We start from the raw sequence: 922,746 nt of genomic DNA, 5'->3' as shown, positions 1-922,746 counted from the left end.
TACCGATGCCGCCGTTCCACAGCAGGTCGACCTGCGCCTTGAGGATCGCCCGCATCAGGTCGGCGGGGGTCATCTTGGCGATGTTGCCCTCGATGCCGAGGGCCTCGCGGATGTGGCTGTTGAGCTGGATGGCCTTGGCCGTACGGGGGAAGATGCCGCCGCCCTGCGACAGCAGCGTCTTGTCGTACTCCTCCCAGGAGGAGCGTGGCAGCTCGAAGAGGCGACGACGCTCGGCGTACGAGGTGGCCGCGTCCGGGTTCGGGTCGATGAAGATGTGCCGGTGGTCGAAGGCCGCGACCAGCCGGATGTGCTCGCTGAGCAGCATGCCGTTGCCGAACACGTCACCGGACATGTCACCCACGCCGACGACCGTGAAGTCCTCGGTCTGCGTGTTGACGGCCAGCTCCCGGAAGTGCCGCTTGACGGACTCCCAGGCGCCGCGGGCGGTGATGCCCATCTTCTTGTGGTCGTAGCCGGCGGAGCCGCCGGAGGCGAAGGCGTCCCCGAGCCAGAAGTTGTAGCTCTCCGCGACACCGTTGGCGATGTCGGAGAACGTCGCCGTGCCCTTGTCCGCGGCGACGACGAGGTACGTGTCGTCCTCGTCGTGCCGTACGACGTCGGCGGGCGGTACGACCTCGCCGGCCACCATGTTGTCGGTGATGTCGAGCAGCGCCGAGATGAAGGTCTTGTAGCTGCGGATGCCCTCGGCCAGCCAGGCGTCGCGGTCCACGGCCGGGTCCGGCAGCTGCTTGGCGACGAAGCCGCCCTTGGCGCCGACGGGCACGATGACGGTGTTCTTGACCATCTGTGCCTTGACCAGGCCGAGGATCTCGGTCCGGAAGTCCTCACGCCGGTCGGACCAGCGCAGACCGCCTCGCGCGACCTTGCCGAACCTGAGGTGGACGCCCTCGACGCGCGGCGAGTACACCCAGATCTCGTACGCCGGACGCGGCGCCGGCAGGTCCGGGATGGCCTGCGGGTCGAACTTCATGGAGACGTACGTGTGCGGCTCGCCGCCGCCCGCCTCCTGGAAGAAGTTCGTGCGCAGGGTCGCCTTGATGACCGTGAGGAACGAGCGCAGGATCCGGTCCTCGTCCAGGCTGGCCACCTGGTCGAGGGCGGCGTCCAGCTCCTCGAGGAGGGCGTCGGTCAGTTCGAGGCCGGCGCGCTGACGGTCCGGCGACATCCGCGCCTCGAAGAGCGAGACGAGCAGCCGGGTGGTGTGGACGTTGTTGCGGAGGGTGTCCTCCATGTAGTCCTGGCTGAACGTCGAACCGGCCTGCCGCAGGTACTTGGCGTACGCGCGCAGCACCATCGCCTGCCGCCAGTTCAGGCCGGCGCTCAGGACGAGGGAGTTGAAGCCGTCGTTCTCGGCCTGCCCGGTCCAGGTCGCCGAGAAGGCCTCCTGGAACCGCTCGCGGCCGTCGTCACCGAGGTGGTCGCCGTTGCCGCTGCCCGACTTGGGCAGGCGCAGGCCGAAGTCGTAGATCCACGCGGACGCGCGGTCCGAGCAGCGCAGCTCGTACGGGCGCTCGTCGGTGACCTCGACGCCGAGCCGAGTGAGGACCGGCAGGACGGCGGAGAGGGAGACCGACTCCCCGGTGCGGTAGATCTTGAAACGGCGCTCACCGGGGGCGGCCCCCACCGGCTCGTACAAGCTGAGCGCGAAGTTCTTGCCGTTGCCGAGCTGCTCCAGGTGGACCAGGTCCGCGACCGCGGTGCGCGGGTTGTGGTCGGCCTTGTAGCCCTCGGGGATGGCGTTGCCGTACCGGCGCAGCAGTTCGGCCGCGCGCTCCTCGCCGCACTCGGCGTTGAGTGCCTCGGCGAAACCGTCGGCCCAGGAGCGGGCGGCCTCGACGAGCCGCGCCTCGATGCGGTCCTTGTCGGCGTCGCTGAGCTGCGGCAGTTCGGTGCCCTGCGGGACCCGGACCACGAAGTGCAGCCGGGAGAGGATCGACTCGGTGTTCCAGGCGGTGAAGTCGACGCTGATGCCGCCGAGCTCCTCCTTCAGGATGTCGATGATCCGCAGGCGCACGCCGGTGGTGTAGCGGTCGCGCGGGAGGTAGACGAGCGCGGAGTAGTAGCGCCCGTACTCGTCCTGCCGCAGGTAGAGCCTGAGGCGCCGCCGCTCCTGGAGGTAGAGGACGGAGGTGACGATCGCCCGGAGCTCGTCGGGCGGGGTCTGGAAGAGCTCGTCGCGCGGGTACGTCTCCAGGATCTGGAGGAGGTCGCGCCCGTCGTGGCTGTTGGGCAGGAATCCCGCGCCCTTGAGGACCTCGGCGACCTTGCGCCGGACGACGGGGACGCGGCGTACGGACTCGGTGTACGCGGCGGAGGAGAAGAGACCCAGAAAACGGCGCTCGCCGACGACGTTGCCGTCACCGTCGAACTTCTTCACGCCGACGTAGTCGAGGTAGGAGGGCCGGTGCACGGTGGCGCGGCTGTTGGCCTTGGTGAGGACCAGCAGCTTGTGCTCGCGGGCCTTGGCGCGGGCGTCGGCGGGCAGCCGCTCGAAGGACGGGCTGACCGGGTGGCTCTCGTCGGTCGCGTGGTGCGGGTCCGAGCGCAGGATGCCGAGTCCGGTGCCGGGAACGGCGGCGAGCGAGTCGTCCTCGCGCAGCTCGTACTCCCGGTATCCGAGGAAGGTGAAGTGGTCGTCCGCGAGCCAGCGCAGCAGCTCACGGGCCTCCTCCACCTCCTGGTCGCGCAGGTCGTCGGCGGTCGGCTCGGTGGGCAGTTCGTCGGCGATGCGCAGCGCGGAGTCGCGCATCTTCTCCCAGTCCTCGACCGCCTCACGGGCGTCGGACAGGACACGCACCAGGTCGGCGGTGATCTGCTTGAGATCGGCGCGGTCGGTCTCGCGGTCGATCTCGACGTGGATCCAGGACTCGACGAAGGCGTCGTGGGGCAGGTCGCCCGAGGGCCGGGTCCTCAGGACCTCGATGAGCTTGCCGGTGAGGTCGCGCCGCACGATGACCTGCGGGTGGATGACGACATGGATCCCGCGCCCCTGCCGGGACAGCTCGTTGGTCACGGAGTCGACGAGGAAGGGCATGTCGTCCGTGACGACCTCGACGACGGAGTGGCTGCAGGTCCAGCCGTTCTCCTCGACCGTCGGGGTGTGGACTCTTACGTTGGCCGTGCCCTGAGGTCGGTTCTCGGCCAGCCGGTAGTGCGAGAAGGCGGCTCCGAAGACGTCGTCCGGGTCTCGGTCGGTGAGGTCTTCAGGGGCGGTGTGCAGGTAGTAGCGCTGGAGGAACGCGAGCAGGGTGTCCTGGTCGGGAGCGCTCGCGCCCGTCTTCCCGGTCGGCAGGTGAAGAATCCCCCCGACCGGGCTGTTCTCAGCTACCCGGGCGGCCCGTTCGAGCAGCTCGGCCTTGGCTTCGTCCAGCTTGGTCTGCATTGTCCTCTGGCTCCTGTCGCGCGCCGTTGCGTGACGTCGTAGAACGTGAAGTGACGTAGCGCCGCGACGCGGGGTGTCCGGTCTCGTTCGACGCTATGCCGCGATGAGAGATGAGCGGGGCGTTATCGGCCATTCTTGGCGGCTCCGGAGGCTGTGACGCTGCTCTCGGTGCACCTGCGCCTGCCGCGTATGCGGTGTTTTCTGCGCTTCCCCGCTCGGAGAGACCAGCGACCGCCCGGTCACGGATGTCGTCCGTGCGTTCCGGGCGCAGGGCAGGGGCGACAAGGCCCCCGCGACGTATCGCGCTGATCACGGCACAAGGCTATCGCTCTCCACGGGCCCCCCGTCATGAGCCGTATGTGTACAAAAGAGGGACCCCCTTTTTGACACTCTGCACAGTTCGCTCCGCGAGGGGCGCCCCTAAGGGGCGCGGGGAACTGCGCGACAAGCCACGACGGCCCCGCAGCCGACAACCCACCCGGGGGCCTGGGGGCGAAGCCCCCAGTTCCGCCAAGGGGGACCCGCCCCAAAGGGCCTCAGGCCGCCAGTCGCTCGGCCTCCGCGACGGCCTCCTCCAGGCTGTCCACGACCGGCACCCCGACCCCCTCAAGGCTGGCCCGGCTGTGCGACCCGCCGGTGTAGAGCACGGCCCGCGCCCCCACGTGCAGCGCCGCGACCGCGTCGTCCGCCGCGTCCCCGATCACCACCGTACGAGCGGGCTCCACGCCCGTCAGCGCTCCCACATGGCGGACCATGTGCTCGGCCTTGCTGCCCCCGGACGGCCCGGTCCGCCCGTCGACCCGTACGAAATGGGGCTCGATCCCGAACCCCCGCACCAACGGGACGAGCTCGTCGTGCCCGTACATGCTCAGGATCGACTGACTGCGACCGGCCGACACCCATTCGGCGAGCAGCCCGGGCACCCCGTCGGTGAGCCCGCAGCCCACCCGGTGCTCCGTGTAGTACCGATGGAAGGTCAGGTCCATGACCTCCCACTCCTCGTCCGTGGGCAGCCGCCCTATCAGCCGCTCGTAGAACTTCGGCACCGGTACGCAGTACAGCTCCCGGTATCGCTCCAGCGTGATCGGTTCCAGCCCAAGCTCGGCGAACGCCGCGTTCGTCGCGCCGATGATCGCCGTGTTGTCGTGGAACAGGGTTCCGTTCCAGTCCCAGACAATGTGTGCCGCTCCGTGCATCCCCATACCAGAAAAATACCCGGCCACACTGACAACACATCCGGTGTGCTCCAGTGCGCGCCCCCAGGAGCCGCGGCCAGGAGGCCGGGCCCGTCAGTCGCCCAGCCCCACCAGGTTCGGAATCTCCTGCGTGGCGAACCACAGCAGCTCGTAGTCCTCGGCCCCGTCCACGACGAACTGCGCGTCGTCGTCCCCCCGGTCGGCCGCGCCCAGCGCCTCCGCGGCCGCCGTGACGTCCGCCTCGGCCTCGTCCGAGTCCAGGTGCACGGCCGCGGCCTTGGCCAGCGCGACGGCCCCGCCGACCCGCACCTCGCCGAGCGAGGCGGGGTCGAGCCCCCGGTCGGGGTCGGCGACCGCGGCCCCGTCCGGCACGTCTACCGCGACGACGACCCGCCGCCGGGGGGCTCCGGGGTCGAGCGCGACCAGCCTCAGAGAGGCGATGGCGGCCCGGTTCAGCGCCGCGTACTCCAGTTCCTCGATGTCCTCGGACAGGTACCACTCCCGCAGCGCGGGCGTGACGGCGTACGCGACGAAGGGCCCCGACCCCAGCTCACCCGTCTTGTACGCCTCGGCGAGACCGGAGAGGGTCAGGGGGACGTAGACGCGCATGGCTGGCCGCTTTCGTAGTCGGATCCCGCAATCGGATCGCGTGGTCGGGTTTCGCCGTCGGGTTTCGCCGTCGGAGGACTCCGAGGGGGCGGCTCCGCGCCTCCCGGGAGGGCCTTCAGGATACGTGCGGGCGTCCCCTTTCGAGTCCCGGCCACCCCTCCGGAGGCGTCCACCGCCCGCCTCGCACATCACCCGGTACACCCCTGCCCCGCCAAGCCTCCCGCCCTCCCCCGTCACCCTGATAGGTGAACATTCCGGTGCCCCCGGCGCGCGCCCAGCGTCCTTGCGGCCGCCCGCTCCCGCCTCGTACAAGATCCCCAACGGAAAGTTACCGACCGGTATCCAGCCGGTCCGACGGAATGGGGATCCCGCCGTGAACAAGGTGATGACCAGGACGAAGCGCACCACGGGCGCCCCGGGCACCCGCCCGCCGGTACGCCACGACACGCGCCGCCCTGGCGGCGGCTCACCGCGTACGACCCCGGGTGGCGGCACACCCCGCACGCGGCGGGCCGGCACCGCGCCGGACACGGCAGTGGGCGGCACGCCGCCGGGCAGCACCTCACTCGCCCCGGCCCGGAACGCGAGCGCGAGCGCACCTCGTACGGCACCGCGCGACGGCCGCCCGCCCACCGCCTCGCCCGTCCCGTCCGGAGCCCCGCCCCGGACGACCCCCACAGCCCCCGCTGAGGGCCCTCCGGGCGCACCCCGGCAGCCTCGCCCCACCGACCTGTTCGCCGACCGTCTGCTGGCCGTTCTGAGTGGTCAGCGCCCCGTCCACTGCATGCTCCGGCACACCGCGGGACGCGCGTACGACGAACTGGCCTGGCTCGCCGAACGCGGCCCGCTCCGCGCCCGCGGCACCCGCCCCGTCGTCCGCGACATCGGCTACTACGTGCCCCGTCCGGGCGCCGTCGAGGCCTTCGCCCGCATCGGGGCGGGCGACCAGCTCCGCGCCATGGCATTCCGCCTGGAACAGGGCTCCGACCTCCGCTGGCGCTGCACAGCAGTGGAGCTGGGCGGCGCCCGCATGCCGCACACGGACGAGGACTGACCCGCGCACCAGATACGCCCCCACCCTGGGCGCCCCGTCAGGGGCGCGGGGAACTGCGCGACAAGCCCCCACCGGCCCGCAGCCGACAACACCCGGGCCAGGGGCCGACCCAACACGAAGGGCCGGGCACCAAAAGGTGCCCGGCCCTTCAACTGCCCACCCCGCGGAGCGAACCGCTCACCCCGGGGAGCGAACCGTCACTTCTTGCGGCGACGGCCACCCTTCTGCTGCTTACGACGCTCCGCGCGCGTAAGCCCGTCGGACTCCGACCGCACCGGCTCGTCGTCGTTGGCGAAGTCGCCCTCGACGACGCCGCCCTCGCCGTCCACGGTGGGCGCGGAGAAGTGCAGCCGGTCCGGCCGCTGCGGAGCGTCGAGCCCCTTGGCCCGGATCTCCGGACGGGAGGCACCCGCCGGAACCGCGCCGCCCTTGGAGAGCGACGGCTTGGCGTCCTCGACCGGAACCTCCTCGACCTGCTGCTCGACCTGGACCTCCAGGTTGAACAGGTAGCCGACGGACTCCTCCTTGATGCCGTCCATCATGGCGGTGAACATGTCGAAGCCCTCGCGCTGGTACTCGACCAGCGGGTCCTTCTGGGCCATCGCGCGCAGGCCGATGCCCTCCTGGAGGTAGTCCATCTCGTAGAGGTGCTCGCGCCACTTGCGGTCCAGGACCGACAGCACGACCCGACGCTCCAGCTCACGCATGATCTCGGAGCCGAGCTGCTCCTCACGGGACGCGTACTGCTCGTAGATGTCGTCCTTGATGGACTCGGAGATGAACTCGGCGGTCAGGCCTGCGCGGTCGCCGGCCGCGTCCTCCAGCTCCTCGACGGTGACCTTCACCGGGTAGAGCTGCTTGAAGGCGCCCCACAGCCGGTCCACGTCCCATTCCTCGGCGAAGCCCTCGGCGGTCTCCGCGTCGATGTACGCGTCGATCGTGTCGTTCATGAAGTGCTGGATCTGCTCCTGCAGGTCCTCGCCCTCCAGGACGCGGCGACGCTCGCCGTAGATGACCTCGCGCTGCCGGTTGAGGACCTCGTCGTACTTGAGGACGTTCTTCCGGGTCTCGAAGTTCTGCGTCTCGACCTGCGACTGGGCGGAGGCGATGGCCCGGGTGACCATCTTGTTCTCGATCGGCACGTCGTCCGGGACGTTGGCCATCGACATGACGCGCTCGACCATCTGGGCCTTGAAGAGGCGCATCAGGTCGTCGCCAAGGGAGAGGTAGAAGCGGGACTCGCCCGGGTCGCCCTGACGGCCGCTGCGGCCGCGCAGCTGGTTGTCGATACGGCGGGACTCGTGCCGCTCGGTGCCCAGCACATAGAGCCCGCCGAGGTCCTTGACCTCTTCGAACTCGGCCTGCACGGCCTTCTCGGCCCGCTCCAGGGCGGCGGGCAGCGCGGCGGCCCACTCCTCGATGTGCTCCTCGGGGTCGAGGCCGCGCTGGCGCAGCTCCGCCTCGGCGAGGTCGTCGGGGTTGCCGCCGAGCTTGATGTCCGTACCACGGCCGGCCATGTTCGTGGCGACGGTGACGGCACCCTTGCGGCCGGCCTGGGCGATGATCGGGGCCTCGCGGTCGTGCTGCTTCGCGTTCAGCACCTCGTGCTGGATGCCTCGCTTGGAGAGCTGCTGCGAGAGGTACTCGGACTTCTCGACCGACGTCGTACCGACGAGGATCGGCTGGCCCTTCTCGTGCTTCTCGGCGATGTCGTCGACGACGGCCTCGAACTTCGCCACCTCGGTGCGGTAGATCAGGTCGGACATGTCCTTGCGGACCATCGGCCGGTTGGTCGGGATCGGGACGACGCCGAGCTTGTAGATCTGGTGGAACTCGGCGGCCTCGGTCATCGCCGTACCAGTCATGCCGGAGAGACCGGGGACTTCCTTGCCGTTGCGGTCGTGGCGCTTGTAGAGGCGGAAGAAGTTCTGCAGGGTGATCGTGGCGAGCGTCTGGTTCTCGTCCTTGATGTCCACCCCTTCCTTCGCCTCGATCGCCTGGTGCATGCCCTCGTTGTAGCGGCGGCCGGCGAGGATACGGCCGGTGTGCTCGTCGACGATCATGACTTCGCCGTCGATGACGACGTAGTCCTTGTCCTTCTTGAAGAGCTCCTTGGCCTTGATGGCGTTGTTCAGGTAGCCCACCAGAGGCGTGTTCACCGACTCGTAGAGGTTGTCGATGCCCAGCCAGTCCTCGACCTTGGCGACGCCGGGCTCGTGGATGGCGACGGTGCGCTTCTTCTCGTCGACCTCGTAGTCGCCGGTTTCCTCGATGCCCTTGAGGGTGTTGCCCGCCTCGCCCTTCTTCAGGCGCGTGACGAGCTTCGCGAAGTCGCCATACCACTTGGTGGCCTGGTCGGCGGGGCCGGAGATGATCAGCGGCGTACGGGCCTCGTCGACGAGGATCGAGTCGACCTCGTCGACCACCGCGAAGTTGTGGCCGCGCTGCACCAGTTCGTCCTGCGACCACGCCATGTTGTCGCGCAGGTAGTCGAAGCCGAACTCGTTGTTCGTGCCGTACGTGATGTCGCACGCGTACTGCTCGCGGCGCTGGGCCGGCGTCATGTTGGCCAGGATGCAGCCGACGCTCAGGCCCAGGAACTTGTGGACACGGCCCATCATCTCGGAGTCGCGCTCGGCCAGGTAGTCGTTGACCGTGATGAGGTGAACGCCGTCTCCGGAGAGGGCGTTCAGATACGTGGGCAGCGTGCCGACCAGGGTCTTGCCCTCACCGGTCTTCATCTCGGCGACATAGCCGAGGTGGAGCGCTGCGCCGCCCATGATCTGCACGTCGTAGGGACGCTGGCCGAGGGCGCGCTTGGCGGCCTCCCGGACGGTCGCGAACGCCTCGGGCAGCAGGTCGTCGAGGCTTTCGCCGTCGACGTACCGCTGCTTGTACTCATCGGTCAGGGCTCGCAGCTCGGCGTCGGAGAGGTCAACGAAGTCCTCTTCGATGGAGTTGACCTGGTCCGCGATGCGGTGCAGCTTGCGCAGGATCTTTCCTTCGCCTGCACGCATGATCTTCGAGAGGACGGACACGGGGGTTTGTCTCCTTGCCGGTCGGGCCTGGGACGGTCGGTTTCAATGACGGTTTCAAATCACAGCTTGAGCAACGGCCATCGTAAGCGAGGACCCCACCGCGCCGGGAGGTCTGCATGTGACAGCCATCAAGACAACGGGCGGAGGATGCGGAAGGTGCCGCGCAAGCGCTACGAAAGGTAACCGTCGACTCACGCAGAGCCAAAGTTATGGCTTCCGCACCGAAGCCCTAGCAGAATCGGCCGATGGACCCCGTCACACTGACCTCCGAACGGCTCCTGCTGCGCACCGTGGGACCGCACGACACCGACGCCGTGTACGACGCCGTCCAGGATCCCGACATCCAGCGCTGGACCACGATCCCGTCGCCCTATCTGCGCGAGCACGCGGTGGGCTTCACGGAGCAGCTGGTGCCCGACGGCTGGGCGGACTGCTCGATGTTCACGTTCGGTGTCTTCCTGCCGGTCGGCGGTGAACTCGCCGGCATGCTCGCCATCACGATGCGCTCCCTGGGGGTCGGCGAGATCGGCTTCTGGGCGACGAAGGAACACCGGGGCAACGGCTACATCACCGAGGCCGCCCTCACCGCCTCCCGCTGGGCGTTCACCCAACGGGCGATCGACCGCGTCGAATGGCGGGCCGAGGTGGGCAACACGGGCTCCCGCGCGGTCGCCGAACGCGCCGGCTTCACCGTCGAGGGCACCCTCCGCTCCGGCATCAACAACAAGGGCGTACGCCGCGACTGCTGGGTCGGATCCCTGCTCCCGTCGGACCTGGGACTGCCGTCGACAGCGCCCTACCTGCCCGCTCCACACCAGGGCTGAACTCCCGGCGCCCGCCCGTCCGCCGGCTCTCTCCCCGGCAGTTCTCGCAGCTCAGAGCCGACTGTCAGTGGCACCGCATATCGTGCGGACCATGACGAGTCTGCCGCGCCCCACCGCCGAACTCTCCGCCGACGAGGCCCGCCGAATCGCCCTGCGCGCCCAGGGTTTCCTGGGCGCCCCGGACCGCAGGGGCGGCGTCCGAGGCGTACTGCGGCACCTGGGCGCGGTCCAGCTCGACACGATCTCCGTCCTGGCCCGCTCCCACGAACTCATCCCGTACGCCCGCCTCGGCTCGGTCGGCCGCAAGACGGTGGACGGCGCCTACTGGACCCCCGCGTCCGACGGCACGGCTCCGCCACGCCCCCACGCCTTCGAGTACTGGTCGCACGCCGCCTGCATCCTCCCCGTCGAGGAGTGGCCGCACTTCGCGTTCCGCCGCCGCGCCTACCGCGCCCGCCCGCACTGGAACCACGCGCTGCCGGACGGCACGTACGAACAGGTCATCAAGCAGCTGAGGACCGAAGGCCCGCTCACGGCCACCGACTTGGGCGGCGCGAAGAAGACCAGCGAGTGGTGGGACTGGTCGGGCACGAAGGTCGCCGTCGAGCGCGCGCTGATGTACGGCGAGGTGGTGTGCACCGAGCGCCGCGGCTGGAAGCGGGTGTACGACCTCGCCGAGCGCGCCATCCCCGGCGACCTGCTCCACGACGAGCTGGACGACACGGAGTGCCTGCGCCGCCTGGTCCGGCTCGCGGGCCAGTCCCTGGGAGTCGGCACGCGCGCGGACATCGCCGACTACCACCGCCTCAAGGGCGAGCAGGTCGACGCGGTGCTCGCGGACTCCGGTCTGGTCCCGGTCACGGTGGAGGGCTGGTCCAAGCCCGCCTGGGCGGATCCTGTGGCCCTGGAGACACCTCCGCGGGGCCGCCACCGCACCACACTCCTGTCGCCGTTCGACTCCCTGGTCTGGGAGCGGGCCCGTACGGAGCGCGTCTTCGGCTTCACCCACCGCCTGGAGGCCTACGTCCCCAAGCCGAAGCGGGTCTACGGCTACTTCGCCATGCCGGTCCTCGCCGGCGGCCACCTGGTCGGCCGCGTCGACCCGGCCCGCGAGGGCACCACACTGGTCGCCAAGCAGGTCACCCTCGACAGCCTCAAAGCAGTACCAGCAGTGGCCCAGGCCCTCCTGGAAGCAGCCACCTGGGTCGACTGCACCAACATCCGCGTGGAGCGGGCGAACACCCCGGCCCTACGAGACGCCCTGACAACGGAACTGGCCCGAACGCTGGGCTAGGGGTCCTAGTCGGCAGTGCGAAGGCCAAGCGCCCCGTTGAGGGGCGCGGGGAACTGCGCGACAAGCCCCCACCGGCCCGCAGCTACGAACCGGCCCCCGACCCCACGGCGCCCTCAACGAATCTCAAGAATCTTCTCCCGCATCGCATACACCACGGCCTCCATCCTGGAGTGCAGCTGCAGCTTCTCCAGAATGTTCCGCACGTGGTTCTTCACGGTGTTCTCGGAGATGAACAACTCCTTGGCGATATCCCGGTTGTTCATCCCGGTCGCGACGAGCTTGAGAACCTCCAGCTCACGCTCGGTGAGCCGAGGCGCCGGCACAAGCCGCCGCTCATCCGTGCGCTGGATCATCGACTTGAACTCGGTGAGCAGCTTCGACGCCATCGACGGACTGATCTGCGACTGCCCGTCCGCAACGGCACGAATGGCCGTGGCCACTTCGTCCGTGGAGATCTCCTTCAGGAGATACCCGGTGGCCCCCGCCTTGATCGCGTCGTAGAGGTCGGCCTCCTCGTCGCTGATCGTCAGCATGATGATCTTCGCGCTGGGCGCGACCTCCTTGATGGAGGTGCATGCCTCGATGCCGCCACGCTTGGGCATCCGTACGTCCATCAGCACGATGTCCGGCAGCAGATCGGCGGCCTTGTCGACCGCCTCCGCGCCGTCACCCGCCTCCCCGACGACCTGGATGTCCTCCTCGGCGGCGAGCACGATCTCCAGGCCGCGACGGAAGAGGGCGTGGTCGTCCACGACAAGGACCCTGATGGGTTCCTTGCGTGGGGCCCCCGCGTCCGGGCCCATGCCGACGACGCCGTCGTCGGCATCTTCGTCACGCATCGGTCCGAAGCTGTCCGCCATGGTTCCTCCCCCTGAAGGCCGTGGCCTGTGTTTCTTGTGCCATCGCCAACCCGAGGCAACGGCCCACCGGTTGGGCCGGTACGGCCATGATTTCATGCCCGGGCGACAACGCGACGACAGAGCGGGGCACTAAGGGGTCGCACACCGGTGCCCCTGGGGGCGCACGGGCGCTCCAGGGGCACCGGTGGGGATCCCCGGCCGAAGGCCGTGGGGAGCCGACCGGGCGAGGTCAGCCGCCCAGCGCCCCGCCTGCCGGGGCCTGCTGCGCCTTGGCGACCATCGGGTCGGTACTGAGGTGAATGACGCCGTAGTCGTACGCGTGCCGCCGGTAGACGACACTCGGTTCCTTGGTCTCGGAGTCGACGAACAGATAGAAGTCGTGCCCGACCAGCTCCATCTCGTAGAGCGCCTGGTCGAGCGTCATCGGGGACGCGACATGTGTCTTCTCGCGGACGACGAGGGGGCCGTCACCCTTCACCTCGATCGAGCCGATCTTCTTGGTCGGCACGGCCTCGGGCTCTTCCTCGTGGACCACACTGCCGTTCCCGTTCAGCGTTGCCGCGCCCGGGACGTGGTCGGCGACCTCGGCTGCCGAGATCCTGCGGGCGCCACGGCGTGTGTACCGCTTGTCGTGCTGCTTGCGCAGCCGTGCTTCCAGCTTGTCTGCCGCCAGGTCCAGCGCCGCGTACGGATCGCTTGCCGCTGCCTCCGCCCGGATCACCGGACCGCGGGAGTGAAGCGTGATCTCCACTCGGTCGGAGCGGTCGGCCTGTCGAGGGTTGAGCTCCTTGGACACCTCGACGTCGAGGCTGATCACCTTGCCGTCGAGCTTCTGGATCTTCTCCAGCTTCAGCTTCTCGGCCACGTGCTTGCGGAACCGCTCGGGCACCTCGGTCTTGCGGCCCTTGACGACGATGTCCACGCAGAACTCCGTTCCCGGATCACTCCGCATCGACGGCGGAGCATCTCCCTTTTGCACCAGGCTCCAGCGACTCCCGGAGCCTCGGACTCGGTGACTTCCACCTCCTCCTCCCCCGCGGGCAAGATCTCCACCCACTGTCGCGGGTGATTGCAGAAAACCCACGGCACGGCATTCCGATATGCGAGGGGCGGCGTCCGCCATTCCCTCACAACCGAACATATCTCGCCTGGACGGATGGCGTCACCCTCTACTGCGGCGTACCTCCATTCAGGTGAATAGAACCTCTCACTACCTGCAACGACGCAACTTCTCTGTCAGTTCCGGTTTATTTCGAAAGATGCCGGAGTCGCCGCGACCACAGCCGCTGCGAGCATGCCTTCGGCGCCGTTCGTACCTCTCATTTCCCTGACCGCTTCTGGTCGGCCTACACCTGTCGCCGTCGCTTGAGACATCCCTTCCCCAGTCACTTTGGGTGTTACCCGGCCGTAAGGACCGGTTCTCGCCACGAGAACGGCCCTCAGGGCCCGTGCCGCCTCTGTCAGGGACGCGCCCGTGGTCATCAGGTCGTCGACGAGCACGACCCGCCCGCCCCCGGCCAGCAGCCGCGCGCCTCCCGCGGGCACCTCCAGGGCACCGGCGAGATTGTCCAGCCGCTGCCGGGAGTTGAGCCCGGACTGGTCGGCCACGGCACGCCGCTGCCGCAGTACGGCGAGTACCCGGGCAGGTGTCCCCGTACGCCGCAGCTCACCCGCCGCGGCGAGCGCGATCCGCCGTGCCGGGTCGTGCCCCCGCGCCCGGACCGCCCAGGGCGCGGACGGCACGGGAACGAGCACCACGGACGCCTCTGAGCCGACCACTCCGCCAGGTCCGCCGGGCACGAGCCCCGCGGCCCCGCTCCCGCCGCCGGTCGCGAGCCCCGCCCGCACGGCCCCAGCCAGCGCCGCTCCCAGAGGCCCCGCGAGCATCAGCGCACCCCGTTCCTTGTGGGCGAGGAGCACCGCGCGCACCTCGTCCTCGTACGGAGCCGCCGCGTGCACCACCGGCAGCCCCGGTGGTTCCGGCTCCGGTCGCACCCGGCTCGGTACGGCCCCCGTCAGGGCGGCACGGCACTCCGGGCAGAGCACCGTGCGAGGCCTCCCACAGCCTCCGCACTCGGCCGGCAGCACCAGGTCGGTGAGGTCCTGCCACCACCCCCGCATGCCCACCACTGTGCCAACGCCCGAGCGCCCCGGCCACCCCTGTGGACAACTCCCTGTGGACAACTCCGCGCAACCACAAGGACGTTGTCACCCACACGAGTGAGGCGCTCAGAGGGCGAAGGCAAACCGGCCAGTCCGGGCAAGGCCGGGGCTCACCCCGGATAGACCGGCGCCATCCCCGTCTTGACCACCGTCTGCCACTGGGACCCGGACGAGAGCCGCACGATCCCGTCCTCCGAGTGGGCCACCAGGGGCAGCCGTTCGTCCTCGGAGGCGGCGATCTCCTTCACACCGGTGAGCGCGGCGGGTGCCGGGCCGACCGGCGTGGAGCCGTCGACCTGGACGTACTGGATCTGCTGCACGACCCGGGCCTCGCGTCCGACCACGACCAGACGGCTGTCGCCGGCCCAGGACATGGCGGTGACCTCCTCCAACTGCGGTGCCACGGACCGCAGCTCATGGATGGAGACGGACGGCTTCCCGTCCGATCCGTTCTGCCGCTCGATCCGCCCCATGAGCAGCGTCGTCCTGTCGTCCTTCCGCACGATCAGCGCGATCCGCACACCGTCGGCGGCCACCCGCACCGCCTCGATCCGCCCTTCGAGCCCGGGCGTCGTGACCACCAGAGGCTCACCCGCGCCCTTCGCGAGCAGAAGCAGCCTGGAGCTCTTCGGGTCACGGTCGGCCACCCACAGGTTCCGGCTCGTGTCCCAACTGGGCGTCGTCAGCCCGTCGTCCTCCGACTTGGCCTTGCTGCGCAGCACGGGCTCCCCGAGCGAACCGCCCGACGCGAGCGACCCGACGTACAGCGAGCGCCCGTCGAGCGACACCCCGGCCGCCGTGTCCTCGTCCCGCGAGACCGCGGCCGCCCGCAGCGCCTTGTCACCGTCGCCGAGCGCACCCGGCACCGGCTCGGGCTCCTGCTCGCTGCCCGCGCTCGCTATCCGGACGAGCCTCTTCTCACCGTCGATGAAGTACTCGTACTCGGCACGCTTCGCCGGGCCGTGCGCGACGTAGACCTCGGCGTTGCCGGCGCCGAGCACGCACGACTGCGTACCGTCCGAACGCTGCAGTTCCACCTCGTCGATGCCCGTGGGCGTCAGGTCCTGGAGGGTGAACAGGAGTTGGGCCGCCATCTCCGTGCACACGGACTGGTCGATCCGGTCGGCCTTGTCGTTCAGTGGCACCGTCAGCCGGTTCTGGTCGTCGAGCGTCAGTGACTTGACGCCCTTCTTCAACGCCGTACCGGTGGGGAAGCTGGACCTGACGACCGGCTTGAGCCAGCTCGTCGGCCCCTTCAGGAGCGAGCGGACCATCTGCGTCACCGGGTCCACCTGCTCACGCACATAGACGGGGTCGGCGACCGCCCCGAGCCGCTTGTCCGCCCCGCCCGACGTGTTCGACGCGAAGTAGTACTTGTTGACGGACACGTAGTTGCGCTGGAAGTCGGACTTCCCCATCACGAGGCCCTGCGGCAGCTCGTCGATGCGCCACTGCTTGCTGCCGTCCTTCTCCTTCTGCTTCGTGAGGTGCACGAACTCGCTGTACGTTCCCGCGGCCGGCTCGTACGCGAACTGCGAGTCCACCTTGGCGACCCTGGTGCCGGTCAGCGAGTAGGCGTAGTCGCCGGTCGCCTCCCGGCTGCCGCTGTGCTCCGCCGCGGTGTTCGGCCCGTCCGCGAGCACCGTCGTCGACTGGTTGGGACGCCACTCCTTGGACGCCTCGCCCGTCAGGTACTTGCGTGCCGTCTCGAACCCCGGATCGTCGCTGGTCAGCGCCTCCAGGAAGCCCTGCACGATCTCCTCGGGCCGCGCGTTCTCCCGCGGCGGCATGGCGAAGACCCGGACCTGCGGGTCCGGCCGCTGCGAGGCTTCGACCCCGCGCAGATCCCCGCCGTCCGGCATCGAGGCGCACCCGGTCAGCAGCAGGGCTCCGCAGACGCCGTACGCCACCAGGCGCACCGGACGCCGACGGCCGCCCCGATCGCGGTCAGCGCCCACGTGATTCCTCCCCCTGCTTCAACTGTTCCGGCTCCCCACCGGTTCCCCGGCCGTCCTCGGACGGGGCTTCCTCCGCAGCCGCGGTGCTCTGGCCACGCACCTCCGCGGTGGGCCGCGGCACCACGCGCGCGCCGTTGCCGGGCAGCGCCGCGGGATCCACGGCGCCCGTCACCCGGGGGGCGAGCTGCGAGCGCGCCTGCATGGGCGGCGGCCCGGCACGCTCACTGACGGGCTGCGCGGGCACTGTGGCCATCTTCTGCGTGCCGCCGAGGGGCAGCCCCGCGTCGTTCAGCCCACGGTTGCGCCGCGAGTCCTTGGGCTCCAGGGGTATCGGCGAGCCCCGCAGCGGCTCGTCCGCGGTCCGCGGCAGCGTCAGCCGGAACTGCGAGCCGCCACCCGGCTCCCCCCAGGCCTGCAGCCAGCCACCGTGCAGCCGCGCGTCCTCCAGGGCGATGGACAGGCCGAGGCCCGTACCGCCGGTCGTACGCGCGCGTGCCGGGTCCGCCCGCCAGAAGCGGCTGAACACCCGGGTCGCCTCGCCGGGCTTGAGCCCCACTCCGTAGTCGCGCACCGCGACCGCGACCGCCCCGCCCGCCGCGGCGAGTTTGACCACGACGTCCTTGCCCTCGCCGTGCTCCACGGCGTTGACGACGAGGTTGCGCAGCACCCGCTCCACGCGCCGGGCGTCCGCCTCGGCGACCACCGGCTGCTGGTCCCCGACGACCTGTATGTGCGTGCCCTTGCGCTCGGCGAGCGGCTCGGCCCCGCTGACGACCCTGCGTACGACCTCACGCAGGTCTATCGGCTCGGCCTCCAGGGCCGCCGCGCCCGCGTCGAAGCGGCTGATCTCCAGCAGGTCCGCGAGCAGCGTCTCGAACCGGTCCAGCTGGTCGGCGAGCAGCTCGGCCGACCGTGCGGTCATCGGATCGAAGTCCACGCGCGCGTCGTGGATGACGTCGGCCGCCATCCGGACGGTCGTCAGCGGCGTACGCAGCTCGTGCGACACGTCGGAGACGAACCGCCGCTGCATCCGCGACAGGTCCTCCAGCTGCTGGATCTTCAGCTGCAGGTTCTGCGCCATCTTGTTGAAGGCCTCGCCGAGCCGCGCGATGTCGTCCTCGCCGGTGACCTTCATACGTTCCTGAAGGCGTCCGGCGGACAGCCGTTCGGCGATCCCTGCGGCCATCCGCACGGGCGTGACGACCTGGCGCACCACGAGCCAGGCGATCGCCCCGAGCAGCACCACCACGAACAGCCCGGCCGTCGCGAGCGTCCCCTTGACGAGGCTGAGCGACTTCTCCTCCTGCGTGAGCGGGAAGAGGTAGTACAGCTGGTACGGGTTGTTCTTGGGGTCGTTGAGCTGTGTGCCGATGATCAGCGCCGGCTGGGAATCCTGGCCGTTGGTGTAGAAGATGCGCGTGTAGCTCTGGGCGGCGCCCGTGCCCTCGTCGACCCGGTCACGCAGGTCCTCGGGCACGCTGAGGCTCCAGTCGACGAAGCCCGACGCACGTGGTCCGAGGCCCCTGCTGTCGCTGTCGGCGGAGGTGGTGGTGAGGGTCACGACACTGAACGCGCCCTGGCCGCCGCTGGACAGCGACTCCACGAGAGCGCTCATCCACCCGCTCACGTTCTGCACGGGGTTCTCGTCCGCGCCCGGGCCGTCGTCCCCGCCCGCGCCCGCCGCGCTGTCGGCCTCCTGCTTGGCGACCGTGAACCCGCCCGTGGCCTGGCTCTGCGAGGCCTTCACCTTGGCGTCCAGCAGGCCGTTGCGCACCTGCCCGATCACGACGAAGCCCAGCAGCAGAACGACACCCAGCGACATCAGCAGGGTCGTGACGACGACCTTGAGCTGGATGTTGCGCCGCCACAGCCGCATGACGGGCAGCAGCGGACGGCGCACCCAGCGCATGAACAGCCGAAGGACCGGGCTGCCCTGGACTCCGCCCTGCAGCAGCCCGCCCTCGGTGAACTGCCCCCAGCGGGAGCCCGTCGTCTTCCGGCCGACAGGCCGCCCCGCGCGGGTCCCCGGCTGGCCGGGCGCCGAAGCGGCACTGTCCCGGGACATGTCAGCTCGGTCCGGCCTTGTAACCGACGCCACGGACGGTCACCACGATCTCCGGCCGCTCCGGGTCCTTCTCGACCTTGGAGCGCAGCCGCTGCACATGGACGTTCACCAGGCGGGTGTCCGCCGCGTGGCGGTAGCCCCACACCTGCTCCAGGAGCACCTCTCGCGTGAACACCTGCCACGGCTTGCGGGCCAGCGCCACCAGCAGGTCGAACTCCAGCGGGGTCAGTGCGATGGACGCCCCGTCCCGCTTCACAGAGTGACCGGCCACGTCGATGACCAGATCGCCGATCGCGAGCTGCTCGGGCGCCGGCTCCTCCGACCTGCGCAGCCTGGCCCGGATCCGGGCCACCAGCTCCTTTGGCTTGAACGGCTTCACGATGTAGTCGTCCGCGCCCGACTCCAGGCCGACCACGACATCGACGGTGTCGCTCTTCGCGGTGAGCATCACGATCGGCACCCCGGACTCCGCCCTGATCAGGCGGCACACCTCGATACCGTCCCGGCCGGGAAGCATCAGGTCCAGGAGCACCAGGTCGGGCTTGCTCTCACGGAAAGCGGCCAGCGCCTTGTCGCCGTCGGCTACGAAAGACGGCTCAAAACCTTCACCACGCAACACAATGCCGAGCATCTCGGCCAGTGCGGTGTCGTCATCGACGACAAGGACTCGTCCCTTCATAAACGACATCATCCCATTAACTAAATCGTTACCTGGCGTGACCTGTCACACAGCTCTTCAAGCGCCTCAGCCGTCACGGGAGAAACAGCGCCCTCCTCGGTGACGATCGCGGTCACCAGCTCGGGCGGCGTCACGTCGAACGCCGGGTTGTACGCCTGGGTCCCCAGGGGTGCCACCGGTATCCCGCCTCCCGCTTCCGCTCCCGCCACCGGCACCTGGGGTGCTGTGATCTCCGTCACTTCATGTCCGGCACGCTGCTCGACCTCGATCGCTGCTCCGTTCGGAGTGTCCGGATCCACCGTCGTCACCGGCGCCACCACGATGAACGGCACATGGTGGTACCTGGCCAGCACCGCGAGCGGATAGCTCCCCACCTTGTTCGCCACCGAACCGTCGGCCGCGATCCGGTCGGCACCGATCAGCACCGCGTCCACCTCTCCCGCCGAGAACAGCGATCCCGCCGCGTTGTCCGTGAGCAAGGTGTACGCCATTCCGGTCCGCGCCGCCTCATAGGCTGTCAGGCGAGCACCTTGCAGCAACGGCCGCGTCTCGTCCACCCAGAGCCTGCGCAGCCGCCCCGCCCGATGCGCCGCGAGCGCCACGGCGAACGCCGTGCCCTCGCCCCCTGACACCAGCGCACCGGTGTTGCAGTGGGTCAGAATCCGGTGGTTTCCCCCGGGCAGCAGCTCGTCGAGGAGCGCCAGCCCGTGCGTGGCCATCCGGGCGCTGGCCTGGGCATCCTCCTTGTGGAGTGCCCGCGCGGCGGCCAGCGCGGCCTCCGCGGCCTGCTTCTGGTCACCACCGCCCCGCAGGACCGCGAGGTGGGCCGCCTGGGCCCTGCGTGCCCCGTACGAGAGGTTCACGGCGGTGGGCCGGGCACTCGCGAGCGCGGCGGCTGCCTCGTCCACGTCGAACCCTCGCGCGGCGGCGAGCGCGACGCCGTACGCCCCCGCGATGCCGAGCAGCGGCGCCCCGCGAACGGCGAGCGTACGGATCGCCTCCACCAGGGCGGGTGCGTCCGTGCACACCAGCTCGACCTCCTCGGCGGGCAGCCGCGTCTGGTCGAGGAGGACCAGTACCGGGCCTTCCGGCGGCTCGTCCCACCGGATCGCCGGTATCTCGGTGGGCCGGTTGTTCTCGCTGGATTGCGCGTACTGATCAGCCATCCGACCAGTCTGCCCCGTACCGGCCGGACAATTGAAGGTGTGCAGCCCATACGGCAGCCGGTCACTTCCCGGCCGCACCGTGGCACGATGGCTGCCAACCTGCCGCCGCGACCGCGGACGGGCACCGTGAAGGAGCGACGATGAAAGACACTCCGGGCTGGGCATCGCCCGGATCTGCCCCCTCCGACGGGCAGAACGGACAGGAGCCGACGGCTTCCGGCCCCGCCGAGCCCGCGGACCGGCCCGGTCCCACGGAGCCCGCGGGCGAACCGGGCCGACCCGGCACCGACCCGTCCGGCCCCGGCCCGAAGTGGTCCAAGGAGCAGCCCCCACCGGCCCAGTGGCCGTCCCCCGGCAGCCCTCAGGACACCCCGCCCCAGGCCCCGCCACCACCCCCGCCCGGCCCCGGCTGGGGCGGCCCGCCCCCCGCGGGTCCCGGCTGGGGCGGCCAACCGCCCGCCGGCCCCGGCCCGTACGGCGGCTACGGAGGTCCCGGCGGCCCTGGTGGCTACGGAGGCCCCGGCGGTTACGGCCCCGGCGGACACCCGGGCTGGGGAGGCGGCTGGGGCGGTCCCCCGCCCGCGGCCAAGCCCGGCATCATCCCGCTCCGCCCGCTCGGCGTCGGCGAGATCCTCGACGGCGCCGTGTCGACGATGCGCACGCACTGGCGCACCGTGCTCGGTATCTCGCTGACCGTCGCGGTCTTCACTCAGATCGCCGTGATCCTGCTCCAGGGCCTCGTCCTGGACGACAGCGCCAGCACGGACACCCTCAACGACCCCAGCGCCACCGCCGGCGAACTGTCGCGCGCCCTGGGCGACAGTCTCCTGAACTCCGGCGTCGTCCTGCTGATCACCCTGCTCGGCACGATCGTGGCTACCGCCCTGCTCACGACGGTGACCAGCCGCGCCGTGCTCGGCAAGTCGGTGACCACCGCGGAAGCCTGGCGCGACGCCCGGCCGCAGCTGCCCAAGCTCTTCGGGCTGACCTTCCTGCTCCCGCTCATCGCCATCACGGTCGGCGCCCTGGGCACACTGCCCGGCATCCTCGTCGGCCTCGCCGGCGGAGGTGACGGCGCCATCGCACTCGCCGTCTTCGGCGGCCTGGCCGCTGCCGTCGTCGCGCTCTGGCTGATGATCCGCTTCTCGCTGGCCTCGCCCGCCCTGATGCTGGAGAAGCAGAGCGTCTTCAAGTCGATGAGCCGCTCGGCGAAGCTCGTCCGCGGCTCCTGGTGGCGGGTCTTCGGCATCCAGCTGCTCGCCACGATCATCGCGAACATCGTGGCGTCGATCATCGTGATCCCCTTCGCCTTCCTCGCCTCCGCACTCAGCGGCGAGGGCGTCACCGGCTTCCTCAACACCGGTACGGGCGACCTCGGCTGGACGTTCCTCGTCATCAGCGGGATCGGCTCGGTGATCGGCTCCATGCTCACGTTCCCGATCACCGCCGGCGTCTCCGTGCTCCTCTACATCGACCAGCGCATCCGCCGCGAGGCCCTCGACCTCGACCTGGCCCGCGCGGCCGGTGTCCAGGAATACGGCTCCGGCACGCCGGGGAGCTGACGGAGTGGGTTTGGCGGGGGGAGTTCTCACAGCGGTACTGGCGCTGCCACGCGCCAACGAGACGGCAGTACGCGCGCTGTCGCGCAGCGAAGGCGAACCGCCGGTAACGATCCCGCGCGACCCCGCGCGGGAGGCCGCCCGGCGCGAACTGTCCAAGCGGATGTACCACGAGAACGACCCCGGCCTGCTCGAACGTGCCCTGAACGCCTTCTGGGAGTGGGTGGACAAGCTGTTCAGCGCCGCCTCCTCCGCAACACCGGGCGGCGCACTCGGCCTCCTCGTCGTCGCCCTGGTCGCCGTGGCAGTCATCGGCGCCCTCTGGTGGCGCCTTGGCACCCCACGCCGCGGCCCGACGTCAGCGGCCCCGCTCTTCGACGACCGTCCGCGCAGCGCAGCCGAGCACCGCGCGGCGGCCGAGGCACACGCGGCCCAGGGCCACTGGAACCAAGCCGTCCAGGAGCGCATGCGCGCCATCGTGCGTTCCCTGGAGGAGCGCGCCCTGCTCGACCCCCGTCCCGGCCGAACCGCCGACGAGGCCGCCGCCGAAGCTGGCCGCACCCTCCCCGCCCACACGGACCGACTGCGCGCCGCCGCCCGGGACTTCGACGACGTGACGTACGGCGGACGAACGGCCGGCTCGGATACGTACCAACGCCTCTCCCAACTCGACCGCGACCTGGAACGCACCAGGCCGGTCCTCGCGAGCAGCACCCACAGCACGGCCCACAACGCCCGCCAGGGGGCCGCCGAGTGACCACCGAGGCCTCCGCACCCGAGGCGCCCGAGGCCACCCCTCCGTCCACCTCGGCCTCTCCCACCGCCCGCCAGTTGTGGACCCGCACGCGCGGTGTCGTGCTCGCGCTCGTGGTCCTCCTGGCGGCGGCCGTGGCCATCGCCGCGGTCCGCTCGGACGCCCAGGGCGGCAGCCTCGACCCGCGCTCCGCAGACCCCTCCGGCAGCCGCGCCGTCGCAGAACTCCTCGCAGACCGAGGTGTGTCCACGCGCGTGATCACCACCCTGGAAGAGGCCGGAGCCGCCGCCGGCTCCGACACGACCCTGGTGGTCGCACGCCCCGATCTGCTGACCGACCGCCAGCAGGACCGCCTCCACTCGGCGTTCACGAACTCCGGCGGCCGCACCCTCCTCGTCGCCCCCAGCGCCCCCTCCGTCGGCACCCTCGCTCCCGGAGTCGACGCCGACCCCGCGCCCAGCTTCGACTCCACGCTGTCGCCCGGCTGTGCCCTGCCCGCAGCCCGGCGAGCGGGCAACGCACAAACCGGCGGTATCCGCTACACCACGAGCGCACCCGACGCCGACGCCTGCTACCCCAGCGACGGCCTGCCCACCCTGGTGCGCGTCCCGGCAGCCGAGGGCAACGGCGACACCGTCGTGCTCGGTGCTCCCGACATCCTCCAGAACGAACACCTCGACAAGCAGGGCAACGCCTCGCTCGCCCTCCAACTGCTCGGTTCCCGCCCCCACTTGGTCTGGTACCTCCCCTCGCTCTCCGACGACTCGGCCACCGACGCCGGTGACCGCAGCTTCTTCGACCTGATGCCCTCCGGCTGGCTCTGGGGCACGCTGCAGCTCTTCATCGCCGCGCTCCTGGCCGCCCTCTGGCGCGCCCGCCGCCTCGGCCCACTCGTGCCCGAGAGACTCCCCGTCGCGATCCGCGCCTCCGAGACCGTCGAAGGCCGCGCCCGCCTCTACCGCAAGTCCAACGCCCGCGACCGCGCCGCCGCGGCTCTGCGCTCCACCACCCGCACCCGCCTCGCCCCCCTCGTCGGCGTATCCCCCGCCCAGGCGCACGCGCCCGAGGCCCTGCTCCCCGCCCTGTCCGCCCAGCTCCGCCGGGAAGGACAGGCCCTGCACTCACTCCTCTTCGGGCCGCCACCCCGCGACGACGCGGCCCTCATCTCTCTCGCCGACCAACTCGACGCCCTCGAAAGAGAGGTACGCCGTCCATGATGGACCCGACCACTGACAACGCCGGGTACACCGGGGATCCGGGCACCGCCCGCGCCTCCCTGGAAGCCCTGCGCGCCGAGATCGCCAAAGCCGTGGTCGGCCAGGACCCCGCCGTGACCGGCCTCGTCGTCGCCCTCCTCTGCCGCGGACACGTCCTGCTGGAAGGGGTCCCCGGAGTGGCCAAGACCCTGCTCGTCCGCGCCCTGGCATCCGCACTCGAACTCGACACCAAGCGCGTCCAGTTCACCCCGGACCTGATGCCGAGCGACATCACGGGCTCCCTCGTCTACGACGCCCGCACCGCCGAGTTCTCCTTCCAGCCGGGCCCGGTCTTCACGAACCTCCTCCTCGCCGACGAGATCAACCGCACGCCGCCCAAGACCCAGTCCTCGCTCCTCGAAGCGATGGAGGAACGCCAGGTCACGGTCGACGGCACTCCCCGCCCACTCCCCGAGCCGTTCCTGGTCGCCGCGACCCAGAACCCGGTCGAGTACGAAGGCACGTACCCCCTCCCCGAAGCCCAGCTGGACCGTTTCCTCCTGAAGCTGACGATCCCTCTCCCGTCCCGCCAGGACGAGGTCAACGTCCTCACCCGCCACGCGGAGGGCTTCAACCCGCGCGACCTGCGCGCCGCCGGCGTACGCCCCGTCGCCGGCCCCGCAGACCTCGAAGCCGCCCGCGCGGCAGTCGCCAAGACCTCGGTCTCCCCCGATATCACCGGCTACGTAGTGGACATCTGCCGCGCCACCCGCGAATCCCCGTCCCTCACGCTCGGCGTCTCCCCGCGCGGCGCGACGGCACTCCAGTCCACGGCCCGCGCCTGGGCCTGGCTGACCGGCCGCGACTACGTCATCCCCGACGACGTGAAGGCCCTCGCGCTCCCGACCCTGCGCCACCGCATCCAACTCCGCCCGGAAGCAGAGATGGAGGGCGTGACGGCCGACTCGGTCATCAACGCGATCCTCGCCCACGTCCCCGTACCCCGCTGATGGCCCTCACCGGACGCGCCGCCCTCCTGGCGGCCCTCGGCACCCTCCCCGTCGGCATCTGGGAACCCAGCTGGACGGGCATCCTCGCCGTGAACGCCCCGCTGGCCCTCGCCTGCGCCTGCGACTTCGCGCTCGCAGCCCCCGTACGCCGCCTCGGCCTGACCCGCTCCGGCGACACCTCGGCACGCCTCGGCGAAACAGCCGACGTCACCCTCACGGTCACCAACCCGTCCAGCCGCCCCCTGCGCGCCCGCATCCGCGACGCCTGGCCCCCGAGCAGCTGGCAGCCCGGCACGGAGATCGCCGCGTCCCGCCACGAGCTCACGGTCCCCGCAGGCGAACGCCGACGCGTGACGACCCGACTGCGCCCCACCCGCCGCGGCGACCGCCACGCGGACCGCGTCACCATCCGCTCGTACGGCCCTCTCGGCCTCTTCGCCCGCCAGGGCAGCCACAAAGCCCCCTGGACGGTACGCGTCCTGCCCCCCTTCACCAGCCGCAAGCACCTCCCCTCGAAGCTGGCCCGACTGCGCGAACTCGACGGCCGCACCAGCGTCCTGACCCGCGGCGAGGGCACCGAATTCGACAGCCTCCGCGAGTACGTCCCCGGCGACGACACCCGCTCGATCGACTGGCGCGCCACCGCCCGCCAGACCACGGTCGCCGTACGCACCTGGCGCCCCGAACGCGACCGCCACATCCTCCTGATCCTCGACACTGGCCGCACTTCAGCCGGCCGCGTCGGAGACATCCCCCGCCTCGACGCCTCCATGGACGCGGCCCTCCTCCTCGCAGCCCTGGCCTCCCGGGCCGGCGACCGCGTGGACCTCCTCGCATACGACCGCCGCGTACGAGCCCTCGTCCAGGGCCGGTCCGCAGGCGATGTCCTTCCCTCCCTGGTCAACGCCATGGCCCGCCTCGAACCGGAACTCCTCGAAACGGACGCCCGCGGCCTGACCTCCACCGCTCTCCGCACGGCCCCCCGCCGCTCCCTGATCGTGCTCCTCACGACCCTCGACGCGGCCCCCATCGAGGAAGGCCTGCTTCCCGTACTCTCCCGCCTAACCCACCGCCACACAGTCCTCGTAGCTTCGGTGTCCGACCCCCACATAGAGCGCATGGCAGCGGCACGAGGAAACACCGAAGCCGTGTACGAGGCCGCCGCGGCGGCGCAGGCCCAGGCAGAACGTCATCGCACCGCGGAACAACTCACCCGCCACGGAGTGACTGTCGTCGACGCGACCCCGAACGACCTCCCGCCGGCCTTGGCGGATGCATATCTGGCACTCAAGGCAGCGGGACGCCTCTGAATACTGCAGAAATGCAGGGGCGAAAAAAGGAATCCGCCATGAAAAGTACCCCTGAACGCAAGAAAGCCCCCGCACCGAAGTGCGGGGGCTTTCCCATTAAAATTTGTTCGGCGGTGTCCTACTCTCCCACAGGGTCCCCCCTGCAGTACCATCGGCGCTGTAAGGCTTAGCTTCCGGGTTCGGAATGTTACCGGGCGTTTCCCTCACGCTATGACCACCGAAACACTATGAAACTGTGAATACCGCACCACACCGCGTGGCCACACGGGTATGGGGTTGTTCGTGGTTTCAGAACCAACACAGTGGACGCGAGCAACTGAGGACAAGCCCTCGGCCTATTAGTACCGGTCAGCTTCACCCCTTACGAGGCTTCCACATCCGGCCTATCAACCCAGTCGTCTACTGGGAGCCTTAACCAATCTAGTTGGTGGGAATACTCATCTCGAAGCAGGCTTCCCGCTTAGATGCTTTCAGCGGTTATCCCTCCCGAACGTAGCCAACCAGCCATGCCCTTGGCAGGACAACTGGCACACCAGAGGTTCGTCCGTCCCGGTCCTCTCGTACTAGGGACAGCCCTTCTCAATATTCCTACGCGCACAGCGGATAGGGACCGAACTGTCTCACGACGTTCTAAACCCAGCTCGCGTACCGCTTTAATGGGCGAACAGCCCAACCCTTGGGACCGACTCCAGCCCCAGGATGCGACGAGCCGACATCGAGGTGCCAAACCATCCCGTCGATATGGACTCTTGGGGAAGATCAGCCTGTTATCCCCGGGGTACCTTTTATCCGTTGAGCGACGGCGCTTCCACAAGCCACCGCCGGATCACTAGTCCCGACTTTCGTCCCTGCTCGACCCGTCGGTCTCACAGTCAAGCTCCCTTGTGCACTTACACTCAACACCTGATTGCCAACCAGGCTGAGGGAACCTTTGGGCGCCTCCGTTACTCTTTAGGAGGCAACCGCCCCAGTTAAACTACCCATCAGACACTGTCCCTGATCCGGATCACGGACCCAGGTTAGACATCCAGCACGACCAGACTGGTATTTCAACGACGACTCCACCATGGCTGGCGCCATGACTTCACAGTCTCCCAGCTATCCTACACAAGCCGAACCGAACACCAATATCAAACTGTAGTAAAGGTCCCGGGGTCTTTCCGTCCTGCTGCGCGAAACGAGCATCTTTACTCGTAGTGCAATTTCACCGGGCCTATGGTTGAGACAGTCGAGAAGTCGTTACGCCATTCGTGCAGGTCGGAACTTACCCGACAAGGAATTTCGCTACCTTAGGATGGTTATAGTTACCACCGCCGTTTACTGGCGCTTAAGTTCTCAGCTTCGCACACCCGAAAGTGCACTAACCGGTCCCCTTAACGTTCCAGCACCGGGCAGGCGTCAGTCCGTATACATCGCCTTACGGCTTCGCACGGACCTGTGTTTTTAGTAAACAGTCGCTTCTCGCTGGTCTCTGCGGCCACCCCCAGCTCACCGTGTAAAACGGATCACCAGTGATGGCCCCCTTCTCCCGAAGTTACGGGGGCATTTTGCCGAGTTCCTTAACCATAGTTCACCCGAACGCCTCGGTATTCTCTACCTGACCACCTGAGTCGGTTTAGGGTACGGGCCGCCATGAAACTCGCTAGAGGCTTTTCTCGACAGCATAGGATCATCCACTTCACCACAATCGGCTCGGCATCAGGTCTCAGACTATTGCCAGGCGGATTTACCTACCTGACGTCCTACACCCTTACCCCGGGACAACCACCGCCCGGGCTGGACTACCTTCCTGCGTCACCCCATCACTCACCTACTACAGGTCTGGTCCGTCGGCTCCACCACTCCCCTTTGCCCGAAGGCTCCAGGGCGGCTTCACGGACTTAGCATCGCCTGGTTCACTGTTTGACGCTTCACAGCGGGTACCGGAATATCAACCGGTTATCCATCGACTACGCCTGTCGGCCTCGCCTTAGGTCCCGACTTACCCTGGGCAGATCAGCTTGACCCAGGAACCCTTAGTCAATCGGCGCACACGTTTCTCACGTGTGTATCGCTACTCATGCCTGCATTCTCACTCGTGAACCGTCCACCACTAGCTTCCGCTGCGGCTTCACCCGGCACACGACGCTCCCCTACCCATCCCAGCGGGCGTTGGCCCTATATGCTGAAATGACACGACTTCGGCGGTACGCTTGAGCCCCGCTACATTGTCGGCGCGGAATCACTAGACCAGTGAGCTATTACGCACTCTTTCAAGGGTGGCTGCTTCTAAGCCAACCTCCTGGTTGTCTCTGCGACTCCACATCCTTTCCCACTTAGCGTACGCTTAGGGGCCTTAGTCGATGCTCTGGGCTGTTTCCCTCTCGACCATGGAGCTTATCCCCCACAGTCTCACTGCCGTGCTCTCACTTACCGGCATTCGGAGTTTGGCTAAGGTCAGTAACCCGGTAGGGCCCATCGCCTATCCAGTGCTCTACCTCCGGCAAGAAACACACGACGCTGCACCTAAATGCATTTCGGGGAGAACCAGCTATCACGGAGTTTGATTGGCCTTTCACCCCTAACCACAGGTCATCCCCCAGGTTTTCAACCCTGGTGGGTTCGGTCCTCCACGACCTCTTACAGCCGCTTCAACCTGCCCATGGCTAGATCACTCCGCTTCGGGTCTTGAGCGCGCTACTGAATCGCCCTGTTCGGACTCGCTTTCGCTACGGCTTCCCCACACGGGTTAACCTCGCAACACACCGCAAACTCGCAGGCTCATTCTTCAAAAGGCACGCAGTCACGACTGTATGTGCAAGCACATACAGCGACGCTCCCACGGCTTGTAGGCACACGGTTTCAGGTACTATTTCACTCCGCTCCCGCGGTACTTTTCACCATTCCCTCACGGTACTATCCGCTATCGGTCACCAGGGAATATTTAGGCTTAGCGGGTGGTCCCGCCAGATTCACACGGGATTTCTCGGGCCCCGTGCTACTTGGGTGTCTCTCAAACGAGCCGTTGATGTTTCGACTACGGGGGTCTTACCCTCTACGCCGGACCTTTCGCATGTCCTTCGCCTACACCAACGGTTTCTGACTCGTCTCACAGCCGGCAGACTGTGAAAGAGAGATCCCACAACCCCGTACACGCAACCCCTGCCGGGTCTCACACGTATACGGTTTGGCCTCATCCGGTTTCGCTCGCCACTACTCCCGGAATCACGGTTGTTTTCTCTTCCTGCGGGTACTGAGATGTTTCACTTCCCCGCGTTCCCTCCACACACCCTATGTGTTCAGATGTGGGTGACAGCCCATGACGACTGCCGGGTTTCCCCATTCGGAAACCCCCGGATCAAAGCCTGGTTGACGGCTCCCCGGGGACTATCGTGGCCTCCCACGTCCTTCATCGGTTCCTGGTACCAAGGCATCCACCGTGCGCCCTTAAAAACTTGGCCACAGATGCTCGCGTCCACTGTGCAGTTCTCAAACAACGACCAACCACCCGTCACAACCCGCCGAAGCAGATTTTCACCGGGGCCGGCACTGAAGATCCAGACATAAAGTCCGTACCCTCAGACACCCAACAGCGTGCCCGGCACCCTCGCCACTCGTGATCAGCTTTCCACGCCCCGAAGGACAGTACTTGCAGCCCGAGATGACTGAGAGTGCCGAATAATCAACGTTCCACCCTTGAGCAACCAGCACCGGACGTACGCCGATGTACTGGCCTCTGGACCATCGGCAAGCCGACAGCCAAGAAGTGCTCCTTAGAAAGGAGGTGATCCAGCCGCACCTTCCGGTACGGCTACCTTGTTACGACTTCGTCCCAATCGCCAGTCCCACCTTCGACAGCTCCCTCCCCACAAGGGGGTTGGGCCACCGGCTTCGGGTGTTACCGACTTTCGTGACGTGACGGGCGGTGTGTACAAGGCCCGGGAACGTATTCACCGCAGCAATGCTGATCTGCGATTACTAGCAACTCCGACTTCATGGGGTCGAGTTGCAGACCCCAATCCGAACTGAGACAGGCTTTTTGAGATTCGCTCCGCCTTGCGACATCGCAGCTCATTGTACCTGCCATTGTAGCACGTGTGCAGCCCAAGACATAAGGGGCATGATGACTTGACGTCGTCCCCACCTTCCTCCGAGTTGACCCCGGCAGTCTCCTGTGAGTCCCCACCATCCCCGAAGGGACGTGCTGGCAACACAGAACAAGGGTTGCGCTCGTTGCGGGACTTAACCCAACATCTCACGACACGAGCTGACGACAGCCATGCACCACCTGTCACCCGACCACAAGGGGGGCACCATCTCTGATGCTTTCCGGGCGATGTCAAGCCTTGGTAAGGTTCTTCGCGTTGCGTCGAATTAAGCCACATGCTCCGCTGCTTGTGCGGGCCCCCGTCAATTCCTTTGAGTTTTAGCCTTGCGGCCGTACTCCCCAGGCGGGGAACTTAATGCGTTAGCTGCGGCACCGACGACGTGGAATGTCGCCAACACCTAGTTCCCACCGTTTACGGCGTGGACTACCAGGGTATCTAATCCTGTTCGCTCCCCACGCTTTCGCTCCTCAGCGTCAGTAATGGCCCAGAGATCCGCCTTCGCCACCGGTGTTCCTCCTGATATCTGCGCATTTCACCGCTACACCAGGAATTCCGATCTCCCCTACCACACTCTAGTCTGCCCGTATCGAATGCAGACCCGGGGTTAAGCCCCGGGCTTTCACATCCGACGTGACAGACCGCCTACGAGCTCTTTACGCCCAATAATTCCGGACAACGCTTGCGCCCTACGTATTACCGCGGCTGCTGGCACGTAGTTAGCCGGCGCTTCTTCTGCAGGTACCGTCACTTTCGCTTCTTCCCTGCTGAAAGAGGTTTACAACCCGAAGGCCGTCATCCCTCACGCGGCGTCGCTGCATCAGGCTTTCGCCCATTGTGCAATATTCCCCACTGCTGCCTCCCGTAGGAGTCTGGGCCGTGTCTCAGTCCCAGTGTGGCCGGTCGCCCTCTCAGGCCGGCTACCCGTCGTCGCCTTGGTGAGCTTCTACCTCACCAACAAGCTGATAGGCCGCGGGCTCATCCTTCACCGCCGGAGCTTTCAACCCCCACCCATGCGAGTGGAAGTGTTATCCGGTATTAGACCCCGTTTCCAGGGCTTGTCCCAGAGTGAAGGGCAGATTGCCCACGTGTTACTCACCCGTTCGCCACTAATCCACCCCGAAGGGCTTCATCGTTCGACTTGCATGTGTTAAGCACGCCGCCAGCGTTCGTCCTGAGCCAGGATCAAACTCTCCGTGAATGTATTCCCGTAATCGGGATGACACCACGAGAGCGGAACAGTCGGGCGGAATAAGCCCGACTGTTCACAGCGTCCTCGCTGTGCGCCTACCGGAACAATGCCCGGCAGGACTTTTTCAAAGGAACCTCGTCCCGGCCGTGATGGCCGGAGACGGGGTATCAACATATCTGGCGTTGATTTTTGGCACGCTGTTGAGTTCTCAAGGAACGGACGCTTCCTTCGTACTCACCCTCTCGGGCTTTCCTCCGGGCTTCCCTTCGGTGTTTCCAACCCTACCAGATCCGATTTCCGATCCGTTTCCGGTCGGAATTCATTTCCGGTGGCCAGTTGGGGGGCCTTTGCCTATTCGATTGCCTGGTGGCTTTCTTTCGGCGAGTCCGACTTTATCAGAAGTTTTTGACCGGACTGACCGGCCACTCGCGCCTGATTTATCGGGAAGTGCTTCTCTGGAACCGAATTCCAGGAAGCTGACAGATGTTAAACCGCTGCCACCGAACTTGTCCAGTTCTAGGCAACTGTTCGAATCTACCTCCCCACACGTCCCGTGTCAACGGTTTTTGTGGGGCGAAGAGGAGAGTAGCAGCTCAGCCGGTGTGCCCGCACATCAGGCGGCGGTCGGTACGGAGGCGCTGCGTTCGGTTTCCTCGACGTCGCCCGTCTCGCCGGCCCGCGCCGCGCGACCGCCCAGGATGTAGACGTATGCGAGGAAGAGCAGCTCGGCGGCTATGCCGATGCTGATGCGGGCCCAGGTCGGGAGGCCGGACGGGGTGACGAAGCCTTCGATGGCGCCCGAGACGAAGAGGACCAGGGCCAGGCCTATCGCCATGCCCAGGGCGGCTCGGCCCTCCTCGGCGAGGGCGGAGCGGCGACTGCGAGGGCCGGGGTCGATGACGGTCCACCCGAGGCGTAGGCCCGTACCGGCCGCTACGAAGACGGCGGTCAGTTCCAGGAGGCCGTGCGGGAGGATCAGGCCGAGGAAGGTGTCGAGGCGGCCCGCCGAGGACATCAGGCCGATGCCCACGCCCACGTTGAGCATGTTCTGGAAGAGGATCCAGACGACCGGCAGGCAGAGGAAGGCGCCGAGTACCAGGCACATCGCGGCGGCCTGGGCGTTGTTCGTCCACACCTGGGCCGCGAAGGACGTCGCCGGATGGCTTGAGTAGTAGGTCTCGTACTCGCCGCCGGGGCGCGTGAGTTCCCGCAGTTCGCTCGGGGCCGCGATCGAGGACTGGACCTCCGGGTGGGTGCCGATCCACCACCCCAGGACGATGGCGACGGCCGTGGAGAGCAGCGCGGTGGGCACCCACCAGTGGCGTGAGCGGTAGACCGCGGCGGGGAAACCATGCGTGAGGAAGCGGGTGACATCCCGCCAGGAGGCCCGGCGGGTGCCTGTTACGGCACTACGCGCGCGTGCCACCAGTTGGCTGAGGCGGCCGGTCAGCTGGGGGTCCGGGGCGCTCGACTGGATCAGGGAGAGGTGGGTCGCCGTCCGCTGGTAGAGGGCGACGAGTTCGTCGGCCTCCGCGCCGGTGAGGCGCCTTTGGCGTCCGAGGAGTGCGTCGAGCCGGTCCCATTCGGCTCGGTGGGCGGACACGAAGACGTCGAGGTCCATTGGGTTGGCTGCTCCTCGGCTGCTCGTCGTGTGGTCAGCTTGTCGCACTGCGGCGCGATGTGCCCTCAGCTTGGCAGACTGGCTGTCCTCGGGGCAGTTCGGGGAAGGACGGCGGGCGTGAGTGAGCTTGTGACGGGCGAGGCGGTGGCGCTGGAGCTGCGCCCCGCGAAGCTGCCGAGCCGGGTGCTGGCCGTGGTGCTCGACCTGGCGGTGGCGGTGGCCGCCTATGTCGCGGTGACCATTGCCCTGGTGGCGTCCACGGCCGCTCTCGACGAGGCGGCGCAGATGGCGGTGTCGATCGCCGCGTTCATTCTGCTGCTGGTGGGCGGGCCGATCGCCGTGGAGACGCTCAGTCATGGGCGGTCGCTGGGAAAGCTGGCGTGCGGGCTGCGGGTGGTGCGGGACGACGGCGGACCCATCCGGTTCCGGCATGCGCTGGTGCGTGGGGCGGTCGGCGTGGTCGAGATCCTGATGACGTTCGGGGTCGTGGCGTGCATCGCCTCGCTGGTGTCCGCACGGGGGCGGCGGCTCGGTGATGTGTTCGCGGGGACCCTGGTCGTACGGGAACGGATTCCCGCCGGGCGTACGTCCTTCGTGCCTCCGCCGCCGCCTTGGCTGGCGGGACGGTTCTCCGGCCTTGATCTGTCCGGGGTTCCGGATGCGCTGTGGCTGGCTGTCCGGCAGTACCTGACACGGATGCAGCAGCTCGATCCGCAGGTCGGCTGGGCGATGGCGGAGCGGCTCGCGGCCGATGTCGCTGAGCGCACCGGGGCTCCGGCGCCGCAGGGGGTGCCGCCGGCGGCGTATCTGGCGGCCGTGATGCAGGAGCGGCAGGCTCGGGAGGCCCGGCGGGCGTTCAGTGGCGGGGCCGCTGCTGGTGGTCCTGCCGCGGGCGGGCAGATGGCAGGCACGCCAGGTACTCCAGGTACGAGCGGGCCCGGGATGCCGTACGGGATGGTGCCTTCGCCGGAATCGGCCTACCCGTCCTACTCGTCTCCACCGGCTTCGCCGCCCTCCGCCTACTCACCTCCGACACAGGCACAGGCACAGGCACAGACAGCGACGCCGACTCCGACTCCGGCTCCGCAGGACGTCGGCGCCGAGCGTCCTGCCACCGGCTTCGCGCCGCCCGCGTAGCTCCGGCGCCGCCTCGGCGCCTTTGTCAGGCGAACACCGACGGTGGAGATTCCAGGTCCTCCAGTTCGATGCCGGGCGCGGAGAGGATCACGTCGCCCGAGAGGTGCACGGCGTGCTGCTCACCGGTGTCCAGGGCTGTGACCTGGTATTCCTCCACGGTCAGAGGGCCGTTGTCAGTGGCGTGTGTTTCTCTCGTGATCAGGGCCCAGGACTGGTCGAGGGTGCGCGGGGCGAGGACCGGGTCCGTGAAGGCGACGAGGCGTACACGCGTGGCGGTGGCATCGGGGGTGAGGCGCAGCAGGCGTGCGGTGGCGATGAGGAACGCGGGGGATGTGCCGGTGAAGGCGTGGGCGCGGACATTGCCTTCGGTGGCGTGAGCTCCCGTGGGGTCGGTGCGGACCCAGGTGACGCCGTCGAGGGCGGCACCGCGGACCTGCCAGCCCGAAGCGTGCAGTTCGAGGCGGATGGGGCGGCCGAGGTCGTCGAGTGCGAGGTCGACGGAACCGGCCGGGTCGCCGGAGGGAGAGGTCAGTTGGGAGACGTAGCGCCAGCCGGAGGGGCCGGGCGCGCAGTGGAAGTGTTCTTCGGCGAGGGGGGTGTGGTCGTGCGGGTCATGGAGCGAATATCGGCCGCGGGGCATGGTGGCTCGGGTCCTCGTAGGGGGCAGGCCCCCGCCGGTGACGACGGGGGCCTGCTGACAACCGTTGGCTGAGCGCCGGGTTCGGCTGCTCAGTAGCGGTAGTGGTCCGACTTGTACGGGCCCTCGACCTCGACACCGATGTACGAGGCCTGCTCGGGGCGGAGCGTCGTGAGCTTCACGCCGAGCGCGTCGAGGTGGAGGCGGGCGACCTTCTCGTCGAGGTGCTTGGGCAGCACGTAGACGTCGGTCGGGTACTCCTCGGGCTTGGTGAACAGCTCGATCTGGGCCAGGGTCTGGTCCGCGAACGAGTTGGACATCACGAACGACGGGTGGCCGGTCGCGTTGCCCAGGTTCAGCAGGCGGCCCTCGGAGAGGACGATGAGCACCTTGCCGTCGGGGAACTTCCAGGTGTGGACCTGCGGCTTGACCTCGTCCTTGACGATGCCCGGGATCTGCGCGAGGCCGGCCATGTCGATCTCGTTGTCGAAGTGGCCGATGTTGCCCACGATCGCCTGGTGCTTCATCTTGGCCATGTCCGAGGCCATGATGATGTCCTTGTTGCCGGTCGTGGTGATGAAGATGTCGGCCTTGTCGACGACCTCGTCGAGCGTCGTGACCTGGTAGCCGTCCATCGCCGCCTGCAGTGCGCAGATCGGGTCGATCTCGGTGACGATCACGCGGGCGCCCTGACCGCGCAGGGACTCCGCGCAGCCCTTGCCCACGTCGCCGTAGCCGAGGACGACCGCGGTCTTGCCGCCGATGAGGACGTCGGTGGCGCGGTTGATGCCGTCGATCAGGGAGTGGCGGCATCCGTACTTGTTGTCGAACTTCGACTTGGTGACGGCGTCGTTCACGTTGATCGCCGGGAACAGGAGGGTGCCGTCGCGGTGCATCTCGTACAGGCGGTGGACGCCGGTGGTGGTCTCCTCGGTCACGCCGCGGATCTCCGAGGCGACCTGGGTCCACTTCTGCGAGCCGTTCGAGATCGTCCGGGTCAGGAGCCCCAGGACGACGCGGTGCTCGTCGGACTCCGCGGTGTCGAGGGACGGGACCTTGCCGGCCTTCTCGTACTCGACGCCCTTGTGGACGAGCATGGTGGCGTCACCGCCGTCGTCCAGGATCATGTTCGGGCCGCCGGTGGGGGTGTTCGGCCAGGTCAGCGCCTGCTCCGTGCACCACCAGTACTCCTCGAGCGTCTCGCCCTTCCAGGCGAAGACCGGGATGCCCTGGGGGTTGTCGGGCGTGCCGTTCGGGCCAACGGCGATGGCGGCGGCCGCGTGGTCCTGGGTGGAGAAGATGTTGCAGGACACCCAGCGGACCTCGGCGCCCAGGGCGACCAGGGTCTCGATCAGGACGGCGGTCTGCACGGTCATGTGCAGCGAGCCCATGATGCGGGCGCCGGCCAGCGGCTGGGATGCGGCGAACTCCTTGCGGATCGACATCAGGCCGGGCATCTCGTGCTCGGCGAGGGTGATCTCCTTGCGACCGAAGTCGGCCAGGGAAAGGTCGGCGACCTTGAAGTCCTGTCGGTTGTCGACAGTGGTCATTCGAGCTGCTCCTCGGGTTGGGCGAGGTCGGTTGGGCTGGTCTGCGCGGCGGCGGGGCAGGACGTGCGTCCACGGGGCACACGAATGCCCGGTGCCTTGCGCAGCGCAGTCCGTCGGAGGCCCTCTCTCCCTCGGTCGGCCCGTACGGGGCCGCCCGACCGCCATCAGCAGCGACGTCTGGCTCGGTTACGAATCTACACCGATCGGCTCAGCGGGCCCCAGTCCGCCTCCGGACAGAAAGAAAGCGGACTCTGAGCGTCCGCAAGGCCGGGATCAGGGACCAACAAGCCCGGACAATCCGGGACTTTTGAACTTTTGGTCCTGTGCAGGGGTCTGTTGCAGGATGCCGGGGATCGGGACCATGTGCACCAGCTCGCGGATCGCGATCCCCCACAACAAAGGCGTTAGGAGATCGACGTGACCAGTCCGGCCGGCCTTCCCCCCACGGGCGGCGGCGGTGGCGAGCGGCAGCGGTTGAGGCTGCTCGCGGTGACCGCCTGCCCGACCGGCATTGCCCACACCTACATGGCGGCCGAGAAGCTCTCGCAGGCGGCGGAGCAGCTCGGCGTCGACATCAAGGTGGAGACCCAGGGCTCGATCGGGGCCGAAAACGTACTCACTGACAACGATGTCAGAACCGCGGACGGCATCATCATCGCCGCGGACAAGGATGTGGACCTGAGCCGGTTCGCCGGGAAGCGGGTGGTGACGGTCGGCGTCGCCGAGGGAATCCACCACCCCGAGCGGCTGATCGAGCAGGTGCGGACCGCGCCCGTGCACGGAGGGGGTGGGGGCGGGACCAGTACGTCCTCACCCGCCAACAGCGGCGGTGGGGGCGGCGGCAAGGAGCGGAGCATCGGGTACAAGGCGCTGATGAACGGCGTCAGCTACATGATCCCGTTCGTCGTGGTCGGCGGGCTGCTGATCGCGATCTCGCTGTCGCTCGGCGGGCACACCGATCCGTCCGGTGGCCTGGTCATCCCGAAGGACTCCTTCTGGATGGACGTCAACAACATCGGCGTCATCGGGTTCCAGCTGATGGTGCCGATCCTGTCCGGCTATATCGCGTACGCGATCGGGGACCGGCCGGCGCTGGTGCCGGGCATGGTCGGCGGGTGGATCGCCAACACCGGCTCGCTGTACGACTCCGAGGCGGGCGCGGGCTTCATCGGGGCGATCGTGACCGGGTTCCTCGCCGGCTATCTGGTGCTGTGGATCAAGAAGGTCGAGGTTCCGAAGTTCGTCCGGCCGATCATGCCGATCATCGTGATCCCGATCGTGGCGACGACGGCGCTCGGGCTGTTCTTCATCTACGTGATCGGCGAGCCCATCTCCTGGGTCTTCGAGCATCTGACGGACTGGCTCGGCGGGATGACCGGGACCAGTGCGGTGCTGCTCGGCGCGATCCTGGGGCTGATGATCGCGTTCGACATGGGCGGGCCGGTCAACAAGACGGCGTTCCTGTTCGGTGCGGGGCTCATCGCGACCGGCAACCAGGAGGTCATGGGCATGTGTGCCGCCGCGATCCCGGTGATGCCGCTCGGGCAGGGCCTCGCCACGCTGATCCGGAAGCGGCTCTACACCGAGCAGGAGCGCGAGACGGGGCTTGCCTCGCTGTTCATGGGGTTGTTCGGGATATCCGAGGGCGCCATTCCGTTCGCCGCCGCGCGGCCGGCGCAGGTCATCCCCGCCAACATGCTGGGCGGCGCGGTGGCCGGTGCGATCGCGGGTCTCGCCGGGGTCGAGGACGCGGTGCCGCACGGCGGGCCGATCGTGGCGGTGCTGGGCGCCGTCAGCGGCGTACCGATGTTCTTCGTGGCCGTGGTGATCGGGACCGTGGTGACGGCCCTGACGACGGTCGCGCTCGTCGATGTCAGTGAGCGCAGGCGGAAGGGCCAGTCGCTCGTCGACGGGCTCGCGCCGCAGCCCGAACTCGCCCTCGCGGGAGCCGGCGTGGGCGTCGGCGGCGATGGCCTCGGCGCCGGCGGTGGGACGGCCACCGTGCACGCTCCCGCCCAGCGCACGGAATCGGTTCCGGCACCCGCCGGCTCCGCTGCCGTCGGCACCGACGGCAGTACGGGCGCCGGCGACGAAAGTGGCAGCAGCAGTTCGAAACCGCCTGCCGACACGTCCGGTGACGCATCTGGTGACGCATCCGGTGCCTCGAACGACGAAGTCCTCTCCGGTTATCTCACCGCCCAGACCGTCAAGGTTCGGCTCGATTCCGGTGACAAGGAGTCCGCGATCCGGGAGATGGCCGGGCTGCTGGCCGCCACCGGGAAGGTCACGGACGTCGAGGAGTTGGTGGCGGCGGCGCTGCGGCGCGAGGAGCAGGGCACGACGGGGCTCGGCGAAGAGATCGCCATCCCGCATGCCAAGACCGATGCCGTGACGGCGCCTGTGGTCGGGTTCGCGCGGTCGGCGGAGGGTGTCGAGTGGGGTTCGCTCGACGGTACGAAGGCGAAGCTGGTCTTCATGATCTCCGTGCCCGAGGCCGCCGCCGGGGACGAGCATCTGCGGATCCTGGCGCTGCTGTCCCGGAAGTTGATGGACACCGGGTTCCGGGAGCGGCTGATGACCGCCTCCGACGAGGCGGCGGTTCTCGACGTGCTGCGCGAGATCCGGTAGCCGCGCGCATCCCGTCCGGGGCCTCGCTCCTCTCGGAGGCGCGAGGCCCCGCCCGTTCACCGGGACGCCCTTCTCTCCGCACGGACGGAAGTGCCGCAAGGGAACGCAAGGGGAGGGGACGGGGATGCGCAAGAGACAGTGCTCGGGCCCGTGCGCGCGTAGGCGGAGTGTGCCGGTAGGTGGCTTGTACTGCGAAGGGCCCGCCGAATCGCTCGGCGGGCCCGGTCTCGTACGAGGAAGAGGGCGTACGAGGAAGAGGGCGCCCCCCTTCCTCGTACGGGAAGTCAGTGCCCGGCGGTGGGTACCGGGCCGCCCGGGGCGGCCTCGGGGTCCGGGCCCTTCGAGGCCTCGGTCTCGCTGTAGATGTCGGGTTCGAGGTAGATGACGCGGGCGATCGGGACGGCCTCGCGGATGCGGGACTCGGCGGCGTCGATGGCGGCGGCGACCTCGGTGGCCGTCTCGTCGTGCCGGACGGCGATCTTGGCGGCGACCAGCAGTTCCTCGGGGCCGAGGTGGAGCGTACGCATGTGGATGATGGCGGGGACCGTGGTGCCGTCGACGAGCGCGGCCTCGATCTTCCTGACGTCCTCGACGCCGGCGGCCTCGCCCAGGAGCAGCGACTTGGTCTCGGCGGCCAGGACGATCGCGATGACGATCAGCAGGATGCCGATGCAGAGGGTGCCGATGCCGTCCCAGACGCCGTCGCCCGTGCCCAGGGCCAGGCCCACGCCGATGAGCGCGAGAACCAGACCGACGAGCGCGCCCAGGTCCTCAAGGAGCACCACCGGGAGCTCGGGCGCCTTGGCGTGGCGCACGAACTCCTTCCAGGACTGCTTGCCGCGCACCGTGTTGGACTCCTTGATGGCCGTCCGGAAGGAGAAGGTCTCGGCGATGATCGCGAAGACGAGGACGCCCACCGGCCAGTACCAGTGGGTGATTTCGTGCGGGTGCTTGATCTTCTCGTAGCCCTCGTAGATCGCGAACATGCCGCCGACCGAGAAGAGGACGATCGAGACGAGGAAGGCGTAGATGTACCGCTCGCGGCCGTAGCCGAAGGGGTGCTGCGGGGTCGCCTCGCGCTGGGCCTTCTTGCCGCCGAGGAGCAGCAGGCCCTGGTTGCCCGAGTCGGCGAGCGAGTGCACGGATTCGGCGAGCATCGACGACGAACCGCTGAAGAGGAACGCCACGAACTTCGCTACCGCGATCGCGAGGTTCGCGGCGAGTGCCGCCACGATCGCTTTGGTGCCGCCTGACGCGCTCATGTGTTCCCGATGTCCCTTCGTCTGCCATCTCGGCCGGCCGTCTGCCCGCTCGGCTGCCGTCCCGGGCTTTGCCCGCCCTTTGCGGTGGGCCATTGTTGCAGCCCGGGCCGACATCGGTGCGCCGGGTCACCACAGTGACCGTTTCAGGCCATGGGGACGGTCGCCAGGGCTCAGGCCTCGTCGCCGGGGCTCAGGCGATGACGGTGGCCCGGAAGACCGTGCCGTCTCCGGACACTTCCGCTTTTTCGCCCGCCGGTACGAAGACGGACCGGCCGGGGCCGAGCGCGTGCTCGCCCGCCTGTACGGAACCCGCGGTGCACAGCAGGATCTGCGGTGTGCCGAGGGTGAGGTCGTGGACCGGGGCGCCCGCCACGAGGACGTAACGGGAGAGGCGGAACTCGTCGATGGGGGTCTCGTAGACCTCCTCGCCGTCGGGGGACGCCTCGGGGCGCAGTACGCCCGGGTCGCTCGCCTCGAAGCGGACGATACGCAGGAGTTCGGGGACGTCGACGTGCTTGGGGGTGAGGCCGCAGCGCAGGACGTTGTCGGAGTTGGCCATGATCTCGACGCCGAGGCCGTTCAGATACGCGTGCGGCACGCCCGCGCCGAGGAACAGTGCCTCGCCGGGCTGCAGTCGGACGTGGTTGAGCAGCATGGCGGCGATGACGCCCGGGTCGCCCGGGTAGTGGTGGGCGAGATCGGCGTACGGGGCGTGGGCGCCGCCGAGCCGGGCGCAGGCCGCGGCGGCCTCGGTGACCGTGGCGGCCGTCTGCTCGCGGTCCGCGGACAGCACGGCCGTCAACACCTCGCGCAGCGCCGCCTCTTCGGGGTGGGCGTGCAGCAGGTCGACGTACGGCTTGAGGGAGTCGACCTCAAGGGCCGCGAGCAGGTCGGCGGCCTCCGCCGGGGCCCGGAATCCGCACAGGCCGTCGAACTCGGTGAGCGCGCAGATCAGTTCGGGCTTGTGGTTGGCGTCCTTGTAGTTGCGGTGCGGGGCGTCGATCGGGACGCCTCGGCGCTCCTCGTCCTCGTACCCCTCCTTGGCCTGGGCGAGGTCGGGGTGCACCTGGAGGGAGAGGGGGGCGCCCGCGGCGAGGAGCTTGAGGAGGAACGGGAGGCGTGGGCCGAACCTGGCGACGGCCGCCGGGCCCAGTTCCTTCTCGGGAGCCTCGTCGATCACCTCGGTGAGCGGGCCGCGGGGCGTGCGCGAGGGTGCGCCCGGGTGGGCGCCCATCCACATCTCGGCCTGCGGCTCGCCGGTCGGCTCGACGCCCAGGAGGCGCGGGATGGCCGTGGTGGAGCCCCAGGCGTAGGGGCGGATCGTGTTGTCGAGGCGGTCCATGCTCTGTTTTCTTCTCCGTACGTACGCTGCTCAGCGGGCGCTGGTCACCAGGCGTGGCTCAAGGTCAGGCTCCCGAGGCGAGCGCCAGGTAAACGGCGGCGAAATCCGTGATGGCGATCAGCTCGGCGAGGGTCTCCAGGTCGCCGCCGTCCTCCGGTTCGAGTTCGCTGATCGGTGTGTCGTGACTGAGGGCCAGTTCGCGGGCGGCGGGGGCGGCGCTGAGGCCGCCGGTCGGGCGGTCGCGGAGGAGGACCACGCGCGCGTGCATGACCTGCGCGTCCTCGACGCGGTCGCGGAAGAAGTCGTCCGGGTCCGCGCCGGCGGCCAGTGCGCCCGAGAGCAGGACGCTGTGCGCGGAGAGCGCCTCGGGCAGTTCGGCGGCGAGCGCGGGGCGGCCCGCCAGCTCGGCCAGCGCGCCGACGAAACGGCGGCCGGCCGGACCCGCGGACGTGCCCTCGGTCCAGATCACCGGGAGCGCCTCGGCCAGTTCGGCCGCGAGGGTCTTGGCGGGGTTGCTGTACGTCGCGATGGCCGGGCCGCAGCGCTCCGCGATCTGGTCGAGCCGGTCGGCGACCTTCTGCAGGGCCTCGGGCGGTGCGGTGACCAGACCGGTGCGGTCGAGGAGCGCGAGCAGCGGTGTGAGCAGCGCCCACAGCACTCCGGGGGCGGACGCGGCGGAGGGTGCCCCCGGCTCGTACGGGGCGGTCGCCATCTGTACGAAGAGGCCGTGGGCGCCGTCCACCGCGTCGGTCAGCGGGGAGCGGGCCGGGGCCACCGCGGCGACCGTGCAGCCGCGGCGGTAGGCCTGCTCGACCAGGAGCGAGAGGCCGGGCTCACTGCCGTCCGGGGTGGCGATCAGGAGCAGGTCGACGGAGCCCGCCCAGCCGGGCAGCTCCCAGCGGAGTGCTCCCCCGGCCGGGGCCACGCCGGTGGGGGCCAGACGGATGACGGGGCAGCCCGCTCCGGCCAGGGTGCCGAGCAGGTCCGCGGCGCTGATCGCGGCCGCGCCGGGGCCCGCGATCAGGACTGCGCGCGGGCGGCCGTCCGGCTTGAGCTCGGGGATGCCCGCCTCGGCCGCGTGCCGGGCCGCCGTGCGGACTCGGGCGCCCGCTTCGGCGGCGCCGCGGAGCAGGCCGCGGCGGTCCGCCTCCGCGAGGGCCTCGGGGGCGTCGAGCAGCGATTCGTCGAGCATGGGCGGCAGCCTCCGGTCGCCGGTTCTTCCTTGGGGCTCGGCCTTGCGGGTCGCCTTGGCGGCGGGGCTTGTGCACCGGTCGCCTTGGCGGCGGGCCTTATGCGGGGCGGCGGGCCTCGTCCACGAGGAGGACCGGGATGTCGTCCCGGACGGGGTAGGCCAGGCCGCAGTCCTGGCCGGTGCAGATCAGCTCGGTTTCCTGCTCCTTGAGGGGGGCGTGGCACGCCGGGCAGGCGAGGATCTCCAGGAGGCCGGCTTCGAGCGGCATGTCGGGTCCCTTCGGGGGCGGGGTCGTGCGGTGATGTGGCCTGGTCAGGGTACCGCTGCGGGTGGCTGGGCGTCGGGAGAGTCCGCCCCCGCCGCCCTTACCCTTCCCGTCCTTGGGGGCTGCCGCCCCCAGACCCCCGCTGATCGGCCTGAACGGCCTCGTCCTCAAACGCCGGACGGGCTGAAATGTCGGCCCGGGCCGACACGCTTCAGCCTCTGATGATCGCCAATACCTCGTCCCGCACCTTCGCCATCGTCGGCTCGTCCCGCGCCTCCGCGTTCAGGCGCAGCAGCGGCTCTGTGTTGGACGGGCGGACGTTAAACCACCAGTCGGTGGCGGAGACGGTGAGACCGTCGAGTTCGTCGAGGGTGACGTCCTCGCGCCCCTCGTACGTCTTCTTGATCGCGGCGAGGCGGCCGGCCTGGTCGTCGACCGTGGAGTTGATCTCTCCGGAGCCGGCGTAGCGGTCGTACTGGGCGACGAGGGCGGAGAGCGTGCCCTCCTGGCCGCCGAGGGCGGCGAGGACGTGGAGGGCGGCGAGCATGCCCGTGTCCGCGTTCCAGAAGTCCTTGAAGTAGTAGTGCGCGGAGTGCTCGCCGCCGAAGATCGCGCCGGACGTGGCCATCTCGGCCTTGATGAAGGAGTGGCCCACGCGCGTGCGTACCGGCGTGCCGCCGTTCTCCCGGACGACCTCCGGGACCGACCAGGACGTGATCAGGTTGTGGATGACCGTGCCCTTGCCGCCGTGCCTGGCGAGCTCGCGGGCGGCGACCAGGGCCGTGATCGCGGACGGGGAGACGGGCTCGCCGCGCTCGTCGACGACGAAGCAGCGGTCGGCGTCGCCGTCGAAGGCGATGCCGAGGTCGGCGCCCTCCTCGCGGACACGCTTCTGGAGGTCGACGATGTTCGCCGGATCCAGCGGATTCGCCTCGTGGTTGGGGAACGTGCCGTCCAGCTCGAAGTACATCGGCACGAGCGTCAGGGGCAGCCCGGCGAAGACGGTCGGGACCGTGTGTCCGCCCATGCCGTTGCCCGCGTCGACCACGACCTTCAGGGGACGGATGGAGGTCAGGTCGACGAGGCCGCGCAGGTGCGCCGCGTAGTCCTCCAGGGTGTCCCGCCGCGTGATCGTGCCCGGTGTCGCGTCCGACGTCGGGGCTCCGGAGTCGATCCAGGACTCGACCAGTTCGCGGACCTCCGAGAGGCCGGTGTCCTGGCCGACCGGGGCGGCGCCCGGGCGGCACATCTTGATGCCGTTGTACTGCGCCGGGTTGTGCGAGGCCGTGAACATCGCGCCCGCGAGGCCGAACGCCCCCGACGCGTAGTACAGCTGGTCCGTCGAGCACAGCCCGATCTCGGTCACGTCGACGCCGCGCGCCGCCGCACCGCGCGCGAAGGCCCGCGACAGACCGGGGGACGAGGGGCGCATGTCGTGCCCGGTCACGATCGCGTCGGCGCCCGTGACCTGCACGAAGGCCGCGCCGAACAGCTCGGCCAATGTCTCGTCCCACTGGTCCGGGACCACCCCGCGTACGTCGTACGCCTTAACGAGCTGCGACAGATCAGCGGTCACGGCCAACCTTCCTTGAGTCCTCAACGGTGGCCCCAAACTACCCGTACGAACTGACACTCGGCCGTGCGGGACCCGGGAGGGCAGAAACGGACATCGCGCACGGACCTCGCACGGACTTCGCAAGGGCTTACGGAAGCATCCATTCCAGGACGGGCGAGCTCTGTCCGACGACGATCAGGCACATGACCAGCAGGAGTCCGAGGCTCCATGGGAGAACCTTGCGCAGCAGGTCTCCCTCGCGGCCGGCGAGGCCGACCGCCGCACAGGCGATGGTGAGGTTCTGCGGCGAGATCATCTTGCCGAGGACGCCTCCCGAGCTGTTGGCGGCCGCGAGGAGCTCGGGGGAGAGCCCCGACTCGCGGGCCGCGGTCACCTGAAGGGCGCCGAAGAGCGCGTTGGCCGAGGTGTCCGATCCGGTGACCGCCACGCCGAACCAGCCCAGGACCGGTGAGAGGAAGGCGAGTCCCGCGCCGGCCGCCGCCACGAAGTGTCCGATCGTGGCCGCCTGTCCGGACAGGTTCATGACGTAGGCGAGTGCCAGGACCGACGTCACGGTGAGGATCGCGAACCTCAACTCGTGGACGGTGGCGGCCCATTCCCTGAGCGCCACGCGCGCGTGCACCCCCAGAACGACGGCCGTGCACACCCCCGCGAGCAGTACGAGCGTGCCGCCCGTGGACACGATGGGCCAGGTGAAGACGTTGCCGCCGACGGGGTCGCCGTCCGCGTTCGCGACGTTCAGGAACGGCCAGTCGAAGGTGCGGGTCGCCTTCGCCAACTGGTCCTTCACCACCGGGATCTGGGCGATGGAGAAGATCACGACGATCAGCGCGTACGGGGCGTACGCCCGCAGCACCTCGGGGCGCGGGTCCTCCTCGTCCAGGTCCTCGCTGCGCGCTCCCGTCAGGACCGCGGCCCGTACGGGCTCCGCGGCGGGCTTGCGCGCCTGCGGCACCGCCATCAGTGCGCCCGCACCGGCCAGGGCGGCGCCGATGTCGGCGAGTTGGGCGGAGACGTAGTTGGAGGCGGCGAACTGGGCGACGGCGAAGGCGAATCCGCACGCCACAGCCGGGATCCAGGTCTCGCGCAGGCCGCGTCGCCCGTCCACCAGGAAGACGAGCACCAGGGGCACCACCAGGGCGAGCAGCGGAGTCTGACGGCCCACCACGGAGGCGACGGAATCCAGTGGCAGGCCCGTGACTTGAGCGAGTGTCACGACCGGTGTGCCCATCGCGCCGAAGGCGACCGGCGCGGTGTTGGCGACCAGCGCGACCACCGCGGCGCGGACGGGATCGAAGCCGAGCGCGACGAGCATGACCGAGCAGATCGCGACGGGCGCGCCGAAGCCCGCGAGGGCCTCCAGGAGCGCGCCGAAGCAGAACGCGACGACGAGCGCCTGGATGCGCGGGTCGTCGGAGAGTCGCCCGAACGAGCGGCGCAGGATGTCGAAGTGCCGGGTGTGGACGGTCATCCGGTACACCCAGAGGGCGTTGACGACGATCCACAGGATGGGGAAGAGGCCGAACACGGCCCCCTGGGCGGCGCTGGAGAGCGTCTGGCCGACGGGCATGCCGTACGCGAGCCAGGCGACAAGGGCCGCGGCCGCGAGGCCGATGAGGCCCGCCAGATGCGCCTTCATCCGGACGCCGCCGAGCAGGACGAGGACGATGACGAGGGGCAGGGTCGCGACGAGTGCGGACAGGCCGAGCGAGTCGGCCACGGGCTCGAGTTCCTGGATGTACACGGAGCCTCCCCGGATTCCGCGATGCGGAAAGCGATTTCTCACGGGCGGGGGAATGGTCGTGTCCGCGACAAGCGCGCGTCAATGGTCGTGCGTCATCGAGTGAAACGTGCACCGAATGTGCACGAGGTGAAGTCCCGTTCGCGGGAGGGGGGTTCAGGAGTCCGGCGAGCGCAGCACCCGGAGGTGACCGCGGCGGCCGACCTCCATCGGGTCCGCGCCGCGGGCGTTGCCGCCACCCGACTGCGCGGCGCGCTCCTGCGGACGGGCCGCCTCACGCACGGCGTTGGCGAGCGCTTCCAGGTCGTCACCGCTGGGGCGGGAGGGAGCGGAGCCGTCGGCGAGCCGGACGACCTCCCAGCCGCGCGGGGCGGTGAGGCGCTCGGAGTGCTCGGCGCACAGGTCGTAACAGTGGGGTTCGGCGTAGGTGGCGAGCGGGCCGAGGACCGCGGTCGAGTCGGCGTAGACGTACGTCAGCGTCGCGACGGCGGGACGGCCGCAAGCGGTGCGCGAACAGCGACGTACAGGGCTCACGACGTTGGACGGTACCGCACTCTTGAGCGGGCCGCGACGACTCCCCCCGAGGTCACTCCACCGTGTCGTGGTGTGACCCCTGACACAGGTGGTTCCTGGCGCGCCTTGTTGACCTGCGGGTACGGGTGTTGGCGAAATTTCGGACGGGTCCAGGAGCGGCCCCGAGTTGGTGCAAAAGCTGTCAATTGCCGTTATTTCTGTGGTCCTAGAGGCATATGGAAACGAGCCCAACCTTGGCTGGAATGGTCATCAAGTGGCATACGCGGTTGGTGAGTCGCTGCCGGCTGTGGGCGCTGGTCGCGCCCTGCGGCAGGAGTCGTGGGATGTACCCGCACCGCTCCCCTGAGGGGGTGACCGTCGGTGGACACGTGCAGGCGGGAGAAGGGTCTGGGGACTACTCTTCGTCAGTGATGGACAACCCCGTACCGCCCCGTGCCGCCGAGCCCAGGCCCCGTCGTCGTGATCGACACGGGCGGGGGATGCGTGGCCCCGTGGCGCCGCCGCAGGTACCCCTCTCGGCGCCTCGGGCCGAAGTGTTCGCGGATCTGGTGCAGGACTCCGTGGAGCGGCTGGAGCGGCGCTGGCCGCAGCTCGCCGACATCGAGTTCCTGGTGCTGGAGGTACCCCGGCTCGACCCGGCGCGTGACGAGGGCTGGGCCGACGAGACGGTCCCCCTGGGCGGCACGATCCCTGCGCGCGAGGGCCGGCCCGGCCGTGTCGTCGTCTACCGGCGCCCGGTCGAGATCCGCACCAAGGGGCGCGACGAGCGGGCCGCGCTCGTGCACGAGGTCGTGGTGGAGCAGGTCGCCGAGCTGCTCGGACTGACTCCGGAGACGGTGGATCCCCGCTACGGGGAGGACTGACCGCACTCCCGGAGGCGTGCGGCGTCCTACTTCTGCAGCACCGAGAGGTCCTGCTCCGCGTCCGGTACCTCCACCGTTCCCCGGTCGTCCGGCAGCGTCTGCACCGTGAACATCGGTACGCCGCCACTGGCCGCTTCGAGCATGCGCGCCGCGTAGACGGGACCACCGGACTGCGGCTCGACCGTGAGGGCGTACGTGCCCTTGAGACCGCTGGGGACGGGCAGCTCGACGTTCTGGGTGGTGCCGCCCTTGATCGTGTACGTCTTCTCCGCGGCCGTGCCGCCGCCGCTGCCCGCGGAGGCCGTGACCTTGACCTTCGCGGTGCGGCCGGGGGCCACCAGGGAGAGCGTGGAGCCCTTGGAGCGGTTGTCGGCAGCCGTCGCGCGCGTGTCCACCGGGCCGGTCGCCGGGATGAACGCCGTCTCCTGCTTGTCGCCCTTGCCGCGGACGACCTTGAGGGCCGCGACGACCGGTGTGGACCGCCCGGTCGGCGTCAGTATCAGGGATCCCGCCTCGCCGCGCGTGACGTCACCGAGGTCGATGGCGGCGGTCATGCCTGCCTTGACGTGCAGCGTCTCGTTTCCGGCGGGGGTGATCGGCCCGTTCGGAGAGGCGAGCCGCACCTTCAGGTCGGCGTCGGCGTCACCGGGCGCGAAGGCGATCAGCCGTACGGACGTCGCGTCCTTCGGGATGCCCGGCAGGACGAGGCTGCCCGCGGGGTCGGTGGAGGGGGCCAGCCAGTCGGCGCCGAGCCTGTCGTCGACGGCCTGGACGGCGGCGGCGACCCGGCCGCTGCGGACCGTGACATGCACGGTGACGTTGGTCTGGGGCTCGTCGATGAGCGTGGACAGCAGCACCGCCTCGCTGGAGTGCGGCGGGATCTGGATGCCCTCCCCCACCGTCGACTTGAGGGCGCCGTCCTTGCCGTACAGCTCGATGTCGGCGACGGCGGCCGCGTCGTCCGGGTTGGTCAGGTGCGCGTAGTCCGTGCGCTCCTTGGCGGTGCTGGCGCCCGGGAACCAGAACTCCGTGTCCGGAGCCGTGCAGTTGGTGCCGAGCAGGCCTCGGCCGCTGCCCGCCGGGATCTCCGTGGTCTGCTGGACGGTCCAGCCGGGCGCGAACCTGCCCTCGGCGGTACCGACGAGCGCGGGCGACTCGGCGCCGGAGGCCTCGCCGGTGACCGGCTTGCCCGGCTCCTTCGGCGTCAGGACGGCCTTCCCCTTGCCGTCCTTGTCGTCGTCCTTCTTGTCGTCCTTGGAGTCGTCGGTCTTGCCGTCGGCCGACTCCTCGCCCGCCGCCGTGAGTTCGGCCGACCCGTCGTCACCGGTGCCCTCGGCGACGGGGGTGAACGACGTGTACGCGGTCTCCGCGAGGTCCGAGGTGCTGGGAGCCGGGCAGAGCAGGCTGGTGCGCTCCACGGGCAGTTGGGCGGCCGCCTTCGCCGTGGCCGTGCCCGCGGTCTCCGGTTCGGACATCGAGGCGAATCCGGTGACGGCGGCGAGCGCGGTCACGCCGGCGATCAGGGACACGGTGGTGCGGTTCACTGCTGGCTCCCGTCGGGGCGCTCACTGTCGGTGCCGTGGGGCGGCTGCTGTTGCTGGTCCGGGTCGTACGCCGGGTCGTAGCCCTGGGAGTACGTCTGCGTCGGGTCGTACGCCGCGTTCCCCGTGCCGTACGTCGCGTACGGGTCGTACTGGCCCGTCTGGTACGGGTCCGCCTGGTACTGCTGCTGGTCGTAGGTGCCCGCCGGGTACTGCGGGGCGCCCTGGTACTGCTGCTCGCCGCCGTAGGTGCCGTACTCGGCGCCCGCGTACGTCGTCGTGTCCCATTCCCCATAGGTCTGCTGCTGCGGGACCTGGGCGGGGACGGGGACCTCCTCCGAAGGAGGAGGTGTGGCGGGCGGGGCGTCGGGGGTGAACTGGTCGGGCTGGTCCGTCTGTTCGGCCTCCGCCTGGGCGCGCAGCCTGCGGGCCCTGCGGCCCTCGCCGGAGACGGCCTGGGCGGGGACGACGGGCTCCTCCGGGAGGTCGTCGTCGACGTCGCGGCGGCGGCCGGGCAGGGCGAGCACCACGAGGACGACGGCGAGCGCGCCCTGCGCCCACAGCCATCCGGTGTGGCTCATCGGGGCCTCGAAGGTGACGTCCAGCCGGCCCGCGGTGGCGGGCAGTTCGAAGCCCTGCGCCCAGCCGTCGACCGTGGTCCTGGTGAGCGGCTTCCCGTCGAGGGTGGCCGTCCAGCCCTCGTCGGCGGTGTCGGCGAGGCGCAGGACGCGGCCGTCGGCACCGGCGGGGATCTTGGTGTGCAGCTCGACGGGACCGGCGGCGATGGGCTGCGGGTCGCCGGACCCGGGGACGATGGCCGCGCGCGCGACCTGCCGGTCGACGCGCCACAGGGCGCTGCCGTCCTGCTGGCTCAGCCGGCTCAGGCCGGGGGTGGCGTCCAGGACGCGGCTGACCTCGCGGGGCGCGCCGCCGCGCACGAGGACGTAGCGCACGGCGAAGCCGCCGAGCTGGTCGGCCTGGTCGGCGCCGGAGCCCGCCACGAGGTTCGCGACGACCTTGTCGAGCGGCTTGTTCTCGCCGTCTGCCGCCGCCAGTTCGGCGTCGCCGAGGCGGGCGCCGGAGCCCCGGACGAGCATGTAGCCGACCTCGGCCGCCGAGGCGCTGTCCAGGACGAGGGTGCGGGCCTGGTCGCGGGTGCCGCTCTCCTCGGCGACGAACGCGGGCACCTGGACGGGATCACGGCGCTCCAGGGGCCCGTCCGCGCCGCGGATCATCCACCCGGCGGCGACGAGCACGGGTCCCGCCGCCGCGGCGAACGCGATGAGCACCGCGAGCGGCTGACGCCAGCCGAAGCTCTGCTCCGCCACGCGCGAGCGTGCGCCGTCGGCGCCGAGCGCGGCGGCTGCGAGGAAGGCGAGGCCGTAGACGAGGGTGGCCGGTCCGGCCCAGGTGGAGGCGTTGGACAGGACGGCGAAAACGAGCGCCACAAGGCCGGCCGCCCAGGCGGTCCAGATTCCCAACTGACGTTCTGTACGCACCAGCGCGGCCACGGCGGCGCACACGATGCCGATGAGCATCAGCCCGCTGACGGTCCCGGGGCCGCCCGGGCTGCCGCCGAGCAGGTCGAGCGCGGAGGCCGCCCCCGATCCGTACTCCATTCCGGCCTCCTGGAAGAAGCCGAACGGCAGCAGCGTCAGCGACCAGGGGGCGAGGACGAGCAGCGGGGTGCCGAGCTGCGCCAGGAAGCGCGGCACATAGGCGGTGATCTCGCCGCGGCGCACGACCAGCAGGGCGACGCCCAGCACGAGCGCGATGGGCCACACGATCGGCGTGAAGGCGGTGGCGAGGGTCAGCAGCAGCGCGTACGCCCAGGTGGCGCGCCAGCTGCCGCGGGCCGTCTCCGAGGCGAGGCCACTGGCCGCAATGCCCGCGCGGGCGATGAGGGGCAGCAGCACGGCGAGCACGGCCGTGCCGATGCGGCCGCCCGCGAGCGCGCCGGTGGCGGCGGGCAGGAAGGCGTACGCCACGGACGCCCAGGCGCGCAGCAGGCGTGACTGGACGAGTGGCCGGGAGGCGAAGTAGGCGGTGAAGCCGGCCAGCGGTACCGAGCCGACCAGCAGCACGGTGACGGCGAGCCCGGTGGAGCCGAACAGCAGGCTCGCGAGCATCGCGACGAGCGCGAGATACGGCGGCGCGGACTGGGTGCCGCCGGCGCCGACCGGATGCCAGGCGTCCAGATAGCGCGACCACAGCTCGGAGGAGTCGGCCGGGGCGGGCAGCAGCGCGCCGCCCGAGAGCGCGCCGCCGCCGAGGAGCTCACGGCAGGCGACGAGCGAGATGAGGAGGAGGGCCACGAAGAGCATCGGTCCCGGCTTGCGGGCGACGCGCTTGAGGCGGGCGAACTGCTCGACCTCCAGGAAGTCGGCGTCGTCGCCGCCCGGCCCGGACTCGACGGCGCTGCCGTGCCGCCCTGCCGCGTTCAGCTCCGGGTCGGAGCTGCCCGTGAGGTTGCCCGCGGCCTGTTCGATCGTGGCCCGTACGGTCGCGCCGGGCGGCGGGAACAGCGGGCGCAGTTCGTCCTTGTCGACCTGGGGGCGGCCGCGCCTGCGCCGGCCCGCGAGGATGCGCTCCGGGCGCAGCAGTGTGCCCAGGAGGCCGCGGATCTCGTCGACCGCCTGTCCGGGGACCTTGCCGACGAGGTAGGCGACCGTGCGCAGCAGCGTGCCCAGCACGAGCCGTACGAGGATCCAGGGGAGTGCCGCGCTGCGGCTGTTGACGAGGAGGGTGTAGACGGCGCCGGCCTTGTCGACCTTGTGCGGGGAGGCGGAGGTGCGGCCCACGCAGTCGACGGTGCGCCGCTCGCGGGAGGACGCCTCGGCATGCCGCACGACCGCTTCCGGGGCGACGAGGACGCGGTGGCCCGCGGCCTGGGCGCGCCAGCACAGGTCGATGTCGTCACGCATCAGGGGCAGCCGGCGGTCGAAGCCGCCGAGCTCCTCGAAGACGTCGCGGCGGATCAGCATGCCGGCGGTGGACACGGCGAGCACGGGCCTGACGTGGTCGTGCTGGCCCTGGTCCTGTTCGCGCCGGTCGAGGCCGGTCCAGCGACGGCCGCTGTGCGCGATGGTGACGCCGACTTCCAGGAGCTGTCTGCGGTCGTACCAGCCGCGGAGCTTGGGGCCGACGATCGCGACTTCCTTGCCGAGCTCCCGTTCGTTCTCCACGACCCGCAGCAGCTGGGCCAGGGCGTCGGCTTCGGGGGCGCTGTCGTCGTGCAGGAGCCACAGCCACTGCTCGGGCTCGCCGTGGGGCAGCTCCGGCATGTCGTACGCGTCGTCGCGCCAGGTGCGGGTGACCGGGTCCCAGCCGCTGGGGCGCTTGAGGTACGGCAGGTCGTCCGGGGTCAGCACGCCGGCCGTGCGAGCGGCCTCCTCGACGGCCTGGCCGAAGCCGGTGCGCCGGGCGAGGTGCAGCACCCGGTCGGCGCCGAGGGCGTCGGTGACCAGTCGGGCGGAGTCGTCCGCGCTGCCGGTGTCGGCCGCCACGGCGTTCTGTACGGGGCGTTCCTGACCGAGCAGCCCGGCGAGGGCGTCGGGCAGCCAGCGGGCGCCGTCGTGCGAGACGAGCACGGCGGTGACCACGTGCCGCGGGAACTCGGGTGTGGCAGTGTCGTACTGACCTGCCGAATGGCTGTGCACGGACATCGAGGTACGGGCCCCGGTTCGATGGACTGCGGTGGACGCCTGTGCCCCCAGAGGACAGCGGGGCGTCTCGGACGGAGGCCCACACTAACGGCTGGGCACGAGAGCGGCCCGCCGCCTGTGGATAACCCACCTGCGACGGGCCGTTCGTTACGTATCAGAACGTAGGGGTGTGCGCCGTTCGGTCGGACGGCGATCGGATGGCGATCAGGTCGCGATCAAGCCACGATCAGACGGCGGCCTTCTTCAGGCGGCGCCGTTCACGCTCGGACAGGCCGCCCCAGATGCCGAAACGTTCGTCGTTGGCGAGCGCGTATTCAAGGCACTCGGAGCGGACCTCACAGGCGAGGCAGACCTTCTTGGCCTCGCGGGTGGAGCCGCCCTTCTCGGGGAAAAAGGACTCGGGGTCGGTCTGCGCGCAGAGCGCCCGCTCCTGCCAGCCGAGCTCCTCTTCGGCCTCGTCGACCAGCAGTTCCTGAAACAGCTCGGTCATGTGCGCCCCTCGTCCGTCTCGCGTCCCCGTGATGCTGCCGTTACCGATTTCGGCTGAACGACACGAGTGAAATTACAAGTGTGCCGATCCGGGCCAGTCAAGCCGAGATCTGCTATTGGGCCCCTTATTCACTCTGCGGAACCAAGGCTTTGCGGAAAGTGTTCAAATCGGCATAAACCCTGACAGCCGAATAGGGACCCGGCCGGGCTCCGTCTCCGCACAGGACCTGTACGAAGAAGGACGCTCAGAAGTTCGATCTCGTTCCTGTACGAACGACGAAGCGAACCGGATCACATGTGGATCACACGCATGCCCCATGGATCACGGGATCGCGACGAGGTTCGTGCGCCCGGTTGTGCGCCATGTGTCCCCGCAAGCTCCTGCACAAACCTTTCGCCACAGAGGTGAACCGGATGAGGTGAAACATCGCCCACATACCGGACATCAAGTTGACAGTCCGAGTGTGAACCGGTGTCCTAGTGGGCATGCTCGCGAACTTGGCACTCACCTCGACCCGCACCGCCGGGTCCCTCGGTGCTGCCCACGCTCGCTGTAGCTGTTTCTGTTGCTGTCACAGCTGTTGAGCCCACCGCGCTCCGGCTGCCGCCGGGTTCCCTGACCGGGACCCGGCCGCTGGTCCCCCGCCCGTACCAAGGGCACACCTCATGCCCGCGACCCGGGCGGACGGTACGTGACACCCCAGTCCTCCAGCACTCTCTTCCGCCGAGGAACCCACCGCACCCATGAACAGCGACAGCGACCTCCAGATCGCCGGCGACATCCTCGAAGTACCGCACCTCCTCCAGGCGCCGCGCGAGCACCCGGCCACGGTGGCCGACTTCGTCGGCCTCGCACGCTCCATCGCGGCCGACCGCTCCCAGTGGGAGCACCTCGTCGAGTACGACGCGACCTCCCGCTGGTACCACCGGCTGCGCACCGGGCCCGGCTACGAGGTGTGGCTGCTCTCCTGGGTGCCCGGGCAGGGCAGCGGACTGCACGACCACGGCCGCTCCTCCGGCGTACTCACCGTCCTGGAGGGCGCGTTGACCGAGCGCACCGAGCGGGGCACGCGCGCGTTGGGCGCGGGCGCCCAGCGTGTGTTCGCGCCCGGGTACGTGCACGAGGTCGTCAACGACTCGCTCGATCCGGCCATAAGCCTGCACGTGTACTACCCCGGGTTGACGGAGATGCCGATGCACGCGGTGCGGTGCGCTGTGGCCGAGGTCTCGTAACCGGCTGACGCGTTGTCGTAGCCGCCTGCAAGACTGAATCCATGCGCATTGTGGTTCTGGCAGGCGGCATCGGTGGTGCCCGGTTCCTGCGCGGTCTGAAGCAGGCCGCGCCGGACGCGAACGTCACGGTCATCGGCAACACCGGGGACGACATCCACCTCTTCGGGCTGAAGGTCTGCCCGGACCTCGACACGGTGATGTACACCCTCGGCGGCGGTATCAACGAGGAGCAGGGCTGGGGGCGGACCGACGAGACCTTCCACCTCAAGGAGGAGCTCGCGGCGTACGGGGTCGGGCCCGAGTGGTTCGGGCTCGGCGACCGGGACTTCGCGACGCACATCGTGCGGACGCAGATGCTGAGCGCCGGGTATCCCCTCAGCGCCGTCACCGAGGCGCTCTGCGACCGGTGGCAGCCGGGCGTCCGGCTGATCCCCATGTCCGACGACCGCGTCGAGACCCATGTGGCCGTCGAGGTCGACGGCGAGCGCAAGGCCATCCACTTCCAGGAGTACTGGGTGCGGCTGCGGGCCTCCGTGGACGCGTACGCGGTGGTGCCCGTCGGAGCCGACCAGGCAAAGCCGGCACCCGGGGTGCTGGAGGCGATCGCCTCGGCCGACGTGATCCTCTTCCCGCCGTCCAACCCGGTCGTGTCCGTCGGCACGATCCTCGCCGTGCCCGGTATCCGGGAGGCCATCGCCGAGGCGGGCGTCCCGGTGGTCGGCCTCTCCCCCATCGTCGGTGACGCGCCCGTGCGCGGCATGGCCGACAAGGTCCTCGCGGCCGTCGGCGTCGAGTCCACGGCCGCCGCGGTCGCCGAGCACTACGGCTCGGGACTCCTCGACGGCTGGCTCGTCGACACCGTGGACGCCGGGACGGTGGAGCAGGTCGCCGCCGCCGGCATCCGGTGCAGGGCCGTGCCCCTGATGATGACCGACCTGGACGCGACGGCCGAGATGGCCCGTCAGGCGCTGGCGCTGGCGGAGGAGGTGCGGGGCGTTTGAGCGACGACAGCGACAACGATCTCGGGAGTGCGGGGCACATGAGCGGCGAGGTTTCCGCGAGTCCGGAGGTTTCCACGAGTCCGGCTCGGGCCGGGGACGAAGAGCTGCCGTCGGGGGTGCCCGGCTTCCGGGTCTGGGCTCTGCCCGGACTGCCCGAGGTACGGCCGGGGGACGATCTCGCCAAGCTGATCGCCAGCGCCGAGCCGGGCCTGGCCGACGGGGACGTACTGCTGGTCACCTCGAAGATCGTGTCCAAGGCCGAGGGGCGGATCGTCGAGGCGGCGGACCGTGAAGCGGCCATCGACGCCGAGACCGTGCGGGTCGTGGCGCGGCGCGGGCCGCTGCGGATCGTGGAGAACCGGCAGGGGTTCATCATGGCCGCCGCCGGCGTCGACGCCTCCAACACACCTTCCGGGACCGTGCTGCTGCTGCCCGAGGACTCCGACGCCTCCGCGCGCGCGATCCGCGACGGACTGCGGGACGCGCTCGGGGTCGAGGTCGGGGTCGTCGTCACGGACACGTTCGGGCGGCCCTGGCGGACCGGGCTCACCGATGTCGCCATCGGGGCCGCCGGAGTGCGCGTACTCGACGATCTGCGGGGCGGCACGGACGCGCACGGGAATCCGCTCAGCGCCACCGTCGTCGCCACCGCCGACGAGCTCGCCTCCGCCGGTGACCTGGTCAAGGGCAAGGCCGCCGGACTGCCCGTCGCCGTCGTCCGCGGACTGCCCCATGTGGTGGGCACGTACGGCGACGACGGCAAGGACGAAGGGACGCGAGGCATGGTCCGGGGCGCGCGCGACGACATGTTCCGGCTCGGCACCTCCGAGGCCGTCCGGGAGGCCGTCACCCAACGGCGTACCGTACGGGCCTTCACCGACGAGCCCGTCGACCCCGATGCCGTACGGCGTGCGGTGGCCGCCGCCGTGACCGCGCCCGCGCCGCATCACACGACGCCCTGGAGATTCGTACTCCTGGAGTCGGCCGAGTCGCGGACGCGGCTGCTCGACGCCATGCGGGACGCCTGGGTCGCCGATCTGGAGCGGGACGGGAAGAGCGCGGAGTCCATCGCCAAGCGCGTGCGGCGCGGGGACGTGCTGCGGGGGGCGCCGTATCTCGTCGTGCCGTGCCTCGTCATGGACGGGTCCCACACGTACGGGGACGACCGGCGTGACGGGGCCGAGCGGGAGATGTTCGTGGTCGCCGCGGGTGCCGGGGTGCAGAACTTCCTCGTCGCGCTCGCCGGGGAGCGGCTCGGGTCCGCGTGGGTGTCGTCGACGATGTTCTGCCGGGACGTCGTGCGGGACGTGCTCGGGCTGCCGGAGGGATGGGATCCCATGGGGGCCGTCGCGGTCGGGCACGCGGCGGAGGAGCCCAGGGCGCGGCCCGAGCGGGATGCGGGGGCGTTCATCGAGGTGCGCTGAGCGTCGACGTTCACATCACCCCTGGTTCGTACGGCATTCTCGTACGGCATCCCGAGCGCCCCAAGCCCTAGGACCCCATCGTGGCCGGACGTTTTGATCCTCGGCCCACGCGTACGACCGTGCGCGGCGGGCATGTCGTCGTGCCCGGGCAGGCGCGGGCGGACCGGCCGGCCCGACCCGGCGGGCGTACGCGGAGCTGGGTGCCGCCGTGGCCGCTGGATCTCGGGCTCGTGCTCGGGCCGTTGCGGCGGGGGCCCGCCGATCCGACCTTCCGTACGACGCCGGACGGGGCCGTGTGGCGGGCCAGTCTCACGCCGGTCGGGCCTGGGACCCTGCGGGTGTCCGTGCGCGCGGGTGTCGTCGAAGGGGAGGCGTGGGGTCCCGGGGCCGAGTGGTTGCTGGAGCAGCTGCCGCGGATGCTCGGGGAGTCGGACGATCCCGACGCGTTCGAGCCGCGGCATCGGCTGGTGGCGCTGGCCCGGCATCGGCGGCCCGGGTTGCGGCTGACGCGTACGGGGCTGGTGCTGGAGTCGTTGATCCCGTCGGTTCTTGAGCAGAAGGTCACTACGGACGAGGCGTATCGGGCCTGGCGGTTGCTCGTGCGGAAGTACGGGGTGCCTGCGCCCGGGCCCGGGCCCGTGGTGGGTCGGGGTGGGGGGATGTTCGTGATGCCCGAGCCTCGGGTCTGGGCGTTGATTCCCTCGTGGGAGTGGCATCGGGCCGGGGTCGACAACAAGCGGGCGTCGACGATTCTGCGGGCCGTCCGGGTGGCCCGGCGGATGGAGGAGGCGGTGGGGTTCGAGGCGGGGCGGGCCCAGGAGCGGCTTGAAGTGGTGGCGGGGGTGGGGCCGTGGACCTCGGCGGAGGTTGTGCAGCGGAGTCATGGGGCGGCGGATGCGGTGACGGTCGGGGACCTGCACCTTCCCGGGATCGTGGGGTACGCGCTGGCGGGCGACCGGGATGCGGATGACGCCGTGATGCTGTCGTTGCTGGAGCCTTATGCGGGGCAGCGGCATCGGGCTGCTCGGCTCATCCTGTTGAGCGGGCGTACGCCGGCGCGGCGTCAGCCGCGGATGCCTCGGGGGGATATCGGGCGGCTGTGAGTGGGGGCTTTTTTCGCCCCCGCCGCCCCTACCCAATCCCGTCCCTTACTCAGGGGCTCCGCCCCCGAACCCCCGTATCGCGCTCCGCGCTCGTCCTCAAACGCCGGACGGGCTGAGAGGTGGGTGGGTGGGAATCGGCCTGAACGGCCTCGTCCTCAAACGCCGGACGGGCTGGGTGGTGTGAGCCTGCGCCAGTTTGTGTGCGCAGGCTCTGCTCCCCCCTTGGTGAAGTCCTTGGTCGAGTCGGTGTTACTGGTCCGATGAGAAGCGGAGTGCCGCGGCCGGGATCTGGGCGTCGCACCAGATGCGTACGCCTTCGCGGAGTTCGTTGTCCGGGCCTACCGAGGCGCCGTCGCCGACGACCGCTCCGGTGAGGATCGAGCGGGCGCCGACGTGGGCGCGGGCGCCGATCAGGGAGTCGGTGATGACCGCGCCCGGGGCGATGACCGCGCCGTCCAGGATCGTGCTGCCGGAGATACGGGCGCCCTCGCCGACGGTGGCGCCGTGGCCGACGACGGTGCCGCCGGTCAGTTTGGCGTCGGAGGCGACCGTGGCCGACGGGAGGACCAGGCGGTCACCGCAGCGGCCCGGGACGGCCGGGGACGGAGCGCGGCCGAGTACCAGGTCGGCCGAGCCGCGCACGAAGGCGCCCGGGGTGCCCAGGTCAAGCCAGTAGGTCGAGTCGACCATTCCCTGGAGGTGGGCGCCGGAGGACAGGAGTTCCGGGAACGTCTCCCGTTCGACCGAGACCGGGCGGCCCACCGGGATCGCGTCGATCACCGAGCGGCGGAAGACGTACGCGCCCGCGTTGATCTGGTCGGTGACGATCTCCTCGGGGGTCTGGGGTTTTTCGAGGAACGCCTGGACCCGGCCCGACGAGTCCGTGGGGACCAGTCCGTACGCCCTCGGGTCCGTCACCCTCGTGAGGTGCAGGGAGACGTCAGCGCCCGACGACCGGTGCGTGCTGATCAGGGCCGGGATGTCCAGGCCCGTCAGGATGTCCCCGTTGAAGATCAGGACCGGGTCGTCCGGGCCCGATCTCAGACGGGAGGCCACGTTCCGGATGGCGCCGCCGGTGCCGAGGGGCTCCTCCTCGGTGACGTACTCGATGTGGAGCCCCAGCGACGAACCGTCGCCGAAGTGGGGCTCGAAGACCTCGGCCAGGTAGGACGTGGCGAGCACGATGTGCTCGACCCCCGCCGCTCTTGCCCGTGCCAGCTGGTGCGTGAGGAACGGTACCCCGGCCGCCGGAACCATCGGCTTCGGCGTGTGCACCGTGAGGGGGCGCAGCCGTGTGCCCTTGCCGCCGACCAGGAGGATCGCTTCTGTCACCTGTCGTCTCTGCTTCCTGATGGGGCCGGTCGAACTGTCTTTCGACCGGCCAGTGTATGCAGACCGTTTCGATGGCTGTGGGGCGCCTCTGGGGGGAGGGTTGACTGTGGGGAGCCGCCGGGCGGGGGCCCCGGCTTACCGGGTCACCGTTCCCGCCGACCGGACCTCATCGTCCCTGGTAGCGGGCCGAAGTCGCACGGGCCTTGCCGAGCTTCGCGTACAGTCGGCCGCCCGGGCATTCGGTGGCGAAACCATCCCGGTGACCGGAGATTACATTGAGTCGTACGTTCTTTCCTTTTCGGTAGAGATTTCCGCCCCCGGACTTGAGGTAGGTCTTGCCCTTCGGGTTCGCTCCGAAGAGGCCGAGCTTCCATGCCGTGAGCTTCGCGATCGCCTTCACCGCGGCGGCGGGCGGGTTCGCGGTACCGAAGCTCCCGAGGACCGCGATCCCCATGCTGTTGGTGTTGAAACCGAGAGTGTGTGCGCCCATGACGGGCTTGGCCACGCCTCCGGCCCGCCCCTCGTAGATGTTTCCGCACTTGTCGACGAGGAAGTTGTAGCCGATGTCCCGCCAGCCGCTGCTCTTCACGTGGTAGCGGTAGATACTGCGGATGACTGAAGGTGCCTGCGCGCAGCGGTAGTTGTTGCCCGACGCGGTGTGGTGGACGAAGGCGGCCTTCACGGTCTTCGTGTAGCTGAAGTTCCGCTCGCGGAGCGTCTCGTCGGCGCCCCAGCCCCGGCGGGTGACGATGCGCGGACGTGCGCCGATGTACGGCTTCACGCGCTGGCCCGTCGCCGGGTCCGCCGCGTCGGCGGTACCGATCGTGCCGGTCTTGCCTGTCGTACCCGGCTTCTCCTTCACACCTGGCTTGTCCTTCGCCGCCGGCTTGGCCGTCCCGCTCGCCGCGTCCGACGTCTCACCGCGGGTCGCGATCAGGTCGGCCTCCGTCTGCTTCTGGCTGAGGGCGGGGATCGTGGTGGCGCCGAGGGGGGCGAGGTCGGCGTTGACGGCGGAGGAGGCCGCGGCCTCGGGGGACAGGACGTTGCCCCGCGGGGTGTCCACTCCGGAGGCCTGGGGCGGGGGCTCGGCGGCCGGGTCGGCTCCGGGGTCGATCAGTTCGATGTGCAGGCCCGTGGGGAGGGGGTCGCCGGCGACGGCCCGGCCGTCCGTTCTCGGCCTGCCGTCCGCCTCCGCCTGGACGCGGACCTCCACACCGTCCGAGTCACCGACCCACAGGGGTGCCGTGGCTCCCCGTACGCGCCCGGAGGTGCGCTCCGCGGTGTCCGGGTCCGCCGCGTGCTCGTGGTTGTGCGTGTCCACGTCCTGCCAGACGGACCACTTCGCGGTGCCGCTCGCGCGGGTACGGACCTGGACCCGGCCCTGGAGTTCCGCGTCCGGGTTGTCCCAGACGACGCCCACGAGGGAGAAGTGGCGTACGTCGCGTCGCGGAAGGCCTTGGGTGGGAGCGGAGGAGGGGGCGGCGGACGTGGGGGGCAGGGTGCGGTCGCTGGAGGGCGGGGTGAGGGGCGCGAGGGGGAGGGACTGGGTGCTGCCGGGGATCGATCGGTCGGCCGCGGAGCCGGCGGGGGCGGCAGGGGCGGCTTCCGCGGCCGAGGTGGCCGTCCCGGCCGATGTCGTCGAGGTGCTCGGCGTCTCCGGTCGGGCCCTGGCCGTTCGTTCGGATGCCGGTCTGTCCGGTGTCGCCCGGTCGGTGGTCGGGCTCTCGGCCGCCGGGGGTGCGGCCGCGGCTTCGGTGGACAGGGCCAGGGGGAAGGCCAGGGCGGCCGCACACGTGACGGCGATCGAGGAAGCAAGATATCCGCGCATGCCCCTGATCCTGGACATAGTCATACTTATCTGTCCATCTGGGATTTGACGGACCGTCGGCCGCACTCCGCCGAACCGGTGGCCCTCACTCCCCCGCCCGGGCGGGTGTCCGCGTACGCTTGCGTCCCGTGAACGCCACCGACCGCACCCCTGCCGACCTGCTGCGATCCGCGCTCGCCACGGATCCCACGCGCCCCCTGGTGACCTTCTACGACGACGCCACGGGGGAACGTGTCGAACTGTCCGTGGCCACCTTCGCCAATTGGGTGGCCAAGACCGCCAACCTGCTCCAGGGCGAGCTGGCCGCCGAGCCCGGGGAGCGGGTCGCGTTGCTGCTGCCCGCGCACTGGCAGACGGCGGTGTGGCTGCTCGCCTGCTCCTCCGTGGGGGTCGTGGCGGATGTCGGGGGCGATGCGGGTGCCGCCGACCATGTGGTGGCCGGGCCCGGGCAGTTCGAGGCCGGTCTCGCGTGTTCCGGGGAGCGGGTGGCGTTGTCGCTCGCGCCGCTCGGGCGGCGGTTCGCCCAGGTGCCTGCCGGATACGCCGACTACGCGGTCGAGGTGCCCGGCCAGGGGGACGTCTTCCAGGCGTACGGGCCGGTGGATCCGGAGGCGCCCGCGGTGGTTGTCGCCGGGGCGGAGCTGACGGGGGCGGAGGTCGTCGAGCGGGCTCGGGCGGATGCGCCCGCGCTGGGTCTGACGGGGCCCGGGGCTCGGCTGTTGTCCGCTCTTCCGTACGACACGTGGGAGGGGTTGAGTGCCGGCCTCTTCGCTCCGCTGGCCGTCGGGGGGTCCGTGGTGTTGTGCCGGAACCTCGAGCAGGCCGGGGAGGACGCGTTGGCGAAGCGGATCGAGAGTGAGCGGGTTTCGGCTACGGCACGCTGACGCCCCGCCGGAGTGGGGGGCCTTTTCCGCCCCCGCCGCCCCTACCCATTCCCGGCACTTACTCGAGGGCTCCGCCCCCGAACCCCCGCTCCTCAAACGCCGGAGGGGCTGAGATGGCCCCGTCCCTCATTCGGCCCACCCCCCGAAGCCCTCCGCCCCCGCCCGGGCCATGGTCGTAGGAGCAGGTCCGTACGCCATGAGGGGCGGAATCTCACGTGAGCGACACCGGAGGGACGCGGGGCGCGGCGCCGGGGCCGGTCGGGCCCGGGGTCGGCGCGTCTCCCACCGGGGCCGGGGTCAGGCGGCGTCGGCGGCGGTGGCTGCGGTACACGGCGATCGGCGTCGTCGTGGTCGTGGTGGGTGCCGCGGGGGCCGGCTGGGTGCTGTACGAGAAGCTGAACGGCAACATCACGTCGGACGACGACACCGCTGCGGAACTCGCCCGGTACGAGAAGGAGCGGCCGACCTCGTTGGCGCGTGACGCGCAGAACATCCTGCTGATCGGGTCGGACTCGCGGTCGGGGCGCGGGAACGGGAAGTACGGACGGGACTCCGGCACCGAGCGGTCCGACACCACCATCCTGCTGCATCTCCCGGCCGACCGGCGCAGCGCGACCGCGGTCTCCCTCCCCCGGGATCTGATGGTGGACGTGCCGAGCTGTCGCCGGCCCGACGGCAGCCGCACCTCGCCGGTGTTCGCGATGTTCAACCAGGCGTTCCAGAGCGGCGGTCCGGCGTGCACGATCCGTACGGTCGAGAAGCTGACCGACATCCGGATCGACCACCACATGGTCGTGGATTTCCACGGTTTCAAGGACATGGTCGACGCCGTCGACGGGGTCGTGGTGTGCCTGAAGGAGCCGATCGACGATCCCGCCGCCAAGCTCCGGCTGCCCGCGGGCAAGGTGAAGCTCAACGGCGAGCAGGCCCTCGGGTACGTACGCGCCCGCAAGACCATCGGCGACGGCAGCGACACCGACAGGATGGACCGCCAGCAGCGCTTCCTGGGTGCCCTCGTCAACAAGGTGCGCAGCAATGACGTACTGCTGAATCCGGTGAAGCTCTATCCGGTGCTGGACGCGGCGACCTCGTCGCTCACCACCGACCCGGGCCTCGCGAGCCTGCGGGGCCTGTACGACCTGGTCCGCGGCATGCGCAACATCCCCACCGAACGTGTGCAATTCCTTACGGTGCCGCGGGAGTCGTACGCCTACAACGCCAATCGCGACCAGCTCGTGGAACCCGACGCGGAGAAACTCTTCGAACGGCTGCGCATGGACGCCCCGTTGGAGGTCTCGAAGGAACTTCCGGAGGATTCCGGCACAAAGAGGAGTGGCTCGGAGCCGGTCGGCGACGGGGCCTCATACGGCGATTCGCACAACTACGAGCCCCATGACGGGAGTTACAGGGAGCGCGTGGACGACTACGACCAGGAATTCAGCCGGGAAGATGGCAAATCGGGCGCAAAGCGGCCCGGCGGTCCTTCGCCGACGCCGAGTCCCGCGCCGACTTTCCGAGGGAACACGGCCGCCGAGGACGCGTGCGGCTAACACCCGAACAGGCCTTTTGGTAAAGAGCACACCAAGACGGGGAACGTACGTTCAAAGAATTGGGCGGATTGCCCGGTTGTAGGGAAGTGCAATTTCTCACCGTCGTCGCTTGACGCCGAACTGGGCGGCTAGTGTGAGCGATCCGGTGCACCCGGTCCTGAGGTCTGTCCTGAGGTCGCGCACTGGTTGGACCGACTGACCGAGCGTCTTTTGAGGGGGAAAGACGCCGCGTGGCCCCGACGGAGGACTCAAGCAACCGTGGACGCGCAAGGCCGTGGGCGGGCGGACGATATCGATCCCGCAGACCAGTGGGTACTCAACCCGAACACCGGTGACTACGAACTGCGACTGCAGAGTTCCGCACCGCAGTCGACGGTTCCCGGTCCCCGGAGAACCGCCACCCGCGCCGGAGGGGCGGCAACACGCCCGCGTACCGCGCCGGGCCGTGACCGTGAGATTCCGGGCACCGATGTGCCGGGACCGCGCAGGCGCCGTGGCGCGCCGGAGGAACCACTTCCGGGTCGCCGCCGGACGCGTACGAAACCCAAGCAGTCGCGGGCGAAGAAAATACTGCTGTGGACCGGCGGCGGCATGGCCCTCGTGCTGGTCGGTGTCTCGGCGGCGGCGTACGCCTACATCAAGCACCTTGAGGGCAACGTCAACACGACGGACGTCGGCAGTGCGGGTGCGAGCGGCTTCAGCAAGGACGAGGCCTTCAATATCCTGATCATCGGTACGGACAAGCGCACCGGTGCGGGCAACGAGGGCTACGGCGACAAGGGCAGCGTCGGGCACGCCGACACGAACATCCTGTTGCACGTCTCCAAGGACCGTACGAACGCGACCGCGATGAGCATCCCGCGTGACCTGATCGTCGACATCCCGGACTGCCCGACCAAACTGGCGGACGGCACCGAGAAGGTCATCGCGGGGACCCCCAGCCAGCGCTTCAACACGAGCCTGGGCCAGGACGAGCGGGACCCGGGCTGCACCATGCGCACGGTCAAGGCGGTCACCGGCATCTCGCCGGACCACTTCATGATGGCCGACTTCAACGCCGTCAAGACCCTGACCACGGCGGTGGACGGCGTCGACGTGTGCGTGGAGAAGGCCGTCGACGACAAGGAGTCGAAGCTCAAGCTGCCGGCCGGTACGTCCAAGGTCGAGGGCGAGCAGGCGCTGGCCTTCGTGCGGACCCGGCACAGCTTCGGCAACCAGGGCGACCTCGACCGCATCAAGGTGCAGCAGCAGTTCCTCGGATCGCTGATGCGCAAGATGGCGTCCAGTGACACCCTCACCAACCCCAGCAAGCTGCTGAAGCTCGCCGAGGCCGCCACCAAGGCACTGACCGTGGACACCGGCATCGGCAAGGTCGGCACGCTCAAGGACGTGGCGCTGGAGCTGAAGAAGGTGCCGCCGAAGAACATCACCTTCACCACGGTGCCGGTGCGCGACAACCCGGCCGAGACGGTCAAGGCGACAGTCGTCGTCGACGACTCGCGCGCGCCCCAGGTCTTCCAGATGATCAAGAGCGACACCTCCTTCACCGCGGTGAAGCAGAAGGAGGCGAAGGAGAAGGCGGCCGTCGCCGCCCGTCTCAAGGGCAAGAAGGCCGCCGCCTCGGAGGTGCGCGTCCAGATCCTCAACGGCGGTGCCCCGGCCGGCAGCGCCCAGGCGGAGCTCAACTGGCTGCAGTTGGAAGCCGGCGTGTCCAAGTCCGAGAACGCGGGCAACTCGGGTGACACACAGGCCAAGACGACGCTCGAGTACGCGCCCGATCAGGCGGACCAGGCACGCAGGCTGGCCGACATCATGGGTCTGTCCGGCTCGGCGATGAAGCCGGGCAAGAGCGTCACCAACTCCCAGGGGCTGCCGACGATGACACTCACGCTGGGAGAGGACTTCAAGGGCGCCGGGGTGAAGCTGAACTCCGCTTCGGCCGCCACTCCGGATGTGGAGAAGTCCACGGCGGACAAGGTCCAGTGCGCCAGCTGATTCGCTGACGCGGGTGGCCTGACGGGCCTGTCGCACGTCTTACGGGGCGAGCGACGGGCCTTTGCCGGATGCGGAGTTGACTCCGGGGCGGGATCGGCCGGTGCCCGGGCCGCGATCGCCCGGTGCCACGTGCAGGGTTGGCCGGTGCCAAGTGCGGGTTTTCCCGGTTCCAGGTGCGGAGTGGCCGTATCAGGTGCGGGGCGGGCCGAATCCGGCTCGGAGTTGTCCGGCTCGGAACACAACCGTGCGGGGCTCACGTTGGTCTGACGTGGGGCACCGCTGTGTCGACTGCACGTCCGTCCGACGTCGGCCGCATGCCGGGCCGACAGCACACGGCCGTGCCGGTCGCTGATTTTGCCGATGCGTAGCCAACCCGGTTCGGGCTCACAGGGGTCTGACAGGTGGCGGACCAGTGTCGGACAGGGTGGCCTGACAGGGTTCGCTCCGCACCGGCCAGGGAGGGCCGGACACGGGGCGCGGCCTTGTCCGGGCAACAGGGGTGGGGAAGGGGCAGGGAGTTGAGTCAGAGCAGTGTGCAGGGGGAGGTGCCCGCGGTCGAGGACACCATGTCCCTCGCTCCGCAGGGCAAGGACGCGGCGGCCGGACCGGGCAGGCACGGCGGGAACAGGCGGCGCCCAGGCGGCCAGGGAACCGACCGGTCCCGGCGCAGACGGCGGGTGCTCCGCTGGTCGGCGACGGTCCTGTCGGTGGTGATACTCGGGACCGCCGGCACGGGATACCTGTACTACCGGCACCTGAACGGCAACATCGAGAAGGGCGAGCGCAGCAGCGGCGACTCGAAGGCGCCGAAGACGGCGCCCAACGCGGCCGGGCAGACTCCGCTGAACATCCTGCTGGTCGGCTCCGACAGCCGTGCCTCCGACGCGAACGTGGCGCTGGGCGGCAGCAGGGACAACCGCAGCAACCCGCCGCTGGGCGACGTGCAGATGCTCATCCACCTGTCCGCGGACCGCAAGAGCGCCGCGGTGGTGACCATTCCGCGCGACACCCGCGTCGACATCCCCAAGTGCACGGACCCGGAGGACGGCAAGACCTATCCGGCGACCAACACCATCATCAACACGTCGCTGTCCCGCGGCGGCGCCGGCTGCACGCTGGCCACCTGGGAGAACCTCACCGGGGTCTACATCGACCACTGGATGACGATCGACTTCGCGGGCGTCGTGAGCATGGCGGACGCCATCGGCGGGGTCGAGGTCTGCGTGAGACAGAACGTGAAGGACGGCCCGCTGCCCGGTGTGCCCGGGGGCTCCGGCCTGAAGCTGAAGGCCGGTACGAAGAAGGTCCAGGGCAAGCAGGCGCTCCAGTGGCTGCGCACGCGCCACGCCTGGGGCAGTGACCTCATGCGGGCCAGGGCTCAGCACATGTACATGAACTCGATGATCCGAGGGCTGAAGGAGCAGAACGTCTTCACCGACACGGGCCGGCTGATGGGCCTGGCCGAGGCTGCCACGAAGTCGCTGAAGGTCTCCGAGGAGATCGGCACGGTCAAGAAGCTGTACGACCTGGGCATGCAGCTCAAGACGGTGCCGACGAACCGCATCACGATGACGACGATGCCGAACGTCCCGGACCCGCTGGACGCCAACCACGTGGTGCCGGCCGGCGCCGACGCCGAGAAGGTGTGGTCGATGCTCCGCGACGACGTGCCGTTCGACAGCAACGGCTCGGACTCGGACGCGAAGAAGAAGACCGAGGAGAAGACCTCCAAGGACCCGGCCGCGGCCGACGGCCAGATCGCCGTACAGGTGCAGAACGGCACGCGGACCAACACGGAGGCGGCGGCGCCCCTGCGGGCGAGCGCGATCGCGGATCAGCTCACCGGCAAGGGCTTCACACAGGCGGTGGCGGACCGTTCGGTGGTGCTCAGCGAGGACAAGACGGTCGTCCGCTATCCCAGTGCGGACCTGGAGGGTGACGCCCAGCGGGTCGCCAAGTCGCTGGGGATTCCGATGAGTTCGGTGAAGCGGAGCACCGACGTCTCCGGGGTCACCCTCGTCGTGGGCGCCGACTGGCGTACGGGCACGGCCTATCCGAAGAAGTCGGCCCCGAAGGCCGGGGACGTCCCCGGCAACGCCGACGCCATCAACGGGTCGGACAAGAGTCAGTGCATGGACGTGTACAAGCCCTACCGCTGGTAGCCGTCCCGGTGGGGTGGCACCGGGCGGCCGCCCCACCGCAGGTGCAGGGGAACCGGGCCGGCTCCGCAGGCGCGGGATCGAGCGGACTCCAAGCTCCCGGAATCAGCCATTCCATGACCATTAATGGACATGTACACATCACACCCAACTGTCGAAGAACCGTTCGATGATGTGATCACTCTCGACGATCTTCCTTCCCCGTCGAGCCCTTCAGGAGAGCAACGTGAAGTCCAGGAGCAAAGTCGCCCGCTACGCCACCTCGATGGCTCTCATGCTGTCGGGCATCGCCGGCTACTCGCTCGTCACCGCGCCCGCCGCCAGCGCCGCCACGTACGGCTGCAACGGCTCCCAGATCGACAGCTGGAACAACACGTACAACGGCACCACGTACGCCACGACCTACCTGTTCTGGGACGGCACGTACAACTGCGTCGCGGCCGTGAAGCGCGGTTCGTACTACGGCGTCAAGTCCCGTATCGCCGTGGACGCCTGGACGAACAGGGACGGCTACGTCTCGCCGGGGGACGACGGCCAGTACCTCTACTACGCGAGCTTCAAGTTCTACGGGAAGGACCGCTGTATCGCGGTCGAGACCGACGTGTGGAACTTCAGTGGCAACAACATCATCCAGGATCACGTTCCGAACTCCAGCTACTTCCACTGCGACTGACTCCGACGCGACGAGGGACCGGCGCCCGCGGTGACACGGGTCACGCCTTTATGAGTTGCGTACCCGGAACCCGCCTCGGAATGATCATGCTCGGTTCTGAAATTGATCTGATGGGAACTCAAGCATGTTCGACACCAAGCGACTTGGTTCGGTGGCAGCCATCCTCGGTCTGACCGTCGCCGGAACGGTCGCCGCCACCGGCACCGCCTCGGCCGCCTCGTACAACGGCGGCTGCGGGTCCGGCTACAGCGTGATCGGCTCCAGGGACGTCGGCGACGGCAACGCCTTCATCACGTACAACAGCTCCAACGGCTACAACTGCGTCGTCACCGTCAGCGACACCCCGGGCTCGTCGATGTATCTGGACGCCCGGCTGCGGATCCACCGGACCGACACCGTGTGGAAGGCCAGCGAGGTGGACGAGGGCAACTTCAAGTACTACGCGGGCCCCGTCTACCTGAAGGCCGTGGACACCTGCATCGACTACGGCGGCACCGCGGGCAACGCGAGCTACATCCAGGTCAACTACAAGGTCCACTGCGGCTGATCCCGCTGACGGCGAAGGCCCCTTTCCCTGTCCGGAAGGGGCCTTCGCCATGTGCGCCAAGAGGCGGTCAGTTCTCGCTCAGCACCGCCGGCCGCCGCGACGCGATGACCTTCTTCGCCAGAGCCTTCGGGCTGGTCAGGAAGCCGATGCCCCACGACATGTGCATGGTGGCGAGGGCCACGGGAATCCACAGCCGCGCCTTCGGCGGCAGCCCCTTGCCCGCGGGGAGGGAGCCGAGGGCGATCGCCGCGAGGTAGCCGCCGGGGACCAGGAAGCCCCAGGGGGTCACCGCCGCACCCACCACGAGCCCGGCGACGATCGCGCAGACCGCGGCCGGCGGGGCCAGATAGCGCAGGTTGATCGAACCCGAGTGATAGCGGGCGACGACATGACGCCAACGCCCGTAGTCCTTGTACTGCTTGGCCAGGGCCTGCATCGAGGGACGCGGGCGATACGAGACCCGCAGCTCGGGCGAGAACCAGATCAGGCCGCCCGCCTCACGGATCCGGAAGTTCAGCTCCCAGTCCTGGGCGCGGATGAACTCCTCGTTGTAGCCGCCCTGTTGCTCCAGGGCCTCACGGCGGAAGACACCGAGGTACACGGTCTCGGCCGGTGCGGCCTCGCCGCCCGTGTGGAAGGCCGCGTTGCCCACGCCGATCTTCGACGTCATCGCCGCGGCGACCGCGTGCTCCCAGTCGTTCTCGCCCTCGGCGTGCATGATGCCGCCGACGTTCTGCGCGCCGGTCTCCTCCAGGAGGCGGACGGCGGTCGCGATGTAGTTCGGCGAGAGCATGCCGTGCCCGTCGACGCGTACCACGATCGGGTGGCGGGACGCCTTGATCGCGGCGTTCAGCGCGGCGGGGGTACGACCGGTCGGGTTCGGCACCGTGTGCACACGGGGGTCTTCTCGTACGAGCTCGGCCGCGATCTCGTCCGTACGGTCCGTCGAGGGACCGATGGCGATCACGACCTCCATCTCACCCCCGTACTCCTGGGCGAGGATCGCTTGGACGGCGCCGCGCAGATGCCGTTCCTCGTTGAGGACGGGCATGATCACGGAGACGGCGGGGAGCTGCACGTCGGGCTTGGCGTTCATCGCGGATTACGTTACCGCGAACGGGGGACACGGACGCGCGCCGCCCGGTCCTTGCGCCGGGCCGCAGATCGTATGGGCCTACGGTGCTCGCGGACCCCCACACCCGGCCGACGCGGAGGTGTCCGCCTTGCCCACGCCGCCCCGCTCCCCCGCCCGCCCGCAGCGGCAGCGCCCAGCGCGGCCGCCCGTACGGCGCAGGCGGCCGCGCTGGGCCATGCGGGTGACGACCTCGGTGTCCGTGACGGTGCTCGCGGCGGCCGGCATCGGGCACGCGCTGCTCACCGGTCTCGGCTCCGACATCGACCGGATCGACCCCTTCAAGGACATGAAGAACCGGCCCGCGCACGGCCACGGCATGAACGTGCTCCTCGTCGGCACCGACGGCCGCGACCGGATCACCCCGGAGGAGAAGGAGAAGTACCGGCTCGGCGGCGCCCCCTGCCACTGCACCGACACGATCATGATCGTGCACCTCTCCGAGGACCGGAAGCGGGCCAGCATCGTGAGCCTGCCGCGCGACTCGTACGCCGAGACGCCCGCCCACATCGACCGCACCACCGGCCGACGGCACCAGCCGCACCCGGTCAAGCTGAACGCGGCGTACGCGGAGGGCGGGCCGCAGCTGACCGTGCGGACCGTGGAGAACATGACCCATGTGAAGATCGACCACTATCTGGAGGTCGACTTCACCAGCTTCATCAAGACCGTGGACGTCCTCGGCGGGGTCCGGATCTGCACGGTGAAGCCGCTCAAGGACACGTACACCGGGCTCGACCTGCCGACCGGTGTGCACGATCTGAACGGCGGGCAGGCGCTGCAATACGTGCGCTCGCGGCACATCGACGGAGCCTCGGACCTCGGCCGGATGCAGCGCCAGCAGCGCTTCCTGGCCGCGCTGATCGAGCGGGCCACCTCGTCCGGGGTGCTGCTCAACCCGATCAGGTTCCGGGAGGTGACCGGGGCCGTGCTCGGCTCGGTGCGCGCCGACAAGGGTCTCGGGTCGGACGAACTCGTCGACCTGGGGCGGGCGATGCGGACCTTCTCGCCGTCCTCCTCGGAGTTCACGACGGTCCCGATCGGGAAGATGGGGTACGCCGTGAAGGGCATCGGATCGACCCTGAAGTGGGACGAGCAGAAGGCGGACCGGCTCTTCCGCACCCTGCGCGACGACAAGCCGCTCGCCCCGCACCGGGTCCGCTCCAAGGCCCTGCGCGTCGATGTCGCCCCGCAGCAGATCCGGGTCCAGGTCGAGAACGGCACCATGACCGCCGGCCTCGGCCGCCGCGTCGACAGCGGTCTGGCGGCCACCGGCTTCCGCACGACCCGGGCCCCCGTGAACGCCCCCGACCGCTCGGTCCGGCGCACGATCGTCCAGTACGACCCCCGCTGGGACCGCTCCGCGAAATCCCTCGCCACAGCCTTGCCCGGCAGCGAGCTGCGCCCCGTGAACGGCCAGGGCCCCCTGATGAAGGTGATCGCCGGCTCGGACTTCAAGGAGGTCCACAAGGTCCGGGCGGAGGACCCGACCCAGGGCGAGTTCAAAACGGTGACGGGCGACCAGGTGGTCTGCCCGTAGCCGACCAATCCAACGAGGGGCTCGCCACCGAATGTGTTGTGGAGGGGCGCGCCCCTCCAGGGGCGCGGGGAACTGCGCGACAAGCCCCCACCGGCCCGCGGCCGCCAACCGCCCTAGTCGTCGAGCCCTTCCGCGGAACGCTTCTCCCGCAGCTCCACGATCGCCCGCCGCCGGGCAAGCCGATGCGTACGACGGATCTGCGCCTCCTGATTGCGGCGCCGGTCCCGCTCACTCTCCGCCACCACCGGAGGTACCCGCCGAGGCTTCCCATCGGCATCCACCGCAGCAAAAACCAGGTAGGCAGAGCCGACCTGCTGAGGCGGCGTCGACTCGTTCCAACGCTCGGCGAGAACGCGGACGCCGACCTCCATCGACGTACGACCCGTCCAGTTCACCTGTGCCTTCACATGCACGAGGTCGCCTACGCGAACGGGTTCCAGGAACGCCATCTCGTCCATGGAGGCGGTCACGGCAGGCCCGCCGGAGTGCCGCCCGGCCACCGCGCCGGCCGCGTCGTCGACCAGTTTCATGATCACGCCACCGTGCACCGTGCCCAGAAGGTTGGTGTCGTTATGGGTCATGATGTGGCTGAGGGTGGTTCGGGACGCCGAAGTCGGCTTGCCCGGAATATCGGATTCCGGGGGACGGGCCTGGTCTGTCATGGCGCCCACCTTATGCCGGGCACACGCAAGGGTTGCTTTGCATCAGCTCTGCAACAGCCCTGGTGCGATTTTCCGAAGACCCTTGTATGGCACACAGTGGGAACCTGCACACTGGGCCCATGAGCGATTGGCCCCAGGGATACAACGGCGGCGACCGGCACGGCCGCGGCAGCGCAGGCGCCGAGCCCGAGGGCGCCCGTGTGATGCGGCAGGTGCAGCGCGGCTCGGGGGCCGGTCCACGCCCCTCGGCACCGTCGCGCGGAGTCCCGCCCCAGCCGACGTACACGGACGGCTACGGCGAGGACGCCTATGACGGTTACAACACCGGACAGGTGTACGGCTCGCCGGGCGGAGGCGGTCCCCAGGAGCCGCCCGGGGGTCATGGACGGGGTCCGCGGCCCGCGCCGAACTGGCGCAAGCGGATCAAGTGGACGGCGATCACGGTGGTCACCGTGCTGGTCGTGGTCTCCGTGGGCACGTACTTCTGGGCCGACTCGAAGCTCAAGCGCGAGGTCGACCTGTCGAAGGTGATCGACCGGCCCGACGGCGGCGAGGGCACCAACTACCTGATCGTCGGCTCCGACAGCCGCGAGGGCATGTCCGCCGAGGAGAAGAAGAAGCTCCACACGGGCTCCGCCGAGGGCAAGCGCACGGACTCGATGATGATCCTGCACGTCGGCGACAACGGGAACACGATGATCTCGCTGCCGCGCGACTCGAACGTGACGATCCCCACGTTCAAGGGCTCCGAGTCCGGCAAGACCTTCCAGGGCACCGGCCGTCAGGTGAAGCTCAACGCGGCGTACGCCGAGGACGGGCCCGAGCTGCTCGTGCGGACCGTCGAGGCCAACACCGGGCTGCGCATCGACCACTACGCGGAGATCGGCTTCGGCGGCTTCGCGAAGATCGTCGACGCGGTGGGCGGTGTCGAGATGGACATCCCCAAGGCGTTCAAGGACGACAAGTCCGGCGCCGACTTCAAGGCGGGCAAGCAGACCCTCAACGGCGAGCAGGCCCTGGCCTTCGTCCGTACGCGGTACGCGTTCGCGGGCAGCGACCTGGACCGCACGAAGAACCAGCAGAAGTTCCTCGCGGCCCTGGCGAGCCAGACGGCGACGCCGTCCACGGTCCTCAACCCCTTCAAGCTCTACCCGACCATGGGCGCCGGCCTCGACACCCTCACCGTCGACAAGGACATGTCCCTCTGGGACCTCGCCTCGATGTTCTGGGCCATGAAGGGCATCACCGGCGGTGACGGCAAGTCGATGAACATGCCCATCTCCGGCAACGCGGGCAACGGCAACCTCCAGTGGGACACCGCCAAGGTCAAGACCCTGGTGAACCAGCTGAAGAACGACGAGAAGGTGACGGTGTCGGGGAACTGAGCGAACCCCGAGCCCGTACCGCACGAGAAGTCCTATGACAGCGATGGGCCCCCGGCACGGCGCCGGGGGCCCATCGCTGCAGTAGGACCGCGCCCTACGGCAGGTTGCGGGCCATCACGATGCGCTGGACCTGGTTCGTGCCCTCGTAGATCTGGGTGATCTTGGCGTCGCGCATCATGCGCTCGACCGGGTAGTCGCGGGTGTAGCCGTAACCGCCGAGGAGCTGGACGGCGTCCGTGGTGACCTCCATCGCCACGTCGGAGGCGAAGCACTTGGCCGCCGCCCCCTGGAAGGTCAGGTCGCTGTCACCGCGCTCCGACTTGGCCGCCGCCGCGTACGTGAGCTGGCGGGCGGCCTCGATCTTCATGGCCATGTCGGCGAGCATGAACTGGATGCCCTGGAAGTCGGCGATCGCCTTGCCGAACTGCTTGCGCTCCTGGACGTAACCCTTGGCGTAGTCCAGGGCGCCCTGCGCGATACCGAGGGCCTGGGCGGCGATCGTGATGCGGGTGTGGTCCAGGGTCTTCATCGCGGTGGCGAAGCCCGTGCCCTCCTCGCCGATCATGCGGTCGGCCGGGATGCGAACGTTGTCGAGGTAGACCTCGCGCGTCGGGGAGCCCTTGATGCCGAGCTTCTTCTCCGGGGCGCCGAAGGAGACACCCTCGTCCGACTTCTCCACGACGAAGGCCGAGATGCCCTTGGAGCGCTTGGTGGGGTCGGTCACGGCCATCACCGTGTAGTACTCCGACTCGCCCGCGTTGGTGATCCAGCGCTTCACGCCGTTCAGGACGTAGAAGTCGCCGTCGCGGACCGCCTTCGTCTTCATGCCCGCCGCGTCCGAGCCCGCGTCCGGCTCGGAGAGCGCGTACGAGAACATCGCGTCGCCCTTGGCCAGCGGGCCCAGGTACTTCTTCTTCAGGTCCTCGGAGCCGGAGAGGATCACCGGGAGCGAGCCCAGCTTGTTCACCGCGGGGATCAGGGAGGAGCTGGCACAGACCCGCGCCACCTCCTCGATCACGATGACCGTCGCCAGCGCGTCCGCGCCCGCACCGCCGTACGTCTCCGGCACGTGCACGGCGTGCAGGTCGGAGGAGACCAGGGCGTCCAGCGCCTCCCGCGGGAAACGGGCTTCCTCGTCCACCGCCGCGGCGTAGGGCGCGATCTTCGCCTCGGACAGCGAGCGGATCGCGTCGCGGAGCATGTCGTGCTCCTCGGACGGGCGGTACAGGTCGAAATCAGCCGATCCGGCCAAGGTCTCTCACGCTCCAAAGACGCTGTGATGCTGACGCTAATTACCGTTAAGTAACTCAAATTTTAGGGGCCCGCCCACGGGAGTGATACGTGAGCTTGGCGACAAGGGGGAAACTGCCCGGTGAAGCGCTCGAACAAGCCCCGACTATGCTCGGTCAGCGCACTCGAGGCGCACTGCAGTCGCACCCCTGACGGATACCTGACGGACACCTACTGGAGCATCCATGGCCCTCAAGATCACCGTGATCGGCACCGGCTACCTCGGCGCCACGCACGCCGCGGCCATGGCCGAGCTCGGGTTCGAGGTGCTGGGACTCGACGTCGTACCCGAGAAGATCGAGATGCTCCAGCGGGGCGAGGTCCCGATGTACGAGCCGGGTCTCGAAGAGCTGCTGGCCAAGCACGTCGCCGGTATCGAGGGGTCCAGCGGGCGGCTGCGGTTCACCATGGACTGGGCCGAGGTCGCGGAGTTCGGCGACATCCACTTCGTCTGCGTGAACACCCCGCAGAAGCACGGCGAGTACGCGTGCGACATGTCGTACGTCGACGCCGCCTTCGCCTCGCTCGCACCCCATCTGACGGGCCCCGCCCTCGTCGTCGGCAAGTCCACCGTGCCCGTGGGGTCGGCCGAGCGGCTGGCCCGCACGCTGGTCGAACTCGCCCCCGCCGGCGAGGAGGTCGAGCTGGGCTGGAACCCCGAGTTCCTGCGCGAGGGCCTCGCCGTCCAGGACACCCTGCACCCCGACCGCATCGTCGCCGGCGTCCGCAGTGAGCGCGCCGAGAAGCTGCTGCGCGAGGTGTACGCGACGCCGATGGCCGAGGGCACGCCCTTCGTGGTGACCGACTTCCCGACCGCCGAGCTGGTGAAGACCGCCGCGAACTCCTTCCTCGCCACCAAGATCTCCTTCATCAACGCCATGGCCGAGGTCTGCGAGGCCGCCGGCGGCGACGTCGTGAAGCTCGCCGAGGCGATCGGGTACGACGACCGGATCGGAAGGAAGTTCCTGCGCGCCGGGATCGGCTTCGGCGGCGGATGCCTCCCCAAGGACATTCGCGCGTTCATGGCGCGCGCCGGTGAGCTGGGCGCCGACCAGGCGCTCACCTTCCTGCGCGAGATCGACTCCATCAATATGCGGCGCCGCGGTCAGATGGTGGAAATGACGCGAGAGGCCCTGGGCGGCGGTTCTTTCCTCGGGAAGCGGATCGCGGTGCTCGGCGCCACGTTCAAGCCGGATTCGGACGACGTCCGGGATTCGCCCGCGCTGAACGTCGCCGGGCAGATTCATCTGCAGGGCGGCCAGGTCACGGTCTACGACCCCAAGGGCATGGACAACGCCCGGCGCCTCTTTCCGACGCTGGCGTACGCGGAGACGGCAGCGGAGGCCGTACGTGGCGCCCATGCCGTCCTGCACCTCACCGAGTGGCGTGAGTTCCGCGAGCTGGACCCGGCGGCGCTCGGCGAGGCCGTGACGGACCGGATCGTGCTGGACGGCCGCAACGCGCTCGACCCCGCCGTGTGGCGGGCCGCGGGCTGGACGTACCGGGCGATGGGGCGACCGGCCGCCTGAGCGGCATACGCCTGCACTTCTTCCCTCCAATTGGTTCGAATCGCATTCGAGCAATGTGGTGGAATTGCCGTGCCGTGCACGCCAGTTCTTCACAGTCGCAATGCACGGAATGACGTCGTTGTAGCCCGTTCTCACAGCAGGGGCACCCCTGGAAGAGAGGCAGGCAACAGGCGATTAACCAACGCGTAGCCACGCGGAATTCGGCTGCCACTCCACTGGTCCGCATTCACCGATCTGAATGACCGGACCATGCCAGGAGTGATCATGCCCCTGTTCAACAGGGCGGATTGGCCGAGGGATCACCGCGACGAGGTGGTCGCGGGCGCGCTCGTCGGCGCCGTGCTGATCGTGCTCGGCTACGCCTCGGGGATCGGCGCCCCGCCGTCGTCGGGGTCGGCACAGGCCGCCGTGCCTCCCGCGTCACCGCCCGCGGCGACGGCACCGCCCAGTACGACTCCGGCGCCGGGCGAGGACGTGCCGGAGGGAGCCGCTCCCGTGCCCCAAGTCCCGGTCGGGGCGGGCGGGTTGCCGATCGGCACCGGCGTCGTGCCGATCGGGGACGGCGGCCATGCCGGGCACGGGACCGGAACCGGCAACGGGAGCGGGGAGTCCGGCACCGGCGGCCATGACGGTCACGGCGGGCAGGGCACGACGCCGACTCCCACCCCCACGCCCTCCCCCTCCGGCTCCGCGGGCGAGGAGCCCCCGGCCGACGACTCCTGCGACGACGGCGACGTACACCTCGTAAAGCCCCTGCTCACCGGGATCGCCGGGCTCACGGGCCAGGCCCTCGGCCTGGTGGGCGGCACGGAACCGACCCCCGCGCCGACACCCTCCCTCTGTGTCGGAGTCGCCACACCGGGCCTCCTCTCCGCCCCGGACGACGCGGAGGCCACGCCGTGACAACGCGACCCCGCTCCCTCACCTCCCGCCTCGCCGCTCCCCTCCTCGCCGTCCTCACCGCCCTGCTGTACGTCCTCGCAGGCGCGGCCCCCGCCTCCGCCCACACCGAGCTGGTCCGCTCGACTCCCAAGGACGGCACGGAACTCGGCAAGGCACCCGCCCACCTCACCCTCACCTTCGACGAGCCCGTCGAGCTGTCCGACGTACGCGTGATGACGCTCGACGGTGACCGACTCCCCGTCGCCCGTGCCCCGCGCGGGGGCGGCGACACCGTGCGGGCCGCGCTCCCCGACGTGGCTCCGAGGACCGGTGAACTCGCTCTCTCCTGGTCCGTCGTCGACGAGGAGGACGGGCACGCGTCCTCCGGCCGGCTGACGTTCGGCATCGGTACGGCGGCGGCGCCCGCCACCGCCCAGGACCGCGGCGACGAGGCCGCACCCGCGCCCTCCCCCTCGGTGCGGCACGGCCTCGTCGCCGCTCGCTGGGCCGGTTACCTCTCGCTGGCCCTGTTCATCGGCGGGATCGCGTTCGTCGCGCTCCTCTGGCCGCGCGGGGCTGGTGAGCCGCGGGCACGGGCGATGCTCGCCCTCGCCTGGACGGTCGGGCTGCTCTCGACGGTCGTGGCGCTCGGACTGCAGGGCGCGTACGCCGAGTTGGGCGGCGTCCGCGACGCGCTCTCCGCGTCGGTGTACGCGAACGTGCTCACCACCGGGCCGGGTCTCGCGCTCGCCGCCCGCGGGCTGCTCTGGGTGCTCGCCGCCGTCGTGCTGAGCGCGCTGCTCCAGGGCGGTGCCCGTACGGCACGCTCGCCCGGCTGGCGGGTGGGTGCCCTCGCCGTGTCGCTCGGGCTGCTGCGGGCGACCGGGATGACGGGCCACAACTCCGAGGGCACGGAACCGACCTGGGGCGCGCTGGCCGACCTGGTGCATCTGCTCGGGGCGAGTCTGTGGATCGGCGGTCTGGCCATGCTCGCGGTGGCCGTGCTGCCGCGCCGGGACCCCGACGAGCTGGCGCTGGTCGTGCCCGGCTACTCGAAGCTCGCGGGCGCGTCGGTGGCCGCGATCGCCGTGGCCGGCCTGGTGCTGGCCTGGCAGGTCGTGGGCTCGTACGACGCCCTGCTGCATACCTCGTACGGGCGGTTGCTGCTGGTCAAGACCGGTGTGCTGGCCCTCGTTCTGTTCGCCGCGTGGCGCAGCCGTCAGTGGGTGCGTACGCGTCTGGAACTCGCCGTGCTGCTGCGCGGCGAGGCCGCCACCGTGCGGCCCTTCGGTTACTCGGTCGCGGCGGAGACGGGGCTCGTCCTCGTCGTGCTCGCCGTGACGAGTCTCCTGGTCACGGCCGATCCAGGCCGCTGACCTCCCCTGAAAACCCCGAAATCCCCTCACAGACAAGGGAGTTGCGTTGATGCGCAGTAAAGACACCGGTGAACGGCGCCGTCGGGCGCCCGCCGGGAACCGGGCCCTCCTCGTCGCCGGGCTCGGCGCCGCCTTCGCGGCGGTGCTCAGCCTGGGGCTGCTTCAGGCGACGGCCGGTTCGGCGTCGACGACCGACTCGGCGGCGGGCGCGGCTCAGGCGCCCGCAGCCGCGGCGGCCGAGGCAGCCGAGGCGCGTCCCGCGGCAGCCGCCGCGGCCGACCACAAGGTCGACATCATGGGCAACAAGTTCGGCGACGGGAAGCAGTTGGTCGTCAAGGTCGGCGAGACCGTGCAGTGGACCAACCACGACACGGCCCCGCACACCGTCACCACCACCAAGGGCCCGAAGAAGTTCGACTCGGGCACCCTCCAGCAGGGCGACTCCTGGTCGTACACCTTCACCACGGCGGGCACGTACGAGTACTACTGCGCGGTGCACCCGGACATGGTGGCGTCCGTGAAGGTCGTCGCGGACGACAGCGGGTCCACGGGCGGATCCACCGGCGGATCCACTGGTGGTTCCGGGAGCGGCGGTACGTCCGGTGGCTCCACGGGCGGCTCCTCCGGCGGTACGTCGGGGGGCTCGACCGGGGGTTCCGGCTCGGGCGGTACGAGCGGGGGTGACACCGGCGGCACGTCCGGAGGCGGCTCCGGCGGAACCAGCGGTGGCAGCACCGGTGGCGGCACGGGCGGTGGGGACGGCGGCGACGAGCAGTGCGCCAGCGTCCAGGACGTGCTGCTGCCGATCCTGCAGCACCTCAACACCGCGCACCTGGAGCGTTCGCCGGGTGAGCAGGTGCAGGACGCGCTGGCCCTCGACTCGTACATCAAGATGCACACCGTCTGGGTCGAGAGCATCCTCACGCCCGCCACGGAAGGCGGGGGCGCGGTCGCCGACGACACCCTCGGTGTGCTGCTCCAGCACATCAACTCGGCGCATCTGGAGGAGTCGCTCGGCCAGCAGATCACCGATCTGCTCAACGTCGACAGCTACGTGAAGATGCACACGGTCTGGGCCGAGCACCTGCTCGCACCCACGACGGGCTATCTGACCAGCAGCTGCTGACACCGGCGGCATCGCCGATCCAGGCGAACCCCTGATTCCTGCGGCACCGCCGCCGCGGGAGGACGCCGGGCCGGCCGAGGCTCAGTCGGCCGGCCCGGCGTCCGGCGTTCATTCTCCCCCGCTCTGTTTCTCCTCGGAAGGAGAACCAGGATGACGACCGTCACCCTGCCCACCGTCTCCCCACCGCCCGGCCGGTACGCCGTCGCACCCGGCCGCTCCTTCGCCGAACTCACCGCCTACTACGGCCCGTTGGCGACCCTGCGACGCCGCGTCACGCTGACCGGGGCGTCGCTCACGGTCCCCGAGTCCGAGTCCGGGTCCGCACCCGTGTCCGAGGCCGGGCCCGTTTCCGAGCCCGAGTCCGCGTCCGCGTCCGAGGGCGCGCGGCCCGTGTTCCGCTTCGACCTCGCCGGCACGATGAAGGCTTCCCTGGTCTCCGAGCACGTGGAACCCCTGGCGGACGGGCAGCACCTGCAGCTGATCGCCGACCTCGACGTGCGGGGTGTCGCGTTCCCGGTGCTGCTGCGCCTGCGCGTGGTGAGGTGCGCCGAGGGCCGGATGCTGGTGGTGGGCTCGGCCCGGCTCCCGTACCGGCTGCTCCGGCGCGCCACGGGCTTCCGGCTGCCGTGGTCCCGTCCGGCGACCCGGCTGCGGCTGCTGCTCGCCGCGGAGTTCGCGTGAGCGCGGGATGGCGGGAGCGGCGTGTGCCGACGGGAGCCGCCGCATTCGCCATGCTCGCCGTACTCGTCCTGCTGGTACCGCTGTTGCTGCTGTGGGCGGCGCCCGGGCCCGCGTCGGCGGCCACCTACCGGGTGGCGATGAAGGGGTACGCGTTCAGCCCCGCGGCCCTCACCGTCCCGGTGGGCTCCACGGTGACCTGGACCAACCAGGACACGGCCCCGCACGACGTGAAGACCACCTCCGGGCCGGTCTCCATCCACTCGCCGATGCTGCAGAAGGGGCAGAGCTGGAGCTTCACGTTCACGACGGCCGGGTCGTACGGGTACTACTGCACCGTGCACCCGGACATGACGGCCCGGATCGTGGTCCAGGCGGCGCCGACATCCGCGGCGCCGACTCATACGCACACGGGGTCGGACGATCACGAGTCCGGGACGGGAGCTGGGGCCGGGACGGGCACCGGGTCCGGGACCGGGCACCACACGGCTCCGACGACTTCGGCAGCCTCTCCGGCGGGGCGTTCCAAATCGCCGACTCCCACCAAGTCCCCGTCCGCGCCGCCGACTTCGGCTCCCGCGGCCGCGGCGGCACCTTCGGCAGCAGGTCCGGCGGCGAACCCACAAGCCCTGGAACCAACCGCCTCCGCCCGTCCCCTCGACGGCCTGCTCGTCCTGGCGGGAGTCGTGGCGGGCGTGGCCGTGCTGTGTCTGCTGCTGGTGGGTTCGCGCTCGGCGGCGAGGGAGAAACAGGACACCGCGTAGCCGTGACGGGGGTCGCCTCGGGCGGCCCCCGGGCTCGGGCTACTTGGCGCGATAGCGGCGCATCTTCGCCCGCGCCCCGCAGACCGACATCGAGCACCAGCGGCCACGCCCCGCCGGGCTGCGGTCGTAGTACGCCCAGTGGCAGTCCGGCGCCTCGCAGGCCTTGAGGCGGAGCCAGGTGCCGGCGGTGAGGGACTCGGCGACGGCCGCGGCGACCCGGGAGGTGAGGTCGGCCGGGTCCGCCGGCCGGAGCACCGCCGAGCCGTCGGCCGCGGAGACGGTGACGACGAGCGGCGCCGACGCGAGCAGCACGTCGAGAGGGCGTACCTCCCGGTGCGCCGGATGGCCCGCGTGCGCGAGACAGACGGCCCGCAGCGACTCGCGCAGTTCCCGCGCGGCCTCCACGTCGGCCTCCGCCAGGCCCAGCCCCGCGCGCCCCTCCGCCGTGTCCAGGGAGTCGGCACCCGACTCGATGTCCAGGGTGTTCACCAGGGACTGGAGCAGGGCCAGCCCACCGGGTGCGGGCGCACGGTCATTCATGGTTGCGACGTTACCTCTTATGCGGGAGCATGCAGTAACCGTTACCTGCTGAGTCGCTTTGCAGGTAACGGGCGATGCATGGACATCAGAGGAGGAAGTCATGGCTGTCGCCAAACTGGGCCCCGTCGTTCTGGACTGTCCCGACCCCCGCGCGCTCGCTTCGTTCTACGCCGAGGTGCTGGGCGGCACCGTCGAGACCGAGGGGGAGGCCGACTGGGTCGACCTCCGGCTGCCCGGCGCACAGGCGCTGGCGTTCCAGGCCGCCCCCGGCCACGTACCGCCGAAGTGGCCCGCGCCCGACGGCTCCCAGCAGTTCCATCTGGACCTGACGGTCGAGGACCTGGACTCGGCGGAGAAGGAGGTCCTGGCGCTGGGCGCGAAGGTGCTCGAAGCGGAGGACCGGGGGCGGGGGTGGCGGGTGTACGCGGATCCGGCCGGGCACCCGTTCTGCCTCTGCGCCTGCTGAGGCGGAACTAGGGCCTCGGGCCGGCGTGCGGGTGAGTGGGGGCTGGTCGCGCAGTTCCCCGCGCCCCTGAAAGACGGGGCTGCGCCCCTGTCCTTTGTCCCCACTCACCCGGAGCCGACGAACGACCGCCGGGAGGCTAGCCGTCCAACTCGGCGATCTTCGCCGTGGACGGCTCGCGGCGGCTGCGGGCGGCGCGGGCCGTGAAGTCCGCGCTGCGCAGGACGCGTTGGACGTTGCCCCAGGTGAGCAGGGCCAGGTCGGACTCGGACCAGCCGCGGCCGAGGAGTTCGGCCACCAGGCGCGGATACCCCGAGGCGTCGGACAGGTCCTGGGGGTGCGCGGCCCCGGAGTCGTACGTCCCCGAGAGACCGACGCACTCCGGGCCCGCGAGCGCGCGTACGTGGTCGAGGTGGTCCGCGACGTCCCGTACCGACGGGCCCGTCTGCTCGGCGGTCAGCGGTACGAGGCACAGGCCCTTGGTGATGCCGAGTTCGACGAGCACGTCGTCGGGGAGGTTCGCCGGGTGGGGGCGCAGGGCGCGGGCGGCGGAGCGGGTGAAGACGACCGGGGACTTGGAGATGGTGAGGGCACGGCGGACGGTCGCGTCGGAAGCACCGGACAGGTCGACGAGTACGCCGATGCGGTTCGTCTCGCGCACGACCTCCTCGCCGAACCTGGTCAGCCCGTTCTGGCCGGCCCAGGACGCGCCGGAGAGGGTGAGGACGCGCAGGCCGAGAGAGTGCAGCGCGCGCAGGATGCCCAGCGAGTCGTCCAGCGCGGCGGCGGCCGCGGGACCGAGCAGCACGGCGACCCGCCCGCAGTTCCTGGCGTCCGTGACCTGCGCCGCGCTGTGCGCCATCCGCAGGCCCTCCGGATGGGCCTCCACCACGGTCTTCACCAGGTCGAGCTGCTCCAGCGTGGCCCCGACCGCACGCTCGCCGACGAGGCCCTCGGGCAGATGCAGCGACCAGAACAACGCCGCCACGTGCCCTTCTCTCAGCCTGGGCACATCCGTGTCTATCGTGCTCTCGCCGAGCTCCAGGTCGTACCAGGGGAGGTGCCGCAGCGCCCACGGCAGACCGCTGTAGCCGTCGGCGACGGGGTGGGCGGCGAGAAGGGCGTGCGCACGGACCAGGGGGTCGTCGGCCGCGTCCCCCGCGGGTCCGGCATCGACTGCGAGCCCCCGCTCGTCCTCAAGAACATCCGGCTCGAACTCCCCCTCCACATCGGGGCGATCCAGCTCGCCCACCTCGGCGGTTGCGTGCAGTTCGTCCTGCAGATCTGCCATGGCGACGCTCCGGGGTCCGGTGGTGGCGACAGGTATCCCCACCGTGCCACGCGACCGTGACAGGGTCTCGGTGGATGAGCCGTTCGAGCTACCCCACCCGGCGCCCCGCTGGGGTCACGGCACCCTGCCCCCCCGTAACGGGAACGCGGCAACCCCCGCCCCCTAAGGGGCGCGGGGAACTGCGCGCCCAGCCCTCACGCACCCGCAGACTCCGAACCACACGCCCGGCGAAACGAACCGGCGGAGCCAACTGCAGCAAACCGGCGGAACTACCCGCACTGCTCCGCCCGCCCCAGCAAAAGCCCCCGTTCCCTCTCGTTCCGCGTCAACGAGGCCGCCTTCTCGAACTCCCCCCGCGCCTCCCCCACCCGTCCGAGCCGCACCAGCAGATCCCCCCGCACACTGGGCAGCAGGTAATAGCCCCGCAGCGCCGGTTCGGCGACCAACGCGTCCACGATGGCGAGCCCGGCCTCGGGCCCCTCGGCCATGGAGACGGCAACGGCCCGGTTCAGCTCGACGACCGGAGACGGAGTCCGGGCGGCAAGCAGCCCGTACAGCGTGGCGATCCGCGCCCAGTCGGTCTCCTCGTACGTATAGGCGTGGGCATGGCACGCGGCGATGGCGGCCTGCAGCACGTACGGCCCGGGACCGCCCCCCGTGGACACGGCCTCCGCCCGGGCGAGGGCGGCGAACCCGCGGCGGATGAGGAGCCGGTTCCACCGGGAGCGCTGCTGGTCCCTGAGCAGTACGGGCTCGCCCGACGGCCCGGTGCGCGCGGCCGACCGCGATGCCTGGATCTCCAACAGGGCGGCCAGCCCGTGCACTTCGGGCTCCTTGGGCATCAACTCGGCGAGCACTCGCGCGAGTCGGAGGGCGTCCTCGCAGAGCGCGGGGCGCAGCAGGTCGTCGCCCGCGGTGGCCGCGTACCCCTCGTTGAAGATCAGGTAGATGACTTCGAGTACGGACCCGAGCCGGGCCTCGCGCTCGGGCCCGTACGGCACCTCGAAGGCGACGGCCTTCGCGGCGAGCGTCCGCTTGGCGCGCACGATGCGCTGGGCGACGGTCGCCTCCGGGACGAGGTAGGCACGGGCGATCTCGACGGTGGTCAGCCCGCCGAGCAGCCGCAGGGTGAGGGCGATCCGGGCCTCGGCGGACAGCACGGGATGGCACGCGGTGAAGACGAGTCGCAGCAGGTCGTCGTCGATGTCGTCGGGATCGGCCGGCTCGTCGACGTGCCCGTGCCCGTACGGCTCGGCCGCCTCCAGGTCCCGCCCCATCTCCACGAGCTTGCGCGCGTACCGCTCGCGCCGCCGTACGAGATCGATCGCCCGGTGCTTGGCCGTGGCCATGAGCCAGGCCCCGGGATTGCCGGGCACCCCCTCCCGGGGCCACTGCTCCAACGCGGCGACCAGCGCGTCCTGCGCCAGTTCCTCCGCGATCCCGACGTCCCGCACGATGCGCGCGACCCCGGCGATGATGCGGGGCGACTCGATACGGAAGACGGTTTCGATGGCGTGGGCGGGGGCGGCGGCCGGCGCGGGGGTACCTGTCGGCCCGGTCTCGGGCGGCCCGGTCTCGGGCCCTGCCTCAGGGCCCGTCTCAGGATCTGGCTCCGACTCCGGCTGAGGTTCTGGCTGTGGCTCTGGTGTCACGCTCCACCATCAGACACCCCCCGGACCCGTACGTCCAAGGCTCAGCCTTCGACGATCTCCCGTACCTCGCAGGTCACCGTCCAGTGGGCCTCGTGGATCTGGAGGAACCGCTTGGTCCACTCGACGGCCTCGGCCTTGTCCTTGGCCTGCAGCATCGCGTACCCGCCGACGACCTCCTTGGCCTCGGTGAACGGCCCGTCGGTGACGGACATCTCGCCGCCCTCCCACCGCACCCGCGTCCCCTCGGCGGTCGGCTTCAGCCCCGAGGTGTCCAGCAGCACCCCGGCCTTCGTCATCTCCTCGATCAGCTCCCCCATCCGCGCCATGAGCTCGTCGCTCGGCCCCTCGGCGGGCGCGTTCTGCTCATCGATACGGATCATCGACAGGTAGCGAGGCATGGTGACTCCCTGAGTCTCTCGGTACGGGGGCGGGGCTTGTCCCACCTTCCCTCTCACCCGTGCGTCGAACGGGGGGCGGCGGGATCGACACGCTCGCCGAATTTCTTCGAGAGAATTCCACCGAGGCCGTTTCCACAGGTCAGGAGGTCACATCAGTCGGCGAAGTCCTTGAGCTTCTCGGTCTCCAGGGTGAAGCCGACAGGGTTCGGCAGCTCGATCACGGTGCCGAACGGTTGTGGGGTGCCGGAGCGGTACCTACTGCCTTTCGGCTCCGAGTGGACAGTGACAGTCGCTGCCTCGCGATCAATCAGCAGGTAGACGGGGATACCTGTGGTCGCGTAACCCGTTGGCTTCTCGATCCGGTCACGCCGGTTCGCGTCGCTGTCACGGGACGTGACTTCGACGACCATCAGCACTCCCTCGGGCTCTGACCACTCCCCCTTGCCCGCGAAGAACGTCTGCGGCGCCAGCGACCCGTCAGGGCGGGCCCTCCCATTGGGGTACGCCTCGACCTTGAGCCCCCTGTTCCGGGAAAAGAACAGGTCAGGACGATGCTGCATACATCGTTGGAGAAGCCAGGCGACGATCGTCCCATGATTGCCGTCCGGCATGGGCTTGACCCCAACCTTTCCGTTCAAGAACTCCAGCGCCACCGTTTCCGGCGCATGGCGGGCGAGCTCCTCGAATTCCTCGACGAGCATCTGGGGCTGATCGGAAGTCATGGGGGTCATTGCGTCGCCTCCTTCCCTCCATCCTGCCCCGCTCGCGGGCGGACCGTGCTGCAAGGTCGTCATGCGCGCGCTCCTTTCCCTGTACTCCCCGTACGTCGCCCTGTGCGCAGGGCGGCGCGCACCTGCCCCGCACGGGCGTGGACGTGTTCCGACGCGAGGCCAGGCCGTCCGCCCCAGCAGCCACCGCACAACCCGCCCCGCATCTCACCCCCGTCACCGGGCTCCCCACACGCCGTGGACCCCACCTCCACCTGCACACACCACGCCGCGTGCACCAACGGTCACTTCGAGGTTACGGCAGGTGACCGATGTTCCACAGGCGTACGGTGCCGTCGTAGCTGGCGGAGGCGAGCTTGGTTCCGTTCGAGTTGAAGCTCATGGAGCTGACTTCGCCCATGTGTCCGTGGAAGATCTTCCAGCGTGATGGAGTGCCGTCGGTGCGCCACAGTTCGATGGTTCCGTCACCGGACCACTCCACGTCCAGAAAGATCCGGCTGAGGGCCAGAAGCGGTTTCTCTGGATGGAACATGACCAAGGACGGGGAAGGCACAGCCCCGGTCCGGTGCCACTTTCCGTCACGTTGGTCGGGGCGCCACAGTCCGCTCTGCCCGGCCGAGGCCATGGTGAAATCCACGTACAGGCAATCGTCGTGCGGGCTGGCAGCCATCTTCTCCCCGGAAAACAGCGAGTCGTCACCCTCTGGTGCCCCGGCCATCGGAATGCGGGAGCGCTTGGTGAATTCCGGCGCCACGTAAACCCATACTCGCCCGTCCTGCCCAAGCCGCACCAGCCTGTTTGCGCTCAGCCAGCCCGCCGCAGTCATCTCACGCGTGCCTTTCTCACTGGTGCCGTTCCCCTTCAGCCGACCATCCTCATCGATCCCCAGCAGAACGGGGCGGCTGTCCGACTCGGTGAACCCCGACAGGTGGCGTCCCTCTCCGCCGAAAGCCAGCTCCCGGGTCGGAGGGCTCTCCTTCTCATAGGTTCGCCACTCTGGCTGCCCCCGCACATTCAATGTCTTCAGCTGCCCGTTCCGGCCGACGGCCAGAACGCCGCCATCCGCAGGAAACGCCACACTCGTGACCCCCCAATTCCAGTACGAGTTGCCAGACCCAGCAGGACGAGGCCTTCGCCCCAGAAGCAGTTCAGTCCTCCCCTGGTTGCCCCGCCACAATCGCCCGTCCCTCGCCCCCCAAACCAGCTCATCCGTACCGGGCCGAAACGCAACCGCGGTCATCGGCACTTCATCGCGATCCCAGTACAGGACCTCCCCCTGGTCCTTGTGCCGTCCGACCAGCGCCGCTCCACCGCCCATGACCGCGGCCACCCCCGCCCCCAGTACCAGACGGCGTCGCACAGCCCCGAGCGCCACAGATCGCACGGCCACCGCCCTTTCGGCATACGCCGGCTCCCCGGCCAGCGCCTCCTGCAGCCGGATATGACGGAACTGATAGGTGCTGTTGGACTGCTTGACGATCTCGCGTCGCCGGGCGTCTCCGAGGAAGGCGAACAGCCGCCAGGGCAGTTGGCCGCTCACCGCGAGCCAGACCTTCGCCAGCAGGAACCGGGGCCACGCGCGCGTCATGAGGATGAAGAGCGCGAACGCCACTCCAGGCAGAACGAAGGGCATTCCCCAGCCATGGGAGTCCAGGCCCAACGCCTCATTGTCCTGCCGCCACTTGAACGCCGCGGAATCCGACACATCGCCTGTGCCGGGCAAGCCCGGCCAGTCTGTGAGCGCGCGGAAGACCAGGTCCCCCGCCAACTGACCGACATGCAGCCCAAGCAGCCCGGCGGCTCCGACGACGAATCCTCCCACCGATGCCCCGGCCAGCGCGGAACGGCGGTCCTGCGCATAGGACTTCAGGGGACTTGCCTGGGTCGCCCTGGACGGAGGTGCGTTGAGCCAGTTGTGCGCGGCGAGAGCCACTCCGGCCACCAGGCTCAGGGTGACGCAGACCATGAACGACTCGGACACGTCCGCCGCGGCCTGCAACGAGCCCGGTCCCGGCGTCTGTGTGAGAACCCGGAAGACGCACGTCCCGGCGGTCACCGGCACCACGGCCGCCGCTCCCAGCAGGACACCGAGGCGAAATCCACGCCGCAACCGCCCGGCGGACCCCCGCAGCGAGAAGGAGAGCCGACCCGGCGGACGGGTTCCCGCCGCGTACCAGATGAGGCAGCTGATCAGTGCGAAGGCTCCACCGATGTACATGGGGACGAGAACGTCATTGCTCGACAGTGCCTGCCCGAACCCTCTGGCCGCGGCGGTCCACACCACGGCCCCGACGGCCAGTGACAGTCCCAGTCCGAAGGCCAGAACCGGCCCCGCCCACACCGGCAGCACCCGCCCGCTCACGAGCCACCAAGCCAGATCCCGCTCCCGGTGATCGTGCAGATAGCGGGCCAGAAACGTCAGCCATCGCCGAGCCCGCTCGGCGTCCCATGGTTCCCCTGCCGCCGCCCCCTCCGGCCCGCCTGGATCCGGCCCGTACGTCGCATCGACAACCCGGTGCGTGAGGTGATCCTCCACCGCGTACCGGCAGTCGAACCGCTCCCGGTCGAGGAGTTCGGCCGGGTCACCACCACCGCGCTGGTACACCAGACGTGCCGTGGTCACCATCAGCGGGGTGGACAGCGCTACGGCCAGTGGACCGCCGGGCTCGGCGCCCAGTCGGGCGAAGACGCCGTCCCACCCTGCGCCGCCCTCCGGCCAGTCCACGTCCCGCAGGTATCCGATGACATCCCGGGGCGGCACCGGCGTCACCTCCACCACGGGTGCCTGTCGCAGCGTCGGAGCCCCGCCTCGGATCAGCTCCTCGTACTCCACGGCACGGCACGTGACGACGACCGGCCGTTCACCGCCGATCGCGTGATTGATGCCCCGGATGGCTCCGCGGCGGGCCGACTCGGGGATCTCGTCCAGTCCGTCCAGGACAGGAAGGAGCAGCCCGTGAGCCAGCAGGGCACGCGGAATCTCCTGACGTCCGCTGTAGTACGGCACCGCGAGTGTCCGCACGATCCAGTCGTCGAGGGGCTCGCGTACGGGGTCCCAGGTCGAGACGGGGAGCAGGACCGGGACGCGTCCGCCCGGCTGCCGGGCACCCAGCAGGCCCAGGGTCAGCAGCATCGCCAGGACCGTCTTGCCCGCGCCGGGCTCACCGATGACGACCAGACGGCGTTGCGGCAACTGCTCATAGCGTTCGGCGAGTTGGCCGATGACCGCATCGAAGCGGCCGTCCAGGCGGCCGTCGAGGCGCACGCGCAGCACCCGCGGCCCGGAGGCCGAGGTGTGGGGTTCGTCGGCCACCGGCCGGGACGTCGTCGTCCACACGAGCGGCAGCACCCGCGGATCCCGCAACCGCCGCGACTCCGCCTCCTCCAGCCACTGCGCCCTGAGCGTGAGGGCGAGATCGTCGGCGTACGCGGCAGGGTCGGCGGGCGTCGGCTCCTGGCGGAAGAAATCCATGAGCGCCACGAGCAGTGAGGCGATTCCCACGAACAGACTGGCCACCGTGGCCAGTTGGTTGTCGTCGTTGCTGTCGCCGCTCACCAGCAGTGTCGTGGCGAGCCCGACGAAGGTCAGGCCTGCGCCGGCGATGACGGAGTCTCGGACAAGTCGGTGGCGCGAACGCCGTGAGGGTCCCCGGAGCACCTCAGCATGATGGGTCCGAGGGGGCCTTGGCGGCTGCCGCATCCGGCCGCTGCCCCTCAACGGGGTGAAGACCAGCCGGTGTTACCCGACATCCCCCTCCCACCTGCTAAAAGCCCCTCACCGCAACGACTCCCACAGCTCGCTCGCCTCCGGCTCGTTCGCAACCACCCGGTTGGGGTCGGACGGGGCGGGGACCACCGGCATCATCACCGTCTCCGTTGTTGCGGAGGAGAGGGACTTCAGGCTCTGGCCGAGGCTCATCAGTTCGGTGAGGGAGTTGAGGCCGGTGTCCGTGGTGAGGCTGTCGGTGAGGGCGTCGGCGACCCGGTAGAGGCGGGTGGGGTTGGTGAGGAGGTTCGTGGAGTCGACCTGGTCGAGGAGGGCCTTCACCAGTTGCTGCTGGAGACCTATGCGGCCGAGGTCGCTCTCGTCGCCTATGCCGTGCCGGGTGCGCGCGAGGGCCAGGGCCTTCGCGCCGTCGAGGTGGTGGGTGCCCGCCTCCAGTTCGAGGTGGCTGTCCGGGTCGGAGATGTCCTCGTCCGTCGTCACCGTGACCCCGTCCAGCGCGTCCACCAGGTCGGCGAAGCCCGCGAAGTCGATCTCGATGTAGTGGTCCATGCGGACGTTCGTCATGGACTCCACGGTCTTGACGGCGCAGACGGGCCCGCCGACCGAGTACGCGGAGTTGAACATCGCGCCGTACGACACCGATGTCGAACCGCCGGACTCCCGCGGGCAGGAGGGGCGCGTGACGAGCGTGTCGCGCGGGATGCTCACGACGGTCGCCTTCGTCCGGCCCTCGTCGAGGTGGATGACCATCGCGGTGTCGGAACGGGCTCCGCCGCTGCTGCCGCCGCCAAGTTCCTTGTTCCGCTTGCCGTCTCGCGAGTCGGAGCCGAGGACCAGGATGTTGAGCGCGCCGCTCGGGAGCGGGGAGGGGGAGGCCGCGCCATAGGGGCTCGGCGTCGTCATCGCCCTCGCCGGGCGGTCGTCGCCCAGCGCGCTGTCGATGTCGACGCTCTTGATGTTCTGGTTCAGATGCCAGTACGCCCATGCCGCACCGGCCAGCGAGACGACCAGGACGCACCCGAGCGCGATCCCCGCGGCCCTGAACAGCCGTGCCCGTCTGGATCGTTGCCGCCCCGCGCCCGCTGTCGCGGCGCCCCCGTGTTCGTCTTCTCCGCTCACAGAGAGGAACGTAAGTCCGAATTATTACAACGAGGAACCACTTCGCGGTTTTACTAGTCAAACTCTCATATTTCGTTGAGTCTTCTCAGTTGCCCCAAGAGGCGGAGGGCACCCCTCCGAGAGCCTTCGAAAGTTTCGAAGCGCCGTCCGGGCAGACCGAAGCGCCGGACGGACTCGACCGATGGGCCGTCCGGGCGCGGCTCACCGGTCGACTCGATCACTGCGCCCCGAAGTACGCAGCCCGCCCCTCCCCTGCCGGCGCCGCCGTGCTGCTGCGCACCACCAGGCTCGTGGCCAGTTCCACCCGGGTCGCCGCCGACGGGCGCTCGCCACGGCCCAGGTCGAGGACGAGCCGGGCCGCGGCCTCGGCCATCTCCGTGAGCGGCTGACGGACGGTGGTCAGCGGCGGGCCGACCCAGCGGGCCACCGGCAGATCGTCGAAACCGACGATGCTGAGGTCCTCCGGCACGCGCAGACCCAGCTCGCGGGCGGCCTCGTACAGACCGAGTGCCTGGAGGTCGTTGCCCGCGAAGACGGCCGTCGGACGGTCGGGGAGCTTCAGCAGCTCAAGACCCTCCCGGTAGCCGCTCTCGTGGTGGAAGTCGCCGGTGCGGACGAGCGTGGGGTCGACCGGCAGCCCGGCCGTGTCGAGCGCCGCGCGGTAGCCGTCGAGCCGGGCCCGGCTGCACATCATCCGCGAGGGTCCGCTGATCACGCCGATGCGCCGGTGGCCGAGGTCGGCGAGGTGCCGGGTGGCCGCGAGGCCGCCCTGCCAGTTGGTGGCGCCCACGGACGGCACGTCGTCGCCCGGGTCGCCCGCCGGGTCGACCACCACGAACGGGATCGAGCGGCTGGTGAGCAACGCCCGCTGGGACTCGTCCAGCCCGTTCAGGACGAGGACCACGCCGTGCGGGCGGCGCGCGGCGACCTGGTCGGCCCAGGTGCGCCCGGGCGTGAGTCGGCCCGCGCTCTCGGAGAGGACCACGCTCAGCCCCTCGTCCCGCGCCACGTTCTCCACGCCCCGGATGACCTCCATCGCCCACGCGCTCTCCAGTTCGTGGAAGACGAGGTCGATCAGCGGTGACCGGGACGCCTCGGCCCGGCGGCGCCGATAGCCGTGGTTGCGCAGCAGTTCCTCGACCCGGGTTCGGGTCGAGGGGGCCACATCGGCACGGCCGTTGAGCACCTTCGAAACAGTCGGAGCGGAGACTCCCGCCTCGCGGGCGATCTCGGCGAGTGTCGCCGACTGGGCTACAGCGGGATTCGGGCGAGTCATGAACCGGATCGTATCCCTGCGCAACCTCTTGACGAAGCCCTTCGACAGCCATACGTTCCCGGAACATTCGAAGTGCCTTCCGAAACATTCGTGTCGTGAGTCCAAAAAGAGGTGCTGTCATGGAGTCGATCAGCGGGCGGTCCAACGACGGACGGCCCACGGGCGGGCAGCCCATGGGCGAGAGCCCCGGGAGCCTGGGCGGCGGAACGTTCAGCAGCAGGACGTTCAGCAGGCGCTGGGTCCTCGGCGCCGGTGCCACCACCCTGCTCACCACTGGTCTGACCGCCTGCGGCTCCGGTGACGGTTCCGGCGGGGGCGGCAGCACGATCACCGCATTCACGTACGGGGACGACGCCGTGAAGGTCCAGACGGCTGCCGTCGACCGTTTCAACAAGTCCGCCGCCGCCAAGACGGCCAAGGGCAAGGTGAAGCTGGAGAAGGTCCCGGGCACGGACTACTCGGCCAAACTGCGCACGGCGATGGGCTCCCCGAGCGCCCCGGACGTCTTCTTCAACTGGGGCGGCGGCTCCATCAAGGCGTACCAGGAGGCGAAGCAACTCGTCGACCTGACCGACACGATCGAGGGCGACCCGGTCCTGAAGGGCGGCTTCCTGCCCGCCGTGCTCGCGGCCGGCGGACTCGGCGGCCGCCACTACGGCATACCGATGCGCGGCATGCAGCCGGTCATCCTCTTCTACAACAAGTCCGTCTTCGCCGAGCACAAGCTCCAACCGCCCACCACCTGGGCCGAGTTGCAGGACATCAACACCAAGCTGAAGGCGGCGAAGATCACTCCGTTCGCCCTCGGCGGCGCGGACACCTGGACCGAGCTGATGTGGCTGGAGTACCTCGTCGACCGCATCGGCGGACCGGAGGTCTTCGCGAAGATCCAGGGCGGCGACGCGTCCGCATGGGGCGACCCTGCCGTCCTCAAGGCCGCCGAGACCGTCAAGGAACTCATCGACGACGGCGCGTTCGGCTCGAAGTTCAGCTCGGTGTCGTACGTCAACGGCGGCGCCCCGGCCGTGTTCGCCAAGGGCAAGGCGGCGATGCACCTGATGGGCTCGTGGGAGTACTCGACGCAGCTCGGCAAGTTCCCGTCCTTCGCGAAGAACAACCTGGGCTGGTGTTCGTTCCCCACGGTCGAGGGCGGCACGGGCGACATCCGCAACGTCGTCGGCAACCCCACCAACTACTGGTCCGTCAACAGCCGTACGCAGAACAAGGACGCCGCGATCGCCTTCCTGAAGGACTGCGCCTCGGAGACGTACGCGAAGGCGCTGGTGGCCAACGGCGACATCCCGACGACCTCCAACGCGGCCAAGCTGCTGGAGGCCTCGCCCAACCCGGAGTTCGCCAAGTTCCAGTACGAGATGGTCGAGAAGGCGCCCGCCTTCACGCTCTCCTGGGACCAGGCGCTGGGCGCGGACATCGCGACCCCGATGCTCACCGAGATCAACAAGCTGTTCGTCGGGAAGTCCTCGCCGAGCCAGTTCGTGTCGGCGCTCAAGGAGCTGAAGTGAGCGCACCGAGCCCGACGAAGGCCCCCGCCAAGGGCCGGGTGAAAGGCCGGGTGAAGGGCCGGGCCGCGGAGCACGGCAGTCCCGAGGAGTCCGGGAGGCCGCGGAAGTCCTCGGCCTCCACGGTCGGCCGCCCGCACGCCGCCTGGGCCCTGCCCGGCGTCCTCTTCTTCGCGTTCTTCGCCGTGGTCCCGATGATCCTGGCCTTCTACCTCTCCTTCACCAGCTGGGACGGCCTGGGCGACCCGCAGCCCGTCGGCCTGGAGAACTGGCGGAAGCTGATCAACGACGACCGGATGGTCCAGTCCCTGTGGCTCACCGTCCTGCTGACGGCGGCGAGCTGGCTCTTCCAGACGGTGATCGCCCTGCTGCTCGGCGTCTGGGCGGCGGGCCGCCAGCGCAACCGGGCGATCCTCTCCGCGATCTTCTTCGTCCCGTTCCTGCTCTCCTCGACGGCGATCGCGCTGCTCTTCTACGCCCTGCTCGACCCGAACTTCGGCATCATCCAGGAGAACATCCTGGGCTCCTCCAGCGGCGCGTTCCTCGCGATCGTCTTCGTCGGCGGCTGGCAGTTCATCCCCTTCCACACCCTGATCTACCAGGGCGGGGCCCGTCAGATACCCGAGGTGCTGTACCAGGCGGCGGCGATCGACGGGGCGGGCCGCTACCGCCAGTTCTTCTCGATCACGCTTCCGCAGCTGCGCCACACCGTCACGACGTCCACCGTGCTGCTGGTCGTCGGCTCGCTCACGTACTTCGAGACCGTGCTGATCCTCACCAAGGGCGGCCCGGGCACCGACACGGCGATCCTGCCGTACCTGATGTACGAGGCGGGCTTCAAGAGCTACGACTTCGGCTACGCGAGCGCCATCGCGTCCTTCCTGGTGGTGGCCGCCACGGGGCTGTCCCTGATCCTCGTGCGGCTGACCGGCTTCGGCAGCATGCGCAGCACCCGCGAAGGGATGTGACGGAGTGTCACACGATACGTTGCCGCGTCCCGCGAAGACCGAGGAGCGTCCCACGCCACCGCCTCCACAACGCCGCCGCAAGCACTGGACGAAGCGCGGCAACCCCGTCTCGGGCCTCGGCTCGGTCATCTGGCTCGCGATCGTCATCGTCCCGATCTACGCGATGCTGTCGGCCTCGCTCACCAGCCAGGACAAGGCACTCACCGGCAACCCGCTGAACCCGCCCACGAGTCCGACGCTCGACAACTACAACACCGTGCTGAACAGCGGCTTCGGCCATCTGCTCAGCAACACCGCGATCGTGGCCGTCGCGGTCGTGGCCATCGTCCTCGGCCTGTCCGTCCCGATCGCGTACGTCGCCGTCCGCACCCGCAACCGCTGGTCGGGCCTGGCCTTCCGCCTGTTCCTCCTCGGCGTGGCGATCCCGGCCCAGGCGGTCGTGGTCCCCCTCTACCTCCTCATCGCCAAACTCAACCTGTACGACAGCCTGTTGGCGGTCATCCTGCCGACGGCGGCCTTCGCGATGCCGGTCTCGGTGCTGGTCCTCGTCGGCACTCTCCGGGACGTGTCCGAAGAGCTGTACGAGGCGATGGCCCTGGACGGAGCGTCCCCCCAGCGGATGCTGTTCCAGCTCGCCGTCCCACTGGCCAAGGGCGGCATCAGCACGGTCGTCATCTTCGCGGCGCTCCAGGCCTGGAACGGCTTCCTCTTCCCGCTGATCTTCACCCAGTCCGACGGCCCACGCGTCCTGACCCTCGGACTCTTCAACTACGTCAGCCAGTTCGGCGTGAACATCCCCGCCCTGCTCGCCTCGGTCGTCCTCTCCGGCATCCCCATCTTCGCCGTGTACCTGGTCGCCCGCCGCGCCCTGATCGGCGGCCTGATGGGTGTGGGCGGAAAGTGAACCCACTCGACTCTGACAGGAGTTTCATGACCACCGCCCCCTGGCGTGATCCCGCCCTGCCCGCCGAGGCCCGGGTCGACGACCTGCTCGCCCGGATGACCCTGGAGGAGAAGACCGCCCAGCTGTACGGCGTGTGGGTGGGCGCCGCCACGGACGGCGACGGAGTCGCCCCGAACCAGGACGAGATGGCCTCGGACTTCGACTGGGACGAGCTGATCCCCCACGGCCTGGGCCAGCTGACCCGCTCCTTCGGCACGTCCCCCGTGGACCCGGCGCTGGGCGCGCAGGCATTGGCCCGCGCCCAGCGCCGCATCGCCGAGGCCGGCCGCTTCGGCATCCCCGCCGTCGCCCACGAGGAGTGCCTGGCGGGCTTCACGGCCTGGGGCGCCACCGCGTACCCGGTCCCCCTGGCCTGGGGCGCCACCTTCGACCCGGACCTGGTCGAGGAGATGGCCCGTCGCATCGGCCACGACCTGGCCTCCGTCGGCGTCCACCAGGGCCTGGCCCCCGTCCTGGACGTCGTGCGGGACCCGCGCTGGGGCCGCGTCGAGGAGACCATCGGCGAGGACCCCTACCTGGTCGGCACGATCGGCGCGGCCTACGTCCGCGGCCTGGAGTCCGCGGGGGTCATCGCCACGCTCAAGCACTTCGCGGGGTACGCGTCCTCCGCGGGCGCCCGCAACCTCGCTCCCGTACGCGCGGGTGTGCGCGAGTTCGCCGACATCACCCTGCCGCCGTTCGAGTTCGCGCTGCGCGAGGGCGGGGCCCGCTCGGTGATGGCCGCGTACACGGACACGGACGGCGTGCCCGCCTCCTCGGACCCGTACCTGCTGACCGAACTCCTGCGGGAACAATGGCAGTTCACCGGCACGGTCGTGTCCGACTACTACGGTGTCGGCTTCCTGGAGACCCTCCATCGGGTCGCGGGCACGAAGGCGGAGGCCGCCCACGCGGCCCTGGCGGCCGGCATCGACGTCGAGCTCCCCACACTCCGCTGCTACGGCGACCCGCTGGTCGAGGCGGTGAGGGCGGGCGACATCCCGGAATCCCTGGTGGACCGGGCGGCGGCCCGGGTCCTGCGCCAGAAGTGCGAACTGGGCCTGCTGGACGAGGACTGGACCCCCGAGCCGACGGGCCCGATCGACCTGGACTCGACCGCGAACCGCGTACTGGCCCGCCGCGTCGCCGAGGAGTCCGTCGTCCTGCTCTCCAACCCGGACGGCCTTCTCCCTCTCGCCCCCGACACCCGGATCGCCGTGGTCGGGCCGCGCGCCGCCGACGCCCTGGCCATGCTGGGCTGCTACTCGTTCCCCTCCCACGTGGGCATCGACCACCCCGGCCTGCCGACAGGCATCGAGATCCCCACCCTGCTGGAGTCCCTGCGCACCGAACTCCCCGACGCCAAGGTCACGTTCACCGAGGGCTGCGACACCACGGACCCGGACACCTCGGGCTTCGCGGAGGCGGTGGCACGCTCCGCAGAGGCGGACGTCTGCGTGGCGGTACTGGGCGACCGGGCGGGCCTCTTCGGCCGGGGCACATCGGGCGAGGGCTGCGACGTCGGCGACCTCCGGCTCCCGGGCGTACAGGCCCAGTTGCTGGACACCCTGACGGCCACCGGCACCCCCGTCGTCCTGGTCCTGCTCACCGGCCGCCCGTACGCGCTCGGCCGCTGGCACGACCAACTGGCCGCCTCCGTCCAGGCGTTCTTCCCCGGGGAGGAGGGCGGCCCGGCAGTGGCAGGAGTGCTGTCGGGCCGCGTGAACCCGTCGGGCAGGCTCCCCGTGAGCGTCCCGCAGACGCCCGGCGGCCAGCCGTGGACCTACCTCCAGCCCCCGCTCGGCCTCGCCGGCACGGTCAGCAGCCTCGACCCGACCCCCCTGCACCCCTTCGGCCACGGCCTCGGCTACACGGACTTCACCTGGGAGGACATCGAGGACCGGGGGCAGACGGAGATCGGCACGGACGACTCGTACGACGTATCGGTCACGGTCCGCAACACCGGCCCCCGAGAAGGCACGGAGGTGGTCCAGCTCTACCTCCACGACCCGGTGGCCCGCGTGACCCGCCCCGACGTCCGCCTGATCGGCTACCACCGCCTGACCCTGCCCCCCGGCAAGGCCCGCCGCGTCACCTTCACCTTCCACCCGGACCTGTCGGCCTTCACGGACCGAAAGGGCCAACGCATCGTGGAACCGGGCGCCTTGGAACTCCGCCTGGGCAGCTCCAGCACAACCACCCACCACACGACCCACCTGACCCTGACGGGCCCGGAACGCCACCTGGGCCCGGACCGCCGCCTGCGCTGCGAATCAAGGGAAGCGGAGACACCCTAGGGCGCGAGGGGAGAGAGAACGGCGCAGTCCTTCAGGGGGCGCGGGGAACGGCGCAATCCTTTGGCTTTCAGGGGCGCGGGGAACTGCGCGACCAGCCCCCACCGGCCCACACCCGACGAACACCCCCCGAACCCCTTACCCGTCCACAACCTCGAACCGCCACCGATGAACCGCCCGCGCAACCAACTCCCCAGTCGGCTCCGGCAATTCAGGCAGCTCAGCCTCATACGCGGCATCCCACCACGTAATGACGAGCACCCGATCCCCCGGAGCCCGCAGGACCTCCCGACGCAGGGGCCGCGCCGGGAGGTCCTGCCCCCTCGCCCACGCAAGCAGTTCCTCCCCGCGCCCCTCGACGGCCCGCGCCTCCCACATCAACGCAACGGTCATGAGTACAGATTGCCCTTGCTGACCTCATGCACATGGTCATGATCGTGTGCATGAGAGTGCCCCGGCACATGCGTGTCGGTCACCGGCAACGACGAATCCGCGGACAGATCCCAGTCGGAGGCCGCCCGCCCCCGGGCAACCATCTCCGCACCCAGCGCGGCAACCATCGCCCCGTTGTCCGTACACAACTTCGGCCGCGGCACCCGCAGCCGAATCCCCGCGGCCTCGCACCGCTCCTGCGCAAGCACCCGCAGCCGCGAGTTCGCGGCGACTCCCCCACCGATCATCAGGTGGTCGACACCCTCGTCACGACAGGCCCGTACGGCCTTGCGCGTCAGCACATCGACGACGGCCTCCTGGAAGGACGCGGCCACATCCCGCACCGGCACGTCCTCCCCAGCCGCCCGCTTGGCCTCGATCCACCGCGCCACGGCGGTCTTCAGCCCGGAGAACGAGAAGTCGTACGCGGGGTCCCGCGGCCCGGTGAGCCCACGCGGGAAGGCAATGGCACCCGGGTCCCCCTCCTTCGCGTACCGGTCGATGACCGGCCCGCCGGGAAACCCGAGGTTCAAAACCCGCGCGATCTTGTCGAAGGCCTCACCGGCCGCGTCGTCGATGGTCGCGCCCATCGGCCGTACGTCACTCGTGATGTCCGAGGAGAGCAGCAGCGAGGAGTGCCCGCCGGAGACGAGCAGCGCCATCGTCGGCTCCGGCAGCGCGCCGTGCTCCAACTGGTCCACGCAGATGTGCGAGGCGAGGTGATTGACCCCGTACAGCGGCTTGCCCAGCGCGTACGCGTACGCCTTCGCCGCCGACACCCCGACGAGCAGCGCGCCCGCGAGCCCGGGGCCGGCGGTGACGGCGATCCCGTCCAGGTCCTTCGCGCCGACGCCCGCCTCCTTCAGCGCCCGCTCGATGGTGGGGACCATCGCCTCCAGGTGCGCGCGGGACGCGACTTCGGGCACGACACCCCCGAAGCGCGCGTGCTCGTCGACGCTGGACGCGATCGCGTCCGCGAGGAGGGTCGTGCCGCGGACGATGCCGACGCCGGTCTCGTCGCAGGAGGTCTCGATGCCGAGGACGAGCGGTTCGTCAGTCATTGATCTCTGTTCCTTGTACGGATGTCGAACCCGCGGCGGAGCCGCTGTCAGCTGCTGTGTTGAGTCGCATGACGAGCGCGTCCACGTTCCCCGGCTGGTAGTAGCCGCGCCGGAAACCGATCGCCTCGAAGCCGAAGCGCTCGTACAGCTTCTGGGCGCGGACGTTGTCGACGCGGCATTCGAGCATCACCTCGGCGCACTCGAACGCGGTCGCGGCCCGCAGCAGCTCGGTCAGGATCATCGCGCCGAGGCCGGTGCCCCAGTGCTCCCGGGAGACGGCGATGGTCTGCACGTCACCGACGTCCCCGGCGGCGGCGAGCCCGCCGTACCCCACGATCCGCGCACCGCCCTTGGAATCCGACGCGCCCTCGGACGCGGAGCCGGTCTCGTCCACGATCTCGGCCACGACGTACCGCCGAGTCGCCCCCGGCCCCCGCGCATGGGCCAGGTCCGACCAGAACATGCCCCGTGACCAGGCGTCCTCGGGGAAGAGGTCCTTCTCCAGCTCCAGCACGGGCTCGATGTCCCACCAGCGCATCTCGCGCAGCACCGCGGTCGTCACTTGGGGGTGACCACCTTGTAGTTCTTGGGCACCTGGGCGTCCGGCCGGCGCAGATAGAGGGGCCGTGGCGCCTCCAGTTCCTCGCCCGCGGCCAGCCGTTCCGCCGCCAGGGACGCGAGCGCGGCCGCGGAGACGTGCTCGGGTGCGCGCGCGTCCGGGAAGGTGTCGGGGTAGAGCAGCGCACCCGCGCCGACGGCGGGCAGACCGCCGATGTCCAGGTCGCCCGGCCGGTCGACGGCGGGCTCGGTGACCCGGGTGCGCGAGTCGGCGTACCGCGCCCAGTAGACCTCTTTGCGCCGGGCGTCGGTCGCCACGACGAAGGGTCCGTCTGCGATGGAGCCGTCGGCCGCGTACGCGAGACCGTCGAGCGTGCACAGTCCGTGTACGGGGATGCCGAGCGCGAGCCCGAAGGTGTCGGCGGTCATCAGACCGACGCGCAGGCCGGTGTACGGGCCGGGGCCGACGCCTACGACGATGCCGGTGACGGCGTCGAGCCGCAGCCCGGCCTCGGCGAGCACCCGGTCGACGGCCGGCAGGAGCAACTCCCCGTGCCGGCGCGCGTCCACCTGGCTGGAGGCGGCGATGACGGACGTCCCGTCGTGCAGCGCGACGGTGACGGCGGGAGTGGCGGTATCCAGAGCGAGCAAGAGCACGCGAACAGCCTACGGCGCCCGGGCTCGGAGCACGGCCGCCTCAATCCATCGCAGACCTGCTGCTAACGTCACAGAAAGCACAAATGCCGTACGAGAGGTGGGCACCCAAGGTGGTTCGGAGCAGCTCGGGAATCGTGGCCGGGCTCACCGCGGCGGCGCTCGCCGCGATCGGCTTCCTCGCCTACCAGGCCTCGGCGGACGTGCCGGGCGGCCTGGGCTCCTCCCGGCCCGCCGAGTCCTCGACGACCGCGGCCGCCAAGGCCCCCCGGGACACGAAGCACCCGACGGCACTGCCCTCCGCGTCCGGCACGGGACGACGGGTCGTCTACTCGGTGGACGACGACCGCGTATGGCTCGTCGGAGGGGGTGACCGGGTCAAGCGGACGTTCAGGGTGACCCCCGGGACGGTGGATCCCCCGCCCGCCGCGTACGTCGTCACCTCCCGCTCCGGCAAGATCACCGGCTCGGACGGCATCGCCGTGGAACACGTGGTCCGCTTCACGAACGTCTCCGGCGTCGCAATCGGCTTCAGCGCGGCGGTGGACGGCTCGACCTCCGCCCCCGCCCCCTCAAAAAAGAGACTCGGCGGCATCCGCGAATCCCGCGAAGACGGCACAGCGATGTGGGAGTTCGCCACCATCGGCACAAGGGTCACGGTAATCAAGTAGCCCAACACCAGCGCCCCGCCAGGGGCGCGGGGAACGGCGCAATCTTTGGCTTTGGGGGCGCGGGGAACGGCGCAGTCTTTTGTCTTTGGGGGCGCGGGGAACGGCGCAATCTTTTGTCTTTAGGGGCGCGGGGAACGGCGCAATCTTTGGTTCTAGGGGCGCGGGGAACTGCGCAATCTTTTAGGGGCGCGGGGAACTGCGCGACCAGCCACAACGCACCCGCAGATCCAAACGACGCACCCAGCAGAACGCTCAGGCGGCCCGAGGCCGCGACTCACGCACCGGCGCAGCCGGTGGAGCCGGCGGCGTGGAAACGGCCCGCGCAAAAACCCCGGCCGCAAGCAACTCCCGCATGGACACCCCAGCCACCCCGGACGAAGTCGACTCCACCGGCACCGACGGACGCGTCACATCACGTTCAGACGTCGCCATGGCGGCCTCCTAGGGTCTCCGGGAGCAGACGTGGTTAGGTAGACCTAACCAACTCCTCCGTCCATGTGAACACGCCGAAGCCGCCCGACGCAACATCTTCCCGACGCCTTGTCGGAATGTTGGGGCGAACCTACGAGGACCGGGCCGGAGCAGGCAGGACCAGGCGGCCGGAGCAGGCGTGATCGGACGGGACCTGGCCGGGTCAGGCGGAGAGCACGCCGAGCCCGACCGTCGCCCACCGCTCCCCGACCCCCGTCAGCGTGACGTGCCGTACCTCGTCGGTCGTGTCGCCGACGGCCCGGTGGATGAGGACGTGCAGCCGGTCGTCGGTCAGCTCCTCGACCTTGCCCTCGCCCCACTCCACGACGACCACGGAGTCGGACAGCGAGACGTCGAGGTCGAGGTCGTCCATCTCGTCGAGCCCGCCGCCCAGGCGGTACGCGTCCACGTGGACCAGCGGCGGGCCGTCACCGAGGGGCGGGTGCACGCGCGCGATCACGAAGGTCGGCGAGGTGACCGCACCCCGCACTCCAAGGCCCTCGCCGAGCCCGCGGGTCATCGTCGTCTTGCCCGCGCCGAGTTCCCCGGTGAGCATCACGAGGTCTCCCGCCCGCAACAGCTTGGCGAGCCTGCGACCCAACTCCCGCATCTGTTCGGGTGAGTTGACGGTGATCTCTGTGGTGACGCCGGCCACGGAAGGCTCCGAGGGTCCCGAGGACTCAGCCGGGTTGCGCGGTGCTGCTGGTGCTTCCATAACCACCCACGGTAGCCCCTGCCGGGACGGCTCCGGCGCGTGTGAGGAGGTCGGCCAGCCGGTCTATGACGACCTCGGGGTGCTCCAGCATCACCAGGTGCCCGGCGTCCGGCACGAGCACCAGCTCGGCGTCCGGCAGCAGGTCGGCGATGGCCTCGCTGTGCTCGCTCGGCGTGACGAGATCCTTGACCCCGGCCAGCACGAGCACGGGCATCTCGGCGAAGTGCGCGAGCGCCTCCGTCTTGTCGTGGTCGGTGAAGGCCGGGTAGAACTCCGCGACCACGTCGATGGGCGTGCCCTCGATCAGCCGCTCCGCGAACCGCGCGACCGCCGGGTCGACGTCCCTGGACGCGAACGAGTACCGCTTGATGATCCCGGCGAACAGGTCGGCCGTGGCCCGCCGCCCGCGCTCCACCAGCGCGGCCTGCTGCCCCAGGGCCTTCAGCACTCCGGGCAGCACCCGCCGCACCGCGTTGACGCCGGCGACGGGCAGCCCGAAGTTGACCTCGCCGAGCTTCCCCGAGGACGTACCGACGAAGGCGACGCCGACGACCCGCTCGCGGATCAGGGAGGGGTACTGGTCGGCCAGGGCCATCACCGTCATACCGCCCATCGAGTGGCCGACGAGCACGAGCGGTCCCTCGGGCGCGGCCGCGTCGATGACGGCCTTCAGGTCGCGGCCGAGCTGGTCGATGGTGACTGGCATGTCGTCCTGGACCTGGGCCACGCCCCGCGCGGAGCGGCCGTGGCTGCGCTGGTCCCAGTGGACGGTCCGCACGACGCCGCGCAGCGCGGCCCGCTGGAAGTGCCAGGAGTCCTGGCTGAGGCAGTAGCCGTGGCTGAAGACGACCGTGACGGGAGCCGGGGACTTGCGGCCGAAGAGCCGACGGCGGCGCGGGGCGAGGGTGGAGTCGGGCTCCACCTCGTCGACCTCGTAGTACAGCTCCGTGCCGTCGTCCGCGACGGCCTTGCCGGGCATGCCGCGCAACGATCCGTACGGACCGGCCGAGTCGAGGGCTAGCCGCGCCTTCCTGCGCATGCCCCGGCCGACCGTGAGCCGCTCTATGGCGACTCCGGCGGCGGCGCCCGCGGCGACCACGCCTATCGCGGCGCCGGCGATCCCGGCCCTGCGCCAGTTCGCGCCCCCCGCTGCGGAGACGGCCGAGGCTGCGGCCGTGGCCGCTTCCACGGCGGCCTCCGCACTGCTCTCGCTCACGTACCGCTCCTCTTCGCCGGGACGATGCCCATGTCCGCTGTCGGTGTTGCTGTCGCTGTCACTCTTGGTGCCGGTCGTGCTGCCGGTTCCCGCGATGCCGTGCCCGGCATCTATGCGGTTACCCCGCTTGTTCGGTATTCACGTAAACGCGCGGCACCCGGGTTCCGATCCGGGTGACGATTTCGTAGGCGATCGTGCCGACCGCCTGGGCCCAGTCCTCGGCGGTGGGCTCGCCGTGGTCGCCGGGGCCGAAGAGGACCACTCGCTCGCCGACCGGTGGCTCGTCCCCGCCGAGGTCGACCGCGAACTGGTCCATCGCGACCCGTCCCGCGACCGTCCGCCACTTGCCGGCGACCAGGACGGGTCCGGTGCCGGAGGCGTGGCGCGGGATGCCGTCCGCGTACCCGACGGGCACCAGGCCGAGGGTCGTGTCGCCCGCCGTGACGTAGTGGTGTCCGTAACTGACACCGTGCCCGGCCGGTACGTGCTTCACCAGCGCCAGCGACGCCGACAGGGTCATCACCGGGCGCAGCCCGAGGTCGGCCGGGGTGCCCAGCTCGGGACTGGGCGAGACGCCGTACACCGCGATCCCGGTCCGTACGAGGTCGAAGTGGCTCTCGGGGAGCGTGAGCGTGGCGGGCGAGTTGGCGATGTGCCGGACCTCGGGGCGGACGCCCTGCCCCTCCGCGTAGGCCAGCATCTCGCGGAAGCTGCTGAGCTGGGCCTGGACGGAGGGATGACCGGGCTCGTCGGCGCAGGCGAAGTGGGACCACAGACCGGTGACCCGGACGAGCCCCTCGGCCTCGGCGCGCAGGGCTTCGGCCACGAGCTCGGGCCAGTCGGCGGGCTGGCACCCGTTCCGCCCGAGCCCCGTGTCGGCCTTCAGCTGGACGCGAGCGGCTCGACCGGACACACGCGCGGCCTCCACGGCCTCCCGCAGCGCCCACACCCCGCTGATCCCCAGGTCCAGATCGGCCTCGACGGCCGCCCGCCAGGGCCCGCCCGGGGTCCACAGCCAGCACATGATCCGGCCCGGCAGTCCGGCCGCGCGCAGCGCCAGGGCCTCCTCGGGCGTGGCCGTGCCCAGCCAGGTCGCGCCCGCCTCCAGGGCCGCGCGGGCGCACGGGAGCGCGCCGTGTCCGTACGCGTCGGACTTGACCACCGCCATGAGGGCGGCGGTCGGCGCCTGGGCACGCAGAGCCCGCACATTGGCCCGCAGTGCGGCCAGGTCGATCTCGGCGCGGGCCCGCGCGGGTGCAGTTTCAGTCATCGCGCCCAGTGTCTCAGAGGGGTCGGACACAGCCCTCAGGTACCGGGCCTGCGGCCCCACACGTACACGCTGTCGCCCTTGTAGAGCACGCCCCACAGGGTGCGGGCGTCGGCGATCCGCATGTTCACGCAGCCCATCGAGCCGGGCGGGTTGTAGACGCTGCCGTAGATGCCGTGGAAGGCCTGGCCGCCGCTGAAGAACTGGCTGTACGGCATGGGGGTGTTGTAGAGCGTCGACCAGTGGTTCTTGTGCTTCCAGTAGACGCGGTGCCAGCCGCCCCTGGTCCGGTAACCGGCCTTGCCGCTGCGGATCGGCACGGGCCCGAACAGCACCTTCGTCCCCTTCTGCACCCAGGTCAGCTGCCGGGTGAGGTCGACACAGGCGACCCGGTAGGCCCGTACGGGACACTTCCCGGCGGCGTTCGGGTTCTTCGCGGCCGACAGGAGCTGCATCCGCGCCCAGGTCACGGGCCCGGCGAAGCCGCTGTCGGGCCGGATCCCGTGCCTGACCTGAAAGGCCCGGATGGCCAGGCAGTCGTTCGCCGACTGCCTCCCGTCCACCCTGAGCCGCAGCCACCCCTCGACCTGCCGCTGGTACGGCCCGGTCTGCCTGCTGCACGCCACGACCCCGGACTGCCGCGCCACCGCGTCGCTCAGCGGTACGTACTCGATCAGCTCGTCGCTCTCAGCGGCGGCGTCGCGCGGCTCGATGGCGTCCTCGTCGGCGCTCGGCGTGTAGACCTTCGGGGCCAGCGCCTGGTCGGGAGTGTCCAACTGCCAAGGCTGGGACGGCCCAGGGGGTACCCCGGGCACCAGCTCACTCAGCGGCGCGGGAACCCCGGAGGCGCCGGGGGCGGGCGGAGGCTCCGCGACGGCCCCCGGCACGGACAGCGCCGTGATGACGGCGACCAACACGGCAACGGTTCTCTGACGGACCATGCCCCCAGCGAAACCCCCGGGGCGGCGTACGGGCTTCAGCCGCGCGGAAGGGTCGCCCGTTGTGCGCACGCGTACGGAGTACGCGGCGAGGCGGGACGGGTAGGCGGTGAGGTGGGACAGAAGTGCGGCGAGGCGCGACGGAAATGCGGGAGCGTCTCAGCTCTCCATGACGTCCCGCCAGGCCTCCCGTACCGCGTCGGCCACGTCGTACGCCCCCACGGGCGCCCCGTCCGCCGCGAACCGCCCCGCCAGCCCGTGGAGATACGCCCCCACGCTGCCGGCGTCCTGCGCCCCGAGCCCGGCGGCGAGCAGCGACCCGGTCAGCCCCGACAGCACGTCCCCGCTCCCCGCGGTGGCGAGCCAGGACGTACCGGTGGAATTCACGCGCACGGCCCCACCACCGGGCTCGGCCACCAAGGTGGTGGACCCCTTGAGCAGCACGGTCGCCCCGTACGCCGCCGCGAGTTCCCGTACGGAGGCCAGCCGCGCCCCCTCGACCTCGTCCCGCGAGACCCCGAGCAGCGCGGCGGCCTCACCGGCGTGCGGCGTGAGCAGCGTGGGCGCGGTCCGGGCCCGCACGACGCCCCGGTCCGCGAGCCGCAGCCCATCGGCGTCCACGAGGACCGGCACGTCCGACTTCAGCACGGCCGCCACGGAATCGGCGTCCTCGCCGACCCCCGGCCCCGCGACCCAGGCCTGCACCCGGCCGGCCCGCTCGGGCGAACCGTCCGACACCAGCGTCTCCGGGAACCGCGCGATCACCGCGTCCCCGGCAGGCCCGACGTACCGTACGGCCCCGGCCCCGCCCCGCAGGGCCCCGGCGACGGCCAGCACGGCCGCACCGGGGTACCGGGCGGACCCGGCCACGATTCCCACCACCCCGCGCCGGTACTTGTCGCTCTCGGCCCCGGGCACGGGCAGCAGCGCGGCCACGTCGGCGTGCTGCAGGGCCTCCAGCTCGGCCTCGTCGGGCAACGAGAGCCCGATGTCGACGAGCCGCACGGACCCGGCGTACTCCTTCGCGGGATCGACGAGCAGCCCGGGCTTGTGCGTCCCGAAGGTCACGGTCAGATCGGCGCGCACGGCGGCGCCCCGTACTTCCCCGCTGTCGGCCTCGACGCCGCTGGGCAGGTCGACAGCCACGACGGCGGCGCGGGATTCGCGGGCGAGGTCCGCGAGGGGCGCGGCGTCCGGCCGGAGGCCGCCCTTCCCGCCGATGCCGACGATGCCGTCGACGACGAGGTCGGCACGACGGATCGGTGCCTCGGCCGCGTCCGCCCCTCGCACCGCGGTGCCGCCGGCCCGGCGCAGAGCCGCGAGCCCGCCGGCGTGGGTCCTGTCGGGCGCGAGCAGCACGGCTACGACGCCGGCACCGCGGCGGGCCAGCCGGGCCCCGGCGTAGAGGGCATCGCCGCCGTTGTCGCCGCTGCCGACCAGCAGGACGACCCGGCTGCCGTACACCCGCCCCAGCAACTCGGCGCAGGCCGCGGCCAGTCCGGCTGCCGCCCGCTGCATCAAGGCCCCGTCCGGCAGCCGTGCCATCAGCTCCCGCTCGGCGGCCCTCACCGTCTCCACGCTGTACGCAGTACGCATGGCCCCGAGTTTCCCGCATTCCGCGGCTGCGCGCCGAGCCGGTACGTCGGGTGCGGGTGCGTTGTGGCTGATCGCGCAGTTCCCCGCGCCCCTGGGTGGGTGGGGGTTTCGGCTCGTCAGTCGGGTGCGGGGCCGCGTCGGGATGTCCGTCCGCAGCGCAAGACGCAAGGTCCGTTTGCCGCGCTGACCGCGTACGTGTGTCGTCGTAAGCTGCGGCCACACATCCCGCCACGTCCCCTCCGGCCCGTGCCCCGCCAGGGGCACGGCGCGAGCAACCACGGCGGACGGGCACGCGGCAAACAGACCTCGACCACCGGTGTCTTCAGGGGCGCGGGGAACTGCGCAATCTTTTAGGGGCGCGAGGAACTGCGCGACCAGCCCCCACCCACCCGCAGCCAATCACACACCCCAGCCACCCCTACCCCTCCGCAATCACCACCGCAGAAGCCACCCCCGCGTCATGGCTCAACGACACATGCCACGACCGAACCCCCAGCTCGGCCGCCCGCGCGGCAACCGTTCCCGTCACGCGGAGCCGGGGCTGCCCGCTGTCCTCGACGTAGACCTCGGCATCGGACCAGCGCAGACCCCCCGGCGCACCCAGCGCCTTGGCCAGCGCCTCCTTCGCAGCGAAGCGGGCGGCGAGGGAGGCGACACCCCGCCGCTCCCCACTGGGCAGCAGCAACTCGCTCTCCAGAAACAGCCGTTCGGCCATCCCGGGCGTCCGCTCCAGCGACGCCGCGAACCGGTCGATCTCAGCTACGTCGATCCCGACGCCGATGATGCTCATCCGGGGACTCTACGATCCGCCAGAAGAGGTCAAGCACTCCGGCGGCTCGTCCTGTTGGCTGTCTTGCTGGTCAGCCAACGGCTAGGCCTGCTCAGGAGTGGTCCCAGGGACCTCCGGGTCCTCGGCAAACAGATCCTCGGCCCGCTCGACCGTACGGGAACGCTCCAGCCAGGCGTCCATGCGGTCGAGATCGGTACAGGTGGTGATGCGCTCGCGCACGTCGGTCGGCACGGGGATGCCGCGCACCTCCAGTACAAGCAGGATCCCCTTCGCCTCCCCTTCAGCCCTGCCCTTGGCCTCGCCTTTGGCCTCGCCTTCGAGATAGGCCGTCTCACGGACCGTCCCCCGGCCGGGGAAGTAGCTGACGAACGACATGATGTCCTTCCATTTCTTTCCAGCTGGGGTCTTACCCAGAGTGACTTCCAGGAAGTCGAAGAAGTACTCGGCGGTGTCAGGGTCGGTTTCCCGGAGTTCCTGAAGGGCGCTGCTGATTGCTTCCAGTATGGCGTCGCAGTCGGGGCTGCGGGCGTGTGCCAGGGCGGAGAGCACGGCCAGCGGAAGGTTCTTGGCCACGCTCCTGACATCCGTGATCACCGGCAGGTTGTCCGGCCCCGCGACCAGTGGATACACCCGAAGAGCCGTCCAGCCGCGCGTGCCGCAGTCGAAGGGGCCGGTCGCCCACTTGGCTGTGGCCGCGTCCTGACAGACCACGAGCAGCAGCACTGGCAGTTCGTACTTCGCCTGGAGGTAGGCGACGTAATACGCCCAACTCCACTCCTTGCCGGCGACCTTGCGCGACTGCGACTCGATGGCGAGCAGGAAGTCCTCACCGTCGGACGGGCCGATCCGCAGCACGGTGTCCACGCGGCGTTCCAGCGGCCGGGCCTCTGTCACGTCCGTGGTGACGGCATCGACGGTCGCCTTCACGGCGAACGGGACACCCAGCACGCCGAACACGGGACCGAGGATCTCGGGGCGCTCCTGAAAGATGCGGTGCATGCCCTCGTGAGCTGATGTGACCATGTGCGCAACCTAGGTTGATCAAGGGATGGGCTGTCCGGTCGATCGGGATGCGTTCACCCTTTCGATGGGCGATAAAACGTTCAGGCGACGGCTGCCAACTCGCACCACACGTACTTGCCGCGGTTGCCGAATCTGGACAGCGGTTGCCACCCCCACAGGTCCGAGCACGCGCGGACCAGTGCGAGCCCCCTCCCCTCCTCCGCCTCACCGAGCTGCTCCAGCTTCCCCGGCGGTTCGGGCGGCTCCGGATCGGCGTCCCACGCCCCGATCCGCAGCACACCCGCCGACCAGCGCACCCGCAGGGCGGCGGGTCCCTTCGTGTGGCATACGGCGTTGGCGACCAACTCGGTCGCGAGGAGCTCGGCGACATCGACGAGTCGGATCAGGCCGTGCATGGTGAGGATCAGCCGGAGCGTGCGGCGGCAGATGGTGACGGCTCGGGGGTCGTTCGGGATGTAGAGGGAGTACTCCCAGGGTTCGGATTCGTTCTCGGGCATGCGTGAACTCCGTTCGGGTGGTGGGGAGTTACGGGAGGGGGCGGGCGGTGGCATGCCGCAGCCGTCATGGCAGGACGGGGCGGTGCGCTTCCGGGGATCCCGGCGTTCCGCAGAGTAGGCGTCGCATCACTGACGGTAGGCGTAACATGTAACGCCGAGCAAGCCGATCGCGTAATTCGACCCCGAACGAGGAGCTGTTGATGTCCCAGAGGCGCGAACCAACCGCACGTCAGATGCGCCTGGCGATCGAACTGCGCAGGCTCCGCCAGACGGCAGGACTCACCACCACCGAAGCAGCAGCACTACTCGGGGTGAATCGCGTCCAGATGAGCCAGATCGAATCTGGACTCGTGGGCGTGAGCAAGGAGCGAGTACGCCGCTTCGCATCCCACTACGCCTGCACGGACAAGGAGTTCATCGACGCCTTGGCCGCGATGGCCACCGACCGAACCCGTGGCTGGTGGGAGGAGTACCAGGACCTGTTGCCCAAGCCTTTCCTGGACCTGTCCGAGCTGGAGCACCACGCCCGTTTTCTACGCAGCGTGGACATGCTGTTCGTACCGGGCCTGCTTCAGACGGAGGACTACGCACGTGCCCTCTTCTCGGCCAGGCTGCCCGAGCTCACCCGCCAAGAGCTTGAATTGCGCATCCGGCACCGAAAGGCACGCCAGGAGAACACGATCCCGTACGAAGCGGTCATTCATGAGGCGGCACTTCGGATCAGGGTCAGCGACCGTGCCACCTCGAAGTCCCAACTCGCCCGGCTCCTCGAACTCTCCGAAGCGGACCACATCACCGTGCGTGTCATTCCATTCGACCTGGACGACTTCGCCAGGGCGTCGAGCACGATGACGTACGCGGGCGGGCCCTTGCCCAAGCTGGACACGGTGGTGCGGGACGCACCCCATGGCTCGATCCTTCTCGATGCCGAAGCCCAGCTCAACATCTATCGAACGCGCTTCCGTATGGTGGAGGCCGTATCAATCGACCCCGTACGATCGCGCGACTTTATCCACGAGCTGGCGAGAGAGCTGTGAGGCACCTGTGGACAACTGGCGGAAGTCGTCCTACTCGGGCGAAGGCGACGGGAACGCCTGCGTAGAGATAGCCAACTCCCCCACCCAGGTGGCCGTCCGCGACTCCAAGACCCCGGCCAGGGCAACCCTCACCTTCCCGGCCGGAGCCTTCACCCCCTTCATAGAGGCGCTGAAGTCGCCCTACTCCACCGTCACCGACTTCGCCAGGTTCCGCGGCTGATCCACCTCGTTGCCGCGAGCCGTCGCCAGCTCACACGCGAACACCTGCAACGGCACAGTCGCCACCAGCGGCTGAAGCAACGTCGGGGTGGCCGGGATCCGGATCAGGTGATCCGCGTACGGGACGACCGCCTCGTCCCCCTCCTCCGCGATCACGATGGTCCGCGCCCCCCGAGCCCGGATCTCCTGGATGTTGGACACGATCTTGTCGTGCAGCACGGACCGCCCCCGAGGCGACGGCACAACGACAACCACCGGCAGATCCTCCTCGATCAGAGCGATCGGCCCGTGCTTCAACTCCCCCGCCGCAAAGCCCTCGGCGTGCATGTAGGCGAGCTCCTTGAGCTTGAGCGCACCCTCCAGGGCCACCGGATACCCCACATGCCGCCCCAGGAACAGCACGGTGTTCTTCCCGGCCAGCGACCGGGCCAACTCCCGCACCGGCTCCATCGTCTCCAGCACCCGCTCGACCTCGCACGAGATCCGCGAGAGGTCGCGTACGACGGCCTGGATCTCGTCCCCCCACTTCGTGCCCCGCACCTGTCCCAGATACAGCGCGACCAGATAGCAGGCCACGAGCTGCGTCAGAAATGCCTTCGTCGAGGCGACCGCGACCTCCGGCCCCGCATGCGTGTACAGCACCGCGTCGGACTCCCGCGGAATCGTCGACCCGTTCGTGTTGCAGACGGCCAGCACCCTGGCCCCCTGCTCCCGCGCGTGCCGAAGCGCCATCAGCGTGTCCATGGTCTCGCCGGACTGCGAGATGGCGATCACCAGCGTCCGCGCGTCCAGGATCGGATCCCGGTACCGGAACTCGCTCGCGAGTTCCACCTCGCACGGGATCCGGGTCCAGTGCTCGATGGCGTACTTGGCGATCAGCCCGGCGTGGAAGGCGGTCCCGCAGGCCACCACCACGACCTTGTCGACCTCCCGCAGCTCGCTCGGAGAGATCCGGACCTCGTCGAGCGAGAGAGCCCCGCTCGCGTCGATGCGCCCGAGCAGCGTGTCGGCGACGGCCTTCGGCTGCTCGGCGATCTCCTTGAGCATGAAGTAGTCGTAGCCGCCCTTCTCGGCGGCGGACACGTCCCAGTCGACGTGGTACGGCCGCACCTCGGCGGGCCGCCCGTCGAACCCGGTGACGCTCACCCCGTCCCGCCGCAGCTCGACCACCTGGTCCTGCCCGAGCTCGATGGCGGACCGGGTGTGCGCGATGAACGCGGCGACATCGGAGGCCAGAAACGCCTCGCCCTCCCCGACCCCGACCACGAGCGGCGAGTTGCGCCGCGCCCCAACGACGACATCCGGCTCATCGGCGTGGACGGCGACCAGCGTGAAGGCGCCCTCCAGCCGCCGGCACACCAGCCGCATGGCCTCGGCGAGGTCGGCGCACGCGGAGAACTCCTCGGCGAGCAGGTGCGCGACGACCTCGGTGTCGGTCTCGGAGGTCAGCTCATGCCCCCGCTCCGCCAACTCGGCGCGCAGCGCGGCGAAGTTCTCGATGATGCCGTTGTGGACGACGGCGACCCGCCCCGCGTTGTCGAGGTGAGGATGGGCGTTCGCGTCGGTCGGTCCGCCATGGGTGGCCCACCGCGTGTGCCCGATGCCCGTGGACCCGGTCGGCAACGGCCGCTCGACCAGCTCCTTCTCCAGGTTGGCGAGCTTCCCGGCCTTCTTCGCCGCCGCCATCCCACCGTCCGCGAGCACCGCGACGCCCGCCGAGTCGTAACCCCGGTACTCCAGCCGCTTCAGTCCGGCCACCACCACATCGAGCGCCGACTGCGACCCCACGTATCCCACGATTCCGCACATGGCGGCAGCCTAGATGCCGACGCACGCCCCACCCCGGTACCGCGTGCCCGATATCGGAAATTCCCGCCGGGGAGCCCCCTGCCTGCCCCTTGCTCCCCTGCTCCCCGCTGTTCGCCCCGCCTATTCGCCCCGCTCGATCCGGTCGATCGCCTCCTGGACCATCCCCAGGTACTCGACCTCCTCGCAGCGCGGCTTGCTGCCCATCTCGTACAGGTCGATGCAGTCGTAGAGGTACTCCCCCAGGTCCTCGTCCGGCAGGTCGACTGCCAGCTCGCTGCAGACCCGGCCCTCGTGCTCCAGCGACGGGGCCCCGGCCGTCGGCCCGGGTCTGCGTCTGCCGAATCCACGCACACGGAAACGCACGGCCATGACGACCACCCCAAACCCCCCAGAACACCGGAAGGCGGCTCGCTCCCGGATGGGCGGACGCTATCCCCGTACGGTCACGCGGTCCAGACCTCCGGACGCGTGTAGACACACCCGTCGAACGCGAGTAGACACCGCGGTGGACGTGTGTAGAGAACACCGACGTGACGGACTCCACCCGCCACCCCGTTCAAACTCCCGTAACAATGAACTGTGATCTCACCGGTCTCCTCGTTGCCGCGGAGCGCCCACCGGCCCAGGCCGGAGGCGACTCCCTACCTCGACCTCACCCGCTCGGAGTGGAGCGCGCTGCGTGAGAAGACTCCGCTGCCGCTGACCGCCGAGGAGGTGGAGAAGCTGCGTGGCCTGGGCGATGTCATCGACCTCGATGAGGTGCGGGACATCTATCTGCCGCTCTCCCGGCTCCTCAACCTCTACGTGGGCGCGACCGACGGCCTGCGCGGCGCCCTGAACACGTTCCTCGGCGAGAAGGGCTCCCAGTCCGGTACGCCGTTCGTGATAGGCGTCGCGGGCTCGGTCGCCGTAGGCAAGTCCACCGTCGCGCGCCTCCTGCAGGCCCTGCTGTCCCGCTGGCCCGAGCACCCGCGAGTGGAGCTGGTCACCACGGACGGCTTCCTGCTGCCGACCAAGGAGCTCCAGGCCCGCGGCCTGATGTCGAGGAAGGGCTTCCCGGAGTCGTACGACCGCCGGGCGCTGACCCGTTTCGTCGCGGACATCAAGGCGGGCAAGGACGAGGTGACGGCCCCCGTCTACTCGCACCTCATCTACGACATCGTCCCCGGCGCGCGGCTCACCGTCCGCCGCCCGGACATCCTGATCGTCGAGGGCCTGAACGTCCTGCAGCCCGCCCTGCCCGGCAAGGACGGCCGCACCCGGGTCGGCCTCGCCGACTACTTCGACTTCAGCGTGTACGTGGACGCGCGGGCCGAGGACATCGAGAGCTGGTACCTGAACCGTTTCCGCAGGCTGCGCGAGACGGCGTTCCAGAACCCGTCCTCGTACTTCCGCAAGTACACGCAGGTCTCCGAGGACGAGGCCCTCGACTACGCCCGGACGACCTGGCGGACCATCAACAAGGTCAACCTCCTGGAGAACGTGGCCCCGACCCGCGGCCGCGCCACCCTCGTCGTGCGCAAGGGCCCGGACCACAAGGTGCAGAAACTGAGCCTGCGCAAGCTGTAGACGAGCGGTGGGCGAGCTGCTGACGAGCCCTGCACGAGCCGCGAGGCCGGTGCCCCGGGCCGTCACCCTCCGCGGCTACTCTGCGGGGCATGCTGCATCTCCGCCTGATCACCCCGGCCGACAGGACCGACGCCGTGGTCCGCCTGATCGAGAAGACGGTCGGCACCACTCACCTGTGTGTCGTGCCGGGTGCCGCCCGCAACCCCACGGGCGACGTCGTGATGGTCGACGTGGCGCGCGAGGCGGGCGACGAACTGATCGGCGGGCTGCGCGAGTTGGAGATCGACACGCACGGTTCGATCGCCGTCGAGAACATCGACCTGTCGCTGTCGACGCGCGCCGACAAGGCGGCGGACGACGCGCCCGGCGAGGGCGCGGACGCGGTCCTGTGGGAGCACCTGGCGGACGCGACGCACGAGGAGTCGACGCTCTCGGTCACGTACATCGCCTTCATCACGCTCGCCACGATGATCGCGGCGTGCGGTGTGGTCCTCGACAACGCGATCCTGATCGTGGGCGCGATGGCGGTGGGCCCGGAGTTCGGCCCGCTGGCCGGCTTCAGCACGGCCCTGGTCCAGCGTCACCCGCGCCTGGCCCTGCGCTCACTCATCGCGCTGCTGGTGGGCTTCGCCGTGGCGATGGCGGTGACGGTCGGCTTCAGTCTCTTCATGGACGGCCTCGGCCTGTTCAGCGAGGCCCAGTTGGAGGGCGACCGCCCGAACACGGCCTTCGTCTACGCCCCCGACGCGTTCTCGTTCGTCGTGGCGGTCCTCGCGGGCATCGCCGGCACCCTCTCCCTGACCTCGGCCAAGTCGGGCCTCCTGGTCGGCGTGGCCATCTCCGTCACCACGGTCCCGGCAGCCGCCAACGCGGCCGTGGCCCTCAGCTACGGAGACACCACCCAAACGATCGGCTCAACGAACCAGCTCCTCCTGAACCTCCTGGGCATCGTCCTGGCAGGAACGCTGACCCTCCTGGCCCAGAAATGGCTCTGGTCAAGACAGAAGGCACGCCCTTAAGGGGCGAGGGGAACGGCGCGGCCTTGGGGTTGGGGCCACGGGGAACTGCGCGGCCTTTGGGGTTGGGGGCGCGGGGAACTGCGCAATCTTTTGGCTTTCAGGGGCGCGGGGAACTGCGCGACCAGCCACAACGAACCCGCACCCCGCAACGAACAGCTCCCCCACCCCCTACGCGGCCCAAAGATCAGCCAAGCGCAGACTTCACCGCATCGGCCAGCCGCCCAGCCACAGACCGAGCCTGATCAATGTCCGCCGCCTCGACCATCACCCGAACCAACGGCTCGGTCCCGGAAGGCCGCAGCAACACCCGCCCGGTGGCCCCGAGTTCCCGCTCGGCCTCAGTAACGGCCGCAGCCAACTCGGCAGACGTCCCCACCCGAGCCCGGTCGACATCGGGCACGTTGATGAGAACCTGCGGCAACCGCTCCATCACAGAGGCGAGTTCCCGGAGCGTACGACCGGTCTGAGCGATCCGCGCCGCGAGCAACAGCCCGGTCAACGTCCCGTCGCCCGTGGTCGCGTGGTCAAGGATGATCACGTGCCCGGACTGCTCGCCGCCGAGTGCGAACCCGTGCTCCTTCATCTCCTCCAGCACGTACCGGTCCCCGACCGCCGTCTGCACGAGGGACAGCCCCTCACGCTCCATGGCGAGTTTGAACCCGAGGTTCGACATGACCGTGGCGACCACGGTGTCGGACCGCAGCTCGGAGCGTTCCCGCATCGCGAGCGCGAGCACGGCGAGGATCTGGTCGCCGTCGACCTCGGCACCCGTGTGGTCCACGGCGAGGCACCGGTCGGCGTCACCGTCGTGCGCGATGCCGAGAGCGGCCCCGTGCTCGATGACGGCGGCCTTCAGCAGGCCGAGGTGGGTCGAGCCGCACCCGTCGTTGATGTTGAGCCCGTCCGGGTCGGCACCGATCGTGACGATCTCGGCGCCCGCGCGGGTGAAGGCCTCGGGCGAGACCCGCGCGGCCGCGCCGTGCGCCTCGTCGAGGACGACCTTCAGACCGTCCAGACGGTTCGGAACGGCCGTGAGGAGATGGGCGACGTACTGGTCGAAGCCCTCCTCGTACGAGCGGACGCGGCCGACGCCCGAGCCGGTGGGCCGGTCCCAGGGAGCGCCGGTGCGGTGCTCCTCGTAGACGGCCTCGATCCGGTCCTCCAGCTCGTCGGCGAGCTTGTGTCCGCCGCGGGCGAAGAACTTGATGCCGTTGTCCGGCATGGCGTTGTGGCTGGCGGAGAGCATCACACCGAGGTCGGCGCCGAGCGCACCGGTGAGATGCGCCACCGCGGGGGTCGGCAGGACACCGACGCGCAGGACGTCCACGCCCGCGCTGGCGAGGCCCGCGACCACGGCGGCCTCCAGGAACTCCCCGGACGCGCGCGGGTCCCGTCCGACCACCGCCGTCGGCCGGTGGCCTTCGAAGGTTCCCGCTTCGGCCAGTACGTGCGCCGCCGCCACGGAGAGGCCGAGCGTGAGCTCGGCCGTCAGATCCGCGTTGGCGACACCACGTACGCCGTCCGTCCCGAAGAGTCGTCCCACTGGTGTCCTCCGAACTTGCTCAGGCTTGCTCAGGCTTACTCAGAAACGTGCGGCTCGGGCCGGGGTCCGGCTGCGGCCCTTGTCAGGGTCCGGCTACGACCCCTGTCAGGTATATCCCCCGGACCTGTATATCTCCCAGGTCCGTCGCAAGGCTGCCGCCTTGCAGGCCTCTCTCAAGGCAGACTTCCGGACCTGTTCCAAGGTTGTGGTAAACGAACGCCCCGGCGGCACAGAACGTGCCGCCGGGGCGTTTCGTGCAAAACAGCTGAGCGATATTTAGCGCTTGCTGTACTGCGGGGCCTTACGGGCCTTCTTGAGACCGGCCTTCTTGCGCTCGACCGCACGGTCGTCACGCTTGAGGAATCCGGCCTTCTTCAGGGCGCCGCGGTTGTTGTCCACGTCCGCCTCGTTCAGCGCGCGGGCCACGCCGAGGCGCAGGGCTCCGGCCTGACCGGAGACGCCGCCACCCGAGATGCGGGCGACAACGTCGTAGCGGTCGTCGAGCTCGAGCACCTTGAAGGGCTCGTTGACTTCCTGCTGGTGCACCTTGTTGGGGAAGTAGTCCTCAAGGGTGCGACCGTTGATCTTCCACTTACCGGAGCCCGGGACGATCCGGACGCGGGCGATGGCGTTCTTGCGACGGCCCAGGCCGGCGGCCGGCTGCGGGTCGCCGAAGCGGCCGGCGAGGGACTCCGAGGTGTACTCGCCCTCGACGGGGACCTCGGACTCGGTGGTGTACTGCTCGACGTCGACGAGCTCGGTCTCAGTCTCTTCGACCGGCTGCTCAACGGTGGTCTCGGCCACGATTCTCCTCAGATTCTTTTTCGTCTTAGGGGGTGGCCGGAACTACTGCGCGACCTGGGTGATCTCGAACGGCACCGGCTGCTGAGCAGCGTGCGGGTGCTGGTCGCCCGAGTAGACCTTCAGCTTCGAGAGCACCTGACGGCCCAGGGTGTTCTTGGGGATCATGCCCTTGATGGCCTTCTCGACGGCCTTCTCGGGGTTCTTCGCCAGCAGCTCGTCGTAACGGACGGAGCGCAGACCACCCGGGTAACCGGAGTGGCGGTACGCCAGCTTCTGGGTCTTCTTGTTGCCGGAGAGGTGCACCTTGTCGGCGTTGATGATGATGACGAAGTCACCAGCGTCGACGTGGGGGGCGTAAATCGGCTTGTGCTTGCCCCGGAGGATGTTCGCGGCGGTGGTCGCCAGACGGCCCAGGACGACATCCTGAGCGTCAATGACATACCACTGGCGAGTGATGTCGCCGGGCTTGGGGCTGAACGTACGCACTTCGTAGCCTTCGCTTCTTCAGTGGATGGGTCCTGACACATGGCATCACTGAAGCGATCGTGCAGCTGGGGACGACAATGCCGGGGACGCTGCCCGTATGCCGCCCACTGGTAACTGCTCCAGGGAACCTACGTAAGGGCCCCTCGCGTGAGAACGACCAAGCCGATACGCATAACGAAGTGCAAGAGTACTCGCGCCGCCCCGGAAGGGTCAAAACGAGTGACGCCGCCCAGCCCCCGCGGCTGTGGGCAGGCGTCCCGCAGAGCGGGACTGGTGGGCACAGCCCCTGGCTCCGGGCGCCCGTGAAACCAACCTCAAGGCAACGGCACCCGCCAGCAGGCAAAGAGTAAGCGAGTCCCGGAAAGCCCGCCGGGTCACGGGCTCCAGGTAGGGCAGGGCGAGCCCTGGAACCTGCGGCACCAGCGCCACCCAGAACCACGGCCCCCGAGCCACGCTCCCCGCCTCCAGAACCCCCGCAAGCAGCACCGGCACAACCACCAGCAGATAGTGGTCGTACGAGGGCCGGGACACCAGAAACGCCGACAGCATCAGCATCACCCCCGTGTCCACGACCTTCCCCTCCCGCCGCCAGCACCGATACGCACACCACACCCCGACCCCCGCGGCGCCGCAGGCCAACAGCACCGCACCCCCCTCCGGCACCCCCACCCGCGGCAGCACAGCCGCGGGAGACGCCTCATAGAGCCGTACGAACGTGTCGTCCCCCCGCAGCAGAAACGGCAGCGTCCGCGTGAAGAACCCCGCGGGATCCGGCATCAGCAGCGCCGCGCCCCCGGAGACCACCGCGGGCACGAGAAGCACCGCCCCGAGCCCCCGCCACCGCCGCGCGAAGACGAAGAGCAGCACAAGAGGCACCAGCAGCGGTTTCACGGCGATCGTGGCACCGATCACGGCCCCCGCCGCACCCCACCTCCCCCGGCTCGCGAGGAGCAGGGCGAACGGCAGGGCCACGACCGCGACGACGGTCCAGTTCCCGAGCCGCACGAGATGCCCGAAGGGCGCGAACCCGAGGGCGAGCCCGGTCAGGCCGAGCACGGCGAAACGGCTGCGCCACGGGACGCCGTACAGCCGCAGCGCGCACGCCCAGCCGGCGACGAGCCCGCCGGTGACGGCGAGGGGGACGAGGAGACGCAGTACACCCCAGGGCAAAAGGGCCAGCGGGACGGCGGCCGGCACGGCTCCCGGCAAATAAAGGAAGTGCGGATCGTCATACGGGGATCCACCGTCGAGCCAGGCCTTCGCGGCACGTACGACGATGGCGTTGTCCATACCCCCATCCCGTGTACGCAGGGACGTCTCGGCCGCGCCGGCACAGAGCGCGACCCCCAGAACGACCCACGCGTGCCAGGACGCGGCTCGTACCAACCACCCTGAGATGCCCCCTTTGGCCTCATTCACGCTTGACACGCTAGGGGTTCCGGTGGTGCTGGAGACGGACCAGCACGCCCCATGTCCCGTCTAAGATGCGCCCCATGAGCTTTGGGCAGGGGGGACCCCAGTGGGGTTCCGGGGGATCAGGTTCTCAGCCGCCGCAGTGGGGCGGTCAGTCACCCGACTGGGCTGCGCTGGCCGAGGCGTCCGAAACGCGCAACCGGCGCCGCAGATGGCTGCTGATCGGCGGAGGCGCGCTCGCCACGGTCGCGGTCGGCACCGCCGTGGCCATGGCCGTGGTCTCGACGGACGGCAACGGACAGGCGTCGAACAAGCCTGCCTCCGAGTTGCCCACGTCCGCGGCCATCCCGTCGGACACCACGGGCACCGGCCCGTCCTTCGAGGAGACCTCGGCGCCGCCGCCGCTGGATCCGAAGGACTTCATAGGCAACGTCAAGAAGGACACCGCGCCGCTCGCCCCGGACCTGCTCTTCCCGGGTACGCAGCTGACGATGGGCGAGACCGTCTACAAGAAGGGCGCGATGGCGTCCACGAAGAACTGCGCCTCGGCCGCCCAGGGCACGCTCGGCCCGGTTCTCACCAAGAACGACTGCACCCGGTTCATGCGCGTCACGTACACGAAGGACGGGATCGCCGTGACGGTGGGCGTGGCCGTCTTCGACGCCGAGGGCCAGGCCCTCAAGGCGAAGAACGACGCCGACGACAAGAGCGTCGTCCAGTCCCTGGCCGGCGAGGGCGTTCCCACCTTCTGCCGCTCGGCGATCTGCCGCTCGACCACCAACTCGTACGGCCGCTACACGTACTTCACGGTCGCCGGCTTCACCAACGGCAAGGACGTGACCCAGAAGGACTCCAAGGTCTTCACCACCGGTGACGACCTGGCCGAGTTCACGTTCCGGCAGATCCACCGCCGCGGCGAGGCCCAGGCGTCGGCGGCCGCCAACCAGTAGACCTCGTTCGACCGGCGGAACGGCCGCCGGAGAACGGAACGGCGGCCCGCCCCCCGGCAGGCCGCCGTCCTCGTCTCTACTCGCCTACTGCTGCTCGCACTTCTGCACGCTCACCTGCGCGCATGCCTACTTGTGCTTGAGCCGCAGCTTCACCGGCACCACGGCCGACTCCAGCTGCGTACGCAGGGTCATCTTCGAGACGCCCTCGGTCCGCTCCTCGAAGCGGATCGGGATCTCGACGGCGGCGTGACCGGCCCGTACGGCCTTGAACTTGAGCTCGACCTGGAAGCTGTAGCCGGCGCTGTCCAGGGAGTGCAGGTCGACGTCGCGCAGGGTCTGGGCCGACCACAGGTTGAAGCCCGCCGTGATGTCACGGATCTTCGTGCCGAGCACCGTACGCGCGTAGCGGTTGGCGAAGCGGGACAGCAGCACGCGGTGCGCGCCCCAGTCGTCGTCGAGCTGGCCCCCCTCGACGTACCGGCTGCCGATGACCAGGCCGACACCCGAGGCCACGGCGGTGCCGAGCATGCGTGGGACCGCTTCCACGGGGTGGCTGCCATCGGCGTCCATCTGGACGACGTACTGCGCGCCCTCGTCGACGGCGGCGCTCATGCCCGCGACGTACGCACGCCCCAGGCCGTCCTTCTCGGTGCGGTGCAGCACGCTCATCCGGCGCCGCCCGTCCCAGTTGTACTTCTCCGCCAGCTCCTCGGCGATGCGTCCTGTACCATCCGGACTAGAGTCGTCCACTATCTTCAAGTGGAGTCCGTTCAGCGGCAGTTGAAGCACAGCCTCGGCCATTCTCGGCAGATTGGCGGCTTCGTTGTACGTAGGCATCACCACGGTGACAGCCACGTCCGCCCCCACGTCGTACGACATCTCTTTCCCTCCCCATTCTCTGTTCGCCCCCCACCGGACGCGGGACTGGACCCGCGTCCGGCAACCCAACTCAGGTATGCACCTTGCGCTTGGCGGCGTCGTCCTTTTCCTCGGACGAGTCGTCCGTCGCCGCGCGTGTCCTTTCGAGGAGCACGAGCTGGAGGTATTTGAGCTTCTTGGTCTTCACGACCTTGAAGCTTCGCTGGATCACGGTCGCCGACGTCTTCGGCATGCCGCTGAACGGCTTCCCGTCGAGCGTGGTCGACACGAGCCAGAGCCTGTCGGCCTTCGCCAGGCACTTCGAGGCCTGGGGGCATTCGATCGCGCCGAACGAACCCAGTTCCTGCGGAGTGCGGTACATCAGCCAGTCGCGCGGACGGCCGGCGTCGTTGCGCAGTTCGTAGTCCATGGCCCGGCGCTCGGACTGCACACCGCTGAAGACGATGCCGTCACCCTTCTTCTGCCCGGCCTCGATGAGCTGGGCGGCGCCCCGGTAGTCCGGTTCGCCCAAGGTGTTCTGCCTGGTCTCACGGATGCCCGGCAGCGACTGGAAGGCGATCCCGGCGACCGCGGCCGCCACGAGCACCCAGCCGAAGCCACGCCGTGCCACCGCCCCCGTACCGGCCTTCGCACCGGCCACGGGCCCGGCGATCCGGACGACGGCCACGGCCGCGAGCAGCACCCACGCGGGCGCCGTGAACAGCAGATAGCGCGGCAGGAAGAGGTGCAGCTGAGCGGCGGTGACGTATGTGGCCACGGGCGGCAGCACGATCCAGACAGCGAGCGGAAGCGCGCGCCGGCCCGCGAAGAACAGCCCGAGCGCACCGAGTGCCATGACCGGTACGGCCACCGCCCAGGCCCCGAACAGGTTCTTGGGAAACTCGATCAGGTCCTTCAGCACCGGGTTGTTCCAGGCGATCTGTCCGCTCTGCCCCGAGCCCGACACGGCCATGGGGATGACGAAGCACATGCCCAGGGTGCAAGCCGCGGCGTAGGCCCAGCCCACGATCTTGTCGCCCGCGCGCCGTGCGATCAGGATCATCACCAGGTGCGCGCCGAGCACGGCGAGCGAGGCCAGGTGGCTCCAGCCGATCAGCGGCACCGACAGCGTGTAGGCGACCCACACCTTGAACGACGGCTTGTCCAGCGCTCTGGCGAGCAGCAGCGTCGACAGCAGGACCGCGGCCACCGCGAAGGCGTACGGCCGGATCTCCTGCCCGTACCGCGTGGTGAACGGGACGACGGCGAGAGCCAGTCCCGCAAGCAGTCCCGCCTGTGTGGTGAACATCCGCCGCCCGAGCAGCGCGAGCAGACCGGCCGAGGCCGCCATGGCCACCGCGCCGGGGATGCGCATCGCGGTCGGGGAGTCCCCGGCGACCGAGATCCAGATGTGCATCAGCACGTAGTACGGCGTGAACACGACGTCGATGGAGCGGATCAACAGGCTCAGATCGTGGAACGACAGCGTGGACGCCCACCAGGTGGCGTGCTCGTCCCGCCACAGCTGGCGGTCGCCGATCCCGCGCCAGATCATGGCGAAGGCGAGCACCGTGGGCAGCAGAAACGTCACGGCAGTGGCGAGCCGGCCGCCCTTGGAATCCTCGGGCTCGTCCTCCCCGGGCTCGTCCGCGGACGGCTCCGGGTCGACCGGATCCGGCGTGACGGGCTCGGCGACCTGAGCCTGCTGCTGCCCGGGAGCGGCGTACGCGCCTTGATCGGCGTACTGACCGGGGTCGGTGTACTGACCAGGGTCGGCGTACTGGCCGGGACCCGCGTACGCGCCCTGCGCCGGGTCGGCATAGGGGCCCTGTTGGCCCGGGTCGGCGTAGCCGCCCTGACCACCGGCGTAGGTGCCCTGACCCGCGTACGGATCATGGCCTCCCTGGACATCGGGGTACCCGCCGCCGTACGGAGCGGAGGCATCGAGACTCATCGCTTCACCCAAATCCGGTAGGCGTTCTCTCCGCTGCTCGTGGTGAACGGGAACACGGCCGCCAGTCGGTAGTGGGAGTTGTTCTTCAACCCCTCCTTGACCGCCTCGTACGTCGCCGGGCTGACCGAGCCGTGCATCACGATCGCGTCGAACTTTCCGTCGCGGACTGCCTGCCGGAAGGCGTCGGGGCCGGTGTACTGCTTGCCGTCCTTGCCGCGGTAGTCCATGAAGTAGGAGTTCTGCCACTGGGTCCAGTTGGTCTTGTCCCGCAGGTAGTAGGCAGGGACCTCCTGCTCCTCGGCGAGGTAGGTGCCCTTCTTGTCGACGACCGTGCTCAGGTACGTGGTCATCTGCGTGGAGTCCGGGAAGCTGAACGCCCGCTGGGCCTGCACCATGCCGAACACCAGCGTCAGGACGTACAGCAGGATCCCGAGCTGTGGATGCCGGAAGTGCGGACCGACCAGACGGGCCATGCCGAGGCCGGCCATCGGCGCGGCGAAGAGCAACCCGAAGCCGACGTGCTTGTAGAGCGAGATCTCGGTCTGAAGGTGGATCTGGTAGGCAGGGGCGAGCAGCGCGGTCCCCGTCAGCACCAGGCCGAGCGCAACGCGCCGCCAGCGTCCCGAGGTCTCGGCGCCGAGCCACGGCATCTCGCCCATCCGTGCGCGCAGCGCGTACGCGATCGAGCCACCGAGCGCGGCCAGGAAGACCAGCCCGCCCCACTCCGCGCTGTGCGCGAGCATCGTCGCGGCGGTGTCCGTGCCCTTCGCACGGTCAGTGGTCGTGGAGCTGATGCCGCCCAGCGGACCGGAGAAGAAGTAGCCGATCCCGAGCAGGGCCACGATTCCCGCGCCCAGCATCACCCCGCGGCCGAGCGCACGGATGCCGCGATGCTGGTGCGCGGTGATCACCGCCAGAACCACAAGGGTCGGCAGATACATGCCGGACGCGTACTTCACGCCGAAGGCCAGTGCGGCCGGCGGCGCCGCGAGCAGCACGGCCGCGGCGCTCATCCGGTCCGTGCGCACCACCGCCCAGGCGGACAGCGCGAGCAGGAACACGGCGGCGGCGTCGTAAGTGGCGAAGTTGCCGAGCACCATCGTCGACTGGAGCACCGAGAACAGCGCGGCGGCCCCGAGCCCGGCACGCAGGTTGAACAGACGCCGGGTGAGCGAGTAGAGCAGCCCGGTAGCGCCCAGCATGAACAGCAGACTGAGCAGGCGTACGCCGGTCAGGCCGAACTGGCTGTCCACGACGGCCGCGATCACCGGGTACAGCTTGGGATGCCCGGAGAAGTAGGCCGCGAAGTCCACCGGCAGCTTGGTGCCGTGCAGCAGGTTGGCCAGTTCGTAGTGGCCGGACGCGATGTAGAGCGCCTCGTCCTGGAAGGCCGTCCCGCTCAGCCGCAGGGACAACCCTGCCTGCACGAGCATGACGCACAGCAGCACCCCGCGCCCCAGCAGCCTGCTGCGCCGCGTGTCCACGGCCCAGGCCGACTCCTGCACCGGCGGCAGCGTGTACCCGGGCTTCTCCGGCTCCGGCACGACGGGCTCAGCGACGGCCTCCGGCTCCACCGCCGTGTACGAGGCATACGGGTCGTACGGCGCGTACGTGTCGTAGGTCTGCTGGTCCGGGTACGAGGTCGTCCGGTCGTGGACGTCGAAGCGCCAGCTGCCGGTCTCCGTGACATAGCCGCCCTGGTGGGCCTGCTCCTGGTACGGAGGGTAGGTCGGCTGCACCCGGGACCGGGTCTGAGCCTGCTGCGCGTACTGCCGCAGGCTCTCCTGCTGCGCGTACCGCCGCTGGTCCTCGTCGGTCGGGGCGTACTGCTGCTGGTTTCCGTGGCCGTACTGCTGTTGTTGCTGGTGCTGCTGTTGCTGCCCGCTCTGCTGGTACTGCTGGTTCTGCTGCGGGTACCCGTTGTCGGCGTACTGCTGCTGGCCCTGCTGTTGTTGCCCCTGCTGATGCCCCTGCGCCTGGCCCTGCTGCTGCCCGTACCCGTACTCGTCGTGCAACTCGGAGTCGTCCGCCCAGGTGGGCGTGCGTCGGTCGCTCATGGCTTCGTCACATCGAATCCGAAGCTAGAGTTCGCCGCCTGCTGCTTGAAGGTCTTCTCCGACAGCGGACCGCTGTTGATGCGCCAGTCCGTCTCCTTGTCGAAGTTGAACCAGACGAACCCGATGACGTCGTCGCGCTCCGCCGTCCCCTGGAAGAGGGACTTGATGTCGGCGGGCTTGCGCTCACCGGCCTGCGCGGCGGTCTCCGCGATGATGAATGGTTTCTTCGTGAAACCACGGATCTGGGTCATAGTCGGCCCGTACAGCGTCTGGTACGTGTTCGGGCCGGTGGCCGCGTAGTAGCCGATGACGCCGACCCAGTCGACGTAGTCGTCGCCCGGCCAGTACGGCTTGAGCTTCACCTTCGGCATCGGGTGGGTGACGTTCGGGCTCCACACCCAGATGACCTGGGTGGCGCCCTCGTCGTCGAAGATGTCGTGGATGTGCTTGTACGCGGCGGTGAAGTCGGCGGCGCTGGTCTTCTTGGTGCCCCACGGGTACCAGAAGCCGTTCATCTCGTGCGCGAAGCTGATCGCGACGGGCAGGTTCAGCTCCTTGACGGACTTCGCGTACTCGCGGATGTACTTGTCCTCCTTGCCGGAGGCGATGTCCTTCATGCTGGTCTCGAAGGGCTCCCAGGCGATGAACGCGACAGAGCCGTAGTCCCAGGAGTTCGTCACGAGCTCCTGCTCGTACTGGTCGCCCCAGGCGGAGTAGAACTCGATCAGGTTGGGCTTCTTGCCGGCGCGCTTCGCGAAGTCCTGTACGGCCTTCATCTTGGCGGGAGCGCCGTCGGCGGCCACGCCCAGGTACTTCTTCTTCGGGTCCAGCAGCGGCCGCACGTCGTACGGCGGCTCCGGCTTCGCGGACTCACTGGCCTCACCGGTGCCCTCGGCACCCGGCTGCTCGCCCTGGCCGCGCTCGTACTGGTCGCGGCCCTCCTCGGAGAACGTGCTGCACCCGGCCAGCAGCGCACCGGCGATGAGCGTGGCGGCGAGCGCCCGCACGGGACGTGATGCCCGCACTCGGCGTACGGAAAAACTCATGCGGTCGCTTCCTGCACTTCCTGGGCACGCGGCTGTACGAGAACACGGCCGACGACCATCGCGTAGAAGAGGCCGGCGGACAGCATCAGCGCGAAGTCCGGCGGATAGAGGGTGAGCATGCGCCAGGCGGCGACGATGATCCACAGGACGGCGGTGCCGCCGGTCCAGAAGATCATGCAGTTCCAGTAGCGGCGCATACCGTTCTTCTTGGCGCCCGCCGAGCCCGTGGGCTTCCAGCCCATCGGACGGCCCCGCAGCACGTCCCAGACCGCGAAGACGTGCGACCACCCGTACATGATCCGGACGGCCCAGGCCTCGAGACGGTACGGCGCCCGGTGCCACAGCGGCAGGACCAGCGTCACGTACGCGACGCTCGGCAGCACCCACAGGGCGGCCTCGGCGCGCAGCAGGTCGGGCCGCAGGATCATCAGGGCGAGCGGGATGACCGGCGCGATGAACGTGGCGAGCGCGGTCTGAAGGTAGTAGAGGAAGCCCGACACATAGCAGAGCCGGGTCTTGAACTTGAGGTCCATCTCCCAGAACCGCTTGCTGGTCAGGAGCTCCAGGGAGCCCATGCACCAGCGGTACTGCTGGTTGTGGAAGGCACCGGCCGTGTCCGGGCACACACCGGCGGACAGCGCGACGGGCACGTAGCGCAGCTTCCAGCCGAGGGCCCTGAGGTCGAAGCCGGTGTACATGTCCTCGGAGTGCTCGATCAGCGTGATGCCGTTGGTCTGTTCCAGGGCCGCGCGCCGGTAGACGGCGCACGAGCCGACACAGATGGAGCCGTCCAGGTCCTCACGGGAGGTCTGTACGGACCGGTAGAACTGCTCCTGCACGGCGCCCGCGCCCCGCTCGATCCAGTTCTGCGCGTCGACGATGCGGAAGAACTGCGGCGACTGCACGATGGCGCACTTCTCGTCGTCGTCCATGTGCGGCAGCAGCTCGTCGAGCAGGTCGGCGCGCGGCGCGAAGTCGGCGTCCAGGATCAGGATGTGGTCGCCGTCGGTCTTCTCGAAGGCGTGGTTGAGGTTGCCGGCCTTCTTGAACCAGCCGCGGTTGGGCCGCACCACGTAGTTGAACCCGAAGTCGCGGGCCATCGCCCCGACCTCTTCCTCCGCCGCGTCGTCCAGGACGTACGTCTTCACGACACCCTGGTAGCTGTCCGCGAGGCGGTTCACATGGACCCAGGTGTTGTGGAGCACCTCCAGGGGCTCACCGCACACCGGCAGGAAGATGTCCACGCTCGGGTACACCGCCGGGCGCCACTGGCGTACGAGACGCTTGTGGCCCTTGATGTCGAAGTCCTTGCTGAGCCCGTCGAGGTACAACGAGATCAGGTAGTCCGCGATGATGAACGCCAGCAGCGGCAGCGTCAGCCAGAACCACGGACTCGACGCCGTGAACAGGAACTGGCTCATCGCCAGACACGCGAAGCTGATCAGCGAACCGACCGTCAGCACCCACAGGTACCGACGGGAGTACGAGTACTTCTCGACGTCGTCAGGCGGCGTCGGCAGGAGCCCATGACTCTGCGGCGTCCTTTTTCGTTTCCTGTTCTGCGGAACACGAGCAGTCCCCACTGCACTCATGCAAAACCCCCGGGGCCGTTGCGGCCCGTTACCCCCACCCGAACTCGGCCAACCCCTAATCGAACCTTCAGCCGAGCAGCGGAATCATAACCGAGTTTCAGAGGTTACGTCCGAACGTACGTGTTACGCAGGGGTTTCATCACGCGCCACAGCGGGCATACGTAGCCACTTGCCCCTCTTTACAGGGGGCACGGCTCCCGTCAGCAGCACCCCGCTCCCGGCAGGGTCCGCCGGTTTCGTGCCTCTTTGTTCCGTGCCGCCAGCAACTCGTCGGCCGGATACCCGACCTCTTCGAGCGTCAGCCCGTGCGGCCGCACCACATGCACGGCGGAGTCCCGCACCCCCGCGGCGAGCACCTTCCCGGGCCAGTCGGCTCCCCGGTGCCCGTCCCCCACGAACAGCAGCGCCCCGATCAGCGACCGCACCATGTTGTGACAGAAGGCATCGGCCCGAACGGTGGCGGTGATGATCCCGTCACTCCCCCGCTCCAGGCTCAGCTGCTGAAGCGTACGGATGGTCGTGGCGCCCTCCCGCTTCTTGCAGTAGGCGGCGAAGTCGTGCTCCCCGAGGAGCTGCTGCGCGGCCTCGTTCATGGCATCGACGTCGAGCGGCCAGTCGTGCCAGAGGACATGGCTGCGCAGCAGCGGATCGACGCCGCCGGGATTGTCGGTGACGCGATAGGCGTACCGCCGCCAGACCGCCGAGAACCGCGCGTTGAAGCCGCTCGGCGCCTCCCTGACGGCCCACACCCGCACGTCCTTGGGCAGCCGTCCGGCCAGCCGCTTGAGCAGCTTCTCCCGGTGCTCGTCCCACAGCTCCACCGGCAGATCGACATGAGCCACCTGCCCGCGCGCGTGCACGCCCGCGTCCGTCCGCCCGGCGACGGTCAGCTCGTACGTCGTGTCCTTCGACCGGGTGACGGTCCGCAGCGCGTCCTCGATCTCCCCTTGAACGGTCCTGCGCCCCCCGGCCTGCTTGGCCCACCCGGAGAACTCGCTCCCGTCGTACGACAGGTCAAGACGGACACGGACATGGCCGGGCTGAACTTCGTCACTCACCCTGGATCCTTTCAGGTACGAAAAAGCGGGCCCGCCCCTGGAAGGAACGGACCCGCTCAAGCGCGCCCCAAAGGGGCGCGGGGAACTGCGCGACCAGCCACGACGGACCAGCAGCCAAAGGAAGGCCTTACGCCTCCTTGGACTCCTCGGCCTCGTCAGCCTTGGTCACATCGACCTTGGCATCCTCGACCTTGGCGTCCTCGACCGGAGCCTCGACAACAGCCTCGGCGTCCTTGGCGGCACGCTTGGTCGCAGCCTCGGCCTCACCCGTCGCAGCCTGTGCAACAGTCAACGCCTCCACCAGCTCGATGACAGCCATGGGCGCGTTGTCGCCACGGCGGTTACCGATCTTGGTGATACGGGTGTAGCCACCCGGACGGTTCTCGTAGCGCGGGCCGATCTCGGTGAAGAGCGTGTGCACGACGCTCTTGTCCGTGATGACCGAGAGCACCTGACGGCGGTTGTGAAGGTCGCCCTTCTTCGCCTTGGTGACCAGACGCTCGGCGTACGGCCGCAGCCGACGGGCCTTCGCCTCGGTGGTCGTGATCTTGCCGTGCTCGAAGAGCGACTTCGCGAGGTTCGCGAGAAGCAGCTTCTCGTGCGCGGCACTGCCGCCCATACGGGCACCCTTGGTGGGCTTCGGCATGGTGTTTCTCCTAGGTGTCTGCCCCGGCCGTATCAGGTACCGAGGTCAGTGTCCGAGCAGGCGATCGCCTGTCGGAGATCCGGGGCACCCTTTTCAAAGCGCCCCGGAGGGTCCGCGCCCCGTCAGGGGCGCGGGGAGCTGCGCGACCAGCCACAACGGTCCCGCAGCCAAATTCCGGCCGTCTCGTAGAGAGACTAGTACTGCTCGGTCTCCACGAAGCCCGCGTCCGCGTCGTCGTCGGCGCCAAAGGCGTCAGCGGCGGCGGTCGGGTCGAACCCGGGAGGCGAGTCCTTCAGAGCAAGACCCATGCCGACGAGCTTGGCCTTGACCTCGTCGATGGACTTCGCACCGAAGTTGCGGATGTCGAGCAGGTCCGCCTCGGACCGGGCCACGAGCTCACCCACGGAGTGGATGCCCTCGCGCTTGAGGCAGTTGTACGACCGAACGGTGAGCTCGAGCTCCTCGATCGGCAGGGCGAGATCGGCGGCGAGGGCGGCGTCCGTCGGGGACGGGCCCATGTCGATGCCCTCGGCGTCGATGTTGAGCTCACGGGCGAGCCCGAACAGCTCGACGAGCGTCTTGCCGGCGGAGGCCATGGCGTCACGCGGACGCATCGCCTGCTTGGTCTCGACGTCGACGATCAGCTTGTCGAAGTCGGTGCGCTGCTCGACACGCGTCGCCTCGACCTTGTACGTGACCTTGAGGACCGGCGAGTAGATCGAGTCGACCGGGATGCGCCCGATCTCCTGACCGACCTGCTTGTTCTGCACGGCGGAGACGTAGCCGCGACCGCGCTCGACGGTCAGCTCCATCTCCAGCTTGCCCTTGCCGTTGAGCGTGGCGAGGACGAGATCGGGGTTGTGGACCTCGACACCGGCCGGGGGCGCGATGTCGGCGGCGGTGACCAGACCCGGGCCCTGCTTGCGCAGGTACATCACGACCGGCTCGTCGTGCTCCGAGGAGACGACGAGCTGCTTGATGTTGAGGATCAGGTCGGTGACGTCCTCCTTGACGCCCGGCACGGTGGTGAACTCGTGCAGGACACCGTCGATACGGATGCTGGTGACAGCAGCACCGGGGATCGACGACAGGAGCGTACGACGGAGCGAGTTGCCGAGGGTGTAGCCGAAGCCCGGCTCCAGCGGCTCGATCACGAACCGGGAGCGGAACTCGTCGACGACCTCTTCGGTCAGCGACGGGCGCTGAGCAATAAGCATGAAGGAGTCCTTCAGTCATGGGCACCCACTATTTGATGCCCTTGAGTACTACAAGGGTACGGGCGGCACGGCCCCGAAAGGCCATACCGCCCGAAACCTTAAGACAACCGTGCGTCAGACGCGGCGGCGCTTGGGCGGACGGCAGCCGTTGTGCGGCGTGGGCGTCACGTCCTGGATGGAGCCGACCTCAAGACCGGTCGCCTGAAGCGAACGGATGGCCGTCTCGCGACCCGAACCCGGGCCCTTGACGAAGACGTCGACCTTGCGCATGCCGTGCTCCTGCGCGCGGCGGGCGGCCGACTCGGCGGCCATCTGCGCGGCGAAGGGGGTGGACTTGCGCGAGCCCTTGAAGCCGACGTGGCCGGCGGAGGCCCAGGAGATCACGTTGCCCGAGGGGTCCGTGATCGAGACGATCGTGTTGTTGAACGTGCTCTTGATGTGCGCGTGACCGTGAGCGACGTTCTTCTTTTCCTTGCGGCGCACCTTCTTGGCAGCGCCCTGACGACCCTTGGGGGGCATCTATAACTCCTACGGGGAGGTGGTCGGTCCTACAGCGAAGACCGCTGATGAAGCGTTGTCCGCTGCGGACTACTTCTTGCCCGGCTTCTTCTTGCCGGCGATGGCGCGACGCGGGCCCTTGCGGGTACGAGCGTTCGTGCTGGTGCGCTGACCGTGGACGGGCAGGCCACGACGGTGGCGCAGACCCTGGTAGCAGCCGATCTCGACCTTGCGGCGGATGTCGGCCTGAACCTCGCGGCGGAGGTCACCCTCGGTCTTGAAGTTGTTGTCCACGTACTCGCGGATCCTGACCAGCTCCTCCTCGGAGAGGTCACGAACGCGGGTGTTGGGGTTGACGCCGGTGTCGGCCAGCGTCTTCTGCGAGAGGGTCCGGCCGATGCCGAACACGTAGGTGAGGGCAACCTCCACGCGCTTTTCGCGCGGGATGTCAACACCGGAAACGCGTGCCATTCAATGGCTCCAGTTGTCGTTCGGAGGTCTTCCGCAAAACCGGTTCCCAGCCGCCGTATGAGGTACGAACTGGGTCCCCGGCCTCCGACCGGGGGTATCGGAATCCCTGCGAACAGTGGATCCGGGCTCTGCGTATGAACATGTACTACTTGCGTCGCGCGAAACTCTGCGGGTGCAGAAGGTTCGGTCGTGCGTCAGCCCTGGCGCTGCTTGTGCCGCGGGTTTTCGCAGATGACCATGACCCGGCCGTGACGGCGGATCACCCTGCACTTGTCGCAGATCTTCTTGACGCTCGGCTTGACCTTCATTGGGTGAGGTTCTCCGGGTCAGTGCCACCGCCCCGCGGAATACGGGACACAGGCAAGATCTACTTGTACCGGTAGACGATCCGGCCACGGGTCAGGTCGTACGGAGACAACTCCACCACGACCCGGTCGTCAGGGAGGATGCGGATGTAGTGCATGCGCATCTTGCCGCTGATGTGTGCCAGGACCTGGTGGCCGTTCTGGAGCTCGACCTTGAACATGGCGTTCGGAAGAGACTCGACGACAGTGCCCTCGATCTCGATGGCACCTTGCTTCTTGGCCACGCTTCGCCCTTCGAATCGACTACCTTGATCGACCCCGCGCTTACTGCACGCAGACATGCAGATGCACGAGAGCCGACGAGTCAGTCTACGCCAGGGCCCTCGGAAAGACGAATCGAGATAGCCTGCCCCGCTCGGAAGATCCCTAAGCAGCGGGCGCGCGGGGGGCACGGGCAACCGGGCTCACAACAGGCGCCCTGAAGGGGCGCGGGACTGTATCGATGTGCGGCTCCGCCGCGTGGGCGCGACCGGCCCTCAGGGGCCCGCAGCCGCGACACATACACCAGCCCGCCCCTACGGAGCGAACTCAGCCCAAGGGATCAGGAGCCGCAGTGATCCCGTACTCGGCCAGCTTCGCCTTGCCCCCGTCGGGAGCCGTCAGCACAAGCGGACCGCCCTCCGTCAGCGCGACAGAGTGCTCCCAGTGGGAGGACCACGTGCCGTCCGTCGTGATGACGGTCCAGTCGTCCGAGAGAACCTCGGTCTTCGGTGTACCCAGCGAAACCATGGGCTCAATGGCAAGGCAGAACCCGGGAACGAGCTTCGGCCCCTTCCCCCGCCGCCGCTCCACGTAGTTCAGCAGATGCGGATCCATGTGCATCTCGGTGCCGATGCCGTGGCCGCCGTAGTCCTCGACGATCCCGTACTTGCCACCGCCGGGCTTCGGCTGCCGCCGGATGTACGTCTCGATGGCGCGGGAGACGTCGACGAGCCGGTTACCCAGCTTCATCGCGGCGATCCCGGCCCACATCGACTCCTCGGTCACCCGGGACAGCTCGATGAGCTCCGGAGCGTGACCGGACCCGACGAAGGCGGTGAAGGCGGCGTCCCCGTGCCAGCCGTCGACGATGGCGCCGGCGTCGATCGAGATGATGTCGCCGTCCTTGAGCACGACGTCGTCGCTCGGGATGCCGTGCACGACGACCTCGTTCGCCGAGGTGCAGATCGTCGCGGGGAACCCGCCGTATCCCAGGAAGTTCGACTTGGCGCCGTGCTCGGCCAGCACCTTGCGGGCGACCTCGTCGAGGTCCTTCGTCGTGGCCCCGGGCACCGCCGCTTCCCGTGTCGCGCTGTGGACGGCGGCGACGACAAGGCCCGCCTCACGCATCTTGGCGATCTGCTCGGGGGTCTTGATCTGCACCATGAGGGCCCGCGCTCTCCGTCTTCTCTGCCTGCTCGGTTACGTACACAACAGTACGGCCGCGGCGCCCCACAAGGGCACCGCGGCCGAACCAGCCAGGACGACTACTTGTCGTCGCCCTCGCTGTCGCTCTTGTCCTCGTCGCTCTGGTCCTTGCCCTCCACCTGGCGGTTGAGGGCGTCCATCGCGCGCTTGGTGACGTCGTCCACCTTGCCGAGCGCAGAGATCGTCACGACCAGGCCCTGGGCCCGGTAGTAGTCGATGATCGGCTCGGTCTGCGTGTGGTAGACCTCCAGGCGCTTGCGGACGGTCTCCTCGGTGTCGTCGTCGCGCTGGTACAGCTCGCCGCCGCAGGCGTCGCAGACGTCCGTCTTCTTCGGCGGGCTGTACGTCACGTGGAAGACATGACTCGAGTCCCTGCGGCAGATGCGGCGGCCGGCGATGCGCTTGACCACCTCGTCCTCGGGGACCTCCAGGTCGAGCACCGCGTCCAGCTCCACAGCGTCGGCCTTGAGCGCCTGGTCGAGCGCCTCGGCCTGCGAGACGTTCCGCGGGAAGCCGTCGAGCAGGAAGCCGTTCGCGGCGTCCGGCTGCTCCATGCGGTCCCTGGCCATGGCGATCGTGACCTCGTCCGGCACAAGGTTTCCCTCGTCCATGTACGACTTCGCCAGTTTGCCGAGTTCCGTCTGCTGGCTGATGTTCGCACGGAAGAGGTCGCCCGTGGAGATGTGCGGAATCGACAGGTTCTGGGCGAGGAACGCGGCCTGCGTTCCCTTGCCCGCACCGGGCGGCCCGACGAGGACGATACGCATCAGCGGAGGAACCCTTCGTAATTGCGCTGCTGGAGCTGGCTCTCGATCTGCTTCACCGTCTCCAGACCCACACCCACGATGATCAGGATGCTGGTACCACCGAACGGGAAGTTCTGGTTTGCCCCGAAACCAACCAACGCCATCGTCGGTACGAGAGCGATCAGGCCCAGATACAGCGAACCCGGCCAGGTGATCCGGTTGAGTACGTATCCCAGGTACTCAGCGGTTGGCCGGCCGGCCCGGATGCCCGGGATGAAGCCACCATACTTCTTCATGTTGTCGGCGACTTCCTCGGGGTTGAACGAGATAGCCACGTAGAAGAAGGCGAAGAACACGATCAGCAAGAAGTACGTGCTGATGTAAATCGGGTGGTCACCCTTGGTGAGGTTCTGCTCGATCCAGGTCTTCCAGCCGGACGTCCCACCTGCGAACTGAGCGATCAGCGCCGGGATGTAGAGCAGCGACGAGGCAAAGATCACAGGGATGATGCCGGCCTGGTTGACCTTCAGCGGGATGTACGTGGACGTGCCGCCGTAGGAACGGCGGCCGATCATGCGCTTCGCGTACTGGACGGGAATGCGGCGCTGAGCCTGCTCCACGAAGACGACCAGACCGACCATGACGAGACCGACCGCGATCACGGTGCCGAACTCGATCCAGCCGCCCGCGAGGTTGCCCTGCACCTTGATGGCCCACAGCGCGGACGGGAAGGTCGCGGCGATCGAGATGAACATCAGGATCGACATGCCGTTGCCGATGCCGCGGTCGGTGATGAGCTCACCGAGCCACATGACGACGGCCGTACCGGCGGTCATCGTGATGACCATCGTGATCGTGACGAAGATCGACTGGTCGGGCACGATCTGGTTCGCGACCGGGCAGCTGGTGAACAGTGCACCACTGCGGGCGGTGGCCACGAGGCCGGTGCCCTGCAGGATGGCCAGCGCCACCGTCAGATAACGGGTGTACTGCGTGATCTTCGCCGTACCGGCCTGACCCTCCTTCTTGAGGGCCTCCAGACGCGGGATCACCACGGTCAACAGCTGCAGAATGATGCTCGCCGTGATGTACGGCATGATGCCCAGCGCGAAGATCGTGATCTGCAGCAGGGCGCCACCGCTGAACATGTTGACCAGACCGAACAGGCCCGTGTTCTGGCTCGCGTCGTCGATACAGATCTGGACGTTCTTGTAGTCGACACCGGGGATCGGGATGTGCGTACCAACCCGATAGACCACGATGATGCCGAGCGTGAAGAGCAGCTTCTTGCGCAGGTCGGGCGTCTTGAACGCCCGGGCGAACGCGGTGAGCACGGTGCCTCCTGCGACCCCCGCGCAAGTGCGTCAGAGGTGACGGTCTTGAGGTTCGACGAATAAGTAACGGACAGCTGACTAACAGTTAAGAACCGCCCTGAGTTCCCAGAGGTCACACCGGGCGAAAATTAGCAGTGCAGGCCACCTTACCGGCGACACCGCTCCCCTAGGAACGACCAACCGGGGATGCCCCTTTTGTGGGGCACCCCCGGTCGGGATCGCTCAAGTCATCGAGACACCTGGTGATTTCAGATGAGCTCGGTGACGGTACCGCCGGCGGCGGTGATCTTCTCCTTGGCGGAGCCGGAGACGGCATCGACCGTCACCTGCAGCGCCACGGAGATCTCGCCCTGGCCGAGGACCTTGACGAGGCTGTTCTTGCGAACCGCACCGTTGGCGACGAGCCCCTCGACGGTGACTTCGCCACCCTCCGGGTACAGCGACGCCAGCTTGTCGAGGTTCACGACCTGGTACTCGGTCTTGAACGGGTTCCGGAAGCCCTTGAGCTTCGGGAGACGCATGTGGAGGGGCATCTGGCCACCCTCGAAGCGCTCCGGAACCTGGTAACGGGCCTTCGTGCCCTTGGTACCACGTCCAGCCGTCTTACCCTTCGACGCCTCACCACGACCCACACGGGTCTTGGCGGTCTTGGCGCCCGGGGCGGGACGGAGGTTGTGGATCTTGAGCGGGTTGTTCTCCGCCATGATCAGTCGACCTCCTCAACCGTCACGAGGTGGCGGACGGTGTGAACCATTCCGCGGAACTCGGGGCGGTCCTCCTTGACGACCACGGTGTTGATCCCCTTGAGACCAAGGGACCGCAGAGTGTCACGGTGGTTCTGCTTGCTGCCGATGTACGACTTCGTCTGCGTGACCTTGAGGCGAGCCATTACGCACCCGCTCCCGCACGCGCACGAAGCAGAGCCGCGGGGGCGACGTCCTCGAGGGGCAGACCGCGGCGGGCCGCGATCTCCTCGGGACGCTGCAGGCCCTTGAGGGCCGCCACGGTCGCGTGCACGATGTTGATCGCGTTGGACGAGCCGAGCGACTTCGACAGGATGTCGTGGACGCCGGCGCACTCGAGGACAGCACGCACCGGGCCACCGGCGATAACGCCGGTACCGGGGGAAGCAGGCTTGAGCAGGACGACGCCCGCGGCCTTCTCGCCCGTGATCGGGTGCGGGATGGTGCCCTGGATACGGGGGACCTTGAAGAAGTGCTTCTTGGCCTCCTCAACACCCTTGGCGATGGCGGCCGGCACCTCCTTGGCCTTGCCGTAGCCGACACCGACGGTGCCATCGCCATCGCCCACTACGACGAGCGCAGTGAAGCTGAAGCGACGACCACCCTTCACAACCTTGGCGACGCGGTTGATCGCGACAACGCGCTCAACGTACGCGGTCTTCTCGGCAGCAGCGCCGCCGTCACGGCCCTTCCGGTCCCGCCGCTCGCCGCCACCGGCACCGCTTCCGCGGCGCTGGGGTCCAGCCATTGGAATTACCTCTCTCTGTTTCCGCTAGCTACGGAACCAGGACTCAGAACTTGAGTCCGGCCTCGCGGGCGGCGTCCGCCAGGGCAGCGATGCGCCCGGCGTACTGGTTGCCACCACGGTCGAATACGACAGCCTCGACACCGGCGGCCTTGGCACGCTCGGCGACAAGAGCGCCGACCTTGCCGGCCTGCGCCGACTTCTCGCCCTCGCCACGGATCGACGTGTCCAGGGTCGACGCCGACGCCAGGGTGTGACCCTTGATGTCGTCGATGACCTGGGCCACGATGTGGCGGTTCGAGCGCGTCACGACCAGGCGAGGACGCTCAGCCGTTCCGTTGACCTTCTTACGGATCCGGATGTGGCGCCGCTTGATGGCAGCACGCTTGTAAGCGTCGCCCTTAGCGATCTTCGTACCGTATGCCATGGCTTACTTACCCGCCTTTCCGACCTTGCGGCGGATGACTTCGCCCTCGTACTTGACACCCTTGGCCTTGTACGGGTCGGGCTTGCGCAGCTTGCGGATGTTGGCCGCAACCTCTCCGACCTTCTGCTTGTCGATGCCCTCGACCGAGAACCGCGTGGGGTTCTCGACCTTGAAGGTGATGCCCTCGGGGGCCTCGACAGTGATCGAGTGGCTGTAGCCGAGCGAGAACTCCAGGTTGGAACCCTTCGCCAGGACTCGGTAACCGACACCGCTGATTTCGAGCTTCTTCACGTAACCCGTGGTCACGCCGGTGATCATGTTCGCCACCAGCGTGCGGGACAGGCCGTGCAGGGCCTTGTTCTGACGCTCGTCGTTCGGGCGGGTGACATTGAGAATGCCGTCCTCGCCCTTAGCGATCTCGATCGGCGCCGCGACGGTGTGGGAGAGAGAGCCCTTGGGGCCCTTCACCGAAACCGTACGGCCGTCGATGGTGACGTCCACGCCGGCGGGAACCGTGATGGGGAGCTTGCCAATACGCGACATAGCTTCTTCCGTTCCCTTCCGCTACCAGACGTAGGCGAGAACTTCTCCGCCTACGCCCTTCTTGCCGGCCTGCTTGTCGGTGAGGAGACCGTGCGACGTGGAGATGATCGCCACGCCGAGGCCACCGAGCACCTTGGGCAGGGAGGTGGACTTCGCGTACACACGCAGACCCGGCTTCGAGATCCGCTTGATGCCCGCGATGGAGCGCTCACGGTTCGGGCCGAACTTCAGCTCGAGGACGAGCTTCTTGCCGACCTCGGCGTCCTCGACCTTCCAGCCGGTGATGAAGCCCTCCTGCTGGAGGATCTCCGCGATGTGAGACTTGATCTTGCTGTGCGGCATCGCGACATCGTCGTGGTACGCCGAGTTCGCGTTACGCAGACGAGTAAGCATGTCTGCGATGGGATCAGTCATGGTCATGAATTGGCCTTCGGCCTCTCTCGCCGGGGTTTCCTGTATGCGCCATCCCTCTCCCCACTCAGTGGCGGGACGGGTGCGGTGCGGGGACCTACGGCGTAGTAAGTCGTACGGGCGTCCAGGCGCCCAACCCTCCTAGCCTAAGCCATGGAGGGGTGGGCGCCCGACATCGCCCTTTACTTACCGAGAGCCTCTGGAATCCCGAAGTACGGGACTACCAGGAGCTCTTGGTCACGCCCGGCAGCTCGCCACGGTGAGCCATCTCACGAAGGCACACACGGCAGAGGCCGAACTTGCGGTACACGGAGTGCGGACGGCCGCAGCGCTGGCAGCGCGTGTAGCCACGTACGCCGAACTTGGGCTTACGAGCAGCCTTGGCAATCAGAGCCTTCTTCGCCATCTCGCTTACGCCTCCTTGAAGGGGAAGCCGAGGTGACGGAGAAGGGCACGGCCTTCGGCGTCGTTGGTCGCCGTGGTGACCACGGTGATGTCCATACCCCGGACGCGGTCGATCTTGTCCTGGTCGATCTCGTGGAACATGACCTGCTCCGTGAGACCGAAGGTGTAGTTGCCACGGCCGTCGAACTGCTTGGGGGACAGACCACGGAAGTCGCGGATGCGCGGCAGCGCGAGCGACAGGGTGCGGTCCAGGAACTCCCACATGCGGTCGCCACGAAGCGTGACGTGGGCACCGATCGGCTGGCCCTCACGCAGCTTGAACTGCGCGATGGACTTACGGGCCTTGGTGACGGCCGGCTTCTGGCCGGTGATCGTGGTGAGGTCGCGAATCGCGCCGTCGATCAGCTTGGAGTCGCGGGCGGCGTCGCCCACACCCATGTTGACCACGATCTTGACGAGGCCCGGGGTCTGCATGACGTTCTCGTAGGAGAACTCTTCCTGCAGCTTGCCCGCGATCTCCTCGCGGTACTTCGTCTTGAGACGCGGAGTCGTGGTGGTAGCCATCAGATGTCCTCACCCGTCCGCTTGGCAACGCGAACCTTGTTGCCCTCGTCGTCGAAGCGGTAACCGACACGCGTGACGACCTTGTTACCGTCCTTCTCAACGACCAGCTGGACGTTGGAGACGTGGACGGGCGCCTCGGTCGTGACGATGCCACCGGCCTGCGAACCGCGAGCGGTCGGGCCGGCCTTGGTGTGCTTCTTGACCCGGTTGACACCCTCGACCAGGACGCGGTCCTCGCGGGGGTAGGCCGCGATGACCTTGCCCTGCTTGCCCTTGTCCTTACCGGTGATGACCTGTACCAGGTCGCCCTTCTTGATCTTCATGCTTACAGCACCTCCGGCGCGAGCGAGATGATCTTCATGAACTTCTTCTCGCGCAGCTCCCGGCCCACCGGGCCGAAGATGCGGGTGCCGCGAGGGTCGCCGTCGTTCTTCAGAATGACGGCGGCGTTCTCGTCGAAGCGGATGTACGAGCCGTCCGGACGGCGGCGCTCCTTGACGGTGCGAACGATGACCGCCTTGATGACGTCACCCTTCTTCACGTTGCCGCCGGGGATCGCGTCCTTGACGGTGGCGACGATCACGTCACCGATGCCCGCGTAGCGGCGACCGGAGCCACCGAGCACACGGATGCAAAGGATCTCCTTCGCACCAGTGTTGTCGGCGACACGCAGTCGCGACTCCTGCTGGATCACGTCTATCTCCTGATTGTCTGCCGGTTCCCGGCAGGGGCCTTGTCCTGTACGGGATTCGGACCCCTGCCGAGCCTGGCGGAACTGTCCTGCGGGGGGTGCCCCGCAGGAGAATTACTTGGCCTTCTCGAGGATCTCGACGATGCGCCAGCGCTTCGTCGCGGACAGCGGCCGGGTCTCCATGATGATGACTCGGTCGCCGACGCCCGCGGCGTTCTGCTCGTCGTGGGCCTTGAGCTTGTTCGTACGGCGGATGACCTTGCCGTACAGCGCGTGCTTGACGCGGTCCTCGACAGCGACGACGACGGTCTTGTCCATCTTGTCGCTGACGACCAGACCCTCACGGGTCTTGCGGAAACCGCGGCTCGTCTTGGTCTCTTCAGTCACGTTGCTCTCGCTCATCAGGCGCTCTCCACCGTCTCGATGCCCAGCTCGCGCTCACGCATCAGGGTGTAGATCCGCGCGATGTCCTTGCGGACGGCCTTCAGCCGACCGTGGTTCTCGAGCTGACCGGTCGCCGCCTGGAAGCGGAGGTTGAACAGCTCTTCCTTGGCTTCGCGGAGCTTCGCGAGAAGCTCCTCGTCACCCAGTTCGCGCAGCTCGGACGCCTTGGTACCGGCCGACATCACGCTTCACCTGCCTCGCGCTTGACGATCCGGCACTTCATCGGCAGCTTGTGGGCTGCGCGAGTGAGGGCCTCACGGGCGATCTTCTCGTTGGGGTAGGACAGCTCGAACATGACCCGGCCCGGGTGCACGTTCGCGACCCACCACTCGGGGGAACCCTTACCGGAACCCATGCGGGTCTCGGCGGGCTTCTTGGTCAGCGGGCGGTCCGGGTAGATGTTGATCCAGACCTTGCCGCCACGCTTGATGTGACGGGTCATCGCGATACGAGCCGCCTCGATCTGGCGGTTCGTCACGTACGCCGGCGTGAGGGCCTGAATGCCGTACTCGCCGAACGAAACCTCCGTACCACCCTTGGCCTGACCACGGCGCTTGGGGTGGTGCTGCTTGCGGTGCTTGACCCTACGGGGGATCAGCATTTCGGTCAGGCCTCCGTTCCGGTGCTCTCAGCCGGAGCGGCAGCGGCGGCGGGAGCGTCGGCCTTGGGGGCCTCGGCAGCCGGCGCGGACTGCTGCTGCGGCTTGCGGCCGCGGCCGCCACGCTCGCCACCGCGGCCACCGCCGCGGGCCGGGCGGTCGCCGCCCGGGCCGCCGCCGCGGGCCGGGCGGTTACCCGCGCGGGCTGCGGCGTTCTCGGCGCGGACCTCGGCGATGTTCTTGACGTCGCCCTTGTAGATCCAGACCTTCACACCGATGCGGCCGAAGGTCGTCTTGGCCTCGAAGAAGCCGTAGTCGACGTTCGCGCGGAGCGTGTGCAGGGGCACACGGCCCTCGCGGTAGAACTCCGAGCGGGACATCTCGGCGCCGCCGAGACGGCCACCACACTGGATCTTGATGCCCTTGGCGCCGGCCTTCATCGTGCCCTGCATGCTCTTGCGCATGGCACGACGGAAGGAGACGCGGGAGGACAGCTGCTCGGCGACGGCCTGGGCCACCAGCTGAGCGTCCGTCTCCGGGCTCTTGACCTCAAGGATGTTCAGCTGGACCTGCTTGCCGGTCAGCTTCTCGAGGTCACCGCGGATGCGGTCGGCCTCGGCGCCACGACGGCCGATGACGATGCCCGGGCGCGCGGTGTGGATGTCCACACGGACGCGGTCACGGGTGCGCTCGATCTCAACCTTCGAGATGCCGGCGCGCTCCATGCCGGACGTCATCATCCGACGGATGGCGACGTCTTCCTTGACGTAGTCCTTGTACAGCTTGTCGGCGTACCACCGGGACTTGAAGTCCGTGGTGATGCCGAGCCGGAACCCATGCGGGTTAACCTTCTGGCCCATTACCGGGTTCCTTCCTTGCTGCTGACGACCACGGTGATGTGGCTGGTCCGCTTGCGGATCCGGTAGGCGCGGCCCTGGGCACGCGGACGGAACCGCTTCAGGGTCGGGCCCTCGTCGACGTAAGCCTCGGAGATGACAAGGCTGCCGGCGTCGGTGTGGTCGTAGTTGTGTGCGGCGTTGGCAATGGCGCTGTCAAGCACCTTGCCGACCGGCACGCTCGCGGCCTGCGGGGCGAAACGCAGGACCGCCTGAGCCTCCGTGGCATCCATGCCACGGATAAGGTCCACCACGCGGCGGGCCTTCATGGGCGTAACGCGGATGTACCGCGCCTGGGCCCTGGCTTCCATGGTTGTCCTTCCAGTGTCTGTCATGGTCGATTCCACCCCGCGTTAGCGGCGCTTCGACTTCCGGTCGTCCTTGACGTGACCCCGGAAGGTGCGCGTCGGCGAGAACTCGCCGAGCTTGTGGCCGACCATCGACTCGGTGACAAACACCGGGATGTGGGTCTTGCCGTTGTGCACCGCGATCGTGTGGCCGAGCATGGCCGGGATGATCATCGAGCGACGGGACCAGGTCTTGATGACGTTCTTGGAACCGGCTTCGTTCTGTACGTCCACCTTCTTGATGAGGTGGTCGTCGACGAAGGGCCCCTTCTTGAGACTGCGCGGCATCTAAACCCGCTCCTAGCGCTTCTTGTTCGTCTTGCGGCGGCGGACGATGTACTTGTTCGAAGCCTTCTTCGGCGAACGAGTACGACCCTCCTTCTGACCCCACGGCGAGACCGGGTGGCGACCACCGGAAGTCTTGCCTTCACCACCACCGTGCGGGTGGTCAACCGGGTTCATCGCCACACCGCGAACGGTCGGGCGGACGCCCAGCCAGCGCTTGCGGCCGGCCTTGCCCCAGTTGATGTTCGACTGCTCGGCGTTGCCGACCTCGCCGACGGTGGCGCGGCAGCGCACGTCGACCAGGCGGATCTCTCCGGACGGCATGCGCAGGTGGGCCATCTGGCCCTCCTTCGCGAGCAGCTGCACAGAGGCACCGGCGGAGCGGGCGAACTTGGCACCGCCACCGGGACGGAGCTCGATCGCGTGGATCGTGGTACCGACCGGGATGTTGCGGAGGGCCAGGTTGTTGCCCGGCTTGATGTCGGCCCCGGGACCGTTCTCGACGCGGTCGCCCTGCGACAGGTTGCGGGGGGCGAGGATGTAGCGCTTCTCGCCGTCCGCGTAGTGAAGCAGCGCGATGCGCGCGGTGCGGTTGGGGTCGTACTCGATGTGCGCGACCTTCGCCGGCACGCCGTCCTTGTCATGGCGACGGAAGTCGATGACACGGTAGGCGCGCTTGTGTCCACCACCCTGGTGGCGAACGGTCACACGACCGGAATTGTTACGGCCGCCCTTGCTGTGCAGCGGGCGAACCAGCGACTTCTCCGGCGTGGACCGCGTGACCTCGACGAAGTCGGCGACGCTGGAGCCACGACGGCCCGGCGTAGTCGGCTTGTACTTGCGGATTCCCATTTCTCAGTCCTCGTCCGATATTCGGACCAGGGCGCTCCGTTAGGAGGCCTGGCCGAAGATGTCGATACGGTCGCCCTCAGCGAGGGTCACGATCGCGCGCTTGCTGTCCGCACGCTTGCCGAAGCCGGTGCGGGTGCGCTTGCGCTTGCCCTGACGGTTGATCGTGTTGACCCCGGTGACCTTGACCGAGAAGACCGCCTGGACGGCCTCCTTGATCTGCGTCTTGTTGGAGCCGGGCGCGACGATGAAGGTGTACTTGCCCTCATCGAGAAGCGCGTAGCTCTTCTCCGAGACGACCGGCTTGAGGAGCACGTCACGGGGATCCGTGAAGGACTTGCTCAGCGGGGTCTCGACGGTGTTCTTGCCCTCGGTGGCGTGGCGCTTCGCCTTGGCGACGCGCGCGACCTTCTTGGCCTTGGCGGCCTTCGAGGCGATGCTCGGGTGACGCGTAGCCATCAGGCTTCGCTCCCTTCGGTGTCAGCGGCCTTGGGGCCAGACACGAAGGACTCGAATGCGGCCTGGGTGAAGACCACGTCGTCCGAGACGAGAACGTCGTACGTGTTCAGCTGGCCCGGCTCCAGGATGTGCACCTGGGGCAGGTTGCGTGCGGAGAGCAGGCCCTGCTCGTCCTCGCGGGAGATGACCAGGAGCACGTTCTTGCGCTCGCTGATCTTGCCCAGCAGGGACTTCGCGGCCTTCGTGGAGATCTCGCCGTCGACCACGCCGGTGACGACGTGGATGCGAGCGTTGCGGGCCCGGTCGGTGAGGGCGTGGCGCAGGGCCGCGGCCTTCATCTTCTTCGGGGTCCGCTGCGAGTAGTCACGCGGCTGCGGGCCGTGGACGACGCCACCACCGGCGAACTGCGGGGCGCGGGTCGAGCCCTGACGGGCGCGGCCGGTGCCCTTCTGGCGGTAAGGCTTCTTACCGCCACCGCGAACCTCGCCGCGGGTCTTGGTCTTGTGCGTGCCCTGGCGGGCAGCGGCCAGCTGGGCGACTACGACCTGGTGAAGCAGCGGGATGCTGATCTTCTCGACGTCGAAGATCTCCGCGGGGAGCTCGACCGTCCCGGTCTTGTCGCCTGCCGGCGAAAGGATGTCAACAGTGCTCATCGTTACCTCAGGCCCCCTTGGCCGCAGTGCGGACCAGGACGAGGCCGCCGTTCGGACCGGGAACCGCGCCCTTGATGAGCAGCAGACCCTTCTCCGCGTCAACGGCGTGGACGGTCAGGTTCTGGGTGGTGACCCGCTCGTTGCCCATGCGACCCGCCATGCGGAGGCCCTTGAACACACGGCCCGGGGTGGCACAGCCACCGATGGAGCCGGGAGAGCGGTGCTTGCGCTGGGTGCCGTGACCGGCGCCGAGTCCCTTGAAGTTGTGACGCTTCATGACACCGGCGAAGCCCTTGCCCTTGCTCGTGCCGGTCACGTCCACCTTGACGCCGGACTCGAAGACCTCAGCGGAGATCTCCTGGCCGAGCGTGTACTCGGAGGCGTCCGCGGTGCGGATCTCGACGAGGTGGCGGCGGGGGGTGACGTCGGCCTTGGCGAAGTGACCCTTGAGGGGCTTGTTCACCTTGCGCGGGTCGATCTCGCCGAAGGCGATCTGGACCGCTTCGTAGCCGTCGGAGTCATTCGTACGGACCTGGGTGACGACGTTGGGGCTGGCCTTGACGACCGTCACGGGAACAACACGGTTGTTCTCGTCCCACACCTGCGTCATGCCGAGCTTCTCGCCCAGGATGCCCTTGATCTGCTTAGCCATTCTCAGATCACCGGCCCCTAGAGCTTGATCTCGATGTCGACACCGGCCGGGAGGTCGAGTCGCATCAGGGAGTCAACGGTCTTGGGCGTCGGGTCGAGAATGTCGATCAGGCGCTTGTGCGTGCGCATCTCGAAGTGCTCGCGCGAGTCCTTGTACTTGTGCGGCGACTTGATGACGCAGTACACGTTCTTCTCAGTGGGCAGCGGCACCGGGCCCGCGACAGACGCACCAGTTCGCGTCACCGTCTCGACGATCTTCTTCGCCGAGCTGTCGATGACCTCGTGGTCGTAGGCCTTGAGCCGGATGCGGATCTTCTGTCCCGCCATGGCTACTCAGTAGTCCTTAGTCTCGTTTAACGCTCTGGAACCCGGGGGTTCGCGTCCCTTGCCTCCGACCCACGCGGTCGGGCGTGTCGCGCTCCTGCTGACAGAGATATCCACGAGTGGATTTTCCCTGCCGAGGGACGCGGTCGAGCCCAAAAGACAACCGCTGGACCGGGGGCTGAACACCCACCGGGCGCCTGGCCGGTACCCCGCTGACACTTCCCGGAAGATTCCCGTACGTCCGCCCCAGCGCTGCCTTACGGCAGTTGGAGCGACGAGTACTGTGGGACTCGCTTCCGGTCCTCCCGGCGGGAGGCGCGCAGCATCGGCACTCAACCGAGCAACCCCGACAGTCTGCCATACGGGGCATACGGCTGGCCAATCGAGCCGGAGAGAATACCCGCAGGGTGACGCAGGTCAAACACAGGCTCGCACGGGCGGGCCGGGCGGGCCCTCACTGCGGGGCACCCTCGGGGCGTGAGGCGCCCGGTCTCGCAGCCGTCCTGCACTCGCGACACGATCGCGGTCGCTCGCGGTCGGCGGGCCCGCCCCCGGCCCACGTCGTCCGGCTTCTCAGCTCCGGGGCTCGTCGCGTTCGAGTGCGTCGAAGTCGATCGGCTGATAGCCCGGGGCGTAGTCACGCAGGAACGCGGCCGCCTCCGTCGGCAGGGGCGGGGTCGCGATCACCGCGTACTCCAGTACGCGCTTCGGGGCGAAGTACTTCCAGAACTCGTACTCCGGCTCCCCCGCCGCGAGGCCCGGATACCGGTCCGTGACGCCGAGGCTGTCCAGGAGTTCGGGAAGCGTGGCATCGGCGAGATTGGCCATCGGCTCACTCGGGAGCACGATCCGCTCCACACCGGGGTCGAGACGAGGCTGCTTCCCCTGCGCGATGTCCTCCAACTGGGGCCGGTCCAGCACGTACCAGGGCCCGGCGTACTCCTGCACGAGCCAGCTGTCCCGGGTGTCACTGCGATGGATGGCGCATTCGTCGCCCCGGAAGATCTGCTCGACGTAGCCGAGGCCGGGCTGGATCAGGGTCTGGGTCTCGCCGGCCGCCTGATACGTGATCTCCCTTCCGTGTCCTGTCGCGATCTGCGCGAACTCGGCGGCGAACTCCGACCGGGCGGGCGAGGCACGCAGGCAGGAGAAGTGGAGCGACCCGACCACGAACGCGTGGTCCTCCTGCCAGGTCGCCCGCATGAGGCGGTACGAAGGAACACTGCTGGCCCACCCGGGGATGTGCAGGACGAACTCCCCGCAGAAGACACACGAAGCGTGTTCATTACTCATTACAGCTTTCCCTTTCCGCGGCGCGGTTCATGCCAAGGAAAGAACAGTTCGGATCCCGAGGTCAGGCCTGCCGGTCAAGGCCAGTCGAGTTGCTGTTCAGGGACTCCGACGGGGCGTCCGGCCGCAGACTCTCGGCGATCAGCACTCCTTCAAGCATCCCTGCCTCCTTGTCGTGGCCGTAGTGAACGCGAACTCCCCGCCGGCCGGCGTGCTCGGCCCGAGCGACCCACCGCACGCGCCCCACAGCATCTGCGAGGAGTTTCCCCGCCGCTCCCCTTCTGTTTGCCAGGTGGGGCTACCTTCGCCTCGCCCGGTCCGGTACAGGAGAGGCCCATCCATGAGCACCCCGATCCACCGCACCTCGACACGGCAGTCTGCGGCCGTCCTGACGTCGGCCCAGCAGCGTCGGGAAGGGAGCCGGACCGGGAGTACGTCCGCACGTTCGACGGAGCACGCCCTCCTCGCGATGCAGTCCCGCGCCGGCAACCGGGCCACGACCGCGGCGGTGCAGCGCGCCCGGGACACCGCCCGAGACCCCGCCCGGGACACCGAGAGAGACAGAGCGGCGGAGAACGGCGGCGCGTCCGCCGGAGCGAAGAAGAAGAACTATCGCGACCGGATCGCCGCGCTCCTCGACAGGTTCAAGAAGAATCTCGAACCCATCGACACCTTCATCAAGGGCTTCCAGACCCCCACCAACGCGGCCTTCACCCAGCAGGCCGCCGTCTCGGCCAATGAGGGCCTCAAGCACTCCACCGCCGCCTCGGGGACCTCCGCGGCGTCGGGGAACCTCCTCACGGAGGCCGCCGGCACCGTGGTCAGTGGCATGGACGCGTACAAGAACATGAAGGACGCCAAGAAGCACGAGACCGGGGCCAACCACCACACGGCGAAGAAGAAGGCCAAGACCAAGGGGGCCGACGCGGTTGTCGGCGCCGCCAATTCGGGAAGCTACAGCGCCGCCATCGCCAAGGAGGTGACCAAGGTCCAGAAGGCGGCGGACGCCGCGGTGGCGTCCGAGGCGAGCGGTATCGCCAGCGCTTCCATCGGCGCGATCAAGGGCATGCGGTCCGCCTTCCGCGTCGGCGGAGCGGCCGGCAAGTACCGGCAGATCAAGAAGCTGGGAGACCCCCACGTCGTCCAGGCCGGGTCACTGGCCCGGCTGAACGAGTCACGGGAGCAAGCCGGCTGGGCCGCCGCGGAGGCCTACGTCGCACTGGACGCCTACTGGGCCCACGACGGCCCGGAACGGCTGGAGCTCGTCTCCGAGGCCATCGACGCCGCCTGGGATGCGATGGGCGAAGCCCGTGACGCCGCCGAGACCCTCCAGCACGCCGAACGAGACGTGGAAAAGCTGAGCACCGTGCAGGGCTACGCGAAGAAGAAGCAGCTCACCAAGATGGGCAAGGAGACGGTCAGCGGCGGGGGCGAGTCCACCAAGGCCGCCGCCGGCATCGTGACGGCGGTCGCGGCGGGAACGGTCGGGCTGGCGAGCAACCCGGTCGGATGGGGCCTCGCCGGGGCCGGGGCCGGCCTCGTCCTCGGCGTCACCATGTACAAGGCGCTCCGCGCCGCCACGAAGCGCTACGAAGAGGTCCACCACCCCGAGCGCTGGGCGCCGAAGGGCGAGACCCCCGCGGAGGCCGCGTCCCGCAAGGAGTCACTGCAGCATGCCCTGAAGTTCTGGAAGAAGGTGTCGAAGGGCGAACGCCAGGCCATGGCGCGCGAGATCTACGCCCTGGCGGCGGGTCCCGACATCTCCGGGAGCGGCAGCACGACGGCCGAGATGCGGGAGTCCGCCAGATCCCTGCTCATCGCTCTCAAATCCGGCCCCGCCAAGCACAAGCTGGAGCCGGAAGCGTGGGTTGAGACCCTCAACGACCCGGCGAAGACCGGCGATTGGATCCAGGAGATAGCGGAACAGTTGGCCTCGGGGTGACCAGCCCCGTTCTACTGAGCCGTCGACAGGGACGCCACGAACGACGACCGGGCCGCCAGACTGAGCGTGACCTGTGGGCCTTCGGCATTCTTGGAGTCTCGGACGTGGATGGTGGCGGAGGTCGCGGCTATCTCGACGCAGTCCTCGCCATTGCTACTGCTGCTGTAGCTGCTCTTGAACCACGTCAGCTCGAAAGCGTCCCCGACAGTCATGTCTCTCCCAGCACCTGTTCGATGAAGACCAGCGATTCCCCTGGCGTCAGCGCCTGAGCCCGGGTGATGCCATATCGCAGCTCAAGGACCCGGAGCTGCCTCGGTTCGGAGACCGTCCGCCCACCGAACTGACCATCGGTACGGCCCAGTGCCGTGCCGTCCCCGAATTTCAGCACCTCGATCGGCCCGCCCGTTCCCGGGTGATCCGCGCGAGCTGTCGGCATCACCTGGAGGCGGGTCGAGGCTTCCGGCTCACGCTGTACGTGATCGGCGGCACCCTGCGTATCGAGGTGACCGACACCCGTGGCGACCAACCGGTCCCGGGCCCCCAACACCGCAGACCCACAGCCGAGTCGGGACGCGGCCTCGTCATCGTCGAGGCACTGGCCGACCGCTGGGGCGTGATCCCCGGCCCACCCCCACGCAAAACGGTCTGGGCCGAGATCGGTCCCGCCGCCACCGACCCCCGGAACTTCCCGTCCCGGTAAATGACAGACCGGTCCCGCACGACATCAAAGCTCTTCAAAGAACTTCGGGAGAGAACCCCACCAAACCCAACCCGACCCTCCGCGTCAGGGCCGCGCCAGGCACCTCGTCAGCACCGCGAGGCCGAGTCGCCCACAAGGGTGACAATCGCCAACTCAGCTGGATTTCCGTCCGGTTGGCGGGCATATGCTCGCCCCGCGACAACCGAGAACAACCAGCAAGCCAAGCAGCAAGACAACTTCAGAACATGCGACGGCCCTCGCCGGGAGTGCAATCCCGATCGAGGGCCTGACCACCGAGGAAGATAGGACCTTCCCGATGGATAAGCAGAACCCTAGCGCGCCCCCGTGCGCCCAGCCCCGGATTCCGCGGGGCATCACCCATATCAACGTCCGCCACACCACCCGCTTCACGGTGATCGGCAACCATCTCGCCCAGCACCCGGAGCTGTCCGGGCTCGCGATCGGGCTCGCCGTCCACATCCAGTCGCTGCCCACCGGCGCCCGCGCCGACATCAAGACGCTCGCGGCCCGCTTCCCCGAGGGCGAGACGAGAATCGCGGCGGCCCTGCGGGAGTTGGAGGCGCACGGCTATCTCGCCCGAATCCGCGAGCGCCTGCCGAGCGGCCGCGTAGTCACACACACGGTGTCGTACAACCGGCCGAGGTACGCCGACGTCCAGGAGCCCCGACCCACAACTCCCCAGTCGAAGCCTGCTCCCACGCCGACGCCCACCCCTGCCCCTGCCCCTGCCCCAGCCCCCGTACAGCCTGACGCCGAGATTCCACCAAGCCCCGCCGCAGCTCCCCATCCCAGCAACCCTCTCCCCGCCCCCGAACGGCACACCCACGACTCAGCCGCCCACCACACAGCCACCACCCTCCTCGCGAGCCTGCACCGCGACGACGCCCGCCTGCTGCTCGCGGAGCGCGACGTACGCCGCCTCGCCCCCGCCGTCACCGCCTGGCTGGACCGCGGCGCCGCCCCCGAAGCCGTACGCCGCACCCTGACGGCGAGCCTCCCCGAGGCCCCCCTCCGCCACCCGGCCGGCCTCCTGGCCCACCGCCTCACCGAACTGCTCCCACCCCCACTCCCCGCGGCCCCGGCATCCCGGGCAGCCGTACACCTGCGGCCTCCCCTCCAGAACTGCGACGGCTGCGACCGCGCCTTCCGGGCCCCGGCCCCCGGCCGCTGCCGCGACTGCCGATCCGATCTCCTGGAGGCCGCCTAGCATGAGCGCTCACCGCCGGTACCGGACGGTGTCTCCATGGCCGGATACCCCTGATCGGGGCACCCCTGGAGGACACCGTGCGCACACGGTCCGACCATGGACACGAGCTGATCCCCCGCCCCGAAAGGACTCCCGAAGCCCTACGCGCTGCCCTCGGCGTCATCGCCCCCGATCGTCTGGAGGAGATGCAGGCCGAGAAGGACGAAACCTTCACCAAAGCAGTCGAGTGGCAGTCCGTGACTCCGGTGCAGAGCTGGGTCCCGACAGCCTCCTTGGCCCCGAGAGATGCGGCCCGGGCCCCGGACACTTTTTTCGGCGTGCAGCCGAAACCAGTCTGCCGCTGCAGGTGAACGGCCTTGACCGTTCAGCCACGCCTACCGGACTCCCTCGATGAGCTTCTCGAGTGCCTTGTCTGCGTTGTCCGCGAGCAGAGTGACGTCCTCCCTGCCGGCGTAGACGGCCCCGTTCGGAGCGATACCCAGGTAGCTGTTCCCTCGGTCGGCCTCGCCGATGGGATAGAGGTAGGCCCCCGCCTCCTCACTCAGTACGTCGTAGATCTCGTCGTCCCACTCGGCCGCGAGCGGGTCAAGCCGGAACCCCATCCGGGCCATCGTCTTGCCCGGCCCTCGCTCCTCGCTCGCCAGTCCCCCGAATTCGGTGAGGAACCGTCGTGCGGCGTCGTGGATCGTGAAGCCTCCGTGCTCGTGCAAGATGCTTTCCCACTCCGTGGTGGAAACAGTGCGGCCGGGATACCACCCGATCGCACGCAGTACACGATCAGCCTCCGCGGACCACCGCTGCGAGTTTTCGTCACTCATCCCTATACCACCGCCGTAACGCCGAATTCTTCAAGAACACGTTCACATGAACCACAGGGAGGCTTCGGTAGACCGTGCTTCGGGTTCCCCTCCGCCCGTACCTCCACTGCGGCCATCACTCCACCTCGCGGATTGACGCCCGCTTTCATGGCGTCCGACAGCGCTTCCGCCTCACCGCAACGCCCATTCTGGTTCCCAGTAGGCCTCAGATGCTCAGGAACCCTGTCGTAGGCAGCCTGCACATCCGGATGCAGGTCATGGTCTCCACCGCCCTTGATGCTCGCACCGTTGAACGGCGGCTCGTGGCCTGGCACCGAGAGTCCGGCCGCGCTCGTCGGTCTGGTGTGTTTGTTCGCGCCCGGCCGGGCCTGTTCAAGGTCCGCACGGTCGCGCGCAGCCTGCCGGGCAGCGGTCTCGCAAGCAGGAGAAAGGCCGAGCGGGTCCACTTCGGCGAACGGGTTCGGCACGTACGCACGCGGGTTGGGACCAGGGGCGAGGCCGAGTGGGTCCGACGATACGTACTGGCCCGTCTCCGGGTCGTAGTGCCGGTGGTAGTTGTAGTTGAGCGCTGTCTCAGGATCGTGGTACTGCCCCGGGAAGCGCAGTGGGCAGTAAGCGCCGTCGGCCCCCGGCTCGCTCAAGCCGACGCCCCACACCGTCGTCCGTGCTCGCCAGGCCAGGTCACCCTGATCGTCGACCAGTTCCGAGGGCGCGCCGACCAGGTCGGTCACGATCGAGTAGAACTGTTCGTCGACCCACTCCTGTGGGCGGTCCCGCGAAGGGATACGGTCGATCTGGGTGACGGGACTGAACCGGTCCCGCTCCCAGTCCCACACCGTGCACCTCGGGGCGTCGTCGCCCGACAACGTGACCTGTTCTGCCAGGACGAATCCGTCCCAGGCGAACAGCACCTGCTCCACGACGGTCTCACCGTCCGGACCGAATCGCTCCTTGGCAATCCGGCGGCCGAACGGGTCGTAACGGTAGGCCCACTGGGTGCCGTCCGGAGTGACCACCCCGACCAGCCGGTCCTGGCTGTCCCAGGTGTACCGCCAGACGTCGGGTTTGCGGGAGAGCCGCTTCTTACGTCGCTGGACCACCCGGCCCTGGGCGTCGTATTCGTAGCGCACGTCACCCGAGCTGCCCGACCTACGGGCAGGTCCGCCGCCGGCGAGCGGCGCAACCTGCGTGCGCTGCCCGGGCTGATGCTCCTGCCATTGCCCCTGCGTGAGGTTGCCCGCCGCGTCGTACGCATAGTGCTCAGACCATGTAGCTGCCTGAACACCGGTGACGCGTCCGGTGCGGTCGACGTCGATGACACGGTCGCCGCTCAGGAGGTCGTTGATCGCACCGACCGTTCCGTCCGGCCGGTAGTGATAGGCCCGGTGCTGCACCTGCCGCGGCTCAAGGGCGCCGGAAAGGTCGCGCGCGGTCAGGGTCTGCGTGCTCAGCCGGTCTTTCGCGTCCCAGACCTGGTTGAGAACGGCAGCGCCCGCCTTGCGTTCGACCTCCCGCCCAGCCTCGTCGTAGGCGAAGGTGACAGTTCTGCCCGCCGTCCGCAGCAGCACCGGCTGGTCGCGCCCGTCGTACTCCCAGACACTCTCGGCATTCGACGGTGTCACCCGGCGGGTGCGCCTGCCGAGCACGTCGTACGTCGAGCGCACGGTGGCGCCGTTGCACGTCTCGGCCAGGACCCGGCCGAGCGCGTCGCGTTCGTAGGTCAACTCGGCGTGCCTGCCGCGTACTTGGCTCAGGTTGCCGACCGGGTCATAGGTGTAGGTCGTGACCTCTTCAGGAGCCCGCTGCTCCAGCACCTTGCCGAGCATGTCCCGCACGTACACGGTGGACTCACCCGCGCCGTTGGTCTGCTCCACCAGCCGGCCGGCCGCGTCGTGGCGGTAGCTCTGCGTGCGCCCGCCGAAGTCCTGCTCGCGGGCCAGCCTGCCCGCCTTGTCGTAGAAGTATCGCCAGGCGTCGCCCAGTTGGTTCGTCACCGACGTCACGCGGAGTTCGACGTCGTAGGCGAACTCAAGACGCGACCCGTCCGGATCGGTCCTGGCCGCGGGACGGTCGAATCCGGCGTACTCGAAGCGCGTCACCTGCCCGGCGGGGTCCACATGCTCGACGAGATTTCCCTCGCCGTCGTAGACCCGCCGCTCGGTGGTGCCGCCAGGCAGCGTGCGTCGGCTCAGCTTGCCCTCAGGCGTCCACTCGAACCGCGTGCGTGCCCCGTCCGGACCGGTCTGCGCCGCGAGTCTGCCGAAAGCGTCGCGCTCGTACCGTGTCGTCGAGCCCTCGGCGTCGGTGGTCGCTACCGGCATGCCCGTGGCGTCCGTGTCCATCAGCGCTGATCGCCCGGCAGCATCGGTGATCGTGGTGACCGCGCCGATGCCGTTGTACTGGTAGGACAGCTTGGCGCCGGTGGGATCGGTCTCGGCGGTCAGGTTGCCGCGCGAGTCGTACTCCATGCGCCAGACATGCCCGTCAGGCTGGGTCACGGCCACAGGCAGGCCGTGTTCACCGTTCACCGCGACGCTTCGACTACCGTCCGGCCGGATGACGGCTACTGGGTCGCCGTGCTCGTCGTAGGCATAGCGTGTGGTCTGCCCCAGCGGATCGGTGACGGCCTGGATGCGGTCGTAGCGGTCCCATTCGTGCGTGGTGGTGTGGCCCAGCGGATCTGTTTCGGCGATGAGTTGGAAGGCGTCGTTGAACTGATAGACCGTCGCGTCGCCAAGGGAGTTCGTGGCGGTTGTGCGGTGGTTGGCCAGGTCGTAGTTGTACGAGTACTCCAGCAGGCGGTCCGTGCCGGTGGAGAACACACACCGGCCGTCCGCGTCGTACTCGTAGCGGTACCAGGTGCCGTTGCGGTCCTCCCAACGGACCAGCCGTGCATGATCGTCATAGGAGAACCGCATCGGCAGGCCTGAGGAGTTGTAGACCTCCGACAGGTTCCCAGCCTGGTCGTAGCCGTAGGCCAGAAGCAGCGGCCGCGCGGGGTCGCTGAGCAGCGTCAGGGAGGTGACTCTCCCATCATGGGTGGCCACGCCGACGCGGTAGCCGCCGGAATGGGCAAGTTCCGCAGGGGCACCGTCAGCGGTGTAGGTGAGACCGATGCGGTTGCCGTTGCGGTCGGTGATGGCGGTCAGGGGAAACTCGGCACCGGGGGAACCCGGGACGGACGCGAAGTGCAGGGTGCGGCCGGTCTCTCGCTGGTACACGCTCATCGGCGCGCCAGGCTGCCCGCTCCAGAGCAGACCCCACCGAGGCCCTTCCACCGGCATCACCAGCTGGTCGGGATCGGCGAGCGGCACGGGGTACTCCAGAATCATGCCGTCCGCGGTGTGGAACCGTACGCCCGCGTCGTCCAGTACCAGCCGTTGGTCAAGGGTCGAAGCCCACGAAGGGCCGAACCAGCGACCGGAGCGGTAGGTGGATATGTGGTGCCGTTCGACGACCAGGGCGAGGACGCCCGGGAGTTCGACATCGGTGGACGGCATGATCAGTTCGCCGGTGGCGACGTCAACAGGGTCACCACAGCCGTTCCGCTTGAACATCTGCACGGCTGACTGCCGCATCTGACGGCCCAGCCCCTTGGCTCCTGCGGCCATACCCTTCAAGCCGGTCCTGCCGAGAGCCTTGAGTCCCTTGGCAAGACCTCCGAGGCTGGTGAGGCCCTTCATGCCGGGTATGCAGTCAAGCGCGGCGAACGCCACATCCCATAGGGACGCTTGTCCCTTCGCGTACTTGTTAAGGGTGTCGGCCAGGACGACCAGGGCGGCGATCAGAACGATCGCGCCCAGGATCGGCCCGCCGATGATCATGGCAACAATGCCGAGGACGGCGACGACAACTTTGCAGACGGCGACGATGGTGTCCCAATTGTCGACGAACCAGTCGCCGACCTCCTCGTACCACTTACGGTTCTGAATCCCCGCGTCGGACGCCTCATCGAGTTTCCGCTTGGCATCACCGGCCGCGTCCTCGCGCATCCTGCGCGCATCAGCCGCCATCTTCTTCGCCGCGTCGAGGGCATTGGAGGCGGAGGTGACGTCCGACTGGGCGGACGTCTGCGCGGACTCCGCGCTCTGCGCATCCCTCGTCGCGGCACGGACCTTGGACTCGTCCGGCTTCGGGACATCCTTGCCCGCGTCCTTGTCCTCCTTGTACTTGTCCGCCTCCTTGTTGGCGCGAGTGACCCACGAATCAGCCGACGACAGACGCGACTTGGCGGAGGAGAGGTCCGCCTGCGCCTCCCGCCCCTGGGCCAGCGCCTTGTCGGCGAGGGCCTGGGCGCGCTCCAACTGCGGCCAGTACGCCGCCAGCGCATCCCCGGCCAGGTCGTAGGACTTCTTCAGCTTCTTGAGATTCTTCGGGACACCGGAGAACTCGTCCCGGAACACATCGGCGGTCTTGCCCACCATCGTCAGGACGGCGTCCTCGTCCGCCATCCCCTTCACCAGGCGCAGGGCGTCCTGCACGTCATCCGCGAAATCGTGCAGATTCTTCGCCAACGACTTCACCCGGACCGGATCCCCCGGCGTCGGATCCTTCTCCAGATCCAGCACATGCCAGTCCGTCGGCCGATAACCCGCCACGCCGCAACCCCGTCACGCCAGTACCAAAGACATCCGTGTGCACACGTGAACTTACCGGGGACACCGGTGCGATCAAGCTGCCGCCCGAAACTCCGAACCGATCTGGACAGAGCCGGCACTCCGGCCGGGCGGGATCTCATACGGCTGGCACGAGTGCCCTCTCCATCTCGTAGTCGTACGCGCGAAACGCGGCCCGCCCACTCTCCGGCGCCTCTGAATCCGGGCGAAGGATGCCCGGCAGGTGGGCGACCCGCCACATGCGGAAGGCCGTTTCAGGCGAGCTACGGCCCGAGGCGTCCACCAGGTCGGATGCGATGCCGAGGATCTCGGCGATATGGGCCGCTCCGGCCCGTTCCTCCACCTCGGCGCAGATGGCGGCAGTGATCAAAGCCTGGAGGAATTGCGTCAGTTGGAGGTCGGCGCCCATCCGGCACATGCGCTGCACCACACGCGGTTCGGCAAGCTCTTCGAGAGGCTCCGGGACCCCCGTGAGACCCGCCGACCACAGCAGCAGAAACTCCGGCGTCACCTCGTGATCCCACAGATACCCCAGCTCGCCGGCGATCGCCGTGGCCGGAGCACCGAACCGGCAGACCTCCTGGATGCCGTCCATGAGGCGCCCCAGGTCCTTCCCTCTGCGCTCCAGGAAATCGCCCACCGAGACGTCGGCGAGCCTCCAGGTGCCGGTGAAGTTCACGGCCCCGATCTCCACGACGCCCCCGAGCGACGCGAACACCGAACGCGCGAGCAACTCCTCAGGGATGGGCATGCCGTCCGCCTCCGCTGCACACCGATCGATACATCACATCGCCACAGTCTCGTACAGATCATCCCGTCGAGACCAAGCAGATGCCGGGGCCAAACAGATGCTGAGGCCAGCGGATATGGGACGCGCGCCCCGCAGGGGGGCGCCTACCCTCTCCTCCATGCCCCGCACCACCCCACCCCGCCCCCTCGACGTCACCGTTCTCTTCCCCGAGTTGGCACCGATGGCCCGCACTGCCGTCCGGTTGCACCCGCGCACCGGTACGCCCACCGCTGCGGACAGTTCGATCGGCGGCCCCCTGCTGTGGCCGGCCGAGGAACCGTGGCCCACCTGCCCGGATCACGACGGGCCGTGGCACCACGGTGTCGCCCCCGACGACGTACGGCTTCAGCGGCGCATCCTCGCCGAGGCCTGGGCCCGGCCGCGCGCCGAGGGCGCCGACCTCCTCACGCCGGAGGAACGCGTGATCGTCGACCGTGCCTCCATATGCAGCTGTACGTGTGCACGGCCTCACCCGAACATCCGCACGTGCAGAACATGCAGTAGTACCGCGGCCCCAGCCCCACCCCGCCGCTCACACCGACACCCGGAGCCTCCCGTCCCGATGAACGGCCAACCGGCACCGCAAGGCCGAGCGGCCCCCGATACGCGACCCGCAAGGACTTCGTCCACGGCGAGGACGTCACCATCGGCGACTTGACGATCTCGACGGAGAACCTGCCGCGCTATGCGGACAAGGACAGGCCCAAATCCGACCCCAAGGGCAACGGCTGACAAGCCCCGGGTCAACGCCCCGCCGCCAACCCCTCCCCCACAGCCCCATAAGCCGGCTTCCGTCCGAAGTCCTCACCCAGCAACGTCGCCGCCCCCTGCCCCGCGAAGACCCCCGGCACCCACGAGTACTTGTCCGTGAACCCCCACACGGTGAAGGACCTGCAACTCCGCGCCCCCAGGCAGGCATCCAGCAGCCCTCGGAAGTACGCCGCCTGCGTGGCGAGCTTCTCCTCGTCCGCGGGCAGGATCATCCGTACGTCCACCTCGGTGAAGGCGGTCTGCATCCCCAGGCGCTCGAACCGCGCGAGGTTCCCCGCCACATCCCCCGGGAAGCCGTACTGGATCGCCAGATGCCCCTGGATCCCGAAGCCCTGCACGGGAACGCCCTCCGCCCGCAGCCGCTTCGCCAGTTCGTAGTAGGCGGTCGACTTCGCGTTGACGCCCTCCACGTTGTAGTCGTTCAGGAAGAGCTTCGCCTTCGGGTCCGCGGCGTGCGCCCAGCGGAAGGCGTCGGCGATGTACGACGGTCCGAGCTTCTGCAGCCAGATCGAGTTCCGCAGCGAGCCGTCCTCCTCGAAGACCTCGTTCACCACGTCCCACTGCTGGATCCTGCCCTTGTACCGCTTGACCTCCGTGGTGACGTGCTTGCGCAGGATCCCCCGAAGCTCCTCCGCTCCGATCGAACCGTCCGCCACCCCCGTCGTCAGCCACCCCGGCAACTGGCTGTGCCACACCAGCGTGTGCCCGCGCACCACCTGCCCCCGGTCACGCGCGAACCGCACCAACTCATCCGCCCCCGACCAGTCGTACGCCCCCCGCGTCGGCTCGACGACCTCCCACTTCATGACGTTCTCGGCGGTGACGGAGTTGAACTCCCGCCCGGTCGCCCGCCGGTACGTCGTGTCCTCGCCCAGCGCCGCCATGTCCACGGCCGTACCGATCCGCAGGTCGGCACGCTCGGCGAGCGCCCGCAGCGGAACCGGTGACAGCTCATCCGCGGAAGCCGTCTGTACGCCCACGACGCCCGTGACCAGCAGCATCGCACTGAGCAGCCCGACAACAGGCATGCGGAACTTCTTCATGTGCGGTCCCTCCAATGAAAACTGCTCGACAAGTACGACTCAGCGAACGCGGTAGCTCTCCGGCGGCCCCAGATACGTCGGCGTCAATCCACCCGTATCGATCACCAGCCGCTGCACCACCACCGTCGGATCGACCATCCAGAACTTCAGCCGGTGCACCCCGGCAGCCCCGATCGTGTGGCGCGTAGACGTGCGGTTGACGTTGTCCGATGTGTTGCGGGCCCACTCGATGTCCATCAGGCCGTCGTCGGCGCCCGTGGCCGCGTGGATGTCGACGGTCTGCGGGGCGTCCCCGTCGAAGGAGATCCCGTACTTCAGCCCGCCGGTCGGCAAGGTCGGGTTCCGCGGAGACAGGTACGCCCACACCGTGACCTCCCCCGCGGACAGCAGGCTCACCTCGTACTCCAGCCGCGGAGACGATCCCCCAGGCGTCCGCCTCGGAGCCGTCACCGGCCATGGCGTCACCCCCGCCCCCGTACGCCCGATCCCGTCGATACGCCGCCACGTCCCCACCGAGCGCTCGAAGTGCTCGGCATCGACGGCCACGTACCCGCCCGCCTCGACGAACCCCCGCAGTCCACGCACCCCACGCGCCGACGGCTGCTCGGCGACCACCCCGACCGTCACCACCGCGCCCGCCCCCTCCACGGTCACCGACGCTTCCGTCCGCCCCCGCGGAGCCCGGGCCCAGTCCACCGTCAGCACCGCCCGCACCTGCTTCTCGACCCGGCCCCGCGGACGGTCGACCCTGATCCACGGCACCGACGGCGTGATCCGACAGTCGAAGGCCGTACGCCCCCGGTTGAAGACCTCGATGTACTGGTCGGGCCGGGTCTGGTGCGGGCTGAAGACAGGCAGCACAGCCGCACCCGGCGATTCCCCCGCCTCCCCGGGCCACCACTCCCCCGACTCGGCCCCGTCCACCGCCACCCCCATCTCAGCGGCCGCCGGCACCTCGATCCGTTTCACCGCCGGAAAGATCTCGTCCGGCAACGCCACGTTGTCCCGCTCCGGCTGCTGCCACGGCGCGTTCGGCCCGTACCGCTCCACATCCCCGTAGCCGATGTGCGGCTGCGTCTGGAAACCACGCCATTTGCCGCCCGCCACCCGGGAGTTGAAGCGTTCGGCGAGAGCGAAGTCCCGGGCCAGCCCGGCCTCCGCCTCAGCCGCCAGGTCGTTCGTCGCGGCCCGCCCCTGCCGCGCGTACAGCAGATTGGTGAACTCCGCTTCCCGCAGCCCGTACAGGTTGGCCGTCGCCTCCACCTCGTACCCGACGAGCTCGAACCACGCGTCCTGGTCCGCGGCCGGCAGCCGTCGGCCGATCCGCGCCGCGTCCTTCCCCAGCCGCCGCCACTCCTCCGTCACCCGCTCCAGCTCACGGTGACCGAAGTGGAAGGGCGTCTCCTGGTCGTCGTACACGACCTTCCCTTCCACCAGAGTGATCCTGCGGTTCAACAACTCCGGCTTGCGGCGCGACTGGAGCTGCGCGTACCTCGCCAGCACCGACGCGATCTCGGAAGCAGACCTCTCACCGAAGTTCTGCCGCGCATACCTCCGCTCCCACTCCTCCAGCCTCTCCAGCGGCCAACGCTCGGGATCCCAGGCGTAGTTGAGAAAGAACTCGGTCGGCAGCTCGTTCCCCTTCAAGTCGCCGACGTTGGTGACCCACAACTCCCGGTTCCCGTACTCGACCGCCTGGTGGAGCTGGTCCCACATGTTCGGCAGCGAAGTGGTGTCCACCCACTTGTAGTTGCGGCCGACGCCGACGTAGTCGAAGTGGTAGTACAGCCCGTACCCGCCGCCCCGAACCGCCTCCGCCGGATCCGGATGCTTGCGGATGTTGCCCCAGTTGTCGTCCGTCAGTACGACGGTCACGTCGTCCGGCGCCCGCAGCCCGCGGTCCCAGTACCGCTGGACCTCCTTGTAGAGCGTCCACACCTGCGGGGTCTCGGCGGCCGGGCGCCCGGTGACGTCCTCGATGATCGATCTCTGCGTCGCGATGATCTCCTGCATCAGCTCGATGCCGTCACCGTCGGGCAGGCTCGTGTCCCCGTTCCCCCGCATCCCGAGCGTGACGACGCCCTCGAAGTCCTGGTCGACCATGCGCCGCACGCCCTCGCGCCAGTACGCCCTGATCGCCTCGGAGTTGCGCCGGTACGACCACTCCCCGGTGCCGCCGTACGGGTCACGACCCGGCGTCACCACATTCCCCGCACCGTCACGCACGGCCGACACCGCATGCCGGTTCCACTCCTCGATACCCCGCATCATGGGCGCCTCATGAGACGTGCCCATGACAATCCCGTACGTCTTCGCCCTCGCGTGGTTCTCGGGATCGTCCTCGGCGAAGGCCCGCCCCCACACCGCCGGCCACAGATAGTTCGCCTTCAGCCGCAGCAGCACCTCGAAGACCCTGGCGAAGAAGTCCGCGTTGAAGCCCCCGGGATGGCCAGGGGCTTTCCCCGGACCGAAGAACGCGGGCGCCCACGTCCCCAGCGCCGGGTTCTCGTCGTTGATGAAGACCCCGCGGTACTTCACCACCGGCGTTCCCTGGCTGTACCGCCCCGGCAGCACATACACCTCGCTCCGCCGCACCGGCCTCACGTCGTCCCACCAGTACCAGGGCGAGACCCCGATCCCGTACGAGACGTCGTATGCCCCGAAGATCGTGCCGCGCGGATCACTGCCCGCGACGACGAAGGCCCGCTCCACCCCGGGCATCGGCCGCTCGACCACGGTCTGCAGCGAGGTCTCCCACTTGCCCCGGATCCCGCCGACGTCGAGCTTCCCGGCCGCGATCAGCCCGTCGATCAGCGGACTGCGCCCGATCGTCCCGACGAGGACGACCTCCCGCGCCACCGCCGAACCCGGCCGCACACCCGTGACCCGCTCGATGTCGTCCCGCAGATCCCCTGCGACCCGTACGACTCCGGGGTGATCCTCGGAGCTGACCACCACCGGCGCTCCGACCAGCGCGAAGGCCCCCGGCACGGGCGTGAAGGAGAGGTACGCGCCAGGATCGGTGATCTTCGGTCCACCCGCCACTCCCGGCCCGCCGCCCACCGCCGCCTCCTCCGCCCGCGCCACCCCCGGCAGAGCGGGCACCACGGCGAGCCCCGCACCCGCTCCCAGAACGGTTCTCCGACTGATGTCCGCGGACATGCCACACCCCTCGCCGGTCATCCCGAAGGCCGAATTTGCTCATCGCCATGACAAATGGTGGAGGGAGTGAGGCGAGGGGACAACGGGTCGAACGCGCCGAATAGTTTCGAAGGGCGGAGCATCGAGCGGCCCGCACGGTCGACGCCGTGCGGGCCGCCCGGCCTACTTCTCCTCGAAGGAGTCCCTACGGGCACCACTCCCGTCCCAGGGCACTTCCCGGCAGGGCTCGGCCCGCCCCTTGTAAGCAGTCACGATCGCAGCGGGAGCGGGGTCCCGCGTCCCCCACTGCGGCTCCTCGAACACCACGGAATCGCCAGGGCGCAGAGTGAAGGCGCGCATGGGTGGAAACACCTCACCGGTGCCACGCGACGGCCCCACGGCGAAGGCCGGCTGATAGGCCTCACCGCGGCGCCCCGCACAGACATATCCGTTCCTGGGCTTGTCGACGGTCATGCTGATGCCTTCGGCACGCAGCCGCTCGCTCAGCTCCTTCTGGTCGTCGCCGCTCAGCTCGATGTCCTCAATGCTGACGGCGACACTGCCGTCCCCGTTCCGCTCCACCGCGTACGCGGGCGACCCGCCGTGCGACGACGGCAGCCCCACCACCACCCCCGCCGCGGCGACACACGCCGCGAGGGCGACCAGCGCCCGGCGAGTGGTGATCGTGCGGCGGATCACCGGTTCCGGCTGCGGCGGGTCCTCGGCCCTGAGAGCGATCTCCCGCTGGAGTTCGTTCAGCAGCCGGTCCTCGAAGGTCTTCGTCGTCCTGGCGCTCATGCCTCTCCCCCTGCGTACGTGAGTGCTGCCTGCTGCCCGTCGGCTCCGGCCGCCGCCGAGCGCAGCGACCTGCGCGCCCGGTGCAGCCGCACCCGGGCGGTGACCTTGCGTATGCCCAGCGCCACGGCGGCCTCGGTGACGCTCAGCTGGTCCACGGCGACGAGTTCCATCACCGCGCGCTCGCCGTCGGGGAGCCTGTCCAGGGCGGCCAGCGCGCGACGACCGGCCTCCTCGGCGTCGAGCTTCTCCTCCAGCCGGTCGATGTCGTCGCCTTCCAGCAGCCGGCGGCCGGCGATACGGCCGCCGAGCACGTTCTGACGCGCGCTTCTTCGGGCTTCCGCGGCCACCACGTTGCGTGCGATGCCGTACAGCCAGGCCGTCTCGCTCCCGAGGTCGGGGCGGTAGGCACGGGCGGAGTCGATCACCGCGAGGAAGGTCTCGGCGGTGAGATCGGCGACGGTGTGCGGGTCGGTGACCCGCCGGGCCATGAAGCGGGTGACGGTGTCGACATGGCGGCGATAGAAGACCTCGAAGGCGGCCGGGTCGTACATCTCTCCCGGTGGACCGCCCCGGCTTCTGCTGTCGGGTGCCAAGGTGTGAACCTCCCGTTGTCCGTCCTGCTGTCACTTCTACTTGGAACAGGCAGCCGAACGCGTTACAGGACGGCCCCGGCGGGATGGCCCCGGCGGGCCTGCCGGGAAAGCAAAAGGGCCCGTACGACCGAAGTCGTACGGGCCCCTTCAAGGAGCTCAGCAATGCTGGAGCTACCAGGCGTTCAAGCCCAACAGGTAAGCGATGCCTACTTGTTGATCTTGGTGACCTGGCCGGCGCCCACGGTCCGGCCACCCTCACGGATGGCGAACTTCAGGCCCTCCTCCATGGCGACGGGCTGGATGAGCTCAACGGTCATCTCAGTGTTGTCGCCCGGCATGACCATCTCGGTGCCCTCGGGGAGGGTCACCACGCCAGTCACGTCCGTCGTGCGGAAGTAGAACTGGGGACGGTAGTTGTTGAAGAACGGCGTGTGACGGCCACCCTCGTCCTTGGACAGGATGTACGCCTGGGCCTCGAACTCCGTGTGCGGGGTGACCGAGCCGGGCTTGATGATGACCTGGCCGCGCTCGACGTCCTCGCGCTTGATGCCACGAAGCAGCAGACCGACGTTCTCACCGGCCTGGCCCTCGTCGAGCAGCTTGCGGAACATCTCGATGCCCGTGACCGTGGTGGTGGTCTTCTCGGTCTTGATGCCGACGATGTCGACGGTCTCGTTGACCTTGAGGACACCACGCTCGATACGACCGGTGACGACGGTGCCACGACCGGTGATCGTGAAGACGTCCTCGATCGGCATGAGGAACGGCTTGTCGACGTCACGCTCGGGCTGCGGGATCGACTCGTCGACGGCCTTCATCAGGTCGAGGACGGACTGGCCCCACTCCTTGTCGCCCTCAAGGGCCTTGAGCGCCGAGACCTTGACGACCGGAAGGTCGTCGCCCGGGAACTCGTACTCGGAGAGCAGCTCACGGACCTCGAGCTCGACGAGCTCCAGGATCTCCTCGTCGTCCACCATGTCGGCCTTGTTCAGCGCGACAACGATGTACGGAACGCCGACCTGGCGGGCCAGGAGCACGTGCTCCTTGGTCTGCGGCATCGGGCCGTCCGTCGCGGCGACAACGAGGATGGCGCCGTCCATCTGCGCCGCACCCGTGATCATGTTCTTGATGTAGTCCGCGTGACCGGGGCAGTCGACGTGGGCGTAGTGACGCGTCTCCGTCTGGTACTCGACGTGCGCGATGGAGATCGTGATACCGCGCTGGCGCTCCTCAGGAGCCTTGTCGATCTGGTCGAAGGCCGAGGCCTCGTTCAGGTCCGGGTACGCGTCATGCAGCACCTTGGTAATGGCGGCCGTGAGGGTCGTCTTACCGTGGTCGATGTGACCGATGGTGCCGATGTTGACGTGCGGCTTAGTCCGCTCGAACTTCGCCTTCGCCACTGGGTCCTCCTGTGGAGTGGTTCTGGTACGCCTTACTCATCGGCGCCAGGGTGATCTTTGCTGGGATGCCGCCCGCCGGGATTTCCGTTTCCGGATGAATCCCGTCGGTCGGTGTCAAGCCTAAAGCGTGCAAACGGCGTGCGTTACTCGCCCTTGGCCTTCGCGATGATCTCCTCGGCGACGTTCCGGGGAACCTCGGCGTAGGAGTCGAACTGCATCGAGTAGCTTGCGCGACCCGAGGTCTTGCTGCGGAGGTCGCCGACGTAGCCGAACATCTCCGAGAGGGGCACGAGGCCCTTCACGACGCGAGCACCGGCACGCTCCTCCATGGCCTGGATCTGGCCACGGCGGGAGTTGATGTCGCCGATGACGTCACCCATGTAGTCCTCGGGCGTGGTGACCTCGACGGCCATCATCGGCTCGAGCAGCACGGGGCTGGCCTTGCGGGCGGCCTCCTTGAAGGCCTGCGAACCGGCGATCTTGAACGCCAGCTCGGAGGAGTCGACCTCGTGGTAGGCACCGTCGAGAAGCGTGACGCGGACGCCCGTCATCTCGTAACCGGCGAGGATGCCGAACTGCATGGCCTCCTGCGCACCGGCGTCCACCGACGGGATGTACTCCCGCGGGATACGGCCACCGGTGACCTTGTTCACGAACTCGTACGAGGCGTCGCCGTCCACGATCGGCTCGATCGCGATCTGCACCTTGGCGAACTGACCCGTACCACCGGTCTGCTTCTTGTGGGTGTAGTCCACACGCTCGACGGCCTTGCGGATCGTCTCACGGTACGCGACCTGCGGCTTACCGACGTTGGCCTCGACCTTGAACTCACGGCGCATACGGTCGACCAGCACCTCGAGGTGCAGCTCGCCCATACCACCGATGATGGTCTGGCCGGTCTCCTCGTCCGAGTGAACCTGGAAGGAGGGGTCCTCCTCCGCGAGACGCTGGATGGCTACACCCAGCTTCTCCTGGTCACCCTTGGACTTGGGCTCGATGGCGACCTGGATGACCGGCGCCGGGAAGTCCATGGACTCCAGGATGACCGGGTGCTTGTCGTCACTGAGCGTCTCACCGGTGGTGGTCTGCTTCAGGCCCATCACGGCGACGATGTCGCCGGCGCCCACCGCCTCGATCTCCTCACGCTTGTTCGCGTGCATGCGGTAGATCTTGCCGATGCGCTCCTTCTTGCCCTTGACGGAGTTCAGCACGGCAGTGCCGGACACCAGGCGGCCCGAGTAGACCCGGACGAAGGTGAGCTTGCCCAGGTGCGGGTCGCTCATGATCTTGAACGCGAGGGCGGACAGCGGCTCGTCCACGGACGGCTTGCGCTGGATGACGACCTCGGGGTCCTTCACGTCGTGGCCCTCGATGGCCTCGACGTCAAGCGGGGTCGGCAGGTAGCGCACGACCGCGTCGAGCAGGGGCTGAACGCCCTTGTTCTTGAACGCGGTGCCACAGAACACCGGGGTGACCGTGGTGCCCTCGGACTTGCCGGACGCGATGGTGATGCGACGGATCGCGGCGTACAGCTGCTCCACGGAAGGCTCCTTGCCCTCCAGGTACAGCTCCATGATCTCGTCGTCGTTCTCGGCGACCGTCTCGACGAGCTTGCCGCGGTACTCCTCGGCAGCCTCGGTGTGGGTGGCCGGGATGTCGACGACGTCGTACATCTCGCCCTTCTCCGCCTCGGCGGACCACACGAGAGCCTTCATCGTGACGAGGTCGACGACACCCTTGAAGTCGGCCTCGGCACCGATCGGGAGCTGCATGACGATCGGCTGCGCGCCGAGGCGGCCGCTGATCATGTCGACGCAGCGGTGGAACTCCGCGCCGGTCCGGTCGAGCTTGTTCACGAAGCAGATGCGCGGCACGCCGTAACGGTCGGCCTGACGCCACACCGTCTCGGACTGCGGCTCGACACCCGCGACACCGTCGAACACGGTGACGGCACCGTCGAGGACGCGGAGCGAACGCTCCACCTCGACCGTGAAGTCGACGTGCCCCGGGGTGTCGATGATGTTGATCGTGTAGTCGTTGTCCTCAAGCGGCCAATGACAGGTGGTAGCAGCAGAGGTGATCGTGATGCCACGCTCCTGCTCCTGCTCCATCCAGTCCATGGTGGCAGCGCCGTCGTGGACTTCACCGATCTTGTAGCTGACGCCGGTGTAGAAGAGGATCCGCTCGGTGGTGGTCGTCTTACCCGCGTCGATGTGGGCCATGATCCCGATGTTGCGGACCCTGGCCAGGTCAAGTGAAGTGGTAGCCATAAGGCTTCGGTCTTCTCTCGGTCTCGATGGGGGTAGCGACTACCAGCGGTAGTGCGCGAAGGCCTTGTTGGACTCGGCCATCTTGTGGGTGTCCTCGCGCTTCTTCACAGCGGCACCGAGGCCGTTGGAGGCGTCGAGAAGCTCGTTGAGCAGACGCTCGGTCATGGTCTTCTCGCGACGGGCGCGGGAGTAACCGACCAGCCAGCGCAGCGCCAGGGTGCTCGCGCGGCCGGGCTTGACCTCGACCGGCACCTGGTAGGTGGCGCCACCGACACGGCGGGACTTGACCTCGAGGGTCGGCTTGATGTTCTCAAGAGCGCGCTTGAGCGTGATGACCGGGTCGTTGCCGGTCTTCTCGCGCAGGCCCTCCATGGCGCCGTAGACGATGCGCTCGGCGGTGGAGCGCTTGCCGTTCAGCAGCACCTTGTTGATGAGCGACGTGACAAGAGGAGAACCGTAGACCGGGTCGATGATGACCGGGCGCTTCGGGGCGGGGCCCTTACGAGGCATTTCTACTTCTCCTTCTTGGCGCCGTAGCGGCTGCGGGCCTGCTTGCGGTTCTTGACACCCTGGGTGTCCAGGGAACCTCGGATGATCTTGTAGCGAACACCCGGCAGGTCCTTCACACGGCCACCACGCACGAGCACGATGGAGTGCTCCTGCAGGTTGTGTCCCTCACCCGGAATGTAAGCGGTGACTTCGATCCCGCTGGTCAGACGCACACGCGCGACCTTACGCAGGGCCGAGTTCGGCTTCTTCGGGGTGGTCGTGAACACACGCGTGCAGACGCCGCGACGCTGGGGCGAACCCTCGAGTGCGGGCGTCTTGTTCTTCTCGACCTTGTCCTGCCGGCCCTTCCGGACCAGCTGCTGGATCGTAGGCACTACTTCTCCGGTTTCTGTGTGCCGAATGGTGAAGCTAACCTGGAACATCGCCGACCCACGCGGTCGGGTGTGTCGAATCCTGCAGACTCTCGCCGCGAAGCGAGAAGGGCGCAGATTTACGGTGGCCGCTTACGACTCCCCTTGCGGTTTGAAGGCACGCACGGGAGCCAGGGCACACCCCAGGCACAAGGTCTGAGCGTACCTACCTCATAGGCTGCGGTCAAAACAAATGGGCCGCACTAACATCTCTGAGCGGACCATGCCAACCCGCCACGCCGTCCGTGATCTTCATCCGGTCGTCAGCGCGGCGATGAGCAGCAGCGTCACCACAAGGGTCCAGCTGGCCGTGGCCAGCCATCCGATGACCAGCCCGGTGAGCGCGAGACCGTCTCCGCCCTCGCCCGTGCGCCGGATCTCCGAGCGCGCGGAATGGCCGAGAATCACCGCGGGAAGACCGGTGAGCCCGACGGTCACCAGGCACAGCCCACCGCAGATCGCCGACCCGATCGCCTTCTCGTTCGTCTTCGGCACAGGAAGGGGCAGGAACGTCCGTGGCACGGCTCCTACGGCCGTCGGCAGCGGTACGGGCCCCTGGGGCAGGTCGGACACCAGAAGGGCCAGCTCGCCCACCGTACGGGCCGCGTAGGCCCGTGCCACCCGCTTCTCGAACTCGGTCTGCTCCATGCGCCCCTCGCCGAAGCCGGCTCTGAGCACATCGACGGCCCGCTCCCGGTCCGCGTGCGAGGCGAGCATGGAATGCCCGTTGTCCCCGTACCCGGGCTGCGGAGGGCCTCCCTGCCCGTACCAGACCGGCGACGGACCACCCTGCCCACGCCAGGACGGCACACCACCCGGCCCTTGCCGGGCCTGCGCATCCTTCGGCCCCTCCCCGGGCTGCCACGACGGGTACGACACGGGAGCACCTCCCCCCAAAGACTGGGCTTCCATCATGCTCCAACGCGGCATTTCCGGCATAGGTTCCCGTCACGGGAAAAGCCGAAGGGCGGCCACCCCAGAGGGTGACCGCCCTTCAACTCAAGCAACCCGCTTACTGGTTGTACGGACCGTAGTCGTAGTCCTCCAGCGGAACGGCCTGGCCGGAGCCCGTGCCGAACGGCGAGTAGTCGATGTCGTCGTAGCCGACGGCCGAGTACATCGCGGCCTTGGCCTCCTCGGTCGGCTCGACCCGGATGTTGCGGTAGCGGGACAGGCCCGTACCGGCCGGGATGAGCTTACCGATGATGACGTTCTCCTTGAGGCCGATCAGGGAGTCGGACTTGGCGTTGATCGCCGCGTCCGTCAGAACCCTGGTCGTCTCCTGGAAGGACGCCGCCGACAGCCACGACTCGGTGGCCAGCGACGCCTTGGTGATACCCATCAGCTGCGGACGGCCGGAGGCCGGGTGGCCGCCTTCCTGGACCACACGACGGTTCTCGGTCTCGAACTTCGAGCGCTCGACGAGCTCGCCGGGCAGCAGCTCGGCGTCGCCGGACTCGATGATCGTCACACGGCGGAGCATCTGCCGGATGATGATCTCGATGTGCTTGTCGTGGATCGACACGCCCTGCGAGTTGTAGACCCGCTGGACTTCGCCGACCAGGTGGACCTGGACGGCACGCTGACCCAGGATGCGCAGCACGTCGTGCGGGTTGGTGGCACCCACGGTGAGCTTCTGGCCCACCTCGACGTGGTCGCCCTCGCCCACCAGCAGACGGGCACGCTTCGAGATCGGGAACGCCGTCTCGTCGCTGCCGTCGTCCGGAGTGACGACGAGCTTCTTGGTCTTCTCGGTCTCCTCGATCCGCACGCGGCCGGAAGCCTCGGAGATCGGGGCGACACCCTTCGGCGTACGAGCCTCGAAGAGCTCGACGACACGGGGCAGACCCTGGGTGATGTCGTCACCGGCCACACCACCGGTGTGGAAGGTACGCATCGTCAGCTGCGTGCCGGGCTCACCGATGGACTGGGCGGCGATGATGCCGACCGCCTCACCGATGTCGACCAGCTTGCCGGTGGCCAGCGAACGGCCGTAGCACATGGCGCAGGTGCCGACGGCGGACTCGCAGGTCAGGACCGAACGGGTCTTGACCTCCTCGATGCCGTACTTGACGAGCTCGTCGATGAGGACGTCGCCCAGGTCGGTGTTGGCCGGGGCCAGCACCTTGCCGTCGACGGTGATGTCCTCGGCCAGCGCGCGTGCGTACACGCTGGTCTCGACGTTCTCCGTCTTGCGCAGGACTCCGTCGGAGCCCCGCTCGGCGATCGCCAGACGCAGACCGCGGTCGGTGCCGCAGTCCTCCTCGCGGATGATGACGTCCTGCGACACGTCCACCAGACGACGGGTGAGGTAACCCGAGTCGGCGGTACGCAGGGCGGTGTCCGCCAGACCCTTACGGGCACCGTGCGTGGAGATGAAGTACTCCAGCACGGACAGGCCCTCACGGAAGGACGCCTTGATGGGACGAGGAATCGTCTCGTTCTTGGCGTTCGACACCAGACCACGCATACCGGCGATCTGACGCATCTGCATCATGTTTCCGCGGGCGCCCGAGTTGACCATCATCGAGACCGGGTTGGTCTTCGGGAAGTTCGCGTTCATCGCCTCGGCGACCTCGTTGGTCGCCTTGGTCCAGATCGCGATGAGCTCCTGCGTGCGCTCGTCCTTGGTGATCAGACCACGCTCGTACTGCTTCTGGACCTTCTCGTCCTGGTCCTCGTAGCCCTTGACGATCGCGCGCTTCGCGTCGGGAACGACGATGTCGGAGATGGCTACGGTGACGCCGGAACGGGTCGCCCAGTAGAAGCCGGCCGCCTTCAGGTTGTCGAGCGTCGCCGCCACGATGACCTTGGGGTAGCGCTCGGCGAGGTCGTTGACGATCTCGGAGAGCTGCTTCTTGCCGACCTCGTAGTCGACGAACGGGTAGTCCTCGGGCAGCAGCTCGTTGAAGAGCGCGCGGCCCAGCGTGGTGTTCAGGCGGAAGGTGTCACCCTGCTGCCACTCCGGGTCGCCCTCCTCCCGAGCCGGCGGGGTCCAGCCGCGCGGCGGGATGGTGCCCACCGGGAAGCGGATGTCCACGCGCGACTGCAGCGAGAGGTCGCCGGCGTCGAACGCCATGATCGCCTCGGCCGCGGAGCCGAAGGACCGGCCCTCGCCCTTGACGTCCCGCAGCTCGCCGTCGGTGGTGAGGAAGAACAGACCGAGGACCATGTCCTGGGTCGGCATCGTCACCGGACGGCCGTCGGCGGGCTTGAGGATGTTGTTCGAGGACAGCATCAGGATGCGGGCCTCGGCCTGCGCCTCCGCGGAGAGCGGCAGGTGCACGGCCATCTGGTCACCGTCGAAGTCCGCGTTGAACGCGGTGCAGACGAGCGGGTGGATCTGGATGGCCTTGCCCTCGACCAGCTGCGGCTCGAAGGCCTGGATGCCGAGGCGGTGCAGGGTGGGCGCACGGTTCAGCAGCACCGGGTGCTCGGCGATGACCTCTTCGAGGACGTCGTACACGACGGTGCGGCCGCGCTCCACCATGCGCTTGGCGCTCTTGATGTTCTGCGCGTGGTTGAGGTCCACGAGCCGCTTCATCACGAACGGCTTGAAGAGCTCCAGCGCCATCGCCTTCGGCAGACCGCACTGGTGCAGCTTCAGCTGCGGACCGACGACGATCACGGAACGCGCGGAGTAGTCCACACGCTTGCCGAGCAGGTTCTGACGGAAACGGCCCTGCTTGCCCTTGAGCATGTCGCTCAGGGACTTCAGCGGGCGGTTGCCCGGACCGGTGACCGGACGGCCACGACGACCGTTGTCGAACAGCGCGTCGACGGCCTCCTGGAGCATGCGCTTCTCGTTGTTCACGATGATCTCGGGCGCGCCGAGGTCGAGAAGCCGCTTCAGGCGGTTGTTCCGGTTGATCACACGGCGGTACAGGTCGTTCAGGTCGGAGGTCGCGAAGCGGCCACCGTCCAGCTGCACCATCGGGCGAAGGTCCGGCGGGATGACCGGGACGCAGTCGAGAACCATGCCCTTGGGGCTGTTGGAGGTCTGCAGGAAGGCAGACACGACCTTCAGCCGCTTCAGCGCACGGGTCTTCTTCTGGCCCTTGCCGGTACGGATGATCTCGCGGAGGCGCTCGGCTTCCTCGTCCAGGTCGAAGGACTCCAGGCGCTTCTGCAGGGCAGCGGCACCCATGGAGCCGTCAAAGTAGGTCCCGAAGCGGTCACGCAGCTCGCGGTAGAGGAGCTCGTCACCCTCCAGGTCCTGGACCTTGAGGTTCTTGAATCGGGTCCACACCTCGTCGAGACGGTCGATCTCGCGCTGCGAACGGTCACGCAGCTGCTTCATCTCACGCTCGGCACCTTCGCGCACCTTGCGGCGTACGTCGGCCTTGGCGCCCTCGGCCTCGAGCTCGGCCAGGTCGGTCTCGAGCTTCTTGGCGCGGGTCTCGAGGTCGGCGTCGCGGCGGTTCTCGATCTGCTGACGCTCGACGGAGACGTGAGCCTCCAGCGACGGCAGGTCGCGGGTACGACGCTCGTCGTCCACGTACGTGATCATGTACGCGGCGAAGTAGATGACCTTCTCGAGGTCCTTCGGGGCGAGGTCGAGCAGGTAGCCCAGCCGCGACGGAACGCCCTTGAAGTACCAGATGTGGGTGACGGGAGCGGCCAGCTCAATGTGGCCCATCCGCTCACGACGCACCTTGGCGCGAGTGACCTCGACGCCGCAGCGCTCGCAGATGATGCCCTTGAAGCGGACACGCTTGTACTTGCCGCAGTAGCACTCCCAGTCCCGGGTCGGACCGAAGATCTTCTCGCAGAAGAGTCCGTCCTTTTCGGGCTTGAGGGTGCGGTAGTTGATGGTCTCCGGCTTCTTGACCTCACCGTGTGACCACTGACGAATGTCGTCAGCGGTAGCAAGGCCGATCCGCAGCTCGTCGAAGAAGTTGACGTCGAGCACTTGTCGTCAATCCCTCTTTCGGGGTCGATTCTTCACTGGTCTGACTGGGGTCCGGGGTTAGCCGGGGCTCTTGTTCAGGGAGCCCCGGCCAGACCCGTCAGACCTCTTCGACGCTGCTCGGCTCGCGCCGGGACAGGTCGATACCGAGCTCCTCCGCGGCGCGGAAGACGTCCTCGTCCGTGTCGCGCATCTCGATGGACATGCCGTCCGAGGACAGCACCTCCACGTTGAGGCAGAGCGACTGCATTTCCTTGATGAGTACCTTGAAGGACTCGGGAATGCCGGGCTCGGGGATGTTCTCGCCCTTGACGATGGCCTCGTAGACCTTCACGCGGCCGGTCACGTCGTCGGACTTGATGGTCAGCAGTTCCTGGAGGGCGTATGCGGCGCCATAAGCCTCGAGCGCCCACACCTCCATCTCACCGAAGCGCTGGCCACCGAACTGGGCCTTACCACCCAGCGGCTGCTGGGTGATCATCGAGTACGGACCGGTCGAGCGGGCGTGGAGCTTGTCGTCGACCAGGTGGTGGAGCTTGAGGATGTACATGTAGCCGACCGAGATCGGCTCCGGGAACGGCTCGCCGGAGCGGCCGTCGAACAGAGGTGCCTTACCGGTGGGGAGCACCATGCGCTCGCCGTCGCGGTTCGGGATGGTGTGCTGCAGCAGACCGGCCAGCTCGTCCTCACGCGCACCGTCGAAGACGGGGGTGGCGACGTTCGTGCCCGGGTCGACCTTGTCGGCCTCGATGGACTGCAGGCGCTGCGCCCAGTCGTCCGCGAGACCGGAGACGTCCCAGCCGCGGCTGGCGAGCCAGCCGAGGTGGATCTCCAGGACCTGTCCCGGGTTCATTCGGGACGGGACACCCAGCGGGTTGAGGATGATGTCGACCGGGGTGCCGTCCTCCAGGAACGGCATGTCCTCGATCGGCAGGATCTTCGAGATGACGCCCTTGTTGCCGTGACGGCCGGCGAGCTTGTCACCGTCGGTGATCTTGCGCTTCTGCGCCACGTACACGCGCACCAGCTGGTTCACACCGGGGGGAAGCTCGTCGCCCTCCTCACGGTCGAAGACGCGGACGCCGATGACCTTGCCGATCTCGCCGTGCGGCACCTTCAGCGAGGTGTCGCGCACCTCGCGCGCCTTCTCACCGAAGATCGCGCGGAGCAGGCGCTCCTCCGGGGTCAGCTCGGTCTCGCCCTTGGGCGTGACCTTGCCGACCAGGATGTCGCCGGCTACGACCTCGGCACCGATGCGGATGATGCCGCGCTCGTCGAGGTCGGCCAGGACCTCCTCGGAGACGTTCGGGATGTCCCGGGTGATCTCCTCGGGGCCGAGCTTGGTGTCACGGGCGTCGACCTCGTGCTCCTCGATGTGGATCGAGGAGAGGACGTCGTCCTGGACGAGGCGCTGCGACAGGATGATCGCGTCCTCGTAGTTGTGACCCTCCCAAGGCATGAAGGCGACGAGCAGGTTCTTGCCCAGCGCCATCTCGCCTTCCTGGGTGGCCGGACCGTCGGCGAGAACCTGGTTCTCGACGACCCGGTCGCCCTCGTCCACGATCACCTTCTGGTTGACCGAGGTGCCCTGGTTGGAGCGCGAGAACTTGGCGACGCGGTACGTGGTGTACGTGCCGTCGTCGTTGGCGACGGTGATGTAGTCCGCGGAGACCTCCTGGACGACACCCGCCTTCTCGGCCTTGATGACGTCACCGGCGTCGACGGCGCAGCGGTACTCCATGCCCGTACCGACGAGGGGGGCCTCGGCGGTGATCAGCGGCACGGCCTGGCGCATCATGTTCGCGCCCATGAGGGCACGGTTGGCGTCGTCGTGCTCCAGGAAGGGGATCATCGCGGTCGCGACGGACACCATCTGGCGCGGGGAGACGTCCATGTAGTCGACGTCGTCACCGGGGACGTAGTCGACCTCGCCGCCACGACGGCGGACCAGGACACGAGCCTCGTCGAAGCGCATGTCGTCATTGAGCGAGGCGTTGGCCTGCGCGATGACGAACCGGTCCTCCTCGTCGGCCGTGAGGTAGTCGACGTCGTCGGTGACCCGACCCTCGACGACCTTGCGGTACGGCGTCTCGACGAAACCGAAGGCGTTGATCCGGCCGTAGGAGGCGAGCGAGCCGATCAGGCCGATGTTCGGGCCTTCGGGGGTCTCGATCGGACACATGCGGCCGTAGTGCGAGGGGTGCACGTCACGGACTTCGAAGCCGGCCCGCTCACGGGACAGACCACCCGGGCCGAGCGCGTTGAGACGACGCTTGTGCGTCAGGCCCGACAGCGGGTTGTTCTGGTCCATGAACTGCGACAGCTGGCTGGTGCCGAAGAACTCCTTGATGGAGGCGACGACCGGCCGGATGTTGATCAGGGTCTGCGGCGTGATCGCCTCGACGTCCTGGGTCGTCATCCGCTCGCGGACGACACGCTCCATACGCGCCAGACCCGTACGGACCTGGTTCTGGATGAGCTCGCCGACGTTGCGCAGACGACGGTTGCCGAAGTGGTCGATGTCGTCGGTCTCGACGACGATCGAGGCGCCGTTGGGACCAACGGTCTCGGTCTCACCGGCGTGCAGCTTCACCAGGTACTTGATCGTCTCGATGATGTCTTCGACGGTCAGGATCCCGGCGTCCAGCGGGGCCTCGCTGCCCAGCTTCTTGTTGACCTTGTAACGGCCGACGTTGGCGAGGTCGTAGCGCTTCGGGTTGAAGTAGAGGTTCTCGAGCAGCGTCTGCGCGGCCTCACGGGTCGGGGGCTCGCCCGGACGCAGCTTGCGGTAGATGTCGAGCAGTGCGTCGTCCTGGCCCTGGGTGTGGTCCTTCTCCAGGGTGGCGCGCATGGACTCGTACTCGCCGAACTCCTCGAGGATCTGCTCGGTCGTCCAGCCGAGAGCCTTCAGGAGAACGGTGACGGACTGCTTGCGCTTGCGGTCGATGCGGACACCGACCATGTCGCGCTTGTCGATCTCCATCTCCAGCCAGGCACCCCGGGAGGGGATGACCTTGACCGAGAAGATGTCCTTGTCGGACGTCTTGTCGATGGAGGAGTCGAAGTAGACACCCGGCGAACGGACCAGCTGCGTCACGACGACACGCTCGGTGCCGTTGATGACGAAGGTGCCCTTGTTGGTCATGAGCGGGAAATCGCCCATGAAGACCGTCTGGGACTTGATCTCGCCGGTCTCGTTGTTGGTGAACTCGGCCGTGACGAAGAGCGGGGCGGCGTACGTGAAGTCGCGCTCCTTGCACTCGTCGATCGAGTTCTTGGGAGGCTCGAAGCGGTGGTCGCGGAATGTCAGGGACATCGACCCGGAGAAGTCCTCGATCGGGGAGATCTCCTCGAAGATCTCCTCCAGACCGGACTTGGTGGGGACGTCCTGTCCGCTGTCCAGAGCCGCCTCGACACGAGCCTTCCACGCGTCGTTCCCGAGCAGCCAGTCGAAGCTCTCGGTTTGCAGCGCAAGAAGGTTCGGAACCTCGAGGGGCTCCTTGATCTTTGCAAAAGAAATGCGCAGCGGGGCGGTGCTGGCGCCGTTGTTCGTATTCGCGGAGGCAGTGCGCGAGGCGGCCAAGAGGGGGTCCTTCCGAGGGCTCGGACTCACTACGCGCGTACCGGTCCCAAGCCGGACACCGGGACAGCCGTTTCCTGGATCAGCCAAAAGGCCAGGTCAGGATCGGTTCAATCCACAGTGCTGAAGCGAGGGCATGCCCCTGGTGACGGGCAGGAGGCAGCTAACAGGCAGCGCAAAGGGTCAGTGTAGCCACTAGGCCCACTGATGTCCAGTGCGGGTTTTTGAAGACCCTCGTTGTTCTCAACCCCTGCTGCAAGCCACGCCCTCGATGCACATCGATACTGCCCTCTTCGCCACCGATCCATGCCTCGGATCCGGATCGTTGTGACGACGCGTCCTGAGAATTGCGCGCTGCGTGCGGTTCGTCAAGGCCCCCCATGCCCGAACCGGGTGCTGCCATCGTCACTTGCAACCCGTCTTGCAACCTGTCTCGCTGCCCGTCACAGGGCGGCCGGAGGCACGAACGAAGATCACCATACTCGTCGCGACCGACAGCGCAAGGCAGTCGCCGCACGGCCCCCTCGAACGCCGAAGAGCGACCACCCAGATGGATGATCGCTCTTCGGTGCGTCAGCGTTACAGCCCCTGCGGGAGCGGCTGTGTCGGCTTCACTTGAGCCGCTGCCACCGTGCCCCTGAGGGCGCCTGGCGGACGGCTCGTGGGGTTACTTGACCTCGACGGAGGCGCCGGCGCCCTTGAGGGACTCGGCGGCCTTCTCGGCGGCGTCCTTGGCGACCTTCTCGAGGACCGGCTTCGGAGCGCCGTCCACGAGGTCCTTGGCCTCCTTGAGACCCAGGGAGGTCAGCTCACGCACGACCTTGATGACCTGGATCTTCTTGTCGCCGGCACCCGTGAGGATGACGTCGAACTCGTCCTGCTCGGCCTCGGCCTCGGCGGGAGCGGCGGCACCGGCGGGGCCGGCAACGGCGACCGCGGCGGCGGCGGTGACGTCGAACTTCTCCTCGAAGGCCTTAACGAACTCGGAGAGCTCGATGAGGGTGAGGGACTCGAACTGCGCGAGCAGCTCTTCCTGGGACAGCTTCGCCATGATGGCGTCCTTCCACTAATTCGGCAGGTGCCGGATGTACTGGTGAGGCGGGCGTACGTTCGGCCCGCTGCGACCGTCGCCTCAGGCGGCGGTCAATGCGCGAGCCGAATTACTCGGCACCGCCCTGCTCTTCGAGCTTGACGCGAAGCGCCTCCGCGGTGCGGACGAACTTCGACGGAAGCGCCTGGAAGAGCTGCGCAGCCTGAGTCTGCTTGCCCTTCATGGCACCCGCCAGCTTGGCGAGCAGAACCTCGCGGGACTCGAGGTCCGCAAGCTTCTTGATCTCGTCGGCGGACAGCGCCTTGCCGTCAAGGACACCGCCCTTGATGACGAGGTTGGGGTTGTCCTTGGCGAAGTCACGAAGACCCTTCGCCGACGTCACCGGGTCACCGGAGATGAAGGCAACCGCCGTCGGACCGTTGAACAGGTCGTCGAGCGTCGAGATCCCGGCCTCGTTGGCCGCGATCTTGGTCAGCGTGTTCTTCACCACGGCGTACTGGGCGTCTTCACCGAGCGAACGACGCAGCGTCTTGAGCTGCGCCACGGTGAGACCCCGGTACTCGGTCAGCACAGCGGCGTTCGAGCTGCGGAACTGGTCCGCGAGCTCGGCTACCGCGGCAGCCTTGTCGGGCCTTGCCATAAGCGTGGCCTCCTTCCGGGTGATGAGGACCGCTCAGAAGGAGACTGGGAAAACGAAACGCCCCGGCGCAGGCGCACGGGGCGTGACTCGACCGAACGGATCCGTACGAAGTACGGGACTGTTCGGGAGTTCATCCACAGTCACCTACGCGGGTCGTCCGCAGTTTCAGCGGATCCTTCGGTCACCGCGCCCTCTAACGAGCACACGGCAACGACCAGCGGTCTTTGGCTTCTGTGGAAGGTTACGTGAACGGGTCGCTGTCAAGCAAATCCGTACGTCGGCCGACGTCGTACGCCGGCCGACGTCGATGTCAGCTCTCGATGTCGCCCATCATCTCGGCCAGGTCCATGACGTCCTTGGCGGGCGGCGCCTCGACCGTCACAGGCTTGTTGTAGTCGACGAAGGTGATGGTCATGTCGAGCTTGCCCTTGTCGGCGTCACCCTGCATACGGAACTGCTTGGTGCGGTCCTCGCCGTCGATCCACATGTCCATCGTGAGCGCGTCCACGCCCATCTTCTCGTACTGCTCAAGGCTCTTCTCCCGCTGCTCGCGGGTGGCCTTGCTCTCGTCCTTGAGGGACTTGCGGAACTCGTCGAGGGTGACCGTGCCCTGGTAGTGGGTGGTCTCGACGCCGTCGACCTTCTGGGGGCCGACCTTCCTCACGTCCTTGGAGCCGGTGAGGAAGGTGGACTCCTGGGCCGGGTTCTTGTCGGCCGTCCCGGCACCCGGAGCCGCGCCCCCCAGCGCGTCGTCCCCCAGCGTGGACAGGTCGAACTTGATCCAGCTCTTGCCGTCCATCTCCTTGGCGGCCGCGGCGCCTCCGCCTATGTACATCGCCTTGTCGACGAGGCGGATCTCGGCGGTGCCGTCCTTGCCCTGGTCGACGGCGGTCATCTTCATGCTCATGGCGACGTCGGGCTTCATCCGCATCTGGGCCTCGGCCGTGACGCGGCCCTCCTCAGGAGTCGTGCCCCTCATCCGGTAGCTGATGGAGGTGATGTCCTCCGTGTTCTTCGCCGCCTTGGCCACGGCCGCGGCGGGCGTCATCTTCGGCGACTCCTCGCTCGCGCTGTCCTTCGAACAGCCGACGGCACCCCCGGCGAGGACCAGCGCGGCGAGTGCCGCACCGGTCGTCCTACGACGCACGGATCCGCGCACAGAAAACTTCATGGTTCCCCCCAAGGAACAGATGAGCGACTCACAGACAGGGCGCGAGCGTATCCCAGAGGGACTCGGGCAGTCCTCCGAGTTCCTTGAGGCGTGTGGGACGCCCGGGGCCGCCTGGGTGGCGCTCCCCTGCGTCCCGCACGAGGTCTCTCAGGCCGCCGGCTGAGTCTGCATCAGGTCCTTGAAGTCGGCGGTGTCGCCCGCCGGGGGCTCCTCGGTGGAGACCTTCACGCCGTAGTCGCTGTAGAACGCCGTCGAGGACATCGAGCCGGTCGCCAGCTCGCCCTTCTCGACCTTCTTGACCAGCAGGTCCTCGTCGTTGACCCATATGTCGATGGTCTCGGTGGTGACTCCGGCCTGCTCCAACTGGCGCTTCATGTCGGCCAGTTGGTCCGCGGTGAGGTTCGAGCTCTCGCCCGCGAGGTCCGCGACGTCGACCGTGCCCGAGTAGTGCGTGGTGTTCTCGCCGCGCACCTTCTCCTCGCCGACCTTCTTGACGTCCCCGGAGGCAAGCAGGAGCTTCACCGACTGGTTCGGCGTGGTGTTCTGCATCTGGTCCTTCATGTACGCGCCCGATCCGCCGGCGAGGTCCGCCAGGTCGTCGTACGCGTACTTGATCCAGTGCTTGCCGCCGGACTGCTCGGCGAACTTGTCGCCCATCTTCGCGTAGTAGGCGTCCGGCAGATAGCGCGCCTCCATGGAGGTGGTGCCCAGCTGCCGCATCTGGTCGGCCATCGTGCCGCCGGTGTACGTGATCGTCAGGGTGCCGGTGAGGCCGTCGGACCAGCCGAGGGCGCCGTCCGCCTCCATGGACATGATCGTGCCCATGCTCGTGGTGGACTCGACCTTGGCGGAGTCGGCCTTGTCGGTGGACTTCTCGACGGAGCGCAGGGCCGCGATCGGGTTCGCCTGGGTCTTGGCCTTGCCGGCCGCCTTGTCGCCCCCTCCGGAGCTTTCGCCCGAGCTCCCGCCCGAACCCCCGTCGGAGTCCGAGCCGCTACAGGCCGCGACCCCCGTCAGCGCGGCGGCCATCGCGATCGAGACAGTCGCGCGTCGCACGGCAGTGCTCTTCATTCGTCCCCCTATGCGATTCCTGTGCCCTGCACGCTAGCGCAGGGCACTGACACCCGGTTCGGAAACGGGCATCTGACAAAAAGGGACGGGCCCCGCACCTCGAAAGGTTGCGGGGCCCGTCCTGGAATCGCGTGTGCGACGCGGCTGCCGGTGAGCGTCAGGCTCAGACGGCGGCCGGGTCCTCCTCGACGAGGAGGTTGCGGGTGCGGTTCGGGTCGAGCGGAATGCCGGGGCCGATCGTCGTGCTGATCGCGGCCTTCCGGATGTAGCGACCCTTGGCGGCGGACGGCTTCAGACGGAGGATCTCCTCCAGCGCGGCGCCGTAGTTCTCCACCAGCTGGGTCTCGTCGAACGAGGTCTTGCCGATGATGAAGTGCAGGTTCGAGTGCTTGTCGACGCGGAACTCGATCTTGCCGCCCTTGATCTCGGTCACGGCCTTGGCCACGTCCGGGGTCACGGTGCCGGTCTTCGGGTTCGGCATCAGACCACGCGGGCCGAGGACACGGCCCAGGCGGCCGACCTTGCCCATGAGGTCCGGGGTGGCGACGACGGCGTCGAAGTCCAGACGGCCCTTCGCCACCTCGTCGATGAGCTCGTCGGAGCCGACGATGTCGGCGCCCGCGGCGGTCGCGGCCTCGGCACGGTCACCGGTCGCGAAGACCAGGACCCGGGCGGTCTTACCGGTGCCGTGCGGGAGGTTCACGGTGCCACGGACCATCTGGTCGGCCTTGCGCGGGTCGACACCCAGGCGGAAGGCGACCTCGACGGTGCCGTCGAACTTGCTCGTGGAGGTCTCCTTGGCGAGACGGACGGCCTCGAGCGGGGCGTACTGCTTGTCCCGGTCGATCTTGGCGTCCGCAGCGCGGAGAGACTTGCTGCGCTTGCTCACTACTGCTCCTGTGTGTTCTGAGGAGTCGTGGTGTGGGCCGAGCAGGCCCTGCCACGGTCTTTCCTACGGGGTGGAGGTCAGCCCTCGACCGTGATGCCCATGGAACGGGCGGTGCCGGCGATGATCTTCGACGCGGCGTCCAGGTCGTTGGCGTTCAGGTCGGGCATCTTCGTGGTGGCGATCTCGCGGACCTGCGCCTGGGTGATCTTGGCGACCTTGGTCTTGTGCGGCTCGCCGGAGCCCTTCTCCACGCCCGCGGCCTTGAGGATCATCTTCGCGGCCGGCGGGGTCTTGGTGATGAAGGTGAAGGAGCGGTCTTCGTAGACCGTGATCTCCACCGGGATCACCCAGCCACGCTGCGACTCGGTCGCGGCGTTGTAGGCCTTGCAGAACTCCATGATGTTGACGCCGTGCTGGCCCAGCGCGGGGCCGACCGGCGGCGCCGGGTTGGCCGCACCGGCCTGGATCTGGAGCTTGATGAGCCCCGTGACCTTCTTCTTCTTGGGAGGCATTGCTCTCTCCGGGTCCTAGTGAGAGTTTTCAGCCGCCGATCCGGATCATCCGGACGGAGGCATACCGCACAACGATAACGGGTATCTGTGTGCGGCCAAAAACCGAGCAGGTCAGACAGGCTGTGAAGGCCCGTCTGACCTGGTCGGAGGCATGTGTTCCGGAAGATCGTCCCGCGAGGGGTCAGTTCTTCTGGATCTGGTCGAAGCTCAGCTCGACCGGGGTCTCGCGGCCGAAGATCTCGACGAGGCCCTTGACCTTCTTCGAGTCGGCGTTGATCTCGTTGATGGTCGCCTGCAGCGTCGCGAACGGGCCGTCGGTGACGGTGACCGAGTCGCCCACCTCGAAGTCCAGCACCTGGACCTCGAGCTTGCGGGACGGAGCCGGCTTGCCCTCGGCCTCGGCCGCCTCACGGGCGGCCTTCTCCTCGGCCTCCGGGGCGAGCATCTTGACGATCTCGTCCAGCGTCAGCGGGTACGGGTCGTACGCGTTGCCCACGAAGCCGGTGACGCCGGGGGTGTTGCGGACGACGCCCCAGGACTCGTTCGTCAGGTCCATGCGCACCAGCACGTAGCCGGGGAGCTTGTTCTGACGGACGGTCTTGCGCTCGCCGTTCTTGATCTGCGCGACCTCTTCCTGCGGCACCTCGGCCGCGAAGATGAAGTCCTCGACGTTCAGAGAGACGGCACGCTGTTCGAGGTTCGTCTTCACGCGGTTCTCGTAACCCGCGTACGTGTGGATGACGTACCACTCACCGGGCAGCCTGCGGAGCTCCTCGCGGAGGGCCACGACGGGGTCGACCGGCTCGGCCTCTTCTTCGGGCTCTTCGAGCTTCTCGGCTTCTTCGGCCTCGTCGGAGACGGCCACGTCCTCGGCGTCCACGTCGGTCTCGACGTCCTCGCCGGACTCGTCCTCGACGTGCAGGGCAGCCTCTTCGGCGGCCTCGCCGGCTTCGGCGTCGGCAGCCTCGACCTCGTCCTCGACGTCCGCGCCCTCGACGATGTCGAGCTCGTCGTCAACGGACTCGACCGACTCGCCGGCGTCGTTCAGGTTCGGGTCAGACACTGTGGCTGCTTCTTCCTGGATCATGGGGGTGGAACACGCGAAAGCGGGCGCCGGGTACGGCGCCCTTCGCGCTTGGCTCAGCCGAAGACGTACTTGGCGGCCTTGTCGAGTCCGAAGTCAATCAGAGTCACCAGACCGATCATGATGACGACAAAAACAATCACCACTGTGGTGTACGTCGTCAGCTGATTGCGAGTCGGCCAGACAACCTTGCGGAGTTCCGCGACGATCTGGCGGTAGAAGAGGGCAAGGCGCTTCAGCGGGCCCTTCTTGGCACGCTTACCACCCTTGCGGCCCTTCTTCTGGGACTCCGGCGCCTCATCCTGGGCATCAGGCATGTCGATGGAGCCCACGGCGTCCGTCACTCGTCCTCACCTGATTCCGGGTCGTGGCCGTGCCGCGCCCGGGTATGAGCCGCACGGCGGTGCAATGCAGTACGTACATGCGCACACATCCTGGCGAAAGGAGTGTGTAGCAGGGCCGGAGGGACTTGAACCCCCAACCGCTGGTTTTGGAGACCAGTGCTCTACCAATTGAGCTACGACCCTTTGTTTCCCCAACAACGTACCGCATCCGCCCGGGTGCTCGGTGTGCACCGGGTGGGCGCGGCCGATGAAGGCCAACGAGGTGAGAGTGTACGTGGTCGACGGCCGGTCGTCGAACAGGAAGTGTCCGTACGGGCTTTGTCGGCCACTGCTCAGTCTGTGAAACCGGTGTGCCGGGGAGGTTTCGTGTCTGGAACGATGGGCCCATGAGCGCTGCAACCCCTCCCACCGAGCGCCGGGTCTCCGCCCGGATCGGTGCGATCTCCGAGTCCGCCACCCTCGCCGTGGACGCCAAGGCCAAGGCCCTCAAGGCCGCAGGACGTCCGGTGATCGGCTTCGGCGCCGGTGAGCCCGACTTCCCGACCCCGGGCTACATCGTCGAGGCCGCCATCGAGGCCTGCAAGAACCCGAAGTTCCACCGCTACACGCCGGCCGGCGGTCTGCCCGAGCTGAAGGCCGCGCTCGTCGCCAAGACGCTGCGCGACTCCGGCTACGAGGTGGACACGTCCCAGATCCTGGTGACCAACGGCGGAAAGCAGGCCATCTACGAGGCGTTCGCCGCGATCCTCGACCCGGGCGACGAGGTCATCGTCCCGGCGCCCTACTGGACGACGTACCCCGAGTCGATCCGTCTCGCCGGCGGTGTCCCGGTCGAGGTCGTCGCGGACGAGACCACCGGCTACCGCGTGTCGGTCGAGCAGCTGGAGGCGGCCCGTACGGAGAAGACGAAGGTCGTCCTCTTCGTGTCGCCCTCCAACCCGACGGGCGCGGTCTACAGCGCCGAGGACACCGAGGCGATCGGCCGCTGGGCCGTCGAGCACGGTCTGTGGGTGCTGACGGACGAGATCTACGAACACCTGGTCTACGGGGACGCGAAGTTCACCTCGCTGCCGGCGGTCCTGCCGGAGCTGCGCGACAAGTGCATCGTGGTCAACGGCGTCGCGAAGACGTATGCGATGACCGGCTGGCGTGTCGGGTGGATCATCGGCCCGAAGGACGTGGTGAAGGCCGCGACGAACCTCCAGTCGCACGCCACGTCGAACGTGTCGAACGTCGCCCAGGCCGCCGCCATCGCCGCCGTCTCCGGGGACCTGACGGCCGTCGCCGAGATGCGCGAGGCCTTCGACCGCCGCCGCAAGATCATGGTGCGGATGCTCAACGAGATCGACGGTGTGCTCTGCCCGGAGCCCGAGGGCGCCTTCTACGCGTACCCCTCGGTGAAGGCCCTCATCGGCAAGGAGATCCGCGGCAGGCGCCCGCAGAACTCCGTCGAGCTGGCCGCGCTGATCCTGGAGGAGGCCGAGGTCGCGGTCGTCCCGGGTGAGGCCTTCGGTACGCCGGGCTACCTGCGGCTCTCGTACGCGCTGGGTGACGAGGACCTCGTCGAGGGCGTCTCGCGGATCCAGAAGCTGCTGGCCGAGGCCACGGACTGAACCCCCTCACCGTGAGCGGGTACGAGCGGGCCGCCTCCCCTGGGAGGCGGCCCGCTTCTTCGTGTCCTGGTTCGTGTGTCAGTGCGAGCAAGACCACGTTCAGGGAAAGCGCTACCGATACGGAGGCGGCGTACGGCAGGATCCTGGAATGGAGCACGTACGTGATGTCTCTGAGCTGCCCAAAGCTCATCTGCACCTGCATTTCACCGGGTCGATGCGGATCACCACTCTGCTGGAACTGGCGGACAAGCACGGGATCCACCTTCCCGACGCGCTGACCAGCGGGGAGCCGCCGAAACTACGGGCCACCGACGAGCGGGGCTGGTTCCGCTTCCAGCGGCTGTACGACGCGGCACGGTCGTGCCTCAGAGATCCCGAGGACATCCAGCGGCTGGTGAGAGAGGCCGCCGAGGAGGACCTCAAGGACGGCTCGGGGTGGCTGGAGATCCAGGTCGACCCGACCTCGTACGCGCCCCGGCTGGGCGGGCTGATCCCGGCGCTGGAGATCATCCTGGACGCCGTGGACTCGGCCGCGCGCGAGACCGGGCTCGGGATGCGCGTGCTGGTGGCCGCGAACCGCATGAAGCATCCGCTGGACGCCCGCACGCTGGCCCGGCTGGCCGTGCGGTACGCGGACCGCGGCATCGTCGGCTTCGGGCTCTCCAACGACGAGCGGCGCGGTATGGCGCGGGACTTCGACCGGGCCTTCGCGATCGCGCGTGAGGGCGGACTGCTGGCGGCGCCGCACGGCGGCGAGCTGACGGGCCCGGCGTCCGTACGCGACTGCCTGGACGACCTGCACGCCTCGCGCATCGGGCACGGGGTGCGGGCGGCCGAGGACCCGCGGCTCCTTAAGCGGCTCGCGGACCGGGGCATCACCTGTGAGGTCTGCCCGGCGTCGAACGTCGCCCTGGGGGTGTACGAAAAGCCGGAGGACGTTCCCCTGCGCACGCTTTTCGAGGCGGGGGTCCCTTTGGCACTCGGTGCGGACGACCCTCTGCTGTTCGGCTCGCGGCTGGCCGCCCAGTACGACATCGCGCGTCAGCATCACGCCTTCACGGACGCCGAACTTGCCGAACTGGCACGGCAGTCGGTACGGGGTTCGGCGGCCCCGCACGACATCAAGGAGAAGCTGCTGTCCGGGATCGACGACTGGCTGACCGCCCCGGTCGCCTGAAGTGGGCGTAGGGCGGGTACGCCTGGAAGCCGATGTCCAGTTCCGTGTGACGTCCCCGGCTCAGGGGCATGTGCGGCGTGAGTGAGGTGACCAGCACGTCGTGTCCCTTGGCGGCCCTCTTATGGCGGGGGCCGAAGCCGGCCGCGGTCTCCAGTCGGACGGACGCCGAGGCGAAGGTGTCCCGGGCGCCGAAGAGGAACAGCGTCCGGGCGTGGACGGCGGGGCGGATCCGGTCGACGGGGTCCAGGCGGTCCCAGCGCTGCTCCCAGCGCGCCTGCCAGGCCGCGGCGTGGTCCGCGGTGCGCCGTTCGTCGGTGCGGACGGTGCCCGGGGTGCCCCGGGTCAGCCCGCGGCGCAGCGACGGCCACACGGAGGGCCGCAGGCCCAGCGACCCGTGGGCGAGCACGAGGTCGACCGGCACTCCGGGCGCGTACGTCCTGGGCACGCTGTCTCGCAGCGGGACGTGGACGACCGTGTGCGGGGAGTACGCAGCGAACGAGAACAGCGCGGCGAGGCGGGCCAGTCCGTCGTGGTCGCCGACCAGGTAGCCCCAGTCCCGCAAGGGGTCGCTGAGCGTGGTGTGCCGCAGCGCGGGACGTGGCTGGACCACCCGGAACGCGTACCGGCCGGTGCTCGGCCGGAACTCACCGACCCTCAGTCGCACAGGAGTTCTCTCATGGCCCCAGGGTGATCGCCGGGCCGGGCGACCGGCAAGCGAAATATCCCGCCGCCGCACTCGGGAGGTGGTGCGGGGCGGCGGCCTCAGAGGCTGACGCCCACCGTCACCGGTTCGTTGACGAGCGTGATCCCGAAGGCGGCGTGAACGCCGGCGACGACCTCGCGGGCCAGCGTGAGGAGGTCCTCCGTGGTGGCCTCGCCGCGGTTGGTGAGGGCCAGGGTGTGCTTGGTGGAGATGCGGGCGGGGCCGGTGCCGTAGCCCTTGGTGAAGCCGGACTTGTCGATCAGCCAGGCCGCGGAGGTCTTGGTGTGTCCGTCGCCCGCCGGGTACGCGGGCGGGATCACGCCGTCACCGAGGCGCTCGGCCACGCGCGCGTGGAACGCGGCGAACTCCTCGTGGGTGAGGATCGGGTTGGTGAAGAACGAGCCCGCCGACCAGGTGTCGTGGTCCTCGGGGTCGAGCACCATGCCCTTGCCCGAGCGCAGCTTCAGGACGGTCTCACGGGCCTTGTCCAGCGGTACGCGGTCGCCGGGCTCGACACCGAGGGCGCGGGCCGTCTCGGCGTACTTGATCGGCGCGGAGAGCCCGGAGGCGTCCTCCAGGTCGAAGCGGACGCGCAGCACGACGAAGCGCTCGGGGTCGGCCTTGAAGCGGCTGTGGCGGTACGAGAAGGCGCACTCGGTGTTCGCAACGGTGACCGTCTCGCGGGTCCGCCGGTCGTAGGCGATCACCTCGGTGATCGTCGACGACACCTCCTGGCCGTACGCTCCCACGTTCTGGATGGGTGTCGCGCCCGCGGAGCCCGGGATTCCGGCGAGGCACTCGATGCCCGCGAGACCGGCCTCGACGGTGCGGGCGACGGCGTCGGTCCACACCTCGCCGGCGGCCAGCTCCAGCTTCGTACCGTCGAGGGCGAAGCCGCGGGTGGCGATGCGCAGGGCGGTGCCCGCGAAGCCCTTGTCGCCGATGACCAGGTTGGATCCGCCGCCGATCAGCAGCAGCGGCGTGCCGGAGTCGTCGGCCTCGCGGACGGCGGCGATCACCTCGGCGTCGGTCGTGGCGGTGATCAGGCGCGCGGCGGGGCCGCCGAGCCGGAAGGTGGTCAGCGGGGCGAGCGGGGCGTCGTGGAGTTCCAGCACGTGCCCAAGAGTACGAGAACGGCCCCGCCGGTCGGGGCGGGGCCGTTCTCGTAGCCGGACAGCTGTTCGCGGTGGCGGTCGGTCACAGACGGCGCAAGGCCTCCGACCAGTCGAGCGGGAGGTCGTCCGCCGTGACCGTCCACGAGACGAACTTCGCGTCGCGCATCTGAGGGCCGAGGCCCCGGGCGGTCGGCGCGTGCGTGCCGGAACGGGCGAAGGCCTTGAGCGCCGCGGGCGACTCCCAGGCGGAGAGGGTCCAGAAGGTCCGCCGCAACGGGGCCGCCCTGAGCGTGGCGCCGTACGCTCCGGGGGCTTTGCTCACCTGCCGCCAGACGGCCGGCGTCCTGGCGAAGAACTTCAGCGCTCCCCAGCGGGTGCGGGTCTCGAAGCGGGAGGCGAAGACGTGCACCTCGGCGCCCTGCGGCGGCTTGTTCGGCACGGTCCAGGGAAGGGTGGGCATGATCGGACTCCTTTCGGTTTGTTTTCCGAACTCTCGCGGGTTTGGCTTCCGGACCAGCCGCTGGCCAACTGCGAGCCGAAGGCGAAGCGAGCGTTCGGATTCCGGACTCGGTGAGGACCTCAGCGGGAGGCCGTCTCCAGGACCCGCTCGGGCGGGGTCTCCGCGCTGTCGTCCCCCGCCTCCGCCGCACGGCGACGACCGGGGATGAACAGTGCCGCGACTCCCGCCACGGCCACCGCGGCGGAGCCGACCCAGAGCGCCGGCTGGGTGCCGTCCACGAAGGTCTGCGCGGTCCCGTAGCCGCCCTGGGCGGAGAAGATCGAGGCCATCACCGCGATGCCGAGCGCGCCGCCGACCTCGCGCAGCGCGTTGTTGGCGCCGGACGCGATCCCCTGCTCATGCGGCCGGACACTGGACATGACCAGGCTGGAGGCGGGGGCGAAGAAGAGGGACATGCCCACGCCGCTGATGATCAGGGCGGGGAGCTGCGTGGCGTACGGCGTGTCGGGCGCGATCACGGTGGCGAACCAGCCGAGCCCGACGGCCTGCAGGAACAGACCCGCGGCGACGACCGGGCGGCCGCCGATCCGGTCGGACAGATAGCCGGCGACGGGCGCTATGACCATCGGCATCCCCGTCCAGGGGAGCATGCGCAGCCCGGCCTGGGTGGGCGAGTAGCCGAGGACGCCCTGCATGTACTGGCTGAGCAGGAAGATCGAGCCGAACATCCCGAGGAACATCAGCAGGCTGGCCGCGTTGATCCCGGCGAAGGCCCGGTTGCGGAAGAGCCGCATCGGCAGCATCGGGTTCTTGGCGTTGATGCCGTGGATCACGAAGCCGACGAGCAGAGCGGTACCCGCGAACAGCCCCAGCAGGACTATCCCGTCGGTCCAGCCGACGACGGGCGCCCGGACCAGCCCGTACACGATCCCGAAGAGGCCTCCACTGGCCAGCAGGGTGCCGCGGATGTCGAGCGGGGCGCCGACGCCGAACGACTCCGACAGACGCAGCCGGGCGAGCGGCAGGAGTGCCAGCCCGAGCGGAACGTTCAGCCAGAAGATCCACTGCCAGGAGATGTGCTCGGTGAGGGTGCCGCCGATGAGCGGCCCCGAAGCGACCGCGAGACCGTTGACGGCACCCCAGATCCCGTACGCCATCCCGCGCTTGGCGGCCGGAACGGCGGCCGTGAGCAGGGTCAGCGTCAGCGGCATCATGATGGCGGCGCCGACGCCCTGGACCGCGCGGGCGGCGATCAGCGATTCGATGCCGGGCGCCATGGCCGCGGCGGCGGAGGCGGCGGTGAACACGGTGATGCCGACGAGGAAGAGCCGGCGCCGCCCGAACCGGTCGCCCAGGGCCGCGCCGAACATCAGCAGCACGGCGAAGGTGAGCGTGTAGGCGCTCACGGTCCATTCCAGATCGGAGAGGTCTCCCCCGAGGTCCTCGCGGATCGAGGGCAGTGCGGTGGTGACGACGAGGTTGTCGAGCGCCGCCATGAACCCGGCGACGCTGGTGATGACGAGGGCCCAGACGGCTCCCCCGCGACGTGCGGTCTGCTGTGACATCGCTTCCCCCAGCGGGTGATCACTGACTTCAATTAGTTATTGCTGACTAACTTTCACGGGCATGAAAGGGCGGCAATCTCCGCCACCCTTGGTTCAGTGCTCGAGCCGGCCATTGATCCTGGCCGAGGGGTAGAGCCCCTCCCAGACCCGGTGCTCGGGCGGAAATCCCATGACCACCAGGCAGTTGACGAGCATTCCGTACGCCATGAAGGTCGTGGTCTCGTCGACATCGGCACCGAGCGGCAGATGGACGGTGTCCCACAGGCGCATCCAGCCCGCCCGCACCGCCTCGCCCAGTTCGTGGTCACCGGTCTGCTCGGCGGCCGCCACCGCGACGTACATCTGCATCTGCATGAGCAGCTGTTCGGGATTCTCGGCGATGACCCTGGTGTAGGCGTTCGCCATGGAGTGCAGGGCTTCTTCTCCCTCCAGTCCCTTGGAGGCGTCGGCGAAGGTGCGCATGGTCTCCTCCATGCACCGCTCGGCCGCCGCGAGGAAGATCGCCTTCTTGCCCGGGAAGAGCCGGAAGAGGTACGGCTGCGAGACACCCACACGCTTGGCGATCGCCTCGGTGGACGTGCCGTAGTAGCCGCCCCGGGAGAACTCGCTCATCGCCGCGCGGATGACGCTCTCGCGCCTCTCGTCTGCGCTCATCCTGACCATACGAGAAAGTTAGTACTCAATCACTAACTACGTCAAGGGGTGGGATGAGGAGAGAGGAAGCAAGTGGCGCAGGGAGCAAAGCAGTAAGGGGCGCCCGCAATGGCGGACGCCCCTTACTCGCACTCCTCGCGCTCCTCGCACTCCTGCCGAGCCCCGCCCCGTCAGGCCAGGCGTACGACGGCCCGCGACATGCCAAGGACCTTCTGGCCCGCGCTCATCGCGACGAGGTCGACGCGGACGGTGTTGTCGTCGAGCTTGGCCGCGACCTTGCCGCTGACCTCGATCGTGGCGCCCTGGTCGTCGTTCGGGACGACGACCGGCTTGGTGAAGCGGACGCCGTACTCGACGACCGCGCCCGGGTCGCCGGTCCAGTCGGTGACGACCCGGACCGCCTCGGCCATGGTGAACATGCCGTGCGCGATGACGTCCGGGAGGCCGACCTCCTTGGCGAACTTCTCGTTCCAGTGGATCGGGTTGAAGTCCCCCGAGGCGCCCGCGTACTGCACGAGCATGGCGCGCGTCACGCCGAAGGTCTGGGCCGGCAGTTCGGTGCCGACCTCGACGTCGTCGTACGAGATCTTCGCCGTCATCTGTTCACGCCCCCTCGGCCGCGCGGGCCACGAGCTTGGTCCAGGCGGTCACCACGTGCTCGCCCGCCTCGTCGTGGACCTCGCCGCGGATGTCCAGGATGTCGTTGCCCGCCAGCGACTTGATCGCCTCGATGGTGGAGGTGACCGTGAGCCGGTCGCCCGCACGCACCGGGCGGCGGTGGACGAACTTCTGGTCGCCGTGCACCACACGGCTGTAGTCGAGCCCCAGTTGGGGGTCCTGGACGACCTGTCCCGCCGCCTTGAACGTGATGGTGAACACGAAGGTCGGCGGGGCGATCACATCGGCGTGACCGAAAGCCTTGGCGGCCTCCGGGTCCGTGTACGCGGGATTGGTGTCGCCCACCGCCTCCGCGAATTCGCGGATCTTCTCCCGGCCGACCTCATAGGGCTCGGTGGGCGGATAGGACCGCCCCACGAAGGACTGGTCGAGCGCCATGGGCCCGGCACCTCCTGGTTCGCAGCTGGGTGTAACGACGCGAGGCCGCCCCCCGACTTCAGGGGACGGCCTCGTGTACGAGCCTGATTTATCGCGTTTCGCGGTGCGCGGTGTGCGCATTGCAACGCGGGCAGTGCTTCTTCATCTCCAGTCGGTCCGGGTTGTTACGCCGGTTCTTCTTGGTGATGTAGTTCCGCTCCTTGCACTCCACGCAGGCCAGCGTGATCTTCGGGCGGACGTCGGTGGCAGCCACAGGAGTGCTCCTTGACGAACGGATGGGACGATTGGCGCATTAACACACAGAAGAGTAGCCGATCGAAGGACCGACCCCACAATCGGCTACTGTCAGTAGCGGTGACCGGACTTGAACCGGTGACACAGCGATTATGAGCCGCTTGCTCTACCGACTGAGCTACACCGCTGTGATGTGATCAGTTCCCGCCTTGCGACGGGAACCTCCCACACCAGAGCCCCAATACGGAATCGAACCGTAGACCTTCTCCTTACCATGGAGACGCTCTACCGACTGAGCTATTGGGGCGAGCGATGAAGACATTACACGCTCGGCCACCGAACGCCCAAATCCGTTTCGCGGCACCTGCCCCGGCCCGTTCCCGGCCGCTCGCAGGGCGTTTCACACACCCCTCCCGCACGACGGACCACACCGGTACGACTATTCCGCTCCTCCTCGATGCGCGCCGGTCGCCACCCTAGGCTCGACTCACGCTGCGTGATCTTGTGCCCCTCCTTCGCAGCCGCCTGTCCCTCTTTCGCAGCCGCCGCCGAGCCCCAGGAGCGCGATGCCCGACAGTCAGCCGCAGCAGCCCCACTCCTCCTCGTCCTCGTCGGGCTCCTCGGGTTCTTCCGGCCGGAGCGACGGCTCCGACCTGCTGCTCTGCGGTGCGCGGCTCACCGACGGCCGGACCGTGGACGTAAGGCTGGGCGGCGGACGCATCGAGGCGGTCGGCACGGCGGGCAGCCTCACCGCGCACAGCGCGCGCGTGGACCTCGCCGGCTATCTGCTCCTGCCGGCCCCGGCCGAGCCCCACGCACACGGGGACACGGCCCTGTCGGCCGACGGCGACGGACCGGTGTCGTACGAGGCCCAGGAGGTCCAGCGCCGTACGACCGAGGCCGCGTTGCTCCAGCTCGGGCACGGGGCCACGGTCCTGCGCTCGCACGTGCGCGTGGGCGATGTGCAGGGGCTGGGCTCGATGGCCGCGGTGCTCCAGGCACGGCGCGCGCTGCGAGGGCTTGCCGAGTTGACGGTGGTGGCGATGCCGCGGGTACTGACCGGGCTCGCCGGGGCCGACGGGCTGGCGATACTGCGGGACGCGGTGAAAATGGGCGCCTCCGTAGTGGGTGGTTGTCCAGATTTGGACCCTGATCCGACGGGATATGTGGAGGCGGTCCTGGAGGTCGCCTCGGAGCACGGCTGCCCGGTCGATCTGCACACGGACGGTGACGACCCGGCGCGGCTCGCACGGCTCGCGGCGATGGCCGGCGGACTGCGGCCGGGGGTGACGCTCGGCCCGTGCGGCGGACTTGGGCGGCTGCCCTCCGAGGTCGCCTCGCGGGCGGCGGACCAACTCGCCGCGGCCGGCGTGAGCGTGGTCTGTCTGCCCCAGGGCGGCTGCTCGGGCGTGGACCGCCGCGGAACGGCTCCGGTACGGCTGCTGCGTACGGCCGGAGTACGCGTGGCGGCCGGCAGCGGCGCCCTCAGGGACGTGTCGAATCCCGTTGGGCGCGGGGACCCACTGGAGGCGGCGTATCTGCTGGCCTCGCGGTACGGGCTGCGGGCCGGGGACGCCTACGACGCGGTGAGTTCGTCGGCGCGGGCTGCTCTGGGACTGCCCGAGGTGCGGGTGGAGGCCGGGTTTCCGGCGGAGTTGCTCGCGGTGCGCGGGGACCGGCTCGACGCGGCGCTGTCCCTGGCGTACAGCCGGATCGTGGTGCATCGGGGGCGGGTGGTGGCGCGGACGAGTGCGGTGCGGGAGTACTGCAACTCGGCTGTGACCGTGGCGTTGGACCTGCCTCGGCAGGGGCGGACGGGGCGCGCGGAGGAGCCGTCGTGAGGCTTGGGTGTTCTGAGGGTGTGAGGCCTGGGTGTTCTGAGAGGTGCCCTGAGGCGGGGGTGGGCTCTTGGCGCGGGCACCCGCGCGTGGAGGTCTGTTTGGGCTCCACGCGCGCGTGCTGGTGCTTTTGAAGTACGCCCACCGGTGGCCGTGGCCGTCGGATTACCCATCGCCGTCGGGCTACCCGTGACCGTCGAATACCGGACAGGCCGTCAGAAGCCGCCCAGAATCCCCCCGGTGAACGGGTTACCCGGTCCTCCGAACCCGTCAGCGGGTATCTCGGTGGCACCGGACGGGGCGCTGACGTCGCCCGCCTCGCCGAACTTGACCACCAGAGGAACCCGGGTGCCCTTCGGACCGTCCGCGAGGGCGGCGAGGTCTACGGAGACACGGGTCAAGTCGCCGTTCTTCAGGGAGAAGTTGACGGCGATCTTCTTGTCCGGGGCGTCCTTGAGGTCCGCGTCGGTGGGCAGTTCGGCGCCCGCCGGAAGGTCGTCGGCCAGGGGCCGGAGCTTGTCGAGGACACCGGTGAGCAGTTCGCGGAACGAGGCCTTGGCGACGATCCGTTCGACGCCGTCGCTGCCTCCCTCGTTGCTGAAGGTGACCTCGCGGGCGACGGCTCCGCGTACGGCCTTGAGGATCTTCTGCTGGGTCTTGGTGTCGATCTCGTCGGGCCCGCCGGGTTGATCGTCCTTGCCACCCTTGCCGGCCTTGTCGCCCTTCTCGGAGCCCGGGGCGCCCTTCCCTGCCCGGTCGAGCTCGCTGGTGTCGACCTTGGCCCACTCGCCCTCAAGGACCTTCTTGAGCTCCTTCTCGCTCTCGGGGAGTTCGTCGGCCGACGGCAGTGGGAAGCCCATGGCCTCGCCGAGCGCCTTCATGTCGGCGCGGTAGTACGTGTAGTCGCCGACGAGGCGGTATTCGGCCAGAACGCCGTCGGGCCCAGAGATCTTCACCCCCGTACCGACGAGATCCTTCTCACCCGAGTCGGCGAGCGGTTTCCTCGACTCGACGGACACCTTGATCCGCACCCCGGTGAGGAGTTCGGCGAGCTCTGGCGGCAACTCCTCGCCGGGCTCCGCCTCTCCGGCCAGCTTCGTGAGGGCGGAGGGCTTGGCGTCGAGCCCCAACTCGAAGGCCAGCGACTTCTTTTCACCGAGCCCTTCGAAGGCGCGGTCGACCTTCTGACCGGCGGTGAGGTTCTCGACCGTGCCGCAGGCGGCCACGCCGGCGAGCAGAGCCGTGGTGCAGGCGGCCGCGGTGAGGGTCTTGCGCAGGGCAGGGCGGTTGCGCGTGGCAGGGCTCTTGCGCATCGCGAGGCTCTCGCGTGTGGTGGTGATGACGGTCTCCTTCATGACGCCTCGCGGCGTCCCCCCTCGTACACAGTGATCGTTCATGAGACCCACGAGTTATCCACAGGGTTGTGCGGCGAGTGGGGTCGTCCGGGCGTACGGTCGGAAACATGCGCATTGTCATCGCTGGAGGTCATGGTCAGATCGCGCTGCGGTTGGAGCGGCTGCTCACCGCGCGCGGTGACGAGGTGGCGGGGATCATCCGCCGCGCCGAGCAGGGCGAGGATCTGCGGGCGGCCGGCGCCGAGCCGGTGGTCTGCGATCTGGAGTCGGCTTCGGTGGAGGAGGTCGCCACGCACATGGAGGGCGCGGACGCCGCCGTCTTCGCGGCGGGCGCGGGCCCGGGCAGCGGGGTGGACCGCAAGAACACCGTGGACCGGGGCGCCGCCGTGCTCTTCGCGGACGCGGCCGCCCGGGCCGGGGTGCGCCGGCATGTGGTCGTGTCGTCGATGGGCGCGGACCCGGAGCATCCCGGGGACGACGTCTTCGACGCGTATCTGCGCGCCAAGGGCGAGGCCGACGCGTACGTACGCGCTCACCGGGGCCTGGACTGGACGATCCTGCGTCCCGGGATGCTGACGAGCGACGCCGGCACCGGTCTCGTACGCCTGGAGGCCGCCACAGGGCGCGGCCCCATCCCGCGCGACGACGTCGCGGCGGTGCTCGCGGAACTGGTGGACACTCCGGCGACGGCCGGACTGACTCTGGAGCTGATCAGCGGGTCGGCGCCGGTGTCCGTGGCGGTGAAGTCGGTGGCCGGGAACTGACCGGGAGCACGCACGCGGGCGTGGGGTGGTGATCGGCCGCCCCCTCCGCACGAGAGGGGGAGATTCCGTGCCCGTTGAGGTACCCGCAGATCAGGAGGCCCTGCTGCGGAAGATGTACGACGTCTTCAACACCGCCGATCGCGACGCGTTCATCCCCCACTGCCTGGCGCCCGACGTGAACTGGCCGAACGTCGCCGACGGGGTCCGCCTGCACGGCCACGAGGCGGTACGCGCCTACTGGGCAGCGCAGTTCGCAGCCGCACACCCCCTCGTACGCCTGGAGGGGCTGCGCCTCGACGAGGACGGGCGACGCGTGGTCGCCCTGGTGAGACCCGGGCTGCAAGACGCCACGGGCGAGCACTGGGCGGAGGAGCCGGTCGAGCACGTGTACGCCTTCGGAGCGGACGGACTGGTGAGCCGGATGGACGTACGCCGACCCTGAACCGCCGGGGCGGGGCAGCACGGGACGCGGGAATCAGCGGGGCAGCACGGACTACGGGGTCAACCAGAGGCTGCGGGCGGGGCAGCCAGGGGTTGCGAGGTTGGCGGGCGCGGGCAGCGAGCGCGCAGCGCGGGTCAGAAGAGCGGCAGCTGACCGGGGAACTCCGCGACGACATACCCGTCCAGCGCCGGCTGCGCCGCGCCCAGCTCCGCCTGCCTGCGCGATCCGGGACACGACACGAGTTCCCCGCTCCCCCGCGCCCCCGGCGGGTCGTGCCTGGCGAACCGTCCCGCGACAACGGCAATCTCGCGACGGCACTCGGGGCAGTTCCTGCGACGTGAGGACATGGACTCAGGGTACGAAGGAAGCGGTGGAAGGCCCGGGAGGCCCCGGCCCAGGAATCGGCCGCCACCCTGCTGGCGAAAGGGACAGCGGCCCCGCGAATGGGACAGCGTCCAAGGCCCGCGCTCGCCCCCGCGCACGGATCACCCCTGACACGCAGAAACCCCCTCCGACCTGCGCAGACGCAGTTCGGAGGGGGTTTCTCTCAGCGTGGCGGCGCCAGGATTCGAACCTGGGAAGGCTGAGCCGGCAGATTTACAGTCTGCTCCCTTTGGCCGCTCGGGCACACCGCCGGGGTCGCTGCCATTCGAACCGCTATTCGGCGGCGCTCCGTGGCAACGACGTAAACGATACCCGATGCTCGGGGGTGCTTCGCCACCCGATTGATCGGCGCTCGGAGGGGAGCGGGTGGCTAGGCTTATGCGGATGCGGCACGGGACCGATGCGGTGCTCGACGGCCGCCACTACGCACCCCGATACAAGGAGCCACAGGACATGGCCGACTCCAGTTTCGACATCGTCTCGAAGGTCGAGCGGCAGGAGGTCGACAACGCCCTCAACCAGGCCGGCAAGGAGATCTCGCAGCGCTACGACTTCAAGAACGTCGGCGCCTCCATCTCCTGGTCCGGCGAGAAGATCCTTATGGAGGCGAACTCCGAGGAGCGGGTCAAGGCCATCCTCGACGTCTTCCAGTCCAAGCTGGTCAAGCGGGGCATCTCGCTGAAGGCGCTGGACGCCGGTGAGCCCCAGCTCTCCGGCAAGGAGTACAAGATCTTCGCCTCGATCGAGGAAGGCATCTCCCAGGAGAACGCGAAGAAGGTGGCGAAGATCATTCGTGATGAGGGCCCGAAGGGCGTGAAGGCACAGGTGCAGGGCGACGAGCTGCGGGTCAGCTCGAAGAGCCGTGACGACCTGCAGGCCGTACAGACGCTGCTGAAGGGCCAGGACTTCGACTTCGCGTTGCAGTTCGTCAACTACCGGTGACCGCGTGCTCGTTGCGCGTACGTAAGGCGGCACGAGGAAGGGTGGGCACCGTCGGTGCCCACCCTTCTCGCCTGCTGGCCGCGGTCTCAGGGGCGCGCGCTCAGTTGCGCGAGTTGCCGAACAGGAGGCGGTAGACGACCAGCAGGACGAGCGAGCCGCCGATCGCCGCGGCCCAGGTGGCACCGTCGTAGAAGTCCTTGGCGACCGGGTGGTCCAGCCAACGGGCCGATATCCAGCCGCCGATGAACGCGCCCGCGACGCCTATCAGCGTCGTACCGATGAAGCCGCCGGGGTCACGGCCCGGCAGCAGGAATTTGGCGATGGCGCCGGCCAACAGCCCCAGGATGATCCAGCTGATGATGCCCATGCCGTGAACCTGCCTCTCCGTGCTGTGCCTGTGCTGTGATCTTGCTCCGGCCAGGCTGTGTTCATGCCGCTCTGGTGTCGCCGCTCGCGCGCTTGTTTGCTCGCTTGTTCGTTTGCTGTTGGTGGGGAGGACGTCGGCGCGGCGGTAACCGGTTGCACTGATCAGTAGGGTGCGATCCATGGCACAGTCCGATCCCGGCCGAACCGGCTCGGCCCAGCCCGGAGCGCCGCAGCGCACGGCTGAGCTGAAGCGAACGCTCGGCGTCGGCGACGCCGTTGTCATCGGCCTCGGCTCGATGGTCGGTGCGGGAATCTTCGCCGCCCTGGGGCCCGCGGCGCGGGCCGCCGGGTCCGGGCTTCTCCTCGGCCTGGGCATCGCCGCCGTCGTCGCCTACTGCAACGCGACGGCGTCGGCGCGCCTCGCCGCCCGCTATCCCGCGTCGGGCGGGACGTATGTGTACGGGCGGGAGCGGCTCGGGGAGTTCTGGGGGTATCTGGCGGGCTGGTCGTTCGTCGTCGGCAAGACCTCCTCGTGTGCGGCGATGGCGCTCACCGTGGGCGCGTACGTCTGGCCGGGGCAGGAGCACGCCGTGGCCGTCGGGGCCGTGGTGATGCTGACCGCGGTGAACTACGGCGGTGTCCAGAAATCCGCGTGGCTGACACGGGTGATCGTGGCTGTGGTCCTCGGGATCCTCGCTTCCGTGGTCGTCGTGTCTCTCACCTCCGCGAACTCCGACGCCGGGCGACTGGACGTGGGGGTCTCCGGGGGTGTGGGCGGGGTGCTCCAGGCGGCCGGCCTGCTGTTCTTCGCCTTCGCCGGGTACGCGCGGATCGCGACGCTCGGTGAGGAGGTGCGGGATCCGGCGCGCACCATTCCGCGCGCGATCCCGCTCGCGCTGGGCATCGCGCTGGTCGTGTACGCGGCTGTCGCGGTGGCTGTCCTCTCCGTGCTGGGGTCGAACGGGCTCGGGCAGGCGACGGCGCCACTGGTCGACGCGGTGCGCGCCGCGGGTGTGCCGGAACTCGTCCCGGTCGTACGGGTGGGCGCCGCCGTGGCAGCGCTCGGCTCCCTTCTCGCGCTGATCCTGGGGGTGTCACGGACCACGCTGGCGATGGCCCGCGACCGGCATCTCCCGGGCGCGCTGGCCGCTGTGCATCCGCGTTTCCAGGTGCCTCATCGGGCGGAGCTGGCCGTCGGAGCGGTGGTCGTCGCGGTGGCCGCGACGGTGGATGTGCGGGGCGCTATCGGCTTCTCCTCCTTCGGGGTGCTGGTGTACTACGCGATCGCCAACGCGGCCGCCTGGACGTTGAGCTCGACGGTCGTGTCGCGGGTTGCGCCAGTGGTGGGGCTGGCGGGGTGTGCGATCTTGGCCTTCGCGTTGCCCTGGGTGTCGGTGACTGTGGGCGCGGGCGTGTTGGGGTTGGGAGCGGTCGTGTACGGGGTGAGGAGACGGCTGTCTCTCGCTGAGCGCTGAGCGCTGGGCACTGGGCACTGGGCACTGGGCACTGGGCACTGGGCACTGGGCACTGGGCACTGGGCACTGAGGGCTCCGTACAGAGTGTGCATGTGGGCGGTGCGGGCGTGGAGAAGGTGCGGGTCACGGGGGCTGGTCACGCCGTTCCCCGCGTCCCTGAAGGGGCGCCCCCTACTCGAAGGCCGAAGCACCTTGCCCTACGAAGCCCGCGCCGCCCCCGTGCGTATGCGGAAGTCGCCCCAGGGCTGCAGATCCGCGCCGTCGTGGGACTCGTCGTACCAGCCCGTGCCGTCGAGCCAGGTGTGGAGCCAGGCCGTGAGGGTGGGGGCGTCCACGTACCAAGCGTGGTCGGCCTCGTCCGCGTTGGGCTCGAAGAGGAGGACGGTGGCGTCGGGAGTGCGGCAGTCCACGCAGGCGTACATGCCGCAGCCCCAGTGGGATATCGGCAGGATGCCCTCGGGCCAGGGCCATTCGGGGTCCTTGCGGCCGCTCTCGCGATGGGTGAGGTACTGCGCGACGACGGCGGGCTCGCCGGACGGCGGGCTGTCGAGCAGGGGCAGCAGACCGTACTCCGGGCCGAATCCTCCGTCGCCTATCCGCAGATAGAGGGCGGCGAGCAGCGGCGGGACGGTGAAGCCCAGGGTGGACTCCGCGCGGGCGAGCGTGGCCGCATCCACCGGCTCGGGGAGCGAAGGCCAGCCCCACGGCCGGGAGTTGCGCGCCTCGGCGGAGACACTTGCCAGCAGCTGCTCGATCTCGGTCATGCGTTCATGATGCAGGGCGCCACTGACATCCGGGCAGCCTGTGGATAACCCTCATTCGAGACGGACGGCGATGCCCTTTTCCCCAAAGAATTCAAGGAGTTCCTCGAATGTCCAGGGCCGCTGACCTGTGCGCGGTACGAGGCCGAGGCAGGTACGGGCGACCTCCGCGTCGTGCCAGACGAGAGTGAAGGGCCACCGGGCTCCCCAGCGGCCGCAGAGGCAGTCCGCGAGCGCGTCCAGCCCCCAACCGAAATAGCCTCCGGGCCCGTTCACCGCCTCGCCCAGCGCGCAGAAGAAACCCGGCAGGTCGGTGACGCGGCGGCCGTCGAGGTGAAACGTGCCGCCGGTTTCCGCGTCGAGCCTGCCCGACTCGTGATGGTCCAGCGCCAAGCTCAGCCAGTGGCGGCGCCCCTCCACGCCGCACCGGGCCCAGAGGCCGGGCTCGGTGGGGCGACCGCCGTCCCACAGCGCCCAGACCTCCTCGGCCGCGGTCGGGGGCCGTTCCGACCAGGGTTCCAGCGTGAGGTCCACCAGGCCACGGCCGCGCGCGGACGGGATCCATGCCACGAGTTCGCCCTCGACGGCGGACTGAACGGTGCGGCCGGACTCGTCGAGGCGTATCAGCCTGGCGTGTCCGAGGTCCTCCTCCCCCGCGTCCAGGGCCGCTTGAAGCGCTCCGCGTGGGGAGCAGCCGAGCAGCCGCACGGACGGTTCGGCGAGTTCCGGCTGTCCGTCGAGGACGTGCGCCAAGTCCCGACAGCCGCCCCATGGTTCGCTCTGTGCGCCGAGCAGCCGGTAGCCCGGGGAGAGCGGCGGGCACTGCGGATAGTCGTACGGGTTGTCCGGGGACTCGCTCGCCTCGATCGTGATGTCGCGGAGCGACAGGTCACGTGCGCACGGGCGGTCGCCGAGGACGCGTACGTCCTCCAGCGACCACTCCTCGACCTGTGCGCCCTCCTTGTCGAGGATCTCCAGGGTGAGGGTGCCGAGGGGCGCCGAGCCGTCGGCACGCGCGCGCGTGAGGGCCTTGTCCAGGTCCCCCTCGGGGGTGCAGCCGATCAGTTCGTACGTCCCGCGCGCGGGAGGCGGCGGATCGCCGAAGAGGTTCTCGGCGTCCGCGCACAGGGCCCAGATCTCGTCGGCCTCGTCCGCGGCGGCGTACGCCGCAAGGGCGTACTTCGGCCGCCGCACTCCGGCGCCGCCCTAGCGGACCGACGAAGCGAACGGCTGGTCCGTACTCACGATTTCGCGTCCCAGGGGGAACAGCGAGACCGGGATCAGCTTGAAGTTGGCGATGCCCAGAGGGATACCGATGATCGTGATGCACTGGAGGAGGCCCGTGACGATGTGGGCGAGGGCCAGCCACCAGCCGGCGAGGATCAACCACAGGATGTTGACGATGAAGGACGGCGCGCCCGCGTCACGTCGCTCCACCGTTGTCCGACCGAACGGCCACAGCGCATAGGCGCCGATGCGGAACGCCGCGACGCCGAACGGAATGCCGATGATCGTGATGCACAGCAGCAAGCCCGCGAACATGTAGCCGAGGAACAGCCAGAAGCCGCTCAGGACGAGCCAAATGACGTTCAGGATTGTCTTCACTGGTTACGACCTGCCATCTGTTCGAGCCGGGCGATGCGCTCCGCCATCGGCGGGTGCGTAGAGAACATCTTGGAGAGTCCCTGGCCCGGACGGAAGGGGTTGGCGATCATCATGTGGCTTGCGGTCTCGATACGCGGCTCCGGAGGCAGTGGAAGCTGTTTCGTGCCGGCCTCCAGCTTGCTCAGGGCGCTCGCGAGGGCCAGCGGGTCGCCGGTGAGCTGGGCGCCCGACGCGTCCGCCTCGTACTCCCTGGAGCGGCTGATGGCGAGCTGGATGAGGGACGCGGCGAGCGGGCCCAGGATCATGATCAACAGCATGCCGAGGATGCCGGGGCCGTCGTCGTCGTTGGATCGCCCGATCGGGATCAGCCAGGCGAAGTTGACCAGGAACATGATGACGGAGGCCAGGGCGCCCGCGACGGACGAGATCAGGATGTCGCGGTTGTAGACGTGGCTCAGTTCGTGGCCGATGACACCGCGCAGCTCCCGCTCGTTCAGGATGCGCAGGATGCCCTCGGTGCAGCACACGGCGGCGTTGCGCGGATTGCGGCCCGTCGCGAACGCGTTCGGCGCCTCCGTCGGGGAGATGTACAGCCGGGGCATGGGCTGGCGGGCCTGTGTGGAGAGCTCGCGGACCATCTTGTACAGAGCCGGGGCCTCGAACTCGCTCACCGGGCGCGCGCGCATCGCGCGTAGAGCCATTTTGTCGCTGTTCCAGTACGCGTACGCGTTCGTGCCGATCGCGATCACGAGTGCGACGACGAGGCCCATACGCCCGAAGAAACTGCCAATGCCGATGATGAGTGCGGACAGTCCCCCGAGGAGTACGGCGGTCCTTAGCCCGTTGTGCCGGCGGTGCACGGTACGCCCTCCAAGTGGTGCAGCAGGGGAACCCTTTGCTTGTCGATCTCTGACGTCACTGGTCCGTGGCTCCACGGTCCAGTGGACCCTCCCGTACTGGTCAACGCCAGGCGGGAAGCACTAGTTCCCTTGTGCGCGCGGCGACGCGCGTGGGCCGTCCGGGTGATGAGGGGGACACCAGCACGCGCGCGTGGGGCTCGGATGCTCCACGCGCGCGTGCGCATGCTTTTGGGCAGCGGCGGTCAGAAGAGGCCGGTGTCGGAGAAGCGCAGGACCAGTTGGGGTGCTCCGGAGAGGGCGATGCCGAGGACGGCGGTCAAGGCGATCGCCGCCGTGAGGGGGGCCGGGACGCGGTGGGTCTCGGGCTCGCCCTCCGGGGCACGGAACAGGAGGGTCGTCCACTGGAGGTAGTAGAAGAGCGCGATCACGACGTTGACGGCCATGACCACGGCGAGCCAGCCGAGGCCGGCGTCGACGGCGGCCGAGAAGACGGTGACCTTCGCGAAGAGGCCGATGATGCCCGGCGGCAGGCCCGCGAGACAGAGCAGGAAGAAGCCGAGGACGAGCGCTGCGAGGGGCCGTGAGGCGTACAGGCCCCGGTAGTCGCTGACGCGGTTGAGCGGCTTCGTACGGGCCACCAGGGCGGCCACCGCGAAGGCGCCGAGGTTCACCGCGGCGTACATCAGGGCGTACGCGACAGTGGAGCCGATTGCCTTCTCGGCGTCCTCGGAGTACGCGGCGGCGGCGATCGGCACCAGGAGGTAGCCGGCCTGGCCGACCGAGGACCAGGCGAGCAGGCGGACCGCGCTGTACGCGCGCGTGGACTGCTGTCTGAGGGCGCCGACGTTGCCGACGGTCATGGTGAGCGCGGCCAGGGCGGCGAGTGCCGGGCCCCAGACGTCGGCGTACGACGGGAGGGCGATCACGGTGATGAGGATCAGCCCGGAGAAGCCGACGGCCTTGCCGACGACCGACAGGTAGGCAGCGACCGGGAGGGGCGCTCCTACGTAGGTGTCGGGTACCCAGAAGTGGAAGGGGACGGCGGCGGTCTTGAAGGCGAAGCCGACGAGGGTGAGGACGACGCCCGCCTGGGCGAGCGTCTGCAACTGGTCGTCGACGTTCTCGATCCTGGTGGCGATCTCGGTGAGGTACAGGGTGCCCGTCGACGCGTAGACGAAGCTGATGCCCATGAGGCTCACGGCGGTCGCGGTGACCGAGGACAGGAAGAACTTCAGAGCGGCTTCGGAGGACTTCCTGTCGCCGTGCTTGATGCCTACGAGGGCGAAGGCGGGCAGGGAGGCGACCTCCAGGGCGACGATCAGGGTCGCGAGGTCGCGGGAGGCGGGCAGCAGGGCGGCGCCCGCGGCGGAGGAGAGCAGCAGGAACCAGAACTCCCCTTCGGGGAGTTCCTTGTCGGCGTCCTTGAGGGCGGTCATCGACAGGAGTGCCGCGAGGAGTGCGCCGCCGAGGACGAGGAACTGGATGACCAGCGTGAACCGGTCCGCGGTGTAGCTGCAGACGTCGGCGTCGCCCGTCAGGCAGAAGGTGGAGCGGTCGCCGTCCAGGAGGGGCAGCAGCATGAGCGCGGAGGCGGCGAGTCCGGCGACGGAGACCCAGCCGAGCAGGGCCTTCCTGTTGTCTCCCACGAACAGGTCGGTGACGAGCACCACGAGTCCGACGACCGCCGCGATGGTGGGCGGCGCGATCGCGAGCCAGTCGACGGACTGGACCAGGGACTGGGCCTGGGTGCTCATCGGGTGCCTCCTGAGAGGAGCTGCTGCACGGCCGGGTCGGTCAGGCCGAGGAGTGTCTTGGGCCAGAGCCCGGCGATGACGGTCAGGACGACGAGCGGGGTCCAGGCGGCGAACTCGTACGACTGGACGTCGGTGAGCTTCGGCCCCTCCTGCGGGACCGCGCCCATGCAGACGCGGCGGACCACGACGAGCATGTACGCGGCGGTGAGCAGGGTGCCGAACGCGGCGATCATCATGAAGGTCAGGAACGCGGGGCGGCTGAGGCCGTCGGCGGGGTCGAACGCGCCGAACAGGGTCAGCATCTCGCCCCAGAACCCGGCCAGACCCGGCAGACCGAGCGAGGCGACGGCGGCGAAGGCGAGCAGGCCGCCGAGCCGGGGTGCCTTGCCGTAGAGCGCGGCGCCGGTCTGCTGCGCGAGGGTGTCGAGGTCGGTCGTGCCCGTGCGGTCCTTGAGCGCGCCGACCAGGAAGAAGAGCAGGCCGGTGATGAGGCCGTGGGCGATGTTGGCGAACAGCGCGCCGTTCACGCCGGTCGGCGTCATCGACGCGATGCCGAGGAGCACGAAGCCCATGTGGCCGACGGAGGAGTACGCGATGAGGCGCTTGAGGTCGCCCTTCGCGCCCTGCTTGGCGAGGGCGAGGCAGGCCAGGGATCCGTAGATGATGCCGACGACCGCGAAGGCGGCGAGGTAGGGCGCGAACGTGCTCATGCCGTCCGGCGTGATGGGCAGCAGGATCCGGACGAATCCATACGTACCCATCTTCAACAGGACGCCGGCCAGCAGGACCGAGCCGATGGTCGGGGCGGCGGTGTGCGCGTCCGGCAGCCAGCTGTGGAGCGGCCACATCGGCGTCTTGACCGCGAGCCCGAGCCCGATCGCCAGAACGGCGATGACCTGCACCGATGTGGTCAACGCCGGGTGATTGTCAGTGGCGAGTGCCACCATGTCGAATGTGCCCGCCTTGATTCCGATCAGGAGCAGGCCCAGCAGCATGACGACGGAACCGAGCAGGGTGTAGAGGATGAACTTCCAGGCTGCGGCCTGCCGTTGTTCACCGCCCCAGCGGGCGATGAGGAAGTACATCGGGATGAGCACCATCTCGAAAGCCAGGAAGAACAGCAGCAGGTCGAGGACGGCGAAGGTCGCGAGGGTGCCGGACTCGAGGACGAGGACGAGCGCCACGAATGCCTTCGGGGACGGGCCCGACGGCATTTTGAAGTAGGAGTACAGCGCGCAGAGGAAGGTCAGCAGCGCGGTCAGCACGAGGAGGGGGAGCGAGATGCCGTCGATGCCGAGGTGGATCCGCACGTCGAGTGCGGGGATCCAGCTGATGTCCGTCGTGGCCTGCATCTTCGACGGATGGTCGTGGTCGAAGCCGAGCGTGAGGACGATCGCGGCGATGAGCACGGCGCCGGTGACGGTCACGCCGTGCCGCAGCACGGCCTGCTCGGGCGACTTCCCCTTCAGCCCGGGCGGAGCCGGCAGGAGAGCCGCGGCGGCGCCGATGAGCGGGCCGACGACGATGAACGCCAGAAGGACCTGCATCACGGATTCACTGATATCGATCACGCCTGCTCACGCTCCCGCGGTGGCGACGAGGAGGGCGGCTACCACCAGGACGACGGTGCCGGCGAGCAGCGCGCTCACATAGGTCTGCAGATTGCCGGTCTGGGCTCGCCGGACGGCCGTGCCGAGCCAGCGGGGCAGGGCGCCCGCGCCGCGTACGTAGGTGTCGACGACCTCGCGGTCGAGGAACCGGACGAGCGTGGCGGCGGCCTGCACGGGGCGGACGAACAGTGCCGCGTACACGGCGTCGACGTGGAAGCCGACGGCCGCGTGGCGGTGCAGCGGACCGAGCAGGAGGCGGCCCGGGTCCGCCGGGTCGGGCGCGGAGGCCACGTCTCCGTACGCGGGCGCGTGGCTGGCGATGGCCTCGGCCTCGACGAGTCCTGCGTCTCCCTCGGGGTGGGCCGCGACCGCGCCGATCGGTACGCGGGCCGCCATGGCCATGGTGTGCCGCCAGGCGCCGTACGTGACGATGCCGCCGACCAGCGCCACGCCCGTGCCCAGCACGGAGGTGGTGAGGGTCGGGGTCAGGTCGCGTCCGTCGAACCAGTCGGGCAGTGGGCCGGTGGCGAGTCCGAAGGCGAGCGATGGGACGGCGAGCACCCAGAGGACCGCGTTCATGGCGATGGGCTGTCGGCCGTGGTCGGGAGCCTCCGGTCCGTGGCCGCGGAAGGCGAGGAGCCACAGGCGCATCGCGTACGCGGCGGTGAGCAGGGCCGTGACCAGGCCGGCGACGAGGACGATCCAGCCGACGGCGCCGGGGATGCCCTCGGCGTGGCCGGTGGCGACGTGCTCCGCGGCGCCGAGGACGGCCTCCTTGGTGAAGAAGCCGCTGAAGGGCGGGATCGCGGCGAGCGCGAGGAGCGCCACGGTCATCGTCCAGTAGGCGTCGGGGACGCGGGCGCGCAGGTCCTTCATTCGGGACATGGCGGCCAGTGAGTTGGTGCCGGCGGCGTGGATGATCACGCCTGCCCCGAGGAACAGCAGCGCCTTGAAGGCGCCGTGCGAGAGGAGGTGGAAGACGGCGGCACCGCGGTCGCCGACGGCGAGGGCGCCGGTCATGTAGCCGAGCTGGCCGATCGTCGAGTACGCGAGGACTCGCTTGATGTCGTCCTGGGCGAGTGCGGCGAGGGCCGAGCCGGCCATCGTGACGGCGGCCATGACGGCGAGGACGACCAGGGCTGCCGAGGAGGCGGCGAAGACCGGGAGGAGCCGGGCGACGAAGTAGACACCGGCGGCAACCATCGTCGCGGCGTGGATCAGCGCGGAGACGGGGGTGGGGCCCGCCATCGCGTCGGGGAGCCAGGTGTGGAGCGGGAACTGCGCCGACTTGCCCGCCACGCCGGCCAGGAGCAGCAGGGCGATCAGGGTCGGGTGGTCGAGTCCACCGCTCGCGACGTTGCCGAGGATCTTCGTGATGCGGAAGGACCCGGTGTCGGCGGCGAGCGCGAACAGGCCGATCAGGAAGGGGACATCGCCGAGCTTGGTAACCAGGAACGCCTTGATGGAGGCGGCGCGGGCTTCCGGGGTCTCCCAGTAGTGGCCGACGAGGAAGTACGAGCAGATGCCCATGATCTCCCAGCCGACCAGCAGCACCATCAGGTCGCCGGAGTAGACGACGAGCAGCATCGCGGAGGTGAAGAGGGAGACGAGAGCGGCGTACGAGGGGTAGCGGGGGTCGTCGCGCAGGTAGCCCGTCGAGTAGATCTGCACGCAGGTGGCGACCAGGCCGACCAGCACGGCGACAAGGGCGGCGAAACCGTCGATGTGCAGGGCGAGTTCGATGGGGACCGAGCCGGTGGGGGTCAGCTCGGTGGCGGCGTTCACCGCCTGGTCGCCGCCCTGCCGTACGGCGACGACGACGGCGAGTCCGAGGGCCGCGAGCGGGGGCAGGACGGCGAGCGGGCGTACGAAACCGGGGGCCGTGCGGCCCAGGAGCAGGCCGGCCACGGCGCCCAGGAGCGGAAGGAGGGGGACGAGGACGGCGAGGGTGGTCGTGGTCACGCGGTGGCCTCAGCCTTCTCGGCCGGTTCGGGACGGGCGGCGCCGGAGTCGTCGGGCTCGGAGTCGTCGTCGGTCTCGGCGGTGTCGCGGAGCTTGTCGATGTCCGCGGTGCCCCGGTTGCGGTGGACGGCGAGGACGATCGCCAGGCCGATGCCGATCTCGGCGGCGGCGATGGCGATGGTGAACAGGGTCAGGGCCTGACCGGAGTGGAGGGTGTCCTGGGCGGTCTTGCTGAGCCAGACGTCGAAGGCGACGAGGTTGAGGTTGACGGCGTTGAGCATCAGCTCGACGGACATCAGGACCAGGATCGCGTTGCGGCGCGCGAGGACTCCGTACAGGCCCGTGGCGAAGAGGAGGGCGGAGAGCACGGCGGGATAGGCGAGGTGCATCAGCGGGCGCCTTCCTTGTCGCTCCGGGGGGTGTCTTTTCCGGTGCCGTCGTTCCGGGTGCCGTCGTTCCGGGTGCTCGGAGTGTTCGTGGTGGTCGCCGCGTTGGCCGCGTTCGCCTTCGCCTTGCGGGACAGGACGATCGCGCCGACCAGCGCTGCGAGCAGCAGGACCGAGAGGGCCTCGAAGGGGAGCACCCAGCTCTGGAAGAGGCTCGCGCCGGTGACCTCGGTGGAGCCGACGGCGGCGCCGTCCAGGTCGATCCAGGTCGTCCGGAAGGCGTCGACGACGACCCAGACGAGAGCGGCGGCCGCGGTGATCGCCACGGTCAGGGCGGCCCAGCGGTTGCCGGAGTCGGCGTCCGGGGAGCGGCCGATGGGAGCCCTGGTGAGCATCAGACCGAAGAGGAGGAGTACGACGACGGAACCGACGTAGATGAGGACCTGTACCCAGGCGATGAACTCGGCAGTGAGGAGGAGGTATTCGACGGCGAGACCGCCGAGGGCCACCACCAGCCACAGGGCGGCGTGCACCAGCTGTTTCGTGGTGACCGTGACGACCGCGGCGCCGAAGGTGACCAGGCCGACGAGGAGGAAGGCGATCTCGACGCCGGTCGGGGAGAGGAAGCCGTGGGATTCGGAGGCGGCGGAGGTGGTCGTGGCATGGGCCGCCATCACGGTGGCTGCGGCGACGGTCACGATTCACCGCCCTGCGGATCGGTGGGCTTGGCCTGCGGGGTGGAACCGGGTTGGGTGCCGGCGTTGGTGCCGGGCTGAGTCCCTGCATCGGTGCCGGGCTGAGTCCCAGCTCCGGTGCCGGGCGCGGCTCCGGCTTGCGTGCCGGGCGTGGCTCCCGCCTGGGTGCCCGTTCCCGTTCCCGGTCCCGGTTCCGGTGTGGGTTCGGCCTGGGCTGCGGCGGCCAGCTTCTCCGCGGTTTTGCGGGCGGCGGCGATCTCCTTGGGTTCCTCGGCGCCGGGGTCGAGGGCCGGCGGGGCCGGGACGGTCCACATCCAGTCGCGGAGTTTGTCGCGCTCGTGGGTGAGTTCATGGATGTCGGTCTCGGCGTACTCGAACTCGGGGGACCAGAAGAGGGCGTCGAAGGGGCAGACCTCGATGCAGATACCGCAGTACATGCAGAGGGCGAAGTCGATGGCGAAGCGGTCGAGGACGTTGCGGCTGCGCTCGCGGCCGCCGGGAGCGGCGGCCGGGACCGTCTCCTTGTGGGAGTCGATGTAGATGCACCAGTCCGGGCACTCGCGGGCGCACAGCATGCAGACCGTGCAGTTCTCCTCGAAGAGGCCGATGACGCCGCGGGTGCGGGGCGGGAGTTCGGGCTGGGCGTCCGGGTACTGCGCGGTGACGGTCTTCTTCGTCATCGTGCGGAGGGTGACGGCCAGGCCCTTGGCCAGGCCACTACCGGGGATCGGAGCCATGGTTACGAGATCACCACCTTCACGACGCCGGTCAGGGCGATCTGGGCGAGGGAGAGGGGGACGAGGAGGGTCCAGGCGAGTTTCTGGAGCTGGTCCTCGCGCAGGCGGGGATAGGTGACGCGCAGCCAGATGACGACGAAGGCGAGGAGGGCCGTCTTCAGCAGGGTCCAGACCCAGCCGAGGCCGTCGGCGTCCCAGGGGCCGTGCCAGCCGCCCAGGAAGAGCACGGTGGTCAGGCCGCACAGGACGACGATTCCGGCGTACTCGGCAAGGAGGAACAGCGCGAAGCGGAGACCCGTGTACTCGGTGTACGCACCGAAGATGATCTCCGAGTCGGCCACCGGCATGTCGAAGGGCGGGCGCTGGAGTTCGGCGAGGCCCGCCACGAAGAAGACGATGGCGCCGACGATCTGCCAGGGCAGCCACCACCACTCGAAGGCGTCGACGATGCCGGGGAGGGAGACCGTGCCCGCCGCCATGGCGACCGAGGCGGCGGTCAGCAGCATCGGGAGTTCGTACGCGAGGAGTTGGGCGGCGGTGCGGAGGCCGCCGAGGAGGGAGAACTTGTTGGCCGAGGCCCAGCCCGCCATCAGCGACCCGAGGACGCCCACGCCCATCACGGCGAGTACGAAGAAGATGCCCGCGTCGATGACCTCGCCGACCGCGCCCTCGCCCGGGCCGATCGGGATGGCGAGGAGGACGAGGAGGTACGGGAGCAGGGCGACGGCGGGGGCGAGTTGGAAGATACGGCGGTCCGCGCCCGCGGGAACGATGTCTTCCTTCTGCGCGAACTTCACGCCGTCCGCGACGAGTTGGGCCCAGCCGTGGAAACCGCCCGCGTACATGGGGCCGAGGCGGCCCTGCATGTGGGCCATCACCTTGTGTTCCGTCTGACCGACGATCAGCGGGAAGGTGAGGAACACGACGAAGACGATCAGAAGTCGCAGGGCGACGTCGAGCACGTCGTTCACTGCCGGCCTCCTGAGGAGTTTTCGTCGTCCGTGGGGGTGGGGCTGGGGGTGGGCGTGGGATCCGCTTCAGGAGCTTCGGAGGGCTCAGTGGCCTCGGATTCCGGAGTGCTCCCGGGCTCCGGGGCCGGCTGCTCGGCCGGTGGCGGCTTCTCAGTGGCGGAGTCCTGGTCGGCCTCGTCGAAGGCGGGGCGTGCGTGGTGCCAGGGGGCGTCCGAGCTGCGGGGGCGCGCCGGGCCTGTCGACCGGTCGTCACCGGATCGATCGGGGGGCGTGGCGGGTGTGGCAGGTGCCTGGCGTTGCGACGCCGAGCCTTCGCCCGCGCTGCGCGCCCTACGCGGGGACGCCGGTGCCGGTGCCGGTGCCGACTCTGATGCCGGTGCGGCTTCGACGCCCTCGGCCGGAGCAGCCTCCGCACCGGCCTCTGCAGCAGAGGCCGGGGCTTGAGCGGCTTCCGAGGCCGGGGCCGGAGCCGACGCCGCCTCAGAAGCAGGAGCGGGAGCAGAAGCCGGTGCCGGATCGGGTTCCGGTGCCGGTGCCGGTGCAGTCTCCGAGGCAGAGGCAGAGGCAGAGGCAGAAGCAGAAGCCGCTTCCGCGGTCGGGTCGGTGCGGCGCTGCGTCGCCGAGCCCTCGTTCACACTGCGAGCCCGACGGGCCGTGGGCCGAGCCTCCGCTGCCGCACCGCCGCCCTCCGTGGACGCGGCACCCGCGGTCTGCGCACCACTCGACGGGGCACCCCCGGCCTCCGCACCCGGGGACGCGGCGCCCGACGCCGCCGTCTGGCTTGCCGAGCCCTCCCCCGTCGTGCGGGCGCGCCGCGCCGGGCGGTCGCCGGCCGCGCGGGCGGCACCTCGGGCCGGGCGGGCCGGGGCCGGAGGGAGCTGGCCCTTGAGGGGACCCCACTCGTTGGGGTCGGGGACTCCCGGCGGGAGCATCTGGCGGCGCTTCGGGCCGCCGTGTTCCGACTCCCCCGGTTCCTTCGCGCCCGGCCAGGCCTTGGCCACGCGCGCGGCCAGGACGAAGTCCTTGCGGAGGGGGTGGCCCTCGAAACCCTCGGGGAGGAGGAGCGGATCCAGGCCGGGGTGGCCTTCGAAGGTGACGCCGAACATCTCGTGGGTCTCGCGTTCGTGCCAGGCGGCGCCCGCGTAGACCTCGACGGCGGAAGGAAGTACGGGGGCGTCGTGCGGGACGGTCGTCCGTACGAGGAGGCGGCGGACCGGAGCGAGGGCGACGACGTGGGCCGAGACGCGGAAACCGGTGCCGGGTTCGTCGACGGCACTCAGCCAGTCGAAGTACGTACAGCCGAGTCCGTCGCGTGCGGCCTCCAGGGAGGCGAGCCAGGACGTCGGCGGTACGTCGACCGTCAGGACCTCGTACGACTCCTCGGCCGTGGTGTCCGGGCCGAAGAGTTCCTCGACGGGGACGGGGAGCCAACCGGTCATCGGGCGTCCCCCGTGGCCGACGGCTGTGTGGACGGCGGTGTGGACGACTGCGCGGACGGCGTCCCGGACGGAGGCTGCACGAGGCCGCTCTGAAGGGCGGCCGTGGAGGGACGGGAGGTTCCGTAGCGCTCCCCCAGCGACTCCCGGGCGATCTTCTCCTGGAGCTTGAGGATGCCTTGGAGGAGGGCCTCGGGCCGGGGCGGACAGCCGGGGACGTACACGTCGACGGGGATGATCTGGTCGACGCCCTTCGTCACCGAGTACGAGTCCCAGTACGGGCCGCCACAGTTCGAGCAGGCGCCGAAGGAGATGACGTACTTCGGCTCGGGCATCTGCTCGTACAGGCGCTTCACGGCCGGGGCCATCTTGTCGGTGACCGTGCCGGACACGACCATCAGGTCGGCCTGGCGGGGACCCGGCGCGAACGGGATGACGCCGAGGCGGATGAAGTCGTGGCGGGCCATCGACGCCGCGATGAACTCGATCGCGCAGCAGGCGAGGCCGAAGTTGAAGACCCAGAGCGAGTAGCGGCGGCCCCAGTTCAGGACCACCTTCATCGGCTCGGGGGCCAGGCGGGCGAGCGCGCCCAAGCGCTTCGGTTCCGGCAGGAGCACGGGCTCGGAGGTCGCGTCCGGCTGCGGACGGGTCACGTCCATGTGAGGACGCCCTTCTTGTATGCGTACAGCAGGCCCACGGCCAGGAAGCCGAGGAAGATGAACATCTCCACGAGCGTCGCCGCGCCGTAGCCCGGCGCGGCGAAGACCGTCGCCCAGGGGAAGAGGAAGATCGAGTCGACGGCGAAGATCACGTAGAGGAAGGCGTAGACGTAGTAGCGGACCTGGGTGTGGGCCCAGCCCTCGCCGACGGGGTCGACGCCGCATTCGTATGTCATGAGCTTCTCGGGCGTCGGAACGACGGGCCGCAGCAGACGGCCCGCTCCGAAGGCGACGGCGACGAACAGCACGCCGACCACGGCGAGCAGTCCGACGACCGAATAGGACTCGAAATAGTCCGCCGCGACGACGGTCCCGGCTGTCTCGGCGGCCCCAGCGGTCCCGGTCGCCACGATCATGGTCGGTTCCGGCACGTCCGCCCCTCGCTCCCTGACCTCGGATGACCCCGTACTGACTACGCGCCGACTACGCGTGCGCCGTGCGATGCGCCGCGTTCGACGATCTGTACGCACCGGAGTCTAGGGCCTGATAAAGAGACGGTAAGCAGCCCGTCACGGGTAGGCATGATGCGATGGCTTTCCAGGGCCGTGCTCCGGCCGCCTTCCGGCTGTCTTCCGACCGTCTTTCAGCCGTCTTTCGGGCACCTTCCAGCCGGTCTCCGAGCCCTCTCGCACCGCCCCGAGCCACCCCCGAACCGCCCTCGCGCAGCCACCGACCCACGCACGACCGGTCTCGCCCCGCCCTCGACCCGTCCCCAGGCCGTCTCCGGGTCGTCCTTGGGTCGTCCTGGAAGCCGGGGATGGTGGGGTTTACCCCAGGGGATCCGGGCGGTCCGCCTCATGGCGCAGCGGCCCGCGGCCCGGCAGGCTGGCGCCTATGACCGAACGCATCCTGACCGCCGACACTCCGGACGGCGGCACCGACCGGCCACCACCCGCGCGCTTCGCCTACGACCGGCACACCTGGAAGGAGATCGCGCATCTCCTGGCCAACCTGCCGGTGTCGCTCGTCGGGTTCACGTACGTGGTGACCGTGCTGTTCACGGGTGCCTTCCTGACCCTTACGGTGATCGGGTTTCCGCTGCTCGCGGCCGGGCTGCTGGGCGCGCGCCAGCTGGGCAAGCTGGAGCGGGGCCGGGCCAGGGGCCTGCTCGGGGTGCGGATCGACGAGCCGAGCCCACTGCCGTTGCGCGGGCGGGGCGGGTTCTTCGCACAGCTGTGGATGGCGCTGAAGGATCCGGTCGGCTGGCGCACGGTGCTGTACGAGTTCATGCGGCTGCCGTGGGGCGTGGTGACCTTCACCGTCACACTGGTCTCATTGTTCGTGCTGTGGCCGGTGCTTCCGTACATCGCACGGGGACTGGCCAACGCGGACCGGGCGATGGTGCGCGGGCTGCTCTCGCCCTCGGACGAGCTGGAGCAGCGGATCGCCGAGCTGGAGTCCGACCGGGGAGTGGTCGTCGACACGGCCGCGGCCGACCTGCGGCGCATCGAGCGCGATCTGCACGACGGGGCGCAGGCCCGGCTGGTGAACCTCGCGATGGGCCTCGGCCTGGCGAAGGAGAAGCTGCTGGAGGGCCGGGCCGACGAGACCGTCGCCGCCATGGTCGACGAGGCGCACGGCGAGGTGAAGCTGGCCTTGCAGGAGCTGCGGGATCTCGCCCGCGGCATCCATCCCGCGGTCCTCACCGACCGCGGTCTGGACGCCGCACTGTCCTCGGTCGCCTCGCGCTGCACGGTGCCGGTGAAGGTGACCGCCGATCTTCCGATGCGGCCGGCCGCGGCCATCGAGGGCATCGCGTACTTCACCGTCTCGGAGCTCCTTCAGAACGTCAGCAAGCACAGCGCAGCACGGTCCGCGTCCGTCGACGTGTGGCGCTCCGACAACCGCCTCCTCATACAGGTCTGGGACGACGGCCGCGGCGGGGCCGCCCTCGACGGCGGCACGGGAATGGCGGGACTCGCGGACCGGCTCGGCGCGGTGGACGGCTTGTTCGTCATCGACTCACCGGAGGGGGGACCGACGACCATCACGGCGGAACTCCCTTGGCGGGACCGGGAGGAGTAGGCGGAACAGGTGGAGGGGGCGGAGTGGGAAGAGCGGCCGTGTATGCGGACCTCGCGTCCTCCGGCCCTCGCGCGTGTATGCCGGGGGCCCCGGCATGCACGCGCGAGGAGGCCGGCCACCGCCGTCATGAGCTCCGCGCCGCCCCGGCCCCCGGAAGGTAGGGAAAACCCCCGCCCCAAGACGCCGACTCGCTCCATGTCCCGGCTGCGCGGGACCGAGCAGTCTGGAGTTACAACAGCGGACGAGTAGAAACGGACGGCGGCCATGGCCACGGAGTACGGACAGGGATACGGGTGGGACGGCGGACCCGGGTTCCACGGGGAGGGCGCCGAGGAGCGGCGACACCTGCTCCCGGCCGCGCTGCGGGCGCCGATTGAGGCGCGCAGCTGGCGTGAGTTCGGGTACCTGATGCTGAGCCTGCCGATCAGCATCATCATGTTCACCTTCGCCGTGACGATGGTGTCGCTCGGCGCGGGCCTGCTGATCACGTTCCTGGGCATCCCGGTACTCGCCGCCGGCCTCGCGGGCTGCCGCGGTCTCGGCGCGCTGGAGCGGACCCGGGCGCGCGGGCTGCTGGGGCTCGACGTCGCGGCGCCGGAGCCGTTGCGCATGACCAAGCAGGGCCCGATGGCCTGGATGGGCGCGATGCTGAAGAGCGGCGCGTCCTGGAGGCATCTCCTGTACACGGTGCTGCACTTTCCCTGGGCCGTGTTCGCCTTCTCGGTGGCCATCAGCTTCTGGACGTACGGCTGGGCGATGCTGACGTACCCGCTGTGGTTCTGGCTGTTCCCGGTCTACGGCGGGCAGGACGGGCTCCAGCTGTACGGGGACCAGGGGCACAGCATCTATCTGGACAACCCCTTCGAGATCACGGTGACCGCGCTGGTGGGCCTGCTGCTCACGATGGCCTCGCCGTGGATCGTTCGGGCGCTGACGCAGGTGGACCGGCTGATGGTGCACGGGCTGCTCGGGCCGTCGCGGCTGGCCACGCGGGTCGTCGAGCTGGAGTCGGACCGGGGCGTCGTGATCGACACGGCGGCGGCCGACCTTCGGCGCATCGAGCGCGATCTGCACGACGGGGCGCAGGCCCGGCTGGTGGCGCTTGCGATGGATCTGGGTCTGGCGAAGGAGAAGCTCACGGAGGATCCGGAGGCAGCGGCGCGAATGGTGGGCGAGGCGCACGGTGAGGTGAAGACGGCGCTTCAGGAGCTGCGGGACCTGGCGCGCGGGATCCATCCCGCCGTGCTGACGGACCGCGGGCTGGACGCGGCGTTGTCCTCCGTGGCGTCCCGGTGCACGGTTCCCGTACAGGTCGAGGTCGATCTGCCGGCCCGGCCGGCGCCGGCGATCGAGGGGATCGCGTACTTCACCGTCTCGGAGCTGCTGCAGAACATCAGCAAGCACTCGGGGGCCACCCGTGCCTCGGTCGATGTCTGGCGGATCGAGAACCGGCTCATGATCCAGGTGGTCGACAACGGTGTGGGCGGTGCGGATGTCGCCTCCGGCTCGGGGCTCGCGGGGCTGGCCGAGCGGCTCGACGCGGTCGACGGCATCCTCGTGGTGGACTCCCCTGTCGCCGGACCGACTCGCATCACGGCGGAGCTGCCCTGGCGGGGGTGAGCCGTTCCCTTCTTGTTGGCGGTGGGTGTGGGGGTTTCCTTTCCCCGGACCCACCCCTTCCCGAAACTGGGGGCTCCGCCCCCAGACCCCCGTTGTCTCCCCTTTCCCCTCGGTCCGTGCGTCCGGCTCGCCTCCTTCTCGGTTGATCGCGCCGTTCCCCGCGCCCCTCACGGGGCGCGGACCGACAACGATTCCCTCACCCACCCTCAGTTGGTCCCAAATGCTGGAATGCTGGGGGTTGACGTACGAGCGTGGGGGGCCGAGCAATCGTGGAGGACAGGGTGCGCGTGGTCATCGCCGAGGATTCAGTGCTGCTCAGGGAGGGCCTGACCCGGTTGCTGACCGACCGCGGACACGACGTGATCGCCGGGGTCGGCGACGGGGAGGCGTTGATCAAGACCATCACGGAGTTCGCGGCACAGGACGCGCTGCCGGATGTCGTGGTCGCCGACGTACGGATGCCGCCGACGCACACGGACGAGGGCGTGAAGGCGGCCGTGCAGCTGCGCAAGCAGCACCCTGGACTCGGGGTACTCGTGCTGTCGCAGTACGTGGAGGAGCAGTACGCCACCGAACTGCTGGCCGGTTCCACTCACGGTGTCGGCTATCTGCTGAAGGACCGGGTAGCCGAGGTGAGGGAATTCGTGGACGCGGTCGTCCGCGTGGCCCGCGGCGGCACCGCGCTGGATCCCGAGGTCGTCGCGCAGCTGCTCGGGCGCAGCCGCAAGCAGGACGTCCTCGTGGGGCTGACGCCACGCGAGCGGGAGGTCCTAGGACTGATGGCCGAGGGGCGGACGAACTCCGCGATCGCACGACAGCTCGTGGTCAGCGACGGCGCGGTCGAGAAGCACGTGAGCAACATCTTCATGAAGCTGGGCCTGTCCCAGAGTGACGGGGATCACCGGCGTGTTCTCGCGGTCCTCACCTACCTCAACTCCTGACGACCTGACACTGTGTCAGGAATCCACCACAACTCGAAACTCGGCCGGCACCACAACACGAACACGAGAGCCAGGCGTGAGCACGAGGCCGAGCGTGAGCACGAGAACCAAAGGATGAGCACCGAGCGTCTTCACAGGTAACGCCGGGGGGCGGATAAATCATGGCAAATCAGGGTGTCCGGCGGTCTCAAATTGGGGTTCACCGTGCGAACGGTCAGGGGAAGGCGACCCTTACCGACGTAGGGTTGGACCCGGGATGGCCTGCGGGAGGGCCGATCCCGGACAGCCGCCTCGAAGGAGGTTCACTTCAGTGACCAGTCAGGTCAGCAGTCCGGCCGAGCATGCCGACGGAGCCGTCGTAGGAGAACAGCGCAAACCGGCGGGCACAAAGGATGTTCGCCGGTTGGATCGGGTGATCATCCGGTTCGCGGGGGACTCGGGTGACGGTATGCAACTCACCGGGGACCGTTTCACCTCCGAAACGGCATCCTTTGGAAACGACCTTTCGACACTGCCGAACTTCCCCGCCGAGATCCGCGCGCCCGCAGGAACCCTGCCGGGCGTTTCGTCTTTCCAGCTGCACTTCGCCGACCACGACATCCTCACCCCCGGCGACGCCCCCAACGTCCTGGTCGCGATGAACCCCGCCGCGCTGAAGGCGAACATCGCCGACGTGCCGCGCGGCGCGGAGATCATCGTCAACACCGACGAGTTCACCAAACGGGCGATGCACAAGGTCGGCTACCCCACCAGCCCTCTGGAGGACGGTTCGCTGGACGGCTTCAGCGTCCACCCCGTGCCCCTGACCACGCTGACCGTCGAGGCCCTCAAGGACTTCGACCTCACCCGCAAGGAGGCCGAGCGCAGCAAGAACATGTTCGCGCTCGGTCTGCTGTCGTGGATGTACCACCGGCCCACGGAGGGCACCGAGAAGTTCCTGACGGCCAAGTTCGCCAAGAAGCCCGATATCGCGGCGGCCAACATCGCCGCGTTCCGGGCGGGCTGGAACTTCGGCGAGACCACCGAGGACTTCGCGGTCTCCTACGAGATCGCCCCGGCCACCGCCGCGTTCCCGGCCGGCACCTACCGCAACATCTCCGGGAACCTGGCCCTGTCCTACGGCCTGATCGCCGCCGGCCGCCAGGCCGACCTGCCGCTCTACCTGGGCTCCTACCCCATCACCCCGGCCTCGGACATCCTGCACGAGCTGAGCCGGCACAAGAACTTCGGCGTGCGGACCTTCCAGGCCGAGGACGAGATCGCCGGCATCGGCGCCGCCCTGGGCGCCGCCTTCGGCGGCTCGCTGGCCGTCACCACCACCTCCGGACCGGGTGTCGCCCTCAAGTCGGAGACGATCGGGCTCGCCGTCTCCCTCGAGCTGCCGCTGCTGGTCATCGACATCCAGCGCGGCGGCCCCTCCACCGGCCTGCCCACCAAGACCGAGCAGGCCGACCTGCTGCAGGCCATGTTCGGCCGCAACGGCGAGGCACCGGTGCCCATCGTGGCCCCCCAGACGCCCGCCGACTGCTTCGACGCCGCCATCGAGGCGGCGCGCATCGCGCTCACCTACCGCACCCCGGTCCTGCTGCTGTCCGACGGCTACCTCGCCAACGGGTCCGAGCCCTGGCGCATCCCCGACACCGACGAACTGCCCGACCTGCAAGTGCAGTTCGCCCAGGGCCCCAACCACACCCTGGACGACGGCACCGACGTCTTCTGGCCCTACAAACGCGACCCCCACACCCTCGCCCGCCCCTGGGCGATTCCGGGTACGCCGGGTCTGGAACACCGCATCGGCGGCATCGAAAAGCAGGACGGCACCGGCAACATCTCCTACGACCCCGCCAACCACGACTTCATGGTCCGCACCCGCCAAGCGAAAATCGACGGCATCGACGTCCCGGACGTCGAGGTCGACGACCCCTCCGGCGCGGCCACCACGCTGGTGCTGGGCTGGGGTTCGACCTACGGGCCGATCACCGCAGCCGTGCGGCGGCTGCGCGGGGCCGGGGAAGCGATCGCGCAGGCCCACCTGCGCCACCTCAACCCCTTCCCCCGCAATCTCGGCGCGGTGCTCAAGGGTTACGAGACGGTGGTGATCCCCGAGATGAACCTCGGGCAGCTCGCCACCCTGGTCCGGGCGAAATACCTGGTGGACGCCCACTCCTACAACCAGGTCAACGGAATGCCGTTCAAGGCCGAACAGCTCGCCACGGCTCTCAAGGAGGCCATCGATGGCTGAGACGACCACGGAAGGCCCGGGCACGATCGAGGCACTCACCCTGGTGCCCAAGGCCGAGGCCAGGCAGTCCATGAAGGACTTCAAGTCCGACCAGGAAGTGCGCTGGTGCCCCGGCTGCGGCGACTACGCCGTCCTCGCCGCCGTCCAGGGCTTCATGCCCGAACTGGGCCTCGCCAAAGAAAACATCGTCTTCGTCTCGGGCATCGGCTGCTCCTCCCGTTTCCCGTACTACATGAACACCTACGGCATGCACTCCATCCACGGCCGCGCCCCCGCCATCGCCACCGGCCTCGCCTCCTCCCGCCGCGACCTGTCCGTGTGGGTCGTCACCGGCGACGGCGACGCCCTGTCCATCGGCGGCAACCACCTCATCCACGCCCTCCGCCGCAACGTCAACCTGAAGATCCTCCTCTTCAACAACCGGATCTACGGACTCACCAAAGGCCAGTACTCCCCCACTTCAGAGGTCGGGAAGATCACCAAGTCCACGCCCATGGGCTCCCTGGACGCACCCTTCAACCCGGTCTCCCTCGCCATCGGCGCCGAAGCCTCCTTCGTGGCGCGGACCGTGGACTCCGACCGCAAACACCTCACCGAGGTGCTGCGCCAGGCGGCCGCCCACCCCGGCACCGCCCTCGTCGAGATCTACCAGAACTGCAACATCTTCAACGACGGCGCCTTCGAAGTCCTCAAGGACAGGCAACAAGCCGAAGAAGCCGTCATCCGCCTCGAACACGGGCAGCCCATCCGCTTCGGCGCCCCCCTCGACAACGGCCTCGGCTCCAAAGGCGTCGTACGCGACACACAGACCGGCGACCTCAAAGCCATCACCGTCACCCCCGAAAACGAACCACACATCCTGGTCCACGACGCACACACCACCTCCCCCACCACAGCATTCGCACTGTCCCGGCTCGCCGACCCCGACACCCTCCACCACACCCCCATCGGAGTCCTGAGGGCCGTCGACCGCCCCGTCTACGACACACAAATGGCCGACCAACTCGACACCGCCATCGAACAGAACGGCAAAGGCGACCTCTCCGCACTCCTCGCCGGCGGCGACACCTGGACCGTCGTCGGCTGACACCGCTTTACAGATACGGCACAGATACGGCGTCGACCGATGCCGACGCCGTCATACGGATTCGGTGAGGTCCGGGCCCTTCAGGCCCGGGCCTCGCCGTTTGTCTGGCGGGTCTTCAGCTCGTCGTATGCCTGGCGCGCTTCCAGTACGGCGTCCATCCGCTGCTCGGTCCAGCCCGCGAGCGCCTTCACCTGGTCGGCGGCCTCGCGGCCCAGGTCGGTGAGCGAGTAGTCGACGCGCGGCGGGATGACCGGCTTGGCGTCCCGGTTCACGAGACCGTCGCGCTCCAGGGTCTGCAGGGTCTGGGTGAGCATCTTCTCGCTGACCCTGCCGATCGCGCGGCGCAGCTCGCTGAAGCGGTACGGGCGCTCCAGCAGGACGATCAGGACGAGGACGCCCCAGCGGCTGGTGACGTGCTCCAGGACGAGGCGGTACGGGCACATCGCCTCGCCCTCGACGCTCCACTTGGTGGTCAGCGCGGGACTGCCCGTTGCCGCGGCACCGCGGGCTGCTGTGGAAGCACTCACTGCTGAATCACTTACGGCCATGCCAGTACCTTACTTCAAAGTGGGTACTTTCGCAGAGTTAGTGCAGCTCCTATGGTTAGTGCCGTACCCACCCCACAAGGAGTTGTTTCCACCATGAGCATCGTCGTCACCGGAGCCACCGGACACCTCGGCCGTTTCGTCATCGAGGGACTGCTGGAGAAGGTTCCGGCCGACCAGATCACGGCCGTCGTCCGCAGCGAGGAGAAGGCGGCGGACTTCGCGGCCCGCGGCGTGAAGCTCGCGATCGCCGACTACAACGCTCCCGAGACCTTCGACGGCCTCTTCTCCGCCGGCGACAAGGTGCTGCTGATCTCCGGCAACGAGTTCGACAAGGGCCGCGTCGGCCAGCACAAGGTCGTCCTCGACGCCGCCAAGGCCGCCGGCGTCGCGCTCCTCGCGTACACCAGTGCTCCCGGGAGCCTGTCCGCCGCACTGGCCGACGACCACCGCGACACCGAGGCGGCAGTCCTCGAGTCCGGCGTGACGTACGCCTTCCTGCGCAACGGCTGGTACAACGAGAACTACACCGAGAACCTGGCCCCGGTCCTGGAGTACGGCGCCGTCGTCCAGGCCGCCGGTGAGGGCAAGGTCTCCTCGGCCTCCCGCGCGGACTACGCGGCCGCCGCCGTGGCCGTACTGACCGGCGAGGGCCACGAGAACAAGTCGTACGAGCTGGGTGGCGACACCGCGTGGGACTTCGCCGAGTACGCGGCCGAGGTGGCCAAGGCGTCCGGCAAGGAGATCGTCTACAACTCCGTCCCCGTCGAGGCGTACAAGGGCATCCTGACCGGCGCCGGGCTCCCCGAGCCGCTCGCCGCGATCCTGGCCGGCGTGGACGCGTCGATCGAGAAGGGCGAGCTGGTCGTCGCCACCGGTGACCTGTCCCGGCTGACCGGCCGGCCGACCACGCCGATCGCGGAGTCGATCGCGGCGGCGCTGAAGGGCTGACCCCCGCCCACGAAGGACCCCCGTTCGTGACCCGCGGGAAGCACCTCCGACTGTCATGACCGTATGGCGATACGGGCATGACAGGCGGGGGTGCTCGGCGCTACCTTCTTGGAGGTTGCGCGTGGTTCGGAAGCCGCGCGTCCGCAGCCTGGTGAGAGGGAGGGGCCGTGCCGGTGGAGTCCAAGGGCGAACAGCACATAGGTCTGGATTCCAAGGGCGAACAGCGGATCGGTCTGCTGAACGGCTTCGCGGCGTACGGCATGTGGGGGCTCGTGCCCCTCTTCTGGCCGCTCCTCGAACCCGCGGGAGCGGCGGAGATCCTCGCCCACCGCATGGTGTGGTCGCTGGGCGTCGTGTTGATCGCGCTCGTGGTGATGCGGCGCTGGGCCTGGGCCGGTCCGCTGCTGCGGCAGCCGCGCAGGCTGGGCCTGATCACCATCGCGGCGGCCACCATCACGGTCAACTGGGGCGTCTACATCTGGGCCGTCAACGCCGGCCACGTGGTGGAGGCGTCCCTCGGCTACTTCATCAACCCGCTCGTCACCATCGCGATGGGCGTCCTGCTCCTGAAGGAGCGGCTGCGCCCCGCGCAGTGGGCGGCGGTGGGCATCGGCTTCGCCGCGGTGCTCGTACTGACCGTCGGATACGGCCAGCCGCCGTGGATCTCCCTCTGCCTCGCCTTCTCCTTCGCGACGTACGGACTGGTGAAGAAGAAGGTCAACCTCGGCGGTATCGAGTCGCTGGCCGCGGAGACCGCGATCCAGTTCCTGCCCGCGCTGGGCTATCTGCTGTGGCTGTCGTCCCGGGGCGACGCGACCTTCGGCGGCGAGGGCACCGGGCACGCGGCACTGCTGGCCGCGACCGGTGTGGTGACCGCGCTGCCGCTCGTCTGCTTCGGAGCGGCGGCGATCCGGGTGCCGCTGTCGACGCTGGGACTGCTGCAGTACCTGGCGCCCGTGCTGCAGTTCCTGCTCGGCATCCTGTACTTCCACGAGGCGATGCCCGCCGAGCGGTGGGCCGGGTTCGCGCTGGTGTGGGCCGCGTTGTCACTGCTGACGTGGGATGCGCTGCGGACGGCGCGGAGGTCCAGGACGGTGTTGCGCGAGGCGGCCACCGCTGCCACCGCCGCCGCGGAAGCGGCCCGGGAGGCGGCGGCCACGAGCCCGACCACCACCAGTGGCACCGCCACCGGCACGAACACGTAGTCGGTGACGGCGTCGGCGTCAGTAGTCCGTGTCCTTGCCGAGGAACAGCTCCGCGAAGCCGGTCGCCGCGGCGGGTGAGGCGAGTATCCGCCGCAGCCTGGCCATCGAGGTGCCCGCCTTGAAGGCATCGCCGGACGAGGCGCCGTGGTACACGTCGGAGAGCCACTGCGAGAACTCCTGGTACTGCCACACCCGGCGCAGACAGGCCGCCGAGTAGCCGCGCAGCCCGCTGTCGTCCCCCTTGCCGTAGTACGCGACGAGCGCGTCGCCGAGCAGTAGGGAGTCGTGGATCGCGAGGTTCATGCCCTTCGCGCCGATCGGCGCGAGCAGGTGGGCCGCGTCGCCGGCCAGATACAGCCGCCCGTACGCCATCGGCTCCACCACGTAGTTGTGCATGGCCAGGACCCGCTTCTCGATCAGCTTGCCCTCGTTGAGCGGCTGGGCCCCCTCCGCCCCGAGGCGTGCGTGGAGCTCCGCCCATACGCGCTCGTGCGACCAGTTCTCCGGGTCGTCGTCCGGCGGGCACTCCAGGTAGTAGCGGGTGACCTGCGGGCTGCGGGCCATGTGACCTGCGAACCCGCGCGGATGGATGCCGAAGACGACACAGTCCGAGGACGGCGGCGCCTCGGCCAGCAGCGCCAGCCAGCCGACACCGAAGTCGTGCCGGGCGACGGTGACGTGCTCCGCGGGCATACGGTCCCGGGTCACACCGCGTGCACCGTCGCAACCCGCGATGAACTCGCAGTCCAGGCGGACCCGTTCGCCCGTCTCCGGATCCGTGTACGCCACAGAGGGCCGGTCCGTGTCGATCCCGGCCGGCTCGACGTCGCGGACACCGAAACGGATGTCGCCGCCCCGGACATCCGCGTACTCGCGCACCAGGTCCGTCACCAGCAGCGGCTGCGGGTACACGTAGTGACGGTGGCCCGACACATCCGCGTACGGGAACCTGTGGCGCTCTCCGGCGAACCGGAACTCGCACTCGGTGTGCGCCACGGTGTTCTCCAGGAGCCGGTCCGCCAGGCCTCGCCCCTCCAGCGCGCGCACCGCCCACTCCTCCAGGAAGCCCGCGCGCGGCCGCTGTTCGATGAAGGCCCTGCTCTCGTTCTCCAGCACCACGCAGTCGACGGAGGCGGCCCGGAGGATGTTGGCGAGGGTGAGTCCCGCGGGCCCCGCCCCCACTATGACGACGCGGGTGCGCTGTGGGTGGGCGGCGGCCGACGGGGCGGAGGCGTCTGCGGTCATGCGAACAGTATGGCGAATCCGGTGTGGCCGACCGTCAACTCAAGGCCTTCCGGGTGGGGTTGGCGGACGCGTCGGTAACGGCCGCGGTGGTCGTGGCGGCAGCCACGGCAACGGTGGCCGCGGCCGCGGTGGGTGCGGCGGGCGCTCCGGCCGTCGGCGGCTTCGTACGGCTTCTGAGGCCGAAGGACGACAGCAGCGCGCCCAGTGTCACCATCGCCACCGGGACGATCAGGGCCGCGCGGAAGGCGGAGAGGGTGGCGTCCGGGTCCGAGCCCGCGGAGGCGCCGGAGGAGACCAGGCCGTACACCGCCGTCACCGCCGAGATGCCGATCGCCGAGCCGAACTGGGTGAAGGTGTGCAACAGGCCGCTCGCCAGGCCCTGTTCCGACTCCGCCACACCGTCCGTCGCCGCGATCGTGAGCGGCCCGTAGGCCAGCGCGAAGGCGGTGCCCGCGATGATCAGGGTCGGGAACATCGCCGCGTACGACCAGTCCATGCCCACGGGAAGGAAGAGCCCGTACGCGACGACCGCCAGGACGAAGCCGCCGAGGATCACCTTGGCGTGGCCGAAGCGGGTGACCAGGCGCGGGGTGAGCGTGGGGGCGAGGATCGCGTCGCAGCCCAGGACCACCAGGGCGATCGCCGTCTGCAGGGAGGACCAGCCGCGCAGTTCCTGGAGGTAGAGCGTGAGGACGAACTGGAAGCCGAAGAAGGCGCCCACGAAGAGGAGCGCGCCGAGGTCGGCCCGTACGACGGAGCCGGTGCGGAGGATGCCGAGGCGGACGAGAGGCGTGAGGGTGCGGCGTTCCACGGCGACGAAGACGACGAGCAGGGTGGTGGCCGCGGCGGCAGCACCGGCGGTCAACTGCCAGCCGTCCAGGCCGTGTTCGAGGCGGATGACGGCGTAGGCGGCGAGCAGCATCGTTGCCGCGGCGGTGGCGGCACCGAGGATGTCGAAGCCTTCGGTACGCCGCCGGGGGCGCCCGGGACTCTTCTCGTTCGCGGGCTCGTCGTTCCCGGATTCCCCGTTCCCGGGTTCCTCGTTCCCGGGTTCTTCGGCGCGCGGTTGGGCCGGGATCAGGCGTATCGCCGCCACGAGCAGGGCGCCCGCGAGCAGGACCGGGGCGAAGAACACCCAGCGCCAGCCCAGTTGGGTGAGCAGGCCGCCGATGACCAGGCCGAGGGAGAAGCCGCCGGCCGCCGTGCCCGCGAAGACCAGCAACGCCTTGTTGCGCTGCTCGCCCTCCTCGTACGACGTCGTGATGAGGGACAGCGCGGCCGGTGTCATGAACGCGGCCGAGACGCCGGTGACGAAGCGGGCGACGATCAGCGTCCAGCCCTCCGTGGCGAAGCCGCCCAGGCCCGAGAAGGCGAGGAAGACCGTCAGCCAGGTGAGGAACATCCGGCGGCGGCCCAGCAGGTCGGCCGCGCGGCCGCCGAGCAGGGTGAAGCCGGCGTAGCCGAGCACGTACGCGCTCATCACCCAGGCCGCGGTGTCGGTCGGCAGGTCGAGGTCGGATCTGATGGAGGGGATCGCGACCGCCAGCATGGCGACGTCGATGCCCTCCAGGAAGATCGTTCCGCAGAGGACGAGCAGCAGGGCCCAGGCACGGGTACCCATCACGGCTCCTTGGGTAAGGGAAGGGGCGGTTACCCGAATGAGGGTCGGTTCCCTCTTGTAACCGGTGCCAGCCTGCGGCAGCATCGGCGGACATGGAAGAAGGCACTTTGGAGTCACCGAGTAAGTGCGCGGTAACCATGGACGGCGAGGACACCGATCCCTTCCAGTGGGACACCCGTGAGGACTGTCAGGTGCGGCAGATCCTCGACCGGGTGGCCGACAAGTGGTCGCTCCTCGTGATCGCCCTGCTCGACAACCGGCGGTTGCGGTTCACCGAGTTGCGGCGGGAGATCGACGGGGTGAGTCAGCGGATGCTGACGGTGACGCTGCGGCAGTTGGAGCGGGACGGGCTCGTGAAGCGGACCGTGCATCCTGTGGTGCCGCCTCGGGTGGAGTACGAGCTCACTCCGCTCGGCGGGACGCTCCACTCGACCATCCGGTCGCTGGTGGGGTGGACGGAGGCGCACCAGGGGGAGATCGCGGCGGCTCGGGAGGCTTATGACGAGCGGGTGGGGGCTGCTGGGGCTTCTGCTTGAGGCTGGCTTTTTTTTCGCCCCCGCCGCCCCTACCCGTTCCCGTCCCCTGGGGCTCTGCCCCAGACCCCGTGGGGTGCGATTTCGGGTGCGGGTCGGCTGTGGCTGATCGCGCAGTTCCCCGCGCCCCTAAAAGGGGCGCGGGGAACTGCGCAGTCTTTTGGGGGTTCGGGGGCGGAGCCCCTGAGTCAGTGACGATGGGGGTCCCCCCGCTCGAGCGAAGCCGAGAGTGGGGGAGGGTAGGGGCGGCGGGGGCGTAAGAAAGCCTCAGCCGTCCCCCTCCTCGGCCCGGCGGGCCCGATGTGTGCGTGCCTTCTGGCGGTTGCCGCAGTGCTCCATGGCGCACCAGCGCCGCCGCCCGGGCCGGGAGGTGTCGACGAAGAGCAGAGCGCAGTTGTGGGACCCGCACTCCCGGATCCGATCCGCGTGCGGACCGGTGAACAGCTCCACCGCGTCACGCGCAACGGTGGCCAGCAACCGCGAACCAGTGGCCCCCGGCGCCCACCCGCGCGACCCGTCCGCCTCGACCCGGGCGGCAAGCGGCGCCCCGGCCGCGGCGGCGTTGACGACGTCGAGGTGATGGGCCTGGAGAGGCCGCCCATGGGCCCGGTCCGCGGCCAGTAGAAAAACCGCGTCGCGCAAGGCTCGCGTTTGCGCCAACTCCCCTTCCGTGACCGTCACTTCAAGGCCGCCGGGCAAGCGGCTGCGCTCCACCCAGCGCACCAGATCCGCGGGCTCGTGCAGCACCTCGTACCGCGCGAACTCCCCCGGCCCGCCCGTCGTCACGAGCTCCATGCACAGCGCCCCGGGGTCGAAGCGGAACGACTTCCCCCCGTACGACACGAGAGTCATCCCGGGCGATTTCGTTGCACGCTCACTCACGTAACCACTATAACTGGTTACCATGACAGAGACCCAGCCCCAGCCCCAGACACCCTCGTCGGCACCGGCGCCCCTGCACTGGAAGCTCGTCATCGACACCGCTGACCCGCACGCCCAGGCCGACTTCTGGGCCGCCACCCTCGGTTATCTGGTCGAGGACCACAGCGCCCTGGTCGAGCGCCTGCTCGGCTTCGGCGCCGTACCGCCCGAGGTCACCGTCGAGTCGCACGGCCGCCGGGCCTGGCGGGATGCCGCTGCCGTACGCCACCCCGACGATCCGTACGACAAGGACAGCGGGACCGGACTCGGACGACGGCTGCTCTTCCAGCGCGTGCCGGAGCCGAAGACGGTGAAGAACCGGGTGCACATCGACGTACACACCGCGGACGGGCAGCGGGCGGCGGAGGTCGCGCGGCTGACCGGGCTGGGGGCGGAGGTGCTCCGGGAGGTGAAGGAGCAGGGCGGCGAGTGGGTGCTGATGGCGGATCCGGAGGGCAACGAGTTCTGCGTGCACTGACAGGCGGGGACCCACGGGGACCGGGATGTCCGCCCGTGCGCGGCCACCAGGGATGCCAGCCCCTGGACGGACGCCCGCCCACGGCCGCCTCGGCTGCGCCCTGCGCCCGCCAACCCGTCCGCGGCAAGAGGCAACAGGAAGCAGGGAACAGCCGCCCGAACACGGCGCAACCGGTGTCTCACGCGCGGCCGCGATCGGGTGAACTCCAGGGGTCCGTTATCCGAACAGCTCTGACCGGATTGCGCTCTTGACGGAACGTCAGCCTCAGCTTCACCATCAGGCACCCATTCCCGTATGGAATTCGGAGCCCCCCACATGAAGCTCTCTGTTCCCGGACGTGTCACGGGTGCCGCGGTCATAGCCGTCGCCGCACTCCTCACCACGAGCGCGATAGCCGACGCCGCGCCCGCGCGCGTGGCCGCCGCACCGGACATACCCGTCGCCAACGTCAAGGCACATCTCACTCAACTGCAGTCCATCGCCACCGCCAACGGCGGCAACCGCGCCCATGGACGCGCCGGCTACAAGGCGTCCCTCGACTACGTGAAGGCCAAGCTGGACGCGGCCGGATTCACCACGACCATCCAGCAGTTCACCGCCTCCGGCCGCGTCGGCTACAACCTGATCGCCGACTGGCCCGGCGGCGACGCCAACCAGGTCGTCATGGCGGGCTCCCACCTCGACAGCGTCACCTCGGGGGCCGGCATCAACGACAACGGCTCGGGCTCGGCGGCCGTACTCGAAGCCGCGCTCGCCGTGTCCCGTGCGCAGTACCAGCCGACCAAGCACCTGCGGTTCGCCTGGTGGGGAGCGGAGGAGCTGGGCCTGGTCGGCTCGCGCTACTACGTCAACAGCCTCTCCACCGCCAACCGCGCCAAGATCAGCGGCTACCTCAACTTCGACATGATCGGGTCGCCGAACCCCGGCTACTTCGTCTACGACGACGACCCGGCCATCGAGAAGACCTTCAAGGACTTCTACGCGGGCCTCGGCGTCGCCACCGAGATCGAGACCGAGGGCGACGGCCGCTCGGACCACGCCCCCTTCAAGAGCGCGGGCATCCCCGTCGGCGGCCTCTTCACCGGCGCCAGCAACACCAAGTCCGCGGCCCAGGCCGCCAAGTGGGGCGGCACGGCGGGCCAGTCGTTCGACCGCTGCTACCACTCCTCGTGCGACACGACGTCGAACATCAACGACACCGCCCTGAACCGGAACAGCGACGCACTGGCGTACGCGGTGTGGGAGCTCTCGGAGTAGCCGGACAGCCAGATCCACTCCCGCCGGCGCCGGCCGACTCCAGGACAGATCGGCCGGCTCCGGCCCGCCGCGGCCCGTCCTCCGGGGTAGCCGACGACTGCATGCGTGTGCATATACTGCGTACGCATGCAGTCGTCGTACGCCTTCCATGACGGAGCCGCTCATGACCCGCCACTTCCTCTTCCTCCTGGGCAGCGCCCGCGACAGCGGCAACACCGAGCTGCTGGCCCGCAAGGCCGCGGAACAGCTGCCGGCCGACGTCACCCAGCGCTGGCTGAGTCTCACCGAGCACCCGGTGCCCGACTTCGAGGACCTGCGCCACGACAGCGACCATGTCCGGCCGTCCGGCGACAACACCGCGCTGCTGCTCGACGCGACGCTCGCGGCGACGGACCTCGTCATCGCCTCCCCCCTGTACTGGTACTCCCTGTCCGCGCACACCAAGCGCTACCTGGACCACTGGTCGGGCTGGCTGCGCACCCCCGGCCTCGACTTCAAGAAGACGATGGCCGGGCGCACCCTGTGGGGCGTCACCGCCCTCGCGCACGAGGAGGAAGAGGTCGCCGACCCGCTGATCGGCACGCTCAACCACTCGGCCGCGTACATGGGAATGCGTTTCGGCGGAGTCCTCCTCGGCAACGGCAGCAAGCCCGGGGACGTCCTGACCGACTCCGCCGCCCTGACCCGCGCCAAGACGTTCTTCGCGCAGGAGCCCCCGCTCGCCCGCTTCCCGTACGACAGCTGAGGCCCCCGCCGTCCGGGGCCCCCGCCACCAGCGGGTCCCATGGTCGGTGCGCCCTACGCGGTGATGTCCTTCGCCGTGAACCGCGCCCACGCGGCCGCGCCGAACACCGCCGCGTACAGCCCCTGGAGCTGCAGGTTGCGTATCAGGTCGTCCCAGTAGACCGGGTCGCGCATGAGGTCGGCGAAGGACAGCCAGTAGTGCGAGAAGAAGTACGGCTGTATCGCGTGGAGCTGGGGGATCTGGTCGAGGATCTGCACGGTGATGAGCAGGCCGACGGTCGTCGCCATCGCGGCGATCCCGCTGTTCGTCAGGGTCGAGACGAACAGGCCGAGGGCCGCGATCCCGATCAGTGACGCGGCGACGGCCAGCGCGATCAGCAGCGCCCGCCCGAGCCCCTCGCCGAAACTGATCCGCGTGCCGGAGATCGTCGTCAGCTCTCCCAGTGGGAACAGGAGCGCGCCCACGATGAGCGCCGAGGTCGCCACCACGAGGGTCGCGATGACGCAGAAGGCCAGCGTGGTCGCGTACTTGGTGATCAGCAGGCGGGTCCGCCCGGCCGGGGCGACCAGCAGATAGCGCAGTGTCCCCGCGTTGGCCTCGCCCGCTATCGCGTCGCCCGCGACGACGCCGACCGCCATCGGCAGGAAGAACGGCAGTGTGGCGGCGAGCGCGGTGAAGACCAGGAACAGTCCGTTGTTGGTGATCTGCGCGATGAAGGCGGGTCCCTCGCCTCCGCCGCCTCCGGCCGACGATCCGTCGCTCGTCTCGATCTTCACCGCGATCCCGACCAGCACCGGCACCGCGGCCAGCACGCCGAGCAGCGCGATCGTCCGCCACCGCCGGAGTGTGGTCCCCAGCTCGTTGCGCAACAGGCCGAGGGTCCACAGCGGGGTCGGCGTCCGTGGGCCGGCGGCGGTCTTCGCGGCCTGCGCCGACGGCTCTGCGAGTTCAGCCCGCGACATCGAATCCCTCCCCCGTGAGCGCCACGAAGGCGTCCTCCAGCGAGGCCCGTTCGACCCCGAAGCCCCGGACGCGGACGCCTGCCGTGACCAGTGCCGCGTTCACCTCGGCGAGATCGCGGTCCGGTGGCTCGGCGGTCACACGGTCCTCGGCGAGCACGACATCACTCACGCCCTGTTCCTTCAGTACCCGGGCCGCGTCGCCCGGATCCGGTGTCGTCACGACGAGCCGGCCGCGCGCGCCCGCCGCGAGGTCGGCCACCGGCCCCTGGGTGATCAGCCGTCCCTGGGCCATCACCGCCACGTGCGTGCACACCTGCTCGATCTCGTCCAGCAGATGCGAGGAGAGGAAGACGGTGGTGCCGTCCGACGCCAGCTCCCTCACCAGGGAACGGATTTCCCGCATCCCCTGCGGGTCGAGCCCGTTGGTCGGCTCGTCCAGCACGAGCAGCCGGCGGGGCTGCAGCAGCGCCGCCGCGAGCCCGAGCCGCTGCTTCATCCCCAGGGAGTACGCCTTCGCCTTCTTGCCCGCGGCGGCGGTCAGCCCTACTCGGTCGAGCGCGGCCGCGACGCGTGTACGCCGGGTGCGCGGGTCGGCGGTCGGGTCGGCCGAGTCGTATCGCAGGAGGTTGTCGCGGCCGGAGAGGAAGCCGTAGAGAGCGGGCCCCTCGATGAGCGCGCCGACGTGCGGCAGCACGGTGCTCGTGGCGCGCGGCATGGGCTGCCCCAGCACGCGCGCCGTGCCGGAGGTCGGCTCGATCAGGCCCATCAGCATTCTGATGGTGGTCGTCTTGCCGGAGCCGTTCGGCCCGAGGTAGCCGAAGACGCTGCCCGCCGGGACGGACAGGTCGAGGCCGTCGACGGCGAGCTGTCCGCCGCGGTAGCGCTTGGTGAGGGCGCGGGTGGCGATCACGGTGTCACCCGTGTCCGCGGTCGCTGCCGCGTCGGCCACGGTGTCACCGGCCTTCGCCGTGTCACCGGCCTCCGCGAAGCCGTCCGCGTCAGCCGTGCCGCGCTCACCCTCCATGTCCCCGTCCGCGGTGGACAGTTCCGCCATCGACTCCCTCACTTCGCCTTTCCCACAAGGGGCTCCCGGGACCGCGTGCGCTACTTCGCCGCGTTGGCCGCCTTCACCAGCGCGTCCTTGGTGACCGCGCCCGCGTAGACCTTGCCGTCGTCCGTGATGAGCGCGTTGACCAGGCGGGTCGAGAAGACCGTGCCCGAGCCGAACTTGCCGGTCACGTGGTCGCCCAGCGAGTCGAGGAAGCGGCCCGCGTCACCCGCGCCGGAGGACTCCGACGGCATGCCCTCGCCGCCGGTGTCGAACTGGGCTATCGAGCTCCAGCCCTCACCGATGACGTTCAGACCCTGGAACTCCTTGCCCAGGTCCTCGCCGCCCTTGGGCTGCGCCCGGTCCGTCCTGCCCTCGGCCTTCGCCTCGTCGCCCTCGGTGACCTTCGTGCCCTTGGGCGGGCTGAAGTCGAAGGTGGACGCGGCCGGCTTGGAGAAGTCGACCTTGGTGAAGCCCGCGTCGATGACGGCCGCGCCGCCGCTCGCCGGGGTCAGCGTGAACTTCAGGGGCAGACCGGTCTTCGAGTCCACCGCGATGGAGATCGCGCCGACCGTCGAACCGGATGCCTTGGGCTTGATCAGCAGCTTGTAGGCGTCGCGGCCCGCGACCTGCGCCGTACCGTCGACGGTCACGGACGTCGTGTCGTCGGCCGCCTTCAGCACCTCGTCGGCCAGTTCCTTGGGCGTGGCCGGCACGTCCTCGGACTTGCCCTTCGTCCCCTTCTCGGCGGCGCCGGAGGAGTCCTTCATGTGGTACGCCTCGTTGGACGCGCTGTCGTACGCCCACACCTCGTCGCCGTTGTGGATCACGCTGTATTCGGCGGCCTTGTCGAGCAGTGAGAGCTTCTGCTTGTCCTCGCCGTCGGACGCGACCCGCAACGTGTGCGTACCGGACGCCAGTTCAAGCAGCTTGGACGACGGGTCCGCGGAGGAACCCGACTCCTCACGCCCGCCCACTCCGCCGCCGAGGCTGCTCCCCAGGCCACCGAGGTTCGGCAGGCCGAGGTCCGTGCTGATCTTCACCGTGCCGGACAGCTGCTGTACGTCCGACGCCGCGATCTTCTCGATGAGCTGCTGGGCGGTGATGTCCGGCAGGTCCGGGTCTCCGGAACCGGCGAACGCCGGGACCAGCCCGATGGTCGCAGCCGCCACCCCCAGCACCGCGACGGGGACGACGTACCGAGCGGCTTTACGTCGGCCGGTGCGCAGGTCCTCGTTCGTGTTGTCGTCGGATTCGTACGGTGCCATGTGTGCCCTACCTCCGTTGTCGGCGGCTGATGCACTCGTCCATCCCTGGCCGCCATTGTCACCCGAACTCCTGTGAAGTGGTGTGTCCAATCTGACCAAATCGGCCGGCGGAAAGCGTCAGACCTCGGAGCCAACTCCGCGTACACCTGCGGTATGACATGGGTGGACGGCGCCTCCCCCGACCCGTAGGGGTCGTGCGGGGAAGACGCCGTCCGTGTATCTCGCCGGAGCGGGGTGAAACCCTTTCAGATCCGGGTGGATGGCTTCCGGATCCGGCGGATCAGCCGGTGGTCAGTGGGCTGTTCACCGGTTCACGAACACGTAGTCCGCCCCGTACGGCACTCCCACGATCTTGCCGACCTTGCAGGAACCGGCCGGAGCCACCCCGCCCACGGTGTTCAGCCGCAGGATCTCCGCGGTGCCCGCGAGCAGCCCCCGGTGCTTGCCGGACTGCGTGGCCCTGAGGTCCAGTTCGGGGATGTTCCTGTCGCCGTTCGGGGTCTTGGAGATCAGCGCGCCGGTGACCGCGCTGCGGTCGGCCGCGATCCACTGCGGAGTACCCGAGTTGGGCTTCACGAACGAGTGCGCGATGGGTCCGCCGAGCACGGCGAGCACGTCACGCTGGGCGAAGGACGTGGTGCCGTCGGCCGCCCTCTTGCACTCGTAGATCTGCTTGCCCTTGATGACGGACGCCTGGAAGTTGTTCAGCGCGTGCCGGAAGTCGAACTTCGTCGTGACCTTGTGGAGCTGGCCGCGGACGGCTCCGCCCGGGAACTCGGCGGTGTGCAGATTGGCGTAGAAGCTGCCCGGGTCGGCCTTCAGCTGCCCGAGCAGGGCGGCGTCCTCGACCTTGACCGTGCCGGTGACCGTGCGGCCCCTGGCGTTGTCCAGCAGCTTGGTGAAGTCGACCTTGATACCGCCGTTGACCCCCTTGGCGCCCTGGTGGATGTGGAGCAGGGTCGGCTTGCCGGTGCCGCGCCACTTGACGGCGACGGACACCTTGTCCCCCTTGACCTTGACGAACTCGAGCGCGGCGCCGTCCTTGTCACCGACGGCGGGACCGCCCTGCACCGGCACCTCGTTGGCGCCGTTCAGGCTCGCGGCGAGGATGGTGCCGCCGCTGCCGCCGGCGAGAGCGCCGCTCTGTACCTCGATGGACTGGTCCCCGTGCCCCGAGTGGCCCGCGCTCGCGCTCGAACCCTTGCCGGCGCTCCCGCTGTCGGCGACCGCCGGGATGACGGCGGCGGCGACTCCGGCCGCGGTGGCCACCGCGACGCCGGTCATGACGAGGTTCCTACGACGCTGTGCGAACGTAACGATCGTCCCCATGATTCTTTTTTCTCCCCGTAGTTCCGCTGACACCCCCTGCGTCAGCTTCTGTGCATGAACTACGGAACGGATCCTAGATTGGACTCATTCCAAGGAAGTGACCTGCATCACACACAAAAGGGATCTTGGAGAAAATTCCGAGGGGATCTTGGAGAGAACGGGGAGACGCGCAGGTCAGCCCGCCCGGTGCACCACCGCGTCGCACAGCTCCACCAGCGCCGCCTTCGCGTCGCACTCGGGGAGCGGAGCCAGCGTGGCGCGGGCGTCCTCCGCGTACCGCACGGTGTCGCGGCGGGCCAGGTCCAGGGCGGGGTGCACCCGCAGCCTCGCCAGCGCCTCGGCGTGCCGCGCGTCGTCGGACAGGTCCGAGGCGAGCAGCTCCGACAGTGCGATGTCCTCGGCGAGCCCCAGCCGCTCCACGCGCTCGCGCAGCCGCAGCACGGGCATCGTCGGAATGCCCTCGCGCAGGTCGGTGCCCGGCGTCTTGCCGGACTCGTGCGAGTCGCTGGCGATGTCCAGCACGTCGTCGGCGAGCTGGAAGGCGACGCCGAGCCGCTCGCCGTACTGCGTCAGCACGTCGACGACCGTCTCGTCGGCGCCCGACATCATCGCGCCGAATCGTCCCGCCACGGCGATCAGCGAGCCGGTCTTGCCGCTGAGCACGTCCATGTAGTGGTCGATCGGGTCGCGCCCGTCGCGCGGGCCCGCCGTCTCCAGGATCTGGCCGGTGACCAGCCGCTCGAACGCCTCCGCCTGGATGCGTACGGCCTCGGGGCCGAGGTCGGCCAGTATGTGCGAGGCCCGCGCGAAGAGGAAGTCGCCGGTGAGGACCGCGACCGAGTTGCCCCAGCGGCTGTTGGCGCTGGGCACTCCGCGGCGCACGTCCGCCTCGTCCATCACGTCGTCGTGGTAGAGCGTGGCGAGGTGGGTCAGCTCGACGACCACGGCCGAGGGCACGACACCCGGCGCGTACGGGTCACCGAACTGCGCGGCGAGCGTCACGAGCAGCGGCCGGAACCGCTTGCCGCCCGCGCGCACGAGGTGCTGCGCGGCCTCCGTGATGAACGGGACCTCGCTCTTGGTGGCCTCGAGCAGTCCCTCCTCGACAGCCGCCAATCCGGCCTGGACATCGGCTTCGAGAGCCTGGTCCCGCACGCTCAGCCCGAACGGCCCGACGACGGTCACGAGGGTCTCCTGTCTGCTGACGCTCTCAACGGCGGTCTCTGGATGCTCTGGGTGTGCTGGGCCTGCTGGGTACTACAGGTGCTGCGGATGCTGTGGGTGTTTGTCGATGTGTCGCTGCAGGCACTCAAGTCAGCGTATCCGGTCGTCTTTCGATCACAGTGAGCGCCCGCCCGTCACCTGCCACCACCCTGCCTGACACGCTCCACCTGCCCCCTTTTGCCCCCCACTCCCAGCCGGGCGGTATCCGATCACGGAAGGTATGTTCTTGATCTGCCGATACGACTGATAGATCCGATACGGACGACACTTGCGATACGTCCTGAAAGCGAGCCATTTTTCAGGAAGTGATGCTCCTTGTCCCGCGACACGATCGAGTCCGACCCCGATCCCGACGGCCCGCCCTCGGAGCCCGCCGACGACCACGCCTTCTTCGGCCAGCCCAGGGGCCTGCTCACCCTCTCGGGCCTGGAGGTGTGGGAGCGGTTCTCGTTCCTGGGGATGCAGGCGATCCTCGTCCTGTACTTCGCGGACACGGTGGCCCACGGCGGCATGGGCATGTCCGCCGGAACGGCCGCATCCGTCTCGGCCGCGTACGGAACGCTGGTCTATCTGGTCTCGGTGGCCGGCGGCTGGCTGGCCGACCGCATCCTCGGCTCGTACCGGGCGGTCCTGTGGGGCGGTGTCCTGATCGCCTGCGGCCACTACGCGATGGCGGTGCCCACCGCGGCCATGACCTGGGCGGGACTCGGCCTGATCAGCGCGGGCACGGGCCTGCTGAAGCCGAACGTCGCCACCATGGTCGGCAAGCTCTACCGCACCGACGACGACCGCCGCGACGCCGGTTTCGCCGTGTACTACATGGCGATCAACATCGGCGCCTTCGCGGGTCCGCTGATCACCGGCTGGCTCGGCGACCACCAGGGCTGGCACTGGGGCTTCTCGGCGGCCGCGGTCGGCATGACCCTCGGTCTGATCCAGTACGTCGCGGGCCGCCGTCACCTGGCCGGACGCAGGAACACGGCGGAATTCGCGCTGCCGCCGGCGTCCATGCGCAGGGCCGTCCGCCTGATCGTCCTCGGCCTGCTGGCGGTGGCCGTCCTCGCGGTCCTGCTGGCCGCCGCCGGATGGCTGACCATGGGCCGGTTCGTGGACCTGCTGACCCTGATCTCGGTGATCGCGCCGGTGGTCTACTTCGCGGTGATGTTCAGGAGCCCCCGGGTGACTCCCGGGGAACGGGGCCGGCTGCGCCCGTACATCGTGCTGTTCCTGGCCTCCACGGTCTTCAACTTCATCCTCTTCCAGGCGTACTCGACGATGATGCTGCTGGCCGCGTCGAACGCCGAGACGACGATCCTCGGCTTCGACTTCCCCGCCAGCTGGTACGCGTCCGCCCTGGGCGCCTTCGAGGTGGCGCTCGCCCCGGTCGTGGCCGCGCTGTGGGTAAGGATGGGGCACAGCCAGCCGCACGCCTCCAACAAGATCGCGTTCGGAGTGGTGCTGGGAGGCCTGTCCTTCCTCCTGATGGTGCTGCCGACCTCCGGCCACGCCGGCGACGACTACCTGATGTCGGCCTGGTGGATCGTCGGCTCGTACCTCCTGCTGGGGCTCGGCGACATCCTCCTGGAGACCTCCGGCATGTCGGCCACCACCAAGTTCGCCCCGCGCGCCTTCTCCAGTCAGACGATGTCCCTCTGGTTCCTCTCGCTGGCCCTCGCCAACGGCATCCAGGCCCAGACCGTGAAGCTCTACGACGACGTCTCCAAGCCCGCCTACTTCGGCGTCAACGGCGCGATCGCGGTCGCCGCGGGCCTGCTCGTGATCGCCGCCGCGCCCTGGCTGCGCCGCACGATGCACCCGGTCCACTGAGACCCCACAGGCCCTGGAGGTCACCGCCATGCGCATCCGTACGTCCTTCCCCTACGAGACGACTCACGAGGACCTCCGCGTTCCCCTCCCGGACGGAACCAAGCTCTACGCGCGCGTGTGGCGCCCGCTCACCGACGAACCCGTACCGGCCCTGCTCGAATACCTGCCCTACCGACTGACCGACTGGACGGCCCCGCGCGACTGGCAGCGCCACCCCTGGTACGCGGGGCACGGCTATGCCTCCGTACGTGTGGACATCCGTGGGCACGGCAACTCCGAGGGCATGCCCGGCGACGAGTACTCCGCGACCGAGCTGGCCGACGGGGTCGAGGTCGTCAACTGGCTCGCCGCCCAGCCCTGGTGCTCCGGCAGGGTCGGCATGTTCGGCATCTCCTGGGGCGGCTTCAACTCCCTCCAGATCGCCGCCCTCGCCCCCGAACCGCTCAAGGCGGTCGTCACGGTCTGCTCGACGGACGACCGGTATGACAACGACGTGCACTACATGGGTGGTTCCGTACTCGCCGTCGACATGCACGCGTGGGCGGCGACCATGCTCGCGTTCGTCTCCCGCCCTCCGGACCCGGTGTACGCGGGCGAGGTCTGGCACGACCTGTGGGTCAAACGGCTGGAGACCGTCGATCCGTTCCTGCACACCTGGCTGGCGCACCAGACGAGGGACGACCACTGGCGCCGCGGCAGCGTGTGCGAGGACTACTCCGCGATCCGGGCGGCGGTGCTCACGGTCGGCGGCTGGCACGACCCGTACCGGGACACGGTCCTGCGCCTGGTGGAACACCTCCCGGCGGACCGCGTACGGGGGATCGTCGGGCCGTGGTCGCACCAGTACCCCGACCGGGGGCTGCCGCCCGGCCCGGCGATCGGCTTCCTCCAGGAGACGCTGCGCTGGTGGGACCACTGGCTCAAGGGCGCGGAGACCGGGATCATGTCCGAGCCGCTCCTGCGCTCGTACGTCAGCGACTCCCACCCGCCCGCGACGGTGTACCCGACGCTGCCGGGCCGCTGGGTGGGCGATCCGGCCTGGCCCTCTCCCCTGGTGGCCCGGGAGACGTACGCGCTCAGGGGTGAGCCCGTGGTGGTGCGGTCCCCTCAGCACACCGGGGTGGACGCGGGACGCTTCTTCCCCTTCGGCAACGACGCGGACCTGCCGCCCGACCAGCGGGACGAGGACGCGAGGTCGGCGTGCTTCGACTTCGAGGTCCCGGAGGAGATCTGGGTACTGGGCCGCCCGCGCGTGCGCCTGAGGCTCACCACGGACGCGACGCGAGGACAAGTAGTGGCCCGAATCTGCGACGTGGCCCCCGACGGCTCCTCGACCCTCGTCACCCGAGGCGTCCTGAACCTGTCAGCCCGCCATGGCCGTGACCAGGTGGCTCCCTGGAAACCGGGCTCTACGGAGGATGTGGTTCTCGACCTGAACGCCATCGGCCACGCCTTCCCTCCGGGCCATCGCGTCCGTCTCGCCGTCTCCTCCGCGTACTGGCCGTGGATCTGGCCCCAGCCCGGTTCGGAGGCGGGCTTCACGCTCACCCCTTCGGGGAGCGCGCTGGAACTCCCGCTCCGCGCGCAGGAGTCGGACCCTTCCATCTCCTTCGAGGAACCGGAGCAGGCGGAGCCCATGGGGGTCAACTTCCCCGCGACACTGGACGAGCCGCGCCCCGAGCGTCTCGTCGTCCGCGATGTCGCCAAGGGCGAGTGGCGCCTGGAGGTGGACCCGCGCTACGGAGGCACCCGTGTGTATCCCGACGGCCTCGAATTCACCGAGGAGGCCCTGGACACGTACACGATCGTCGAGTCGGACCCCCTGTCGGCCCGCGCCCGCTCGGACTGGTTCGTCCGTCTGCACCGACCGGACCTGCCGTGGGACGCGAGCGTCGAGTCGCACTCCGAAACCACCTGCGACGAGGCGGACTTCATCACCTCGAACGAGGTGATCTGCAAGGACGGCGACGAGGTGGTGTTCCACCGCACCTGGGAGAAAAGGATTCCGCGGACCGCGGGGTGAACTCGTACGCTCCCCGCATGACGGCGAAGGCGTACGTGGGCCACACGATCGCAATCACGCGTGTAGGTCCCACGACCGCAAACGCGTATGTAGGGACCCCATGACCGCGTACGCCTATGTGGGCCCCGAAGACATATGGGAAGCCGTCCGGCCCGGCGGGGGCGGCGCCCGGATCCGGACCCCGGCCGACCTCGACGCCTTCCTGTCCGCCCGCCCCGCCGACGAACTCGCCGAGCCGTTCACCTTCGTCGTCGACGCCTCCATGACCCTGCGCCTGGCTCCACGCCGCTCCGAGCACGTGGCCTGCGCGGACGGGAAACCGGTGCGCGCCGCCGGGGAGTTGGGCTTCACGCGGACCGCGTCCGGCTGGGCGGTCACGTACGCGAGCAACCAGTCCACCGGCTACTGCCCCGACCCCGAGTCATGGCGATCGCTCGCGGCGGCCCTCACCCGCGTGGGCGTCGACCGCGCCGGCACCCACACCGGCGGCTACACCCACCCGATCACCTACCGCCGCTGCCCGTCCTGCGCCGAGTGGAACTCCGTGCAGGAGGCCCATTTCGTCTGCGCCCTCTGCGACGCCGACCTCCCGGCCGACCACCGCACCGGCCCGACGGACCTCGCGCTCCTCACCGACGAGGAGGGCAACTCGGTCAGGATCACGGTCCTCGGCCGGCACCCGCTGATGGCGGCGGGCCTCGCGGCCGAGATCGTCGTGGAGACGCCTTTCGTCCGTGGCCGCCTCGAACTCGCGCTGTGGCGCCGCCGACTTGAGGCCTGGGGACGCGCCCTGGACGCCGCATCGCACCGCGGCGAGGACATCGCATGGATGACGGTGGAACAAGGACCGTCGATTTCCATTCGGCTCACGGGAGAACGGGATTGCCCCGAGGTGATCGTGGAGGACGACACGATTTCCATGGCCACCGTGTGCGTACCCGTCGATCTTCCCCGGAACTGGATCGACGGCCACCGGCAGAAACTGCGTGACGTACTGACCCTCTGGAACCCGGAAGACTGAACTCTCCGGAACCTCGAAGAGCAGCGAGAACGTTTCTGGACAAGTGGTCCCTTATGCCGACTGGGCGGACATCCAGGCTCCGCCCGACTTGCCCGTATTACGCACTGGACGCACTTAATTCCCCACCTGTGCCAGTGAATTGGGTCACGTCCGCCCAGGACCGCCGATTTGCCGAGTCGGTCGATTCACCTTTGCTCAAAGCAAGTTGAACTTCACCTTCCGAATGGATCAAGAATTCCCATCCGTCCCGAACAGGCAAATGGCATCTCCATGTGAATTCTGGGCTTGTTCACGGCATGTGCTCTCGCATACGTTCACGTCACTCCGGATGGACCGCCTAATCCTGCCGCCGCCCGGAGATCCCAGCCATCCATTCACTCGCGTACGGCAGGAGCGGGGGACCCAGGTAGGCCGCCGGTCCGGATTCCGGAACGGCTAGGGGTGAAGCCGCGTGCAGCATGCGGCCGGGCAGCTCCCGCCCGAACCCGACAGCTCACCTCGCAGGCGTCGGAGAGGAAACGCGCCATGGCCGCACGAGGCAAGCACCGCCGCCCCCGAATCAACACCCTCACACGTGGCATCGTCGCCGCGGGAACCGGCGGAGCCGCGCTCGCGCTCCCCATCGTCGGGGCGACCGGCGCCCACGCCGCACAGCCGGCACAGGCCGCGCAGGTCGCATCGGCCGCGGTCCCGCAGGTCTCGCTCGTCACGTACAAGGTGGTCGCGGGCGACACCCTGACCAAGATCGCCAAGAAGCACTCCACGAGCGGCGGCTGGCAGAACCTTTACAAGGCCAACCGCGCGGTCATCGGCGACGACCCGGCGGTCATCCGCCCGGGCCTCAAGCTGACAGTCGGCACGAAAAACGCCCAAACCTTGGCAAAGACGGCCACTGCGACCAAGTCGTCCACCGCGTCCGCCGTCACCCCCGCCGCCGCGAAGACGTACTCGAACGACCTCGACGGCTGGATCAGGGAATCGCTGGACATCATGGCCCAGCAGGGCATCCCGGGGTCGTACGACGGCATCTACCGCAACATCATGCGTGAGTCGTCGGGCAACCCGCAGGCCATGAACAACTGGGACTCCAACGCCGCGGCCGGTACGCCGTCGAAGGGGCTCCTCCAGACCATCGACCCGACCTTCAACGCCTACCACGTGGCCGGCACCTCGATGGACCCCTTCGACCCGGTCGCCAACATCACGGCGGCGTGCAACTACGCCGCCGCGAGGTACGGCTCGATCGACAACGTCTTCGGGGCCTACTGAGCGGGCCGGCACCGGGCGATCCGGTATCGGGCGATCCGGTATCGGGCGATCCGGTATCGGGCGATCCGGTATCGGGCGATCCGGTATCGGGCGGGCCCACGGCGAGGGAACCAATCTCTCCGCGGGCCCGCCGAGGTTTTCTCCTGGCGGAGAGCTAGACCCGCGAGCCGAAGAGCCGTTCCAGCACCACCGCGATGCCGTCCTCCTCGTTCGACAGGGTCACCTCGTCGGCCACCGCCTGGAGTTCGGGGTGGGCGTTGGCCATCGCGACGCCGTGGGCCGCCCAGTCGAACATCGGGATGTCGTTGGGCATGTCACCGAAAGCGATCGTGGTGGCGGGAGTGAGGCCGAGGTGTTCGGCCGCCAGGGCGAGACCCGTCGCCTTGGTCACGCCACATGGCTGGAGTTCGACTGTGCCGGGGCCGGACATCGTGACCGTGGCGAGGGAACCGACCGCTCCGCGGGCCGCGGACGCCAACTCGTCGTCGGACAGCAGGGGATGGCGCAGCAGCACCTTGCTGATGGGTTCCGTCCAGAGGTCGTCGCGACGCAGGACGCGTACCGCGGGGAGCGTCGGGTGCGGCATCTCGTACCCCGGCTCGATGAGCGTGAGTCCGTCGACCCCGTCCTGGTCGACCGCGGCGTACACGTCCCCGACCTCCGCCTCGATCTTGCCTAGCGCCGTCTCGGCCAGCTCGCGGTCGAGGGTGACCGACCAGACCATGCGCTCGGCGCCGGCGTCGTACAACTGCGCCCCCTGACCGCACACAGCCAGTCCCCGGCTGCCCAGTTCGTCCAGCAGGGGGCGTACGCGCGGTGCCGGGCGCCCCGTCACCACGAGGTGCCTGGCACCTCTCCCGATTGCCATCGCCAGCGCGGCGCGTGACCGGTCCGAAAGGGTGTCGTCGCCTCGCAACAACGTCCCGTCCAGGTCAGTGGCGATGAGTGAATATGCAATCGGTGCGGCCATGATCAGAGAATACGGATCGAACGCCCCAACGACTCGACGGGAACCGGACGTCGTCCGGTATCTCGTCAGGCACAGGGGTCCCCGCCAGCACCATCCGTCCGCCGCCCGGAGGCAAATCGCAGGCGAAGGGGAGCAGTTGACCATGTCCGGACTGCTCCCGCACCCCCGGTCAACCGGCCCGTCGCCCGCCCCCGGGCCCCGCGTCCCCGTGCCCGGCCTCATCCCCTAGTCGTGGCTCGCGCCCGAACTTCGCGCCGCTCGGCGGCTTCAGCGACGCGTTGATGCGTACGCGCACGAACCGGAGGTTTCGTTCAGCCGCGCGCCCCCGCCAGATGCCGGACCAACCTCGGTGAGGCGAACTCCGTCCCGCACACGAACCGCATCACCGGCCCGTACGAAGCCGCCGCCGGCAGCCCCGTGAAGTACAGCCCTGGTACTGAGGACCTGAACCTGGCTCCCAGCTTCGGTGTCCCCCGGCTCACCGCCAGTTCCGTACGCAGTTCGTGCCCGAGGAAGTCCATCGCGGCGAGGTCGACGCGGTATCCGGTCGCGGCGACGACGTGATCCGCCGCGAGCTCCTCGACGCGTCCGTCGAGGGTCTGGACGGCGAGGGCCGGGTGGCCGCCCACCGATCCGGAGCGGACGATCCGCGACACCTCGCTCACCTGCACCTTCCCCTCGAACCGCTCCCGCAGCCACCAGGCGCCGAGTGGGCCGAGCACACGTCGGACGAGGAAGTGCCGGGCCTGCGGGGGCAGATTGCGGTACTGGTGGGGGTAGTAGCTGAGCGCCCACAGCGACCAGGCCCGGCCGAAGGGCGACTCGGGGCGCAGCCGCGGCTGCGTCCAGGGGGGCGCGCCGAAGGCGACCGATCCCTTGCCGCGCGCCACCACGCGCACCTGCGCGCCTGCCTCCGCCGCGAGCGCCGCCGTCTCCAGGGCGGACTGGCCCGCGCCCACGACGATCAGCTCCCTGCCGGAGAACCTGGACAGGTCGTGGAGCTGTGAGCTGTGCGAGACGGGCCCCGTGGGGGTCGGTCCGTCGGGCGCGGCCGCGGCCAGCTCCGGCGGCAGATGCGCCAGCCCGGACAGCCCGGTCGCGACGACGACCGCCCGCGCGGTGAACAACTCCCCGGAGTCCAGCTTGAGTTCAAAACCCCCAGGGCCTGGCCGATCGCCTCCCGGGCCACCCCGTTGACCGCCTTGCCCGGCATCCCCGTGATCGCCGCGCCGGTCGACCGAGACGACCCGCACCCGCTCCAGGTCCGGCACGAGCTTCTGCTGGAACCACTCCCCGTACGCGACGAACGTCTCGACCGGGACGATGTCCTCGTCCGTGACGAGTCGGCGGATGCCAGCCGCGTCGCAGTAGTCGACGAGGTCGTGCCCGCGCTGCGGGGCGTCGATGTTCGAGGCGGCCGGGGTCGACTTGAGAAGCATCCCCTCAGGCATGTGCGCACGCCAGCTCACCATGGGCTCACCGAACACCCGTACCGGAATGCCGCGCGCTCGCAGATGCGCGGCGGTGGACAGGCCGAAGGGCCCGGCACCGATCACTGCCACCGGCTCCATCACGAAGTCCCCTCCCCAGGACGCTGTTTCGTCACTTCGTGGTCGACACAACATGTGCTGTGTACTGCTGGCTCGTCGTACTGCCGGCTCGCCCGTACTGCCCGCTCGCCCGTACTGCCGGTTTCGTGGCCGGACAGGCGCTCGGCCCACGCTCGGACGGGCCTCTACCCCGTGCTCGGACGGGTGCTCGCGCGGTTGGTCCGCCACAGCTGGTACATGTGCTTCACTCCGGGCCGCACGAAGCGCGCGAGCATGGTGAAGAACGGCCGCAGGTCGTCCGCCGCCAGCCACGCCAGCTCCGTGCCGCTCGCGCGGGCGGGAGCGTGCGGTGTCGTGTAGCCGCTCCGGCGGTATGCGAGCAGGGCGGGCAGGTCGATGTTCTCCACGATGTAGTGCCGGCCCGCGAGCTGTTCCCCCTCCGGAACGGTGCGGCCGGTCAGATCCAGATGCATGGCACGGACGACGTCGATCCCCGACTCGTTCTCGAAGAGCCGGAACTGCGCGCCCATCCGCGGGTTGAAGTCGAGCAGTTTGTACCGGCCGTCGCGCCGGTCGAAGCGCAGGTCGAGGTCGATGACACCGCTGAAGCCGATCTGTTTGATGAAACGCGCGGCGATGTCCGCGAGTTCAGGATTGTCGACCACGTACGCGTTCGCCGTCATCCCCGCGTGCGGCGGCCAGGAGCGGACCTTGACGCCGGTGAACATCGCGAGCGGCGTCGAGTCCGCGTCGAAGTACGCGTGCACGATCCAGTCCTCGGCGTCCTCCCTGGGCAGATACTCCTGGAGGATCACCCCGGGGTGCTCGCCCCAGTCACGCGCCAGCGCGAGCAGCCTCTCGCGGGTCTCGACACGGGTCGTCCCGTTCACGGCCGGTCGCACGCGGCGCACGAAGGCCTCACGGTTCTTGGCCACGAGCGGGAATGCCGCCTTCGCCGCGAAGTCCTCGATCTCCTCGTAGGACTCCGGGCAGACGGACTCCGGGCTGGGTATGCCGTGCTCCAGGCAGAGTTCGTGCAGGCCCTGCTTGCTGGCGAGCCGGCGCGGAAGCCCGGCCTCCACTCTGGGAAACAGGAAGCGGTCCGCGAGGTCCGCCTGGTGTTCGGCGATCAGCACCGCGGCCTCCTCGTCGGTCGGGATCAGCACGGTGGGCCGGCCGATCCGGCGCCCGACGCGCAGCAGTCCCTCGACGAGCCGCTCCGGCCGCTCCGTCCCCGTGGTCGGCCAGACGAACGCCTGCCTCAGGTGCCGCGAGGCCGCGGCGGGCGTGTACCGGTCCTCCGTGATCGCGTACATCGGTACGCCCAGGCGTCCGAGGCTGCGGATCGCGCCCACTCCGCCGTGGTGCAGCGGGTAGTCGCCGAACTTCACGATCAGGCCCGGAACTTCCCGGTCCGCGCCGAACGGCACGCCTGTGAAACGTCTGGCCACGGGTCCCCCCACGTGTCCCCCTCCACCGGACCCGGACCCACCCCGTCCGCGCCCCCCGAAAGGACGCTAAGCCGGAATCAACTACTCCGACCCCGCCCTTAATCGGACATTGCGAACTCTTTAGACACTGCCCAAGAGCGGCAACTCCCCCGTAACGTGTGCTGCACCCACACGGAAAGCGAGGCAGCACCCGATGCCCCCCTTCGATGTCACCGAGGGCGATCCCTTCGGCCCGCACAATCTTCCGTACGGCGTGTTCTCCCTTGGCGGGTCCGACAGCGGGCCCGTCAGTGGCTCCGACAGCGACTCCGGCAGCGGCTCCGGCCGGCGGAGCGTGGGCGTCCGGCTGGGCGACCACGTGCTGGACGCGGGGGCGGCGGCCGTGGAACTCGGCTCCCCGTACGCCGCTCTGCTCGCCCGCCCCTCGCTGAACCCTCTGCTCGCGGCCGGCCGCACGGCATGGTCGGACGTGCGGCGCGCGATCACGGCGTGGGTAACGGTGCCGTCCCACCGCGAAACGATCGCGCCCCTGCTGCACCCGCTCTCCGAGGTGACGCTCCACCTCCCCTTCGAGGTCGCCGACTACGTCGACTTCTACGCCTCCGAGAACCACGCCCGTAACGTCGGCCAGATCTTCCGCCCCGACGCCGAGGACTCCCTCACCCCCAACTGGAAGCATCTGCCGATCGGTTACCACGGCAGGTCGGGCACCGTCGTGGTCTCCGGGACCGAGGTCGTACGCCCCTCGGGCCAGCGCAAGGCCCCGGCCGACCCGGCACCGGTCTTCGGGCCGTCCGTCCGGCTCGACATCGAGGCGGAGGTCGGCTTCGTGGTCGGCACGCCTTCGCCGATGGGCACGGCCGTCCCGCTGAGCGGCTTCCGCGACCACGTCTTCGGGCTCTGCCTCCTCAACGACTGGTCCGCCCGCGACCTCCAGGCCTGGGAGTACGTCCCCCTCGGCCCGTTCCTCGGCAAGTCCTTTGCCACGTCGGTGTCTGCCTGGATCACCCCGCTCGACGCCCTGGACGACGCCCGGGTCGCGCCCCCGACGCGTACGCATCCGCTGCTGCCGTATCTGGACGACGCCGACGACGCCGCGGAGGACCCCGGCGGCTACGACCTGCGCATCTCCGTCGCCGTCAACGGCCATGTCGTCTCCGAGCCTCCCTTCTCGACCATGTACTGGACGGCCGCCCAGCAGCTGGCCCACATGACGGTGAACGGCGCGTCGCTGCGCACGGGCGACCTGTACGGGTCGGGCACCGTGAGCGGGGCCTCGGACAACCAGCGGGGCTCCCTCCTGGAACTGACCTGGAACGGGCGCGACACCCTCGAACTGCCGGATGGCAAGCGGACGTTCCTGGAGGACGGGGACACGGTGACGCTGACCGCGTGGGCTCCCGGGCCGCACGGCACACGGGTGGGCCTCGGCGAGGTGAGCGGGCGCATCGCGGCGAGCGCGTAGCGTCCGCCCGCGGGCGCGTCCGGCTGCGGGCCTGCCCTGCCTGGCCGGGGCGGCCTTTCCGGTAGGGCGCGTCGGCGTTGGCGTTCGCTGACGCGGGTTATTCGGCTCTGCGGGTCGGTGGGGGCTTGTCGCGCAGTCCCCCGCGCCCCTCAAGGGCGCCCCTGCCGAGGCGGCCCGTTACGAGGGGGGCACGCCCCCAGGCACGTGCCCTCCCCGGCGGCACCCGCAGTGGCAGATCTTGCCGCACCCCCGAAGAACCCGCAGGTCAGCCGCTCGACCGGCGGAGCCACTGGTGGCGCAACACTCCGGCAACACCACATCCCGTGCCCCGTCGGTATGGTCCGTCGCATGCCCACCGAACGCATCCGTGACCACGCCGGCCAGGGCGCGACCACCGTCGCCGCCCACCGACGGCGGCTGCGCGCGGACCGGGCCAGGCAACTCGCCGACCTGCTGCGCCACCAGGTGCTGGCGGGAGGCTTCCCGGACGGCACACTGCCGCACGAGGCGGCCATCGGCGCCGACTACCGGGCCTCGCGCAACACCGTGCGCCAGGCCCTGGACCTGCTGCGGGCCGAGGGCCTCGTGGAACGGCTGCCCGGCGTCGGCACGGTCGTCGTCGCCGAGAAGTACCCGCACGGACTCGACCGGCTGATGGGACTCGCGGAGACCCTGCGCGAACACGGCCGGGTCAGCAACGAGGTCCGCTCGGTCGGCCCCGTCGCCGCACCCGCCCCGGTCGCCGAGCGGCTGCGTGTGCCCGTCGGCGCCGACGTCCTCTACATCGAGCGGCTGCGACGGCTGAACGGCCTCCCGCTCTCCCTCGACCTCACCTACATCCCACTCGACCTCGGCACCGACCTGCTCGGCGCCGATCTGGAGAACACCGACGTCTTCCGCCTCCTGGAAGGCATCACCGGACAGCCGCTCGGGCACGCCGAGATCACCCTGGAGGCCGTCAACGCCGACGCGCACTCCGCGACGGTTCTGCAGGCCCCGCGCGGCTCGGCCGTCCTGATGCTGGAGCGCCTCACTCATCTCGCCGACGGCCGCCCCGTCGACCTGGAGTTCATCCGCTTCCGCGGCGACCGCATCACGATGAGCGGTCTGCTGCGCCGCTCGCTCTGACCGCCCCGCCCCCTTTCCCGTATCAGCGGGACATCCCTGGAGACAGCCATGCCCTTGGCGCCCCAGCGGGCCGACGTGCCCGTGACCATCGACGAGTCGAAGTGCATCGACGGCTGCACCCTCTGTGTGGACATGTGCCCGCTGGACTCCCTCGCCATCGACGAGAGCAACGGCAAGGCCTATATGCACGTCGACGAGTGCTGGTACTGCGGCCCGTGCGCGGCCCGCTGCCCCACCGGAGCCGTGACGGTCAACATGCCCTATCTGCTCCGGTGAGAGGCGCGGACTCCCATGAAACACACGGCCCCTGAACGAACAGCCCTTGAACGGGCAGCTCTGAAACGCGTCGCCCTGAAACGCACGGCGGTCGCCACGGTCGCGGTCGCCGTCCTGCTCCCCCTGACCGGCTGCGGCGGTGACGCCGAGGCCGGCTCCGGCTCCACGGTCACCGTCACGGTCGGCTACCAGTCCAAGACCATCAACACGGTCACGGCGGGCACCCTCCTCCGCTCCCTCGGCTCCTTCGAGAAGCAGCTGAACGCGCTGGGCGACGGCGTCACCTACAAGGTGAACTGGCAGGACTACGCGACCGGCGCCCCCATCACCGCGCAGATGACCGCCGGAAAGATCGACATCGGCTCGATGGGCGACTTCCCGCTGCTGATCAACGCGGCCCGCGGCAAGCAGCTGGGCCGCCCCACCCGCCTCGTCTCCGTCACCGGCTACAACCTGCGCGGCGGCCTCAACACCATTGTCACCGCGCCGGATTCGAAGCTCGACTCCCTCAAGGACCTGCGCGGCAAGAAGGTGTCGACGAGCATCGGCTCGGCGGCCGACGGCACTCTCGTACGGGCCCTGCAGCGCGCCGGGATCGAGCCGGACAAGGGCATCGAGAAGCTCAACCAGCAGCCCGCGGTGGGTGCTTCGGCTCTCTCGGCGGGCAGCACCGACGCGCTCTCGCAGTTCGTCGCATGGCCCGGCCTGCTCGCTTTCCAGGGCAGGGCGAAGGTGCTGTACGACGGTGCCGAGCTGAACCTGCCGACCTTCCACGGGGTCACCGCCCGCGAGGACTTCGCGAAGAAGCGCCCCGCCGTGCTGGAGGCGTTCCTCAAGGCCCAGGCGGAGGCGACTGACTACCTCCACGACCATCCGGTGGCCGCGGCGGAGAAGGTCGCGAAGGCAACCGGGCTGCCCGCCGAGGTCGTGTACCTCTACAACGGCGCGCACGGCATCGCCACCTTCGACCCGGCGATCAAGCCGAAGCTGGTCTCCGCCCTCAAGAAGGACGTCTCGATCCTGAAGTCGGCGAAGCTGACCGGGGACGTGGACGTGGACTCCTTCGTCGACGACCAGTACGTCAGGAAGGCCCTCGGCCCGGACTACGCCGAGCGCCTGGCCTCGACGCCCGCACCGGCCGCGAGCGAGGTGTGGCCCAAGGGCGCCACCGAGACCCGCGCCTTCAAGTCGCCCGCCGAGCTGCTGGGTTACGTCGCGCAGCACAAGGACGGGATCCGCGCGGCCTACGTCCCCGACGCCACCACCGGCACCCTGTGGTTCGCCGACAAGGCGGTATGGGTGGCCGACGGCGATGACCTGCTGCCCTTCGTCGCCCCGGAGACCGCGAAGGCGTACGCCGTCGATCACGCGGGCGCCCGCGTGATCACGTACGCCGACGCCCTGGAGCGGGCGTCGTGACCCGGTACGTACTGAAGGCGGCCTCACTGGCGGCCGCCCTCGGTCTGTGGCAGCTGCTGACCAGCCTGAACGTCGACCTGTGGCTGCGCTTCTCGCAGTTCCCCACGGTCGCCGACGTGGCCCACGCCTTCGCCGACCGGGTGAGCGGCCCCGACTACTGGACCGACCTCACCGACAGCCTCACCCGGATCCTCACCGGCTTCCTGCTCGCGGCCGTCCTGGGCGTGGCCACGGGCGGGCTCGTGGCCCGCTCCCGCCTCGCCGAGGACCTGCTCGGCCCGCTGTTGGAGGTCGTCCGCCCGATCCCGGCGATCGCCCTGGTCCCCGTCGCGATCCTCCTGTTCCCCTCCAACGAACAGGGCATCGTCTTCATCACCTTCACGGCCGCCTACTTCCCGGTCCTGGTCTCCACCCGGCACGCGGTCCGCGCGCTGACCCCCGCCTGGGAGGAGGCCGTACGCACGATGGGCGGCGGCCGGTGGCGGATCCTCGGCTCGGTCGTCCTGCCGGGCGCCCTGCCGGGCATCTTCGGCGGCCTGTCGGTCGGCATCGGCGTCTCGTGGATCTGTGTCATCTCCGCCGAGATGATCTCCGGCCAATACGGCGTCGGCTACCGCACCTGGCAGGACTACACGGTCGTCGACTACCCCGGCGTCTTCGTCGGCATGGTCACCATCGGAGTGCTGGGCTGGCTCACCTCCACGGCCGTGGAACTCCTGGGCCGCCGGCTGACCCGCTGGCTCCCGCGCACGTCGTACGTCCCCGCGGCACGCACCAGGACACCGAAGCGCCCTCCGCGGGCCGGCTCCGCCCCCACCGCCGTCCGCACCGAGGAGGCGCGCGATGAGCACCTCGTCTGAGACCCGGACATCCGCCGGGACGACGGCGGCACGGGCACCCGCGCCCGTACGCGGCACCCGGCTCACCCTCAGCGCCGCCACGCTGGGCCGGCCGGACGCCTCCGCGCTGGCCGACGTCGACCTGGATGTCACCCCGGGCGAGATCCTCACCGTCGTCGGCCCTTCGGGCTGCGGCAAGTCGACGCTGCTGCGCACGCTCGCCGGGCTGCTGCCCGTCCTGGCCGGGACGGTGGAGCAGGACGGCCGACGGATCGAAGGACCGGCGGCGGATCGCGCCCTGGTCTTCCAGGAGGACGCCCTGCTCCCCTGGCGCACCCTGCGCGCCAACGTCGAACTGCCCCTGGCCATCCAGGGACTGCCGCGCGGCGAACGCAGAAGGCAGGCCGAGTCCTGGCTCGACCGGGTCGGACTCGCCGACCGGTCGACGCAGTTGCCGCACCGCGTCTCCGGGGGCCAGCGCCAGCGCGCGCAGTTGGCCCGTGCGCTCGCCCCGCGCCCGCGCGCCGTCCTGATGGACGAGCCCTTCGGTGCCCTCGACGCCCAGACCCGGGCCGGCATGCAGGACCTGCTGGTGGAGGTGCTGCACGGTACGGGGGCGACCGTCGTCTTCGTCACCCACGACGTGGACGAGGCCCTGTTCCTCGGCGACCGCGTGGCGCTCCTCGGGTCCGGCCGGCTCACGGCGGTGCGCGAGGTGCCACGGCCACGCGACCGTACGGCGCACGACGACCCCGCACGCGTGGCTCTGCGGCGCGAAGTCCTCACTTCTCTCAGCACGTGAAAGGCACCCTGGTGGACACCCCGGACACCCGCGACACCCGTGGCTCCCTCTTGGAGATCCCCGCCCTCGGTGACGCCGAGGAGATCTCCTGCGACGTCCTCGTCATCGGCGGCGGCACGGCCGGCACCATGGCGGCGCTGACCGCCGCCGAGCACGGGGCCGACGTACTGCTGCTGGAGAAGGCGCACGTCCGGCACTCCGGCGCGCTCGCCATGGGCATGGACGGCGTCAACAACGCGGTCATCCCCGGCCGCGCCGAGCCCGACGACTACGTCGCCGAGATCACCCGTGCCAACGACGGCATCGTCGACCAGTCCACCGTCCGCCAGACCGCCACCCGCGGCTTCGCGATGGTCCAGCGCCTCGAGTCGTACGGCGTGAAGTTCGAGAAGGACGAGCACGGCGAGTACGCGGTCCGCCAGGTCCACCGGTCCGGCTCCTACGTGCTGCCGATGCCCGAGGGCAAGGACGTCAAGAAGGTCCTCTACCGGCAGCTGCGGCGGCGCGAGATGCGCGAACGGATCCGCATCGAGAACCGGGTGATGCCGGTGCGCGTGCTGACGTCCCCCGAGGACGGGCGCGCCATCGGGGCGGCCGGCTTCAACACCCGCACGGGCCGGTTCGTGACGGTCCGCGCGGGCAGCGTGATCCTCGCGACCGGCGCCTGCGGCCGCCTCGGCCTGCCCGCCTCGGGCTACCTCTACGGGACCTACGAGAACCCCACCAACGCCGGTGACGGCTACGCCATGGCCTACCACGCGGGCGCCGAGCTCACCGGCATCGAGTGCTTCCAGATCAACCCGCTGATCAAGGACTACAACGGCCCCGCCTGCGCCTATGTCGCCAACCCCTTCGGCGGCTACCAGGTCAACCGGCACGGCGAGCGCTTCGTCGACTCCGACTACTGGTCGGGCCAGATGATGGCGGAGTTCGCCGCGGAGGTGGCGAGCGACCGGGGCCCGGTGTACCTGAAACTGAGCCACCTTCCCGAGGAGTCCATCTCGGCCCTGGAGTCGATCCTGCACTCCACCGAGCGGCCCACCCGCGGCACCTTCCACGCCGGTCGCGGTCACGACTACCGCACCCACGACGTCGAGATGCACATCTCCGAGATCGGCCTGTGCGGCGGCCACTCGGCCTCCGGCGTACGGGTCGACGACCACGCCCGTACGACCGTGCCGCGGCTGTACGCCGCCGGGGACCTGGCGTGCGTCCCGCACAACTACATGATCGGCGCGTTCGTCTTCGGTGACCTCGCGGGGGCGGACGCGGCCCAGTACCGCGCCCACGAGGGCGAGTTGCCCCAGGAGCAGCTGCGCGAGGCGCACGAGTTGGTCTACCGCCCGCTGCGCAACCCGGAGGGGCCGCCCCAGACCCAGGTCGAGTACAAGCTCCGGCGCCTCGTGAACGACTACGTGGCGCCCCCCAAGACCGGTGCCCGGCTGTCGCTCGCCGTCGAGTCCTTCGAGCGGATGCGCGACGACATCTCCACGATGGGCGGGCGCACTCCGCACGAGCTGATGCGGTGCGCCGAGGTCACCTTCATCCGCGACTGCGCGGAGATGGCGGCCCGCGCCTCGCTGGCCCGCACGGAGTCCCGCTGGGGCCTCTACCACGACCGCACGGACCATCCCGCGCGCGACGACGTCTCCTGGTTCCACCACCTCGACCTGCACAAGTCCCCCTCTGGTTCGATGGAGTTCACGGCTCGTCCCGTGGCTCCCTACGCCGTCCCCGTCGACGGCTTCGACGCGACCGGCGGCCCCTCCCGGCACCTCGGCGAGGTCCACCCGGAGGGCGTGGCCACGGCGGGCGCACGGGACGCGGCTCCTGTGGCCGCGCGGCCGTCCACCGCCGTGGCCGGGAGCACCGGTCCCGACGGCACCAGCGACGGAGCCGGCAGCGACAGCTCCCGCAGGGACGCCTCACCACGGCTGCTCGAACTCCTCGCCCTCGCCGAGGAGGAGCCCGAACTCTCCCTAGTCCGGCCCTACTTGACCGACCCCGAGCCCTCCGTCCGGCGAGCGGCCGTCAGCGTGCTCACCGAGACCACGCCCACCGGAACCGGTCCGGCGCTGGCCGCCGCACTCGCCGACACCGACGCTGCCGTACGCGCCGCCGCGGCGGCTTCGTTGCGCGAACTCGTCGAGACGCTCACGCCGGAACCGGCCCTGCGCGACCCGCTGACACACGCCCTCGCACAGCCCGACCGCGTCGTCCGCGCCGCCGCCCTCGATGTCCTGCGTGCCCTGCGGCTGGGCGACGCCGGCCTCTTCGCCCGCTCACTGGGCGATCCTGATATCTCCGTCCGTATCGAAGCGGTCCGGGCACTGGTCTCCGTCGACGCGGCCGACGAACTGGTCCGGGCGGCGGACGACGCGTCCCGCGAGGTCCGGGTGACCGTGGCGAAGGCGTTGGCGACGGTGGGCGCGGACGCCGACCGCCGGAAGGTGGCTGTCGCGGCGGCCGCGACGGGCGCGGGCGCCGCTCCGGCTCCGGCTCCGGACGCCAAGGCCGCCGACGCCGTGCTCGGCGCCCTCGACCGCCTCACCGAGGACTCCGACGCCCTGGTCCGCGGCGCCGCCTTCGCGTCGCTGGCCGGCACGGGGTGCCCAGCGCCGCTGGCCGAACGCGCCGTCCGTGCTCAGGCCGATCCCGCGTGGCAGGTCCGGGCCGGCGCCGCCACCGCGCTGTCCGCGGCTGACGCCGAGGTGGCCGTGCCTTCCCTCGCCAAGACCCTGGGCGACCCGAACGCGGACGTCCGGAAGGCCGCGGTCCTCGCACTCGTCCGGCACACGCAGCCAACGGAGTTCGGCGAGCAGGGCGAACTCTTGGAAGGCGGGACAGCCGGGGACGCTTCGCTCGCCTCCACCTCGACTGCCGTCGCCGCAGCCCGCGAGGCCCTCTCCACGGCAGCGACCGACTCCGACGCCGACGTCAGGGCCTACGCGTCACGCGCTCTGTGACACGCACGCGGTGCCCTGCGCCCCGCGAACGCCACCCAGACTGAAGAGCTGGGACGCAGCCCCGCTCTTCAGGGGCGCGGGGAACTGCGCGACCAGCCCCCACCGACCCGCAGCTACACCCAGTCCTCCGGCTCCGGCTCCGCTTCCATCTCGGGCCAGTACAACCCGGGGTCGCCGTCGCTCCGACGTGCCGGAACCGACCTCTCGCCGCTCCCCGAATCCTCCGCTCGCCCAGCACCAGAGCCGGAGCCGGAGTCAGAACCGGATTCGGAGCCAGAGCTGGAGCTGGAACCGGAGGGCCGCTCCAGGGAAGCGAGCACCCCGATCACACCCTCCCCGTACGTCACGAGCTTCTTCTCGCCGATCCCGCTGATCCCGCCCAGCTCCGCGACGGAGGCGGGCCACACCGTGGCGATCTCCCGCAGCGTGGCGTCGTGGAAGATGACGTACGCCGGGACGCCCTGCTCCTTGGCCTGACCGGCACGCCAGGCGCGCAGGGCCTCGAAGGCGGGGAGCAGCTCCGGAGAGAGCTCGGCCGCCGCTGCTGCCGCCTTGGCCTTGCGCTCGCTCCGACCGGAACCGGACGAGGAGGACGAGGAACGGGAAGCCACCGGCTTCGGCGGCTCCTTGCGCAGCGGCACCTCCCGCTCGCGCCGCAGCACGGTCCCGCTCGCCTCGGTCAGCACCAGCGTGCCGTACTCGCCCTCGACCGCGAGGAGCCCCTGGGCCAGCAACTGCCGGACGACACCGCGCCATTCGCCCTCGGCCAGATCCTCACCGATGCCGAACACGGACAGCTGGTCGTGGTCGAACTGGATGACCTTGGCGCTCCTGCGCCCGAGCAGGATGTCGACGATCTGGAGCGCCCCGAACTTCTGCCCCCGCTCACGCTGCAGCCGCACCACGGTGGACAGCACCTTCTGGGCCGCGACCGTGCCGTCCCAGGTCTCGGGCGGGAGCAGGCACGTGTCGCAGTTCCCGCAGGCCGGAGCCTCCGGGTCCTGGCCGAAGTAGGCGAGCAGCTGGCCGCGCCGGCACTGGGCGGTCTCGCACAGCGCGAGCATCGCCTCAAGATGCGCGGCCGCCCGGCGCCGGAACGCCTCGTCGCCCTCGCTCGACTGGATCATCTTGCGCTGCTGTATGACGTCGTTCAGGCCGTAGGCCATCCATGCCGTGGACGGCAGTCCGTCGCGGCCGGCGCGGCCCGTCTCCTGGTAATAGCCCTCGACCGACTTCGGCAGGTCGAGGTGGGCGACGAACCGGACGTCCGGCTTGTCGATGCCCATGCCGAAGGCGATGGTCGCGCACACCACCAGGCCGTCCTCGCGCAGGAACCGCGACTGGTGGGCGGCGCGCGTGCCGGAGTCCAGACCCGCGTGGTACGGCACCGCCGCGATGCCGTTGCGGGCGAGGAACTCGGCCGTCTTCTCGACCGAGTTGCGCGACAGGCAGTAGACGATGCCCGCGTCGCCCGCGTGCTCCTCCTTGAGGAAGGACAGGAGCTGCTTCTTCGGGTCGGCCTTCGGCACGATCCGGTACTGGATGTTGGGCCGGTCGAAGCTCGCCACGAAGTGACGGGCGTCCGGCATGCCCAGGCGCTGGGTGATCTCCTTGTGCGTGGCGTCCGTTGCCGTGGCGGTCAGCGCGATCCGCGGTACGTCCGGCCAGCGCTCGCCCAGCAGGGAGAGCGACAGGTAGTCGGGGCGGAAGTCGTGGCCCCACTGCGACACGCAGTGCGCCTCGTCGATCGCGAAGACGGAGATCTTTCCGCGCTTGAGGAGGTCGAGCGTGGACTCCAGCCGCAGCCGCTCGGGCGCGAGGTAGATCAGGTCGAGCTCGCCCGCGAGGAACTCTGCCTCGACGGTGCGCCGCTCGTCGAAGTCCTGCGTGGAGTTCATGAACCCGGCGCGCACGCCGAGCGCCCGCAGCGCGTCCACCTGGTCCTGCATCAGCGCGATGAGGGGTGAGACCACCACGCCCGTGCCTGGTCTGACCAGGGCCGGAATCTGGTAGCAGAGCGACTTTCCGCCGCCCGTGGGCATGAGGACGACCGCGTCCCCGCCGCTCACCACATGCTCGATGACGGCTTCCTGCTCGCCTCGGAAGGTCTCGTAACCGAAGACCCGGTGGAGCGTGCCGAGCGCTTCGCTCTCCGCCACCTCTGTCATCACACCCGTCCCGCCCATCGTCCCGTCCCCCGTACGTCGTGCCTCGACCGCTGCCTCCACGATAGGGGTCCGCACCGACAGCCTCAGAGTTATCCACAGGCTGCGACGGAGTATCTGCGCAACGCGTCCGCCGACGCGCCCCGAAAGGCCTCCGCCACGCCCCGAGAAACGCTTCGGGCCCCGGCTCCCAACGGGAGCCGGGGCCCGAAGAGCCACAGCGTGGGCGGACGCGAGCGCCCGCCCGCCCCACCGTCAGCGCACGAAGACGCCCGCCTGACCTGCCAGGTCGAGGAAGTACTGCGGCGCCACACCGAGTACCAGCGTGACCGCCACGCCCACCGCGATCGCCGTCATCGTGAGCGGCGACGGCACGGCGACCGTCGGTCCCTCCGGACGCGGCTCGCTGAAGAACATCAGCACGATCACGCGGATGTAGAAGAACGCCGCGATGGCCGACGAGATCACACCGACCACGACCAGCGCTCCCGCGCCGCCCTCGGCCGCCGCCTTGAACACGGCGAACTTCCCGGCGAAACCGGAGGTCAGCGGGATGCCCGCGAAGGCCAGCAGGAAGACCGCGAACACGGCGGCCACCAGTGGTGACCTGCGTCCGAGACCGGCCCACTTGGACAGGTGCGTGGCCTCGCCGCCCGCGTCCCGTACGAGGGTGACCACCGCGAAAGCGCCGATCGTGACGAACGAGTACGCGCCCAGGTAGAACAGCACCGACGAGACGCCGTCCGGTGTCATCGCGATGACACCCGCGAGGATGAATCCCGCGTGCGCGATCGACGAGTACGCGAGGAGCCGCTTGATGTCGGTCTGGGTGATCGCGACGATCGCGCCGCCCAGCATGGTGACGACCGCCACGCCCATCATCACCGGCCGCCAGTCCCAGCGCAGGCCCGGCAGCACGACGTACAGCAGCCGCAGCAGCGCGCCGAAGGCGGCCACCTTGGTCGCGGCGGCCATGAAGCCGGTCACCGGGGTCGGCGCGCCCTGGTAGACGTCCGGGGTCCACATGTGGAACGGCACCGCGCCGACCTTGAAGAGCAGGCCCATCACGACCATCGCGGCGCCGATGAGCAGCAGCGCGTCGTTGCCCATGGTGCCGGCGAGTGCCGGGTTCACCGTCCCGATGGTGCCGTCGACGACCTGCGCGATCGTGGCGTACGACACCGAACCGGCGTAGCCGTACAGCAGGGCGATGCCGAAGAGGGTGAACGCGGAGGCGAAGGCGCCGAGCAGGAAGTACTTGACCGCGGCCTCCTGCGACATGATCCGCTTGCGGCGGGCCACGGCGCACAGGAGGTAGAGCGGCAGTGAGAAGACTTCCAGGGCGATGAACAGCGTCAGCAGGTCGTTCGCCGACGGGAAGACGAGCATGCCGCCGATCGCGAAGAGCAGCAGCGGGAACACCTCGGTCGTGGCGAACCCGGCCTTGACCGCGGCCTTCTCGCTGTCGCTGCCCGGCACGGACGCGGCCTGCGCGGCGAACGAGTCGACGCGGTTGCCGTGCGCCACCGGGTCGAGACGCCGCTCGGCGAACGTGAACACGCCGAGCACACCGGCCAGCAGGATCGTGCCCTGCAGGAACAGCGAGGGCCCGTCGACCGCGATGGCACCCATCGCGGCGATACCGGCCTTCGTGGTGCCGTATCCGCCGGCCGCGAGTCCCACGACCGCGGCGAAGGCTGCGACGAGGGCGACGACGGACACGAACAACTGGACGTAGTAGCGGGACTTCCGGGGCACGAAGGCCTCGACCAGGATCCCGATGATCGCCGCACCGATGACGATCAGGGTGGGCGACAACTGCCCGTATTCGATCTTCGGCGCGTCGATCTTGTCGATCGGGTCGGCCGCCATTGTCCACAGGCTGTGGACGGCTGTAGCGCTCACGGGGCCGCCTCCACCTCGGGCTTGGGGTCTGTCTTCTGTACGTCGGACATGGTCTGTTTGACCGCCGGGTTGACGATGTCGGTGAGGGGCTTCGGGTAGACGCCGAGGAAGATCAGCAGGGCGATCAGCGGGGCGACCACCGCGAGTTCCCGCACCCGGAGGTCGGGCATGGCCGACACCTCGGGCTTCACCGGGCCGGTCATCGTCCGCTGGTAGAGCACGAGCGTGTAGAGCGCGGCGAGGACGATGCCGAAGGTGGCGATGATCCCGATCACCGGGTAGCGCGTGAACGTGCCGACCAGGACCAGGAACTCACTCACGAACGGCGCGAGCCCCGGCAGGGACAGCGTCGCGAGGCTGCCGATCAGGAAGGTGCCCGCGAGCACCGGGGCGACTTTCTGCACCCCTCCGTAGTCGGCGATCAGACGCGAGCCGCGCCGCGAGATCAGGAAGCCGGCCACCAGCATCAGCGCGGCGGTCGAGATCCCGTGGTTGACCATGTAGAGCGTCGCGCCCGACTGGCCCTGGCTCGTCATGGCGAAGATGCCCATGATGATGAACCCGAAGTGGGAGATCGACGCGTACGCCACCAGCCGCTTGATGTCACGCTGGCCGACCGCGAGCAGCGCCCCGTAGATGATGCTGATCAGGGCGAGTACGAGGATGACCGGCGTCGCCCACTTCGAGGCCTCCGGGAAGAGCTGGAGGCAGAAGCGGAGCATCGCGAAGGTGCCGACCTTGTCGACCACCGCGGTGATCAGGACGGCGACCGGGGCCGTTGCCTCCCCCATCGCGTTGGGCAGCCAGGTGTGCAGCGGCCACAGGGGCGCCTTCACCGCGAAGGCGAAGAAGAAGCCCAGGAAGAGCCATCGCTCGGTGTTGGTCGCCATGTCCAGCGTGCCGTTGGCCCGGGCCTCGGCGATCTCCTGGAGCGAGAAGTTTCCGGCCACTACGTAGAGACCGATCACGGCGGCCAGCATGATCAGGCCGCCGACCAGGTTGTAGAGGAGGAACTTCACCGCGGCGTACGAGCGCTGGGCCGCCGCGTGCTCGTCCGAGCCCGCGTGGGCACGGTCCCCGAAGCCGCCGATGAGGAAGTACATCGGGATGAGCATGGCTTCGAAGAAGATGTAGAAGAGGAAGACGTCGGTGGCCTCGAAGGAGATGATCACCATCGCCTCGACGCCGAGGATCAGGGCGAAGAAGCCCTGGGTCGGGCGCCAGCGGCTGCTGTTGGTCTCCAGCGGGTCGGCGTCGTGCCAGCCCGCGAGGATCACGAACGGGATCAGCAGGGCGGTCAGCGCGATGAGCGCCACCGCGATGCCGTCCACGCCCAGTTCGTACCGCACCCCGAAGTCCGCGATCCAGGCGTGCGATTCGGTGAGCTGGTAGCGGTCGCCGTCGGGGTCGAAGCGGATCAGGACGACCAGGGCGAGTACCAGGGTGGCGAGCGAGACGATCAGCGCCAGCCACTTGGCTGCGGTGCGGCGCGCGGCCGGCACGGCGGCCGTGGCGATGGCCCCGATCGCAGGGAGCACCGCCGTCGCTGTCAGCAGAGGAAAGGACATCGGTATCAGACCGCCCTCATCAGCAGGGTCGCGGCGATGAGGATCGCAGCACCGCCGAACATGGAGACCGCGTACGACCGCGCATAGCCGTTCTGCAGCTTGCGGAGCCGTCCGGAGAGGCCGCCCATCGAGGCCGCCGTGCCGTTCACGACCCCGTCGACCAGCGTGTGGTCGACGTACACCAGGGAGCGCGTGAGGTGCTCTCCGCCGCGTACGAGGACGACGTGGTTGAAGTCGTCCTGGAGGAGGTCGCGCCGGGCGGCCCGGGTGAGCAGGGAGCCGCGCGGGGCGACCACCGGGACGGGACGGCGCCCGTACTGGACGTAGGCCAGAGCGACGCCGATGACGAGCACGACCATGGTGGCGAGCGTGACCGTCGTCGCGCTGACCGGCGGGTTGCCGTGCGCGTGCTCGGTGACGGGCTCCAGCCAGTGCACGAAGCGGTCACCGATGCTGAAGAACCCGCCCGCGAAGACCGATCCGAAGGCCAGCACGATCATCGGGATCGTCATGGACCTGGGGGACTCGTGCGGGTGCGGCTCGTGGCCGTTCTCGTCCGGCTGCCAGCGCTTCTCTCCGAAGAAGGTCATCAGCATCACGCGCGTCATGTAGTACGCGGTGATGGCCGCGCCGAGCAGGGCCACGCTGCCGAGGATCCAGCCCTCGGTGCCGCCCTTGGCGAAGGCCGCCTCGATGATCTTGTCCTTGGAGAAGAAGCCGGACAGGCCTGGGAAGCCGATGATGGCCAGGTAACCGAGGCCGAACGTCACGAAGGTGACCGGCATGTACTTCCTGAGGCCGCCGTACTTCCTCATGTCGACCTCGTCGTTCATGCCGTGCATGACCGAACCGGCGCCGAGGAAGAGCCCGGCCTTGAAGAAGCCGTGCGTCACCAGGTGCATGATCGCGAAGACGTAGCCGATGGGACCGAGGCCCGCCGCGAGGATCATGTAGCCGATCTGCGACATGGTCGAACCGGCGAGTGCCTTCTTGATGTCGTCCTTGGCGCAACCGACGATCGCACCGAAGAGGAGCGTGACCGCTCCGACCACGGTGGTCACGAGCTGGGCGTCCGGCGCGGCGTTGAAGATGTCGGCGGAGCGGACGATCAGGTACACGCCCGCGGTCACCATGGTCGCGGCGTGGATGAGGGCCGAGACCGGGGTCGGGCCCTCCATCGCGTCCCCGAGCCAGGACTGCAGCGGTACCTGGGCGGACTTGCCGCAGGCTGCGAGCAGCAGCATCAGGGCGATGGCGGTCAGCTTGCCCTCGCCGGTCTCACCGGTGGACTCCAGGACCGGCCCGAAGGCGAAGGTCCCGAAGGTGGTGAACATCAGCATGATCGCGATCGACAGGCCCATGTCGCCGACGCGGTTGACCAGGAAGGCCTTCTTCGCGGCGGTGGCGGCGCTGGGCTTGTGCTGCCAGAAACCGATCAGGAGGTACGAGGCGAGGCCGACGCCCTCCCAGCCGACGTAAAGCAGCAGGTAGTTGTCCGCGAGGACGAGCAGCAGCATCGCCGCGAGGAACAGGTTCAGATAGCCGAAGAAACGGCGGCGCCGCTCGTCGTGCTCCATGTACCCGATGGAGTACAGGTGGATCAGCGAGCCGACGCCCGTGATCAGCAGCACGAACGTCATCGACAGCTGGTCGAGCTGGAAGGCCACGTCCGCCTGGAAGCCCTCTACGGGGATCCAGCTGAACAGGTGCTGGCCGATGGCCCGGTGTTCGGCGTCCTTCCCCAGCATGTCGGCGAAGAGGATCGCGCCGATCACGAAGGAGACGGACGAGAGAGCCGTACCGATCAAGTGGCCGACGGCGTCCAGCCGCCGGCCGCCGCACAGCAGTACGGCCGCTCCGAGCAGAGGCGCCGCCACAAGCAGCGCAATCAGGTTCTCCACGATTCAGCGACCCCTTACAGCTTCATCAGGCTGGCGTCGTCGACCGAGGCCGAGTGGCGGGAACGGAACAGCGACACGATGATCGCGAGCCCGACCACGACCTCCGCGGCGGCGACGACCATCGTGAAGAAGGCGATGATCTGGCCGTCGAGATTGCCGTGCATCCGGGAGAAGGCGACGAACGCGAGATTGCAGGCGTTGAGCATCAGCTCGATGCACATGAACACCACGATCGCGTTGCGCCTGATCAGGACGCCGGTGGCGCCGATCGTGAACAACAGGGCGGCGAGGTAGAGGTAGTTGACGGGGTTCACTTCGCGGCCTCCTCTTCCCGCTCTTCGCGGCCGAGCCGCTCCTCGGAGCGCTGCTCCAGCGCCTTGAGGTCCTTGATCGCCTCGTCCGACACGTCGCGGATCTGGCCGCGGTCACGCAGTGTCTTGATGACGGTGAGCTCGGACGGGGTGCCGTCCGGCAGGAGGCCTGCGATGTCCACCGCGTTGTGCCGGGCGTAGACGCCGGGGGCGGGCAGCGGCGGGAGCTGCTTGTTCGCCCGCACGCGCTCCTCGGCCAGTTCGCGCTGGGTCTTGGCCCGCTCGGTGCGCTCGCGGTGGGTGAGCACCATGGCGCCGACGGCGGCCGTGATGAGCAGGGCGCCGGTGATCTCGAAGGCGAAGACGTACTTCGTGAAGATGAGGGCCGCCAGACCCTCCACGTTGCCACCGGAGTTGGCCTGGGTCAGGCCGTTGAACTCCGTCAGCGACGCGTTGCCGATGCCCGCGCAGAGCAGGATTCCGAAGCCGAGGCCGCACAGGAGGGCCAGCCAGCGCTGGCCCTTGATGGTCTCCTTCAGGGAGTCCGCCGCGGTGACACCGACGAGCATGACCACGAAGAGGAACAGCATCATGATCGCGCCGGTGTAGACGACGACCTGGACGATGCCCAGGAAGTACGCGCCGTTGGCGAGGTAGAACACCGCCAGGATGATCATGGTCCCGGCGAGGCAGAGCGCGCTGTGCACGGCCTTCTTCATGAAGACGGTGCACAGGGCGCCGATCACCGCGACGGTTCCGAGGATCCAGAACTGGAAGGCCTCGCCGGTGGACGTCGAGTAGGCCGCGAGGGAGGTGGCGTGGGCGGCGAGTTGCGCGCTCATGCGTCCGCCCCCTCTTCCTCGGGCTTCTCTCCCTTGGAAACGGCCACCTGGGGCACCGTGCCGGGCGCGGCCTCCGTGACCATGCCCCGGTAGTAGTCGCCCTCGTCCATGCCCGGGAAGATCGAGTGCGGCGACTCGACCATGCCCTCCTCCAGACCGGCGAGCAGCTGCTCCTTGGTGTAGATGAGGTTGGCGCGGCTGCTGTCGGCCAGCTCGAACTCGTTCGTCATCGTGAGCGCGCGCGTGGGGCACGCCTCGATGCACAGGCCGCACAGGATGCAGCGGGCGTAGTTGATCTGGTAGACGCGGCCGTACCGCTCGCCCGGGGAGTAGCGCTCCTCCTCGGTGTTCTCCGCGCCCTCCACATAGATGGCGTCCGCGGGACAGGCCCAGGCGCACAGCTCGCAGCCGATGCACTTCTCCAGGCCGTCCGGATGGCGGTTGAGCTGGTGCCGGCCGTGGAACCGCGGGGCGGTGGTCTTCGGCTGCTCCGGATACTGCTCGGTCAGCCGCTTCTTGAACATGGCCTTGAAGGTCACGCCGAAGCCTGCGACGGGGTTCTGGAAACCGGGTTTGGTCTCCTTCTGCTCATCAGCCATCGGACGCCTCCTTTCCGTCACGAGGTCCATCGGTTCCGTCACTGTCAGTATTCACGCCGCCACTGACAATCAACTCCCGCTCCCGGCGCGGACGTCGCCGGGGCACCGGCGGCAGCTCCTGTCCGGGCAGCGGCGGTACGGGGAACCCGCCCGCCATCGGGTCGAAGGCAACGGGTTCTTCCGGCGTCTCCTGGGCGTCCTTCCGGTCGCGGTACATGTCGGCGATGAAGGACAGCAACAGCAGGACAAGGACCGCGCCCGCCACGTACAGGGCGATGTCGGCGAAGTCGTAGTTCTCGTTCCGCAGGGTCCGTACGGTCGCGACGCACATCAGCCAGACCACGGAGACCGGGATGAGGACCTTCCAGCCGAGCTTCATCAGCTGGTCGTAGCGGACGCGGGGCAGCGTGCCGCGCAGCCAGATGAAGAAGAACAGCAGCAGTTGCACCTTGATGACGAACCAGAGCATCGGCCACCAGCCGTGGTTCGCGCCCTCCCAGAAGGTGCTGACCGGCCAGGGGGCCCGCCAGCCGCCCAGGAAGAGCGTCACGGAGACCGCCGAGACGGTCACCATGTTCACGTACTCGGCGAGCATGAACAGCGCGAACTTGATGGACGAGTACTCGGTGTTGAAGCCGCCGACCAGGTCGCCCTCGGACTCCGGCATGTCGAAGGGGGCGCGGTTGGTCTCGCCGACCATCGTCACGATGTAGATCAGGAACGACACCGGCAGCAGGATGATGTACCAGCGGTCCTGCTGCTGGGCGACGATCTCCGAGGTCGACATCGAGCCGGAGTACAGGAACACCGACGCGAACGCGGCGCCCATGGCGATCTCGTACGAGATCATCTGCGCGCAGGAGCGCAGACCGCCCAGGAGCGGGTACGTCGACCCGGAGGACCAGCCCGCGAGCACGATCCCGTAGATGCCCACCGAGGCGACCGCGAGGATGTAGAGCATCGCGATCGGGAGGTCGGTGAGCTGCATCGTGGTGCGCTGGCCGAAGATCGAGATCTGGTTGTCGGCCGGCCCGAAGGGGATCACGGCGATCGCCATGAAGGCCGGGATCGCGGCCACGATGGGCGCCAGGATGTAGACGGCCTTGTCGGCGCGCTTGACGATCAGGTCTTCCTTGAGCATCAGCTTGATGCCGTCGGCGAGCGACTGGAGCATGCCCCAGGGGCCGTGCCGGTTGGGGCCGATGCGCAGCTGCATCCAGGCGACGACCTTGCGCTCCCACACGATGGAGAACAGCACGGTGATCATCAGGAAGGCGAAGCAGAAGACCGCCTTGATGACGACGAGCCACCAGGGGTCGCGGCCGAACATGGAGAGGTCCTCCGCGGCCAGGTACACGGGCGCGGCGAGGTTTCCGGTCATGCCTCCACCTCCTTGGGGGTCTCGGCGGCGAGCGTCGCCGGGCCGATGCGGACGAGTGCGCCGGGCAGTGCGCCCGTGTCCGAGGCGACGCCTCCCCCGGCGGAGTTCAGCGGGAGCCAGACCACGCGGTCGGGCATCTCCGTGATCTGCAGGGGGAGTTCGACCACTCCGGAGGGGCCGGTCACGGCGAGCAGGTCGCCGTTCTTGACGCCCGCCTCGGCGGCCGTGGCGGCCGACACGCGCGCGTGTGCGGCGTGCCGCGTCCCGGCGAGTGCCTCGTCGCCCTCCTGGAGACGGCCCTGGTCGAGCAGCAGCCGGTGTCCCGCGAGCACGGCCTCCCCCGAGGCGGGCCGCGGCAGCACGGCCGCGGTCTCCAGGGGTTCGGTGGCCCGCGGTCCGTCCCAGGCGCCGAGCCGGTCCAGCTCCACGCGCGCGGTGCGCAGGTCGGGCAGTCCCAGGTGTACGTCCATGGCGTCGGCCAGCATCTGCAGGACGCGCCCGTCGGTGGGTGCCACCCGGCGGGTCATCTGCTCGGGCTTGAGCGCGGACTCGAAGAGGCGTGCGCGGCCTTCCCAGTTGAGGAAGGTGCCCGCCTTCTCGGCGACCGCGGCCACGGGGAGGACGACGTCCGCGTTCTCGGTGACCTCACTGGGGCGCAGTTCCAGCGACACCAGGAAGCCGACCGCGGAGAGTGCTTCACGCGCGCGTGCCGGGTCGGGGAGGTCGGCGACCTCGACGCCCGCAACGACGAGCGCGGAGAGCTCCCCGGTGGCTGCGGCCTCGATGATCTGTCCGGTGTCACGGCCGTGGCGGTGCGGCAGTGCCGCGATGCCCCAGGCCAGGGTGACCTCGTCCCGCGCGCGCGGGTCGGTGGCCGGGCGTCCGCCGGGCAGCAGCGAGGGCAGCGCCCCCGCCTCGATCGCGCCGCGCTCCCCGGCCCGGCGCGGGATCCACACCAGTTGGGCACCGGTCGCGGTGGAGGCCCGTACGGCGGCGGTGAGCCCGCCGGCGACGGCGGCCAGCCGCTCGCCGACGACGATCACCGCGCCCTCGGTGCGCAGCGCCTCGGCGGCCTTCGCTCCGTCGCCCTCCAGGCCCGTCCCGGAGGCGAGCGCGTCCAGCCACTCGGTCTCGGTGCCGGGAGCGGCCGGCAGCAGCGTGCCGCCCGCCTTCTCCAGGCCCCGGGTCGCGTGCGTGGCCAGCGAGAAGGTCTTCTGCCCGTGTCCGCGCCAGGCCTTGCGCAGCCTCAGGAAGACACCGGGCGCCTCCTCCTCGGACTCGAATCCGGCGAGCAGGACGGCGGGTGCCTTCTCCAGTGCGGTGTACGTGACGCCCGTACCGTCGAGGTCACGTCCGCGTCCGGCGACCCGGGCGGCCAGGAAGTCGGCCTCCTCGCCGCTGTGCACGCGCGCGCGGAAGTCGATGTCGTTCGTGTCGAGGGCCACGCGCGCGAACTTGCTGTACGCGTAGGCGTCCTCGACGGTCAGCCGGCCGCCGGTGAGGACACCGGCCCGGGAGCGGGCGGCGAGAAGTCCCTGGGCCGCGGCCTCCAGGGCCTCCGGCCAGGAAGCGGGCTCCAGCTCACCGGACTCGCCGCGTACCAGCGGGGTCTGCAGCCGGTCCCGCTGCTGGGCGTAGCGGAAGCCGAACCGCCCCTTGTCGCAGAGCCACTCCTCGTTGACCTGCGGGTCCGGGGAGGCGAGGCGCCGCATGACCTTGCCGCGCCGGTGGTCGGTGCGGGTCGCGCAGCCGCCGGAGCAGTGCTCGCACACCGAGTGCGACGAGACGAGGTCGAACGGCCGGGAGCGGAAGCGATACGCCGCCGAGGTCAGCGCCCCGACCGGGCAGATCTGGATCGTGTTCCCGGAGAAGTACGACTCGAAGGGGTCGCCCTCGCCGGTGCCGACCTGCTGGAGCGCGCCCCGCTCGATCAGCTCGATCATCGGGTCGCCCGCGATCTGGTTCGAGAACCGCGTGCAGCGGGCGCACAGGACGCAGCGTTCGCGGTCGAGCAGCACCTGGGTGGAGATCGGGACGGGCTTCTCGTACGTGCGCTTCCTGCCCTCGAAGCGGGACTCGGAGTAGCCGTGCGACATGGCCTGGTTCTGCAGGGGGCACTCGCCGCCCTTGTCGCAGACCGGGCAGTCCAGCGGGTGGTTGATGAGCAGGAGCTCCATCACACCCTTCTGGGCCTTCTCGGCGACAGGAGAGCTGAGGTGGGTCTTGACGACCATCCCGTCCGTACAGGTGATCGTGCAGGACGCCATGGGCTTGCGCTGGCCCTCGACCTCGACGATGCACTGGCGGCAGGCGCCGGCCGGGTCGAGGAGCGGGTGGTCGCAGAAGCGGGGGATCTCGATGCCGAGCTGTTCGGCCGCGCGGATGACCAGGGTGCCCTTGGGCACGCTGATCTCGACGCCGTCGATGGTCAGCGAGACGAGATCCTCCGGCGGAACCGCAGCCTCCCCGCCTCCGGAGGGAGCGCTCGTGGTTACCGTCATGCGTTCACCTCCGTGTGCTTTTCCTTGTCGGCCCAGGCCGTCGACTTGGCGGGGTCGAAGGGGCAGCCCCGGCCGTTGATGTGCTCCTCGTACTCCGCGCGGAAGTACTTGAGCGAGGAGAAGATCGGCGAGGCGGCGCCGTCGCCGAGGGCGCAGAAGGACTTGCCGTTGATGTTGTCGGCGATGTCGTTCAGCTTGTCGAGGTCGGACATGACGCCCTTGCCGGCCTCGATGTCGCGCAGCAACTGCACGAGCCAGTACGTCCCTTCGCGGCAGGGCGTGCACTTGCCGCAGGACTCGTGGGCGTAGAACTCGGTCCACCGCGTGACGGCCCGGACGACGCAGGTCGTCTCGTCGAAGCACTGGAGTGCTTTTGTGCCGAGCATGGAACCCGCGGCGCCCACTCCTTCGTAGTCAAGAGGGACGTCGAGGTGCTCGTCGGTGAACATCGGGGTCGAGGAGCCGCCCGGCGTCCAGAACTTGAGGCGGTGCCCCTTCCGGATGCCGCCGCTCATGTCGAGGAGCTGACGGAGTGTGATGCCGAGCGGGGCCTCGTACTGGCCGGGGCTGGTGACATGGCCGCTGAGGGAGTAGAGCGTGAAGCCCGGGGACTTCTCGCTTCCCATCGACCGGAACCATTCCTTGCCCTTGTGGAGAATCGCGGGAACCGACGCGATGGACTCGACGTTGTTCACAACAGTCGGACAGGCATAGAGGCCCGCGACGGCAGGGAAAGGGGGACGAAGTCGCGGCTGTCCACGGCGGCCTTCGAGCGAGTCGAGCAGCGCGGTCTCCTCACCGCAGATGTACGCGCCGGCGCCCGCGTGCACGGTGAGCTGGAGATCCAGCCCGCTGCCCAGGATGTTCTCGCCCAGGTAGCCCGCCGCGTAGGCCTCACGGACGGCCTCGTGCAACCGCCTGAGCACGGGGACGACTTCACCACGCAGATAAATGAAGGCATGCGACGACCGGATCGCATAACAGGCGATGACAATGCCCTCAATGAGGCTGTGCGGGTTCGCGAAGAGAAGCGGGATGTCCTTACAGGTGCCCGGCTCCGATTCGTCGGCGTTGACAACTAGATAGTGAGGCTTTCCATCACCCTGGGGAATGAACTGCCACTTCATTCCGGTGGGGAATCCCGCGCCGCCACGGCCGCGCAGACCGGAGTCCTTCACGTACGCGATGAGGTCGTCCGGCGACATCGCGAGCGCCTTGCGCAGGCCCTCGTACCCGTCGTGCCTCCGGTACACGTCCAGCGACCAGGACTTGTCCTCGTCCCAGAAGGCGGACAGCACCGGTGAGAGCAGCTTCTCGGGGCTCGTCTCTCCGCCGGTCCCCGGCTGAGAGGTGCCCCCGTATTGAGTGGACAAGGTCATCACTCCCCCTCCTCGGCAGTGGGCCCGGCCGGGTGGGACGGGTCGGAGGCCGACGTGTCCTGCGGTGCGTCGTGCGAACTGAGGTGCTCGGACGGGGACGGGTCGTGCGGCGCCTCGTCCTGGGGAGCGCCGGATCCTCGCGGGTGCACCACGCGCGCGGGGCCCGTCTCCCCCTTGGCCAGCCGGAGACCGATCAGCGAGGCGGGGCCCGCGCCGCCACTCGCCTCGACCGCGCCCTCGCGCTCGTCGGGGAAGCCCGCCAGGATGCGGGCCGTGTCCTTGAAGGTGCACAAGGGGGCACCGCGCGTCGGCTCGACCTGTGTTCCCGCGCGCAGGTCGTCGACGAGGCGCTTCGCGCTCGCCACGGTCTGGTTGTCGAAGAACTCCCAGTTGACCATCACGACCGGTGCGAAGTCGCAGGCCGCGTTGCACTCGATGTGCTCCAGGGTGACCTTGCCGTCGTCGGTCGTCTCGCCGTTGCCGACACCGAGGTGGTCCTGGAGGGACTCGAAGATCGCGTCGCCGCCCATGACCGCGCACAGGGTGTTGGTGCAGACGCCCACCTGGTAGTCACCGCTCGGCTTGCGCCGGTACATCGAGTAGAAGGTCGCGACCGCGGTGACCTCCGCGGTGGTCAGGTCGAGCATCTCCGCGCAGAACCGCTGCCCGGTGCGCGTGACGTGGCCCTCCTCCGACTGCACGAGATGCAGCAACGGAAGGAGGGCGGACCGGGAGTCCGGGTAGCGGGCGATGACCTCGCGCGCGTCCGCCTCCAGCCTGGCTCGAACGTCGTCCGGGTAGTCGGGCGCGGGCAGTTGGGGCATGCCCAGGCTGACGCCCTCGGGGGTCGTGGTCACCGGTCGACGCCTCCCATCACGGGGTCGATGGACGCGACGGCGACGATGACGTCGGCGACCTGGCCGCCCTCGCACATCGCCGCCATGGCCTGCAGATTGGTGAAGGACGGGTCCCGGTAGTGGACCCGGTAGGGGCGGGTGCCTCCGTCGGACACGGCGTGCACCCCGAGTTCGCCCTTCGGCGACTCGACGGCCGCGTACGCCTGTCCCGGCGGCACGCGGAACCCCTCGGTCACCAGCTTGAAGTGGTGGATCAGGGCCTCCATGGAGGTGCCCATGATCTGCTTGATGTGGTCGAGCGAGTTGCCGAGTCCGTCGGGGCCGAGCGCGAGCTGGGCGGGCCAGGCGATCTTCTTGTCGGTGACCATGACCGGGCCGGGCTGCAGCCGGTCCAGGCACTGCTCGACGATCCGCAGCGACTGGCGCATCTCCTCGAGACGGATCAGGAAGCGCCCGTACGCGTCGGAGGTGTCGGTGGTCGGGACGTCGAAGTCGTACGTCTCGTAGCCGCAGTACGGCTGCGCCTTGCGCAGGTCGTGCGGCAGGCCGGCCGAGCGGAGGATCGGGCCGGTGGCGCCGAGGGCCATGCAGCCGGCCAGGTCGAGATGGCCGATGCCCTGCATACGGGCCTTGAAGATGGGGTTCCCGGTGGCGAGCTTGTCGTACTCGGGAAGGTTCTTCTGCATCTTCTTCACGAACTCGCGGATCTGGTCCACCGCGCCCGGGGGCAGGTCCTGGGCGAGGCCGCCGGGCCGGATGTACGCGTGGTTCATGCGCAGGCCGGTGATCAGCTCGTAGATGTCGAGAACGAGTTCACGATCACGGAAGCCGTAGATCATGATCGTGGTGGCGCCGAGTTCCATGCCTCCGGTGGCGATGCACACCAGGTGCGAGGAGAGCCGGTTCAGCTCCATCAGGAGCACCCGGATGATCGTGGCGCGGTCCGGGATCTGGTCCTCGATGCCGAGGAGCTTCTCGACGGCCAGGCAGTACGCGGTCTCGTTGAAGAACGACGTCAGGTAGTCCATGCGCGTCACGAAGGTCGTGCCCTGTGTCCACGTACGGAACTCGAGGTTCTTCTCGATGCCGGTGTGCAGATAGCCGATGCCGCAGCGGGCCTCGGTGACCGTCTCGCCGTCGATCTCCAGGATGAGCCGGAGCACGCCGTGCGTGGACGGGTGCTGGGGGCCCATGTTGACGACGATGCGCTCGTCGTCGGCCTTGGCCGCGGTCTCGACGACCTCGTCCCAGTCACCACCGGTGACCGTGTAGACGCGGCCCTCGGTGGTCTCCCGTGCGGATGCTGACTGCGTGCTCATGAGTACGACCTCCGCTGGTCCGGAGCCGGGATCTGGGCGCCCTTGTACTCGACGGGGATGCCGCCGAGGGGATAGTCCTTGCGCTGCGGAAAGCCCTGCCAGTCGTCCGGCATCATGATCCGCGTGAGGGCCGGGTGGCCCTCGAAGACGATGCCGAAGAAGTCGTACGTCTCGCGCTCGTGCCAGTCGTTCGTCGGATAGACCGAGACCAGGGACGGGACGCGCGGCTCGCTGTCCGGGGCGCTGACTTCCAGGCGGATCAGCCGGTTGTGGGTGATCGAGCGCAGGTGGTAGACGGCGTGCAGCTCGCGGCCCTTGTCCTGCGGGTAGTGGACTCCGCTCACGCCTGTGCAGAGCTCGAAGCGCAGGGCCGGGTCGTCGCGCAGGGTCTGGGCGACCTGGAGCAGGAACTCGCGGTCGATGTGGAAGGTCATCTCGTCGCGGTCGACGATCGTCTTCTCGATCGCGTTCTCGGGGACGAGACCCTGTTCCTCCAGGGCGCCTTCGAGCTCGTCGGCGACCTCGTCGAACCAGCCGCCGTACGGGCGGGAGGCCGCGCCCGGCAGCCGGATCGAGCGGACCAGGCCGCCGTAGCCGGAGGTGTCCCCGCCGTTGTTGGCGCCGAACATGCCGCGCTGGACGCGGATCTCCTCGCCGCCGTCGCCTCGCTGGCCCGGGAGGTTGGAGGCGCCGAGGTCCTTCTCGGGGTTCACCCCGTTGCCGTTCGCGTCGCTCACCGCAGCAGGCCCTTCATCTCGATGGTGGGGAGCGCCTTGAGCGCCGCTTCCTCCGCCTCGCGGGCCGCCTCCTCGGCGTTCACGCCGAGCTTCGAGGACTGGATCTTCTGGTGGAGCTTGAGAATCGCGTCCATCAGCATCTCGGGCCGTGGCGGACAGCCGGGCAGATAGATGTCGACAGGGACGATGTGGTCGACGCCCTGCACGATCGCGTAGTTGTTGAACATGCCGCCCGACGAGGCACAAACCCCCATGGAGATCACCCACTTGGGGTTCGGCATCTGGTCGTAGACCTGCCTCAGGACCGGCGCCATCTTCTGGCTGACGCGTCCGGCGACGATCATCAGGTCGGCCTGGCGCGGCGAGCCGCGGAAGACCTCCATGCCGAAGCGCGCCAGGTCGTAGCGGCCCGCGCCCGTCGTCATCATCTCGATGGCGCAGCAGGCGAGGCCGAAGGTGGCGGGGAAGACGGACGACTTGCGCACCCATCCCGCGGCCTGCTCGACGGTGGTCAGCAGGAAGCCGCTCGGCAGCTTTTCTTCGAGTCCCATGCTCAGTGGCTCCTCTGTCCCCTATACGGGGCTCAGTCCCTTGCGGGGTTCAGTCCCATGCGGGTTTCAGTCCCATTCCAGGCCGCCTCGCCGCCACACGTACGCGTACGCGACGAAGACGGTGAGCACGAAGAGCAACATCTCCACGAGCCCGAAAACCCCGAGCGCGTCGAACGTGACGGCCCAGGGATAGAGGAAGACGATCTCGATATCGAAAATGATGAAGAGCATCGCCGTCAGGTAGTACTTGATGGGGAACCGCCCGCCGCCGGCCGGCGTGGGGGTCGGCTCGATACCGCACTCGTAGGCTTCGAGCTTGGCCCGGTTGTAGCGCTTTGGACCGATAAGCGTGGCCATGACCACGGAGAAGATCGCAAAGCCTGCTCCGAGGGCTCCCAGTACGAGGATGGGCGCATACGCGTTCACCGCTCCTCGCTCCTCTCAGTCGGCATTGACTGCTGGCGGTTGCATCAGGACTGGCTCCCTGCCTCGCGTGCCCCATGAACCTCATGAGGCCCACGAGCTCCGTGCGGCTCCACGAAGATCGCGTACATGTGAAGCAGGTCACAAGCCCAACTGCCCCGCATCTTATGCCTGCGGGTCTGTGATCTGCGACACGGGGTACGACAACGCCTTTGTGATCTCCACCACCCGGCGAAGGATCATGAAGTCGGATGAGTGCCGATCTTCGTACGAGAAGCGTCGGAGTGATCACCAGAGGTGACATTTTCGCTCGTCGTCGCTGGTCCAGGCTTCGGCGCTCTACCAAGGGGGCGAGATCCAAGGCAAATTGGCGTTGGACATCGGCGCTTGATAGAGGAACTCGTTCACACTTCGGGGGGAGTTGGAGTGCCCGATGTGGACGACCCGGGCGCGTGCATCCGTTCACGAGCGGAACGCGCCGCCGGCCCGACCTCCACGGCTCCCCCGCTTCACGCGCGCGACACCGCCGCAGGGGCAGCCGTTCCGTGACCTGCGTCACATTGGTAACAGCCGGGAAACAACCGGGCTTGGCCAACGGCTCCAACGGGTGGTAGGTCGCGGGCAATTCGGGCGTAACACAGAAAGGCCGTGATCACAGCCCCGACGGGCGGTGTCCGCAATGCCCGTTACGGCGTCAATAAAGAACGCCACGCCCGGGATTCGGACGGCCCATTGAACAACTGTGGCGCACCACACGTTTCTTGAAGGTATGGAGGAGCCCCTGATACCGGTTGTCCCTATGTCCCACACCGCTCACATACGCAGCCACCGGAAACCCCGGCCTCGCAGCAGCTCGGCGCTCGCGATGCGCGCCGGAGTTGCCGGTGGCGTCCTCAGCACCCTGGCAGTGGCCGGTGCGGCCGGATCGGCGAACGCTGCCGAACCGGTGACCCAGACCATCGAGCTGCCCACCCTCACGGCCGACATGACCGCCCAGGTCGCCGAGTCCGCGGAGGTCACCCAGCAGGCCGCGGCCGACTACCAGCTGCGTGCCGAGCGTGACGCGGCCGCCGCCAAGGCCGCCAAGCAGGCCAAGGCGGACCTCGCCGACGCGAAGAAGAAGGCGGAGGCCAAGCAGAAGGCCGAGGACGCCCGCAAGGCCGCCGCCGAGCGTGCCACCCGGTCCTCCGAGCGGACCACACTCACGTCGACGTCGGCCGACAGCGACGTCCCCGCCCCCGCGAGCGGCAGCGTCGGCACGGTCATCAACTTCCTCAAGGCCCAGGTCGGCGACGCCTACGTCATGGGCGCCACCGGCCCCAACGCGTGGGACTGCTCCAGCCTGGTGCAGGCCGCGTTCAAGCAGGTCGGCGTGGACCTGCCGCGCGTCTCCCAGGACCAGTCCGTGTCCGGCACCCCGGTCTCGCTGTCCAACATCCAGGTCGGCGACATCCTGTACTGGGGTGGCGCGGGTTCGGCGTACCACACCGGTGTCTACATCGGTGGCGGTCAGTACCTGGACGCCGCGAACCCCTCGAAGGGTGTCGTCATCCAGGACCTGTCGGGCTACCCGGCGAGCGGCGCGGTACGCGTCCTCTGACCTCGGTCACGCCTTCCCGGCCCCTGACCGGGCTTCTCCGGGCCCCGGCCACGCACATCGAAGGGCCGCTCCCCCAACACGGGGAGCGGCCCTCAGGCGCGCCACAGCGGCCCCACCCGAACAACGCGCCCCTGGAAGCGGGACTCGGCCCGCTTCCGGCGCGTCCGTGCGTCACGCCCTCGGGGCCACCTTGGAGAGGCCGTTGATGATGCGGTCCATCGCGTCGCCGCCCGTCGGGTCGGTCAGGTTGGCCAGCATCTTCAGCGTGAACTTCATCAGAACGGGGTGCGTGAGACCCCGCTGCGTGGCGATCTTCATGACCTTCGGGTTGCCGATGAGCTTCACGAAGGCGCGGCCCAGCGTGTAGTAGCCGCCGTAGGTGTCCTTGAGGACCTTCGGGTAGCGCTGGAGGGCGAGTTCACGCTGGGCGGGGGTCGCACGGGCGTGCGCCTGGACGATGACGTCGGCGGCGATCTGGCCGGACTCCATGGCGTAGGCGATGCCCTCGCCGTTGAAGGGGTTCACCATCCCGCCCGCGTCGCCGACGAGCAACAGCCCCTTCGTGTAGTGGGGCTGGCGGTTGAAGGCCATCGGGAGAGCGGCGCCCCGGATCGGGATCGTCATGTTCTCCGGGGTGTAGCCCCAGTCCTCGGGCATCGACGCGCACCAGGCCTTCAGGACCTCGCGCCAGTCCAGCTCCTTGAAGGACGACGTGGTGTTCAGGACACCGAGGCCGACGTTCGACGTGCCGTCGCCCATGCCGAAGATCCACCCGTAACCGGGCAGCAGCCGGTCCTCGCCGGGGCCGCGGCGGTCCCACAGCTCCAGCCACGACTCCAGGTAGTCGTCGTCGTGGCGCGGGGACGTGAAGTACGTACGGACCGCGACGCCCATCGGACGGTCCTCGCGGCGGTGCAGGCCCATCGCCAGCGACAGCCGGGTCGAGTTGCCGTCGGCGGCGACCACGAGGGGCGCGTGGAAGGTGACCTCGCGCTTCTCCTTGGAGTCGGCGTCACCGAGCTTCGCGTGCACGCCGGTGATCCGGCCCGTGCGGTCGTCGATGATCGGGGCGCCGACGTTGCAGCGCTCGTGCAGCCGCGCGCCCGCCTTCTGCGCCTGCCGGGCCAGCTGCTCGTCGAAGTCGTCCCGCTTCCGTACGAGTCCGTAGTCCGGGTAGGCGGCGAGATCCGGCCAGTCCAGCTGGAGGCGGACGCCGCCGCCGATGATGCGGAGCCCCTTGTTCCGGAGCCAGCCCGCCTCCTCCGAGATGTCGATGCCCATGGAGACGAGTTGTTTGGTGGCGCGGGGCGTCAGCCCGTCACCGCACACCTTCTCCCGCGGAAACGCGGTCTTCTCGAGGAGCAGGACGTCGAGTCCGGCCTTGGCCAGGTAGTACGCGGTGGTGGAACCGGCTGGCCCGGCCCCGACGACGATCACATCGGCGGTGTGTTCGGAGAGGGGCTGGGACTCGGTCACGACGGGTTCTCCCCAAGTCTCGAAGGCTCTAGGTCTCTAGGTCTCGAAGTGCGAAGTCTCGAAATCCGCGTGCTGACGGGCACGCGACATGGGCAGTCTATGCAGCGGTACTGATCACCTGGCTGAAGGGCTGCCCCGTGAACCGAGCTCTCCCCGTGGTACACCTGCGCGTCCCGACCGACGAGGACGCGTTCGCCTGGCACCGGGTCTTCGACGACCCGGACGTGATGGAGTTCCACGGCGGAAAGCCGGCCGAGCTGTCCTTCTACGAGGAACTGACCGCCCGGCAGCGCCGGCACGACGCCGAGTACGGGTTCTGCTTCTGGACCATGCTCGACGAGGAGGGCCAGGTCATCGGCTTCACCGGCGCCCAGCCGTGGCCGCGCGAGTGGGGACCGAAGGGCGAGATCGAGATCGGCTGGCGGCTCGGGCGGAAGCACTGGGGCAAGGGGTACGTCACCACGGCCGCGCGGATCACGCTGGAACGGGTACGCGCGACGGGCGTACCCAGCGTGGTGGCCATGGTGAACTCCCGCAACGCACGCTCGATCGCGGTGACCAGACGCCTCGGCATGGAACTCGCCGAGACGTTCACCACGGAGACGTCGGACCAGCTGGGGCACTGCTACCGGTTGGCGCTCTGACCGTTTCCCGCCAAGTTCCCACCGGGTTCCCGGGGGCTTTCGGGCGGGCTTCCGACACCTTCCGGCACGGCTCGGCAGGGCTTACTCTGCCGGTACCGCTGGGGGTGACGTCTGTGCGCATACCACGCAAGACACCCGAAGTGCGCGTGCCGCGGCTCGTCGGTCTGATGGCCGTGGACGCGCGGGAGACGGCCGAGGCGCGAGGGGTGCTGCTCGCGGCGCCGGATCGGCCCGACTTCCATCTGACCGTCGTCGATTACGTCGTACGCCAGTACCCGTTGCCCGGTTCCGAGGTGCCGCGCGGGGCGGTTGTGACGGTGTGGTTCGACTTCGGGGAGGGTGAGGGTGGGGGCGGGGCCGGTGTGCGGGAGCCTCGGCGGGGTGGGCCGCCGGCCGGGGGGCTGTACCGGGAGCTTGATGAGCCGGGGGATCCGTTTGCCGTGCTGCGGTAGTCGCTGGGGGCTGCAGGTTGTGGGAACACCGCGGGCCGGTGGGGGCTGGTCGCGCAGTTCCCCGCGCCCCTGAAAGACTGCGCCGTTCCCCGCGCCCCTGAAAGCCAAAAGATTGCGCAGTTCCCCGCGCCCCTAAAAGAAGGCACCTCCCGTGCCCCTGAGAGAAGCGGCTTACGGGGCCTGCTTGTAACCCCTGTGCAGCGCCACGACCCCGCCCGTCAGGTTGCGCCAGGCGACCTTTGACCAACCCGCCTTGGTGAGGCGTTCGGCGAGGGCGGGCTGGTCGGGCCAGTCGCGGATGGACTCGGCGAGGTAGACGTACGCGTCGGGGTTGGAGGAGACCGCGCGGGCCACCGGCGGGAGGGCGCGCATCAGGTACTCGGTGTAGACCGTGCGGAACGGCGCCCAGGTCGGATGCGAGAACTCGCAGATCACGACGCGTCCGCCGGGCTTGGTCACCCGGTGCAGCTCGCGCAGCGCGGTGTCCGTGTCCTGCACGTTCCGCAGGCCGAAGGAGATCGTCACCGCGTCGAACGTGTCGTCCTTGAACGGCAGCTTCGTCGCGTCGCCCGCCGTGAGCGGCAGCCAGGGGTGGTTCTTCTTGCCGACCCTGAGCATCCCGAGGGAGAAGTCGCAGGGGACGACGTACGCACCCGTGCGCGCGAAGGGCAGCGACGAGGTGGCGGTGCCCGCGGCGAGGTCGAGGATCTTCTGCGCGGGCCGCGCGTCGACCGCCTTCGCGACCTCCTTGCGCCACACCCGGTCCTGGCCGAGCGACAGCACGTCGTTCGTCAGGTCGTAGCGTTCCGCCACGTCGTCGAACATCGAGGCGACTTCGTGCGGCTGCTTGTTCAGGGATGCGCGGGTCACGCCCCCATTGTGGCAGTACGGACCGGGTGACTCTCCAGCACCCGGCCCGTACGCCGGTCGGAACGCCGCCACGAGGACGGCTTCCACAAGGCCCCTTGGTGCCTGTGGGCCTTTCAGGGCAGCAGCCTCGGTTTCTTCTTCGCCGCCACGTCCTCCACCCACCCGCAGAGCAGGATGAACACGGCGATGAGGAGCCAGCCGATGCCGAACATGAACCACTGGCTCTCCAGCGGCAGATACGTCTCGAAGGCCGGCACGTCCCAGAACCGGTCGATCAACGGGACGGCCAGGATCAGCGCGATCTCGTGCCAGAGGTAGAGGGTCACGGCTCGGGCGTTGAAGATCGTCACGATCCGGTCGAGGCGCCTGAAGCGGGCCGGCCCGGCGAAGTCGATCCGGAAGTGTGCCTTCGCGTACATCAGGAGCGTCACGAACCCCGCCGACCAGAAGGCCTGTGCGAGCGGGATGTCGTCGAGGTCGTACGAGCCCGTCTCGGCCTGGTGCGTGAAGGCGTACCAGCCGCCGTAGCCGATCGCGGCGAGCGAGAGGACGACGACGGCGAACGGCTTCAGCCGCTGCAGGACGCCGTCGCGGTGCGCGAAGCCGAGGATCCAGCAGAAGAGGAAGGTGGCCAGGTCGGTGAGCGCGCTGCCGAAGCGGTTGTCCGGCGGCTCCCACAGGAAGTGGACGACCAGGATCGGGGCGAGGGAGAGGACGAGGACCGTGACCGGGGCCAGGCGGAACACCCTCAGGAGAAGGGGCGAGAGCAGGACGAACCACAGGTACGTCCGCAGGTACCAAAGGATCTCCCAGGCCTGCTCGCCCCACGCGTTGCCCGGCGGGTCGCCGAGCGGAACGATCCAGTAGACGATCTGCCAGCCGGGCATCCAGTCGTGGATCAGCATCGCGACCACGACGAAGAAGCCCCAGAACCAGAAGGGCGGCAGAAGCCGGCGGATCCGGCTCCTGATCACCTTGAGGGCGGGCCGCTCCAGCGACATCGCCATCAGCGTGCCGGCCAGCGCGAACATGATCCCCATGGAGGGGAAGACCATGCCCGCCCAGGCCCAGCCGAAGGTGTGGTAAGTGACGACGCGGACGAGGGCGACCGCGCGCAGGGTGTCGAAGTAGCGGTCCCGGACGGCGGGTTTCGGCGGCGCGTACGGGACCGGGGCCGGTTCGGGCTCCGGCTCCGGCCCCGGCGCGGGGTGCGCCGGGTAGTCCGCCGACGCCTGCTCCTGTACGTACTCCCCTGCGTACCCCTGCTGGTCGTGGCCGACGTACTGCTGGGGGTACGGCGTGCCACCGTACTGCGGCTGTCCGTACAGCTGTTGCTGCTGGCCGTACCCGTAGCCATAGCCCTGTGGTTGCTGTGGATGCTCCTGCGGGTGGCCCGGCTGGTCCGTCCCCCAGCTCATCGGCCGACCCCCGCCGGTGTGCCGACCTCGCCCGTGCGCTTCAGTTTCTGCCAGCGCAGGCGGCCGCCGGTGAGGGCGGTGATGCAGGAGTGGATGAGGACGAGGTACATCATCTGCCGGTACGCGAGCTGCTGCAGCGGCATCATCAGCAGGTAGCGGTACTTCTCCCGGTCGAGCCGGAACGCGTAGGCGGCGCAGACGAGTTGGACGCAGAGGACGGCCAGCCAGGCGAGCAGGGCCGCCTTGAAGTCGATGAAGATCATCGAATAGAGGGTGAACACGTCGATGAGCGGGGCGAAGACCGGCGTGACGATCTGGAAGATGACGACCAGCGGCATGCCGACCCGGCCGAAGCGGCCCGAAGGACCCTTGTCCGTAAGGGACTTGCGGTGCTTCCACAGCGCCTGCATCGTCCCGTACGACCAGCGGTAGCGCTGCGACCAGAGCTGTTTCAGCGAACCCGGCGCCTCCGTCCAGGCCTTGGCGTGCTCCTGGTAGACGACCCGCCAGCCCTGCCGGTGCATGGCGATGGTGATGTCGGTGTCCTCGGCGAGCGTGTCCTCGCTCATCCCGCCGACCGCGAGCACGGCCTCCCGGCGGAACGCGCCGATCGCGCCCGGGATGGTGGGCATGCAGCGCAGCAGGTCGTACATGCGGCGGTCGAGGTTGAAACCCATCACGTACTCGATGTGCTGCCAGGCGCCGATGATCGTGTCGCGGTTGCCTACCTTGGCGTTGCCCGCGACCGCGCCGACCCCGGGGTCGGCGAAGGGCTGCACCAACTGCCGTACGGTGTCCGCCTCGAAGACCGTGTCGCCGTCCATCATCACGACGATGTCGTAACTGGCGCTGCGTACACCGTTGTTGAGGGCGGCCGGCTTGCCCGCGTTCTCCTGGCGGATGACCCGGACGTTCGTCATGCCGAAGGACTCGGCCGCGCTCCGCGCGATCTCGGACGTGTCGTCCGTCGACCCGTCGTCGACCACGATGATCTCGATCGGATGCGTGCTCCGCGCCAGCGACCTGAGGGTGTTGGCGATGCACTCCTTCTCGTTGTACGCGGGCACGATCACGCTGACGGGACGGGTGATGGGCGTGCCCCAGCTGAACCGGCGCTTGTTGCGCTGCCGGTAGTGCCTGCGCGCGAGGATCAGCATCATCCCGAAGCGGCCCATGACGGCGACGCCGACGACGGCGAGCCCGGTCGCGAGCCCCGGTACGGTCCACTCGGCGACGGCGACGGCCGCGACGAGGGCCTTGCCTTCGTAGAGGGTGGTGCCGGTGGCGGCGCGGTGGGCGGCCTGGAGGCTGTTGGCTCCCCCGGCCTGGCCCAACTGACCGGACTGTCCGGGCTGTTGACCCTGTTGGCCGCCGGGGGCCTGACCGCCCGCCTGCTCACCGCCGGGCTGCTGACCGTTCTGGCCGCTCCCCTGCTGGTTCGCGTCCGCCGTCGCACCGGCCTCCGCGCCGGAGCCCGTACCCGTGCCGGCCTCTCGGTTCGCGCTCTCCGTCTGCTGGATGGCACCGCTGATGGTGGTGAAGGTGTAGCCCTTCGCCTTCATTTTCTTGATGTACGTCCCGAGCGCCTTGACCGTCTGCGAGCGCTCGCCGCCCGCGTCGTGGAAGAGGACCGAGGCGCCCTTGTTCTTGGACGGCGTGGCCCACTTGATGATCTTCGAGACGCCCGGGCGCTTCCAGTCGTCGCTGTCGGTGTCGACGAAGACGCTGGTGTAGCCCTCCTCACCCAGCTTCTTGTAGACGGGCCAGCTGTAGTTGTCGATGGCGTCCGCCTCGGAGGAGTACGGGGCACGGAACAGCGTGGTCGTGATGCCCGCCGCGCCCGCGAGCGCGAGCTGCGTCTGGTCCATCTCACGGGTGATCCGGTCGTCGCTCTGGTACGACAGGTCGACGTGCGTGAAGGTGTGGATGCCGATCTCGTTGCCCTGGTCCACCAGGTCCTTCACGATGCTCGGATAGCGGGACACCATCGAGCCGACCACGAAGAACGTGCCCGGGACGTCGTTCGCCTCCAGGATCTTCAGGATCTGGGGAGTCCAGGTGGGGTTGGGGCCGTCGTCGAAGGTGAGCGCGATGGTCTTCTCGGGGACGGACTGGCTCCGGGCCTCTCCGCCCCGGAAGGAGAGGATCGGCCCGCCGTCGAGGACCTTGTCGGGGACCTTGCTGGAGCTGGCGTTGCTGCGTACGCGCTCGTCGCCGCCGACCTCGGCGCGCAGATAGCCGTCGAGCAGCATCACGCTGGTGAGTGCGAGAAGGAGCAGCAGGGCGAGGATGACACGCGGTTTCTGCAGCGCCGCGGCCTTGCCCGCGGCCCGTGTCATCCGGGACGGGGCGCGCCTGCGGCCGCGCGAGGGCGTCGTAGTAGCCATGAGTGTGAGTGCGTTCCGGTCAGTTGGCGTCCGCGGCCGCCGAGGCGGACGCGGACGGAGCGGAGACGGAGGCGGGATCCGCGGATGCCGACGGGACGGCGGTGGGCACGGCTCCGGCCGGCGGGGCGCCAGTGGCGACACCCGTGGGCGGGACGCCGGTGGGCTGCGCGGGCGGTGTGCCGGTGCCGCCCTGCGGCTGGACACCGCCGCCGGGCCGGGAGTTCTGGTTGCCCGGGCCGCCGCCCCCGAAGGGCAGCAGCGAGGACGGGGAGAGCGAGGGGCCCCAGCCCATGAACGCCATGCCGAGCACGACCGCGTACCCGATGCAGACGGCACCCAGGAGGAGACCGATCCGGCGCAGCAGCTTGGCTCTGCGCCCGGAGTTGTCAACGAACACGGGACCGTCTTCGGATCCGTTGGACCCGTTGGACCCGTTGCCGCGTTTGCGGCGGCGGCCGCGCCCGGCGGCGCGGGATTCGATGGCAGGCTCGGAATGCATTCCCCGGACATTAGGCAGCCTTTATGTGTCCGAAACTCTGATTTCCTTGTGAGACAGCCATGAGAAATTCCTGATCCTGTCGTTTCCCTGAGAGAGTCCCGCTCGACTTCGTGCACCGCGGCCGCCTGTGAGACGTTTTCGGTCCACGACGTGAACCAGAGAGCGGTGCATACGCAATGCGGAGTTTCCTCAAGCCGACTGCCGGGTTCGTCTGTCTGGCGGCCCTGACCTGCGCCGGGTGCTCCTCGGAACCGGACTCGGAGTCGTCGTCATCGTCGTCCTCACAGCCGTCGGCGGCGGGGGCGGGGGCGGCCTCGGAGTCGCCATCGGCCTCGGCCTCGGCGGAGTCGGCCGCCACCGCGTACGCCCCGTACGTCAGCGCCACCAGCGCCTCCGACAACGACTCGGCCGGCTCCCCGGCCACGTACAACCTGGCCTTCGTCATCGCGGGCGGCAGCGGCTGCACGCCGGAGTGGAACGGCACGACGGCCATCGGCGACTCGGCCGTCAAGTCCCGTATATCGGCGCTCAAGGAGTCCGGTGGCACCGTGCGCGTCTCCTTCGGCGGCGCCTCCGGCAAGGAACTCGCCTCTACCTGCGACAGCGCCCCCGAACTGGCCGAGGCCTACGGGGCAGCGCTCGACGCCGCAGGGGCCACGGAGGCCGACTTCGACATCGAGGGCAAGCAGTTGACCGACTCCGACTCGGTCGCGCTGCGCTCCGAAGCCATCGCCCTGCTCCAGAAGGAGCGCTCCGACCTGGCGGTCACCTTCACCCTGCCCGTGATGCCGTCCGGGCTCGACGACGACAGCCTGGCGCTGCTGGAGTCCGCCAACGACAACGGCGTCCAGGTCTCCACGGTCAACATCATGACCATGAACTACGGCAGTTCGTACGACGAGGACATGGGCGACTACGCGGAGACGTCGGCCGAGGCCGCCCACGACCAACTGGAGGACGTCTTCGGGCTGTCGGACGCCGGGGCCTGGAAGGGGCTCGCCCTCACCTCGATGATCGGCGTCAACGACGTGGACAACGAGACGTTCTCCCTGTCCGACGCGGTGCAGGTTCGCTCGTTCGCGGAGGAGAAGGGGATCGCGTGGGTGTCGATGTGGTCGACGTTCCGGGACCAGCAGTGTGAAGGTGACGATGCGGCTTCGGATGACGCGGCGACGAATTGCAGTGGGGTTGACCAGGAGGCCGGGGATTTCGCCGAAGCGTTCACCGGGTGATCGGGTCACATTTCGACTGCGGGTGGGTGGGGGTTGATCGCGCAGTTCCCCGCGCCCCTAAAAGCAAAAGGCGAGGGCGCCTGGTGCACCGCGGTTTTTCAGGCACGCCTGCTTTTCAGGGGCGCGGGGAACTCCGCGACCAGCCACAACGAACCCGCACCCTCAGGACAACGGAAAGCTCAACGGCGCCTGTGCACAAGGCGCCCCCCGCACACGGTCGCCACGCACGCCCCGTCCTCGTCGAAGACCGCGAGATCGGCCCGGCCCCCGGCCACGATCGCCGCGGGACGGACCCGGGCCAGTACGGCCACGTCATTGCGCCCGGCCGCTGCCCTCAGCTCGGCCGTGTCGGCGTACTGCTCCAGAACCGCCACCGCACCCAACTTCAGCACCGCGTGCACCCGTTCGCGTGGCGTCGGAGCATCCGGGAGCGGGCCCTCAAGGACGCGGCCCGGCCCGAGGACGCCGGGCCACCGCCGCACACGCGCACCCGGGAAGCGTTCCTGAAGGCCGGCCAGCGAGCCCGTCGCGGCGATCCGGTCGCCCTCCACGGCGACGGCCCCGTCCTTGACCGGATCGGGGTCGTCCCAGGCGTACCGCAACTCGTCAGCGACGTGAATCGTCAGCACAGCAACGCCAGTCGGAGCACTGATCGCACTGGTCGGGGCACTAGTTGGAGGCGAGGAGCTTCAGCTCCGGGTGGGCCGTGCCGCCCTCGATCGCCGTCGAGGAGATGTGGGACTGGACCCGCTCGTCGACCGGGTCGTTCGCCGGGTCGTCGTGGACGACGAGGTGCTCGTACGTCGTGGCCCGCTGTGCCGGGACGCGGCCGGCCTTGCGGATCAGGTCGATGATCTCCATGCGGTTGGAGCGGTGCTTGGCACCGGCCGAGGACACGACGTTCTCCTCCAGCATGATCGAGCCGAGGTCGTCGGCGCCGTAGTGCAGGGAGAGCTGGCCGACCTCCTTGCCCGTCGTCAGCCAGGAGCCCTGGATGTGGGCGATGTTGTCCATGAAGAGCCGCGCGATGGCGATCATCCGCAGGTACTCGAAGAGCGTGGCCTGCGTACGGCCCTTGAGGTGGTTGTTCTCGGGCTGGTACGTGTACGGGATGAAGGCGCGGAAGCCGCCCGTCCGGTCCTGCACGTCACGGATCATCCGCAGGTGCTCGATGCGCTCGGCGTTGGTCTCGCCGGTACCCATGAGCATGGTGGACGTGGACTCCACACCGAGGTTGTGCGCGGCCTCCATGATCTCCAGCCAGCGCTCGCCGCTCTCCTTCAGCGGGGCGATGGCCTTGCGGGGCCGCGCGGGCAGCAGTTCGGCACCGGCACCGGCGAAGGAGTCGAGACCGGCGGCGTGAATGCGCTGGATCGCCTCCTCGGCGGAGACCTTGGAGATACGGGCCATGTGCTCGACCTCGCTCGCCCCCAGGCTGTGGATGACGAGCTGCGGGTAGGCGGCCTTGATCGCGGCGAAGTGCTCCTCGTAGTACTCGACGCCGAAGTCCGGGTGGTGCCCGCCCTGGAACATGATCTGCGTCCCGCCGAGCTCGACGGTCTCCGCGCAGCGGCGCAGGATGTCGTCCAGATCCCGCGTCCAGCCCTTGGCGGTGTCCTTCGGCGGCGCGTAGAAGGCGCAGAACTTGCACGCCGTGACGCAGACGTTCGTGTAGTTGATGTTGCGCTCGATGATGTACGTCGCGATGTGCTCCGTACCGGCGTACCGACGGCGGCGTACGGCGTCGGCGGCGGCGCCCAGCGCGTGCAGCGGGGCGTCGCGGTAGAGGTCGAGCGCCTCTTCCGGGGTGATCCGCCCACCCTCGGCGGCACGGTCGAGGACGGACTGGAGGTCGGCCTTCTCGGTCACCGGAGCGGTCCCTTTCATAGGGGTGTGGACGGACTGATCCAGCGTACGCCAGGCCGTGTGATCACCCGACGTCAGGCCGCGTACGCCCCGATGAGCAGACCCACAAAGGCGCCCGCGATCAGGAAGGGCCCGAAGGGCATGGAGGTCTTGCGCCCGGCCCTGCGGACGACGACGAGCCCCAGCCCGTACAGCCCGCCGAACAGGAACCCGGCGAAGGTGCCCAGCAGCAGGGCTCCCCAGCCGTACCAGCCGAGGACGGCCCCGAGCCCGAGCGCGAGCTTCACGTCGCCGAAGCCCATGCCGTTGGGGTTGATGAGGAAGAGGACGAAGTAGCCGCCGCCGAGGGCGAGGCCTCCGTACAGCGCGGTCAGCCAGTCCCCGGCGTTCTCGGGCGCGGCGGCGGCCCCCGCAAGCAGGACCAGGGCCGCTCCCGCGAGCGACAGCGTCAGCACGTCCGGCAGCCGCTGCACGGTGAAGTCCACGACGGCGAGCAGCACGCCGAGCGGCGCGAGCAACAGCCAGACGCCCAGCTCGGGCCGGGTACCGGTCGCTGCCGCAAGCGCCGCGCACACGAGCGCGGCCGCGAGGGCGACGAGGGGGGTGCTGGGCCCGTACGTCCGCCCTCCACACTCCCGACATCGGGCCGGCCCGACCCAGCCGCCGATGTGGTGCCCTTCGGGACACCGCGTCTGCCACGGCTCGTCGGGGGCGACGGAGAAGCGATAGGCAGGGCGAGGGATGAACACGCCGATGGCGCCGCCCCAGAGGGCGGCGCCGACGATCATCAACAGGTCGATCGGTTGGAGGCCGTTCATCCCACGGCGGCCACGCCGCTGCGCCAGGTCGGCAGCAGCTCGTCCAGCAGGGCCTCGGTCCTGGGCGGCAGCCCACGTGCCCCGCTCCGCGCCACCAGATCCGCAGCAAGCCTCTTGAGGCGATCACTGTCACCGGTGGCATGCGTGGCCCGAAGCAACTCGTTCCACAGCCGCTCATCGCCCGGCGCGGAGCCGAGCGCCGCGTTCAGCGCCTCGATCGCCTTCTCCGCCCGGTCCTTCTCCAGGTGGAACGCGGACAGGGCGAGCCCGATGTCCGCGACGAGCAGCGGCAGTTGTGCGTCGATGATCTCGTGGGTCAGCCACCCGTACCGCCCCGCGGGCCGCTCGGCCAGCAACGGTCCCCGCACCAGCACCAGCGCATCGGTCAGCAGACGCCCGCGCACGGCACGGCTGTTGGCGCCCCGCCCCTGCGTGGCCTCGTGGTACAGCGACCGCAGCACATCCAGGTCGGACACCACGGACTTGGCGAGCTTGAGCCGCCCGGTCGAGTCGGTGCCGAGTCGCGGCGTACCGTCCGGGTCGTTGCCGAGCCAGGTGCGCAGCCGCTCGACGAGCGCGTCCCGCACGTCGTCCGTGACGCCGCGCGGCCACAGCGCGGAGGACAGCACCCGCGGATGCACACCCTCGCGGTGCAGAAGCAGCAGCGCCAACGCCTCGTGCAGCAGCGGGCTGCGCTCACCGTCCGGCGTTTCGAGGCCGATGATCTCGTACGGGCCGACGAGCCGCGCGTACACCGCGGGACGCCCCTGCTCGCTGATGTCGACGAGGAACGGCGGGGTGGTGGTGGGGCGGTCGTCGTCGCGCTCGGGGTCGGCGTCGGTGAACAGCTCGACGACGGCCCGCTGCTGGGACACCGGCAGGAGCTGCGCGTCGAGTTCGAGCCCGAGGAGCGGCGCGAGGAGCTTGCCCTCGCTGGTGATCTCCATCTCCCAGGCGGCACCGGGCAGATCGCCCGACTGCGTGCCGACGAGGTACCCGATGCCCAACCGGCTCGCGTCGGCGGCCAGTTCGGCGAGCGTGACGGCGTCCTCGGCGGACGGCTCGGCGGCGAGCAGCACGAGGTGCGGGGCCCAACGGGTGTGCTGGGCAGGGCCCGTACGCCCGGTCAGGACCGAGTCGTGCCCTGCGGCACCCAGCGCGCCGCGCCGCTGCCGCGTCTCCGCCTCCATGGTCTCCACGAGCGCCTCGATGTCGTCGAGGTGGCGGAGCCGGTTGGGCGCGAGAGGAGTGAGGTCCTCGCCGAAGCCGACGAGGGTGATCGTCATGCGGTCGGACCAGCCGTTGGTGGCCAACTCGGCGGCCACGGAGGCGAACACGCCCGCCCGGTCCTGCTCACGGCCGCTCAGTGAGACGATGCCGGGCACGGCCTCCAGATTGAGGAGGAGCCGCGAGTCGTCCATCGTGCCGAGGCTGACGAGGCCGGGGTAGGGAGCGGCCGTGTCGACGTCCTCGTACCGCTCGGCGTCTGCCCTCGCGAGCATCCAGAACGTCTGGTCCTGCCCGAGCTGCCAGGGCGCCGGCGGCTTTCCGGCGGGCTGGGCGAGCTGGAGGTGCAGGTCGCCGTTGCCGCTCATCCAGGCCGCGTAGACGGTCGGCAGCGGCCGGGACTCGCCCGCGAGCGACGCGGCGAGCCCGCGCAGGGAGAGGTCGAGAAGGCGTACGCCCTCGGGGTCGGCCCCCACCAGCAGCGCGTCCTGCGCGTCGGCGGCCGCGCCGGTGGGCGTCGGCGGTTCCATGCCGCGCCGCCCGCCGACGGCACCGAGGGCGGACTGCCACAGCGCCTGACGCCGGCGCCTGCCGAGGGCGCCGAGGAGACCGGCGGCGAGAAGGGGCGCGCCGAGCAGTGCCTGCGGCAGCCCGAACCCGCCGTCCTCACCGGCGGCCGGGGCGGCATGCTCCTGCCCCTGCTGTCCTTGCCGCTCGTCCTGCCCCTGCTGGTGCCCCTTGTCGGGGGCGGGCCGCTGCTCGGGAAGGCTGATGTGGGCGGTGTCGCGGTCGAGGGACCCGGAGCCGCCGCCCTGCTGACCGCTCCCCTGCTGTCCGCCGGCGCCACCGGTCCTGGCGTAGTCGGAGATCTGCTGCTGCACTTCCTCCGAGACCTTCGGGGCCTCGTCGGGCATCTCCACCAGCTCGCCGCCGCGGGCGTCGCCGGGCATCTCCATGATCCAGCCGGGCCGGATGAGGCTGGCCTCGGAGAGCTTCGAACCGTCGGGCTGCGTACGGTCCTTGTTGAGCTGGTAGATCTCCTTGTACCGCCGCCCGTCGCCGAGGTGGCGTTCCGCGACCTCCCAGAGGGAGTCGTGGTGACGGCCCTCGGGGGGCTGGATCCGGTAGAACTTCGTGTCGTCGTCGGAGGCGTGGGCGGCGGTCCCGCTCTCGGCGTGCGCGGCGGCGGAGGCCGCCTGCTCGGCCAGGGCGGCGGCCGTCGAGGCCGCCTGCTCCTGCTGCTGGCCGAGGAGCCCGCCCGGCGTCTGCTGCGCGGCCGCGGCGGCCGGCCGCTGGTTCCCGTCCAGCTGCTGCCCGAGCTGCGACAGGCCCGGCGTGAAGCTCGCGGCGGTCGCGCCGACGAGCAGCAGGGCCGCGACGAGCTGCCGCGCGAGCAGCTGGCTCGGGCCGGCGCCGGGCACGCGGTTCGGCAGCCCGACGCCCGACAGGGCGGCCTTCACCTCGACGAGCACGCACGCGGTGAACTGGGCCCAGGCGAACCAGACGACGACGGTCAGCGTATTGATGAACGTATCGACGCTGATCTCTTTCTGGAGCCAGTCCAGACTCGGCGAACCGCTCGGCAGCGGCCACCCGATCTGCGAGGCCAGCGCCCCGGGCACCCCGATCAGCAGCACGAGCAGGGCCACGAAGGCGAGAAACGCCTTCAGAAAGTCCCCGAACGTACGGCGCCGCCGAGGCAGGGGCTGCGGCGTCCGATTCCTCGGACCCGGCGAGCTTCCCGTCGAGTTGGAAGTGGTACGTCGCGCCATGGCGGGTGTCCTGGTGTCGTGTGTGGAGGGAGGGAGAGCGGGGGTGTGCTGAGCCTACTTAGATCTTATTGAGGGTGTCGAAGGGCGGGGAGAGAAGCAGTCCTTGAGCCCGACCGATTCCTCACCGCCCGCCCGCTATGCCCGCGATTTCCATTCGGGCGTCCGCCGTTCCACGCCTGGGCTCCAAGCACTTCGCAACTGTCACGTCACAGATCTCACGATCCCCACACAATCCCCCACCACCGCCCCGAGGCCCTCTACGTGCCCCTGGTAGCTTCGTTCTCTGTTGCACACATGCCTTATACAGGGGGAGTACACCCGTGGCCCGCCGCACCGTGACCACCGCTGCCGCGCTCGCCGCCACCGCGGCGCTTCTGCTGACCGCTTGTGGTGGGGGCGACGACTCGTCGTCGGACGACATCAAGGGGGCGGACAAGGGGTCGAGTCCGTCGGCTTCGGCGTCCGCGGCTTCGAAGGCAAACCGGCCCGTCATCGAGCTGCCGAAGAGCTTCCAGGCGGACTTCGAGGGCTGGACGGACAGCGATCCCGAACTCCAGACCGCTCTGAACGACGGCAAGGAACGGCTTCGGGCTTCGTACGCCGCCATCATCGAGGGCGACCCGGAGGCCGCCTCCATGTCCTTCTACAGCGGGCAGGGGGCGATGAGTACCGGCTCCGCGTGGGTCAAGGGCTACAAGGGCCTGACGATCGTCGGCGAAGTCAAGGCCTACGCCCCCGAGATCACCTACATCGGCAAGACGAAGAAGCGCGCCACGCTCTTCTACTGCGTCGACGAGAGCAAGGGCTTCAGCAAGGACCTCAAGACCGGCGAGAAGGCCGGCACTCCCAAGGGTGAGTCCCCGAAGGTGCAGTACCGGACGAGTCTGGGGAGAGAGGCGAACGGCGTCTGGAAGACCCAGACCGTCGAGACGAAGCCGGGAGGGTGCTGATGATGCGCACTGTTCGGTACGTCCTCGTAGGTTTGGTCGTCCCGCTGGCACTGACAACCGCACTGGCGCCGTCACCGGCACTCGCCCTCGGCGAACCGGGACATGAAGGCGAGTCGTCCGGCGGCGCGGGCGGAAAGGACCTCTACGCCTCCGCCACCCACTCGCAGATCCGGATCTCGTACCCCAAGGGCGGAGACGGCGGCGGGAAGAAGGGCAATCTCGGGGCGGTCGACCCGAACTGGAAGCCCCCGGCCTGCTGGTACGAGCCCGTCTTCACCCCCGAGAGCCTTGAGCGCTTCGTGGACGAGTCGGACGGTGTCGGAGACGTCGGCATCCACCAGTCGTGGATCGGCAAGGGGCTCTGGACCGACCACTACAAGGACGGCAAGCCGGAAGACAACATGGACGACAACTGGACGTCCGCCCCCGGCTACGAGGACTACAACAAGGGCAAGGACGGCTACTTCTGGCGCAGCGTCGCGCCCGACGACTCCGACCCGGACTCCTGGGACTGCGGCCTCATCATGTTCTGGCAGGACGCCGGCCAGATCCCCGACGTGCCCAACGCGCCGACTCCCAAGACCCTGGCCGACTACGCCTACGACAAGATCGAGGTCCCCGACACGGAGATCGAGCTGCGGCCGGAGGCCAAGTCCACGGTCAACCTGCCCACTTGGGTGTGGCTGGACAAGGGCACGTTCCAAGACGTCCAGGTCCGTGCCGAACTCCCCAACACGGGCATCTGGGCAGAAACCACCGCGAAGCCGGTGAGTCTTCATCTCGAACCAGGTACGGCGGACGCGGAGACCTACCCCGCCTCCGGTGAGTGTGAGATCAACGACGACGGCTCCATCGGCACCCCGTACAAGAAGGGCGACGCCGAGCAGGCGCCTCCCTGCGGGATCACGTACCTGCGTGCCACCGGCGGAGAGCCGTACGCGCTCAAGGCCTCCGTCACCTGGCAGATCTCCTGGGAGGGCAACGGCGGTGCGGGCGGTGACCTGCCCGACGGCACCTTCGAGACCACCCAGGACATGAACGTCCAGGAGATCCAGTCGATCAACCGCTGACGCGCGGCCACCACTTCGCGGCAGTCGTTCCCTTCGCGGCAGGCGTTCCCCTGCCCCGAGTCCCCACAACAGAAGAAGAGACGCGCACACCATGGCTTCCCCCCACCCGGCACGCGCCGCACGCACGACCGGCATCGCTCTGCTGATGCTCGGGCTGACTTCCACCGTCGCTCTCACCGGGTGCGGCGGCAGCACGGACGACGACGGGAAGGCCGGCCCGAAAGCCTCGGCCTCCGCCGCCCCCAAGGGCGCCGTGACCCGCGAGCAGGCGGCGAAGATCGTCGACAACTACGCGGCTGTCAACGGCAAGGCGAACAAAACGCAGAACGCCAAGCTGCTGGCGACGGTCGAAGGCGGCCAGGTCCACGAGCAGAGCAAGGCCGACTACAAGACCTTCGGCACCTGGACGAAGGCGGACCGGAGCGACTACGAGAAGCCCTTCACCTACCAGGACCGTACGTACTACATCCCCGCCGGTGGGGACTGGTTCGCCGTCAAGGCCACCGCCAGTGGATCGAAGACCCCCGCCCTCCTGGTCTTCGACAAGGACGGCGGCGCCTGGAAGCTGACGTCGGCGGTCTACGCCGAGGCACCGATCCCGGCGATCGACACCGGCGACCACGGTCTCGCCACCGCCGTGGCCCCCTCCACCCGTGTCGGAGCCCTCGCCCCGAACGAAGTGAGCGCGGCGTTCGAGGACCTGTACGAGACCGGTGGGAAGAAGGCCGGCGCCGGGATCTCCCACACCACGGACCCGGCCAAGGACGCCCTCAAGCTCTACAAGGGGCGCGACACATTCGATCTGGCCAAGTGGGCGACCAAGAAGTACTTCGCCAAGGACCCGGCGTACGGGAAGACCTACGCGCTGCGGCTGGCCGACGGCGGTGTGCTCGCGGTCGTCCCGACCGCCCACACCCAGGAGACGCTGCTCAAGCAGCAGTACATGGGCAGCTTCGAGATCACCCCGAACAAAGAGGAGTCCGTCTACAACCCGGCCAAGCGCGCCCTCGTCACCGACACCTTCCAGGGCATGACGCTCGCCACCCTGCCGAAGTCGGGCAAGCCTTCGGTGATCGCGTACGAGTACCGGATGACGGACTCGAAGTAGACGACGGGACCGGCGGGGCATTGTCGGCGCGGGTGACGGGGGTATCGTCCGCTTCATATAGTCACAACTTGCGCAGACAGCAGACACGAGCCGCCGAGGCACGGACACCACAGGGGGAACGCACATGGGCAAGCCCGACCTCGCGCTGCCGCTCAGTGAGCTGGAGGACTACGGCACCCGGCTGCGTGACATCAAGTCGCGGATGAACCACACCAAGAAGCTCTTCGAGTCCTACAAGGACGACATCGGTGACGGCGGCGTCTACGAAAAGCTGGAGGACTTCGAGTCCAACTGGGAGGACGGCCGCGAGGACATCAACCAGGCGCTCGACGCGCTGGCCCAGATGTCCGAGGCGATCGTGCGGGAGTTCAAGAAGCTGGACGACGACCTGGCGAAGCAGGTCTCCGAGGGCGTGAAGTCCGACGGCAAGGGCGGCGAGAGCGGCAAGTAGAACGGCGGCGGCAAGCGGGCCGCCCCGTCCGCGTGAGTGGGCGCCCGCGCCTCAGCCGGCCTCGCTGTCCACCCCGTCAGCCGACCTCGTTCTCGGCAACCGCCCGCCCCCGGACCGTCACGTCGCCGCCGTAGAACATCCCCGTGAAGACCGGCGAGTACGTGAGCTGGACCTCCACCTCGACCTCGTCGGCGGTGGCGGCGACGCAGTGGGTGGCGGCGATGTCCGCGCCGGTCATGCCCATCTCCTGGGCGAAGGCCTTGACCCGGGCGCCGCAGTTCTCGAAGAGGATGGGGGCGGGGCCGCCCTCGTTCTCGTACAGGGCCTCGCGGTCGATGTCCTGGGCCGCGTACCGGGCGGCCTGTTCGGCGATGTCGGCGGCGCGTTCCCGCTTGGAGATCGACAGGCCGCCGTCGATGACGAAGGCCGAGAGGGACAGGAACACGAGGGCGAAGATGATGACCGCTCCGGCGCCCGAGCCCCGGTCGTCGAGCCGCGTGCGGCGGGCGGAGACCCAGTCGCGTACGGCGGGAGGGATGTTCACGCGGCCCTCCGCAGGGGGTCGATCGGCGAACTGAAGCTCGCGGTCAGCGTCGTGGGGACGTCGAGCCCGAGCATCGCCAGGCCCCGCACCTCACAGCTCACCTCGACCGTGAAGATGCTGTCGGGCTCGAAGCCCGCGCTCGTCTGGTTGACGGTCACGGGACCCGAGCAGACGTCGTCGAGGTCCGCGGCGGCCGCCTTGCGGGCCTCGGACATGGCGATGGCGTGGTTCTTCTGGATCGAGCCGGCCCGGGCCGCGTCCCGCGCGGCGCCGTCGATCGCACCGCGCCCGTCCACGAGCTGCCCGAAGGCCACGAGGACAAGGATGAAGAGGATCATCACCGGGGCCAGGATGACCACTTCGATGGTGGACAGCCCCCGGTCGCGGGCGCCCGCGGCTGCTGCGGTGACGGCACGAGCCCGCTGCCGTACAAAGTCCCGCACATGGTCCCGTACGAAGTCCCCGGACTCCCGTACCGCCGAGCGCACCCCGGCAGGAAGCGCACCCATCAGTTGCCCTCCTCCTGCACGAACCGCTCCACCGGTCCCGAGGACTGAGCGTGCACCGTCATGTCCAGCCCCGGGAACACCGACGGCACCTTCGCCGTGATCTCCACGCCCACCGTGTTCTGCTCCGGCTGGAGCATCTCCACGTTCGGGGAGAGCACCAACTGCGGCCCCAGCTGCGCGATGTAGCTGTCGACGACGTCCCGTGCCTCGCCGCGCCACGCGCCCGGCTGTTCGTCGGCCGTCGCGCGGGCCTTGCGGGCGCCGGCCTGGGCCGCCGCCTGGGCGACGTGGTCGGCGAAGAAGTACAGCGCGAACTGCACGGTGGCGAAGATCATGAAGAAGAGCACGGGCGTGAGCAGCACGAACTCGATCGCGGTCATGCCGGAGTCGCCGCGGGTGGAGGCGGCCTCCACCCGGCGGCGTACCCAGCGTCGTACGCTCACCAGTTACCCCGTATGAGAGATATGAGAGGGAAGAGAGTCGGAGAGCGGAATCAGCAGGTGCTGCCCGCGTCCGCGCCCTTGATGCAGTCGCCGACCTTGTTGGCGCCGTCGCTCAGCGCGGCGTTGATGATCGCGGCGACCACGCCGACGATCGCCACGACGACCGCCGAGATGATGACCCACTCCACCGCGGACGCACCACGGTCGAGCTCGCCGGAGCGGGCACGCTGCACCCGCCCCTGGAGGAAGGTGATCAGGAAGTCCACCCCCGGGATCCCGGTGCTGAAGTTCCGTCCGTTCATGGTGAGTTGTCCTCTCAAGACAGTTCTCGAGTTCATTTCAGAGCAGTTCGAGGATGCAGTTGTCGGTGCCGGAGTCAGACCTGGAACACACGCATCGCCGCCGGGAAGATCAGGAAGACGAGGAAGCCCGCGCAGAGCAGCAGCTGCGCGACGAGCATCGACTGCGACTTCTCACCCGCGCTGCCCTCGATCTCGGCGAGTTCGCGGTGCCGCATCGTCTCGGCCCGGGAGGCGAGCGACTCGCGCACCTTCGCGCCGTCGTCCGCGACCAGCGCCAACGAGGCCGACAGGTCCTTCAGTTCCTCCACCCCCAGGTCCTCGCCCAGGGAACCGAGCGCCTGCCACTGGCTGATGCCGGTGATCCGGGCGTCCGCGAGCGCATTACGGATGCGCTGCGTGGCCCAGCCGTCGGAGACCTCGGCGGCGGCCATCAGGGCCTCCGGGAGACCCCGGCCGCCCGCGAGGCTCATCGACACGAGGTCCAGATACGCGCCGATCACGCGCCGCAGGTCACGCCGCTTCTCCGCCGCGTCCCTGCGTACTTCCAGGTCCGGCAGGAAGAAGAAGAGGGTCGCGAACATCAGCGCGAGCCAGACCGGGATGACGGGGCTGCGGCCGAAGCCGAGTGTCCAGACCACGGCGAACATGAACGGGCCGAAGAACAGCCCGGCCGCCGCCAGCAGCACCTTCGTCGCGAGGAAGTTCTCCCAACTCCGGTCCAGCACGGCCAGGTCGGCCCGCAACGACCGCAGCTCCCAGCCCTGCTGCATGTAGAACTCGGAGACGCGCGCACCGACTCCGGTCCGTACGCTGCCGAGCCGCCCGGTGTCGGAGGTGGTGCGGTGCGAGGACTCGTACGCCGCTCCCCGCGCCCGCATCGCGTCGATGCGCGCGACCTGTGAGACCGCGCTGCGCTTGGACGGCATCATGGCGCGGACGAGGGCGTAGATGCCCAGGCCCAGGACGGCGCCGACCACGACGGGCATGGTCAGGGACGAGTTCATCGGCGTACCCCCTCCTCCGGCAACGACTGGGGCTGGGACGGCGTCGGCGACGACGTACGGGGCCGGACGAACTGGACGGACGACTCGTCCCGTACCAGGAAGCGTTCCGGCGTCTCGATGGTCGACAGCTTGCGCAGCCATACGAAGCCGAGCGCGAACAGGCCGCAGACACAGGCGAGTACGAGCTGGCCGACCGCCGTGCCGTACGGCTCGACGAACTCGCGGTTGAAGATCGACAGGCCGAGCACGAAGGCGACCGAGACGGCGACGACGATCTGTACGGAGCGACGGGTCGAAGCGCGCTGTGCCATGACCCTCTGCCGCATGTCGACCTCTTCGCGCGCCGACTTGGCGAGCGCGCCCAGGACCTGCCGCAGACCCGGGCCGCGCAGCCGCGCGTTGAGGATCAGGGCGGCCACGATGATGTCGGCGGACGCGTCGTCGATCTCGTCGGCGAGCTGCTGGAGGGCTTCCGGCAGCGGCGTACGGGAGCGGAGGCGGTCGACGAGGGCGTCGAGGTGCGGGCGGAGGACCGGTGCCGCGGCGCGCGCGGAGGCGGGGATGGCCTGTTCGAGGCCGACCGCGCCCGCGATGGTGTCGCGCAGCGACTCGGTCCAGGAGGCGAGGGCCTCCACGCGGCGCATGGCGGACTTCTCCTCGGAGGCGCCGCCGAAGAGCTTGTCCCAGAAGAAGACGAGGACGGCGGTCGCGATACCGGCGACGGCCCACCGCGTGAGCAGCAGGACGACGATGCCGGCGCCGGCGGCGATCGAACCGCGCTGACCGGCGAACCGTACGAGCTCGGAGGCCCGTTCGCTCGCCTTCTGCTTCTCGTGCTCGGGCTTGGCGGGCAGTCCGCGGACCGCGACGGCGAACAGCGCGAGGCCGCCGCCGACGGCGATACCGCACCCGAGCGCGTACAGGACCGTCGTGGAGAACAGCCCGCCCATGGAGCCGAGTCCGTCGAGATTCATGGTCAGCTCACCCCCAGTTCCCGCCGCCGGGCAGGCGATAGCCGTGCTGGATCAGGTCTTCGAGACAGGCGAGCGGCGCGTGCGGCACGATCCGGCCGTCCGCCGCCTCGGCGAACACCTCGCTGGACAGGACGCGTCCGTCGACGCCGTTGACCTCGCGGATGGAGGTGACCATGCGCTGGAGTCGGCCGCCCGTCTGGTAGTTGTTGCGCCGCTGGACGAAGACGACGAAGTTCACCGCTCCCGCGACGAGCATCTGGCTGGCCTCGATGGGCAGCCGCTCGGTGGCCTGGAGCGCGTACGTGGAAATACGGTTGAAGACCTCGCTGGAGCTGTTGGCGTGGATCGTGGACAGCGAGCCGTCGTTGCCCTGCGACATCGCGTTCAGCATGGTCACGATCTCGTCGCCGAGGACCTCACCGACGATGACGCGCGAGGGGTTCATTCGCAGCGACCGCCGGACCAGCTCGGCCATCGAAATGGTGCCCTGGCCCTCGGAGTTGGGCAGCCGCTCCTCGAACGCCACGACGTTCGGGTGCAGATCGGCGAACTGGTCGAGGCCGAGCTCCAGGGCGCGCTCGACGGTGATGAGGCGCTCGTGCGGCGGGATCTCGTTCGCCAGGGCCCTCAGGAGGGTGGTCTTACCGGCGTTGGTCGCGCCCGCGATCATGATGTTCTTGCGCGCCCGGACGGCGCAGGCGAGGAAGTGCCCGATGTCGGGGGTGAGCGTGCCGTTGCCGACGAGGTCGGACATGAAGACCTTGCCCATACGCGCGCGACGGATGGAGAGCGCCGGGCGCCGCGTCACGTCCATGACGGCGGACAGTCGGGACCCGTCCGGCAGCCGCAGGTCGAGCTGCGGGTTCGCGGAGTCGAAGGGCCGGGAGGAGAGACCGGAGTACGCGCCGAGGATCTGGATCAGCTCGATGAGCTCCTCGTCGGTCTCGGCGACGGGATCGCCCTTCTCCTCCCGCCCGTCCGAGTAGCCGACGAAGACCTGGTCGTACCCGTTGATGTCGATGTTCTCGACCTCGGGGTTGTCCAGCAGGGGCTGCAGACGCCCGACGCCGAAGAGCGCGGCGTGCACGGCGGCCGCGTACTGCTCCTCGGTCTCCGCGTCCAGCGGCGTACGCCCGGAGTTGATCTCCGTACGGGCGTACTCCTCCAGTATCTGGGCTATCACCGCGCGGGCGTAGTGCCGCTCGTCCTCGTTGGACATCGGCGTGACGCCGGAGACCTGGTCGAGACGGCGCTGCTCGGCGATACGGTCGCCGGCCTCCTGCCGGAACCGCTTGACCAGCTGGTGGTCGACTGCTGTCATCGGCCGGCTCCGGCGGTGGCCTGACCGTTCGGACCGCCGGCCGCCGGTACGGCCCAGGCCGCGCCGAACTGCTGGTAGAGGTCCGAGGTCACCTTGCGCGCCGAGCGGATGAGCAGCGACTTGTCGAGCCGTCCGCGCTTGCGGCCGGCCAACTGGTCGGCGCCTGCCGGGTCGTCGGCGACCGTGCCGACGACGCGGGCGCCGGTCTGCGCGGCCACCAGCATGTCGTTGACCTGGTGGACGAGCTTGCCGGACTCGCTCGGGTCGGTGATGAGGACGACGCCGATGAGGGGCGTGCCGAGGGCGGCCGCCCCCCTGGCTCCGCCGTGCAGCTTGGCACTGAGGGCGGCGGCCCGGTCGCGTACGCGCGCGATGGCCTCCGGCTCGGTGCGGGAGATGAGGAGTACGAGTGCCGCCTGCGAGAACATCTCGACGGCCGGGGTGTCACCGCTGATCCGTCCGCAGTCCGCGATGACGTCGGCGGGCGCGTGCGGGGAGTCGGCGAGCTGCGCGAAGGCCCGGCCGAGCGTGGGCCACAGCCCCGCGAGCCCGGCCGCCTGCTCGGCGTTCCCGAGCCCGACGAGCACTTCGAGCCCACCGCTCAACGGCTGTACGTGGTCCCAGAGTTGATCCGGTACGAGGCCACGGCGGGCGGTCGCGGCGATGGACAGCATGCCGGTGTTCGGGTTCAGCGGCCCGCCGTGCGCGGCGGCACTGCGGTACACGAGGTCGCCGCCGGCCGGGTCGGTCTCGGCGAGCAGCACCCTGCGGGGCCAGACGGCGGCGAGGGCGACGGCCGCCGTGGTGACGCCGGGGGAACCTTTGTCGGCGGCGAGGGCGATGAGGGCCATGGTGTGTGTGACTCTCTTGCCGCTAGTTGCCGGGGACGAGGACGACAGCGACTTCGCCCGCGGCGGCGGCCTGGGCGAGGGCGGCGGCGTCGGACTGGTCCACGAGGAGGCTGAGGGCGAGGTTGCCGGTGCTGATGGTGGAGTCGTCGTCGCTGCTCTTGGTGTTGACGCGCGCGTCGTCGACGATGAGGGCGTTGCTGCTCGGCGTACCGGTCGAGTTGCCCTCGTCGGAGTTGGAACTGCCGCTGTCGTCGCCGACGCGGTAGGCGGCCACGATGTCACCGGCCTTGATGTTCGCGGGGTACTGGCCCTCCTTGAGGGCGAGGCCCACGGAGGCCTTGCCTGCCGGGAGCGCGCTCTTCTTTCCGAACATCTCGCCGACGGCGACGACACCCTTGGGAATCGCGTTGACGGCCTTCAGCTTCTTCAGCCCGGCCAGCTGGGACCACTCCACGTAGTGGATGCTGTCGTCGGCCGCGACCATGACCGAGGTCGTGTTGGCGTCGGTGACGGACTCCCCGGCGGGGATGGGCTGCGTGATCTTCACGACCTCGATACGGTCGCCGGCGCGCAGCACCAGCATGGTCGCCCCGAGCGCACCCACGAGGATCAGCAGGACCGCGAGCGCGGCCAGCGCGGGTTTGCGCTCGCGAGGCGGCGAGGGAAGGCGCTCCCCCATCGTCGGCTGAACCGGCGCAGCGGAACGGTTGTTGCCCGCCCCCGTACGCTCTTGGATCTTCACGCAACCGCTCCCCGTACACCCAAGAAGGTTTCGTCATTCAGGACACTTGGAACACTTCGGCCGCACCGGGCGTACCGCCCGACCTGGTCGAATAGCCACGGCCGGAATGAGTGTCAAGTCATCGCACCGTATCAGCAGCGCATAAGCCCCTCAAGGCGCGCCCGGGGCCGTGAAGCTCACACGCCCCGACGTTATCCACGCGCAACGCGGGGCGTTCGGTTCCCGGTTGAGGAAGGGCCTGCGTACGGGGCTGCCGCTGTGCACGAGCGAATCATCCGGTCCTGCTCAGACGCGAGTTCGTCACGCTCCGTCCATCAGGTCTGCACTACTCGCTCACGGGGGTGGGACGGGGGCGTGGAAGGATCTCCAGCGATCTTCAGCCGCGCGGACGACGGCCCCGTCCGTCGCCTCGCGAAAACCAAGGAGCCCTCCCCCACATGAAGCGATCCGCCCTCGCCGCCTCCGCGCTCACCGTCGCCGCACTCGCCGGACTGACCGCCTGCGGAGGCGGCGACTCGGAGACGGACGCGGCCGGCAAGCCCGGGACCGGGGCCACGGCTTCCAAGGCCGAGGAGGTGAGTCCGGCGGAGCGCCTGGCGAAGCTCATGATCACGAAGGCCGACGTGGGCGAGTACGCGGTCGAGGAGCCCTCCGACGAGTTCGTGTTCGCCAAGTCCCCGGACGAGGTGACCCTGGACAAGAAGGTGTGCGCCCCGCTGGCGTACGCGATGAACCAACTCCCGCTCGGCGAACCGCAGGCGGACCTCACGCGGGTCGCCTCGAAGGACGGCCTCAACGGCGGCTACACCTACGTCACGCTCACCACCTACGAGGACGGCGGAGCGAAGTCGGCCATGACCGGCCTCTCCAAGGCGGTGGCCTCCTGCGGCGACGGCTTCACCGCCAAGTCGAAGAGCGGCACCAGCCCGTACGACTCGGTCACCGCGGAACCGACCACCAAGGCGGGCGACGAGTCCCTCGCCTTCAAGTCCACGATGACGGTCCTGGGCACCACACACACGCTCCACTCGGCCGCCGTACGCCGCGACGACGTCATCGCGGTCTACTTCTCGGTGGACGGCAGGGCGATCGCGGAGTCGAGGCCGAGCGACACGAAGCTGGCGGCGGTCGTGGTCGAGGCGCAGAACGCGAAGCTGGGTTGAGGCCTGTCCATGACTCGCCCGTACGAGTGAGTCATAGACATATGCCAAACCGCCCCTGACCTGTGGCCACTACCGTCCGCCACATGGTCAGCTCATCCCACGAGGCGATGCACCGCATCTTCCAGGAGGACCCCGGCGCTTTCGCGCGGACCTTTCGGGCCCTCGACCTCCCGTTCCCGGACCCGGTCGCGGTGTCCCTCATGCCCACCGACCTCACCGAGATCAAACCGCTGGAGCGACGGGTCGACACCCTCCTGCGACTGGACACCGCCTCCGGTGAGAGCCACCTCCTGGTCGTCGAGGCCCAGGGCAAGAGGGATCCGGACAAGCCCGCCAGCTGGGCCTATTACATCGCCCACCTCTATGCGAAGTACCGCATCCCGCCCGTCCTGCTCATCACCTGCCAGGACAAGGCGACCGCCACATGGGCCGCCGAGCCGATCACCATCGGCCCTCGACAGTGGCGCACCCTCACTCTCCGCCCCCTCGTCCTGGGCCCGCACAACGTCCCGGCCATCACCGACCCGTCCACCGCGGCCCGCGACATCCCCCTCGCCACACTCTCCGCCATCACTCATGGCAAGGACGACAACGCCACTGCCATACTGAAAGCCCTGGCCGCCGCCCTGAAGACCATCGACGAAGAGACCGCGCGTATCTTCGCCGAACTCACCGAACTCGGCCTCGGCACCATGCCGTCCGCCAAGATCTGGAGGCATCTGATGTCCGTCGACCTCTCCTTCTTCCGTTCGGAGACGTCCCAGCGCCTGCGTGCGGAAGGCCGCGTCGAGGACATTCTGGTGGTCCTGGACGAGCGCGGCATCGAGGTCCCGGACGACGTACGCGCCCGGATCACGGACTGCATCGATCTGGAAGTCCTCCGGACCTGGCTCAGACGCTCGCTCACGGTCACGACCGCCGGGGACTTGTTCACGATCACGGACACGTCGGACTGACCGGCACCGCTGAAGCAGGCCCCAGCATCGCGGACTGCTAGATCCCCGCCCGCAGTTCACGTTCGAGGAGAGACAGACAGCCGGCCAGGTCCGGAGCGGCGATCTCGCACGGGATCGGCCCTTCTGTGTAGACATCCCCTTCGACTCGGGAAGGGGGCAGGCGGTACACGGTCGAGCCGTCGGTGGTGCTCAGGGCGAACAGGGCCCCTCCGCCGTCGGACCCGAAAACCACGACGGAGTCCTCGCGTGAGCCGACGATCCGCGTCGGCAGGTCCCCGCGCAACCCGGCCACCGTCTGGGCTTCCGGGTGGACGAAGAACCCCGAGCCCACGTCCGGAAGACTGACCCGCTCCACGTATCGGTAGAACGTGACCAGATCCTCGGGCACGCCGCCGACGCCCGTGATTTCCTCGGATCCAGAAGTCGAGGCACGAGCCACGTAGTTCTCGTCCGGCGGGTAGCCGAACTTGGACGTGAACTGCTCCATGAAGGTCGATGCGAGCGCGTCCATACGCCCGGCCCATTCGCCGATCCACTCACCAGTAATAGTCACGGAATCCCTCATCGATCGTCCGGGCGAAACTCTCGATCTCGGCCCGCGACGCGTTCGGGTTCGCGGTCCGGAAGTCTGCCCAGTGGTTGGTTATGTCCTGATGGTGATTGGTTGCACGCCCCCCCGACCTGCTACCAAGAATTCCCCGCATGTTCGACGGGTGGTCGAAATCGAAGTCTGCGAAATCGGGGTGCCCACGATACTCCTGGGGTATCGCGTGATGCGCGTCCCAGTCAGCGGGCAGTCGCTGTCGGCCGTCGCGGTGCAGCGCTGCCTGGAACCGTCCCCGGTAATTCTCCAGCCGAATGGTCGGGAACTCCGGATCCATCCCCTCTGGAACACAATCGTCCGGAGCCAGGCCCAACGGGTCGGAGCTCTGCTGGGGTGTGGCCACATACCCGTGATGGTTCGGTGCCGCTTCAAGACCGAGCGGGTCCGGCGATATGTAGCGGGCTGTCTCGGGGTCGTAATGCCGGTGGTAGTTGTAGTAGTGGCCGGTCTCAGGATCGGCGTACTGGCCGGGGAACCGCAGTGGGCAGTCGACGGCGCCGGGCTCCGCAGGGGCCGGGTCGCCCCGGACGCCGGAGCCCCAGACCGTGGCGAGCCGCCGCCAGGCGACGTCACCGTCCTCGTCGACGAGTTCGGTGGGAGCACCCACGAGGTCCGCGACGATGGCGTAGAAGCGGGTGTCGGTGTCGCCGTCCCCGACCGTCTGGGCGATCGGTCGGTGGCTCCCCGGCGTGTAGTCCCAGGTCTGGACCCGGCCAGTGTCGTCGACCTGTTCGGCGAGCCGGGTGCCGTCCCAGTTGAACCTGATCTCCTGGAGCGTTTCGCCGCCCTCGGCCACGCGCCGCTTGGCGATTCTGCGGCCGATGGGGTCGTAGAGGTAACTCCACCGGTGTCCGTCCGGCGTGACCGTCCCGATCAGCCGGTCTTCGGTGTTCCAGGTGTATGTCCACGTGCGCGACTGGCCGTTGAGCAGACGGCGCGTCTTGCGGACGAGTCGGCCCTGAGCGTCGTGCTCGTAGACGGTGCGTCCGGCGCGCCGGACGAGCGTGCCGGTGAACTCCCGGGCCCCTTCCGCCGCACCGTCGCCCGGTGTCTCGGCGTGGGTGACGTTCCCTGCTCCGTCGTAGGCGTATCGCTCGGTCCAGTCATAGGCGACGACCGCGGTGATGCGTCCGTCGGGCTCGGAGTCGAAGCGTCGCGCTCCGGCCGACCGGTCGGTGATCCCGGCCAGGCGTCCGTCCACCTCGTAAGTGAAGACGCGTTCCTGAAGGAGCTCCGTCACACTGTCCGGGTGTGCCTCGACGGTCTGGCCGATGAGCCGATCGACCGAGTCCCATGTCTGGGTGAGGGCGAACGCGTCACCAAGGCGCCTGCCGGTCTCACGGCCGAGGACGTCGTGGCTGAAGGTGAGCGTCCGCCCCGCCGTCTCCAGGGACACCGGCAGGTCGGCGTCGTCGTAGGACCACGTGGAAACGTGCCCGCTCGGCGTTGTCCGGGACACGCGTCGGCTGATCGCGTCGTACGCGTACGCCGTGCTGCGTCCGTTCACGCTCTCCGCGACGATGCGGCCCAACGCATCCCGGTCGACACGGAGTTCGACATCCTCGTCAGCCGAATGGACGACCGAGTGAATCAGCCGGCCGACAGCGTCGTACGCGTACGTCGTCGTCTCGTCGGCGGTCTCCAGGGATGTGGTCCGTCCCATGGCGTCGCGGGTGAACCGGACGGTCTCGCTGCCCGCGTTGGTTCGTGAGGTGAGGTTCCCCGCGGCATCGTGGGAGTACGTGATCGACCGGCCGTTGAAGTCGGTCTCGGACACGAGACGGCCGGCCCCGTCGTACGCGTAGGACCAGGAGAGCCCCTGTGGGTTGGTGACCCGGCTCAGACGCCTCTCGGTGTCGTACGTGAAGGAGTACGACCTTCCGTCGAGCCCGGTCCGTGCACGCGGCAGGTCGAAAGGGCCGGTCGCGAAGCGGGTGGCACGCCCCGCGACATCCGTGTGGTCCACGAGGTTTCCCTCGCCGTCCCACGTCCACCGCTCACGTCGGCCGTCGTGTGTCGTGCGCCAGAGCAGCTTGCCCTCGGCGGACCATCCCATGCGGATCGCACGGCCCAGGACGTCCTCTACCGTCCTGGGCCGCCCGAACGCGTCCCGCTCGATGCGGGCGGAGTTGCCGAGCGGGTCAGCGGCGGCGACCACCAGGCCCGCCGAGTCGGTTACGAAACGCCGAGTGCGGCCCAGCGGGTCGACGACCTCGGAGGGGCGGCCCTGGTCGTCGTAGGTGTAACTGGTCGTGAATCCGGCGGGGTTGGTCGTGGCGATCCGATTGCCCCGCGTGTCGTAGTCGTGCCGCCAGATCGCCCCGTCGGCGTCGACGACCACGGTCGGCTGGTGCCACTCGTTGTACTCGGCGGTTTCGATCGTGCCGTCGGGGTGGTGGATCGCGGTCGGATTGCCCACGTCGTCGTAGGCGAAACGCGTGACGTTCTCCAGCGGATCCGTGCTGGCGAGAAGGTGGTTGTGCCTGTCCCATTCGCTGCGGGTGGTGTTGCCGAGCTGGTCGGTGACGGCCGTGCGCTGGAGGAGTTCGTTGTAGGAGTGTGTGGTCGTGTGCCCGAGCGAGTTGGTGTAACGCGTTTCCCGGCGCTCGGTGTCGTACTCGATGGTGCAGCCGAGGATGCCGTCGATGCCCTCGCCGCGTACACAACGGTCCTGGCCGTCGTAGGTGAAGCGATACCAGGAGTTGTTGCGGTCGGTCCAGGACGTGATGCGCGCGTGGTCGTCATAGGTCAGCCGGAGGGGCAGGCCGGAGGAGTTGTGAATCTCGGTCAGATCGCCGTCGCTGTACGCGTAGCGCAGCAGGGTGGTGCCGTCCGGGCCGTCCTCCGGGTTGCGCAGCCGCAGACGGGAGATCCGGTCGTTCTCGACGTCGACGTCGACGTGATAGCCACCGGTGTGCCGAACGGCCACGGGCGTGCCGTCATCGGCCCGGTCGAACTCGATGCGGTGGCCGTTGCGGTCGGATATCGCGGCCAGCGGCAGGGTGAACGCCTCATCCATGGGCGCGGATCTGCCGACCGGGGCGAAGTGCCGAACATGGCCCGTCTGCGGATCGGTGATGCGGATGGGGGCGCCGGGCGCCCCGTCCCAGTCCAGCGGCCACCGCGGCCCCTCGACAGGCAGCACCGAAGTGCCGGGCGACGGCACGGGATAGACCAGGATCATGCCGTCTTCGGTGGCGAACAGCGCTCCCTCGGCATCGAGTTCCAGGCGCTCGTCGAGCGTGGAGGCCCAGGACGGGCCGAACCAGCGGCCCCACCGGTACGTCGACAGATGCGTACGACGCAGAACCAGCGGGAGCAGCCCGGGCAGCACCACATCGGTCTGCTCCATGAGCATCTCGCCGGAGACCATGTCGATCGGGTCGCCACCCTTGCAACGCCCCTTCGTGGGCTTGCTCTTGGCGAGCGCGTCATCACCTCCGCGGCGCAGCCCTTTCCCGAGGCCTTTCGCCATACCTTTCAGGCCTAGCTTGCCGAGCCCTTTGAGCCCCTTGGCGAGTCCGCCAAGAGTCGTCAGGCCTTTCATCCCGGGTATGCAGTCCAGCGCCGCGAAGGCCACATCCAACAGGGATGCCTGGCCCTTCATATATTTGTTGAGGGTGTCGGCCAGGACCACGAGTGCCGCGATGAGGACGATCGCGCCCAGGATCGGCCCGCCAATGATCAGGGCGATGACACCGAGGACCGCGACGACGACCTTGCAGACGGCGACGATGGTGTCCCAGTTGTCGACGAACCAGTCCCCGACCTCCTCGTACCATTTGCGGTTCTGAATGCCCGCGTCGGAGGCTTCGTCCAGCTTCCGCTTGGCGTCACCGGCCGCGTCCTCGCGCATCTTCCGCGCGTCCCCGGCCATCTTCTTCGCGGCATCGAGCGCGTTCTGCGCGGTGGTGACGTCGGACTGGGCGGAGGTGTGGGCGTCCTTGGCGCTCTGGGCGTCGCGGGTGGCGGCGCGGACCTTGGACTCGTCCGGCTTGGGGACATCCTTGCCCGCCGACCCCGGGTCGTCCTTGTACTTGTCCGCTTCCTTGTTGGCGCGGGTGACCCACGAATCGGCCGAGGAGAGACGGGACTTGGCGGAGGAGAGGTCCGCCTGCGCCTCCCGCCCCTGGGCCAGCGCCTTGTCGGCGAGGGCCTGGGCGCGTTCGAGTTCGGGCCAGTACGCCGCAAGCGCGTCCCCGGCCAGGTCGTACGACTTCTTCAGCTTCTTCAAGTTCTTCGGGACACCGGAGAACTCATCCCGGAACACATCGGCCGTCTTGCCCACCATCGTCAGGACGGCGTCCTCGTCCGCCATCCCCTTCACCAGACGCAGAGCGTCCTGCACATCGTCCGCGAAGTCGTGCAGATTCTTCGCCAACGACTTCACCCGGACCGGATCCCCCGGCGTCGGATCCTTCTCCAGATCCAGCACATGCCAGTCCGTCGGCCGATAACCCGCCACGCCGCAACCCCCGTCACGCCAACCCCGTCAACCACACATACGCACAAGTGAAGTTACTGGGTACGGGCGTTCGATGAAAAGGTCACGATGATGGCGGGGCTACCTCACGGTCACGACGGCCCTCCGCCGCCGTGGTCCGCCGGCTACTCCGCGAAGCGGAACGTCGACGTGATCGCGTCGAAGATGTCGAAGAACGAGTCGGCGAGGTCGAGCACCTGGCTGCTGCCCGCGACGAGGGCGACCTTGCCCTCCTGCCCCGGGACGGGGATGAACGTTTGCATGAGCACGGCGCGGATGGTGCGCTTGAGGGCGTCGTCGGGTACGGGGATGTCCTCGATGCCGTACGTCCGCGCGGCCGTGCCGACGCCGGGGATGTCGACCGTCGTGACCTTCCGCCACGCGTCGCCCTCCTTCTTGGCCTCCCGCACGGCGAGCTGGCTCGCGATGACCTGCGGGTCGGTGGAGAGGGGCTCGCCGGCCTGCGTACGCCCGCCGACGAGCGAGACGGTGATCGAGCCGGTGATGGGGGTGTCGCCGCCGAAACTCTCGGCCATGCAGCCGCAGTACAGCGCGCCCGACTTCCAGGCGTCCGCCGCGGCCTTCCGGAGGAAGGCGGTGTACGTGTCCTGGTACTTGGCCAACTCGGGCTGCTGCCGCACCCGTTCGGCCACCATCCGCCGGATCGAGTCGTCCCGCGACTCGGGCCGCACGTCGAACTCCCACCACGACTCCGGAACCTTGATCAGGAAGCCGCCGCGCTCGATCGTGAGCGTCTCCATGTAGCGGGCCATGTGGTTGATCTCCCCCGGTTCCGAAGCAAACTGCAGTACTGATGTGCGCGTAAGCCTACGAGGCCGCGTACGCGCGGTCCCAGCGGCTCATTCGTACACTCCCCCAGGCGCCCATCGCCACGGCGGCGAGGACGAGGGCGGCGATGAATCCTCCGTACGAGTCGGACTCGGCGTCGGTCACCGGGCCGGCGACGCCTTCGGGGTCGTACCGGACGCGCAGGATGTCGCCCTTCGAGGCCGAGCGGCAGCCATCGCCCTCGGAGAGCGTCGGCGAGATCCTTGTACCGTCCGCCCGCCGACCCAGGACTTCAGCGGGACCGCGGGGGCGAGCCAGCCGAGTCCCGCCGATCCGAGGGCACAGACGAGGCGGGACACATTCGCTCTGGCGTGCTACTGCTCCTGGCCCCTGCCTACGGGCTCGTCGGCCTCGGGATACGCGACGAAGGTGCCCTTCGCGGGGAGCGTTACGACGAGGCCTCGTTCGCGGAGTTCGCGGACTGCTCGGCGGGCGGTCAGGTAGGCGACTCCATACTCCGTACCCAGATCCCGCTCACCGGGCAGCCGCGCTCCCGGGCTCAGGTCGCCCGAGGCGATGCGGGCAGCAATGTGGTCGGCCACCTGCATATAGACGTACGCGATCTTGTTGGGATCGATCGGTGAATCGCCAGTCTCTGCTGCCATAACAACCACCGTAAAACAGCATTGAGCTGCAGTGATGGTCCTATTGCTGCGTACTGCTATGCACTGACATGCGCAGCAATGTAGGCTCTTTGCACGAAAGACCCCGGCGACGGAGGCAACCGTCCCGGGGCATGGCCGACGCTTAACCCTTGAAATGGAGCGCCAACGTGCTGGACCTTACCCTCCGATGCCTCTCCCGAATGCTGAGCATCTGCACCCCCCACCCCCGAGGCCGCCACCGGCTCGGAGTGATCCCGCCCCTCCGGTTCACCCCCGTCCCACCGCCCCGCTTCAGCGGAGTCCTCCGCGGCCGCGCCGCCGAACACCGCCGCCAACGCGAACGCCGCCGCGCCCTCTATCTCGCCACGCTCGGCATCGACATCGGCCCGGACCGCATCCACGGCGTCCCGGTGACCGCCCGATGACGCGCCCCGCCGTACGGATGTGCGCCCGCTGCCACCGCACGACGAGCCACCCGGTACTCGTCCACGAGGTGCACGCGGCGACGGGGCCGGGTTTCAACGTGTACGCATGCTCGGAGTGCGCCGACCTCTACCCACCCATGACCGACGTACTGGAACTCCCGGAGCCCGCTCCCCGCCGCCGCTCCCGTCTCACCCTCCGCGTCTACACGGTCGACGCGGACGGCGCCGTGACCGACGACCGGGGCAAGGTCGAAGTCCGTACGGGCAGCTGGACCGACTCACTCCCTCACACATCGGCGTATCCACCGTGCGGATGCCCGCGCTGCCGGACGCGAGAGCGGAGCACGGTTCAGGAAGCCTGACCCCGGCAACCGTCAGCCGACACCCGTCACCACCTCCCGGCCCCGAACGCGCACCCCGCGTTCGGGGCCGCTGTGTGCCCAGACACGATCAGGCCACGAGGGCCATGCGCTTGCCCCGATTGGTCCTCATCCGCCCGACTGTGCAGGGAAGTTCGCTGTAGCGAAAATGATCGCCCCACGGATACGGTCGTTGCTCTCGACTGCACTTTTGTCTCACGGGGAGTCCACTGTGAAGCGCCGCACTTTGCCGGTTGCTGCCGCGTTCACCACCCTGTTGCCGGCGGCTTGCGGGGTTGAGGGCGCAAGCGACGGCGACCGGTCCGGCAGCGACGACGAACTCGCAGACGACGACGCCAACTTCAGCCCCTCCCCCCACATACAAACCACTCAGGGAACCCGGACCACAACATGAGTGACCTCCGTCTCGAAGACACCGTCTTCGAAGACCTGAAGAAGACCTTCTCGACGATCAGCGACCGGATGGACACCGCGCGCCGCACGCTCCGTGGCGCCGACGGCTCCGCGGTCGGCCAAAGCAAACTCGTCGAGGAGGTCCACGAATTCGCCGACGACTGGGGCTACGGCATCAAGCAGCTCGGCAAGCACACTCAGGGCGCCGTGAAGATGATCAACAAGATAGGTGAGGAGTTCGGCAAGCTCGATCACGATCTCGCCGAGTCCCTCAAGACGAAGAAGAAGGGCAAGTAATCGTGGCCGGCAAGCGCCCCGCCTTTCCGAACATAGGCTGGGACCCGACGCCGGGAGACGTCGACGACACCCGGGACCTCGCCAAGAAGCTGGGCGGTCTGGCGAGCGACCTCGGCACCACTCTCCGCGAGTTGGAGCGGATCGAGGCCGGTGCCTGGAAGGGCAAGACCGCGGTCGCCTTCACCGAGTACGTCGGCAAGGACGTCACCCCGCTCATCCGCAAGAGCCACGACTCCTTCGACAAGGCCTCGCGCGCCCTGCACCGGTGGGCGAACGAACTCCTCGACTTCCAGGACGAGGCGAACCGGCTGGAGAAGTCCGCCGGGGAGAAGCTGGAAGCCAGGGAGACGGCCCAGCAGAAAGCCGACGCGAAAGGCGACGGCAAGGGCAGCGAGGAACTCGGCAAGGCCTCCGGCGCGGTCGACGAGATCACGGGCAAGGTCCACGACCTGGAGGACCGCTACAAACGGGCCGCCGGCAACATAAGCAAGGAACTCGACAAGGCCGGCGACATCGCACCTGACGAGCCCGGCTTCTGGGACAAGCTCACCAAGGGCGTCTCGGACGCGTGGGACGCCACCGGTCAGTGGATCAAGGACCACGCCGACATGATCAAGCTGATCGGCGATCTGCTTAGTGATCTGACGGCCGTTCTGGGTCTGCTGGCGATCATCACGCTGCCCTTCCCTCCGCTGGCAGCGATCTTCGGTACGGCTGCACTCATCGCGAGTGGGCTGGCACTGGTGGCGCACGGAGTGGCCAAGGCCGCCGGAGCCGATGTGAGCTGGATGCAGATCGGGCTGGACGCCGTGGGATTGATGCCGGGGATCGGTATGTTCAGCAAGGGCATCAAGGTGGTCGGCGAGACTCCGGCGCTCGCCAAGGCAGCCGCTCTGGGCGAGGGTTTCCAAGCCAGCTCGATCGGCAACTCACGAATCCTTATGGCATTCGGTGAGAAGGCACAGGGCCTGACTGGTGGCCTCGGCAAGGCAGGTCTGGTGAAAATCGGCGGTAAGTCAACTGATGTCTGGAAGGTCGAGCATGCGACGAGCGGCTTGATGTCGCGGATGGGAGGACTTGCCAGCGCTGGATATCACGAGGGCCAGTGGGTCGGCTCCAAGGGGCTCAACTTGATTCCCGGCGTGAGCATCAATCCTATGGGAGCCGGTATCGCAATCGACGCCGGAGCCAAGATCCTCCCCAAGATCACTAGTATCCACCAGCATGTAGGAGAGGCACTCTTCCCCGGCGACCAGTTCGAGAAGTCGGCATCGGGTAGCTGAGCAGCCGGTACAGAGTGGGCACGTACGACGACGTCCACAAAGCCGCCACGTAGGAGAAGGCGTAAGGACATGCACATCTGGCAGCCCGAACCGGGCGAGACACTTCTGGGCCGTACTCCGATCACTTTCGCGTCCGGCGCGGCAATGCGCGTGCGAGGCATGCGATGGTTCCGGGACGCGGAGCGCAATGACATCCAAGGTGAGCTGCCGGGCTGGCCCGAGGGACCCGCGTACACGCCCCGTTCAACAGGAGAGTCGGTCGCACGAAACTCCATAAAGGGTGCGGCAATGGCGCTGGGTGCCGCCGTCATGGGCATCCTCGGCTCGGCCGGCGGAAATATCAGTGGCACCTACGGCGACACCTCCGGCAAGGACACATCGGACGACCGCGCAGACGAGGTTGAGGACTTCCCGGTCCTGTGGGCCGCACCCGGCACGATTGCCCGCACCCTGCCCTGGCAGTTGGATCCCGGCCGCTCGGGCGAAAAGCACTACCGAACGCACGCGATCGTCACAGACCGTCGACTGGTCATCGTAGGTCTCCTATACCACAAGAAGGATGACAAGCTCATCGAGGACGAAACCCTCTGGGAGATCCCTCGATCCCACATCGGGAGAATCGAGCGTCGGGATTTCAAAGACGGGCAAGACGTGAAGATTTCCTTCACAGACGCCTCGTGGTGCAGGTTGAGCAGCTTCAGACGAGAAAAACTCACCCGGTATCTCCTCCACCCTCTCGACCTCGTCCCCTTGGGCAGTCTTACTCCGGCACAGCGAAGCGCTGTCGAGGACTTCGTCGCCACAGCTCACGCCCCGGACGTCGGAACGCCTGTGGTCGATCGCCGCCCCTCCGGCCACTACCGGGTTGAGGTTCCGGTGCCGAGCGAACTCAGTTCCTTCTTCGGCTCCAACAGCCGCAGCATGATCATGAACTCGGACGGGGCCCAGGTACAACCGAAAGACGTCCGCCCGGAAGACCTCTGACCTCTGCCCCTACGCCTGACCAGAACGGCTCAGCCCTTCATGACTCCCCCCACCGAGACCACGAGCCCCCTTCCCACCGCCCCCGCCTCCCAAGAACCCCCACCCATCTGGTTCCTGGCCCCCGAAGGCTTCTTCGCCCTCCCTCTCGCCGCCACTCCCGAGGAAAGAGCCGAGCTCTCCCAGTCCTTCGTACGAGAGCTCTACTCCCGCGGTGACGAGAACATATGGGAGCCGGCCGCCCCGTACTACGCGGCGATGGCCGAGATGATGACGGGCACCGGGGTCTCCTATTCGGCCGTGGGGCTGTTCTCCACTGCCGGCGAAAGCGAGGAGCGGGACGGGGAAACCGTCCGGCACGAAGGAGCCGACGGCGTCGCCCAGTGCGCCCTCACCGTGGCAGCCGTGCCGACGGACCAGGACGACGCCGACACCGATGTCGTGGCCCAGGGCATCCTCGCGATCCTCTCCGGCGACGAGTACAACGACGCCCGGTGGCTGGACCTGCCGTGCGGGCCTGCTGTGTCCTGCGTGACCATGCGCGAGTACAAAATCCGGCCGGAGCTGACGGAGACCGGTGAACAGGTTGATCTGCTCACCGGGCAGATCCAGGTCCATGTCCCCTTCCCCACCGGCCCGTTCACCGCGGTCTTCACGCTCCACACGGCGTCGATGGACTACTGGGCCGAGTTCTGCGACCTGATGGTGGCGGTCCTCCAGACGGTGTCCTTCACGGATCCGACGGAGAGTGCGGAAGGCGCGGAAGGCGCGGAAGGCGCGGAGAAGGACCAAGCACGTTGATCGTCGAGACCGATTCCGACCCAGCCGTGTGGTTTCACATGCCCCTGCGTGGCAGCGGGGCGGAATTCGCGCAGTGGATGGATCTGCAGCTCAAGGCAAGTGCTCTGGTCCACCGGCGCAAGCTCACCTGGCGTGAGAAGCGGCAGACGAAGAAGTTCCTGGAGAGTTCGGCCGCCATGCTGCGCGACCGCGTCGAGGCCGACCAGGCGTTCCTCTTCGGCCCGATGCCACCGCAGGTGTCGCCGCTGGTCCTCTTCACCAAGCAGTTCGCCTGCGACGAGGAACACAGCCCCCTGCACCTGAGCAAGCTGGTCGAACCCGACCCCGCGGCCGCCGCCGCGAGTCGGCACGTGGACACGGTCCCCTTCGTCTCGCCCCACTTCGGCGAGGGCCTGCGCAACGTACGCAGTTGGACCCGCCCCGACGGCGGCCCGATCATGTCCGTCGCGTACGCCTGGAACGACGAGGCCCGCGACATCGACCTGGTGCTCAAGGGCCACTACGACGACCCCGAACTCCTCGAAGCCTCTCTCGACGCCATCGACGACTTCGCAAAAAGCATCTGGCTCGCCTGACGAACTCCGCGGAGGCGCGGACCGGAACACCTTGGGGGACAAGAACATGGCAGGGTCAGCCAGGCCAAAACGGCGGAGGGCGGCCGCACCTTCGCTGCGGTATGAGCACCGGCCCGGCAAACGCTCGGAGAGCAAGGGCAAGGGTTCCGGTAAGGGCGACAAGGCGTTCGGCTGTCTCGTCTTCATCTCCCTTTCAGCCGTCTTCGTCCTCCTCGCCCTTTCGGACATGTTCTGGGGCGACGAAACCTGGGAATGGTCGGCCGACACATGGCCGGGCGGCGCGTACGGCTTCGCTGTGTTCCTGGGAGCGCTGGTGCCGTGCGTGGCGACGCTCTTCGTCCTGTCCGCATCCCGTACGGACTGGAAATCCTGGAAGGCTCACAAGGCACGCTCGTTCGGCTGCACGCTGCTGGCCGTCATGTGCGGAGTGGCGATGCTCCAGCTCGTGTCGCTGATCTACAACGCCCAGAACACCGGCAAGTGGGGCCGCGGTCCGGACAGCTCCCCCAGCTGGGTCTTCAGCAACTACCCCTGGCTGTGGGCGGTCGGCCTGGTGTCCACCATCGCCACGGCCGCGCTGCTGATCGCCTTGGCCGTGGCACGCCACAAGCGGACTTCGCCGGCCGGTGACGCCGGTGCGCCCGAACCGAATTGACTCTGTTTGCTGCCTCTTGTTGCTTCTCGCGGAGAACTTCGCAGTGGCGAAAACCCGCCCCCCACAGCTAGCGTCGGGCGACATGCGACAGACCGCGCCGGCCGACCGGACCGCCGATGGCAGGACCGATGGCAGGACCGATGGTGAGAACGTCTTCGGCCTGATCACGCCCGAGGACTGGTTTCGCATTCCGCTTCTTCCCGAGGAGCGGCGTGAAGCGTCCGTGAGTGCCCTGATCAAGAGGCAGTTCGCAGGTGTGGACGACCAGCCGGTGCTTCGCCGTCAGGCGGAGGAACAGTTGCTGGGGGCCGCCGAGGCGGGTGTCGAGCAGGGCGGAGTGGTGCTCTACCTGTCGTTCCTGGAAGCGGCCGGTATCCCTCTCTCCGCGTCCCTCCTGATCTCCCGCATCCACCAGCGGTTCGACACCCTCGACGCCGTCTCGGCGCTCAGGGGCAAGGGCGAGACCGCTCCCGTACGGCTGCCGGCCGCCGGGCGGGCTGCCCGTCGGCGACGGTCGGAGCGGACCCGGGAGTCCCGGCGGCTGGGCACCGAGTTCGCGGACACCATCGTGGAGTACTTCGTGCCCGTTCCGGATCGCGACGAAGTGCTGATGCTGACGTTCAGCACCCCGCTGGAGCCCATCGCGGACTCGATGGTGGAGCTCTTCGACGCGGTCGCCGGTACCCTGCGCTGGCAGAAAACGGCTCAGCCGACCCAAGCGGCTCAGGCGACTCAGGCAGCTCAAGCGACTCAAGCAGCAGAGACAGCTCAGGCAACTCAGGAACCACGGGGGCAACAGGCATGACGGAGGGGCGACTCAGGGTCTCCACCGAGGATCTGCACACGGCCGGGGTGGGTCTGCGGACGGTGGCCACGGAGTTCGAGGGGCTCGACAAGCTCCTGGACGCGTACGACCGGCGGACGGTCGGGCACAAGCTTCTGCAGGAGAGGCTGCAGGAGTTCTCCGACGGCTGGAACGACAACCGCGAGAAGATGATCGAGGAGATCAAGGGCCTGGGCGAGGTCGCCAAGACGGCCGGCGAGGCGTACACCCAGATCGACGACGAGCTCTACAAGGCGCTCGTCGGCCAGGACAAGAACGGCAAGAGCAAGACCGGCAAGGACCAGAAGTGACGCGCCCCGCCGACCACCGCTGGGAGGTGCTGGGCGAGAGCGAGGATCCCGTACCGGGTGACGTGTACGACCTCACGGCGCTCGCCAAGCGTTTCACCGCCACCGCGAAGACCATCTCGGACGCCGCCGCCGCGCTGCGCAGGCTCGGCGACCAGAAGAGCTGGGACTCCAAGGCGGGCCGGGAGTTCGCCGAGAAGGCCGACGACACCGCGAAGACCGTGAGCAAGGCGCACGGCCGCTACGAGGAGGCCGGCGCCGCGCTGAAGGAGTACCACACCGAGCTCTCGACGATCCAGGGCGAGGCGGACGGGCTGCTGAAGCAGGCCGAGACGAAGAGCGGCGATCTCACGACCGCGAAGTCGAAGGCCGACAACCCGCCCGAGGAGACCGACAAGGCCGGGCAGAAGACGCTCGACACCGCGGTGACGAATCTGCAGGGCGACCTGGACGACCTGCGCGGCAAACTCGCCACGCTCAAGGGCCGGCACAACACGGCGGGCAACTCCGCCGCCAAGCGCATCCACGAGATCACCGAGGGCGACGACCTCAACGACTCCTGGCTGGACGAGCTCCGGGACACCCTGAACATCGTCGCCGACATCGCGGGAGCCGTCGCCGCCGTCTGCGGGGTGGTGGCGCTCCTTGTCGGCTGGATCCCGATCATCGGGCAGGCGATCGCCGGTGTCCTCGGCACCATCGCGCTGATCGCCACCGCCATCTCGCTCGTCTGCCATCTGCTCCTCGCCATCAACGGCGACGGGTCGTGGGGAGACGTCGCCATGGACGTACTGGGCCTTGCGACCTTCGGTATCGGACGGGTCTTCTCCGCCGGTGCCAAGCTCGCCGCCACGGCCGGCCGCAGCCGCGTCTGGACCGCGGCGGCCCAGTACGTACGCGCGTGGAATCCGGCCATGAGCTCGGCCGCGCGGCGCGCGCTGGTCATCGAGATGGTCGGTGCGCGCGCCGGGGCGACCGGAGCGGCCGCCGCGCCCCGCGTGGGCCTGGGAGGCGTGTTCAGGGGTCTTGGCACCTCCTTCGTCGACGACCTGGGCACGATCCGGAGCAACTGGAGTGACCTGTTCAAGGTCGGCGACAACGTCTCGGCGGTACGGGACGCCTACCGCGCCGGTGGTGCGCGCGGCCTCGCGAGCATGTACGTGGGCCCCGGAATGGTCGACGAACTCTCCCGGATCAAGAACATCGATCCGACGGACCTGAGCTTCATCGGCACGCCCGACGCCTTCAAGCAGGCCATGTCGTACAACTCGTGGGCGCTCGGGGCGACCGGTACCGGGGCGACCTCGGACACCAACAGCTTCATCGGGCTCTTCGACAGCAACGACATCGACGTGACCGGCCCCGACGCCTCGCTGGCGGGGAGGTAGCCGCCGATGAACACCCCGGAGACGGCCGCGGCCGCCGACTGGCACGAGTGCCGCGTCACACTGACCGCCCCGCACAACTGGCTCGTACTCGACCTCACCGCCGAGCGGCCCGAGGAGTGGGCGCGGGCGGCGGCCGACGAGCACTTCTCGGCCGACGACACCCCCGCCGACTGGCGCGAGGCGTTCGCCGGGGACGTGCTCTGGTACTGGGCCGTCGCCGCCCGGCAGAAGGCGCTCTGCGCGGCGGTCCTCGCGCCTCAGGGCGGTGGCGTGGCCGCGTTCTACTGCGTACGGGAACTGGGGGGCGTCCCGGCCGAGTCGCTGCGCCTGGATGTGCTGCGCGCGGAGGCCGAGGCCGCCGAGGGGCCGTTCTTCCGTCCGCCGGAGATCACGGAGGTGGAGCTGCCGCTGGGTGCCGCGCTGCGGGTGCACCGCCTGGAGCCCACGGATCCCGAGGCCGACAGCGGCAATGTGCTGGAGGGTGTGGCGCATTACGTGCTGCCGCGCGAGCACCCCACCGCGTTGGAGTGCCGCCTTCTCTGGGGCGCTCCGGGGCTGGGCGAGGAGCTGGGAAAGATGGCCGACGAGCTGGCGGACTCAGTCCGACTTGTCTGACTCGCCGTCCTTGTCGAGAGAAGTGCCGAGGGAAGTGCCGGGAGAGGTGCCGGCAGGGGTGTCGGCAGAGGTGCCGCCGGAGCTGGGGAGCAGCCCGCCCACGCCTCCCAGTCCGAACCGTTCCCACGGGACGAAGGCCAGCGGCATCCAGCTGAAGCCGACGACGAAGACGCTCACCAGGGTCGTCGGTCCCTTGGGAAGGATCCAGCCGAGCTGGGCGGCAAGCAGCGAGACGACAACCAGGTAGACGCTGAACACCACGATGGCGAGCCCCTTGAGCAGGGCCTCGCCCGGTCCGAGCCTGGGCTTCTCGTCGGTCCCGCGGACCGCCGCGAGGAGGAGCAGGGGCAGCATCAGACCCAGCAGGCCACCCATGCCGATGCCGCCGATGCCCACGGCGTTCCGTCCGTCATCAGGGACCGCAGACGACAGGAACGAGTCGTCGGCCAGGCCGATGGTCAGGGCAACGCCCTCGAAGGCACCGAGCGTCATGGTCGCCAGGACGAGCAGCAGCCCCACACCGAACGCGATGTTCCCTGCCGCCGACCGCCCGGGACTCTGCCCCCGGGACTCCCCGGCCCCTGATCCAACAGACATGGACTCTCCCATTCCTCGCGGGGTCCGGACGAGGATAGCTGGCGGGGTCGGCCACGAGGAGTGGGACGGGGGCCGGAACCGGAGGGGGCGGCTCCACACGGAACCGCCCCGCGCGGCCGACCGGCGCCCGCACCGGCCCGGAACCAGTCGTCTAGCGGTTCACGGACTGGATCTCCTTGACCGTGACGTTCTCCTCGTACGTGGACAGACCGTCCGGCAGAGCGGGCTGCTGCGGCGGGCCGTCCGGGTCGGCGGAGTCGGTCCAGGTCACCTTCCAGGTGATCGACGCCTTGAAGGGGTAGGTGCCCGTGCCGGACGAGCGACGGTAGGTGACGTTGCAGCCCGCGTCCTCGCTGTCGACCGCGTAGCCGTTCTTGCCCTTGGCGAGGTCGTACGTGCAGGTCTGCGGGTCGGCGTCGTCGGTACCGGCCTCGACCTTGAGCGCGACCGGGGTCGCGACGGTGGTCGCGGCCATCTGGACGCCCTTGTAGTTGATGCTCGCGGTCGTCCACACGCGATCGAAGTCGCCCTTGAACTTCACCCGCGTACCGAGGTTCACGATGAGCCGGTCCGCGCGCGGGCTCAGTTCGACGGGCGGCGCGGGCAACTTGGTGGAGTTGAAGGCGAGTTCGGAGAGGGTCTCGGGGGTGAGCTTGTTGGGATCGGGCTGCGGGTCGGCCGGCGGGACCCAGATCTCCCAGTTGTCCGTGGTGACGGGGCAGGCGTCGGTGTACTCGTCGTTGCGGAACTGCACCTGCCACCACAGGCCCTTGTCGTCCTTGCGGTAGCCCTCTTCCTCGCGCTTCCTGGCGTAACTCGCCGCGGGCTCCTGCGCCCCGTCGTACGCGGTCTTGATGAACTCCTCGTACTCCTCGGACGTGTACATGGGCTCGTACCAGCAAACCGGGGGCTTCCAGTTCGCGTTCGAGGACGTGGTGGTCGAGGTGGGGCCGCCCGAACCGGCCTTGCTCTGGTCGATACGGATGTGGGCGCCGATGGTGCCGTTGCCGGATCCGGCGCCGGAGTCCTGGTTCGGCTGGTCGGGCGCGGTGGTCCCCTGGTCTCCGCCGGTGGTCTCACCCGCGTACGCCGGGAAGCCCGTCCCCAGCGCCATGACCAGCCCCGCGGCCACGGCCGTCCGCAGAACAGGACGAACCACGCCCGTCCCTGTGCCGATACTCGTACGTATCCTCGTACCTATCCCTGCACGCACGACGCGTCCCCCTTCTTCCAGTTCTGCTGCGTCACCTGCCAGTCGCCGCGGGAGTCCTTCTCGACCTGGAGCGTGTAGAGGACGAAGTCCTTGTCGCTCGGCTGGGTGCGCTGCACCTTCTCGGTCTTGATCACCTTGTTGTACGCCTTGCTCTGGTCCTCGCAGTAACGGGCCGCCGCCTTCTTGCCGTTCGCGACATCGGTGACCTCGAAGTCGAAGTACCGGTAGTCGCCCGTCACGGTCAGCCCGTCCTTCTTGACCGTCGCCACTCGATCGCCCCAGTAGGCGAGGGCATTCGCCGCGAAGTAGCGGTTCATGTTGGCGGTCCGGCCGTCCCCCTCGGCGAAGGCCTCGATACGGGCCTGCGCCGCGTACGCCACATCCCGCACGATCGCGTCCTTCGCCGCGTCCCCGGTCGACTCCTTCTCGACATCCACGTTGATGTCCGAGGGCAGGTCGAAGTCCGGCGCCCCCTTCTCGGCGGACGCGGACGCCGACGGTGTCGGAGAACTCGCCCCGTCCCCGCCCGCTCCCGCGATCTTGTCGTTCCCGGAATCGCCCGAATCACTACTGCAACCGGTGAGAGAAAGAGCGGCAGCAGCGAAGAGACAGGCCACGGCCGTCCGCCGTCGCGTGGTCAGCATGTACGTATCCCAGGGTTGAGTGATCGATATTTCCGGTAAGTGCGCTTTTGGTGAGCTTCAGTAGTGCTGGGCGGTGATGAAGTGCCTTGTGCCGGAACGGACTTGAGGGATCCGAGAGACCTGAGGGACACAGGTAGACACGCGAAGCAGTCGACATCCGGTTCCCGAACGCCAACGCCTCACGGTCACCGGGCAGCCCGGTTCTTCCCCTTGCCCTTCTTCCGCAGCTTCTTCATCCGGACCCGTTCCCGGGCGGCTTGCGCCTCGGCGCGGGCACTGCTCACACGGAAGGCGAGCCATCCCACGACGGCCGCCGTGAGCACGCTGGAGACGAGGGCACTGCCCGAGCCGGGGATGTACTCACAGCCGAGTTCGCTCGACGAGCAGTTCTTGCCGGGCAACGCTCCGAGTACGTACATGAACGCCCCGAACGCCGACCCGCCGCAGATCGATACGCCTGCCACACGGCCCGCGCGCCGCGGCTTCGAGGCGCCCGAGTCGACCGCCGAGAACCGCAGGGCGCCGATGGAGCCCGCCACCATGATCAGCCCGAAGACGGCACCTACCGCCCATGGCCCGCCGGGCCAGTCCAGCACCCATGGGGCGGACTTCCGGACGAACCATTTCCATGCCCCGAGAGCCACGAGGAGCACAGCACCTGCGCCGATGACCATTCCGGCGATACCCAGACCGTCCCGCGCCCGGAACCCCTGCCCGCCGTCGCCACTCATGGCACCCCCCTGAACCGAACCTGCCGTACCGAACCTGCCGCGGTCACGCGGGCCCCGGAACAGCCCGGTGCGGTGGGACGCCGAAGCCTCCCACCGCACCGGACCTGCACCGGGCGGCCCCAGCCGCCCAAAAGCGACGGGTCGCCCCAAAGGGCAGTTTCAGCCCTTGACGCCCTTGGCCAGCTCATCATCCAGGTCCTGGTACGCCTTCGCGGCGCTGGTCAGGAACTTGGACATGCCGGTCAGGCCCTCGATCGTGTCCTTCGCGCCCTTCTTGAACTCGGTGAAGGAGTCCTCGAAGGCCTGCGAGCCCTTGCGGGTGGTGTAGCCGTCCTTGACGAGGCCCTGGATGTAGCGCTCAAGGGCGTCGAGCTTCTCGTCGATCTTGTCCTTGGCGTCGGTCAGCTTGGTAGCCGCCTTGTGCATCTCGTCATAAGTGATATCTGCGTCTTTGCCGCCGGCCATGTGGCGTCCTCCATAACAACTCGACTTGCCGCAGGGCCAACCCCCGTGGCTCCCGTTGCGGATGATGCGATCGTCCGCCGAGTCTGCAGCTTACGCAGGACGCTTGCAGCCGCACACCCCGGATCCGTCAAGAGCCTTCAGGGAACCAGCACATACGCCGTTGCCTGTGGGAAGGGTGGAGCGGATATCGTCACGGGGCAGTAGGAGTGCAGTCAACGGGGAGGACGATCGTGCGCCTGACTCTGACCGTCGTCGATCCACTGGGCGGCGCCAACGCCGACGTGGTGCTCGACGCGGATCCCGAGTCCTCGGTGGGGGACATCGCGAAAGAGCTGGCCGCCCACGTCGGCTACAGCGGCGGGGCACAGATCATCCCCATCGGACAGCACGGACAGCAGGCGGGCAGCGGCGGGGCGCCCCTCGCCTATGTCGACGGCCATCCCGTCGACCCGGCCTCCACGATCGGCACCTCACCCCTGCGCGAAGGCGCCGTCGTCAGCCTGCACGACCCCGCCGGCTGCCTGCCCGGCGAGCCGACCGGCCTGGTCGAGCTGCGCGTCGCGAGCGGGCCCGCCGCCGGCGCCGTGCACCGGCTCGGCATCGGGCGGTACGACATCGGCAGCGGCCCCGCCTCCTACGTACGGATCGACGATCCCGAGCTTCCCTCCCGCGCGCTGACGTTGTCAGTTGCAACGGACGGAACCTGTCAGGTCGTCGCACACGGGGATGACCGGAACAACAGGGATGACAAGGACGACAAGGACAAGGGCGGCGTCACCCTCGACGGCGAGCCCCTCGACGGCAAGGACTGGCCCCTCGGCGCCCAGGTCGCCGTCGGCAACACCCTTCTCGAACTCGACCGCTATTCCCCGCCCAACGCCGCCCTGAAGTGGTCCGACGACGGGGCCGGGCTCGACTACAACCGGCCGCCCCGGCTCCAGCCGCCCGAGCGCCAGACCCGGTTCAAGCTGCCCGCCCCGCCGCGCGACTTCGAGGCCCGCCCGCTGCCCTGGCTGATGGCCCTGACCCCGCTGGTCGGCGCGGTCGTCGCCGTGATGATCTTCGGGCGCTGGTACTACCTGATCATGGCTCTGCTGAGCCCGCTGATCCTCTTCGGCAACTACTTCATGGACAAGAAGCACGGGCGCAAGTCCCATGCGAAGCAGGTCAAGGAGTACAAGGAGCACAAGGAGCGGATCGAGAAGGACGCTCAGGACGCCCTGATAGCCGAGCGGCTCGACCGGCGGCTCGCCGTGCCCGATCCCGCGACCGTGCTGTCCATGAGCACCGGGCCCCGTACGCGGCTGTGGGAGCGGCGGCGTACCGACGCCGACCATCTCGTCCTCCGCGTCGGCACGGGGCAGCTGCCCTCCGAGGTCGTGCTCGACGACCCCGAGCAGGACGACCACAAGCGCGAGGTCACCTGGAAGATCCAGGACGCCCCGGTGACGCTGCCGCTGCGCGAGCGCGGGGTCGTCGGGATCGCGGGCCCAGGCGACTCTGCCCAGTCCATCGGGCGTTGGATCGTCGCGCAGAGCGCCGTGCTGCACAGCCCGCTCGACGTGCAGTTCTACGTCCTCACCGAGAACAGCGCCCAGACCACCTGGGACTGGGTCCGCTGGCTGCCGCACTCGCGCCCCTCCGGCGCCCAGGACGCCAACGTCCTGATCGGTACGGACGCCGAGACCGTAGGCGCCCGCATCGGCGAACTCACCCAGCTCCTCGACGCCCGCCAGAAGGCGGCCAAGGAGAACGGGCGCCAGACCAGCTTCACCGACCCGGACATTGTGGTGATCTGGGACGGTTCTCGGCGGCTCCGGTCCATGCCGGGTGTGGTGCGGCTGCTGCGCGAAGGCCCGGGCGTCAGCATGTACGCGATCTGCCTCGACGCCGAGGAACGGTTCCTGCCCGGCGAGTGCCAGGCCATCGTCATCGCCGAACCGAAGCCCGAGGAGCACGTCACCTCGGTCACGGCGTCCCGGGAACCGGCCGCCCAGGGCAGCGGCTTCCCCTCCTTCCAGGCCTGGCACACCGCCGAGCCCGACGACCAGCAGACGGGCGAGCAGAAGCCGCTCGAACTGCGGCTGCGCGTCGAGCAGACGGGCACGGCCCGGGTCAAGAACGTACGGCCCGACTTCGTGTCGGCGGCCTGGTGCGCCCGTCTGTCCCGGTCCCTCTCCCCCATCCGCGACATCAGCGGCGAGACCGAGGACTCGGCGCTGCCCGGCTCCAGCCGGCTGCTCGACGTGCTCCAGCTGGAGCCGCCGACGAGCGACGCGATCTCCGCCCGCTGGCGCATGGGCGGGCAGTCGACGATGGCGGTCGTCGGTGAGTCGTACGACGGGGCGTTCGGCATCGACATCCGGCGGGACGGGCCGCACGGTCTGATCGCCGGTACGACCGGTTCGGGCAAGTCGGAGCTGCTGCAGACCATCGTGGCCGCGCTGGCCGTGGCGAACACACCCGAGAACATGACGTTCGTGCTGGTCGACTACAAGGGTGGCGCGGCCTTCAAGGACTGTGTGAACCTGCCGCACACCGTCGGCATGGTCACCGACCTCGACGCCCACCTCGTCGAGCGGGCCCTGGAGTCGCTCGGCGCCGAACTGCACCGGCGCGAGCACATCCTGGCCGCCGCCGACGCCAAGGACATCGAGGACTACCAGGATCTCGTACGGCGTGATCCCTCGAACCGGCCGCTGCCCCGACTCCTCATCGTCATCGACGAGTTCGCCTCGATGGTGCGTGACCTGCCCGACTTCGTGACGGGTCTGGTCAACATCGCCCAGCGAGGCCGTTCGCTCGGGATCCACCTGCTGCTCGCCACCCAGCGGCCGAGTGGTGTCGTGTCACCCGAAATCCGGGCCAACACCAACCTCCGTATCGCGCTGCGCGTGACGGACGGCGGCGAGTCGAGCGACGTCATCGACTCGCCCGAGGCCGGGCACATCTCCAAGAGCACGCCGGGCCGCGCGTACGTCCGGCTCGGGCACGCCTCGCTCGTGCCGTTCCAGTCGGGACGTGTCGGCGGTCGGCGGCCCGGAGCCGCCGACCCGACGGTGCTCGCGCCCTGGGCCGGGCCGCTGGCCTGGGAGGACCTGGGCCGTGCCGCGCTGGTCAAGCCGAAGGCCGAGGCGCGCGAGGAGGAGGAGATCACCGACCTGAAGGTGCTCGTGGACGCGATCCGCGACGCCAACGGGACGCTCGGCATCCCCTCCCAGCACAGCCCGTGGCTGCCCGCGCTCTCCGAGACACTGCTGCTGGACGAGGTCGAGATGCCCGCGGGAGCCGCACTCGCGGCGGGCAAGCTGCCGCCGGCCCCGTTCGGCGTCGAGGACCTGCCCGCCGACCAGGCCCGCCGCCCGGTCGTCGTCGACTTCTCCTCCTTCGGGCACCTCATCGTGGGCGGTGCGCCGCGCAGCGGCCGTTCGCAGATCCTGCGGACCCTCGCCGGATCGATCGCCCGCACGCACTCCTCGTCGGACGTGCACCTGTACGGCATCGACTGCGGCAACGGCGCGCTCAACGCGCTGACGCGGCTGCCGCACTGCGGTGCCGTCGTCGCGCGTAACCAGACGGAACGGGCCGTACGACTGGTCACGCGCCTCAAGGGCGAGTTGACGAGACGTCAGGACCTGTTGTCCGACAAGGGGTTCGCCGACATCGGTGAACAGCGGGCGTCCGTCACCGAGGAGGAGCGGCTGCCGCACATCGTCGTACTGCTCGACCGGTGGGAGGGCTGGCTGCCGACGCTCGGCGAGTACAACCACGGTGAGCTGACGGACGAGTTGCAGACGATGATGCGCGAGGGCGCGAGCGTCGGCATCCACCTCGTCGTCACGGGTGACCGGCAGGTGCTGCTCGGCCGGATGGCCTCGCTCACGGAGGAGAAGTACGGCCTGCGGCTCGCCGACAAGTCCGACTTCTCGATGCTCGGCATCAACGCGCGCAAGGTGCCCGAGGAGATCCCGCCGGGGCGCGGCTTCAAGAACGAGTCGGCGATCGAGACGCAGTTCGCGCTGCTGTCCGACGACCTGACCGGTCAGGGGCAGGCGGCGGCGCTCGCCACGATCGGCGAGGCGGCCGCGGCCCGGGACGCCGAAGTCCCGCGCGCCCGGCGCCCGTTCCGGGTGGACTCCCTGCCCTCCCGCATCGGTTTCGCGGACGCCTGGGAGATGCGGGACCCGGCGGTCGCGCAGTCCAAGCTGTGGGGTCTGGCCGGTATCGGCGGCGACGACATCATGGCCTTCGGCCCGGACCTCTCGCAGGGCGTACCGACGTTCGTCGTCGCGGGCCCCGCGAAGTCGGGCCGCAGCACTGCACTGCTGAACCTCGCCCGCTCGTACCTCCTCCAGGGCGTACGCCTCGTCATCGCGGCCCCGCGCCCGTCGCCTCTCCGTGAACTCGACGGCCAGGACGGCGTGCTGAAGGTCTTCACCGACGACGACATCGAGAGCGACGACTTCAACGAGGCGATCGAGTCGGCGTCCCCCGAGGAGCCCATCGTGGTCGTCGTCGACGACGGCGAGGTCCTGGAGGACGCGGACTGCGAGCGCGAGTTGAAGCGTCTCGTCCAGCGCGGCGCCGACCGCGGCCTCGCGCTCGTCATCGGCGGCGACGAGGAAGAGGTCTGCAGCGGCTTCTCCGGGTGGCAGGTCGAGGCCAAGAAGGGCCGCCGCGGCATCCTCCTCTCCCCCCAGGACTCCGGCGCCGGCGAACTGATCGGCATCCGCACCACCCGCAGCATGGTCGGCGGCCCGATCACCCCGGGCAAGGGAATGCTCCACCTGGGCAACGGGGAACCGGTCACGGTGACCGTGCCGCTGTAGCGGCGCGGAGGGTTCGGGCGTCGGCGGTCAGAGGCCGCCGACGCCCGGTCCGACGCCCACACCGACACCGCCGGCCATGCCGCTCAGCGGCTCATTCGACCTTCGACATCCGGGCCACCGGATCTCCCGCGTCCGCGTTGTCCGTCTCGTAGCGGAGGTCGTCGCCCACCGGGATCAGGCGGACCTCGTGGCGGCCCGTCGTGCACTCGGAGGTCGTGGACGGCTTGGAGATGCTGGTGGCGATCAGTTGCTTGGGTGTGACCTTCTTGAGGACGAGGTCGGTGTCGCAGATGCCGCCGATGAGGTCGGTCTGGCGGAAGGTGCCGAGCTGGTCGCCCACCTCGGCCTGGCTGACGGTGACGCGGAACGTACCCATGGGCAGCTTGCCGTCGAGGGCGAAGCCGTCGCCCTCCCAGGTGCCGAGGTAGGAGCTGGGGATCGCGGAGAGGTCGCTGCCGCCCGTGCCGGAGGCGCTCGGCGCAGACGCGCTCGGGGTGGCCGCGGGCTGGGAGTTGGCGGGTCCGCCCGCGTCGCTGCCACTGTCGCTGTCGTTGTCCCCGCCCGGCAGCAGGTCGAGCACGAACACCCCGCCGACCATCACCGCCGCCAGCGCTCCCGCCACCGCGAGCGCCACCGTGCAACTCAGCCTGCGGCCACGGCCGTTGGCGGTCGGTACGGAGGTCGCGGCCACGCTGACGGACACCTTGCCGGGGGAGGTGTCCGGGCCCGCCGCGTCGTGTGGTTCCGGAACATGGGTCGGGGGGCCGGACGGGGGTGCATGGGGTGACTGGGATGCGTGCGGCGCGTAGGGCGCGTACGACGGGTCCGGGGGGCCGAACACGCCGACGGGCGGTGCGGAGTCGGCCGGGGCCGGCGTCGCTCGGGGGCCTTCCGCCACCGCCGGTCCGTTGGAGCCGGAGTCCCCCACCGAAGGGCTGCTGAAGCCCACCACCCCCGACGGCGTCACGTCCGCCGCCTCCAGGTTCAGGATCTGGACCGCGCTGCGGCTGACCTGTTCCACCAGCGGTCCCGGCAGCCATCCCGCAGTCACCAGCCGCGCCGCACCCTCCGCGGCGAGGCGGGAAGCAAGAGTGGAGGGGGACGGGCGGGCGGCCGGGTCCTTCGAGAGGCAGTCGGCCACGATGTCCCTCAAGTCGCCCGACAGCGCGCCCAGTTCGGGCTCCTCGTGGACCACCTTGTAGAGGAGCGCGGCCGAGGAGTCGCCGGGGAACGGGGACGATCCCGTCGCCGCGTACGCCAGTACCGCACCCAGCGAGAAGACGTCCGCCGCGCCCGTGACCCCCTTGCCGAGGATCTGCTCGGGCGACATGTAGCCGGGCGAGCCGACGGAGACGCCGGTCGAGGTCAGGGAGGCCGTGCCGTCCGTCGCGCGGGCGATGCCGAAGTCGATGAGGAGGGGGCCGTCGAGGGTCAGCAGGACGTTCGACGGCTTGACGTCGCGATGCACGAGGTCCAGGCCGTGCACCGCCGACAGCGCCTCGGCGAGTCCGGCGCCGAGGACCCGTACGGAATGCTCCGGGAGCGGGCCCGAGTCGGCGACCGCGGCGGCGAGGGACGGTCCCGCGGCGTAGGCCGTGGCGACCCACGGGACCGGTGCGTCCGGGCCGGCGTCCAGAACGGGTGCCGTGTACGCGCCGCCCACCCGCCGCGCCGCCTCCACCTCCCGGCGGAACCGGGCCCGGAACTCCTCGTCGAGCGCGAAGTGCGGGTGCACGATCTTGACCGCGACAGTACGGCCGCCCGCGCTGCGGCCCAGATAGACACGGCCCATCCCGCCCGAGCCGAGCCGGCCCAGCAGCCGGTAGGGCCCCACGACGGTGGGTTCATCGACTCCGAGCGGTTGCATGGTGCCCGCACCTCCCCCGTGTTCCACTACCCCGTTCCCTACCCGTCCCCGTGCGTGCCGCGCCATCCCGCCGTGCCGCACTGTCCAGCAGGGTAATGCCGTGCCGTACGCGGGCGACCTTCCTTACGGCTGCAGCAGATCCACCTTCACGTCCGCCGCGAACCCGGTCGTCGACCCCACCCTCCGCGCGAACTCGGTGACCGCTTCCAGCTGCGGTCCCCCGAAGCGGAAGTCGAGGGTCGTGAAGTAGCGCTCCAGGACGCTCTCGTCGAAGGCCTCCCAGCGGGCCGCCTGCTCGGCGACCTTGCCGACCTCGTCGAGCGAGAGGTCCCGGGAGGCGAGGAAGGCCTCGTGGACCTGGCGTGTGAGGACGGGCTCGCGCTCCAGGTAGTCCCGGCGGGCCGCCCAGACCGCGAAGACGAACGGCAGGCCCGTCCACTCCTTCCACAGCGTGCCCAGGTCGTGCACCGCGAGGCCGTAGCGCGGGCCGTCGAGGAGGTTGGCGCGCAGGGCGGCGTCACCGATCAGGACCGCCGCGTCGGCCTCCTGCATCATCAGGCTGAGGTCGGGCGGGCACGTGTAGTAGGACGGCTGGACGCCGTACCGCTCCGACAGCAGGAGCTGCGCGAGACGTACGGACGTACGGGAGGTCGAGCCGAGGGCGACCCTGGCTCCGTCCAGCTGGTCCAGCGGGACCTGGGAGACGAGTACGCAGGACATCACCGGGCCGTCGCAGCCGACCGCGATGTCGGGGAAGGCGACCAGTTCGTCGGCGTGCCTGAGGAACTCGACGAGGGTGATGGGGCCGATGTCGAGCTCGCCCCGCACCAGCCGCTCGCTGAGCTTCTCCGGGGTGTCCTTGGTGAGCTCGAAATCGAGCAGCGTGCCCGTTCTCGCGAGCCCCCAGTAGAGGGGCAGGCAGTTCAGGAACTGGATGTGGCCGACGCGCGGCCTGGACGGGCGGGCGCCGGGACGCCCCTCGGGAGACTCGGGAGAATTGTCCACATCGCGAGGCTAGCGCCCATGGGGTACGGTGCAGGCTTCAGGGTCCCGAGTGGTTTCCGAAAGGATCTAGCCCGCTCCTGTCAACCCCTGTGACGCCAAGTGATACCTCAACGTCAACCCATCGGGCGACCCCGCCAAACTTCCGGGTGACGTGATCTTGCCCTCTATTGCTTTCGGCTGCCCTCGTGGGTACGCTCGTCGCAAGTTGCAGTTTGGTTTCCCTTGCAGTACAGAGCCTGCGGAGCATGTGACCGCGGGCTCTCGTCGTTTTCAGACGAATGCAGTTGTTTACAAGCTTTTGTTTACACCTTGCAGGTTCTGGAGCAGGGCAACCCTTTGGGCCCAAGGAGGGCTTATGGCTACCGGAACCGTGAAGTGGTTCAACGCTGAAAAGGGCTTTGGTTTCATCGCCCAGGAAGGCGGCGGCCCGGACGTCTTCGTCCACTACTCCGCGATCAACGCGAGCGGATTCCGCTCTCTCGAAGAGAACCAGGCGGTTACCTTCGACGTGACCCAGGGTCCGAAGGGCCCGCAGGCGGAGAACGTCACCCCCGTCTGATCCTTCGGCCGAGTCTTGGCTCCATGAGCCCAATACTCTGATCCGGAACCGAGTAGAAGTACCCAAGGAGCCCCTACACCGTCAGGTGCGGGGGCTCCTGCCTTTCCGGACGGCTCCTCCTGCCTTCTCAGGCACTGGGCGACGCCCGCTCACGCGCTCAGTGCCGCCCGCGCCTCGACCGCGTCCGCCGGGGCCCAGCCCTCGCCCGGTACGGAGGCGAGGTTGCGGGAGCAGCTGCTGAAGACGAAGCGCAAGCAGGGACGGCCTTCCTCGCCCCCGCCGCCCCTGCCCGTCCCGTCCCTGGGGCTCCGCCCCCAGACCCCCGCATCGGGCTGACGCGCTCGTCCTCAAACGCCGGACGGGCTGAAATGTCGGCCCGGGCTGCGAAATCTTCAGCCCCTCCGGCGTTTGAGGAGCGGGGGTTCGGGGGCTGGCCCCCAGGGACGGGAATGGGTAGGGGCGGCGGGGGCGAGGAAACCCGGCCGGGGGCCTACTCCGCGTACAGTTCGTCGATTTCTCGGGCGAACTCTCTCGTCACCACGGCCCGGCGGAGCTTCATCGTCGGGGTCAAGTGGCCCGCCGTCTCCGTGAAGTTGAGGGGGAGGACGGTGAAGCGGCGGATCGACTCGGCCCGGGAGACGAGGCGGTTGGCGTCGTCGACGGCGCGCTGGAGGACGGCCAGGAGATCGGGGTCGGTGACCAGCGTGGCGACGGGGACGTCCGACTTGGCGGTCATCCGGCACCAGTGGGCCATGCCCTCGGCATCGAGGGTCAACAGGGCGGTGATGTAGGGGCGGTTGTCACCGACGACCACGCACTGGTTGATGAGGGGATGGGCACGGAGCCAGTCCTCCAGCGGCGCGGGGGCCACGTTCTTGCCGCTGGTGGTGATGAGGATGTCCTTCTTGCGGCCGGTGATGGTGAGGTAGCCGTCGTCGTCCAGTTCACCGAGGTCACCGGTGGCGAACCAGCCCTCCTGGTCGGCCGGCACCACACCACCCGCCTGCGGATCCCAGTAGCCGCGGAACACCTGCTCCCCGCTGAGCAGGATCTCGCCGTCCTGCGCGATCCGGACGCGCGTGCCGGGCAGCGGCCAGCCGACCGTGCCGAGCCGCGGCCGGTGCGGGTAGGTGAGGGTCGCGGCGGCCGTCGACTCCGTCAGGCCGTAGCCCTCGAAGACCTGGATGCCCGCGCCGGCGTAGAAGGAGGCGAGGCGGCGCCCGAGCGGGGAGCCGCCGCAGACCACCTGGCGGACCTTCCCGCCGAGGGCCGCGCGGATACGGCGGTAGACGAGCGGATCGTAGAGGGCACGGGCCGCCTTGAGTTTCGTACCCGGTCCTGAGCCCGTGCCGTGCTGCTGGGCCTCCAGCGCCTCGCCGTAGCCGCGGGCCACGCGGGCCGCCCGGTCGAAGGAGGCGGCGCGGCCCATCTTCTCGGCGGTCGCACGGCCGGTGTTGTAGACCTTCTCCAGCACGTACGGGATCGCCAGGAGGAAGGTCGGGCTGAAGCCGGCGAGATCGGCCAGCAGCTCCTCCGTACGGATGCTCGGCGCGTGCCCCAGGCGGACCCGCGCGCGCATACAGGCGATGGCGACCATCCGGCCGAAGACGTGCGAGAGGGGCAGGTAGAGGAGCGTGGACGCCGGGTCCTTGAAGGTGGACTTGAAGACCGGGTGGAGCAGTTGGACGGCGTTGTCGACCTCGGCGAAGAAGTTGGCGTGGGTCAGCGCGCAGCCCTTGGGCCGGCCCGTGGTGCCCGAGGTGTACATGATCGTCGCGAGCGAGTCGGGGCCGAGGACGCCACGGCGTACCGCGACCTCCTGGTCCGGCACGTCACGCCCCAGCTCGGCGAGGCGCTCGGTGTGCCCCTTCTCGAAGATCCACATGTGGCGGACGTCGGGGAGCCGGTCACGCTCCGGGCCGAGCGCGGCGGCCTGCGCCACATGCTCGACGGCGATCGCCACAGCGCCGGAGTCCTGGAGGATCCAGCGGGTCTGGAAGACGGAAGAGGTGGGGTAGACGGGGACGGTGACGAGTCCGGCGGCCCAGGCCGCGAAGTCCAGCAGCGTCCACTCGTACGTCGTACGCGCCATGATCGCGAGCCGGTCGCCCGGCAGCAGCCCCTCCGCGATCAGCCCCTTGGCGACCGCCAGCACCTCGGCGGCGAACTCGGCGGCCGTGACGTCCGTCCAGCGGCCGTCCGCGCCCTTCCGGCTGAGCACCGGGTCGTCGGGCGCCTCCTCCGCGTTGTCGAAGGGGATGTCCGCGAGCGAGCCGTGCGTCACGGCGTACACCATCGGAGGCACCGAGACCTCACGCACGACCCCGTCGAGTCGCCTGACCTCGGGTTCAGGGATGACGAGCTCGGGGTTGTCGGAGGGATCGCGGGACACTGACGGCTCCTAACTCTTGCACTACCCCCATTACGGACCTGTGAAGTGGCGGGTTCACCTGGGAAAGTGAGGCGCTTCTGTGCGGAAGAGTGAGAGGTTCGTGCACGTTCGGACGCCTGTTCATCTTTTGCCCAACATACCGACGCAACAAGGGCGTTGCCCGCGGATCCGTCGAGTTCGTGCCCTTCGGCCCCTCACGGGCGTTCGAGGATCGCCGTGACGCCCTGTCCGCCCGCCGCGCAGACCGAGATCAGTCCGCGCCCGGGAGCGTCCCGCTCGGCGAGCAGTTTCGCGAGGGTCGCCACGATCCGCGCCCCGGTGGCCGCGAAGGGGTGACCGGTCGCGAGCGACGAGCCCGCCACGTTCAGCCGGGCACGGTCGACCGTGCCGAGGCCCCGCTTCTCCCAGGCCGCCAGCGTGGCCAGCACCTGTGAGGCGAACGCCTCGTGCACCTCGACGAAGTCGAAGTCGTCCAGGCCGAGCCCGGCCCGCTCCAGCATGCGCGGCACGGCGTACGCGGGCGCCATCAACAACCCGTCCTCGCCACCGGCCACGTCGCCCCTGACGAAGTCGACGGCCGCCGTCTCGTACGCCGTCAGATACGCGAGCGGCGTCAGTCCGCGCACCGACGCCCACTCCTCGCTCGCGAGCAGCACGAGCGCCGCGCCGTCCGTGAGGGGCGTCGAGTTCCCCGCGGTCATGGTCGGGGCCGGATTGTCGGGGCTGTCGGGATTGCCCAGGTCCTTCAGCCCGAACACCGGCTTCAGGGAGGCGAGTTTGCCGACCGTCGAGCCGGGCCGGAGGTTCTGGTCGCGGGCCAGCCCCCGGAAGGGCACGACCAGGTCCTCGAAGAAGCCGCGTTCGTACGCCGCCGCCAGCCGCTGATGGCTCGCGGCCGCCAACTCGTCCTGCGCCTCCCGGGTCACGCCCCACACGCGGGCCGTGACGGCAGCGTGCTCGCCCATCGAGAGGCCCGTACGGGGCTCCGCGTTGCGCGGGATGTCCGGGACGAGGTGCCCGGGGCGGATCCGGGCCAGCGCCTTCAGCCGGGCGCCCGCCGACTTCGCACGCCGGACCTCCAGCAGGATGCGCCGCAGCTGGTCGTTGACGCCGAGCGGGGCGTCGCTCGCCGTGTCCGCGCCGCCCGCGATCGCCGACTCGGTCTGGCCGAGGGTGATCTTGTTGGCCGCCGCGACGATCGCCTGGAGGCCGGTGCCGCAGGCCTGCTGGATGTCGTACGCGGGGGTGCGGGCGTCCAGCCTCGACCCGAGCACCGTCTCGCGCGCGAGGTTGAAGTCCCGGCTGTGCTTGAGCACGGCACCGGCGACCAACTCCCCCACCGCGCCCGGCTCTTCGAGACCGAAGCGGCCGAGGCGTCCGACGTGCTCGACGAGTCCGTCGACCGCCGCGGTCAGCATCTCCTGGTTCGAGGCGGTCGCGTACGGGCCGTCCGAGCGGGCGAAGGGGATACGGGTGCCGCCGACGACCGCGACGCGCCGCGGCCGCGGCGCCCGGAGGGGTTCCCGGATGGATTCCCGGAGGGGTTCAAGGGGGCTCATCTCGACCTGCTCCTCACCGTGACGTAGCCTTACCTCGGGTAACCTTACTCCAGAGTAAGAACACGACCGAGCTGGGAGTTGGACGATGGCCGACCGCTACCTGAGTCTCACCGGCACCGCCCCCGGCCGGTTCCTGACCCGCCGGCTCGGGCTGCCGCAGCCGGTGCGGTTGCGGCGCTGGAGCGCCGAACAGCCTGTACTCCAAGGGGAGTTGCTGCATCTCACCGCGGGCAAGTCCGAGCTGGACCTCGCGCCCGTCCTGGCCCGGTCGGGGCCGGGCTCCGGCGGCGACAGACCCGTCGCCGTCGTCCTCGACGCCACCGGTGTCCGTGACGTCGACGCCCTGGCCGAGGTGCACGCGGCACTCCACCCCGTCGTACGGTCGGTCGCCGAGAGCGGGCGGATCGTGGTGCTCGGCGCGCCCCTGGACCCCGCCGACCACCACCAGGCCGCCGTCCAGCAGGCCCTCGAAGGGTTCGTACGCTCCCTCGGCAAGGAGATCGGGCGCGGGCGGACGGTGAATCTCGTACGGCTCCTGGAGGCGGGGGCCGCCGAGTCGACGTTGCGTTTTCTGCTGTCGCCCAGGTCGGCCTATGTCAGCGGGCAGGTGATCGAGGTCGGCGGCCACGGCGTCTCCGGTCGTGGTGGCGGTGGGCCGGCCGGGCCCGAGGATCCCGAGAAGCCCCTTGCCGGGCGTACCGCGCTCGTCACCGGGGCCGCCCGCGGGATCGGTGAGGCCGTCGCCGCGACACTGGCACGGGACGGGGCTCTGGTGGTGTGCCTCGACGTGCCCGCCGCCGGCGGCGATCTCACCTCCGTCGCCGAGCGGCTCGGCGGGGTCGCGCTGCCGCTCGACATCACGGCGGAGGACGCGGGGGCGCGGATCGCGGACGCGTTGCCCGGCGGGCGGCTCGACGTACTGGTCCACAACGCGGGGATCACGCGGGACCGGAGGCTGGTCAACATGGCTGCGGAGCGGTGGGGTTCGGTGCTCGACGTCAACCTTGCGAGTGTGCTCCGCACGACCGATGTGCTGCTGTCCCGTGGCGCGCTCCGAGCGGGCGGGCGTGTGGTTGCCACCGCGTCCATCGCCGGGATCGCGGGGAATGCCGGGCAGACGAACTATGCCGCGTCCAAGGCGGGGGTCGTGGGGCTTGTTCGGTCGCTCGCGCCCCGGGCGCTTTCGGAATACGGGGTGACCGTGAACGCGGTCGCGCCCGGGTTCATCGAGACGAAGATGACTGCGGCCGTGCCGTTGTTCATCCGTGAGGCGGGGCGGCGGATGAACTCGCTTGCGCAGGGCGGGTTGCCGGTTGATGTCGCCGAGACGACGGCTTGGCTTGCGAGCCCTGGAGCGGGGGCTGTGAACGGGCAGGTTGTTCGGGTTTGCGGACAGAGTCTTTTGGGGGCGTGAGGGGTTGGTTTGTTGTCTGCGGGTGCGTTGGGGCTGGTCGCGCCCACGCGGCGGAGCCGCAAATTGACACAGCCCCGCGCCCCTAAAAACCAAAGGCGGCTCGCCTCTGCTCGGCCCAGGAGAAAGGTCAGGTCAGCGATGGATGACGTAACGGGTCCTGTGCGTACCCATGTTCTCGACGGTTCGCCGCGCCTTTGGCCCTTGCTTGCCCGGGGTGCTTTCCTCTCGCTCTTCAAGCGGGCCCGGACGGGAGTCACGGCGCCCCGGACCCGATTGGTTCTCCCGGGGCTTCGTATCGATCTGGGAAAGCTCGCCGCGTATGAGCGTGCCTGTGGATTCGGGGTGGGGGCGGACGAGTTGCCCATTACCTATCCGCATGTTCTCGGATTTCCGTTGGTCATGCGGCTGATGAGTGAGCGGGCCTTCCCGTTGCCGTTGCTCGGGCTGGTGCACACGTCCATCGGGATCACCCGGCGGAAGGCGACGGCGGCGACCGGGGAGTACGAACTCGCCGTGTACGTGGATGAGTTGGTGCCCCACCGGCGCGGGACCGAGGCCGTCGTCGTGACCGAGATGCGGGCGGGGGGCGAGGTCGTGTGGGAGTCGCGGAGTACGTATCTGGCGCGGCACCGCACCTCGGCGGGGAGCGCGGGCGGGCCGGCCGCGCCCGCGGAGCGCAAGCCGCTGCCCGTCGTGGCCGAGTGGGCGCTCGCCGGGGATGTGGGGCGGCGGTACGGGGCCGCGTCCGGCGACCGGAACCCGATCCATCTCCACCCCCTCACCGCCCGGCTGTTCGGCTTCCCCCGGGCCATCGCGCACGGCATGTGGACCGTGGCGCGCTGCCTCTCCGAGCACGGGGCGCCTCAAGCGGCCGTGGTCCGGGCGGAGTTCAGGGCGCCGGTGCTCCTGCCGGGGACGGTGTCGTACGGGGCGGAGGGTGCCGCGTTCGAGCTGCGGGGGGCGGGTGGCCGGCTGCACCTGTCCGGAGAGGTGCTCCCCGTGCTCTGATGCGTGCCCCGCCCTACTCGGGTGACCCGGCCGAACCGTGCTGCGCCCCGTGCTCCGACCAGGGTCTCCCCTCCATCAGGTCCCCCAGGCCCGCCCAGGCGAAGTTCATCAACGTCGTGGCGGCCTGGCGGGCGGAGACGCCGGGGGTGGCGTTGGCCCAGGCGGCGAGGGACTCGGCGGCGCCGACAAGGGCTTCCGCCAGGCCGGCGACCTCGCGCTCGGGCAGCGACGGGTCCCGGTGCGCCTCACGGGCGGCCACCACGATCAACTGCGTGACGAACGCGACGATCTCCTCGCGCATCGCGGCGAACTCCGCGGCGAACGGCTCTCCGTGCGTACGCGCCTGGAGGTGCAGCACGGCCCAGCCGTCCGGGTTCTGCGCGGTGTGCGTGAAGAACGCCCGCAGCCCGTCCCACAGTTGGCGGTCGGCGGGCACGTCCGGCTGGACTCCCGCCCGCACGGCCGCGGTCAGGGCGGCCGCCTCACGCCGGATGCACGCGGTGAAGAGGTCTTCCTTGGAGTTCAGGTACAGATAGACCAGCGGCTTGGACACACCCGCCAGATCGGCGATCTCGTCCATCGACGCGGCCCGGTACCCCCGCTGACCGAAGGTCTGCACCGCCGCGTCCAGCATCTGCTGTTCGCGCACGGCCCGCGGCATCCGCTTGCTCTTCACTGCACCCATACGAGCAAGAGTACGAGTTGTCTGCCGACGGCTCGGCGGAGTTGCCGGTCGTTACGAGGTCTGACCCTGGGCTCGCGACACCTCGTCCACCACGTCGTCCTCCTGGCTGCGGTTGGCCTCCAGGTTGGACTTGACGCGGTCGACGCGCTCGACGATCCGGATCGAGGCGCGGTCGCGCTCCTTGCGCAGGACCACGAAGCTGATGGGGGCCGAGATCAGCAGGGAGAGCAGGATGATCCACATGCCGTTCGAGTCGCCGAGCCCGCGCGGGGCGACACCGGAGTAGACGAGGCCCCAGACGACCACGAGGCAGCCCGCGAGGATTCCTAGGCGCATCAGTGTGTAGCGGAGCATCTCAATCCACTCTTCCGTGTCGAACGGGTCCGAAGGGGTCCGAAAATCCCCGACATTCCCAAAGGGCACCGTCCAGTCAAGCACGCCCGGCACCCGATCTTGCAGGGGGGTGCGGGGAGTCAGGCGAGCGGCAGCAGCATGAAAACGTCGTCGCGGTCGTCGCCGGGCGCGACGCGTATCGCGTCCGGTATCCGGCCGACCTCCTTGTATCCGCACGAGCCGTAGAACCGCTCCAGGCCGAGGCCGCCGCGGCAGGTGAGCCGGATCGCCTCGATGCCGTCGAGGGTGCGGGCGGCGTCCGCGGCGGCGGCCAGGAGGTCCCGGCCGTATCCCTTGCCCTGGTGCTTCGGGTGCACCATCACCGTGTAGAGCCACAGCCAGTGGGTCATCAGCCGGTGTGTGTTGAAGGTGAGGAAGGCCGCCGCGGCCACCTGCCCCTCCTCGTCGAACCCGGCCAAGAGGCGGGCGCGCCCCTCCGCCATCGCCGCGAAGTGCTTCACCAGCTCCGGCCGGATCACCTCGCGGTCCACCGGCGCGACGAAGCCGACGGCGCCGCCCGCGTTGGAGACGTCCGTCCACAGATCGAGAAGACCGTCGCGCACCTCGGGGGTCACGGCCGGATCGAGAGCGAAGGTAAGGGCCATGCGGCAAGGTTAGCTATTACGTCACGCCGGTCTCAAGCGTGTTCCGACGTCACGTACGTCACGCGCTTTCCTCGCCCCCGCCGCCCCTGCCCATTCCCGTCCCTTCTGGGGGCTCCGCCCCCAGACCCCCGCATCGCGCTGACGCGCTCGTCCTCAAACGCCGGACAGGCCGGAAGGCAGGGGCGCAGCCCCTGCCTTCCAGGGGCGCGGGGAACTGCGCGGCCAGCCCCCACCGGACCCGCACCCGACCACTCACACGAAAACGTCAGACCCTCATCGGCTGAGGCGACTCCCGACGCCCCGCGTCCGGACCGTCGTACTCGCGAATGATCTCGTACCGGGTGTTCCGCTCCACCGGACGGAACCCGGCGTCACGGATCAGGTCGAGCAGATCCTCGCGGGTCAGCTTGTTCGGCGTGCCGTAGTTGTCGGCGTCGTGCGTGATCTTGTACTCGACGACCGAGCCGTCCATGTCGTCCGCGCCGTGCTGGAGCGCCAGCTGGGCGGTCTGGACGCCGTGCATGACCCAGAAGACCTTGACGTGCGGCACGTTGTCGAAGAGCAGCCGGGAGACCGCGAAGGTCTTCAGGGCCTCGGCGCCGGTCGCCATCTGCGTACGCGCCTGCAGCCTGTTGCGGACCTTGCCGTCCTTCACGTCGACGAAGTCGTGCTGGTAGCGCAGCGGGATGAAGACCTGGAAGCCGCCGGTCTCGTCCTGCAGCTCACGCAGACGCAGGACGTGGTCGACCCGGTGGCGCGGCTCCTCGATGTGCCCGTACAGCATCGTGCACGGGGTCTTGAGACCCTTCTCGTGCGCGAGGCGGTGGATGCGCGACCAGTCCTCCCAGTGGGTGCGGTGGTCGACGATGTGCTGCCGGATCTCCCAGTCGAAGATCTCGGCGCCGCCACCGGTCAGGGATTCGAGCCCCGCGTCGATCAGCTCGTCGAGGATCTCGCTCGCGCTCAGCCCCGAGATCGTCTCGAAGTGGTGGATCTCCGTGGCCGTGAAGGCCTTGAGGGAGACGTCCGGGAGAGCCTTCTTGAGTTCGCTGAGCGAGCGCGGGTAGTAGCGCCACGGCAGGTTCGGGTGCAGGCCGTTCACGATGTGCAGCTCGGTGAGGTTCTCGCCCTCCATCGCCTTGGCGAGACGGACGGCCTCCTCGATGCGCATCGTGTACGCGTCCTTCTCGCCCGGCTTGCGCTGGAACGAGCAGTACGCGCACGACGCGGTGCACACGTTCGTCATGTTGAGGTGGCGGTTGACGTTGAAGTGGACGACGTCGCCGTTCTTCTTCATCCGCACCTCGTGGGCGAGCCCGCCCAGCCAGGCCAGGTCGTCCGACTCGTACAGCGCGATGCCGTCCTCGCGGGTCAGCCGCTCACCGGCCCGGACCTTGTCCTCCAGCTCGCGCTTGAGCCCGACATCCATGCTGCTTCTACCTCTCGTAAGTGACGAACCTTGTCAACCGTACTCCCCCACCCTTCGGGCGGGAGGGGCCTCCATCAGGCACTTCGTGCCTGCGCCCTATTCCTCTTCGGGCAGCTCACCCACCCGGTTCTCCCACTTCGTGGAGAGAACGATCGTCGTACGCGTACGGGAGACGCCCTTGGTCCCCGACAGCCGCCGGATGGTCTTCTCCAGGCCGTCCACGTCGGGCGCCCGCACCTTGAGCATGTAGGAGTCGTCGCCGGCGATGAACCAGCAGTCCTCGATCTCGTTGAGGTCCTTGAGGCGGTGCGCCACGTCCTCGTGGTCGGTGGCGTCGGAGAGCGAGATGCCGATGAGGGCGGTGACGCCGAGGCCGAGCGAGGTCGCGTCGACCGTCGCGCGGTAGCCGGTGATGACACCGGCGGCCTCCAGGCGGTTGATGCGGTCGGTGACGCTGGGTCCCGACAGTCCGACGAGGCGTCCCAGCTCCGCGTAGGAGGCCCGGCCGTTCTCCCGGAGGGCCTGGATGAGCTGCCTGTCCACCGCGTCCATGCGATCGATAGCCTTCCGCTGAAAGTTCCTGAAGTGATGTGTGGGTACTGCGCGTTGCTCGGTCGTACAGGTAGTACAGGTCGAACGTGCTGCTCAGGTCGTGCGTGAGCCGCCGCCGAGTTCGCCCTCCCAGCGGCGGTAGAGCGTGTGCCCGACGCCCGCCGCGTCCAGCACGCGTCCGGCGACGAAGTCCACCAGGTCCTGGATGTGGGTCGCTCCCGCGTAGAACGCCGGGGAGGCCGGCAGTACGGTCGCGCCCGCGTCGTCCAGTGTCACCAGATGCCGCAGGGTCTGCCCGTTCAACGGGGTCTCGCGGACGGCGACGACCAGCTTGCGCCGCTCCTTGAGCGTGACGCTCGCGGCGCGCTGCAACAGGTCCTTCGAGAGGCCGAGCGCGACCCCGGCGACACAGGCGGTGGAGGCGGGCACGATGAGCATGCCCTTCGTGGCGTACGAACCCGAGGACGGCCCCGCCGCCAGGTCCCCCGCGCTCCAGTGCCGTACGTCGTCGACGTCCACCGCGAAGGTGCCGGGCTTGCCGTCGGCCCCCCGGCCGAGCCACTCCCGGAGGTCGTCCTGCCAGTGGCCGTCCCGGAAGCTGATCCCGGTCTCGTCGAGCAGCGTGAGCCGTGAGGCCCGCGAGACGACCAGGTCGACGCTCTCCCCGGCCGCGAGGAGGGCACGCAGCACGGCAGCCGCGTACGGCGTTCCGGACGCGCCGGAGACCCCCACGATCCAAGGCCGACGCTGAGTTTCTCCTGCGTTCACACCCTGAGCCTACCGGCGGGCCGCCCGGAGCTCAGGACCGGCCGTGCTTGCGGCCCGTCAACGGGCCGCGCCGTACTCACACGCCACCCACACGGCATTCACACGGTCAGACCTCGCACCAACAGATCGAGCAGCGCGCACGCGAACAGGGCGATCCCGATGAAGCCGTTGACGCTGAAGAAGGCGCGGTTCACCCGGGAGAGGTCGTGCGGGCGGACGATCGAGTGCTCGTACAGGAACGCGCCCGCGACGATCACCAGGCCGACCCAGAAGAAGGTGCCCGCGTCGGTGGCCAGCGCGTACCAGACGAAGAGTCCCGTGGTGAGGGTGTGGCAGACGCGCGCGCCCCAGACGGCCGCCGGGATGCCGAAGCGGGCCGGGACCGACATGACGCCGATCTCGCGGTCCGTCTTGACGTCCTGGCAGGCGTAGATGAGGTCGAAGCCGCCGATCCAGATGCCGACCGCGAGGCCGAGGATCACCGCGTCCCAGGACCACTCACCGGTGATCGCCAGCCAGCCGCCGATCGGCCCCATCGCCTGCGCGAGACCGAGGATGGCCTGCGGGAAGTTCGTGAACCGCTTGCCGTACGGGTACACGACCATCGGGATGACCGCGATGGGCGCGAGCGCCAGGCACAGCGGGTTGAGCAGGGCCGCCGCGCCGAGGAAGAACACCAGGGCGACCAGGGCGCCCGTCCACGCGTGCTTCACCGTCATCGCGCCGGTGACCAGCTCGCGATGGGCCGTACGGGGATTGCGGGCGTCGATCTCGCGGTCGATGATCCGGTTCGCGGCCATGGCGAACGTCCGCAGGCCGACCATCGCGACGGTCACCAGCAGCAGCCGGCCCCAGGCGATGTTCTCGTCCACCGTGAACATCGCCGTGAGCGCCGCGATGTACGCGAAGGGCAGCGCGAAGACGGAGTGCTCGATCATGACGAGGCGCAGGAACGCCTTGGTGCGCCCCGGCTGCGGGATCGCGGCTGATGCGCTGCTCACGAGAGTCCGTACTCCTTCCACCGGCGGTCGACCTTCGCCGCCGTCTCCGGGTCGGACAGCACCATGTCGGGCCAGCCGCCGTCCCGTGTGTACCCCTCCTCGGGCCACTTCTTCGTCGCGTCGATGCCCGCCTTGCCGCCCCAGAACTGCTGGTACGAGGAGTGGTCGAGGTGATCGACGGGCCCCTCGACGACGGTGAGGTCACGGGAGTAGTCCGTGTTCCCCAGCGCGCGCCACGCGACCTCGTGCAGGTCGTGGACGTCGCAGTCGGAGTCGACGACCACGATCAGTTTGGTCAGGGACATCATGTGGGCACCCCAGACGGCGTGCATCACCTTCTGGGCGTGCTTCGGGTACTTCTTGTCGATCGCGACGATCGCGCAGTTGTGGAAACCGCCCGCCTCGGGGAGGTGGTAGTCCACGATGTCCGGCACGATGATCTTGAGGAGGGGGAGGAAGAACCTCTCCGTCGCCCGGCCCAGCGGACCGTCCTCCGTCGGCGGCCGGCCGACCACGATCGACTGGAGCAGCGGGCGCTTGCGCATCGTCACGCAGTCGATGGTCAGGGCGGGGAAGGGCTCCTGCGGGGTGTAGAACCCGGTGTGGTCGCCGAAAGGTCCTTCCGGGAGCATCTCACCGGGCTCCAGCCAACCCTCCAGTACGACCTCGGCCTGCGCCGGCACCTGCAACGGCACGGTCTTGCAGTCGACCATCTCGATCCGCTTGCCCTGGACGAACCCGGCGAAGAGGTACTCGTCGATGTCACCGGGCAGCGGGGCCGTGGACGCGTACGTCACCGCCGGCGGACACCCGAAGGCGATCGCGACCGGCAGTCGCTCGCCCTTCCGCGCGGCCACCTGGTAGTGGTTGCGGCTGTCCTTGTGGATCTGCCAGTGCATGCCGATGGTGCGCTTGTCGTGGCGCTGGAGGCGGTAGAGCCCGAGATTGCGGATGCCGCTCTCCGGGTCCTTGGTGTGGGTCAGGCCCAGGTTGAAGAAGGACCCGCCGTCCTTGGGCCAGGTGAAGAGGGCCGGCAACCGGTCCAGGTCGACCTCGTCGCCCTGCAGCACGACCTCGTGCACCGGCGCGTTGTCGGACTTGATCTTCTTCGGCGGTACGTGGGTCATGGCGCCGAGCTTCCCGAAGGCCTCGCGCACCCCGACGAACCCGTGCGGCAGCTCCGGCCTGAGCAGGCCGCCGATCTTCTCGCTGATCTCCTCGTACGACTTCAGGCCGAGCGATTTGAGGAGCCTGCGGTCCGTCCCGAACACGTTCATCGCGAGCGGCATCGCCGAACCGCGCACGTTCTCGAAGAGCAGGGCCGGGCCGCCCGCCTTCTGGACGCGGTCGACGATCTCCCCGACCTCCAGATACGGGTCCACCTCGGCCTTGATGCGCTGGAGGTCGCCCTCGCGCTCAAGCGCCCGGAGCAGGGAGCGAAGATCGTCGTAAGCCATGCGTTCCAGTATCGGCTACTCGCTACGCTGAACCTGTAACGGGGGCCGCTCACCCGGCCCCGATCTCGCACGCATCTCCACTCTCCACACGCAGGGGGACCGCCGAATGCTTCGGGTGCTGATGATTCTGGTGCCGTTGGGGCTCAGCATCTATGCGTTCATCGACTGCATCACCACCGACGAGAAGGACATCCGGTACATCCCGAAGCCCCTCTGGGCGATCCTTGTGCTGCTGTTCCCGCTCGTCGGCTCCATCTCCTGGCTGATCGTCGGCCACCAGCGCAAGCCGCGCGGCCTCTCCTCCGGCCGCGGCGGCTGGGTCGCGCCCGACGACAACCCGGAGTTCCTGAAGTCCCTGAAGGACGACAGCAAGGGCGACGGCAAGGGCGACAGCGAGGGCAAGGACAAGGCCGACGCCCCGACGGACGCCGTGACGGACGACGAGGCGCACCTCAAGAACTGGGAGGACGACCTCCGCCGCCGCGAGGAGGAACTGAAGCGGCGGGAGGGCGGGTCCGGCGACGGCCCCGACGACTCCACACCTCCGAAGCCCTGACGTGGAGATCCGGCTGCTGGTCACCTTCGAGAAGGTCGCCACCGTGCTGAGCTTCACGCAGGCGGCCGCCGAGCTGAAGTACGCCCAGTCCAGCGTGACCAGCCAGGTCCGCGCCCTGGAGTCCTCGCTCGGGACGCAGCTCTTCGACCGGCTCGGCAGCCGCATCCGCCTGACAGAGGCGGGTGAACGGCTCCTTCCCTACGCCCGGCAGATCATCGAGCTGAGCGAGGAGGCACGGGCGGCGGTCGTCGGTACGGAGGAGCCCTCGGGCACTCTGACGATCGGCACGATGGAGTCGCTGACGTCCTACCGTCTGTCCCCGCTCCTCGAACTGTTCCACCACCGCTATCCCGGGGTGCGGCTGTCCATGCGCCCGACGCTGGGCGACGAGACCCGGCAGGCGCTGCGGCAGGGCACGTACGACGTGGGTTTCCTGATGGAGCGGGAGACGGAACACGCGGGGCTCGAGGTCACGCTGCTCACGCAGGAACCGCTGGCGCTGGTGGCGGCGCCGGGCCATCCCCTCGTGGGAGCGGCCGTGTCGACCGCCGATCTTGTGCACGAGCCGCTGCTGGCCACCGAACCGGGCTGCGCCTACCGGGACCTGTTCGAGGAGGAGCTCAACACGCGGTCCGCGGAGCCGGTCCCGTTCATGGAGTTCGGCACGATCGAGGCGACCAAGCGTGCGGCGGCGGCCGGCCTCGGCATCGCCCTCCTGCCCGCGGTGACGGTGGCGGAGGAGCTTGCCGACGGCCGGCTCGTGGCCCTGTCCTGGGAGCAGCCGTTCACCCTCAGCACTCAGCTGGCGTGGCGGTCCGGGAAGCGGCTTCCGGCGCACGCGCGGCTGTTCGTGGAGCAGGCGCGGAAGCTGGTTGCCGAGCAAGGGTGACCTTCAGGCTCGCCGCCACGATCAGCGGGACGCCGAGCGCCTGGACGAGTCCGATGTGGTGCCCGTACACCGCCCAGTCCGCGACCATCGCCACCGCCGGGTAGGTGAAGGCGAGTACGGCGATCTTGGCGGTCGGCAGCTGGGCGTAGGCGGCGTACATCAGGACGTACATCAGGCCCGTGTGGATGACTCCGAGGCCGACCAGCCAGCCCCAGTCGGCACCCGTGCCGCTCATCGCGCCGAAGTCGGCGAACGGCAGCAGCAGCGGGATCCCGACGACGACCTGGACGAGGGCGATGAGGTGCGGGCGTACGCCCGTGATGCGCTTGGTCACGAGGGTGGACAGGCCGTAGAGGAGCGCGGCGAGGAGGGCCTGGCCGACGCCGAGGAGGTACGTGCCGTCGCCGCCGGTGAAGTCCGAGGGCGTGACGCCGGAGACGAGGGTCAGGCCTCCGAAGGCGAGCGCGATCCAGCCGGCCTTCGCCGCGGTGAGGCGTTCACGGAAGAGGAGGGCGCCGAGCAGCACCACGTAGAACGGCTGCGTGTGGTAGACGACGGTCGCGACGGAGATCGACGTGTTCTCGTACGACTGGAAGAGGAAGACCCAGTTGAAGACGATGAACAGGCCGCCCAGTGCGGCGAGTCCGAGTTTGCGCGGGGTGAGCCCGTGGTCGCGGAAGTAGCCGCGGGCGAGGGCGTACGCGCCGAGTGCCAGGGCTCCGAAGAGCACACGGAAGAACACGACGTTGAAGGGCGAGGCGCCCGACTCGACGACGAAGATGCCGAGGGTTCCGGAGAGGACCATCGCCGCGGTGAGCTGAACCGTGCCCTTGTGCTCGAACCTGCTGTCCGACTTCCTGTCTGCGTTCATGCCAAGGAAGTTACGAGCGGCCCGCGGTACCGGTCCACGAGCCAGTGGGGCGTCCTGCCGATGAGGCCATCGGCCCTCCCGATGAGGTTCTCGCCCCCGCCGCCCCTACCCATTCCCGTCCCCTGGGGCTCCGCCCCGGACCCCGTGGGGTGCGATTTCGGGTGCGGGCCCGGCTGTGGCTTGTCGCGCAGTTCCCCGCGCCCCTTTTAGGGGCGCGGGGAACTGCGCACGGGGGTTCGGGGGCGGAGCCCCCGAGTAGTGACGGGAATGGGTAGGGGCGGCGGGGGCGAGAAGAGGCCCCACCCGGTCAACGCCCCGCCGCCAGGCGGTAGAACGCCTGCGTCGTGCGCGGATGAGCCATCTCGTCCAGCAGATGCCGCCACTCGGGATCAGCGGTGGCGGCCGTGTGCGCCTGGTCCCAGGCGTCCAGCAGCGGCCCGAGCTCACTCTCGGGGGCCACGACGACGGTCGCGGGGATGGCGGGGATGTTCATGGCGGTTTCCTTCCGGGCGGAGAGGCTGTGAACCTCCGGGAGCGTCTGGGTTCAACCATCCCGCCGCCCGCCCTCCGTCGCCATGAAGCGACCACCCCAAGTGGAGGTGTAGCCAGCCCCACCAGAGGAGTTGGCGTCTCCTACCGGACGGCCGCCACGAACACCGCCCAGGTGCTCCGCCGGATGAGCAGGGTGGGGCCGGTGGGTCGTCAGGACGCAGAAAGACGCGGTGGTCAGTCCTCGCGCAGGACGAGGGCGAGGAGCCCCGGGAAGCGGGTGTCGAACTCCTCGCGGCGGAGGCGGTTGACCCGCTTGGGCCCCTCGTCGCGCTGCTCCACGAGACCGGCGCCTCGCAGCACGGAGAAGTGATGGCTGAGGGCCGCCTTGCCGACCGGCACGTCGAAGCTTCCGCAGCTGCGCGTCCAGACGGGGGACCCCGCCAACTCCCGTACCAACGTGATGCGTACGGGATCGGAGAGGGCGGCGAGCGCGGTCAGGACCGGGACCTCGTCGGGGTGGGTGTGCTCGGGGGCCGCCCGGTGACTGACGCGTTCCACCATGTCCGCCTCCCCTTGGGCACGGCCGTTTCAGCCTTGCCGAGTGTTCGATGAAAACCATACACTCCGGAGTGTTCGCTTTTCATTGAACAGTCGAGCGGGAGTGTGGCATGCGCGCGGTTCAGGTCCAGGAGTACGGCGGTCCCGAGGTCCTCAGGACGGTGGAGACGGAGGTGCCCGCGCCGGGCCCCGGCCAGGTGAGCGTGGATGTGGCGTACACGGGGGTCAACTTCGCCGACCTCAAGGCGCGGGGCGAGGGCTACCGCGTGCCGTCACTGCCGTACGTCCCCGGTCTTGAGGTCTCGGGCCGGGTCCGGGCGCTCGGCGAGGGCGTGTCGGGTGTCGAAGCGGGCCAGGAGGTGGCGGCTCTCACGAACGGCGGCGCGTACGCGGACGTGGTGGTGGCCGACGCGGCGACCGTCTTCCCGCTGCCGTCCGGCGTGGACCTCCGTACGGCCGCCACGCTGCCCACGGTCCTGCCGACCGCGTACGCCCTCGTGCACGCGGTGGGCCGCCTGCAGCCCGGCGAGACGGTTCTCGTACAGGGCGCGGCGGGCGGAGTCGGCACGGCGGTGGGGCAGTTGGCGAAGGCGGCGGGCGCTTCCGGGGTGTTCGGGGTGGTGTCGGGTGCGGCGAAGGCGAAGTACGCGCTGGACCACGGCTACGACGACGTGTTCGTCGCCTCGTCCGCGGAGTTCGCGGAGGCGGTGCGTGCGGCGACCGGCGGCCGGGGCGTCGACCTGGCCCTGGACCCGGTCGGCGGCGAGACCTTCAAGTCGTCCCTCGCGTCCCTGGCCGTCTTCGGCCGCCTGGTGTCGTTCGGCAACGCAAGTTCCGCCGAGCCGTGGCGGGTGGGCCAGCCGGAGCTGTACCCCACCGGCCTGTCGGTCTCCGGCTTCTCCATCCTGACCCTGGCCCAGACGGCGCCGGGCGCTCTGCGGGAGCTGACGAAGAAGGCGTTCGCGGCCGTGGCGGAGGGGGTCGTGTCCCTGCCGGTGACCGCGGAGTTCCCGCTGGAGGAGGCGTCCGAGGCACACCGGCTGATGGGCGGGCGCACGAGCACGGGGAAGCTGCTGCTGCGGGTCGCGTAACCGGGCCTCGCGCCCCTCTTGTCACTTACTCCCCTTCACTCGCTCCCGTCACCCACTCCGGTCACTCACCACCCTCGTCCGGACTTGGCTCGGCGGTGCCGCGCGGGGCCGCTTCGGGTTTCGTGTGGAGGACCTCGCGGGCCTGGTCCGCGGCGCGGGCGGTGCTCTCGGAGATGAAGTCGAGGAAGCGGGCGATGTTCTGGAGGCGAGTGGCGGCCGGGGTGTCTCGGCCGAGGACGCCGACGCCGTTCCGCGCGGTCTCGGCGATCTGGGCGACGCTGCGGGCGCTGGCCATCATGGACTGGTACCAGATGTCGTCGTCGACGACATAGCGCTCACGGCGGCGTTCGTCGCGTTCCCGGCGGATGAGGCCCTGGCTCTCCAGGAACGCGACCGCTTTGGAGATGGACGCCGGACTTACCTGGAGGCGCTGGACGAGTTCGGACGCCGTGAGGCTGCCCGCGTCGCTGATACAGAGGGCGGCCATCACCCGGGCCATCATCTTGGGCGTACCTGACTGCATGAAAACGGTGGTGAGCGTCTCCTCGTACTCGCGCACCGCCTCGGCGTCGCGCCCATGAGCCTGCTCGGGCGCCTGCGACCCCCGGGGTGCGGCCTGCTTGCGCCGGTGGGCGCGGCGCTCGGTGGCGCGGTGGGCCAGGTCGGCGCGGTAGGCGGTGGGGCCGCCGTTGCGCATCACCTCACGCGTGATCGTCGAGGTCGGACGGTCGAGACGCCTGGCGACCTCCGCGTAGGCGAGCCCGTCGGCCAGTCCCAGCGCGATCTGCTGACGTTCCTGCTGACTGAGTCTGCCTCCGGGCATCGCGGTCCCCTTTCACGCTTCCTTGACGCGTCCAGCATAGCGTTCACTTCCAACCCAATGCAACGAGCTACATGACTGACGTTGCATTAAATTCCAGACGGTTGCAACGATAATTGAGCATCTACCTGCACTGATGCTCATCAGATGCAACAACCTCATTGTGCGATCCATGAACGCAACGTAGCGTTTCCGGTGTCAGAAACAAACAGCGCAAGAGGAGAACACCATGCAGAAGTTCGACACCCCCGCCGCGATCTCCGCCGTTCTCGACATCCCCGCGGGACGCATCCGGCTCATCGCCGCCGACCGGGCCGACACCACGGTCGAGGTCCTGCCGGCGGATGCCTCGAACAGCCGCGACGTGAAGGCGGCGGAACGGACCGAGGTCGCGTACGGCGACGACGGTGTCCTGCGGATCGGGGCCTCACCGGCGAAGAACCGGATCCTCGGCCAGTCCGGATCCGTCGAGGTGACCGTCCAGCTGCCCGTCGGCTCCCGCATCGAGGCGAAGGCGGCCAGCGCCGAGTTCCGGGGCGTCGGACGGCTCGGCGACGTCGCCTTCGAGGGCGCGCAGGGCTCGGTCAAGCTCGACGAGACCGCGGGCGCCCGCCTCACCCTCCTCGCCGGCGACGTCACGGTCGGCCGCCTGGGCGGTCCCGCGGAGATCAGCACCCAGAAGGGCGGCATCCACATCGCCGAGGCCGTGCGCGGCACGGTCGAACTGCGCACCGAGGCCGGGGAGATCTCCGTCGGCGCCGCACGCGGAGTCTCCGCCTCCCTGGACGCCGGCACCACCTACGGCCGGATCAACAACACGCTCAAGAACACCGAGGGCGCCGACGCCGGCCTCAACATCCGCGCGACCACCGCCTACGGCGACATCACCGCCCGCAGCCTCTGAGCAACCACACCGTCCGCGGCCTCCGGGCGACCACACCGTCAGCAGCGCCTCTGAAGGAGCACCCATCATGACCAGCTTGGCCATCGCGGCGAACGGGCTGCGGAAGTCCTACGGCGACAAGACCGTGCTCGACGGCGTCGACGTGGCCGTCCCCGAAGGAACGGTCTTCGCCCTGCTCGGCCCGAACGGCGCCGGCAAGACCACCGCCGTGAAGATCCTCTCCACCCTCGTCTCCGCCGACCCGGGCACCGGCGACATCCACATCGGCGGCCACGACCTGGCCGCCGACCCCCAGGCGGTGCGGTCCGCGATCGGTGTCACCGGTCAGTTCTCCGCCGTGGACGGTCTGATCACGGGCGAGGAGAACATGCTCCTCATGGCGGACCTGCACCACCTCTCCCGCAGCGAGGGGCGGCGGGTCGCCGCCGAACTCCTGGAACGCTTCGACCTGGTGGAGGCCGCGAAGAAGCCCGCCTCCACCTACTCCGGCGGCATGAAACGCCGCCTGGACATCGCCATGACCCTGGTCGGCAACCCGAGGATCATCTTCCTCGACGAACCCACCACCGGCCTGGACCCACGCTCCCGCCACAACATGTGGCAGATCATCCGCGAACTCGTCACAGGCGGCGTGACGGTCTTCCTCACCACCCAGTACCTGGAGGAGGCCGACGAACTCGCCGACCGCATCGCCGTACTCAACGACGGCAGGATCGCCGCCGAAGGCACCGCAGAAGAACTGAAACGGCTGATCCCCGGCGGACACGTACGACTGCGCTTCGACGACCCGGCCACCTACCAGTCCGCAGCCCTCGCCCTGCACGAAGCCACCCGCGACGACGAAGCCCTGTCCCTGCAGATCCCCAGCGACGGCAGCCAACGCGAACTGCGCTCCATCCTCGACTGGCTCGACGCGGCCGGCATCGAGGCCGACGAACTCACCGTGCACACCCCCGACCTCGACGACGTCTTCTTCGCCCTCACCAGCACCACCACCCTGCCCACCCAGCCCGCCCAGCCCAGCCGGCCCACCCAGGCCAAGGAGGATGTCCGATGAGCTCCCTCGCCCTCGCCGTACGCGACTCGAACACCATGCTGCGCCGCAACCTGCTCCACGCCCGGCGCTACCCGTCCCTCACCCTGAACCTGCTGCTCACCCCGATCATGCTGCTGCTGCTCTTCGTCTATGTCTTCGGCGACACGATGAGCGCGGGCATAGGAGGTGGCGGCGGTCCGGACCGGTCCGCGTACGTCGCGTATCTCGTGCCGGGCCTGCTGCTGATGACCATCGGTGGCACGACCATCGGCACCGCGGTGTCCGTCTCCATGGATATGACCGAGGGCATCATCGCCCGCTTCCGCACGATGGCGATCCACCGCCCGTCCGTGCTCATCGGACACGTCGTCGGCAGCGTGCTGCAGTGCGTGATGAGCGTGATCCTCGTCGGGGCCGTCGCGGTGGCCATCGGCTTCCGGTCCACGGACGCCACGGTCCTGGAGTGGCTGGCGGCGTTCGGACTGCTCGTGCTCTTCGCCCTGGCACTCACCTGGATCGCCGTCGGCATGGGCCTGATCAGCCCGAACGCCGAAGCCGCCAGCAACAACGCGATGCCGCTCATCTTCCTGCCCCTCATCTCCAGCGCCTTCGTGCCGGTGGACTCCATGCCGGGCTGGTTCCAGCCGATCGCCGAGTACCAGCCGTTCACCCCGGCCATCGAGACCCTGCGCGGACTCCTCCTCGGCACCGAGATCGGCCACAACGGCTGGCTCGCCCTCGCCTGGTCCCTGGGTCTCGCGGTGCTCGGCTACTTCTGGTCGACCGCGAAGTTCAACAGCGACCCGAAGTAACCGCCGTGACAGCGCGGGCCACCTCCCGCAACTCGTCCCGCCCCAGGGCGGCGCACTCCGACACCACGTCGGCGTACGCCGCCCTGTCGGCGTCCTGGGCGAGACCGACGCGGCGTGACCGCCCCGGTGGGACCGACGCGGCGTGACGGCCGGAGACTGGAGACTCGTCGGAGACCCGAACGAACGGAGACCGATGCCATGCCGGACACAGCAGCCGTGAACTCCCCCGGGCCCCGCGAGGTCCTGGCCCGCTATCAGCGGGCGATGCTCGACGGTTCCGCGGACGACCTGGCCGACCTCTACGCGGTCGACGCCGTCCACGAGTTCCCGTTCCTCTTCCCCGGGATGCCCGAGCGGTACCAGGGGCGCGAGGAGGTACGTGCGGGCTACCGGGCGGCCTGGGGTGCGAGCCCGGCGCGGCCACGGGAGATCCATGACGTCGTCGTGCACGACAGCACCGACCCCGAAGTGATCACCGTCGAACAGGTCGTCACCGGGACCGTGACCACGACCGGCCGAGCTTTCCACTTTCCCGGCCTGCTGGTGATCCGGGTCCATGACGGCCTGATCACGCATGTCCGCGACTACATGGACGGGCTCGGCGTGGCGCATGCCATGGGCCGTCTGCCGTCGGTGGTCGCCGTCCTGGCCGAGTAGGCGTGCCGGTCGAGTCGGACGGGTCGCGTTGGACGGGTCCTGTCTGACGGGTCGTGTTAGAGGGATCGTGTCGTGGGGAGAGGTTGGTGATGAGAGCCGACGACCTCGTACCACTGGGCCGCACGGGACTTCAGGTCAGCCGTCTCGGGCTGGGACTCGCCTCCCTGGGCGGCCTGTTCGAGCCGGTGCCCGAGGAACAGGCAGCCGCCACCATCGACACCGCCTGGGAGTTGGGCGTACGGCTCTTCGACACGGCTCCCGTGTACGGGTACGGACGCTCGGAGACCCGTACGGGCGCGGGCCTCGCGTCGCGGCCCCGTGACGCGTACGTGCTGTGCACCAAGGTGGGGCGGCTCATCGAGCCCGGCGGACCGGACACCCAGCCGATCTGGGCGGACCCGCCGGCCGGGGTCGGTCCGCGGCTCGACTACTCGTACGCCGGGGTGCTGCGGTCGGTCGAGGAGAGCCTGGGGCGGTTGGGGCTCGACCGGATCGACGTGCTCCATGTCCACGATCCCGACGAGGACTTCGGGGCCGCGGTGGGCGAGGCGTACCGCGCGCTGGCCGACCTGCGGGCCGAGGGTGTCGTCGGCGCGGTCTCCCTCGGCGTCAACCATGCGCCCGTGGCGGCGCGCTTCCTGAGGGAGGCGGCTGTGCCCGGGCCCGACTGCGTGCTGTTGGCCGGGCGGTACAACCTTCTCGACCAGTCGGGGCTCGACGAGTTGCTGCCGCTGTGTGTCGAGCAGGGGGTGGCTGTCATGGCCGCGGGGGTCTATCAGTCGGGGTTGCTGGCCGATCCCCGGCCGGGTGCTCCGCACGGGTACACGTCGGTTCCGGCTGAACTGGCCTCCCGTATCGGGGCGTTGAGGCGGATCTGCACTGCCTTCGACGTCCCGCCCCTCGCGGCGGCCGTCCAGTTCCCGCTCGGTCATCCCGCGGTCACGAACGTGGTCGTCGGGGCCCGCTCGGCCGAGGAGGTGGCGGGGACCGTGTCTCTCCTCAACCACCCTGTTCCGGGGGATTTCTGGAGGGCGGTGAAGGGGAGGGGGTTGCTGCCGGAGGGGGCGCCGACGCCGGCGTAGGAAAGGGCCTTTCCTCGCCCCCGCCGCCCCTACCCATTCCCGTCCCTTACTCAGGGGCTCCGCCCCCGAACCCCCGCTCCTCAAACGCCGGAGAGGCTGAATACTTCGCGGCCCGGGCCGACACTTCAGCCCGTCCGGCGTTTGAGGACGAGGCCGTTCAGGCCGACAGCGGGGGTCTGGGGGCGCAGCCCCCAGGGATGGGACGGGTAGGGGCGGCGGGGGCGAAGAACACGGTTGACGGTCGCCCGCCCGCGGGGATTCCCTGCTGCCATGACTGATCTTCGTATCGAACGGGTCGATGCCACCGAGTCCCTGCTCGAAGACTGGCGGCACGTTCACAACGTGATCGTTCCGCCGGCCGCCATGGGCCTCGACGAGGTGCGGGAACGGGCCGGGCGGAATCACCTGGAGGTCGCCTACCGCGACGACGTGCTCGTCGGGTGCACGACGGTGCGCCCGCCCACGGACGACACGGCGACGGCCACCGTGATCGCCCGCGTACTCCCCGGCCACCGCCACCAGGGACTCGGTGAGCGGCTATACGTACGAGGGCTGGCGCAGGCGCGCGAACTCGGCGCCCGGCGGATCGAGACCGTCGTACTGGCCGCCAACACGGAAGGACTCCGGTTCGCGGAACGGCACGGATTCGTCGAGTTCGACCGGTACACCCTGCCGGGCGAGAGCGCGCTCTGGATCGATCTACGGCTGGCGTGAGCCCTGGCCGTATAGGACACGATTAGGCCTACACGGCTCCTATCGTCGGGCTCACCGCCTCCGCCGACCGACCAAGGAGCCCCGATGAGCCTCGTCACCACCATCCAGCCGGACGGTACGCCCACGTGGATCGACCTCCGGGTGCCCGACCTCGAACGCGCGCTGGAGTTCTACGGCGCGCTCTTCGGGTGGGAGTACGCGCCGGACTCCGCGAAGACCGGCCTGGGGACGGTGTGTCTGCTGCGCGGACGCCCCGTCGCGGCCATCGCGCAGGCTTCGCCTGCCACCACGGATCCCGGCTGGACCATGTACTTCGCGACGGCGGACTGCGACGGCACCGCCAAGCGGGTCGCCGACGCGGGCGGATCCGTGCTCACGGCTCCGGCGGACATCGGGGAGCACGGCCGCGCGGCCCTCGCGGAGGACCCGGTCGGCGCCCGCTTCGGCCTCTGGGAGGCGCGGGCGCACGTCGGCTGCGAGGTCGTGAACGAGCCGGACTCGCTCGTACGGAACGACCTGGTCACCCCGGACCCCGAGCCGGCCCGGGCCTTCTACACGGCCGTGTTCGACTACACCCTGGACCTCAACGAGACCCTCCCGGACCTCGACTTCACGTTCCTGCGCCGCCGGGACGGCCACGAGATCGGCGGCATCTTCGGTTTCCCGGTCGCCCCCAGGTCCGTCTGGGCGACCACGTTCGAGGTGGCCGACACGGATGCCGTCGTACGCCGTGCCGTCGCCGCGGGCGGCACCGCCGACGCCCCCGAGGACACCCCGTACGGCCGGAGCGCCACCCTCACGGACCCCTTCGGAGTGGAGTTCTCGGTCATCACCAGGCCCGCCCAGGACCGCCAACCGCCGCCGGCCGCCGCCTACGACCGCTGAGGCGCTCCCCAGTCGTAGCCGTGTGCGGCGAAGGCCTCGGCGAGGCGGCGCCAGGGGAGGCCGCAGTGCTCCCGGGCCAGCTCCCCGCCGTCCGGGGCGACCAGCACGAGCTGTTTGCCGTCCCGGCACGCGAGGGCGATCTCGTCGTGCGTGAACTCCCGGTCCGAGTCCCTGATCGTGAGGACCACCCGGCTGTCGGAGATACGGGCGGTCAGGGACTCGTACACGGCGGTGATCCCGAGCAGCAGGCCCAGTGCCAGTCCCACGCCGACCGCGCCGACGGTGAGCCAGGGTTCGGGGACCGAGGTCAGCAGCCGGGCCGGTCCCTTCATCGGCACCCAGGGCAGCGACAGCCACAGGTCGGCCAGGAGCGTGAGCAGCCAGCCGCCCACGCCCCCGCACCCCACGCAGACGAGCATGAGCTGCCAGACCGGCTCCGCGAGCACGGTGGCCTCCCCCGGCCCCGCCACCGTCCTGTCCCGCGGATCCCGGCCGCTCTTCTCCATGTCCACGCTGCTTCTCCCCCGATCGGCGCCGATGGTGCGGTCCCCAGTCTGGCGAGCGCGGCACGTCCGGTCGTCGGCCGATGGTCTACGTGCCCGCAACTTTGGTCGCCCACCGGGTAGTTTCCGCACGTTGCCCCGGTATACCGGCCGAAGGAAAGTGGAAGGCATGGATCAGGCACAGGCGCGCGCATGGCTGGCCACCGCTGTCGAGGAGGCACGTACGGGGCTGGACGAGGGCGGCATCCCCATCGGGGCCGCGTTGTACGGAGCGGACGGCACCCTGCTGGGGCGCGGGCACAACCGCCGCGTCCAGGACGGCGACCCGTCGACGCACGCGGAGACGGCAGCCTTCCGGAACGCGGGACGGCAGCGTACGTACAAGGACACGACGATGGTGACCACCCTCTCCCCCTGCTGGTACTGCAGCGGTCTCGTCCGGCAGTTCGGGATCTCCAGGGTCGTCGTCGGGGAGGCCGAGACCTTCCACGGCGGGCACGACTGGCTCGCCGAACACGGCGTGGAGATCGTGCTCCTCGACGACCCCGAGTGCACCGCCCTGATGCGCGACTTCATCAAGGACCGACCCGAGCTGTGGAATGAGGACATCGGTGAGTGACGGCACCACCCCCAGCGGCCCCGGCGCCCCCGGCAGCCCCAGTACCTCCCGTATCCCTGATACCTCCCGTACCCCCCGTGTCCCGACCGTCGATCTGAGGCCCTGGGTCTCCGGCGACCCGACGGCCCGCAAGGAGATCGCGCGTACGGTCGACGCGGCGCTCCAGAGCGCCGGCTTCCTCCTGGTGACCGGACACGGCGTCGACCCCGCCCTGCGCACGGCCGTCCGGGAGAGCGCCCGCTCCTTCTTCCGGCTGCCCGCCGAGGTGAAGCAGGCGTACGCCGTCAAGGTCGGCGGCCGCGGCTGGCTCGGCCCGGGCGCCGAGGCCAACGGCTACTCGGAGGGTACGGAGACCCCGCCCGACCTCAAGGAGTCCCTGACCTTCGCGACCCACGAGCCCTTCGACGACCCGGCGACGAACGCGGAGTGGTACGCGCCGAACGTCTGGCCTGCCCAGGCCCCCGAACTCCGGGCGCTGTGCGAGGAGTACCTGGCCCGGATGGCCGAGCTGGAGAACCACCTCCTCGCCCTGCTCGGCGAGGCCCTCGGCCTGGATCCCGACTTCTTCACCAAGCACATGGACCACCCGACCTACGGCTTCAACATCAACTGGTACCCGGGTACGGAGGTCGTCGGCGAGCCGCAGGAGGGCCAGTTCCGCATCGGCCCGCACACCGACTTCGGCACGGTCACCATCCTCGACCGCCAGGCCGGCAAGGGCGGTCTGCAGGTCTACACGGACGAGGGCGGCTGGGAGGACGCACCCTTCGACCCCGAGGCCTTCACCATCAACATCGGTGATCTGATGGCCCGCTGGACGGGAGACAGGTGGCGCTCCGGCCGTCACCGCGTCCTGCCGCCGCCCGCCGACGCTCCCGCCGAGGAGCTGATGTCCCTCGTCTACTTCGGCGAGTGCACCCCGGGCACCGTCGTCGAGTCCGTCCCGGCTCCGGTGGGAAGGGTGGCCCACGAGCCGGTGGACTCGCACGTGTATCTGCGGGCGAAACTGGACTCGATCACGGTGGGCTGACGACGGCCCAGGGACGCGTTCCCGCGGAGCGCGGGGCAGACGGCAGACGGCAGACGGCAGACGGCAGACGGCAGGGAGCACGCGCCGCACGACCGATTCCGCGATCACTCTCCGCCAACGACGGCGACACTTTCGCAAGCTGCCGGACATCATGCGGCCCAGTCCGAATCAACTCCCCCCTCTCCGTGCTGCTGTTGATACACCTCTCAACAGCACGGAGAACCGGACCGCCCCAGGGGGAGATGCGGTGCACAGTGGGCTGCACGGCCGAGGGGCGCTGTTCGACACGGATCCGCCCGGCCTCGTCGCACGACTCGTCGGCCTGTGCCCGTTCCAGCACGGGCCGACTCCTCTGGAGTACGCGAAGGAGCCGCCGTTCGTGGTGTTCACGGGCGGGCCCGGGCTCGGCAAGAGCGCGGTGCTCGGCGAACTCCGGGCCGCCTACGAAGGACACACGCCGCTCGCCCTGATCGACTGCGAGGACGAGCTGTTCGCGCGGCCCCCGGCCCAGCGGCCCGGCGAGGCCTGGTCGCCCGTGTCGCAGGCCGTCCTGACGATCGCCGAGCAGCTCGCCGAGCCGGTCGCGGGCTCCGGGCGGATCGCCTTCCCGAGGCTCACGGCGGGGCTGCTGGCGGTGGCCGCGGGCGGCTGGCGCGACCGTGACCTGCCCCGCATCCGGCAGGAGGCCGAGCGGATCCTGCTGCTGAACGACACCGGCTCCTGGGTCGCCGGATTCACCGGCCGCTGGGTCGGCCGGGTGTCGACCAGACTGGTCGACGCACTGTCCGGCACGGGACGGGTCGACGCGCTGTCCGGTACGGGATCTGCCCTCACGCCATCCAGTACGGGGTCGGTCGTCGAGCCGATCATCGAGGCGACCCTGGAGGTCTTCTCGGAGGGCGTCACACCCACCCACCGCCGGCTGCGGAAGGCGGCCGCCTGGTACCGCGACTGCCCGAGCGCGGGCGGCAACCCGAAGCTCGGACTGATCCTGCTCTCCGGGCACTTCAGGGCGGGCGGCGACTCCCGCACCCACGCCGAGCGGTATCTCGTACGGGCCCTGCTGGCCGACCTGGACGACGCCTACACCGGTGCCGTACAGCGCACGCACCGGCCCGGACGTCCGGTCGTCCTCGTCGACAACGTCCAGGCCACGGCCGGTGTCGGGCTGATCGGCCCGGTACTGCGGGACCGGGCCGACGGGATCGCCGACCGGGTGGCGTTCTTCGCGGGGCTGCGCGGTGACGGCCACCCCTCCCTGCGCAACGCCGCACGCCGCGCCCTGCCGGAGGTGGCCCGCGCCACCGGCTGGGAGCCCGGCGGCACGGTCTCGTCCCGGGCCCTGCTCGTACCGCTGCCGCCGCACGCGATTCCTTCTCCACAGGCTGTGGAAGGCGGACCGTGAGGGGCACGGATGCCTGCCCCCCGGGTCCTACGGCTGCTCGCCCTTCCTGTCGACGACGGTCCGCTCCAGGATGGCGATCGAGCCGACGAGGTCGCCCGCCGCGAGAGAGTCGCACCGGTGTTTCGGAACGGCGAGGTTGACCGTGCTCTCGCCCAGGTAGCCGAGGGTCTTCTCGTCGAAGATCAGCTCGGAGCGGGACTCGCCCTGCCCGAAGCCGATAACGGCGACTCCATCCATGGCGACGGCCACCCCCGTGCGGCCCGCGGCGTCCCGGGCTCCTTCGAGGACGATCAGACCGGGGATCTTCGCGACGGCCCGGTAGAGCGCGGCGGCGGTCTTCGGCGGCAGGAGGCTGCCGGTGAGCAGACCGCTCGCCTTCACGAAGGCGGCCACGTCGGCGGACCGCTTGCCGGAGGGCTTCTCACCGGGGTCGAGCCCGTAGAGCCAGCGGTACATCCCCTCCGTGTCGGTGGGGAGTTCCAACGCCTGCTCGTAGAAGTTGATCGTGTGCTTGCCGGGCAGCTGCTCGGCGATCGGCCGCTCCACCACTCCGCCGCCGGACTTGTGCTCCCGCGACAGGCCCACGTGCCGGCCGTCGACGGACTCCCAGCGCTCCCGTACGCCGTAGCCGTGGCCCTCCAGGGTCCTGGGGCAGTCCCCCACCGTCTTTTCGGGGTCCATCTTCCAGTGGTAGTTGTCGGTCTTCGTGTAGACGAACTCGTCACCCTCAACCCCGGTCGGCAGTTTCGCGGCGGCCACGGCGACCCGCTCCAGCAGCTGGGCCGGGCTCTCCGAACTGCTGCGCTCCGGGCGTTCCGATGCCCCGGAGTGCGGCCTGGGCGGCCCGTCCGAGGCCGCGTCCCGGGTCACGCCGGCCCCGATGACGACGGCGACCGAAAGGGCCGCGGCCACCGCCGGGGCCACGAAGGCCGGGCGACGCCAGATCCTGCGTACGGGCTCGGGCGGGGTCTCCCCGTTGATCTCGCGCATCAGATGCTCCCTCAGGACGCGGTGGCGGCCCGGCGGGAGGTCCTTCTCGGGAATCGTGCTCACTGGTTCCCCTCCTGGATGGGCCCGGCCACGGACGGGCGGCCGTCCCTCACCTGTCCGCGCCCGCCGACCAGTTCCGCCGCGAGCTTCGTGCGCGCCCGGGAGAGCCGGGAGCGCACCGTGCCGACCGGGATGCCGAGCGCCTCCGCGGCGGCCGCGTAGTCGAGGCCGCCCCAGACGCACAGCGCGAGGACCTCGCGCTCGGGGCGGCGCAACCGGTCGACGGCGACGCGTACGGACCTGAGGTACTCCACGTCGTCGATCCGGGCGGCGACCTCGTCGGCGAAGTCGCGCTCGGCCTCGGCGGGCGGCAGCCGTGCCACCGCCGCCGTGTGACGCCGGGCGGCCCGGCGCCTGTTGCGGGCCACGTTCGTGGCGATGCCGAGCAGCCACGGCCGCGGCGAACCGCCCTCCTCGTCCAGCCGCTCCCGCAGCCGCCAGGCCTCCAGGAACGTCAGCGACACGATGTCCTCGGCCCCCGACCAGTCCCCCGTCAGCCGGAAGGCGTGGTTGTAGACGGAGCGCGCGTACGCGTCGAAGAGCCCGCCGAACGCCTCCGCGTCCCCTGCCCGTATTCGAGCGCGCATCTCCCGCCGGCTCGGGCGGTCCCCCTGATTCGTCTCCACGTCCCCCACCTGTCCGTACGACGAAGGCCGGTTCCCGTGACGTACGTCACATGGAACCGGCCTCGGGTCGTACGAGGGTGTCAGACGGAGGTGCCGTACGGAGGTGTCAGACGCCCGCGTAGGAGTGCTTGCCGGTGACGAAGATGTTCACGCCGTAGTAGTTGAACAGCCAGCAGGCGAAGGCGATGAGCGCGATGTACGCGGCCTTGCGGCCCTTCCAGCCGGCCGTGGCGCGGGCGTGCAGATAGCAGGCGTAGGCGACCCAGGTGATGAAGGACCAGGTCTCCTTGGGGTCCCAGCCCCAGTAGCGGCCCCACGCGTCGCCCGCCCAGATGGCGCCCGCGATGATCGTGAACGTCCACAGCGGGAAGACGGCGGCGTTCACGCGGTACGAGAACTTGTCCAGCGACGCCGACGCGGGCAGCCGCTCCATGACGGACGTGGCGAAACGGCCGGGCTTCCCGCCGGTCGTCAGCTTGTTCTCGTACGAGTCCTTGAAGAGGTACAGGATCGTGCCGACCGCGCCCACGTAGAAGACGGCACCGCAGAAGATCGCCGTGGAGACGTGGATGTAGAGCCAGTACGAGTGGAGGGCGGGAACCAACTGGTCGCTGGCGGTGTACAAGACAGTGACGGCGAGACCGAGATCGAGGAGGACCGTGGTCACCAGGAAGAGGCCCATCCAGCGGACGTTCTTCTTCATCGCGAGCAGCGCGAGGTACACACCGACGGCGACGGTGGAGAAGGTGATGTTGAACTCGTACATGTTGCCCCACGGCGCCCGCTGCACCGACAGAGCCCGTGTGAGCACACCGCCGAACGCGATGAGGAACGCGAGCACGGTCAGGGACACGGCGATACGCCCGTAGAGGTCCCCCTGCTCGTCCCCGCCGTGCGCGCCGGGCCCGTCCGGCACGTCCCGGGAGCCGGGAGCGGCCCGCGTGACGACCTTGGGCCGTTCCAGTACGGCGGTCCCGCCCGCGTTCTTCACGGTGACCGCGGGAGCCGCCGCCTTCTTGGCGTCCTTGTCCGCGGTCAGCGCGGCGGCCGTCCGGCCGACCTTGCTGCGGCTGCCGAAGAGCCATTCGGCGATGTACGCGAAGAAGGCCAGCGTGTAGACGGCCATCGCGGAGTAGATCAGCGTGTTGCTGAGGTTCGCGAGGTTTTCGTTGGTCGCGGCGGCGAGCTCGGTTGCGGCGGCGAGAGTCACTTGTTCTCAGCCCCTTCGGCGGCAGGTACGGCGGGGGGTTCGGGGGTGGAGGTCTTTGCTTCCGGGTCCGGGTCGGACTCAGGTGTGTCCGGGGCGTCCGGTGCGCCCGGGGCCAGGTCGTACAGGATTCCGGCCAGGTCGCCCAGTTCCTCCGGGACCTTGGCCGACTCGCTGCGGCCGAGGCCGGCCATTTCGACGACGGTGACGCCGTCGGGACCGGCGGTGGCGCGGACCCAGACGCGGCGCCGCTGGATGAAGAGGGAGGCGGCGAGACCGAAGATGGCGGTGAGGGCTCCGGCGAGGGCCCAGCCGGAGCCGGGCTGCTCGGTGACCTGGAAGCCGGCCCACTCCTTGATGTCCTTCTCGAAGGTGATCGAGCCGGCGCCGTTCGGGAGCTTCATGGTCTCGCCGGGCTTCAGGTTCTCCCTGAGCTGCTTGCCCTTGGAGTCCTTGAAGCCCTTCATGTTGGTCTTGTCGAGCTGGTACACGCTCTGCGGGAGGCCCGAGTCCACACCGAGGTCGCCGTGGAAGGCTTCCAGGTTCAGCACCGGGTTGAGCAGCGCGGGGAACTGCGAGACCACCGCGGTGTTCGCCCCGCCGTAGGCCGGAAGGAAGAAGGCCCGGAAGCCGAGCTGGTCCTTCTTCCCGTCGGCGTCGCGGTAGCCGTCCATGACCTTGATCGCACCGGTGGAGGTGACGTTGGAGTCGAGCGGCAGCAGCGGCACGGCCTGGCGGTAGACGACGTCGCCCTTGCCGTCCCGCACAGTGACGACGGGCGCGTACCCGTGGCTGACGAGGTAGACCTTCGTGCCGGCGATGTCCAGCGGCTCGTTGACCTTGATCGTCCGCTGCTTCTCCTTGCCGTCGGAGCCCTCGCTGTAGGTGACGTGGGACTCGTACGTGCGCGGCGTGCCCTTGTTGGGCCCGCTCGGCTCGTACGTGCCCTTGAAGTTGTCGAGGACGAAGCTGAACGGCTCCAGGTCGTCCGTGCTGAAGAGGCTCCCGGACTTGAAGTCGTCGTACTGCGTGAGGGTGTTGGCGAAGCCGTCGCCCTCGACGATCAGCTTGTTGCCCTCGTACTTGAACAGCTGGCCCCAGGCGAAGGCGATCAGCATCACGATCAGCGCGATGTGGAAGGCGAGGTTGCCGACCTCCCGGAGGTAGCCCTTCTCGGCGGCGACGGCGTCCCCGGCGGCATGCGCGCGAAAGCGCCGCCGCTTCAGCAGCTTCAGTGCCTCCTCGCGGACGGCCTCCGGCGCGGCCTCGGTGCGCCATGTCGTGTACGCGGGCAGCCGGTTCAGCCGTCGCGGGGCGCCCGGCGGCCTGCCGCGCAGCTGGCCCACGAACTGCCAGGTGCGGGGCACGATGCAGCCGATGAGCGAGATGAACAGCAGGATGTAGATCGCCGAGAACCACGCCGAGCTGTAGACGTTGAAGAGGCCGAGCTTCTCGTATATCGGGCCCAGAGTCTCGTGCCGGCTCATGAAGTCGGCGACCTTGGTCTCGTCCTGGCCCGTCTGCGGGATCAGGGACCCGGGGATCGCACCGAGCGACAGCAGGAAGAGCAGGATCAGCGCGACCCGCATCGAGGTCAGCTGCCGCCAGAACCAGCGGGCCCAGCCGACGGTCTCGCGGCCGGTCCACGCCAGCCATCCCGCGGCACCGGGGGCGCGCACACCGCCGAAGGAGCCCGGTACGACCGTGTCCCGGGGAGCGGTGGACAGCTGCGCCCCGGCCGCGCCGAGTTCACCGGCGTCCCGCGCCGCGGCGGCGTCCGTCGCGGCGGTGTCGTTCTCCTGACCGGTCGTCCCACCAGCCGCCCCACCGGTCCGCACGTCCGTGTCCCGTGTCGTGCTCATCGATCAGACCCCCACCGTGAAGCCGTCGGACCAGCCCTGCATCTCCTGCACGATGCTGTCCCACGCGCCGGTCAGCAGCAGCAGACCGGTCGCGATCATCATTCCGCCGCCGACGCGCATCACCCACACGTAGTGGCGCTTGACCCAGCCGAAGGCGCCGAGCGCCTTGCGGAAGGCGACGGCCGCGAGGACGAAGGGCACGCCCAGACCGACGCAGTACGCGATGGTCAGTATGGCCCCGCGGCCGGCGCTCGCCTGGTCGAAGGCGAGCGCGTTCACGGACGCGAGCGTCGGTCCGATGCAGGGCGTCCAGCCGATCCCGAAGAGCGCACCGAGCACCGGGGCCCCGACGAGACCGGCCACCGGCCGCTTGTGGAAGCGGAATTCACGCTGGGTGAGCCAGGGCATCAGGCCCAGGAAGAAGACGCCCATGGCGATCATGAGCCCGCCGAGCACCTTGGAGAGGACGCTCTGGTGCTCCTGCAGGGTCGAGCCGAAGTACCCGAAGAGGGCACCGCCGGAGACGAACACCGCGGAGAACCCGAGCACGAAGAGCGAGGCGCCCGCCACCATCCGCCCGCGCTTCGCGTCACCCAGGTCGGTGCCGCCGACGCCGGTGACGTACGACAGATAACCGGGCACGAGCGGCAGTACGCACGGCGAGAAGAAGGAGACGAGCCCGCCGAGTACGGCGATCGGGATGGCGAGCACCAGCGCCCCGGTGAGGACGGTCTGGTTGGGGTCGGTGCCCGCGGCTACGAGAAGAGACACGAGCCGTCACTTCTCCGCGAGGATCGGCTTGAGCATCTTGCGCAGGCTCGCCTCGCTGAGCGCCGACAGCGAGCGGGAGGCGACCTTGCCGTCCCGGTCGAGCACGAGCGTGGAGGGGATCGTCTGCGGGTTGAGCGTGCCCTTCTTGAAGCGGAGCATCAGCTTGCCCGTCGGGTCGTACAGGCTCGGGTACGTGACCCCGTGCGCCTTCTCGAAGGCGATCGCCGGACTGGTGCTGGTGTCGCGGGTGTTGATGCCGACGAACTGCACGCCCTGGTCCTTGAGGTCGTCGGAGACCTTGACGAAGTTCTTCGCTTCCAGGCGGCAGGGGCCGCACCAGGAGCCCCAGACGTTCAGGACGACGATCTTGCCCTTGTAGTCGGCGACGTCGAGCTGCTTGCCGTCGATGGTCTTGCCCGACAGTTCGGGAGCCGCGACCCGGCTGCCCTTCTCGGCCGTCGCGATGCCGTCGGAGCCGGTGACGAAGCCGGTGTTGCCGGTCCCGCCGGACTTGCCCCCGGAACCGCAGGCGGACAGCAGCAGCGCCGCGACGACGGCCCCGCCGGTCAGCAGGACGGCGCGGCCATGACTACGGCTGCGGGCTCGGTTCGTACGGTTCGTGCGCTGAGGGGTCCGGATCGAGCGCTGGGGGGCGCGGCTGGCGGCACTCATGTGAAAAGTTTCGCATGTCCGTTCCGAGGATCTTGCCCACCCCCCTCGCAGGCGGAAACCCGCACGTCGGACGCCATTTCGGGCACTCCTCCGGGCGACCGTCAGGTGGTCTTGTCCGAGTCCTTCTCCGACCCGTTCGTGGAGTTCGTGCCGACCTCGCCGAGGAACCCGTTCCAGCCACCGGCCGGTTCCTGCCCCACGCCCAGCGACCGCAGCTTCTCCAGGACGGCCGGGTCCTGCGCGTCGAGCCAGTCCACGAACTGGCGGAACGACACCAGGCGTACGTCCTTCTTGCCCGCGATGTGCTTCAGCGCGCCCTCGACGGCATCCATGTAGATGCCGCCGTTCCACTCCTCGAAGTGGTTGCCGACGAAGAAGGGGGCGCGATTCGTCTCGTATGCCCGCTTGAAGCCAGCTATGTACGAGTTGGTCGCCTGCTCGCGCCAGGCCGGGTAGTTGGCGGGCGGCGCCTGCGTCGAGTTGACCGACTGGTTGGCGAGGATGTTGTAGTCCATCGAGAGGACCTCGAAGGTGTGGCCGGGGAAGGGGATCGCCTGGAGCGGCAGGTCCCAGACACCGCCGTTCTTCCTGGGCCAGACCTGGGTGCCGCCGGGCGAGGAGGCGTCGTAGCGCCAGCCGAGTTCGCGGGCGGTCGGCAGCAGGTTGCTCTGGCCGAGCAGACAGGGCGTGCGGCCGCCGATGAGTTCCTTCTCATAATCGAAGGGCAGCGCGGGCACCTCGGCCTCGCTCCAGCCCGTGTTCGTGCGCCATTCCTTGACGAAGGACTTCGCCTGGGCTATCTCGCTCTTCCACTGGGCGGGCGTCCAGTTGCCGACCGTGCCGCTGCCGCCGCAGAAGTGGCCGTTGAAGTGCGTGCCGATCTCGTGGCCGTCGAGCCAGGCCCGCCGGACGTTCTTCAGCGTCGACTTGATGTGGTCGTCCGTCAGATAACCGATGTCGGACGCGCCCGGCGCGTTGTTCGGCGGGAGGTACTTGCGCTTTCTCGACTCGGGCAGCAGATAGAGCCCGGAGAGAAAGAACGTCATGCTCGCGTCGTGCTCTTCGGAGAGTTTCAGGAATCGCTCGAAGAGGCCGTTGCCGACGTCGCCCGCACCGTCCCAGGAAAAGACGACGAACTGCGGAGGGGTCTCGCCGGGTTCGAGGGGCCGGGGCCTGCCGGGCTGCTTCGGCTGCTTCCCGGTGAAGGAGGTGGAACCGTCACCGATGGGGCGTACGGGGTGTTCGCCTCGCTTGTTTCCGCCGTTGCCACGGTTTCCGGAACCCCCGACCCCGCCGGAGCCGTCTCCCAGTGCGCTACCGCAGCCCGCGATTCCCATCGCGGCCGCGGCCCCGACTCCGAGCCCCAGCGCTCCCCTTCGGCTGATGTCGCGCATTCCGTCCCCATCCGTCGTGCCCTGCGCCCATGTCGAATGGACACCGGGTTAGAGGGCACGACGAACACGTGGGTTCCCGGTCACACACACATATTTCGGTGACTATCCGAAGATGAACCTGTAACGGACACACCGGAACGCGACAGACGGATTCACCGTCTCAGCAGGACGACTTTTTCAAGGGGCCAGGGACCAGCGCGCCCCATAAGGGACGCGGGGAACTGCGCGACAAGCCCCCACCGGCCGGCACGCAACGAACCGCCCGGAGCGAACCGAGCCAGCCAGCGCAGCGCCTACGCTCCGAAGGCCTTGGACTTACCCTTCACCGGCTTGGCCCCCGCAAGGAGATGCGCAGGCACAAGATCCCGCGCGGGCTCGCTGTAGCCAACAGACACGATCTTGTCGCCCTGATACGTGAAGGTCGTCAACGACGCCAACGTGCACTGCCGCTTCCGCGGGTCGTGCCACAACCGCCGCCGCTCCACATAGGACCGCACGATCCAGATCGGCAACTGATGGCTGACGCACACGGCCTCATGCCCCCGGGCCGCGTCCTTCGCGGCGTCGAGCGCCCCCATCATCCGCACGACCTGGTCCACGTACGGCTCGCCCCAGGACGGCTTGAACGGGTTGACGAGGTGCTTCCAGTTCTCGGGCCGGCGCAGCGCACCGTCCCCGACCCCGAAGGTCTTGCCCTGGAAGACGTTGTCGGCCTCGATCAGCCGGCCGTCGGTCGCGAGCTCAAGGCCGTGCGACTTGGCGATCGGCGTGGCCGTCTCCCGCGCCCGCTCCAGCGGCGAGGAGACGACATGCGTGATGTCCCGCGAGGCGAGATGCTCGGCGACCCGCTCGGCCATCTGCTGCCCGAGCTCGGACAGGCGGTAGCCCGGGAGTCGCCCGTACAGAACCCCGTCCGGGTTGGCGACCTCGCCGTGCCGCATCACGTGTACGACGGTGATGTCACTCATGCTGCCGTGGCCTCCGCTGCTGCCCGTGCCGCCGCCGGAAGGGCGTCGGCGATCCGCTGAACCGCCCGTTCGTCGTGCGCCGTCGACACGAACCAGGACTCGAACGAGGACGGCGGCAGGTAGACACCCTGCGCCAGCATCGAGTGGAAGAACGCGGTGAAGCGGTACGACTCCTGCGCCTTCGCGTCCTCGTAATTACGTACGTCCCCCTCGGTGAAGAAGACGGAGAACATGTTGGACGCGTTCTGCAGCCGGTGCGCCACACCTTCCTTGGTGAGGGCGTCAGTAACGAGCGTACGGATCTGCTCGGACACCGCGTCGACCTTCACGTACGCGGCGTCGTCGAGCAGCCGCAGCTGCGCGAGCCCGGCGGCGGTCGCGACCGGGTTCCCGGACAGGGTGCCGGCCTGGTAGACGGGCCCCGCGGGTGCGAGGTGCGCCATCACGTCCGTCCGCCCGCCGAAGGCCGCGGCCGGGAAGCCGCCGCCCATGACCTTGCCGAAGGTCATGAGGTCGGGGGTGACGCCGTCGACGCCGTACCAGCCGGCTTTGCTGGTCCGGAAGCCGGTCATGACCTCGTCGGAGATGAACAGCGCGCCGCCCTCGGCACAGATGTCCTTGAGCCCCTGATTGAAGCCGGGCCCGGGCGGCACGACGCCCATGTTCCCGGGCGAGGCCTCGGTGATGACGCAGGCGATCTCGCCGGGATGGGCCCGGAAGGCCTCGCGCACGGCGTCGAGATCGTTGTACGGCAGGACGATGGTGTCCCCGGCCTGGGCGCCGGTGACGCCCGGGGTGTCGGGAAGCCCGAAGGTGGCGACGCCGGAGCCGGCCGCGGCGAGCAGCGCGTCCACGTGCCCGTGGTAGCAGCCGGCGAACTTCACGACCTTGGCGCGGCCGGTGAACCCGCGGGCCAGCCGGATCGCCGACATGGTGGCCTCGGTCCCGCTGGACACGAGCCGCACCTGCTCCAGGGGCTCGATCCGCGCGACCATCTCCTCGGCGAGTGCGACCTCGCCCTCCCCCGGCGTACCGAAGGAAGTGCCTCGGGACACGGCCTCCTGGACCGCCGCGATCACCTCGGGACGGGAATGGCCGAGGATCATCGGCCCCCAGGAACAAACCAGGTCCACGTACCCCCTCCCGTCGGCGTCCGTCAGGTAGGGACCGGTGCCGGACACCATGAACCGGGGCGTACCGCCCACGGCCCGGAACGCGCGGACGGGCGAGTTCACGCCACCGGGCGTGACGGCCGCCGCACGGTCGAAAAGGGTCTGCGAGACCGGCGCCTCATAGGGGTACGGGACCGCCGCCCCCGCCTCGGGGGACGCACCGCCGGAGATGTTGTTCGCCTCTGCCATGTCCTTCAGCGTACGGCCAGAGGCCGATCGCCCCGGCTCTGCCCCGGGGTCTCCGGCACCAGAGCACTCCCGTCCGAACCCTCCACTCCGGATGCCCGATTTCACCGATATCTGCTAATCGGCTCGGGAACGGTATACCCTTCTGTCACGCGATACCGCGCGCCGCTCCACTCTTCGTTGGTCACCGCGAGCGCGAACTACCTAGACTCCCTGAAGGTGCCGTTCTCGGGGATAGTTGACTTCACACGCGTGGGGTCGGTCCACGGCGACGGACAAGTGTTTCAACGCACGTTTCGGCGGGCGGCCGTGGGGGAGGTCACTCTCACGATGATCGGGTTGCGTGGCGGGGGTTGCGCGCCTTGGAAAAGCAGTCGGGTGGAGATATGCATCGCGGTGGCGGACTGGGCGAGGGGACCGATGACCTGGGTCCTCGGCGTGCCCGGCGGGGGAAGCACCGACGCGAAGCGGAAGCGGCCGAGACACGTCAGGCACAGGGATCGCAGAGCGAACCTGAGCGGAACGACCCGTCGAGCCGTATGGACGGTATGGACTACACAGACCGCGGGGCGGACCAGCTCAGGGCAGGAAGCGGGAATGGTGGCCGGGTGGGGGTGACGTACAAATACTTCGGAGCCCCGGACGGCGCGACCGCCGCTCGCGTTCCGATCTCCATGAGGCCCGAGGAACTCGGCGGCGACGAGCTCGGTATGAACGGCATGTTCACCAAGATCAAGCCGGAGACGATGGCCGCGATGGTCCTCACCGGCATAGAGGGCATACCTCTGCACAAGGTGCCCCCGCTGGAACTCGTCGTCCTCCACCCCGACTACGCCGTCGTGAAGCTCCCCATGACCGTCGTCGACCCCCTGCGCGGCATCGGCGAGGAGGCCGTGGGCGCGGCCGCCTTCATCTGGTCGACGGTCCCGGACCGCGGCGGCCCCCGAGACGCGTACAACGTGTACCAGCTGCTGCACGAGTGGCAGGACTTCAGCCACCGTCTGCACGAGGCGGGGCACCAGCCGTACTGCCTGGTGTGGCCCTGACCTGATCCGGGTGATCCGGGTTTCCTGCGAACCGGGCGGAGCTTTCGGGCTCCGCCCTCGTCATGTTCCGGGAGAGGGCGGCCAAGGCCCCTTGAAGGCGCATACGCGTGGGCGAGGGTACTGAGCGCCCGCGCCCACGGGTGTCTGTCGCTGACGCGTTCAGCCGCGCAGCGGCTGCGTCAGGCGGCCGAGCAGGCCCGCGACCAGGGCCGTCTGCGCGGGCACCGTGTCGGGGTAGATGAACTCGCCCTGGGCGTGGGCGCCGTCGCCGACCGCGCCCATGCCGCACAGCACCGGCAGGCCGAGCGCGGCGACGAAGTTGGCGTCGCTGGCGCCGCCGACGGCGGCGTCGGGCAGCTCGCCCCGGCCCTGCTCGCGGGCGACCTCGCGGGCGAGGTCGAGGAGAGGGGCGGAGGCGGCGTTGAGGGTCATCGGGGGCCGGTTCCAGTCGTGTGCGATCTCGATGCGGACGCGCGGGTCGCTGACCTCGATGGCGTCCAGTTCGGCGTCGACACGGTCCTGTTCGGCCTGGCTGCCGACCCGGATGTCGACGCCTGCGGTGGCCTGCCCGGCGACGACGTTGATGGCCGAACCACCCCTGAAGAGCCCGGTGTTGATCGTGGTGCCCCGGTCGGGCGCGGCGACCTTCGCCGCGGCGACCACGAACTCCGACAGGGCGGTGACCGCGCTCGCCCCGTCCTGGGGCGCGAGCCCGGCGTGCGCCTCGACACCGGTGGCGGTGACCTGGAAGATCCCGGTGCCCTTGCGGGCGGTCTTGACCGCGCCGTGGGCGGTCGGCTCCAGCACCAGCGTGACGTCGGCCTTCTGCGCGGCCTCCTCGATCACCGGCCGCGAGGACAGGGAGCCGATCTCCTCGTCGCCGTTGAAGAGGAAGGTGACGGTGGGCACGGGCGCCCCGCTCTCCCGGGCCAGCTTCAGGGCCCAGATCCCTTGGGCCAGGCCGGTCTTCATGTCGAAGATGCCCGGTCCGCCGAGCTTCTCCCGCCCGTCGTCGGACGCCTGAGGCTGCTCCCATCCGGCGAGCGTCCCGGTCGGCCACACGGTGTCGTAGTGGCCGACGAGCAGGACGTGCCCGGCGCCGGTACCGGAGCCGGTGTAGGTCATCGTGAGGGTGTCTCCGCACTCGCCGCCCGGGTGGCGGTGCTCGTGGTCGGGCTGCCCGAGCCGGCGGACGGCCAGTTCACGCAGGAGGTCCAGGCCGGCCGCGAGACCGGGCAGGTCGTAACTGCCGGTCTCCTGGCGGACGAGGGCCAGGATGTCGCCGACGATCTCCGTCGAGACCTCCTGGGCGCGGGCGGTGAGGGCGGCGGCAGCGGGCGATGCGGTCATGGTCTTCCTTCTCGTACGAGGGCGTGCGGGCGCTGTTGCGGGAGAGCGGGGTCAGCCGACGCCCAGGGGGATGCCGAGCAGGTACCAGGCCACGAAGAACGCGACCCAGGCGACCCAGACGACAGCGGCGATCGGGATCGTGAAGGAGGCCAGGGTGCCGATGCCGGCCGACTTCTTGTGCTGCTGGATGAAGCCCAGCGCCATCGCGAAGTACGGGCTCATCGGGGTGACGCAGTTGGTGACCGAGTCGGCGACGCGGTAGACGGCCTGGGTGGTCTCGGGCTCGATGCCGATGAGCATCAGCATGGGTACGAGGATGGGAGCGGCCAGGGCCCACAGCGCGGAGCCGCTGGTGATGACGAGGTTCATGAAGGTGATCAGCACGGCGATGCCGACCAGCACGGTCCAGCCGCCCAGGTGCATGTCCTTCAGGGTCTGCGCGCCCTCGATGGCGATGACGTTGCCGATGTTCGTCCACTTGAAGTACGCGAGGAACTGCGAGATCGCGAAGAAGAGAACGAGGATCGGGGCGTATGTGCGCGTGCCCTCGACCAGCGCGTCGACGATGTCGGCGGGGGCACGGAAGGTGCCGGTCATCCGGCCGTAGACCCAGCCGACGAGGGTGAAGAACAGGAAGAGGACGAGCGACATGCCTGTGATCAGCGGGGATTCGACGATGGAGCCGTTCTCGCCGCGCAGGGGTGAGGACGCCGGGACGAGGGCCAGCGCCAGCAGCGCGACGAAGCCGGCCGCGACCAGCCCGGTCACCCGCAGCGCGCGGCGCTGCTGCTCGGTCACCTCGATCGTCTTCAGCTCGTCGTCGGTCAGCGCGGTGACCGGCTCGTCGGGCTCCAGGTCCGATCGGCGGGCGAGGACCTTGTCGACGACGAGCGTGATCACCAGGGCCACCAGGACCGACGAGGCGAGCGCGAAGAAGTAGTTCGCCACCGGGGTGACGACGTAGTCCGCGTCGATGGTGTGGGCCGCAGCGGTGGAGATCGACGACAGCAGCACGTCGGTCGTGGTGATCGCCGGGGAGGCGTCGTACCCGGCGGAGATGGAGACGTAGGCGACGATGCAGCCGAGCACCGGGCTGCGGCCGGCGGCGCGGTAGATCAGCGCCCCGAGCGGGATGAGCGTGACGTACGCGGCGTCGCCGGCGACGTGGGCGACCATCGCCGTCATCGACAGCGCGAAGGTGAGGTACTTGCCCGGCACTCGGGCGACCATGCGGCGCAGCATGGCCGTGAACAGTCCGCTCGCCTCGGCGACGGCGATGCCGAAGCCCACGATGAGGATCGTGGCCAGCGGCGGGAAGGTCGCGAAGTTCTCGACGGCCCCCTCGACCATCGTCGTGAGCCCGGCCTTGCTCAGCAGGCTCTGCACCTCGATGGTGTCGTGCGTCCCTGGATGCACGGTGCCGACACCGGCCGCCGCCAGTACCGCGCTGAGGACGATCACCACCCCCGCGAGGATCCAGAACAGCCAGAACGGGTTGGGGAGTCTGTTCCCGACCTTCTCGATCGCCGCGAAACTCCGGAACGCGGCACGCATGACTCTCGACCGGGGCTCGGTCGGCTGTGGCTGGGCAGAGGTGGCACTCATCGGTACCTCTTCGTGCATTTGAGGGATGTTCTCGCGAACAATGGCATCCTGATGAGAGATTCTCTATACCTTGGACGTAACGGTGGGATTAATCGGCAGTCTAAGGTGGGGCGCTATGACCAGCCCTCTCCTCGACGAGCTCGACCGGCGCCTCATCGGGGCCCTTCACCTGGCACCCCGGGCCACCTGGGACGACATCGGCGCGATCCTGTCCGCCGACGCCGGCACGCTGAAGCGCCGTTACGACCGGCTGCACGAGGCCCGGATGGTCCGCGTGATCGGGCAGGCCGACTGGGGGATGCACTCCACGGCGATGCCGGTGCACGTCTTCCTGGACATCACCGGTGAGACCCCGCTGGCCGTTCTGGACCGTCTCCGCAACCTGCCCCACCTCCAGCTCCTGGCGCAGATCTCCGGCGACTACCCGCTCTACGCCGTCGTGCACGCCCCCTCCGAGGCGGCCACCAGCGAGGCGATCGACCGGATGTTCTCCGTGCCCGGCGTCCGCCGCGTCAAGGCCCTGCCCGCGCTCAGCACCCTGCGCCGGGGCATCACCTGGGACCCGCAGTTCCTGACCGCCACCGAACGGGCCGAACTGCTCGAACTCACCGGCACCCGCACCGAGGGCACCGCGACCGCGACACCCCCCGCCAAGCCCCTCAGCGAGGCCGAGCGCACCGTCGTGGCCCAGCTGCTCCAGGACAGCCGGGCCTCCGCCGCGAGCATCGGCCGGGCCGCGGGCCTGGCCACCTCCACCGCACACCGGGTCGTCCGCCGGGTCCTCGACGAGCGGTGGGTACAGCCACGCCTGGAGATCGTGTCGGACTGGCTGGGCTTCCAGACCCCGTTCGTGCTCCGCCTGCGGATCGCGCCCGGCGAGACCCCCGACGTCATGCGCCGCATCGACCGGCTCCCCCAGACCCGGCTCGCCGCCCACGTGGCCAGCGACATGTCCGTACTCGCCACCGGCCTGGTCACCGACCGCTCCGCCCTGGCGCTCTTCATCGACAACGAACTCGCCAGGATCCCCGGCATCCTCGGCGTCAGCGTCGACGTCATGCTCGCCGAACCGCGCCGCTACTGGCTGGACCGCGACCTGACCTCCGGCCTCGGCATGTTCCACGCGCCGACGCTGCTCTGAGGCACCGGGCAGCACCGGACACCCTCCCCTTCCCCCTTTGCCCTGTCTTTGCGGCACTGTCGCCCGAATCAACTTGCGTAAGTCAATCAATCCTGCATATCGTTGAGTGAGTCAAGCAAATCCATTGACCCTTCCGACGGAGGCAGCACGATGTCCGACGCCCTTGTCCGATCCGCCGAGGCCGGGGATTCCGCCCGGCCGAGGTCGAACGCCGTGGTGGCGGTCCTGGCCTTCGCCGGAATCGTCGTCTCGTTGATGCAGACCCTGGTGATCCCGATCGTCCCGGAGCTGCCGAAGTACCTGGACGCCTCGGCGTCGAACGCCGCCTGGGCGGTGACCGCCACCCTGCTGGCCGCCGCTGTCGCGACCCCCGTCGTCGGGCGCCTGGGCGACATGTTCGGCAAGCGGCGGATGCTGCTGGTCAGCATCGTCCTGCTGGTGAGCGGCTCGGTGGTGGCCGCGTTCAGCGACTCCCTGGTCCCGATGATCGTCGGCCGGGCGCTGCAGGGCCTGGCGGCCGGTGTCGTCCCGCTCGGCATCAGCATCATGCGTGACGTACTGCCCTCCGAGCGGCTCGCCGGCTCCACCGCGATGATGAGCGCCTCGCTGGGTGTGGGCGGCGCGCTGGGTCTGCCGTCCGCCGCGTTCATCGCCGACAACTACGACTGGCACGTGCTGTTCTGGGTCTCCGCGGTTCTCGGTGCCGTCGCCTTCGCGCTCGTCCTGACGATCGTGCCCGAGTCGAAGGTGCGTACCGGCGGGCGCTTCGACCTGGTCGGCTCGCTCGGTCTGTCGGCCGCGCTGGTCTCCCTGCTGCTGGCCATCTCCAAGGGCGCCGACTGGGGCTGGAGCAGCGGAACGACGCTCGGCCTGTTCGCCGTCGCGGCCGTCGTACTGGTGGCGTGGGGCTTCTACGAGCTGCGGACCAGCCAGCCGCTGGTGGATCTGCGGACCACCGCCCGCCGGCAGGTGCTGTTCACCAACCTCGCCTCGATCGCGTTCGGCTTCTCGATGTTCGCGATGTCGCTGGTGCTTCCGCAGCTGCTCCAGCTGCCCGAGCAGACCGGTTACGGCCTCGGCAAGTCCATGATGACCGTCGGTCTGGTGCTGGCCCCGCAGGGCCTGGTGATGATGGCGATGGCGCCGGTCTCCGCCGCGATCACCAAGACCAAGGGCCCGAAGATCACCCTGATGACGGGTGCCGTCATCGTCGCCGCCGGCTACGGCCTGAACATCCTGCTGATGTCCGAGGTCTGGCACCTCGTCCTGGTCTCCTGCGTCATCGGCGCCGGTGTCGGCTTCGCCTACGGCGCGATGCCCGCGCTGATCATGGGCGCCGTGCCCGCGTCCGAGACGGCCGCCGCCAACAGCCTCAACACCCTGATGCGGTCCATCGGTACGTCGTTCGCGAGCGCCGTCGCCGGTGTCGTACTGGCGCAGATGACCACGGACTTCGGCTCGGTCGCCCTGCCCTCCGAGAACGGCTTCAAGGTGGTCATGGCCATCGGTGCGGGTGCGGCGCTCCTCGCGCTGGCTCTCGCCGCCTTCCTGCCGCGGCAGCGGACGGCCGCGCAGGCCGTGTCCCCGGCCGGAGACGCGGGCGACGGTCGGGCCGAGGTCACGGAGGCGGCCGGAGTGAAGTCATAAGGCCCCCGGGCCTTTCAAGCATCCAGGCGGTCGCCTCCCGTGGGAGGCGACCGCCTGCGTTCGTACGGGGTGCGGTCAGGGCTTGCGGCCCAGGCCCCCGTGCTGGCCGATCGGCGTCGGGGCCGTGTCCGACTTCTCCGGGTGCCACAGCGGGACCGAGACGACCCCGGGCTCGACGAGTTCGAGGCCCTCGAAGAACGCCTCGATCTGGGAGACGGGACGGAGGAAGTACGGGACCGCGCCGGTCTCGTTGTAGCCGTCCTGGGCCGCCTCGTACGCCGGGTCGGTGCCGCGGGAGCCGTCGTTGACGCACAGGTAGCTGCCCGACGGGAGGCCGTCCACGAGGGCACTGACGAGGGTGCGGGCCCGGTCGTAGTCCGCGACGTGACCGAGGATGCCGCTGAGGATCAGGGCGGTCGGGCGGGAGAGGTCCAGGGTCCGGGCGGCCTCCGCCAGGATGAGGTCCGGCTCGTAGAGGCTGGAGTCCACGTAGTCGGTGGCCCCCTCCTTCGAGGAGGTCAGCAGCACGCGCGCGTGGGCGAGGACCAGCGGGTCGTTGTCGACGTAGACGATCCTGGACTCCGGCGCGAGGCGCTGGGCGACCTCGTGCGTGTTGTCCACGGTCGGCAGACCCGTACCGACGTCCAGGAACTGCCGGACGCCCGCCTCCTCCACCAGATGACGGATGCTGCGTCCGAGGAAGGCGCGGCTGCTGCGGGCGATGGTCACGATGCCGGGGAAGACGGCGGTGTACGCGTCGCCGGCCTCCTCGTCCACGGGGTAGTTGTCCTTGCCACCCAGCCAGTAGTTCCAGATCCGCGCCGAGTGCGGCACGGAGGTGTCGATTCTCTGCCTCGCCGCCGGGCCGGTCGAGCTCTCGTGGTCGGTCATGGGCACCGTCTTCTCATCCAAGGCGTGTACGGACACGCACAAACATAAGGTTCAAGATTCACCGATCAAGGTCCAACCACCAAGATACGTACGGCTTTTCGCACTCCGCGCGCCGACCCTCGTACCGCCGCCGCGCGCAGGGCGGTCGCACGGCCGTGTGCCACCGCTCCGGGCCGGCCGGCGGGCGCGTGTGATGATGGCGGAAGTCGTGGAGAGAAGCGGGGGTGGGCGACCATGACCAGCCGGTTGCTGATGCCGTACCGGAGCGCCGGACGCGCTGCACGGTCGGGCGTACGGCGGGTGGCCCGGCCACCGGAGGTACGGGGTTCGACGCGGGCCACCGAGATCCTCGACTGGGCGGATCCGGGTGTCACGGCCCTGGTGAACCGGGTCCGGGGACGGGCCTCCGCATCCGAGACCCTGCGTGTGGCCCACGGGATCATCGCGCGGGAGATCCGGCCGGTGTACTCCGTGGAGGACCAGCGGCGGGTCTCGGCGACACTGCGGCTGGGACGCGGTTCGTGCAGTCAGCGGATGGCGGTCCTTGAGGCGGTCGCCCGTGCCGTGGGCGTCCGCACGCGGGTACGGGGCCTGCTCGTCGACGGCGTCTTCTGGTATCCGCGGTTCCCCCGGCTGAAGCCGCTGGTGCCGAAGCAGGTGCTGCTGGCCTGGCCGGAGTTCCGGCTGGAGGGCGCGTGGGTGCCGATCGGTGAGCTGTTCGGGAAGGGCGGCGGCGACGGCGGGTTCACCAACCGCGGCGGCGAGACCCTCTTCGACGCCGTGGCCCGCACGACGGTCGACTGGGGCGGGGCGACTGCCTGCGGCGCCATCGGTGGGAGCTGCGATCTGTCGGCCCAGGTCCAGACGGACCTGGGCCACTTCGACTCCCGGGATGCGCTCTTCACGCAGCACGGCCAGACGTTGTGCTTCGCGGCACGCACGATGACCGAGCCGGTGCTGGGTCGGTGGAGCGCGGGCGCCTGACGCTCCGCGGGGTATGCGGTTCTTCGGGTGCGGATCCGGTGGGGGCTGGTCGCGCAGTTCCCCGCGCCCCTTAAAAGCAAGGGCTACCGCCCCCTGAAGACGAACGGCCAGGGCTGCCACCCCTCAAGGACAAAAGGCCGGGGCGGTAGCCCTGGCCTTTGTCTTTAGGGGCGCGGGGAACTGCGCGACCAGCCCCCACCCACCCGCATCCGAAGAACCGCCCACCCAGCGGAGCGTCACGCGGCCAGCGAAACCGCCCCGACCGCCGGTGTCCTCAGCGCCCTGCGGGCCGTCGTCAGGCTGGTCACGAGCACCGCCGCCCCCGCGACCGCCACGATCCCGAACCAGATGCCCAGCCCTTCGTCCGGAAGGACCGAGTCCGTGCGGACCATCGTGAAGGGGATGATCCCGGCGAGCCCGGCCGCCGTACCGAAGAAGACACCCGTCACCGTGAGGACCAGGGACTCGATGCCGACCATCCCGAGGACCTGACCCGGAGTCGCCCCCGCCAGCCGCTGCTGGCCGAACTCCCGGCGCCGGTAGGTGGTCGCCGCGTACAGCGAGTTGATCAGCATGATGCAGGAGAAGACCACGATGATTCCGACGACCACGAGGTTCAGGGTCTCGAGGTTCTTCGCGTCGATGGACTTCGGGACTCCGGCGGCGTCGATGGCGTCGTTCTCGACGGCCTGCATGTAGAGGGTCGCCGTCGCCATGCCGGTGAAGAGGATCAACGGCATGAGGACACCGGACAACTGCGCGGCACGCTCCCGCATGGTGCGTACGGCGAGATAGCCGCTCGGGCCCGTCAGCGGAAGCCGGTCGAGCAGGGCCCTCAGCAGCTTCGGCGACAGCAGCGCGAAGCCGACCGCGAGCAGGATCGAACCGTACGCGGCCGGTGCCATCAGCGCGGCGTCGGTCGAGGAGAACGCGAAGGTGGAGCAGACCGACAGGCCGCCGAGGACCAGGGCGGCGCGGACGAAGAACGTCCGTCCCCTGCCGCGGGGCCCGGTCTTCCGGGTGGCCCGGCGCACCGCGAGGAACGCCGCGCCCGCCGCCGCGAGGACGGTGATGTCGATGCCCGAGAGCAGCGCGATCGCCCCGAAGGAGTAGTCGACGGACTCGGCGACCTGCCCGCTGTCCTGGAAGAGGTCGAGCAGCAGCCGCCCGCCGAGCATCGCGGGACCGATCGCGAGCAGCGCGCCCACCAGGGCGACGGCCACGGACTCCCCCACGACCATCCGCTTGATCTGTGCGGGGGTCGCGCCGGAGCAGCGCAACAGCTCGATCTCGGCGGAGCGCTGACGGACGTTCACCGTCAGGGTGGAGGCGACGGCGAAGAACACCAGGAGGGTGCCGTAGCCGCCGACGACGCCCGCCGCGGTGGAGAGGCTCTCCGCGCTGGTGGAGTCGACGCCCTTCGCGCCCGCCGTGTCGTGCATCGAGTTGAAGGTCATGATGATCGCCGCGCCCAGGAAGGCGGACAGCAGCGTCGCGGCGAAGCGCCCGGGGCGCTGCCGGATGGAACGCATGGCCAGAGCGAACATGACGGTCACACCCCCGCCATCACGTCGTCGCCGAGGTGCGCGAGGCGCTCGGCCACCGCGTCCGCGGTCGGCCGGTGCAACTCACCGGCGAGCCGGCCGTCCGCGAGGAACAGCACCGAGTCGGCGTACGAGGCCGCCACCGGGTCGTGGGTCACCATGACGACCGTACGGCCGTGGACCCGTACCGCCTCCTGGAGGAGCCGCAGGACGTCCCGCGCGCTGCGGGTGTCGAGGGCGCCGGTCGGCTCGTCGGCGAAGATCACACTCGGCTCGGTGACCAGGGCGCGGGCGATGGCGACTCGCTGGCGCTGGCCGCCGGAGAGCTGGTCGGGCCGGTGGCCGAGGCGGTCGCCGAGGCCGACGGCGGTGAGGATCTCCTCCACCCGGGCCCGGTTCACGCGGCGGCGGGCGAGCTTGAGCGGCAGGACCGTGTTCTGGGCGACGGTGAGGGTGTCCAGCAGGTTGTACTGCTGGAAGACGAAGCCGATCCGGTTGCGCCGGAACTTCGTCAGCTCGGCCTCGGTGCCGCCGGTCATCTCGGCGCCGTCGACCACGACGATGCCGCTGTCGGGCCGGTCGAGCCCGGCCGCGCACTGCAGCAGCGTGGACTTGCCGGAGCCCGAGGGCCCCATCACCGCGGTGAACGTGCCGCGCGGCAGGGCGAGCGTCACCCCGTCGAGGGCGGTCACCGCGTTCTCCTCGCCCCCGTAGGTCTTGGTGACCTTGACCAGCCGCAGCGCCTCGGCGGCGGGGCCCGTGCCGTGCTGGTGGTTGCGTCGATCGGTTCGGCGAAACATCGTCATCAGCCTCCGTCGGGCACCGTCCGTGCCCCGCTGTCCGGGCACTTCCTGTGCCCCGCGAAAGACGCTACGGAGAAGGCGGGGCGGGCACATTGGGCGCAGAACCCGTATCGGGGGGTGTACTCAGCGACACCTCCCCCGGCGGGAAATCCCGGTCCCGCCGAGGACAAACCCCGGTTGTGAAGGGAATCCCCGGCTCGACACTCCCCGGAACAGCGGACTTGTAGGTGGCATGACCACACTCATGCGTGCCCTTTGCCTCCGCTTCGCCGCCCGTACGCCTCCACTTGCTTGCATCGACGGCATGGACCACATCACGTTCCTTGTGGCCGTCGTCATCGTCACGGCCCTCGCCTTCGACTTCACCAACGGCTTCCACGACACGGCGAACGCGATGGCGACCTCGATCGCCACCGGCGCGCTGCAGCCCAGAACCGCGGTCCTGATCAGCGGCGTACTGAACGTCGGCGGCGCGTTCCTGTCCACCGAGGTCGCCAAGACGATCTCCGGCGGGATCGTGGACGACACCCTGGTGACACCGGGCATGATCTTCGCCGGTCTGGTCGGCGCGATCCTGTGGAACCTCGCGACCTGGCTGCTCGGGCTGCCGTCGAGCTCCTCGCACGCGCTCTTCGGCGGTCTGATCGGGGCCGTCTGGGTGGGCGCGGGCGAGCACGGGGTGCACTTCGACAAGGTCGTCGAGAAGGTGCTGGTCCCGGCGGTCGCCTCACCGCTGGTGGCGGGTGTGGCCGCGCTGATCGCGACGTACCTCGCGTACAGGATCACGGCCCGGTCCCGGGAGAAGTCGGTGACGAAGGGGTTCCGGCTCGGGCAGATCGCCTCGGCGTCGCTGGTCTCGCTCGCGCACGGCACCAACGACGCGCAGAAGACGATGGGCGTCATCACGCTCACGCTGATCTCGGCCGGGGCGCTCGGACATGACGCCGGGCCGCCCCTGTGGGTGATCGCGTCGGCCGGACTCGCGATCGGCCTCGGTACGTATCTCGGCGGCTGGCGGATCATCCGGACGATGGGCAAGGGCCTGACCGACATCCAGTCGCCGCAGGGCTTCGCGGCCGAGGCAGCCTCCACGACGGTGATCCTGACCTCCGCACACCTCGGTTTCGCGCTGTCGACCACACAGGTGTGCTCCGGCGGCATCCTCGGCGCGGGCCTGGGCAGGCGTCTCGCCGAGGTGCGGTGGGGCACGGCGGGGCGGATGGTGGTGGCGTGGCTGGTGACGCTTCCCGCCGCCGCGCTGGTCGGCGGCCTCTCCGCGAGCGTGGTGACGCACGGCGGGAACTTCGGCATCGTGGTAATCGCACTCCTCGCGCTCGCCGTCGCCACGTTCATCGTCGTGATGTCGCGCCGCAACCCCGTGCACGCGTCCAACGTCAACGAGACCCACGAGGTCAGCGTCCGCGTCGCGGCCGCGCCGCGGGTCTCCACCGCCGCCTGAGTCGCCCTGGTCGGGACGAGCAAGGAGAGTACGAACGATGCAGCTGGACTGGAGCGCCCTCGGCGAGGTCGCCGCGGTGAGTACCGGAGTCACGGTCGGAGTGGTCGTCGTCTTCGCCCTCGGCGTGCTGGGCCTGGCCCGCGCCGAGACCGCGCGGGAGGGCGACGGAGGCACCGACCCGGTGGGGCTCGGCGTGGCCGGGCTGTGCTTCCTGGCGTGCGCGAGCGTGGTGGCGTACGGGATCTATCTGATCGTGCCGCAGTTCCACTGATCCTCCCGGGGAGTAGAGATGACCGAGCTGCTGAGTGACATGCGCGTCGACTACAGCGACCACGACGACCCGGTGCTGATCCGCCCCGACGGCAGCCCGGTGGACACCTGGCGGGAGAACTACCCGTACGCACAGCGCATGGAGCGCGGCGAGTACGACTGGCACAAGCGGCTGCAGCAGATCGAGCTGCTGAAGCTGCAGAGCTGGATCAAGGAGACCGGGCGCCGGCTCGTCGTCGTCTTCGAGGGGCGGGACGCGGCCGGCAAGGGCGGCACGATCAAGCGCTTCACCGAGCACCTCAATCCGCGCGGTGCCCGGGTGGTGGCCCTGGAGAAGCCGACGGAACGCGAGCGCGGACAGTGGTACTTCCAGCGGTACGTCGAGCATCTGCCGACGGCCGGGGAGATCGTGCTGTTCGACCGGTCCTGGTACAACCGGGCCGGTGTGGAGCGGGTGATGGGCTTCTGCACGGGCGACGAGTACCGGCGCTTCATGCGGCAGGCGCCCGCGTTCGAGCGGATGCTCGTCGACGACGGCGTGGACCTGGTGAAGTTCTGGTTCTCGGTGTCGCAGGGCGAGCAGCGCACGCGGTTCACGATCCGGCAGGTCGACCCCGTACGGCAGTGGAAGCTCAGCCCCATGGACCTGGCGTCCCTCGACCTCTGGGACGACTACACCGCCGCCAAGGTCTCCATGTTCCGCGAGACGGACACCGAACAGGCCCCGTGGACCGTGGTGAAGAGCAACGACAAGAAGCGGGCCCGGGTGGAGGCCATGCGCAGTGTGCTGGCCCGCTTCGACTACACGGGCAAGGACCACGAGGTGGTCGGAAAGCCGGACCCCCGGATAGTCGGCGCGGCGGCGACCCTGCTGGAGGCGGGCGAGGACGACGAACTGCAGGAGGGCTGGTAGGGGGCTCACGGAGGAGCGCCTGGCCGGGCGCCAGGAGGAGCTCGCGGAGGAACGCTCGGGGCCGGCGGCGGTCCGAAGGCGTACGCGGACGCCTCAGCCCTCGCCGCCCCCGCTGCCCCCACTCACCGTGAACCCGATCGCCGACCCCCCGCCCTCCCGGCGCCGGGCGAACGGATCTCCGCCGTGGGCGGCAGCCACCTCGCGGACGATCGACAGTCCGAGCCCGGAGCCGGGCAGGCTCCGGGCGTCCGGCGCGCGGTAGAAGCGGTCGAAGACCCGCTCAAGGTCCTCCTCGGCGATACCGGTCCCGCGGTCGAGGACCTCGACACGGACGGCAGCCGCCGTGCCGGCACCGGCGCCCGTGCCCACAGGCATCCCCGCTCCCGTCCCGGTCCCTGTCCCCGTCACCACGATGTCGATCGGCTCGCTCCCGCCCCGGTCGAACTTCGCCGCGTTGTCCACGAGGTTGGACAGCGCCCGCTGCAGCGCGCCGGGCCGGCCGTCGACCACCGTGTCGCCGGACACCCGCACGGTGACGGCCCGCCCCGTCCGCCGCCTCGCCGCCACCGCCACGTCCTCGGCGATGTCGGCGAGGGCCACCCGCTGGAGCGGCTCCCGGTCCGACTGGCCGGCCGCGAGGTCCACCAACTCGTTGACCAGGTCGGTGAGTTCGCGGGACTCCTGGGCGAGGTCGGCGACCAGTTCCCCGCGGGCGGCGGGCGGGAGTTCGTCGATCCGGCGGAGCATCGAGATGTTGGTGCGCAACGAGGTCAGCGGCGTACGGAGTTCATGGCCCGCGTCCTGGACGAGGCGCCGCTGGTCCTCCTCGGACTGGGCCAGGCGGCCCAGCATGCGGTCGAAGGAGCGGCCGAGCCGAGCCACCTCGTCGTAGCCGGCGACCGGCACCTGGATGCCGAGCCGCCCGGTCCGGGCCACGTCCTCCGCGGCCCCGGCGAGCCGGACGAGCCGCGAGGTGATGCGCCGGGCCAGCCACCAGCCGAACAGACCGGCGGCGATCACGACGGCGCCCACCAGCAGCACGGTCCGCTGCTGGAGTTCGCGCAGCAGGTCCTCGGTGTCGCTGAACTCCTGCGCGATCTGCACCGCGCCCCGCCCGTCGCCGAGCGAGACGGTGGCCACCCGGTACATGCCGTCGCCGACGTCGACGTCACGGTGTTCCACCAACTGGCCGGCGGGCCGCGCGGCGGCGATCCGCTTGTCGTCGGCGCCGACGGGCAGCGGCGGATGGCCCCGGTCGACGACCGCCGCGTCCGGTCCAAGCACCTGCACGACCGTGCCGCTCGGCCTGATCAGTTCGTCGCGCGGGCCGCCGTCGGCGTCGGCGGTGGCGAAGTCGGCGGGGGTCAGGGCACTGTGGCGCACCTCGTCCAGCAGGTCCTGCACGACACCCTCGAACACGGTCTGCTGGTCGACGCGTACGAGCCGGGCGGCGGCGTCGTACGACAGGAACCCGACGAGGACGGTGACGGCGGCCGCCACGGCCGCGAACGACACCGTGAACGTGGTGCGCAGCGAGGACAGCCGGGCCCGGGCCACCCACCGCCTCAGGCGCGCGCCGCCGGAGCGCACTCAGTCCTCCCTCAGCACGTACCCCACACCGCGCACCGTGTGGATCAGGGAGGGCGCGCCCGGCTCGTCGAGCTTGCGCCGCAGGTAGCCGACGTACACGGCGAGGTTCTTGGAGCCGGGACCGAAGTCGTAGCCCCAGATGCGGTCGTAGATGGTGGTGTGGTCGAGGACGATGCCCGCGTTGCGGACGAGCAGTTCCAGCAGGTCGAACTCGGTGCGGGTGAGTTCGACCTCGTGCGGGCCCCGCCACACGCGACGCGCCTGCGGATCGATGCGCAGACCCGCTGCGGCGATCTGGCCGTCGGGCATGCGCGGCGGTTCACTGGGTACGTCGACGGGGGCGCCCGTACGCCGGAGCAGGGCCCGGAGCCGGGCGAAGACCTCCTCGACGTCGAACGGCTTTACCACGTAGTCGTCGGCGCCGGCGTCCAGACCTGCGATGCGGTCTGCGGTCTCGACGAGTGCGGTGAGCATGAGGATGGGGGTGCGATTGCCCTCTGCACGCAGGACGCGACAGACCTGGAGGCCGTCGATGCCCGGCATCATCACATCGAGAACGAGCACGTCGGGTGGGGTGCGGTGGGCCTGCGCGAGCGCCTCGACGCCGTCGGCGACCGCCGTGACCGCGTATCCCTCCAGGGTCAGGGCCCGCTCCAGGGCATGGCGGATCGCGCGGTCGTCCTCGGCGAGCAGCAGATTCTGGGGCACGGGACCAGTCTGCCAAGCCCTGCGGTACGTACTACCTGCTGGAGAGGGGTACGGCCGGGCCTCTTACCCGGCTCTCACCCTGCCGGGACCAGTGGCTTACCTCGCCCCGCCACTGTGTCCCCGATGCCGGGGGCGAGCGCCGCAACGGGGAGGCAGCGCACCGCATGAAACGTAGGGAGACCACCGAACGCATGAGGATCGTGTTCCTTCTGCACAACGCGTACGCCATCGGGGGGACCGTCCGCACCACACTCAACCTCGCGGCGGCGCTCGCCGGGCGGCACGACGTGGAGATCGTGTCGATGAGGCGGCACCGGGACGAGCCGAGGTTCACCGTCGACCCACGGATCACCATCGTCCCGCTGGTGGACGAGCGGGACGGCAGCCAGGACCTCACGGACCCGTCCTACGCCCAGCCGGCCGTCGACTTCCCCGCCTCCGACAAACGCTACGAGCAGTACACGCGGCTCACCGACCTGCGCGCCCGCGACCATCTGGCGGACTGCGACGCGGACGTGGTGATCGGCACGCGGCCCGGCATCAACGTGTACGTGGCCCGGTTCGCCCCGCGCAGGGCGCTGCGCATCGCCCAGGAGCATCTGCGGCACGACTCGCACAGCAAGCGGCTGCGGGGTGTCCTGGCCCGTGCCTACCGCTCGCTCGACGCGGTGGTGACGACGACGGAGGCGGACGCGGAGGTGTACCGGCAGCGGATGCCGCTGCCGGGGGTACGGGTCGCCGCGGTGCCGAACATGGTGCCCGCGCCGCACGGCCTCACCCGGGACGACACGACGAAGGTGATCACCGCGGCCGGCCGTCTTGTCCGCGGCAAACGCTTCGACCTGCTGATCGAGGCCTTCTCCGCGGTCGCCTCGAAGGAACCCGACTGGCAGTTGCGGATCTTCGGCGGCGGTCCCGAGCGGGAACACCTCCAGCACCTGATCGACGGCTTGGGCCTGGCCGGGCACGCCCGCCTCATGGGTCCGCGTACGCCGATCGAGGCGGAGTTCGCCAAGTCGGCGATGGTGGTCTCGGCCTCGGACGCGGAGTCGTTCGGGATGACCCTGGTCGAGGCGATGCGCTGCGGGGTGCCGGTGATCAGCACGGACTGCCCGCTCGGCCCCGCCGAGATCATCACGGACGGCGTCGACGGCAGGCTCGTCCCCGTGGGCGACGCCCGCTCCCTCGCAGAGGCGATGCTCGACCTGATCACGGACGAGCCCCTGCGGCAGGCGATGGGCGAGGCGGCCCTGCGAAGCTCCCACCGCTACGACGCCGGCCCGATCGTCGACCGCTACGAGGCCCTGTTCACGGAACTCAGGGCCACCCGCACCCGCCGCGCCTGGACCCGGGGCCGGGTCCGCGCCGTGGGCTGGGCCCGCCGCCAGTCACGCCGCTTCCGCCGCCCGACGAACGGCCGGCCCCCAGCCATCAACAGCACGAGACCCACAGGACCGTGACGCCCGGGTCTCCGAGGGCGTCACACCCAGTACGCCGGGCGGCCCACATGGGTTCCCAGTCCCCCAGGACCGCCCGGCTCCCGCACCGGCCCGCCCGGCTTCCCGGGCCGATGCGACGAGCCGCCCGCTTTCGCACGGCGGGCGGCTCGTAGGGGGAGTCCTGACATCTGCGGCTCTTGCTGAAGGCCGAAGAGAACCCGCGGTCCCCAAAAACCCGCCCGGCCGGCCGGAGGACGCCCCCAGCACCCCGGCCGGCCGGTGCGGCAACACCCCGAGCCCCGCTCGCTACTCCGGTCGCAACGCGGCGAGCTGCTGCTCGAACGGAACCACCTCGAACCCACCGCCACGCACGAGCTCCACCCCGCCCTGCGTCGGCACCGAAACCGGCACCGACCCGGACCGCCCGGCCGCCAGGCCGTTCATCAGCCCCGCCAACTCCCCCGCGGCCCGGTCGATCCGCTCAACGAGCCCCTCGGCCCCCCAGTCCTCCGAAGCCGCGTACACCCCGGTGGGCACGACCACGGCCCGCAGATACGCGAACAGCGGCCGCAACGCGTGCTCCAGGACCAGCGAATGACGAGCCGAACCCCCGGTCGCCGCGACCAGCACGGGCTTCCCGGTGAGCGCGTCCGGGTCCAGCACGTCGAAGAAGGACTTGAACAGACCGCTGTACGACGCGGAGAACACCGGCGTGACGACGATCAGCCCGTCCGCCGACGCCACCGCGTCCAGGGCGGCACCCAGCGCGGTCCCCGGAAAGCCGGTGGTGAAGTTGTGCGCGATCTCGACTGCGAGATCACGCAGCTCCACCACCTGGACGTCCGCCGAGGTGCGCTCGGCGGTCGCGTTGGCCAGCCGGTCACCAAGCAGCCGCGTGGACGACGGAACACTCAGTCCCGCGGAGACGACGACGAGCTTCATGACGACGCCACCTCCTTGCCGGCGGCGGTGTCGGCCGCGGCAGCGACCCTCGCCGCATGCGTAGGCGCCTCCGGCACCCCGGCCGGACGTCGCTTCGCGAACTCCTCGCGCAGCACGGGCACGACCTCCTCGCCCAGCATGTCGATCTGCTCCAGCACGGACTTCAGCGGCAGCCCGGCATGGTCCACGAGGAACAACTGACGCTGGTAGTCACCCGCGTACTCCCGGAAGCCCAGCGTCTTCTCGATCACCTGCTCCGGCGAGCCGACCGTCAGCGGAGTCTGCTCGGTGAAGTCCTCGAGCGACGGCCCGTGCCCGTACACCGGCGCGTTGTCGAAGTAGGGCCGGAACTCCCGCACCGCGTCCTGCGAGTTCCTGCGCATGAACACCTGGCCGCCGAGCCCGACGATCGCCTGCTCGGCCGTGCCGTGCCCGTAGTGCGCGTACCGCGACCGGTACAGCTCGACCATCCGCTTGGTGTGGTCGGCCGGCCAGAAGATGTTGTTGTGGAAGAACCCGTCACCGTAGTACGCGGCCTGCTCCGCGATCTCCGGCGAGCGGATCGAGCCGTGCCAGACGAACGGCGGCACACCGTCCAGCGGCCGGGGCGTCGACGTGAACGACTGCAGCGGCGTACGGAACTTGCCCTCCCAGTCGACGACGTCCTCGCGCCACAGCCGGTACAGCAACGCGTAGTTCTCGACGGCGAGGTTGATGCCCTGCCTGATGTCCTGCCCGAACCAGGGGTAGACCGGCCCGGTGTTGCCGCGCCCCATCATCAGGTCCACGCGCCCGTCCGCCAGGTGCTGGAGCATCGCGAAGTCCTCGGCGATCTTCACCGGGTCGTTGGTGGTGATGAGGGTGGTGGAGGTGGAGAGGATGAGGTTCTCGGTGCGCGCGGCGATCCAGCCGAGCATGGTGGTCGGCGACGACGGCACGAACGGCGGGTTGTGGTGCTCACCGGTCGCGAAGACGTCGAGCCCGACCTCCTCGGCCTTCTGCGCGATGGCGACCATGGCCTTGATCCGCTCGTGCTCGGACGGCGCCCGGCCCGTGGTGGGGTCCGGCGTGACGTCACCGACGCTGAAGATCCCGAACTGCATGGCTGCCTCATCCTCCACAGGTTGTTTACGATTCAACTATACCCGCCAACGATGGACCCCGCCGGGCTATTCCCAGCCTCCGACACCCCGGGTACCCGGGCATCCCGGTGCCCGGGCGACCCCGACGCCCGGGCCCCCGCAACCTCGGTAGGCAAGCCCGCGCAAGCCCGGTACGCAAGCCCGCGCAGCCTCGGTACGCAAGCCTGGACAACGCCGGTACGCCGGCCCGCGGACACGCGCCCCGCGCCGTTGTCAGTGCCCCGTCCTACCATCCCGATATGGCCGCCCCACGCCGTGACGCAAACCATGACACCAGCCGCGACACCGACCGCGACACGAGAGGCATCGTCGACGCCGCGGAGCTCTTCGCGCATGTGGACTTCCGCCGCCCGGAGCCCGCCGAGCCCCTGCGTCGTCACGTGGAGCACTACTGGCTGATCGACTGGGACCTCCCCGAGCCGTACGTCTCCCATGTGGTCCCGCACCCCGCGGTCCACGTCGTCTTCCAGCAGCTCGAGGGCCAGGACCCCTTCGTGGAGTTCGCGGGCATCCAGCTCGGGCTCTTCACACAGAAACTGGAGGGGCGGGGCCGGGTGTGCGGCATCAAGTTCCGGCCGGGCGCCTTCCACCCCTTCGCGCCGCGGCACCCGGTGTCCGACTGGACGGGAAAGCGCCTGCCCCTGACGGAGGTCCTCCCCGCGGCCCGGGACGCCCTCGACGCCGTGCTCACCCCGCCCGACGAGACCGCCCGAGTGGCCGCGCTCGACACGTTCCTGCTCGGCCTCGCCCCGGCCCCCGACCCCCGCGCCGACCTGGCGATGGCCCTGGTCGACACCATCCGGACCGACCGCACGATCCGCCGCGTCGCCGACTTCGCCCACGCCCAGGGCATGACCGTACGAGCGATGCAGCGCCTCTTCTCCACCTACGTCGGCGTGGGCCCCAAGTGGATCATCCTCCGCTACCGCATCCACGAGGCCCTGGAGCACGCCGAGTCCACCCCGTCCACCGACTGGGCCACCCTCGCGGCAGACCTCGGCTACGCGGACCAGGCCCACCTGATCCGCGACTTCACAGCGACGGTGGGGGTACCCCCGACGGCGTACGCGGGCGGGGCGCAGCCGTCGTAGCCACGCCCGCCGCACCGCACCGCACCGCAGAATCCGCACCGGCCCAGCCGGATCAGGGACACGGTGCCGTGACATACGCGGCCCCACCGGGCCCCGTAGGGGCGCGGGGAACTGCGCGACCAGCCCCCACCGCCCCGCAGTCAAACCACAACCTCCCCCTCCCCCTCCAAAACACTCACGGCACCGGCACTCAAGGCACCAGCACCACCCGCCCCCGAACCCCACCCTCCCCAGCGGAGCGACCAGGCGCGGGTCGGGTACGACGCGATACTCAGGAACTCAGCTGCCTGCTCACCGCCGTGAAGAACTGGGCGGAGCTGCACGTCGAGGAGGTCAACGTGGCACGGGAGCGCTACGACACGTCGGAGTCGTGACCGTCGCCACCCCCGGTGCATGCGCGCCACCCCTAGAAGACGTACGTGTCCCCGGTGTCCAGCACCAGCACCTCCTGCCGGTCGTTGTGATGGTTGCGATCCACCGCACCGCCGCCCCACACCGTGTCGATGCCCAGCGACACCTCCGAGGGCGCCCCCCTCAGCCGTACGGCCATGGTGATCGTCTCTCCCCACCCGTCCGCCGGCAGCGCACCCGTCCGGCACATCACCGTCCGCACCTCCGTCCGCGCACACCCGGCCGGCAGCCCCTGCTCGTCCGCGAGCGGCACCGACCACCGCAGCCGCACGGTCGCCTCGACGACACCGGAAGGCCCGTGGTTCTGCGGGGTCATCCGCAGGTCCACGCGTCCGCCGGTCATCGAGAGATGCCCGTGATAGGCGAGATCGGCCTCGGGCGCCACGGCCTCCGGTGCCGCCGCAACAGTCGCAGCCGCAGTGGCGGCCGGAGAGGCCACGGCCACCACGACAGCCGCACCCAGCCCACAAAGAATCCGCATGTGTCATGTCCTCCGCGTCGACCCGTGTGTCTCCGTACGACGAGCTCATACGTCTGACCTCGAACGTCTGACCTCGAACGTCAACGGATGTATGCCACCTGGGCCGCACGACAGGCGCCGCCCATCAGGTGAGACGCCCGACGGGGCCGTACACCCCGCGCGCCTATCCTGGCCGGTGAAGCAATCGACCGTACGAGCGAGCAGCGGCCCCGCACCGCGGCCGCGCCCGCACCCTCCCCCGAGGAGCAGCCCATGACCGCCGCCGCATCCGCCGCGCCCTCCGCCGCCTCCCGCATCGCCGTCGTCACCGGCGCGAGCAGCGGGATAGGTGCCGCGACGGCCAGGCAGCTGGCGGCCGCGGGCTACCGCGTCGTCCTCACCGCCCGCCGCAAGGACCGTATCGAGGCGCTCGCGGAGGAGATCGACGCGGCGGGCGGCCAGGCGACGGCGTACGCGCTGGACATCACGGACCGCACGGCCGTCGACGAGTTCGCCACCGCCTTCAAGACGATCGGCGTCCTCGTCAACAACGCGGGCGGCGCGCTCGGGGCCGACCCGGTCGCGTCCGGCGACCCGGCCGAATGGCGCCAGATGTACGAGACGAACGTCATCGGCACGCTGAACATCACCCAGGCCCTGCTCCCCGCCCTGACCGCGAGCGGCGACGGCACGGTGGTCGTCGTCTCCTCGACCGCCGGACACGGCACGTACGAGGGCGGCGCGGGCTATGTGGCCGCCAAGCACGCCGAGCACGTCCTCGCCGAGACGCTCCGCCTGGAGATCGTCGGCACCCCGGTCCGCGTCATCGAGATCGCCCCCGGCATGGTCAAGACGGACGAGTTCGCCCTGACCCGCTTCGGCGGCGACACGGAGAAGGCCTCGAAGGTCTACGCCGGCGTCGCGGAGCCCCTGACCGCCGAAGACGTCGCCGACACCATCACGTGGACGGTCACCCGCCCCTCCCACGTCAACATCGACCTCCTGGTCGTACGCCCCCGCGCCCAAGCCTCCAACACAAAGGTCCACAGGGAGCTGTGATGCCGGACGCCGACGACCCGGCCCAAGAACAGCCCGCCGCGGCCCCATCCGCCCGGGACCAGGAACAACGCCGCCTGGCCCAGGAGAAGAAGGACGAACGCTACGTTTGGTGGTACCTCGCGTACTTCCTCTTCGGCATCCACCTCGTGGCATTCGTGATGATCTACGCGGTCACGCACGCGTAGTAGGCCGGGCCCTGCCGGCCGCGCGCCCAGGCGTCAGGAACGCCGGTGACCGACGAGCCACCGAATCCCGTCATCCATCACTCATCGCCCCGACGCCATTTCTCCCGCACACCCTGGTAGTCGATCACGAAGATCCCTTCCTCCTCGATGAGTTCACGGGCTTCGGCCGAGACGAGGAACTCATAGTCGCTACGCCGAACCCGCCACCCCTCGGGCTCGGCGGCCCGCGACTGCCCGTCCCCCAGCCCCGGATGCACGGCCCACTCGCTCAGCCCGGCCGGAAGCTCCCGCAGCAGCCGCGCGTACCGCTCCGCCTTACCGTCGAGGGACAGCGAAAAGCTGTCGAGAAAGTCATGGTCGACAACGGGCAGCCCGCGTACCCGCTGCCGCCCGGCCTCCCCCCAAACCCGCACGGCGAGCCCGTACTCCCCCGCCAGGGCCACGGTCAGCTCGAAGACATCGCCGCGCCCACCGTCAAGCAGACAATGCCAGTCAAGGTGGGCCGGCTCCAGCCCGGCCCGTAAGACAGCCTCGACCTGAGCCCGGAACTCCGCCTCGACGTCCTCGATCCGAGCCCGCCCCATCAACTCGGAACGCCGCTCGGGCGTATAGAGCTCCCCGTCCTCATCAACCAAGGACCTCACGTCCGCCTTCGGCGCAACGGGCCCCCGCCCACTCCGCGCCCCCACCTCACACACCAGCGAGAGATGCACCCCGAACGACACCTCGGGCCGCTCCCGCAACAACCCCATGGCCTCTTCGGTCCCACCACAGGGCACCATCAAGCTGCACGAACCAGCGATCCCGCTCTCGATCGCCTCGACAACGGCAGCATTGACCCCGCGCCGCATCCCGAAGTCATCGCAATTGACGATGAGAACACGGGCATCGGCGGGGAAACCCAACAACTCGCTGGACAGCACCGGGAGTTCAGCCATCCGGGCAGTATGAACTCCAACCGCGCGTCTCCGCCTCCGGATAACCCACAAAGGTGAACCGGATGGATCACTCATACGGGACGTGAACGCCCGATCTAGGCTCACGCCACAACATCAAACGACGGCCCTCGGCCGGGATTGCCGTCCCACCCGAGGGCCTGACCACCAAGGAAGACAGGTACTTCCCGTGGCTGAACATGACACTAGCGTGCGCTCAAACGCGCCTACCAAGCGACGCAGAAAGGCGAGGCCTCAGCCTGCCGAAGTAGAGCTTCTACTCACAGAACTCCGGGGCGTCCCCGGTACCGCGCCATCACTGCCTGAAGCGCTGGCTCTCCGGGATTCCGGCTGGCTCCTGGTTGTCGCGTACTGTCGCATCTCCTGTGACAGGCACAGGAGAGACGGCCACGGCGTCGAGGACCAGGCCAGGCACTGTGCGCGCATCGCCGCCCGGCATCGCATGATCATCGTTCACCGCTATGTCGACAACGACAAATCAGCCTCCAAAATCGGCGTCACCCGTCCCGACTTCGACGCAATGCTCGAAGCACTCAAGGACGGAGCCACCAGGGCCGGGTATCCGATCGACGGAGTGATCTGCGTGTCCGACGACCGGCTTTACCGGAATGTGCGTACGTATCAGCGCTTCCTCAAGTGTTTCACTGCGCACCCCTCTCGCGCATACGCGGATGAGCTCGGCACGTACAACCTCTACAAGGAGGATGCGGCACGACGCGGCCTGCTCGGAGCAGCGGCCTCACGCACCGAGAGCAAGAAGCAGCAACAGCGCGCAAAGCTCAATCATCGCGCCCGTGCCGATCGAGGGGAGCCTGTCGCATCGCGTCGCCCCTTTGGGTGGAACAGCGACAGGATCACGCTGCATCCCAGTGAATCGGAGGTCGTCCGGCAAGGAGTGTGGAGCTTCCTCGCAGGGAAGACCCTCACGGCTGTCACGCACGACTTCGTCGCGTCCGGCCACTTGAGCTCACTGGGCAACCCGTGGCAACGGCAGACGGTCAAGCAGATCCTCCGGAATCCACGCATCTGCGGATACCGCAAGCTCCACGGCGAATTGGTCCGTGGTCCCGACGGTTACCCCGTCGTCGGCCAGTGGAATCCCATCGTGTCCCCGGAGGAGTGGCAGGCCGTCGCGGACATGCTGGACCAAAAACGCCACGCCGGTGGATGGGACAAGGCCGGCGGGCACCTCCACGAACACGGCAGGTACTTGCTGACAGGACTGGTGCGATGTGGGAGACCCTCGGCACAGGGGCAGACGTGCAACGCGCCGATGCACGGCCACCCCAGCGATAAATCGTACGTATACCGCTGCCGTCTCGCACTGGACGGTGGCTGCGGTCGCGTAAGTCGGCAAGGTCCTGCGGTGGACGATCTGATCACTCAGTACGCCTTGGACATCCTGGACCAACAGGACACACTCGGTGCACGCCTCACAGCTTCCTGGCCCGGCGAGCACCGGCTGGAACTGGCGCGACAACAAAAATCGCTCCTCCAGGAACAGTGGTACGCCGAGGAAATCAGTGATGCGCTGTATTTCTCACAACTGACTTCGGAGGAAGCCGAGCTCAAGCGACTCGTCAACGAGCAGAAGGTGTGGACGGCCGGACAGCAATCCGTGCGGCATCCGCACGTGGACGCGCGAACCGCCTGGAACAGGACAAGCCTGCGTGAGAAACGCGAAATCCTCTCCGGTCTCCTCGATTCTGTGACCATCCTTCCGGGCACTAAGGGGTCACACCGCTTCGAACCGGCCACGGTCGTTCCCGTGTGGCGAGACCTCGGCTCACCAAGCTTGGGCGGATAACCGCAGGCACAGGAAGAATGGAGGGTCCGACAAGGAGCTTGCCGGACCCTCTCCCGCTGTCGCACGTCATCCCTTGACGCAAACAATCTGCTTCAGCTTCGCCACGATCTCCACGAGGTCGCGCTGCTGATCGATGACCTGCTCGATCGGCTTGTACGCGCTCGGAATCTCGTCCACGACGCCGGAGTCCTTGCGGCACTCCACGCCCCGCGTCTGCTCCTCCAGGTCCTGCGTCGAGAAGCGACGCTTGGCGGCGTTACGGCTCATACGCCGACCCGCCCCGTGCGAGGCCGAGTTGAAGGCCTTCTCGTTGCCGAGGCCCTTCACGATGTACGAACCCGTGCCCATCGAACCCGGGATGATGCCGTACTCACCCGCCCTGGCACTGATGGCCCCCTTGCGCGTGACGAGCAGATCCATGCCCTCGTAACGCTCGCGGTTGACGTAGTTGTGGTGGCAGCTGACCTCCGGTTCAAAGGTCACTCGGGCCTTCTTGAACTCCTTGCGGACCACGTCCTTCAAGAGCGCCATCATGATCGTCCGGTTGTACCTGGCGTACTCCTGCGCCCAGTAGAGGTCGTTCTGGTACGCCGCCATCTGTGGGGTGTCCGCGACGAAGACAGCGAGATCGCGGTCGATCAAGCCCTGGTTGTGCGAGAGCTTCTGGGCAATTCCTATGTGGTGCTCGGCCAGTTCCTTGCCGATGTTTCGGGAGCCGGAGTGCAGCATCAACCAAACAGAACCGGTCGTATCCGTGCACACCTCGACGAAGTGATTTCCGGATCCGAGCGTTCCCATCTGCTTCGTTGCCCTCCCCTGACGGAATTTGACCGCTTCGGCCACACCGTCGAACCGCCCCCAGAAGTCGTCCCACCCCGCCGTGGCCAGCCCATGGAACCCTCCAGGATCCACCGGGCTGTCATGCATCCCCCGCCCCACCGGAATGGCCTGCTCGACCTTCGACCGCAGCCGGGAAAGGTCCCCGGGCAGGTCGTTGGCCGTCAGGGACGTCTTGACCGCGGACATCCCGCAGCCGATGTCGACCCCGACCGCCGCGGGGCACACGGCCCCCTGCATGGCGATCACGGAACCGACCGTCGCGCCCTTGCCGAAGTGGACGTCCGGCATGACGGCCAGGCCCTTGATCCAGGGGAGCGTGGAGACGTTGCGGAGCTGCTGCATCGCGACGTCCTCGACCGACGCCGGGTCCGCCCACATGCGGATCGGCACCTTCGCGCCCGGCACTTCTACGTACGACATATCGTCCTCATTCCCCCGTAAAACAAGCAGAAGTCGCAAATCGCAAAACCGGCGCCAAGGTCAACGATTGGGACAACGGACCGGCGTCCACGGCAGTGCGTGCGATACACATTGTCTCCAGGAGCCGCCCTCGCGCGGCAACTGAATAACCAACGAATAACCACAGGACACCCCGGTCGTGCGCCCAGCGCGGCGACCCGTCGAGAGGAGCCCCACCGTGCAGCGGAAGGCGTACGTACCCGGCGTCGCCGCGCTCCTCGCGGTGCTGCTGGCCGGCTGCACCGGTGGATCGGGCGACGACAACGGCACGACCGACCCGAAGCCGGGCGAATCGGCCACGACGCCGACCGCGGCGCAGCCCGGCAAGTACCGCACGCTCCCGGAGCCGTGCGCCGCGGTGTCGCACGGCACGCTGGACTCGCTGCTGCCCGGCATCAAGCAGGTCACGGACGAGGAGCAGCGCGGGAGGGCGTACGAGGGCACTGCGACGCAGACGTACGACACGGACCGCAAGGTCGGCTGCCGCTGGAAGGCCGAGTCGGCGGCGGCGACGGATCACCTGCTGGTGGACTTCGAGCGCGTGGTCTCGTACGACAACGCGATCAGTGACGACGACCGCGCGACGGGGATCTATCTGAAGAGGGAGACGGCGGCGGACCTTCCGGAGCCGGTCGCCTCGTCCGAGTCGCCGGAGTCGCCGGAGTCGCCCGATTCATCCGAGTCGCCCGAATCATCCCCGGAGGGGAGCGGATCCCCCTCGGACGACTCCGGTTCAGGTTCCGGTTCCGGTCCGAGCTCCGGCGCGTCGGACGCGGAGAGCGGCGACGCGAGCGGCTCCGCCACCCCCTCCGACGGCTCCACCCCCTCCGCCCTCCAGCCCCGCACGCTCGACGACCTGGGCGACGAGGCGTTCCTGGACGACGCGCTGAGCAGCTCGCGGCAGCGCACGGTGACTGTGGTGTTCCGCACGTCCAACGTGGTCGTGACGATCCAGTACGACGAGCAGCCGGCGACCACGACCGACGTCCCGAGCAGCAAGGACATGCAGGACAGAGCACGGAAACTGGCGGGTCAGCTCGCCGAGACGTTCAACGACTAGGGGCTCCCGGCAGGGGTTTCGGGCTGGACGGAACCCGAGTCACCCGTGTCCCGTTCGGCGTACGGTGGCCCCTCGGACCCGACCGAGTGCGGCCGACCGAGGACGCGGCCGTTCGCACGCACACCCGAGCGTCTTGAGTGAAGGAACCATGCACCGACCCGCACAGCGCCAGCGACTCACCCGCATCCTTGTCGGCGCGGCCGCCGTCCCGATGATGCTCGTCGCCTCCGGCTGCTCCTCGGACTCCGGCGACGGCTCCGGCGACGACGCGAAGAAGGACTCCGGCGCCTCGGCGTCGTCCTCCGCGACGGAGGCCGGCTCGGTGGTGAAGGAGGCCGCGTACGCGGAGCTTCCCGAGCCCTGCAAGGTGTTCTCGTCGAAGACGTTGAAGGAAATGGTCCCGAAGGGCACCAAGTCCAACAAGGAGGGCAAGTCGGGCGACACGCAGACGCGCGGCAACTGCTCCTGGAACAGCCTGGACAACAACGGCGTGGACGGTTCGCAGTTCCGCTGGCTGAACGTGTCCCTGCTGCGTTTCGAGTCGGACGCGACCCGCGGTACGGGCGAGAAGCTGGCCTCTGAGTACTTCACCAAGCACGCCGAGGACGCGCGCTCGGTGACGGACGCGAAGAACACCAAGTCGCAGCCGCTGACGGGGATGGGCAACGAGGCGACGCTGGTGACGTACGACCTGAAGAAGAAGGAAGGCACGTTCAAGCAGCAGACGGTCGTGACGCGGGTCGAGAACGTCGTCGTGACGGTCGACTACAACGGCGCGGGTCTGGCGGGCGACAAGGCTCCGAAGGTCGCCGATCTGACGAAGGCGGCGGAGAAGGCCGCCAAGGAGGCCGTGGAGGCGGTCCGGACGGCGAACGGGGCCGGCGGCTCCGCGGCCGGTTCGAGCACGGCGCCGAGCAAGAGCCCCAGCCCGAGCAAGAGCGCGAGCAAGGACGCGGGCCAGGGCGCGGACCTCGGCAAGGACTCGGGCACGAGCAAGAGCCCGAGCAAGTCGGCCACGAAGAAGGACTGACGGCCGTTCCGGCAATCCGGCCGCTGCCCAACTCGCGGCCGGACCAGGACATTTGCAGCGGCCCGGCCTCCGTGGGGGCCGGACTGGTGCCGTACTGCGCGCCCGGAGCCCGTACACATGTGCCACTCTGTTGCGCGCAACAGGTCGTCATGGGAGGGGAGTACGGGTGTCCGCGCCTATGCAGCTCACGAAGACGCACCGGATTCTCATCGGGGTGGTCGTCTTCGGAGCCGTCGTCATCGCCGGAATCGGCTTCGCCGGTTCGTACGCCGCGGTGCGCGAACTCGCCCTCCAGAAGGGCTTCGGGAAGTTCAGCTACGTCTTCCCGATCGGTATCGACGCGGGAATATGTGTCCTGCTCGCGCTCGACCTGCTCCTGACCTGGATCAGGATCCCGTTCCCGCTGCTGCGCCAGACGGCGTGGCTGCTGACGGCGGCGACGATCGCGTTCAACGGCGCGGCCGCCTGGCCGGACCCGCTGGGTGTCGGTATGCACGGTGTCATCCCGATCCTGTTCGTGGTCTCCGTGGAGGCGGCCCGGCACGCGATCGGCCGGATCGCGGACATCACGGCCGACAAGCACATGGAGGGCGTACGCCTCACCCGCTGGCTGCTGTCCCCGCTCCCCACGTTCCTCCTCTGGCGCCGGATGAAGCTGTGGGAGCTGCGCTCCTACGAGCAGGTCATCAAGCTGGAGCAGGAGCGTCTCGTCTACCAGGCCCGGCTGCGTTCGCGCTTCGGCCGCGCCTGGCGCCGCAAGGCGCCGGTCGAGTCCCTGATGCCGCTGCGGCTGGCGCGTTACGGCGTGCCCCTGGCGGAGACGGCTCCTTCGGGTCTGGCCGCGGCGGGCATCGAGCCGGCGCTGCTGCCTCCGGCGCCCCGCCAGCAGACGGAGCTTGAGCGCATAGAGGCACCGCAGGCCGCCGTCCCCGCCCAGGTGGGCCCGGGAACACCCCGGGACGACCGGCGCCGCCAGGACCTGGACGCCGACGGCTACCCCGCTCAGGAGCAGCAGGAGCAGCAGGGGCAGCCGGGTCGGCAGGAGCAGCAGCCGGAGTACCTGGAGGAGGAGCCGGAGTCGAGCCCGTGGTTCGCTCCTCCGCAGCAGGAGATCGTCTACGAGGGCGGCTACGACCCCTCGTACGCACCGGACCAGATGTGGGCCCAGTACGAGGCGCAGCAGGCCCAGTACGAGGCCGAGCAGCGCCAGGCGTACCAGAACGGGCAGGGGCAGGTGCTTCAGGAGTACGAGGAGCGGGAGCCCTCTCCCGAGGACACCGGCACCTTCCCCATCCCGTCGGGCCCGAACCGCACCCGCCAGCTCGGCGAGGGCGGCGGCACCCCGGCCCCGGAGCCGGACGAGGAGTCGTTCTACCAGGTCTTCAAGCAGTCGATAAACGGCAGTTACCCGACCCCGCGCGAGTTCGGTGACAACGTCGAGGCGGAGTTCCGTGTGACCCTCCCCGAGCCGGAGGCGAAGCGCCTGGTCACGCGCTTCACCAACCGCCACACCATGGAACTGGAAGAGGATCACATCGCATAGGGACATGCGTGTGTACGTGGATGGGGGCGCCCGGAGATTCTCCGGGCGCCCCCTTCGTCGTACGACTTCCTACGGCTACTCGCCGAGCAGCTTCCTCACCCGCTCCTGGCCCACCGCGAGGAGCAGGGTGGGCAGGCGGGGGCCGGTGTCGCGGCCGACGAGCAGGTGGTAGAGCAGGGCGAAGAAGGTGCGCTGGGCGACCTTGATCTCCGCCGGGAGTTCCTTGGGCGTGGCGTCGGCGGAGAAGCCGGCCTGGACCTTCGGCACTCCGTACACGAGGTGTGTGAGTCCGTCGAGCGACCAGTGCGAGTCGAGGCCGTCGAGGAGGAGCCGCAGCGATGCGCGCCCCTGGTCGTCGAGGGACTTGATGAGCTCGGTGTCGGCCTCCTTGCGGACGACCGTGCGCTGGTCGGCGGGGACCTGGGTGTTGATCCAGGCCTCGGCCCTGTCGAGGCGCGGCCGGACCTCGTCGAGGGACGAGAGCGGGTCGGCGGGGTCGAGTTCGCTGAGGATGCGCAGGGTCTGGTCCTCGGCGCCGGCGGTGATGTCGGCGACGGAGGCGAGCGTGCGGTAGGGCATCGGGCGGGGCGTCTTCGGGAGCTCGCCCGCGGCGGTGCCGACGGCGCGCGAGTGCGCGGCGACGTCTGCCGGCAGGGCAGACCCGTCGGCGACCTTGCCCTCCAGCTTGTCCCACTCGTCGTAGAGCCGCTGGATCTCCTGGTCGAAGGCGATCTTGAAGGACTGGTTGGGGCGGCGGCGGGCGTAGAGCCAGCGGAGGATCTGCGGCTCCATGATCTTCAGCGCGTCACCGGGTGTGGGCACGCCTCCCTTGGAGGAGGACATCTTCGCCATGCCGGAGATGCCCACGAAGGCGTACATCGGGCCGATGGGCTGCTTGCCGTCGAAGATGCTCCCGACGATCCGTCCGCCGACCTGGAAGCTGGACCCGGGCGAGGAGTGGTCGACGCCGGAGGGCTCGAAGATGACGCCCTCGTAGGCCCAGCGCATCGGCCAGTCGACCTTCCAGACCAGCTTGCCGCGGTTGAACTCGCTGAGCCGCACGGTCTCCGAGAAGTCGCACGCGGTGCAGGTGTACGTCAGCTCGGTGGTGTCGTCGTCGTAGGCCGTGACGGTGGTGAGGTCCTTGCCGCAGTCGCCGCAGTAGGGCTTGTACGGGAAGTACCCGGCGGAGCCGGTGCCGTCGTCGTCGGCAGCCGCGCCCGACCCCTCGGCGGCTTCGAGTTCGGCCTCGTCGACGGGCTTCTGCGACTGCTTCTTGGCCGGGGCCTTCTTGGTCCGGTACTGGTCGAGGATCGCGTCGATGTCCCCCCGGTGCTTCATCGCGTGCAGGACCTGCTCGCGATACGTACCGGAGGTGTACTGCTCGGTCTGGCTGATGCCGTCGAACTCGACGCCCAGCTCGCCGAGTGCCTCGACCATGGCGGCCTTGAAGTGCTCGGCCCAGCTCGGGTACGGGGAGCCCTTCGGGGCGGGGACGGCGGTCAGGGGCCTGCCGATGTGCTCGGCCCAGGACTCGTCCACGCCGGCGACGCCGTTCGGCACCTTGCGGTAGCGGTCGTAGTCGTCCCACGAGATGAGGTGCCTGACCTCGTGGCCCCGGCGGCGGATCTCGTCGGCGACGAGATGCGGGGTCATGACCTCCCTGAGATTCCCGAGGTGGATGGGCCCGGACGGGGACAGCCCGGACGCGACGACGACCGGTTTGCCCGGGGCCCGACGCTCCGACTCCTCGATGACCTCATCCGCGTAACGGGAGACCCAGTCGGTGGTCTCGGTGCTCTGAGCCACGATCGGCACGTCCTTCTTTCCTCAGGAGGTGTCATGAGCCGGCGGTACGGTTCGCACGGCTGACCACCCCATTCTCCCAGCTCGCCCCGCATCCACGAAAACCCCTTTTCACCGCCCCCGCCGCCCCTTCCCGTCCCGTCCCTGGGGGCTGCCGCCCCCAGACCCCCGCTCATCGGCCTGAACGGCCTCGTCCTCAAACGCCGGACAGGCTGGAAGTGTCGGCCCAGGCCGCGGAAAATCCAGCCCCTCCGGCGTTTGAGGAGCGGGGGTTCGGGGGCTGGCCCCCGAGTAAGTGACGGGAATGGGTAAGGGCGGCGGGGGCGAAAATCGCTTTACCCACCGTGGGATACTGGGCGGATCCACCCGTACCCACGAGGAGAACGGCACCCACCCCATGGCCTCGGTCACGTCCCTCACCGCCCACGTCCACCAGCGCCTGGCGGACGCGCTCACGGCAGCCCTGCCGGAGACCGCGCCCGCGGACCCGCTGCTGCGACGCAGCGACAGGGCGGACTTCCAGGCCAACGGAATCCTCGCCCTGGCGAAGAAGGCGAAGGCCAACCCCAGGGACCTCGCGACCCAGGTCGTCGACCGGCTGGTCAAGGGTGACGTGATCAAGGACATCGAGGTCTCGGGCCCCGGCTTCCTGAACATCACGATCACGGACAGCGCGATCACGCAGAACCTCGCGGCCCGCGCCACGGATCCGGCGGACCGCCTCGGCGTCCCGTTCAAGGAGAACCCGGGCACGACGGTCATCGACTACGCCCAGCCGAACGTGGCGAAGGAGATGCACGTAGGCCACCTCCGCTCCGCGGTGATCGGCGACGCGGTCGTCCAGATCCTGGAGTTCGTCGGCGAGACCGTCGTCAGGCGGCACCACATCGGCGACTGGGGCACCCAGTTCGGCATGCTCATCCAGTACCTGGACGAGCACCCGCACGAGCTGGACCACGGTGCCGCCGAGGACGGCGCGGTGACGGGCGAGGAGGCGATGTCGAACCTCAACCGCCTCTACAAGGCCGCGCGCACGCACTTCGACTCCGACGAGGAGTTCAAGACGCGGGCCCGGCGCAGGGTGGTCGACCTCCAGGCCGGCGACCCGCACACCCTGTCCACGTGGCAGAAGTTCGTGGACGAGTCGAAGATCTACTTCTTCTCGGTCTTCGAGAAGCTGGACATGGAGATCCAGGACGCGGACATCGTCGGCGAGTCGGGCTACAACGACATGCTGGACGAGACGTGCCGCCTCCTCGAAGAGGCCGGTGTGGCGGTGTGGTCCGAGGGTGCGCTGTGCGTGTTCTTCGACGACGTCAAGGGCCCGGACGGCAACCCGGTCCCGCTGATCGTGAAGAAGTCGGACGGCGGCTACGGCTACGCGGCGACGGACCTCTCCGCGATCAGGGACCGCGTCTTCGGCCTGAAGGCGAACAACCTCGTCTATGTGGTCGACGCCCGGCAGTCCCTGCACTTCAAGATGGTCTTCGAGACGGCGCGCAGGGTGGGCTGGCTGAACGGCGACGCGAAGGCGGAGCAGCTGGCCTTCGGCACGGTCCTCGGCAAGGACGGCAAGCCGTTCAAGACCCGTGAGGGCGAGACGATCCGGCTGGTCGACCTGCTCGACGAGGCGATCGACCGTGCCACGGCGGTGGTCCGCGAGAAGGCCGAGAAGGTCGGCCTGACCGAGGACGAGATCGTCGAGAACGGCCGGTACGTCGGGATCGGCGCCGTGAAGTACGCGGACCTGTCCACGTCGGCCGTCCGGGACTACAAGTTCGACCTGGACCAGATGGTGTCGCTGAACGGCGACACGAGCGTGTACCTCCAGTACGCGTACGCCCGTATCCGGTCGATCCTCCGCAAGGCCGGGGACGCGCGTCCGCTGGCCCACCCGGAGCTCGAACTGGCCCCGGCGGAGCGCGCGCTGGGTCTGCACCTGGACCAGTTCGGCGAACTGCTCCTGGACGTGGCGTCGGGGTACGAGCCGCACAAGCTGGCCTCGTACCTGTACCAGCTGGCGTCGCACCTGACGACGTTCTACGACCAGTGCCAGGTGCTGAGCGACGCGAACCCGAAGGAGGTCGTCGAGAACAGGCTGTTCCTCGTCGACCTGACGGCCCGCACGCTCCACCAGGGCATGGCCCTGCTCGGCATCAGGACGCCCGACCGCCTCTGATCGTCGGCCGAGCTCCACCGGCAGCCACCCGAGACCCGGGCGCGGCCCCTCACCACGGGGCTGCGCCCGGGTCTCGGCACATACGACAACCGGCCCGGCCGCTTACCCCGTTCGGGTGAAGACAGTTGAAGGCGTACACGACAGGCGGACGCCCGCGATAGAGGTGACCCGTGCGGCGACGGAGGCCCGCATATGCCACTGGCCTCCCCCCGCACTGACCTGGCAATCCGTATGAGTGATGGCCAAAGGTTGAGGTGCTCTGGCGCACCCCGGAGTATGCGATGCTGCGGGGCGCAAACCCCAACTCCGGGGAATCCAGAGCCCTGTTGGACCGCACTGGGAGCCCAATGAGCACTGCACTGCCCTTCTCCGTCACCCCGGCCCTCTGGATGGTGTTGACCCGTGCTGCCACTCGTTGAGACCGGCGAAGAGCTGGACGACATGGTCCGCGACGAGGCCCTGTTGCGGCCCGCCGTCATGGACCTGTGCGAGCGCCTCGGGGTGACCGTGAAGCCGCTGATCCGCTTCATCGAGGGTTCGCTGCCGGTCTACTCCGTCGGCGCCGCACACGTCGTCAAGCTGTTCCCCGCCTTCGAGAAGATCGACGCCAGGCGCGAGGAGCAGGTACTGAACCATGTGTACGGCAGACTGCCGGTTCCGACACCGCAGGTGTACTCCGCGGGGGCGTACAAGAACGGCTGGTCCTTCGTCCTGATGTCCCGGCTGCCCGGCGAGAGTCTGGCCGACGCGTGGCCGCGGATTCCGGCCGCGGAGCAGGACCGGATCGTCACGGAGGCAGGCGAGACCCTGGCGGCGCTGCACGCGCTGAACCCGGCGCCGCTCGCCAGCTCCGTCGGCCCCTCCGACTGGGGCCTGTTCGTCGACGCGCAGCGGACGAACGCGGTGGAACAGCAGCGCGAGGCCGGTCTGTCGGACACCTGGCTGGAGCAGATCCCGTGGTTCCTGAGCTCGGTGCCGCTGACCCCTCCGGCACGGCGCGTGCTGCTGCACACGGAGTTCATGCGCCAGCATCTGACCGTGGACCCGGACGGCTGGCGCCTGACGGGCCTGTTCGACTTCGAGCCGGCGATGATCGGCGACCCGGCGTACGACTTCGTGGGCGTCGGGCTGTTCATCTCGTGCGGGGACCCCCGGCTGCTGAAGCGGTTCTACGAGGCCTACGGGTGCCCGCCGATCGACCCGCACACGCTCATGGCGTACGCGCTGCTGCACGTCTACAGCAACCTGCCCGGCTATATGAGTGTGCTGCCCAAGCCTCCGGAGCCGACGCTGGACGCGCTCGCCGAGACGTGGTTCGGCATCGGCTGACGGTCTCCGCGGGCGTTGGTCGGCTCCTGAGGGCGTTGTCAGTGGCGGGCCCTAAAGTCACGTGCATGGCGACTCTTCCGAACCAGCTGCCTGCGTTGGCGGCCGACCCGACCGGCCGCTCGCTCGGTCTCGACATCCCGCCCGGGACGCTGCTCGACACGACGGTCGACGGCCCCTGGGACGAACCGCTGCTGTGGCGGGCCGACGCCCCGGCGGCGCCGGGCGACTGGCTGCGGCTGGGGTCCGCGCGCCGCACGGCGGGCCTGCATCCGGTGCTGGTGGGCGCCGACGCGGAGAGCGAACCCCACCCGGACAAGTGGGAGCTGGACCCGGACCTCGCCTCGTATCCGGGCGACCACGACGCGGACGAGGTGCTGGCGGACCTCTGGGAGGAGTGCGCGGCCGAGGCGGAGGACGCCGACTGGCCGGGCCTCGCCGCGGCGGGCCCGCCGGACGCCGACCCGGACGAGCGGGCGGCCGAGGTCGCCGACTCCCTGACCGGCGGCGGGAGTTGGCTGGAGCGGGCGCACATCGCCCTCGTGCCGGCCCGCCGCAGCGCGGACGTCCCGGCGGCCGTCGGCTGGTGCGGCCCGGTCAACCACACGGAGGACGTGGCGCCGTTGTGCGCGGTCCTCCGCTCCTGGGAGGACCGCTTCGGGATACGGGTCGTGGCGATGACCTACGACCAGCTGGTCGTCTCGGTCGCGGCCCCGCCCCGGACCTCGGCCGAGGCCGAGGCGATCGCCGCCGAGCACTACGCGTTCTGCCCGGACGCGGTCGAGCGGAGCGGCCACGGCTCCCTGTCGGCGTACGCCGGGCACGAGGTGCTCGGCGCACACTCCTGGACGTTCCGGTGGGACTGAGCCGGTCGGTGGGACGGGCCTGAACTCCGGGCCGTCCTGTGGGCTCAGAGCTTGCGACTCACGGCTTGCGACTCACGGCTTGCGGCCCGTGACCGCGTACACGTTGATGTCCGCGTCCGTCACGTCGTTGATGTCGCGGTACCTGACCTTCTCGATGTCGTCGAGGCCGTCGAAGTAGCCGGGCTCGGGCTGCTCGGGGACGGGCGCCGCGTTGTCGGGCCGCCAGTGGTGGGCGGGGACCACACCGGGCTCGTCGACCTCCAGGCCGTTCTCGGTGAGGAACCGCTCGACCTCCGCCTTCGAGCGCAGCACGAAGGTGAAACCGCGCTCGGTGTACGTCCGCTGGACCGCGCGGATGTTCTCGGGGTTGAGGTCCTCGGTGAGATGGCTGAGGACGATCCGGCTGCCCGGGGCCAGGGCGTCGATCAGATCGCGCACGATCGGGTAGGCCTTGTCGTCCTCGACGAAGTGCAGGATCGCCACGAGCGCGAGGGCGACCGGCTCGTCGAAGTCGATGGTCTTCGCGGCCGCTTCGAGGATCTGGGCCGGGTTCTCGAGGTCGGCGTCGATGTAGTCGGTCCGGCCCTCGGGCCCGCTGGTGAGCAGGGCGCGCGCATGGGCGAGGACGACCGGGTCGTTGTCGACGTACACGACCCGGGAGTCGGGGGCGAGGCGCTGGGCGATCTGGTGAACGTTCTCCTGGGTCGGCAGGCCCGTGCCGATGTCCAGGTACTGCCGGATGCCCTCTTCGCCGGTCAGCCTGTTCACGGCCCGGCGCAGGAAGTCGCGGTTGTGCCGGACGTCCAGGTAGCCGCGCGGGTTGGCGGTGAGCGCGGCGGCGGCAGCGGCCCGGTCGACGTCGTAGTTGTCCTTGCCCCCGAGAAAAACGTCGTAGACACGTGCCGGGTGTGCCTTGGTGGTGTCGATCCTCCTTCTCAGCTCGGCGGGGTCCTGGCTGAGAGCATCACCGGGCATAGAGCCTCTCCCTGGAGAGTCGCGTCACTGAACGAGCAACAACCTAACTCTCGGGGTGACTTGATAGTGCCCTGACCGGCAGATCGGCTGTGCGAATCGCGTCCGCCGGGTTTTGCAGACCGCCCGGCCGGGAAAGGAGAGGCACTCAGCCGGGAATGTCGGGCTCGTACTCGTTCCGCCCCCATTCGGAGTCACCGAGCGGGTAGTTGTACGCGGGCCGCCCCACGTTCCCGCTGGTCCGGAAGGGTTGCCCCCTGTTGTCGACGCGTACGGTGCCCTGCTTGGTGCCGCTGGACCAGTCGAGCTCCAGATACCAACTCACGTTGTGCGCCCGGGCGTCCGCGAAGACGTAGAAGACCTCGGGGTCGGACTCGCTCACCTTGTACGGGAAATCGCGCTGCCCGGCCTTGGGCGAGGTCGCGGGCCGCCCCGCATCGAGGTTCACGCCGAACGACGTGGTCTCCACCCCGCCACCGCACCCGACGCCCATCTCGAAGTCGTTCCAGGCGAGAGGCGCGCTCTTCTCCACGACCCGCACATGCAGCGCCTCAAGGACGACGGTGGCCTTCCCGGTGCCCTGCACGGTCAGCGCGAGCATCTGCTGCCCGCCGGCGACCCCGCCGAGCGCGGAGACCCACCCGCGCGCGTCCGTCTCACTCGGCGGCGGAGGCACCTGCTCGGGCTTCCGGTCGACGAGGTAGTGCTGGCTGCACGGACTCTCCCACTTGTACGGATTGACGGCGACGGTGGGCGCGGAGGCACTCTCCTGTGCCCCGGAGTCCTGCGCGACCCCGGCCCCGGCCCCGGCGCTCCGGGAGGCGGAGGCGGACGCCTTGGGCGTGCCACTGCGCGAGGCGGACGGCGAGGGCGATTTGCCTTTCGCGTCGCCGGACTCACTGGCCCCCGGACTGTCGTCGACGGTCTCGCCGGCGGCCCCCACGGACTGCTTCCCGCCCTCGCCGTCGTCGCCCTTGCCCGGCACGAGATTCACCACGAGGGCGGCCGACACGATCGCGGCGGCCACGGCGGCACCGGCGAGCACGACGGTACGCCGCCGCCGCGCAACAGGCGTGTCCGGCGCCCCTCCACGCTCGACCTCGGGACCCTCCGAGCCGACGGCATCGGCCGAAGCGGACTCGCCGGCCATCTCCCCCGGCTCTTCGAGGGACCCCACGGCCGGCCCGGCCGCAGCCCCCTGTACGGGCCCCTCGTCCGCCTTCTGCCCCCGCCGCGCATCCGCGAGAACCCACCGCCGATGCAGCTCCACCAGTTCCTCGGGGGTGGCCTTGCAGGCGCGGGCGAACCGCTCCACGGGCGCGTAGTCCGTCGGCACGGCATCCCCGTTGACGTACCGGTGAAGCGTGGACGTACTCGTGTGAAGCCGCTTCCCGAGCACCCCGTAACTGAGCCCGGACCGCTCCTTCAACTGTCCCAAGAGCTCCGAGAACTCGTCCCCCGCCACCGTTCCTCCCTCTCCCACGTCCCGGATCCACGTTCCAGGGGGAGGTCATTCCCCCAGGTCAGAGCCACTGCGAGCGTTCCGGCATCCCGGAAACCCCGGCAGGTGTGGCGGCCGGGACAGGTCGCCGCACAAGCTTGGGCCATCCAAGCACGCCGCTCCCGTCACTCGGTCGAGCGGCCTGCACCAACAGCCGTACCGCATCAGGGGGATCACCCATGTCCGCTCGCACCACCCGCACCCGTGTCCTCGCCGCCGCAGCGCTCGCCGTCGCCACGCTGACACTGACGGCCTGCAACAACGGAGAGGGCGTACGCGACGAGGGCGCGTCGGCGGGCGCCACGTCCCAGCCGTCGTCCACGCCGACGTCCGAGTCGCAGAAGAACAAGGAGACGACCACGGACGCGGGACAGGCGGCTTCCTCGCCGGACTCAACCTCCAAGCCCAAGGACGGGAAGGGCGCGCAGAACTCGTCGGGCTCGACGGGCTCATCGGACTCGTCGAAGTCGTCGGACTCGCAGGACACGCCCCCCACCCGCACGCCCTGCACCAGCGCCAACACCCGCGCGACCGCCACGGTGGTCTCACGCCCCCTCAACCACCTTCTCCTCACCGTCACCAACACCGGCTCGAAGAACTGCAACGTGATCGGCTACCCGGCCGTCCGCTTCGGCGAGGCGCAGTCGGTCCCGCCGGTCATGGAGGAGTCCAAGCCGCAGGCGGTGGTCACGCTGGCCCCCGGCGAGTCGGGCTACGCGGGCGTGCGCCTCTCGGCGGCGGACGGCAGCGGTTCCAACGGCTACACGGCCAAGTCGCTCTCGTTCTACCTGAACACGGACTCGGGAGCCGCGTCCAAGCCGTCGCTGCCCGCCAAGGGCGTGTACGTGGACGACTCGATCGCCGTCACGTACTGGCAGCAGACGATGGCGGACGCCCTCACCTGGTGAGCAACCGGTGAGCAAAGGGGCTCAGCGCAGCTTCTGCGCCACCTCGGTCGCCCAGTACGTGAGGATGTTCTGGGCACCGGCCCGCTTGATCCCGGTGAGCGTCTCCAGGATCGCCTTGTCCCGGTCGATCCACCCCTTCTCGGCGGCGGCTTCGACCATCGAGTACTCACCGGAGATCTGGTAGGCCGCCACGGGCACGTCCACGGCGTCCGCGACCCGCGCGAGGATGTCGAGATACGGGCCGGCCGGCTTGACCATCACCATGTCGGCCCCCTCCTCCAGATCGAGGGCCAACTCCCGCAGGGACTCACGCACATTGGCGGGATCCTGCTGATAGGTCTTCCGGTCGCCCTTCAAAGAGGAGGCGACGGCTTCCCGGAAGGGCCCGAAGAAGGCGGAGGAGTACTTGACGGTGTAGGCCAGGATCGACACGTCCTCCCGCCCGATCTGGTCGAGGGCATCGCGTACGACCCCGACCTGGCCGTCCATCATCCCGCTGGGGCCCACCACATGGGCCCCGGCGTCGGCCTGTACCTGGGCCATCTCGGCGTACCGCTCCAGGGTCGCGTCATTGTCGACGCGGCCCTCGGCGTCCAGGACCCCGCAATGTCCATGATCAGTGGTCTCATCAAGACACAGATCGGACATCACCAGCAGCTCGTCGCCGACCTCGGCCCGCACATCCCGAAGAGCGACCTGCAGAATCCCGTCCGGATCGGTCCCAGGAGTCCCCACCGCGTCCTTCTTGGACTCCTCCGGGACACCGAACAGCATGATCCCGGAGATCCCGGCCGCCACGGCCTCCGCGGCAGCCTTCTTGAGACTGTCCCGGGAGTGCTGCACGACGCCCGGCATCGCGGCGATGGGCACGGCCTCGCTGATGCCCTCGCGCACGAACGCGGGGAGGATGAAGTCGGCGGGATGCAGCCGGGTCTCGGCGACCATGCGCCGCATCACGGGGGTGGTCCGCAGCCGCCGCGGCCGGCTGCCGGGGAAGGATCCGTACGTAGTCATACACCAACGCTACGCCCGCGCCAGAACCACCTTTGCCGACGAGGAGTCGGCGCCACGGCCCCTCCCCCGCGCCCCTGCCGCCCCCACATGCGCCCGGGACGCCCCGGGCGCAAGCTGGTGGAACAAGGACCCCGACGGCCTCTCTGGGCTGGAGGACGAGATGACGACCGCGCACCACACCCCCACCGACCTCTTCGCCCTCTCGGACATCCGGGGCCCGGTCCTGAGACCCGACGACGCCGCCTACATGGCAGAGGTCACAGGCTTCAACCTGTCGCAGCGCCACACGCCGGACATCGTGATCGGGGCAACGGGAACCGACGACATCGTCGCGGCACTCCGCTGGGCGACCGCGACAGGCACCCCCGTCTCGGTACAGGCGACGGGCCACGGCGCGAACTTCCCCATCGACGACGGCCTGCTGATCAACACCAGCCGTATGACGGACGTACGGATCGACCCGGCCGAACGAACCGCGACGGTGTCCGCCGGAGCGAAATGGCGGGACGTCCTGGCGGCGGCCGCACCCCACGGCCTGGCCGCGCTCAACGGCTCCTCGACCGACATCGGCGTGATCGGCTACACGCTGGGCGGCGGCCTGCCGGTCCTCGGCCGCACCTACGGCTACGCCTCAGATCTGGTCCGCTCCTTCCAGGTGGTGACCCCCGACGGAGTCCTGCACGAGACCGACGCGACCCACGAGCCCGACCTGTTCCGGGCCCTGCGCGGCGGCAAGGGCAACGTCGGCGTCGTAACATCCCTCGTCACCGAGCTGCTCCCGCTCTCCCGCATCCTCGGCGGCGCGATCTACTGCGCGGGCACGGACGCGGAGGCCCTCCTCAACGCGTACGCGACCTGGACGCCCACACTCCCCCCGGAGATGTGCACGGCATTCAGCCTGCTCCGCCTCCCTCCGCTCCCCCAGATCCCGGAGCCCCTGCGAGGCGGCTTCTGGTCCCGGGTGGCAGTCGCCTGGACAGGCGACCCAGCAGAGGGCGAACGCCTCCTGACCCCCATCCGCGAGGCGGCCCCACCCGTGATCGACACGATCGCCCCGATGGACTACACGGCGGTGGACCAGATCTACGCGGAACCCGAGGACCCGCTCCCCGCAAGGGAATCGTGCGCCCTGCTCCACGACCTCACCCCCGAGGCCATCCGCACGTTCCTCGACCAGGTGGGCCCGGCAGCCACGGACTGCCCCCTCCTCCTCGTCGAACTCCGCCACATGGGAGGCGCGCTGTCCCGCCCCGCCTCCACACAGGACGCGGTCTGCGCCCGGGACGCCACGTACTTCCTGGAATCGGTCGCGATCCTGCCCGACCCGAAAACCGCACAGGCAGTAGAACAAGCCACAACAGCCCTACAGCAGGCCATGACCCCTTATGGCACGGGCCGCACCATGGTCAACATCCACGGCACCCCCGGAAACGAAGCAGACCGAGCCCGAGCCTGGACCCCGGAGGTCTACACCCACCTCCAACGAACCAAGGCCACCTACGACCCGGCAAACCTGCTCCGCTACGGCCACGCAGTCCCCCCGGCGGCATAAACGAGAACAACGGCACCCGCAGCCAAGTACGCACGGGAGCGGGCCGTGCCGGTACGTCGAAAGCCCGCCGCGTACGGCTCCTCCAAAAAAGGCGGAACCTCAAAACCGCAGCAGTACACCCGGAGGCGGCGGGCTCGACGTACCGGCACGGCCCGCGCCCCAGAACAACGCACACCGCACCGCACCGCACCGCACCGCACACGACAACGCGCCGCACTCCCCCAAGGGACCGCGACGCGCTGCCACACACCTACGTCGACTACGTGGTACGCCTCCGCCGGGACCCCGGCCGCCGCTCACTGGGCCGAGTAACAGGATCCCCGGCCTCAAGAGCCGCGGCCCGCCGACGAAGCCCGAAGTCGGCCAGCGCCTCGGCCAGCCGATGCACGGACGGCTCCGGAGCCATGACATCGACCCGCAGCCCATGCTCCTCGGCGGTCTTGGCCGTGGCAGGCCCGATACAGGCAATGACAGTCACGTTGTGCGGCTTCCCGGCGATACCCACCAGGTTCCGCACAGTGCTGGACGACGTGAAAAGAACAGCGTCGAACCCACCACCCTTGATCGCCTCACGAGTCTCCGCAGGAGGAGGCGAGGCCCGCACGGTCCGATAGGCAGTGACGTCATCGACCTCCCACCCGAGCTCGATCAGCCCGGCGACCAACGTCTCCGTGGCGATATCGGCCCGAGGCAGGAACACCCGGTCGATCGGATCAAAAACGGGATCGTAAGGAGGCCAGTCCTCCAACAACCCAGCCGCAGACTGCTCCCCACTCGGCACCAGATCCGGCTTCACACCAAAGGCGATCAACGCCTTGGCGGTCTGCTCCCCCACCGCGGCAACCTTGATCCCGGCAAAAGCCCGAGCATCAAGCCCGTACTCCTCGAACTTCTCCCGCACGGCCTTGACGGCGTTCACCGACGTGAAGGCGATCCACTCGTACCGCCCGGTCACGAGCCCCTTGACGGCCCGCTCCATCTGCTGAGGCGTCCGCGGCGGCTCGACGGCGATCGTCGGCACCTCGTGCGGCACGGCCCCGTACGACCGCAGCTGGTCGGAGAGCGAGGCCGCCTGCTCCTTCGTACGCGGCACGAGCACCTTCCAGCCGAACAGCGGCTTGGACTCGAACCACGACAACTGGTCGCGCTGGGCGGCGGCGGAACGCTCGCCGACCACGGCTATCACCGGCCGCCCGCCCTCGGGCGAGGGCAGCACCTTGGCCTGCTTCAGCGTCTGCGCGATGGTCCCGAGCGTCGCGGCCCAGGTCCGCTGCCGAGTAGTAGTACCGGCAACAGTGACGGTCATCGGCGTATCGGGCTTACGCCCCGCGGCGACAAGCTCCCCCGCAGCAGCACCCACGGACTCAAGAGTCGCCGAAACGACAACGGTCCCGTCGGACGCCCCGACCTCGGTCCAGCAACGCCCGGACGCCGTACGGGCGTCCACGAACCGCACGTCAGCACCCTGGGCGTCCCGCAAAGGCACACCCGCGTACGCGGGCACACCGACAGCGGCGGCGACACCGGGCACGACTTCGAAGGGCACACCCGCGGCGGCGCAGGCGAGCATCTCCTCGGCGGCGTACGCGTCGAGCCCGGGGTCGCCCGAGACGGCACGGACGACCCGCCTGCCGCCGCGCGCGGCCTCCATGACAATATTGGCCGCGTCCTTCGACGCGGGGACGCCAGGGGTAGTTGACGTGCCGTCAACTACCGTTAGCTGAGGCGTGTCCGGGCTCGCCCCCGTTTCGGTGTCGAGCACGGTGACGTTTCGTCTGGCGTGCGTGCGGACGACGTCGATCACTTCGGGTTCGGCGACCAGGACATCCGCGTTCGCCAGCGCCTCGACGGCGCGCAGAGTCAGCAGTCCCGGATCCCCGGGTCCGGCACCGAGGAAGGTGACGTGCCCGTGTTCGAGGCCGGCGGGAAGGGTGGTGGGGCTCAATGTGCTCGCTCCCCCATCAGACCGGCCGCGCCCTTGGCAAGCATCTCGGCGGCGAGTTCACGGCCGAGCGCCATTGCTTGGTCATGTGTCTCGGGCACGGGACCGGTGGTGGACAACTGCACCAGCGTCGAGCCGTCGGTCGTGCCGACGACGCCGCGCAGGCGCATTTCCTTGACAATCTGCCCGTCGGCCAGAAGGTCGGCGAGCGCACCCACAGGTGCACTGCAGCCGGCCTCCAGGGCGGCGAGCAGGGACCGCTCGGCGGTCACGGCGGCCCGGGTGAACGGGTCGTCGAGCTCGGCGAGCGCAGCGAAGAGGTCCGCGTTGTCCGCGGCACACTCGATCGCGAGGGCCCCCTGGCCGGGGGCGGGCAAAACAGTGTCGACGGGCAGGAAGTCGGTCACTTCCTCGATCCGTCCGATCCTCTTCATCCCAGCCGCAGCAAGCACGACACCATCGAGCTCACCACTGCGCACGTACCCGATCCGCGTATCGACGTTCCCACGGATCGGAACGGTCTCTATCGTCGTCCCGTGGTCCCGCGCGTACGCGTTCAACTGGGCCATGCGACGCGGCGAGCCGGTCCCGACCCGCGCCCCGTCGGGCAGTTGCGCGAAGGTGCGCCCGTCGCGGGCGATCAGCACATCGCGCGGGTCCTCACGCACCGGGATCGCGGCCAGCACCAGATCGTCGGGCTGCGCGGTCGGCAGGTCCTTGAGGGAGTGGACGGCGAAGTCGACCTCACCGCTCAGGAGCGCGTCGCGCAGGGCGGTCACGAAGACCCCCGTACCGCCGATCTGCGCGAGATGCTCGCGGGACGTGTCCCCGTAGGTCGTGATCTCCACAAGCTCGACGGATCGCCCTGTCACCTGGCTCACGGCATCCGCCACCTGCCGGGACTGGGCCATGGCGAGTCTGCTCCGCCTGGTCCCCAGTCTCAGTGCTTGCCCATTCATGCTCGCCCTCGGTTCTCGGCGCTCTCGAAGTTCTTGCTGTCGAAGTTCTCGCGGTCGAAGTACAGGCCGCCGAAGGCAGCGCTGTCCTCGTCCCGGCTGTTGCCGTCCGGGCTGTTGTCATCGGCCCGGGAGACGGCGGCGACCGTCTCGGGTTCCAGGTCGAACAGGGTCCGCAGCGCGTCCGCGTACCCGGCACCGCCGGGCTCGGCGGCCAGTTGCTTGACCCGTACGGTCGGCGCGTGCAGGAGCTTGTCCACGACGCGTCGCACGGTCTGGGTGATCTCGCCGCGCTGCTTGTCGTCGAGGCCGGGCAGCCGGCCGTCGAGCCGGGCGATCTCGCTCGCCACGACGTCGGCGGCCATGGCGCGCAGCGCCACGACGGTGGGCGTGATGTGCGCGGCCCGCTGAGCGGCGTCGAAGGCGGCGACCTCGTCGGCGACGATCCGCCGCACCTGGTCGACGTCGGCGGCCATCGGGGCGTCCGCGGAGGCCTCGGCGAGGGACTCGATGTCCACCAGCCGCACCCCGAGCAGCCGGTGCGCGGCCGCGTCGATGTCGCGGGGCATGGCGAGGTCGAGCAGGGAGAGCACGGGCAGGGGCCGGGGCACCTCGGCGACGGGCTCGGGCCGGCGCCGCTCGGGCACCCGCCCGAGGGCGGCCGCGGCGGCGGCGAGGGCGGCGACGGCCTCGGTGTCGATCTCGGGTGTACGGCGGCCCTCGCGACGGTCGACCGTCCCGTTGTCCACCCAGGCGGCGTGCTGCTCCAGGGTGGCCGCGTCCATACCGGCCACCGCGGCCTCCCCCATGACGGAGAAACCGGTGGCCCCCTGCACGGCGGAACCCTGCACGGCGGACAGGTCGAGCGGACAGCCGTCCTCGCTGCCGACGCTGGTGGGCGGAAGGCCGGACCGTACGGCGGCGGAGTCGGCGGCGCGCTCCACGGCGGGCGCGCCCGTGCGTCCCTCGACGGCCTCGGCCACGAGGTCCGCCGTCAGAACCAGCCCGGTCGCGCCGGTGCAGGACACGACGACATCGGCACGTGTCAGCTCGCCCGGCACCGATTCCATCGGTACCGCGCGGGCCAGCACGTCCAGGTCGCCCTGTTCCGCCGGGCGCTGTCCGTACTGCTCGGCGAGCAGGGCCGCGAGGCGCTCCGCCCGGTCGAACGTCCGGTTGGCGACGACCAGCTCGGCCACCCCGGCCCGCGCGAGCGTCGCCGCGGCGAGCGAGGACATGGAGCCCGCGCCGATCACGAGGGCCCGCTTGCCCTTGAGCCAGGCGTCGGCCGGGGCGCCGGACGACAGCTGCTCCAGGCCGAAGGTCACCAGGGACTGCCCGGCCCGGTCGATGCCGGTCTCGGAGTGGGCACGCTTGCCGACCCGCAGCGCCTGCTGGAAGAGGTCGTTCAGCAGCCGCCCGGCCGTGTGCAGTTCCTGCGCGGTGGCGAGGGCGTCCTTGATCTGGCCGAGGATCTGGCCCTCGCCGACGACCATCGAGTCGAGCCCGCAGGCCACCGAGAAGAAGTGGTGGACGGCCCGGTCCTCGTAGTGCACGTACAGATAAGGGGTGAGCTCCTCGAGACCGACGCCGCTGTGCTGCGCGAGCAGCGTGGAGAGCTCGGCGACGCCCGCGTGGAACTTGTCCACGTCGGCGTAGAGCTCGATCCGGTTGCAGGTGGCGAGCACCGCGGCCTCGGCGGCCGGCTCGGCGGCGACCGTGTCCTGGAGCAGCTTGATCTGGGCGTCCGCGGACAGCGCGGCCCGCTCCAGGACGCTGACCGGAGCGCTGCGGTGGCTCAGCCCGACGACAAGAAGACTCATGCCGGCATCACGGCGGGGACATCCCCGTCGGGCCCTTTCCCGGCCTCCTTGGCCGCGGCGGCCGCCTCGGCCTCCGCCTCCATCGCCGCCTCGGCCTCCTCGCCGGCCTTGCGCTGCTCGTGGAAGGCGAGGATCTGCAGCTCGATGGAGAGATCGACCTTGCGTACGTCGACACCGTCGGGGACGGTCAGCACGGTCGGCGCGAAGTTCAGGATGGAGGTCACACCGGCGGCGACGAGCCGGTCGCAGACCTGCTGGGCGGCGCCGGCGGGGGTCGCGATGACACCGATCGACACACCGTTGTCGTCGATGATCTTTTCCAGCTCGTCGGTGTGCTGCACGGGGATCCCGGCGACGGGCTTGCCGGCCATCTCGGGATCGGCGTCGATCAGCGCCGCGACACGGAACCCGCGCGAGGCGAACCCGCCGTAGTTGGCCAGCGCCGCGCCGAGGTTACCGATACCGACGATCACGACCGGCCAGTCCTGGGTAAGGCCGAGCTCGCGGGAGATCTGGTAGACGAGGTACTCGACGTCGTAGCCCACACCGCGCGTCCCGTACGACCCGAGGTACGAGAAGTCCTTGCGCAGCTTGGCGGAGTTGACCCCCGCCGCGGCCGCGAGCTCCTCGGAGGAGACCGTGGGTACCGAGCGCTCCGACAGAGCGGTGAGGGCTCGGAGGTACAGCGGAAGCCTGGCGACGGTGGCCTCGGGAATCCCTCGGCTGCGGGTCGCCGGTCGGTGAGTTCGGCCAGTTGCCACGGTGCTCCTGCGGGTAGCGCGGGGCTTCAGGCGGTCGCACGTACCTAGACCGCCCCGTCGAATGCAGGCTATGTCTTTGTGAACGCGTGCACAAAGATGGTGTCCGATTTGCCCGGCCAACGTGACCGGGGTCACGCACCCCCGGCGCACCCGTACGGAACCGGCGCACACGCACCTTCGTTCCTCACTTGTTGGGGGCAAAACCGCACACTCTCCTCTACGATCCCCGCCCCCGAGTCCGAACCGCCCTCGATCCTAAGTGACTTTCCGGCCCCTTTGGACGCCTCGGTCAGGCCACGGTTCCATTACTCCGCCCCATCGGCTACGCCTTGAGCACCCTGCGCAGCCGCTCCTCGTCCACCCGCCAGAACGTGTGCTGGGCCCCGTCCACCAGCACCACCGGGATCTGCTCCCAGTACTCGCGGTGCAGTTCCTCGTCCTGGGTGATGTCCTTCTTCTCCCAGCGGACACCGAGATCACCACAGACCTTCTCCACGACTTCCTGTGCGTCTTCGCACAAATGGCAGTCGGGCTTCCCGATCAAAGTGACCAGCCGCTCCGGCGACACGCTCTTCTCCGCACGACGCTCACCACGCCGAAAGATGGGGCTCATACGAACCATTCTCCCGCCCGTCAGGGGCGCGGGGAACTGTGCGCCCAGCCCCACGGACCCGCACCCGAGGCACAACCACCCCGCGAAGCGACCAGAAGAGGCTCCCGAGGGGATGTGCTCTTTAACAATGCGTCGCGGAGAGTTCACAGCCTCCAAACCTCCCGACTCCGGAACCACCGAACAAACTGGCTATGCTCACGCCATGGCCGCTCTCGGATGGCTCACCCCCCGTAGGCGCTCCGCCACCGCGCGGAGCGTGCTGGCAGGCGAGGCCTCGGCTGAGGCTGCGCGCAAGTCCTCCCAGGAGTTGGAGGAGCTCGCGCACGAAGCCGCGCCCGCAGGCACCGAACCGGAGTTCCCGGTGGTCGGTGACGACAGGGCCGCCGCGTTCTTCGACCTCGACAACACCGTGATGCAGGGCGCTGCGCTGTTCCACTTCGGCCGCGGCCTCTACAAGCGGAAGTTCTTCGAGACCCGCGACCTCTACCGGTTCGCCTGGCAGCAGGCCTGGTTCCGGCTGGCCGGCGTCGAGGACCCCGAGCACATGCAGGACGCCCGCGACTCGGCGCTGTCCATCGTGAAGGGCCACCGCGTCTCCGAGCTGATGTCGATCGGCGAGGAGATCTACGACGAGTACATGGCCGAGCGCATCTGGCCCGGCACCCGCGCACTCGCCCAGGCCCACCTGGACGCAGGTCAGAAGGTGTGGCTGGTCACGGCGGCACCCGTGGAGATCGCCACGGTGATCGCCCGCCGCCTGGGCCTGACCGGCGCGCTCGGCACGGTCGCCGAGTCGGTCGACGGCGTCTACACCGGCAAGCTCGTCGGCGAACCGCTGCACGGCCCCGCCAAGGCGGAGGCGGTACGCGCCCTGGCCGCGGCGGAGGGCCTGGACCTCGGCCGCTGCGCCGCGTACAGCGACTCCCACAACGACATCCCGATGCTCTCGCTGGTCGGGCACCCGTACGCGATCAACCCGGACTCCAAGCTCCGCAAGCACGCCCGCACGCTCGACTGGCGGCTGCGCGACTACCGCACGGGCCGCAAGGCGGCGAAGGTCGGCATTCCCGCCGCGGCCGGCGTCGGCGCGGTCGCGGGCGGCACGGCGGCCGCGATCGCCCTGCACCGCCGCCGTCGCTGACACACCGTCGCCGGCACCCCTCGAACACCCGCTGAGCAGCGGCGTCCCGCACGGACATGCGGGCAATCGTGCTGTCCTACCCGCGCAGAGCCCCCGCCAGTCCCGTTAACGGCACCCGGCCACAACACGCCCCGGACTCAGACGGAACGCGGAATCATTCGATCAACAACCGGTCACTCTCAGGCACTTGATGAGACGTCGTTCGGTAACAGAAGCGACGTAATCGATGATTTGAGCAACTGGGTGTAGCACTGCCTGTACGAAGCGTTATTCTCCTCAGACGCATGACGGGCCCCGCTCTTCGCTACGACGGGTGAACGGTCCGGTACTGCACGTGATGGAAGCTCTGCCTCTGGGAGTCCCGTGTACCCACACGTCGGGGTTGACGCCTCGGGCCTGGCTACGCTGCGCGCAACGGTCCTCGACCGCCTGCGCGGCTTCGTCCCCACCGCGTACGCCGTCCCCGCCCTCGCTGTCTCCGTCGCGCCCGTCGGCCCGTGCTACGCACTGGCGGACGGCAGCGCGGCGGTGGTCAGACGAGGTCGTTCGAGCGCGTCGGCCACCACCGCACGCCGCCCGGCCGCAGACAGTGACAGCGCCCGGATGATGGACCTCGTGGAGCGCGCACAGGCCGGTGAGGCCGAGGCCTTCGGCCGGCTCTACGACCAGTACAGCGACACTGTGTACCGCTATATCTATTACCGCGTCGGCGGAAAGGCGACCGCGGAAGACCTCACGAGCGAGACGTTCCTGCGCGCACTGCGCCGCATCGGCACGTTCACCTGGCAGGGCCGTGACTTCGGCGCCTGGCTGGTCACCATTGCCCGCAACCTCGTCGCGGACCACTTCAAGTCGAGCCGCTTCCGGCTCGAAGTGACCACCGGCGAGATGCTCGACGCCAACGAGGTCGAGCGCTCCCCCGAGGACTCCGTCCTGGAGTCCCTCTCGAACGCGGCGCTGCTGGATGCCGTCCGCCGCCTCAACCCGCAGCAGCAGGAATGCGTGACCCTGCGCTTCCTCCAGGGCCTCTCGGTCGCCGAGACCGCCCGCGTGATGGGCAAGAACGAGGGCGCGATCAAGACCCTCCAGTACCGGGCGGTGCGCACACTGGCCCGGCTCCTCCCGGAAGACGCCCGCTGAGACCCCGTACACGGCGGGCCCTGCCCCGCCCCTCTCCGTACGACTCCGTATGACTCCATACGCTCAGCGATGCCCAACTCACCGTCCGTGAAAGTCCGTTGACTTCGCGGTCCGATCATCCGTCGTCCGTAACCCAAGTGCCGAGCCGCTCGTTGTGCGGGATACAGGCTCCCTGTGGTCATACCCTGGCCGACTTCGATCACTCGATCGAGTGGTCGTGGTCGGGGTGTGCAACCCTCAGGACCCCCTGGGGAGTCGACCGTGATGACGAGAGGAGGTGCCGCCAGTGATCGCGAACGTATCGGCGCACCGGCGGGCGAACGCCTTCGCCCAGGCCCTGGAAGAGCAGCCGGACCGGGGCACGGCGGCCGAGCAGTCCGAAGGCCCTGCTCCGGCCGCCGTGGACCGGCCCGAGCAGGGCCGGATGCTGTCCCTGGCGACCGGCCTCGGCGAACTGCCCAAACCGGAGCTGGACCCCGAGGTCAAGGTCGTCCAGCGGGCACAGCTGGTGGCCGCGATGGAGGCCATGCTCCAGGAGGGCACGGCCGCGGGGGGCGGGGCGGCGGACCCTTCGGTGCCCGAGCAGCGCTCCCACCGGGGCCGGGGCGCGCACCGGGCGACCGGGCTGGGGAAGTTGCGACCGCGTTCCCGGCTGTCGAAGGGGCTCGCCGCGGGCGGGCTCACCGTCGGTGTGGCCGCCGGAGCCTTCAGCGGTGTCGCCGCTGCCAGTTCCGACGCCCTGCCCGGTGATTCGCTCTACGGGCTCAAGCGCGGCATGGAGGACCTCAAGCTGGGCATGGCCGACGGCGAGGGCGACCGCGGCCGGCTCTACCTCGACCAGGCCTCCACCCGGCTGAGCGAGGCGCGCCGCCTGATGGAGCGCGGCCGTTCGGGGCCCCTCGACCACGAGTCCCTGGGCGAGATCCGGCGTGCGCTGTCCGGCATGCAGCACGACGCCTCCGAGGGGCACCGCCTGCTGCACGAGGCCTATGAGCGGGACCCGGACTCCCTGGGCCCCATCCAGGCCCTCTCCGCCTTCTCCCAGTCGCACCGCGACGCCTGGGGCGCCCTGCGCGACCGGCTGCCCGTGCAACTCGGCGACGTCAGCCGCCAGGTCAGCTCGGTCTTCGACGCCATAGACGAAGAGGTCGAGCCGCTGCGCTCGCTGCTCCCGCAGCCGCCCTCCCCGGAGGGCACCGGCCGCCACCGCGGCGCGAGCTCGGACGCCACCGGCTCGTCCCGTACGGACCGCCCGGCCGCCCCCAGCGCCACCGGCGGCGGCTCGTCCGACGGCACCGGGTCCAGCGGCGGCAAGCCCAAGCCGTCCACGTCCAAGACCCAGGACGACGGCCTGCTCGGCGGCAACACCGGCGGCCTCCTGGACCCGCCCGAGGACGAGACCAGCGCCTCCCCGTCCGGCAGGAACACCCCACCGGCAGAGCCGGACGTGACCCTGCCGCCCCTCCTCCCGGGCCTGCTGCCCGGCCTGGGAATCGACAGCGAGGACGCGAACTAGCTTCTTCGGATACGTCGGTGGGGGCGCCCCTTGTGAAAAGGGGCGCCCCCACCGACGTATCCAGGAGTCCTGGACATTTCCAGAACCGTTAGAAGAACACCGACCTGCGCTGCACCAGCAGCTTGTAGAGCGTGTGCTGGATCTGCTCTCTCACCTGGTCCGTCAGGTTGAACATGAGCATGGGATCCTCTGCCGCCTCCGGCGGGTAGCCGTCGGTCAGGATCGGCTCGCCGAACTGGATCGTCCACTTCGTCGGGAGCGGGACCCCGCCGAGCGGGCCCAGCCACGGGAAGGTGGGCGTGATCGGGAAGTACGGGAAGCCGAGGAGACGTGCCAGCGTCTTGGAGTTGCCGATCATCGGGTAGATCTCCTCCGCGCCCACGATGGAGCACGGGATGATCGGCGTGCCCTGGCGCAGGGCTGTCGACACGAAGCCGCCGCGGCCGAAGCGCTGGAGCTTGTAGCGCTCGCTGAACGGCTTGCCAATGCCCTTGAAGCCCTCCGGCATCACACCGACCAGCTCGCCGCGCTCCAGGAGCCGTTCGGCGTCCTCCGCGCAGGCGAGCGTGTGACCGGCCTTGCGGGCCAGTTCGTTGACCACCGGCAGCATGAAGACCAGGTCGGCCGCGAGGAGCCGCAGATGACGGCCGTCGGGGTGGTTGTCGTGGACGGCGACCTGCATCATCAGGCCGTCCAGCGGCAGCGTCCCGGAGTGGTTGGCGACGATCAGCGCCCCGCCCTCCGACGGGATGTTCTCGATGCCCTTCACCTCTACGCGGAAGTACTTCTCGTAGAGGGGCCGCAGCATCGACATCAGGACCTGGTCGGTGAGCTCCTGGTCGTAACCGAAGTCGTCGACCTCGTACTCACCCGTCAGTCGCCGCCGCAGGAAGGACAGGCCGCCGGCGATGCGCCGGTCCCAGCCATTCTCCTGCGGCTTCTCCACAGCAGCCGGTTCCTCACGCGTCACGGGAACATCATCCTGCGGAATCGTTCGTGCGGGCAGGGGCTGGACCTCACGAACCGCCACCGGCTCGCCCTTGCGCCTGCTCCCCGCGCCCCGGCGCCGCGGCGGCCGCTGTACGGCACTCCCGCGGGACCGGTCGTCGTCGAACGGAATGACCTTGGCGTCCGCCATCGTTGATGCGCTCCTCAGTTGGCGCTCTGCGTCGGGAGGTGGCCACCGCCGAGTACAGGCAGTGCCGCGATCCGGTCGACGGCCCCCGCAAGGGCCTCGGGGGGCAGGAGTCCGGGCCCCCGGCTGCGTGCGAAGTCCGCGAAGGTCTCCGCGGTCGTGTACCTGGGACCGTAGCCGAGCGTCTCGCGCATCTGCCGGGTCGCCACGACCCGGCCGTGGGTGAGCAGCCGCAGCTGCTCCGGCGAGAAGTCCGTCATGCCCAGCGTACGCAGCGCCGAGCCCACCCAGCTCACCGCGGGCATCAGCACGGGAACCGTGGGCCGGCCGAGCCGGCGCGCGCACTGCGAGAGCAGCAGGACACCGTCGCCGGCGATGTTGAACGTGCCGCTGTTGAGCGTGCCGCGCCGCGGCTCGTGCGAGGCGATCCGCAGCACCTCGATCACGTCGTCCTCGTGCACGAACTGCAGCCGCGGGTCGTAGCCGAGCACGGTCGGCAGCACGGGCAGCGAGAAGTACGCGGCGAGCGGCGAGTCCGCGCTCGGCCCGAGGATGTTCGCGAACCGCAGCACACACACGGCGACGTCGGGCCGCCGCCGCGCGAACCCCCGCACATATCCCTCGACCTCGACCGTGTCCTTCGCGAAGCCGCCGCTGGGCAGCGACTTGGGTGGGGTGGTCTCGGTGAAGACGGCCGGATCACGCGGAGCCGACCCGTACACGTTCGTACTGGACTTCACGACGAGCCGCTTGACCGTCGGCGACTTCTGGCAGGCACCCAGCAGCTGCATGGTGCCGATGACGTTGGTCTCCTTGACCGTGGTCCGGCTGCCGCCGCCCAGCGGGGTCGCCGTCACGTCCAGGTGCACCACCGTGTCCACGGAGTGCTCCGCCAGCACCCTGGCGATGGCGGGCTGCCTTATGTCGGCCCGTACGAAGTCGGCGCCGCCCAGGTGGTGCTCCGGCGGGACCGCGTCCACGGCGACCACCCTGTCCACCTCGGGGTCACGCTGAATCCGTCGTACGAACCGGCCCCCCAACTGACGGGCCACTCCGGTCACGAGCACGACCTTCCCCAAGATCAGCGCCTTCCTTCCAGCCGTCGACGACATGCTGCTCGTACTGTGCCGTTCGTACTCTGCCGTGTTCCCCGTGACGGCCACGTTAGCGGGTCGATGTTGCGCTGTGATGACCGCCCGATGCATGAAGTGACGGCGCCCCCGGACGTACGATCAGACCCAGCCATTCGCCGCACAGTAGTAGGCCCGGACATACGCACAGCGTTCGTCCGGCCGCACGCCGCGGCAAGGGAACAGGGATACGACTGTGGCCCCCCACCAGCCGGTGGGGGGCCACAGAGCGCACTGTCACAGCGTCGTCGCCCGCCGTCTGCCCTGCTTGTGGCGGAGGACCGCTGTCCGTCGCGACTTACTTCTTGTTGCGACGCTGAACGCGAGTGCGCTTGAGCAGCTTGCGGTGCTTCTTCTTCGCCATCCGCTTGCGCCGCTTCTTGATAACAGAGCCCACGACTACCCTCGCTCACTTCTCTTTACTCGTTGCTGGGCTGCATGGGCCCACACGACTTATGAGGGGCCAGCCTACCCGCCCGAGCGCCGAGGTCGTAATCGAGAGTTCCGGGTGAGACCCCGGGGACGCGATCGAGCCGCCCCGGGACCTCCCCGGACCGCCGTCAGGCTGTCTCCACCCCCACGTATGACTCGCGAAGGTACTCGTGAACCGCTTGCTCCGGGACGCGGAATGACCTCCCGACCCGGATCGCGGGCAGATGACCGCTGTGCACCAAGCGGTACACGGTCATCTTCGACACTCGCATCACCGAGGCGACTTCCGCCACGGTAAGGAACTGAACCTCGTTCAGAGGCCTCTCGCCAGCAGCCATGACACACCTGAACCTTCCGCACTCGACGGTCACCGGCTTCCCCTTCCGGTGACACTTCGTCGTTGCGTGCTCACTCCCCAGAGTAGGGGCGTGTGATGCGAGTGGGGAAGAGGAGGGGCCATCGGCGGCCTACTGTGACAGACACGCTCGATTGAGTACATAGCGAGTAAGCGGTCGGTAGTAATCAGACCGCACAGCGTCATCAAGTGGAACGACGACGGACACCCGCCCCTCTGCCTCTCCGACGAACAGCGCGGGATCGTCGGTGTCACCCAGGCCAATGGCCTCGAACCCCAGCTGACCTGCTCCGCAGACCCAGCCGTGGTCTCCCACCACGAGCTCCGGGAGGGGTCCGCCGGCCTCCGCCGCGGCAGCCAGAGCGGTACGAACCGGGAGGGGAGAGTGAGTGTGCGCGCCGGTCTCACGACCGGGGTCGCACACCCCGGGTTCGCGCACCAGCGCGACTCCTCGTACGTAGTCAAGGTTGTACGTGCGTAGACCGAACCGGGTCGTTATGTCGATACAGTGACCATGCGCGGGGGTGAGGACGGTACACCCCGACGCCGACAGAGCGTCCGCGAGGGCGGCGTAGAAACCGATCAGTCGGTGCGGATGTCCGGTGCCGAGCAGCACCGGGGCACGGTTCCGTGCGGCTTCCGCAAGCCGGGCGGCGAAGGCGTCAAGAGCCGCCACGGTTCGCTCAGGATCGATCACATCGAAGCCAGATGTATGCCGCGGATCGGCCGACACCCCGCACTTGTCCGCCATCAAAGCGATCAGATCCGGTTGTTCCCATGTCCATTCGGGGTCAAGCCCGATCATCACCCGCGGATCCCGCGCGGCGAACAACCGATAGCTCCTGAGACTCGCCTCCCGCGAGGTGGCCACCGTCCCAGCCAGCCTCGCCGCCAGCAAATGCGCCCGCAACGCTCCCGTACTCAACACGCCCCGATGCTGACGCAGCCACCGGCCCCCCACCCCCAAAACACCGGAAACACCGCACAGTTGGCGTAACGGGGTCTATATCGGCCGAGGCGGCGAGGACCCTTCTCGCCCCCGCCGCCCCTACCCATTCCCGTCCCTTGCTCAGGGGCTCCGCCCCCGAACCCCCGCTCCTCAAACGCCGGAGGGGCTGAAATACCTCAGGGGCGCGGGGAACTGCGCGACCAGCCACAACGAATCCGCACGTACGTCTCAGCCCGTCCGGCGCTTGAGGACGAGCGCGTCAGCGCGATGCGGGGGTCTGGGGGCGCAGCCCCCAGGGATGGGACGGGTAAGGGCGGCGGGGGCGGGAAAAAGGCCAGGCCCCCCGGCGGAGCCCTACGCCAGCAACCCCCGCAGCGGAAACACAGCCCGCCGCGCGGCCAGCACAGCCTGGTCAAGACGGTCGGCGGGGTCATACCCCGACTCCCACCCCTTCCACTCCACAGGCCACCGCCCATCAGTCATCCGCGCAGGCGCCAACTGCCGCGTACGGGCAAAGACCTCCTGCCGCCACCCCTCAGGAACCACCGTCTCCGGCGCGATCTCCCGCCCCGCCGCGACAGCGACAAGATGCGTCCACGACCGGGGCACCACATCCACCACGGCGTAGCCGCCCCCGCCAAGAGCGACCCACCGCCCGTCGGCGTACTCGTGCGCCAGCTCATGGCAGGCCACCTGCACAGCCCGCTGCGCATCCAACGACACGGCAAGATGAGCCAGCGGATCCTCGAAGTGCGTATCGGCCCCGTGCTGAGTGACCAGCACCTGCGGCCGAAAGTCCGCGACCAGCTCCGGCACCACGGAGTGAAAGGCCCGCAACCACCCCGCGTCCCCGGTCCCGGCCGGCAACGCCACGTTCACGGCGGACCCCTCCGCCGACGCGGCCCCGGTCTCCTCCGGCCACCCGGTCTGCGGAAACAGGGTCCGAGGATGCTCGTGCAACGACACGGTCAGCACCCGCGGATCCTCCCAGAACGCGGCCTGCACCCCGTCCCCGTGATGCACGTCCACGTCCACGTACACGACCCGCTCGGCCCCGAGCTCCAGCAACCGGGCAATGGCCAAGGAGGCGTCGTTGTAGATGCAGAACCCCGAGGCGCCCCCGGGCATCGCATGATGCAGCCCACCCGCGAAGTTCACCGCGTGCAGCGCCTCACCCCGCCACACGGCCTCGGCGGCCCCCACCGACTGCCCGGCGATCAGCGCGGACACCTCATGCATCCCGGCGAAGGCGGGATCGTCCATGGTCCCCAGCCCGTACGCCCCGTCCGCACCCCTCGGATCCACGGAAGCGGCCTTGACCGCCTCGATGTAGTCCTCCCGGTGCACAAGCCGCAGGGTCGAGTCCCCGGCCGGCTTGGCCGAGACGACCTCCACCTCCCGGTCGAGGCCGAAGGCATCGACCAGTCGCCGGGTCAACGCCAACCGGACCGGATCCATCGGATGATCCGGGCCGAAGTCATAGCCCGTTACTGCCTCGTCCCACATCAGCTGTGCGCGGCCGCTCATGCCCGTCACCGTATCGGGAAGGTCCAGAAGCGAACGACTTGGCGTACACCAGCGTCACCAGCACCAACACCATCGGCACGAGCATGGCCCCCCGATAGCTCCACGCATCGCCCAGAGCCCCCACCAAGGGCGAACCGATCAAGAACCCCACATAGTTGAAGATATTCAGTCGAGCGACGGCCGCATCCGCAGCCCCGGGGAAGAGTCGTCCTGCGGCCGCGAAGGTCTGCGGCACGATCACGCACAACCCGAACCCCAGCAGCGTGAAGCCGAGCATCCCGACCCAGGCCCCCGGCGCCCCCGCCACCACCGCGAAGCCCATCGCCGCGACCACCGCACCGGCCCGCACCACCGTCACGGCCCCGAATCGCCGCACCCCGAAGTCCCCCACAGCCCGCCCGATGAGCGTGGTGACCATATAGACGTTGTACGGAACGGTCGCCAGCTGCTCCGAACTGCCGAGCACATCCTGCAGATACTTGGCGCTCCAGTTGGAGACGGTCGAATCCCCGATGTACGCGACGGCCATCACCACGCACAGAGGCAGCAGCAACTTGAACCCGACGCCGCCGTTCCCACCTTCGCCCTGCGCCTTCGCCTCGGCCTCGGGCCCGCTCCCGTCGACGAACCACCGGCTCCCCACGAACGCCGCGGGCAGCAGCACCACGACCACCGGCAGATACGACACGAACAACGCCAGATCCCAGTGCGCGCCCACCCACGCGAGCGACGCCCCGACGATCCCGCCCAGGCTGAACGCCGCGTGGAACCCGAGCATGATGCTTCGCCCGTACCTGTGTTGAAGGCTCACGCCGAGCATGTTCATGGACGCGTCGAGCGACCCGACGGCCAGCCCGAAGGCGGCGAGCGACAGCCCGATCGCCCACAGCCCGTCGCCGGCCCCCACCCCGAGCAGCGCCAGCAGCACGACCGGCTGCGACCAACGCAGTACGTGGCTGGGCGGCACCCGCTTCACCAACTGCTCGGTGCAGACACTGCCGACCCCGGCCAGGATCGGCACGGCGGCGAGGAAGGCGGGCAGCAACGCGTCGGATATCCCGTAGCGGTCCTGGATCGCCGGGATACGTGTCACGAGCAGCGCGAAGGCGACGCCCTGGGCGAAGAAGCTGAACGCCAATGAAGCCCGGCCACGCCGCAGCACATCTGTCATGGCGGCTCAGCGTAGGGCTCAGACTTACTCGTGGGTAGACCGTTCAAAGATGAATTTTGTTCAACTCTGACGCGGAAAGATCAACTTGGCGGCCGGAGGGGCGGAAAGTCAGCCCTGAAGCAGGCCGATCAGCTCCCCCATGTCCCCGAAGAGCCGGTCCGCCCCCGCCAACCGCTCCGCCGGCGTCATCGCCGTGAACCCGTACACGTCCATCCCGGCCGCGACGGCCGCCCGCACTCCGAGCGGACTGTCCTCGACAACAAGGCACTTCTCCGGCGGCACCCCCATGCGCTCAGCCGCGTGAAGGAACAGATCCGGCGCCGGCTTCCCCCGCCCCACGTCCTGCGAACTGAAGATCCGCCCGTCGTCGAACCACCGGTCCAACCCGGTCTTCCGGTGCCCGACCCGGATCCGCTCATGGCTCCCGGACGACGCCACACAGTACGGAACTCCGTCCGCGGCCAGCTTCTCCAGGACCTCCACGGCCCCCGCAACCGGCTCCAACTCCCGCTCGAAGGCGGCGAACACCCGCGCATGAAAGACATCGTCGAAGTCGGCGGGCAGCCGCTCCCCGGTCCGCTCCTCGACGATGTCGTGTACGCGGTGCATGGCGGCGCCCATGTAGTCACGCAGGGACTCCTCGTACGAGGTGGGGTGCCCCAGCTCGGTGAGATAGGCGGCCAGCAGCGTGTTGGAGATCGGCTCACTGTCCACGAGGACACCGTCGTTGTCGAAGATCACCAGTTCGTAGCGCATAACAAAGACCCTAAACGCAGGAAAGCCCCCGCACCGAAGTGCGGGGGCTTTCCCATTAAAATTTGTTCGGCGGTGTCCTACTCTCCCACAGGGTCCCCCCTGCAGTACCATCGGCGCTGTAAGGCTTAGCTTCCGGGTTCGGAATGTTACCGGGCGTTTCCCTCACGCTATGACCACCGAAACACTATGAAACTGTGAATACCGCACCACACCGCGTGGCCACACGGGTATGGGGTTGTTCGTGGTTTCAGAACCAACACAGTGGACGCGAGCAACTGAGGACAAGCCCTCGGCCTATTAGTACCGGTCAGCTTCACCCCTTACGAGGCTTCCACATCCGGCCTATCAACCCAGTCGTCTACTGGGAGCCTTAACCAATCTAGTTGGTGGGAATACTCATCTCGAAGCAGGCTTCCCGCTTAGATGCTTTCAGCGGTTATCCCTCCCGAACGTAGCCAACCAGCCATGCCCTTGGCAGGACAACTGGCACACCAGAGGTTCGTCCGTCCCGGTCCTCTCGTACTAGGGACAGCCCTTCTCAATATTCCTACGCGCACAGCGGATAGGGACCGAACTGTCTCACGACGTTCTAAACCCAGCTCGCGTACCGCTTTAATGGGCGAACAGCCCAACCCTTGGGACCGACTCCAGCCCCAGGATGCGACGAGCCGACATCGAGGTGCCAAACCATCCCGTCGATATGGACTCTTGGGGAAGATCAGCCTGTTATCCCCGGGGTACCTTTTATCCGTTGAGCGACGGCGCTTCCACAAGCCACCGCCGGATCACTAGTCCCGACTTTCGTCCCTGCTCGACCCGTCGGTCTCACAGTCAAGCTCCCTTGTGCACTTACACTCAACACCTGATTGCCAACCAGGCTGAGGGAACCTTTGGGCGCCTCCGTTACTCTTTAGGAGGCAACCGCCCCAGTTAAACTACCCATCAGACACTGTCCCTGATCCGGATCACGGACCCAGGTTAGACATCCAGCACGACCAGACTGGTATTTCAACGACGACTCCACCATGGCTGGCGCCATGACTTCACAGTCTCCCAGCTATCCTACACAAGCCGAACCGAACACCAATATCAAACTGTAGTAAAGGTCCCGGGGTCTTTCCGTCCTGCTGCGCGAAACGAGCATCTTTACTCGTAGTGCAATTTCACCGGGCCTATGGTTGAGACAGTCGAGAAGTCGTTACGCCATTCGTGCAGGTCGGAACTTACCCGACAAGGAATTTCGCTACCTTAGGATGGTTATAGTTACCACCGCCGTTTACTGGCGCTTAAGTTCTCAGCTTCGCACACCCGAAAGTGCACTAACCGGTCCCCTTAACGTTCCAGCACCGGGCAGGCGTCAGTCCGTATACATCGCCTTACGGCTTCGCACGGACCTGTGTTTTTAGTAAACAGTCGCTTCTCGCTGGTCTCTGCGGCCACCCCCAGCTCACCGTGTAAAACGGATCACCAGTGATGGCCCCCCTTCTCCCGAAGTTACGGGGGCATTTTGCCGAGTTCCTTAACCATAGTTCACCCGAACGCCTCGGTATTCTCTACCTGACCACCTGAGTCGGTTTAGGGTACGGGCCGCCATGAAACTCGCTAGAGGCTTTTCTCGACAGCATAGGATCATCCACTTCACCACAATCGGCTCGGCATCAGGTCTCAGACTATTGCCAGGCGGATTTACCTACCTGACGTCCTACACCCTTACCCCGGGACAACCACCGCCCGGGCTGGACTACCTTCCTGCGTCACCCCATCACTCACCTACTACAGGTCTGGTCCGTCGGCTCCACCACTCCCCTTTGCCCGAAGGCTCCAGGGCGGCTTCACGGACTTAGCATCGCCTGGTTCACTGTTTGACGCTTCACAGCGGGTACCGGAATATCAACCGGTTATCCATCGACTACGCCTGTCGGCCTCGCCTTAGGTCCCGACTTACCCTGGGCAGATCAGCTTGACCCAGGAACCCTTAGTCAATCGGCGCACACGTTTCTCACGTGTGTATCGCTACTCATGCCTGCATTCTCACTCGTGAACCGTCCACCACTAGCTTCCGCTGCGGCTTCACCCGGCACACGACGCTCCCCTACCCATCCCAGCGGGCGTTGGCCCTATATGCTGAAATGACACGACTTCGGCGGTACGCTTGAGCCCCGCTACATTGTCGGCGCGGAATCACTAGACCAGTGAGCTATTACGCACTCTTTCAAGGGTGGCTGCTTCTAAGCCAACCTCCTGGTTGTCTCTGCGACTCCACATCCTTTCCCACTTAGCGTACGCTTAGGGGCCTTAGTCGATGCTCTGGGCTGTTTCCCTCTCGACCATGGAGCTTATCCCCCACAGTCTCACTGCCGTGCTCTCACTTACCGGCATTCGGAGTTTGGCTAAGGTCAGTAACCCGGTAGGGCCCATCGCCTATCCAGTGCTCTACCTCCGGCAAGAAACACACGACGCTGCACCTAAATGCATTTCGGGGAGAACCAGCTATCACGGAGTTTGATTGGCCTTTCACCCCTAACCACAGGTCATCCCCCAGGTTTTCAACCCTGGTGGGTTCGGTCCTCCACGACCTCTTACAGCCGCTTCAACCTGCCCATGGCTAGATCACTCCGCTTCGGGTCTTGAGCGCGCTACTGAATCGCCCTGTTCGGACTCGCTTTCGCTACGGCTTCCCCACACGGGTTAACCTCGCAACACACCGCAAACTCGCAGGCTCATTCTTCAAAAGGCACGCAGTCACGACTGTATGTGCAAGCACATACAGCGACGCTCCCACGGCTTGTAGGCACACGGTTTCAGGTACTATTTCACTCCGCTCCCGCGGTACTTTTCACCATTCCCTCACGGTACTATCCGCTATCGGTCACCAGGGAATATTTAGGCTTAGCGGGTGGTCCCGCCAGATTCACACGGGATTTCTCGGGCCCCGTGCTACTTGGGTGTCTCTCAAACGAGCCGTTGATGTTTCGACTACGGGGGTCTTACCCTCTACGCCGGACCTTTCGCATGTCCTTCGCCTACACCAACGGTTTCTGACTCGTCTCACAGCCGGCAGACTGTGAAAGAGAGATCCCACAACCCCGTACACGCAACCCCTGCCGGGTCTCACACGTATACGGTTTGGCCTCATCCGGTTTCGCTCGCCACTACTCCCGGAATCACGGTTGTTTTCTCTTCCTGCGGGTACTGAGATGTTTCACTTCCCCGCGTTCCCTCCACACACCCTATGTGTTCAGATGTGGGTGACAGCCCATGACGACTGCCGGGTTTCCCCATTCGGAAACCCCCGGATCAAAGCCTGGTTGACGGCTCCCCGGGGACTATCGTGGCCTCCCACGTCCTTCATCGGTTCCTGGTACCAAGGCATCCACCGTGCGCCCTTAAAAACTTGGCCACAGATGCTCGCGTCCACTGTGCAGTTCTCAAACAACGACCAACCACCCGTCACAACCCGCCGAAGCAGATTTTTACCGGGGCCGGCACTGAAGATCCAGACATAAAGTCCGTACCCTCAGACACCCAACAGCGTGCCCGGCACCCTCGCCACTCGTGATCAGCTTTCCACGCCCCGAAGGACAGTACTTGCAGCCCGAGATGACTGAGAGTGCCGAATAATCAACGTTCCACCCTTGAGCAACCAGCACCGGACGTACGCCGATGTACTGGCCTCTGGACCATCGGCAAGCCGACAGCCAAGAAGTGCTCCTTAGAAAGGAGGTGATCCAGCCGCACCTTCCGGTACGGCTACCTTGTTACGACTTCGTCCCAATCGCCAGTCCCACCTTCGACAGCTCCCTCCCCACAAGGGGGTTGGGCCACCGGCTTCGGGTGTTACCGACTTTCGTGACGTGACGGGCGGTGTGTACAAGGCCCGGGAACGTATTCACCGCAGCAATGCTGATCTGCGATTACTAGCAACTCCGACTTCATGGGGTCGAGTTGCAGACCCCAATCCGAACTGAGACAGGCTTTTTGAGATTCGCTCCGCCTTGCGACATCGCAGCTCATTGTACCTGCCATTGTAGCACGTGTGCAGCCCAAGACATAAGGGGCATGATGACTTGACGTCGTCCCCACCTTCCTCCGAGTTGACCCCGGCAGTCTCCTGTGAGTCCCCACCATCCCCGAAGGGACGTGCTGGCAACACAGAACAAGGGTTGCGCTCGTTGCGGGACTTAACCCAACATCTCACGACACGAGCTGACGACAGCCATGCACCACCTGTCACCCGACCACAAGGGGGGCACCATCTCTGATGCTTTCCGGGCGATGTCAAGCCTTGGTAAGGTTCTTCGCGTTGCGTCGAATTAAGCCACATGCTCCGCTGCTTGTGCGGGCCCCCGTCAATTCCTTTGAGTTTTAGCCTTGCGGCCGTACTCCCCAGGCGGGGAACTTAATGCGTTAGCTGCGGCACCGACGACGTGGAATGTCGCCAACACCTAGTTCCCACCGTTTACGGCGTGGACTACCAGGGTATCTAATCCTGTTCGCTCCCCACGCTTTCGCTCCTCAGCGTCAGTAATGGCCCAGAGATCCGCCTTCGCCACCGGTGTTCCTCCTGATATCTGCGCATTTCACCGCTACACCAGGAATTCCGATCTCCCCTACCACACTCTAGTCTGCCCGTATCGAATGCAGACCCGGGGTTAAGCCCCGGGCTTTCACATCCGACGTGACAGACCGCCTACGAGCTCTTTACGCCCAATAATTCCGGACAACGCTTGCGCCCTACGTATTACCGCGGCTGCTGGCACGTAGTTAGCCGGCGCTTCTTCTGCAGGTACCGTCACTTTCGCTTCTTCCCTGCTGAAAGAGGTTTACAACCCGAAGGCCGTCATCCCTCACGCGGCGTCGCTGCATCAGGCTTTCGCCCATTGTGCAATATTCCCCACTGCTGCCTCCCGTAGGAGTCTGGGCCGTGTCTCAGTCCCAGTGTGGCCGGTCGCCCTCTCAGGCCGGCTACCCGTCGTCGCCTTGGTGAGCTTCTACCTCACCAACAAGCTGATAGGCCGCGGGCTCATCCTTCACCGCCGGAGCTTTCAACCCCCACCCATGCGAGTGGAAGTGTTATCCGGTATTAGACCCCGTTTCCAGGGCTTGTCCCAGAGTGAAGGGCAGATTGCCCACGTGTTACTCACCCGTTCGCCACTAATCCACCCCGAAGGGCTTCATCGTTCGACTTGCATGTGTTAAGCACGCCGCCAGCGTTCGTCCTGAGCCAGGATCAAACTCTCCGTGAATGTATTCCCGTAATCGGGATGACACCACGAGAGCGGAACAACCGGGCGGAATAAGCCCGACTGTTCACAACGTCCTCGCTGTGCGCCTACCGGAACAATGCCCGGCAGGACTTTTTCAAAGGAACCTCGTCCCGGCCGTGATGGCCGGAGACGGGGTATCAACATATCTGGCGTTGATTTTTGGCACGCTGTTGAGTTCTCAAGGAACGGACGCTTCCTTTGTACTCACCCTCTCGGGCTTTCCTCCGGGCTTCCCTTCGGTCTTGCGTTTCCGACTCTATCAGACCGTTTTCCGATCCGATTTCCTCGGTGCTTTCCAGGTTTTCGCTTTCGCGTTTCCCTTTCCGGCGGTTCCGACTCTATCAGATCCTTTCGGGCCTGATTCCCGGTCAGAGCGGGTTGTCTTCGCGGCTGTTGGGCCGTTCCGACGAGTGAGACTTTAGCGGAATCCTGGCCCCCGAGCTAATCGGGGTCGCGTCCTTTCGAACGCGGATTCCTCATTTCGCAAACGCGCATGAAAGCGGGCCGACGACGGATCGTCGATCGCTGTGTGCTTGTTGCGGAATGGCTGTCCGGGGACCAACCGGAGTCGGCGCTCACGTCGGACAACTCGGAGAACACTACGTAGGGGTCCAGGGCGTGTCAACTTGACGCCAGGAGCCGCCCTGGAGGCGTACCCTCGGGGGCATGACTACGCACGCGTGCACCCAACTGTGGTGGGCCGCCTGACGGCGGCCGTACATACGCGTGTACTCAACGGCCGCCGCCTCGGCGGCCGTTCTTGTTTCTCCCTCCTGGAGCGCCGGCCGGCGGTGGTGGCGGCCTCGACCAGGAGGTAGAGGAATGAAGCGGGTCTTCAGCGGGGTCAAGCCGACCGGGCATCTGACGTTGGGGAACTACCTGGGGGCGATGCGGCGGTGGAGTGCGGTCGATCAGCACGAGGCCGACGCGCTGTTCTGCATCGTCGACCTGCACGCGCTGACCGTGGACCACGATCCCGGCCGGGTACGCAGGCTCAGTAGGCAGGCGGCCACGCTGCTGCTGGCCGCGGGGCTCGATCCGAAGCTGTGCACCGTCTTCGCGCAGAGTCATGTGGATGAGCACGCGCGGCTGTCGTACCTGTTGGAGTGCGTGGCCACGGACGGCGAGATGCGGCGGATGATCCAGTACAAGGAGAAGGCCGCGGTCGAGCGGACACGGGGCGGGAGTGTGCGGCTGTCGCTGCTGACGTATCCCGTGCTGATGGCGGCGGACATCCTGGCGTACGGGACCGACGAGGTGCCGGTGGGCGACGACCAGGCGCAGCACGTGGAGTTGGCGCGGGATCTGGCGGTGCGGTTCAACCAGCGGTACGGACACACGTTCGTGGTGCCGCGGGCCACGCTCCCGGAGGTGGCGACGCGGGTCATGAACCTGCAGGAGCCGACGTCGAAGATGGGGAAGTCCGACGACGTGGGGCCGGGGATCGTCTATCTGCTCGACGAACCCGAGGTGATCCGGAAGAAGGTCATGCGGGCCGTGACCGACAGCGGGCTGGACGTGTCGTACGACCGGGAGGCCCGGCCTGGGATCTCGAATCTGCTGGAGATCCTCGCCGCCTGTGAAGGTGGGAACCCGGAGGGCCTGGCCGGTGTATATGAGTCGTACGGATCTTTGAAGAAGGACACCGCCGAGGCCGTGGTGGAGCTCCTCAGGCCCGTACAGCAGAGGCACAAGGAGTTGTGCGCGGATCCTGCGTACGTGGAAGGGGTGTTGCGGGAGGGTGCGGAGAAGGCCAGGGAGATGGCGAGGCCGAGGGTGGACGCGGCGTACCGGGCGATCGGGCTGCTGCCGGCGATGTGATGAGGAGCGGCGGGGCCGGAGGTGGGCCCGGCCCCGAAGCTCCTAGCTGTTGCCGGAGGCCAGTTCGCGGCTGCGGTCGCGGGCTGCTTCCAGGGCGGCGATGAGGGCCGCTCGTACGCCGTGGTTCTCGAGTTCGCGGATGGCGTTGATCGTGGTGCCCGCGGGGGACGTGACGTTCTCGCGGAGCTTCACGGGGTGCTCGCCGCTGTCGCGGAGCATCACGGCGGCGCCGATCGCGGACTGGACGATGAGGTCGTGCGCCTTGTCGCGGGGCAGGCCGAGCAGGATGCCGGCGTCGGTCATGGCCTCGACCAGGTAGAAGAAGTACGCCGGGCCCGAGCCGGAGAGGGCGGTGCAGGCGTCCTGCTGGGACTCGGGGACGCGGAGGGTCTTGCCGACCGCGCCGAAGATCTCCTCGGCGTGGGCGAGGTGCTCGGCGGTGGCGTGGCTGCCGGCGGAGATGACGGACATGGCCTCGTCGACGAGGGCGGGGGTGTTCGTCATGACACGGACGACGGGGGTGTTCTGGGCGAGGCGCTCCTCGAAGAAGGAGGTGGGGATGCCCGCTGCGCCGCTGATGACCAGGCGGTCGGCGGGGACGTGCGGGGCGAGTTCGTCGAGGAGGGTGCCCATGTCCTGGGGCTTGACCGTGAGGATCAGGGTGTCGGCGCTCTTGGCCGCCTCGGCGTTGGTGACCGGGGTGACGCCGTAGCGCTCCTGGAGTTCCTTGGCGCGTTCGGGGCGGCGGGCCGTGACCAGGAGGTCGGCGGGGGCCCAGCCGGCCCGGATCATTCCGCTGAGCAGGGCCTCGCCGATCTTGCCGGTGCCGAGAACTGCGACTTTCTGGGTCATGTTCTGTTGCCCTCCGGGGGTGCGTCGTCCGAGGCCCATCCTCGCACCGGGGGCGTGGGGGCGGGCCGCGTTGTCCGGTGAGCGGGACGCGACCGTCCGGGGGCGGGGGTGGTGCTCGGTGTTACGCGGTGCGGCGGCGGAGGGTTGCCGCGCCGAGGCTCAGGACGAGGAGGGCGCAGGCCGCGACGATCAGGGCGTCGCGGATGAAGTTGGCGGTGACGTCGGTGTGCTTGAGGACTTCGTTCATGCCGTCGACGGCGTAGGACATGGGGAGGACGTTGGAGATGCCTTCGAGTACGGGGTGCATGTCGGGGCGCGGGGTGAACAGGCCGCAGAGGAGTAGCTGGGGGAAGATCACGGCCGGCATGAACTGGACGGCCTGGAACTCCGAGGACGCGAAGGCCGAGACGAAGAGGCCGAGGGCCGTGCCCAGCAGGGCGTCGAGAAGAGCCACCAGAAGGAGGAGCCAGGTCGAGCCCGTGACGTCGAGACCGAGGGCCCAGACGGCGAGACCGGTGGCGAGGGCGGACTGGATGACGGCGAGCGCGCCGAAGGCGAGGGCATAGCCGACGATCAGGTCGGCCTTGCCGAGGGGCATGGCCAGGAGGCGCTCCAGGGTGCCGGAGGTGCGTTCGCGGAGGGTGGCGATGGAGGTCACCAGGAACATCGTGATGAGGGGGAAGATGCCGAGCAGTGAGGCGCCGATGGAGTCGAAGGTGCGCGGGCTGCCGTCGAACACGTAGCGGAGCAGCAGGAGCATCACGCACGGGATGAGGATCATCAGCGCGATCGAGCGCGGGTCGTGGCGGAGCTGGCGCAGGACCCGGGCCGCGGTGGCGGTGGTGCGGGAGAAGTTGATCGTGCTCTGCCTCGGGGGCGTGGTCGTGCCCGTCCGGGTGGTGGTGGTCGCGGTGCTCATCGGACGGACTCCTTGCGGGTCTGGTTGCCGGCCGCGATCGCCTCGTCGACCAGGTGGAGGAAGGCGGCCTCGACGGTGTCGGTGCCGGTCTGGTTGCGCAGGGCGTCCGGGGTGTCGTCGGCGAGGATCTCGCCCTCGCGCATCAGGAGGAGGCGGTGGCAGCGCTCGGCCTCGTCCATGACGTGGGAGGAGACGAGGAGGGTGGCGCCCCGGTCGGCGGCGATGGTGTGGAAGAGCTGCCACAGGTCGCGGCGGAGTACGGGGTCGAGGCCGACCGTGGGTTCGTCCAGGACGAGGAGTTCGGGGGTGCCGAGGAGGGCGACGGCGAGGGAGACGCGGCTGCGCTGGCCGCCGGAGAGGTTGCCCGCGAGGGCGTCGGCGTGGGAGGTGAGGTCCACGTCGGCGATGGCGTGGGTGACGTTCTCGTGGCGGCGCTCGGCGGCGGCGCGGCCGGGGTCGAGGATCGCGGCGAAGTAGTCCAGGTTCTGGCGGACGGTCAGGTCGTCGTAGACGGAGGGGGCTTGGGTGACGTACCCGATCCGGGAGCGGAGTGTGGCGTGGCCGGCGGGGAGGCCTAGGACGTCCAGGGTGCCGGTGACCTTGGCCTGGGTGCCGACGATCGACCTCATCAAGGTGGACTTGCCGCATCCCGAGGGGCCGAGCAGGCCGGTGATCTGGCCTCGCGGGACCTCGAAGTCGAGCCCGCGGAGGACCTGGCGGATGCCTCGGACGACAGTGAGTGCGGCGGCGTGGACCGCCGGGGCGGTGGGGTGCTCCTGCGGGGTGGCAGGTGGACCGGGCGAGTAATTCATCATGTGATGAATAATGCGCCTGAGGGTTGGAGGCGTCAAGCCTGGGCGGGGGCATGGCTGGGCTGGGGCGCGTGGCGGGGGCTCGTGCGGTACGTGGGGCGCCGGGTGGTGAGTGAAGGGCCCCGTGGTGGTTGCCGAGTGGTGGGTGGCGGGCGCCGGAAAGTGGGTGGTGGGGTCAGGGGCGGAGTGCGACCAGGAGGTCGACGTCGTAGGTCTCCTCGACGAGGCCGTGCGGGAACACCTCCAGGAGGTGCTCTCGCTCCTCGGCGAGGAAGGAGGCCGTGCCCTCCTCACCCAGGACGAGGAAGATCGAGTGGCTGCCTATGTTGGCGAGGTGCGTGTCGAGGGGGACGCTGCGGGTCCAGCGGACCTGGTGGTGCGTGATGTCCGGGACGGTGATCGCGCCGGCGAAGGCGGTCTCGGCGCGGGCGGAGGTGCCGCCCTTCTTGCCGACGGCGTCGCCGCCGAAGTACCGCTCTACGCGTTGCTCCTGGGCTGCGATCCATGGGATGTCCAGGGCGTCCATGTTCCACCAGAGGGCGAGGGCGCCGCCCGGGCGCAGGACGCGCATCGCCTCCGGGGCGGCCCGGGCCGGCTCCGTCCAGTGCCAGGCCTGGGCGTATGTCACGAAGTCGGCCGAGGCGTCGGTGAAGGGGAGGGCGTTGCCGTCGCCGCGTACGAGGGGGACGTCGGGGAGGGTGCGGCGGAACTGGCGTGCCATGCCGTCGCCGGGTTCGACCGCTACGACGTTTGCGCCGCGGGCGTGCAGGAGGGTGGTTGCGATGCCTGTGCCTGCGCCTACGTCGATGGTTCGGGCGCCTGCCAGGGGGTGGCCTGCGGCGTGCTCCATCGCTTCGAAGAGGGTGGGTGGGTAGGAGGGGCGGTTCGCGGCGTACTGGGCTGCGGCGGCGTTGAAGGAGTGGGCTCGGGTGTGGTGGTGGGCGCGGGAGGAGGCGGTCATGCCGCCATGGTGGCCTTGGGCGGGGGTGGGGGACAGTGGGCTTCGGTAAGAGGTTGGGGTGAGGGTGGGGAGGTTTTCGCCCCCGCCGCCCCTACCCATTCCCGTCACTTACTCGGGGGCTCCGCCCCCGAACCCCCGTGCGCAGTTCCCCGCGCCCCTTTGGGGCCTGGGGCGGAGCCGCTAGCGGCGGCGCTTGCGGGATGGGTTTCCGGTGCGGCGGGAGGCTCGACGGGTGTGTTCGGCGCGGGCCGCCTCGTACTCCCGGCGGTGGAGTTTTTCGCCCGGGGCCTCGGTGAGGGAGCGGAAGAAGTAGGCCAGGAGGGCGCCCACGAAGCCGATGGCCAGGAGGCCGCGGAGGGATGCCTGGGTGTCGGGGTCGGGGCGCTCGGTGAAGCCCTCCCAGGTACGGCGGAAGGCGATCGCGCTGCAGATCGCGAACATCACGACGACAAGGAGGGTGACGAAGCCGCCCACGGCCGCGATCGCCAGTCCCTCGTAGGCGAAGCGGAGGATCAGGCAGCTCGCCACTGCGGCCGCCAGCGAGCCGGCGGCCACGGTCGCGCGGCGTCCCGCATAGCCGCCGTCGTGGTCCACCCAGGTCGTTCCGAAGAAGCGGATCGGTTCGGGGCGGGGGCCTGTGGGGGTGCCGGTTTCGTCGCTCACCGCTCGATTATCGCCCCGCCCGCAGACGGAGTGGCCTGCGGGCGGGGCGATTCTCGGGCTCGTCCCTACCCTGAGTCCGGGCCTGAGTCCGGGCTCGGTGTCGAAGGGGCGGACGTGGCGGTGGTGTTCGGGCTTGTTCCGAGTGTTCGGGTTTCGCTCAGGGGCGCAGAGGGATCAGCCGCAGCGCGCGGCCACGTAGCCGTCGCTGCCCGTGTTCACGTACGCGTCCGAGACGTACTCGCCGTTCGCGACGTTGTCCCAGATGTTCGTCGTGCCGTAGGGCCCGCTGATCGTCTCTCCCGGGGTCTGGCAGTAGATCCGGACACTGGAGCCCACGCGCAGGGTGCCGACGATGGAGTACCCGGTGCCCGGGCCGCTGCGGACGTTCACGGTGTAGCCCGGTGCGATCGGGTACGCGCGTGCCGCCGCCGCGTTCGCGGACGTGGGCGAGCCCATGACCATGAGGAAGGCCCCGGCCGCCGCACCGGCGATCAGAGTGCCTCTGCCCTTGCCGAACCTCATCTTTCTCCCCTCATCTGTGTCCCCCTCATGTGTGTCCCTCTCGGATCTCGCGTCCCGCACGGCTCAGGCGCAGCGCGGCGCCACGTAGCCGTCGCTGCCCGTGTTCACGTACGCGTCCGAGACGTACTGGCCGTTCGCGATGTTGTCCCAGATGTTCGTCGTGCCGTAGGTGCCGGTGACCCACTCGCCGGGCTTCTGGCAGTTGATCGGCACGCGGGATCCGAGCGGCAGCACCTTGATGAGCTGGTACTGCGTGCCGGGCCCGCTGCGAACCTTCAGGCGGACACCCGGGGCGACCGGGTATCGGACCGCCAGCGCCTCCGTGCTTTCCGCGGCGGCCAGTGTCTCGGTCGCCGTCCCCTCCGCTGCGCCTTCGACCGTGCTCGTTCTGTCCTCAACAGCCATTCCGGCCTCCCCCGTTGATGTTTGTCCTGTGCACGTCTTTCACACGCGACCCGCGCAGGCTAGCAAGCCCCTCCGACATCGCACGCACCATCGACTAGGCTCCGTGCGTCGCGCTCGCGGACACAGATCACGGGGGTGGGCCATGGCCCCGCTGCGCAGCTTCGGTCCCGGCAAGGAAGCGGAACACCCGGAATACGCCGGGCAGTACCGCCTCGAGTCATGCCTGGGCGCGGGCGGCATGGGTGTGGTGCATCTCGCGACGTCTGCTTCCGGGCTGCGTCTCGCGATCAAGGTCGTGCATTCCGAGTACGCGGCGGACCCCGAGTTCAGGGCGCGTTTCCGGCAGGAGGTGAGCGCCGCCCGACGAGTGAGCGGGGCCTTCACCGCACCCGTGGTGGACGCGGATCCGAACGCCGAACTGCCGTGGATGGCAACGCTGTTCATACCTGGCCCGACGCTCGCCGAGCAGGTGAAGCGGAATGGTGCGATGGAGCCCGACGAGGTGCGCAGGCTCGGTGCGGGCCTGGCCGAGGCGCTGCGCGACATCCATCGCGTCGGGGTGGTGCACCGCGATCTCAAACCGAGCAATGTTCTCCTCGCGCCCGACGGCCCCAAGGTCATCGACTTCGGGATATCGCGTCCGACGGACAGTGATCTGCGCACGGAGACAGGGAAGTTGATCGGTTCGCCGCCCTTCATGGCGCCCGAACAGTTCCAGCGGCCGAGGGAGGTCGGGCCCGCCGCCGACGTGTTCGCAATGGGCGCGGTGCTCGCCCACGCGGCGACCGGACGCGGGCCCTTCGACTCCAACAGCCCGTACATCGTCGCGTATCAAGTGGTGCACAACGAGCCGGACTTGGCGGGTGTCCCGGACGACCTGGTGCCGTTGATCCTGCGCTGCCTCGCGAAGGATCCCGACGAACGGCCCGTGCCCGCCGAGGTGATGGACGCCCTGCGGCAGCCGGCACCCGCTTCGGCACCCCGCATTCCCGCCCAGCGGCGCCCTCCGGAGGAGACACACATCGCCGCGAGCCCGCGGCCGGAGCCCGTCGCTCCCCCGCGCGCTCGCCGCCGTCTCAGACGGGCGACGGCGGTCGGCGTCGCGCTCGTGCTGGCTGTCGGAGGCGTCCTGGGCGTACGGGAATGGGTCTCGTCCGAGACACCGTCGACCGGATCCGCCGCGGAAAGCCCCGAAGCGTTTCGGCCGTGGAGTACGAGCCTCGGCAGCGCTCGGGCACAGGGCACGCCTCCGGTCTGTACATCCGGTGGAGGCGCCCTCTACTGCTCGGCGCCAGGGATCGCGGCGGCGAGGCTCGACCCCACGGACGGCCGGATCGTCTGGTCGCACAAGGCCGGGGACGTCGGCGAGAAGAACGATGTGGCCGACGACGGCGGCGACGGTGGTGGTGGTTCGGCGGACGCGAAAGCACTGCCCGAGCTGTCCGGCGGACTGCTGCACATCACGAGCGGCAGCCGGCTCAGCGCGCTCGATCCCCGGTCGGGGAAACAGAAATGGGACGCCGACATCTCCGCGTACGCGTCCGTCGTGCACACCGCGGACACCACGCTCCTCGTCGGGGAGCGCGGCACCGTGCGGGCGCTGGACAGCACGACGGGCAAGGAGCGCTGGGATTCGCATGTCGGCGGCCTGGGCACGCAGTGGATCGGCGGATCGGACGAAGCCGGGGTGTTCTATGCGGCGACGCCCTCGGCCGACGGATCCGTCACACAGGTCAGCGCGGTGTCCGCGGACCGCGGCACCGTGCAGTGGACGAGATCAGCGGCGGGAAACCTGAGCCCGTTCGCCGCTCCGGACGGGGCCGTCCACCTCATGTCGACGAACGTCGATCAGCTGGTCGACGCGGTCGTCCGGATCGACAGCGGAAAGAGCGGGGAGCGGAGCGTCCACCGGGTGCCCCTGCCGACTCCGCTCGACCGGGCCTCGGCCGCGGAGAGCGGTGGAGTCGTGTACCTCAGCGATGTCGGCGGTTCACTCGTGGCCGTCGATACGCGCCAGGCCGGGAAGAGCACCGAGCGATGGCGCCTCGAGACATCGGTCAGCCGTCCGTCGAGGCCCGTGGTGTCCGGCAGTCACGTGTACGTCACCGCCCCCGACGGCCGCCTTCTCGCCACGGACGTCCGGAGCGGCGACCCCCTGGGCCAGACCCGCCCCCGCCTCGGCGGCGACATGGCACGAGTGGTGGCCGAGCTGCCCCTGCCCGTCGTCATGGACGGGAAGGTCTTCGGCAGCGCGCCCGACGGAAGTGTCTTCGCGGTGGACGCCCGCAAGCCCGCCGGCTGGTAGTACCCCGGCACCCGTGACGAGCCGCACGGTTCCATGCCATGCCATGCCATGCCTGCCGTGCCGTGCCGTGCCGTGCCGTGCCGCAAGCAAGCACTGAGCCCCGCAAACGGCGAACCCGCCCGGTGGTGAGGACCGGGCGGGCCCACGTGATGGGGTGGTGCGGGGGTTAGCCGAGTTTGGAGACGTCTCGGACTGCGCCCTTGTCCGCGCTGGTCGCCATCGCCGCGTATGCGCGGAGGGCGGCCGAGACCTTGCGCTCGCGGCCGGCCGGAGCGTAGACGCCGCCCAGGGCCTCGCGGCGGGTGGCCAGCTCCTCGTCGGAGACCAGGAGCTCGATGCCGCGGTTCGGGATGTCGATACGGATGCGGTCGCCGTCCCGGACGAGGGCGATCGTGCCGCCGGAGGCCGCCTCCGGGGAGGCGTGGCCGATGGACAGGCCGGACGTGCCGCCGGAGAAGCGGCCGTCGGTGATCAGGGCGCAGGTCTTGCCCAGGCCGCGGCCCTTCAGGAAGGACGTCGGGTAGAGCATCTCCTGCATGCCGGGGCCGCCCTTGGGGCCCTCGTAGCGGATGACGACGACGTCGCCGTGCGTGATCTCCTTCTTGAGGATCTTGTCGACGGCCTCCTCCTGCGACTCGCAGACGACCGCCGGGCCCTCGAAGGTCCAGATCGACTCGTCCACGCCCGCCGTCTTCACGACACAGCCGTCGACGGCGAGGTTGCCCTTGAGGACCGCGAGGCCGCCGTCCTTCGAGTACGCGTGCTCCGCCGAGCGGATGCAGCCGCCCTCCGCGTCCTCGTCGAGGGCCTCCCAACGCTCGGACTGGGAGAAGGCCTCGGCGGAACGGACACAGCCGGGTGCCGCGTGCCACAGCTCCAGCGCCTCGGGGGACGGGGAGCCGGCGCGGACGTCCCAGGTCTTCAGCCAGTCGGAGAGGGACGGGCTGTGGACCGAGTGCACGTCCTCGTTCAGGTGGCCGCCGCGGTGCAGTTCGCCGAGCAGAGCGGGGATACCTCCGGCCCGATGCACGTCCTCCATGTAGTACGTCCGGTCCTTGGCCACGTTCGGGGCGACCTTGGCGAGACAGGGCACGCGGCGCGAGACGTCGTTGATCTCGTCGAGACCGAACGGGACGCCCGCCTCCTGGGCGGCGGCCAGCAGGTGGAGGATCGTGTTGGTCGAGCCGCCCATGGCGATGTCGAGCGCCATGGCGTTCTCGAAGGCCGCGATCGTGGCGATGTTGCGCGGCAGGACCGTCTCGTCGTCCTGCTCGTAGTAGCGGCGGGTGATGTCCATCACCGTGCGCCCCGCGTCCTCGTACAGCGCCTTGCGGGCGGTGTGCGTGGCGAGGACCGAGCCGTTGCCGGGGAGAGAGAGGCCGATGGCCTCCGTCAGGCAGTTCATGGAGTTGGCCGTGAACATGCCGGAGCAGGAGCCGCAGGTCGGACAGGCGTTCTCCTCGATACGGAGGATGTCCTCGTCCGAGATCTTGTCGTTCACGGCGTCGGAGATCGCGTCGACCAGGTCGAGCGTACGGACCGTGCCGTCGACCAGGGTCGCGCGGCCGGACTCCATGGGGCCGCCGGAGACAAAGACCGTCGGGATGTTCAGGCGCAGGGCCGCCATCAGCATGCCGGGCGTGATCTTGTCGCAGTTCGAGATGCAGATCAGGGCGTCGGCGCAGTGGGCCTCCACCATGTACTCGACGCTGTCCGCGATCAGGTCTCGGGAGGGCAGGCTGTAGAGCATGCCGCCGTGGCCCATCGCGATGCCGTCGTCGACCGCGATCGTGTTGAACTCGCGCGGGATGCCGCCTGCGGCCGTGATGGCCTCGCTCACGATCCGGCCGACCGGCTGGAGGTGGGTGTGGCCGGGCACGAACTCGGTGAAGCTGTTCGCGACCGCGATGATCGGCTTGCGGCCGATGTCCGCGCCCGGTACACCGGAGGCGCGCATAAGGGCGCGTGCGCCCGCCATGTTGCGGCCGTGGGTGACTGTGCGGGACCTCAGCTCGGGCATCGTCGCTCGCTCCTTCGGAGAGTAATGACTCACGTCGAGCGTACGCCGGTCGTTCCGGTTGCCGACGCGGTGTCCGGAATACGGGATGGGCGTCTCGGCTTTCGGCTGCCGGCCAGGTGGGGCCCGTCGCGCAGTTCCCCGCGTTCCTAGAGACGGTGCGCGGTCAGGTGGGCCTGGATTGCCGGGGCCACCCTCTCGATGATCTGCTCCGGGTCCGCCGACGCCAGGGGCTCGACCTTGATGACGTAGCGCAGCATCGCGATGCCCACGAGTTGGGCGGCGGCCAGTTCGGCGCGGAGCTCGGCGTCCGGGAGGTCCAGCTGGGCGGCTACGCGGCGCAGCAGCTGGGTGGAGATCAGGCGACGGAAGACGCCGGCCGCGGCCTCGTTGTTCACTGCGGAGCGGACGATCGCGAGCAGTGCCTTGCGGGTGGCCGGGTTCTCCCAGACTCCGAAGAAGAAGCGGGCCAGCCGCTCGCCGACGCCGTCGAGAGGGCCTTCCGCGATCGAGCCCGGGGCGCTCAGGAGAGGCCCGAAGGCGACCTCGATGGACGCCTCGAAGACCTGCTCCTTGGTGCCGAAGTAGTGGTGCACGAGCGCCGAGTCCACGCCCGCGGCCTTGGCGATGCCGCGTACGGACGTCTTCTCGTACCCCCGCTCGGAGAACTCCTCGCGGGCCGCCGCCAGAATGCGGTCGGGGGCCGCGGGGGTGTCCGCGGAGTCCGCGTGGGAGGGGCGTCCGCGGCGGCGCGGGGCGGCGCTGGTCACGAGCGCGGGACCCGTACGGCCGAGGCCAGGTGGAGCCGGGTGAAGGCGAGGGCCTCCGCCAGGTCGGCCTCGCGTTCGGCGCTGGACATGGCCCGGCGGGTGTTGACCTCGATGACGACGTGGCCGTCGAAGCCGGACAGGGCGAGGCGTTCCAGCAGCTCGGCGCAGGGCTGTGTGCCGCGGCCGGGGACGAGGTGCTCGTCCTTGTTGGAGCCGTTGCCGTCGGCGAGGTGGACATGGCCGAGGCGGTCGCTCATGCGGTCGATCATCTGAAGCGCGTCCGAGCGGGCGGTCGCCGTGTGGCTGAGATCGATCGTGAAGTGGCGGTAGTCCTCCTTCGTGACGTCCCAGTCGGGGGCGTAGGCAAGCATCTCGCGGTCGCGGTAACGCCAGGGGTACATGTTTTCGACGGCGAACCGTACGTCCGTCTCGTTCGCCATCCGCCAGATCCCGGTGACGAAGTCACGCGCGTACTGGCGCTGCCAGCGGAAAGGGGGGTGTACGACGACCGTGCTCGCACCGAGTTTCTCGGCCGCCGCCTGGGCGCGCTGGAGCTTGGTCCACGGGTCGGTGGACCAGACGCGCTGGGTGATGAGCAGGCAGGGGGCGTGGATCGCGAGGATCGGGACCTGGTGGTAGTCGCTGAGGCGGCGGAGGGCCTCGATGTCCTGGCTGACGGGGTCGGTCCACACCATGACCTCGACGCCGTCGTAGCCGAGGCGTGCGGCGATCTCGAAGGCCGTTGCCGTCGACTCCGGGTACACGGAGGCCGTGGACAGTGCGACCTTCGCATCCGGGATGCGCACGACTGGTTCTGCCACGGGGACAGGTTACGGGGTGGCTCTGGTGGTTGTGTTCGGGTGGGGGGCTTTGGCCGGGGGGTGACGGTCGGGGGGCTGGTCGGGGTGGCTGGTTGCCGTTGGGGATTCGGTTCGTGGGTGGGTGCGGGTTGGGTGAGGGGTGGGTGTGGCTTGTCGCGCAGTTCCCCGCGACTCTGGGTGCCCCGGGGGGGTGGGATCGGGGCGTGTGTCGGGTGCGGGTCGGTTCGGGTTGCTCGCGCCGTTCCCCGCGCCCCTGGGGGGGTGGGGCTGAGGTCGTGTGTCGGGTGACGGCCGGCTTGGGTTGCTCGCGCCGTTCCCCGCGCCCCTAAAAGATTGCGCAGTTCCCCGCGCCCCCAAGAGGCGGCGTCGTTCCCCGTGCCCCCAAGAGGCTGCACCGTTCCTCGCGCCGCGAAAGACTGCGTCGTTCCCCGTGCGCCCGAAGACTGCGCCGTTGCCCGCGTCCCCGGCTTCCGCGCCCCCGAGAGATTGCGACTGGTGCTGGGTCCCCGGGCGGGTTCGGGGGGCTACGGGGTCGCCATCTGGTCCAGGGTTCGGAGGATTACGCCCTCTCTCAGGGCCCAGGGGCAGATTTCCAGGGTTTCTACGCCGAAGAGGTCCATGGCGCCGGCGGCGACGATGGCGCCGGCGAGGAGCTGGTTGGCGCGGCCCTCGGAGACGCCGGGGAGTTCGGCGCGTTCGGCGGTGGTCATGGAGGCGAGGCGTGGGACCCAGTCCTCCAGGGAGCGGCGCTTGAGCTCGCGCTGGACGTACAGGCCGTCGGCCGAGCGGGCGGCCCCCGCGATACGGGCGAGCTGCCGGAAGGTCTTGGAGGTCGCGACCACGTGGTCGGGGGCGCCGAAGCGGCTGAACTCGCCGACCGTACGGGCGATCTGGGCCCGCACATGGCGGCGCAGGGCCTTGATGTCCGCCGGGTCAGCGGGATCGTTCGGCAGCCAGCCCGCGGTCAGCCGGCCCGCGCCCAGCGGCAGCGAGGCCGCCGCGTCCGGCTCCTCGTCGATGCCGTACGCGATCTCCAGCGAGCCGCCGCCGATGTCGAGGACGAGCAGCTTCCCCGCCGACCAGCCGAACCAGCGGCGGGCGGCCAGGAACGTGAGCCGCGCCTCCTCCGCGCCGGTGAGGACCTGGAGCTCGACGCCGGTCTCGGCGCGCACCCGGGCCAGTACGTCGTCGGCGTTGCTGGCCTCCCGCACGGCGGAGGTCGCGAACGGCAGCAGGTCCTCGACGCCCTTGTCCTCGGCGGCCTCCAGCGCCTCCTGGACAACGGCGATCAGTTTGTCGACTCCTACAGAATCGATCGCGCCGCTCTCGTCGAGGAGTTGGGCGAGCCGCAGCTCCGCCTTGTGCGAGTGCGCGGGCAGCGGGCGCGCGCCGGGGTGTGCATCCACCACCAGCAGATGCACCGTGTTCGATCCCACGTCGAGGACACCGAGTCTCATGTACGGAACGCTACTGCGCGCGGAACGCCCAGCAGTCCCCGGATGGCTTCCCGGCCACTTACCCTGGACTCGTGCCAAAGACGAAAAAGGCAAAGCCCGACAAGTCGGCAGCGTCCGCCAAGTCCGCCAAGGGCGCGGCCAAGTCCAAGAAGTCCCCGGATCTCCCCAAGCAGGGCGACGAGAAGGGGCTCGACTTCGCGCGTGCGTGGGTGGAGTTCCCGGATCCGGCCGACGACGAACAGATCTTCCGCTGCGATCTGACATGGCTGACCTCTCGCTGGAACTGCATCTTCGGAAGCGGCTGCCAGGGAATCCAGGCGGGCCGCGCGGACGACGGGTGCTGCACGCTGGGCGCCCACTTCTCGGACGAGGAGGACGAGAAGCGCGTCGCCGGGCATGTGGCGAGGCTCACGCCGGAGATGTGGCAGAACCACGAGGTGGGGACCGAGACCGGCTGGGTCTCGAAGGACGAGGACGGCGACCGGCAGACCCGGCCGTACCAGGGCTCGTGCATCTTCCAGAACCGGCCGGGCTTCGCGGGCGGCGCGGGCTGCTCGCTGCACATCCTGGCCGTCAAGGAGGGCCGCGAGCCCCTGGAGACCAAGCCGGACGTCTGCTGGCAGCTGCCGGTCCGGCGTACGTACGAGTGGATCGACCGGCCCGACGACACCCGGGTGCTCCAGGTCTCGATCGGCGAGTACGACCGCCGCGGATGGGGTCCGGGCGGGCACGACCTGCACTGGTGGTGCACGTCGGCGACCTCGGCGCACGGCGCGGGCGACCCGGTCTACGTCTCGTACCGGCCGGAACTGATCGAGCTGATGGGCAAGGCCGGCTACGACCGCCTGGTGGAGCTCTGCGAGGAGCGCCTGGCGTCCCAGCTGCCGTTGCTGGCTCCGCATCCGGCGGACCCCGTCGGCAAATAGGCGCCGCCCCGTAAGGGCCAGCGCCCCGTCAGGGGCGCGGGGAACTGCGCGACCGGCCCACGACTGCTCGCGGACGAGGACCGGCCGGCGGAAGCGTTCAGCCCTCCGACGGGCTCGGGTCGCCACTGTCACTCGGAGTACCACTGGGCGGCGGCGTAGAACCTCCGGAGGACTCCGGCGGGGGTTCCGGCTCCGGGTCCGACGGAGCCGTGTCGCTGGGCGTGGGCTCGGGATCGGGACTGGACGGCGGCGGATCGCTCGGCGTGGGCTCCGGGTCGGGCCCCGGGCCGGTCGGACCGGGATGGGTCGGTGTCGGCGCGGGCGGATCCGGGCGGGGCCCCGGATGCGTCGGGCTCGGGCCCGCCGTCCCGTAGCCGTCGATCGTGACCACCGCGCCCGCGGGTGCCACCGACACGCTCGCGCTCCAGCGACCGATCGGCTCGCGCAGATGATCGACGTACACCTTGATCGTCAATGACTCGCCGGGCTCCAGCGTTCCGGACGACTGGCTGAGGTAGAGCCAGGACGCTCCGGTGTGCGCGGACCAGTGGACCGGTGAACTCCCGGTCGCCGTGAGGGTGATCAGCGTCGTGTCGCCGCTGGAACCGGCCTCTACGGAGAGGCCGGTTTTCTGTTGTCCCGAGGCCACTCCGATGACTTCCACGGAGACGTCAGGCGAGTCGCCGCCCCGGGTGAAGCGGGGGTCGGGCCTGGTGCTGGCGTTGCCGGCGTTCTCGTAGCCGGGCCCCTCGCCGCCGAGTCCGTCGGGGCCGTGCGCCTCGTTCGCGGTGACCGGGCGGCCGTCCGTTCCCTCGCCGGTGAGGGGTGCGCCTCGGTAGGCCGCCCACAGAGCGAGTACGGGTGCCGCCACGACGGTGGCGACGACGGTGGTGGTGACGGCACGCGCGCGGAGGCGGTCACGACGGGCCGCGCGGTCCTTGGGGTCCATCGGGAAACCGCGCCGGTCGAAGCGCGGGCCGCCGCCCCGCGCGCGTGGGACGTGCGTCATCGCCCTGTGGAGGGCCGCGCGCGGGGCTTCGAGTACGGGCAGCGCGGCGGGCGTGACGCTGGTGCCGGGCCAGGAGCCGGGGACCGCGCGCTCCGCGGTACGGCGACAGCGCGGGCAGTCGTCGACGTGCCGGACCAGTTCGCGGCGCAGGGCCGTGCTGAGGACGAGGTGGTTGTCTCCGGTGAGCCGGCTGACTCCCGGACAGGTGCCGGTCTCGACGACGGCGAGGGCCGCGCGCGTGCGCTCGACCTCGCAGGCGGCCGTCGCCAGGAGTTCGCGGGCGGCGGCCAGGTCCATGCCGAGGACGGCGGCGACCTCGTGCGCGGCGAGCTGGTGCCGTACGGCCAGTTCGAGCGCCTCACGCTGTTCGGGCGTCGTACCGGCGGCCTCCGGCCAGGCCAGCAGGGCGAGTTCACGACGGCGACGGTCCTCCTCGGCGGCGGCGAGGAGGTCGGCGGTCGAGTCCGCGGCCCGGTCCGAGGGCCGGTCGGTTGTGCGGTCGGCTGTACGGTCTGCCGCCCGGTCTGTTGTCTGGCCGCCGGGGCGGTCGGCGACCGCGGCGGCGGCGCGGTGGACGCCGGCGTACGCACCTTGGGGGCGGCCGGAGGCGTGCGCACCCTCGGAACGTCCCAGCGCATGGGCGCCATGACGTTTCTGCTTGGCCTCGGCGAGCTTGCGCAGGCACGACCAGCGGGCGAGGGCGTACAGCCATGCCCTGCGGTCGTCGGGCGCCTCCGGGCCGCGCTGGCCGCGGCGTTCGGCCAGCGCGAGAACGTCTCCGAGGGCGGCGGTCGCCGTGTCGTGGTCGCACAGCACGGACAGGCAGTAGGTGAACAGACCGTCCAGGTACGGCTCGTAGCGCGGAGGCGGGCACTGCGCCAGCGTGCGCGCCGCCGCCCGGTCGCGCGCCTCGCGGTGCGCCCGGTGTGCGCTGGTGGTGCGGGTCGAGGTCTCGGGACTGCGGCTCATCACCCGTGCGACCGTAGGGGCCGGGCGGTGGCCCCTTCTTCCTGCTTGCGCACATTTAATCCGTACGGGTGAAACGATCCCTCATAAGGGGACAGGAACCCTGAATTCCATGGCGTGTTCCTGACGAGTCGTGGCCGGTTTGCGAAGGGTGCCCGGTTATCGGCATCGGGCGCGGAAAGGACCGGCATCGCGCCGTCAGTGAGGGCGGTTACGGTTCGTGTCATGGCTGCCCGTACGAAGACCGCGAAGGACCGGCCGTCCTACCGCTGCACCGAGTGCGGCTGGCAGGCGGCCAAGTGGCTCGGCCGCTGCCCCGAATGCCATGCGTGGGGGACGATCGACGAGTACGGCGCGCCCGCGGTGCGTACGACGGCCCCCGGCCGGGTCACCACGTCCGCGCTGCCCATCGGCCAGGTCGACGGCCGGCAGGCGACCGCACGCTCGACCGGCGTGCCCGAGCTGGACCGGGTGCTCGGCGGCGGGCTCGTACCGGGCGCGGTCGTACTCGTGGCGGGCGAGCCGGGCGTCGGCAAGTCCACGCTGCTGCTGGACGTGGCGGCCAAGGCGGCCAGCGACGAGCACCGCACGCTCTACATCACGGGTGAGGAGTCGGCGAGCCAGGTCAGGCTGCGCGCCGACCGCATCAAGGCGATCGACGACCACCTGTTTCTGGCGGCGGAGACGGATCTGGCCGCGGTCCTCGGTCACTTGGACGCGGTGAAGCCGTCCCTGCTCATCGTCGACTCCGTGCAGACGGTGGCCTCTCCGGAGATCGACGGCGCCCCCGGAGGCATGTCCCAGGTGCGTGAGGTGGCCGGGGCCCTGATCCGTGCCTCCAAGGAGCGCGGCATGGCCACCCTGCTGGTGGGCCATGTCACCAAGGACGGCGCCATCGCGGGACCGCGTCTCCTGGAGCATCTCGTGGACGTCGTCCTGAGCTTCGAGGGCGACCGGCACGCGCGCCTCAGGCTCGTACGAGGCGTCAAGAACCGTTACGGGACGACGGACGAGGTCGGCTGCTTCGAGCTGCACGACGAGGGCATCACGGGGCTGACCGACCCGAGCGGTCTGTTCCTGACCCGCCGGGCCGAGCCCGTCCCCGGCACCTGTCTGACCGTCACCCTGGAAGGCCGCCGCCCCCTGGTGGCCGAGGTCCAGGCGCTCACCGTGGACACCCAGATCCCCACCCCGAGGCGCACGACCTCCGGTCTGGAGACCTCCCGGGTCCAGATGATGCTCGCCGTTCTGGAGCAGCGCGGCCGGATCAGCGCCATCGGGAAGCGGGACATCTACACCGCGACGGTCGGCGGCGTGAAGCTCACCGAGCCCGCCGCGGACCTCGCGATCGCGCTCGCGCTGGCCAGCGCCGCGAGCGACACCCCGCTGCCCAAGAACCTCGTCGCGATCGGCGAAGTGGGCCTCGCGGGCGAGGTCAGACGGGTCACGGGCGTCCAGCGCAGACTCGCCGAAGCCCATCGTCTGGGCTTCACCCACGCCCTTGTTCCGAGCGATCCGGGCAAGATCCCTCCCGGCATGAAGGTCCTGGAAGTCGCCGACATGGGGGACGCGCTGAGGGTCCTCCCGAGGTCGCGTCGGCGAGAGGCCCCACGGGACGAGGAAGAGCGCCGGTAGACTTTGCCCAGGTCTCGCCCGTCCGTACGAACTCAGGGCGCCCCCAGACACCTGCGACCGGAGGAGTGCAGTGGCAGCCAACGACCGGGCAGCAGTTCCCGGCAAGTCCGCCGGGAGTTCCGGTGCCGATGGCCTGATGCGCACCTCACTCAGCGCCGTGGCACCCGGCACAGGGCTGCGTGACGGCCTGGAGCGAATTCTCCGCGGCAACACCGGCGGGCTCATCGTGCTCGGCTGGGACAAGACCGTCGAGGCGATGTGCAGCGGCGGTTTCGTGCTGGACGTGGAGTTCACGGCGACCCGGCTGCGCGAGCTGTGCAAGCTCGACGGCGGCATCATCGTCGACAAGGACATCACCAAGATCCTGCGGGCCGGTGTGCAGCTGGTGCCCGACCCCACCATTCCGACGGAGGAGACCGGTACCCGTCACCGCACGGCGGACCGGGTGAGCAAGCAGGTCGGCTTCCCCGTCGTCTCCGTCTCCCAGTCCATGCGGCTGATCGCGCTGTACGTGGACGGGCAGCGGCGGGTCCTGGAGGACTCGGCCGCGATCCTCTCCCGCGCGAACCAGGCCCTGGCCACGCTGGAGCGGTACAAGCTCCGCCTCGACGAGGTCGCGGGCACGTTGTCGGCCCTCGAGATCGAGGACCTGGTCACCGTCCGGGACGTGTCGGCGGTCGCCCAGCGGCTGGAGATGGTGCGGCGCATCGCGACCGAGATCGCCGAGTACGTGGTCGAGTTGGGCACGGACGGGCGGTTGCTCGCGCTTCAGCTGGACGAGTTGATCGCCGGGGTCGAGCCCGAGCGGGAGCTTGTCGTGCGGGACTATGTGCCCGAGCCGACGGCCAAGCGGTCGCGGACCGTCGACGAGGCGTTGTTCGAGCTCGACGCGCTCACCCATGCGGAGCTTCTCGAACTGCCGACGGTGGCTCGGGCGTTGGGGTACACCGGGTCGCCCGAGGCGCTCGACTCCGCCGTTTCGCCCCGCGGGTTCCGGTTGCTGGCGAAGGTGCCGCGGTTGCCGGGGGCGATCATCGACCGGCTTGTCGAGCACTTCGGTGGGCTGCAGAAGCTTCTTGCCGCGAGCGTGGATGATCTGCAGACCGTGGATGGGGTGGGGGAGGCTCGGGCTCGTAGTGTGCGGGAGGGGCTTTCCCGGTTGGCCGAGTCTTCGATCCTCGAGCGGTACGTGTAGCCGTCCGGCGGTTTGGCGGGGCCGGGCCTTGTGTTTTGGTGCGGGTTGGTGGGGGCTGGTCGCGCCGTTCCCCGCGCCCCTAAAGATTGCGCCGTTCCCCGCGCCCCTGGGTAGTGGGGGCTGAGCGCGCCGTTCCCCGCGCCCCTAAAGATTGCGCCGTTCCCCGCGCCCCTGGGTAGTGGGGGCTGAGCGCGCCGTTCCTCGCGCCCCTGAAAGACTGCGCCGTTCCCCCGCGCCCCTTTCGGGGTGCTAGTCCTTCTTCAGGACGAATGATGTCTGGGTCTTTGTGAAGCCTGGGGCCTTGGCCTCTACCAAGTAGGTTCCGGCTGTTGCTGCGATGGCCGGTGGGGTGGCGCACTCGGGGGCGCTGGACTTGCGGTTCCACTGGACGGTGTGGGTGACGCGGTCGTCGGCCGGGATGCGGAAGAGGATGGTGGCGGCGCCCGTCGGGCAGTCGGCCGAGGACCAGATCTCGTCGTCGCTTTCCGCCTGGGTGATGGTCAGGACCGCGTTCTTCGGACCGAGATCGAGCTTGCAGTCGCTGCCCGAGGAGTTTCTGGCGATCAGTTCGAAGGTGGGCTTCTCGCCGGGCGCGTACGCGTTGTTGACGCTGCGCACAGTCAACTTCACGGCACCGGCGGTGCAGTTGGGCAGGCTGGAACCGGCCGGGAGCGTGTCGCCGGAGCCACCGCCGCCCTCGCCGTCGTCCACGCTGCCACCGCCCGAGGCGGAGCCGCCGGAGGTGGAACCGTCCGAGCCGCCGGAACCCGCCGAACCGCCGGAGTCCCCAGAACCCCCGGAACCGCCGTCGCCTTCGTCGCCCGACTCGTCGCGCCCGCCCGGGGCTTGGCTGATCGCGGGATCGGAGCCGGAGGGGCCCGGTGTGATCGAGGCGGTGGGGTTCTTGTCGTTGGACCCGTCGGCGTCGTTCTTGCCGCCGCCCCCGCCACTTGAGGTCACCACCCACGTGACCAACAGCGCCAACACCGCGACCACGGACACGAGAACGGCCCTCCGTCGCCAGTAGATGGAGGAGGGAAGCGGCCCGACCGGATTGCGCATAGATCCCACGGCGCAAACTGTACGAGAGATCCGGGAGTTCACTGTCCCCACCCGCCGCTCACACCATCATCTTTTACAGATCATCGTCCCGGGGACGCCCTGTAAGGGGCGCGGGGAACTGCGCGGCAAGCCCCCGCCCACCCGCGGACAACACACGACGGCAGCCCCGCCAAACCGCCGGAGGCGCCCCCGCATGGGAGGATCGGACCTGCCATGACTGCGCCCACGAAACCCACATCCCACGCCCAGGCCGACGCACAAGAAGCCGTCGGCGACGACCTGCACGCCCCTGTCATCGACTGGTTCGAGGACAACGCGCGCGACCTGCCATGGCGGCGGGCCGACGCGGGACCGTGGGGAGTGATGGTCAGCGAGTTCATGCTGCAGCAGACGCCGGTGAGCCGGGTGCTGCCGGTGTACGAGCAGTGGCTCGCCCGCTGGCCACGCCCCGCCGACCTCGCCGAGGACGCGCCGGGCGAGGCCGTCCGCGCCTGGGGCCGCCTCGGCTACCCGCGCCGCGCGCTGCGACTGCACGGCGCCGCGGTCGCCATAACGGAGCGCCACGGCGGCGACGTACCCACCGAGCACGCCCAGTTGCTCGCGCTGCCCGGTATCGGCGAGTACACGGCGGCCGCCGTCGCCTCCTTCGCGTACGGGCAGCGGCACGCCGTGCTCGACACGAACGTGCGGCGCGTGTTCGCGCGGGCCGTCACCGGTGTCCAGTACCCGCCGAACGCCACGACCGCCGCCGAACGCAAGCTCGCGCGCGCCCTGTTGCCCGACGACGAGCGCACGGCCTCGCTCTGGGCCGCCGCGTCCATGGAACTCGGCGCACTCGTCTGCACGGCGAAGAACGAGAGTTGCGTGCGCTGCCCGATCGCGGCCCAGTGCGCGTGGCGGCTGGGGGGCAAGCCCGCGCACGAGGGGCCGCCGCGGCGCGGGCAGACGTACGCGGGCACGGACCGGCAGGTGCGCGGCCGGCTGCTCGCCGTGCTGCGCGAGGCGGTGGCGCCGGTCCCGCAGTCGGTCCTGGACCGGGTGTGGGACGAGCCGGTCCAGCGCGCCCGGGCCCTGGACGGGCTGGTCGCCGACGGTCTGGCCGAGCCCCTCGCGGGCGGTCTGTACCGGCTCCCGCTGAGCTGACTCACAGGTTCCACCGGGGTCCGTGACAGTTCGTCTTGACACCTCCCGGCAGGCAAACCGCCCCATAACCACCCCAGTCGGCGCCTCGCTTTACCCATCCCCTACTTCCGTTACACAACCGACGGACAGCCGAGCGCTTCCCGCAGGCTCGTTCGGACAGCCCCGTGACAACCGCTCCGTAACTTCAGTGCCGTACCGCGGACCAGCGGTACGGCAGGCAACGGACAACCGGCAGCACGCAGGTCGGAAAACGGGGACGGAGGCGGTTGGAATGGCGCATGGCGAGGTGCTCGAGTTCGAAGAGTACGTACGCACCCGGCAGGACGCGCTGCTGCGCAGCGCACGCCGCCTGGTCCCCGACCCGGTCGACGCCCAGGACCTCCTGCAGACCGCGCTGGTCCGCACGTACGGCCGCTGGGACGGCATCGCCGACAAGCGTCTCGCCGACGCCTATCTGCGCCGAGTCATGATCAACACGCGTACGGAGTGGTGGCGGGCCCGCAAGCTGGAGGAGGTCCCCACCGAGCAGCTGCCGGACGCGAGCGTGGACGACTCCACCGAGCAGCACGCCGACCGCGCGCTCCTGATGGACATCATGAAGGTGCTCGCTCCGAAGCAACGCAGTGTCGTCGTGCTGCGACACTGGGAGCAGATGTCCACGGAGGAGACCGCCGCCGCCCTCGGCATGTCGGCCGGCACGGTCAAGAGCACACTGCACCGGGCGCTCGCCCGGCTCCGCGAGGAGCTGGAGCGCCGGGCGTCCGACGAACGCGACCAGTTCGGCGCGGGTGTGCCGGAGCGTGAGGAGCGGGAGCGTTGCGCGGCCTAGGCACGACGGTTCCACGGCCCGGTGGGGCCTTGAAGGCGGTGATCACGGCAGTGGCCGTGCTCGCCGCCCTCGGCCTTTTGGTGTCCGCCTGCGGCACGGGCGGCACCGGCGCCCGTGACGAGGGCCCGGCTTCCGACTCGGTGTCCGCGGGCGCCGTGGAGGCCGGCACCCCCTCCGCCTCCCCCACCAAGGAACGCGCGGACGCCATCAGGCTCGTCCGGGCCGACCCGGGTGTCAGCGCGGCGGTCAAGCGCGACCTGAAGCCCTGCTTCGGCGACGAGTACCCGGTCGACGTGTCGTACGGAAAACTCACCGGCGGGACCGCGGACGACGTCCTGGTCAACGTGATGACCTGCGGCGACGCGGTCGGCGTCGGCTCGTACGTGTATCGCGAGGACGGCGACGCGTACAAGAATGTCTTCCGGGCCGAGGAACCCCCGGTCTACGCGGAGATCGACCGGGGCGACCTGGTGGTCACCCAGCAGGTGTACGGGAAGGGCGACTCGCTGGAGTATCCGTCAGGCGAGCAGGTCATCACGTACCGCTGGACGGCGAACCGCTTCGCGGAGCGGGCCAGGACGACGAACGACTACAGCAAGGTGGCGGGCGGCGAGACGCCGGTCCCGACCGAGAACTAGACCGGCCACTTCCGCAACCGACCCGACCGACCGAGAAACTGAGAGCACCGGATGACAGAGCAGACCCACGTCCTGTTCGTTGAGGACGACGACGTCATCCGCGAGGCCACCCAACTCGCGCTGGAGCGCGACGGCTTCGTGGTCACCGCGATGCCCGACGGTCTGTCGGGGCTGGAGGCGTTCCGCAGCGACCGGCCCGACATCGCGCTCCTCGACGTGATGGTGCCGGGGCTCGACGGTGTGTCGCTGTGCCGTCGGATCCGGGACGAGTCGACCGTGCCCGTGATCATGCTGTCGGCCCGCGCCGACTCGATCGACGTCGTCCTGGGCCTGGAGGCGGGCGCCGACGACTACGTGACGAAACCCTTCGACGGGGCCGTCCTCGTCGCGCGGATCCGTGCCGTGCTGCGGCGCTTCGGGCACGCGAGCGGGCCGCGGTCCGCGGCCGACTCCGAGGGCGGTCCGTCCGTCCCCGCCGATGGCGTGCTGTCCTTCGGGGACGGTGACGGCGAGCTGGAGATCGACACCGTGGGCATGGAGGTGCGCAGGGGCGGTACGCCGGTGGCGCTGACGCCCACCGAGATGCGGCTGCTCCTGGAGTTCTCGTCGGCGCCGGGCACGGTCCTGTCGCGCGACAAGCTCCTGGAGCGGGTGTGGGACTACGGCTGGGGCGGCGACACCCGCGTCGTCGACGTCCATGTGCAGCGGCTGCGTACGAAGATCGGCCAGGACCGGATCGAGACGGTCCGCGGCTTCGGCTACAAGCTCAAGGGATGAGGCTCCCGGTGCGGCCCAGAGGGCTGCGGATCGGGCTGCGCTGGAAGCTGAGTGCGGCGATCGCGCTGGTCAGCGCACTGGTGGCGCTGGTGCTCAGCATCGTCGTGCACAACGCCGCCTGGGTCACCATGCTGGACAACGCCCGCGATGTGCAGGACGAGCGGCTGCAGATCGCGGCGCGGTACTACGACACCTCCAGCGGGGCGGCCCGGCTGGGCACCAGGGTGGACGATCCGGACATACCTCAGGAGCTGCTGCGCAAGGTCAAGGCCGAACGGCGGGCCACCTTCGTGCAGGACAACGCCGACGGGGTGCCCGACATCTGGGCTGCCATGCCGATGCGGGATGGCCGGACCCTGTCGCTGCACACCCGTTTCACGGACCGCAGCGCCAACGTCATGGCGGACCTCGACCAGGCCCTGCTCATCGGTTCGATCGCGGTCATCTTCGGTGGCTGCGCCCTCGGCGTGCTGGTCGGCGGCCAGCTCTCCGGCCGCCTCCGCAAGGCCGCCAGTGCCGCGAACCTGGTCGCGCAGCGGCAGAGCGATGTGCGGGTGCGGGACGCCATCGGCGGTGTCGTACGGGACGAGACCGACGACCTCGCGCACGCGGTGGACGCCATGGCGGACGCACTGAAGCAGCGGTACGAGGCCGAGCGGCGGGTCACCGCGGACATCGCGCACGAGTTGCGCACGCCGGTGACCGGGCTGCTCACCGCGGCCGAACTCCTGCCGCCGGGGCGGCCGTCCGAGCTGGTCAGGGACCGGGCCCAGGCGATGCGCACGCTCGTGGAGGACGTGCTGGAGGTGGCGCGGCTCGACGGGGCGTCCGAGCGGGCCGAGTTGCAGGACATCAACCTCGGCGAGTTCATCAGCCGGCGGGTCGCCTCGACGCATCCGGACATCGAGGTCCGGGTGGTGCACGAGTCGTTGGTCACCACGGATCCGCGGCGTCTGGAGCGGGTTGTCGGCAACCTCATCGCCAATGCCGCCAAGCACGGCAAGCCCCCCATCGAGATCTCCGTCGAGGGGCGGGTCATCCGGGTCCGCGATCACGGGCCCGGCTTCCCCGCGGACCTGCTCGCCGAGGGGCCGAGCCGCTTCCGCACGGGCAGCAGCGACCGGGCGGGGCACGGTCACGGGCTCGGCCTCACCATCGCGGCGGGGCAGGCGCGGGTGCTCGGTGCGCGGCTGACCTTCCGCAATGTGGGGCTCGATGCGGGGCTGGGGCCGGTCGAGGGGGCGGTCGCCGTGCTGTGGCTGCCTGAACATGCGCCGACGAACACGGGAAGTTTCCCGATGCTTCCTTAGCACCCGCGGGTCGTCCGACATCCACGGGCCGTCCGTATCCGCCGGTCCGGTGGGGGCTGGTCGCGCAGTTCCCCGCGCCCCTAAAGACAAAGGCCAGGGCTACCGCCCCGGCCTTTCGTCTTTGAGGGGCGGTAGCCCTTGCCTTTAAGGGGCGCGGGAACTGCGCGACCAGCCCCCACCGGCCCGCAGCAAACACACAACGCAAGCCCCGCCATCAACGGATACTCAGACCGTCTCGGTCGGCGTCGGCGCCGAACCGCCCCTCAGCGGAACCTCCTTCACGAACACCGCCGCGATCAGGGCAACGACGGCGACCGCCGCTCCGAGGAGGAACGCCGAGTGCGTACCGGAGGACACCGCGTGCTGGTACGCCTCGCGCGCAGCGACCGGCAGCTTCGCGAGGCTCGCCGCGTCCAGTTGGGCCGACTGCTCGGTGACCTTCGAGCCCAGCGCCCCGGCCCGCTCGGTCATCACGTCCTGGACCCGGTTGTTGAAGAGCGCGCCCATGATCGCGACCCCGAAGGACGACCCGAGCGTACGGAACAGCGTGGTGGTGGACGACGCGACGCCCATGTCCTTCATCTCGACGCTGTTCTGCGAGACCAGCATGGTGATCTGCATCAGGCAGCCCATCCCGGCACCGACCACGGCCATGTACACCCCGGACGTCAGTCGCGACGTATCCGTGTCCATGAGCGACAGCAGGTACAGCCCGACCGCCATCAGCGCGCTGCCCACGATCGGGAAGGCCTTGTAGTGCCCGGTGTTGGTGGTGACCCGCCCGGCGACCATCGAGGTGACGAGCATCGCGCCGAGCATCGGCAGCAGCAGCAACCCGGAGTTGGTCGCGGACGCGCCCTGCACGGACTGCTGGTAGAGCGGCAGGAACAGCACCGCGCCGAACATCACGAACCCGGCGATGAAACCGATGACGGACATCAGCGAGAAGTTGCCGCTCCGGAAGATGTGCAGCGGCACGACCGGCGCGGCTGCCTTGGTCTGCCAGAACAGGAACCCGACGAGCGCCGCGACCCCGATCCCGATCAGCTCCATGATCATGGCGGAGCCCCAGGCGTACTCGCTCCCGCCCCAGGTGGTGACCAGCACGATCGAGGTGATGCCCACGGTGAGCAGCCCGGCCCCGAGGTAGTCGATCCGCGCCTGCGCCCGCTTCCGGGGCAGATGCAGTACGGCACTGATGGCGATCAGCGCGACGACACCGAGCGGCAGGTTGATGTAGAAGGACCAGCGCCAGCCCCAGTGGTCGGTGATGGTGCCGCCGACCAGCGGCCCGCCGATCATGGCGAGGGCCATCACGCCGGCCATCATGCCCTGGTACTTGCCGCGCTCCCGCGGCGGAATCAGGTCCCCGATGATCGCCATGACACCGACCATCAGACCGCCGGCACCGAGTCCCTGGATCGCCCGGAACCCGATGAGCTGCCCCATGTCCTGCGCCATTCCGCTCAGGGCCGACCCGATCAGGAAGAGCACGATCGAGGTCATGAAGACGCCCTTGCGCCCGTACATGTCGCCGAGCTTGCCCCAGATCGGGGTGGAGGCGGCGGTCGCGAGCGTGTAGGCCGTGACGACCCACGACAGGTGTTCGAGCCCGCCCAGCTCCCCCACGATGGTCGGCATGGCAGTGCCGACGATCATGTTGTCGAGCATGGCGAGGAGCATCGCGATCATCAACGCGAGCAGGACGACCCGAACGCTCCTGGGCTGCTTGCCCTCGACCTCGGCCGCCCCCTGTTCCGCTCCTGTCTCCGCCCCCGCTTCTACCACTGCCCCGGCTGCGTCAGCCGCCTTGGTGTCCGCCACTGTCCCCACTCCCCTGGGTACTGCACTGCTACTTACTTGCACTTACTTGCCGACCGGCTAGTTGACTACACTGGGGAAAAGTAGACCCGTAACTAGCCGGGCGTCAAGTAAGTTTTTCTTTACCTTACGGCGAGCACCTACGACACGTAGGGACGACAAGGACGAGGAGCAGCCACGATGGGCGGCAGCAGGCAGCGGCGGCGCGGGGACACCCGTCAGCGCATCCAGGACGTGGCCATCGAACTCTTCGCCGAGCAGGGTTACGAGAAGACGTCACTGCGGGAGATCGCCGAACGGCTGGACGTCACCAAGGCGGCGCTCTACTACCACTTCAAGACCAAGGAAGACATCCTCATCAGCCTCTTCCAGGACCTGACGAGGCCGATGGACGAGCTGATCGAGTGGGGCAAGGGGCAGCCGCACACCCTGGAGACCAAGCAGGAGCTGCTGAGCCGCTACAGCCTGGCGCTCACCGACGCGGCCCCCCTCTTCCGCTTCGTACAGGAGAACCAGGCCACGATCCGCGAGCTGAGCATCGGCGACTCCTTCAAGGACCGCATGCTCGGGATGCTGGACATCATCAGGGAGTCGGACGCCGCGCTGACGGATCAGGTCCGTTGCGTGAGCGCCCTGTTCACGATGCACGCCGGGATGTTCGCCCTCAAGGACATCGAAGGCGACCCCGAGGACAAGCGGAAGGCCGTCCTGGAGGTCGCCATCGATCTGGTCACGCGGGCACACGCCGGCGCTTCCGGGTCACTCTGAGCCCTGGACTCCCAACCGTGAGCCCCAGGCGCCCTTAGAGGCTCACGCCCTTCGAGCGCAGGAAGGCGACCGGGTCGACCGCCGAGCCGTAACTGGCCTTCGTGCGGATCTCGAAGTGCAGGTGCGGCCCGCTGGAGTTGCCGGTGTTGCCGGACAGGGCGATGCGCTGGCCGGTCTTCACTATCTGGCCGACCTTCACGTCCACGCGGGACAGGTGCGCGTACTGCGAGTACGTACCGTTGCCGTGCTTGATCACGACGGCGTTGCCGTACGCGGGTCCGTCACCGGCGCCGTTGCCGCCGGCCTTCACCACGGTGCCGCCGTGCGCGGCGACGACCTGTGTGCCGGAGGCGACGGCGAAGTCCTGGCCGGAGTGGGTGGACGACCAGAGGTTGCCGGCCTGGGCGAACTTCGCGGAGAGCTTGTACTTCTTGACGGGGTCGACCCAGGAGGCGGCCTTCTTGGCCGCGACGGGCTTGGCGGCGGCCTTCTTGGCGGCCGTCTTGCTCTTGGCCTTCGTCTGAGCGGCGGCCTTGGCCTGCGCGGCGGCCTGCTGCTGCACCGAGACGGCGGCGGAGCCCGGCAGCGCGACGGCGCTCGCCTTGGTGTCGGCGGCGACCGCGACCCCGGCTCCGAGCGCGGCCGAGGCTCCCAGGCCGAGAGCCATGGCGGCCGCCCGGACACGGAGCTTGGGCGTGCCGGGAAGGTGGGACGTGATGCGCTGCGACATGGGGCTACCTCCGGGGGACGGACATCGGGGGACGGGCATCGACACACCCGGCGCGCTGTCGGCGCACCGGGCGAGGTCCCTTGGTAACCCGCGCCGCCGTCATCCCACAAAGGGCCCATCTACGACCCGAAGTCGTACTTGACACCGAAACTTCCGACTCCTTGACAAGAAGAACGTCTGGGACGAAATCCTCCGCCTTTTCTCCGTGAAGTCTGGTTTACGCCCACTTCAGGGCCGTCCGCCCCGGCCCCGGACCCCTCACTCCGGGCCCGCGCCGCATGCGCTCCGACCCCGTCACCACCCCCGGGCCAAAGGTCCTTTTTGCCCGTTTCCAGTCCACCACTACTCGCCCTAGTACCGGACAAATCACCTGTGCGTCATGTCACCGGAGGGCATGATCCAGAGGCCCGGGAATGTGGCGGGGGCTACACAAGGGCCCAGGTGGTTCGCCTACGCTCGGTGCATGGTCGACGCCGGAGTGCTCGGGGCCCGTATCGCGTCCAGCGCGGTCGCACCGCTGGTGAAGAGGCTCTTCGTGAAGGACCAGCCGGGGGCCGGGCTGGTGAGCAGTCCGGTACGGATATCGGCGCTGGTGTCGTTCGGGCGCGAGAAACGGAGCGTCACGCCGAAGGACGTCGAGAAGGTCGCGGACGAGCTGGTCCTGAGGGCGTTGAGGACGGCGGGACCCGGCGAGCGGCCGGTGAAGGCCGAGGAGGCAGTCGCCATAAAGCACGCCCTCGGGCACTCGCTCGCCTCGCTCGGGCACATCACCATCGAGGACTACGAAGCCGTGGCTCTCGGCACCGACGAGTTCGCACGCCTCCTCCGCTCCAACACCACGGTCGCCGCCTACGGACTCAGCGGCGACGGCGAGTTCTTCTACGAGCAGCTGCTGCACACGGCCGCGCTGCACATTTTGAACTTCTTCACCCAGCGCTCCACCTACATCGCCCGGCAGCAGACCGCGCAGAGCCGGCAGCTTGCCCGGCTGGTGCGGGCCGTGGACGTCCTGCTGGGGCGCCTGCCGTCCCAGTCGGCCGAGGACGCGGGGTTCGAGGCGCGGTACGCGGAGCACATCACCGGGCGGTACGGAACGCTGACCATCTACGGCCTGGACACCGGGACGAGCGAGTGGTCGCTCGACACCGCGTATCTCAGCCTGGAGGCGACCCGGGAGCGCGACGGGCAGGACGGCGGACTCCAGATCCCCGCCGAGCAGGTCCTGGCGCAGCACGACCAGGTACTGCTGCGCGGGGTCGCGGGCTCCGGGAAGACGACCCTCGTCCAGTGGCTCGCGGTGACGACGGCGAGCCGTACGTACGACCATGGCCTGACGCACCTCATCGGGAGGGTGCCGTTCGTCCTGCCGATGCGCAGGATCGTGCGCCCGGGGACGGAGTTCCCCATCCCGGGGGACTTCCTGAAGGCCGTCGGCTGCCCGGTCGCCGGGGAGCAGCCGGCCGGCTGGGCGGAACGGGTGCTCCGGGCCGGGCGGGGTGTGCTGCTGGTCGACGGGATAGACGAGATCGCCGGTGACCGCCGGGACGCGGCCCGGCGCTGGCTGCGCGAACTGACCCGGACCTTCCCGGGGAACCTGTGGCTCGTCACCTCCCGCCCGTCGGCCGTGCCGGAGAGGTGGCTGGAGGCGGCGGACTTCCACGAACTCACGCTCTCCCCGATGGCACGCGACGACGTCGCCACGTTCGTACGGCGCTGGCACCGCGCCGCCGGAGCGGACGAGGGCGAGGGGATGTCACTGCTCCAGGCCGTGCGGACCACGTCCGAGCTGAACCGGCTGGCCACCAACCCGCTGATGTGCGGCATGCTCTGCGCACTCCACCGCGACCGGCGCGGCTTTCTCCCACAGGACAGGAAGTCCCTGTACGAGGCCGCCCTCACCATGCTCCTCGAACGTCGGGACCGGGAACGGGAGTTGGACCACCCCGACGGACTGCGCATCCCGTACGCCACGCAAGTGCAGCTGCTGCAGAAGCTGGCGTGGTGGCTGATCCGCAACAGCCGGGCGGAGATGGACCGTTCGGACGCGCTGCACATCATCGGGCAGGCGGTTCCCGCGGTGAATCTCGACGGGACCGCCGAGGACGTCTACCGGTCGCTGTTGCTGCGGTCGGGGCTGCTGCGGGAGCCGGCGGAGGGGAGGGTGGACTTCCTCCACCGGACCTTCCAGGACTACCTCGGCTCCCGACTGGCCGTGCAGGAGCTGGACTTCGATCTGCTGGTGAACAACGCGGAGAAGGACGACTGGGAGGACGTCATCCTTCTCGCCGTCGCGCACGCCCGTCCGAAGGAGGCGGAGCAGATGCTGCGGCGGCTGGTGGGGCTGGACACCTCGCGCGGGAAGCTGCTGGCCGCGGCGGGGTTGCGGTTCGCGGCGGAGGTGGAGCCTTCGGTGAGGACGCTGGTGGAGGAGGGGATGGGGTCACTGATTCCGCCGCGGACGCTCAGAGAGGCGGACGAGCTGGCACGAGCCGGCGGTGATCTGATAATTGCCCTCCTGCCGGGTCCGGAGGGGGTCGACGACCAGACAGCAGAACTGATGGTCAGGGCCACGGCTCAACTGGGCAGTGAGGCCGCGCTGCAGTTTCTGACCCGCTTCCGGAAACACCCGGGCACAGTCGTCCAGATGACCCTGGCCGCATCCTGGAAACACTTCGACTGCGAGATCTATGCGCGCACCATCCTCGCGCACCTGACCCAGCAGCACTTTGTCCCGGTCTACAGTGCTGCGGATCTCCGCGCACTCCGCTCCATCGGCGGCTGGAAGGACATCGTGGTCCTCGGTGCCTACCGGGTCGAAGACCTGACGGAACTCATCGTGCCCGAACGACTCACCCATCTCGAACTGGAAGCACCCCATCCAGTCGAAGGACTGGCCTGGCTCTCAGCCTTCCCCCATCTCGAGAGGGTCCATGTGGCGACAGAATTGAGTACGAACGAGGCACAGCAGGTGCCGCACTGGATCCAACTCACCACCCGCTAGTCAGCCGATTTGACCTACCCTTGACTCCCACAACAGCCCCACCCCACAGGGACCTTGATGCCCATGGAGCCCGTTGTCCGCATCCCCTCCCCTCACACCGCACCCCTCGTACAACGGCTCTTCCGCACACCGGAACCCCAGCCCTCCCTCGCGCCCGAACTGATCGCCGCGTTCACCACCTGGCGCGGCGCCGAAGCCCCCGTGCCCCCGGACGAAGTCCACCGCACGGCCGCCGAGTTCATCCAGCTGGCAGCCGAGAAGCACACGACCCCCACGTCCGAACTGCCCGCCGTGGTCGACGTGCTGGCCCGCACGCTGCTCGCCGTCGGAGAGCTCGACCTCACCGACGTGGACGCGGTACGGCTGGGTCCGCAGGACTACGCGCGCCGACTGCGCGGGGCCGTGCCGGGCGCGGACCGGGGGCTGTCGCCCGACGCCGCGTGGTTCCACGACGCGCTGCTCGTGAACGTGTGTCTGCACGTGCTGCACCACTTCATCGGGCGCTCGCCACACATCCAGCAGCACATGCCGGAGCGTGCCAGCCGTATCCGACAGCTCGTCGATCTCAACGACACCGAGGCGGCGGCCCGCCGTCCCGAACGCTCGCGGCAGGACGCGGACTTCGAGGCCCGTTACGCCGAGGAGGTCGTACGCCAGCACGGCTGGCTGACCATCGTCGGCGTCGACTTCCCGAACGCGCCGGACCGCTGGCTCCTTGAGGACACGTATCTGAGTCTGGAGGCCGAGGAGAGCACCGGCGACGGGAGCGGGGCCGGGCAGCGGACCGTGCTGCTCGCGGACCGGGCGCTGGAGGGGCACGAGCGGGTTCTGCTGCGCGGGGTGGCGGGCTCGGGGAAGACGACCCTCGTCCAGTGGCTCGCCGTGGCCACCGCCCGCGAGGGTGCGCGGGTGCCGTTCGTCCTGCCCGTACGCCGTTTCGCCCGCGAGGGCTTTCCCGCTCCCGACGACTTCCTGCGCGCCGTCCGCCACCCGCTCGCCGACCAGGCGCCGGAAGGGTGGGTCGTACGGACGCTGCTCGCGGGCCGTGCCCTGCTGCTGGTCGACGGGATCGACGAGGCCCCGGAGTCGACGCGCGGCGAGCTGCGCGACCAGCTCCGCCGTCTGCTGCGCGTGTTCTCCGGGAACGGCTGCCTGGTCACCTCGCGCCCCTCCGCCGTGGCGGACGGCTGGCTCGCGGAGGAACGTCTCGCGGAGGAGGGCTTCGCGGAGCTGTCGCTCGCGCCGATGTCCCGGGACCAGGTCACGCGGTTCGTCCGGGACTGGCACACGGCGGCGATGGGCGACGAGAACTGCCGTGAGCAGCGCGACCGGGACGAGCTGAAGGAGTACGAGCAGCGGCTGCTCCACTCCGTACGGATCTACCGGGAGCTGCGCCAGCTCGCCACCAACCCCCTGATGTGCGGCCTCATATGCGCGCTGAACAGGGACCGCTCCGGCTCCCTCCCGCACGGCCGCAAGGAGTTGTACGAGGCTGCCCTGGAGATGCTCCTGCAACGCCGCGACCCCGAGCGGGACGTGCTGTACGCGGACGACGTGCGCCTCCAACAGGAGCCTCGGGAAAGGCTGTTGCAGAAGCTCGCACACGCCATGCTGGAGGACGGCGTCTCGGAACTGCCACGCCGACGGGCGGTCGCCATCCTGGAGGGCGCGCTGCCCGCGATCCCCGCCGCACGCGCGGCGGGCGACGGCGAGAAGATCTTCGGGCATCTGCTGCACCGCACCGGGCTGCTGCGCGAACAGGCGGGCCTCTCGGTGGACTTCGTCCACCGCACCTTCCAGGACTATCTGGCCGCCAAGGAGATCGTGGCGCGCGGACGGCTGCGCGACCTGGTCGACCACGCCCACCAGCCCGAGTGGGAGGAGGTCATCCGCATGGCCGCCGCCCACGCCCGCCCCGAGGAGTGCGGCGACTTCCTCGAACGCCTGCTGTCGGCTGCTCCCGCGCTGCGCAGACCCCAGGTCAACCACCGCCGGCTGATGGCCGCGGCCTGCCTGGACCATGTCACCGAGCTCGACCCGTCGGTCCGGCGGCTCGTCCACGACCGTACGAAGAATCTCGTGCGCCCCACGAGCGAGCTGGGCGCCCGCAGTCTGGGCTGGGTGGGGCCCATCGTCCTGGAGCTGCTGCCCGACCCCGAGCAGGTGCCGAGCGACCAGCAGGCGCTGCTTCTCGCCCTCACTGCGACCCGGGTCGAGGACGACGCCGCCATCGACTACCTGGCCCGTCTGCGGGGGCGTTCCTCGCTCGCGGTACGGACCGAACTCGCCCGGCCCTGGCGGCACTTCGACACCGAGCGGTACGCGCGCGAGATCATCGCCCACCTGGATCCCGACGGCGTGTACTTCCCGGTCTCCGACACCGCCGAACTCTCGGCCCTGCGTCACCTCGGCGGCCGCCCCCGCGTCCAGGTGGCCGGCGTCATCCCCGCCACCGACCTCATGGACGGCCTGGACCGCGACCGGCTCACCCATCTCTGGCTCAACGCCGAACCCACCGACCCGGACATGTCCTGGCTGTCCCTCTTCCCCAACCTCCAGGTCCTGCGCGTCAATCCGCGCCTGCCACGGGTACGGAACGTGCCGGAGGGGGTGACGATCACGGCGTAGGGCGAGCACCGCGGTCACGGACCGGCGCGGTGACAGTCCAGTGACACGCGGCGACAGAACGGTGACAAAAGAGGCCACAACCAACCCCCGGGTCCCCTGGTCTCACCTGGTGTGGGGCGAACGGCAGTTGACCTTGCCGGACGCGCCACCGGACACGGATCCACGAACGCACGAACTGACACACCAAACTGGGGGAACAGAAATGAAGCTCGTCCGTCACGCAGCCGCCGTCGCCGTCGTCGTCACCGGTGGTGCCCTCGCCCTCGCGGCGCCCGCCTCCGCGTCGGCCTCCGCGTCCGCGCCCACGGCGGCCAGGTCGGCCGCCGTCGCGGCCCCGTCGGAGGCCCCGGTCGCGAAGTACAACGGCGCCTGCGGCACCGGTCACAAGGTGATCGACTCCGCCAACATGGAGAACCTCGGCACCACCTTCCTCACCTACAACAAGACGACCGGCGAGAACTGCGTGGTCACCGTCCGCACCAAGCCCGGGGCCGCGGTGGACATGTTCGCCAGGCTCAGCTCGAAGACCGGCGGTACGGCCACCGACAAGGGCCGGTTCACGACGTACGCGGGGCCCGTCTACATCGAGGCCCCCGGCGAGTGCGTCACGTGGGAGGGCGGCATCACCACGTACTCCACGAAGGGCACCGGCCACTGCGGCTGATCCACGACCGGGCGGCAGGCCGACGAGCCTCGGGCGCAAGCCAACAAGGAGCCGCACACTGCAGTGTGCGGCTCCTTCGTCGTGCCCGGCCGGGAAACGCGCCCTGGCCGGCAAGCTCCCTAACCGCGCAGCGGCAGCGCACCGAAAGCGTGCTCACGCCAGAGCTGCCGCGACGCCTCTTCCGGGTACGGGGCCACTGAGGGCCTCGCGTCGAAGATCCGCACCGGCCGCCGCTCGACGTCGTACGCGGGCCACCCCGGGTCCTCCCCCGCCGCGAACCCCGTCCAGGCGGCCCGGACCAGCCGCGACAACTCCTCGGCCTCGGCAGGCGGTTCCTCCCCGAGGAGCAGCGCCGGCAGACCCTCGCCGAGGTTGCCGAACACCAGTGGCACGTCGAGCCCGTGGCAGGCGCCCAGCATCCCGCCCATGCCCGGCGCCTCCCAGACCAGCTCGTAGACGTGTGCGCGACCGCCGCCCGCGATCTGCGCCTCGGCCAGCCGGAGTGACGGCATACGGAACAGCCAGTCGGACTGGACGAGTTCGTAGAGGTCCTCGGCACTCGCGGCCGGGAACGCGGCACGGTACGCCGCATCGCCGCCCACGCCGCCCACGCCGCCCACGGGCCCGAACGTCCGGAGTGCGACGGCGGCCTGATCCTCCGTCACCTCGCCGGTCAGTCCGCGGAGCAGCATCATCAGCCGGAACTCGTCACGGGTGTGGCCGACCACGAGTTCGACGTCCCGTCCCGTGCCGGCGGCCAGCGCCTCCCAGGGGGCGGCCGGCAGCACCTCGCCGTCGACGACGGGCGCGACCGGGATCAGCGCGTGGGCCGTCGGCCCCCACCGCTCCGCGAACGCCCCGCCCTTCGCGCCGACCGCGTCCGCCACCGCGGGCAGCCGTCGTGGCGCCACCGCCCCCAGCTCCTCCACCGTCGGGCGCACGCCCAGCTCCGCGGCGAACTCCCGGGCGATGTCGGCGGCGAGCTCGGTCGAGAAGAACGTACCGGGCACGCTCTGGGCGACGGCCCGGCCGAAGAGCCCTGCCGCGCGTGGCATCGCGAGCAGCGCGGCCAGCGAACCCGCGCCCGCCGACTGGCCGACGACCGTGACGCGGCCCGGATCGCCGCCGAAGGCGCGGATGTTGTCCCGCACCCACTCCAGCGCGGCCACCTGGTCGAGCAGGCCCCGGTTGGCGGGCGCTCCCTCGATCTGCGCGAACCCCTCGATGCCGACCCGGTAGTTGAGCGTCACCACGACGACGGCACCCTCCCGCGCCAGCCGGCCGCCGTCGTACTCGGGCAGGCCCGACATCCCGATGACGTACGCGCCGCCGTGCATCCACACGATCACCGGCAGCCCCGCGCCGGGGCCGGGGTCGGGTGTCCAGACATTGAGGGTCAGCCAGTCCCCTTCGTCCGCCGCGTCGCCGGACACCAGTGCGTCCATGCCGAACGCGGCGGACTGCGGAGGCGGCGTCCCGTACGCGACCGCCTTCCGTACGCCGTCCCAGCTCCGCACGGGCACCGGCACCCCGAACCGCAGTGCTCCGACGGGTGGTTCGGCGAACGGGATCCCTTTGAACACCGCCGATCCCGACGCCTCTCCGGCTCCCCGCACCACACCTGCCGTCGTACGGACCTCGGGTTCGTCGGCGCCCATCACGGTTCCCTCCGCAGACAGTTCGGTCATCGCGGATCATCCCGTCGAACCGGACGCCAGGGCCACCGGTTTTCCCGCCCCAAGATCCACGGACAGGGGCCCGCCCCGGCGACTAGGCTGATCCAGCGGCGCCCCAAAGGGGCGCGGGGCGGTGACATATGCGGCTCCGCCGCGGGGCGCGACCAGCCACGACGGACCCGCAGACGACGCACCATGCCCTCGGGGGAGCGCCATGGAACCAGCAACGGTCGGAGTCCGACTGGCGTCCACCGTGGCCGCTGATCAAGAAGCTCTTCACGCCGGAGGGGCCGGGCGCGGGACTGGTCGACAAGCCCGTCCGCATCTCGTCCCGTGTCTCCTTCAAGGGCGAGCAGCGCACGCTCGGGGAGAAGGACGTCACCAGGCTCGCCGCCGAGCTGGTCCGGCGGGCTCTGAAGGACGCCGACGAACGCCCCATCCCCTCCGACGAGGCGCAACCCGTCGTCCACGCCCTGGCCGACACGCTCCGCGCCCTCGGCGACATCACCATGACCGACGCCCAGGCCGTGGCGCTCGGTCACTCAGGCCTCGCGCTCCATCTCCGCCATGCCGCCGGGAGCCCAGACCGCGACCTCGCATTCGACGCGACGCTCTTCTACGAGCGGCTCCTCGACACGGCCTGTCTGCACATCCTGCACTTCTTCACCCAGCGCTCGACGTTCGTCGCCCGAACCCTCGTCGAGCAGACCCGGCGGCAATCCGAACTCATCGCCAAGGTCGACGAGTTGATCGCCCGGACCCCGCGTCCCGGCGACGGGGACGGGGCGTTCGAGCGGCGGTATCTGGCGTACGTCGCCACCAAGCACAGCAAGCTGACCATCTACGGCATCGACCTCGCCAACACACCGAACCGCTGGCAGCTCGACGCCGCCTACATGACCCTGCAGGCGATGCGCCGCTCCACGGACGGGGAGTCGGCCGCCTCCGGTGACGCCTACCTCGCCTCGCCGGGGACGCCGCTGCCCGCCGAGGAGGCGCTCGCGGACCACGACCTGGTGCTGCTGCGCGGAGTGGCGGGCTCGGGCAAGACGACGCTCGTCCAGTGGCTCGCGGTGACGGCCGCACGGGCCGAGCGCGGGGACCGTATCCCTTTCGTCCTTCCGCTGCGTACGCTCATCCGCCGTGCCGACGGGCTGCCGGCGCCCGCCGACTTCCTGGCGGCCGTGCGCGTCCCGTTCCACGGCACGGCCCCGGACGGCTGGGCGGACCGGGTCCTGGGCGCGGGCCGCGGGCTCCTCCTCGTCGACGGCCTCGACGAGATCCCCGAGCGCGACCGCGAACGGACGAGGCACTGGCTGCGGGACCTTCTCGACGCGTACCCCGGCAACCAGTGGCTGGTCACCTCCCGCCCCTCCGCCGTGGGCGAGGACTGGCTCACCCCGGACGGCTTCACCGAACTGCTCCTGACGGCCATGAGCCGCGCCGATGTCACCGCCTTCATCCGGCGCTGGCACACGGCGGCCGCCGCCGACGCACCGGACACGGAACTCCTCGCCTCCTACGAGCACTCGCTCCTGGAGGCCGTCGGCGTCAAACAGGATCTCGGCCGGCTCGCCACCAACCCCCTGATGTGCGGGCTGATCTGCGCCCTGCACCGCGACCGACGCGGCTATCTCCCGCACGGACGCCAGGAGTTGTACGACGCGGCCCTCTCCGCACTCCTCTCGCGCCGCGACCAGGAACGGTCGATGCAGCTCGACCACATCCAGCTCAGCGAACTCCCGCAGATCCAGCTGCTCCAGCGACTGGCCTACTGGCTGATCCGCAACAACCAGGCGGAGATGGACCGCGAACGGGCCGAGCGCATCATCGCCGACGCACTGCCCTCTCTCCCCGCGGTGGCGAGCCAGGGCGACGCGGCCGAGATCTACCGCTATCTCCTGATCCGCAGCGGCCTGCTGCGCGAACCCGCGGTGGGGACCGTCGAGTTCGTCCACCGCACCTTCCAGGACTACCTGGGCGCGAAGGCCGCTGTGGAGGACGGCGACTTCGGGCTCCTCGTCCGCAACGCCGCCGACTCCCAGTGGTCCGACGTGATCCGCATGGCCGTCGCCCACGCCCGTCCGCGCGAACGGGCACAGCTCCTGCGCGACCTGGTCGACTCCGCCGAGGGTGTCGAGGGCACCGCGGGCACCCGTGTCCGCCTCCTCGCCCTGGCCGGCCTCGAACACGCCACGGAACTCGACCCGCAGGTCCGGGCCGACGTGGAGGAACAGGCGGCCACACTCATTCCGCCGCGTACGCCGGAGGAGGCCCGCCAGCTCGCCTCGGCCGGCCCGCTCGTCCTGGAACTGCTGCCGGGTCCCGATGGTCTTTCCGACGCGGAGGCGCTGGCCGTCGTGATCACCGCGTCCCTCATCGGCGGCGACGCGGCCATACCGGTACTGGCCCGCTTCCGCACCCACCCCGCCGTGCCGGTGCGCGCCCAGCTCAGCTGGACCTGGGACCGGTTCGACTCCGACCGGTACGCGGCCGACGTCATCGCCCACCTTCCCCAGGGCGAGCTCTATTTCACCGCCCATTCGGCGGCCCACTTGCGCACCCTGAGTTCATTCGGCGGCCGGCCCCACCTCCAACTCGTCGGAGACATCGAGGCGGCGGAACTGCACGCCTGCCTGGACCCGGACACCACTCGGCTGCTCGTCATCCGGGACAACAACAGGCTGCCCGACCTGAACGTCCTCGCACGCCTGCGCCGGCTCCGGCGACTGGCCATCAGCCGCAGTCCGTACGTCGACGACCTCACGCCCCTGACCGAATTGCCACTGGAGCACCTGTCGTTGGACTACATGCCGGGCCTGGAAAGGCCGGGTGTGCTGGCGCCGCTCTCCGCCTCGGCCACGCTGCGCGAACTCGACACCGGAGTACCACTCCAGGGCGAATCCCTCGATGTCGCACTCCCGGATCTGCCGCTGACATCTCTGCGATTCACCAAGAATGCCCTCCAGTTCACCGGACTGCGCGGCTTGCGCCATATGCGCTCGGTGAAAACACTGGCCCTGGGCACCCTCTTCGAACCGCTCACCCCCGAGGACTACGAAGAGGTCTCGCTGCTCCCCGAACTTGAGGAATTGCACCTCAAGTGGGCCACCCTCCCGTGGGGCGAAGGCCCCATCCTGCCGGGCATTAAGCGGCTCAGGTTCAACAAATTCACCGGAAACGAAGATCTCACGGCGGTATCGGCTCTGTTTCCGGGGCTGCAGTCGGTCACATTCGTACTCGCCCCGGATACGACGAAGGTCCCGGAGCACACTCTCGCGCTCTTCCCGGACATCCACACCGTGACAAGGACGCACACCGTCCTCTAGCCCAACCCCACCTGGGCACCCTACAGTTACCGACCAGTAATCCCTTCGCTTCCCTGTGGCCTCACACGCACATGAGCATGCACCACGACCCACGTCCGCAGCGCTCCGACGCGAGAGGAACCCCCCATCCCATGACAGGAAGAAGCTGGCAGCGCCTCATAGGCGTGACCGCCGCCGCCACCGCCGTGACCGCGGCCCTGGCGATCCCTGCCACCGCCGCGACCCCGGCCGCGGCGACCACCGCGGCCACCACCGTCGCGACCGCCGCCTCTGCCGCCACCGCGGAGGACGTGGACTACGACACCTGGCAGAAGGACTGCCGGGCCGTCATGGCCGAGGCGCTGCCCCACCTGAAGGAACGTATCGCCGACGCGTCCGCCGGTGAGAAGCAGGCCATCGTCTTCGACATCGACAACACCACGCTGGAGACCGACTTCGGCTTCAGCTACCCGTCGCCGGCCAACGCGCCCGTCCTCGACGTCGCCAAGTATGCCCAGGACCACGGCGTCGCCCTGTTCTTCGTCACGGCCCGCCCGGACATCATCAAGCCGGTGACGGACTACAACCTCAAGCACGCCAGCTACAAGGTCTCGGGCCTGTACGTACGCAACTTCATCGACCTGTTCAGGGACGTGGCCGAGTACAAGACGGCCCAGCGCACGGCCATCGAGGCCAAGGGCTACACGATCATCGCGAACATCGGCAACAGCGCCACCGACCTGTCGGGCGGGCACGCCGAGAAGACGTACAAGCTGCCGGACTACGACGGCCAGCTGTCGTAACCACGGCCGGGCACGACGAAGGGGCCGGTGCCTGGTGGCACCGGCCCCTTCGGCCGTTCTCAGACGCAACCCCTCGGGGTCACGCCTCCTTGCTCAGGTTGGGACCGGCGCCGCCGGCCGCCTGCTCGATCGGCGGGACGTCCGGCAGCGCGGACTTCTCCTCGCCGCGGAAGGTGAAGGTCTTGGCCTCGCCCTCGCCCTCCGTGTCGACGACCACGATGTGGCCGGGACGCAGCTCGCCGAAGAGGATCTTCTCCGACAGGGAGTCCTCGACCTCGCGCTGGATCGTGCGCCGCAGCGGACGCGCGCCGAGCACCGGGTCGTAACCCTTCTTCGCCAGCAGCTCCTTCGCGGACTGGGAGAGCTCGATGCCCATGTCCCGGTCCTTGAGGCGCTCGTCGACCTTGCCGATCATCAGGTCGACGATCGTGAGGATGTCGTCCTGGGTCAGCTGCGGGAAGACGACCACGTCGTCGACGCGGTTGAGGAACTCGGGCCGGAAGTGCTGCTTCAGCTCGTCCGAGACCTTGTTCTTCATGCGCTCGTAGTTGGTCTTCTTGTCGCCCGAGGCCGCGAAGCCCAGGTTGAAGCCCTTGGAGATGTCCCGGGTGCCGAGGTTGGTCGTCATGATGATGACCGTGTTCTTGAAGTCCACGACCCGGCCCTGGGAGTCGGTCAGTCGACCGTCCTCCAGGATCTGCAGCAGCGAGTTGAAGATGTCCGGGTGGGCCTTCTCGACCTCGTCGAAGAGGACGACGGAGAACGGCTTGCGGCGGACCTTCTCGGTCAGCTGGCCGCCCTCTTCGTAGCCCACGTAACCGGGAGGCGAACCGAAGAGACGCGAGACCGTGTGCTTCTCGCTGAACTCCGACATGTCGAGGGAGATCAGCGCGTCCTCGTCACCGAAGAGGAACTCGGCGAGCGCCTTGGACAGCTCGGTCTTACCGACACCGGACGGACCGGCGAAGATGAACGAACCACCCGGACGCTTCGGGTCCTTCAGACCGGCGCGCGTACGACGGATCGCCTTGGAGAGCGCCTTGACGGCGTCCACCTGGCCGATGACCCGCTTGTGGAGCTCGTCCTCCATGCGCAGCAGACGCGAGGACTCCTCCTCGGTCAGCTTGAAGACCGGGATGCCGGTGGCGGTCGCGAGGACCTCGGCGATCAGCTCGCCGTCGACCTCGGCGACGACGTCCATGTCGCCGGCCTTCCACTCCTTCTCCCGCTTGGCCTTCGCGGCGAGGAGCTGCTTCTCCTTGTCGCGCAGCGAGGCGGCCTTCTCGAAGTCCTGCGAGTCGATCGCGGACTCCTTGTCACGGCGGACGCCGGCGATCTTCTCGTCGAACTCGCGGAGGTCCGGCGGCGCGGTCATCCGGCGGATACGCATCCGGGAGCCGGCCTCGTCGATCAGGTCGATCGCCTTGTCCGGCAGGAAGCGGTCCGAGATGTACCGGTCGGCGAGCGTCGCCGCCTGCACCAGGGCCTCGTCCGTGATGGACACGCGGTGGTGCGCCTCGTAGCGGTCGCGCAGACCCTTGAGGATCTCGATGGTGTGCGGCAGCGACGGCTCCGCGACCTGGATGGGCTGGAAGCGGCGCTCCAGCGCGGCGTCCTTCTCCAGGTGCTTGCGGTACTCGTCGAGCGTCGTCGCACCGATCGTCTGCAGCTCGCCACGGGCCAGCATCGGCTTCAGGATGCTCGCGGCGTCGATGGCGCCCTCGGCGGCACCCGCACCGACCAGCGTGTGCAGCTCGTCGATGAACAGGATGATGTCGCCGCGGGTGCGGATCTCCTTGAGGACCTTCTTCAGGCGCTCCTCGAAGTCACCGCGGTAGCGGGAGCCGGCGACCAGGGCGCCGAGGTCCAGGGTGTAGAGGTGCTTGTCCTTGAGGGTCTCGGGCACCTCGCCCTTGACGATGGCCTGCGCGAGACCTTCGACGACGGCGGTCTTGCCGACGCCGGGCTCACCGATCAGGACCGGGTTGTTCTTCGTACGACGGGACAGCACCTGCATGACCCGCTCGATCTCCTTCTCGCGCCCGATGACCGGGTCGAGCTTGGACTCACGAGCGGCCTGGGTGAGGTTCCGGCCGAACTGGTCGAGGACCAGGGACGTCGAGGGGGTGCCCTCGGCAGGACCGCCACTGGCGCCGGCGGTCTCCTTGCCCTGGTAACCGGAGAGCAGCTGGATGACCTGCTGCCGCACCCGGTTGAGATCTGCGCCCAGCTTGACGAGGACCTGGGCGGCGACGCCCTCGCCCTCGCGGATCAGGCCGAGCAGGATGTGCTCCGTGCCGATGTAGTTGTGGCCCAGCTGAAGGGCCTCGCGGAGCGACAGCTCCAGGACCTTCTTGGCACGGGGGGTGAAGGGGATGTGCCCGGACGGGGCCTGCTGGCCCTGGCCGATGATCTCCTCCACCTGCTGGCGGACCGCCTCGAGCGAAATCCCGAGGCTCTCCAGGGCCTTAGCGGCGACACCCTCACCCTCGTGGATCAGGCCCAGGAGGATGTGCTCGGTGCCGATGTAGTTGTGGTTGAGCATCCGGGCTTCTTCCTGAGCCAGGACGACAACCCGCCGCGCGCGGTCGGTGAACCTCTCGAACATCGTTAATCGCTCCTCAGAGCGGTCAGGCAGTAAGGGGACGCTCCCCTCCCTGTCCTTCCGCAGCTTAGTCCCGCAAGCGGGGACCGCTCATTCCAACTGCCGACACCGTCCTTGGCCTCCTGACCCCGAACGCCGACATCTGCTCCAACCTGATGGTGCGAGACGATGTTCCCGCAGGCCAGGCAGATACCCCCACCATCTGTACGCCGATGGCGAACGTGAGATGCCCGAGCCATGCGTGTCGCCCCTCCCACTAGGGATGTCTTACCCGTACGCACTGACACTCCATGCCGAACGCACCGGTTCCCTCCGCTATGGGCGAACATCCTTGCGCCGCGGACCGCTTCGGAGCGCCCACTTTTCGGACACTCTGCGAACATGCGCAGCCACCCAGCGTAACTCGAACGCCGCTCCGGCGGTTGGCCTTGCATGGTCCCCACGGTCCCTTCTCCCCGCCGACCGCTCAACACGAGCCACCCGAGCGCCTCGGGCCGCCCGAGCCACGCGAGTCGCACGGTCCGGCATTGGTACGAGAACGAACTGGGCTGGCCGACCGTGCCCGGCACTCCCGTGGACCTGCCGACGGGGCTGCGTTTCGACGTACTGGACGCACCGGTGGAGGCGGGGTACGCGGCGCTGCGGCATCTTGGGCCGGGCTCTCCGGTGGTTGTGCGGGCGGACCGGATGCGGATTCTGGTGGCGGCGGGAAGCGCGGACGAACTGCCCGGGCTGCTCGACTGGCTGGAGTGGGGGGCTCTCGCGCTGGATCTCAGGGCGATCGGCGAGGGCGGGCGCATCGAGGCGCCACTGCCGCCCGGCACTCCGCGACCTGCGGGGATCTCCGTACATGTCCCGGCGCACACGTCTGCGGAAACGCCGGTGAAGACGTCCGTGAAGACGGCCATGGACACCGCTGTGGACGGCTCGCAGGGGGCCGCTGTCTGGCTGCGACCCCCTGAGCCTGGCTGCGAGGTGGAGCCGTCGCTGCCGACACTGTCGGCGCTCGGTGGGGGCGTTGGGGGCGCCCCCGATCTCGTACGACTCGTGAACACGATGGCCACGGAATGCCATCGCATCCGGCTGCGCCGTTCCTGTGCTCAGCCTTTGGCCTTGTCGTAGGCCTCTGCTCAGCCGTTGGCCTTCTCGTAGGCCTCGCGAATGGACGCCGGAACGCGACCGCGGTCATTGACCTCGTAACCGTTCTCCTTCGCCCACGCACGGATCTGAGCGGTGTCCTGGCTGCCACCGGAAGCGGCGCGCGCCTTTCCACGGCTCCCCGAGGCGCGGCCTCCGGTACGACGACCGCCCTTGACGTACGGCTCGAGAAGTCCACGGAGCTTGTCCGCATTGGCAGTCGTGAGATCGATCTCGTACGTCTTGCCGTCCAACGCGAACGTCACGGTCTCGTCCGCCTCGCCACCGTCGAGGTCGTCGACAAGAAGGACCTGAACCTTCTGTGCCACCGGATTTCCTTTCATCGATATCTTCAGGGACGGGGTCCACGGCGGCCGCCGCTGTTTCACGTCCCTGTTATATGCACTACTGCAGTACGTCGGAAAGCAAACCGCTTTTGCTGGAAAAACACAAACCCCTGGCAGAGACCGACGGACCCGGGAAGACCGGAAACGTGCGCGTTTCGGACATAGGACCCGCGGGCATGGGCCGCCGGGGTAGTGACGGGGGTATGCCACGGGTATTACGGGGTGGCGATCACAGATGCAGAAGCATCCGGCTGTTGCCCAAGGTGTTCGGTTTCACTCGTTCGAGACCGAGGAACTCGGCCACGCCCTCGTCATAGGAACGCAACAGCTCGGCGTAGACATCGGTGTCCACAGGTGTCTCACCGATCTCCACGAAGCCGTGCTTCGCGAAGAAGTCGACTTCGAAGGTCAGGCAGAATACGCGGCGAACACCGAGCCAGCGGGCGGTCTCCAGCAACTTCCCCAGCAACTGATGTCCGACGCCGGCGCCCTTCATGGAGCCGTCCACGGCAAGAGTGCGGACTTCCGCGAGGTCTTCCCACATGACGTGCAGAGCGCCGCAGCCCACGACCTCCGTGGTTGAGCCGGTGTCGCGTTCCGCGACCCAGAACTCCTGGATGTCCTCGTAAAGCGTCACCGTCGCTTTGTCGAGCAGGATGCCGCCGCGGACGTACGCGTCGAGGAGGCGGCGAACCGCCTGGACATCGCTGGTCCTGGCCCGGCGGACGGTGAGGGCTTTAGTGGTGAGTTCGGGCTGCTCTGCTGGCATGAGCGGACGTTATCGCCCGGTCTCGCCCCCAGTGGCGGCGGGGTTCTCGCCGACTGGGTTCTCGACTGCAGGGTTCTGCACTGCCGGGTTCTGCACTGCCGGGTTCTCGGCAGCGTGCTTCTCGGCCGTCTGCTTCTCGACTGCCGGGTTCTCCGCCGCCGGGTTCTGTGGCGCGGGGGTTTCCTCCGGCCCTTGGACCATACGCACGGCATCGCGCAGTGCTTCGCGCTGTTCCGGGGACATCATGCCGAAGAAGGCGACGAGAGCGGCGGCCGGGTTGTCGCTCTGGGTCCAGGCTTCGTTCATGAGTGCCGCCGCGTAGGCGGCCCGGGTGGAGACCGCCTCATATCGATAGGCCCGGCCTTCGGCTTCGCGACGTACCCAGCCCTTCTGATGGAGATTGTCCAAAACGGTCATCACCGTCGTGTACGCGATGGACCGCTCCTGCTGAAGGTCTTCCAGGACTTCCCGAACGGTCACCGGGCGGTTCCACTTCCACACCCGCGTCATGACCGCGTCTTCGAGTTCTCCCAATGGGCGAGGCACAGCTCAGAACAATAGGGGGAGATGTCGCCAATCACGTGGTGGACGTGGCTTTGGATGACAAACAGCAACAAAAAGGGCGTACGACTCGAAAAGCTGATGAGTCGTACGCCACGGGGTGGACGCCGTCCGGCGCCCCGGTGAAGGTCAGGCGCCGGTGTCGCGGGAGGTCTGGCGGGCGCCCTCGGCGCGGGCGAGGGCCGCGTCGACGACCGCGTCCTCCTTGGCCTTGTTGGCGCCGCCCTGGGTCTTCACGATCGTCACGATCAGACCGGTGAAGAACACGGCCATCACTACCGGGGGCACGAGCGCGGAGACGTAGTCCATGCCGTCCAGAGTAGCCAGGGGCCGCGGGGCGGGTGAGGGGTGGGGGTGGCGTGGACCGCCCCCACGGTGCGGCTAGACCGCGGCGAGCTGCTGCGGCGCGTTCGCGGGCGGGGCGGCCGGTTTGCGCCTCGGGGGGAAGACCTCGCCGGGGGTGGGGATGGGGCGGTCTCGGCGCGGGGACTGCGGCTTGGGCCGGGGGGCGGCCGGCTTCTCGGCGGGCTTTTCCGCGGGCTTCCTGCCGGGTTCCTCCGTGGCGGCGGCGAGGCCGCCCGGGAGGGCCGTCAGACGGGTGCGCGCACGGCTGCGGGAGGCCGGGATCGTACGGAGGGCGAGACGCATGCGTACGTCCTGCTCCGCGAGGTCGTGGCAGCGGTCGAGGAGGTCGGCCGCGACGGGGTTGCCGCGCAGGGCGCGCAGCGCGGCGAGGTCGTCGGGGACCGGGTGATAGCCGACCACGAGGGCCTCCTCAAGGAGCGTCAGGTAGCCGGCCGCCGTGCCGGGGAGCGCGGCGCGGTAGCGGGCGAGGTCGGCCAGCAGGAAGGCGCGCAGCCGGGCGCCCTCGCGGGCCGCCTCGTCGACTGCCTCCGCCAGGCGGAGGCAGTCCTGGACGTCCTCGGCCGAGACGGGGCGGGGGTGGAGGGCGAGAGCGAGCGCACGTCGGAGCACACGCAGCTCCTCCGCACCGAACGCCATGCCGCCGCGGGATCCATAGGGCGTGGGCATGCTCGCGACGATACGCGCTAATCAGACAAAATCCGTAGATCGGGTGCCGGTGTGGCGTGGCTTCGCCTCGCCGTGCTCACGGGGGTGGCTCCGCGGGTTCGGTTGCTGGCTGCGGGTGGGTGGGGGCTTGTCGCGCAGTTCCCCGCGCCCCTGGGTGAGTGGGACCGGGGGACGCGCGTTGTCTGCGGGCCGTCTCGGGTTGCTTGCGCCCACGCGGCGGAGCCGCAAACCGGCACAGCCCCGCGCCCCTGTCGGGGCGCCTAGGTGCGGGACACGTTTCTTTCGTAGACCAGGCGGAGGCCGATCAGGGTCAGCCAGGGCTCGTGTTCGTCGATGACCGAGGCCTCGCCGAGGACCATGGGGGCCAGGCCGCCGGTCGCGATGACCGTGACGTCGTCGGGGTCATCGGCGAGTTCGCGGGCCATGCGGTTGACGACGCCGTCGACCTGGCCCGCGAAGCCGTAGATGATGCCCGACTGCATGGCCTCGACGGTGTTCTTGCCGATGACCGTGCGCGGGCGGGCGATCTCGATCTTGCGGAGCTGGGCGCCACGGACGCCGAGTGCCTCGACGGAGATCTCGATGCCGGGGGCGATGACGCCGCCGGCGTACTCCCCGCGCGCGGAGACCGCGTCGAACGTCGTCGCCGTGCCGAAGTCGACGACGATGGCCGGTCCGCCGTAGAGCTCGACGGCCGCGACCGCGTTGATGATGCGGTCGGCGCCGACCTCCTTGGGGTTGTCCATCAGGATCGGGACGCCCGTCTTGATGCCCGGTTCGACGAGGACGGCGGGTACGTCGCCGTAGTAGCGGCGGGTCACCTCGCGCAGCTCGTGCAGGACCGAGGGGACGGTCGAGCAGATCGCGATGCCGTCGATGCCGTCGCCCAGCTCGTCGCCGAGGAGCGGGTGCATGCCCATCAGGCCCTGGAGGAGTACGGCCAGCTCGTCCGCGGTGCGGCGCGCGTCCGTGGAGATGCGCCAGTGCTCGACGATGTCCTCGCCGTCGAAGAGGCCGAGGACGGTGTGCGTGTTGCCTACGTCGATCGTGAGCAGCATGCCTACTCAGCCTCGCTCGTCGTCGACGCGTCGGAGGCCTTGGACGTCTCGGGGACTTCGGAGGTCTCGTCGGCCTCGCGCAGGTCGAGGCCGACGTCCAGGATGGGCGAGGAGTGCGTGAGTGCGCCCACCGCGAGGAAGTCGACGCCCGTCTTCGCGTACGTCAGGGCGGTGTCCAGGGTGAGACGGCCCGAGGCCTCCAGGAGTGCGCGGCCGTCGACGACGGCGACGGCCTCCTCGCACTCGCCGGGCGTGAAGTTGTCCAGGAGGATCAGGTCGGCGCCCGCGTCCACGACCTCGCGGAGCTGGTGCAGGGTGTCGACCTCGACCTCGATCGGCACGTCCGGGAAGGTCTCCCGTACGGCCTTGAAGGCCTGGGAGACGCCGCCGGCGGCGACCACGTGGTTGTCCTTGACGAGGGCCGCGTCCGAGAGGGACATGCGGTGGTTGACGCCGCCGCCCATGCGGACCGCGAACTTCTCCAGGGAGCGCAGTCCCGGCGTCGTCTTGCGGGTGTCACGCACGCGCGTGCCGGTGCCCTCCAGAACGTCCGCCCACGCGCGCGTGGCCGTCGCGATGCCGGAGAGACGGCACAGGAGGTTCAGCGCGCTGCGCTCGGCCGTCAGCAGGTCGCGGGTGCGGGTCGTGACGCTCAGGAGCTTCTGGCCGGCCTCGACGCGGTCGCCGTCGTCGACGTGCCGCTCGACCTCGAACTCGTCCGTGCAGACCACGGAGACGACCGCCTCGGCGACCCTGAGGCCCGCCACGACACCGGCCTCGCGGGCGGTGAAGTCGGCGGTGGAGACGGCCTCCTCGGGGATGGTCGCGACCGTGGTCACGTCCACGCCGTGGTCGAGGTCCTCCTCGATGGCCAGATGGGCGATGTCCTCGACCTCGACGGGGTCGAGCCCGGCGTCGGCGAGGAGCTGTGCGAGGGCGGGGTCGAGCCCGCACTCGGCGTACTCGAGGGGATCGACGTCGTACTCCCCTGCGGCGCCGCAGCCGCAGCCGTCGCCGCAGCCACCGCCGGTGAGGAGGGGAAGGTCGGGGGTGCTCACTTCTGTCACTGCTCCTGGGGACGGGACTGCTGTGTCGGGGGGAAGTCTGGGGTGTCGGTGGTGTGTACGGCGAGTGTCCGGTCGGGATTCAGCCGCACGACGATGTGGCGCCGCCAGTTCGTGTCGTCCCGTTCACCTTTGTCCTCGCGCCAGTGGCAGCCGCGGGTCTCCTCGCGCAGCCGGGCGGCGGCGACGAGGACGCGGGCCACGCACAGGAGGTTGGTGGCCTCCCAGGTGTCGACGCCGGGCTCGGCGGTCTTGCCGTTCACGTCGAGGGCGTCGCGGGCGTCGGTGTGCAGCTGCTGGATGCGCTCGGCCGCGGTCTCCAGGGAGGCGGCCGAACGCAGGACCCCGGCGCCGTCGGTCATGATCCGCTGGATCGCGAAGCGTGCCTCGGGGGCGAGCAGCGGATGGGCGGGCTTCTCCGGGTGGGCGACCGGCGCGGGCACGCGCGCGTGGAGGCTGTTCTCCTGGTGGCCGCCCACGATGTCGGCCGCGATGCGCTCGGCGTAGACAAGGCCCTCCAGGAGGGAGTTGGAGGCGAGCCGGTTGGCGCCGTGGACGCCGGTGCAGGCGACCTCGCCGCACGCGTACAGGCCGGGGACGGTCGTACGGCCGCGGGAGTCCGTGCGGACGCCTCCGGAGGCGTAGTGGGCGGCCGGGGCGACCGGGACGGGCTGGGTGACCGGGTCGATGCCGTGGGCGCGGCAGGCGGCGAGGATCGTCGGGAAGCGGTGCTCCCACATGTGGGAGCCGAAGTGCCGGGCGTCCAGGTACATGTGCTCGGCGTCCTGCTCCTGCATGCGCCGCATGATGCCCTTGGCGACGATGTCGCGGGGGGCGAGCTCGGCCTGTTCGTGCTGGCCGACCATGAAGCGCACGCCGCCCGCGTCGACCAGGTGGGCGCCCTCGCCGCGGACCGCCTCCGAGACGAGCGGCTGCTGGCCCTCGGCGTCCGCGCCCAGGAACAGCACGGTCGGGTGGAACTGCACGAATTCGAGGTCGCTGACCTCGGCGCCGGCGCGCAGGGCGAGCGCCACGCCGTCGCCGGTGGAGACGGAGGGGTTGGTGGTCGCCGAGAAGACCTGGCCCATGCCGCCGGTCGCGAGGACCACGGCGGGCGCGTGGACGGCTCCCACGCCGTCGTGCTGGCCCTCTCCCATGACGTGCAGGGTCACACCCGCGGTGCGTCCGTCGGCGTCCGTGAGGAGGTCCAGGACGAGCGCGTTCTCGACGGTGCGCAGGCCGCGCGCGCGTACTGCCTCGACGAGGGCCCGGGAGATCTCGGCACCGGTGGCGTCGCCGCCCGCGTGGGCGATGCGGCGGCGGTGGTGGCCGCCCTCCCGGGTCAGCTCCAGGCCGCCCTCTTCGGACTCGTCGAAGTGGGCGCCGGTCTCGATGAGCCGGCGTACCGCGTCGGGGCCCTCGGTGACGAGGATGCGGACGGCGTCCTCGTCGCACAGGCCCGCGCCCGCCACCAGCGTGTCGTCGAGGTGCTGCTCGGGGGTGTCGCCCTCGCCCAGGGCCGCGGCTATGCCGCCCTGGGCCCAGCGGGTGGAGCCGTCGTCCAGGCGGGCCTTGGTGACGACGACGGTGCGCAGGCCGGCGGCGTCGCAGCGCAGGGCCGCGGTGAGTCCGGCGACTCCGGAGCCGACGACCACGACGTCGGCGGTGACGGACCAGCCGGGTGCGGGCGCGTGCAGACGTATGCCTGTGCTGGTCACGAGGCGGCTCCGAAGGTCAGAGGAATGTTGTCGATCAGCCGGGTCGTCCCGACCCGGGCGGCGACGGCGAGGACCGCCTCGCCGGTGTGGTCGTCCGGGATCTCCGTGAAGTCGGACGGATCGACCAGCGCGAGGTAGTCGAGCGTGAGCGGCGGGTTGAGGCGGGCCGCGTCGTCGAGGATCAGACGGGCGGCGGCGCGGACCGCGGCGGGGCCGCCTGGTGCCGCCTTGGCGACGGCGTGCGTGTCGGCCGCGGCGCGGGACTCGCCGATGGCGCTGAGGGCCTCGGCACGCGCGTGCGTGGCGGGCACCTCGCGGGCACGCGCGCGCAGGGCCTCCTGGGCGGCGTGCCGGTCGCTGCCCGCGAACAGGGCCTGGGAGAGGGCGAGCGCGGTGCGGCGCTCGGTGGCCGACAGATAGCGGTTGCGGCTGGACAGGGCCAGGCCGTCCGCCTCACGCACCGTCGGGACGCCGACGATCTCCATGCCGAAGTTCAGGTCGCGCACCATGCGGCGGATCAGGGCGAGCTGCTGAGCGTCCTTCTGCCCGTACAGCGCCACGTCGGGGCGGGTGAGGTGCAGCAGCTTGGCGACGACGGTGAGCATGCCGTCGAAGTGCCCGGGACGCGTCGAGCCCTCCAGGCGCTCGCCCATGGGGCCGGCGCTGATGCGGACCTGGGGTTCGCCGCCCGGGTAGACCTCGTCCACGGAGGGGGCGAACACGACGTCCGCGCCCGCCAGACCGGCGATCTTGACGTCGGCGTCCAGGGTGCGCGGGTAGCGGTCGAGGTCCTCGCCCGCGCCGAACTGGAGGGGGTTCACGAAGACGGTGACGACGACCTCGCCGTCACCCGCGATCCCACGGGCGGTGCGGATCAGCGTCGCGTGACCCTCGTGCAGGGCGCCCATGGTCATCACGACGGCACGGCGGCCGGTGCGCACGCGCGCGTGGAGCTCGTCGGCGGTGCGCAGCACGGTGGTGGTCATCGGGTCGCTCCGTTCTCGGCACCTGCGCGCGTCATCGGGCGTCTCCTTCGGGCCCGTCGGGTCCGTTCGTTCCGTCGGGCCCGTTCGTTCCGCCCGGCCCGGCGGTCCCGGCCGTCCCGTTGGCGAGTACTCCGAGGAGGTCCTCGGCGAGTTCCGGCTTGAGCAGGCCGTGGGCGAGGGCCCGGTCGGCGGTCGCGCGGGCCATCGCCAGATAGCCGGCGACGGTCTGGGGCGCGTGCTTGCGCAACTCGGCGACGTGCGCGGCGACCGTGCCCGCGTCTCCGCGCGCCACCGGTCCCGTGAGGGCGGCGTCTCCCGACCTCAGCGCGTTGTCCAGGGCCGCGCCCAGCAGCGGGCCCAGCATCCGGTCCGGGGCCTCGACACCGGCCGCGCGCAGCAGCTCCATGGACTCGGCGACCAGCGTCACCAGATGGTTGGCACCGAGCGCGAGGGCCGCGTGGTAGAGCGGCCGGGAGGCCTCGGCGATCCACTCGGGCTCGCCGCCCATCTCGATGACCAGGGCCTCGGCGGCCAGGCGCAGCTCCTCGGGCGCGGTGACCCCGAAGGAACACCCGGCGAGGCGCTGCACGTCCACCGGGGTCCCGGTGAACGTCATCGCGGGGTGCAGCGCGAGCGGCAGCGCACCGGCGCGCAGCATGGGGTCCAGAACCCTCGCGCCGTACCTCCCGGAGGTGTGCACGATGAGCTGTCCCGGCCGTACGGCACCGGTCTCGGCGAGGCCTTCCGCCAGTCCCGGCAGGGCGTCGTCCGGGACGGTGAGGAGCACCAGGTCGGCCCGCTCCAGGACCTGCTCGGGGGTCACCAGCGGTACGTCGGGCAGCAGCTCCGCCGCTCGTCGCCGGGAGGCGTCGGAGACCCCGGAGGCGGCCACCGGGCGGTGTCCGGCGAGCTGCAGCGACGCGGCCAGGGCGGGGCCCACACGACCGGTGCCGACCACACCGACGGTGAGGCGTGCGGGGCGGTCCTTGGGGTCTGGCTGGGGGAATGTACTCACTCGACGGCGGCCTTCCGTTCCAGTCCGCTCGGGGTACCGGACGATTTCTCGTCATGTTAACGCGATTGGTCCGAGGGCCGTTTTCCTGTCCACAGGCTGTGGGGAATTCATGTGACCGGTCGCCGTCGTGTCCTGCATGATCCGGGCATGGGCGATACGGCGGAGCACGCGGTGCAACAGGCGGCGAAGCAGGCGGCGGACGGTTCGACGGATCAGGCCGGGGAAGAGACGGCCGAGCAGCGGCGGGAGCGGCGCAGGATCGCCTGGCGAGGGGCGGGGCGGGTGCTGTGGCGGCCGAGTTTCCGTGCCACGGTCGGTGAGCTGCTGTCCCGGCTGACGGACGCGGCACCGGACGTGTACGACCTGGACAAGCCGGTGGACATGTACGGCGACGGGATCGTCGAGACCCTGGAGGAGCGGGTCGCGGCTCTGCTCGGCAAGGAGGCCGCCGCCTTCTTCCCCTCGGGCACCATGGCCCAGCAGGTCGCACTGCGCTGCTGGGCGGGCCGTACAGGCAATACCACGGTGGCGATGCATCCCCTCTCCCACCCGGAGGTCCACGAACGGCATTCCCTCAGCACGGTCAGCGGCCTGCGGACCGTCCATCCGACACGTGAGCCGCGCATGCCCTCCGCCGAGGAGGTACGCGACCTGGAGGAACCCTTCGGGACGCTCTTCCTCGAACTGCCCCTCAGGGAGGCCGGTTTCGTCCTGCCCTCCTGGGAGGAACTGGTCGCCGTCACGGACGCGGCGCGCGAACGCGACGCCGTGGTGCACATCGACGGAGCCCGCCTGTGGGAGTGCCCCACCCGTCTCGGCCACTCTCTGGACGAGATCGCGGACCTCGCGGACAGCGTCTACGTGTCGTTCTACAAGTCGCTCGGCGGATTCGGCGGCGCCGCCCTCGCGGGCCCGAAGACGCTCGTCGACGAGGCGAAGGCCTGGCGCCACCGCTACGGCGGGCAGATCCTCCAGCAGTTCCCCACCGCCCTGTCCGCGCTGATCGGCCTGGAGAAGGAGCTGCCGCGGCTCCCGGAGTACGTGACCCACGCGCGCGTGGTCGCCGCGGCGCTGCGCGAGGGGTTCGCCGGGGCCGGGGTGCCTTGGGCTCGGATCCACCCCGAGGAGCCGCACACGCACCAGTTCCAGGTCTGGCTGCCGTACGACGCCGATGTCCTCACCGACGCGGGGACGCTGCAGGCCGAGGAGACCAGGACCGGCCTGTTCCCGCAGGTCTGGGAGCGGGGTGGACCAGGTCTGGCGTTCACCGAGGTCACCGTCGCCGCGCCGGGGCTGGAGTGGACCGCTGAAGACGTCCACGCGGCGGTCGCCGACTTCGTGGCGCGGCTCCCGCGCTGAGGGCCCGGCCCGGGCCGGTGTCGGTCGACGACCGTGCAGCCGGGCCTGTGCCTGAGAAGTCGGCTCCTCAGTACGTCTCAGCGCGTCTCAGCGCGTCCCAGTACGTCGGTGCGCCTCAGTGCCCGAGAAGCCGGGTCAGTGCCGCCCGTATCCGGCCCCGGGGCGGACGGCCGGTGAGGGCCGCGCGGAACCGGCGGTGGTCCGCCAGTTCGCGCATGGCCTGCCAGTCGTGGGTGCCGGGGGCCGGCGGGGTCGGGTCGCCGTGCTGCCGGGCCCGGTAGGTGTCGAGGAGGTACTGCTGGGTGATGCTCATGGCGGATCGCCTCTTCGGGACTGGGTACGGACGTGAACGCCGTGGGCCCCGCGGTTGCCCCGGTCTGTGAACCCAGCTTGCGCGCGGCCTGCCGGGGCGTCGCGTCGATTGACCGGGCTCGTCAATCGACGGCCGCGTTGTCAGTGGCGGGGTGCACCATGAGGTCATGAGCGTGACCATCGACATTTCCGGGCTCCGCAGGGAGCGGGTGGCCGTCGTGCCCTCGCCCCTGGCCGAGCTCTGCATGGCGCTGCACGCGTTGGCCGAGCCGGGGCACCATCCCGGGCTGCAGGGCTGGGCGACCGGAGTGACCGCGCGGCTCGACCCGCATCTCGCGGACCGGATGTGCGAGGCCGACTTCCTGTGGCGGACGACCTTCTCGGACCTGTTCCTGCCGTATGCGGGGGTGGCGGGCGGCACCGCGCTCCCCGGCGCCACCCTGGCCGAGGACCTGGACCTGCTCGACAAACTGACGGACGACCAGTTCGTGGACGCGGCCCTCGAATTCACCTGCGCGCTGCCGTACGACGCGCAGGGCGCGGGCGCGCTCACCGACGCCGGGGCCCGTCGCCGCGCGCTGGACCTGGCCGCCGCGCGCGGACCCCGGCCGGCGGAGTTCACCGCGCGGCTGCTGGAGGACCCGCCCAGGATCCGGGCCTGGCTGCGCCAGTTCCTGGAGGACTGCGACGAGGCCTTCTTCGCCGAGACCTGGTCCCGGCTGCGCCACCAGCTCTCCGCGGACGCCCGCCACAAGACGGACCTGCTCAGACGAAGGGGCCTGGCCGAGGCACTGACCTCGGTGTCGCCCGCGGTGACGCTCGACGAGGCCGCCGGCCGCGTCACCGTCGACAAGCTGGGAAGCGGCCACACCACGGTCCGGGACAGCAGCCTGCTGCTGGTGCCGACGAGCCTCGGCTGGCCCCACCTCATGGTGCTGCACCGGTACGGCTGGCAGCCGGTGCTGCACTACCCGGTCGGCTCCCCCGAGCTGGCGGCCCCGCCCTCCGTCGAGCAGCTGACCCTGCGGATGACGGCCCTGTCCCACCCGGTGCGGATGCGCCTGTGCCGCAGTCTGGCCCGCAGCGCGTTCACCACGAGCGAGCTGGCCCAGACGCACGGCATGACGCCGCCCGAGATATCCCGGCACCTGAGTGTCCTGAAGAAGGCGGGCCTGCTCACCACCCGCCGCCGCGGGCGGTACGTCCTGCACCAACTCGACGTCACGATGGTGGCCCGGCTGGGCAGCGACTTCCTGGAGGGCATCCTGCGCTGAGCCGTCCCGCGTTCCGGCCAACCCGCGCTGCGGCTTCGGCTGCGGCTTCGGCTCAGTCGAAGCGGATGTGCCTGGCGCTCGTCCAGGACCGCCGCAGCCGACCCCTCAGGGCGCCGTCCTTGTTCGGCGCGAGTGTCAGGCCCGCGAGGACCGCGATGCGGTCGGCCGTCCTGGCGACCGTGGTGTCGTCGGTCCACAGGTGCTCGGCGAACTCCGGTTCGCGCAGCCGCTCCAGACAGTGGTCCAGCTGCTCGACCGCCCAACTCTCCCTGCGCAACGGGGCGTCCTTGCCGGCGACGTACCGAAGGAGATGGCCGAAGCCGCGCTCGCGCAGCCTATTCAGGACGGTCTCGCGCTCGGCGAGCAGCGTGAAGTGGCGTACGTCGTGGCCCTTCTCGCGCAGCAGCCCGACGGTCTCGTCGAAGTAGCCGAAGTCGGTGACCGTCATGGGCGCGACGACGACTCCGTCGTGCTTGGTGAGGGCGAGATCGAGCACCTCGACCACGCCCTGCCGCCAGGAGGCCAAGTCCTGGAAGTTCCCGCGCAGTTCGGGCGGAAGCATGCGGCGCAGACCGAAGCCGGCGTGCTCGGGATCGCAGACGACACTGCCGGGCAGCCGCCGCTGGAGCTCGTACGCCGTCTGCGTCTTTCCGCCGCCGAAAGGGCCGTTGATCCACAGGAGCATGCGCAGACCCTAGTGGCCGCCGATTACGCCCCGGTCACGCACGGCACAGCCCGGCCCCCGGACGGTGGTCGGCCCTGTCCCCGGGAGGTGGTCAGCCCTGCCCCCCGCTCCCGCCCCCGGCCCGCACCAGACCCGTCTCGTACGCGAGGACGACGACCTGGACGCGGTCACGCAGGCCGAGCTTCGTGAGGATGCGGCCGACATGGGTCTTGACCGTCGCCTCGGAGAGGACGAGCCGGGCCGCGATCTCGCCGTTCGACAGTCCCTGCGCAACCAGGATCATCACCTCGCGCTCGCGACCGGTGAGCCGCTCCAGCTCCTTGTGCTGGGGCTCACTGCCGGCGCTGGGCAGCATCGGCGCGAACCGGTCGAGCAGGCGCCGGGTGGTGGAGGGCGCGACCACCGCGTCGCCGCTGTGCACGGAGCGGATCGCGGTGAGGAGTTCACCGGGAGGCACGTCCTTGAGCATGAAGCCGGAGGCGCCGGCCTTGAGCCCCGAGAAGGCGTACTCGTCGAGGTCGAAGGTGGTCAGGATCAGCACCTTCGGCGGGTTCTCGTCCTGGCAGATGCGGCGGGTGGTCTCCACGCCGTCCAGCTTCGGCATACGTACGTCCATGAGCACCACGTCGACCTCGGTCGCGCGCAGCACCTGGAGGGCCTCGACGCCGTCGCCCGCCTCCGCCACGACCTCCATGTCCGGCTGGGCGGCGAGCACCATCCGGAACCCGGTGCGCAGCAGCACCTGGTCGTCGACGAGCATCACGCGGATCGGCATGGGAAGGTCCTCCGGTCGGTTCGTGGAGCTGAAGCGTGCACGTGTCAGTGGGCCGGCTTGAGCGGAAGCAGGGCGCTGATGCGAAAACCGCCGCCCGGCCGCGGCCCGGCGTCCAGGGTGCCGCCGACCATACCGACGCGCTCGCGCATCCCGATCAGGCCGTGGCCCCGGCCGTCGGCGCCGCCCTCCTCGTACAGCTCGTGCGGGGCGCCCTTGCCGTCGTCCTCGACGAGCAGGCCCAGGCCGTCGTCGAAGTAGACCAGTCGCACGCTCGCACCCGCGTTCGGCCCCCCGTGCTTGCGGGTGTTGGTGAGGGCCTCCTGCACGATGCGGTACGCCGTGAGCTCCACGCCGCTCGGCAGGGGGCGCGGGGTCCCCTCGATCTTGAAGTCGACGGGGAGGCCGGAGGTGCGGCACTGCTCCACGAGGTCGTCGAGCTGCTCCACGTCGGGCTGCGGCACGTACTCGCCGGACTCCTGGTGTTCGCCGGTGCGCAGCACGCCGAGGAGGCGGCGCATCTCGGCAAGGGCCTGCCGGCCCGTCCCCGAGATGGTCTCCAGGGCCTTCTTGGCCTGGTCGGGAGCGGAGTCGAGGACGTACGCCGCGCCGTCGGCCTGGACCACCATCACCGAGACGTTGTGCGCGACCACGTCGTGCAGCTCGCGGGCGATCCGGGCGCGCTCGGCGGCGACGGCGACCTTGGCCTGCGCCTCGCGCTCCTTCTCCAGACGGGCGGCCCGCTCCTCCAGCTGCGCGAAGTAGGCGCGGCGGGTGCGCAGGGAGTCGCCGAGGACCCAGGCGAGGGCGAACGGGACCATCTGGAAGACCACTATCGCGACGTGGCCCGCGCCGCTCGTGTCCCCGGCCGGCCAGCGAAGCTGCGAGAGGGGCGCCGCGAACAGACCGGCGGTCAGGGCGAGCCGGGAGGCCCAGCGCGTGCCGTTCGACGCCACGGTGTAGCTGATCACCAGCAGCGCGAAGTCGGCCGGCACCACCGCCACGTCCAGTGCCAGCTGTGCCACGCCCACGGCGACGGCCAGCAGCAGCATCTTCTCGGGCATGCGCCTGCGCAGCGCGATCACCAGGCAGAGGAGCAGGGTGACCGGGATGACGACGACCGGGAGGTCGGTCCCGGTGGCCTCCTGGTCGGTGGTTCCGCTCACGACAGAGATCCCGAGCAGGAAGACGGCCCAGAAGCTGTCGACCCACATCGGGTGCCTGCGGAGAAAGTCATAGAGGCGCTGCACGTAACCCAGCGTAGGGAAGCGTGCTGTGTGCAGGGGTCAACCGGAGGGTCGATCCGTAACCGGTGCTCGTACTCCCCAAGGTGGAGGCCTCATTCGACTTGGCGCTTAACCTGACGCGGTGGAAGCGGTCGGGAGCAGTGGTGAGCGCAGTGAAGCGTGAGAGCGCGGGCGGGGTGCGCGGGTGGCGCCCGGCGACCGAGGAGGCGCTGTACGGGCCCTCCGGTTTCTATCGCCGCGCGGAGGGGCCCGCGGGCCATTTCCGCACCTCGGTGCACGCGTCACCGCTGTTCGCGGGGGCCGTGGCCCGGCTCCTGTGCCTCGTCGACGAGGCGCTGGCCCACCCCGCCGAACTCGCCTTCGTCGACATGGGCGCGGGCCGCGGCGAGCTGGTGACCGGCGTCCTGAGGGCCCTCCCCGCCGAAGTGGCCACCCGCGCGCACGGGTACGCCGTGGAACGGGCCGCCCGCCCCGCCGGACTCGATCACCGGATCGAGTGGCTCCCGGAGCCCCCGCCGGGCGTCACGGGCCTCCTGTTCGCCAACGAGTGGCTCGACAACGTGCCCGTGGACGTGGCCGAGGCGGACGCGGAGGGGACGGTACGGCTCGTTCTCGTACAGGAGGACGGGACGGAGTGCCTCGGGGAACCGGTGGCCGGGGCGGAGGCGGAGTGGCTGGAGAAGTGGTGGCCGCTCACAGGGACTCCAGGCAGCCCGTCGGCGCTCCCTGAAGCACCGGGTGGCCCGCTCCCGGCCGAGGACGTCCGGCCGCCCGCAGAGGCCCTCCAGGGCCCTTCCGAGGGCGTCCACGTCCCCACGGAAGGCCTTCGCGCCGAGGTCGGGCTCCCCAGGGACGTCGCCTGGGCCGCTGCCGTGGCCTCCCTCGGCCGGGGTCTCGCCGTGGCGGCGGACTACGCGCACTTCGCGGGGGCGCGGCCGCCCTTCGGGACACTGACCGGGTTCAAGGAGGGCAGGGAGACCGCACCCGTACCCGACGGCTCCTGTGACATCACCGCGCATGTGGCACTGGACGCGTGCGCGCTGCCCGGGGCACGGCTGCTGAGCCAGCGGAAGGCGCTGGGCGCGCTCGGGGTGAGCGGGGAGCGGCCGTCCCTGAGCCTGGCCTCCACGGACCCGACAGCATACGTACGGGCTCTCGCGGGCGCGGGTGAGGCCGCCGAGCTGACCGCCCGGGGCGGGCTCGGCGACTTCGGGTGGCTGCTGCAGCCGGTTGGAATTCCGGACCCGCTCCCCGGCGGAGAACAGCCCTCTACGTAGAGGTCGGCCTACTTGTCGATGTCTCCGACCACGAAGAACAGCGACCCCAGGATCGCCACCATGTCCGCGACCAGCGTCCCCGGCAGCAGCTCCGCCAGCGCCTGGATGTTGTTGTACGAGGCCGAACGGAGCTTCAGCCTGTACGGGGTCTTCTCGCCCTTGCTGACGAGGTAGTAGCCGTTGATGCCGAGAGGGTTCTCGGTCCAGGCGTACGTGTGGCCCTCGGGGGCCTTCAGGACCTTCGGGAGCCGCTGGTTGATGGGGCCCGGGGGCAGCTCCGCGAGCCGGTCCAGGCAGGCGTCGGCGAGGTCGAGCGCGACGTGGGTCTGCTCCAGGAGGCACTCGAAGCGGGCCAGACAGTCGCCCTCCTGCCGCGTGACGACCTTCAGGGTGTCCTGGAGCTCCCCGTACGCGAGATACGGCTCGTCACGGCGCAGGTCGAAGTCGACACCGGAAGCGCGGGCGATGGGACCGCTCACTCCGTAGGCGTGCACGGCCTCCGGGGAGAGGACGCCCACATCCCTCGTACGCCCGCGGAAGATCTCGTTGCCGAGCACCAGGTCGTCGAAGCGGTCCATACGGGAGCGCACTCCGGAAACGGAGGCACGCGCGCGGGCGGTCCATCCGGCGGGCATGTCCTCCTTGAGGCCGCCGACGCGGTTGAACATGTAGTGCATACGCCCGCCGGAGATCTCCTCCATGACGTGCTGGAGTTCCTCGCGCTCGGTGAAGGCGTAGAAGATCGGCGTGATCCCGCCCAGCTCCAGGGGGTAGGACCCCAGGAACATCAGGTGGTTCAGGACCCGGTTCAGCTCCGCGAGCAGCGTGCGTGTCCACACCGCGCGCTCGGGGACCTCCATGCCGAGCATCCGCTCCACACCGAGGACCACGCCCAGCTCGTTCGAGAAGGCGGAGAGCCAGTCGTGGCGGTTGGCCAGCATGATGATCTGGCGGTAGTCGCGCGCCTCGAAGAGCTTCTCCGCGCCGCGGTGCATATAGCCGATCACCGGCTCCGCGTGCTGGATCCGCTCACCGTCGAGGACGAGCCGCAGCCGCAGCACGCCATGTGTGGACGGGTGCTGGGGCCCGATGTTGAGCACCATGTCGGTGCTCTCCGCGGCGCCGCCGATCCCGACCATGGTCTCCGTGGGACCCGTCGTAGGAGTCATGGGAACAGTGTCGCGTACGTACGCTTGCGACATGGAGACGGGGACCTCGGAAAACGCGGGGCAGACAGCGGGGCAGGCGGCGGGCGAGCCGGTGTGGATCGGACTCCCGCCGGGGCTGCTGAGAATGCGACGGCTGCTGCTGGTGGTGTGGCTGGGGCTGCTGACCGTCGGTACGGGCCTGCTGCTCGGCCTGCTCGCCGGGCCAGGCTGGGCGGCCTTCGCCCTGCTACCGCTCGCGGTGCTGCTGTGGGGCTGGCCGATGCTGGGGCGCAACTGGCGGTCCTGGCGGTACGCCGAGCGCGCGGACGACCTGCTGATCAGCCGGGGTGTGCTGTGGCAGGAGGAGACCGTCGTGCCGTACGGGCGCATGCAGCTGGTCGAGGTCACCTCCGGCCCCGTCGAGCGGCACTTCGGGCTGGCCAGCGTGCAGCTGCACACGGCAGCCGCGGCGACGGACGCCCGCATTCCGGGGCTGGACCCGGCCGAGGCGGAACGGCTGCGCGACCGGCTCACGGAGCTGGGCGAAGCCCGATCGGCGGGGCTGTGACGACGCCGGGCGCCTCCAAGGACGTACGGGACGAGCCCCGGCCCGTACCGGAAGAGGCACCCGTACCGGAGGACGCGGAGAAGGCGCCCGCACCGGAGGAGCCTGCCGGGGACCGGCGGAAGGGCGCGGCCGGGCCGACCGAGCGGCGGCTGCACCCCGTGACGCCGCTGCGGCGCGCGTGGGCGCCCGTCGCCGTGATCGCCGGCTGGGCCGTGCACGACCCCGACCAGGCACAGCGGCAGCTGACCCGGCTCACCACGATGACGCTGCTGGCCGTGCTGGTCGCAGCCGTCCTGGGGGCCGCCCTCTACGGCTTTCTGAGCTGGTGGTTCACACACTTCGCGGTGACCGACACCGAACTGCGCATCCGTACGGGCCTGGTGTTCCGGCGCACCGTGCACATCCGGCTCGAACGGCTCCAGGCGGTCGACGTCACCCAGCCGCTGCTGGCCCGCGTGGCCGGCGTCGCCAAACTCAAACTCGACGTCGTAGGCACCGACAAGAAGGACGAGCTGGCCTACCTCGGCCAGGAGGAGGCCCGGGTGCTGCGGGCCGAACTGCTCGCCCGGGCCGCCGGTTTCGCGCCCGAGACGGCGCACGAGGTGGGCGAGGCGCCGGTGCAGCGGCTGCTCCACGTGCCCGCCGGTGTCCTCGCCGTGTCGCTCGTCCTGACCGGGGCCACCTGGGGAACGCTGGCCGCCGCGCTCGTCGTACCACCGCTGCTGTGGTTCGCCACCCACAGCGTGTGGACTGTCCTCGCGACGGCGCTTCCGCTGCTCGGCGCGGCGGGCGCGAGCAGCGTGGGACGGTTCGTCGGCGAGTACGACTGGACCGTGGGCGAGTCCCCGGACGGGCTCCGCATCGACCACGGGCTCCTCGACCGTACGCACGAGACGGTGCCGCCCGGGCGCGTCCAGACCGTACGCATCGTCGAACCGCTGCTCTGGCGGCGGCGCGGGTGGGTCCGGGTCGAGCTGGACGTGGCGGGGTCGTCCAACTCCGTTCTCGTGCCGGTCGCTCCGCGCGAGGTCGCCGACGCGGTCATCTCGCGCGTGCTGCCGGGCGTGACCGTGCCCACCTCACTGGCACGGCCGCCGCGCCGGGCGCGCTGGTGCGTGCCGTTCTGGTGGCGGGGTTACGGGCTCGCCGTGACCGACACCGTCTTCGTGGCCCGGCACGGGCTGCTGCGCCGCAGCATCGCGCTCGTGCCGCACGCCAAGGTGCAGAGCGTGCGCCTGGAGCAGGGGCCGTGGCAGCGCCACAAGGGGCTGGCCGACGTCCGCGTGGACACCGGCGCCAACAAGACCGTGACGGCCCGGCTGCGGGACGCCTCGGAGGCGGCGGAGCTGCTGTACGGGCAGGCGGACCGGTCGCGCACGGGGCGGCGGGAGGCCCGGCCGGACCGGTGGATGGCCTGAGGCCTCGACCGGCTCGCACTGGCTCGTACCGGCTCGTGAGGGCCGTGTAGAGCCTCAGGAGCGAACGGCGTGAGGGCAGTGGCGGGTTGCCACTGCCCTCATCACGTTCGGGTTCTACGGAGCCTACGAAACCGCGCTCCGCAGTTCCGTCAGGTCGATCTGCTCCGTCTCGTCGTGCGCGGTCAGGTCGATGACCTGGCCGACTCCGCGGGACTCCTCGCTCACGGGCTTGAACTCGGCCTCGGACTCGGCCTTGTGAAGCGCGAGCGCCTCCTGGCCCACCACGTCGGCGAGGTCCTCGTTCTGTACGGCCTCCAGCGCCTCGGCGCCCTTCTGCGTACCGAAGAAGTCGAACCCGCCCTCCACCGAGGGGCGTCGTGCGGGCGAGTTCGGCACGACCGCAACGGCAGTGGGCACGGTGAAGTGCCCGGAAGGCTGCGAGGGCCGCGCGGCGGGGGTGAGAGCGGCCGCGCTCGTCGGGGAGTTGCTCGTCGCTCCGGGCTCGGGCCGCTGCACACGGGCCACTTCGGACGGAGTGGGCCGCGCGAGGGCGGTGCCCGTCGACGGCTCGGGGGCGGGCGCCGTGCGGGTCGCCGTGGACTGCAGGGGCGTCACGTCGATCGCCGTGGACCGCTGGGGGGTCGTGCCGGTCGCGGTGGACCGCTGGGGCGTCATGTCGGTCGCGGTGGCCTGTGCGTGCGGCCGTACGGTCTCCGCGGGTTGCGTGGCCTTCGCGGGCCTCGCGGATATCGGTGCGGTCGCGGCGGCCGTGCGCTCATGACCGCCGACCGCCTCGGACTTCCCCCGCGTCTCGCCCTCCTGCCCGGCGTCACCCTTGGCGGGCGCACCCGTCACGGTGCTGCCGGCCGCGGACGCGCCCTTGGCGGAGCCGTTCGGGGAACCGTTCGGCCGGGGCGCCCGCTTGCCGGGGCCTCCCGGCGAGGGCGAACCCTTGGGGCCACCGCCCTTCGTGGCGGCCCGCTTGACCGGACCACTCTTCGCCGAGGCGCTCGGGGCGGAGCCGCCCGTGGCCGCCGGGGCGTCCTGGCCGGCGCCGTCTGTGTCTGTGGCTGCGTCTGTGGCTGTGTCGTCCTGAGCCGACCCGTCCTCGGCAGAGGCTGAGTCGGCCGCCTCGGGGGCGACCTCGGTCTCGGTCCCGGTCCCGGTCTCGGCCGCAAAGGAGTCGTCCGTCGCCGAATCCGTCGTGGAGTCGGCCGTCGCCGAACCGTCCTCCGCCGTCACGTCCTCAGCAGGCGCGCCGTCCTCGGACACGTCCTCCGCGGAGTCGCCCGCCGAACCAGCGCCCTCGGTCGCATCGGCCGTACCGACGACTGCGGCCTTCGCCAGCCGGTCCAGCGCCGCGTTGGCCTTCACGTAGAGGACCGAGGCCGCCGCGGACGCCGCGAGGGCGGCCTGGACCGTCGCCGCGGTCGCCTCCGGAACCGCGTCCTGGGCGGATGCCGTCTCGTCGGTGTCCGGCGGTATCGAAGCCGCCGCGGGCAGTGCCACCCGGGCCGGAGCCGTCGCCTCTATCTCAAGGAGCCGACGGCCCTCCAGCGCGGTGGCACGCTCGGTCTCCGCCGTGGCGTATCGCCGCAGCAGGGCGGCATGTTCGTTGCGCAGCCCCTGCAACTCGGCACGCTTCGAACGGAGCCGCTGCTCCAGCTTGGTGCGCAGCTCGCGCGACTCGTCGAGATCGGTCTCCAGCTCGGCGGCCCGCTCCTCGTGACGCCACTCGTCGCTCGCACGCGCGCGCGTGAGGTCCGCGACGCGTTTGCCCGCCGCCGCGTCCCAGCGGCGCATGACGACCGCGCCCACGACAGCCGTCGCCGCGGCACCCGCGGCCAGCCCTCGGAGCACCAACGTTTCGGAGAACAGCCATGGCCCCGCGGCGCAGACGGCGGAGACGCCTGCGATCGCCGAGGGGGGCAACAGCCGGTGCAGAGGTGGGGAATGGCGGTGACGTCCTCGTGGCATGGCCAGAAACTTACCGCGCGTAGGCGAATCGTGGTGCCCCGCGGGGCAAAAACACAGCCACACCGAGACCTTCTCACCGCACCATCACCGGGCAGTCTCCGCATTGGCCGCTCGACGACCACGACTTCGGTCCCTCATCGGCTGCCCCAACCGCCACTGCGCCGGCCGCTGTTTCTTGATCGTCCCCTCTCCCGAATCAACCCTTCTCCTGTGGATTGCGGAATTCCGAGTGGCTTTCTCAAGTGCTTTCTCCCGGCGTCCGGCGCCCGGCATCGGGCGTCCTGCACCGGGCGTCCTGCACCGGGCGTCCGGGAAAGAACGTCGGCCGGGAAAAGGCCGTCAGCGGTCGCTCAGCCGTCCGCTGATCCACTGCAAGGTCGCCGGGATCTCGCGCCGCCAGGTGTTGAAGTTATGCCCTCCGCTGTCGAGGATGATCGACGAGATCCGGGTCGGCTTCTTCGCCTGCACGAGGTCGATGAACCGCAGCGTCTCCTGGTAGTTGCTCTCGCCGTTCCTGCTGCTGCTGACGAGCAGTGAGGTGTCGGGCGCGGGCTTGTGCTTCAGGTACCACATCAGGTCGGCGCGGTTCTTCAACTCCTCGTCCCCGTGGAAGAGATCGCCCGTCGTGGGGTCGCTCGGCGCCCTGTAGTAGGGGGAAAGGCCCGCTCCGGCGGCGTATGTCTCCGGGTGGTGGATCGCGAGCTTCAGCGCGCAGTAACCGCCCGTGGAATCGCCGACGATTCCCCAGCTCCCGGGCTTTTTGCCCACCCTGTAGTGGTGCGACACCGCGTCGGGCAGGTCCTTGGCGAAGAACGACTCGGTCTTCGGACCACCGGGAACGTCCACGCATTCCGTGTCGCGCGGCGGTGCGACGGTCGGCCGCATCATGACCAGGATCATCGGCTGCATCGTGCCGTTCTTGGCGAGCCGGTGGGCGGTCTGCGGATAGTGCAGGCCCTTGATGAGCGCCTCGGCGGTGCCCGGATAGCCGGTCAGCACGACAGCCGCCGGAAACGTACGGGTGCGGTACTGCGGCTGGAAGTACTCCGGCGGCAGATAGACGTACGCGGGAGACGCGATATGGGTCCGCCGGCCCACGATGTCGACCTTCTGGATCTGCCCGCCGATCTGCGGCCGCGTACCGCCGGAGACGTTCACCTGTCGTGTGTCGACCACCTGGAGAGGACCGTTCGCGCCTCCGGCGTCATGGTCGACCACGATGCCCTGGCCCGACTCCCGGCCGAGGAGATCGGCCCAGCTGGCGTAGAACCCGAAAGCCTGATTGGCGCCGAGGCCGATCGACGCGAAGATCGCGACCTGGGTGGCCAGCAGGAGGCCGATCCGCCCCGACACGGCACGCCAGTTGCGGCGCGCGAGCCGCGGCCACCACCACACCGTGCCGACGAACAGCAGCACAGCGAAGAGAACCGCGAATGCCAGCACCTTGTTGCTCGTGAGACCCATGAGCTGTTCCTGCCTGCGCTTTCCGGCCGGTGACCGGCGCCGCTTCCTTCACGGCGCCTTGCCCCGGTCTTTCCTTGCCCTTTGAAACGGTTTTCCGATGGGGAGTGAACCTGTCTCCCCAAGACACCGTCCTAGAGGGCGCAATGTCGCCGGATGCCGGATTGGCACCGGATTCAAGGTCTCTCGCAGAACTACGGGATGCGATGTCTGTCAGGATAGATGGGGAAATGTCGGGTGAGGTTCCGGCTCGAACGGGCCGACTGCGGGGCGTACTCCGCGGTCCGCGCCCCGAAGCCGTTCCCGCCCTGGTCGCCAGGGCCTGCACGCTCGTAGGGCTTCTGGACATCGCGGCGGGTGTCTTCCCGCGCTTCCGCAACAGCCGTATGCACACGCTCGCCGAGGTGCTGCCGGGCGCGTTCGGTCCGTTCGCGGCCGCCCTGTCCCTCAGCGCGGGCGTCCTGCTGCTGCTCCTCGCCCACGGTCTGCGCCGGCGCAAGCGGCGGGCGTGGCGGGCCGCGGTGATACTGCTCCCGCTGGGCGCCCTCGCCCAGTTCACCTACCGGCACTCCCTCATCGGGGTCCTCATCTCGCTGGCGCTGCTCGCCCCGCTGCTGCGCCACCGGAGCGAGTTCGAGGCGCTGCCCGACCCGCGCAGCCGCTGGCGGGCCCTCGCCAACTTCGTCCTCATGGGCGCGGGTTCGCTCCTCCTCGGCCTGGTCATCGTCAGCGTCCACCCCAACCGGCTGGTCGGAAACCCGAGCCTCGCGGACCGCATCAGCCATGTGCTGTACGGCCTGTTCGGCTTCGAGGGGCCGGTCGACTACCAGGGCAACACGTCCTGGACGGTGGCCTTCTCCCTCGGCGCGCTCGGCCTGCTGACCGCCGTGACCACCATCTACCTGGCCTTCCGCCCCGAACACCCGGCCGCACGCCTGACGGAGGACGACGAGACACGGCTGCGCGCCCTCCTGGAGAAGCACGGCGGCCGCGACTCGCTCGGCCACTTCGCGCTCCGCCGCGACAAGGCGGTCGTCTTCTCGCCGAGCGGCAAGGCGGCGGTGACGTACCGCGTCGTCTCCGGGGTGATGCTCGCCAGCGGCGACCCCATCGGCGACGTCGAGGCCTGGCCCGGCGCGATCGAACGCTTCATGGACGAGGCGAAGGCCCACTCCTGGACGCCCGCCGTCATGGGCTGCTCCGAGACGGGCGGCGAGGTCTGGACCCGCGAGACCGGCCTCGACGCCCTCGAACTCGGCGACGAGGCGGTGGTGAACGTCGCGGATTTCTCCTTGGCCGGACGCGCGATGCGGAACGTGCGCCAGATGGTGAAGCGCATCGAGCGAGCCGGTTACGAGACCCGCGTACGGCGCATCCGTGACCTGAGCGAGGGCGAGCTGGACCGGATCCGGCGGGCCGCGGAGGCCTGGCGCGGCACCGACACCGAGCGCGGCTTCTCCATGGCGCTCGGCCGCATCGGCGACCCGGAGGACGGGGACTGTCTCATCGCGACGTCCCACAAGGAAGACACCGATCCGGGCCCGTACGGCGACCTGAAGGCCGTACTCCACTTCGTCCCCTGGGGTACCGACGGGGTTTCCCTGGACCTCATGCGCCGCGACCGCTCGGCGGACCCCGGCATGAACGAACTCCTCATCGTAGCGGCCCTCCAGGCAGCGCCCCGCCTGGGCATCACCCGCGTCTCCCTGAACTTCGCGATGTTCCGCGCGGCCCTGGCCCGCGGCGAGAAGATCGGCGCGGGCCCCGTCCTGCGGGCCTGGCGCGGTCTGCTGGTGTTCCTCTCCCGCTGGTTCCAGATCGAGTCGCTCTACAAGTTCAACGCGAAGTTCCGCCCCTACTGGGAGCCCCGTTTCGTCGTCTACCGCTCCTCCCGCGACCTCCCCCGCATCGGCTTCGCCGCCATGCAGGCCGAGGGCTTCGTGAACCTCGCCCTCCCCCGCCTCCTGCGCCGCCGCGCACCGGCCCCGCGCCCCTGCGCCCACGCCGTGCCGGAACGAGACGTGCGAGCGGCGTAACCACCTCCGCACTCCCGTCCCCGCACCACAGACCCCGACCGCCACGCGACGCCCACCCCCGCGCCGCGCGGCGGTCGGTTGCTTTCCGGACGGGTGGGCGGGAAACAGGCCGCGAAGGGGCAGAGGCCCCGGTCGGCGACAGCGATCAGCCGCCGAACAGGACGGGCCCTCACCACCAAGGGCGACCAACCGCTCACCGCCGGGGGCCTAGGCTGGAGGTCATGAGCAAAAGGAGCGGGCGCAGCCAAGTCGCGGGCCTCCCGGAATGGGACCGCTGCGCGGTCATGGGCGTCGTGAACGTGACCCCCGATTCCTTCTCGGACGGCGGACACTGGTTCGACACGACCGCCGCCGTCAAGCACGGCCTCGACCTGGTCGCGGAGGGCGCGGACCTGGTCGACGTGGGCGGTGAGTCCACCCGCCCCGGCGCCGCCCGCGTCGACGAGGCGGAGGAGCTCAAGCGCGTCATCCCGGTCGTCCGGGGCCTCGCCTCGGAGGGCGTCACCGTCTCGGTCGACACGATGCGCGCCTCCGTGGCCGAGCGCTCGCTCGCCGCCGGCGCCGTCCTCGTCAACGACGTCAGCGGCGGCCTCGCCGACCCGGCGATGATCCCGGCCGTCGCGGCCGCCGGCGCCCCCTTCGTGGTCATGCACTGGCGCGGCTTCCTCCAGGGCAGCACCGTACGAGGGTCGTACGAGGATGTCGTCTCCGAAGTCGTCGCCGAGCTCCACGCACGCGTGGAGGCCGTTCTGGCGGGCGGCGTCGCCGCGGACCGCATAGTCGTCGACCCGGGCCTCGGCTTCTCCAAGGAGGCCGAGCACGACCTGATCCTGCTCGCCCACCTCGACCGTCTCCGGGAGCTCGGGCACCCCGTGCTGGTGGCCGCCTCCCGCAAGCGGTTCCTGGGCCGCGTACTGGCGGGCCCGGAGGGCGCCCCGCCGCCCGCCCGGGAGCGGGACGCGGCCACCGCGGCCGTCTCCGCGCTCGCCGCCCACCAGGGCGCGTGGGCCGTGCGTGTCCACGAGGTACGGGCCACCGCCGACGCCGTCCGGGTCGCCCGGGCCGTGGAGGGCGCCCGGGCCGCAGAGGGAGACCGGTGAGCGCCCCCCACACGGACGTCGAGCAGGTCGAACTCGCCAACACCTCCTTCTACGAGGCGATGGAGCGGGGCGACTTCGAAGTGCTGTCGTCGATCTGGCTGACCCCGTCCGACCTGGGCCACGACGAGGAGTACCACGACCCCGCACAGGCCGGCGAGGTCTCCTGCGTCCACCCCGGCTGGCCGGTGCTCAACGGCCGGGGCGAGGTCCTGAGGTCGTACGCGCTGATCATGGCGAACACCGAGTACATCCAGTTCTTCCTGACCGACGTGCACGTTTCGGTCACCGGCGACACCGCTCTGGTGACCTGTACGGAGAACATCCTCAGCGGCGGCCCGTCGCCCGAGGACAGCGACGAACTCGGGCCCCTCGTGGGCCAGCTCGTCGTCGCCACGAATGTGTTCCGCCGCACACCCGAGGGCTGGAAACTCTGGTCCCACCACGCCTCTCCCGTACTGGCCGAATCCGGCGAGGAAGAAGAGGACGAGTCGCCCGCTTGAGTGGGTAGGGGCCCAGGGCCTGTCTGACAATTCCCGTCGTCGCCCGGAGGGCGGCCTCGCGGCGTCAGGTGCGTGCTCTCGGCGTGCCGGGCGTAGAGCCTCGTACTGGACGTACTTGGGTCTGCGCCCGGTGCGGCGAGAGTGCGTGCATGGCGTCGCGAGGCAGACGGGAATTGTCAGACAAGCCCTGGCAGAGATTGAGATCACCGGCCCCGGGGTAGGGGCGGCTACCAGCCCGTGAGCCGTCGCACGCCCCCAAAGAAAACACTCGATGAACCCTTGTTGCCCCCGCGCGGGGCGAGCCCCCTGCGGGCGGGCACTGTCAGTGCTCGCAGGTAGATTCGAATGTGGCTGGTGTTGCCGACCGCACTCGGGAGAGCCCGCCGTTACCGACGATTGCAGGAGTGATTCGCGTGGATCGTGTCGCGCTGCGCGGCCTCAGGGCCCGTGGGCACCACGGTGTCTTTCCCAGGGAACGCGAAGAGGGCCAGACCTTCATCGTGGACCTCACGCTGGGCCTGGACACCCGGCCCGCCGCGGCCGACGACGACCTCACGAAGACCGTGCACTACGGCATCGTGGCGGAGGAGGTCGTGGCCGTCGTCGAGGGCGAGCCGGTGAACCTCATCGAGACGCTCGCCGAGCGCATCGCCCAGACGTGCCTCAAGCACGACGGGGTCCAGGAGGTCGAGGTCTGCGTCCACAAGCCGGACGCCCCGATCACGGTCCCCTTCGACGACGTGACCGTCACCATCACCCGGAGCCGAGCATGACCGCGTTCACCGAGGGCCAGAGCGACCCGACCGTCCAGCCGGTGCCCGCCTCCGTGGTGGAGCGCGTGGACGCCGCCGACACGACCCTGCAGAACCCCAGGCGCGCCGTGCTCTCCCTGGGCTCGAACCTCGGCAACCGTCTGGAGACCCTCCAGGGCGCCATCGACGCCCTGGAGGACACCCCGGGCGTCCGCGTCAAAGCGGTCTCTCCGGTGTACGAGACGGAGCCGTGGGGCGTGGACCCGGGAAGCCAGCCGACGTACTTCAACGCGGTGATCGTGCTGAAGACGACCCTCCCGCCCTCCTCGCTCCTGGAGCGGGCCCACGCGGTCGAGGAGGCCTTCCACCGCGTCCGGGACGAGCGCTGGGGCCCCCGCACGATCGACGTGGACATCGTGGCGTACGCGGACGTGGTCTCCGACGACCCGGTCCTGACCCTCCCCCACCCCCGGGCCCACGAGCGCGCCTTCGTCCTGGCCCCCTGGTACGACGTGGAGCCCGAGGCCCAGCTCCCCGGGCGCGGCCCCGTGGCGCATCTGCTCGCCGACGTCCCCCGGGAAGGTGTCGCGCCCCGCGCCGACCTGGAACTCCAGCTGCCCGAGTAGTCGTTAAGGTCGAGACGCACACAGGCGGGTCGATCGAAGGGGCAATGTGAAAGAGCTGCGCATCAGGACGCTGGCCACGGTGTTCTTCGTCGCCGGGGTGCTGTCCTGGGCGGGTGCCCGCCTGTGGAACTCGGTCGGGACACTCCCCCGGGTCCCACTGGCCGCCCCCATCGTCCTCGCCCTGATCGCCGTCGTGCTCCTGGCGACGGCGATCTCCCTGAGGGCCCGTCTCAAGGCCCAGCGCGAGCGCCGCCCCGACGCGAAGGGTGTCGACCCCATGATGGCGGCCCGAGCGGTCGTTTTCGGCCAGGCCAGCGCCCTCGTGGCCGCCCTCGTCGCCGGTATGTACGGCGGCACGGGCGTCTTCCTCCTGGAGTCCCTCGACATCCCCGCCCGCCGGGACCAGGCCATCTACGCAGGCTTCTCCGTCCTCGCCGGCATCGCCGTCATAGCGGCCGCCTTCTTCCTGGAGCGCGTCTGCAAACTCCCGGAGGACGACGACACGAACGGTGGCACGGCCCGAGCGACGTAACGAGGCGCAGCCTCGTGGTCGAGGGCGCAGGGAACTGTGCGCCCAGCCACAACGAACCCGCACGCACCGCGAAGCGTCCCCGCGCAGCGAACCGATCAGCGAGCCACTCAGCGAGCCATGATGAGGCTCATCGCCTCGTTACGGGTCGCAGCATCCCGCAGCTGCCCGCGAACGGCCGACGTTATGGTCTTCGCCCCCGGCTTGCGAATCCCCCGCATCGACATGCACATGTGCTCGCACTCGACCACCACGATCACACCACGCGGCTCCAGGATCTCCATCAGCGATTCGGCGATCTGCGTGGTGAGCCGTTCCTGCACCTGAGGCCGCCGGGCATAGACGTCCACGAGCCGCGCCAGCTTCGACAGCCCCGTGATCTTGCCGTTCGTGCTCGGGATGTACCCGACGTGCGCGACGCCCCTGAACGGCACCAGATGGTGTTCGCAGGTCGAGAACACCTCGATGTCCTTCACCAGGATCATCTCGTCGTGGCCGAGATCGAACGTCGTCGTCAGGACGTCCTCGGGCGTCTGCCACAACCCCGCGAAGATCTCCTTGTACGCCCGGGCCACCCGCCCCGGCGTCTCCCGCAGCCCCTCACGGTCCGGGTCCTCACCGACCGCGATCAGCAGCTCTCGTACGGCGTTCTCGGCGCGCTTCTCGTCGAACTCGCCGATCGTGCCCTCGCCGTCCAGCGTCACGGGATCGGTCATCTCGTGCCTCGTTCCTGAGCCTGTGACGCGTACGGATCACGCGTCTCATGTTCGGGCATACAACGATGCCGCGCCCCCCAGGCTAAGACCTGGGGGGCGCGGCATTTCGTTCCGGACCTGGTGAGGTGTATCGCACCCGAGCCTGGATCAGCTCTCGGAACGGTCCTCGGGGGCCGACTCGGTCACCGGGAGCGCCTCGGTGGAGGCCTTGGTGCTCGCGGTGATCGCGGGGCTCGCGCCGTTCGTCCCGTTCGTCAGTGACAGCTCCCTGGGGGAGAGCACCGGCGGGCGGGTGGACGGCGTGCGCCGGGAGGAACCGGTCCACGCGGGGCGGGCCGGACGCTTGATGAGGGGAGCGAAGACCTCGGCGATCTGCTCCTTGCTCAGCGTCTCCTTCTCCAGCAGCTGGAGGACCAGCGCATCGAGGACGTCGCGGTTCTCGACCAGGATCTCCCAGGCCTCGTTGTGCGCGTTCTCGATGAGCTTCTTGACCTCTTCGTCGACGAGCGCGGCGACCTCTTCCGAGTAGTCGCGCGGGTGCGACATCTCCCGGCCCAGGAAGGGCTCGGTGTTGTCGCCGCCGAACTTGATCGCGCCGAGACGCTCGGTCATGCCGTACTGCGTGACCATCGCGCGGGCCGTGGCGGTGGCCTTCTCGATGTCGTTCGCGGCACCCGTGGTCGGGTCGTGGAAGACGAGTTCCTCGGCCGCGCGCCCGCCCAGCATGTATGCCAGCTGGTCGAGCATTTCGTTGCGGGTCGTGGAGTACTTGTCCTCGTCGGGCAGGACCATCGTGTAGCCCAGAGCACGGCCTCTGGAGAGGATCGTGATCTTGTGGACCGGGTCGGAGTTCGGAGACGCCGCCGCGACCAGGGCGTGTCCGCCCTCGTGGTACGCGGTGATCTTCTTCTCCTTGTCCGACATGATCCGGGTCCGCTTCTGCGGGCCCGCGACCACACGGTCGATCGCCTCGTCGAGCATGTTGTTGTCGATGAGCTTCAGGTTGCTGCGTGCGGTGAGCAGCGCGGCTTCGTTCAGCACGTTCGACAGGTCCGCGCCCGTGAAGCCGGGCGTACGCCGGGCAACCGCGCCCAGGTCGACGTCCGGAGCGACCGGCTTGCCCTTCTGGTGGACCTTGAGGATCTCCAGACGGCCCTGCATGTCCGGGCGGTCGACCGCGATCTGGCGGTCGAATCGGCCGGGGCGCAGGAGGGCCGGGTCGAGGATGTCCGGACGGTTCGTGGCGGCGATGAGAATCACACCGCCCTTGACGTCGAATCCGTCCATCTCGACGAGCAGCTGGTTCAGCGTCTGCTCGCGCTCGTCGTGACCGCCGCCGAGGCCGGCACCGCGATGGCGGCCGACCGCGTCGATCTCGTCGACGAAGACGATCGCCGGGGCGTTCGCCTTGGCCTGCTCGAACAGGTCACGGACTCGGGAGGCACCGACACCGACGAACATCTCGACGAAGTCGGAACCGGAGATCGAGTAGAACGGGACGCCCGCCTCGCCCGCGACAGCACGCGCGAGCAGCGTCTTGCCCGTACCGGGAGGCCCGTAGAGGAGCACGCCCTTGGGGATCTTCGCCCCGACGGCCTGGAACTTCGCCGGCTCCTGGAGGAACTCCTTGATCTCGTGGAGCTCCTCGACCGCCTCGTCCGAGCCCGCCACATCGGCGAACGTCGTCTTCGGGGTGTCCTTGGTGATGAGCTTCGCCTTGGACTTCCCGAAGTTCATGACCCGGGAGCCGCCGCCCTGCATCTGATTCATCAGGAACAGGAAGACAACGACGATGAGGACGAAGGGGAGCAGGGACAGCAGGATGCCGACGAAAGCGTTCTGCTTGGTCGGCGAGACCGTGTAGCCGTCCGGAATCTGCTTGTTCTGGTACTTGTCCTGGAGGGTGGTGGCCAGGGCCACGCCCTGGTCGCCGATGTAGCTCGCCTGGATCTTCGAGCTGCCCTCGACCTTTGTACCGTCCTTGAGCTCGATCTTGATGATCTGCTCGTCGCCGGTGGTGAGCTTGGCCTGCTGGACCTTGTTGTCATTGATCGCCTGGACGACCTGGCCTGTGTCCACCGTCTTGTAGCCACCGGACGAGCCGACGACCTGCATCAACACGACCACGGCAAGGACGGCCAGCACGATCCACATGACCGGCCCACGGAAGTATCGCTTCACGTCCATCCATACGGAGCGGTGCCGCCCCGTCCCTCCTGCCATAGTGAGTTTGATAAGACTGTTCTTCGGACGGTACCTCAGCATTGTCACCCGAAGCTGCGCGGTCCGGCTGACAAACCCGTCTACGCATGCTCCAACGGCGCGAAACCCGCTGGGGTTCCCGGACGTCCTACAGGGGTTGGACCCCTGTCAGTGGGACGCCGTCCCTCCAGGGTGCCTCAGCCGCCGTACACGTGAGGCGCGAGCGTACCGACGAACGGCAGGTTCCGGTACTTCTCCGCGTAGTCGAGGCCGTAGCCGATGACGAACTCGTTGGGAATGTCGAACCCGACCCACTCCACGTCGATCGCGACCTTCGCGGCCTCCGGCTTGCGCAGCAGCGTGCACACCTTGAGGGAAGCGGGCTCGCGGGAGCCGAGGTTGGAGATCAGCCAGGAGAGTGTGAGCCCGGAGTCGATGATGTCCTCGACGATCAGGACGTGCTTGCCCTTGATGTCGGTGTCGAGGTCCTTGAGGATCCGCACCACTCCGGAGGACTGGGTGCCCGCCCCGTACGAGGACACCGCCATCCAGTCCATGGTGACGGGGGTGGACAGGGCCCGCGCCAGGTCCGCCATGACCATCACGGCGCCCTTGAGGACACCGACGATCAGCAGGTCCTTGCCCGCGTACTCCGCGTCGATCTTCGCGGCCAGCTCGCCCAGCTTCGCGTCGATCTCTTCCTTGGTGATGAGCACCGACTTGAGGTCGGTGCCCAGGTCTTTCGCGTCCACCCGCATCACTTTCGGTCGTCCCACCGGCTGCTTCCCGGCCCTCCCCGAAGAGGAGCCGCTCCCCGAAGGGGTTGCCCTCCGGGGCGGGTCGCTCCCCGAAGGGGAACCCTTTTTCAGCCTTGCCGAATCACCAGTCTGCCACCCTGCCGCTGGGCGACGACTTTGCCCGGGAGGTTGATGGCTCCCTGACCGCGCCAGCCGGTGATCAGCCGGTCGACCTCTTCGATGTGCCGGGCGAACAGCGAACCGGCGGGCGCCCCGGCCTCGATGGCGGCGCGGCGCAGGATGCGGCGGCGCACGGCGGGCGGCAGGGCGTACAGCTTGGCGCACTCCAGGAGGCCCGTGGCGTCGCGCACGGACGCCTCGGCCTGACCCGCCCACGCGTCGAGCGCGTCGGCGTCGTCACGCGACAGCTGGGCCGTACGGGCGAGTGCCTCGACGACGCCCTTGCCGAGCGCCTTCTCCAGGGCGGGCAGTCCCTCGTGGCGCAGCCGGGAACGGGTGTACGCCGGATCCGCGTTGTGGGGGTCGTCCCAGACGGGCAGGGACTGGACCATGCAGGCCTTGCGGGCGGTCTGCCGGTCGAGGTGCAGGAAGGGGCGGCGGTAGCGGCGGGCGGCTCCCGGCCCTCCGGAGACGGCGGCCATTCCGGACAGGGAACGGATGCCGGAGCCGCGGGCCAGGCCGAGCAGGACGGTTTCGGCCTGGTCGTCGCGGGTGTGGCCGAGCAGGACCGCGGCGGCGCCGTGGCGCTCGGCGGCGGCGTCCAGCGCGCCGTAGCGTGCGTCGCGGGCCGCGGCCTCGGGCCCGCCGTCCCGGCCGACGGTGACGGCCACGGACTCGACCGGGGCCAGGCCGAGTTCGTTGAGGCGCAGCACCACCTCTGCGGCACGCAGGTCGGAGCCGGGCTGCAGACCGTGGTCCACGGTGACACCGCCGGCGCGGATGCCGAGTTTGGGGGCTTCGAAGGCGAGGGCGGAGGCGAGCGCCATGGAGTCGGCGCCGCCGGAGCACGCGACGAGCACGAGCGGCGGGGGCGGCTGCTCGTGCGAAGTGCCCGGGGAGGCGGAGGAGGCGGGGGTGGCGCCAGGGGAGGGCGTGTGGTCGGTGAGGACGTCATGGAGCACGCGGCGGACCGCCAGGCGTATCGCCGCGACCGCAGGATGGGGACCCATGTCCGGTTCCCTTCATGAAATTGTCGGGGGGTGAGCCCGAGGTTCGGTCACTCAGAGTGTGTAGATGGTGACAGAACCGGGCCGTTCCCCGAGCATTGCACGCCTACCCATCGCTCACGGTCCCTCGGACGGGTGATTGGAGGGGCGTTCACCTGCCGTCGGCCGGATTCGTTTCACGACTCTGCCTTACGGTGCACCCGCGCGACCCAGTCCGCCGGTTTGGCGATCTCCGACTTGGTGGGGAGCGTGTTCGGCGAGGTCCACACCCGGTTGAAGCCGTCCATGCCGACCTCGTCCACGACCGCGCGTACGAATCGCTCCCCGTCGCGGTACTGGCGCAGTTTGGCGTCGAGGCCGAGCAGCTTGCGCAGGGCCAGGTCGAGGCGGGAGGCGCCGCGGGCGCGTCGCTGCTGGAATTTCTCGCGGATCTCGGCCACGGACGGGACGACTGCGGGCCCGACGCCGTCCATCACGAAGTCGGCGTGGCCCTCAAGGAGGGACATCACGGCGGTCAGCCTGCCGAGGATCTCGCGCTGGGCGGGGGTCTGCACGATCTCGACGATGGAGCGCTGGTCGTCGCCCTCCTCGCCCTCGGGGCGGCCGCCCGCGAGGGACTGGGCGGCCTCGCGGACGCGCTCCAGGACGGTCATGGGGTCGACCTCGGTCTCCCCCAAGAAAGACTGGATTTCGCCCTCGAGGTGGTCACGCAGCCAGGGCACGGCCGTGAACTGCGTGCGGTGGGTCTCCTCGTGGAGGCAGACCCAGAGCCGGAAGTCGTGGGGCTGGACGTCGAGTTCGCGCTCCACGTGCACGATGTTCGGCGCGACCAGGAGGAGCCTGCCCCCTCCGTTCTCGCCGGCCGGGAGTTCGCGGGTGGCCGGGGCGAAGGTCTCGTACTGGCCGAGGACCCGGGAGGAGAGGAAGGACAGCAGCATGCCCAACTCGACGCCGGTGACCTTGCCGCCGACGGCGCCCAGGACGGCTCCGCCGGGGGTGCTGCCGCGACGTTCCTGCATCTTGTCGAGCAGCGGTTTGAGCAGTTCGCGGAACCCGGCGACGTTCGCCCGGACCCAGCCCGGGCGGTCGACCACGAGGATGGGAGTGTCGCGGAGGTCGTCGCCTCCCATCCGCGTGAAGCCGCGGACGTGCTCCTCCGAAGCCTTTGCGTGCCGGCGCAGCTCCGCGACGACGGCCCTGGCCTCGTCGCGGCTCACTTCTGGGCCCGGCCTTACGAGCCGGGTCGCGGTCGCCACCGCGAGATTCCAGTCGACCATCTCCGCACCACCGATGCTCGTCATGCAGTCAACCGTACGTGAGCGCTGCCGCTTGGGGCAGGGAGTGGACCGTAGGGGCTCCCCCGGCGTCCTCAGTTGCAGCCGCAGGTCGCCAGTGTTGATGCCAGGGCGTCCAGGCCCTTCTGGGTTGCCGTCGGCTCGGTGGGTGGGTCGGAGGCCGTCAGGAAGGCGAAGGCCAGGAGGTGGCCGTCCGTGTCCACGACGGTGCCCGCCAGGGTGTGTACGCCGGTCAGGGTGCCCGTCTTGGCCCGTACGAGGCCGGTGCCGGGCTGGCCTGCGTAGCGCGTGCTGAGGGTGCCGGTGAAACCGGCCACGGGGAGGCCCGTGAGGGCGGCACGCAGCTCCGGGTGGGCGGGATCGGCTGCCTTGGCCAGCAGGGCGGTGAGCAGGTCGGCGGTGAGCTTGTCGGCGCGGTCCAGGCCGCTGCCGTCGGCGAACTCCGCGCCCTTGAGAGGCAGTCCGAGCTTCTTGAGCTGCTTGCGGATGGCGGTGCCGCCGCCCTTGAAGCTCGCCGGTTCGTCCGCGGCGACGGCCGTCTGGCGGGCCAGAGCCTCGGCGATGTCGTTGTCGCTGCTGGTCAGCATGCGTTCGACCAGGGCGGAAAGAGGCGGGGACTTCACCGTGGCGAGGGCCTTGGCGCGGTCGGTCGCCTTGGAGGGGCCGGGGACCGTGGTCTTGATGCCGCGGTCCTTCAGCAGGTCCGCGAACTTCTTCGCCGCGTCGGCCGCCGGGTTCTCGCTGCGCTTCGCGGTGCCGCTGGAGGAGTCGTCGAGACGGCCCTCGTCGGCCATCAGGGCGGTCACCCTGGCGACGTTGGTGTTGTCGAGCCCGATCGGGTGCACGTCGGGACCCTCGTACAGCGAGGTGTCGTACGAGAGGGTCACCTCGTCGGTCTTGCGGTCCTTGAGGGCGCGGGCCGTGTCGTCGGCGAGGGTGCGCAGACTCGCGTTGCCCTCCGCGTCCTTGCGGGCGGTCAGCGTGGGGTCGCCGCCGCCGACGAGGACGACCTCCTGCTTGCCGGGGGCGCCGGGTTCGAGGACCGTACGGGTCGCGATGCGGTGGTCGGCGCCCGCCGCGGTGAGGGCCGCGACGGCCGTGGCGATCTTCGTGGTGGACGCCGGGGTCAGCGCGTCGTCCGCGCCCTTGCCGTACAGGCGCTTTCCGGTGGCCAGGTCGACGACGGCGGCCGCACGTTCGGAGCCCAGCGCGGGGTCGCCGAGGAGCGGGCCGAGAACGTCGGCGAGGGCCTTCTCCGTGGGGGACGGCCCGGCGCCGACGGAGCCGCCGAGTCCGGTGAGCACGGACGCGGCGCTGGGAGCGGGCGCCGGCGCCTTTCCGGACGTACCGGACACATGACCGTGATCTGCGCCACCTGCGCGCCCCTGCGATGCGGCCCAGTCGCGCTCCGCCGTACGCTGACCGGTGGAGTCCCAGGGCCCGGCCGCAGTGACCACGGTGGCCGCCACGACGAGTCCGAGGGTGGCGGCGCCCGCCGTGAACTGCACGGTCGACGGCTGCGTGACCAGCGGCTTCACGGCTCCTGCGGCCCGGACGAGCGGTGGCTTGACTGCTCCCACGGCTCGTACGAGTTGCGGTCTCACGGACCGCGCGACCCGCACCACATGCGGTCTCGCGGCCCGCCAAGCCTTCAGCTCTGGCACGACCACCAGCCCCTTTCGCGATCACACACCTGCGTGAGGGACACTTAATCACCAGAACTATGTGCTGATCATGGAGGAGCCACCGGTGGAGTTCGACGTCACGATCGAGATTCCGAAGGGTTCACGGAACAAGTACGAGGTGGACCACGAGACCGGTCGGATCCGTCTGGACCGTCGTCTCTTCACCTCGACCAGTTACCCGGCCGACTACGGCTTCGTCGAGAACACCCTCGGCGAGGACGGCGACCCGCTGGACGCCCTGGTCATCCTGGACGAGCCGACCTTCCCCGGCTGTCTCATCCAGTGCCGCACGATCGGCATGTTCCGTATGACGGACGAGGCCGGCGGCGACGACAAGCTGCTGTGCGTGCCCGCGCACGACCCTCGTGTGGAGCACCTGCGGGACATCCACCACGTGTCGGAGTTCGACCGTCTGGAGATCCAGCACTTCTTCGAGGTCTACAAGGACCTGGAGCCCGGCAAGTCCGTCGAGGGCGCCAACTGGGTGGGCCGTACGGACGCCGAGGCCGAGATCGAGCGGTCCTACAAGCGTGCCAAGGAGCAGGGCGGGCACTGACCCCCTGTGGCCTGCGGGCCGCGTGACCCCTCGGGGTCGCGCGGCCCCTTTGTCTGTCAGTGCGCATACTGAGGCGTACTGGACGTGCGATTCAGGAGTCGTGGGTGACCGAGCCGGAGGCGGAAGACCGTAAACCGCAGTCGGACGAGGCGAGGAGCGCGTTCGTCCCGCCCGCCGGTGTGGTGGCGCAGCCCGCGCCGGTCGAGGAGGAGTCCTCGACGACGTCGGAGTTCGCGCTCCCCAAGGGGCTCGGTGTCCCTCAGGTGCCGGCCACCGAGTCGGAGGGGTCGGCGTTCAGCACGCCGAGGACGTACAGCTCGAAGCACGCGCCGCCCGCCTTCACCCCGCCCGCCGGCATACCGCGCGTCGATCTCACCAAGGACGTCCCCTGGCAGGACCGGATGCGCACGATGCTGCGCATGCCCGTCGCCGAGCGGCCCGTCCCCGAGACCGTGCAGAAGACGGAGGACGAGGGTCCGGCCGTCCCGCGCGTGCTCGACCTGACCCTGCGTATCGGCGAGTTGCTGCTCGCGGGCGGCGAGGGCGCCGAGGACGTGGAGGCGGCCATGTTCGCCGTCTGCCGCTCGTACGGCCTCGACCGCTGCGAGCCGGGCGTCACCTTCACGCTGCTGTCCATCTCGTACCAGCCGTCGCTGGTCGACGATCCGGTGACCGCGTCGCGGACCGTACGGCGCCGGGGCACCGACTACACGCGTCTGGCGGCCGTCTACCAGCTCGTCGACGACATCAGCGACGAGCAGACCGAGGTCTCCCTGGAGGAGTCCTACCGGCGGCTCGCGGAGATCCGCCGCAACCGGCACCCGTACAACGGCTGGCTGCTGACCATGGCCACCGGGGGCCTCGCGGGCGCGGCCTCCGTGCTCGTCGGCGGTGACCTGATCGTGTTCATCGCGGCGGCCATCGGCGCGATGCTCGGCGACCGGCTGGCATGGCTGTGCGCGGGGCGCGGGCTGCCGGAGTTCTACCAGTTCACGGTGGCCGCGATGCCGGCCGCCGCGATGGGGGCCGCGCTCACGATCGCGCACGTCGACGTGCGCGCTTCCGCGGTCATCACCGGTGGGCTGTTCGCGCTGCTGCCCGGGCGGGCGCTGGTGGCGGGTGTACAGGACGGCCTGACCGGCTACTACATCACCGCCGCGGCCCGGCTTCTGGAAGTCATGTACTTCTACGTCGGCATCGTCATCGGCGTCCTCGTGATCCTGTACTTCGGCGTGAAGCTGGGCGCCGAGCTCAATCCGGACGCGGCCCTGCAGTCCTCCAACCGTCCGGGGTGGCAGATCGCCGCGTCGATGCTCCTGACGCTCTGCTTCGCGGTGCTGCTCCAGCAGGAACGTTCCACCGTGCTGATCGTGACGCTCAACGGAGGCGTGGCATGGAGCGTGTACGGGGCCATGCACTACGTGGGCGAGATCTCGCCCGTCGCCTCGACAGCCGCAGCGGCCGGGCTCGTGGGGCTGTTCGGGCAGTTGCTGTCGCGGTATCGGTTCGCTTCGGCGTTGCCCTACACCACCGCGGCGATCGGGCCCCTGTTGCCGGGGTCGGCCACGTACTTCGGGCTGCTGGCGATCGCTCAGAACGATGTCGACGAGGGGCTGGTGTCGCTGACCAAGGCGGCCGCCCTTGCGATGGCCATCGCCATCGGGGTGAATCTGGGGTCCGAGATTTCTCGGCTGTTCCTGCGGTTGCCCGGGGCGTCTGCGGGGGCGCGAAGGGCTGCGAAGAGGACCCGTGGGTTCTGAGGTGCGGGTCCTCTTGGGGCGGCTTTGATCCTGCGTGGCTGAGGTCCCGTAGCCGGGTGCTGGGCCGTTGTGGCTTGTCGCGCCCACGCGGCGAAGCCGCATATGTCACGGCCCCGCGCCCCTATAGGGGCGCGTTTCAGTTGAGCCGCGTTCGTCAGTTCTGCGGGTAGTTCTGGCCGTACGGGTAGCCCTGGTCCTGGGGGTACTGCTGGCCCTGGTTCTGGTCCTGGGGGTACGGGGGCTGGGGGTACTGCTGCTGGTTCTGGGGCGGGTAGTTCTGGGGGTACTGCTGGGCGTACTGGTCCTGGGGGTGGCCGCCGTAGTTCTGGTCGTAGCCCTGGTCCGGGGTGTAGGGCTGCTGCTGGTACTGCTGGTTCTGGCCGTTGTTCTGGCCGCCGTTGCCGTAGTAGTCGTCCTGGCCGTTCTCGTGGGCCGGGGGGATGCGGCGGAGCTGGGTCGTCCGGTCGTCCATGGTGGGGGCCGTCGGGGGCATGTGGGCCGCCGGGGGCTGCCGCTGCGGGTTCTTCTTGGACTTACTGCGGGCCCGCATGAACTCGATGATGATCGGGACCACCGAGATGAAGACGATCAGGAGCAGGATCGGCTCGATGTTCTTCTTCACGAAGTCGATCTGGCCGAGCCAGGAGCCGAGCAGCGTGACGCCCGCGCCCCAGAGGATGCCGCCGACCACGTTGAAGATCAGGAACGAGCGGTACTTCATGCCGCTGACGCCGGCGATGATCGGCGTGAACGTGCGCACGATGGGCACGAAGCGGGCCAGGACCAGCGACTTGGGGCCGTACTTCTCGAAGAACTCGTGGGCCTTGACCACGTTCTCCTGTTTGAAGAGGCGGGAGTCAGGGCGGGTGAAGAGCGACGGCCCCACCTTCTTGCCGAACATGTAGCCCACCTGGTCGCCGACGATCGCGGCGATGCAGATCAGGACGATGGCGGCCCACAGCGGGAAGTCCAGCTGGTTCGACGTGATGAGCAGACCCGCCGTGAACAGCAGGGAGTCACCCGGCAGGAAGAAGCCGATGAGCAGGCCGGACTCGGCGAAGACGATCAGGAGCAGGCCCCAGATGCCGAACGAGTCGAGAAGGTAGTCCGGATCCAACCAGCTTGGGCCGAGGGCAAGCGTCGTCGTCACGATTCCGGACTCCTGAAGGGTGGTGGATATGCGGCAGCCGAGGATGTGGCCGACCAAAGTTATCAACGCAGCATGACGTGACCAGGTTCCACCGACTCGTACAGGATGCACTGTGCCCCGACTGGGACAAAGCTGTGAGCCATGGGAATCGAAGAATACGGCGGCGGTCAGGGACCCCAGCCCGACGTACTGGTCGTGACGACGAACGACGTGCCCGGCTACCGGGTCGAACAGGTCATCGGTGAGGTCTTCGGGCTGACCGTGCGCTCCAGGCACCTGGGCAGCCAGATCGGGGCCGGTCTGAAGTCGATGATCGGCGGCGAGCTCAAGGGCCTCACCAAGACGCTGGTGGAGACCCGCAACCAGGCGATGGAACGGCTCGTCGAGCAGGCACGCGCGCGCGGCGCCAACGGTGTGCTGGCGTTCCGCTTCGACGTGACCGAGGCCTCGGACGTCGGGACGGAGGTGTGCGCGTACGGCACGGCCGTGGTGATGGTCAAGGAGTAGGCCGACGGCGGACGTGGGTAAGGGGCGCCCGCCGTTGCGAACGCCCCTTACCCACCCCTACCGGCGGGCACTCGCCGATCGCCTCGGACTTCGCGGCGCTCACCTCGGGCTTCGTGCCGCCCGCAGTCAGGCTTCGTGCCGTGCCGCGTTCGCCGTGATCGCGTCCCTCAGGTGTTCGGCGAGCCCCGGCCGCATGGAGTCGTAGAACTCCTTGAACCGCTCGTCCGACATGTACATCTCGCTGAGTCCCCGGTGCATCTCGTACGAGCAGTCGTAGAACCACTGGCCGATGTGCTGCCGGTGTTCCTCGGCCATGTCCATGGCCCGCTCCCCCGTGGCGGGCTCGCCGGCCGCCATGAGGGCGTCGTAGCGCTCGCCCCAGGAGGCGACCTCGGCCTGCATGCGCTTCCAGTCGTCCTTGGTGTAGCGGGCGGCGCGGCGCTGCGACTCCGCGTACGCCTCCGTGCCGCCCCAGCGGCGCTCGGCCTCCTCCGCGTGCTCCTCGGGGTCCTTGTCTCCGAAGACCTCGAACCTCTCCTCGGGTGTGAGGTTGATGCCCATCGTGCGTGCCTCCATGGCGTGCTCCACGGCCGCGGCCATCTTCTGCAGCTTCTCGATCCGGGCGGTCAGCAGCTCGTGCTGGCGGCGCAGGTGTGCGCGCGGGTCCGTCTCCGGGTCGTCGAGCAGGGCCGCGACCTCGTCGAGCGGAAAGCCCAGCTCCCGGTAGAACAGGATCTGCTGCAGCCGGTCGAGGTCCTCGTCGCCGTAGCGCCGGTGGCCCGCGTGGCTGCGCTCGCTCGGCACGAGCAGCCCGATCCCGTCGTAGTGGTGCAGCGTCCGCACCGTCACCCCGGCGAAACCGGCGACCTGTCCCACGGAGTAGCTCATCGTCTCCGCTCCCTCCTTTTCGGTACGCACCTCAGGCTGAGGCCTCACGTCACGTGAGGTGCAAGCCGGAATCCACCGACCGGATCCACCGGACCCGAATCCACCGGGTGCCATGCCGGTTTTACCCGCTTATGACGGGGTGGTGGCCCACCATGGAGACCCGACCCCACCGACCGGAGGACCCATGCCGCTGCACAAAGGCCCCGAGCAGCCCGACAAGCGCCCCGCGACCGTCAACCCCTTCTACGGGCAGGCGAATCCGGTCGGTGGCATGACCGAGGCCCCGCCCCAGCACCGGCTGCCGGACGGGCCGCTGCCGCCCTCCACCGCGTATCAGCTGGTACACGACGAGCTGATGCTGGACGGCAACTCCCGTCTCAACCTCGCCACCTTCGTCACCACCTGGATGGAACCCCAGGCCAGGGTGCTGATGGACGAGTGCAGCGACAAGAACATGATCGACAAGGACGAGTACCCGCGCACGGCCGAGCTGGAGCGGCGGTGTGTGGCGATGCTCGCCGATCTGTGGAACGCGCCGGATCCGTCCGCCGCCGTGGGCTGTTCGACGACGGGGTCCAGCGAGGCGTGCATGCTCGCCGGCATGGCGCTCAAACGGCGCTGGGCCAAACGGAACGCGGACCGGTATCCGGGGGCCCGCCCCAATCTCGTCATGGGCATCAACGTCCAGGTCTGCTGGGACAAGTTCTGCAACTTCTGGGAGGTCGAGCCGCGCCTGGTGCCCATGGAGGGCGACCGGTTCCACCTCGACCCGCAGGCCGCCGCCGAACTGTGCGACGAGAACACCATCGGCGTCGTCGGCATCCTCGGCTCCACCTTCGACGGGTCGTACGAGCCGATCGCCGAACTCTGCGCCGCCCTGGACGAGTTGCAGTCGCGCACGGGTCTGGACATCCCCGTCCACGTCGACGGCGCGTCCGGCGCGATGGTCGCTCCCTTCCTCGACGAGGACCTGGTCTGGGACTTCCGGCTGCCGCGGGTCTCCTCCATCAACACCTCGGGGCACAAGTACGGCCTCGTCTACCCGGGTGTCGGCTGGGCCCTGTGGCGCTCGGCCGCCGAGCTGCCGGAGGAGTTGGTCTTCCGGGTCAACTACCTGGGCGGTGACATGCCGACCTTCGCGCTCAACTTCTCCCGGCCGGGGGCGCAGGTCGTGGCGCAGTACTACACCTTCCTGCGGCTGGGCCGCGAGGGCTACCGGGCCGTTCAGCAGACGACGCGGGACGTCGCCCTGGGGGTCGCCGAGCGGGTCGAGGCGCTCGGCGACTTCCGTCTCCTCACCCGGGGCGACCAGTTGCCGGTGTTCGCCTTCACAACGGCTCCGGACATCACCGCGTACGACGTCTTCGACGTGTCCCGGCGCATGCGGGAGCGCGGCTGGCTGCTGCCCGCGTACACCTTCCCCGAGAACCGTCAGGACCTGTCCGTGCTGCGGGTGGTGTGCCGCAACGGGTTCTCGTCCGACCTCGCCGAGCTGTTCGTGGAGGACCTGGGCAGTCTGCTGCCCGAACTGCGTCAGCAGCAGCATCCGCTGGCCCGGGACAAGGGAGCGGCGACCGGCTTCCACCACTGAGCCGGCCGCCTCCTCCCCCGCTACTTGCTCAGCGCCCCGAACCTCCGTACCGCCAGCGGGAAGAACACCGCGATCAGGGCGAGTGGCCAGAGCACCGCCAGCAGTTGGGCGTGTTCCGCCGCCCAGGAGGTGCTCACGGCGCCGCCTTCGTTGCCGAACAGGTCACGGACCGCGGTGGCCGTCGCGGACATCGGGTTCCACTCGACGGTCGCCCCCAGCCAGCCCGGCATGGACTCGGGGGTGGCGAAGGCGTTGGAGAGGAAGCTCACCGGCCAGACCAGGATCTGCACGGTGACCACCAGCTCGGGCTTGCCCGCGACCATGGCCAGGTGGATGCCTATCCACAGCATCGCGAACCGCAGCAGGAGCAGCAGGCCGAGGGCGCCCAGGAAGGCCGCGAACGAGCCGTGCCAGGTCCAGCCGACCGCGAGCCCGACGCCGACGAGGACCACCAGGGAGAGGGCCGACTGCAGCATGTCCGCGGTCGCACGGCCCACGAGGACGGCGCCGACGGCCATCGGCATCGACCGGAACCGGTCGATCACTCCCTTGTTGAGGTCCTGGGTGACCGCGACCATGGTGGCGTCGAGGCCGAAGGCCATGGTCAGCGCGAACATGCCCGGCACCAGGTACTCGCGGTAGTCGCCCGAGATGCCGCTGCCGCCGCCCATCAGATAGCCGAACATCAGCAGGAGCATCACGGGGAACGCCAGCCCCACGAAGACCTGGAAGGGCTGCCGCGCCCAGTGGGCGAGTTCGCGCCGGGTCATGGTCCAGGAGTCGGTGACGGCCCAACTCAACGACGTACTCACGCGGCCTCCTCGGTCTTGCCGGTCAGGTGCAGGAAGACCTCGTCCAGGGTCGGCCGGCGCAGCGCGATGTCCTCGGCCTCTATCCCGGCCTCCTCCAGGGCGCGCACGGCCCCGGCGAGGGCCGTCATGCGGTCGGTGACCGGGGCGCTGAGCAGGCGCCGGTCGGTGTCCACCGAGAGGGTGGCCTTGTCGAAGGGCAACAGGGCCACGGCCGCGCCCAGTTGGCCGGCGTCGTGCAGTACGACGTCGATCCGGTCGCCGCCCGTCTTCGCCTTCAGCTCGTCCGCCGTGCCGTCCGCGATGACCTGGCCCCGGTCGACGACCGAGATGCGGTCGGCGAGCTGGTCCGCCTCCTCCAGGTACTGCGTGGTGAGCAGCACGGTCGTGCCGCCGCCGACCAGGGAGCGCACCGCGTCCCACACCTCCGCGCGGCCGCGCGGGTCGAGGCCCGTCGTCGGCTCGTCCAGGAAGAGCACCTCCGGTTCGGTGATGAGCGAGGCCGCGAGGTCGAGGCGGCGCCGCATGCCGCCGCTGTACTGCTTGACCGCCTTGCGGCCCGTGTCCGCCAGGCCGAAGCGCTCCAGGAGTTCGTCGGCCCGCACGCGCGCGTGGCGGGCGCCCAGGTGGTAGAGGCGGCCGAACATCTCCAGGTTCTGCCGTCCGCCGAGCTCCTCGTCGAGCGCCGCGTGCTGGCCGAGCAGTCCGATGCGGAAGCGCACCTCGTGCGCGTCGGTCCTCACGTCGTGCCCCGCCACCTCGACGCGGCCCTCGTCGGGCCGCAGCAGGGTGGCCAGGATGCGGACCAGGGTCGTCTTGCCCGCGCCGTTCGGCCCGAGCACTCCGTGCACCGTGCCGCGCCCGACGCTCAGGTCGAGCCCGTCCAGCGCGTGCTTGTCTCCGTAACTCTTCCGTACGCCCTCGACGACGATCACGTCGGTCATCGGGCTCCCTTCAACTTCGAGTAATCAAACTTGACTACCAGCGTGCCGGTGAACCGTATGCCCGGCCGGGCATTTAGTCAAACTTGATTAGCGAAAATTCTCCGAACCCGAACCCCGATCGCCGAGCGCGCGCCCTTCAGCTCAGCGCGCGTCCCCCGGATGGGACTCCCCCGTCGCGTACGGGTTCGCCTCGTCCTCCGCCAGCACCCCCACGAACGGATCCCCCTCGCCGGAGAAGACGTACGCGCCGCCCCTGATCCGCTCGATCAGGCCGCGGGTCCACTGGGCGCCGGTGTCCGCGGAGGTGACCCAGAAGTTCATGATCTCGCCGATGTGGCCCAGTTGTTCGGGGCCTTCCTCGGGCGTGTAGTACTCGGTGACGCCCTTGCGCCACGCCTCTATGGCGCGCACCCGCTCCTCCAGCAGTTCGAGGACTTCCTCGCGGTCCAGGTCGACCATGAAACCGAGTGCGGCCGTGAGCACGTCCGGCTTCTGGTCGTACGCGGTGAGGTAGTGGCGCAGCAGCGTGAGGTACTCCGCGGTGCCCGCCTCCGTGATCTCGTACTCCGTGCGCGGCGGACCGCCGGCCGTGGAGGGCGCGATCTCGTGGGCGAGCAGCAGTCCCTGCTTCGCCATCTGCTTGAGCGCGTGGTAGATCGAGCCCGGCTTGGCGTTGGACCACTCGTGCGCGCCCCAGTACTCCAGGTCGTTGCGCACCTGGTAGCCGTGGGCCCGGCCGTGCTGGCGCACGGCGCCGAGCACGAGGAGACGGATCGCTGACATGGAGCCAGCGTATGGCCCGTCTCCCCGGCGCCGGGCGGCACCTCACCCTCAGTGCTCCCCCCGGACTCACCCCCAGGAGGCTCCCTGCTCCTGCGCGACCAGCTCGAAGGCGGTCTTCCCGTCCAGGGACTCACGGATGACGTCGGCGTGGCCCGCGTGCCGGGCCATCTCCGCGATCAGGCGGAGCATCACCCAGCGCATGGACACGGCCTCGTCGTCCGGGAACCAGGGCTCGTCGGGCAGCGGGAAGGTGTCGTTCAGGCTGGGCACGGTCCGGATGAAGTCCTCGGTCTGCCGGGCGATCTTGTCCCAGTGGGCGAGCGTCGACTCGACGGTCTCGTCGCCGACGAGCCGGAAGCTGTCGCCCCAGTTCTCCTCGGAGCGCTGGGTGTCGGGCACCACCTGCCGGGCCCGCGACAGCCAGCCCTGCTCGGTCTCGGCGACGTGCTTGAGCAGCCCGGAGAGCGAGAGTTCGCTGGCGCTCGGGCGGGTGGCGGCCTGCTCGTCGGTCAGGCCGAGCAACGTCCGGCGGATGCCCCCGCGCTGCTCGTCCAGGAAGGCGAGCAGCGCCCCGCGCTCGTCGCCGTGGGCCTCCGCGTGCACGTGCATGACCATGGGTGGCCGCCTCTCATCGGGGTCCTCTTGCCTGCTGACATCAACCAAGTTACGGACCCTTGCGGTCAGCTTCTGTCCTCAATGAGAGCCGGGACTCCAGGCAGAAATCCGGGACTTCAGACCCGCGTGCCCTCCACGACCGGCGCGGCCCCGTGCCGTCGCCTGCGGTGCGTGTACGTGCTGACCGCCCGCCACAGGTCGCGGCGGTCGACCTCGGGCCACAGCGTGTCCGTGAAGTGGAGTTCGCTGTAACTGAGGTGCCAGGGGAGGAAGTTGGAGATCCGGTGTTCACCGCCGGTGCGCCACAGCAGGTCGACCTCAGGAAGGTGGGGGTGCGGCAGGTGGGCGGCGAGGAGGCGTTCGTCGATGCGGTCCGGGTCCAACTCGCCCGCCGCTGCCGCGCGGGCCAGTCCCGCCGCGGCCTGGACGAGTTCGGCGCGGCCCCCGTAGTTGACGCAGAGCGTGAGTGTCAGCCCGGTCCGGTGACGGCTGTCGCGCGCGCTCTGGCGCAGCGCGTCGGCCAGGTCGACCGGGAGCCCCTCGGGACTGCCCGCCCAGCGCAGGCGGACGTCGAGGGAGCGCAGGTCCGAGTCGCGCAGGGTGTCGTGCATGGTGCGGAACAGCCGGGCGACCTCGCTCGCGTCGCGCCGCCAGTTCTCGGTGGAGAACGCGTAGAGCGTCAGATGGCTCAGACCGAGCTCCAGCGCCCCGTGGACGACGTCGCGGGTGGCGTCGGAGCCGACGCGGTGGCCCTCGCTGCGGGGCAGCCCCTGCTGGGCGGCCCAGCGGCCGTTGCCGTCCATGATGACGCCCACGTGCCGGGGAAGCCGCTCCGCGGGGATGTCCGGCGCGCACTCCCCGCTCGGGTGGGGGCGCGGCGGAACCGGCGGGAGGAACGCCGGATCGGCCTCGCGCCTGGGCTCGGGCAGGGCCACCACGGGCTCGGCCGGCTGCACGAGCGCGGCCCGGCGCCAGGCTCGTACGGCACGGACTCGGGCGGGGGCGAGCAGCCGCAGCCGTACGGCCGGGGACAGTTCGGCGGTGCGGTGCAGCAGCGCGGGGCCGAGCCGTCGGGCGGTGCGCACGCGGGCCCGGAAGAGGTCGGTGGAGGTGCGGAGCAGGACGGCCATCCCCGGGTGCACCCCCCGCTGCAGCGCGGGCTGTTCCAGCCAGTCGTGGGCCTGCTCCGTCAGGCCGGCGATCAGTGCCTCGACGGGCGGTGTCCAGCGGCGGGCGAGGAGGTCGGCCTCGGGGACCCCGTGGGCCGCGAGGGCCTCCTCCGGGAGCGTCAGGATGCCGCGGCCGAGGTCGGACGCCAGGTCGGTGAGGGTGTCGGTGAGGTAGAGGCCGTCGAGGAAGGCGGGCATGGCCTCCAGGTGCTCCTGGCGGACCGTGGTGGGAACTCCGGCCCGGGTCAGGAGAGTCAGACACCACATCGCCCACGGGGTGTTCTCCGCCTGGGTGCGCAGGCTCCACTCGCGCCACGTCTGCGGGCGGCGGCCCGAGGCGTCCTCGCGCAGGGCGGTGAAGACGGGCGTCAACGTCTCGACGTCGAGTTGCCACGTTCGGATGGTGTCCGCGAGCGCTCGGCGGACCGGGTCCCCGCGGTCCCGTCCGTCTCCCCCGGGCCCGTGGGACAGCCCTGCCCGGGAGTGCCCCGCGGCCGACGGTCCCACGGCCGGGAATCCCGTCTCCGAGAGCTCCGCGCGCAGGGCGTCCACCCAGGCCTGCAGTCTCGCGGCGCGCTCGGCCGGGCTGCCCTCCTCGTCGTCGACAAGGGCGTCGGTCGTCACCGCGGCCGCGTACATGGCCCAGCACGCGGGGCGCAGCGCGGCCGGCATCAGCTGCATGACGGAGTACTCGACGGAGCGGGAGGACCTGACCAGCCGTCGGCAGGACGCGTAGGCGGCGGCGATGTCGGGGGCGGAGGCAGGGTCGGGAACGGCGGGCTGAGGGAGAACGGGGGACAAGGAGCCCTTCTTTCACAGCCGTCACGTCGCACGTCACGCCTGGCGATAGGTCGGAAAAGCGGTCGCCGTCGGCCCGGAACGGCCCACGGACCGGCCTGGTGCGGCACTCTCTCAACGACCCTGCACGGCCCTCGGAACGGCCTGGTGCGCCACCCGACGGTGCCCCCTTCCTACCGGTCCCGCCGCCGCGCCGCGCGGGCTCGGCGACCTTCTCGCCCGATCGTGGTACGCCGCCGGGGCGGAGAACGGACATGGGCTAGGTTCCGTAGGCGATCGGTCACCAACAGTGACGCACCGTCAACACAGGGCGCCAGCCCGGGATGTGAGCCAGGCATGAGCGAATCCGTGGACGCGATCGTCGTGGGGGCCGGCCCCGTCGGCTGCGCCGCCGCGCACGCGTTGGCCGACCGCGGTGCCCGGGTCGTGGTGGTCGAGCGCATGGAGCGGGGGCCCGCCTCGCCGTTCGCCGTGGAATGGCTGCATCCGACCGCCGCCGATGTGCTGCTGCGCTGGGGCCTGGCGCTTCCGGAGGGCGGGCACGTCCGGGGTACGGGCGTCAGCATGCACCTGGCCGACGAGGGGCACGAGCCGGTCGTGGTGCCGTACCGGCGGGGCATGCGGGCGGTGTCCATGCCCCACGCGGAGCTGGTGGACGCGCTGCGGGACAGTGTCGTGGAGCGGCCCGGGGTGGAGGTGCTCACCTGCGCCCGCGTCACCTCGGCCACACCGGACGGCACGGTCCGGCTGACCCGCGACGGGCAGGAGACGCGGCTGCGCGCCGATCTCGTGGTGGCGGCGGACGGCCGCTCCTCCGGCGTCCGCCGCGCGCTGTTCGGGCACACACCGCAGACCGTCGTGTCGCACTCGGCCGGTGTCGTGCTCGAAGGGCCCGGGCTGCCGGTCTACGAGTCGTTCCAGGTCGCGAGCGAGGTGCCCGGGCACGGTGTGGCCATCTACTCCATCGCTCCCGACGCTATCCGGGTGGTCCTCGACGTACCCCCGACGCATCCGCGACCGCCGGCGCTGCACGCGTATCTGCACCGTCACTTCGTGCCGCTGATGCCGGAGGTGCTGCGGCGGCCGCTGGCCGATGCCCTGGCGGCGGGCCGGCTGACGTGGTCCGCGACCGGTTTTCGCCCCCGCGTGCACTACGGGCAGGGCAGGCTCGCGCTGGTCGGCGACGCGGTCGGGCACATCCACCCGATCCTCGCGGCCGGCACGACCCTCGGTATCCAGGACGCCCTGAGTCTCGCGGCGCACGGATCCGCCGAGGCGTACGCCCGGGAGCACGCGGGAGCGGGCGCGGCGACCGGACGGGTGGCGATGGCGCTCTACCGTCTGCTGAGCCGTCAGGAGCCGGGCACCGCGCAGACGGCGAGGATGGCCGTCGACCAGCTGCGCCTCAGCCCCGCGCTCCGTGACGCGGTCGGGGACCTCCTCACCGGTGACGAGCCCGGCGCGGCCCATCTGCCGGTCGTGACGGCGTTCTCCACGATGCTCGGTATCCCGGCGCAGGACATCGCCGCCGCGTACGGTCCGGACGCCTATCTGCTGAGTCGCCGCTGAAGCCGTACCGCGCGCCCCGCACGCCCCCTGTCCCCTGGACGTGGCACGGGGCGCCCTCGCCGCGGTCGGCAGGGGCGCCCCGTAAAGGAGTTGGCAGGTCAGAACGGGAAGAAGCTGCGCCCGTGCTGCACCGAGATCCACTTCTGGGTGGTGAAGGCGCCGACCGTCGACTCGCCGTTCAGCCGGCCGATGCCCGAGGACTTCTCGCCGCCGAAGTCGACCAGCGGCTCGTCGTGCACGGTGCCGTCGTTCACGTGGAACATGCCCGTGTCGATCTGCCTGGCGAAGGAGACACCGCGCTCGACGTCGGAGGTGTGCACGGCGCCGCTCAGCCCGTACGGGGTGTCGTTGACGATCCGCACGGCCTCCTCCTCGCCGTCGAACGGGACGAGGAGCGCCACGGGGCCGAAGATCTCCTGGCGGAGGATGTCCGAGTCGGCGGGCAGGCCGGTCAGCACGGACGGCTCGACGAGGTTGTCGGTGACGGTGCCGTGCACGAGGGCGGTGGCGCCCTCGGCGATCGCCTGGTCCACGACGCCCGAAACGGAGTCGGCCTGCGAGGAGTTGATGAGCGGGCCGATGACGGTCTGCGGGTCGCTCGGGTCGCCGACCTTGAGCGTCTTCACCTTGGCGACGAACTTCTCGGTGAACTCGGCCTCGATCGAGCGGTCCACCAGGACGCGGTTCGCGGCCATGCAGACCTGGCCCTGGTGCACGTACCGGCTGAAGACCGCGGCGTCCACGGCGTAGTCGATGTCCGCGTCGTCCAGGACCACCAGCGCGCTGTTGCCGCCGAGTTCGAGGACGGAGCGCTTGAAGTTCGCGGCGCAGACCGTGGCGACATGGCGGCCGACCTTGTCGGAGCCGGTGAAGGAGATGACCTTCGGGACCGGGTGCTCGATGAAGGCGTCGCCGATCTCCGCGATGTCGGTGATCACGACGTTGAGCAGACCGGCCGGCAGGCCCGCGTCCTCGAAGATCTTCGCGACCAGGGAACCGCCCACGATCGGGGTGTTCTGGTGCGGCTTGAGGACCACGCCGTTGCCGAGGGCAAGGGCGGGCGCGACGGACTTCAGCGACAGCAGGAACGGGAAGTTGAAGGGGCTGATCACACCGACGACGCCGACCGGGACGAGGTAGAGGCGGTTCTCCTTGCCGTCGACCGGCGAGGGGATGATCCTGCCCTCGGGCCGCAGCGCCAGGTTGACCGACTCGCGCAGGAACTCCTTGGCGAGGTGCAGTTCGAAGCCGGCCTTCAGATGCGTGCCGCCGAGCTCCGCGATGATCACCTCGGCGATCTCCTGCTCGCGCTCCTCGATGATCCGCAGGGCCTTCTCGAACACGGCACGACGCGCGTACGGGTTCGTCGCGGCCCATTCCTTCTGGGCGCGGGCGGCGGCTTGGTAGGCCTGATCCACCTCGTCGACCGTGGCTATCGTGATCGACGCGAGCTTCTCACCGTCGTACGGGTTGAAGTCGATGATGTCCCAGGAGCCGGTACCGGTACGCCACTCGCCGTCGATGTACTGCTGAGCCAGGTCGGTGAAGTAGGACGACATGTGATCCCTCAATCCCTTGCTGCCGCAGCAGACACCCGAACGATCATCTTCACGGTCTGATCACACGTCATCGTACTGGTGTCTCAAGGGAGTTGGAGGGCAGACCTCAGGAGAGCTGCAGCAGACCCCTGAGCAAGTCACGGCTCTCGTCGGGACCGGGGCTGTCCTGCTGGAGTTCCTTCATCGCCTTCTCGTACTGGGTGACGTCCTCGCGCTTGTCCAGATACAACGCACTGGTGAGCTGTTCCAGGTACACGACGTCGGACAGGTCGGACTCGGGGAAGCTGAGCACCGTGAAGGCCCCGCTCTCACCCGCGTGCCCGCCGAAGCTGAACGGCATGACCTGCAGCCGCACGTTGGGACGCTGGGAGATGTCGATGAGGTGCTGGAGCTGACCGCGCATCACCTCCCGGTCGCCGTACGGGCGTCGCAGGGCCGCCTCGTCGAGTACGACGTGGAAGTCCGGGGCGCTCTCCGACACCAGGTACTTCTGGCGCTCCAGGCGCAGCGCCACGCGCCGCTCGATGTCCGCCTCGCTCGCGCCCTTCATGCCCCGGGCCACGACCGCGTGCGCGTACGCCTCGGTCTGCAGCAGGCCGTGCACGAACTGGACCTCGTAGGAGCGGATCAGGGACGCGGCGCCCTCCAGGCCGACGTACGTCGGGAACCAGCTGGGCAGGACGTCCGAGTAACTGTGCCACCAGCCCGCGACGTTGGCCTCCTTGGCGAGGGAGAGCAGGGAGGTCCGCTCCGCCTCGTCGGCGATCCCGTAGAGCGTCAGCAGATCCTCGACGTCTCTCGTCTTGAAGCTCACCCGGCCCAACTCCATACGGCTGATCTTCGATTCGGAGGCGCGGATCGAGTAGCCGGCCTTTTCCCTCGTGATGCCGCGCGACTCGCGCAGCCGCCTCAGGTGCGAGCCGAGCAGCATGCGTCGTACCACCGATCCCGACTCCTGCGCGCTCACGTTCGTCCGCCTCCCCAACCCGTCTTCAAGGGCCGCAGTCTGCCACTAAATCACTCCAAGCAGTACTCGTTCGATTACAGAAACGGCAAGGTTTCAGCGGGGACACACAGGAATCGACAAGGAGAAGACAAGCCAGACACAAAAAAGCGGCAAGAAGGTCGCGGAAAAAATGACCAAGAAGCGGTATGGGAAGGTCCAATTCGGGCACGTGCACGTGCATCTGCCCTTGCATCTGCCGAACGCATTCGGAACGATGGTCTCGCGCCACCGCTGCATCGCAACGACCGCGAACCCCGGGAGTGCCTCGCATGGGGACGAATGGATCGACCATGCTCGAGCCGTTACGGCAGGGGCTTCCGCCACTGGACCCCGCGTCCGTGTCCAACGCCGCCTCCTGCGCCCTGCCGCCCCGCTACGAAGCGGTGCGCGACGCGCGGCAGTTCACCCGCCGCACGCTGGACCAGTGGGACATCGGCAACCGCTTCGACGACGTCTGTCTGGTGGTCTCGGAACTCGTCACCAACGCGCTGCGGCACGCCCTGCCCGCGGACACCCCGCGCCCCGGCGACCACGACGCGCCCGTGCGGCTGCACCTGATGCGGTGGACCGAGCGACTCGTGTGCGCGGTGCGCGATCCCAGTCACGACAGCCCGGTCGCGGGCGACTCCGAGGACTTCTCGGCGGAGTCGGGCCGCGGGCTGTTCCTCGTCGACTCGTTCGCCGACGGCTGGGGCTGGCACCCGCTCGCCGGCACGCTCAACGGCAAGGTCGTCTGGGCACTGTTCCGGCTCGGCCCCTCCGCATGAGGAACCGCGGCGCCTTTTCGCGCCGCGGTTCTACGCGCGTTACCGACCGCCTACGGTCCGTGAACATCCCTGAATGGGGCGAGTTGCCCCCACCGGCCGACCGCAGGCCCGCCGTCAGCCCGCTATCAGGTGGTCGAACTCGCCGTCCTTGATGCCCAGAAGCATGGCCTCTATCTCGGCAGGCGTGTAGATGAGGGCGGGGCCGTCGGGGAAGCGCGAGTTGCGCACCGCCACCTCGCCGCCCGGCAGCCGGGCGAACTCCACGCAGGAGCCCTGCGAGTTGCTGTGCATGCTCTTCTGCCAGGCCGCTCCGCGCAGCTCCGTGGCAGCCATGCCGTTGTACACGTCGTGGTCCACAGGTCGCTCCCCGGTGGTGCATTGGCGTCTGTTGCCAGTGATGCAGTGTTGGTCAACTGCCCGGATCATAGCCGCTCTTCACATGCAGTTGCATGAGCAGATGCACGTGCACGGGGGGTGGTCCTGCGGTTACACGTTTGACGGTCCCGCGGGCCGAATCGTTCCAACGCCTGCCCCCGCATGAATAAGGGACGCGAACCGGGCCCTTTGTGTTCCAGAACGACCCCCTCCTGCCCATGAAATGAATGGGAGGGAGGGGGTCGTGAGGGTCGCATGTGCACAGTGGGGCGGGCAGGGTCGGTCGTGGGGGTCCCGGGGTCGGCCGTGGGCCTATCGCGACGAGTACGGCAGCAGGGCCATCTCACGGGCGTTCTTGATCGCGCGGGCCAGCAGCCGCTGCTGCTGGGCGCTCACCCGCGTGACCCGCCGGCTGCGGATCTTGCCGCGGTCGGAGATGAACTTCCTCAGCAGGTCCGTGTCCTTGTAGTCGATGTACGTGATCTTCGCCGTGCCCAGCGGATTGGGGCGGGGCGTCGGCTTGCGGTCGGGCTTGCGGGGCATGGTCAGACCTCCAGGAGGGAGTCGAAGGCGGGCGGGAGCTGTTTCCAGGCGGTGCGGCCGGCCGCGTACTCCGCGTCCGTCAACAGGCAGGACTCCAGGAGCAGTTCGAGTCCGTCGCGGTCGAGGCCGGGTGATGTGAAGACGAGGTGCTGGCAGCAGTCGCCGTGCTCCGGGTGCCAGTCGAGCGCGGCCGCGGCACGGCGTACCGGCGGCACCAGCTCCCAGGCCGCGTCGGGCAGGGAGGCCAGCCAGGGTCCGGCGTTCTCCACGCACAGGGCGCCTCCCGCGGCGTCCCAGTGCAGCAGCGTGTCGGGCCGGTCCGCGAGCCAGAACCGCCCGCGGCTGCGCGCCGCCGCACAGCACAGATCCTCCAGCGCCGCGTACAGCCGCTCCGGGTGGAACGGCCGCCGCCGGTGCCACACGAGCGTGGAGACCCCGCACTCGTCCGCCTCGGCCGGCAACAACGCGCAGGCCGGATGCTGGGCGGCGGCGGCCGCCTCCACGTCGAAACCGCCGAACGCCGCTTCCGCGAGCGGGGACCGCCCGGGCTCCGAGTCCGCCGGGGCGAGTCCCGCCGGTCCCGCGAGGCCCAGCTCCTCGGCCGGTCGCCTCTCGAACCACGACTCCCGGTCGCCGTCCCCCCGGCCCGACAAGTCGCCGTCGCCTATCGGGACCTGCCGGGCTGTCGGGTGGAGTTGGGCCAGGAGCGCGCGGTCCTCGTCGTCGGCGTCTTCCGAGGTGGCGAGGGCTAGGACGGGCGCGTACTCCAGTTGGCGGGCGAAGGTGTCGGCGACCGTGCGCTGGTCGGTGGCGGCAGCGGCGAGGCCCGCGTCGGCGAGGTCGTCGCCGTTGCCGAGGTAGGGCAGCACCAGGGCGGGGTCGACCGCCGTGATGACACCGGTCAGGCGGAGATCCGCGCTCGCCATCGCCTCCGCCACCACCTCGGCCATCGCCTTCGGCTCGACCGAGTCCCAGAGTTCGACGATCGCGAGCCGGGTCAGTCCGTCCTCCGCGAGACGCTCCAGTTCGGGGACCAGGTCCTCACGCAGGGCGCAGCACGCGCAGTCGTTGACGAGGGGCGCCTCACCGGCGGAGACGATGCCGGTGCGGTCGCGAACGGTGCGAACCACCGTGCCCTGTACGGCCGTTGCCAGGTCGTGGTGCAGCGCCACCGACCCGGGCACATCGGCGAGCAGCCGGTCCACGGCCGCCCGGCGGGCATCGGCGTGCAGCCCGCCCACGATGGCGACGGACAGCATCAGCGCTCCCCGCGCTGGTCGTCGCGCCGGTCGTCGCGCCCGCCGGTGGGCCGGCTGTCGCGCCTGCCGAACCGGCGCTCGAAGCGCTCCACGCGGCCGGCCGTGTCCAGGACGCGGGCCGTCCCCGTGTAGAAGGGGTGGCTCACGTTCGAGATCTCGACGTCGACGACCGGGTAGGTGTTGCCGTCCTCCCACTCGATCGCCTTCCCGTTCGCCCCGGCGACGAGGGTCGAGCGGGTCAGGAAGGCGTGGTTCGCGGCCCGGTCCCGGAAGACGACGGGACCGTACGCCGGGTGGATTTCCTCGCGCATGACGGTCAGCGCTCCTCTCGGAAGTCGACGTGCCGGCCGGCGACGGGGTCGTACTTGCGCAGGGTCATCCGGTCGGGGTCGTTACGGCGGTTCTTGCGGGTGACGTACGTGTAGCCGGTCCCGGCCGTGGACCGGAGCTTGATGACCGGACGGAGTTCGTTGCGTGCCATGTGGCTAGTATATGAAAACGGATCCCATTATCGATAACGAGAAATCAGAGAGGTACGTCACTCACATGTCCGCGCACTGCATGCTGACCGGGGCCCAGCCGGGCTTCGGGAACTCCATCTCCCACTCGCACCGGCGCACGTCGCGCCGCTTCGACCCCAACATCCAGAGCAAGCGGTACTGGCTGCCGGGCGAGGGCCGGTACGTACGGCTGAGGCTGAGCACGAAGGGCATCAAGACGGTCGACGTCATCGGTGTCGAGGCCGCCGTGGCACGGATCCGGGCCCGTGGGGTGAGGGTCTGATGGCCAAGAAGAGCAAGATCGCGAAGAACGAGAAGCGGCAGGAAGTCGTCGCCCGGTACGCCGCGCGGCGCGCCGAGCTGAAGGAGATCATCCGCAGGCCGTCCTCGACGGACGCCGAACGGTCCGCCGCCCGGCGCGAGTTGGAGCGGCAGCCGCGTGACGCGAGCGCCACGCGCGTACGCAACCGGGACAGTGTGGACGGGCGGCCGCGCGGCTACCTGCGGACGTTCGGACTCTCGCGGGTGAACCTGCGGGACCAGGCGCACAAGGGGTTCCTGCCGGGGGTTCGGAAGTCCTCCTGGTAGCGGACTCCGGCGGAGGCGCCGGCGCTCCCCCGTTGTCGGGCGGGCGTGCTTCCCGAGGTGCTGGAAGAGGGGCCTGGTAGCTTGCTGGCGGTCGTTCCCGGTTGCACAGGCGCCACCGGCGGTACCCGGCGGGTACCGGCGACTCGTCCGGCCAGACCCTTGGGGGCTTCAGTGACTTCGGCGACCATCTCGCGCGGGCAGGCGCGGATCGCGGCCGCGGCGGCGGGGCTGGCGGCCGCGCTCGTCCTGACGACCGGCTGCAGCGGTGACAGCGGCGGGAGCGACGACTCCCCCTCCTCCACCGGCGCGGCACCGACCGGGTCGGCCGACACCGGCGGCGGAACAGGTGGTTCCGGCGGTTCCGGCGGGAGCAAGGGCAAGGTCGAGGCGTTGGAGGGCAGCTGGCTGGCCACCAAGAGCGGCAAGGCCGTGGCGCTGGTGATCACCGGCGAGGAGGCCGGGCTGTTCTCGACGGGCGGATCCGTGTGCAGCGGCACCGCCGGTGAGACCTCGGGCATGCGCATGATCGAGCTGAAGTGCTCCGACGGGAACAAGGACCGGGCCGAGGGCATGGTCGACTCGGTCGACTCCAAGACCCTGAAGGTCACGTGGGAGGGCCTCGGCGAGGAAACGTATACGAAGGCGGAGGGCGGCAAGATGCCGTCCGGGCTGCCTACGGCGAGTCTGGGGTCCTGAGGACCGAGTCTGGGGTCCTGAAGATCCGAGTCCGGGGTCCTGAAGACCCGGTTCGCATCACACCGGTTCGCATCACACCGGTTCGCATCACACCGGTTCACGTCACGCCGGTTCACCTCACGCCCGGCGCGCGTCGCGTCGGCTCACGTCAGCGGGTCGCGGAATCCTTCGGGTTTCGCGGCCCGTCCGGCTTTTCGGGGGCCGTTCCGTCGAGCGTCATGGGCGGTACGGCCGTGTCGAGGGCCTCGGAAAGCTCGGTGAGGGTGTCGAGGACGAGGGTCGCGGTGTTGCGTACGACCTTGTCAGCGTTCTCGGGGTTCTCGGTGTCCCAGGCGTCCAGAGCCTCGCGTACCGCGTCCCAGGTGGGGACCCGGCGCTCGCGGATGGCCTTCGCGCCCTGGTGGGTGGACTCGCGCAGGGCGTCGGCGAAGCGGGCGGCGGGCGGTACGGGGGTCGCCCCGCGTTCCGGGAGGTGGGCCTCCAGGAGCATGGCCACGCGGCCCAGTTGGGCGAGCGCGTCCTCGGCGTCGTCGGCCGCGGTGCGGGAGAGGCCGCGGTGGCGGACCGGTTCGGCGGTGGCGCGGGCCACCGCCGCGTGCCAGGCCGCGCGGGCGGTACGGGCGGTGAGCAGGGCCTGGCGGACGTCCGGGGCGTTGCTCGCGGACGGGTCTGCGTAGGAGCCGAAGACGGCGGCGGCGTACGTGCCCTGCGCGGCCAGCCAGTCCGCGAGGCGGGTGCGCAGGCGCGGGGTCTCCCAGGCCGGGTAGACGGCGTACGCCAGCATCGCGAGGAATCCGCCCATGAGGGTGAGCAGGACGCGTTCGGGCACGGTCTGGGTCCACTCCTCGCCGCCCATGCCGAGCAGGAAGACGACGTACGCGGCGATGCAGGCCTGGGTCGCGAACTGGCCGGTGCGCATGAGGAGGTACATGAGCGCTGCGCTCGCCACGGCGAGTGCGCCGGAGAGGAGCGTTCCGGGGGACGCCGCCTGTACCGCGCCTGTGGCCACGGCCACGCCGATGACCGTGCCGGCGAGGCGGGCCACGGCCCGGCTGTATGTCTGGGAGAAGTCCGGGCGCATGACCATGACCGAGGTCAGTGGGGCCCAGTAGCCGTGGCCGAGGGGGAGCCAGGTGCCGAGGATGTAGCCGGTGGCCGCCACCGCGGACACGCGGGTGGCGTGGCGGGTGACGGGGGAACCCCGGCGGAGTTCGCTGCGCATGGCTTTGAGGGCTTTGGGGATGAGGGCGAGGAAGGTGGGGCGGCTGCGGGTCGTGGGGGCTGGTCGCGCAGTTCCCCGCGCCCCTGGGTGAGTGGGGGCTCGGCCCGATGTCGACCGACCGTCCGTCTCGGCTGAGCGCGCAGTTCCCCGCGCCCCTGACGGGGCGCCATCCTGCGGGGCGCCGCCTGCCGTTTCCACCACGTCCTGGAGGAGGGTGTTGAGGCGGGTCATCGCTCGGTAGGGGGCGCCCGTGAGGATGCTGCCGGTGTCCGGGGTGCGGAAGGTGGCGAGGGCCGCTGGGGGGACCTTGACCGGCTCGCCGTGGCGGATGGCGTGGGCCGCGGCGTCGAGGAGGGCGGCCGCGGAGGCGAGGAGTTCGCGGACGCGGTCGCGGGCCGGGCCCTCGGCCGGGACGCCCATCGCGGGGTCGGCGAGGGAGGCGAGGACCGGGCGGATGCGTTCGGCGATGCCGCGGGCGCCGTGGAGTTCGGCGGGGCGGCGGCGGGCCTGGCGCGGGGTGACGGCGGCCGCGTTGCGCGCCTCCATCAGGGGCTGCGGGTCGAAGGACGCGACCGGGTCGTGGCGCAGCCGGCGCGCGTAGTCGGCCTCGGCTGCCAGGGCGTCGGCGAGCGCGTCCCGGTGGGCACCCCAGCGTCGTACGGGAAAGAGGACGATCAGTGCCGCCTGCACCAGGCCGCCCACGATCATCATCGCGGCGTGGCCCGCGGCCTGGGCGACGGAGGTCGGCAGGGTGACCGTCACCAGCATGATCGCCACGTTCGAGGAGGCGATCAGGCCGATGGTCGGGCCCGCGGCCCAGCTCATCCCGGCGGCGAAGGTCCACACCACGAGGAGCGCGAGGAAGAGCGGCTCCTTGGAGATGGTGAGGTAGCCGAGGAACGTGGACACGGCCAGGCTCGTACCGGAGGCGATGGCCAGTTCGGGACGGGGGCGCCAGCTGCGCTGGAACGTCGCGATGGCCGCCTGGAACGCGCCGAACGCCGAACTCGCCGCGGCCGCGGGGCCGAAGAGCCACAGGCTCAGCGCGATGACGATCGCGAGTCCCGCGGCTCCGCGCACCGCGATGAGCGGTTCGAGCCGCTTCTTCTCCACGGCGATGCCGGAGCGAGCAGTGTCCTTCAGCGCCCGTCGCCAGCTCACCGCGCCAGCGTACGCCGCGCGACGGCCCATGACCGATGATCTACGAGCACCGCCACGCACCCGAAGTCCCCGCAAGCCGGACCCAGAAGCGGGTCCCGGAAGTCAGAGGTAAGCCATGCGCGCCCTACCGATAGCCGTCTCCGCACTCACCGCCCTCGTGGCGGCCCTCGCCCTGACCGCCTGCGACGACGGCGGCAGCGGTGACGAGGGAGGCAAGAAGGCCGACAGTTCGGCGTCCTCCGCCGGCTCCTCCGCCTGCAAGGCGGACCAGGTCGGGCAGGAGGTCGCCGCGAGCGAGGCCCCGGCCGCGGGCGACACCGGGAGCGTCTCCGTCACCCTCACCAACCGCTCCGGCGGCGACTGCACCCTGGAGGGCTTCCCCCGCGTCGACCTGACCGCGGGCGGCACCACCTGGTCCCTCACCCCGGAGGAGTCCGCGAAGCCGGAGAAGCTGACCCTCAAGCCGGACGAGACCACCGCCTTCACGATCACGTACGTACGAGGGCCCGCGGGCGACGCGACGAAGGGTGCCGCCGTGAAGACCGTGAAGTTCGGCCTGCCCGGCGAGGATGCCGACCTGTCCTTCCCCTGGAAGTACGGCGAGGTCGCGCTGCGGAGCGAGAGCGAGCCGGACGCCTCGGTGGGCCCGCTCCAGCGCGCCGGCGACTGAGCCGCCGGCCCCCGGGGCACCGGCCCTGAACCACCGCCCCGGTCCGGCCGGGTCACCGCAGCGGCGGCCGTGCCCTGACCTGGGCGCGGTCCGCCGCGGCGGCTCCTTCCTCCCAGCCGGCCGCGTCGTTCACCCCGCGCAGCCTGGTCGTGACGGTCGCCGGGAACATCCGCTCCGTCTCGTCGGCGACCGCTACCTCGCGGGCCGCGAGAACCGGCAGCAACTCCCCCTGCGTCGCCGTCACCTGCCCCTCGGCCACATCCGCGAGCCGGTCGCCGATGCGATGGGCGTACGCGGCGAGGAAGGACTGCCGGAAGGACTTCGTACGCTTCCTGCCGCCCGCCCGCTGTGCCGCCTCCGCCTTCGTCATCGCGGCGGTGGCCTGCACGAGGAGCGAGGTGTAGAGGAGTTCGACGGCCTCCAGGTCGGGTTCGAAGCCGACGACGGTCGAGAAGCCGAGGGCCTCGTTCCAGACCGCCCGGCAGCGGTTCGCGCCGGACACCGCGTCGAGGAGTACCGCCTTGGCCGTCTCGTAGGGCGGGTCGACGCCGATGCGGCAGGCGCCGGGCGCGTCCTTGGCGTGCGTACGGGCCGCGAGCAGCGCCTCGTCGATGCTGTGCCGCGCCATCAGCTCCTGCGCCTTGGCGCTCAGCGCCTCCGCCTCCTCCGGGAACCCGGTCGCCTCGGCCTTGGCGAGCAGCGCGCGGATGCGGGTGAGCATGCGGGAGTCCCTCGGGGCGCCGGCCGTCCCCTTGGGCGCGTCCACGTCCAGCGGCTCGATGGAGGGCAGGCGGAGCAGCAGCCGGTACAGCCCCAGTACGGCGGTGGCGTACGAGAAGCGGTCGGTACGGGGTCCGGTGCGAGGTGGCGCCTTCGTCCCGCCCGCCTCGGCGTTCAGCTCTTCGAGCTGTGCCGTCCAGCGCGGGCCGCGGGGCTGCCGGTTCCGGCCGCTCTCGTCGAGGATCAGCACGGACACCAGGCGTACGTGCACGTCGTCCAGCTCGCGCCGCACGATCCGTACGACATCGGCGGGCTGCCAGCCGCGCCGCCAGGCCCCCTCGACGAACTCCTCGCCGCGCCGGGCCAGTTCGGCGTCGGACGCGGGGTCGGAGGCGAGGAGCGAGGCACCGGTGTCGAGGGCCGCGTCGGAATCGGCGTAGAGGGCGGCCTCGAAGGCGCGCTCCACGGTGCTGGGCGTACTGCTCATTCCTCGATCGTGTCACGCGTCGCGGTGGGGCCGGCCCTGCCCCCGGGCGCCTCCTGAGGGCCGGGAGCGGGCTGGTCGGGCTGCCCGTGGGTGTCAACGGGCAGGCGCGGCAGGTGTCAACTCGGGGTTGACACCCGATCGCTGTCAACCTACCGTTGACACATGACGACGAATCCACGCGCCACCACCTCCGTACGCCTCGACGATCTGATCGAGGCCATCAAGAAGGTTCACGAAGACGCTCTCGACCAGCTCCAGGACGCGGTGATCGCGGCGGACCACCTCGGCGACGTGGCCGACCATCTGATCGGTCACTTCGTGGACCAGGCCCGGCGTTCGGGCGCGTCCTGGACGGACATCGGCAAGAGCATGGGGGTCACCCGGCAGGCGGCCCAGAAGCGGTTCGTGCCGAAGGCGGAGTCGGACCTCGACCCCAGCCAGGGCTTCAGCCGCTACACGCCACGGGCCAGGAACGTGGTGATCGTCTCCCAGAACGAGGCCAAGAACGCGGGCAACGACCTGATCCGCACCGAGCACCTGGTCCTCGGGCTGATCGCCGAGCCGGAGGGCCTCGGGGCGAAGGCGATCACCGCGCAGGGCGTCACCCTGGACGCCGTGCGCGAGGCCGCGACCGCCGCCCTGCCGCCGAGCGCCGAGGACGTACCCGCGCTCATCCCCTTCGACGGCAACGCCAAGAAGTCCCTCGAACTCACCTTCCGCGAGGCCCTCCGGCTCGGGCACAACTACATCGGCACGGAGCACATCCTGCTCGCACTGCTGGAGCACGAGGCGGGCTCGGGTCTCCTCAGCGGGCTCGGCGTCGACAAGGCGGCGGCCGAGGCGAACGTCGCGGAAGCGCTGGAGAAGGTGCGGAAGTCCCTCCAGGAGGACTGACCGACCGGCCGGCTGATCGGCTGGCCGATCCGCTGAGCGACCGACCGGCCGAATGACCGTCCGACGACCGGGTGCGCCCCGCGCCCGGTGCCGGACACGGCCCTGAACTCGCGGTTCAGGGCCGTTGTCAGACCCTCCTGCGAGACTCGAAGTCATGAACGACCGGTGGGCTCTCGCGCCGGCCGAGGACGGCGGCGCCGAGCTCGCTCCCCTCGGCCCCGACGGGCTGCCCGCCGGACCGGTCCTGAGGGAACCGGATCTCGCCGAGTCCGTACGGACGAGGCCGGACGTCGCCCGTTGGGTGTGGCGGTCGACGGCCGAGGTCTATCCGCGCCTGCGCGACGCGGGCGTCCGCGTGGAGCGGTGTTACGACATGGAGGCCGCCGAGACCCTCCTCCTCGGCCACGAGGGACGGCTCGGCGAGCCCCACTCGGCGGCCGCCGCCCTGGCGAGACTGCGCGGCGGTCCCGTACCGCCCGATCCCCCGCAGCGCTCCGCCGAGCCCGGCTCCCAGTCCTCCCTCTTCGAGCCCCGCCCCGTCCACGTACCGCTGGAACAGCTCATCGAGGTGTACGGGGACCAGCAGCGAAGACATGACGCTGCCGCGCACCCCGGGCGGATGCGGCTGCTGACGGCCGCCGAGTCGGCGGGCATGCTCGTGGCGACGGAGATGAACGCGTCCGGGCTGCCGTGGAGCGCGGACGTGCACCGGAACGTGCTGCACGAACTGCTCGGCGAGCGGTACACGGGAGGGGGCGAGCCGCGCCGCCTCGCCGAGCTCACGGACGAGGTGTCGGCCGCGTTCGGGAGACGGGTGCGGCCCGATCTGCCCGCCGATGTCATCAAGGCCTTCGCGCAGGCCGGGATCAAGATCAAGTCCACCCGCCGCTGGGAGATCGAGACGATCGACCACCCGGCCGTGAAGCCGCTCGTCGAGTACAAGAAGCTGTACCGCATCTGGGTCGCCCATGGCTGGTCATGGCTCCAGGACTGGGTGCGGGACGGGCGGTTCAGACCGGAGTACCTGCCGGGCGGGACGGTCACCGGGCGCTGGGTGACCAACGGCGGGGGCGCACTGCAGATCCCCAAGGTCATACGCAGGGCCGCGGTCGCCGATCCCGGCTGGCGGCTCGTGGTCGCGGACGCCGACCAGATGGAGCCGCGTGTGCTGGCCGCGATCTCCCGCGACCCCGGACTGATGGAGGTCGCCGGGCGGGAGACCGACCTCTACCAGTCCGTGTCCGACCGCGCCTTCTCCGGCGACCGCGCACAGGCCAAACTCGCCGTGCTCGGCGCGGTCTACGGCCAGACGTCCGGCGACGGTCTCAAGAACCTCGCGCTGCTGCGCCGCCGCTTCCCCAAGGCGGTGGCGTACGTGGACGACGCGGCGCGGGCGGGCGAGGAGGGGCGGCTCGTGCGGACCTGGCTGGGGCGGACCTGCCCGCCGGCGGCGGGGTCGGACTCCTCCGGGGAGGAGGCGGGGATTCCGGAGAGCGAGCAGACCGGCGTCGTACCGGGCGAGGGGGCCGAGCCCGGGGACACCCAGGACTGGGTGCCGGGGTATGCCTCCACCAACTCCCGTGCCAGGGGCCGCTTCGCGCGCAACTTCGTCGTGCAGGGCAGCGCCGCCGACTGGACCCTCCTCGTGCTCGCCGCCCTCCGCCGCACCTGCCGGGACATGGCGGCCGAGCTGGTCTTCTTCCAGCACGACGAGGTGATGGTGCACTGTCCGGCGGCGGAGGCCGACACGGTGGTCGAGGCCATCCGCGAGGCCGCGGAACTGGCGGGGCGGCTGACGTTCGGGGAGACGCCGGTGCGGTTTCCGTTCACGACGGCGGTGGTGGAGTGTTACGCGGACGCGAAGTGAGCGGGCGCGCCTGCCTTCCGCCGAGTTCCCACTCAACTCCCTCGCACAGAAGGGTTGTTGAGCTGGACCAGCAGTAGCTCCCGCAGTTCGTCGGTCACCGTGCTGTCGGTGCCGTCCAGGTCGTCGAGGGCCAGTTCCCACTGCTCGTACGCCTCGTCGGTGCGGCCCGCCGACCGGTGCAGCAGGCCCTGCTGGTGCCGGGCGAGACCGGCGGTGTAGCGGTCGGCGCGCTGTTCGGCGCGGGCCAGCAGCAGGGCGCACTCGCGGGCGGCCCGCTCGGTGCGGTCGAGGCCGCGCAGCGCACGGACGAGACCGAGGCGGGTCTGGGAGCCGCTCTGCCAGTCGACCCCGTCCGAGACGCTCAGGGCACGGTCGAAGTGCTCCAGCGCACGGGCCGGTTCGCCGAGCGTGAGGTGGGCGTACCCGATGTTGCAGTGCCCTGACTCACGGACCCGGGAGTCGCCCATGGACTCGCCGAGCGCGAGGCTCCGCTCGTGCCACTCGATGGCGACGCTCGGGTCGGAGTGCTCGTAGAGGTTGCCGAGGTTGCTGTAGGCGACGGCCTCGCCGTCCAGGTCGCCCGACTCCCGTGCCAGCTCCAGGCTTTCCCGCAGGGCGAGTTCGCACTCGACGTACCGGCCCAGGCTTTCGAGCAGCAGGCCGCGGTTGTTCAGACAGCGCTGGATGCGCGAGACGACTCCGAGGCCGCGCCAGCGCGTGAGGGCCTGGTCGGTCAGGACGAGCGCCTTGCCCGCCTGCCCCTGCATGAAGTACAGGCCCGCCAGGTCGGACAGCGCGATCGCCTCGGCGGCGTCGTCCCCTAGCCGCCGCGCCACGTTCAGCGCCCGCCGCCCGAGCACCGCCAGCTCGCGCAGCCGGCCGCGGCGCTGCAGATACGGGAAGAGGGCGCGTACGAGGACGGGGACCAGCGGGGAATCGGCGGCGCGGCCCTCGACGAGCGCGACGACGTTCGCCACCTCGCGGTCCCCCCAGGCGACAGCCTCGGCGGCCGACGCGAACGGCACGGCCTCATCGCCTCCGGCGCCCGCACGCTCCGACTCGACCGGCGTCGCACCGAGCCGGTTGTCGCGGTCGACACCGGTGGGGATCAGGGCCGGTACGCACCGGCGGGCGGAGGCGACGTACCAGCGCAGAGCGATGTCGGTGGGGTCCGGGTCCTCGGAGCCGGAACCCGAGGAGCTGGAATCCGTGAAGCTGGAACCCGAGGAGCCGGAGCCTGTGGAGCCGGCGCCTGTGGAGCCGGCGCCTGTGGGGTCCGAATCCGTGAGGTCGAGGTCCGTGGGGCCGGGGTCCTCCCCCTCCGCCGTCTCCCGGGCGACCTCGCGGGCCACCTCGCGGGCGAAGTCTCGTACGAGGTCGTGCGGGGTGTAGCGGCCGTACGTCGTCTCGTCGAGGAGGGCGACGTCGACGAGGCGGTCGAGGGCGGCCTCGGTGCGGCGTTCGCCGGTGCCCAGGAGCCGGGCGAGGAGCGGAACCCCGTACGTCGGCAGGTCGAGCGCGCCGATCCGGCGCAGGGCGAGGGCGGCGTCCCGGTCGGCCTCGCGGTCCGAGGCCCGCAGGGCGTCGAGGGCCACCGCGAGCGAGCGGCGCACGCTGAGGTCGTCGTACTCCAGGTGGTTCAACCGTCCGTCGCTTGCGGCCAGTTGACCGGCCAGCGCGTCCGGCGTGAGGACCTTGCGGGCGGCGAGCCGGGCCGCGACGATCCGCAGCGCGAGCGGCAGCCGTCCGGTGAGGCCGACGAGAGGGTGCGTACCGTCGAGGCCGTCCCGTCCGGAGACGGCCCGCAGCAGTTCGGCGCTCTCCTCGTCGGAGAGCGGTGCGAGCGGGAAGCGGGTCACGCCGTCCAGCGCGGTGAGGGGCGAGCGGCTGGTGACGATCACCGCGCAGCCGGGACCGGCGGGCAGCAGGGGGCGGACCTGGGCGGCGTTCACGGCGTCGTCCAGTACGAGCAGGGTGCGGGTGGGTGCCAGCAGTGAGCGGAGCAACGCGCTTGCCGCGTCCGGGTGTTCGGGGACGCCCCGCGGTTCCACGCCCAGGTCGCGGAGCAGCGCGGCGAGGGCCTGCCCGACGGTGAGCGGCGGCACGCCGGGCGTGGCCCCGTGCAGCCGTACGTACAGCTGGCCGTCCGGGAACTCGGCCCGCAGCCCGTGCGCCGCCTGCACGCCCAGCGCGCTCTTCCCGACGCCCGCCATGCCACTGACGACGGCCACGCGGAGGTGCCCCGCCCCGACCGGCACGAGCGTGGCCCGCAGACTGTCGATGGTCTCGGCGCGACCCGTGAAACAGACGGGAGCGGGAGGGAGTTGGGCGGGCCGGGGGACGGGGACGAGGGTGGGCACCTTCGGAGCGGCCGGGGCCGCCGGAGAGGCTTCCGTGGAGGGTGGGCGGTCGGCTCCGCGCCGATCGGTACGGCTGGAGGCCGACTTGGCGGGCTTCGGAGCGGAGACGCCGTCGCCTCCGGTGGGCTGCCGCCCGGCGGGACCCACTGCTTCGGCGGGAGCACCTGTCCGGCTGGAAGCCGCTGCCTCGGCGGCGCCGGTCCCAACACCGGCGGACGCATCCGTACCCGATCCCGATCCCGATCCCGGCCCTGGCCCTGGCCCGGCCGTCGGCCCCGATCGCGATCCCGACCCTGCCTCCGACCCTCCCCCTACTCCTGCCCCTGCCCCCGGATCCTGGTCCCGCAGAATCTCCAGGTGGGCCTCCCTGACCGTGAGCCCCGGTTCCACGCCGAGTTCGCGGACGAGGGTGCGGCGCAGGTCGCGGTGGACGGCGAGGGCCTCGGCCCGGCGGCCCGTCCGGTAGAGGACCATCATCAGCTGGCGGTGGAAGGCCTCGCGAAGGGGGAACTCCGCGACCAGCGCGGCCAGTTCGGGTGCGAGACCGAAGAGCCGTACGTCCCCGTCGGACATCCCGCGGCCCAGCTCCAGCTCGGCCTCGTACCGGCACTCCAGGGCGAACAGCCGTGCCTCTTCCAGCCGTTGGACGAGGGAGAGTCCGCCGAGCCCGGGAGGCATGCCGGTCAGCGGGGTGCCTCGCCACAGTCCGAGTGCCGCCACGGCCTCGGCCACGGCCCGTTCCCAGTCCCGCCGCGCGTGTGCCTCACGGGCGGCGCCGATCCGGGTCTCGAAGAGGCGTACGTCCAGCTCGCCCTCGGAGACGCGAAGTTGATAGCCGGGTGGTACCGACCGCAGCCGGTCCGGGTCGTCCAGGAGGCGTCGCAGACGGGTCACGTGGTTCTGCAGCGACGCGTGCGCGGAGGCGGGCGGTGTCCCGCCCCACAGCGCGTCCTTGAGGACGTCGACGGAGACGACCCGTCCCGGTTCCAGCAGCAAAGAGGTGAGCAGTACTCGCCCCTTGGCGCTGCTCACCGGCCGTGGCACACCGTCGGCGTCGTACACGACGGTCGGCCCGAGAAGCCCGAAACGCAGCCCCGATCGCAGCCCTGATCGCACTCCGGAACCCGGCTCGGGCGAGGACGCGGGCGGTGCTTTTGGCGGCGGCGCGGGTATCGCCCCGGGCGACGGCCCGCCCGGGCGGCCGGGCGATCGGCCACGGCGCGGCCCGGCGCCCCGCTCCGACCGCTGTCCGCCGCCCACCTGTCCGCCTCTTCCCATCGGCGGCCGTCAACGGCCTGAATCCGCCGCTCCCGCCACCTCCCAGGCGAAACTCTGTGCCTCGCCACACCGTTCGCCCCATGTTAGCGATCGGTTGGCGTGGCCTGATTTGATCACCGTTCGGACCCGGTCGTTCCGGTACGCGGTTGGCGTCGTAGGTCGCCGCGGCTCGGGGGAGTGTCGCCGTAGCGACCGGGTCCGAAAGCACGTGAGCAGGGCGAAGAGCGGCCACGAACAACGAACAGCCCTCCGCGCCAGGCCTCCAGCGCTCCTCCGACGGGCACAGCCACCCGCGAGTTCCCACGAGCAAAAACCGGCGCGGGCGCAGGTGGGACCCGCTCAGACGACCGGCGGCCGCCCCAGGCGCGTGAGGCGCCACACGGTCTTCCAGCGCATCGGCCGCCGTTCCCCCGCCGACACCCGGAGCCCCTCCACGAAGCCGCCGAACCATGCCCGCAACCCGCCAACGGACCGTGTCCGCAGGAGAGTCAGCGCGATCCAGACCGCCAGGTGGACGGGGATGAGCGGGAGCGGCAGCCTGCGCCGGACCAGCCAGACGCGGTTGCGGGCGGTGACGCGGTAGTAGATGGCGTGCCGTGCGGGTGAGGTCTTGGGGTGCTGGAGCAGCAGCTCGGGCTCGTACCGGATGGTCCACCCGGCGTCGGCGGCCCGCCACGCCAGGTCGGTCTCCTCGTGCGCGAAGAAGAACTCGGCCGGCCAGTCCCCGGTCTGCGCGAGCATCTCCATCGAGAGGGCGTGTCCGCCGCCGAGGAAGCCGGTGACCTCCCCGCCCCGCATCGGGTCCTTGGCACCGAGCCGGGGTACGTGCCGCCGCTGGGTCTCGCCGAGCTCGTCGGCGATGCGGAAACCCACGATGCCGAGGCGCGGATCGGCGGCGTACAGGTCCCGTACGCGTCGCAGGACGTCGGGGTCGACGAGGAGCCCGTCGTCGTCCAGGTCGATGACGACGTCCACGTCCCCGAACTCCCGCAGCCGGCGCAGCGCGACGTTCCGGCCGCCCGGGCAGCCGAGGTTCTCGTCGACCTCGATGGCCGTGACCTCGCCGGGCAGCCCCAGCCGGTCGGCGAACTCGGGCAGCGGACAGCCGTTCCCGACGATCACGATCCGCGTGGGTGCGACGTCCTGCTTGGCCACCGACGCGAGCAGCGCGTCGACTTCCTGGGGCCGTGTGCCCATCGTCACCACGGCCACCGCGATCCGCGGCTCCATCGGCACGGCGCCCACCCCCACCACTCGACCTCGTTCGACAACAAGGAGCGATGCTAGCCGTTCACGGTAAGGACTCTTCAAATACGCCGATTCTCCCTGCGGCGTACGAACTTCAGCCCGGACCAGTCGTCCCCGAGCGCGGCGACCTTCACATCCACGACACCCAGTGGCAGGAACAGCTCCCGCAGCCCGTTCTCGGTGATGTCGCTGACGTGGCCGGCGGCCTTCCGCGGCCAGGCGATCCAGAGCATCGCGGAGTCGGCGAGCGCCTCGACGAGGCCGGGTCCCTCGGCGGCCAGGAGGGCCGCCTCCCGGTAGAAGGCCAGGGTGACGTCCGCCCCCTTCGGCCCTCCTTCGGCAACCTCGCAGCCCTCGGGCAGCCCGGGGATCGCCCACCCCTCCCCCGGCGCGTGCAGCAACCGCACCCGCTGCCCGGCCTTGATCCCGATCTTCTTGGCCGGCGGCGTACCGGAGTACCCGCCACTCACCGCGCCGCCACCGTCCATGCGTCCATGGTTACTCGCGGTTCGCCGTCGTGCCGCTCATTGCCCTCATGGCCCCGGTGGCAGGTAGCGTGTCCACGGCCGCTTCCCGAAGGAGCCCGCGACATGACCGTCCGCCCCGCACGGCTCACCGCCGTCCCCGCGACCACGGGCGGCACGTTCACCACGGCACGGCCGGCGGACGAGAGGTACCCCGCGACATGACCGTATCGATCTCCCTCCTCCTGATGGCGGTCGTCGCCCTGGCGGCCGCGGTCGCGGCGCCCCGTGTCCTGACCCGTGCGGTCTGGCCCGACCGGGAGCCCGTGCTCGCGCTGTGGGTGTGGCAGTGCCTGGTCGCCACCGTGCTGCTCTGCTGTCTGACGTCGCTCGTGCTGAGTGCCTCGGCGGTCTTCCACACCGTCCGTGTCCATGTCTTCGCGCCCGCGCCGCCCAGGGTCACCGCGGCGTACGACCTGGCCGCCGCCCCGCCCTGGACCACCGCGCTGACGCTGCTGCTGGCCGGCGGTGCCGCCTGGACCACGGCCATGCTCGCGCGGGAGGTGACGGAGGCCCGCAGGCGAGGCCGGCTGCGCCGCGCGCACCTGCGCGAACGCGCCCCCGAGCTGCCGGCCGGGCTCAGCGACTCCCGCGGCCCGCTCCTCGTGCTGGAGGACGAGTACCCGGACGCCTGGTGGATGCCGGGCAGCCCGCCCCAGCTCGTCGTCACCACGGGCGCCCTGCAGCGCCTCACCGACCACCAGCTGGACGCCATCCAGGCCCACGAGCTGGGTCACGCCCGGGCCCGCCACGACTGGCTCCTGCACCTCTCCCAGGCGCTGGCCTCCGGCTTCCCCGGCATCCCGCTCTTCACCCACTTCCGCGACCAGACCCATCGCCTGGTCGAGCTCTCCGCCGACGACACGGCCTCCCGGAGCTGCGGTCACCTCACCACGGCCCTCGCGCTGATCGAGCTGAACCAGCACCGGGGCGTCCTGTCCTGCGCCACTCCCCGCCCCCTGCTCCACCAGCGGGTGGAACGCCTCCTGGACCCGCCGCCCCGCCTGCCCCGGACCCACCGCCGCGGTACGACGACGGCCGCCGCCCTGGCCCCGCTCATCCCGCTGCTCATCGCCTTCGGCCCGGCCCTGGCGACGCTCGGCTCCTAGGGCCTGCCTGACGGCCCCGCGCCGGGCCAACTCCACTTCTCCGGGCTCCACTTGAGGCACACGCTTGCCTCGACCGGACGTCCATTCCGAGCAACCCTGTGGCCTCGATTCTCATCTTCTTCTCAGGGACGAGAGAGATGCCCGGGACACCTGGGGCAACTGAGGTGCCCGGGCGCGGAGCCAACAGGAGGAGAAGGACGTTGATCCATGCCCGGCGCACATTGGTCGCCGCCGCCGCGTTGTTGGGGGTGGTGGTGGGGTCGCAAGGAGTGGCGCAGGCCCGGCCGGCCGCCGAACCCGCACCGCCCGCGGCCTCGGCCGACCCCGACGGCAGACTGCCGGCGGGCTGGCAGATCACCGGAACGAGATCCGGTCAGCACCTGACCTGGCGCTCGGCCACACCGGTGCCCATGGGAGACGCCGCCGTCGAGTTCTACTCCGGCGACCGGCTGCTGGGCCGGCCCCTCGCCGCCAAGGACGGGCACACGTTCAGCCTGGCCCTCCAGGGCGTGGAACCCGGGCCGGCGAAGGACCTCCAGGTACGGGCAGCCGGCCGCCGCCTCGACGAGGCCGGCATCGAGGCCGACTCGCAACGGCGACGCTCCAAGGCGCCGGTGAAGCCGTCGGCCCTGCCGCCCGCCAACCCCGTGGACCCCGGCGTCCCCGGCCCGTACCGCACGGTCAGCGGCGAGTACGAGCTGAAGTCCGTGAAGCTGCCCGACTTCCCCGAACCGGTGGAGATGCGCGCGGCCGTGGTCGCACCGGCCGGAGCCCAGGGCAAGCGCCCGCTGGCCCTCTTCCTGCACGGCCGGCACCCCACCTGCTACACCGGGGGCCCGGAGGGCGAGTTCGTCGGCGACTGGCCCTGCCCCACCGACTCGAAGCCGGTACCGAGTCACCGCGGCTATCTGCACGACCAGAAGCTGCTGGCGTCCCAGGGCTATGTGACGGTGTCCATATCCGCCAACGGCGTCAACGGGCAGGACTTCGCGGCGGAGGACGGCGGAGCGCAGGCCCGCTCGTCCCTCGTGCGGCAGCATCTCGCCCGCTGGGCCAACTGGTCGGGCGCCGGACGGACTTCGGCACCGGCGATCGTACGGAAGTCGGCGCGGGCCGACCTGTCGCGCGTACTCCTGGTCGGTCACTCGCGGGGCGGCGAGGGCGTGAACCGGGCCGCGATGGACAGCCTCTCGAAGCCTCCCGCCGACCGGGACGGCTACCGGGGTCCGGTGCGCTGGAAGATACGGGGGACCGTCCTCATCGGCCCCACCATCTTCGGGCAGAACCCCGCTCCCGAGGTGCCGTCGATGACGATCCTGCCCGGCTGCGACGGCGACGTGTCCGATCTGCAGGGTGAGATCTTCGTGGACGGGACACGCGGTGTCAGCCGTGGTGCCGCCCTGCACAGCGCGGTCTACATGGTCGGCGCCAACCACAACTACTTCAACACCGAGTGGACGCCGGGCCAGGCCGAGGCGCCCGCCAACGACGACTTCTGGGACGACGAGGAGTCGCCGGACGCGGTGTGCACGCCGGGCGCCGCGACGCGCCTGACCGCCAAGCAGCAGCAGGCCGCCGGCTCCACCTACACAGCCGCCGCCGCCCGGGCGTTCGTCGCGGGCGACGACCGGGTCCGGCCGCTGCTGGACGGCTCCGGCGTACGCGCGGAGTCCGCGGGTCCCGCCCGCGTCCTCACCCACGCCGTCGGTGCCCGTCGCGCCGGCGCGTTCCTGCCGGACCCCTCGGTGAAGGTGGACGGCGGCAGGCTGTGCGAGCAGGTCGACCCCGACCCGGCGACGAGCTGCCTCAACCCCGACGAGCCCGGCGCGTCACCGCACTTCGCCGGCTGGGAGACCGACCGGGAGCAGGGCCGTAACGCCGTGGCGCTCGACTGGTCGGCGCCGGGTTCCCCGGTACGGGTACAGCCCGCGCAACCGGTCTCCGTGACCGGAGCCAAGTCGCTGGCCCTGCGGGTCATCGTGCCCCCGAACACCACCGGCACCCGCATGGACGTGTCCCTCACCGACACCGCGGGCCGACGGGCGACGCTCGGCGGCCTCCGCCTCGACGGACTCCCGGGCACCGAGCGGACGACCTCGTACTGGGGCCAGGAGGTACGCGTCCCGCTGACCGCCGCGACCGCGGCCGGGCTGGACCTGAAGAAGGTGAAGTCCCTCGAACTGACTCCTCGCAGCGGATCCGGAAAGGCGTGGCTGATCGACGCCTGGGGCTGGCGCCCCGGCATGGCGGACGTACGGCCGGTCTCGCTGCCGCGCGTCGACATCGGCCGGCTGACCGCCGACGAGGGCGACTCCGGGGTCAGGACCTACCAGGTGCCGGTACGGCTCTCCGGGCAGGGCAGTGGCCAGATCCGGCTCTTCGTCTCGGACCCCGAGACGCGTGAGACCACGTCCCGGGTGGTGACGGTGCGCCCCGGCGGCGAAGGCATCGACGTCCCTGTCGACGTGCCCGGCAACACCCGCTACAGCTACGGCACGGCGTACAACGTGTTCGCCAAGGCCGTCCACGACACGGTGGTCGGCAACCACCTCGGCGGCGTGACCGTGAAGGACGACGACCCGATGCCCACGTTCAGCGTGACGCCGGTCCCGAACCGGGTCACCGAGGGCCAGAGCCTGAAGTGGCGGATCACCCAGTCCGCGGTCGCCGACACGGAGATCTGGATCGACTCCGCGTTCGCGCCGGTCGACGGCGCCGAACTGTCCACCACCGACGTCGACCCGGCCTGGCTCGACGAGACCACCGGTGAGTCACCGGCCCCCTCCCGGCCGCTGTCCTCACTGGAAGGGCTCTATCTGCCCCTCGCCATCCCCCAGGGCGAGCTGAGCACCGACGTGACCGTTCCCGTCGTCGCGGACGGCGTGAGCGAGCCGGAGGAGTCGCTGCGGATCCAGCTGTCCCTCTGGAAGGAGGACGGCGAGCAGGTGGAGGGGCCGGTGCTCGACGGCACGGTGGTGGACGCGCCGTAGCAGCTCGGTACGAACCAGACGCGGGGGCCCGGAAGTTCCGGGCCCCCGTATCGCGCTCCCGGGGCTCCATGGACTCCCCGGAACTCCCGGGTTCAGTCCGTGGGTCCGAGAGACATGATGCGGCGCAGTTCCGCGCTGAACTCGGCCGCTGTCGGCTCCAGCAGCAGCGCCGCCAGGGGGATGTCCGTCCGCAGCCGTTCCCGGAGGGTCTCGACGACGCGCAGCACCTTGAAGGAATCCCCGCCCAGGTCGAAGAAGTCGTCGTCCCGGCCGACGGCGGAGACCTGGAGGACCTCGCACCACACCTCGGAGACGACGCTCTCCACATCCGGATGCGCGTCCATGTCGGCTCCCGCGTCCGCAGCCGCTTCGGCGGGCGCACGGTGTACGGGCCGCGCGGGCGTGGATTCGGCCGACCGCTTCGCCGCCCAGGTCTCCAGGAGACGGCGGTCGAGCTTGCCGTTCGGCGTCAGCGGCAGTTCGTCCGCCACCTCGATGGCCGACGGCACCATGTACGGCGGGAGCCAGATCCGCAGAGCCTCGCGTACGGACGACGGCAGGCTGCCCGGTGCCACACCCTTCTCGGGCACCACGAACGCGGCGAGACGCTTCTCGGCACCCGAGCCGTGCGCGACTACCGCCGCCTGCCGGACCCCCGTACAGCGCTTGGCGGTCTCCTCGATCTCGCCGGGCTCGATGCGGATGCCCCTGATCTTCACCTGCCGGTCGGCCCGGCCCAGGAACTCCAGCGCGCCGTCGGACCGCGCCCTGACCAGGTCGCCGGAACGGTAGAGGCGGCTGTCCGGGCTCACCGCGGGGGCGTCGGGAAAGCGCTCGGCGCCGAGGAAGCGCTCGGCGGTGAGTTCGGGCCGGTTCAGATAGCCGAGGGCGACGCCGGCGCCGCCGATGTAGAGCTCGCCGGGCTCCCCGTCGGGGACCGGAGCGCCGTTCTGGTCGAGGATCCACAGCTCGGTGTCCTGGATGGCGGGACCGATGAGCACGGTGTCGAGGTCGGGATCGCGCGGGCACAGCCAGGCCGTGCTGTAGATCGTGCACTCGCTGGGCCCGTAGATATTGGTGAGCGACGCGGTGGAGCGCGAGTGGAAGCGCTTGACCAGGTCGGGACCGAGCGGCTCGCCGCCGGTGAGCACCTGCCGCAGCCCGTCGTACCGCTCGGCGGGATCGCGGGTCAGCAGGAAGAGTTCGAGCTGGGACACGCCGAAGTAGACCGTCGTGACCCCCTGGTCGCGTATCAGCGCCGCGAGATGGTCCGCGTCGCGATGGCGGCCCGGGGCCGCGACGACGACGGTGGCGCCGGCGAGCAACGGCCAGTACAGCTCGCCGAGATACATGTCGAACGTGCACACCGTGTGGTGCATCATCCGGTCGCGCTCGTCCATGCGGTGCGTGGTCTGCAGGGCCGTGATCCGTGAGACGAGAGCGCGGTGGCTGATCAGCGAGGCCTTGGGGCGGCCCGTGGACCCGGACGTGTAGATGACGGCGACGGGGTCGTCCGCCGACGCATTCCCCCGTACCGGTTCGGGTGTCGGCGGGTACGTGGCGCACTCCTCGTCCGTCAGGACGATCAGGTCCGACAGGCCCGGCACGTCCGAAAAGCGGTCGCGCAGCGCGGAGTCGGTGAGCACGGCCCGGGGCTCGCAGTCCTGGACGGCCCGCAGGATCCGCCGCGGCGGGTCGTCCACGCCGAGTGCCGCGTGGGCGGCGCCCGCGAACATCGCGCCCAGCACGGCCACCACGAACTCGACGGAGCGCTCGTGATGGATCACGACGCGGTCGCCGGCCCGTACGCCGTGCGCGCGAAGGGCCGCGGCGGTCCGCAGGACCCGTTCCCTCAACTCGCCCACGGTGACGACGGTGTCGCCGGAGACGATCGCGGGGAGGGCGGGATCGCGCTCCCACCGTTCGAGCAGGAGTGCGTCGAGCCGGTGGTCCGTATCGGCCGACGGGTGGTCGGCGGAGGCCTGGACGGTCGTCATGGAGGTCAACCTCGGTCGGTCCGGGTGCGGGATCGGTCGGTCCGGTGCGGGAGTCAGGACTGTTCTGCCGCGAACTGGTCGAGATTGCCGACGAGGGCGTCCACCACCAGGGCGGGACTCTCCGTGAGCAGCATGTGTCCGCCCGGCAGCCAGACACTGCGGGTGTTCTCGCTGAACAGGGCCCAGTCGGCGGTCCGTTCGTCGGGGCACAGCGGGTCCTCGTCCCCGAACACGGTGAGGAGCGGGCACCGGAGAAGGGGGTCGGGGCCCGACGAGTAGTCCTCGACGGCACGGATGTCCGCCACGATCGTCGGCAGCACCAGTTCGAGCATCTGCTCGTTGGCGGCAAGCCGTTCCGGGACTCCGCCGAACCCGTCGAGGATCGCCAGTACGTCGTCGGTGGCGTCCGTGTCGCGCAGCAACCGGCGCTCGGGGTCCGGCTTCTCGGTCACCGCCCACTGCGAGACGGCCACCATGCCGGCGACGCGGACGCTGTCGTCCCGCTGCAGTGCGCGCACGGCTTCCAGGCCGACGATCGCCCCGAAGCACACCCCGACGACGACCAACGGGGCGGTGCCGGGCAGCGCACGAGCCGTGGCCACGACGTCTTCGACCAGACCGGGCATGTCCGGAACGCTCTCCCGGATACGCGTCTCCCTGCCGGGCAGCCGGGCCGTGGCCACCAGCCAGTCGGCCGGAGCGTGCTCCGCGAAGCCCTGGCCGCTCGCCGCCCCGGCGCCGGCGTGCGGAACGATCAGCACGCGCAACGAGGCGTCCTGCGGGTCGGCGCCCTTGAGGGCGAAGGTCTTTGCCGACAACGTTCTGTCACTCTCCATGCCTGGTGTTCGGTGCCTGGTGTTCGGTGCCTGATGTCCGATGCCTGATGTCCGCGCGCGGCTTCCGGCCTCTTGCGGACGGCCCCGCTCTCAGCTCGTCGTGACGAATTCGGCGAGCGCCTGTGCCAGATAGCCGGGGTCCCTGGCCCCGACGAGTTCCCGTGCGGAGTGCATGGACAGGCCGGGCACGCCCACGTCGACCGTCGTCACGCCCAGGCGGGCCGCGGTGATGGGCCCGATCGAAGTACCGCAGGGCATGGCGTTGTTGGACACGAACCGCTGCAACGGCACCCCGGCCCGCTCGCACGCGGCGGCGAACGCGGCGAGGCCTGTGCCGTCGGTGGCGTACCGCTGGTTGACGTTGACCTTCACCACGGGTCCGCCGTTGGGCAGCGGGTGGTTGTCCGGGTCGTGCCGCTCGCTGTAGTTGGGGTGGACCGCGTGGGACATGTCGGCCGAGACGCAGAGAGCGCCCGCGAGGGCCCGCGACCAGTCCTCGCCGCTGCCGCCGCGGGCGCCCACCGAGCGGTTCAGGACGCGCTCCAGGAGCGGGCTCTGGGCACCGGTCTCGGAGCCGCTGCCCACCTCTTCGTGGTCGAAGGCGGCGAGCACCGGAACCCGGAACGACTCGGCTCCGGCGTCCTGCGGCCAGGCTTCGGTCGCCGCCGTCAGCGCGGTGACTCCCGCGTGCACGGACACCAGGTTGTCCAGGCGCGACGACACCAGGAACTCGCGTTCCGCGCCCAGGTGTCCGGGTGCCTGGATGTCGTGCAGCATCAGGTCCCAGCCGAGGATCTCCGTGGGTTCCAGATCCGCCTCGTACGCGATCCGGCGCAGCAGCGCGCCCTGTTCCGGTCTGCCCAGGGACCAGATCGGCTGGGTCTGGCGCTGGCGGTCCAGGGCCATGGACTCGTTGACCGAGCGGTCGAGATGGATGGCCAACTGCGGTACGCGGAACAGCGGTTCGTCGACCTTGACGAGAGTGGAGCTGCCGTCGCGCAGCGTGAGACGCCCCGAGATGCCCAGATCGCGGTCGAGCCACGTGTTGAGCGGAACGCCTCCGTAGATCTCCACGGCGACCTGCCGCCACCCCGCGGAACCGGTGTCGGGCCTCGGCTTGACCCGCAGGTTGGGCGAGTCGGTGTGCGCGCCGACGATCCGGAAGGGGGTGTGGGCGGGCGCGCCCTCGGGGACGTACCAGGCGATGAGCGCACCACCCCGGGCGACGAAACAGCCGCCGCTGCGCCCCGTCCACTCCTCGGTCTCGCTCAGCTCCGTGAAGCCCGCCTTCTCCAGGCGGCGCGCGGCCTGGGACACGGCGTGGTAGGGCGAGGAGCTGCCCTGGAGGAAGGCGAGCAGGTCCTCGGTGTGGCTGGGGTCGGTGGCCAGGGTCATTCGGCGTCCGCCTTCCGGGGCGTTGTGTGCGTGTCGAGCAGTGCGGCGACCGGGCGGTCGGGCTGCGCGCACAAGTCTCCGATCATCGAGACGTACTCGGCGAGCAGGTCTTCGGCCGATTCCCGATCCCAGAGATCGGCCGAATACTCCAGGAAGGTCCGGTAGCCGAGGCCCGGATCGCGACGCGGCGCGAGACCGAAGACCAGCTCGGCCCGGGCGACCGGCGGGGCCACGTCCTCCACCTCGACGTCGAGGCCGGGGATCTCGATGTCGGAGTCGGCGTAGTTCTGGAAGGCGAGGCCGTTCGGCACCCGGTCGGGGACCTCGGTCGCGCCCGCGTCGCGCATCGCCTGGAGGATGCGGGCGGTGGGCAGCACGTTCGCCATGATTCCGAGGGCGCCCGCACCGGTACGGGTCACCAGCTCGGCGACGGTCTCGGCCGGGTCGATCCGCACCCGGACGAGGACGGCCGTGGAGACCACCGACACGAGCGACTCGCAGTCCAGGTCCTCGCGGTTGGCGTACGGGACGCTGAGCAGGACGTCCCGCTCCCCGGAGAGCCGGGCGAGGTGGATGCCGAGTGCGGCGGCCGCCACCGCGAACGGCGTCACATGCCGGTCCGCCGCCAACTTCTCCATCGCGGCACGGAGTTCGCCGGAGGCGGCCCCGCGCGCCGTGCCGCCGTCGCCGCTCAGCCGCTCGGGCCTGGGGCGGTCGGTCGGGGTGTCGAGCCGGCACGGCACCCCCTCCAGGTAGTCGGCGCAGTGTGCGGCCCGCCGGTCCTCGGCCGACGGGTCCTTCGACTCCAGCTGACGGCGGGCGTAGTGCGTGGCCTGGGCCGGGGGCGCGTCGAGTGCGTGCGCGGTACCGGCCGCGGCCGCCGTGTAGAGCGCGGCCAGCTCCGCCAGGAGCACGGAGTGGGCCCAGCCGTCGGCGCAGATGTGGTGCATGACGAACATCAGCACCCACTCGTCGGGCTCGACCCGCAGCAGCCTCAGCCGGGGCAGCGTCGGACGGGTGAGGTCGACGGGCACCGCGGCCATCGCGCGGCACACCTTGTCGACGCGGGCGGCACGCTTCCCGGGTTCGAGGCGGGTGAGGTCGTCGATCTGCAGCCGCAGCGGCGGCGCGGCGACCACCTCCTGCCACCAGACTCCTTCGCCGCCTCCACCCCCGCCCCCGTCTCCGTCTCCGTCCCGCACGAAGCGGGTACGCAACGAGTGGTGGCGCTCGATCAGTTCGGCGAGGGCGGAGCGCAGGGCGTCCGGGTCCAGGGCGCCCCGGAAGCGGATCCTGGTCGGCACGTTCCAGACCTGCGCCTGGGGAACGGCGTAGTGACCCGCGATCATCCGGTTCTGCTGGTCGCTCGCGGGGGCTCGGTCGATGACCTGGGCGTCGTCGGAAAGGGCGGGCGGAGCCACTTCGGCCACGGCTTCGGGTTCGGCTTCGGTCGCGGAGGCGTTGGCGGGCTCCTGGGGGCCCTCGACGCCGAGTTGACGTGCCATCGCGCCCAAGGTCGCGTCCGCGAAGAAGTCCGCGAGGCTTATGTCCACGTGCAGCGCGTCGCGTACGCGGTTGACTAGCCTGATCGCCGCGATCGAATTGCCGCTGAGATCGAAGAAGTTGGAGTCGTCGGCCACGTCGTCGACGTCGAGGACCGACTTCCAGACGGTACGGAGCGTCTCCAGGACGGAGGGCGCCGATGAGGCGGAGGCGGACACGGTCGCGGTCGCGGTTGTCGGCATGACGTCCACGGGCTCCGGCCGCACGGCGGTGTCCCGTACGAGCACCGCGTCGCCCGACACCATGGCACCCAGGATCCGGTCGAGATCGCCCAGACAGTCCCGTACCGTCGCCGCGTCGAAGAGATCGGCGTCGTAGCGGATGCGCAGCCGCAGCCCCGAACCCGTACGGACGGCCATCAACCCCATCTCCAGCGGCGCCGATTCGGAACCGCCGTCGATCGCTTCGGCGTACAGCCCCGGCAGCCGGATCCCGGCCAGCGGAGCGGTGTCCAGGTCCGCCGAGACGGTGATCAGCGGGCGCGGGTTGCCGGGGTCGGGGTTGACGGCGGCGAGGAGCGCGTCCAGGTCGACGTGTTGATGGGCGTCCGCCGTGAACAGCGCGTCCCGGGTGGCCCGTACGGCGTCGGTCAGCGGTGTCGACTCCGTCAGTGTGGCCCGCAGCGGAAGGAGCGCGACATGGAATCCCACCGTGCCGGCGGTCTCCGGGGTGCGCCGCCCGAAGGTCGATCCCACGACGAACTCGTCCTGGCCCGAGCGCTCGCGCAGCACCAGCTGCCAGGCGGTGAGGAGCGTGGCGAAGAGCGTGACGCCCTGTCGCCCGCTCCATTCCTGCAGTGCCGCCGTGCGAACTCCGTCGAGGCGGATCTCGGCGGCCGCCCCGCTGCCTGCCACGCGACGGCCGCGTGGGCGTCGGGTGGGCAGCGCGGGCACCGGTGGCAGCGGGTCGAGGTTCCGCCGCCACCACTCCAGGTCGGCAGGGTCCCGGCCGGGTTCGGCGGCGCCGACCGTCGTGCCCGCGGGCGCCTCGAACCGCGCGGGACGGCCCTCGACCGCGGCCTTGTAGAACTCCTCCAGGTCGCCCGCGAGGATTCCGGCCGAGTGCGCGTCGGTGACGATGTGATGCAGACCGAGCACGAGTACATGGTCGTCGTCGGCGAGCGTCAGGAGCCGTGGGGTGAACAGCGGCCCCTCGGCAAGGTCGTACGGCCGCGAGCTCTCCTCCCGCAGCACCGCCGCGACGGCCTCGTCGGGCTCCGGCGCCTGGGAATCGGTCGACTGGCTTCTGGCATCGGTCACTTGGAGCGGAACGCGCATCCCGTGCCGTACGACCTGCAGTACGGTCTCGTCGCCGCCGCCCGGGCGGAACACGGTCCGCAGGCCCGCGTGCCGCTCGACCAGCCCGTCGACCGCGTCGGCCAGCGCCTCCCCGTCCAGCGGGCCGCGCAGCCGGACCGCCTGGATCTCGTTGTACGCGGCCGGGTCGCCGATCAGTTGGGAGGCGAGCCAGACCCGGCGCTGGGCGTCGGTCGCGGGCGCGGAGACATCGGCGCCGGGACTGTCCGCCACGGCCCCCGCCGCGCCCTGGTGGCGCTCGCGCAGCACGTCGAGGTGTTCGAGCCCGGAGCGCATCAGGTCGGCGGGCATGCCGAAGTCGACGAGCGCGGCGATCTCGTCGACGCCCGCCTCGTACAGCGCGTCCACCACGGGCGCGCAGGTCTCCGGTGTACCGATCAGGGCCCGCTCGTCGCAGTACCCGTCGTAGGCCCGGCGGAAGAGGTACTCCAGGTCCTCCTCGCTCGCCGTGGCCACGTCCCGCGGATCGCCGCCCAGCGTGCTCGCGGCGGAGCGCATCTGCAGCGAGGAGCGCAGGTAGCGGGTCATCGGCTCCAGCGCCTGGGCGCGCGCCGTCGTGTGGTCGTCGCCGAGGTAGGTGTGCAGGAGCACGGTCACCCGGCCGGTGTCGGGGTCGAGGCCGTGCTGCTCGCGGGCCTTGCGGTAGTGGCCGATGTTCTCGGCGAGTTCGGCGACGGTCTGGTTCATCAGGTTGGTGACGATGCCCAGACCGCGCCGCGCCGCCTCCTCGTACGACTCCCGCCGTCCCGAGGTGGCGAGGAACATGGGCGGCATGTCCTGCACGGGGCGCGGGTGGATACGTACCGCGGTCTCCCCGCCGTCCCCGGTCCGCCGCGACAGCGTGCCGCCGCCCCACAGCGTCCGTACGTCGTCGAGGTGGGCGAAGCCGATCTCCTTGCGGCGGGCGAAGCGGTCCGGGTGGAGGGCGAAGTCCTGCGCGTGCCAGCCGGTGGCGCAGCCGATGCCGACCCGGCCGCCGGAGAGGTTGTCGACGACCGACCACTCCTCGGCGATCCGGACGGGGTCGTGCAGCGGCAGTACGACGGAACCCGCGTTCAGCCGGATCCGGCCGGTCTCCCGGGCCAGCGCGGCCGCGAGCACGGACGGGTTGGGGAAGAGACCGCCGAAGGAGTGGAAGTGCCGCTCAGGCACCCAGAGGGAACTGAAGCCCCGCTCGTCGGCGAAGCGGGCCGTCTCCACGATGCGGTCGTAGGCGTCGGAGGGGCGGGGTGCGCTCGGCCGGCCGTCCGCGGCGCCGTCCGTGTCGGCATCCGGGTAGTCGCCGAAGAAGTACACGCCGAAATCGGCGGCCGGGCGGGGGCGCGTCGCCTTCGGCCCCGACTGCGACTGCGACTGCTGACGCAGGCCGGGGCTCTGGCTGGGGTTCGTGCTGGGGCTCGGGCGGGTCGTGGGGAAGAAGCCGCCCTCGCGCAGGGCTCGCAGGGAGTCCTTCACGGCGTCCGAGACACGCTCGACGTCCGCGTCGGTGTGGGCGGTGGACAGATAGAAACTGCGCCACTCCCACACGTAGATTCCGCGCAACAGCAGGTGCTGGTAGAGCAGTTCCATGTCGGCCCGGTGCGTGAACCGGAACATGGACCCGAAGTGGCTGAGTTCCAGGGGGAATTCCTCGGCCCTGAAGAACTCGTTCAAGCCTTCGGCCAGGGCGTCGGTGCGGGCGTTGAGCCGTTCCTGGAGGGCGGGGCCCTCGGCGGCGAGATGGGTGAGGACCGCCTTGGCCGCCGCCATGGACAGCGGGTGCTGCATGTACGTACCGCCGAAGAAGGTGGTCTCGGTCTCCGGGCGGCTGTCGTCGCCGTACCGCCAGAAGCCGCCGTCGACCCCGTCCAGGATGTCGGCGCGGCCCGCGATCGCGCCGATCGGGAAGCCGCTGCCGAGCGCCTTGCCGTAGGTGGCGAGGTCCGGGACGACGCCGAAGTGGTGCTGGGCGCCGCGCGGATGGGGGCGCAGGCCGGTGAGCATCTCGTCGAAGAGGAGCACGATGCCGCGGCGCCGCGTGAGGTCACGCAGTTCCCTCAGGAACGCGACCGGGCGCAGGGCGGGGTTGCGGCACTGGACGGGCTCGACGAGGACCGCCGCGATGGTGTCGCCGAGCGCGTCGACGGTGTCGAGGGCTTCCTGGCTGCCGTATTCGAGGACGATCAGCTCGGAGACGGCGCTGTGCGGGATGCCGTGCGAGACGGGTACGGCGCGAACGCCGTCCGGTCCCGGGCGGCCGAGCACGGAGTCGATGTGGCCGTGGTACGAACCGCGGAACATGACGACGCGGTCGCGGCCGGTGGCGGCGCGGGCGAGCCGGACGGCGGCGGAGTTGGCCTCGGTGCCGGAGCCCGCGAACGCCACACGCTCCATGCCCGACAAGTCGGCGAGCAGCTCGGCGACTTCACCGGCCTCGACCGGCCGGGGGCCGAAGCGCAGGCCCTGGGCGAGGTGCTCCCGTACGGCCTCGGTGACGACCTCCGGCTCATGGCCGAGCAGCAGGGCGCCGAAGCCCATGGTGATGTCGGTGTACTCGTTGCCGTCCACGTCGGTCAGGCGCGCACCCCCGGCCGAGCGCGCCGCGAGCGGGTACAGCGTCTCCTTCGTGGAGCGCCGGAACCCGACGACGGCCCGGCTGTCGGCGAGCACGGCACGCTGCCGCTGGGCCAACTCCTTGGAGGTACGGGTCCGTTCGGCCAGCCTGCGCCCGAGCTCGACGGCGTGGGCCCGCTGACCGTCGTCGGCACCGGCACCGGCACCGTCGCCGACCATGCCGGAGCCTTCGGGGAGGGTTACACGGGGGCCGTGGAGGGTGGGTTCCGGGATCCCGGGTACGGAGGTGGGGCCGGCGGTGGGAGCAGGGGGCGAGGCGGGTCCGGGGGGCGCCGCCGCCGTGTGTCGTTTGGCCGCCGCGAGTTGTGCCGTCAGTTTCCGGGAGAGTTCCGCGGCCCGGTCCGCCGCCGTCGCGCTCATCGGGCACGCTCGGCGCCGAGCAGGGCTATCGCCTCGGAGAGCTGGGTCAGCATGGCCGCCTGCGTCTCGGCGAGCAGATCGATCTGCCGGCGGAGTTCGGCGACCTCGGAGCGGAGCGCGTACTCCGGGCCTGCGTGTGCGGGGCCGACGGGCGCCGCCGGGTTCACGGGTGCCGGGGCCGTCGCCGTCGCGGGCGCTGGGGTAGGCACCGCCAGTGGGGCAGGCACGGCCGCAGGCGCGAGCGCGGGCCCTACGGCAAGGGCCGCCCCTGAGGCAAGCCCAGAGGCAGGAGCAGCCGCGGGGGCCGCCGGGGCAGGCGCGGGTTCCGTGTCGGCGCCGGCCGGCCCGGCCTCCGGCCGCGGAGCCTGCCGCCCCGCTCGCGCGGCGATCAGACGGGCCGTGAGTTCCGGAGTGCCCGCCTCCTCAAGGATCTCCCGGACGGACGTCCGCACGCCGAACTCGCTCTCCAACTGCCGCAGCAACCCGATGAGTTGCAGCGAGTCCGCACCGAGGCCGACGAACGTCTGCCCGGCGCCGAGCTCGTCGGCACGGTAGCCGAGATGCCGGGCCGTGAGCTCCCGTACCCGTACGAGTACTGCCTGTTCGGTCATGCCGTCCTCCACGGAACCTTCCTCTGCAGGTAATCGGTCCGTTCCCGGACCGGGGTGCGGTGGCGGGCCGGTCCAGTACGACCGGTGCTGGAACGGGTAGAGGGGCAGCGGAATCCGGCGTCCCCCGCAGCCGTCCAGGAGCGCCGCCCAGTCGAGGTCCACCCCGGCACAGTGCAGTCGGGCGACCGCCGTCCACAGACCGTCGGTGTCGGCGCCGCGGCCCTGCGTCGGCACGCAGAGGGTTTCCGGCACGGCACGGCGGGCCATGCCGGTCAGCGGCGCACCGGGCCCCAGTTCGACCAGGACGGCCCTGGGCGCGAGCGTGCGCAGCACGGCATGGAAGTCCGCGGTGTGCCGCGCCTGCCGTACGAGGTGGTCGGCGTCGGGCAGCCAGCCCACGGGATACGCCGTACCGTCCAGTCCACTCACGAACTCCACCTGTACGGGCCGGAGTTCGGCCTTGTCCGCGGCGGCGCGCAGTTCGTCGAGCATCGGGTCGAGCAGCGCCGTGTGGAAGGCACGGTCGACGGGGAGCGGCTCGCCTGCCACATCGTGCTCGGCCAGCCAGGCCCGGGCCGCCTCGACCGCGGCCGGTGGACCGGCGACGACGTGGTGCGCGGGACCGTTGGACACCGCCAGTTCGAGACGCCCGTACCGCGTCGCGTCGATGTCCCCGAGCAACCGCCGTACGTGCTCCGGCGGGGCGAACACGGCCAGCATCGCGCCGGGTTCGGTGTCCTGCATGAGCCGGCCCCTGCGGCAGACGAGCCGCATGCCGTCCTCCGGCGACAGGGCTCCCGCGACGCACAGAGCCGCGTACTCGCCGACGCTGTGCCCGGCGACGGCCGACGGTCGCACACCGAACTCCTGCCAGAGCCGGGCTTGCGCCACTTGCAGGGCGAACAGCGCCGGCTGGGCGAAGTCGGTGTCCCACCGCTCCGGGCCCTCACCGCCGACGATCCGGTCGAGGAAGTCCGGTTCCCCGGTCTCCTCCTGGTGGATGCGGGCGCACCGCTCCAGGACGTCGGCCACCACGGGGAAGCGGGTGGCGAAGGCCCCGGCCATTCCGGGCCGGCCACCGCCCTGCCCGCTGAAGACGTACGCGGGTGCGACCGGGGTCGGGGTGTCCACGGTTCCGGTGTGGTACGCGGCGGTGGCAGGCGCGGGACGCCCCGGATCCGCCAGGAAGGCGTCGAGGCCGTGGACGAGCCCGCCGACAAGGTTGTCGACAACCTTGTCGGCCGGGCCTTCGACGGGTGGGGCAGCAGCCGGGGTGACAGCGGGTGCGGTGACGACCAGCCGGTGGCGCAGGTGGCGGCGCCCGAGCGCGGCCGTCGTGAGGAGATCGGCCGGTGCCATGTCCGGGCGCCGCACCAGGGCGTCGTGGAAGGAACGTGCGTACTCCTCCAGGGCTTCGTGGCTGTGCGCCGAGAGCGGCAGGAGTGCGGGCGCTGGGGCGCCGTCGCCCCGGGCCGTACCAACGGGGGCAGTCGGGGCCTCTTCCAGGATCACATGGGCGTTGGTGCCTCCCATCCCGATGGAGTGCACCCCCGCTCTCCGCGGCCCATCACCCGCCAACGGCCACGGCACGGCACGCCGAGGGAGCGTGAACGGGCTGTCCTCGACCCCCAGTTGAGGGTTGGGCCGGGTCAGGTTCACCAGCGGCGGGACGATGCCGTGCCGCAGCACCAGGATCGCCTTGACCAGCCCCGCGAGCCCTGCCGCGCTGTCCAGGTGCCCGATGGCGGGCTTGGTGGACCCGAGCGCGCAGAAGCCCCTGCGGTCCGTGTGCCGCCGGAACGCTTCGCTGAGCGCGGCGAATTCGATCGGATCGCCCTTGTAGGTGCCGGTGCCGTGCGCCTCCAGATAGCCGATCGTCTCGGCCCCGACACCCGCGCGGTCCAACGCCCCGAGCACCGCGTCGCGCTGGCCCGCGACACCCGGAGCGGCGAAACCCGCCTTGCCCGCACCGTCGTTGGTGACCGCGGAGCCCAGGATGACGGCGTGCACGGTGTCGCCGTCGGCGAGCGCGTTCGCCAGCGGTTTGAGGAGTACGGCGGCCACCCCGTTGCCGCCGACCGTGCCGTCCGCCGCGGCGTCGAAGGCCCTTACCGCACCGCTCCTGGAGATCGTCGAGCCCTTCACATGGCGGTGCCCGGTGACCTGCGGCAGATGCAGGGCGGCCGATCCCGCCAACATGAGGTCCGCGTCGCCCGCGAGCAGCGCCTGACAGGCCAGATGGACCGAGACGAGCCCGCTGGAACAGGCGGTCGCGACATTCACCGCCGGCCCGTCGAGTCCGAGCCGGAACGCGGCCCTGTTGGCGGTGAAGTCCGGGTAGTTGCCGACCTGGATCTGCTTCACCGTGGTCCAGTCGTCGCCGCGGCTCGACTCACCGATGTTGGAGGCCAGATAGCTGTGCAGCGAGTAGAGCCGATAGCCGACGCTGGCGTAGACCCCGATCCGTACGCCCCCGGACCGGCCGCTTCCACCCCCCTCGCTGCCGGCGTAGCCACCGTCCTCCAGCGCGTGATGGGCGCACTCCAGGAACAGCCGCTGCTGGGGGTCGGTGAGGGTGGCCTCCCGCCCGCTCATCCCGAAGAACCCGGCGTCGAAGCCGTCGATGCCGTGCAGCAGCGCGCTCGCCCCGGTGAAGTCCGGGTCCCGGTAGAGCTCCTCGGGCAGGCCCGCGGCGGCGAACTCGGCGTCCGTGAAGGGCCGTACGTGGGACACGCCGGACCGGATGTCGTGCCAGTACTCCTCGGGTGTGTCAGCCCCCGGAAACCTCAGCGCCATCCCGATGACCGCCACGCGCGGGTCCTGCACCGCTCTCCCCCTTTCTCTTCTTCCCCTCCCGCTCCTCGCTCCCCGGCACGGCTTCCTGCGCTTCCTGCGCTCCGCGTCCCCGCAGCACCCGGGCCACGTACACCAGGGCGAGGACGATGGCGGCACCGTGCGCGACGCCGACGACCGACAGCGGCGTGAAGACGTCGAGGGCCGCGGCGACCACGATCATGCCGACGCCGAAACCGAGGTTCTCCACCGTCGCGGAGAGCCCGAAGGCGTGGGTGCGCAGTGGGCTCGGCAGGGTCTGCAGATGCGAGGTGTACGACACCTCGGTCAGCCCGTCGGCCGCACCGGCCAGCAGCGCGACCACCACCGTCGCGGCCCAGGGAAGCCCGGCGAAGGCCAGGATGAAGGTGCCCGACATGGCGATGGTGCCGAGCCCGAAGCCCAGGGCACCGACCGAGCGTCCAGTCCGCTTGGTGTATCTCTGCAGTACCTGCTGGACAAGGACGTTGCCGAGCGCCCAGACACACCAGAAGACGCTGACGAACACGGCCGGGTTGTCGGCGTCGAGTTCGGTGGAGTACACGGGCAGCGCCGCGTTGTGCGAGGAGGACCCGAGCGCGTCGATACCACGCAGCGCCACCATCAGCCCGAGCACCGGAACCGCACCGAGCGCCACGAGCGCGGCAGGCACCCGACGCCGACGGGCCTCGCGGTCCTGCCCGCCGTCGCTCTCTTCTCCTTGGCTGCTCTGGCCGTCCTTCTCGTCACCGCTCTCGTCGTCGCTGCGCGCCGGGCTCATGGACATCGGGAGGAGCAGGACGGTCAGGGCACAGACCAGGAAGGTGGCCATGTCCACCAGGAAGGCCGCGGTGTAGCCGAGCAGCGACACCACCACGCCCGACGACGCGAACCCGGCCACCATCGCCATCGAACGCCCGCTGACCATCAGCGAGTTGGCCCAGGTGTGCCGCCCCTCGCCGACCATGTCCGGGATGGAACTGCGCAGCGTGACCATGAACAGCGTGCCCGAGGCCCCGACCACCGCGGAGACGGCGAACAGCGTGCCCGTACGGAATCCGTCGGGCGCCAGCACCAGCAGGAGCAGCGCCGCCGCCTGGGCCACGTTGGCCCAGAACATGACGCCCTTCGCGGTCCAGCGGGCCAGGACCGCCGCCGCGGCGAGGCCCGCGACGAACCCCGCGGCGAGCCGCACGGCCATGAACACACCAACGGCCAGCGCCCGGTCGGTGACCGCATACACGTACAGGCTGAGCGCAACGACGTTGAGGAAGGTGCCGTACGAGGAGATCGCGTAGCCGGTGACCAGGATCCGGTACCGGCGTTCCTGCAGCGCTGCCGTACCGGACGCCGTACCGGACGTCACGAACGAACCTGAGCCAGGACGTCCTCGCGTCGTGCAGAGTCAGACATGGCGGCATCCTTTGCGAACACATGGGCGAAGGGGCTCCGCGCACCATAGGCAACGGGGCCCACCGTTCGCAGGCAGAAGCCGGAACTCATGATTGTTATGCGGCAGTTGCGAGGCATGATCGCTTCCACGCCGGACGCGATCATCCGCGCCGGAGGAACCCGGGACCAGCCGAACCCGGCGGCAGAGTCACACTCACCGCCACCGCCACCGCCACCCCCGCCAAAAGCAAAAGCCCCAGGTCACGGCGAGTGAGTCCTGAGGCTTCTACAGAGCCGCCTTCGGGATTCGAACCCGAGACCTACGCATTACGAGTGCGTTGCTCTGGCCATCTGAGCTAAGGCGGCGCGCTGCAGAACTATGGTGCGATCGGCAACGTGCGTAAGTCTACACAGTTTCGGGGGGTGCTCCGTACAGGCCTCGGGAGCACCCCCGGCAGACCGCGTGATCACGCCCCTGAGCAGCGCTTTCCGTCCTTCGGAGGGGTGCCTTCGAGGAGGTAGTTGTTGATCGCGGAATCGATGCAGGCGCTGCCCCGCCCATAGGCCGTGTGGCCGTCGCCGTCGTAGGTGAGGAGGGTGCCGGAGGAGAGCTGGGCGGCGAGGGCCTGGGCCCAGCGGTAGGGGGTCGCGGGGTCACGGACGGTGCCGACGACGACGATGGGTGCGGCGCCCCGCGCCTCGATGCTGTGGGCTTCGCCGGTGGCCTTCACGGGCCAGTACGCGCAGTTCAGGGAGGCCCAGGCGAGGGTCTCGCCGAAGACCGGTGAGGCCTGCTCGAAGGAGGGGAGCGCCGCCTTCACCTCCTCGGGGGAGGAGAAGGCGGCCGGCAGGTCCAGACAGTTGACCGCCGCGTTGGCGAACATCAGGTTCTCGTACTTGCCGTCGGAGTCGCGCTCGTAGTAGCTGTCGGAGAGCGCGAGCAGCCCCGCGCCGTCCTTGTCCTTCATGGCCATGTCGAGGGCGTCGCGCAGTTGGGGCCAGGACCCTTCGTCGTACATCGCGGCGATGACGCCTGTCGTGGCCAGCGCCTCGCCGAGCTTGCGGCCGTCCGCGTCGCCCGTCTCGATGGGGGCGCCGTCCAGCTGCCGGAAGAAGGCCTTCAGGTTCTTGCCGACCTGCTCCGTCGTCGTGCCCGCGCCGCCCAGCGGGCAGTCCGACTCGTGCACGCAGTCCTTGGCGAAGGACTGGAACGCCGTCTCGAAGCCGGCCGTCTGGTCCTGGTTCGTCTTCCGCGCGGGCAGCGACGGGTCCAGCGCGCCGTCCAGGACGAGCCGGCCGACGCGCTCCGGATACAGGCCCGCGTACGTCGCCCCGAGAAACGTGCCGTACGAGGCACCCACGTACGTCAGTTTCTCGTCGCCCAGCGCCGCGCGCACGAGGTCCATGTCACGGGCCGTCTCGACCGTGGACACATGGCGCAGCAGGTTCCCCGAGCGCCGCCCGCAGCCCTCCGCGAACTCCTTGAAGGCATCGACCAGTTCACCGGTCTCGCGCGCGTTGTCGGGGGTGGTGTCCGTCTGCGTGTACGCGTCCATCTCGCGCCCGGTGAGGCATTCGACGGGCTCGCTGCGGGCGACGCCGCGCGGATCGACCGCGACCATGTCGTAGCGGGCGCGGACCTTCGCCGGATACCCGATTCCGGCGTACGCCTGGAGGTAGCCGACCGCCGAACCGCCCGGCCCGCCCGGGTTGACCAGCAGCGAACCGAGCCGTTTGCCCGGGCCCGTGGCCTTCTTGCGGGAGACGGCCAGCCGGACGTCGCCCTTGGCCGGCTCGGCGTAGTCGAGGGGGGCCTTCAGCGTGGTGCACTCGAAGCCGGGGACACCGCAGGAACGCCAGGCCGGCCGCTGGCCGTAGTACGAAGCCAGCGCCGAGGGGGTGGACTCGGGCAGCGCACGCAGCGCGGCCGCCGCCCCGGCCGGGCTCGCTGAGCTCGTCGAACTCCCCGCGGAGCAGGCGGAGACGAGCAGTCCGGCGACGGCGAGCAGCGTGCCGCACGCGCGAAGGGATCGGTTGGCCCGGGGTGACCTGGGCTGGCGCCTGGTGTACATCGAGCGAGCGTAACCCTGCGCGACGACTCGGTCACTCAGAGCCGTCAACCGGACCTCGTACGAGTGACGCCGTCAACTCCGAGCGGGACGAGACGGGACAGGACAGGGCGGGCGGCGGGCGGCACGCAGCACGCAGCACGCAGCACCACAGGATGCCGCGGCGGGACGCGAGGCGCGCGGTGTCAGCCAGCCCGCAGCGCCATCGTCATCGCCTCCACCGCCAGCAGCGGTGCCACATTCCGGTCGAGGGCCTCACGGCAGGCGGCGATCGCCTCTATCCGGCGCAGGGTGGTCTCGGGGGACGAGCCGCGGGCCAGCCGGTCCAGGGTGTCCCGCATCTCCGTGTTGGCGAGGGCGAGGTCGGTGCCGAACTGGAGGGCCAGTACGTCACGGTAGAAGGCCGTGAGGTCGATCAGGGCCAGGTCCAGGCTGTCGCGCTGCGTACGCGTCTTGCGGCGCTTCTGCTTGTCCTCCAGCTCCTTCATCACGCCCGCGGTGCCGCGAGGCATCCGGCCGCCCTGGGACGCTCCGAGCGCCGCCTTCATGTCCTCGGTCTCCTTGACGTCGGTCTCCTCGGCGACCTGCTTGGCGTCCTCGGAGGCCGCGTCGATCAGCTCCTGGGCCGCCTTGAGGCAGGCACCCACGTCGTCGACACGGAGGGGCAGTTTGAGGACGGCGGCACGCCGCTCGCGGGCGCGCTTGTCCGTGGCGAGGCGGCGGGCCCGCCCGATGTGCCCCTGGGTGGCGCGGGCCACGGCCGCCGCCACGTCCGGCTCGATGCCGTCGCGGCGTACGAGGACGTCGGCGACCGCGGCCACGGGGGGCGTCCGGAGCGTGAGGTGACGGCAGCGGGAGCGGATGGTGGGCAGCACGTCCTCGATGGAGGGCGCGCACAGGAGCCAGACCGTGCGGGGGGCGGGCTCCTCGATGGCCTTCAGAAGGACGTTGCCCGCGCCCTCCGTGAGGCGGTCGGCGTCTTCGACGATGATGACCTGCCAGCGGCGGCCCGCCGGGGACATCTGGGCCCGGCGTACGAGATCGCGGGTCTCCTTCACGCCGATGGAGAGGAGGTCGGTGCGGATGATCTGCACATCGGCGTGGGTGCCGATCAGGCTCGTGTGGCAGCCGTCGCAGAACCCGCAGCCGGGGGATCCGCCGAGTGCCCGGTCGGGGCTCACACACTGGAGGGCCGCGGCGAAGGCGCGCGCCGCGGTGGAACGGCCCGAGCCCGGCGGCCCCGTGAAGAGCCAGGCGTGCGTCATCTTCGACGCCTCGGACACCGGGGTGTGGTCCGCCACCGCCGTGACCTGGGCGTCGGCGTCCCGGGCGGCGGCGTCGAGTTGCACGCTCACCTTCTCCTGGCCCACCAGGTCGTCCCACACGGTCATGGGATGCCGCCCTTCCGTCGCACCGGTGCCTTGCGCGTCCCATTGTGCGGGAGGGGACTGACAACGCGGTCCGCACGGCCCACGCGCTCACCGCCGGCGCCCACCGCACAAGGCGCATCCGACACCCACCGCGCAGGCGGCATCACCGCCGACGCCCGCGCCGGGCCACAGGCCCCGAGCTGCCGTCAGCGCCGCCGGCGCCCCCGCCCCTCGTCCGGCTCGTCGTCGTCACGGGGACCGAGCAGTTCGTCCGCCAGGGTCGGGAGGTCGTCCAGCGGAGTCTCCTCCGCCCAGTCCGAACGGGGACGCCGCCGAGGCGTGCCGTCCTCGTCGACCTGGGGCAGCTCGCGCGTGCGGGCGTCGGTGCCTTCGCTCCCGGGCCGCTCGTCACGGAAGTACCCCGGGGGTACCCGGTCCGCCGGGCCACTCCCCTGCTCGCCGCTTCCACGGTCCTCCCGTACGGGAGGAAGGACAGCCGTCTCGTCCGCGGCGGAACCCTGCCCGACCGGAGGCAGCACGGCCGTCTCGTCGGCGGCGGAATCCGGCCTCACCGGCGGCAGCACAGCGGTCTCGTCCGCCGCTCCCTGCGGTGCCGGAGGCCGCGGCAGCACGGTCGTCTCGTCGTCGTCGGGCCCGGCCTCGCGAGGCGGCACCGGAGGAAGCACCGCCGTCTCGTCGGCCGGCCCTCCGGACGCGTTCGTGGGTGTCACGACGGGCGTCGGCACCGTCGTCTCGTGGTCATGCGCAGCGGCCGAGCCGGAACCGGTCGCTCCGGCACCGGAATCCGCAGCATCGGCCGCCTTACTCGCAGCCGCCGCGGTAGCCGCAGCCGCGCTGGACGCCTCCGCCGCCCGCCGAGCCTGCTCGGCCCGGAGCAACGCCTCCTCGGCCTTCCGCTGCTTCTCCAGGCGCCGCTCCTCGGCCTCGGCACGAAGCCGCGCCTCCTCCTCGGCCTGCTTGCGCCGGCGCGCCTCCTCGGCCGCGCGGGCCTTCTCCTCGGCGAGCTGCCGCACCCGTTCCTCCTCGGCACGCACGCGTGCCGCCTCGGCGCGCTGCCGGGCCTCCTCGGCCTGCCGCTCGGCCTCGCGCCGCTGGGCCTCCTCGAGCTCGCGCTGCTTGCGCTCCTCTTCCTCGGCGCGCAGCCGGGCGAGCTGCTCCTGGCGCTCGCGCTCGAGCCGCTCCTCCTCGGCCTTGCGGGCGGCCTCCTCCTCGGCACGCCGACGGGCCTCTTCCTCGGCCGCCTTGCGGGCCTCCTCCTTGGCCTTGATCTCGGCCTCGGAGAGCGGGAGCACCACATCCAGCCGATGCCGGATCACGGTCGTGACGGCCTCGGGCTCCTGCCCGGCGTCGACGACCAGATAGCGCGCCGGGTCGGCGGCCGCGAGCGTCAGGAAACCGGACCGCACGCGCGCGTGGAACTCGGCGGGCTCCGACTCCAGCCGGTCCGGCGCCTCGGTGAACCGCTCACGGGCGGTCTCCGGCGGCACGTCGAGCAGCACGGTCAGATGAGGCACCAGCCCGTCGGTCGCCCACCGGTTGATACGGGCGATCTCGGTCGGGGACAGGTCACGCCCGGCCCCCTGGTACGCCACGGACGAGTCGATGTAGCGGTCGGAGACGACCACCGCGCCCCTCTCCAGGGCGGGCCGCACGACGGTGTCCACGTGCTCGGCGCGGTCGGCGGCGTACAGCAGCGCCTCCGCGCGGTGCGAGAGACCGGCGGACGACACGTCCAGCAGGATCGACCGCAGCCGCTTCCCGACGGGCGTGGCACCCGGCTCGCGCGTCACCACGACCTCGTGCCCCTTGGCGCGGATCCACTCCGCGATCGCCTCGGCCTGGGTCGACTTCCCGGCCCCGTCGCCGCCCTCCAGGGCGATGAAGAAGCCCTTCGCGGCGTTCGCCTGCACGGGGTCGTCCCCGCCGCGCAGCGCGTCCAGCAGGTCGTGCCGCAGCGGAACTCCGGAGCGGTCGTCGGCCTTGGCCAGCACCAGGGCGGCGACCGGCAGCAGCAGCGCGCCGACCAGCATCAGCGTGAAGGCCGCGCCGCCGTGCGCGAACACGAACTTGCCGGTCTCCAGGCGGTGCCGTCCGATGGCGCCGGCCACCACGGGGGCCACCAGCGCGCCCAGGGCCACGGAGACCCGTACGACCGCGTGCAGGTGTTCCGTCGTACGCGTCCGCCGGTACTCCTCGGCCTCCTGGTCGAGGAGGGCGTGCCCGGTGTTGGCGGCGACGCCCGCGCCGACTCCCGCCAGAGCGACGATCAGGATGACCGTGGTGACGTCCGGGACGAGGCCCGCGGCGAGCAGCGCGATCCCCGTGAAGGCGATCGCCAGCGTGAGCAGCCGGCGCCGCGACAGGGAGGGCAGCAGCTTGGCGGCCGTACGGATGCCGAACACGACACCGCCGGTCAGCGCGAGCACCAGCAGCCCGTACGTCACCGGCCCGCCGCCCAGGTCCTTGGCGTGCAGCACGGAGACGGCGACGGCCGCGGCGACCGCCCCGGCGACGGCCGCGCAGGCGAGCACCAGGAGCGGGATGGCCCCGGTACGGCCCTTGTCGATGCCGGTGCCCGTCTTGGGGCGGCGCAGCCCTTCGAGCGGCGACCGCGCGCGCGGGGTTCGCGCGTCGGGCAGTTCGAGGAAGGTGAGCACCGACAGGGACGCGGCGAACAGGCCCGCGGAGACGTACGAGGCGAGCGCGGCCTGGTGCTGCGCGAACCATTCGAGCCCGGCGCCCAGCAGGTTGTTGACGAGCGCGGCGACAAGGAGCGTGGCCGCCGCGAGGGGCACCGCCACGAATCCCGTACGCAGCGACAGGCGCCGCAGCGCCTCCATGTGGTCCGGCAGCGGGCGTACCGTCGCGCCCTCCAGCGGCGGCGCGGGCAGCAGCGCGGGCGCCGCGCTCTCGCGGCACACCATCCAGAAGCGCTCGGCGACCCCGATCACGAAGGCCGTCACCAGGAGTACCGCCAGCGCGTTCTCCGGCGTCCAGTCGATCCACAGGGGGGCGATGATCAGCAGCACGGCCCGCACACCGTCCGCGCCGACCATGGTCCAGCGGCGGTCGAGCGGCCCCTCCTGGGAGGTGAGGGAGGTGAGCGGGCCGAGCAGGACCGCCCCGAAGAGCAGTGTGGCGAGAATCCGCGCGCCGAAGACCGCCGACACTGCGAGGGCCACTCCGCGGTAGCCGCCTCCGAAGGAGCCGTCGGACACCGCCGCCTGGAGGGCGAGCAGGACCAGCACGAGCAGCGCGAGGGCATCGCCGATGCCGCCCACCAGCTGGGCGCTCCACAGGCGCCTCAGTTGCGGCACACGCAGCAGCGCCCGGACGGCGCGCTCCCGTGAATCTGCGACCAGGGCGTCGTCGGGGGCCGGGTTGTGGGCCGTTGGCTGCTCGGCTCGCGTCATCCTGCCAGCCTATCGGGAGGGACTGACTCGCCGAATAGGCCCCCGAACATGCGAACGCCCCCGACACCAAGTGGTGCGGGAGCGTTCGTTTGACGAACCAAAGGTGAAGGACTCGGTCCCGAGCCGTGGACGGGACCCGAGAGCCCTCACCGCAGGCGGGACCGAAGGCCCTCACCAGAAGCGGGACCCGAAGGTCCCGGTCCTTGGCCGGCGCCGCCTCAGTCCTCGGCCGTCGCCCGGGAAGCCGTCGCCTTCTTTGCGGTCGTCTTCTTGGCAGTGGTCTTCTTTGCCGCCGTTTTCGTGGCCGCGGTCTTCTTGGCGGCGGTTTTCTTCGCCGGCGCCTTCTTGGCTGCCGTCTTCTTCGCCGTCTTCTTGGCGGGCGACTTCGCGCGCTTCTCCGCGAGCAGTTCGAAGCCGCGCTCCGGAGTGATCTCCTCGACGCTGTCGCCGGACCGCAGGGTGGCGTTGGTCTCGCCGTCGGTGACGTACGGACCGAAGCGGCCGTCCTTGACGACGACGGGCTGCCCGCTGACCGGGTCCGCGCCGAGTTCCTTCAGCGGCGGCTTGGCGGCGGCGCGCCCGCGCTGCTTGGGCTGCGCGTAGATCGCCAGGGCCTCGTCGAGGGTGATCGTGAAGAGCTGGTCCTCGGCCTGGAGGGAGCGCGAGTCGGTGCCCTTCTTCAGGTACGGCCCGTAGCGCCCGTTCTGCGCGGTGATCTCCACACCCTCGGCGTCCTTGCCGACGACGCGCGGCAGCGACATCAGCTTGAGGGCGTCGGCCAGCGTCACCGTGTCGAGGGACATCGACTTGAACAGGGAGGCCGTACGCGGCTTCACGGCGTTCTTGCCGGTCTTCGGGGTGCCCTCGGGGAGCACCTCGGTGACGTACGGGCCGTAGCGGCCGTCCCTGGCGATGATCTGGTGGCCCGACTGGGGGTCGGCGCCGAGCTCGAAGTCACCGCTCGGCTTGGCGAGCAGCTCCTCCGCGAGCTCGACGGTCAGCTCGTCGGGTGCCAGGTCCTCGGGCACGTCGGCGCGCTGGTGGTTCTCGGAGTCCTTCTCGCCGCGCTCGACGTACGGGCCGTAACGGCCGACGCGCAGCATGATGTCGCTGCTGTCCACGCGGAACGACGACACCTCGCGGGCGTCGATGGCACCGAGGTCGGTGACGAGCTCCTTGAGACCGCCGAGGTGGTCCCCGTCGCCGTTGCCCGCCTCCGCGGCGCCGGTCGCGTCGCCCTCACCGAAGTAGAAGCGCCTGAGCCACGGGATGGCCTGGGCCTCGCCCCGCGCGATGCGGTCGAGGTCGTCCTCCATCTTGGCGGTGAAGTCGTAGTCGACGAGCCGCCCGAAGTGCTTCTCCAGGAGGTTGACCACGGCGAAGGACAGGAAGGACGGCACGAGTGCCGTGCCCTTCTTGAACACATAGCCGCGGTCGAGGATCGTGCCGATGATCGACGCGTACGTCGACGGGCGGCCGATCTCGCGCTCTTCGAGCTCCTTGACCAGGCTGGCCTCGGTGTAGCGGGCCGGGGGCTTGGTCGCGTGGCCGTCGACCGAGATCTCCTCGGCGGACAGCGGGTCGCCCTCGTTGACCTGCGGAAGCCGGCGCTCGCGGTCGTCCAGCTCGGCGTTCGGGTCGTCGGCGCCCTCGACGTAGGCCTTGAGGAAGCCGTGGAAGGTGATCGTCTTGCCGGACGCGCTGAACTCGGCGTCGCGGCCGTCGGAGGCCGTGCCCGCGATCTTCACGGTGACGGAGTTCCCGACCGCGTCCTTCATCTGGGAGGCGACGGTCCGCTTCCAGATCAGCTCGTACAACTTGAACTGGTCACCGGTCAGACCCGTCTCGGCGGGCGTGCGGAAACGATCGCCCGAGGGGCGGATCGCCTCGTGCGCCTCCTGCGCGTTCTTGACCTTCCCGGCGTACGTACGCGGCTTGTCCGGCAGATAGTTCGCACCGTAGAGCTGCGTGACCTGGGCCCGGGCCGCGGTGATCGCGGTGTCCGAGAGGGTCGTGGAGTCCGTACGCATGTAGGTGATGAAGCCGTTCTCGTACAGCTTCTGCGCCACCTGCATCGTGGCCTTGGCGCCGAAGCCGAGCTTGCGGCTGGCCTCCTGCTGGAGCGTCGTCGTACGGAAAGGGGCGTACGGCGAACGGCGGTACGGCTTCGACTCGACGGACCGTACGGAGAAGTTCGTGTTCTCCAGGGCGGCGGCCAGCGCGCGGGCGTTGGCCTCGTCGAGGTGAAGCGTGTTCGCGCCCTTGATCTGGCCGAGCGAGTCGAAGTCACGGCCCTGGGCGACGCGCTTGCCGTCGACCGTGGTCAGACGGGCGACCAGGGAGGCCGGGTCGCTCGCGTCACCGGCGCGACCGGTGCCGAAGGTGCCGGTGAGATCCCAGTACTCGGCGGAGCGAAAGGCGATGCGCTCGCGCTCCCGCTCGACGACCAGACGGGTCGCCACGGACTGGACACGGCCCGCCGACAGACGCGGCATGACCTTCTTCCAGAGGACCGGCGAGACCTCGTAGCCGTAGAGGCGGTCGAGGATGCGGCGGGTCTCCTGGGCGTCGACCAGCTTCTGGTTGAGCTCGCGCGGGTTGGCGACGGCGGCCTGGATCGCGGCCTTGGTGATCTCGTGGAAGACCATCCGCTTGACCGGGACCTTGGGCTTCAGCACCTCCTGGAGGTGCCAGGCGATGGCCTCGCCCTCGCGGTCCTCATCGGTGGCGAGGAAGAGTTCGTCGGAGTCCTTGAGCAGGTCCTTGAGCTTCTTGACCTGGGCCCGCTTGTCAGCGTTGACCACGTAGATCGGCTCGAAGTCGTTGTCGACGTCCACGCCTAGGCGGCGCACCTCGCCGGTGTACTTCTCAGGCACCTCCGCGGCGCCGTTGGGGAGGTCGCGGATGTGCCCGACGCTCGCTTCGACGACGTAGCCGGGGCCGAGATAGCCCTTGATCGTCTTCGCCTTGGCGGGCGACTCGACGATGACGAGTCGGCGGCCGCCGTGTGCGGTCTCGCTGGTCGGGGACAACTTCGCTCTTCTCTCCGGTCGACGCAGGGGGTCTCGCCCCAGGCCTTGAACCCGGGGGTCGGGTCATGCTGACGCTGCGGAGTGTGACGGTACATCCCGCCCCCGTGTCAAACGGGAAAAGCCCGCAACGGCCACTCGAACGGTAACCCGACTCCCGCCATTCCTGCCGCCCGGAGTGCCGACCTGCCGTTTCGGACCTATCCGGAGGGTTACCTCTCAGTTACTGGAGGTCTGCGTTCCAGAGGGCCGCGGGCCTTGTCCGCGGCGGCCGCAGGGCGTCGATTCCCGGACTCCGAAGGAGATCGTTCCCGGCCGACCCCGCCGACTCGGCCGAGGGGACGCCGGGGGTGTCGCCGGAAGGCGCGACGCTCAGGTACGAGTGAAACACCACACGGCGAGGAGCAGCGCGGACGTCCCGGCGAAGGCCGCGACCGCCGCGGAGGCCATCGGATGCACTCCGTGGGCGACAGGGACGCGCTGCCGGAGCCGGACGGCCGTCCACAGCAGGAGCCCGCCCCCGAACAGGGCGAACACCGATCCTGTGAAGATCGCCGGTCCGCTCTCCATGGTCCGTCTCCTCCGGCTTTTGGTACCCAGCATCGGGACGCTGACACCTTCGGGCAGCCGGAACACCAACCCCGGGTGAACGCAGAGCGGACAGCACCGAGCGCCCTCGTGCGGAATCCGTCACACCGCCCCGGACGTCGATGGCGGTGACGGTGAGCCGGGGCCCAGGGGACTCGGGCTGCAGCGCGATGCCGTGGCCGGTGAGCGCCACAGGCGCGCACGGATCGCCGGAAGCGTCCGGTACGAGAAGGATGTTGGCCGGTTTCACGTCCCGGTGCAGGATCCCGGTCCGGTGTCCCGCGGCTTGATGGGGCGTCGAGCACTCCGAGCCCTGTCCTGAAGCCCTCGTACAGGGTGGCCACATGCGGGCCGACTCCTCGTCGTACGCGAGCCGGGCCGGGAAACTCTCCCGCCGGACCGGGAAAACTCACCGGGCGGGCTCGAGGAACCCCTGCTCGACCAGCAGCCGGATCTGGGACGGGGTCCGGTCCCGCAGCAGGACCGGGTCCTCTCCGACCAGTTGGGCGATGGCGTCCAGGATCCGGCCCGCGCTCAGCGTGCCGTCGCAGACGCCCGCGAAGCCCGCACCGACCGTGTCCACCTTCGTGGCCCGCCGCATCCCGCGGTGCTGGCGCAGCACGACGTGCTCGGGGTCCTCGGCGCCGGGCAGCCCGACCTGCTCCTGCACGACCTCGCCCGCGAGCCTGAAGTGCCCGGCGAGCAGCGCCGCGTCGTCGTGCGCCCGCAGATAGTCCACACGGTCGAAGTGCGCGCGCACGGTGTCGCCGAGCGGCTGTTCGACGGGGTGCGGCCACTCCTCCACGACGACCGAGGGCTGGGCGGCCGCCGACTTGCGCAGGGTGATCCAGCCGAAGCCGACGGACTTCACCTTGCGCGCCTCGAACTCGTCCAGCCACGCGTCGTACCGCGCCTGATACTCGACCGGGTCGGAGCGGTGGTCGCCCGCGTCGCGCAGCCACAGCTCGGCGTACTGCGTGACGTCCTGGACCTCGCGTTGGACGATCCACGCGTCGCAGCCGCGCGGCACCCAGGACCGCAGCCGGTCCTGCCAGTCCTCGCCCTCCACGTGCTGCCAGTTGGCGAGGAACTGCGCGTACCCCCCGTCGTTCAGCCGGTCGCCCGCCTCCTGAACGAGCGTGCGGCACAGATCGTCCCCGCCCATCCCGCCGTCGCGGTAGGTGAGCCGGGCGCCGGGAGAGATCACGAAGGGCGGGTTGGAGACGATCAGGTCGTACGACTCGTCGTCGGCCACCGGTTCGAAGAGGGATCCCTCGCGCAGGTCCGCCGCCGGGGCACCGGACAGGGCGAGCGTGAGCGCGGTGACGTGCAGCGCGCGGGGGTTGAGGTCGGTCGCGGTCACGCGCGTGGCGTGCTGCGCGGCGTGCAGCGCCTGGATCCCTGAGCCGGTGCCGAGGTCGAGGGCCGAGCCCACCGGCGTACGCACCGTGATGCCCGCGAGCGTCGTGGACGCACCGCCCACTCCGAGTACGACTCCTTCGTCGAGGGTGCCGATGCCGCCGGCCCCGCCGACCGCGCAGCCGAGGTCGGAGACGATGAACCAGTCCTCGCCGCCCGGGCCGCCGTACGGCCGTACGTCGACCGTGGCCGCGACCTCGTCCCCGCCGGTCCGGGTCAGCCAGCCGCTCTCCAGGCAGTCCGCCACCGGCAGCACGTCCGCCACGCGTGCGTGCGGCACGGGCTGCTGCAGCAGGAAGAGCCGGACGAGCGCCTCCAGCGGTGAGTCGCCCCGGGTGGCGCGGAGCGCGGGCACGGTCTCGCTGCGGGCCAGCGCCGCGTACGCGGGGGCTCCGAGCAGGTCGAGCAGCCCGTCCGCGCTGAAGGAGGCGCCCAGGAGGGCGTCCCGCAGGCGTGCGGTGACGTCGGTGCGGTCGGACGAGGGCAACGGTGCCAGGCTGCTGTTACTCACGCCTCCATTGTGTCCGCTCCCGCCGCCGTAGCGCGCGCCCTGTGGACAGACGGATCGGCTGGACGGACGGGCCGTCCGTCCGCGGGCGGCATCGGTGGAGACAGGCCGAGGGCCCGGTACGCGCGCGCGTACCGGGCCCTCTTTCGGTTGACGAACGATCGATGCCCCTGGGGGCAGGTCTCGTTTCTCAGGCCTTGCTCGCCGACGGCGACGTCGAGGCGGACTTGCAGCTCTCCTGCTTGGCCATCGCCTTGCCCACGTCACCCTCCTCCAGCTTCTTGAGGGCGTCGTTGCCGCTCTGGCTGAGCTTGTCGAGCTGGGTGGCGATCCCCTTGAGACCGTCGGCGAACTTCGCCTGGTCCTTCGTGTCGAGGCCGTCGACCTGCTTCTTGAGGTCGGCGTACGAGGAGGAGATGGTGTTGAGCTCCGTGACGGCGTCCTTCTGCTTCTTCTCGCCGTCGTCGACGTCGGGCGCCCCGGCCTTGTTCACGGCAGCACCGATCGCCTTGTAGGCGTCGGACATGTCCTGGAAGGCCTTGGAGTCGGTCTTCTGGACGTCCGCCGGGGTGCTGTTGTCCGAGGTCTGCTTCTGGATCGCGGTATTGGCGGCCTCGATCTTCACCGCCTGCGGCTGCACCGCGTCACACACCTGCTTGGCCCAGGAGTTCAGCTTGTCGCTGCTGTCGTCACTGCTGCATCCCGACAGCGCCAGTACCAGTACCGCACCGCCGGACAGTGCGGCCGCGAGCTTCTTGTTCACCGGATTGGTCCCTTCCATGGCTCTCGGCCCCGGAACATACACGCCAAGTGGGCGACACCAGCGTGACGAAGGTCCACTTCATCCGTTATTGAAGCCATTTGCACCAAGCGAGATAAGGCTCACGAACAGGGCGTGGACACACACGGGCGGGCGGACGGCACGTCAATACGCGCCGTCCGCCCGCCCGTTGAGCGGAACCCGACCGGGCGTTGACCCGGCCGGTTGTCCCATGGCTACGAAACCACCGCCGGATCCACCGACTTGGCCACCCGCTCGGAGTTGCCTTCGTCACTCACGGCGATGCCTCGCCGCTTGGACACGTACACCGCGCCCACGATGACGGCGAGCGAGAGCACCGCGATGAGAACCCGCATGCCCACGCTCTTGTCCTCGCCGTAGCTGAATTTGACGACCGCGGGCGCGATGAGCAGCGCCACCAGGTTCATCACCTTCAGGAGAGGGTTGATCGCCGGCCCCGCGGTGTCCTTGAAGGGGTCGCCGATCGTGTCGCCGATCACCGTCGCGGCATGGGCCTCGCTGCCCTTGCCGCCGTGGTGGCCGTCCTCGACGAGTTTCTTCGCGTTGTCCCACGCGCCACCGGAGTTGGCGAGGAACACCGCCATCAGCGTGCCGGTGCCGATGGCGCCCGCGAGGAACGAGCCGAGCGCGCCGACCCCGAGAGTGAAGCCGATCGCGATCGGCGTCAGTACGGCGAGCAGTCCCGGTGTGGTCAGCTCGCGCAGCGCGTCCTTGGTGCAGATGTCGACGACGCGCCCGTACTCGGGCTTCTCGGTGTAGTCCATGATCCCGGGGTGCTCGCGGAACTGCCGCCGCACCTCGTAGACCACGGCCCCGGCGGACCGCGAGACCGCGTTGATCGCCAGCCCCGAGAAGAGGAAGACGACCGCGGCGCCCGCGATGAGACCCACCAGGTTGTTGGGCTGCGAGATGTCCATCATCAGGTTCATGGGCGCGCCCGGCCCTGAGACCTTCTCGCCCACTTCGTTCGCGGCCGTGAGGATCGCGTCGCGGTACGAGCCGAAGAGCGCCGCCGCCGCCAGTACCGCGGTGGCGATGGCGATGCCCTTGGTGATGGCCTTGGTGGTGTTGCCGACGGCGTCCAGGTCGGTGAGCACCTGCGCGCCCGCGCCCTCGACGTCGCCGGACATCTCGGCGATGCCCTGCGCGTTGTCGGAGACCGGACCGAAGGTGTCCATGGCGACGATGACGCCGACCGTGGTGAGCAGACCGGTACCGGCCAGGGCCACCGCGAAGAGCGCCAGCATGATGGACGTACCGCCGAGCAGGAAGGCCCCGTACACGCCGAGGCCGATCAACAGGGCGGTGTAGACGGCCGATTCGAGACCGAGCGAGATACCGGCGAGGACGACGGTGGCCGGGCCGGTCAGCGAGGTCTTGCCGATGTCCCGTACGGGACGCCGGGTGGTCTCCGTGAAGTAGCCGGTCAGCTGCTGGATCAGCGCGGCCAGGACGATGCCGATGGCGACCGCGATGAGCGCGAGGATCCGCGGGTCACCGGCGTGGCCGAGGATGGCCTCGTCCGTGACGCCGTCCAAATCGGCGTACGAGGACGGCAGATAGGCGTAGACCGCCGCTGCCACGAGCGCCAGCGAGATCACCGCTGAGATGAAGAACCCGCGGTTGATGGCGCTCATCCCGCTGCGGTCCGATCGGCGCGGAGCCACGGCGAAGATGCCGATCATGGCGGTGAGTACGCCGATCGCGGGAACGATCAGCGGGAAGGCGAGCCCGGCGTCGCCGAAGGCCGCCTTGCCGAGGATCAGCGCGGCGACGAGCGTGACGGCGTACGACTCGAAGAGGTCGGCGGCCATGCCGGCGCAGTCGCCGACGTTGTCGCCCACGTTGTCCGCGATGGTCGCGGCATTGCGCGGGTCGTCCTCCGGAATGCCCTGCTCGACCTTGCCGACCAGGTCGGCGCCGACGTCGGCGGCCTTGGTGAAGATGCCACCGCCGACACGCATGAACATGGCGATCAGCGCGGCACCGAGGCCGAAGCCCTCCAGGACCTTGGGCGCGTCGGCCGCGTAGACGAGAACCACACAGGACGCACCAAGGAGTCCGAGCCCCACGGTGAACATGCCGACGACGCCGCCTGTGCGGAAAGCGATCTTCATGGCTTTGTGCGAGACGGCGGTGAGATCCTTTTCGGGCTCACCCTCTGCCGGAGTCGCTTCCCGTGCCGCGGCGGCCACGCGGACATTGCTGCGTACGGCGAGCCACATGCCGATATAGCCGGTGGTTGCCGAGAACGCCGCGCCGATCAAGAAGAAGACCGATCGTCCGGCGCGCTGATTCCAGTCGTCCGCGGGCAGCAGCATGAGCAGGAAGAACACCACGACGGCGAAAACGCCGAGCGTGCGCATCTGCCGGCCCAGGTAGGCATTCGCGCCCTCCTGGATCGCCACTGCGATCTTCTTCATGCTCTCGGTGCCCTCGCCCGCCGCGAGTACCTGGCGTACCAGGACCCCGGCGACGACAAGCGCCGCAAGGGCGACGGCCGCGATGACCATCACGATGAGACGGTTGTCGTCTGTCAGTACTGCGGCTGCGAGGGTAGTGGGCTGGTCAAACTGATGAGGGGTAGAAAGCCCCGCCATTCGTCCTCCTTGACGCTTGGACCGAGCTCAAGATGTGGACGGATTGTAGGTACCGGAACCTGATCAAAACAGTGCGCGGTAAGTGGAATCAGCCTTCACATGCTCTTCAGCAAATGATCCACGGACCATCACGGAACCCGAAAGTGGTAATGCCTCAAAAGCATTGACGCGTGATCCATTGGCGCCCGGCCTGGCGTAAAGCCGATCGTATTGTTGATCGTAATCCAGATAGTGAATTCATTCACGAAAACGGGGAGCTTGATCCGGAGATGGCCGTGCATGAGGTCCGGTCAGGGCGTCGAGCCGGTCCGGGCATGCGAAAGGGCCCTGCTGAGCAGGGCCCTTTCGCACATGTTGAGGCAGTACCAGGGGGTGGATCAGGGAACGAGCGCAGCCGGCGGCGTGGTGGGCCAGCTCATCCTGATCAGGCCGCCGTTCTCACCGGCGGTCACTTCGACGTCGTCGACGAGGCCGCTGATGACCGCGAGGCCCATCTCGTCCTCTTCGGTCTCGACGTCCACGCCGTTGGCTCCACCATGGGCGCCCGGCGTCTTGTCGCCGGGAACCGTGTGCGGGGCCTCGTCGCCGACCTCGATGGAGAACTGCTTCTCCTCCTCGATCAGCGACACCCGCACCGGCGCCGAGATTCCGCCACTCTGGTGCAGGCCGACGGCCCGGGTGCAGGCCTCGCCGACGGCGAGCCTGACCTCATCGAGAACGGCCTCGTCCACTCCGGCCCTGCGCGCCACCGCTGCCGCCACCAGTCGGGCGGTCCTGACGTGCTCGGGCAGCGCGCTGAAGCGGAGTTCAACGGTGGCCATGCATCCCCCTCGGAACTACGGGCGTGCGGTCGGGGGGCCGGGTCGCCGAGACCCGGCCCCCCTCCATTGACTTCTGCCTCCCGGGCACGGCCCGGGATCCGGCTGTCGGCCGCTGACCGGCCAGTCAGGGACGGGCCGGTCCACGGCCGGTCAGTCGGTGGCCGCCACCGCTTCCTCGACCGAGGTGTGGATCGGGAACACCTTGGTGAGGCCGGTGATGCGGAAGATCTTCAGAATGCGCTCCTGATTGCAGACGAGCCGGAGCGAACCCTCATGGGCACGCACCCGCTTCAGGCCGCCGACCAGAACGCCGAGCCCGGTGGAGTCGAGGAAGTCCACGCCCTCCATGTCTACGACGAGGTGAAAACTGCCGTCGTTCACCAGCTCGACCAACTGCTCGCGCAGCTTGGGCGCGGTATATACATCGATTTCGCCACCGACCTCGACGACCGTACGATCGCCGACGGTACGGGTCGACAGGGACAGGTCCACGGATCCTCCAGCACCTTGCTATCGAGCGGTCATCCCAAGGGACACCTCGGCAGAGCCCCCGGGACGGTTCGCCAGCCGCGATGGCATTCAATCACTTACCGGCAGGCGTGCACGACGCCTTGGGTCCATTGTCCGTCACGCCAGTGACACACTCGATGCCGATGGCCAAGAATCACCGATCCGATCGAACCTCGACGGACACCGCATCCCGCCCCTCGCCGGGCGAGATCCTGGACCGGCTCGCCTCGGGGCCGAGCCGGGCTTCGCGCATCACTCATACGGAGCACTTGCCCCCACGTGAGGGTCGTCATGCCGTGTGGCCCGACCGGATCCGCGCGGAGGTCATCGCCGCGGTGCAGTCCGCGGGAATCGAACACCCCTGGGCCCACCAGGCACTCGCCGCCGAGCACGCCCTCGACGGCGACTCGGTGATCGTCTCCACGGGCACCGCCTCCGGGAAGTCCCTGGCGTATCTCGTCCCCGTCCTGTCGACGCTCCTCGACGGCTCCGAGGCTCCGAACGGCCGTGGCACGACCGCTCTGTACCTCGCCCCGACAAAAGCGCTGGCAGCGGACCAGCGCAGGTCCGTGAAGGAACTTTCACAACCTCTGGGCAATGCTGTACGTTCCGCGGTCTACGACGGGGACACGCCCGTCGAGGAGCGCGAATGGGTACGCCAGTACGCCAACTACGTCCTCACCAACCCCGATATGCTGCACCGCGGGATACTTCCGTCACATCCCCGCTGGTCCTCCTTCCTGCGCGCCCTGCGCTACGTCGTCATCGACGAATGTCACACCTACCGGGGCGTCTTCGGGTCCCATGTCGCCCAAGTGCTGCGCCGGCTGCGCCGCCTGTGCGCCCGCTACGGCTCCTCTCCCGTCTTCCTGATGGCCTCGGCCACCGCCGCCGAACCCTCGGTCGCCGCCTCCCGCCTCACCGGCCTGAAGGTGCTGGAGGTCGCCGACGACGCCTCACCCCGCGGTGAACTGGTGTTCGCCCTCTGGGAACCGCCCCTCACCGAACTCCACGGCGAGAAGGGCGCTCCCGTCCGCCGTACCGCCACCGCCGAGACCGCCGACCTCCTCACCGACCTGACCGTGCAGGGTGTCCGCTCGGTCGCCTTCGTACGGTCCCGCCGCGGCGCGGAGCTGATCTCGGTGATCGCCCAGGAACGTCTCGCCGAGGTCGACCGCTCGCTTGCCCGCCGCGTGGCGGCCTACCGGGGCGGCTACCTCCCCGAGGAACGCCGCGCCCTGGAACAGGCCCTCCACTCCGGCGAACTGCTCGGCCTCGCCGCCACCACCGCCCTCGAACTCGGCATCGACGTCTCCGGCCTGGACGCCGTCGTCATCGCCGGCTACCCGGGCACCCGGGCCTCCCTGTGGCAGCAGGCGGGCCGCGCCGGCCGTTCCGGGCAGGGTGCGCTGGCGATCCTGGTCGCCCGCGACGACCCGCTGGACACGTTCCTCGTCCACCACCCCGAGGCCCTGTTCGACCAGCCGGTGGAGTCCACCGTCCTCGATCCCGACAACCCGTACGTCCTCGCCCCGCACTTGTGCGCCGCGGCCGCCGAACTACCGTTGACCGACGACGACTTGCCCCTCTTCGGCCCCGCCACCGCCGAGCTGCTCCCACAGTTGGAGGCCGCGAAGCTGCTGCGCCGCCGCACGAAGGCATGGCACTGGACACGCCGGGAACGGGCCGCCGATCTGGCCGACATCCGCGGCGGGGGCGGCAGTCCGGTACAGATCGTGGAGGCCGGTTCCGGGCGCCTGCTGGGCACGGTCGACGCGGCGGCCGCGCACGCCACCGTCCACGAGGGCGCCGTCCACCTTCACCAAGGTCGTACGTACCTGGTGAAGGAGCTGCACCTGGACGACTCCGTCGCCCTGGTCGAGGAGGCCAACCCTCCGTATTCGACGGTCGCCCGCGACACCACCGCCATCTCCGTCCTGGAGACGGATGTCGAAGTCCCCTGGGGCGACGGCCGGTTGTGCTACGGCTCCGTCGAAGTCACCAACCAGGTCGTCTCCTTCCTGCGTCGTCGTGTCATCACCGGCGAGGTGCTCGGTGAGACCAAACTCGACCTCCCGCCCCGCACCCTCCGCACCCGTGCCGTGTGGTGGACGGTCACCGAGGACCAACTCGACGCCGCCCGTGTGAACCCCGAGATCCTCGGCGGCGCCCTGCACGCCGCCGAACACGCGTCGATCGGCATGCTGCCGCTCTTCGCCACCTGCGACCGCTGGGACATCGGCGGCGTCTCCGTCCCGCTGCACCCGGACACCCTGCTGCCCACCGTCTTCGTGTACGACGGCCACCCGGGCGGCGCGGGTTTCGCGGAACGCGCCTTCCACACGGCCCGCGAGTGGCTCACCGCCACCCACCAGGCCATCGTCTCCTGCGAGTGCGACGCCGGCTGCCCGTCCTGCATCCAGTCCCCCAAGTGCGGCAACGGCAACGAGCCGTTGCACAAACGGGGAGCCGTGCGGTTGCTGACGGTGCTGCTGAAGGGGGCACCGGAGAAGCCGGGCGGAGAGGGCTGAGGCCCCGCCCGCCGGACTAGGGCGGAGGGCTGAGTACTGAGGACGGAGGGCTCATGGCTCATGGCTCATGGCTCATGGCTCAGGATTACGGTCTTACCTCCTCGACAGCTCGGCCGGGCGCTCCGGCCGACGCGGCAGGTACGCGGGGACGGGCCGACCCCACGGATCCCGCCGACCCTGCCGATCCCCCAGACCCTGCCGACCCCGGCGATCCGGGAGGACCGGCCGGAACCACAGGCCCTACGGGCCCTACCGGCCCCGACGGGCCCGCCCTGGCCCGCACCTCCGCCGTCAAAGGTCCCCGTCCCGCCGCGACCGTGACGTCCGAGACCTCGCCCTGGACGGCGCACCGCACGACCCGGGTGCCCTGGGCCTGTGCCACCCGGTCCGCCTGGGCGCAGGCTACCGTCCCGCCTTCCATCCAGCGGTCGGCCGCCGCGAGAGCCGCCAAGTCGGCCGCTCCGCCCGCGCGGTGACGGACCACCACCGCCTGGCCCATGGCAAGGACGGCACCGAACACGACGCACAGCACGGCGATCGCACCCACGGTCCAGACGGTCGCCGACCCTCGGTCCGACGCGAAGGCCTTCGCGGGGGCCCTCGCGAAGGCCCCTGCACGCCACCGCGACAGCCCACGCGGTCTCGTACTCACCCTCGTGCTCACTCTCGTAGCGGCCCTCGTACGCGACCCGAGGCCCGTCCTCCTCATCCGCCCACCCCCACCGTCTCCTCGGCGAGGGCCACGGCCTCGTGCGTCAGGTCGAGGGCCAGCGCGTCGGGCCCCGGCGCCTTCGCCTCGACCCGTACGTGCACCAGGTCGCCCTCTCTGCGGACGGTGACCCGCGCACCGCTCGGCGCCGTGTCACGGGCCGCAGCCATCACCGTGCCCGGCGGGTCCTGCCGGGCCGCCGCGCGGGCCCCCGCCCGGGCAGCGTCCACACACTGGATCAGCGCGGCCGCCGCCATCAGCGCCCAGACCAGCGCCATCGTGAACGCGACCAGCACGGGCAGCACCACGGCCGCCTCCGCCGTCACGAAACCCCGGTCCCTGGACACCTCCAGAGGCGCGTCCGGACTTCGAACCCGCCCCGGACCGGACGCCCCAGCCTCCGCATCCGCGACCGCCTCGGCGCCGGCCTCAGAACTGCCCATTGAGCGCCCGCCCCACGATGTCCTGCAGAGCGCCCCGCACCTGCCCACTGGTCAGCACCTCATAGAGCACCACGGCGAAGCCCACCGCCGTGATCAACCCCATCGCGTACTCGGAGGTGACCATTCCGGTATCCCTCCGCACCTTCCGGTCCCGGCCCGCCAGGACCCACGCCCGCACCGGCCCCAGCACTCGTACTCGTACTCGCCGCATTGCCTTGCTCATCCGAACCCCCGTACAACTCTGTTCCGTTGACCTCTGAACTCGGGCCTTGGCCCTTCGAACACTTCGGCCCATCGACACTTCGGCCCTTCGACACTTGGCCGTTGGCCGACCCTGACCACTCCTCGCTCACCCCGTTCCGTACGTCACCCACCACCTCCGCCCAGCACCCCGCCCGCGAGGCCGATCACCACGGGCAGCACGCCGATGGCGATGAAGGCCGGCAGGAAGCACAGCCCCACCGGTGCGGTGACCAGGACTCCCGCCCGCCGAGCACGGGCCGTGGCGGTGCGCCCCCACTCCGCGCGGGCGTCCGCGGCGAGGCGGGCGACGGGACCGGCCGCCGGTACGCCGGATTCGCCCGCCCGCTCCAGCAACCGGGCCAGCGCCCGAGCCCCTGGCAAGGCGGCCAACCCCCGCCACGCCTCGGCCGGTTCACCCCCGAGCCGTACCTCGGCCGCACCACGCGCCAGCCGCTGCCCCACGGGCCCGTCAAGCGCCTCCCCCACCGCCTGGGCAGCCACCGCGGGACTGGCACCCGCCGCGATACAGGCGGCCAGCAGATCGGCGGCGAGGGGCAGTTGCCGCGTGGCCAGCCCCACGTCGAACTCCTCCACCGGTGCCGGTCTCCGCTGCCACCGCCACATCCCGAAGCCGGCCACAAGCCCGACCACGACGCCGGTCGCACCTCCGACGACGGCCCAACAGACGCTCAGGGCAGCTAAGACCGGAAGCCACCGCCTCAACTCACCGCGAATCTCCAGGCGCCACCCACCGGAAGCCGACTCCATCACCGACCCCGTGCCCACGGCCTGACCCGCGCCCATGGTCGGACCCGCGCCCACAGCCACCACGGCCTTCAACCGCCTTCGTGTCCTACGCTCCCGCCGCGCCGCACCCAGAGCCCGGGTGAGCGCCCACACCGCCACCACGACGCACAGCGCGACCCCCAGCCTGTGGACAACTTCCGTGCTCATCCCGCCTCCGCTCCCCGTACGATCCGCAGCACCCACCACAGCCCGACGCCCTCCAGGACCCCGCCGACGAGCAGACAGCCCAGCCCCGCGCCGGTGTGCAGCACGACATGCAGCGGATCGGCGCCGAGCGCGGTGCCGAGGAGCAGTCCGAGCACCGGCAGTCCCGCCAGCAGCACCGCCGTCGACCGTGCCCCGGCCAACTGGGCCCGCAGGTCGGCCCGTTGATCCCGCTCCGCACGCAACGCGCCCTCCAGCCGGTCGAGCCCGGCCGCGAGTCCGGCGCCCCGGTCCACGGCGACGCGCCAGCACGCGGCGAGACCCAGCAGTCCTTCGGCTCCCGGTCGTCGTGCCGCGTCGGTGAGCGCGCCGGGCACGTCCCCGCCGAACCGGGCCGCCGCCAGCACCACCGCCTGCGCTCGGCCCAGCCCGCCCGAGTCACGGGATGCGCCGAGCAGGGCCTCGCCCGGCTGGCGCCCGGCGCGCACCTCCCCCGCGAGCGCCCCGCACAGCGCGATCACCGCGTCGGCCCGTCGCTCCCGCGCCCGCCGTTCCGCCCCGGCACGCCTGGCCCGGCGGACCAGCGGCACCCCGAGTGCCCCCGCGACGAGCGGCACCACGGACGCCCCGAGCAGGCCGACCACCGCCCCGGCGACGAGGACCCACCATTCGCCCCGCATCCGGTGCCATCGCCGCAGTCGCTCTCCGGCCCGTGCGGCCCGTTCCCCCGCCGGCGGCCCGACCCCCACCGCCCCGCCGCCCGCACACACCAACCGCGCCCGCCGCACCCCCGGCCCCTGCCCGCCCATCAGCCAGGCCGCCGCCCCGGCACACGCCATCGCCGCACTCACGGACACCGACACCTCACCGACCCCCGTCACAACCCCTCACCCCTCTCGCCGACTCCACCGAATTCACCGATGCCGGACCGACGTCCCCAAGTCCCGGAGCGCCCGCAGCGCTCGGAGCCCCGGGCGTCCCCTGAGTCCCAGACGTCCCCGATGCCGCCGAGCAGCCCCCGCAGCCGCTCCCACCCCCGCTCGTACGTGAAGGCCTCCGCGCCCCACCGCAGCGCCGGCACCGTCACCACCAGACCCGCCGGATCCCGCTCCAGCACATGCACCTCGGCGATACGCCGCCGCCCGGCCCGGTCGCGTACGAGATGGAGCACCACCGAGAGCGCGGCCGCCACCTGGCTGTGCAGAGCGGCCCGGTCGAGCCCCGCGGCCGTGCCCAGCGCCTCCAGCCGGGCCGGCACTCCCGAGGCCGCGTTGGCGTGGACGGTCCCGCAGCCGCCTTCGTGGCCTGTGTTCAAAGCTGCCAGCAGGGCGACCACTTCGGGTCCTCGGACCTCGCCGACGACCAACCGGTCCGGCCGCATCCGCAGGGCCTGGCGCACCAGGTCCTGGAGCGTGACGAGTCCGGCGCCCTCCTGGTTGGCGGGTCTGGATTCCAGCCGTACGACGTGGGGATGGTCGGGGCGCAGCTCCGCCGAGTCCTCGGCGAGCACGATCCGCTCGCCCGGCCCGACGAGGCCGAGCAGCGCGCTCAGAAGCGTCGTCTTGCCGCTGCCCGTGCCGCCGCTGATCAGGAAGGACAGCCTCGCGTCGAGCAAGGCCCGCAGGAGCAGGTCCCCTCCCGGCGGTACCGTGCCCGCCGCCACCAGCTCGGGGAGCGTGAAGGCCCGTGGCCGTACGACCCGCAGCGACAGGCATGTCGAGCCGACGGCGACCGGTGGCAGTACCGCGTGCAGACGGGTGCCGTCCGGGAGCCGGGCGTCCACCCAGGGGTGCGCGTCGTCGAGGCGCCGTCCGGCCACGGCCGCCAGGCGCTGCGCGAGGCGTCGTACGGCCGCCGTATCCGGAAAGGAGACGGCCGTCAGCTCCAGGCCGCCGCCCCGGTCCACCCACACCCGGTCGGGCGCCGAGACCAGCACGTCGGTGACCGAGGGATCACCGAGCAGCGGCTCCAACGGCCCACTGCCGACCAGCTCCGACCTCAACCGCTCGGCCGCTCCGAGGACTTCGGCGTCCCCGAGCACCCGCCCCTGTTCCCGCAGGGCCTGCGCCACGCGTGCGGGAGTCGGCTCTGCCCCGCTCTCGGCAAGCCACTGCCGGACCCCGTCCAACAGCCCCGTGTCCGAAGGCGGATTCCCACCCGCACGCCGCCCCACCGAGCTCGCATCCGCGGGCCCACTCAGATCCGTACGACGACCCGCGAGCCCACTCAGGTCCGTACGACGACCCGCGGGGCCGCTCAGGCCCGTACGACGACCCGCCGACCCCGCAGCCGCAGCCGGACCGCCGCTCGCACTCCGACCCACGGGCCCCGCGTCCGAGGGCGGACCCGCACTCGTACGCCGACCCGCCTGCCCCACATCCGGAGCCGCACCCGAACGCCCGCCCGAGAACCCCGCCTGCCCCGGCGCGGCACCACGCACGCGCGTGCCCCCGCTCATACGGCACCTCCCGCGACAGCGGTCCGCTCCCAGAACGCCGAGCAGAAGCGGGCCAGTGGCCCGTGGCCGTCCGCGCCGGGCGGAGCTCCTCGCTCCTGGGCGCCCAACAACCCCGTCTCCACCGGCACTTCGCCGGCCAGGGGCAGCCCGAGCAGTCGGGCGACCTCCGTGTCGTCCAGACCGGGCGCGTAGGGTCCGCGCACCACGACGCGCAGGTCCTTCAGGACCATGCCGACCGCGGACGCCACCCGCCCGGCCGCCGCGACGGCACGCAGCTCGGCGGGGACCACGAGCAGGCCCAGGTCCACCTGCGCGAGGGCTTCGGCGACGCCTTCGTCGATCCGGCGCGGCAGGTCCACGACCACCGCCCCACCCCGCCGCCGGGCCGCGGCCAGCACGGCCCGGACGGCCTCGGGTGCGATGGTGACGCAGTCGCCACGGTCCCAGCTGAGGACCCGGAGGGCGTGCAGCGAGGGCAGCGACTCCTCCAGGGCGCCGCCGCCGACCCGGCCGTGCGACGCGGCGAAGTCCGGCCAGCGCAGCCCCTCGACGGCCTCTCCGCCGAGGAGTACATCGAGTCCGCCGCCCAGCGGATCCGCGTCGACAAGGAGCGTGCGCCTCCCCTGGCGCGCCGAGATGACCGCGAGCGCGCAGGCGAGCGTGGAGGAACCGGCGCCGCCGCGACCGCCGATCACGCCGACGGTGAGGGCGGGCGGGCCGACTCCCTCGGCCACGTCGGCGATCCGGTCGACCAACCATTGTTCGCCATCCGGCAGCATCAGAACATGGTCGGCGCCGATCTCCACAGCCCTCCGCCAGACCCCGGAATCGTCCTGATCCCGCCCCACCAACACCACTCCGCGTCTGCGCGCGGCCCCACGCACCCGCCGCGCGGCATCGTCGCCGACGAGCACCAGTGGCGCCGTCTCCCAGCCGCCGCCGCGCTCCGGCACCCCGTGGTGGACTTCGGGCCGGGCGCCGGCCGCGGCGCACAGCCGCAGCAGGTCGTCCAGCAGATCCGCGTCCTCCGTGACGATCAACGGTCCGCCCTGCCGCCCCTCGGCGGCCGACAGCCGGTCGTGTGTGATGGCTCCCGCCACGATTTCCAGCCCCCTTCGCTGCTTCCTCGCGGAGCCCCTGCGGCCCCGCGATTCCCGCTCGCGCGAAGAACCGGCAACCGGCCCTCCATATGAACCGCCGATACGAACCAGCCATAGCCGCCGGACAATCGGAACCGGCCATGTACTTCCGCGAGCGGTGCGCGTTGGAATCACGGTGCAGCGATCCAGGAAATCGTGTGGATCTTGGTCGATAACTGTGGACAACTCAACGGTTGTGAATATCGCCTTCACCCAAACCGGTGACCGATGAGTGACTGTTGTACGACTTCCTTAGAGCAGCGCGACGACTACCCACAGTGACGAATCCTGTGCAGACACAAAGGAACGCCGCAGCCCGCACAACAGGGCCCGGCGTTCGAAAAAGTGGGGCAGAAAACCCACCCGGACATGCGACGACCCCCGCCGGGGGGGAGAGCGGGGGTCGTCCCCACGGTCTGACTCGGGGGGGGAGGAGCCGGACCGGGTTAGCACGGTCGCGAACGATCCGTGACTTCCATGGTGTACCCGAGAGCCCTCTCAGGCAAACCCACGCGCCCCACACTAGCCCGAATGGCGGGCGCATATGCTCGACCCCGTGGAAAACCACTCCTTGCCCCGCACAGCGGCCTTCTTTGACCTGGACAAGACGGTCATTGCGAAGTCGAGCACGCTCACCTTCAGCAAGTCGTTCTACCAAGGCGGCCTGATCAACCGCCGGGCCGTGCTGCGCACCGCATACGCCCAGTTCGTCTTCCTCGCGGGCGGCGCCGACCACGACCAGATGGAGCGGATGCGCGAGTACCTCTCATCGCTCTGCCGCGGCTGGAACGTCCAACAAGTGAAGGAGATCGTCGCCGAGACCCTTCACGACCTGATCGATCCGATCATCTACGACGAGGCCGCCTCCCTCATCGAGGAGCACCACATCGCCGGGCGGGACGTCGTGATCGTCTCCACGTCGGGGGCCGAGGTGGTCGAACCCATCGGCGAACTGCTCGGCGCGGACCGGGTGGTGGCGACCCGCATGATCGTGGGCGACGACGGCTGCTTCACGGGCGAGGTGGAGTACTACGCGTACGGCCCGACGAAGGCCGAGGCCGTCAAGGAGCTGGCCGCGTCCGAGGGGTACGACCTCTCGCGCTGCTACGCCTACAGCGACTCGGCGACCGACATCCCGATGCTTCAGGCGGTCGGCCATCCGCACGCGGTGAACCCCGATCGCGCACTGCGCCGCGAGGCCACCGCGCGCGGGTGGCCCATCCTCGACTTCCACCACCCGGTCCGGCTGAAGCAGCGGCTCTCCGTGCCGCCCCGGCCGGCCCTCGTCGCCGCCGCGGCGATAGGAGCGGCGGCGGCCACGGCGGGTCTGGTCTGGTACGCGAGCCGTCGGCGTGCGGCAGTCGTGTGATCCACGGGCCACGACCGTGCCCGATTCGCTCCCTATGGACCTAAAAGTAAAGAAGTACAGCGAGGGGTTCCGCTTCCTCCGGACCAGGAGTACAAAGGGGTTAACGGCCCGCGAGACCAAGGACATCCGAGAGGATTACCTTCAAACGCAACCGAGGCCCCACGGACCGCGCATGAACACCGGGCACCCACGCGACGTCGACCCGTCGATTACGGGCCAGCCGCACCAGGCGACGGGCAACAGTTCCCGACCTGATGGGCAATATTCCGAGGACGCTTGGTAACCGGGTGAACATGCCAGCGGCGGTACGGACCCCGTACCGCCGCAACCCTGTTCAGGGGCATTTTCAAGGGCCAGTGCTTCAGGGGCCAGCGCGTTCAGGGGCCCACAGGCCCTACGCGGCCCCTCGCTGAAGTGCCTCGCAGACCGCCGTCGACTCCCTGGCGCCGAGTTCGATCGCCCTGCCGCAGTGGGCGATCCAGGTGGCCATACCCTCCGGAGTGCCGGACACATAGCCTTCGAGGGCCGAGGCATAGGCCGCGCGGCCCAGTTCTCCGTGACCGACCTCCGCCGGGCAGACGGACTTGGGGTCGAGGCCGCTGCCGACGAGCACGATCCGTTCGGCCGCGCGCGCGACCAGGCCGTTGTGGGAGCCGAAGGGGCGCAGCGCGAGGAGTTCGCCGTGCACGATCGCGGCGGTCACCAGGGCGGGTGCGGAGCTCCCCGCGATGACCAGCCGCGCGAGGCCGTCGAGACGGCCCTCGACCTCGGCCGCGTCCGGCAGCGGAAGTTCGATGAGCGGCGGTCCCGCGGCGGCGGCCGCGGATGTCTCCGTCACGGACTCACCGTCCCGTCGTGGACGCCCGACCGCGTCCCCCTTGTCGGCGGCGGCCACCAGGTGCAGCCGCGCCAGTACCCGAAGGGGCGACTGCCGCCAGATGGACAGGAGTTGGCCCGCCTCGGCGGTCAGCCTCAGTGCGGAGCCCACCACCCGGGCCTCGTCGTCGCCACTGAAGTCGGCCCGCCTGCGCACCTCTTCGAGCGCCCAGTCGGCACCGGAAAGCGCCGCGGAACCGCGCGCGCCACGCAGCGCCGCCTCCGAGGTGATCGCGTTGCTGCGGCGCCGCATGATGCGGTGCCCGTAGACCCGGTCCACGGCCTTGCGCACGGACTCCACGGATTCGGCCACGCCGGGCAGCGACCCCAGCGCCGCGAGCGGGTCGGCGTTCCCACCTGTCGTACTCATGAGTACGACCCTACGCACACCAGGCCCGCGCCCCACTAATGAGTGGTCTTCTTCACGTGTGACAGCCCTCGGATGCCGTCCCGCCGGTACCTTAATGAACATGAAAATTGCTTTCGTTGGGAAGGGTGGCAGCGGCAAGACCACCTTGTCCTCGCTCTTCGTGCGCCACCTCGCCTCCACCGGCTCGCCCGTCGTCGCGGTGGACGCCGACATCAACCAGCACCTCGGGCCAGCGCTCGGCCTCGCCGACGAGGAGGCCGAGCGGCTGCCCGCCATGGGCGACCGGCTCGCGCTCATCAAGGACTACCTGCGTGGTTCCAACCCCCGCATCACGTCCACCGAGAAGATGATCAAGACGACCCCGCCCGGCGAGGGCTCCCGTCTGCTGCGGGTGTGCGAGGACAACCCGGTGTACGAGGCCTGCGCGCGGCCGGTGGAACTCGACGGCGGCGCCGTCCGTTTGATGGTCACCGGCCCGTTCACCGAGGCCGACCTGGGAGTGTCCTGCTACCACTCCAAGACCGGTGCAGTGGAGCTCTGCCTGAACCATCTCGTCGACGGCCAGAGCGAGTACGTCGTCGTCGACATGACGGCGGGCTCGGACTCCTTCGCGTCCGGCATGTTCACCCGCTTCGACATCACGTTCCTCGTCGCCGAGCCGACCCGGAAGGGAGTTTCCGTCTACCGCCAGTACAAGGAGTACGCGCGCGACTTCGGCGTCACCCTGAAGGTCGTCGGCAACAAGGTGCAGGGGCAGGACGACATCGACTTCCTGAGGGCCGAGGTCGGCGACGACCTGCTGCTGACGGTCGGTCACTCGGACTGGGTGCGCGCCATGGAGAAGGGCCGCCCGCCCAGGTTCGAACAGTTGGAGGACGGCAACCGCCGTGCGCTGCAAGCCCTCCAGTCCGCCGCCGACGCCACGTACGAGCAGCGCGACTGGGAGCGCTACACGCGCCAGATGGTCCACTTCCACCTGAGGAACGCCCAGTCCTGGGGCAACGAACGAACGGGCGCCGACCTGGCCGCCCAGGTGGACCCCGAGTTCGTCCTGCGCGAGCAGGCGCCGCTGCCCCAGCACGCCTGAGGCCCGCACGCCGACGACGGACGGAGTCCGGCACAGCGCCCCGAAGCCCGCGAAGCGGCGCGAGGGGCGCAGAACCAGGATCTGCCCTGGCCGCCCAGGTGGACCCCGAGTTCGTCCTGCGCGAGGCCGAGGCCGCCAGGGCCTGAGCCTCACGCCGTACGGCCGGGCGACGGTCCGCCGCGCCCACCCGACCAACCGACCAACCGTCGACCGGCCACCCGTCTGTCCGCCCAGCCGGACGGTCCCCGCGCCGGCCCGGTGCGCCCGCCGCACCCGGCCGGCGCGTGCCGACCACGCGCGCCGGCCCGCCCGCCCAGAGGGCTACCGCTTGACCGCCGGTGCCCCCGGGACGCCCTTCGGGGCCGGGGCGGGCTGCTCGGAGAGGGGAGTCGAGGGTGGCTGCTCGGAGAGGAACGACGTCCAGCCGCCCTTCGGGTCCTCGCCCACCTTGAGCGTGCGGAGTCGGTCCAGGGTCTTCGGGTCCTGGACGTCGAGCCAGTCGGCGAGTTGGCGGAAGGAGACGCAGCGCACCTCGGGCTTGGTGCAGACACCCTCGATGGTCTCCTGGACGGCGCGCATGTACGTGCCGCCGTTCCAGGACTCGAAGTGGTTGCCGATGATCAGGGGCGCGCGATTGCCCTGGTAGGCGCGGGAGAAGCCCTTGAGCAGGCCGTCCCGCATCTGGTCGCCCCAGTACCTGTGCTTGGCCGGGTTGCCCCGGGTGGTGGCGCCCGACTGGTTGACCAAGAAGTTGTAGTCCATGGTCAACGTCTCGAAGGCGCGCCCCGGGACGGGGACGAGCTGCATCGACAGGTCCCACAGGCCCTTCTCCTTCTTGGGCCACACCTGGTTGTTGACGCCACTGGTGTCGTAGCGGAAGCCCAGTTCCCGGGCGGCGCGCATGAAGTTCTTCCGCCCCTCGAGGCAGGGCGTGCGGGCGCCGATGAGTTCCTTGTCGTAGTCGAAGGGCAGCGGGGAGCCCTTCGTCGTACCCGTGGTGCTCTTCCAGGACTTGACGAACAACTTGGCCTGGGCGATCTCGTCCTTCCACTCCTCGACCGTCCACTGGCCCACGCCGCCCCCGCCGCCGCAGAAGTGGCCGTTGAAGTGCGTGCCGATCTCGTTGCCCTCGAGCCAGGCGCCGCGCAGCTGTCTCACGGTGTCCTTGATGCCCTGCTCGTCATTGAAGCCGATGTCGGAGCGGCCCGGTGAGTGCTGCGGCGGCCGGTACAGCTCACGCTTGGCCTCCGGAAGCATGTACACACCGCTCAGGAAGTACGTCATCGTCGCGTTGTTGGCCTTGGCCACCTTGCGGAAGTGCGAGAACAGCCGCTGGCTGTCCTCGCCGGCCCCGTCCCAGGAGAAGACCACGAACTGGGGCGGTTTCTGACCGGGCTTCAGCCGCTCGGGCCGCGGCAGGTGCGGCTGCGCGCCGGTGAAGGCGGTGGAGCCGTCCCCGATCAGCCGGACCGCGTTCTTGGGTGCCGGGGCGCCGGCGGCCTTCGTCGGGCCGCGTACGCCGTCACCGTGCGCGCCCTCCTCGGCGCCGGTGTCACCGATACCGCAGCCGGCGAGCGCGGCGGCACAGGCCGCGGCGGCCGTGACGCCCGCGGCGATCCTCTGAGTGGCGGCCATGTTCCGCCCACCTTCTTCCTTCGGTCGGGCCAACGCGGAAGGGATTCCGTGCGGTGAAATCCCGGAGAACCCCGGGAAAACGGACAGAAACCGACAGCTCCCCCAAGATCGCAGGGGTCCAGGAAGGAATTAGTACGACAAGCCGATCAAAATGATTAATCACCCCTCAAGGTGAACTGTTGACCCATTTGCGCTACTTTTTCGCACACGTCCTTTACTCTCCATTACGATTCATTTACCGAGCGTTGAGAAATCCCGCCGCTGTACGCCGTGACCCACGGCCGCGCCCCAAGCGACCGCGTAGCCCCGGAGGAAGACGGGAACCATGCCTGCCTGCGTCCCCACCCGCACCGACGACTCATCGCACATGCCGGACGAGGGGCGGCCGCACAGCCCGCCCGAGCGCCGCCGAACCCCCCGGCTCCCCCGTGTCCCTCGGATCGCCGGCGCCGATCTGTCCGCGTCGATCGCCGTCTTCCTGATCGCCCTTCCCCTGTCCCTGGGCATCGCCCTCGCCACCGGGGCTCCGCTGCAGGCGGGGCTCGTCGCCGCCGCCGCGGGCGGACTGGTGGCAGGCCGCCTCGGCGGCGCCCCGCTCCAGGTGAGCGGCCCCGCCGCCGGGCTCACGGTGGTCACCGCCGACCTCATCCAGAAGTTCGGCTGGCGCACGACCTGCGCCATCACCGTCCTCGCCGGTCTTGCCCAACTCGCCCTGGGCTTCCTGCGAGTGGCCCGCTCGGCGCTCGCCGTCAGCCCCGCGATCGTGCACGGCATGCTGGCCGGCATCGGCATCACCATCGCCGTCGCCCAGCTGCACATCGTGCTCGGCGGCTCCCCGCGCAGCTCGGTCGTCGCCAACGTGCGGGAGCTGCCCGGACAGTTGGCCCATCCTCAGGTGGCGGCGCTGTCGATGAGCGCCCTGACGCTGATCCTCCTGCTGGCCTGGACCCGGATCCCCGGACGCGTGGGACGAGCCCTTCGCAGGGTGCCTGCCGCACTCGTCGCCGTCACCGCGGCCACCACGACAGCGGTACTCGCCGGGCTCACCCTGCCCAAGGTCGACCTGCCGTCCTGGCGGAGCCACGCGCTGGCCGGGCTGCCCGAGGGCCCGGCACTCGGGATCACCGCCGCCGTGCTCACCGTCACGCTGGTCTGCAGTGTCCAGTCGCTTCTCGGCGCCGTCGCCGTGGACAAGCTCACGGCCGGTCGGCCGACCCAGCAGAAGCGCTCCGACCTCGACCGCGAGCTGCTCGGACAGGGCGCCGCCAACATCGTCTCCGGATCGCTCGGCGGGCTCCCCGTCGCGGGCGTGGCCGTGCGCAGCTCGGCGAACGTGCAGGCGGGCGCGGTCAGCCGGAACTCCACGATGCTGCACGGCGTCTGGGTGGTGGTCGCCGCCCTGTTGATGGTCCCGGTCCTGGAGTTCATCCCCCTCGCGGCGCTCGCCGCCCTGGTGATGGCCGTCGGTATCCAGATGGTGTCCCTGCACCACATCCGCACGGTCACCCGCCACCGGGAAGTGCTGGTGTACGCGGTCACGACCCTCGGCGTCGTCGTCCTCGGCGTGCTGGAGGGTGTCCTGCTGGGGGTCGCCGTGGCCGTCGGAGTCGCCATGCACCGGCTCACCCGCACCCGGATCACCCACGACGAGGACTCGGCGGGCGTCCACCACGTGCGCGTACGCGGGCAGTTGACGTTCCTCGCCGTGCCACGTCTCAGCCGGACACTGCATCTCGTGCCCCAGGGGGCCGATGCCGTGGTCGAGCTGGACGGCTCCTTCATGGACCACGCGGCGTACGAATCGCTGCACGACTGGCAGAGCACGCATCTCGCGCAGGGCGGTTCCGTCGAGCTGACCGGACGCACCGGAACCCGGCTGGCCGCGCCCCACGTCAAGGGGGGCACCGGAGAGACCTCGCACTGCCACTGCCGGCCCTGGACGCCCTGGCGCAACCACCACTGCGAGCGCCCCGAGAGCGCCCCGCAGGGCGGGCGCCCGAGCGGGCATCAACTGGCCAGCGGCATCAGCTCGTTCCAGCGCAACACCGCACCCCTGGTGCGCGGCGAGCTGGCCCGGCTCGCGCGGGAGGGGCAGCGGCCCTCTCAGCTCTTCCTGACCTGCGCCGACTCCCGGCTGGTCACATCGATGATCACTTCAAGCGGCCCGGGCGACCTCTTCGTCGTACGGAACGTCGGCAATCTCGTGCCGCCCCCCGGCGAGGAGAGCGCCGACGACTCGGTCGCGGCCGCCATCGAGTACGCGGTGGAGGTGCTGCAGGTGCGGTCCATCACCGTGTGCGGGCACTCCGGCTGCGGGGCGATGCAGGCGCTGATGAACACCGAACCGGGTGGCGCGCAGACGCCGTTGAAGCGGTGGCTGCGGCACGGGCTGCCGAGTCTGGAGCGGATGGCCGCCAAGGACCGGCCCTGGACGCGCATCGCCGGACGGACACCGGCCGACGCCGTCGAGCAGCTCTGTCTGACCAACGTGGTGCAGCAGTTGGAGCATCTGCGGGCGCACGACTCCGTGGCGCGGGCGCTGCAGGAGGGCGCACTCGAACTGCACGGGATGTACTTCCACGTGGGCGAGGCCCAGGCGTACCTCCTCAAGGAGCGCGCTCACCACGAGGAGCCGGACGCCGAGGTATTCGACCGGGTCGCGGCGACGGCGCTGCACGACACACCTGCCTGAACCACCCGTTCCAGAAACCCCGCGAGCCCTCTCCCATCAGCCCGTCCGGCCCCCTCCCGGAGGCCCGCCCCGTCCGCGAGCCTGAACCGCGCCCCTTCCCCGTCCGTGAGAACGTGTGGCCCCCCGTGTCCGCGGGAGGCCGCACGCACACATGATCCTGCCCACAGGTCTAAACCAATTCCCGGACGGCCCTTGTCACCAGGGGTCCCCGTCTGATGAGCTGTGGCCTGGGACACAACGGACACCCTGGGAAAGGGAGATGTCGTGAGCAACGAAAGCCTGGCCAACCTGCTGAAGGAAGAGCGCAGGTTCGCGCCGCCCGCCGACCTGGCCGCGAACGCCAACGTCACCGCGGAGGCGTATGAGCAGGCCAAGGCTGACAGGCTCGGCTTCTGGGCCGCGCAGGCCCGCCGGCTGACCTGGGCCACCGAGCCGACCGAGACCCTGGACTGGTCGAACCCACCGTTCGCCAAGTGGTTCAAGGACGGCAGGCTCAACGTCGCGTACAACTGCGTGGACCGCCACGTCGAGGCAGGGAACGGCGACCGGGTCGCCATCCACTTCGAGGGCGAGCCGGGTGACGGCCGCGCCATCACCTACGCCGAGCTGAAGGACGAGGTCTCCCGGGCGGCGAACGCCCTGACGGAGCTCGGGGTCGAGAAGGGCGACCGGGTCGCCATCTACCTGCCGATGATCCCCGAGGCCGTCGTCTCGATGCTGGCCTGCGCCCGCATCGGCGCCGCGCACTCCGTGGTCTTCGGCGGCTTCTCGGCCGACGCCATCGCCACCCGCATCCAGGACGCCGACGCCAAGCTGGTGATCACCTCGGACGGCGGCTACCGCCGCGGCAAGCCCTCCGCGCTCAAGCCGGCCGTCGACGAGGCGGTCTCCCGGGTCGACGGCGTGGACAAGGTGCTCGTGGTGCGCCGTACGGGCCAGGACGTCGCCTGGACCGAGGGCCGTGACGTGTGGTGGCACGAGATCACGGCCAAGCAGTCCGCCGAGCACACCCCCGAGGCGTTCGACGCCGAGCACCCGCTGTTCATCCTCTACACCTCGGGGACGACGGGTAAGCCGAAGGGCATCCTGCACACCTCCGGCGGCTACCTCACCCAGGCCGCGTATACCCACCACGCCGTCTTCGACCTCAAGCCGGAGACCGACGTCTACTGGTGCACGGCCGACATCGGCTGGGTCACCGGCCACTCGTACATCACGTACGGGCCGCTGGCGAACGGCGCGACGCAGGTGATGTACGAGGGCACACCGGACACCCCGCACCAGGGGCGCTTCTGGGAGATCGTGCAGAAGTACGGCGTGACGATCCTCTACACGGCGCCGACGGCCATTCGTACGTTCATGAAGTGGGGCGACGACATCCCCGCGAAGTTCGATCTCAGCAGCCTGCGGGTGCTGGGCTCGGTGGGTGAGCCGATCAACCCCGAGGCGTGGATCTGGTACCGCAAGCACATCGGCGGCGACCGCACCCCGATCGTGGACACCTGGTGGCAGACCGAGACCGGCGCGATGATGATCTCGCCGCTGCCGGGTGTCACCGAGACCAAGCCCGGGTCGGCGCAGCGGGCGCTGCCCGGGATCGCCGCGACCGTCGTCGACGACGAGGCGCGGGAAGTGCCCGACGGCGGCGGCGGGTACCTCGTGCTCACCGAGCCGTGGCCGTCGATGCTGCGCACCATCTGGGGCGACGACCAGCGGTTCCTTGACACGTACTGGTCGCGCTTCGAGGGCAAGTACTTCGCGGGCGACGGCGCCAAGAAGGACGACGACGGCGACATCTGGCTGCTCGGCCGGGTGGACGACGTGATGCTCGTGTCCGGGCACAACATCTCGACCACCGAGGTCGAGTCGGCGCTTGTCTCGCACCCGTCGGTCGCCGAGGCGGCGGTCGTGGGCGCGGCCGACGAGACGACCGGCCAGGCGATCGTGGCCTTCGTGATCCTGCGCGGTACGGCGTCGGAGACCGAGAGTCTCGTGGGCGACCTGCGCGACCACGTCTCGAAGGCCCTCGGCCCGATCGCCAAGCCGAAGCGGATCCTGCCGGTGGCCGAGCTGCCCAAGACCCGTTCGGGCAAGATCATGCGCCGGCTGCTGCGTGACGTCGCGGAGAACCGTCAGCTCGGTGACGTCACCACGCTCACCGACTCCACGGTGATGGACCTCATCCAGTCGAAGCTCCCGGCGGCATCCAGCGAGGACTGACGCAGAGCACTAGAGGGGCACCCGGCGCAGGACGCGCCGGGTGCCCCTCTCGCATCTAGCCTGAAGATCACCGGACAGGTCCGGCCGCATCTTGGGTAGGCTGAGGAGCGCGTAAACAACGCGACAAGGGAACGTCGGAGATCCCAGAGATCTCAAAAGGTGCGCCGGGAAGTCTGGTCGGCAAGTGCTCAGTCATGCCTACCGACCGGAGGTCGATCCCGTGTCCGCGCCCTCTCCCTCTCCCGCTCCCGGCAGAAACCGCAAGGTCCTCGGACGGCTCTCGCTGCCCGAGCGGACCTTCGTCACGGACGCGCTGCGCACCGAGACGGTCGGCGGAGTCCTCCTGCTCGCCGCCGCGATCGCCGCGCTGATCTGGGCGAACACCCCGATCCGGGAGAGCTACGAGTCGGTCAGGGACTTCCACGTCGGACCCGCCTCGCTCGGCCTGGACCTCTCCATCGAGCACTGGGCCGCCGACGGCCTCCTCGCGGTCTTCTTCTTCGTCGCCGGCATCGAGCTCAAGCGCGAGATGGTCGCCGGTGACCTCAGGGACCCGCGGGCGGCCGCCCTCCCGGTCGTCGCCGCGCTGTGCGGCATGGCCGTGCCCGCGCTCGTCTACACACTGGTCAACGTCACCGGCGGCGGCTCGCTCGACGGCTGGGCCGTACCGACCGCGACCGACATCGCCTTCGCGCTCGCCGTCCTCGCCGTCATCGGTACGTCGCTGCCGAGCGCCCTGCGCGCCTTCCTGCTCACGCTCGCCGTCGTCGACGACCTCTTCGCGATCCTGATCATCGCGGTGTTCTTCACCGAGAACCTGAACTTCGCGGCGCTCGGCGGCGCCGCCGCCGGCCTCGCCGTCTTCTGGCTGCTGCTGCGCAGGGGCGTACACGGCTGGTACGTGTACGTGCCGCTCGCCCTGGTGATCTGGGGGCTGATGTACAACAGCGGCGTCCACGCCACGATCGCCGGGGTCGCGATGGGGCTGATGCTGCGCTGCACCACCCGCAAGGACGAAGGCGAGCGGCGTTCTCCCGGCGAGCGCGTCGAGCATCTCGTACGCCCCCTGTCGGCGGGCCTCGCCGTGCCGCTGTTCGCGCTGTTCAGCGCCGGGGTCGCGGTGTCGGGCGGCGCGCTCGGCGAGGTGTTCACCCAGCCGGAGACCCTCGGTGTCGTGCTCGGTCTGGTCGTCGGCAAGGCGGTCGGCATCTTCGGCGGCACCTGGCTGACGGCCCGCTTCACCAGGGCCTCGCTCTCCGACGACCTGGCCTGGCCCGACGTCTTCGCGGTGTCCTCGCTCGCCGGCATCGGCTTCACCGTCTCGCTGCTCATCGGGGAACTCGCCTTCGCGGGCGACAAGGCGCTCACCGACGAGGTCAAGGCCGCCGTCCTGATGGGCTCCCTGATCGCGGCCGCACTGTCGGCCGTCCTGCTGAAGGTACGCAACGCCAAGTACCGCAGGCTGTGGGAGGACGAGGAGCGCGACGACGACCTCGACGGCATCCCCGACATCTACGAACAGGACAATCCCGCCTACCACCTGCGGATGGCCGAGATCCACGAGCGCAAGGCCGCCGAGCACCGAAGGCTTGCCGAAGTGACGGGCGGGGCAAGCGAGGAGAACGACGGTCCGGCATGATCTGACACGCACGGTCCGTTACGCACGTTCCGATACGCCCGGTCCGGCACGTACGGTCCACACGTACCCAAAACGTGCACAGCTCCACGACGACAGACGACAGATGACGCAAGACAACGGCGACAAGACAACAGGGAGAACGCGATGAGCGCACCCGACGGCAGCCCGGTCGGCGCCGAACGCAGCATCGGCCAGCTGTTCGCCTCGGCGACGACCGAGATGTCCGCGCTGGTGCACGACGAGATCGCACTGGCGAAGGCGCAGCTCAAGCGGGACGTCAAGCGCGGAGCGGTCGGCGGCGGCGCGTTCACGGCGGCCGGTGCGGTACTGATCTTCTCCCTGCCCATGCTGAGCTTCGCCCTGGCGTACGGCATCCGCACCTGGAGCGACTGGAACCTGGCGGTCTGCTTCCTGCTGTCGTTCGCCGCGAACGTCGTGGTCGCGGGCGTCCTCGCGCTGATCGGCGTGATCTTCGCCAAGAAGGCCAAGAAGGGCCAGGGCCCGCAGAAGACGGCCGCCTCGGTCAAGGAATCGGCTGCCGTACTGCAGAACGTGAAGCCGCACCCCCGTCAGGTGACCGCGGCCGACCCGGTCGGTGACACCGTCAAGGCTGTGGCACGCTCGTCCTCATGACGGACCCCGCCACACCTTCGGCACAGCCCACCTCGGTCGTACGGCTCGACGTGCCCGGCGGAAAACAGGTGACCCACCGGGATGTCGCCGCCAACGGCGCGCGCTTCCACATCGCCGAGATGGGCGACGGACCGCTCGTCCTGCTGCTGCACGGCTTCCCGCAGTTCTGGTGGACCTGGCGGCATCAGCTGGTGGCGCTCTCCGACGCGGGCTTCCGCGCGGTCGCGATGGACCTGCGGGGCATCGGCGGCAGCGACCGCACCCCGCGCGGCTACGACCCCGCCAACCTCGCCCTCGACATCACCGGCGTCGTACGGTCCCTCGGCGAGCCCGACGCCGCGCTCGTCGGCCACGACCTCGGCGGCTACCTGGCATGGACCGCGGCCGTGATGCGCCCCAAGCTGGTCCGCCGGCTCGTGGTCTCCTCGATGCCGCACCCCCGGCGCTGGCGCTCCGCGATGCTCTCGGACATGAAGCAGACCGCGGCCGGCTCGTACATCTGGGGCTTCCAGCGACCCTGGATCCCCGAGCGCCAACTGCTCGCCGACGAGGGGGCCCTGGTCGGCGAACTCGTCCGGGACTGGTCCGGGCCGCGGCTGCCGGACGACGAGGCCGTGGAGGCGTACCGGCGGGCGATGCTCATCCCGTCGACGGCGCACTGCTCGCTGGAGCCGTACCGGTGGATGGTCCGCTCGATGGCCCGTCCGGACGGTATTCAGTTCAACCGCCGTATGAAGCGGCCGGTGCGGGTGCCGACGCTGCATCTGCACGGCTCGCTCGATCCGGTGATGCGCACACGGAGTGCCGCAGGGTCCGGGGAGTACGTCGAAGCGCCGTACCGCTGGCGCCTGTTCGACGGGCTCGGGCACTTTCCCCACGAGGAGGATCCCGTGGCTTTCTCCACCGAACTGGTGAACTGGCTGAAGGACCCCGAGCCGGACCGCTGAGGCATCGCGCCGCAGGTCGGGGGCTGTTCGGCGAGGAACTCGCACCACGCGCCCCACAGGTCTCGGGAACGCCTGTTCTACGAACGGCCAATTGCCCGACGCATAGGCCGATTGGGGGGCGTGGGGGCGGTTATCGACCTTGGGGCAGGGGCAGACGTCGGGGTATGGGCTGGACGCACGACTACAGTGACGCAGCACGAAACCGCCGCTCGGCCAGTGGCCTGAGCTCCCATCAGAGGGGAGCCCCGCAGCTGCAGGGCACGGATCCTCGGCTGGGAATCCCGCACATTCTGAAGCGCCGTGCCCGCTGGGTCTCGGCGCGCCTGCGTCACCCGCGCGACTGAGGATCCGCGCGGCCTGAACCCTCGGACCGTCGCCCGTGCGACTCCCGTCGGCCGAGCCCTCCGCGCCCCCGGACTACAGCGCGCAACTGTCGCTGCCCACCTGCTGGTTGGCGGTACGACCCTTGGTGATGTCCTCCTGGACCTCTTCCACGGTCAGCGCGTACCCCGTGTCGGCGTCGTCGAGGGACTTCGCGAACACCACGCCGTACACCTCGCCGGTCGCGGTGAGCAGCGGGCCGCCGGAGTTGCCTTGGCGCACGGTCGCGAACACGGAGTAGACCTTCCGCTGCACGGTGCCCCGGTGGTAGATGTCCGGGCCGTTGGCCGTGATGGGTCCGCGCACCCGCGCCGGGTTGACCGTGTACGAGCCGTTCTCCGGGAAGCCCGCGACGATCGCGTCGTCCCCCCTGGTCGCTTCCTTGGTGGTGAACTTCAGGGCGGGCGCGTTCAGATCGGGTACGTCGAGTACGGCGATGTCGCGCTCCCAGTCGTAGAGGACGACCTTCGCGGCGTACCGCTTGCCCTCGCCGCCTATCTGGACGTACGGCTCGTCCACGCCGCCCACCACATGGGCGTTGGTCATCACGCGGCGCGGGCCGAAGACGAATCCGGTGCCTTCGAGGACCTTGCCGCAGCTCTGGGCGGTGCCGGTGACCTTGACGATGGAACGCTGGGCGCGGGCGGCGACCGGGCTGCTCGCGAGGGCCGGGTCGGGGGGATCCACGTCGTTGATCGGCTCGTTCGAGAAGGGGCTGAAGACCTGCGGGAAGCCGTTCTGCGCGAGGACCGAGGAGAAGCCGGCGAACCAGGTGTCGGCCTGGTTGGGCAGGGCCCGGTCCACGCCGAGCATCACCTTGGAGTTGCGGACCTCCTTGCCGAGCGTCGGCAGTGTCGTACCGGCCAGGGCCGAGCCGATCAGCCAGGCGACGAGGAGCATCGCCACGACGTTGACGAGGGCGCCGCCCGTGGCGTCCAGGGCGCGGGCCGGGGACCAGGTGATGTACCGGCGCAGTTTGTTGCCGAGATGGGTGGTGAGGGCCTGGCCGACCGAGGCGCAGACGATCACGACGACCACGGCGACGACGGCGGCGGTCGTGCCGACCTCCGCGTCGTCCGTCATCGCGCCCCAGATGACCGGCAGGAGGTAGACCGCGACGAGACCGCCGCCCAGGAATCCGATCACCGACAGGATGCCTACGACGAACCCCTGGCGATAGCCCACGATCGCGAACCACACGGCGGCGACCAGCAACAGGATGTCCAGCACGTTCACTGCTTCAAGCCTCGCCTCATCACTTTGCGGTGGCCGTGCCTCGGCCGGGGGTCCGGGGACACCCGGCGCAGCCGCTCATGTCGCGGCCCCCGGGAAGACACAGCACGGGTGCCACCCTGTCATGCGCGCCAGTCGAGCGGGACCTGCTTGTCGCGGTCCCAAGGTCGTTCCCAGCCCGCGTAGTGCAGGAGGCGGTCGATGATTCCGGCCGTGAAGCCCCAGACCAGGGCGGATTCGACCAGGAATGCCGGACCTGCGTGGCCGCGCGGGTGCACGGCCGTCGCGCGGTTGCCGGGGTCCGTGAGATCCGCCACGGGGACCGTGAAGACGCGGGCCGTCTCCGCCGGGTCGACCACGCCGACCGGTGTCGGCTCACGCCACCAGCCCAGCACAGGGGTGACCACGAAGCCGCTCACCGGGATGTAGAGCTTCGGGAGCACGCCGAAGAGCTGGACACCTCGGGGGTCGAGCCCGGTCTCCTCCTCGGCCTCGCGGAGAGCGGCCCGCAACGGCCCGTCGGCCTTCGGGTCGCCGTCCTCGGGGTCGAGGGCGCCACCGGGGAACGACGGCTGCCCGGCATGCGACCTGAGCGAACTCGCCCGCTCCATGAGCAGCAGCTCGGGGCCGAACTCCCCCTCGCCGAACAGGATCAGCACGGCCGACTGGCGCCCGCCGCCGTCCTCCGGCGGCAGGAAGCGGCTCAGCTGGAGCGGCTCCACCGTCTCCACCGCATGCACCACCGGGTCCAGCCAGCCCGGCAGGCCGTCCTTGGTCAGGACCAGATCGCCGTCCTGCATGTCGTGCGTGTGACTCGCGCGCGTCATCGCCACCCCCGTTCTGCTGCTCTCAACGCCCGCGGGTCCGCAGATCGTTCCGTCATCCCGCCTCCCGCGCGGGTGAACCGGGCGCGGGGCCGGCGGAGACGGGTGCGCCGGGGGCGGAGGCTCCGGACGCGGGTGCGCCGGGCGCGGTCGCTCCCAGCGGGGGTGCGGCGATGCCGCCCGCGTCAAGGTACGACTGCGGAGGGTTGAGGCGCTGGCCCGGGAAGCCGCCCTTCTCGTACTTCAGGAGCTTCTGGGCCTTCTCCGGGTCCGTCTCGCCCTCTCCGTACGCCGGGCAGAGCGGGGCGATCGGGCAGGCACCGCAGGCGGGCTTGCGGGCGTGACAGATACGGCGGCCGTGGAAGATCACGTGGTGCGAGAGCATCGTCCACTCGCTCTTCGGGAAGAGCCCGCCGATGGCCGCCTCGATCTTGTCGGGCTCCGTCTGGTCGGTCCACTGCCAGCGTCGTACGAGCCGCTGGAAGTGGGTGTCGACGGTGATGCCGGGGCGGCCGAAGGCGTTGCCGAGGACGACGAAGGCGGTCTTGCGGCCCACGCCGGGCAGTTTGACGAGGTCTTCGAGGCGGCCGGGGACCTCGCCCCCGAAGTCGTCCCGCAGCGCCTTGGAGAGGCCTATCACCGACTTGGTCTTGGCCCGGAAGAACCCGGTCGGCCGGAGGATCTCCTCGACCTCCTCCGGGTTCGCCGCGGCCAGGTCCTCGGGCGTGGGGTACTTCCCGAAGAGCGCCGGCGTCGTCTGGTTCACCCTCAGGTCGGTCGTCTGCGCCGACAGGACCGTGGCGACCACCAGCTGGAAGGGGTTCTCGAAATCCAGCTCCGGGTGGGCGTACGGGTACACCTCGGCGAGCTCACGGTTGATACGGCGCGCCCGCCGGACGAGTGCCGTGTGCGACTCGTTCCGGGGAGGCTTGGCGGGGGCGACTTTGGTGGGGGCGGATTTGGCGGGAGTGGCTTTGACGGAGGCTGCTTTGGCGGGAGTGGATTTGGCGGGGGTCACTGCGGCGGGTGCGGCTTTCTTGGCGGGTGCGGATTTCCTGGCGGTCGCCTTCACAGGCGCGTTCTTCCTCGCGGGTGCGTTCTTCGTCGCAGGCGTGGTCTTCCCCGCGGGTGCGTTCTTCGCCGCGGGCGTGGTCTTCGCCGCGGGTGCCCTCGACGCCGAGGCCTTCTTGGCCGGTGCCGTGGATGGTGCGCTCTTCTTGGCGAGTGCTTTGGACGGCGTGCTCTTCTTGGCGGTCCTCTTCGCGGCGGCAGCCTGCTTGCTCGCGGCAGCCTTCCTGCTCGGGGCGGCAGCCTTCTTGGCGGACGCGGCTCTCTTGACGGCGGCGGCCTTCTTCGCGGTCGCGGCCATCTCCGAGGCCGCAACCCCCGCGGCCTTCCCGGCGGCCCCTGCCGACCTCTTGGCCGGTCCGGCCCCTGCCGCTTTTGTCGTTTTCTTCGCTCCGTCGGGGTCCTGTTCGCCCACAGCGGAATCGCGACGTGCAACCACCCGTCCAGCCCCCTTGGCCTGTGCTCTCACCGGCGATTTGGACACCCGGCCAGCCTAAAGCCCACCACCGACATCCGCCCCGGCCCTCGGAGATCGGCCCCCAATTGGCCCCCTGCCGCACTGCTGGACACACCTGTACGGCAGACTTGTGACTGATCACACTGTTTGGACCGTCCGGCAAGATGGGGAACACGGTCCCCGGCACACGGGGGAGCAAGATCCCCTGAGCAGGTCGACAAGGAGAGAACTCGTGGACGACGTTCTGCGGCGCGCCCCGCTCTTCGCGGCGCTCGATGACGAGCAGGCCGCGGAGCTCCGCGCCTCCATGAGTGAGGTGACCCTCGCACGCGGAGACGCGCTCTTTCACGAGGGCGACCCCGGAGACCGCCTGTACGTGGTCACCGAGGGCAAGGTGAAGCTCCATCGCACATCCCCCGACGGCCGCGAGAACATGCTGGCGGTCCTCGGCCCCGGCGAGCTCATCGGCGAGCTGTCGCTGTTCGACCCGGGCCCGCGCACGGCGACCGCCAGCGCGCTGACCGAGGTCAAGCTGCTCGGCCTCGGCCACGGCGACCTCCAGCCCTGGCTGAACGCGCGGCCCGAGGTGGCCGCCGCCCTGCTGCGCGCCGTCGCCCGGCGTCTGCGCAAGACCAACGACCAGATGTCCGACCTGGTCTTCTCCGACGTGCCGGGCCGCGTGGCCCGCGCGCTCCTGGACCTCTCGCGCCGCTTCGGCGTGCAGTCCGAGGAGGGCATCCACGTCGTGCACGACCTGACCCAGGAGGAGCTGGCCCAGCTCGTCGGCGCCTCCCGCGAGACGGTCAACAAGGCGCTCGCCGACTTCGCGGGCCGCGGCTGGCTCCGCCTGGAGGCCCGCGCGGTCATCCTGCTGGACGTGGAGCGCCTCGCGAAGCGCTCGCGCTAGCCAGTCGTCACGTCTTCTTGAAGAAGGGCCCTGCCGCACGGTGGGGCCCTTCTTGCTGCCTTGCTGTCTTGCCTGTCTTGCTGTCGCCGGACGCCGGCTCAAGGGGTGCGATGCACGAGGACGTAGGGACGTACGAGGACAGAGCACCGGAGCCGGACCAGGGGGCCGCCTGTCCACGGCCGGGGACCGCCTCGCCGTGGTCTGTGCGGCGGAGCGTCCCGCCCGTCGGCTGCGCGTGTTCCGTTGGAAATGACATGAACGCGCGGCCCGGCCCATGCAGAGTGTTCCCATGCCGAACAAGGGGCTCGACGCCCGGGGATACATCGAACGCGAAGGATCTCCGGGGCTGATCCCGCGCGCGTTCCGGCCCGTCGTGGCCACGGCCCGCGACCGGGTGCTGGACGTCTTCGGGGCGCGGCTGCACAGCGCGTACCTGTACGGGTCGATTCCGCGCGGCACCGCGCGCGTGGGCCGCTCCGACCTGGACCTGCTCCTCGTCCTGCGCGAGGAGCCCACGGACGCGGACCGTACGGACGCCCGCTCGCTCGACGAGTCGCTCGACAAGGAGTTCCCTCAGATCGACGGGTCGGGGACGCTGCTGGTCGGCCGGGCGCAGGTGCTGAGCGACCTGGAGAGGCACGACCTCGGCTGGTTCGTGGCCTGCCTCTGTACGCCGCTGCTGGGCGAGGACCTCGCCGAGGAGTTGCCCCGCTACCGGCCCGACGCGCTCCTCGCCCGGGAGACGAACGGCGACCTCGCCCTGTTCCTCCCGCGGTGGCGCGAGCGGATCGCCGAGGCGGGCGCCTCGGAGCAGTCCCTGCGGCCCCTCGTGCGCTCCATGTCCCGCCATCTCGTCCGCACCGGCTTCACCCTCGTCATGCCCCGCTGGAACGGCTGGACGAGCGATCTGACGGAGATGGCCGAGGTGTTCGGCGCGTACTACCCGGAGCGGGCCGCGCAACTGCGGGAGGCGGCCGTGCTCGGGTACGAGCCGACCGGCGATGCCGCCGTCCTGCGGTCGTACGTCGACGATCTCGGGCCATGGCTCGCCGAGGAGTACGCGCGCGTGCACGGCATCAAGAAACCGCGCCCCTAGGGAGGGCGTTTTCGAACCGCGCCCCCTGGGAGGGCCGTTGCCGGCTCCTCAAGCGTCCCCGATGAGCCCGTGCTCCCGGAGATAGTCCAGCTGCGCCAGCACCGACAGCTCCGCCGCCGGCCACAGGGAGCGGTCGACGTCGGCGTAGACGTGGGCGACGACCTGGGAAGAGGTCGTGTAGCCGTCCTCGACCGCCGTCTCGACCTGGGCGAGGCGGTGGGCGCGGTGGGCGAGGTAGAACTCGACGGCGCCCTGGGCGTCCTCCAGGACGGGCCCGTGGCCCGGCAGGACCATGTGCACCCCGTCATCGACCGTGAGGGACCTAAGACGCCGCAGGGAGTCCAGGTAGTCGCCCAGGCGCCCGTCGGGGTGCGCGACGACCGTGGTGCCCCGGCCCAGGATCGTGTCGCCGGTCAGGATGGCCCGGTCGGCGGGCAGATGGAAGCAGAGCGAGTCGGCGGTGTGGCCGGGGGTGGACACGACACGCAGCTCCAGGCCGCCCGTGGTGACGACGTTCCCGGCCGCCAGGCCCTCGTCCCCGAGCCGCAGTGCCGGGTCGAGCGCCCGCACCTTCGTGCCGGTCAGTTCCGCGAACCGCGCCGCGCCCTCCGCGTGGTCCGGGTGTCCGTGCGTGAGCAGGGTCAGCGCGACCCGCTTGCCGGCCTTCTCCGCGGTGTCTACAACATTCCGGAGGTGTACGTCGTCCAGCGGCCCCGGGTCGATCACCACCGCCAGTTCGGAATCCGGCTCGGCCACGATCCAGGTGTTCGTGCCGTCCAGGGTCATCGCGGAGGCGTTGGGCGCGAGGACGTTGACGGCACGTGCGGTGGCGGGGCCGGAGAGCACCCCGCCCCGTGGCTGGCCGGGAAGGGCGGCGGCGTCGGTCATGCGGAGGCTCCACCGGTCGGGATGTGCTTGGTGAACTCGTCGTGGCCGGGCCAGCTGAGGACCAGCTCGCCGCCTTCCAGGCGGGCCTGGGCCAGGACAGGCGTCATGTCGCGTCCGGGCGCCGCGGCGAGGGCCTCGGCGGCGGTGGCGTACGCGCCGAGCTGGCGCAGGGTCGCGATGGTGGGCGGCATCATCAGGAGGTCGCCCTTGTCGTAGCCGTCCCTCGCGTCCGCGGGGCGGATCCAGACGGTGCGGTCGGCCTCCGTGGAGGCGTTGCGGGTGCGCTGGCCCTCCGGGAGCGCGGCCACGAAGAACCAGGTGTCGTAGCGGCGGGGCTCGAACTCCGGGGTGATCCAGCGGGTCCAGGCGCCGAGGAGGTCGGAGCGCAGGACGAGCCCCCGGCGCTCCAGGAACTCCGCGAAGGAGAGGTCACGGGCGACCAGGGCCGCACGGTCCGCCTCCCACTCCTCGCCGGTGGTGTCGCCGACCACGGTGTCCTCGGTGGGCCCGGCGAGCAGGACTCCCGCCTCCTCGTACGTCTCGCGCACCGCCGCGCAGACGATCGCCTGGGCGGTGGTCTCGTCGACGCCGAGCCGGGACGCCCACCACGCGCGCGTGGGGCCCGCCCAGCGGATCTGCCGGTCGTCGTCCCTGGGGTCGACTCCGCCGCCCGGATACGCGTACGCGCCTCCGGCGAAGGCCATGGAGGCGCGTCTGCGCAGCATGTGTACGACGGGGGTGGAGTCGGTGTCCTTGAGCAGCATGACGGTGGCCGCCCGCCTGGGGGCGACCGGTGTGAGCGTGCCCTCCGCGAGCGCGCGGATTCTCTCGGGCCACTCGGGGGGATACCACTGCCCATTCGCCATGGGCGGAGGCTATCCCGGAGTGGGCTGATGTTCGAGAGGCAACGATCGGCCTCCCCAGGAGGCCTGCCTGCGCCAAACCGGCAGGCCCGGGCCCGGCGCCAGGAGCGCCCGCCCACGCCGCCGCGGGACGGCGTGCGCCCGACGGAATGCCCGACCCTACGGCGGAACGCCCGACCCCACGACGGAATCCCCGGCCTACGGCGGAACGCCCGACCCGACGGCGGACACCTGGAACAGACGGAAGAAACGGAACAGACGGCCCCTCGGAGCCACGACGGACCGGCTCACACCGTGGCCGGCAGCCGAAGGGCACACGGCTCCGGTGAATCCGCCTACGCGTGCGTCAGCTCCACCAGGACCTCGACCTCGACGGGCGCGTCCAGCGGGAGCACCGCCACGCCGACCGCGCTGCGCGCGTGCACGCCCTTTTCGCCGAGGACCTCGCCGAGCAGTTCGCTCGCGCCGTTCAGCACGGCGGGCTGGCCCGTGAAGTCGGACGCCGAGGCGACGAAGCCGACGACCTTCACCACGCGCGCGATGCGGTCGAGGTCACCCACGACCGACTTGACCGCCGCGAGGGCGTTCAAGGCACAGGTGCGGGCCAGCTCCTTGGCCTCCTCCGGCGTGACCTCCGCGCCCACCTTGCCGGTGACCGGAAGCTTGCCGTCCACCATCGGGAGCTGGCCGGCCGTGTACACGTACACACCCGACTGCACCGCGGGCTGGTACGCGGCCAGCGGCGGTACGACGTCCGGCAGGGTCAGTCCGAGCTCGGCCAGCTTCGCCTCGACGGCGCTCATGCGGCCTTCTCGCGCTTCAGATAGGCGACGAGCTGCTCGGGGTTGTTCGGCCCGGGCACGACCTGGACGAGCTCCCAGCCGTCCTCGCCCCAGGTGTCCAGAATCTGCTTCGTGGCGTGGACGAGCAGCGGCACGGTTGAGTATTCCCACTTGGTCATGAGGGCGACTTTAGCCGTTGCCGCGCACGCCGTTCCGCGGGCCTCGTCGGGGGCCTCGCCCGGCACCTCGCGCACAGCTTGTCCACAGCCTCCTGCGTACTTCCGCGGCCGACTGGTTAGGCTCGAAGACGTGAGCAGGCTCCAGGTCGTCAGCGGCAAGGGCGGTACCGGCAAGACCACGGTCGCCGCAGCACTCGCGCTCGCCCTAGCGACCGAGGGCAAACGTGCCCTTCTGGTCGAGGTCGAGGGCAGGCAGGGCATCGCGCAGCTCTTCGAAGCGCAGGCCCTGCCCTACGAGGAGCGGAAGATCGCCGTCGCTCCCGGTGGCGGGGAGGTGTTCGCCCTGGCCATCGATCCCGAACTGGCCCTTCTGGACTACCTCCAGATGTTCTACAAACTCGGCAGCGCAGGACGCGCGCTGAAGAAGCTCGGCGCCATCGACTTCGCGACCACCGTCGCGCCGGGCCTCAGGGACGTCCTCCTGACGGGCAAGGCCTGCGAGGCCGTGCGCCGCAAGGACAAGCGCGGGCGCTTCGCGTACGACTACGTGGTGATGGACGCGCCGCCGACCGGCCGGATCACCCGCTTCCTGAACGTGAACGACGAGGTGGCGGGGCTCGCCAAGATCGGCCCGATACACAATCAGGCGCAGGCCGTCATGCGGGTGCTCAAGTCGCCCGAGACGGCCGTGCACATGGTGACGCTCCTGGAGGAGATGCCCGTCCAGGAGACCGCGGACGGCATCGCCGAGCTGCGCGCCGCACGGCTGCCGGTGGGGCGGATCATCGTGAACATGGTGCGGCCCGCGATCCTCGACGAGACCGATCTGGCGCTCACCCGCGAGGCACCGCGCACGGCCATCGCCAAGTCGCTGTCCGCCGCCGGACTCGGCGGCGCGCGCCGCGGCGGGGTCGCCGAGCGGCTGGTGGATCCGCTGCTGACCCAGGCCGACGAGTACGCCGAGCGGTACGCCCTGGAGCGCGACCAGCGGGCCGTGCTCCAGGGCCTGGACCTCCCCCTGCACGAACTCCCGCTGCTCGCCGAGGGAATGGACCTCGGGGGCCTGTACGAACTCGCCAAGGAACTGCGTCAGCAAGGGATCTCATGAGCCAGGACCCGGCCCGCGCACACGACGACCCGGCCCGCGCACAGGACACGGCCAACGCGCACGACCCCGCCCGCGCCATAGACGCCGCCGCCGTCCTGGACGTCGATTCGCTGATCGACGACCCGAAGACCCGCATCGTGGTCTGCTGCGGCTCGGGCGGCGTCGGCAAGACCACCACGGCGGCGGCCCTCGGGCTGCGCGCGGCCGAGCGCGGCCGCAAGGTGGTCGTCCTCACCATCGACCCGGCGCGCAGGCTCGCCCAGTCGATGGGCATCGACGCGCTGGACAACACCCCGCGCCGCGTGAAGGGCGTCGACGACTCCGCGGACGGCGAACTGCACGCGATGATGCTCGACATGAAGCGCACCTTCGACGAGATCGTCGAGGCGCACGCGGACCGCGAGCGGGCGGCCGCGATCCTCAACAATCCCTTCTACCAGTCGCTTTCGGCGGGCTTCGCGGGCACGCAGGAGTACATGGCTATGGAGAAGCTGGGCCAGTTGCGGGCCCGCGAGGAGTGGGACCTCATCGTCGTCGACACCCCGCCCTCGCGCTCGGCGCTCGACTTCCTGGACGCCCCGAAGCGGCTCGGGTCGTTCCTGGACGGCAAGTTGATCCGGCTGCTGACGGCGCCGGCGAAGCTGGGCGGCCGAGCCGGGATGAAGTTCCTGAACGTCGGGATGTCGATAATGACCGGCACCCTCGGCAAGCTGCTGGGCGGCCAACTCCTCAAGGACGTCCAGACGTTCGTGGCCGCCATGGACACCACCTTCGGTGGTTTCCGCACCCGCGCGGACGCCACGTACAAGCTGCTCCAGGCGCCCGGGACGGCGTTCCTGGTCGTCGCGGCCCCGGAGCGGGACGCGCTGCGCGAGGCGGCGTACTTCGTGGAGCGGCTGGCCGCCGAGGACATGCCGCTCGCGGGGCTCGTGCTGAACCGCGTCCACGGCAGCGGCGCGGCCCGGCTGTCCGCGGAGCGGGCGCTGGCCGCCGCGGAAAATCTTGACGAGGCCCGCATTGTGGATCAGTCCGGCGGGAAAGCTGGACTTCGTAACTCTCCCGACACGTACGGCAGTTCAGAATCACCCGCTACCCAGACCACCGTTCCCGAGGCTCCCGCGCCCGACGCAGGCTCCCCCGCCGCGGACCGGACCACCGCCGAAGGAGCCGGAACGGACGACCGCACCGTCGAACAACTCACGGCAGGCCTGCTGAGGCTGCACGCCGAGCGCATGCAGCTGCTCTCCCGCGAGCAGCGCACACGTGACCGCTTCGCCGCACGCCACCCCGAAGTGGCGGTGGCCGAAGTGGCCGCGCTGCCCGGCGATGTGCACGACCTCGCAGGGCTGCGGAACATCGGGGAGCGGCTCGCGGCCGGTACCTCGCCGGCCGGAGCTGCGTAGCCTCTCGGGGCCACAGTGGCCCCAGTTGCGTGCAGACGCCGTATACGACGCCGTGCGGGGTCGCGTGTACGTCACGTGGCCCCCTGACGCATACGGGGCCGATGGGACCCCGGTTGCGTGCGGAGAGGCGGTCAGCCCACCGCCGCGTAGTTCTCGTACACCTCTTCCTCGTCGAGAGGCAGAATGCCCGCCCCTCGCTCGTACTCGGTACGCGCGGTTTCGAGCAGCCTGCGCCAAGAGGTGACGGTGGGCCGCCTGCGCAGCAGTGCGCGGCGCTCCCGCTCCGTCATTCCTCCCCACACGCCGAACTCGACGCGGTTGTCCAGCGCGTCGGCCAGGCACTCCGTGCGCACCGGACACCCGGTGCACACTGCCTTGGCCCTGTTCTGCGCTGCTCCTTGAACGAACAGTTCATCCGGATCGGTAGTGCGGCAGGCCGCCTGCGCACTCCAGTCGGTAACCCAGCCCATACCGGCGCCGTCCTCTCCCGAATCGAGGCTCCCCCACGGCGGCAGCGGCATATTCACCGCCGCCAGTTGAGGACGTTACGGAAGGTGGGCACAGTCAACCAGCCCCTTCGGGCCCAATCTTGAATGGCCCGAATGGACTATGGGTACGCGACAGATCACCCAACGGAGTGACCCGGCGACATGCGTGACCTTCCCGGCAAACCGGGGCAGTTGAGTTGCGTCACATCGGACACCAACTGACACATGAGGCGGATTCGGGCACGTGCTCAACAAAAAAGTTGAGTTCCGACCGAAACGATTCGGGGTCGCCGGACGTATTGATACGTAGCCCTACTGCTGTGACAGTTGAGAGCAGCTTAGGCCAAGGCCTATACGTGTGTCCGGCGAATGAGAACGTAGGCTGCCCTCATGCCAAAGAAGCGCTCGGGCGGTGGTCTGTCGCCAACGCAGCAGGCCGCCAAGTTCCTCGGTGTCAGTGTGCTCGCGGGAGCCGTCATGGCCGGAATCGCCGTGCCGGCGTTCGGCGCGCTCGGTCTCGCGGCCAAGGGTTCGGTGGAGGGGTTCGACGAGATCCCGACCAACCTGAAGCGGCCACCACTGAGCCAGCGCACGACGATCCTGGACAACCAGGGCGGTCAGATCGCCACGGTCTACTCACGTGACCGCACGGTGGTCGACCTCAAGGACATCTCGCCGTACATGCAGAAGGCGATCGTCGCGATCGAGGACGCGCGGTTCTACGAGCACGGCGCGGTCGACCTCAAGGGCGTCCTGCGGGCGCTCAACAAGAACGCGCAGAGCGGCGGCGTCTCGGAGGGCGCCTCCACGCTCACGCAGCAGTACGTGAAGAACGTCTTCGTGGAGGAGGCCGGCAACGACCAGACCAAGGTCGCCCAGGCCACCCAGCAGACCCTCGGCCGGAAGGTCCGCGAGCTGAAGTTCGCGATCCAGGTCGAGGAGGAGCTCGGCAAGAAGAAGATCCTCGAGAACTACCTGAACATCACGTTCTTCGGTCAGCAGGCGTACGGCGTCGAGGCCGCGGCCCAGCGCTACTTCTCCAAGTCCGCCAAGGACCTGAAGGTGGAGGAGGCCGCGCTGCTCGCCGGCATCGTCCAGTCGCCGAGCCGGTACGACCCGGTCAACGACGAGGAGGAGGCCGTCAAGCGCCGCAACACCGTGCTGCAGCGGATGGCCGACGTCCACGACATCTCCCAGGCCGAGGCCGACAAGGCCAAGAAGAAGCCGCTCGGCCTGAAGGTCAGCAGGCCCAAGAACGGCTGCATCACGGCGGTCAAGGGCGCCGGCTTCTTCTGTGACTACGTCCGCGAGGTCTTCCTGAACGACCCGGTCTTCGGCAAGACCCAGAAGGCCCGGGCCAAGATCTGGAACCAGGGCGGTCTGACGATCAAGACGACGCTCGACCCGCAGTCGCAGGAGTCGGCGCAGGCCTCGATCAAGGACCACGTCTACAAGAGCGACGACGTGGCGACCGCCGCCACCATCGTCGAGCCCGGCACCGGCAAGATCCTCGCGATGGGCCAGTCGCGTCCGTACGGCTTCGGCAAGAACGAGACGCAGATGAACCTGTCCGTGGACGCCGGCATGGGCGGCGGTGCGGGCTACCAGCCCGGTTCGACGTTCAAGCCGATCGTGGCCGCGGCCGCCATCGAGGGCGGCAAGCCGGCGAACCAGGTGTACTCGTCGCCGTACGAGATGCAGTACCCGAGCCCGGTCTCCGCGTGCGACGGCAAGGTCTGGAAGAACGACCCGGCCAATCCCGCCAAGCTCACCAACGAGAACGAGACCGAGGTCGGCCCGTACGACATGAGGGACGCGACCGCGAAGTCGGTCAACACCTACTACGTGCAGCTGATCAGTGACATCGGGATCTGCCCGGTGACCGAGATGGCGGGCAAGATGGGCGTCGAGCGCGCCGACGGCGACAAGATGGGCCAGAACCCGTCCATCGCGCTCGGCACGCAGGAGATGTCCCCGCTGACGATGGCGGGCGCGTACGCGGCCTTCGCCACGCGGGGCACGTACTGCTCGCCGATCGCCATCGAGTCGATCCGCCAGACCGTCGGCGGCGAGAAGAAGTCCCTGCCCGTGCCGAAGTCGACGTGCTCACGCGCGATGTCGGAGAACACCGCCGACACGATCAACACGCTCCTCAAGGGCGTGGTCGAGGACGGTACGGGTTCGGAGGCGGGCCTCGACAGCCGGGCGAGCGCGGGCAAGACCGGTACGACGGACGAGCGCTACGCGGCCTGGTTCGTGGGCTACACGCCGAACATGGCCGGCGCGGTCTGGGTCGGCGACCCGGCCCACAAGCGGCGGATGACCAACATCACCATCGGCGGCGTCCCGTACGAGAAGGTCTTCGGTGGCAAGGTTCCCGGACCGATCTGGCGCGACATGATGGCCGGCGCCCTCGAGGGCAAGGATGCGCCCCAGTTCAACCTCGTCTCCATCCCGCCCGGCGACACCGGCAAGGAAGACGGCCGCGGCGACGAGGACGACGGTGACGAGGACGGCAACAACGGCGACAACCGCGGGAACGACGGCGGGAACGGCAACGGCAACAACGGCGGGAACGGCAACCCGCAGATCCCCACGCCGACTTTCTCGATCCCCGAGGAGTGGACGATCGGCGGGAACGAGAACGGCGGCGGGAACGGGAACGGTGGGAACTTTCCGTAGGCCGGATTCGGCAGGCCGGGTTCCCGGTATCGGGTTCCGCAGGCCGTAGTCCTCCGTAGTGGTACGCCGATGGGGGCGCCCCTTGTGACAAGGGGCGCCCCCATCGGCGTATGCGTGCCGCGTATGGCGCACGGAGATGATCAAGGCCGTGCCGACGGCCCCGGGGCTCAGCCCGCGAGCTGCTTCTTGACCGCCGCGGCGACTCGGCCGCCCTCGGCCAGGCCGGCCACCTTCGGGTTCACGATCTTCATGACCTGGCCCATGGCGCGCGGGCCCTCGGCGCCGGCGGCCTTCGCCTCCTCGACCGCCTGCGCGACGAGCTGCTGGAGCTCGTCGTCGGAGAGCTGCTGGGGCAGGTACTCGGCGAGGACCACGCCCTCCGCCTTCTCGCGCTCGGCCGACTCCGCGCGACCGCCCTGCGCGAAGGCCTCGGCCGCCTCGCGGCGCTTCTTCGCCTCCTTGGCGATCACCTTCTGCACCTCGTCGTCGGAGAGCTCGCGCTTCGACGTACCCGCGACCTCTTCCTTCTGGATCGCGGCGAGGGTCAGCCGGAGCGTCGAGGAGCGGAGCTCGTCGCGCTCCTTGATCGCGGCGTTGAGGTCAGCCTGCAGCTTCGACTTGAGCGTGGTCATGGGGTGATTGTCGCAGGTGTGGTGCAACCGCTGCCCATGGATTTCGGGCGCCCCCTCCGATGGTCCTACGAGTGGTGTGCGGTCTGACACGATGGGCGTATGCGCGCGCGATACGGAGTACCTCTGGGAATCGCGGCGGCTGGTGCCGCCGGTCTGCTCTACTCGGCGGGTTTCGAAGCCCGCTCCTTCCGTCTGCGGCGGGTGACGGTCCCGGTGCTGCCACCCGGGATGCGCCCCCTGCGCATGCTCCAGGTCTCCGACATCCACATGGTGAGCGGCCAGCGCAAGAAGCAGCGCTGGCTGCGGTCGCTGGCCGGGCTGCGTCCCGACTTCGTCATCAACACCGGGGACAACCTGTCCGACCCGGAGGGCGTGCCCGAGGTGATGGACGCCCTCGGTCCGCTGATGGAGTTCCCGGGCGCGTACGTCTTCGGCTCGAACGACTACTACGGGCCCACACTCCGCAACCCCGCCCGCTACTTGTTCGAAAAGGCGCAGGGCCGGCACGGCCTGAACGGCAACGCGGCCGCCGTCGGCGTGGTCCACAACCCGTGGGAGTCGCTGCGTGACGGCTTCGACGCGGCGGGCTGGCTGAACCTGACGAACGTCCGGGGTTCGCTGAAGATCGACGGCTTCGAGATCGAGCTGACCGGGCTCGACGACCCGCACATCAAGCGCGACCGCTACGCCCGGGTGGCCGGCGGCCCGTCCGACTCGGCCGACCTCTCGATGGGCGTCGTGCACGCCCCGTACCTGCGCACGCTCGACGCCTTCACCGCGGACGGCTACCCCCTGATCCTGGCCGGCCACACCCACGGCGGCCAGCTGTGCATCCCCTTCTACGGCGCCCTCGTCACCAACTGCGACCTGGACACGGAACGGGTGAAGGGCCTGTCCACGCACACGGAGACGGAGTCCGGCCGGACGGCGTACATGCACGTGTCGGCGGGCTGCGGGACGAGCAGGTACACACCGGTACGGTTCGCGTGCCCGCCGGAGGCCACGTTGCTTACGTTGGTGGGGCGGGACTGACGCCGTCGCGTCACGCCGAACCGCGCGACGAGGCGGTCGCTGCCGGGTGGAGCAAGCGGCGGGCGGTCGCCACCTCGCGGGGAGGAAGCAGCGGAGCGGTCGCTGACGCGCGAGAGGCGGGGCGGTAGGCGGCGGGCGGGACGAGCGCCAGTGCGTGAGGGTGCGAGTCGCAGAACCGCCCGACCGGTTCAATCCACCTCGCCCCATTTGTCCAGCCCGCTTAACGTGAGGGGATGACCGCCCCCCTACCGGCAGACATCCCGGACATACCCGTCCTCCCAGGCGTGGCCGCCCACGCCGCCGCCATCGTCCCCGCCGTCCCGGCGGACGCGGTGGTCCCCCGCGTCCGCCGCCCCCTGGTCGCCGCCTTCCGCCTCCTCGTCGCACTGACGGCGACCGCGGGTGTGGCGCTCGCGCTGGCCCTGGGCACCCCGTCCCGGGTCATGAGCCACTTCACGATCCTGAGCAGCGTCGTGGTGGCCGTGGTGTTCACCGTCTCGGCCGGGCGGGCATGGGCGGCTCGCCGCCCCCTACCGCCGTCCGTCACCGCCGGCACGATGCTGTACGCGGTGGGCGCGGGCCTGGTCCAACACGTGATCCTGGCGAACGGTTCGAGCGCCTTCTCGATGACGGGCGACAGCGGGACGCTCACCGGCTGGCCCGCCCTCGCAAACCAGCTCCTGCACACGGCGGTCCCGGTCATGGCCGTACTGGACTGGTTCCTGCTGACCCGCCCGGGACCGCTGCGCCTCCACACCGCGGCCACCTGGCTGGTGCTGCCCGCCGCATACCTGGCCTTCACCCTCGCCCGGGGTGCGTTGCTGCCTCCCGACGCCCCGGCCCGCTACCCGTACCCCTTCCTGGACGTGCCCCGACACGGCTACGTAGAGGTCCTCGGCAACGCCACCGTCCTCGGCCTCGCCTGCTACGGACTGGCCCTCCTCCTCGTCGCCCTCGACCAGATCCGCCCCGTTCCGCGCCGCCACCGACCCCCCGAAAACCGGATTTCGTCTCCGGCCACCGGTGGGCTAAAGTAAACGACGTCGCCACGAACAGGGCCCACACAAGTGGCCTGCTCCAAGCGACATCGGGGTGTAGCGCAGCTTGGCAGCGCGCTTCGTTCGGGACGAAGAGGTCGTGGGTTCAAATCCCGCCACCCCGACAGCTGAGTAGCAGATCAGAGGGCCCTTACCGGGTAGGTAAGGGCCCTCTGGCGTTGCTGTGTGTCCAACTGCGTGACTAGCGTTCCGGATCCCGCTTGAGGATGCCTTCCATGACCACGGCACCGGTCTGGATGACGGGGCGAATCTGCTTCCGGTAGACCTCCTCGGTTACGGCCGTGCCGGAATGGCCGACGACGCGGGAGATCTCTTCCAGCGGAACACCGCGATCGGAGAGCAGGGACACGAAGCTGTGGCGGAACTCCCGAGGCGTCCAGTCCTCGGCGTTGATCCCGTCGGGATCCTTAAGCGCCTGGCGGAAGGCACGCCGAACGTTGGTGGCGTCGAGCGGCTTGCCGACAGCCGAGGAGAAGACGAGCCCGTGTTCCTCCCAGCTGTCATCAGCGGCGAGCCGCTCCCAGCCCTGGTCTTCGAACTGCTGCCAGAGGACCTCGACGCAACGCGCTGGAAGAGCGAGCGTTCGCCGGGACTTCCGCGCTTTCGTGTCCCCACCGCGCCGGACCGAGCGCCACACCGCGATGTGCGGAGGCTGCGGCGGATCGGCGTCCAGGCTTCCTTTCAGGAAGCAGCACCTCTTTGAGCCTGTTCCTCGCCTCCGTCTTGGTCTATCGCCCTCGCCCGCCGCCGCGTCGACGTCCTCTGGGCCCTGCTCCGCGACAACCGCCTCTTCACCCTGGCACCACCAACAGCGCCCGCTGCAGCGGCTGGACACCGGTCCCGCGGAAGTAACCTCACCCCGTGATCACAGCCGAGCAAGCACGCAGAATCGTCGAGATACATCTCGCCAGGATGCCCGCCGAAGACGACATCACCGCCGTCATCATCAGGATCACCGAGCACCGCTTCGGCTGGGAGTTCCACTATCAGAGCTCCACTTGGGCCAGGACCCGCCAGACCCGCGACCTGTGGGTGGGCACCGGCCCCATCGTTGTGGACCGACGCGACGGCAGCCTGCACCAACTCGGAGGCTCCCAGTTCGGCGACACCGTCGCCGCCTACCAGCGCCAATACGACACGGAGACTTCAACAGGCCGGCACCAGACCCCTTGACTCCTCCATTAGGACTCCACCGCCCTCGGCGACCTTTCCGCCCCAGCGCAGCTGGGCTAAACATCATCCTTCGGCGGGATACTGAGCGCTCAAGACCGATGAGACGGCACGGTGTTTCTCGCATACAGCCCACCAACTGTCGCCGCCCTTGTCCTCAACATGCACGCTCCATAGGGCGTCATTGGGGCACGGGGCGTTCCAGGCACACTTCCCTAGGCGAGACCTCGTGCCTGCTCGGTGTTTGTCCGGTTTCCAGCTGGTCGGTGGCTCAAGTAGCTCCATCCCACCAGTGAAGAGGACGCAGGCCGGATGCCGCAGTCGAATACGTGGCGCAGTTCGGCTGTGGTGCGTCACAGAAGTACAGCAACCGCGGCAACCGACAGCGACCGTCCCGAGCCGACAGCATCCCGTTGACCAGGTCGGCAGACCTCAGCGCCCCCTCCGCCCGTAGTTCGCATCGAGGGGACCACAACACCCCCGCTCGGGCCGTCTCTGGGCCGTGCGGGGAGCTTAACGACGACCAACGCCGACAGCCTTCGGCAGCTAAAGCGCAGGTCGCAGCGTTGGTCGAGGGGCGAGCGTGGGATGCTCCGAGGAGAGCGGAGGTCAGGTGCGGCAAAGAGCTTACATCCGTTACTGACACCAGACGCCAGCGGACGACGGCAGACAGTGACGCGCGAATACGACCACAGTCACTGGACGGTGACCTCGCTCACCAGCACCTTCGCGCCGTTATGAGAATGGGCCGATGTCACACCCTGTGAATCTGGGAAGCGGCCGAAGCGAAGGGTGCGGGCTGGTTTGTTGGCTCCAACCCTGGTACATCACTTTGTCATGACCATGAGGGCGATTGAACTGCACAGCATAAATCGTTGGGAGGCGTCCTTCCTGCGCGAGGAGGTGGACGGCTACTTCACCCACGGCATCGAGTGCACGCCGGGCGCGACGGTACTCGACGTGGGCGCCAACATCGGTGTGTTCTCGGCCGCCGTCTATGAGCGGCTGGACGGGGACGTGCGGATCTACGCCTTCGAGCCGATGCCGCCACTCCACGCGACACTCGAACGCAATGCTCGCGAGTTCTTCAACGGACGTCTGACCGCGCTCCCTTACGGCCTGGCGTCCCGTGAGGACGAGCTCGATTTCAGCTACATTCCGGCCGCCACGATCTTCTCGTCCTCCTCGCGGGATCAGGGGAACATCGAGGATGAGCGGCGCCGGGTCACCGCCAGCGTTGTCGAAATGATCCGCCAGGGCGGCCTGGGACCGGTCCTGCGCCGCGTACCCGCCCCCGTCCTCACTCTTCTCATCAGCCGCAAGCTGCGGGTGCTGCGGCGGCTTGAGACGCACCGGGTGAAGGTCAGGCCCCTGTCATCGGTGCTCGACGAGCAGGGCATCGACCACATCGACCTGCTCAAGGTCGATGTGGAAGGCGCCGAACTCGAGGTACTCAGAGGCATCGAGGAACGGCATTGGCCGCTGGTCCGCCAGGCTGTCGTCGAGGTGGAGGGCTGGCAGCAGAACCGCGACACGGTCTGCGAGGTCCTCCTCACACACGGTTTCAAAGTCAGCACCGAGCAGGACTCGGTGCAGCGGGCCGGCGACATCGGCATGGTGTTCGCGGTCAGGCCCTGACCACGCGCAGCACCCGGCACTCAAGGCGGTAAGGGATCGTGGAATCGATCCATTACCGGGCGACCCAGCAGTGCCGGCTCCCAGCATGATGTGCGTCCCCGACTGACGCATGTCCTGCTCCGCACCACGGATGACGCGATCAAGGTGACCATCTACGAGTTCCCCGACATCGCCGTCAGCCCTGACTGTCCGGACTCCGACGGCACCGATTTGGCAGGCGAGTTATCCACGTCCGGCGTTCGCTCACACTGTGCGGAATGCCTCCGGCACTGTGCTCAGGGGACATGGCGAGGCTGGCTATCGCGCCAAGTGGGCGATGCATCCGTACCCCTTCGCGGGTATGACGACGCGGAACACGGCTGGCCTGGGTGCTACCAGCCCGGGACCTAGATGAATCACATCCCACGCGGCGGTGTAGTGGCGCGCTCACGCTGAGCGTGTACGGCGTCCCGACCGGGCCGCTTGCGCAGGCGAGATGCGTGAAGTGATCGCTGCTACACCATGCGGTGGAACACCCGGTCTTGTCTCTCTGTCCGGTTCAACACCGCCCGTTGTCCTGGTCTTTGTCCAGTGCGCTGACGGACACCACCGTTCGCCGACGTACGCGCACTCCGTCCGACCTGCCGCGTGAACCCCCACGGCCCCCCGTATGGCCATGCGGACAGTTGGAAAGCGTGCGCATGCGGTCGACGTGCAGCACTGGTTGGTGCGCGGCCGGTGCTGACAGGTCTCACTCTTGGCCATCGACGAAGCCCGACCGTCGGTTGGGTCCCGGGTTCACCCCGGGCCGCCCCCAGACAGAACCGGGGATGCAGCTGCTCTACAGAGCTGGACACCTCGGAAGCCGACCGCGCGTCCAAGACCCTAGTCGTGGCCACTGACACCAAGCTGAGAGCGCTGCCGTCGCCCCCGTACTGCTTGGCCCTGCCAGAAGAGAGGCCTCCGCCACTGTCCTGGCAGGGCCTCTCTTCCTGTGGGTGCGCTGCTGCTAGTGCCACGTCCACGTCAGGCAAGGTTTGCCCTGTCCGCTACCAGCACCTCGGGGCGATGCCCCCCGTCGATATGTCCGCGCGTTCGGGGCACGGCCAGCGCGACCCCGGGCCGTCGTTCCGTCGCGAGGGAGCGGCCGACGTGCCAGGACGAATCACGTCAAGACGTAACTCGCGTGGGCCGGTATCGCTGGGCGACCGCCCCCGACCGGAACTCATGGCGGTCCATGGGCTCGAGCTGGATGCGCTCGCGCAGACCGGCGAGCAACGTCGGCCCGTGTCCGGCAAGGACCGGCTGCACAAGGAACTCGTACTCGTCGATCAGTCCCAGATCTGCCAACGCCAGGGGGAGCGTCACGCCACCCACCCACAGGCCCTCGCCTGACTCCTGCTTGAGCCGCTGAACCTCTTGCCCCAAGTCGCCTCGCACCAGTTCGGCATTCCAATCGACCCCGCTCAGCGTGCTCGACACGACGTACTTCTTCGCCCGGTCGATGGTCTCGGCGAACGGGATCCGCGACTCATCCATCCAGTCGGGCCACGTGTCCGTGGCCGGCTTCCGCCACGCCGATTCCATCATTTCGTAGGTCACCCGGCCGAATAGCAAGGCATCGGCTCGCTCCATCTCAGCGGTCCAGTAGCGCATCGACTCCTCGTCCGGGGGGAGCCCTGCCTCGTGATGGCAGCAGCCATCGAGCGTGACGTTGATCGAGTATCGAAGTGGTCTCATCTCGTTGCTCTCCCTTGATGCGCGCAGCGCGTTTTCACCGGACCGTACTTAGACGACTGTCGGCGCCATTTCTCATCGGCGCCCGATCCCACCTACTCAACACCGTCGTGATGTGAACCAGACCGCAGACCGATCGCGCGACCGATTCGGCGCTCGGGGCGTTCAAGTTCGCAACGGGACGGCGCCACTGCGTGACAACGCCGACGGACAGCGGCGGACAACCGCGCACGCCTACGGACCATCACAGCAGGTGAGAGGCACACCGGCCCACGGTCCAGCGCCTGCCCAAGTTGCTTCGGGGCGAAGAGGTCGTGGGTTCAAATCCCGCCACCCCGACAGTGAAACACCAGGTCAGGCCCGGTGCTGATCTCTCAGCACCGGGCCTGACCTGGTGTACGGCCCCGTGGCAGCCAGTGGGTGTCCGGCGCCGAGTGCGGAGCGCGCGGCGTGGGGTGTCGGTCGCGTGGGGGCATTCGGCTCGGAGGCGCGGGTGGCAGTCCGGTGATTCCGTCTAGCTCGGCCGCGCCCCGCTGACCATCGACGACCGGGCCGAGCCGCCGCTGCGTTTCGGTGACGGTGCCGACGCCGTCGAAGGCGTCGAGGACACGGCCAGGGAGCTTCTCGACCGGGCCCAGGCATCCCGTGAGCTGGGCGGTGGTCCGGGCTTCGACGACGGCATCCTCGCCTGACGCTCCCGTCTGACACCCGTGGATCCGGCCTTCGAGCGAATTGCGGAATTCCCTTTTCTGAAAGGGTACTTGGCGCCCCAGAAAAGGTCACCCAGGAGGGCGGCCCGGGAGCGCAACCTTCCTCGCCTGAGGATCGTCCTCTTCTGGGGGTCTCCGGCCCCGCGCCGCGAAGGTCTGTCTGAGTCTGCGGGCGAAGGGGGACACATGCTCCGGATTCACTTCACCACTCACGATCTGCAGAACATTCGCCTTGTCCGGGAGCCCGATCCGCTGTGGGAACTCGTCTGCAGTATGTGCCGTTTGCAGACAAGACAAGGGCCGCTTGAATTCGGCCACTGGCGTCAGTCGGTTCGCGACAGAATTCAGCAGGATACGTCTCTGAATCATGCCCTCCAGCCGCTCAAGGCATTGATCCCGAGCGTCGGTTACATCCCGGACTTCCTCACGCCGCCGGTCACCGGAGCCGATCTGTCCGCCGGACTCGAACTCGTACGGGCCACACCACACCGTCGGCTGGCGAGTGAGTTGACTCAGCTGGCCGAGGCCCGGCCCGTGCCGAGCTGGGCCGCGTCACTGGGCAGGCCGGGCAGTGGCAGTGGTGCCCTCACCTCGCTGACCCGGGCCCTCGCCGTGTACTTCGGGGCGCTGCTGGCGCCGCGCTGGTCCCACGTCCGCACGGTGGTCGGCAACGATGTCGGGATCCGGACCCAGGCACTGCTGGACGGCGGCACCCAGGCACTGCTGAACGGGCTGCGGCCACTGGCCCGTTGGAACAGTCCCGTCCTGGAAGTGGACTATCCCGTCGAGCGCGATCTCCACCTCGGGGGCCGTGGCCTGATTCTCGTCCCCTCGTACTTCTGCTGGGGCCGTCCGACCGCTCTCGCCGACCCGGACCTGCCTCCCGTACTCGTCTATCCCGTGGCCAAGAACCCCCTGGACCTGCCGTGCACGACGGAGGACGGACTCGTACGGCTGCTGGGCAGGTCACGGGCCGCGGTGCTGGCCGAGGTCGTACGACGCAGTGGTCGTACGACCTCGGAGGTCGCCGCGGCGGTGGGGCTCGCCCTGCCGAGCGTCAGCTATCAGATCGGCGTCCTGCGCGACGGGGGACTCGTGGCCAGCCACCGCGACGGCAAGTACGTCCTGCACACGGCAACTCCCCTGGGGCGCCAGCTGCTCGCGGCAGCTCCCTGGGGCGGAACCGGCGCCGTCAGCACTCCGGGAGGCCCGGGATCTTCCCGTCGTTGACGCCGCCGCTGATCCAGACGACGGGCAGCCAGACTCGCGAGTTGCCGCTGTCGTCGTCCGTCAGCGCCCACCAGTGGTTGTAGTACGGGCCGGACGAGAAGTTGTGGCCCCAGATCTGGCAGTAGAAGTAGTTGGTGCCCGCGCGCAGGATTCCGGCCGGTACGCCGTCACAGCTGTCCGTCACGTCGGTCGTGGTGCACCACCAGGTGGAAGCCGTCTTCCACACATTGCAGTTGTACTTTCCGCCCCCGATCGACGAGCAGCCCGCGGCCGGCGCGGCCTGCTGTGCCTGGGCGGTGCCCGCCAGACCGAACAGCGATGCCGCCGCCACCATGGAGATCGAGGTAAGGAACGTGCTGAGTCGGCGCAGAGTCATGAAGTGCTCCTTCGCTCGGATTCCGCCCAGTGTGACGACCACGGCTCCGAACGCGGTAACGCTTCGAAGAGGGTGGAAGTGTCGGTCACCGACGGAATCCAGCAGGCAATCCTGCAAAGGAATTCAGCAAAAGGAGCGGGGCGGGGATCCTGTCGGCCCCCCGCCCCATCCGTACGCGTCCTCACGCGTCCTCACGCGCCCTCACGCGTCCTCGTACTGGTACTCGCCCTGCCCTCGGCGTCAGATCGGGACCGCCACGCCCGTGAACGTCGTCTCCGGTGTCTGCGGGCTGGTGAAGCGGGCGTTGACGAGGTAGAGGCGGTTGCCGAAGCGGGCCGCGGTCGTGGGGACGTCGAAGCGGGGGTCCGTGATCGTGCCGGTCAGGGTGGCCGTCGTGGCCTTGGAGTCGAGGCGGAACACGCTGATGAGGTTCAGGCGGTTCTGGACCACGTACAGCGTGCGGCCTGTGCGGAAGAGGCCGTCGCCGTTGACGACGTCTGCCGCGCCGACCAGGGCGATCTTGGTGGCGTGGCCCGTCCTGAGGTTCACGTTGTAGAGCTCGCCCGGGGTGCTCTTGACGACGATCAGGGCGCGGCCGTCGGGCGTGCCCACGATGCCGTTCGCGTTGTTGACGTCGGGGAGCTGGACCCAGTCGCCGGTCAGGGGCAGGGTCCGTACGGTTCCGGCGCGGCCCCGCGGTACTCCGTAGAGCGCGGCGGCGCGTGAGTCGGTGAACCAGGCGCGGTCGCCGAGGAGCGTGACGTCGTTGATGAAGTGGCCGGTCGGTTCCGACAGTTGGTGTGTTGCGACCACTTCGCCCGTGCGGGAGTCATGGGTACGCGCCACACCTGTGTTGCCGGCCACGTACAGCAGGCCGTCGTGGTCGAGCTTCAGGCCGACGGCTATCAGGCCGGTGCCGCCCGCGAAGAGGATCCTGCCCTCGCCGGTGCGCAGGTCGGTGCGGTAGAGGGCACCGTTGGCACGCGAGCCCATGTACGCGTACGGCTTTCTGCCGATGGCTATGCCCTCGGGGAGAAAGCCGTTGGGGAGCGGGAACTCGGTCGGCCAGGTACCACCGCCTGCGGTGGTGGCCGCGGTCTTGGTGTCGGTGGCTGCGTTCGCCGTCCCTGCGCCCGTCGCCACCGCGAACGCGGTGAGGGCGGCGCCGCCCAGGAGGGCGCGTCGGGAAGGGTGGGGAAGCGAGTGCGGGTGACTGCGGGTCATGGTTGCGGGCCTCCGGGAAGAGTGGGGTGAGAGCCTTCAACTCGCCCATCCTGGCCCACACTTGGTCACCCCTCCCCCCGTACGCCGGCTTTCGACAGAGGATCGACAGGTTCCACGGTGGAGTCGGCGGCGTTGGCATGGGTGGCGTCGGCGGCGGCCTGCGCCCGGGTCAGCCGTTCCAGCTCTCGTCGTACGGGTCTCGCGGCGCCTTGACCGGTTTCACCTCGGTGACGTCGAGGAACGGGATGATGCCGTCGTTCACCGGGTCCTTGGTCTGCTTGGCGGTGTACGTGCCGGTGACCTCCAGCCAGCTGTCCGGCCGCAGGACGGGTGGGATCCGGCCGGTCAGACCGATCTTCACCGGCTGGGCGTCGGCGGCACAGCAACTGAGTGCCATGCGGACCAGGTACGGGGTGCCGTCGCGGTCCAGGGCCAGGAGGCCGGCGATCTTGATGTGGCGGTGGTCGAGGGAACGGCCGTGGTCGTACACCGCCCGGCCCGCGTAGTCGACGAGGTTGAGCCGGACCGTGTCACCTGCGGGGAGGTCCGCGAAGCCCCAGGGCTGCTTCTGCAGGGCCGTGCCTGTGCGCATCGCGCTGTAGGAGCCGAGGGCCGGCGGGGCCACGAGGATCAGGGCGAGGAGGGGGAGCACCAGGAGCCAGGAGATACGGGGTTCGCGGTGGACGTGGGCGTGGGGGTGGGCGTGGTCATGAGGGTCGGCGGGGGTGCCGACTTGAGCCTGAGCCTGGACCTGAGCTGGGACGTCGGTGCGGGGCAGGGCTTCAGCGGCTGTGCCTGCGCCCGTGTCCGTGTCTGCGGCCGTGTCCGTGTCTGCGGCCACGGCAGTATCCGTGGCTGTATCCACATCCGCGGCCGCCCCGTGGTGGCGCTCGGCCTCCGGCCCGCTCCCGGCCGGCGTTACCGCGGCCTGATGCCCGCTCCCGGCGGACGTACGCGCGGCCTGATGCCCGTTCCCAGTGGACGTGGCCTGGGGCCCGCTCCCAGCCGACGTACGCGCGGCCTGGCGCTCGTACCAGACCGTCGCGGCCGCCGTGGCGATCAGCACGATCCCCGCCGCCACCAGCAGCGGCTGCAACCCGGCCTTGACGTACCGCAGATAGAGGTCGGTGAGGGCGGCGTGCAGGATCGCGCCGCCGGTGAGGAAGAGGACGGCCGCCTGGGCCTGGCGGTTCACAGGAGCACCGCCCCGACCAGGGCCGAGACCAGGACGGCCAGGGCGAAGGTGGCGGGCGCGAAGCGCAGGGCGAACTCGCGCCCGAACGTGGCCGTCTGCATCGCGAAGAGCTTGAGGTCGATCATCGGGCCGACCACGAGGAAGGTCAGCCGGGCCGTGAGGGAGAACTGCGTCAGGGACGCCGCCACGAACGCGTCCGCCTCTGAGCAGATGGAGAGCAGGACCGCCAGCACCGCCAGGGCGAGGACCGACACCACCGGGTTGTCGGCCGCGAGGCTCAGCCACTCCTCCGGGACCACGGCCTTGAGCGTGGCCGCTGCCATCGCGCCCACGACCAGGTAGCCGCCCGCGTGCATCACGTCGTGCCGTACGGATCCCCAGAACGCCGCGCCCTTGCCGAGGCCGTCGGACGCCGGGCGGGTCGGTGGGCGCAACCAGTCGGCGCGGCCGAGCCGTTGCCACAGCCAGCCCATCGTGCAGGCCACCAGCAGACTCGCCACGAAACGAGCCAGGACCATCTGCGGCTTTCCGGGGAACGCGACGGCGGTCGCGGTCAGCACGATCGGGTTGATCGCCGGAGCGGACAGCAGGAACGCCAGCGCCGCCGCGGGCGTGACACCCCGGCGCACCAACGCCCCCGCCACCGGCACCGACGCGCACTCACAGCCCGGCAGCACCGCCCCGGCCATCCCCGCGACCGGTACCGCGAGAGCGGGCCTCCCGGGCAGCGCACGGGCGAAGAACGACGGCGGGACGAACACCGCGATGACCGCCGACAGCAGCACGCCGAGCACGAGGAAGGGCAGCGCCTGCACCATCACCGCCACGAACACGGTCATCCAGCTCTGCATCACCGGCGCGGACAACGCCCCGCGGATCGGGCCCTGGAGCACGATCCCCACGAGCAGCAGCATGATCAGAACGAGGGGCGAGTCGAACTGCCAGCCCTTCCGCTCGTCCGTCTCGCGGTCCTCAACCCCGGGCGGCGCTGTGTCGGTTGTGGTCACGGGAGAGGTACCTCCGGTAGGGAAGGGCTTCGCGGGTGGGTTGCCCTCCACCTTCAGTACGCCCGTTCCGGCACAGCTTCTCATCCTGATGTTCCGGCCGGGCGCGCACGTGTTCGACCAGGGCACGCCCGCCTTCCGGCCAAGGCGCGCCCGAGCCGTCACTTCCGGCGGCGCAGCGCCCCGATGATCCCGGGGAGGGCGCTGCCGAGTGCGACCACCGCCAGCGGGACGAAGACATCGACCCAGGGGTCGCGGATCGGGCGGTACGTGGCGAAGCCCTCCTGGATCTCGATGAAGCCGATGGGCTTCGCGCCCGCGCCGCCACCTCCGCCACCGCCCTCGCCGGTCTTCGCGGCACCGGCCTCGCGGCCCACGCCGACCCCGAAGCCGAGCCCGACCTTGGCGACGGGGATGACCGTGACGCCGTCCCTGGTGACGGGTTCGCCGTAGACGGCCGTCACCGAGGCACGCCCGCCCAGCTTCTCGGCCAGCCGCTCCAGCAGCGCGACAGCCGGGTTGCCCGTGGGGACATCCGCAGCTGAATCCGTGGGGACGCCCTCGGGCGACCGCGCCGGTGTGGTCTCCACCGGCTTCACCGGCTCCACGGACTCCACCGGCTTGACCGGCTCCACGGGCTCCACGGGCTCCACGGGCTCCACGGGCTCCACCGGCTGTACGGGCTCTTCGTCGGGCATCACTCGTCACCATCCTTCTGGCAGTGCTGTCGGTCGGTTCGGGCGGCCAGTGTCCCGCGGAACCCCTGCCTCAACTCCCTTGCGGCAGGCCCCTGTGCAACCGTCCGTGCCGGTGAGGCACTCTGTGCTGTTGTGGCGAGCCTTCCTAATCAGAGCGGGTCGGACGATCGCGGTGCGCACATGGTGGTGTGCGGGGACGATGCCCTCGCGCACCGGCTGGCGGCCGAGTTGCGTGGTGTCTACGGCGAACGGGTGACGCTGGTCGTACCGTCCGCCGAGGGCACCGTACGGCCGCCGGTCGTCGGACGGGCCCGTGCCTCGGCGCTGCTCGACCGGGTGTCGGCGGCGGTGACCCGTGCGACGTCCAACGGCGGTATCGGCGGCAGCGGCAACAGCAGTGGCGGTGGAACCGGCGGAAGCGGGGGCGCCGGTGAGGGCGCGGCCGGCCGGGCCACCGTCTCCTTGACCCGTGGAGCCACGTCTCCCCGGGGAACCGCCTCGGCGAATCGGTCCGCCACCTCCGAGGAGCCGCGCCCCGCCCGGGTGCTGGAAGCCGCCGTCCTGACCGAGGCCGTGCTCGCCGAAGCCGGTGTCGAGCATGCCGCCGCGCTGGCGCTCGTCCATGACGACGACGAGACGAACATCCGCGCCGCGCTGATGGCGCGCCGCCTCAACCCCCGTCTGCGCCTGGTCGTCCGGCTCTACAACCGCCGTCTCGGCCAGCACATCGAGGCCCTCCTCGACCAGGCCTCCGCCCTGGCCATGGCGGGTATGGCGGACGTCGGAGAGGGCGCCGGAGCGAATGCCGGAGGAGACGGCGGAGGAGACGGCGGAGGGGAGGGCGGTCCATCCAGGCCCGCACTCCTCGATGCCTCCACGACCGTGCTCTCCGACGCGGACACCGCCGCGCCCGCGCTGGCGGCGACCGCGGTCGCCGGGACCAGCAAGGTCGTACAGACCGACGGGCTGATGCTGCGGGCCGTGGAACGGCAGCCGCCAGGACCCGGGGAGGTCGCCGACCCGGGCCTGTGCACGCTGGCCCTGCTCTCGGCCACCACCAACGACCCGGCCGGCGCGGACGGTTCGGAGAGCAGCGGTGAGAACGCGCCGCGGCTCCTGCCCGACGAACGCTCGGTGGCCGCCGCCACCGGGCGCGGGACCATCGTCCTGGAGACGGTGTCGTACTCCGGTCCGCCGCTCCCCGCCGGACGCAGTGTCCTGCCCTTCGGCAGGCTGTTCTCCCGGCGGCTGCGCTGGTCGTTCGCGGGCCTGGTGGCCTGTGTGGTGGCGCTCGCGGTCGCGTCCATGGTGACGACGGGCGACCATCCTCTGCACGCCACCTATCTGACCCTCCTCGATCTCTTCGCCATCAACGAACCCGCGCTGAAAGAACCCCTCGGCCGCCAGATCCTCCAACTCCTCTCCGGTCTGGTCGGGTTGCTGCTGCTCCCCGTGCTCGTCGCCGCCGTGCTGGAGGGCCTCGGTACGTTCCGCAGCGGGACCGCGCTGCGGAAGCCGCCCCGCGGGCTCTCCGATCACGTCGTGCTCCTCGGGCTCGGCAAGATCGGCACACGTGTCCTCGCCCGTCTGCGCGAACTCCACATCCCCGTCGTGTGCGTCGAGGCCGACCCCGAGGCGCGCGGGCTCGCGCTGGCGCGCCGGCTGCGCGTGCCTGTCGTTCTCGGTGACGTCACCCAGGAAGGCGTCCTGGAAGCCGCCAAGATCCACCGCGCGCATGCGCTGCTCGCCCTGACCAGCGCGGACACCACCAACCTGGAAGCCTCCCTGTACGCCAGGTCGGTGCGGCCCGATCTCCGCGTGGTGCTGCGGCTGTACGACGACGACTTCGCCACCGCCGTGTACCGCACCCTGCGCGCCACCCACCCGCACGCGCTCACCCGAAGCCGCAGCGTCTCCCATCTGGCCGCGCCCGCCTTCGCCGGAGCGATGATGGGCCGCCAGATCCTGGGCGCGATCCCGGTCGAACGCCGGGTCCTGCTCTTCGCCGCCCTGGACGTCGCCGGGCATCCGCACCTGGAGGGCCGTACGGTCGCCGAGGCGTTCCGCGCGGGAGCGTGGCGGGTGCTCGCCCTGGACAGCGCCTCCCCCGAGGAACGCCGGCCGGACCTGGCCACCGCCCCCGCTCCCTCCCCCGGCTCGTCCGAGCGCCCGTCGGGCCTGGTCTGGGACCTGCCTCCCACCTATGTGCTCGGCTCCGAGGACCGTGTCGTCATCGCGGCCACCCGACGAGGCCTCGCCGAACTGCTGGGACGACGCCCCCGGGAACGTACGGGCACGTAGTCCCGGGCCGGTGGCCGACACCTGGTCCGGGTCTGTCCCCGCGGCGCGCCCCGCCCCACAATGGGCCGATGGAATTCGCCGTGTTCGCCTCCCTCCCCGGGCTGGTCATCCTGCTGACGGTCATCGCGTTCGTCGATCAGTTGATGTTGCGGGCCGGGCGGGCCGGGGTGCTGCCCTGGCGCAACGGGGCGCGGGCCGGTCAGGTGTCGGCCACCGGCTTCGAGCAGTTGCACGGCGCGCTGTCACCCGGCAAGCAGCACGAACTCAACGAGCGGCAGTCCGCCCTCGTGCTCCGGGACGACGAGGAGGACGGCGCGCCCCCGCACCGGACACGCGTCGACCTGGACGGCGGGACAGCGGTGGTGGTGATACGGACGCCGGACGGAACCCGAGCCCGCGCCCGGAACAGCGGAGACCGCTCGCCTCAGTAGCGCTCCACCAAGTGCTCCCGTCCCACCGGGGGTTCGTACGGCTCGGGCCAGAAGTCCGTGATCGTCAGCACGCGGCCCTCCGCGTCACCCGTGAAGAACGAGATCCCGTACATCTCGTCCAGGCCCACCGTGAAGTGGAGCCAGGTGACGACCTGGCCGGGCTCGGCGACTATGCGCTCGATCCGCAGATGCCAGTCGCCGGGATACTCGCGGTTGAACTCGACATACCTCTCCCGCCCGCTGACGCGCTCGCGCGTCTGGGGAAGGGTGTAGACGACGTCCTCCGCGAGGGTGCCCGCGAACGCCGTCCAGTTCCTCTCCTCGGCCGTGGCCCAGAAGGTCTCCACTGTCTTGCGCAGATCGTTCGACGAGGTCATGGCGCCATGGTGCACCCGGCCACTGACAATCGGCCCTGACCTGCACGGACCCGGACATTGCCCCTGCCGTGACGGGCTCGGTCCGCGGAGTTTTCCACAGGCTGAGGACCCCGGGAGCGCATTGTCGTCCAGTGCGGGCAGTATGGGGCCATGACTGAGAGCAACGGGTCCGTCCCGCACGAGGGAAGCATGCCGGACTGGGAGAAGCGCTTCCGGGCGCCGCGGGTGTCCTTGCCGGACTGGGCGGAGGACGCGCCGCACCGGTCCTTGTTCGTGTCGAACGCGACAGGGACGTACGAGTTGTACGCGTGGGACCGCGAAACGGGTGACCAGCGCCAGGTCACGGACCGGCCCAACGGGACGACGGACGGCGTCATGTCGCCGGACGGCAAGTGGATCTGGTGGTTCGACGACAAGGACGGCGACGAGTTCGGGATCTGGCGACGCCAGCCGTTCGCCGGGTCCGGCGGCAAGCGCGGCGAGGGCGGCGAGGACGGCTCGCCCGTTCCCGACGAGCCCGCGGCTCCCGGGCTCGACCCCTCCTATCCCGCTGGGCTCGCGCTCGGCCGGGACGGGCGGACGGCGATCGTCGGCCGGTCGACCGACGAGGACGGCTCGACGATCTATGTCAGCCGCACCGGCGAGAACCCCGTCGAGGTCTACCGGCACCGCGAGTCGGCGGGTGTCGGCGATCTCTCGCACGACGGATCGCTGATCGCGATCGAGCACACCGAGCACGGTGACGCGATGCACTCGGCGGTGCGGGTGCTGCGGATGGACGGCTCGGCGGTCGCGGAGCTCGACGACACCAAGGGCGGCACGGCCGAGCTCGGCCTGGAGGTGCTCGGCTTCGCCCCGGTCGACGGGGACACCCGGCTGCTCGTCGGGCATCAGCGGCGCGGCCGCTGGGAGCCGATGGTGTGGGACGCGGCGTCCGGTGAGGAGACGGACCTGGCGCTGGCCGCCCGCCTGGACGGCGACCTGAGCGCCGAGTGGTATCCGGACGGTTCCGCGCTGCTCGTGGTGAACAGCTTCGAGGCGCGCAGCGAGCTGTGGCGGTACGACCTGGCGACCCGCGGCCTGGAGCAGGTGCCGACGCCGAAGGGCACGGTGTCGGGAGCGACGGCCCGCCCGGACGGCAGCGTGGAGTACCTGTGGTCGTCGGCCGCCGAGCCGCCGGTGGTCCGCTCGACGTCCGGCGAGGTCGTCCTCGACCCGCCCGGTATGAAGGCCCCGGCGTCGGTGTCCGTCCAGGACGAGTGGGTGACCGGTCCCGGCGGCCGTATCCACGCCCTCGTTCAGCGGCCGGCCGGGGCGACGGGTCCGCTGCCGACCGTCTTCGACATCCACGGCGGCCCGACCTGGCACGACAGCGACTCGTTCGCGGCGGGCCCGGCGGCCTGGGTGGACCACGGGTACATGGTGGTCCGGGTCAACTACCGCGGCTCCACGGGCTACGGGCGAGAGTGGACGGACGCGCTCAAGCACCGCGTCGGCCTGATCGAGCTGGAGGACATCGCGGCCGTACGGGAGTGGGCGGTCTCGTCCGGTCTCGCCGACCCGGACCGGCTGATCCTCACCGGCGGCTCCTGGGGCGGCTATCTCACACTGCTCGGTGTCGGTATGCAGCCCGAGGCGTGGGCGCTCGGCATCGCCGCGGTACCGGTCGCGGACTACGTCACGGCGTACCACGACGAGATGGAGGCCCTGAAGGCGATGGACCGCACGCTGCTCGGCGGCACACCGGAGGAGGTCCCGGAGCGCTTCGAGGCGTCGTCCCCTCTGACGTACGTCGACGCGGTGAAGGCCCCGGTCTACATCTCCGCCGGGGTCAACGACCCGCGCTGCCCGATCCGTCAGGTCGAGAACTACGTGACCAGGCTCGCCGCGCGCGACGCCGTCCACGAGGTGTACCGCTATGACGCGGGGCACGGTTCGCTGGTCGTGGACGAGCGGATCAAGCAGGTCCGTCTGGAGCTGGACTTCGCGGAGCGCCACCTGGGCACGTGAGCGCATGAGCGCACCGGGTCCCCTTGCGGGGCGGCTCGGCCGAGAGGCACCCCCTCGGCCGAGCCCTCCGCGAGGGCCCCGTACCTTTGAGGTTGTGTACCGGTTCCTGCTGACGCCCCGCTGGTGGGGGATCAACGTCTTCGTGCTGTTGGCCATCCCCTTCTGCATCTTCATGGGGTCATGGCAGTTGAGCCGGTTCGAGGACCGCGTCCAGGACCACCGTGACGCGGGCGAGCAGGCCACCGCGGCCAAGACCGATCCGGCCAGGCCGCTCGCCGAGCTGCTGCCCGTGGACAAGAAGACGTCGGGCAAACAGACCACGGCGAAGGGCCGGTACGGGAAGCAGTTGCTCGTGCCGGACCGGGAGCTGGCCGACAAGCGCGGTTTCTACGTTCTGACGTTGCTGCGCACCGACGACGGCAGGGCACTGCCGGTGGTCCGGGGCTGGCTCCCCGGAGACGCGGACCCCGCGAAGGCTCCTGCCGCTCCGGCCGGTGAGGTCACCGTGACCGGCGCGCTGCAGGCGTCGGAGACACCCGGTTCGAACGGCGTGCCCGCGGCCGGTGGTCTCCCCTCCGGCCAGACCGGCGCGATCAGCTCGGCGGCGCTGGTGAACCTCGTGCCGTACGACGTGTACGACGCCTGGGTCACTCTCGCCAAGGCCGACGCGGGGATGAAGGCGGTGCCCGCGGCTGCTCCGGCGGACACGGGCCTGGACCTGAAGGCGTTCCAGAACCTGGGCTACACCGGCGAGTGGTTCGTCTTCGCGGGCTTCGTGGTCTTCATGTGGTTCCGGCTGATCCGGCGCGAGGTGGAGTTCGCGCAGGACGCGGAGCTGGGCCTTGTCGAGGGCGACGGCGAGGGCGCTCCCCCGGTCCAGGACGGGGACGGAGAGGGCAGTGACACCGTCGTCACCGCCGACAGCACGAAGGTGTCGGCCTCTCCGACGGCCTGACCCGAATCAACCGGCCCCGTCGATCGACCGGCCATCGCACAGCCCCAGCCCCCCCAACCGGACCTCAGGAAGTCCTTCTTGGGGATGCTGGGAACGGCGCAATCTTTTAGGGGCGCGGGGAACTGCGCGACCAGCCACAACGCACCCGCACCCGCACCCGCACCCGCACCCGCACCCGCACCCGGCGAACGACCCCAGGACCGCAAGGAATCTCCGGACCTCAGGGCCTCAGGGCCTCAGGACCCGGCCAGCACCCCGGTCCGGTAGACCGTCCCGGCGCAGGCGTTGGAGACGGTCGTGGAGACCGTCGGGCCGCCGCCCTCCGCCGAGTAGGAGACGACGACGCTTCCGTCGGCGGTCCCGTCCTCCTTCATGAGCTGCGAGCTCACGCCGCTGGTGCCCTCCGAGGTCGTACCGCCGCTGTCGCCGCCGGTGCTGCCGGTCGGCGTCGGGTCGGGCGAGGGCTCCCCGCCGGTGCTGCCACCGGTGGTCGGACAGGTGCTCGACGGCACCCAGGCGAACGCGACCTCGTACGCCGAGCCCGGCTGGAGCACCAGCGCGGCGGCGTACGTGGACTGGTCGGGCAGCCCGGCCGCCGCGTCACCCGTGGCGTGGAGGGCCGTGCCGATCGCGGACTGGCTCGCCGCGCCCACGGCGGACAGGGCGACCGAGCCGTCACCGGAGACCGTGCAGCTGGAGCCGGAGACGTTGGTGACCCGGAAGGAGCCGTAGACCGCGCCGCCGGCGTCGGGCGAGCCGGCGCTCCCGGAGGCGCTGCCGAGCTGCAGGGACGTACAGGCGGGCACGTTCGCGGCGGAGGCCGACGGCTCGGTGCCGGTGGTGCCGCTGCTGGACCCCTTGCCCTTGTCGGGCTCGTCCTTCTTGTCGTCCTTGTCCTTGCCGTTGTCCTTGCCCGAGGAGCCGCCGGAGCCGCCCCCCGTGCCGGCCTGCTTGCCCTCGTTCGCGCCGCCCTGGGTCTGTGAGGCGTTGGCCGCGATGGACGGGTCGGCGTTGGGGCCGGTGGAGTTCGAGACATGGATGAGGGCCGGGACGGCCGTGCCGATGAAGAGTGCGGCGGCCGCCATGCCGACGACGGCCTGGCGCTTGCGCGCCCGCCTGGCCGGTACCGCGCGCCGCAGATGGTCCAGTGTGCCGTCGGTCGGCTCGATCTCCTCGACGGCCTGGTGCAGGAGCCGCCGCAGGGCCAGTTCGTCGGACCCGAGCGCTCCCGGAGCGGGGATGTCGGGGCCGAATCCGCCCGCGTCTCCCGACTCCGTGTCCGCGGCCTCCGTGTCCGAGTGGGCCGAAGGGGCCGACCGGGTGGAAGGGGCCGACCGGTCCGGCTCGTCCGAAGGGCTCGACGAGCGCGGCGAAGCACCCGCCGGGCGGTCCGCCGAGCGGCCGTCCGTGTCCGAGACACCCGATTCTTCCGGGCCCGTGTTTCCCGAGGGGCCGTGATTCACAATTCCGTTCCCAGCGTGCTGGTCATGCTCGTTGTCGTCGCCGTTACCGCGACCGTACTCATCATGGCGTGCCCGCTCGTCTTCCGCGCTCATGCCGGCGCCTCCATGGCGACACGGAGCGCCGCGATACCGCGCGAACCGTACGCCTTCACCGACCCAAGCGAGATACCGAGTGTCTCCGCGACCTGCGCCTCGGTCATGTCCGCGAAGTACCGAAGGACGAGGACCTCGCGCTGGCGCCTCTGGAGCCCCTTCATCGCCTTGATCAGGGCGTCGCGCTCCAGCAGGTCGTACGCCCCCTCCTCCGCGCTCGCCATGTCGGGCATCGGCTTGGAGAGGAGCTTCAGACCGAGGATGCGCCGGCGCAGGGCCGAGCGCGAGAGGTTGACGACGGTCTGCCGCAGATAGGCGAGCGTCTTCTCCTTGTCACGCACGCGCTTGCGCGCCGAGTGCACCCGGATGAAGGCCTCCTGGACGACGTCCTCGCAGGAGGCGGTGTCGTCGAGGAGAAGCGCCGCGAGACCGAGGAGCGATCTGTAGTGGGCGCGATAGGTCTCGGTGAGATGGTCGACGGTCGTGCCGGCCGCCAGGGTTTCGTCGGCGCCCTCGCGCTGGTTCGGTATGCGGGTCGGCCGCGCTGCGGGCATGGGGGCGATCACCGGCATGCCGCCGCCGGACGCGCCGGACATGCGGGGTCGGCGGGGCGGGCGCAGGGTCGTGCCCCGCGCCGCCGCAGTGAATTCGAGTACCTCAGCCACGCCAGTTGGACACGCGTCCCCCCGTTGGGGTTGTACGCGGCAGGCATCACTTTTGCGTCAGGCTGCACGCCGGACTGTGCGTCAAGTGCCCTCATACGTAAAAGCTCATCCCCTATGCCCCATATGAACGTGGCGTCCGTACGCCCCTGAAGGGCGACCGCAAAGACGCTCCCCGCCCTCCGCGCGGTTGCGGAGAACGGGGAGGAAAATCTTCGAACGCCAGAAGCCTCGATCGTCAGAAGCCTCGATTCAAGTGGTCCGGACCATCATCCGACCATGAAAGTCACACAGATCCTACAAACGATTCAACTTTCGACCAGAAAATTTCCGGCCGGAAGCCGTTCGCAGCGCTGTGACATGGCACAGAGGCGCGCGCGACGACACAGGGGCAGCCGCGACACCGATTCACACTCAGCCCAGCTCGGCCGCCACCAGCTCCGCGATCTGGGCCGTGTTCAGCGCGGCCCCCTTGCGCAGATTGTCCCCGCACACGAAGAGCTCCAGCGCCGTCGGATCGTCGAGCGCCCGCCGCACCCGTCCCACCCAGGTGGGATCCGTGCCCACCACGTCGACCGGCGTCGGGAACTCGCCCGCCGCCGGATTGTCGAAGAGCACGACGCCGGGTGCTGTGGCGAGGATCTCCCTCGCCCGGTCCACCGTCACCTCGCCCTGGAAGCGGGCGTGGACGGTCAGCGAGTGCGTGGTGACGACCGGCACACGTACGCACGTGACGGCGACGGGCAGGTTCGGCAGTCCGAGGATCTTGCGGGACTCGTCCCGCACCTTCATCTCCTCCGAGGACCAGCCGTCCTCCCGCACGGTCCCGGCCCACGGCACCACGTTGAGCGCCACCGGCTCCGGGAAGGGGCCCGTGTTGTCCCCCACCGCCCTGCGTACGTCACCGGGGGTCGTCCCCAGTTCCGTACCGGCGACGAGCGACAGCTGCTGGCGCAGGGTGTCGACACCGCGGCGCCCGGCCCCGCTCACCGCCTGGTACGAGGAGACCACCAGCTCGCGCAGACCGAACTCGGCGTGCAGCGCGCCCAGGGCCACGATCATGGACAGGGTGGTGCAGTTGGGGTTCGCGATGATGCCGCGCGGCCGCACACGGGCGGCGTGCGGATTGACCTCCGGCACCACCAGCGGCACCTCGGGGTCCATCCGGAAGGCGCCGGAGTTGTCGACGACGATCGCACCCTTGGACGCGGCCAGCGGCGCCCAGCGCTCGGCGACCTCGTCGGGTACGTCGAACATGGCGACGTCGACCCCGTCGAAGGCCTCCTCCGTCAGGGCCACCACCTCGACCTGCTCGCCGCGCACGGCCAGCTTGCGGCCGGCCGAGCGCGGGGAGGCGATGAGGCGGATCTCGCCCCAGATGTCCGCGTGCTGGGACAGGATCTGGAGCATGACAGTGCCGACGGCCCCGGTCGCTCCCACGACCGCGAGCGTCGGCCCTACGGACCCGGGTCGCACGGTCCCGGGTCCCACAGTCCTGGCCATCAGCGGCCGGTGCCTCCGTAGACGACTGCCTCGTCGCTGTCGGAGTCGAGCCCGAAGGCGCTGTGCACGGCGCGCACGGCCTCGTTGACGTCGTCCTGGCGGGTCACCACCGAGATGCGGATCTCGGAGGTCGAGATCAGCTCGATGTTGACGCCCGCGTCGGACAGCGCCTGGAAGAACGAGGCGGTGACGCCCGGATTGGTCTTCATCCCCGCGCCGACCAGCGAGATCTTGCCGATCTGGTCGTCGTAGCGCAGCGAGTCGAAGCCGATCGCGCCCTTCGCCTTCTCCAGGGCGTCGATGGCCTTGTGGCCCTCGGTCTTGGGGAGGGTGAAGGAGATGTCGGTGAGGCCCGTGGAGGCCGCCGACACGTTCTGCACGATCATGTCGATGTTGATCTGGGCGTCCGCGATGGCGCGGAAGATCACCGCGGCCTCGCCCGGCTTGTCCGGGACGCCGACGACCGTGATCTTGGCTTCGGAGATGTCGTGCGCGACTCCGGAGATGATGGCGTGCTCCACCTGCGCGTCCCCTTGCGGATTCTCGTTGCTGACCCAGGTGCCCGGCAGTCCCGAGAAGGACGAGCGGACGTGGATCGGGATGTTGTAACGGCGTGCGTACTCGACGCAGCGGTGCAGCAGCACCTTGGAGCCGGAGGCCGCGAGCTCCAGCATGTCCTCGGAGGAGATCCAGTCGATCTTCCGGGCCTTCTTCACCACGCGCGGGTCGGCGGTGAACACACCGTCGACGTCCGTGTAGATCTCGCAGACCTCGGCGTCGAGGGCGGCGGCAAGGGCGACGGCGGTCGTGTCGGACCCGCCTCGCCCCAGCGTGGTGATGTCCTTCTTGTCCTGGCTCACGCCCTGGAACCCGGCGACAATGGCGATGTTGCCCTCGTCCAGCGCGGTCCTGATGCGGCCGGGCGTGACATCGATGATGCGCGCTTTATTGTGGACGGAGTCGGTGATCACGCCTGCCTGGCTGCCGGTGAAGCTCTGGGCCTCGTGGCCCAGGTTTTTGATCGCCATCGCCAGCAGGGCCATGGAGATCCGCTCTCCTGCGGTCAGCAGCATGTCGAACTCACGCCCGGCAGGAATCGGGGATACCTGCTCGGCGAGATCGATCAGCTCATCCGTCGTGTCACCCATCGCCGACACCACGACAACGACCTGATGGCCGTTCTTCTTGGCGTCGACGATCCGCTTGGCGACACGCTTGATGCCCTCGGCATCGGCTACGGAGGAGCCTCCGTACTTCTGCACGACAAGGCCCACGTGCGCTCCTCGCTCAATCCGTCTCGTACCGCACGACTGCGGTCGGCTCAGTCTAACGAGCGGCCGAATTCCACCCCGGCGATATCGCATCGTGAGATGTCCCGCTCACGAGTTGATCACCCGGGCCCGTCCGGCTTTCGGTCGTCCGATCGGTCGGCTCCCGTCGGCCGGCCCTCCGGCCGCTCCAGGACCGCATCTGCCCTGCCCGGGCGCACCTCACTCGGAAAGTGCGCCGCGTCACACTCACGAGCCGTCGCGTTAAATTTCAAGCATTAGGGTTCCGCTTGTGCGCGTACTCCTGGTGGAAGACGACGAGCCGGTAGCCCAGTCGCTCCGGCGCGGGCTGCTGCGTTACGGCTTCGAGGTGGCGTGGGTCGCCACGGGCGGTGACGCCCTGGCCCACGAGGACCCGTACGACGTCGTACTGCTCGATCTCGGTCTGCCCGACACCGACGGTCTGGACGTCTGCAAGGCACTGCGCGGGCGCGGTGACGTGCCGATCATCGTGATCAGCGCGCGCAGCGACGAGACGGACCGGGTGGTCGGGCTGGAGCTGGGCGCCGACGACTACGTCACCAAGCCCTTCGGGGTGCGCGAGGTCATCGCGCGGATAAGGGCGGTGATGCGGCGCGCCCAGCCGCGTACGGCCGCGGCGGCGGGCCCCGACCGGTACGGGTCCAGGCTGACCGTCGACCGCAAGGCGGCCCGTGTCCGGCTGGACGGCGAGGAGGTCGCCCTCGCGCCCAAGGAGTACGACCTGCTGGCCTTCCTCACCGAGGAGCCGGGCGCGCTGATGTCGCGCGAACAGATCATGGAAGCGGTCTGGGACGCGAACTGGTTCGGGCCGACCAAGACGCTGGACGTCCATGTGGCGGCGCTGCGGCGGAAGTTGGCGGGCGCGATCACGATCGAGGCGGTCCGCGGGGTCGGCTTCCGCCTGGAGATCGACAAGGACGGCGACCGGGGCGACGGCGGCTCCTTGGGCAGCGGCGACAAGGGTGACGCCGCCTCATGATCCGGCAGCTGATCGTCAGTTACGTACTTCTGGTGGCGGTCGCGCTGGCCGCCTTCACCGTGCCGGTGGCCTTCACGCTGACCGCGCAGCTGCGCGGGGACACCGAGGAGTCGGTGGAACGCGAGGCCACCACCATGGCGCTGCTGCTGGGCGAGGGGGACGCGTCCTCACAGCAGGCGCTCGCGCGGATGGCCGGGGCCTATTCCAAGGACACCCCCGGCACGGTCCAGGTGATCGACTCCAGCGGTACGGCGGTGGCCTCGCTCCCCCTCCCCGCGGACGACAAGGCGATCACGCGAGCCCTGAAGGACCACGAGCCGACGGTCGACTGGGGATCGTCCTGGGTCTGGGGCCGGCACCTCGTGGTGACCGTGCCCGCCGAGTCCGCGGACGACAAGGACCGGATCGTGGGCGCGGTACGCATCAAGTACGCGACCTCCGACCTCAGCGGCCGGCTGTGGAGCATCTGGGGCTTCCGGGCCATACTCGCGGTCAGCGTGCTGGCCGTGGCCGCCTTCATCGGCGCCTTCGTGGCCCGCCGCCTCACCCGCCCGCTCCGCCAGCTCAACGACATGGCGACCCGGTTCAGCGACGGCGATCTGACGGCACGCTCGCCGGTGGAGGGCCCGCACGAGACCCAGCAGCTGGCCCGCACGCTCAACTCGGCCGGCGAACGCCTCGACAGCCTGGTCGCCGCCCAGCGGATCTTCGTCGCCGACGCCTCCCACCAACTGCGTACGCCGCTGACGGCACTGCGCCTCTCCCTGGACAACATCGCGGACGGGACCGACGACGAGTTCGTACGGGAGGACGTGGAGCAGGCGACCTCCGAGGTGGTCCGGATGAGCCGTCTGGTGAACGGGCTGCTGGTGCTCGCGCGCGCGGAGGCGAAGGTGTCCGCGGCCGAACCGCTGTCGCTGCACGACGTGATCGAGGAGCGCTTCTCGGTGTGGAGACCGGCCGCCGACGAGCGCGGAGTCACCATCGCTCTGGGGGGAGTTGCCGGCGGCCGGCCGCTTGTGCTGGCCAGTCCCGGTCATCTGGACCAGGTTCTGGACAACGTTCTGTCGAATGCTCTGGAGGTCTCGCCGGACGGCGGGACGATCACCGTGGAGGTGTCGTCCCGTCCCGACGAGGTGGTGCTGTCGGTGCTGGACCAGGGGCCCGGCATGTCCGACGCGGAGAAGTCCCGCGCCTTCGACCGCTTCTGGCGCGGCCAGGGCCTGACGGGCCGGGCCGGCTCGGGGCTCGGCCTGGCCATCGTCAAGCAGCTGGTCACGGACGACGGCGGTGCGGTGGCGCTGCGGGACGCCCCTGGTGGAGGGCTGTGCGTCCGGTTCAGCTTGCGGCGGGCAGCACCGAGGAGTGGTGGTTGACGATCAGCCACTTGCCACCGCGCTTCTCGTACTCGTACGTGTAGCGGGCCTCGACGTCCTTCTTCTCACCGGTCTTCGGGTCGGTCAGGTTGAAGACGTACAGCCCCGCGTCGATCGCCGAGTTGCTGTCCAGGACGTTGATCACGGACTTGATCTTCGTGCCCTTGGGCTTGTTCAGCAGGAAGTGGTCGAAGTAGTCGACGATCTCGGCGTGGTTCGTACGGATCTTGGGCGAGGCGGTGGGCAGGAGTACGGCGTCCTTGGCGTATCTGTCGGCGACCTTCTTCGAGTCCCCGGTCTGCAGGGCCTTGTTCCAGCCGTCGAACAGCGCGGCGATCTGCTTCTTGGTCGGCTTCGCGGCCGCCTGGCTCGCCTCCGGCTTCGACTTGTGCTCCGGCGCCGCCTGGCTGACACCGACGGTGACGGCTCCGGCGGCCACGAGGGCGACGGTGACGATCGCTGCGCGGGTCCGTATGTGACGCTTCATCACAACTCCTGTGTGGTGGGGTGGACTTGCTCCCCTGGGGGAGTGATCCAACCTTCGCTTCACACCGGTTAGGCCCCGTGCAGCGCAGGTGCAGCACACGGCCAAGGTTCATACAATTCGGGAAAACCAGCAGGTGGGAGCGGGACTGCGTCGACTCCTGGCTGGGTGGCGGGCATGTTCCGGTCGTCCCGGGGAGGGCTGTCCATGACAGGTGGCTGGGAGGCCGGCTTGCTGCTGAGCGGCATCGTGCTGCTCGGTTCCTGTGTGCAGTGGCTCACCGGCATGGGCTTCGCGCTCGTCGCCGTGCCCGCGCTGGTACTGCTGCTCGGTCCGGCGCAGGGTGTCGTCCTCGCCAACTGCGTCTCGGGCGCCATCTGCGTGGTCGGCCTCGCGGGCGGCCTGCGCGAGGTCCGGCTGCGCGCGATGGTGCCGCTGTGCGTCGCGGCGGCCTGCACGGTCCCCCTGGGCACCTGGCTGGCCCGCCGGCTCCCCGAGCCCGTCCTGCTGGCCTTCATGGGCGCCCTGGTGACGGTCGCCGTCCTCCTCGTGATGCGGGGCGCACGGGTACCGGCCCTGCGCGGCAGCGGCGGCGCGGTGGCCGCCGGCGCGGTCGGCGGCTTCATGAACTCGGCTGCGGGCGTCGGCGGCCCACCGATATCCCTGTACGCCCTCAACGCGGGCTGGACAGTACGGGAGTTCGTCCCCAACGCGCTGTTCTACGGGGTGGTGGTGAACGCGTTCTCGGTCGCCGCCAATGGGGTGCCGCAACTCGGCCCGCCGGAGTGGGGGTTGGTGGTGGCGGGGATGGTGCTGGGCGGGTCGATCGGCAGGTGGCTCGCGGGACGGGTGCCGGAGAAACAGGCCCGCCTGCTGGTGCTGCTGCTGGCGTTGGTGGGCGGGGTCACGACTTTGGGGAAGGGGCTGTGGGGGTTGTAGAGCGGATGAAGGCGGACCAGGCGGAGGCCCGTACCTTCAACTCGGGGCTTTCGGTGGCCAGTTTGGTGTCACGTATGTGGGTTGTGGTGGGGGTGAGGGCGACTGACACGCAGTTGTCGCCCTCGGCGTCGCTGTGGCTGGACTTGAACCACGTCAGTTGCTCGCTCATGGGGCGTCCACCATCCGCTCGATGAAACCGGCCGACTCGGCAGGGCCGAGAGCCACGGTGCGGATCATGCTAAGCCGCTCGATGTGAGCGCTGACCACGCCTGGGTCGGACGTGAACTGGCTCACCGACTGGCCTGTCGAGTAAGCGAAGCGCTCGTGGTCGTGCGTCTCCAGCATCACCATGGGGCCGCCGAGCGCGGCGGGGATGGCCAGGCCGAACGGGAGCACCTGGATCGTGACGTTGTTGCGCTTCCCCAGTTCCAGGAGGTGGAGCAACTGTTCCCGGTCCACCTGACAGCCGCGTAGCACCGCCTCGTGCAGCACATAACTGCAGGCCACCGGTGGCTTGCGGGTGAGAAGTTCCTGGCGCTCCATCCTCGCCGCGACTCGCTCCTCGACCGTCTCCTCGTCGAGGGGCGGGCTGAAGTTGCCGATCAGCCCCGTCGCATAGGCCTTCGTCTGCAACAGGCCGGGGACCAGCAGTGTTTCGTACGACCAGAGGCTGACCGCTTCCCGCTCGTACAGCATGAAGTCCTGCGCCCGAGCCGGAAACGGCTCCCTCTTCACATAGTCCTTGGCCGCGCTCAGCAACCCCTCCGCATGACACAACTCGTCCGCCGCGTCCAGGACGCGCGGCGTCGGCATGCGTACGCCCTGCTCCATGGACTTGATGGTGTCCGGGGAGTAGTTGGCGGCGGCGGCCAGCTCCTCGCGGGTCACGTTCGCCTTGGTGCGCCAGCGTTTCAGCTGGTTGCCGCTGTATCGCCAGTTGAGCGGCGACGGCGTAGAGGCGTTGTACTGGACTGACACTGCGGCCACCTCCGACTGATACACCCCGGCGTGTATCCCCTCGGTCACTACCGAGCGTAGCCATGCGACCGCCACCGTGTGACCATGACGAACGCAATCCCCCACTACCGCCCCGAGTGGGTCCCCCTCGCCGGCCACCAACTCCGCCTGTCCGGCATCCACTTCGACACGATCCGTGTCCAGGGCGTACGCGGGGAGCAGGTCGCCGCGGACCTCGTCGAGGCGGCGGACGGCGACGCGGGGCCCGTCGTCTGCGAGGCGGTCGGGTTCCGGTGGATGTACTTCCTGCTCGCGCCGGGAGCCGCGAGGGCACACACGTGGCCGTTGGGGGTGCAGCGGTTCGGCGGGGCCGGGAGCCGCACGGTCACGTACATCGGGATTCCGGCGCTGGACGGCAACACCTGGCCGTTGCAGTGGTACAGCGAACCGACGCCGACCACACCGTACGTGGACCCGGACCGACTGCACGCGACGCTCGGCCCTCGCTGCGCGTGAGTGCGCTGTGCGAAGGCCGCAGCGGCTTGCCCGTCGGGCCGGGGCTACTTGACCTCGCGCAGGCCCAGCGGGCCCGCGATCTCCTCCGCCATCACCTTGCCGGCCGCCTCCGCGAGGGCGTCCTCGCTGAGGTCCTGGTCGGTGTCGAGGCCGTCCAGTTCCTCCAGGGGCTGGTTGAGGCGGACATGGGCGACCAGGGACTGCAGAGCCCGCAGTGTCGCCGAGGCCGTCGAGCCCCAGTTGGAGAAGTACGAGAACTGCCACCACCACATGGCCTCGGTGGTGCGGCCCGCCCGGTAGTGGGCCATGCCGTGACGGAGGTCCGTCATGACGTCGGCCAGGTCGTCCGAGATACGGGCCGGGACCGGAGGCTTACGGGGCTCGTACGGGTCGAAGACCTCGGAGTAGACATCGACGGGGTCGAGCATCTCCGCGAGGCGCTCGCGGAGATCGTCGACGTCCGGCTCGGGGCCCAGGTCGGGCTCGTAGCGCTCGTCCGGGACGATGTCCTCGTGCGCGCCCAGGCGGCCGCCGGCCAGCAGGAGCTGGGAGACCTCCAGGAGGAGGAAGGGGACCGCCGAGTCCGGCTCGTCGCCCTTGGCGACCTCTGTGACCGCTACGAGGAAGCTCTCGACCTGGTCGGCGATCTGGACCGCGAAGTCATCGGGGTCCTGAGCGGTCGCGTGCAGCGTGGCGTCAGACATCTAGAAGCCGGCCTTCCTCAAGAACATCGACAGGAGCATCGACAAGGACGTCGAGAAGAGCTTCGTCCCGTGTGTCTCGTACATTTCGCGCATCTCGCACATCTCGTGCGCCAACCACTCGTTCAGACATCCAGCAGCCGCCTTCCCTCGAAGGCGCGGCCCAGAGTGACCTCGTCGGCGTACTCGAGGTCACCGCCCACCGGCAGCCCGCTGGCGAGGCGGGTGACCCTGAGGCCCATGGGCTTGATCATGCGGGCGAGGTACGTGGCCGTGGCCTCGCCCTCCAGGTTCGGGTCCGTGGCCAGGATGAGCTCCGTGACCGTGCCGTCCGCCAGGCGCGCGAGCAGTTCCCTTATGCGCAGATCGTCGGGGCCCACGCCCTCGATCGGGCTGATCGCGCCGCCCAGGACGTGGTACTTGCCCCGGAACTCGCGCGTCCGCTCGATGGCGACGACGTCCTTGGGCTCCTCGACCACGCAGATGACCGTGAGGTCGCGGCGCGGGTCGCGGCAGATGTTGCACAGCTCCTCCTGCGCCACGTTCCCGCAGGTGGCACAGAAGCGGACCTTCGCCTTGACCTCCATCAGGCACTGAGCGAGACGGCGCACGTCCGTCGGCTCCGCCTGGAGGATGTGGAAGGCGATCCGCTGCGCGCTCTTGGGACCGACGCCGGGGAGCCGCCCCAGTTCGTCGATGAGGTCCTGGACCACGCCTTCGTACACGGATTGCCTTCCTGTCCCTGCTCGTTCTTCAGCTGGCTCGGTACGTACCGTAGTCGTGCTTGCCCACTTGGTACGTACGGTAGTTGGCGGTCGGCCGTCTTAGAAGGGACCGCCGGGTTGACTTAAAACGGCAGGCCGGGGATGCCGCCGCCACCCAGTCCCTGGGCCAGCGGGCCGAGCTTCTGCTGCTGGAGGGTCTGGGCGTTCTCGTTGGCCGCCTGGACCGCCGCGACGATCAGGTCGGCGAGGGTCTCGGTGTCCTCGGGGTCCACGGCCTTGGGGTCGATGACCAGGCCACGCAGCTCGCCCGAACCCGTCACCGTCGCCTTCACCAGGCCGCCGCCCGCCTGTCCTTCGACCTCCGTCCGCGCCAGCTCCTCCTGCGCGTTCGCGAGGTCCTGCTGCATCTTCTGGGCCTGCTGGAGCAGCTGCTGCATATTGGGCTGGCCACCACCGGGAATCACGATCAGCTCCTGGTTTCGTACGGCTGTGAGTACGGCTTTCGGGACGGCCGTGAGCACGACCGTCCGTACCGCTTGAGTACGGCTGTCCGGCGGGGTTTTCCCGCCTTGGCACGAGCCTACGTGGTCTACCGTGCCGTCGCCCCAGCACTCTTTCGAGTGAGACAGGGGATTGGCCTATACCTGATCAAGGCCCACGTCCGAGCGGAAAACCCCCGAAACCGGGTCCATCGCCACCCATTGGGAGGTAGTAAGGGTGCGGCGCAGCAGCATCTCGTGAACCTTGCGCCACGTTACCGTCACGCAACGTCACGAGTAGGGAGCGTCGGGTGAGCCAGCCGGACATGCAGCCCGAGGGGTCGGCCCAGGACGGGGACGGTCGGGGTGATGGTGCGCGGGCCGGTGGCCTGAGGCCGGGAGGGTTCGGGCCCGGCGGCTCCGGCGGTCCCGGAGGGCCCGGACGGAGCGGTCCCAGACGCGGTGTTCCCGGCCGGGGCGCACTCGGGCCGCCCGGCGGGCCGAGGCCCAGCGATCTCATGGGGCGTACGTTCCCGCTCGGGGACTGGGGGGAGCCGGCCGAGCGGCTCCACGAGCTGTACCGGTGGGTGGAGGCGGGGGCGCTGACCACGGCGTCCTGGTATCTCGCCGAGCGGGTGTGGAAACGGCGGGGTGCGCGGGCGTTGCGCGCGGGGGCCGCGGTGGGGGCTCTGGCCGGGGCCGCGTTGCCTCTGCTCGATGTCACGGGGGTGGTGGGCGGGGGTGCCGTCTGGGGGTATCTGGGGATGCTGGTCGGGGTCGCCTGTGTGGCGGGGGACCGTTTCTTCGGGGTGACGGCCGGGTGGATAAGGGATGTGGCCACGGCTCAGGCCGTGCAGCGGCGGTTGCAGCTGCTTCAGTTCGACTGGGCGTCCGAGTGTGTGCGGGAGGTTCTCGGGCCCACCGAGGGGACTGCGGGGGAGGCCGCGGAGCGATGCCTTGGTGTGCTTCGGCGGTTCTCCGAGGACATGACTGAGCTTGTGCGGGCGGAGACCGCGGACTGGATGGTCGAGTTTCGGACCGGGGCGGGGCCGCTGGCCATCCAGGCGGGCGGGGGTGGGGGCGCGCGCGCCGACTCGGCTCCGCCTGGACGGCCCCCGCTCCCCCCGGGCACCCGCCCGAACATGCCGCGCCAGCGCCCGCCCGAGCCCCGGTAGGGCCTTTTTTCGCCCCCGCCGCCCCTACCCATTCCCGTCACTAACTCGGGGGCTCCGCCCCCGAACCCCCAAAAGACTGCGCAGTTCCCCGCGCCCCTTTCAGGGGCGCGGGGAACTGCGCGACAAGCCACAACGCACCCGCACCCCGAATCGCACCCCCACGGGGTCTGGGGCGGAGCCCCAGGGGACGGGAATGGGTAGGGGCGGCGGGGGCGAAGAACGCCCTATACCTGCGGCAGCGGGAACGCCACCGGTCCCCGCAACCCCGCTCGGTTGACCCCCCTCACCCCGAAGAAGACGTTGTCCTTGGACAGATCCACCTCGTGGGAGGTCACGTCGCCGACCGGGATGACGTGGGTCCACTCGGGAGCCGTGGTCTCGCGCCAGACGACCTCGTAGCCCACCAGGTCGGGCTCGGAACCACGCTTCCACGTCAGCTCGGTGGAGTTCGTGAGCGCGGCTGTCTGGATCCGCGCCTCGCGAGGCGCCGCCGGAGCCTGGGCCAGGGTCCAGAGCGCCGCCGCGTTGACCCGGGCGACCCGGGCCGTGAAGGGGAAGTCGCAGAACTCAGGCAGGTCCCCGTACTGCTTGCCGCCCTCCTCCCGCACGTCCTGGTGCTGATGGGCGAAGTCCTCGGCCGGCTCGGTGAATCGGGCGGCCGCGTAGCCCTGTTCGAGGAAGGGGATGTGGTCACCGCCCCGGCGGTACCGGTCACGGCGATAGACGACCCGTACGTGCATACCCGTCGCCGAGTTGTCCGCCGTCTCGCGCACGAAGCGCGCCAACTGCCGTGACGGGGAGTCGTTCTCGCCGCCAACCGAACGGCGCGTCGCCGCCTGCTCCGCGGTCTCGGACGTGGGCACACCCTCGGCGAAGAGACGGATCGTGTACGGGTCCTTCGTCCCGTCGTCCGCCTTCGAACTGCCCACGATGTCGTTCGTGAACATGGCCTGGACGTCCGTGCCGGCCGCCTTGAACCGGGACGCCATGTGCGCGGCCCCGTACAGCCCCTGCTCCTCCCCCGCGACGGCCGCGAACACGATCGTCGACGCCGGGCGGCGCTTCGCCATCACCCGCGCCAGTTCCATCGCCACGGCCACGCCCGACGCGTCGTCGTCCGCGCCCGGGGCGTCCGAGGTGGCGTCCATGACGTCGGTGACACGGGAGTCGTAGTGGCCCGAGACGACGTACACCCGCTCCGGTGTGACCGAGCCCCGAAGCGTCGCGACCACGTTCGTGATGCGGGTCGCGGTCGGGATGCGGGACGCGGGTTCCTGGACGTACGACTGGAGTTCGGCCGTCATCCGGCCGCCGGACCCGGCGGCGTACGAGCGCATCTCCGCGAGGATCCAGTCACGGGCCGCGCCGATGCCACGGTCCGGGTCGTCCTGGGTGGAGAGGGTGTGCCGGGTGCCGAAGGAGACGAGCTTGCGGACCGTCGCCTCGATGCGGTCCGGGTCGATCTCCTTCAGCAGGGCGCGCAGCTCACGGGACGGTGGCTGCGCAGTGGCCGGCGGGCGCGGGCCCGGCTTCGCGGCCTCGGCCGGCGTCGCGGGCCTCGCGGGCGTGTCCACCAACTCGGCCGTCGGCATGGCCGGAGCGGACGCCGCGGGCGCCGCGGACGGCCCCACCGTGACGGCTCCGGCGGCCGCCGTCGCGGCCAGGACGGTTCTTCTGCTGGGCTGTATGTGCGGGACGGGGGGTGGGGTGGGGGATGAGGTGGGGGTGGGTGACATGGATCCATGGTTGTGCGCGTGTCCGGCGCACACAAGGGTCCCTGCCGTCACCCGGTGCCCGCGGCCCGTCGGGCTACCCCTCGGCGCAGATCTTCTGCCCCACCGGCGTCGAGCACGGCAGATGACCGTGCGTGCGGACCACGTCCTGGCCGCTCCCCCGGCTGATGTACGTGAGGAAGCTGGAGACGAGCGAGTCGGCGGGCGGCTCGCCGTACGTGTACGCGTACTCGATCTCGCGGTACGGGTACTCGCTGTTGCCGTGTTCGATCTCCTCGACCGACGGGTCGTGGCCGTCGAGGGTGACCCGGTGCACGCCCTGGTAGCCGGTGGCGAGGTTGAGCTCGCTGTAGCCGATGGCGCCGGGGACGCGTGCGACCGTGCCCAGCACCTGGTCGGTGGAGAAGAGTTCGCAGCGGATGACGGGAGCGGTCGGGTAGTCCTTGTTCTCGCAGTCGGAGGAGGTGTTGGCGCCCTCGTTGCGTTCGAGGACATGGCTCTGGAAGACCTTGCGCGTACCGGAGTTGGCGTCGCGGCTGACCAGACGCACGGGCAGGTCGGGGCCGCCGAGCTGCTTCCAGTTGCTGATCCGGTCGCTGTAGAGGCGGCGTACGTCCCTGGTGGAGAGGTTCTTCACCGGCAGGCCCTCGTGGGCGACCAGCACGAAGACCGAGACGGCGACGCGGGTCTCGCGCAGCTGCTGCAGCCCGCTCGGCTTGGGGCCGTCGGAGAGGGCGATCACCGGCGGGGAGCCGCCCTTGGACTTGGCTCCCTGGGCGGCGAGTTGCTGGACTCCTGCGGTGGAGCCGTGCGCGTCCACCTCGATCGTCGAACCCTCGCAGTCCTTCTCGTACTTGTCCGCCAGCTCGCGCATCACCGGCTCGAACGCCGTGGACCCGGTGACCGTCAACTCGCCCTGCTCGCAGCCGATCGGCGGCGGGGTGTCGTCGCGGGCGACCACGATGACGGCGAGCGCGAGGACGCACAGCGTGAGCATCCCGGTGATCAGCCGCGAGGGTCTGCTGAACAGCGGCGGCTTCTCGTCCGGTGTCGCACTGCGGTTGGGGTGCACCTCGCCGTCGCGGATACCGCCGATGAGCCGTATCCCGCTGCCCACGTCACCGCCCGACAGCAGCACCAGAAGCTTGAAGTGCTCCCCGCGGTTGAGCGGGACGCGCGGGATGCGCAGGGTGTTGTCCTGGTAGCCGAGGCCGTTCGACGGGGTGAAGTGGTCCATCAGATGGTCGGTGTCGGACGGCTGCGTGACCGACACCCCGCGGATGGTGCGGTCCGTGAACACCGCGGTCAGACCGTGGAGTTCACGTCCCGTGTAGTCCATGTCGGCGATGCTCTGCGAGCCGTCGTTCTCGATCCGGAGGAGGACGAGGGTCGCGTCCGCCATGCCCGGTGCCTCGTCGAACAGCCCGAGCCGCACGTTGGCCCTGCCGAGCCGGACGTCGTCCCCTATCGGGTTGTCCATCTGTACGCGGTAGCCGATGCGTTTGCGGCGCGGCACCCGGCGCTCGTACCAGACCATGATTCCCGAGGCCACGATGCCGACGACCGCCGTGCCCACGGCCACCACGTTCTCTGCGCTCAGCCACTCCACTGGGTGCCCCCACCACTCCCGGAGTCCGACGGTTCGGACACTGTACGGGCGGGGAGCGGGGTATTCCGGTGACGAAAGCCGAAGTTCAGGCGCTGTTCAGAGGCGGTTGGGCCGCCCCCTCCCGCTGCTCCCTCCAACTGCCGGTTCAGCCCTGCTTCGTGTACGTCAGTTCGTCACCGTTGCTCGTGTTCACCCTGCGGAGGCGGCCGTCGGGGAGGACGGTCAACTCCGTTGCCCCGCCCGGGCTGCAGGACGTGGCCGGCTGACCGACGGTGACCTCGGACGCGCCGATCCGGAGCGGCCCGCCGGCGCTCGGGGCCTCGGAGAGCTCCGCCCGGAACACACAGTGGTACGTGCCGCTGCCGGCCGGACCGTCCGCGGTGAGCGAGAGGACCGTGTCGCCCACCTCGCCCTGCTGGATGGTGAGTTCGCGGGTGTTGTGGCCCGTGGCGTTGTCGATGGACGCGGTCCACGTGCCGAGGTACTTGACGGGGATCGCGCCGTCCGTCGGTGTCTCCTCCGGTGTGGTCGGGGGCTGTGTGGGGCCCTCGGTGACCTGGCCCGGGGTCGTGGGCGCGTCCGCCGTCGGGGACTTGGTGGGGTCGCCGCCCGCGCGGTTGTCTCCGTCGCCCTTCATCAGCGCGTACACGGATGCGCCCGCGCCCAGCGCGACGATCAGCGCGACGATGATCAGGACCGCGGTGGAGCGGCCGCCTCCTTCCGGCGGCGGGCCGGGGTTCGGGGCGACTCCCGGTCCGTACGGGGGTGTTGGGCCGTAGGGGGGCGTTGGGCCGTAGGGAGGGGTCGAGCCAGGAGGGGGTGGGTAGCCGGCGGGTTGCTGTTGGTAGTGCGGGTAGCCGTAGCCGGCGGGCTGGGGGTGTTGCTGGGGGTAGCCGTAGGCGGGGTGGACGGGGGGTGGGCCTCCCGGCGGACCTCCCGGCGGGGTGGTCGGTGGGGGTGTTCCGGGCAGGCCCGTGGTCATGGTGGGGAGGTGGTCGAAGGGGGCGGCTCCCGGGGAGCCGGGCGGGGGTGGGGTGGGGGCGTGTTCGGGGGAGGCTTCAGGGATGGGGGTGGGACTCGGAGTGGGTGCGGCGGCCGGGGGGACCGGAGGTTCTTCGCCCCCGCCGCCCTTGCCCTTCCCGCCCCTGAGGGGTGCCGCCCCCAGACCCCCGCTGTCGGCCTGAACGGCCTCGTCCTCAAACGCCGGACGGGCTGAAATCAGCCCCTCCGGCGTTTGAGGAGCGGGGGTTCGGGGGCCGGCCCCCGACGGGGCCTGGGGCGGGGCCCCAGAGGGAAGGGACGGGTAGGGGCGGCGGGGGCGGGAGACTTCCGACCCCTCGGCAGTACCCGCGCCCTCCTTCGAACCCTCCGAACCCTCCGGACTCTCCGAGCCTTCCGGACTCTCCGGATCCTCCGTGTCCAACAACTGCACCGCGTGCCGCCCCAGTTGGGCCACGAGCATCCCCGGCAGCCAGGGGTCACGGCTGCGGCCGTCCATGACGGTGTCCTCCGCACCCGTGCGCTCCAGGATGTCGTCGAGGCTCGGTCGGGAGGCGGGGTCCTTGCGCAGGCACTGGCGGACGAGGTCGGCGATGCCCTCCGGGACGCCCTCCAGGTCCGGCTCCTCCTGGGCGATGCGGAACATCAGGGCGTGCACGCCGCTGTTGGCCGTACCGAACGGCAGGTCGCCCGTGGCCGCGTACGACAGGACCGAGCCCAGGCAGAAGACGTCGCACGCGGGCGTGATGCGGTCGCCGCGGACCTGCTCGGGGGCCATGAAACCGGGCGAGCCGACGAGCGCGCCGGTGCGCGTGAGGCCGCCGTCGGTCACCGTCTCCAGGGCGCGTGCGATACCGAAGTCGATGACGCGCGGGCCGTCGATCGTGACGAGGACGTTCGACGGCTTGAGGTCGCGGTGGATCAGCTCCGCCGCGTGGATGTCCTTGAGCGCGTGCGCGAGGCCGGCCGCGAGGATCCGTACGGAACGCTCCGGGAGCGCGCCGTGGTCGTGCCCGACGACCGCTTCGAGCGAGGGCCCCGCCACATAGCCCGTGGCGACCCAGGGGATCGCCGCCTCCGTGTCCGCGTCGAGGACCGGTGCCGTCCAGTACCCGCCCACCCGCCGGGCGGCCCGCACCTCCTGGCGGAAACGCGCGCGGAACTCCTCCTGCTCGGCGAGTTCCTGGCGTACGAGCTTGACCGCGACCGTCCGCCCCCGGTCGGAACGCGCCAGGAACACCTGCCCCATGCCGCCGGCACCGAGCCGCGCCAGCAGTCTGTACGCGCCGATCCGCTGCGGATCGGCAGGCCCGAGCTTCTCCATCGGTATGCCGCCCTCCCCCGTACTTGTGCGACAGCCCGAGGATAGTGCGGCCGAACGGGGAGGTGGCCGGAGCGGTGTCTACGGTTCCGTAACAGCGGATGCCGTTTCTGTCACGGTTCGCACACCCGACTCCGTGCCCGTTCGAGGGCCCGCTCCCCCTTCTGTGACCGTCTCCATCGCGCCGATCAGGCGCTCCAGCACCCGTACGGTCTCGGCCAGTCCGGCCTCGCCGAGGGTCTGCGCGAGGCGGTCCGCGAAGGCCGCGTGGCCGGGGGTGATCCGCCGGACGGCCGCGAGGCCCTCCTCCGTCGGGCGGAGGAGCTTGGCGCGGCGGTGGGCGGGATTGGGCACGTATTCCGCGAGGCCCCGCTCGACCAGCAGATCGGCGATCCGCTGCACGCTCTGCCGGGTGATGCCCATGACTCGGGCGATCCCGGAGACGGGCAGCGGCTCCTTCAGTACCGCCCCGAGCACCTGCCACCAGGCCGCCGTGAGCCCGGCCGGCTTGGCCAACTCCTCTGCCACACCCAGGAATTGGCCGTTCAGCCGGAAGACACCGAGCGCGCTCCGGCTGAACAGGTCCTGCCGCTCCCTGTCCTCCGCCCCACTCGCTTCACCCATGTTGCCTGTCCTGCCCGTCTCCGTCACTGGCCGGCCGCCTCAAGCACCGCGTACGCCTCCGCGTCCGAGTCGTGGAACAGCCGGTACCAGGCGTCGAGCACCTCTCCCTCGTACACCCCGAGCAGTCCGAACACCTCCCGCGCGAACGCGACGGGCTCGGTGGGCCCGGCGGTGATCAGCTTGCCGTCCGTGACGGCGTCGGTGTCGACGTACCGCTCGCCGCCCTTGTACCCCGTGGCCGCCAGGTAGAAGGAGACGGCACTGGTGTGGGCCCGGTCGTCGAGGAGTCCCTCGCGGGCGAGGCCTGCCGTGCCCCCGCAGATCGCGGCGACGGGCACGTCGGCCTCCAGGAACTCCCGCGCCTTGCGGGCGAAGGGGGCGAGGTCGTCGCTCGTGTCCCACAGATCGGCCCCCGGCAGGATCAGCAGCGAGCTGTCCTCGGGCCGCAGATCGTCGAGCGCGACGTCGGGCTGGATCCGCAGCCCGCCGACGGACCTCACGGGGGCGAGAGACGCTCCGACCGTCCGGATCTCGTAGCCGCCCCTCGCGAGGTACGCGGTCGTGTGGCCGGTCTCCCAGTCGGCGAGCGTGTCGTAGACGGCGAGGTGTACGGGCTTGCGGATGCCGTTCATGGTTCCTCCTCGGTCGTGCTGCTCGGTACGGTCCTGCGTGGTGCTTATGTAAGTATGCTGTCATCACGACAGGATGCTGTCAATAGTTTCCCCCGACCGTCGGCGGGACTGCGGTGGGATCGGGGCGGGCGTCCCTACACACGACAACCTGTCGCGTTCCCGGCCGCACCACAGACAGGACGCCGATGTCGCGCCCTCGCCCCGGACACCTACGCTCGGCCGCATGACCCCTCAGCCCAATCCCCAGGCCGGCGCCGCCGTGAAGGCCGCGGACCGTGCGCATGTGTTCCACTCCTGGTCAGCGCAGGAGCTCATCGACCCGCTCGCCGTCGCCGGTGCGGAGGGGGCGTACTTCTGGGACTACGACGGCAAGCGGTATCTGGACTTCACCAGCGGGCTCGTCTTCACGAACATCGGCTACCAGCACCCGAAGGTCGTCGCCGCGATCCAGGAGCAGGCCGCGAGCATGACGACGTTCGCGCCGGCCTTCGCCGTCGAGGCCCGGTCGGAGGCGGCCCGGCTGATCGCCGAGCGGACACCGGGGGATCTGGACAAGATCTTCTTCACCAACGGTGGCGCCGAGGCCGTCGAGAACGCCACGCGCATGGCCAGGCTGCACACCGGCCGCCCGAAGGTGCTCTCCGCCTACCGCTCGTACCACGGCGCGACCGCCGCCGCGATCAACCTCACCGGTGACCCGCGCCGCTGGCCGAACGACAGCGGGGCGGCCGGGGTCGTGCACTTCTGGGCGCCGTTCCTGTACCGCTCGCCCTTCCACGCGGAGACCGAGCAGCAGGAGTGCGAGCGCGCGCTCCAGCACCTGGAGGACACGATCGTCTTCGAGGGCCCCGCCACCATCGCGGCGATCATCCTGGAGACGATTCCGGGCACGGCCGGGATCATGATGCCGCCGCCGGGATATCTGGAGGGCGTCCGCTCGCTCTGCGACGAGTACGGGATCGTCTTCGTCCTGGACGAGGTCATGGCGGGCTTCGGAAGGACCGGGCACTGGTTCGCCGCGGACCACTACGGGGTCGTGCCGGACCTGATGACGTTCGCGAAGGGTGTGAACTCCGGGTACGTGCCGCTGGGCGGTGTTGCCATCTCCCCCGCCATCGCCGAGACCTTCGCGAAGCGCCCCTACCCCGGCGGACTCACCTACTCCGGGCACCCTCTCGCCTGTGCCGCCGCCGTCGCGACCCTCAACGTGATGGAGGAGGAGGACATCCTCGGCCAGGCCACCCGGATCGGCGCGGCCGTGCTCGGTCCCGGGCTGCGCGAGCTGGCCGAACGCCACCCGAGCGTCGGCGAGGTCCGCGGCACGGGCGTCTTCTGGGCCCTGGAACTCGTACGGGACAGGGAGACGCGGGAGCCGCTGGTGCCGTACAACGCGTCCGGTACGGCGAACGCGCCCATGGCGGCGTTCGGTGCCGCGGCGAAGGCGCACGGACTGTGGCCCTTCATCAACATGAACCGCACCCATGTCGTTCCCCCGTGCAACATCACGGAGGCCGAGGCCAAGGAGGGTCTGGCCGCGCTCGACGAGGCGCTCTCGGTGGCCGACGAGCACACGGTGTAGCGCAGGACCGGTGTGGTCCGGATGGCCCTTTCCCGAACGCGTAAGGTGACTGGCTCGTAGACATGAGCGAGTACTTATCCGATCGGGGAAGGAACGGACGATGCCCCGCACCGGCAGCGGCAATGGCGCCGTCACCCGCAGCACCCTGCGGCAGCAGATCGCGGACGCGCTCCGCGACGAGGTGCTGGCCGGACGCCTCAAGCCGGGCCAGGAGTTCACGGTCAAGGAGATCGCCGAGCAGTACGGCGTCTCCGCGACCCCCGTCCGCGAGGCCCTGGTCGATCTGTCGGCCCAGGGCCTGCTGGACGCGGACCAGCACCGCGGCTTCAGCGTCCACGAGTACTCGCTGAACGACTACCGGGGCATGATCGAGGCCCGCAGCCTGGTCACGGACAGCATCTTCCGCGGGCTGCTCGACGGGGAGGCCACCACCACCCGGGGCGCCCGCGCCGCGCTCGCCACGCGGATCGACGACCCGCGCACCGGTGCCGCGCTCGCCGGGGTGCGGCGGCGCGGCGAGGAGGCCCAGCGGGCGGCCTCCGCCGGTGACCTCAACATCCTCATCGGCTACGACCTGCGCTTCTGGCGCGAGCTCAGCGGGCTGTTCGGCAACCCCTATCTCGCCGACTTCCTGCACCGGCTGCGTGTCCAGTCCTGGGTCTGCGCGGTCCAGCACCTGCGCCGGGTCGACGACCTGCGCGGCCGTCTGTGGGCCGAGCACACGGCCCTCGTGGACGCCCTCACCGAACGCGACGCCCCGACCGCACACGCGATCGTGACCGCGTACGACGCGCACTCGCTGGCGCTGATCGAGCAGTTGGTCGCCGACTAGGCCCGCGAGGATCCCGGGGTGGGTCGAGGATCTGGGCCGGGGCCGGGGGCCGGGGGCCGGGGCCGGGAGGGCCGGGGCCGGAGGTCGGGGCGCGGGCCGTGCCGGTACGTCGAGCCCGCCGCCTCCGGGTATACGGCTGTTGGTTTTTAGGGTTCCGTTTCCTGGAGGAGCCGTACGCGGCGGGCTTTCGACGTACCGGCACGGCCCGCTCCCGTGCGTATTTCGGCTGCGGGTCCGGACTGGGGCTGCCGAGCTGAAGCTGTGGGGCTGGGTCCGGGGCGGAAGCGGTGGGTGTGGGGGTGGGGGTGGGGCCGTCAGGTGTGGGGTATTCGACGTTCACGGCGGGGCCCGACCGCGCTTGCACCCATTACGCTTTCTTGACCACCGTGCTACGCGAGGAGCTCTCTGTTGGCCTGTGACCTGTGGCTGGTCCCGCTCGTCGACGTGTTGTGCCACACCCCCGACAACCCATTCGCCGAGGAACTCGCGCTCTACGACAAGGTTCTGGGCGAGGCCGGACTTCCGCCGGTGCCGGTCTACGCCTACATGCCGGGCCTCTCCGGCGATGTGGCACCGGTCGCGGGCTTCGACTACGACGCGCTGCACTTCCTGCGCCGCGCGTACCTGTTGCAGGTGTGCGGGCTCGCGGTGACGCCGGTCGACGAACTGGGCGGCGACTACGAGCAGTTGCTGGAGATGTTCGACGCGACGGCTCAGCAGTCCCACCTGGTCTGGCACTACGACCACGCGGGCGCGTACGTGCCGGTGGACTTCCCGCACCCGCTGTCGAGCGACGAACTCCTCGCGGGCGGGGGCCCTCTGGGCTCGTCCCAGGCCCTGCTGCGTGAGCTGGAGTTCGTCGCCCCGACGATCGGCATCGACCCCGCTGTACCGCCCGTCGCGCCGCAGCCCCCCATGGCACCCACCGAGCTGGAGGAGCCGGCCGCGCCCGCGCCCTTCGACTCGAGCCCGTTCGCCCGCGAACGGCATGTGTGGCTGGGGCTCCACGCGGCGGCGACGCGGAGCCTGGCGCAAGGATCGATGATCATCTTCAGCTAGCCCGGTCAGCCCGGCCGTTCGGGTGCGTCAGGATGTGCAGACGTCGGTCAGTTCGTCGGCGGCGGCGTCGATCCGGCCGGAGTCCGGGCTGGTGTCGCCGTCCAGGACGGCCTTGTTGTAGTCCTTGATGGCGTCGTTGAGGTCGTCGACCGCCTTGCCGACCTTGTCGTCGTCGGTCCTGTCGCCGTCCGTCCTGTCGTTGATCCTGTCGAGGTTCTTCTCGATGGTGTCGATGGACGCGTCGGTCCGCGTGGGATCCTTCACCGCGTCCGCACCTGCCTCGTGGATCGCCTTGAGGCTGTCGGCGATCGTGTCGGCGTTCCTGAGGCAGCTCAGCGAGTTGTCGAGGTCGTCGTCCTCGCATCCGGTGAGCAGCCCGGCGGCCAGCGTGACGGCTGCCAGGGTGGTGACGACGGTGACGGTACGGCGTGCGGGGCGACGGTTCGAGGCCATGGAATGGGCCCTTCCTGGATCGGCTTGTGATGCCGTCCACGATTCCGTCGCGCACGCGCCGCCACGAGGGACCGGCCCCCCGAGTCCGTGGTGTAGCGGGCTACACCACGGATGTCCCGGCGGTCAGCGCAGCTCGGACAGGCCCTTCTGGAGGTCCTCGCCGTTCATGATCGGGCAGACCTCGACCTCGGCGTTGAACTGGGTGAGGAACGGCTCGCCCACAGGAGGCAGTTCGGAACTGTCCTTCATGTCGAAGAACAGGAGGCAGGTACGCCGGCCGCCCAAGGGCGCGAAGTACGCCGCCTCGGGCTTGAGATGGTCCAGGATCTCCTTGATCAGCTCCGGCATCTTGCCGCTGCGGATCGCTTCGTTCGACTTCTCCGTGTCCAGAGTGGCCTTGAGCATGACGCGCATCGCGCTCACCTTCTTCTGATCGACGCACGCACGTTTGCACTCTCAGCGTATGCCCGCTATGCGAGGTACGCCCACTCTTGCGTGTGGGGTGGGGGGAGTGGGGTGCGCGGCAGCGTCGTGCGCGCGGGCCTGCCGTCGACGCCGGGGCGGCATCGCCAACTCGGCAGCCTTGTCTGCCCGTTGAAGACGGGAGCGGGAACGGGAAACGGGAACGCCGTGCCCCGGCAGCCCGTCGAGGGGCCACCAGGGGCACGGCGTCATCACGTACCGCAGGCGCGCACTTGAGGTGCCTACTCGTCGCGCGCCGGTCGCGTACTAGATGAACGAGTTGATCTCGATCGTCTCGTCGCGGCCCGGGCCGACGCCGATTGCGGAGATCGGGGCGCCGGACATCTCCTCCAGGGCCTTGACGTAGTCCTGCGCGTTCTTCGGGAGGTCCGCGAAGGTCTTGGCCTTCGTGATGTCCTCCGACCAGCCCGGCAGGGTCTCGTAGATCGGCTTCGCGTGGTGGAAGTCGGTCTGGGAGTACGGGAGTTCCTCGACGCGCTTGCCGTCGATCTCGTACGCCACGCAGACCGGGATCTCCTCCCAGCCGGTCAGGACGTCCAGCTTCGTCAGGAAGAAGTCCGTCAGGCCGTTGACGCGCGTCGCGTAACGCGCGATGACCGCGTCGAACCAGCCGCAGCGACGGTCACGGCCGGTGGTCACACCGCGCTCGTGGCCGATGCGGCGCAGCGCCTCGCCGTCCTCGTCGAAGAGCTCCGTGGGGAACGGGCCCGCGCCGACTCGGGTCGTGTACGCCTTCAGGATGCCGATGACCCGGCTGATCTTCGTCGGACCCACACCCGAGCCGGTGCAGGCGCCACCGGCGGTCGGGTTGCTGGACGTCACGAAGGGATACGTGCCGTGGTCGATGTCCAGCAGCGTGCCCTGGCCGCCCTCGAACAGGACCACCTTGTCCTCTTCGAGCGCCTTGTTGAGCACGAGGACCGTGTCGGCGACGTACGGGCGCAGCTTCTCCGCGTACGTCAGCAGTTCCTCGACGACCTGCTCCGACTCGATGGCGCGTCGGTTGAAGACCTTGGTGAGGAGCTGGTTCTTGCCGTCGAGGGCCGCCTCGACCTTCTGCATCAGGATCGACTCGTCGTACAGGTCCTGGACGCGGATGCCGACGCGGTTGATCTTGTCCGCGTACGTCGGGCCGATACCACGGCCGGTCGTGCCGATCTTCCGCTTCCCGAGGAAGCGTTCCGTCACCTTGTCCACCGTCACGTTGTACGGCGTGATGATGTGCGCGTTTCCGCTGATGAGGAGTTTGGAGGTGTCGACGCCTCGCTCGTTCAGTCCGTTCAGCTCGGAGAACAGGACCGACGGGTCGACGACGACTCCGTTGCCGATGACCGGAGTACACCCCGGCGAGAGGATTCCGGAAGGGAGGAGGTGGAGGGCGTACTTCTGATCGCCCACGACTACCGTATGGCCGGCGTTGTTGCCGCCCTGGTAGCGCACCACATAGTCCACGGAACCACCGAGCAGGTCGGTGGCCTTTCCCTTGCCTTCGTCACCCCACTGAGCACCGAGCAGCACAAGTGCGGGCACGCGCGTACACCCCTTCCGGGCGGGGCATGTCCAAGGTCGGGGACGTACGCGGCTGGTTCTGGTACGGCTGCGTACGCCGGCGACCACCTTTGGCCGCGACCGTCGGACCGGATGCCCCGGAATAGACGAAGCCCCTGGCGCAATAGCGCAAGGGGCTCTTGCACAAAGATGCTACCCGAGGAAGCGAGGCAGGACCGAGGTGTCGACTTCCGACCAGCTCCTTGTGGTCATCGACCCGGTCGCCCGTCACGGTGACGGTGAGGCGGTACGGATCGCAAAAGACGTGCTCAGCGCGGGTGCGACGACGAAAGTGTGCCTTCCTGACGGGCCCGAGGAATTCGATCGGGCACTCGCCCGGAGAGGGTCACGACGGCCTGTCGTGATCGGGGACGACCGGGCGCTTTTGCGCGCGGTTTCCGTTTTGTACCGTCGGCGGGAGCTGGCCGGATGTGCACTGTCCCTCGTGCCGGTGGGCGTGGGCGGCGGGGCGCTGTCGCTCGCGCGGGCGCTTGGCGTGCCCATAGGGGCCGTCGCGGCGGCCCGGGCCGTGCTCGACGGGACCGAGCGGCGGCTCGATCTCCTGGTGGACGACAGCGATGGGGTGGTGCTGGGGGCGCTGCGGATTCCGCCGTTGGCGGGGGGCAGGTGGGGGGCGGCGGCCGGGACGGGAGTGGGGGTGGGCTCGGGCGGGGGTTTGAGGGCTGGTGGGGGTGCTGAGAAGGAGAATGGGAATGGGGCTGGTTCTGGGTCCGGGGGCGGCTCGCGGTTGGGATTGGGGTTCGGGTTCGGTTCCGGCTCCGGCTCCGGCTCCGGAAGTGCTTCGGAGGACGGGGGCGGGCATCACCATCACTGGCTTCGCACCTGCCAGTCCCTCGTACGGACCCTCGCGGCCCGGCCCGCCCGGGTGCCGGCCCCTGCGGTGACCGGGCCGACGCGGTTGCGGATCGAGGTCGACGGGGTGACCCTCGTCGACCTCGACCAGCCGCTGGAGTCCGTCTCCGTCATACCGGGCGGGGTCGGCGGGGGTGCGCGTGTCGAGGTGCGGCCCGCTTCGGTGGGTGCGGAGGCCGCTCTGCTGGAGGCCGTGGCTCGGACGATCACCGTGTCGGGGTCGGACTTCCGCTATCGGGCGGATGCGGTGGTCGGGGGGCCGGTGCGGACGCGGACGTGGACGGTGCGGGAGGGGGCGTGGGGGCTTACGTTGCCGGGGTGACCGGGGTGACCGGGGGGGGCGGTGGGGCCTTCTTCGCCCCCGCCGCCCCTACCCATTCCCGTCACTACTCGGGGGCCAGCCCCCGAACCCCCGCTCCTCAAACGCCGGAGGGGCTGACTACATTGCGGCCCGGGCCGACACACTCAGCCCGTCCGGCGTTTGAGGACGAGGCCGTTCAGGCCGATGAGCGGGGGTCTGGGGGCGCAGCCCCCAGAAGGGACGGGAACGGGTAGGGGCGGCGGGGGCGAGAAAAACCCTTACCCCGCCGCCGGCAACCCCACCACCCCGTCGTCCGAGTCGTCCTTCAAGGACACCCCCGTGCGGCGCAGCTCCCGCGCTCGGGTCAGCAGGGATGTCAGCTTGGCGGCGGCCGTGTCGTAGGACAGGCCCAGCGGAGGCCGGATGTTGGAGAGGCAGTTGCGGTCAGCGTCCGTCGTGGTGCCGGGCTTCGGGGCGTACGTGAGGTACGCGCCCAGGGAGTCCGCCGCCGACATCCCGGGCCGTTCGCCGACAAGGACGACGACCATGGCGGCACCCAGCACATGGGCGACATCGTCACCGAGCGCCACCCGGGCCTGTTCGGCGAGGACGACCGGCGCGACCCGCCAGGCGGCAGGCAGCCGTGCCGTCGTCGCGCGGATCACCGGCGCCGCGTGCTCGTGGACGGCCCGGCTCGACAGCCCGTCCGCGACCACGAAGACGACGTCCCAGGAGTCACACGAGTCGTGGACGCCGCGCGGCAGGTGCGCCCGGTCGATGTCGTCGAGCCTGCGCCCCAGGTCGGGTCGCTGGAGGTACGTCAGCCGGTCGGGAGCCGCACTCCGGACCCGTACCGTCGGCACACCCGGCAGCGCCGACGCCACCACGTCCGGGTCGAACGGCGAGTGCACCGCGTCCCGCGCCGCGGCATGTGCGGCCTGCAGTTCGAGGCGGTGGCGGGTCGGCAGGGCGGACCCGGCTCGGCCCAGCCCGATGCGCGCCTGGGTGTGCTGCCGCAACCCGGCCCACAGCGCGGCATCCGAGGGCTCGGGAGCCGCCCCATCCATCAATGCCCTTACCAATACCGCCAGTTGACGGTCCGTCATGCTGCCAGCTCCTTGCCGATGGCCATCAGGGGGTGGGCGGTGCCGGCGACGGGCCGTATTCCGCCTCGTTCGTCCAGCAGGCCGATGCCGTCGAGCCAGGCCTCGAACTCCGGTGCCGGGCGCAGCCCCAGGACCTCACGGAGGTACAACGCGTCGTGGTAGGAGGCGGACTGGTAGTTGAGCATGATGTCGTCGCCGCCGGGCGTGCAGATGACGAAGGACGCCCCGGCCACGCCCAGCATGGTCAGCATCGTGGCGATGTCGTCGTCGTCCGCGTCGGCGTGGTTCGTGTAGCAGATGTCCAGGCCCATGGGCAGGCCGAGCAGCTTGCCGCAGAAGTGGTCCTCGAGGGCGGCGCGGAGGATCTGGCGGCCGTCGTACAGGTACTCCGGGCCGATGAAGCCCACCACCGTGTTGACGAGGAGCGGTTCGTAGCGTCGGGCCACCGCGTACGCGCGCGCCTCGACCGTCTGCTGGTCCACCCCGTGGTGCGCGTCGGCGGAGAGCGCGCTGCCCTGGCCGGTCTCGAAGTACAGGGCGTTGGACCCGACCGTGCCGCGGCCCAGGGCGCGCGCCGCCTCGTACGCCTCGTCGAGGAGGCCGAGGGTGACGCCGAAGGAGGCGTTCGCGGCCTGCGTGCCGGCGATGGACTGGAAGACGAGGTCGACCGGCGCCCCGGCGGCCATCAGGTCGATGCTCGTCGTGACGTGGCTGAGCACGCAGGACTGGGTGGGGATCGCGTACCGCTGGATCACGCCGTCGAGGAGTTCCAGCAGGTCCCGTACTGCCTTTGGGCTGTCCGTCGCCGGGTTGATGCCGATGACCGCGTCGCCGGAGCCGAGGAGCAGTCCGTCGAGGAGCGCCGCGGCGACGCCCGCCGGGTCGTCGGTGGGGTGGTTGGGCTGGAGGCGGGTCGCGAGCCGGCCCGGCAGGCCGATCGTGGAGCGGAACGCCGTTACGACCCGGACCTTTCGGGCGACCGCGACCAGGTCGGCGTTGCCCATGAGCTTGGAGACGGCAGCCGTCATCTCGGGGGTGAGACCGGGGGCCAGCGCGGCCAGGGCCGTCGCGTCCGCGGTGTCCGAGAGCAGCCACTCCCGGAACTCCCCGACGGTCAGACCGGCGACCGGCGCGAAGGCCACCGCGTCATGGGTGTCCACGATGAGCCGGGTGACGTCGTCGTCCTCGTACGGGATCACCGGTTCGGCGAGGAACTGCGCGAGCGGCACGTCCGCCAGCGCCCAGCGGGCCGCGACCCGCGCCTGCGCCGACTCGGCGGCGAGCCCGGCGAGGCGGTCGCCGGAGCGTTCGGGGCTCGCGGCGGCGAGCAGCCGGGCGAGGCCGTCGAAGCGGTGGGTGCGGCCGCCGAGGGCGGAGGTGTACGTGCTCATGCCGGGGACGGTACGAAGCGTGGGCGCACGGGGTCCATGGCCGGACGGAGAGTTAACGCAGACGTTCGCTGCCGCGGCGATCCACAGGCGTTCTAAAGGTCTGGTTGACAAACATTTAACGCCCGGACCGGCGACACGACTCATTTTCCATGCAGCATTCCGGTCGACCGAAGACGAGCGTGAAGACCAGCGGGCGACCGCGGACGACCATGGAAAGGGGCCACCCGATGGCAGTACAGGAGGGCGCAGCCCCCGAGGCGGCGGCGGGCACGGCAGGCGAGGACACCACCGTCCACCGGCTCAAGCCGAACGCGATCGGCCTGCTGGGCGTGGTCTTCATGGCCGTCGCCACGGCCGCGCCGATCACCGCGATGACCGGCAACGTGCCCTTCATGGTCTCCTCCGGAAACGGCATCGGAGCCCCTGCGAGCTATCTCGTCGCAATGGTCGTCCTGGCGATCTTTGCGGTCGGCTTCACCTCGATGGCGAAGCACATCACGTCCACGGGCGCCTTCTACGGCTTCATCTCGTTCGGCCTCGGCCGGACCGTCGGCCTCGCCTCCGGACTCCTCGCGACCTTCGCGTACGTGGTCTTCGAGCCGGCCCTGATCGGTATCTTCTCGACCTTCGCCACGACGACCCTGCACGACCAGACGGGGGTGGACGTCCCGTGGTGGGCGTTCGCGATCCTGATGCTCGCGATCAACGCCATGGGCACGTGGTTCGGGGTGTCGGTCGCCGAGAAGCTGCTCGTGGTGCTGCTGGCCACCGAGGTCACGATCCTCGCGGCGATGGCGATCTCCGTCGCCCTGCACGGCGGCGGCCCGGACGGCTTCACCTTCGGCCCGGTCAACCCGGTCAACGCCTTCCAGGGGACATCGGCCGGTCTCGGACTCTTCTTCGCCTTCTGGTCGTGGGTCGGCTTCGAGTCGACGGCCATGTACGGCGAGGAGTCCCGCGACCCGAAGAAGATCATCCCCAAGGCCACGATGATCTCGGTGCTCGGCGTCGGTGTCTTCTACGTCTTCGTCTCCTGGATGGCCATCACGGGCAACGGCGAGGCGGCGGCCGTCGAGGCGGCCTCGTCCTCCAACCCGCTCGCCCTCTTCTTCAACCCCACCGAGCAGTACGTCGGCCACTGGGCCGTCATCGTCATGCAGTGGCTGATGATCACGGGCTCGCTGGCCTGCGGCATGGCCTTCCACAACTGCGCCGCCCGCTATCTCTACGCCCTCGGCCGCGAGGGGGTGCTGCCGTCACTGCAGCGCACCATCGGGCGCACCCACCCCGAGCACGGTTCCCCGCACGTCGCGGGCCTCGTCCAGACGGTCGTCAGCGCGGTGCTGCTCGGGGCGTTCTGGGCGGCCGGCAAGGACCCGTACACCGGTACGTACGTCCTGCTCGCCATCCTCGGCACGATGGCCATCCTGGTGGTTCAGGCGGTGTGTTCCTTCGCGGTGCTGGCCTACTTCCGCAAGAACCACCCCGAGTCCCGGCACTGGTTCAGGACCTTCACCGCCCCGCTCGTCGGTGGCCTCGCGATGCTCGCGGTGGTGGTGCTGCTGGTGTCCAACATGGGTGTCGCGGCCGGTCCCGAGTCCGGTTCGATCGTCCTGAAGGCCACCCCGTGGATCGTCGCGCTGATCGGCGCGGGCGGAGTGGCGTACGCGCAGTACCTGAAGAGGCGACGGCCGGAGGGGTACGCGCTGCTGGGACGGACGGTCCTGGAGGAGACGAAGGAGCGCTAGGAACGCCCCGTCACTGGTGGGCGCCCCTTCAACTGGGCGCCCCTTCAGGGGCGCGGGGAACTGCGCGACCAGCCACGAACGGGCCCGCAGTTCCCCACCCACGGCCACCCCTTGGCGACCTCACCCGTCGCCGAACTCCCGCTCCTTGTGGACGCGCCAACGCTCCATCATCTCGGCGATCTCCCCCTCGACGAACTGGAAGAAGGCGCGCGTCTCGGCGAGCCGCCGCCCCGCCGGGGTCTCGGCACCCAGGCTTTCGACCCCCTCGCTCAGGGCGAACTGCCACCGCTTGATCACCGCGTCCCGGTTGGTCAGCGCCTCGTACCACTGGTCGCTGTGCACCCGGTACCGCTCGCGCCGGGATCCGGGCTCCCGCTCGCGCGAGACCATGTGCTGCTGCGAGAGATAGCGCACCGCCCCGGATACGGCGGCGGGGCTGACCTGGAGCTGTGCACCGATCTCGGCGGAGGACAGCGCCCCGGAGTCCGAGGCGAGCAGGGCGCCGAACACCCGGGCCGGCATCCGCTGCATCCCGGCCTCGACCAGTTGCGCGGCGAAGCTCTCGACGAACTTCGAGACCGCCTCCGGGTCCCGCCCCACCTCACTCGGTTCCGACATCCCTGGATCCTCTCCCCTGCTCAGCGCGCCATGGTCGAGTGTATCCGCGATTTATACGCTTCCTTAACTTCACAAATTTCTGAAGCAAGCGTACGTTCGGAATCATGACGAAGGCAATCACCGTCTCCGGACTGCACAAGTCGTTCGGCAGCACGCACGCCCTGGACGGTCTCGACCTCGACGTCGAGACCGGCGAGGTCCACGGCTTCCTCGGCCCGAACGGCGCCGGAAAGTCCACCACCATCCGCGTCCTGCTGGGCCTCCTGCGCGCCGACTCGGGCGCCGCCCAGCTGCTGGGCGGCGACCCGTGGACCGACGCGGTCGAACTGCACCGACGGGTCGCGTACGTCCCGGGCGACGTGACCCTGTGGCGCAACCTCTCCGGCGGCGAGGTCATCGACCTGTACGGGCGGCTGCGCGGCGGACTCGACAAGGCGCGCCGGGCGGACCTGATCGAGCGGTTCGAACTCGACCCGACCAAGAAGGGGCGCACCTACTCCAAGGGCAACCGGCAGAAGGTCGCCCTCGTCGCCGCCTTCGCCTCGGACGTCGACCTGCTGATCCTGGACGAGCCGACGTCGGGCCTCGACCCGCTCATGGAGGAGGTCTTCCAGTCCTGCGTCGAGGACGAACGCGACCGGGGCCGCACCATCCTGCTCTCCTCGCACATCCTCAGCGAGGTGGAGGAGCTGTGCGACCGCGTCAGCATCATCCGCAAGGGCCGGACCGTGGAGAGCGGCTCGCTCACCCAGCTGCGCCATCTGACCCGCACGAGCGTCACCGCCGAACTCGCGGGCCCGCCCAACGGGTTGGCGAACCTGCCCGGCGTCCATGACGTCGACATCCAGGGCAGCAGGGTCAAACTCCAAGTGGAGAGCGACAAGCTGAACGCCGTACTGCGCTCGCTCACCGAGTCGGGCGTACGGTCCCTGACCTCGACGCCACCGACCCTGGAGGAGCTGTTCCTGCGGCACTACCAGGAGGACGCGCGGGCGGAGGCGGTGTCGCGATGACCACCGTGGCTTCGGGCACTTCGGGCACTTCGGGTACGAGGTTCGGCGTACGAGCGGGAGGTTCCCGTCAACTGGCCGGGACCTGGACCCTGTTGAGGCTCGCATTGCGCCGCGACCGAGTGATGATCCCGCTGTGGGTCGCGGTTGTCGGGCTGATGGTGGTCTCCATGCCCGGCTCGCTGGAGAGCATCTACTCCACGGCCGCCGAACGCGCCGACGTGGCCCGCCAGATGCTGACCAACAGCTCCCTGCGCGCCATGTACGGGCCGGTGTTCGGCGACTCCCTCGGCGGCCTCGTGGCGTGGCGCATCGGTACGTACGCGGGTGTGTTCGCCGGGATCATGAGCCTCCTCGTCGTCGTGCGGCACACCCGGGACGAGGAGGAGAGCGGCCGCCAGGAGATGGTGTCGGCGGGGATGGTGGGCCGCCGCGCCCCGCTGACCGCCGCGCTCCTCGCCGCCCTCGTCGCGAACGCGGCCCTCGCGCTGATCATCACGGGCGGCCTCGCGGGACAGGGCTCCTCGGGCGCACTGGCCCTCGGGCTGGGCACGGCCGGGGTCGGCATGGTCTTCGCGACGATGGCGGCGATCGTCGCCCAGCTCACGGAGAGCGCGCGGCTCGCGAAGGGGCTGACGGGCGGGCTGCTGGGCGCGGCGTTCGTGCTGCGGGCGGCGGGCGACTCGTCGGTGAGCGACGGCTCGTCGGTGCTGACATGGCTGTCCCCCGTCGGCTGGCTGGAGAACCTGCGGTCCTTCGCCGACGAACGGTGGTGGGTACTGTTCCTCTTCGTCGCCGCCGTGGCACTCCAGGGCCTGATCGCGTACGACCTGGCCGGCCGCCGTGACGTCGGCATGAGCTTCCTGCCGACCAGGCCCGGCCCCGCCTCCGGCCGCCTCGGTACGGCGGGCTCACTGGCCTGGCGGCTGCAGCGCGGCAGCGTGCTCGGCTGGAGCCTGGGCTTCCTCGCCGCCGGTGTCGCCTTCGGCGGGATCACCACGGGCGCCACGGATCTGGTCGGCGACAACGAACGGACCCGCGAGATCGTCGAGCGCATGGGCGGCCAGTCCGGAATCACGGACGCGTTCCTCGCCACGATGGTCGGCATGCTCGGGATGGTCGCCGCGCTGTACGTCGTCCAGTCCGTGCTGCGGCTGCACGCCGAGGAGACCTCCCAGCGTGCGGAACCCGTCCTCGCGAACGCCGTGGGCCGCCTGCGCTGGGCCTCCGGCCATCTGCTGATCGCCTTCGGCGGGGCGGCCCTGATCATGCTGGTGGGCGGCCTGGGTCTCGCCCTCGGCTACGGCCAGGACTTCCCTTCCATCCTGGGCGCCTGTCTGGTCCAGCTCCCCGCGATCTGGACCATCGGCGGCCTGGCCGTACTCCTGCACGGACTGTCCCCGACGGTGGCGCCGGGTGCGTGGGGCGCCGCCGGCGCGGTCCTCCTCCTGGGCTGGATCGGCCCGGCCCTGGACCTCCCGGACACGCTCCTGGACCTCTCCCCCTTCGGCCACCTCCCGAAGCTGCCGGGCGGGGAGATGACCTGGACACCGGTGCTGGTACTTACGGGGATCGCGGTGGCGCTGGTGGGGGTGGGGCTGGGTGCGTTGAGGCGCCGGGATCTGACTACGGGCTGACGGGGTGGTCGGGTGCGGGGGGGGGGCTGGTCGCGCAGTTCCCCGCGCCCCTAAAGACCTGCGCCGTTCCCCGCACCCTTGAAGGGAGGCGCGAGCCCGTCAAACTTCGACAAGCAGCCCCTCCAACCCCCGGATCACGAAGTTCGGCTTCCGCTCGGGCTCGGCAGCGAGCCTGAGCGAAGGAGCCTGGTCCAGCAACGCCCCCATTGACGCGGCCAGTTCGATCCGGGCGAGCGGTGCCCCGATGCAGTAGTGGATCCCCGCGCTGAAGGAGATGTGCGGATTCTCCGGCCGGGACAGATCCAGCGCCTCCGGCTCGGCGAACACCGCCGGGTCGTGGTTGGCGGAGCCGAAAAGCAACGCCACCTCGCTCCCCCGGGGAATCACCGTCCCGTCCACCTCGATCTCGTCGAGCACCCACCGCTCGAACAGCTGCAACGGTGTGTCGTACCGCATCAGCTCCTCCACCGCCGTGCCCACCAGACCCCGGTCCGCCCGGAGCGCCGCCAGCTGACCGGGGTTCCGGAACAGCGCCCACCACCCGTTCACAGTGGCGTTCACCGTCGCCTCGTGCCCCGCGTTCAGCAGGAGCACGCATGTCGAGATCATCTCCTGCTCACTGAGCCGGTCCCCCTCGTCGTACGCCGCGATCAGGCCCGAGACCAGGTCGTCCCCCGGCTCCTTGCGCCGGACCGCGATCAGCTCCCGCAGGAACTCGGTGAACTCGACCGACGCCCGCACCGCCTTCTCCGCCGTCCCCTCCGACGGGTTCAGCTCGTACATCCCGCAGATGTCCGCCGACCAGGGCCGCAGCTGCGCCCGCTCGGACTCCGGGATCCCCAGCATCTCCGCGATGACCGCCACCGGGAGAGGTTCGGCGACGACCGTCAGCAGGTCACCGCCGCCGGCCGCGACCAGCTCGCCGACCAGCTCGGACGCCAGCCGGTCCACGTACGGCCGCAGCCGCTCGACCGTCCGCGGGGTGAACGCCTTCGACACCAGCCGCCGGATCCGGGTGTGGTCCGGGGGCTCCAGGTCGAGCATCCCGTGGTCGTTCAGCACGTGGAACGGCTCGTGCTCGGCCGGCGGTGCCGTGCGGGCGAAGTCCTCGTGCGTGAACCGGTGCTGGTACGTCCGGCCCAGGCGCCGGTCCCTGAGCAGCGCCGACACGTCCGCGTGGTGCGGGACCAGCCACTGGTTGGTGGGCTCGTAGTGGTGGACCCGGCCCTGGGCACGCAGTTCGGCGTACGCGGGGTACGGGTCGGCCAGGAAGGCCTGGTCCCAGGGGTCGAACGCCGACGAAGGTTTGGTAGCTGCCATGAACGGACGCTAACCGGAGGTGTCCCTGTCTGAACAGGGCCGTCCGTCTTCGCGGGGTTGTCGACGGGCCGGTGGGACCGTGCGGGTGCGCCGTGGCTGGTCGCGCAGTTCCCCGCGCCCCTGGAAGCAGGGGCGCTACCGTCAGCCCGGGGTCACCAGTCGCGCCTCGTAGGCGAACACCGCTGCCTGGGTGCGGTCCCGCAGGCCCAGTTTTACGAGGATGCGGCTCACGTGGGTCTTGATGGTGGACTCGGCGACGACCAGGCGGGTGGCTATCTCGGCGTTGGACAGGCCCTGGGCGATGAGGACCAGGACCTCCGTCTCGCGCTCGGTCAGGTCTCCGTAGGACGCCTGGGCGGTGGCCGACAGGCGGGGCTCCTCGGCCAGCTTCGAGAACTCCGTGATCAGCCGCTTCGTCACCGAGGGCGCCAGCAGTGCCTCGCCGGCCGCGACCACGCGCACCCCGTCCGCGAGCTGCCGGGCCGAGGCGTCCTTCAGGAGGAAGCCGGACGCTCCGGCGCGCAGCGCCTGGTACACGTACTCGTCGAGGTCGAACGTCGTCAGGACGAGCACCTTCGACGCGCCGCTCGCCGCCACGATCTCGCGGGTCGCCTCGATGCCGTTCATCTCGGGCATCCGGATGTCCATCAGGACCACGTCCGGCCCCAGCTCCCGGACCCGGTCCACGGCCTCGCGGCCGTTGACCGCCTCTCCGACGACCTCGATGTCCGGCATCGCGCCGAGCAGCACCGAGAAGCCCTCGCGGACCATCATCTGGTCGTCGGCGATCAGTACGCGGATGGTCATGCGGAGTCCTCCGTAGGTGCGGTCGCCGGGACGGGGAGGAAGACCGCGACCTCGTAGCCCCCGTCGTCCGTCGCCGCCGCCGTCATCTCCCCGTCCAGCATCGACACCCTCTCCCGCATGCCCGTGATGCCGTGCCCGGCACCCGGTGAGGGCTTGACCAGGCCGGTCGCGGGACCGTTCACGATGCGCAGTCCGAGTCCGCCGAGCACATAGCCGATCTCCACCTTGGCGGCGGCGCCCGGGGCGTGCCGCAGGCTGTTGCTCAGCGCCTCCTGGACTATTCGGTACGCGGACAGCTCGACGCCCTGCGGGAGCTCACGCACCGCTCCGGTGACCGTCTTGTCCACGGCGAGTCCCGCGTCCCGCACGTTCTCCAGGAGTCGGTCCAGGTCCGCGAGCGTGGGCTGCGGGGCGTCCGGGGCCTCGTAGTCCTCGGCCCGTACGACACCGAGGACTCGGCGCAGCTCGGAGAGGGCTATGACCGCGTTCTCCCTGATCACCGCGAAGGCGTACTCCAGCTCCGGCGGTGGGTTCTCCACGCGGTAGGGGGCGGCCTCCGCCTGGATGGCGACCACCGACATGTGATGGGCGACCACGTCGTGCAGCTCGCGGGCGATCGTCGTGCGCTCTTCGAGCAGGGTGCGCTTGGAACGCTCGTGCGCGGTCACCGTCTCCTGGGCGGTCACCTTCTGCGCGGCGTCGTGCCGCACATGCCACACCGTGACGACCAGCAGTGCCAGCGCGCTCACGAACAGGAAGGGCATGGTGTTGGTGTAGTAGTGGCTGCCTCCGAAGAAGACCTCCGCGAACAGGCCGTACGCCGCGGTCAGCGCCCACATCCAGGCTGCCGTGCGGGGTCTGGTCCTCAGCGCCACGACCGTGAGCACGATCAACTGGGTCGCGAAGGCGCCGGGCAGCCAGGGCCAGTCGCTCCCCCAGTCGCTGCCGAACAGGGCCACGACCGGTGTCACCGCGAGGGAGATCCAGAAGGCGCCGACCGGCCTGAGCAGGGTCAGCAGGATCGTGCCCAGTGCGAGGAAGCCGGTCAGGAGCTGGACGAGATCACCGCCGCCGTTGCCCGCGAGGGAGATGAGCAGCGCCACCAGGCCGGCCAGTCCCACCACTGTGTGCGGGGTCCAGGCCGCCTGCTCCCGCAGGCGCGGCGGCAGCCGCCGGGTCAGACGGCCGTCCACCCGCATCCTGGGAAGCGGGCGGACGGCGAAGGCGTCGTGGAAGAGGTCCTGTCGCAGCCCTCGCGACGCGTCCATCGCCAGCTGGAACTCGGGACTGCGTTGCCTGGCACCGCCTGGCGGTGTCGTCTGCGTCTGGGTCGTCTCGGTCACATACAGAACGGTAGGCGGAGACGACCGTAGCGGTCGTCACCAGTGAGAAGGGTCATTCAGCCTCCCTCTCAGGTACTACGGGTACGACCGGGTGTCCCGCGGGGCAGCGCCGCCCGTGGCCGCCGGGGCGCTCAGTAGCCACTGGGGCGCACCAGCCCGCACTCGTACGCGAACACCGCCGCCTGGGTCCGGTCCCGCAGGCCCAGCTTCACGAGGATGCGGCCCACGTGGGTCTTCACGGTCTGCTCGGCGACGAAGAGCCGCTCTGCGATCTCCGCGTTCGACAGGCCCTGGGCGATGAGGGCGAGCACCTCCGTCTCGCGCTCGGTCAGCTCGCCGACGCGCTGCTTGAGCGGGGCACGGGGCGTGGTGTCCAGCCGGGAGAACTCCGCGATGAGGCGCCGGGTGATGCCGGGCGCGAGCAGCGCGTCACCGGCGGCCACCACCCGGATCGCCTCGGCGAGCTGGTCGGCGGACGCGTCCTTCAGCAGAAAGCCGGAGGCGCCGGCGCGCAGCGCCTCGTACACGTACTCGTCGAGGTCGAAGGTGGTCAGCACCAGGACTCTGATCTGCGGAGTCCTGTCGGTGATGCGGCGGGTGGCCTCGATACCGCCGAGTTCGGGCATACGGATGTCCATCAGGACGACGTCCGGGGCGAGTTCGGCGACCTTGGCGATGGCGTCCAGGCCGTCGACCGCCTGGCCGACCACGTCGATGTCGGGCTGGGTGTTGAGCAGCACCGTGAAGCCCTGCCTGACCATCTGCTGGTCGTCGGCGATGAGTACGCGGATGCTGCCGCTCGTCATGAAGTGTCTCCTGTGGGGTCCGGGGGGCTGTTGGGGCCGTTGGGTCCGGTCGGGTTGTCGGAACGGGGAGTGCGGGAGGCGGTGGCCGCCGAACGCGGCAGGAAGGCCGCCACCGTGAAACCGCCGCAGGCCGTTTCCATGGCCATGAGGGTCCCACCGAGCATCATCGCCCGCTCCCGCATCCCGAGCAGACCGTGTCCGGCGCCCGGTGACGGCGGGGCGGGGCGACTCGGCGAGGAGTTGACGACCCGGATCTGCAGGCCGCGCGGGAAGTGCGTGAGCTCCACCCGCACCACCGAACCGGGCGCGTGCCGCAACGCGTTGCTCAACGCCTCCTGGACGATCCGGTACGCGGACAGCTCCACGCCGGGCGGCAACGGGAGCCGCTCGCCGGTGATCTCCGTGGTCACCTCCAGCCCGGCGGCGCGGGTGTTCTCGACGAGGGCGTCGAGGCGGTCGAGGGTGGGCTGGGGGGCGTCGGGCGCGGCGCCGGCGCCGGTGCCGAGACCGTACGCGTCGTCGGGGTTCTCCGAGCGCAGCACGCCGAGGACCCTGCGCAGCTCGGTGAGCGCCTCCAACGCGTTCTGCCGGATGCCGTCGAGGTTCTCCCTCAGCTCGTCGGAGGGGTTCTGCACCAGGTGCGGGGCCACTTGGGCCTGGATGGAGATGACCGACATGTGGTGGGCGACCACGTCGTGCAGCTCACGGGCGATGCGGTTGCGCTCCTCCAGCAGGGTGCGGCGAGAACGCTCCTCCGCCGTCAGGTACTCCTGCTCGACCAGCTGGGTGCGTGCCTCGCGACTGCCGCGCAGGGCGGTGCCGAGAAGTACGGCGACGGCGAACACGGAGACGGCCAGCACGCCCGTGCCCGAGTACGGACCGCCGCCGAGGATGCCCTGCACGAAGGCCGTGACCAGCCCTGTCACCGCCAGCACCGCGAGCGCCACACGGGCGGGCATCCGCAGGGCGAGCAGGAAGAGGATGAGGGCATGCGCGGCGATCGTGGGCCCGATCCACGGCCAGTTGGGGCCCGGCGGCACCATGTCCGTCATGTTCGACTGTGCGGCCACGGCGGCGATGAACGTCGCGGACAGCGACAGCCACCACGCCGGGAAGGGCCGCCACAGGGCGAGTACGAGCGCCACGCCCTGCGCCGCGCCGGCCAGCAGACCGAACTCGACGCCCAGCCGATAAGCGGTGCTCAACTCGTCGATGCTGCCGAGCGCGACGGCGACAGCGATCAGGCCGATCACGACGTGCGGCAGCCGGCGCAGCCAACGGGGCCGGGACAGCGGCGGCAGGGGCGCGCTGCCGGACGAGAGACCCACGAGAAGGGCCGGCAGAGAGCGGCGGGCGCGCCGCACCTGGGCGGGACCCGCAGGGCCGTTGGGGCCGACGGGACCGGTGGGACCAGGGCCGTTGCGGTGCTCGGAGCGGGCGGGCAGAGGCACGGCGGGGCGGGTCTCCGGGGGCAAGGGCGGGGGCGGGGGCGGGGGCGGGGGCGGGGCCGAGCTGGTGTCGTCCTCTGTCCGGGCGTCCCTGGCGTCGTCCACGCCGTCAACCCTAGGCACGCCGGACCTCGTTCGTTTCCACGGCGACGCGGTGGGTGCGGACGACACGTGACGGACGACGGGTACGACGGCCACGGCGGCGGTGCCCCTGCTCGTAGGAACGAAAGGCCGCCCAGCACATGGTCAGGGCGAGGGCGAAGACCGGGAGCCAGGCGAGTCGGAACGCCACCCACGTGAGGTCGTCCGGAGTGGTGTGCAGGCCTGGGAGCCTGCCCGCGAGGAGGCCCGTCGCGGTGACCGACATCAACGCGGTCTGGTGCCACAGGAAGATCGTCATCGCGGAGAGGTTGACGAAGGCGACCCAGGCCCAGAGCACGGGCCTGCGCATCGCCCGGCGCAGACGCTCGCGCAGAAGCAGCGCCAGACCGCACTGGGCCAGGCCGAAGGCGACCACGGCCAGGGTCGGCGGGTTGAGGTTGGAGACCGGGGCACCGGGGACGCCGACCATCGACGCCGGATAGCCGCCCCACGCCACGAGTCCCGCGGTCACCGCCGCGCCGCCCGCGAGCAGCACCCAGCCCGAACGCCGGGTCAGCTCGCCCCGCGTCCAGGCCGCGCCCAGCGTGTACGGCACGAGCCAGCCCGCCGCCACATTGACCCAGCCCAGCCAGGCGGGGCCGCCGAACCCGAAGCGGATGAGGTCCACATGGAGAACGACGGCCAGCGGCCACAACGGGTTCACCCGGGTCACCAGCGGGGTCACCGCCGTCAGCGCGGCGAAGACCAGCAGGAACCAGAGAGGGGACAGGACCAGCTTCAGCAACGCGTGCGCCGTCTTCAGGTCCGCGCCCGTCACGAGCAGGCCGACCGTGGCCACGGTCCACAGCCCGAGCACGGCCGCCACCGGCTTGAAGAGGCGGGACAGGCGCGTACCGAGCCAGCGCCCGTACGTCGTGCCGCGCGAGCGCGCCGACGCGTAGCTCTTCGTCGCCACGTGCCCGCCCACCAGGAAGAACACGGCGAGCGTCTGGAAGACCCACGAGATGGGCGCCAGCCAGGGCATATGCGCCAGCGGGCTCGACGTACGCAGCCTGCCGCCGTCCGCGACCAGGGCCGTGACGAGCCAGTGGCCGAGCACGACGCCGAGTATCGCGAAGGCGCGCAGGGCGTCCACGGAACGGTCGCGGTCCGCCGGTGTCGCCGCTTCGATCCGCTCTGCGCCGAGGCGCAGTCGGCGTATCACCTCATCCATGGGTCATCTCCGATGTCTCGCCGAGCACGATCCGGGCGAGGTTGGCCAAGGACACCGAACCCGGCTTGAGGTAGTCGCTGTGGCCGCCGTCGCCCGCCGCGAAGACGCGGGCGCCGAAGGCCGGGGACACGGGGTCGGTGCCGAAGCCGACCGTCGTGCCGAAGAGGTCGGCCCTGGTGTGCGGGACGTCCGCGATCCAGTCGTCACTGCCGCGACCGGCCCAGACGCGTGCCTTCGTGTGCAGGCCGGCGGCCGAGTCCACGCCCGTGCCGGGGCTCCCTATGAGCACCAGGTCCGAGATGCCGAGACCGCTCGCCGCGCGGGCGCCCACGACCGTCCCGTACGAGTGGCACAGCAGGGTGAGCCGGGCGTGCCCGTTCACCCGCTTCAACTCGCTTATGAAATCCCGGAGTTCGGGTGCCGCTTCCTTGGCCAGGCCCGCGGTCAGGACCTCGGGGCTGATCGTGCCGGGTGTGTCGTAGCCGAGCCAGGCGATCACTGCGGCACGTGGGCCGAGCCGCTGGTGCAGGGCGACGGCCCCGGCGCGGAAGCGGTCGTACGTGTCCAGGCTTGTGTCGGAACCGGGCACCAAAACCGCCACGTGGTCGGCCTTCGCCAGGTCGCCGAAGACCTCGGCGGCTCGGCCGGAGCCGCGGGCGTCGAAGGTGAGGAAGTGGCGCGACGGGTCCGCCATGGAGCGGACGGCGACCGCTCGGCTGCGGTCGCCGTGGGCCGCGGCCATGCGCGAGGCCTTGGCGGCGTTCGCGCGGTTCGCCGCGTAGGCGCTGTCCAGCGTGGTGGGGGTCAGCGTGGCGATGTGGGCCGGGGCGGGTGCCGGTATGTCTGGATGCGCGGTCGCGGCGGAGATCGGGGCGACGACCGCGCCCGTGATCAGGGCGGCGAGCAGGCCGCGGCGGGCGCGGGTCCATCGGGGCCGTTGGCCCCGCTGGTCTGCCTGGCCTGCCCGGCCTGGCTGGCGTGCCTGGCCCGGCTGGCCCGGCTGGCCCGGCTGGCCCGGCTGGCCCGGCTGGCCCGGCTGGCCCGGCTGGCCCGGCTGACTTGGCCCGCCCGGTCGCTTCGGTCGTCCCGGTTGCGCCGCAGTCCTCGCCGCGGCCGCCCTCCCCCGTAGCCCCATCCGTGTGCCCCCGTCTCAGTTCGCCCGTCCATCGGGACCAACTGAGAAGGAAGTTACGGATCTGGGCTTGTGGTCGGCGTCCCGCCAGGGAGCTCACCTGCGAGGTAGCTCTCAGGTATTACGGGTATCACCAAGGCGCTCTGACCCGTACCGGCAACGGCCCCGCGGGGGGGGGACAGCGGCTCCGCACCGGCCGCACACCGGCACCGGCACCGCACCCGCCGATTGGCCGATGCTCGTCGACGCGGCTGCGGGAGTGTGGGGGCTGAGCGCGCAGTTCCCCGCGCCCCTGGAGGGGCAGGGCTTCGCCCGCCCCCTACCAGGCCAGCTGTGCGATCTCCTCCGCCACCACCGCGCACGCGTCCGCCGCCGGGTCGATCAGGGGGAAGTGGCCTACGTCCTCCAGGAGCGTCAGGCCGACCACCTCGCCGGCCTTGGCCGCCGCGTCCGCGTACGCCTCGGCCACGGCCTGCGGTACGACGACGTCCGTACGGCCCTGTACCAGGGTCGTGGCGATGCCTGTCGGGAGGAGCAGGGCCGGATCGGCGTATGACTGTCGCTCCCCGAACTTCGCCTCCCCGCCGAGGAGTTGGTGGGCCGCGCCGGAGCAGACGTCCAGTTTCTCCGCGACCGTGAAGTCGGCGATCGGGGCGAGTGCGACGACGCCTCGCAGCGGGGCGGGGCGGTCCAGGCGCCATGGTGCGTCGGCCGGCAGCAGGTGGCGGGCGGCGGCCCAGAGGGCCAGCTGGCCGCCCGCCGAGTGCCCGGTGACGACCATTCGGCGCGGGTCGGCCTGCGGCAGGGCCGCACGTACGAGCCCCGGCATCGCGTCGAGCGCCGCCGCCACGTCGTCGAAGGTGTCCGGCCAGCGTCCCGCGACCGGGCCGTCGCCGCCCTGGGCCGGGATGGTGCCGCCGCGCCGGTACTCGACGTTGGCCACGGCGAAGCCCCGCCTGGCCAGGAAGTCCGCGAACGGCGTGACGTGCCGTCGGTCGTACGGTGCCCGCCAGGCGCCGCCGTGCAGGACGACGACGAGCGGGGCGCGTTCCTCCCCGCCGCGCGGCGCGTAGAAGTCGACGACCTGGTCGGGGTGGTCGCCGTACGCGGCGGTGATGTCGGGGTCGACGGGCGGATGCGAGAAGGCCGACTCCTCCTCCGCGGCGTCGCGGGCGTCGTCCGGCATGCTCCAACCTCTCAGCGGTGCGGTGTGTGTTCACCTGCGCGGCCCGCCTGTCAACACGCTCCGGCGGGCGGACCGTTGGCGGGACGGTATCAGGCCGGTGACGTGCCTCAACACGCGGCTGTGACCCTCAGTGAGGGGCAAATGGTTCTATTGTTTCGTTACGCTGGTGGTGGGCCTGGCGTCTCCACGAGCTGCCTTGGCTCCGGTGCCGGTCTTGGTGCCGGTCTTGGTGCTGGCTCTGGTGCAGGTCTTGATGCTGGCTCTGGTGCCGGTCTCGGCCCTGGCCGTCGTACGTTCGTGAAGGAGTCCTCCATGTCCGCCGAACCCGGCACCGTCCGTCCCGGGGGGCGTACCGCGCGGGTGCGGGCCGCCGTGTTGCGGGCCGCCGGGGACGTGCTCGCCGAGCAGGGGTTCGCCCAGCTCGATCTGGCGGACGTCGCGCGGCGGGCCGAGGTGGGCAAGACCACGGTGTACCGGCGGTGGGGGAGCGTGACGGGGCTCGTCGCCGATCTGCTCGCCGAGATGGCTGAGGAGTCGTTGCCGCGTACGGAGACGGGGGCCGTGCTCGGTGATCTTCGGGCCAATGCTCGGCTTGTTCGGCGGACGTTGGCCGATCCGCGGCAGGGGGCGTTGTTCCGGGCGGTGATCGCTGCGGCCACGGGGGACGGGCGTACGGCGGAGGCGTTGCGGCGGTTCTATGAGGTGCGGGTTGCCGAGTGGGCGCCTTGTGTCGAACAGGCCGTTGCCCGCGGGGAGTTGCCGCCGGGGACGGACGCGTCCGAGGTCGTACGGGCCGTCTCTGCGCCCCTCTACTACACCTTGCTCACGACGAGGGTGGCCCCCGGCGTGGCCGCGGCCGACCGGGCGGCGGAGGCCGCGGTTGCCGCCGCGCGGGCCGGGGTGTTCGTTGTGGGCGCGTGAGTCGGCTGCGGGGGCGGCTTGGGCGTCTCCTCGCCCCCGCCGCCCCTACCCGTTCCCGTCCCTTCTGGGGGCTCCGCCCCCCAGACCCCCGCGTCGCGCTGACGCGCTCGTCCTCAAACGCCGGACGGGCTGGGTGGGTGGGGGCCGGCGGGGTGGGTGGGTTGACCGGGGGTGGGTGGGTTGAGATCGGCCTGAACGGCCTCGTCCTCAAACGCCGGACGGGCTGAAAATCAGGTGCCGGCCGAGTCGGTAGCCCGAACCCCGACCAGCCGAAAGCTCAGGCACCAGGCCCGCCGAAGGGATCGAGCACCGAACCGGTCAGTTGCTAGAACATCTCCCCCAACACCCGCGCCGCCCTCTCCACATCCCCGAACCCCACGTACAGCGGCGTGAAGCCGAAGCGCAGGACGTCCGGTTCGCGGAAGTCGCCTATGACGCCCCTGTCGATCAGGCGGCGCATGACGTTGCCCGCGTCGGGGCAGCGGAGGGCCACCTGGCTGCCGCGTTCCGCGTGGGAGGGTGGGGTCAGGGACTCCACCGTGCCTTCGGGGACGTACGCCTCGACGCATTCCAGGAAGAAGTCCGTCAGGGCGAGGGACTTGGTGCGGACCGCCTCGATCGACACGTCGTCCCAGACCTCCAGCGCCGCCTCCAGGGCGAGCATGGAGAGGATGTCGGGGGTGCCGACGCGGCCGCGGAGGGCGCCGGGGGCCGGGGTGTAGTCCGGGGTCATGCCGAAGGGGTCAGCGTGGGAGTTCCAGCCCGGCAGGGGTGAGTCGAAGCGCGGTTGGAGGTCCTCGCGGACGTAGAGGTACGCGGGTGAACCCGGGCCGCCGTTCAGGTACTTGTAGGTGCAGCCGACCGCCAGGTCCACGCCGTGTTCGTCGAGGCCCACCGGCAGGGCGCCCGCGCTGTGGCACAGGTCCCAGATCGCGACCGCGCCCGCCGCGTGGATCGCCGCCGTGAGGGACGGCAGGTCGTGCAGGCGGCCCGTGCGGTAGTCGACGTGGTTCAGCAGTACCGCCGCCGTGCGCCCGCTCAGGGCGCCCGGCACCTCGTCCGGGGTCACCGGACGCAGCGTGCAGCCGGTGAGGCGGGCGGCCGACGCGGCGATGTAGCCGTCCGTGGGGAACGTCGTCGCGTCCACCAGGATCTCGTCCCGGCCCGACTCCCCTGCACTCCCGTCCTCCTTTTCGGCTGCCAGGCGCACCGCGCCCACAACCGCCTTGAAGACGTTGACACTCGTCGAGTCGCCGACCACGATCTGCCCCGGCGCCGCGCCCACCAGCGGAGCGATCCGGTCGCCGATCCGCTCCGGCGCGGTCCACCAGCCGCTCTCGTCCCAGGACCGGATCCGCAGCGAACCCCACTGGCGGCGCACGACGTCCTCGACGCGTCCGGGGACCGAGCGCGGCAGCGCACCCAGGGAGTTCCCGTCCAGGTAGACCGCGTCGTCGAGGACGAACTGGGCCCGCATCCCCGCCAGTTCGTCCGTCGCGTCCAGTTTTTCGGCCTTCGGCCGCAGCTCGGGCTCAGACATGGGACCGCGCCGTCCACAGCTCGGGGAAAACGTTCTTCTGGGCCCGCTTCTCCAGCCAGGCCACCCCGGCGGAGCCGCCCGTGCCCGTCTTCGCGCCCATGGCCCGCCGAGTGGCCACCAGGTGGTCGTTGCGCCAGCGCCACACCAGCTCGGCGACATCGGTCAACGCCTCGCCCAGCCGGGCGAGTTCGGCGTCCTCGTCACCCGAGTACAGGTCGGTCCAGACGGTCTCGACCTCGGGCGACGGGTCGTAGCGGAGGGACACGTCGCGGTCGACGACCGACGCCGGAATCGCGTGGCCGCGCCGCGCGAGCAGCCTCAACACCTCGTCGTACAGGCTCGGTTCGTGCAGGGCCTTCTCCAGCTCGGCGTGCACGCGGGGCGCGCCCCGGTGCGGGACGAGCATGGACGAGGACTTCTCGCCGAGCAGGAACTCCATCCGGCGGTACATGGCCGACTGGAAGCCGGAACCCTCGCCGAGGGCGCTGCGGTACGAGTTGAACTGGGCCGGAGTGAGCTGGCCGAGGGGCCTCCAGGAGGCGTTCAGCGCCTCCAGTTCCCGTACGGACCGCTTCAGGGCCGCCACCGCGACCGGCACCCGGTCCTCGCGCAGCGCCTTCGCCGCGGTCTCCCACTCGTGGACGATGACGGTGAACCACAGCTCCATGACCTGGGTGGTCACCAGGAAGACCATCTCTCCGGGATCGTCGGAGAGGGTGTGCTGGAGGTGGGTGAGGACGTCCGCCTGCACGTAGTCCTCGTACGGGGTCGTGCCCTGGAAGTCGAGATGCGGGGTCTCGGGCTCCGAAGCCTCTTGGGGCTGAGCCTGGTGGGACATCGCTGTCTCCTGTTGTGTACTCCGGGTAGCGGTCCGCCCCTGCCGAATTCGACACGGTGGCCCCGGTCCCCACGGGCATCCTCCACAATCGTGCCCCGAAACCGCAAGGTCCGCCTGGTCACACCAGGCGGACCTGCACAAACGCGACCGTTCGGGGCCGGTCACCGGCCCTGCCGGCTCAGCCGAGGGTCTGGGCCGCCGCCGGGGAGGAGTCCTTCAGGAACTGCGAGCAGCGCTCGTACTCCTCCTGCTCGCCGATCGCCTGCGCGGCGCGGGCGAGGCCGTGCAGGGCACGCAGGAAGCCGCGGTTCGGCTCGTGCTCCCAGGGCACCGGGCCGTGGCCCTTCCAGCCGTTGCGCCGCAGCGAGTCCAGACCGCGGTGGTAGCCGGTGCGGGCGTACGCGTACGACTCGACGACGCTGCCGCGCTCGTACGCCTCGTCGGCCAGCTGGGCCCAGGCGAGCGAGGAGGTGGGGTACTTGGCGGCGACGTCGGCGGGCGGCGTGTCGTTCGCCAGAAGCTCTCGCGGCTCCGGGTCGTCGGGCAGGTGGGTCGGGGGCGGTCCCCCGAGGAGGTTCTCGTTGATGGCCATGGGTTCCAGTTTGCCTGGCCCCGAGGCCCGCGCGCGCACTGCGGGCCCGCTTTACTCGCCCCGCGAACGCGACGCCGGCCACTGCGGTCGGCTACTCCAGCCGCCCGCGCGACTGGTTCGGCTCCAGCGGCGGGGCCGTCACGCTGCCGTGCGTGAGACATTCCGGGCGCAGACAGCCCGGCGGAGGCTTCCGTACGGTCGCGAAGGCGATCACCGCGCCCACGACGAGGATGCCCGCGCACAGGGGCATCGCCCGCCGGAACGCGTCGTCGAAGGCGTCCGCCGACCGGTACGCCTCCTCGCTCATCCCGGCGAGCAGCGGCAGCGCGGCCACGGCGACGAGGCCGGCCGCGCGGGCCGCCGCGTTGTTGATACCGCTGGCCAGGCCCGCCCGGCCGACGTCCACGGAGGCGAGCACGGTCGCGGTGAGGGGCGCGACCAGCGTCACCATGCCGAGGCCGAGCACCAGCACGGCGGGCAGTACGTCGCCCACGTACGAGGCGTCGGTGCCCACCCGCAGCATCAGCAGCATCCCGGTCGCGCACAGCAGCGGGCCCACGGTGAGCGGGATGCGGGGGCCGATGCGCTGGGCGAGTTCGCCGGAGCGGGCCGACAGGAACAGCATCAGGACCGTCGTCGGCAGCAGGGCCGTGCCGGCGCCGAGGGCCGAGTACCCGGCAACGACCTGGAGCTGGACCGCGGAGAGGAAGAAGAAGCCGCTGAAGGCCGCGTACACGCACAGGGTGACGACGTTGACCGCCGTGAACTGGCGGGACGCGAAGATGTCGAGCGGCATCATCGGGTCGGCCCGCCGCCGCTCCACGGCCACGAAGGCGACGCCCGCCGCGACCCCCGCGGCCGCCGTCACGGCGACGACGGCCAGCGATCCGGCGGACGCCTCGATGAGGGCGTACGTCACCAGGGCCAGCGCCAGCGCGCCGAGGGCAGCGCCGAGCACGTCGAAGCCGCGCCCGTGGACCCGGTCGTCCTTCGACTCCGGTACGTGACGCAGGGCGATCGGGGCGCAGAGCAGCGCGAGCGGGACGTTGAGGAGGAACACCCAGCGCCAGCCGGGGCCGTCCACCAGCCAGCCGCCCAGGAACGGGCCGACGGCCGCGCCGATGCCGCCGAAGCCCGACCACAGGCCGACGGCCCTCGCCCGGTCGTCCGGGTGGAACGACGCCTGGATCAGCGCGAGCGAACCGGGCGTGAGCAGCGCGCCGCCGATGCCCTGCAGCGCGCGGGCCGCGACGAGGACGCCCGCGCTGGGCGCGAGCCCGCAGAGCAGGGACGCCGCCGCGAACCACACCACGCCGACGACGAACACCTTGCGCCGCCCGAAACGGTCACCGAGCGCTCCGCCCAGCAGGATCAGGCCCGCGAGGGTCAGCATGTACGCGTTGACGGTCCACTGGAGGCCCGCCAGGTCCGAGTCGAGATCGCGGCCGATCGTCGGCAGCGCGACGTTCACCACGGTCGAGTCCAGCATCGCCATGCTCGACCCGAGCACGGTGGTCAGCAGGATCCACTTCCCGGCAGGGGACGACATTCTGACGGCCGGGGACTCCTTGGGCGGGGCAGCCATACCCCGGAGCATACGGACAAACGGCGGGACCCGGCCCCTCAAAGGGAAACCGGGCCCCGCCATCACCACTGGGGTACTACATGGGCGCTTACTTGATCTTCGTGCCCGTGGAGCGCAGGTTGGCGCAGGCCTCGGTGACGCGGGCGGCCATCGACGCCTCGGCGAGCTTGCCCCAGGTGCGGGGGTCGTACGTCTTCTTGTTGCCGACCTCGCCGTCGACCTTCAGGACGCCGTCGTAGTTGCGGAACATGTGGTCCGCGACGGGGCGCGTGAACGCGTACTGCGTGTCGGTGTCCAGGTTCATCTTCACGACGCCGTTCTCCAGCGCGGTGGCGATCTCCTCGGCCGTGGAGCCGGAGCCGCCGTGGAAGACGAAGTCGAACGGGGAGGGCTTGCCGTACTTCGCGCCGACGCCCTCGTTCAGCTCCTTGAGGAGCTCGGGACGCAGGACGACGTTGCCCGGCTTGTAGACGCCGTGCACGTTGCCGAAGGACGCGGCCAGGAGGTAGCGGCCCTTCTCGCCCAGGCCGAGGGCCTCGGCGGTGCGGATCGCGTCGTCGACCGTCGTGTAGAGGGAGTCGTTGATCTCGTGCGAGACGCCGTCCTCCTCGCCGCCGGTCGGGGTGATCTCGACCTCAAGGATGATCTTCGCGGCGACGGCGCGGGCGAGCAGCTCCTGGCCGATGGCCAGGTTGTCGGCCAGCGTCTCCGCCGAGCCGTCCCACATGTGGGACTGGAACAGCGGGTTCTCGCCGCGGGCCACGCGCTCCTCGGAGACCGCGATCAGCGGACGTACGTACCCGTCGAGCTTGTCCTTGGGGCAATGGTCCGTGTGCAGGGCGACCGTGATGTCGTACTTCTTGGCGACGATGTGCGCGAACTCGGCCAGGGCGACCGAGCCGGTCACCATGTCCTTGTTGTGCTGGCCGCCCAGGAACTCCGCACCACCGGTGGAGATCTGGATGATGCCGTCGCTCTCGGCCTCCGCGAAGCCGCGCAGCGCAGCGTGCAGGGTCTGGGACGAGGTCACGTTGATGGCCGGGTAGGCGAACTTGCCTGCCTTCGCCCGGTCGAGCATCTCGTTGTAGACCTCGGGGGTTGCGATCGGCATCTGTCCGCTCCTTGTGTATGTGCGGGTGGCGTTCTGCTGCTTACGGCCCTGACCTAGGGAGTGACGTCATCGTCGTCCCCATCTTTCCAGACTTGACCGGATGCTCCGGCCGCGGTGTTCGACCCTGTGGACAACTGATCCACTGTGGACAACAGGAGCGGCGGACGGGAGCGGGTCAGTCGAGGCCCAGTTCGTCCTTCGAGTACGCGAAGAGATACGGGACGCCCGCGCCTTCCTGGATCTTCTCGGCGGCACCGGTGGCACGGTCGACGATGGTCGCGACGGCGACGACCTCGGCACCTGCCTCGCGCACGGCCTCGACCGCGGTGAGCGGGGAGCCACCGGTGGTGGAGGTGTCCTCGACGACGAGTACGCGGCGGCCCGCGATCTCCGGGCCCTCCACGCGTCGCTGCATGCCGTGCGCCTTGGCCGCCTTGCGTACGACGAAGGCGTCGAGGCGGCGGCCTCGCGCGGCGGCGGCGTGCAGCATGGCGCCGGCCACCGGGTCGGCGCCCATGGTGAGGCCGCCGACCGCGTCGAATTCGAGGTCCGCCGTCAGGTCGAGGAGCACCTGGCCGACCAGCGGGGCGGCCTCGCCGTCCAGGGTGACCCGCCGCAGGTCGACGTAGTAGTCGGCCTCCAGGCCCGAGGAGAGGGTCACCTTGCCGTGCACCACGGCCTTGTCCTTGATCTGCTGCAGCAGCTCGCCGCGTACGTCACTCATGCGGGTCAGCTTAGAGGCGCCGCCGGGTCCGTCGCCCTGTCCGGGTCAGAGGCGCCGCCAGGTCCAGGTGGTGGCGGCTTCGAGGGGGTCGATGGGGGTGACCAGCCGGGGCAGGGTGTTGAGCCCGTTGGGCGGCCCGGTCTGCGGCTCCACACAGACGGCGGCCTCCTGCTCGTCGTACACGACGACCCAGTGCTCGCGGCTGGCGACGTTCAGCTCCAGCTGTCCGGGCCAGGTGAGGGTGACGTCGACTCCGTCCGGCATCCCGAAGCAGTCGTCCCAGGGGCCGGGCTTCGGGTCGATACGGCGGCCGGTGGGCAGGTGGTCGTCGCCGCGCTCCTCCTGCCAGGCGGCGGTGAAGTCGACCCGCACGTCTTCGGTGCCCTCGCCACCGCCCAGGTTGCGGTTGAACCAGGGGTGCCAGCCGATCTGCGCCGGGAAGGAGTCGTCGTACGTCTCCACCGACATGGTCAGCGTCAGGCTGTCCTCGGTCAGGGCGACGACCTGGGTGACACGGCCGGCGTACGGCCAGGGGTCGACCAGGTCGTACGTGATGACGGCCTCGCTCTCGCTCCTGCGGGCCGTGCGCCAGGCGGCGTCGCGGGCGGTGCCGTGGATGGCGTGGGGCGGGGAGTTGAGAGGGAGTTGGTGGGGGGTGGCGCCGTTCAGGAAGCGGCCTTCTCTGGTGCGGCCGCACCAGGGGACCATCGGGAAGCAGCCGAACTTCTTGCCCTGGCGGAGCAGTTCGACTCCGTCGACCTTCAGTCCGCCGATTCGTCCGCCGTTGCCGGGCTGGACGGTCACCTCCGCGTCGGCCGCGGTCAGCGTGATGTCTTCGTTACTCACGCAGGAACCCTACGTGGCGTTCCGCGGGGTTGGGGGACTTGGGTCGTGGCTCGGCTGCAGGCGGGTGGGGGCTGGTCGCGCAGTTCCCACCGGGCCCGCGCCCGAGACGTCTACCGGCGTTTGCGGAGGGCTCTGCCCAGTACTACTGCCGAGGCCAGGAGGAAGGCGGCCGCGGGGGCCGCCCAGCGGAGTGCCGCGCCGGTGCCCATCGCCTCGGGCGCGGGGACCGGGGCGTAACGACCCCGCGGAGGCGCATGGTCCACCTCCTCCGCGCTGCGGCCGATCATCGTGCGCCGGGCGTGCGCCGCCTCGGCGGGAGCGTCGGACGCCGGAACCGCGTCGTCCTCGAAGCCGCCCTCGAAGTCCTCCTCGGCGAACGGTTCGAGAGAGGGCGACTCCTCGACGTCAGGGGTCTGCTCGGCGGGCGAGGGCTCCTCGGCCGGCGGAGGCTCCGAGGCCGCCGCCTCGGGCGCGGGGGCGGACGCCTCGGGCGCGGGAGCCACTTCCGTCGCCCCCGCCTCACCGCCGGAGGCCGCCGCGGCCAGCCCCTCCGCGAAGCGGCTCAGCAGGCGGGTCGTCGCCGAGGCCACCGCGTCCGCCGGGAGTTCCGTGACGCGGCCGTCGGCCGACGCCGTGCCGGTGAAGGTGACGGCCGAGCCGTCCTCGCGCGAGCGCAGCGCCAAGGTGAGGGCGAGCTTCACCGTGCCGCTGCCACGGGCCTCGGTGGCGTCGGCCTCAAGGGCGTACGTGCCGTCGTCCTGCGGGGAGACGGTGAGCGCCCCGCGGTACGTGATGGCGTGCCCGCCGACGCGTACCTTCAGTCGGCCGGAGACGGGCGGTGTCCCCGCGTCCTGCTGGAGCCCGGGGACGGCCCGGGCCACCCGCGCGGGATCGGCGAGAGCCTCGCGCAGCGACTCGACGGGAACCGGAACGAACACCTCATGCTCCATGTCGGCCGAGCCTACCCAGCACGGCCCGTACCGCACCTCTGTATGAGGGGATTCCCCCGGATCCGTCGGCAGAGGGACTCGGTCGGAGTCAGTCCGCGTACCTCGGATGCACCAGCGTGGACGGCGGGAGGCCGGTGAGCCGGGTGCGTTCGGCCGCCCGCGCGCCCGCCCGCAGGGACGGTACGTACGGTGTGCCCGGCGGCGTACGCAGCCCCGGCCCGGCGCGGGAGGCGAGGACGAACCCCCAGTCGTGCGGCGCCCGGGACCGGCTCGCCGCCGCCGAGTCGCGTCCGGCCACGGAGTACGGGACGGTCCGCAGGCCGGCCGCCCGTACCGTCGCGTCGACCGTCCAGAAGGCCCGTGGCCGCGACACCACGGGCCCCGCGTGCACGACGAGCCGCCCGCCGCCCGCGAGGACGCCCCGGGCGAGCCCGTAGAACTCCTGCGAGTACAGCTTCGTACTGGACGTGATCCCGGGATCGGGCAGATCGGAGACCATGACGTCGTACGCGCCCCGCGGGGCCCGCCGCAGGTAGCCGAACGCGTCCGCGGCGACCACCCGCACCCTCGGATCCCCGTAGACGTGCCCGTTCAGCTCGGACAGCGCCCGGTCGGTGCGCGCCAGCTCCACGAGCCGTGTGTCGAGTTCGACGACGTCGACCCGCCGTACGCCGCCGTGCCGCAGCACCTCGCGCACGGCGAGCCCGTCGCCGCCGCCGAGGACGAGCACGCGCGCGTGCGGGCCGTTCATCGCCGGGTGGACGAGGGCCTCGTGGTAGCGGCGTTCGTCGCTGCCGCTGACCCGCAGGCGTCCGTCGAGGTAGAGGTCGAGGGGGCGGCCGTCCGTGCCGCCGGTGAGGACGACCTCCTGGACGTCGGTGTGCATCGCCACGCGTACGTCCTTGCCGTACACCGCGTGCCGCGCGGCCCGTTCGAAGTCGTCCACGAGAACGGCGGCCGTGGCGAGCAGCGCGAGCACGACGAGGTTGGCGACGACCAGCAGCCAGCGGGCACGCCTGGTCAGGTCCTGCCGGAACAGGCCGAGGACGAGGGCGCCGCCCGCGATGGCGTTGACGGTTCCGGTGACCAGCGTCGCGGTCAACTGGCCGAGCAGGGGCAGCAGCAGGAAGGGGAAGGCGAGTCCGCCGACCAGCGCGCCCACGTAGTCCGCGGCGAACAGGTCCGCGACCGCGCCGCCCGCGTCCTGTCTGCGGATGCGCTGGATCAGCTCCATCAGCAGGGGGACCTCGGCGCCGATGAGCAGTCCGATGGTGAGGGAGAAGCCGACGAGGACGTAACTGGAGCCGCCCTCCCAGGCGCCGCCCCAGTCGCCGGTCCAGGCGAAGACGGCGTACAGGGCCATCGCGCTGCAGCCGCCGACGAGTGCGAGCAGTGCCTCGATGGCGCCGAAGCCGGCCGCGGCGCGGCAGCGCAGGCGCTTCGCGACGAGCGAGCCGAGGCCCATCGCGAAGACCATCACGGACAGCACGACGGAGGCCTGGGTGACCGAGTCGCCGATCAGGTACGAGGCGAGGGCGACGAGTTCGAGTTCGTACACGAGTCCGCAGGCCGCGCAGATGAAGACGCCGGCGAGGACGAGGAACCGCCCGGTGGCCGTGCTGACCGGCAGGCGCGCCGGGCCCTGGCCGCTCCTGGGCGGCGGGGTCTTGGCCGTGCCCGGTCGGTCCGTGGCCGTGCCGGGCTGGGCGGGGGCGTGCGGCTCGATCACCCAGCGAACGGTACGTCACCGAACAACTGCGTCCTGTCACCCACACGTGTGGAAACTCGGCCCTGAACGCATACTTTGGCCAGGGCGCGTACGGGCCGTGAACGGGGGTCTTGTCCTTGCGGTCGCGTTATCGGGTGCGGATGAGTGAGGGCTTGTCGCGCCCACGCGGCGGAGCCGCAAATGTCACAGCCCCGCGCCCCTTGCGGGGCCTGCTCCGCGGCTCTGTCCGATTCTCCTGGGGCCAAAGGACTACTGACCGCCGATCACGGCTAGGGTCGAAGTCAGGTAACCACGTGCAATCCTCAGGAGTACCCACCGAATGTCTATCGACCCGTCCTCGATTCCGAACTTCGGGGGCCAGCCCGAGCCGAACCCCGGCGGACCGGCGGGCCCCGTCGTCCCTGATCAGGACCTTGTGAAGCAGCTCCTGGACCAAATGGAGCTGAAGTATGTCGTCGACGACGAGGGTGACCTCGCGGCGCCGTGGGAGCAGTTCCGCACGTATTTCATGTTCCGCGGTGAAGGTGACCAGCAGGTCTTCTCGGTTCGGACGTTCTACGACCGGCCGCACCAGATCGACGAGAAGCCCCAGCTTCTCGAGTCCATCGACGACTGGAACCGGCGCACGCTCTGGCCGAAGGTCTACAGCCACACGCACGACGACGGCACCGTCCGCCTGATCGGCGAGGCTCAGATGCTGATCGGCACCGGCGTCAGCCTGGAGCACTTCGTGTCCTCCACGGTCAGCTGGGTGCGGGCCGCCATCGAGTTCGACAAGTGGCTCGTCGAGCAGCTCGGCCTGGAGCAGGAGATCGACGAGGCCGACAAGCCCGAAGAGGACGAGTAGGCCTCACTCCGGCACGAGTCCCGCGGGCCACGGCCTCGCGGCGGCTCACAGCGGCTTGTGGGCGAGCACGACGAGGTACGCCCCGTACGCGAACGAGAGCCCGGCCAGGGCGCCGACCACCAGGGTCGCGTGCCACGGCCGGGCTCTCGCCGTCCGTACCAGCGCGCACGCCAGCGGCAGCAGCAGCGGGAACGCCGGCAGCAGGAACCGCGGCTTGCACTCGAAGAAGCCGGCGCCGCCGACCGCGACGAGCAGCAGCGCGCCCGCGTAGACCAGCAGCGGCAGGGGCGCGCGGTCGGCGATCAGCAGCCCGTACAGCAGCAGGCCGGCCGCCACGATCACCATCGACATGGGGAAGACCAGCCGGTCGCCGTGCAGCAGCAGATGCTTGACGAAGCGCAGTGCGCCGAGGCCGAAGTCGAAGCGTGAGCCCCACAGCCGCTGCACCTCGAAGTACCCGCCGAGCAGATCGCCCTTGCGCCGCCCGACCCACAGGAAGAACGCCGCCCACCCGAGCGGTGCGAGCGCCGCGCCCGTCCACAGCCTGTGGGAAACCTTTCCGCGCCGCCTGAAGATCTCGTACGCCGCCGCCGCGAGCACGGCCGCCGCCACGGCGAAGCCGTTCGGCCGGGCCAGCCCCGCGCAGGCCGCGAGGGCGCCCGCCCACACCCAGCGGCCGGTGAGGACGGCGTACAGCGACCAGGCGGCGAAGGCGGTGAGGACCGGTTCCGTGTACGCCATCGACAGCACGACCGAGTGCGGCAGCAGGCCCCACAGGAGGACCAGGGCGGTGGCGACCGCGCGGTCGTGCAGCCGGGCGCCGATCGCGTAGATCCCGCAGGCGGCGACCGCTGCGGCCGTCCACGAGATCAGCAGCCCGGCGCCGGGGCCGCTGAGCGGGGTCAGCTCGGTGACGGCCCGCAGCAGCCCGGGGTAGAGCGGGAAGAACGCCAGGTCGCTGTGGACGACGGTGGGGCGGAAGTGCAGGCTGCGCCCGTAGCCGTCGCCTGCGATCCGCAGATACCAGATGGAGTCCCAGGACCGGCCGAGCAGGAGTACCGGGTGCCCGCCGGTCGCCCAGGCGGTCATGGCCACCGCGGCGGCGCCCAGCAGCCGGGCGGCGGCGAACAGCCCGAGGGCGGTACCCATCGACGCCGCCAGGGGCGGGTACGGACGGGCACGGCCCTCGGTGGCGGACTCCGTGACGGCGGGGGACGCGGGTGCGAGGGTACTTGCTTGGGTCACACCCGAAGATTGCTGGCAATTCGTATCATTTGCGAGCAACGCGCGGCTGGGAGAGTGCGAATTCCCCCGCTTCTCCGTCGTTCCGGCGCGTCACCGTGACAGTGCCGGGGCGCCGACGCATCAGCCGGCGAGCGTCTTGAGGCGCTTCACCGCCTCCTCCAGGACGGACGTCTGCTTGCAGAAGGCGAAGCGGACGAAGGGCGCCCCGGCGTCGCGGTGGTCGTAGAAGACGGCGTTCGGGATGGCGACCACGCCCGCTCGCTCGGGCAGCGCACGGCAGAACGCGAACCCGTCGCTCTCGCCGAGCGGCCGGATGTCGGTGGTGATGAAGTACGTCCCGGCCGGCCTGAACACCTCGAAGCCCGCCTCCGCGAGCCCCGCGCCGAGCAGATCCCGCTTGGCCCGCATGTCCGCGCGGAACGCCTCGAAGTACGTGTCGGGCAGCGCCAGCGCCTCGGCGACCGCGTACTGGAAGGGCCCCGAGGCCACGTACGTCAGGAACTGCTTGGCCGAGCGGACCGCCGCCACCAGGTCCGGCGAGGCCGTCACCCAGCCGACCTTCCAGCCGGTGAACGAGAAACTCTTGCCCGCGCTCCCGATGGTGACCGTGCGTCCGCGCATGCCGGGCAGCGTCGCGAGCGGGATGTGCTCGGCCTCGTCGAAGACCAGGTGCTCGTACACCTCGTCGGTGACGACCAGCAGGTCCCGCTCGACGGCCAGCTCGGCGATCGCGGTGAGCTCCTCGCGGGTGAGGACCGTGCCGGTCGGGTTGTGCGGGGTGTTGATCAGCAGCAGCCGGGTGTTGTCCGTGACCGCGTCGCGCAGCTCGTCCAGGTCCAGGCGGAAGCGCCGGTGCACGACCCCGTCGTGGGTGTCCTCGTGCGGGCGCAGGGTGACCGGTACGCGCGTACCGCCCGCCATCGCGATGCACGCGGCGTACGAGTCGTAGTACGGCTCCAGGGCGATCACCTCGTCGCCCGGTTCGAGGAGGGCCAGCAGGGCCGCGGCGATGGCCTCCGTGGCGCCCGCCGTGACCAGGACCTCGGTGTCCGGGTCGAACGTGAGGCCGTAGCGGCGCTCCTGGTGCGCGGTGATCGCGGTGCGCAGCTCGGGCACGCCCGGGCCCGGCGGGTACTGGTTGCCGCGGCCGTCGCGCAGCGCCCGCACCGCGGCCTCGCGGATCTCCTCGGGGCCGTCCGTGTCGGGGAAGCCCTGGCCGAGGTTGATCGAGCCGGTACTGAGGGCCAGGGCCGACATCTCGGCGAAGATCGTCGTGCCGAACTCTGCGAGGCGGCGATTGAGGAGCGGGCGGCGTGCGCTGGAGGTCATGACCGTCATCCTGCGCTCAACCTCTGGAGTTGCTCAACTCTGCTTTGGTCCGTGAGGCGCGGGGGCATCCCCCTTTCACACAAGAAGCACACGCAGGGAAGCAGCAAGAGGAACAGGCACAAAAACACAGAAGCACAGGCAAGAAGCAGAGCCCACGGGGGGCCGCTTCGGGGGAACGGAAGGAGGGTGGCGCCATGATCGTAGGCATCATCCTGGCGGTGTTCGTCGTACTGGTCGTCATAGGACTCGTGTCCGCCGCGACGAGCGGCAGCAGGCGGCGTTCGCGCCGGTCCAGGCACAGCTGGTGGGCCGGCAGCTCGGGCTCAGGCTCGGGCGGGGGCGGCGGCTGTTCGACGGGGAGTTCTTCCTGCAGTGGGGGCTCGTCCTGCGGAGGCGGGTCGTCGTCCTGCGGGGGCGGGGGCGGTGGGGGCGGATGCGGCGGAGGCAGCTGACACGGGGCAGCTGAGCTCCGGACGGGGAACCGCGTCCGGGCCGTCCGGCACCACGAGCGTCCGTCGGGAGTCTCCTCCCGGCGGGCGCTTCGCCGTGTGCCGGGATTCGTCTCCCGGCGGGCGCTTCGCCGCGCAAGGAGAGCCGGGCGGGTGCCGAAGAGCGTTGAGGAACGTTGAGGGGCGTTGAGAGGACGGGGGGCGTGAAGGCGCACGTGTGAGCCAATGGCGCACTTCTTGCTTGAACAGTTGAGCTGTGGAGCCCTCGGGGGGATGGAAACCCTACGAAGTTGGGTAAAAACGCTGTGGCGGACGCGCCGTTCATGATTCCCTCGTAATCGCCGACGCAGACCCCGGAACATCCTTCTGACCTGGCCGCCCGGGCCCAATCCCCGCCCGGCGCCGACCGGGGTGCGACGGACCGACTCACCGTCACCCTTCACAGACACCAACCCCACCCTTTTGCGTGCAGCGGAGCCGACCCATGCTCACGACCCTCAACACCGCCTACACCGACACGCGTGCGGCCGATCTCGCCTGGGCCCTCGGTCGCGAACCGCTGCCCGCGCTCGCCACACTCGATCTCGAACTCTCGGGTTCGAAGCTTCAGTTGAGACTGCTCGGGGCGTCCCACCAGGTGCTATTGGAGGAGGAGAAGGGCAGCTGTTCGGAGACGGTCGCCTGCATTCCGGGCAGCAGCACGCCGTTGCCGCTCGGCGTCGCCAAGCGCGTGGGCGACTGGGAGTACGAGTTCGCGGCGCGGGTCGAGACCTTGTCGCGGGGCTCGTTCGCGGGGCGCGCGCAGGAGTTGCTCGCGCTGGTGGCCGACCATCCGAATGGTCTGGCGGGGGTCTTCCCCGGCAGCCCGCATGCCTTCACGGCGATGCTCGCCCAGCGGCACGAGGGGCAGGTGCACTGGCGCACCTGGCATGCGTATCCGCAGGACGGGCAGCTTGTGGCCACCCGCACGCGGGTTGGCGTGCGGGTGGCTGCGCCGGCGTGAGGGGGTCCTGGGGCCGGTGGTGATGTGCGGCCCGGTGGGGGCCAGTCGCGCCCACGCGGCGAAGCCGCCTATGTCACAGCCCCGCGCCCCTGGGTGGGGTTCTGCGTGGTGTGCCGAGTGCGGGTTCGTTTGGGCTGAGCGCGCAGTTCCCCGCGCCCCTGAAAGGCGGGGCTGCGCCCCTGCCTTTCGCCTTCAGGCGCGCGGCCTCACCACGCTCGGCCCCAATCACCTCAGGGGCGCGGGGAACTGCGCGACAAGCCCCCACCGGGCCCGCAGTTGAAGCCGGGCCGCAACTCCCCTACAGCTCCTTGCCGGAGGCCGTCGCGGGGCCGACGATCAGGCCGTCGCCGAACGCGTCGACGCGGACCGTGTCGCCGTCGTTGATCTCGCCGGAGAGGATCTCCTTGGCGAGCCGGTCACCGATGGCGGTCTGGACGAGCCGCCGCAACGGCCGCGCCCCGTACGCCGGGTCGTTGCCCTCGTCGGCGAGCCAGGCCAGCGCGGCGTCGGTGACCTCCAGGGTCAGCCGCCGCTCGGCGAGCCGCTTCGCGAGCCGGTCGACCTGGAGCCTGGCGATCCGCTCCAGCTCCGTCTTGTTCAGCGCGGAGAAGACCACCAGGTCGTCGAGCCGGTTGAGGAACTCCGGTTTGAAGGAAGCGCGTACGACCTCCAGGACCTGCTGCTTCTTCTCCTCCTCGGAGGTCAGCGGCTCGACCAGATACTGGCTGCCGAGGTTCGAGGTGAGGACCAGGATGGTGTTGCGGAAGTCGACCGTCCGCCCCTGGCCGTCCGTCAGGCGGCCGTCGTCCAGCACCTGGAGCAGGATGTCGAAGACCTCCGGGTGCGCCTTCTCCACCTCGTCGAGGAGCACGACGCTGTACGGGCGGCGGCGGACCGCCTCGGTCAGCTGGCCGCCCTCCTCGTAGCCGATGTAACCGGGCGGCGCGCCGACCAGCCGGGCCACGCTGTGCTTCTCCCCGTACTCCGACATGTCGATGCGGATCATGGCCCGCTCGTCGTCGAAGAGGAAGTCCGCGAGGGCCTTGGCGAGTTCGGTCTTGCCGACGCCGGTGGGGCCGAGGAAGAGGAACGAGCCGGTCGGGCGGTCAGGGTCCGCGATGCCGGCGCGCGTGCGGCGTACGGCGTCCGAGACCGCCTGAACCGCCTCCGTCTGGCCGATCAGCCTGCGGCCCAACTCCTCCTCCATGCGCAGGAGTTTCTGGGTCTCGCCCTCGAGAAGACGTCCGGCGGGGATGCCGGTCCAGGCGCCGACCACGTCCGCGATGTCGTCCGGGCCGACCTCCTCCTTCACCATCGTGCCCTTGGCGGCCTCCTCCTCGGCCTCGGAGGCTTCCTCCAAGTCCCTTTCCAGGGTGGGGATCTCGCCGTACAGCAGCTTGGAGGCGGTGTCGAAGTCGCCGTCGCGCTGGGCCCGTTCGGCCTGGCCGCGCAGTTCGTCGAGCTTCTCCTTCAGCTCACCGACGCGGTTGAGGGACTGCTTCTCCTTCTCCCAGCGGGCGGTGAGGCCGCGCAGCTCCTCCTCCTTGTCGGCGAGGTCGCGGCGCAGCTTCTCCAGGCGCTGCTTGGAGGCGGGGTCGGTCTCCTTGTCGAGCGCGAGTTCCTCCATGCGGAGCCGGTCGACGGCCCGCTGGAGTTCGTCGATCTCGACGGGGGACGAGTCGATCTCCATCCGCAGCCGGGACGCGGACTCGTCGACGAGGTCGATGGCCTTGTCGGGCAGGAAGCGGGAGGTGATGTACCGGTCGGAGAGGGTCGCGGCGGCGACGAGCGCGCTGTCCGCGATGACGACCTTGTGGTGGGCCTCGTACCGCCCCTTGAGTCCGCGCAGGATCGCGATGGTGTCCTCGACGGTCGGCTCGGCGACCAGCACCTGCTGGAACCGGCGCTCCAGGGCGGGGTCCTTCTCGATCCGCTCGCGGTACTCGTCCAGGGTCGTCGCACCGACCATGCGCAGCTCACCGCGGGCGAGCATCGGCTTCAGCATGTTGCCGGCGTCCATGGAGGAGTCGCCGCCGGCGCCCGCGCCCACGACGGTGTGCAGCTCGTCGATGAACGTGATGATCTGCCCGTCCGAGTCCTTGATCTCGGCCAGGACCGTCTTCAGGCGCTCCTCGAACTCACCGCGGTACTTGGCGCCGGCCACCATCGCGCCCAGGTCGAGCGAGACGAGCCGCTTGTTCTTGAGGGACTCGGGCACATCGCCCTTGACGATCCGCTGCGCGAGCCCCTCGACGACGGCGGTCTTGCCGACGCCGGGCTCGCCGATGAGGACGGGGTTGTTCTTGGTGCGCCGGGACAGCACCTGGACGACCCGGCGAATCTCCTGGTCACGGCCGATGACGGGGTCGAGCTTCCCCTCACGCGCGGCCGCGGTGAAGTCCGTACCGAACTTTTCGAGTGCCTTGTACTGGCCCTCGGGATCCGGGGTGGTCACCCGGCGCCCTCCCCTGCTCTTCTGAAAGGCCTCCAGGAGCTTTTTCGCACTGGCTCCCTGCTGGGAGAGTACGTCCCCGCTCTGGCCGCCCTTCGCGGCGATCCCGATGAGCAGGTGCTCGGTGGAGAGGTACTCGTCGCCCAGTTCCCTGGCGCGCTCGGAGGCGTCGGCGATGACGGCGAGCAGTTCACGGTTGGGCTGCGGCGGGGCGACGGTGGAGCCCGTCACGCTGGGCAACGCGCTCAGTACGCGCTCCGCGCCGGTCCGTACGCCGGCCTGGTCGGCCTCGACGGCGGCCAGCAGGTCGGTGATGTTCTCGTTCTCCTGCCCCTCAAGCAGCGCGAGGAGGAGGTGCGCGGGGGTGAGATCGGCGTGACCCCCGGTCACGGCCCGGTTGCTGGCCGCGTTGATCGCGTCCCGGCTCCTGTTGGTCAGCTCGGCGTCCACGTGTCCGTTCTCCTCCTCGTGCTCCTGCACATACGCGTGCTCCAGGTCGGCCTGACCCAACCAACGTACACAAAGTTGAGTCTATTCCGCTCAAGGAGGTGCGGGCGAGGGGCAGCGGCTAAGTTCCGGTCCATGGCCTCGTACCCCGTGAACCCGCGCGATCCCGACGACTCGTACCTCGGTTTCTGGCGGGAACGTCACCTGTGCACCCTGACCACCCTCCGCCCCGACGGCACGCCGCATGTGGTGCCCGTCGGGGTTACATACGATCCGGAGGCCGGTCTCGCTCGGGTGATCGCGAACAAGTCCAGCACGAAGGTGCGGAACGTGCTGGCCGGCGGGCCCGACGGCATCCCGGTCGCGGTCTGCCAGGTGGAAGGGCGACGGTGGGCGACGCTGGAGGGGCGTGCGACGGTTTCCACCGATCCCGCGCGGGTCGCGGAGGCGGAACGGCGGTACGCCGAGCGCTACGGCCGGACCCCGTCCCCCAACCCGTCCCGGGTGGTCGTCGAGATCGCCCTGACGTCGGCGTTGGGGCACGGCTGACAGGACGACTGACGTGAAACCGGTGCGAGGCGGGCGCTCAGCGGGACACCAGTCGGGTACCAGGCTGGTTTCAGCCCTTGTGGAAACCGGTGGATGACCTGAAATATGCCTGGAAACTGCAGCGGCGTCACCGTGTTCAGGTCACGGTGACGCCGCTGCGGGGGGAAGCGCCTGAGCGATTTACAACGACGGGGGAATCGCGTCAGGCACTGCGGGGGGTGGCTGAGATGGCTCGTACGTCCGGGGCTTCCGGCTCGTCCAGTCGGTGGTCGCGCTGGTCGAGGTTCACAAAGATCATTCCGTACCGAATGGCGCACCGTACCGGCTGCGGCGCCCCCCGAGGCCGTCGCAGACACCGATACGCCCGCAGGTCGTCGTCATCGTCCCGGGTCACCACGACCGGCTCCCCGAACACCGTCACCATCAACGAGTCACCGCTGTGGGGGACAGCAGTGGCCAGGTCGATGAAGTGCCAGCCGGAGCGGTACGCGGTGGCCATTTCTCGGCGGAAGGAGCGGTCGTCGGGAGGGGTGGTCATGCTTCTGCGTCCGCGGGGCTGCTCGTCCAACCGCTGTCCGGCGGAACCTCCGCCGCCCCGGCCAGTACCTTGGTCCAGCCACTGTCCGCCGGCGCCGCCTCCGCATCGGTCCAACCGCTGTCCGGTGGGACCGACTGCTCGGCGTGCACGACGTCAAGGCCCGAGCCCCCGACGTGCCGAAGGCCACAGCGACAGAGAAGACTGCGGCAAGCACTGAACCAAGCAATCTCGCTCGCATAGTCGGCTTCGTCCTCACTTGATGGAATCTTCTCCCCCGTCGTCACAAGACGATGGCTCATTCAGGCACGTCAATGCCACAGGAGCGATGCATCATGTTCCTGCATGTTCAGGACCCTGGGGGGTGGAGATTTGCCTACAAATAACTCACAACCGACACATCCCCATGCTGTCACGACGTTGTGTGACGAAGGAGCGCGCCTTTACGCCAGCGCATTGCACTCCGGGCGCATCACCCGGGTCGAGGTGGAGGCGGCTCCCTGCCTCCTGGAGTTCGCACTGCTCCACCCCGATCCGGACGACGAAAAATGGCTGCGTCCCGTTCCCCCGTCCGTCGCGCTCGCACAACGTCTTCACCCTCTGGAACGCGAGATCCAGGAGCGGCGGCGCCAGGCGATCGAACTGACCGATTCCTTCGATCCGTTCATCGCGATCAGCACGCAGGGTCAGACGAGCATCCACGCGATCACCGTTCTGGAGGGATTCGACCGGATCAACGCGGCACTCAATTCGGCTACCGCCGAGTGCGTCAAGGAGATGCTGACGATCCAGCCCGGCGGCGGCCGCCCAGCGGACGCTCTCATGCAGGCCCTGGAGCGGGACCGGCCCCTCACGGACCGCGGGGTCAGTATCCGCACGCTGTACCAGCACACGGCGAGGCACAGCCAGGGAACACTCGCCTACGTGGAGCGAATATCCGGCGGCAGGATCCAGGTCCGCACGCTGGAGGAGCTCATAGAGCGCCTGATCATCTTCGACCGGACCGTCGCCTTCATCCCCGCCAGCGACGACCGGCGGGTCGCTCTCGAACTCCGGCACCCCGGTCTCGTCATGTACCTCAGCAAGGTCTTCGAACAGCTCTGGCAGCGCGCGGTCCCACTGACCGAGGATGTCCCGAACGACGTCGACCCCAACGGCATCACCCCCGTCCAGCGCTCCATCGCCAAACTCCTCATCGAGGGACATGTCGACGAGGCCATAGCGCGCCGCCTGGGTATGAACGTCCGCACCTGCCGCGCCCACATAGCGAAGCTGGCCTCCGCCCTCGGCAGCGGCAGCCGGGCCCAACTCGGCTTTCTCATAGCGCAGTCGGGGCTTCTGGAGCAGGATCACTGACATGTCCTCCGGAGAGAGCCGTAACCTCCACGCGCACGGAGACGAGGAGCTGTGCGAAGCAGGCATGAGCCTGTACGCCCGTGCCCTGCGCGAGGGCAGTGTGCCCAGGGACGACGGCGAGGCTGCTCCCTGCTTGCTCGATCTGGGACTGTTGCACCCCGACACCGACGACGAGCGGCGCCTGGTGCCCACGGCGCCGGCCGTCGCGCTGCCCCGGCTCCTTCGGACGTTCGACGAGCGGATCGCGGAGGAAAGGCGGCGGGAGGCCCGGCTGGCCGAAGTGTTCGAGCCGCTGATGCGGATCGAGGGCAGCCATACGGCGGTGACAGACACTCCCACGATCAGGGTTCTCCGTGGCAAGGGACAGATCGATCTGGCCATCACGGAGGCCCTGGCCCAAGCGAGCGAGGAGCTGCTCGCGATCCAGCCGCACAACGGCCTGGCCTCCAAAACCCTGGGCACCGCCTTGGAGCGCGATCAGGCACTGCTGGATCGGGGCGCCCGCATCCGCACCCTCTACCAGCATCCCGTCCGCCATACGCCTCCGGTGATCGCCCGCTACGAGCTGCTCCGGGGCGACGTGGAAGCGCGCACCCTCGACGAAGTGACGGAGCGACTACTCGTCATCGACCGTGCTGTGGCGTTCGTCGCGGCAAGCAAGGACCGTACGGCCGCACTGGAAGTCCGCACTCCGGCCCTGCTCACCTTCTTCGTCACCACTTTTGAGCGTCTGTGGCGCCTGGCCACCCCCATGCACCCCGAAGCCGTACACCGCCCAACCCTCAACGGCGTCACCCCCCGCCAGCACGCCATCGCCGCCCTCCTCGTCGAAGGCCACACCGACGCGGCCATCGCGGACCGGCTCGGGCTGAACATCCGTACCGCCCGCGTTCACATCGCCAAACTCGCCGCCACCCTCGGCAGCGAGAGCCGCGCACAGCTCGGTTATCTCATCGGTCGGTCGGGGATTCTGGAAGCCCGGGACCAGGAGACGTGAGGGGCTGTAGTTCCGGGTCGCGGGGTGGGCCGTCGAGGCCGGCCTGGGCTATGCGTACGCCGAGTTGGGTGCGGCTGGCGGCGCCCAGGGTCTCCGAGAGGCGAGCGATGTGGGCGCGGCAGGTGCGGACGCTGATGCCCAGCCGCTCCGCGACCACCGCGTCCTGGTGGCCCTCCGCCAGCAGCGCCGCGATGGAGCGCTCCCGGTGCGTGATGCCCTCTATGCCCGTGTCCGGGAGGGGCGCCGTGAGGGGGATCGCCAGGCGCCAGAGCCGCTCGAAGACGGTGACCAGGTAGTCCACCAGCGCCGGGTGACGCAGTTCGAGAGCGATCGTGCGGTCGGAGCTCGCGGGGATGAAGGCGACCGTGCGGTCGAAGACGATGAGCCGCTCGGTGACCTCGTCCAGGGTGCGGGCCTCGGCCGCGTCGCCCATCAGGTCCATGTAGTTCAGCAGGCCCTGCCCGTGCCGGGCCACATGCGTGTACAGGTCGCGCATGCGCACGCCCCGGCGGCGCAGCGCCATCGCCCGGTGCAGGCCCTCGGAGAGTTCGTCCTCGCGGCGGATGCCGCCCGGCTGGACGGCCAGCACCTCGGACGCGCACGCCTCGGTCGCCTCGTCCATCGCGGCCCGGATCCGGGGCAGTCCGTCGAGCACCCGGATCGCCACGCCCTCGGCGCGCGAGTGGGCGTTGCCGCCGAGGGCCGCGTACCACTCGAAGGCGGACACCGCCGAGCCCATGCGCGACTGCGTCGCGACGACGTGCTCGTGCATCTCCCGCAGCAGCCGTGTCATGACCTCCTGCGGCGAGGTCGGCACCAGCCAGCCCATGTCGTCGGGGTCGGGATGCAGCAGCGCCAGCTCGACCAGGCAGGGCACGGTCCCGGCGTCCTCGCGGGACACCCGGCCGCGTCGTACCGCCCGGGAGTACACCCGGTCCCCCGCCTCGCACAGGCGGTCAGCACCGTGCGGATGCGCTTCCTTCCCGTGCCCGGCCATCTCCTCAACCCCCGGTTCAAGCCTCTTCCGGAGCGCAACTATGCGCGGCTGCACCCGCCTCCGCAACACGGCTTCGACGCGTCCTCGCCCCCTATCGACACGGTGAATACCGATTTATCCCCACCACAGCATGGCTCGTTGCAACAAGCTGATGGCGGTCGCGAATCGGACACCGGGGCGCATGTGCGACGCATGAGGACGGTGAGCAAACGCGCGAACCGCGTGAGCTGCCGGAAATCACCGAGTGATCGTCGTGTTACGTGCCGCATCTAACGTCAGGCCATGGCGGACATATTTGACGCATACGCGTTGGCCGACGCGTGGGACGAGATGTTTGAGCGGCCGGGTGAGGTCAGAACCGCCTATGAGCCGGTGCTGGCGGCACTCCAACCGATGGAACCGGCCGAACTTCGGTTCAGGGCCGATCAGATGGCCCGGTCGTTCACGGACCGCGGCGTGACGTACGCCTTCGCGGGCGAGGAGCGGCCCTGGCCGCTGGACCTCGTGCCACGGGTGCTGGACGCGCTGGAATGGGACCTCATCCAACGCGGGGTCTCCCAACGGGTCAGGGCCCTGGAGGCCTACCTCGCGGACGCGTACGGACCGTGCCGGGCCTTCGAGGACGGCGTCGTGCCCTGGCGGCTGCTCCTCAACTCCCCCCACTTCCACCGGGCCGCGCACGGCGTGGAACCCCCGGGCGGGGTACGCATCCACGTCGCCGGCATCGATCTCGTACGGGACGAGGCGGGCGACTTCCGGGTCCTGGAGGACAACGTCCGGGTGCCCTCCGGGGTCTCGTACGTCATCGAGAACCGGCGGGCGATGACCCGGATCTTCCCCTCGCTCTTCGCCGAGCAGCATGTGCTGCCGGTCGACGGGTACGGGCAGCGGCTGCTCGCGGCACTGCGCGCGGCGGCGCCCGACGGGGTCGGCGACCCGCGCGTCGTCGTGCTCACCCCGGGCCCCAGCAACGCCGCCTACTTCGAACACGCCCTGCTGGCACGGCTGATGGGCGTGCAGCTGGTGGAGGGGCACGATCTGGTCTGCCGCGGGAACCGGGTGTGGATGCGGACCACTCGCGGCGAGATGCCCGTCCACGTCGTATACCGGCGGCTCGACGACGACTTCCTCGATCCGCTGCACTTCCGGCCCGACTCGGTGATCGGCTGCCCCGGCATCATGAACGCCGCCCAGGCCGGGAACATCACACTCGCGAACGCGGTGGGCAACGGCATCGCGGACGACAAGCTGCTCTACACGTACGTTCCCGATCTCATCCGGTACTACCTGTCGGAGGAACCGGTCCTCCCCAATGTCGAATCGTTCCGCCCCGACGAGCCAGGACAGTTGGAGGCGGTCCTCGACCAGCTCGACCAGCTCGTCGTGAAACCGGTCGACGGGGCCGGCGGGCAGGGCATAGTGATCGGACCACACGCGGACCGGCAGACGCTCGATCGCGTACGCAAAGAGGTCGCCGCCGACCCTCGGGGGTGGATCGCCCAGCGGCCGGTGGCCCTGTCCACCTCTCCGACCCTCGCGGGCGAGCGAATGGCCCCGCGCCACATCGATCTCCGGCCCTTCGCCGTGAACGACGGCAGCGATGTGTGGGTGCTGCCCGGCGGGCTCACCCGGGTCGCGCTCCAGGAGGGCAACCTCATCGTCAACTCCAGCCAGGGCGGCGGCTCCAAGGACACCTGGGTGCTCGCGGAGGGACCGGCGGAGGGTCCGGTGGCGGAGCCCTCGGGTCCCCTGCCCGAGGTCGTCCCGCGTCAGCTCGGCCCCGACGGCGAACGCCTCGTCCCGCAGGAAGGGGCGCAGCAGCAATGACGGCCACACCTGGAGTGCCCGCACAAACAGCTCGAACAGCTCAGGCAGCACATGCAGCAGCACATGCGGCTCAAGCCGCTCAAGGAGCAGGAGGTACGGCCGTGAACGACGTGATCCTCTCCCGCATCGCCGAGGCACTGACCTGGACGGGCCGCTATGTCGAACGGGCCGACGCCACCGGCCGCATCCTCGACGCGTATCTGCACCGGCTCCTCGAAGACCCCTGGCGGGACGAGGACATGGCCTGCCGCTCGCTGTACGCGATCCTCGGCGTCGACGCGGGCACCGACCCCGTCGACATGCAACAGGTCCTGGACCAGCTGGCCTTCGACGCCCGCTCGACCTGCTCCATCGAGGGTGCGCTGGGCGCCGCCCGGCTGAACGCGCGCAGCGCCCGCGAGGCGGTGTCCTCCGAGATGTGGGAGTGCCTCAACTCCACCTGGCACGCCCTCGCCGACCAGCGTCTGGCGGCCCGCCGCACCGGTCCGTACGCCTATCTGGAGCTGGTCCGACGGCGGGCCGCGCTCTTCTGCGGGCTCGCCGACTCGACGATGAGCCGGGACGACAGCTGGCGTTTCGTGGTGCTCGGCAGGAGCCTGGAGCGGGTGGACATGACCGTACGGCTGCTGTCCGTACGGGTGCTGGACGCCGCGCACGCCCCCGACTGGCCGACGCTGCTCAGCGCGAGCGGGGCGGACGAGGCGTACGCGCGGGTGTACGGCGGTTTCGGGGACACGGCCCGGGTGGCCGAGTTCCTCATCATGGACCGGGAGTTCCCGCGTTCGGTGCTGCACGCGCTGACCACGGCGGAGGAGTGCCTGGCAGCGCTCGGCCGCCCGCGCCAGGACCCGGCGCGCCGCCCGATCGGCAGGATGCGCACCCGCCTGGAATACCTGGACTCGACGGCCCTGGAGGACGTACTCCCCTCCCTGCTGCGGGAGTTGCAGACGTCGTGCATGGCCTCCGCCGAGGCGGTCGCGGAGAGGTTCTTCCCGTACCAGGGGCCCGTCGAGTGGGCCCAGGAAGGAGCGTGAACATGAACACGAGCGTGAACATGAACACGAACGCGCCGATGACACGTCGGCTCCGCATCCGGCACATCACCCGCGTCTCGTACGCACAGGCCGCGGTCCGCTCCCACAACGAGGTCCGTATGACCCCGCTGACGCTGCCGGGCCAGACGACCCTGGACGCCCGCGTCCTGGTCAACCCGTCCACACCGACCTGGTCGTACTGGGACTACTGGGGCACCCAGGTCACCGGCTTCGACCTGATGGAGCCGCACGAGGATCTGACGATCACTGCGGTGAGCCTGGTGGAGACGTCACCGCCGGCCGACCTGCCACCGGCCCCGACCTGGGCCGAGGTGGCCGACCAGGTGGCGAACTCCCGCCTGCTGGAACACGCGGTCCAGACCTCCCGTACGACCGTCCCCGAGGAGCTGGTGGAGCGGGCCCGCACGGCGGCCGCGGGCCTGGACCCGCACGAGACGGCGGTCGCGGTCTCGGACCTGGTCGCCGACCGGGTCTCGTACATCCCGGGCTCCACCGGCGTGAACACCAGCCCCGCCGAGGCCTGGGAGCAGGGGGCGGGCGTCTGCCAGGACATAGCCCACCTGACGGCCGGGCTCCTGCGTGCACTGGGCCTGCCGACCCGCTACGTGTCCGGTTACCTGCACCCCGAGCGGGACGCGGAACTGCACCGCCCCGTCGCCGGCCAGAGCCACGCCTGGATCGAGTACTGGGCAGGCGACTGGACCGGCCACGACCCCACCAACCGCACCCGCGCCAACGAGTCCCACGTCGTCGTGGGCCGGGGCCGCGACTACGACGACGTGACCCCGCACAAGGGGATCTACCGAGGGGTGGCCGGGGGACCGCCGGAGGTGACGGTGGAGTTCACCCGGGTGGCGTGAGTTCCTGGGGAGCATGAGTTCCCGGCGCCCGTGGGCCCAGAGGTTCAGGGGGTTTTCCACAGATGTGGGAAACCCCCCGAACCGTCCCGGTTACGCGCGTCGACCACGCACCGCACAAGGTGCTACTTGATGCCGAGGGAGTCGCAGGCCGTCTTGTACTTGGCCGTGCAGATCTGGTCGGCCGTGTAGATGCCGTCCTGGATGACCGTCGACTCGATGGTGCTCTTGGTCAGGGCGGAGACCTGGAGCAGGTTGGCCGGGATGTTCTTGTCCGTGGGGCTGGTGACCTTGTCGGGGGTCAGCGAGTCGAACTCGATACCGAAGCCGCGGACGACGGCCACGGCCATCTCGGCGGCGGTCTCGGCCTCCTGCGGGTACGGCTTGTAGACGCTCATGAACTGGTCGCCGATGACGACGCGCTGCACCGCGTCCAGCTCCGCGTCCTGGCCGGTGATCGGCGGCAGGTCGGTGACCCCGGCGGCCTTCAGCGCGGAGATGATGCCGCCGGCCATGCCGTCGTTGGCGGAGTACACGCCCGCGATGTTGTCGGCGCCGATGGCGGAGATCGCCGCCATCATGTTGGCCCGGGCGTTGGCCGGCTTCCAGTCCTTGGTGTCGTACGACTTGGCGATGGTCACCTTGCCGCTGAGCTCACCGAGGGCGCCGTCCTTGAACTGGGCGGCGTTCGGGTCCGTCACCGCGCCGTTCATCATGACGATCTTCTGCGTCTTGCCGCCGGTGAGCTCGTCGGCGAGGGCCCGGCCCTGCACCTGCCCGACCGCCTCGTTGTCGAACGAGACGTACGCGTCGATCGGCCCCTCGGCCAGCCTGTCGTACGCGATGACGGGAATCCCCGCCTCCTTGGCCTGCTTCACCCCGGAGGCGATGGCCTTGGAGTCCACCGCGTCCACGAGGAGCACGTCGACCTTGGCCTCCACCATCCGCGCGAGCTGCTTGTTCTGCTCGGCCGCGTCCTGCTCGGCGTTCTCGTAGACGACCTTGCCCTTGCCTCCGGTCAGCGTGGAGACCTTCTCCTTGATGATGGGGTAGTCGAACTTCTCGTAGCGGGAGTTCGACTTCTCCGGCAGCAGCAGCCCCACCGTGATGTCGTCGCCCCTGGTCGGGCTCGCCTCGCCGCCGTCACTGCTCCCGTCCAGTACTCCGCATGCGGCGAGCATGAGGGTCATCGTGGAAGCCGAGACGGCTACGGCGGTACGACGTATGGCGCTGTTCACTTTCGGGTGCCTTCCGGACGAGGGCGCAACCGTGCGGGCCCAGGTGACAAAAGCCAACGTGGGGGTTCCCGGTGCGTCAAGGAGTAACTGCTAACGAGATCGCAACAGAAACCTGTGGAGAGACCGGGGTGATGTAGGGGAAATCCGTCGGGCAGGGGTCCACAGACCGGTCGTACGAGGGGGTCGAGGGTGGGGCGGACCTGGGCGGAAGCGCCCAGAACACCACGTCCGGGTCAGTGCGGGCACCTGTTCGGCCGCGTACGGATTGCGGTGGCGCGGCTCTCGGAAGTTGCTGGGAGGAGGTGCCGGGAGCAGTCGCCGGAACCAGGCAGCTCGTCCCGCCCGTGTCCACACTCACTCTGGAGTCCCCATGCGCACGCTCTCTCGATGCCTCATACCTCTCCTGGCGGCGGGCTGCCTGGCCGTGACGGCCGGTACGCCCGCGATGGCCACGACGGCCACGACGGCCGACGCAGGTGCCGTGGCGCCGGGCGCGCCCCTGCCCGTACCCGAGCCCGCCCCCGACCCGTGCGCCGTCGACTGGCCCTCGCTCGCCGGGCTCACCGGTACCGGCACGCTCCGCGAGGCGATCGTCGCCTGCGTCGAGACCTACACGGAACGCGACCTCGACAGCTGGCTCCAGGCCCCGCCGAAGCTGCCCGTGGAACAGCCGGCGCAGAAGGAGCAGACGGCTCAGGTGGCGCCGTCGGAAACGAAGGAGCAGGGGGTCACCGCCGTGGAGGACTGGACCGGCGCCGACGCCGCCGACTGGGACGACGACCTGGCCTGCGACCTCGCCGAGATCTTCGACGAGCCGACGGCGTGCCGCCCGGCCTCTGCCGATCCGGCCTTCCTGACAGCCCCCTGACAGCCCCCTGACAAAGGGGTTCACGGCAAAGGGTTCAAAGAGGTTCGTGATTCACGGGAGAGGGTGGGCGGTGTTCCCGCCGGAGAAGCGCCCACCCCTTCCGGCCAGGGACGACACCACATCGGGCCCTGCCCGCATTTGACAGAACGGCTCGGAGTGTGAGCACTCACGGCGGAATTGAATTCCCCAGTGCTCACAATGCAGATCGCCCCGTCAAGGGGGATGAGAACCACATTTTGAGAATGCGGATTCTCGCCCCTCCCGGCGAAAACCGACTGCTACGTTTGGGCTTCGTCCCGAGTCAGGCAGGCGTGCCACAGACGGCAGCCCCGCTCGGATTGCATCGCGGGTGTTCTCGTCCACCGTCGACCCAGCGCGCCCTTTTCCGCTTCGGTTCTCAGCCCATCCCTCTGGAGTTCCTCCATGTCTGCGGACAGCACAGCTGTCACCACTCCCGCACGCCCGGAAACCGGCACCGGCACCGGCACCGGCACCCCACCCCCAGGCCGCCACCTCGGCCTCGCCCTGGTCGTCATCGCGGCGGCCCAGCTGATGGTCGTACTCGACGCCACCATCACGAACATCGCCCTGCCCGCCATCCAGACCGACCTCGGCGTCTCCGACGCGAACCTCGCCTGGATCGTCAACTCGTACGCGCTGGCCTTCGGCGGGCTGCTCCTGCTCGGCGGCAAGGCCGGCGACCTCTTCGGCCGGCGGCGCATGTTCCAGGTGGGCATCATCGTCTTCACCCTGGCCTCTCTGCTGGGCGGCCTGGCCCCGAACGAGGGCCTGCTGATCGGCGCCCGCGTCCTGCAGGGCGTCGGCGCCGCGCTCGCCGCGCCCAGCGCACTGGCCCTGATCACCACCACGTTCCCGGTGGGCAGGCCCCGCAACACCGCGATGGGCGTGTACGCGGCCATGGGCGGCGTCGGCGCCACCGTCGGTCTCCTCCTCGGCGGCACGCTCACCGACCTGCTGGACTGGCGCTGGGTGTTCTTCGTCAACATCCCCATCGGCCTGGCCGTCCTGGCCGGCACCCGCACCCTCGTCGAGGCCGAACGCCACCCGGGCCGGCTTGACGTGCCCGGCGCCATCACCGGCACCGGCGGTCTGATCGCCCTCGTCCACGGCATCACCCGCGGCGGCGAGCACGGCTGGACCAGCGGCTTGACCCTGGCGTCCTTCACCGCTGCCGTCGTCCTGCTGACGGTCTTCCTCTTCCTGCAGTCCCGCAGCTCGCATCCGATGATGCCGCTGCGGCTGTTCCGCGACCGCAACCGCACCGGCTCCTACGCCACCATGCTGTTCATCGGGGCGGGCATGTTCGCCACGTTCTACTTCCTGACCCTCTACATGCAGCTCATCCTGGGCTACAGCCCCGTCAAGACCGGCTTCGCGTATCTGCCGTTCAGCTTCGGCATGGCCGCCGCGGCGGGAGTCAGCTCCAAGCTGGTCACGCACTTCGCCCCGCGGCTGATCGCCGGGCCGGGGCTGTTGGTCGCCGCGGTGGGCATGGGGTGGTTCGCGACGCTGGAGGCGGACTCGTCGTACGCGGCCCATCTCATGCCGGCGATGTTCGTCACCGCGCTCGGTCTTGGCATGGGTTTCGTGCCGATGACGCTCGGGGCGGTGAGCGGGGTCGACCACCTGGACACGGGGATCGCGTCCGCGCTGCTGAACACCGCGCAGCAGATCGGTGGGGCGTTGGGGCTCGCCGTTCTGTCCACGGTCTCCACGTCGGCTGCCGACGGGAAGCTGCCCGATGCTGCCGCGTCGCTGTATCGGGGGCTTGCCATCAAGGACTTCGGGCTTGTGTCCCGGGCCGGGGAGGCGCTGACCCACGGCTACACGATGGCGTTCGTCGCCGCCGCGGTGATGTTCCTGGCCGGTCTCGTCGTCACGGCGTTCGCCGTCAACGCGGGCCGCCAACAACACGCCGAGGGCACGGCCGCGTCCCACATGGGCTGACCCGGGCGTTCTTCGCCCCCGCCGCCCCTACCCTTCCCATCCCTGGGGGCTCCGCCCCCAGACCCCCGTATCGCGCTGAACGCGCTCGTGCTCAAACGCCGGACGGGCTGAGTGGGTGAGCGCTGGCGGGGTGGGTGGGTTGACCGTGGGTGGGTGGGAATCGGCCTGAACGGCCTCGTCCTCAAACGCCGGACGGGCTGAGTGTGTCGGCCCGAGCTGCGAAATCTTCAGCCCCTCCGGCGTTTGAGGAGCGGGGGTTCGGGGGCTGGCCCCCGAGTAGTGACGGGAATGGGTAGGGGCGGCGGGGGCGAAAGAAACCAGGGATCACCCCACCCAAGACCGTCAGCGCAGGCCCCCGCCCTCGTCGTCCGGCGGGCGTTCCGGGAAACGGAGGAGACGGGCCGAGGGCGGGGCCGGGAAGTCCTCGGTGTCGGGATGCCCGGAGACATCCGAGCCGGGCCGGGCCTGCCCGTCCCAACCGGCCGGGCCGCCCGCCGGATCCCCCTCCCCGCCCGTCGCCCTCGCATGTTCGTCCCAGCCCGCGCGGAACCAGTTCAGCTGATGCCGTTGGAGTTCTTCGTCGGTGAGGACGCGGACGGACTCCGGTCCCGCCGCCCGGACCTTCTCGCCGAGCCCGATGAGCAGTTCGCCCACCAGGCGGGAGACGCGTTCGGCCTCGTCGTCCGGGCCGCCTCCTGGATTTCCCATGCCGCGCTCCCTCAAGGCCCCGCAGGCCAATGGCCCGAGCACTCCGGCCCCGTCCCCGACCCCTTCGCCGTCAGCCGCCCTCCGGCAGGAACTGCTGGGCCACCTTGGCGAACAGCGACCGCAGTTCGGGCGGGACACCCATCCGGAGAGCGGCCTCCTCGGCGGTCAGCCACGGACGGTCCTCACCGCCCGCGGGGCGCCCGTTGTCCGGCACCGGCAGATCGTCCTCGGTGAGCCGGCCCGAACGGATGAGCATCTCCCGCAGCGGCACGCCGAGTACGGCCGCGATACGCCGCATCGTCTCCAGGTCGGGCATGGACTGCCGCTGCAGCAGCCGGCTCACGGCGGCCCGGTGCACCCCGGCGTCGTCGGCGAGCTTCGAACGGCCGCCGCCGCGTGGGCTGTCGATGTCGTAGCCCCGGACGCGCAGCAGTCCCTCGATCCAGCCGGCGAAGTCGTCGAGGCCCGCGGCCCGGAAGTTGTGGTCGGCGCGGGCACCGGCCCGTGAGCTCGAAGCCATGAGTCCGCTCTCCCCTCGTCGCCGGGGCAGCGTACCGATCGCACACGCACCAATGTGTGCGCGCGCCCGCGCGTAACTGTGGAGATTCGGCAACTTCCCGCAGCTCAGGAGGGGTTGAGGACCCGCCGTCACATCGACCTCCACGGAACGTAATCACTTGCGTACGCGCTCGCAACATGCAACTCTGTCCGCTCGTTCGCAACTGTCGAACATATGTTCCCATAGATCGGGAGGGGCTGCACGTGCCCGACCAACCACCCGGAGCCGCCACCACGACCACACCCTCGACCTGGCGTTCTCCCGCGCTCGAACCGGCATCGCGCGCCTGCGATCAGCGCCGGCGCCCGGTCCACCGGTGGTGCGAGGTGGACCGATGAGCGGAGACCACGGTGGAGCCGTCTGGATCGCCTCGCTCGTACGCCGCTTCCCGGACCTCGTCGACGAGTTGGCCCCCACGGTCCACGGAGGCCTGCGCGAGCGCCGGGACAACGGACCCGTCGGCGGCACGACCGCCCCGGTCCGCCTCTACGTCTCCGACGCCGTACGGGACATCACCGACGGAGTCGTCGAACTGGAGGAGGCCGTACGTGAACGACTCGGCCTGCGGCCGGTACCCCCCGCCTCCGTGCCGGTACGGCTGCGCCGTATCGCCGGACTGCTGGACCGCATCGCCGCCGACCCGCTGCTCGCCCCGCACGTCGAGGACGAGACCCGGCGGATGGCCGCACGCTGCGCCCGCGCGCTCGGCGACCCGGAGCAGCTCGTACGGCTGCCCGGCCGCTGCCCCGCCTGCGACTGCGTCTCGCTGCGGGCGTTACCCGAGCGGGCCGAGATCAGATGCGTCAATCCCGTGTGCGGGCGGGTACTGGAGGCCGAGCACTCATGACCGGAACCACGAACATGAATCGGGTCGCGAACACCCCTTTGATCACAGCCGAGTTGGCCGCCGACGAGGCGGGCGTCACGACCGCGACCATCCGCAAGTGGGTGCAGCGCGGCCATCTGCGGCCCGCGGGCACACAGGGCCGCCGCCGCCTCTTCCGGCTGGAGGACGTCTTCGCGGCCGAGCGGACGACCCACCTCGCCCGGCACCACGACCACTGATCCCACCGTTCTCGCTGATTCCACTCATCCCGCCGTACGCGCGAGGGGTCCCGCCGCACCACGCGGCGGGACCCCTCATGCGTACCGCCTGAATAACCGCCCGGCATAAGCCAGTTGCATGTTTCCCCTACCGGTGTCACAGTGGATGCAGCGGCAGAGCTGCGCCCGGAGGACGGGCGGCGGACCTGCCGCTCTGTGTTGCCCGGACTCGCCGTGATCACTCTGCTCACCTCGGCCACGGCGAGACGCCCTTCTCTCCGTTCGCTCTTCAGGCTCCGAAGAACAGGAAGAGGAGCGAGAGAGCGAGCACCAGACCGGAGACGATGGCCGTCGGCAGGGCCACCCTTCCGCTCGTCATCTGGCCGGGTGTCTCGACATTGGACAGGTCCTTCGGGTCGTAGACCACGTCGATGACACCTCCAACGAGAGCAGGAGGGCTCCTGAAGGGCCCCACCTTCGCTTGCAGGCTCCTGCCGTCTTCTGCCGTGAACCGCATCACAAGGAAGTTGATTCCGTTCGATCCCCTTTCTCTGTTCACGCATTTCGCGGCGGTGCGGATGCCGCGCTTTCGTAATGCTCTGCCTCGCCGGAAAACTCCGGCAGAGAACCAGAAGACCAAACTCGTCACCATGGCGACCGGTATCGCAGGACCGTACATCTGGACCCCCACTGTCGAGACCGTGCAGGATTTCAAATTCAGTTGTGACATCTCGGGCTGCCACACCCGAAGGACAAGAGGCACGAGGAGGAGCGCCACCATGACCGAAGCCGATGCCAATGCCGTGCGCAGAGCCCTGTGTACGACCTTCCGGACCCCGTTCGCCCCGGTCACCACCCCATCGCGGGTGACGGAGGACGACCGGAAGGAGGTGCCGCCCGATGACGACGACTGAGGCTGACGAGGTCGTCCTGGAGCTGGAGCGGCTGCGCCGCTCGGTCGACGTCGGCTTCGCCACCACCCGTGGCGATCTCGCCCTTCTCCTCCAGCGCGCCGACCAGACCGACAAGACCCTGGACGAGCACGAGACCCGTATCGAGGCCCTGGAACGCACCCGCTGGCCCCTGCCGTCCCTGGCGGCGGCCACGTCGTGCCTCGCACTGGCGCTCACGGTCTGGCAGACCCTGGGCCGATAGCCCTGCCGTTCCGACTGCCGGGAAGGGGCCGGCGGATCCAACTCCCCGGCCTCTTCCCACGGCCGAACCACTCCGGCAACGGCGATCGCGCTCTGCCGCGGACGGTTACGGCGTCCTGGTCGTCGTAGTCATCGATGACGACGTACACCCCCGATCGACATAGTGTTGGCCCCGGAAGCACACTCCATGAAGGACTCTCCGGCCCTCATCCAACACTTCCTTCACGCCCTCCGGGGAGGCGCGGATGCCTGAACTCGACTGGCGCTCCTGATGGCGGGCGAAGCCTTCCGGCATCCGCGGCTCGCCGCGGTCTACGATCCGCTCGATCCCGATCGGAGCGACCTCGACGCGTACGTCCGCATCGCTGAGGAGTTCGGGGCGCGTCAGGTCCTCGACATCGGCTGCGGGACGGGAGTGTTCGCGCTGCTGCTCGCCGATCGTGGGATCGAGGTCGTCGGTGTCGATCCGGCGCAGGCGTCACTCGATGTGGCCCGGGGCAAGGCGGGCAGTGAAAGGGTGCGCTGGATCCACGGTGATGCCACCACCCTCCCCCCGCTCCAGGCCGACCTCGCGACCATGACGGCGAACGCCGCCCAGGAGCTGGCCGATCCGGAGATGTGGCGGAAGACCCTGCGGGGCGCCTACGAAGCCCTGCGGCCCGGTGGGCGTTTCGTCTTCGAGACCCGGGATCCGGCGCGGCGCGCCTGGGAGGAGTGGAACCGCGAGGCCTCGTACGGGACTACGGAGATCCCGGGCGTCGGCGCGGTCGAGGGCTGGAACGAACTGGTCGAGGTCGACGGGCCGCTGGTGACGTTCCGCGGCACCTATGTGTTCGCCGCGGACGGAGAGGTGCTGACCTCGAAATCGACCCTCCGTTTCCGCGAACGCGACGAGATCGAGGCCGACTTGGCCGCGCAGGGCTACGTCGTGGAGGACGTCCGCGACGCCCCCGACCGCCCGGGCCGGGAGTTCGTCTTCGTCGCGCTACGACCGGGGGCCGGGCACCACTGACGCCCCGCCGCTCACGAGAGGGTGCCGACCCCGACCCACTCCCGCAGCAACTCCTCCCGCTCCGCCGCCCGGGGCGATCCGTCCTCCTGCGTCCGGCCCCACTGCGCCATGGCGGCCAGCGTCGCCCGAAGCGTGGCCTCGCCCGCCGTCAGATGGGACAGGAGGGACAGCGAGAGGTCGTACTCCTCCTGGGAATAGCTGGACGCCGCCGCATACACGGTCAAATCGGTGGCCCCGTCGGCCGTTTCGACGAGGACGCTCATCATCGGCGGTGCATCGGTCTCGCCGAGGCTGGTCACGGTCAGCACCATGTCCACCACCACGCTGATCCGACGCCTGAGTGATTTCAACGGGACATCCTCGACGGTCAGCCCACGCACCTCGTCCCACGGCCACAGGTCCGAGCTGCCGTCACCGAGCGACACGACCCCCTCCGGCGTCAGCCGCACCCCCGGGGCGCGCCCGGACGGTTTCGCTCCCACATACACATCGCCCTCGGCTATCCAGAACAGCCCCACCATGGCCATGGGCACGCTCCATTCCCCCCGTGAATCCAACGGATCCGTCGATCGATAGATCAGCAGTCCAGTACATGATCCCAACACATGGGAGGGCCCGGAGACTGTCTCGGCCTCCGGGCCCCTTGACGTGGGTGCCACGGTCACGGCTACGGAAGCCGGCAGTCCCAGCGCACGGGAGTGCTGTTCCAGCGGCCGTACGCGATGTCGTCGTCGGTCAGTGCCGTGACCTCGGCGGTGGGAAAGGGCGTGGTGTCACTGGGCAGCGACCGCGCGACCCCGTTCTGGATCAGCCACAACTTGGCGTCCGGCGTGGTGAGTACGACCACCGAGCCGTACCCGTTGACCGCCTGCGGCTCGCCTTCGCCGAGGACCTCCGGACCGCCTGCGGCCCCCTTCCGCCAGAGCAGGATCGAGGTCGGGCCCGTGGCGTGGACCTCGTACCCGAGCGCGGTGTCACCGGCCACGGCCTCGGCCCTCGACCCGGTCTCCGGGCCGGGCAGGTGCTCGGGGAGGCGCTCCGGGGTGCCGTCGGGGCTCCATCGTGCCGCGTGCGTGGAAGTGTCGGCGCCGGCGTCGGTCCAGCCGACGATGGTGCCGTCGTCATCGATGTCGGTGCCGCGCCCGCCTGCGTCGCCGGGAGGCAGGTCCAGCGGACGCACGTCGCCCGCCGGTGTCCAGAGCACCGGCACGGGCCGCTGACCGGGGGCACCGGAGGCTCCGGAGACCGTGCCGTCCGCGTTGATGGACTCCGGGATGGTGTCGAAGCCCGGCTCGATGCCCGGGAGTGCGCTGAACTCACCGTTCCGGTAGAGCCACCCCGCCGACCGGTAGGTCTCATTGTCGAACTCGGACCCCACGATGTCGCCGTGCGCGTTGATCCCCTTGGCGCCGGTGCGGGTGGTGCCCAGATCCTCTGGCACGCCATCGGTCCACCGGATCAGGTGATACACGAAGGCCGTGTCCATCATGTAGCCGACCTGGAATCGACCGGTGGGGTCGGCGTCGAACACCCCGGCCCGATAGGTGCCGGCGGGTACCGCGAGCTGCTGCCTGGTGCACGGTGCGCCGACCTGCTCCGACCGCTCGGCCGCCGAACTCGCGGCAGGCCAGGCGGTGGTGGCCGTCGCCGTCAGGGCAAGGGCGAACAGAACGCCTCTGGTACGTGTGATCGGTCTCAACATGTCCCCCCGTGTACGTTCGACTGGGTTCGATCCAGAAGTGATTCGGATCCATAAGCCCAGAGGAACGCGAACGGATGGTGACGTACCGTCAAATTCCTTGTGGGCGAGGGGCGCGAGGGACATTCGTGCCAGGCGGCGCCACACGAAGGAGGCCCGGCGGTTCGACTGAACCTCCAGGCCTCTTCATATTATTGACGCGGTGTCAGTCGGTGTCAGTCCGACTGCTGTCGCTTGGGGCGCCACACCACCAGCGCGCTCGTCTGCTGGACCTCCTGGTACGGGACCAGGTCGCGGCGGTACGAGGCGTGGACGGCGGCCTCGCGCTGCTGCATCGCCGCCGCCGCGCCGTCCAGGGCCGCTTCCATCTCCGCGACGCGGGACTGGAGCGCGGCGACCTGGTTCTCCAGCTCGATGATGCGCTTGATGCCGGCGAGGTTGATGCCCTCGTCCTGCGACAACTGCTGGACGGTGCGCAGCAGTTCGATGTCACGGGCCGAGTAGCGGCGGCCGCGCCCGGCCGTGCGGTCCGGGGAGACCAGGCCGAGGCGGTCGTACTGGCGGAGGGTCTGCGGGTGCAGGCCGGAGAGCTGGGCGGCCACCGAGATGACGTACACCGGTGTTTCTTCCGTCAGCTCATATGCGGAATAAGAACTCTGTCGACGGCGTCCGGTTGCGTCCATGGTGTCCTCATGCTCCCTTCGCGGCCTGGAACAGCTCCGCCCGCGGGTCCTCGTCCGCGGTGGCCTCGCGATACGCCTCGAGCGCGTCACGAGCCTTCCCCGTCACGTCCGTGGGGACACTCACCTCGACGGTGACCAACAGGTCCCCGCGGGTGCCGTCCTTGCGGACCGCGCCCTTGCCACGGGCGCGCATCGTACGGCCGTTGGGTGTGCCCGGGGGCAGCTTCAGGGTGACCGGAGGCCCCCCGAGCGTGGGCACGCGGACCTCGCCGCCGAGCGCCGCCTCCGTGAAGGTGACGGGCACGGTGACGGTGAGGTTGTCGCCCTTGCGGCCGAAGACCGGGTGCGCGTCCACATGCACGGTGACGTACAGATCGCCCGCCGGCCCGCCCCGCTCGCCCGGCGCGCCCTTGCCGCGGAGCCGGATGCGCTGGCTGTCCGACACCCCGGCCGGGATACGGACCTGCATGGTGCGGGACGACTTGGCGCGCCCCGAGCCGCTGCAGACCAGGCACGCGTGCTCCGCGATCAGGCCGCGGCCCTTGCAGTCGGGGCACGGGTCGGTCAGCGAGAAGCCGCCGCCCGAGCCGCGCGCCACCTGGCCGGTGCCGACGCAGGTCGGGCACACGCGCGGTGTGCCGTTCTTGTCGCCGGTGCCCGAACAGGCCTTGCAGGGGGACTGCGAGGTCATACGGAGGGGCACGGTCGCCCCGTCCACCGCCTCCGTGAAGCTGAGCGTGACCTCGGTGTCGATGTCCTGGCCGCGCCGCGGCTGCGTACGCGTGCCGGTGGTGGCGCCACCGCGGTTGAACAGACCCCCGAAGACGTCACCGATACCGCCGCCGAAGCCGCCGGCGCCGCCCTGGCCGCCCGCTCCACCCTGACCCGGGCCGCCTCCGAAGAGGTCGCCCAGGTCGAAGTTGAAGTTGCCGCCTCCGGCACCCGGTCCCGGCCTGAACCCGCCGTTGCCGAAGAGGGCGCGGGCCTCGTCGTACTCCTTGCGCTTCTTGGGGTCCCCGAGGATGTCGTTCGCCTCGGAGATCTCCTTGAAGCGGTCCTCGGCCTTCGCGTTCCCCTTGTTGGCGTCCGGGTGGTACTCGCGGGCGAGCTTCCGGTACGCCTTCTTGATCTCGGCCTCGGTGGCGTCCTTCGGGACGCCGAGGACCTTGTAGTAGTCCTTCTCGATGAAGTCCTTGGTGCTCATCCTCGACGCCCCTCCTTCCGCACGTCACTGTCACGTACGCGCTTGGTGTTCGTGCTGCTTACGGGCGCGCGTACGCCCTGTTTCACGTCAGCCCTCGTCCGGGCCACCGCTCTCCTTGTCGTCGGCCGCCTGCGTCCCGTCCGTCTCGTCGCCCTTGACCGTCTGCGCGCCCGGCTGCGGCTCGGCGACCGCCACCCGCGCGGGGCGGATGGTGCGCTCGCCGAAGCGATACCCCGGCTGCAGAATCGCCACGCACGTCGTCTCGGTGACGTCCGGTGCGTAACTGTGCATCAGGGCCTCGTGGATCGTCGGGTCGAAGGGCTCGCCCTCCTTGCCGAACTGCTGCAGACCCATCTTCGCCGCGACGGTCTCCAGCGACTCGGCCACCGACTTGAAGCCGCCGACCAGTTCGCTGTGGTCCCGCGCGCGGCCGATGTCGTCGAGCACGGGCAGGAGCTCGGTCAGGAGGTTCGCGATGGCGATCTCCTTGACCGCGATCCGGTCGCGCTCGACCCGGCGGCGGTAGTTCTGGTACTCGGCCTGGAGCCGCTGGACGTCCGCCGTGCGCTCGCCGAGCGCCGTGCGTACCTGGTCCAGCTGAGCGGTGAGGCCCGCGATCTGTGCTGTTGCTGCCGCGTCCCCGGCCTGGGCCGCCCCCTCCTCCACGGAGGGGGCAGTCTTCGGCTCGGCGTCTTCAGGGGTGGCGCCGGAGGGGACGTCGGGCTGCTCGTCGAAGCCCGGGGTCTCCTCTGTCACGCGGCACCGTCCTTGCGGTCACGGTCCTCGTCGACGATCTCGGCGTCCACGACGTCGTCGTCGGCGGCCTTGGCGCCCGCGCCCTCGTCGGCACCCGGGGCCTCGGCGCCCGCGGCACCCTGCGCGGCCTGGGCGTCCGCGTACATCGCCTGGCCGAGCTTCTGGGAGACGGCGGCGACCTTCTCGGTGGCCGTACGGATCTCGGTGGTGTCCTCGCCCTTGAGCGCGGTCTTCAGCTCCTCGATGCTCGTCTCGACCTCGGTCTTGACGTCACCGGGGACCTTGTCCTCGTTGTCCTTGAGGAACTTCTCCGTCTGGTAGACGAGCTGCTCGCCCTGGTTGCGGGACTCGGCGGCCTCGCGGCGACGGTGGTCCTCGTCCGCGTACTGCTCGGCCTCCTGGCGCATGCGGTCGACCTCGTCCTTCGGCAGCGAGGAGCCGCCGGTGACGGTCATCTTCTGCTCCTTGCCCGTGCCCAGGTCCTTCGCGGTCACGTGCATGATGCCGTTGGCGTCGATGTCGAAGGCGACCTCGATCTGCGGGACCCCGCGCGGGGCCGGCGGCAGACCGGTCAGCTCGAACATCCCGAGCTTCTTGTTGTACGCCGCGATCTCGCGCTCGCCCTGGTAGACCTGGATCTGCACCGACGGCTGGTTGTCCTCGGCCGTCGTGAAGATCTCGGACCGCTTGGTCGGGATCGTGGTGTTGCGCTCGATGAGCTTGGTCATGATCCCTCCCTTGGTCTCGATACCGAGGGACAGCGGGGTCACGTCGAGGAGCAGGACGTCCTTGACCTCGCCCTTGAGGACACCGGCCTGGAGGGCGGCGCCGATGGCGACGACCTCGTCCGGGTTCACACCCTTGTTGGCGTCCTGGCCGCCGGTCAGCTCCTTGACGAGCTCGGCGACGGCGGGCATACGGGTGGAGCCACCGACGAGAACGACGTGGTCGATCTCGCTGAGCTGGATGCCCGCGTCCTTGATGACGTTGTGGAACGGCGTCTTGCAGCGCTCGAGCAGGTCGGCCGTCAGCTGCTGGAACTGGGCGCGCGTGAGCTTCTCGTCCAGGTGCAGCGGGCCCTCGGCGGACGCGGTGATGTAGGGCAGGTTGATCGAGGTCTCGGTGGAGCTGGACAGCTCGATCTTGGCCTTCTCGGCGGCCTCGCGGAGGCGCTGGAGGGCCATCTTGTCCTTGCCCAGGTCCACGCCGTGGCCGGCCGAGAACTGCTTGACCAGGTAGTCCATGACGCGCTGGTCCCAGTCGTCACCACCGAGGTGGTTGTCGCCGTTCGTGGCCTTCACCTCGACGACGCCGTCACCGATCTCCAGGAGGGACACGTCGAAGGTGCCGCCACCGAGGTCGAAGACGAGGATCGTCTGGTCGTCCTTGTCGAGGCCGTACGCGAGGGCCGCCGCGGTGGGCTCGTTCACGATGCGCAGGACGTTCAGGCCCGCGATCTCGCCGGCCTCCTTCGTCGCCTGACGCTCGGAGTCGTTGAAGTACGCCGGGACGGTGATGACCGCGTCCGCGACCTTCTCGCCCAGGTACGCCTCGGCGTCGCGCTTCAGCTTCTGCAGGATGAAGGCGCTCATCTGCTGCGGGTTGAAGTTCTTCCCGTCGAGCTCGATGGACCAGTCCGTGCCCATGTGACGCTTCACCGAGCGGATGGTCCGGTCCACGTTCGTGACCGCCTGGCGCTTGGCGACCTCTCCGACGAGCACCTCACCGTTCTTGGCGAAGGCGACGACGGACGGCGTGGTCCTGGCGCCCTCGGCGTTGGTGATGACGGTGGGCTCACCGCCCTCCAGAACGCTGACGACGGAGTTAGTCGTGCCCAGGTCGATGCCGACCGCACGTGCCATTTCAATTCCTCCAGCAATGACTTGAGTGGAACAGGCTCAAGTGTGCATGACGCTCGCCGCTCGGTCAACAGAGGTGAGTCGTGGGGGCTCAACTCTTATCTTGCCCTTACGCGCAATTAGGCCCTGACCTGCGGGTCGGCTGCCGACTGCGGGACGGTGGGGGCTTGTCGCGCAGTTCCCCGCGCCCCTAAAGGGGCACGCCTCCGCGGGGTGGGACGCGGGGCGGAGGTCGGCACGACACCTGGTCCACTCAGGCAAGCCTCAGCGACGCAGATCACCGCACCCCTGACTACAGTGCGGACACAGGAGTGGGTAGTCTCAGAGGACTGCATAAGTTACCGCTTAGTAATCAATCTTCGGGGAACCGGGAGACCCACCCCGAAGAGAACCTCGCAGGCCCGAGGAGTCCCGAAATGCAACTCGCCGCGATCATCGTGTCGCTGGTCCTGACCGTGGTCGGCGTTGCGCTCATCGCCCGAGCCGTCGCGCAGATCTACCGGTTCGTGAAGCTGGGCCAGCCGGTGCCGGCGGGCAGCCGCACCGACAACCCCAAGGCTCGAACGATCACCCTGGTGAAGGAATTCCTGGGTCACACCCGGATGAACCGCTGGGGCATCGTCGGCTTCGCCCACTGGTTCGTCGCGATCGGCTTCCTGACGCTGCCGCCGACCCTCGCGCAGGCGTACGGCCAGCTCTTCGAGGCGGACTGGGTGCTGCCGGTCATCGGCGGCTTCCTGCCGTTCGAGATGTACACCGAGTTCATCGGTGTGATGACGATCGTCGGCATCGTCGTGCTCATCGCGATCCGGCTGCTGAACCTGCCCTCCCGGGCCGGCCGCAAGTCCCGTTTCGCGGGCTCCAAGGCCTGGCAGGCGTACTTCGTCGAGTACGTCATCCTCACCATCGGCCTCGCCATCTACACCCTGCGCGGTCTTGAGGGCGCGATCCACCACGTCGAGCACTACGAGGCCGCGTACTTCGCCTCGTACCCCCTGGTCCTCGCCTTCAAGGGGCTCTCCCTCGGCGCGCTCCAGAACCTCGTCTACCTCGTCGCGATGATCAAGATCGGCACCTCGCTGATCTGGATGATCACCGTCGCGCTCAACACCAACATGGGTGTCGCCTGGCACCGCTTCCTCGGCTTCCCGAACATCTGGTTCAAGCGGAACGCCGAGGGCGGCACCGCGCTGGGCGCCCTGCTGCCGATGACGTCGGGCGGCGAGCCGATCGACTTCACCGACCCGGGCGACGACGACGTCTTCGGCGTATCCCAGGTCGAGCAGTTCTCCTGGAAGGGCATCCTCGACTTCTCCACGTGCACCGAGTGCGGGCGCTGTCAGTCGCAGTGCCCCGCCTGGAACACCGGGAAGCCGCTCTCCCCGAAGCTGCTGATCATGTCGCTGCGGGACCACGCCCACGCCAAGGCCCCCTACCTGCTCGCCGGTGGCGGCAAGGACATGGAGGGCAACGAGAAGGCGACCGCGGAGCAGCTCAAGGACGTGCCCGCCGCCGCCCTCGCCGAGGCCGAGCGCCCGCTCATCGGGACCCTCGAGGAGAACGGCGTCATCGACCCCGACGTCCTGTGGTCCTGCACCACCTGCGGCGCCTGTGTCGAGCAGTGCCCCGTGGACATCGAGCACGTCGACCACATCGTCGACATGCGCCGCTACCAGGTGATGATCGAGAGCGCGTTCCCGTCCGAGGCGGGCACGATGCTCAAGAACCTGGAGAAGAAGGGCAACCCCTGGGGTCTGGCGAAGAAGCAGCGCCTGGAGTGGACCAAGGAGGTCGACTTCGAGATCCCGGTCGTCGGCAAGGACATCGAGGACCTGTCCGAGGTCGACTACCTGTACTGGGTCGGCTGCGCGGGTGCCCTCGAGGACCGCGCCAAGAAGACCACCAAGGCCTTCGCCGAGCTGCTGCACATCGCGGGCGTCAAGTTCGCGATCATGGGCGGCGACGAGAAGTGCACCGGTGACTCCGCCCGCCGTCTGGGCAACGAGCCCCTCTTCCAGGAGCTCGGCATGGAGAACGTCTCCGCGCTGAACATGGCCTTCGGCGAGGAGATGGACGACGAGGGCAACTTCACCGCGGAGTCGAAGAAGCCCAAGTCCGCGAAGAAGATCGTCGCGACCTGCCCGCACTGCCTCAACACCCTCGGCAACGAGTACCCGCAGCTCGGCGGCGACTACGAGGTCATCCACCACACCCAGCTGCTCCAGCACCTGATCGACGAGGGCAAGCTGATCCCGGTGACCCCGGTCGAGGGCCTCATCACCTACCACGACCCCTGCTACCTGGGCCGTCACAACAAGATCTACACGCCCCCGCGCGAGATCATGTCGGCCGTCCCGGGCCTGCGTCAGCAGGAGATGCACCGCCACAAGGAGCGCGGCTTCTGCTGCGGTGCCGGTGGCGCGCGGATGTGGATGGAGGAGCGGATCGGCAAGCGCATCAACAACGAGCGCGTGGACGAAGCCCTTTCGCTGAACCCGGACATCGTCTCCACCGCCTGCCCGTTCTGCCTGGTCATGCTGACCGACTCGGTCAACGGCAAGAAGAACGACGGCAAGGCGAAGGAGTCCATCACGGTCGTCGACGTGGCCCAGCTGCTGCTCGACTCCGTGAAGACCCCCATCGACGACGAACCCCCGGCGGGCGAGGCCGAGTCGGAGAGCGCACCGGAGCCGCAGCCGGTGAAGTGACCGGAGCGTCATCCTCGTAACGAAGCACCCCATGTCCTGGTTCAGCCCCAGGACATGGGGTGTTGTCGTCGGATGAGGGCTTTACGAGGAGCGGCCGCAGGCGTGTGTGCCGTGGTGCTGTGCGCCGCCGGATGCGGGGAGGGCGGGTCCGGCGAGGACGACACGGACCGGGGCAGGGGCGAGGCCTCTCCCGCCACGACGAGCCCGGCGCCGCCCATCCCCGCCGCTCCCGTGCCCCGGGGCAAGGGCGGCAAGGTCCCCGACGACGTGAACGGCGACGGCCACCCGGACCTCGCGTATCTCACCTCGTCCGAAGGGGCCGGCAGCGACGGCGCCGGGCGGAACTCCGTCGTCATCGTCTACGGCTCCGCCGAGGGCCTCGACCCGGCCACCCGCACGGTCCTGAAGCCCGAAGACCCGGCTGTCCCGGCGGAGTCGGACACGCCCCTCCCCTCCTACCCGGTCCTCGCCGACCTCGACGCCGACGGGTACGCCGACCTGAAGTTCGGCGAGCACGTCGTCTGGAGCGGTCCGACCGGCCCCGACCCGAAGACCCCGGACACGACCCTGCCCGCGGCCACCGGCACCCCGGGCGACTTCGACGGCGACGGCCGGCTCGACCTGCCCGCCGTGGAGGACACCGTCGACAAGCCCCGACTCCGTATCCGGTACGGCCCGTTCGACCGGAGCGGTGAGCCGGCCCGTACCGGTGGCGGGCGCCCCGGACCCGTCACCGGCCTCTACGCGAAGGATCCCTACACACTCCACACCGGTGACGCCGACGGCGACCGGACCGCGGACCTGGTCACCGCGGTCGACCCGGGTGCCACCGACGGCGGTCAGGCCCCGGCCGCCCTGCTCCACGCGGGCGACGGACCGGCCGGATTCGCCACGCGGGCACGGCAGTTGGGGACGGGCAGTGCGGTCGCCTCCGGCGACTTCGACGGGGACGAGAAGGGCGATGTCGTCATCGGGGACGACGGCAGCCGCAACTACGAGGCCGACGGCGAGGCGCCCGGTGTGGGCGGGACCTTCACCGTCTTCCCGGGCGACGGCGGTCCGTCGCGCCCGTACGAACTGGACCTGGCCGGCGACCTCGTCACCGGCGACCTGGACGGCGACGGCCGCGACGAACTGCTGGTCGACGACCTGTCGGGCGGGCATCCGAAGCCCGCGAAGGTCACCGTGGTCCGCGGCCTGCTGGGCAGCCCGTCCGACGTGCGGACCAGCGCCCTCGACCGCTTCGGTCCAGCCCGCGTCCCGGGCGTCGGGCGCGACCTCAGGAAGCCCGAGCGGTACGCCCACATCGCCGCCGTACGCGACCTCGACCGGGACGGCAGCGCCGAGGTCGTCCTGCACTGGACGATGCCCGAGCAGGGACCCACGCACATCTGGGTCGTCGGCGGTGACGGCAAGGACGTGGTGACGTTCGACGACGGGCGGTTCAGCGGGGCCAACTGACCACCGGGCTCAGGCGATCGGTGTCGTCTGGGCCAGGGCGATGCGCCAGTCGTCGTCCTCGCCGCGGGTCATGACGTAGGTCATCGCGCCGGTCGAGGGGAAGTCGGACGGGCCCTGCATGTCCGGCCGTTCGTCGTGGACCGTCTTGGTCAGGCTCACGACGGCGACGTCGGGACGTACGAACCGGATGTCGTCGACCTCCAGCGTCGTCCTGACGTCCTTGAGCGGGGAGGCGAGCGCCGCGGTCATGGCCGACGCGAAGGCCTCCCGTCCGAAGACGCGCCGCCCGGCGAGGTTGATGAGCACCAGGTCGGAGGTGTGCAGGGCCGGCAGCACCTCCGGGTCGGTCTGGGCTTCCTGGCTGCGTGCGACGAGTTCGCGGATCAGCAGCTCGTCGGTGTCCTGGGCGGAGAGGGCGGGGCGAGCAGGGTCCGTGGCGTTCGTGGTGTCCATACAAGGAACGTAGAACCTCAACTTTGGTTCAGGTCAAGGGCGTTCACGGCGGAGACCTGGGGTCTTTGACAGGTACGCGATCCGTACTCCATCATCAATCCACTAGTTCATTAGCTAAAGGGTGGTGATGGAAGTTGGAGTTCCGGATCGACAGGCGGAGCGGGGTGGCCGCCTATCAGCAGATCGTTCAGCAGACCAAGCAGGCCCTGCGCCTCGGCGTACTCGTGCCCGGGGACCAGCTGCCGACGGCCAAGGAGGTCGCGGCGACCTCCGCGGTCAACCCGAACACCACGCTCAAGGCCTACCGCGAGCTGGACCGGGAGGGCCTGGTCGAACTGCGGCCGGGTCTTGGCACCTTCGTCCGTCAGTCGCTGGCCCGTCCCCAGGCGGGGGCGGACTCACCGCTGCGGGGTGAGCTGGAGGCGTGGATGGACCGGGCCCACGAAGCGGGTCTGGAGCAGGAGGACGTGACAGCACTGGTCACGTCGGTCATGGAGGAGCGGTACGCCGCGACCAGGGCGACCGCCGGGCACGGGGGGCACGGATGATGAGCAACGGGGCGGGTTACGGGGGACACGAGATATACGGGGGCCTCACGGGCGAGTCCGCGATGGAGGCCCACGCGGTCGGCAGGAAGTACCGCCGGGGCTGGGCCCTGCGGGACTGCTCCTTCCGACTGCCGGCCGGGTGGATCTGCGGCCTCGTGGGCCCCAACGGCGCCGGCAAGACCACCCTGATGTCCATCGCCGCCAACCTGCTGGCGCCGACCACCGGCACCCTGCGGGTGTTCGGCGCGCTCCCCGAGTCCGCGGAGGCCAGTCGGCGTACGGCGTTCCTCGCCCAGGAGAAGCCGCTGTTCAAGCGCTTCACCGTCGCCGAGACCCTGCGCCTCGGCCGTGAACTGAACCCCGGCTGGGACCAGCGGGCCGCCGAGAACATCGTCCGCGCCGGCAATGTGCCCTTCGAGGCGAAGATCGGCACCCTCTCCGGCGGCCAGCGCACCCGGGTGGCCTTCGCCGTCGCCTTCGGCAAGCGCCCCGACCTGCTGCTCCTCGACGAGCCGATGTCCGACCTCGACCCGCTGGTGCGCCACGAGTTGATGAGCACCCTGCTGGCCGAGGCCGCCGAGCGCGGCACCACCGTGCTGATGTCCACCCACATGATCGCCGAGCTGGAGAACACCTGCGACTACCTGCTGGTCATCGCTGAAGGAGGGCTGCGGCTCGCCGGTGAGGTCGACGAACTCCGCACCGCGCACGCCGTGTTGACCGGGGTCCACTCCGACGGGCGGGCGCCCGCGGAGGTGGCGTACCACACGGTGGTCGAAACCCGTACCAGCGGACGGCAGTTCACCGCGCTGGTCCGCCCCGACGGACCGGTCAGCGGCGGCCCGTGGCAGGCGAGCACCCCGAACCTGGAGGAACTCCTGCTCGCCTATCTGCGCTCCCCCGAGGCACCGCCCCTGATCAGTCCCAGCTCCTACGTCGCCCCGCAGGCGGTGGCGGCATGAGCACGATGACCAGCGCCGGAAGCACCGGCGGACCGGCCTCCGCCGAATCCGCCCACCCCCAGGCGGGCCGTGGCCGTGGCCTGCGGCTCAGCGGCATGAACTGGCTCGTCTGGCGTCAGCACCGCGCCGCCTACTGGACCCTGCTGGCGGCCGCCGCGATCACCGTCGCGTTGATGCTCTACGGGCGCCAGCAGATGGTGACGTACCTCGACGGCTACGGCTGGCCGGAGCTGAAGTCCGGCTGGGAGGAGAAGTTCAACCGGAAGCCGCTCAGCATGGCCGGCCAACTGCTCGGCTACGCGCCCATCCTGATCGGTGTCCTCCTGGGCGCGCCGCTGCTCGCCGGGGATCTGGAGGGCGGCACCGCCAAGCTGGTCAACGCGCAGTCCACCAGCCGCGTCCGCTGGCTCGCCACCAAGCTCGGGGTGACCGCACTCGTGGTCGCGGTGTCCACCGCGGCGGCCTCCGCCGTGTTCACCTGGTGGTGGTCGCCGGTCAAGTCGTCGCAGTACGCGCTGGACTGGTCCGACGGAAACGCCTTCGACAGCAGTGGACCCGTGCCCGTGGCGCTCAGCCTGTTCACCGTCGTCGGCGGCATCGCGATCGGCATGCTGCTGCGCCGGACCCTGCTGTCCATCGTCGTCACCTTCGGCTTCGCCGTCGTCGTACAAATGGTGTGGTCGCACTTCCGGATGTCCCTCGGGGACGTCATCACCGTCACGACCAGCAACGGTGTCGGGGCAGACAACTTCCCGAAGCTGCCCGACGGCGCCTATGCCGTGGACCAGTCCTACCTCACCGCGTCCGGCGACCTCATCGGCTACGGCAGCTGCAACGAGGCGACGGACAAGGCCGCCAACGCCTGCCTGGAGAAGGCACAGGTCGTCGGCTGGAACGTCGAGTACATCCCGATCTCCCAGATGTCCTCCATGCAGTGGCTCGGCGCCTCGATCCTGCTGGCCCTGACCGCCGGCATCGCGGCGTTCGTCATCCTCTGGGGTCGTAAGCGCCTCGTCTGACCGAGCGCCGCTGTCCGGCCGGGCGCCTCGTCCGACCCGACCCCCTCGCAGTTCTCCTCTCTGTCCTTTTTCCCAGTACGCGGCCGAGCGGCCACAGTGTCGCTCCGCCGCGCCCTGATGCTGCCCCGAGCCGGCGACCACATCGCCATGAACCATGTCGAAAGGCCCGAGTTGAAGTCGCACAAGCACAGGAAACGAACGGTCATGACGGTCCCGTCGGCTGCCGCTCTCGCGGCGGCGCTCGGCGCCGGACTGCTGGTGAGCACGTCCGGCGGCGCGCAGGCCGCCCCCACCGAAGCCCCCCTCCCCGCCTCCGCCAGGACGGTCACGCTCGTGACCGGCGACAAGGTGGCCCTGGACGCCAAGGGCAAGGTCACCGGTGTGGTGGCCGCCGAGGGCCGCAAGGGGATCGGCTTCCGCGTCCAGCAGGCCGCCGGTCACGCGTATGTCGTGCCGCGCGACGCCGAGCCGCTGATCGCGGACGGCACGGTCGACCGGCGGCTGTTCGACGTGAAGCGGCTGGTCGGCGGGCACTACGACGACGCCCGCCGCTCCGACGTGCCGCTGATCGTCACGTACGACAAGGGCACGTCCCTGTCGGCCGGTACGTTCCGGAGTTCGGGCGCGACCGTCCGCCGGGACCTGCCGAGCATCAACGGCGACGCCGTACGCGCCCGTAAGTCCGAGGGCTCCGCGCTGTGGGAGACGCTCACCAGTGGCACCGGCTCCGCGAAGGTCAGGAAGATCTGGCTGGACGGGAAGGTGAAGGCGAGCCTGGACAGGAGCGTGCCGCAGATCGGCGCGCCCGCGGCCCACTCGGCGGGGTACGACGGCAAGGGCGTCAAGGTCGCCGTCCTCGACACCGGCATCGACGCGACGCATCCGGACCTGAAGGACCGTATCGACGCGGAGAAGAACTTCTCCGCCGCCGCGGACACCGTCGACCGCGCGGGCCACGGCACGCACGTGGCCTCGACGATCGTGGGCTCCGGGGCCGCGTCTCCCGCGGGCACCAAGTACGCGGGGGTCGCGCCCGGCGCCCGGCTCCTTGTCGGCAAGGTGCTCGACGACGAGGGCTCGGGCGACGACTCCGGTGTCATCGCCGGTATGCAGTGGGCCGTCGCGCAGGGCGCCGAGGTCGTCAACATGAGCCTGGGCGGCGAGGACAGGCCCGGTATCGACCCCGTGGAACAGGCCGTCAACGACCTGTCGGCCGGTTCCGGCGCCCTGTTCGTGATAGCCGCCGGCAACGATGGTCCCAAGGAAGGCACCGTCGGCACGCCCGGCAGCGCCGCCGCCGCGCTCACCGTCGGCGCGGTCGACCGGCAGGACGCCATCGCCGAGTTCTCCAGCCGCGGTCCCACGGCCGACGGCTCCCTCAAGCCCGATCTCACCGCGCCGGGCGTGGACATCGTCGCCGCCAAGGCCGCCGAGGGCTTCATGGGCGACCCCGCCGCCGACGGCTACGTCTCCATGAGCGGTACGTCGATGGCGACCCCGCATGTGGCGGGCGCCGCCGCGATCCTGGCCCAGCAGCACCCGGACTGGACCGGCTCGCGGATCAAGGCCGCCCTCACCGCCTCCGCGAAGCCGGCCGCCGCCACCTCCGCGTACACGCAGGGCACCGGCCGGGTGGACGTCGCCGGGGCGATCGCCCAGCAGCTCACCAGCAGCCCGGCCTCGCTGGGCTTCGGGACACAGGAGTTCCCCCACACCGACGACCAGCCGGTCACCAAGGACGTCACGTACCGCAACGCGGGTACCGGGCCGGTCACCCTCGACCTGGCCACCGAGGCCTACGGCGACGACGGAAAGCCCGCGGCCGAGGGCCTGTTCACCGTCTCGCCGCGGCAACTCACCGTCCCGGCGGGTGGGGAGGCGACCGCCACCGTGACCGCCGACACCCGCGCGGGAACGGCCGACGGCAGCTTCGGCGGCTCGGTGACCGCCACCACCGCCGACGGCACCACCACCGCGCGCACCTCCCTCGGCGTCGTCCGCGAGGTCGAGTCGTACGACCTGACGATCAAGCACCTCGACCTCGAGGGCAAGGTCCCCGACGACGCCGAGACGGGTATCTACGGCCTGGACAACGACATCTGGACGGAGGTCGCCGACAAGAAGGACGGCGAGGTCACCATCCGTCTGCCGAAGGGCCGTTACGCCCTGGAAGGAAGGTTCTTCACCGGCAGTGCCGGACGGTCCGTGCTGCTGCACCCGAAGTTCGCGCTGACCGAGGACACGACCCTGGTCATGGACGCCCGGAAGACGAAACCCGTCAAGGTCACCGTGCCGGACGGCGCGGCCAGGCCCGCGGGCGCGATGTTCTTCTTCCACGTCGACGTCAACGACAAGCCGTACACGTCTCTGTACGACGCCCCCTCCTTCGGCAGTATGCGTGTCGGACAGCTCGGCGCCCCGGTGCCGGCCGCCGAGGCGTCCGCGATGTACCACGGCATCTGGACCCACAAGGCCGTCAACTACCGGCTGGCCTGGAACCGTGCGGGCGACCTGTCCGGCTTCACCAAGAACGTCAGGCGCTCGCAGCTCACCGAGGTCAAGGTCGTCGTCGGGGCGCCGGTCAAGGGCAGGACGGCGACCGTCTGGGCCGCGCCGCTGATGCCCGGCGGCTACTTCAACCTCTTCCAGACGCCGGGCCGTCTGCCGCTGACCGGCACCGACTACGTACTGCCCAACGGGATCAAGTGGTTCTACCAGGTCAGCCAGTACGGCGCCCCCGACGAGGAGGGCGACCCGACGTGGGAGAGCACCCAGGTCGGCGCGCCCAGGGCGTACGCGGCGGGCAGGGACCACACCCAGCGCTTCAACGTCGGCGTCTTCGGCCCGTCCCTCCCCTCGGGTCCGCTCACGCACGGCGCCGACCAGCCGGGCGCGCTCCGCTCCGGCGACACCTTCTCGGCGTATCTGCCGCTGTTCTCCGACGGCGGCGGCAACGTGGGCAACTCCGCCTACACGAAGGCCAGGAGCTCGCTCCACGCCGACGGCGAGGAGATCTTCACGGTGGACGAGCCCCTGGACGGCGAGTCCCACACGGTCCCCGCCGGCCGGCGCAGCTACAAGCTCGACGTGGACGTCTCCCGCTCCCCGGCGCAGTCCGCCGTCAGCACCCGGGTCGCCGCGACCTGGACCTTCACCTCGGCGCACGTCGCCGGTGACACGCCCGAGCAGCTTCCGCTGACGGTCGTCCGCTTCGCTCCGAAGCTGTCGTTGGCCAGTACGGCCAAGGCGAGGACGACCCTCACCGCGCCCTTCACCCTCCAGGGCGCGGCCACCGAGGTCGCCTCGCTGCGCAAGCTCGCCTTCGCCGTCTCCTACGACGACGGCAGGACCTGGAAGAAGACCAACGCCGTGGACGGCAAGCACCTCAAGCTGCGCAGCCCGGCCAGGCCAGGCACGGTCTCGCTGCGAGCCACGCTCACCGACGCCGACGGCAACACCCTGAAGCAGACGGTCTACGGCGCCTACCGCACGACCAAGTAGGGCTCGCACCGCCTACGTCCGAGGGCCCCGACGGTCCCGCTACCGGTCCCGATCAGGACCGGTGCCGGGGCCGGGCGGGCCGGAACGGGGCCCGGCGTCCGTGAGCGCGGCGCCGAGTTCCGCTCTGCGGCGGATGCCCAACTTGCGGTAGGCACTGGTCAGATGGGTCTCGACGGTACGTCGGGCCAGGTGCAGCAGCTCCGCTATCTCCATGTTCGTACGGCTCTGCGCGGCGAGTTCCGCGATCCGGCGTTCGCTGGCGGTGAGCGAACCGGACCCCGTCCGTGCCGTCGCCGCGCGGCGGGCGCCGCCCTCGCGCAGGGCCGCTTCCGCCGTCGCCCTCATCCGGACCGCGCCCAGCCGTTCGGCGCGTTCGGCCGCCTCCCGGAGTGACTCGCGGGCCCGCGCCCGCTCCCCGACGGCGGTGAGCCGGCGCCCCTGCGCGATCAGCGCCGGGATCAACTCCGTGTCGACCGGCTCTCCGCCCGGGGCCACGATCCCGCCGCCGTCGTCGTATGCCTCCTCGGGGGCCGCATCAAGCGTCGCATCGGGCGTTCCGGCCGACGCCCCGTCGGCTTCCTGCCGCAGGACCCGTACCGCCCGGTCCGTCAGTTCGAGGCCGCGGCGGCCGCCGGTCGCCGTGCCGAGGACGCGCAGGGCCCGGCCCAGGACACGGGGCGTGTTCCACACCGTGGCGAGGCGGAGTTCCTCCTCGGCCAGGGCCAGGGCCTGGCGAGGCCGGCCGAGCGCCAGATGGCACTCCGCCGACGCGGTCCGCCAGGGGGTGACGACCGGGCTCACCACGTCCCGTGCCGACTGGTGGCGCCCGCACTCCAGGAAGTCCCCGAGCGCGCCCGCCGGATCGCCGGTGGCCGCGCGCAGGACACCGCGCGCGTACAGGAAGCGGTTCAACTCCCAGGAGTTGTGCGGGTTCTGGAGGTCGAAGCCGTCCGCGAGACGGGTGGCCTCCTCCGTTCGGCCCGTCTCGACGAGCGCGATCAGCGCGTGGGCCTGCGCGTTGGCCGGATCCGGCCGGCCCGGGGCGGGGCTCAACGCCCCTGGTTCGGCGAGCAGTTCGGCGTAGGCGCCGCGAGCGGCGGCGATGTCGACCCGTACGTTCTGCAGCGCCAGGTGCATCGGGTGCAGCAGGGACGGGCGCTGCCCGGTCAGGCCGCGCCGTACGAGCCGTTCGGCCTCGTCGAGCTGGTCGGCCCACTGGGCGACCGCGGCGGCGGTGCCCAGGAGGAACCCTTCCGCGAGCGGGTCGGCCGGCTGCGCCAGCAGGGCGCGGATCCGGCGCATCGCCGATGCCGCCGAGGTCAGACCGGCGGTCGACTCGTACCGCACCAGCAGCGCCTGCCCTGCCGTGCCGACCAGCCGCGGCGAGCGCTCGGCGGTCTCACGCAGCCAGCGGTACACCTCCTGCCGTATCCCCGGGTCGTGGTCGGACAGCAGCGCCGAGGCGGTCTGCACCGTGCGGACCAGGTCCGGATGGCCCGTCAGATGCTCGCTCTCCAGGCCGCGCAGCACGTCGATCGCGGTGCGCGCCTCACCCCGCCGGGCCAGCGCCGTGCCCAGCGCCACCGCCGCGCGCACCCGGTCGCGTGGCAGTCCCGGCAGCCGCACCGCCTCGGCGAGCCGCGGTATCCCGGCCGTCGACCGTACGGTGGCGTACTCCAGCGAGCCCAGCTCGGTGAGGACCACGCTCCGGCGGGCGGCGGGCATCGGCTCGTCGAGGACGCGACGCAGGAACGCCAGGGCGTCGTCGCTGCGGTCGTCCCGGACGGCCATGTCCGCGGCGTCCAGCAGGACACCCGTCGCCCACGCCTCGCCGACCGGGGCGGACCGCAGCAACTGCCCGGCCACCGCCTCGGCGCGGTCGCCGCGGCGCAGCATCGCCTCGGCCGCCCGTTGGTGCGCCGCCTGCCGCAGGGCGCCCGGCCAGCTGCTCAGCACCGCGTCCCGCAGCAGCGGATGAGCGTAGCGGGGCCGTCCGCCGGGGCCGGGGCGCAGCAGCCCCAGGCCGGTCATCGCGGTGAGCCAGCCCGGTACGCGGGCGGGGTCGGCGCCCGCCGTCCTGGCGAGCAGCCCGGCGTCGGCGTCCGCGTGACCGCCCCGGCCGCCCTCGCCGTCCCCGTCCCCGTCCTCACCCTTCTTGTCGGCCTCGTCGTCCTCGTCGTCGGCGACTTCCAGGGCGGCGAGCGCGCGGGCGACCTCGGTGGTCGTGGGCCCGGCGCTGTCCAGCCACCAGGACACGGCGGCCGCGTAGGAGCCGGGGTAGAGCGCCGCGCAGCTGTCCGGAAGGGCCGCCGGGGCAACCTCGGGGGCACTGCCCCCGAGGTCGTCCAGCAGGGCACGGAGCAGCAGCGGACTGCCCGCGCCCGCCCGTACGCAGTCGTCCACCCACTCGGCCGGGACGGGACGGCCGAGGGCCGAACGGACCAGCTCCGCCGCGGAGCCGGCGCTCAGCGGGGCCACGGTGCGGGTGCGGACGAGGGCGGGGGAGAGCGTGTGCGCCAGACCGTCGGCAGGCGGATCGATGTCGTACTGGCTGCGTTCGGTCACCACCAGCAGGACGGGTAATCGGTCGATCCGCCGCACCGCCTCGACCAGCCAGCGGCGCGAGGACTCGTCGGCGAGGTGCACGTCGTCCACGGCCACGAGGAGCGGCGCGTCGTCCGCGTACGAGCGCAGCAGACGCCACAGCCGCGCGGACCTGCCCCGGTGGGGCGGGGTGCCGGGCGGATCCAGCTCCTCCCCGGCGGCCGAGTCGAACCCGGGGCCGTGTGCGAGGAGTTGGAAGACGGCGCCGAACGGTACGGAGGTCTGGTCCGGCGAGCAGCGGGCCCGCAGGACGCGCATGCCGGCCGCCTCCGCCTGCTCGGCCGCGGCCTCCAGGAGTGCGGTACGGCCGGTGCCGGTGGCACCGCGCAGCAGGACGAGACGGCCGGACCCGGCCCGGGCCCGCTCGGCCTCGGCGGCCACCAGCTCCAGTTCCTCCCGGCGCTCACGCAACGCTACGGACATCCCTGCCTCCCTCGTGGCCGTGGTGCGTTCCGCTGTGTGGGACGGGGTGGAACGCGCCCTCCGTTGCCTGACATGACCCACGAGCCGCGAACGCGGTGCCGCCGATCTCGTGGTGTGTCTCGTGGTGCTCCACGATTGCGCCGGCCACACGGGTCACAGAAGTGTTGTGTGCGCACGCCTGTCACAGACCCCACAGAGGTGACGGGCCCGTGGACATAGGGGATACGGTTGCGCAGCTCATTCGGGACCACGGCTCCCGGCACGGACGGATCCGAGTCCCGCATACCGGTGTCGGTGCACGCGTGGGACCCGATCTCCCGGGAGGGAACGCTCGGCCAGCTGCGGCAGCACCCGGTGATCGACCTCCGCGAGGAGAACGAGACCGGGCCGGACACCGTCGCCCTGCTGGTCAACGACACACTGGACGAGGCCACGCTCTCCCGGCTGCGCAGACTCGTGCGCAGCGAGGGTGCCCGTGCCGTCCTCGTGGTGAGTGCGATCCGCGAGACCGAACTCCTCGACGTCATCGAGTGCGGCGTCGGGGCGATCGTGTGGCGCCACGAGGCCACCGCGCACCGGCTGGTGCAGGCAGTCGTCGCGGCCTCCCGCGGCGACGGCGACCTGCCGGCCGATCTGCTCGGCCGGCTGATCAGCCAGGTGGGGTCGCTGCACCGCACCGCGAGCAGCCATCCCGGCGCCCCCTCCTCGGGGCTCGCACCGCGTGAGGTGGACGTACTGAGGCTGGTCGCCGAGGGGCTCGACACCGGAGAGATCGCCAGCAAGCTGTCCTACTCCGAACGGACCGTCAAGAACGTGATGCATGGGCTCACCACCCGGCTGCATCTGCGCAACCGGGCGCACGCCGTGGCCCATGCCCTTCGGGAAGGCTACATCTGACCGAACGGGCAATCGAATATGGACAGTTGGGCAATCCGGTCTGCCCGGTGACCGTCCCCGGCGTGCCTGCGGAGCCGGGGGCTCCGCGGGGGACGATCGGTAGGGCACGATCGGTCACGACAGCGGTACCGGTGTCGGCACGGGCCCGGTCGGCCCGCCGGAGTCCGGCTGCGACACGGCACAGGCACAGCAGGGCAGGAGCACGACGGTGATCCACGAGGTGGACGAGGTCCTCAAGCGGCTGCTCGGGGGCGGCGCGCTCGCCGGTTCCGGCATCGAGATCGCCTTCGAGGCCCCGACCCGCGACTGGGCGGCCCGGCGCAACGCGCCCGCCGTCAACGCCTACTTGTACGACATCCGGGAGGACGTCTCCCGGCGCCAGCGCGGCCAGGTCTCCGTCCGTGACGAACGCGACGTGATCATCCGCCGCCGCCAGCCGCCCCGCTGGTTCCGGCTGTCGTACCTGGTCACCGCCTGGACCAAACAGCCCCAGGACGAACACCGGCTGCTCTCCGCGGTACTGGCCACGATGCTGCCGCACGAACTCCTGTCCGCCGACGAACTCCCGGACGCGCTCCGCGCACTGGGCCTGTCCGTCCCGCTCACGGTGGCGGGGCTGCACACCGAGTCCCGGTCCCTGGCCGAGATCTGGTCGGCCCTCGGCGGCGAACTCAAGCCGTCCCTCGACCTCGTGGTCACCGTGCCCTTCCCGGCCTTCCCCGAGTACGACGTCGGTCCCCCGGTCACGGAGGGCGTGGTCCGCGTGCGCGGCATGGACGGCACGCTGGACGGCTCGCAGGAGCGCACCCACCGGCCACGGCAGCCGGCCACCGCGTCGGACACCGGAGAACCGCAGCAGTGAAGACGTACGCCCCCACCGCCTCCCCCACGTCCGGCGCGCTTCTCGTCCGCCTCGCCCGACTGCGCGACCGGGTCGCCGAGTTGGTCGCGAGCCGCAGCGCCGTCGACCCCACGGCGGACGATCCGCTGCGCGGGCTCTACCTCTCCGACGAGGCCGTACGGCATCTGCTGGGGCCCACGGCGGTGTCGTACGCCGGTGTGTTCGAGAACGCGCCCGGCTCCGAGGACACGTCCGTCTCCGAAGGCACGGAGTCCGCCACCCCGGCCACCCGGCTGGAGCGGCTCGCGGTGCGTCTCGGGCTGACCGAGCTGGACACCAGGATCCTGCTCATCGCCCTCGCGCCCGACCTGGACCGCTCCTTCGAGCCGCTGTACGGGTACCTCAACGACGACGTCAGCAGGCGCCGGGCCACCGCCGGTCTGGCGCTCGACCTGTGCGGGCTGCCCGCGCACCTCGCCGAGGCGCGGGCCCGGTTCCACCCCTCGGCGCCGCTGTCCGCGCTCGGGCTGCTGACCGTCGAGGAACCCGAACGCCCCTTCCTCAGCCGTTCGTTGCGCGTACCGGACCGGCTCGTCGCCCATCTGCTCGGCGACGACACCCCGGACGCGGCACTCGCCGGCAGCGTCCACCCGCTCGGCTCACCCTCGTCCGTACCTCTGCCCCTGCCCTCGGCCTCGCACGACGAGTTCACCGCCCGGCTGGCCGCCCGGCTGGCCGTCGGCCCCCGCACCGTCTATCTCCGCGAACACCGCGAGGGCGACGGGCTCGTGTGCGCCGCGGCCGCCCTGCGCGCGGCGGGTGTCGGTGCCCTGCACTTCACGCCCACGGCAGCCGGGGAGCCGCTCCCCGAACTCCTCTCCGACGTTCTCCCCCGGGTGCTCCGCGAGGCCCGGCTGCGCGACCGGGCGCTCGTCGTGTCACCGCTGCCGGAGAAGCCGGGCCCGCTGCTGCGGGCCCTGACGGAGGCCGGCGTACCCGTGGTGCTCGTCGGGGCCGGGCCGTACGACCCCCAGTGGTGCGACCGCGATCCGCTGGTCCTCGACGCGCCGCGGCCGCACGCGGGCGCCGTGGACGCCTGGGCGGCCGCGCTCGGCACCGGGACGGACGGTCCGGGTTTCGACCTCGCCGCCACCGTCGCCCCGTACCGGCTCGGCGGCGACCGTATCGAGCGCGCCGCCCGCGCGGCCCTGGACCTCGCCAGGTTCGACGGCACCCCGGTGACCGCCGCCCATCTGCGGCTGGCCGCCCGGCAGCAGTCCGCGTCCGGGCTCGAACGGCATGCCCGCCGGATCCGGCCCGACGTCGGCTGGGACGACCTCGTCCTGCCGGACAGGCCCCTCGCCCAGCTGCACGAACTCGCCCTGCGCGCCCGCCACCGCGACCAGGTCCTCGGCGACTGGCGGCTCAGCGCCGGAGGCGGCCGGGGCCACGGTGTCCTCGGGCTCTTCGCGGGCGAGTCCGGCACCGGCAAGACACTGTCCGCCGAGGTCGTCGCCGCCGAACTCGGCCTGGACCTCTACGTCGTCCAGCTCTCCTCGATCGTCGACAAGTACGTGGGCGAGACCGAGAAGAACCTCGAACGGATCTTCACCGAGGCCGACCGCACGGACGCCGTGCTCCTCTTCGACGAGGCGGACGCCGTGTTCGGCAAGCGCTCGGAGGTCAAGGACTCCCACGACAAGCACGCCAACATGGAGAGCGCGTATCTGCTCCAGCGCCTGGAGTCCTTCGACGGCATCGCCCTGCTCACCACCAACCTGCGGGCCAACATCGACGAGGCGTTCACCCGGCGGCTCGACCTGGTGGTCGACTTCCCGTTCCCGGACGCCGAGCAGCGCCGGGCCCTGTGGCGGCACAGCCTCGCCCATGTCCCGTGCACCGAGGACATCGAACCGGCGGCGGTCGCCCGCGACTTCGAGATGGCGGGCGGCTCGATCCGCAGCGCGGTCGTCACCGCCGCCTATGCGGCCGCGGGGCGCGGTGCGCCCGTCACCACCGCCGACCTGCGGGAGGGTGCCGCGCGGGAGTACCGCAAGGCGGGGCGGCTGGTGCCCGGAGAGGGCAACTGGTAGCCGTCGTCCCGCCGCCCGGATGAACTGCGGCGGGCCCTGTGGTGCGCTGCGGGGCGGTGGGGGCTGGTCGCGCGGTTCCCCGCGCCCCTTACGGGGCGCGGTCCCGTGTCACCCCGCGCCCCTGAGAGGGCGCGGGGCCGCGTCACCCGCTCACACGGTGAACTTGACCGCTTCGAGCCACAGGTCGTTGCTGAGGGTGCCCCCGAAGATGTAGCCCTCCCCCTCGCCGGGCTTGTCGCAGCCCATGCCGTGCCAGCCCTCGTTGCGGACATGGGTGGTCTGGCAGACGGAGCCGCCGCCGTCGTCGACGTTGATGGTGAAGCCGAGCAGGTTCGGGGCGTCCTGCTTGGTGCTGCCGAAATAGTTGTCGATGCCGTCGGGCGCGAACGACCACGGCTTCCCGTTGTAGTGGCCCTTGCCGTCGGTCGACCCCGGGAAGTGGACGAAGGCGGCGCTGCCCGTGCGCTTGGCACCGGACACCGCGATGTTGAGGGCCTTGAGCGGCTTGTCCTCGCCGACCGTGCCGGCCGTCTCGCCGTCGCACACCGCGTCCGTCCAGCCCTTGCCCGTCACGAAGGCCCGGTAGCAGATGTGCCGCCCGCCTGGGTCGTCCGCGGCCAGTGCCTGGACGGCGGTGGCCGCGGTCTTCTCCGGAGCCTTCTTCTTCTCCTCCTCGGAACCGCCTCCCGCCCCGCCACCGCCGCCCCCGGCGTCCGGCGACTGTGCCGCGGGCGGGGGTGTCGAGGCGGGAGCGGTGGGAGTGGGCGGCGGAGGCGGTGTCGCCGAGGGACTGGGCGCCAGCGTGCTGACACCGGCCTCGTCGAGCCTCTCCTTGGCCTCGCTGCGGACCTGGGGCTTGTAGGCGATCCACAGCATCACGAAGGTGATCGCCAGCGCCATGAAGACACCGAGGAAGGTGGCCAGCCAGCGCGGCAGGAACCCGCGCTGCACATACGTGCCCTCGACGTCGAGCGGCGCGACTCCCGACCGCTGGACGGCGAACTTGTACGGCCGCTCCTCCTTCGACCCGAACCAGATGATCTGCCGCGGCTTCAACGTCGCCTTCACGAACGCCGCACGGCCGGGCTCGATCTGCACATTGCTCGGATGAAGGTCGTACGAGAGCTGATCGCCGTTGTCACTGCCACTGACCGAGGCGGTGAGCTTCGTGTTGCCGAGATTGTCCACGGCCAGCTTGGGCCGGCCGCGGAAACGCCCCTTGACGGTGGGCGGAACGAGCTCGGCCCGCACCTCCGTGAAGGGGGTGATGGTGAGGTTGCCCTCGGGGACGGTGACCGCCTCGGGGTGTTCGGTCGGGGTGATGCGCACGGCGTACGGATTCGGGCCCGCCGTCGCGTCCGGCGTACGCGGCGGCGCGAACGTCAGCTCCACCGTGCCGGTGGTGCCGGGATAGAGCCGCAGGGTCTGCGGCTCTACAACGGTCCAGGGCGCGACATCGCCGACCGCCTCGAAGCGGTACTCGTCGACCACGTCACCGGTGTTGCGCAGACGCAGCCGTACGGTCGTACTGCCACCGGGGTCCACAGTCGCGGACGCGGGTTCCAGGGAAGTCCACAGGCTCACGTTCAGTCCTCATCGGGGTGGATGATCTGCCACTCCTGGTCATCGGTGACGGTGCAGTTGAAGAGCATCAGGGTCACTTCTTCGCGGACGTCGTCGTTGCCCGCGACTTCCAGGCACTTGTTGTCGCTCTTGGCGTTGCGGATCCAGTAGCCGCCGCTCTCCTGCTTCGCGAGCCACCACAGCTGGTTGTCGCTGGTCGTGCCGTCACAGGTGAACTCCGTGATTTTCGTGTGAATGGGAGCCGCCCCGAAGTTCGGCAGATCCATGCACAACTTGTCCTTGACGTTGCGGATCTGGATGAGATCAGTGCCGCCGGGGCCGCCGTTCTTGACCTTGACCTCCAGGTTCCAGAGCTGGTTGTCGGCGGCGGTCGGATCGCAGGAGAACTGCTGGACCCGGCCGTCCCTCTTGCCCACGCCCTCGCCGGGAATGTCGGCACACAGCTTGGTGGACAGGTTCTTCAGGACGACGTTGCTCGCGGGCAGCAGGCTCTTGGGCTTCTCCTTGGTCTGCTCGGGCTTCGGCTCGCCACCGCCACCGCCGTTGTCCGCAGGGGCGGACGGGGCCGGTTCCGAGGCCGAAGGCGGCGCCGAGGGCGCCACCGGTTTCGCCGAGGGGCTGGGCGCCAGCGTGCTGACACCGGCTTCCTGGAGTTCCTTGGCCTCGCTGCGGACCTGGGGCTTGTACGCGATCCACAGCATCACGAAGGTGATCGCCAGCGCCATGAAGACACCGAGGAAAGTGGCCAACCAGCGCGGCAGGAACCCCCGCTGCACATACGTCCCCTCGACATCCAGCGGAGCGACTCCCGACCGCTGCACGGCGAACTTGTACGGCCGCTCCTCCTTCGACCCGAACCAGATGATGTCCCGGGGCTTGAGCGTGGCCTTCACAAAGGCCGCACGCCCCGGCTCGATCTGCACATTGCTCGGATGAAGGTCGTACGAGAGCTGATCACCGTTGTCACTGCCCGCGACCGACGCCGTGACCTTCGTATTGCCGACATTGTCGACAGCAAGCTTCGGCCGCCCCCGGAACCGCCCCTTCACCGTCGGCGGCACCAACTCCGCCCGCACCTCCGTGAAGGGGGTGATGGTCAGGTTGCCCTCGGGGACGGTGACCGCCTCGGGATGCTCGGTCGGGGTGATGCGCACGGCGTACGGATTCGGGCCCGCCGTCGCGTCCGGCGTACGCGGCGGCGCGAACGTCAGCTCCACCGTCCCGGTGGTGCCGGGATAGAGCCGCAGGGTCTGCGGCTCCACGACGGTCCAGGGCGCGACATCGCCGACCGCCTCGAAGCGGTACTCGTCGACCACGTCACCGGTGTTGCGCAGACGCAGCCGTACGCGCGTGCTGCCGCCCGGATCCACCGTGGCCGACGCGGGTTCCAGAGATGTCCAAAGGCTCACCCTCGGACGCTACTCGCGGGGCCGACGCCGGGTCAGGAAGCCTCGGGGCATGATGCGTGCCCGAAGAGGCGGGCCCGGCTGCCCCGGCTCCCGGCCCTGCGACCGTGGACGATCTGCCACCGCCGGTTGTCGTCGGTCATCACCTCGCACCGGAGCCGTGCCGCAGGAATGAGGGCAGGGTTGGCTGCCTGAAGGAGCAGACCAGTTGGCCACCCGGCCGGCACAGAGTGGGCCGGGAGTGCCCCTCCGGCTCTTCTGCCACAGGCGTGGCACCGGTACAACGGCGTGAGGAGAGAGGACGGTACATGCACGCATACGAGCGCCTGGGCACGGGTCTCGACGCGGGCCGCGACCGGGGGCGCACACCCCGGACGTCCGCCCCGCGGCCGACGACGACTGCGGCCCACTTTGCCCACCTCCAGAGCATGGCCGGAAACGCGGCGGTCGCCCATGCCGTCCAGCGGGACCGGCACCAGCACGCGCCCGGCTGCGGACACGGTGAGGACCAGGCGGTGGTCCAGCGGGACACGGTCGCCGACGCGGTGCACTCGTCGTGGCGTCCGCTGGAGCCGCGCATCCGGGAGCGCGCCGAGAACGGGCTCGGCATGGACCTCGGAGACGTCCGCGTGCACACCGACGCCGTCGCCCAGCGCTCGGCGGTGCAGTACGGCGCCCGCGCATACACCAGCGGCAAGGACATCGTCGTAGGTCCACAGGGTGTGGACGACGAGACGATGTTCCATGAACTCACCCATGTCAGGCAGCAGGCGTCGGGCCCGGTGGCGGGCACCGACAACGGGGCCGGCGTGAAGGTCTCCCACCCGAACGACCCCTTCGAGCAGCACGCGGCCGAGAGCGGGCGCAGGCTCGCCCAAGGCGTCGCCCCGAACCTCACGATGCCGGGGACCGGCGGCCCGAGTACGGACGGCGGCGCCGCCCCGGTGCAGCGGTACCAAGTGTTCGAGCCGGGCCAGGAGGGCTACCCGACCAAGCACCCGGACCCGGACGACCAGCAGTTCTTCGTCGGGCAGGACAAGAACGAGCAGGGCAGCTGGTACGACCAGACCGACCCGCCCCTGCCTCACTACGTCTACGAGGACAGCGTCCGGCTGGCCGTCTCCGACGACTTCAAGCTCGCCGTGCAGCACGGCGCCGGCGAGCCGAAGACCTTCTTCGCCACGGAGGCGAAGATCAAATCCGCCAACGACAAACTGCCGGACCTCACCAAGGGCAGGGGCGTCGCGCTGGAGAAGACCGGCCGGCATCTGACCTTCGAGGGGTCCGGTCGCAAGGAGGTGCTGTACGAGGTCCGGCCGAAGGGACGGCCGAAGGCGAACGCGGCGGAGGAACAGCACGGGCTCGACGTGCGCGTCCCGCAGCGCTGCAACGCCATGGCGGAGTTCGTGACCGGGCAGCGCTCCGTGGACTACAAAGGCGACGACGTGTACTGGGAGTCCCTGGGCAAGGCGCTCGACAAACTGGACCCGGGCAACAAGTACGAGAAGCGCATCAAGGCGTCCGTCAAGGATCCCGAGTCCGGCGTCTTCGAGACCCTGACGCTCCAGATGAGCGGGCTGTTCCAGAAACTGCTCCAGCAGAAGCCGGACGAGATGGAACGCGTACTGAAGCGGTTGGAGCTCAACGAGCACGCGAAACTCCCGAAGGTCGGGGACGCGATGATGGTCAAGGCGGAGCCCGACGAGGAGCAGCTGCAGAGTATGAGGAGCGGCGAGATCACCGGCGTCACGCCGTACCACTTCGGCGGTGTGGTGGCGAAGGCCGGCAACGACTACGTCACCATGGAGAACTACGCGCGCGGCGAACAACCGCCCCGCTCCACGCTCGACGGGGGCGATCCCCTCTGGTACTTCGCGATGTACAGCAGTAGTCAGCCGGGGCGGAGCTGGCACGAGTGCTGGGCCACGCCCAGCACCAATCTGGTGGGCGCGGCACTGACCATCACCCTGCGAGGCTGAACGCACGCCGGACAGGTGGCAGTTGCCCTTGAGGGCAGAGAAACTGCCCCCGGTCGGGCCCCACAGGACGTTTCGAGGGACGCGCTTCGCGCGTGAGGGTGAGAGGCGTCCTGTCTCGTACCCCGAGGAGAGCAGAGCATGCCGTCCTACCTGTCGCCCGGCGTATACGTCGAGGAGGTGGCCAGCGGCTCGCGTCCCATCGAGGGGGTGGGCACTTCGGTGGCGGCCTTCGTCGGGCTCGCGCCGACCGGGCCGCTGAACGAGCCGACCCTGGTGACCAACTGGTCCCAGTACGTCGCGGCCTTCGGCGACTTCACCGACGGTTACTACCTCGCGCACTCGGTGTACGGGTTCTTCAACAACGGCGGCAGCGCCGCGTACGTCGTCCGTGTCGGCGGCACCGCCGAGGGCGCGGCAGGAAACGGCGCCCCGGCCGCCGTCTCCGGCTCCGCCGCCCCGGCCGCGCTCCCGGCGGGCGAGCCGAAGCAGCTCGGCACCTTCAGCGTGACCGCCGTCGCGGGCGGTTCGCTCAGCGTCGAGGTCGCCGACGCCGAGGGCGAGGGCCCCGCCGAGCGCTTCAAGCTGATCGTCAAGGAGGGCGACAAGCCCGTCGAGACCTTCGACGTGACCGCCAAGAAGGGCGGCCGCAACTACGTCGTCACGCAGGTGAAGGAGCGCTCCAAGCTCATCACCGTGCAGGAGTCGGCGCCCGCCGCCCAGCTCGCGCGCCCCGACAACCAGACCGTGGCCCTGGCGGCCCCCGCCGCCCCCGCCCCCGTCACCCCCTCCAAGGCGAGCGACTCCCACCCGGGCCCGGCCCACTACCTCGGCGACTCCGCCGACCGCACCGGCTTCGGCGGTCTGGAGGCCGTGGACGAGATCTCCATGGTCGCCGTCCCGGACCTGATGGCCGCCTACCAGCGCGGCGCGATCGACCTGGAGGCCGTGAAGGCCGTCCAGCTCGGCCTCATCGCGCACTGCGAGCTGATGGGCGACCGCGTCGCCGTCATCGACCCGCCGCCGGGCCTGAACGCCCGTCAGATCCGCGTCTGGCGCCAGGAGACCGCGGGCTACGACTCCAAGTACGCGGCCCTGTACTACCCCTGGGTCAAGGTCTTCGACCCGGCGACCGGCCAGTCCCGCGTGATCCCGCCGAGCGGCCACGTCTCCGGCATCTGGGCCCGCAACGACTTCGAGCGCGGTGTGCACAAGGCGCCCGCCAACGAGGTCGTACGGGGAGCGGTGGACCTGGAGCTCCAGATCACCCGCGGCGAGCAGGACCTGCTCAACCCCATCGGCGTCAACTGCATCCGCGCCTTCCCGGGCCGCGGCATCCGCGTCTGGGGCGCCCGCACCATGTCCTCCGACCCGGCCTGGCGCTACCTCAACATCCGCAGGTACTTCAACTACCTGGAGGAGTCGATCCTGCTCGGCACCCAGTGGGTGGTGTTCGAGCCGAACGACCACAACCTGTGGGCCCGGATCCGGCGCAACGTCTCGGCGTTCCTCGTCAACGAGTGGCGCGGCGGCGCCCTCTTCGGCCAGCGGCCGGAGGAGGCGTTCTACGTCAAGTGCGACGAGGAGACCAACCCCCCGGAGTCCGTGGACGTCGGCCGGGTGATCTGCGAGATCGGCATCGCCCCCGTCAAGCCCGCCGAGTTCGTGATCTTCCGGCTGGCCCAGTTCTCCAGCGGCAGCGGGGAGTTGGAGGAGTAGGCCCGTCCGCCTGCGCCCCCATCCCTAGCAAGCCTCTTCGTACGCCGGCCCGTACGTCGCGTCGTACGCCATTGCCAAGAACCCTCAGAAGGACAGAGAACAGATGAGTCTCAGCCCGGGTGACGCCCTTACCTCACATAATTTCGGTCTGCAGATCGACGGCGTGATGGTCGAGTACCTCGCGGAGGTCAACGGCCTCAGCATCGAACAGGACGTCATCAAGCACCTGTCGAACTCGGCGCAGGGCAGGCCCGAGGTCAGTCTGATGCCGGGTGTGCAGAAGGACGGGCAGTGCACCGTGGTGCGCGGAATGACCCAGTCCCCGGCGTTCACGACGTGGATCAACGACTCGATCGCGGGCCAGATGAGCACGGCCCGCAAGAACGCCTCCATCATCATGATGGATTACCAGAACAATCCGGTGAAGCGGTACAACATGCGCAACGCCTGGTGCAGCAAGATCGACGCCAGCGCCCTGAAGGCCGGCGAGGCCTCCGCGCTCACCGAGACCGTGACCATCGTCTTCGAAGAACTGGTCATCGAGTAATGCGGCGTACGGCTGCCAGGGCGGGCGCGGGCCCGGTCGTGGACGCACCGGCGCCGGCGGTGACGGGGCCGGAGCAGACCGCTGCGCCGGCCCCGGCGCCCGCGCCCGCCCCCGTGTCGGTGCCGCAGCAGCTGCGGACGGAGTTCCCCTTCGAGCTGCCGCGGGGGTACGTCGACGCGTCGGGCACGGTCCACCGGGACGGTGTGATGCGTCTCGCCACCGCACGGGACGAGCTGATCCCGCTGCGGGACGTCCGTGTCCAGGAGAACCCGGCGTATCTGTCGGTGGTCCTGCTGGGCCGGGTCATCACCAGCCTCGGCACGCTTCCTTCGGTGCACGACGGGGTGGTGGAGAACATGTTCGCCTCCGACCTCGCGTTCCTGCAGGACTTCTACCGTCAGGTCAACGCCGAGGGCCACACCCGCGCCGCCGTGGAGTGTCCCCACTGCTCGGAGCCCTTCGAGGTCGAACTCGGCGGGAGCCGCCTGGGGGAATCGTGACGTACGCGACCGACCGGCTGCACGAGGAGATCGCGTACGTCGCCTACCACTTCCACTGGAGCCTGGAGGAGATCCTGGACCTCGAACACCAGGACCGCCGCCGCTTCACGGAACAGATCGCGTCCCTGGTGACACGGGGCGGGGCGGAGGGCTGAGCCGTGGGGTTCTTCGACCGACTGAGGGGCGGTTCGGCGACGCCCGCCGCGAACTCGGGTCCCGGGGAGGGCGGTTCCTCTCATGAGGGCGGCTCCTCTCCTACGGGTGCGAGTACGTCTCCTACGGGCGCGGATGCGGGTACGGCCATGGGGTCCGGGCCGGCCACGGTGGCCGGCTGGGCGGGGTTGCCGCCGATCCAGCGGGCCGCTGCCGGGCGGACCGGTGTCGCGGACTCCGGGTTCGGGGGGCGGCTGAGCACCTGGCAGAACCCCTCCTTCACCGGAACCCTGTCCCACGCCGTCCTGGACGGAGCGCCGGGCGGGCTGGTCAGGAACGCGCTCACCACGTCGGCGAGGCCCGTCCCCGGACTCGAACCGCCCTCGCACACCCTGCTGCCGGTGAGGTCCGACGAGCCCGAGGCCCAGGGCGACGTGGGCAACGACGCGGTACCGGTCCAGCGTGCGCCGCGTCCGGTCACGGCGTCCCGCCCGGCGGGCCCCCGGGTGACACCCGTACCGCCCCGGTCCCACCGGCCGAACCCGTTGACCCGGGCGCCCGCCACGCCTGCCGTGCAGCGACGGGCTCTGCCGGCCGCACGACGGCAGGCCACGGGCGGCGTCACCGGGACACCGGACCGTACGGCGTCGGACACGGGCGGACCGGGCGCGGGCGCGGCCTCGGGGGCACCCGCTGCGGGGGCGGCGGTCGACGCCGGGCGTCCCTCAGGGGCCGGCCCTGTCGACCCGGCCGGCACACCGGCCGCCTCCGGCAGCCCCACTCCGGGCAGCCCCGTTCCGGGCAGTCCGCCTCCGACCGGGGCCGTCGGCCCGGTGTCCAGTGGAGGTACGGCGACCGGCTCCGGCAACCGGTCCGCCGGAACCGGCGGTACGCCGACCGGTCCCGGCAACCCGGCGACCCGCACCAGCGGTGCGGCCGTCAACGTCCAACGGGCGACCCCGAGTTCCACCGGCACGGCGCCCCGTCCCGGCAACCCGGCACCCGGCCCCGTCCGTCCGGCGACCGACCACGGTGCCCAGGCGACCCGACCGGGCGGACCGGCAGTCGGCCCTGCCCCCAGGCCGGCCGCTTCCACCGGTACGACATCCCAGGCCGGCACCCGTACAACCGATGTCGGCGGCGAGGCGGCGCGCCCTGCCGCCGGTACGGCGAGCGGCGCCCCTGCCGACAGGTCACCCGGCCCCGGCGGCGCGGCGCCCGTCATCCCCGACGCCACGCCTGCCGGGCCCGGCAACGCGACGGTCGACGTCCAACGAGCTGCGGCCGGCTCCCGTGGCGCGGCACCCGAGCGCGCCGAAACAACCACCGGTCCCAGCAGGACAACCACGGGTCCTGACGCCGCACCCGCCAGGCCGGGCAACACCGTGGTCAACGTCCAACGCGCGACGACCGGTTCCGGCAGCGCGACGACCAGTTCCGGCGGCGCGACGTCCGGGACCGCCCCGACGACCACCGGTCCCGACAACGCGGCGGCCCGCGTCCAGAAGGCGGCGGCCGGCCCCGGCAACACGCCGACCAGCCCTGCCGGGACGGCCACCCGCTCCAGCAGAACCGGGGAAGGCCCCGGCCGCACTGCGACCGGCCCCACCGGCAACGCGGTCGACGTCCAGCGGGCGGCAGCCGGCACCAGCCGCACGACGGCAGAGCCCGCCGGAACACCGACCGGACCCGGCCGGACGGCGGACGGGCCGGGCGGCACGGCGACCGGACCGAGCGACGCGAGCAACGCGGCGACCGGCGTCCAGCGACGGACTCCCACCGGCTCCGCCGGCACGCCGACCTCCTCCACCGGAACGGCGACCGGCCCCAGGGGCGCGGTGGCCGACGCCGGAGGCACGGCGACCCGCTCCGGCGGCGCGGCTGTCAACGCCCAGCGACCGACGGCCGGTTCCGGCGGCGCGGCCGTCAACGTCCAACGGGCGACGACCGGTTCCGGCAGCACGGCCGCCACACCGGTCACCAACAGCTCCGCCGGTACGGCGACCAGCCCCGGCAACCCGGCACCCGGCCCCGTCCGTCCGACGGCCGGCCACGGCCAGGACGGCCCGGCAACTCAGCCGGCCGGTCCGGCAGCCGCCCCTGCCAACAGGGCGGCCACCTCCACCGGTGCGGCGACCGGCACCGGCAACCCCGTGGCCCCGGGCTCCCCGGCCGGGACGGCTGCCACCACGAACTCGCCCTCCTCCGGCCCGAGTCGAGGTGGCCCCACCGCCCCCGCCGTCCCTACCGTCAAGCCAGTTGCTCCGAGCACGCCGTCCGGCGCGGGCCCCCGCCCGGTACAGCGGAGCACCTCCGGCCCGCCCCGGCGCCTGGGCCTCGGTGCGCCGACCTCGGGGAACGTGTCCACCACCGGCCCGACGACCGCACTCCCGGGGCCGCCGCCCCACCCCTCCGTCGCCTCGGTCACCCCTCCGACCTCGAACCCTCCGACCTCGAACCCTCCGGCTCCGCCGACCGGCCCGGCCGCACCCCCCGCCTCACCCACCGGCGCCCCGCCCGCCCCCTCGCACACCCCGGTCCAGCGCGCGACCACGCCGGCCCCTCGGCAGCGCCCCCTGCTCGGTGCTCCCCTCTCCGCCGTGCCCGCGGACGCGGAACCCCTCTCCGGGCGCACCTCGCCCGGCAGTTCGGGTCTCGCCGGGCCGCCCGCCGTCCAGCGTGCGGCGACAGCGCCCCAGGGAAAGGCACCGGACCGTACGCCCGGACCGGCAACCGGGATTCACGGAACTCCGGCTCCGACGCCCGCACCGGCGGCACCGCCCCACCGCCCTCCGGCCGTACCTCTGCGGGCCCCGGCCGCCGACGCCCCCGCCGTACAACGCGCCACGGCGATCCCCTCCGGCGCGGGGCCCACTGCCAGAAGCAGCAACCACGCATCCGCCCCGACAGCGCAGCGCACGACCACGACCACGAGCGCACCCCCGCCTGCGCCCGTCGCAGGCACTCCGATGCGCGGCCTGGCCCCCGCCCGCGCCCTCGCCCCGGCCCTGACGCCCGCGGCACCCCCACCCCCCGCCGGCGGGCACGGGGCAACCCCGGTCGCCGTCCCGCTGCGTCGCCCCGAGCCCACGAGCGGCCGGCCCTCGTCGCCGGGCGCCGGGCCGGCGGTGCAGCGGGCCGTGGCCCCCGGCGCTCCCGTCGGCCGTGCCGTGCCACTCCTCTCGGCCGCCAAGTCGGGTTCCGGTACCACCCCGCCCGTCGTCACCCCCAGGACGACCCCGCAGGCTCCGACGCGGGCAAGTGCCCTTCCCACCCAGCCAGTTGTCCAGCGGCACGCCGCTGCCGCACCCGCCCCCACACCCATCCCCGTACAGCGGGACGCAGGCGGTGCGCCCCAGCCGACGCCCGCCAGGACCACCACGGCCGTGTCGACCGTCACGGCCCACGGCACCTCGTCGCGCGACACGTCCGCGTCCGGCTCCACTAGTGACCCGCACAAGAAGCACAAGACGCCCGACCCCGACCCCGACCCCGACGAACCACTGCCCGGGTACACCCCGGTCGCCAAAGGCCAGTTCGACCCCCGTTCCCTGACCGACTTCCAGCTCGACGAGCTGACACACAGGCTGATCGGCCGGATCACCCGGCTGGTCCGTACCGAACTGCGGCTCGACCGGGAGCGGATCGGCAAGCTCCGCGACCCCCGCCACTGACCGGCCACCAGCCCGCGCCCGACACCCACAAGCACGAGCACGACCCCGCACCACCGACGTCCGCAGAAAGGCCGCCCCCGATGTCCCGCGATCTCGACCCGGGCTCCACCATCTTCTTCACCCTGACCATCGACGGCGAGAGCCTCGGTTACTTCAACGGGTGCGAAGGGCTCTCGTCCGCGGTGGAGATCGAGCAGCACCAGGAGGGCGGCAACAACGGGTTCGTGTGGCAGCTTCCGTCGCGCGTCACGTTCTCCAACATCCGGCTGACCCGCCCGCTGACCCCGGACACCACCAAGGTCGCGGCCTGGATCTCCTCCGTGACCACCGGGGTCAAGCGGCCGACCGCGCAGATCGCCGCGTTGCGGGCGGACGGTTCGGAGGTGGCCCGATGGGGGCTGATCGACGTACTGCCGGTCAGCTGGCAGGGGCCCTCCCTGGACCCGGCCAGCCCGGCCGTCGCCACGGAGGTCCTGGAAATCACCCACCACGGGTTCACGGACTGAGGGGGCGGCACACACATGGCAAAGGGAAGCAAGGGCGCAGGCAAGAGCCTGGTACGCGCCACGCTGGCCATCCACGAGCCGCCGGTCGGCACCAGCACGACCCCGGGCGCTCTGATCAAGACGTTCAAGCTCGACTTCAATCCGGCGCAGCTGACGCTGAGCCGCCGCGCCCAGTGGAAGACGACGCCCACCGCGGCCGTACGCGACGGCAACGTCCCCGAGTTCATGGGGCCGGAACCCCGGGAGATGACGGTCGAGATCTTCCTGGACTCGTCCCTCGATCCGAACAGCAACTCCGTGCTGAAGAAGGTGGAGTCCCTGATGGCCTGCTGCGAGACGACGACGAAGAGCATCGCCGCGAAGCAGCCCTCGCCGCCCTGGGTGGTGTTCCAGTGGGGGTCGTTCTCCACGGCCCGCTTCACGGCGTACGTGAGTTCCGTGGAGGCGAACTACTCGCTGTTCGGCACGACCGGTGTGCCGATCCGGGCCACCTGCCAGGTGACGCTGCACGAGATCCCCAGCAAGGCCAAGGGGCAGAACCCGACCTCGGGCGCGCTCACCGCGCAGCGCGTGCACCGCGTCGTCGCGGGCGACTCGCTGCAGTCGCTGGCCTGGCGCGAGTACGGCGACGCCGCCGCGTGGCGCGCCATCGCCGAGGTCAACGGCATCGACAACCCGGCCGATCTGCGGTCGGGCACGGAACTCCTGATGCCCTCGGCCGAGGAGGTGCGTTCCTGATGGTTCAGCCCGCGTACTCCACGCTCATCCAGGTCACCATCGACGGAAAACCGCTCCCGCCCGACTACGCCCCGAGGCTCATCGACGGCTGGGTCGACCAGGGCGCCGGTGTGCCCGCCGCGTTCCGGCTCACCTTCCGGGACGAGGACCGGGTGATCCTCTCCAAGCTGGGCATCAGGTTCGGGTCCAAGGTCGTGCTCACCCCGATCGCCGACGGCCAGGGTGCCTCCGATCCGCTGCTGACCGGCGAGGTCACCGGTCTGGAGGCGGACTACGACGGCACCGGCACCTTCACCGTCGTCCGCGGCTACGACGCCGGGCACCGCCTGGTGCGCCGGCGCCGGGTGGCCGCGTACAAGAACCAGAGCGCGGCCGACATCGCCCGCAAGCTGGCCAAGGAGGACGGTCTCCAGCTCGGCACGATCGGTGCGACGAAGACGGTGTACGACTTCATCAGCCAGGCCAACGTCACCGACTGGGACTTCCTCTCCCGGCTCGCCGACGAGAACGGCATGGTCATGTCGGTGAACGCGAAGGGGAAGTTCGAGTTCACCAAGCCCAAGCCGGCCTCGGGGGCGCCCGGGGTCGGTACGGCTGGGGACAAGAGTCCCTTCGTGCTCCAGGCCCGCCACGACATCCTGCGGCTGCGGGCCGCCGTCACCGCCGCCGACCAGGTCGGCAAGGTCCAGGCGCGCGGCTGGGACATCACCACGAAGAAGAAGCTCACCTCCATGTCGCTCGCGACCAAGAACGCCGGTGTCAGCATCGGCACCGCGCCGGGCGAGGCCGCCAAGAAGTTCAAGACCTCCACGCTGGTCGAGACGGGCACGCCCTACGACAAGCAGGCCGAGGTCAAGTTCGCCGCGGAGTCCCTCTCCGACGACGTGACCTCCTCGTTCGCCGAACTGGAGGTCGCCGTGCGCGGCAACCCCAAGCTGCGGCCCGGCGTCCCGGTCACGCTGACCGATGTCGGGGACCCCTTCCAGGGCAAGTACACCGCCACGTCCGTACGGCACGTCTTCGGCGACGGGCAGCACTACGAGAGCTGGGTGACCTTCAGCGGACGCCAGTGGCGCTCGCTGTACGGGCTTGCCTCCGGGGGCGGTTCGGCCGTCGAACCCCGCATGCCCGGCGTGGCCAACGCGATCGTCACCAACGTCCAGGACCCGGACAAGCAGGGGCGGGTCAAGCTCCAGTTCCCCTGGCTGGACGACCAGTACGAGAGCGACTGGACCCGGGTGACGCAGTGGGGCGGCAAGGGCGGCGGCGGGATCTTCCCGCTGGACGTGGACGACGAGGTCCTCGTCGCCTTCGACCGGGGCGCGCTGGACCACCCCTTCGTCATCGGCGGCCTCTACAACGGCAAGGACGAGCCGACCCCCGTCACCGACGTACCGCTGCACGACGGGCTGCGGAGTAAGGCGATCCGGCACACCCTGTCCGACCGGCAGGGCAACCGCGTCGACCTGCTCAGCCAGAGCACCGGCGCCCGTAAACAGGGCGTGCGCGTCGCCAGCGGTGACGGCCGTCTGACCATCAACCTCGACCGCACCAAGACCGAGATCACCGTGGACAGCAAGGGCACGGTCAGCATCACGGGCAGCAGATCCGTGTCGGTGGAGGCGGGCACCGACCTCACCCTGAGCGCACGGCGCAGGCTGACCATCAAGAGCGGCGGGCTGCTCAACATCCAGGGCAGGAACGTCAACGTCAAGTCCCTCGGCGGGGCCGTGGCGGTGGACGCGGTGGGTGCCCTCAGCCTCAAGGCCGTCGGGACCGTCCAGGTCAGCTCCGTCGGCCAGGTGGGCATCCGGGCCGTCAACGTCGACCTCATGGGCATCGTGACGGTCAACAAGAAGCCGTATCCCATCCCGTGACGGCCGCGACGTTCGCCCCACCCGCACAGAGCAGCAACACACGAAGCAGGACCGAGACGACCAGGAGAAGGCGGGTGGCCCACTGATGGCCGAGCAGTTCGTCGGATCCGGCTGGGCCTTCCCGCTGCGCATCGGCCCCACCGGGGGCATCGCCCTGGTCAGCGGGGAGCGCGAGATCGAGGAGGCCATCCGGCTCGTACTGGCCACCGCGCCGGGCGAGCGGCCGATGCGCCCGGAGTTCGGCTGCGCCATCCACGACCTGGTGTTCGCCCCGGTCAACGAGGCCACCGCCGGCCGCATCCAGCACGAGGTGTACACGAGCCTCGACCGCTGGGAGCCGCGCATCGAGGTGAGCGACGTCGAGGTGACAGCCGGCCGCGAGACCGAACAGGGCGTGCTCTTCATCGACGTCCGGTACTCGATCCGCGGCACCAACAACCCGCGCAGCCTGGTCTTCCCGTTCTACGTCATCCCCTCCCACGACGAGCCGGACCCGGCTCCCGAAAGCGACCGCTGATGGCCCTGCCCTCCCCGAACCTCGACGACCGCCGCTTCCAGCAGTTCGTCGACGACGCCAAGCGCTACATCCAGCAGCGCGCCCCGGAGTGGACCGACCACAACGTCTCCGACCCGGGCGTCACCCTGGTGGAGACGGTCGCCCACATGGCCGACCAGATCGTCTACCGGCTCAACCGGGTGCCGGAGAAGAACCACCTGGCGTTCCTGGATCTGGTGGGCATCACGCTGTTCCCGCCCTCCGCGGCCCGTACGGAGGTCACGTTCTGGCTCTCCGCGCCGCAGGAGGAGCCGATCCTCCTGCCGGTGGGCACCGAGGTCGCCACCACCCGTACCGAGAGCGAGGAGGCCGCGGTCTTCGCCACCGAGCTCGAACTGACCGTCGTGCCCTGTGAGTTGCGGCATCTCGTGGTCCAGCAGAGCGGGGAGCCCGTCGCCGACCGGACCGCCGACCTCGCCGAGGGCAAGGACGTCATGTGCTTCTCCGAGGCCCCGCGGCCCGGGGACTGCATGCTGCTCGGGCTCAGCGCCGCCGTGCCGCACTGCGCGGTCGGGATGGAGCTGGACAGCCGGGTCGACGGTGTCGGCGTGGACCCGCGGCAGCCGCCGCTGGTCTGGGAGGCGTGGACCGAGGACGGCTGGACCGAGTGCGAGGTCGACCGGGACGGCACCGGCGGCCTGAACCGGCCCGGCGAGGTCGTGCTGCACATCCCCGGCGGGCACACCCTGTCCCGCACCGGCGGGCAGGAGGCCGGCTGGCTGCGCTGCCGGGTCACCGAACCGCTGCCCGACCAGCCCTTCTACACCACCTCCCCGACCGTCCGCTCCGCGGAGGCGTTCACCCTCGGCGGCACCACCACCGCCGTACACGCCGAGACGGTGTACGACGAGGCGCTCGGCGAGTCCACCGGTCTGCCCGGGCAGCGGCTGCGCCTCGCCCACGCCCCCGTGGTCGGCGACACCCCTCCGGTGCTGCTGCAGACCGCCGAGCACGACGGCTGGACCGACTGGGACGTCGTCCCGTCCTTCGCCGCCTCCACCCCGCACGACCGGCACATCACCCTGGACGCCGCCACCGGTGACATCGCCTTCGGCCCGGCGGTACGGGAACCCGACGGCACCCTGCGCCAGTACGGGGCGGTGGCACCCAAGGGCGCCGTCATCCGCGCCCTGCGCTACCGCACCGGCGGCGGCAGGACCGGGAACGTCGCCCGCGGCGCCGTCCAGGTGCTGCGCACGTCCGTCCCGTACGTCTCCGAGGTCGTCAACCGGGAGGCCGCGCGCGGCGGGGTCGACGGCGAGACGGTGGAGGAGGCGAAGACCAGGGCGCCCATCACGCTGCGCGCCCAGGAGCGGGCGGTGACCCTGCGCGACTACGAGGAGCTCGCCCGCCGGGCCGCCCCCGAGACCGCCCGGATCACCTGTCTTGAGGGCGACGAGGGCGAGCACGGGGCGTACGCGGTACGGGTGCTGGTGGTTCCGCAGGCCGTGCCCGACCCCGGCGGCCGACTGCGCTTCGAGCAACTGGTGCCCGGCGACGCGCTGTTGCGCCGCATCACCCACTACCTGGACGAACGCCGCCTGATCGGTACGCGGTTGGCGGTCGGCCCGCCCTTCTACCAGGGCGTCACGGTGGTCGCCACGGTGCACGCGTTCCGCGGGACCGACACGGACCGGGTACGCCGTCAGGCGCACGACGCCCTCTACCGCCACCTCGATCCGCTGACCGGCGGCGCCGACGGCCGGGGCTGGCCCTTCGGGCGTCCCGTGCAGTCCGGCGAGGTCTTCGCCGTGCTCCAGCGCGTACCCGGCGTCGAGCTGGTCGACGAGGTCCAGCTCCACCCGGCCGACCCCCTGACCGGCAAACGCGGCGACGCGACCAACCGCATCGACCTCGAACCCCCGTCCCTGGTCTTCTCCTTCGACCACCGGGTGCGCGTGATCGGGGACCGGCCGTGAGGGGCTCCGTCGACGGGCTGGGGTCGTCCGCGCCCATCGGCATGATGCTGCCCGCCGTGTTCGCCGACGACGATCTTGCACAGCGGTTCGTCGGCGGACTCGACGACGTGCTCGCACCGATCCTGGCCGTCCTCGACTGCCTGGACTCCTACTTCACCCCGGCCCTGGCCCCGGTGGACTTCACCCGGTGGCTGGCGCTCTGGGTCGGCGCGGAGACCGACGGCACCGAGCCCGACGACCGGCTGCGCGCGGCCGTCGCCGCCGCCGCGTATCTGCACCGGGTACGGGGCACCAGCCGCGGTCTGTCCGAGGCGATACGCCTGGTCTTCGGTGTGACCCCGGAGATCACCGAGAGCGGCGGCGCCGCCTGGAACGCCCGGCCCCTGGGCCCGGTTCCCGGCGACCGCAGTCCGCGCCTGCACGTCACGCTGCGCCTGCCCGACCCGACCCGGGCCGACGAGCACCGCCTCGACAGCCTCGTGGCGGCCGCCCGACCCGCCCACATGCCCTACACGGTCCAGGTGACCGCTGCCGAAAGGACTCCCGAGAGATGACCAGCCAGAACTCCGGCACAGGACGGGAGCCCGCCCGCAGCTGCGCCGAATGCGGCACCCGGGCGGAGCCCGGCCAGTCCTTCTGCGACTCCTGCGGTGCGGTACTCGGCTGGTCCGGCGGCCCGGACCGGGCCGACGCGGCTCGCAGGGACCCCGTGCGCGCGGAGGCCGCCGCACCGGCGCGGGACTCCGCGTCCGGGGGTGCCGCCGTCGCCGGCGGCTCCGGCGACCAGCCGGGATGGGACGCGTTCGCACACCCCGGGGCCGGAACGGGTACGGCCCGTACGGGCCACGCCCCGGCCGCCGCGGCAACGCCCGGGCCGGGCGGTGGCCGACGGGGAGATGACGAGGCCGGGTGGCCGCAGACCGGCGCCGCCGGGCCGAGTACCGGTGTCCGTCTGGCGCGGAACGCCGGGCCCCGGCCGGACGACGAGGACGCCGACCGCTCCACCGGCCGGTCCGGTGACGGCGAGGCCGCCGACGGCTGGTCCGGCGCGCGCCGCACTGACACCGCGCCCGACTCCGAGTCGGCGGCCGGGCACCGGCAGTCGGACCGCTCGGACGGCGCGGACGACTCCGGACGGGCCGGAACACGGCAGTCGGACACCGTCGACGACTCCGGGTGGGCCGGGACACGGCAGGCGCACGCCGCCGACGGTTCCGGACGTGCGGGGACGCGGCAGGCGCCCGACCGGCCCGTGGGCTCCGGCACCGCGCCGTCCTCCTCTTCGCGGCACGACCACCCCGGCACCGGGCCGGACTCCGCCTCCGCGGCGTCCGCGGGCGCGGGGCCGGCCGGACTTCAGGAGTGGGACACGAACTCCCCCGCCGCTCCGGCCTCCCACGGTTCGCTCGACCTCTCCCCCGGCGCGCGGGACAACGCCCGCCCGGACACCCACCCGGACATGCGCCGCGACGCCACCGCCGATACCGCCGACACCGAGCCGGTGCCGACCACCGCGGGCCGGGGCCACCACCCGTCCACCGACTCCACGCACTCCAGCCACTCCAACCGCTCCACAGGCTTCTCCGGGTCCACGGACTCCACGGACCCCTCCGACTCCACCGCCGAACGGGCCAGGTCTCTCCTCATCCCGGTGAGCGACCCCGAACCCCGCGCGCCCGCGTCCCCCGCCGTCGCGCCCGTGCTGCCCGGCCGTCCGGTCGCGAACCGCCCCCAAGTCCGCGCCCCGGGCCCCGAGTTCGGCCCACAGGGCGGCATCCCCTGCCCCTGGTGCGCCACCCCCAACCTCCCCGACCGGCACTACTGCGGCCGCTGCGCCATGCCGATGTCCGGCGACGGGCCGACGGCCCCGGGCCGGCAGCCCTGGTGGCGCCGGATACCGGGCTTCGGCGTCGCGCAGACCCCCTGGGCGGGCGACCGCCCCCGGCTGCGCCGCGGCTTCGGGGCCGTCATGAACTGGGTCGTCGGCGGCCTCGTACTCGCCCTGATCGTCACGCTCGTGCTCAACATCGGCGACGGGATCCAGGCGACCCGCGACCACTTCGCCAAGCGCGCCGCGGTGGGGCCGGACAGTGTGAAGGCGTCGCGCTCCTATCCCGGTCACCCCGCGCAACGCGCCTTCGACAAGCTCAGCAACACCTGGTGGGGGCCGGGTGTCTCGGGGACCGGCGAGGGGCAGTGGCTGGAGGCCCGGTTCGACCAGCCGACCCGGCTGCTGGACCTGGTCATCACCTCCGGTGTGTCGACCCAGCCGGACAAGCTCTCGCAGTCGGCCCTCCCGCACCGCGTCGAGGCCCTGATCACCGCCGCCGACGGCAAGAAGACCACCCGGATCATCAACCTGGACCAGAGCGCCGGCGGCCAGCGGCGCAAGTTCCGGGTCGGGGAGGTCACCTCGGTGCGCTTCACCGTGCGGTCGGCCTACGCCACCGACGCCAAGAAGCAGGTGTCCATCGCGGAGATCGAGTTCTTCACCCGGTCGAACAGCAACAGCTCCTGACGGACGGGACCCCGAACCACCCGGCACGGCACAGCACGACAGACACGGCATGACACTGGGCCGCCGAGCATGCTCGGCGGCCCAGTGTCATGGCTGATGAGGCCTGGTCAGCCCTCGCGCTGGGCGCGGGCCAGCCGGTCCGCGCGGTCGCGCCGGGAAGGGGACTGGACGTTCACCGTGACGCCGGCGCCCTCGCCGGGCGTCGCGTCCCAGCCGCGGAGCTTGTCGGCGACCTTCGTCACGCGTACGTCGTCCGGTCCGGCGTCGATGTAGAACAGCGACTCGTTCACCTCGTCGTCGTCACCGCCCCAGCGCACCACGCCCTCGCAGTCGGCCAGGATGTCGCGCAGCGTCAGCTCCTGGAGGGGGAAGAGCCCGCCCTTCGCACTGGCGCCCGGCCGGATCCGTACGGCCGTGCCGGAGGCGAGGTTCGACTCCGGAAGGGCCTTGCGGAGCTTGCCGGTCCCCTGCCAGCCCGCCAGGTCGATCCGGCTGATCTGCTCGACCTCGTAGTGGAAGCGGCGGATCACGTGGACGAGGATCAGCTCCACGTCCCCGACGCGGACATCGACCTCGAGACCCGTACCGGCGACGGGGCGCGTCCACACCGTGGAGACGTGGTTCGCCTCCTTCTCGAGGGTCCATCCGTTCGCGGACGTCGGGAGCTTCTTCGGCGCGCTCAGGGGCCCGCTCTTCGGTGTCTCCTTCGGCGCGGCGACTGCGGTGCCCGGTACGACGGAGCCCAGGGCGGCCGCGGCACCGATCACCGTGGCGCTCTTCACCACGGAACGCCTCGTCATGTCGTTCTGCACGTGTTTCATCCCTTTCTCACTCTCATAGAACGATCATGAGCGCGAACGACGGCACAAGGGTCATCAGGACACTGACCGGCCAGTAGACGCGGGGTTCCAGGGCCGACCTGCGCCGCAGCGGGCGGTTGGCGAGCCACCAGACCAGGCCGAACAGCAGCAGCACCGGCCCGCCCACCAGCAGCCAGGGCAGCATGCCGTCGTTCTCCGTGGGCTCGCCGACGGTCCAGCCGAGCGCCTTGAGCGGCCAGTTGACCGCGAAGTACGACAGCAGCCACACCGGCACGACACCGGGGACTCCCAGCAACAGGTTCACGCCCAGCACGGCCGGCAAGGACTTCCGCATGCGCCCAGTATTCACGCCCATGATCGGGGTCACTTGCTGCGGGACAGCTGGTTGTAGTTCTCGAGAACGTTGTAGAGACCGATGAGTTCGCGGCCGTACTGGGCGGCGTCGTCGCCGGTTCCGTTGTACCGGGCGAGCAGGGCCTGGGTGTCGGCCAGGCTCGTGGTCAGGCTCGGCCGGGGCTTGCCCAGTTGGTGCGCGTTGTAGACCGTCAGATAGGCGACCGAGCGGATGTTGTAGGTCGGGTCCTCGTTGAGGTCCTCCCACACCCCCGGGATGTCGTCGTCGGTCAGCGGGCTGCCGTTGATGATGCCCTGCTGCATGCAGTAGTTGCGGGCGTCGATGGTCACCCAGGCGAAGATCTGGCCCCAGCCGGTGCTGCAGTCGTCGTCCAGACCGGCCTTGACGGCCGAGTCGGCGGCGAAGTCCAGGGGGTTCATCTTGCGCAGCTCCCACAGGACGGGAGCCTGGATCAGCGCCTTGCGGAGCTTGAGCTGCCGTGCCAGCGACGTGAACAGCCAGTCCGCGCTGAGCACGAGCTCGTACGCCTTGGTGGTGGAGATGCCGCCGAGCGTGGCCCAGTCCGAGTCGGTCCAGCCGTCGCCGCCGGTCTCCGGGACTCCGATCGACTCCAGGTACGTCTTGACGTCCGTCAGCATCGGGGCCTGGTAGGCGTCCTTGTCGAGGTCGACGTCCACACCGTCGGTGTAGCCGCCCGGGTCGAAGTCGCCCTGGCCGGTGTCACGGCCCGAGGCGATGTTCTTGTCGATCTCGATCGAGCCGCTGCCCGAGCCGACGGTGAGGGTGGCGATCTGGTCGAACGCCCAGTTCGTCGGCATCGGGTAGCCGAGGTTCCCGGAGAAGCCGCTCGACATGTCCGACACGAAGCTCGTCGCCGAGTACCCGGCGTCCGCGATGCGCTGGCACACGTTGCGCGGTCCGTAGACACCCACGCCGTAGGCGGAGTTCTCGCCGATGGTGCGCATCACGCCGCGGAAGTGCGGAACGATGTACTCCGTGACCTCGCCGTCCATCGCGTCGTAGTCGACCGCGAAGTAGATGATCGTGCCCGGCTTGAAGCCGTGGTACTGCGCCCAGTCGATCGCCTTGAACGCGTCGCTGGTGCCCTGGTTGTAGCTGAAGTAGTCGGCCGACCGGCTCCACGTCTGGAAGATCGGGAAGCAGCGCAGCCCGGCCTCCTTGATCGTGGCGAGCTCGCCGGGCTGGATCTGCTTCTCCGGCAGGCTCGTGGTGGACGGGTTGAAGAGGTACCGGCCGATGTACTGGTAGCCGGCGGCCTTCAGTGCCTGCGCACGCGGCGGCGTGATCATCGTGACGCCGTCGCACGCCGTGCCCGGGCGGGACTGGTCGCCGTAGGAGACGAGCAGCGAGGCCCATGTCGGGAAGTCGCCGTTGCCGGTGACCGGGAGTTTCACGAAGGACTGGAAGCTCTCCACCCCGGACTGCACCGTCGAGGTGAAGTTCCCGAAGGGCACAGTGCGCTTGTTGAGGATCATGGCCGCGGTGAAGAGCTGCGCCCATACGCCGGTGGTGCCGTTGGAGACCGTGTGGGACTTCAGGCCGGACTGGGTGCCGGGTCCGAAAACGCCGTTCGCGGTGCCGTCGGCCATGCCCAGCTCGTACTGGATCGCGAACAGCATCGACTTGGCGACGTCACGGGAGTGGTAGCCGTCGCAGGGGATGACGTAGAAGTCCTTGCGGAGGATGTAACGGCCGTTCAGCCACTGCTGGATGGACCGGATGGTGTCCGAGCCGCCGCCGACGGTGACGTAGGCGTCCATGTTGAACAGGCCCTTGACGACTTTCGGCCACAGGGAGCTGCCGGGGTACGTGGCGCTCACACCCATGTTCTGGTTGAGCTTCTCGACGGCGGCCTTGACCCGGTCGTTGTACTTGCCGTCGATCTCGCCGCCGTCATAGCCCTTGCAGTAAAGGGCGGACTGGATGATGCGGGCGAAATTCGCCGAGGGGACCGTCGTCTCGTCCAGCTTGCCGTACTTCGAGCCGATCGTGGCCAGCGTGGTCGGACCGAAGGAGTCCGACAGGGCCGTGATGCCCATCTCGTACTGGAGTGCTCTGGTCAGGGCGTACATCACGGGCCAGCCGGTGACCCCGTTCTCGTCCAGTTTGGATATGCCGAGTGTCGCGCCGTTGTTGTACGTCGTGTTCACGAACCGCTGGGCGAGACGGACCATCTCGTCGGCCATGCGCTGTCTCCTGACTTCTGGTGCGGGCGGAAAGTGGCAGGCAGAAGGGGGTTGGTACGGAAGGTGAGTTGGCAAAAAAATAGGGCGCCGACGGCACCGACAGGAAATATTCTTTGCCGCTGCCAATTTCCGCAAGCCATTACATCGGCGTGCCCGACTGCGGGTCGTTGCCAGACTTTTACCCGAATCACTACAACCGTGACAGGCGACACACGGCCGGGGCGCGCCCCGATGTTTCACCCCTCGAAGATCCCCGAAGACCTTCGAAGAACAGTCGGCAATTCCACCAATTCAGGCATGTGGACAATTTGCCTCTTCGGGCCGCAGCGCACTCAATTCAGGGCGGATCAGCACGACCATCCGGAAGACCACATTCCACATGTCCGAAGGTCACGAATTCAGCACGAACACCTCAACGTGTTACCACCATTTACCCTCGGCTCGAACAAGTGCATGATGACCGGCGTTGTTGTTTCCGGGTCGGATGAGGTTCACGGTGCGTGGGCGAAGAGTGAGTGCGCGGATGGTGGCGGCCCTGACCGTGTGCGTCCTCGGCGGCGGCCTCGCCGTCGGATGCGGCCCGACCGGCGACAAGAGCGACGGGGACTCGTCGGGAAAGCGCGAGCCCCTCACCGTCGCCAAGGCCCCTGCCCAGCTCCCCGTGCCGCTCGGCAAGGGCAGCAAGGCGGCCGACGACTTCAACGGGGACGGGCACCAGGATCTCGTCCTCAACGACCTCGTGAAGCGCGACAGCCACGGCGACGACGCGGGAATCGGCGTCGTCTACGGATCGGCGCGCGGACTCACCCCCGGTGCCAGGCAGTTGCTGAGCGCCGCCCGCAACGCCGCGGCCACCAAGGGGCAGTTGCCCGCCGTCTTCGACGCCGAGGCGAGCTGCGATCTCGACCGGGACGGGTACACGGACCTCGTCGTCTCGACCGACCCGCCGTTCGACGGGCAGGGCCGGCCGCCGGTACCGCTGCAGATCCTCTTCGGCTCGGCCCGGGGGCTGGCCGGCAAGGCCGTGAAGCTGGCGATTCCCCCGCAGGCACGTTTCGGCAACGACTGGCCGGACCAGCCGGTGTGCGGGGACTTCAACAACGACAAGGCCGAGGATCTCGTCGTGCACGCCTCCGACGGCCGGCTCAGCTATCTGCGCGGGCCGTTCACACGCAAGGGCGCCCCGAAGGCGGCCGGTGCGCCGCTCGCCTCGCCGGGGAACGTGCCCACACCACCGGCCGTGGACGTCGACGGCGACGGATACGACGACCTGCTCGTGCGTACCGCCGAGGGTTCCGCCGCCTCGGCCTCCACCGCCTCCCTCCTCCCGGGCGGACCGACCGGGCCGGCCGGTACCGCGGTCGCCCTCCCGAGCGGTGTCGACGTGGCGTTCGGCCGGTTCGGGAAGGGCAAGGGGCTCGACGCGGCGATCGGCTCGATGACCGGGACCGCGCTGCGCTACGACGTTCCGGGCACCCTTCGCGGCACACTCGACGTCGCCGGAACCGTCCTGGACTCCGGAGACTTCGACGGGGACGGGCTGAGCGAACTCGTCTCCAGCGGTTCGGAGTTGCGGGTCCTCAAGGGCCGTACGACGGGTCTGTCCAAGGCCGGGATGGTGACCGTGCCGCCGCCCGCCCGGGGGACCACCCGCGTACTGAAGGTCGCCGACCTCGACGGGGACGGGCGGGCCGATCTGGTCGTGCGCACGTATCGCGGGGACACGAAGGACACGATCGCCGTGTACCCGGGCACGAAGAAGGGCCTGCTCGCGCGGAAGCCCGGACTCACCTTCTCCACCTCGGAGTTCCTGGGCATGGAGAGCTGATGCGACACCGTTCGACGACCGGGCCGGCGGCGGTGGCCGTCGCCCTGGTCGCGAGCCTCGCCGTGGCATGCGGCGGTGACGGCTCCACGGACCGCCCCGACAGCGGACCGAAGAGACCCGCCGCCGGAAAGCCGTCCGACAACCCGGACCCCGGGGACTTCAACGGCGACGGCCACGACGACTTCGCGACCGTCGTGTACTCGGAGTCCAAGGACAAGAGGCGGTACACCGAGACGCTGACGGTGGTCTACGGCTCCTCCGACGGTCTCAACAAGGCCTCGGCCCAACGGACTTCGGCGGCCCGGAAGGCGGACGAGAAGGGCGCGGGCTTCGTCTCGGGCCCGCTGCGCACCGACCTCGACGGCGACGGCTTCACCGACCTGGTCGTCGCCCGCGGGAACGCCGGCACCCCGCTCGGCACCCTCGCCCTCTTCGGCGGCCCCCGCGGTCTGGGCAAGGCCACCGAACTGGCCCTGCCCGACGGCTTCCAGCCACGCGCCGCCGCCGACTTCGACGGCGACGGTTCCGTCGACCTGCTCGACGGCGGACACGGCGGCACGGGCGACCCCAGCGCGACCGGGCCGGGCTCCGACGGGCTTCTCCTGTACGGCCCCTTCGACCGCACCGGCACCCCGAAGCGGCAGGCCGTCCTCGACCTCGACCAGCAGGGGTACGCGACGCCCGAATCGGCCACCACCGGCGACTTCGACGCCGACGGGAAGGCGGAGGTGGTGTTCACGTACGACTTCGACGCGGAGCAGGACGAGAGCGCGCCCGAGAGCCTGTACATGGTCGGCTACTACGAGGGGGGCGCGGACGGGCTCGTACGCGACACCTCGCTCGAACCGCGCATCAGCAAGGCCGTGGGCACCTTCGAGGGGCCGCGTACGCCCGCCACCGGTGACGCGGACGGTGACGGCATCGACGATCTGCTGCTGCCGACACAGCTCGCCGTGGCACCCGCGGACATGCCCGCGGAGGGTGGCGCGCTGACCATCCTGTACGGGGCCGAGTCCGGCCTCGGGAGCGGGCGTTCGGAGTCCGTCATCGAGGGCAGGGGCGGGGAGAAGCGGCGGATCGACTTCGGGTCGTCGCCTGCCGTCGGGGACGTCGACGGCGACGGAAAACCGGATGTCGTCGTGAACACGCCGGGCTATCGGGGGCACGACGGGAAGGTGACGCTGTTGCCGGGCGGGGCGTCGGGGGTGCCGTCCGCGGACGGGGAGCAGGCCGTTGATCCCCTGACCGACGGGTTGCCGGGGACGCCGAACCCGTACAAGTGGAACGAGTTCGGTTATCAGCCGCCGTTGCTGGACGTGGATGGTGACGGGCGGGACGACGCGGTGGCGTTCGGGCCGTTGTGGGAGAAGCGGGCGGGGGCGTTTTTGGTGTTGCGGGGGAGTGGTGAGGGGTTCGAGGCGGGGAAGGTGCAGCTCCTTACGCCTGGGGAGCTCGGGGTGCCACTGCGGTTGAAGTGAACCGGGGGTTCGGTGGTCATGAGGCTGCGGGTCGGATGTGGCTGGTCGCGCAGTTCCCCGCGCCCCTAAAAACCAAGAGGCACCCCCTGCCTCACAAGTCATTCGAGAAAACTTCCGCCCCTCGTACAACCCTGCCCCCTCCCCGTGGGTCTTCTGATCGCCAACCGCCCGTAAAGCCCAGGAAAACTCCGGGCAAATGCGAGCGGTACGCACCCCATTGACTGCGGGCGCCCGCCAGGCGTCCCCGCATGCAGCAGGAGAATCCCGCATGCACAAGCATCTGCGACTCACCCTCGCGACGGCGTCCGTTGCCGCGCTGACGGGGGGTCTGCTCACCTTCTCGGCGGTGACGGCAACGGCCGCCGACTCGACGACCGTGCCGCACGCCGACTTCAACGGCGACGGTGTCGGCGACGTGGCCTTCTCGGCCGCGGGCGCCTATGTGAACGGCCGCGCGACCGCCGGCCAGCTCGTCACCCTCTACGGCACCGCCACCGGAGTGTCCTCCGCCAAGCGGTCCACGCTCAGCCAGGACAGCGCCGGGGTCCCCGGCACCGCGGAGGCCGGTGACGCCTTCAGCGCGGAGACCGCGTACGCCGACTTCAACGGCGACGGATACGACGACCTCGCCGTGTCCTCCCCGGGAGAGAAGGTCGGCAGCGACACCAACGGCGGCACTCTCGCCGTGCTGTGGGGCTCCGCGAGCGGCCTGACCGGCAAGGGCGTCACCGTCGCCGACCCGGCCGTCTCCGCGCACGACTACTGGGGCAAGAACCTCGCCGCCGGCGACTTCGACGGCGACGGCACGGCCGACCTGGCCGTCGGCAACTCCTCCAGCACGGTCTACGTCTACAAGGGCGGCATCAGCGCGTCCGGCACCGCCGTGGGCGGCCGGTACACGCTCAAGCCCCCGATCCAGTCGGGCGGCGACGCCCGTGGCCCGATCAACCTCACCGCGGGCGACGTCAACGGCGACAAGAGGACCGACCTGGTCATCGACGGCTTCGAGACCGGGACCGACTACGGCTGGGCCAGGAACTACTTCGTGCCCGGCGCCGCGAGCGGCCTCTCGATCTCCTCGGCGCAGATCGTGAAGCCGGGCGCGATCACCGCGATCGGTGACGTCAACGGCGACGGTTTCGGCGACATCGTCTCCGGCGCGTACTGGCACAACACGTTGAGCGACGGCACGACGGTCCCGGACTCGGCCTTCGGCGGCAAGGTGAACGTCACCTACGGCACCGCGGACGGCCCGGGCGCGACCGCGGGCATCACCCAGAACACCGGCAACGTCCCCGGCTCCTCGGAGAAGAACGACTACTTCGGCTACGAGCTGGACCTCGGCGACATCAACGGCGACGGCTTCCAGGACATCGTCGTCAGCTCCGCCGGCGAGGACCTGAACAGCATCACGGACACGGGCGCGGTCACCGTCCTGTACGGCTCGGCGAACGGCCTCGACACTGCTTCCGGCACCCAGTACTTCGCGCAGAGCACTGCGGGTGTGCCCGGCAGCGACGAGAAGAACGACGCGCTCGGCGCGGACGTGAAGCTCGACGACGTCAACGGCGACGGCCGCGCCGACCTGCTGGTCGGCTCGTACGAGAACGCGGGCAACGGCGCGGTGCTGTACATGCCGTCGAACGGCACGAAGATCACCACGTCCGGCTCGCGGTCCGTCTCGCCGAGCAGCTCGGGTGTGTCGACGACGGGCACCCCGTCGTTCGGCGTCAACTTCGCCGACTGAGCGCGTCCCGTCCCTCATTCACGATCCGGCGGGCCCCGCACCACACAGGTGCGGGGCCCGTCGTCCCCACTACTGGAGACCTCCCTTGCGCAAGCGCTCCCTCCTCCTGGCCACGACGCTCACCACCGCCCTCACCACCGGGCTCCTGATGACGCTCCCCGCCACCGCCTCCGCCGCTCCCTCGGGCCTGAAGGGCGACTTCAACGGGGACGGCTTCGGTGACGTGGCCTTCGCCGCGCCGTACGCCAAGGTCGGCGACCAGGTCATGGCCGGATACGTGGCCGTCGTCTACGGCAGCGCGACCGGCCTGGACCCCGCCGACCACACGGTGATCGACCAGAGTTCGGCCGGTGTGCCCGGCACCCCGGAGGCAGAGGACACCTTCGGCTCGGCGCTCGCGGTCGACGACTTCGACGGTGACGGCTACGCGGACCTCGCGGTCGGCGCGTCCGGCGAGGACGTCGAGAGCGACGTCGACGGCGGCACGGTCGCCGTCCTGTGGGGCGGCGCGAGCGGTGTCGCGGGCGGTACGACGGTGAAGGACCCGGCGGCCACCACGCACGACGAGTTCGGGCGCGTCCTGACGGCGGGCGACTTCGACGGCGACGGCAAGGCCGACCTGGCCGCGGGCACCACCGCCTCGCACGCGTACGTCGTCAAGGGCGGCTTCACCCGCTCCGGCACGACCGGCGCCGCCCAGCGGATCGCGCTGCCCGAGACCACCCCGTACGGTGCCGACGCGATCAAGGCCGGTGACACGAACGGCGACGGGAAGGCCGACCTCGTGCTGACCTACCGGACCGAGCTGACCGGGGACGGTCCCAACAGCTGGTCCAAGGGGGTCGCTTATCTCGGCACGTCCGCCGGTCTGGAGACCTCCGTGCCGCGCGGCCTGGGCGGCGGCACCAGCATCGCGATCGGCGACATCGACGGCGACGGCTACGGCGAGATCGCCCTCGGCAACGTCTTCACCGCGGAGGACGACCACTCCGGCAGCCTCGGCGGCAGAGTGACGGTCGTCCGCGGTTCGGCGGGCGGCCCGGTCAACGGCGACGCGCCCATGGCCGAACTCACCCAGGACTCCCCGGGCGTGCCCGGCGCGGACGAGGAGCGCGACGGCTTCGGCAGCGCGCTCTCCATCGGTGACGTGAACGGCGACGGCTACGGCGAACTGGCCATCGGCGTCATCTTCGAGGACATCGAGACGATCGAGGACACCGGCTCCACGGTCCTCCTCCAGGGCTCGGCGGACGGCGTCTCCGAGACCGGCGCCCGCACCCTCTCCCAGGCCTCCTCCGGCGTCCCGGGCAGCGCCGAGCCCATGGACTACTTCGGCTCCGACGTCCTGCTGACCGACGTCACGGCCGACGGCAAGGCCGACTACACGGTCTCCGCGACCTTCGAGGGCGAGGGCGTCGGCGCGGTCACCGCGATGCTCTCCGACGGCACGGGCATCTCCCCGAACGGCGACCGCGGCTTCGGCCCCGGAGCGTTCAACCTGCCTTACACGTACGGCGCGTTCGGCGCCGGCCTCACCAACTGAGGGGACGCCACATGCGCATCCGCACGACACTGACCCTCACCGCCGTACTGGCGGCGGGGGTCACCCCGCTGACCCTGGCGCCCGAAGCCTTCGCCGCCCCGGCGAAGTTCGCGGACGACTTCAACGGGGACGGATACCGGGACCTCGTCGTGGGCGCCCCGGACGCCACCGTCTCGGGCAAGTCGGGGGCGGGCGCCGTCGTCGTCCTGTACGGCTCGGCGTCCGGCCCCGGCAAGGGCAAGAAGCAGCTGATCTCCCAGAACAGCAGTGGAGTCGAGGGCGCGGCGGAGGCGTACGACGCCTTCGGCCACTCCGTGTCCTCCGCCGACCTCGACACCGACGGCTACGCGGACCTGCTCGTCGGAGCGCCCTACGAGGACGTGACCGGAGCACGCACCCGTGGCAGCGTCACCGTCCTGTGGGGCGGCGCCCAGGGCCTCAAGAACAGCGCGGTCCTGCCGACGCCGAGCCCGTCCACGGACGGGGACACCACCGGCTGCTCGTACGGCACCGGAGTCGCGGCGGTCAATCCGAAGGCCGCCCCCGGGCGCCCCCGGGTCTCCGTGGCGGGCTGGTGCGCGAGCATCGGCATGACCGGCCCGTTCACCCGGACCGGCAAGCCGGCCGCCCACAGCCTGGGGACGGACACCCCCTCGCTCGACGACACGGCCCTGGGCGACCTCGACGGCAGCGGACGCCCCGAGGAGATCGCCGTCAGCGTGGGTCTGTCCGACCACCCCTCCGGGGGTGTGTACGTCGCCCCGTCGACGCGGCAGCCTCCGCTGTCCACCGACGGCGACAACGTGGCCGTCGGCGACGTGAACGGCGACGGCTACGGCGACCTGGTCGTCGGCGACCCCTCCGACACGGTCATCGACGGAACGCCGCAGGAGGGCACCGGCCACAAGGGCGGCCAGATCGCGGTCTGGCCGGGCGGAGCCCGCGGTGTCGACCGGGCCGCCGAGCCGATCCTGATCCACCAGGACACCCCGGGCGTACCGGGCGCAGCGGAGTCCAACGACTACTTCGGCGCCGATGTGAGCGTCGCGGACGTCAACGGCGACGGCTTCGGCGACATCGCGGTGGGCGTACCCGGCGAGAACCTCGGCTCCGTCCGGGACGCCGGATCGGTGATCCTCGTCCCCGGCCGGGCGGGCGGGCCCACGGGCGCCGGTTCCACCACGATCGGCCAGAACTCCGCCGCCGTTCCGGGAGCCGCCGAGAAGGGCGACACCTTCGGCTCGACCGTCCGCCTCGCGGATCTCACCAAGGACGGCAGGCCGGACCTGGTGATCGGCGCGTCCGGCGAGAACAACAGCACAGGTGGGATCTGGGTGTTCAAGGGCACCGCGAGCGGCCCTGCTCTCAGGAACTCGTACAGCGTCATGGGCAACGCGGTGGGGCTCCCCAAGGAGCACTTCACCAACTGGTCCTCGGTAATCGCACCCTGACCCCGGCACCGGCGCGCCCCGACGAGGACTCGGTCGGGGCACGCCCTCCGTCACACTTGGAGATCTCTTGCGAAAGCGCACCTGCCTCCTGGCCGCCGCCATGCTCGTCTCGGGCCTGACCCCGCTCGCCCTGGCCGTTCCGGCCTCCGCGGCCGCCGCCAAGTACGTCGACGACTTCAACGGCGACGGCTATCGCGACCTCGCCGTCGGCGACCGCGGTGCCAAGGTCGGCGAGGCGGAGAACGCGGGCGCGGTCGTCGTCATATGGGGCACGGCCAAGGGCCTGGACCCCTCCAGACGCACGGTCGTCACCCAGGACAGCCCGGGAATCCCCGGCGCGGCCGAGTCGAACGACTACTTCGGTACGGACGTCACGACGGCCGACCTGAACAAGGACGGGTACGCGGACGTCGTCGCCACCGCGATCGGCGAGACCAACGACGGCCGCTCCGGCGCGTTCACCGTGCTCTGGGGCTCCAAGTCGGGTCTCACCCGCGGCAGTTCGTACATGAACCCCCTCTACAAGGACCGCGCCTTCGCCAAGGACATCGCGGTCGGCGACTTCAACGCGGACGGCAAGCCGGACGTGGTGGCCGTCGACTCCGAGAACATCCTGTTCATGCGCGGCCCGTTCACCACGTCCGGCTCCCACGGCAAGGTGACCGACTTCGACCCGCGCGGCGGCGAGGAGATCACTCCGGAGACGGTGGTCGCCGGAAAGGTCACCAAGGACGGAACCGTCGACTTCGCCGTCCTCGGCAGTGAATGGGACACGGCCGTCGGGGCGTTCAGGGACACCGTCTGGTTCTACAAGGGCGGCTCCGGCGCCCCGAAGCGGACCAAGACCGTCAAGCTCCCCTCCTCCACCACCCTCGTGTCGAGCGGCGCCGCGATCGCCGACTTCGACAAGAACGGGTACGGAGACCTTGCCATCGGTGCCGAACGTGCGGGCACCGGCGGCGCCGTGTACGTCCTGCCGGGCACCTCGACGGGCCCGAGCGGCTCGGTGAGGACCATCACCCAGGCCACCTCCGGCGTCCCCGGCACCCCGGAGACCGGCGACGACTTCGGCGGCGACGTCTCGGCCGCCGACACCAACGGCGACGGCTACGCCGACCTCGCCGTCGGCACCCCGGGCGAGATCATCGCCGCGGAGACGTCCGCCGACACGGGCATGTCCGTCAGGGCGGGCGGCCCGCCGCCCCGCATGGCCGCCGGCGCGGTCACCGTCCTGCGCGGCAGCGCCTCCGGCCTCACCGGCAAGAACTCCCGCGCCTACGACTACAACACCGCGGGCATCGAGGGCGAACCCGGCGAGCGGGCCGCGTTCGGCTACTCGGTCAGCCTCCGTGACTACACCCGCGACGGCCGCGCCGAACTGCTCGCCGCGGCCCCGTCGACGCCGCAGCGCCTGCACCTCCTCCCGGGCACCTCGACGGGCCCCACGGGCACCGGCTCCCAGGTCCTCACACTCGCGAGCCTGGGCCAGACCGCTCTCACCAACTTCTGGGCCGAACTGGCCGACTGACCGCGGACCGGTCCCGGACCGGCTCCCCTCCCCCTCACGCACTCCTCTGGAGACCTCCACCCGATGAAGCGCCAGTTGCGCACCACCACCGCCCTCGCCGCCGTCCTGGCCGCGGGCGTGGCCCCACTGACCCTCACCACCCCCGCCTCCGCCGCCGCGGCCAAGTACGCCGACGACTTCAACGGCGACGGGTACCGCGACTACGCCGTCTACTGGAGCGGCGACAGCAAGGGCGGTGGTGTCGAGGTCACCTTCGGCACGGCGAACGGCCCCGGTACGCGGACCCAGCTCGTCGACCAGGCGAGCCCCGGTGTGCCCGGCGCCGACGAGGCGGACGACTGGTTCGGCGAGGTCCGCACGGCCGCCGACTTCGACAAGGACGGCTACGGCGACCTCGCCGTGGCCGCCACCGGCGAGGACGTCGACGGCCGCGAGGACCAGGGCGCGGTCACCATCCTCTGGGGTGGCCCGAACGGCCTCTCCAAAGGCACGACCGTCCCGAACAAGGCGCCCAGGGACTCCCTCAACCGGATGGGTTCCGACCTCGCCACCGGCGACTTCAACGGCGACGGCAAGACCGACCTCGCCCTCGTCAACGACGCGAAGACGTACGTCTACCGCGGCTCCATCAACCGCTCCGGCGTCCACGGCTCCGTCACGACCCTCGACAAGACGACGTCCTTCTACTCCACCGCCCTCATCGCCGGAAAAGTGAACGGCGACGGCAAGACCGACCTCGTCGTCATCGGCGACGTCGTCACCGACTCGTACATCGCCTCCGACGCCTGGTTCGTCAAGGGCGGCTCCACCCTGACGTCCGGCAAGACCCTGCGCCTGGAGTCCCTGTCGGGCAACGGCGGAAGCTCGGACCGCGGCGGCGACGGTGTCATCGCCGACTTCGACAAGGACGGCTACGGCGACATCGCGGTCGGCACATCCGTGTACTCCAAGGCCAAGGGCCGGGTCTCCGTCTGGTACGGCTCGTCGTCCGGCCCCTCCACGAGCACTCGTATCACCCAGGCGACGAGTGGAGTGGCGGGCTCCCCGGAGACGTACGACGAGTTCGGCTGGTCCGTCTCCGCCGGTGACGCCAACGGGGACGGCTACAAGGACCTGGCGGTCGGCGTGCCCGGCGAGGCCATCAACGGCAAGGAGTACGCGGGTGGCGTCCACGTGCTGTACGGCCGCGCGTCGGGCCTGTCCGGCACGCGCTCGCAGTGGTTCGCCCGCAACTCGGCAGGCGTACCGGGTGCGTTGGAGGAGGGCGAGTCCTTCGGCTACGGGGTCCGCCTCCGCGACACGAACGCCGACGGCCGCGCCGACCTGTACGTACGCGGCAGCGTGAACACACTGCGCCTGCCCGGGTCCCCGACGGGTGTCACCACAACGGGGGCGGCATCCGCGGAGGAAAAGCTCATCGAGGGCACGCTCCAGTAGTACTCACGGATACCCTCGGGGAGTCATCAAGTTTGACTACCCGAGGGAATCCGCGTGGCCAACGAGATAACCATCCCCCTGCTGCCCTGCCGGTCGATCGACGAGATCACCGAGTTCTACGGCAAGTTGGGCTTCACCACGACCTATCGGCAGACCCGCCCGAACCCCTACGTCAGCGTCCAACGCGAGGACCTCCAACTGCACTTCGCCGGGATCGAGGGCTTCGACCCGGAGCAGTCGTACGGCTCGTGCGTGGTGATCGTCCCCGACACCGGGGCCATCCACCAGGCCTTCGCCGAGGCCATGCGGGCGGCCTTCGGCAAGGTGCTCGTGTCCGGCATCCCGCGGATGACCAGCCCCCGCCAACGCAGGAACACCGGCAAGCGGGCCGGCTTCAGCGTCGTCGACCCCGGCGGCAACTGGATCCGCTTCTTCCCGGCGACGGAGGACGAGGACGTACCGAACGAGTCCTCGTACCCCACGGGCAGGCTCACCAAGGCCCTGGAGAACGCCATCGTCCTCGGCGACTCCAAGGGCGACACCCACCAGGCCGCCCGCATCCTGGACGCGACCCTGACCCGCGAGCGCGCCTCCGCCCACCCTGTCGAGCTGATCGAGACCCTCGTCTACCGCGCGGAACTCGCCCTCCGCCTCGACGACGCGCCCCGCGCCCGCACCCTCCTGACCGAGGTCGGCGGTGTCCCGCTGGGGGACGGCGAGCGCGCCCGCCTCACCAACACCCTTGCTGTGGCGGGTGAGTTGGAGGGAGCACTGCCGCCTACAGGCCTTACGGGCGAAGGTGCCGTATGAGGGCGGCGAGCCCGGCGCCGGTGGCGGCTATGACGGTGTCGGGCTCGTCGCTTTCGCGGAGAAGGAGGGTGCGGGTGTTCTGACGGGCGGCGACTTCGACGCAGTCGTCGTGGTCGAGCCCGCCGGAGAAAGAGGACTTCTGCCAGACGTCCGGTGCCATGTCGAGACCTTTCACATCTGCCGTACGAGGCGATGGATGAAGTCTCTCGACTCTACGGCGCCCAGGGCCAGGTCCTCGATCGTGCGGAGGACCCCGCGATAGCGACAGAGCTGCGCCTCCGCATCCAGGTAGGCACCACCGTGCGCGGTGTCCACCAGAACGGTGTCCAACTGGGGAACAGCACCGCGCGCGTACACCAGCGGGGCACTGAGCCCAGCGAAGCCGTCCACGTCGAACGGAACGACACGCACAACCACTTGAGGAAGCTCTGACCGCTCCACGATGTGCAACAGCTGGTTCCGGGCGACCTCGCCGTCAGCTGCCCGCAGGCGCAGCGCGGCCTCGTGAATCACCGCCTCGTAACCGACCTTGCCGAGGATCTCCTGGCGGCGCAGCCGAAAACGCACCCGTGCTTCCCGCAGCTCCTCGGGAAGCTTCGGCACCGGCGAGGCGAAGAGCCCACGAATCTGCTCCTCCGTCTGCAGCAGCGCCGGGATGTGAACGTTCTGGAACGTCCCCAACCCTGCCGCGCAGTACTCCAGTTCAGCCAAGTCCAGGTATCCGGTGGGCACCGTCCCCCGGTACTCCTCCCACCAGCCGCGCCCCTTTTCTGCCGCCATGCCCACCAGCGCCTCGACGAGGCCGGTGTCGTCGCACGCGTACTGGTCGGCCAGATGCCGCACACGCTCCGCGCTCACCCCGACCCGGCCCGCCTCGGTCATGGAGATCTTGCTCTCGGCGATGCCCGACGCCTGGGCCGCCTCCCTCGCGGTCAGCCCCGCCCGCTCCCGGAGCTTTCGCAGCTCCGCGCCGAGCCGTTGCTGGCGCGCGGTGACGATGCTCCTTGCAGGCATACGGCCCTTCCTTCCCGGCAGTTGGGACTCCGAGTATTCCAGTTCACCTTGACCGGGGTGATACACCACCCCTACCGTAAGTGACGCAACGAACACTCCTCGGAGCGGAAGTGCATCCCCCCCCGGCATGCCACGCCATGCCATGCCGGGCCAGACAGAGCCACCGCCCCGACCCCCACCACTCCCCACCAGGAGACCGCATGCCCGTGCCCGCACCCTGGGAGTACACGCTCTACATCCCCCACGACCCCCGAGCGGTAGGCATCTGCCGCCGCGCCCTCCGCGACATCCTCACCAGCCACCACCTCCCCACCCTCGTCGAACCGGCGGAGCTACTCGCCTCGGAGCTCCTCGGGAACGCCATCCGGCACACCGAGGGCCCCGCCGCCCTGAAGCTCAGACGGTCGGGGAACTCGTTCCGGCTGGGCGCGTGGGACGCGGATCCCGCACCGCCGACGACGAAGCCCGAGGACGACGAGACGGGCCGCGGCCTGCGGATCGTGCGCGCGTACGCCGACGACTGGGGCTGGTTCCGGGTCAACGGCACGGCGGGCAAGTACGTGTGGTGCGAACTCGGCACAAAAACCCAATAACGCGAGATAATCAAAATGTCGGCCATAAGACGCCAAGCAACAGAAAGGCGGCGATCACGATGGCTGAACACCCGCACGCAATGCTCGTCCGCAAGGGCTATGACGCTTTCACCAGGGGTGACATGGACACCCTGCGCGGCATGATGGCATCGGACTGTACGCACCACGTACCCGGTAGTCACATGCTCTCCGGCGACTACAAGGGCCAGAACGCGGTCATGGAGCTGTACGGCCGGCTCTTCGCGGAGACCAACGGGACCTTCCAGGTCGAGCTGAGCCACATCCTCGTCGACGGCCGGGGCCACGCCGTCTCCATGCACCGCTACACGGCCGAACGCAACGGCAAGCGGATCGAGCAGAACGGCTGCCTCATCTTCCGGATCGTCGGGGACAAGATGACGGACATCGACGAATGCCAGGAGGACATGGAGAAGGAGGCCGAGTTCTGGGCCTGAGGCCTCACCGGACGCGTACGCCCCAGCGAACGAGCACGCGGCAAGGAACGCGCCCGCGGCCACAACCCCTGGCGACCTCCAGGTGTCACACAGGTGAACCGCAGTTCCCGGTCACCACCCTGGAGCCCCCGTGCACATACGGACGTACGCACTCGCCGCCACCGTCGCCGCGGCGGTCACCGCGGGCCTGACACTCGCGCCCACCGCGGCCGCGGCCCAACCCTCCCCCACCACGAGCGACTTCAACGGCGACGGCTACGCGGACCTCGCCGTCGGCGTCCCCGACGGAGCCGTCGGCGGCAAGGCGAAGGCGGGATACGTCAACGTCGTGTGGGGCGGTCCCAAGGGGCTCGGCTCCCGCGGCAGCATCCGGGTCAGCCAGTCCACCGCCGAGGTTCCCGGCTCCCCGGAGACGGGCGACCGGTTCGGCGCCTCCGTGGTGCTGGAGGACCTCAACGGCGACGGCATCGCGGAGCTGCTCGCCGGCGCACCCGGCGAGGACGTCACCGACCGTGGCGTGGACGCGGGCATGGTCACCGTCGTGGGCGGGGCGAGGGGCGGCCCGAGCCACGGGTCCACGGCCCTCACCGGCCCGGCGGCGTCGGCGGCGTACGGCGGGTCGGTCGCCGCGGCCGACCTGACCGGGGACGGCAGCAGGGACATCGTGATCGGCGGCCGGGACAAGGTCGTGCTGCGCACCGCGGACGGCATCCTCACCACCGTCCTCACCGCCCCCATGGGAGGCCGCGCCCCGATCCTCACCACCGGCGACTTCACCGCGGACGGCACGGCGGACCTGGCCCTGGCGTACTGGACGGTCGACGCCCCGTTCACCCAGTCGCACGTACGGCTGTGGGCCTGGGACGCGGCGGAGGAGAGCATGGCCAACACCTGGAACACCGACAACGCCGGTGTCTCGGCCCTCGCCGCCGGTGACTTCGACGGCGACGGCAACGACGACCTGGCCCTCGGCGAGTGCCGCGAGATCGCCGACGAGAACATCGACGACCCGTGCGGTCCGGAGGAGTTCGCGAAGGGCGGCGGCATCCACGTCCACTACGGCAGCGGCCCGGACGGCTCGTTCGGCCACCGCGCGCAGACCCTCGGCCAGGACACGGTCGGCGTACCGGGCGTCGCCGAGACGGGCGACCGCTTCGGCGCCTCCCTGGCCGTGGCGGACGTGAACGGCGACGGCCGTGACGACCTGGTCGCGGGCGCCCCCGGCGAGGCGATCGGCACCCGGGCGGGCGCGGGCGCCGCGACCCTCCTGTTCGGCGGCGCGACCGGCCTGGTCGACTCCCACGGGGAGGGCCACTCCGTCGCGTACAACCAGGACACCGCGCGCGTCCCGGGCGTCGCGGAGGCGGGCGACGCCTTCGGTGCCGCCGTCGCGACCGGCGACTACGATCACGACGGCAGGGCGGACATCGCGGTCGGCTCCCCCGGCGAGAACGCGAAGTCGGGCGGCGTGTGGGTGCTCCCCCGCGCGAGCGCCGACGGCTCCTACACGGTCACGCCCGCCAAGCTCGCCCTCCCGGCCGTGCCCGGCGGACTCGCGTACGGCCAAACCCTCAGCAGCCACTGAAAAGTCCCCGAACATACCCCCGAAGAACCCATGAAGGTCACCTGGGAAGTCCCTTAGGGGATGTCACAGCTCAGCAGCAAAGCCGGGCCCGTTGCCCCGGGCCCGGCACGTCACTGTGCGGGACCAGGTACGTTCGATTACGTGGCTGGATTCAGGATCGGACGCGGCCGGGACAACCGCACGCAGCAGGCGCACCCGCAACAACAGGCGCGGCAGCAGCCTTACGGACAGCAGGCCCCCCAGGGCGGCCCGTCGTACGGCTATCCCCCCGCGCCTCAGCCGTACCCGCAGCAGCATCAGCAGCCGCGGTACGGCAATGGCGGCGGTGGCGGTGGCAACGGGCCGCAGCAGTGGCCCCAGGCGAACGGGCACGGTGAGCCGGAGTACTTCGGCGACCACGACCACCACGGTCAGGGCCCGGACCCGTACGCGGCGAACCAGCCGGGTCACACCACGGCGTTCTCCGTCGGCGAGGACCCGTACAACCCGGGCGGGACGTACCGCGCGGGCCAGACGACCGCGCCCCCGGTGGGTCCGCGGCTGCACTGGAAGGAACTGCTGACGGGCGTCATCATGCGCCCGAACCAGACCTTCCTGCAGATGCGCGACTACACGATGTGGGGCCCCGCCCTCATCGTGTCGTTCCTCTACGGCCTGCTGGCAGTCTTCGGCTTCGACGGCGCCCGCGCGGACGTCATAAACGCCACCCTGGCCAACGCGGTCCCCATCGTCCTGACGACGGCGATCGCGATCGTCCTCAGCGCGTTCATCCTGGGCGTGGTCACGCACACCCTCGCCCGCCAGCTCGGCGGCGACGGCGCCTGGCAGCCCACGGTCGGCCTCTCCATGCTGATCATGTCGCTCACGGACGCGCCGCGACTGGTCGTCGCGATGTTCGCGGGCGGCGACGCGCCGTTCGTGCAGCTGCTCGGCTGGGCGACCTGGGTCGCGGCCGGCCTGCTCTTCACGCTGATGGTCAAGAAGTCGCACGACCTGCCGTGGCCCAAGGCCCTGGGAGCGTCGGCGATCCAGCTGATCGCCCTGCTGTCGATCATCAAGCTCGGTACGTTCTAGACGTCTCGGTACGTTCTAGGGCCTGTCCGACGGGCCCTAGGCGTCGCCCTGGGGCCAGTGCGCCGGCTCGATGTTCTGGTTGGCGTGGAAGAGGTTGTGCGGGTCGTAGGTCCGCTTCACCTCCGCGAGCCGGTCGTAGTGGTCACGGTAGGTGGCCCTGACCCGCTCCTGGCCCTCACCCGGCCCGATGAAGTTCACGTACGCACCGCCCATCGAGTACGGGTGCAGCTCCTCCCGGTAGTCCGTGCACCACTGCTTGATGAGCCCGGCGTTGTCCGGGTCCGGGTCGATGCCCGCGAAGACGCCCGACCAGACGGCGTCGCGGTAGGCCCACGCCGTGTCGAAGGAGCCGACCCGGGAGGCTGCGCCGTCGACCGGGTAGAGGTGCATGGTCGACAGGTCGGTCGGGAGGTTCTCGCCGTACTTGAGGTGGATGTCGACGGCCTCGTCGGTGATCCGGTCGAAGAAGTCACCGCTCCAGTACCACTGCAGGCCCTTGGGGATCAGCTCGTCGAACATGGTCTGCAGCGCCGGGTACGGCATCGGGCTCGTGAAGTGGAAGGCCGGCCGCCCGGCGTCGTTCACCACCGCGAGCGTCTCGTCCAGCAGCGCCAGGTCACCGGTCCAGCACCACACGACACCGCACATCCTGTGCCCGTGCAGCTCCTCGGGGAACGGCGGCCCGGGCGGCACGGCGAGCACCGCGTAGAAGCCGTTCAGGTCCTCGGGCGCCTGCGGCAGGAACTCCCGGTACCAGCGCAGCACTTCACGCGTGTGGTCCACCGGCCAGACCGTGATGCCGACGCCCACGGAGTGCACCGGGTGCAGCCGGTAGGTGAAGGACGTGACGATCCCGAAGTTCCCGCCTCCGCCGCGCAGCGCCCAGAAGAGGTCCGGGTACGAGGTCTCGCTCGCCGTGACGAAGCTGCCGTCGGCGAGAACGACGTCCGCGGAGATCAGGTTGTCGATCGTGAGCCCGTACTTGCGGGTGAGGTGACCGTGTCCGCCGCCGAGGGTCAGTCCGCCGACTCCCGTGGTCGACATGATCCCGGCGGGGGTGGCGAGGCCGAAGGCGTGCGCCGCGTGGTCCAGGTCGCCGAGCAGGCTGCCGCCGCCGACCTGCGCGGTCTTCGCGACCGGGTCGACCCGTACCCAGCGCATCGGTGACAGGTCGAGGGTGACACCGCCGTCCACCAGGCACAGCCCCGGGCCGCTGTGTCCGCCGCCGTGCACGGCGAGTTCGAGCCCGTGGTCGCGGACGAAGTCGACCGCGTTCATCACGTCCCCGGCGTCCGCACACCGCACGAAGGCGGCCGGCCGCCGGTCGATCATCGCGTTGTAGATCGACCGGGACTCGTCGTACGCCGAATCCCCGGGCGCGACGACCGGGCCGCGCAGTCCCGTCCGCATCGCCTCCAGGGTCGTACCGTCCATGACGCCCGAGCCGCCGCTGCTGTTACCGGTGGTGCCGATGGTGCCGCCCATGACGATCGCTCTCCTCGCGAGGCCCGGTAGGTACGGTCCGTCCGCGATCGCACGTTTCATCCGCCCCAGGGCCGATATGTTCAGGGTCTCGCCGCTCGACGGGACTGGCAATCGCGAGCGGGGTGCCCGGGCCGGGCTACAGGAGGACGATGGAGCCATGGACGGCGTCACGGACGGACGTACTTTCCGGAACGGCTCACTGGCCGGCGTCAGCACACCGGGCCGCGTGGCCGGACCCGACGAGGACATCAGCCACGAGGAGCTGGCCCTCGCGGCCCGCAACCACGGCCTGCTCCTGGAGACCCTGCGCCACGACGTGACCCCACCCGGCCTGCACTACGTACTGGTCCACTACGACATCCCGTACGTTCCGCCCGCCGAGGCCGACACCTGGACGCTGACGGTGGGCGGCCTGGTCCGGGAGCCCCTGGTCCTGGACCTGTCCGCCCTGTACTCACTCCCGCCCGTCACCCACCGAGTGACCATGGAGTGCGCGGGCAACGGACGGGCCCGCCTCACCCCGCGCCCCGTGAGCCAGCCCTGGCTGGTCGAGGCGGTCGGCACGGCCGACTGGACCGGCGTACCCCTGCGGACGCTGCTCGCCGAGGCCGGAGTGGAGCCGGACGCCGTCGAGGCGGTCTTCACGGGAGCCGACCACGGCGTGGAACGCGGCGTCGAGCAGGACTACCGCCGCAGCCTGACGCTCGCGGACGCCACGGCCGCCGACCGGGAGGTCCTGGTGGCGTACGAGATGAACGGCGCCCCGCTGCCACCGCAGCACGGGTATCCGCTGCGTCTGGTGGCCCCCGGCTGGTACGGCATGGCGCATGTGAAGTGGCTGCGGGACATCACGCTCACCGACACCCCGTTCACCGGCTTCCAGCAGTCGGTGGCCTACCGCTTCCGCCAGTCTCCCGACGAGCCCGGCGACCCGGTCACCCGCATCGCGCCGCGCGCGCTGATGGTCCCGCCCGGCTTCCCGGACTTCATGTCCCGCACGAGGGTCGTACGCCCCGGTCCACTGCGGCTGGAGGGCCGCGCCTGGTCGGGCCACGCCCCGGTGACGAAGGTCGAGGTCAGCACGGACGACGGCGGCTCCTGGCAGGAGGCGGAACTCGACCCGCCGGACGGCCGCCCGGGCCATGCCTGGTCCTGGCGCCACTGGCAGGCGCCCTGGACGGCGACTCCCGGCACCCATGTCCTGACGGCCCGGGCCACGGATGCCGCGGGCAACACCCAGCCGGTCACGCAGCCCTGGAACCGGGGAGGCTTCGGAAACAATCTCGTACAGCGGATTCCCGTGCTGTGCCCTGAGGTTGACGAGTAGTCAGCCACACGCTCCCGCCGGGCGTGAGGCAGACCGCGCGCGGCCGACGGAACCCGAGGGGCCGCAACTGGTCCCCGTGACGGGCGGAGAGCGTGACCGCGACGGCGGTGCCGCCCTCCTCGTCGACGGCACGCAGCCCCGGTGCCAGCAGGTCGGCGGCCACGGTGTGGTCCCAGGCGCTGGTGTCGTCCAGCGCACCGACGACGGCCACCTTCCAGTGCGACTCGTCGGGCTTCCAGTGGGCCCCGTCGGGCCCCGCCTTCTTCAGGCCGGCCGACTGGAACGGGCGGTCCTGCGGGCCGAGGGCGAGCTCACGCGAGAGCAGGCCGCTGAAGCGCTGGTCGGGCGGCTCGGCACCGGAGCTGGGAGGCAGCCAGACGGCGGCCGCGAGAAGCGTGCCGTCCTCACGCTCGGCCACCCACACCTGACCGTCCTCCAGGGCATGGTGGGCCAGCATCAGCCGCATGGCACGGCGGGCCCGGTCCCAGTCGACCGGGGCGGCGTCCGGGTGCCGCGGGACGGCTCCGGTGTCGGTCGGGGCGATCAGGCGTGCCACGGCCGGTACGTCCACGAGTCCCGCGGCGCGCACGGTGGTGTGGGGCCGCAGCGGAAGAGGCGCCGCCATGGTCGAGGCGGAGACGGAGGTCAAGGCTGTCGTCATGTGTGGTGTTCTCCTTCTCAGACGGTCCGGCTCGTGCCGGTGAGTTCGACGGTGACGGGGCGTACCCGTGCGGCGGACGGGAGGCCGGCGCGGAGGAGCCGGACGGGGCGCGGCAGGCGCGGCCGGCCGTGGGCGAGGGCTTCCGGTACGGCACGCCGGCCGGGACGGTCCTGGTGGGACTGGGGACGGCTGAGAAGAATCACGCCCCGGGCAGCCGCCACCGCACCGGCGAGGGCGATCAGGGTGCCCGTCGTGCCGTACCGGAAGCCCTCACCGAGCAGGCCGATGCCGATGACGGACGCGGTGACCGGGTTGACGAGGGTGAGCAGGGCCAGCGGACCGCCGAGGCCACTGCGGTACGCCTTCTGGGAGAGCAGCAGCCCGCCCGAGGCGAACGCGACGGTGAGAACCGCGACCACCGCCACGCTCCAGGACAGCGTCGGCCCGACGGCGAGCTTCTGCGCCAGCGTGGAGCCGACCCCGGAGGCGATACCGGAGGCCGCCGCGAAGGCGAGACCGCCGAGGGCGGATCTGCCGGAGGCTGAGCGAACGAGCACCGCGATGCCGACGAAGGCGGCGAGCGCGACCCCGAGCACCTCACCGGTCCCCAGGGTGTCGTCCGGCGCGCGACCGGCCGCGGTGGCGACGAGCAACGCGGTCAGCCCGACAAGAGTGAGAGCCATACCGCGCCACTGCGTACCCGAGGTCCGCCGCCGGGCGACCAGCGAGCCGAGGGGCACCGCAACGACGAGGGTCAGCGCACCGAGCGGCTGCACGAGGGTCAGCGGCCCGTACCGCAGCGCGACGACATGCAGCAGCGCGCCGGAGGCATTGAGCCCGACGGCCCCCCACCACGAGCCGCGGGCGAGCGTGCCCCGCAGATCAGCCGTACCGGCCGCGGTCCGCTCCTGAACCACGGCGGCCGCCGCGTAACAGAACGCGGAGACCAGGGAGAGCGCGAGGGCGAGAACCACCGGACTGCTGACCACCATGACCCGGCCCTCCCCTCAATCGATACGAAACGGTTTCGTACACGAACGCTACGGGGGTCACTAGCGAAACGCAAGCGTTTTTTTAACGGCATGAAAACCGCACAAAAAAACGCGCCCCGTAAGGGGCGCGGGGAACTGCGCGACCAGCCACAACAACGCCGCAGCCAAAAACGGACGCCCCAGCGGAGCGCTACGCGTCGAGAACCTGCCCGGCCCTCTTCACCACAGGCGGCTCCACACTCCAGGCGTCGTTGACCAAATGAGGGTCGTTGCCGACGAGCCATCGCCGCAGGTCAACGCAATGGAGCCCTCAGCTTCGATCAGCCGAGGGCCCCATGTAGAGCTTTGCGAGTCAGTCAGTGCCACACCGGCTCGATCAAGCTCGGGTCGAACTTGCGCTTCCCCCGCCCTGCCGGATGGATCAGCACGGCCGACAGACTGTGCAAGATCAACGCTTGCTGACGCTCGATGGGAAGAGACCGGAAGTCCTCGCCGATGTCCGCGCTCAGCGATTCGGTCTGTTGCCGCTCCTTGTTGAACCGCCCACGTTCGAGCTTCAACTCATCCCGTCGCCGCTCCAGGTCAGGCAGGAGCTGAAGCAAGGTCGAGACCGTGATCCTCTGGTCCCTCGCTGCTCGGGTCAGCTCCGCAACGTCGGCCTCAACGGCAGCCAGCTCGGACAGCTTCGGCCACTGCTCAACCGGGTCCACGGCACTGCCGGCAGCCTTCTGCCGCTGCTCCGCGAGAACCAGGCCGATGATGAACTCGTCGACAGGATCACCGACACGTCCCACCTGCCCGCATCCCCCGTTCACCACTGAGCACTGGTACGTGAACGTGGCGGCTTTCGAACCAGGCTTCCAACGTTTGTTGACCTGACCCCGGATCTTGGTGTGGCACAGTCCGCAACGCGCAATGCCTGACAACAGGTACTTGCGTGCGAACGACCGAGAAGGATCTTTCTGCTTGCGCTCAACAACGACGGCACAGACCGCTTCCCATTCTTCAACGGTGTTGATCACCTCCCATTCACCGATCACCGGCTGACCCTCATCGTCGAGGAGGATCTCTCCGCGGTAGGTGCGGTATCCGCACAGCCGCGGATTGGTCAGCATGTGTTCGAGGTGGTGATGAGCAGTCCGCTTAGTTCCCTGACGCGGATGCCCAAGCCCTCTCCGCTGCCAGTCAGTACGGATGGTCCCAATGCGTACGCCGGCCAGCAGTTGTCTCTGGGCCGCACGGATGTGCTCAGCGGCTTCGAGGTCGACCTTCCGCCCACCCTTCAGCCAGCCGTACGGCGCAGGACCACCGCTCGACTTGCCCTGCCGGGCCAACTCCAGGTGCTTGCGCTGAATCCGGCGCGAGGCGTCATGCGAAGACTTGTTGGCGAACGCCACCATGACGCGGGCCATCGTGCGCCCATCGGCCGTCGAGAGGTTCACGTCATTGGTGACGGTCGCGAACATCCGCCGCTTGCGTTCGTCGTAGAGGTCGATGAGCCGCTCAAGGTCTCTCGGCTGGCGGGCGAGCCGATCGAGGTCGTACGCGACGACTCCGTCAATCAGCCCATCCGCCAAGTCACTCAAGACCAACTCGAACTCAGGCCGCCGGACGTTCCGTTTGAACGCGGACACATCGTTGTCCTCGTACACCCTCGCGACGTCCCAGCCGCGCAACTCTGCGAGCCGTTCACAGTCCTCACGTTGGCGTGCAACGCCGAGCCCATCGCCCTCGTCATCCCTGGAGATCCGCGTATATACGGCGACCTTGAGGACCATGGCTAGACCCGTCCCTGAAGCACGAGCAAACGGCGAACCCATTCGTCATCCCGGGCCGGGGCACGACGCAGGTGCTTCGCGATCCACTCGTCTTTCGTCATCACGGACTTGCGCGCGTCCTGGTCAGTCCTGCGAGCCATCAAGCTCACCTCCCTCCCAGTCGGCAAGGGCTTCGCGTGCGGTCTCACGGTTGAGCTGGATGTCCCGGCGGATGTTGGCTGCGAACCAGGATTCGCCGGGGGTGTGGCCGTGGCCGGCATAGGTCCAGTGGGCGAGGGTCAGGGTGGTCGCCTCCGGGTTGTCGTCAGGGTCGGGCAGGCCGAGCGCGGCGCGTTGCTGGGCCGCCCGGTAGTCGGCACGGACCTGCCGAAGGGCACCGAGGGTGGTCGAGTAGCGGCGGGACTTGGTGGAGAAGTGGCCGCGGAAGCCGAGCATGTGAGCCCAGTCCCGCAGCTTCCGTTCCGGGTAGAGGGCGTGCAGGTCTAAGCACGCTTCGATCAAGCGGCGGGGGTGGCCGGGCACGCCGAGGAGGACGAGGGCCTCCTTGTTGCCGACCCGGCGGTCGACGGTGCCGGTGGTCTCGGCGGCTTTGGTGGCGTACTTGGCGACGTAGGAGGCAACGGCCTGTTCGGTGAGGTCTTCGCCGTTGCCGAACGCGCCGATCGGCTGCACGTCGAGCTGTGTGCCCCACCGCAGGGTGCGGGCCGGCTGGACGCGCGCCGGCTGGTCGGGGTCCGGCTGGTATCGGGCCGGGGGTACGTCGACCGCGACGCGGGCAGCGGCAGCGTGGATCGAGTCGGTGAGTAGCGCGATGGTTGCCCAGTGCGGGGGCGGGGAGTCGGGGCCGTCCGGTCCGTCGAAGCGGATCACGGCGTGGAAGTGCACGGCTCCGCGCTTCTGGTACTCCGCGACCTTCCCGAACGACAGCCGCGACTGTTCCCGGGCATCTTTCTGGGTGAGGCCGGCACGAGCGGCGATCTCGCGGCGGAGGTAGATCGTGAAGTAACGCCACAGGTCGGAGGCGTGGTTGTTCCATAGCACCGCGCCCGCGTAGTCGTAGGTGCCCGGGTCGAGCGGGGTGCCGAGTTCCGGCGCATCGTCGGCATGACGAGTCCCGCAGCGGCAGGGCCGGTTGGCAGGGCGGTTGTGGACGGGACCGAAGGACGGAGCGGTGAGGGTGGCGAAGACGCGGGGGTGATCGCGCACGGTGTGCGGGGTGCCCTTGGCCGGGTCGCCGGTGAGTCCGGCGCGGATCAGGTGATAGGTGTCGCCCGCGTAGGTCCAGGCGCAGGCCGGGCAGCGCGAGGCGCGGCGGTTGCCGCAAGCGATGCGAAGCATGCCGCCCGGCTCCTGGTCGGTGTCGTAGTAGTGCAGGACGGTCTTGGTGGCCGGGTCGATCGTCTTCGTGGCGCCGGTGAGGCGGATCGGGTCGGTGCAGCCGCCGGTGCGGCGGATCTGCTCATGCCAGCGGTCGAAGCCATCGGCACCGGCCACCCTCAACACGTCGGTGAGGGTGGCCGGGTCGAGACCCGCCAAGGTGGCGGTGTCGGTCACCGGCGCCACCCCTTCTTCTGCGAGGTGTTGGCCGATGAGCTGGACGGGCCGGAGGAACCACCGGGACGGGACGGCTTCACGCCCGGGTCGGTGTCGTGCAGGCTGTGCGCCTTTGCGGTCTTCTTGTTGCGGTCACAGTCACCGTCCAGTCCGTCGGACAGGATGCGGTCGACTCCGAGGCTCCAGCGGCGCGGCATCAGGCACCCACCTTCTGCCTGCGCGCGATGCGGGTCGTGCCGGTGCCCTTGCAGGTCCGGCAGACAACACGGAGGGTGGCGCGGGAACCGTCGTGGTCACGGGCTCCGGTGGTCACCGCGGCAATGGCAAAGCCCTTGCAGTCGCGGCAGGCGAGCGGGTTCGAGTCGTGCTCGGGCATGATGGGGCTTCCCTTTCGGGTCCGTTGAATCTGGAAGGTGGGAAGGCGCCCGGAGCGGACGAAACTTGGCGGTTGAGGCCGCTCCGGGGGCCGTTCAGCGAGAGTTGCGGCGGCCGTGTCCCTTGGCCGCGTACATCGCGGCATCGGCTGCGGACAGGGCGTCAGTGAGGACGGGCACGGGCAGGTCGCTGCGGTGGCAGGAGCCGACCGAGGCGGAGACCGGCAACAGGTCGCCTGCGTGCGGGACGGACCGGGCGAGGGCGGAGCGAAGGGCCGCGATGCCGGGGGTCTGGCCGAGGCCGGTGACGATCACGGCAAACTCGTCTCCCCCGAGGCGGGCAGCGATGCCGTGGTGTCCGCACCAGTCACGCAGTCGGCGGGCAGTCGCGATGAGAACCGCGTCCCCGGCAGCGTGACCATGGGTGTCATTGGTGCTCTTGAAGTCGTCCAGGTCGATCAGGACGACGAGCGCGGTCGTGTGCCGGTTGAGCAGGTGTTCGGCGCGGGTGGTCCACCCGGCGCGGGTGTGCAGACCGGTCAACGGATCACGGCGGGCGGTGGCCAGGCGGCGGGCGAGGAGACCGCTGTGAAGGGCCCATCCGAGCGCCGGTAACGCTGCGGCAATCACGGTTTCCACAACTCACCTCGCCTTGTGTAGATCGTTGACGAGCAGACGCAGGACAACGGAGACCACGGCGACGGAGACGCCGGTGATGGCGACCGCCAGCAGGAGCGAGACCAGGACCGCGCCGACGACGAGCACCACGCCACCGCCACCCACGGCGAGGACCAGCACGCTGCCGGGGGTGAGCTGAACCGTGGGCCGGTTGGAGACCGGGGCCGGGGCCGGGGCCGACGTGATGGGCACCGGGGTGTGGACGGTCGAGGTGCTGGCCGCCGGGGGCGGTGCGGTGTCGGGGGTCGGGTACTTCGGGGTGAACACGGGTGGTGTCCCTTCGGGTTGGGTTACTTGATGGCGGTGCCGACGGCGGGGCCCAGGAAGCTGCCGGCGATGAGGTAGCCGCCGAGCAGGAGCACGGCCACCAGCCACAGCGGCGGACGGGCGAGCTTGACGCCGAGCCATCCGACGACGATCAGGGCGAGCCACAGCGGAACGTCCATGGCGGGATCTCCTCTCAGGCCTTGCAGCGGTGGGTTCGGGCGGTGAGTTCGGCGGCGGAGCGGTCGTCGTGCTCGGTGGAGAAACCGCAGCCGGGGGCGGTGCAGGCGGCCGTGTGCTTGTTCCGGCCGCGGCCGTCGTAGTAGGTCGCGACTTGTACCGGTCCCATGCGGACCACGTCGCGGAAGCGGCGATAGGCGGTCATGGCGTCAGTCCTCCTGTCGGAGGCTGCGGCCGGAGAATTCGGCGAGGATGCGGGCTGCCGCGTCCGGGTCCGGGGTGCGGTCGGCGGCTTCCTCGGCGAGCAGACGGGCCAAGGTCGGGCGGCCCGAGTCGGCCATCTCGCGGGCCGCGTCCACGAAGTCGGTGGGGCGGTCGAAGGTGAACCGAGGCATGGGGGAATCTCCTTTCTGATCAGGTGAGTTGGAGTTGAGCGGCGATAGCGTCGGTCATCGGGGCGGGCAGTTGGAGCCGGGCCGACAGCACATCGGCGGGCATCGGCGATCCGGTCGAGGCGCGGTGCGCGTCGGCGATCTTTCGCGCGTGGTCCAGGAGTGCGGCCGGTACGGCAGGCACCGCAGCCGGAGTCGGTACGGGGGTCAGCTCCGGGATCGGAGCAGGCGTGGGAGCGGGTTCGTCGGTGCGGTGCATGGCGACTTCCGGTGCGGCCGGTTCGTCCACAGCCTGTGCAGGAGCGGCCGGTTCGGTCGGTGCGTGCACGAGGAGGGTTCCGCCGAGGAAGGCCAGGGCAGGCCAGCCGGCCACGACGATGCACAGCCAGGCGGGCACGTGCTTCAGGTCGAGGAGTCCGGCGGTGGCGATGTTCGCGCCGAGCGAGGCGACCAGAGCGATGACGAACCAGGTCCAGGCGGACCGGTCCCGGCGGGCCGTGCGCAACCGGCGCCATGCGGCGACGAGCAGCAGGTCGACCGAGATGGGGTAGGCCCAGGCTTTCCAGCCGGTCTGTCCGGCGGCTTCGGCCAGGTCGTGCAGGTGGGCGAAGGACAGCGCGCCGGCGATGACCGCCTGTACGAGTACGGCGTCCACGCGGATCGAGCGGGGCATGTCCTCACCTCCTTCGGGGAGTTGGGCCGGGGCGGGGCGGCGATCGGTGTCCGGCCGCCCGGCCCCGGCGCTGATCAGTCGGGGGCCTGGCCGCTTCCGAGGCAGTTCAGGCACAAGCCGGTCTGTTGGCCGACCGGGCGATGCCGGCGACCGACGCGGACCGTGCGGGAGACCTCGCCGGTGCCCTTGCACACCGGGCAGTCCTTCACCTCCGGCGCGGGAGCCTTGCTCTGGGATGTGGTCACGGGGTGGTGCTCCTCTCGGTTTCGGCATGGGCGGGGTAGGGACCTGGCGCGAGGCGGTCGCGCCGACCGGGATGGAGCAGGGCGCTATTCGGTAGCCGGGACCGGCTTGACCAGCGACGGGCTGTCAACAGCCGGTGCGGGCACGTGGGGCCGGAACGGGTCGAGGACGGGCAGATCCGGGACCAGGTGGGCGAACTCCCGGCAGACCGCGACCACTTCATCGCGGGACGTCTCGGGGGTGCGGATGCGGCACCAGCCGCCGGCCGCATCGGTCGCCACCGCGGTACCGGGCCGGTTGGCGGGGATCACGCAGGCAGCCGGGACCGCGGTCGGGGCGACGTCCTTGAGCCCCATTTCGGCGGTTTCCTTGTCGTTGACGCGGTGCACGACACGGCCGGTGAGCTGAGCGCGCAGCATGGTGGCGCCCTTGCCCAGGTCGGAGCCGAAGCGCTGAGCGCAGATCTCCAGGTGAATGCCGACCGAACGGGCCATCTGTGCCAGCCGGATCAGCGCGGTGACGATCCTCGTGCGGCGTTCCTCATCCTTGTTCGAGGAGATCAAGAACAGTTCGGCGATCTCGTCGACCAGCACGACGATCGGAACCGGGCGCACCGCGGAGGGCAGTTCCCACAGGTCCGAGACGCCATGCAGGCTCAGCAGGTCGAACCGGGTCTCCATCTCCGCGACCAGGACATCGAGCAGGGAGGCGGCATGGTCCGGAGTGGTCACCAGCGCCGACAGGCGGGGCGCGAACGCGGACTGTTCCACCCCGCGCTTGCAGTCGACACCGACCAGCGCCACGGGCAGTTGGGCCAGCCCTTTGATCAGGTTGCGCTGATACATGGACTTGCCGGAGGAGTTGGCGCCCAAGGTGAGCGCCATGGGCATCTTGCGGTAGTCCCGCTCGAACGCGGTGCCATCCTCGCGCAGGGCGACTGGCACCACCATGCCGTGCGGCTGAGCCTTGCGCGGCATCCGCACCCGACGCAGCACGTCATAGCCGGTCATCCGCAGTTCCACGAACCCGGGCTTCGTCTCGGCCACGGTGACCGAGTGCACACCCCACGCGTGACGCAGACGCTCCGAGGACGCGATCACGTCCGCGGGCTCCAGGCCGGCGGGCAGTCGCAGCGTGACCCGAAGGCCCGTCGACGTGCCGCGTACCCGGCGGATCTTCGGCGGTACCGGCTGCACCTCACGACGGGCGACGCTCCGGGTCATGAACGCCCGCAGACCGGACGGCTGCACCGTCAGCCCGCACACATCCATCGTCGAGCGGTAACTCAAGCTGAAACGCCCCCACGTGGCGGGCAGCCCGACCAGCGACCAGTACACGCGCGGAGCGCGGAACTTCGCGTAGCCGAGGCCACCGGCACCCACTAAGGCTCCGGTTGCCTCCAGCCACAGGGACAGGTCACTCATGGTCAGGCCGCCGGGGTGATCGCGACCGCGCTGAACGCGATACCCGAGCGCTTCTCACCCTTGATCACGTTCTCCCAGTCCTTGGCCTTCAGCCCGATGACCTTGACCGGCATGCCCGGCACGAGCCCCTCCGGGAAGCCGGTCTCCGGGATCGAAACCTTGAGGAGGTTCCCCTCCCCCTCATCCGAGACCACCAGGCCCACGGTCGACATGGCGTGACCTTCCTGATTCACGGCCCGCTCACCGGTCTGGAAGTTCTTCACCTTCGGTTCGGGCGCAGTCGCCACGAACACCACAGCAGTCGAAGTGTCGATCTTGAAGGACGGCATTATGGAGTTCTCCCCTTGTGGGATGAGCCCCGGACTGCGTTGTGATCTTGGCGGATGGCACGCAGTCCGGGGTGCGTTGTTCTCTGACCCTCCCGAAGCTACTCGCAGTTTTTCTGCGGGTCAACAGAAAAGCTGCGACTAGCAGCAAAACTCTGAGTCTGCGAGACTGTCGGCGAGGAGAAGGAGGAGCTATGGGAAATTTCGCACTCTTCGTCCGATTCACTCTGCGTGAGGGGATGGGCGATGCCTTTGACACACTGGTGAAGGAGACCGAAGCGGGGATCCGGGCGCACGAGCCAGGAACGCTGGTCTACGCCTGCCACAAGGTCGAGGGGGCTCCCGCTGAGCGGATCTTCTTCGAGATCTACGCCGATCGGGCAGCGTTTGACGAGCATGAGCGCCAGCCGCACACGGTTCGATTTCTGAGCGAGCGAACCCGGTACGTCGAGAAGACCGACGTGGACTGGCTTGAGCCGTACGCCGGGAAGTACCCGCACGGAGCCGCGCAGTGAGTGCCCTACCGCCTACCACTGGACAGCGGATCAAGGAACTGCGACGGGCGGCAGGCATGTCGCAAGCCGACCTTGCCGCAGCCATGAGGCGATCCGAGAGCTGGGTATCTCAGGTTGAACGCGGCGTGCAGCCCGTTGAACGCTTCGCAATCATTCAAGCGCTCGCCGACGCACTAGGCGTCTCAACGCAGGATGTTCGTCCCGACACCGCTCCCGCCCCGACGAACCTTGCGGACGACGCGCCAGAACCGGAAAGCAATGATCTAGACGGTCTACGCGTCGCCCTCACTGGCCATCCTGCCTTGGGCAGCCTGTTCGACCGCAGACCTAGTTCTCCTACGCCCTCGCTTGCCGAGTTTCGCCAACTCGTTGACCAGGCATGGGAGTACGTGCACGCGTCGAGCTTTGCAGCGTTGAGTGACCATCTCGTCAGGTTGCTCCCCGACATCGAAGTTGCAGTTCGCCACGCGCCAGCGGCCGATCGAGTCGAGCTGCATTCGCTCAGAGCGCGCAGTTACCAAGCAGCCGCCGCTAGCTTCACTCGGCAGGACCAGGCGGATGCCGCATGGGTAGCCGCAGACCGCGCTTTGCAGGCAGCCGAGATGGCCGGCCAGCCGCTTGAGGTGGTGGCCAGCCTCTTTCGCATGGCTCATGCGTTCATGCGGCAGCAACACATGGACCAGGCCGAGCAGGCGGCGAAGTCAGCGGTCGAAGTCCTGGAACCACGGGGAGAGAACCCCGCCTGCCCACCTGAGGAACTGTCGCTTCTCGGCGCCATGAACCTTGTGCTTGCCGTGATCAATGCGCGGGAGGGGAACCGGCCTGGAACCCATGCTCATCTCAAACGAGCAAGGGAACTCGCCACGCGATTGGGTGAGGACCGGAACGACTTCGATACCGAGTTCGGTCCCACGAACGTCAAGCTCCACTCAGTGAGTACAGCCGTAGAGCTAGGGGATGCGGGACTGGCACTGGAGACTGCGGCAGAAGTCGACGCCGGCGGTCTCTCAGCCGAGCGCCAATCGCGCTTCCTCCTCGACGTAGCACGGGCCCACGCGCAACGCCGACACGTTGGCGAGGCGACCGCAGCACTCTTGGATGCCGAGACCCTCGCACCCGAACAAATTCGCGACCACCACTCAGCCCGCGAAGTCATCCGTGACCTCATCCAACTGTCGGACCGACGCGTGCCCGAGACCCTCCGGGAGCTTGCCGACCGCTGTGGCGTGAGCTGAGTTGTTACAGGTTTCTCTACCTCATCAAGGGCCCGCGCAAAGCGCGGGCTGGCCCCTTGGGCTCGGCCCCTCTGCGCCTTCGGCGCCGGGGCCGGCCCCTGGGGCCGCAAGCATGTTACGGCCCAGGGTAGGAACCTAGACGTGCAAGCCACGGCCAGAACGAGCCTCCGGCGGGGGCGCTCAGACTCCGGGATGGACGGGGCGCCGTTCGCGAGTGCCGGCCGAGTAGTGGCGTGCGTGGGGGTGCTTCCATCCCGTCCACCGTCGACCCAGGCAGAGCCGAGCAGACGCGGCCCATGGCGTCCAGGTCGTTCGTACAGTGGCGCGCTCCACCTGGACGCCATGAACCACGCCCGCTCCACGGTGTGTGGGTCGACGGCGGACGGGATGGAAGCTGGGGAAGTAGTGGGTTGCTGAAGGGGCGCATAGCCGTCCCATGTGCGTTAGCAGCCCACCACTGGGCACGTCAGCGGTGGTGCCACCAGTAGAGCGCAAAGGTCGCTGCCCCGCTCAAGCTGGCTTTCACAGCCGTGCGCATGAGCTCGTCCGACGCGGAGTTCAAGAGCCTACGGAGGTGGCGGCGTGCACCGTGTTCCACCAGGTGGGTGCGGATCTGACGGGTTCCCCGGGCTGTGGGTGCGGCTTTGCGCATGGGTCGCGGACGGTGGCAGCGCCTACACTTTCGAGTGCTGGGAATGTCGACCTCCTTCGGTTGGCATTTCTGACGGTGTTGGCGGCCTCCTGCGTAGGACCAGGGGGCCGCCGCCGTTTCCGGTGGAAGCCTTGGCCCTGCGTTAGGACCAGGGGCCGCCGTTACCGGGGCCATGGCCGCACAATCTATTCTGAGGCAGCGCACTGACACTGGAACGTCGCGAACAACCCTGCCCTGACCTGCATTTATGTTCATTTGATCGGTGACGGCCAGTCAGTTTTGTCAAACTACGTTGATGGCCACACGCCCACTGCGCATCGAGCACGGTCGGACCTCAGTTGCCGACGAGATCATGCGAGATCAGATCCGGCGAGCATCCAAACAGTCGGGTGACACGAGTGCTAGCTTCCGGCTCCTCATTGCGACCATCCTTCGGGATGCTGCCGAGTCCGTCCTCCGCGAAGAGGTCATCGCGGCCCGAGAGGTGCACGATCTGACCTGGAAGGAGGTCGGTGAGGCCTTGGGAGTCTCAGCTCAGGCTGCACACCACAAGTATTCGCAACCAGCAGGCTCGTGATCATCGTGCTTGTCTACGTCCCCAGCCACAGGAGCGATCAGACTGGCCCATCGGCTCTGTCTAGATCGCGCAAGAGCTCCGACGAGTCTGCTACAGCCTTACGCGTCCGGTCCTTGGCTGCCGCAAGTCGCCTCTTCCGAAACCACCGGGACCGCTGAGGATGCCACAGAGCTTGGTAGATCATCTCGGCGGCCTCGTTCAGGCCTTGCAGATGATGGGATTCTAGCCACCCACCCCCCTCGTCGGGGCCGCCGTGCCGCTCGTAATTACGACGACTCTGCTTGTAGAAGGCAAACCTCGTAGTCACGTACCAATTCGATAGGTCACGAGATACCCCGGCGATCATCGAGGCTGATTCGAATGCGTGCAGGGCCCTCCGGAGCCGAGGCCAGACCTCGGGGTCATCTGCACGCCAAACAAGCTCATCCAATTCCGTCATAGCGCTCCGAACGTCGGCACGAGCTTTACGGCGTTCGGGGCTTGCACTCACGTATTGGCCTACAACGCCACCGACGCTGCCCGCACCAAGGAGTTGCAGCCATCCAGCAAGATCAGCCATCGGGCGACGGTAACAGAGCAATGAGTGCAGGCTAGAGGGCTTCCTTCGATGGAGTGATCGGCTCGCCTGACTTACGCACTACAGGCAAAACACTCCACGGAAAGTTGATCCACTCGTCCGTGCGCTTCCACACGTACTCGCACTTCACCAGTGACTGCGACTTCTCGTAGATGACGGCGGACCGGACCTCCGCGACGGCGTCGACGCAGAAGTCGTACACGAGTTTCAACGTCTTGCCGGTGTCGGCGACGTCGTCCGTGATCAGCACCTTCTTGTCGGAGAAGTCGATGGTGTTGGGGACGGGCGCCAGCATGACCGGCATGTCGAGAGTGGTCCCGACCCCGGTGTAGAACTCGACGTTCACGAGGTGGATGTTCTTGCAGTCGAGGGCGTAGGCGAGCCCGCCGGCGACGAAGACGCCCCCGCGGGCGATGCTGAGCACGATGTCGGGCTCGTACCCGTCGTCGGCGATGGTCTGGGCGAGCTCGCGGACGGCGAGGCCGAAACGGTCGTAGGTGAGGTTCTCGCGCACGTCGCTCATGTCGCCGCCACTCACACCTGGGTCCGATGGAAGTTGAGGAAGGAGCGTGAGGCGGTCGGTCCGCGCTGCCCCTGGTAGCGGGACCCGTACCGGTCGCTGCCGTACGGGAACTCGGCCGACGAGCTGAGCTGGAACAGGCACAGCTGCCCGATCTTCATGCCCGGCCAGAGCTTGATGGGGAGGGTCGCGAGGTTGGACAGCTCAAGGGTCACGTGCCCGGAGAAGCCGGGGTCGATGAACCCTGCGGTGGAGTGCGTGACGAGCCCGAGCCGCCCGAGCGAACTCTTGCCTTCGAGCCGGGACGCCAGATCATCGGGAAGCGTGATGACCTCGTACGTCGACGCGAGGACGAACTCCCCGGGGTGCAGGATGAACGGCTCGTCCCCCTCGGGCTCGACGAGCCGAGTGAGATCCGCCTGCTCGATGGACGGATCGATATGGGGATAGCGGTGGTTCTCGAACACCCGGAAGTAGCGGTCGAGCCGCACGTCGACGCTCGACGGCTGCACCATGGATTCGTCGTAGGGGTCGATCCGTACGCGCCCGGCGTCGATCTCGGCCCGGATGTCCTTGTCAGAGAGAAGCACGCCCCGAGGATACGCAGAGCGACAGGGCCCGCCACAATCCGGTGATCGTGGCGGACCCGGGCGGTCACGAACGAGGTGAGCGCGCGGTACCCGGCACCACGTACCGAGCACTGCGCACTGCGTGTGCTCAGCGCCTCTCGTACTCCACAGGTACGACATTGCGGAGCCGGGCACAGCGTGGACAACGGATCAGCCGGCCGGGGCCGAGCCGATCGGCCTGCTGCATCGGAAGCGAGGCGGTGCTGAACACGTGCCCTTCGGCACAACGGACGACGGTGCTGCGTTCCATCAAGTCCTCAGAGTCCCTTCCCCAAGAGCCGCGTCTGCCTGACGAGGAAGCGCCACATTACGGGACGAAGCGGACGGCCCTCCAGGCGGCACTCCGATCCCGCGCAGCCCCTCTTCATCCCCTCCACCGTACGCCCCAACTCCCGCGCCCCGCAGCCCCGTCCATCCCCCGAAACAGCACCGGGCCCCACGGATTCAGCGCCGGGGGCCTGGCATGAGGTATGGTGATTCCGCGTTTCCGACACCGGTCCAAACCGTCCGAATCGGCGTCTTACGCGGGTGTAGTTTAGTGGTAGAACATCAGCTTCCCAAGCTGAGAGTGCGAGTTCGATTCTCGTCACCCGCTCCATATTGAAGCCCCAGGTCAGCGGCCTGGGGCTTGTTTGTTCGTGAGCCGTTCCGGCGTTCTTCCGGGAGTTTGGCACCTGAGGATTGGGCACGCGAAGGGCACGAGCGCTTCGGGTAGGGCCTTACACGGACTCATCGTCATGCCGTAGCGCACGCGATGACCTGCGATTTCGCGCTGCGTAGGACGCGCTTTGAGCGCAGGAAGCCCTCAGCTTGCCATTCCTCGAGGAACTTCGCGGGAAGGTTCGCCACGTGAGTAAACCCCGAGCCTCTGCAGGCGACTACGCTGCCGCGCTGCCCTGATCACCGCTCGCCGGCATCCGCACCGTGTGGTCACCGAAGTCGGCAACCAGGTCCAGTCGGCCGCCGAGTGCCTCCACATTGCGCGCGACGATGTCGGGAGTGGCGACCTCGCCGTGCTCGATCTGGGACACACGAGCGATGCTCACCCCCATCCGAGCCGCGACGTCCTTCTGTACCAGGCCGTACTGCTTGCGTGCCTCAGCCAGTTGATGCCCACGGGCTTCCGCCAGGAGGCGGCGTGATCCGGTTTCCACCTCGGCGGGCCCCACGCCGGCCGAGTACAGCTCCTGCTCCAGGGTCTCCCGGCCCTGAGGGGCCTTCTTGGGCATAACTACTCCTCTTGGGCATAACTACTCCTCAATCCTCCGTGTCGCCGGTGTAGTCGCAGTAGAGCTGTTCAGCCAGCGGAATGTTGTCGCGGTACCAGCGTCCCGGTTTCCAGCCTTGTCGCCTCCGAGCAGCAGGAGGGCCGAACGCGTCGGGTCGAAGGCGAAGACGATCCGGATCTCGGACCGACCGCCCGATCCCGGCCTCAGCTCCTTGAGGTGGTGCAGCTCCGACCCTTTGAGCCGATCCACGAGGGGACGCCCTAGAGTGGGGCCCGGCTCACGAAGGGCAGCAACCGCCTGGGCCACCTGAGTGGCCGAGCCGAGGTCTTCCTTGATCAGCCGCCTGAACCATTCCGCGTACTCATCGGTGACCTTGACGCAGGTGACCTTGGCACAGCAGAACGCGGACAGGGGCCGTCGACGACGCCTGAAGGGGTTGCCTCGTGCTCGCGACCAGCCAGTCCACCCGCCCCTGTTGCCGATCACTCACGCCGCCCACGATCACCGCCCTCGCCGACCAGTGGACGGCCGATGGAGGTGCTACCCCTGTCCGGGGGCATTGAAGTTGATCCTGGAGAAATCACGTCCTTGCACGACCGGGCCGCTCTGCTTTCCGCCGCTCACGGTGTTTCTTGTGTCCCCGTCCCCACTCTGCGGCGCCTGCGCCTGCCGTTGCCACTGCATCAAGTCGGCCCCGAACAAGGGGTCTCGCTCGGCGCGGTAACTCAGAGCTTCACTGAGCGCTCGCGCCCGCTCCACGTCATGGGGCGCCTCAGCCAAGGCCGTCAGTTCGGCTTCGCCGGTCGACGGGCCTGGTAACCCAGTGGCTTCATCTGCCTGCTCCCTCCGCAGCAACCCGCGTAGGGAATCCCAGAGTTGCCGCCCCATCTCACCGCCCGTTCCGGTCGCCACCGCCACGAGAAGGCTCGCCGAGATCGGATCCACGCCTGTACCCCCAGATACTCAACGGAGTCGAACGGACCGGAGCATCATCGTCTCAGAATCGGGCGGTCGCCGGAGGGGTCGCCTCGGCCGCATCCGGGGCCGGTGTCCGGTACCGAACCGCTAGTCGGCGGTAAGGACCGGACACCGGGTCCCTTATATGCTTTGGTGGGACGATCCCAGTTTTTGCACGACTACGCATGCAATGCAAGTCAATACAATTGCAGCAGGGATCAAGCGTCTCACGAACTTCGTGAAGCTTTCGCGCATTTTCTTCTTTCGGCTCAGCTGGCGGCAGTGAATTTTTGACTTGTGGTCAAGGAGAAGGTCAAGCCTGGATTGCAGGCCCAGATGCCCCCGCGCGACAGGACCCTAGCAGTTCATCGGCCAGGCGCAGGCACCAACGGAATAATAGTTGGATCCCGCGACACTCCGCCCTTTATTTGCCTACGCGGTAGCTTCCCCCCGCAGTTCAGCAAGCACCCCCGCCGCACGGGCCTCTTCGGCAGAAGCGCCCAGTTTGCGGCTGACGACCAGACTCGCCTCCAGATGAGCCACAGCCTCAGCCGTGCGCCCCGCATCCCGTTCGGCCAGTGCCAAGTCGTAGAGCATGTCGACCTCTTCACCTGCCGCATGAATGGCACGTGCCACCTCAAGTGCGGCGACGTGCTGCTGCAGAGCCTCCTCCGTGCGGCCGGCGGCACGGTACGCCCTGCCGATTCTCGTGAGCGCGATGGCCTCCGCACGCCGGTCTCCAACGTCACGCAAAACCGGAAGAACCGTGCCGTACAAAGCAAGGGCTTCATCGGTCCTACCGAGCGTGGCCATGACCGACGCCAAATTCATTTGCAGCGTCGCCTTGTCTCTGGGGTTTCCCATACGCTCCGCCACTGCCATCGCCTGCCGGTAAGCGACCTCTGCAGCCTCTGGGTGTCCAGTTTTTTTATGCACTTCCGCCGTATTGTTCAGCGCGCTATACCGCCCTCGGTCGTACCCTATTGCCGTGAAATCAGCGAGGGCAGAATTGAAGCATGCCAATGCTTCTGCGTTCTCCGCGAGGTGGAGGTGAGTTATTCCCAGCAGGTTTTTACAGCGCGCGATCCGAAGCACACCATTCGTTTGCAGAAGAGAATTAAGGGATTCTTTCTGAAGTGATCGAGCCAGCGTGTACTGACCTGTCTGCCACAGGGAGATCGAAAGTTGGTGAATACCCTCGCTCTCCAGTTCCCGATCCTGCAGAGACCGCGCGACATCAGCTGCCTCGCGCGCGGCCGAGATCGCCTCGTCGTAGCGGGAGCCGTGGGCGTACACCGCGCAGAGGTCGAGCAGGGCTCGCGCCCTGGCCACGCTGTCACCTGCGGCGTCCCAATGAGTGGCGGCGCGCCGCAGCAACGGCTCGGCCGCGGCAAGGTGTCCCTCCATGTCCAGAAACCCCGCCAACACGTGGACGGAAGCAGCTAGTTGACGTTCTGTGCCATGATTTACAAGCCAGTCCAAAGTGTCCAGTAGATTTCTCGACTCGGCGATCAACCACTGCTCTGCCGACTGTGCGTCGACGATTTCCGGACAGGGCGGAGTCGCAGAATCACCGGCATCGAGATCCGTGCGGGAGCGGAAGGGGTATGCCAGCCGGTCAGCCCGGTCCGCCGTATGGACGTAGTGATCCACCAGGCGTTGTGCGGCCTGTCGGACATCGCCCTCGGAATCGCTCTCACCAACCTCGATCAGCGATCGCGCGTAGTCACGCAGAAGATCATGCATGGTGAAACGGTGTGGAGTGGACTCGGACACAAGGGAGTGAGCCAGAAGTTCCTCGAGTACGCGTTCGGCCGCTGCGAGGGAAAATCCCGTAAGCGCAGCAATGGCGCATGCTCCGAACTCCACCCCCACGTGCATGGCGATGCGGCGGAAGACCAGCTGCTGCTCGGCATTCAGCGCGTCGTACGAGATCGCAAAGACATGTGCCAACGTCCGGTCCACGTCGCGCAGTTGCGCCAGATGACCACCATCGCCGCCGCCCAGCTGGTGCAATAGGTCGGACGTGGCCCACGAGGCGCGGGCGAGCAACCGGCTCGCGGCGATCTCGATCGCCAGCGGAAGGTATCCACATATCCGGACGATCTCCGCTACATCCGACGGATTGGTGTCGCGTCCTCTCTCCAGTCTCTGTGTGAAGAGCGCCGCCGCGTCCTCGGGCGGTAGCACGTCCAGGGAGACCGGCCGTACTCCGGGCAGTCCGGGCAGCTGTCGGCGGCTGGTCACGACGACCGCCGTCGGGGAAGCCCCCGGAAGCAACGGACGGATCTGGGCGGAGGAGGTCGCGTCGTCGAGGATCACCAGCATCCGGCGGTCACGCGCAACCGATCGCCACAGTGCGACCAACTCATCAAGCTCGCGCGGTAGATCCTTGGTTGCGATGCCGAGCAGCCGCAGCAGTTCGGTGAGTGCCCGGGCCGGGGTCAGCGGCTGGTCACGACGACTGCCCAGGTGAAGGAAGACGCGCCCGTCCGGGAAACGGTCCCGTAGCCGATGCCCCAGGTGGACAGCCAGGGCCGACTTACCGACACCGCCCATTCCGTGGATTGCCTCGACAGTGACGACGTCCGAGGCTCCCTGTCTCTCGCGGAGCGCTGAAGTCAGCTGTCGTAGTTCGTCGCGCCGTCCGGCCCACGGAACATCGCGTGGGAGGTTGTCCGGTACCCGGCGCGTCGGTTGCGAGGCCGCCTTCTCGTCGGCTCCGGCACGAGGGAACAGGGCCGCGGCAGGGGTCCCTGCCAGGATTCCCTGGTGGACTCGGTGCAGCCCGCGGCCGGCATCGAGGCCGATGTCACGGACGACACGCTGCCGGGTCCGCTGGAGCAGTCTGGTCGCCTCGGCCGTCCGGTTGCTGCCGTACAGAGCGACGGCCAACCGTTCGGCCAGGGCCTCATCCACGGGATGCGCCTCGGCCAACGGCAGGAGCACGGGAACGGCGTCGGTGAACTTGCCTCCGTCGAGGAGGATCTCAGCTCTCGTCATAGCGGCCACGAGACCGGTCTCACCGATGGCGGCGCGCAGATGCTCGGCCCAGGATCCGGTGATCCCGGTCAGCGGTTCACCGTGCCACAGACTGTCCGCCCGGTTCAGCAGGCGCAGGGCGGCCTCCCCGTCCCCGCTGTCCCTGAGGGGACGGGCTCGTTCGACGCAGCTCGTGTAACAGCGCAGGTCCACCCGGGCTGGGTCGATCTCCAGGGAGTACGAGTTCGTGCGGCTGACTATCGCCGGTGCGTCGCCCCCGGCAATCCGCAAGGAGCCTCTGATCCGTGAGATGTGAGCGTAGAGCGCCTCCCTGGCCTTGCCTGGCGGATGCTCGTCCCAGATGCGGTGGATCAGGGTGTCCACGCTCACCGTACGACCCGCGTCCCAGGCGAGGGCGGCCAGCGTGATCTTCGTTTTCGTCGATCCGAGATCACTACGGCGGCCCGCTGCCCGAATCTCCACCGATCCCGAAAGCCTGATCTCGAACTCCACCAGCGTCCTCCCGCCGGTAGGACCTGTGATTGCCGAGCATTCGAGGATGTCATGGCCATGGCATGATCGACCATAAGAGGACGCAATGTGCTCAAGGTTGACCGATTAATAACCCTATTTGGTTCACGCCTTGTCCGGAGCGGGAAGTGACTCCCGGGGAACCGAAAGGAATTGCGGACGTGCGTGGTTTTTCCTCGGACGGACTGGGGGCATTACTGTCGGCCATGGCCTCCTGCGGCGCCGACCCGGGATCTCCCGCATGGCGCGATCTGGCCCGATTGGTGGACACCGCGGCCCGCGCGGACCCGTCGGTTGCCCGGCTCTGGCCCCAACACACCACAAGGGAACAGCCGGCCGAGGCAGCACTCTGGCAGGATCTGGCCCAGGAGCTCCACGCGTTGGCCTCGCGCGACACAGCGACCCAGCAAGCGCTGGCCGAGTGGTTGCGTCACCATCCTGGCCCCGCCAACGTGCCACCCGTCCCCACCCTCTCAGCGACTGCCAACGTCATCAGCGGCGATTCCGTGCTCCACGGCCCCAGCGTGCAGGCTCGGGACATTCACGGGGGCGTCCACTTCCATCCGCCCACCCCAGCACCCCTGCCCCAGCTTCCCGTGCCTCGCCAACTGCCGCCGGTAACCGCGCGGTTCATCGATCGGGAAGCCGACCGACGGGCCCTGAACGCTCTGCGTACCCAGCGGCCGGCTCACGCACCGCAGGTCCTGGTGGTCAGCGGACTCGCGGGTATCGGCAAGACCACCTTCGCCATCCACTGGCTGTTCGAGCACGCCGGCAGTTTCCCCGACGGTCAGCTCTACGCCGACCTGGGCGGACAAACCACCAGCGGTGAAGGCGGACCCGTCTCGCCGGCCGTCGTCCTGGAGGCTTTTCTGGTCGCACTCGGTGCGTCCTCCGTGCCGACCGGGCTCGCGCAGCGGAGCGCGCTGTGGCGTTCGATGACCTCGGGGCTGCGGCTGGCCGTCCTCCTGGACAGCGCGTTCACGGCTGCTCAGGTACGCCCGCTCCTGCTCGGTACGCCGACCGGCCTCACCGTGGTGACCAGCAGAAGCAACCTGACCGGACTGCGCGTCGACGGCGCGTCCGTCCACCGGTTGGAGGGACTCCCCGCCGAATCTGCCGTCGAACTCCTGGCCGTCGGGGGCGGGACGCGCGTGGTGCGGGAGCCGGCCGCCGCGCGTGAAGTGGTCAGACTGTGCGGACGCCTGCCTCTGACAGTGGCTCTGGCCTCCGCCCAGCTCGCCCTGCGCCCCCACCGTTCCGTGTCCGCTCTGGCCGACAGCCTGTCCCGTGGCCAGGGTGCCGTCGACACGCTGCGCGTCGACGGGGAGGCCGTGATGCGGACGGCGCTCGACATGTCGTACGACATCCTTCCGGACGAGAGTCGTGCGCTGTACCGCCGGATGGGACTGTTGCCCGCGGATCGCCACGACCTCTCGTTGCTGACCGCCCTCGCGGGCGAGGAGGGGGAATCGCGTGACACCGTCGCCACCGCCGACATCGCCGTCCACGCTCTCATGGAGGCGAATCTCCTGGAGGAGACGGGTCCGGGCACCTATCGACTCCATGACCTCGTCCACCCGCACGCCCGTCGGCTCGGCGAAGAGCTGGAGGACCCCGACCAACACGAGCGCACGCTGCGCTGCTTCGTCGACTGGGCCCTGTCCACCGCGGCTTCGGCAGAGAGCATCCTCGCGCCCAGCCACCGACTGCCAGGGCACGACCTCCCCACGGAAGCGGCGCCTGCGACCCCACTCGACGGTCCCGAGGGGGCACTCGCCTGGCTGGACACACACCGCAACGGTCTGATGGGCGCGGTGCGGCATTCGGCTCGGGTCGGCTGGCACTTCTCCTGCTGGCGTCTGACAGACCTCATGTGGCCCCTTTTCCTCCGATTTCGTCCGTCTGAGATGTGGCTTGAGGCACACCGTCTCGGTCTCGCAGCGGCTCGCCGGAGCGGATCGAGGCAAGGTGAGGGCCGCATGCTCACTTCTGGCGCGATCGGTTTGCGCAACGCCGCGCAGTATTCGGAAGCGGCTGACTGGTACCGGCAGGCTCTGGAGATGGCCACGGTCGACGGTGACATACGCCAACAGGCGCAAGCAGTGAACGGATTGGGTCACATCGGGCTCCGGACCCACCGACTCGACGAGGCACGCGACCACTTTGAGCACGCCCTGCGGTTGAGGGAGTCGATCGGCTACCGTCGCGGAGCCGCCCTCTCCCGGAGGCGCCTCGGCGAAACCGCTCTGGCCAGTGGTGACCTGGCCACGGCCGCCCAGCAACTGCGCCGCGCCTGCACCGAACTGGACTCGCTGGGAGAGACGTACGAGGCGACCCGCGTCCTAGCTCTTCTCGGCCACGTACTGGACCGAAGTGGGGAGCACGACGGAGGCGCCCGGTACTTGCGGGAGGCACTCGCGTGCTTCCGGGCGGGCGACGCCCGGTCCGAGCACTGGGAAGCCCGCTGCCTGGAATGGCTCGGCCAGGCCGCCGATGCGCTTGGTGATCATGAAGAATCGGTACGCCAATACGAGGCCGCCCGGGATCTCTTCCGGCGTCTGAGCCCCGAGGACGCGCAACGCCTGGACGACCGGCTACGGCGGCCGTGATCGCCGCCGCAGCCGACCGTCCCGCGGGTCAGCGACGCGGCATCGGGGAGACGGAACACAGCGCGCGGGGCGACCCCCCGGTCACCGCCCAGGCGTGGACTACCGAAACGACCGCGTGTGGTGGGAGCGGGACATCGAACCCGTCCTGCTCCGGCCGTACGAACGCCACAGCGCCTCTCCGGTCCCGTACCCCGACGAGACACATCGTGGCCGTCCCAGGTACGGCGGCGGCAAGGCATCCCGGATGGTCCGCCAGCAAGTCGTACACCCGTCGGTGAGCCGACTCTGGCGGCAGCGGCACACGGCTCACGAGCGCATCGGCATGTTCCATGAGCTCTGTCCGTTCCGGGCTATCCGCGTCCGCCCACAGGAGCACGTCGCAGAGCAGCATGCCTGGGGCGTGTGAGCATGAGGACGGATACGAATACGGCTGTTGCCCCGCGGACGAGAGCAGCGGGTCGGATCGGACGAGAGCCGAACCGTGCGCAGCATCCGAACGCCAGACGACGAAGGACGATCGACCGTCCAAGCCGTCACCACGGGGTGCCTCGTCAGTCTGTGCCCCACAGAAGCACACTGTGGCCCATGCGGCATACGGCTCCGGGGTCACGTGCCGGTCGCTCACAGTGCCACTCCGCTGCCGACGGAGATCTCCCACCTCGTCAGTGACGGCGGAGGCGGAGGCGGCGTGACCAACGGTGGACGGGCGGGTTCTCCCAGCCCGAGCATGCGGTAGACGACCGAACGCATCCGTCGGTGGAACTGACCCGGCGCCGACGACAGCGAGGCAGCAACATCTTCGTACTGTTCCGGACGGTGCAGCTGTGCCGCATACTCCAGTTGCTCCGCCAGCGGGTACACCGGAGAGACCACAGGCGCGGCGGCGGACAGCAGCGCCGCCGGGGAGCAGGCCGACACCTCACGTCGAGGTCCGGCCGTCAGCAGCATCGTCGCCTCTGTGAGCGTGCCGTACGCCGTCAGTGATCCGTGGTCGCCGATGATCCAGTCGGCCGCGATCAGCAGCGCCTGCCAGTCGGCTTCCGGAGGGACGACCACGATCCCCCGGCTCTGGCAGCAGGACAGCCAGCCGTGCACCTGACGGGTGCCGTGACCCGCGAACACATTGGGATGAACCAACATCGCGACGCGGTAGCCGTCACCCGGCAGCTGGCTCAGCAGCTGTGGCAACAGGGAGTCGAGCCGCCCGAATGTCGACGTCGGCCCCCAGGTGGACGTGACGACCACGAGCCGCTGCCCGTCCTCGATTCCCAGCTCCCGGCGGTAGAACTCACGCCTGGGCCTGCCTGCCGTAATCCGGTCGACGCACGGATCGCCTACCACGCTTGCCACCGGAAGTGCTTCCGGGCAGGACCGGGCGAGTTCCTCCAGACTCCGGTCATGGGCGTAGACGATCGCCGCCGGGACCAGTCTCCCCTCGTGCAGCAGGTGCTGGCGGCTCAGCATCCCGGGCGACCTCCGCTCTCCGGGCGTCAGCGTACTGACGTCGGTGAGCAGCTTGATGTGTCCTGCCCCGTGGGAAATGCGTACGACCGGAGTCCGCAGTTCGTGCACTCCGCGAAAGCCCGCCACAAGCGCAAGGTCGAACTCGGCCCGCAGGGCCTCTTTCCAGGGCACCGCAGTGATGCCCAGGCTCTGCAGGAACTCGGTGGCTCCGCTGCCGAAGGCATGTGGTGCGACCGTGAAGACCAGTTGAATGCGCAGGTCGGTCTCCAGCAACCCGAAGACCTCACGCAATCGTTGAGCGAAGGTCACCGTGTGCACGACCACCAGGACCCTCTTGCAGTCCCGTACCGTCAGCCAGTGCCCCTGCTCGATCAGTGCTGGTTTCGTCGTTCTAACAGACACGCGATCCCCCATCGCTCGTCGCTGCGTACAACAGACGGCAGGGGGGTTCCCTGGACGCACGACGCTTCCCTTGCATATCCCTTGCAACACCCTTGCCCTGGCGTGTGGGCGCACGGCAGGAAGTGTCGGGTCTGCGAGCAGGCGGTGGAAGGTGGGGCGGGGCGTGGGCGGTTGGAGCCGGCATCACGTTCCAGGCCGATGTTGAGGCTCTGGCGGCCGAACCGGCCAAGCCAAGAGCGAAGCCCGTTCGTGCACGCGCTCTGCCGATCATTCTTCGGGGCCGTGCCCATAGCGTGCCCGTAAGGGCGGACAAGCACGGTCAGCAGTGGTGCCATCAGACGCTCACTGCTGCCGCAGCACAACGAATCTGACCAGGTCAGCGGCCATACGGCCGCCCAAGCGCCGTCGCTTCCCAAGCTGAGAGTGCGAGTTCGATTCTCGTCACCCGCTCCATGCATTCCATGCAAAGCCCCAGGTCAGGAATCTGGGGCTTTCGTTTTGCCTGGAATTTGCAGAGTAAGCATCTGGGGCCGGTGGCAGAGCCGTTCGGGGGGCCGTCGCCGAATTCGCCGGATTCGTGACTCGAGGATCTCGGCCGACCGGGCTCAGCCGCGCGGACGGCCGGTGCGGGTCAGCTCTGTCGTTTGAGTTCGCGCACGGCCGCGGGCAGCGCGAGGCACAGGGCGAAGGAGGTGGCGAAGCCTCCTCCCCCTGCCAGAACGACATCAGTCGTGTCAACGCCTGACCGGAGGACCAACAGGCTCACGAAGAGTCCGACCACCATGGAGCAGGCGACGTACAGCGCCAGCCACAGCTGCCACGTACGTCCGGAGCGCGCTGTCGATTCAGGCATGGACTCGATCCTTTCGAGGGCACGAGCGAGAAGGAGTAAGGAGAGGGGGACGCGTAGAGGGAGATTCAGAGGTGACAGGCCGTCACATCGGCTCGACCGAGCCGTGCAGCAGGTGTTCGGCGAGTTCGGCCCGCAGCCGATCAAGTGCCGAGGCGTACGAGGCGTAGGCGTCGGCGCGTCGGCCGAGTTCACCGAGGAGATCCACGCTCCGCCGCTGCTGTCCGAGCGGCGGACAGCGCACGGGAAGGTGGCCCAGAGCCGCAGAGCTCAACGAGGGGGCCGCCGTGGCTGCCGCGCGGTCGGACATCCACTCGCGCGCGTAGCGGAGGCTCAGGTAGGCATGGAGGTACAGGGGGTCGATCTCGACATTCGGGCGTACACGCAGACGCATCACGTTCGAGCTGAGCAGTCACCCGGCCTGTGGGCCGGAGACCAGCGCGGGTTGCTGCTGCGCACCCGTGCGCACGCAGACGATGTCGCCAGGGAGCAACTCGAACTTCTTGAAGCGCTCGGCCGTCTTCCACGGCACGCGGTTCCGGGTTTCGTCCGCGATCCTCCCTTCAACGAGATCCTGCGGGAAGACGAGCGGAATGCCGGCGTCCGCTGTGCGTGCCACTGCTGGTAGACGGGTGTAGGACGGGCCGGGTTGGATCTCGCACAGATTCTTGAGCACTGTCTCGTTCCAGCCGCCGGGTCCCGTACCCGTGCGATAGCCGTTTCCCGATTCCCCCACTCGCCGCTCCAGCAGACGAAGCGTGTCCGCATGCCTCGCCGCCTCCCCGACGGCTTCGCGCGATGGGGCCACGCCGGGTCGATTATGGGGGTTAACAGAAATCTCGGGTCAGTCTCCTCGCACGTCACTTGCGTGCATGGCTGCAGAGCACGCGTGATCGCCGGGTTGCACCGACACAGACGCCACGGCTTCTTGGTGGGGCCGTCGCACGGCGGACGGACCCACCCGCGCCCGCGGGGTGGGACAGTACGCTGAGCCCAGCGGGATCGGGCCCGCCGCACAGTGTCCGGGAGGCATGTCATGACGGCCGAGATGGTGGCCCCGGCGTGGATGCATGAGCAGATCACGGCGGAGGAATACGAGTCGTGGTCCGAGGAGCAGTGCGCCGGTATCGAGATCGTGGACGGAATGGTCGTCGTGAGCCCCAGCGCATCCAAGCGGCACAACCGGCTGGCCCGGCTCCTGGCGAACTCCCTGGACGCCGCCGCGGGCCCCGACTGGAACGCCGACACAGACTTCGACGTCCGACTGCAGGACGTACCCCTGACCAACCGGCGCCCCGATGTGATCGTCTACCGCGCTGACACGATCGACGTCATGCCCACCCGGCCCGAGCACGTACTGCTGGTGGCCGAGGTGGTGTCGCCCGGCTCGGAGACCACCGACCGGATCGTGAAGGTCGACCAGTACGCCAAGGCGGGCATCTGCTTCTACTGGCGGATCGAGCAGGCCGCGACGGGCACACCGCTGGTGTATACGTACCTACTCGACCCCGCGACGAAGACCTACCGGGACGGAGACGTGTTCACTGGGGTCGTGAAGGTCGCCGCCCCCTTCACCGTGGAGATCGACCTCAGCCAGGTCTGAAACGGCCGCAGGGCAGGCAGAGGGGCTGCGGCGTACGCCCCAAAGGCTCCTGTGCTCGTGCGCGAAAGCAACCGAGACTCCTCGATCGACCGGAACACGGAGGCGTAGAGCCTGCGCGGAGCCTCCGCACCTCTGGTCGGACCGCTCGGCGATGCCATGCCCACCGCGTGCCCTTCAGAGCGGGCAATCACGGTCGACAGGGGTGCGTCCCAAAGGACCACACCATCATCGTTGAGCGTGTGCCCGCAGGTCAGAGGCAGCGCGACCACTCGAGCGCCGTCGCTTCCCGAGCTGAGAGTGCGAGTTCGATTCTCGTCACCCGCTCCATGCAAAACCCCCAGGTCAATGACCCGGGGGCTCTTTGTTGTCTGGGCCGGTGGGCGGGTGGCGCACCACAACCGCACCATAAGGGCCGGGCAACCGCACCATAGGGGCTGGGCTTTGGCTCAATCGGATTGTGTGACCGGGGACCGCATTCCGAGCCACTGCTCAGCGTCCCAGGCCCGGAACCGCTCTGCCTCGGTGAACCCCAGCTTTGCCGCGAGGCGCATCGAGGCGACGTTGGCGGTCTGGGTGGCGAGCACCACCGGCTCGCCGGGAAGGACGCCGTCGAACCAGTCGAGTGCCGCCGCGCACGCCTCGGCGGCGTATCCGAATCCCCATGCCCGCGGCAGGAACAGGTAGCCGAGATCGGCCTTCCCCGCAGCAGCCGGGCGATGGTGCTCCGGTGCTCGCCTGAGCAGAATCTGGCCGATCATCGCCCCGTCGAGATCGACGACGAAACTCCCCGGCCATCGCTCGGGCACCTCGGGCATCTCGCGCTCAAGCTCGTCATACGGCCGGGGGCCTCCGAGGTAGGTGTGCACCTCCGGCGAGGCGAGCAGCTCGACGAACGCCGCCCGGTCTCGGGCCTCGGACTCGCGGAGCACGAGCCGTTCGGTTCCGATCGGGGCAGGTGGCCAGGCCACGGGTCCGAGTCCAGTCATGGCGGGCAACCTGTTCCTCGCCCACGAGAGCGATCCGAAAGAGCAGGCGGCGCCGGCCGCCGCGATCTGGCGCAACTGGGCAAACCGACGCCCCGGACAAACGATCCCTCACCGCCTACGACCACTCAAAACCCAGGAATCAATCATCTAGGGTGACCGCATGTCGCTGGTGGGAAGGGACGTCGAGTCAGCGCGGATTCAACGCCTGCTGACAAATGCGCGCGACGCGCGCAGCGGCGTGCTGGCGTTACGGGGCGCAGCGGGCATCGGGAAATCGGTCCTTCTCGACCACGCTGTGTCGATCGCCGAAGCCGAGGGCAGCATGCGCGTGGTCCGGGGGGCAGGGGTCGAGTCCGACTCCGAGTTGGCGTACGGCGGTCTGCACCAACTCCTGTTTCCGCACTTGGATCGGCTGGATGCCCTGCCCGCTCCCCAGGCCATGGCGCTGCGGTGCGCTTTCGGGCTGGCCGAGGGAGATGAAGCCAATCGGTTTCTGATCTCCGCCGCGACCCTGTCGCTGCTCGCCGATCTTGCCGAGGATGCCCCTCTGTTGTGTGTGGTCGATGACCTGCAGTGGCTCGATCAGGGTTCCGTTGAGGCGTTGTTGTTCGCGGCCCGCCGTTTCGTGGCCGATCCGATCGCGATGCTGATCGCGGTGCGCGAGACGTCGGTGCCGTTCGAAGTCGCAGGGGTCGAGGTCGTGGATCTGTCCGGCCTCGCCGCGCTCGATGCCTCCCGGCTGCTCGACGACCACGCACCGGAGCTCATCGAACCGGTGCGGAACCGGGTCCTCGCGGAGTCCGGCGGCAATCCCCTGGCGATCATCGAGCTCGGGTCGTCGCGGCTGGCGGCACGCGATGTCGACGAGTCCGACCCGGCCGAGCAGGTCGGCCCGCTGCCGGTCACCCGCCGCGTGCAGGAGACATTCCGCCGCCAGATCGTCGGGCTTCCCGAACCCACCCAACGCGCGCTTCTGGTGGCGGCGGCCGACACGGCGGCGCCGCTTGCGACGATCCTGCACGTGATCGAAGCGCTCGGTGGCGTCCTCGGCGACCTGGCGCCCGCCGAACGCGACCGGCTGCTCCGGATCGACAGCCGGATCACCTTCCGCCACCCTCTGGTACGGGCAGCCGCCTACCAGGACGCGCCACTGCACCGGCGGATCGAGGTACATCGCGCGTACGCGGATGCGCTGGGTGCCCAGGCCGATGCGGACCGCCGCGCCTGGCACCTGGCTGCTGCCACCACCACCCCCGACGAGGCGGTGGCCGCCGAACTCGAACGCGCGGCGGAGCGGGCCTGGCACCGCGGCGGCGCGATGGCGGTGTCCGCCGCGTACGACCGCGCCGGCCGGCTGAGTGCCGACCGGGAGCTGAAGGCCCGGCGTATAGCCCGGGCCAGCCAGGCCGCGTTCGATGCCGGCAAGGCCGACCGCGCCGCCCGGCTGGCGGCCGAAGCACTCTCGCTCGCCACCGACCCCGGCATCCGTGCCGACGCCATCTATACGCGCGGCGCCGTGGAGTACGAACGCACCTCGCCGCGGGCCGATGCGGAGCTGACGATCGAGGCCGCCGCGCTGGTGCGCGACATGGATCCGGAGCGCGCCGCGCTCACGTTCTTCGAGACGGTGCACGCCGCCCGGCACGCAGCGGCGCCCGACCTGCTGCAGCGTGCGGCGGACCTGATGCGCGGGTTCACCCCGCCGGAGCCCTGGGCGCCGGTGGTCGCCGCCCTTTTCGGGTGGGCGGAGCTCCTGGCCGGACGCCCGGAGCCGGCCGTCGGCCCGATGCGCGATCTCCGCACCGCCGCACCCGGCGGCGGGAACGATCTGATGCATCACATCACGGCAGGGTTCGGCGGTCTCATGATCGCGGACGACGACGCCGTCATCGCCGGGACCGAGGACATGCTGGCCCAGGTGCGGGCCACCGGCGCGTTGGGGTGGGTCCCGTACACGCTGAACGTGCTCGCCGTGGCGCGGCTGTTCCGCGGCGAGTTCGCGGACGCCCGCGTGTGTGTGGCGGAAGGCGCATCCGTGAGCGCCGAACTCGGGAACACGACCGAGCGCCTGGCGCACCGGTCGGTGGAGGTGTGGCTGCACGCCGTGTCGGGTGACGAGCCACGCTGCCGGGCCCTTGCCGAGGAGGTGCTCCCGCGAGCCCGAGCGCGGCACCAGGTCAATGCCGAGATCGCGGACTGGGGACTCGGCATGCTCGACCTCTCCGCCCGGAGGTTCGGTGAAGCATGCGACCGGCTCGAGAGAGTGTCCCGGGGACCTGCGAGCCGCGACCTCCTGATCCGGGCGGTGCCGGACCTGGTGGAGGCCGCCGTGCGCAGCGGCGGGCCGGATCGCGCCCACGGACCCCTGGCAGCGTTCCGGCACTGGGCCGAGCACGTCGACCGCCCGGCCGCCACCGGGCTCGTACTGCGCTGCCGGGCCCTGCTGGCCGATGACGGCGACGCCGACGCGCTGTACACCGAGGCGCTGCGGCTCCATGAGCGGCACGGCGGCCCCTATGAACATGCCCGTACGCAGCTGGTTTACGGGGAGTGGCTGCGCCGCCGGCGCCGGCGTGCGGAGGCCCGCGCCCATCTCGCGGCGGCGGTGTCGGGGTTCGAGGGTCTCGGCGCGGAGCTCTGGGCCGAGCGTGCGCGCGGCGAGCTGACCGCCTTCGGCGAGCGGGGCGATGAGCCTCGGCACAGCGGGCCGCTCGCCCTGTTGACCCCGCAGGAGCTGCAGGTCGTACGGCTGGCCGGCACCGGTCGTACGAACAAGGAGATCGCCGCACAGCTCTTCCTCAGCCCACGGACCGTCGGGCACCACCTCTACAAGGCGTATCCGAAACTCGGCGTCAACGGTCGCGCCGAGCTGGCCCACCTCGTCCAGTGACCGACGCCGGTCGTCGGTTTCCCGGACACCAGTCACGATGACTGATTCGTCAGCGCTGAGCCCCGCCTAGCGTTTCCGGCATCCAGGCAGCGGCCGCCGGCCGCCGGCCGTACGACGAGGAGACGACAATGACGAAGTACTTCCTGAGCCTCCCGCACGACTCCGCCGAGGAGCCGACGATGGAGGACATGGACCCCGCGGAGCTGCAGGAGTTGATGGCCGCGGTCGGTGCGTTCAACACCGCCGTTCAGGAGGCGGGCGCGTTCGTTACCGCTGGAGGCCTGCAGCCCCCGTCGAGCGCGACCACGGTGGACTACTCCGGAGACAGCCCCGTCATCACACCGGGCCCGTTCGTCAAGGCCGATGAGTACCTCGGTGGCTTCTGGATCATCGAGGCCGAAAACGACGACGTCGCGATCGAATGGACCAAGCAGGCCTCGCGTGCGCTGCGAAGCCGGGTCGAGGTACGTGCCCTCCAGGAGGAACCCGCTGCATGACGGTCCGGCCGAAGGCGCTCGGCGGTCGTGTCGAGGTCCGCGCACTGCAGGAAGCACCGCGGGGCTGAACGGCAAGTCTTCGCAGCCTGGCGACGATCACATCACGAGCGGATCCTCCAGCCTCGCCTCGTGTGCGAACGCAAGGACAGCCGGCCCGGCCGACGGCCGACCCCCCGGACCTGCGCCGCCCCGGATCCCACGGACATCCGCCGGACCCCTGAACCGGCCGCGTGCCCACAGCGTGCCCTCAACGAATCCACGCAGGTCAGCAGCTGTGAGCAGGGGCACGTCCGGCCGCCTCGGCCGGGGAGGTGGGATCGGGTGGCGGTCCGTCCAAGTCCCCCCGCTGCTCGCTGCGTTGTCCGGGAACCACACCGGGATTGTCCTTGATCGGTAACGGGCGCATCCGGTGGGCCACCGCTTCTCGTCCTGCCAGATGGTCGCAAGGCGACCGAGGGATCGGCGAGGGACTGTGTGAAAGCGGGGCGGACATGGCGCGGCACGGTGGCGGGCGGGGCTGGTACGGCAAGGTGCTCGGCGCGGCGCTCGGGGTGGCGTTGGTCGCCGCCGGTGCCTCGACGTGGAGCGCGCAGGCCGGCCCGTCGTCGGAGGCGAGCGTCTCGGCCAAGCCGGCCGGTGACGTCAAGCCGGTCGCGGTGACCATCGTGCACGCCTCGGACAAGGGCGCGCGCGGAGTCAACATCACCATCGACGACGGCCCCGACCCGGTGTGGACCCCTCAAGTGCTGGACGTGCTGCGGGAGTACGGGGTGAAGGCCACGTTCTGCATGGTGGGGACGCAGGCGCAGGCCCACCCGGACCTCGTGAAGAAGGTGGTCGCGGCCGGGCACCGGCTGTGCGACCACTCGGTGTCGCACGACACCACCATGGACAAGAACTCCCAGGCCTACCAGTCGAAGCAGATCCTCGACGCCGAACGCATGATCACCGAGGCGTCCGGCGGCGTACGGCCGATGTACTACAGGGCGCCCGGCGGTGCCTTCACCCCGTACAGCCGCACGCTCGCCGCATCCCGCGGGATGCGCCCGCTGGGCTGGAACGTGGACACCAAGGACTTCGAGCGGCCGGGCACCGACGCCATCGTCGCCACCGTCGAGCGGGAGCTGCCCAACGGGCCGACGCTGCTCTTCCACGACGCGGGAGGCGATCGCACCCAGACCGTCGAGGCCCTGCGCCTGATCCTCCCCCGGCTCAAGGAGCAGGGCCACTCCTTCGGCTTCCCGGTGCACTGAGCCCCGGCCCCGGCCCCGGCATCGGGTCGGGTGAGAGCCGGCCCGAGTCCGGCGCGACGCGCCCTGTGACGCGTTCTCAGCCGGGCGTGCCGGGCGGTGTGGGCCGTGCCCGGGTTTCGGTTTCCGTGGGTTCGGTCCCCGCGATGGCGGGGGCGAGTCCGCAGGTGTCGGATCTCGATGTGCCGTCCTGGCCCGTCAGTTCCACGACGACCTGGCCATCGGGATCCTGGCTGTAGGCGATCGTGCAGGTCAGCTGGCTCAGAGCCGTGCTGTTCAGGCCCTTCAGGGCGAGCGGCAGGCGGGTCGTGACCCTGCCTGCCGAGGAGGTTTCGACCTTTACGGTTCCGCCGGGGAGGGCCTTGGGGAGGGCGGTGCCCAGGCCCGCGGCCCGGTCCACCTTCCGCGGACCGGCGAGCAGCGCCAGGACGACCTTCTCCGTCGGCACCGACCCCGCCGTGTCACCGGAGTTCTGGTCACCGGAGTCCGACTCGTCGTATTCGCCGCCGAACCCGGCCGGGGGCACGGTCCTGCGGATCACGGGGCTCAGCCCTCCGTCGGGGGAACGGAAGAAGAGCAGCATCTCCAACTCGCGGTCGAAGAAGGCCTGGACGCTGGCGGGACCGCCCGCCTCGATGACGTCGGTCTCCTGGATACCGCAGCCACCGAGCAGCGGTACGGCGGCCGCGACGGCGAAGGCCGACACGCGTCGGCGCCTCCGCGCACCCCTCATCCGCCGTTCCCCTCCACGTGAAGCGGTATCTCGACGGCGAAGACGGCGCCGCCCCCGGGGCGGTTCCCGGCGTGGATCGTTCCGCCGTGCAGCTTCACGTTCTCCATGGTGATCGCCAGTCCCAGGCCGCTGCCCGCCGAGCGGGTGCGGGCCGCGTCGGCCTTGTAGAAGCGGTCGAAGATGTGCGGGAGCGCTTCGGGGCGGATGCCCGGCCCGCTGTCCACGACGTCGGTGATCAGCACGGGCAGGCCCGGGGAGCGTGCCTCGGTACGCAGACGGACGGTGACGGGCGCGCATCCGTGCCGCAGGGCGTTGCCGACGAGGTTGGCGATCACTATGTCGAAGCGGCGCGGGTCGAGCCGGGCCCGGACGCCGCCGGGGAGTTCGGTGCGGATCCGGTCGTCGGTCCAGTGCCGGTTGTGGAGGGTCTTGCGGATGGCCTCGGCCACGTCGACCTCGTCGGCGTTCAGCTCGGCCGCGCGGGCGTCGAAGCGGGAGATCTCCATCAGGTCCTCGACGAGCACGGCGAGCTTTCCGGTCTCCGCACTGACCAGTCGGACCGCCCGGGCGGTGTCGGGGTCCAGGCCGTCCGCGTCCTCGTCGAGGACCTCCGTGACGGCGAGCATTCCGGCGAGGGGGGTGCGCAGTTCGTGCGAGACGTCGGAGGCGAAGCGGCGGGCTCGCTCCTCGGCCTCGCGCAACTCCCGTACGGATTGCTCCAGTTGGCCGGCCGACTCGTTGAAGGTGCGCGCCAGGTCCGCCAGTTCGTCGCTGCCGCGCACCGGAATCCTGGTGTCGAGCCGGCCGCTGCCCATGTTCAGGGCCGCCTCGCGCAGTTTCCGTACCGGGCGCAGCACGCTGCGCGCGGCGATCAGGCCGGGTATCAGCGCGACGGCGAGGCCGGGCAGGGCGCCGTCCCGGCCGGCCATGAGGAGGGCGTCGACGTTGACCTGCTCGTCGGTCATCCGCATGACGGCGTACAGGACGAGCCCGCTGGGCAGCACGCTGTCCGGGCTCGCCTTGAAGACGGTGGGCATGGCGATGGTCAGGTAGGGGACGCCGTCCTTGACGACCCGCTCGAAGCTGCCGTGGGCGTCGGCCCGCGCGGCACGGCGCAGTTCGGGTGTGATGACGGTGGAGACGGGGTTCTCGCCCGAGGAGGCACGGACCGACCCGTACTCGGCGAACACCACCCAGGGGTGGGGCTTGCCCTTCCGGGCGATGTCACGCAGGACCTCCTCCAGGCCCTCCTCCTGCACGGGCAGGGCGAAGCCCGTCTGCTGGACGTGGTCACGGAAGGAGGTGACCGCCGTGTCCTGGGCGGTCTCGAGGAGCGAGTTGCGGGCCTCGCGGTAGGTCAGCGCGGCCGTCGTGCCGGCGCTGACGCCGGCGACCAGCAGGAAGGCGAGCAGCAGCCTCGCACGCAGCCCGAACGCCCTGACCCGCGCCCGCTCACGGGTGGCCGTACCGCCCCGGCCTTTGTCCTTGGGACGGGCGCCACTGCTCACAGTGGCCCGAAGCGGTAGCCGAAGCCCCGCAGTGTCTGGACGTAGCGGGGGCTGCCGATCTCGTCCTCGATCTTGCCGCGCAGCCGGGCGACACACGCGTCGACCAGCCGGGCGTCGGCGTGGAACGTGTGCTCCCAGACGTGCTCCAGCAGTTGCTGCCTGCTGAACACCTGCTCGGGGGCGGCGCAGAGATGCAGCAGGAGCTTGAGCTCCGAGGGGGCGAGCGCGAGCCGCCGCCCGGCCTTGGTGACGGTCAGTCCGACCCGGTCGACGGTGAGTTCGCCGTAGACCTCGATGGCCGGGCGGCCCGATCCGCTGTCGTCGATGCGGCGCAGTACGGCACGGATCCGGGCCTCGATCACCTCGGGACGGGCGGGCTTGACGATGTAGTCGTCGGCGCCGGCCTCCAGGCCGATGACCACGTCGAAGTCGTCGCCGCGCGCGGTGAGCATGATGATCGGCAGCTGGCTGTGGTCGCGGACCTGCCGGCAGACCTGTACGCCGTTCATGCCGGGCAGCATCAGGTCGAGGAGCAGCAGGTCGGGGCGGAACTCGGCCATCGCGGCGAGGCCGGCCTCGCCGGTCGCGGCCGCCCGTACCTCGTGGCCGCGGCGGCGCAGACCGAGTTCGACCCCCTCGCGTACGGAGGGGTCGTCCTCGATGAGGAGCACGCGGGGCATCGGCGGTTCTCCCTAGGTGCCTGGGTGGTGGTCAGTTCCGGGTCCGTCCGCGGCGTACGCCGGAGAGCAGCGCGTCGAGTTCGGCGAGTCGCAGGGGGCGGGTGAGCAGGGCGAAGACGAGGACGACGACGACCGCCCCGGCAGTTGCAGCGACCAGGGCCCCGGCCCGTACGGCGCCCAGGGCCGCGAGGTGGCCGAGGGCGGTGGCGGGGACGGCGGCGAGCAGCAGCCGCGCGTGGGCGCCGACGGCGGACGAGCGCAGGGGGCGGGCGACGGCGAGCCGGCGGCTCAGCACCAGGCCGGTCACCGCCATGCCCGCGCACAGCGCCAGGGAGTACGCCGCAGCCATACCCGTCACGGCCCAGCGGGCCGGCAGCAGGTGGGCGGCGGCCAGGGAAAGGCCCGCGTTGAGGGCGACGATCACGAGGTTGAGCAGGAACGGCGTACGGGTGTCGGAGAGCGCGTAGAAGGCGCGGGACAGGACGTACTGGCCGGACAGGGCGATCAGTCCCGGCGCGAAGGCCATCAGGATGCCGGCCATGGCGGCCGTGTCGTCGGCGCCGGTCCTGCCGTATCCGAAGACGAGCGCCATCACCGGCTGGGCCAGGGCGAACAGCGCGCAGGCGGCGGGTACGACGGCGGACGCGCAGACGCGCAGGGCGTGGGAGACGTCGCGCCGCACGGCGCCGGTGTCCCCGTCGGCGGCGGCCGCGCTCATCCGGGGCATCAGCGCGGTCACCACGGAGACCGTGATGATGCCGTGCGGTACGACCCACAGGGCATAGGCGTTGTTGTACGCGCCGTATCCGGGGCCGCCGTCGAGTCCCGCGGTGGTGGCCAGCCGGGTGGTGACCCAGTACGCGGCCTGGTTGGCCAGGACGAGGAGCACCAGCCAGCCGGCCGCTCGCAGGGGGCGGGTCAGTCCGCTGCCGCGCCAGTCGAAGCGGGGCCGCCAGCGGAAGCGGGCCGCGCGCAGCGCGGGGAGGAGGGCGAGCGCCTGGACGGCGATACCGGCGGTCGTGCCCCAGCCGAGCACGGCGGTCTCGGTCGCGGTGAGCGTGTCCCCGCCGCCCATGGCCAGGGCGAGGTACAGGCCGAACACGGTCATGACGACGAGGTTGTTGAGGACCGGCGCCCACATCATCGCGCCGAACCGGCCGCGGGCGTTGAGTACCTGTCCGAGCAGCGTGAACAGTCCGAGGAAGAAGATCTGGGGCAGGCAGTAGCGGGCGAGCGCGGTGGTCATGGCCGCCTGCGGGCCGGTGTAGTCGGTGTACGCGTCGACGATCGCGGGCGCCGCCCACACCGCGGTCGCGGTGATCGCCAGCAGGGCGAGGACGCAGACGGTGACGAGCCGGTCGGTGTACGCGGCGCCCCCGTCGTCGTGCTCCTTGGCGGCCTTGACCAGCTCCGGCACGAAGACGGCGTTCAGCGCGCCGCCGAGGAGCAGCATGTAGACGATGGTGGGCAGGGCGTTGCCCACCGCGTAGCCGTCGGCGGTCGGCCCGATGGTGCCCAGCGCCGCCGCGACCACGGCGGACCGGGCGAATCCGGTGGCCCGGGAGACGACGGATCCGGCGGCCATGACGGCGCTGCCGCGGGCCGTGGAGGCTGTTTTGGTCCGTTCCGCCGTTGCTTCCGCCGTCGGTTCCGCCGTTGCTTCCGCCGTTGCTTCCGCGGTCCCCGCGGTCGCTTCCGTGCTGTCCGTGCCGGCCGGTGTCGTATGGGTCATCGGCGGTTCAGGTATGCCTGGAAGGCGCGGTAGAGCGCGTGGTTGGCGCTGCCGCCCAAGGCCCTCTCCCATTCCCCCAACGTCTCGACGACCTGTCCTCCGGTGCCGAGCTTCCACCGCAGCAGTCCGTACGTACGTTCCTCGGGATCGAGTGTGGAGGGTACCCCGCGCATGTCGTACACGTCGGCGCCGAGGGCGTGGGCGTCCAGCAGCATCCGCCACTGCAGGGCGTTGGAGGGCCGGACCTCACGGCGGTGGTCGGCCGAGGCGCCGGTCTGGTACCAGGCCCGGCGGCCCACCGTGATCATCGTGTGGGCGGCCAGGACCTCTCCTCGGTGACGGGCGAGGTACAGCTTCATCCGGCCCGGTTCCTCGGCGTTGAGCACCGCGTACTGGCGCTCGTAGTAGGCGAGCGAGCGGCCGAGCCGGAACCCGTCGCGTCGCTCGGTGATGCCCAACAGCCGGTAGAACTCGGGGAGTTCGGCCGCACTGCCCACCACCACCTCCACGCCCTCCTTCTGTGCTCGGCGCACATTGCGGCGCCACTCCTGGTTGAGTCCGGACCACAGGTCCTCGGTGGTGCGTCCGGCGAGCGGCACCCGGAAGACGTGCCGGGGCTGGGCGTCCCCGTCCCCTCCGGTTCCGCCTCCTCCGGTTCCGCTTGCTCCGGTCCCGTCACCACCGCAGCGGCGCCAGCCGCGGGCCCGCAGCCGCTCGGCGACGGCGGTGCCGAGCGGGTCGACCTCGCTGGCAAGTACGTCGCCCAGGCGTCGGCCGGGCCCGGCGAGCGGTTTGAGCAGGGCGGCGTCCCAGCGCCGGTAGGCGGGCGACGGGCCGATGCGCACGGCGAAGGCGCCCACGCGGCGCAGGTGTTCGAGGAGCGGACCGAGCCAGTCGTCGACGTCGGGGTCGTTCCAGTCCGCGACGGGTCCCTCGGGAAGGTAGGCGAAGTACCTGCGGGTGCCGGGGAACTGCCGCAGCAGCACCAGGGCCACGCCGGTCAGTTCGCCCGCCTCCGGATCCGGCCCCCAGCCGAGCAGTTGGGCGCGCCAGCCCTCCTTGACGTCGGCCCAGGACGGGCACTGCAGGAAACCGGCGCCGAGGGCGGCGCCGTCGGGGGACGCGAGGAAGGCGCGGTACGTCTCCGCGGTGATGGTTCGCAGGGCCACGCCCGGGTTCCGTGGCCGGGGCACGCGGCTGGGCGGCACGAGCAGCGCTGACACAGTCCGATCCTCTCCTTCTCCCCGGGCCTTTCGCGGGGTCGCAAAGGATGCTCACAGCGCTCCATGACGGCTCCGTCCGGCGAATGTGACCGGACCATGACCGTTCCTCACCAGTCGCCGTCACATTGCTCCATAGCGGCTGACCTCGGGTTTTCCGGCTCTACAGTCACGACATCGCCGACTCGGCCAATCCCTTTCGCCCTTCCCGGAGGTCCTGTTGCTCCGCACACGCGTACTCGCCCATGCCCGCGTCCGGGCCGCCGTCGTGGCCGCCGCCACGGCCGCACTGCTGGCGCCGGTCGCCGCCTGCTCGTCGAGCAGCTCCTCCGGCGCCCCGGGCGCCGGGGCGGACACCAAGGTGACGCCGGGCGCCGACGACCGCCCCGTCAAGGTCACCGTCACGCCCACGGGAGAACGGGTCCCGGCGGGCGAGCCCGTGCGGGTCACGGCCGCGGGCGGCCGGCTCACCTCGGTGACCGTCGCCGACGACGAGGGTCACAAGCTCGCCGGGAAGGTCGCCGCCGACGGCCGGTCATGGGTCTCCGACCGCAAGGCCGCACCCGGTACGGCGTACACGGTGACGGCGGCGACCAGGACCGGGGGCGGAACCGCCAGGAGCAGCAGGGCCGCCTTCACCACGGCCCCGGCGGACAGGGTCAACAAGGTCGACTGGCGACCGGGCGCCGACGCCACCGTCGGCGTCGCCCAGCCGATCTCCCTGGTCTTCGACAACCCGGTGAAGAACCGGGCCGCGGTCGAGAAGCAGCTCAGGATCACCACCTCGAACAACACCGAGGGCTCCTGGGGCTGGATGACCGACTGGTCGGGCAGGGACCGAGTGGACTGGCGCCCCAAGGCGTACTGGAAGCCCGGAACCGAGGTCACGCTGAACGCCGAGCTGAACGGCACCGACTCGGGCGCGGCCGGCGGCTGGTTCGTACGCGACTACACGACCACCTTCACCATCGGCGCCCGGCAGATCGCCGAGGTCGACCTCGACAGGCACCAACTCACGCTCGTACGCGACGGGAAGACGGTCCGGCGCATACCGGTCTCCGGCGGCACACCCGGCGGTGACAAGCGCTCCTGGCGCGGAACCGCCGTGCTCATGGCCAAGGAGGGCACGATCAACATGAACTCCGAGACGGTGGGCCTGGGCGACGCCTACGACAAGATGGTCGAGCACTCGATGCGGCTGACCTGGTCGGGCATGTACGCGCACGCCGCCCCGTGGAACGCCCGCTACTTCGGCAACGCCAACCAGAGTTCCGGATGCATAGGGATGAGCGACGCGAACGCGGCCTGGTTCTACGGGCAGGTGCGGCCGGGCGACCCGTTCGAGATCACCGGCAAGGACACCAAGGGCGTGGTCGCGCCCGGGAACGGCTTCGGCGCGTGGAACCTCTCGTGGAGCGAGTGGCAGCGGAAGAGCGCGCTGCGCTGAGGAGCCGGACGTCACCGCGGTGCTGTTCACCGCCACCGGCGTGGGCCTGCTCCGGGGCCGCCGCGGCAACGCGTATCGACGCGTATTTCCGCCGGCGGCCACGGTGACGGCGCCAGGCGGCTTCAGGCGGCGTCGATCAGTGCCAGGTCCGTCGGTACGAGCGTGGTCGACGCCAGCAGTGCCCGGATCAGGTTGTCGTTGAGCGCGTTGCCCAGCGGCTCGCCGAGCTCCTCGCGGGTCAGCCAGGGCACCCCGTCGCGGGACAGCCGGGTGCGTACGCCGTTGACCAGGTGCTCGACGCGCTTGTCCGTCCAGCCCGCGTACGGCTGCGACCCGGCGAGTTCGGCGGCCGTCTGCCTCCAGGTCAGCGGCTGCGGCCGGGGCTCGTGCAGCAGGTACCGCCGGCCCAGCACGACGAGGGCGAGCTTCTCCTGCTCGGTCAGCACCCACACCCGGGGCGGGCGGGTGACGTCACCGTGTCGCGGTACCGGCAACTCGTCCTCGGGGCCGGTGACGAAGACCTCGAGCAAGTGCTCCCGGCCACCCGAACCGCCGACGAACAGCGGGGTGTAGCCGGTGTCGAGCGGCAGTGGCTCCTCGCCCCGGAACAGCAGACGGGCCCCGGCGCAGCGGATCGGCAGCCGCCCGGCGTTGCTCACCCACCAGCGGCCGTCCCGGTGGGTGAGCGTGCCCTGGTGACGGCTGAGCCGGGGGTCGTCCTCGCCGAGGCAGACGTGTACCTCGGGCCGGTTGCGGCCGAACAGGACCTCACGCCCCTCCCCGGGTCCCAGCGTCATGCCACCGGTCAGTGCGAGCGCGAAGAGGGTGCCGGGCAGCGGCGCCGACGCGCCCCGGGCGAGGCTCCCGTGGGTGGCGGGCAGGAACCGGCCGCCCGGAGCGGGCATCGACCGCCCACCCGGCCGTCCTGGTGCCGTTCCCGGCTCGGTCATGTCACTTCCCCGGCAGTCGTTTCGCGATGTTCCGTACGACGACAGCCGCGAACTCCGTTGCGGTGTCGCACAGTTGGCCGGAAGGCTGCGGGGCGTACACGGTCAGCTGGAAGAGTTCGGTGGTCCGGTCGCCGACCGAGTTGGTGTAGGTGCGGTGCGGGGTCCGTACGGTGCAGCTGTCGTCCTCGGCCTCGTCCGCGATGGAGTAGCTCTTCGTGCCGGCGACGTTCACCGGCGTTCCGTCGTCTGCGTCCAGCGAGTTGTCCCGGCTGAACTGGATCTCCACGGCGCGGTTGCCGTCGTCGCTCGACCAGTCGCAGTCCCAGGAACCGAAGCCGCGGTCCCGGTTGTCCGCCTCGACGCCGGAAAGCCGCTTGAGCTCGGTGGCGTCCAGCAGCGTGCAGGCGTCGAGCCGGGCCAGGGAGTTCGCGGCCGGCGACGACGCACGGCGGGGCACCGGGCCCTCGGCCAGCACGCCGACCACCTGATCGGTGGCGGTGTCGGCCATCTGGCACGGGTCGGGCGCCACCTTGCCGAGCTGCTTCGCGATGACGCGGATCTGCTTGCCGTCGGTGGTCAGGACGGCCCGTTCGCAGGCGTTTTCGTCCCGCTTCAGCGTCACGACCGTGAGGCTGCCGACCAGGCGGGTGGACCCGACACCGTCGAAGTCGTCCCGGTCCGAGTCGAGGTTCACCTCGACGTCCGCGATGTCGTCACCGCTGTTGTTGCGCACCAGGACGTCGCACCGGTCGATCTCCCCGTAGTCGGGGTCCAGCGCGGTGCCGCCGAAGCGGCTCAGCGAGGCCGCGCCGAGCAGCCCGCAGGGGTTCGCCGTGCGCTCGTCGCCGATGGCGCCGGCCTGCGCCGTGGCCGACGGCTTCGCGTCGGCCGCGCCGGTACGGCCACTCCTGTCGTCGTCCTTCGAGGCCCACGGGCCGAAGAGGACGAGCCCGGCCGTGATCGCGCCCGCCGCGACCAGCGCCACCGCCGTGATCGCCAAAGGCCGGCGGCGGCGTACGGGCCGTGGCGGCTGAAGCATGAAGGGCGTGAAGTCCCGCGGGTGACGCAGGAATCGCCCCAGCCGCAGCGTGCGGGACGCGAGGTCCCCCGTACGGCTGTCGTGCAACTGCTCCTGTATGTGCGGGGGCGGGGGTGCGGCGCGCGTCAGCAGCTGCTGTGCCCTGGCGGCGTCGGGCCGGCGCCGGGGCTCCACCTCCAGCAGGGCGGTGAGCGGCCCGTCCAGCGGTCCGGCCCGGTGCGCGGGCTCGATGTGTCCCTCGACGGCCCGGGCCAGATACGCCATGGGGTGTTCGGCCTCCCCGTACGGCGACCGGCCCTCGACCGCCGAGAACAGGGAGGCTCCCAGGGAGAACACGTCGGACTTCTCGCCCGCGGGCAGCCCCTTGGCCAACTCCGGTGCCAGATACCGGGGTTTGCCGCGCACACCGCCCGTCGTGCTGTGGGTGACGTCGCTCCACAGGGCCCGCGAGATCCCGAAGTCGGTCAGTCTCGCGATGCCTTCGTCGGTGACGAGGATGTTCTCCGGTGTCACATCGCCGTGCACCACGCCCTCGTTGTGGGACTTCGCCAACGCGGCCGCGATCTGGCAGCCGATCGACCCGGCCTCCTCGGGCGTGAGCGGGCCGCCCTCCGTCACGATCTGCGCGAGGCTGCGCGAGGGGACGTACTCCATGATGATCCAGCAGGTGGCACCCTCGTCGACGAAGTCGAAGACGCCCACGATGTTCGGGTGGTGCAGCCGCCCGGCGTTGCGCGCCTCGCCCATGAGCCGCCGCGCGGCCCGGTCGTCGTCCAGGCGGGCGCACTTGACCGCGACCCGCCGTTCGAGCCGCTCGTCCCAGGCCAGCCAGACGACGCCCATCCCGCCGCTGCCGATGGGCTCCCGCAAGAGATACCGGTCGGCGATCCTGTCCCCGGCCTCCGGCGTCACCAGCACCGCGCCACCCCTCGCCCCACAACCGTCCGTCCTGCCAGGTGACGGAGTGTACTCAGCCCGAACTCGGCGGTGATCCGCTTCACCGGACTTCGCGCGGACCCGCCCAGAACCCCCACAGCGCACCGGGTTCACGGCCTGCCGGGGAGCACACGGCCGGCCGGCCCTGCTGCCCGCCCGCCATCGGCGAACTGCCGTACGCAGCCGCTGTGTTGCCGTGTCACGACTGTGTGACCGCGCTGTTCTGAAGCGAGGACAGGCGTGACCTGTGGGACCTGGGACGCCTCATAGTGATCACAGAGCGGGAATGGGCGGAAACGCCGCCGGCTCCCTGCTGTTCCCGCCCCTCGGAAGGAATCTCCCGTGATGAACCGCCGCCTGCGCCAGGCCATCGTCGCCACCGCCGCACTCACCGCCGGACTGCTGATGACGGCGTGCCAGAACGGCACCGACGACGGATCGTCCGGCAAGGGCGCGGCGGACACGGCGAGCCCGGTGGCGGCCGCGGAGAAGGCGTCGGACTCCAAGAGCTCCAAGGGCGTCAGCGGCTCGTTCAAGAACGGCAAGGTCACCTATCTCGCCCCGGGCAAGTACATCGTGTCCGTAGCGGGCAAGGAGGACCAGCAGTTCTGGGTCGCCGACGACACCGAGGTCTACGGCGTCGGCACGATATGCGGCGAGGCGGGGGCCAAGGTGGACGCCCCGTGCACGCTGGACCAGTTGGAGGCGGCCCTCAAGAAGGGTGCCGTGAACGCCGACGTGGAGATGAAGAACGGCGCCGCGACCCTGGTGACCGAGCGCCGCGCCGCCCAGCAGGACACCGGCTCCGGTTCGGACTCCTCCGGTTCCTCCGGGTCGGACTCCGACTCGTCCTCCGGCCGCGACGAGTCGGTCGTCGAGGGCGTCAACAAGGGCAAGGGCGTCAACGGAACCTGGTTCGGCAACGTCTCCTACCTGGCGCCGGGCAAGTACACCGTCTCCGACATGAAGGGCACCGAGCAGCAGTTCCTCGTCGCCGACGACACCAAGATCATGGGCTACGACGACATCTGCGACGCCGTGAACACCGGGCCGGGCGGCGAGGGCGGCGTCGAGTGCACCGAGGCCCAACTGGAGGCGGCCGCCAAGAAGGGCTTCTCCGCCGAGGTCGAGATCAGCAACGGCATCGCGACCACCATCACCGACGACCACTGAGCAGCGGGCAGGCCCGGCTCCCGGGCCTGCCCCGGTTCGAGATCGGCCGACCTCCGCTGTTCGAGATCGGCCGACCTGCCGCGGACGGCGGCAGGACGACGGTCGCGCCGACATGCGATGAGACGGCGGCCGCTCCGGCAGAACGCCGGGGTGTTCCTTGACGCCATGGACACCGTGAACCGGTCCGCGATGCCCAATCCCACGGGGAATGAGTGGGACGACCCGGAGCGCGTCGCCCCCGCACTACGGCTGCCGGCGGTGTCCACCACCGTCAACGAGACGGTCGGCGCGGCAGGCCTCCTCGCCGGCGGCGGCTGACCCGTCGCTTCTCCGACGAGGCCGGGGTTCCTCGGCGACGAGGCCGGGGTTCCTCGGCCCGGAACGCTCACCGGATCCACCCATCCGCACCTCAACTTCACTTCGTGGCCCGTGAGTTGGGTGCGGTCACATGGGTACTGTGGAACACGCGGAACGATCGGCTGCTACACCGGACAGCGGACGAGGGTACTGCGGAGCTGCCAGGCGGTTGCTCAGGGCGGTCCCTCGGGGTGAGGGGAGCCTCTTGGTGCTTCAAGGTGCGCGGGGCGGCACGCTGCGTACGGGTGCGGTCGACATCGCGCGGATCGGTGGTCTGTGGCGGGTCACGCGGCCCTGGCATCCCGGGTTGCGGCCGTTCCTGCGCAGTTACGTCGGCTACTGGGAAGCGATGACCACGCCGTACGAGGCGCGGTTGGTGCCGACCGGGCACGCGACCCTGCTGATCAGCCTCGCGGAGCCGTTTTCCCAGGTCCGGCGGCTGGGCATGCCGGGCGGGGACAGCGGGAGCATCGGGTCGCTGGTGGTGGGGCTGGAGGACCGGCCCGCGATCTGTGTGCATCCCGGCGGCCAGGAGGCGATCCGGGTCGAGTTCACGCCGCTGGGCGCCTACCGGCTGTTCGGCATGCCGATGAGCGAGCTGACGAACCTGGCCATCGAGATCCGGGACGTTCTGGGGCCCGAGGCCCGGGTGCTGGTGGAGCGGCTGGCGTCCACCCAGGACTGGGCGGCCAGGTTCGACCTGCTGGACGCGGCGCTGCTGGCCCGGCTCGGGGACGGCCCGGACCCCTCGCCCGAGGTCCACCACGCCTGGCACCTGCTCTCCGGCAGCGCGGGGGTGATCCCGATCGCCCGTATCGCCGCGGAAGTGGGGTGGAGCCAGGGGTACCTGGTCCGGCGGTTCACCCAGCAGATCGGGCTGACACCGAAGGCGTCCGCCCGGGTGCTGCGCTTCCGCCACGCCGTGGCGATGCTCAACCACGGGGCCGCGAGCCTCACCGAGATCTCGACGGCCTGCGGCTTCTACGACCAGGCACACCTCAACCGCGAGTTCCGCGCCATCGCCGGCACCACCCCCGGACAGATGGTCGCCTCCCGCCGGGTGGAAGGGGCCCTGGCCCTCTCCGCGAGGTCAAATTCGTCCAAGACCCGTCCGACCGCCACTCGATAGCGTCCCCGTTCGTACAACCGATGGCCGGTCGGATGGCACGGGGGACTGTCCGACCGGCCGCGTGGTATCGGACCGGAACGTGTTCCGGACCTCCGGCTCCCGCTGCCGGACGTCCCAGACCTCGGTCCCGGTTCCGGCGGCTCACGTGTGCGGCGCAGCACCTGAGTGATCAGGTCTTTTTCGGTCGTGCGGAGGTGTCGCCTGGTAGCGTCGATCTCTTCGGCCGGGGTGACCCGCTGGAGTTTTGACGGGGTGCGTTGTGACTCTTCCTGGCGCCGATGCCGATGCCCTTGCCGCTGCGGTGGACAGGGTCGCGAAAGTCTTTGGCGGTATGACGGCCCGAGTGGACGAGACCGGCTGTGGCCGGTGCTTCGATGCGGGCGAGGTCGGGCTGCTGAGGACTCCCGATATCCCGGTGCCGGCGGACCTTGCCCGCCGCGTAGCTCAGAAGCATCCTTCCCACTGGGACGACCAGCCCGCGATCATCAGACGGGTTCTGCCACAGCTCGTCGTGATCCTGGCCGAGGGGGAGCACGAGTCCGACCTCATGGCCCGGGGACTGGCTGCGGCGGGCTGGCCGCAGTGGCCCGGCGGGCAGGCCCAGGCCGTCGCGGGTTTCCTGGACGCGTGGTGGACCAGGACCCTGCGGACGAAGTCTCCGCCGATCCCGGCATCCGAGGTATTCGAGAGCTGCGTGACGGCGGGGTCCTCGGTCGCTCCGTGGCTGGCCCGCTGGGAGACGGAGGAGGGCCCGATCGCCCGTCGGCACCTGGACGAGAGCGTCCACCGGTGGCGGGAGGAGCTGGATTCGGGCGACTCGCCTTTCTCCTGGTGGTGGGGCACGGAGGCAGAGGGGCGGGCCGCCTGGCAGGAGGTGACGCTCTGGCTGGCCGGTCGAGGCCAGTAGCCAGTCGCCGCCCCCGTGTGCCCCGGCCCCTTCGGTGGCGGGGCGCGGCGTAGGAGAGGACGCTGGATGCAGGGGTGCGTGACGGAGAGGCGGCCCCATGGCTGAGACCAGTACAGATCACAAGGCGCATACGCCGTTCTTCTCGCGGCCCTCTGTCAGACGCCTCGCGCCGTTCGTTCTGATCAGCGCGATCGCTCTGGTCTTCATCTTCCAGAACCGCGAGAACGTCGAGATCCGCCTTCTCGTCCCGCAGGTGACCATGCCGCTGTGGGGTGCCCTTCTGATCGCCTGGGGCCTCGGGATGCTTGCCTGCGCCTTCACTCTGCGTCGACGGACGCACCGGCATGCACGACGGACGCGGTAAGGGTCGCGTCGGCCGCGCTCCTCGGGAGAGCCGTGTTCCAGGGGGTGTGACAGGGCCCCCCACGCGGCTGTCCCGCTGGTCACACGGCTGCCAGACTGGAACGCATGGCACGTGAGCAGCACAGCGGCAGCGGTGGTGGCGAGCTGGGGCGGTTTCTCAAAGCCCGTCGGGCCCGGGTGACGCCCGCCGACGTCGGGCTCCCGGCCGGACCCGGGCTGCGTCGTACGCCCGGCCTGCGCCGCGAGGAGCTGGCGACTCTCGCCGGGGTCAGCATCGACTACTACACGCGTATGGAACGCGGCAGGGAGACCAACCCCAGCCCGTCCGTCGTCGACGCCCTCGCCACCGCGCTGCTGCTGGAGGAACCCGAGCGCCGGCACCTGCGCGACCTCGCCGCCTGCGCGGCCCGCGGCGCCGCCCCGTTCCGGACGGCCGAGGAACCCGCCACGAGCGTGGATCCCGGTATGGAACTGCTCCTGGAGAGCCTGCGCCCCAACCCCGCCCACGTCGTCAGCCGCACCATGGACGTGCTGGCCGCCAACCCCGGCGGGCTGCGGCTGATGGCCGGGCTCGCGGACTGGCCGCAGGGGCAGCGCAACATCGTGCGCTACGTCTTCCTGTACCCGACCGCCCGCGTCCTGTTCGAGGACTGGGAGATCCAGATCCGCGGCTGTGTCGCCCGTCTCCGTACCCTGGCCGGCGTCGAACCGGACGCCCCCGACCTCACCGGCCTGGTCGACGAGCTGCTCGCGAAGAGCCCGGATTTCGCCCGCCTCTGGGAGGACTACGACGTCACGGGCCACAGCAGCGGGCGCAAGACCTTCCACCACCCCGACGCCGGCACCTTCACCCTCGGCTACCACTCACTCCAGCTGGACGGCGGCTCGGGTCAGCGCCTGGTGGCGTACCACGCCGGACCCGGCACTCCGGAGTACGACGTGATGGTCCGACTCGACCGGGGCCAGGACCTGGACCTGGACCTGGACCGGGAGCCGGCCGAGACCGAGGCCGCCGGGCGGGCGCCCCGGCGACACTGACGCGCCCACGTCGGCCACCGGCCGTCGGCCGTCGGCTCACGCTCACGGCTCGACGAGAACCTTCAGGGCCTCGCGGTCGGCCATCGCGCGGTATCCGTCCGGTACGCCGTCCATGCCGACCGTACGGTCGAAGACGCGGCCCGGCTCGATCCGGCCCTCCAGTACGTCGGGCAGCAGCTCCTCGATGTACGCGCGGGCCGGCGCCACCCCGCCGGTGAGGGTGAGGTTCTTCATGAACTCCGGGAATCCGAGAGGGACTTCGGAGTACTGAGGTGCGCCGACGCGGCTGATCGTGCCGCCCGCGCGGACCGCGCCGACCGACATGTTCAGGGCCGGCAGCGTACCGACGCACTCCAGGACGGTGTGGGTGCCGTCGCCGCCGGTCAGTTCCCGTACGCGCTCGATCCCTTCCTCGCCGCGCTCGGCGACGACGTCGGTGGCACCGAAGTCGCGGCCCAGGTCGGTGCGGCCCTTGTGCCGGCCCATCAGGATGATCCGCTCCGCACCGAGCCACCTGGCGGCCAGCACGGCGGAGAGGCCGACCGCTCCGTCGCCGACGACCGTGACGGTCGTACGGGGGCCGACCCCGGCGGTGACCGCGCAGTGGTGGCCGGTGCAGAACACGTCGGACAGCGTGAGGAGGGACGGCAGGAGGGCCGAGTCCTCTGCCACCGGCAGCTTGACCAGCGTGCCCTGCGCCTGCGGGACGCGTACCGCCTCGCCCTGGCCGCCGTCCACATCGCCCGCGGCCCAGCCGCCGCCGTGCCGACAGGAGGTCTGCAGACCCTCTGCGCAGAAGTCGCAGGTGTTGTCGGACCAGACGAAGGGGGCGACGACCAGGTCGCCGCGCTTCAGCCCGGACACCTCCGGGCCGAGTTCCTCCACGATGCCGAGGAACTCGTGGCCGATGCGGTCCCCGTGCTCGGTGGCCTCGCGCGACCCGTACGGCCACAGGTCGCTGCCGCAGATACAGGAGCGCAGCACCCGGACGATCGCGTCGGTGGGCCGGTGGATCTTCGGGTCGGGGACGTTCTCGACGCGGATGTCGCCGGCGCCGTAGATCAGTGTTGCTCGCATGAGTGCTTTCCGATCGGGTGTCTTGGTTCGGCGGTGCCGCTGTGCGGGGTTCGGCCGGTGCCGCTGCCCGGGATTCAGCGGGTGCTGCTGCGCGGCGCCCCGTACTCGGCGTCGTCGACCTTCTCCAGCCAGGTGGTCTCGGGGCCGCCGTCCGGGCCGGGGCCCTCCCACATCGCGAGGTGGGTCATGAAGTGGTCGGCGGTGGCGCCGTGCCAGTGCTCCTCGCCCGGCGGGGTGTGGATCGTGTCGCCGGGGTGGGCCTCGATGACCGTGCCGTCACGGGTGCCGATCAGGGCTGTGCCGGAGACGATGTGCAGGGTCTGGCCCATGGCGTGGGAGTGCCAGTCGGTACGGGCGCACGGCGAGAAGCGCACCATGTTGGCGCGCATCCGGGACGGCTCCTGGCCGGCGAGGACGACGTCGAACCAGACGTCACCCGTGAACCATTCGGCGGGCGCCTTCACCGTGGCCTGCTTCTTGAGGATTTCCATGGCGTGCTGCTCCTCCGTGCCTGGCCTCGTCCATGCCCGGGCCTCGTTCCCGACGATGTCCTTGAGGCGGTTGATCGCGCTCATCGCACTGGGCCAACCGGCGTAGGAGACGAGGCGGGCGATCACTCCAGGCTGCCCCCGGACCCGCCCTTCATCGCCGGCACCTGGCTGATCGGCGCGTCGCGCTGGCCGTCTTCGGCCCCCTGACCCGCTCGGCACGCCTCGCTGAAGCGGAACGGCAACATGCGAGCGTCCCTGCCTGAGGCTCGACGGGTCAGGCGAGTTTCCGGCAGTACAGCGCGTCCGGTGTCCGTGCCGAGCCGACGCGGGCGGTGTAGGCGATTCCGGCCGCGTACTCGTCGGTCGCGCACTGGCCCTTGTAGTGGCCGCTCGCGAAGTCGCCGCCCTTGGGGGCCGGACCCCTGTCGTCACCGCGGTCGAACCAGACCGTGCGGGCGGCCGTGCCGAGCTTCCCCGTCGGGGCGGCCGTGCACAGGGCGGCCGAGACGGCGGAGCCGCGGACGCTGTAGCCGGTGAGGAAGTGGCCGTCGGGGCACTGGAGTTTGGTGTATCCGGAGGCCCAGTCGCCGCCCGGGGTGACGTGCCGCTCGTCCCTGACCACCTCGTGACCGCCTGCCGGGACCAACAGAGGGCCGGCGGTCACGTCGGAGCACAGGCCCCGGTTGCCCGTATGGCTGAGGCCGAGGAGGCGCTGTCCGTCGGGGCAGGCGGCCTTGCGGGCACCGGAGTCCCAGTCGGGGAGCGCGCGCATACGCCGTGAGGCGACGAAGTCGGCGTGGTCGGGGCTGAGCATCGACCAGTCCGCCACGGGGGCGACGCGCCCGGTGCGCCCGGGGCTCTCGATGAGCCGGGTCCACGCCGCGGCCCGCCAGTCGTCACCGTCGTACACGCCCATGCGGCCGCCCGACGAGTCCCAGTGCAGCAGGGCCCAGCCGTTGCCCCTGCGGTTCTCGTGCCAACCGACGAGCGGCCAGTACGCGAAGTCGGCGTCGGTACGGATCAGTTGGTCCACGAAGTTCTCGAACCAGGCACGCGGCTTGGCGCCCGTCTCCTCACGGCCGCCGACGCCGAACTCGCTGATCCAGACCGGGGCCGTGAAGTGCTGGTCCTGTTCCGCGGTGACGTAGAACGCCTGGCGGTTCAGTACGGCGGTCAGTTCGGCGGGGCTGAGGTCGCGGTAGCGGGGGTCGGTCGTCTCACCCGTTCCCGTGGCGCCGCTGTGGTTCGGGCCCGTGTAGTCGTAGAAGTGGGCGGAGTACACGAGCTTGCCGGAGTCGACGAGGGTGTGCGAGAGACGGCGTACGGGCTCCAGGGTGGGGCGTTCGTGTGCGAAGCCGTCGACGGGGATGCCGGTCCAGTTGATGCCCTCGACGATGACGAGGAGGTCCGCGTTGGCCTCCGTCAGGATGCGGTCGCCCACACGCTGGGAGACGGCGAACCAGTCGTGGTCGTCGCCGAGGCCCCAGTTGGGGTCGTCCCAGATGTTGCGGCGGACCTCGTTGTAGAGGTCGGCGCCGACGACACGCTTGTTGTCCTTGTAGCGGCGGGCCATGAAGAGCCAGTCGTTCTCCCAGGTCGCGGTGGACCGGCTCGCGTTCCAGCGCTCGTTGCCGTCGACTCCGCAGCACCAACGGGTCGTGTTGGTGTGGTTGTTGAGGATCACGGCGAGGCCCGCGGAGGTGAGTTCGCGTACCACCGCGTCGTAGACCTGGAGCGGGGTCTTTCCGCGCAGGGACGGGTTCGCGGCGACCGCGTCGTCCTTGACGGGCACGCCGTCGTGGATCATCTCGTTGGAGAACGGCAGCCGGATGCTGTTGATCCCGATCTCCTGGAAACCGGAGATGATCTCGGCCATGGGGGCCCGGTCCAGGCCGAGGGGTGTCCGGCCGGAGTTCTCCCCCGCGTGGTGGTTGGCGTCGTCGTCCACGCTTCCGGAGCCGTTCCAAGTACCGCTGGCTCCATGCCAGTTGCCGGACCGCAGCTTGAAGCGGTCGCCGTCCGCGTCGACGATCCAGCGGCCGCGCGTGCTGAGCGGCGCCGTCCAGTCCTCGGCCGCCGAAGCGGGTTCGGAGCGGGGAGCACTCTCGGCGGCGGACTCCTGCGGGGCGGCGGCAGCCGGGACGGGCGTCAGGGGCGCCAGCAGGAGTGCGGCGGCCAGAGCCGCCCCGACGAAGGATCCGCGCACGGTCACCATCCAGAGGACGACACGCCATGCAGCTTTTGTCATGGCAGCGTCATCATGGGGGATGGGGCGGTATTGGTCCAGGCCTACGGGTCTGGTTCAGGCCTACGGGTTCGGCTGTCGCGCCCCGCAGGTCACAGCTCCGGCTCCACGCTCTGTTCCGCCCAGATCGTCTTGCCCGTCGGGGTGGGGCGAGTGCCCCAGCGCTGGGTCAGCTGGGCGACCAGGAGCAAGCCGCGGCCGCCCTCGTCGTAGGTGCGCGCGCGGCGCATGTGGGGTGCCGTGCTGCTGGCGTCCGAGACCTCGCAGATGAGGGTCCGGTCATGGATGAGGCGCAGCTGGATGGGCGGCTCGGCGTGCCGGATGGCGTTGGTGACCAGTTCGCTGACGACCAGCTCGGTGACGAAGGCGGCGTCGGACAGGCCCCAGTCCGCCAGCCGGCGGAGGGCGTTCTTGCGGACTTCGGAGACGGCGGACGGTTCCGGGGCCACGTCCCAGGCCGCGACCCGGTCGGCGTCGAGCGCCCGGGTGCGGGCGACGAGCAGGGCCACGTCGTCGGCGGGCCGCCGGGGAAGCACGGCTGCCAGGACCGAGTCGCACAGCACCTCCAGGGAGGCCGCGGGAGCGGCGAGGGCGCGGCGCAGCCGTGAGGTGCCTTCGTCGAGGTCGCTGTCGCGGGACTCGATCAGGCCGTCGGTGTAGAGGGCGAGCAGGCTTCCTTCCGGGAGTTCGGTGTCGAGGGACTCGAAGGGCAGCCCGCCCAGGCCCAGTGGCGGCCCCGCGGGAACATCGAGCAGTTCCACGGTGCCGTCCGGGCTCACCACGGCGGGCGGGGGATGCCCGGCCCGGGCGAGGGTGCACCGGCGGGAGACGGGGTCGTACACGGCGTACAGGCACGTCGCTCCGACGTCTCCCGAGCCCTCCCCCTCGGCGGCTGATCCCTCCGCGCCCTCGGCCTCGGTGGCGAGGCGGCCGACCAGGTCGTCGAGGTGGGTGAGGAGTTCGTCGGGGGGCAGGTCGATGTCCGCGAGCGTGCGTACGGCGGTACGCAGCCGGCCCATGGTCGCCGAGGCGTGGATGCCGTGGCCCACGACGTCGCCCACGACCAGCGCCACCCTGGCTCCGGACAGCGGGATCACGTCGAACCAGTCCCCGCCCACTCCGGCCCGGGCACCGGCCGGGAGGTAGCGGGAGGCGACCTCCACCGCGGACTGCTCGGGCAGGCTCTGCGGCAGCAGGCTGCGCTGCAGGGTGACGGCCGTGCCGCGTTCGCGGGTGTAGCGCAGGGCGTTGTCGATGCAGACCGCGGCCCGGGCCGCCAGTTCCTCGGCCAGTACCAGGTCGTCCTCCTTGAACGGGTCGGGGTGCCGGTGCCGGGCGAGCGCGACGACGCCCAGGGTGGTGCCGCGCGCCGACAGGGGCACGGTCATCGCCGAGTGGAAGCCGAACTCGCGGATCCGGGCGGACCGCCGCGGGTCCTCGGCCACCCAGTCGGCGACCGCCGCCTCGGTCACCCTGTGCAGCACGGCCCGTCCCGTTCGCAGGCTCTCCGCCGGCGGGGAGCCCTCCGGGTACGTGTCCACCTCGCCCAGGGCGAGGACCGCCTCCGGGACGTCCGGGAACACGGACTGGTGGGCGATGCGCCGCAGCGCGAGGGAGTCGCCCGCCCTCAGCGGCCCCGGGGGCTGCTCGGGCAGGTCGTCGAGGGACGCCAGGAGGTCGACGCTGACGAAGTCGGCGAGCTCCGGGACCGCCACGTTCGCCAGCTCCTGCGCCGTCCGCGTCACGTCGAGCGTGCTGCCGATCCTGGTGCCGGCCTCCGCGATCAGCTGGAGCCGCTTGCGGGCCCAGTACTCCTCAGTCATGTCGTGCCCCGTGGAGGCCACGCCCAGGACGCGGCCGGCCGGGTCCTCCAGGCGGTAGAGGTGGACCGACCACGCGTGGTCACGGGCCTCGCCGGGGGCGAGCGCGTGGTTCTCGAGGTACTGCGTCTCGCCGGTCTCCAGGACCCGCCGCATCGCCCGCTCGACCTTCTCCGCCACCGGATCGTCGAGCACGTCCGTCAGCCTGAGCCCGCGCAGGTCGTCGTCGCTCATGCCCAGCACGCCCCGACCGGACTGCGTGGACCGGCGGAAGCGCAGATCCGTGTCGTACACCGAGGTCGAGCAGCACGGGGAGTCGAGAAAGCCCCGCCGCACGAGCTCGTCGTCGTCGGGCCGGGCCCGGGCGGCCCCGGCAACGGCGGAGACGAGAAGCCAGCCGGGCATCCGGCCGTCCGACGCCCGGTCCGGTGTTCCGTCCGACGTCCTGTGGTGTGCGAGAACCCTGGCCTCCACGCGGTGGCCGTCGAGGTGCCGGAGACCCAGTGTGCCGTGCCATCTCGGCAGCTCCGAGAGGGGCGGGAGATCACCCGCCCCGGGTTCCTCGGCGAGCAGTGAGGCCGCCGGCCGGCCCAGGATCTGCGCCGCCGGGTAACCGAGGAGCCGTTCCGCACCGGCGTTCCAGCCGGTCACGACGCCGAGTTCGTCGACGGTGGCGCGCGCCGTCGGTGCCCCGCCCACGGCGTCGCGGCCCGGGCTCGATTCCTGGTCGTCGACGGCGCGCCGCTCCATGACCGCTCATCTCGCTCTCGTTGCGCTCTCCACCTCGCGTGACTCTCAGCGCGTGGGCACGCTTCGCCCCGGTGTCCGAGGCTCCACACCTCTTGGTCTGCCCTGTATTTTCACATTTCACCTTATTTACGCCAGTCGACGTACGCCTCACGAACAGCCTCGCCCGGGGCGGTGGTGTCACCGCCCCGGGCGAGACCGGATGCAGGGTCCAGAGGGCTACAGGGTCACCGAGTGGTGTTGTAGGCCCGTTCGATCGTCTGGACCAGGGTGTTGCCCGCGCGGTCGGTCAGCTTGGCGCGCAGGGAGACGGAGCCCGCCTTCGCCGGGTGCTTCAGGGAGAGGTGGGTGCCGCCGACGGCCTTGGTGGGGTGCCAGGTGGCGCCCTCGTCGTACGAGACCTCGAAGGCGAGCTTGGCCGGACGCTTGCCGGTGGCCGCGCCCTCGACGGTGAAGGGGACCTCGAACCGCTTGCCCGCCTTCGCCGTGCTGGACAGCGTCAGTTCGGGGGAGAAGCGGACCACCGACAGCGGCAGCGCGGTCATCTCGTCCTCGGAGGTCGTGGCGGAGCGGAAGGTCCACTCGGCCCTGACGCGGGTGCTGGCCGGATACAGCGCGGCATCACGGGAGTTGTCCAGGGTCAGCTTGTACGCGCTGTCCTTGGCCGGGACGGTGTACTCGGTCAGGCCGTCGGCCGGCGACGTCTCGTAGTTGTCGGCTATCTCCTTGCCGTCCGCCTCGAGGGTGCTCTTCCCCGAGGAGGTCTCGTAGGCGACGCCCCAGTGGCCGGCGCCGTCGCCGAACAGCGGCACGTAGGCCCTGATGACATTGCCGTACCGCGCGACACCGGGGTATCCGCTGCCCGGTCCGGCGTCCTCGGGGCCGGGCAGGACCGGGCCGAAGACGCCGACGTTGAACTGCTCGGTGTAGTTCCGTCCGCCCTGCCAGGTCCTCGGCATCCGCATCAGGAACTGCTCGTAGCGCGTCTCGCGGTCGTCGCCGCTGGCCTGCCACATGCGCAGGGACCACTTGACGCCGCTGTCGAGGATGTAGTCGGTGGTGCGCAGCGGCAGGACTCCCCTCAGGTCGTGGTCACCCAGGACCAGGTTCCCGTCGGCCGTGTGGGGAGACACCTCGACCTGGACCTTCCGGCCGTCGACGAGTGCGCCGGCCTGGAGGTCGACCTTGGCGAGCTGCTTCCGCCCGACCTTGGCGGCGAAGCCGCTCAGCCCGCCGGTGCGGTTCCAGCCCAGGTGGTAGGTGACCGGCCGGCCCTCGTCGTCCAGCCGTGTCCAGTCCCCGGCGAACAGGGCGGACGCCTTGTCCTCGGCCGGCTCGGGCCCGAGCTGTCCGAACCCCGTGCCCTCGAAGGTGGGCAGGCTGTACTCGAGCCTGCCCTCGCGCTGCCCCTCACCCCGGTCGTAGCTGTAGGCGACCATGGCCTCGGTGTTCTCGGCCGCGGCATCGGGCACGGTGATGTCCACCGGCCGCGCCTTCCGGGCGTCGACGGTGACGGTGGTGTCCCCGTCCAGGCTCAGCTTCGGCTGCACCAGCACGGCGTGCGTGGCGGACTCGTACGAGGGGTGGATCACCCCGCTGAGGGTGTAGTCGCCCTTGGGCAGCCTGACCGTGAGCTCGCCGTCCTCCTCGTCGGCGTAGGAGGCGTAGAAGTCGTTGTCGTAGCCCCCGACGTCGGTGACGGCGTCGCCTGTCGGCCCACCGTTCTCGTCGATGTGCTTCAGCGTCAGGTCGTACGACTCGACCTCGCGCTCCACACCCACGGCGGACCGCACCTGGGTCCTGCCGTCGGCCGAGGTGGCCTGCACCGAGCCGCCGAAGGAGCCGTCGGCGCTGCCCGCGCGGGTGTCGGCGGTGACGGAGGCGCTCGCCTCGCCGCCCGCCGGGACGGTGAGCTGCCCCGGCGACACGGCGAACATGCCCTCGGCCGCGGGCTTGCCGTCCACCGAGAACGCGTCGACGGACAGGTCCAGGGTGACCGGCTCCGTACCGAGGTTGCGGTACGTCAGCTTCTTGGTCGCCGGTTCGTCGTCGTTGTGCGGCCACCGCTGCTTGCCGAAGTCGATCGGCCCCTGCTCGGTGACGACGCCCTGCTCCATCGCCCGGACCACGTCGGTGCGGCCGGTGCCCTGCTGGTAGGAGCTGTACGCGCCCGGCTTCGCGGAGCCCGTGAGGACCGCCTTGAGGCGCTCACCGGTCCAGTCGGGGTGCTGCTGGGCGAGGATCGCGGCGGCGCCCGCGACGTGCGGGGCCGCCATGGAGGTGCCGTCGATGGTGAGGTAGCCGGGTACGTCGGAGGGGTACGCGCCCTCCAGGACGCTGCCGGCGGCCGCGGCGGCCGTGATGGCGGCGCCGGGCGCGGTCAGGTCGGGCTTGACCCCGCCGTCGCCGACGCGCGGGCCGCGGCTGGAGAAGTCGGCGAGCTGGTCGGCCTTGTCGACCGCGCCGACGGTGAGCGCGGCGTCGGCACTGCCGGGCGAACCGACGGTCCCCTCGCCGAACTCGCCGTCGTTGCCCGCCGCGACGACGAAGAGCGCGTCCGACTCGGCGGAGAGCCGGTTGACCGTCTCCTCCATCGGGTCGACGCCGGGCATGTCCGTGCCGCCGAGGCTGAGGTTGACGACATCGGCGCCCTGCGCCACCGCCCACTCCATGCCCGCGATGATCCCGGAGTCCGAGCCGAAGCCGTTGTCGTCCAGGACCTTGCCGTTCAGGAGCTTCGCACCCGGGGCGACGCCCTTGTACTTGCCGCCCGACCTGGCTCCCGTACCGGCGGTGATCGACGCCACGTGGGTGCCGTGGCCGAACTTGTCACCCGTGCCGGAGGATCCGGAGAAGTCCCGCTCCTCGATCACCTGGCTCGCCAGGTCGGCGTGGGCTGTGTCGATCCCGGTGTCCAGGACGGCGACCTTGGTGCCGGTGCCGTCGAACCCGGCGGCCCAGGCGGTCGGCGCGCCGATCTGCGGGACGCTCTTGTCGAGGCTGGCCCTGCGCCTGCCGTCCAGCCACACCTTCTCGACGGCGGTCGAGTCGGTGAACTCCGTCGTTCCGTCGCCCCTGCCTGCGGCGCCGGTGTTGGTCACGGCGTCCCAGAACTCGGCGCCGCGCTGCTTCACGGAGCGCATCGCCTTGCCGTTGACGACCGGAAGCGCCCGGCCCATCCGCGCCCCGGCCCCGGTGAACGGGCTCATCGAGGGCGCCTTCTTGCCCCGGAACGTGACGATCAGCGGCAGGTCGGACCGGCCTGCGTCGTCGTAGCCGTCCGCCAGCAACTGGGTCACGTCGAACAGCCGGGCGTCCAGCTTGCCCTGGGCGAGCAGCAACTGGGCGTCGCCCGGCACCACCCGGGTGTGTCCGTGGACCACCCGGACCGAGAACGGAACCCGCTCCCGGCCCTTCGCCCGCTCCACCCCGATGACCTTTCCGGCGCCGTCCAGCCGGACGCGGTCGCCGGTGACCAGCGTCACCGTCCTCACCTTCTGGGACTTGCCGACGCCGCTCGCGTCCTCGGCCACCGTCCCGGAACGCCCGTCGGCCGGCTCCCCCGCGGGTGCGGCCTGGGCCGTCCCGCCCGGGACACCGGCCAGCAGAAGGGCTGTGGAAACCGCCCCTGCCGCCACGGCGGAACGTAAGGGTCTCGCACGTAACTCCACCTGAACTCCTGACACTTGGACCATCTGACAGGAGTCGTCCCGCGACGCCGGAAACCCCGGCGCCTCACCCGTACGCCCAACGACTCGCCATAGAGACGGAGCGGGTTGTCATCAGGTTGTCAAGACATCCGATTTATTTCTGACGATGCGTCAGGGAGGTGCGGAACGGTCGTCGGTGCCGGTCGCCGGGGTCGGGCGCGGCCCGCCATCGGCCGTCGTGGTGACTGCTGGACAATGGGGGCATGAGCATCGTCAAGATCAACGTACTCACGGTTCCCGAAGAGCAGCGCGAGACGCTGGAGAAGCGCTTCGCGGCTCGGGCCGGGACGGTGGACAGCTCGGACGGGTTCGAGTGGTTCGAGCTGCTGCGTCCGCTGGAGGGCACCGACACCTACCTCGTCTACACGCGCTGGCGCGCCGAGGAGGACTTCCAGAACTGGATGTCCGGGCGCGGTCAGGCCGCACACCGCGACGGGGCCGCCGGCGGCGGCGAGCGGCCGAAGCCCGCCGCGACGGACTCGACACTGTGGACCTTCGAGGTGGTCCAGCAGGCCGCCCCCAAGCAGGACTGACACGGGCGGCGACACGGGGCGCTGCCACTTACGGGCGGCGCGGGTCAGGGCCGGTTTCGGGCGGCCCCGACGAACGCGGTGATCAGGGCGGGGTCCTTGACGCCCCGGCTCCGTTCCACGCCGCTTGACACGTCGACGCCCCAGGGCGAGGTGGCGTCGACGGCCGCGCGCACGTTGTCCGGGGTGAGACCGCCGGCGAGGAGCCACTTCTCGCCCGGCCCGGCCAGGGGCTTCCTCGACCAGTCCCAGGCGACGCCGGAGCCCGGCACGGGGGCGTCGAGGAGGAGGACGTCCTCGCCCATGTCCCCGTGGCGCGGCGCGGGTTCGCCGAACGCGGCGGCGCGGATCAGCGTCCAGCCGCCCGTCGCGAGGTCGTCGTAGTAACCGCGGTCCTCGGGCCCGTGCAGCTGGACGGCCCGGATCCCCGAGTCGGTGGCCAGGGACCGTACGTCACGCAGGGGCTCGTCGCGGAAGACACCGACCGTCAGGACGTTCTCCGGCACGCGGGCGCACAGCCGCGCCGCCGTGGCCGCGTCGATGCGGCGCGGGCTGGCCGAGAAGACGAAGCCGATGGCGTCGGCGCCCGCCTCGACGGCCGTGTCGACGTCCCGTTCGGTCTTCAGGCCACAGATCTTGATGAAGAGGGAGCTGCTCACCCCCTCAGCCTGCCGTATCCGGAGCCGGTCCGGCTGCCGTGTCCGGCGCCTGTCCGGTCCGGTCCCGGGTGCCGTCCCGTACCGGGGCAGCCACCCCCGGTTGTGGAGATCCGGCTGAACGGCGGCGACATGATCCGCTTTTCTGGCCATTCCCCGCCCGGTTGAGCTAGAAATTCTCCGAACTCACATTGACCACTGGGTTCTTGGTGTCACACCAGTCCGAGGGGAAACACGTAGTGACAACGCACGATCATGTCTTGCCCGGCCGGGACGGCCGCTCGACGCGTCGGCCGAGACGCGAGTCCGGCGCAGGGGCGCGCAAGGGGCTCACGCGCCTGAGGATCGCCGCGGCCGCGGTGACCGCACTCGTCGTCGCCGGGTCGGGGGCCCAGGCGACGGCCGCCCAGCCGGACCCGACGACAGCGGCCGCCTCGAAGGGCTCGCTGCCGGCCCCGCCGGTGCCGACCCTTTCCTGGGCCGACTGCCAGGGCGGCTTCGAATGCGCGAACGCCGATGTACCGCTGGACTACCGGGCGCCGGAGGGCCGCAAGATCACCCTGGCGGTGATCCGCAAGAAGGCCGCCGACCAGACGAAGCGCAAGGGCACGCTCTTCATGCAGCCCGGCGGACCGGGCAACTCCGGCGTGGACTTCGTCCGCGGCAACTACGACGACCTGCCGGCCGCCATGCGCGACTCGTTCGACGTCTTCGGATACGACGTACGAGGCGTCGCGCGCAGCTCGGCGCTCGAATGCTGGGACGACCAGCGGTACACGAAGGCCGTCACCGACGCGAAGGGCGCCCCGGGCCCCGACGCCTTCGGCCCGGCCCTGCGCGAGGCCGCCGAGTTCAACCAGGCCTGCACGGACAAGTCGGCCGACCTGCTGCCGTTCGTCGGCACCGAGTACGTCGCCCGTGACATCGACCTGCTGCGCCAGGCCCTGGGCGAGGACCAACTCACCTACTACGGCCGGTCGTTCGGCTCGTACATCGGTACGGTCTACGCCGCCCTGTTCCCGAAGCGGGTGCGCGCCCTGGCGCTCGACGGGGCGTACGACCCGGTGCACTACGCCAACCAGCCGTACTCCTACGACAAGCCCCAGTACCTGGCCCTGGACGGCGCGATGAGCCGCTTCCTCGACTGGTGCAAGGCCGACCAGGCCACCTGCGGGTTCGGTGACGGCGACCCCCGGGCGGCGTTCGAGAAGCTCAAGCGCGACCTGGACGCCAACCCGGTGCCGACCGCCAACGGCGGACAGGCCAACGGTTACACCCTGGTCTACCGGCTGATGTTCAACATCAACGAGGGCAAGGTCATCTGGCCCGCGTTCGGCGAGGCCCTGCGCAAGGCCCAGCAGCGCGACAACACCTCGTTCCTGCTGCGACCGCCGTCCCCGGGCAGCTTCGACTTCCTCGTTCCGAACGTGGTCGTCGAGTGCGTCGACAAGGACTACCCGCGCGATCAGGCCCTGCTGAAGCGGAACGTCACGGCCTACGCCAAGGCGGCACCGCTGCTCGGCCCGGCCATGGCCTACGGCCCGCCGACCTACGACCACCAGCACGCCACGGCCTGCACCCAGTGGCCCGGCGAGCGCGTCAGCCGCTACGACGGCTCCTACCGCGCCAAGGGCTCCAAGCCGATCCTCGTCCTCGGCACCACCGGCGACCCGGACACCCCCTACCAGGACGCGGTGGCGCTGTCCCGGCAGCTCGACAACGCCTCGCTGCTCACGTTCAAGGCGGAGGGACACACCGCCTTCGGCCGGAGCGCCTGCGCCACGGACGCGGTCACCGGTTACCTGGTGGACCTGAAGGTCCCGGCCAAGGGCACGACCTGCGCGGACGAGACCCAGCCGCCGTCGGTCACGCCCAAGGTGGCCCCGCCCGGCACGACGCTCGGCGAGCTCCGCAACGGCGTCAACGAGCGCCTCGACCGGCTCGGCTCGCTGCGCTGATCCGCCCGTTGGACCTACGCTGACCGACACCGATCGACGCCAGGGGCGTCGGGCCCTTCCCGGCCCGGCGCCCCTGGCGCGTCAATATCTGTGCCCGCGAAGTAAGAAATGAACACGACGCGCGATGAACATTCCTTCCTCGACAGGCAGAGCAGAATTATCCTCCGCACACGCCCGACCGCAGCGTGCTACTCTCGATCTCAGTTGCAGTTGTGGTTCCCGAAATCTTTAAGACGGGGCGATCATCACGGCGACTCGGATTTCACAGGTTGTGGATTCCGACGCACCCCCGAAGGAGATTTGACATGGCTGCAGGCACCGTGAAGTGGTTCAACGCGGAAAAGGGCTTCGGCTTCATCGAGCAGGACGGCGGCGGCGCCGACGTCTTCGCCCACTACTCGAACATCGCCGCCCAGGGCTTCCGCGAGCTGCAGGAGGGCCAGAAGGTCACCTTCGACATCGCCCAGGGCCAGAAGGGCCCGACGGCCGAGAACATCGTTCCGGCCTGACGCTGACGCGTACTTCGCAGCTGGGGCCCGCACCTTGGGGTGCGGGCCCCAGCTCGCTGCTTTCCAGAAAACCCGCTCCATCCCGCTCCTCGGGAATGCTCGGACCGACGCTCCGGTTGACATACTGCCGGACCCTCCCACACGGAATACCCGGCCCCACCGCCGGAATATCGCCTCGAACTTCAGCGACGTATCCCGCGAGCATTCCCCGCCGATCCGATTCGGCCCCCCATTCTCTTCGGCTCGTTCTTGCAATTCTCTGCGCTGCTCATTTGCTGCGGGAATTCCTTGATACGTGCCTCATCAAGGAAGGTTCCGCATGAACCGCACACGCACGAACGACCGCTTCTCCCGCACCCGTTCGGGAGGCTCCTCCCGCACGGGTGGTTCAGGCCGCACGGGAGGTTCGGGCTCCGGACGGGGCGGCTACTCCAGTGCCCCGCGCCGCTCCGAGGGCTACAGCCGTCAACGGTCCGCGCCGCAGGGCGAGTTCGCGCTGCCGGTGACGACCACCCCCGCGCTGCCCGCCGTCGAGGCGTTCGCCGATCTCGACATGCCGGCGCAGCTGCTGGCCGCGCTCGGCCGGGAAGGCGTGACCGTGCCGTTCCCGATCCAGGCGGCGACCCTGCCGAACTCCCTCGCGGGTCGTGACGTACTCGGCCGTGGCCGCACCGGATCGGGCAAGACCCTCGCCTTCGGTCTCGCGCTCCTCGCCCGTACGGCGGGGCTGCGCGCCGAGCCGAGGCAGCCGCTCGCGCTCGTCCTCGTACCCACCCGCGAACTGGCCCAGCAGGTCACCGACGCGCTCACCCCGTACGCCCGCTCCGTGTCGCTGCGTCTGGCCACCGTGGTCGGCGGGATGCCGATCGGCCGGCAGGCCGGTGCGCTGCGTGCCGGTGCCGAGGTCGTCGTCGCGACGCCGGGCCGGCTCAAGGACCTCATCGAGCGCGGGGACTGCCGCCTCGGCCAGGTCGCCATCACCGTCCTCGACGAGGCCGACCAGATGGCCGACATGGGCTTCATGCCCCAGGTCACCGAACTGCTCAACCAGGTGCGGCCCGAGGGCCAGCGGATGCTGTTCTCGGCCACGCTCGACCGCAACGTCGACCTGCTGGTCCGCCGCTACCTCTCCGACCCGGTGGTCCACTCCGTCGACCCGTCCCAGGGCGCGGTCACCACGATGGAGCACCACGTCCTCCACGTGCACGGCGCGGACAAGCACCGGACGACCACCGAGATCGCGGCGCGCGAAGGCCGGGTGCTCATGTTCCTGGACACCAAGCACGCGGTGGACCGGCTGACCGAGCACCTGCTGAACAGCGGCGTCCGGGCCGCGGCCCTGCACGGCGGCAAGTCCCAGCCGCAGCGCACGCGGACCCTGACCCAGTTCAAGACCGGGCACGTCACGGTGCTGGTGGCGACCAACGTCGCCGCCCGCGGCATCCACGTCGACAACCTCGACCTCGTCGTGAACGTCGACCCGCCCAGCGACCACAAGGACTACCTGCACCGCGGAGGCCGTACGGCCCGCGCGGGCGAGTCCGGCAGCGTCGTCACGCTGGTGACCCCCAACCAGCGCCGCGAGATGAGCCGGCTGATGGCCGCCGCCGGCATCACCCCGCAGACCACTCAAGTGCGCTCGGGCGAAGCCGAGTTGAACCGCATCACGGGTGCCCAGGCCCCCTCGGGTGTGCCGGTCGTCATCACCGCTCCGGTCGTGGACCGCCCGCGGCGCGGCGCCTCCACCTCGTCCCGGGGCCGCCGCGGCCGCACGGGCGGCAAGGGCCGCTCCACCGGTGAGGCCCGCCGTACGCCGCAGCGACCGTCGGCCGCGGCGGCCTAGGTCCTGGCCGGGTGGAGTCCTCGTACTGGCCGTGTCCGGGCTTTCGCCCGGTGCGGCGAGTGGGGGCACCACCCACGCCCTCAAGGCAGTGGGGGAGCGTGCCGGGCGTCGCCCGGCGCTCCCGCCCTCTCCTGCCTGCTGATCCACCCCGGCCGGCCCGGGTCCCCCTCTTCTCTGCCTTCCTCCCTCCCCACCCCTCCCTTCCCTGTGAGGCATCATGCGCTGCGTCATCGCCCGGTTCCCGTTCGACCTCGACAAGAGCGGGGTGCTGGACTCGATGAAGGGCGTCAAGCCCGAGGCCATCACGGGCGAGTCCGTGATCATCGGCCGCCGCCACTACCCCGTCAAGCAGGTCGGCGAGGTCATCACCCGGCAGGACCGTCGTGACTTCACCAGCGGAGAGGTCGTACGGGCCATGACCCGGCTCGGCTTCACCTGCCACGCCGGCCCCGCGCCCGAGCCGGCCCCGGTCGCCGCCACACCGCTCCAGACCGCGTCGGCGCTGCTCGGCAGCCCGGCTCCCCTGGGCCTGTGACGGCCGGCGCAAGCCGACACCGGGACGTACTCCCCGGCTGACACCGGGAACTGGGATGAGGGCCCTGCCGACGCGCGTCGGCAGGGCCCTCATCGCTGTTCCCGAGCGCGTCGGGTACGGCGGTTCAGTGGTCGGAGTAGCTGACGTCGCCCACGGTCCAGGCGCTGACGTCCTCGATCGCGACGCGGTACATCCCGCCCGTCTCGGGAATCCCGATGTTGCCCTGCAGGATCCGGGCGAGGTGGAAGTGCAGATAGGCGGGTGGCTCGCCGCGGTCGCCGCCCTCCGGGCCGTCGTCAGGGCCGTCCGTTGCCGGCTCGGCGCCGAAGACCGCGGAGAACGGGCCCAGGCGGTCCGAATCGTTGAGGACCTCCGACACCCGCTCCCGCCACACGGCTTCGGGAGCGAGCCGGCCGGTGATGACGGCACCGCCGACCACCACGGTCAGCGACATCTGATTGCTCTGCCCGGACTCCACGAGTGCGGAGATGTCCACGAGGAGCCGGTCGGGGTTCGTCATGGAAGCCGAGTCTATTCAGCGACTCGTCCGTCCTCACCCGCCCGACCCGGCCCGGTCGCACCCGCCCAGGCCCGGTGACAGCCGAGCGTCACCGGGCGTTACCGGGCGTCACTGTGAACGGCAGAATACCTACGCCTCAAGAGAACCGAAATCTGTCCTCGCCAGAGTAGACATTGGCCTGCGTCGTGGTTAAGGTTTCTCTTGTAGACAAGGTCGAGAGAGACCCGGCAGACACGAACTGGCGGGTGGAAGACGACAGTTTCACCGCAGGTCCCGAGGAAGAACGGAAGGAGCAGACGCCATCAGGATCGCCCGGCCAGGGCATCATCCGGCCGGGTACCGCAAGACCCCGGATTGGAAGGTGGTCCACGGTCACGCATTCGCGATCCCCGCATACCCGCCCGTCTCCCGGGCCGGACTGCGGAAACAGAAGGTCGGCGCAGCAGTAGAGCCGACAGATGGTGTTCAATTTCCTTCGGGGCCCTGGTGCCGTACGGCGCCAGGGCCCCTCGACGCGTTGGTCAACGAGGTGACATGACAGCAGATACTCCGCTCAGCGGTCGTCTGGAAGACGACGACTACCCCGCGTACACGATGGGCCGGGCAGCAGAAATGCTCGGCACCACCCCGGGTTTCCTCCGGGCCATCGGCGAGGCACGGCTGATCACTCCGCTCCGCTCCGAAGGCGGGCACCGGCGGTACTCCCGCTACCAGCTACGGATCGCGGCGCGCGCCCGCGAGCTCGTCGACCAGGGGACCCCTGTCGAGGCGGCCTGCCGCATCGTCATCCTCGAGGACCAGCTGGAGGAAGCACAGCGCATCAACGCCGAGTACCGCCGCGCCGCGGACGAGACGCCCGAGACTTCCGCCTGAGTGTGTCGGCACGCTCGCGCCCGAGTGCGTCGGCGCTGACCGGCCGCCGCGGCGGAAGCGGTCACGAGTCGCGTCGCGCGGTGTTCGCGAGAGTTCTCCCGGAAGCCAGTTCGCGCAGGATGCGGGTCAGGTCCGCCGGTGCCGCCGCGAGACGGACCGGGGTGCCCGCGTCGTCGAGTTCGGCGATGTGCCAGCTGCTCGGGACGGTGTCGCCGTCACTGCCCCGTACTCGCCGCACCTCCTTGAGGACGAGCCGCTCCACCGGGACCGGCTTCGCCGCGAACCTGCCCGGGCCGGGATGGGGCGTCACCGCGAGCCGGCCGCCCCCGAGGACGACATGGGTGCCGAAGCCGTACGGGTTGTAGTCGGTGTGCTCCAGAAAACGGGCGGCCAGGAACACGTCGTCCTTCTCCGTCTCCTCGGCGAATCCGCCGGCCCCTCCCGTCACTCCCGCAACTCCGGTCGCGTCGATCTCTCCGGGCGTACGGACACGGGTGGCGCGCCACGCCCAGACGAGGAAGGCCAGTGTCGCCGCCGAGCCCCCGGCCGCCCACGTGATCACCACGGGATCGGTGAGCAGGGTCGTGGGGTGGAGGTAGCCGAGCGGCAGCAGCCACAGAGCCGTGCCGACGAGCGCGCCCGCGAACGGCAGGGCCGACGGAAGGACCTCGTCGTCGGGCAGCCGGCGCCCGCGCAGGCGGAGCAGCACCCGGGCGGCCGGGTAGCCCGCGGCCAGCAGACACACGGCAGCGACGACGGCCAGGTCTCCGGAGGCGGTGACGTGCAGGCGGTACACGTGACGCTCGCCGACGACCTCCCGCACCTCACCGCGCCAGACGGTCAGTTCGACGCTGTCGCCGGGCCCGAACATCCTCGCGCCGTCCGACGAGACCGCGAGCCGCTCCATCGGCCGGCCGTCGGCGAAGTACAGCCAACTGCTCCTGTTCCTGGACCAGGTGGCATCGGTCCGTGCGATCACTGCGGTCAGGGTGGTCAGGCACTCGTCGCGCTCCGCGGCGGGCGTCCCGGAGGTGCACGGGGTGGCCGACCGCCACGCCCGCTCCCCCGACGCGGCGTCCGGCACGAACCAGGCGGCCAGCCCCGCGCCCCCGAGCAGCAGCACGCACAGGGCGAGCGACCCGGCCCAGCCGCGGCCGGCGGTGCGGTACGAGACGACGGGGACATGGCCCGACTCCGGCGTTCCGTGAAGCCGGTGCAGCGCACGGAACGCGTCCAGCTTCGCGTCGAAGTCCGGATCGTCGTGGGACCAGCTACGCGGCAGCGGCAGGAGCAGCCTGCGTCCGTCGCGCAGCAGCAGGCTGACGCCACGGGTGTCCTCAACCCGGGAAGTGTGCGCGTACTTCAGGCGTACGCGGACGTCGGCGATGTCGCCCCAGCGCACGCTCCGGCGACGCAGCAGCGTCCAGGAGTGCACGCCGTACGTGTCGGCGCGCACCCGGGCGGTCGCCTTGTGGAGCGCCGCGAAACCCAGCACCCCGAGAACCGGACCGCCACCCAGCCACACGTCCGGCCCCCGGTACGCCGACCACACCAGAGCCGCGCCCGCCCCGGCCGCCGAGAGCCCGGCGAAGAACAACAGGACACGTTTCCCCGACGGACGACAGCTCACTTCCCGGACATCGGTCATGCACCGAACCCTGTCATCGCCCGGTCCGCACGCACCTGTCCCGAGTACGGCAGTGTCCACACCACCGACACTGCCGACCGGTTACGGGAGATGAGGGGTCCCGGCCGCCGCACCGCCGTTACGCGAGCTGTGCGCGAGGCGGACCGGCGTCGACGACCGCCATCGACAGGTCCAACGGGTCGAAGTGGATCAGGGACTCCAGCCACCAGGTCATACCGGCCTCGGCGAGTCCCTTGAGGTCCACGTCCTTGTCCTCCTGCCACGCGGGGCTCGTGTTGCCGCGTACGGCGATGTCGAACGGCCGGTCGGCGGGCAGGCCGGCGCGGTGCAGCTCCCGCCGGATGCCGGCGACTTCCTCGGGCGTCAGTTCGTGGTCGACCGGGTTGGGGAAGATGCCGTCGCAGCCGGCGGCGCGGCCGATCACCCGTGGGCTGTTGGTGGAACTGGCCATCCAGACGGGGATGCGGTACGGCTCGGGCTCGGTGGCGGCCAGGTTCACCCGGTAGTGCGGGCCGTGGTGCCGGATCGCCTCGCCGGCCCACATCGCCCGCATCAGCCCGAGTCCCTCGGTGAGCATCGCCGAGCGGGTCGGCAGATCCGGGGCCTCCCCGAAGCGGCTGAAGTCGCCGGACTCGTCGACGCCCGTCCCGGTGCCGACGACGAGCCGTCCCCCGGAGAGCCTGCTGACGGTGGACGCGTGCCGGGCGACCACCCAGGGCCGGCGCCGGGCCGGCGGTGTGACCGTCGGACCGAGCACCAGTCTCCGGGTGGCCTGCGCGATCGCCGCCAGCGTGGTCCAGGGATCGGCGATCGGCATCGCGTCGGTGACCACGTGGTCCCACAGGAACACCCCGTCCCACCCGGCGGCCTCCGCCCGCACCGCCAGCTCGACGAGGACCCTGGGGTCGCCGAACGGGCCGAACGGCGGGAGGTAGACGCCGAAGCGCGTGTTCTCGTTCACGGGGACCATCTCCAGGGCAGGGGTCGACTGCGGGAACAGGGCGGACCGGCGGGCCTGTCCACCCTGTTCGGTCCACCCTGTGCAGTCTCGCCGGGCCGTGTCGCGGTACGTGAATTGGGTCCCCGTCAGATGTCGAACTCCTGGTCGCGGGTCTCCGGGAGGGCCAGCAGGCACAGGAGGCTCAGCAGGCAGAGGGTGCCGGTGTAGAAGCCGAGGACCAAGGGGGATTGCCAATTGCTGTTCAGCCAGGTGGCGACCAGTGGGGCGAAGCCGCCGCCGAGGGTGTTGGCGAGGATGAAGGCTGCCGAGGCGCCGGTGTAGCGCAGCCGGGCCGGGAACAGTTCCGGGAGGAAGGCCGCCACCGGGGAGAACATCAGCGCGAGGAGCATCAGGCCGACCGTGTAGGCGCCGGTGATCACCAGCCCGTTGCGGGAACTCAGCGAGGCGTACATGGGCACCGCCCACACCACGCAGCCGACGGCTCCGGTCAGCATCACCGGGCGCCGGCCGATCCGGTCGGCGAGTCTGGCGACCGGCAGGGTGATGGCGATTCCGGCCGCCGCGCCGACGCTCGCCGCCGTCAGCATCGTGTTCTGGGGGATGCCGAGTTCCTTCGGCCCGTACGAGATGCTGTAGACGATCGTCAGGTAGTAGACGGCCGAGCCGCCGATCGCCGCGCCCGTGCCGAGCAGCACCCGGCCGGGATACCGCTTGAGCAGCGTGACCAGCGGAAAACGGGAAGCCGTCGCGGGTGCGGATGCGGATGCGGATGCGGGTTGAGGCTGTGTCGTGCGGTTCGCCGTCGTGTCGAACACCGGCGATTCCGAGACCGTCGTACGCACCCACAGGCCGATGACGACGAGCACGGTGCTGAGCAGGAACGGGATGCGCCAGGCCCAGTCGACGAAGCCGTCCCGGCCCACGATGTTCAGGGTGGGCAGGATGACCGCGGTGGACAGCAGGAAGCCGAGCGAGGGGCCGGCCTGCGGGATGGACGCGTACAGCGCGCGGCGCCCCGGCGGTGCGTGTTCCGCGGCGAGCAGCACCGCCCCGCCCCACTCGCCGCCCATGCTGACGCCCTGCAGCAGACGGAGCGTCACCAGCAGTACGGGGGCGAGGAGTCCGGCACTCTCGTACGTGGGCAGCAGGCCGACGCCGACCGTGGCCACGCCCATCAGCAGGAGCGAGGCGACCAGGGCACGTCGGCGGCCCAGCCGGTCACCGATCGTGCCGAACAGGACGACGCCCAGGGGGCGGGAGAGGAAGGCCGCGGCGAACGTGAGGAACGCGGCCAGGGAGGAGACGGTGGCGTTGCCCGAGGGGAAGAAGGCGGGGCCGAGGACGAGTGCGCTCGCGGTGCCGTACACCGCGAAGTCGTAGTACTCGATCGTGGTGCCGACCAGGCTCGCGACGGCGACCCGTGGGGCCTCGTTCTTCCCGGCGGTCGTTCCGGTGGTCGTTCCGGTGGACCTCTCGGAGGGCTGCTCGGTGGTCTTCGCCGTCGGCGGTGGGGACGCGGCCGGTCTTGGGCCGGCGGTCTCGGGAGCGGTCTTGGACGGTAATTCGGGCATGGGGAGTCACTTCCGGTACGCCCGGTCCGTACGGTCCGGGTGCAGATGGGGGGGACGGCCTCGCATGTAACACGTTCCGGAGCGCGCCTGACACCCTAGGCCCGGAAATTCAATTTCGACAAGGAAGTTCGACAAATAAGCCCGACAGGAAAGCCACCCCGTCCGAATAGCCGAACACGCCGAAGAGACAGCGCGAGAATTGCCTGTCATTTACACGTGACATCCGTAGGAAAGCGTCCGATGCGGCCACGTGCGGGGGCAGACCTCCTCAATGCGCATAGAGCACATCACACCCGCCACCTCGCCATTTGCCGCCCAACACCCCACGAACAGCATCCTCCTGCGGCGTCAACCCCGCCATACCTGTCAAATCGCTGTCAATATTCATTCCCGACCCCGCATAAAAATTTGCCGGTGATCACGCCTTGCCAACGACCGATTACGCGTGAATGCTGATGGCCGACTGAACTTGAAAGTTCTACGACCATCGTTTTTCGGACATGGAGACCGCAACAGGATGTCGCGGTTCGGCTTTCTTAAATGCGGCCTCCGGGCTGGGAAGGCGCATTACCCATGCTGAAAAGTGGCAAGCTATTACGCTTGAGAAGACTTTCGCTCGCGGGTGACGACCGGCACCTGCTCGTACCGCTCGACCACAGCGTTTCGGACGGCCCGATCGTCCCCGCCGACAAGTGGGACGACCTGCTGCGCGCCCTGGTGGCCGGCGGGGCCGACGGGATCATCGTCCACAAGGGGCGCGCCCGCGCCTTCGCCCCGGACATCCTCAGGAGCTGCGCCCTGGTGGTGCACCTGAGCGCCAGCACCGCCCGCTCCGCCGACGTCCACGCCAAGGTGCTGGTCGCCGACGTCGAGGAGGCGCTGCGGCTCGGCGCCGACGCGGTCAGCGTCCACGTGAACATCGGCTCGGACACCGAGTCCCAGCAGCTCGCCGACCTGGGGGCGGTGGCCCGTTCCTGCGACGCGTGGGGCATGCCGCTGATCGCGATGGTCTACCCCCGCGGCCCCCGCATCGAGGATCCGCGCGACCCCGGCCTTCTGGCCCATCTGGCCAACGTCGCAGCCGACCTGGGCGCGGACATGGTGAAGACCTCCGTCGCCCTGCCGATCGACCGGATGGCCGAGGTGGTGGCCAACAGCCCGATCCCCGTGCTCGCGGCCGGCGGTCCGCCCGACGGCTCCGACCTGGTCGAGTACGGCGCCGCCGTGATGGCCACCGGCTGCCAGGGGCTGGCCATCGGCCGCCGGATCTTCTCGGCCCCCTCGCCCGCCGCGCTGGTGTCCCGGCTCTCCGCGGTCGTGCACGGCGGCAGCACCATCTCGGATGACATGAGCATGTCTAAATACTCGACGATCGTGGCAGGAGTCGCATGAGGTTCGCATGGATCGATCTCCGTGAGGTCCCCCGTCCGCAGCTTCAGGCGGTGGTGGACGCGGCCGTCCACAGCCGGATGGCCGGAGTGGTGGCCACCGACGCCGAGTTGCTCGGGACGCTGCCTCCGACCGTCACCCGGGTGCTGATGACCGGGGGTCAGGGCCAGCCCGCGGCGAAGACGCCCGGGGCCAAGCCCGGCGACAAGGAGGTGAAGGGCGCCGGCGGCAAGAAGGATGCCAGCCTCCCTTCCGGGAAGGGCAGTTCCCCGGCCGGCACCGGATCGGCCACGGGATCCGCCACGGAAACGGTCACCGGAACCGCCCCCGGAATCGACCTCCTGCTGCGGAAGTTCGGCACCCAGGAGGAGCTGGACGCTCTCGCCGCCGAACACCGTGCCACCGGTTCCGCCGGCGGAACCGGTGGCACGCCCGCCGCCGGTTTCATCGACGTACGGGACGACCGCACCCTGACGCTGTCCTGCGCGGGCGCCATGGCCCTGCCCTACACCGTCATCCACTTCGCCGACCCGACCAAGATCCCGCTGGAGATCGTGCTCGCCGCGGCCGAGTCCGCCGAGGGCAAGCTGGTGACCGTCGTCGACGGCCTGGAGGAGGCGGCCATCGTCTTCGACGTCCTCGAACGCGGCTCGGACGGCATTCTCTTCACCCCCCGCAGCGCCGACGAAGTGTTCGCCCTGGCGCGGTTGCTGGAGGCCACCACACCCCAACTGGAGCTGTCCACACTGACCGTGGAGAGCATCCGGCACGTCGGGCTCGGCGACCGGGTCTGCGTGGACACCTGCTCGCACTTCGAGGAGGACGAGGGCATCCTCGTCGGCTCGTACTCCTCCGGGTTCGTGCTCTGCTGCAGCGAGACCCACCCGCTGCCGTACATGCCGACCAGGCCGTTCCGGGTCAACGCCGGTGCCCTTCACTCGTACACGCTCGGGCCCGACAACCGCACCAGCTACCTCAGCGAGGTGGGCTCCGGCAGCGTCCTGCTGGGGGTCGGGGCCGACGGCCGCACCCGGCGGGTCGTCGTCGGCCGCGCCAAGCTGGAGTCCCGGCCGCTCCTGGAGATCCGTACCCACGCCGAGGACGGACGGCTGGTCAGTCTGACCGTGCAGGACGACTGGCACGTACGCGTGCTCGGCCCGGGCGGGAAGGTCCTCAACGTCACCGAGCTGCGGACCGGCGACGAACTGCTCGGCTATCTGGCCACGGACAAGCGCCATGTGGGCCTGCCCATCGGCGAGTTCTGCAAGGAGGTCTGATGGGCGGCGGCCTGAGAGACCCGCTGAGAGACCCACTGCAGGAGCCGTTGGGAGACGGCCTGTCCGGTGACCCTTCCACCGGCGTGTCCGCCGATCCTTCCAACGGGCCCGCGGACGACGACGGGATGGGTTCCCTGGTCCGGCGGCTGTTCGACGCGCGGGACGACGCTCTCCCGTATCTGACACACCAGCAGGAGACCGTCACCCGCGGCGAGTTACGCGAACGGGTGGCCAAGCAGGCCGCCGTGTTCGCCGGATTCGGCATCGGTCCGGGCAGCACCGTCGGGCTGCGGACTCCGCCCAGCTTCACCCAGGTCGAGGTGCTGCTCGCGCTGTGGCGGCTGGGCGCCCAGGTGATGCTCTTCGACTTCCGGCTCAAACCGGCCGAGGTGGCGGCGCTCTGCGCGTCCTGCCGGCCGCAGTTCATGGTCCGGGCCGGCTCCAACGTCCAGGCGACGTTCGGTTTCCGGCCCGAGTACGAGGTCGTCACCGAGTGCCGTGGAACGGGCCGCCCGGCCACCACCGGGCACCGGCTGGTCCAGTTCAGCTCGGGCTCCACCGGGCGGCCGAAGGTGATCGGCAGGACCGCCGCGTCGCTCGCCGCCGAGGTGGACCGGTTCGCCGGGATCACCGGGATGCCGGGTGAGGGCGACCGCGTACTGCTGCTCAGTTCGACGGCGCACAGTTTCGGCCTGGTCGCCGGACTGCTGCACTCCCTGGCGGCCGGCGTCTCCGTCGTCTTCGCGCCCCGGATCTCCGTCCGCGACCTCCTGCGGACCGCTGCGGACCACCGGGTCACCGCCCTGTTCGGGGTGCCGATGCACTACGAACTGCTCGCCGCCGCAAGCGATCCCCCCGGACTGCCCGACCTGCGGGTCGCGGTGTCGGGCGGCGAGCTGATGCCCCCGGACGTCGCGGCCCGGTTCGCCGAGCGGTACGGGGTGCCGGTCGGCGAGTCCTACGGGACCACCGAGAGCGGTGTGGTCGCCATGGACGTCGGCGGCACGCTGCGGCCGTCGGTCGGCCCGGCCGCACCGGGCATGGTCGTACGGGTGCGGCGGGGCGAACTGGACGTCGCCCTCGACGAGTCGCCGTACCTCTTCGACTCCGGCGGTACGCAGTACGCGGACGGCTGGCTGCGTACACGGGACCGGGCCTCGGTGGACGGCACCGGTGCCGTGCGGGTGCACGGCCGCGGCGACTCCCTCGTCGTGATCGGTGGCCTCAAGGTGGATCTCACCGAGGTCGAGAACGTGTTGCGGGGGCATCCCGCGGTTGAGCAGGCGGTCGTTGTCCACGAGGGCGTGACCGAGGCGTATGTCGTGACCGCCGCCGCGTCTTCCGCCGAGGGCGGGGTTCCTTCTGCCGAGGAGTTGCTGCGGTGGTGCCGGGAGCGGCTCGCCGACTACAAGTTGCCGCGGGTGGTCCGGCTGTTGGACGCGTTGCCTCGCACGTCCAACGGGAAGCTCGTTCGCCAGCCCACGTTGTTGCGTGAACGCGCCGCTGGGTGAGGCGGGGCAGCTCCCGCTGTTCGTCGGCTGCGGGCCCGTCGTGGCTTGTCGCGCCCCGCGGCGGAGCCGCAGATGTCACTGCCCCGCGCCCCTGAAGTGGGCGCTCCCGACTTTCCTTCACTGGAGTTTTCTGATCATGAGTACGTCAACGTTGGAAGACGAGATCCGTGAGTTCGTGCTCGGCACCGTCATCGACGAGATGAACATCCTGATGAGCCGTGACGGCATCACGGACGAGAGTCCGGTGACCGTCGGTGGGCTGGATCTGGACTCGCTGAGTCTGATCGAGCTCACGCTGCGTCTGGAGTCGCGGTTCGGTGTGGAGATACCGGACACCGACATCGAACCCCTGGCCTCCCTGACCCTCGGCTCCCTCGTCGCCGAGATCGTCCGACGCGGTGCGAAGGCATGAGCACGGGGGCCACCGCCCGCGACGCGCTGGAGGGGGAACCCGCGCTCTCCCCCCTCACCATCGACACCGTCCGCGAGTTGCTGGCGGACCGCAAGATCTTCCCCGGCGTGCCGGCCGAACTCGGTGAGGACACCGAACTGATCCTGGATTCCCTGGGGTTGGTGTGGCTGCTGCACGTGGTGGAGGAGCGGTTCGGGCTGGTCGTGGAGCCCACCTACGAGGACATCGCCGGGTTCACCTCGCTGCGGCGGCTCGCCGACTATCTGCGTGCCGCCCAACTGGACCAGACCGACCGGGTGGACCCGGTTGAAGGGGGTGGTCGCCATGAGCGGTGAGGTGGCCGTCACCGGGTTCGGTGTGCGTACCGCGTTCGGCACGGGGGCCGATGCCTTGCGGCGGGGGGTCTTCGCGGGGGTTCCGTCGTTCGCCGCCACGACCCGGTTCGACACCGGGCCTTACCGTACGGCGATGGCGGGGGCCGCGGCCGATGGGCCCGGGGGTGTCGAGGGCTGGGCTCTGCGGCATGCGCTTGCCGAGTGCGGCGATGAAGCCCTCGCCATGGCAGGGCTCGCTCCAGGTGCGGAGGCTGCCGTGTTGCTCGGTGTGGCCGGGGATCACACGAGTGTGACTCGGTATTGGCGGGGCGCCGGGTCGGATGGAAGCCGCGGGCCGGATGTAGCTGGTCGCGCAGTTCCCCGTGCCCCTGACGGGGCGCCCATGTGCGGCACCTCCACCGACACGGAGCGAGTTGCCGATGCCGTACCCGCTCGGCTGACCGAACTCCTGGCCGGGGAACTCGGGTTGACCGGCCCCCGGCTCACCTTCACCAATGCCTGTGTCGCCTCCGCCGCCGCGATCATCCACGCCTGCCGGCTGATCTCCTCCGGGCGGATCGACGTGGCCGTCTGCGCGGGTGGATATCTGGTGGAGGAGGAGACGTTCGGGAAGTTCGACTCCGGGCGGGCGCTGTCGCGTGACGGGATGGTGCGGCCGTTCAGTGCCGACCGCAGTGGGCTGCTGCTCGGCGACGGTGTGGCGGTCGTCGTGCTGGAGTCCGCCGAGCATGCCCGGCGCCGCGGGGCCCGGCCGCTGGCGGGCGTGGTGGGCTGGGGCGCGGCCTCGGACGCCCACCACATCGCCCAGCCGCACCCGGAGGGTGTCGGACTCGCCCGCGCGGCCCGGCAGGCGATGCGGCTCGCCGGCGACCCGGACGGGGCCGCCCTCGACTACGTCAACGCCCATGGCACCGGCACCAAGTACAACGACGGGGCCGAGACCCGCGGACTGCGGGCCGCCTTTCCGGAGCGGGCCGAGTCGATACCGGTCAGCTCGACCAAGAGCACCACCGGCCATCTCCTGGAAGCGGCGGGCGTCGTGGAGTTCGTGATCACGATGCTGGCCCTGACGGACGGCGTACTGCCGCCGACCGCCGGGTTCACCCGGCCCGACCCGGAGTGCGACCTCGACTACGTGCCGAACGAGCCCCGCCGGACCGACCCCCGCCGGGCCCTCACCGTCAACGCCGCCTTCGGGGGCGCCAACACCGCACTCGTCCTGGAGCGGCCGTGACCCCGACAGAGAACACGACGACCAGGAACGGGAACACCACGACCGCCACCGAGAACACCCGCAAGACCGTGCTGCGTTCGTCCCTCGGCATCCTCACGACCGCCACCGCCACCCACGGCACCGGGCGGGACGGAGACATCCCGCTGCCGAGGCTCCCCGGCTTCGTGGAGTCGGCCTTCAGCCCGCTGGCGTACGAGGCCGCCCGGCAGTGCCTCGCCGAACGGCCCGGGGACAGCTCGCGAACCGCGGTGGCGCTGGCGAGTACGACCGGTGACACCACCACCGCGGATCTGGCCAGCCGGCGCATGGTCTCCGGGAAGGTCCACAACCCGCTGCTGTTCATGCAGGCCACCCCCAACTCCGTACTCGGCTATCTGAGCCGGGAGTTCGGGATCACCGGGCAGATGTTCAGCCTCTCCACCCTCGACGACCCGGTGACGGAACTGCTCTCCATGGCGGATCTGCTCCTGGAGGACCCGGAGGTGGACCGGGTCCTGGCGGTGGGCGTGGAACTGGGCGGCGGCGAGCGGTCGGCCGCCGTGTACGAGGAACTGGCCGACGGCCACGGCCACCCGGCCCCGGCCCTTCCCGCGTCCGCCGGACTGGCGGCGGCGGTCCTGCTCGGCCGTCCCGGCGCCGGCACACCGGTGTCGGTCCGGTCGGCCGACGCGTACGACACCGGCACCCGCGCCGGCGCCGACGCGGCCGGGGCGAGGGGGCGGCCCGGCGACATCCAGGGCCTGTTCGACCTGGCCGCCGTCCACCGGCGGCTGCTTCGGGAGGGCGGCAGCCATGTCCTGGTGACCGGCTCGCGCGCGCCCGCGTTCCTCCTCACCGCCGACACCGACGCAAGGAACGAGACGGAGACCCATGCTCATCAGTAGGCAGGAGCGGGCGCGGATCTGCTCCGACACCGAACTCGGCGCCGGCAACGTGCTGGAGCGCCTGACCGCGTACGGCCGCCCGCTCGACGAGCCCGTGCTGTGGACCGACGGCGGCTGGCGGGCTCCGGACGGCAGCCGGCCCGAGGTGCTCACGCTCGGGCAGCTGAACGAGGCGGTCGAGACGTACGCGGGCTGGTACGCCGCCCGGGGTGTGCGGCCCCGCGACCCGGTCGCCGTCCATTCCTACTCCAGCACCGAGTTCGCGGTGAACTTCCTGGCGCTGACGGCTCTCGGCGCCGTTCCGTCGTTCGTCAACGGCAATCTGCCCGCGGAGACCGCCCGGGAGTACGTACGACGGCAGGGCGCGGTCGGCGCCTTCACGGACGGCGAGCACCATGACGTGCTGTCGGCCGCGGAGGGGGTGGAAGGGGCGGACCGGCTCGGCTTCTGCGTCACCGCCGCCGACATCCGGCCGGAGCACCGCGAGTTGCTCCCGTCCTCCTATCCGTACCGGCACGACCCCACCGATCCGGTGCTCATCTCGCACTCCTCCGGAACCACCGGTATGCCCAAGGGAGTTCCGCACACCCACCGGACGCTGATGTACGCGCAGGTGCACCGGCTGCGCTACTCCACGGGCACCGACATGGCGCGCACGCTGGTGGGGCTGCCGGGCGCGCACAACGCCATGGTGGCGACACTGCTGTACTGCCTGCTGCTGCGCACGGACATCAAGTTGCTCTCCAGCCAGCGCGGCACCCAAGTACTCGAAGCCATCGAGGAGTTCGGCCCCACCACCGTGCTGGCCTTCGCCGGGACCTTCGGCGAGATGGCCGCCGAGCCGCTCGCGGACCGTGATCTGTCGAGCGTGCAGGTGTGGTTCAACACCGGGGACGCGGCGCACGAGGCGCACATCCGGGCCCTCGTCCAGCACGGCAGCCACCGGACGATGGGCAAGGACCTGCGGCTCGTACGCGTCGAGGGCTCGGTCTTCGTGGACGGGCTCGGCTCCTCGGAGGCCGGCTACTCGGTCTTCCACAACCGGCACACCAAGGACACCTCGGCCTACTCGCGCTGTGTCGGCAAGCCCATCAGCTTCGCCGAGGCCGCCGTGCTCGCCGAGGACGGCACCCCGCTGCCGCCCGGGCGGATCGGCCGCCTCGGCCTCAAGTCGCCCACTCTCACACCCGGTTACTGGAACGACTCGCTGACCTGGAACCGGATGCGGCTGGGCGGCTACTGGCTCACCGGCGACCTCGCCCAGCAGGACGAGGAGGGCAACTTCTACCACCTGGACCGGGCACCGGACGCCGTCCGGACCCGCGACGGGATCCTCTTCAGCACCCGAACCGAGGAACTCCTGCTGCGGGAGCTGCCCGAGCTGGCCGACTGCACGGTCGTCGGGGTCGCCCCCGAGGGCGTACGGGCCGACTGGGACGGCGACGGAGAGGCCGAGGCGTACGCGCTGCTCCAACTCGCCGACGAGCGGAGCGACAAGGCGAGCGAGGAAGCGAGCGACGAAGCGAGCGTCGAGGGAAGCGACGAGGAGGAGGCGTGGACCGGGCGGGTCAACGCCGTGCTCACGGCCGCCGGATTTCCGCCGGTTACCCGGGCCCTGCGGATGAAGCCCGACGACGTGGCCAAGGGCGCCACCGGCAAGGTCCTCAAACGCGTGATGCGCGACCGGTTCGCCGCCAGGGGGCAAGTGTGAGTGCCGACGAGGTCAACCACCGCGCGCAGACGGTGGACGCGTACCGGCTGTGGTGGCAGCACGACGCCCACTGGTACCAGGGGGTGGCGAGCCGGTTCGGGCAGCAGGCCGCGAACGAGATCAACGCCGAGGCGCTGCGCAAGGTCGCCCTGCACGTCGGGCAGCGCGTCGCCCGCAGGTCGGGACCGCTCCCCGGCAGCGGTGACAACGGCAAGGACCTGGAGGAACTGCGCCGCCGCTACGACGAGTGCGGCGACCGGATGTTCCCCCGGGAGCTGCGCAACGCCTCCACCGAGGTCGAGGACGAGGACGCGGGCCTGATCGTGCTCACGCTGCGGCGGAACTTCGCCATCACCATGGTCCGGATGGCCGGTTCGCTGGAGGGCTACCAGTGTCCGTGCACGGACATCCACGCCGGCTGGTCCGAGGGGCTCGGCGTGACCCTGACGGAGAACCGGGCCGAGAGCTGTCTGCGCGACGGCGACAAGGCGTGCCGTCTGCTGATGCGGGTCGCCACTCCTGTCGCTCCCCCCGCTCCCGTCTCCTCCACCACGGAGGGCTGAGCCGTGCGCGTACTTGTCGCCGGGGCCACCGGAGTGGTCGGACATCCGCTGGTGGGCGCGTTGCGGGCGCGGGGCCATGAGATGGTCGCGCTGGTACGGGAGGAGTCGCGGGCCCGGGCTCCGGAGGCGGACGCGGTCGTGGTCGCCGACGCCCTGGACCGGAAGGGCCTGCTGTCCGCGGTGTCGGCCGCCCGGCCCGAGGTGGTCGTCCACCAGATGACGGCGTTGCGGCTGCTGCCCGCCGACCCCGTGGAGGCCTTCGCGCTGACCGCGCGGCTGCGGACCGAGGGGACCGCCAATCTCGTCGCGGCGGCCCGTGCCGCCGGTGCGCGGCGGCTGGTCGCGCAGTCCGTCGCCTTCGCCGCCGCTCCGGCCGGGGACCCGGTCCTCGACGAGGACGCACCGCTGTACGTGGACGCCCCGGACGCCGGGTGGGCCGCCACCGTACGGGCCGTCGCCGAACTGGAGCGGCAGGTCCTGGGCGGGGGACCGGACCTCGCGGGCGTGGTGCTGCGGTACGGCACCCTGTACGGCCCCGGGACCGCGTACGCCCGTATCGGCGGGACCGGCCAACGGGTGTTGGCCGGAAAACTTCCGCTGCCCGGGGGCGGGGCCGGGATCACCTCCTTCGTGCATGTGGGGGACGCCGTGGGGGCGGCCGTGGCCGCGGTCGAGTCGGAGGCCACCGGCGTCTTCCACGTGACCGACGACGATCCGGCCCCGGCCGCGCAGTGGCTGCCGCACTACGCCCGCACGCTTGGCGGCCCGGCCCCACGGACGATTCCGGCGGCACTCGCGCCCCGGCTCCTCGGCTGGTTCATGACCCATCAGCTCACCGCGGCACGGGGCGCGGCGAACGACCGGGCCCGTACGGAACTGGGCTGGAAGCCGCTGCGGCCGAGCTGGCGCGACGGGCTGGGCCGGGAATGACCGGGCCCGGTGACGCCATCACCCTGTGCGTGATCGGCGCCGGTCCGCGTGGGCTCTCGGTCCTGGAGCGGATCTGCGCCAACGCGGGCCGGGCCGCCCGGCCGGTCGCGGTCCATCTCGTCGACCCGTACCCGCCCGGCGCGGGTGCGGTGTGGCGCACCGGCCAGCCGCCCGAGCTGCTGATGAACACGGTCGCCTCCCAGGTGACCCTGTTCACCGACGACAGCGTGGACTGCGCGGGGCCGTCGGTGCCGGGCCCGAGCCTGTACGAGTGGGCGTGCGCACTGGGTCCCGGGGAGTACCCGGACAGGGTCCTGGAGGAGGCGCGGCGGCTCGGCCCGGACACCTATCCGACCCGTGCCTTCCACGGCCACTACCTGGAGTGGGTCTTCCGGCATCTCTTACGCACCACCCCTCCCGGAGTGACGGTCCACACGCACCGGACGACCGCGGTCGCGCTCGCGGACACCCCGGACGGGCGGCAGACGGTGACGCTGGCGGACGGTCGTCGGCTGTCCGGGCTGGACTCGGTGGTGCTGGCGCTCGGCCACGGCGACCTGACCCCGAGCCCGGAGGAGCGTGCGCTGGGCTCCTTCGCCGACCGGCACGGCTCGCTCTACGTGCGGCCCGCCAACCCGGCCGACGCCGATCTGAGCCGGATCGCGCCGGGCACACCGGTCGCCCTGCGCGGCCTGGGGCTGAACTTCTTCGACTGCGTGGCGCTGCTCACCGAGGGCCGCGGCGGCACCTTCAAGGAGAGCCAGTCCGGCCTGGTGTACCTGCCGAGCGGCAACGAGCCGGTGCTGTACGCCGGTTCGCGGCGCGGAGTGCCGTACCACGCGCGCGGCGAGAACGAGAAGGGCGCGCTCGGCCGCCACCACCCCCGCTTCCTGACCCCGGAGGTCATCGCCTCTCTGCGGCGGCGCGCGGACGACGGACACCCCGTCTCCTTCCGTGGCGAGATCTGGCCGCTGATCGACCGTGAGGTGCGGACCGTCTACGTCGAGGCGTGGACCGACCGGTACGGGGCACCGCCCGCCGAGCCGTGGGACTGGCAACGGATCGAACGGCCCTACGGCAGTCGGGACTTCACCGGCCGCGACGACTTCCGGCACTGGCTTCTGGAGTACCTGCGGCGGGATGTCGCCGAGGCCCGGATGGGCAATGTGAGCGGACCGATGAAAGCCGCTCTGGACGCCCTGCGGGACCTGCGGAACGAGATCCGGCTCGTCGTCGACCACGGCGGGGTGTCCGGCGCGTCGTACCGGGCCGAACTGGACGGCTGGTACACGCCGTTGAACGCGTACACGTCGATCGGCCCGCCGGCCTTCCGCATCGAGCAGCTGATCGCGCTGATCGAGGCCGAGGTGGTGCATGTGCTCGGCCCGGGGATGCGCGTACGGCCCTCCGCGCGCGACGGCGGCTTCCTCGTGGACGCGGAACAGGTGCCCGAACCACCGGTGCTGGTCCGCGCGCTCGTCGAGGCGCGGCTGCCCGTCGTCGATCTGCGCCGGAGCGCCGATCCCCTGCTGAAGGGGCTCCTGGCGGCCGGTGACTGCGTCCCGTACCGGCTGGGCGGCCGGGAGACGGGCGGGCTCGCAGTGACGAGGAACCCGCCCCGGCTGGTGGACGCGGCCGGCCGGGCGCACCCGCGCCGGTTCGCGTTCGGGGTGCCGACGGAGGGGGTGCGCTGGGTGACGGCTGTCGGCATCAGGCCGGGCGTCGGCTCGGTGACGCTGGAGGACTCGGACGCGATCGCGCGGGCGGTGCTGATGCTGCCGGAGGCGACCGAAGTCCCACCGCTCGAAGTCCCGCTTCCAGAAGTCCCGCCACCGGCCGTGACTTTGACGGCACATCAGACACGTCAGACACATCAGCCATCAGGCGAAAGAGGTCGAGGAGCGTGAACGTGATGTCCGCAGGCACCGACGCGGGCCTGCTCGCCCCCACCTGGGCGGGTACGCCCGCGGCGGCCGAGGTGACCGACGAGGCGTGGCTGCAGGCCATGCTGGACGCCGAAGTGGCCCTGGCCCGGGCCCAGTTCGCGGTCGGACTGACACCCGCCGCCGCGGTGCGGACGATCGCCTCGGTGGCCCGCGCGGACCGGCTGGACCTGGTCGCCCTGGCCCATGCGGCCCGGGCCGCGGCCAACCCGGTGGTCGCGCTGGTGACGGCGTTCACCGAGGTGGTCGCCGCGAAGGACGCGGCCGCCGCCGAGTACGTACACCGGGGGTCGACCAGCCAGGACATCCTCGACTCGGCGGCCATGCTGATCGCCCACCGGGTGCTCGGTCTGATCGCCGCCGACCTGGAACGCACCGGCAGCGCCCTGGCCGCGCTCGCCGACACCCACCGCCACACCGTGCTCGCCGGTCGCACCCTGGCCCAGCACGCGGTGCCCACCACCTTCGGTCTCAAGGCGGCGGGCTGGCTCCAGTTGGTCGGCGACGCCCTGGTCAGGGTGCGGGCGGTCGCCTCCGCGCTCCCGGCCCAGCTCGGGGGAGCGGCCGGGACGCTCGCCGCGTACCGCGAGTACGCCCTGCTGGACCGCGGGGAGGACGGTAAGGGCGGGGACGAGGGCCGGAACCCGGTCGGCGGCGAGGGCGGAGTCGAGTTGCTCCGCCCCTTCGCCGAGGCGCTGGGGCTGGCCGAGCCGGTACTGCCGTGGCACACCGTGCGCACGCCCGTCGCGGAGGTGGGGGCGGTGCTCCAGCTGGTCACCGGTGCGCTCGGCAAGTTCGCGCTCGACGTGCAGACCCTGTCCCGTACCGAGATCGGTGAGGTGTCCGAGCCCGCGGCGGCCGGACGCGGGGCCTCCTCGGCGATGCCGCAGAAACGCAACCCCGCGCTCGCCACGCTGATCGTGTCGGCCGCTCGTCAGGTGCCCGCCCATGCCCTCGTACTTGCCCAGTGCCTGCTGGCCGAGGACGAGCGGCCCGCAGGGGCGTGGCACGCCGAATGGCAGCCGCTGCGGGAGGCGTTGCGGCTGGCGGGCGGGGCCGCTCACACCGCCGTCGAGCTCGCCGAGGGACTGGTCGTCCACCCGGACCGGATGCTTGCCAACCTCGAACTGACCGGGGGCGCCCTCGTCACCGAACGGCTGACGGTGGCGCTCGCCCCGGCGCTCGGCAAGGTACGGGCGAAGAAGCTGCTGACCGCCGCGTCGGCCGAGGCGGCCGACACCGGGCGCTCGCCGGCCGAGGTACTGACCCAACACCCGGAACTCTCCGCCCTGTTCACACCCGCCCGGCTGTCGGAACTGCTCGACCCGGCCCACTACACGGGCGCGGCCGACGCACTGGTCGACCGGGCACTGCGCAGATACGCGGAACTCGACGCCCCCCACACCGGCACCGGCACCGGCACCACGGACGACACCGGCGGCACGAACGACACGGACACCGCATACGACGACGGAGGCAGCCGATGACCGCCGTGAGCCGGGTGGAGGAGAAGGCCGTCCCGTCCCGGTCCTGGCCGGTCCTCCTGGTCGTGGTCTGCGCCCAGATGCTGATCTGGCTGGACACCTCGGTCCTCAACGTCGCCGTCACCACGCTCGCCGACCCGGTCGACGGCCTGGGCGCGACCCCCGCCGAACTGGAGTGGGTGGCGAGCGCCTACACCCTGGTCTTCGCCGGAACGCTCTTCGCGGGAGGCGCACTGGCCGACCGTTTCGGCCCCCGGAACACCCTCGTCGCGGGGCTCGCGCTGTTCGGCGCCGCCTCCGGCGCGGGCGCCTTCGCCACCGGTCCCGCCTGGCTGATCGTGGCGCGTGCCTTCATGGGCGCGGGCAGCGCACTGCTGATGCCGGCGACCCTGTCGGTCATCGTGCAGAGCACCCCGGAGGAGAAACGCACCCGGGCGATCGCGATCTGGAGCTCCTCCAGCGGTCTCGGGGTGGCCGTCGGCCCGGTCGTGGGCGGGGCGCTGCTCAGCCACTTCTGGTGGGGCTCGGTGTTCCTGGTCAACGTGCCCATCGTGGCCCTGTGTCTGGCCGGAGTGGTGGCCGTAGTACCGGAGTTGAAGGGCCCCCGGCGCAGGGTGCTCGATCTGCCGGGTCTCGCCCTGTCGGTGCTCGGCCTCGGCGGAGTGGTCTACGGGATCATCGAACTCGGCAACGGACAGACCTGGTACGGCCCGCACGTGCTCCTCCCCCTCCTCCTGGGCGGCGCTCTGCTCGCCCTCTTCGTCGCCGGCCAGCGCAGGTCGCCCGCGCCCAGCCTGGACCTGCGGCTGTTCCGGCAGCCCGGGTTCACGGCCGGGAGCGTGGTGCTGCTGATCGCGTTCATGGCGCTGGCCGGGCATCTGTTCTACGCGGCCTTCTATCTGCAGGGGCCGCGCGGGCTCTCCCCCGCCGACGCCGGAACGGTCATGATCGCCGCGGCGATCGGCATCGTCCTGGGCAGTCAGGCGTCCCCCACGCTGAGCCGGCTGCTCTCGGCCCGGTCGACGGTCGCGGCCGGGGTCCTGGCCACGTCTGCCACGTACGTCGGCTATCTGTGGTTCGACGGACAGACCCCGATCCTGACCGTCGCCGCGCTGCTGTGGGTGCAGGGCTTCGGGATGGGGCTGGTCGGTACACCGGTCACGGCCGTGATGATGAGCGGGGTGCCGCCGCATCTCGCGGGCGCCGGGTCGGCCGTCAACAGCGTCACCCGGCAGGTGGGCGGGACGCTCGGAGTGGCGATGACCGGCTCGATCCTCTCCGGGGTGTACCGCGAGCGGATGTCGGACGCCGAACTGCCGGGCGGGGCACGGGGGTTGACGCCGGAAGCCGAGGAGCAGGCCCGCACCTCCGCCGAGGCGGCCCGCTCGCTGGCCGGTTCGCTGCGGCTGCCGGAACTGGCGGCCACCGCCGACCGCGCCTTCCTCGACGCCATGTACGCGGCCACGTTCTGGACCGCCGTACTGGCCCTCGTCGGATTCGCCGTGAGCGTCGTGGGACTGCGGACACGGAACGTCGACACAGGAAGCAGCGGAAGCGGAAGAAGTGGGGACGACGATGGAACAGGCAACGGCCCGGTCGGTCTTCGTGACCGGGGGGAACCGGGGGATCGGGCTGGCCACGGCCCGCCGTCTCGCGGCGGCGGGGGACCGGGTCACGGTGACGTACCGGGGTGAGGAGCCGCCGCCCGAGACCGCGGAATTCCTCGCCGTACGCTGCGATGTGAAGGACAGTCAACAGGTGGACCGGGCCTTCAAGGAGGCCGAGGCGGCCCACGGTCCGGTCACCGTCCTGGTCGCCAACGCCGGTACCACCCAGGATCGTCTGCTGGTGCGGATGACCGAGGAGGACTTCACCTCCGTCGTCGACACCAACCTCACGGGGTCGTTCCGGGTCGCCCGGCGGGCGGTACGCGGAATGCTGCGCGCGGGCCACGGACGTATCGTGCTGATCTCCTCCACGGCGGCGCTGCACGGAGCCGCCGGGCAGACCAACTACGCGGCCTCGAAGGCGGGTCTGGTCGGTTTCGCCCGTTCGCTGACCCACGAACTCGGCCCCCGGGACATCACCTGCAACGTGGTGGCGCCCGGCCTGACCGAGACGGACATGAGCCGTGCGCTCACCGAGGAGCAGCGCGGGAACCTGCTGCGGCAGACCCCGGCCGGCCGGCTCGCCCGACCGGAGGAGGTCGCCGACGCGGTGGCGTTCCTGGTCGGCGCCGGGTATGTGCGCGGCGCGGTGATCCCGGTGGACGGGGGCGCGGGGCTGGGGCATTGAGACCACCGCGGCCACCCCGGCGTACCGCGGCCCCTGGATCCCCCGTATCCCCCCGAGCCGCTCACCCTGGCGACCGCGGTGTCGGCCGTCACCCTGGTCGCGGGTGCCGTCGGCTGGGGCCTGGTCGTCGTGGGCCTGCGGGAACGGGCGGTCCGCGCGGAGACGGAGGCCACGCTGCGGGCCGAGCAGGCGCGGCAGCACGCCCGGGAGGAGATCGCCCGGGAGATGTCGGCGGCCGACGACATCGACGTCGTCGCGGAGGCGGCCGACGGAGCCGACGTGCGGGCGCTCGTGGACGAGTACCGTCCGGATCTCGTCCTCATGGACATCCGCATGCCGAGGATGGACGGTCTCGCGGCCACCGCGGCGCTCCGGGAGCTGCCGCGGCCTCCGCAGGTGCTGATCCTGACTACCTTCACCGCCGACAGCTACGTACTGCAGGCCCTGCGCGCCGGAGCGGCGGGACACGTCCTCAAGCACATGCCCCCGGCCCAGATCGTGGCGGCGGTGCGCAACGTCATGGCGGGCGAGCCCGTGCTGTCCTCTGCTGCCGTCAGGCAACTGATCGACACCGTGACCGACCCCGGGGGCGTCCCCGGCACCTCCCGCCACGAGGAGCGGGAGAAGGCCGAGGCGATGCTGGACCGACTCGGCGCCCCGGAAGCGGGAGGTCGCCCTCTCCGTCGCCGAGGGCAGAACGAACGCGGAGATCGCCACGGCCTGCCACATGAGCCTGCCCACGGTGAAGGCCCACGTCTCCCACATCCTGACCGGACTCGATCTCAACAACCCCGTACAGATCGCGCTGTTGGTCTACCGCGCGGGCCTCGTCTGAGCGTTCCGCTTCGCGGGCGGTGGTGGAGGGCGGCGGGGGCGGTCGTGAAGCCGCGGGAGTGGCCGTCGGGCCGCGAGACCGGGCGCCGGACCGCGACCGGGCCGGGCCGGGCGCCGGACCAAGGAGCCGCCCCGGTACGGAGCACGTTCGGCACCGAACACGCTCGGGGCGGGAACCGGCACGTTTCCGGCGGCTCACGCCGGTCCGCCGGGCACCTGTGCGGAGTAGCCTGAGGTCACCGAGGGCATTTCGTACGCCGGCCTTCATGCCTACGTCGTTCTCGGTGAGCGACAACACCGGACGGCTGCCCGCGGGCCGCGGTCCGGAGACAGGTTCGCGCGATGTCCGCGACCACCGATCGTCCCCCGCTGCGGATCGTCCCCTTCAGGGCTCCGACCGCCCGCCTCGCGCTGAAACCGACGAACACTCCCCCAGGACTTGAGCGACTCCCAGAACTTCCTCGACTTCCTGGACTTCTGGACGGCGCCTGGTGGCCCCGCTCCCGCGACCTGACACACGAACTCTCCGCCCTGGCCGACGTCCTGGACCCTCTCGGCGGCCGGATCACCCGGATCGCCGTCAACTGCTCCTACTGGCCGGTCGTCCCCCGCAGGATCCCCGTCAACGGCCATGTGGTGAAGGTGGGTTGGTTCACCACGGAGCTGGACCCCCACAAGATCCTGCTGCTCTCCCACACCACCGGCCGCTGGAACCTCCTGGTGATCCCTCCGGAGTCGAGTTCCTCCGCGGCCGCGCGGCTCATGGCGGCCGCGAGCGACAGCACCGGCCCGTCCACGACCGCGACCGCCACCGAACTCATCGCGGCGGAGCACGCCCTGCACGGCGCCCCGGCGACCGACGGAACACGGAATCCCGCGGAAGCCTGGCAGGACGACGAGACCGACCCTCCGCTGCTCCCGCTGGTCAAAGAGGCCGCGCTCGCCCGGCCCGTTCCCCCGGTCACAGGGCGGTGACCGGCATGACCGGCGCCCTGGCAGCCAGCGTGCTGCTGATCCTGACCGTCGTGGCGACCCGCCTGATCCAGCCCGCCGCCCGGGCACGCCGCCGGCCACCGCCGGGGCTCGTCGCGCGCCCCGCCGAGGTCCGCCCCCGCCACGACCACCGGGACGGCGGCCGAGGCCGCCTGCGCCCCCGCCGCCGGAGCACGCGCCACTAGGGGTGCCGGGCGGATACCGAGCCGATCGGCGCAGGGTGACCGAATCGCACCTGTGTGCGCCTCGGATCCGTACGCAGGGGCCCGTTCCAGGACCGGGTCGCACGGGGCCGGGGGAGGGAGTAGACATGGTGGCATGAGCGACAGTGATGCGCCTGGTGGGAGAGAGAGCCCGGGCATCAGGACGGACCCCGACGCCGGTGCGGACGCCGACGTGGAAACAGATGCGGACGCCCACGTGGAAACCGACGCCGATCCCGATCCCGACATCGCCCACACCCCCTCCCCCTCCCGCTCTCTCGACAGCGAAATCGACATGGGCGTCGACATCGACTTCGCGAAGGTCTTCCAGGCCCTGCCCAGCCCGGTCCTGCTGCTCGCGCCCGACCTGACGATCCTCGCCGCGAACCGGGCCTATGTGCAGGTATCGGGCCGTGGCCTCGACGAGCTGGTCGGGCGGTTCCTCTTCGACGTGTTTCCCGACAGCCCCTCCGAGGAGGCCACCGGCGCCCGGACCCTGCGTACATCGCTCGAACGGCTGCTGGCCACCGGCGAGCGGGACACCATGGCCCTGCAGAAGTACGACGTCGAGGTGCCCGACCGACCGGGTGTGTTCGAGGAGCGTTACTGGAGCACGGTCAACATCCCGGTCCTCGACGCGGACGGGCGGGTGTCGCTCATCGCCCACCGCGTCGAGGAGGTCACGGCTCTGATCCGCGCCCGCCAGGCCGCCACCCCGACGCAGGGCACCCAGCACGCCTCCCCGACCACGCTCAGTCAGGAGGACGCGATGACCGCCGACCTCCTGACCCGCTCCCAGGAACTGCAGGAACTCAACGAGGAGCTGCGCAAGGCCCACGCCCGCACGCACGAGGTCGCCGTCACGCTGCAGCGCGCCATGCTGCCCGGCACCGCGCTGCCGCGGCACGGCTTCGCCGCTGTCCGGTATTCGCCCGCGGCCAGCTTCCTCAACGTATGCGGCGACTGGTACGACCTGATCGACCTCGACGAGGACCGGCTGGCCGCGGCGGTCGGCGACGTCGTCGGCCACGGTCTGGAGGCGGCCGGCGTCATGGGCCAGCTGCGCAGCGCCCTGAGCGCCGCGATCCGCGCCACCGGCCGGCCCGCCGACGCGCTCACCACCCTCGCCCAGCACGCGCACACCGTCGAGGGCGCGCTCGCCACGACCGCCGTCCAGGCCGTCATCGACCGCGCCGCCCACACGGTCACGTACAGCTGCGCCGGCCACCCGCCGCCACTCCTGGCCCACCCCGACGGAACGGTCGACCTCCTGGACACGGCCACCGACCCGCCCCTGGCGGCCTGCGACGACACCATCCTCCGCACCCAGGCGACGGTGTCCTACACCCCAGGCGCCACCCTCGTCCTCTACACCGACGGCCTGATCGAACGCCGCGGCGAAGACATCGACCAGGGCCTCCACCGCCTCACCCACAGCCTCAAACGCCACCACACCCTGCCCCCGGAACCCCTGGCGGACGCCATCCTCACCGACCTGGTCCCGGCCCCACGCCGCGGCCCGGACGACGACACGGCACTGGTGGTGATCCGGCTGTGACGGCTCACCACGCAGAGTTGTCGCACCAACCACGCCGTGATCACGGAATCTTGCATGTCCGATGCTCAGAGACAGGTGCAGCTACGCCTTCTCGGCGCAGCCGTGCTGCCTGACAGGGGAGGTCGTGAACCGACCGCTGCTGTTCCTTCTCGGCTCGGCGGCGGCCTCTGGAAGCCCGGCTCAACCCAGAGCGTGGGAAGGCCCTGCTCGGACTCGGCTATGAGCGTTGCTGGGCCACCACATGGATGGACGACGCCAACCGATGGGTTCCCCTTGGACCGGCCCGCCATCGCCGAGCACTTCGTTCCTGAGTCCGTGAGTTCGATCGCGAGAAGGTCGCACAACGGGTTGGACAGCCCGACCTGACCGTCACCACGGGGGGACGGGTTCGTCGCGGCCGCTCTCGATCCCGAGGGATGGCATTGAAGCCTTCTCGGTAGAGCACGGTTCGAGACTTTTCGGCCTGGACTCACGGCGCCATCGCTTGATCCAATGGTGGATGACATCCTTCTGGACAGGCACGCGGATTCGTCTGCGCGGGATCGAGCCCGACGACTGGACCGCGTTCATGCGGTTCGCCGTGGACGAGGAGCGGTTGGGGGACGCGGTGTGTCCGCCCCGTTCCGCCGAGGGGCATCGCGCCTGGGCGAAGGAGCAGGCCTCTGCCGAGCCCGACGGTGACTGTTTCCGGCTGGCGGTCGAGGCGCTCGACACCGGGGAGATGGTCGGCGCCGTCTCCTCCAACCACGCCGATCCGCAGGCGGGACGGTTCGAGTACGGCGTCACGGTCGGCGCTGATCACCGGCGCAAGGGCTACGCGGCGGAAGCCGTGGTGATGCTGCTGCGGTTCATGTTCGCCGAGCGGCGCTACCACAAGTGCGAAGCGCGGGTCTTCGCCTACAACCAGGGGTCGTTGGCGCTCCATCACCGGCTCGGATTCGTCGAGGAGGGGCGCCTCCGCGATCACGTGTTCCTCGCCGGCCGGCACCACGATCTCGTCCTCCTGGGCATACTCGCCGGCGAGTTCGCCCAACTGCACCCGCCGACCGAGCCACCCTTCGACAAGTAGGCCACGCGGTCTTGCCTTCGGTGAATCCATCCACCAACATCTTCGCCGATGGATAAAACTTTGAACCGGAGCTGCAGCTGGAGGCGGAAGCCGAAGCCGGGATTCAGGGCGGTCGTGGTCGGGCTTCTCGTCGGTCTGGTCCTCGGTTTGCTGGGCGTCGCCCCAGCCACCCCCGCCATGGCGGCCGAGCATGCCAACGCCGAGGCCCGCCTCCCCCAAGTCTGGCCGACGCCACAGGAGTTGCGGTCCGGGCACGGTTCGCAGCGGCTGCCCCGGGAGGTCGTCGAAGTGGTCGGGCGGCGGACCGACCCGGCCGCGCGCAGGCTCGTCGAGCGGGTGCTGCGGGATGCCGGGGCCCGGAGCATCCGGACCGTCACGGCGGGGCGGCCCTTGCCGGACGCCGACCTCACCGTTTATGTCGGCGGGCCGGGCGAAAACCCCGCCACCGCGCCGGTGTTGAAGCGGCTCGGGGGCGAGTCGCCCCGAGGGCTGCCGGAGGGCGGGTACGCGGTTGCCGCCGGGCGCGGGCAGGTCGCGCTGTCCGGCGTGGACGTCACCGGCACGTACTACGCCGCGCAGACCTTCCGTCAGCTGGTCGGCCGAGGCAAGGCCGTACCCGACGTCACCGTCCGCGACTGGCCCGCCGCCGCCCTCCGTGGTGTGGTCGAGGGCTTCTACGGGGCACCCTGGTCGCAGCGGGACCGGCTGTCCCAACTGGACTTCTACGGGCGTACCAAGCAGAACTTGTACGTCTACTCACCCAAGGACGACCCGTATCTGAGGGCGAAGTGGCGGGACGAGTACCCCGTCGAACGGCTCGCGACGCTCAAGGAGCTCGTCGACCGCGCCGCCGCGAACCATGTCCGCTTCACCTACGCCCTCTCACCCGGGCTGTCCGTCTGCTACTCCTCGGCCGCCGACACGAAGGCACTCGTCGCGAAGTTCGAGTCGCTGTACGCCATCGGCGTGCGGTCGTTCGCCGTGCCGCTGGACGACATCAGCTACACCGACTGGAACTGCGCCGAGGACGGGGACGCGTACGGCAGTGGGGGCAGCGCGGCCGGTAGCGCCCAGGCCTCGCTGCTCAACTCGGTCGTCGGCCGCTTCGTCGACGCGCACTCCGACCTCGCGCCGCTGGAGATGGTGCCGACCGAGTACTCCGACCTCGCCGACTCCCCGTACAAGACCGCCCTGCGGGAGAAACTGGACCCGTCGGTCGTCGTCGAGTGGACCGGTGACGGTGTCATCGCGCCCACCATCAGTGCTGAACAGGCGCGCCGGGCAAGGGAGTTGTTCGGGCATCCGGTCCTGCTCTGGGACAACTACCCCGTCAACGACTACACCACCAGCCGGCTGCTGCTCGGCCCGTACACGGGGCGGGAGGCGGGCGTGGCCGACGTCGTCACCGGTATCACCGCCAACCCCATGGTCCAGGCCGAGGCCAGCAAGCTCGCTCTCTTCACCTCCGCCGACTTCGCCTGGAACCCGGACGCGTACGACCCGAGGGCCTCCTTCCTCGCCTCGGTCGCCGACCTCGGCGGGCGGGCGGCCCCGGCCCTGCGGATCTTCGCGGAGAACAACTACTCCTCCCGGCTGAACTCCACCGAGTCGCCCACCCTCACCCCGCTCATCAAGGCGTTCACCAAGGCGCTGGACAGCGGGGACGGGCTGACGGCCGCCGCCCGGAAGCTCCGTTCCTACTTCACCGACATGGCCGCCGCGCCCGGCGAACTCCGCGCCCACCTCGGCAGCTCCGGCTTTCTGGACGAGACTTCGGCCTGGCTGGACAAGCTCGGCGCCTACGGCACCGCCGGCGGCACGGCCGTACGGCTGATGGTCGCGCAGGCGGCGGGCGACGACGACGCGGTGCGGACTCTCTACGGTCAACTCCAGGCTCAGCGCAAGGAGTTGGACGCGGTTCCGCAGCAGGTCGCGCCCGGCGTCATGGAGCAGTTCCTCTACGACGCCACGCTGCGGGCAGCCCCCGATCCCGGCCCGGACGCCTCCTTCCAGCCGTCGTCGCTGTCGCTGGCCCCGGGCGCGAGCGGCACGACCACCCTCACCGTGGCCGACAACCGCTCGACGGTGGAACAGTCCGTCTCCTGGAAGATCGACGCTCCCGACGGTCTCACCGTCTCCCCGTCCTCGGGTTCCGTCACCGTTCCGGCGGGCGGTAGGGCAACCGCCACCGTGACCCTCACGGCGGCCGGCGGGGCGCAGAGCGGCGTACGGTCCGTCGTCGTCCGTGGGGACGGGCTCGTCGGTCGGGCGATTCCCGTGCGGGTGACGGACGGCGACGGCAGCGAGCGCGCACTGACCGCCAACTTCAGTGGTGCGTCGGTCAGTTCGGTGGACCTGACGTCGGGGGCATCGGCCGAGATCGCCGTCGGGAAGAATCCCGGCGAGGTCGTCGTCGGCGCGGACGGCCGCACCGCGTACGCCGCCAACCAGGGATCGGACTCGGTCAGCGTGATCGACGTACCGACGGGCAGGGTGACCGCCACGATCGCCGTCGGTGACGTGCCGGCGGGGCTCGCCCTCACCCCGGACGGGAAGACCCTCTGGGTCGCCGACTACTCCGACGACGCCGTCCAGCCCGTGGACCTCGCGACCGGCACGGCGGGCCCGAAGGTCCCGGTGGGCGACGGCCCGGAGAACATGGCGATCACACCGGACGGGTCCACGCTGTACGTGGCGAACATCCACGACAGCACGGTCACACCCGTAACTCTCCCCGCGGGCAGGGCCGGTACGGCGATCCCTGTCGGACCGAACCCCTTCAACGTCGTCGCGGCGCCCGACGGGAGAACCGTCTACGTGTCCAACTCCGGTGGCTCCACGGTCACTCCGATCGACACCGCCACCAACGACACCCGCCCCACGCTCCTGGTCAACGGACAGCAGGCGTACGGGCTCGCCCTCTCCCCGGACGGGCGCACCCTGTGGGTCAGCGCGAGCACGGGCGACAGGGTCACCCCCGTCGACACGGTCACCGGCGCCCCCGGCACCCCGGTCACCGTCGGCAGGTCCGCGTTCGACGTCACGCTCGACTGGAACGGGAGCACCGCGTACGTCACGACCGCCGACGCCGGTGAACTCGTGCCGGTCACGACGGCGGGCGGCACGGTCGGCAGCGCCCTCCGGACGGGCGCGTATCCGCTGGCCGCGGTGGTGACCCCGGTGCCGGTCGGCTAGTCGGCCGGCCGGGTTCCGGACGCGGAGGGAGGGGAGGGACGCCGGGAAGGTGCCCTCGCCGTCCTCCTCGTACGCCCGTCCTCCGTGGTGTGGTGGTCGCCGCCGGTGGTGTACCGGCGGCGACCACACCGCCCTGGCGCGCCACCCCCCGGTCGGCGGGTTGCAGGGCATGGGATCCCTCATGGGTCGCCGCGGCACGCGGGAGTGCGCCGTGGCGTGGTCCGCAAGGGACACGTGGTCGAGGGCCCGGCCGCGAAGGGGCGGCGGGGATACGGAAGTTGTCGCGGGCTGTGGAGACCGCCTCGTCCGGACGCCCGGGGACAGGGGGCGGATGCGCCCGGGGACAAGGGGCGCGCGAGAAGCCGGTGAACGCGGCTTCAGTGCTGTGACGGCTCCCGAAAGAGCCTCACTTCTCACTCGGCTCCGAGCCTAGGCCTGACCGCCTGTTCTGGATAGCCCTCAGCCCGTACGTCCCGAATGCCCGTACGGGCACCGCCACCTGCGCGCCGAGCGGTACCCGACTGATCCCGACGCCCCGTTTACCCCGGCGGCTCCTGCTGTGATGATGCCGAGTCGGGGGATGACCATCCCGCGCGGCCGGGGGAGGACCCGTATGACCGAGGTGTACTTGCGCAGACTGTCCCGGTGGCAGGCCGAGCAGCAGCGGGCCGCCGTCGCGGATGTGCACGTCACGGCGTACCGGGGTGCCGCGGGGGCCGAATACCGCGACCGCCAGGGCTTCCTGGACCGGTTCGAGCAGCATGTGCAGCGCCTCGGCTTCGACATGATGGTCGCCGACGCGGGCGGGCTGGTCGGCTGCGCGTACGGGTTCCAGGTGGAGCGGACCGGCGAGTGGTGGTCGGACTTCCGTGGCGAACTTCCCACGGACATCGAGGAACTCACCGCCTCGGGCCGTACCTTCCTGCTCGCCGAGCTGATGGTGCTGCCGGCCCACCGCAGGCACGGCGTCGCGACGCTCCTGGGCGAAAGGCTGCTGGCCCGGCTCGAAGCCGATCTGGTCGTCGCGGCCGTGGACCTGGAGCGACCCGACGGCGAAGGAAGCGACGCCGGAGAGGTCGGTGACGGCGGGGGCGGGGGCGGTGACGGCGGCAGTCGTCCGCCGAACGCGGCCCAGGAGACCGTGCGTGCCTGGGGTTGGTCGAAGCTGGGCCTCCTCGCCCCCCACTCCCCGTCGGCCGTCCGCGAGGTGTGGGTCCGCAAGCCACTGCGGTGATCCGCGATGGGCCGCGGTGGGCCGCGGTGCCCCGTCAGCCGGCCGGACGCACGCCCGCCGCCGCGGCCGCCATCAGCGGCTCCGCGTCCGCCGCGTCGACCTCCGGGGGCACGACCAGCAGGTCCCAGCGGCCCCGGCCCGGACTGACCAGGCAGACGGTGTGCCGGCCGTGCGTCCCGGTCGACCGGCTCAGCCGTACGACGTGGTTCGCGACGAGCATCCGGCCGGGCGACACCGCCCACATCGCCGTGTTCACGGTGACGCCGGTGATCTGTCCCCATGTCCGGGGCAAGGCGCCGATCAGCAGCGGAAGTTCGGCGAGCAGATCGCGCGAGTGGGGCCACCACGCCCCGTCGATACGGCGCGGCATGGTGCTGTGCGGGGCCAGTCGGAGGCGGGCGAGGGGCTGCGAAGGCAGGGGTTCGAGGACGGGGACGGTGGTCATGGAGCGCTCCTGTCTGGGGGCACGACTGCGGCGTGCCGGTGGTTCGTTCGCGGCGGACACGGCGGACCGCGCGACGGAACGGGCTCTCTTCTCCCTGCGGCTCGGTCGAGCTTCTCCTGCGGCTCGGTCGAGCCGGGTGACAGGTGGCTCCTTGGCCTCGATGCCCCGGCGCCTTCGTGCTGCTTCCCTGAGCCGATGAGTCGGTGACCCGGTGGTTCGGTCACTCAGTGGTTCAGTGGCTCGCTGACTCAGTGGTTCGACGGCTCGGTGGTTCGGTGACTCGCCGACGCGGAGCGTGCGGTCAGGGTCGTGTGCCGCCCCGGCACTGGGGCTCGACCGGCGGACGTGAACGACTTCAACCGGCCATGGGGCGGACCCTGCCCCGGGCTCTGATCGGCCCGGCGTCGTCGTGCGCCGAGGACGAGACCGACTCGATCACCGGTGTACGACATGCCCTCGGTTCCCCCACCGTACCTTGACCCCAGGCAAACGAGGCTGCCGAGACCGTACGGTTCGCGAGGTCTCGGCCCGCGTCAACTTCCGCGCCGACCTCGCCGCTTCGGCACCGGGACGTCGGGAATCGGTCGGATACCGGCCAGGTTCGGCCTCTTCGAGAGCCCACCCGACGGATACCGGAAGGGGCTCGACGGACGCCTCCTTTCCGGCAGTACGCTCGCCGTACGGCAGCCCGTGTCCCCGGCCCTCACCGTGAAGTCCCGTTCCGCGCAACTGAGGCTCTGCGCCAGGAGGACCACAGGAGGACCAGAGGAGATGGGACACATGGGCCCGCATCCCAGCCTGTTCGACGAGTGCCGTGTGGTCGGGGCGAGCGGCGAGCTGGACCTGACGACCGCCCCGGGGTTCACCCGTGACCTGGAGGACGTGCGCCGCGGCACCGGGCGCCTCTTCCTCATCGTCGACCTGAGCGGCCTGACGTTCATGGACGGCAGCGCCCTGGACCCGCTGTGCGCGGCCTGGGACGACTGCCGGTCGCGGCGCGGCTGGACCCGGGTCGTCTACGCCCGCCCGTGCATAGGTCTGGTGTTCCGGGCCGGCGCGGTCGTCGAGCGCTTCCCCCGGTACGCCAGTGCCCGGGACGCCTGGCGGGGCATGCCCGCCGACGGCCCGGAACAGTGGAACTCGACGGCGGACCGATCCGCGTAGGGTTACGACGCAATCCGGTCGGTGCCTCGCTCCGAGGCTCCCGGCCGCGGCTGAACGGAAACCGGTGATCAGCGACGGCATGGCCGACGTTCTCCGGTCACTGCGCCTCGGCGGGCACGGTGATCCGGCCCGGGCGTGCGCGCTCGCGCTGGGCGCCGAGGGCGTCGCGCTGTCGCTGCTCGTGGGCAACGGCGGCATGGCCGAGCCGCTCTGGTGCCATCCCGAGGTGAGCGCCCGTTTCGAGGAACTCCAGTTCACGCTGGGCGAGGGCCCGGGCCCGGACGCGGTGCGCACCGGGTCCCCCGTCATGGAGCCGGACCTGGACCGCGTACGCCCGGACCGGTGGCCCGCGCTGCTGCCGCCCGCGCGGGACATGGGCGTCCACGGGGTGTGCTGCTTCCCGCTGGGCATCGGGGCAATCCGGGTCGGCGTACTGACCGTGCTCTGCGACGGCGACCGGACGATGTCCGTCCAGCAGAGCGCGGACGCGACGGCCCTGGCCGCCGCACTGACCGGCGCGCTCCTGAACGGGGACGGGCGACGACAGCGGGGCGAGGACGGGGACGGGGACCTGAGCGGGAACGGGAACGGCGGCCCGGTGCTCGGCATGTTCCTGGACCGGCCGACGGGACTGCATCGCGCGGCGGTGCACCAGGCCACGGGAATGATCAGCGTCCAGCTCGGTGTGACGATGGAAGAGGCTCTCCTGCGCCTGCGGGCCCGCGCCTACAGCAGCGAACGCCCCCTCGGGGAGGTCGCGGACGACGTGGTCGCCCGCAGACTCCGCTTCAACGACAACGACAACACCACCGGCGACACGACCAGCGACACCAACAACGACGCCTCCGGCAACGGCTTCGGCGACGGCTTCGACGACAACACGAACGGGCCGTACTCGCCCGGCGACGGAAAGGGATGATCGGCATGGCCCGCGAACAACGTCTGGCCGAGATCTTCGTGGAGGTCGCGGACTCTCTCGTCGAGGACTTCGACGTCATCGACCTGCTGCAACGGCTGTCCACGCGCTGCGTCGAGCTGCTGGACGTCTCGGCGGCGGGCATCCTGCTCGTGGACGCCCACGGCGAGCTGCAGATCATCGCCGCGTCGGACGAGCACGCCCGCCTGCTGGAGCTGTTCGCGCTCCAGCACGACCAGGGCCCGTGCGTGGAGTGCTACCGCACCGGCACGGCCCGTACCAACATCGACCTGACGCGGCCGGAGACGACGACGGCCTGGCCGCACTTCGCCGGCCGGGCCCGCGAGACGGGTTACGTGAGCACGCACGCGCTCCCGCTGCGTCTGCGCAACCGGGTCGTCGGCGCGCTCAACCTCTTCCAGAGCGCGCCGCACCGCCTCGGCGACGCCGACATCGCGCTCGCCCAGGCGCTCGCCGACGTGGCCACCATCGCGATCCTCCAGCAGCGCACGCTGGAGCAGTCGCACATCGAGAACAGCCAGCTGGCGACCGCGCTCACCAGCCGCATCCTGGTCGAGCAGGTCAAGGGAGTACTGGCGGAGCGCTGGGACACCTCGGTGGACGACGCCTTCGCCGCGTTCCGCTCGTACGCGCGATCCCATCACCTGCGCCTAGCGGACCTCGCCACGCGGATCATCGCGGGAGACTTCGACACCGCGGCCATTCCCGCCCCGGCCTCCGCCCCCACCCCCGCAACAGCACCGACACCGGCCGCGCCGGAAGACCGCACCCGATAACGGACGACCGGTCGTCAGTCGACGCGGAAGCCCGCCTTGACCGTGTCGAACACCGGGCGGCGCGTGTCCCATTGGGCTTCCGGTGCCGAGAGGTAGATGTCGTACTCCGTGCCGCCCTCCTCGCCGAAGCCGAAGTCGATGGCACGGAAGGCACGGACCTGGCCCTGGAAGGTGAACTCCCACACCGCCGCGGGCTTTCCCTGGAACGTGGTGCGCTGCATGCGCAGCTTCCGGTACGTCGAGTAGTTGAGCTTGGTGTTTGCCTCGATGTTCTGGAAGTGCGACTCGGGGTTCGCCCCTGCCGGGTTCACGGTGCCGATGGTGAGCTCGACCAGGCGCGACGGGTCGGTGTAGGTGACCTGTTCGGCGCTCGCCTTGTCGACGCGCTTCCAGCCGTCCGGGACGGGGAAGGTGGCTCCCAGCGCCTTCTCCCTGACCAGACGGAACCCCGCGGGGACGGGGGGCGGCTCGGACGCGGTGGGTGAGGTCGCCGTCGCCGAGCCCTTCCTGCCGTCGTCGCCGTTGTCCGCCGTCACCGCGTAGAGCCCGCCCGCCACGGCCGCGGCGGCCAGCGTCACGGCCGCCGCGCTCCAGAGGAGGGCGCGCCGCCTACGGCCCCGGCGGCCGGTGCCGTCGCCGCTGCCGCTAACGCCGGTGGGAGGGGGCGCCGCCGAGGTCGACCCCGGGCCCGACCTCGACACAGGCCCCGAACCGAATCCCGACCCGGAGCTGGATACCGATCCCGACCCGGATGCCGAGTCGGTGAGCGTGGCCCCGGCCGAAGTCGTCGCCGTCGTCCTCCCCGGCACGGCCGACGCCCACGCGGCCTCCGTCGTCCCGCCCGTCGTAGCGCCCGGGGTCTCCGACGCCACGACCCGCAGTGCCCGTTCCGTCTCCTCCGCCGTCGGACGCTCGTCCGGGTCCTTGGCGAGCAGCATCTCGATGAGGGGTTCGAGCGGTCCGGCCTGCTTCATGGGGGCGAGCGGGTCGACGGCGATGGCGTACGCGGTCTCCATCGCCGTGGCCCTGCGGAACGGGGGCCGGCCCTCGACGGACTGGAAGAGGGTGGCGCCGAGCGCCCAGAGGTCGGCGGTGGGGCCGGGCTTGTGGCCCTTCATGCGCTCGGGCGCGATGTAGTCGATCGACCCGATGATCTCGCCGGTCTTGGTGAGCGTCGACGTGCCGGTCGCCATGGCGATGCCGAAGTCGGTGAGGACGACGCGGCCGTTCTCGCCCAGCAGGACGTTGCCGGGCTTCACGTCGCGGTGCAGCACTCCGGCGGCGTGGGCGGCCCGCAGCGCGGCGATCATGCCGAGGCCCACCCGGGCGGCCTCGCCGGGCGGCAGGGCCCCGCCGCCCTTGAGGAGCGCGCCGAGGGTGGTGCCGTGCACGTACTCCATGACGATGCACGGCAACCCGTCGTCATCCAGGACGTCATGGACGACGACCACGTTCGGGTGAGCGATCCGGGCGGCGCTGCGGGCTTCCCGGCGTGTGCGTTCGTGGACGGTGGCGAGTTCGTCCTCGGAGAGGTGCTGCTGGACGTGGAGCCGCTTGAACGCGATCTCGCGGCTGAGGACCTCGTCCTCGGCACGCCACACGGTGCCCATGCCACCGCGGCCGATCCGCTCGATCAACCGGTACCGCCCGGCGATCAACCGCCCCTCGTCCGACACAGCGCGCCTTTCGCCGACCCGATCCGACCCGATCCCTGTGAACCGCTCCACGTTCGATTCGGATCGCCACGATAGTCGCCGTGGTCGCGGGGCACTGTGGCGGAGGCCATGCCACAGAGCCCCGCGACCGGTCGGACCCCGGCCGCGACCGGTCAGACCCCCGCCGGGGCCGGCCCCACCAGTTCCGACAGCACGTCCTCCATCGTCACGAAGCCGAGGACCTTGCCCGACTCACCGGTGACCGCGGCCAGGTGGCTGTCATTGGCGCGCAGGGCGGTGAGGGTGTCGTCGAGCGGGGTGTCGATCCGGACACGCGTGACCGGGTGCAGCGCCGTACGCGGGAACGGACGGTCCCGGTCGGCGACGCCGAGCGTGTCCTTGATGTGGAGGTAGCCGAGCACCGTGCCGTCCTCGCCGGTCACCGGGAAGCGGGAGAAGCCCGCCTCGGCGGCCGCGCGCTCCAGCCGTGCCGGGGTGACGGTGTGTTCGACCGTACGCATCCGCTGGGCCGGCACGAGGATCTCGCCGACCGGGCGGGTGCCCAGCTCCAGGGCGTCCCGCAGGCGCTCGCCGTCGGCGGACGACAGCAGCCCGGCCTGGCTGGAGTCGACGACCATGCGGGCGAGCTGGTCGTCGGTGAAGACCGACTCCACCTCGTCCCTGGCCTCGACCCGCAGCAGCTTCAGCAGGACGTTGGCGAAGGCGTTGATACCGAAGACGACCGGCTTCAGCGCCCGGGTGAGGGCCACCAGGGGCGGGCCGAGCAGCAGCGCGGCGGGCACCGGCGCGGCGAGCGCGAGGTTCTTCGGGATCATCTCGCCGATCAGCATGTGCAGATACGTCGCCACGGTGAGCGCGATCACGAAGGCGATCGGGTGGACGAGGGCGTCCGGGACGCCGGTCGCCTCGAAGGCCGGCTCCAGCAGATGCGCGATGGCCGGCTCGGCGACCGCACCCAGCACCAACGACGAGACGGTGATGCCGAGTTGGGCCGTCGCCATCATCGCGGAGATGTGCCTGAGGCCCCACAGGGTCATCCGGGCCCGCTTGTTGCCCTCCTGGGCGCGCGGTTCGATCTGGCTCCGGCGTACGGAGATCAGGGCGAACTCCGCGCCGACGAAGAACGCGTTGGTCACCAGCGTCAGGGCGCCGATGGCAAGTTGGACGGTGGTCAGCGTGCTCATCGGGACTCCTCCACGGTCTGACGGGCCGACTCGTGGGCGGACCCGTGATCCGGGTGGGGTGCCGGCTCATGGACGGCGGCCGGTTCGGTGATGCGGACGCGGTCGGCGCGGTGGTGCTCCACGTCCAGGACGTCCAGGCGCCAGCCGTCGAGGTCCAGCGCGTCGCCCTCGGCCGGGATCCGGGCGAGCCGCGTGGCGACCAGTCCGGCGACGGTCTCGTACGGACCCTCCGGCGCCCGCAGGCCTATCCCGGCGAGCTCGTCGATCCGTACGCCCCCGTCCGCCTCCCAGACCGCGCGGCCGTCGGCCGACGCGGGGGCGGGCAGCAGGTCGGGCACCTCGACGGGGTCGTGCTCGTCGCGCACCTCGCCGACGACCTCCTCGAAGATGTCCTCGACCGTCGCCACGCCCGCCGTGCCGCCGTACTCGTCGATGACGACGGCCATGGTGCGGGCCGCCCGCATCCGCTCCAGGAGGCGGTCGGCGGGCAGGCTGTCGGGCACAAGGAGCGGGGCCGTGGCCAGCTCGGTGACGGGCGTGACGGCCCGCTTGTCCGGCTCCAGGGCGAGTACGTCGCGGATGTGGACCGAGCCGACGACCTCGTCCAGGCTGTCGCGGTAGACCGGGAAGCGGGACAGGCCGGTCGCGTGGGTGAGGTTGGCGGCGTCGGCGGCCGTGGCACGTGCCTCAAGGGCCCTTACGTCGACGCGCGGGGTCATCACGTTCTCCGCGGTCAGCTCGCTCAGGTGCAGCGTGCGGACGAAGAGCTCCGCCGAGTCCGGCTCAAGGGCGCCCTGGGCGGCCGAGTGCTGGGCCAGCGCGACGAGCTCCTCGGGGCCGCGGGCGGAGGCCAGCTCCTCGGCGGGCTCCAGGCCCATGCGGCGCACGAAACGGTTCGCGGAGTTGTTGAGGTGATGGATGAACGGGCCGAACGCGGCCGTGAACCCGCGCTGCGGGCCCGCGACCACCTTGGCGACTGCCAGCGGGCGCGAGATCGCCCAGTTCTTCGGCACCAGCTCGCCGATCACCATCAGGACGACGGTGGAGACGACCACACCGAGCACGGTCGCCACTGTCGAGGCGGCGCCGCCGAGGCCGGCCGATTCCAGCGGACCCTTCAGCAGCGCGGCGAGCGACGGCTCGGCGAGCATGCCGATCACCAGTGAGGTGACGGTGATGCCCAGCTGGGCGCCGGACAGCTGGAGCGTCAGCCGCCGCACCGCCTTCAGCGCGCCGTCGGCACCCCGCTCACCCGCCTCGGCGGCCCGCTCCAGGTCACCGCGCTCGACGGTGGTCAGCGAGAACTCGGCCGCCACGAACACGGCACACGCGAGCGTGAGCAGCAGGGCGAGCAGGAGCAGCAGGATCTCGGTCACCGTGCCACCTCCGCCCCGTCACGCGCATGTCTCGGGCCGGGAATGGCACGGCTGGTACTGGGAGGTTCACCCATCGCGGAACCTTCGCTCCTTACTCGCACTCAAGGTCGTATGACGTGCCCTGACGGACACGTCCCACCCAGTGTAAAGGAATCGCAAAGTAGCCCGTCGGGAGTGCCCGGGAGCAGGCCCGCTCCCGGAAAACGCGTGTCGCCGCGGGGGTGCGGGTGCCTACGGTGAGGCCGTACACCAGCACCGAAGGCGCGACCGCAGACCGCCCGCCCGCCGGGACCCCCGGCCGGCCGGCCCGACGCCGAGCCCTCCCGGCCCGGATCTCGCGGGAGCGGATGTCGTGATCGTGGGGTACTTCGCCGCCAGGCAGAAGGACTTCGCCGTACGCATGGAGGCGGCGGCCGCCGATCTGACGGCACGCGGCGCCCGGGTCGTGGGGCGCGTCGTGCAGCGCCGCGGCGTCTCGAACGGCGGGGTGAGGAGGATGACCCTGCCCTACTCCTCCCAGACCCTGTTGAGCTCCGGAAAGGCCCGCGAAGTGGCCGCGCTGTGTGAGGAGTCGGGAGCGGACGCGGTGATCTTCCTGAACGCCCTCACGGAGCACCAGCGCCGGGTACTGACGGAGGCGTTCGGGTGCCCGGCGGTGAGCCTGTCGTAGGGCCCGACGGCCGGCCCGGCCGCTGCCGTGCGGGCCGAGTCGCTCTCGCGCGTACGGAGGGTTCGCGGAGGTACGCGGCCTCAGGGGCGTGACGAGGATGTCGGCCGGGCGGACGCCGGAGCCACCTGAGTTGTTGTACGGGAACGTGATGTTGAAGGCGAACGGGACGCCCGGCCGTGCCCGCCCACGCCCGAGCGCGTCGGCAGTCGCCGGATCGCGTCGATCGAGGGGGTGGGGCGTTGTCGGGTGCGGGTCCGGTGGGGGCTTGTCGCGCAGTTCCCCGCGCCCCTAAAAGGCAAGGGCTACCGCCCCCGAAGACGAAAGAGCAGGGGCGCAGCCCTGTCTTTCGTCTTTAGGGGCGCGGGGAACTGCGCGACCAGCCCCACCGGACCCGCAGGTGCCCGCCGACCCCCGCGGTTACTTGTCGACGGGTGCGTCGGGGCTCGGGACCAGGTCCCGGTCCTGGGGCGTTTCGACACCCGTGGTGGCGGGCCGGCGGTGGCGTCGGCCGGCCAGGCGGGTGGCTACCGGTTCCGTGAAGCGGGCGGTGAGGGGGCCGACGATGACCAGGATGAGAACGTACGCCGTGGCCAACGGCCCGAGCCTCGGCTCGATGCCGGAGGTGACGGCGAGTCCGGCGATGACGATGGAGAACTCGCCGCGGGCCACCAGCGTGCCGCCCGCCCGCCAGCGGCCCTTCGCGGAGATCCCGGCCCGCTTGGCGGCCCAGTACCCCGTGGCGATCTTCGTCCCGGCGGTCACGACGGCCAGCGCGAGGGCGGGCAGCAGGACGGGCGGGATGCTGGCGGGGTCGGTGTGCAGGCCGAAGAAGACGAAGAACACGGCGGCGAACAGATCCCGCAGCGGGGAGAGCAGGCCGTGCGCACCCTCGGCGACCTCGCCGGACAGCGCGATGCCCACCAGGAACGCCCCCACGGCCGCGGAGACCTGCAGCTGCTGTGCGACGCCCGCGACCAGCAGCGTCAGACCCAGCACGACCAGCAGCAGCTTCTCGGGGTCGTCGCTGGAGACGAAGCGGGAGATGTGGCGTCCGTAGCGCACCGCGACCACCAGGACGAGGCCGGCGACGCCCAGCGCGATGGCGAGGGTGGCGCTGCCCGCCGCGATACCGGCACCGGCCAGCAGGGCGGTGATGATCGGCAGGTAGACGGCCATGGAGAGGTCTTCGAGGACCAGGATGCTCAGGATGACCGGGGTCTCGCGGTTGCCGAGCCGGCCCAGGTCGCCCAGGACCTTGGCGATGACACCGGAGGAGGAGATCCAGGTGACCCCGGCCAGCACGACGGCGGCGACCGGGCCCCAGCCCAGCAGCAGCGCCATCGCCGCGCCCGGCAGGGCGTTCAGGGCGGCGTCCACCAGACCGGCCGGGTACTGGGTCTTGAGGTTGGAGACCAGGTCGGTGGCCGTGTACTCCAGGCCGAGCATGAGCAGCAGCAGGATGACGCCGATCTCGGCGCCGATCGCGACGAACTCCTCACTGGTGCCCAGCGGCAGCAGCCCGCCCTCGCCGAACGCGAGCCCGGCCAGCAGGTAGAGGGGTATGGGCGAGAACTGGAAGCGTCCGGCGAACCGGCCGAGCAGCCCGAGGCCCAGGATGATCGCACCGAACTCGATCAGGAACGTCGCGGACGAGTGCACTGTGCTCACTCCCTTCCGAGTATCGTCGCCGCCGTCTCGACGCCCTCACGGGTGCCGATCACGATGAGCGTGTCGCCGCCGGCCAGCCGGAAGTCGGGCGTGGGGGACGGGATGGCCTCGGCCCGGCGCAGAACGGCCACGATCGAGGCTCCGGTCTCGGTGCGCATCCGGGTGTCGCCGAGGACGCGGCCGTTCCAGTGCGAGGTCGAGGACAGCTCGATCCGCTCGGCCACCAGGCCCAGTTCGGTGGTGGAGAGCAGGTTCGGGCTGTGGTGCGCGGGCATCAGCGCGTCGATGAGCGCCGCCGATTCTCCTGCGGAGAGCCGCACGGAGAGGGCGCAGGCGTCCGGGTCGTCCGTCCGGTACGCGCTCAGTGTCCGGCCGCCGTCCCGGTGCGCGACCACCGACAGGCGACGCTGTTCTCGCGTCGTCAGGTCGTACCGCACACCGATTCCCGGCAACGGCGTACTGCTCAGGCGTGGAGTGCCCATGACTGATCCCCTGTCCGGTGTCGATCTCGGTGTGCGTTCACCCTACGGCGGCCTGCGGATCGACTTCGAGTGCGGCCCGGTGGGGTGGATCGCGCAGTTCCCCGCGCCCCTGCTTTCGTCTTTCAGGGGCGCGGGGAACCGCGCGACCAGCCCCCACTCATCCGCAGCCGAACTCAACCCGTACCGTCACTCACCAACTTCGATCTTCCCGTTGGCCTCCACCGCGACAGCGGCCGGCTTCGGCGCCGTGATGCTCTTGAGCAGCTCGGCGAGGTCGACCCCGGTCGTGGAGCTGAGAAGCTCGACCCCCTGGGCCACGTTGTCCGCGACAGTGCGGGACAACTGGCTCGCCCCGTCCGTCGAGATCACCGTCATCTTGTCGATGGCACCGAGCGGCTCGGACGCCTTGGCGACGACCTGCGGCAGCACCTCGACAAGCATCTGCAGCACGGCCGCGTCGCCGTACTGGGCGAACGCGTCGGCCTTCTTGCGCATGGCCTCGGCCTCGGCCGACCCCTTCGCACCGATGGCCGCGGCCTCCGCCTCACCCTCGATGCGTACGGCGTCGGCGAGCGCGGCGCGGTGTGCCTTCTCGCCCTCACCGGTCAGCCTGGAGCGCTGGGCGTCCGCCTCGGCCTCCTTGACCTGGGCGATACGCCGGGCCTCGGCCTCCTGCTCGGCCTGGTAGCGGGCGGCGTCGGCGGGCTTGCGGACCTTGGTGTCCAGCTCGCGGTCGGTCAGCGCGGCCTGCCGCTGGGCGACCTTCTCCTGCTCGGCGAGGACCTCCTGCGAGCGGGCGGCCTCGGCCAGCGGACCGGCCGCCGCGGCACGGGCCGCCGCCTCGTCCGTCTCGGCCTTGATCTCCGCCGTCTTGAGGGCGAAGGTCCGCTGGGCGATCGCGATCTCCTCCTCGGCCTTCAGCCGGGCCTGCTCGGCGGCACGCCGGGCCACCGCCTCGGCGATGTCTGCCTCCTGCTTGGCGCGGGCGGCCTCCGGCCGGCCGAGGTCCTCCAGGTAGGAGCCCTCGGTGGTGATGTCCTGGATCTGGAAGGCGTCGAGCACCAGGCCCTGCCCGGACAGGCTCGCCTCGGCCTCCTCCGCGACCTGCCCGGCGAACGCGGCACGGTCCCGGATGATGTCCTCCACCGACATCCGGCCCACGATGGAACGCAGCGCGCCGGACAGCACCTCCTGGGTGAAGCCGACGATGCCGTCCTGCTGCATCAGGAACCGCTGGGCCGCGGCGCGGATGGAGTCCTCGGTGCCGCCGACCTTGACGATGGCGACGCCTTCGAGGTTCGCCTTGACGCCGCGCAGCGTGACCGCGCCGCGCACCGAGATCGGGATGTGCCGCGAGGACAGGTCCAGGGTGAACTTCTGCTGCACGAACGGCACGACGAAGACACCGCCGCCGACCACGACCTTCTGGCCGCTGTTGTCGGTGAACACCCGGCCGGTGTCCGGGTCGGTGGACTTCTTGCCGCGCCGGCCGGTGACGATGAACGCCTGGCTGGGCCCAGCCACCTTGTAACGGGTGACGACGACGAGCGCGAGCAGCACGAGGAGTACGACGACTCCCACGACCGCGACGAGAACTGGACTCATGGTGGATTCCCCCCTGCCACCCCCGGGCGGCAGTTCAGTACGAGTTACGAGCGTTACGGGTTGCGGGACCGACAGGGCTTCAGCGCTGGACCGGCCTGACCGCCACCGACGTCGGTGACAGTGACTCCTCGACCCAGATCTCGGCACCACGGACCACCGGCTCGGGGCTCTTCGCCGCCAGCTTCACCGGCTGGCCCGCGAGATACACGAGCACCTCGCCGTAGCCCCCGGCCGGGATCGGTGTGACGACCGAGCCGGAACTGCCCACGAGGTCGGTGCCGCGCGGAGTGGCGGACGGCTCGTCCCGCATCAGGGCCCGGCTGAACCGCCAGGTCAGCCAGCCCGCCCCCGCTCCCGCGCCGATGCCCACCGCGGTGGCGGGTCCGGCGCCGAGCCCGGTCGTGCCGAGGACCAGCGCCCCGCCGAAGCCGAGCATCGAGATGAACCCGGCAATGACCGGCAGCGAGAGCAGGCCGTCGAAGAGCCCGTCCAGAAAACTGGTCCCGCCGAAAAGCCCCTCGAGTACGCCGTCGAAGACCAGCGTCAGGAGCAGCAGGACGATCCCCGCGATGCCGAGACCAAGAAACAGAGTCACCGGTCCACCTCCCCCACCTGCGCCGGTCACCTCGATCAACGGGCATTGTGCCAGCTTCGTACACATGTACACGTTGCCGTGACCTGGCAGTCTTTACGCGTTCTTGACGCCGTGCCGACACCGTACGCGGTGCTCGCGCTCGACCGCTTCGCCGCCCTCCGGCATCAAGAACGCGTAAAGATTGCCGGAAACCGGCAATGCGCCGGACTCCCGTCCCGGGTCACGATGGTCCGGCAGAAACGGGGAGCACGGGGGACGGATAAGGGCCCCGGTGCCGGACACATCGTCTTGAGACGACCGGCACCGGGGCCCCATCTCTTGCCTCGCCCCGAAACTCCCGCCGACCTTCCCCCGAACTCCTCCGAGCATCCTCCGTGGTGAGGGGAACCGAGATCACGCATGGACCTGCCGTCTTCCGGCAGTGAGCTCCTCCCCGACGGGACCGCGCTCCGCCCGTATGCGCTAGAAAGGCGACAACGGCTCATCAGGAAACCGGGGGTGCGGATGGCGGCGGGGCGGGACATACCCGAGGAGTATCTGGAGGGGTATGGGCGCATCCTCGCGGACGCCTCCGCGACCGGTCGCCGGCTGACCCGCGACGAACTCGACTCCCGCCGGGCGCTGGGCGAGCGGGCCGCCGAGGCGGGGTACGGACTGCGCGCCCTCGTCGGCGCGCACCTGGCCGCCGCCCGCCTCCACTGGCCGGCCACGGCGGGCGAGAGCACGCTCGCCGCCGTCGAGCAGGCCGTCGACGCCTTCGCCGAGGGCTACGAGCGGGCCCAGCTGCTCGCCGTACGCCAGGAGGAGGCCGCACGCCGAGAGTTCATCGACGACCTCCTGCACGGCCGCAGCGACCTCGGCCTGCTGGCCGAACGCGCCGAACGCTTCGGGCTGCGCCTCTCGCACGCGCACGCCGTCGCCGTGGCCCAGGGCGGGGCCGCGTACGACGAGGGGGACGCCGTGCCCCGCGATGTGGAGCGCTCCCTGATCAGCCGGTTCGGCGACCGCAGCATCCTCGTGACCACCAAGGACGGGCGTCTGGTGTGCATCGCGCCCGGCGACCAGGACGACGTGCTCGACTTCTTCGCCAAGCAGGCGTACGCGGCCACCGACGGCGGACGCGTCGCCATCGGCCGCTCCCAGCCGGGGCCCGGCGGGGTCGTCCACTCGTACGAGGAGGCGCTGAACGCCCTCGACCTGGCCGACCGCCTCGAGTTCGACACACCCGTGCTGCGCGCCGCCGACCTTCTCGTCTACCCCGTGCTCACCCGGGACCGGCAGGCCATGGCCGACCTGGTCCTCAGCGCTCTCGGACCGCTGCGCCAGGCCCGCGGCGGGGCCGAGCCGCTTCTCGACACCCTCACCGCGTACTTCGACTCCGGCTGCGTCGCCGCGGAAGCAGCCCGACGGCTGTCGCTCAGCGTCCGCGCGCTCACCTACCGGCTGGACCGCATCCACACGCTCACCGGGGCGAATCCGGCCGATCCGGTGCACCGGTACACGCTGCAGACGGCGGTCATCGGGGCGCGGCTGCTCGACTGGCCGGAGAAGGACTTCTAGAGGTCTTCTAGTCGTCGCCGTACGCGTCGTCGCCATCGTCGTCCCCGTCGCCGCCGTACTGCGGCGGCGGCTGCGGCTGCTCCTGCTGCTTCGGCGGGGCCTGCTCCTTCTGCTCCTTCGGCTTCTCCTCCTCGGTCTCGGCCGGGGCCGGTGTGACGGCCGCGGTTTCCGCGGAGGAGGAGGGGGACGCGGGAGGCTCCGCGTTGACGCCGGGGGCGGGTGCGGAGCCGGGCGTCCCGGTCCGGGCCACGGTTCCGGCGGCCGGCACCCCGGTTTTCTCAGGGCCGGTGGACGACGAACTGTCCTTCAGCCCGTTCCCGGTCTCCGCCGAGGTGGTGTCCGGCGAGAACATCTTCATGCCGGCGAGCACGGCCAGCACGAAGAGCACCGCACCGGCGAGGATGCCGAACACGCGGGGCCGGCGACGGGCCATCGCACCGACCCCGCCGCCCGGTCTCGCGGTCGCACCCGCCCTCGCCCCGCCCGACCGCGCGCGGCGCGACGGCGTGGAGGGCGCGGAGTTGGCCGCGTGGGCGTGGGCGGCATGACCGGCGTGGGTCTGGTGAGCGGCGCGGGCGGGCTGCGCGGCGGTCGGCGGCAGCCGGTACATCGTCGGAGGCCCGGTCTCGGCGGACCCCGACTGCGGCGGCCGGGAGGCGTACGACGGCGAGGCGGAGGGCGCTGCGGTCCTCGTGTCCGACGCCACGGGCAGCGGCTCGGCGAGCCCCCGCCACGCCCCGGTGCCGAACCAGTCCGCGACCTCCTGGGCCGTGGGCCGGTCCTCGGGCTGCTTGGCGAGGAGACCGAGGAGGTAGTTCTCGAAGGCGGGCGGCAGTTGGACACCGCGCTCGCGGGGCGGCACCGGCGGCATGTCGATGTGCTGGTGCAGGGTGACCGTGGCGCTCTCGGCGTGGAACGGCGGTCGCCCGGTGAGGAGTTGGTACAGCACGCAGCCCAGTGAGTACACGTCGGAGGCGGCCGACGCCGGTCTGCCGAGGGCGCGTTCGGGGGCGAGATAGAGGCTGGTGCCGACGATCTGGCCGGCCGTGGTGAGCGCGGAGGCCGGGTCGTCGACGAAGCGGGCGATGCCGAAGTCACCGATCTTCACGGTGCCCTGGGCGTCCGAGAGGAGGTTGCCGGGCTTGATGTCCCGGTGCACGATCCCTTCCCGGTGCGCGGCGGCGAGCCCGGCCGCGGCCTGGGCGGCGACGGTGGCGACCCGCTCGGTCCCGAGGCTGCCCGCCGCGGTCAGCTCCTGCGCGAGGCTCTGGCCCTCGACGAGTTCCATGACCAGGTAGAAGCGGTCGTCCCAGGCGCCGAAGTCGAACACGGCGACGACGTAGGGGTGGCTCAGCCGGGCCGCCGTCTGCGCCTCCAGCCGGAACCGTGCGGCCGCCGCGCTGTCGGCCTCGTCCCCGAGCAGCAGCTTGACGGCCACCTCACGCCCGAGCACCTCGTCGGTGGCCTGCCACACCTCCCCCATACCGCCGCGGCCAATGGATCCGTGCAACCGATACCGCTCCGCGACGAGCACCAGCGAATCATCCTCAACAACGCAGAAGGCCAACACGACGACCGCGAACGGCACTTCATGCGATGCAGAAGCGCAGATGGGGGGATCCGCAGCAGGCCTCAGCCTACCGACTCGCAACCACCCCCGACGCCCCGTCAGGGGCGCGGGGAACGGCGCGCTCAGCCCAGAACGACCCGCGGACCACATCCCACCCGAGCCTCATGCTCCTAGGGGCGCGGGCGGTGACATCCTGCGGCTCCGCCGCGTGGGCGCGACCAGCCCAACTCAACCCGCAGCAGACTCACTTGCCCCAGGCCGAACCATCACACAGTCGAACTCCACAACCCGCCCGGTAGCCGGCTCCCGAGTGACGGGATACATCCCGGTCACCCCGAACCCCGCGGCCTCGTACGCGGCGATGGCCTCCCCCATCAGGGGACTCCCCTCGTACAACCGCAGCGCGGCAACCTCGGACTGCATCCCCACGAACTCGGAGATCCGCTCACCCGCCCCGGCGAACACCTCCATGTCGAACCCCTGCGTGTCCATCTTCAGATACGGCCGGGGGTCCTCGATCCCCTCCAACGCCTTCTGCATCACGTCGTCGAGCCGCCGGATCTCGATCTCCTCGGTACGCCCCTTGGAGAACCGCTTGTACCGCTCCTTGCCGTACTCGCTCGGCGGCAGCAGGGAGTTCATGGACTTCCAGTCGACATGGATGGACTGGACGGCCTCCTCGCGCCCGAGCGCGAAGTTGTAGACCTGCCAGTCGGGGTCGCTCTCGGCGGCCTGCCGCAGCTTCTCGAAGGTGACGGAGACCGGCTCGAAGGAGACGATGCGCCCCTTGTAGCCGAACCGCCTGAGCCCCTTCCCGTACTGCCCGATATTGGCCCCCACGTCGAACACGCAGTTCACGCGGTTCAGCTCCAGCAGCGCGGCCACATGCTGGGCACCGAGATAGTGGGCGGCCCCGAGCTGGAACTCCCGTTCCGCTTCGGCCGACACGGCCTCGTCGAGGAGGAGCCGCGCTCCGGTGGCACCGAAGGGGACGCTCGTCGCCTTCCGCCCCTTGGTCCCGCGCGCCACCAGCCACGCATCGGAACCCACGGAGGTGACGGCGTACCGCCCCTTGCCCTGGGCGACCAGATGCGCGCCCTGTCCCACAGGGACGCCGGTCCGATCACCCCGCCGGAACACGACGGCGGCGCCGGGGCCGAGATCGAGGACCTTCACACCTATACGGGGAAGGAACGTGAGCAGTCTTCTGTAAAGGGTCTGCATCCCGCCAGCCTCGCAGAAGACGCCTTGGATTCACCGGTACTTTACGGAACAAGTTTTCGTCCGTGGTGGGTCGCGTGCCCATCCAGTTCGTACGCCACGCGGATCAGCGGAACGTGCGTGAACGCCTGGGGGAAATTGCCCAGCTGGCGGCGGGCGAGGGGGTCGTACTCCTCGGCCAGGAGGCCGAGGTCGTTGCGCAGGAGCAGGAGGCGTTCGAAGAGCCGGCGGGCGTCGTCCTCGCGGCCGGTCAGGAGCAGGGCGTCCGCGAGCCAGAAGGAACAGGCGAGGAAGGCCCCCTCGCCGCCGGTGAGGCCGTCGGGGGCCTCGGCCCCGCCCGTGCCACCGGCTCCACCGGGACCCGTCGAATAGCGGCTGACCAGGCCGTCGTCGGTCGCGAGTTCGCGTTCCACGGCGGCGACCGTCCCGATCACGCGCGGATCGTCCGGCGGCAGGAAGCCGGTCCCCGGGATGAGCAGCAGCGCGGCGTCGAGCGCGCGGGAGCCGTAGGACTGGGTGAAGGTGGCGCGGGCCGGGTCGAAGCCGCGCTCGCAGACCTCCCGGCGGATACGGTCCCGGACCTCGCGCCAGTGCGCGACGGGCCCCGGGCGCCCGTGCTCCTCGGCCAGGCGGACCGCCCGGTCGAAGGCCACCCAGCACATGACCTTGGAGTGGACGTGGTGACGGGGTTCGCCGCGTGTCTCCCACAGGCCCTGGTCGGGGCGGGTCCACACCTCCTCCAGATGGTCGAGCAGGGTCTGCTGGAGCGAGAGGAGATGCCGTTCGGGGCGCAGTCCGCAGCGCAGGGTGAGGGCGAGGGTCTCCATCAGCTCGCCCGGTACGTCGAGCTGCTGCTGGGCCGCGGCGCCGTTGCCGATCCGTACCGGGCGGGAGTTCTCGTACCCGGCGAGCCAGTCGGCCGTCCACTCGGTCAGCCGGCGTTCGCCGCCGATGCCGTACATGATCTGGATGTCATTGGGCCGGCCCGCCACCGCCCGTTCCAGCCAGCCGCGCCAGGCCTGTGCCTCGGCGGTGAAACCGCTGCGAAGCAGGGCTTCCAGGGTCATGCCGGCGTCGCGCAGCCAGCAGTAGCGGTAGTCCCAGTTGCGGACGCCGCCGGGCTCTTCGGGGAGTGAGGTGGTGGGGGCGGCGACGATGCCGCCGGTCGGCTCGTAGGTGAGGGCCTTGAGGGTGATGAGCGAACGGACGACCGCGTCACGGTAGGTGCCGTCGTACGAGAAGGGGCGCAGCCACTGCTTCCAGTACTCCTCGGTGCGGCGCAGCGCGTCGAAGGGGTCCACCGGATCGGGGGCGGGCAGGTGGGAGGGCTGCCAGGTCAGGACCGAGGGGATCCGTTCGCCGGCGGTGACCGTGAAGTCGGCGGTGTGGGTCTCGCCCTGTCCGGTCAGCGCGACGGGCGTGGTCAGCCAGACCGACTCCGGGCCCGCGATGCCCGTCAGCTGCCCGTCCACGCGGTGCATCCAGGGCACGACGCTCCCGTACTCGAAGCGCAGCCGCAGGTCCATGCGCAGGTCGACCGTGCCGGAGTGGCCCTCGACGATGCGTACGACGCTGGGGGCGCCGTCGCGGCGCGGCATGAAGTCGACGACGGTGGCCCGGCCGGTGGCGGTCTCCCACTCGGTCTCCAGGACGAGGGAGTCGCCGCGGTAGCGGCGGCGGACCGTCACCCCCTCGTCGGTGTCCGCGTCCGGCGGGGCGATCAGCCAGCGGCCGTTGTTCTCGTCGCCCAGCAGCGCCGCGAAACAGGCGGGCGAGTCGAAGCGCGGCAGGCACAGCCAGTCGAGGCTGCCGTCGCGCCCGACGAGGGCGGCGGTGAGCAGGTCTCCGACGAGGGCGTAGTCCTCGATCCTTCCCGGCATGGTGCAAGTGTCCGCGCGGCGAGGGGCGGGGGCATCTCGAACGGGCGGATTGCCTCACCCGGTCGGACCGGTGCGCTGGTGGGCGCTACCGGCGGGTGGTGCGGTGGGGTGGAGATCCCGCGCCCGCAGAAGCCGTAGGAGGCATTCCGCGATGACCCGTCCGCCCGGCCCGCCCGCCCCATCACGCCCGCTCCGCCTCTCCCGTCGTCGTACGGCCCTCGCTCTCGTCCCGGCCCTGGCGGCGGCCGCGCTGCTGACGACGGCCGGGTGCTCGGCCGGCGACGGTGCCGGTTCCGGGGCGGCGGCGGAGGGTGACGCGGCGGTCTCCGCGTCGCCCGTGGCCGTGCAGGCCCCGTCGCCGTCCCCCTCGGTCACGGTCGCTCCCACGCTCACCGAGGCGCAGGTGAAGTCGGCGCTGATCTCCGACAAGGACCTGGGCAAGAGCTGGGCGCCGACCCAGGGAGGGGCGACCTGGCGGGACGCGCTGCTCAAGGGCAAGACGGACATCGCCGACTGCCAGCGGCTGCTCGACGGCCTGTACGCGGAGGACCTGCTGGGCGAGCCGGCCGGGGCCCGCGCGGTCAGGGGCCTGGACGACACCGACGACGGAGCGCAGGTGCGCTACCAGGTCGGGGCGTACGACCGGGCCGCGCTGGACGCGTCGCTGGCCTGGCTGAAGGCCGTACCGGGGAAGTGCGGCCAGTTCACGGCCACGGACGTCAGGGGCGGGGAGCTGACGGTCCAGGTCGTCGCCGCGCCCCTGCCCGGCGTGGGCGAGGCGCGCGAGAGCCTGCGCCTGAAGGTGTACGGCGAGTCGGGCGGCTCGTCCGCCGTACTCACCCTGGACTTCGCCGCCGTACGAGTCGGTGACAGTGCTCTCTCCCTCACCAACGGCGGCCTCGACGGCGTCTCCGCCAACTCCACCCGGCAGGCCGCCCAGCTCGGCACGCAACGCCTCCAGGACGTACTGGCCGGAAAGAAGCCGGCGGCCCGGCCGGGGAACGAGGAGGGCTGAGCCTTCGGGCCTTCGAGCCTGCGGGGGAGCGTGCTCAGCCCCCGCCGTCCCCGGCCGTCCCTCGCCATACCTGGTCGTCCCCGGCCGTACCTGGTCGTACCTGGTCGTCCCTAGTCGGCGAGGTATCGCTCGACCGGTCCCAGGGTGAGCAATCCGCTGCCCGCGCCCGCGAGTTCGGCGGCGGCCGGGCGCAGGCGGGTGCGGGCGCGTTCCAGTACGGTCCGGTCGCCGAGGCGGAGTGCGGCTTCGGCCTCCAGTGCGCAGTAGGCCTCGTACAGGAGGTCGTGCGGAGGCTCCCGGAGGGCGCGCAGGGCGGTACGGGCCTCGGTGTGACGGCCCTCGGCGATCAGGGTGAACGGCTCGGCCCAGGGGAGGTGGGGGCCCCAGTCCGCCCGGGGGTCCGGGTCCGGTGGGAGCCCGTGGGCCAGGCGCAGGCAGAGGAGCGCGAGCGGGAGGAGGCCGCGTTCCAGGCCGGGCATGCCGGCGCCGTCGAGGCGGGCCGCGGCGGCGAGGCAGGCGGTCTCGGCCCGGGCGGGCTGTCCGGTCGCGCTGAGCCGCAAAGCTCCGTACCACTCGGTGAAGACGCCCACCAGCGGCAGTTCGTGGCGTTCGGCGAGGCGGTCCGCGGCGGCCGCGTGGGTGTCCGCGGCAGCGAAGTCGGCGAGGGCGGCGCGGGCCTGGAGGCGGATGAGGTGGCCGAGGACCTCGTAGGTCACCAGTCCGTGGCGCGCGGCCAGTTCGACGAGTTCCGCGCCGGTCGCGTCCCGTCGTGGGGCGAGGCCCGCCCGGGTGAAGGACTGCATGAACGTGCCGTTGAGGGCGAAGGCCAGCAGCGCGGGGTCGTCGAGGCTGCGGGCGAGCGCCTCGGCCTCGCGGGCGGCCTCGGGGCCGCGCGGCCCGGTCGCTCCGCGGGTCTCCAGGGCGACGGTGGAGAGCAGGCGGCAGCGGGCCGTGTCGTGCGGGCCCGTCGGCAGCGCGGTGAGCGTGCGTTCCGCCACGGCGACGATGTGCCGGGCCGCCGCCGGGTCGTCGGCGCGGGTCCAGATCGCCGGGACGTCGTACGCGCCGATGACCCGGGCCGTCAGTTCCGGGTCCGCGAACTCCTCGGCCGCGGTGACCGCCGCCGTGCGGTGGCGGCGGGCCTCCGCCAGGCCGTCGCCGCCTGTGACCGCGAGGTTCCGGATCAGGCCGACGGTGGATTCGAGGCGGGCGCGGGCGCCTCCGGCGACTGTGCGGTCGTAGGCCTTGGCGGCCTGTGTCCACAGCTGGGCTGTTGTGGGTTGTGTGGTGGCTGCGGATGCGTGGGGGCTGGTCGCGCGGTTCCCCGCGCCCCTGGGTGGGTGGGGCCGGGCGGGGTCATGCTGCGGAGCCCCGCCGGGTCGCAGGTCCAGGGCCGGGGCCTGGGTGAGGATGTCCGATTCCAGGTGGCGCAGGCGTGGGCCCGGGTCTACTCCCAGTTGGTCGACCAGGACTTCTCGGGCCCGGCGGAGTACGGCCAGGGCGTCGCCCTGGCGGTGTTGGCGGTAGAGGGCCAGGGCCAGCAGGCGCCAGGCGTCCTCGCGCCAGGGGTGGTCGGTGAGGTGGGCGTCGAGGTCGGGGACCGCGTCGGCGGGGCGGCCGAGGGCGAGGTGGGCCTCGGCGCGCCGTTCCACGGCCTGGAGACGGAGTTCGGCCAGGCGGGCGCGTTCGCCGCGGGACCAGTCCTCGTCCGCGAACTCGGCGTAGGCGGGGCCCCGCCACCATCCGAGGGCCTCCTCCAGGGTGGAGAGGGCCCCCGGGGCGGGCAGGCCGGCCGCGGTGGCGAGGGCCGTCTCGAAGCGCCACGCGTCCACGGTGTCCGGCTCGGTCCGCAGCGCGTATCCGGGCCCGTCGGTGACCAGCAGCCGGGCGGGCGCCCGCGGCGGACGCTCCGGCTCCAGGACGCGGCGCAGCGCGGCCACGAACGTCTGGACGGCCCCCACGGCGCCGGGCGGCGGATCCGCCCACAGGTCCTCGACCAGCCGGGCGACGGGTACGACCCTGCGGCGGGCCACGATCAGCCGGGCCAGCACGGCCCGGTGCCGCGGCCCCTTCAACGCGAGCGGGCCCCCGCTGTCAACGGCGGCGACCGTAGGCCCGAGCACCCCGAACACAACCCGCACCATCCCGACCGCCGACCTCTCCTCTCCACGCATTCCCAGGCCACGGTACGCCGCCCCGCCCACACCACCCGGCTGCTGACCACGCACTGATTCACACCCACCAGGCTCGAACCAGGGCCGTGACACATGCGGCTCCGCCCCACCCACCCCAGGGGCGCGGGGAACTGCGCGACAAGCCCCCACCGGGCCCGCGCCCGACACACCACGACCGGCCCCACCCCCAGGGGCGCGGGGAACTGCGCAACCAGCCCCCACGCACCCGCGGACAACACACCTCCGAAAGGCCCCCATGCCCTCCAAGCCCCCGGCAATCCCCGGCTTCGCCGAACACCGCGTCCCGGTCACCGACAACGTCACCCTCAACGCCGCCATCGGCGGCACCGGCACCCCCGTAGTCCTCCTGCACGGCTTCCCGCAGACCCACCTGATGTGGCGCCACGTGGCGCCGGAACTCGCCGCCGAGCACACCGTCATCTGCCCCGACCTGCGCGGCTACGGAGCCAGCGACAAGCCGGCCGACCCCGACGGAACGGCGTACTCGAAGCGCACGATGGCCGCCGACGTGATCGCGCTCGCCAAGGCACTGGGGCACGAACGGTTCGCGCTGGTCGGCCACGACCGTGGCGCCCTCGTGGCGATCCGGGCCGGTCTCGACCACCCGGACACGGTCACCCACCTCGCCTCGCTGGACGTCCTGCCGACGCTCGACATGTGGGAGGTGATGCGCGGAACGTCGGCCGCGGTCGGCTTCCACCTCTACCTCATGGCCCAACCGCCCGGCCTGCCCGAGCAGTTGATCGGGGCGAGCCCCGACGCCTTCTTCGGTCACTTCCTCGACGTCTGGACGCGCGACCCGGCGGCCGTGCCGCCCGAGATCCGCGCCGCCTACCTGGCGGCGTCCCGCGCGGCCGTCCCGTCGATCGTCGCCGACTACCGTGCCTCCGCCGGCATCGACGTCGCGCACGACCGGGCCGACCGCGAGGCCGGCCGCCGGCTGCGGATGCCGGTGACGGTCCTCCAGCAGGACTGGGGCACGGCCCTCGGTTTCGACGCCGCCGAGCTGTGGTCCGCGTGGGCACCCGACCTGCGTCATACGACCGTCTCCTGCGGCCACTTCATGGCGGAGGAGGCTCCCGACGAGGTGGTCAAGGCCGTACGGGACCTGCTGACCCGGTGAGATCCAGGGCGCTCCGGGGCCCTCCGGGAGGGGCCGTCGCGGTGGACGCAGGGAGCTGTCGACCACATCATGGTTAGGTTAGCCTGCCCTAATGAAGCCAGTCCCCTCTGTCCCGAACCGTGTCTCCCGTCGGCGCCTGCTCGCGGCCGGCGGCGCCCTCGCCCTCGGCCCCCTGCTCGCCGCCTGCGGTGACGGCACCGACGACGGCGACGGGTCCGCACGGTCGGCCGGGAACGGCGCGGGCGGCGCCGGCCCCTGGTCCTTCAAGGACGACCGCGGACGGACGGCCAGGACCGACAGCGAGCCGAAGACACTCGTCGCGTTCGTCAGCACGGCCGCGGCGCTCCACGACTACGGCATCGAGTGCAAGGGCGTCTTCGGCCCCACCGAGCCGATCGACGGCAAGCCCAATCCACAGGCCGGCGACATGGACGTGTCCAAGCTGACCAGCCTCGGCACGGCATGGGGCCAGTTCAACGTCGAGAAGTACGCGGCCCTCAAGCCCGACCTGCTGATCAGCAACATGTTCCCGGCGCCCGACCTCTGGTACGTCCCCGAGGAGAGCCGTAAGAAGATCGAGGCCGTCGCGCCCTCCGTCGGCATCAGCATCGCCAGGACCTCGCTCCTCGACCCCCTGCGCCGGACCGCCGAACTCGCCGAGTCCCTCGGTGCGGACCTGAACGCCAAGAAGGTCACCGACGCGAAGGCCCGCTTCGACAAGGCCTCCGAGACCCTCCGCGAGGCCGCCGAGGGGAGCGGCGGGCTGAAGGTCATGGCGATGACGGGGGACGCCGACCAGATGTACGTGGCCGTCCCCGACTCGTACAGCGATCTCAACTACTTCAAGGACCTGGGCGTGGAGTTCGTCGAGGGGAAGAAGTCCGACGAGTGGGGCTTCTGGGAGTTCCTCAGCTGGGAGAACGCCAACAGGCACCACGCCGATCTCATCATGATCGACAACCGCTCCACCGCCCTCCCGCCCAAGGACCTGTCCAAGAAGCCCACCTGGCGGCAGCTGCCCGCGGTCGAGGCCGGGCAGACCACGCCGTGGTCGATGGAGGAGCGGTTCAGCTACGCCGGTTTCGCTCCGGTGATCGAACAGCTCGCCGCGGCGGTGAAGAAGTCGAAGCGGCTGGACACGTAGGTACGCCGTAGTACTTCGCAGTACTCCACAGCACTCCGCGGGAAGGGAGCAGCCGGTCATGGACAAGCGCACGCCCCAACTCGGCGACGTCCAGGAGACGTTGCTCATCCCCCTCTACGCCCGTGCGGTCGAGACGCGCAAACCGCGCGGCATGCTCAGGGATCCGCGGGCCGTGGAGATGGTCGACGCCCTGGACTACGACTTCTCCCGCTTCGACGGCGCGAAGAGCCTGCTCGGGGCGAACCTGCGCACACTGCTCTTCGACCTGTGGGTACGGGAGTTCCTGGAGCGGCACCCGTCGGGCACGGTCGTGGAGATCGGCACGGGCCTCAACACCCGCTTCGAGCGGCTCGACAACGGCACGGTCCACTGGTTCGACCTCGACCTGCCCGATGTGATCGCGCTGCGGCGGGGCTTCTTCGAGGACACGGACCGCCGTCGCATGCTCGCCGTCTCGGTCACCGACCCGGGCTGGATGGACGAGGTGCGGCGCAGCAGCCCCGGGCCGTACTTCCTGGCCGCCGAGGCGGTGTTGATCTATCTGGAGGAGGAGCTGGTCCGTTCGGTCTTCCGGCAGATCGCCGAGCGGCTGCCCGGGGCCCGCCTCGCCCTGGAGACCGCGGCGTCCCACATGGTCGACACCCAGGACAGCCACGACGTACTCGCCAAGGTGGCCGCCCGTATGCGCTGGAGCTGCGACGACCCAGGTGCCCTGGAACACTGGCAGCCCGGTCTCAGCCTGACGGACTCCTGCACCCTGGCCCATCTGCCGGCCCCGGTGGCGCGCCGACTCGCCCTCCCCCACCGCCTCCTGCTCCGGCTCATGGCCACGATCCGCCGCCGGGACATCGAGGCGTACCGCTTCAACCTGTTCCGGTTCGCGGCGGAGTGACGGGGCTCGTTCAGCGATCCGGCTCGGGGCGTTGCCGTGCCCTCCGGGGGCGGATCCGTGCGGCCAGGACCGCGACGTCGTCCTGGGCGCGGTGGACGTCGAGGCGGTCGAGGACCTGTTCCAGGAAGGGTTCGATGTCGGACTCGGGGCGCAGCCGGAGGGCGGCCAGCCGGGCCAGGGAGGCGTCGATGTCCTCCTCGCGCCGCTCGACCAGGCCGTCCGTGAACATCAACAGGGTCTCGTCGGGGGCGAGTTCGTGGATGCCGAGCTCGTAGCCGCCCACGCCGGTGCCCAGCGGGGGTCCCACGGGGACGTCGAGCAGGGTTCCGGTGCCGTCGCCCGCGAACACGGCCGGAGGCAGATGGCCCGCGCTGGCGAGCGCGGCCGTCCCGCGGGCCGGGTCGATACGGGCGAGCAGGCAGGTGGCCGGCCGGCGCGTGCCGTCCTCGGAGACGGCGGCGTCGAGTTGGCGCAGCACACGGTGCGGGGGCAGATCGGCGGAGGCGACGTACCGGAGCATCGAGCGGTACGCGTTCATGTCGACCGCGGCGTCCAGGCCGTGCCCCATCACGTCGCCCATGACCAGCAGGGTGCGGCCGTAGTGCAGCCGTACGGTCTCGAACCAGTCGCCGCCGACGAGGGTGCCGCCGCCGACGGGCAGATAGCGGGTGGCGAGGTCGAGGTTCGGATGCGGGCGGCCGGGTTCGGCGAGGAGGGCGCGCTGGAGCTTCATCGCGGTGCTGTGGACGGCGGTGTGGCGGCGGGCGTGTCCGATGTGGACGGCGGCCAGGCGGGCCGCGTAGTGCATCGCGCTGGTCTCGTGGTCGGCGAAGGGGCGCCCGGTGCGGACCGCCAGCAGCACCCCGTACAGGCGGCCGTGCGCGAGCATCGGCACCGAGATCGAGCGACGGGGCACTCCGCCCGACATGTCGTCCGTCGTGGTGATCGGGTGCCCCTCGTCCAGGGCCCGTACCGTCAGGGACGGCTCCCCGTCGTGGGCCTCCAGCAGTTCCGGCGGCCCCGCCGACGCGGCCCGGGTCAGCGCCGGACCGTTCGCGGGCCGCGTCGCCGGCACGTCCTCGCCCAGCAGGTCCACGGCGACGGCCTCGCAGCCGTGCCGCCCCAGGAATCCGACCAGTTCGGCGCAGGTGGTCCGCTCGTCGAGGGTGGTCCCGATCGACTCGACGGCCTCCTCGACCAGCCCGACCGGTGCCGGCACCCCCTCACCAGGCCGCTCCACCAACCCACCTCCGCCGCGCTGTGCCCGTACGCCGGTACGCCCGTCGACGCACCCAGGCAGCCATACCACCAGCTTTCGGGGCGCGTCGGTCGCTGGCGCGCGGCGGCGGGGCACACCGGGACGGTGTACCGGGTCCCCGCAACGCGCCACCGCTCGACCCCGAGCGGGAACGAGTGGCGCCCGTGCGCCACGGTCCAGCGGCCGTTCTCCTTGCGCAGGCCAAGGTCATCGGGTGACCGGGCGTGCGGGGGGAGTAGTCGCAAGTGGCTGGGGGTGGTCCTTCAGGTGAAGCGTGCGCGAGGATGGGGTTATGACCGCGGCCCATCGCGCCATGGCTCTCCTTGAGACCTGGCCGAACCTGGTAAGTGGCCCGCCCCGGTGCACCGTTGGGCATGCCTTCGCTTCGGCGGGACACGAGATCGTCCACTTCCACTCCGACGACTCCGCCGACCTCTATCTCACCCGCACGGCCGTCGAGCGCCTGCTCCCCCAGTTCGCGCACGCCACCGCGATCAGGGTCCGCCCCGGCGCCTCCTGGATCACCGTGCTCCTCGACTGCGACGCCGACGTCCAGCTCCTGCTGGGCCTCGTGAGCGTCGCGCTGAAGGAGCACGGAGCGGTCACGCCCCGCCGTCCGTCACCACCGTGCGACTGGGAGCGGCCGCCGGTGGTCCCCGGACCACGCCCGGGAGCGGCCCGTCGCATGGTGGACCGCCTCATGCCGCACGCCCACTGACCGGGCGGATCAGCCCGGCCGCCGACCGACCCGGACACCGGCCGACACAGGCGCCAAGGCCCCTCACTCGGCCGGCTGTTCCGTCGGCGTGCGCAGCCCCGCCGTCCACTTCTCCTCGATCCGGCCGACCCGCCACACCACCAGCGCGAGGGCCCAGGCGGCGACGAAGAGCCCCACGATCACGAACCCGACGACGTTCAGGTCGACGCCGGCCACCCGGTCCCAGAACACGCCGTGCAGGGAGAACCGTTCGGCGAGCAGCCCGAGGAGTTCCACGGTCCCGATGAGGAGCGCGACCGCGACCGAGAGGCCGGTGACGGTGAGGTTGTAGTAGACCTTCCGTACGGGCTTGGAGAAGGCCCAGCCGTACGCGAAGTTCATGAACGACCCGTCGATCGTGTCGAGCAGCGACATGCCCGCCGCGAACAACACGGGCAGGCACAGGATCGCGTACCACGGCAGTCCGGAGGCGGCCCCGGATCCGGCGAGCACCAGCAGCGCGACCTCCGTGGCGGTGTCGAAGCCGAGCCCGAACAGCAGCCCCAGCGGGTACATCTGCCACGGCTTGGTGATCGACTTCATGACGCGGCCCAGCAGCCGGTTCATGAAACCGCGGTTGTTCAGCTGGTCCTCCAGCGCCGCCTCGTCGAAGTGCCCGTGCCGCATCTGCCGGAAGACCTTCCAGATCCCGGCGAGGACGACGAGGTTGACGGCGGCGATGACGTACAGGAAGACCCCGGAGACCGTCGTGCCGATGAGCCCCGTGACGCTGTGGAGGGCGGAGCCGTCGTCCCGTACCGGCCCGGCGACCGCCTTCACCCCCAGCGACAGCAGGAACGCGAGCGCGAACACGACGCTGGAGTGCCCCAGCGAGAACCAGAACCCGACCGACAGCGGCCGCTGCCCCTCGGCCATCAGCTTGCGGGTGGTGTTGTCGATCGCTGCGATGTGGTCCGCGTCGAAGGCGTGCCGCATGCCCAGCGTGTACGCGGTGACGCCGATGCCGATCCCGAAGGACTTCGTGCCGATGCTGTAGTGCTCGGGCGCCACGATCGCGACGAGCGTGAACCAGCCGATGACGTGCAGCGCCACGATGAAGGCGGCCATCCCGCCGACCCGGACCCACTCCTCCCGGTTCAGGGAGGCACGCCAGGAGGAGAGGGTGGTCATGGGGGTTCGCCTTGCCTTACGTCCGGTGGAGCTGCCTCCCCACCCTCACCGCGGGGCCACCGCACCTGCAACTAATGCGCAGTAAAGGACAGACCAGGTCTTCGCCAGGTCCGCGCGCCTCAGGGTGCCGTGCCGCCGCGCACGGGCTGGGTCACGGGCGGGTTCACGGTCGGGGTCGCCTCCAAGGCGCCCGCCCCGGTCGGTGTCGGCTCCATGGCCCCCGTACCTGTACCCGTACCTCCGGGCGTCTCCTCCGGGGCCGCCCCCACCACCTCCACCACCGATCCCGGCTTCAGCGCCTCGTACAGCCACATCGCGTCGGCGCGCCGCAGGCCGATCACCCCGCCGGTGCGGTCGTAGTTGCCGGGCGCCTTCTCGTCCCAGGTGAGGGCGAGGAGGTAGTTCGTACGGTCGTCGGGGGCGCGCAGCCTCATCACCCAGGTCGCCTTGACGTCGTACCCGTTCCAGCCGGCCGAGTCGCCGGGCACCGTCGCCGCCTGGTACTTGGCGGTCACGGTCATCAGGCCGGTCGGCGTCGGTGTCTTGAGCGACCCGGAGGAGATGGGCAGGGTCCGTCCCTCGACGGACATCTCACGCCGGCCGAGATCGACGGTGGCGGCGACGGCCGCCGGACTGGCCTGGGCAGGGGCCTCCGCGGTGGCCGGCGGGGTGGGCGCGGTGTAGCTCGCCGCGGGCGGGGTGGCCCCTGCGTCCCGCCCACCCGTGAGGGCCACAGTCAGGACAAGCGCGAGGGCACCCGCGGCCGTGGCGCCGGCCGCGGCGAACGAGGCCTGCCGCCGGCGCCGGCGACGCCCCGCACGACGCCGGATCTCCGTGCCGGGAACCGGTACGGGCGTCTCGTGGTCGTGGGCCAACTCGCGCAGCGCGGTGGCCAGTTCGGTGCCTCCGGGACCGGCGTCGGGGCCGTCGAATCCGTGCGTGGTGCCGGGCGTGAGCTCATCGGACACGGTCGTCCTCCCTCTCACCCAGTTCGTCGGCCTCGCCGAGCCGCCGCGCCAGCGCCGCCCGGCCACGAGACAGCCGGGCCTTGACCGTCCCCACGGGCGCACCGGTCTCGGAGGCTACCTGCTCGACACTCAAGTCGCACAGATGGTGCAGAACGACAGCCATGCGCTGCGCTTCCGGCAGTTCCTTCAACGCCCCCACGAGCACGGCCCGTTCGGGCCCGGGACCGGGTGTGTGCTCGGGCGGCGGATTGCGGCGCACCAGTTCCAGCCAGCGACGCGCCCGCCGCCACCGGCTCACCGCGAGCCGCATCGCGACCGTACGGACCCACGCCTCGGGCGCCCCCTCGGCGAGGAACTCCCGCCGCCGGTCCCAGGCGCGGACGAACGCCTCCTGGACGACGTCCTGCGCCTCGCCGTGGTCCCCGGTGAAGGCGAAGAGCTGCCCGGTCAACCGGGGGAACGCCGCGGCGTAGAACCCGTCGAACTCCTCCTCGGTCATACCCCCCGCCCCGCCCCCTGCCGTATCCGTGGCCGCTGTCGTCGCAGTTGTCGTCGCAGCTATCGCAGTTGTCCTCGCCGTTGTCCTCGCCGCTGTCTTCGGATTCCTGTGCAACCCGGCTGCCTCCCCGATGCGTACAGGTCCCGTACGTCACAGACGTCTCAGAAGGCACGGAGGTTACGGACGCCGCGTACATCGAAGCACAAGCACCACGCAGGGCTGAGCCGGAGGGAGTGGCGCGCGGACAGCGCGCTCGACTGACCATGGACGACGAATTCACCGCCCGTGCCGGGGAGTACTGGCCCCGGCTGACGCGTACGGCCCTGCTGCTCACGGGGGACTCCGCCGACGCGGAGAGACTCGCGAGAGCGGCGCTCGCGGAGGTGTACGCGCGGCGGAGAACTCCCCGCGACGACGCGGAGTTCTACGTCCGTCGGGCTCTCGTACGGGGCTTTCTGCGCAGCCGGACACGGCCGTTCATCGGCTCCCGGCGCGCCCCGGAGCCGTACGCGTCCGGTCAACCCGACCCGCTCACCGAGGTGTTGGCGGCTCTCCCGCCCCGCCGCCGGGCCGTCGCCGTCCTGCACCACTGGGACGGTCTGAGCCATCGCGAGATCGCCGCGCTGCTCAACTCCTCGCGGGGCGCGGTCAAGGCACACGGCCGCCGGGCGCTGAAGGCCCTGCGCGCCCACCCGGCGTACGGCGAGCCGTCGCGCACCGGGCGCCGGTCCGTGCCCGGCCCCGCCCCGGTCCCCGGCATCCCGGCCGCCGTCATCCCGGCCGTCGAGGAGGCGGGCCGCACGCATCGGCGGAGCCGCCGCCGCACCACGGCCGTGCTCACCGCCGTCTGCGCCCTGCTGCTCGCGCCGCTGGTCCTGGGTGCCGTGCGTGGCACGGGCTCCGGCGACGGTGGGAACACAACTCCCGTCGCCAGGACGGCGGTTCGCGTCGTGACCGCCGGGGAGCGGGTCTCCGCCGCGCCCGGTGTCGAGCTGTGGCTCACCAAGGACGGCAAGCACTGGTCGACGCCGAAGGGGCCGAACCGGTTCCGGCCGGCCGCCAAGGGATCGGACCCCACCATCACCCTTGAGTCGGACCCGGCCCCGGGCACACGCCGCTTCCACTCCGGCGTCCTCCAGAGCTCCCGCGAACCGTCCCGCGTCGAACTCACCACCCCCGACGGCCGGTTCACGGCCCGGATCCTCACCCTGGCGGGCAGCCCCGGCTGGTCCGTCTGGTACGCCGACACCCAACTCCCGGACGAAAAGCGCCGGTTGAGCGAGATCACCGTGAAGGCCTACGACTCCGCCGGCAAGCTCCTCGCACAGACGGGCACCTCCTCATGAGCACCCGCCGCCGCGCCCCGCGGCCCCGCCTCCACACCCTGCGGACCTACCTCCGTACCCTGCGGACCTACCTCCGCCGCACCCGCACCCGCCGTCTGCGGCGCGCCCTGGCCACCCTCCTCGCCCTGTTCCTCACGGCCTGCGCCGCGCTCGTCGTCGCGTACCGCACGACCGGGATCCCCGACCCGCACCCGGAGACGGTCAGCCAGAGCACGGTCTTCGTGGACGCCGAGGGCGAGTACCTGGGCCGGCGCGGGCCTGTCGACCGCCAGGACATCTCCCTCAAGCAGGTGCCCCGGCACGTCCAGGACGCCGTGATCGCCGCGGAGAACCGCTCCTTCCGTACGGACTCGGGGGTCGCCCCTACCGCGATCCTGCGGGCGGCCATCGCGACCGTGACGGGCGGCGAGCGGCAGGGCGGCTCCACGATCACGCAGCAGTACGTGAAGAACGCCCTGCTGACACCGGAGCAGTCTCTGAGCCGCAAGGCACGCGAGGCGCTGATCGCCGTGAAGCTCGACCGCACACGGTCCAAGGACGACATCCTGGAGGGCTACCTCAACACGGTGTACTTCGGCCGCGGGGCAGCCGGTGTCGAATCGGCGGCGCGGAACTACTTCGGCGTGGGCGCAAAGGACTTGACGGTCTCCCAGGGCGCGGCGCTGGCGGGGATCGTCAACCTCCCCTCGTACTACGAGCGGGCCGGCGCCGACGCGAAGGTGACCGGGACACTGGAGCGCCGCTGGGCCTGGGTGCTGGACGCCATGGCGGACTCGGGCGCGATCAGCGACCGCGAGCGGACGGCCGCCCGCTTCCCGGCGTTCCGCTTCTATCCGCCGGGCGACACGGACGGCGGGCGTCAGTACCTGATCGACGCGGCGTCCGCCGAGGCCGCCGACCGGCTCGGCATCACGGAGGACCAGCTGGCGCGCGGCGGCTACAAGGTGCACACCACCTTCGACCTCGGTCTGCAGGACGAGACGGCGGAGCTGGTCCGCGACCGTACGCCCGCGGGCGTGAAGGGGGCGCGGCTGCACACCGCCGTCGTCGCGACCGTTCCCGGCGACGGCGCGGTCCGCGTGCTGTACGGCGGCGCGGACTACGCGCACCAGCCGTTCAACGACGCCGTCGACGGGGCGGTCGAGGCGGGCACGGCCACCGAACCGTTCACGTTCGCGGGCATCCGGCTGGGCGAGCCGCTGACCGACCTGCCGAAGGAAACGGCTCCGACGCCGATGCGCCTGAACTCCGCGTACGCGACCGTGGCCGCCGGGGGCACGTACGCGACGCCGTACACGGTCACGAAGATCACCCGTGGGGACCGTACGGTGCACACCGCGCGCCCGAAGACGCGTACCGCGATGGGCGAGAAGGAGGTCGCGGTGGTCACCGAGCTGATGCACGGCTCGCTCGGTCCGGACACTCCGGGCACTCCGGGCACTGCGGTCAAGCCGGTCGCGACGGGGGTCGGGGCCGCGTTCCTGCCGGTGACCAGCCATGCGGCGGGCGCGGGCAGCGGGCCCGGGGCGCGGACTGTCTGGCAGAGCGTGTACTCGCCGCGGCTCGCCCTCACCGTCGCCCTGTTCGCCGAGCGCGGGGGCAAGCCGGCCCGGGTCGCGGGGCTGACCGGCGAGTATCCGCCCGCCGAGCACGCGGCGCTGCAGGCGGGGGAGGTGTGGCGGCTGGCGGGTTCGCCCGGGACGGAGGGGCCTGCGGCGGAGGCTTGGCCGGGGGCCAAGTCCGAGGCCGATGCCGAGGCGGGAGCCAAGGCCGGAACCGTAGCCGGGACCGGTGCCGGAGCCAAGGGCGAGGGCACTGGTGACGGCAGGGGCACGGGCAAGGCCGACGTCACCCGGACGGGCCCGCCCGTTGGTGGGCAGGACGGGGGCGTGGTGCCGTGGGAGGGTGCCCGGTGACCAGGTCCAGCCCACCCCGCGCATCCTGCTCACCCAGGCGGAGCTGGCGGCGATCGCGAACGCGGTGGACCGTGCCGAAGGGGTGGGGGAGCACGCGGAGCGGCTGCTGGCGGAGCTGACCCTGGCCCGGCGGATCCTCGACGGCTGCCCGGCCGGTATCGCCGTCCTGGACCGGAGCCTGCGCTACCTCTACATCAACGACGCGCTGGCCCTCCTCAACGGTGTCCCGGCCGCCGACCACATCGGCCGCCGGCTGCCGGACGTCCTGCCGGACCTGGAGTCGTCGGAGCAACTGCTCGAACAGGTGCTGCGCACGGGGGTGCCGCAGGTCGTCACGGTGGGCGGGCAGACCCCGGCCGACGGGGCGGGGGACAACCGGTGGTGGCTGGGCGCCTACCACCGGCTGTCGACGTCGTCCGGCGAGATCCTCGGCGTGGCGGCCGTCGTCCTGGAGGTCACCGACGCGCTGCGCGGCCGCGAGCACCTCGTACGGGCGGGCAACCGGATGGCCCTGCTCGACGAGGCGAACCGCACCACCGGCGCGACACTCGACCTGCGCCAGGCCTGCCAGGCGCTCGCCGACCTGCTGGTCCCGCGCTTCGCGGACTACGCGGCGGTGGACGTGGTCGACCCGGAGGGCACGCCCCGGGTGCCGTCGGAGAACTATCCGCTGCGCCTGCGCCGCATCGCGCTGGCCACCACCCCGGACCTGGCGGAGGTGTCCTCGCCGCTCGGCCGTCTCGACGAGTTCGTGGTCCACCGGGCGGGCTCCCCCATGGCCCATGTCCTGGCCGACCGGCGCCCGCTGGTCCTCAGCCACCCCGACGACGAGGCCATGCGCCAGTTCTCGCCGTCACCCGAACGCAAGGAGCACCTGCTGCGGATGGGCGCGCACTCGGGGATCTACCTCCCGCTCGCGGTCCACGAGGAGCTGGTGGGCGCGGTGATGGTGTTCCGCTCCGGCGACTCCCCCCGGCTGACGGACACGGACACCGAGTTGCTGGGGGACCTCACCGACCGGGCCGCCACCGGCATCGCCCACGCGGTCCGCTACACGCGTGAACACGAGACGGCACTGGAGATGCAGCGCGCCTTCCTGAACGCGCCCACGGTGACGGGCCCCGGCGTGGAGACCCTGGGCCGCTACCTGCCGGCGGGCTCGGGGGCGGAGGTGGGCGGCGACTGGTTCGACACGCTTGCGCTCCCCCACGACCGCACGCTGCTGGTGGTGGGCGACGTCATGGGCCACGGAGTCCGCGCAGCGGCAGCAATGAGCGAGTACCGCTCGGTCCTGCGCACCCTGGCCATCCAGGGCAGCAGCCCCGACTTCATCCTGCTCCAGGCCGAACGCACCGCGCTGACCCTGGAGTTGGACCGGGTCGCGACCTGCCTCCTCGCCCTCCTCGACCCCCGCCGGGAACGCGCCACCTTCTCCAACGCGGGCCACATCCCCCCGCTCCTCGTCACCCCCGACGGCACCCGCACCCTCCTCAGCCTCCCCGTCGCCCCACCCCTGGGCGTGGGCCTCGGCTCCTTCGCGGCCACCACGGTCCCCCTCCCCCCGGGCTCCGTCCTCCTCCTGTGCACCGACGGCCTGGTCGAACGCCGAGACCGCGACATCGAAACAGGCCTCCACACCCTCGCCACCCTCCCCATCACCCCGACGGCCCCCCTCCCCACCCTCCTCGACACCGTCATCACCCACCTCGACCCCGCCGCCTCGGAGGACGACGTAGCCATCCTCCTGGCCCGCACCAAACCGACCCCGGACGAGCCGAACCAACTGGGGTGGTTACCACCGGGGTGGACGAAGCCCCGCCCAGGGGCGAAGCCCCTCTAGGGGCGCGGGGAACTGCGCGACCAGCCCCCACCGGCCGGCACCCCACACACAACCGGTCAACGCTTCTCGTACGGATCCGAAGGTGCCGGGACCCGTTTCACGGACGTGGCGTCCAGGACCGGGCGGGCCTCGTCTGAGCCCGGCTTGCCCGTCGGGTGCCAGGTTCCCGTTGCGGTCACCCACGCGTCGGCGGCGGGTGCGTCCGCGTCGCGGACTTCGACCTTCAGGGCCTGGGCGTCGGCGGCGCAGCAGGTGACGAGGAGCCTGGCGATGTACCAGGTGCCGTCGTCGTCGCGGGTCACGAAGCCGGTGAGGCGGACCGTGCGGTCCTTCATGGACGCCCCGGTGTCCCACTCCGCCCGGGAGGCGAACGCGCCGAGCGTCAGGTCGACGGGGTCCCCGGCGGGCAGTTCGGGGAAGGTGCCGGTGCCCTGGGCGGCGACCCTGTCCTCCTCGCGTCCGGCGCTGTACGAGCCGAGGGCGGGCGGCGGGAAGAGGAGGAGGGCGAGGGCGGGGGCGGTGAGGAGCCAGGCGATGCGCGGGTTGCGGGTGTGGTTGTGGTTGTGGTCGTGCCCGGCGGGGGCGTCTTGGCCATGCCCCGCGTGGGCGTCTTGGGCGTCTTCGTCGTGGACCTCGTGTTCGTCCTCGTCCTCGTCGCGGCGGATCATGCCCACCAGGCCCAGCACGACCAGTGCCACGCCCGAGACCACCAGGTACGGGCGCAGCCCTTCCTTCACGTAACGCAGGTACAGCTCGCTGAAGAGGGCGATCCGCAGCAGTGCGGCGCCGCACAGGATGAGCAGCACCCCCTGCGGACGCGGCCTCAGACGCGTACGCGGTCGGGTCGTCACAGCAGCCACCAGCCCACCACCCCACTGCTCACCACGGCCACCACCCACGTGACGGCCGAGAACCTCACCGCGAACGCCCGCCCGAAAGTCCCCGCCTGGAGGGCGATGAGCTTCAGGTCGACCATCGGACCGACGACCATGAAGGCGAGACGGGCGGTCGGCGAGAACCCGGTGAGTGAGGCGGCCACGAAGGCGTCCGCCTCGGAACAGACGCACAGCACGACGGCGAGGACGGCGAGCAGCAGGACGGAGAGCCAGGGCGAACCGGTGAACACGTCCAGCAGGGACCGCGGCACCAGGATGTTGAACGTCGCCGCGGCCGCCGCGCCCAGTACGAGAAAGCCTCCGGCGTGCAGGAAGTCGTGCTGAAGTCCGTCCCGGAAGCCCCGCCAGCCGCCCGGGCCAGCAGCCGTACCGGCTCCGGATCCGCCCTTGCGCCGGGCGGCCACCCCCGGCAGCCACTCCTCCTTGCCGAACCGCACCCACAGCCACCCCATCACCACCGCCGTGGCGAGCGAGGCGACGAACCGGGCGCCGACCATGGCCGGGTTCCCCGGGAAGGCGATGGAGGTGGCGACGAGCACCACCGGGTTGATGGCGGGGGCCGAGAGGAGAAAGGCCAGCGCCGCCGCCGGCGCGACCCCACGCCGCATCAGGCTGTCGGCCACGGGGACCGACGCGCACTCGCACCCGGGCAGCACGGCTCCGGCCGCCCCCGCGACGGGCACCGCGAGCGCCGGGTTCTTCGGCAGTACGCGTCTGAAGACCCGCTCCGGCACGAACGCCCCGATCGCCGCCGACACCACCGTGCCAAGGAGAAGGAAGGGAATACCCTGCACCGCGACCGCCGTGAACACGGTCCACCAGGCGGCCATGGCCGGCGTCGCGATGTCGAGCGCGACCATCGGCCCGAGTACGGACCCGACGGTGGCGATGACGACCAGCGCGACCCCGCCGACCACCACGTACACCAGCACCCGTGCCACGAGCCGTACCCCGTCGGCCACACCCCGCCGGTCCGCGACGACCCGGGCGCCGTCGGCCGCACCCTGCCGGTCCGCCGCGCCTCTTGTGTCCACGCCCCTTGTCTCCACGTGCCTTGCTTCCCGCCCCTGCCTCACCCGTCGTACGTTCGCGCAGGCTAACCGGTGGTTCTGTGCGGGGTCTGCGTTTTCGCCCGGAGCGGGCTGTCGGCCGAGCGGCACCGTCGGGCCGGGCGGGACTGTCGGGCCGGCCGTCGGAGGTGGTTGACCCTCGACCTTGTGCAGGGCCCAGAGTTCCGGATGTGGAGAGCGAGATGCGCAGTATCGGGGAGATGGCCCGGGACAGCGGGCTGGGTGTGAGTGCTCTGCGGTTCTACGACCGCGCCGGGGTGCTGGTCCCCGCCTGGGTGGATCCGGTGAGCAGCTACCGCTGGTACGGCCCCGAGCAGTGCGAGGAGGCCCGCCTGCTGACGCGGCTGCGCCGGGCCGGTATGCCGTTGCCGGACATCCGGCTGGTGCTGGCCGGCTGGTCGGGCGCGGACACCGACCTCGTACGGAAGCTGCTTCAGGCGCATCTGCGCCGCCTCGAACTGGGGTTGTCCGATGCCCGCAGCGAGTTCTCCGCGGTCCGAGCGCTACTCGAAGGCAGGGAGAAACCCATGACATCGCTCCGCACCGCCGCCGTCCGGCTGACCGTCCCCGCGGCCGAACTGGCCGCCGCGCTGGACGCCGTCCGCTTCGCCGCCGGTACCGACCCGGAGCTGCCGATGCTCGGCGGCATCCTGTTCGACATCGAGGGTGGGGCGCTTCGGGTCGTGGCCACCGACCGGTACCGGATGGCCGTCGCGCAGGCCCGCGCCACCGGGCACGACGGGGCCCGTGAACAGGTCATTGTGCCCGCCCCGCTCGCCGACGCGATGCGGGCGCTGCTGAGCGGTGAGGACGGCGAGGACGGCGGGGGGCCCGTCCGGCTCTCCGTGGACGGTGACCGCGTGACGCTGGAGGCCGGGGACCGGCAGGCGGCCGGGCAGTGCCTCGACCACGACTTCCCCGACTACCGTCGTCTCGTCCGCCTGCCGGCCGGGCGCCGCGCGGTCGTCGACGTACCGGCGTTCCGCGAGGCGCTGAAGACCGGGCCCGTCCGTACGAGCGAGACGCCCGGGCCGGACGGCACGCCCTGCGACCTCAGCGTGCTCAGGCCGGCGGCCGACGGCACGGTGACCGTCTGCGCGGACGGCGAGGAGGGGGGAGGGGGCGAAGAGGGCGACGCCGACCGGAACCATGTCGCCGTCAATCGCGAGTTCCTGCTGCACGCGCTCACCGCCGGGGCCCGCGACCGGCTGGTGCTGGAGTTCGGCGCTCCCACGGCTCCCCTGGCGATCCGCCGGCCCGACGCCGAGGACACCTTCTCGCTCCTGATGCCGGTGCGCCTGGACAACTAGCCCCTGTCCAGGGGATCCGCGGGCACACTGGCCGTTATGCCTCTCGCCCTGCATCACATCGTCATCGACGCCGCGATCTGCCCGGCCTGGCCCGGTTCTGGGCGGGGGCGCTGGGCTGGCAGATCCTGTCCGAGCGGGAGCGGGAGGTCGTGATCGGGCCGGACGAGACCGCGCCGGTGGGGATCTGCTTCATGCCGGTGACGGACCGCAAGGTCGTCAAGAACCGGCTGCACCTCGATCTCACGTCCGCCGCCGAGGACCGGGAGGCCGAGATCGAGCGCATCCTCGCCCTCGGCGCCCGCCGCATCCGACTCGCTCACCCTCAGCCGGTCCCGGATCGCCACCCCAGCTGGACCGGGCACCACGAACGGCGCCGCCAACTCCCGCAGCCGACGCACCCGTTCACCCCTACCTGGCCGAAGACCCCCGACACGGCACCCAACGAGTACCAGCCACAAAGGTCACCCATTCGACCCACAAACTCTCGTTCCCGTCCAGACGTAGAGAGCCCCGAGCACACCGCACGACAGAGCGAGGACGCCATCCGGCAGACAACTGGGCCCAGCCCCGGCGCCTACAAGGTGAACGCGGCTGCGGGCGTCCGCATCACCAAGATCGTATGGCGCGGCGAATGCTGATCCGCTGACTCCAGGGACGAGCGCCCCGTGCTTTCAAGGGGCGCGGGGCCGTGACATTGTGCGGCTCCGCCGCGTGGGCGCGACCGGCCCCACCGGCCCGCACCCAACCAATCAGAACACCAGGCGGGACCCTAGTGCGGTCCCGCCTCAGCGGCACTGATCAGGGCGGCGAAAGCGATCACGGCGGCACCCAGCGCGGTCACGAACCGAGCAGGGAAGAAGCGCGTGGCAATGCGTCGGAACACGGCGACAACCTCGCATCGTCAACGTAGGCCAGCGTATTAAGTCTGCGTCATCGTGCGTTTAACGCGCCGCTTAACCTAGGGCGTGTTCGCCTCCGGTGCAAGGGTCGCATTGAGCCGATCGGCGGCCTGCCCGCCCGTCTTAACTGCCCTCTTTCAACGGGAAGTTGAATAGCGTGCGGGTGTAAGTCGACTTGCTGGCATGCTTACGCCATGGCCGAGCGCGACGACCCGGGAATCATCGGGCGCAGAGTGCAGCAGCTGCGTACGGAACGCGGGCTGACACAGAAGCAGTTGGCGGAACCCGCCTACACACCCGCGTACGTCTCCACGCTGGAGGCGGGCCGTGTCCGGCCCTCCGAGGAGGCGCTGCGGCACATCGCGGAACGGCTCGGCGTCGCGTACGAGGAGCTCGCCACCGGGCGCCCCGCACACCTCGCCACGGGTCTGCGGCTGCGGCTCACCGACGCCCAGCGCACGCTGGCGACCGGCGAGGCGGAGGTCGCCGCCGAGCAGTACACCGCACTGCTCGCGGAGGCGGAGTCGCACGGGCTGAACGCCGAGTGCGCGGCCGCGCTCCTGGGCCTCGGCGAATGCGCCCTGGACACGGGCGACCTGGCGACGGCCCGGCTGCGCTTCGAGGAGTCGGAGAAACGACTCGCCGACGCGCCGCTGCCCGTCCGGGTCCCGGCCCTGCGCGGCCGGGCCGTCTCGCACTACCTGGCGGGCGAACTCCGGTACTCCTGCTACCTGTTGGAGTCCACACTCGACGAGCTGAACCGTGGCGGGCTGCACGACCCGGACGCCCTGCTGCTGCTCTACGCGGCGGTCATCGCGCCGTACATGGACATGGGAGCGCACGCGCGGGCCGCACAGGCCGCGGAGTACGCGCTCGCGCTGGCCCCGCAGGTCGCCGATCCCGCGCTCCTGGCCCGAATGCACCGGTCCGTCGCCCGCACGATGATCGCCGAGGGGCGCATCGCCGAGGCGGACGCCTCCCTGGGCAAGGCGGCGGAGCTGTACCGCCAGCTCCAGATCCGTACGGAACTCGCCAACTGCCACTGGATGCGCGGGTACTTGCACGCGCAGAACGGCGACATGGAGCGCGCGGAGAACGAGTTGCGCGAAGCGCTGGCCATGCACTCCGCCCAGCGCGCCGCGCTCTACACCAGCCAGGTCGCGGTGGAACTGGCGGACGTGCTGCACCGGCGCGGGAAGTCGGACGAGGCGGCGGCCCTGCTCCACGACGTGCTCGGGGACCTGAGTTCGGAGCGCGGGGCCGTCCACTCCGCGGCCGCGCACCGGCTGCTCGGCATCATCGCGGAGGACACCCGGGACACGGAGACCGCCGAGGAGCACTACGTGCGTGCGCTCAGCCTGCTCGAACGCGCGGGCGCGGCCGGTGACCTGGCCGACCTGTGCCGGCTGTTGGGTGATCTGCTGCGGCGTACGGGGCGGATCGAGGCGGCGTTGGACGCGTACCGGACCGGTCTCGGGCACCGGACTGCTCCGGGCACCACGACGCTGGGCCCGGCGCCGGCCCACCCGCCGCTGTGACGCTCCGCGGGGGGCGCCATGAATCTGCGGGTTCGTTGTGGCTGGTCGCGCAGTTCCCCGCGCCCCTAAAGGGCGCGGTGCGCCCATCGTGACGGGTCGCGGCCCAGGAAGCCGGCCAGGCGGTCCGGCGACGACGCGTCCTCTGCCACCGGGACGATCTCGCCGAAGGTCTTGCCCTTGCCTCGGTACTGCGGCGGGAGAGTCACCTCGGCGCGGGCCAGGATCTCTGCCGCCTCCTCCTCGGTGAAGGGGACCGGCTGACCGGTGGCCACCGCCAGGTCCCAGCCGTGGACCGTGAACTCCATGAGTGTCATGTTGAGGACCATCGCGGCGGGCAGCTCGGCGTCGCCGGTCACGCCCACCTCGCGGTCGAAGCCGTACTTCTCCCACCCGGCGACCAGCCCGGCCGCCGCGGCCCGGAACTCACCGGAGGGGTCCGGACCCGACCGGTACCGCGCGGGGTCGGCGTCGTACTCGCGGCCGTGGCAGCGGGCCTCGAACAGCAGCAGCCAGCCGACGAGATGGTCGACCAGCGTCTCGACGTCGTACTCCTCGCACGGCGTCGGAGCGCCGAGCCGCCCGGGCTCGACACCCTCGATGAGGTCACCGGTCTTGGACAGAACACCCGAAAGCAGCTCGATCTCATCCATGCCCGGAGTCTAGGAGCGCCCGCACACGGCGGTCTTGAAGAAACACGTCACGACGACCACATCACGACGACCACGTCATGCCGGGCGTCATGCGGGGGCCGCGGCCGCCGACGCCACTCCCACTCCCCTCGCGTCGGCGGCCGCTCACGTCCCGTACGCCGTCCCGGTCCACGGGGCGGCGTACGGACTTACCCTGGCCCGGTGACCTCTCCCGCCGCACGCACCGCGCTGGACCTCACCGCCGACCTCCCGGTCCCCGCTCTCGAGGACCTCTACCGGGATCTGCACCGGCATCCCGAGCTGTCGGGGCAGGAGCACCGGACGGCCGCGAGACTCTCCGAGCGCCTCGCCGGGGCCGGATACGAGACGGCGGACGGCATCGGCGGCACCGGGGTCGTCGGGATGCTGCGCAACGGCGACGGGCCGACCGTCCTGCTGCGCGGCGACATGGACGCCCTGCCGGTCGCCGAGGAGACCGGACTGCCGTACGCGTCCGGTACGCCCGGGGTCATGCACGCCTGCGGTCACGACCTGCACGTCACCTGGCTGACCGGCGCCGCCGACGCGCTCGCCGCCGGGCGCGACACCTGGAACGGCACGCTGCTGGTCGTCGGCCAGCCCGCCGAGGAGACCGGCGAGGGCGCCGCCGCGATGGTGAACGACGGCCTGTACGAACGCTTTCCGCGCCCCGACGTGCTGCTCGCCCAGCACGCGGCCCCCGGTCCCGCCGGGCTGTACGCGCACTCGCCCGGACTGATCATGTCGGCCTCGACGGACGTCGACATCGTCGTGCACGGGGTGGGCGGGCACGGCTCGCGGCCGGAGGCGACCGTGGACCCGGTGGTGACGGCCGCGTACATCGTGACGAGGCTCCAGACGGTCGTCTCGCGGGAGACGGCCGCCCGCGACTCCGCCGTGCTGACGGTCGGCCGGATCGAGGCGGGCACGCGGCACAACATCATCCCGTCCGAGGCGCACATCGCCCTCAACCTCCGTACGCAGTCCGCCGAGGTGCGGGAGCGGATGCTGGCCGCGATCCGGCGGATCGCCGCGGGCGAGTGCGCGGCGGCCGGCTGCCGTCGCGAGCCCACGGTGACGGTCGGCGGCAGCTTCCCGGTGACCGTGAACGACGTCGACACCGACCGCCGGGTGGCCGCCGTGCACGGCGAGGTGTTCGGCGCGGGCACGGTCCTCGACTTCGGGCCCGTCATGGGCAGCGAGGACTTCCCGCTCCTCGCCGAGGGCGGGCTCCCGTACGCGTACTGGTTCGTGACGAGCACGCCCGCCGAGGTGTGGGACGCGGCCGGGAGCGCGGCCGGGGGCGACCTGATGGCACAGCTCGCGGCCGTGCCCAGCAACCACAGCCCGCACTTCGCACCCGACCTGGCGACGGTCGGCCCCGGCGTACGGACGCTGGTGTCGGGGGCGCTGGAGATGTTTGCCCGGTAACACGTGTTACCCGCTACCGGGCGGTACGTGTGACGATGTGCGCCCCCCCCGAGGTTGAATCCTCAATAACCCCCCACCTTCACGGTCGGCACAGCGAAGGAACAGGACATGACCACCCCTGTCTCCCCTGCCCCCGCCCATCTCCTCGTCGTGGACGACGAGGAGAGCGTGCGCGCCATGCTCACCACGGCGATGGAGTTCCTCGGCTTCCGGGTGACCGGCGCCGCCACGGGCCGCCAGGCGCTGGAGGCGCTCTCCCGCCACAGCCCCGATCTCGTCCTGCTCGACGTCGGCCTCCCCGGCATCGACGGCTTCGAGGTCTGCCGGACGATGCGGACGCGGGGCCACACCATGCCGGTGATGTTCCTCACCGGCCGCGACACGGTCGACGAGCGCGTCCGCGGACTCGACCTGGGCGGCGACGACTTCGTCACCAAGCCCTTCGAGCTCAGGGAACTCGCGGCCCGGGTCCGGGCGCTCCTGCGCCGCACCTCGGTCCGCTCGGCCGAACGCCGCAGCCTGCTGGCCGGCGACGTACGGCTCGACGCCGACACGCACGAAGTCTGGTCCGGCGGGCGGCCGGTGAGCCTGACGACCACCGAATTCGCCCTGCTGCGCTACCTGATGGAGAACCCCGGCCGGGTGCTGACCCGCGCCCAGATCCAGGAGCGCGTCTGGAACCACCGCGCCGAGGGCTCGGGCAGCGTCGACACGTACGTCTACTACCTGCGCCGCAAACTGGGCGGTCCCGGGCAGGCGCTCATACGGACCGTGCGCGGCACGGGCTATCTGCTGT

General features: G+C 70.1%; 791 protein-coding genes, 8 tRNA genes, 6 rRNA genes, 8 pseudogenes and 1 riboswitch (2 of these 814 running past the window's edge). Of the genes and pseudogenes, 326 read left to right on the top strand and 487 right to left on the bottom strand.

Going from position 1 to position 922,746, the window contains the following annotated elements; genetic code table 11:
* From OG718_RS33045 to OG718_RS33035, 3 genes are all read right to left on the bottom strand, one after another.
* Positions 1-3,403 carry the 5' portion of an NAD-glutamate dehydrogenase gene (locus OG718_RS33045; RefSeq protein WP_143632757.1) on the bottom strand. Its footprint begins 1,535 nt before the window's first position, so the window shows 3,403 of its 4,938 coding nt (coding positions 1-3,403); the start codon lies at positions 3,401-3,403; its stop codon lies off the left edge, out of view.
* Between the two features lie 536 nt (positions 3,404-3,939).
* A complete protein-coding gene (locus tag OG718_RS33040; protein WP_143632760.1) occupies positions 3,940-4,605 on the bottom strand; it encodes an HAD family hydrolase in 666 nt (221 codons plus the stop codon).
* Between the two features lie 87 nt (positions 4,606-4,692).
* On the bottom strand, positions 4,693-5,208 hold the full coding sequence (locus OG718_RS33035) for a DUF6912 family protein (RefSeq protein ID WP_328845888.1): 516 nt from the start codon (positions 5,206-5,208) through the stop codon (positions 4,693-4,695).
* Positions 5,209-5,581: 373 nt separating this feature from the next.
* On the opposite strand from OG718_RS33035, the gene OG718_RS33030 reads away from it, so the two are divergent.
* Positions 5,582-6,262 (top strand): Rv3235 family protein, encoded by a 681-nt coding sequence (locus tag OG718_RS33030; protein ID WP_328845887.1) that lies wholly within the window; start codon positions 5,582-5,584, stop codon positions 6,260-6,262.
* 197 nt (positions 6,263-6,459) lie between these two features.
* Here OG718_RS33030 and secA read toward each other — a convergent pair whose 3' ends face one another.
* The gene (gene secA / locus OG718_RS33025) at positions 6,460-9,300 is read right to left on the bottom strand and encodes a preprotein translocase subunit SecA (RefSeq protein WP_143632766.1); all 2,841 of its coding nucleotides are present in this window, start codon (positions 9,298-9,300) and stop codon (positions 6,460-6,462) included.
* A 245-nt stretch (positions 9,301-9,545) separates the two neighbouring features.
* On the opposite strand from secA, the gene OG718_RS33020 reads away from it, so the two are divergent.
* Together OG718_RS33020 and OG718_RS33015 are read left to right on the top strand one after the other, a co-directional pair.
* The gene (locus OG718_RS33020; protein WP_328845886.1) at positions 9,546-10,124 is read left to right on the top strand and encodes a GNAT family N-acetyltransferase; all 579 of its coding nucleotides are present in this window, start codon (positions 9,546-9,548) and stop codon (positions 10,122-10,124) included.
* Between the two features lie 91 nt (positions 10,125-10,215).
* On the top strand, positions 10,216-11,418 hold the full coding sequence (locus OG718_RS33015; protein WP_328845885.1) for a winged helix-turn-helix domain-containing protein: 1,203 nt from the start codon (positions 10,216-10,218) through the stop codon (positions 11,416-11,418).
* Positions 11,419-11,531: 113 nt separating this feature from the next.
* Here OG718_RS33015 and OG718_RS33010 read toward each other — a convergent pair whose 3' ends face one another.
* The 7 genes from OG718_RS33010 to mtnA all read right to left on the bottom strand — a co-directional run bounded on the left by OG718_RS33010 (position 11,532) and on the right by mtnA (position 20,309).
* Complete coding sequence (locus tag OG718_RS33010; protein WP_143632772.1) at positions 11,532-12,278, bottom strand: response regulator; 747 nt, start codon at positions 12,276-12,278, stop codon at positions 11,532-11,534.
* A 229-nt stretch (positions 12,279-12,507) separates the two neighbouring features.
* Positions 12,508-13,200 (bottom strand): ribosome hibernation-promoting factor, HPF/YfiA family, encoded by a 693-nt coding sequence (gene hpf / locus OG718_RS33005; RefSeq protein ID WP_373466239.1) that lies wholly within the window; start codon positions 13,198-13,200, stop codon positions 12,508-12,510.
* 314 nt (positions 13,201-13,514) lie between these two features.
* Positions 13,515-14,399 carry a ComF family protein gene (locus tag OG718_RS33000; protein ID WP_328845884.1) on the bottom strand — a complete coding sequence of 295 codons (885 nt, stop codon included), beginning with the start codon at positions 14,397-14,399 and terminating at the stop codon, positions 13,515-13,517.
* A gap of 152 nt (positions 14,400-14,551) precedes the next feature.
* Positions 14,552-16,399, bottom strand: coding sequence for an LpqB family beta-propeller domain-containing protein (locus OG718_RS32995; RefSeq protein ID WP_143632780.1), 1,848 nt, complete (start codon positions 16,397-16,399; stop codon positions 14,552-14,554).
* The gene (gene mtrB / locus OG718_RS32990; protein WP_143632783.1) at positions 16,389-18,464 is read right to left on the bottom strand and encodes an MtrAB system histidine kinase MtrB; all 2,076 of its coding nucleotides are present in this window, start codon (positions 18,462-18,464) and stop codon (positions 16,389-16,391) included. The genes OG718_RS32995 and mtrB overlap by 11 nt, the downstream gene beginning before the upstream one ends.
* A gap of 1 nt (position 18,465) precedes the next feature.
* Positions 18,466-19,155 (bottom strand): two-component system response regulator MtrA, encoded by a 690-nt coding sequence (gene mtrA, locus OG718_RS32985; RefSeq protein ID WP_188114266.1) that lies wholly within the window; start codon positions 19,153-19,155, stop codon positions 18,466-18,468.
* Positions 19,156-19,163: 8 nt separating this feature from the next.
* Positions 19,164-20,309 (bottom strand): S-methyl-5-thioribose-1-phosphate isomerase, encoded by a 1,146-nt coding sequence (mtnA, locus tag OG718_RS32980; protein WP_143632785.1) that lies wholly within the window; start codon positions 20,307-20,309, stop codon positions 19,164-19,166.
* A 140-nt stretch (positions 20,310-20,449) separates the two neighbouring features.
* On the opposite strand from mtnA, the gene OG718_RS32975 reads away from it, so the two are divergent.
* The 5 genes from OG718_RS32975 to OG718_RS32955 are packed head-to-tail and all read left to right on the top strand — an operon-like array spanning position 20,450 to position 26,138.
* Positions 20,450-21,871, top strand: a complete 1,422-nt coding sequence (locus tag OG718_RS32975; RefSeq protein ID WP_328845883.1) for a glycerophosphoryl diester phosphodiesterase membrane domain-containing protein — start codon at positions 20,450-20,452, stop codon at positions 21,869-21,871.
* A gap of 4 nt (positions 21,872-21,875) precedes the next feature.
* Positions 21,876-22,625 carry a DUF4129 domain-containing protein gene (locus OG718_RS32970; protein ID WP_143632789.1) on the top strand — a complete coding sequence of 250 codons (750 nt, stop codon included), beginning with the start codon at positions 21,876-21,878 and terminating at the stop codon, positions 22,623-22,625.
* A complete protein-coding gene (locus OG718_RS32965) occupies positions 22,622-23,839 on the top strand; it encodes a DUF4350 domain-containing protein (protein WP_328845882.1) in 1,218 nt (405 codons plus the stop codon). Before OG718_RS32970 ends, OG718_RS32965 begins: the two co-directional genes overlap by 4 nt.
* Positions 23,839-24,828: an AAA family ATPase gene (locus OG718_RS32960; protein ID WP_328847877.1), complete on the top strand. Its 990-nt coding sequence runs from the start codon at positions 23,839-23,841 to the stop codon at positions 24,826-24,828. The genes OG718_RS32965 and OG718_RS32960 overlap by 1 nt, the downstream gene beginning before the upstream one ends.
* The gene (locus tag OG718_RS32955; protein ID WP_328845881.1) at positions 24,828-26,138 is read left to right on the top strand and encodes a DUF58 domain-containing protein; all 1,311 of its coding nucleotides are present in this window, start codon (positions 24,828-24,830) and stop codon (positions 26,136-26,138) included. The genes OG718_RS32960 and OG718_RS32955 overlap by 1 nt, the downstream gene beginning before the upstream one ends.
* A 105-nt stretch (positions 26,139-26,243) precedes the next feature.
* On the opposite strand, the gene rrf (OG718_RS32950) is transcribed toward OG718_RS32955, so the two are convergent.
* The 4 genes from rrf (OG718_RS32950) to OG718_RS32935 all read right to left on the bottom strand — a co-directional run bounded on the left by rrf (OG718_RS32950) (position 26,244) and on the right by OG718_RS32935 (position 33,036).
* A 5S ribosomal RNA gene (gene rrf, locus OG718_RS32950) occupies positions 26,244-26,360 on the bottom strand.
* Between the two features lie 96 nt (positions 26,361-26,456).
* Positions 26,457-29,578: ribosomal RNA gene (locus OG718_RS32945) — 23S ribosomal RNA — on the bottom strand.
* A gap of 316 nt (positions 29,579-29,894) precedes the next feature.
* A 16S ribosomal RNA gene (locus OG718_RS32940) occupies positions 29,895-31,424 on the bottom strand.
* Together the 16S, 23S and 5S rRNA genes form the textbook arrangement of a ribosomal RNA operon.
* A 604-nt stretch (positions 31,425-32,028) precedes the next feature.
* Positions 32,029-33,036, bottom strand: a complete 1,008-nt coding sequence (locus OG718_RS32935) for a stage II sporulation protein M (RefSeq protein ID WP_143642769.1) — start codon at positions 33,034-33,036, stop codon at positions 32,029-32,031.
* A gap of 117 nt (positions 33,037-33,153) precedes the next feature.
* Between OG718_RS32935 and OG718_RS32930 the strand changes: the two genes are divergently transcribed.
* Positions 33,154-34,173 (top strand): RDD family protein, encoded by a 1,020-nt coding sequence (locus OG718_RS32930; RefSeq protein WP_328845880.1) that lies wholly within the window; start codon positions 33,154-33,156, stop codon positions 34,171-34,173.
* A 25-nt stretch (positions 34,174-34,198) separates the two neighbouring features.
* Here OG718_RS32930 and OG718_RS32925 read toward each other — a convergent pair whose 3' ends face one another.
* Together OG718_RS32925 and ahcY are read right to left on the bottom strand one after the other, a co-directional pair.
* A complete protein-coding gene (locus OG718_RS32925) occupies positions 34,199-34,813 on the bottom strand; it encodes a hypothetical protein (protein WP_328845879.1) in 615 nt (204 codons plus the stop codon).
* Positions 34,814-34,902: 89 nt separating this feature from the next.
* Positions 34,903-36,360, bottom strand: a complete 1,458-nt coding sequence (ahcY, locus tag OG718_RS32920) for an adenosylhomocysteinase (protein WP_143642772.1) — start codon at positions 36,358-36,360, stop codon at positions 34,903-34,905.
* A 417-nt stretch (positions 36,361-36,777) separates the two neighbouring features.
* On the opposite strand from ahcY, the gene OG718_RS32915 reads away from it, so the two are divergent.
* Positions 36,778-38,988, top strand: a complete 2,211-nt coding sequence (locus OG718_RS32915) for a fructose-specific PTS transporter subunit EIIC (protein ID WP_328845878.1) — start codon at positions 36,778-36,780, stop codon at positions 38,986-38,988.
* Between the two features lie 284 nt (positions 38,989-39,272).
* Here the strand turns inward: OG718_RS32915 and OG718_RS32910 are convergent, their stop codons facing one another.
* From OG718_RS32910 to OG718_RS32880, 7 genes are all read right to left on the bottom strand, one after another.
* Positions 39,273-40,250 carry a cation diffusion facilitator family transporter gene (locus OG718_RS32910; protein WP_328845877.1) on the bottom strand — a complete coding sequence of 326 codons (978 nt, stop codon included), beginning with the start codon at positions 40,248-40,250 and terminating at the stop codon, positions 39,273-39,275.
* 190 nt (positions 40,251-40,440) lie between these two features.
* Positions 40,441-41,592 (bottom strand): mannose-6-phosphate isomerase, class I, encoded by a 1,152-nt coding sequence (gene manA / locus OG718_RS32905; protein ID WP_143642775.1) that lies wholly within the window; start codon positions 41,590-41,592, stop codon positions 40,441-40,443.
* A gap of 64 nt (positions 41,593-41,656) precedes the next feature.
* A complete protein-coding gene (locus OG718_RS32900) occupies positions 41,657-42,784 on the bottom strand; it encodes an SIS domain-containing protein (RefSeq protein ID WP_143642776.1) in 1,128 nt (375 codons plus the stop codon).
* A gap of 97 nt (positions 42,785-42,881) precedes the next feature.
* Complete coding sequence (locus tag OG718_RS32895; protein WP_079053628.1) at positions 42,882-43,052, bottom strand: Trm112 family protein; 171 nt, start codon at positions 43,050-43,052, stop codon at positions 42,882-42,884.
* 208 nt (positions 43,053-43,260) lie between these two features.
* Positions 43,261-44,625, bottom strand: a complete 1,365-nt coding sequence (locus tag OG718_RS32890; RefSeq protein WP_328845876.1) for a phosphomannomutase/phosphoglucomutase — start codon at positions 44,623-44,625, stop codon at positions 43,261-43,263.
* A gap of 127 nt (positions 44,626-44,752) precedes the next feature.
* Positions 44,753-46,369 carry an L-lactate permease gene (locus tag OG718_RS32885; protein WP_306939535.1) on the bottom strand — a complete coding sequence of 539 codons (1,617 nt, stop codon included), beginning with the start codon at positions 46,367-46,369 and terminating at the stop codon, positions 44,753-44,755.
* A 153-nt stretch (positions 46,370-46,522) separates the two neighbouring features.
* Positions 46,523-46,900, bottom strand: a complete 378-nt coding sequence (locus OG718_RS32880) for a DUF3499 domain-containing protein (protein ID WP_186001428.1) — start codon at positions 46,898-46,900, stop codon at positions 46,523-46,525.
* Positions 46,901-47,310: 410 nt separating this feature from the next.
* Between OG718_RS32880 and OG718_RS32875 the strand changes: the two genes are divergently transcribed.
* Positions 47,311-47,763: a metallopeptidase family protein gene (locus OG718_RS32875; protein WP_143642899.1), complete on the top strand. Its 453-nt coding sequence runs from the start codon at positions 47,311-47,313 to the stop codon at positions 47,761-47,763.
* A 26-nt stretch (positions 47,764-47,789) separates the two neighbouring features.
* Here the strand turns inward: OG718_RS32875 and OG718_RS32870 are convergent, their stop codons facing one another.
* The 3 genes from OG718_RS32870 to OG718_RS32860 form a co-directional block, all read right to left on the bottom strand.
* Positions 47,790-49,307: a DUF5719 family protein gene (locus tag OG718_RS32870; protein ID WP_328845875.1), complete on the bottom strand. Its 1,518-nt coding sequence runs from the start codon at positions 49,305-49,307 to the stop codon at positions 47,790-47,792.
* A complete protein-coding gene (locus OG718_RS32865; protein WP_328845874.1) occupies positions 49,304-52,969 on the bottom strand; it encodes a glycosyltransferase family 2 protein in 3,666 nt (1,221 codons plus the stop codon). Before OG718_RS32865 ends, OG718_RS32870 begins: the two co-directional genes overlap by 4 nt.
* A gap of 226 nt (positions 52,970-53,195) precedes the next feature.
* A complete protein-coding gene (locus OG718_RS32860) occupies positions 53,196-53,459 on the bottom strand; it encodes a WhiB family transcriptional regulator (protein WP_053723761.1) in 264 nt (87 codons plus the stop codon).
* A 743-nt stretch (positions 53,460-54,202) separates the two neighbouring features.
* On the opposite strand from OG718_RS32860, the gene OG718_RS32855 reads away from it, so the two are divergent.
* From OG718_RS32855 to OG718_RS32840, 4 genes are all read left to right on the top strand, one after another.
* Positions 54,203-54,691, top strand: a complete 489-nt coding sequence (locus OG718_RS32855; protein ID WP_143642781.1) for a cysteine dioxygenase — start codon at positions 54,203-54,205, stop codon at positions 54,689-54,691.
* A gap of 41 nt (positions 54,692-54,732) precedes the next feature.
* Positions 54,733-55,692: a 2-phospho-L-lactate transferase gene (cofD, locus tag OG718_RS32850; protein ID WP_328845873.1), complete on the top strand. Its 960-nt coding sequence runs from the start codon at positions 54,733-54,735 to the stop codon at positions 55,690-55,692.
* 38 nt (positions 55,693-55,730) lie between these two features.
* Positions 55,731-57,116 (top strand): coenzyme F420-0:L-glutamate ligase, encoded by a 1,386-nt coding sequence (locus OG718_RS32845; RefSeq protein ID WP_328847876.1) that lies wholly within the window; start codon positions 55,731-55,733, stop codon positions 57,114-57,116.
* An 80-nt stretch (positions 57,117-57,196) separates the two neighbouring features.
* Positions 57,197-58,219 (top strand): DNA-3-methyladenine glycosylase family protein, encoded by a 1,023-nt coding sequence (locus OG718_RS32840; RefSeq protein ID WP_328845872.1) that lies wholly within the window; start codon positions 57,197-57,199, stop codon positions 58,217-58,219.
* Positions 58,220-58,468: 249 nt separating this feature from the next.
* Here OG718_RS32840 and OG718_RS32835 read toward each other — a convergent pair whose 3' ends face one another.
* Together OG718_RS32835 and OG718_RS32830 are read right to left on the bottom strand one after the other, a co-directional pair.
* Complete coding sequence (locus tag OG718_RS32835) at positions 58,469-59,551, bottom strand: sugar phosphate nucleotidyltransferase (RefSeq protein ID WP_143642784.1); 1,083 nt, start codon at positions 59,549-59,551, stop codon at positions 58,469-58,471.
* A gap of 166 nt (positions 59,552-59,717) precedes the next feature.
* Complete coding sequence (locus OG718_RS32830) at positions 59,718-61,379, bottom strand: peptidoglycan recognition protein family protein (protein WP_328845871.1); 1,662 nt, start codon at positions 61,377-61,379, stop codon at positions 59,718-59,720.
* Between the two features lie 128 nt (positions 61,380-61,507).
* Here OG718_RS32830 and OG718_RS32825 point away from each other — a divergent pair, with 128 nt between their 5' ends.
* The 6 genes from OG718_RS32825 to OG718_RS32800 all read left to right on the top strand — a co-directional run bounded on the left by OG718_RS32825 (position 61,508) and on the right by OG718_RS32800 (position 69,187).
* Positions 61,508-62,263 (top strand): TIGR03089 family protein, encoded by a 756-nt coding sequence (locus OG718_RS32825; RefSeq protein ID WP_143642786.1) that lies wholly within the window; start codon positions 61,508-61,510, stop codon positions 62,261-62,263.
* Between the two features lie 215 nt (positions 62,264-62,478).
* Complete coding sequence (locus tag OG718_RS32820; RefSeq protein WP_328845870.1) at positions 62,479-63,813, top strand: LCP family protein; 1,335 nt, start codon at positions 62,479-62,481, stop codon at positions 63,811-63,813.
* A gap of 258 nt (positions 63,814-64,071) precedes the next feature.
* Positions 64,072-65,808, top strand: coding sequence for an LCP family protein (locus OG718_RS32815; RefSeq protein WP_328845869.1), 1,737 nt, complete (start codon positions 64,072-64,074; stop codon positions 65,806-65,808).
* A 566-nt stretch (positions 65,809-66,374) separates the two neighbouring features.
* Positions 66,375-67,970: an LCP family protein gene (locus tag OG718_RS32810; RefSeq protein ID WP_328847875.1), complete on the top strand. Its 1,596-nt coding sequence runs from the start codon at positions 66,375-66,377 to the stop codon at positions 67,968-67,970.
* A 223-nt stretch (positions 67,971-68,193) separates the two neighbouring features.
* Positions 68,194-68,640: a hypothetical protein gene (locus OG718_RS32805; protein ID WP_328845868.1), complete on the top strand. Its 447-nt coding sequence runs from the start codon at positions 68,194-68,196 to the stop codon at positions 68,638-68,640.
* A 124-nt stretch (positions 68,641-68,764) separates the two neighbouring features.
* Complete coding sequence (locus OG718_RS32800; RefSeq protein ID WP_328845867.1) at positions 68,765-69,187, top strand: spore-associated protein A; 423 nt, start codon at positions 68,765-68,767, stop codon at positions 69,185-69,187.
* A 67-nt stretch (positions 69,188-69,254) separates the two neighbouring features.
* On the opposite strand, the gene OG718_RS32795 is transcribed toward OG718_RS32800, so the two are convergent.
* Positions 69,255-70,283 (bottom strand): glycosyltransferase family 2 protein, encoded by a 1,029-nt coding sequence (locus OG718_RS32795; RefSeq protein ID WP_328845866.1) that lies wholly within the window; start codon positions 70,281-70,283, stop codon positions 69,255-69,257.
* Positions 70,284-70,410: 127 nt separating this feature from the next.
* Here OG718_RS32795 and OG718_RS32790 point away from each other — a divergent pair, with 127 nt between their 5' ends.
* Positions 70,411-71,859, top strand: coding sequence for an LCP family protein (locus OG718_RS32790; protein WP_443055179.1), 1,449 nt, complete (start codon positions 70,411-70,413; stop codon positions 71,857-71,859).
* Positions 71,860-71,972: 113 nt separating this feature from the next.
* Here the strand turns inward: OG718_RS32790 and OG718_RS32785 are convergent, their stop codons facing one another.
* Positions 71,973-72,521, bottom strand: a complete 549-nt coding sequence (locus OG718_RS32785) for an acyl-CoA thioesterase (protein ID WP_143642798.1) — start codon at positions 72,519-72,521, stop codon at positions 71,973-71,975.
* A gap of 119 nt (positions 72,522-72,640) precedes the next feature.
* Here OG718_RS32785 and OG718_RS32780 point away from each other — a divergent pair, with 119 nt between their 5' ends.
* Positions 72,641-73,906 (top strand): LCP family protein, encoded by a 1,266-nt coding sequence (locus tag OG718_RS32780; protein WP_186001429.1) that lies wholly within the window; start codon positions 72,641-72,643, stop codon positions 73,904-73,906.
* Between the two features lie 94 nt (positions 73,907-74,000).
* Here OG718_RS32780 and OG718_RS32775 read toward each other — a convergent pair whose 3' ends face one another.
* A complete protein-coding gene (locus OG718_RS32775) occupies positions 74,001-75,158 on the bottom strand; it encodes an acyl-CoA dehydrogenase family protein (protein ID WP_143642800.1) in 1,158 nt (385 codons plus the stop codon).
* Between the two features lie 223 nt (positions 75,159-75,381).
* Here OG718_RS32775 and OG718_RS32770 point away from each other — a divergent pair, with 223 nt between their 5' ends.
* The 6 genes from OG718_RS32770 to OG718_RS32745 all read left to right on the top strand — a co-directional run bounded on the left by OG718_RS32770 (position 75,382) and on the right by OG718_RS32745 (position 81,551).
* On the top strand, positions 75,382-76,725 hold the full coding sequence (locus OG718_RS32770) for a UDP-glucose dehydrogenase family protein (RefSeq protein ID WP_143642801.1): 1,344 nt from the start codon (positions 75,382-75,384) through the stop codon (positions 76,723-76,725).
* A gap of 264 nt (positions 76,726-76,989) precedes the next feature.
* On the top strand, positions 76,990-77,628 hold the full coding sequence (locus tag OG718_RS32765; protein ID WP_328845865.1) for a hypothetical protein: 639 nt from the start codon (positions 76,990-76,992) through the stop codon (positions 77,626-77,628).
* Complete coding sequence (locus OG718_RS32760; RefSeq protein ID WP_328845864.1) at positions 77,625-78,983, top strand: copper resistance CopC/CopD family protein; 1,359 nt, start codon at positions 77,625-77,627, stop codon at positions 78,981-78,983. The genes OG718_RS32765 and OG718_RS32760 overlap by 4 nt, the downstream gene beginning before the upstream one ends.
* A gap of 49 nt (positions 78,984-79,032) precedes the next feature.
* Positions 79,033-80,109, top strand: coding sequence for a cupredoxin domain-containing protein (locus OG718_RS32755; protein ID WP_328845863.1), 1,077 nt, complete (start codon positions 79,033-79,035; stop codon positions 80,107-80,109).
* Positions 80,110-80,259: 150 nt separating this feature from the next.
* The gene (locus OG718_RS32750) at positions 80,260-80,790 is read left to right on the top strand and encodes a hypothetical protein (RefSeq protein WP_328845862.1); all 531 of its coding nucleotides are present in this window, start codon (positions 80,260-80,262) and stop codon (positions 80,788-80,790) included.
* Complete coding sequence (locus OG718_RS32745) at positions 80,787-81,551, top strand: cupredoxin domain-containing protein (RefSeq protein WP_328845861.1); 765 nt, start codon at positions 80,787-80,789, stop codon at positions 81,549-81,551. The genes OG718_RS32750 and OG718_RS32745 overlap by 4 nt, the downstream gene beginning before the upstream one ends.
* A 39-nt stretch (positions 81,552-81,590) precedes the next feature.
* On the opposite strand, the gene OG718_RS32740 is transcribed toward OG718_RS32745, so the two are convergent.
* Positions 81,591-82,091 (bottom strand): CGNR zinc finger domain-containing protein, encoded by a 501-nt coding sequence (locus tag OG718_RS32740; RefSeq protein ID WP_328845860.1) that lies wholly within the window; start codon positions 82,089-82,091, stop codon positions 81,591-81,593.
* Positions 82,092-82,191: 100 nt separating this feature from the next.
* Here OG718_RS32740 and OG718_RS32735 point away from each other — a divergent pair, with 100 nt between their 5' ends.
* Positions 82,192-82,557, top strand: coding sequence for a VOC family protein (locus OG718_RS32735; protein ID WP_306939494.1), 366 nt, complete (start codon positions 82,192-82,194; stop codon positions 82,555-82,557).
* A gap of 136 nt (positions 82,558-82,693) precedes the next feature.
* Here OG718_RS32735 and OG718_RS32730 read toward each other — a convergent pair whose 3' ends face one another.
* The 7 genes from OG718_RS32730 to OG718_RS32700 all read right to left on the bottom strand — a co-directional run bounded on the left by OG718_RS32730 (position 82,694) and on the right by OG718_RS32700 (position 92,745).
* On the bottom strand, positions 82,694-83,845 hold the full coding sequence (locus OG718_RS32730; RefSeq protein WP_328845859.1) for a dipeptidase: 1,152 nt from the start codon (positions 83,843-83,845) through the stop codon (positions 82,694-82,696).
* A 269-nt stretch (positions 83,846-84,114) separates the two neighbouring features.
* Positions 84,115-85,497, bottom strand: a complete 1,383-nt coding sequence (locus OG718_RS32725) for an RNA polymerase sigma factor (RefSeq protein WP_443055178.1) — start codon at positions 85,495-85,497, stop codon at positions 84,115-84,117.
* A gap of 41 nt (positions 85,498-85,538) precedes the next feature.
* Complete coding sequence (locus OG718_RS32720) at positions 85,539-85,895, bottom strand: YciI family protein (RefSeq protein ID WP_055618818.1); 357 nt, start codon at positions 85,893-85,895, stop codon at positions 85,539-85,541.
* Positions 85,896-86,047: 152 nt separating this feature from the next.
* A complete protein-coding gene (locus OG718_RS32715) occupies positions 86,048-86,626 on the bottom strand; it encodes a Uma2 family endonuclease (protein ID WP_328845858.1) in 579 nt (192 codons plus the stop codon).
* Between the two features lie 292 nt (positions 86,627-86,918).
* Positions 86,919-90,281, bottom strand: coding sequence for an NACHT domain-containing protein (locus OG718_RS32710; protein WP_328845857.1), 3,363 nt, complete (start codon positions 90,279-90,281; stop codon positions 86,919-86,921).
* A gap of 117 nt (positions 90,282-90,398) precedes the next feature.
* The gene (locus tag OG718_RS32705; protein WP_328845856.1) at positions 90,399-91,469 is read right to left on the bottom strand and encodes an LCP family protein; all 1,071 of its coding nucleotides are present in this window, start codon (positions 91,467-91,469) and stop codon (positions 90,399-90,401) included.
* 217 nt (positions 91,470-91,686) lie between these two features.
* Complete coding sequence (locus OG718_RS32700) at positions 91,687-92,745, bottom strand: LacI family DNA-binding transcriptional regulator (protein ID WP_143642812.1); 1,059 nt, start codon at positions 92,743-92,745, stop codon at positions 91,687-91,689.
* Positions 92,746-92,918: 173 nt separating this feature from the next.
* On the opposite strand from OG718_RS32700, the gene OG718_RS32695 reads away from it, so the two are divergent.
* The 4 genes from OG718_RS32695 to OG718_RS32680 all read left to right on the top strand — a co-directional run bounded on the left by OG718_RS32695 (position 92,919) and on the right by OG718_RS32680 (position 98,473).
* On the top strand, positions 92,919-94,268 hold the full coding sequence (locus OG718_RS32695; RefSeq protein WP_328847874.1) for an ABC transporter substrate-binding protein: 1,350 nt from the start codon (positions 92,919-92,921) through the stop codon (positions 94,266-94,268).
* A gap of 149 nt (positions 94,269-94,417) precedes the next feature.
* Positions 94,418-95,233 carry a carbohydrate ABC transporter permease gene (locus OG718_RS32690; RefSeq protein ID WP_260695703.1) on the top strand — a complete coding sequence of 272 codons (816 nt, stop codon included), beginning with the start codon at positions 94,418-94,420 and terminating at the stop codon, positions 95,231-95,233.
* A 4-nt stretch (positions 95,234-95,237) separates the two neighbouring features.
* Positions 95,238-96,137, top strand: a complete 900-nt coding sequence (locus tag OG718_RS32685; RefSeq protein WP_143642813.1) for a carbohydrate ABC transporter permease — start codon at positions 95,238-95,240, stop codon at positions 96,135-96,137.
* A gap of 26 nt (positions 96,138-96,163) precedes the next feature.
* Positions 96,164-98,473: a glycoside hydrolase family 3 N-terminal domain-containing protein gene (locus OG718_RS32680; protein WP_143642814.1), complete on the top strand. Its 2,310-nt coding sequence runs from the start codon at positions 96,164-96,166 to the stop codon at positions 98,471-98,473.
* 135 nt (positions 98,474-98,608) lie between these two features.
* On the opposite strand, the gene OG718_RS32675 is transcribed toward OG718_RS32680, so the two are convergent.
* Genes OG718_RS32675 through tsaB form a run of 4 tightly spaced genes read right to left on the bottom strand, consistent with a single transcriptional unit; the run spans position 98,609 to position 101,178 of the window.
* Complete coding sequence (locus OG718_RS32675) at positions 98,609-98,863, bottom strand: hypothetical protein (RefSeq protein ID WP_143642815.1); 255 nt, start codon at positions 98,861-98,863, stop codon at positions 98,609-98,611.
* Positions 98,860-99,963: a tRNA (adenosine(37)-N6)-threonylcarbamoyltransferase complex transferase subunit TsaD gene (tsaD, locus tag OG718_RS32670; RefSeq protein ID WP_143642816.1), complete on the bottom strand. Its 1,104-nt coding sequence runs from the start codon at positions 99,961-99,963 to the stop codon at positions 98,860-98,862. The genes OG718_RS32675 and tsaD overlap by 4 nt, the downstream gene beginning before the upstream one ends.
* The gene (locus OG718_RS32665; protein WP_328845855.1) at positions 99,956-100,525 is read right to left on the bottom strand and encodes a GNAT family N-acetyltransferase; all 570 of its coding nucleotides are present in this window, start codon (positions 100,523-100,525) and stop codon (positions 99,956-99,958) included. Before OG718_RS32665 ends, tsaD begins: the two co-directional genes overlap by 8 nt.
* Positions 100,522-101,178 (bottom strand): tRNA (adenosine(37)-N6)-threonylcarbamoyltransferase complex dimerization subunit type 1 TsaB, encoded by a 657-nt coding sequence (gene tsaB, locus OG718_RS32660; protein WP_143642818.1) that lies wholly within the window; start codon positions 101,176-101,178, stop codon positions 100,522-100,524. Before tsaB ends, OG718_RS32665 begins: the two co-directional genes overlap by 4 nt.
* An 83-nt stretch (positions 101,179-101,261) precedes the next feature.
* Here tsaB and OG718_RS32655 point away from each other — a divergent pair, with 83 nt between their 5' ends.
* Positions 101,262-101,846 carry a hypothetical protein gene (locus OG718_RS32655; protein ID WP_398939654.1) on the top strand — a complete coding sequence of 195 codons (585 nt, stop codon included), beginning with the start codon at positions 101,262-101,264 and terminating at the stop codon, positions 101,844-101,846.
* Between the two features lie 634 nt (positions 101,847-102,480).
* On the opposite strand, the gene tsaE is transcribed toward OG718_RS32655, so the two are convergent.
* The 8 genes from tsaE to OG718_RS32615 all read right to left on the bottom strand — a co-directional run bounded on the left by tsaE (position 102,481) and on the right by OG718_RS32615 (position 110,359).
* Positions 102,481-103,032 (bottom strand): tRNA (adenosine(37)-N6)-threonylcarbamoyltransferase complex ATPase subunit type 1 TsaE, encoded by a 552-nt coding sequence (gene tsaE, locus OG718_RS32650; RefSeq protein ID WP_143642820.1) that lies wholly within the window; start codon positions 103,030-103,032, stop codon positions 102,481-102,483.
* Positions 102,998-104,248: an alpha/beta fold hydrolase gene (locus OG718_RS32645; protein ID WP_143642821.1), complete on the bottom strand. Its 1,251-nt coding sequence runs from the start codon at positions 104,246-104,248 to the stop codon at positions 102,998-103,000. The genes tsaE and OG718_RS32645 overlap by 35 nt, the downstream gene beginning before the upstream one ends.
* 118 nt (positions 104,249-104,366) lie before the next feature.
* Positions 104,367-105,518, bottom strand: a complete 1,152-nt coding sequence (gene alr / locus OG718_RS32640; protein WP_143642822.1) for an alanine racemase — start codon at positions 105,516-105,518, stop codon at positions 104,367-104,369.
* A 35-nt stretch (positions 105,519-105,553) separates the two neighbouring features.
* Complete coding sequence (locus tag OG718_RS32635) at positions 105,554-106,456, bottom strand: L,D-transpeptidase family protein (RefSeq protein ID WP_328845854.1); 903 nt, start codon at positions 106,454-106,456, stop codon at positions 105,554-105,556.
* A gap of 156 nt (positions 106,457-106,612) precedes the next feature.
* Positions 106,613-108,049, bottom strand: coding sequence for an NAD(P)H-hydrate dehydratase (locus OG718_RS32630; RefSeq protein WP_328845853.1), 1,437 nt, complete (start codon positions 108,047-108,049; stop codon positions 106,613-106,615).
* A gap of 418 nt (positions 108,050-108,467) precedes the next feature.
* Entirely contained in the window at positions 108,468-108,839 is a 372-nt protein-coding gene (locus OG718_RS32625; protein ID WP_328845852.1) for a holo-ACP synthase, read from the bottom strand.
* 81 nt (positions 108,840-108,920) lie between these two features.
* Positions 108,921-109,862 carry a hypothetical protein gene (locus OG718_RS32620; RefSeq protein ID WP_328845851.1) on the bottom strand — a complete coding sequence of 314 codons (942 nt, stop codon included), beginning with the start codon at positions 109,860-109,862 and terminating at the stop codon, positions 108,921-108,923.
* Between the two features lie 80 nt (positions 109,863-109,942).
* Entirely contained in the window at positions 109,943-110,359 is a 417-nt protein-coding gene (locus tag OG718_RS32615) for an ATP-binding protein (protein ID WP_328845850.1), read from the bottom strand.
* Between the two features lie 200 nt (positions 110,360-110,559).
* On the opposite strand from OG718_RS32615, the gene OG718_RS32610 reads away from it, so the two are divergent.
* Positions 110,560-111,396, top strand: a complete 837-nt coding sequence (locus OG718_RS32610; RefSeq protein WP_328845849.1) for a helix-turn-helix domain-containing protein — start codon at positions 110,560-110,562, stop codon at positions 111,394-111,396.
* Between the two features lie 7 nt (positions 111,397-111,403).
* Positions 111,404-111,616, top strand: a complete 213-nt coding sequence (locus OG718_RS32605; protein ID WP_260695695.1) for a DUF397 domain-containing protein — start codon at positions 111,404-111,406, stop codon at positions 111,614-111,616.
* Here the strand turns inward: OG718_RS32605 and glmS are convergent.
* Positions 111,577-113,424, bottom strand: a complete 1,848-nt coding sequence (glmS, locus tag OG718_RS32600; protein ID WP_328845848.1) for a glutamine--fructose-6-phosphate transaminase (isomerizing) — start codon at positions 113,422-113,424, stop codon at positions 111,577-111,579. The genes OG718_RS32605 and glmS overlap by 40 nt on opposite strands.
* A 120-nt stretch (positions 113,425-113,544) precedes the next feature.
* Entirely contained in the window at positions 113,545-113,793 is a 249-nt protein-coding gene (locus OG718_RS32595; protein WP_306939476.1) for a hypothetical protein, read from the bottom strand.
* A gap of 210 nt (positions 113,794-114,003) precedes the next feature.
* On the opposite strand from OG718_RS32595, the gene coaA reads away from it, so the two are divergent.
* Both coaA and OG718_RS32585 read left to right on the top strand, forming a co-directional pair.
* On the top strand, positions 114,004-114,993 hold the full coding sequence (coaA, locus tag OG718_RS32590; RefSeq protein WP_143642832.1) for a type I pantothenate kinase: 990 nt from the start codon (positions 114,004-114,006) through the stop codon (positions 114,991-114,993).
* Between the two features lie 89 nt (positions 114,994-115,082).
* Positions 115,083-116,012 (top strand): DUF389 domain-containing protein, encoded by a 930-nt coding sequence (locus OG718_RS32585; protein ID WP_328845847.1) that lies wholly within the window; start codon positions 115,083-115,085, stop codon positions 116,010-116,012.
* Positions 116,013-116,196: 184 nt separating this feature from the next.
* Here the strand turns inward: OG718_RS32585 and glmM are convergent, their stop codons facing one another.
* From glmM to OG718_RS32565, 4 genes are all read right to left on the bottom strand, one after another.
* Positions 116,197-117,555, bottom strand: a complete 1,359-nt coding sequence (gene glmM / locus OG718_RS32580) for a phosphoglucosamine mutase (protein ID WP_143642834.1) — start codon at positions 117,553-117,555, stop codon at positions 116,197-116,199.
* 276 nt (positions 117,556-117,831) lie between these two features.
* Positions 117,832-118,359, bottom strand: coding sequence for a 30S ribosomal protein S9 (rpsI, locus tag OG718_RS32575; protein WP_055614905.1), 528 nt, complete (start codon positions 118,357-118,359; stop codon positions 117,832-117,834).
* 42 nt (positions 118,360-118,401) lie between these two features.
* Complete coding sequence (rplM, locus tag OG718_RS32570) at positions 118,402-118,845, bottom strand: 50S ribosomal protein L13 (RefSeq protein WP_055614906.1); 444 nt, start codon at positions 118,843-118,845, stop codon at positions 118,402-118,404.
* Between the two features lie 210 nt (positions 118,846-119,055).
* Complete coding sequence (locus tag OG718_RS32565) at positions 119,056-120,135, bottom strand: glycosyltransferase family 87 protein (RefSeq protein WP_313904911.1); 1,080 nt, start codon at positions 120,133-120,135, stop codon at positions 119,056-119,058.
* A gap of 203 nt (positions 120,136-120,338) precedes the next feature.
* On the opposite strand from OG718_RS32565, the gene OG718_RS32560 reads away from it, so the two are divergent.
* Complete coding sequence (locus OG718_RS32560) at positions 120,339-121,208, top strand: hypothetical protein (protein ID WP_143642836.1); 870 nt, start codon at positions 120,339-120,341, stop codon at positions 121,206-121,208.
* A 126-nt stretch (positions 121,209-121,334) separates the two neighbouring features.
* Here the strand turns inward: OG718_RS32560 and OG718_RS32555 are convergent, their stop codons facing one another.
* From OG718_RS32555 to OG718_RS32375, 37 genes are all read right to left on the bottom strand, one after another.
* On the bottom strand, positions 121,335-122,087 hold the full coding sequence (locus OG718_RS32555) for a polyprenol monophosphomannose synthase (protein WP_143642837.1): 753 nt from the start codon (positions 122,085-122,087) through the stop codon (positions 121,335-121,337).
* A 70-nt stretch (positions 122,088-122,157) separates the two neighbouring features.
* The gene (locus tag OG718_RS32550) at positions 122,158-124,020 is read right to left on the bottom strand and encodes a glycosyltransferase family 39 protein (RefSeq protein ID WP_328845846.1); all 1,863 of its coding nucleotides are present in this window, start codon (positions 124,018-124,020) and stop codon (positions 122,158-122,160) included.
* Positions 124,017-126,077, bottom strand: coding sequence for an ArnT family glycosyltransferase (locus OG718_RS32545; protein WP_328845845.1), 2,061 nt, complete (start codon positions 126,075-126,077; stop codon positions 124,017-124,019). The genes OG718_RS32550 and OG718_RS32545 overlap by 4 nt, the downstream gene beginning before the upstream one ends.
* Positions 126,074-127,123: a glycoside hydrolase family 26 protein gene (locus tag OG718_RS32540; RefSeq protein WP_143642839.1), complete on the bottom strand. Its 1,050-nt coding sequence runs from the start codon at positions 127,121-127,123 to the stop codon at positions 126,074-126,076. The genes OG718_RS32545 and OG718_RS32540 overlap by 4 nt, the downstream gene beginning before the upstream one ends.
* On the bottom strand, positions 127,120-128,715 hold the full coding sequence (locus tag OG718_RS32535; protein WP_143642840.1) for a glycosyltransferase family 2 protein: 1,596 nt from the start codon (positions 128,713-128,715) through the stop codon (positions 127,120-127,122). The genes OG718_RS32540 and OG718_RS32535 overlap by 4 nt, the downstream gene beginning before the upstream one ends.
* 200 nt (positions 128,716-128,915) lie before the next feature.
* On the bottom strand, positions 128,916-129,773 hold the full coding sequence (truA, locus tag OG718_RS32530) for a tRNA pseudouridine(38-40) synthase TruA (RefSeq protein ID WP_143642841.1): 858 nt from the start codon (positions 129,771-129,773) through the stop codon (positions 128,916-128,918).
* A 127-nt stretch (positions 129,774-129,900) separates the two neighbouring features.
* Complete coding sequence (gene rplQ, locus OG718_RS32525; protein WP_143642842.1) at positions 129,901-130,419, bottom strand: 50S ribosomal protein L17; 519 nt, start codon at positions 130,417-130,419, stop codon at positions 129,901-129,903.
* A gap of 194 nt (positions 130,420-130,613) precedes the next feature.
* Positions 130,614-131,636 carry a DNA-directed RNA polymerase subunit alpha gene (locus OG718_RS32520; protein WP_306939468.1) on the bottom strand — a complete coding sequence of 341 codons (1,023 nt, stop codon included), beginning with the start codon at positions 131,634-131,636 and terminating at the stop codon, positions 130,614-130,616.
* Between the two features lie 114 nt (positions 131,637-131,750).
* The gene (gene rpsK, locus OG718_RS32515) at positions 131,751-132,155 is read right to left on the bottom strand and encodes a 30S ribosomal protein S11 (RefSeq protein ID WP_003956432.1); all 405 of its coding nucleotides are present in this window, start codon (positions 132,153-132,155) and stop codon (positions 131,751-131,753) included.
* Positions 132,156-132,224: 69 nt separating this feature from the next.
* Positions 132,225-132,605 (bottom strand): 30S ribosomal protein S13, encoded by a 381-nt coding sequence (rpsM, locus tag OG718_RS32510; RefSeq protein ID WP_107022207.1) that lies wholly within the window; start codon positions 132,603-132,605, stop codon positions 132,225-132,227.
* Positions 132,606-132,799: 194 nt separating this feature from the next.
* Positions 132,800-132,913 (bottom strand): 50S ribosomal protein L36, encoded by a 114-nt coding sequence (rpmJ, locus tag OG718_RS32505; RefSeq protein WP_003998809.1) that lies wholly within the window; start codon positions 132,911-132,913, stop codon positions 132,800-132,802.
* 59 nt (positions 132,914-132,972) lie between these two features.
* The gene (gene infA / locus OG718_RS32500; protein WP_003948620.1) at positions 132,973-133,194 is read right to left on the bottom strand and encodes a translation initiation factor IF-1; all 222 of its coding nucleotides are present in this window, start codon (positions 133,192-133,194) and stop codon (positions 132,973-132,975) included.
* A 304-nt stretch (positions 133,195-133,498) separates the two neighbouring features.
* Positions 133,499-134,335, bottom strand: a complete 837-nt coding sequence (gene map, locus OG718_RS32495; RefSeq protein WP_143642843.1) for a type I methionyl aminopeptidase — start codon at positions 134,333-134,335, stop codon at positions 133,499-133,501.
* 101 nt (positions 134,336-134,436) lie between these two features.
* Positions 134,437-135,144 (bottom strand): adenylate kinase, encoded by a 708-nt coding sequence (locus tag OG718_RS32490; RefSeq protein WP_143642844.1) that lies wholly within the window; start codon positions 135,142-135,144, stop codon positions 134,437-134,439.
* A complete protein-coding gene (secY, locus tag OG718_RS32485) occupies positions 135,144-136,457 on the bottom strand; it encodes a preprotein translocase subunit SecY (protein ID WP_143642845.1) in 1,314 nt (437 codons plus the stop codon). Before secY ends, OG718_RS32490 begins: the two co-directional genes overlap by 1 nt.
* A 248-nt stretch (positions 136,458-136,705) precedes the next feature.
* Positions 136,706-137,161 (bottom strand): 50S ribosomal protein L15, encoded by a 456-nt coding sequence (rplO, locus tag OG718_RS32480; protein ID WP_107022203.1) that lies wholly within the window; start codon positions 137,159-137,161, stop codon positions 136,706-136,708.
* 2 nt (positions 137,162-137,163) lie between these two features.
* Positions 137,164-137,346, bottom strand: coding sequence for a 50S ribosomal protein L30 (gene rpmD / locus OG718_RS32475; protein WP_006376032.1), 183 nt, complete (start codon positions 137,344-137,346; stop codon positions 137,164-137,166).
* Positions 137,346-137,948 carry a 30S ribosomal protein S5 gene (gene rpsE / locus OG718_RS32470; RefSeq protein ID WP_055513610.1) on the bottom strand — a complete coding sequence of 201 codons (603 nt, stop codon included), beginning with the start codon at positions 137,946-137,948 and terminating at the stop codon, positions 137,346-137,348. Before rpsE ends, rpmD begins: the two co-directional genes overlap by 1 nt.
* 43 nt (positions 137,949-137,991) lie before the next feature.
* The gene (gene rplR / locus OG718_RS32465) at positions 137,992-138,372 is read right to left on the bottom strand and encodes a 50S ribosomal protein L18 (protein ID WP_143642846.1); all 381 of its coding nucleotides are present in this window, start codon (positions 138,370-138,372) and stop codon (positions 137,992-137,994) included.
* A 3-nt stretch (positions 138,373-138,375) separates the two neighbouring features.
* A complete protein-coding gene (gene rplF / locus OG718_RS32460) occupies positions 138,376-138,915 on the bottom strand; it encodes a 50S ribosomal protein L6 (protein ID WP_143642847.1) in 540 nt (179 codons plus the stop codon).
* A gap of 21 nt (positions 138,916-138,936) precedes the next feature.
* Positions 138,937-139,335, bottom strand: a complete 399-nt coding sequence (rpsH, locus tag OG718_RS32455; RefSeq protein ID WP_055614920.1) for a 30S ribosomal protein S8 — start codon at positions 139,333-139,335, stop codon at positions 138,937-138,939.
* A 211-nt stretch (positions 139,336-139,546) separates the two neighbouring features.
* Entirely contained in the window at positions 139,547-139,732 is a 186-nt protein-coding gene (locus OG718_RS32450; RefSeq protein WP_003948630.1) for a type Z 30S ribosomal protein S14, read from the bottom strand.
* Between the two features lie 5 nt (positions 139,733-139,737).
* Positions 139,738-140,295 carry a 50S ribosomal protein L5 gene (gene rplE / locus OG718_RS32445; protein ID WP_010986351.1) on the bottom strand — a complete coding sequence of 186 codons (558 nt, stop codon included), beginning with the start codon at positions 140,293-140,295 and terminating at the stop codon, positions 139,738-139,740.
* On the bottom strand, positions 140,295-140,618 hold the full coding sequence (gene rplX / locus OG718_RS32440; protein ID WP_055614922.1) for a 50S ribosomal protein L24: 324 nt from the start codon (positions 140,616-140,618) through the stop codon (positions 140,295-140,297). Before rplX ends, rplE begins: the two co-directional genes overlap by 1 nt.
* A 2-nt stretch (positions 140,619-140,620) precedes the next feature.
* On the bottom strand, positions 140,621-140,989 hold the full coding sequence (gene rplN / locus OG718_RS32435) for a 50S ribosomal protein L14 (protein WP_003992364.1): 369 nt from the start codon (positions 140,987-140,989) through the stop codon (positions 140,621-140,623).
* Between the two features lie 111 nt (positions 140,990-141,100).
* Positions 141,101-141,388, bottom strand: a complete 288-nt coding sequence (gene rpsQ, locus OG718_RS32430; RefSeq protein WP_143642848.1) for a 30S ribosomal protein S17 — start codon at positions 141,386-141,388, stop codon at positions 141,101-141,103.
* Entirely contained in the window at positions 141,388-141,612 is a 225-nt protein-coding gene (gene rpmC, locus OG718_RS32425) for a 50S ribosomal protein L29 (protein WP_003998824.1), read from the bottom strand. The genes rpsQ and rpmC overlap by 1 nt, the downstream gene beginning before the upstream one ends.
* Complete coding sequence (rplP, locus tag OG718_RS32420; protein WP_055614924.1) at positions 141,612-142,031, bottom strand: 50S ribosomal protein L16; 420 nt, start codon at positions 142,029-142,031, stop codon at positions 141,612-141,614. Before rplP ends, rpmC begins: the two co-directional genes overlap by 1 nt.
* Before the next feature lie 5 nt (positions 142,032-142,036).
* Positions 142,037-142,888 carry a 30S ribosomal protein S3 gene (gene rpsC / locus OG718_RS32415; RefSeq protein WP_055614925.1) on the bottom strand — a complete coding sequence of 284 codons (852 nt, stop codon included), beginning with the start codon at positions 142,886-142,888 and terminating at the stop codon, positions 142,037-142,039.
* Positions 142,888-143,235, bottom strand: coding sequence for a 50S ribosomal protein L22 (gene rplV, locus OG718_RS32410; RefSeq protein WP_006604878.1), 348 nt, complete (start codon positions 143,233-143,235; stop codon positions 142,888-142,890). The genes rpsC and rplV overlap by 1 nt, the downstream gene beginning before the upstream one ends.
* Positions 143,236-143,277: 42 nt before the next feature.
* Positions 143,278-143,559, bottom strand: coding sequence for a 30S ribosomal protein S19 (rpsS, locus tag OG718_RS32405; protein WP_006376029.1), 282 nt, complete (start codon positions 143,557-143,559; stop codon positions 143,278-143,280).
* A 12-nt stretch (positions 143,560-143,571) separates the two neighbouring features.
* On the bottom strand, positions 143,572-144,408 hold the full coding sequence (rplB, locus tag OG718_RS32400) for a 50S ribosomal protein L2 (protein WP_055614926.1): 837 nt from the start codon (positions 144,406-144,408) through the stop codon (positions 143,572-143,574).
* A gap of 39 nt (positions 144,409-144,447) precedes the next feature.
* Positions 144,448-144,864 carry a 50S ribosomal protein L23 gene (rplW, locus tag OG718_RS32395; protein WP_143642849.1) on the bottom strand — a complete coding sequence of 139 codons (417 nt, stop codon included), beginning with the start codon at positions 144,862-144,864 and terminating at the stop codon, positions 144,448-144,450.
* Positions 144,864-145,517 carry a 50S ribosomal protein L4 gene (rplD, locus tag OG718_RS32390; protein ID WP_143642850.1) on the bottom strand — a complete coding sequence of 218 codons (654 nt, stop codon included), beginning with the start codon at positions 145,515-145,517 and terminating at the stop codon, positions 144,864-144,866. The genes rplW and rplD overlap by 1 nt, the downstream gene beginning before the upstream one ends.
* A 7-nt stretch (positions 145,518-145,524) precedes the next feature.
* Positions 145,525-146,169, bottom strand: coding sequence for a 50S ribosomal protein L3 (gene rplC / locus OG718_RS32385; RefSeq protein ID WP_143642851.1), 645 nt, complete (start codon positions 146,167-146,169; stop codon positions 145,525-145,527).
* Between the two features lie 17 nt (positions 146,170-146,186).
* A complete protein-coding gene (rpsJ, locus tag OG718_RS32380; RefSeq protein WP_003948644.1) occupies positions 146,187-146,495 on the bottom strand; it encodes a 30S ribosomal protein S10 in 309 nt (102 codons plus the stop codon).
* Positions 146,496-147,065: 570 nt separating this feature from the next.
* Positions 147,066-147,785 (bottom strand): hypothetical protein, encoded by a 720-nt coding sequence (locus OG718_RS32375; RefSeq protein WP_143642852.1) that lies wholly within the window; start codon positions 147,783-147,785, stop codon positions 147,066-147,068.
* 337 nt (positions 147,786-148,122) lie between these two features.
* Between OG718_RS32375 and OG718_RS32370 the strand changes: the two genes are divergently transcribed.
* Positions 148,123-149,724 carry a hypothetical protein gene (locus OG718_RS32370; protein ID WP_328845844.1) on the top strand — a complete coding sequence of 534 codons (1,602 nt, stop codon included), beginning with the start codon at positions 148,123-148,125 and terminating at the stop codon, positions 149,722-149,724.
* An 11-nt stretch (positions 149,725-149,735) separates the two neighbouring features.
* Here OG718_RS32370 and OG718_RS32365 read toward each other — a convergent pair whose 3' ends face one another.
* Positions 149,736-149,936: a DUF397 domain-containing protein gene (locus OG718_RS32365; protein ID WP_328845843.1), complete on the bottom strand. Its 201-nt coding sequence runs from the start codon at positions 149,934-149,936 to the stop codon at positions 149,736-149,738.
* A pseudogene (locus OG718_RS32360) lies at positions 149,933-150,169 on the bottom strand (Scr1 family TA system antitoxin-like transcriptional regulator); the annotation flags it as partial. The gene OG718_RS32365 and the pseudogene OG718_RS32360, both read right to left, overlap by 4 nt.
* Between OG718_RS32360 and OG718_RS32355 the strand changes: the two are divergent.
* Positions 150,137-150,424, top strand: a complete 288-nt coding sequence (locus OG718_RS32355) for an ATP-binding protein (RefSeq protein WP_398939687.1) — start codon at positions 150,137-150,139, stop codon at positions 150,422-150,424. The pseudogene OG718_RS32360 and the gene OG718_RS32355 overlap by 33 nt on opposite strands.
* A gap of 316 nt (positions 150,425-150,740) precedes the next feature.
* On the top strand, positions 150,741-151,652 hold the full coding sequence (locus OG718_RS32350; protein ID WP_143642854.1) for a helix-turn-helix domain-containing protein: 912 nt from the start codon (positions 150,741-150,743) through the stop codon (positions 151,650-151,652).
* A 374-nt stretch (positions 151,653-152,026) separates the two neighbouring features.
* Here the strand turns inward: OG718_RS32350 and OG718_RS32340 are convergent, their stop codons facing one another.
* From OG718_RS32340 to OG718_RS32330, 3 genes are all read right to left on the bottom strand, one after another.
* Positions 152,027-152,470, bottom strand: coding sequence for an SUKH-3 domain-containing protein (locus OG718_RS32340; protein ID WP_143642855.1), 444 nt, complete (start codon positions 152,468-152,470; stop codon positions 152,027-152,029).
* Positions 152,471-152,472: 2 nt separating this feature from the next.
* Positions 152,473-157,068, bottom strand: a complete 4,596-nt coding sequence (locus OG718_RS32335) for a DUF6531 domain-containing protein (RefSeq protein ID WP_328845842.1) — start codon at positions 157,066-157,068, stop codon at positions 152,473-152,475.
* A gap of 136 nt (positions 157,069-157,204) precedes the next feature.
* The gene (locus tag OG718_RS32330; protein ID WP_328845841.1) at positions 157,205-157,837 is read right to left on the bottom strand and encodes a hypothetical protein; all 633 of its coding nucleotides are present in this window, start codon (positions 157,835-157,837) and stop codon (positions 157,205-157,207) included.
* Between the two features lie 627 nt (positions 157,838-158,464).
* Here OG718_RS32330 and OG718_RS32320 point away from each other — a divergent pair.
* A pseudogene (locus OG718_RS32320) lies at positions 158,465-158,608 on the top strand (Uma2 family endonuclease); the annotation flags it as partial.
* Positions 158,609-158,619: 11 nt separating this feature from the next.
* Here OG718_RS32320 and OG718_RS32315 read toward each other — a convergent pair.
* The 20 genes from OG718_RS32315 to OG718_RS32220 form a co-directional block, all read right to left on the bottom strand.
* On the bottom strand, positions 158,620-159,690 hold the full coding sequence (locus OG718_RS32315) for an endo-1,4-beta-xylanase (RefSeq protein ID WP_328845840.1): 1,071 nt from the start codon (positions 159,688-159,690) through the stop codon (positions 158,620-158,622).
* Positions 159,691-159,729: 39 nt separating this feature from the next.
* Positions 159,730-162,852, bottom strand: a complete 3,123-nt coding sequence (locus tag OG718_RS32310) for a glycosyl hydrolase 115 family protein (RefSeq protein ID WP_328845839.1) — start codon at positions 162,850-162,852, stop codon at positions 159,730-159,732.
* Between the two features lie 162 nt (positions 162,853-163,014).
* Positions 163,015-163,629 (bottom strand): hypothetical protein, encoded by a 615-nt coding sequence (locus OG718_RS32305; RefSeq protein ID WP_143642859.1) that lies wholly within the window; start codon positions 163,627-163,629, stop codon positions 163,015-163,017.
* Positions 163,626-164,180 carry an RNA polymerase sigma factor gene (locus OG718_RS32300; protein ID WP_328847873.1) on the bottom strand — a complete coding sequence of 185 codons (555 nt, stop codon included), beginning with the start codon at positions 164,178-164,180 and terminating at the stop codon, positions 163,626-163,628. The genes OG718_RS32305 and OG718_RS32300 overlap by 4 nt, the downstream gene beginning before the upstream one ends.
* 248 nt (positions 164,181-164,428) lie before the next feature.
* Positions 164,429-165,622 carry an elongation factor Tu gene (gene tuf / locus OG718_RS32295; protein ID WP_055610510.1) on the bottom strand — a complete coding sequence of 398 codons (1,194 nt, stop codon included), beginning with the start codon at positions 165,620-165,622 and terminating at the stop codon, positions 164,429-164,431.
* Positions 165,623-165,765: 143 nt separating this feature from the next.
* Positions 165,766-167,892: an elongation factor G gene (gene fusA, locus OG718_RS32290; RefSeq protein WP_143642861.1), complete on the bottom strand. Its 2,127-nt coding sequence runs from the start codon at positions 167,890-167,892 to the stop codon at positions 165,766-165,768.
* A 39-nt stretch (positions 167,893-167,931) separates the two neighbouring features.
* Complete coding sequence (gene rpsG / locus OG718_RS32285; RefSeq protein WP_030345396.1) at positions 167,932-168,402, bottom strand: 30S ribosomal protein S7; 471 nt, start codon at positions 168,400-168,402, stop codon at positions 167,932-167,934.
* A 2-nt stretch (positions 168,403-168,404) separates the two neighbouring features.
* The gene (gene rpsL, locus OG718_RS32280; protein WP_003948652.1) at positions 168,405-168,776 is read right to left on the bottom strand and encodes a 30S ribosomal protein S12; all 372 of its coding nucleotides are present in this window, start codon (positions 168,774-168,776) and stop codon (positions 168,405-168,407) included.
* A 288-nt stretch (positions 168,777-169,064) separates the two neighbouring features.
* A complete protein-coding gene (locus OG718_RS32275; protein WP_398939693.1) occupies positions 169,065-169,691 on the bottom strand; it encodes a DUF1707 and DUF4190 domain-containing protein in 627 nt (208 codons plus the stop codon).
* 133 nt (positions 169,692-169,824) lie between these two features.
* Positions 169,825-173,724 (bottom strand): DNA-directed RNA polymerase subunit beta', encoded by a 3,900-nt coding sequence (locus OG718_RS32270; RefSeq protein ID WP_143642862.1) that lies wholly within the window; start codon positions 173,722-173,724, stop codon positions 169,825-169,827.
* A 97-nt stretch (positions 173,725-173,821) separates the two neighbouring features.
* A complete protein-coding gene (gene rpoB / locus OG718_RS32265; RefSeq protein WP_143642863.1) occupies positions 173,822-177,304 on the bottom strand; it encodes a DNA-directed RNA polymerase subunit beta in 3,483 nt (1,160 codons plus the stop codon).
* Positions 177,305-177,968: 664 nt separating this feature from the next.
* Positions 177,969-178,352 carry a 50S ribosomal protein L7/L12 gene (rplL, locus tag OG718_RS32260; RefSeq protein WP_143642864.1) on the bottom strand — a complete coding sequence of 128 codons (384 nt, stop codon included), beginning with the start codon at positions 178,350-178,352 and terminating at the stop codon, positions 177,969-177,971.
* A gap of 109 nt (positions 178,353-178,461) precedes the next feature.
* Entirely contained in the window at positions 178,462-178,992 is a 531-nt protein-coding gene (rplJ, locus tag OG718_RS32255; RefSeq protein ID WP_055610505.1) for a 50S ribosomal protein L10, read from the bottom strand.
* 310 nt (positions 178,993-179,302) lie between these two features.
* Complete coding sequence (locus OG718_RS32250; RefSeq protein ID WP_143642865.1) at positions 179,303-180,163, bottom strand: DUF1396 domain-containing protein; 861 nt, start codon at positions 180,161-180,163, stop codon at positions 179,303-179,305.
* Between the two features lie 147 nt (positions 180,164-180,310).
* Positions 180,311-181,234 carry a hypothetical protein gene (locus OG718_RS32245; RefSeq protein WP_143642866.1) on the bottom strand — a complete coding sequence of 308 codons (924 nt, stop codon included), beginning with the start codon at positions 181,232-181,234 and terminating at the stop codon, positions 180,311-180,313.
* Positions 181,235-181,397: 163 nt separating this feature from the next.
* On the bottom strand, positions 181,398-182,123 hold the full coding sequence (rplA, locus tag OG718_RS32240; protein ID WP_143642867.1) for a 50S ribosomal protein L1: 726 nt from the start codon (positions 182,121-182,123) through the stop codon (positions 181,398-181,400).
* A gap of 77 nt (positions 182,124-182,200) precedes the next feature.
* Positions 182,201-182,635 carry a 50S ribosomal protein L11 gene (gene rplK, locus OG718_RS32235; protein ID WP_030359033.1) on the bottom strand — a complete coding sequence of 145 codons (435 nt, stop codon included), beginning with the start codon at positions 182,633-182,635 and terminating at the stop codon, positions 182,201-182,203.
* Positions 182,636-182,816: 181 nt separating this feature from the next.
* Positions 182,817-183,698 carry a transcription termination/antitermination protein NusG gene (gene nusG, locus OG718_RS32230; protein ID WP_143642868.1) on the bottom strand — a complete coding sequence of 294 codons (882 nt, stop codon included), beginning with the start codon at positions 183,696-183,698 and terminating at the stop codon, positions 182,817-182,819.
* Positions 183,699-183,775: 77 nt separating this feature from the next.
* Positions 183,776-184,063, bottom strand: coding sequence for a preprotein translocase subunit SecE (secE, locus tag OG718_RS32225; RefSeq protein ID WP_055517385.1), 288 nt, complete (start codon positions 184,061-184,063; stop codon positions 183,776-183,778).
* A 110-nt stretch (positions 184,064-184,173) separates the two neighbouring features.
* Positions 184,174-184,246 (bottom strand) — tRNA-Trp (locus tag OG718_RS32220).
* A 203-nt stretch (positions 184,247-184,449) separates the two neighbouring features.
* On the opposite strand from OG718_RS32220, the gene OG718_RS32215 reads away from it, so the two are divergent.
* Complete coding sequence (locus OG718_RS32215; protein ID WP_143642869.1) at positions 184,450-185,676, top strand: pyridoxal phosphate-dependent aminotransferase; 1,227 nt, start codon at positions 184,450-184,452, stop codon at positions 185,674-185,676.
* 148 nt (positions 185,677-185,824) lie between these two features.
* A complete protein-coding gene (locus OG718_RS32210) occupies positions 185,825-186,853 on the top strand; it encodes an adenosine deaminase (RefSeq protein WP_328845838.1) in 1,029 nt (342 codons plus the stop codon).
* Here the strand turns inward: OG718_RS32210 and OG718_RS32205 are convergent.
* The 10 genes from OG718_RS32205 to OG718_RS32160 form a co-directional block, all read right to left on the bottom strand.
* On the bottom strand, positions 186,798-187,517 hold the full coding sequence (locus tag OG718_RS32205; protein ID WP_328845837.1) for a hypothetical protein: 720 nt from the start codon (positions 187,515-187,517) through the stop codon (positions 186,798-186,800). The two genes, OG718_RS32210 and OG718_RS32205, sit on opposite strands and share 56 nt — an antisense overlap.
* Before the next feature lie 98 nt (positions 187,518-187,615).
* The gene (locus OG718_RS32200; RefSeq protein WP_143642872.1) at positions 187,616-188,671 is read right to left on the bottom strand and encodes a UDP-N-acetylmuramate dehydrogenase; all 1,056 of its coding nucleotides are present in this window, start codon (positions 188,669-188,671) and stop codon (positions 187,616-187,618) included.
* An 82-nt stretch (positions 188,672-188,753) separates the two neighbouring features.
* Complete coding sequence (locus tag OG718_RS32195; RefSeq protein WP_143642873.1) at positions 188,754-189,131, bottom strand: DUF3291 domain-containing protein; 378 nt, start codon at positions 189,129-189,131, stop codon at positions 188,754-188,756.
* A 119-nt stretch (positions 189,132-189,250) separates the two neighbouring features.
* Complete coding sequence (locus OG718_RS32190; protein ID WP_328845836.1) at positions 189,251-190,696, bottom strand: DHA2 family efflux MFS transporter permease subunit; 1,446 nt, start codon at positions 190,694-190,696, stop codon at positions 189,251-189,253.
* A gap of 93 nt (positions 190,697-190,789) precedes the next feature.
* Positions 190,790-191,359 (bottom strand): TetR/AcrR family transcriptional regulator, encoded by a 570-nt coding sequence (locus OG718_RS32185; protein ID WP_186001434.1) that lies wholly within the window; start codon positions 191,357-191,359, stop codon positions 190,790-190,792.
* A 161-nt stretch (positions 191,360-191,520) separates the two neighbouring features.
* Positions 191,521-191,949 carry a MaoC family dehydratase gene (locus OG718_RS32180; protein ID WP_306939445.1) on the bottom strand — a complete coding sequence of 143 codons (429 nt, stop codon included), beginning with the start codon at positions 191,947-191,949 and terminating at the stop codon, positions 191,521-191,523.
* A 4-nt stretch (positions 191,950-191,953) separates the two neighbouring features.
* Positions 191,954-192,406 carry a MaoC family dehydratase N-terminal domain-containing protein gene (locus OG718_RS32175; RefSeq protein WP_143642877.1) on the bottom strand — a complete coding sequence of 151 codons (453 nt, stop codon included), beginning with the start codon at positions 192,404-192,406 and terminating at the stop codon, positions 191,954-191,956.
* An 88-nt stretch (positions 192,407-192,494) separates the two neighbouring features.
* Positions 192,495-192,659, bottom strand: coding sequence for a 50S ribosomal protein L33 (rpmG, locus tag OG718_RS32170; protein ID WP_003948671.1), 165 nt, complete (start codon positions 192,657-192,659; stop codon positions 192,495-192,497).
* A 96-nt stretch (positions 192,660-192,755) separates the two neighbouring features.
* Positions 192,756-192,828, bottom strand: a tRNA-Met gene (locus OG718_RS32165).
* Positions 192,829-192,874: 46 nt separating this feature from the next.
* A tRNA-Thr gene (locus OG718_RS32160) sits at positions 192,875-192,947 on the bottom strand.
* Between the two features lie 259 nt (positions 192,948-193,206).
* Here OG718_RS32160 and OG718_RS32155 point away from each other — a divergent pair.
* Positions 193,207-194,481, top strand: coding sequence for an amidohydrolase family protein (locus OG718_RS32155; protein ID WP_143642878.1), 1,275 nt, complete (start codon positions 193,207-193,209; stop codon positions 194,479-194,481).
* 212 nt (positions 194,482-194,693) lie between these two features.
* Here the strand turns inward: OG718_RS32155 and OG718_RS32150 are convergent, their stop codons facing one another.
* Positions 194,694-195,833, bottom strand: a complete 1,140-nt coding sequence (locus OG718_RS32150) for a hypothetical protein (RefSeq protein WP_328845835.1) — start codon at positions 195,831-195,833, stop codon at positions 194,694-194,696.
* Between the two features lie 107 nt (positions 195,834-195,940).
* On the opposite strand from OG718_RS32150, the gene OG718_RS32145 reads away from it, so the two are divergent.
* Positions 195,941-196,597: an NAD(P)H-binding protein gene (locus OG718_RS32145; RefSeq protein WP_143642879.1), complete on the top strand. Its 657-nt coding sequence runs from the start codon at positions 195,941-195,943 to the stop codon at positions 196,595-196,597.
* A gap of 67 nt (positions 196,598-196,664) precedes the next feature.
* Positions 196,665-197,039 carry a nuclear transport factor 2 family protein gene (locus tag OG718_RS32140; RefSeq protein ID WP_328845834.1) on the top strand — a complete coding sequence of 125 codons (375 nt, stop codon included), beginning with the start codon at positions 196,665-196,667 and terminating at the stop codon, positions 197,037-197,039.
* Positions 197,040-197,173: 134 nt separating this feature from the next.
* On the opposite strand, the gene OG718_RS32135 is transcribed toward OG718_RS32140, so the two are convergent.
* Positions 197,174-197,386 carry a hypothetical protein gene (locus OG718_RS32135; RefSeq protein WP_055614634.1) on the bottom strand — a complete coding sequence of 71 codons (213 nt, stop codon included), beginning with the start codon at positions 197,384-197,386 and terminating at the stop codon, positions 197,174-197,176.
* Positions 197,387-197,592: 206 nt separating this feature from the next.
* Positions 197,593-197,674: transfer RNA gene (locus tag OG718_RS32130), tRNA-Tyr, on the bottom strand.
* A gap of 202 nt (positions 197,675-197,876) precedes the next feature.
* On the opposite strand from OG718_RS32130, the gene OG718_RS32125 reads away from it, so the two are divergent.
* Complete coding sequence (locus OG718_RS32125; RefSeq protein ID WP_143642880.1) at positions 197,877-198,365, top strand: YajQ family cyclic di-GMP-binding protein; 489 nt, start codon at positions 197,877-197,879, stop codon at positions 198,363-198,365.
* 100 nt (positions 198,366-198,465) lie between these two features.
* Here the strand turns inward: OG718_RS32125 and OG718_RS32120 are convergent, their stop codons facing one another.
* On the bottom strand, positions 198,466-198,732 hold the full coding sequence (locus OG718_RS32120; protein ID WP_328845833.1) for a GlsB/YeaQ/YmgE family stress response membrane protein: 267 nt from the start codon (positions 198,730-198,732) through the stop codon (positions 198,466-198,468).
* 178 nt (positions 198,733-198,910) lie between these two features.
* On the opposite strand from OG718_RS32120, the gene OG718_RS32115 reads away from it, so the two are divergent.
* Positions 198,911-200,206 (top strand): APC family permease, encoded by a 1,296-nt coding sequence (locus tag OG718_RS32115; protein ID WP_328845832.1) that lies wholly within the window; start codon positions 198,911-198,913, stop codon positions 200,204-200,206.
* A gap of 197 nt (positions 200,207-200,403) precedes the next feature.
* Here OG718_RS32115 and OG718_RS32110 read toward each other — a convergent pair whose 3' ends face one another.
* The 14 genes from OG718_RS32110 to OG718_RS32045 form a co-directional block, all read right to left on the bottom strand.
* Positions 200,404-200,970, bottom strand: a complete 567-nt coding sequence (locus OG718_RS32110) for an SMI1/KNR4 family protein (RefSeq protein WP_328845831.1) — start codon at positions 200,968-200,970, stop codon at positions 200,404-200,406.
* 51 nt (positions 200,971-201,021) lie between these two features.
* Complete coding sequence (locus OG718_RS32105) at positions 201,022-202,161, bottom strand: barstar family protein (protein WP_328845830.1); 1,140 nt, start codon at positions 202,159-202,161, stop codon at positions 201,022-201,024.
* A gap of 12 nt (positions 202,162-202,173) precedes the next feature.
* Complete coding sequence (locus OG718_RS32100; RefSeq protein WP_143642885.1) at positions 202,174-202,572, bottom strand: YccF domain-containing protein; 399 nt, start codon at positions 202,570-202,572, stop codon at positions 202,174-202,176.
* On the bottom strand, positions 202,569-203,432 hold the full coding sequence (htpX, locus tag OG718_RS32095; RefSeq protein WP_143642886.1) for a zinc metalloprotease HtpX: 864 nt from the start codon (positions 203,430-203,432) through the stop codon (positions 202,569-202,571). The genes OG718_RS32100 and htpX overlap by 4 nt, the downstream gene beginning before the upstream one ends.
* A gap of 242 nt (positions 203,433-203,674) precedes the next feature.
* Positions 203,675-205,186 (bottom strand): NADH-quinone oxidoreductase subunit N, encoded by a 1,512-nt coding sequence (locus OG718_RS32090; RefSeq protein WP_143642887.1) that lies wholly within the window; start codon positions 205,184-205,186, stop codon positions 203,675-203,677.
* The gene (locus OG718_RS32085) at positions 205,183-206,757 is read right to left on the bottom strand and encodes a complex I subunit 4 family protein (protein ID WP_328845829.1); all 1,575 of its coding nucleotides are present in this window, start codon (positions 206,755-206,757) and stop codon (positions 205,183-205,185) included. Before OG718_RS32085 ends, OG718_RS32090 begins: the two co-directional genes overlap by 4 nt.
* Positions 206,758-206,763: 6 nt before the next feature.
* Complete coding sequence (locus tag OG718_RS32080; RefSeq protein WP_328845828.1) at positions 206,764-208,758, bottom strand: NADH-quinone oxidoreductase subunit 5 family protein; 1,995 nt, start codon at positions 208,756-208,758, stop codon at positions 206,764-206,766.
* Positions 208,755-209,147 (bottom strand): NADH-quinone oxidoreductase subunit NuoK, encoded by a 393-nt coding sequence (nuoK, locus tag OG718_RS32075; protein WP_306939436.1) that lies wholly within the window; start codon positions 209,145-209,147, stop codon positions 208,755-208,757. Before nuoK (OG718_RS32075) ends, OG718_RS32080 begins: the two co-directional genes overlap by 4 nt.
* A complete protein-coding gene (locus OG718_RS32070) occupies positions 209,147-209,818 on the bottom strand; it encodes an NADH-quinone oxidoreductase subunit J family protein (protein WP_328847872.1) in 672 nt (223 codons plus the stop codon). The genes nuoK (OG718_RS32075) and OG718_RS32070 overlap by 1 nt, the downstream gene beginning before the upstream one ends.
* Positions 209,819-209,838: 20 nt before the next feature.
* On the bottom strand, positions 209,839-210,576 hold the full coding sequence (locus tag OG718_RS32065; RefSeq protein WP_328845827.1) for a 4Fe-4S binding protein: 738 nt from the start codon (positions 210,574-210,576) through the stop codon (positions 209,839-209,841).
* A gap of 2 nt (positions 210,577-210,578) precedes the next feature.
* The gene (locus OG718_RS32060) at positions 210,579-211,547 is read right to left on the bottom strand and encodes a complex I subunit 1/NuoH family protein (RefSeq protein ID WP_143642891.1); all 969 of its coding nucleotides are present in this window, start codon (positions 211,545-211,547) and stop codon (positions 210,579-210,581) included.
* Positions 211,544-212,986 (bottom strand): NADH-quinone oxidoreductase subunit C, encoded by a 1,443-nt coding sequence (locus OG718_RS32055; RefSeq protein ID WP_328845826.1) that lies wholly within the window; start codon positions 212,984-212,986, stop codon positions 211,544-211,546. The genes OG718_RS32060 and OG718_RS32055 overlap by 4 nt, the downstream gene beginning before the upstream one ends.
* Positions 212,983-213,642: an NADH-quinone oxidoreductase subunit B gene (locus tag OG718_RS32050; protein WP_306939432.1), complete on the bottom strand. Its 660-nt coding sequence runs from the start codon at positions 213,640-213,642 to the stop codon at positions 212,983-212,985. Before OG718_RS32050 ends, OG718_RS32055 begins: the two co-directional genes overlap by 4 nt.
* The gene (locus tag OG718_RS32045) at positions 213,633-214,073 is read right to left on the bottom strand and encodes an NADH-quinone oxidoreductase subunit A (protein WP_373466233.1); all 441 of its coding nucleotides are present in this window, start codon (positions 214,071-214,073) and stop codon (positions 213,633-213,635) included. Before OG718_RS32045 ends, OG718_RS32050 begins: the two co-directional genes overlap by 10 nt.
* A gap of 463 nt (positions 214,074-214,536) precedes the next feature.
* Here OG718_RS32045 and OG718_RS32040 point away from each other — a divergent pair, with 463 nt between their 5' ends.
* From OG718_RS32040 to OG718_RS32020, 5 genes are all read left to right on the top strand, one after another.
* Entirely contained in the window at positions 214,537-215,727 is a 1,191-nt protein-coding gene (locus tag OG718_RS32040; RefSeq protein ID WP_143642894.1) for a sensor histidine kinase, read from the top strand.
* Positions 215,728-215,991: 264 nt separating this feature from the next.
* Complete coding sequence (locus OG718_RS32035) at positions 215,992-217,347, top strand: sensor histidine kinase (RefSeq protein ID WP_306939430.1); 1,356 nt, start codon at positions 215,992-215,994, stop codon at positions 217,345-217,347.
* 281 nt (positions 217,348-217,628) lie between these two features.
* Entirely contained in the window at positions 217,629-218,288 is a 660-nt protein-coding gene (locus OG718_RS32030) for a response regulator transcription factor (RefSeq protein WP_306943583.1), read from the top strand.
* 310 nt (positions 218,289-218,598) lie between these two features.
* A complete protein-coding gene (locus OG718_RS32025; RefSeq protein WP_328845825.1) occupies positions 218,599-220,530 on the top strand; it encodes a 2-oxoacid:acceptor oxidoreductase subunit alpha in 1,932 nt (643 codons plus the stop codon).
* Positions 220,523-221,617: a 2-oxoacid:ferredoxin oxidoreductase subunit beta gene (locus OG718_RS32020; RefSeq protein ID WP_328845824.1), complete on the top strand. Its 1,095-nt coding sequence runs from the start codon at positions 220,523-220,525 to the stop codon at positions 221,615-221,617. Before OG718_RS32025 ends, OG718_RS32020 begins: the two co-directional genes overlap by 8 nt.
* 80 nt (positions 221,618-221,697) lie before the next feature.
* Here OG718_RS32020 and OG718_RS32015 read toward each other — a convergent pair whose 3' ends face one another.
* The gene (locus OG718_RS32015; protein WP_306943581.1) at positions 221,698-222,060 is read right to left on the bottom strand and encodes a winged helix-turn-helix transcriptional regulator; all 363 of its coding nucleotides are present in this window, start codon (positions 222,058-222,060) and stop codon (positions 221,698-221,700) included.
* A 198-nt stretch (positions 222,061-222,258) separates the two neighbouring features.
* Between OG718_RS32015 and OG718_RS32010 the strand changes: the two genes are divergently transcribed.
* A complete protein-coding gene (locus OG718_RS32010; RefSeq protein ID WP_328845823.1) occupies positions 222,259-223,113 on the top strand; it encodes an SDR family oxidoreductase in 855 nt (284 codons plus the stop codon).
* Positions 223,114-223,310: 197 nt separating this feature from the next.
* Positions 223,311-224,318 (top strand): EamA family transporter RarD, encoded by a 1,008-nt coding sequence (rarD, locus tag OG718_RS32005; protein ID WP_143643561.1) that lies wholly within the window; start codon positions 223,311-223,313, stop codon positions 224,316-224,318.
* An 18-nt stretch (positions 224,319-224,336) separates the two neighbouring features.
* Here rarD and OG718_RS32000 read toward each other — a convergent pair whose 3' ends face one another.
* Both OG718_RS32000 and OG718_RS31995 read right to left on the bottom strand, forming a co-directional pair.
* Entirely contained in the window at positions 224,337-225,563 is a 1,227-nt protein-coding gene (locus tag OG718_RS32000) for a 4-hydroxybenzoate 3-monooxygenase (RefSeq protein ID WP_143643545.1), read from the bottom strand.
* A gap of 34 nt (positions 225,564-225,597) precedes the next feature.
* Positions 225,598-227,184, bottom strand: coding sequence for an MFS transporter (locus OG718_RS31995; RefSeq protein WP_328845822.1), 1,587 nt, complete (start codon positions 227,182-227,184; stop codon positions 225,598-225,600).
* A 92-nt stretch (positions 227,185-227,276) separates the two neighbouring features.
* Between OG718_RS31995 and OG718_RS31990 the strand changes: the two genes are divergently transcribed.
* Positions 227,277-227,720: a winged helix-turn-helix transcriptional regulator gene (locus OG718_RS31990; protein ID WP_306939425.1), complete on the top strand. Its 444-nt coding sequence runs from the start codon at positions 227,277-227,279 to the stop codon at positions 227,718-227,720.
* A gap of 264 nt (positions 227,721-227,984) precedes the next feature.
* Here OG718_RS31990 and OG718_RS31985 read toward each other — a convergent pair whose 3' ends face one another.
* Complete coding sequence (locus tag OG718_RS31985) at positions 227,985-228,569, bottom strand: CGNR zinc finger domain-containing protein (protein ID WP_328847871.1); 585 nt, start codon at positions 228,567-228,569, stop codon at positions 227,985-227,987.
* A 52-nt stretch (positions 228,570-228,621) separates the two neighbouring features.
* Between OG718_RS31985 and OG718_RS31980 the strand changes: the two genes are divergently transcribed.
* The 3 genes from OG718_RS31980 (at position 228,622) to OG718_RS31970 (ending at position 231,118) form a co-directional block, all read left to right on the top strand.
* Entirely contained in the window at positions 228,622-229,116 is a 495-nt protein-coding gene (locus OG718_RS31980) for a VOC family protein (RefSeq protein ID WP_143643542.1), read from the top strand.
* Positions 229,117-229,431: 315 nt separating this feature from the next.
* Positions 229,432-230,373 carry a M28 family metallopeptidase gene (locus tag OG718_RS31975; RefSeq protein WP_306939423.1) on the top strand — a complete coding sequence of 314 codons (942 nt, stop codon included), beginning with the start codon at positions 229,432-229,434 and terminating at the stop codon, positions 230,371-230,373.
* A 163-nt stretch (positions 230,374-230,536) separates the two neighbouring features.
* Positions 230,537-231,118, top strand: a complete 582-nt coding sequence (locus OG718_RS31970; RefSeq protein WP_143643540.1) for a flavodoxin family protein — start codon at positions 230,537-230,539, stop codon at positions 231,116-231,118.
* Positions 231,119-231,171: 53 nt separating this feature from the next.
* On the opposite strand, the gene OG718_RS31965 is transcribed toward OG718_RS31970, so the two are convergent.
* From OG718_RS31965 to OG718_RS31945, 5 genes are all read right to left on the bottom strand, one after another.
* Positions 231,172-232,080: an ABC transporter permease gene (locus OG718_RS31965; protein WP_328845821.1), complete on the bottom strand. Its 909-nt coding sequence runs from the start codon at positions 232,078-232,080 to the stop codon at positions 231,172-231,174.
* Positions 232,067-233,134 (bottom strand): ABC transporter ATP-binding protein, encoded by a 1,068-nt coding sequence (locus tag OG718_RS31960; RefSeq protein WP_328845820.1) that lies wholly within the window; start codon positions 233,132-233,134, stop codon positions 232,067-232,069. Before OG718_RS31960 ends, OG718_RS31965 begins: the two co-directional genes overlap by 14 nt.
* Before the next feature lie 50 nt (positions 233,135-233,184).
* Positions 233,185-234,396: a LolA family protein gene (locus OG718_RS31955; protein WP_328845819.1), complete on the bottom strand. Its 1,212-nt coding sequence runs from the start codon at positions 234,394-234,396 to the stop codon at positions 233,185-233,187.
* A gap of 303 nt (positions 234,397-234,699) precedes the next feature.
* Positions 234,700-235,725 carry a CHRD domain-containing protein gene (locus OG718_RS31950; protein ID WP_143643537.1) on the bottom strand — a complete coding sequence of 342 codons (1,026 nt, stop codon included), beginning with the start codon at positions 235,723-235,725 and terminating at the stop codon, positions 234,700-234,702.
* Between the two features lie 174 nt (positions 235,726-235,899).
* Positions 235,900-236,910, bottom strand: coding sequence for a polyprenyl synthetase family protein (locus OG718_RS31945; RefSeq protein ID WP_143643536.1), 1,011 nt, complete (start codon positions 236,908-236,910; stop codon positions 235,900-235,902).
* A gap of 354 nt (positions 236,911-237,264) precedes the next feature.
* Between OG718_RS31945 and OG718_RS31940 the strand changes: the two genes are divergently transcribed.
* From OG718_RS31940 to OG718_RS31925, 4 genes are all read left to right on the top strand, one after another.
* The gene (locus OG718_RS31940) at positions 237,265-238,776 is read left to right on the top strand and encodes a peptide MFS transporter (RefSeq protein ID WP_328845818.1); all 1,512 of its coding nucleotides are present in this window, start codon (positions 237,265-237,267) and stop codon (positions 238,774-238,776) included.
* Between the two features lie 28 nt (positions 238,777-238,804).
* A complete protein-coding gene (locus OG718_RS31935) occupies positions 238,805-240,799 on the top strand; it encodes a CocE/NonD family hydrolase (RefSeq protein ID WP_328845817.1) in 1,995 nt (664 codons plus the stop codon).
* Positions 240,800-240,899: 100 nt separating this feature from the next.
* Positions 240,900-241,820 carry a DUF5959 family protein gene (locus OG718_RS31930; RefSeq protein ID WP_328845816.1) on the top strand — a complete coding sequence of 307 codons (921 nt, stop codon included), beginning with the start codon at positions 240,900-240,902 and terminating at the stop codon, positions 241,818-241,820.
* A gap of 369 nt (positions 241,821-242,189) precedes the next feature.
* Positions 242,190-242,342: riboswitch (cyclic di-AMP (ydaO/yuaA leader) on the top strand.
* Between the two features lie 3 nt (positions 242,343-242,345).
* Complete coding sequence (locus tag OG718_RS31925) at positions 242,346-243,089, top strand: transglycosylase SLT domain-containing protein (RefSeq protein ID WP_328845815.1); 744 nt, start codon at positions 242,346-242,348, stop codon at positions 243,087-243,089.
* 154 nt (positions 243,090-243,243) lie between these two features.
* On the opposite strand, the gene OG718_RS31920 is transcribed toward OG718_RS31925, so the two are convergent.
* The 3 genes from OG718_RS31920 to OG718_RS31910 all read right to left on the bottom strand — a co-directional run bounded on the left by OG718_RS31920 (position 243,244) and on the right by OG718_RS31910 (position 247,039).
* Positions 243,244-244,059, bottom strand: a complete 816-nt coding sequence (locus tag OG718_RS31920; RefSeq protein WP_328845814.1) for an HAD family hydrolase — start codon at positions 244,057-244,059, stop codon at positions 243,244-243,246.
* A gap of 311 nt (positions 244,060-244,370) precedes the next feature.
* Entirely contained in the window at positions 244,371-245,633 is a 1,263-nt protein-coding gene (locus tag OG718_RS31915; RefSeq protein ID WP_328845813.1) for an FAD-dependent oxidoreductase, read from the bottom strand.
* A gap of 161 nt (positions 245,634-245,794) precedes the next feature.
* Positions 245,795-247,039: a carboxylate--amine ligase gene (locus tag OG718_RS31910; RefSeq protein WP_373466392.1), complete on the bottom strand. Its 1,245-nt coding sequence runs from the start codon at positions 247,037-247,039 to the stop codon at positions 245,795-245,797.
* 214 nt (positions 247,040-247,253) lie between these two features.
* On the opposite strand from OG718_RS31910, the gene fahA reads away from it, so the two are divergent.
* The 7 genes from fahA (at position 247,254) to OG718_RS31875 (ending at position 255,955) form a co-directional block, all read left to right on the top strand.
* Positions 247,254-248,525: a fumarylacetoacetase gene (gene fahA / locus OG718_RS31905; protein WP_328845812.1), complete on the top strand. Its 1,272-nt coding sequence runs from the start codon at positions 247,254-247,256 to the stop codon at positions 248,523-248,525.
* 348 nt (positions 248,526-248,873) lie between these two features.
* On the top strand, positions 248,874-249,653 hold the full coding sequence (locus OG718_RS31900) for a GntR family transcriptional regulator (protein WP_186001493.1): 780 nt from the start codon (positions 248,874-248,876) through the stop codon (positions 249,651-249,653).
* Positions 249,654-249,701: 48 nt separating this feature from the next.
* Positions 249,702-249,929 carry a 4Fe-4S dicluster domain-containing protein gene (locus OG718_RS31895; RefSeq protein ID WP_010986276.1) on the top strand — a complete coding sequence of 76 codons (228 nt, stop codon included), beginning with the start codon at positions 249,702-249,704 and terminating at the stop codon, positions 249,927-249,929.
* Between the two features lie 75 nt (positions 249,930-250,004).
* Positions 250,005-251,348, top strand: coding sequence for an ABC transporter substrate-binding protein (locus tag OG718_RS31890; RefSeq protein WP_328847870.1), 1,344 nt, complete (start codon positions 250,005-250,007; stop codon positions 251,346-251,348).
* Positions 251,345-252,208: an ABC transporter permease gene (locus OG718_RS31885; protein WP_328845811.1), complete on the top strand. Its 864-nt coding sequence runs from the start codon at positions 251,345-251,347 to the stop codon at positions 252,206-252,208. Before OG718_RS31890 ends, OG718_RS31885 begins: the two co-directional genes overlap by 4 nt.
* Positions 252,192-252,989 carry an ABC transporter ATP-binding protein gene (locus tag OG718_RS31880; RefSeq protein WP_143643528.1) on the top strand — a complete coding sequence of 266 codons (798 nt, stop codon included), beginning with the start codon at positions 252,192-252,194 and terminating at the stop codon, positions 252,987-252,989. The genes OG718_RS31885 and OG718_RS31880 overlap by 17 nt, the downstream gene beginning before the upstream one ends.
* Positions 252,986-255,955: a fumarate reductase/succinate dehydrogenase flavoprotein subunit gene (locus tag OG718_RS31875; protein WP_328845810.1), complete on the top strand. Its 2,970-nt coding sequence runs from the start codon at positions 252,986-252,988 to the stop codon at positions 255,953-255,955. The genes OG718_RS31880 and OG718_RS31875 overlap by 4 nt, the downstream gene beginning before the upstream one ends.
* Positions 255,956-256,068: 113 nt before the next feature.
* On the opposite strand, the gene recQ is transcribed toward OG718_RS31875, so the two are convergent.
* The 15 genes from recQ to OG718_RS31800 all read right to left on the bottom strand — a co-directional run bounded on the left by recQ (position 256,069) and on the right by OG718_RS31800 (position 274,397).
* On the bottom strand, positions 256,069-258,141 hold the full coding sequence (recQ, locus tag OG718_RS31870; RefSeq protein WP_328847869.1) for a DNA helicase RecQ: 2,073 nt from the start codon (positions 258,139-258,141) through the stop codon (positions 256,069-256,071).
* Positions 258,142-258,375: 234 nt separating this feature from the next.
* Positions 258,376-260,025, bottom strand: coding sequence for an NADH-quinone oxidoreductase subunit NuoN (nuoN, locus tag OG718_RS31865; protein WP_143643527.1), 1,650 nt, complete (start codon positions 260,023-260,025; stop codon positions 258,376-258,378).
* A complete protein-coding gene (locus tag OG718_RS31860; protein ID WP_143643526.1) occupies positions 260,022-261,593 on the bottom strand; it encodes an NADH-quinone oxidoreductase subunit M in 1,572 nt (523 codons plus the stop codon). The genes nuoN and OG718_RS31860 overlap by 4 nt, the downstream gene beginning before the upstream one ends.
* A 5-nt stretch (positions 261,594-261,598) precedes the next feature.
* Positions 261,599-263,494 carry an NADH-quinone oxidoreductase subunit L gene (gene nuoL, locus OG718_RS31855; protein ID WP_143643525.1) on the bottom strand — a complete coding sequence of 632 codons (1,896 nt, stop codon included), beginning with the start codon at positions 263,492-263,494 and terminating at the stop codon, positions 261,599-261,601.
* 14 nt (positions 263,495-263,508) lie between these two features.
* Complete coding sequence (gene nuoK / locus OG718_RS31850; protein WP_003974374.1) at positions 263,509-263,808, bottom strand: NADH-quinone oxidoreductase subunit NuoK; 300 nt, start codon at positions 263,806-263,808, stop codon at positions 263,509-263,511.
* Positions 263,805-264,647: an NADH-quinone oxidoreductase subunit J gene (locus OG718_RS31845; protein ID WP_328845809.1), complete on the bottom strand. Its 843-nt coding sequence runs from the start codon at positions 264,645-264,647 to the stop codon at positions 263,805-263,807. The genes nuoK (OG718_RS31850) and OG718_RS31845 overlap by 4 nt, the downstream gene beginning before the upstream one ends.
* On the bottom strand, positions 264,644-265,246 hold the full coding sequence (nuoI, locus tag OG718_RS31840; RefSeq protein ID WP_143643523.1) for an NADH-quinone oxidoreductase subunit NuoI: 603 nt from the start codon (positions 265,244-265,246) through the stop codon (positions 264,644-264,646). Before nuoI ends, OG718_RS31845 begins: the two co-directional genes overlap by 4 nt.
* A complete protein-coding gene (gene nuoH, locus OG718_RS31835; RefSeq protein ID WP_328845808.1) occupies positions 265,239-266,627 on the bottom strand; it encodes an NADH-quinone oxidoreductase subunit NuoH in 1,389 nt (462 codons plus the stop codon). Before nuoH ends, nuoI begins: the two co-directional genes overlap by 8 nt.
* Positions 266,624-269,128 carry an NADH-quinone oxidoreductase subunit G gene (locus tag OG718_RS31830; protein WP_143643521.1) on the bottom strand — a complete coding sequence of 835 codons (2,505 nt, stop codon included), beginning with the start codon at positions 269,126-269,128 and terminating at the stop codon, positions 266,624-266,626. Before OG718_RS31830 ends, nuoH begins: the two co-directional genes overlap by 4 nt.
* Positions 269,125-270,507, bottom strand: coding sequence for an NADH-quinone oxidoreductase subunit NuoF (gene nuoF / locus OG718_RS31825; protein ID WP_143643520.1), 1,383 nt, complete (start codon positions 270,505-270,507; stop codon positions 269,125-269,127). Before nuoF ends, OG718_RS31830 begins: the two co-directional genes overlap by 4 nt.
* Positions 270,507-271,331, bottom strand: a complete 825-nt coding sequence (nuoE, locus tag OG718_RS31820; RefSeq protein ID WP_143643554.1) for an NADH-quinone oxidoreductase subunit NuoE — start codon at positions 271,329-271,331, stop codon at positions 270,507-270,509. The genes nuoF and nuoE overlap by 1 nt, the downstream gene beginning before the upstream one ends.
* Positions 271,332-271,360: 29 nt before the next feature.
* Positions 271,361-272,683, bottom strand: coding sequence for an NADH-quinone oxidoreductase subunit D (locus OG718_RS31815; RefSeq protein ID WP_143643519.1), 1,323 nt, complete (start codon positions 272,681-272,683; stop codon positions 271,361-271,363).
* The gene (locus OG718_RS31810; RefSeq protein WP_328845807.1) at positions 272,680-273,420 is read right to left on the bottom strand and encodes an NADH-quinone oxidoreductase subunit C; all 741 of its coding nucleotides are present in this window, start codon (positions 273,418-273,420) and stop codon (positions 272,680-272,682) included. The genes OG718_RS31815 and OG718_RS31810 overlap by 4 nt, the downstream gene beginning before the upstream one ends.
* On the bottom strand, positions 273,417-273,971 hold the full coding sequence (locus OG718_RS31805; RefSeq protein ID WP_018528252.1) for a NuoB/complex I 20 kDa subunit family protein: 555 nt from the start codon (positions 273,969-273,971) through the stop codon (positions 273,417-273,419). Before OG718_RS31805 ends, OG718_RS31810 begins: the two co-directional genes overlap by 4 nt.
* A 66-nt stretch (positions 273,972-274,037) precedes the next feature.
* Positions 274,038-274,397 (bottom strand): NADH-quinone oxidoreductase subunit A, encoded by a 360-nt coding sequence (locus tag OG718_RS31800; RefSeq protein WP_033319564.1) that lies wholly within the window; start codon positions 274,395-274,397, stop codon positions 274,038-274,040.
* A 766-nt stretch (positions 274,398-275,163) separates the two neighbouring features.
* Here OG718_RS31800 and OG718_RS31795 point away from each other — a divergent pair.
* The gene (locus OG718_RS31795; RefSeq protein WP_143643517.1) at positions 275,164-275,994 is read left to right on the top strand and encodes a C40 family peptidase; all 831 of its coding nucleotides are present in this window, start codon (positions 275,164-275,166) and stop codon (positions 275,992-275,994) included.
* A gap of 171 nt (positions 275,995-276,165) precedes the next feature.
* Here OG718_RS31795 and OG718_RS31790 read toward each other — a convergent pair whose 3' ends face one another.
* Positions 276,166-277,470 carry a geranylgeranyl reductase family protein gene (locus OG718_RS31790; protein WP_143643516.1) on the bottom strand — a complete coding sequence of 435 codons (1,305 nt, stop codon included), beginning with the start codon at positions 277,468-277,470 and terminating at the stop codon, positions 276,166-276,168.
* Between the two features lie 137 nt (positions 277,471-277,607).
* Between OG718_RS31790 and OG718_RS31785 the strand changes: the two genes are divergently transcribed.
* Both OG718_RS31785 and OG718_RS31780 read left to right on the top strand, forming a co-directional pair.
* The gene (locus OG718_RS31785) at positions 277,608-278,114 is read left to right on the top strand and encodes a GNAT family N-acetyltransferase (RefSeq protein ID WP_143643515.1); all 507 of its coding nucleotides are present in this window, start codon (positions 277,608-277,610) and stop codon (positions 278,112-278,114) included.
* A gap of 104 nt (positions 278,115-278,218) precedes the next feature.
* Positions 278,219-278,566, top strand: coding sequence for a PASTA domain-containing protein (locus OG718_RS31780; RefSeq protein ID WP_373466232.1), 348 nt, complete (start codon positions 278,219-278,221; stop codon positions 278,564-278,566).
* 171 nt (positions 278,567-278,737) lie between these two features.
* Here the strand turns inward: OG718_RS31780 and OG718_RS31775 are convergent, their stop codons facing one another.
* The 4 genes from OG718_RS31775 to OG718_RS31760 form a co-directional block, all read right to left on the bottom strand.
* Complete coding sequence (locus OG718_RS31775) at positions 278,738-279,436, bottom strand: demethylmenaquinone methyltransferase (RefSeq protein ID WP_306939399.1); 699 nt, start codon at positions 279,434-279,436, stop codon at positions 278,738-278,740.
* A gap of 113 nt (positions 279,437-279,549) precedes the next feature.
* Positions 279,550-280,854, bottom strand: coding sequence for an acyltransferase family protein (locus tag OG718_RS31770; protein ID WP_328845806.1), 1,305 nt, complete (start codon positions 280,852-280,854; stop codon positions 279,550-279,552).
* Complete coding sequence (locus OG718_RS31765) at positions 280,851-283,241, bottom strand: bifunctional polysaccharide deacetylase/glycosyltransferase family 2 protein (protein WP_328845805.1); 2,391 nt, start codon at positions 283,239-283,241, stop codon at positions 280,851-280,853. Before OG718_RS31765 ends, OG718_RS31770 begins: the two co-directional genes overlap by 4 nt.
* Positions 283,242-283,260: 19 nt before the next feature.
* Positions 283,261-283,740 (bottom strand): hypothetical protein, encoded by a 480-nt coding sequence (locus tag OG718_RS31760; RefSeq protein WP_328845804.1) that lies wholly within the window; start codon positions 283,738-283,740, stop codon positions 283,261-283,263.
* 176 nt (positions 283,741-283,916) lie between these two features.
* Between OG718_RS31760 and OG718_RS31755 the strand changes: the two genes are divergently transcribed.
* Positions 283,917-284,972 (top strand): chitinase, encoded by a 1,056-nt coding sequence (locus OG718_RS31755; protein WP_328845802.1) that lies wholly within the window; start codon positions 283,917-283,919, stop codon positions 284,970-284,972.
* 179 nt (positions 284,973-285,151) lie between these two features.
* Here OG718_RS31755 and OG718_RS31750 read toward each other — a convergent pair whose 3' ends face one another.
* The 4 genes from OG718_RS31750 to OG718_RS31735 form a co-directional block, all read right to left on the bottom strand.
* The gene (locus OG718_RS31750; RefSeq protein WP_328845801.1) at positions 285,152-285,601 is read right to left on the bottom strand and encodes an imidazolonepropionase-like domain-containing protein; all 450 of its coding nucleotides are present in this window, start codon (positions 285,599-285,601) and stop codon (positions 285,152-285,154) included.
* 40 nt (positions 285,602-285,641) lie between these two features.
* A complete protein-coding gene (gene mqnC, locus OG718_RS31745) occupies positions 285,642-286,841 on the bottom strand; it encodes a cyclic dehypoxanthinyl futalosine synthase (protein WP_143643507.1) in 1,200 nt (399 codons plus the stop codon).
* A gap of 71 nt (positions 286,842-286,912) precedes the next feature.
* Positions 286,913-287,656 (bottom strand): prepilin peptidase, encoded by a 744-nt coding sequence (locus OG718_RS31740; protein WP_143643506.1) that lies wholly within the window; start codon positions 287,654-287,656, stop codon positions 286,913-286,915.
* Positions 287,653-290,655: a BTAD domain-containing putative transcriptional regulator gene (locus OG718_RS31735; protein WP_328845800.1), complete on the bottom strand. Its 3,003-nt coding sequence runs from the start codon at positions 290,653-290,655 to the stop codon at positions 287,653-287,655. The genes OG718_RS31740 and OG718_RS31735 overlap by 4 nt, the downstream gene beginning before the upstream one ends.
* Positions 290,656-290,975: 320 nt before the next feature.
* On the opposite strand from OG718_RS31735, the gene OG718_RS31730 reads away from it, so the two are divergent.
* From OG718_RS31730 to OG718_RS31715, 4 genes are all read left to right on the top strand, one after another.
* Positions 290,976-291,605 (top strand): hypothetical protein, encoded by a 630-nt coding sequence (locus OG718_RS31730; RefSeq protein ID WP_143643504.1) that lies wholly within the window; start codon positions 290,976-290,978, stop codon positions 291,603-291,605.
* Positions 291,605-292,675: a hypothetical protein gene (locus tag OG718_RS31725; RefSeq protein WP_443055177.1), complete on the top strand. Its 1,071-nt coding sequence runs from the start codon at positions 291,605-291,607 to the stop codon at positions 292,673-292,675. Before OG718_RS31730 ends, OG718_RS31725 begins: the two co-directional genes overlap by 1 nt.
* A gap of 91 nt (positions 292,676-292,766) precedes the next feature.
* On the top strand, positions 292,767-293,783 hold the full coding sequence (locus OG718_RS31720) for a hypothetical protein (protein ID WP_328845798.1): 1,017 nt from the start codon (positions 292,767-292,769) through the stop codon (positions 293,781-293,783).
* 124 nt (positions 293,784-293,907) lie between these two features.
* On the top strand, positions 293,908-294,234 hold the full coding sequence (locus tag OG718_RS31715; protein ID WP_143643502.1) for a hypothetical protein: 327 nt from the start codon (positions 293,908-293,910) through the stop codon (positions 294,232-294,234).
* A 76-nt stretch (positions 294,235-294,310) separates the two neighbouring features.
* Here OG718_RS31715 and OG718_RS31710 read toward each other — a convergent pair whose 3' ends face one another.
* The 9 genes from OG718_RS31710 to OG718_RS31670 form a co-directional block, all read right to left on the bottom strand.
* Positions 294,311-294,778 carry a TadE/TadG family type IV pilus assembly protein gene (locus tag OG718_RS31710; protein ID WP_373466231.1) on the bottom strand — a complete coding sequence of 156 codons (468 nt, stop codon included), beginning with the start codon at positions 294,776-294,778 and terminating at the stop codon, positions 294,311-294,313.
* Positions 294,775-295,287, bottom strand: a complete 513-nt coding sequence (locus tag OG718_RS31705) for a TadE/TadG family type IV pilus assembly protein (protein WP_306939388.1) — start codon at positions 295,285-295,287, stop codon at positions 294,775-294,777. The genes OG718_RS31710 and OG718_RS31705 overlap by 4 nt, the downstream gene beginning before the upstream one ends.
* Entirely contained in the window at positions 295,287-295,667 is a 381-nt protein-coding gene (locus OG718_RS31700) for a TadE family protein (protein ID WP_260695784.1), read from the bottom strand. The genes OG718_RS31705 and OG718_RS31700 overlap by 1 nt, the downstream gene beginning before the upstream one ends.
* Positions 295,668-295,780: 113 nt before the next feature.
* Positions 295,781-296,032: a hypothetical protein gene (locus tag OG718_RS31695; RefSeq protein ID WP_055610899.1), complete on the bottom strand. Its 252-nt coding sequence runs from the start codon at positions 296,030-296,032 to the stop codon at positions 295,781-295,783.
* A gap of 74 nt (positions 296,033-296,106) precedes the next feature.
* On the bottom strand, positions 296,107-297,036 hold the full coding sequence (locus tag OG718_RS31690; protein WP_328845797.1) for a type II secretion system F family protein: 930 nt from the start codon (positions 297,034-297,036) through the stop codon (positions 296,107-296,109).
* Entirely contained in the window at positions 297,033-297,986 is a 954-nt protein-coding gene (locus OG718_RS31685; protein ID WP_186001495.1) for a type II secretion system F family protein, read from the bottom strand. Before OG718_RS31685 ends, OG718_RS31690 begins: the two co-directional genes overlap by 4 nt.
* A gap of 31 nt (positions 297,987-298,017) precedes the next feature.
* Positions 298,018-299,331: a CpaF family protein gene (locus OG718_RS31680; RefSeq protein WP_143643498.1), complete on the bottom strand. Its 1,314-nt coding sequence runs from the start codon at positions 299,329-299,331 to the stop codon at positions 298,018-298,020.
* Positions 299,328-300,182: a hypothetical protein gene (locus OG718_RS31675; RefSeq protein ID WP_143643497.1), complete on the bottom strand. Its 855-nt coding sequence runs from the start codon at positions 300,180-300,182 to the stop codon at positions 299,328-299,330. Before OG718_RS31675 ends, OG718_RS31680 begins: the two co-directional genes overlap by 4 nt.
* A 22-nt stretch (positions 300,183-300,204) precedes the next feature.
* Positions 300,205-300,924: a hypothetical protein gene (locus OG718_RS31670; RefSeq protein WP_143643496.1), complete on the bottom strand. Its 720-nt coding sequence runs from the start codon at positions 300,922-300,924 to the stop codon at positions 300,205-300,207.
* Positions 300,925-301,361: 437 nt separating this feature from the next.
* Here OG718_RS31670 and OG718_RS31665 point away from each other — a divergent pair, with 437 nt between their 5' ends.
* Both OG718_RS31665 and OG718_RS31660 read left to right on the top strand, forming a co-directional pair.
* Positions 301,362-302,087, top strand: coding sequence for a hypothetical protein (locus tag OG718_RS31665; RefSeq protein ID WP_143643495.1), 726 nt, complete (start codon positions 301,362-301,364; stop codon positions 302,085-302,087).
* 83 nt (positions 302,088-302,170) lie between these two features.
* Positions 302,171-303,043 carry a hypothetical protein gene (locus OG718_RS31660; RefSeq protein WP_143643494.1) on the top strand — a complete coding sequence of 291 codons (873 nt, stop codon included), beginning with the start codon at positions 302,171-302,173 and terminating at the stop codon, positions 303,041-303,043.
* A gap of 37 nt (positions 303,044-303,080) precedes the next feature.
* On the opposite strand, the gene OG718_RS31655 is transcribed toward OG718_RS31660, so the two are convergent.
* The 5 genes from OG718_RS31655 to OG718_RS31635 form a co-directional block, all read right to left on the bottom strand.
* Positions 303,081-303,596, bottom strand: a complete 516-nt coding sequence (locus tag OG718_RS31655) for a hypothetical protein (RefSeq protein WP_143643493.1) — start codon at positions 303,594-303,596, stop codon at positions 303,081-303,083.
* Positions 303,580-308,112: a DUF6531 domain-containing protein gene (locus OG718_RS31650; RefSeq protein ID WP_328845796.1), complete on the bottom strand. Its 4,533-nt coding sequence runs from the start codon at positions 308,110-308,112 to the stop codon at positions 303,580-303,582. The genes OG718_RS31655 and OG718_RS31650 overlap by 17 nt, the downstream gene beginning before the upstream one ends.
* A gap of 143 nt (positions 308,113-308,255) precedes the next feature.
* Positions 308,256-308,903, bottom strand: coding sequence for a hypothetical protein (locus OG718_RS31645; RefSeq protein ID WP_306939383.1), 648 nt, complete (start codon positions 308,901-308,903; stop codon positions 308,256-308,258).
* 55 nt (positions 308,904-308,958) lie between these two features.
* A complete protein-coding gene (locus OG718_RS31640) occupies positions 308,959-309,084 on the bottom strand; it encodes a hypothetical protein (protein ID WP_328845795.1) in 126 nt (41 codons plus the stop codon).
* Between the two features lie 209 nt (positions 309,085-309,293).
* Positions 309,294-309,584 (bottom strand): GntR family transcriptional regulator, encoded by a 291-nt coding sequence (locus OG718_RS31635; RefSeq protein ID WP_143643488.1) that lies wholly within the window; start codon positions 309,582-309,584, stop codon positions 309,294-309,296.
* A 167-nt stretch (positions 309,585-309,751) separates the two neighbouring features.
* Here OG718_RS31635 and OG718_RS31630 point away from each other — a divergent pair, with 167 nt between their 5' ends.
* The 12 genes from OG718_RS31630 to OG718_RS31575 all read left to right on the top strand — a co-directional run bounded on the left by OG718_RS31630 (position 309,752) and on the right by OG718_RS31575 (position 318,508).
* Positions 309,752-310,009 (top strand): hypothetical protein, encoded by a 258-nt coding sequence (locus tag OG718_RS31630; RefSeq protein WP_328845794.1) that lies wholly within the window; start codon positions 309,752-309,754, stop codon positions 310,007-310,009.
* Complete coding sequence (locus OG718_RS31625; RefSeq protein ID WP_328845793.1) at positions 310,006-310,371, top strand: hypothetical protein; 366 nt, start codon at positions 310,006-310,008, stop codon at positions 310,369-310,371. The genes OG718_RS31630 and OG718_RS31625 overlap by 4 nt, the downstream gene beginning before the upstream one ends.
* 408 nt (positions 310,372-310,779) lie before the next feature.
* Entirely contained in the window at positions 310,780-311,079 is a 300-nt protein-coding gene (locus tag OG718_RS31620; protein WP_143643485.1) for a hypothetical protein, read from the top strand.
* 2 nt (positions 311,080-311,081) lie between these two features.
* The gene (locus OG718_RS31615; RefSeq protein ID WP_328845791.1) at positions 311,082-312,362 is read left to right on the top strand and encodes an enoyl-CoA hydratase/isomerase family protein; all 1,281 of its coding nucleotides are present in this window, start codon (positions 311,082-311,084) and stop codon (positions 312,360-312,362) included.
* Between the two features lie 69 nt (positions 312,363-312,431).
* A complete protein-coding gene (locus OG718_RS31610; RefSeq protein WP_328845790.1) occupies positions 312,432-313,346 on the top strand; it encodes a hypothetical protein in 915 nt (304 codons plus the stop codon).
* 39 nt (positions 313,347-313,385) lie between these two features.
* Positions 313,386-314,144, top strand: coding sequence for a hypothetical protein (locus tag OG718_RS31605; RefSeq protein ID WP_328845789.1), 759 nt, complete (start codon positions 313,386-313,388; stop codon positions 314,142-314,144).
* Complete coding sequence (locus OG718_RS31600) at positions 314,141-314,719, top strand: hypothetical protein (RefSeq protein WP_223064999.1); 579 nt, start codon at positions 314,141-314,143, stop codon at positions 314,717-314,719. Before OG718_RS31605 ends, OG718_RS31600 begins: the two co-directional genes overlap by 4 nt.
* Positions 314,720-314,765: 46 nt before the next feature.
* On the top strand, positions 314,766-315,374 hold the full coding sequence (locus tag OG718_RS31595) for a hypothetical protein (RefSeq protein WP_328845788.1): 609 nt from the start codon (positions 314,766-314,768) through the stop codon (positions 315,372-315,374).
* A gap of 82 nt (positions 315,375-315,456) precedes the next feature.
* Positions 315,457-316,179, top strand: a complete 723-nt coding sequence (locus OG718_RS31590; protein ID WP_328845787.1) for a hypothetical protein — start codon at positions 315,457-315,459, stop codon at positions 316,177-316,179.
* On the top strand, positions 316,176-316,508 hold the full coding sequence (locus tag OG718_RS31585; protein WP_143643478.1) for a hypothetical protein: 333 nt from the start codon (positions 316,176-316,178) through the stop codon (positions 316,506-316,508). The genes OG718_RS31590 and OG718_RS31585 overlap by 4 nt, the downstream gene beginning before the upstream one ends.
* Complete coding sequence (locus OG718_RS31580) at positions 316,505-317,893, top strand: putative T7SS-secreted protein (protein WP_143643477.1); 1,389 nt, start codon at positions 316,505-316,507, stop codon at positions 317,891-317,893. The genes OG718_RS31585 and OG718_RS31580 overlap by 4 nt, the downstream gene beginning before the upstream one ends.
* A 6-nt stretch (positions 317,894-317,899) precedes the next feature.
* Positions 317,900-318,508: a hypothetical protein gene (locus OG718_RS31575; RefSeq protein ID WP_328845786.1), complete on the top strand. Its 609-nt coding sequence runs from the start codon at positions 317,900-317,902 to the stop codon at positions 318,506-318,508.
* Here OG718_RS31575 and OG718_RS31570 read toward each other — a convergent pair.
* The 5 genes from OG718_RS31570 to OG718_RS31550 form a co-directional block, all read right to left on the bottom strand.
* Positions 318,491-319,105 carry a hypothetical protein gene (locus tag OG718_RS31570; RefSeq protein ID WP_328845785.1) on the bottom strand — a complete coding sequence of 205 codons (615 nt, stop codon included), beginning with the start codon at positions 319,103-319,105 and terminating at the stop codon, positions 318,491-318,493. The genes OG718_RS31575 and OG718_RS31570 overlap by 18 nt on opposite strands.
* Before the next feature lie 151 nt (positions 319,106-319,256).
* Positions 319,257-320,264, bottom strand: a complete 1,008-nt coding sequence (locus OG718_RS31565) for a hypothetical protein (protein ID WP_328845784.1) — start codon at positions 320,262-320,264, stop codon at positions 319,257-319,259.
* A gap of 38 nt (positions 320,265-320,302) precedes the next feature.
* The gene (locus tag OG718_RS31560) at positions 320,303-320,962 is read right to left on the bottom strand and encodes a hypothetical protein (protein ID WP_328845783.1); all 660 of its coding nucleotides are present in this window, start codon (positions 320,960-320,962) and stop codon (positions 320,303-320,305) included.
* A 185-nt stretch (positions 320,963-321,147) separates the two neighbouring features.
* A complete protein-coding gene (locus OG718_RS31555; RefSeq protein WP_328845782.1) occupies positions 321,148-321,693 on the bottom strand; it encodes a hypothetical protein in 546 nt (181 codons plus the stop codon).
* 159 nt (positions 321,694-321,852) lie between these two features.
* The gene (locus tag OG718_RS31550) at positions 321,853-322,158 is read right to left on the bottom strand and encodes a WXG100 family type VII secretion target (RefSeq protein ID WP_079053446.1); all 306 of its coding nucleotides are present in this window, start codon (positions 322,156-322,158) and stop codon (positions 321,853-321,855) included.
* Between the two features lie 230 nt (positions 322,159-322,388).
* On the opposite strand from OG718_RS31550, the gene OG718_RS31545 reads away from it, so the two are divergent.
* Positions 322,389-326,987, top strand: a complete 4,599-nt coding sequence (locus OG718_RS31545; RefSeq protein ID WP_328845781.1) for an FtsK/SpoIIIE domain-containing protein — start codon at positions 322,389-322,391, stop codon at positions 326,985-326,987.
* 91 nt (positions 326,988-327,078) lie between these two features.
* Here the strand turns inward: OG718_RS31545 and OG718_RS31540 are convergent, their stop codons facing one another.
* On the bottom strand, positions 327,079-328,854 hold the full coding sequence (locus OG718_RS31540; RefSeq protein ID WP_328845780.1) for a serine/threonine-protein kinase: 1,776 nt from the start codon (positions 328,852-328,854) through the stop codon (positions 327,079-327,081).
* Positions 328,855-328,977: 123 nt separating this feature from the next.
* The gene (locus OG718_RS31535) at positions 328,978-329,859 is read right to left on the bottom strand and encodes a menaquinone biosynthetic enzyme MqnA/MqnD family protein (protein WP_328845779.1); all 882 of its coding nucleotides are present in this window, start codon (positions 329,857-329,859) and stop codon (positions 328,978-328,980) included.
* A gap of 355 nt (positions 329,860-330,214) precedes the next feature.
* Here OG718_RS31535 and OG718_RS31530 point away from each other — a divergent pair, with 355 nt between their 5' ends.
* Positions 330,215-330,418 (top strand): cold-shock protein, encoded by a 204-nt coding sequence (locus OG718_RS31530; protein WP_033319512.1) that lies wholly within the window; start codon positions 330,215-330,217, stop codon positions 330,416-330,418.
* A gap of 490 nt (positions 330,419-330,908) precedes the next feature.
* On the opposite strand, the gene OG718_RS31525 is transcribed toward OG718_RS31530, so the two are convergent.
* Together OG718_RS31525 and OG718_RS31520 are read right to left on the bottom strand one after the other, a co-directional pair.
* Positions 330,909-332,810: an AMP-dependent synthetase/ligase gene (locus OG718_RS31525; RefSeq protein WP_260695777.1), complete on the bottom strand. Its 1,902-nt coding sequence runs from the start codon at positions 332,808-332,810 to the stop codon at positions 330,909-330,911.
* Positions 332,811-333,004: 194 nt separating this feature from the next.
* Positions 333,005-334,369 carry an acetyl-CoA C-acetyltransferase gene (locus OG718_RS31520; protein ID WP_328845778.1) on the bottom strand — a complete coding sequence of 455 codons (1,365 nt, stop codon included), beginning with the start codon at positions 334,367-334,369 and terminating at the stop codon, positions 333,005-333,007.
* Positions 334,370-334,454: 85 nt separating this feature from the next.
* Between OG718_RS31520 and OG718_RS31515 the strand changes: the two genes are divergently transcribed.
* Complete coding sequence (locus tag OG718_RS31515; RefSeq protein ID WP_328845777.1) at positions 334,455-335,783, top strand: 3-oxoacyl-ACP reductase; 1,329 nt, start codon at positions 334,455-334,457, stop codon at positions 335,781-335,783.
* A gap of 138 nt (positions 335,784-335,921) precedes the next feature.
* Positions 335,922-336,791 (top strand): MaoC family dehydratase, encoded by an 870-nt coding sequence (locus OG718_RS31510; RefSeq protein ID WP_143643464.1) that lies wholly within the window; start codon positions 335,922-335,924, stop codon positions 336,789-336,791.
* 13 nt (positions 336,792-336,804) lie between these two features.
* Here the strand turns inward: OG718_RS31510 and OG718_RS31505 are convergent, their stop codons facing one another.
* The 8 genes from OG718_RS31505 to OG718_RS31470 form a co-directional block, all read right to left on the bottom strand.
* Positions 336,805-337,476 (bottom strand): TetR/AcrR family transcriptional regulator, encoded by a 672-nt coding sequence (locus OG718_RS31505; protein ID WP_143643463.1) that lies wholly within the window; start codon positions 337,474-337,476, stop codon positions 336,805-336,807.
* Positions 337,477-337,527: 51 nt separating this feature from the next.
* Positions 337,528-337,830, bottom strand: a complete 303-nt coding sequence (locus tag OG718_RS31500) for a DUF4229 domain-containing protein (RefSeq protein ID WP_143643462.1) — start codon at positions 337,828-337,830, stop codon at positions 337,528-337,530.
* Between the two features lie 119 nt (positions 337,831-337,949).
* On the bottom strand, positions 337,950-338,474 hold the full coding sequence (locus OG718_RS31495) for a GNAT family N-acetyltransferase (RefSeq protein ID WP_143643461.1): 525 nt from the start codon (positions 338,472-338,474) through the stop codon (positions 337,950-337,952).
* A 265-nt stretch (positions 338,475-338,739) separates the two neighbouring features.
* The gene (gene mqnE / locus OG718_RS31490; RefSeq protein WP_055616805.1) at positions 338,740-339,903 is read right to left on the bottom strand and encodes an aminofutalosine synthase MqnE; all 1,164 of its coding nucleotides are present in this window, start codon (positions 339,901-339,903) and stop codon (positions 338,740-338,742) included.
* Positions 339,904-339,999: 96 nt separating this feature from the next.
* Positions 340,000-340,455, bottom strand: coding sequence for an Lrp/AsnC family transcriptional regulator (locus OG718_RS31485; protein ID WP_055616806.1), 456 nt, complete (start codon positions 340,453-340,455; stop codon positions 340,000-340,002).
* 93 nt (positions 340,456-340,548) lie between these two features.
* Complete coding sequence (locus OG718_RS31480) at positions 340,549-341,223, bottom strand: UbiX family flavin prenyltransferase (RefSeq protein WP_143643460.1); 675 nt, start codon at positions 341,221-341,223, stop codon at positions 340,549-340,551.
* A 98-nt stretch (positions 341,224-341,321) separates the two neighbouring features.
* Positions 341,322-342,224, bottom strand: coding sequence for a menaquinone biosynthesis prenyltransferase MqnP (gene mqnP, locus OG718_RS31475; protein WP_143643459.1), 903 nt, complete (start codon positions 342,222-342,224; stop codon positions 341,322-341,324).
* Positions 342,221-343,681 carry a menaquinone biosynthesis decarboxylase gene (locus OG718_RS31470; RefSeq protein WP_143643458.1) on the bottom strand — a complete coding sequence of 487 codons (1,461 nt, stop codon included), beginning with the start codon at positions 343,679-343,681 and terminating at the stop codon, positions 342,221-342,223. The genes mqnP and OG718_RS31470 overlap by 4 nt, the downstream gene beginning before the upstream one ends.
* A 106-nt stretch (positions 343,682-343,787) precedes the next feature.
* Here OG718_RS31470 and OG718_RS31465 point away from each other — a divergent pair, with 106 nt between their 5' ends.
* Together OG718_RS31465 and OG718_RS31460 are read left to right on the top strand one after the other, a co-directional pair.
* Positions 343,788-344,237, top strand: coding sequence for a PLD nuclease N-terminal domain-containing protein (locus OG718_RS31465; protein WP_143643457.1), 450 nt, complete (start codon positions 343,788-343,790; stop codon positions 344,235-344,237).
* A 1-nt stretch (position 344,238) separates the two neighbouring features.
* Positions 344,239-345,126 (top strand): LysR family transcriptional regulator, encoded by an 888-nt coding sequence (locus OG718_RS31460; RefSeq protein WP_143643456.1) that lies wholly within the window; start codon positions 344,239-344,241, stop codon positions 345,124-345,126.
* Here OG718_RS31460 and OG718_RS31455 read toward each other — a convergent pair.
* The 3 genes from OG718_RS31455 to OG718_RS31445 form a co-directional block, all read right to left on the bottom strand.
* Positions 345,029-345,997, bottom strand: coding sequence for a DMT family transporter (locus OG718_RS31455; RefSeq protein ID WP_328845775.1), 969 nt, complete (start codon positions 345,995-345,997; stop codon positions 345,029-345,031). The two genes, OG718_RS31460 and OG718_RS31455, sit on opposite strands and share 98 nt — an antisense overlap.
* A 307-nt stretch (positions 345,998-346,304) precedes the next feature.
* A complete protein-coding gene (locus OG718_RS31450) occupies positions 346,305-346,490 on the bottom strand; it encodes a hypothetical protein (protein ID WP_143643455.1) in 186 nt (61 codons plus the stop codon).
* A 233-nt stretch (positions 346,491-346,723) separates the two neighbouring features.
* Positions 346,724-347,050, bottom strand: coding sequence for an ArsR/SmtB family transcription factor (locus OG718_RS31445; protein ID WP_143643454.1), 327 nt, complete (start codon positions 347,048-347,050; stop codon positions 346,724-346,726).
* 107 nt (positions 347,051-347,157) lie between these two features.
* Here OG718_RS31445 and OG718_RS31440 point away from each other — a divergent pair, with 107 nt between their 5' ends.
* Positions 347,158-348,138 carry a quinone oxidoreductase family protein gene (locus OG718_RS31440; protein ID WP_328845774.1) on the top strand — a complete coding sequence of 327 codons (981 nt, stop codon included), beginning with the start codon at positions 347,158-347,160 and terminating at the stop codon, positions 348,136-348,138.
* A gap of 61 nt (positions 348,139-348,199) precedes the next feature.
* Here OG718_RS31440 and OG718_RS31435 read toward each other — a convergent pair whose 3' ends face one another.
* Positions 348,200-348,961 carry a GbsR/MarR family transcriptional regulator gene (locus OG718_RS31435; protein WP_143643452.1) on the bottom strand — a complete coding sequence of 254 codons (762 nt, stop codon included), beginning with the start codon at positions 348,959-348,961 and terminating at the stop codon, positions 348,200-348,202.
* Positions 348,962-349,187: 226 nt separating this feature from the next.
* On the opposite strand from OG718_RS31435, the gene OG718_RS31430 reads away from it, so the two are divergent.
* The 7 genes from OG718_RS31430 to OG718_RS31400 all read left to right on the top strand — a co-directional run bounded on the left by OG718_RS31430 (position 349,188) and on the right by OG718_RS31400 (position 355,048).
* Positions 349,188-349,862 (top strand): DUF4097 family beta strand repeat-containing protein, encoded by a 675-nt coding sequence (locus OG718_RS31430; protein WP_328845773.1) that lies wholly within the window; start codon positions 349,188-349,190, stop codon positions 349,860-349,862.
* A gap of 67 nt (positions 349,863-349,929) precedes the next feature.
* The gene (locus OG718_RS31425; RefSeq protein WP_328845772.1) at positions 349,930-350,919 is read left to right on the top strand and encodes an ATP-binding cassette domain-containing protein; all 990 of its coding nucleotides are present in this window, start codon (positions 349,930-349,932) and stop codon (positions 350,917-350,919) included.
* Positions 350,916-351,710, top strand: coding sequence for an ABC transporter permease (locus OG718_RS31420; protein ID WP_328845771.1), 795 nt, complete (start codon positions 350,916-350,918; stop codon positions 351,708-351,710). Before OG718_RS31425 ends, OG718_RS31420 begins: the two co-directional genes overlap by 4 nt.
* 198 nt (positions 351,711-351,908) lie before the next feature.
* Entirely contained in the window at positions 351,909-352,367 is a 459-nt protein-coding gene (locus tag OG718_RS31415; RefSeq protein ID WP_328845770.1) for a nuclear transport factor 2 family protein, read from the top strand.
* A gap of 89 nt (positions 352,368-352,456) precedes the next feature.
* Complete coding sequence (locus tag OG718_RS31410; protein WP_328845769.1) at positions 352,457-353,449, top strand: aldo/keto reductase; 993 nt, start codon at positions 352,457-352,459, stop codon at positions 353,447-353,449.
* Between the two features lie 270 nt (positions 353,450-353,719).
* Entirely contained in the window at positions 353,720-354,163 is a 444-nt protein-coding gene (locus OG718_RS31405; RefSeq protein ID WP_328845768.1) for a GNAT family N-acetyltransferase, read from the top strand.
* 84 nt (positions 354,164-354,247) lie between these two features.
* Positions 354,248-355,048 (top strand): VOC family protein, encoded by an 801-nt coding sequence (locus OG718_RS31400; RefSeq protein WP_328845767.1) that lies wholly within the window; start codon positions 354,248-354,250, stop codon positions 355,046-355,048.
* On the opposite strand, the gene OG718_RS31395 is transcribed toward OG718_RS31400, so the two are convergent.
* On the bottom strand, positions 355,036-355,554 hold the full coding sequence (locus OG718_RS31395; protein ID WP_443055361.1) for a YqeB family protein: 519 nt from the start codon (positions 355,552-355,554) through the stop codon (positions 355,036-355,038). The two genes, OG718_RS31400 and OG718_RS31395, sit on opposite strands and share 13 nt — an antisense overlap.
* Positions 355,555-355,720: 166 nt before the next feature.
* Between OG718_RS31395 and OG718_RS31390 the strand changes: the two genes are divergently transcribed.
* From OG718_RS31390 to OG718_RS31380, 3 genes are all read left to right on the top strand, one after another.
* Positions 355,721-356,170 (top strand): nucleoside deaminase, encoded by a 450-nt coding sequence (locus tag OG718_RS31390; protein ID WP_186001542.1) that lies wholly within the window; start codon positions 355,721-355,723, stop codon positions 356,168-356,170.
* Between the two features lie 52 nt (positions 356,171-356,222).
* Positions 356,223-357,200, top strand: a complete 978-nt coding sequence (locus OG718_RS31385; RefSeq protein WP_328847867.1) for an isopenicillin N synthase family dioxygenase — start codon at positions 356,223-356,225, stop codon at positions 357,198-357,200.
* A 247-nt stretch (positions 357,201-357,447) separates the two neighbouring features.
* Complete coding sequence (locus OG718_RS31380; protein WP_186001544.1) at positions 357,448-358,605, top strand: hypothetical protein; 1,158 nt, start codon at positions 357,448-357,450, stop codon at positions 358,603-358,605.
* A gap of 27 nt (positions 358,606-358,632) precedes the next feature.
* Here OG718_RS31380 and OG718_RS31375 read toward each other — a convergent pair whose 3' ends face one another.
* The 9 genes from OG718_RS31375 to hemL all read right to left on the bottom strand — a co-directional run bounded on the left by OG718_RS31375 (position 358,633) and on the right by hemL (position 368,516).
* On the bottom strand, positions 358,633-359,658 hold the full coding sequence (locus OG718_RS31375) for a CU044_5270 family protein (RefSeq protein WP_328845766.1): 1,026 nt from the start codon (positions 359,656-359,658) through the stop codon (positions 358,633-358,635).
* Positions 359,655-360,242, bottom strand: a complete 588-nt coding sequence (locus tag OG718_RS31370; RefSeq protein ID WP_328847866.1) for an RNA polymerase sigma factor — start codon at positions 360,240-360,242, stop codon at positions 359,655-359,657. The genes OG718_RS31375 and OG718_RS31370 overlap by 4 nt, the downstream gene beginning before the upstream one ends.
* A 145-nt stretch (positions 360,243-360,387) precedes the next feature.
* Positions 360,388-361,491, bottom strand: a complete 1,104-nt coding sequence (ccsB, locus tag OG718_RS31365) for a c-type cytochrome biogenesis protein CcsB (protein WP_143644130.1) — start codon at positions 361,489-361,491, stop codon at positions 360,388-360,390.
* A complete protein-coding gene (gene resB, locus OG718_RS31360) occupies positions 361,488-363,350 on the bottom strand; it encodes a cytochrome c biogenesis protein ResB (protein ID WP_328845764.1) in 1,863 nt (620 codons plus the stop codon). Before resB ends, ccsB begins: the two co-directional genes overlap by 4 nt.
* A 3-nt stretch (positions 363,351-363,353) precedes the next feature.
* Positions 363,354-364,121 (bottom strand): cytochrome c biogenesis CcdA family protein, encoded by a 768-nt coding sequence (locus OG718_RS31355; RefSeq protein WP_143644132.1) that lies wholly within the window; start codon positions 364,119-364,121, stop codon positions 363,354-363,356.
* A 6-nt stretch (positions 364,122-364,127) separates the two neighbouring features.
* Positions 364,128-364,793, bottom strand: a complete 666-nt coding sequence (locus OG718_RS31350; protein WP_143644133.1) for a TlpA family protein disulfide reductase — start codon at positions 364,791-364,793, stop codon at positions 364,128-364,130.
* Between the two features lie 101 nt (positions 364,794-364,894).
* On the bottom strand, positions 364,895-366,187 hold the full coding sequence (locus OG718_RS31345; RefSeq protein WP_328845763.1) for a hypothetical protein: 1,293 nt from the start codon (positions 366,185-366,187) through the stop codon (positions 364,895-364,897).
* 293 nt (positions 366,188-366,480) lie between these two features.
* Positions 366,481-367,155 (bottom strand): histidine phosphatase family protein, encoded by a 675-nt coding sequence (locus tag OG718_RS31340; protein WP_143644135.1) that lies wholly within the window; start codon positions 367,153-367,155, stop codon positions 366,481-366,483.
* Positions 367,152-368,516 (bottom strand): glutamate-1-semialdehyde 2,1-aminomutase, encoded by a 1,365-nt coding sequence (gene hemL / locus OG718_RS31335; RefSeq protein ID WP_328845762.1) that lies wholly within the window; start codon positions 368,514-368,516, stop codon positions 367,152-367,154. The genes OG718_RS31340 and hemL overlap by 4 nt, the downstream gene beginning before the upstream one ends.
* A gap of 383 nt (positions 368,517-368,899) precedes the next feature.
* Between hemL and OG718_RS31330 the strand changes: the two genes are divergently transcribed.
* Positions 368,900-369,559: a hypothetical protein gene (locus OG718_RS31330; protein WP_186001545.1), complete on the top strand. Its 660-nt coding sequence runs from the start codon at positions 368,900-368,902 to the stop codon at positions 369,557-369,559.
* 159 nt (positions 369,560-369,718) lie between these two features.
* On the opposite strand, the gene OG718_RS31325 is transcribed toward OG718_RS31330, so the two are convergent.
* Positions 369,719-370,909, bottom strand: coding sequence for a M20 family metallopeptidase (locus tag OG718_RS31325; RefSeq protein WP_306939344.1), 1,191 nt, complete (start codon positions 370,907-370,909; stop codon positions 369,719-369,721).
* A gap of 51 nt (positions 370,910-370,960) precedes the next feature.
* Positions 370,961-372,514 (bottom strand): AbgT family transporter, encoded by a 1,554-nt coding sequence (locus OG718_RS31320; protein WP_143644138.1) that lies wholly within the window; start codon positions 372,512-372,514, stop codon positions 370,961-370,963.
* Between the two features lie 115 nt (positions 372,515-372,629).
* On the opposite strand from OG718_RS31320, the gene OG718_RS31315 reads away from it, so the two are divergent.
* Both OG718_RS31315 and OG718_RS31310 read left to right on the top strand, forming a co-directional pair.
* Entirely contained in the window at positions 372,630-373,655 is a 1,026-nt protein-coding gene (locus OG718_RS31315) for an Lrp/AsnC family transcriptional regulator (protein WP_143644139.1), read from the top strand.
* Between the two features lie 150 nt (positions 373,656-373,805).
* Positions 373,806-375,302 (top strand): MFS transporter, encoded by a 1,497-nt coding sequence (locus OG718_RS31310; RefSeq protein ID WP_328845761.1) that lies wholly within the window; start codon positions 373,806-373,808, stop codon positions 375,300-375,302.
* Positions 375,303-375,377: 75 nt separating this feature from the next.
* Here the strand turns inward: OG718_RS31310 and OG718_RS31305 are convergent, their stop codons facing one another.
* Positions 375,378-376,193: an SAM-dependent methyltransferase gene (locus OG718_RS31305; protein ID WP_143644141.1), complete on the bottom strand. Its 816-nt coding sequence runs from the start codon at positions 376,191-376,193 to the stop codon at positions 375,378-375,380.
* Positions 376,194-376,427: 234 nt separating this feature from the next.
* Between OG718_RS31305 and OG718_RS31300 the strand changes: the two genes are divergently transcribed.
* On the top strand, positions 376,428-377,177 hold the full coding sequence (locus tag OG718_RS31300) for a transglutaminase domain-containing protein (RefSeq protein ID WP_328845760.1): 750 nt from the start codon (positions 376,428-376,430) through the stop codon (positions 377,175-377,177).
* 236 nt (positions 377,178-377,413) lie between these two features.
* On the opposite strand, the gene OG718_RS31295 is transcribed toward OG718_RS31300, so the two are convergent.
* Positions 377,414-378,724, bottom strand: coding sequence for an FtsX-like permease family protein (locus OG718_RS31295; RefSeq protein WP_328845759.1), 1,311 nt, complete (start codon positions 378,722-378,724; stop codon positions 377,414-377,416).
* A 5-nt stretch (positions 378,725-378,729) separates the two neighbouring features.
* The gene (locus tag OG718_RS31290) at positions 378,730-379,527 is read right to left on the bottom strand and encodes an ABC transporter ATP-binding protein (protein WP_443055175.1); all 798 of its coding nucleotides are present in this window, start codon (positions 379,525-379,527) and stop codon (positions 378,730-378,732) included.
* A 301-nt stretch (positions 379,528-379,828) separates the two neighbouring features.
* On the opposite strand from OG718_RS31290, the gene OG718_RS31285 reads away from it, so the two are divergent.
* Genes OG718_RS31285 through ppk2 form a run of 3 tightly spaced genes read left to right on the top strand, consistent with a single transcriptional unit; the run spans position 379,829 to position 382,166 of the window.
* Positions 379,829-380,983, top strand: coding sequence for an inorganic phosphate transporter (locus OG718_RS31285; protein ID WP_328845757.1), 1,155 nt, complete (start codon positions 379,829-379,831; stop codon positions 380,981-380,983).
* 37 nt (positions 380,984-381,020) lie between these two features.
* A complete protein-coding gene (locus OG718_RS31280) occupies positions 381,021-381,254 on the top strand; it encodes a hypothetical protein (protein WP_143644145.1) in 234 nt (77 codons plus the stop codon).
* A gap of 18 nt (positions 381,255-381,272) precedes the next feature.
* On the top strand, positions 381,273-382,166 hold the full coding sequence (gene ppk2 / locus OG718_RS31275; RefSeq protein ID WP_143644146.1) for a polyphosphate kinase 2: 894 nt from the start codon (positions 381,273-381,275) through the stop codon (positions 382,164-382,166).
* A 93-nt stretch (positions 382,167-382,259) separates the two neighbouring features.
* Here ppk2 and OG718_RS31270 read toward each other — a convergent pair whose 3' ends face one another.
* Entirely contained in the window at positions 382,260-383,756 is a 1,497-nt protein-coding gene (locus tag OG718_RS31270) for a HAMP domain-containing sensor histidine kinase (RefSeq protein WP_328845756.1), read from the bottom strand.
* Entirely contained in the window at positions 383,757-384,464 is a 708-nt protein-coding gene (locus OG718_RS31265; RefSeq protein ID WP_055610892.1) for a response regulator transcription factor, read from the bottom strand.
* A 191-nt stretch (positions 384,465-384,655) separates the two neighbouring features.
* Between OG718_RS31265 and OG718_RS31260 the strand changes: the two genes are divergently transcribed.
* On the top strand, positions 384,656-385,924 hold the full coding sequence (locus OG718_RS31260; protein ID WP_328847865.1) for a glycosyltransferase family 4 protein: 1,269 nt from the start codon (positions 384,656-384,658) through the stop codon (positions 385,922-385,924).
* Between the two features lie 285 nt (positions 385,925-386,209).
* On the opposite strand, the gene OG718_RS31255 is transcribed toward OG718_RS31260, so the two are convergent.
* Both OG718_RS31255 and OG718_RS31250 read right to left on the bottom strand, forming a co-directional pair.
* Positions 386,210-386,845, bottom strand: coding sequence for an FMN reductase (locus OG718_RS31255; RefSeq protein WP_328845755.1), 636 nt, complete (start codon positions 386,843-386,845; stop codon positions 386,210-386,212).
* Complete coding sequence (locus tag OG718_RS31250) at positions 386,842-387,948, bottom strand: LLM class flavin-dependent oxidoreductase (protein ID WP_328845754.1); 1,107 nt, start codon at positions 387,946-387,948, stop codon at positions 386,842-386,844. The genes OG718_RS31255 and OG718_RS31250 overlap by 4 nt, the downstream gene beginning before the upstream one ends.
* Positions 387,949-388,226: 278 nt before the next feature.
* On the opposite strand from OG718_RS31250, the gene OG718_RS31245 reads away from it, so the two are divergent.
* Positions 388,227-389,078: a helix-turn-helix domain-containing protein gene (locus OG718_RS31245; RefSeq protein WP_328845753.1), complete on the top strand. Its 852-nt coding sequence runs from the start codon at positions 388,227-388,229 to the stop codon at positions 389,076-389,078.
* A gap of 406 nt (positions 389,079-389,484) precedes the next feature.
* On the opposite strand, the gene OG718_RS31240 is transcribed toward OG718_RS31245, so the two are convergent.
* Positions 389,485-389,970: a hypothetical protein gene (locus tag OG718_RS31240; protein ID WP_143644150.1), complete on the bottom strand. Its 486-nt coding sequence runs from the start codon at positions 389,968-389,970 to the stop codon at positions 389,485-389,487.
* A 252-nt stretch (positions 389,971-390,222) separates the two neighbouring features.
* Between OG718_RS31240 and OG718_RS31235 the strand changes: the two genes are divergently transcribed.
* A complete protein-coding gene (locus OG718_RS31235; RefSeq protein WP_328845752.1) occupies positions 390,223-391,008 on the top strand; it encodes an SDR family NAD(P)-dependent oxidoreductase in 786 nt (261 codons plus the stop codon).
* Complete coding sequence (locus OG718_RS31230; RefSeq protein ID WP_328845751.1) at positions 391,008-391,193, top strand: hypothetical protein; 186 nt, start codon at positions 391,008-391,010, stop codon at positions 391,191-391,193. Before OG718_RS31235 ends, OG718_RS31230 begins: the two co-directional genes overlap by 1 nt.
* Positions 391,194-391,270: 77 nt before the next feature.
* Here OG718_RS31230 and OG718_RS31225 read toward each other — a convergent pair whose 3' ends face one another.
* The gene (locus tag OG718_RS31225; RefSeq protein WP_328845750.1) at positions 391,271-392,131 is read right to left on the bottom strand and encodes a carbohydrate deacetylase; all 861 of its coding nucleotides are present in this window, start codon (positions 392,129-392,131) and stop codon (positions 391,271-391,273) included.
* An 82-nt stretch (positions 392,132-392,213) separates the two neighbouring features.
* Between OG718_RS31225 and OG718_RS31220 the strand changes: the two genes are divergently transcribed.
* Positions 392,214-393,956 carry a recombinase family protein gene (locus OG718_RS31220; protein ID WP_328845748.1) on the top strand — a complete coding sequence of 581 codons (1,743 nt, stop codon included), beginning with the start codon at positions 392,214-392,216 and terminating at the stop codon, positions 393,954-393,956.
* Between the two features lie 66 nt (positions 393,957-394,022).
* Here OG718_RS31220 and OG718_RS31215 read toward each other — a convergent pair whose 3' ends face one another.
* A complete protein-coding gene (locus tag OG718_RS31215) occupies positions 394,023-395,216 on the bottom strand; it encodes an RtcB family protein (RefSeq protein WP_328845747.1) in 1,194 nt (397 codons plus the stop codon).
* A gap of 217 nt (positions 395,217-395,433) precedes the next feature.
* On the opposite strand from OG718_RS31215, the gene OG718_RS31210 reads away from it, so the two are divergent.
* From OG718_RS31210 to OG718_RS31200, 3 genes are all read left to right on the top strand, one after another.
* Complete coding sequence (locus tag OG718_RS31210; RefSeq protein ID WP_328845746.1) at positions 395,434-396,315, top strand: DUF3558 domain-containing protein; 882 nt, start codon at positions 395,434-395,436, stop codon at positions 396,313-396,315.
* 148 nt (positions 396,316-396,463) lie between these two features.
* Positions 396,464-397,345 carry a DUF3558 domain-containing protein gene (locus OG718_RS31205; protein WP_143644157.1) on the top strand — a complete coding sequence of 294 codons (882 nt, stop codon included), beginning with the start codon at positions 396,464-396,466 and terminating at the stop codon, positions 397,343-397,345.
* A 178-nt stretch (positions 397,346-397,523) separates the two neighbouring features.
* Complete coding sequence (locus tag OG718_RS31200) at positions 397,524-398,888, top strand: DUF2637 domain-containing protein (protein ID WP_328845745.1); 1,365 nt, start codon at positions 397,524-397,526, stop codon at positions 398,886-398,888.
* A gap of 75 nt (positions 398,889-398,963) precedes the next feature.
* Here the strand turns inward: OG718_RS31200 and lysS are convergent, their stop codons facing one another.
* A complete protein-coding gene (gene lysS / locus OG718_RS31195) occupies positions 398,964-400,706 on the bottom strand; it encodes a lysine--tRNA ligase (RefSeq protein WP_143644158.1) in 1,743 nt (580 codons plus the stop codon).
* 385 nt (positions 400,707-401,091) lie between these two features.
* Between lysS and argS the strand changes: the two genes are divergently transcribed.
* The 3 genes from argS (at position 401,092) to OG718_RS31180 (ending at position 405,065) form a co-directional block, all read left to right on the top strand.
* A complete protein-coding gene (gene argS, locus OG718_RS31190) occupies positions 401,092-402,873 on the top strand; it encodes an arginine--tRNA ligase (protein ID WP_143644159.1) in 1,782 nt (593 codons plus the stop codon).
* A 402-nt stretch (positions 402,874-403,275) separates the two neighbouring features.
* Positions 403,276-404,202 (top strand): phosphotransferase family protein, encoded by a 927-nt coding sequence (locus OG718_RS31185; protein WP_186001547.1) that lies wholly within the window; start codon positions 403,276-403,278, stop codon positions 404,200-404,202.
* A gap of 65 nt (positions 404,203-404,267) precedes the next feature.
* Complete coding sequence (locus tag OG718_RS31180; protein WP_328845744.1) at positions 404,268-405,065, top strand: DUF4253 domain-containing protein; 798 nt, start codon at positions 404,268-404,270, stop codon at positions 405,063-405,065.
* 72 nt (positions 405,066-405,137) lie between these two features.
* Here OG718_RS31180 and OG718_RS31175 read toward each other — a convergent pair whose 3' ends face one another.
* Entirely contained in the window at positions 405,138-406,040 is a 903-nt protein-coding gene (locus OG718_RS31175; protein WP_143644161.1) for an SAM-dependent methyltransferase, read from the bottom strand.
* Positions 406,041-406,185: 145 nt separating this feature from the next.
* Positions 406,186-407,520 carry a helix-turn-helix domain-containing protein gene (locus OG718_RS31170; RefSeq protein ID WP_306939322.1) on the bottom strand — a complete coding sequence of 445 codons (1,335 nt, stop codon included), beginning with the start codon at positions 407,518-407,520 and terminating at the stop codon, positions 406,186-406,188.
* Between the two features lie 197 nt (positions 407,521-407,717).
* Here OG718_RS31170 and OG718_RS31165 point away from each other — a divergent pair, with 197 nt between their 5' ends.
* The gene (locus tag OG718_RS31165; protein ID WP_306939321.1) at positions 407,718-408,446 is read left to right on the top strand and encodes a DUF4232 domain-containing protein; all 729 of its coding nucleotides are present in this window, start codon (positions 407,718-407,720) and stop codon (positions 408,444-408,446) included.
* Between the two features lie 21 nt (positions 408,447-408,467).
* Here OG718_RS31165 and hemB read toward each other — a convergent pair whose 3' ends face one another.
* Positions 408,468-409,460 (bottom strand): porphobilinogen synthase, encoded by a 993-nt coding sequence (gene hemB, locus OG718_RS31160; RefSeq protein WP_143644162.1) that lies wholly within the window; start codon positions 409,458-409,460, stop codon positions 408,468-408,470.
* A 160-nt stretch (positions 409,461-409,620) separates the two neighbouring features.
* Here hemB and OG718_RS31155 point away from each other — a divergent pair, with 160 nt between their 5' ends.
* The gene (locus tag OG718_RS31155) at positions 409,621-411,012 is read left to right on the top strand and encodes an FAD-binding oxidoreductase (protein WP_143644163.1); all 1,392 of its coding nucleotides are present in this window, start codon (positions 409,621-409,623) and stop codon (positions 411,010-411,012) included.
* 259 nt (positions 411,013-411,271) lie between these two features.
* On the opposite strand, the gene OG718_RS31150 is transcribed toward OG718_RS31155, so the two are convergent.
* The 5 genes from OG718_RS31150 to OG718_RS31130 form a co-directional block, all read right to left on the bottom strand.
* On the bottom strand, positions 411,272-412,957 hold the full coding sequence (locus OG718_RS31150; RefSeq protein WP_143644164.1) for a uroporphyrinogen-III synthase: 1,686 nt from the start codon (positions 412,955-412,957) through the stop codon (positions 411,272-411,274).
* Positions 412,954-413,913, bottom strand: a complete 960-nt coding sequence (gene hemC / locus OG718_RS31145) for a hydroxymethylbilane synthase (RefSeq protein ID WP_143644165.1) — start codon at positions 413,911-413,913, stop codon at positions 412,954-412,956. Before hemC ends, OG718_RS31150 begins: the two co-directional genes overlap by 4 nt.
* Positions 413,910-415,733, bottom strand: coding sequence for a glutamyl-tRNA reductase (locus OG718_RS31140; protein ID WP_143644166.1), 1,824 nt, complete (start codon positions 415,731-415,733; stop codon positions 413,910-413,912). The genes hemC and OG718_RS31140 overlap by 4 nt, the downstream gene beginning before the upstream one ends.
* Positions 415,730-416,494 (bottom strand): redox-sensing transcriptional repressor Rex, encoded by a 765-nt coding sequence (locus tag OG718_RS31135; protein ID WP_143644167.1) that lies wholly within the window; start codon positions 416,492-416,494, stop codon positions 415,730-415,732. The genes OG718_RS31140 and OG718_RS31135 overlap by 4 nt, the downstream gene beginning before the upstream one ends.
* Positions 416,495-416,816: 322 nt before the next feature.
* Complete coding sequence (locus tag OG718_RS31130) at positions 416,817-417,116, bottom strand: glutaredoxin family protein (RefSeq protein WP_328845743.1); 300 nt, start codon at positions 417,114-417,116, stop codon at positions 416,817-416,819.
* Between the two features lie 193 nt (positions 417,117-417,309).
* Here OG718_RS31130 and OG718_RS31125 point away from each other — a divergent pair, with 193 nt between their 5' ends.
* The 3 genes from OG718_RS31125 to OG718_RS31115 all read left to right on the top strand — a co-directional run bounded on the left by OG718_RS31125 (position 417,310) and on the right by OG718_RS31115 (position 420,904).
* Positions 417,310-418,248, top strand: a complete 939-nt coding sequence (locus OG718_RS31125) for an HAD family hydrolase (protein ID WP_143644169.1) — start codon at positions 417,310-417,312, stop codon at positions 418,246-418,248.
* 363 nt (positions 418,249-418,611) lie between these two features.
* On the top strand, positions 418,612-419,388 hold the full coding sequence (locus OG718_RS31120; protein ID WP_143644170.1) for an ECF subfamily RNA polymerase sigma factor, BldN family: 777 nt from the start codon (positions 418,612-418,614) through the stop codon (positions 419,386-419,388).
* Positions 419,389-419,674: 286 nt separating this feature from the next.
* Positions 419,675-420,904 carry a DUF5667 domain-containing protein gene (locus OG718_RS31115; protein WP_143644171.1) on the top strand — a complete coding sequence of 410 codons (1,230 nt, stop codon included), beginning with the start codon at positions 419,675-419,677 and terminating at the stop codon, positions 420,902-420,904.
* An 88-nt stretch (positions 420,905-420,992) separates the two neighbouring features.
* On the opposite strand, the gene OG718_RS31110 is transcribed toward OG718_RS31115, so the two are convergent.
* From OG718_RS31110 to OG718_RS31060, 11 genes are all read right to left on the bottom strand, one after another.
* Complete coding sequence (locus OG718_RS31110; protein WP_143644172.1) at positions 420,993-422,042, bottom strand: lysophospholipid acyltransferase family protein; 1,050 nt, start codon at positions 422,040-422,042, stop codon at positions 420,993-420,995.
* 14 nt (positions 422,043-422,056) lie between these two features.
* Positions 422,057-423,118: an NAD-dependent epimerase/dehydratase family protein gene (locus OG718_RS31105; RefSeq protein WP_143644173.1), complete on the bottom strand. Its 1,062-nt coding sequence runs from the start codon at positions 423,116-423,118 to the stop codon at positions 422,057-422,059.
* 349 nt (positions 423,119-423,467) lie between these two features.
* A complete protein-coding gene (locus tag OG718_RS31100; protein WP_003948845.1) occupies positions 423,468-423,566 on the bottom strand; it encodes a 30S ribosomal protein bS22 in 99 nt (32 codons plus the stop codon).
* Between the two features lie 163 nt (positions 423,567-423,729).
* Positions 423,730-423,939, bottom strand: a complete 210-nt coding sequence (locus tag OG718_RS31095) for a helix-turn-helix domain-containing protein (RefSeq protein WP_093781815.1) — start codon at positions 423,937-423,939, stop codon at positions 423,730-423,732.
* A 129-nt stretch (positions 423,940-424,068) separates the two neighbouring features.
* Complete coding sequence (locus OG718_RS31090; RefSeq protein ID WP_328845742.1) at positions 424,069-424,884, bottom strand: phosphatase; 816 nt, start codon at positions 424,882-424,884, stop codon at positions 424,069-424,071.
* A 375-nt stretch (positions 424,885-425,259) separates the two neighbouring features.
* Positions 425,260-426,432 carry an acetoin utilization protein AcuC gene (locus OG718_RS31085; RefSeq protein WP_143644175.1) on the bottom strand — a complete coding sequence of 391 codons (1,173 nt, stop codon included), beginning with the start codon at positions 426,430-426,432 and terminating at the stop codon, positions 425,260-425,262.
* Positions 426,383-427,603, bottom strand: coding sequence for an MFS transporter (locus tag OG718_RS31080; RefSeq protein WP_328845741.1), 1,221 nt, complete (start codon positions 427,601-427,603; stop codon positions 426,383-426,385). The genes OG718_RS31085 and OG718_RS31080 overlap by 50 nt, the downstream gene beginning before the upstream one ends.
* 108 nt (positions 427,604-427,711) lie before the next feature.
* The gene (locus OG718_RS31075; RefSeq protein WP_143644177.1) at positions 427,712-428,359 is read right to left on the bottom strand and encodes an HAD family hydrolase; all 648 of its coding nucleotides are present in this window, start codon (positions 428,357-428,359) and stop codon (positions 427,712-427,714) included.
* Between the two features lie 64 nt (positions 428,360-428,423).
* Positions 428,424-428,540 (bottom strand): 5S ribosomal RNA (rrf, locus tag OG718_RS31070).
* A gap of 96 nt (positions 428,541-428,636) precedes the next feature.
* Positions 428,637-431,759 (bottom strand): 23S ribosomal RNA (locus tag OG718_RS31065).
* A 316-nt stretch (positions 431,760-432,075) separates the two neighbouring features.
* A 16S ribosomal RNA gene (locus tag OG718_RS31060) occupies positions 432,076-433,605 on the bottom strand.
* Between the two features lie 843 nt (positions 433,606-434,448).
* On the opposite strand from OG718_RS31060, the gene trpS reads away from it, so the two are divergent.
* Positions 434,449-435,447, top strand: coding sequence for a tryptophan--tRNA ligase (gene trpS, locus OG718_RS31055; protein WP_143640476.1), 999 nt, complete (start codon positions 434,449-434,451; stop codon positions 435,445-435,447).
* 42 nt (positions 435,448-435,489) lie between these two features.
* On the opposite strand, the gene proC is transcribed toward trpS, so the two are convergent.
* The 7 genes from proC to OG718_RS31020 all read right to left on the bottom strand — a co-directional run bounded on the left by proC (position 435,490) and on the right by OG718_RS31020 (position 440,581).
* Positions 435,490-436,299, bottom strand: a complete 810-nt coding sequence (gene proC / locus OG718_RS31050) for a pyrroline-5-carboxylate reductase (RefSeq protein ID WP_328845740.1) — start codon at positions 436,297-436,299, stop codon at positions 435,490-435,492.
* Between the two features lie 121 nt (positions 436,300-436,420).
* A complete protein-coding gene (locus tag OG718_RS31045) occupies positions 436,421-437,218 on the bottom strand; it encodes an ABC transporter permease (protein WP_306939312.1) in 798 nt (265 codons plus the stop codon).
* Positions 437,215-438,033 (bottom strand): ABC transporter ATP-binding protein, encoded by an 819-nt coding sequence (locus tag OG718_RS31040; RefSeq protein ID WP_328845739.1) that lies wholly within the window; start codon positions 438,031-438,033, stop codon positions 437,215-437,217. Before OG718_RS31040 ends, OG718_RS31045 begins: the two co-directional genes overlap by 4 nt.
* A 172-nt stretch (positions 438,034-438,205) precedes the next feature.
* The gene (locus tag OG718_RS31035; RefSeq protein WP_328845738.1) at positions 438,206-438,991 is read right to left on the bottom strand and encodes a class I SAM-dependent methyltransferase; all 786 of its coding nucleotides are present in this window, start codon (positions 438,989-438,991) and stop codon (positions 438,206-438,208) included.
* 180 nt (positions 438,992-439,171) lie between these two features.
* A complete protein-coding gene (locus tag OG718_RS31030) occupies positions 439,172-439,654 on the bottom strand; it encodes an EamA/RhaT family transporter (protein WP_143640472.1) in 483 nt (160 codons plus the stop codon).
* A gap of 174 nt (positions 439,655-439,828) precedes the next feature.
* Positions 439,829-440,176 (bottom strand): SH3 domain-containing protein, encoded by a 348-nt coding sequence (locus OG718_RS31025; RefSeq protein WP_186001287.1) that lies wholly within the window; start codon positions 440,174-440,176, stop codon positions 439,829-439,831.
* Between the two features lie 63 nt (positions 440,177-440,239).
* The gene (locus OG718_RS31020; protein WP_143640471.1) at positions 440,240-440,581 is read right to left on the bottom strand and encodes a peptidase; all 342 of its coding nucleotides are present in this window, start codon (positions 440,579-440,581) and stop codon (positions 440,240-440,242) included.
* Between the two features lie 142 nt (positions 440,582-440,723).
* Here OG718_RS31020 and OG718_RS31015 point away from each other — a divergent pair, with 142 nt between their 5' ends.
* The gene (locus OG718_RS31015; RefSeq protein ID WP_328845737.1) at positions 440,724-442,886 is read left to right on the top strand and encodes a serine/threonine-protein kinase; all 2,163 of its coding nucleotides are present in this window, start codon (positions 440,724-440,726) and stop codon (positions 442,884-442,886) included.
* A 166-nt stretch (positions 442,887-443,052) separates the two neighbouring features.
* On the opposite strand, the gene ilvD is transcribed toward OG718_RS31015, so the two are convergent.
* The 4 genes from ilvD to OG718_RS30995 form a co-directional block, all read right to left on the bottom strand.
* Positions 443,053-444,906, bottom strand: a complete 1,854-nt coding sequence (gene ilvD, locus OG718_RS31010) for a dihydroxy-acid dehydratase (protein ID WP_328845736.1) — start codon at positions 444,904-444,906, stop codon at positions 443,053-443,055.
* A 146-nt stretch (positions 444,907-445,052) separates the two neighbouring features.
* Entirely contained in the window at positions 445,053-445,673 is a 621-nt protein-coding gene (locus tag OG718_RS31005) for a TetR/AcrR family transcriptional regulator (protein ID WP_306939306.1), read from the bottom strand.
* Positions 445,670-446,494 carry a sugar phosphate isomerase/epimerase family protein gene (locus OG718_RS31000; protein ID WP_143640467.1) on the bottom strand — a complete coding sequence of 275 codons (825 nt, stop codon included), beginning with the start codon at positions 446,492-446,494 and terminating at the stop codon, positions 445,670-445,672. Before OG718_RS31000 ends, OG718_RS31005 begins: the two co-directional genes overlap by 4 nt.
* Positions 446,495-447,018: 524 nt before the next feature.
* Positions 447,019-447,951, bottom strand: coding sequence for a Ppx/GppA phosphatase family protein (locus tag OG718_RS30995; protein ID WP_143640466.1), 933 nt, complete (start codon positions 447,949-447,951; stop codon positions 447,019-447,021).
* Between the two features lie 71 nt (positions 447,952-448,022).
* Between OG718_RS30995 and OG718_RS30990 the strand changes: the two genes are divergently transcribed.
* Positions 448,023-448,877, top strand: a complete 855-nt coding sequence (locus OG718_RS30990) for a hypothetical protein (protein ID WP_306939305.1) — start codon at positions 448,023-448,025, stop codon at positions 448,875-448,877.
* 97 nt (positions 448,878-448,974) lie between these two features.
* Here OG718_RS30990 and OG718_RS30985 read toward each other — a convergent pair whose 3' ends face one another.
* Positions 448,975-450,858: a BACON domain-containing protein gene (locus tag OG718_RS30985; protein ID WP_443055173.1), complete on the bottom strand. Its 1,884-nt coding sequence runs from the start codon at positions 450,856-450,858 to the stop codon at positions 448,975-448,977.
* A 219-nt stretch (positions 450,859-451,077) separates the two neighbouring features.
* Here OG718_RS30985 and radA point away from each other — a divergent pair, with 219 nt between their 5' ends.
* Together radA and disA are read left to right on the top strand one after the other, a co-directional pair.
* On the top strand, positions 451,078-452,487 hold the full coding sequence (radA, locus tag OG718_RS30980) for a DNA repair protein RadA (RefSeq protein WP_143640463.1): 1,410 nt from the start codon (positions 451,078-451,080) through the stop codon (positions 452,485-452,487).
* A 70-nt stretch (positions 452,488-452,557) separates the two neighbouring features.
* Positions 452,558-453,682: a DNA integrity scanning diadenylate cyclase DisA gene (gene disA, locus OG718_RS30975; protein WP_055618634.1), complete on the top strand. Its 1,125-nt coding sequence runs from the start codon at positions 452,558-452,560 to the stop codon at positions 453,680-453,682.
* Positions 453,683-453,931: 249 nt separating this feature from the next.
* Here the strand turns inward: disA and OG718_RS30970 are convergent, their stop codons facing one another.
* Positions 453,932-454,753 (bottom strand): hypothetical protein, encoded by an 822-nt coding sequence (locus tag OG718_RS30970; protein ID WP_306939302.1) that lies wholly within the window; start codon positions 454,751-454,753, stop codon positions 453,932-453,934.
* A 204-nt stretch (positions 454,754-454,957) separates the two neighbouring features.
* Between OG718_RS30970 and OG718_RS30965 the strand changes: the two genes are divergently transcribed.
* The 5 genes from OG718_RS30965 to cseC all read left to right on the top strand — a co-directional run bounded on the left by OG718_RS30965 (position 454,958) and on the right by cseC (position 459,441).
* On the top strand, positions 454,958-455,887 hold the full coding sequence (locus OG718_RS30965; protein WP_143640461.1) for an A/G-specific adenine glycosylase: 930 nt from the start codon (positions 454,958-454,960) through the stop codon (positions 455,885-455,887).
* Between the two features lie 271 nt (positions 455,888-456,158).
* On the top strand, positions 456,159-456,716 hold the full coding sequence (locus OG718_RS30960) for a SigE family RNA polymerase sigma factor (RefSeq protein WP_143640460.1): 558 nt from the start codon (positions 456,159-456,161) through the stop codon (positions 456,714-456,716).
* The gene (locus tag OG718_RS30955; RefSeq protein WP_143640459.1) at positions 456,704-457,354 is read left to right on the top strand and encodes a hypothetical protein; all 651 of its coding nucleotides are present in this window, start codon (positions 456,704-456,706) and stop codon (positions 457,352-457,354) included. Before OG718_RS30960 ends, OG718_RS30955 begins: the two co-directional genes overlap by 13 nt.
* Before the next feature lie 51 nt (positions 457,355-457,405).
* Positions 457,406-458,131, top strand: a complete 726-nt coding sequence (gene cseB / locus OG718_RS30950) for a two-component system response regulator CseB (RefSeq protein ID WP_143640458.1) — start codon at positions 457,406-457,408, stop codon at positions 458,129-458,131.
* Positions 458,128-459,441 carry a two-component system sensor histidine kinase CseC gene (cseC, locus tag OG718_RS30945; protein ID WP_143640457.1) on the top strand — a complete coding sequence of 438 codons (1,314 nt, stop codon included), beginning with the start codon at positions 458,128-458,130 and terminating at the stop codon, positions 459,439-459,441. Before cseB ends, cseC begins: the two co-directional genes overlap by 4 nt.
* Positions 459,442-459,666: 225 nt before the next feature.
* On the opposite strand, the gene OG718_RS30940 is transcribed toward cseC, so the two are convergent.
* Positions 459,667-461,229: an MDR family MFS transporter gene (locus tag OG718_RS30940; protein ID WP_328847864.1), complete on the bottom strand. Its 1,563-nt coding sequence runs from the start codon at positions 461,227-461,229 to the stop codon at positions 459,667-459,669.
* A 213-nt stretch (positions 461,230-461,442) separates the two neighbouring features.
* Here OG718_RS30940 and OG718_RS30935 point away from each other — a divergent pair, with 213 nt between their 5' ends.
* On the top strand, positions 461,443-462,030 hold the full coding sequence (locus OG718_RS30935; RefSeq protein ID WP_143640456.1) for a TetR/AcrR family transcriptional regulator: 588 nt from the start codon (positions 461,443-461,445) through the stop codon (positions 462,028-462,030).
* Between the two features lie 34 nt (positions 462,031-462,064).
* Here OG718_RS30935 and OG718_RS30930 read toward each other — a convergent pair whose 3' ends face one another.
* Entirely contained in the window at positions 462,065-462,760 is a 696-nt protein-coding gene (locus tag OG718_RS30930) for a M23 family metallopeptidase (RefSeq protein ID WP_328845734.1), read from the bottom strand.
* Positions 462,761-463,223: 463 nt separating this feature from the next.
* On the opposite strand from OG718_RS30930, the gene OG718_RS30925 reads away from it, so the two are divergent.
* From OG718_RS30925 to OG718_RS30915, 3 genes are all read left to right on the top strand, one after another.
* Complete coding sequence (locus tag OG718_RS30925) at positions 463,224-465,761, top strand: NACHT domain-containing protein (protein ID WP_328845733.1); 2,538 nt, start codon at positions 463,224-463,226, stop codon at positions 465,759-465,761.
* 63 nt (positions 465,762-465,824) lie between these two features.
* Positions 465,825-468,389 carry an NACHT domain-containing protein gene (locus OG718_RS30920; protein WP_328845732.1) on the top strand — a complete coding sequence of 855 codons (2,565 nt, stop codon included), beginning with the start codon at positions 465,825-465,827 and terminating at the stop codon, positions 468,387-468,389.
* A 202-nt stretch (positions 468,390-468,591) separates the two neighbouring features.
* The gene (locus OG718_RS30915; protein ID WP_143640452.1) at positions 468,592-469,053 is read left to right on the top strand and encodes a spore-associated protein A; all 462 of its coding nucleotides are present in this window, start codon (positions 468,592-468,594) and stop codon (positions 469,051-469,053) included.
* Between the two features lie 119 nt (positions 469,054-469,172).
* Here OG718_RS30915 and OG718_RS30910 read toward each other — a convergent pair whose 3' ends face one another.
* Entirely contained in the window at positions 469,173-470,741 is a 1,569-nt protein-coding gene (locus OG718_RS30910) for a carboxylesterase/lipase family protein (RefSeq protein ID WP_328845731.1), read from the bottom strand.
* A gap of 128 nt (positions 470,742-470,869) precedes the next feature.
* Here OG718_RS30910 and OG718_RS30905 point away from each other — a divergent pair, with 128 nt between their 5' ends.
* Together OG718_RS30905 and OG718_RS30900 are read left to right on the top strand one after the other, a co-directional pair.
* Positions 470,870-474,058 (top strand): NACHT domain-containing protein, encoded by a 3,189-nt coding sequence (locus OG718_RS30905; protein WP_328845730.1) that lies wholly within the window; start codon positions 470,870-470,872, stop codon positions 474,056-474,058.
* Positions 474,059-474,189: 131 nt separating this feature from the next.
* Positions 474,190-474,840, top strand: a complete 651-nt coding sequence (locus OG718_RS30900) for an HAD family acid phosphatase (protein WP_328845729.1) — start codon at positions 474,190-474,192, stop codon at positions 474,838-474,840.
* A gap of 79 nt (positions 474,841-474,919) precedes the next feature.
* Here the strand turns inward: OG718_RS30900 and OG718_RS30895 are convergent, their stop codons facing one another.
* Positions 474,920-477,448, bottom strand: coding sequence for an ATP-dependent Clp protease ATP-binding subunit (locus OG718_RS30895; protein WP_143640449.1), 2,529 nt, complete (start codon positions 477,446-477,448; stop codon positions 474,920-474,922).
* 429 nt (positions 477,449-477,877) lie between these two features.
* Here OG718_RS30895 and OG718_RS30890 point away from each other — a divergent pair, with 429 nt between their 5' ends.
* A complete protein-coding gene (locus tag OG718_RS30890; protein WP_328845728.1) occupies positions 477,878-478,567 on the top strand; it encodes an SCO3374 family protein in 690 nt (229 codons plus the stop codon).
* 8 nt (positions 478,568-478,575) lie between these two features.
* On the opposite strand, the gene OG718_RS30885 is transcribed toward OG718_RS30890, so the two are convergent.
* From OG718_RS30885 to OG718_RS30840, 10 genes and pseudogenes are all read right to left on the bottom strand, one after another.
* Positions 478,576-478,911, bottom strand: coding sequence for a histone-like nucleoid-structuring protein Lsr2 (locus OG718_RS30885; protein WP_055618215.1), 336 nt, complete (start codon positions 478,909-478,911; stop codon positions 478,576-478,578).
* A 247-nt stretch (positions 478,912-479,158) separates the two neighbouring features.
* Positions 479,159-479,698 (bottom strand): amino-acid N-acetyltransferase, encoded by a 540-nt coding sequence (locus OG718_RS30880; protein WP_143640445.1) that lies wholly within the window; start codon positions 479,696-479,698, stop codon positions 479,159-479,161.
* A 9-nt stretch (positions 479,699-479,707) separates the two neighbouring features.
* Positions 479,708-480,208, bottom strand: coding sequence for a BlaI/MecI/CopY family transcriptional regulator (locus tag OG718_RS30875; RefSeq protein WP_443055172.1), 501 nt, complete (start codon positions 480,206-480,208; stop codon positions 479,708-479,710).
* Between the two features lie 180 nt (positions 480,209-480,388).
* Positions 480,389-480,568 carry a hypothetical protein gene (locus tag OG718_RS30870; RefSeq protein WP_143640441.1) on the bottom strand — a complete coding sequence of 60 codons (180 nt, stop codon included), beginning with the start codon at positions 480,566-480,568 and terminating at the stop codon, positions 480,389-480,391.
* A gap of 72 nt (positions 480,569-480,640) precedes the next feature.
* The gene (locus OG718_RS30865) at positions 480,641-481,261 is read right to left on the bottom strand and encodes a hypothetical protein (protein WP_328847863.1); all 621 of its coding nucleotides are present in this window, start codon (positions 481,259-481,261) and stop codon (positions 480,641-480,643) included.
* Positions 481,262-481,551: 290 nt separating this feature from the next.
* A complete protein-coding gene (locus tag OG718_RS30860; protein ID WP_306939291.1) occupies positions 481,552-482,349 on the bottom strand; it encodes a type III pantothenate kinase in 798 nt (265 codons plus the stop codon).
* 68 nt (positions 482,350-482,417) lie between these two features.
* Positions 482,418-483,407 (bottom strand): annotated as a pseudogene (nadC, locus tag OG718_RS30855) (carboxylating nicotinate-nucleotide diphosphorylase); the annotation flags it as partial.
* A 5-nt stretch (positions 483,408-483,412) separates the two neighbouring features.
* Positions 483,413-485,131 (bottom strand): L-aspartate oxidase, encoded by a 1,719-nt coding sequence (locus OG718_RS30850; RefSeq protein ID WP_328845725.1) that lies wholly within the window; start codon positions 485,129-485,131, stop codon positions 483,413-483,415.
* On the bottom strand, positions 485,128-486,117 hold the full coding sequence (panC, locus tag OG718_RS30845; protein ID WP_328845724.1) for a pantoate--beta-alanine ligase: 990 nt from the start codon (positions 486,115-486,117) through the stop codon (positions 485,128-485,130). The genes OG718_RS30850 and panC overlap by 4 nt, the downstream gene beginning before the upstream one ends.
* Before the next feature lie 31 nt (positions 486,118-486,148).
* A complete protein-coding gene (locus OG718_RS30840) occupies positions 486,149-487,132 on the bottom strand; it encodes a Rossmann-like and DUF2520 domain-containing protein (RefSeq protein ID WP_143640431.1) in 984 nt (327 codons plus the stop codon).
* Positions 487,133-487,279: 147 nt separating this feature from the next.
* On the opposite strand from OG718_RS30840, the gene OG718_RS30835 reads away from it, so the two are divergent.
* On the top strand, positions 487,280-488,491 hold the full coding sequence (locus OG718_RS30835) for a threonine aldolase family protein (protein ID WP_328845723.1): 1,212 nt from the start codon (positions 487,280-487,282) through the stop codon (positions 488,489-488,491).
* Between the two features lie 115 nt (positions 488,492-488,606).
* Here OG718_RS30835 and OG718_RS30830 read toward each other — a convergent pair whose 3' ends face one another.
* Positions 488,607-488,804, bottom strand: coding sequence for a hypothetical protein (locus OG718_RS30830; RefSeq protein WP_143640428.1), 198 nt, complete (start codon positions 488,802-488,804; stop codon positions 488,607-488,609).
* A 166-nt stretch (positions 488,805-488,970) separates the two neighbouring features.
* Between OG718_RS30830 and OG718_RS30825 the strand changes: the two genes are divergently transcribed.
* Positions 488,971-490,077 (top strand): DUF5937 family protein, encoded by a 1,107-nt coding sequence (locus OG718_RS30825; protein WP_143640426.1) that lies wholly within the window; start codon positions 488,971-488,973, stop codon positions 490,075-490,077.
* 52 nt (positions 490,078-490,129) lie between these two features.
* Here OG718_RS30825 and OG718_RS30820 read toward each other — a convergent pair whose 3' ends face one another.
* The 3 genes from OG718_RS30820 to OG718_RS30810 all read right to left on the bottom strand — a co-directional run bounded on the left by OG718_RS30820 (position 490,130) and on the right by OG718_RS30810 (position 492,784).
* On the bottom strand, positions 490,130-490,762 hold the full coding sequence (locus OG718_RS30820) for an AAA family ATPase (RefSeq protein WP_306939287.1): 633 nt from the start codon (positions 490,760-490,762) through the stop codon (positions 490,130-490,132).
* Positions 490,763-490,853: 91 nt separating this feature from the next.
* The gene (locus OG718_RS30815) at positions 490,854-491,537 is read right to left on the bottom strand and encodes a response regulator transcription factor (RefSeq protein WP_143640422.1); all 684 of its coding nucleotides are present in this window, start codon (positions 491,535-491,537) and stop codon (positions 490,854-490,856) included.
* Positions 491,538-491,581: 44 nt separating this feature from the next.
* A complete protein-coding gene (locus OG718_RS30810; RefSeq protein ID WP_143640420.1) occupies positions 491,582-492,784 on the bottom strand; it encodes a sensor histidine kinase in 1,203 nt (400 codons plus the stop codon).
* A 140-nt stretch (positions 492,785-492,924) separates the two neighbouring features.
* Between OG718_RS30810 and OG718_RS30805 the strand changes: the two genes are divergently transcribed.
* Positions 492,925-494,058, top strand: coding sequence for an SAM-dependent methyltransferase (locus tag OG718_RS30805; RefSeq protein ID WP_443055171.1), 1,134 nt, complete (start codon positions 492,925-492,927; stop codon positions 494,056-494,058).
* An 8-nt stretch (positions 494,059-494,066) separates the two neighbouring features.
* On the opposite strand, the gene OG718_RS30800 is transcribed toward OG718_RS30805, so the two are convergent.
* Positions 494,067-495,227, bottom strand: a complete 1,161-nt coding sequence (locus OG718_RS30800; protein WP_143640416.1) for an NADH-quinone oxidoreductase subunit D — start codon at positions 495,225-495,227, stop codon at positions 494,067-494,069.
* Between the two features lie 31 nt (positions 495,228-495,258).
* On the opposite strand from OG718_RS30800, the gene OG718_RS30795 reads away from it, so the two are divergent.
* Complete coding sequence (locus OG718_RS30795; RefSeq protein WP_143640415.1) at positions 495,259-495,774, top strand: PH domain-containing protein; 516 nt, start codon at positions 495,259-495,261, stop codon at positions 495,772-495,774.
* A 149-nt stretch (positions 495,775-495,923) separates the two neighbouring features.
* The gene (locus OG718_RS30790; RefSeq protein WP_260695419.1) at positions 495,924-497,192 is read left to right on the top strand and encodes a PH domain-containing protein; all 1,269 of its coding nucleotides are present in this window, start codon (positions 495,924-495,926) and stop codon (positions 497,190-497,192) included.
* A gap of 123 nt (positions 497,193-497,315) precedes the next feature.
* Here OG718_RS30790 and OG718_RS30785 read toward each other — a convergent pair whose 3' ends face one another.
* Both OG718_RS30785 and OG718_RS30780 read right to left on the bottom strand, forming a co-directional pair.
* Entirely contained in the window at positions 497,316-499,169 is a 1,854-nt protein-coding gene (locus tag OG718_RS30785; protein WP_328845721.1) for a hypothetical protein, read from the bottom strand.
* 339 nt (positions 499,170-499,508) lie between these two features.
* On the bottom strand, positions 499,509-500,633 hold the full coding sequence (locus OG718_RS30780) for an alpha/beta hydrolase (RefSeq protein ID WP_143640411.1): 1,125 nt from the start codon (positions 500,631-500,633) through the stop codon (positions 499,509-499,511).
* A 227-nt stretch (positions 500,634-500,860) separates the two neighbouring features.
* Here OG718_RS30780 and OG718_RS30775 point away from each other — a divergent pair, with 227 nt between their 5' ends.
* The 6 genes from OG718_RS30775 (at position 500,861) to OG718_RS30750 (ending at position 506,176) form a co-directional block, all read left to right on the top strand.
* Positions 500,861-502,666: a phosphatidylglycerol lysyltransferase domain-containing protein gene (locus tag OG718_RS30775; RefSeq protein ID WP_328845720.1), complete on the top strand. Its 1,806-nt coding sequence runs from the start codon at positions 500,861-500,863 to the stop codon at positions 502,664-502,666.
* 221 nt (positions 502,667-502,887) lie between these two features.
* Complete coding sequence (gene folP / locus OG718_RS30770) at positions 502,888-503,766, top strand: dihydropteroate synthase (RefSeq protein WP_143640407.1); 879 nt, start codon at positions 502,888-502,890, stop codon at positions 503,764-503,766.
* A complete protein-coding gene (locus OG718_RS30765; protein ID WP_143640405.1) occupies positions 503,763-504,266 on the top strand; it encodes a nuclear transport factor 2 family protein in 504 nt (167 codons plus the stop codon). The genes folP and OG718_RS30765 overlap by 4 nt, the downstream gene beginning before the upstream one ends.
* Before the next feature lie 413 nt (positions 504,267-504,679).
* On the top strand, positions 504,680-505,039 hold the full coding sequence (gene folB / locus OG718_RS30760; protein ID WP_143640403.1) for a dihydroneopterin aldolase: 360 nt from the start codon (positions 504,680-504,682) through the stop codon (positions 505,037-505,039).
* Positions 505,036-505,644, top strand: coding sequence for a 2-amino-4-hydroxy-6-hydroxymethyldihydropteridine diphosphokinase (gene folK / locus OG718_RS30755; protein WP_306939282.1), 609 nt, complete (start codon positions 505,036-505,038; stop codon positions 505,642-505,644). Before folB ends, folK begins: the two co-directional genes overlap by 4 nt.
* Positions 505,645-505,690: 46 nt before the next feature.
* Positions 505,691-506,176, top strand: coding sequence for a DUF3180 domain-containing protein (locus OG718_RS30750; RefSeq protein WP_143640400.1), 486 nt, complete (start codon positions 505,691-505,693; stop codon positions 506,174-506,176).
* A 107-nt stretch (positions 506,177-506,283) separates the two neighbouring features.
* Here the strand turns inward: OG718_RS30750 and folE are convergent, their stop codons facing one another.
* From folE to dacB, 6 genes are all read right to left on the bottom strand, one after another.
* The gene (gene folE / locus OG718_RS30745; protein WP_055610774.1) at positions 506,284-506,889 is read right to left on the bottom strand and encodes a GTP cyclohydrolase I FolE; all 606 of its coding nucleotides are present in this window, start codon (positions 506,887-506,889) and stop codon (positions 506,284-506,286) included.
* A 147-nt stretch (positions 506,890-507,036) separates the two neighbouring features.
* Positions 507,037-509,076 carry an ATP-dependent zinc metalloprotease FtsH gene (ftsH, locus tag OG718_RS30740; protein ID WP_143640509.1) on the bottom strand — a complete coding sequence of 680 codons (2,040 nt, stop codon included), beginning with the start codon at positions 509,074-509,076 and terminating at the stop codon, positions 507,037-507,039.
* A gap of 212 nt (positions 509,077-509,288) precedes the next feature.
* Positions 509,289-509,849, bottom strand: coding sequence for a hypoxanthine phosphoribosyltransferase (gene hpt / locus OG718_RS30735; protein WP_143640508.1), 561 nt, complete (start codon positions 509,847-509,849; stop codon positions 509,289-509,291).
* 107 nt (positions 509,850-509,956) lie between these two features.
* Complete coding sequence (gene tilS, locus OG718_RS30730) at positions 509,957-511,018, bottom strand: tRNA lysidine(34) synthetase TilS (protein WP_328845719.1); 1,062 nt, start codon at positions 511,016-511,018, stop codon at positions 509,957-509,959.
* A 173-nt stretch (positions 511,019-511,191) separates the two neighbouring features.
* Positions 511,192-512,316 carry a zinc-dependent metalloprotease gene (locus OG718_RS30725; RefSeq protein WP_143640396.1) on the bottom strand — a complete coding sequence of 375 codons (1,125 nt, stop codon included), beginning with the start codon at positions 512,314-512,316 and terminating at the stop codon, positions 511,192-511,194.
* 68 nt (positions 512,317-512,384) lie between these two features.
* Positions 512,385-513,980 carry a D-alanyl-D-alanine carboxypeptidase/D-alanyl-D-alanine endopeptidase gene (gene dacB, locus OG718_RS30720; RefSeq protein WP_328845718.1) on the bottom strand — a complete coding sequence of 532 codons (1,596 nt, stop codon included), beginning with the start codon at positions 513,978-513,980 and terminating at the stop codon, positions 512,385-512,387.
* A 79-nt stretch (positions 513,981-514,059) separates the two neighbouring features.
* Here dacB and OG718_RS30715 point away from each other — a divergent pair, with 79 nt between their 5' ends.
* Together OG718_RS30715 and OG718_RS30710 are read left to right on the top strand one after the other, a co-directional pair.
* Positions 514,060-514,551: an inorganic diphosphatase gene (locus OG718_RS30715; protein ID WP_055610781.1), complete on the top strand. Its 492-nt coding sequence runs from the start codon at positions 514,060-514,062 to the stop codon at positions 514,549-514,551.
* A gap of 104 nt (positions 514,552-514,655) precedes the next feature.
* On the top strand, positions 514,656-516,311 hold the full coding sequence (locus OG718_RS30710) for a threonine/serine ThrE exporter family protein (protein WP_143640392.1): 1,656 nt from the start codon (positions 514,656-514,658) through the stop codon (positions 516,309-516,311).
* 154 nt (positions 516,312-516,465) lie between these two features.
* On the opposite strand, the gene OG718_RS30705 is transcribed toward OG718_RS30710, so the two are convergent.
* Positions 516,466-517,461, bottom strand: a complete 996-nt coding sequence (locus OG718_RS30705; protein WP_328845717.1) for a DedA family protein — start codon at positions 517,459-517,461, stop codon at positions 516,466-516,468.
* A 141-nt stretch (positions 517,462-517,602) separates the two neighbouring features.
* Here OG718_RS30705 and OG718_RS30700 point away from each other — a divergent pair, with 141 nt between their 5' ends.
* Entirely contained in the window at positions 517,603-517,968 is a 366-nt protein-coding gene (locus OG718_RS30700) for a YbjQ family protein (protein ID WP_143640388.1), read from the top strand.
* 126 nt (positions 517,969-518,094) lie between these two features.
* On the opposite strand, the gene OG718_RS30695 is transcribed toward OG718_RS30700, so the two are convergent.
* Positions 518,095-518,856, bottom strand: a complete 762-nt coding sequence (locus tag OG718_RS30695) for a MerR family transcriptional regulator (RefSeq protein WP_143640386.1) — start codon at positions 518,854-518,856, stop codon at positions 518,095-518,097.
* A 184-nt stretch (positions 518,857-519,040) separates the two neighbouring features.
* Between OG718_RS30695 and OG718_RS30690 the strand changes: the two genes are divergently transcribed.
* A complete protein-coding gene (locus OG718_RS30690; RefSeq protein ID WP_143640384.1) occupies positions 519,041-520,447 on the top strand; it encodes a glutamate decarboxylase in 1,407 nt (468 codons plus the stop codon).
* A gap of 20 nt (positions 520,448-520,467) precedes the next feature.
* On the opposite strand, the gene OG718_RS30685 is transcribed toward OG718_RS30690, so the two are convergent.
* The 5 genes from OG718_RS30685 to uppS form a co-directional block, all read right to left on the bottom strand.
* Positions 520,468-521,217 carry an ABC transporter permease gene (locus tag OG718_RS30685; protein WP_143640507.1) on the bottom strand — a complete coding sequence of 250 codons (750 nt, stop codon included), beginning with the start codon at positions 521,215-521,217 and terminating at the stop codon, positions 520,468-520,470.
* Positions 521,218-521,255: 38 nt separating this feature from the next.
* Complete coding sequence (locus OG718_RS30680; RefSeq protein WP_143640383.1) at positions 521,256-522,200, bottom strand: ATP-binding cassette domain-containing protein; 945 nt, start codon at positions 522,198-522,200, stop codon at positions 521,256-521,258.
* A 141-nt stretch (positions 522,201-522,341) separates the two neighbouring features.
* Entirely contained in the window at positions 522,342-522,983 is a 642-nt protein-coding gene (locus OG718_RS30675; protein ID WP_143640381.1) for a PadR family transcriptional regulator, read from the bottom strand.
* Between the two features lie 66 nt (positions 522,984-523,049).
* Positions 523,050-523,598, bottom strand: coding sequence for a DinB family protein (locus OG718_RS30670; protein ID WP_328845716.1), 549 nt, complete (start codon positions 523,596-523,598; stop codon positions 523,050-523,052).
* Between the two features lie 116 nt (positions 523,599-523,714).
* Complete coding sequence (uppS, locus tag OG718_RS30665; protein ID WP_328845715.1) at positions 523,715-525,568, bottom strand: polyprenyl diphosphate synthase; 1,854 nt, start codon at positions 525,566-525,568, stop codon at positions 523,715-523,717.
* A 333-nt stretch (positions 525,569-525,901) separates the two neighbouring features.
* On the opposite strand from uppS, the gene OG718_RS30660 reads away from it, so the two are divergent.
* Positions 525,902-527,134 carry an FAD-dependent oxidoreductase gene (locus OG718_RS30660; protein ID WP_306939275.1) on the top strand — a complete coding sequence of 411 codons (1,233 nt, stop codon included), beginning with the start codon at positions 525,902-525,904 and terminating at the stop codon, positions 527,132-527,134.
* Positions 527,135-527,232: 98 nt separating this feature from the next.
* Here OG718_RS30660 and OG718_RS30655 read toward each other — a convergent pair whose 3' ends face one another.
* Together OG718_RS30655 and OG718_RS30650 are read right to left on the bottom strand one after the other, a co-directional pair.
* Entirely contained in the window at positions 527,233-528,693 is a 1,461-nt protein-coding gene (locus OG718_RS30655; RefSeq protein ID WP_143640376.1) for an aldehyde dehydrogenase family protein, read from the bottom strand.
* Positions 528,694-528,799: 106 nt separating this feature from the next.
* Positions 528,800-529,624, bottom strand: coding sequence for a helix-turn-helix domain-containing protein (locus tag OG718_RS30650; protein ID WP_189843317.1), 825 nt, complete (start codon positions 529,622-529,624; stop codon positions 528,800-528,802).
* Between the two features lie 365 nt (positions 529,625-529,989).
* On the opposite strand from OG718_RS30650, the gene OG718_RS30645 reads away from it, so the two are divergent.
* Positions 529,990-530,466, top strand: a complete 477-nt coding sequence (locus OG718_RS30645) for an ATP-binding protein (RefSeq protein ID WP_143640373.1) — start codon at positions 529,990-529,992, stop codon at positions 530,464-530,466.
* A 114-nt stretch (positions 530,467-530,580) separates the two neighbouring features.
* Here the strand turns inward: OG718_RS30645 and OG718_RS30640 are convergent, their stop codons facing one another.
* From OG718_RS30640 to rpmG (OG718_RS30620), 5 genes are all read right to left on the bottom strand, one after another.
* A complete protein-coding gene (locus tag OG718_RS30640; RefSeq protein WP_055610780.1) occupies positions 530,581-530,799 on the bottom strand; it encodes a DUF397 domain-containing protein in 219 nt (72 codons plus the stop codon).
* A gap of 354 nt (positions 530,800-531,153) precedes the next feature.
* Entirely contained in the window at positions 531,154-531,384 is a 231-nt protein-coding gene (rpsR, locus tag OG718_RS30635; protein WP_143640371.1) for a 30S ribosomal protein S18, read from the bottom strand.
* A 2-nt stretch (positions 531,385-531,386) separates the two neighbouring features.
* Positions 531,387-532,643, bottom strand: coding sequence for a CobW family GTP-binding protein (locus tag OG718_RS30630; protein ID WP_306939273.1), 1,257 nt, complete (start codon positions 532,641-532,643; stop codon positions 531,387-531,389).
* Positions 532,643-532,954: a type B 50S ribosomal protein L31 gene (locus OG718_RS30625; protein WP_328845714.1), complete on the bottom strand. Its 312-nt coding sequence runs from the start codon at positions 532,952-532,954 to the stop codon at positions 532,643-532,645. Before OG718_RS30625 ends, OG718_RS30630 begins: the two co-directional genes overlap by 1 nt.
* Positions 532,955-532,959: 5 nt before the next feature.
* Entirely contained in the window at positions 532,960-533,124 is a 165-nt protein-coding gene (rpmG, locus tag OG718_RS30620) for a 50S ribosomal protein L33 (protein WP_030573688.1), read from the bottom strand.
* A gap of 65 nt (positions 533,125-533,189) precedes the next feature.
* On the opposite strand from rpmG (OG718_RS30620), the gene rpmB reads away from it, so the two are divergent.
* From rpmB to OG718_RS30605, 3 genes are all read left to right on the top strand, one after another.
* Positions 533,190-533,426, top strand: a complete 237-nt coding sequence (gene rpmB / locus OG718_RS30615) for a 50S ribosomal protein L28 (protein ID WP_143640365.1) — start codon at positions 533,190-533,192, stop codon at positions 533,424-533,426.
* Positions 533,426-533,731, top strand: a complete 306-nt coding sequence (gene rpsN / locus OG718_RS30610; protein WP_143640364.1) for a 30S ribosomal protein S14 — start codon at positions 533,426-533,428, stop codon at positions 533,729-533,731. The genes rpmB and rpsN overlap by 1 nt, the downstream gene beginning before the upstream one ends.
* 171 nt (positions 533,732-533,902) lie before the next feature.
* Positions 533,903-534,427, top strand: coding sequence for a hypothetical protein (locus OG718_RS30605; RefSeq protein ID WP_143640362.1), 525 nt, complete (start codon positions 533,903-533,905; stop codon positions 534,425-534,427).
* A 148-nt stretch (positions 534,428-534,575) separates the two neighbouring features.
* Here OG718_RS30605 and OG718_RS30600 read toward each other — a convergent pair whose 3' ends face one another.
* Entirely contained in the window at positions 534,576-536,810 is a 2,235-nt protein-coding gene (locus OG718_RS30600) for an FUSC family protein (RefSeq protein ID WP_328845713.1), read from the bottom strand.
* A 115-nt stretch (positions 536,811-536,925) separates the two neighbouring features.
* Here OG718_RS30600 and OG718_RS30595 point away from each other — a divergent pair, with 115 nt between their 5' ends.
* A complete protein-coding gene (locus OG718_RS30595; RefSeq protein WP_328845712.1) occupies positions 536,926-537,480 on the top strand; it encodes a DUF4232 domain-containing protein in 555 nt (184 codons plus the stop codon).
* Positions 537,481-537,532: 52 nt separating this feature from the next.
* Here OG718_RS30595 and OG718_RS30590 read toward each other — a convergent pair whose 3' ends face one another.
* Positions 537,533-538,687 (bottom strand): DUF2786 domain-containing protein, encoded by a 1,155-nt coding sequence (locus OG718_RS30590; protein ID WP_328845711.1) that lies wholly within the window; start codon positions 538,685-538,687, stop codon positions 537,533-537,535.
* A gap of 162 nt (positions 538,688-538,849) precedes the next feature.
* On the opposite strand from OG718_RS30590, the gene OG718_RS30585 reads away from it, so the two are divergent.
* Together OG718_RS30585 and OG718_RS30580 are read left to right on the top strand one after the other, a co-directional pair.
* Entirely contained in the window at positions 538,850-539,581 is a 732-nt protein-coding gene (locus tag OG718_RS30585; protein WP_143640357.1) for a Clp protease N-terminal domain-containing protein, read from the top strand.
* 154 nt (positions 539,582-539,735) lie between these two features.
* Positions 539,736-541,448 carry a bifunctional 3'-5' exonuclease/DNA polymerase gene (locus OG718_RS30580; RefSeq protein ID WP_143640355.1) on the top strand — a complete coding sequence of 571 codons (1,713 nt, stop codon included), beginning with the start codon at positions 539,736-539,738 and terminating at the stop codon, positions 541,446-541,448.
* 32 nt (positions 541,449-541,480) lie between these two features.
* Here OG718_RS30580 and OG718_RS30575 read toward each other — a convergent pair whose 3' ends face one another.
* From OG718_RS30575 to OG718_RS30565, 3 genes are all read right to left on the bottom strand, one after another.
* A complete protein-coding gene (locus OG718_RS30575; RefSeq protein ID WP_328847860.1) occupies positions 541,481-544,912 on the bottom strand; it encodes a BTAD domain-containing putative transcriptional regulator in 3,432 nt (1,143 codons plus the stop codon).
* A 513-nt stretch (positions 544,913-545,425) separates the two neighbouring features.
* Positions 545,426-546,316, bottom strand: a complete 891-nt coding sequence (locus OG718_RS30570; protein ID WP_143640504.1) for a glycosyltransferase family 2 protein — start codon at positions 546,314-546,316, stop codon at positions 545,426-545,428.
* 77 nt (positions 546,317-546,393) lie between these two features.
* Positions 546,394-546,822 carry a DUF3052 domain-containing protein gene (locus OG718_RS30565; RefSeq protein ID WP_328845710.1) on the bottom strand — a complete coding sequence of 143 codons (429 nt, stop codon included), beginning with the start codon at positions 546,820-546,822 and terminating at the stop codon, positions 546,394-546,396.
* Between the two features lie 197 nt (positions 546,823-547,019).
* Between OG718_RS30565 and OG718_RS30560 the strand changes: the two genes are divergently transcribed.
* Entirely contained in the window at positions 547,020-547,967 is a 948-nt protein-coding gene (locus OG718_RS30560; RefSeq protein WP_143640349.1) for a M56 family metallopeptidase, read from the top strand.
* 200 nt (positions 547,968-548,167) lie between these two features.
* The gene (locus OG718_RS30555) at positions 548,168-550,957 is read left to right on the top strand and encodes a hypothetical protein (RefSeq protein WP_328845708.1); all 2,790 of its coding nucleotides are present in this window, start codon (positions 548,168-548,170) and stop codon (positions 550,955-550,957) included.
* Positions 550,958-551,049: 92 nt separating this feature from the next.
* Here the strand turns inward: OG718_RS30555 and OG718_RS30550 are convergent, their stop codons facing one another.
* From OG718_RS30550 to bldG, 17 genes are all read right to left on the bottom strand, one after another.
* Complete coding sequence (locus OG718_RS30550) at positions 551,050-552,954, bottom strand: amino acid adenylation domain-containing protein (RefSeq protein WP_328845707.1); 1,905 nt, start codon at positions 552,952-552,954, stop codon at positions 551,050-551,052.
* A 53-nt stretch (positions 552,955-553,007) separates the two neighbouring features.
* Positions 553,008-553,790: a thioesterase II family protein gene (locus OG718_RS30545; protein WP_328845706.1), complete on the bottom strand. Its 783-nt coding sequence runs from the start codon at positions 553,788-553,790 to the stop codon at positions 553,008-553,010.
* Between the two features lie 90 nt (positions 553,791-553,880).
* Positions 553,881-555,185, bottom strand: coding sequence for a M18 family aminopeptidase (locus OG718_RS30540; RefSeq protein WP_143640340.1), 1,305 nt, complete (start codon positions 555,183-555,185; stop codon positions 553,881-553,883).
* Complete coding sequence (locus OG718_RS30535) at positions 555,182-561,037, bottom strand: MupA/Atu3671 family FMN-dependent luciferase-like monooxygenase (protein WP_328845705.1); 5,856 nt, start codon at positions 561,035-561,037, stop codon at positions 555,182-555,184. Before OG718_RS30535 ends, OG718_RS30540 begins: the two co-directional genes overlap by 4 nt.
* Positions 561,034-564,474, bottom strand: coding sequence for a type I polyketide synthase (locus OG718_RS30530; protein ID WP_328845704.1), 3,441 nt, complete (start codon positions 564,472-564,474; stop codon positions 561,034-561,036). Before OG718_RS30530 ends, OG718_RS30535 begins: the two co-directional genes overlap by 4 nt.
* The gene (locus tag OG718_RS30525) at positions 564,419-565,825 is read right to left on the bottom strand and encodes an MFS transporter (protein WP_328845703.1); all 1,407 of its coding nucleotides are present in this window, start codon (positions 565,823-565,825) and stop codon (positions 564,419-564,421) included. Before OG718_RS30525 ends, OG718_RS30530 begins: the two co-directional genes overlap by 56 nt.
* A 318-nt stretch (positions 565,826-566,143) precedes the next feature.
* Positions 566,144-566,217: transfer RNA gene (locus OG718_RS30520), tRNA-Thr, on the bottom strand.
* A 101-nt stretch (positions 566,218-566,318) separates the two neighbouring features.
* Positions 566,319-567,923, bottom strand: coding sequence for an alpha/beta hydrolase (locus OG718_RS30515; RefSeq protein WP_328845702.1), 1,605 nt, complete (start codon positions 567,921-567,923; stop codon positions 566,319-566,321).
* Between the two features lie 182 nt (positions 567,924-568,105).
* Positions 568,106-569,311 carry a DNA polymerase III subunit delta' gene (locus tag OG718_RS30510; RefSeq protein ID WP_143640332.1) on the bottom strand — a complete coding sequence of 402 codons (1,206 nt, stop codon included), beginning with the start codon at positions 569,309-569,311 and terminating at the stop codon, positions 568,106-568,108.
* Positions 569,312-569,496: 185 nt separating this feature from the next.
* Complete coding sequence (gene tmk, locus OG718_RS30505; RefSeq protein ID WP_328845701.1) at positions 569,497-572,724, bottom strand: dTMP kinase; 3,228 nt, start codon at positions 572,722-572,724, stop codon at positions 569,497-569,499.
* A 218-nt stretch (positions 572,725-572,942) separates the two neighbouring features.
* Complete coding sequence (gene topA / locus OG718_RS30500; RefSeq protein ID WP_143640328.1) at positions 572,943-575,756, bottom strand: type I DNA topoisomerase; 2,814 nt, start codon at positions 575,754-575,756, stop codon at positions 572,943-572,945.
* A gap of 369 nt (positions 575,757-576,125) precedes the next feature.
* Positions 576,126-576,323 (bottom strand): hypothetical protein, encoded by a 198-nt coding sequence (locus OG718_RS30495; protein ID WP_143640326.1) that lies wholly within the window; start codon positions 576,321-576,323, stop codon positions 576,126-576,128.
* A gap of 427 nt (positions 576,324-576,750) precedes the next feature.
* The gene (locus OG718_RS30490; RefSeq protein ID WP_328845700.1) at positions 576,751-578,271 is read right to left on the bottom strand and encodes a class I SAM-dependent methyltransferase; all 1,521 of its coding nucleotides are present in this window, start codon (positions 578,269-578,271) and stop codon (positions 576,751-576,753) included.
* A 187-nt stretch (positions 578,272-578,458) separates the two neighbouring features.
* On the bottom strand, positions 578,459-579,049 hold the full coding sequence (locus OG718_RS30485; protein ID WP_143640322.1) for an oligoendopeptidase F family protein: 591 nt from the start codon (positions 579,047-579,049) through the stop codon (positions 578,459-578,461).
* A 215-nt stretch (positions 579,050-579,264) separates the two neighbouring features.
* On the bottom strand, positions 579,265-581,670 hold the full coding sequence (locus OG718_RS30480; RefSeq protein WP_306939260.1) for a sodium-translocating pyrophosphatase: 2,406 nt from the start codon (positions 581,668-581,670) through the stop codon (positions 579,265-579,267).
* 377 nt (positions 581,671-582,047) lie between these two features.
* Complete coding sequence (locus OG718_RS30475) at positions 582,048-582,491, bottom strand: ATP-binding protein (RefSeq protein WP_143640318.1); 444 nt, start codon at positions 582,489-582,491, stop codon at positions 582,048-582,050.
* A gap of 150 nt (positions 582,492-582,641) precedes the next feature.
* Positions 582,642-582,983 (bottom strand): anti-sigma factor antagonist BldG, encoded by a 342-nt coding sequence (bldG, locus tag OG718_RS30470; protein WP_003975386.1) that lies wholly within the window; start codon positions 582,981-582,983, stop codon positions 582,642-582,644.
* An 80-nt stretch (positions 582,984-583,063) separates the two neighbouring features.
* Between bldG and OG718_RS30465 the strand changes: the two genes are divergently transcribed.
* On the top strand, positions 583,064-585,532 hold the full coding sequence (locus OG718_RS30465; RefSeq protein ID WP_328845699.1) for a DEAD/DEAH box helicase: 2,469 nt from the start codon (positions 583,064-583,066) through the stop codon (positions 585,530-585,532).
* 85 nt (positions 585,533-585,617) lie between these two features.
* Here OG718_RS30465 and OG718_RS30460 read toward each other — a convergent pair whose 3' ends face one another.
* The 7 genes from OG718_RS30460 to ssd all read right to left on the bottom strand — a co-directional run bounded on the left by OG718_RS30460 (position 585,618) and on the right by ssd (position 591,436).
* A complete protein-coding gene (locus OG718_RS30460) occupies positions 585,618-586,241 on the bottom strand; it encodes an Rv3654c family TadE-like protein (protein WP_443055167.1) in 624 nt (207 codons plus the stop codon).
* The gene (locus OG718_RS30455) at positions 586,238-586,588 is read right to left on the bottom strand and encodes a TadE family type IV pilus minor pilin (RefSeq protein WP_143640313.1); all 351 of its coding nucleotides are present in this window, start codon (positions 586,586-586,588) and stop codon (positions 586,238-586,240) included. The genes OG718_RS30460 and OG718_RS30455 overlap by 4 nt, the downstream gene beginning before the upstream one ends.
* An 82-nt stretch (positions 586,589-586,670) precedes the next feature.
* Positions 586,671-586,907 (bottom strand): DUF4244 domain-containing protein, encoded by a 237-nt coding sequence (locus OG718_RS30450; RefSeq protein WP_306939258.1) that lies wholly within the window; start codon positions 586,905-586,907, stop codon positions 586,671-586,673.
* Positions 586,908-587,050: 143 nt separating this feature from the next.
* Entirely contained in the window at positions 587,051-587,881 is an 831-nt protein-coding gene (locus tag OG718_RS30445; RefSeq protein WP_328845698.1) for a type II secretion system F family protein, read from the bottom strand.
* The gene (locus tag OG718_RS30440; protein ID WP_306943557.1) at positions 587,878-588,717 is read right to left on the bottom strand and encodes a type II secretion system F family protein; all 840 of its coding nucleotides are present in this window, start codon (positions 588,715-588,717) and stop codon (positions 587,878-587,880) included. Before OG718_RS30440 ends, OG718_RS30445 begins: the two co-directional genes overlap by 4 nt.
* A 38-nt stretch (positions 588,718-588,755) precedes the next feature.
* Positions 588,756-590,336, bottom strand: coding sequence for a TadA family conjugal transfer-associated ATPase (locus tag OG718_RS30435; RefSeq protein ID WP_443055166.1), 1,581 nt, complete (start codon positions 590,334-590,336; stop codon positions 588,756-588,758).
* A complete protein-coding gene (gene ssd / locus OG718_RS30430; RefSeq protein WP_328845697.1) occupies positions 590,333-591,436 on the bottom strand; it encodes a septum site-determining protein Ssd in 1,104 nt (367 codons plus the stop codon). Before ssd ends, OG718_RS30435 begins: the two co-directional genes overlap by 4 nt.
* 583 nt (positions 591,437-592,019) lie before the next feature.
* On the opposite strand from ssd, the gene OG718_RS30425 reads away from it, so the two are divergent.
* Positions 592,020-592,844 carry an HAD family hydrolase gene (locus tag OG718_RS30425; RefSeq protein ID WP_143640308.1) on the top strand — a complete coding sequence of 275 codons (825 nt, stop codon included), beginning with the start codon at positions 592,020-592,022 and terminating at the stop codon, positions 592,842-592,844.
* Between the two features lie 394 nt (positions 592,845-593,238).
* On the opposite strand, the gene OG718_RS30420 is transcribed toward OG718_RS30425, so the two are convergent.
* Entirely contained in the window at positions 593,239-594,090 is an 852-nt protein-coding gene (locus tag OG718_RS30420) for an oxidoreductase (protein WP_306939253.1), read from the bottom strand.
* A 94-nt stretch (positions 594,091-594,184) separates the two neighbouring features.
* On the opposite strand from OG718_RS30420, the gene OG718_RS30415 reads away from it, so the two are divergent.
* Positions 594,185-595,177 (top strand): ATP-binding protein, encoded by a 993-nt coding sequence (locus OG718_RS30415; RefSeq protein WP_328845696.1) that lies wholly within the window; start codon positions 594,185-594,187, stop codon positions 595,175-595,177.
* Between the two features lie 321 nt (positions 595,178-595,498).
* On the opposite strand, the gene OG718_RS30410 is transcribed toward OG718_RS30415, so the two are convergent.
* Entirely contained in the window at positions 595,499-596,812 is a 1,314-nt protein-coding gene (locus OG718_RS30410; RefSeq protein ID WP_328845695.1) for a hypothetical protein, read from the bottom strand.
* A 325-nt stretch (positions 596,813-597,137) separates the two neighbouring features.
* Here OG718_RS30410 and OG718_RS30405 point away from each other — a divergent pair, with 325 nt between their 5' ends.
* From OG718_RS30405 to OG718_RS30380, 6 genes are all read left to right on the top strand, one after another.
* On the top strand, positions 597,138-599,504 hold the full coding sequence (locus OG718_RS30405; protein WP_143640300.1) for a bifunctional SulP family inorganic anion transporter/carbonic anhydrase: 2,367 nt from the start codon (positions 597,138-597,140) through the stop codon (positions 599,502-599,504).
* Between the two features lie 222 nt (positions 599,505-599,726).
* Entirely contained in the window at positions 599,727-601,724 is a 1,998-nt protein-coding gene (acs, locus tag OG718_RS30400; protein WP_143640298.1) for an acetate--CoA ligase, read from the top strand.
* A gap of 220 nt (positions 601,725-601,944) precedes the next feature.
* Positions 601,945-603,363, top strand: coding sequence for a Na+/H+ antiporter NhaA (nhaA, locus tag OG718_RS30395; RefSeq protein ID WP_328845694.1), 1,419 nt, complete (start codon positions 601,945-601,947; stop codon positions 603,361-603,363).
* 144 nt (positions 603,364-603,507) lie between these two features.
* Complete coding sequence (locus OG718_RS30390) at positions 603,508-603,996, top strand: phage holin family protein (RefSeq protein WP_306939248.1); 489 nt, start codon at positions 603,508-603,510, stop codon at positions 603,994-603,996.
* Positions 603,993-604,943: an alpha/beta fold hydrolase gene (locus tag OG718_RS30385; protein WP_143640293.1), complete on the top strand. Its 951-nt coding sequence runs from the start codon at positions 603,993-603,995 to the stop codon at positions 604,941-604,943. The genes OG718_RS30390 and OG718_RS30385 overlap by 4 nt, the downstream gene beginning before the upstream one ends.
* 164 nt (positions 604,944-605,107) lie before the next feature.
* Entirely contained in the window at positions 605,108-605,287 is a 180-nt protein-coding gene (locus tag OG718_RS30380) for a hypothetical protein (RefSeq protein WP_079053496.1), read from the top strand.
* Between the two features lie 73 nt (positions 605,288-605,360).
* On the opposite strand, the gene OG718_RS30375 is transcribed toward OG718_RS30380, so the two are convergent.
* The 3 genes from OG718_RS30375 to nth all read right to left on the bottom strand — a co-directional run bounded on the left by OG718_RS30375 (position 605,361) and on the right by nth (position 608,750).
* Entirely contained in the window at positions 605,361-606,560 is a 1,200-nt protein-coding gene (locus OG718_RS30375) for a MarP family serine protease (protein ID WP_143640291.1), read from the bottom strand.
* A 119-nt stretch (positions 606,561-606,679) separates the two neighbouring features.
* Complete coding sequence (locus tag OG718_RS30370) at positions 606,680-607,384, bottom strand: NUDIX hydrolase (protein ID WP_328845693.1); 705 nt, start codon at positions 607,382-607,384, stop codon at positions 606,680-606,682.
* Between the two features lie 52 nt (positions 607,385-607,436).
* Positions 607,437-608,750, bottom strand: a complete 1,314-nt coding sequence (gene nth, locus OG718_RS30365; RefSeq protein ID WP_328845692.1) for an endonuclease III — start codon at positions 608,748-608,750, stop codon at positions 607,437-607,439.
* A gap of 388 nt (positions 608,751-609,138) precedes the next feature.
* Here nth and OG718_RS30360 point away from each other — a divergent pair, with 388 nt between their 5' ends.
* Together OG718_RS30360 and OG718_RS30355 are read left to right on the top strand one after the other, a co-directional pair.
* A complete protein-coding gene (locus OG718_RS30360) occupies positions 609,139-609,813 on the top strand; it encodes a Crp/Fnr family transcriptional regulator (protein WP_016642758.1) in 675 nt (224 codons plus the stop codon).
* Between the two features lie 289 nt (positions 609,814-610,102).
* Positions 610,103-610,909: a nucleotidyltransferase domain-containing protein gene (locus OG718_RS30355; protein WP_328845691.1), complete on the top strand. Its 807-nt coding sequence runs from the start codon at positions 610,103-610,105 to the stop codon at positions 610,907-610,909.
* 48 nt (positions 610,910-610,957) lie between these two features.
* Here the strand turns inward: OG718_RS30355 and OG718_RS30350 are convergent, their stop codons facing one another.
* From OG718_RS30350 to OG718_RS30335, 4 genes are all read right to left on the bottom strand, one after another.
* Positions 610,958-611,797 (bottom strand): MBL fold metallo-hydrolase, encoded by an 840-nt coding sequence (locus OG718_RS30350; RefSeq protein WP_328845690.1) that lies wholly within the window; start codon positions 611,795-611,797, stop codon positions 610,958-610,960.
* A complete protein-coding gene (locus tag OG718_RS30345; RefSeq protein ID WP_055612643.1) occupies positions 611,794-612,663 on the bottom strand; it encodes an NUDIX hydrolase in 870 nt (289 codons plus the stop codon). Before OG718_RS30345 ends, OG718_RS30350 begins: the two co-directional genes overlap by 4 nt.
* Before the next feature lie 332 nt (positions 612,664-612,995).
* Positions 612,996-613,463 (bottom strand): RidA family protein, encoded by a 468-nt coding sequence (locus tag OG718_RS30340; protein WP_143640281.1) that lies wholly within the window; start codon positions 613,461-613,463, stop codon positions 612,996-612,998.
* Positions 613,460-613,621: a DUF4177 domain-containing protein gene (locus OG718_RS30335; protein WP_107099910.1), complete on the bottom strand. Its 162-nt coding sequence runs from the start codon at positions 613,619-613,621 to the stop codon at positions 613,460-613,462. Before OG718_RS30335 ends, OG718_RS30340 begins: the two co-directional genes overlap by 4 nt.
* A gap of 130 nt (positions 613,622-613,751) precedes the next feature.
* On the opposite strand from OG718_RS30335, the gene OG718_RS30330 reads away from it, so the two are divergent.
* Complete coding sequence (locus OG718_RS30330; protein WP_143640279.1) at positions 613,752-614,729, top strand: ArsA-related P-loop ATPase; 978 nt, start codon at positions 613,752-613,754, stop codon at positions 614,727-614,729.
* Entirely contained in the window at positions 614,726-616,132 is a 1,407-nt protein-coding gene (locus OG718_RS30325) for an ArsA family ATPase (RefSeq protein WP_328845689.1), read from the top strand. Before OG718_RS30330 ends, OG718_RS30325 begins: the two co-directional genes overlap by 4 nt.
* A gap of 131 nt (positions 616,133-616,263) precedes the next feature.
* Here the strand turns inward: OG718_RS30325 and wblA are convergent, their stop codons facing one another.
* Positions 616,264-616,602 (bottom strand): transcriptional regulator WblA, encoded by a 339-nt coding sequence (gene wblA, locus OG718_RS30320; RefSeq protein WP_055515737.1) that lies wholly within the window; start codon positions 616,600-616,602, stop codon positions 616,264-616,266.
* Positions 616,603-617,010: 408 nt separating this feature from the next.
* Between wblA and OG718_RS30315 the strand changes: the two genes are divergently transcribed.
* On the top strand, positions 617,011-619,302 hold the full coding sequence (locus OG718_RS30315) for a transglycosylase domain-containing protein (RefSeq protein WP_306939240.1): 2,292 nt from the start codon (positions 617,011-617,013) through the stop codon (positions 619,300-619,302).
* A 167-nt stretch (positions 619,303-619,469) separates the two neighbouring features.
* Here the strand turns inward: OG718_RS30315 and OG718_RS30310 are convergent, their stop codons facing one another.
* Positions 619,470-619,934: a GatB/YqeY domain-containing protein gene (locus OG718_RS30310; RefSeq protein ID WP_328845688.1), complete on the bottom strand. Its 465-nt coding sequence runs from the start codon at positions 619,932-619,934 to the stop codon at positions 619,470-619,472.
* Between the two features lie 99 nt (positions 619,935-620,033).
* Here OG718_RS30310 and OG718_RS30305 point away from each other — a divergent pair, with 99 nt between their 5' ends.
* The 3 genes from OG718_RS30305 (at position 620,034) to OG718_RS30295 (ending at position 622,128) form a co-directional block, all read left to right on the top strand.
* The gene (locus tag OG718_RS30305) at positions 620,034-620,966 is read left to right on the top strand and encodes a metallophosphoesterase (protein ID WP_143640271.1); all 933 of its coding nucleotides are present in this window, start codon (positions 620,034-620,036) and stop codon (positions 620,964-620,966) included.
* A gap of 233 nt (positions 620,967-621,199) precedes the next feature.
* Positions 621,200-622,003, top strand: a complete 804-nt coding sequence (locus OG718_RS30300; protein ID WP_328845687.1) for a Pr6Pr family membrane protein — start codon at positions 621,200-621,202, stop codon at positions 622,001-622,003.
* A 51-nt stretch (positions 622,004-622,054) separates the two neighbouring features.
* Positions 622,055-622,128, top strand: a tRNA-Pro gene (locus OG718_RS30295).
* Between the two features lie 77 nt (positions 622,129-622,205).
* On the opposite strand, the pseudogene OG718_RS30290 reads toward OG718_RS30295, so the two are convergent.
* Positions 622,206-622,712: pseudogene (locus tag OG718_RS30290) on the bottom strand (tyrosine-type recombinase/integrase); the annotation flags it as partial.
* Positions 622,713-622,885: 173 nt separating this feature from the next.
* Between OG718_RS30290 and OG718_RS30285 the strand changes: the two are divergent.
* Entirely contained in the window at positions 622,886-623,197 is a 312-nt protein-coding gene (locus OG718_RS30285; protein WP_306939190.1) for a YrhB domain-containing protein, read from the top strand.
* Between the two features lie 789 nt (positions 623,198-623,986).
* Positions 623,987-624,832 (top strand): FkbM family methyltransferase, encoded by an 846-nt coding sequence (locus OG718_RS30280; protein WP_328845686.1) that lies wholly within the window; start codon positions 623,987-623,989, stop codon positions 624,830-624,832.
* Positions 624,833-625,981: 1,149 nt separating this feature from the next.
* Here the strand turns inward: OG718_RS30280 and OG718_RS30275 are convergent.
* Entirely contained in the window at positions 625,982-626,551 is a 570-nt protein-coding gene (locus tag OG718_RS30275) for a dihydrofolate reductase family protein (RefSeq protein WP_143640265.1), read from the bottom strand.
* Between the two features lie 1,097 nt (positions 626,552-627,648).
* Between OG718_RS30275 and OG718_RS30270 the strand changes: the two genes are divergently transcribed.
* Entirely contained in the window at positions 627,649-628,488 is an 840-nt protein-coding gene (locus tag OG718_RS30270) for an ArsR/SmtB family transcription factor (RefSeq protein ID WP_260695392.1), read from the top strand.
* Here the strand turns inward: OG718_RS30270 and OG718_RS30265 are convergent.
* The 5 genes and pseudogenes from OG718_RS30265 to OG718_RS30240 all read right to left on the bottom strand — a co-directional run bounded on the left by OG718_RS30265 (position 628,451) and on the right by OG718_RS30240 (position 632,985).
* Positions 628,451-628,864 (bottom strand): hypothetical protein, encoded by a 414-nt coding sequence (locus OG718_RS30265; RefSeq protein WP_143640261.1) that lies wholly within the window; start codon positions 628,862-628,864, stop codon positions 628,451-628,453. The two genes, OG718_RS30270 and OG718_RS30265, sit on opposite strands and share 38 nt — an antisense overlap.
* Before the next feature lie 240 nt (positions 628,865-629,104).
* Positions 629,105-630,088: an SMP-30/gluconolactonase/LRE family protein gene (locus tag OG718_RS30260; protein ID WP_306939185.1), complete on the bottom strand. Its 984-nt coding sequence runs from the start codon at positions 630,086-630,088 to the stop codon at positions 629,105-629,107.
* Positions 630,089-630,257: 169 nt separating this feature from the next.
* Positions 630,258-630,794 (bottom strand): annotated as a pseudogene (locus OG718_RS30255) (TIGR03943 family putative permease subunit); the annotation flags it as partial.
* A gap of 485 nt (positions 630,795-631,279) precedes the next feature.
* Positions 631,280-632,290, bottom strand: a complete 1,011-nt coding sequence (locus OG718_RS30245) for a permease (protein WP_373466223.1) — start codon at positions 632,288-632,290, stop codon at positions 631,280-631,282.
* A 158-nt stretch (positions 632,291-632,448) separates the two neighbouring features.
* Complete coding sequence (locus OG718_RS30240) at positions 632,449-632,985, bottom strand: spore germination protein GerW family protein (RefSeq protein ID WP_328845684.1); 537 nt, start codon at positions 632,983-632,985, stop codon at positions 632,449-632,451.
* A 180-nt stretch (positions 632,986-633,165) separates the two neighbouring features.
* On the opposite strand from OG718_RS30240, the gene OG718_RS30235 reads away from it, so the two are divergent.
* Positions 633,166-635,286: a potassium channel family protein gene (locus tag OG718_RS30235; protein WP_328845683.1), complete on the top strand. Its 2,121-nt coding sequence runs from the start codon at positions 633,166-633,168 to the stop codon at positions 635,284-635,286.
* Between the two features lie 68 nt (positions 635,287-635,354).
* Entirely contained in the window at positions 635,355-635,717 is a 363-nt protein-coding gene (locus OG718_RS30230) for a DUF6191 domain-containing protein (protein ID WP_328845682.1), read from the top strand.
* On the opposite strand, the gene OG718_RS30225 is transcribed toward OG718_RS30230, so the two are convergent.
* Positions 635,711-636,094, bottom strand: coding sequence for a nuclear transport factor 2 family protein (locus OG718_RS30225; RefSeq protein ID WP_143640248.1), 384 nt, complete (start codon positions 636,092-636,094; stop codon positions 635,711-635,713). The two genes, OG718_RS30230 and OG718_RS30225, sit on opposite strands and share 7 nt — an antisense overlap.
* 150 nt (positions 636,095-636,244) lie before the next feature.
* Here OG718_RS30225 and OG718_RS30220 point away from each other — a divergent pair, with 150 nt between their 5' ends.
* Both OG718_RS30220 and OG718_RS30215 read left to right on the top strand, forming a co-directional pair.
* Positions 636,245-638,104 carry a S9 family peptidase gene (locus OG718_RS30220; protein WP_328845681.1) on the top strand — a complete coding sequence of 620 codons (1,860 nt, stop codon included), beginning with the start codon at positions 636,245-636,247 and terminating at the stop codon, positions 638,102-638,104.
* Between the two features lie 94 nt (positions 638,105-638,198).
* Entirely contained in the window at positions 638,199-639,059 is an 861-nt protein-coding gene (locus OG718_RS30215) for an SURF1 family protein (protein WP_328845680.1), read from the top strand.
* Positions 639,060-639,295: 236 nt separating this feature from the next.
* Here OG718_RS30215 and OG718_RS30210 read toward each other — a convergent pair whose 3' ends face one another.
* From OG718_RS30210 to OG718_RS30195, 4 genes are all read right to left on the bottom strand, one after another.
* On the bottom strand, positions 639,296-640,615 hold the full coding sequence (locus tag OG718_RS30210) for a hypothetical protein (protein ID WP_143640242.1): 1,320 nt from the start codon (positions 640,613-640,615) through the stop codon (positions 639,296-639,298).
* Positions 640,612-641,280 (bottom strand): SigE family RNA polymerase sigma factor, encoded by a 669-nt coding sequence (locus OG718_RS30205; protein WP_143640240.1) that lies wholly within the window; start codon positions 641,278-641,280, stop codon positions 640,612-640,614. The genes OG718_RS30210 and OG718_RS30205 overlap by 4 nt, the downstream gene beginning before the upstream one ends.
* 411 nt (positions 641,281-641,691) lie before the next feature.
* Positions 641,692-642,780 (bottom strand): aspartate-semialdehyde dehydrogenase, encoded by a 1,089-nt coding sequence (locus OG718_RS30200; RefSeq protein ID WP_143640238.1) that lies wholly within the window; start codon positions 642,778-642,780, stop codon positions 641,692-641,694.
* Complete coding sequence (locus OG718_RS30195) at positions 642,780-644,054, bottom strand: aspartate kinase (protein WP_143640237.1); 1,275 nt, start codon at positions 644,052-644,054, stop codon at positions 642,780-642,782. Before OG718_RS30195 ends, OG718_RS30200 begins: the two co-directional genes overlap by 1 nt.
* 286 nt (positions 644,055-644,340) lie before the next feature.
* Between OG718_RS30195 and OG718_RS30190 the strand changes: the two genes are divergently transcribed.
* Positions 644,341-645,069 carry a response regulator transcription factor gene (locus tag OG718_RS30190; protein ID WP_143640235.1) on the top strand — a complete coding sequence of 243 codons (729 nt, stop codon included), beginning with the start codon at positions 644,341-644,343 and terminating at the stop codon, positions 645,067-645,069.
* A complete protein-coding gene (locus tag OG718_RS30185; protein ID WP_143640233.1) occupies positions 645,066-646,445 on the top strand; it encodes a sensor histidine kinase in 1,380 nt (459 codons plus the stop codon). Before OG718_RS30190 ends, OG718_RS30185 begins: the two co-directional genes overlap by 4 nt.
* On the opposite strand, the gene OG718_RS30180 is transcribed toward OG718_RS30185, so the two are convergent.
* Positions 646,408-646,932 carry an SgcJ/EcaC family oxidoreductase gene (locus tag OG718_RS30180; RefSeq protein WP_143640231.1) on the bottom strand — a complete coding sequence of 175 codons (525 nt, stop codon included), beginning with the start codon at positions 646,930-646,932 and terminating at the stop codon, positions 646,408-646,410. The two genes, OG718_RS30185 and OG718_RS30180, sit on opposite strands and share 38 nt — an antisense overlap.
* Before the next feature lie 204 nt (positions 646,933-647,136).
* Between OG718_RS30180 and OG718_RS30175 the strand changes: the two genes are divergently transcribed.
* Positions 647,137-647,868: a sulfite exporter TauE/SafE family protein gene (locus OG718_RS30175; RefSeq protein WP_143640229.1), complete on the top strand. Its 732-nt coding sequence runs from the start codon at positions 647,137-647,139 to the stop codon at positions 647,866-647,868.
* Here OG718_RS30175 and OG718_RS30170 read toward each other — a convergent pair.
* Complete coding sequence (locus OG718_RS30170; RefSeq protein ID WP_328845679.1) at positions 647,834-648,037, bottom strand: DUF397 domain-containing protein; 204 nt, start codon at positions 648,035-648,037, stop codon at positions 647,834-647,836. The two genes, OG718_RS30175 and OG718_RS30170, sit on opposite strands and share 35 nt — an antisense overlap.
* Positions 648,034-648,846 (bottom strand): helix-turn-helix domain-containing protein, encoded by an 813-nt coding sequence (locus tag OG718_RS30165; protein ID WP_328845678.1) that lies wholly within the window; start codon positions 648,844-648,846, stop codon positions 648,034-648,036. The genes OG718_RS30170 and OG718_RS30165 overlap by 4 nt, the downstream gene beginning before the upstream one ends.
* 84 nt (positions 648,847-648,930) lie before the next feature.
* On the opposite strand from OG718_RS30165, the gene OG718_RS30160 reads away from it, so the two are divergent.
* Positions 648,931-649,341 carry a hypothetical protein gene (locus tag OG718_RS30160; RefSeq protein WP_373466222.1) on the top strand — a complete coding sequence of 137 codons (411 nt, stop codon included), beginning with the start codon at positions 648,931-648,933 and terminating at the stop codon, positions 649,339-649,341.
* 44 nt (positions 649,342-649,385) lie between these two features.
* Here the strand turns inward: OG718_RS30160 and OG718_RS30155 are convergent, their stop codons facing one another.
* From OG718_RS30155 to OG718_RS30145, 3 genes are all read right to left on the bottom strand, one after another.
* Entirely contained in the window at positions 649,386-650,045 is a 660-nt protein-coding gene (locus OG718_RS30155) for a DUF5063 domain-containing protein (protein ID WP_143640224.1), read from the bottom strand.
* Positions 650,046-650,167: 122 nt separating this feature from the next.
* A complete protein-coding gene (gene recR, locus OG718_RS30150) occupies positions 650,168-650,767 on the bottom strand; it encodes a recombination mediator RecR (protein ID WP_055613476.1) in 600 nt (199 codons plus the stop codon).
* A gap of 122 nt (positions 650,768-650,889) precedes the next feature.
* Positions 650,890-651,231, bottom strand: coding sequence for a YbaB/EbfC family nucleoid-associated protein (locus tag OG718_RS30145; protein ID WP_079053092.1), 342 nt, complete (start codon positions 651,229-651,231; stop codon positions 650,890-650,892).
* 326 nt (positions 651,232-651,557) lie between these two features.
* Here OG718_RS30145 and OG718_RS30140 point away from each other — a divergent pair, with 326 nt between their 5' ends.
* A complete protein-coding gene (locus OG718_RS30140; protein ID WP_260695386.1) occupies positions 651,558-652,421 on the top strand; it encodes an SLATT domain-containing protein in 864 nt (287 codons plus the stop codon).
* Positions 652,422-652,645: 224 nt separating this feature from the next.
* Here the strand turns inward: OG718_RS30140 and OG718_RS30135 are convergent, their stop codons facing one another.
* From OG718_RS30135 to OG718_RS30115, 5 genes are all read right to left on the bottom strand, one after another.
* Positions 652,646-654,157 (bottom strand): M20/M25/M40 family metallo-hydrolase, encoded by a 1,512-nt coding sequence (locus OG718_RS30135; RefSeq protein WP_328845677.1) that lies wholly within the window; start codon positions 654,155-654,157, stop codon positions 652,646-652,648.
* A gap of 73 nt (positions 654,158-654,230) precedes the next feature.
* Positions 654,231-655,763 (bottom strand): substrate-binding domain-containing protein, encoded by a 1,533-nt coding sequence (locus OG718_RS30130; RefSeq protein WP_328845676.1) that lies wholly within the window; start codon positions 655,761-655,763, stop codon positions 654,231-654,233.
* A gap of 145 nt (positions 655,764-655,908) precedes the next feature.
* Positions 655,909-658,086 (bottom strand): serine/threonine-protein kinase, encoded by a 2,178-nt coding sequence (locus tag OG718_RS30125; protein WP_328845675.1) that lies wholly within the window; start codon positions 658,084-658,086, stop codon positions 655,909-655,911.
* Positions 658,087-658,164: 78 nt separating this feature from the next.
* The gene (locus tag OG718_RS30120) at positions 658,165-658,707 is read right to left on the bottom strand and encodes a MarR family winged helix-turn-helix transcriptional regulator (RefSeq protein ID WP_328845674.1); all 543 of its coding nucleotides are present in this window, start codon (positions 658,705-658,707) and stop codon (positions 658,165-658,167) included.
* Between the two features lie 23 nt (positions 658,708-658,730).
* Positions 658,731-659,339 (bottom strand): type 1 glutamine amidotransferase family protein, encoded by a 609-nt coding sequence (locus OG718_RS30115; protein WP_143640218.1) that lies wholly within the window; start codon positions 659,337-659,339, stop codon positions 658,731-658,733.
* A 223-nt stretch (positions 659,340-659,562) separates the two neighbouring features.
* Between OG718_RS30115 and OG718_RS30110 the strand changes: the two genes are divergently transcribed.
* From OG718_RS30110 to OG718_RS30100, 3 genes are all read left to right on the top strand, one after another.
* A complete protein-coding gene (locus OG718_RS30110) occupies positions 659,563-660,918 on the top strand; it encodes an aspartate aminotransferase family protein (protein ID WP_328845673.1) in 1,356 nt (451 codons plus the stop codon).
* 100 nt (positions 660,919-661,018) lie between these two features.
* Complete coding sequence (locus tag OG718_RS30105) at positions 661,019-661,750, top strand: GntR family transcriptional regulator (protein WP_143640214.1); 732 nt, start codon at positions 661,019-661,021, stop codon at positions 661,748-661,750.
* Between the two features lie 408 nt (positions 661,751-662,158).
* The gene (locus OG718_RS30100) at positions 662,159-662,809 is read left to right on the top strand and encodes a hypothetical protein (protein WP_143640212.1); all 651 of its coding nucleotides are present in this window, start codon (positions 662,159-662,161) and stop codon (positions 662,807-662,809) included.
* Between the two features lie 27 nt (positions 662,810-662,836).
* On the opposite strand, the gene OG718_RS30095 is transcribed toward OG718_RS30100, so the two are convergent.
* From OG718_RS30095 to OG718_RS30085, 3 genes are all read right to left on the bottom strand, one after another.
* Positions 662,837-663,262 (bottom strand): hypothetical protein, encoded by a 426-nt coding sequence (locus OG718_RS30095; protein ID WP_328845671.1) that lies wholly within the window; start codon positions 663,260-663,262, stop codon positions 662,837-662,839.
* Positions 663,263-663,385: 123 nt separating this feature from the next.
* Positions 663,386-663,676, bottom strand: a complete 291-nt coding sequence (locus OG718_RS30090; RefSeq protein ID WP_143640208.1) for a hypothetical protein — start codon at positions 663,674-663,676, stop codon at positions 663,386-663,388.
* A 315-nt stretch (positions 663,677-663,991) separates the two neighbouring features.
* Positions 663,992-665,275 carry an adenylosuccinate synthase gene (locus OG718_RS30085; RefSeq protein ID WP_143640206.1) on the bottom strand — a complete coding sequence of 428 codons (1,284 nt, stop codon included), beginning with the start codon at positions 665,273-665,275 and terminating at the stop codon, positions 663,992-663,994.
* A 199-nt stretch (positions 665,276-665,474) separates the two neighbouring features.
* On the opposite strand from OG718_RS30085, the gene OG718_RS30080 reads away from it, so the two are divergent.
* On the top strand, positions 665,475-666,488 hold the full coding sequence (locus OG718_RS30080) for a diacylglycerol kinase (protein ID WP_328845670.1): 1,014 nt from the start codon (positions 665,475-665,477) through the stop codon (positions 666,486-666,488).
* A gap of 257 nt (positions 666,489-666,745) precedes the next feature.
* Here OG718_RS30080 and eutC read toward each other — a convergent pair whose 3' ends face one another.
* Complete coding sequence (eutC, locus tag OG718_RS30075; protein WP_328847857.1) at positions 666,746-667,534, bottom strand: ethanolamine ammonia-lyase subunit EutC; 789 nt, start codon at positions 667,532-667,534, stop codon at positions 666,746-666,748.
* A gap of 35 nt (positions 667,535-667,569) precedes the next feature.
* The gene (locus OG718_RS30070) at positions 667,570-668,964 is read right to left on the bottom strand and encodes an ethanolamine ammonia-lyase subunit EutB (RefSeq protein WP_328845669.1); all 1,395 of its coding nucleotides are present in this window, start codon (positions 668,962-668,964) and stop codon (positions 667,570-667,572) included.
* Positions 668,965-669,191: 227 nt separating this feature from the next.
* Between OG718_RS30070 and OG718_RS30065 the strand changes: the two genes are divergently transcribed.
* Positions 669,192-670,712: an APC family permease gene (locus tag OG718_RS30065; RefSeq protein ID WP_143640201.1), complete on the top strand. Its 1,521-nt coding sequence runs from the start codon at positions 669,192-669,194 to the stop codon at positions 670,710-670,712.
* 120 nt (positions 670,713-670,832) lie between these two features.
* On the opposite strand, the gene OG718_RS30060 is transcribed toward OG718_RS30065, so the two are convergent.
* On the bottom strand, positions 670,833-671,330 hold the full coding sequence (locus OG718_RS30060) for a GbsR/MarR family transcriptional regulator (protein ID WP_143640199.1): 498 nt from the start codon (positions 671,328-671,330) through the stop codon (positions 670,833-670,835).
* A 104-nt stretch (positions 671,331-671,434) separates the two neighbouring features.
* On the opposite strand from OG718_RS30060, the gene OG718_RS30055 reads away from it, so the two are divergent.
* Both OG718_RS30055 and OG718_RS30050 read left to right on the top strand, forming a co-directional pair.
* Positions 671,435-672,343, top strand: coding sequence for an ABC transporter ATP-binding protein (locus OG718_RS30055; RefSeq protein ID WP_328845668.1), 909 nt, complete (start codon positions 671,435-671,437; stop codon positions 672,341-672,343).
* Positions 672,340-673,977 (top strand): ABC transporter permease, encoded by a 1,638-nt coding sequence (locus tag OG718_RS30050; RefSeq protein ID WP_328845667.1) that lies wholly within the window; start codon positions 672,340-672,342, stop codon positions 673,975-673,977. Before OG718_RS30055 ends, OG718_RS30050 begins: the two co-directional genes overlap by 4 nt.
* A gap of 99 nt (positions 673,978-674,076) precedes the next feature.
* Here OG718_RS30050 and OG718_RS30045 read toward each other — a convergent pair whose 3' ends face one another.
* The 8 genes from OG718_RS30045 to OG718_RS30010 form a co-directional block, all read right to left on the bottom strand.
* Positions 674,077-675,297 (bottom strand): cytochrome P450, encoded by a 1,221-nt coding sequence (locus OG718_RS30045; RefSeq protein ID WP_143640193.1) that lies wholly within the window; start codon positions 675,295-675,297, stop codon positions 674,077-674,079.
* Between the two features lie 141 nt (positions 675,298-675,438).
* A complete protein-coding gene (locus OG718_RS30040) occupies positions 675,439-676,104 on the bottom strand; it encodes a response regulator (RefSeq protein ID WP_143640191.1) in 666 nt (221 codons plus the stop codon).
* Complete coding sequence (locus tag OG718_RS30035) at positions 676,101-677,447, bottom strand: histidine kinase (protein ID WP_260695385.1); 1,347 nt, start codon at positions 677,445-677,447, stop codon at positions 676,101-676,103. The genes OG718_RS30040 and OG718_RS30035 overlap by 4 nt, the downstream gene beginning before the upstream one ends.
* Positions 677,448-677,578: 131 nt before the next feature.
* Positions 677,579-678,253, bottom strand: coding sequence for a response regulator (locus OG718_RS30030; protein ID WP_143640189.1), 675 nt, complete (start codon positions 678,251-678,253; stop codon positions 677,579-677,581).
* A complete protein-coding gene (locus OG718_RS30025) occupies positions 678,250-679,617 on the bottom strand; it encodes a histidine kinase (protein ID WP_398938390.1) in 1,368 nt (455 codons plus the stop codon). The genes OG718_RS30030 and OG718_RS30025 overlap by 4 nt, the downstream gene beginning before the upstream one ends.
* Before the next feature lie 199 nt (positions 679,618-679,816).
* On the bottom strand, positions 679,817-681,016 hold the full coding sequence (locus OG718_RS30020) for an acyltransferase family protein (protein WP_143640187.1): 1,200 nt from the start codon (positions 681,014-681,016) through the stop codon (positions 679,817-679,819).
* Positions 681,009-682,151 (bottom strand): alpha/beta hydrolase, encoded by a 1,143-nt coding sequence (locus OG718_RS30015; protein WP_328845666.1) that lies wholly within the window; start codon positions 682,149-682,151, stop codon positions 681,009-681,011. Before OG718_RS30015 ends, OG718_RS30020 begins: the two co-directional genes overlap by 8 nt.
* A gap of 316 nt (positions 682,152-682,467) precedes the next feature.
* A complete protein-coding gene (locus OG718_RS30010; RefSeq protein WP_328845665.1) occupies positions 682,468-683,334 on the bottom strand; it encodes an alpha/beta hydrolase in 867 nt (288 codons plus the stop codon).
* A 312-nt stretch (positions 683,335-683,646) separates the two neighbouring features.
* Between OG718_RS30010 and OG718_RS30005 the strand changes: the two genes are divergently transcribed.
* The gene (locus tag OG718_RS30005; protein ID WP_328845664.1) at positions 683,647-684,255 is read left to right on the top strand and encodes a TetR/AcrR family transcriptional regulator; all 609 of its coding nucleotides are present in this window, start codon (positions 683,647-683,649) and stop codon (positions 684,253-684,255) included.
* 325 nt (positions 684,256-684,580) lie between these two features.
* Here the strand turns inward: OG718_RS30005 and kynU are convergent, their stop codons facing one another.
* From kynU to OG718_RS29960, 9 genes are all read right to left on the bottom strand, one after another.
* The gene (gene kynU / locus OG718_RS30000) at positions 684,581-685,795 is read right to left on the bottom strand and encodes a kynureninase (protein ID WP_143640177.1); all 1,215 of its coding nucleotides are present in this window, start codon (positions 685,793-685,795) and stop codon (positions 684,581-684,583) included.
* Complete coding sequence (locus OG718_RS29995; protein ID WP_328845663.1) at positions 685,788-686,633, bottom strand: tryptophan 2,3-dioxygenase family protein; 846 nt, start codon at positions 686,631-686,633, stop codon at positions 685,788-685,790. Before OG718_RS29995 ends, kynU begins: the two co-directional genes overlap by 8 nt.
* A 178-nt stretch (positions 686,634-686,811) precedes the next feature.
* Positions 686,812-687,225: a DUF3151 domain-containing protein gene (locus tag OG718_RS29990; protein WP_055618172.1), complete on the bottom strand. Its 414-nt coding sequence runs from the start codon at positions 687,223-687,225 to the stop codon at positions 686,812-686,814.
* A 91-nt stretch (positions 687,226-687,316) separates the two neighbouring features.
* Entirely contained in the window at positions 687,317-688,810 is a 1,494-nt protein-coding gene (locus OG718_RS29985; RefSeq protein ID WP_328845662.1) for an MFS transporter, read from the bottom strand.
* Positions 688,811-688,898: 88 nt separating this feature from the next.
* Positions 688,899-689,921 carry a class II fructose-bisphosphate aldolase gene (fbaA, locus tag OG718_RS29980; RefSeq protein WP_055618173.1) on the bottom strand — a complete coding sequence of 341 codons (1,023 nt, stop codon included), beginning with the start codon at positions 689,919-689,921 and terminating at the stop codon, positions 688,899-688,901.
* A gap of 175 nt (positions 689,922-690,096) precedes the next feature.
* On the bottom strand, positions 690,097-690,645 hold the full coding sequence (pyrE, locus tag OG718_RS29975; protein ID WP_143640171.1) for an orotate phosphoribosyltransferase: 549 nt from the start codon (positions 690,643-690,645) through the stop codon (positions 690,097-690,099).
* 45 nt (positions 690,646-690,690) lie between these two features.
* Positions 690,691-691,491 carry an aldose epimerase family protein gene (locus OG718_RS29970; RefSeq protein ID WP_306939152.1) on the bottom strand — a complete coding sequence of 267 codons (801 nt, stop codon included), beginning with the start codon at positions 691,489-691,491 and terminating at the stop codon, positions 690,691-690,693.
* Between the two features lie 110 nt (positions 691,492-691,601).
* Positions 691,602-692,441 carry an SRPBCC family protein gene (locus OG718_RS29965; RefSeq protein ID WP_328845661.1) on the bottom strand — a complete coding sequence of 280 codons (840 nt, stop codon included), beginning with the start codon at positions 692,439-692,441 and terminating at the stop codon, positions 691,602-691,604.
* 88 nt (positions 692,442-692,529) lie between these two features.
* The gene (locus OG718_RS29960; RefSeq protein WP_328845660.1) at positions 692,530-694,170 is read right to left on the bottom strand and encodes a polyamine aminopropyltransferase; all 1,641 of its coding nucleotides are present in this window, start codon (positions 694,168-694,170) and stop codon (positions 692,530-692,532) included.
* Between the two features lie 319 nt (positions 694,171-694,489).
* Here OG718_RS29960 and OG718_RS29955 point away from each other — a divergent pair, with 319 nt between their 5' ends.
* Entirely contained in the window at positions 694,490-695,017 is a 528-nt protein-coding gene (locus OG718_RS29955) for a YbjN domain-containing protein (RefSeq protein ID WP_143640163.1), read from the top strand.
* Between the two features lie 45 nt (positions 695,018-695,062).
* Here the strand turns inward: OG718_RS29955 and OG718_RS29950 are convergent, their stop codons facing one another.
* The gene (locus OG718_RS29950; RefSeq protein WP_398938263.1) at positions 695,063-696,262 is read right to left on the bottom strand and encodes a hypothetical protein; all 1,200 of its coding nucleotides are present in this window, start codon (positions 696,260-696,262) and stop codon (positions 695,063-695,065) included.
* A gap of 120 nt (positions 696,263-696,382) precedes the next feature.
* Positions 696,383-697,600, bottom strand: a complete 1,218-nt coding sequence (locus OG718_RS29945) for a pyridoxal phosphate-dependent aminotransferase (protein WP_143640161.1) — start codon at positions 697,598-697,600, stop codon at positions 696,383-696,385.
* Positions 697,601-698,524: 924 nt separating this feature from the next.
* Here OG718_RS29945 and OG718_RS29940 point away from each other — a divergent pair.
* A complete protein-coding gene (locus OG718_RS29940) occupies positions 698,525-699,043 on the top strand; it encodes a DUF2617 family protein (protein WP_143640158.1) in 519 nt (172 codons plus the stop codon).
* Between the two features lie 298 nt (positions 699,044-699,341).
* On the opposite strand, the gene clpB is transcribed toward OG718_RS29940, so the two are convergent.
* Positions 699,342-701,945, bottom strand: coding sequence for an ATP-dependent chaperone ClpB (gene clpB / locus OG718_RS29935; protein ID WP_328847856.1), 2,604 nt, complete (start codon positions 701,943-701,945; stop codon positions 699,342-699,344).
* Between the two features lie 132 nt (positions 701,946-702,077).
* On the opposite strand from clpB, the gene OG718_RS29930 reads away from it, so the two are divergent.
* On the top strand, positions 702,078-702,491 hold the full coding sequence (locus OG718_RS29930; protein ID WP_143640156.1) for a pyridoxamine 5'-phosphate oxidase family protein: 414 nt from the start codon (positions 702,078-702,080) through the stop codon (positions 702,489-702,491).
* A 202-nt stretch (positions 702,492-702,693) separates the two neighbouring features.
* On the opposite strand, the gene OG718_RS29925 is transcribed toward OG718_RS29930, so the two are convergent.
* Positions 702,694-703,029 (bottom strand): hypothetical protein, encoded by a 336-nt coding sequence (locus OG718_RS29925; protein ID WP_143640154.1) that lies wholly within the window; start codon positions 703,027-703,029, stop codon positions 702,694-702,696.
* 342 nt (positions 703,030-703,371) lie between these two features.
* Between OG718_RS29925 and OG718_RS29920 the strand changes: the two genes are divergently transcribed.
* Together OG718_RS29920 and OG718_RS29915 are read left to right on the top strand one after the other, a co-directional pair.
* Positions 703,372-704,382 (top strand): helix-turn-helix transcriptional regulator, encoded by a 1,011-nt coding sequence (locus OG718_RS29920; RefSeq protein ID WP_143640150.1) that lies wholly within the window; start codon positions 703,372-703,374, stop codon positions 704,380-704,382.
* 1 nt (position 704,383) lies between these two features.
* Positions 704,384-705,379, top strand: coding sequence for a helix-turn-helix transcriptional regulator (locus OG718_RS29915; protein WP_328845659.1), 996 nt, complete (start codon positions 704,384-704,386; stop codon positions 705,377-705,379).
* Here OG718_RS29915 and OG718_RS29910 read toward each other — a convergent pair.
* Positions 705,333-706,376: a helix-turn-helix transcriptional regulator gene (locus OG718_RS29910; RefSeq protein WP_143640146.1), complete on the bottom strand. Its 1,044-nt coding sequence runs from the start codon at positions 706,374-706,376 to the stop codon at positions 705,333-705,335. The two genes, OG718_RS29915 and OG718_RS29910, sit on opposite strands and share 47 nt — an antisense overlap.
* 282 nt (positions 706,377-706,658) lie before the next feature.
* Between OG718_RS29910 and OG718_RS29905 the strand changes: the two genes are divergently transcribed.
* From OG718_RS29905 to OG718_RS29895, 3 genes are all read left to right on the top strand, one after another.
* The gene (locus OG718_RS29905; protein WP_306939145.1) at positions 706,659-708,203 is read left to right on the top strand and encodes a circularly permuted type 2 ATP-grasp protein; all 1,545 of its coding nucleotides are present in this window, start codon (positions 706,659-706,661) and stop codon (positions 708,201-708,203) included.
* 101 nt (positions 708,204-708,304) lie between these two features.
* Positions 708,305-709,237: an alpha-E domain-containing protein gene (locus OG718_RS29900; RefSeq protein WP_143640143.1), complete on the top strand. Its 933-nt coding sequence runs from the start codon at positions 708,305-708,307 to the stop codon at positions 709,235-709,237.
* A 38-nt stretch (positions 709,238-709,275) separates the two neighbouring features.
* Positions 709,276-710,118, top strand: a complete 843-nt coding sequence (locus OG718_RS29895; protein ID WP_328847855.1) for a transglutaminase family protein — start codon at positions 709,276-709,278, stop codon at positions 710,116-710,118.
* A 122-nt stretch (positions 710,119-710,240) separates the two neighbouring features.
* Here OG718_RS29895 and OG718_RS29890 read toward each other — a convergent pair whose 3' ends face one another.
* Positions 710,241-711,305, bottom strand: coding sequence for a sugar ABC transporter substrate-binding protein (locus OG718_RS29890; protein WP_373466387.1), 1,065 nt, complete (start codon positions 711,303-711,305; stop codon positions 710,241-710,243).
* 418 nt (positions 711,306-711,723) lie between these two features.
* On the opposite strand from OG718_RS29890, the gene OG718_RS29885 reads away from it, so the two are divergent.
* Together OG718_RS29885 and OG718_RS29880 are read left to right on the top strand one after the other, a co-directional pair.
* On the top strand, positions 711,724-712,221 hold the full coding sequence (locus OG718_RS29885; protein ID WP_328845658.1) for a hypothetical protein: 498 nt from the start codon (positions 711,724-711,726) through the stop codon (positions 712,219-712,221).
* 423 nt (positions 712,222-712,644) lie between these two features.
* A complete protein-coding gene (locus tag OG718_RS29880) occupies positions 712,645-714,189 on the top strand; it encodes an MFS transporter (protein ID WP_328845657.1) in 1,545 nt (514 codons plus the stop codon).
* A gap of 342 nt (positions 714,190-714,531) precedes the next feature.
* Here OG718_RS29880 and OG718_RS29875 read toward each other — a convergent pair whose 3' ends face one another.
* Both OG718_RS29875 and OG718_RS29870 read right to left on the bottom strand, forming a co-directional pair.
* On the bottom strand, positions 714,532-714,897 hold the full coding sequence (locus OG718_RS29875; RefSeq protein WP_328845656.1) for a hypothetical protein: 366 nt from the start codon (positions 714,895-714,897) through the stop codon (positions 714,532-714,534).
* Between the two features lie 70 nt (positions 714,898-714,967).
* Entirely contained in the window at positions 714,968-715,417 is a 450-nt protein-coding gene (locus OG718_RS29870) for a helix-turn-helix domain-containing protein (protein WP_143640135.1), read from the bottom strand.
* Between the two features lie 373 nt (positions 715,418-715,790).
* On the opposite strand from OG718_RS29870, the gene OG718_RS29865 reads away from it, so the two are divergent.
* Positions 715,791-716,303: a hypothetical protein gene (locus OG718_RS29865; protein WP_306939140.1), complete on the top strand. Its 513-nt coding sequence runs from the start codon at positions 715,791-715,793 to the stop codon at positions 716,301-716,303.
* Positions 716,300-716,521, top strand: a complete 222-nt coding sequence (locus tag OG718_RS29860) for a helix-turn-helix domain-containing protein (protein ID WP_260695382.1) — start codon at positions 716,300-716,302, stop codon at positions 716,519-716,521. The genes OG718_RS29865 and OG718_RS29860 overlap by 4 nt, the downstream gene beginning before the upstream one ends.
* A 268-nt stretch (positions 716,522-716,789) precedes the next feature.
* On the opposite strand, the gene OG718_RS29855 is transcribed toward OG718_RS29860, so the two are convergent.
* A complete protein-coding gene (locus OG718_RS29855; protein ID WP_186001282.1) occupies positions 716,790-716,927 on the bottom strand; it encodes a hypothetical protein in 138 nt (45 codons plus the stop codon).
* 79 nt (positions 716,928-717,006) lie between these two features.
* On the opposite strand from OG718_RS29855, the gene OG718_RS29850 reads away from it, so the two are divergent.
* The 3 genes from OG718_RS29850 (at position 717,007) to OG718_RS29840 (ending at position 718,666) form a co-directional block, all read left to right on the top strand.
* Positions 717,007-717,414 carry a hypothetical protein gene (locus OG718_RS29850; protein ID WP_143640131.1) on the top strand — a complete coding sequence of 136 codons (408 nt, stop codon included), beginning with the start codon at positions 717,007-717,009 and terminating at the stop codon, positions 717,412-717,414.
* Entirely contained in the window at positions 717,401-717,655 is a 255-nt protein-coding gene (locus OG718_RS29845) for a hypothetical protein (protein ID WP_143640129.1), read from the top strand. Before OG718_RS29850 ends, OG718_RS29845 begins: the two co-directional genes overlap by 14 nt.
* 270 nt (positions 717,656-717,925) lie before the next feature.
* Positions 717,926-718,666 (top strand): class I SAM-dependent methyltransferase, encoded by a 741-nt coding sequence (locus OG718_RS29840; RefSeq protein ID WP_328845655.1) that lies wholly within the window; start codon positions 717,926-717,928, stop codon positions 718,664-718,666.
* Between the two features lie 11 nt (positions 718,667-718,677).
* Here the strand turns inward: OG718_RS29840 and OG718_RS29835 are convergent, their stop codons facing one another.
* From OG718_RS29835 to dnaK, 6 genes are all read right to left on the bottom strand, one after another.
* Positions 718,678-719,193 carry a hypothetical protein gene (locus tag OG718_RS29835; protein WP_328845654.1) on the bottom strand — a complete coding sequence of 172 codons (516 nt, stop codon included), beginning with the start codon at positions 719,191-719,193 and terminating at the stop codon, positions 718,678-718,680.
* A gap of 140 nt (positions 719,194-719,333) precedes the next feature.
* Positions 719,334-720,368 carry a hypothetical protein gene (locus tag OG718_RS29830; RefSeq protein ID WP_306939135.1) on the bottom strand — a complete coding sequence of 345 codons (1,035 nt, stop codon included), beginning with the start codon at positions 720,366-720,368 and terminating at the stop codon, positions 719,334-719,336.
* Between the two features lie 212 nt (positions 720,369-720,580).
* Complete coding sequence (locus OG718_RS29825) at positions 720,581-721,048, bottom strand: heat shock protein transcriptional repressor HspR (RefSeq protein ID WP_055615521.1); 468 nt, start codon at positions 721,046-721,048, stop codon at positions 720,581-720,583.
* Positions 721,049-721,055: 7 nt separating this feature from the next.
* The gene (dnaJ, locus tag OG718_RS29820) at positions 721,056-722,252 is read right to left on the bottom strand and encodes a molecular chaperone DnaJ (RefSeq protein WP_143640121.1); all 1,197 of its coding nucleotides are present in this window, start codon (positions 722,250-722,252) and stop codon (positions 721,056-721,058) included.
* An 87-nt stretch (positions 722,253-722,339) separates the two neighbouring features.
* Positions 722,340-723,008: a nucleotide exchange factor GrpE gene (gene grpE, locus OG718_RS29815; RefSeq protein ID WP_143640119.1), complete on the bottom strand. Its 669-nt coding sequence runs from the start codon at positions 723,006-723,008 to the stop codon at positions 722,340-722,342.
* Positions 723,005-724,870 (bottom strand): molecular chaperone DnaK, encoded by a 1,866-nt coding sequence (gene dnaK / locus OG718_RS29810; protein ID WP_143640117.1) that lies wholly within the window; start codon positions 724,868-724,870, stop codon positions 723,005-723,007. Before dnaK ends, grpE begins: the two co-directional genes overlap by 4 nt.
* A gap of 413 nt (positions 724,871-725,283) precedes the next feature.
* Here dnaK and OG718_RS29805 point away from each other — a divergent pair, with 413 nt between their 5' ends.
* Entirely contained in the window at positions 725,284-727,575 is a 2,292-nt protein-coding gene (locus tag OG718_RS29805) for a (Fe-S)-binding protein (protein ID WP_143640115.1), read from the top strand.
* A gap of 102 nt (positions 727,576-727,677) precedes the next feature.
* On the top strand, positions 727,678-729,036 hold the full coding sequence (locus OG718_RS29800; RefSeq protein ID WP_143640113.1) for an FG-GAP repeat domain-containing protein: 1,359 nt from the start codon (positions 727,678-727,680) through the stop codon (positions 729,034-729,036).
* Positions 729,037-729,045: 9 nt separating this feature from the next.
* Here OG718_RS29800 and OG718_RS29795 read toward each other — a convergent pair whose 3' ends face one another.
* On the bottom strand, positions 729,046-729,489 hold the full coding sequence (locus tag OG718_RS29795) for an SgcJ/EcaC family oxidoreductase (RefSeq protein WP_328845653.1): 444 nt from the start codon (positions 729,487-729,489) through the stop codon (positions 729,046-729,048).
* A gap of 134 nt (positions 729,490-729,623) precedes the next feature.
* Between OG718_RS29795 and OG718_RS29790 the strand changes: the two genes are divergently transcribed.
* The 4 genes from OG718_RS29790 to OG718_RS29775 all read left to right on the top strand — a co-directional run bounded on the left by OG718_RS29790 (position 729,624) and on the right by OG718_RS29775 (position 735,519).
* Positions 729,624-730,037 (top strand): GntR family transcriptional regulator, encoded by a 414-nt coding sequence (locus tag OG718_RS29790; RefSeq protein WP_143640109.1) that lies wholly within the window; start codon positions 729,624-729,626, stop codon positions 730,035-730,037.
* Positions 730,034-730,999, top strand: a complete 966-nt coding sequence (locus OG718_RS29785; RefSeq protein ID WP_443055159.1) for an ABC transporter ATP-binding protein — start codon at positions 730,034-730,036, stop codon at positions 730,997-730,999. The genes OG718_RS29790 and OG718_RS29785 overlap by 4 nt, the downstream gene beginning before the upstream one ends.
* Positions 730,996-732,018: an ABC transporter gene (locus tag OG718_RS29780; protein WP_328845652.1), complete on the top strand. Its 1,023-nt coding sequence runs from the start codon at positions 730,996-730,998 to the stop codon at positions 732,016-732,018. The genes OG718_RS29785 and OG718_RS29780 overlap by 4 nt, the downstream gene beginning before the upstream one ends.
* 117 nt (positions 732,019-732,135) lie before the next feature.
* On the top strand, positions 732,136-735,519 hold the full coding sequence (locus OG718_RS29775) for a S8 family peptidase (protein WP_328847853.1): 3,384 nt from the start codon (positions 732,136-732,138) through the stop codon (positions 735,517-735,519).
* Positions 735,520-735,558: 39 nt separating this feature from the next.
* Here OG718_RS29775 and OG718_RS29770 read toward each other — a convergent pair whose 3' ends face one another.
* Complete coding sequence (locus OG718_RS29770) at positions 735,559-738,546, bottom strand: AAA family ATPase (RefSeq protein ID WP_328845651.1); 2,988 nt, start codon at positions 738,544-738,546, stop codon at positions 735,559-735,561.
* A 228-nt stretch (positions 738,547-738,774) separates the two neighbouring features.
* Here OG718_RS29770 and OG718_RS29765 point away from each other — a divergent pair, with 228 nt between their 5' ends.
* From OG718_RS29765 to OG718_RS29755, 3 genes are all read left to right on the top strand, one after another.
* Positions 738,775-739,443 (top strand): helix-turn-helix transcriptional regulator, encoded by a 669-nt coding sequence (locus OG718_RS29765; protein WP_306939127.1) that lies wholly within the window; start codon positions 738,775-738,777, stop codon positions 739,441-739,443.
* A 208-nt stretch (positions 739,444-739,651) separates the two neighbouring features.
* Positions 739,652-740,305, top strand: a complete 654-nt coding sequence (locus OG718_RS29760; protein ID WP_143640099.1) for a DUF4255 domain-containing protein — start codon at positions 739,652-739,654, stop codon at positions 740,303-740,305.
* Entirely contained in the window at positions 740,302-742,377 is a 2,076-nt protein-coding gene (locus tag OG718_RS29755; RefSeq protein WP_328845650.1) for an ATP-binding protein, read from the top strand. Before OG718_RS29760 ends, OG718_RS29755 begins: the two co-directional genes overlap by 4 nt.
* Before the next feature lie 150 nt (positions 742,378-742,527).
* Here the strand turns inward: OG718_RS29755 and OG718_RS29750 are convergent, their stop codons facing one another.
* Positions 742,528-743,961: a hydrolase gene (locus OG718_RS29750; protein WP_143640095.1), complete on the bottom strand. Its 1,434-nt coding sequence runs from the start codon at positions 743,959-743,961 to the stop codon at positions 742,528-742,530.
* A 2-nt stretch (positions 743,962-743,963) separates the two neighbouring features.
* Positions 743,964-745,370 (bottom strand): RICIN domain-containing protein, encoded by a 1,407-nt coding sequence (locus OG718_RS29745; protein WP_328845649.1) that lies wholly within the window; start codon positions 745,368-745,370, stop codon positions 743,964-743,966.
* 305 nt (positions 745,371-745,675) lie between these two features.
* Between OG718_RS29745 and OG718_RS29740 the strand changes: the two genes are divergently transcribed.
* The 13 genes from OG718_RS29740 (at position 745,676) to OG718_RS29675 (ending at position 762,050) form a co-directional block, all read left to right on the top strand.
* The gene (locus OG718_RS29740) at positions 745,676-747,346 is read left to right on the top strand and encodes an eCIS core domain-containing protein (protein ID WP_328845648.1); all 1,671 of its coding nucleotides are present in this window, start codon (positions 745,676-745,678) and stop codon (positions 747,344-747,346) included.
* Between the two features lie 138 nt (positions 747,347-747,484).
* The gene (locus OG718_RS29735) at positions 747,485-749,062 is read left to right on the top strand and encodes a phage tail sheath subtilisin-like domain-containing protein (protein WP_143640091.1); all 1,578 of its coding nucleotides are present in this window, start codon (positions 747,485-747,487) and stop codon (positions 749,060-749,062) included.
* Between the two features lie 103 nt (positions 749,063-749,165).
* Positions 749,166-749,609 (top strand): phage tail protein, encoded by a 444-nt coding sequence (locus tag OG718_RS29730; RefSeq protein WP_143640089.1) that lies wholly within the window; start codon positions 749,166-749,168, stop codon positions 749,607-749,609.
* Complete coding sequence (locus tag OG718_RS29725; RefSeq protein ID WP_143640087.1) at positions 749,609-750,109, top strand: hypothetical protein; 501 nt, start codon at positions 749,609-749,611, stop codon at positions 750,107-750,109. The genes OG718_RS29730 and OG718_RS29725 overlap by 1 nt, the downstream gene beginning before the upstream one ends.
* Entirely contained in the window at positions 750,106-750,264 is a 159-nt protein-coding gene (locus tag OG718_RS29720) for a DUF6760 family protein (RefSeq protein WP_186001281.1), read from the top strand. Before OG718_RS29725 ends, OG718_RS29720 begins: the two co-directional genes overlap by 4 nt.
* Positions 750,265-750,411: 147 nt before the next feature.
* Positions 750,412-753,936 (top strand): hypothetical protein, encoded by a 3,525-nt coding sequence (locus OG718_RS29715; protein WP_328845647.1) that lies wholly within the window; start codon positions 750,412-750,414, stop codon positions 753,934-753,936.
* An 80-nt stretch (positions 753,937-754,016) separates the two neighbouring features.
* Positions 754,017-754,442 carry a phage tail protein gene (locus tag OG718_RS29710; protein WP_143640083.1) on the top strand — a complete coding sequence of 142 codons (426 nt, stop codon included), beginning with the start codon at positions 754,017-754,019 and terminating at the stop codon, positions 754,440-754,442.
* A 15-nt stretch (positions 754,443-754,457) separates the two neighbouring features.
* Positions 754,458-755,180 carry a CIS tube protein gene (locus OG718_RS29705; protein ID WP_328845646.1) on the top strand — a complete coding sequence of 241 codons (723 nt, stop codon included), beginning with the start codon at positions 754,458-754,460 and terminating at the stop codon, positions 755,178-755,180.
* Positions 755,180-757,057 carry a VgrG-related protein gene (locus OG718_RS29700; RefSeq protein WP_143640079.1) on the top strand — a complete coding sequence of 626 codons (1,878 nt, stop codon included), beginning with the start codon at positions 755,180-755,182 and terminating at the stop codon, positions 757,055-757,057. Before OG718_RS29705 ends, OG718_RS29700 begins: the two co-directional genes overlap by 1 nt.
* A gap of 85 nt (positions 757,058-757,142) precedes the next feature.
* On the top strand, positions 757,143-757,574 hold the full coding sequence (locus OG718_RS29695) for a GPW/gp25 family protein (RefSeq protein WP_143640485.1): 432 nt from the start codon (positions 757,143-757,145) through the stop codon (positions 757,572-757,574).
* Positions 757,574-759,532 carry a putative baseplate assembly protein gene (locus OG718_RS29690; RefSeq protein WP_143640077.1) on the top strand — a complete coding sequence of 653 codons (1,959 nt, stop codon included), beginning with the start codon at positions 757,574-757,576 and terminating at the stop codon, positions 759,530-759,532. The genes OG718_RS29695 and OG718_RS29690 overlap by 1 nt, the downstream gene beginning before the upstream one ends.
* Positions 759,529-760,086 (top strand): phage tail protein, encoded by a 558-nt coding sequence (locus OG718_RS29685; protein WP_143640075.1) that lies wholly within the window; start codon positions 759,529-759,531, stop codon positions 760,084-760,086. Before OG718_RS29690 ends, OG718_RS29685 begins: the two co-directional genes overlap by 4 nt.
* Entirely contained in the window at positions 760,083-762,050 is a 1,968-nt protein-coding gene (locus OG718_RS29675; protein ID WP_443055158.1) for an NADase-type glycan-binding domain-containing protein, read from the top strand. Before OG718_RS29685 ends, OG718_RS29675 begins: the two co-directional genes overlap by 4 nt.
* A 107-nt stretch (positions 762,051-762,157) precedes the next feature.
* Here the strand turns inward: OG718_RS29675 and OG718_RS29670 are convergent, their stop codons facing one another.
* From OG718_RS29670 to OG718_RS29660, 3 genes are read right to left on the bottom strand one after another with little or no spacing between them, the layout of a single operon-like run.
* Positions 762,158-762,871 carry a twin-arginine translocation signal domain-containing protein gene (locus OG718_RS29670; protein WP_260695381.1) on the bottom strand — a complete coding sequence of 238 codons (714 nt, stop codon included), beginning with the start codon at positions 762,869-762,871 and terminating at the stop codon, positions 762,158-762,160.
* Positions 762,872-762,884: 13 nt separating this feature from the next.
* A complete protein-coding gene (locus OG718_RS29665) occupies positions 762,885-763,205 on the bottom strand; it encodes a hypothetical protein (protein WP_143640073.1) in 321 nt (106 codons plus the stop codon).
* Between the two features lie 29 nt (positions 763,206-763,234).
* Positions 763,235-765,433, bottom strand: coding sequence for a glycoside hydrolase domain-containing protein (locus OG718_RS29660; protein ID WP_328845645.1), 2,199 nt, complete (start codon positions 765,431-765,433; stop codon positions 763,235-763,237).
* A 523-nt stretch (positions 765,434-765,956) separates the two neighbouring features.
* Between OG718_RS29660 and OG718_RS29655 the strand changes: the two genes are divergently transcribed.
* The 8 genes from OG718_RS29655 (at position 765,957) to OG718_RS29620 (ending at position 777,255) form a co-directional block, all read left to right on the top strand.
* The gene (locus tag OG718_RS29655; RefSeq protein WP_443055360.1) at positions 765,957-767,261 is read left to right on the top strand and encodes an FG-GAP repeat domain-containing protein; all 1,305 of its coding nucleotides are present in this window, start codon (positions 765,957-765,959) and stop codon (positions 767,259-767,261) included.
* The gene (locus tag OG718_RS29650; protein ID WP_328845643.1) at positions 767,261-768,739 is read left to right on the top strand and encodes an FG-GAP and VCBS repeat-containing protein; all 1,479 of its coding nucleotides are present in this window, start codon (positions 767,261-767,263) and stop codon (positions 768,737-768,739) included. The genes OG718_RS29655 and OG718_RS29650 overlap by 1 nt, the downstream gene beginning before the upstream one ends.
* 268 nt (positions 768,740-769,007) lie before the next feature.
* Positions 769,008-770,486, top strand: a complete 1,479-nt coding sequence (locus OG718_RS29645; RefSeq protein ID WP_143640067.1) for a VCBS repeat-containing protein — start codon at positions 769,008-769,010, stop codon at positions 770,484-770,486.
* Positions 770,487-770,571: 85 nt separating this feature from the next.
* Positions 770,572-772,029, top strand: coding sequence for an FG-GAP-like repeat-containing protein (locus tag OG718_RS29640; RefSeq protein WP_143640065.1), 1,458 nt, complete (start codon positions 770,572-770,574; stop codon positions 772,027-772,029).
* Positions 772,030-772,040: 11 nt separating this feature from the next.
* Complete coding sequence (locus OG718_RS29635) at positions 772,041-773,480, top strand: FG-GAP-like repeat-containing protein (protein WP_143640063.1); 1,440 nt, start codon at positions 772,041-772,043, stop codon at positions 773,478-773,480.
* A 67-nt stretch (positions 773,481-773,547) separates the two neighbouring features.
* The gene (locus OG718_RS29630) at positions 773,548-775,008 is read left to right on the top strand and encodes an FG-GAP-like repeat-containing protein (RefSeq protein ID WP_328845642.1); all 1,461 of its coding nucleotides are present in this window, start codon (positions 773,548-773,550) and stop codon (positions 775,006-775,008) included.
* 63 nt (positions 775,009-775,071) lie between these two features.
* Positions 775,072-776,445, top strand: coding sequence for an FG-GAP and VCBS repeat-containing protein (locus tag OG718_RS29625; RefSeq protein ID WP_306939114.1), 1,374 nt, complete (start codon positions 775,072-775,074; stop codon positions 776,443-776,445).
* Between the two features lie 54 nt (positions 776,446-776,499).
* Positions 776,500-777,255 carry a VOC family protein gene (locus tag OG718_RS29620; protein ID WP_328845641.1) on the top strand — a complete coding sequence of 252 codons (756 nt, stop codon included), beginning with the start codon at positions 776,500-776,502 and terminating at the stop codon, positions 777,253-777,255.
* On the opposite strand, the gene OG718_RS29615 is transcribed toward OG718_RS29620, so the two are convergent.
* The gene (locus OG718_RS29615; protein WP_328845640.1) at positions 777,233-777,415 is read right to left on the bottom strand and encodes a DUF397 domain-containing protein; all 183 of its coding nucleotides are present in this window, start codon (positions 777,413-777,415) and stop codon (positions 777,233-777,235) included. The genes OG718_RS29620 and OG718_RS29615 overlap by 23 nt on opposite strands.
* 11 nt (positions 777,416-777,426) lie before the next feature.
* Positions 777,427-778,269: a helix-turn-helix domain-containing protein gene (locus OG718_RS29610; protein ID WP_143640055.1), complete on the bottom strand. Its 843-nt coding sequence runs from the start codon at positions 778,267-778,269 to the stop codon at positions 777,427-777,429.
* Positions 778,270-778,469: 200 nt separating this feature from the next.
* Here OG718_RS29610 and OG718_RS29605 point away from each other — a divergent pair, with 200 nt between their 5' ends.
* The 4 genes from OG718_RS29605 (at position 778,470) to OG718_RS29590 (ending at position 781,976) form a co-directional block, all read left to right on the top strand.
* Complete coding sequence (locus tag OG718_RS29605; protein WP_328845639.1) at positions 778,470-778,862, top strand: ATP-binding protein; 393 nt, start codon at positions 778,470-778,472, stop codon at positions 778,860-778,862.
* Positions 778,863-778,921: 59 nt separating this feature from the next.
* Positions 778,922-779,317 (top strand): nuclear transport factor 2 family protein, encoded by a 396-nt coding sequence (locus tag OG718_RS29600; protein WP_143640053.1) that lies wholly within the window; start codon positions 778,922-778,924, stop codon positions 779,315-779,317.
* Positions 779,318-779,447: 130 nt separating this feature from the next.
* Entirely contained in the window at positions 779,448-780,902 is a 1,455-nt protein-coding gene (locus OG718_RS29595; RefSeq protein ID WP_328845638.1) for an FG-GAP repeat protein, read from the top strand.
* A gap of 60 nt (positions 780,903-780,962) precedes the next feature.
* Positions 780,963-781,976, top strand: a complete 1,014-nt coding sequence (locus OG718_RS29590) for a Yip1 family protein (protein WP_143640049.1) — start codon at positions 780,963-780,965, stop codon at positions 781,974-781,976.
* Between the two features lie 36 nt (positions 781,977-782,012).
* On the opposite strand, the gene OG718_RS29585 is transcribed toward OG718_RS29590, so the two are convergent.
* Complete coding sequence (locus tag OG718_RS29585) at positions 782,013-783,410, bottom strand: FAD-binding oxidoreductase (protein WP_143640480.1); 1,398 nt, start codon at positions 783,408-783,410, stop codon at positions 782,013-782,015.
* 208 nt (positions 783,411-783,618) lie between these two features.
* Here OG718_RS29585 and OG718_RS29580 point away from each other — a divergent pair, with 208 nt between their 5' ends.
* On the top strand, positions 783,619-784,788 hold the full coding sequence (locus tag OG718_RS29580; RefSeq protein ID WP_143640047.1) for a sulfite oxidase: 1,170 nt from the start codon (positions 783,619-783,621) through the stop codon (positions 784,786-784,788).
* On the opposite strand, the gene OG718_RS29575 is transcribed toward OG718_RS29580, so the two are convergent.
* The 15 genes from OG718_RS29575 to OG718_RS29505 all read right to left on the bottom strand — a co-directional run bounded on the left by OG718_RS29575 (position 784,706) and on the right by OG718_RS29505 (position 794,330).
* Positions 784,706-785,449, bottom strand: coding sequence for a hypothetical protein (locus OG718_RS29575; RefSeq protein WP_328845637.1), 744 nt, complete (start codon positions 785,447-785,449; stop codon positions 784,706-784,708). The two genes, OG718_RS29580 and OG718_RS29575, sit on opposite strands and share 83 nt — an antisense overlap.
* A gap of 17 nt (positions 785,450-785,466) precedes the next feature.
* Positions 785,467-786,441, bottom strand: coding sequence for a hypothetical protein (locus OG718_RS29570; protein WP_328845636.1), 975 nt, complete (start codon positions 786,439-786,441; stop codon positions 785,467-785,469).
* A 356-nt stretch (positions 786,442-786,797) separates the two neighbouring features.
* Positions 786,798-788,219: a recombinase family protein gene (locus tag OG718_RS29565; protein ID WP_328845635.1), complete on the bottom strand. Its 1,422-nt coding sequence runs from the start codon at positions 788,217-788,219 to the stop codon at positions 786,798-786,800.
* Positions 788,220-788,342: 123 nt separating this feature from the next.
* Positions 788,343-789,773, bottom strand: a complete 1,431-nt coding sequence (gene repSA / locus OG718_RS29560) for a replication initiator protein RepSA (protein ID WP_328845634.1) — start codon at positions 789,771-789,773, stop codon at positions 788,343-788,345.
* The gene (locus OG718_RS29555; protein ID WP_328845633.1) at positions 789,770-789,970 is read right to left on the bottom strand and encodes a hypothetical protein; all 201 of its coding nucleotides are present in this window, start codon (positions 789,968-789,970) and stop codon (positions 789,770-789,772) included. Before OG718_RS29555 ends, repSA begins: the two co-directional genes overlap by 4 nt.
* Complete coding sequence (locus OG718_RS29550; RefSeq protein WP_328845632.1) at positions 789,970-790,149, bottom strand: hypothetical protein; 180 nt, start codon at positions 790,147-790,149, stop codon at positions 789,970-789,972. The genes OG718_RS29555 and OG718_RS29550 overlap by 1 nt, the downstream gene beginning before the upstream one ends.
* A gap of 94 nt (positions 790,150-790,243) precedes the next feature.
* Positions 790,244-790,786 carry a GGDEF domain-containing protein gene (locus OG718_RS29545; protein WP_328845631.1) on the bottom strand — a complete coding sequence of 181 codons (543 nt, stop codon included), beginning with the start codon at positions 790,784-790,786 and terminating at the stop codon, positions 790,244-790,246.
* A 3-nt stretch (positions 790,787-790,789) separates the two neighbouring features.
* The gene (locus tag OG718_RS29540) at positions 790,790-791,092 is read right to left on the bottom strand and encodes a SpdD protein (protein WP_328845630.1); all 303 of its coding nucleotides are present in this window, start codon (positions 791,090-791,092) and stop codon (positions 790,790-790,792) included.
* A 23-nt stretch (positions 791,093-791,115) separates the two neighbouring features.
* Positions 791,116-791,271 carry a hypothetical protein gene (locus OG718_RS29535; RefSeq protein ID WP_328845629.1) on the bottom strand — a complete coding sequence of 52 codons (156 nt, stop codon included), beginning with the start codon at positions 791,269-791,271 and terminating at the stop codon, positions 791,116-791,118.
* 14 nt (positions 791,272-791,285) lie between these two features.
* The gene (locus OG718_RS29530; RefSeq protein ID WP_328845628.1) at positions 791,286-791,474 is read right to left on the bottom strand and encodes a mobile element transfer protein; all 189 of its coding nucleotides are present in this window, start codon (positions 791,472-791,474) and stop codon (positions 791,286-791,288) included.
* Positions 791,475-791,478: 4 nt separating this feature from the next.
* The gene (locus OG718_RS29525) at positions 791,479-791,664 is read right to left on the bottom strand and encodes a hypothetical protein (protein ID WP_328845627.1); all 186 of its coding nucleotides are present in this window, start codon (positions 791,662-791,664) and stop codon (positions 791,479-791,481) included.
* 19 nt (positions 791,665-791,683) lie between these two features.
* On the bottom strand, positions 791,684-792,334 hold the full coding sequence (locus OG718_RS29520) for a DUF2637 domain-containing protein (protein ID WP_328845626.1): 651 nt from the start codon (positions 792,332-792,334) through the stop codon (positions 791,684-791,686).
* 74 nt (positions 792,335-792,408) lie between these two features.
* On the bottom strand, positions 792,409-792,579 hold the full coding sequence (locus OG718_RS29515; protein WP_328845625.1) for a hypothetical protein: 171 nt from the start codon (positions 792,577-792,579) through the stop codon (positions 792,409-792,411).
* 84 nt (positions 792,580-792,663) lie between these two features.
* The gene (locus OG718_RS29510; RefSeq protein WP_328845624.1) at positions 792,664-794,001 is read right to left on the bottom strand and encodes an FtsK/SpoIIIE domain-containing protein; all 1,338 of its coding nucleotides are present in this window, start codon (positions 793,999-794,001) and stop codon (positions 792,664-792,666) included.
* A 2-nt stretch (positions 794,002-794,003) separates the two neighbouring features.
* Positions 794,004-794,330 carry an SCO3933 family regulatory protein gene (locus OG718_RS29505; RefSeq protein ID WP_328845623.1) on the bottom strand — a complete coding sequence of 109 codons (327 nt, stop codon included), beginning with the start codon at positions 794,328-794,330 and terminating at the stop codon, positions 794,004-794,006.
* 191 nt (positions 794,331-794,521) lie between these two features.
* On the opposite strand from OG718_RS29505, the gene OG718_RS29500 reads away from it, so the two are divergent.
* Complete coding sequence (locus OG718_RS29500) at positions 794,522-794,842, top strand: putative quinol monooxygenase (RefSeq protein ID WP_328845622.1); 321 nt, start codon at positions 794,522-794,524, stop codon at positions 794,840-794,842.
* Positions 794,839-796,077, top strand: coding sequence for a helix-turn-helix domain-containing protein (locus OG718_RS29495; protein ID WP_328845621.1), 1,239 nt, complete (start codon positions 794,839-794,841; stop codon positions 796,075-796,077). Before OG718_RS29500 ends, OG718_RS29495 begins: the two co-directional genes overlap by 4 nt.
* Before the next feature lie 1,819 nt (positions 796,078-797,896).
* On the opposite strand, the gene OG718_RS29490 is transcribed toward OG718_RS29495, so the two are convergent.
* Positions 797,897-798,406 carry a phosphoribosyltransferase gene (locus tag OG718_RS29490; protein WP_328845620.1) on the bottom strand — a complete coding sequence of 170 codons (510 nt, stop codon included), beginning with the start codon at positions 798,404-798,406 and terminating at the stop codon, positions 797,897-797,899.
* An 11-nt stretch (positions 798,407-798,417) separates the two neighbouring features.
* A complete protein-coding gene (gene dcd / locus OG718_RS29485; protein WP_143640041.1) occupies positions 798,418-798,993 on the bottom strand; it encodes a dCTP deaminase in 576 nt (191 codons plus the stop codon).
* Positions 798,994-799,556: 563 nt separating this feature from the next.
* Here dcd and OG718_RS29480 point away from each other — a divergent pair.
* Positions 799,557-799,630 (top strand) — tRNA-Gly (locus tag OG718_RS29480).
* A 280-nt stretch (positions 799,631-799,910) separates the two neighbouring features.
* Here OG718_RS29480 and OG718_RS29475 read toward each other — a convergent pair.
* From OG718_RS29475 to OG718_RS29465, 3 genes and pseudogenes are all read right to left on the bottom strand, one after another.
* Complete coding sequence (locus tag OG718_RS29475; RefSeq protein ID WP_328845619.1) at positions 799,911-800,261, bottom strand: helix-turn-helix domain-containing protein; 351 nt, start codon at positions 800,259-800,261, stop codon at positions 799,911-799,913.
* Positions 800,262-800,289: 28 nt separating this feature from the next.
* Positions 800,290-800,672 (bottom strand): annotated as a pseudogene (locus OG718_RS29470) (type II toxin-antitoxin system RelE/ParE family toxin).
* A 978-nt stretch (positions 800,673-801,650) separates the two neighbouring features.
* Complete coding sequence (locus OG718_RS29465; protein WP_328845618.1) at positions 801,651-804,713, bottom strand: AfsR/SARP family transcriptional regulator; 3,063 nt, start codon at positions 804,711-804,713, stop codon at positions 801,651-801,653.
* Between the two features lie 179 nt (positions 804,714-804,892).
* Here OG718_RS29465 and OG718_RS29460 point away from each other — a divergent pair, with 179 nt between their 5' ends.
* Together OG718_RS29460 and OG718_RS29455 are read left to right on the top strand one after the other, a co-directional pair.
* Positions 804,893-807,343, top strand: coding sequence for a tetratricopeptide repeat protein (locus tag OG718_RS29460; RefSeq protein ID WP_328845617.1), 2,451 nt, complete (start codon positions 804,893-804,895; stop codon positions 807,341-807,343).
* A gap of 94 nt (positions 807,344-807,437) precedes the next feature.
* Positions 807,438-807,749, top strand: coding sequence for a hypothetical protein (locus OG718_RS29455; protein ID WP_328845616.1), 312 nt, complete (start codon positions 807,438-807,440; stop codon positions 807,747-807,749).
* Positions 807,750-807,964: 215 nt separating this feature from the next.
* Here the strand turns inward: OG718_RS29455 and OG718_RS29450 are convergent, their stop codons facing one another.
* The 4 genes from OG718_RS29450 to OG718_RS29435 form a co-directional block, all read right to left on the bottom strand.
* Positions 807,965-809,221 (bottom strand): hypothetical protein, encoded by a 1,257-nt coding sequence (locus OG718_RS29450; RefSeq protein ID WP_328845615.1) that lies wholly within the window; start codon positions 809,219-809,221, stop codon positions 807,965-807,967.
* A gap of 619 nt (positions 809,222-809,840) precedes the next feature.
* The gene (locus OG718_RS29445; RefSeq protein ID WP_328845614.1) at positions 809,841-810,062 is read right to left on the bottom strand and encodes a hypothetical protein; all 222 of its coding nucleotides are present in this window, start codon (positions 810,060-810,062) and stop codon (positions 809,841-809,843) included.
* A gap of 82 nt (positions 810,063-810,144) precedes the next feature.
* The gene (locus OG718_RS29440) at positions 810,145-810,453 is read right to left on the bottom strand and encodes a hypothetical protein (RefSeq protein ID WP_328845613.1); all 309 of its coding nucleotides are present in this window, start codon (positions 810,451-810,453) and stop codon (positions 810,145-810,147) included.
* Between the two features lie 18 nt (positions 810,454-810,471).
* Positions 810,472-810,795: a hypothetical protein gene (locus tag OG718_RS29435; RefSeq protein WP_328845612.1), complete on the bottom strand. Its 324-nt coding sequence runs from the start codon at positions 810,793-810,795 to the stop codon at positions 810,472-810,474.
* Between the two features lie 300 nt (positions 810,796-811,095).
* Between OG718_RS29435 and OG718_RS29430 the strand changes: the two genes are divergently transcribed.
* Both OG718_RS29430 and OG718_RS29425 read left to right on the top strand, forming a co-directional pair.
* Positions 811,096-811,662, top strand: coding sequence for a Uma2 family endonuclease (locus tag OG718_RS29430; protein ID WP_328845611.1), 567 nt, complete (start codon positions 811,096-811,098; stop codon positions 811,660-811,662).
* Positions 811,663-811,897: 235 nt separating this feature from the next.
* A tRNA-Gly gene (locus OG718_RS29425) sits at positions 811,898-811,989 on the top strand.
* A gap of 119 nt (positions 811,990-812,108) precedes the next feature.
* Here OG718_RS29425 and OG718_RS29420 read toward each other — a convergent pair.
* A complete protein-coding gene (locus OG718_RS29420; protein WP_328845610.1) occupies positions 812,109-812,648 on the bottom strand; it encodes a GNAT family N-acetyltransferase in 540 nt (179 codons plus the stop codon).
* Between the two features lie 160 nt (positions 812,649-812,808).
* Between OG718_RS29420 and OG718_RS29415 the strand changes: the two genes are divergently transcribed.
* The 3 genes from OG718_RS29415 to OG718_RS29405 all read left to right on the top strand — a co-directional run bounded on the left by OG718_RS29415 (position 812,809) and on the right by OG718_RS29405 (position 817,288).
* Positions 812,809-815,538, top strand: coding sequence for a helix-turn-helix transcriptional regulator (locus tag OG718_RS29415; protein ID WP_328845609.1), 2,730 nt, complete (start codon positions 812,809-812,811; stop codon positions 815,536-815,538).
* A gap of 128 nt (positions 815,539-815,666) precedes the next feature.
* Positions 815,667-816,035, top strand: coding sequence for a YciI family protein (locus tag OG718_RS29410; protein WP_143641531.1), 369 nt, complete (start codon positions 815,667-815,669; stop codon positions 816,033-816,035).
* A 491-nt stretch (positions 816,036-816,526) separates the two neighbouring features.
* Positions 816,527-817,288, top strand: a complete 762-nt coding sequence (locus OG718_RS29405; RefSeq protein WP_328845608.1) for a polysaccharide deacetylase family protein — start codon at positions 816,527-816,529, stop codon at positions 817,286-817,288.
* A 76-nt stretch (positions 817,289-817,364) separates the two neighbouring features.
* On the opposite strand, the gene OG718_RS29400 is transcribed toward OG718_RS29405, so the two are convergent.
* Genes OG718_RS29400 through OG718_RS29380 form a run of 5 tightly spaced genes read right to left on the bottom strand, consistent with a single transcriptional unit; the run spans position 817,365 to position 823,161 of the window.
* Positions 817,365-818,018: a hypothetical protein gene (locus tag OG718_RS29400; protein ID WP_328845607.1), complete on the bottom strand. Its 654-nt coding sequence runs from the start codon at positions 818,016-818,018 to the stop codon at positions 817,365-817,367.
* Positions 818,015-819,526 (bottom strand): HAMP domain-containing sensor histidine kinase, encoded by a 1,512-nt coding sequence (locus OG718_RS29395; RefSeq protein WP_328845606.1) that lies wholly within the window; start codon positions 819,524-819,526, stop codon positions 818,015-818,017. Before OG718_RS29395 ends, OG718_RS29400 begins: the two co-directional genes overlap by 4 nt.
* Positions 819,523-820,206: a response regulator transcription factor gene (locus OG718_RS29390; RefSeq protein ID WP_143641527.1), complete on the bottom strand. Its 684-nt coding sequence runs from the start codon at positions 820,204-820,206 to the stop codon at positions 819,523-819,525. The genes OG718_RS29395 and OG718_RS29390 overlap by 4 nt, the downstream gene beginning before the upstream one ends.
* Before the next feature lie 31 nt (positions 820,207-820,237).
* On the bottom strand, positions 820,238-821,938 hold the full coding sequence (gene murJ / locus OG718_RS29385) for a murein biosynthesis integral membrane protein MurJ (protein WP_328845605.1): 1,701 nt from the start codon (positions 821,936-821,938) through the stop codon (positions 820,238-820,240).
* A complete protein-coding gene (locus OG718_RS29380) occupies positions 821,935-823,161 on the bottom strand; it encodes a lipid II:glycine glycyltransferase FemX (protein WP_443055156.1) in 1,227 nt (408 codons plus the stop codon). Before OG718_RS29380 ends, murJ begins: the two co-directional genes overlap by 4 nt.
* A 217-nt stretch (positions 823,162-823,378) precedes the next feature.
* Between OG718_RS29380 and OG718_RS29375 the strand changes: the two genes are divergently transcribed.
* Entirely contained in the window at positions 823,379-824,605 is a 1,227-nt protein-coding gene (locus OG718_RS29375) for a L,D-transpeptidase (RefSeq protein ID WP_328845603.1), read from the top strand.
* A gap of 122 nt (positions 824,606-824,727) precedes the next feature.
* Here OG718_RS29375 and OG718_RS29370 read toward each other — a convergent pair whose 3' ends face one another.
* Both OG718_RS29370 and OG718_RS29365 read right to left on the bottom strand, forming a co-directional pair.
* Positions 824,728-825,555 (bottom strand): FHA domain-containing protein, encoded by an 828-nt coding sequence (locus tag OG718_RS29370; RefSeq protein WP_328845602.1) that lies wholly within the window; start codon positions 825,553-825,555, stop codon positions 824,728-824,730.
* 1 nt (position 825,556) lies between these two features.
* On the bottom strand, positions 825,557-827,512 hold the full coding sequence (locus tag OG718_RS29365) for a serine/threonine-protein kinase (protein WP_328845601.1): 1,956 nt from the start codon (positions 827,510-827,512) through the stop codon (positions 825,557-825,559).
* 363 nt (positions 827,513-827,875) lie between these two features.
* Here OG718_RS29365 and OG718_RS29360 point away from each other — a divergent pair, with 363 nt between their 5' ends.
* The 6 genes from OG718_RS29360 (at position 827,876) to OG718_RS29335 (ending at position 832,497) form a co-directional block, all read left to right on the top strand.
* A complete protein-coding gene (locus tag OG718_RS29360) occupies positions 827,876-828,703 on the top strand; it encodes a hypothetical protein (protein ID WP_143641565.1) in 828 nt (275 codons plus the stop codon).
* Between the two features lie 165 nt (positions 828,704-828,868).
* Positions 828,869-829,021, top strand: coding sequence for a hypothetical protein (locus tag OG718_RS29355; protein WP_328845600.1), 153 nt, complete (start codon positions 828,869-828,871; stop codon positions 829,019-829,021).
* A 247-nt stretch (positions 829,022-829,268) separates the two neighbouring features.
* The gene (locus OG718_RS29350; RefSeq protein WP_260695543.1) at positions 829,269-830,189 is read left to right on the top strand and encodes a helix-turn-helix domain-containing protein; all 921 of its coding nucleotides are present in this window, start codon (positions 829,269-829,271) and stop codon (positions 830,187-830,189) included.
* Positions 830,190-830,520: 331 nt separating this feature from the next.
* Entirely contained in the window at positions 830,521-831,096 is a 576-nt protein-coding gene (locus OG718_RS29345) for a hypothetical protein (protein WP_328845599.1), read from the top strand.
* 97 nt (positions 831,097-831,193) lie between these two features.
* Complete coding sequence (locus OG718_RS29340) at positions 831,194-831,460, top strand: hypothetical protein (RefSeq protein WP_143641521.1); 267 nt, start codon at positions 831,194-831,196, stop codon at positions 831,458-831,460.
* A 104-nt stretch (positions 831,461-831,564) separates the two neighbouring features.
* Positions 831,565-832,497 (top strand): helix-turn-helix transcriptional regulator, encoded by a 933-nt coding sequence (locus OG718_RS29335; protein ID WP_328845598.1) that lies wholly within the window; start codon positions 831,565-831,567, stop codon positions 832,495-832,497.
* A 42-nt stretch (positions 832,498-832,539) separates the two neighbouring features.
* Here OG718_RS29335 and OG718_RS29330 read toward each other — a convergent pair whose 3' ends face one another.
* The 5 genes from OG718_RS29330 to OG718_RS29310 form a co-directional block, all read right to left on the bottom strand.
* Positions 832,540-833,574 carry a zinc-dependent alcohol dehydrogenase family protein gene (locus tag OG718_RS29330; RefSeq protein ID WP_328845597.1) on the bottom strand — a complete coding sequence of 345 codons (1,035 nt, stop codon included), beginning with the start codon at positions 833,572-833,574 and terminating at the stop codon, positions 832,540-832,542.
* A 74-nt stretch (positions 833,575-833,648) separates the two neighbouring features.
* Positions 833,649-834,065, bottom strand: a complete 417-nt coding sequence (locus tag OG718_RS29325) for a (R)-mandelonitrile lyase (protein ID WP_143641518.1) — start codon at positions 834,063-834,065, stop codon at positions 833,649-833,651.
* Between the two features lie 274 nt (positions 834,066-834,339).
* Complete coding sequence (locus OG718_RS29320; RefSeq protein WP_328847851.1) at positions 834,340-836,280, bottom strand: glycoside hydrolase family 5 protein; 1,941 nt, start codon at positions 836,278-836,280, stop codon at positions 834,340-834,342.
* Between the two features lie 122 nt (positions 836,281-836,402).
* Positions 836,403-838,880, bottom strand: coding sequence for a SpoIIE family protein phosphatase (locus OG718_RS29315; protein WP_328845596.1), 2,478 nt, complete (start codon positions 838,878-838,880; stop codon positions 836,403-836,405).
* Positions 838,881-839,104: 224 nt separating this feature from the next.
* Positions 839,105-842,515, bottom strand: coding sequence for a S8 family serine peptidase (locus OG718_RS29310; RefSeq protein WP_328845595.1), 3,411 nt, complete (start codon positions 842,513-842,515; stop codon positions 839,105-839,107).
* Between the two features lie 275 nt (positions 842,516-842,790).
* Between OG718_RS29310 and OG718_RS29305 the strand changes: the two genes are divergently transcribed.
* A complete protein-coding gene (locus tag OG718_RS29305) occupies positions 842,791-843,120 on the top strand; it encodes an antibiotic biosynthesis monooxygenase family protein (RefSeq protein ID WP_143641514.1) in 330 nt (109 codons plus the stop codon).
* A 44-nt stretch (positions 843,121-843,164) separates the two neighbouring features.
* Here the strand turns inward: OG718_RS29305 and OG718_RS29300 are convergent, their stop codons facing one another.
* Positions 843,165-843,776 carry a phosphoribosylanthranilate isomerase gene (locus tag OG718_RS29300; protein ID WP_328845594.1) on the bottom strand — a complete coding sequence of 204 codons (612 nt, stop codon included), beginning with the start codon at positions 843,774-843,776 and terminating at the stop codon, positions 843,165-843,167.
* Positions 843,777-844,132: 356 nt separating this feature from the next.
* Between OG718_RS29300 and OG718_RS29295 the strand changes: the two genes are divergently transcribed.
* From OG718_RS29295 to OG718_RS29280, 4 genes are all read left to right on the top strand, one after another.
* A complete protein-coding gene (locus OG718_RS29295) occupies positions 844,133-845,731 on the top strand; it encodes an alpha/beta hydrolase (protein ID WP_306943528.1) in 1,599 nt (532 codons plus the stop codon).
* A gap of 305 nt (positions 845,732-846,036) precedes the next feature.
* Entirely contained in the window at positions 846,037-846,240 is a 204-nt protein-coding gene (locus tag OG718_RS29290) for a cold-shock protein (RefSeq protein WP_055611897.1), read from the top strand.
* Positions 846,241-846,559: 319 nt separating this feature from the next.
* Entirely contained in the window at positions 846,560-848,083 is a 1,524-nt protein-coding gene (locus tag OG718_RS29285) for a DEAD/DEAH box helicase (protein WP_143641511.1), read from the top strand.
* Positions 848,084-848,300: 217 nt separating this feature from the next.
* The gene (locus OG718_RS29280; RefSeq protein ID WP_143641510.1) at positions 848,301-848,618 is read left to right on the top strand and encodes an SCO5918 family protein; all 318 of its coding nucleotides are present in this window, start codon (positions 848,301-848,303) and stop codon (positions 848,616-848,618) included.
* A 124-nt stretch (positions 848,619-848,742) separates the two neighbouring features.
* Here OG718_RS29280 and OG718_RS29275 read toward each other — a convergent pair whose 3' ends face one another.
* A complete protein-coding gene (locus tag OG718_RS29275; protein WP_328845593.1) occupies positions 848,743-849,138 on the bottom strand; it encodes a hypothetical protein in 396 nt (131 codons plus the stop codon).
* Positions 849,139-849,672: 534 nt separating this feature from the next.
* On the opposite strand from OG718_RS29275, the gene OG718_RS29270 reads away from it, so the two are divergent.
* Positions 849,673-850,011, top strand: coding sequence for a MerR family transcriptional regulator (locus OG718_RS29270; protein ID WP_143641508.1), 339 nt, complete (start codon positions 849,673-849,675; stop codon positions 850,009-850,011).
* 61 nt (positions 850,012-850,072) lie between these two features.
* Here the strand turns inward: OG718_RS29270 and OG718_RS29265 are convergent, their stop codons facing one another.
* From OG718_RS29265 to OG718_RS29255, 3 genes are all read right to left on the bottom strand, one after another.
* On the bottom strand, positions 850,073-851,659 hold the full coding sequence (locus OG718_RS29265) for a PH domain-containing protein (protein ID WP_328845592.1): 1,587 nt from the start codon (positions 851,657-851,659) through the stop codon (positions 850,073-850,075).
* Between the two features lie 118 nt (positions 851,660-851,777).
* Positions 851,778-852,620, bottom strand: coding sequence for an LLM class flavin-dependent oxidoreductase (locus OG718_RS29260; protein ID WP_328845591.1), 843 nt, complete (start codon positions 852,618-852,620; stop codon positions 851,778-851,780).
* 125 nt (positions 852,621-852,745) lie between these two features.
* Positions 852,746-854,191: an MFS transporter gene (locus OG718_RS29255; protein WP_328845590.1), complete on the bottom strand. Its 1,446-nt coding sequence runs from the start codon at positions 854,189-854,191 to the stop codon at positions 852,746-852,748.
* Between the two features lie 573 nt (positions 854,192-854,764).
* On the opposite strand from OG718_RS29255, the gene OG718_RS29250 reads away from it, so the two are divergent.
* The 21 genes and pseudogenes from OG718_RS29250 to OG718_RS29150 all read left to right on the top strand — a co-directional run bounded on the left by OG718_RS29250 (position 854,765) and on the right by OG718_RS29150 (position 879,245).
* The gene (locus OG718_RS29250) at positions 854,765-855,583 is read left to right on the top strand and encodes a 2-amino-3,7-dideoxy-D-threo-hept-6-ulosonate synthase (protein WP_143641504.1); all 819 of its coding nucleotides are present in this window, start codon (positions 854,765-854,767) and stop codon (positions 855,581-855,583) included.
* Positions 855,580-856,857 carry a 3-dehydroquinate synthase II family protein gene (locus tag OG718_RS29245; RefSeq protein ID WP_328845589.1) on the top strand — a complete coding sequence of 426 codons (1,278 nt, stop codon included), beginning with the start codon at positions 855,580-855,582 and terminating at the stop codon, positions 856,855-856,857. The genes OG718_RS29250 and OG718_RS29245 overlap by 4 nt, the downstream gene beginning before the upstream one ends.
* A 125-nt stretch (positions 856,858-856,982) precedes the next feature.
* Positions 856,983-858,368 carry a class I adenylate-forming enzyme family protein gene (locus OG718_RS29240; RefSeq protein WP_143641562.1) on the top strand — a complete coding sequence of 462 codons (1,386 nt, stop codon included), beginning with the start codon at positions 856,983-856,985 and terminating at the stop codon, positions 858,366-858,368.
* Positions 858,369-858,504: 136 nt separating this feature from the next.
* Positions 858,505-858,780 (top strand): acyl carrier protein, encoded by a 276-nt coding sequence (locus tag OG718_RS29235; RefSeq protein WP_143641502.1) that lies wholly within the window; start codon positions 858,505-858,507, stop codon positions 858,778-858,780.
* On the top strand, positions 858,777-859,115 hold the full coding sequence (locus OG718_RS29230) for an acyl carrier protein (RefSeq protein ID WP_143641501.1): 339 nt from the start codon (positions 858,777-858,779) through the stop codon (positions 859,113-859,115). Before OG718_RS29235 ends, OG718_RS29230 begins: the two co-directional genes overlap by 4 nt.
* Positions 859,105-860,349: a beta-ketoacyl-[acyl-carrier-protein] synthase family protein gene (locus OG718_RS29225; RefSeq protein ID WP_306939074.1), complete on the top strand. Its 1,245-nt coding sequence runs from the start codon at positions 859,105-859,107 to the stop codon at positions 860,347-860,349. The genes OG718_RS29230 and OG718_RS29225 overlap by 11 nt, the downstream gene beginning before the upstream one ends.
* The gene (locus OG718_RS29220; RefSeq protein ID WP_260695538.1) at positions 860,346-861,233 is read left to right on the top strand and encodes a hypothetical protein; all 888 of its coding nucleotides are present in this window, start codon (positions 860,346-860,348) and stop codon (positions 861,231-861,233) included. Before OG718_RS29225 ends, OG718_RS29220 begins: the two co-directional genes overlap by 4 nt.
* Entirely contained in the window at positions 861,220-862,944 is a 1,725-nt protein-coding gene (locus OG718_RS29215; protein WP_328845588.1) for a class I adenylate-forming enzyme family protein, read from the top strand. The genes OG718_RS29220 and OG718_RS29215 overlap by 14 nt, the downstream gene beginning before the upstream one ends.
* Positions 862,941-863,507, top strand: a complete 567-nt coding sequence (locus OG718_RS29210; protein WP_328845587.1) for a hypothetical protein — start codon at positions 862,941-862,943, stop codon at positions 863,505-863,507. The genes OG718_RS29215 and OG718_RS29210 overlap by 4 nt, the downstream gene beginning before the upstream one ends.
* A 3-nt stretch (positions 863,508-863,510) precedes the next feature.
* Positions 863,511-864,437: an NAD-dependent epimerase/dehydratase family protein gene (locus OG718_RS29205; RefSeq protein WP_328845586.1), complete on the top strand. Its 927-nt coding sequence runs from the start codon at positions 863,511-863,513 to the stop codon at positions 864,435-864,437.
* Positions 864,434-866,344 carry an FAD/NAD(P)-binding protein gene (locus OG718_RS29200; protein ID WP_328845585.1) on the top strand — a complete coding sequence of 637 codons (1,911 nt, stop codon included), beginning with the start codon at positions 864,434-864,436 and terminating at the stop codon, positions 866,342-866,344. Before OG718_RS29205 ends, OG718_RS29200 begins: the two co-directional genes overlap by 4 nt.
* 5 nt (positions 866,345-866,349) lie before the next feature.
* Complete coding sequence (locus OG718_RS29195; protein WP_328845584.1) at positions 866,350-867,867, top strand: class-II fumarase/aspartase family protein; 1,518 nt, start codon at positions 866,350-866,352, stop codon at positions 867,865-867,867.
* Positions 867,864-869,558: an MFS transporter gene (locus OG718_RS29190; protein WP_328845583.1), complete on the top strand. Its 1,695-nt coding sequence runs from the start codon at positions 867,864-867,866 to the stop codon at positions 869,556-869,558. The genes OG718_RS29195 and OG718_RS29190 overlap by 4 nt, the downstream gene beginning before the upstream one ends.
* Positions 869,440-870,159, top strand: coding sequence for a 3-oxoacyl-ACP reductase FabG (fabG, locus tag OG718_RS29185; protein ID WP_328845582.1), 720 nt, complete (start codon positions 869,440-869,442; stop codon positions 870,157-870,159). The genes OG718_RS29190 and fabG overlap by 119 nt, the downstream gene beginning before the upstream one ends.
* A gap of 225 nt (positions 870,160-870,384) precedes the next feature.
* A pseudogene (locus tag OG718_RS29180) lies at positions 870,385-870,994 on the top strand (response regulator).
* A 341-nt stretch (positions 870,995-871,335) separates the two neighbouring features.
* On the top strand, positions 871,336-871,968 hold the full coding sequence (locus tag OG718_RS29175; RefSeq protein ID WP_328845581.1) for a DUF5994 family protein: 633 nt from the start codon (positions 871,336-871,338) through the stop codon (positions 871,966-871,968).
* A 5-nt stretch (positions 871,969-871,973) separates the two neighbouring features.
* Positions 871,974-872,171 (top strand): hypothetical protein, encoded by a 198-nt coding sequence (locus OG718_RS29170; RefSeq protein WP_306939061.1) that lies wholly within the window; start codon positions 871,974-871,976, stop codon positions 872,169-872,171.
* Between the two features lie 133 nt (positions 872,172-872,304).
* The gene (locus OG718_RS29165; RefSeq protein WP_328845580.1) at positions 872,305-873,747 is read left to right on the top strand and encodes a PP2C family protein-serine/threonine phosphatase; all 1,443 of its coding nucleotides are present in this window, start codon (positions 872,305-872,307) and stop codon (positions 873,745-873,747) included.
* A gap of 499 nt (positions 873,748-874,246) precedes the next feature.
* Entirely contained in the window at positions 874,247-874,816 is a 570-nt protein-coding gene (locus OG718_RS29160; protein WP_328845579.1) for a GNAT family N-acetyltransferase, read from the top strand.
* Positions 874,817-874,864: 48 nt separating this feature from the next.
* On the top strand, positions 874,865-878,011 hold the full coding sequence (locus OG718_RS29155) for a beta-N-acetylglucosaminidase domain-containing protein (RefSeq protein ID WP_443055153.1): 3,147 nt from the start codon (positions 874,865-874,867) through the stop codon (positions 878,009-878,011).
* A 613-nt stretch (positions 878,012-878,624) separates the two neighbouring features.
* Positions 878,625-879,245, top strand: a complete 621-nt coding sequence (locus OG718_RS29150) for a GNAT family N-acetyltransferase (RefSeq protein WP_143641483.1) — start codon at positions 878,625-878,627, stop codon at positions 879,243-879,245.
* 34 nt (positions 879,246-879,279) lie between these two features.
* Here the strand turns inward: OG718_RS29150 and OG718_RS29145 are convergent, their stop codons facing one another.
* A complete protein-coding gene (locus tag OG718_RS29145; protein WP_143641482.1) occupies positions 879,280-879,690 on the bottom strand; it encodes a DUF5994 family protein in 411 nt (136 codons plus the stop codon).
* 780 nt (positions 879,691-880,470) lie between these two features.
* Between OG718_RS29145 and OG718_RS29140 the strand changes: the two genes are divergently transcribed.
* The 3 genes from OG718_RS29140 to OG718_RS29130 all read left to right on the top strand — a co-directional run bounded on the left by OG718_RS29140 (position 880,471) and on the right by OG718_RS29130 (position 882,567).
* Complete coding sequence (locus OG718_RS29140; protein ID WP_328845577.1) at positions 880,471-880,854, top strand: STAS domain-containing protein; 384 nt, start codon at positions 880,471-880,473, stop codon at positions 880,852-880,854.
* A gap of 79 nt (positions 880,855-880,933) precedes the next feature.
* The gene (locus OG718_RS29135) at positions 880,934-881,773 is read left to right on the top strand and encodes an ANTAR domain-containing protein (RefSeq protein WP_328845576.1); all 840 of its coding nucleotides are present in this window, start codon (positions 880,934-880,936) and stop codon (positions 881,771-881,773) included.
* Positions 881,770-882,567 carry a GAF and ANTAR domain-containing protein gene (locus tag OG718_RS29130; protein ID WP_328845575.1) on the top strand — a complete coding sequence of 266 codons (798 nt, stop codon included), beginning with the start codon at positions 881,770-881,772 and terminating at the stop codon, positions 882,565-882,567. Before OG718_RS29135 ends, OG718_RS29130 begins: the two co-directional genes overlap by 4 nt.
* Before the next feature lie 14 nt (positions 882,568-882,581).
* On the opposite strand, the gene OG718_RS29125 is transcribed toward OG718_RS29130, so the two are convergent.
* From OG718_RS29125 to OG718_RS29115, 3 genes are all read right to left on the bottom strand, one after another.
* Entirely contained in the window at positions 882,582-884,243 is a 1,662-nt protein-coding gene (locus OG718_RS29125) for a serine/threonine-protein kinase (protein WP_328845574.1), read from the bottom strand.
* A 152-nt stretch (positions 884,244-884,395) separates the two neighbouring features.
* The gene (locus OG718_RS29120; protein WP_143641559.1) at positions 884,396-885,418 is read right to left on the bottom strand and encodes a hemolysin family protein; all 1,023 of its coding nucleotides are present in this window, start codon (positions 885,416-885,418) and stop codon (positions 884,396-884,398) included.
* Positions 885,419-885,423: 5 nt separating this feature from the next.
* Complete coding sequence (locus OG718_RS29115) at positions 885,424-886,803, bottom strand: hemolysin family protein (protein ID WP_143641477.1); 1,380 nt, start codon at positions 886,801-886,803, stop codon at positions 885,424-885,426.
* Positions 886,804-887,155: 352 nt separating this feature from the next.
* Here OG718_RS29115 and OG718_RS29110 point away from each other — a divergent pair, with 352 nt between their 5' ends.
* Positions 887,156-887,473: a hypothetical protein gene (locus tag OG718_RS29110; RefSeq protein WP_328845573.1), complete on the top strand. Its 318-nt coding sequence runs from the start codon at positions 887,156-887,158 to the stop codon at positions 887,471-887,473.
* A gap of 417 nt (positions 887,474-887,890) precedes the next feature.
* Here OG718_RS29110 and OG718_RS29105 read toward each other — a convergent pair whose 3' ends face one another.
* From OG718_RS29105 to OG718_RS29090, 4 genes are all read right to left on the bottom strand, one after another.
* Entirely contained in the window at positions 887,891-889,132 is a 1,242-nt protein-coding gene (locus tag OG718_RS29105; RefSeq protein ID WP_260695556.1) for a cation:proton antiporter, read from the bottom strand.
* A 5-nt stretch (positions 889,133-889,137) separates the two neighbouring features.
* Complete coding sequence (locus OG718_RS29100) at positions 889,138-889,623, bottom strand: cation:proton antiporter regulatory subunit (protein WP_143641476.1); 486 nt, start codon at positions 889,621-889,623, stop codon at positions 889,138-889,140.
* A 186-nt stretch (positions 889,624-889,809) separates the two neighbouring features.
* Entirely contained in the window at positions 889,810-891,228 is a 1,419-nt protein-coding gene (locus OG718_RS29095; protein ID WP_328845572.1) for a flotillin family protein, read from the bottom strand.
* 79 nt (positions 891,229-891,307) lie between these two features.
* Positions 891,308-891,823, bottom strand: coding sequence for a hypothetical protein (locus tag OG718_RS29090; RefSeq protein WP_328845571.1), 516 nt, complete (start codon positions 891,821-891,823; stop codon positions 891,308-891,310).
* Positions 891,824-892,327: 504 nt separating this feature from the next.
* Between OG718_RS29090 and OG718_RS29085 the strand changes: the two genes are divergently transcribed.
* Positions 892,328-893,383 (top strand): PucR family transcriptional regulator, encoded by a 1,056-nt coding sequence (locus OG718_RS29085; RefSeq protein ID WP_143641557.1) that lies wholly within the window; start codon positions 892,328-892,330, stop codon positions 893,381-893,383.
* Positions 893,384-893,390: 7 nt separating this feature from the next.
* On the opposite strand, the gene OG718_RS29080 is transcribed toward OG718_RS29085, so the two are convergent.
* From OG718_RS29080 to OG718_RS29070, 3 genes are all read right to left on the bottom strand, one after another.
* On the bottom strand, positions 893,391-894,866 hold the full coding sequence (locus OG718_RS29080; RefSeq protein WP_443055359.1) for a serine/threonine-protein kinase: 1,476 nt from the start codon (positions 894,864-894,866) through the stop codon (positions 893,391-893,393).
* Between the two features lie 315 nt (positions 894,867-895,181).
* Positions 895,182-896,177: an FkbM family methyltransferase gene (locus tag OG718_RS29075; RefSeq protein ID WP_143641472.1), complete on the bottom strand. Its 996-nt coding sequence runs from the start codon at positions 896,175-896,177 to the stop codon at positions 895,182-895,184.
* Positions 896,178-896,218: 41 nt separating this feature from the next.
* Entirely contained in the window at positions 896,219-898,054 is a 1,836-nt protein-coding gene (locus OG718_RS29070; protein ID WP_328845569.1) for a glycoside hydrolase family 15 protein, read from the bottom strand.
* Between the two features lie 151 nt (positions 898,055-898,205).
* Between OG718_RS29070 and OG718_RS29065 the strand changes: the two genes are divergently transcribed.
* The gene (locus OG718_RS29065; protein WP_328845568.1) at positions 898,206-899,069 is read left to right on the top strand and encodes a hypothetical protein; all 864 of its coding nucleotides are present in this window, start codon (positions 898,206-898,208) and stop codon (positions 899,067-899,069) included.
* 110 nt (positions 899,070-899,179) lie between these two features.
* On the opposite strand, the gene OG718_RS29060 is transcribed toward OG718_RS29065, so the two are convergent.
* The gene (locus OG718_RS29060; RefSeq protein ID WP_328847850.1) at positions 899,180-901,213 is read right to left on the bottom strand and encodes an AfsR/SARP family transcriptional regulator; all 2,034 of its coding nucleotides are present in this window, start codon (positions 901,211-901,213) and stop codon (positions 899,180-899,182) included.
* Positions 901,214-901,499: 286 nt separating this feature from the next.
* Between OG718_RS29060 and OG718_RS29055 the strand changes: the two genes are divergently transcribed.
* The 3 genes from OG718_RS29055 (at position 901,500) to OG718_RS29045 (ending at position 904,423) form a co-directional block, all read left to right on the top strand.
* On the top strand, positions 901,500-902,387 hold the full coding sequence (locus OG718_RS29055; RefSeq protein WP_328845567.1) for an alpha/beta fold hydrolase: 888 nt from the start codon (positions 901,500-901,502) through the stop codon (positions 902,385-902,387).
* A 91-nt stretch (positions 902,388-902,478) separates the two neighbouring features.
* Positions 902,479-903,531: an ABC transporter substrate-binding protein gene (locus tag OG718_RS29050; RefSeq protein ID WP_328845566.1), complete on the top strand. Its 1,053-nt coding sequence runs from the start codon at positions 902,479-902,481 to the stop codon at positions 903,529-903,531.
* A gap of 58 nt (positions 903,532-903,589) precedes the next feature.
* Complete coding sequence (locus OG718_RS29045; protein WP_328845565.1) at positions 903,590-904,423, top strand: class I SAM-dependent methyltransferase; 834 nt, start codon at positions 903,590-903,592, stop codon at positions 904,421-904,423.
* A 10-nt stretch (positions 904,424-904,433) separates the two neighbouring features.
* Here the strand turns inward: OG718_RS29045 and OG718_RS29040 are convergent, their stop codons facing one another.
* Positions 904,434-905,663, bottom strand: coding sequence for a PP2C family protein-serine/threonine phosphatase (locus OG718_RS29040; RefSeq protein WP_328845564.1), 1,230 nt, complete (start codon positions 905,661-905,663; stop codon positions 904,434-904,436).
* 310 nt (positions 905,664-905,973) lie between these two features.
* Between OG718_RS29040 and OG718_RS29035 the strand changes: the two genes are divergently transcribed.
* Positions 905,974-906,399 (top strand): luciferase domain-containing protein, encoded by a 426-nt coding sequence (locus OG718_RS29035; RefSeq protein WP_143641466.1) that lies wholly within the window; start codon positions 905,974-905,976, stop codon positions 906,397-906,399.
* A gap of 63 nt (positions 906,400-906,462) precedes the next feature.
* Here the strand turns inward: OG718_RS29035 and OG718_RS29030 are convergent, their stop codons facing one another.
* The 3 genes from OG718_RS29030 to OG718_RS29020 all read right to left on the bottom strand — a co-directional run bounded on the left by OG718_RS29030 (position 906,463) and on the right by OG718_RS29020 (position 909,036).
* On the bottom strand, positions 906,463-907,569 hold the full coding sequence (locus OG718_RS29030) for a HoxN/HupN/NixA family nickel/cobalt transporter (protein ID WP_186001355.1): 1,107 nt from the start codon (positions 907,567-907,569) through the stop codon (positions 906,463-906,465).
* 119 nt (positions 907,570-907,688) lie between these two features.
* Entirely contained in the window at positions 907,689-908,537 is an 849-nt protein-coding gene (locus tag OG718_RS29025; RefSeq protein WP_143641465.1) for a L,D-transpeptidase, read from the bottom strand.
* Positions 908,527-909,036 (bottom strand): SigE family RNA polymerase sigma factor, encoded by a 510-nt coding sequence (locus OG718_RS29020; protein ID WP_143641464.1) that lies wholly within the window; start codon positions 909,034-909,036, stop codon positions 908,527-908,529. Before OG718_RS29020 ends, OG718_RS29025 begins: the two co-directional genes overlap by 11 nt.
* A 263-nt stretch (positions 909,037-909,299) precedes the next feature.
* Between OG718_RS29020 and OG718_RS29015 the strand changes: the two genes are divergently transcribed.
* From OG718_RS29015 to OG718_RS29005, 3 genes are read left to right on the top strand one after another with little or no spacing between them, the layout of a single operon-like run.
* A complete protein-coding gene (locus OG718_RS29015) occupies positions 909,300-910,382 on the top strand; it encodes a sigma factor-like helix-turn-helix DNA-binding protein (RefSeq protein WP_328845563.1) in 1,083 nt (360 codons plus the stop codon).
* Entirely contained in the window at positions 910,379-912,298 is a 1,920-nt protein-coding gene (locus OG718_RS29010) for a transglycosylase domain-containing protein (RefSeq protein ID WP_328845562.1), read from the top strand. Before OG718_RS29015 ends, OG718_RS29010 begins: the two co-directional genes overlap by 4 nt.
* Positions 912,288-914,138, top strand: coding sequence for a SpoIIE family protein phosphatase (locus OG718_RS29005; protein WP_328845561.1), 1,851 nt, complete (start codon positions 912,288-912,290; stop codon positions 914,136-914,138). Before OG718_RS29010 ends, OG718_RS29005 begins: the two co-directional genes overlap by 11 nt.
* A gap of 56 nt (positions 914,139-914,194) precedes the next feature.
* On the opposite strand, the gene OG718_RS29000 is transcribed toward OG718_RS29005, so the two are convergent.
* Together OG718_RS29000 and OG718_RS28995 are read right to left on the bottom strand one after the other, a co-directional pair.
* A complete protein-coding gene (locus OG718_RS29000; protein WP_328845560.1) occupies positions 914,195-914,989 on the bottom strand; it encodes a TIGR03943 family putative permease subunit in 795 nt (264 codons plus the stop codon).
* A complete protein-coding gene (locus OG718_RS28995; protein ID WP_328847849.1) occupies positions 914,986-915,996 on the bottom strand; it encodes a permease in 1,011 nt (336 codons plus the stop codon). Before OG718_RS28995 ends, OG718_RS29000 begins: the two co-directional genes overlap by 4 nt.
* A 290-nt stretch (positions 915,997-916,286) precedes the next feature.
* Between OG718_RS28995 and OG718_RS28990 the strand changes: the two genes are divergently transcribed.
* From OG718_RS28990 to OG718_RS28980, 3 genes and pseudogenes are all read left to right on the top strand, one after another.
* Positions 916,287-917,414, top strand: coding sequence for a DNA polymerase III subunit beta family protein (locus tag OG718_RS28990; protein ID WP_328845559.1), 1,128 nt, complete (start codon positions 916,287-916,289; stop codon positions 917,412-917,414).
* Between the two features lie 36 nt (positions 917,415-917,450).
* Positions 917,451-917,722, top strand: a pseudogene (locus OG718_RS28985) (VOC family protein); the annotation flags it as partial.
* 785 nt (positions 917,723-918,507) lie between these two features.
* Positions 918,508-919,851, top strand: coding sequence for a helix-turn-helix domain-containing protein (locus OG718_RS28980; RefSeq protein WP_143641459.1), 1,344 nt, complete (start codon positions 918,508-918,510; stop codon positions 919,849-919,851).
* Between the two features lie 65 nt (positions 919,852-919,916).
* Here OG718_RS28980 and OG718_RS28975 read toward each other — a convergent pair whose 3' ends face one another.
* Entirely contained in the window at positions 919,917-920,501 is a 585-nt protein-coding gene (locus OG718_RS28975) for a TIGR03086 family metal-binding protein (RefSeq protein WP_143641458.1), read from the bottom strand.
* 201 nt (positions 920,502-920,702) lie between these two features.
* On the opposite strand from OG718_RS28975, the gene OG718_RS28970 reads away from it, so the two are divergent.
* Both OG718_RS28970 and OG718_RS28965 read left to right on the top strand, forming a co-directional pair.
* Positions 920,703-921,950 (top strand): amidohydrolase, encoded by a 1,248-nt coding sequence (locus OG718_RS28970; RefSeq protein ID WP_306939025.1) that lies wholly within the window; start codon positions 920,703-920,705, stop codon positions 921,948-921,950.
* Positions 921,951-922,058: 108 nt separating this feature from the next.
* Positions 922,059-922,746 carry the 5' portion of a response regulator transcription factor gene (locus OG718_RS28965; RefSeq protein WP_186001353.1) on the top strand. Its footprint extends 11 nt past the window's final position, so only the first 688 of its 699 coding nucleotides appear in the window; the start codon lies at positions 922,059-922,061; its stop codon lies beyond the right edge, outside the window.

This window comes from Streptomyces sp. NBC_00258, assembly GCF_036182465.1.
Classification (GTDB): Bacteria; Actinomycetota; Actinomycetes; order Streptomycetales; family Streptomycetaceae; genus Streptomyces.
The sequence above is the reverse complement of the archived record's forward strand: the minus strand, read 5'-3'. Positions and strand labels throughout refer to the sequence as shown.

Coding starts and splice junctions, on each gene's coding strand:
- OG718_RS33040 (WP_143632760.1), bottom strand. CDS start 4,605: ATGGGGATGCACGGAGCGGCACACATTGTCTGGGACTGGAACGGAACC.
- OG718_RS33035 (WP_328845888.1), bottom strand. CDS start 5,208: ATGCGCGTCTACGTCCCCCTGACCCTCTCCGGTCTCGCCGAGGCGTAC.
- OG718_RS33020 (WP_328845886.1), top strand. CDS start 9,546: ATGGACCCCGTCACACTGACCTCCGAACGGCTCCTGCTGCGCACCGTG.
- OG718_RS33015 (WP_328845885.1), top strand. CDS start 10,216: ATGACGAGTCTGCCGCGCCCCACCGCCGAACTCTCCGCCGACGAGGCC.
- OG718_RS33010 (WP_143632772.1), bottom strand. CDS start 12,278: ATGGCGGACAGCTTCGGACCGATGCGTGACGAAGATGCCGACGACGGC.
- OG718_RS33000 (WP_328845884.1), bottom strand. CDS start 14,399: ATGCGGGGGTGGTGGCAGGACCTCACCGACCTGGTGCTGCCGGCCGAG.
- mtrB (WP_143632783.1), bottom strand. CDS start 18,464: ATGTCCCGGGACAGTGCCGCTTCGGCGCCCGGCCAGCCGGGGACCCGC.
- mtrA (WP_188114266.1), bottom strand. CDS start 19,155: ATGATGTCGTTTATGAAGGGACGAGTCCTTGTCGTCGATGACGACACC.
- mtnA (WP_143632785.1), bottom strand. CDS start 20,309: ATGGCTGATCAGTACGCGCAATCCAGCGAGAACAACCGGCCCACCGAG.
- OG718_RS32975 (WP_328845883.1), top strand. CDS start 20,450: ATGAAAGACACTCCGGGCTGGGCATCGCCCGGATCTGCCCCCTCCGAC.
- OG718_RS32960 (WP_328847877.1), top strand. CDS start 23,839: ATGGACCCGACCACTGACAACGCCGGGTACACCGGGGATCCGGGCACC.
- OG718_RS32955 (WP_328845881.1), top strand. CDS start 24,828: ATGGCCCTCACCGGACGCGCCGCCCTCCTGGCGGCCCTCGGCACCCTC.
- OG718_RS32935 (WP_143642769.1), bottom strand. CDS start 33,036: ATGGACCTCGACGTCTTCGTGTCCGCCCACCGAGCCGAATGGGACCGG.
- OG718_RS32925 (WP_328845879.1), bottom strand. CDS start 34,813: ATGCCCCGCGGCCGATATTCGCTCCATGACCCGCACGACCACACCCCC.
- ahcY (WP_143642772.1), bottom strand. CDS start 36,360: ATGACCACTGTCGACAACCGACAGGACTTCAAGGTCGCCGACCTTTCC.
- OG718_RS32910 (WP_328845877.1), bottom strand. CDS start 40,250: ATGAGCGCGTCAGGCGGCACCAAAGCGATCGTGGCGGCACTCGCCGCG.
- manA (WP_143642775.1), bottom strand. CDS start 41,592: ATGGACCGCCTCGACAACACGATCCGCCCCTACGCCTGGGGCTCCACC.
- OG718_RS32900 (WP_143642776.1), bottom strand. CDS start 42,784: ATGCTCGACGAATCGCTGCTCGACGCCCCCGAGGCCCTCGCGGAGGCG.
- OG718_RS32895 (WP_079053628.1), bottom strand. CDS start 43,052: ATGCCGCTCGAAGCCGGCCTCCTGGAGATCCTCGCCTGCCCGGCGTGC.
- OG718_RS32875 (WP_143642899.1), top strand. CDS start 47,311: ATGGACAACCCCGTACCGCCCCGTGCCGCCGAGCCCAGGCCCCGTCGT.
- OG718_RS32865 (WP_328845874.1), bottom strand. CDS start 52,969: ATGTCCGTGCACAGCCATTCGGCAGGTCAGTACGACACTGCCACACCC.
- OG718_RS32860 (WP_053723761.1), bottom strand. CDS start 53,459: ATGACCGAGCTGTTTCAGGAACTGCTGGTCGACGAGGCCGAAGAGGAG.
- OG718_RS32855 (WP_143642781.1), top strand. CDS start 54,203: ATGAACAGCGACAGCGACCTCCAGATCGCCGGCGACATCCTCGAAGTA.
- cofD (WP_328845873.1), top strand. CDS start 54,733: ATGCGCATTGTGGTTCTGGCAGGCGGCATCGGTGGTGCCCGGTTCCTG.
- OG718_RS32845 (WP_328847876.1), top strand. CDS start 55,731: ATGAGCGGCGAGGTTTCCGCGAGTCCGGAGGTTTCCACGAGTCCGGCT.
- OG718_RS32830 (WP_328845871.1), bottom strand. CDS start 61,379: ATGCGCGGATATCTTGCTTCCTCGATCGCCGTCACGTGTGCGGCCGCC.
- OG718_RS32810 (WP_328847875.1), top strand. CDS start 66,375: ATGTCCCTCGCTCCGCAGGGCAAGGACGCGGCGGCCGGACCGGGCAGG.
- OG718_RS32800 (WP_328845867.1), top strand. CDS start 68,765: ATGTTCGACACCAAGCGACTTGGTTCGGTGGCAGCCATCCTCGGTCTG.
- OG718_RS32795 (WP_328845866.1), bottom strand. CDS start 70,283: ATGAACGCCAAGCCCGACGTGCAGCTCCCCGCCGTCTCCGTGATCATG.
- OG718_RS32785 (WP_143642798.1), bottom strand. CDS start 72,521: ATGACAGACCAGGCCCGTCCCCCGGAATCCGATATTCCGGGCAAGCCG.
- OG718_RS32780 (WP_186001429.1), top strand. CDS start 72,641: ATGAGCGATTGGCCCCAGGGATACAACGGCGGCGACCGGCACGGCCGC.
- OG718_RS32770 (WP_143642801.1), top strand. CDS start 75,382: ATGGCCCTCAAGATCACCGTGATCGGCACCGGCTACCTCGGCGCCACG.
- OG718_RS32765 (WP_328845865.1), top strand. CDS start 76,990: ATGCCCCTGTTCAACAGGGCGGATTGGCCGAGGGATCACCGCGACGAG.
- OG718_RS32755 (WP_328845863.1), top strand. CDS start 79,033: ATGCGCAGTAAAGACACCGGTGAACGGCGCCGTCGGGCGCCCGCCGGG.
- OG718_RS32750 (WP_328845862.1), top strand. CDS start 80,260: ATGACGACCGTCACCCTGCCCACCGTCTCCCCACCGCCCGGCCGGTAC.
- OG718_RS32740 (WP_328845860.1), bottom strand. CDS start 82,091: ATGAATGACCGTGCGCCCGCACCCGGTGGGCTGGCCCTGCTCCAGTCC.
- OG718_RS32735 (WP_306939494.1), top strand. CDS start 82,192: ATGGCTGTCGCCAAACTGGGCCCCGTCGTTCTGGACTGTCCCGACCCC.
- OG718_RS32730 (WP_328845859.1), bottom strand. CDS start 83,845: ATGGCAGATCTGCAGGACGAACTGCACGCAACCGCCGAGGTGGGCGAG.
- OG718_RS32720 (WP_055618818.1), bottom strand. CDS start 85,895: ATGCCTCGCTACCTGTCGATGATCCGTATCGATGAGCAGAACGCGCCC.
- OG718_RS32715 (WP_328845858.1), bottom strand. CDS start 86,626: ATGACCCCCATGACTTCCGATCAGCCCCAGATGCTCGTCGAGGAATTC.
- OG718_RS32700 (WP_143642812.1), bottom strand. CDS start 92,745: ATGACTCGCCCGAATCCCGCTGTAGCCCAGTCGGCGACACTCGCCGAG.
- OG718_RS32695 (WP_328847874.1), top strand. CDS start 92,919: ATGGGCGAGAGCCCCGGGAGCCTGGGCGGCGGAACGTTCAGCAGCAGG.
- OG718_RS32680 (WP_143642814.1), top strand. CDS start 96,164: ATGACCACCGCCCCCTGGCGTGATCCCGCCCTGCCCGCCGAGGCCCGG.
- OG718_RS32675 (WP_143642815.1), bottom strand. CDS start 98,863: ATGACCGTTGCGTTGATGTGGGAGGCGCGGGCCGTCGAGGGGCGCGGG.
- tsaD (WP_143642816.1), bottom strand. CDS start 99,963: ATGACTGACGAACCGCTCGTCCTCGGCATCGAGACCTCCTGCGACGAG.
- OG718_RS32655 (WP_398939654.1), top strand. CDS start 101,262: ATGCCGTACGAGAGGTGGGCACCCAAGGTGGTTCGGAGCAGCTCGGGA.
- tsaE (WP_143642820.1), bottom strand. CDS start 103,032: ATGGAAGCACCAGCAGCACCGCGCAACCCGGCTGAGTCCTCGGGACCC.
- alr (WP_143642822.1), bottom strand. CDS start 105,518: ATGACTGAAACTGCACCCGCGCGGGCCCGCGCCGAGATCGACCTGGCC.
- OG718_RS32635 (WP_328845854.1), bottom strand. CDS start 106,456: ATGGTCCGTCAGAGAACCGTTGCCGTGTTGGTCGCCGTCATCACGGCG.
- OG718_RS32630 (WP_328845853.1), bottom strand. CDS start 108,049: ATGCGTACTGCGTACAGCGTGGAGACGGTGAGGGCCGCCGAGCGGGAG.
- OG718_RS32625 (WP_328845852.1), bottom strand. CDS start 108,839: ATGAGCATCATCGGCGTCGGGATCGACGTAGCTGAGATCGACCGGTTC.
- OG718_RS32620 (WP_328845851.1), bottom strand. CDS start 109,862: ATGGTCACATCAGCTCACGAGGGCATGCACCGCATCTTTCAGGAGCGC.
- OG718_RS32615 (WP_328845850.1), bottom strand. CDS start 110,359: ATGCCCGAGAACGAATCCGAACCCTGGGAGTACTCCCTCTACATCCCG.
- OG718_RS32610 (WP_328845849.1), top strand. CDS start 110,560: ATGTCCCAGAGGCGCGAACCAACCGCACGTCAGATGCGCCTGGCGATC.
- glmS (WP_328845848.1), bottom strand. CDS start 113,424: ATGTGCGGAATCGTGGGATACGTGGGGTCGCAGTCGGCGCTCGATGTG.
- OG718_RS32595 (WP_306939476.1), bottom strand. CDS start 113,793: ATGGCCGTGCGTTTCCGTGTGCGTGGATTCGGCAGACGCAGACCCGGG.
- OG718_RS32585 (WP_328845847.1), top strand. CDS start 115,083: ATGCTGCATCTCCGCCTGATCACCCCGGCCGACAGGACCGACGCCGTG.
- OG718_RS32565 (WP_313904911.1), bottom strand. CDS start 120,135: ATGGACAACGCCATCGTCGTACGTGCCGCGAAGGCCTGGCTCGACGGT.
- OG718_RS32560 (WP_143642836.1), top strand. CDS start 120,339: ATGAGCTTTGGGCAGGGGGGACCCCAGTGGGGTTCCGGGGGATCAGGT.
- OG718_RS32555 (WP_143642837.1), bottom strand. CDS start 122,087: ATGTCGTACGACGTGGGGGCGGACGTGGCTGTCACCGTGGTGATGCCT.
- OG718_RS32550 (WP_328845846.1), bottom strand. CDS start 124,020: ATGAGTCTCGATGCCTCCGCTCCGTACGGCGGCGGGTACCCCGATGTC.
- OG718_RS32545 (WP_328845845.1), bottom strand. CDS start 126,077: ATGAGCGACCGACGCACGCCCACCTGGGCGGACGACTCCGAGTTGCAC.
- OG718_RS32540 (WP_143642839.1), bottom strand. CDS start 127,123: ATGAGTTTTTCCGTACGCCGAGTGCGGGCATCACGTCCCGTGCGGGCG.
- OG718_RS32535 (WP_143642840.1), bottom strand. CDS start 128,715: ATGAGTGCAGTGGGGACTGCTCGTGTTCCGCAGAACAGGAAACGAAAA.
- rplQ (WP_143642842.1), bottom strand. CDS start 130,419: ATGCCGAAGCCCACCAAGGGTGCCCGTATGGGCGGCAGTGCCGCGCAC.
- OG718_RS32520 (WP_306939468.1), bottom strand. CDS start 131,636: ATGCTTATTGCTCAGCGCCCGTCGCTGACCGAAGAGGTCGTCGACGAG.
- rpsK (WP_003956432.1), bottom strand. CDS start 132,155: ATGCCCCCCAAGGGTCGTCAGGGCGCTGCCAAGAAGGTGCGCCGCAAG.
- rpsM (WP_107022207.1), bottom strand. CDS start 132,605: ATGGCACGCGTTTCCGGTGTTGACATCCCGCGCGAAAAGCGCGTGGAG.
- rpmJ (WP_003998809.1), bottom strand. CDS start 132,913: ATGAAGGTCAAGCCGAGCGTCAAGAAGATCTGCGACAAGTGCAGGGTG.
- map (WP_143642843.1), bottom strand. CDS start 134,335: ATGGTGCAGATCAAGACCCCCGAGCAGATCGCCAAGATGCGTGAGGCG.
- OG718_RS32490 (WP_143642844.1), bottom strand. CDS start 135,144: ATGCGTATCGTCCTCGTCGGGCCGCCCGGTGCGGGCAAGGGAACGCAG.
- rplO (WP_107022203.1), bottom strand. CDS start 137,161: ATGGCGGAGAACAACCCGCTCAAGATCCACAACCTCCGTCCCGCCCCG.
- rpmD (WP_006376032.1), bottom strand. CDS start 137,346: ATGGCTCGCCTCAAGGTCACGCAGACGAAGTCGTACATCGGCAGCAAG.
- rpsE (WP_055513610.1), bottom strand. CDS start 137,948: ATGGCTGGACCCCAGCGCCGCGGAAGCGGTGCCGGTGGCGGCGAGCGG.
- rplR (WP_143642846.1), bottom strand. CDS start 138,372: ATGGCATACGGTACGAAGATCGCTAAGGGCGACGCTTACAAGCGTGCT.
- rplF (WP_143642847.1), bottom strand. CDS start 138,915: ATGTCGCGTATTGGCAAGCTCCCCATCACGGTTCCCGCCGGCGTGGAC.
- rpsH (WP_055614920.1), bottom strand. CDS start 139,335: ATGACCATGACTGATCCCATCGCAGACATGCTTACTCGTCTGCGTAAC.
- OG718_RS32450 (WP_003948630.1), bottom strand. CDS start 139,732: ATGGCGAAGAAGGCTCTGATTGCCAAGGCTGCTCGTAAGCCCAAGTTC.
- rplE (WP_010986351.1), bottom strand. CDS start 140,295: ATGGCTACCACCACGACTCCGCGTCTCAAGACGAAGTACCGCGAGGAG.
- rplX (WP_055614922.1), bottom strand. CDS start 140,618: ATGAAGATCAAGAAGGGCGACCTGGTACAGGTCATCACCGGTAAGGAC.
- rpsQ (WP_143642848.1), bottom strand. CDS start 141,388: ATGAGCGAGAGCAACGTGACTGAAGAGACCAAGACGAGCCGCGGTTTC.
- rpmC (WP_003998824.1), bottom strand. CDS start 141,612: ATGTCGGCCGGTACCAAGGCGTCCGAGCTGCGCGAACTGGGTGACGAG.
- rplP (WP_055614924.1), bottom strand. CDS start 142,031: ATGCTGATCCCCCGTAGGGTCAAGCACCGCAAGCAGCACCACCCCAAG.
- rpsC (WP_055614925.1), bottom strand. CDS start 142,888: ATGGGCCAGAAGGTTAACCCGCATGGGTTCCGGCTCGGCATCACCACG.
- rplV (WP_006604878.1), bottom strand. CDS start 143,235: ATGGAAGCCAGGGCCCAGGCGCGGTACATCCGCGTTACGCCCATGAAG.
- rpsS (WP_006376029.1), bottom strand. CDS start 143,559: ATGCCGCGCAGTCTCAAGAAGGGGCCCTTCGTCGACGACCACCTCATC.
- rplB (WP_055614926.1), bottom strand. CDS start 144,408: ATGGGAATCCGCAAGTACAAGCCGACTACGCCGGGCCGTCGTGGCTCC.
- rplW (WP_143642849.1), bottom strand. CDS start 144,864: ATGGCTACGCGTCACCCGAGCATCGCCTCGAAGGCCGCCAAGGCCAAG.
- rplD (WP_143642850.1), bottom strand. CDS start 145,517: ATGAGCACTGTTGACATCCTTTCGCCGGCAGGCGACAAGACCGGGACG.
- rplC (WP_143642851.1), bottom strand. CDS start 146,169: ATGGCTAAGCAGATCAAGGGCATCCTGGGCGAGAAGCTCGGCATGACG.
- rpsJ (WP_003948644.1), bottom strand. CDS start 146,495: ATGGCGGGACAGAAGATCCGCATCCGGCTCAAGGCCTACGACCACGAG.
- OG718_RS32375 (WP_143642852.1), bottom strand. CDS start 147,785: ATGAGTAATGAACACGCTTCGTGTGTCTTCTGCGGGGAGTTCGTCCTG.
- OG718_RS32370 (WP_328845844.1), top strand. CDS start 148,123: ATGAGCACCCCGATCCACCGCACCTCGACACGGCAGTCTGCGGCCGTC.
- OG718_RS32365 (WP_328845843.1), bottom strand. CDS start 149,936: ATGACTGTCGGGGACGCTTTCGAGCTGACGTGGTTCAAGAGCAGCTAC.
- OG718_RS32350 (WP_143642854.1), top strand. CDS start 150,741: ATGGATAAGCAGAACCCTAGCGCGCCCCCGTGCGCCCAGCCCCGGATT.
- OG718_RS32340 (WP_143642855.1), bottom strand. CDS start 152,470: ATGAGTGACGAAAACTCGCAGCGGTGGTCCGCGGAGGCTGATCGTGTA.
- OG718_RS32330 (WP_328845841.1), bottom strand. CDS start 157,837: ATGCCCATCCCTGAGGAGTTGCTCGCGCGTTCGGTGTTCGCGTCGCTC.
- OG718_RS32315 (WP_328845840.1), bottom strand. CDS start 159,690: ATGAAGAAGTTCCGCATGCCTGTTGTCGGGCTGCTCAGTGCGATGCTG.
- OG718_RS32310 (WP_328845839.1), bottom strand. CDS start 162,852: ATGTCCGCGGACATCAGTCGGAGAACCGTTCTGGGAGCGGGTGCGGGG.
- OG718_RS32305 (WP_143642859.1), bottom strand. CDS start 163,629: ATGAGCGCCAGGACGACGAAGACCTTCGAGGACCGGCTGCTGAACGAA.
- OG718_RS32300 (WP_328847873.1), bottom strand. CDS start 164,180: ATGTACGACCCGGCCGCCTTCGAGGTCTTCTATCGCCGCCATGTCGAC.
- fusA (WP_143642861.1), bottom strand. CDS start 167,892: ATGGCTACCACTTCACTTGACCTGGCCAGGGTCCGCAACATCGGGATC.
- rpsG (WP_030345396.1), bottom strand. CDS start 168,402: ATGCCTCGTAAGGGCCCCGCCCCGAAGCGCCCGGTCATCATCGACCCG.
- rplL (WP_143642864.1), bottom strand. CDS start 178,352: ATGGCGAAGCTGTCCCAGGAAGAGCTGCTCGCGCAGTTCGAGTCCCTC.
- rplJ (WP_055610505.1), bottom strand. CDS start 178,992: ATGGCAAGGCCCGACAAGGCTGCCGCGGTAGCCGAGCTCGCGGACCAG.
- OG718_RS32250 (WP_143642865.1), bottom strand. CDS start 180,163: ATGAAGTTTTCTGTGCGCGGATCCGTGCGTCGTAGGACGACCGGTGCG.
- OG718_RS32245 (WP_143642866.1), bottom strand. CDS start 181,234: ATGAAGAGCACTGCCGTGCGACGCGCGACTGTCTCGATCGCGATGGCC.
- rplK (WP_030359033.1), bottom strand. CDS start 182,635: ATGCCTCCCAAGAAGAAGAAGGTCACGGGGCTCATCAAGCTCCAGATC.
- OG718_RS32215 (WP_143642869.1), top strand. CDS start 184,450: ATGAGCGCTGCAACCCCTCCCACCGAGCGCCGGGTCTCCGCCCGGATC.
- OG718_RS32210 (WP_328845838.1), top strand. CDS start 185,825: ATGGAGCACGTACGTGATGTCTCTGAGCTGCCCAAAGCTCATCTGCAC.
- OG718_RS32195 (WP_143642873.1), bottom strand. CDS start 189,131: ATGCCCACCCTTCCCTGGACCGTGCCGAACAAGCCGCCGCAGGGCGCC.
- OG718_RS32190 (WP_328845836.1), bottom strand. CDS start 190,696: ATGTCACAGCAGACCGCACGTCGCGGGGGAGCCGTCTGGGCCCTCGTC.
- OG718_RS32185 (WP_186001434.1), bottom strand. CDS start 191,359: ATGGTCAGGATGAGCGCAGACGAGAGGCGCGAGAGCGTCATCCGCGCG.
- OG718_RS32180 (WP_306939445.1), bottom strand. CDS start 191,949: ATGACGGCGAAGATCTCGTACGACGACGTCGAGGTCGGCACCGAACTG.
- OG718_RS32175 (WP_143642877.1), bottom strand. CDS start 192,406: ATGGCGCTCGACCAGTCCTTCGTGGGGCGGTCCTATCCGCCCACCGAG.
- OG718_RS32155 (WP_143642878.1), top strand. CDS start 193,207: ATGCCCGACAGTCAGCCGCAGCAGCCCCACTCCTCCTCGTCCTCGTCG.
- OG718_RS32150 (WP_328845835.1), bottom strand. CDS start 195,833: ATGAAGGAGACCGTCATCACCACCACACGCGAGAGCCTCGCGATGCGC.
- OG718_RS32145 (WP_143642879.1), top strand. CDS start 195,941: ATGCGCATTGTCATCGCTGGAGGTCATGGTCAGATCGCGCTGCGGTTG.
- OG718_RS32135 (WP_055614634.1), bottom strand. CDS start 197,386: ATGTCCTCACGTCGCAGGAACTGCCCCGAGTGCCGTCGCGAGATTGCC.
- OG718_RS32125 (WP_143642880.1), top strand. CDS start 197,877: ATGGCCGACTCCAGTTTCGACATCGTCTCGAAGGTCGAGCGGCAGGAG.
- OG718_RS32120 (WP_328845833.1), bottom strand. CDS start 198,732: ATGGGCATCATCAGCTGGATCATCCTGGGGCTGTTGGCCGGCGCCATC.
- OG718_RS32115 (WP_328845832.1), top strand. CDS start 198,911: ATGGCACAGTCCGATCCCGGCCGAACCGGCTCGGCCCAGCCCGGAGCG.
- OG718_RS32110 (WP_328845831.1), bottom strand. CDS start 200,970: ATGACCGAGATCGAGCAGCTGCTGGCAAGTGTCTCCGCCGAGGCGCGC.
- OG718_RS32090 (WP_143642887.1), bottom strand. CDS start 205,186: ATGAGCACCCAGGCCCAGTCCCTGGTCCAGTCCGTCGACTGGCTCGCG.
- nuoK (WP_306939436.1), bottom strand. CDS start 209,147: ATGCACCTCGCCTATCCCGCCGTGCTCTCCGCCCTCCTCTTCGCCACG.
- OG718_RS32070 (WP_328847872.1), bottom strand. CDS start 209,818: ATGGCGGCCCATGCCACGACCACCTCCGCCGCCTCCGAATCCCACGGC.
- OG718_RS32065 (WP_328845827.1), bottom strand. CDS start 210,576: ATGGCTCCGATCCCCGGTAGTGGCCTGGCCAAGGGCCTGGCCGTCACC.
- OG718_RS32055 (WP_328845826.1), bottom strand. CDS start 212,986: ATGACCGGTTGGCTCCCCGTCCCCGTCGAGGAACTCTTCGGCCCGGAC.
- OG718_RS32050 (WP_306939432.1), bottom strand. CDS start 213,642: ATGGACGTGACCCGTCCGCAGCCGGACGCGACCTCCGAGCCCGTGCTC.
- OG718_RS32040 (WP_143642894.1), top strand. CDS start 214,537: ATGACCGAACGCATCCTGACCGCCGACACTCCGGACGGCGGCACCGAC.
- OG718_RS32035 (WP_306939430.1), top strand. CDS start 215,992: ATGGCCACGGAGTACGGACAGGGATACGGGTGGGACGGCGGACCCGGG.
- OG718_RS32020 (WP_328845824.1), top strand. CDS start 220,523: ATGGCTGAGACGACCACGGAAGGCCCGGGCACGATCGAGGCACTCACC.
- OG718_RS32015 (WP_306943581.1), bottom strand. CDS start 222,060: ATGTGCCCGTACCGCCTCGTCCTGGAGCACGTCACCAGCCGCTGGGGC.
- OG718_RS32010 (WP_328845823.1), top strand. CDS start 222,259: ATGAGCATCGTCGTCACCGGAGCCACCGGACACCTCGGCCGTTTCGTC.
- OG718_RS32000 (WP_143643545.1), bottom strand. CDS start 225,563: ATGACCGCAGACGCCTCCGCCCCGTCGGCCGCCGCCCACCCACAGCGC.
- OG718_RS31995 (WP_328845822.1), bottom strand. CDS start 227,184: ATGGGTACCCGTGCCTGGGCCCTGCTGCTCGTCCTCTGCGGAACGATC.
- OG718_RS31990 (WP_306939425.1), top strand. CDS start 227,277: ATGGAAGAAGGCACTTTGGAGTCACCGAGTAAGTGCGCGGTAACCATG.
- OG718_RS31985 (WP_328847871.1), bottom strand. CDS start 228,569: ATGACTCTCGTGTCGTACGGGGGGAAGTCGTTCCGCTTCGACCCCGGG.
- OG718_RS31980 (WP_143643542.1), top strand. CDS start 228,622: ATGACAGAGACCCAGCCCCAGCCCCAGACACCCTCGTCGGCACCGGCG.
- OG718_RS31975 (WP_306939423.1), top strand. CDS start 229,432: ATGAAGCTCTCTGTTCCCGGACGTGTCACGGGTGCCGCGGTCATAGCC.
- OG718_RS31970 (WP_143643540.1), top strand. CDS start 230,537: ATGACCCGCCACTTCCTCTTCCTCCTGGGCAGCGCCCGCGACAGCGGC.
- OG718_RS31965 (WP_328845821.1), bottom strand. CDS start 232,080: ATGTCGCGGGCTGAACTCGCAGAGCCGTCGGCGCAGGCCGCGAAGACC.
- OG718_RS31960 (WP_328845820.1), bottom strand. CDS start 233,134: ATGGCGGAACTGTCCACCGCGGACGGGGACATGGAGGGTGAGCGCGGC.
- OG718_RS31955 (WP_328845819.1), bottom strand. CDS start 234,396: ATGGCACCGTACGAATCCGACGACAACACGAACGAGGACCTGCGCACC.
- OG718_RS31950 (WP_143643537.1), bottom strand. CDS start 235,725: ATGGGGACGATCGTTACGTTCGCACAGCGTCGTAGGAACCTCGTCATG.
- OG718_RS31935 (WP_328845817.1), top strand. CDS start 238,805: ATGCGCATCCGTACGTCCTTCCCCTACGAGACGACTCACGAGGACCTC.
- OG718_RS31930 (WP_328845816.1), top strand. CDS start 240,900: ATGACCGCGTACGCCTATGTGGGCCCCGAAGACATATGGGAAGCCGTC.
- OG718_RS31925 (WP_328845815.1), top strand. CDS start 242,346: ATGGCCGCACGAGGCAAGCACCGCCGCCCCCGAATCAACACCCTCACA.
- OG718_RS31920 (WP_328845814.1), bottom strand. CDS start 244,059: ATGGCCGCACCGATTGCATATTCACTCATCGCCACTGACCTGGACGGG.
- fahA (WP_328845812.1), top strand. CDS start 247,254: ATGCCCCCCTTCGATGTCACCGAGGGCGATCCCTTCGGCCCGCACAAT.
- OG718_RS31900 (WP_186001493.1), top strand. CDS start 248,874: ATGCCCACCGAACGCATCCGTGACCACGCCGGCCAGGGCGCGACCACC.
- OG718_RS31895 (WP_010986276.1), top strand. CDS start 249,702: ATGCCCTTGGCGCCCCAGCGGGCCGACGTGCCCGTGACCATCGACGAG.
- OG718_RS31880 (WP_143643528.1), top strand. CDS start 252,192: ATGAGCACCTCGTCTGAGACCCGGACATCCGCCGGGACGACGGCGGCA.
- recQ (WP_328847869.1), bottom strand. CDS start 258,141: ATGGGCGGGACGGGTGTGATGACAGAGGTGGCGGAGAGCGAAGCGCTC.
- OG718_RS31860 (WP_143643526.1), bottom strand. CDS start 261,593: ATGTCCTTTCCTCTGCTGACAGCGACGGCGGTGCTCCCTGCGATCGGG.
- OG718_RS31845 (WP_328845809.1), bottom strand. CDS start 264,647: ATGAGCGCGCAACTCGCCGCCCACGCCACCTCCCTCGCGGCCTACTCG.
- nuoI (WP_143643523.1), bottom strand. CDS start 265,246: ATGGCTGATGAGCAGAAGGAGACCAAACCCGGTTTCCAGAACCCCGTC.
- nuoH (WP_328845808.1), bottom strand. CDS start 266,627: ATGACCGGAAACCTCGCCGCGCCCGTGTACCTGGCCGCGGAGGACCTC.
- OG718_RS31830 (WP_143643521.1), bottom strand. CDS start 269,128: ATGACGGTAACCACGAGCGCTCCCTCCGGAGGCGGGGAGGCTGCGGTT.
- nuoF (WP_143643520.1), bottom strand. CDS start 270,507: ATGACCTTGTCCACTCAATACGGGGGCACCTCTCAGCCGGGGACCGGC.
- nuoE (WP_143643554.1), bottom strand. CDS start 271,331: ATGCCCCAACTGCCCGCGCCCGACTACCCGGACGACGTTCGAGCCAGG.
- OG718_RS31815 (WP_143643519.1), bottom strand. CDS start 272,683: ATGAGCACGCAGTCAGCATCCGCACGGGAGACCACCGAGGGCCGCGTC.
- OG718_RS31805 (WP_018528252.1), bottom strand. CDS start 273,971: ATGGGACTCGAAGAAAAGCTGCCGAGCGGCTTCCTGCTGACCACCGTC.
- OG718_RS31795 (WP_143643517.1), top strand. CDS start 275,164: ATGGAGGAGCCCCTGATACCGGTTGTCCCTATGTCCCACACCGCTCAC.
- OG718_RS31770 (WP_328845806.1), bottom strand. CDS start 280,854: ATGAGCTGGGGGACGGACCAGCCGGGCCACCCGCAGGAGCATCCACAG.
- OG718_RS31765 (WP_328845805.1), bottom strand. CDS start 283,241: ATGGCTACTACGACGCCCTCGCGCGGCCGCAGGCGCGCCCCGTCCCGG.
- OG718_RS31760 (WP_328845804.1), bottom strand. CDS start 283,740: ATGCATTCCGAGCCTGCCATCGAATCCCGCGCCGCCGGGCGCGGCCGC.
- OG718_RS31755 (WP_328845802.1), top strand. CDS start 283,917: ATGCGGAGTTTCCTCAAGCCGACTGCCGGGTTCGTCTGTCTGGCGGCC.
- OG718_RS31740 (WP_143643506.1), bottom strand. CDS start 287,656: ATGAACGGCCTCCAACCGATCGACCTGTTGATGATCGTCGGCGCCGCC.
- OG718_RS31735 (WP_328845800.1), bottom strand. CDS start 290,655: ATGGCGCGACGTACCACTTCCAACTCGACGGGAAGCTCGCCGGGTCCG.
- OG718_RS31725 (WP_443055177.1), top strand. CDS start 291,605: ATGATGCGCACTGTTCGGTACGTCCTCGTAGGTTTGGTCGTCCCGCTG.
- OG718_RS31720 (WP_328845798.1), top strand. CDS start 292,767: ATGGCTTCCCCCCACCCGGCACGCGCCGCACGCACGACCGGCATCGCT.
- OG718_RS31715 (WP_143643502.1), top strand. CDS start 293,908: ATGGGCAAGCCCGACCTCGCGCTGCCGCTCAGTGAGCTGGAGGACTAC.
- OG718_RS31705 (WP_306939388.1), bottom strand. CDS start 295,287: ATGGGTGCGCTTCCTGCCGGGGTGCGCTCGGCGGTACGGGAGTCCGGG.
- OG718_RS31700 (WP_260695784.1), bottom strand. CDS start 295,667: ATGACCGCGATCGAGTTCGTGCTGCTCACGCCCGTGCTCTTCTTCATG.
- OG718_RS31695 (WP_055610899.1), bottom strand. CDS start 296,032: ATGAACGGACGGAACTTCAGCACCGGGATCCCGGGGGTGGACTTCCTG.
- OG718_RS31690 (WP_328845797.1), bottom strand. CDS start 297,036: ATGAACTCGTCCCTGACCATGCCCGTCGTGGTCGGCGCCGTCCTGGGC.
- OG718_RS31685 (WP_186001495.1), bottom strand. CDS start 297,986: ATGGGCGGGCTGTTCTCCACGACGGTCCTGTACGCGCTCGGGTGCGGT.
- OG718_RS31680 (WP_143643498.1), bottom strand. CDS start 299,331: ATGACAGCAGTCGACCACCAGCTGGTCAAGCGGTTCCGGCAGGAGGCC.
- OG718_RS31675 (WP_143643497.1), bottom strand. CDS start 300,182: ATGGCCCTCATCGCCCTCGCCGCCGACAAAGGTTCCCCCGGCGTCACC.
- OG718_RS31665 (WP_143643495.1), top strand. CDS start 301,362: ATGAAGCGATCCGCCCTCGCCGCCTCCGCGCTCACCGTCGCCGCACTC.
- OG718_RS31660 (WP_143643494.1), top strand. CDS start 302,171: ATGGTCAGCTCATCCCACGAGGCGATGCACCGCATCTTCCAGGAGGAC.
- OG718_RS31645 (WP_306939383.1), bottom strand. CDS start 308,903: ATGGCCCGCTACATGGAGACGCTCACGATCGAGCGCGGCGGCTTCCTG.
- OG718_RS31635 (WP_143643488.1), bottom strand. CDS start 309,584: ATGGCAGCAGAGACTGGCGATTCACCGATCGATCCCAACAAGATCGCG.
- OG718_RS31625 (WP_328845793.1), top strand. CDS start 310,006: ATGACGCGCCCCGCCGTACGGATGTGCGCCCGCTGCCACCGCACGACG.
- OG718_RS31620 (WP_143643485.1), top strand. CDS start 310,780: ATGAGTGACCTCCGTCTCGAAGACACCGTCTTCGAAGACCTGAAGAAG.
- OG718_RS31610 (WP_328845790.1), top strand. CDS start 312,432: ATGCACATCTGGCAGCCCGAACCGGGCGAGACACTTCTGGGCCGTACT.
- OG718_RS31605 (WP_328845789.1), top strand. CDS start 313,386: ATGACTCCCCCCACCGAGACCACGAGCCCCCTTCCCACCGCCCCCGCC.
- OG718_RS31595 (WP_328845788.1), top strand. CDS start 314,766: ATGGCAGGGTCAGCCAGGCCAAAACGGCGGAGGGCGGCCGCACCTTCG.
- OG718_RS31590 (WP_328845787.1), top strand. CDS start 315,457: ATGCGACAGACCGCGCCGGCCGACCGGACCGCCGATGGCAGGACCGAT.
- OG718_RS31585 (WP_143643478.1), top strand. CDS start 316,176: ATGACGGAGGGGCGACTCAGGGTCTCCACCGAGGATCTGCACACGGCC.
- OG718_RS31575 (WP_328845786.1), top strand. CDS start 317,900: ATGAACACCCCGGAGACGGCCGCGGCCGCCGACTGGCACGAGTGCCGC.
- OG718_RS31570 (WP_328845785.1), bottom strand. CDS start 319,105: ATGTCTGTTGGATCAGGGGCCGGGGAGTCCCGGGGGCAGAGTCCCGGG.
- OG718_RS31560 (WP_328845783.1), bottom strand. CDS start 320,962: ATGCTGACCACGCGACGGCGGACGGCCGTGGCCTGTCTCTTCGCTGCT.
- OG718_RS31555 (WP_328845782.1), bottom strand. CDS start 321,693: ATGAGTGGCGACGGCGGGCAGGGGTTCCGGGCGCGGGACGGTCTGGGT.
- OG718_RS31550 (WP_079053446.1), bottom strand. CDS start 322,158: ATGGCCGGCGGCAAAGACGCAGATATCACTTATGACGAGATGCACAAG.
- OG718_RS31540 (WP_328845780.1), bottom strand. CDS start 328,854: ATGCAACCGCTCGGAGTCGATGAACCCACCGTCGTGGGGCCCTACCGG.
- OG718_RS31530 (WP_033319512.1), top strand. CDS start 330,215: ATGGCTACCGGAACCGTGAAGTGGTTCAACGCTGAAAAGGGCTTTGGT.
- OG718_RS31520 (WP_328845778.1), bottom strand. CDS start 334,369: ATGAGCCCCCTTGAACCCCTCCGGGAATCCATCCGGGAACCCCTCCGG.
- OG718_RS31515 (WP_328845777.1), top strand. CDS start 334,455: ATGGCCGACCGCTACCTGAGTCTCACCGGCACCGCCCCCGGCCGGTTC.
- OG718_RS31510 (WP_143643464.1), top strand. CDS start 335,922: ATGGATGACGTAACGGGTCCTGTGCGTACCCATGTTCTCGACGGTTCG.
- OG718_RS31505 (WP_143643463.1), bottom strand. CDS start 337,476: ATGGGTGCAGTGAAGAGCAAGCGGATGCCGCGGGCCGTGCGCGAACAG.
- OG718_RS31500 (WP_143643462.1), bottom strand. CDS start 337,830: ATGCTCCGCTACACACTGATGCGCCTAGGAATCCTCGCGGGCTGCCTC.
- OG718_RS31495 (WP_143643461.1), bottom strand. CDS start 338,474: ATGGCCCTTACCTTCGCTCTCGATCCGGCCGTGACCCCCGAGGTGCGC.
- mqnE (WP_055616805.1), bottom strand. CDS start 339,903: ATGGATGTCGGGCTCAAGCGCGAGCTGGAGGACAAGGTCCGGGCCGGT.
- OG718_RS31485 (WP_055616806.1), bottom strand. CDS start 340,455: ATGGACGCGGTGGACAGGCAGCTCATCCAGGCCCTCCGGGAGAACGGC.
- OG718_RS31470 (WP_143643458.1), bottom strand. CDS start 343,681: ATGGCTTACGACGATCTTCGCTCCCTGCTCCGGGCGCTTGAGCGCGAG.
- OG718_RS31465 (WP_143643457.1), top strand. CDS start 343,788: ATGCTTCGGGTGCTGATGATTCTGGTGCCGTTGGGGCTCAGCATCTAT.
- OG718_RS31455 (WP_328845775.1), bottom strand. CDS start 345,997: ATGAACGCAGACAGGAAGTCGGACAGCAGGTTCGAGCACAAGGGCACG.
- OG718_RS31450 (WP_143643455.1), bottom strand. CDS start 346,490: ATGAACATCCCCGCCATCCCCGCGACCGTCGTCGTGGCCCCCGAGAGT.
- OG718_RS31445 (WP_143643454.1), bottom strand. CDS start 347,050: ATGGTGGAACGCGTCAGTCACCGGGCGGCCCCCGAGCACACCCACCCC.
- OG718_RS31440 (WP_328845774.1), top strand. CDS start 347,158: ATGCGCGCGGTTCAGGTCCAGGAGTACGGCGGTCCCGAGGTCCTCAGG.
- OG718_RS31435 (WP_143643452.1), bottom strand. CDS start 348,961: ATGCCCGGAGGCAGACTCAGTCAGCAGGAACGTCAGCAGATCGCGCTG.
- OG718_RS31430 (WP_328845773.1), top strand. CDS start 349,188: ATGCAGAAGTTCGACACCCCCGCCGCGATCTCCGCCGTTCTCGACATC.
- OG718_RS31425 (WP_328845772.1), top strand. CDS start 349,930: ATGACCAGCTTGGCCATCGCGGCGAACGGGCTGCGGAAGTCCTACGGC.
- OG718_RS31420 (WP_328845771.1), top strand. CDS start 350,916: ATGAGCTCCCTCGCCCTCGCCGTACGCGACTCGAACACCATGCTGCGC.
- OG718_RS31415 (WP_328845770.1), top strand. CDS start 351,909: ATGCCGGACACAGCAGCCGTGAACTCCCCCGGGCCCCGCGAGGTCCTG.
- OG718_RS31410 (WP_328845769.1), top strand. CDS start 352,457: ATGAGAGCCGACGACCTCGTACCACTGGGCCGCACGGGACTTCAGGTC.
- OG718_RS31405 (WP_328845768.1), top strand. CDS start 353,720: ATGACTGATCTTCGTATCGAACGGGTCGATGCCACCGAGTCCCTGCTC.
- OG718_RS31400 (WP_328845767.1), top strand. CDS start 354,248: ATGAGCCTCGTCACCACCATCCAGCCGGACGGTACGCCCACGTGGATC.
- OG718_RS31395 (WP_443055361.1), bottom strand. CDS start 355,554: ATGGAGAAGAGCGGCCGGGATCCGCGGGACAGGACGGTGGCGGGGCCG.
- OG718_RS31390 (WP_186001542.1), top strand. CDS start 355,721: ATGGATCAGGCACAGGCGCGCGCATGGCTGGCCACCGCTGTCGAGGAG.
- OG718_RS31370 (WP_328847866.1), bottom strand. CDS start 360,242: ATGCGCGCTCGAATACGGGCAGGGGACGCGGAGGCGTTCGGCGGGCTC.
- resB (WP_328845764.1), bottom strand. CDS start 363,350: ATGAGCACGACACGGGACACGGACGTGCGGACCGGTGGGGCGGCTGGT.
- OG718_RS31350 (WP_143644133.1), bottom strand. CDS start 364,793: ATGAGTGCCGCCAGCCGCGCCCCCCAGCGCTCGATCCGGACCCCTCAG.
- OG718_RS31345 (WP_328845763.1), bottom strand. CDS start 366,187: ATGCGCGACATCAGCCGAAGGGGAGCGCTGGGGCTCGGAGTCGGGGCC.
- OG718_RS31340 (WP_143644135.1), bottom strand. CDS start 367,155: ATGAGTGACATCACCGTCGTACACGTGATGCGGCACGGCGAGGTCGCC.
- hemL (WP_328845762.1), bottom strand. CDS start 368,516: ATGGCAGAGGCGAACAACATCTCCGGCGGTGCGTCCCCCGAGGCGGGG.
- OG718_RS31330 (WP_186001545.1), top strand. CDS start 368,900: ATGCATCGCGGTGGCGGACTGGGCGAGGGGACCGATGACCTGGGTCCT.
- OG718_RS31325 (WP_306939344.1), bottom strand. CDS start 370,909: ATGACCGCATCGCCCGCTGCCGCCGCCCTCACCGCCCGCGCCCAGGAG.
- OG718_RS31320 (WP_143644138.1), bottom strand. CDS start 372,514: ATGAGTGCCACCTCTGCCCAGCCACAGCCGACCGAGCCCCGGTCGAGA.
- OG718_RS31315 (WP_143644139.1), top strand. CDS start 372,630: ATGACCAGCCCTCTCCTCGACGAGCTCGACCGGCGCCTCATCGGGGCC.
- OG718_RS31310 (WP_328845761.1), top strand. CDS start 373,806: ATGTCCGACGCCCTTGTCCGATCCGCCGAGGCCGGGGATTCCGCCCGG.
- OG718_RS31305 (WP_143644141.1), bottom strand. CDS start 376,193: ATGACCGACCACGAGAGCTCGACCGGCCCGGCGGCGAGGCAGAGAATC.
- OG718_RS31300 (WP_328845760.1), top strand. CDS start 376,428: ATGACCAGCCGGTTGCTGATGCCGTACCGGAGCGCCGGACGCGCTGCA.
- OG718_RS31295 (WP_328845759.1), bottom strand. CDS start 378,724: ATGTTCGCTCTGGCCATGCGTTCCATCCGGCAGCGCCCCGGGCGCTTC.
- OG718_RS31290 (WP_443055175.1), bottom strand. CDS start 379,527: ATGACGATGTTTCGCCGAACCGATCGACGCAACCACCAGCACGGCACG.
- OG718_RS31285 (WP_328845757.1), top strand. CDS start 379,829: ATGGACCACATCACGTTCCTTGTGGCCGTCGTCATCGTCACGGCCCTC.
- OG718_RS31280 (WP_143644145.1), top strand. CDS start 381,021: ATGCAGCTGGACTGGAGCGCCCTCGGCGAGGTCGCCGCGGTGAGTACC.
- ppk2 (WP_143644146.1), top strand. CDS start 381,273: ATGACCGAGCTGCTGAGTGACATGCGCGTCGACTACAGCGACCACGAC.
- OG718_RS31260 (WP_328847865.1), top strand. CDS start 384,656: ATGAGGATCGTGTTCCTTCTGCACAACGCGTACGCCATCGGGGGGACC.
- OG718_RS31255 (WP_328845755.1), bottom strand. CDS start 386,845: ATGAAGCTCGTCGTCGTCTCCGCGGGACTGAGTGTTCCGTCGTCCACG.
- OG718_RS31250 (WP_328845754.1), bottom strand. CDS start 387,948: ATGCAGTTCGGGATCTTCAGCGTCGGTGACGTCACGCCGGACCCCACC.
- OG718_RS31245 (WP_328845753.1), top strand. CDS start 388,227: ATGGCCGCCCCACGCCGTGACGCAAACCATGACACCAGCCGCGACACC.
- OG718_RS31240 (WP_143644150.1), bottom strand. CDS start 389,970: ATGCGGATTCTTTGTGGGCTGGGTGCGGCTGTCGTGGTGGCCGTGGCC.
- OG718_RS31235 (WP_328845752.1), top strand. CDS start 390,223: ATGACCGCCGCCGCATCCGCCGCGCCCTCCGCCGCCTCCCGCATCGCC.
- OG718_RS31230 (WP_328845751.1), top strand. CDS start 391,008: ATGCCGGACGCCGACGACCCGGCCCAAGAACAGCCCGCCGCGGCCCCA.
- OG718_RS31225 (WP_328845750.1), bottom strand. CDS start 392,131: ATGGCTGAACTCCCGGTGCTGTCCAGCGAGTTGTTGGGTTTCCCCGCC.
- OG718_RS31215 (WP_328845747.1), bottom strand. CDS start 395,216: ATGTCGTACGTAGAAGTGCCGGGCGCGAAGGTGCCGATCCGCATGTGG.
- OG718_RS31205 (WP_143644157.1), top strand. CDS start 396,464: ATGCACCGACCCGCACAGCGCCAGCGACTCACCCGCATCCTTGTCGGC.
- OG718_RS31200 (WP_328845745.1), top strand. CDS start 397,524: ATGCAGCTCACGAAGACGCACCGGATTCTCATCGGGGTGGTCGTCTTC.
- argS (WP_143644159.1), top strand. CDS start 401,092: ATGGCCTCGGTCACGTCCCTCACCGCCCACGTCCACCAGCGCCTGGCG.
- OG718_RS31180 (WP_328845744.1), top strand. CDS start 404,268: ATGGCGACTCTTCCGAACCAGCTGCCTGCGTTGGCGGCCGACCCGACC.
- OG718_RS31175 (WP_143644161.1), bottom strand. CDS start 406,040: ATGCCCGGTGATGCTCTCAGCCAGGACCCCGCCGAGCTGAGAAGGAGG.
- OG718_RS31165 (WP_306939321.1), top strand. CDS start 407,718: ATGTCCGCTCGCACCACCCGCACCCGTGTCCTCGCCGCCGCAGCGCTC.
- hemB (WP_143644162.1), bottom strand. CDS start 409,460: ATGACTACGTACGGATCCTTCCCCGGCAGCCGGCCGCGGCGGCTGCGG.
- OG718_RS31155 (WP_143644163.1), top strand. CDS start 409,621: ATGACGACCGCGCACCACACCCCCACCGACCTCTTCGCCCTCTCGGAC.
- hemC (WP_143644165.1), bottom strand. CDS start 413,913: ATGAATGGGCAAGCACTGAGACTGGGGACCAGGCGGAGCAGACTCGCC.
- OG718_RS31140 (WP_143644166.1), bottom strand. CDS start 415,733: ATGAGTCTTCTTGTCGTCGGGCTGAGCCACCGCAGCGCTCCGGTCAGC.
- OG718_RS31130 (WP_328845743.1), bottom strand. CDS start 417,116: ATGGTTCGTATGAGCCCCATCTTTCGGCGTGGTGAGCGTCGTGCGGAG.
- OG718_RS31125 (WP_143644169.1), top strand. CDS start 417,310: ATGGCCGCTCTCGGATGGCTCACCCCCCGTAGGCGCTCCGCCACCGCG.
- OG718_RS31110 (WP_143644172.1), bottom strand. CDS start 422,042: ATGGCGGACGCCAAGGTCATTCCGTTCGACGACGACCGGTCCCGCGGG.
- OG718_RS31095 (WP_093781815.1), bottom strand. CDS start 423,939: ATGGCTGCTGGCGAGAGGCCTCTGAACGAGGTTCAGTTCCTTACCGTG.
- OG718_RS31085 (WP_143644175.1), bottom strand. CDS start 426,432: ATGAGCGGCCGCGCACAGCTGATGTGGGACGAGGCAGTAACGGGCTAT.
- OG718_RS31080 (WP_328845741.1), bottom strand. CDS start 427,603: ATGACAGATGTGCTGCGGCGTGGCCGGGCTTCATTGGCGTTCAGCTTC.
- OG718_RS31075 (WP_143644177.1), bottom strand. CDS start 428,359: ATGCGCTACGAACTGGTGATCTTCGACAACGACGGTGTCCTCGTGGAC.
- trpS (WP_143640476.1), top strand. CDS start 434,449: ATGAAGCGGGTCTTCAGCGGGGTCAAGCCGACCGGGCATCTGACGTTG.
- proC (WP_328845740.1), bottom strand. CDS start 436,299: ATGACCCAGAAAGTCGCAGTTCTCGGCACCGGCAAGATCGGCGAGGCC.
- OG718_RS31045 (WP_306939312.1), bottom strand. CDS start 437,218: ATGAGCACCGCGACCACCACCACCCGGACGGGCACGACCACGCCCCCG.
- OG718_RS31040 (WP_328845739.1), bottom strand. CDS start 438,033: ATGATGAATTACTCGCCCGGTCCACCTGCCACCCCGCAGGAGCACCCC.
- OG718_RS31035 (WP_328845738.1), bottom strand. CDS start 438,991: ATGACCGCCTCCTCCCGCGCCCACCACCACACCCGAGCCCACTCCTTC.
- OG718_RS31025 (WP_186001287.1), bottom strand. CDS start 440,176: ATGAGGTTCGGCAAGGGCAGAGGCACTCTGATCGCCGGTGCGGCGGCC.
- OG718_RS31020 (WP_143640471.1), bottom strand. CDS start 440,581: ATGGCTGTTGAGGACAGAACGAGCACGGTCGAAGGCGCAGCGGAGGGG.
- OG718_RS31015 (WP_328845737.1), top strand. CDS start 440,724: ATGGCCCCGCTGCGCAGCTTCGGTCCCGGCAAGGAAGCGGAACACCCG.
- ilvD (WP_328845736.1), bottom strand. CDS start 444,906: ATGCCCGAGCTGAGGTCCCGCACAGTCACCCACGGCCGCAACATGGCG.
- OG718_RS30995 (WP_143640466.1), bottom strand. CDS start 447,951: ATGAGACTCGGTGTCCTCGACGTGGGATCGAACACGGTGCATCTGCTG.
- radA (WP_143640463.1), top strand. CDS start 451,078: ATGGCTGCCCGTACGAAGACCGCGAAGGACCGGCCGTCCTACCGCTGC.
- OG718_RS30965 (WP_143640461.1), top strand. CDS start 454,958: ATGACTGCGCCCACGAAACCCACATCCCACGCCCAGGCCGACGCACAA.
- OG718_RS30960 (WP_143640460.1), top strand. CDS start 456,159: ATGGCGCATGGCGAGGTGCTCGAGTTCGAAGAGTACGTACGCACCCGG.
- cseB (WP_143640458.1), top strand. CDS start 457,406: ATGACAGAGCAGACCCACGTCCTGTTCGTTGAGGACGACGACGTCATC.
- cseC (WP_143640457.1), top strand. CDS start 458,128: ATGAGGCTCCCGGTGCGGCCCAGAGGGCTGCGGATCGGGCTGCGCTGG.
- OG718_RS30935 (WP_143640456.1), top strand. CDS start 461,443: ATGGGCGGCAGCAGGCAGCGGCGGCGCGGGGACACCCGTCAGCGCATC.
- OG718_RS30930 (WP_328845734.1), bottom strand. CDS start 462,760: ATGTCGCAGCGCATCACGTCCCACCTTCCCGGCACGCCCAAGCTCCGT.
- OG718_RS30925 (WP_328845733.1), top strand. CDS start 463,224: ATGGTCGACGCCGGAGTGCTCGGGGCCCGTATCGCGTCCAGCGCGGTC.
- OG718_RS30920 (WP_328845732.1), top strand. CDS start 465,825: ATGGAGCCCGTTGTCCGCATCCCCTCCCCTCACACCGCACCCCTCGTA.
- OG718_RS30915 (WP_143640452.1), top strand. CDS start 468,592: ATGAAGCTCGTCCGTCACGCAGCCGCCGTCGCCGTCGTCGTCACCGGT.
- OG718_RS30910 (WP_328845731.1), bottom strand. CDS start 470,741: ATGACCGAACTGTCTGCGGAGGGAACCGTGATGGGCGCCGACGAACCC.
- OG718_RS30905 (WP_328845730.1), top strand. CDS start 470,870: ATGCGGCTCCGCCGCGGGGCGCGACCAGCCACGACGGACCCGCAGACG.
- OG718_RS30900 (WP_328845729.1), top strand. CDS start 474,190: ATGACAGGAAGAAGCTGGCAGCGCCTCATAGGCGTGACCGCCGCCGCC.
- OG718_RS30895 (WP_143640449.1), bottom strand. CDS start 477,448: ATGTTCGAGAGGTTCACCGACCGCGCGCGGCGGGTTGTCGTCCTGGCT.
- OG718_RS30890 (WP_328845728.1), top strand. CDS start 477,878: ATGGTCCCCACGGTCCCTTCTCCCCGCCGACCGCTCAACACGAGCCAC.
- OG718_RS30880 (WP_143640445.1), bottom strand. CDS start 479,698: ATGCCAGCAGAGCAGCCCGAACTCACCACTAAAGCCCTCACCGTCCGC.
- OG718_RS30875 (WP_443055172.1), bottom strand. CDS start 480,208: ATGACGCGGGTGTGGAAGTGGAACCGCCCGGTGACCGTTCGGGAAGTC.
- OG718_RS30870 (WP_143640441.1), bottom strand. CDS start 480,568: ATGGACTACGTCTCCGCGCTCGTGCCCCCGGTAGTGATGGCCGTGTTC.
- OG718_RS30865 (WP_328847863.1), bottom strand. CDS start 481,261: ATGGCGTTCGGTGCGGAGGAGCTGCGTGTGCTCCGACGTGCGCTCGCT.
- OG718_RS30860 (WP_306939291.1), bottom strand. CDS start 482,349: ATGCTGCTCACGATCGACGTAGGCAACACGCACACCGTCCTCGGCCTC.
- panC (WP_328845724.1), bottom strand. CDS start 486,117: ATGACCACCACCGTGCTGCGCACCGCCGACGAGCTCCACGCGCGCGTG.
- OG718_RS30835 (WP_328845723.1), top strand. CDS start 487,280: ATGGGCGATACGGCGGAGCACGCGGTGCAACAGGCGGCGAAGCAGGCG.
- OG718_RS30830 (WP_143640428.1), bottom strand. CDS start 488,804: ATGAGCATCACCCAGCAGTACCTCCTCGACACCTACCGGGCCCGGCAG.
- OG718_RS30825 (WP_143640426.1), top strand. CDS start 488,971: ATGAGCGTGACCATCGACATTTCCGGGCTCCGCAGGGAGCGGGTGGCC.
- OG718_RS30820 (WP_306939287.1), bottom strand. CDS start 490,762: ATGCTCCTGTGGATCAACGGCCCTTTCGGCGGCGGAAAGACGCAGACG.
- OG718_RS30815 (WP_143640422.1), bottom strand. CDS start 491,537: ATGCCGATCCGCGTGATGCTCGTCGACGACCAGGTGCTGCTGCGCACC.
- OG718_RS30800 (WP_143640416.1), bottom strand. CDS start 495,227: ATGACTCCTACGACGGGTCCCACGGAGACCATGGTCGGGATCGGCGGC.
- OG718_RS30795 (WP_143640415.1), top strand. CDS start 495,259: ATGGAGACGGGGACCTCGGAAAACGCGGGGCAGACAGCGGGGCAGGCG.
- OG718_RS30785 (WP_328845721.1), bottom strand. CDS start 499,169: ATGCCACGAGGACGTCACCGCCATTCCCCACCTCTGCACCGGCTGTTG.
- OG718_RS30780 (WP_143640411.1), bottom strand. CDS start 500,633: ATGGGTCTCACGAGCAACAAGGTGCTGGCATTCGCGGTTCTCTTCGCT.
- OG718_RS30775 (WP_328845720.1), top strand. CDS start 500,861: ATGTCGGGTGAGGTTCCGGCTCGAACGGGCCGACTGCGGGGCGTACTC.
- folP (WP_143640407.1), top strand. CDS start 502,888: ATGAGCAAAAGGAGCGGGCGCAGCCAAGTCGCGGGCCTCCCGGAATGG.
- folK (WP_306939282.1), top strand. CDS start 505,036: ATGACCGCGTTCACCGAGGGCCAGAGCGACCCGACCGTCCAGCCGGTG.
- folE (WP_055610774.1), bottom strand. CDS start 506,889: ATGACCGATCCCGTGACGCTGGACGGCGAGGGCACGATCGGCGAGTTC.
- ftsH (WP_143640509.1), bottom strand. CDS start 509,076: ATGGACGTGAAGCGATACTTCCGTGGGCCGGTCATGTGGATCGTGCTG.
- hpt (WP_143640508.1), bottom strand. CDS start 509,849: ATGCGGGTGGACGCGAAAGACCTGGGCACCGACCTCAAGTCGGTGCTC.
- tilS (WP_328845719.1), bottom strand. CDS start 511,018: ATGGGTCCCCATCCTGCGGTCGCGGCGATACGCCTGGCGGTCCGCCGC.
- OG718_RS30725 (WP_143640396.1), bottom strand. CDS start 512,316: ATGACGAGCATCGGTGGTGCGGAGATGGTCGACTGGAATCTCGCGGTG.
- OG718_RS30700 (WP_143640388.1), top strand. CDS start 517,603: ATGGGAATCGAAGAATACGGCGGCGGTCAGGGACCCCAGCCCGACGTA.
- OG718_RS30695 (WP_143640386.1), bottom strand. CDS start 518,856: ATGAGCTACTCCGTGGGACAGGTCGCCGGTTTCGCCGGGGTGACGGTG.
- OG718_RS30690 (WP_143640384.1), top strand. CDS start 519,041: ATGCCGCTGCACAAAGGCCCCGAGCAGCCCGACAAGCGCCCCGCGACC.
- OG718_RS30685 (WP_143640507.1), bottom strand. CDS start 521,217: ATGACCCGGCGCGAACTCGCCCACTGGGCGCGGCAGCCCTTCCAGGTC.
- OG718_RS30680 (WP_143640383.1), bottom strand. CDS start 522,200: ATGACCGACGTGATCGTCGTCGAGGGCGTACGGAAGAGTTACGGAGAC.
- OG718_RS30675 (WP_143640381.1), bottom strand. CDS start 522,983: ATGTCAGCGATCCGTCTCCTCGTGCTCGGCGCCGTGCGCCAGCACGGC.
- OG718_RS30670 (WP_328845716.1), bottom strand. CDS start 523,598: ATGGTCATGCACGTGCACGCGGAGGCCCACGGCGACGAGCGCGGGGCG.
- OG718_RS30660 (WP_306939275.1), top strand. CDS start 525,902: ATGAGCGAATCCGTGGACGCGATCGTCGTGGGGGCCGGCCCCGTCGGC.
- OG718_RS30655 (WP_143640376.1), bottom strand. CDS start 528,693: ATGTCGTCCTACTTCACCGACCTGGCTCAGCAGTACATCGACGGCGAG.
- OG718_RS30650 (WP_189843317.1), bottom strand. CDS start 529,624: ATGCTGCTCGGCTCGCACCTGAGGCGGCTGCGCGAGTCGCGCGGCATC.
- OG718_RS30645 (WP_143640373.1), top strand. CDS start 529,990: ATGCTCGAGCCGTTACGGCAGGGGCTTCCGCCACTGGACCCCGCGTCC.
- OG718_RS30640 (WP_055610780.1), bottom strand. CDS start 530,799: ATGGCTGCCACGGAGCTGCGCGGAGCGGCCTGGCAGAAGAGCATGCAC.
- rpsR (WP_143640371.1), bottom strand. CDS start 531,384: ATGCCCCGCAAGCCCGACCGCAAGCCGACGCCCCGCCCCAATCCGCTG.
- OG718_RS30630 (WP_306939273.1), bottom strand. CDS start 532,643: ATGCTGTCCGTCGCCATCGTGGGCGGGCTGCACGCCGATGCCCGCCGG.
- OG718_RS30625 (WP_328845714.1), bottom strand. CDS start 532,954: ATGCGCGAGGAAATCCACCCGGCGTACGGTCCCGTCGTCTTCCGGGAC.
- rpmG (WP_030573688.1), bottom strand. CDS start 533,124: ATGGCACGCAACGAACTCCGTCCGGTCATCAAGCTCCGGTCCACGGCC.
- rpmB (WP_143640365.1), top strand. CDS start 533,190: ATGTCCGCGCACTGCATGCTGACCGGGGCCCAGCCGGGCTTCGGGAAC.
- rpsN (WP_143640364.1), top strand. CDS start 533,426: ATGGCCAAGAAGAGCAAGATCGCGAAGAACGAGAAGCGGCAGGAAGTC.
- OG718_RS30595 (WP_328845712.1), top strand. CDS start 536,926: ATGCGCGCCCTACCGATAGCCGTCTCCGCACTCACCGCCCTCGTGGCG.
- OG718_RS30590 (WP_328845711.1), bottom strand. CDS start 538,687: ATGAGCAGTACGCCCAGCACCGTGGAGCGCGCCTTCGAGGCCGCCCTC.
- OG718_RS30585 (WP_143640357.1), top strand. CDS start 538,850: ATGACGACGAATCCACGCGCCACCACCTCCGTACGCCTCGACGATCTG.
- OG718_RS30580 (WP_143640355.1), top strand. CDS start 539,736: ATGAACGACCGGTGGGCTCTCGCGCCGGCCGAGGACGGCGGCGCCGAG.
- OG718_RS30570 (WP_143640504.1), bottom strand. CDS start 546,316: ATGGAGCCGCGGATCGCGGTGGCCGTGGTGACGATGGGCACACGGCCC.
- OG718_RS30565 (WP_328845710.1), bottom strand. CDS start 546,822: ATGGACGGTGGCGGCGCGGTGAGTGGCGGGTACTCCGGTACGCCGCCG.
- OG718_RS30560 (WP_143640349.1), top strand. CDS start 547,020: ATGACCGTATCGATCTCCCTCCTCCTGATGGCGGTCGTCGCCCTGGCG.
- OG718_RS30550 (WP_328845707.1), bottom strand. CDS start 552,954: ATGACGACCGTCCAGGCCTCCGCCGACCACCCGTCGGCCGATACGGAC.
- OG718_RS30545 (WP_328845706.1), bottom strand. CDS start 553,790: ATGGAGAGTGACAGAACGTTGTCGGCAAAGACCTTCGCCCTCAAGGGC.
- OG718_RS30540 (WP_143640340.1), bottom strand. CDS start 555,185: ATGACCCTGGCCACCGACCCCAGCCACACCGAGGACCTGCTCGCCTTC.
- OG718_RS30535 (WP_328845705.1), bottom strand. CDS start 561,037: ATGAGCGCGACGGCGGCGGACCGGGCCGCGGAACTCTCCCGGAAACTG.
- OG718_RS30515 (WP_328845702.1), bottom strand. CDS start 567,923: ATGTACACCAGGCGCCAGCCCAGGTCACCCCGGGCCAACCGATCCCTT.
- OG718_RS30510 (WP_143640332.1), bottom strand. CDS start 569,311: ATGACCGTGTGGGACGACCTGGTGGGCCAGGAGAAGGTGAGCGTGCAA.
- tmk (WP_328845701.1), bottom strand. CDS start 572,724: ATGACGCGAGCCGAGCAGCCAACGGCCCACAACCCGGCCCCCGACGAC.
- OG718_RS30495 (WP_143640326.1), bottom strand. CDS start 576,323: ATGGAGAGCGGACCGGCGATCTTCACAGGATCGGTGTTCGCCCTGTTC.
- OG718_RS30485 (WP_143640322.1), bottom strand. CDS start 579,049: ATGGAAGGGACCAATCCGGTGAACAAGAAGCTCGCGGCCGCACTGTCC.
- OG718_RS30480 (WP_306939260.1), bottom strand. CDS start 581,670: ATGGCGGGGCTTTCTACCCCTCATCAGTTTGACCAGCCCACTACCCTC.
- OG718_RS30475 (WP_143640318.1), bottom strand. CDS start 582,491: ATGGCCACCGTTGAACTCCGCTTCAGCGCGCTGCCCGAGCACGTCAGG.
- OG718_RS30465 (WP_328845699.1), top strand. CDS start 583,064: ATGGCATTCAATCACTTACCGGCAGGCGTGCACGACGCCTTGGGTCCA.
- OG718_RS30460 (WP_443055167.1), bottom strand. CDS start 586,241: ATGAGGAGGACGGGCCTCGGGTCGCGTACGAGGGCCGCTACGAGAGTG.
- OG718_RS30450 (WP_306939258.1), bottom strand. CDS start 586,907: ATGAGCAAGGCAATGCGGCGAGTACGAGTACGAGTGCTGGGGCCGGTG.
- OG718_RS30445 (WP_328845698.1), bottom strand. CDS start 587,881: ATGAGCACGGAAGTTGTCCACAGGCTGGGGGTCGCGCTGTGCGTCGTG.
- OG718_RS30440 (WP_306943557.1), bottom strand. CDS start 588,717: ATGGCGTGTGCCGGGGCGGCGGCCTGGCTGATGGGCGGGCAGGGGCCG.
- OG718_RS30435 (WP_443055166.1), bottom strand. CDS start 590,336: ATGAGCGGGGGCACGCGCGTGCGTGGTGCCGCGCCGGGGCAGGCGGGG.
- OG718_RS30425 (WP_143640308.1), top strand. CDS start 592,020: ATGCTCGACCCCGTGGAAAACCACTCCTTGCCCCGCACAGCGGCCTTC.
- OG718_RS30420 (WP_306939253.1), bottom strand. CDS start 594,090: ATGAGTACGACAGGTGGGAACGCCGACCCGCTCGCGGCGCTGGGGTCG.
- OG718_RS30415 (WP_328845696.1), top strand. CDS start 594,185: ATGAACATGAAAATTGCTTTCGTTGGGAAGGGTGGCAGCGGCAAGACC.
- OG718_RS30410 (WP_328845695.1), bottom strand. CDS start 596,812: ATGGCCGCCACTCAGAGGATCGCCGCGGGCGTCACGGCCGCCGCGGCC.
- OG718_RS30405 (WP_143640300.1), top strand. CDS start 597,138: ATGCCTGCCTGCGTCCCCACCCGCACCGACGACTCATCGCACATGCCG.
- OG718_RS30390 (WP_306939248.1), top strand. CDS start 603,508: ATGAGCGCACCCGACGGCAGCCCGGTCGGCGCCGAACGCAGCATCGGC.
- OG718_RS30385 (WP_143640293.1), top strand. CDS start 603,993: ATGACGGACCCCGCCACACCTTCGGCACAGCCCACCTCGGTCGTACGG.
- OG718_RS30380 (WP_079053496.1), top strand. CDS start 605,108: ATGGGCTGGACGCACGACTACAGTGACGCAGCACGAAACCGCCGCTCG.
- OG718_RS30370 (WP_328845693.1), bottom strand. CDS start 607,384: ATGACGCGCGCGAGTCACACGCACGACATGCAGGACGGCGATCTGGTC.
- nth (WP_328845692.1), bottom strand. CDS start 608,750: ATGGCCGCGACCGCGAAGAAGGCCGCCGCCGTCAAGAGAGCCGCGTCC.
- OG718_RS30355 (WP_328845691.1), top strand. CDS start 610,103: ATGCCGAACAAGGGGCTCGACGCCCGGGGATACATCGAACGCGAAGGA.
- OG718_RS30350 (WP_328845690.1), bottom strand. CDS start 611,797: ATGACCGACGCCGCCGCCCTTCCCGGCCAGCCACGGGGCGGGGTGCTC.
- OG718_RS30345 (WP_055612643.1), bottom strand. CDS start 612,663: ATGGCGAATGGGCAGTGGTATCCCCCCGAGTGGCCCGAGAGAATCCGC.
- OG718_RS30340 (WP_143640281.1), bottom strand. CDS start 613,463: ATGAGCGCCGTCGAGGCGAAGCTGGCCGAGCTCGGACTGACCCTGCCG.
- OG718_RS30335 (WP_107099910.1), bottom strand. CDS start 613,621: ATGACCAAGTGGGAATACTCAACCGTGCCGCTGCTCGTCCACGCCACG.
- OG718_RS30325 (WP_328845689.1), top strand. CDS start 614,726: ATGAGCCAGGACCCGGCCCGCGCACACGACGACCCGGCCCGCGCACAG.
- wblA (WP_055515737.1), bottom strand. CDS start 616,602: ATGGGCTGGGTTACCGACTGGAGTGCGCAGGCGGCCTGCCGCACTACC.
- OG718_RS30315 (WP_306939240.1), top strand. CDS start 617,011: ATGCCAAAGAAGCGCTCGGGCGGTGGTCTGTCGCCAACGCAGCAGGCC.
- OG718_RS30310 (WP_328845688.1), bottom strand. CDS start 619,934: ATGACCACGCTCAAGTCGAAGCTGCAGGCTGACCTCAACGCCGCGATC.
- OG718_RS30305 (WP_143640271.1), top strand. CDS start 620,034: ATGCGCGCGCGATACGGAGTACCTCTGGGAATCGCGGCGGCTGGTGCC.
- OG718_RS30300 (WP_328845687.1), top strand. CDS start 621,200: ATGACCGCCCCCCTACCGGCAGACATCCCGGACATACCCGTCCTCCCA.
- OG718_RS30275 (WP_143640265.1), bottom strand. CDS start 626,551: ATGAGACCACTTCGATACTCGATCAACGTCACGCTCGATGGCTGCTGC.
- OG718_RS30265 (WP_143640261.1), bottom strand. CDS start 628,864: ATGACTCTGCGCCGACTCAGCACGTTCCTTACCTCGATCTCCATGGTG.
- OG718_RS30260 (WP_306939185.1), bottom strand. CDS start 630,088: ATGACCCGCAGTCACCCGCACTCGCTTCCCCACCCTTCCCGACGCGCC.
- OG718_RS30240 (WP_328845684.1), bottom strand. CDS start 632,985: ATGCCCGACGAAGAGCCCGTACAGCCGGTGGAGCCCGTGGAGCCCGTG.
- OG718_RS30235 (WP_328845683.1), top strand. CDS start 633,166: ATGGTGGTGTGCGGGGACGATGCCCTCGCGCACCGGCTGGCGGCCGAG.
- OG718_RS30230 (WP_328845682.1), top strand. CDS start 635,355: ATGGAATTCGCCGTGTTCGCCTCCCTCCCCGGGCTGGTCATCCTGCTG.
- OG718_RS30225 (WP_143640248.1), bottom strand. CDS start 636,094: ATGACCTCGTCGAACGATCTGCGCAAGACAGTGGAGACCTTCTGGGCC.
- OG718_RS30220 (WP_328845681.1), top strand. CDS start 636,245: ATGACTGAGAGCAACGGGTCCGTCCCGCACGAGGGAAGCATGCCGGAC.
- OG718_RS30210 (WP_143640242.1), bottom strand. CDS start 640,615: ATGAGCGCGGAAGACGAGCGGGCACGCCATGATGAGTACGGTCGCGGT.
- OG718_RS30200 (WP_143640238.1), bottom strand. CDS start 642,780: ATGGCCAGGACTGTGGGACCCGGGACCGTGCGACCCGGGTCCGTAGGG.
- OG718_RS30185 (WP_143640233.1), top strand. CDS start 645,066: ATGATCCGGCAGCTGATCGTCAGTTACGTACTTCTGGTGGCGGTCGCG.
- OG718_RS30180 (WP_143640231.1), bottom strand. CDS start 646,932: ATGAAGCGTCACATACGGACCCGCGCAGCGATCGTCACCGTCGCCCTC.
- OG718_RS30175 (WP_143640229.1), top strand. CDS start 647,137: ATGACAGGTGGCTGGGAGGCCGGCTTGCTGCTGAGCGGCATCGTGCTG.
- OG718_RS30170 (WP_328845679.1), bottom strand. CDS start 648,037: ATGAGCGAGCAACTGACGTGGTTCAAGTCCAGCCACAGCGACGCCGAG.
- OG718_RS30160 (WP_373466222.1), top strand. CDS start 648,931: ATGACGAACGCAATCCCCCACTACCGCCCCGAGTGGGTCCCCCTCGCC.
- OG718_RS30155 (WP_143640224.1), bottom strand. CDS start 650,045: ATGTCTGACGCCACGCTGCACGCGACCGCTCAGGACCCCGATGACTTC.
- OG718_RS30135 (WP_328845677.1), bottom strand. CDS start 654,157: ATGTCACCCACCCCCACCTCATCCCCCACCCCACCCCCCGTCCCGCAC.
- OG718_RS30125 (WP_328845675.1), bottom strand. CDS start 658,086: ATGGAGAAGCTCGGGCCTGCCGATCCGCAGCGGATCGGCGCGTACAGA.
- OG718_RS30120 (WP_328845674.1), bottom strand. CDS start 658,707: ATGGGTGAAGCGAGTGGGGCGGAGGACAGGGAGCGGCAGGACCTGTTC.
- OG718_RS30115 (WP_143640218.1), bottom strand. CDS start 659,339: ATGAACGGCATCCGCAAGCCCGTACACCTCGCCGTCTACGACACGCTC.
- OG718_RS30110 (WP_328845673.1), top strand. CDS start 659,563: ATGACCCCTCAGCCCAATCCCCAGGCCGGCGCCGCCGTGAAGGCCGCG.
- OG718_RS30105 (WP_143640214.1), top strand. CDS start 661,019: ATGCCCCGCACCGGCAGCGGCAATGGCGCCGTCACCCGCAGCACCCTG.
- OG718_RS30095 (WP_328845671.1), bottom strand. CDS start 663,262: ATGGCCTCGAACCGTCGCCCCGCACGCCGTACCGTCACCGTCGTCACC.
- OG718_RS30090 (WP_143640208.1), bottom strand. CDS start 663,676: ATGCGCGTCATGCTCAAGGCCACTCTGGACACGGAGAAGTCGAACGAA.
- eutC (WP_328847857.1), bottom strand. CDS start 667,534: ATGGATGGGGCGGCTCCCGAGCCCTCGGATGCCGCGCTGTGGGCCGGG.
- OG718_RS30070 (WP_328845669.1), bottom strand. CDS start 668,964: ATGAGCACGTACACCTCCGCCCTCGGCGGCCGCACCCACCGCTTCGAC.
- OG718_RS30065 (WP_143640201.1), top strand. CDS start 669,192: ATGGCAGTACAGGAGGGCGCAGCCCCCGAGGCGGCGGCGGGCACGGCA.
- OG718_RS30060 (WP_143640199.1), bottom strand. CDS start 671,330: ATGTCGGAACCGAGTGAGGTGGGGCGGGACCCGGAGGCGGTCTCGAAG.
- OG718_RS30055 (WP_328845668.1), top strand. CDS start 671,435: ATGACGAAGGCAATCACCGTCTCCGGACTGCACAAGTCGTTCGGCAGC.
- OG718_RS30050 (WP_328845667.1), top strand. CDS start 672,340: ATGACCACCGTGGCTTCGGGCACTTCGGGCACTTCGGGTACGAGGTTC.
- OG718_RS30045 (WP_143640193.1), bottom strand. CDS start 675,297: ATGGCAGCTACCAAACCTTCGTCGGCGTTCGACCCCTGGGACCAGGCC.
- OG718_RS30040 (WP_143640191.1), bottom strand. CDS start 676,104: ATGACCATCCGCGTACTGATCGCCGACGACCAGATGATGGTCCGCGAG.
- OG718_RS30030 (WP_143640189.1), bottom strand. CDS start 678,253: ATGACGAGCGGCAGCATCCGCGTACTCATCGCCGACGACCAGCAGATG.
- OG718_RS30020 (WP_143640187.1), bottom strand. CDS start 681,016: ATGGATGAGGTGATACGCCGACTGCGCCTCGGCGCAGAGCGGATCGAA.
- OG718_RS30015 (WP_328845666.1), bottom strand. CDS start 682,151: ATGGGGCTACGGGGGAGGGCGGCCGCGGCGAGGACTGCGGCGCAACCG.
- OG718_RS30010 (WP_328845665.1), bottom strand. CDS start 683,334: ATGCCGGACGACGCCCGCGACGCCGCGGAGGAGGAGTCGGCCTTCTCG.
- OG718_RS30005 (WP_328845664.1), top strand. CDS start 683,647: ATGTCCGCCGAACCCGGCACCGTCCGTCCCGGGGGGCGTACCGCGCGG.
- kynU (WP_143640177.1), bottom strand. CDS start 685,795: ATGTCTGAGCCCGAGCTGCGGCCGAAGGCCGAAAAACTGGACGCGACG.
- OG718_RS29995 (WP_328845663.1), bottom strand. CDS start 686,633: ATGTCCCACCAGGCTCAGCCCCAAGAGGCTTCGGAGCCCGAGACCCCG.
- OG718_RS29990 (WP_055618172.1), bottom strand. CDS start 687,225: ATGGCCATCAACGAGAACCTCCTCGGGGGACCGCCCCCGACCCACCTG.
- OG718_RS29985 (WP_328845662.1), bottom strand. CDS start 688,810: ATGGCTGCCCCGCCCAAGGAGTCCCCGGCCGTCAGAATGTCGTCCCCT.
- fbaA (WP_055618173.1), bottom strand. CDS start 689,921: ATGCCGATCGCAACCCCCGAGGTCTACAACGAGATGCTCGACCGGGCG.
- pyrE (WP_143640171.1), bottom strand. CDS start 690,645: ATGAGTGACGTACGCGGCGAGCTGCTGCAGCAGATCAAGGACAAGGCC.
- OG718_RS29965 (WP_328845661.1), bottom strand. CDS start 692,441: ATGGAGCATGAGGTGTTCGTTCCGGTTCCCGTCGAGTCGCTGCGCGAG.
- OG718_RS29955 (WP_143640163.1), top strand. CDS start 694,490: ATGTCTATCGACCCGTCCTCGATTCCGAACTTCGGGGGCCAGCCCGAG.
- OG718_RS29945 (WP_143640161.1), bottom strand. CDS start 697,600: ATGACGGTCATGACCTCCAGCGCACGCCGCCCGCTCCTCAATCGCCGC.
- OG718_RS29940 (WP_143640158.1), top strand. CDS start 698,525: ATGCTCACGACCCTCAACACCGCCTACACCGACACGCGTGCGGCCGAT.
- OG718_RS29930 (WP_143640156.1), top strand. CDS start 702,078: ATGGCCTCGTACCCCGTGAACCCGCGCGATCCCGACGACTCGTACCTC.
- OG718_RS29925 (WP_143640154.1), bottom strand. CDS start 703,029: ATGACCACCCCTCCCGACGACCGCTCCTTCCGCCGAGAAATGGCCACC.
- OG718_RS29920 (WP_143640150.1), top strand. CDS start 703,372: ATGTTCAGGACCCTGGGGGGTGGAGATTTGCCTACAAATAACTCACAA.
- OG718_RS29915 (WP_328845659.1), top strand. CDS start 704,384: ATGTCCTCCGGAGAGAGCCGTAACCTCCACGCGCACGGAGACGAGGAG.
- OG718_RS29910 (WP_143640146.1), bottom strand. CDS start 706,376: ATGGCCGGGCACGGGAAGGAAGCGCATCCGCACGGTGCTGACCGCCTG.
- OG718_RS29905 (WP_306939145.1), top strand. CDS start 706,659: ATGGCGGACATATTTGACGCATACGCGTTGGCCGACGCGTGGGACGAG.
- OG718_RS29895 (WP_328847855.1), top strand. CDS start 709,276: ATGACACGTCGGCTCCGCATCCGGCACATCACCCGCGTCTCGTACGCA.
- OG718_RS29890 (WP_373466387.1), bottom strand. CDS start 711,305: ATGACCCTCATGCTCGCCGCATGCGGAGTACTGGACGGGAGCAGTGAC.
- OG718_RS29885 (WP_328845658.1), top strand. CDS start 711,724: ATGCGCACGCTCTCTCGATGCCTCATACCTCTCCTGGCGGCGGGCTGC.
- OG718_RS29880 (WP_328845657.1), top strand. CDS start 712,645: ATGTCTGCGGACAGCACAGCTGTCACCACTCCCGCACGCCCGGAAACC.
- OG718_RS29875 (WP_328845656.1), bottom strand. CDS start 714,897: ATGGGAAATCCAGGAGGCGGCCCGGACGACGAGGCCGAACGCGTCTCC.
- OG718_RS29870 (WP_143640135.1), bottom strand. CDS start 715,417: ATGGCTTCGAGCTCACGGGCCGGTGCCCGCGCCGACCACAACTTCCGG.
- OG718_RS29865 (WP_306939140.1), top strand. CDS start 715,791: ATGAGCGGAGACCACGGTGGAGCCGTCTGGATCGCCTCGCTCGTACGC.
- OG718_RS29860 (WP_260695382.1), top strand. CDS start 716,300: ATGACCGGAACCACGAACATGAATCGGGTCGCGAACACCCCTTTGATC.
- OG718_RS29845 (WP_143640129.1), top strand. CDS start 717,401: ATGACGACGACTGAGGCTGACGAGGTCGTCCTGGAGCTGGAGCGGCTG.
- OG718_RS29840 (WP_328845655.1), top strand. CDS start 717,926: ATGGCGGGCGAAGCCTTCCGGCATCCGCGGCTCGCCGCGGTCTACGAT.
- OG718_RS29835 (WP_328845654.1), bottom strand. CDS start 719,193: ATGGCCATGGTGGGGCTGTTCTGGATAGCCGAGGGCGATGTGTATGTG.
- OG718_RS29830 (WP_306939135.1), bottom strand. CDS start 720,368: ATGTTGAGACCGATCACACGTACCAGAGGCGTTCTGTTCGCCCTTGCC.
- OG718_RS29825 (WP_055615521.1), bottom strand. CDS start 721,048: ATGGACGCAACCGGACGCCGTCGACAGAGTTCTTATTCCGCATATGAG.
- dnaJ (WP_143640121.1), bottom strand. CDS start 722,252: ATGAGCACCAAGGACTTCATCGAGAAGGACTACTACAAGGTCCTCGGC.
- dnaK (WP_143640117.1), bottom strand. CDS start 724,870: ATGGCACGTGCGGTCGGCATCGACCTGGGCACGACTAACTCCGTCGTC.
- OG718_RS29805 (WP_143640115.1), top strand. CDS start 725,284: ATGCAACTCGCCGCGATCATCGTGTCGCTGGTCCTGACCGTGGTCGGC.
- OG718_RS29795 (WP_328845653.1), bottom strand. CDS start 729,489: ATGGACACCACGAACGCCACGGACCCTGCTCGCCCCGCCCTCTCCGCC.
- OG718_RS29785 (WP_443055159.1), top strand. CDS start 730,034: ATGATGAGCAACGGGGCGGGTTACGGGGGACACGAGATATACGGGGGC.
- OG718_RS29780 (WP_328845652.1), top strand. CDS start 730,996: ATGAGCACGATGACCAGCGCCGGAAGCACCGGCGGACCGGCCTCCGCC.
- OG718_RS29775 (WP_328847853.1), top strand. CDS start 732,136: ATGCTGCCCCGAGCCGGCGACCACATCGCCATGAACCATGTCGAAAGG.
- OG718_RS29770 (WP_328845651.1), bottom strand. CDS start 738,546: ATGTCCGTAGCGTTGCGTGAGCGCCGGGAGGAACTGGAGCTGGTGGCC.
- OG718_RS29740 (WP_328845648.1), top strand. CDS start 745,676: ATGCACGCATACGAGCGCCTGGGCACGGGTCTCGACGCGGGCCGCGAC.
- OG718_RS29735 (WP_143640091.1), top strand. CDS start 747,485: ATGCCGTCCTACCTGTCGCCCGGCGTATACGTCGAGGAGGTGGCCAGC.
- OG718_RS29730 (WP_143640089.1), top strand. CDS start 749,166: ATGAGTCTCAGCCCGGGTGACGCCCTTACCTCACATAATTTCGGTCTG.
- OG718_RS29725 (WP_143640087.1), top strand. CDS start 749,609: ATGCGGCGTACGGCTGCCAGGGCGGGCGCGGGCCCGGTCGTGGACGCA.
- OG718_RS29715 (WP_328845647.1), top strand. CDS start 750,412: ATGGGGTCCGGGCCGGCCACGGTGGCCGGCTGGGCGGGGTTGCCGCCG.
- OG718_RS29710 (WP_143640083.1), top strand. CDS start 754,017: ATGTCCCGCGATCTCGACCCGGGCTCCACCATCTTCTTCACCCTGACC.
- OG718_RS29705 (WP_328845646.1), top strand. CDS start 754,458: ATGGCAAAGGGAAGCAAGGGCGCAGGCAAGAGCCTGGTACGCGCCACG.
- OG718_RS29700 (WP_143640079.1), top strand. CDS start 755,180: ATGGTTCAGCCCGCGTACTCCACGCTCATCCAGGTCACCATCGACGGA.
- OG718_RS29695 (WP_143640485.1), top strand. CDS start 757,143: ATGGCCGAGCAGTTCGTCGGATCCGGCTGGGCCTTCCCGCTGCGCATC.
- OG718_RS29690 (WP_143640077.1), top strand. CDS start 757,574: ATGGCCCTGCCCTCCCCGAACCTCGACGACCGCCGCTTCCAGCAGTTC.
- OG718_RS29675 (WP_443055158.1), top strand. CDS start 760,083: ATGACCAGCCAGAACTCCGGCACAGGACGGGAGCCCGCCCGCAGCTGC.
- OG718_RS29670 (WP_260695381.1), bottom strand. CDS start 762,871: ATGAAACACGTGCAGAACGACATGACGAGGCGTTCCGTGGTGAAGAGC.
- OG718_RS29665 (WP_143640073.1), bottom strand. CDS start 763,205: ATGCGGAAGTCCTTGCCGGCCGTGCTGGGCGTGAACCTGTTGCTGGGA.
- OG718_RS29660 (WP_328845645.1), bottom strand. CDS start 765,433: ATGGCCGACGAGATGGTCCGTCTCGCCCAGCGGTTCGTGAACACGACG.
- OG718_RS29655 (WP_443055360.1), top strand. CDS start 765,957: ATGGTGGCGGCCCTGACCGTGTGCGTCCTCGGCGGCGGCCTCGCCGTC.
- OG718_RS29650 (WP_328845643.1), top strand. CDS start 767,261: ATGCGACACCGTTCGACGACCGGGCCGGCGGCGGTGGCCGTCGCCCTG.
- OG718_RS29645 (WP_143640067.1), top strand. CDS start 769,008: ATGCACAAGCATCTGCGACTCACCCTCGCGACGGCGTCCGTTGCCGCG.
- OG718_RS29635 (WP_143640063.1), top strand. CDS start 772,041: ATGCGCATCCGCACGACACTGACCCTCACCGCCGTACTGGCGGCGGGG.
- OG718_RS29625 (WP_306939114.1), top strand. CDS start 775,072: ATGAAGCGCCAGTTGCGCACCACCACCGCCCTCGCCGCCGTCCTGGCC.
- OG718_RS29615 (WP_328845640.1), bottom strand. CDS start 777,415: ATGGCACCGGACGTCTGGCAGAAGTCCTCTTTCTCCGGCGGGCTCGAC.
- OG718_RS29610 (WP_143640055.1), bottom strand. CDS start 778,269: ATGCCTGCAAGGAGCATCGTCACCGCGCGCCAGCAACGGCTCGGCGCG.
- OG718_RS29605 (WP_328845639.1), top strand. CDS start 778,470: ATGCCCGTGCCCGCACCCTGGGAGTACACGCTCTACATCCCCCACGAC.
- OG718_RS29600 (WP_143640053.1), top strand. CDS start 778,922: ATGGCTGAACACCCGCACGCAATGCTCGTCCGCAAGGGCTATGACGCT.
- OG718_RS29590 (WP_143640049.1), top strand. CDS start 780,963: ATGTCACAGCTCAGCAGCAAAGCCGGGCCCGTTGCCCCGGGCCCGGCA.
- OG718_RS29585 (WP_143640480.1), bottom strand. CDS start 783,410: ATGGACGGTACGACCCTGGAGGCGATGCGGACGGGACTGCGCGGCCCG.
- OG718_RS29580 (WP_143640047.1), top strand. CDS start 783,619: ATGGACGGCGTCACGGACGGACGTACTTTCCGGAACGGCTCACTGGCC.
- OG718_RS29575 (WP_328845637.1), bottom strand. CDS start 785,449: ATGACGACAGCCTTGACCTCCGTCTCCGCCTCGACCATGGCGGCGCCT.
- OG718_RS29570 (WP_328845636.1), bottom strand. CDS start 786,441: ATGGTGGTCAGCAGTCCGGTGGTTCTCGCCCTCGCGCTCTCCCTGGTC.
- OG718_RS29565 (WP_328845635.1), bottom strand. CDS start 788,219: ATGGTCCTCAAGGTCGCCGTATATACGCGGATCTCCAGGGATGACGAG.
- OG718_RS29555 (WP_328845633.1), bottom strand. CDS start 789,970: ATGCCGCGCCGCTGGAGCCTCGGAGTCGACCGCATCCTGTCCGACGGA.
- OG718_RS29550 (WP_328845632.1), bottom strand. CDS start 790,149: ATGCCCGAGCACGACTCGAACCCGCTCGCCTGCCGCGACTGCAAGGGC.
- OG718_RS29535 (WP_328845629.1), bottom strand. CDS start 791,271: ATGGACGTTCCGCTGTGGCTCGCCCTGATCGTCGTCGGATGGCTCGGC.
- OG718_RS29530 (WP_328845628.1), bottom strand. CDS start 791,474: ATGACCGCCTATCGCCGCTTCCGCGACGTGGTCCGCATGGGACCGGTA.
- OG718_RS29525 (WP_328845627.1), bottom strand. CDS start 791,664: ATGCCTCGGTTCACCTTCGACCGCCCCACCGACTTCGTGGACGCGGCC.
- OG718_RS29520 (WP_328845626.1), bottom strand. CDS start 792,334: ATGCCCCGCTCGATCCGCGTGGACGCCGTACTCGTACAGGCGGTCATC.
- OG718_RS29510 (WP_328845624.1), bottom strand. CDS start 794,001: ATGAGTGACCTGTCCCTGTGGCTGGAGGCAACCGGAGCCTTAGTGGGT.
- OG718_RS29505 (WP_328845623.1), bottom strand. CDS start 794,330: ATGCCGTCCTTCAAGATCGACACTTCGACTGCTGTGGTGTTCGTGGCG.
- OG718_RS29500 (WP_328845622.1), top strand. CDS start 794,522: ATGGGAAATTTCGCACTCTTCGTCCGATTCACTCTGCGTGAGGGGATG.
- OG718_RS29490 (WP_328845620.1), bottom strand. CDS start 798,406: ATGAGCGACGTGCGCGAGAACCTCACCTACGACCGTTTCGGCCTCGCC.
- OG718_RS29475 (WP_328845619.1), bottom strand. CDS start 800,261: ATGCCCAAGAAGGCCCCTCAGGGCCGGGAGACCCTGGAGCAGGAGCTG.
- OG718_RS29450 (WP_328845615.1), bottom strand. CDS start 809,221: ATGGGGGATCGCGTGTCTGTTAGAACGACGAAACCAGCACTGATCGAG.
- OG718_RS29445 (WP_328845614.1), bottom strand. CDS start 810,062: ATGCCTGAATCGACAGCGCGCTCCGGACGTACGTGGCAGCTGTGGCTG.
- OG718_RS29440 (WP_328845613.1), bottom strand. CDS start 810,453: ATGCGTCTGCGTGTACGCCCGAATGTCGAGATCGACCCCCTGTACCTC.
- OG718_RS29430 (WP_328845611.1), top strand. CDS start 811,096: ATGACGGCCGAGATGGTGGCCCCGGCGTGGATGCATGAGCAGATCACG.
- OG718_RS29420 (WP_328845610.1), bottom strand. CDS start 812,648: ATGACTGGACTCGGACCCGTGGCCTGGCCACCTGCCCCGATCGGAACC.
- OG718_RS29415 (WP_328845609.1), top strand. CDS start 812,809: ATGTCGCTGGTGGGAAGGGACGTCGAGTCAGCGCGGATTCAACGCCTG.
- OG718_RS29410 (WP_143641531.1), top strand. CDS start 815,667: ATGACGAAGTACTTCCTGAGCCTCCCGCACGACTCCGCCGAGGAGCCG.
- OG718_RS29405 (WP_328845608.1), top strand. CDS start 816,527: ATGGCGCGGCACGGTGGCGGGCGGGGCTGGTACGGCAAGGTGCTCGGC.
- OG718_RS29400 (WP_328845607.1), bottom strand. CDS start 818,018: ATGAGGGGTGCGCGGAGGCGCCGACGCGTGTCGGCCTTCGCCGTCGCG.
- OG718_RS29390 (WP_143641527.1), bottom strand. CDS start 820,206: ATGCCCCGCGTGCTCCTCATCGAGGACGACCCCTCCGTACGCGAGGGG.
- murJ (WP_328845605.1), bottom strand. CDS start 821,938: ATGACCCATACGACACCGGCCGGCACGGACAGCACGGAAGCGACCGCG.
- OG718_RS29370 (WP_328845602.1), bottom strand. CDS start 825,555: ATGACCGAGCCGGGAACGGCACCAGGACGGCCGGGTGGGCGGTCGATG.
- OG718_RS29360 (WP_143641565.1), top strand. CDS start 827,876: ATGAACCGCCGCCTGCGCCAGGCCATCGTCGCCACCGCCGCACTCACC.
- OG718_RS29355 (WP_328845600.1), top strand. CDS start 828,869: ATGGACACCGTGAACCGGTCCGCGATGCCCAATCCCACGGGGAATGAG.
- OG718_RS29345 (WP_328845599.1), top strand. CDS start 830,521: ATGACGGCCCGAGTGGACGAGACCGGCTGTGGCCGGTGCTTCGATGCG.
- OG718_RS29340 (WP_143641521.1), top strand. CDS start 831,194: ATGGCTGAGACCAGTACAGATCACAAGGCGCATACGCCGTTCTTCTCG.
- OG718_RS29335 (WP_328845598.1), top strand. CDS start 831,565: ATGGCACGTGAGCAGCACAGCGGCAGCGGTGGTGGCGAGCTGGGGCGG.
- OG718_RS29330 (WP_328845597.1), bottom strand. CDS start 833,574: ATGCGAGCAACACTGATCTACGGCGCCGGCGACATCCGCGTCGAGAAC.
- OG718_RS29325 (WP_143641518.1), bottom strand. CDS start 834,065: ATGGAAATCCTCAAGAAGCAGGCCACGGTGAAGGCGCCCGCCGAATGG.
- OG718_RS29320 (WP_328847851.1), bottom strand. CDS start 836,280: ATGGTGACCGTGCGCGGATCCTTCGTCGGGGCGGCTCTGGCCGCCGCA.
- OG718_RS29315 (WP_328845596.1), bottom strand. CDS start 838,880: ATGGAGCGGCGCGCCGTCGACGACCAGGAATCGAGCCCGGGCCGCGAC.
- OG718_RS29305 (WP_143641514.1), top strand. CDS start 842,791: ATGAGCATCGTCAAGATCAACGTACTCACGGTTCCCGAAGAGCAGCGC.
- OG718_RS29290 (WP_055611897.1), top strand. CDS start 846,037: ATGGCTGCAGGCACCGTGAAGTGGTTCAACGCGGAAAAGGGCTTCGGC.
- OG718_RS29285 (WP_143641511.1), top strand. CDS start 846,560: ATGAACCGCACACGCACGAACGACCGCTTCTCCCGCACCCGTTCGGGA.
- OG718_RS29280 (WP_143641510.1), top strand. CDS start 848,301: ATGCGCTGCGTCATCGCCCGGTTCCCGTTCGACCTCGACAAGAGCGGG.
- OG718_RS29275 (WP_328845593.1), bottom strand. CDS start 849,138: ATGACGAACCCCGACCGGCTCCTCGTGGACATCTCCGCACTCGTGGAG.
- OG718_RS29270 (WP_143641508.1), top strand. CDS start 849,673: ATGACAGCAGATACTCCGCTCAGCGGTCGTCTGGAAGACGACGACTAC.
- OG718_RS29265 (WP_328845592.1), bottom strand. CDS start 851,659: ATGACCGATGTCCGGGAAGTGAGCTGTCGTCCGTCGGGGAAACGTGTC.
- OG718_RS29255 (WP_328845590.1), bottom strand. CDS start 854,191: ATGCCCGAATTACCGTCCAAGACCGCTCCCGAGACCGCCGGCCCAAGA.
- OG718_RS29250 (WP_143641504.1), top strand. CDS start 854,765: ATGCTGAAAAGTGGCAAGCTATTACGCTTGAGAAGACTTTCGCTCGCG.
- OG718_RS29245 (WP_328845589.1), top strand. CDS start 855,580: ATGAGGTTCGCATGGATCGATCTCCGTGAGGTCCCCCGTCCGCAGCTT.
- OG718_RS29240 (WP_143641562.1), top strand. CDS start 856,983: ATGGGTTCCCTGGTCCGGCGGCTGTTCGACGCGCGGGACGACGCTCTC.
- OG718_RS29235 (WP_143641502.1), top strand. CDS start 858,505: ATGAGTACGTCAACGTTGGAAGACGAGATCCGTGAGTTCGTGCTCGGC.
- OG718_RS29230 (WP_143641501.1), top strand. CDS start 858,777: ATGAGCACGGGGGCCACCGCCCGCGACGCGCTGGAGGGGGAACCCGCG.
- OG718_RS29225 (WP_306939074.1), top strand. CDS start 859,105: ATGAGCGGTGAGGTGGCCGTCACCGGGTTCGGTGTGCGTACCGCGTTC.
- OG718_RS29215 (WP_328845588.1), top strand. CDS start 861,220: ATGCTCATCAGTAGGCAGGAGCGGGCGCGGATCTGCTCCGACACCGAA.
- OG718_RS29200 (WP_328845585.1), top strand. CDS start 864,434: ATGACCGGGCCCGGTGACGCCATCACCCTGTGCGTGATCGGCGCCGGT.
- OG718_RS29195 (WP_328845584.1), top strand. CDS start 866,350: ATGTCCGCAGGCACCGACGCGGGCCTGCTCGCCCCCACCTGGGCGGGT.
- OG718_RS29190 (WP_328845583.1), top strand. CDS start 867,864: ATGACCGCCGTGAGCCGGGTGGAGGAGAAGGCCGTCCCGTCCCGGTCC.
- fabG (WP_328845582.1), top strand. CDS start 869,440: ATGGAACAGGCAACGGCCCGGTCGGTCTTCGTGACCGGGGGGAACCGG.
- OG718_RS29175 (WP_328845581.1), top strand. CDS start 871,336: ATGTCCGCGACCACCGATCGTCCCCCGCTGCGGATCGTCCCCTTCAGG.
- OG718_RS29170 (WP_306939061.1), top strand. CDS start 871,974: ATGACCGGCGCCCTGGCAGCCAGCGTGCTGCTGATCCTGACCGTCGTG.
- OG718_RS29165 (WP_328845580.1), top strand. CDS start 872,305: ATGAGCGACAGTGATGCGCCTGGTGGGAGAGAGAGCCCGGGCATCAGG.
- OG718_RS29160 (WP_328845579.1), top strand. CDS start 874,247: ATGACATCCTTCTGGACAGGCACGCGGATTCGTCTGCGCGGGATCGAG.
- OG718_RS29155 (WP_443055153.1), top strand. CDS start 874,865: ATGGATAAAACTTTGAACCGGAGCTGCAGCTGGAGGCGGAAGCCGAAG.
- OG718_RS29150 (WP_143641483.1), top strand. CDS start 878,625: ATGACCGAGGTGTACTTGCGCAGACTGTCCCGGTGGCAGGCCGAGCAG.
- OG718_RS29145 (WP_143641482.1), bottom strand. CDS start 879,690: ATGACCACCGTCCCCGTCCTCGAACCCCTGCCTTCGCAGCCCCTCGCC.
- OG718_RS29140 (WP_328845577.1), top strand. CDS start 880,471: ATGGGCCCGCATCCCAGCCTGTTCGACGAGTGCCGTGTGGTCGGGGCG.
- OG718_RS29135 (WP_328845576.1), top strand. CDS start 880,934: ATGGCCGACGTTCTCCGGTCACTGCGCCTCGGCGGGCACGGTGATCCG.
- OG718_RS29130 (WP_328845575.1), top strand. CDS start 881,770: ATGATCGGCATGGCCCGCGAACAACGTCTGGCCGAGATCTTCGTGGAG.
- OG718_RS29100 (WP_143641476.1), bottom strand. CDS start 889,623: ATGGGCACTCCACGCCTGAGCAGTACGCCGTTGCCGGGAATCGGTGTG.
- OG718_RS29095 (WP_328845572.1), bottom strand. CDS start 891,228: ATGAGTCCAGTTCTCGTCGCGGTCGTGGGAGTCGTCGTACTCCTCGTG.
- OG718_RS29085 (WP_143641557.1), top strand. CDS start 892,328: ATGGCGGCGGGGCGGGACATACCCGAGGAGTATCTGGAGGGGTATGGG.
- OG718_RS29080 (WP_443055359.1), bottom strand. CDS start 894,866: ATGGGGGAGGTGTGGCAGGCCACCGACGAGGTGCTCGGGCGTGAGGTG.
- OG718_RS29075 (WP_143641472.1), bottom strand. CDS start 896,177: ATGCAGACCCTTTACAGAAGACTGCTCACGTTCCTTCCCCGTATAGGT.
- OG718_RS29070 (WP_328845569.1), bottom strand. CDS start 898,054: ATGCCGGGAAGGATCGAGGACTACGCCCTCGTCGGAGACCTGCTCACC.
- OG718_RS29065 (WP_328845568.1), top strand. CDS start 898,206: ATGACCCGTCCGCCCGGCCCGCCCGCCCCATCACGCCCGCTCCGCCTC.
- OG718_RS29060 (WP_328847850.1), bottom strand. CDS start 901,213: ATGGTGCGGGTTGTGTTCGGGGTGCTCGGGCCTACGGTCGCCGCCGTT.
- OG718_RS29055 (WP_328845567.1), top strand. CDS start 901,500: ATGCCCTCCAAGCCCCCGGCAATCCCCGGCTTCGCCGAACACCGCGTC.
- OG718_RS29050 (WP_328845566.1), top strand. CDS start 902,479: ATGAAGCCAGTCCCCTCTGTCCCGAACCGTGTCTCCCGTCGGCGCCTG.
- OG718_RS29045 (WP_328845565.1), top strand. CDS start 903,590: ATGGACAAGCGCACGCCCCAACTCGGCGACGTCCAGGAGACGTTGCTC.
- OG718_RS29035 (WP_143641466.1), top strand. CDS start 905,974: ATGACCGCGGCCCATCGCGCCATGGCTCTCCTTGAGACCTGGCCGAAC.
- OG718_RS29030 (WP_186001355.1), bottom strand. CDS start 907,569: ATGACCACCCTCTCCTCCTGGCGTGCCTCCCTGAACCGGGAGGAGTGG.
- OG718_RS29020 (WP_143641464.1), bottom strand. CDS start 909,036: ATGACCGAGGAGGAGTTCGACGGGTTCTACGCCGCGGCGTTCCCCCGG.
- OG718_RS29015 (WP_328845563.1), top strand. CDS start 909,300: ATGGACGACGAATTCACCGCCCGTGCCGGGGAGTACTGGCCCCGGCTG.
- OG718_RS29010 (WP_328845562.1), top strand. CDS start 910,379: ATGAGCACCCGCCGCCGCGCCCCGCGGCCCCGCCTCCACACCCTGCGG.
- OG718_RS28990 (WP_328845559.1), top strand. CDS start 916,287: ATGCGCAGTATCGGGGAGATGGCCCGGGACAGCGGGCTGGGTGTGAGT.
- OG718_RS28980 (WP_143641459.1), top strand. CDS start 918,508: ATGGCCGAGCGCGACGACCCGGGAATCATCGGGCGCAGAGTGCAGCAG.
- OG718_RS28975 (WP_143641458.1), bottom strand. CDS start 920,501: ATGGATGAGATCGAGCTGCTTTCGGGTGTTCTGTCCAAGACCGGTGAC.